Genomic DNA, 922,746 nt, shown 5'->3' with positions numbered 1-922,746 from the left:
GCGGTCATCAGACCGAAGTCGGTATAGAGGCGCGCGGTGCGCGGGTGATAGTTGCCGGTACCCAGGTGCGCGTAGCGCTTCAGGGTCGACTTGCCGCCCGCCAATACGCGTCGCACGATCAGCATCATCTTCGCGTGGCACTTGTGGCCGACCACGCCGTAGACTACATGCGCGCCTACCGCTTCGAGCTGCGAGGCCCAATTGATGTTGGTTTCCTCATCGAAGCGCGCGAGCAGTTCGACGACCACCGTGACTTCCTTGCCGTTGCGCGCGGCCTGCATCAGCGCGTCCATCAGCGGCGAGTCGGTGCCGGTGCGATAGATGGTCTGCTTGATCGCGACCACGTTCGGGTCCTTGGCGGCCTGCAGCAGCAGTTCGAGCACCGGCTGGAAGCTCTCGTACGGATGATGCAGCAGCACGTCGCCTTGGTCGATCACGTCGAACATGCTCGCGGCATTGGCGATTTGGGGCGGCGTCGACGGAATATGCGGCACGAACTTCAGATCTGGCCGGTCGACCATCTCGGGCAATTGCATCAGCCGCACCAGGTTGACGGGGCCGTTCACGTAGTAGCAGTCCTTGTTCGACAGACCGCTTTCGTCGAGCAGGCGCCGCACTACGTGCGCGGGCGTTTCCGCCGACACTTCGAGCCGCACCGCATTGCCAAGATGCCGCGCCGGCAGTTCGCCCTGCAACGCGACGCGCAGATTGGTGATTTCGTCTTCGTCGACGAACAGTTCGCTATTGCGGGTGATGCGAAACTGATTGCAGCTGCGCACGACGAGATTCGGAAACAGCTCGCCGACGAAGCGCTGCAGCAGCGAGCTCAGCAGCACGAAGCCATGCGGATAGCCCGACAGCTCCTGCGGCATGCGCACGAGGCGCGGCAGCGCGCGCGGCGCCTGCACGATGCCCATCATCGCTTGGCGGCCGAATGCATCCTTGCCCTCGAGCTCGACGACGAAGTTCAGGCTCTTGTTCAGCACGCGCGGAAACGGATGCGCGGGGTCGAGACCGATCGGCGTTAACACCGGCAGCAGTTCGTCGAAGAAGTAGTTACGCGCCCATTCGGTCTGCGCGTCGCTCCATGCTTCGGTGCCGTGGAAATAGATGCCTTCCTCCTCGAGCGCGGTGAGCACCGTGTCGTGCAGCATCGTGTACTGGCGATGCACGAGCTTCTGCGCACGTTCGACCACGAGGTCGTACACGTGCTGCAGCGACATGCCGTCGGGCGACAATGCGCCGGGGTTGTCGCGCATCTGTTCCTGAAGCCCGGCCATGCGGACTTCGAAGAATTCGTCGAGATTGCTACTGGTGATGCAGATAAAACGGAGACGTTCGAGCAGGGGGACGGCGGGATCGGCGGCTTGCGCCAGCACGCGCTCGTTGAAACCCAGAATGCCCAGCTCGCGATTCAATAGGGGATAGCGGACGGACATCGGTGGCGAGATTGGAATGTCTGAAATGGCGACGGAAAGACGCTCGGAAATTCTCACGATTTGATGACGTCCTGATGACATCGGCGGTGTTTTAAACATTTTATGCCGCAATCGTCGGCTGTCGTCAATATGACGCGCTACCTATGCGACGATACCGAACTCCCTGCGCCGCGAGGTGACACCGTGAAGGCTGCTACGCTTAGAATGGCGTCTTTGAACAGTGCGGCCGGCCGCGACGCGCATCATGCGTCGAAGGCGCCGGGCAGGCGCGTGGCGCTGCCAGCGTCCGCCGCCACGCCCGCAGCCGCAGCCGCCGCGCTCGCGCGCATGGAGTACGCTTACCCGATGGTCAATATCCCTCATCTCCTCGCCGCCGTGGATCTCGGTTCGAACAGCTTCCGGCTCATCGTGGGCCGGGTCGAGGAAACCGACGCGGGCAGCCAGATCTATCAGGTCGACGCCTTGCGCGAGCCGGTGCGGCTCGCGGCCGGGCTATCGAGCGACAAAATGCTCGATCGCGCCTCGCAGGTGCGTGGCTGGGATGCGCTGAAGCGCTTCGGCGAGCGTCTGCGCGATTTTCACCCCGACCACGTGCGCGCGGTCGCGACCAATACGCTGCGCATCGCGAAGAATGCGGGCGAGTTTCTCGGCGAAGCGCAGGCGGCGCTCGGTTTTCCGATCGAAGTGATCGCGGGGCGTGAGGAAGCGCGCCTGATTTATGCAGGCGCCGCTCACTCGGTGCCGGCGAGCGCGGGCAAGCGGCTCGTCGTCGATATTGGCGGCGGTTCGACGGAATTCATCATCGGCTCGCACTACACGCCGATCAAGATGGAGAGCCTGTATATCGGCTGCGTGAGCCATAGCCGCACGTTTTTCCCGGCCGGCAACGTCGACGAATACACGATGCGTCAGGCCGAACTCGCCGCGCGCCGCGAAATCCAGATCATTTCCGCCGAATACAAGAAGACCGGCTGGGAGCAGGCGATCGGCTCATCGGGCACCGCCCGCGCGCTCGCCGAACTGGTCGAGGCGAACAATTTCAACGATGCCGGCGTCACGCACGGCATTTCGCGCGGCGGCCTCGAGCGGCTCAAGCGCGCACTGATCAAGGCAGAGAACGTCAACCGGCTGAAGCTGATCGCGCTGAAGAGCGACCGCGTGCCGGTGCTCGCGGGCGGCCTGTCGATCATGATCGCGGTGTTCGACGAACTGGGCGTCGACTATGTCGACACCACCGACGGCGCGCTGCGTCTCGGCGTGATGTACGACCTGCTCGGCCGTTCGCAGCACGAGGACATGCGGACGGTGACGGTCGGCGGCTTCATGCGGCGCTACGGCGTCGATCGTGCGCAGGCGGGGCGTATCAGCGATCTGTCGACGAGCTTCTACGATCAGTTCATCGAACCGGACGAAGAACGCCGCGCGGAGAACCGCATGTTCATCGGCTGGGCGGCGTCGCTGCACGAAATCGGGCTGTCGATCTCGCATAGCGCTTATCACAAGCATTCGGCGTATATCGCAAGCAACGCCGACATGCCCGGCTTTTCGCGCACCGATCAGGCACGCCTCGCCGCGCTCGTGCTCGGCCACGCGGGCAAGCTCGGCAAGCTGTCGCAGACGCGCGACGTCGAATGGCCGCTGCTGTTCTGCCTGCGGCTCGCGGCGTTGCTGTGCCGTCGACGCGCGGACGTCGGCCTGCCGGGTATCACGGTTGCTCAGGCGAACGGCGGTTACGAAGTGCGTTTGCCGAATGAGTGGGTCGCCAACAATCCATTGACGGACTACAGCCTGATCCAGGAAGCCGCGGAGTGGGAGAAAGTCGGGATTCCGTATCGCGTGGTTTATACCGACGATTGATGTCGCGCCGATCGACGCACGCTTCGATTCGCAGCGTGCGCGTGCACAAAAAAAGCCCTGCAAATGCAGGGCTTTTTCGTTTCCCGGTGATGCAGCTTATCGCGGCAACGCATCGCCGAGGAAGTGCCGCGCGTAGCGGGCGTTGATATCGGACAGGCGGAACAGCGTCAGGAAGTCCGCGGTATTGAAGTCGGGGTCCCACGCCGGTGCGCCGCAAATCTTCGCGCCGAGTCGCAAGTAGCCCTTCACGAGCGGCGGCGGCGCGACGGCGGCGCCGGTCTGCAGGTCGTCTACCGGCAGCGGTGTATGTGGGAACGCGCGATATTCGGGCGCGGTCAGCGCGTTGTCACGCAGCGAGCAATACAGGTTTGCCGCATAGTGGCCGCCGTCGGCCATCGCGACGCTCGCGCAGCCGAGCATCGTCTCGTAGCCGTTGTGCTTCATGTACGCGCCGAGCCCTGCCCACAGCGACATGATCACAGAACCGCTGCGATAGTCGGGATGCACGCACGAGCGGCCGACCTCGACCATCTTCGCGCGCAGATGCGTGAGACGCGACACGTCGAACTCGCTTTCCGCATACAGACGGCCGATGCGCGCGGCCTGATGCGGCGGCAACGCGCGATAGGTACCGACTACTTTCAACGTGTCGAGATCGCGTACCAGCAAATGGTCGCAGTACGAATCGAACGCATCGACGTCGAGGCCGGCGGGGCCGCTCAGGCGCGCGCCCATTTCGTCGGCGAAGACGCGATAGCGTAGACGCTGCGCTTCACGCAGCTCTTCGTCGGTACGCGCCCACGAGACTTGCAGGCGATGCTGCGCGGTGACCGTTTCCTCGGCGCGGGGCAGACGGCGCGGTTCGAAAAGCGAGGCGAAGGGCAGGGTGGGCGTGGGCAGTTCTCGCATTGGCTGTCCTGGTCGAAAAGAGGGAGGATTTCTTTTTTCGCCAATGTAGTAACGCGCGGTGACGCTCGCATGGCAAAGCTGTGACGATTGGATGACTGCCCGTAAGCCCTCGCGTGCGTGCCCGTAAAGTCGGATGCGTCGCGCGACGCGCGCGCTCAGATCAGATCGGGACTGATGGCGGCGCGCAACACCGCCTCCTCTTCGCCGTGGCGCTCACGGCTCTCGATCCACCAGATGCCCGCTTTTTTCAGCGGCCAGCTCGCGCGGCTGTCGCCGAGCAGTTGCGCGGCGACGTGGCCGAGCGTCGGTTGATGGCCGACGATCACCACGGTCTGCGCGATGCCGCCGGGCCAGCCGGCCGCTTCGAGGACATCGTTCGCGCTCGCGTTCGGCGCGAGTTCGCGCACGACGCGATACTGGTCGCTCAACGTCTCGGCGGTCTGGATCGTGCGCACGGCGGGGCTCGCGAGGACGACCGCGTCCTCGGGTAGGCGCGCGCGAAGCCATTTCGCGGCGTTCTGCGCCTGCTTGCGGCCGCGCGTCGTGAGCGCGCGGGCGAGATCGCTCGAGGCGACATCTTCTGCTTCGGCGTGACGCCAGAGGATCAGGTCCATGAGAGTCTCCTTTTGAGCGGCCTAGGAAGGCATTGCGGCGGGTTTGCGCGTCTTCGCAGCGAGGTACGTGCGCAAGCACTGTCGCATGCACGGATGATGATTTGCAAGGCGAGTGCCTGATGGATTGGCTGTCAGCGTCCGGGTGAGCGCGGGCCAAAAAAGCAAAAACCCGCGAAGCCGGAGGCTTCGCGGGTTTCGACTTGCTTTTCGTGGTCGGAGCGAAAGGATTCGAACCTTCGACCAACCTTGACCCTCTGATCCCAAATCAGTGCGTTTTAATATTTCGGCTTGTTGATTGGTGTTCATGTAGGCAAAGAATTGCCGGCTGTATAAGGGATTTAAGCAAAACCATCTGATTTTTGTGTTGATCGAGATTGCTTGATTGCCATAGAATTTGCCTACATGACGCCTACACGGCCACCCCGAACTCTCAGGCAACCCCAATGGCAAAAACCAATCTCACGGCGGCGCGCGTCGCCGCCTTCCAGTGCGAACCCGGCAAACAGCAGGCCATTCTGTACGACGCCAAGACGCGCGGCTTCGGCCTGCGGGTCACCTCGGCAGGCGCGCGAGCCTACATTGTCGAAGGTCGCCTGCACGGCCGCACGATCCGCTGCACCATCGGCGATCCTGCCAACTGGAAGCTGGAGGACGCCCGCCAGCATGCCGCCGACCTGCGCGTGCTGATCGACAAGGGCACCGACCCGCGCGAACAGGAAGCCCTGCAGCGCGCCGCCGCCGACGCGAAGCGCGAGGCGGCGCAACGGCGTGAGGCGACGGTAGACGACGCGTGGAAGGCCTATCTTGCCTATCAGAAGGACCGCCAGCAGCGTGGCGTCGAAAAGGCGTGGGGCGAACGACATATGCTTGAACATGTGCGGCTGGCAGCAACTGGTGGTATCAAGAAGAAGCGCGGCAACGGTGTCACGCAAGCTGGGCCACTCGCCGAACTGATGATGCTGCGCCTGCCGGAACTGACCGGCGAGCGGATCGCCAAATGGCTCGAACATCTTTCTGATCGACCGGCTTTGGCTGCCCTTGCGTATCGCTTACTGCGAGCGTTCATCCGGTGGTGTGAGGACACCTCGGCGTATCAGTCTCTTGTGCCCGCCGATGCTTACCGAGCAAGAGCCGTCAAGGAGGCCGTACCTTCCCCGAAGGCGCGCGAAGGCGATTGCCTGCAACGCGAACAGTTGCGCGCGTGGTTCGATGGCATGCGCAAGATCGGGAATCCGGTTATCGCTGCTTACCTGCAAACGTTGCTGCTGGTTGGACCGCGCCGCGAGGAACTGGCCGCGCTGCGGTGGACCGACGTCGATTTCCGCTGGGGGAGCCTTAGCCTGTCGGACAAGGTGGAGAGCGAGGGGCGCGTGGTGCCGTTGCCGCCCTATGTGGCGTCGCTGCTGCTTGACCTGAAGCGGCGTAACGACACGCCGCCCAATGTCCGGGCATTAACGCGCATGGAAGCGCGCGGCGAGAAGTGGGAGCCGTCGCCGTGGGTATTCAGTAGCCGGACCGCCAAGGACGGCAAGCTGGCCGAGCCGCGCATTGCCCACGCCAAGGCGCTGCGTGCGGCAGGCCTGCCGCATATCTCGTTGCACGGCCTGCGCCGCTCGTTCGGCACGCTGTCTGAATGGGTGGAATGCCCGGTTGGCGTGGTTGCGCAAATTCAGGGCCACAAGCCAAGCGCCATTGCCGAGAAACACTACCGTCGCCGTCCGCTCGATCTGCTGCGTCTGTGGCATTGCCGCATCGAGGCGTGGATGCTGGAAGAGGCTGGCATCGAGTTCAAGGCCGAAGAGGGGAAGAGCGGCCTGCAAGCCGTCAGCTAGAGCCGGTAGTCTGCAGCTCGCTGGACGCAGGCATAATTCGCGATGTCCCTGTCTAGCTCGACGGAGCGAAAAGCCGGTTCCCTTCCCGGCCTGGCAGGGCCCTTCCGAAGGGCGTGCTGGAGGGGCACATGACACGTCTTGAAGACTGGGTGTGTGAGTTGAAGCAACGCGATGTTCTCACGCTTGCGCAAGCCGAAAGTCTGCTGCTTGTGCGTAAGTGGGGAGCCGATGAGGCGCGGCGGCTTCTGGTTCGCGCGGTGACGAGCGGGAAGCTGAAGGCCGATATCAGGCCGGAACTCAATCGCATCACAGGCAATCCGGTCGCGCCGGTTGACCCGCATCTGACAACGGTTGCGACCGCAGCCCTGCTTGAATGGCTCGATTCACAAAAGAACCCCGGCAATGCAGCCCAGGAGACCGGGATTGTGCTGGTGCAGGCGGGGCTGATCGAGGACGCCGGGCTGGCTGAACGGGCCAAGCTGCTACCGCCAGTCCCCCTTACCGCCGCTGAAATTCTGAGCGCAGGCGAGTCCAATTTCATCCACGTGAACGAGGTACTGCGTCGCATGTGCGTGGTTATTCCCGCCTGTGATCCGTCGCAGGCCGCAAGGCTGCTACACAGGGCATTCAGGGAGTCGGGCAGCGCCCCGGACTGGATCACGCGCGATGCATTGAACGGGGTACAGCCTGCCACGGGGTTCGACGCGAATCGTGCCCAGCTTTATCTGCAACGGATTGCCGGCGTTGATGTGCTCAGTGCTGGCCTGCTGGGGGTCGCGGGCTACGTCATGGCGTTGCAGACAGGCAGTAGCCTGTCGCCTGAGTTTGGTTTCTATCCCCGCCTGATTTTCGGGGTTCTGCGGGAAAGCCGGTTGCGCATTGATATCGAGCATGTGCCGCCCGCGCCGGAAGTTAGGCCACAGCCGCGCGCCGAGGTGGCGACAGACGTTGTTGTCGGGAGCGGTATCGGTGATGCGCGTTTGTCCAGGCGCGAACGCCAGATCAGGGCTATCGAGCGCGCTGCCGACGCGCTCGATTATCAGCGCAATGCAATTCCGACCGGCGGGAAGAAGGCAATCCGGGAGCGCTGCAAATCTGAGGACGTAGCGCTGTTCGGAACGGGCGACTCCTCGTTTAACGAAGCCTGGAAGGAGGCGAGCAAGGCCGGACGCGTGTCAATCAGGGACCGCGAGAAGTTCGCCCGGAGGTAGTGGGGTAAAAATACCCCACCTCACCACTTCAAATACCCCACTTCCCACTCTTGCGTCACCACTAGCGCCCCACTCGAAACTATCAACGCCGAAGCATCAGGCCGACCACGGCGGAAACCTTCGGACGTTGAGACGAATTCGGCACGTTATCAACGTCCAGGGACCGCCGCGAAAGGCCCGACTGGACGTTGACATGAACACCCTGCAAACCATCCCTGTTGCACACGGCATTGAGGCCATCCTGACGACCGAGGCCGCTGCTGTCGCCCTGAACCGCCGCCCGCAGACCCTGCGTAAGTGGGCCTGTCTGGAAAACGGCCCTATCCGCCCCATTCGCATCAATGGACGTCTTGCGTGGAAGGTCGCGGATATCCAGAAGCTGCTCACAGGGGGCGCGTAATGGATACGGCAGCCATTGAACCGCAGACGTCACCGCCTGACGACGCCGAAGCGCTCGCCGCCGCCCGCGCTGCATTCTGGACACGGTGGCGCGGCGCACAGCCCAATGTCCAAGCGCGCCGCCCGGCGACATTGGCGGCGCGCAGCGAAGCGGCCTCAGCGCCGAAGGTCCGCGAACAGGAACACCGCGCCGCCGTACGGGGATCGCGCCGCCGTGACGCCGAGGCGTTTCTTGTGCGCTTCGAATACCTGATCGACAGGGAGTTGCAGCGCTGCGAGTCATGCATGATGCCGCACGAATGGCGCGAACACCACGAATGGATTGAGGAGAACGCGCGCGCGTCGCTGTGGGCGGCGATCACGCGGCGTTCGCGCAAGGGGGCGTTATGAATAATCGCCGCTGGAGCGAAGCTGATGTGATGCGCGCCGCCGAAGTGATCGAGTTCAACGAAAACCGCCGCGAACAGATCGAGCTTGGCAAGCAACGACTCGCGACGGCGAACGCAGAGGCGGCGAAGGCGACTGCCCATGCTGCGCCATTAAACGGCAGGGCCGGTGCCGAGCCGCCCGCCGACTCGGTACTGCTGCAATGCGCGGCAGACGTGACGCCGCAGCCGGTGACGTGGCTGTGGCCGGACTGGTTGCCAGCAGGCAAGCTCACCATACTGGCGGGCGCGTCGGGGACCGGCAAGACCACACTCGCACTCGATCTGGCCGCCGTCGTCTCGCGTGGGGGCGCGTGGCCGGACGGGACCGCGTGTGCGCACCCCGGCCAGGTGCTGATCTGGAGCAGTGAGGACGACGCGAGCGATACGTTGGTGCCGCGCCTGATGGCCGCTGATGCGGACCTGTCGAGGATTCATCTTGTCCGCAACGTGGCGAAGACCGGCGGCGAACTCGTGCCCTTCGATCCGGCGCGCGACATGCCGCTGTTGAGCGAACGCATGGCGAGCATGGGCGGCGCGCGGCTGCTGATCGTCGATCCGGTCGTGAGTGCCATTGGTGGCGACGCGCACCGCGCTAACGATGTTCGCCGCGACCTGCAACCGCTGGTTGATCTGGCGGCGCGTCACGGCTGCGCGGTGATCGGCATCTCGCACTTTGCCAAGGGATCGTCCGGCAAGGCTCCTGTAGAGCGCGTGATCGGCTCACAGGCGTTTGGCGCACTCGCGCGCATGGTGCTGGTGACGGCGAAGGACGACGGCGCGGAACGCCGGATTCTGGCCCGCGCGAAGTCCAACATTGCAGCGGACGATGGCGGGTTCGCCTACACGCTGGAGCGCGTCGAGGTTCAGGCTGGGATCATTGGACAGCACATTGCCTGGGGCGAGCGCATCGACGGCAGCGCCCGCGATATCCTGGGCGAAGTCGAGCAGCAGGACGACGAAGCGAAAACCGAACAGGCCGAGGCGGAAGCACTCTTGCGCGGTCTGCTTGCAGACGGCCCGGTGAGGGCGCGTGAACTGAAAGCGGATGCTGACGGCGCGGGGTTCAACTGGAAGACCATGCAGCGCGCGGCGTCGCGGCTCGGCGTCGAGACGCGCAAGCTGAGCATGAAAGAGGGGTGGCAATGGGCGCTACCGAAGAGGACAGATTCCGAAGGGGACACGAAGGAGACTGAACAAAATACGATGTCCCCTTCGGGGCCGGCTGTCCCCTTCGGCCCCGGCGTGGCTTTACGGTCTGTCCCTTTGGACGGTTCTGCCGAAGGGGACATGCCGCAGGAGTCGGGTTCTTCGGAGAAAAACGACCCACCCGACGACGATGACCGTGTTCAGGATTCGGTATGAGTGCCGCCGATATCGTGGAGCGCGCCGCCGCCCTAGGCGTCTCGTTGTCAATCGAGGGGGAGCGCATCGGCATCGAGGGACCGGCGCGCGCAGTGGCAACGATCAAGCCGGAACTTGCCGCCCACAAGCCCGAGGTCATGGCGTATCTGCTGGAACGCAGCGAAGGCGCGAGGGAGCCCGCCGCTGGCACGCTGTTAGCCGGGGAAGCCGCCAGCGATCCGCAAGCCGTACCGGACGATTGCGCCGGGGCTTTGATCGACCCGCACGGCGGCGCGTATCTGCCTTGGGGGCCGTATCTTGCGGCGGACAATGTGCGGCGGCTGCGCGCCGAACTGTTCGCGATGATTGACGAGCTGGCGCGCGCGGAAGGCTGGACCCGCGAGCGCCATGCCGACACGCTGGGCCGCGCCGCCAATGGTCCGTTGGCGGACCTGTTGCCGAACGTCGAATACTTCAATGCGAAGGTGATCGAGTGCCGCGCCGAGGCCGAGGCGCGCGCACTGCTGGCGGCGCGCTCGTGGAAGCTCGAAGGCCTGGACGACCGGCACGGGTGCCCAGGCTGCGGCGGCTCATGCGTGGGGACGTCGCGAAGCTGCAAACGGAGGCCGTGACATGGTGGCGAAAAGGAAGGCGACAAAGGAAGCAGCAAGCGCGCCGCCACCAAAACGCAACCCGGCAGCGCTGGGGCTGTCGGGGAGTCAGTACGACGACCCGGTAAAGCGCGATGCGATGATTGCGGCCAGCCCGGTCGTTCGCGGGGCCGTGACGGGCCGCAAGTACGCCGAGGGTATCTTTGGTGAGGGCGTGGACCTGACCGCCTACGTGGGCGAACTGCGCGCCCGGATCAACGCCGTGAAGGGCGGCGATATGTCCGGCGTCGAGGCGATGCTGATCGCCCAGGCCAACACGCTCGACATGATTTTCAACCAGTGCGCGCGCAAGGCCGCTTTCTCCGAATACCTGAACCAGTTTCAGGCGCATCTGTCACTGGCGCTGAAAGCGCAGGCACAGAGCCGCGCGACGCTCGAAGCGCTGACGGAGATCAAGAACCCGCGTCCGGTGGCCTTCGTGAAACAGGCGAACATCGCGAACGGCCCGCAGCAGGTGAACAACGGCAGCAATGGCGGCGCGCCGCCCGACCCTCACGCGCGCGCGGAAAATTCCGCGAATCCTTCGAACGAACTATTAGCGAGCGGCAATGGCGAAACGACACTGGACACCGGAGCAACGGGCAAAGCAGGCCGAAGCGATAAGGCGGTGGAAGCCGTGGGAAAGCTCGACGGGGCCGCGCACCGAGGCGGGTAAAGCGGTATCCGCCGGCAATGCGACCGCGCACGGCATGATGAGCGCGCGCTGGCGGAGCCAACTGCGCGAACTGAATGCCTTGTTGCGCGAGTGCAAAAAGCGCGTGAAGCGCTTGTGACTTGCTCAGCGATCCTATTTGACAGTTCACCAACACGAAAGCGCACTAAGCTTTTCTGCATACGTTTATAATCAAAGCGCCGTCGAAACAGCGACGGCTCAGGCTTGGCAGCCTGAAATCCTGCAACCCGCACACCTGTTCAGGCAGGTCGTGCGCTACCTCTGCACGTCCATTGCCAATGGGCGGGCCGTGGTGGGGAGACCTTCGGGTCTGCCGGTTGTGGTTGCAGGACCGGTCTGCCAACCTTGCTATCGTGCCCGCTCACCTGCCTCCCTATGTGTCCGGGCGATCCTTCACGATAATCAGGACAGCGTATGACCAAACCAACCACAAAGCAGTCTCCCGCCCGTCCCCCTGTGGACGCTCTCCGGTATGAACAGCTCGCGCTTGCCGCCTTCCACGCCTGCGACCGGCAGGGTCAGCAACTCCGACACCTGATTACGCTTGCGACCTCGATGTTCAGGAGTCCTGCTGTGACTGTCGAGGAAAGACACGAACACAGGAACCTGCTGGAGATCATGATCCAGACCGGCCAGAGCTACTACCAGGCTAACTGCTGCGATCAGGAATTGTTCACCGTGCTTGCGCTCGACGCAAAGGGGCTTCCCCAGCGCCAACTGTCATCGGAAGACGCGGCAGCGATTCTCGCTGACGCTGCGCAAGGCGTGAACGCGAAACTGGCGGCGATGGACGCTTCATGGACGCAACACTAACCCGTTTCGATCCCTGACGATAACGGCGGCACAATGCCGCCGTTTTTTCGTCCTGCGCGAGCAGGAATATGCAATAGAAATCGAGATGTCCGACACAGTCGCAAATAATTGTCAAAACGGGCTTATCCCGATTTAAAGCGTTTGACCCTCGTCCGTTTCGATGGTTAATTCGCGGGGTATCGCCTGAAAACTCTTGAGGAGTGCAATGGAAGAACAAAGTCAGAAAGGCACTGGAGCGCAGACGACGGACGAGGAGGTCTGTGACCTTTGCAAGATCACCTATTCGATCTATTCCAAGTTCCCGCCGATGCCGTCTGCACAAGCCCTGAACGTCGAGACCGGCGAGTTCTTTCCGTTTGACAGGGTTCGCAAGATGAAATCCGGTTACGACATGGTCAAAGCCCTGGGTTACGCACAGGCATGCACTTGTCGCGGACGCTCACGAACCCCGCCGCAGAACCTCGGTAACGCGCAGGGGTTCACGTATCAGCCGGATACAGTGAGCGGTGATACCGAAGAACTTGCCGCGAGCACGAACAATCCGGACTACGCAGCGAAAATGCTAGGGTATGACCGCAAGACGTTTGGCAAGATGATTCACATGATGAAAGAGGACAATCGATTGCGCGGGGACGACAACGTTATTTGGCACGACGATGGGGGTGTCGAGTTCAGAGGCGCGATCATCGATAACATGCATAGCTGGACACCTTGAGAGAAATAATATGGCACCCAAACACCAACTCGCCTACGCATCGTTCACGATCTACCAAGACACCGAGCCGCCCGAATTCTGGACGGACTATTTCGGCGTATCACCGTCTCGCGCTGGAGCCAAAGGGCAACCAAAGTTAATGCCATCCGGCAAGATGAGCAGCACCCCTTGGCGGCAAGGCACATGGAGCGTGTCGAGTGAGCAGGCAGTCACGAGCGACCAACTAACGCCTCATCTTCGCTATCTTGTTGAATACTTGACACTACCGCGATCAGATTTACCGGAATTGCTTAAGCGCACTGGCGCGCATATGCGTTTCTTCTGTTACTGGGACAACGAGAGCGGCGACCGCGTACCTGATGTGCCCGACGATATTCGCACCATGATGGAAGCAATGGGTGGGACGGTCGAGATTGACGAATACCGGTAGCTGCGCATGGATCTGCGACGATCCCCGAGTTACGCCTCGTACAAAGTTACAGTATCAACCCGTAAGCACGCGAACCATGCCCCGCTTCGGCGGGGTTTTTCATTGATGCGACTGCAACGATTACAGCGACAAGATGTGCCGCGCCCACGCTTCCATCATCGGGCGGCGCTGTTCCAGAAGGGCCGTGCTGATGCGTAGACGTGACCGTTTGATTGAGGATGACGATGAAGGAAAACGACAAAAACAAAGACCGGGATTTCGCGCTGATAGACCGAGCGCGAGCGTTTGCGCTTGGTGCGCACGCCGCCATTGACCAGCGGCGCAAATACGTGGGCGAGCCTTATGCGACGCATCTGGCTGAGGTAGCCGAACTGGTGACACGGGTGCCGGGTGTAACGGCGGAAATGGTCGCCGCCGCCTGGCTGCACGATACGGTCGAGGACACCGCCGTTCCGCTGGCATTGATCGAAGCGGAGTTCGGTGTATGCGTCGGGAGACTTGTGAGCGAGCTGACCGCAATATCAACACCTGATGACGGCGACCGGGCCACGCGAAAGGCACTGGACCGGAGGCATACGGCACATGCATCAGCTGCGGCGCAGACCATCAAGGCGGCTGATCTCATATCGAACCTGCGTACCGTCGAGGCCCGCGACCCGCAGTTCGCAGCAGTCTACATGCGCGAGAAACGGCTATTGCTGGAGGTACTGACGAAAGCTGATGGCCGTCTGCGAATTGAGGTGCGTGCCATCATCGACGACTACTTCACACGGCAGGGGAGCGACGAACGGGCCTGATGGATCACTGCCATCGGGTTTGACCTTGCCGGTCGTTCCCTCGCTCCGACAAAAGGACACTATGGAGAAATCTCATAACGAGCTGGGTGTGCAACTCATCTGTTTTCGCTGCAACCGCTGTAACGCGCCAGTTACACGTGTTTTGACGGTTGGGAACGCGTCGCAATACACCACACACGGCGGCGAGTCGTGGAAATGGGGCGAGCCCTGCTTTCCCTCGGGGTTTGCCATCAAGGAACGCGGCGATGTATGGCAAGCCTACGCGGGCTGCTGGCTTGTACAGGAAGATGACGTGATCGGGTTGAGCGTCACGCCCTTAATTGAGCGGACATATGGCTGCTGCGGCATGACAGGCCGGTGTGGCCCCAATCTCGTATGCAGCTGCGGCGAACATGTGGCAAGCGCCGAAACGGATTGCACCCTGCCGAACTTTGTCGCGTTGAGCAAGGGCCAAGTGTACGCGGCAAGGCCGCGCCTTGACGCCGCGCGGACCGAAAACAAAGCGGCTTGCGAAAGTGATAGCTTTTGATAACAGATTTTTGCGACTGCTATCAAGGCGCAGCGGACCAATTCCCGGGGGTTTTCCCGGAGTGCTAGAATCGCGCGCTTGTGCGCCAGCCCGAAGCCGTTCAGGACGTGATGACAAAGGTCGCCGGTGATCCTGGCTTCATGCGTCGTCGGGCGACGCGCAAATCTGCTACCCCTGCTGTCTGGTAATGAGCGGCAACTTCATCCTCGGGTGAAGATGGGCGATCCGTGCGGGTTCGTTCCTAAGGCTGCGACTATCCTGTGCTGCCAGACAGTCTTGAAAAGAGCCGATGGGGTTCGGGTTGTCTCTGGCGTGACAAAGGCCCGACCCCAACCATCGGGTGTTGCCGCTGGGAATATCCCGACCTCGGAACCACGTTTGAGGACGGGTCAACCAGCCACGGCGCTCGGCATGACGCGACGGTATTGCACGCCGCAAGAGGACGATGGTCAGGTCTAGACCATTCCCACGCGTCCCGTAAGCCGTGGAGAAGGCGTTGCCAAATGCCGATTGAATTTGCCTACACAGCGCCTACACGGACTCAGAAAGCAAAAAGCCCAGCCGGTTAGGGCTGGGCTAAATGCTTGATTCTATTGGTCGGAGCGAAAGGATTCGAACCTTCGACCCTCTGATCCCAAATCAGATGCGCTACCAGGCTGCGCTACGCTCCGACGAATCCGAGAGTATAGGGGGTACGGACAGGAGCGTCAATGCCTTGGCTTGCGCTGGCTCGGCGGTCAGCTATATTCGCCCCATCAACAGCAGAATGATCACGACGATCAGCACGACGCCGACAAGCCCAGTCGGTCGATAGCCCCAGCCGCTGCTATACGGCCAGCTTGGCAATGCGCCGATCAACAGCAGGATGAGCACGATTAGCAGGATGGTTCCGACGGTCATGGCGTTCTCCTTTTCGAGGGGCCGCGAAATCGCTGGCCGCATCGTCACGCTGGTTTGGCGCACGCGCGCCGCGACAATCGACGCGCGTATCGCGCGCCTGTTGCTGGATCGGAACCCGCAAGGCGTGTGCCCATCACCGATGAAGATCGATGCGGCGAGGCCTTGGACGACGGTGAAAAAAGAGGGGGCGACGCGCGTAGCGTCACCGTTCGATGTATGTATGCCGAAGGAACTGAAAAGGTATTGCGCACGTGCAGCGGACGACGACGCGCGCGGCGCAAACATGCGCCGCAACGCCGGTCATCGCGTCATCGAGCGGACGCGCAACTGAGGCACTGCGATATGCCGGTGCCGCGACTAGAGCCGACTCGGTCCGAGTCGAAGATCACCCGCATCAGTGCCTTGGACGCCTCCAATGCGGCATATGCAGGTGCTGATGCGTCCAGTGATGCAGCATGCCCTCGCCGTCGTGTTCTCGCCGGTAGGCCCGCGATTCGAAAATCGACAACGCCACCAGCACGAGCAAGCCTATTGCGAGCCCGATCAGGCCCGCGATCGATTCACCGTCCATGGCAGTCTCCCGGTAGGTTCAGCCATGAACCCATAGTAGCGCAGGTCTGGCGAAATCTCACGAAATGGAACGAGCGGGGCACGAGCGGGCGTGATGGCGTCGCGGAACGCGCTTTGCGGGTAGACTCTCGGCGCGCCGGCGGACTTCCGCCATCCCCTTTGTCCCGGAGAAGATTGCAAAATGACCCGCGTTCTGACTGTTGCCTTGCTGTTGTGCGCCGGCGTCGCCGGCTGTGCGGACCATCCGTCCGCGCATCGCGGCAGCCCGCCACATGATCCCGCCGACTACCACGGCGTGCCAACCGACGATCGGCCGCCCGCCATGGTGCCCGCGCCCGTCGCACAGTGAGCGCTCGTCGAATTGAAAACGATCGGGAAAGGGAGGGGCGGGGAAAGCGAAGCACCGGCGCGGGCACGCCGGCACTTCTGACCCGTGCCGACTGTTCGCGCGGAGAGCACGGGCTGGAAACATTCTAGGACGCGCTCGTTATGCGATATGTATGCGCTTGTTTCAAGCCGTAACGTTCTGTCGTCCGCCGAACAGCCAACGGGGCGCGGCGCGCCGCACCGCGCGACTACGCCGCCGCAATCCCTCGCGACACGCCCGGCAGGTAGCGCGCGAGCGTCGCGCCGCGCGTGGCCATGAAGATCAGCAGCGCGATCCACAGCCCGTGATTGCCGTGCCACGAGAGCAATGCCGACGACGCCGCGACGAACACCACGAGCGACACCACCATCGCCATCATCAGTTCGCGCGTGCGCGTCGCGCCGATGAACACGCCGTCGAGCAGGAAGCCCCACACCGAAATGACCGGCGACAGCGCCGCCCACGGCAGATAGGTTTCGGCCGCCGCGCGCACGACGGCCTGATCGGTCAGCCGCTCGATGATCCATGCGCCCGCGCCCCAGTACACGAACGAGAAGCCGATCGCGCCGAGCGCCGACCACATCGCGGTGACCTTGACCGCCTGCGCGAACGCGTGACGATCGCGCGCGCCGATCGCCGCGCCGACCAGCGCCTCGGCCGCATGCGCGAAACCGTCGAGCCCGTACGCCATGAAGGTCTGAAAATTGAGCAGCAATGCGTTCGCGGCGAGCGTCGCGTCGCCTTGCCGCGCGCCGAGATGCGCAAACCAGCCGAACGACGAAAGCAGACACAGCGTGCGCACGAAGATGTCGCGATTGAGCACGACGAGACGCTTCAGCGCGGCGGTGTCGAACAACGCGGCGCGATTCAGCGCGGGCAGGCCGCGCGGCCTGCCGTGCCATAGCAGCGCGAGGCCGAGCAAGAAGCCGAGCGCGTCGGCAGTCGCGGTAGCCGCGCCGATGCTGGCCACGCCCCAATGAAACGCGTACACGTACAGCAGCACCGCGACGATGTTCACGCTGTTGATGAACACCTGCGACAGCAACGCGAGCCGCACCCGCTGCGTGCCGAGCAGCCAGCCCAGCACCACGTAATTGCCGAGCGCGAGCGGCGCGGCCCAGATGCGCGCGTGGCAATACACCTGCGCATGCCGCTGCACCGCGTCGCTGCCGCCGATCGCCCGCAGCGCGTAGTCGATCAGCGGTTGCTGCACGAGCAGCACCAGCGCGCCGATCGCAGCCGCCATCAGCAGTGCGCGCACCACGCTGTTGCGCAGCTCGTCGCCGTGGGCCGCGCCGTGCGCCTGCGCGACGAGGCCGGTGGTGCCCATGCGCAGGAAGCCGAAGCCCCAGAACACGAAGTTGAAGAAGAGCCCGCCGAGCGCAACGCCGCCGAGGTAGGAGGCGCTATCCAGATGACCGGCGACGGCGGTATCGACCGCGCCGAGGATCGGCTGCGTCAGATTCGCGAGGACGATCGGGAACGCGAGCGCGAGCACCCGGCGATGCCAGCGTACCGGCAGCGCCCGCCCGCTGGCTGAATGCGCGGCGGTTTGGGAAGGCGCGCCGTCGGGCGTCCCGGCATCGGGCGTCCTCGCGTCGCTCAAGAGCGCTCCTGAACGCACACCCACGGCGAGACGACGACTGCCCACAGCTCGGGATCGCGCGCGGCGAAATCGGCGGCCGTCTCCGACTGCACGCGCTCAACGAGGCCCGAAGACAACCATTGGGCGACCTGGGTGGTGTCGTCGTTGGCGATCGCTTCGGCGACGCTCACGAGATCAAGGTCGCGCGCGACGTGCAGCAGGATGCCGCGCGCAAAGAAACGTTCGAGTTCGCTCCAGCCGATCTTGGCGGTTTCGCCGAGCAGCTTCGCGTACAGGGGGCTTTGGGGGGCGTCGTTGGAAGTCATAGTAGGCGGGTCGGACGGGGTCGTCACTATAAACCATTGGCGCAGACCGGCGAGCCGCATGGCGGGCCTGCGCAACGCGCGGAGCGGTCTTTTATGCATCGCCGGACTGAGTCGGATTCTGAACCTGGATGCCGACGGATTCAACGACGACGGCGCACGCGCCATGCCGCCAATCAGCGCCGCGATTAATCGTCCGAATATTCCGAATTGAAACGCGAGTTTGAATGGTTTCAAGATTGTCGGGGAATTGTCGATGTTAAATCTTTCACTATTCGCGAATTTGTTGTGATGAAATATCGAAGCTTATTCCGAAGCCGTTGCCGCGACTAATCGATACGTTACGTGCGTTTCCGCACCAAGTTAATCTTCACGAGCAAAAGCGGGCTTATTGCCGAACGAGTTAGTGTTATTCGGACAGATGTCTTTCCTCTGCTGTTTTCCCGGCATTTTCCTCGATGGCCCAAGAACATTGGCTGGTGCGGGGCTCGGACAATCCAGTTTGAATGACCTCGCGGGCCGAGTAGCCCGGCCGCGGCGCATTTAGCCGGTCTCATTCCGACATTTCCGATTCACGGATTGCGTAATCCGTACGCCGTGTAACATTGACCGCAAAATTAATCGATTGCGCTTGTAAATGCAGATTGTTAGATTTCGTTCTGGCGCATGGTGAACCGGTCCTTTGCCGATATGCGCCGAACCCCCGTTAGCCCGGCTTCGTGCCGGGCTTTTTTTTGAACCGATTTACGCGGGTGTTTAACCCGTCGCGGCGATCTTCACCGCGAATTCACATACACGGCCGATGATGGCGGATTATTTTTTCGGCGCGAGGCTCATGACCGGGGTGATCATCTTTGTCGGCGTATGGGTGATCGCGCTCGCGTTGCTGCTGCGCTTCGCCGCTCGCATCGATCCGCGCTCGGGACGCCGGCGACGCCGCTGATCGGTGACGCTATTCCCGCTGGGCGGCCGTGCCTGGCGCACAAAGTGCCGCCATTACTGCTTGCAGCGAATGACCATCGAACGGTTTTTCACATTCGCGCCGAAAATCCCGCCGATCGTGCCGCCCGACGTTGCGCCGCTGTCGACGTCTTTCGACACCACGTCGTACCCGTAGTTGCCGCAGGTTTCGCCCGCGCGCTTGTAGCACTCGGCCCAGCTCGTGCTCGCGTCGCTGCCGCTGCAGTTGATCGCGAAGCCGGTGTCGCCGCTCGGCAGATAGGTCATCGTAGTCGTGGTCGAGCAGCCGCCGAGGCCGCCGAGCGTCAGGAGGCCGAGACTGATCGTTGCGGCCGCCGCGACGCGCGCCAATGGGCTTTTCATTTCAGATTCCTTGCAAATCTACGAAGGGCGTGGCGCGCAGCCACGCCGCTTCGAATTGAGCGTTTATAGCACGGTGGGTTCTCGCGCCCGCCGCCGCCTAGCGCGGCGGCAGTTCCTTCGACGGATCGATCGAGCGGCCCTGGTAGCGCAGCTCGAAATGCAGCATCACGCGATCGGTATCGGTGTCACCCATTTCGGCGATTTTCTGGCCGCGCTTGACCGATTCGCCTTCCTTCACGAACAGCGCGCGGTTGTGCGCGTAAGCGGTCAGGTAGTCGGCGTTGTGTTTGAGGATCAAAAGATTGCCGTAGCCGCGCAGACCGTTGCCCGCATAGACGACGGTGCCGGGCGCCGCCGCGACGATCGGTGTGCCGGCCGCCGCGGAAATATCGATCCCCTTCGAGTTGCCGCCGTCGAAACGGCGGAACACGGTGCCGTCGGCCGGCCAGACCAGCGAAATGGGCGCGGGCGCGGTGGCCGGCGCAGTGTCCGGCGGCGCAGCACGCGGCGCGGCCGACGCACTCGCGCTGCCGCTACCGCCACCACCGCCGCCGCTACGGATCGCACCGCTCGTCGACGCCGTTCCGCTCGGTGGCGCGACACGCAGCACCTGGCCGACCTCGATGTTGTCCGGATTGGTCAGGTTGTTCCAGCGCGCGATGTTCTGCACCGATTGGCGGTTGCCGCGCGCGATTTTCGATAGCGTGTCGCCCCGTTCGACCCGGTAGTAGCCCGGCGCCACCGGCGCCGACCCGCACGCGGCGAGCAGCACGAACAACGCCGCGCAACCGAGTCGTTTGATTCTTGTTGTTTCCAGCATTGGACCTCGCAAAGCGCTGCCGCGCGCCGATCCCGATCACGCGGCACAGACAGACAAAGCGTTCGATTCTAACGGTTTTGTGTTGCGCCCCCCGGCGAGGAGGGCGAGGCGACGGGCGGCCGCTTCGAGCCGCTCGCCGCCGGCGTCGGCATATCAGCTGGTCTTCTCGACGGTAATGCGCAGCGCCGCCGTCTCGGTTTGTCCCGGCTCGAGCCAGCGCAAGCCGCGGCCGTTATGGATCGCATCGGGCAGCCCGAGCCACGGCTCAACGCAGTAAAAGTCCGATTGCGGCGTTTCGGTCCACGTCGTGACCGAGTACCAGGGCACCGAGCCGGGCCGCTGCAGATCGATCGTAATTACGCGGTTGATGCCCGGCGCCTCGACCCGCACCGGTCGATCGGGCGTGCCGCTCAGGCAATGGAAGCGGTCGTAGATGCGGTCTTCGTCGAGCGTGTAGCTCGCTTCGCCAGGCTCGGCGGGGCTGATCGAGCCATCCCCGAGCTGACGGCAGCGCTCGGTGGGCGGCAGCTCGATCGTCGTCTGCGCGCGCTGCGTGTGCGGCAGCGTGAAGTAGAAGTGATGGCCGGCGTAGTAGGGCAGGGGCGTGTGGCCGGTATTGGTGGTGGTCAGCGTCACGTCGAGCGTGCGCGGATCGATGAGCTCGTAAGCGGCTTCGAAGCGAAAGCCGAACGGATAGACGGCGCGCGTCGCTTTGCTGTCGGTCAGAATCATGCGCAGGCCGGCGCCATGCACGTCGGCGTGGGGCTCGAACGGCAGGTCGCGCGCGAAACCGTGCATCGGCATCTCGCGCACGGTGCCATGCGCGTCACGCCAATGGCCGATCTTGCCGTCGACGAAGTGACGGCCGAGAAACGGAAACAGCAGCGGATTGCCACCGCGAATCCGCGCGGGCGCGCTCCAGTCGGCGTGTTCGGGCCAGTGGATCACCTCTTCGCCATCGATCGTCCACGATAGCAGACGGCCGCCGGCTTGCGGCGAAAAGCGGAGCACGGAGGCGTCCTGGGCGATCTCGAGAATGTCCTGTTCCGGGGAGAGGGGCATGGTCAGTAGGTAGCCAGATAGAGGTTGAGGGTCCTGCAAAGCGGTTGGCTGCGTCGGCCGTTGCATCCGGATGAAGCGGCGTTTTGCGCCACTCGCCGCGACTGCGTCAGGCGCGCTGAAACCGCGATTTTGCGCTGCTTTGCGCTACGGGGAAACCCTTCCCGGGAAATTGCGGGTGTCGGAAAAGGGCGAATCCTATTGATAATCCGCCTGAGCGTCCGGTCTATCCGACTCCCGGGCGAATCGGCTCAGGAGGCATCATGGATCTCGCAATGGCAATGGCCGTTTCTTTGTTCGGCATATTCACGGCTAGCACGTACTACTTCTTCCACTCGCTCAAGCGCTGATCCCGCTGGGTTCATTCCTCTGCGTTCGCAGTACGCGCGCGACGAATCCGCTGCCCGCTTCCTTGCCCTCGCGTAACAACCGTGTCGAGTTGTGACGCGGCGCGTCAATTTCTCTCCGAATGTGGTCTAACCGCTTGGCGCTGACTGTGCAGCCAGGCATAATCGGTGCGCCTTTTGACGCGCCGGCTTCCCTTTTGTGCGGCGCGCAGTTTCCCGACACTTTGCTTACAAGGACCGCCGCGTGAACCTGTCGTTTCTGATTTTTCTCAGCGTGCTGCAAGGCGTGACCGAACTGTTTCCGGTGAGCAGCCTTGGCCACACGCTGCTCGTGCCAGCCCTGTTCGACATGCACATCGACAAGCATGCGCCGCAGTTGCTGCCGTTCCTCGTCGCTCTGCATCTGGGCACCGCGTTCGCGCTGCTGTGGTACTTCCGCGAGCGCTGGTGCGCGCTGGTGCGCGGTTTCTTCGCGTCGCTCGGCGGTCGCCGCAACGACGACGGTCACATGATGTGGGCGCTGATCATCGGTACGATTCCGGCGGGTCTCGTCGGTCTCGTGCTGGAAAAGCGCCTCGAGGCGATTTTTCACGATCTGCGGATCGTCGCGTTTGCGTTGATCGTGAACGGCGTGCTGCTGTGGTTCGGCGATCGCCTGCAACGCGCACGCGCGCATCGGGCACCGGAAAAGCTGACGTTCCGCCAGGCGTTCTTCGTCGGCCTCGCGCAGATCGGCGCGCTGATTCCGGGCTTCTCGCGCAGCGGCCTGACGATGATCGCCGGCAATGCGGCCGGCCTCACCACCGAGAAAGCCGCCGAGTTTTCGTTTTTGCTCGGCACCCCGATCATTTTCGCGGCTGGCGTACTCGAACTGCCGAAGCTGCTCCACGCGCCGAGCCAGCTTGCCGACGCGGCGCTCGGCGGCGTGCTGACCGCGATCGCCGCGTACTTGAGCGTGCGTTTCCTGATGCGCTATTTCGAAGGCCGCGGGCGTCTCGCGTCGTTCGGTTTGTACTGCGCGATCGCGGGGATCGTGTTCCTCGGCTGGTTCATGCTGCATCCGCAGCCGGTCTGAGCGCGGCGGGCGATCGGTTATAATCCGGGCCCGGTTGTTTGCAGGTCAGTTAGAATTTTAGTTTGTGCGAAATCGGGCGGCTCGCTGCGAGTGCCGGTTTCATGCAGATAGCGATCCATACGGCAGTAGCTCAGCTGGATAGAGCATCGGCCTTCTAAGCCGAGGGTCGGGGGTTCGAGCCCCTCCTGCCGTACCAGAAACATCGAAAGGGTTACAAGCCTCGCGCCTGTAACCCTTTTTGTCTTTTTTGCTGTCTTTTCGCACCTCGCCCGGATCGTCGAGCAACTGATATCGGCGCGCGGGCCCGGCTGACGATCAGCAACTCCCCGACGTCACACGCACGTTGTCGTTTCCGTCATCGAATGGCTCGCTTCGGGTGTTTCCCGACTCAGGAAATCGCGCGCGACGCCGTTAGTTCAACAGAACCGTTTGACGCGCCGCGATTGGAGGAATCAGCGTGAACCGACTCAGCCTCAACACCAAACTCTGGCTCGCGCTGCTGATCACGTGGCTCGGTCTGCTCGGCCTCGGCGGCTGGGCCGCGTGGCAGTCGCGCGCGACGATGCTCGCCGAGCGCAAATCGGCGGTGCAGAACGTCGTCGAGAGCGCGTACGGCATCGTCGCCGACTACGCGCAGCGCGCCGACCGGCGCGAGCTGACACCGGAACAGGCACGGCAGCAGGCGCTGGCGCGCCTGTCCGCGATGCGCTACCCCGGCAGCGGCTACATGATCGTGACGACCGCGACGCCGGTCGTGATCATGCACCCGGTGCTCGCCGATCTGCGCAACAAAGACGTGTCGCACTACGCGGACACCGACGGCAAGCTGCTGTTCGTCGAGATGGTCAAGGTGGCGCAGGCGCAGGGACAGGGCTTCGTCGATTACATGGGACGCCTTGCTGGCCACAACGAGCACGTGCCGAAGATCAGCTTCGTCAAGCGCTTTGCCGCGTGGGACTGGTATCTGATTTCGGGCGTCTACGTGAACGACATCGACGCGGCGTTCCGCGCCGACCTGCTGCGCTATCTGCTGACGATCCTCGTGATCGGCAGCGTCAGCACCATCGCGCTCGTGCTGATCATCCGCAACGTCAAGCGCAGTCTCGGCGGCGAGCCCGCCTACGCGGCGAGCGTCGCGGAGACGATCGCCGACGGCGATCTATCGTGCCCCGTCGCACTGGCCGGCAACGATCAGGAAAGCATGCTGTTCGCGATGCAGCGCATGCAAAGCCGCCTCGCCGACGCGATCAGGCGCATTCGCGGCGGCACCGAAACCATCACGGTCGCGGCGGAAGAGATCGCCGCGGGCAATCTCGATCTGTCGGCGCGCACGGAACAGCAGGCGTCGTCGCTCGGCGAAACGGCCGCGAGCATGGAGCAGCTGACGGCGACCGTCAAACAGAACGCCGACAACGCGCTGCAGGCCAACCGCATGGCGCACTCCGCGTCGCAACTCGCGGGCGAGGGCGGCGAGGCCGTGCAGCACGTCGTCGCGAATATGCAGAGCATCGCGGAGAGCTCGGCACGCGTCGTCGACATCATCGGCGTGATCGAGAGCATCGCGTTTCAGACCAACATCCTCGCGCTGAACGCGGCCGTCGAAGCCGCGCGCGCCGGTGAAGAGGGTCGCGGCTTCGCGGTCGTCGCGGGCGAGGTGCGCAATCTCGCGCGCCGCAGCGCCGATGCGGCCAAGGAGATCAAGACGCTGATCGAGGATTCGGTCGCGCGCGTCGGCAGCGGCAAGGCGCTCGTCGAGAAAGCGGGCGGCACGATGGACTCGCTCGTCGATGCAGTGAAGCGCGTGACCGACATCATCAGCGAGATTTCCGCCGCGTCCGACGAGCAGCGCCGTGGCATCGAGCAGGTCAATCTCGCGATCGCGCAGATGGACGAGACCACCCAGCAGAACGCGGCGATGGTCGAGCAGGCGGCGGCCGCCGCGCAGTCGATGCAGGAGCAGGCGCAGATGCTGCGCGACGTCGTCAATACGTTCCGCCTGCAGGGGACGGCCGCCGCGCGTTGATGGCCGCATCGATGGGGCGCTGCCCGCAGAAGTGTGCATGCTATGCTTTTGAGGTCAGGATCAAAAGCCGCCGTGCGCCCGTGCGCGCCGTGCGCACCTCAAGGAGAGTCCCACATGTCGACGCGAACCCGTGTGCTGTTCCGCCTCAGTGCCGCGAGCCTGCTGCTCGGCGCGGCGATCGGCGCGCAAGCGGCGAACCTCGCCTTTCTGAACGACACGCCGATCACCTACATGAAGCAGCGCGACAACGACTCGATCAAGCACGCGGTCATGAGCGCGCTCAATGACAGAAAGGACGGCGACAGCTTCACGTGGGTCAACGACGGCACCGGCAATAGTGTGAAGATCGACGCGACCATCACGATGGACAGCACCTCGACCGAAGGCGGGCGCACTTGCCGCGTCCTCGGCGTCGTACTCAATGCGAAAGGGCAATCGATGAACCTGCGTCCGAACTTCTGCAAGGTAGGCGGCGCCTGGCAACTGCAGAAGCGATGAGCCCGCGAATCGTCTCGTGCGGGATCGTGCTGCTCGATCCCGACGGACGCGTGCTGCTCGCGCACGCCACCGAAACGTCGCACTGGGATATTCCAAAAGGGCAGGGCGAGGACGGCGAGGCGCCGCACGAGACCGCGCTGCGCGAGATGGTCGAGGAAACCGGCATCGCGCTCCAGGCGGGCCGCCTGAAGGATCTCGGCCTGTTCGTCTACCGGCGCGACAAGGACCTGCATCTATTCGCGGCGCGCGCGAGTGCCGGCGAACTCGATCTGAGCGTGTGCACCTGCACGTCGCTGTTTCCGCGCCGCTCGGACGGCACGCTGATCCCCGAAATGGACGACTACCGCTGGGCGTCGATCGAAGAGGTCCCGCTGTATGCGAGCCGTAGTCTGACGCGGCTCTTCGAGACGACGCTGTCGCTCGCGGAGCTGCACCGGTCGCTATAGACGGCGCGCGCCGCGTTCAGTCGAGCGCGCGGTCGTTAGGATGCGCGAACAACGCGCGGTTCTGCTCCGACAGCGGGAAATTGACATTGATGCCGCGCGGCGGAATCGGCTGCGTGAACCACTGCCGGTACAGACGCTCGGCGTCGCCGGACGTCTGCGAGCGCACGATCACGCGATTCACGAGCGCGCGAAACGGCTCGTCGCCCTTGCGGAACATGCACGCGTACACCTCATAGCCGAGCGGCGCACCCGTCACGATGAAATCGTCGGGATGCGGGTCGGTCGCCTTGAAACCGTAGACGATCGGCTCGTCCATCACGAACGCCACCGCGCGGCCGTCTTTCATTGCGTTGAAGGCTTCCTGATGGTCGCGCGCGCTCATGATGCGCATGTTCAACTGCTTCTCGGTGTTGAGGCTGCGCAGCAGGCGCTCGTCGGACGTGCCCGCGGTCGTCACGACCGGCTTGCCGGCCAGATCGGGGAAGTCGGTGATGCCGCTGTTCCTGCGCGTGATCATGCGCACCGCGTACTGGAACAGGCTGTCCGAAAACGCGGCGACGTTTTCGCGCTCGACCGTGTGCGTGGTCGAGCCGCATTCGAGATCGATCTGGTTGTTCAGCAGCATCGGCGTGCGGTTCGACGAAGTCACCGTGATTTCGTGAACCCGCAACTGCGCCATGCCGAGCGTCTTCCGGATTTCATCGACGATCTGCATCGCGATCGCCTGCGAGTAGCCGACCGTGCGCTTGCCGTCGAAGTACGAGAACGGGATCGATGCCTCGCGCACGCCGAGGACGACGACGCCGTCGTCGTGGATCTTTCTCAGCGTACCGGTCAGTTCATCCGCGCGTGCCGGGCCAGCGAACGCGACCGCACCGCAGGCGACCAGCGCAAGCAGCGCGCGGTGCAGATCGCGCACGAAGCGCGGCAAGCGTGAGCCGCGCGGACTCCTTGCGACGCAAATCCTACTTTCAGTCCCATCCCCGCGGCGGACTGCAACCTTCATCGGACCTCCCGGACCGGCGCGCCCAGGCGAGCGCGCATGAGTGTCGATCGAATCTCAGGCAACCGGTCTGGGCCCGGCAACGCCGGGCCGTCGCTGACGTGAGCTTAGGCCGGCTTGCCCCAACTGTCGCGCAGACTGACGATGCGGTTGAATACGGGCTTACCCGGCTTCGAATCGACGCGATCGGCAACGAAGTAGCCGTGGCGCTCGAACTGGTAGCGCTGCTCCGGCAGCGCATGGCGCGCGCCGGTTTCGAGGTAGGCGTGGACCACGCGCTTCGAGTCCGGATTCAGTGCTTCGAGGAAATCGCGGCCGCCGGCGTCCGGTTGCGGTTCCTTGAACAGCCGGTCGTAGATGCGCACTTCGGCCGGGCACGCAGCCGCGGCGCTGACCCAGTGGATGTTGCCCTTGACCTTGTAATTGTTCGCGCCTTCGGTGCCCGATTTGCTGTCCGGGAAGTAGTTGCAATGCACCGCGACGATGTTGCCGTTCTCGTCCTTGTCCGCGTGCGTGCATTCGATCACGTAGCCGTAGCGCAGGCGCACCTTGTTGCCCGGGAACAGACGGAAGTAGCCCTTCGGCGGCGTTTCCGTGAAATCCTCGCGCTCGATCCACAGCTCGCGGGAAATCGGAAACTCGCGCACGCCCTGTTCCGGATGATGCGGATGCACCGGTGCGTGGCACGGCTCGGTGAGGCGTTCGGGGAAGTTGTCGATGATCAGCTTGACCGGATCGAGCACGGCGGCGATGCGCGGCGCCTTCTCGTCGAGATCGTCGCGCAGCGCGCCTTCGAAGACGCTCATATCGATCCACGAGTCGACCTTGGTCACGCCGATGCGCTCGCAGAACAGCTGGATCGATTCGGGCGTGAAGCCGCGCCGGCGCACCCCGACGATGGTCGGCATGCGCGGGTCGTCCCAGCCTTCCACATGGCCTTCGTTGACGAGTTGCAGCAGCTTGCGCTTGCTGGTGATCGCATAGGTCAGGTTCAGGCGCGAAAACTCGATTTGCTGCGGCAACGGACGCTTGAAGATGCCGGCTTCGGCGAGCTCGTTCAGGATCCAGTCGTACAGCGGGCGGTGATCTTCGAATTCGAGCGTGCACAGCGAATGCGTGATGTTTTCGAGCGCGTCCGAGATGCAGTGCGTGTAGTCGTACATCGGGTACACGCACCAGGTGTCACCGGTACGGTAGTGATGCGCGAAGCGGATGCGATAGATGACCGGGTCGCGCATGTTGAAGTTCGGCGACGACATGTCGATCTTCGCGCGCAGCACGTGCTCGCCTTCCTTGAACTCGCCCGCCTTCATGCGGCGGAACAGGTCGAGGTTTTCTTCGACCGAACGATCGCGGAAACGCGACGGCGTGCCGACTTCGGTGGCCGAGCCACGGTTCGCGCGCATTTCCTCGGCCGACTGGCTATCCACGTACGCCTTGCCGCGCTGGATCAGCAGCTCGGCAAACTCGTACAGCTTGTCGTAGTAGTCGCTCGCGTAGTACAGATGTTCGGTGCGGTCCTTTTCCCATTCGAAGCCGAGCCAGCGCACCGAGTCGATGATCGACTCGACGTACTCGACGCTTTCCTTCTCTGGATTGGTGTCGTCGAAGCGCAGATGGCACACGCCGCCGTAGCTGCGCGCGACGCCGAAGTTCAGGCAGATGCTCTTCGCGTGACCGATGTGCAGATAGCCGTTCGGCTCCGGCGGGAAGCGCGTTTCGACGCGCTGGCTCCATTTGCCGGTGCGGTTGTCGTCGTCGATGATGTTGCGGATGAAATTGGATGCCGTGGGCGCGTCGTTGCGATCAGCGTCTTTGCGTTCGGTATTCATGCGAGAAGGTGAGAGTCCGTGGGGCGCGCAATGCGCCCGCTTAGCCGACAATTCTACCTGACGAGCCCGCTCGCGGCAGGCGCTTGCGGCGCGCAGCCAACGGCGGGGCGGGTCTGGCGCGGATGCCGCAGTCGCCGAAGGAGGCGCGCGGGGCTGTAACAGGAGGTAAAACGGGTTGGCGGCGCGCGACGCGCCGACTTAGGATGCGCTGCTGCGCGCGGCCCGCGCACCCGGGCTGGGCCTTCGCGCGGGGCGGGCCGCCTGAGCTGTCCACGCTGTCCTTCATCGCTTGCACGAGGCTCCTTTGCTCGTGCGCCATGCTCGCTTCGTTGCCGGAGTTCTCCCGGATGTCTATCCCGATGCACGGCGCGTTTCGCGCGCCTTTTGCCGGCGCTTTGGCTAGCGCCCGATTTTCTTGCGGTACTCGTCGCGTGCTCGCTTCGGCCTGGTTTGCCGCGCTTGCCGTGAACGTGGCCGCGCCGCTGTCCGCCGCCGCGAAAACAGCGGCGCCGAAGCCGCCGCTCGATGCGTCGGCCGTCGCCGCGCCCGATGCCTATAGCGCCGACACCGCGCAGCAGATCTTTGCCGAAGGCGGCAACGCGGTCGATGCCGCAGTCGCGATGGCCTTCACACTCGCCGTCACGCGGCCCGATGCGGGCAACCTCGGCGGCGGCGGTTTCATGACGCTGCTGGTCGACGGCAAGCCGTATTTTCTCGACTATCGCGAGCGCGCGCCGCAGCAGGCGAACCGCGACATGTACCTCGACGACAAGGGCAACGTGGTGCCGGGCATGAGCACGGTCGGTCATCGCGCGGCGGCTGTGCCGGGCACCGTCGATGGTATGTGGCAAGCGCAGCGCCGCTTCGGCAAGCTTAAATGGAAGCAGGTGCTCGCGCCCGCGATCCATTACGCGACCGACGGCTTCCAGGTCGGCCCGCGCCTGCAGCAGCGGCGCGACGCGGCCGCGAAGGGTTTCGCCGGCAAGACCAATTTCGACGCCTATTTCGGCAACCTGAGAACGGGCGCGACGCTGCGCCAGCCGGAACTCGCGCAGACGCTCGGGCGAATCGCGAGCGACGGCGGCCGCGAGTTCTACGAGGGCCGCACCGCTCAAATGATCGCCGCGCAGATGTACGGCCACGGCCTGATCACGAGCCAGGATCTGAGCCAGTACAAGGCACTGTGGCGCGAGCCGCTCGCAGCCGACTGGCACGGCTACCGCGTGATCACCGCACCGCCGCCGAGCTCGGGCGGCATCGGGCTGATCCAGATGCTAAAGATGCGGGCCGCTCTGCAGCCGGCGTTCGACGGCCTCGCGTTGAATTCGGCGCCGTACATCCATCTGATCGCGCAGATCGAGGATCGGGTGTTCTCGGACCGGCAGCGCTATATCGGCGACCCGGACGCATCGCCGGTGCCGGTCGCGAAGCTGATCGACGACGCCTACGTCGCGCAGCGCGCGGCCGAAGTCAAAACCGACGAAGCGCCGGGCGCGGCGCCGGTGAAGCCCGGCGCTGACGGCGCCGAGGCGACGGAGAAGGCGCAAACCACGCATTTCTCGGTAGTCGACAAGTGGGGCAACGCGGTGTCGAACACCTACACGCTGAACGGCGATTTCGGCTCGGGCGTGGTGGTGGACGGCGGCGGGTTCCTGCTGAACGATGCGATGGACGATTTCTTGATCAAGCCGGCCGGCGCCGGGGCGACGGGCGCGTCGGGCGCGGCCTCGGCATCCGGCGCCGACGATGCCGAGCCGGACACGATCGCGCCGGGCCGCCGCCCGATTTCGTCGATGACGCCCACGCTGCTGCTGAAGGACGGCAAGATCGCGCTGGCGATCGGCACGCCCGGCGGCTCGCGCATCCTGACGACGATCTTCCAGGTGATGACGAATCTCTCCGACTTCGACATGTCGCCGACGGACGCGCTCGCCGCGATGCGGTTCCATCATCAGCTGCTGCCGCAAAAGACGATCTACTTCGAGCCGTACCATCCGGCGCCGGATGAGCTCGCCACGCAACTGAAGGCGCTCGGCTATACGGTCGAGCAGCAGCCGTACAACGGCGACGTGCAGATGATCCGCGTGAACGGCACGACGCCCGAGCCCGCGAGCGATCCCCGTGGTGCCGGCGTGGCACGCGTGATACGGTAGACGCCCCGCCGCGCTATCCCGCGAGCGGGCCATAAGCCGAACACGGGGAAGCATGATGACCGAACAACAACCAACCACACTCGTACTGCCGGGCTATCTGGACTCCGGCCCAGGCCACTGGCAAACGCGCTGGGAAGCGCTCGATCCCGCGTTCGTCCGCGTGCGGATGCCGGATTGGGACCACCCTTCGCGAGACGCCTGGTGCCGCACGCTGGCCGCCACGCTCGACTCCCTCGACGCGCCGGTCGTGTTCGCCGCTCACAGCCTCGGCTGTCTGACCACGGCGTTCTGGGCCTCGCGGTACGCGAGCGCGGCGCAACTCGCGAAGGTGGCCGGCGCGCTGCTGGTCGCCGTGCCCGATCCGGCCGAAGCGCATTTCCCGCGGGACGCGACCGGCTTTGCGCCGGTGCCGCTCGAACGCCTGCCGTTTGCGACGATCGTCGTGGCGAGCAGCGACGATCCGTATGGCGGCGTGCCGTTTTCACAAACCTGCGCGAACGCGTGGGGCAGCCGCTGGATCGAGATTGGCGCGCGCGGCCACATCAACGCCGATAGCGGCCTCGGCGATTGGGACGAGGGGCGCAGCTGGCTGGCTTCGCTAAGGGCGCCGCGCTGAGTCTCGTCGCATCGTCGATCAGATCACCGCCTTTCGCTTCAACTCCGCCATCGTCTGCGCGTCGTATCCGAGCAGGTCGCGCAGCACACGCTCGGTGTGCTCGCCGAGCAGTGGCGGATGGCTCAGCGCCTGCGGCGGCGTGCCGGTCATGTTGATCGGATTGCGCACGAGCTTGACCGTGCCGCCCGACGGATGCGGCAGATCCACCTGCAGACCGCGCGCGACCACCTGCTCGTTGTCGAACACTTCGTCGAGGTTGTTGATCGGCCCGCACGGCACGCCGGCCGCTTCGAGCGCCGCGATCCATTGCTGCTTGCCTTGCAGACGGACCATGTCCGCGAGCATCGGCACGAGCAGTTCGCGGTTGCGCACGCGCGCGGGGTTGGTCGCGAAACGGTCGTCGTCGGCGAGCTCCGGGCGGCCGCCCACCTCGACGAACTTGCGGAACTGGCCGTCATTGCCGACCGCGACGATGATCCAGCCATCGCTCGTCTGGAAGGTCTGGTAGGGCACGATGTTCGGATGCGCGTTGCCCCAGCGCACTGGCGGCTGGCCGCTCGCGAGGTAGTTCGAGTTCATGTTGGCGAGCATCGCGACCTGCACGTCGAGCAGCGCCATGTCGATGTACTGGCCTTCGCCCGTGCGATCGCGGTGCGTGAGCGCGGTCAGCACGGCGATCGTCGAGTACATGCCGGTCATCAGGTCGGCGATCGCGACGCCGGCCTTCTGCGGGCCACCGCCCGGCTGACCGTCGCGCTCGCCGGTAATGCTCATGAAGCCGCCGATGCCCTGCACGATGAAGTCATAGCCGGCGCGCTGCGCATACGGCCCGGTCTGCCCGAAGCCCGTGACCGAGCAGTAGATCAGGTCGGGCTTCACCGCTTTGAGCGATTCGTAGTCGAGGCCGTACTTCTTCAGCTGGCCGACCTTGTAGTTTTCGAGCACGACGTCGCTTTGCGCGGCCAGCTCGCGCACGATCCGCTGGCCCTCGGGCGACGCGATGTCGAGCGTGACCGAGCGCTTGTTGCGGTTCGCCGCGAGATAGTAGGCGGCTTCGCGCGTGTCCGCGCCGTCCGGCGTCTTCAGATACGGCGGCCCCCAGTGGCGCGTGTCGTCGCCGACCTCGGGGCGTTCGATCTTGATGACGTCGGCGCCGAAATCGGCGAGCGTCTGCGCGCACCACGGACCGGCGAGCACGCGGGTGAGATCCAGCACGCGGATATGACTGAGAGCGCCCATGTTCCTGAATGTCTCCTGATGGTTGCAGGCCGCGCGGCGAGCCGCCATGCGCAATTTCGCGCGACGTTTCGTGGAAGTCATCTTAAGCGATTCCCGCTCGCGGGCGCAGTCAGCCGAACGTCATAGCGCCGATCGGACGATCGGACGCGCGCGTGTCGCAGCGGGCGCATGCCGTGCTGGCCGGATCGCCAGCCAGGCGGCGCGCGGTGCCGCGCACGCGTGCCGATCCCGTATAATCAGTCGTTTAAAGAAACAGACAGTTGGCGCATCCCATCGACCGCCAGTCTTCGTCAGGAACCGTCAGGACCGTCCCCCGCACGCTATGAAAGCCGCTGATATCCGCGAGAAATTCCTCAAGTTCTTCGAATCGAAGGGCCATACGATCGTCCGTTCGTCGAGCCTCGTGCCCGGCAACGACCCGACGCTGCTCTTCACCAATTCGGGGATGGTGCAGTTCAAAGATGTGTTCCTCGGCGCGGAGTCGCGTCCGTATTCGCGCGCCACGACCGCGCAGCGCAGCGTGCGCGCCGGCGGCAAGCACAACGACCTCGAGAACGTCGGCTACACCGCGCGTCACCACACGTTCTTCGAGATGCTCGGTAACTTCTCGTTCGGCGACTACTTCAAGCGCGATGCGATCCACTACGCGTGGGAACTGCTGACCGAAGTCTACAAGCTGCCGAAAGACAAGCTGTGGGTCACCGTCTACCAGGAGGACGACGAAGCGCACGACATCTGGGCGAAGGAAGTGGGCGTGCCGGTCGAGCGCATCATCCGCATCGGCGACAACAAGGGCGCGCGCTACGCGTCGGACAACTTCTGGCAGATGGCCGACACCGGGCCGTGCGGCCCGTGTTCGGAAATCTTCTACGACCACGGCCCGGACGTGTGGGGTGGCCCGCCGGGGTCTCCCGACGAAGACGGCGACCGCTACATCGAAATCTGGAACCTCGTGTTCATGCAGTTCAACCGCGACGCGCAGGGCAACATGACGCCGCTGCCGAAGCAATGCGTGGACACCGGCATGGGCCTCGAGCGTATCGCCGCGGTGCTGCAGCACGTGCACAGCAACTACGAGATCGACCTCTTCCAGGCGCTCATCCAGGCCGCTGGTCGCGAAACCGGCGTGACCGATCTGACCAACAACTCGCTGAAGGTGATCGCCGATCACATCCGCGCGTGCTCGTTCCTGATCGTCGACGGCGTGATTCCGGGCAACGAAGGCCGCGGCTACGTGCTGCGCCGCATCGTGCGCCGCGCGATCCGCCACGGCTACAAGCTCGGCAAGAAGGGTTCGTTCTTCCATCGCCTCGTCGCCGACCTCGTCGCGCAGATGGGCGAAGCCTATCCGGAACTGGCACAGGCCGAGAAGCGCGTGACCGACGTGCTGCGTCAGGAAGAAGAGCGCTTCTTCGAGACGATCGAGCACGGCATGTCGATTCTCGAAGCCGCTTTGGCCGATCTCGACGCGAAGGGCGGCAAGACGCTCGACGGCGAACTCGCGTTCAAGCTGCACGACACCTACGGCTTCCCGCTCGACCTGACCGCGGACGTCTGCCGCGAGCGCGAAGTGACGGTCGACGAACCCGCGTTCGACGACGCGATGGCGCGTCAGCGCGAGCAGGCGCGCGCGGCGGGCAAGTTCAAGATGGCCCAGGGCCTCGAATACTCGGGCGCGAAGACCACCTTCCACGGCTACGAAGAAATCGTCTTCGACGACGCGAAGGTCGTCGCGCTGTATGTGGACGGCGCGTCGGTGCAACAGGTGCAGGCCGGCCAGCCGGCGGTCGTCGTGCTCGATCACACGCCGTTCTACGCGGAGTCGGGCGGCCAGGTCGGCGACCAGGGCGTGCTCGCGAACGCGAGCACGCGCTTTGCCGTTGCCGATACGCTGAAGGTGCAGGCCGACGTGGTCGGCCATCACGGCACGCTCGAGCAGGGCACGCTGAAGGTTGGCGACGTCGTCAAGGCGGAAATCGACGCGGTGCGCCGCGCTCGCACGGCGCGCAACCACTCGGCCACGCACCTGATGCACAAGGCGCTGCGCGAGGTGCTCGGTTCGCACGTGCAGCAGAAGGGCTCGCTCGTCGACGCAGACAAGACCCGCTTCGACTTCGCGCACAACGCGCCGATGACGGACGAACAGATCCGCCGCGTCGAGGAAATCGTCAACGCGGAAGTGCTGGCGAACGCGCCCGGCATCGTGCGTTTGATGTCGTACGACGATGCGGTGAAGGGCGGCGCGATGGCGCTGTTCGGCGAAAAGTACGGCGACGAAGTGCGCGTGCTCGACCTCGGCTTCTCGCGTGAGCTGTGCGGCGGTACGCACGTGAATCGCTCGGGCGACATCGGCTTCTTCAAGATCGTGATGGAAGGCGGCGTCGCGGCCGGTATCCGCCGCGTCGAAGCGATCACCGGCGACAACGCGGTGCGCTACGTGCAGGAGCTCGAAGCGCGCGTCAACGCGGCCGCGGCCGTGCTGAAGGCGCAACCGGCGGAACTCACGCAGCGCATCGGCCAGGTGCAGGACCAGGTGAAGGCGCTCGAGAAGGAACTGAGCGCGCTGAAGTCGAAGATGGCGTCGAGCCAGGGCGACGAGCTCGCGGGCCAGGCGATCGACGTCGGCGGCGTGCACGTGCTCGCGGCAACGCTCGAAGGCGCGGATGTGAAGACGCTGCGCGAAACGGTCGACAAGCTCAAGGACAAGCTGAAGAGCGCGGCGATCGTGCTCGCGTCGGTCGAAGGCGGCAAGGTCAGCCTGATCGCCGGTGTGACCGCCGACGCCAGCAAGAAGGTCAAGGCGGGCGAACTGGTCAACTTCGTGGCCCAGCAGGTGGGCGGCAAGGGCGGTGGCCGTCCGGACATGGCGCAGGCTGGCGGTACCGAGCCGGCCAACCTGCCGGCGGCGCTCGCGGGCGTCAAGGGCTGGGTCGAAGCACAGCTTTGAATCTGATGGTCGGTTGAGTCCGGCTCGACGCGAAGTCGAGCCGGGTTCGACAAAGGGGCCACGCGGCGCGCCAGCAGAATCGGCGCGTTGCGTGGCCCCTTCGCTTTTGCCGAAGCCGATCGGCTTGCGTCGAACCTCTTTGCCGGCGCGGTGGATTCAACGATCAGACCGCATTGGTATCCACGGGCGCCGCCGCATCCGCGTCGGCCGTCCCTTCCTGCGACGCGACCAGCGCGCGCCGCAACGCGTTGAGCGCCGACGAAAAATGCCCGCGTCGCCAGAGCAGCAGCGTGTCGATGATGCCGATATCGGGCAACTCGTGCACCGCGATATTGCTCGTGTCGGGCTGCAGATCGAGCACCGAGCGCGGTGCGACCGCGACGCCCGCGCCGGCCGCCACGCACGCGACGATCGCGTGATACGAGCCGAGCTCCAGCACGCGCTCCGGTCGCACCCCGTGCTCCAGATACCACTTCTCGATATACGCGCGGTAGGCGCAGCCGCGCTCGAACGCGATCAGCGTCGATAGCGCGATGTCGCGCACCTCGCGGATCGGCCGATGGCCGCGCGGCGTCAGCATCACGAGTTCTTCGCGGAAGATCGGCACGGTTTCGAACACATCGCCGAGCGTCGCAGGATCGAGCGGCGTCGCGACCAACGCCGCATCGACCTCGAACTCGCGCACGCGCTCGATCAGCCTGCCGGTCGTGCCGGTCTCCAGCTCCAGTTCGACGGCCGGCCATTGCTGGTGATATTGCGCGAGCAGGGCCGGCAGACGCGTCGCCGCGACGCTTTCCATCGTACCGAGACGCAGCCGCCCGCTCGGACGATCCTCGCGCACCGCGTGACGCGCCTCGTCGGCGAGCGCGAGCAGCCGTTCCGCGTAGGGCAGCAGGGTCTCGCCGGCCGGCGTCAGCACGAGCCGGCGGCCGTCGCGGATGAACAACTCGGTGCCGAGTTGCTCCTCGAGCTGCTTGATGCGCGTGGTCACGTTCGATTGCACGCGATTGAGCTTCGCCGCAGCGCGCGTCACGCCGTTTTCGCGTACTACCGCGCGAAAAATCGTCAGAGCAGCCAGATCCATGATTCTCTCCCGGCGATGAATTACATTCTAATTATTCATTTTTCGTGATCGAAAGGTCAAGCTAATATGGATTCACCCCATCGCTGCTTGACCGTCCGACATGAACGACCTGGCTTCCCACGCGTACCGGCGCTTTCACGAACCGCACGCCGCCCGGCGCGCGGCGCTCGCCTGCATGGCCGCGCTGGCCGTCGCGCTCGGGATCGGGCGCTTCGCATTCACGCCGCTGCTGCCGCTGATGCTGCACGGCGCGGCGCTCGGCCAGCCGCACCTCGATATCCAGCATGGCGGCTGGCTCGCGTCGTTCAATTACGCCGGCTATTTCGTCGGTGCGATGACCTGCGCGGCGCTGCGGGCAGAGCCCGCGCGGATGGTGCGCGTCGGACTCGCCGCGACCGTGCTGCTCACGCTCGCGATGGGCGTCACCGGCCAGTTCTGGGTGTGGGCGCTGGTGCGCTTCGTCGCCGGCGCGGTCAGCGCATGGACCTTCGTGTTCGCGTCGCAGTGGGGCTTGCGGCGGCTCGCCGAACTCGGCGCGCATGCGTGGAGCGGGGTCATCTACACCGGGCCGGGCGTGGGCATCGTCGGGACCGGCTTGCTGGTCAGCGTCGCGGGTGGCTATGGCGCGGTGGTCGGATGGATCGGCTTTGCGGTGATCGGCGCGGTGCTGACCGTGCTGGTGTGGCCCGTGTTCGCCGAGACAGGGCGCGCGGGGGCAGCGCGGCCTGCCGTTGCGAGCTCCTCGGCAGCAAAATCCGCCACTGGATCACGCACTGGCGCAAACCCGCCGCCCCGTACGGCCGGCGTTCAGACGAGCCATGCCGTCCACCGCAGCGACGCGTTCTGGCTGGTGCTGCTCTACGGTATCCCGGGCTTCGGCTACATCATCACCGCGACCTTTCTGCCGGTCATCGCGCGCCACGCGTTGCCGGGCTCGGCATGGCCGGACCTGTTCTGGCCGATGTTCGGTGCCGCGCTGATCGTCGGCGCGTTGCTCGCCGCGCGTTTGCCGTTGCATTGGGACAACCGCACGCTGCTCGCAGGCTCATATGTGCTGCAGGCAATCGGCATCGCGTTGGGCATCGTGTGGCCGACGGCGGGCGGGTTTTCGCTCGGCAGCATCCTGATCGGCCTGCCGTTTACCGCGATCACGCTATTCGCGATGCGCGAGGCGCGGCGGCTGCGCGGCGACGATGCGGCCGGGCTGATGGGTTACGCGACGGCGGCCTATGGCATCGGACAGATCGCGGGTCCGTTGGTGGCAGCGCCGATTGCCGCCCACACGGGATCGTTTTCGCTGGCGCTGTGGCTCGCCGCGGGCGCGCTGCTGGCGGGGGCGGTAGGGCTGATCGCGGTGATGCGCGTGCCGCGCGGCCCGCGCCGTGGCCGCATGCCGGATTGCGGTCGCAACTAGCGCCTGAAAACAAATCTCGCACGAGCGCACTAAAATGACCGCTTTCCGTCATTCCCTCGCGCCTGTCGCCGGGCGCGTCGCTCGACCATGCAACATTTCGCGTCCGACAACTATGCCGGCATCTGTCCCGAAGCGCTCGACGCGCTGATCGCCGCCAACAACAGCGGCCACGAGCCGGCCTACGGCGACGACTCCTGGACCAACCAGGTCTGCGACCGTCTGCGCGACCTGTTTCAAACCGATTGCGAAGTGTTCTTCGTGTTCAACGGCACGGCGGCCAATTCGCTCGCGCTCGCGTCGCTGTGCCAGTCGTACCACTCGGTGATCTGCCACGAACTCGCGCACATCGAGACCGACGAATGCGGCGGTCCGGAGTTCTTTTCAAACGGCTCGAAGCTGCTGACCGCGCCGGGCATCGGCGGCAAGCTCACGCCCGATGCGATCGAGTGCATCGTCACGCGGCGCGCCGATATCCACTATCCGAAGCCGAAGGTCGTCACGCTGACGCAGTCGACCGAGGTCGGCACCGTCTACAGCGTCGAGGAAGTGCGCGCGATCGCCGCGATCGCGAAGCGCCGTCATCTGAAGGTGCACATGGACGGCGCGCGTTTCGCGAACGCGGTCGCCGCGCTCGACGTGCATCCGTCGGAAATCACATGGCGCGCGGGTGTCGACGTGCTGTGCTTCGGCGGCACCAAGAACGGCCTGCCAGTCGGCGAGGCGGTGGTGTTCTTCGACCGCGCGCTCGCCGACGATTTCGCTTATCGGCTCAAGCAGGCGGGACAGCTGGCATCGAAGATGCGTTTCATTTCCGCGCCGTGGCTCGGCCTGCTCGACAACGACGTATGGTTGCGCAATGCACGTCACGCGAACGCGATGGCGCGTCTGCTGGAGGCGCGGTTGCAGGAAATCCCGGGCGTGAGCATCATGTTTCCGAGCGAATCGAACGCGGTGTTCGCGCAGTTGCCGCCGCATGCCGCGAAGACGATGCGCGCACGTGGCTGGAAGTTTTACGAGTTCATCGGCGCGGGCGGTTGCCGGCTGATGTGCGCGTGGGACACGCAGCCCGAAACGGTCGAGCGTTTCGCGGCCGACGTACGCGAACTGTGCATCGCGTGACCGAAGACGCATGAAGCTGCCGGAGCCTGAGTGACTGCCGGCGCCTCGGCGCACCACTCGGTACACGCGCAATGCCACACCACTACGACCCGCCAAAAAACAGGAAACAACGAGACGTCCCCCGCCATGACCGAGTACCGATTCTGTCCCCGCTGCGCGAAGCCTCTGACCGAACGCACCGACCCCGAACACGACGGTGGCCGCGTCCGTCAGATCTGTCCCGACACCGAGTGCGGTTATGTTCATTGGAATAATCCGCTGCCGGTCGTCGCCGCGATCGTCGAGTACGAGGGCAAGGTTCTGCTTGCGCGCAACGCCGCATGGCCCGAGGGCAGGTTCGCGCTGATCACCGGCTTCCTCGAAAACGGCGAGACGCCGGAGCAGGGCATCGCTCGCGAAGTGATGGAGGAGACGTCGCTGCACACGGAATCGGTCGAACTGATCGGCGTGTACGAATTCATCCGCAAGAACGAGCTGATCATCGCGTATCACGTGAAGGCGCATGGGACGATCGCGCTGTCGCCGGAACTCCTGGAATACCAGCTCGTCGAGCCCGCGAAGCTGCGGCCGTGGCGCGCGGGCACGGGGCAAGCGCTCGGCGAATGGATGCGGCGGCGCAATTTGCCGTTCGAATTCGTCGAGCGGCCGGGGCTGTGAAGCGCTCGGCCCATCGAGCCGCAACATTGGCCAGCACACAGACAATGCGGACAACGCAGACAACATAGAGACAGCACACAGCAGCCATCGACGCATCATCGAATCGTTCATCCACGTCAATCAGCGGTCAATGAGCGCACGCTCAGGGAGAAGCAACGGCATGGCCTACATCTACTACCTGACCCATATTCATCTGGGCTACGACGCACTGTCGCAACTGTCGTCCGAGTGCGCGCGCATCGGCATCAGGCGGCCTCTGGTGATCAGCGACAAGGGCGTCGTCGCGGCCGGCATCGCGCGGCAGGCACTCGATGCGCTGAAGCTCGGCGACGTGCCGCTGTTCGACGACACGCCGTCGAATCCGACCGAGGACAAGGTGCTCGCGGCGGCCCAGGTGTATCGCGACGAGCGCTGCGACGGGCTGATCGCGGTGGGCGGCGGTTCGTCGATCGATCTCGCGAAGGGCGTCGCGATCGCGGCCACGCATCCGGGGCCGCTCACGCAGTACGCGACGATCGAAGGCGGCAGCGCGAAGATCACCGACGCCGTCGCGCCGTTGATCGCGATTCCGACCACGGCCGGCACCGGCAGCGAAGTCGCGCGCGGCGCGATCGTGATCCTGAACGATGGCCGCAAGCTCGGCTTTCATTCGTGGAGTCTGCTGCCGAAATCGGCGCTGTGCGACCCGGGTCTCACGCTCGGCCTGCCGCCGGGGCTGACCGCCGCGACCGGCATGGATGCGATCGCGCATTGCATCGAGACCTTCCTCGCGCCGGCCTTCAATCCGCCCGCCGACGGCATCGCGCTCGACGGCCTCGAACGCGCGTGGCACAGCATCGAGCGCGCGTGCGCGGACGGCAGCGATCGCGAGGCGCGCCTGAACATGATGAGCGCGTCGATGCAGGGCGCGATGGCGTTCCAGAAGGGCCTCGGCTGTGTGCATTCGCTGTCGCATCCGCTGGGCGGCCTGAAGGTGAACGGCCGCACGTCGCTGCATCACGGTACGTTGAACGCGGTCGTGCTGCCCGCGGTGCTGCGCTTCAACGAGCGCGCGCCGAGCGTGGTGGCCGAGCGCCGCTATGCGCGCATGCGTCGCGTGATGGGGGTGCCCGAGCATGCGGATCTCGCGCAGGCGCTGTTCGACATGACCGCGCGGCTCGGTCTGCCGACCGGCCTCAGGCAGATGGGCGTCGACGAAAGCATGTTCGACAAGGTCGTGCAGGGCGCGCTGCTCGATCACTGCCATCGCACGAATCCGCGTGAGGCGAGCGCCGACGACTATCGCCGCATGCTGACGGAATCTTTGTGACGCAGCCCCGCATCCTCGCATCCACCAACCGCCACGTCCGATGAACAAACCCGCCCCTGCCGGCCGCGCCGCGTATCCGCACTTCCTGTCGATCACCACGCGCTGGATGGACAACGACGTCTACGGCCACGTGAACAACGTCGTCTACTACAGCTACTTCGACACCGTCGTGAACGAGTATCTGATACGCGCGGGCGTGCTCGATTTCGAGCACGGCGCGACGATCGGGCTCGTCGTCGAGACGCAGTGCAACTACTTCGCGCCGCTCGTATTTCCCGATCGCATCGACGCGGGCTTGCGCGTCGCGCGGCTCGGCACGTCGAGCGTGCGCTACGAGGTGGGGCTGTTCCGCGACGGCGATGATGCGCCCGCCGCGCAGGGGCATTTCGTGCACGTCTACGTGGATCGCGCGACGCGGCGGCCAGTGAACCTGCCCGCCGAACTGCGCGCGGCGCTCGAACCGTTGTGCGTTGGCGGGACGGCGGACTAGACGCGTGCAGTCGTTCATCATCACTTTGCTCAACGGCCTGAGCTACGGGCTGTTGCTGTTCATGCTGTCGGCCGGGCTCACGCTAATCTTCAGCATGCTCGGCGTGCTCAACTTCGCGCATGCGAGCTTCTACATGCTCGGCGCGTACGTCGGCTTTTCGGTGGCGGCGCGCGCCGGTTTCTGGAGCGCGCTGGTGGTCGCGCCGCTCGTCGTCGGTCTGCTCGGCGCGGCGCTCGAGCGCTGGCTGCTGCGGCGCGTGCGCGGCCACGGTCATCTGCCCGAGCTTCTGTTGACGTTCGGCGCCGCGTATCTGCTCGGCGAACTCGTCAAGCTCGGCTGGGGGCTCAGTCCGCTGTCGGCGAGAATCCCGGCCGTGCTCGACGGTCCGCTGTTCTCGCTGTACGGCGCGGTTTTCACCCGCTATCGCGCGTTCATGATGGCGGTGTCGCTCGCGATGCTCGCGGCGCTCATCGCAATGCTGCGCGTATCGAAGACCGGCCTGATCGTGCGCGCCGCGCTCACGCATGCGCAGGCCGTCGAAGCGCTCGGCTACAACGTGCCGCGCGTGTTCACCGGCGTATTCGCGGCCGGCACCGCGCTCGCCGCGCTGGCCGGCGTGATCGGCGCGCCGCTGTTCGTGATCGAGCCGGCGATGGCGGAGTCGCTCGGCTCGATCGTGTTCGTCGTCGTCGTGATCGGCGGGCTCGGGTCGCTTAGCGGGGCGCTCCTCGCGTCGCTGCTGGTGGGGAGCGTGCAGACGCTGGCGGTCGCGAGCGATCTGTCGTTGGGCGACGCGGTGGCGCTCGTCGGCGCGGTGCTGCCGCCCGAATGGGACGCGCTGACGCTCGCGCAAGTCGCGCCGCTGCTGCCGTACCTACTGCTCGTCGCGGTGCTGGCGATGAGGCCGCGCGGGCTGTTCGGACGGCGTGACGATCATGCGTAAGCGGGGCGGGCCGTCAGATGCGCTGGAAAGCAGGGCGCCGCCGCGCAGGCGCGGTGGCGCGCTCGCGCCCTGGCTCGCGCTCGTCGCCTTTCTGGCCGTGCCGCCTTTCATCTGGCCGCACAGCTGGCTGCTCGCCTATCTCGCGCAAAGCGCCACGATGATCGTGTTCGCGCTGTCGTACAACCTGTTGCTCGGCGAGACCGGGCTGCTGTCGTTCGGACATGCCGCGTATGCGGGGCTCGGCGCGCTGATCGCCGCGCGCCTGTTCAACGCGGGCGGCGTGCCGCTCGTGCTGCTGCCGTTGGTCGGCGGCATCGGCGGCGCGCTGTGCGGCGTGCTGTTCGGCTTCATCGCGACGCGCCGTGCCGGCACCGCGTTCGCGATGATCACGCTAGGTCTCGGCGAGCTCGTCGTCGCGGCCGCGTGGACGCTGCCGGGCTGGTTCGGCGGCGAGGCGGGCGTCGCGATCGATCGCGCGAGCGGGCCGCTCTTCGGCGGCTGCAGTTTCGGTCCGGCGCGCGAGGCCTATGCGCTGATCGCGCTGTGGTGCGTCGTCGCGAGTGTCGCGATGTTCGCGCTGTCGCGCACGCCGTTCATGCGGCTCGCGAACGCGGTGCGCGACAACCCGGCGCGCGCGGCGGCGATCGGCTGCTATCCGCGCCGGGTTCGCTATGGCGTGGTCGTGCTGTCGGCGTTTTTCGCGGGCATCGCGGGGACGCTCGGGCTGATCAATATCGAACTCGTATCGACCGAAAGCGTCGGCATGATGCGCTCGGGCGCGGTGCTGATCGCGACCGTGATCGGCGGCACTGCCGCGTTTTTCGGGCCGGTCGCGGGGGCGATCGTGCTGACGTTTTTCAGCGTGGTGGTCGCGAGTGTCACGCGGGCGTGGCTGTTTTATCTCGGGCTGTTCTTTGTCGTCGTCGTGATGGCCGCGCCGGATGGGCTTGCGGGCTTTGCCTCGCGACACGTGGCGCGGATTGCGGCCTATGGCTGGCGAGGTTGCCGCGCCGCTTATCTGTGGAGCGCGGCGGCAGGGTTGCTGTGGCTCGCGGCCGTCGTGATCGCGGTGCAGTGGGCCTATGCGGCGCAGTTCGGTGCGGACGAAGGGGCGGCATTTAGCGCATTGTTCGGCGGCGGTGCGGGCGCGGGTGCCGATGTCACCGTCGCACCGATGCTGTTGCCGCTTCCTCTGGCGCTGGCATTCGTTGCGCTCGCCGCCCTGGCTGCATTGTCCACACGCCATGCGCTGCGCGCGCATGCACGCGTGAGCGCCCACGCACGCGCGGCACGTTCCTCCGGAGCCGCACGGTGATCCCCGCACTGGCGCTCTACGGCATCGAAAAGCGTTTCGGCGCGACGCAAATACTGCGCGGCGTCGATCTCGCGATCGAGCCCGGGGAGCGGCACGCGCTGATCGGCCCGAACGGCGCGGGCAAGTCGACGCTGTTCAACCTGATCGGGGGCGGCGCGCGGCCGAGCGCGGGGCGTATCCATCTGTTCGGCGCGGACATCACGCGGCTGGCGCCCGCCGCGATCGCGCGCCGCGGCCTCGCGCGCAGCTTCCAGAGCACCAGCGTGTTCGCGCGGCTGTCCGTGTTCGACAACCTGCGCTGCGCGGCGCAGCTTGCCGAGCGCGATCGCACGCGCTGGTGGCAGCGTCTGACCGGCACCGCCGCGATCGATGCGCGCGCCGCCGAGGTGCTCGATGCGGTCGGCCTCGGCCCGCGCCGCGACGTCGCGGCCGGCACGCTCAGCTACGCGGAGCAACGCGCGCTCGACCTCGGCATCGCGCTCGCCGGCGGCGCGCACACGCTGCTGCTCGACGAACCGACCGCGGGCATGAACCGCGCGGAGGCGGCGCGCGCGATCGAGCTGATCCGCGACACCACCGCGGGCCGCACGCTGCTGATGGTCGAGCACGACATGGACGCGGTGTTCGCGATCGCGGATCGGATTTCGGTGCTGGTGCAGGGGCGCATCATCGCGAGCGGGTCGCCGGGCGCGATTCGAGCGGACGCGGCGGTGCGGGCCGCGTATCTGGGTGAGCGCGTCGACCCGGGCTCACGCACTCGGGCCGGTGACGAACCCGGCAACGGGGCAGGCCGATGAGCGCGCTGCTCGACATTCGCGACCTCAACGCGTGGTACGGCGCGAGCCAGGCGCTGCACGGCGTCACGCTGAGCATCGAGCCCGGCGAAGTGATTGCGCTGGTCGGCCGCAATGGCTCGGGCCGCTCGACGCTTGCACGCGCGATCATGGGCCTCGTGCGCTGCGAGGGCGAACTGCGTTTCGCGGGGCGCTCGCTCGCGGGTCTGCGCACGTTCGAGATCGCGCGGCTCGGGCTCGGCTATGTGGCCGAGCATCGCGACGTGTTCGCCGCGCTGAGTGTGCATGAGAACCTGCTGCTCGGCATTGCGCCGGCTGCCGCATCGCGTGAGCGTGGCCGCGCGCCGCGCTTCACGCTCGACGACGCATATGCGCTATTCCCGGTGCTCGCCGAGCGCAAGCGCACGCGTGCCGGCGCGCTGTCGGGCGGCGAGCAACAGATGCTCGCGCTCGCGCGGGCGCTGCTCGGCGACCCCGATCTGCTGCTGATCGACGAGCCCGGCGAAGGGCTCGCGAGTCTCGTGATGCAGCAGGTCGCCGATTGTCTGCATGCGCTGCGCGAGCGTGGCGTCGCGATGTTGCTGATCGAACAGAGGCTCGTGATCGCGCAGGACATCGCGAGCCGCGTCGCGGTGATGGGGCACGGCGAGATCGTGTTCGACGGCGCGCTCGCGTCATTTCTGTCGCGTGACGATGTGATGCGCGAGTGGCTCGGCGTGGGTTGACGCGCAGGCTTGCGCGCGCCCGGCGCGGGGCGGGGGCTACGCTTGGGCACGCCAACGCGTCAAGGGTTTTGGATGGTCAAGCATCCTTATTGATGATCCACTCGTGCACCGGATCGTTATGGAAATGCCAGACCCGCTGGCTACCGGCCATCACGTTCAGATAATACGAGTCGTAGCCGTACGGCACGATGACCGGGTGATAGCCGCGCGGCACCATCACGACGTCGTGATCCTCGACGGCCATCGATTCGTCGATATCGCGCGAGTCGGTGTACACGCGCTGAAACGCGAAGCCTTGCGGCGGATCGAGCCGGTGGTAATAGGTTTCTTCGAGCGAGCTTTCGTGCGGAATGTTGTCGGTGTCGTGCTTGTGGGGCGGATAGCTCGACGCGTGACCGCCCGGCGTTCTCACTTCGACCACCAGCAACGACTCCGCCGGCTCGGTCTGCGGAAGAATGTCGCACACGTAGCGCGTATTCAGCGACTTGCCGCGCGTCGAGCGCTTCATCGACGCGGGCTCGATCAGCCGCGCCGGATACTCGCCCTTGGCCGGCGCACTCGCGACACCGATCTCCGCGTCGCGGTTCGCGCGCACCGTCGCGCGCACGTTCGGCGGCAGATACACCGCATACGGTGCCGCGTCTTCGAACACGCTGTCGCGCGAACCGAGCGAACTCCAAGTCGTATCCGGCGTTTCGACATCGACCGCGCCGCTCAGCACCACGATGCACGATTCGCGCGCCGGTTCGAATACATACACGAGTTCGTTCGCGCCGACCCGGTACGCGGCGAATCCTACATAGCGCCAGCAGGCCGACTGCGGCGTGACGCGCGCGATCGTCTGGCCTTCGCGCTCTGCCTTTACCAATAAGCTCATGCTGCCTCCTTGCCGAGCGGCGCATCGACGAGCGCCCGCAAAGTACCGTACCCCTTCTGCGCATAATCGAACGACGGTGCGACCACGGGGTCCTGCTCCGCCTCGACCACGAGCCAGCCGCAATAACCATGCCGCTTCAGCCGGTCGATCAGCGCCGGAAAATTGACCGCGCCGTCGCCGGGCACCGTGAACGCGCCGGCGATCACCGCATCGAGAAAACTCCAGTTGCGATTGCGCGCGAGCTTCATCACGGCGGGGCGCACGTCCTTGCAGTGCACGTGACAAACGCGCGCAATGTGCTTGTCGAGCACGGCCACCGGATCACCGCCCGCGAACGTGATGTGCCCGGCGTCGAACAGCAGGCCTACCGCATCGCTGGTGCGCGCCATCAACTGATCGACGTCGGCTGGCGTTTCGACATACGCGCCCATGTGATGATGATAGGCGAGCCGAACGCCACGGCTCAGCGTATAGCGCGCGAATTCATCGACGCGTGCCGCGTAGCCGGCCCATTGCGCGTCGCTGAAAAAGCGCGGCCGTTGATACAGCGGGCGCGGCGCGCCCTGGATCGAATCGGCGACCTCGCCATACACCATCACTGTCGCGCCGTTCTGCGCGAGCAATTCCAGATGCGAGCCGACCGCGTCGATTTCTTCCGCGACGCTGCGTTTGGCCAGTTGTCCCGAGTACCAGCCGGACACGAGCGCGAGGTCGTATTGCGCGAGCAGCGTTTTCAGCGCTTGCGGCTCGCGGGGAAACTTGTTGCCGAGCTCGAAGCCCTGGTAGCCGATCTGGCGGCCCTCGGTCAGCGCGACTTCGAGCGGCGTCTCGCCGCCGAGCGACGGCAGGTCGTCGTTCATCCACGACAGCGGATTGATGCCGATGCGTACGTCGAAAGCAGTCATGCAGAAGTCCTCATGGTTCTCAGTCGTGATCGGCGCCCTGTGGCGGCGAGGGCGGTGCGGAGGGCGCCGCGCGCGCGGCGAGCTGCGCGTCGTACTTCGCGCGGGCGTCGCGTACCTCGGTGCGCGTCGATACTTCGGGCACCGCGACTTCCCACCACCAGCCCCCGTCTTCGGTGGTGCGAGCCGGGTCGGTGTCGATGCTGATCACGTACGTGCCGTTGGCCGCGCGTGCGCGTTGCAGTGCCACTTCGAGTTCGGCGAGATTACGCGCATGTTCGGCTTGCGCGCCGAGCGCGCGCGCATGCGCGGCGAAGTCGATGCGCGGCACGCCTTCCGGTCCTTGCGCGCAATCGTCGAGCAGATTGTTGAACGGTGCGCCGCCGCAAGCCTGTTGCAGCCGGTTGATGCAGCCGAAGCCGCGATTGTCGAGCACGACGACGATCAGCTTCGCACCGAGCATCACCGAGCTCACGATCTCGCTGTTCATCATCAGATAGCTGCCGTCGCCGAGAATCACGATCACCTCGCGCTCGGGCCGCGCGAGCTTCACGCCGAGGCCGCCCGCGATCTCGTAGCCCATGCACGAGTAGCCATATTCGACGTGATACGCGCCGGGCCGGCCCGCGCGCCACAGCTTGTGCAGATCGGCGGGCAGCGTGCCGGCCGCGCAGACGACGATGTCGTCGGTCGGCGAGCGCGGGCTCGAACGCTGCACCGCGCCGATCACATCGCCCTCGTAGGGCAGCACCGCGTCGCGTTGCGGCGCATGCGTGAGCGTTTGCACGGTGTCGCGCCAACTGGCCGCGAGCTTGTGCGCGCGCGCGGTCCACGCGCGCTCGGCGTGCCAGCCTTGCAGCGGCCCGGCGAGCGCATCGAGCGCGAGCTTCACATCGGCTTCGACGACGAAGCCGCGATGCTTGAGCGCGTCGAAGCCATTCGCGTTGATCGCGATCACGTCGGCTTGCGTGAACAGCGTGTTCGAGCCGGTCGTGAAGTCCTGCAGCCGCGTGCCGAGCGCGAGCACGCAGTCGGCGTCATGCGCGAGTGCATTGGCGGCCGGCGAGCCGGTCACGCCGAGCGCGCCCGCATTCAGCGGATCGTTCCACGCGAGCGAGCTTTTGCCCGCCTGGGTTTCCGCGACCGGCACGCCATGCGCGCTCGCGAAGCGGTGCAGCGCATCGGCCGCGCGGCTGTACAGCACGCCGCCGCCCGCGACGATCAGCGGCCGCTTCGCGTGCCGCAAGCGCGCGCACGCGGCGTCGAGATCGTCGCTACGCGGGGCGGGCGCATGAATGCGCACGACGCGCGGCGTGAAAAAGTCCTCCGGAAAGTCCCATGCCTGCGCCTGCACGTCCTGCGGCAACGCGAGCGTGACGGGGCCACACAACGCCGCATCGGTCAGCACGCGGATCGCGCGCGGCAGCGCGCTCAGCAATTGCGCCGGATGCACGATGCGGTCGAAGTAACGCGACAGCGGCTTGAACGCGTCGTTCGCGGATACGCCGCCGTCGTTGAAATCCTCGAGCTGCTGCAACACCGGATCGGGCGCGCGCGACACGAAGATGTCGCCGGGCAGCAGCAGCACCGGCAGACGGTTCACGTGCGCGAGCGCGGCCGCGGTCAGCAGATTCGTCGCACCGGGGCCGATCGACGTCGTCACCGCCATCATGCGGCGGCGAAAGTGAGCCTTCGCGTAGGCGATCGCACTGTGTGCCATCGCCTGCTCGTTATGCGCCCGGAAAGTGGGCAGCGCGTCGCGATGCTGATACAGCGCCTCGCCGATGCCCGCGACGTTGCCGTGGCCGAAGATCGCGAACACGCCGCCGAACAGTGGTTCGACGCTGGCGCCGTCTTCGCTGGCGACGCGTTGCGCGGCGAGGTAGCGCACCAGCGCCTGTGCCATCGTCAGGCGAATCGTGCCGCCGGTGCGGGCGGGCGCTTGCGGCGCGCCGCTGGTGGATGGAGTGTCGTCATGCATGATGCCCTCGTTCATGCGGCTTGCTCCTGATGAGCGTGATGAGGTGTGCCATGCGCCGTCGGTTCGCCGCGCGCATTGCGCCACGCGGCGATCAGCGTTTCGAACGTGTGGCGCACGCGCGCGATCAGTTCGTCATCGCCGATTTCACCGGCGAGCCACGCATGGCTCGGTTCGTGAAAGATCGTGCGGCCGACCGTGAAGCCGCGGCACGTCGCCGCTTGCGCGGCCGCACGAAAGCCTTCGCTCAACTGCTCGACCGCCGCCGACAAGCCGAGCAGCACGACGCCGCGGCAATACGGATCGCGCTCGGCGATCAGCGCGTCGATGGCCTGCCATTGCGCGGCGTCCATCGGTTCGAGCTTCCACCACTCGGGGTAGATGCCGAGGTTGTACAGGCGCTTCAACGCGCGATACACGATGTCCGGCCCCTGCGGCAGCGACGCATGCTTCGGCGGAATCACTTCGAGCAGCAGTTCGTGGCCACTGGCCTGGGTCGCGTCATACAGCGCGCGCAGTTGCGCCTCCTGTTCGAGCCGCTGCTCGATCGGCTCATCGGGGTGAAACTGCACGAGGCATTTGGCGACGTGCTCCTGCGGCCACGCGATCAGCGTGGTGCCGATCGAGCGGCCATGATCGAACACGAGCGGCACGGAGTGGGGCAGCTCGACCGGACGGCCGATCCACCAGCCGCGGCCGGTCGCGGCATTCAGCGCGTCCTGACCATAGCGGTCGTCGATCAATACGCCGATGCGTCCCTGCAGGTTCAATGCGCGCTCGGTCTGGGCTACCGCTTCGACGAACAAGCCCTTCAACGAGGCAATGCGCGCTTCGTCCGCGCCGGTCTGCTGCGCGAGTTCGAAGAACGGGTTGCGATGATCGAACGCGAAGCCGAGTACTTCGTGCCACGCTTTACGCGCCGGCGACACGCGATGCAGTCTTGCGAGCTTCGCATCGCGATCGGGCCGGCGCATGCGCTGCGGATCGGCCTGCGCTTCGCGCAGGAAGTAGTCGAGTTCGGCCGGGGTCGGCATCGCCGGTGCGCAGCCGTGGCGTGATACGACCAGCGCGCCGCTCGCATTCGCGGCGCGCGCGCAGGCCTCGAGCGGCTGATCGCGCAGCCAGCCTGAGAGGAAGCCGGAAGCGAATGCGTCGCCCGCGCCGAGCACGTTCAGCACTTCGACTTCGACGCCGCCATGAATCGGCGCAGCGTCGAGCGATGCAGGCACCTCGCCGTCAATGATCTGACAGCCGAGCGGCCCGCGCTTCAGCACCAGCGTGGCCGGCGTCACGGCGCGCACCATCGCGAGCGCATCGCGCAGGTCGGTCTTGCCGCCGGCGATGCGAAACTCTTCCTCGGTGCCGATCACCAGATCGAACAGCGGCAGTATCCGCTGCAAATGCGTGCTGACACCCTCGCTCGCGACGAAACGCGTCTCGCCGTCGGCCTTGCCCGTCAGTCCCCACAGCACCGGGCGGTAGTCGATGTCGAGCACGGTGCGCACGTCGTTGCGGCGCGCGTATTCGAGCGCGCGGCGGCTCGTGCGATTGACCTGCTCGGTGGAAAAATGCGTGCCGGTGATCAGCAGCGCTTTCGACGACGCGATGAACGCCTCGTCGAAATCGGCCTCGTCGACCGCCATGTCCGCGCAGTTCTCGCGGTAGAAGATCAGCGGGAACGTGTCGCGGTCCTTCAGGCCGAGCAGCACGAGCGCGGTCAGCCGTTCGTGATCGATGCGCACGTGGCTCACGTCGCAGCCTTCCTTCGCGAGCGTCTCGGTCAGGAAGCGTCCCATGTGATCGTTGCCGACGCGCGCGAGCATGGCTGCGTCAAGCCCGAGCCGCGCGCAGCCGAACGCGATGTTCGCCGACGAGCCGCCGAGATACTTCGCGAAGCTCGACACGTCTTCGAGCCGCGCGCCGACCTGTTGCGCGTACAGATCGACGGCCAGCCGGCCGAGGCACACGATGTCGCGGGCGCGCCCCGGCGCGAACCGGCTGCTTGCTGCGTTACCGCTGGAGGTGCTGGAGTGAGCCATGAATAGTCCTGAATAACAGTGCGCGGTGAGTGCGCGATGGCTGGCCGGGCGAAACGCGTCGGCGCCGGACGGACCGCACGAATCAGTCAGATCGTCGCGCCTTCGAGTTCGCCGATCATCTTCTGCATCTCGGCGCCGCCGGCCATCATGTCGAGCACTTCATCCTTGCTGATCGTCTGTTTGGTGAAGGTGCCGAGCGAGCGTCCACGATTGAGCAGCGTGAACGAATCGCCGATCGGATACGCGTGGTGCACGTTGTGCGTGATGAAGATCACCGAGATGCCTTTGGCGCGCGCCTTATGGATCAGCTTCAGCACGTTGAAGCTCTGCTTGACGCCGAGTGCGGCGGTCGGTTCGTCGAGAATCAGCACGCGCGCGCCGAAGTGAATCGCACGCGCGATGGCCAGGCATTGGCGCTCGCCGCCCGACATCGTGCCGATCGGCTGATGCGGGTCGCGCACATTGATGCCCATTTCGGCGAGCTTGTCGCGCGCGGTGATTGCGCAGGTTTCGAGGTCCATCACGTTGAGAAACCCGAACAGCTTTCTCTGCGGTTCGCGGCCCATGAAGAAATTGCGCGCGACCGAGAGCAGCGGCACCAGCGCGAGATCCTGATAGACGGTTGCGATGCCGAGATCGAGCGCGTCTTTCGGTGACGTGAAATGCACCGGCTTGCCGTCCACCCGGTAGGTGCCCTTGCTCGGCTGATACACGCCCGCGAGCGTCTTGATCAGCGTCGATTTGCCCGCGCCGTTGTCGCCGAGCAGACAATGCACTTCACCGCGTTTGAGCCGCAGCGTGATGTCGTTCAGCGCGATGATGTTGCCGAAATAGCGGCTGACGTTTTCGAGCGACAGGATGATGTCGTCCGGGTTCGGTTCGGGGGTGCTCATCGTGAACCTCCGTCTAGCGCGATGCCGCGACGCGGCCGCGTACGTAGTGGTTGAACAGCACGGCGAACAGCAGCATCACGCCGAGAAACACGCGGAACCAGTCGGAATCGACGTTGGTGTACGTGATGCCGATCTGCACGACGCCGAAGATCAGCGCGCCGAAGCAGGCGCCGACCACCGAGCCGTAGCCGCCCGTCAGCAGCGTGCCGCCGATCACCGCGGCGATGATCGCCTCGAACTCCGCCTGCAAACCACGGTCGGCCGCGGCCGAGCCGATATCGCACACCTGTAGCACCGCATACAGGGCCGAGCAGAACGCGGTCAGCACGAACAGCGAGATCTTCACGCGACGCACTGGCACGCCGACATTCTTGGCCGCGTTGGCATCGCCGCCGACCGCGAAAATCCAGTTGCCGAAGCGCGTCTTCGCGAGCGTGAACGCGCAGACCACCGCGAGCACGAACCACCACAGCAGCACCTTGGGAATGCCCGGCACCAGCGGCGCGCCGTTGTCGAGCATCTTCACGAGACCGAGGTGGCCAAGCCATACGAACAGACCTCGGAACGCGACGCCCTGGAAGAACGTGTGCGCGAACCAGTCCTGACGTGCGACGTCGCCGACGCCGGAGATGATCGTGCGATCGGCGAACATCACCGATAGCGCGAGCGTCAGACCGCGCAGAATGAACAGGAACGCAAGCGTGACGATGAACGACGGCAGACGCGTGCGTATCACCAGATAGCCGTTGAGCGCGCCGAGCAGCATCGAGCCGACGAACGCGAACACGATCGCAAGCCAGATCGGCCAGTGGAAGTACATGGTCGGCAACGCGACCATCATGCCGGCAAAGCCGATCATCGAGCCGATCGACAGATCGAACTCGCCGGCGATCATCAGCAGGCATGCGCCGACCGAGATCAGACCAAGATAGGCGGCGACCTGCGACCAGTTCATCACGCCGTCGAGGTTGAACATCCCCGAGTTGCCGGCGGCCAGGCCGAACACGATGAACACCATCACGGTGCCGGCGAGCGCCGCGAATTCCGGTCGGCCGAGCAGATGGCGGAACCAGGATTCCTCGCGCACGCGTTCGTCGACGGCAGCGGATTGCGAGGCGGTCGTCGCGCCAGACTGCGCAGGGTCCTGCGGATCGGACGGCGGTTGCTTGCGGTGATGGGGATGAAACAGGTCGGCGACACCCATTGAAGCTCTCCTTGATACGCCCGCGACCGGCGAGTCGGCGCAATGCGTTGGGCGTTTGTGAATCCGCCGGGCGGCATGTCCGCTGGGCGGTATATCCGCTTGGCGGCATGTCCGCTGAGCGGGCGAGTGCCGGCAAGACGCAATGCGTCCCACCGGTCACTGCCTTTTGAACCTTGCCGCTGGCGCGGCGGCCTGATCGCGCGACGCGATGCGATGCCGTGCGCTTAGCGGTACTGACCCGCGTACTTCAGCACCTTGTCGACATTTTCCTTGGTGATGAAGCCTGGACCCGAGCCGATATTGCGCGGCCCATACGACGGTGCGAGCCCATAGGTCGCGAGGCGCTCCTTGAACTTCGGATTCGCCTGCAGGACCTCGCGGATCTTCACGGGATCGGTGGTGTTGTTCTTCTTCGCGATCGCCAGCACGGCGACCGGGATATAGCCCTGCAAGTACGGTTGCTGGTCGATCGCGAACTGGATCGTGCCGTCCTGGATGCCCTTCGCGATGTCGCTATCGAAGTCGAAGGTCGCGAACCAGATCTTGCCGGCGAGGCCCATCTGCTGCAGCGCCTTCAAGGTCGGGTCGGCCGATAGCGGACCGAGCGTCAGCACCGCCTGGGTATCCGGATGATTGCGCAGGAACGCGCTGACTTTCGACTGCACGCCGGTCGGGTCCTGGCCCACGTCGAGCGTCGAGGTTTTGAAGTTGGCGCCGATCGCTTCGGCGAAACCGCGGCAGCGTTCGAACGAAGCCGGGTTCGTCGCGTAGTGGTTCACGCACAGGAACGACTTGATGCCGGCGGCCTTGGCCTTTTCGCCGGCGGCTTTGCCGGCCGCGAACTCGGGCTGGCCGACGTGCATGATCGCGCCGAGCTTCGCGCTTTGCTCTTCGGTGCCGGAGTTGATCGTGACGAGCGGAATATGTTTCTCGGTGACCTTCCCGATCGAGCTCTTCAGCACGTCGAAGTCGGCGATCGATACGATCACGCCGTCATAGTTGCGTGCGGCCGCCTGTTCGACGAGACGCGCCATGTCGGCGATGTCGCCGTTCGGCGGGTTGCGGTAGTCGGTCTGAACGTTGAAGTCCTCGTCCGCCTGCTTGATCGCGTTCTTGATCGTGTTCCACCACGAGTCCGAATCCGGCGCGTGGCTGATCAGCACGAAGTGGGCGTCCGCCGCGCGGGCGGCCGAGGCCGCGCCGAATCCCGTCGCCAACGTCAACGCCGTCACCAGAATCCTGAGCGTTGCCTTGCCTCTGCAAAGTCTCATTGTCTCCACCTTTCTCGGTCTGTCGTTCGTTATTGAGGGAGCGCCTGGCGGGTGGCTTGCCATTCCGATGACCCACACAACGAGGCCGAAGCGCCATCGCTCACGACCAAGAGTAGGTCATCTTCCGAGGCCTTGCAAAGAAAATTTCATGACAAATAAAAATGGAAAATACGTTCCATTTGATGGGGCGCCCGCCTATACTCGGCAACGTCGGATGCGCGTTGCGGCGGGCCGCGGGCGCGTCTGTCGCATTGCAGGAAACCCCGAGAGGCAGTCATGGCGGAACAGATCACCGAAGAGGCGTTGCCGAGCGTCGACGAATTGATGCAGCGCATCGCGGATACCTACGAGTCGCTGCCTCGGCAGTTGAAGAGCGTGGCTTCATATATCGAGCAGCATCGCTCGAGCGTGATGATGGATCGCACCAGCGATATCGCCGCGAGCTGCGGTGTGCACCCGTCGGCGGTCGTGCGCTTTGCGCAGCGGTTCGGCTTTTCCGGGTTTTCCGATTTGCAGGCGGTGTTTCGTCAGGCGTATACGGGGCAGGGCGTGTCGTCGTCGAGCTATCAGCAGCGCATCCGCAAGCTGATCGACGAGAAGCCCGGCACGCTGTCGGGTGGCGCGGTCGCGCGCGAGTTTATCGCCGCGTCGCGCGGCGGCCTCGAAGAACTCGAAGCGGGACTCGACGACAAGCAGTTCGACGCCGCCGTGAAGATGCTGCAGCAGGCCGACAACATCTACGTGATCGGCGTTCGGCGCTCGTTTCCGGTCGCGAGCTACATCGTCTATGCGTTGCAGCACACGCACAAGCGCGTGCATCTGGTGTCCGGCTTCGGCGGCATGTATCGCGAGCAGATCCGCAGCGTCAGGAAGGGCGACGTGGTGATTGCGATCAGCTTCGCGCCGTACGGCAAGGAGACGCAGTACTGTCTGCGCGTCGCGCATCATCATCAGGCGAAGACGCTCGTCATCACGGATAGCCAGCTATCGCCGCTCGCGCGCTACGCGAGCACGCAACTCTACGTGAAAGAGGGCAGCGCGTTCGCGTTCCGCTCGCTGACCAGCACGATCTGCCTGTGCCAGGCGCTGTTCATCGCGCTCGCGTACAAGCTCGAACTGAACGTTGAAGAATCCAACGACACTGGAGGCTACGATGACTGACGCGGTAAGCACGATCGACGTCGCGGTATTCGGCGCGGGACGCATCGGCAAGATCCATGCGGCGAATCTCGCGCGGCAGCCCGGCGTGCGGCTCAAATACGTGGTCGACGTGAATCGCGACGCGGCCGCCGCGCTCGCCGCGCAGCATGGCGCGCAGGTCGCGGATATCGACGGCGCGATCGGCGACGCGTCGATCGGCGCGACCGTGATCTGTTCGAGCACCGACACGCATGCGGACCTGATCGTCCAATCGGCCGCGCAGAACAAGCACGTGTTCTGCGAGAAGCCGGTCGATCTGACGCTGGAGCGCGCGCGGATGTGCGCGCACGCCGTGGAGCGCGCGGGTGTCGTGTGCATGATCGGGTTTCAGCGGCGCTTCGATCCGACGTTTGCCGCATTGAAAGCGCGTCTGGACGCTGGCGAGATCGGCACGCCCGAGATGCTGGTCATCACGAGCCGCGACCCTGGCGCGCCGCCGGTCGACTACATCCGGCGCTCCGGCGGCATCTTCAAGGACATGCTGATTCACGACTTCGACATCTGCCGGTGGATTCTCGACGACGAAGCCGACACGCTGCACGCCACCGGCAGTTGCCTCACCGACCCCGCGATCGCCGACGCGGGCGACGTCGATTCGACCGCGGTGACGATCCGCACGAGGCGCGGCCGCCTGTGCCAGATCAACACCACGCGGCGCGCCGCGTACGGTTACGACCAGCGCTTCGAAGTGCTCGGCAGCACCGGCATGCTGCAAGCGGGCAACATCCGGCCGACCGAAGTCACTGCGTACGCGAAGACGAAAGTATCGACCGACGTGCCCGAGGCGTTCTTTCTCGAACGCTACCGCGCGGCCTACGCGCTAGAAATCGCGCATTTCTTCGACGCGGTCACGCACGGCAAACCGGTGCGCACGACCGTCGCCGATGGCCTGAAAGCGCTCGAACTCGCGGAAGCCGCGACGCGTTCATGGCGCGAGGGGCGTGCGGTCAAACTCGGCGAGGCCGCGTGATGAAGCCCGCCACGGAGCGCTTGCGGATCGGCGTGGTCGGCCTTGGGCGGCTTGGCAAGCGGCATGCGGAGAATCTCGCGTATCGCGTGCCGGGCGCGACGCTCGCGGCCGCGTGCAGTCCGCTCGAAGAGGAACTCGCGTGGGCGCGCGATGCGCTACCCGAGCCGCGTCTTTACGCCGATTACGCGGACTTGCTCGCCGATCCGCAGCTCGATGCGGTATGGCTCGTCACGCCGTCGTCGCTGCATGCGCAGCAGATCGTCGACGCGTTACGCGCCGGCAAGCACGTGTTCTGCGAAAAACCGCTGTCGCTCGATGTCGCCGAATGCGAGCGCGTGCTGGCCGAAGCGGCGCGCTATCCGCATCTGCAAGCGACGATCGGCTTCATGCGCCGCTTCGATCCGAGCTACCGTGACGCGTTCGACAAAATCGCCGCCGGCCAGATCGGCCGGCCGTTCCTCGTGCGCTCGCAGACCACCGATAAAAACGACAACGACGGCTTCTTCGTGCGCTTCGCGGCGAGCTCGGGCGGCATCTTTCTCGACTGCACGGTGCACGACATCGACGTCGCCCGCTGGCTGCTCGGCAAGCCGCGCGCGACACGCGTGTTCGCGGCGGGCACGATCGCGCTGCACGAGGGTCTGCGCGAATTCGGCGACGTCGACAACGGCGTGGCGATCTGCGAATTCGAGGGCGGCAAGCTCGCGATGTTCTACGCGTCGCGCACGCAGGCGCACGGCAACGATACGCATAGCGAAGTCATCGGTACGGCAGGCGCGCTGACGATCGGCCGCAATCCGCGCGCGAACCGCGTCGAGATCTACGACTCGACCGGTATTCGCAACGAGTGCACGCCGAATTTTTTCGACCGCTTCGAGGACGCGTTTCTGCACGAGGCACGCGCATTCGTCGCATCGGTGCAAAAAGGGCCGGGGAAGGGCGATGCGGAACAGAGCGGCGCGACGCTCGCCGATGCGCTCGAAGCGACGCGTATCGGCGTCGCGCTGCGCGAGTCGCTGCAAAGCGGCAGGGCGGTGACGCTGTAGCGGTGCGCTGTCCGGCGCCGCCGCGCCGCCTGCTGTAAAATTTGACCCTCTGTCCGGCGTCGTTAGCGACGCCTCGTCCCGAAGGTCATCGTCGATGCAAATTCAGATTCACAAGGAAGTCGATGCGCGCGGGCTCATGTGCCCGCTGCCCATCCTGCGCGCCAAAAAAGCGCTCGCCGACATGGAAAGCGGCCAGATTCTCAAGGTGCTCGCCACCGATCCCGGCTCGCAGCGCGATTTCGCCGCGTTCGCGAAGCAGACCGGCAACGAGATCGTCGAAAGCTCGGCGCATGACAAGGTGTTTACGTTTCTGATGCGGCGCCGTTGAGCAGCATTCGGTAAATCTGTCCGTCCGATGTAAAAAAGAAGGCGCTGTCCCCATTATTCGGGGTACAGCGCCTTCTTCGTTTCGTCCTGACCTTGGCGTCAGCCTTCGAGGACCGGCGAGCGGGTACGCAGATATTCTTCGAAATCGGACGCCACTTCCGGGTGACGCAGCGCGAACTCGACGGTCGCCTTCAGGTAGCCGAGCTTGCTGCCGCAGTCGAAACGCGTGCCGTGATACTTGTACGCGAGCACCTGTTCATCGGCGAGCAGCGACTGGATCGCGTCCGTCAGTTGCAATTCGCCGCCCGCGCCCGGTTTGATCGAGCGCAGGTGATCGAAGATGCGCGGCTTCAGCACATATCGGCCGACCACGCCGAGGTTCGACGGCGCCACGCTCGGCTCCGGCTTTTCGATGATGCCCGACATCTTGATGATCGAATCTTCCCATTCCTTGCCATCGACGATGCCGTACGACTTCGTGTCTTCCGGGGGGATCTCTTCGACGCCGATCACCGAGCTGTGATAGTGATCGAACACCTCGATCATCTGCGTCATCACGGGCGGCGTGCCGTACAACAGGTCGTCCGCGAGAATCACGGCAAACGGGTTGTCGCCGACCAGCTTCTCGGCGCACAGCACCGCGTGGCCGAGGCCTAGTGCTTCGGCCTGGCGCACGTAGAAGCAGTCGACGTGGCTCGGCTTGATGCTACGCACGAGTTCGAGCAGCTTGTCCTTGCCGCGTGCTTCGAGTTCGGCCTCGATCTCATAGGACTTGTCGAAATGGTCTTCGATCGCGCGCTTGCTGCGGCCCGTGACGAAGATCATTTCGGTGATGCCGGCCGCCATGGCCTCCTCGACCGCGTACTGAATCAGCGGCTTGTCGACGATCGGCAACATCTCCTTCGGGCTAGCCTTCGTGGCGGGGAGGAAGCGGGTGCCAAGACCTGCTACCGGAAAAACCGCCTTCGTAACTTTTAGCATGTGAATACCCTGAGTCCTCTGGTTAAATCCATGCCCGCCGTTGAGGACGGCGGGCGCGTCGATCAGGCCGGCAAGCGAGCCAGTTGGGCCTTCAGCTTGCCGACGGTGGCTTCGAAATCGGCCAGCCGCTTCTGCTCCTGTTCCACGACCGCGGCCGGCGCCTTCGCGACGAAGGCCTGATTCTGCAGCTTACCGTTGCATTTCACGATTTCGGCGCTCAACCGGGTGATCTCTTTCGACAGGCGTTCGCGTTCGACCGCCGCATCGATTTCGACCTTCAAAACGAGCTTGTCCGTTCCTACGATAGCAATCGGCGCGCCATCCGCCTGGGCATCGAGCGCCGCCTCGTCGGCAATGATCTGCACCTCGGACAGACGCGCAAGCGCCTGAGCATAAGGCGCGAACGTACGAAGACGCTCCGCGTTGCCGGTGGCGAGCAACGGCACCTTCACCGCCGGCGACAAGTTCATTTCGCCGCGCAGATTGCGGCATGCATCGATCACCGCTTTGAGGTCGTTCGCCCACTGCTCGGCGTCTTCGTCGAGCTTCGACGGCTCCGCGATGGGGTACTGCTGCACCATGATGGACGCCTCGCCCTCGGCCTTGCCTTCCGGGTAGCGTCCCGCGAGCGGCGCCACTTTCTGCCACAGCGCTTCGGTGATGAACGGGATCACCGGATGCGCGAGGCGCAGCACCGTTTCGAGCACACGCAAAAGCGTGCGACGCGTGGCTCGCTGCTGGTTCGGCTGCCCGGTCTGGATCTGCACCTTGGCGAGCTCGACGTACCAGTCACAATATTCGTCCCAGACGAACCTGTATATGGCGTTGGCCACATTATCAAAACGATAGTCCGAAAAGCCCTTGGCGACTTCCGCTTCCACGCGCTGCAGCTGCGACACGATCCAGCGGTCGGCCTGCGAGAAATGCAGATGGCCTTCTGGCCCGCATTCGCCACATTGCGCCGGTTGGCCGAAACCGCAGTCATGGCCTTCGCAGTTCATCAGCACGAAGCGCGTGGCGTTCCACAGCTTGTTGCAGAAGTTGCGATAGCCTTCACAGCGGGCGAGGTCGAAATTGACGTTGCGGCCGAGCGTGGCCATCGACGCCATCGTGAAGCGCAGCGCGTCGGTGCCGAACGCCGGAATACCGTCCGGAAACTCCTTGCGGGTCTTCTTCTCGATCGACGCGGCCTGCTTCGGGTTCATCAGGCCGGTGGTGCGTTTCGCGACGAGCGCGTCGAGGTCGATGCCATCGACGATATCGATCGGGTCGAGCGTGTTGCCCTTGCTCTTGGACATCTTCTGGCCTTCGGCGTCGCGCACGAGGCCGTGCACGTAGACCGTGTCGAACGGCACTTTGCCGGTGAAGTGCGTGGTCATCATGACCATGCGCGCGACCCAGAAGAAGATGATGTCGAAGCCGGTGACGAGCACCGACGACGGCATGAAGTGCTTCAGTTCTTCCGTTTCGTTCGGCCAGCCGAGCGACGAGAACGGCACCAGAGCCGACGAGAACCACGTGTCGAGCACGTCTTCGTCGCGCTTCAGCGCGCCCGTGTAGCCGGCCGCGACGGCCTTCGCGCGCGCGTCCTCTTCAGTCTTGGCGACGAACACTTCGCCGTTCTCGCCGTACCACGCCGGAATCTGATGACCCCACCACAACTGACGCGAAATGCACCAGTCCTGGATGTTTTCGAGCCACTGGTAGTACGTGGTGGTCCAGTTCTCCGGCACGAATTTGATCTGGCCGTTGCGCACGACGTCGAGCGCGGTCTCGGCGATCGACTTGCCCGGATTGAACGTGCCTTCGGGCGCCGGCTTGCTCATCGCGACGAACCACTGGTCGGTCAGCATCGGCTCGATCACGACGCCGGTGCGGTCGCCGCGCGGCACCATCAGCTTGTGCGGCTTGACCGATTCGAGCGCGCCGAGCGCTTCGAGATCGGTGACCACCAGCTTGCGGGCTTCGAAACGGTCGAGGCCGCGGTATTTTTCGGGCGCGTTGTCGTTGATTCTCGCGTCGAGCGTGAGGATTTCGATCTGCGGCAGCTTGTGGCGTAGGCCGACCTGATAGTCGTTGAAATCGTGCGCGGGCGTGACCTTGACGACGCCGGTGCCGAATTCGCGGTCGACGTAATCGTCGGCGATGATCGGCACTTCGCGGTTCGACAGCGGCAGCGTGACGGTCTTGCCGATCAGGTGCGCGTAGCGCTCGTCTTCCGGGTGCACCATCACGGCGGTGTCGCCGAGCATGGTTTCCGGGCGGGTGGTGGCGACGGTCAGATGGCCCGAGCCGTCGGTCAACGGATAGTGGATGTGCCACAGGTGGCCGTTCTCTTCTTCGCTGACCACTTCGAGGTCGGACACGGCGGTGAGCAGCACCGGGTCCCAGTTCACGAGGCGCTTGCCGCGATAGATCAGACCCTGTTCATACAGACGCACGAACACGTCGCGCACGGCGGCCGACATCTTGTCGTCCATCGTGAAGTATTCGCGCGACCAGTCGATCGACGCGCCGAGCCGGCGCACCTGATTCGTGATGGTCGAGCCGGACTGCTGCTTCCACTCCCACACGCGTTCGACGAATTTTTCGCGGCCGAGGTCGTGGCGCGACACGCCCTGCGCGTCGAGCTGACGTTCGACGACGATCTGCGTGGCGATGCCCGCGTGGTCGGTACCCGGCACCCACAGCGTGTTTTCGCCGAGCATGCGGTGATAGCGGGTGAGACCGTCCATGATGGTCTGGTTGAACGCGTGGCCCATGTGCAGCGTGCCCGTGACGTTCGGCGGCGGCAGCTGGATCGAGAAATCCTTGCGGTTCGGGTCGAAGGAGGGCGCGGCGTAGGCGCGCTTTTCCCATTCAGGGCCCCAGTGGGCTTCGATGGTGTGGGGTTCGAAGCTTTTTGCAAGCGTCGAGGTCGGGTCGCTCGGGGTGTCGCTCATGTTTCTGGTTAAAAGCAGGATTTTGGAGGCGGAGAATGGTTGATTATAGCTAACGAGGGGTTTTGCCTTGCCGGCGGCTTGGTTTGTCGTTGTTCTGGGTTCTTTGGCCTTTCCTTGCTTTGTTATTGGTCTATTAGACCGACAAGCCAGCAAGGAAAGGCCAAAGAGCCAGAACAACGACAAAAAAGCGCCGCCCCCACCGGGGCATATAATGTCCCCCGAACTGCGCTCCGCGAAAAAAATGCCCGACCTCCTCTCCAATCTGAACCCCGAACAACACGCCGCCGTAACGCTCCCGAACGAGCCCGCCCTGATCCTGGCGGGCGCCGGCAGCGGCAAAACCCGCGTCCTGATCACCCGCATCGCGTGGCTGATCCAGCAAGGCCTCGCGTCCCCCGCGACCGTCCTCGCGGTGACCTTCACCAACAAAGCCGCCCGCGAAATGATGGCGCGCCTCTCGGCGCTCTTGCCGATCGACACGCGCGGCATGTGGATCGGCACGTTCCACGGCCTGTGCAACCGGATGCTGCGCGCGCATCACCGCGACGCCGGGCTGCCCGCCACGTTCCAGATTCTCGATACCGCGGACCAGCTGTCGGCGATCAAGCGCCTGATGAAGGGCCTCAACATCGACGACGAAAAGTACCCGGCGAAAAACCTCCAGTACTTCATCAACAACGCGAAAGAGCAGGGCCTGCGCCCCAAAGACGTCGACGCCACCGACAACTTCAACCGCAAGTTCGTCGAGCTCTACGAAGCCTACGATCAGCAATGCCAGCGCGAAGGCGTCGTCGATTTCCCCGAGCTGCTGCTGCGCTGCTACGAGCTGCTCGCGCATAATCCGCCGCTGCGCGCGCATTACCAGGCGCGCTTCAGGCACATCCTCGTCGACGAGTTTCAGGACACCAACAAGCTGCAATACGCGTGGCTCAAGCTGCTCGCGGGCCAGCACAACGCGATCTTCGCGGTCGGTGACGACGACCAGTCGATCTATGCGTTCCGCGGCGCGAACGTCGGCAACATGCGCGACTTCGAGCACGAGTTCAACGTGCGCAATCTGATCAAGCTCGAGCAGAACTATCGCTCGCACGGCCATATTCTCGATGCGGCGAACCAGCTGATCGCGAACAACTCGCGCCGGCTCGGCAAGAATCTGCGCACCGACGCAGGCCACGGCGAACCGGTGCGCGTCTACGAATCGGCGACCGATTCGCAGGAGGCCGGCTGGATCGTCGAAGAGATCCGCGCGCTCATCAACAACGGCCTGTCGCGCAGCGAGATCGCGGTGCTCTACCGCAGCAACGCGCAGTCGCGCACGATCGAGCACACGCTCGTCAATGCGGGCATCGCGTACCGCGTGTACGGCGGCCTGCGCTTTTTCGAGCGTCAGGAAGTCAAGCACGCGCTCGCGTACCTTCGCCTGATCGACAACCCGAACGACGACACCGCGTTCGGCCGCGTCGTCAATTTCCCGACCCGCGGCATCGGCGCGCGTTCGATCGAACAGCTCGCCGACGCGGCGCGTCTGTACAACTGCTCGATGGCCGCGGCGATTCCGTACGTCGCTGGCAAGGCGGGCTCGAGTCTCGCCGCGTTCGCGAACCTGGTCGGCAAGATGCGCGCCGACACGCAGCAGATGAGCCTGCCGGAGACCGTCGAGTACGTGGTCCGCGCGAGCGGTCTCGCCGACTTCTATCAGAACGAGCGCGAAGGCCAGGAACGGCTCGAGAACTTGCAGGAACTCGTCAACGCGGCCGCCGCGTTCGTCAGCGAGGAAGGCTACGGGCTCGATACGCCTGCGCGTTCGATCCCGCTGCGCCCGGGCGCCAGCGCCGCGCCCGAACTCGCGGTCGCGACCGACGATCCGAACACGGTGGTTCTCGACGCCCCGGGCATCGCCGATCCCGCGCAAAACCCCGACACGATGACGCCGCTCGCGGGCTTCCTGTCGCACGCGTCGCTCGAAGCGGGCGACAACCAGGCGCAGGCCGGCCAGGAAGCGGTGCAACTGATGACGGTGCACGCGGCAAAAGGGCTCGAATTCACCGCGGTGTTCATCACCGGTCTCGAAGAAGGGCTGTTCCCGCACGAGAACAGCGCGATGGAGGCGGACGGCCTCGAAGAAGAGCGGCGCCTGATGTATGTCGCGATCACGCGCGCGAAGGAGCGGCTGTATCTGTCGTTCGCGCAGAGCCGGATGCTGCACGGTCAGACCCGCTACAACATCCGCTCGCGTTTCTTCGACGAATTGCCGCAGGAAACGCTGAAGTGGCTCACGCCGAAGGTCGAGGCGGGCTCGCGCTGGGGCGGTCGCTCGGACAACGCCGGCTACGGGCGCGACTGGTTTGCGCGGCCGGGCTACGGCGGCGGTTCGGCGGCCGCGGTGACTTCTGCGCCGGCGCCGGCCTTCGCGAACGAGCAACGCGCGGCCGAAACGGGCTTCCGCGTCGGCCAGCAGGTGTTCCACACGAAGTTCGGCGAAGGCACGATCACCGCGCTCGAAGGCAACGGCGCCGACGCGAAAGCGCAGGTCCGCTTCAAGCGGCACGGCGAAAAGTGGCTGGCGCTGGCGGTGGCAAAATTGCAGGCGGTCGAATGAGCACGCCCTTGAACCTCAGCCATGGTGCGCGCCGACCGCTCGGCATTCTGGCCGCGTTGCCGCAGGAACTCGGCGACCTGATCGAAGCGATGCGCGCCGAGTCCGGCGTGCGCACGGTCAAGTACGGCCAGCGTGACTACCACGTCGGCACCGTGCACGGCAAGCCGTGTGTCGTCACGCTCGCGCGCGTCGGCAAGGTCGCGGCGGCCGCGACGGTCAGCGCGCTGATTCACGCGTTCGATGTCGAAGCCGTGGTGTTCACCGGTGTCGCGGGTGGGGTCGGGGTCGATGTGCATGTCGGCGATATCGTCGTCGCGAGCACGCTGATGCAGCACGATCTCGACGCGTCGCCGCTGTTTCCGCGCTTCGAGGTGCCGCTGCTCGGCATGTCGCGCTTTGCCGCCGATGCGGCGCTCGCCGATCGTCTCACGCTCGCATGCGAGCAGTTCGTCGCCGAAGAAGGCGCGGCCTGCGCCGCCCGGTTCGGCACGCGCGAGCCGCGCGTGCATCGCGGCTTGATCGTCAGCGGCGATCAGTTCGTCGCGAGCGCGGCGGCCGTCGCGGCTTTGCGCAACGCGCTGCCCGACGCGCTCGCGGTCGAGATGGAGGGCGCGGCGATCGCGCAGGTCTGCTACGAGTACGGCGTGCTGTGCGCGGTCGTGCGCACGATTTCCGATACGGCCGACGATCACGCCCCCGGATCGTTCATGTCGTTTCTGACCGGCATCGCGGGCACGTATTCGAACGCGATCCTCGCGCGCTTTTTGGGCACGCGGCACGCCGCGGGCTGAGCGCCCGCCGATTCATTTCTTCGTGCCGTCGCCGAGCGCGTCGCGCACCTGCTGTAGCGCGGCCGGATCTTCGATCGTCGGCAGATCTCCGGGCTCGCGTCCCTCGGCGAGCGCCGCGATAGCGCGGCGCAATAGCTTGCCGGAGCGCGTCTTCGGCAGCATCGATACCATCACCACGCGCGCGGGCCGCGCAATCGAGCCGAGATGGCGGTCGACCGTCATCGTCAGCTCGGCGGCGAGCCGCGCGCGCTCGCTCGGGTCGCCTTCGCTTTGCGCGCCGCGCAGCACGACGAAGGCCATCGCCGCCTGACCCTTTACCGGATCGGTCACGCCGACCACCGCGACTTCCGCGACGGCCGCATGGCTCGACAGCGCCTCCTCGATCTCGCGCGTGCCGAGCCGATGGCCCGCGACGTTGATCACGTCGTCGGTGCGGCCGAGGATCGTCACGTAGCCGTCCTCGTCCTGCACGCCCCAGTCGAACGTCGAATAGACCTGCTGGTTCGGCACGCTCGACCAGTAGGTGCCGACGAAGCGCTTATCGTCGCCCCACACCGTCGACATGCAGCCCGGCGGCAGCGGATAGTCGAGCGTCAGCACGCCTTTCTCGCCGGGCGCGCACGGCTCGCCGGTCAGCTCGTCGCGCACGGTCAGGCTATAGCCGACCGACGGTACGCCCGGCGAGCCGAGCTTGGTCGGCAGTACCTCGATGCCGCGCGGAATCGCGAGCATCGGCCAGCCGGTTTCGGTCTGCCAGTAGTTGTCGATCACCGGCTTGTTCAGCGCGGTCGAGATCCATTCGGCGGTCGGTTCGTCGAGCGGTTCGCCGGCGAGAAACAGCGTGCGCAGGCTCGACAGATCGGCTGCCTTCATCAGCGCCGGGTCCTGCTTCTTCAGCACGCGAATCGCCGTCGGCGCGGTGAACATCAGGTTGATCTTGTGCTGTTCGACGAGGCGCCACCAGATGCCGCCGTCCGGGCGAATCGGCGTGCCTTCGTACATCACCGTGGTCAGCCCCGCGATCAGCGGCGCGTACACGATGTAGCTGTGGCCGACCACCCAGCCGACGTCGGACGCGGTGAACATCGTGTCGCCGGCCTTGCCCTCGAAGATGTATTCCATCGATGCCGCGAGCGCGACCGCATAGCCGCCCACATCGCGCTGCACGCCCTTCGGCTTGCCGGTCGTGCCCGACGTGTAAAGCACGTACGACGGCTCGTTCGATTCGAGCCATTCGCACGGCACGTGGGCGTCGAAGAACTGTTCGCGCAGCGGCTCGTAGGCGACGAGGTAGGGCGCGTTCAGGCGCTCGGGCGCGAGCTGCCGGTCGATCAGCAGCACGTGCGGTGTCTTGTGCTTCGCGCGCGACAGCGCTTCGTCGACGAGCGGCGTGTAGTCGACCACTTTGCCGCCGCGCGCGCCGGCGTCGGCGGTCACGATCAGCACCGGCTTCGCGTCGTCGATCCGCGCGGCGAGGTTCGGCGCCGCGAAGCCGCCGAACACGACCGAGTGGATCGCGCCCAGCCGCGCGCAGGCGAGCATCGCGAACAGTGCCTCGGGGATCATCGGCAGATAGATCAGCACGACGTCGCCGCGCTTCACGCCGAGCGAACGCATGACCGCGGCCATGCGGTTGATTTCGGCGTACAGCTCGGCGTAAGTGTACTGCCGCTCGATGCCGGTTTCGGTCGATACGTAGACCAGCGCGTTTTGCTGTGCGCGCTCGGCCAGATGTCGGTCGACCGCGTTATGACAGAGGTTTGTGCGGCCGCCGACGAACCAGCGCGCGAATGGCGGCTTCGAGCGGTCGAGCACGGTGCCGAATGGCGTGTGCCAGTGAATGCGCTGGGCTTCTTCGCGCCAGAAGGCTTCGGGGTGTTCGATCGAGCGGCGGTGGAAATCGCGGTAGCGGGTCATCGGCGGCGATCCTCGTGCGGCGGGAGTGGACGGGGGTGGACGCAAATTGTGCGCCTGGTGCGGCGCGGCGGGATGCACCATTGGCATTGTGCGCCGGAAATTGCTTGGATGCGGGACGGTTTTCTTTCGTTGGTCTGGCTTCTTTGGCCTTTTCTTGTTGTGTTGTCGGTCAATTAGCGTTGCCCGTGTGCGGGGCATTTGCATGCATCGCATAGCTGACATTTCTGGAACATCGTAGCCAGGAATCGCCTACAGGGCAGAACTTGCACGTGTATTCCCATGAGTGCGCGGTCTGAGCGGCCATCTGCCCGATCCTGTCCCGGTATCCGGGAGATAGCCCGGCATGCCCGCCCGCCTGTCGATGCGGTGCAGTATGAACGCCTCGCACTGGCCGCTTCCCATCTTTGCGAACGGCAAGGGCAGCAACTTGACCTTGAGCGCTCTCGCGACGAGGCACTAACGGGTTGATCCGTGACGGCAAAGGCGGGCCGATGCCGCCTCTCCGTCTGCGTTGCAGTAAAACCGATAGTCAGTTGACGGATATTCGAATCCACATACTTCCGAAAAAACGTCCATCAGACCGATCCGATTTTCGAAAATCTGTTGTCATCGCGCATTCATTAACATTGCCTGACAGATCTGAAAAGCAGGTTGGCCTATCTTCGGAAGATAGCCAAAAAAAGCGTCACGCAAAATGAATAAGAACATTTTCCGGCTGGTATTCAGCCGCTGTCGGGGCATGCTCGTTGCCGTCGCAGAAACAGCCGTCTCCCATGGCCGGACCGGTGACGGCGAAACCCGCGCGCCTTGCACTCCGGTTTCCATCATGCAGTTCGCGATGCGCCACGTGGCCTTTGCCGTGCTGGTACTCGCCGGATTCGCTCCCGCTCTGTCGGACGCGCAGATCGTCCCCAATGGCGCGAACGGGCCGAACGTGATCAGTACGGCGAACGGATTACCACAGGTGAACGTGAACCGGCCCTCTGGGAGTGGTGGCGTATCACTGAATACCTATTCGCAATTTGACGTCTCACGTTCAGGCGCGATTCTGAACAATTCACCCGTGATGACGGGCACCCAGCAGGCCGGGCAGATCAACGGCAACCCGAACTTCGGGGCGAACCAGGCTGCGCGCATCATCGTGAACCAGGTCAACAGCAGCGCGGCGAGTCAGATCAACGGCATGCTCGAAGTGGCAGGACAACGCGCAGAGGTGGTGATCGCCAACGGTTCCGGCATTTCGGTGAACGGCGGCGGGTTTCTGAATACCTCGCGCGCCATCCTGACGACAGGCACGCCGAACTTTGCCCCGGATGGTTCGCTCACCGGTTTCAATGTGACGCGCGGCAACATCACCGTGCAGGGAGCGGGACTCGACGGCTCGACCGTGGATCAGGTTGACCTGCTGGCCCGAGCGGTGCAGGTCAATGCGGAGGCGTACGCCGGGAAAAACCTGAATGTTATCGCCGGTGCAAACCAGATCGGTCACGACTCACTGGCGTTCACGCCGATTGCAGGCGACGGACCCGCACCGGCCGTCTCGATCGATGTGAGCCAGCTGGGCGGCATGTACAGCGGGCGTATTTTTCTGGCGAGCAACGAGTACGGTGTAGGTGTTTCGAACCAGGGCGTAATCGCCGCGCAGACGGGCGACCTGACGCTGCAATCGAACGGCCTGCTGTCCCTCACCGGCAAGACCAGCGCGAACGGCAATCTTGCCGCCACCGCTGGCGATATCCAGAACAGCGGCACAACCTACGCGCAGCAAAGCGCGACGCTTTCGGCCAGCGGTACGGTCACGAACAGCGGCATGGTGGCCGCGCAGCAGAATACTTCGCTGAACGCTGACTCGGTGAGTTCGACCGGCACGCTTGCGGCGGGCGTGAACGGCGAAGGCTCGCTCGCGCAGACGGGCGACCTGAATATCAGCGCATCCGGCGCGGTGACGGCAACCGGCCGCAATGTGGCAGGCGGCAATGCGAGCGTGAGCGGCGCGGCGGTCAATCTCGCGGGCGCGACCAATTCGGCGAATGGCGCGCTTTCACTCGCTGCGAACAACGGTGACCTGAACCTGTCGGGTGCGACCACGACGGCGGGCGGCACGCTCGACGCTCGCGCGGCGGGCACACTCACGAACGACAGCGGCGCAATGTCGTCGGGCGGCGCACAGACCATCACGGCTGGTGCACTCTCGAACCGCAACGGCCAGATCGTTTCGGGTGGTCCGCTGACGGCTAGCGTGATAGGAGCTGTGTCGAACGCGGGCGGCACGATGCAGGCGGCGGGGGCGCTAACGGCGAACGCAGGCAGCCTCGACAATACGGCAGGCCACATCGCCTCACTCAATGGCGATGGCCTGAGCGTCTTTACGGCGGGCCTGCTGAACAACGGCGCGGGCGGCACCATCGGCGGCAACGGGAGCGTGACCGCGCAGGCCGGGCAACTTGCCAACGCGGGTTCGATCATGGCAGTGCAGTCGCTGATCGCCAGCGCTGTGCAGACGCTATTCAACGGCGGCATCCTGGCCGCCAACGGCAACACGACCGTCTCGGCGGGCACGGTGCTGACCAGTTCCGGCACGATCGCGGCCGGTCAGGTGGTGAGCGCGAGCGCCACGACAATCGACAACAGCGCGGGCGCGATCAGCGCGAACCAGATCGCGCTGCACGGAACGAATCTCGTCAACCACGGCGGCACGATCACGCAAACCGGAACCGGCGCGACGACGCTCGACGTGACCGGAACGCTCGACAACTCGGCAGGCGGCACACTCCAGACCAACAGCACGGACCTCACCCTTGCACCGGCCGCGCTCGACAACGATGGCGGCACGATTACGCATGCGGGTACCGGCACGCTGACGATTGCGCCGGGTAACGGAGCCGGGTCAATCTCGAACGTTGACGGAACGATCACCACTGCCGGTCAGATCGCGGCGCAGGCCGGGAGCCTGAACAACGCGACGGGCGTGTTCGCCGCGCGGGGAAATATCGCGGCGAGCATCGCTGGCAATATCAACAATACGCAGGGCGCGATGCGCTCGCTCGCGTCCCTCTCGCTCGCCAGTGGCGGCGCGCTGACGAATACGAACGGACAGATCCAGTCGGGCACGGGCGCGGCGGGCGATGCGAGCACGCTCGGCGTTCAGGCTGCGTCGATCGACAATACGAACGGTCTCATCAGCAACCTCGGCACGGGCGATGCGACCGTGCAGGGTGGCAGCCAGATCGTCAACAGTGGCGGTGTCATGACGGGTAACGGTCATGTGGCCGTCGACACGTCATCGCTCTCCAATACCCAGGGTGGTCAACTGAGCGGCGCGAGCCTCGCGGTTCAGGCGGCTACCGTCGACAACAGCGGCGGCAGGATCGGCAGTTTTGCGGGCTCGACCGGCGACGTTGCCATCACGACGACCGGCGCAGTGACGAACGCGAACGGCCAGATTGGCGCGACGCATGATCTGTCCGTGAATGCCGCGACGCTGACGGGCGGTGGTACGTACAGCGCGGCTTATGACGTGGCAGTGAGCGTTCAGGGCGATTTCGCGCCGACGCCCGATGTGCATTTCAACGCCGGTCATGACCTGTCCTTTACCCTGCCGGGCACGTTCAGCAATCGCGCGCTGGTTGAGGCGACGAACAACCTGAACGTCCATGCCGCCGATGTGCAGAACAGCGGCGTCATGATGGCGGGCGGCACGCTCGCGACGCATTCGAACACGCTGGAGAATACGGGCGCGATGGTCGGCGGCAGCGTCTCGCTGAACGCGACGCAATCGATCACGAACGTCGGGCCGACCGCGCTGATCGGTGCGACGGACAGTAACGGAACGCTCGAACTGCTCGCACCCGATATCGAGAACCGCGACGACACCACGACGACCGACACGCAGGCGACCACCGCGATATACGGTCTTGGCAAGGTGGTGCTGGCGGGTGGAAAAAACGCGGACGGCAGTTATACCAGCGCGAACCTGATCCGCAACCAGTCGGCGCTGATCGAGTCGGCCGGCAACATGGAACTGCACACCGCTCAGGTGACGAACACGCGCACGACGATGACCACGACGGGTCTTAACCAGTCGGTCGATCCGGCCCTGCTCGCGCAGCTCGGCATCAGCCTGTCGGGCTGCACGGCGGTCGACATGGCCGCCTGCTCCGGTCAGGACATAGGCTGGGCCATCTCCCAGCCGGATAACCCGGCATTCCTGACCATGATTGGCGGTGTGTACACGATCCCGCCGCACGGCGGCCAGTGGAATAGCGGCTACCAGTACACGACTTACACGGGCGTGGCGGTGGCGAACCTGATCGCCTCCATCAGCCCGCAGGCGCAGATCATGGCGGGCGGCAACCTGGATGCGTCGAAAGTGGGGCTATTCCAGAACTACTGGAGCGCGGTCGCGGCCGTCGGCAACATCGCCGCGCCCGTGACGCTCGACCAGAATAGCTGGCGCGGGCAACTTGCGCCCGGCGTGCAGGTAACCTATTCAGGCCAGTATCACTACAACAATTACGACAACACCGAACACAACTGGCAGTTGCCGTTCGGCAACGCGACGTTCGTGACCTCCAATCCAGGCGGCTACCAGGTCGCGCCGGCTGACATCCGCACCTACGCGCTGCCGAGCTACGAATCGACGTTTGTCGCGGGCAGCACGCTTTCCGGCACGGGCGTGAACATCGATAACACGGCGGGCAATGCAGGCATCCCATCGCCCGGTCTTGCCCCCGGCCAGTCGCGGGGCGGCGTGACTGTCGGCGCAGTCAGCGGCGGCGGCCTCGTCAATCCGGTCATCGCCAGTGCGACGGCGCAGAACGTGCTGCAAAACCTCTCGATTCCCCAGGGCGGGCTGTTCAGCCCCGCCACCTCACCGGGTGCAACCTACCTGATCGAGACCAACCCGGCGTTCACGAACCAGAAGTCATTCATACCGAGCGACTACTACCTGCAACAGCTTGGCCTGAATCCGCAGACGACGGGAAAGCGCCTGGGCGACGGATTCTACGAACAGCAACTGGTCCGGAACCAGATTACGTCGCTCACTGGCAACGCGGTACTCGGCCCGTACACCGACCTTCAGTCGATGTATCAGGCGCTGCTCGACGCGGGCGCGTCACTGTCGAAGTCGCTCGATCTGCCGCTCGGCATGAGCCTGTCGGCTGAACAGGTGGCCGCGCTCACGAGCAACGTCATCATCATGCAGACCGAGACCGTCAGCGGGCAACCGGTACTCGTGCCCGTCGTCTATCTCGCGAAGGCCAGCCAGCAGGACATGAACGGGCCGTTGATTGCGGCGACCGACATCGACCTTCAGAACACGCAGACGTTCACGAATAGCGGCACGATGCAGGCAGGCAATACGCTGTCGATCCAGGGCCAGCAGATCGACAACGCGTTCGGCAAGCTGCAAAGCGGCGGCCTGATGTCGCTGGCGACCACGGGCAATGTGGACCTGACCTCGGCCACGGTGAATGCGAGCAGCCTCGCGCTGAACGCGGGCGGCGACCTGTCGCTGAACACGGCGGTGAAGACCGTCGATCAGGTCAGCGCGACGGGAGCGACACGCAGCACGACCGCGCTTGGCCCGATTGCGAACCTCAACGTCAAGGGCGACGCGGCGATTGTGACGGGGGGCAACCTTGAGCAGAACGGCGGCAACCTGAACGTGGGCGGCAACCTCGGCATGGCCGTGGGCGGCAACTACGATCTCGGCTCGGTGCAGACCGGCGAGCATAAGGTGGTCGCGGGCGCGAACGGCGTGTCGAATACCGACTTCAACCAGACGACAGGCAGTTCGATTAACGTAGGCGGCGTCTCGCAGATCGGCGTGGGCGGCAACCTGACCGCGACGGGCGCTGATATCAACCTGGGCGGTGGCGGGACGGTTGCGGCGAACGGCGACGTCACGCTCCAGGCGGCGAAGGCGACCTCGACCGTCGACAGCAGCAGTTCCGGTAGCGATAGCCACGTCAGCTATTCAGCGTCGCAGCATACCTCAGCCGATGCCCTGACAGGGACGACGCTCCATGCCGGAGATTCACTGACCGTCGCATCGGGCCACGATCTCAACCTCATCGGCAGCACGATCAGTCTCGACCAGGGGGCGGCGACGCTGGCGGCAGCGAACAACGTGAATATCGGCGCGGCCACCGCAACCCATGTCGACAATTCGCAGGAGCAGCACAGCCACAGCACTATCGTGAGCGGCAAGGAAGTCGCGAGTTCGAGCAACACCACCGCCACGCTCTCGCAGGGCAGCCTGGTTTCCGCAGACGCCGTGACCATCGCCAGCGGTAACGACATCAATGTGAAAGGCAGCACGATTGTCGGCACGAACGATGTCGCGTTCAGTGCTGCGCATGACGTGAATATCACGACGACGCAGGACATCATGCAGTCGTCCAGCAGTTACCAGGAGAAGCGCACGGGCCTGGGAACAAGCGGCCTGAGCGTGACGGTCGGCACCAACAAGCTCGCGACGACCAGTGAGGCATCGGGTGTCACGAACAACGCGAGCACGGTCGGCTCGCTGAACGGCGATCTGTCGATCCAGGCGGGCAACACCCTGCACGTCACGGGCAGCGACCTTGTCGCAGGTGGGAACCTCGCTGGCACGGCGGCGAACGTCATCATCGACGCGGCCACCGATACCTCGCACCAGGCGCAGACGCAGAAGACCAGCAGCAGCGGCCTCACGATTGGTCTGGCGGGTTCGGTCGGCGATGCGATCAACAACGCGTATTCGGAAAGTCAGGCCGCGAAGAATTCGGCCAGCACGGGTAACGACCGTGCGGCTGCGCTGCACAGCATCGCGGCGGCTGGTGACGTGGCCCTGACCGGTCTGACGTCTGCGGGAGTGACAGCGGACGGCAAGCCAGATATCGGTATCAAGGTCAGCATCGGATCGAGCAAAAGCGAAAGCCAGTCGTCGGAAGATCAGACGATGCAGCGTGGCTCCAGCGTGCAGGCAGGCGGCACGGCGGGATTCGTGGCAACGAACGGCGACCTGACTATCGCCGGATCGAACGTCAGCGCTAACGATGTCATTCTGGCCGCGAAAAACCACGTGAACGTCATCAACACGACCGACACCGATTCGACGCGCAGCTCGAACAGTTCCAGCAGCGCAAGCGTTGGCGTGCAGTACACGCTGGGCGGCGGCTTTGGTGTCTCGGCTGCGATGTCGAACGCGCATGGCGATGCGAACAGTGACGCGTCGATCCAGAATGCTTCGCATGTGAACGGCGCGAACAGCGTCACGGTGATATCGGGCGGCGACACGAACGTGATCGGCTCGCAGATCAACGGCAAGCAGATCGCGGCTGACGTCGGCGGCAACCTGAATATCGTGAGTGTGCAGGACGTGACGAACAGCGCCGCGCACCAGAGCAGCACGGGCGGCGGGTTCACGATCAGCCAGGGCGGCGGCAGCGCCAGCTTCAGCGCGCAGAACGGCCATGCCGATTCGAACTACGCGGGCGTCAACGAACAGGCTGGCATCAATGCGGGAGATGGCGGGTTCAACATCAACGTCAAGGGCAACACGGACCTGACGGGCGGCGTGATATCGAGCACGGCCGACGCGTCGCAGAACAGCCTGACGACCGGCACGCTCACGTTCAGCGATATCCGGAACCAGTCGCACTACAGCGCCAACAGCAACGGGATCAGCGCGGGCGTGGGCATAGGCAACACAGGCAAGGCGACGGGTCCGGGTTCGGTGAGTGGCACACCGGGCGTTACGCCGATGATCTCGCAGAACGAAAGCGGCGACGAGAGCGCAACGACGCGCAGCGCGATCAGCGCGGGCACGATCAACGTGACGAACAGCGCCGGCCAGACTCAGGACGTGGCGAACCTGTCGCGCGACACGACGAATACGAACGGCACAGTTGCGAATACGCCGGACGTGAACGCTATCCTGTCGCAGCAGGCCGACACGATGCAGGCCGCGCAGGCGGCGGGTCAGGCGGTGTCGCAAGGTATCGGCGCGTACGCGGACATGAAGCGCGACGAAGCGGCGGCAGCCTACAAGGCCGCGTCCGATCGCGGCGACAGCGAAGGCATGGCCGCAGCAGCGGCTGACTACAACAACTGGAAGGAAGGCGGCGATTCGCGCGCCGGACTGCACGTTGCGGGCGGTGCGCTGATTGGTGGGTTCGGTGGCGGTAGCGCGTTCAGTACGATTGGCGGTGCTGCTGGCGCGGGCGTGGCGTCGAAGATGGCCGGTTCGCTGAACGATATCTCGAAGGGTGTAGCGTCAGCGACGGGATCGGACCTGATCGGCAATCTCGCGGCCAACATCGCCGCGGGCGTAGCTGGCGCTGCGGTCGGCGGTACAGCGGGCGCGGCGATGGCGTCGAACGTGCAACTGTACAACCAGTCGATGGATGATGAACGTGCATTGACGGGCGACCCTGGTAAGAAATCGCCGTCCCTGTTCTCCCTCGCACTGCAAGGCATTGCGAACGGCCTGAGTGCGATCATTGGCATGGGTGGTGGCGTGCCGCCCGCTGCTAGTCCGGGGATGGTGCTGGCGAATGGCGCGGGACAGGTGCTGAACGCTGTCCCCGGTCTGCCGGGGTATGTGTCCGATAATGCAACGCTGAACGATGGCGGCGACGCTGCCAAAAGTCCGAGTACACCCACAGGAATGAACGGTAGTCCGATGAATGTGCCGCGCGGCACAAACGCGCCAACAACTATCAACGGGTTGGACTACTCAGGTCATTCGATAGATCAAATGCAAGGTCGAGGTGTTCCGCCCTCGGCGGTGAAGAACACGATCGAGAACGGTGTCACCTATCCTACCCGAGAGGGAACGACAGGATACTATGATGCAGCGAACAACCTTAGAGTTGTTACGAACTCTAAAACAGGATTGGTTGTAACAGTAATCCCCGGAGCACCTGGAAAATGAAAAAGACCTTCGTTGGCCTTGATTTGGACGTGAAGAGAATCCTACTTAACGAATGGGATCCAATTGGGATTGCTGACTTTCAGGAAGCAGACGACGAATACGACTCATATGTTCCGTACGTTAGTCGGATGCTACGAGAACACAAGACAGTTGAGGAACTGTACACCTATCTCCGGTGGATTGAAGTTGAGCGCATTTGTCTTGACGGTGATGAGGCACACACGCGAAACATCGCAAACCAGCTGATGGATTTATCTAAGGGCTAAGTTCAACGTACAAGGGACTGCTGGCAATGGGCCTTTCACGTTACACGGGTGATCAAAGCACCACTCGCAGAATCGAGGACCAATTTAGTAATGAAAGTCTCAAAGAGGCTGGCGGCATTGCCGCTTACAGCCCTGATAACGCTCGCGCACGCGCAGCAGACGCCGACGCCCACACCGGCGGATAAAGCAGCAGCGGCACGCGCCAACGCCGAGCAGAACCAGCAGGTCGAGCAGCAACGCAATGCACAGGAACGCGAAGCGACGGTTAATGCGCCTTCGGTGCGCTCGACGGTTGAGCGCGCCTCTGGCTGGCCAGATCTGCCGGCTGAAACGCCGTGCTTCCGCATTGACTCGTTCGTGCTTGACGTGCCAGCGACGCTAGCTGATGCCGTGCGCTCGCAAGGCGCATCCGCGTTGCCGCTCGACCGCTTCGCGTTCGCCCGCGAATGGCTCGACCACTACAGGGCGCAATGCGTGGGCAAGGCAGGACTCGACATGCTCACGAAGGGACTGCAACAAGTCATCCTGAGCCGGGGCTACATCACCACGCGCGTGCTGCTGCCCGAGCAGGACCTCTCTAGCGGCACGCTGAAGTTCGCGCTGGTGCCGGGTGTTGTGCGTGCGATCCGCTTCGCCGAACCTGCCACGCGCGGCACGTGGAAAACCGCCTTCCCGGCCCGTGAGGGTGACCTGCTGAACCTGCGCGACCTCGAACAGGGACTCGAACAGATGAAGCGCGTCAGCAGTCAGGACGTGGACATGAAAATCGAGCCGACTGATGTACCCGGCGAAAGCGACATTGTCGTCACGGTAAAGCGCGCGAAGCCGTGGACAGTCGTCGCCTCGGTGGACAACTCGGGCACGCGGGCCACCGGCAAGCTGCAAGGCAACCTGAGCCTTGGCATCGACAATCCGCTCGGGCTGAACGACGTTTTCAACGTCGGCGTGAGTCAGGACCTCGAATTTGGTGACAAAGGTCTCGGTTCGCACGGCTGGAACGGCTTCTATTCCGTTCCGTGGGGCTATTGGACCGGCACGCTGTCAGCCTATACGAACACGTACTACCAGCAGATCGCGGGCGTCAACACGACTTTCGTGTCGAGCGGCAATTCGCAGACGGTCGATTTCAAACTGGCGCGTGTCCTCATGCGCAGCCAGAACAACGTACTCGGCGTGCAGTTCCGGCTGACGAAGCGCTTTGGCGAGAGCTTCATCGAAGATACCGATATTCCGCAGCAGCATCGCAACAACACCTTCATCGAGGCGGGGCTAACTGACCGTCATTACTTCGGCGCGTCGCAGTTCGACGGCAGTCTCGCGTACCGTCAGGGTGTGGGCGGACTTGGGGCGACAGCAGACTTTTACGAGAATGGCCCGACCTACCGCTTTCGCATGGCCGTCCTCGACGCGAACCTGTCGGTGCCGTTCCAGATTGCGAACCAGCCGCTACGCTACGTCACAAGCGTTCACGGACAGTTCACCAACAACACGCTCAACTATATCGATGACCTGACCATCGGCAGCCGCTACACGGTGCGCGGCTTCGACGGCGAAACGATGCTGGCCGCCGAGCGCGGTTTCTTCTGGCGCAATGACCTTCAGTTACCCATCGGCTCGACGGGCCAGTCTGTGTATGCGGGTATCGACTACGGCCGCGTGTTCGGGCCGAACACCGCATTTCTCGCCGGTACCCAACTCGCGGGCGCGGTGATCGGTGCGCGCGGCAGCGTATCGGCAAAGCTCGGTGCGCTCGCCTATGACCTGTTTGCAGGTACGCCGATCTATAAACCGTCGGGCTTTCCAACTGCGCGCGTGACGCTCGGATTCCAGGTGACGGGGCAGTTCTGACAGACCGCCTGCGCCGTTTCCGCGCAGTCGCCGCAACGCGGGGCAACGCTAATAGACCGACAAGTCAGCAAGGAAAAGCCAAAGAAACCAGAACAACGAAAAAAGCCCCATCCCGCAGCGATATCACCCCTTCACCCGCTTCTCTTCAACATCCGGCAACAAAACAGTGAGCACCCCAATCAACGGCAAGAACGAACAAACCTTATAAACGAACCCAATACTAGTCGCGTCAGCCAATTGCCCCAGCACCGCGGCGCCAACGCCGCCCAACCCAAAGGCAAAACCAAAGAACAACCCCGCCACCATCCCCACCTTCCCAGGAATCAACTCCTGCGCATAAACAAGAATCGCCGAGAACGCAGAAGCGAGCACCACCCCGATCACAACAGTCAGCACCCCTGTCCAGAACAGATTCGCATACGGCAGCAGCAGCGTGAAAGGCGCGACGCCAAGAATCGACACCCAGATCACATACTTGCGCCCGATCCTGTCGCCAATCGGCCCGCCGATCACCGTCCCCGCCGCGACTGCCGCGAGGAACACGAACAGATGAATCTGCGCGGCCTGCACCGACAGATGGAACTTGTCGATCAGATAGAACGTGAAATAGCTGTTGAGGCTCGCGAGGTAGAAGTACTTGGAGAACACCAGCAACACCAGCACGCTCATCGCGAGGATGATCTTGTTACGCGGCAGCGCCGCATGCGCCGCCTGGCCGCGCGCTTTCCTGACCGACGGATGCCGCTTGTACCAGCGGCCGATCTGCGTGAGCACGACGATCGCGACGAGCGCCGCCGCCGAGAACCACGCGATGCTGCGCTGGCCATGCGGAATCACGATCAGCGCGGCCAGCAGCGGCCCGAGCGACGAACCCGCATTGCCGCCAACCTGGAACAGCGACTGCGCGAGACCGTGACGGCCGCCCGACGCCATCCGCGCGACCCGCGACGACTCCGGATGAAACACCGACGACCCGCAGCCGACCAGCGCCGCGGCGACCAGCAGCACGCTGAAGTTCGGCGCAACCGACATCAGCAGCAGGCCGGCAAGCGTGAAGCCCATGCCGACCGGCAGCGAGTACGGCTTCGGATGCTTGTCGGTATAGCTGCCGACGAGCGGCTGCAGCAGCGACGCGGTGATCTGGTAGGTCAGCGTGATCAGACCGATCTGCCCGAACGACAACGAGAAGTTGTCCTTGAACATCGGGTAGATGGCGAGGATCAGCGACTGGATCATGTCGTTGAGCAGGTGCGAAAAGCTGATTGCACCGAGCACGGAATACACCGTGCGCTGCACTTTGGCGGCCGCCGGCGCGGCGGCGACCGGGGACGCGCTCGCCCCCGTGGCGGATGCGCCGGCGAGGGCGCTTTTGTCGAGGCTCGTTTCCATACGCGAGTAGAAGAAGATCAGGCAAATGGGAGAAAAAATCGGCGCTGGAACCGGTGCGGCAGCGCGCTTCTAGGCGCGTTCCGCCAACTGCTGCGTCGTTTGGTCGCGGCAACCGGCGCTTTGACTATTCAGCCGAAGTTTAATGTGGCCGGAGCGAATTGTAAGGACAAGTTTTGTCGCGAATCGGACACGGGGCAGGATGACTTCGCTTTCGGCTGGGAAAGGCGAATCGTCTGCTCCGCGTTGTCAACGCATTTTTGGCGGGTTTTTGTCTGCGGTATAAAGCGCTCGCGAATGCGCGGCTCACGAAGCGGCGCGTCGGACATGGGACCGGGAGCGGCCGGCGGCGCACGACCCGCCGCCGTCTGATCGCGCGACATTCAAGATCGCGCGGCAGGCTGCCGTAGACCCGGAGAGACAAGCGGGGACGCCGGAACCGATCTTTCCGGCGCGTCGACACATGGGGTGGGGGACTATGGAAGCAGTGGCACAGAGCGCGGCGGCAACGAAGTTCAACGGCCTGTCGGTCAAGGCGACGCTGCGGATCGCGTTCGCGATCCTGCTCGCCGGCACGCTGCTGATCGGCGTGTTTTCGCTGCTGCAGATCGGCCGGCTGAACGCGTCCACGCAATCGATCTACGACCAGGGCCACGTCGCGAGCCGCGCCGCCGAGGAAGCGCGCGGTCACATGCTGCGCGCGAGCCGCGCGCAAAAGATGCTGCTGACCGCGACCACCGCGAAGGAGCGCGACGAACTCGGCGCCGACATCGAGCGCGGCCTCGCCGGTCTGAACGAGCAACTGCGCACGCTGCAGCAGTACGTCGATCCGTCCGACGCGAAGGCGGTCGCCGCGCAGAAGGCGTTCGCTGCGGCGATCGGGACCTGGAGCACCCATCTGCGCGACTTCGTCACGCTCGTGAAAGCGCAGCCGCTCGATCTGTCGCAGATGAACTGGCAGGTCGGCACGCAGGACGTGTCGCTGCTCGTCGAAACCGGCAAGCTCGAAAAGCTCGTCGACGAACTCGTCGCCCAGCGCGGCACCGCCGCGAAGGCGACGATCGACGCGTCCGGCTTCATCTACCAGTCGTCGTTCGTGATGATCGCGGTGATGACGCTCGCACTGATCGTGCTCGCGTTCGGCATCGCGGCGTGGGTCGTGCGGCGGCTCACCGCGCAGCTCGGCGGCGAGCCCGCGTACGCGAAGGAAATCGCGCGCCGCATCGCCGCGGGCGATCTGTCGAATCGCATCGCGCTCGGCGGCAAGGACCGTTCGAGCATGCTGTTCGCGCTGTCCGACATGCAAAGCGGACTCGCGACGACGGTCGCCGACATCGCATCGAGCGCCGATGCGATCGCGACCGCGTCCGGACAGATTTCGATGGGCAACCTGGACCTGTCGCAACGCACCGAGCAGCAGGCGCTCGCGCTCGAGCGCACCGCGAGCAGCATGGAACAGCTGACGTCGACGGTCCGTCAGAACGCCGACAACGCGAAGCAGGCGAGCACGCTCGCGAACAACGCGTCGGAGATCGCCGAGCAGGGCGGCGCGGTTGTGAGCCGCGTGGTCGCGACGATGAACGACATCAACGACAGCGCGCGCAGCATCGGCGACATCATCGGCGTGATCGAGGGGATCGCGTTCCAGACCAACATCCTCGCGCTGAACGCGGCCGTCGAAGCGGCGCGCGCGGGCGAGGAGGGGCGCGGCTTTTCGGTGGTGGCGGCGGAAGTGCGCAATCTGGCGCAACGGAGCGCTGCGGCCGCGAAAGAGATCAAAGGCTTGATCCAGACGTCGGTCGAGCGCGTCGGCAATGGCTCGACGCTCGCCGCGGACGCCGGTCAGACGATGGACGAAGTCGTCAAGGCCGTGAAGCGCGTGACCGACATCATCGGCGAGATTTCGGCGGCGTCGTCCGAGCAGAGCGCCGGTATCGAGGCGATCAATCTCGCGGTCACGCAGATGGACGCGGGCACGCAGCAGAACGCCGCGCTGGTGGAGGAGGCCACCGCCGCGGCCCGCTCGCTCGACGATCAGGCGCGCGGGCTGAAGGCGATGGTGGGGCAGTTCCGGATTTAAAAAGCGGTGCGGTGGGAGCTGGAACCCGTTCCCGGGCGCACGGCCACCATGCAGGTCGTGCCCGCCGCCAGCATCAGATCGGCCGGCATCGAGTCGATCTTCACGCGCACAGGCACGCGTTGCGCGAGGCACTTCGGCCTGATCGCTGACGCGCACGTGCGGCAGCCTGGCTTCCTCGAAATAGCCATACACCCAGAACGAGTGACTATCGACGATCGCGAGCTTCGCGGCGTCGGCGGTTGCATAGTCGCAGCCGAACATCGCGAGGTTCATCGAAAGCCGATTTTGGGCGGTCGCCCATGTACGGACTACCTGTCGCACGGTAATTATCTGACTGCTGTCAACTCCGGCAGCGACTTCAGATAGACCAACGACACACCTATGTCCCTGTCCGTATTTGAGATGCACTCCGTGGAGCTGTTCTGTCAGCGGCCACCGGGTGCCTGTTACGTCATCTGTGACGAGTGGCACTATAAAGCGTGCCTTGGCAAGGCCGCAGTCCGTCAGAGGGCCAGGGCGGAGACCCGGGAATTTCTCGAGATTGCCGCACTGAATCACAGGAAGTGGGAGGAGGACCGGAAGCTGGTCAGGCGTATCCAGAAGACTGGCTGGCTGTTTTTCCATAGCGCGCGGTACCGTAACCCCGACACCGATGGATGGTGGGTCATCGTTGCTCTTCTCGAAGAGGTTCGCCGGGGCAAACTGCTTGCCATTAGAGGTCCGCGTAATGGCCTGTTTCCGTCACGTTACCGCAGCGCGCCGCTGAGGAATCCCGTTGCGAGGACCGGCAGTCATCCGGACGGCGAACCCATTCAGTCCGTCGAGTATGATCCGGCCACCTGGCAAGCCCAGTTAGCCGCTGCGCGCGCAGCCAGGGTGACACCGCCACACATCGAGATACCGCAGGCACTGACCAAGGCGCAGCGGTGGCAGACGCGCAAGGCGCTGATTGCGGCGGGCAATGCGGCCATGTCAGGGCGCGTGCGGGCGGCGGCTGAACGGCTCGCGCGCAACAATGTCGCGGTGGAGAAGGCCAGACTCTCCGATCATGTCTACGAGCCGTCCGGGCCGGTGCCGGAAGGGTGGGCGAACCGCAGCGGGGATACGGAATTTCTGGATCGGTATGGCTTGAAGCCAAAAGACCTGAAAATCAAGGGCTCGAACTTCAGGGCGCAGCTATACGAACCGGATTCGGCGATCTTCGGTATCGATATGAAGCCCGCCCTCGCGTTCAAGGGAACCGAAACGACGAGTCTGGCCGATTGGTCGAACAACTTCAGCCAAAGCGTGGATATGGAATCGCCTTACTATGAGCGAGCCGTAGATATTGGATGGAAGATGCGCCGCACACAGGCGCCAATTGATATTGCAGGGCACTCGCTGGGTGGCGGTCTGTGTTCGGCCGCATCTTTGGCCAGCGGCAAGAACTGTTGGAGCTTCAATGCAGCGGGCCTGCACCCGAAGACGGTCCGGCATTATGGCGGGCAGGTCACACCATCGAACATCAATGCGTACCATGTGAACGGCGACATTCTGACCGTCGCACAGACATGGACGCCCCTGCCCGATGCAGCCGGTACTCCGTATCTCCTTCCCGGCAGCGGCTCGCCCGTGTCGCGGCACTTCATCAAGCAGGCAATTGACGGCATCGAGCAGCAGAAGGCGGAGGACATCACCGTACTTGAAACACTGTCATAGCGAGGCTGAAAGCGATGAAAACACTCAGCCGAATCCTTATCGTGCCGGTGCTGTTACTGGCGCTATCTCCTGTGGTTCATGCAATGAAAAAATTTCCCGCCACTGATTTTTTTAGCGGCCCGCAACTCGAACTGGCGCAGGCCATCGAACGCGGTGACATGGAGCAGGTCAGGCGACTGGCGCCGAAGACGGACCTGAATACGCCGGGGCGCAAGAACATGACGATGCTGTTTTTTGCGTTTCAGGAGGCGTTGCAGCGCGACCCGCATCGGCTTGCGGTTGCGTCGGAGGTGGTGAGGGCCGGGGCCGATCCTTTGCAGGAAGTGCCGGATTTTGGCGATCCGCTCGGCGTCATGCTCAACAGCTCGCACCCGGAATTCCTGCGTGCGATGCTGGACGGCGGTGTTGATCCAAATTTGATTGCAGAAGGCACCCCGATAATTTTTGATGTTGCAAAGGAGTCGACGTCTGGCTCGCTCAAGCTGCTGGTGGAGCGTGGCGCAGATGTGAACCGGCGTGATTCGTTGCGTAATTCAGTGCTGTATGAAGCGCTGGCAAATCGCGCGCTAGATCAGATTGACTACCTGCTGGACCATGGGGCAAACCCCAGCACGTACAACATTAACGGCGAGTCATTCCCACTATGGATATGGGATGACATTAATGCCTCCGCGCCTGATTCACCGGCATACAGGAAGCTGGTCGAAATCCGAGATCGCATCATCAGGATGGGCGTGAAATGGCCTCCCGAGACTCCGGAACAGATAAAAGCACGTTGGGGAGCCAATCCTCCGCGCCGGCTCGATGACAGCAAGCTTCCGCTGCCTTGACGCCGCTTCACGCTGGCGAGAGGTTAGAAGTTCGTAACCGCCTCGCACTCGACAAGGCGGATAGGGCTGAAGGCGACGATGCGGCAGTTCCGCCTATAAAAAGCGGCGCGGTCATCAGCTCGCATTGGCCGACGCGGAGTGAGACCCGGACCCCGTCCCCGGCCGCACGACCACCGTGCAGGTCGTGCCCGCCGCCAGCATCACATCGGCCGGCACCGAGTCGATCTTCACACGCACCGGCACGCGCTGCGCGAGGCGCACCCAGTTGAAGGTCGGATTCACGTCCGCGAGCAGCTCGTGGCTTTGCGGATTGTCGCGGTCGTAGATGCCGCGCGAGATGCTCTCCACATGGCCTTGCAGCGTGCCGCCGCTCATCAGCCGCACTTCGGCCTGATCGCCGATGCGCACGTGCGGCAGCTTGGTTTCCTCGAAATAGCCATACACCCAGAACGAGTGACTATCGACGATCGCGAGCTTCGCCGCGCCGGCGGTCGCATAGTCGCCGCGGAACACCGAGAGGTTCGTCACATAGCCATCGACCGGCGACACGACGCGCGTGCGCTCGAGGTTCAGCTTCGCGGCGTCGAGCGCGGCGAGCGCCTGCTGATAGGCGGCACCGGCGGCGGACGCGGTATGCGTCGCGTTTTCGCGGCTTTCCTTCGACACCACCTGCGAGTCCATGTCCGCACGCCGTTGCGCGTCGTCGCGCTTCATCTGCAATTCGGCCTTGCGCGCGGCAACCGCGGCCTGCGCCTGCTCGACCGCGATCTGGTAGTGCGACGGATCGATCTGCATCAGCAGGTCGCCCTTCTTCACGAACTGGTTGTCCTTGACCGGCAGATCGACGATCGCGCCCGACACGTCCGGCGCGACGTTGACGATCTCGGCGCGTACGCGGCCGTCGCGCGTCCACGGTTCGTCCATGTAATGGACCCACAGCACGCGGCCAATCAGGATCGCGACGATGAAAATGACGGCTGTCGCGATGAAGCCCACAAGATTTCGGATGGTCATGTTTCGACTCTGATCAACGATAAACGGCGAGGCCGAGAAGGCCGCACACGGACACGAGCAAACTCGCCCGGAACAGGGAGGGATGCCACACCACGCGATACAGGCCCGTATAGGCGATCACGCGATCGAGTAGCCAGGTCAGCGCGGCGCCCGCGATGAACAGCAGCAGAATGGCCGGCACATAGGCATCGAGCACGGCGATATCACGCGGCATGAGGAGCTCCTTCTTCTTCTGAGATGTGCGCGCGCGCGCCGATCGCCGAGGCGAGCGGCGACTGCGGATCGAGCAGCGCGGTACGGATGAAATGCAGTTGACTGAGAATGCGCAGCAGTTGATGGCGTTCTTCGCGCGATGGCGTAAAGCCGGCCATCAGCTGCTGCACTTGAGCGATCGCATCGGCGGTCGCCGCGAGCGCGCGTTCGAAGTGCCGCTCCCGCGGCAGCTCGAACAGCGCCGCGAGCGCATCGCGCAGCGAGCGCAGTGCGACGCGCCACGGCGCCGCCTTGTGGTAGCGCGGCTCGTTGGGCAGCGTCGCGATTTCGCGGCGCAGGTCGATCACCGCGTTGCCGACCTCCAGCACCGAAAACAGCCAGCGCAGCGTGTCGCGCTTCGTTTCGGGCTCGTTCTGCGAGAGCGAATTGATCTGGAACATCAGATCGCGCGCACCGCTCTCGAAGCGCGAGCGCACGCGCGCAAGACTCGCGCGGCCAGCCAGCACCACCTGGCGGCGCAGGTCGACGAGCAGGCGGTTGCGCAGCCACGGCGTGGACGGCGGCAGCAGCACCGCAAAAGCGATCGACGCCACCAGCATCGACAGCACCAGCGCGAGCGCGTCGTTCATGAACGAGCTCGGGTCGTAGTGAATCACGTTGTCGGGGCCGGCGAGGAAGCAGAAGAAGATGCAGTAGCCGACGCCGTAGCCCGCGAGCTTCGCACGCGTGGTCATGAACACGCCGAGCAGCAGGAACGGCGTGAGCGCGACACACAGCATCACGAAGCCGTCGATGTGCGGATACACGCCGAACACCGCGGTCATGCCCATCAGCGCCGCGAGCACCGTGCCGCCGGCCATCTGGAACGCGGTGCGCTTCGGGTCCGGCGACGACGACGCGAGCGCGCACACGGCCGCCGCGTCGAGCGTCAGCGTCGAGCCGCTCGGCCACGCGGTCGCGATCCAGAACGCACCGAGCACCAGCATCACGATGGCCGCGCGCAGGCCCGCGACGCCGGCTGCGATCGCGTTGGTTTTCGGTTCGTAGCGCTCGATCCAGCGTTCGCGCGCGTGCGTGTCGACCGCGAGCGACGCGTAGGTCGCCGCATACGCGTGCAGGTCGTCGATGAAGCGGTACAGCAGCTCGGCACCGGTGTCGAAATCGAGCAACGGCGCGTCGGGGTGGGTTTCGAGCTCGTCGCGCGTCGCGCGCACGCGTTTCGGCAACTCGCTCCTGTAGGTGTCGAGCTGCGCCGCGGCGTGCGCGGCGTCGGCCGCGCTCAGCACCGGCTCGCCCGACTTCGCGAGCAACGGCGCGATCTCCTTGAAGTACGGCTCGAGCGCATCGATCGCGATCGCCGCGCCGTGCGTGCCGTTCTCGCGCAGACGGTTCATCAACTGATGCAGCGCGTGAAAGCGCGTCGACGCGGTCATGAACTCGCTGTTCAGACGCGCGAGGCGCCCGCCGCGCATCCGCGAATCGGGACCTTCGAACATGGCCATGCTGCGCGCGGCCTCGAAACCGACGATGTCGGCGACGAAGCGCGCATTGGTCGCTTCGATCTGCGCGCGGTCGTTGCGCCCGGCCAGCGACGCCGACACGTATTCGACGAAGGCCGAGAAGCGCGCGCGCACGGTGCTGCGCATCTGCTGGCCGGCGAACTGCGGAAACACGAGGCCGCTGACCGCGCCCGCGCAGATGATGCCGATCACGACTTCGGCGACCCGCGTGAGCGCACTGAGGAACGCGCCATCCGGATGCTGCCAGGTCGGGATGCCGATCAGCGCGGCCGTGTAGCCGGCCAGCACGAAACCGTACGAACGGAAGTTGCGATTGCGTGCGGCGCCGGCGGTGCAGATGCCGACCCAGATCGCGGTCGTGATCAGGAACAGCTCCGGCTGCTGCGCGAACAGGCCGATCAGCGCGAGCATCACGACCAGACCGACCAGCGTGCCGCAGATCCGGTAGAAGCTTTTCGCGAACACCGCGCCGCTTTGCGGCTGCATCACGATGAACACGGTGGTCATCGCGGTGCGCGGCTGCGGCAGATCGAGTTTCATCGCGATGCCGAGCGCGAGGAAACACGCGGCGAGCGCTTTGAACAGATACATCCACACGAGGCCGTCGGTGCGCGCCCAGTGGGCGGCGGCTTCGTAGAGCGCGGCGAACGACGCGGGGCGCGCGGTCGACGGGGAGGACGAGGAGGACATGGCTTTTGTTACTCGGACGCGGGCGCGTTCGGGGCGCGCGAGGCGGTGGTGGCGGTGGTGACTGCGTTTGTCGTGGCGTTGCCATTCGCATCCGCCTTTGCCTTCGCCGTGCCGCTATCCGCCGAGCCGCTCTTGCCTTCGTTGCTGCCCTTGCCATGCGCCGGCAAAGTTTCGCTATCCCGCGGACCGTTGGCCGGATCGTCGAGACCGCCGCCGAGCGCCGTCATTAGCGACGTATGCGCGCCGAGACGCTCGGCTTGCACCTTGGCGACGCCTTCCTGCGCGCGCAGCAACTGGTTCTGCGCGACCAGCACGTTCAGATAGTCGGTCAAGCCGCGCCGGAAGCCCTCGCGCGACAGATCGTAGTTCCTGCGCGCGGCGGCGACCGAGCGGTCGGCGTCGTCGGCCTGGGTGGTCAGCGAACGGATGCGGATCACCTGATCGGAGATGTCCTTCAGCGCGGTGACGATCGACTGGTTGTAGCGCTCGACCGCCTCGTCGTAGCCCGCCGACGCGGCGCCGAGCTGAGAGCGCAGCCGGCCGCCGTCGAAGATCGGCAGCGTCAGCGCGGGGCCCACGCTCCAGCTATGCGACGGACTCTTCAGGAACTGGAACAGCGGCCCCATCGCCGCATAGCCGCCGATCGACGCGAGCAGGTTGATGTCCGGATAGAACCCGGCCTTCGCGACGTCGATGCCGCGCGCCTGTGCGGCGACCGTCCAGCGCGCCGCGACCACGTCGGGGCGGTGGCCGATCAGATCCGCCGGCAGCGCGGCCGGCAGACCGGCGGGCGCGGCGAGCGACAAGGTCGGGCGCTGGATCGCGTCGCCGGCGCCCGGACCCTTGCCCGCGAGCGCGGCCAACTGATTGCGGCCGAGCGCGATCTTCTCCTCGATCGCGTCGATCTGGCGCTCGTACTCGGGCATCGGCGTTTCGGCCTGGCTCACTTCGAGCTGCGTGCCGATGCCGCCCTTCAGGCGCCGGTTCGCGAGGTCGACGATTTGCTGCTGTTGTTGCAGCGTGGCCTTCGCGATGTCGAGCAGCGCATAGTTCAACGACATCTCGATATAAGTGCGCACGACGTTCGCCTGCAGTTCGAGCTGCGCGGCGCGCGCGTCGGCGGCGCTCGCGTGCGCGAGGTCGAGCGCGCGCTCGGCGGCGTTCTTGTCCTTGCCCCAGAAGTCGAGGTGATAGGAGAGGCCGAGCGTGCCGGTGTTGTTCCACGACTGCTCGCCGGCGAGCGGCCCCGGCCCGTAGAAAACGTTGTCGGGCCACTGCTCGCGCTGGATCGACAGGCTGCCGTTGACTTGCGGCGCGAGCGCCGCGCGCGCGACACCGGCCATCGACGCCGCCTCGCGCACGCGCGCCTGGGCGACCGCGAGACTCGGATTGCCGGCCTGTGCGTCCGCGACCCACTGGTTCAGCTGCGGATCGTTATAGGCGCGCCACCAGTCGGCGGCGGGCCACTGGGCATCGGCGTTGGCGGCACGAATCGCGTTGCCGGCGTCGAGCGATGAAGGATTGATCGTGCGCGTTTGCGGCGCCACGCCCCCGGTACTTGCGCATCCGGCGATTGTTAATAGGATCGTAAGAACCGAGGCTGCGGCGATCCCTTTGTGTACCGGAGACTGCACGATTTCCTCCAAATTTGACTATAGAACCTTGTGCGCAATTATATTTTTCGATCAATTGCGGAATAACCGGTAATGATGCAAGGCATTTTTACAAGACATGAGATAATGGCCATTGCTGATCGTGTAACAATCGCTGCCGATTTTTCGCAACTGTGTTGCATGGGATCGGAGCAAGGGCGAAAGCGCCCACTCCGGTCGACAGAGGATAGGTATGGACACGCTTCAAAACATGCGCGTATTCGTCCGCGTCGTCGAAGCGGGCAGCTTCACTGGCGCCGCGCAGCATCTGAACACGACGACGGCCTACGCGTCGCGCGCGGTTTCCGATCTGGAAGCGCATCTGCGCACGCGGCTGTTGAACCGGACCACGCGCCGCATCGCGCTGACCGAGGCGGGCGAGCGCTATCTGCAGCGCTGTGAGCAGATCCTCGCGTACGTGGATCAGGCGGAGGCCGAGGCGAGCGACGCCCATGCGCGCCCATCCGGCAAGCTGAAGGTTCACGCGATGACGAGCTTCGGCCAGCACTACGTGGTGCCGGCCGTTAGCCGTTATCAGCAGCGCTACCCGGACGTGCATGTCGAGCTGACGCTCGCGCAGCGCATGCCGGATCTGCTCGACGAAGGCTTCGACGTGTCGCTGACGCTCGCCACCGGCCTGCCGGACTCGGGGCTCGTATCGCAGCGCATTGGCAGCGCGTTCAGCATTGCGTGCGCGTCGCCTGCGTATTTGGAGCGGCACGGCGTGCCGCAAACACCCGCGGATCTCGCGCAGCACAACTGCCTGCAGATGGTGACGCCGGTGTACCCGCCCGACAAATGGACCTTCGACGGCCCGAACGGCGAGGAACTCGTGTCGCTCGGCTCGGCGACGTTCCAGGTGAACGTGGCCGAGGCGATGGTCGTGGCTGTCGCCCAAGGCATGGGTATCGCGCTGATTCCGATCTACTCGGCGATCAGCGGTTTGCGCAGCGGCGAGCTGGTGTGGCTGCTGCCCGAGTACACGTCGCAGCAGATGAACCTGTATGCGCTGTATCCGTCGCGGCAGTATCTCGATGCGAAGATCCGCACGTGGGTCGAGTTCCTGCGCGACGAGTTGCCCTCGACGCTCGCGGCGGATCAGGAAGAATTGCGGCAGTTCGCGCGAACCTGACCGACCGGTTCGTCATGGGTTGACGTTCGAGGGGCGCGCGGCGTGACAGCGTGTTACACACGCGCCGCGCCGCAACATTTCTTTACTTCTGCCGCGCAGTCGATTTGTTAACGTGTCGTTCACGCGTCGCCGCTCTGGCCGCACGCGCTGGATTCGCCGCCGTTCGGCACCTCGCAACCACTGAAGGACGACACATCCATGGATACGCACCTGATGATCGGCTTGGCCGTCATGTTTGGATTGATCGGCGTCGCCGCGTCGCGTGATCTGTTGCGACGCATACGTGTACAGCAGCCGCGCCTCGTGCCGGTCGAGGTCGAGTCACAAGATGCGCCGCGGCGAGAGCGGTGAGCGGTGAGCGGGCCCGCTAGAACCAGCTAGATCTCGACGACCTTGTCCCACGCAAACAGCGGATTTTCCCACTCGCGCTTGCGCCGGTCGAAATAGCCGCGCGGATTGCACACGACACGCGTGCCGTCCACCACATAGTCGAACGACGTATGCGTGTGGCCGTGAATCCATAACGCGACGGGCGCGCGCACGAGCTCCGGCAGGTGATTGACGAAGCCCGCCGACGCGCGGTCCTCGGCAAAGCGCTCGGCGAGACTCAGCCGATGCGGCGCATGGTGCGTGACCACGATCGTTTGGCCGGCGAACGGTTTGGTCAGCTCGCTTTCGAGCCACGCGCGCGCATGCTGGTGCAGCGCGAGCGAGTCGGCGGGCGTGAAGTCGCGCGCGGTGTCGCGCGGGTCGTGCGGCCAGTTCATCTGGATCAGCCCGCGATAGTCGAGCATGACGCGGCGCGCGGCGACGATCGATTCCTCGATAGCTTCGGGCGTCGCGCCGTACAGCGCGAAGTCGGTCCACAACGTCGTGCCGAGCACGCGCCAGCGCCCCTGGCTATCGACGAGCGTGGCGTTGTTCAGCACGTGCACGTTATCGACCTGCGCGGCCGCGTCGAGCGTCGCGCTCTCCAGCGCGCCGAACTCACCGTCGTAGTACTCGTGATTGCCGGGCACGTAGACGACCGGCACCGTGTCGTCGAACGCCTGTGCGGCCCAGCGCGGGCCGGCCCCATGGTTGTGAATGTCGCCCGCCAGCACGACCAGATCCGCCTGCGCATGCGGGATCAGTTCAGGCTCGTCGTTTTCCAGATGCAGATCGGACAGCACGCGAATCTTCACGGACGCGACTCCTGCGAAACGCCGCCGCGCCGGATCGCGGAGGCTTCAAACATTAGCGTAGCACCTTGCCCGGATTCATCAGGTTCAGCGGATCGAGCGCGTGCTTGATCGCGCGCATTATCCGCACCTCGACGTCCTGCTTGTAGTGCGCGGCCTCGTCGATCTTCAGTTGGCCGAGTCCGTGTTCCGCACTGATGCTGCCGCGGTGCGCATTCACGCTGTCGTAGACGATCCGGTTGATCGGGCTCTGGTACTGCCGCAGAAACGCTTTCGCGTCGACGCCCTCGGGCGCCTGCACGTTGTAGTGCAGATTGCCGTCGCCCAGATGGCCGAACGTGACCATGCGCGCGCCCGGCGCGGCTTGCGCGATCGCGGCATCGGTCGCTTCGACGAAGTGGCCGATGCGTGAGATGGGCACCGCGATGTCGTGCTTGATGTTCAGCCCTTCCTCGGCCTGCGCGAGCGGAATGTGCTCGCGCAGATTCCAGAACGCGCGCGACTGCGCGAGGTTTTCCGCGACCACGGCGTCTTCGACGAGACCCTGTTCGAGCGCGGTTTCCATCAGCCCCTCGAACAGCGTGCGCGCGTGCTCTTCGCTTTCGCTGTCCGACAGTTCGAGCAGCACGACTTGCGCATGCGGCTCGGCGAACGGATAACGCATCTGTTCGAAATGCCGGCCGACGAGGCGCAGGCAGAAATCCGACATCAGCTCGAAGCCGGTCAGCAGCGGCCCGGCGACGCGTTGCGTGAGCGCGAGAAAATCGAGCGCCGCATGCGGCGACGCGAGCGCGGCGAGCGCCGTGACGCGCGCCGCCGGCTGCGGATGCAGCTTCATCACTGCCGCGGTAATCAGGCCGAGCGTGCCTTCCGCGCCGATGAACAGGTCGCGCAGATCGTAGCCGGTGTTGTCCTTGCGCAGCCCGCGCAGGCCGTCCCACAGTTCGCCTTGCGGCGTCACCACTTCGAGGCCGAGGCATAGCTCGCGCGTGGTGCCATAGCGGAGCACGCCGGTGCCGCCCGCGTTGGTCGACAGATTGCCGCCGATCGTGCAGCTGCCTTCGGCGGCGAGGCTCAGCGCAAACAGACGCCCGGCCGCTTCGGCGTGCTTCTGCACGTCGGCGAGGATCACGCCGGCTTCGACGGTGATCGTGTTGTTGTGCGGATCGATGTCGCGCACGCGATTCAATCGGCGCAGGCTGATGACCGCTTGCGTGCCGCTAGCGTCAGGAGTCGCGCCGCCCGCGAGGCCTGTGTTCCCGCCCTGGGGCACCAGCGCGACGCGATGTTCGACCGCGAGTGTGACGAGCGCGGCGGCTTCCGCGGACGTGGCCGGGCACAGCACAGCGCAGGCCGCGCCGGTGTAGCGGCGGCGCCAGTCGGTCAGAAAGGGAGCGGTGTCGTGCGGATCGGTCAGGACGTGAGCCGCGCCGATGGCGTCGCGGCAGGCGGCGAGAAAAGCGGTGTGGTTCATGTGGATCGGTTGACGGTTTTGAAGCTTGGACGTCAGGCGGGCGGGGTTGGTTCGCGGGTGGTTTGCTTTACGGCCTGCTTTGCGGCTTGTTTCGCGGCGCGTTTCGCCGCGCGCTTGAACGGCCCCACATACGCGAGCGCGCAGGTGAAGAAGATCACGGCGAGCGCTGCTTGCAGCCAGCCGAGCCGCGCGCCCAGGCCTTGATCGCTCCAGCCGCGCACGACGCCTTCGGCGAAATACAGCAGGACCAGCATCGACGCCCATTGCATCGTATAGAGCCGACGCCGCCACACGCCCGGCAACGCGGAGAGCAGCGGCAACGCCTTCAGCACGAGCAGGGAGCCGCCAGGCCGCAACGGCGCGAGCCACCATTCCCATGCGACCGCCAGCACGATCATCGCGACCAGTGTGAAAGCGGCGACGAGCGCGGCGGCGGCTTTGGGCTGCACGGGTACGACGGTTGCGGCTGCCGACGTGCTTGCGAATTCCGCGCCGCTGGTGTCCCGACGGGCGTCGTCGCGGTCGGTTGGTTGCGGGTGCGGGTCGTTCACGGCTTTGCGCTCACGGCCTTTCTGACATCGACGCCGCCGTGCGCGCAACCCGCGCACCCAGCGCGATGGCGAGCGTCCGTTCGTCGGCGGAGATGCCATGGCCGGTCGTGCCCACGCGCGAGAAATGCGACGCGCCGTACGGCGTACCGCCGGTTTGCGTGGTGGACAGCACGCTCTCCGTGTACGGAATGCCGACGATCAGCATGCCGTGATGAAGCAGCGGCAGCATCATCGACAGCAGCGTGGATTCCTGGCCGCCGTGCAGGCTGCCGGTCGACGTGAACACGCAGGCCGGCTTGCCCGCCAGCGCGCCCGATAGCCACTGCGGCGTGGTGCCGTCGAGAAAGTATTTGAGCGCGGCCGCCATGTTGCCGAAGCGGGTCGGCGAGCCGAGCGCGAGGCCCGCGCATTCTTCGAGGTCACGCAGCTCGACGTACGGTGGTCCTTCGGCGGGAATGTCCGGCTCGCTCGCCTCGCAGACCGTGGAAACCGCCGGTACGGTGCGCACGCGCGCCTGCATGCCGGGGACGCTGTCGACGCCGTGCGCGATCGCCAGCGCGAGCTCGCGCGTGGCGCCGTGACGGCTGTAATAAAGCACGAGAATGTCTTTCATAGGCCTCATCATTGAACGGGTATTATAGGGGTTCGGTCCGTTGCACAGGCCATTCATAGCCGTTCGGCCAGCAGGTCCGGCCGAACGCCGCACGGGGTTCCCGCAGTCCCGTTCCGACGGTTTAGCAAGCAAGGAGGCAGGTTTGTTGGTTAGGGTGCGTTTCGATCTCGACACGCTCAAACGGCTCGCGGCATTCGCCGCGCAACGCATCGGCGAGGACCGGATTCCGCAGGTCGCGGGCAGCCTGACGTTCACCACGATGCTCGCACTCGTGCCGCTCGCCACCGTCGCGTTTGCGCTGTTCACCGCGTTTCCGATCTTCAGCTCGTTCCAGGCGTCGTTGCAGTTTTTTCTTGCCGATCACCTGATGCCCGCGCAACTGAACGATCAGATCTTCAAGTATCTGAACCAGTTCGCGTCGAAGGCCAAAGGGCTGACCACGATCGGCATGATCATCCTGTTCGTCACCGCGGTGATGACGATGATGACCGTCGAGTCCGCGTTCAACGTGATCTGGCGCGTGCGCAAGGCGCGGCCCGTCGCGCAGCGCATTCTCGTGTACTGGGCGATCATCACGCTCGGTCCGATCCTGATCGGCGTGAGCCTGTCCATCTCGTCGTATCTGTTCACGCAATCGATGTCGTTCAGCGCCGCGCAGCGCATCACACCGCTGATCGAATGGGCGCTCGCGAGCGCCACGCTGCCGTTCACGATGCTCGCGTTCACGATCCTTTACGTTTATTTGCCGAACTGCCGTGTCGAATGGCGCGACGCGGTGGTCGGCGGCGTGATCGCCGCGGTCGCGTTCGAGCTCGCCAAGCGCGGCTTCGGGTACTACGTGCGCCGTATTCCGACCTATACGGCCGTGTACGGCGCGTTCGCCGCGGTGCCGCTGTTCCTCGTGTGGATGTATCTGTGCTGGTTCATCACGCTGACCGGCGCGATGATCGCATCGGCGTTGCCGGCGATCCGCATCGGTCAGTTTCACCGCCCGGTGTTCTATGGCAGCAATCTGTTCGATTCGCTCGAATTGCTCGCGCGGCTGTGCGAAGCGCGTGAGGGCGGCAGACGCGGCTACACGATGCCCGAGCTTGCACGCATGCTTCGCCGCGACAAGGATACGACGCTGATTCTGTTGCAGCGTCTCGAGGAGATCGAATGGATCGCGCGGCTGGAGGAGGACCATACCGGCCCGCACTACGTGCTGCTCGCTAACCCGGCGCAGGTGACCGTGCAGCGGCTGTACGACCTGTTCGTGATCGACCGCGCGGAGCTCACGTATCAGCTCGAACTCGACTCCACGCGGGTTGACGGCGGCATGCTGCTCGCCGCGCTCGACAACGACCAGCTGAAGGTGACGCTCGCCGCGCTGCTCGCTTCGCGCGCGGCGGCAAGGGCGGCGCGACCCGGAGACGAACGTGCGGCGGCTTCGATGCCGCACCAGGCGGCATGACAGGTCGGCTCGACTTCGAGCCGACCTGGTAAAACTACAACGATATCTTCCCCACGCAGATGTCCTTGAACATCACCCAGTCGCCCATCAGGCTGTAAAGCGGATGACGGAAGGTGGCCGGCTTGTTCTTTTCGAAGAAGAAATGGCCGACCCACGCGAAACCATAGCCGCACACCACGGTCGCCGGCAGCCATACCCAGTTGCCGGTGGCGAGCGCCATCGCGAGAAAGCCAATTACACCGAGCGAGCCGACGAAATGCAGCCGCCGCGACGCGATGTTGCGATGCTCGCTCAGGTAGTACGGGTAAAACTCCGCGAAGCTCGCGAAGTGATCGGTATGTGCTGTATGAGCCATAACGGCCTCCGGAGGCTGAAAAAGACAGCTTCAAATCATTCTCCGGCGATCGCCTGCCTAACGCAACCTGGCCATTTGGCCAACGGCGCGGCAGGTTCGGCGTGGATATCGTCGTGATTCAGCGCGCTTCGTGCGGCGCACGCGTAGCGAAGCTGTACAGCGCATCGAGCGTCGCGTCGGGTTGCTCGGTCATCAAAGCGTGGCCCGCATCGAGCATGACGGTGTCGACCGGCGTGCCCGCCTGCGCGAGCGCATCGGCGAGCGCTGTCGCCGCGCGCGGTGGCGTCATCGCATCGCGCCGGCCGACGATCAGGCGCGTCGCGCAACGCACCTGCGCCGCGCGGGCGAGGCCGTCCGCATAGGTATGGCATGCGGTGAAATCGGTGTGGAACAGATGCGGTTCGCCGCTAGCGGACACGTGCTCCATCAGCCGCTGGTTCATACCGTGCAGCCAGAAGCCGGGGCCGGGGCACGAGGGCTTCGCCGCGAGCGTCGAATGCGACCACTGATTGACCATGTCGATCGCCTCGGGCTCCCGATTGAGCGCGGCGTCGAGCAGCGCGTCGGAAACCGTCATCGGCAGCGCGCTCGCGAGCAGCGCAAGATGCGTGGCGCGCTGCGGATAGCGGCCGGCGAAGTCGAGCGCGATCAGCGAGCCCATGCTGTGACCGGCGACGAATGCACGCGCGACGCCCACGGCATCGAGCAGCGCGGCGAGCCAGTCGGCCAGCGCGGCGATGCTGGCGAGCGCGGGGCCGGCGCTGCGCCGGTGGCCCGGCAGGTCGAGCGCGAGCACGCCGAAGCCGTGATGCGCGAAATAGCGGCTTTGCAGCGCCCACACGCTGTGATCGTGCTCGGCGCCGTGGATGAACACGGCGCTCGGCAGGCTCGCGTCGAAGGGTTTGCCGCCGGTGTAGGCGTAGGCCGGTTTGCCTTGGACGGTGACGATCATGCGGACTCCGGTCGGGCGGGGGCGTTCGTGGCGGCGGGCGCCGCAGCGGCGGTTTTTTGCGCGGCCTTCAGCGCGCGCTTGAGATCGTCGATCAGGTCATCCGGATCTTCGAGCCCGATCGACAGACGGATCGTGCCTTCGGTGATGCCGGCCGCGGCGAGCGCCGTGGCATCCATGCGGAAGTGCGTCGTCGATGCCGGGTGGATCACCAGCGAGCGCGCGTCGCCGACGTTCGCGAGGTGCGAGAACAGCGTCAGCGCTTCGATGAAGGCGCGCCCGGCCGCGCGGTCGCCGCGCAGGTTGAAGCTGAACACCGCGCCGGCGCCGCGCGGTAGCAGCCGCTTCGCGAGCGCGTGGTCGGGATGCGTCGGCAGCTCGGGATAGGCAACCGATTCCACCGCCGCATGACCGGCGAGAAACTCGACCACGCGGCGTGTGTTCGCGACGTGCCGCTCCATGCGCAACGGCAGCGTCTCGATGCCTTGCAGCAATTGCCACGCGGCCTGCGGATGCAGGCACGCGCCGAAGTCGCGCAAGCCTTCGCGCCGCGCGCGCAGCAGGAACGGCGCGACCGTGCTTTCCTCGGCGAACACCATGCCGTGGAAACCGTCGTACGGCTCGGTGAATTCGGGAAAGAGGCCGGAAGCCTCGAAGTCGAACGTGCCGCCGTCGACCAGCACGCCGCCGATCGTCGTGCCGTGGCCGCCGAGAAACTTGGTCGCCGAGTGGTAGACGAAGTCGGCGCCGTGTTCGAACGGGCGCAGCAGGTAGGGCGTCGTGAAGGTCGAGTCGACCAGCAACGGCACGCGGTGCGCGTGCGCGATCTGCGCGAGCGCGGCGATGTCGAGCACCTCGAGGCCCGGATTGCCGAGCGTTTCGCCGAACAGCAGGCGCGTGTTGGGGCGCAGCGCGGCACGCCACGCGTCGAGGTCGCCGGGCTTCACGAAGGTCGTCTCGATACCGAAGCGCCGCAGCGTGTAATGCAGCAGATTGTGCGAGCCGCCGTACAGCGCGCTCGACGCGACGATGTGCGAGCCGGCGCCCATCAGCGTCGCGATCGCCAGATGCAGCGCGGCCTGGCCGCTCGCGGTGCCGATCGCGCCGGCGCCGTTTTCGAGCGCGGCGACGCGCTCTTCGAACACGGCGACGGTCGGATTCGAGATGCGCGAGTAGACGTGGCCGGCGCGCTCCATGTTGAACAGCGCGGCGGCGTGGTCCGAGTCGCGGAACGAAAACGACGTGGTCTGGTAGATCGGCGTCGCGCGCGCGCCGGTGGCGGGGTCGGGGGCAGCGCCGGCGTGCAGCGCAAGCGTATCGAAACGGTTGGCGGACATCGTGTGCGGCGGGCCGGGAGGGGCCACGCGAATGATCAGGGTGGGCCGGCCATCCTATCATTGGCGCGCGCCGCTTCAAGCGCGGTTTTCCCGCGGGTGGAGCACGGGTTTGTGCGGCTCGTGCCGGGAGCGGGGCATGCTCGCTATCTGAAAGTCAGCTGAATTGGAGCCCCCGAAAGCCCGCCGAGCCTTGGCTGGCGGGCCGCTTTCCTTTTATGGGCCTTTCCGATAGGATCGAAACAACCATTTAATGCACTGCAAGATTGGCGGTACCAGGAGATAGATGATGCGAGTCAGCGACATTCTTAAAGTCAAGGGCAACACCCTTTTTACGGTCACGCCGGATACCACGCTGCATGACGCCGTCATCACCATGGCCGAGCACGACATCGGCTCGCTCGTCGTGATGGAGTACGGCGACCTCGTCGGCATGCTGACGTTTCGCGAAATCATTCTGACCTTGAGGGAGAACGGCGGCAGCGTCGGTACGTCGACGATCCGCAAGGTGATGGACGACCATCCGCTCACCTGCACGCCCGAAACCGACGTCAACGAAGTGCGCCGCATGATGCTCGAGCATCACGTGCGTTATCTGCCGGTCATGGAAAGCCGCACGCTGATGGGCGTCATCTCGTTTTACGACGTCGCCAAGGCGGTGGTCGAGGAGCAGGGGTTCGAGAACCGCATGCTGAAGGCCTATATCCGCGACTGGCCGGAAGAGCAGGAAGGACAGGACCAGCAGCCGGCGCGTTGATGCGCGTGGCTCGAACGTCGCGCTCCGGCCGTCGCCGCGAGCGCGAATCTGCCGACAGGGCGCGCGCGCAAGCGGGCGCTTTTTTTGTGTCCGGGCCGTTTGTCCGCCGCTCCGCGCGCTTCATTGCCATTTTCCGCGCCGTTGTTCTGAATTCATGAACGATCGTCCGTTGCCTGCCGCCCGGCGCGCCGCTCGCGCGCACGAAGCGCACGAATCCCAGTTCCGCCTGCTTCGCCAGCGCCGTTTCGCGCCGTTCTTCTGGACGCAGTTTCTCGGCGCGATGAACGACAACGTGTTCAAGATCGGCTTCACGTCGCTCGTCACGTATCAGGCGGCGCGGTTTTCGGGTGTCGACCCAACAACCGCGGCGTTCCTGATCTCGGCGATTTTCATTTTGCCGTTCGTGCTGTTTTCGGCCACTTCCGGCCAGATCGCGGACAAGTACGACAAGGCGTTGCTCACGCGTCTCGTCAAGACTTTCGAGATCGCGGTGATGCTGGTCGGCGGCGCGGGCTTCTGGCTGCATAGCGCACCGTTGCTGTATCTCTGCACGTTCCTGATGGGCGTGCATTCGACCGTATTCGGGCCGGTCAAGTATTCGTATCTGCCGCAGCATCTGTCGAAGGCGGAGCTGGTCGGCGGCAACGGCATGATCGAGATGGGCACCTTCGTCGCGATCCTGGTCGGCACGATCGTCGGCGGCGCGGGCGCGGGGTTCGCCGAGCATGGCGCGGTGGTGCTCGCTGGCGCGTGTATCGCGATCGCGCTGATCGGGCGCGCGGTCTCCGGCTTCGTGCCGGCTACGCCGGCGCCGCAACCCGGGTTGCGCATCAACTGGAACCCAGTCAGCGAAACGTGGCGCAATCTGAAACTGGCGCACGAGAACCGCACGGTGTTTCTGAGCCTGCTCGGCATTTCGTGGCTGTGGTTCGTCGGCGCGACGTTCCTCGCGTCGTTTTTCAATTTTGCGAAGGACGTGCTGTCCGCCGATCCGGACGTCGTGACCGTGCTGCTCGCCACGTTCTCAATCGGCATCGGCATCGGCTCGCTGCTGTGCGAACGGCTGTCGAAGCGGCGGATCGAAGTCGGCCTCGTGCCGCTCGGCTCGATCGGCATGAGCGTGTTCGCGATCGATCTTTTTTTCGCGAGCCACGCGCTGCCGCCGCCGGGGCATCTGCTCAGCGTCGGCGAATTTGTCGCGCGGCTCGCGCATTGGCGCGTGCTCGCCGATCTGTTCCTGCTCGCGATGTTCGGCGGCTTCTACAGCGTGCCGCTCTATGCGCTGATTCAGAGCCGTAGTCAGCCGAGTCATAGCGCGCGCATCATCGCCGCGAACAATATCCTCAACTCGCTGTTCATGATCGTGTCGGCGCTGATGGCGATGGCCCTGACCGCCGCGGGCTTCAGCATTCCGGCAATTTTTCTCGTCACCGCGCTGCTGAACGTGGTCGTCGCGGGCTACATCTATTCGCTCGTGCCCGAGTTCCTGCTGCGCTTCGTTGCGTGGCTGCTCGTGCATACGTTTTACCGGATCCGGCTCGTGCACGCGGAGCGCATTCCGGAGCACGGCGCGGCGGTGCTCGTGTGCAACCACGTCAGTTTCGTCGATGCGATCGTCATCATGGCCGAAAGCCCGCGGCCGATCCGCTTCGTGATGGACCATCAGATCTTCCGCTCGCCGTTCATCGGCTGGCTGTTCCGGCATGCGAAGGCGATCCCGATCGCGCCCGCGCATCAGGACGCGGCGCTGCTCACGCGTGCCTACGATCTGTGCGCGCAGGCGCTCGCGGACGGCGAGCTCGTGTGCATCTTTCCCGAAGGCAAGCTGACGCGCACCGGCGAACTGAATCCGTTTCGCCACGGCGTCGCCGAGATCGTCAGGCGCACGCCGGCGCCGGTTATTCCGATGGCGCTGCGCGGTCTGTGGGGCAGCGTGTTTTCGCGCGCGGTCGACGCCCACTGGCCGCGTCCGCTCAGAAAGGGCGTGATGACCCGGCTGAGCCTCGCGGTCGGCGAGCCGATCGACCCGGCGCTCGCGACGCCGGAAACACTGCAGCAGATCGTGACCGAGCTGCGCGGCGCGCGCAAATAGCCTTGGGCCGGTGCGCGGATGCTGAGGTCGCTAGTTTGCCCAGTATCACCCGCATTCGGCAGCGCTGTCGCCCAGCCCCGCCTTAGAGGCGAGCGGGCTGGCATAATAGCGTTCTCCCCGAATTTCTTTGGACGACGCTCATGTCCGGCAACACGCTCGGTACGCTTTTCACTGTCACGACCTTCGGCGAATCGCACGGCCCCGCTATCGGCTGCGTGATCGACGGCTGCCCGCCGGGCATGGCGCTCAACGAAGCCGATATCCAGTTCGAACTCGATCGCCGCAAGCCGGGCACGTCGCGCCACGTGACGCAGCGCCAGGAAGAGGACAAGGTCGAGATCCTGTCGGGCGTGTTCGAAGGTCAAACCACCGGCGCGCCGATCGCGCTGCTGATTCGCAATACCGACCAGCGCAGCAAGGACTACGGCAACATCGCCGAGACGTTCCGCCCCGGCCACGCCGATTACACCTACTGGCAGAAGTACGGCATTCGCGATTACCGCGGCGGCGGCCGCTCGTCGGCACGGCTGACGGCGCCGACGGTCGCGGCGGGTGCGGTCGCGAAGAAATGGCTGCGCGAGAAGTTCGGCACCGAGATTCGCGGCTATATGGCCGCGCTCGGCGAGATCGACGTGCCGTTCGTCGATTGGGCCCAGGTGCGCGAAAACCCGTTCTTCGTGCCGAATGCCGAGATCGTTCCGCAGCTCGAGGCGTATATGGACGCGCTGCGCAAGGACGGTGACTCGATCGGCGCGCGCATCAACGTGGTTGCCTCCGGTGTACCGGTCGGCCTCGGCGAGCCGCTGTTCGACCGCCTCGACGCCGACATCGCGCACGCGATGATGGGCATCAACGCGGTGAAAGGCGTCGAGATCGGCGCGGGCTTCGCGAGCGTCGCGCAACGCGGCTCGGTGCATGGCGACGAGTTGACGCCGGAGGGCTTCGTCGGCAATCACGCGGGCGGGGTGCTCGGCGGTATATCGACGGGGCAGGACATCACGGTGTCGATCGCGATCAAGCCGACCTCGAGCATTCGCACGCCGCGCCGTTCGATCGACAAGGCGGGGCAGCCGGTGGTCGTCGAAACCTTCGGGCGGCACGACCCGTGCGTCGGCATTCGCGCGACGCCGATCGCCGAATCGATGCTTGCGCTCGTGCTGATCGACCACGCGCTGCGCCATCGCGCGCAATGCGGCGATGTGGCCGTGAGCACGCCAAAGATCGCGGCGAGCGCGCCATAACGCCGACGCGGCCCGAGATTGGCGGCGAACGAGCCGCCATGAAAAAGAATAGGGAAGGGGACCAACGAAACGCGCAACAATGCGCGCAGACGAAAGCGCGAGCGCGCTATCGGAATTTGCCTTCGCGACGCTGCCGCTTATCGCACAGCGCCGCAAAGGCAAACAGCACAACAGTTACATGTTCGGATAGTTCGGCCCGCCACCGCCTTCCGGCGTAACCCACACGATATTCTGCGTCGGATCCTTGATATCGCAGGTCTTGCAGTGCACGCAGTTCTGCGCATTGATCACGAGTCGCTCGTTGCCTTCGTCGTTCTTCACGAACTCGTACACGCCAGCCGGGCAATAGCGCGACTCCGGTCCGGCGTAGGTCTGCCAGTTCACGTTGACCGGTACGGTCGGATCTTTCAGCGTCAGATGCGCCGGCTGATTTTCCTCGTGATTCGTGTTCGAGATGAACACCGATGAGAGCCGGTCGAACGTCAGCTTGCCGTCCGGCTTCGGATACGTGATCGGCTTGCACTGCGAAGCCGGCTTCAGCATCTCGTGGTCGGAATGCTGATGATGCAGCGTCCAGGGCACGTTACCGCCGAGCAGCTTCTGCTCGACGCCGACCATCAGCGTGCCGAGGTAGAGACCCTTGCTCATCCACTGCTTGAAGTTACGCGCGCGATACAGCTCGGTGTAGAGCCACGACGTCTTGAAGGTTTCCGGATAAGCGGTCAGTTCGTCCGACTGACGGCCGGCCTGGACGGCGGCGAACGCGGCGTCGGCGGCGAGCATGCCGGTCTTGATCGCGGCGTGCGAACCCTTGATGCGCGACGCGTTCAGGAAGCCCGCGTCGTCGCCGACCAGCGCACCGCCCGGGAAGACCAGCTTCGGCAGCGACATCAGACCGCCCGCGGTGATCGCGCGCGCACCATACGACACGCGCTTGCCGCCTTCGAGAATCGCGCGGATCGCGGGATGCGTCTTATAGCGCTGGAATTCCTCGAACGGCGACAGATACGGATTCGAATAGCCGAGGCCGACCACGAAGCCGACCACGACCTGGTTGTTGTCCATGTGATAGAGGAACGAGCCGCCGTACGTGTCGTTTTCAAGCGGCCAGCCGGCCGTGTGCATCACCAGACCCGGCTTGTGCTTCGCGGGATCGATCTCCCACAGCTCCTTGATACCGATGCCGTACACCTGCGGATCGACGCCGTCGCGCAGCTTGAACTTCTCGTTCAGCTGGCGGCCGAGGTGGCCGCGCGCGCCTTCGCAGAACAGCGTGTACTTCGCGTGCAGTTCCATGCCGAGCTGGAAGTTCTCGGTCGGCTCGCCGTCCTTGCCGATGCCGAGGTTGCCGGTCGCGACGCCCTTGACCGAGCCGTCGTCGTTGTACAGCACTTCAGCGGCCGGAAAGCCCGGGAAAATTTCGACGCCGAGCGCCTCGGCCTGTTGACCCAGCCAGCGCGTCACGTTCGCGAGGCTGATCACGTAGTTGCCGTGGTTCTTGAAATTGTCCGGCAGCGCCCAGTTCGGCACGCTCTTCGCGCCCGTCGCCGACAGAAACAGGAAGCGGTCTTCGGTCACCTCGACCGTCAGCGGCGCGCCTTTGTCCTTCCATTCCGGGATCAGCTCGGTCAGCGCGCGCGGGTCCATCACCGCGCCCGACAGAATATGCGCCCCGATCTCAGAGCCTTTTTCGAGTACGCATACGCCAAGCTCGACGCCTTGTTCGGCGGCGCGCTGCTTCAGACGAATGGCAGCCGACAGGCCCGCAGGGCCGCCGCCGACGATGACGACGTCATACTCCATCGACTCGCGCGGGCCGTACTGCTCAATGAGACTTGCGGGGGTCATTGATGCTCCTCTTACCGTTAGAATGCTTTTTTCGGGTTCGTATTGTGGGCGATCGATCCCTGCGCCGCAACCCAAAAGCCACAGATTAGCACGAGCGTACTATTTCATGATACGGTATAGACCCTTAGTCGCGGTCGTACCAAACCCCGTCAACCGCAGTTGTCCTTACAACCGAACAAGGAAAGACAATGGGCCGTTCGATCAATCTGGAAGGCAAGGTCGCGCTGATCACTGGCGCCTCGAGCGGGTTGGGCAAGCGCTTCGCGCAGGTGCTGTCGCAGGCGGGCGCGAAGGTCGTGCTGGCGAGCCGACGTACCGAGCGGCTCAAGGAGCTGCGTGCGGAAATCGAGGCGTCCGGCGGCGCCGCGCACGTGGTGTCGCTCGACGTGACCGACTACCAAAGCATCAAGTCGGCGGTCGCGCACGCGGAGACCGAAGCCGGCACCATCGATATCCTCGTCAATAACTCGGGCGTGTCGACTACGCAGAAGCTGTCCGAGGTCACGCCGGCGGACTTCGAATACGTGTTCGACACCAATACGCGCGGCGCTTTTTTCGTCGCGCAGGAAGTCGCCAAGCGCATGATCATGCGCGGCAACAACGCACAGAAGCCGTCGTACCGGATCATCAACATCGCGTCGATGGCGGGCTTGCGCGTGCTGCCGCAAATCGGCCTGTATTCGATGAGCAAGGCCGCGGTCGTCCACATGACGAAGGCGATGGCGCTCGAGTGGGGCAAGCACGGCATCAATGTGAACGCGATCTGCCCCGGGTATATCGACACCGAGATCAACCATCACCACTGGTCGACCGATCAGGGGCAGAAACTGATTGCGATGCTGCCGCGTCATCGGGTTGGCAAGCCGGAGGACCTCGACGGGCTGCTCCTGCTGCTCGCGGCGGACGAATCGCAATTTATCAACGGCTCGGTGATCGCCGCCGACGACGGTTTCGGGCTCGCGTGAGCGGGCCGTCCTAAGTTTCAACAGTCAGGCAGCAAAAGGAAGAACGGAAGTACAGCATGAACGATTTTCACGCAGTTTTCGAAATGACGATGCCGATTCGATGGGGCGACATGGACGCCTTCGGTCACGTCAACAACACGGTTTATTTCCGCTACATGGAGCAGGTGCGGATTTCCTGGTTCGAACAGATGGACTTTCTCGGCGAGCGCCCGGACGGCCAGGGGCCGGTGATCGTCAATGCGTCGATGGAGTTTCTGAAGCAGCTGCACTATCCAGGTGACGTGATCGGCCGGATGTCGGTGGCGACGCCGGGGCGCAGCAGCTTCGATACGGCTTTCGAGCTTCTGCGTGCCGATGAGCCGGATACGCTCTATGCGCGGGGCGCCGCGCGATGCGTGTGGATCGACTACGCGGCAGGCAAGTCGATGCCGGTGCCCGACGTGCTGCGCGCGGCCATCGAGAGCGCGGCGCTCGTCAAGGCGGCCTGACGGCGCTACCTGAGGACGCGGTCGCGCGCCTCATACTCTCTTTCTCTGTCAATCTCCGAGCAGCCGCTGCAACAGCTCGGTCGCATTGCCCGTATCGTATTTGCGCATGAGCCGCGCACGGTAGACGTCGACCGTGCGCGGGCTGATGTCGAGCACGCGGCCGATCTGCTTGCTGGTCTTGCCCGTCACCAGTTGCGCGGCGATTTCGCGCTCGCGTGGCGTCAGTTCCACCGCCACCCGGCGGGTCGCGCTCAGATCCTCGAAGGTCCAGACGCCCGCCGCGTGCGGGTCGGTGCGCTGCTGCGCGCGGCCCGTCACGTGACACCAGAACAGCTCGCCGTTCGCGCGTTTCATGATGCGGTCGTCAGCGTAGCTGCCTTGCGCGGTCATGATCGGCGGAATGCGCGCGCCGATCCGCTCGAACTCATCCGTCGATGGGTACAACACCTGGAATGACTGACCGATCAGCGCGTCTCGCGCGTAGCCGAAAATCGACGCGAGTTCGTCGTTGCAGTCTTCGATGGTCCGCTCGCGCGACAGCACGAGTCCGATCGGCGCGAGGTGAAACGCAGTGCGGTAATCCAGGGCGGGCATGGGCGGGGCGGCAAGTACTTATGTATTTTTGCGTATTGTGCCGTATGGCAGGGCCAGCGTACTCTTGCGGGCAGATGACAACGCGGCGCATGCCGCGGATGACTACTAGAATGACGTAGCGGTATCGTGAGGCGACGTGAAGTTCGCCAGTTGCGATATCAGTCGCAATGATCCGGCGGCCTGCGCATAGGTTTCGGGTTTCCATAGAGGAAGGGACATACAGATGAACAAAGTCTATCCAGGCGCCGCCGAGGCGCTGAAGGACATCGTCAAGGACGGGCAGACGTTCGCCGTCGGCGGCTTCGGATTGTGCGGCATTCCCGAGGCGCTGATCGCGGCGCTGCGCGATTCGAAGGTGCGGGGCATCACCTGCATCAGCAATAACGCGGGCGTCGACGGTTTCGGCCTCGGCCTGCTGCTCGAGACGCGTCAGATCAAGAAGATGATCTCGTCGTACGTCGGTGAGAACAAGGAGTTCGAGCGCCAGTACCTGGCCGGCGAACTCGAGCTCGAATTCACGCCGCAAGGCACGCTCGCCGAGAAGCTGCGCGCGGGCGGCGCGGGCATCCCGGCGTTTTTCACGAACACCGGCTTCGGTACGCAGATCGCCGAGGGCAAGGAAACCCGCCAGTTCGGCGAGAACCACTACGTACTCGAACATTCGCTGACCGCCGATATCGCGCTCGTCAAGGCGTGGAAGGCCGACAAGGCCGGCAACCTGATCTATCGCCGCACCGCGCGCAACTTCAATCCGATGTGCGCGATGGCGGGCCGCATCACCGTCGCGGAGGTCGAAGAGATCGTCGAAGTGGGCGAACTCGATCCGGACGCGATCCATACGCCTGGCATCTTCGTGCAGCGCATCGTGCTGAATGCGCATCCGGAAAAACGCATCGAACAACGCGTCGTCCGCGCGAAAGGAGACTGATCATGGCATGGACTCGTGACGAAATGGCCGCGCGCGCGGCGAAGGAACTGCAGGACGGTTTTTATGTGAACCTCGGCATCGGCTTGCCGACGCTGGTCGCGAACCACGTGCCGGCGGGCGTCGAAGTGTGGCTGCAGTCGGAGAACGGTCTGCTCGGCATCGGCCCGTCGCCGACCGAAGATGAAGTCGACGCGGACCTGATCAACGCCGGCAAGCAGACGGTGACCACGCTGCCCGGTTCGTCGATTTTCTCGTCGGCGGATTCGTTCGCGATGATTCGCGGCGGCCACATCAATCTGGCGATCCTCGGCGCGATGCAGATCAGCAAGAAGGGCGATCTCGCGAACTGGATGATCCCGGGCAAGATGATCAAGGGCATGGGCGGCGCGATGGACCTGGTCGCGGGCGTCAAGCGCGTGGTCGTGCTGATGGAGCACGTTGCCAAGGGCGATCAGCACAAGATCCTCGAAGAATGCACGCTGCCGCTGACGGGCGTGGGGGTGGTCGACGAGATCATCACCGATCTCGGCGTGATCGAAGTGACCGAAAACGGCTTGAAAGTGACCGAACTTGCACCTGGAGTGAGCGTCGACGAAATCAAGGCGAAGACCGGCGCGCCGCTCGATGTGAGCGCGGTGAGCTGACGAGGGTTCAAACGCCGCTGCGCGCGTCGATGCGACCGCGCGGCGGCAACGATGTTTTCGGACGGGCGAGACGCGAGTCTTGCCCGTTCTATTTTTTTGGCGCGCGGCGCCGGATGCGCCGGACGGTTTGCACAACCTTCCTACGCCTTCTGGCCGATGCTTGCCGCGCGACGAAGCGGTTTACAATCGTTCGCAGCCCAATCCGCAGCGTCTTTGCAAGGACACCAGATGAGCGCAACGACTTCCGCTTCCCCCACCGGGCGGCCCGAGCCGCGTCAACGTTACGTGCAGTGCGCGAGCGCTGCCGGCCTGCATCGCGTCGCCTACACCGAGTGGGGCGATCCGGACAATCCGCGCGTGCTGCTGTGCGTGCACGGACTGACACGATCGGGGCGCGATTTCGACCGGCTCGCTGCCAACTTCGCGGAAACCTATCGCGTGGTGTGCCCGGACGTGGTTGGCCGGGGCTTGTCGTCGTGGCTCGCGAACCCCAACTTATATGCGGTGCCGCAGTACGTCGCCGACATGGTCACGCTGATCGCGCGGCTCGACGTCGACACCGTCGACTGGTTCGGCACCTCGATGGGCGGCCTGATCGGTATGGGGCTCGCCGGTCTGCCGGACACCCCGATCCGCAAGCTGCTGCTGAACGACGTCGGGCCGCATCTGGAGCCGGTCGCGGTCAAGCGCATCGGCGATTACCTCGGCAAGCCCGCGCGCTTCGATACGCTGCAGCAGGGTGTCGACTACGCGGCGCAACTCGCGCAGGGCTTCGGCCCGCTGACGCCTGACGAATGGCGCGAAATCAATACGCCGTTGTTGCGCGAAGACGACGGCGCGTGGGTGCTGCGCTACGACCCGCGCATCGCCCAGCCGTTCGCGGCGGTCACCGAGGAAGCGGCGAAGCTCGGCGAGGCGGCGCTGTGGCATTCGCTCGCGTCGTTTCAGGGGCCGGTGCTCGTGGTGCGCGGCGAGCATTCGGATTTGCTGTCGCGTGAAACGGTCGCAAAGATGGTGGCGGCCGGGCGTGCCGTAGCGAGCGTGGAGATCGCGGGCGTCGGTCATGCGCCGGCGTTTCTCGCGGCGGACCAGATCGCGCTCGCGAGGGAGTTCTTCATCGGTTCGGCCGCGAACGGGTCATAATATTGAGTTCCGCATGAAGCTTTTATCAGCAGTGTCGTGCGGCATGTAGTTCGATCAACCCTCAGCTCAGGACATTTCATGGCAGTCATTCGTTATCACGTCGGCAAGCGTCTCTCGGAAATGGCCGTGCACAACGGCACTGTGTACCTCGCGGGTCAGATCGCCGAGGACGACGATCAGGACATCACCGGCCAGACGCGTGAAGTGCTCGGCCACATCGACCGTCTGCTCGCTGAAGCGAACAGCGACAAGTCGCTGCTGCTGTCGGTGCAGATCTATATCTCGGACATGGCGCATTTCGCCGGCATGAACGCCGTGTGGGACGAGTGGGTCGCGCAGGGCGACACGCCGCCGCGCGCGACCGTCGAGGCAAAGCTCGCGAATCCGAAGTGCCTCGTCGAAATCGTCGTGATCGCGGCGCAGCGCAGCTGACTTGCGGTTGCGAGGCCGCACCGTTGCTGATTTTCCGTTGAATCGTCTGGCCCGGCGGGCCGTCGCACCATGAATACCGAAACCGTTCCGAACGCGCCTCACCCCCATCGTTCCTTCGACGAAGCGATGGCGTTCGTGCGCGAACATGCGGGCGAGGTGCGGCTGTCGTCGGGCGAATTGCTCGCGGATCACGCGGCGGGCACCGCGTCGATCATGCGCAAGCTCAACGTCGATCCGCCGGCGGTGCTGGCCGCGGCGCTGTTCGCGCTAACACCGCATCTGCACGATCCGGAGCGGGTGATCGCCGACAACTTCGGCGAAGAAGTCGCGCAACTGGTCGGCGACGTGCGCAAGCTGCTGCGGCTCGGCACGGTCAGTTTGCGTGCGGCACAAAACGCGATGCCCGAGGCCGGGCGTGACGCGCAGGCTGCGCGCCGCGCGCAAGTCGAGGCGCTGCGCAAAATGCTGCTCGCGTTCGCGCAGGACATTCGCGTCGTGCTGATCCGCCTCGCGTCGCGGCTGCAATCGCTGCGTTACTACGCAGCCGCGAAGATCACGCCGTCGCCGGACGTCGCGCGCGAAACGCTCGATATCTACGCGCCGCTCGCAAACCGCCTCGGCATCTGGCAATTGAAGTGGGAGCTCGAGGATCTCGCGTTCCGTTTCGAGGAGCCGGACACCTACAAGCGCATCGCGAAGCTGCTCGACGAGAAGCGCGTCGAGCGTGAGAGCTATGTCGCGCAGGCAATCGAACGCCTGCAGCAGGAGCTGGCCGCCGCGCATATCCGCGCCGAAGTGAGCGGCCGGCCGAAGCATATCTACAGCATCTGGCGCAAGATGCGCGGCAAGCAGCTCGACTTCGCGGAGCTGTACGACGTGCGCGCGTTTCGCGTGATCGTGCCGGACATCAAGGACTGCTACACCGTGCTCGGCATCGTGCACAACCTGTGGCAGCCGGTACCGAAGGAGTTCGACGATTACATCTCCCGGCCGAAGCCGAATGGCTACAAGTCGCTGCACACGGTCGTGATCGGCGACGACGGCCGCGCGTTCGAAGTGCAGATCCGCACGCAGGAAATGCATCGCTTCGCCGAATACGGCGTTGCCGCGCACTGGCGCTACAAGGAAGCGGGTGCGCGCGGCTATGGCGGCACGTTCACCGCGAGCGAGAAATACGACGAGAAGATCGCCTGGCTGCGACAGCTGCTCGCATGGAAGGACGAGGTGTCCGAGGGTGAGCATGGCGAAGCGGGCGCGGTGCAGCCATGGGAGCAGTTGCGCCAGGCGACGCTCGACGACGATCACATCTACGTGCTGACGCCGCAGGCGCGCGTGATTCCGTTGCCGCACGGCGCGACGCCGATCGACTTCGCGTATCACCTGCACAGCGAGCTTGGGCATCGTTGCCGCGGCGCGCGCGTCGACGGCGTGATGGTGCCGCTCAACACCGCATTGCAGAACGGCCAGACGGTCGAGATCGTGGCGGTGAAGGAGGGCGGTCCGTCGCGCGACTGGCTCAATCCGCAACTTGGCTATCTGCAAAGTGGGCGAGCGCGGCAGAAGGTGCGCGCGTGGTTCAACGCGGTCGAGTTGCAGGAGCACATCGCGAACGGTCGCGCGATGGTTGAAAAAACCCTGCAGCGCGAAGGCAAGACCTCGGTCAATCTTGATCAGTTGGCCGCGCGGCTTGGTTTCAAGACCACCGACGACCTGTTCTCCGTGGTCGGCAAGGAGGAATTCAGCCTGCGGCTCGTCGAGCAGGCGCTGCACGACGCGCCGCCGCCCGAGCCCGAGGTCGAGGCACCGGAAAAATTCGAGAAACGCAGCAGTGGCGCGAGCGTCGCGCGCGGCGCGTCTACCGGCGTGCTGGTGGTCGGCGTCGATGCACTGCTCACCCAGCTCGCGCGCTGCTGCCGCCCCGCGCCGCCCGACGATATCTGCGGCTTCGTCACGCGCGGCAAGGGCATGTCGGTGCATCGCAGTGACTGCGCAACGTTCCGCCGCATGGCAGAGCGCGCGCCGGAGCGTGTGCTGCAGACCGCGTGGTCGGCTGACGTGATGAGCGGCCGCGGCCAGTCCGTCTACCCGGTCGATCTCAGCATTGAGGCGACGGACCGACAGGGCTTGCTACGTGATATCTCCGAAGTGTTCGCGCGGGAAAAGATGAACGTGATCGGCGTGAAGACGCAATCGCGCCGCAATGCCGCGTTCATGCAATTTACCGTCGAGGTATCGAGCTCTGCGCAGATCCAGCGCGCGTGCACGTTGCTGGGCGAAATCACGGGAGTGGTGCGGGCGACGCGCAAGAACTGAGGCCGGGACGATTGAAAAAAGGCCTGCTGACGGCGAGACGAATTAAAGTCGCTGCATAAAAGTACTTGCCAAGCTGCGATATACCCCATATACTCTCGTTTCTTCAGGCTCGTAGCTCAGCTGGTTAGAGCACCACCTTGACATGGTGGGGGTCGTTGGTTCGAGTCCAATCGAGCCTACCAACGAAATGAAATTCCGGCTTCGCCGGGGTTTCGCAAACTGCAGTAAGCGCTTGGAGCGCAAGAGGCGAATACGGTTATGACACCGCGAACGTTGACCGAAACCACTTCGGAACGACGCTAGTCGAGGACCACTTTCGCCAGTGATGTTTGCATAAAATGTGAATGCGGCCCCTCGAAAGCGGGGCCGCATTTTTTTTGTCTTTTTGACCCTGGTTGTATGTGCCGCCGCCGGTCGGCACCACGGAGAACGCAATGGTTTCGATACGTTTGCCTGACGGTTCTGTTCGACAGTACGAGCATCCGGTGACCGTCGCCGAAGTGGCCGCTTCGATCGGCCCCGGCCTCGCGAAAGCCGCACTCGGCGGAAAGATCGACGGGGAGTTGGTCGATACCTCCGCGCTGATCGATCGCGACGTGGCGCTCGCCATCGTCACGGAGAAGGACGCGGACGGACTCGATATCATCCGCCACTCGACGGCGCACCTGCTCGCGTATGCGGTGAAGGATCTGTACCCCGAAGCGCAAGTTACGATCGGCCCGGTCATTGACAACGGCTTCTATTACGACTTCTCGTACAACCGTCCTTTCACGCCGGAAGACCTCGAAAAGATCGAAAAACGCATGCAGGAGCTCGCGAAGAAGGACGAGCCGGTGTCGCGTCGCGTGGTGTCGCGCGACGAAGCGGTCGAGTACTTTAAGAGCATCGGCGAAAAGTACAAGGCCGAAATCATCGAATCGATCCCGGCCAGCGACGAAATCAAGCTGTACTCGCATGGCGGCTTCACGGACCTCTGCCGTGGCCCGCACGTGCCGTCCACGGGCAAGCTCAAGGTCTTCAAGCTGATGAAAGTCGCGGGTGCCTACTGGCGTGGGGACTCGAAGAACGAGCAGTTGCAGCGCATTTACGGCACGGCCTGGACGAAGAAGGAAGACCAGGAAGCGTACCTACACATGCTCGAAGAGGCCGAAAAGCGCGACCATCGGAAGCTGGGCAAGCAGCTCGACCTGTTCCACATGCAGGACGAGTCGCCGGGCATGGTTTTCTGGCATCCGCGCGGCTGGACGCTGTGGCAGCAGGTCGAGCAGTACATGCGCCGTCGCGTGAACGACGCCGGCTACCTTGAAATCAAGACGCCGTTGATCATGGACCGCTCGCTGTGGGAAGCCTCAGGACATTGGCAAAACTATCGTGAAAATATGTTCACGACCGAGTCGGAAAAGCGCGACTACGCGATCAAGCCGATGAACTGCCCCGGTCACGTACAGGTGTTCAACCACGGTCTGCGCTCGTATCGCGATCTGCCACTGCGTTACGCGGAGTTCGGTTCGTGCCATCGCAACGAATCGTCGGGCGCGCTGCATGGTCTGATGCGCGTGCGCGGCTTCGTGCAGGACGACGCCCATATTTTTTGTACTGAAGACCAGTTCATCAGCGAATCGATCGCGTTCAATACACTGGCGATGAGCGTCTACCGCGACTTCGGCTTCGACAACGTCGAGATCAAGCTGTCGCTGCGTCCGGATGCGCGCGCCGGTACCGCCGAAACGTGGGATCGCGCGGAGCAGGGGCTCCGCGAGGCGCTGACGGCCTGCGGCGTCACGTGGGAAGAACTGCCCGGCGAGGGTGCGTTCTATGGCCCGAAGGTCGAGTATCACATCAAGGACGCGCTCGGCCGATCGTGGCAGTGCGGTACGCTGCAGCTCGACATGGTGCTGCCGGAGCGTCTGGGCGCCGAATACGTCGCCGAAGACAACAGTCGCCGTCGCCCGATTATGTTGCACCGGGCAATTGTCGGATCGATGGAACGCTTCCTCGGAATTCTGATCGAGCACCATGCTGGTGCAATGCCCGCCTGGCTCGCGCCGATGCAGGTCGTCGTGATGAATATCGCGGAAAGCCAGGCCGAATATGCGCAGTCGCTAGCCCAATCGTTGCAAAAACAAGGGGTTAGAGTCGAGGCTGATTTGCGCAACGAGAAGATTAGCTATAAAATACGCGAGCACACGCTGGAAAAGGTGCCGTACCTACTGGTGGTCGGCGACAAGGAGCGTGAAGCGCAAACGGTAGCCGTGCGTGCCCGTGGCGGTGTCGATATGGGTGTGATGCCTGTTGACGCCTTCATTGAGCGTCTGCGCCAGGACGTGCAGTCGTTCAACTAATCCACTTGGTACCCGGCTCGTTTTTTTTAATTTTTAGAGGAAACGTAACATCGCTACTGATAAGTCTGCGCACCGCATCAACGGTGAAATTACAGCACCCGAGGTGCGACTGGTCGGCGTCGAGAACGAACCGCTCGGCATCGTGAAACTCGCTGATGCGTTCCGCATGTCGGAACAGCAGGACGTGGATCTGGTCGAAATCGCCCCGCAGGCGGTTCCGCCGGTTTGCCGCTTGATGGACTACGGCAAGTTCAAGTACCAGGAAGCGAAGAAGCAACACGAGGCCAAGCTCAAGCAGAAGGTCATCCAGGTCAAGGAAGTCAAATTCCGCCCGGGTACTGACGACGGTGATTACAACGTCAAGCTGCGCAACCTCGTCCGCTTCCTCGAAGACGGCGACAAGACGAAAATCACGTTGCGTTTCCGTGGCCGCGAAATGGCTCACCAGGAAATCGGCATGCGCATGCTCGAACGCCTGCGCACCGATCTCGACGAAGTCGGTCAGGTCGAGCAGATGCCGAAAATGGAAGGGCGCCAGATGATCATGGTGCTCGCTCCGAAGAAAAAGAAGTAAGCACGAAGCAGTTGGCCGGAGCGGCGGCGTGCCATGTGGCCCGCGCTCCGGTAGCGCAAGGTTGTTTGATGCTGTGCTAGGTGTCCAGCGCGGTGTTGGAAAGTTTCGGAACGTCGCGCATGCAAGCGCGCAGTCGTTCCCGAAAAGCGGCCGCTGGCGGTATCGGCGGTCTGCATACCAAGTGGAATGGGTTTCGAAGGGCGGGAAATGGTCATCTGGCCGACCGCACACCCATGTCCATCTAATAATGGAGTTGTCATGCCGAAGATGAAGACCAAGAAGAGCGCTGCAAAGCGCTTCGTGGTGCGTCCGGGCGGTACCGTCAAGCGCGGTCAGGCCTTCAAGCGTCACATTCTTACCAAGAAGACCACCAAGAACAAACGCCATCTGCGCGGCTCCACGGCAGTTCATGATTCCGATCTGAACTCCGTTCGCGCAATGCTGCCGTTCGCTTAACCCTTAACCGACACTCATAGGAGCGAAACATGCCTCGAGTAAAACGTGGGGTTACCGCACGGGCCCGTCACAAGAAGATCATCAAGCTGGCCAAGGGTTACCGCGGCCGTCGCAATAACGTCTATCGCATCGCCAAGCAGGCGGTCATGCGCGCAGGCCAGTACGCCTACCGCGATCGCCGCAACAAGAAGCGTGTGTTCCGCGCACTGTGGATCACGCGTATCAACGCGGCGGTGCGTCAGCACGACATGACGTACAGCGTGTTCATCAACGGCCTGAAGAAAGCGTCGATCGAACTGGACCGCAAGGTGCTGGCCGACATGGCTGTGTTCGACAAGGCTGCTTTTGCTGCGATCGTTCAGCAGGTGAAAGCCGCCGTTGCAGCCTGATTGCGCTTCTGGCAATTAAAACTGCGTGGTTCGTTGCAGCGAACATCCGGTCGTCTCGGTGACGCTGCAACAAAAACGGGGCTCCTCACCGAGCCCCGTTTTTGTTGGTAGAACCAGTTTTGTTTCGATAGAACACTGACGTTGAAATGATGGGATCAATGGATCTGGACCAGATTGTCGCCGACGCGCAAAAAGCCTTCGCAGAAGCCCCCGACGTCACCACCCTCGAGAACGAGAAAGCGCGCTTTCTCGGTAAGGCGGGTGCGCTGACCGAGCTGTTGAAGGGTCTTGGCAAACTCGATCCTGAAACGCGCAAGACAGAAGGCGCTCGGATCAACCTCGTCAAGCAACAGGTCGAAGCGGCGCTGACGGCACGTCGTCAGTCGCTCGCCGACGCGCTTCTGAACCAGCGCCTCGCCGCTGAAGCGATCGACGTCACGCTACCGGGCCGCGGCGCCAATGCAGGCAGCCTGCACCCAGTGATGCGCACCTGGGAGCGCGTCGAGCAGATTTTCCGTACGATCGGATTCGACGTGGCCGACGGCCCCGAGATCGAAACCGACTGGTACAACTTCACCTCGCTGAACAGCCCGGAAAACCATCCGGCGCGTTCCATGCAGGATACCTTCTACGTCGACGGCAAGGACGCCGACGGCCGCCCGCTGCTGCTGCGTACGCATACGAGCCCGATGCAGGTACGCTACGCGCGTACCAACACGCCGCCGATCAAGGTGATCGTGCCCGGCCGCACGTATCGCGTGGATAGCGACGCCACGCATTCGCCGATGTTCAACCAGGTCGAAGGCCTGTGGATCGACGAAAACATCAGCTTCGCGGACCTGAAGGGTGTCTATACCGACTTCCTGAAAAAATTCTTCGAGCGCGACGACATTCTCGTGCGCTTCCGACCGTCGTATTTCCCGTTCACCGAACCGTCGGCCGAGATCGACATGCAGTTCGAAACGGGCAAGAACGCGGGCAAGTGGCTCGAAATTTCGGGCTCCGGCCAGGTGCATCCGACAGTGATCCGCAACATGGGTCTGGACCCGGAGCGCTACATCGGCTTCGCTTTCGGCAGCGGCCTCGAGCGTCTCACGATGCTGCGTTACGGCGTGCAGGACCTGCGCCTGTTCTTCGAAAACGACCTGCGTTTCCTGCGTCAATTCGCATGAACCGGCGCGCACGAGCGTGACAAAGCATAGAACGCGGTAGCGCACCCGGTGCGCACCGCGAGCGTCCCCGGCAGAGCTCGCTGAACCGGCGCAAGATCACCGGCTTTACGAAGAGATTACCGGCTTTACGAAGCACCTGCCGGACGTGGACCTAACCTGATCAGAACGTACACAGAACCATGCAATTTCCGGAATCCTGGCTCAGAACTTTTGTCGATCCGCGACTGACCACCGACGAGCTGTCGCACGCGTTGACGATGGCGGGTCTCGAAGTCGAAGACCTGCGGCCGGCCGCGCCGCCGACCTCGAAGATCGTCGTCGGCCAGGTGCTGGAAGTCGTCAAGCACCCGGATGCGGACAAGCTCAACGTGTGTCAGGTCAACGCCGGCACCGGCGCGACGCTGAACATCGTATGCGGCGCTCCGAACGTGGCGCCCGGCATCAAGGTGCCGGTCGCGCTGGTCGGCGCGCAACTGCCGCCGGCCGAAGAGGGCGGCGCACCGTTCGCGATCAAGCTGTCGAAGCTGCGCGGCGTGGAAAGCCAGGGCATGCTGTGCTCGGCGCGCGAGCTGAAGCTCTCCGAAGATCACAGCGGTCTGATGATCCTGCCGGAAGATACGCCGATCGGCCAGGACATCCGCGAGACCCTCAACCTCGACGACACCGTTTTTGAAATCAAGCTGACGCCGAACAAGGCCGACTGTTTGTCGGTTTTCGGCGTCGCGCGCGAAACGTCGGCGATTACCGGCGCGCCGTTGCGCCCGCTCGACATCAAGCCGGCTCCAGTCAAGCTCAATGAAACCCTGCCCGTGAAAATCTCGGCGCCCGATCTGTGCGGCCGTTTCTCGGGCCGAGTGATCCGCGGCGTCAATGCGCGCGCGAAGTCGCCGCAATGGATGGTCGAGCGCCTCGAGCGCTCAGGCCAGCGCAGCATCTCCGCGCTCGTCGACATCTCGAACTATGTGATGCTCGAGCTGGGGCGTCCGTCGCACGTGTTCGATCTCGACAAGATCCACGGCGGCATGGAGGTGCGCTGGGGCCGCAAGGGTGAAACGCTGAAGCTGCTGAACGGCAACACGGTCGAGCTCGATGAAACGGTCGGCGTGATCGCCGACGAGCAGCATATCGAAAGCCTCGCGGGCATCATGGGCGGCGACAGCACCGCGGTCACGCTCGACACCACCAATATCTATCTCGAAGCCGCGTTCTGGTGGCCCGATAGCATTCGTGGCCGCTCGCGCAAGTACAACTTCTCGACCGATGCAGGTCATCGCTTCGAGCGCGGCGTCGACTACGCGACGACCGTCGATCATATCGAGCGCATCACGCAGTTGATCCTCGACATATGCGGCGGCGAAGCGGGTCCGGTCGACGATCAGATCGTCAACGTGCCAAAGCGCGCGCCCGTGAAGATGCGCGTTTCGCGCGCGAACCGCATCATCGGCGTCGCGATCGGCGCCGATGAAATCGCACAGATCTTCACGCGCCTCGGCCTGTCGTTCGAGCGCGACGGTGATACGTTCTCGGTGATGCCGCCGTCGTACCGCTTCGATATCGAAATCGAAGAGGACCTGATCGAAGAAGTCGCACGTATCTACGGCTTCGAAAAGATTCCGGCGCGCCCGCCGGTCGCGACCAGCGAAATGCGCCCGACCAACGAGACGCAACGCTCGATCCACGCGATCCGGCATGCACTCGCCGCGCGCGACTACGCGGAAACGGTGAACTTCAGCTTCGTCGATGCCGAGTGGGAGCAGGACTTCGCAGGCAACAGCAACCCGGTGCGTCTGATCAACCCGATCGCGAGCCAGCTGTCGGTGATGCGTACGACGCTGTTCGGCAGCCTGATCCATGTGCTGCGCACGAACCTGAACCGTCGCGCGGCGGACCGTGTACGCGTGTTCGAAGCGGGCCGCGTGTTCCTGCACGATCCGTCGATCAAGGCCGGCGAGCTGACCGTCGAAGGTTTCGCGCAGCCGAAGATGATCGGCGCGCTCGCTTATGGTCCCGCGCTCGACGAGCAGTGGGGCGCACCGGCGCGTGCTGTCGACTTCTTCGACGTGAAGGGCGACATCGAAGCGCTGGTCGCACCGGCGGTCGCGCGGTTCGTGAAGGCCGAGCATCCGGCGCTGCATCCGGGACGCAGCGCGCGTATCGAATTGAATGGTCGCGCAGTGGGCTGGATTGGCGAATTGCATCCGCGCTGGATGCAAAAATATGATTTGCCGCATGCGCCGATTCTGTTTGAAATCGAAGCGGAAGCATTAATGCAGCGGGTATTGCCGATTCCGTCGGAAGTTTCAAAATTCCCGCCGGTACGACGTGATATTGCGGTGGTCGTCGATCAGAAAATCGAGGTTCAGGCGCTGCTCGACGAGCTGCAGAAGGCCCAGTCCGAGCCGGCCTGCAAGGCTGTCCAGAAGATTGCACTTTTCGACGAATTTCGTCCAAAATCAAACACTTCCGGTGGTCTGGCCGCGCACGAGAAAAGCCTTGCGTTCCGGGTGACCTTGCAAGATACTGGCGGAACCCTTCAGGATGAAACGGTCGATCTGGCTATTCAAACTCTGGTGGAACGTCTGGCTCGAGTATATGGCGCACGGTTGCGCGGATAACCCGCATTTATCATTTGCACGGCTGTTTCCGCATCCATTGTTTTACGCTTGGCGCGCCATTTGATAGATATGAATGAAATGAACTCGAGTGATTTCGAAGCCCTTCTTACGGCGCAACGCAGCGCCATGATTCGAGAAATTCCGACATCACCCGCCGTCGTTTCCAATGAAACGCCGACGCTCACCAAGGCGGAACTTGCCGAGTTGCTGTTCGACAATGTCGGGCTCAACAAGCGGGAAGCGAAGGACATGGTCGAGGCGTTCTTCGAGGTGATCCGCGATGCGCTCGAGAGCGGAGACAGCGTCAAGCTGTCGGGCTTCGGCAACTTCCAGTTGCGCGACAAGCCGCAGCGTCCCGGCAGAAATCCGAAGACGGGCGAGGCGATTCCGATCGCGGCGCGTCGCGTGGTGACGTTTCATGCAAGTCAAAAGCTGAAGGCGCTCGTCGAAAACGGCGCCGAAGCGAGCTTCGCGCGCTGATCGACTGGCGCGCTTCCGGGCAACCCATCACGGCTAACTGACGATGACAGCGACGATCGAAAAAGTCGTCTTGCCTCCGATTCCGGCGAAGCGCTACTTCACGATTGGTGAGGTCAGCGAACTTTGCGGCGTGAAGCCCCACGTGCTGCGTTACTGGGAGCAGGAGTTCACCCAGTTGAGGCCGGTCAAGCGGCGCGGCAATCGTCGGTATTATCAGCATCACGAGGTGCTGCTGATCAGGCGGATTCGAGAGTTGCTGTACGAGCAGGGTTTTACGATCAACGGGGCGCGCAACCGGCTCGATTCGCATAGCGGCGGTGGGCCGGAAGCGGCGGTCGAAGAGGGTGAGGCCGCCGGCGCAGCCGCGGGGCAGGTGCAGGCATCGGCGGCAACGGTTGCTGTCGATGTCGAGAAGTTGCGCGAGGAACTGCAGAGCGTAATCGATCTGCTGGGCCACTAGTTCCATCGGCTCGTTCGTTTTGTTCGTGTCGGGCAGTTCTAATCGAATGAAGTGTCTGTTATAATTTTTCTTCTGTTCGGGGCGTAGCGCAGCCTGGTAGCGTACCTGCATGGGGTGCAGGTGGTCGGAGGTTCAAATCCTCTCGCCCCGACCAAGATCAAAAAGGACTTACGGTGAAAGCCGTAAGTCCTTTTTTCTTGCCCGTCGCGGATAACTGCGACGCCGCTCGTCTCCGTCAAGCAGGTCGCCTCATGATCAGACCTGCGCGAGCGAAACCGCAGCCCCCAGCGCCACGAACCGCTCCAAATGATGATCCTCATCCCCAAGCTGATGATCGATCATCACGAGCCGCTTCGCGTAATGCGCAAGCGGCAACTCCCAGGTCATGCCGATCCCGCCATGCAGCTGGATGCATTCCTCCGCGACTCGCGTGCCGATGCGGCCGATGCTGTACTTCGCCGCCGACACCGCGCGCTCGCGCGCATTGCGTTCACCATCGAGCACTGCCGCCGCATTGATCACTGCCGAGCGCGCCTGCTCGATTTCGAGCAGCAAATCGGCCATGCGATGCTGCAATGCCTGGAAGCTGCCGATCGGCACGCCGAACTGCCTGCGCGTGCGCAGATAGTCGAGCGTGTAGTCTTTCGCGACGTCCATGGCGCCGACGGCTTCCGCGCACAGCGCGAGCACGCCGCAGCTCACCGCATATTCGAGCGTCGCAAAGCCCTGGTCCACTGAGCCGAGCACGGAGTCGTCGCCGAGCGTGACATTGTCGAGCGTCACTTCGGCCGCGCGTCCTCCGTCGATCTTCCGATAGCCGCGCACGCTCACTCCCGCCGCGTCCCCCGGCACCAGAAACAGCGTGATGCCAGCTTCGGCATCCTCCTCGCCGCTCGTGCGTGCCGAGACGAGGAACACCTGAGCATGCTCGCCATGCTGAACGACGGCCTTCGCGCCATGCAAAGTCCACACGCCGCTGTTGCCCTCAACGCTGCGCCGCGCGCGCGTCGTTGCGACCCGAGCCAGTTCGTAGTGACTGTCCGGTTCGCCATGCGCGAGCGCAACGATTCGCGAACCGTCGATCAACGAGCCGAGCGCCGCTTTTTGCGCGTCACTGCCGCTGCGAGCGATCGCCCGTCCGACGATCAGCGTATCGAGAAACGGCTCGACGACGAGCCCCCGGCCGATACTCTCGAACACGACGGAAATATCGAAGCCGCCGCCGCCAAAACCGCCGCTCGCTTCATCGAACAGTGCGCCGATCACGCCAAGCTCCGCGAAGCGCGCCCACAGATCGGTGCTGAAGCCTTGCGTCGAGCGCGCGATCTGGTCGCGCGTCGCGAAGCCGTACTGCTCGCTGATAAACCGGTTCAGCGTATCCGCCAGCATGCGGCGATCTTCGGTGTGCTGGAAATTCATGACGTGCGCCTCTTACAGTCCGAGGATCATTTTGGAAATGATGTTCTTCTGGATTTCGTTCGAGCCGCCGAAGATCGACAGCTTGCGATTATTGAAGTACTGCGACGCGGCACTCGCGGCTTCGTCCGGGCCGACCGGCACGCCATCGAAGCCTTCGTACAGCGCTTCCTCGACGAATGGCTGCGCATAAGCGCCCATCGCGCGCCGCGTCAGCGACGAGATTTCCTGACGGATTTCGGTGCCGCGAATCTTCAGCATCGAACTCTCGGCACCGGGCACGCCGCCGCCCGCCACGGCCGCGATCACGCGCAGGTTGGTCGTCTTCATGTTCTCGAGGTCGATCTCGACGCGCGCCATGCGTGCCGCGAACGCGGGATCCTCGGCGAGCGGCCGGCCATTGCGGAGCTGTTTCGCGGCGATCTTGCGCAGACGATTGAACGCGGCGACCGAAAAGCCGACGCCCGCGATATTGGTGCGCTCGTACGTAAGCAGATATTTTGCGTAAGTCCAGCCCTTGTTCTCCTCGCCGACGAGATTGTCGGCAGGCACGCGCACGTCGGTGAAAAACACTTCGTTGACTTCATGCTCGCCGTCGAGCGTGATGATCGGCCGCACTTCGACGCCCGGCGTGTTCATGTCGATCAGCAGAAAGCTGATGCCTTCCTGTTTGCGCACGTCGGTCGCGGTGCGCACGAGGCAGAAGATCATGTTCGCGTAATGCGCGAGCGTGGTCCACGTCTTCTGGCCATTGACGATGTAGTGTTCGCCCTGCGCATCCTTGCCGCGCACCGCCGTCGTCTTGACCGACGCAAGGTCGGAGCCCGCGCCCGGCTCCGAATAGCCCTGGCACCACCAGTCGGAACCATCGAGAATGCGCGGCAGCCAGTGACGCTTCTGCGCGTCGCTGCCGTACCTGATCAGCACCGGCCCGAGCATGTTGACGCCGAACGGTACGACGCGCGGCGCGCCGGCCAGCGCGCATTCGTTCTCGAAGATGAACTTCTGCACCGCGTTCCAGCCCGGGCCGCCGAACTCCTTCGGCCAGTGATTCGCGAGCCAGCCTTGCGCGTTCAGAATCGCGTGCCACCCGGCCATGTCGTCGCGCGTCAGACGCCGGCCGCCGTGCACCTTGTCGGCGAGGCCTCGCGGCAGCTTGTCGCGCAAAAACGCCAGCACGCTGGCGCGAAACGCTTCTTCTTCGGGGGTGAAGTTCAGATCCATCGCAGTCGTTCCGTCCGGTTCGTGGCGGCTCAGGCCGTCGTGTTCAGGCTCGCGAAATCCGCTCCGCGCTCGACCAGTTCGACGAGCAGCGGCGACGGCCGCCAGAACAGCGGGTCTTCCTTCGCGAACTCGCGGATGTCGGCGAGGATCGTCGCCAGCCCGACGCTATCCGCGTATTTCATTGGACCGCCGCGGTAGCGCGGAAAGCCGTAGCCGTACAGCAGCGTCACGTCGACGTCGAGCGGGCGCAGCGCGATGCCTTCGTGCACGACGTTCGCGCCTTCGTTGATCATCGCGGCCATATAGCGGCGCATGATCTGCTCGTCGGTGAAGCTGCGCGGCGTGACGCCCGCGCGCTTGCGTTCGGCGTCGATGATCGCCTCGACTTCGGGATCGGGCATGCCGCCGCGCGATCCTTCGGGGTACAGATAGAATCCGCGGCCGGTCTTCTGGCCGAACCAGCCACGCTCGCACAGGCGGTCGGCGATCTGCACGTAGCGTGCGTTCGGGTCGCGCGTGGCCGCGCGGCGTTTGCGCGCCGCCCAGCCGATGTCGCCGCCCGCGAGATCGACCACCTGGAACGGGCCCATCGGCAAGCCGAACGCGCGCACGGCCGCGTCGATCTGATACGGCGACGCACCGTCTTCCATCAGCGCGTCCGCGGCGGCGCGATAGACGGCGAGCAGCCGATTGCCGATGAATCCGTCGCACACGCCCGCGCGCACCGGCGTCTTGCGCAGCTTCTTCGCGAGCTCGAACGCGGTCGCGACGGCGTCGGCGCTGACCTGCTTCGGCACCACGACTTCGAGCAGCTTCATGATGTTGGCGGGGGAGAAGAAGTGCAGACCGATCACGTCGGCGGGGCGCGAGGTGCTGGCCGCGATCGCTTCGATATCCAGATACGACGTGTTGGTCGCGAGCACCGCGCCGGGCTTGCAGACACGATCGAGCTCGGCGAATACGGCCTTTTTGACGCCGAGATCTTCGAACACGGCTTCGATCACGAGGTCGACGTGAGCAAGCGCATCGTACGACGTGCTGCCGCTCCAGCGCGCCATCGTCGCGGCTTTCTTCTCGGCGGTGAGGCGGCCCTTGGCGATCAGCCCGTCGTAGACCTTGTCGATGTGCGCGCGGCCGCGCGCGAGCGACGCTTCGTCGCGTTCGATCATCGTGACGGGCAGACCCGCGTCGAGCACCGCGACCGCAATGCCCGCGCCCATCGTGCCGCCGCCGATCACGCCGATCGCCCCGAGCGCGCGCGGTTTCGCGTCGCGCGTTTCGGGCGCTTTCAGCACTTCGCGCTCGGCGAAGAACGCGTGCACGAGACCTGCGCGCTGCGGGCTGTCGAGGCATTGCAGGAACAGCTTGCGTTCGAACTTCAGGCCTTCGTCGAAGGGCTGTTCGATCGCGGCTTCGACCGCGTCGACGATTTTCAGCGGCGAGAACAGGCCGCGCGCTTTCTTCGCGGTTTCGTCACGCGCTTTCGCGACGGCGGCGAGGCTCGCGGCGCGATCGCTCAATGCGGCGGCGTCGCGCGTACGACGCACCGGCGCGTGCGCGGCGAGCAGTTCGTGCGTGTAGGCGAGTCCTTCGGCGAGGATGTCGCCGCTGTCGCCGAGACGGTCGATCAGACCGAGCGCGAGCGCTTCCTTCGCGCTCGCATGACGGCCGCTCAGGATCAGATCGAGCGCGGCCGGCGCGCCGATCAGGCGCGGCGTGCGTTGCGTGCCGCCCGCGCCGGGCAGCAGACCGAGCTGCACTTCGGGCAGGCCAAGTTTCGCGCCGTCCACGGCAATCCGGTAATGCGCGGCGAGCGCCACTTCGAGCCCGCCGCCGAGCGCGGCGCCATGCAACGCGGCAATCACGGGTTTCCCGCAGGCCTCGATGCGATTGCACACCTCCGGCAGCGAAGGCGGCACCGGAGGCTTACCAAACTCGCGAATATCGGCACCGGCGATGAAGTTGCGCCCCGCGCCGACGATCAGCACGGCTTCGACGGCGCGCTCGGCGTCGGCGGCTTCGATCGCGTCCAGCAGGCCGCGCCGCACCTCGGCCGAGAGCGCGTTGACCGGCGCGTGGTCGATCGTGACGAGCAGTACCTTGCCGCGCAATTCGCGCGTGACGACGTCGGCTGAAGGGGATTGGTTCATCGTGGGTGTCTCCGTATCCAGGGTGGCGAATTGCGCCGGATCGTCCCATTCTGGAGTGGTCAACGTTCATTGACAATCACATGGTTGATTGACAGACTGTCAAAATTATTTTGACAACGACGCGGCCATGGACGTCAACTCGCTGACCCTGCTCGTCGACATCCTCGACGCCGGCAATCTGAGCGAAGCGGCGCGCCGGCTCAAGATGAGCCGCGCGAACGTTAGCTATCACCTGAACCAGCTCGAGCGTTCCGTGGGCCTGCAATTGGTGCGGCGCACCACGCGCCGCGTCGAGCCGACCGAGATCGGTCTACGGCTCTACGAGCACGGCCGCACTATTCGCAACGCGTTGCTGGCCGCGCGCGAGTCGGTGGCGACGCTGGGCCAGAGCCTGCAGGGGCGGGTGCGGCTGAGCGTGCCGAGCGGCTATGGCCAGCTCGTGATGTCCGACTGGCTGATCGCGTTCAAGCGGTTGTATCCGGGCATCGTGCTAGACGTGATGTTCGAGAACCGCGTCGAGGATCTGATGCGCGACGAAATCGACATCGCGGTGCGCGTGATGTCGGAGCCGCCGCAAAACCTCGTCGCGCGGGACATGGGGCCGGTCCGGTACGTGGCCTGCGCATCCCCCGAATTCGCGCGGACGCACGGCATGCCCGCGACGCTCGACGACCTGCGCGCCGCGCCGCTGATTACCGCGGCCGTGATCGGCAAGCAGTTGCGGCTCGCCGCATATTTGCGCGACGAGCGTCATGAAGTGCTGCTCGAACCGACGATTATTTCCGAGAACTTTCTATTTTTACGGCAGGCGGTGCTGGCCGGTCTGGGCGTCGGACTCGTACCCGACTATGTGGTGCAGGACGATCTGAAGCGCGGCGCGGTGCTGACCGCGCTCGATGCCTGGCGGCTCAGCATCTTCGGCACCCACATGTACATGCTGTACATGCCGAACCGGCACCACACGCGCGCGGCCGCGACGTTCATCGACTTCGTGCTGGAGCAGGCGCAGGGCTCAGGCAGGGGCGCTGCGAACTGAAGCGGCGAACTCAGGCGCCGAGTCTGCGCGCGATGGCCGTCGTGACCATCGGCACGCCGACGCGCAGCAGCTTGCGCACGCCTTCGTCGCTGCCGACTTTCTCCACCGCGTTGTCGATCATCGCCTGCATTACGCTCGCCGGATAAAACTCGCGAAACAGCTCGTTGGCGCCGGTTTGCTCGAACAAGTGATGCAGGAACGACCCGACGGGCGGCCCGATGCGCTTGAAGAGCCCCATCTTGACGACCCGGTTGTTCCACAGATGCAGCGTGTACGTGTCGGAACAGAGCGCCGCGCACTCTTCGAAATAGCGCGGCAGGAACACCTTGTAGTAATCGTTGAAATGCACCGGATAGAACAGGCTCTCGGGAAGCCCGGCCCTCACGCCGTAGACGGCGGTCAACAGACGAGGGCCGGTGTCGCCCCACTTCAGTGCGGTGCCTTTCATCGCTTCGATCCGTTCGATTGCCTCGTGCAAGCGCGGCTGATCAGGATCGAGCCTCAGAATCGCATTGCAGATGCTCGTCTGGTTTTCCCGGCCGATCAGATCGCCCTTGGCGTTGAGATCGAAATCACGAAGCAGCAGCATGTCGGTGTCGACCCAGATCTCGTCGGTCTTCGTGAACATCACGAAGCGGAAATAGTCGGTGAAATGCTGCATCGACGGCACCCCGCAAATCGGGAAGTCGTTCAGCGAATCGCGCGGCAATATCGTGGTCGCGTCCTTCGCGGCTACGCCGGGCGGCAATCCGGCGATCGGCTCGTAGCTATAAAGCGCGACCTCGCTGCCGTACTGCGTGAACGAACTTAGGCAGGCGACTTCATAGGGAGAAAGTTCCGGGCCGTGCCAGAACGATGCAAATCTTGCCTTGCGCATATGTCATCCGGGGGAGCGATCATGCGGCGCAACATAGGCGCCGAAGCTGTGTAACGATCCTAGACGGGGACGGCACAGGTCAGACGTAAAGGGCTTGAATCACACAGGAGTTGTCGCAAAACGTTGAGTTCGGTGCGACCGGTCGGCGATTATGGGCGGGACTATGTCGTATTTGGCGAATCCAGTTGCGCAAGGCGACGCGTCGAACGGGACAGGCAAGATCGTGGGCTAAACTGCGGAACACCGGCCACGCGCGGAAGTAGCAAGCGATGGGCCATGCGGCAGCCCATGCAGCGATAACGACGATATTCAGGAGACACGATGAACCTCGACGGCGAGACTTACGATTCGCTCACGACCAATTTCACGTGGCGCATTCCACCGCGCTACAACATCGGCGTCGATGCATGCGACAAGTGGGCCGATGGCTCGGGGCGTCTCGCGCTGATCTATGAAGATGCCGAAGGCCGCGCGACCCGCTATACGTTCGATGAACTGAAAGCGCTGTCCGACCGCTTCGCCAATGCGCTGCTCGCGGCGGGCGCACGGCGCGGCGAGCGCATCGGCATCTTCCTGTCGCAATCGATCGAAACGGCCATCGCACATCTCGCTGCCTACAAGGCCGGCATGGTCACGGTGCCGCTGTTCGCGCTGTTCGGCGTGGACGCGATCGAGCATCGGCTCGGCGACAGCGGTGCGGTCGCGCTGATCACCGATCACGCCGGCGTCCAAAAGATCGACGAAATCCGCGGCGCGCTGCCGGAGTTGCGACATGTGTTCAGCGTCGATATCGAGGAGGATGACGAAGCATCGGACGCGCCCGTGCGGTCGTTCTGGCAGGCGTTGCATGGCGCTCCTGCTGAATTCACGCCGGTCGATACCGCTGCGGACGAGCCGGCGATCATCATCTATACGTCGGGCACGACCGGAAAACCGAAGGGCGCGTTGCACGGGCATCGCGTGTTGCTCGGCCATTTGCCCGGCGTCGAGATGTCGCAGCAGGGCTTTCCCGCGCACGCGACGCTGATGTGGACGCCCGCGGACTGGGCGTGGATCGGCGGTCTGTTCGATGTGCTGCTGCCGTCGTGGCATCACGGCGTCGCGGTGCTCGCGCGCCGTTTTGCGAAATTCGACGGCCACGCCGCGTTCGATCTGCTCGCGCGTCACGCGGTCTCCCATGCGTTTTTACCGCCGACCGCGCTGAAGATGATGCGCGGTGTCGAGCGGCCCGCTCATCTGCGGCTCGCGTTGCGCTCGGTCGCGAGCGGCGGCGAATCGCTGGGCGAGGAACTGATCGGCTGGGGGCGCGACGCGCTCGGCGTGACGATCAATGAGTTCTACGGGCAGACCGAGTGCAACGTCGTGGTGTCGTCGTGCGCGGCGCTGTTCGAGCCGCGCTTCGGCGCGATCGGGCGCGCGGTGCCGGGGCACCATGTCGCGATCGTCGATGCCGCCGGCAACGAACTGCCGCCCGGCGCGATCGGCGATATCGCGGTGGCCGCGCCTGACCCGGTGATGTTTGTCGGCTACTGGCGCAACGAAGCGGCGACGCGCGAGAAATTCCGCGGCAAGTTTCTGCTGACCGGCGATCTCGGCATACGCGATGCGGACGGCTTCATTCGCTTCGTCGGCCGCGGCGACGACGTGATCACGAGCGCCGGCTACCGGATCGGGCCGGCATCGATCGAAGATTCGCTGCTGCGTCATCCGGCCGTCGCGATGGCCGCCGTGGTCGGCGCGCCCGATCGCGAGCGCACCGAAATCGTGATGGCGTTCGTCGTGCTGAAAGCGGGCTTCGTCGGCGACGATGCGCTGGTGCGCGAGATCCAGCAGCACGTCAAGACGCGTCTGGCCGCGCACGAATATCCGCGCGAGATTCGCTTCGTCGAAAGCCTGCCGATGACGGCCACCGGCAAGGTGATCCGCAAGGCGCTGCGCGAGGCGTTGGGGGAGACCGGCGCGCACGACCCGGACGCGGTCCCACCGGCAAAAAACTGAGTCTGCTACGATGACCCACCCACGATGAGAATCACAGCGGAGACATGGAATGCGCCCCGAGAGTGCCATTCGTTTCGATCAGGAGTTCGCGCCGCGCATTGCCGAGGCGATCGCCGCGTGCGTCGCGACGACCGTTCACACCGACGTGCTGCCGCATGGCGAGCCGGGGCAGCCCACCCGCGTGCGGATTCACGCAACGCCGCTCGATGAACTCGGTCATTACCCGCATCCGTTGAATCTGTATCTGACCTGGGACAGCGATGAAATAGAAAGACTGATGGGCGAGCAGGGCGCGACGCGCTTCGCCAGATATCTGGCCGCGCTGCCGCGCAAGCTCAATGCGTGGACCCAGGCGCGCGAACTCGATTTCTCCACGCACACGCAGGGTGAGCCGGTTACGTTGATCGGCGGGCTCGATTTCGAAGCGTAGACGCCCGCGCGCGATTGCGGGTTGGCGGGTGTGCGCTCGAGATAGCTGGATAAAAAACGGCCGCTGTGCTCGAAGAGCCAGCGGCCGTTACTTTTGCAGCGTTGGCTGACAGCGACGCTCAGCCGCCCAGCGCCGGATCGCTGATGCTGTCATTGCCCGTCTCGACGTGACCGGCGATGCGGCGTGCGAACGTCGGGTCGGTATCGACGGTGATCGCGAGATCGTACCAGCCGTATGCTGTGCGCAGATCGAGGTACAGATTGTCGGTGTCGCCGCCGTGCACCCAATGCTTGATCACATGGTTCCTGTCGTACGCGTTGACGATCGTGAACTGGCAACGCGCGCTGCCGACGTTCTCGAGCCGCAGTTGGAGATTGCCGTTCGCGACATCGTAGCCTTCGGCGACGGCGGGCCGTGCGGTATCCGAACCATTCCACCAGTTCCGCGCAACCACTTTGCCCGCGAAGCGGCGCAGGAAGCCGTTCGGTCCGTGCACGCTGAAGTCGTAGCTGCCATCGGCATTGAGCATCAGCGTGTCCTGCAGATGCTTGCCCGCTTCGACGGTATAGCTGCGCGGCGCGTCTGCGCTATTGGCCGCGTACACGAGGAACACGGCGCCCGCGCGGCCCGTGTTGACGAAGCGCATCGTCAGCTTGCCGTTCGCGCCTTCGTCGACGCGCACGAACAGTTCGTACGGCAGCGCGCGTGCCGGGCGCACGCCCGCTTCCTGCTTCGGCACCGTCTGCACCGTCGGCGCTTGCGGCACGTAGTCCGGGTGACGGTTCTGGTCGGGCGGCACGTAACCGCTCGTGCTCGGCAGCGACGGCACCGACGCGTTCGGATTCGCGAAGTTGAACGCGGAGGTCAGATCGCCGCACACCGCGCGACGCCACGGCGTGATGTTCGATTCGCCGAGATTGTGCCGGTGACCGAAGCGCTTTTCGATGAAGCGGATCACCGACGAGTGGTCGAACACTTCGGAGCACACATAGCCGCCTTTGGACCACGGCGACACCACCAGCATCGGCACGCGCGGTCCGAGCCCGTACGGCCCGGCGACGTTCTTCGGATCGCCCGCATAGATCTCGTTCGTGACGTCGACGGTCGACAGACCGTTCGCGCTCGACGCGGCCGCGAACGGCGCGGCGATGTGATCGAAGAAGCCGTCGTTTTCGTCGTAGTTGATCAGCAGCACGGTCTTGCTCCACACGTCCGGGTTCGACGTGAGGATCTGCAGCACCTGGTCGATGTACCACGCGCCATAGTTGGTCGGCCAGTTCGGGTGTTCGCTGTACGCTTCGGGCGCGACGATCCACGACACCTGCGGCAGCGTGCCGTTTTGCACGTCGCGCTTCAGGATGTCGAAGTAGCCGTCGCCGTTCGCCGCGTTGGTGCCGGTACGCGCATTGTCGTACAGCGGGTTGCCCGGCTGCGCGTTGCGGTACTGGTTGAAATAGAGCAGCGAGTTGTCGCCGTAGTTGCCGATGTACGCGTTCTGCGTCCAACCCCACGAGCCGTTCGCGTCGAGCCCGGTGCCGATGTCCTGATAGATCTTCCACGAGATGCCCGCGTTCTGCAGCACTTCGGGGAAGGTCGACCAGCCGTAGCCGAGCTCCGAATTGTCGATCACCGGGCCGCCGCCGCTGCCGTCGTTGCCGACCCAGCCGCTCCACATGTAGTAGCGGTTCGGATCGGTCGGACCCATCAGCGAGCAGTGGTACGCGTCGCAGATCGTGAATGCGTCGGCGAGCTGATAGTGGAACGGGATGTCATCGCGCGTCAGGTAGGCCATCGTGGTCGCGCCTTTCGACGGCACCCACTGATCGTTGCGGCCGCCGTTCCATGCGGCGTGCGTGGTGCCCCAGTCGTGCGCGAGATCCTGCAGGAATTGCAGGCCGAGGTTCGGCGCGCTCGGACGGAACGGCAGCACGTAGCTGGCGCCGGTGGTATCGGTGGTGAGCGGCTGATACCACACCGGCTGGCCATTCGCGAGCTTGATCGCGCGCGTGTCGCCGAAGCCGCGAACGCCCTTGAGCGTGCCGAAGTAGTGGTCGAACGAGCGGTTCTCCTGCATCAGCACGACGATATGCTCGACGTCGCGGATCGTCCCGGTGCGGTTGTTGGCCGGAATCGCGAGCGCATTGCGGATGCCGGGCGGCAGCATGCTCAACGCGGTAAAGGAACCGGCGGCTTGCGCGGCCGAGCGCAGAAAATCACGGCGATTTGTTGAGGTCATGGTTGTGGCTTAGATCTTCGGTGGAGGAAAAAGGCACGGGGAAGACGACTTGCGGTACTGAAACGGCAATGCTGCGTCGGACGCGCGAAGGCAGGCTAGTCTCCGCGCGCGGCGCGATTCTCAATCGACGGTATGGATGACGGGGCGGGCAAGCGGCGGCGCAGCGGCGGACAAGGCCGTGCCGGCTTCGGATGCCGGTGCCGCTGGTGTCTGGATCGTCAGCGTCGGCGGCGCGGGGTCGGCCGGCGGCGGGGCGATCGATGGGTCGCCCGGGCTGGCGGCGGAATGTTCCGTTGAACTGATCGTATCCGTGCTCGGGGGCGGGTCGTCGTTGCTGCACGCTCCCGCTAGCGCGCACAGCGCGATGACCGCCACGGCGCCGGTCAAACGTTTGCGGCGCGGCGCACGAATCGGCTTCGACACGAAAGGCATGGCACTGTCTCCGGGCGAGGAAGGGATGCCTCGCCATCGATGTGCCGAGGTCAGCGATGCGCAAGCATAATCGCCGAACCGTGTAATTTTTATGAAGTATCGGTAACAGCCACGGCGCCGCTTATCGCTGCGCGCGGACGAACGCAGCGATCGCGTCGTTGAGCGCGGCGGGCGCATCGCGATGCGGCGAGTGTCCGCACGCGTCGAGCTTCACGAGTTTTGCATGCGGCACGCGCGCGCCGATCCTATCGATCTGCGCCATCGTGCCGTAGTTATCGTCGTGGCCCTGGATCGCGAGCAGCGGTCGGCGGATCGGCGCGAGCGCCTCGACGATCGACCACTGCCTGAACTCGGGATCGAGCCAGATATCGTTCCAGCCGTAGAACGCGGAATCGACGTCCGCGTGATAGCGGGCGAGCTTCGCGCGTAGATCGGTGGTTTCGTAAAGCTGCTTCATCTGGGCGATGCTTTGCACCGAGATGTCTTCGACGAATACGTGCGGTGCGATCACGACCGCGCCCGCGAGCGCATCGGGATATAGCGCCGCGTACAGCAGCGCGATCGAACCGCCGTCGCTATGGCCGATCACCCACATGCGCTGGCGTTGCCGCAAGCCGATATCGAGCGCGTCGAGCAAGGCGGGGAGAATGTCGCGCGCCTGCGCGGTCATGAAATCGACCGGCCATTTCTCGTCAGGCGCACGCGGTGTCGAGAGTCCGTAACCGGGCCGCGAATAGACGAGCCCGCGCATGCCGAGCCGCTCGCACAACGTCTGCGGCCAGTCGCGCCACATCGCGATCGAGCCGAGACCTTCATGCAGGAAGACCGCGATCGGTGGATCGTCGTGTTGAGCATTCGCCTGCTCGTTGACCCACCGGTACTCGATGCGCAGCGGCCCATGCGACGTGGTCGCCGGCAGTTCGGCGAAGCCGCTGGCGGCATTCGTGGAGGGAGCAGCAGGGGCGGTACCTCGGTTCTGCATCAATGAAACACCTATGACAGTTCACGTAGTTTGAAGCGTTGAATCTTGCCGGTGGCGGTTTTCGGCAGATCGTCGGTGAACACGATATCGCGCGGATACTTGTGCGGCGCGAGCCGTTCCTTGACGAAGGCCTTCAGTTCATCGGCGAGCAGGTCTGAAGGCATGAAGTCGCGCTTGAGCACGACGAACGCGCGCGTCTTCACGAGTCCGCCATGATCGACGCCGACCACCGCCGCTTCGAGCACCGCCGGATGCGCGACGAGCACCATCTCGACCTCGACCGGCGACACATACTGGCCGCTTACTTTCAGCATGTCGTCGCTGCGGCCCGCGTAAACATAACAGCCGTTCGCGAGACGCCGATACTTGTCGCCGCTTCTGATCCATTCGCCGAGAAACGTCGCGCGCGTCTTCTCGCGATTGCTCCAGTACATCAGCGCCGCGCTCGGCCCCTTGATGAACAGATCGCCGACTTCGCCGTCGGGCACCGGCCGCCCGGCCTCGTCGCGCAACTCGACTTCGTAGCCCGGCACGGGGCGCCCGGTCGTGCCGTATTCGACTTCGCCCGCGCGATTCGACAGGAAGATGTGCAGCATTTCCGTCGAGCCGATGCCATCGAGAATCTCAGCGCCGAAGTGCTCGGTGAAGCGTTCGCCGACATCGCGCGGCAACGCCTCGCCGGCCGACGCGCACACGCGGATCGCGACGTCGGCGCGCGCGGGCAGATTCGGCGACACCAGCATGTTCGCGTACAAGGTCGGCACGCCGTAGAACACGGTCGGGCGATGCTTGACGAGGCGCGCAAAAATCGCGTCGGCGGTCGGGCGCTCGGCCATCAGAATCGCGGTCGCGCCGACCGACAGCGGAAACGTCAGCGCATTGCCGAGCCCATACGCGAAGAACAGCTTCGCCGCCGAAAACACCACGTCGCTCTCGACGATCCCCAGCACCGGCTTCGCATACAGCTCGGCGGTCCAGTACAGATTCGCATGCGTGTGGACGGTGCCTTTCGGTTTGCCGGTCGAGCCCGACGAATAGAGCCAGAAGGCGATGTCGTCCGCGTTGCTCGCGCAGCCTTTGACGGCGGGTGTGGCGGTATCGACCAGCGTTTCGAAGCGGGGCGCCGCGAGCGGCTCTCCAGGGGAAGCGTCAGGCTGCGAGACGATCAGCTGGCAGCCGTCGTCGTCGATGCTGCTCAGCGCCTCCGTCAAGTTGGGCAGCAACGGTTCCGACACGATCACCGCGCGCGCATGGCTGTGCGTCAGCATGTACGTATAGTCGGCGGCGGTCAGCAAGGTGTTCGCGACGACCGGCACGATGCCCGCGTACAGCGCGCCAAGAAACGCGACCGGCAACGATACGGAGTCGAGCATCACGAGCAGCACGCGCTCCTCGGGATGCACGCCGAGCGCGCGCAGTGCGCTGGCGCAACGCCGCGCGCGCTGTTCGAGCTCGCCGTAGGTCATCGCGCCGTGGTCGTCGATATAAGCGACCTTGCGCGCGCGTGCTTCGTTCAGCCGGAACAGATGCGTCGCGAAGTTGAACAGCGGGGGCGGCGGCGCAACCGGCTCGCGCGTGCTCGTTTCCAGCAGGGCTTCCATATGTCTCCTCCGTCCGTGGACGCGTCCGGCTTTTGTATGCGCGTGATCCGCTCGATGCTTGCCGCTCCCGGCTCACGCGTGCGTGAATTCGATCGCCCCTTGCGGCAGCAGATACAGCACCAGCGCCTGGCCATTCGCGACGGTCGGACGATGCGCGGAGCCGGGGCCGTACACGCACCAGCCGGCCGGATGGCCGTCGAACGTCGCGCCTTCGGTGAGCGGCATGATCAGATCGATCTCGCCGTGCGGATGGATGTGGTGCGGACCAGCAATGTCCTGCATGTCGACGACGTCGACGGAAAAGCCGTGCGTGTCGGGCAGCGCCTTGAAGATGCGGCCGTAGCGGATGCCGCCGGCCGCGCGGTTGCACAGCCAGCCTTCGGCGACGCCTGTGCGGCATGCACTCGCGAGTTCGTGAAAGGTGGGGCTATCGGCGGGCCAGATGTCGTTCAGCCAGTCGGCGAGCGAAGCGTCGAGCGGCCGCCCGGCGAGTTGCCCAGTGACGCCTGCGATCAGGCGCTGGAATTCCTGTGCGGACATGCGAGCCTCCAGAAGCGCGCTCACGCAGGCCGGAGGGCCGGCCCCCGGAACTTTGTTGCGTGCGTGGTGCGGCGCCGTCTCCGTGACGCGGCCGGAATGCAGGGCGGCGCGCGCCTGTGTTTGTGATTGGATCAGCTTTTGGCGAAAATTAAACCGTTCACCTGGTGCGTGTCAAGCACTATAGTACATGTCTCGTAGTCAAGAGGTCGCAAAACATGAACCAAAAGTATCCACCCGCACCGTTGGACGCAACCGACGACGACGCGGCCCGCGCCGAACGCACGGAGCGCACCGAGCGCGCGGGCGACCGCGCGGCCGAACGCGGCGGCGAGCGCGAAGAGCGCGACCCGTTCCTGACCGCGATGGGCGAGCGCGTGCGTTTGCTGCGCGCTCGCCGCGGCATGACACGCAAGACGCTGGCGGCCGAAACCGGTTTGTCGGAGCGGCATCTCGCGAATCTCGAATCGGGCGTCGGTAATGCGTCGGTGCTGGTGCTGCGGCAGCTCGCGGCCACGCTGAACTGCCCGCTCGCCGAGGTGATCGGCGACGAAACCACTGCGTCCGCCGAATGGCTGCTGATCCGCGAACTGCTGCAGGGGCGCGACCAGGCGGCGCTGCAGCGCGCGCGCATCGCGCTTGCGGAGATGTTCGCGCAGGCGCCGCGCGACCCGCATCGCAAGGACCGCATCGCGCTGATCGGTCTGCGCGGTGCGGGCAAGTCGACGCTCGGACGCATGCTCGCGCAGGAGCGCAAGGTGCCGTTCATCGAGCTCACACGCGTGATCGAGCAACTGGCGGGTTGTCCGCCGTCGGAGATTCATTCGCTGTACGGCGCGAGCGCGTATCGACGCTACGAGCAGCGCGCGCTCGAGGCGGTGATCCACGAGCATTCGCGCGCGGTGATCGCATCGCCGGGCGGCCTGGTGTCGGAATCGGGCACGTTCAACGTGCTGCTGTCGCACTGCTTCACCGTGTGGTTGCAGGCGACGCCCGAGGAACATATGCGCCGCGTCGTCGCGCAAGGCGATCTGCGGCCGATGTCCGGCAACCGCGAGGCGATGGACGACCTGAAGCGCATCCTCGCGGGGCGCGCCGAGCTGTACGGGCGCGCCGACATGACGTTCGACACCAGCGAAAAGACGCTCGCCGATGCCTACCTGCAGTTGCGCGACCGTCTCGCCGCGCGGCTCGCGGCGGAAGCGCCTGACGAAGCGCGCGTGAACTGACCGATCGGGCAGTAGGGTTTCCACTTAAAAATGCATTAAAATGCTTTACGGTGGTATGGCGATGCACTATTGTTCAAAAAAAACAGATTGCATCGTCCAGTCAGGAGACGCCCCATGTCCACAGTACCTGCCGTCGTTGCCGAGGCGGCGCCGGTCGACTACCGCACCGAGCCGTCGCAGTACAAGCACTGGAAGCTCAGCTTCAATGGTCCGGTCGCGACACTCGGCATCGACATCGCCGAGGACGGCGGCATTCGCGACGGCTACAAGCTGAAGCTCAATTCGTATGACCTCGGCGTCGACATCGAGCTGCACGACGCGATCCAGCGGATTCGCTTCGAGCATCCGGAAGTTCGCACGGTGGTGGTGACGAGCCTGAAGGACCGGGTGTTCTGCTCGGGCGCGAATATCTTCATGCTGGGCCTGTCGTCGCACGCATGGAAGGTCAACTTCTGCAAGTTCACGAACGAAACGCGCAATGGCCTCGAAGATTCGTCGCGCCATTCGGGGCTGAAGTTTCTCGCCGCGGTGAACGGCGCATGCGCGGGCGGCGGTTATGAACTCGCGCTCGCCTGCGACGAAATCTATCTGATCGACGATCGTTCCTCTTCGGTGTCGCTGCCAGAAGTGCCGCTGCTCGGCGTGCTGCCCGGCACTGGCGGTCTCACGCGCGTGACCGATAAACGCAAAGTGCGCCACGACCGCGCGGATATTTTCTGCACGCTCGTCGAGGGAGTGCGTGGCGAGCGCGCGAAGGCATGGCGTCTCGTCGACGAAGTCGTGAAGCCGAACCAGTTCGAGCAGGCCATTCAGGCGCGCGCGCTCGAACTCGGCGCGCACAGCGATCGTCCGGCCGATGCACAGGGTGTCGCGCTCACGCGCATCGAACGCACGGATCGCGAAGACGGCCTCGGCTACCAGACCGTGGACGTGACCATCGATCGTGCGAAACGGGTGGCGACCTTCACCGCGCGCGCGCCGCGCACCGAGCAACCGACCGAGCTCGCCGCGATCGTCGCGGCCGGCGCTAACTGGTGGCCGCTGCAATTCGCCCGCGAACTCGACGACGCGATCCTGTCGATGCGCACCAACGCGCTCGACATCGGCACCTGGGTGTTCAAGACCGAAGGCGACGCGCGCCATCTGCTCGCCGTCGATGCGACGCTGCTGCAGCACAAGGATCACTGGTTCGTGCGCGAAACGATCGGCATGCTGCGTCGCACGCTCGCGCGCCTCGACGTGTCGTCGCGTTCCATCTTCACGCTGATCGAGCCGGGTTCGTGCTTCGCCGGCACGTTCGCCGAACTCGCGTTCGCCGCCGATCGCACCTACATGGCGGCGCTTCCCGACAACGAGGACGAGGAGCCGTCGATCACGCTGTCGGAAGTCAACTTCGGTCTGTATCCGATGGTCACGCATCAGTCGCGGCTCGCGCGGCGCTTCTACGAGGAAGCCGAGCCGCTCGACGCGGTGCGCGCGCTGATCGGCCAGCCGGTCAAGGCGCTCGATGCCGAGCGCCTCGGTCTCGTTACCGCGTCGCCGGACGATATCGATTGGGCCGACGAAATCCGCATTGCGCTCGAAGAGCGCGCGGCGATGTCGCCCGATGCATTGACCGGCCTCGAAGCGAATCTGCGCTTCAACGGGCCGGAGACGATGGAGACGCGCATCTTCGGCCGTCTCACCGCCTGGCAGAACTGGATCTTCAACCGGCCGAACGCAGTGGGCGACAAGGGTGCGCTCAAGGTGTACGGCAAGGGCAGCAAGGCGCAATTCGATGTGTCGCGCGTGTAATCGGCATCGCGCTCACACCGACCAAACGACGCCGCCTGCCGATACGCACCTCTCGCCACTGCAGCTTCCGAATAGGGAATCGACCCAGGGAACCGACCATGTCCTCGATCAACTACAGCGAAAAGATTCCGAACAACGTCAACCTCGCCGACGACCGCGCACTGCAGCGCGCGCTCGAACAATGGCAGCCGAACTTTCTGTCGTGGTGGGGCGACATGGGCCCGGAAGGCTCGCACAGCTACGACGTATATCTGCGCACCGCGGTCAGCGTCGACGCGGGCGGCTGGGCGCACTTCGACTACGTGAAAATGCCGGAGTACCGCTGGGGTATTTTCCTCACGCCGGGCGAGCAGGATCGCAAGATCCACTTCGGCGAGCACAAGGGCGAGGCCGCGTGGCAGGACGTGCCCGGCGAGCATCGCGCGAACCTGCGCCGCATCATCGTCACGCAGGGCGATACGGAGCCGGCTTCGGTCGAGCAGCAGCGTCACCTCGGCTTGACCGCGCCGTCGCTGTACGATCTGCGCAACCTGTTTCAGGTCAACGTCGAGGAAGGCCGGCATCTGTGGGCGATGGTGTATCTGCTGCATCGCTACTTCGGCCGCGACGGTCGCGAGGAAGCCGAAGCCTTGCTCGGCCGCCGCTCGGGCGACGAAGACAATCCGCGCATTCTCGGCGCGTTCAACGAGAAAACGCCGGACTGGCTCGCGTTCTACATGTTCACGTACTTCACCGACCGCGACGGCAAGTTCCAGTTGTCGGCGCTCGCGGAGTCGGGTTTCGATCCGCTCGCGCGTACCACGAAGTTCATGCTGACCGAGGAAGCGCATCATATGTTCGTCGGCGAGTCGGGCGTGTCGCGCGTGATCCAGCGCACCGCGCAGGTGATGAACGAGCTCGGCAGCGACGACGTCGCGAAGATTCGCGCGGCCGGCGTGATCGACCTGCCGACCATCCAGCGCTATCTGAACTTCCATTACTCGGTCACCATCGACCTGTTCGGCGCCGATCATTCGTCGAACGCAGCGACGTTCTATAGTTCGGGCCTGAAGGGCCGTTACGAGGAAGGCAAGCGCGACGACGATCATCGGCTGAACGAGCATAGCTACAAGCTGCTCGACGTGCAGGACGGCAAGCTCGTCGAGCGCGAGGTGCCGATGCTAAACGCGATGAACGAAGTGCTGCGCGACGATTACATCAAGGACTCGGTCGCGGGCGTCGGGCGCTGGAACAAGGTGCTCGAGAAGGCCGGCATCGACTTTCGCATGACGGTGCCGCACAAGGCTTTCAACCGGCAGATCGGCACGTTCGCGGGCACGCGGGTGTCGCCCGATGGCCGCGTGATCAGCGAAGCCGAATGGGCCGCCAATGAAGCGACGTGGCTCGCCACGCCGGAAGACCGCGCGTTCGTCGCTTCGCTGATGGGTCGCGTGGCCGAACCGGGCAAGTTCGCGAACTGGATCGCGCCGCCCGCGATGGGCGTGAACCGTCAGCCGGTCGATTTCGAATACGTGCGCTTCAACTAGGGCCTGTGCGCAGGCCCTGGCACCCGAAGCACGAAAGGCGCGCCACGCGCGCGCCGTATTGCGAGGTGGAGGAAGTCATGAACGGCCCAGTATCGGTCGAAGTTCTGCGGCAGCATCTGATCGATCCGGAGATCTGCATTCGCTGCAATACCTGCGAAGAGACCTGTCCGATCGATGCGATCACGCACGACGACAACAACTACGTCGTGAAGGCCGATGTCTGCAACGGCTGCATGGCCTGCGTGCCGCCGTGTCCGACCGGCGCGATCGACAACTGGCGCACGGTGCTGAAGGCCGACGCGTATTCGATCGACGAGCAGTTCAGGTGGGACGTGCTGCCGGAGCAGAACACGATGGCCGTGCCGGCTGAAGAAACAGTGGCCGCTTCCGCCGCGGGCGACAGTTCCGCCGAAGCCGACGGCATCGAAGTCGACACCGTGCGCGGCGCGGTCGTGCCGCCGTGGTCGGCTGCGAAGCCGTACGTGAATCTGTACACGCACAAGGCGCCGACCACCGCGACGGTGGTCGGCAACTACCGGCTCACCGACAGCGCCACATCGAGCGACATCCATCACATCGTGCTCGACTTCGGCTCGATGCCGTTTCCGGTGCTCGAAGGCCAGTCGATCGGTATTCTGCCGCCGGGGGCTGCCGCCGACGGCCGCGTGCACCACGCGCGCCAGTACTCGATCGCGAGTCCGCGCGACGGCGAGCGGCCCGGCTATAACAACGTGTCGCTGACGGTGAAGCGCGTGTCGCAGCAGCGCGGCGACGCAATCGACGGCGTCTGCTCGAACTATCTGTGCGATCTGAAGAAGGGCGACGTCGTCAACGTGATCGGTCCGTTCGGCAGCACCTTCCTGATGCCGAATCATCCGAACTCGCATCTGCTGATGATCTGTACTGGCACCGGCTCCGCGCCGATGCGCGCGATGACCGAGTACCGCCGGCGCAAGCGCCTGAAAGGCGCGACCGGCAAGCTGATGCTGTTCTTCGGCGCGCGTACCAAGGAGGAGTTGCCGTACTTCGGTCCGCTGACGAATCTGCCGAAGGATTTCATCGACACCACGCTCGCGTTTTCGCGCACGCCGGGACAGCCGAAGCGCTATGTGCAGGACGCGATGCGCGAACGTTCGGCCGACGTTGCGAACCTGCTGAAAGACGACAACACCTATATCTACGTGTGCGGCCTCAAAGGCATGGAGGATGGTGTGCTGCAGGCGCTCGAGGATATCGGCGAGCAGCATCAGCTCGATTGGCAAGCGCTGTGGGCGAAGCTGAAGCGGGAAGGGCGGCTGCATCTCGAGACGTACTGACGTACTGACGGACTGATCGCGCGCGAATCATTTTGAAAATCGCGGACGATTTGCTACAGTCGGCCCACGCAGCCGGCCGCGCGCCGGCATCCCTTTGCCAAACGCGGCAGTCCGCCACCTGCGCAGCCACTCAGACCGGAGCCGTCCGATGAAGCCGATTCGTTCACTCGCGATGGCCGCGCTATTGCATGCCGTCCTGGCGCATCCGGCGAGCGCCGACGAGCTCGCGCAGATCAGGGCGTCGGGCGTGTTCCGGATCGGCACCGAAGGCACGTACGCACCTTTCACGTATCACGACGAGGCGGGCAAGCTGACCGGCTTCGACGTCGAACTCGCCAGCGCGATCGCGCAGCGTCTCGGCGTCAAGCCGCAATTCATCGAAGGCAAATGGGATGGGTTGATCGCCGGTCTCGACGTCAATCGCTACGACGCGGTGATCAACGAGGTCGCGATCACCGACGAGCGCAAGCTCAAATACGATTACTCGGACCCGTACATCACGTCGCACGCGGTGTTGATCGTCGCCTCCGACAACACGACGATCAGATCTTTCGATGACCTGAAGGGCCGCAAGTCGGCCAACACCCTGACCAGCAACGTCGGGCGGATCGCGGCCGCGCACGGCGCGCAGGTGATTCCGGCGCAGGGCTTCGACGAATCGATCGATCTGCTCGTCACGGGCCGCGTCGATGCGACCGTCAACGATTCATTGTCGTTTCTCGACTATACGAAGCGCGTGCCCGACGCGAGGATCAAGGTCGTCGCGGTCGATACGTCGCCCGATAGCAGCGACAAGTCGGCGGTACTGATCCGCAAGGGCAATCCGAAGCTGCGCGTCGCGATCGACGATGCGCTCGCCCGCATGAGAAAAGACGGCACCTATCAGCGGATTTCGCTCAAGTACTTCGGCCGGGACGTGTTTCAGTGAACCTCGGCCGACTTTGACGCGAATATATTCAGGTCAAAAAAGAAGGGGCGTGGTCGAGACGCCCCTTCTTCATTGCCATCAGCCCGTTGAACATGCGGCGTGCCGCGCGTTCAACGCGGCAGATCCAGGCGTCACACCGTCGCGTCGCTCAGCGCGGCGTCAAAGAAACGCTCCTGTGCATCCGCGTTCACGCGGGCATACGCGCGATTCACGCCGCTGATCACCGCACGAATCGACGCGGTGATCAGGTTCGCATCGACACCGACGCCGAACGCGCTGCCGGCCACATCGGCGCCGGCCATTTCGGCGATCGCGATCGCGCGCGCATCGGCGCCCTGCGTGAGCGCGCGTTCCTCGTAGTGCTGGATGCGCACGGGCACGTCGAACGCGTTCATCAGCGCGTCGAGCGGGCCGTTGCCGGCGCCCGTCAGCACGCGCGGCGTGCCGTTGATTTCGACGTTGAGCCTGATGTGCTCGCGGCCGTCGTGCTCGGACAGGCTGTGGCCGACATAGCGGACCGGCTCCGCCGTGCGCACGTATTCCTGCTGGAACAGTTCCCAGATCTGCGCCGGCGTGACTTCCTGGCCGCTGTCGTCGGTGAAGCGCTGCACGGCCGAGCTGAAGTCGACCTGCAGGCGGCGCGGCAACACGACGCCGTAGCTCTGTTCGAGCAGATACGCGATGCCGCCCTTGCCCGACTGGCTGTTCACGCGAATCACGGAGTCGTAGGTGCGGCCGAGGTCGCTCGGATCGATCGGCATGTACGGCACTTCCCAGATCGCGTCCGGCTTCTGCGCGGCGAAGCCCTTCTTGATCGCGTCCTGGTGCGAGCCCGAGAACGCGGTGAAGACGAGGTCGCCGACATAAGGATGACGCGGATGGATCGGCAACTGCGTGCATTCCTCGGCCGTGCGCGCGACTTCGTTGATGTTCGAGAAATCGAGCTCGGGATCGACGCCTTGCGTGTACAGATTCAACGCGAGCGTGACGAGATCGACGTTGCCGGTGCGCTCGCCATTTCCGAACAGGCAACCTTCGACGCGATCCGCGCCCGCCATCACGGCGAGTTCCGCGGCGGCGACGGCCGTACCACGGTCGTTATGCGGGTGGACGGAGACGATCAGCGAATCGCGACGCGCGAGATTGCGGTGCATCCATTCGATCTGGTCCGCGTAGACGTTCGGCGTGGCCATTTCGACGGTGGCCGGCAGATTGACGATCGCCTTGTGCTCAGGGGTCGGTTGCCAGATGTCGAACACCGCGTCGCAGACTTCCTTCGCGAATTCGAGTTCGGTGCCGCTGAACACTTCCGGGCTGTATTGCAGCGTGAAGTGCGTTTCCGGCTGCGCGTCGGCGAGGCGCTTCACCGTGCGCGCGGCCTTCTGCGCGAGCTCGATCACGCCGCTCTTTTCGAGGCCGAACACGATCTTGCGGAAGTCCGGCGCGGTCGCGTTGTACACGTGGACGATCGCGCGCGGAGCGCCGCGCAACGATTCGAACGTACGCTCGATCAGATCGTCGCGCGCCTGCGTGAGCACTTCGATCGTCACGCCGTCGGGAATATGGCCGCCCTGGATCAGCTCGCGCACGAAGTCGAAATCGGTCTGCGACGCCGACGGAAACCCGACTTCGATTTCCTTGAAGCCGATCTGCACCAGCGTCTTGAACATGCGCATCTTGCGCTCGGCGTTCATCGGCTCGAACAGCGCCTGGTTGCCGTCGCGCAGGTCGGTGCTCATCCAGATCGGCGCGCGCGTGATGGTGCGCGACGGCCACTGGCGATCCGTCAAATTGATCGGCTTGAACGAACGGTACTTGGTAGCGGGGTTTTTCAACATTTTCATCATCCGAGGGAGAGACCGTGGAACGGGTGTCGACCGGACGACGAAAACGCGATACTGGGCCGCCGGTCGGAAACCGGGGCTGGGTCAGTTACTGGGGATTCAAGCGATGCTTCGGTGTATCAGAGAGAAGCGGACGCGCGCAGCAGCAGACCTAGCCCGGTAGAGCGGGCTAGTAGTAGCGATAGGGTGGTCTGGGCGCGGTACATAGTGCGCAATGGGAACATATTATTGAGATTGCGTCAAGGGCACGCAGTGTGCTCGTGCCGCGTTCGATTCACGGGTGAGCTTACGAGGCGTCGTCAATTCATTGAGCAGGAGGCGAACATGAACAGGGTAGCGTGGATATCCGCCGTCGCAAGGATCTGCGCGTGCGCGGCGTTGGCGTGCGGGTTCGTCGGGCAGGTCGGCGCGCAGGGGCTCAGCGCGCAGAACGACATGAACGCGCCGCAGAACAGCACGCGCCTGATGCCACATGCGGCGCTCGGCAGCGAGTATCCGACGCACGGCAACCAGCAGGCGGGCGAGCTGAATCTGAATCCGACCGATCCGCGCGCGCAACTGCTCAACGGCTTGCCGAACAACCCGAGCGCGGGCGGCTATGGCGCGCCGCTGGCGGGCGTGCGCACTTATGTGCAGCCGCCGCGGCCGGCGGATTGAATTCGTCGACGCCGGGACAGTGTTTCGACCCGGCCCCGCGTTGCTCATCCGCCGGACAAAAGCCGCAGCGTATCGCTGTTCACGAACACCGATAAGCCTATCGCGAGCAGGATCAGCGGCAGCAGCGCCGAGCCGTACCGCCGGATTGGCGCGCCGAGCAACGGATGATCGACGAGCCATGCCGCGCCCGCGCACCACAATCCGATCATCACGATGAACACGAGCGAAACCAGCGCGTTCTCGGCGGGGGTATGGCTTGCGTACAGCGGCACGTAGACGGCGAGGTTGTCCGAGCCGTTGGCGATGGCGACGCTCGCGACGGTCCAACTCGATGAGCCGCGAATGGATGGCGAAGCGCTTGTGCGGCCGTCCTCGCCATCCTCGTTGGCGTCATGCCGAGCGTGGCCAGGACCGAAGCGCTGCCACGCCTTGTACAGGCCCACGACGATCGGCATCAAGCCGAGCAGGCCCACATAACCGGCCGGCAGGCGCGTGAGCAAGGCCGCGAGTACGAGCGCCGCGGCGACCAGGATCAACGATCCCGCGTACTGTCCCGCGATCACGCGGCGTCGCTCCGCGCCCGCTTCGGTCAGAAAGCCGAGCAGCACGAACAGGTTGTCGATATTGGTCGCGGCGTAGGCGACGATTGCGAGCATGACGAGGCTGAGCATGAAGAAGCCGGAGTCGTTACCGGGGGAGAGTCGCCTGGAATTCGCCGCGCCATATGGGCAACGGGCGGCCGGTCAACACGATGCCGATGCGCGGCGTCAAGGTCAAGGTCAAGCGGCTACAATGACCGGGGCTTCGAACAACGGAACATCGATGAAGATTCGCCTTCTCTCTATTGCCTGTCTCGCGAGCGCCGCGGCGCTGCTGGGGGCCTGCACGATCGTCACCCGCAACTCGAGCGCCTGCGAGCAATTGATGCGCAGCAAGCTGGCCGAGCCGTCGTCGGGAATGTCGTCGGATAGGCTGCGGGTCACCCATCGCGGGGCGGCGATTCGCGGCTCGCGGGTCGTGGTGGAGGGGACGATCGAGCATGCGGTGAGCGCGTCCGCGACGGCGGCTTCCGCGCCGCTCACCGCGTCGGCGTCGCAAGCAGCCTCCGAGGTCAAGGTGGCCGCCAAGCCGGCCCAGCCGTCGAAGGTCCGCACGCCGGCCGCCGCCGAATGCACATTCCATGGCGAACAGCTCGACGTATTCCGCTGGCTCGCGCCGCCGCAGCTGGCCACGCCGGCTGCACAACCGGCCAGCTCGGCGGGCTGAGTTCGCGCCCGCGCGGCGCACCGTTGCTGCGCATCTAACCCAGGCAAACCTTAGAACGCGTAATACGGCCCCTGGCCTGCCGACGTATTGCGCGTCGCAATCGCCGTGTAAATGCGTTTGCCGTAAAAGAACGGCAAGCCCCAGCCGAAACCGAGGCTCGAATTGCCGGCGAGATTGTCGAACGCGTTGTTCGACGACGCGAACAGCGTGTTCGAATTGGCGATGTCGAACGACACCGTGCTCGACACGCCATCGATGCCGGTGATCGACGCGCTCGCCGACTGCGTCGAAGTCGGGCAGTACCAGAAGCCGCACAACGGGAACTGCGCCGAGTGGAAGAAGAGGCCGTTCGAGCCGCTATCGAGATAGCTTACCGCATAGGTGAGACCGCCCGAGTTCGTAGTCACGTAGCCCGTCACCGCGTTCGCCCTCAGAACGTTCGTGCCCGTCAGCGTATTGTTCGACTGGGTGCCGATGCCGAAAATCAGTGAGCCCGACACGCTCGCCGCGCCCGCATCGGCGACAGCCGGCAGGTCGATCACCACACCGTTGTTGTCGAGCGCGAAGCTGCTGACCGGGTTGGTGACCTGCTGCGCGAGCGGCTGCGCGGTCGCGCTGCAGTTGCCCGTCGTGCAGCTGTAGTACCAGCGCGGCAACGCGGAGTTCGCGCAGCCGTTGCCGCAGTCGACCGGGAACAGGCCCACGCCGAGGATGCCGTTCGCGTGCAGGCTCGATACGGTCAACAGCGACGCGCCGCCGGAGTTCGCGCAGTCGGCGGGCGCCCCGGGCAGTGCGCTGTCGGCAATCAACTGGATCGGAATCGATGACGCCTGTTGGCCAGCCATGCGCACGTCCGCGGTGCGGATCGAGCCCCATGCGTAGCCGCTGCCGAACACCGCACATTCGGCGCTTACGCCGCTGCCCGCGGCGATCGTCGGCAGCGACAGCGTCGTCGGCAGCGCCGAAGCGAGGATGCGCAGGCCGTTCGAGCCGGTGTCGACCTGGATGTCGTCGATCGTCGCGCAGGTGCCGGTGCCTGCCTGGCAGATGGTGACGCTCGTCATCAGCATGTTGCGCGTATTGCCGGGCGATACGCCGACCGTGACCGGCTGCACGTTGGGCGTGGTCGATTGCGGCACGTTCGCGCTGGCGGAACTGGTCGGCGCGCTCGCGGACGGCGTCGAGCCCGAGCCGGACGAGCCGGACGAGCTGGATGAGGAACTGCCGCCTCCGCCGCCGCAGCCGGCCAGGGCCGCGCAGACGATCAGAAGCAGGGCATGGAAACGCAAGGCGGATGTCATGGCGTGGCGGTCCGTCTGGTGGAACTCAGGCGTGAAAGGGGTGCGAGCGACGCGTGCGGGGCGCGCGCGTCACTGGATGTCGTCGGATGTGACGCCGGCGGGCAAAGCCGCCGGCAGCCACGCGCGGCCGACGTAGCCACGCATCGGTCCGCCGGACTCGACGATCACGTCGGAGCGCGAGACCCGCGAAGAATGCAGATTGCCGCTGCCGGCCGCCGCCGCGGCGCCGGTCTTGTACGAGTCGCCGTATTTACCGAGCAGCGCGTGCAGATCCGGCATCGTCGGGCCTTGCCACGCGTACGCGACGATCAGGCCGGTGCTGGTCGCGTATTCGTTGATCGTGGTATTGCCGGCGTCGGTCCACGTGCGCTCGCGCAGTGCGCCATTGAGCAGCGTGCGCGGCGCGCTCGCGCCCGCCACCGCCTGGCTCGGCATCGTGCCGCCCAATTCGGCATGCGCGCCGAAGCTCGCGCAGCACGCGACGACGGCGATCACCGAGGCGATCGCGGATAGATGGAGACTGGACTGGGACATGAGGCCTTCCTCGTTTGGCGCCGGATTTTTATTGAGATAACTCGATCAACGTAGCACCGGTTTTCTTCTGGTCTTTGCACATCGCGGCGGACAGGACCGCACGCAATGTGGAAAACAAGCCGCATGCAGACCGGGAACCCTTTTTCGGCGGGCCTCCGGCGAAGACTTGGGAGTACTCCCAAGGTCAACTCGAAAGTGTCATTGAGTGTTAAATTTACCTCATAGGAGGGCAAATAGCGTGACGGGCGCGGACTTTTTTCCCGTGGCCGTTTCGTCGCGGTGGCATGCGGCGATTCCCGGGCAAACCCCAGTTTTTGCACACGCCTCGCCGGGACCGGTAAAATGTTGGGTTGATCCACGGAAACTTGCCGTGGCGTAGCGGAAGGATTCCCCGAACATGACTGATTTTCGTCTCACCAAGCGGTTTGCAGTAATGCTCATGGCAGGCGGGCTGGTCGCCGGCTGCGGTACCTCGTCGCCGACCAAAATCGACTATAGGAGCGACTCCCGTTCGAAGCAGGTATCGCTTGCCGTACCGCCGAACATGATCGACGAGACGGCCGATCAGCGCTCGCTGCCGCCACAGGGTGGCGAAACTTCGCTGTCCACGCTGAAACAGGTGCAGGCGCAGGCGCCGGCCGGCGACGCGGTTGCGGTCGTGCCGCCCGTCCAGGGCATCCATATCCAGCGCGACGGCACCGAAAGCTGGCTCGTGATCGACAACAAAACGCCCGACCAGGCGTGGCCGCAAATCCGCCGCTTCTGGCAGGAGCAAGGCTTCCTGCTCGTCGTCGACCAGCGCGACAAGGGCGTGATGGAAACCGACTGGAACGAAACCCACGCGCAGATCAACGACGGCTTTATCCGCAACACGCTGTCGAAGGCGATGGGCAACAGCTACGTGAGCTCGGAGCGCAACAAGTTCCGCACGCGTCTCGAAGCGGCGCCGAAGGGCGGCACCTACGTGTTCGTCAGCCAGAAAGGCATGCGCGAGGCGATCACCGGTACGAACAATGAGTCCACCCAGTGGCAACCCAAGCCGAACGACCCGGCGCTCGAGCAGGAATATCTGAAGCGCCTGATGGCCTCCCTTGCGCGTGCTGAATCGGGTGCGGGTGGCACGCAGAACGCCGAGCTGTCGCCTGCGGGCACGCAGATCGCGCCGAACGCGGCGACGGCGGGTGCGAAGTCTGCGACGGCCGCCGTCGTCGCGCAGAACGTCGCGCTGGCGGCTCAGCCGTCGACGCCGGACGTGGATTCGGCCAACAACACGTCGGCCCAGCTCTCGTCAACCGAACTCACGCTCGGGGAGCCGTATGACCGTGCGTGGCTGCGCGTGGGCCTCGCGCTCGATCGCAGCAATTTCACGGTCGACGACCGCGACGTGAGCCGCGGTCTGTATTTCGTGCGCTACGTCGATCCGAAGGATATGTCGTCGGCCGAGCAGGGCTTCTGGAGCCAGGTCTTCCACGGCCGGAAGGAGAAGGTCGCCAAGGAGTATCGCGTGAACGTGCGCGCGGTGACGCCGGATCAGACCCGCGTGGCCGTGGTCGACGACAAGGGGCAAGTCGACGAAAGCTCGCAGGCCAAGCAGATCATGAGCCTGATGGCCTATCAGCTGCACTGATACGGGAACCTCGCGGCCAACGCCGCCGGTTCGACGAAAAAAACGCCCGGAGCAATCCGGGCGTTTTTTTTCGACCGCCTACTCAGGTATCCGCGCGCCGCCGCGTGCCGACCCACGGCAAGCGCTTGATCACGCCGGTCGCCAACGCGGTGCCGACCAGAATCACCGCGCACCCTTCGAGCATGCCGGGCGACACCGTCTCGCCGAGAAACAGCGCGCCCCACAGAATGCCGAAGATCGGAATCACGAAGGTCACGGTGATCGCGCGTGTCGGACCGGCGACCGCGATCAGATGGAAGAACAGCATGTACGCGATGCCGGTGCAGGCGACGCCGAGCGCGATCACCGCGCCCCACGCACGCAGCGAAATCGGCGCGGCGGGCCAGTAGATCACCGCGAGCGGCAGCAATACGATCGTTGCGCCAATCATCGTGCCGGTCGCGACGCTGAGCGCGTCGACGCCAGTCAGGTGACGCTTCGTGTAGTTGGCGGCGATGCCATAGAGCAGCGTCGCGCCGAGCGCGGCGCCGGCGGCGAGCGCGACGGTGAGCGGCGCGGCGGCCGAGCCGTCCGGCGCCGCGATCTGGTCCCACACGAGCATCAGCACGCCGAGAAAGCCGACCACGAGGCCGAGTGTGCGCAGCGCGCTGAGCCGGTCGCGCAGCCACAGAAAGCCGACCAGCGCGCCCCACAGCGGCGCGCACGCATTGATCACCGACGTGACGCCCGCCGACAGAGTCAGCTCGGCATACGCGAACAGGCAGAATGGCGCCGCCGAATTGAGAATGCCGACCACGAGCAGCGGCAGCGCGTGCGTGCGCAACAGCGTGCCGGACTGTTGCAGCGGCCGTCGCGCGATCAGCACGATCGCGAGAAAGAGGGCGCCGATGCCGACGCGCAGCGCCATCAGCGGCGCGACGCCGAAGTCGGTCACGCCGACGCGGATGAACAGGAACGATGCGCCCCACAGGGCGGCGAGGATCAGCAGTTGCAGAAGGTTTCTGGCTTTCATTGGAATGGCGCCGCGCGCAGTTGAGTCGGGACGCCAGCTCATCCTAACAGTGCGATCGCGCGATTCGTTTCAATGCGGGATGAAACGGCAAGATCCGGGAGACGGCCGCGTCCGGGTAGGTCGATCGTAAGCGCTGCGAGAGTGCGCGCCAAACGAGCAATTCTCACCGATATGTGAGAAAAATTGCGATGCGGCGGCGCGGATAGCGGGGATGGAATTGCAAACGGAGCCCGCGATGCGCGGGCGCCGTCCGAAACGATGTGAATTGCGTTGCGCCGTTAGCGGCGCGAGCTCAGTGCGGAATCATCCATTGCAGGAAGTTCTGCTGCGCCCACACGAGCACGCCGAGCAGCACCGTGAGCAGAATCGAATGCTTGAAGGTCTTGGCGAACACGACGCCTTCCTTGCCCTTCAAGTCGGTGGTCGCGACGCCGGTCGAAATGTTCTGCGGCGAGATCATCTTGCCCATCACGCCGCCCGACGAGTTGGTCGCCGCCATCAGCACCGGATTCAGATTGAGCTGCTTGGCCGCCACCACCTGCAGATTGCCGAACAGCGCATTGCCCGACGTATCGCTGCCCGACAGGAACACCGCGACCCAGCCGAGAAACGCCGAGACGAGCGGAAACACCGGCCCGACCGACGCGACCCCGAGGCCGAGCGTGTAGTTGAGGCCCGAGTAGTTCATCAGATACGCGAGGCCGACGATCGTCGCCACGGTCAGAATCGCGATGCGCGTTTGCACCCACGTGTCGGAGATCGCCTTGCCGAACTCGGCGGGGGGGAGCCGCACGACGAACGCGGTGATGAGCGCCGCGACGAGGATCGCAGTGCCGGTCGCAAGCGGCTGGAAGTCCCAGATCGCGCCGTACGGCGTGTTGTACAGCGTGATGAACACGGCCTTGTCGAGACCCGGCCACGACACCTTCACGTCGCCGATCGTGAAGATCCTCGCTACCGTCCAGACGATCACGACAACCGACACGATGATCCACGGATACCAGCCTTGCACGCCGCCGATCTTGCCGCGCACCTCGTTGATGCGATCGACGTTGATCGCGAATTTCGGATCGGCGACGGGCTTCCACACCCGCAGGAACGCCACTGTCAGGATCAGCGAAACCAGCGAAGACAGCACGTCGGTCAGGCTGTAGTTCACGAAGTTCGAGACGACGAACTGAGTCAGCGCGAAGCTCAGGCCCGACACCAGCAGCACCGGCCAGATCCGCAGCATGTTGCGAAAGCCCGCGTACACGCCGATCACATAGAAGGGCAGCAGGACCGCAAAGAACGGCAATTGCCGCCCGACCATCTTGCCGAGCACATCGGACGGCAGATGCGTGACCGCGCCGAGCACCGTGATCGGCACGCCGAGCGCGCCGAACGCAACCGGCGCGGTGTTGAAGATCAGCGTGAAGATCAGCGCTTCGAGCGTCGGAAAACCGAGCATGATCAACAGTGAACTCGTGATCGCGACCGGGGTGCCGAAGCCCGAGATGCCTTCGAGCAGCGCGCCGAACGAAAAGCCCACCACGACGAGCACGATGCGCCGGTCGTTCGGCAGGTTGTCGATCATCCACAGGCGGAAGGCTTCGAAGCGTCCCGAGCGCTGCGCGATGTTGTACAGCAGGATCGCGGTGAAGACGATCCACATCACCGGCCAGAGCGCAAAGACGACGCCGGCTGCGACCGAGTTGAGGGCGAGCCCGACCGGAAACTGCCAGACGAAAATCGCGACAATCAAACCGACGATCAATCCCGCGAGCGATGCCTGCCACGCTGGCCTGCGCGCCCAGCCGAGCAGCGCGAGCACGACGATGATCGGCAGCGCGGCGACGATAAACGACGCAAAAAGCGAATTACCGACTGGAGTGAGCAGTTGATGAAACATCACGTCTCCTTCGTTGTTGTGTAATTCGACGCGGGAGATTGCGCATGACGGCGCGTCGCTCTGGCATGGCGGACGCTCGCGAGTGGCCTCGACCAAGCGGCTGCGCCTGATTTAAGCGGGTGCTGCGTGCAACCTTTCAAGAATAGAGCGCCATATCGGCGAGTCAAGCCGGGAAAGTACGGGCGGGGTGTGCGCGGTGGCGGGTGAACAGAGACAGGTCAATGCCAGTGGCCGCCCCAATGGCCGCCCCAATGTCCCCCCCAGTAGCCACCAATGCCGATCGCGATCGACGGTCCATAGTAGGGGGGATAGCCGTAATAGGCGGGATAAGGATAAGCCGGTGGCGGATAGTAGGCGGGATAAACCGGAGGTGCCACATACACGGACGCGGGGGGTGCATAACCGGGCGGCATGTCCTGCGGCGCGACCTGCATTTGCGCCTGGGCTTGAGGCGTCTGCTGTGGATCGGTGGCCGGTGTGGTTTGGTCCGCTGCGGTCGCGGGGGCGGTCGAATAGTACGACGTGTAATAGCCCGCCGGATAGTAGCCGGCGGGGTAGTAGCAGCCGGATAAAAACAGACTGGAGGCGAGCGCGGAAATCGGGGCGGCGGGCCGCGCGAATCTCGCGGAACAACGAAACGATATGCGTGGCGACGAGAGACGCACCGCGCGAAGATGGGTGACGACGCGGGACTTCATGGCGCGCTCCTCGATGAACCGATGCCGCCTCGCGCGACGTCGTTGTGAGGAGCTTACGCTCTTGCCGCGGCAGCGCTGTGGCAAAACCGCAACCGCATATTTAAGTCTATTTCCACGCGCATAGTCGAGACGAGGGCGCACTGCATTCGCCGCCCTCGTCAGTCCGGTTCGTGGTCGGAATAAGTTGTTTGCTGTCCTGTATGAATCGTCAGACGCATCCTCGGACGCAACGCTCGTTTGCCGCTCACTTGCCGATCTGGTTACCGATGACACCGCCTACCGCCGCGCCGCCCAACGTCGACAAGCCGCTGCCGCCGATCGCCGCGCCGGCTGCGCCGCCGACACCGGCGCCGATCGCGGTATCGCGTGTGCGTGGGGACATGTCGCCGCATGCCGCGACACCCGCGACGAGCGAAAGTGCAACTGCGACGGTGCCAAGACGAGTACGGAGTTGAAGGATCGATTTCATGATGATGACTCCCTTCTTTGTTGGACGTAGTTGTTTCCTTCTCGCCGCACACAACGTGCCTGCTCGACGCGGCGGCACAAAAAAAAGCCCGCCATGCCGGCGGGCTCCGATACTGCTGGGCTAACTCGCGCGTATCGCGCAAGCCGCTTATTGCCGCTGATAAATCTCCGCGCCTTGCTTCATGAACTCGATCGACTTGACTTCCATGCCTTTCTGCAGCGCTTCGTTATCGCTGACGCCCTGTTGCGCGGCGAACTCGCGCACGTCCTGGGTGATCTTCATCGAGCAGAAGTGCGGGCCGCACATCGAGCAGAAATGCGCGACCTTGGCCGAATCCTTCGGCAGCGTTTCGTCGTGGAATTCGCGCGCCTTGTCCGGGTCGAGACCGAGATTGAACTGGTCTTCCCAGCGGAATTCGAAGCGCGCCTTCGACAGCGCGTTGTCGCGTACCTGCGCGCCGGGATGACCTTTCGCGAGGTCCGCTGCGTGCGCGGCGAGCTTGTACGTGATGATGCCGGTCTTCACGTCGTCCTTGTTCGGCAGACCGAGGTGTTCCTTCGGCGTCACGTAGCACAGCATCGCGGTGCCGAACCAGCCGATCATCGCGGCGCCAATGCCCGACGTGATGTGGTCGTAGCCCGGCGCGATGTCGGTGGTCAGCGGCCCGAGCGTGTAGAACGGCGCTTCGTCGCACCAGTCGAGCTGCAGGTCCATGTTCTCCTTGATCAGTTGCATCGGCACATGGCCCGGACCTTCGATCATCACCTGCACGTCGTGCTTCCATGCGATCTGCGTGAGCTCGCCGAGCGTCTTAAGCTCGCCCAGTTGCGCTTCGTCGTTCGCGTCGTAGATCGAGCCGGGACGCAGGCCGTCGCCGAGCGAGAAAGCCACGTCGTAGGCCTTCATGATTTCGCAGATGTCTTCGAAATGCTCGTACAGGAAGCTTTCCTTGTGATGCGCGAGGCACCACTTCGCCATGATCGAGCCGCCGCGCGACACGATGCCGGTCATCCGGTTCGCGGTGAGCGGCACGTATTGCAGACGCACGCCCGCGTGGATCGTGAAGTAGTCGACGCCCTGCTCGGCCTGTTCAATGAGCGTGTCGCGGAAGATTTCCCACGTCAGATCTTCAGCCTTGCCGTTGACCTTTTCGAGCGCCTGGTAAATCGGCACCGTGCCGATCGGCACCGGGCTATTGCGGATGATCCATTCGCGCGTTTCATGAATGTGCTTGCCGGTCGACAGATCCATCACCGTGTCGCCGCCCCAGCGGATCGCCCAGGTCATCTTGTCGACTTCCTCGCCGATGGAGGAGGTCACCGCCGAGTTGCCGATGTTCGCATTCACCTTCACGAGGAAGTTGCGGCCGATGATCATCGGCTCGCTTTCCGGGTGATTGATGTTGTTCGGGATGATCGCGCGGCCGCGCGCGATTTCCTCGCGCACGAACTCCGCGGTGATTTCGGTGAGGCCGTTCGGGCCGAACGCGCTCGCGCCGAACGCCTGGCCCGGATGCTGGCGGCCCATCATCGCGGCGAGCTTCGCGCCGTTCGGGCCGCTCGCCTTGAGGGTCTCCAGATACTCGGCACGGCGCTGGTTCTCGCGAATCGCGATGTATTCCATTTCCGGCGTGATGATGCCTTGCTTCGCGTAGTGCATCTGCGTCACGTTCTTGCCGGCGATCGCGCGCCGCGGCGTGCGATGCAGACCCGGGAAACGCAGCTGCGCGGTGGCCGGATCGGCAGCGCGCTCGCGGCTGAAGCTGCTCGACAGACCGCTCAGCGGCTCAGTGTCGCCGCGCTCTTCGATCCACGCCTGACGCAGCGCGGGCAGACCCGCGCGGATGTCGATCTTCGCGTCCGGATCGGAGTAGGGGCCCGACGTGTCGTACACGTAGATCGGCGGATTCTTTTCGCCGCCGAAGCTGTCGGGCGTGTCTGCCTGCGAGATTTCGCGCATCGGCACTCGGATGTCGGGGCGTGAGCCGGTCACGTAGACCTTGCGCGAATTCGGCAGCGGCGCGACGGCGGCCTCGTCCACATGGGCTTCGGCGGAAATAAACTTCGGATTGGCGCTCATGTAAGTCTCCGTACAAAGTGGGGCGGCTAAGCAGGAGACTGAGATGGAAGTGGTCGGAAATCGCTGGGAGGTGAGGCTGCTGAGGCTGGTGCGAGATCCGTACGCTTCCCTGCGCTGGCATTATCCAGATCAGGTTCAAAGGGTATTTCTCACCCACGCAACACGGACCTCCAGCTCCGCGCTACGCAGGACCCCCGCGTTAGCAGCGCACACGATACACCGCCCGCCCGCGGTTTGGCAACCTGTCTGCGTGATTCAAAAAACTGGTCCAGATGAATCCGGACATCTCCTATGCTTATTTCGAGACCGCGTCAGACAGGGCAACTTACAACAATGGAACAGCCGGCTTAAAGGGAAAAATCGTCGGCGGCTTCGGGCTGATACAGGATTTTGGCGATCTTGAGGACTTGCTGATCGCCGCTGGGTGGCGTGAAGCGGATGCTCTCGCCGCGGCGCGCGCCGAGCAGCGCGAGGCCAGCCGGCGAGAACACGTTCAGCCGCCCTTGCGCGAAATCGGCGTTGGGCGGATAGACGACGGTCCACGTCATTTGTTCGCCGCTCGCCGTATCGATCAGCGTCGCTTGCGAGTTCATCGTGACGACGTCGGCGGGGATATCGTGCGAATCAACGATTACCGCGCGTTCGAGCACGTCGTCGAGCACGTGCTGCAGCTTGGCGTTGGCGGCCGCATATTTCTCGAGGCGGGTCACGTCGAGTTCGGTCAGATAGCAGGTTTTGATCTTCTTCATCATCAGGACTCCGATAAGGCGGTGGAGGATGGCCGCGTGCGACGACCCCATGCGGGTGGTCGGCGGATGAGTTCACGAATGGGAAAGCCCGGAGCCCGGCGACGCGGCCCTGGGTATCGGCAGGCTACGTCAGCAAGGGCGCCGGGCGGCGCGAAGCGGGAGCGTTCGGGACGTCTCGCCGGCGCCGTGCGGCGCGACACCCGCGCGCGCGCAGCCGCCTGCGCGGCATGGGCGCAAGCGGGCGAGAACACGGAAAGTCGGACGACGCACAGAAGTCACGGGCAAAACGACCAGGTGATGGGAATAGCGAACAGGAGGTTGCCGCGCAGCAAAACGTGAAGCCCGCGACACCAGCGACGAAAGCTTGATGTTAGCACGCTGTCTCGGGCGTTTCCGTTCGCGACATCGCACTCGGTCGAGCGGCCGTCTTTTGTGCGGTGCCAGAAGAAAGCGACGTGCCCCGCATAGCGTTCAAGCCAGTCACACGATTGCCGTTAATCAAAGTGCAGCGAAGGCCGCACTCCTGCGAAGCGATTCCGGGATGGCGCGTGAATGGCGCGACGCGACTCGCGCCGATTGACCGATTGACAGAGAGGTGCACATGAAAGCGGAAAGAATGCGGTGGCGAACGCTCGGTCGCACAGCCGCGGTGGTGGCATTGCTTGCCGCGCCGCTGGCGGCGCCGGCGGCATCGATGGTGACGGGCGGCGTGATCCGGTTCGTGGGGATGATCGTCGCACCGCCGCTGCAGATCAGCGCGGATACGGCGATCACTGGCGTCGCCGTCGAAAGTGCGAGCGTGGCCGGTCAGCGCTTCTCGCGCACGGTGACGTTCAGCGCGCCGCCGGGCGTCGTCAGCGGCGCCGATGTCGCGCTCGAAGTGAACGGCGGCACGCAGTCGCGGGATCTGGTGGCAGCGCGTTTCGTCGATGGCGCCGGGCACGTCGTGCTGGCCCGCGACGGCCACTACGCGGTCGATCGCGCGGGCGGGGTGCTGTCGCTGAACGCGCGGCGCACCGATACGGACACGCGCGTGACGGTAGTGGTCAGTTACGACTGAGTCGCGGCGAGCCTTGGCTCGCTACCCATGCCGGAAAAAAATTAAAAGAGGCTTGTCATAACCGGCCGCGCGGGCCGACAAACGTGCAGATTTCGATCGGAGCACGTCATGTCGACCGCGCACTATCGCTCGCTATTTCAGCGCCTAGCGACTTTTTCGAGGCCCGCCGCCGGCCTCGCGCTCGTTGTGCTGAGCGCTTCGGGCATAGGTGCGGCAGATGCGGCCAGGCCCCAATGTGCGACACACAGCCCCGCGCACCGGTTAGCGCTCGTCGAGCTGTACAGCAGCGAGGGCTGCGATAGCTGCCCGCCCGCCGACCGCTGGCTCGGTCAATGGAAAAGCAATGGCGCCGCCCACGGCATCGTGCCGCTCGCACTGCACGTCGACTACTGGAACAGCCTCGGCTGGACCGACCGGTTTTCCCAGCGTCGCTTCACCGAACGTCAGCAGACGCTGACGCACCTCGCGGGCGCGCACACGATCTATACGCCGGAAGTGTTCGTCGCGGGCCGCGAGCTGCGCGACTGGTCGCAACGCGACAGTTTCGAGCGCCGCATCGACGAGTTCGTCGCCGAACCCGCGCAGGCCAATGTCGCGCTCGAACTAAGTCCGCGTGCACCCGGTGCGTTCGATGTCGATGCGCAGTTCAGCACGACGGACGCCGCCACGGGTCCGTTGAGCGGCTATCTCGCGGTCTACGAAAACGCGCTGACGACGCAGGTGGGCGCGGGCGAAAACCGCGGCGCGACGCTGCATCACGAACGCGTCGTGCGCGCGTGGTTCGGGCCGGTGCCAATCGTCGCCGGTCACGCGCGGATTCGTCAGGACGTCGATCTACGCGATGCGAGCGTCGACGCGAAAACCGATCCGATCGCCAACGTCGCCGACCGCTTTGGCGTGGTCGCGTTCGTCGAAAGCGACGCGAGCGGCGATGTGCTGCAAGCCGCCGATCTTCCAGCGTGCCGTTGACCGACATCGCACGCGCCGCATTCTCTACCGCTGCCCGAGGAGAGCCGCCATGTCCACACCCACACCGCACGCGTTGCGCCCCCGCGCCCCCGCCGCGCCCGCCGCACCGAAGCGCGCCGTCATTCACCCGCTGTGGCTGCGCATCACGCATTGGCTGAACGCGCTCGCCGCGATCGTGATGATGCTGTCGGGCTGGCGCATCTACGACGCGTCGCCGATCTTCCCGGCGTTCAGCTTTCCGACCGGGATCACGCTGGGTGGCTGGCTCGGCGGCGCGCTGCAATGGCACTTCGCGGCGATGTGGCTGCTGGTGTTCAACGGCCTCGTGTATATCGCGCTGAATCTCGCGAGCGGGCGTTTCGTGCGCAAGTTCCTGCCGTTGACGCCGCGCGCGGTGCTGCGCGATTTCATCGCCGCGTTGCGCGGGAAGCTGTCTCACGACGATCTGCGCGTCTACAACGCGGTGCAGAAATTTGCCTACCTGTTCGCGATCGCCGATCTGATCGTGCTGGTGCTATCGGGGCTCGCGATCTGGAAGTCGGTGCAGTTTCCGCTGCTGCGTGAACTGATGGGCGGCTACGACAACGCGCGCGTCGTGCACTTCACCGCGATGTCGCTGCTGGCCGCGTTTCTTGCGGTGCATCTGGCGATGGTCGCGCTCGTGCCGCGTTCGTTGCTCGCGATGCTGCGCGGACGTTGAGCCGCGGTTGCCTACGGCCATGCTGATGTTCACGCTCATCGATGCGCAACGCGAACTCTGTAGGGATACCGAATCATGAACAAGCCGATCGACAAAGCAGCAGACCAACCCACTCAGCGTGTTAGCCACACGCTCGACCGCGCGTCGATCCTGCTCGATGCGAAGCGCGAACTGGCGATGCCGTCGCGACGCCTGTTCGGCAAGCAGCTATTGACGCTCGGCGGTCTATCGATGCTCACCGGCTGCTCGCTGACCGACGACGCTTCCGTCAACCGCTTCCTGAGCGCGGTATCGCGGCTGAACGATCGCGCGCAGGCCGCGCTGTTCGATCCGAAGCAGCTCGCGCCGACCTACACCGAAGCGCAGATCACGCGACCGTTCCCCTTCAACGCGTACTACGGCATCGACGACGTGCCGCACGTGGACGGCTCCGCTTACCAGCTGAAGCTGAGCGGGCTCGTGACCGGCAAGCGCGTGTGGACGCTGCCCGAACTGTACGCGCTGCCGCATGCCGAGCAGATCACGCGGCATATCTGCGTCGAAGGCTGGAGTGCGATCGGCCGTTGGGGCGGCACGCCCTTCGGCGATTTTCTGCGGCGTGTCGGCGCGGATACGACGGCGAAGTACGTCGGCTTCAAATGCGCGGACGACTACTACGAAAGCATCGACATGCCGACCGCATTGCATCCGCAAACGCTGCTGACGTTTTCCTACGACGGCGAGCGACTACCCGCGAAATACGGCTACCCGATGAAGCTGCGCATGCCGACCAAGCTCGGCTACAAGAATCCGAAGCACATCGTCGAGATATTCGTCACCAACACGTATCCCGGCGGCTATTGGGTCGACCAGGGCTACAACTGGTTCGGAGGCTCCTGACGCATGCGGGCGCACGCGCGCTTGCGGCAGCGGCTTCGGAAGCACGCCGGCGCGAGCCGGTTTCGATTCATCCACCACCAACGGAGTCATCCCATGAAGAAGATTGCAATCACCTCGATCGCGTTGCTGATGCTGGCAAGCGGCGGCGCCGCATTCGCGCAGGCGAGCGGCGCGATGTCGAACGACGCGATGTCGAAAGACGCGATGTCGAAGGATTCGATGTCCAAAGACAGCATGTCGAAGGACGGCATGAAAAAGGATGCGATGAAACACGACTCGATGAAAAAGGGCGGCGGCGCGATGGGCATGAAGCACGAGGCGTCGGGCGCGATGGGCAACTGAGTCCGCGCGCGGGGTGCTTAGCGATCCTGCCGATGCGCCGAGCATCGGACGGATTCGACGCTGAATGCAAGCCGGGGATGCGTCCCCGGCTTTTCTGTTGCAGGAAACCAAAAAGTTACGATTCTGTCGGGCGGCGCACTCGGCGCTTACTGCATAATGCGTTGCGCGCCGCGGCTTTCGCCCGCGGCGTCGCCGCGCATCGCGGCCGCGTTGCGTCGTGTCGTTTTGACCGATTCCGCCGCCACAGCCGTTTCTGGCGCTTCCTGCGCCGCCCATTGTCTTACTGTTCCACCGACATGTCCGCCAGCCTCACCCGTCAGACCGCATCGCCGATGCGGTGCCCGCCATCCCGCCCGAAAGGCATCGACGCAGGCGCGGCGCCTCGCGGGCATCGAGCGCAGCGCGCGGGTCGAGTGGCGACGGCGGGCTGAACGCATGTCGCTGCAACCCTCAGTTTTTTCTCCCCGTGGCTGGCCGCTGTGGCTGCCGCAGACGCGCAAAGGCAAGGTCGCGCTCGCGCTTGCCGTCGTTTATCTGGTGTGGGGCTCGACCTATCTCGCCGTGCACGTCGCGCTCGGCTCGTTCCCGCCGCTGCTGATGTCGGGCTTGCGCAACCTGTTCGCCGGCATTGGTCTGTTCGTGTTCGCCGCGCGCCGCAAGCCGGTGTGGCCGAGCCTCGCCGAAATTCGCAACGCGGGCCTCGTCGGCACGATGCTGGTGGGTCTGTCGAGCGGCATGCTCGCGTACGGCATGCGCACGGTCGGCACCGGCACCGCGGCCGTGATGGTCGCGACCGTGCCGCTGTTCGCGACCGTGATCGCGGCCGTCGCCGGACGCAAGATCGGCCGCGGCGAATGGTTCGCGGTCGGGCTCGGGTTCGCCGGCATCGTGATTCTGAGTCACGGCGACAGCACGCCGGGCTCGGTGGGCGGCAGCCTCGCGATTCTGTGCGGCGCGTTGTTCTGGGCCGGCGGCGCGCATCTGGCCGGCGTGTTGAAGCTGCCGTCGGACCTGTTTTTGTCGACTTCGCTGCAGATCGGCCTGGGCGGCGCGATCTCGACACTGGTCGCGTGGGCGGCGGGCGAGCAGATGCTCGAGCTGCATTTTCTGCCGCTCGTCGCGTTCCTGTATCTGATGCTGATCGGCACCATGGCCGCGTTCGTCGCGTACGGTTATCTGATTCGCCACACGAGCCCGATCATCGCGAGCAGTTGCATGTACGTGAATCCGATCGTCGCGGTTGCATTGGGTGCGCTGCTGCTCGGCGAGCCGGTCACGCGCTCGACGGTGATCGCGACGATCGTGATCCTGAGCAGCGTCGGCTTGTCGTTCTGGTTCGATTCCCAGAAGAAGGGCAGCGCCTGAGCGCGGCGCGGTTCTCGTCGAACCGCGCGACCGTTGTCAAAGCGCCGCCGCCAGCTCAGCGCCCTCGCGGATCGCTCGCTTCGCATCGAGCTCGGTCGCGAGCTTCGCGCCGCCGATCACATGAAAGCGCGGGCCGCCGCTGCCGTGCTTGCCATCGACAGTCGGCGGCAACAGCTCGCGCAACGACTCCTGTCCTGCGCACACGACGATCGTATCGACGTCGAGCCATTCGTCGGCACCGTCTCGCGCGATCCTCAGACCGCGCGCGCTGATCTCCCGATACTCGACGCCGCCTAGCATCTGCACGCCGTTCCTCGCGAGCGCCGCCCGATGCACCCAGCCCGACGTCTTGCCGAGCCCCGCGCCGAGCTTGCCGGCCTTGCGCTGCAATAGCCAGATCTGCCGCGCCGGTTGCGCGGGAGCGGGCGGCTTCAGGCCGCCGCGCTCGCGCACCGCGAGGTCGACGCCCCATTCATCGAGCCACGTATCGCGCGGCACCGGCAGCGGCTCGCCCGCGCGATGCAGCAGAAACTCGCTGACGTCGAAGCCGATGCCGCCCGCGCCGATCACCGCGACGCCCGCGCCGACCGGCGCGCCGCGCAGCACGTCGACATACGACAGCACGTTAGCCCCGTCGATGCCGGCAATCGCCGGCCGCCGCGGCACGATGCCGGTCGCGACGACCACGTCGTCGTAGGCGCCCGCGGCGAGCAGCGCGGCATCGACGCGCGTACCCAGCCGCACGTCGACGCGATGGCGTTGCAACTGGCTACTGAAGTAGCGGATGGTTTCGCTGAACTCTTCCTTGCCCGGCACGCGCATCGCGAGATTGAACTGGCCGCCGAGCATGTCGCTGGCCTCGAACAAAGTCACGCGATGCCCGCGCGAGGCCGCCACGGTCGCGGCCGATAGCCCGGCCGGCCCGGCGCCGACCACTGCGACCGAGCGCGCCTGCTGTGCGCTTGCGAGCGGCCGGTAGACGAGCTCGGTTTCGCGTCCCGCGCGCGGATTGACGAGGCAGCTCGCGCGCTGATTCCTGAACGTGTGATCGAGGCAGGCCTGATTGCACGCGATGCAGGTGTTGATTTCGTGCGTGCGGTCCTCGGCTGTCTTCAGCACGAACTCGGGATCGGCGAGCAGCGGCCGCGCCATCGACACGAGATCCGCCGTGCCATCGGCGATCAGCGCTTCGGCGACCTCAGGCGTGTTGATACGGTTCGACGCGATCACCGGCACGTTGACCGCGGCCTTCAGACGCGCGGTCAGCGAGGTGAACGCCGCGCGCGGCACCGAGGTCACGATGGTCGGCACGCGCGCCTCGTGCCAGCCGATGCCGGTGTTGAAGATCGTCACGCCGGCCGCTTCGAGCGCCTGCGCGACCTGCACGGTTTCCTCCCACGTATTGCCGCCCTCGACCAGATCGATCAGCGACAGCCGGTACACGACGATGAAGCGCTCGCCGCATTCGGCACGCACCCGCTCGATGATCTCGCAGGCGAGCCGCATGCGATTCTCGATGCTGCCGCCGTATCGATCGGTGCGCCGGTTCGTGCGCGGGCACAGGAACTGGTTCAACAGATAGCCTTCGCTGCCCATGATCTCGACGCCGTCGTAGCCCGCGCGTTGCGCGAGCCGCGCGCAGCGCGCGTAGTCGCGCACGGTGCGCTCGATGCCGGCGAGCGTCAGCGCGCGCGGCTTGAACTTCGAGATCGGCGACTTCAACGCCGACGCCGACACCACGAACGGCTGATAGCCATAACGGCCCGCATGCAGGATCTGCAGCGCGATCTTGCCGCCCTCCGCATGCACGGCCTCGGTCACGAGCCGGTGATTGCGCAGATCGAATACCGAGTTGAGCGTGCCGCCGAACGGCAGCAGCCAGCCCTCGCGATTCGGCGAAATCCCGCCCGTGATGATCAGGCCGACGCCGCCTTTCGCGCGCTCGCGGAAGTACGCGGCCAGTTGCGGGTAATGCCAGAAGCGGTCTTCCATGCCCGTGTGCATCGAGCCCATCACGACGCGGTTGGTCAGACGTGTGAAGCCCAGGTCGAGCTCGGCGAGCAAGTGTTGGTAAGACATGCAGGGACCGTGTAAGTGGAGGGCCGCACGAACGATACACCGCGCGCCAGACCAGACCGCCGAGGAAAAATTCTAATCGTCGCAATCCATTGATCCGCAAGACGTTAGTCGGTTGTCTCGCGCCAGCTATTAAGCGCACGGCACACCCATTGCTGATTTTGAGCGTCCATCGCCACGGACGCGTCACCGACAAAACCGGCGCGCCGTGCGGCACGGACGGGAGGAGGGCGACCGCGAGGCTTCCCGCGGTCGCCCACGTATCAATGGGCGATGAGCGTCAAGCCCGACATCGAGAACAGGTGAACACAATGAAAATTATCCGAACCATGGTAGCGGTCGTTGCGACCGCGGCGGTACTGAGCGCGTGCGGCGGCGGTGGTGGCAGCGATGCAGGCAAGACGCTGGGCTTGACCAACCCCGAGATTCACTTCGTTCACGCGCTTCCGGGTGGCCCCGCGGTCGACTTCCTCGTCAATGGCAGCGCGCCTTCCGGACAGACCAACATCTCGTATAAAGGCGTGACCAACCTCACCAATATCGACACGGGCCCGACGACCGTCGCTTATGCGGCGACCGGCACGAAGAACGCGCTCGCGAGCGGCAGCTTCCCCGATGTCGCGAAGGGCCACGTGTACACGGTGCTAGCGTTGCCGGGTCTGTCGGCGCCCGATATCGGCCTGATCGACGATCCGTTCGACAAGGGCCTGCTGACCAATGACGCGCGCGTGCGCGGCTTCAATGCGTCGGCGAACGCGCCCGACCTCGACCTCTATCTCGTGCAGGCCACCGCCACCAGCATCGCCAACGTGTCGCCGACGATCGCCGGCGTGTCGTTCAAGAACGCGGTGCCGGCGAGCGGCCAGGATTCGATCTACGTGTCGGGTGGCCAGTACGTGCTGATCGCGACGGTGGCCGGCAGCAAGACGCCGATCTTCCAGTCGAACTCGTTCTCGCTGGCGAACAACGCCGACTGGCTGATCACCTCGGTGCCGATCGCGGGCGTGTTGAGCCAACTGGCGCTGGGGCAGATTCATCTGCTGGTCGTACAGAACGGCAATACGAGCACGCCGAGTGTGGAACTGTCGAATACGTTGACCGGGCAATGACGCGGGCCGCCGACCACCGGATGAGCCTCGCGCGGCGCGAGCATCGATGAACCGCTTGCGCCAGCCGGACAATCAAGGACTCCGGATGGTCGGAAAATGGGGGGACGGCACGGCGATCCACGACAGTGGGTCGCCGTTCTGTTTGATGGCGCTCTGAAAACGCGTCGCGTCGCGTCGCAAGCCAACATGCACAAAAAAAGCCCGCCGCGGCATCCCGCGACGGGCTCTCTAAAACCTGCTGCCATGTGCCGGTCTATTTTGCCTTTTCCGCCTCGTTCGTGATGGCGTGGCCGCCTTTCGAAATATCCTGGCCGGCGCCCGCCATCGTATTGCAACCCGTGACGAGCATGGCGGTTCCTGCGAGCACAAGCAAAGCGATCAGTCGAGTCATGAAACTTCTCCTTGTCGAGAATGCATCGGTTGATGTCGTCCGACCGGGGCCATGCCAGTCGATCAGGTTTCGATCCGGTTTCGAACCGGCCTGATTGCATGGTAAAAAAAGGGTGGGGGCCGCGCTGTCGGCCGTGCCGCGATTTTGTTGTAGGCGTGCTCCGGTGTTTGCGTCGGCGCACTCCTACAACGGCTTTGCGGTGCCGCGGCGAGCGCCCGTCAGACGGGACTTTGCGACGAAGTGGACGGCGTGGCCGGCGGCGCCAGCGGCTGATCCACCGACGGCGTCGCGGTGCTTGCGCTCGGCATCACGACGTCGATTTCGGTGCCGTTTTGCGCGCCACGGCGGATGTCGAAGCGTCCGCCATGCGCGGCCACGCGCTGGCGCATGCCGAGCAGGCCATGCGTATGCGTGCGTTTCAGATCGGCCGGCATGATGCCGACGCCGTTGTCCGCGATATGCAGCGCGACCTCGCCATCGCCGACCCGCAACGCGATGCCGACCTTCGAGGCTCGCGCGTATTTGGCGGCGTTCGTCAGCGACTCCTGCGCGACCCGAAAGAGCGCGATCTCGGTCTGCTCGTCGAGTTGGATATCGTCGGCGGGCAGGTGCAGCTCGAGCGTCCAGTTGTTGCGCTGCGCGGCTTCGTCGGCGAGCGTGCGCAGCGCGGTGACGAGCCCGAAATTGGCGAGCACGGTCGGCCGCATGTCCTCGATGATGCGCCGCTTCAGCGCGATACCCTGGTCGAGATTGGCGAGCGCGCGCTGCAGCTTGTCGGCGATGTCCGGCTCGCTGTCCTTCAGCTTGCGGCGCGCCCATGCGACGTCCATCCGGCATGCGGTCAGGATCGCGCCGAGCTCGTCGTGCAACTCACGCGCGAGCTGGGTCTTTTCGTTTTCGCTGACCGCCTGCAGATGCCAGCCGAGCGCTTCGAGCTGCCGCGTGCGCTCGCCCACCAGCTGGTCGAGTTCCTCCTGCTGCGTAATCAGCTGACGCTGTGCGCGCGCCTGCCGGTCGATCTGGATACCGAGATTGCGAAACAGCAGAATGAACAGCACGATGTTCAGCGCCGACAGACCCGCGGCGCACAGCGTCGACAGCCGCTGATCGGCGCGGCTCGCGGCCAGCGCGTGCTGCGCGCGGCGCTCCTCGTTGTCGCGCAGCAGCGTGAGCGTGCTGTCGATCAACGACGCGTCCGCCGGATTGACGTCGCTCGCGGGCCCGCATGCGCCGAGTTCGAGCGGATGCGGCGCTGCGTGCTGCATCGCGGCGGCGCCGGCGCCGATGCGCGCGTCGATCAGCGCGAGAATCTGCGTAAAGCTTGCGAGCTCCGCGCTGTCCGCGCGGCCGCCGCGATAGAAGCGGTCCAACTGCCGGGTGGTGTCGCGAATGCGCGCGGCGCTCGCGCAGAACGCGTGGGCGGATGCGTCGTCCTTCGTCAGAAGAAACTGATTCTGTTGCGCGCTGAGGCGCGACAGGTCGCTCGCGAGCGTGCTCAGTTGCACGGTGACGTCGCGCGCTTCGAGCGCGGTTTCGTACTCGGCGGTGATGCGCTGACGCGCGCTCTCCAGAATCACGAGGCCGCCCACCGTGATCACGATCGCGACCGTCATCGCGATCGCCCAGCTGCGCCTGCGCATCCAGTCGGCGAGCCGCGCGGTGGCGCGCGCGCCAGACTGTTCCGGCGGGTTCTGCAGATTCGACACTTGCTGCTCCAGAAAGAGGGCGTCGACTCAGGCGTCGACTCCCGCATCGCGCGAAGCCGCGCGTAACGTCGTCGTAATCCAATGTAAGCGGATTCTCACACGAAAAACGGCGAGCGTCGGAATGCGCGCGGCGCCGCGCATCGATAGCATGGACCCGATCGTTCATTCAATGTTTCCGGAGAAAACCATCATGTTGAAGTGGGCGCTGTTCTTCGCGATCGTCGCGGTGATCGCGGGTCTTCTCGGCTTTACCGGCATTGCAGCCGGCGCGGCGGCGATCGCGAAGTTCCTGTTCTTCGTGTTTGTCGTGCTGTGCGTGGTGTTCCTCGTGCTCGGCTTCGTCGTGACCAAGAAAATAATCGATTAGCGCGGCCATCGCAGTCGGGCAAGCCGCGCCTTCATAGCAGGCGAGGGGTTTGCTGGTAGTCGATTGCAGGGGCCAACAAAAGGGAGAAATGCCATGCTTCACTATGCCATCGTCTTCTTCGTGATCGCGATCATCGCGGCGGTGTTCGGCTTTACCGGCATCGCGGCCGGCGCGGCCGAAATCGCGAAGATCCTGTTCTACATCTTCCTCGTCGTGTTCGTGGTCACGTTGCTGCTCGGCGTGTTTCGAACCTAGCCACGCGAGCCCTGGATGAACGTAACACGAGATCGGCAGCGAAGTACGCAATACGTATACGTTGGTACAGGTAGTCAACAAGGCGCGGGAACGCGCGGCGTTTGAATCCTCGATCGAGGCGCCCGCGTTCGAAGCGCGCCGTCATTCCACCGTCGGCGCATCAGGTGCGATTCGTGCTGATGCGCGATTCCCCCAATACCGGATAAAGGAGAAGTTCGATGACGAAGCAATCTGGCGACACGTTCGTGATGGACATCAAAAAGATCCGCGAGGACGCGCGCAAGCATATGTCCGATGGTCCGGTCACGCCGACCTACGGCGCGGATCGCGAAACGGTGCTCAAGCTGCTGAACGACGCGCTCGCCACCGAGCTCGTCTGCACGCTGCGTTACAAGCGCCACTACTTCATGGCGAAGGGCATCAACTCCGAAGCGGTCGCGACGGAATTCGCCGAGCACGCGAGCGAGGAGCAGGAACACGCCGATCGCATCGCCGAGCGCATCGTGCAGCTTGGCGGCGAACCCGATTTCGCGCCGGACGGCATCAAGGCACGCGCTCATTCGGAATACAAGGAAGGCACCGATCTGACCGACATGATTCGCGAGAACCTGATCGCGGAGCGCATCGCGATCGACACGTACCGCGAGATCGTCCGCTATCTCGGCGAGAAGGACGTGACCACGCGCCGGCTGTTCGAGGAGATTCTCGCGGTCGAGGAAGAGCATGCCGACGATATGGCGGATCTGCTCGCGGGGCGTGAGTAGCGCGCCAGAATGACGGGGAAGCGACGAACACGAACTCGGGAATGCGGGCGGCTGCGATGCGAAGCCGCCCTCGCAGTCCACGTTCTGCCGTGGCCCCGGATCATTACAATGTCGGCTTAGGAGCGACTCCCTTTGCACGGACACCCAACCGATGATTCGAGTGCTGATAGCTGACGATCATGCGATCGTTCGAGGTGGTTTCAGACAGTTCGTCGCCGACGAGCCGGACATGTGCGTCGCCGCCGAGGCCGCCACCGGCGAGGAAGCGATCGGCCTCGTGCGCGAGCAGGCATTCGACGTGGTGCTGCTCGACATCGCGATGCCGGACAAGAACGGCATCGATACGTTGCGGGTGATCAAGCAGGTGCGTCCTGAGCAGGGGGTGCTGATCCTGTCGGGCTACCCCGAGAGCCAATACGCGATCAATCTGCTTCGCGCGGGCGCGAACGGCTATCTGAACAAGGACTGCGAGCCGGAGGAAATCGTGCGCGCAATCCGCTCGGTGGCGCGCGGGCATCGCTATCTGTCGGAGGCGGTCGCCGATACGCTTGCCGACAATCTCGACAAGCCCGCCGCCGGACGTCCGCATGAAGCGCTGTCGGAGCGCGAATTCCAGATCTTCTGCAAGCTCGCGGCAGGGCAATTGCCGACGCAGATCGCGGAAGAACTGCATCTGTCGGTCAAAACGGTGAGCACGTATCGCGCGCGGGTGCTCGAGAAGATGCGACTCGCGAACAACGCGGACCTCACGTATTACGCGATCAAGAACGGTCTGATCGAATGACGGACGATCGAGACATCCCGATGAACAGCGAATCGAACCCTGCTACCGATCCAGCCAGCCGCGCGCCGTTGCGCGTGCTGCTGATCGAGGATTCGCCGCTGATCCGCCGCAGCCTCGTCGAGGCGATCGATGCTTCGGGCTTGCTGCGCGTGGCCGCTTATGCCGATTCCGCCGATCAGGCGATCGCGTTGCTCGGCGACGAAGCGTTCGATGCGGTGATCGTCGATTTGCAGCTGAAGCAGGGCTCGGGCGTGCCGGTGCTCGCGTATCTGCAGCGCGAGGGGTTGATCGATTCGATGTTCGCGGCGGTGCTGACCAATCATGCGTTGCCCGCGTATCGAGCGCGCTGCGAGCAGTACGGCGTGCGGCACTTTTACGACAAATCGTTCGAGTTCGATCGCGTGCTCGATGCGCTGCATGAGTATGCGTTGGGGCGGGGTGGCGACGTTTGAACGCTCGCAGCAAGGGCTGAAAACGCGCGGCGTCCGCGTGATGCCTGCACAAATCAAAGGTGGAATCGGGCGTTCAATGCCCCGTCCGCGCCGGCAAGCGCAAATGATTCCACGCGCCGAGCCCGGCAAACCCGATCCCCGCGATAGTGACGCCGATCCACCCGAACGCCGGCCACACGATCGCGCCGACACCCGAGCCCAGCGCCCCGCCGATGAAATACGCGACCATATACACGGTATTCACGCGGCTGCGCGCATCGGGCTTTAACGCGTAGATGCGCGACTGATTGGAAATCTGCGCGGCCTGCACGCCGATGTCGAGAATGATCACCCCGACCACGAGTCCCGCGATGCTCTTCGCCGATGCGCCGAAGATCACGAACGCGATCACGACCAGCACGAGCGAGACGGTGATGATCGCGCGTGGGCCGCGCCGGTCGGCGAACTTGCCCGCGAGCGGCGCGGCCAGCGCGCCAGCCGCGCCGACGATACCGAACAGCCCCGCCGCCTGCGGCCCGAGATGAAACGGCGCACCCGCCAGCAACAGCGCGAGCACCGACCAGAAAAGGCTGAATGCGCCGAACAGGGCCGCACCGGTCAGCGACGCCTCGCGCAGCGCACGATGCTCGGTCACCAGATGCCACATCGACACGAGCAGTTTGCCGTACGGCAGCGTCGAGGTCGGCTGGCTCTTCGGCAGACGCAAAATGATGACGACTGCGAGCGCGAGCAGCGCGACGACCGATGCGCCAAACACCGCGCGCCAGCCGAAGTATTCACCGACGATGCCCGCCGCGGTCCGCGCGAGCAGGATGCCGAGCAAGAGGCCGCTCATCACGGTACCGACCGCGTGGCCGCGCTCGGACGGCGGCGCGAGTTCGGCCGCGAACGGCACCGCCTGTTGCGCGATCGTCGCGAGCACGCCGATCGCGAGACTCGTGACGATCAGCACCGCGAGCGTCGGCGCCGACGCCGCGACGATGAGCGCGACGCACATGCCGGCGATCTGCAGCAGGATCAGCAGACGCCGGTCGAAGCGGTCGCCGAGCGGCGCGAGCAGCAGCATGCCGGCGGCGTAGCCGAGCTGCGTGACGGCCGGCACCGCGCCGACCCAGGACGCGCTGTCCGGAAACGACTGGCGCAAGTTGTCGAGCAGCGGCTGATTGAAGTAGATGTTCGCGACCGAGACACCGGCGATCGTCGCGAGCAGCAGCAACACGCCGCGCAACGACCGGGCGGAGGAAGCGGAAGTGGAAGCGTCGGAAGTGGACATGACAGAGGCGGATCGACGGACCGGCCCATGCGCGGTCCTCAAGCGAGCCGATCATACCGGAGCGGCGGGGTTCGTGCTGACGGCCGCGCGAGGCTCGCCCGCGCGGCCGCTATCGGTCTGTAGCGAGATAGACCGCTGGTTTCAGTCGATCAACGCGCCAGCGTCGTAGAACGGATACGGGCCGTCGGCCGCATCGACATACGCGTGATGCGTGACGATGCCCGTCGCCGCAGCGTAGTAATGCAGCGCGTACGCGGGCGGCTCCATCACGAACGCCGACGGTCCGTCCTCGCGAAAATCGAGCGCCACCTGGTGTGCGGGCGCTGGAATCGCGCTCGCGATCGTGCCGCCGAAGCGCACGAACATCGAGCGATGCACGTGCCCGCAGAGCACGCGCTCGACGTTGGGATAGCGGGCGATCAACGCGGCGAGCTTGTCCGATGCCGCCGGGTCGAGCCGGATCTCGTCCATATGTCCGATGCCGCACGCGAACGGCGGATGATGCAGCGCGACCACGACCGGCTTGCCGCGCGCCGCATCGAGCTGCTGCGCGAGCCACGCGAGCCGCGTATCGCACAGCATGCCGGCGCTCGAGCCGGGCACCAGCGAATCCAGTGCGATCACGCGCAGCGGGCCGACGTCGACCGCGTACTGCACGAACTCGCCGCCGCTTAGCAACTCCTCGCGCTCGGGAAACGCGGCGCGCAACGCGTCGCGTTCGTCGTGATTGCCGACCATCAGGAAGTAGGGGATCTCGAGCGGTGCGAGCAATGTCTTCAGGTGCGCATACTGCTGCGGGTCGCCCTGATCGACGAGGTCGCCGGTCATCAGCACCGCGTCGGGGCGCGGTGTGAGCGCGTTCAGCGCGTCGATGCAGCGTGCGAGGTAGGGAGCGGTATCGACGCGGCGATATGCGAGGGCGCCGGGTTGCTTGATATGCAGATCGCTAATTTGGGCCAGCAGCATGACAGAGGTCCTTCGGGTTGCTTCGTGTTGAGCGCCGGGCAGCGGCGCTGTTTGTGCCTACGATAGCGCAATCAAAGCGTGCTGCTCGATCGAAATGCCGACCGGCGTGCCGCGCGCAAGCTCGATACGGCCCGGGACGTCGACGACGAGCGGCTCGGGCGCGGCGCCGCCAATCGTCAGGCGCGTGCGTTCGCCGAGGAACGCGGTGCTTTCGATCTGGCCGCGCAGTTGCGCGAGCGCGGGGTCGGTGAGCCGCGCGTCCTCGGGGCGGAAGAAAAATTCGTGCGCGCCGTTCGTATTCGATGCATGCGCGGGTAACGGCACGGCGCCGCCGCTCGTCGTCAGCATGCCGTCGCGCGGCTCGCCCGCGATACGGTTGATCGTGCCGACGAACTGCGCGACCGTGCGATTGACCGGCCGATAGTAGATGTCGCGCGGCGAACCGATTTGCTCGATGCGTCCCGCGCTCATCACGACGATGCGATCGCCGAGCTCCATCGCTTCGGCCTGATCGTGCGTCACGTAGACGGTGGTGATGCCGAGTTCGCGCAACAGCGCGTTCATTTCCGTGCGCAATGCATCGCGCAGACGCGCGTCGAGCGCGGTCAGCGGTTCGTCGAGCAGCAGCACCCGCGGCTGCACCGCGAGCGCGCGTGCGAGCGCCACACGTTGACGCTGGCCGCCCGACAGTTGATCGATCGGCTTGTCCGCGTGCGCGCTAAGCCGCATCATGCCGAGCAGTTCGTCGACGCGTTGCCGGGCGATGGCCGCCGGCACACGCCTGATCTTCAGACCGTAGCCGATGTTGCCGCGCACGGTCAGGTTCGGAAACAGCGCGTAGCTCTGGAACACCATGCCGACCGCGCGTTTTTCGATCGGCAGCGCGGTCACGTCGTCGTCGCCGAATGCGATGCTGCCGCCGGCGTCCGGGGTTTCGAGGCCCGCGATCAGGCGCAGCGTCGTCGTCTTGCCGCAGCCCGACGGTCCGAGCAGCACGAGGGTTTCGCCCGCGCCGATCGCCAGGTCGAGCGGCTCGAGCACGCGTGTGCCGCGAAACGTCTTGGCGCACTGCGTGAGCGTGATGGGAACCGAGGTCAGTTTCATGGCGTGTCGATGGGTTTCGGGCAAGAGATAGCGCCGCGTTTGTTCGACGCGCTGCGCTGGCCGGTCGCGTCGACGCCGAGCCATTGCATCGCGACGAGCAGCGGCATCGTCATGATGAAGAACAGGATCGTGTACGCGCTGCCGATCTCGATGCGCATCGACGCGTAGGTATCGGCGAGGCCGACCGGCAGCGTCTTCGTGTCGGGCGTGTGCAGCATCCACGTGAGATTGAATTCGCCGATCGACAGCGTCAGCACCGCAAGCGCGCCCGCAACGATGCCGGGCCGCGCGTTCGGCAGCACGATCGTGACGAAGCGCGTGAAGAAGCCCGCGCCGAGGCTCGCCGCGCCTTCTTCGAGCGTGCGCAGATCGCCGCTCGCGCAGACCGCGGCGACCGCGCGCACCATGAACGGAAGCGTGAACACCACATGCCCGACGACGATGAACGCCGCGCTCATCCGGAACGCCGTGAAGCCGCCGTAGATCACCAGCAGCGCGAGTGCCGATGCGAGGCCGGGCAGCGCGATCGGCAGCACCAGAAACTCCTCGACGATGCGCGCGAAGCGCGTCTTGCTGCGCGCGAGCACGTAGCCCGCGGGTACGCCGGTCAACAGCGTGACGGCGAGCGTCGCCGCGGCCACTTCGAGCGACAGCCACACCGAGCCGTGATACTGGCTCCACACTTCGACGAGCCAGCGCAGCGTGAGTCCGCTCGACACGCCCTTGAAGTAGTTGACCGTCAGCCCCGCGACGATCGACATAACGACCGGCACGATCAGGAACGCGCACAGCAGCAGGGTGACGAACCATTGACCCGCGGCGAGCCAGGTTCGCGAGGAAGGCCACGCGCGTCGCGCGCGCGGTCCCGCTGTCGGTTGCGACTGTGAGGAGGGTGAGGAGGGTGAGGAGGTCGAGGAGGCCGTGACTGAGTTCATGGATGCGTTGTCGTTCATGCGCTCGCCGCGACGCCCGAACCGCTCGCGCTGCGCGCGATCGCCAGCACCGCCCACGTGACGATGCCCAGCACGATCGACAGGCCCGCGGCGGTCACCATGTTCGCGTTCAGCGTGAACTCGGTATAGATGGTCATCGGCAGCACGTCGATGTCGGTGGCTAGCGTGAACGCGGTGCCGAACGCGCCCATCGCGGTCGCGAAGCACACGGCGCCCGCCGCGATCAGTCCGGGCGACAGCGCCGGCAGCACGATGTCGCGCATGATGCGCCACGGCGATGCGCCGAGCGAGCGCGCGGCCTCTTCGAGCGACGCATCGAGCTTGGTCGCGGAGGCCATCACCGTCACGATCACGCGCGGAATCGAGAAATACAGATAGCCGAGAAACAGGCCGCTCATCGAATACGCGAACACCCAGCGATCGCCCGCGAGTTTGAGCGACAGCGCGCCGATCAGCCCCTGACGTCCGGCCAGCATGATGACCATGAAGCCGACGACGACGCCCGGAAACGCGAGCGGAAACGTCAGCAGCGCGAGCAGCGTGCGCTTGCCGGCGAACTCGCGGCGCGCGAGCAGCAGCCCCGCGATCACCGACAGCACCAGCGTGGCCGCCGTGACCGCCGCCGACAGCACGACGGTCGCGCCGAGGCTCGACATATAGCGCGGATTGGTCAGCATCGCGCGATAGGTCGCGAAAGCGTGGCCGCCGCCGGAGAGCTGCGCGAGCGCGCCCATCGGCAGCAGCCAGAACGCGATGAATACCGCGAGCGCGGGCGCGAGCAATGCGATGCGCCAGCGCAGCGGGAAGGTGACGTCGTTCAATGCATCACCTGCAGATAGCGCTCGCCGAAGCCCGACTGCTTCTCGGCCATCTTCGCGAAGTCGACCGGCTTCGCGCGCGCGTATTCGCTCGCGGGCAGGAACTGCGCGGCGGTTTCGGCATTCATCGCGCTCGCGCGCACCGGCCGCAGATACGCCTGCGCCCACAGTTTCTGGCCTTCGTCGGACAGCACGAAATCGAGCACCTTCTTGCCGTTCGTTTCGTGCGGCGCGCCCTTCACGAGGCTCATCACGTACGGCACCGAGATCGTGCCTTCCTGCGGAATCACGAACTCGACGTTCGCATGATCCTTGTATTTCGCGCGATACGCGTCGAAGTCGTAGTCGAGCAGGATCGGAATTTCGCCGGACAGCACACGCGCGTACGCGGTTTGCTTCGGCACGATCGGCGCATTCGCCTTGAGCTTGCGGAACCAGTCGAGGCCCGGCTCAAAGTTATCGAGCGTGCCGCCGAGCGCCTGGTTCACCGCGACCGCGCCCGCATAGCCGACGAACGCGCTCGACGGATCGAGGTAGCCGATCATCCCCTTGTATTCAGGCTTCAGCAGATCGGCCCACGAGCGCGGCACCGGTTTGCCTTCGAGCGCGTCCTTGTTGACGAAGAAGCCGAGCGTGCCCGAGTGGATCGTGAACCAGTAGCCTTGCGGGTCTTTTAGGCTTGCCGGAATGTCGTCCCAGTGCGCGGGCTTGTAGGTCTGGATCACGCCCTTGTCCTTCGCCTGGAACGCCGAGGACACGCCGAGATACACGACGTCGGCGACCGGGCTTTTCTGCTCGGCCATCAGCTGTGCGATCGATTGGCCCGAGTTCTTGTTGTCGAACGGCACGCGAATGCCGGTCTTTTGCTGGATCGCCTTGATCTGGCTCGCCCAGTCGGCCCATTCGGGCGGGCAGTTGTAGCAGATCGCGGTTTCGTCGGCGCGCGCTTTTTGCGGCGCGAGCGTGACGAACGCCGCGCCGGCCACGAGCAGGCTCGCCGGCACTACGGTCGCGGCGGCGTGCGACAGTTTCTGCCAGAGCGGTTTGGAGGATGCGAAGCGTGAGGTCGAGCGGGTCACTGCAGGTCTCCTGTGTTCGATCGGTGCAAGTGCTTCCGCACTCACTCCGGGCCCGTAAAAGGTGGTGGTTGCAAGCGGTTGTAGTGCGCGAAGGCTGCCTAGGCGGTCAGCCCTTGCGTTGGTGATGCCCTGTCGAAATCTGCGTGGGACCCGAGTGCCGCGATCGTCGCGCCTTCACGCACGCTGTGCGGTAGGGTCAATGCGAGCGAAGTGGCGGGGAATGCGCGCTCGTCGCGCTCGCCACCGATCCGTGCAAGCAGACGCTGCCACGCCGCCCGGCCGATCTCGCGATTCGGCGCGCAGATGCTGGCGAGCGCGGGCGACAGCAGTTCGCCCATCGCGAGGCCGTCGAAGCCGAGAATCGACATGTCTTGCGGAATCTTCAGACGCGCGCGGCGCAGGCCGCGCATCACGACCATCGCGAGCAGATCGTTGCTGCAAAAGAGGGCGGTCGGACGGTTTGCGCCTTGCGTCAGGTGCGCGAGCACGGACGGCGCGAGTTCGTCGGCGTTGAAATCGACTTCGAGCGCGGGCGCGGCGATGAGGCCGGCTTGCTGCATCGCCTGCGTGTAGCCGAGATGCCGCTGACGCGCGCGATCCGACGCGGCGAACGAGCCGGCCAGCATCAGGATGCGGCGATGGCCGTTGGCGATGAGCCGGCGCACGCCGTCGTAGGCGGCAAGGCGATTGTCGACCGACACCGACGGGCGGCGCACCGTGTCGTTGTGCATCAGCACGTACAGCAGGCCATCGCGGTCGAGTTCGTCGAGCAGCGGATGGGTGTCGGCATCGGCGACGGTCAGGATCAGGCCTTCGACGCGATGCTCGCGCAGCGTTTCGATTGCGTGACGCTCGCGGTCCACGTCGTACTGCGTGGTCATCAGCATGAGCCGGTAGCCTTGCGCCGACGCGAGATCGTCGATGCCTTGCAGGCATTCGGCGAACACCGGGTTCGCGAGCGTCGGCAGAACGACGCCGATCAGGCGCGTACGCTCGCCGCGCAATTGCCGGCCGAGCGGGCTCGGGCGGAAGTTCAGCGCGTCGATCGACTGACGTACCTTGTCGAGCGTGATGGGGTTCACGGTGTGCGGCGCGTTGATCGCGCGCGATACCGTGGCAATGGAAAAGCCCGCGTGGGCGGCGACATCCTTGATCGTCGGCGTCATCGGTTTGCGGCCCGCTGTAATCGTTTTCGTGAGCGGATTATCGGCAAGGTTTGTGACTTGGGGATGAACGTGGTGTCGGGCGTTCTTGGGACTGCGGCGACGCGATGGTAGAATTCGCGACCACGCGCGATTGCGACCCCTGCCGGGGTGATGAAATTGGTAAACATAGCGGACTTAAAATCCGCCGCCTTCGGGCTTGCCGGTTCAAGTCCGGTCCCCGGCACCAGTGTTGCAATGACAGGCACGATGCGCGCACGCCGATGATCGCCGTGCCGATCTCGCTCTCCAGTTTTCCCGATCAGAAATCCAGTTGCTTCGCGCTGATACCGAGCGCCGCCGCGATCTTTTCGCGCGTTGATTTGCGCAAGCGATCGCTATTTTCCTGTTGTGCAAAAGCAGGCTGGCTGATGCCAAGACGCGCCGCGATGTTCGCCTGAGTGAAACCGAGCTGTTCGCTCCATGCGCGTACGGGTGAAGCGCCGTCAACCGTGCCGCTCACGACGTCGTTGGGAATCAGGTTCCGGTCGGTGCCGGTCAGTAGTTCTTGTGTATCCCTGGTGATCAGAGCGTTGCTCGAATCTGCGGCGCATCGCACGGAAGCGGTGAAACTCGTTGGCCTATGCGGACAAAATCGAGTGAGAAACTGTCACACCGCATAACGCGAGGAACCTCCAGAACTCGGCGTAACTCCGGACAAGCGCCTAACCTTGTCGATCGGCGCGACCGTGCGTAATATCACCTCGCCAACCTCAATCCGCCTTCATGTCTTCGCTCAAATACCTGACCGGCTACCCCGCACCTCTGCAAGACAAGGTGAGAACGCTGATCGCCGACGATCAGCTCGGCTCCTATCTCGCGCAGAAGTACCCGAACACGCACGAGGTGCAAACCGACCGCGCGCTCTACGAGTACTGCGCGGAGCTCAAACGCGAACACCTGCGCAACGCGGAGCAGATCGACAAGGTCACCTACGACAGCAAGCTCGACGTGATGCGTCACGCGCTCGGCCTGCATACGAGCATTTCGCGCGTGCAGGGCAGCAAGCTGAAGGCGAAGAAGGAAATCCGCATCGCGTCGCTATTCAAGGGCGCGGCGCCGGAGTTTCTGAAGATGATCGTCGTGCACGAACTCGCTCATCTGAAAGAGAGCGATCACAACAAGGCGTTCTATCGTCTGTGCGAGTTCATGCAGCCGGGGTACCACCAGATCGAATTCGATCTACGTCTGTATCTGACGCATCGCGATCTGGCGAAGAAGCCCGTGTGAGGGACGCCGCGCGCAAGGCGCGGAAAATAGAGCTGACTTCAGGCCGCCAGAACAGCGACATCCTGCACCACCGACGCCGTCAACAACACCGGAATCGACTTCGACGTCGGCGTACCCGCGCCATCCGCGACCGAGGAGAGCGGTACCAGCGGATTCGTCTCCGGATAGTAAGCGCCGAGGCAGCCGCGCGGAATGTCATACTCGACGAGCAGAAAACCGTCCACCCGTCGCTCGATGCCATCGGCCCACACGCTCGTGATATCGACACGCTGACCGGCCGCGAACCCGAGCATCGCCAGATCGTCCTTGTTGGCGAACAGCACGCGCCGCTGTCCGTACACGCCGCGATAGCGATCGTCGAGACCGTAAATCGTCGTGTTGTACTGGTCGTGTGAGCGGGTAGTCATCAGCGTCATCAGGCGTTCGCCGTGACGCTTCTTCGCCTGATGAATCGGCGTGTCGAGCGCGATCGCGTGGACGATGAACTGCGCCTTGCGGCTCGGGGTTTTCCAGATGCGGTCGCGCGACGCGACGCCGAGATGGAAGCCGCCCGGCTTCTTCAGGCGCTCGTTGTAGTCGTCGAAACCGTCGATCACCTTCGCGATGCCATCGCGAATCAGCGCGTAGTCGGCCGCATGCGCGAGCCAGTCCACCTTGCCACTGCCCAAAGTCGCATGCGCCATCCGCGCGACGATCGCCACTTCGGATAGCAGATTGTCCGACGCCGGCTTGTTCATCCCGTACGAGATGTGCACCATGCTCATCGAATCCTCGACGCTGACGCCTTGCGCCACGCCGTTCTGAATATCGATCTCGGTGCGCCCGAGCGTCGGCAGGATCAGCGCGTCGCGGCCGTGCACGAGGTGGCTGCGATTGAGCTTCGTCGTCACGTGCACGGTCAGTTCGCATGCGCGCATTGCGTCCCACGTGCGCGGCGTGTCCGGCGTCGCGATCGAGAAATTACCGCCGAGGCCGATGAACACTTTCACCTTGCCATCGAGCATCGCCTGAATCGTGTTGACGACGTCGAGTCCGTGCTCGCGCGGCGGCGCGAAATCGTAGGCTGCGCCAAGCTTGTCGAGAAACGCGTCGGTAGGCTTTTCCTCGATGCCGACCGTGCGGTCGCCCTGCACGTTCGAGTGGCCGCGCACCGGGCATAGCCCCGCGCCGCGCCGGCCGATATTGCCGCGCATCATCATCAGATTCGACAGCAGCTGCACCGTCGCGACCGAGTTCTTGTGCTGCGTGAGGCCCATGCCCCAGGTCGAAATCACCGCGCGGCCCTTCACATAGATATCGGCGAGCTTCAGCACCTCGTCGAGCGGCACGCCGGCCTCGGCGACGATCGTGTCCCAGCGCTCGGCGCGCAGATCGTCGGCGAATGCGGCGAAGCCGACCGTGTGTTGGGCGATGAAGTCGACGTCGAGCACGCGCTCGAGGCCCGACACCAGCGCTTCGTCGTCGAGTTCGAGCACGCGTTTGGCGACGCCCTTGATCAGCGCGAAATCGCCGCCGACCTTCGGACGGATGAACACGGAGCTGATTTTCGTGCTGCCCATCGTCAGCATTTCGACCGGGTGCTGCGGGCTCGCGAAACGTTCGAGGCCGCGCTCCTTCAGCGGATTGATCGACACGATCGTCGCACCGCGCTTCGCGCACTCGCGCAGCTCGCCGAGCATGCGCGGATGGTTGGTGGCCGGGTTCTGGCCGAAGATCAGCAGCGTATCCGCGTGTTCGAAGTCGTCGAGCGTGACCGTGCCCTTGCCGATGCCGACCGTGTGCGGCAGGCCACGGCTCGTCGCCTCGTGGCACATGTTCGAGCAGTCGGGAAAATTGTTGGTGCCATACATGCGCACGAACAGCTGGTACAGGAACGCGGCTTCGTTGCTCGCGCGGCCCGACGTATAGAACGCGGCGCGGTTCGGATCGTCGAGACGCTTCAGATGGCTTGCGATCAGCTCGAGCGCGTCGTCCCAGCCGATCGGCACGTAGCGGTCGCGCGCGGCGTCGTAGACGAGCGGATCGGTCAGGCGGCCGTGCTGCTCGAGCTCGAAGTCGGATTGCTTCATCAACTCGGCGACACTGTGCTGCTCGAAGAACGCGGGCGTCACGCGCTTGCCGGTGGCCTCGGCGGCCACCGCCTTCACGCCGTTTTCGCAGAACTCGAACGTCGACGCGTGCTCGCGATCCGGCCACGCGCAGCCAGGGCAGTCGAAGCCGTCAGGCTGGTTCTGCTTGAGCAGCGTGCGGTAGTTGCCGCCCGCGACCTTTTCCTTGAGCAGGTTGATGGCGACATACTTCAGCGCGCCCCAGCCGGCGGCGGGGTGCTTGTACGGCTCGATGCGGGGTTCGGCTTGTGCTTCGTTCTTCTTCATGACGTGGCGATGGACAGATTCGACAGGCTTTGCAGCCCAATGCCCGCAAGCGTACTGTGTTCCACAATCCACGTCGGATACAGAAAATCGGAAAGAATAGGAGTACAGTTGCGCGACAATCTCTGAAACCGCCCGAACCCGCCCGAATCGCATGAAGCTCTACGAAAAACTCGCCGACGAAATCACCGAAGCCGTGCGCCGCGGCGTATTCGCGGCCGGCGAGCGGATTGCGTCGGTGCGCCAGGCGAGTCAGCAGCACGGCGTCAGCATCAAGACGGTGCTGCATGCGTATGCGCTGCTGGAGAGCCGCGGCGTCATCGAAAGCCGGCCGCAGTCGGGCTATTTCGTGCGCGACGCGGCCGCGCGGGCGCTCACGCCGGCGCCCGCCGCGGCGCGCGCCGGCCGCACGTCCGCGCCGCCGCCGGTGCCCGCGACGGTCGACGTGAGCCGGCTCGTGCTGTCGACGCTGCGCAGCATCCGCGCGCACGACGCCGTGCCGTTCGGCTCGCCGTATCCCGATCCGTCGTTGTTCCCGTGGCGGCGCATCAACCAGTACGCGAACGCGATCGCGCGCCGGCACGCGAGCTGGAATCTGATCGACGATCTGCCGCCGGGCAACCCCGAGCTGATCCGCCAGATCGCGCGGCGCTACGCGGAAAACGGTCTGCCGGTCGATCCGGGCGAAATCGTGATCACGCTCGGCGCGACCGAGGCGATCAACCTGAGCCTTCAGGCGGTCGCGAAGCCGGGCGACACCGTCGCGGTCGAATCGCCGACCTTCTATGCGATGCTGCACGCGATCGAGCGCCTCGGCATGCGCGCGATCGAAGTGGCGACGCATCCGGTCGACGGCATCGACATCGACGCGCTCGCGAAGGTGATCGCGCGTCAGAAGATCGCCGCGTGCATGGTGATGCCGAACTTCCAGAATCCGCTCGGTTTCTGCATGTCCGACGAGCGTAAGCGGCAACTGGTCGAACTGCTGGCCGCGCACGAGATTCCGGCGATCGAAAACGACGTCTACCAGGAGCTGTACTTCGGCGACGCGCGGCCATCGACGCTGAAGACTTTCGACACCAAAGGGCTCGTGCTGCACTGTGCGTCGTTTTCGAAAAGCCTGACGGCGTCGTACCGGATCGGCTGGGCGCTGCCGGGGCGTTATCGCGCGCAGGTCGAGAAGCTCAAGTTTCTGAACACGCTGACGACGCCGTCGGTGCCGCAGGTCGCGGTCGCCGATTATCTGCGTCAGGACGGCTACGACCGGCATCTGCGGCATCTGCGCCGCGTGTACCGGCAGCAGGCGAGCATCATGAGCGCGCTGGTGCTGCGCTTCTTCCCGGTCGGCACGCGCGTGTCGACGCCGCGCGGCGGCTACGTGCTGTGGGTCGAACTGCCGGTTGCGATCGACTCGATGCGGCTTTATCAGGCCGCGCTCGAACGCAGTATCACGGTCGGGCCGGGGATGATGTTTTCGACGCGCAACGATTACCAGCACTTCATCCGGCTGAATTACAGCTATCCGTGGACCGCGCAGGCCGAGGCGGCGTTGAAGACGCTCGGCGAGCTGGCCACGGCGATGGCGTGAATCGCGCAACCGCGATACAACCGACGCATCACAACAGCGAGACCGACATGAACGACGACGACATCGACCCGCAACTCGCCGCGATACTCGCGCAGCTATGGCGCGCGCATCGCGAGACACCCCGGCGCGGGTGGTCGCTCGCGAAGCTGTCGAAGCAGGCCGGTGTGCCGATGAGCAGCTTGCGGCGGCAATTGACGGCGCTATCGGGCGCCGGTCTCGTCGAGACGATGTTCCATGACGATGGCACCGGAGCCGCGTCGCTGAGCGAAACCGGCGCGCAGCTTTGCGCGGAGCTGTTCGGCACGGGCGAGGGCGGTGAGCCGTCGGCCGCTGACTGAGCTTTCCGCGCGCAGTTCACCCGGCGCGCAGGCCCATCGCCGTCGTAGCCAGTGTGTTTCGCCGCTCATTGCCCAACGCTCGCCTGCATCTGCGGTTGCATCGGCCTCTGCATCGGCGCTTGCTCTTGCGATGGCGCCATGTCCGCCGCCTCGAGCGTGGCCACGCCGCAAAACCAGTCGCCATCGCGCGGCTGAAACCTCCAACGCTGGCCCGACTGTCCGATCACGCTCGCACACTGCTCGTTGACGACGAGGCCGGGCTTCGCGGCCGTGCAGTGCAGCGTCGACGGGTCCGGGTGCGCTTTCACATCCCCACCCGCGGACGCCGGGTGCCGCGCGGCCTTCGGCAAGCTCGCCAGCAGCCGCTGCAATTCGTCGATGCGCGTCGCGTACCACGTCCGCAGACACGCGACGTCACGGCAGTTCGCTTCGCGCCAGGCCCACTTGCTGTCGCTGTCGTCGGTGAACGCACGGCGCTGGGCGACTCGCCGGCGCGCTTTCCAGTAGAGTTGGCCCAACGTGTCGTCGAGCGCCGACAGCGCGGAGTTGCCGCAAATCATGCGCTCGGCCGGCGAACGGCCGCGCTGGCAGTCGAAGCTGGCGGCGTTGGTATACGGATGCGCGAGCAGCAGTCCGGCGAGCAGGAGGGGGCGGAAGAGGGTCATCAGAGTCCCGGCGGTGCATCGATTGATCATGCCGCCGATGATCGACCGGTCGCGCGCTTCGCGGACGCTCGAACAACGTCGGAGTTCGGGCGGGTCTACAAGATCTTGCCGCTCGGGCTTGCCGGCTGGCATATGCCGTGCGTGATTGCTGCGGGCGCACGTTCGCGTGTCATGAAGCAGGCGCAACGTCTATTTATTGGAAGTGGGGGCACATAGGCCGGCGTGGTCAAAAGGTGACCATCGAAATAGGAAGAACGAATGCAACGACAACTCTTGATCGGTCTTTACATGGCAGCGGGCCTGCTGACCTTGCCCGGCGTGGCCAGCGCGCAGGCGCAGGCCTATACGAACAGCGGTACCAACGTGCGCGCGGGCCCTGCGTCCGATTATCCGATCGTCGCGCAGCTACCGGGCGGCGCTCCTGTAACGGTGATGGGGTGCCTGAGCAACTACCAGTGGTGCGACGTCGCCACACCGAATCTGCGCGGCTGGGTGTATGCGTCACGGCTCAGTTCGCCGTACCAGGGCTACAACATGCCGCTGAACTACGGCGCCGCGCTCGGCCTGCCGATCCTCGCGTTCTCGATCAACGATTACTGGGGCAACTACTACCGCGGCCAGCCGTGGTACGGCCAGCGCTCGCGCTGGGCGCGTCATGCGCCGCCCCCGCCGCCGCGACCGGGCGCCGGGCATCCGCCGCCGAACTGGCGGCCGCTGCCGGGGCATGTCGGCGGGCGTCCGCCGGGTGGCTCGCCGCCGGGTCACGCGGGCGAGCGTCCGCCGGGTGGGCCGCCGCCGGGCCATGCGGGTGGCCGTCCGCCGGGTGGGCCGCCGCCGGGCCATGCAGGCGGACGGCCTCCAGGTAACGAGGGTGGCCGACCACCGGGCAACGCGGGTGGACGCCCACCGGGTGGCCCGCCTCCGGGCAGCGCCGGCGGCCGTCCTCCCGGCGCGCAGCAGGGCGGTGGGGCTGGCCGGCCGCCGGGCGGCGGACCGCAAGGCGGCGGAGGCGGTCACTCGCCGGGCGGCGCTCAGCAAGGCGGCAATCGGCCCCCAGGTGGTCATCAAGGCGGACCCCAAGGAGGTCCTCAAGGCGGTGGTGGCGGAACACGGCCTCCAGTAGGCGGCGGCAACAATTGACAATCATTGACGCCGCCACTGCACTGAAGACAATGGTGCCAAACGGGCCGCCGCAACCTGCTGCAGCGGCCCGGCGTCGAGCCGCCGCGGCGCCCGCGGGCTACGAACCCACGGTGCGAGAACCGCCGTCGCCCGTCGTACCCGCGTCAACCGATGCTTGCACGCCACACCCGTAGCCGTCCGCACCGATGCGTGGCGGATTTTCACGCCGTGCTTAGCGTAAACCCCGGTGTGCCGCGTACACTAACTTGCCGATGTTGGGTTGGGGGGCGCAACTATGATTTGCGAAGCGACATCACGTGGCACGACGACAGCCGCGCCGGAGGGCGCCCGCTATCGCCCGGAACGGGCCGAGGAAGTGCTCGCATCCGAGCGCAGCGTGTTGCGGCTGATCACGCGCAACACGCCGCTGCCCGAGCTGCTCGACGAAGTCTGCCGTCGCGCCGAGGCGCTGCTCGGCGACGGCGCGTGCTGCTCGATCCTGCTGCTCGACCCAGACGGCTTGCATGTGCGCGTAGGCGGCGCGCCGTCGCTGCCGCCCCCGTTCAGCGCCGCGATCGAGGGCGCCACGATCGGTCCGCGCGCCGGTTCGTGCGGCACGGCGATGTTCGAGCGCCGTCTGGTGATCGTCGACGACATCGAATCCGATCCGCTGTGGGAAAACTTCCGCGCTTTCGCATTGCCGCACGGCTTGCGCGCCTGCTGGTCCGTGCCCTTCGAAAACGACGCCGGCATCGTGCTCGGCGCGTTCGCCGTCTACTACCGCACCACGCGCCGTCCGACCCCAGAGGAAGAGGCGATGCTGCGCGACATCGGCAGCAGCGTCGGGCTCGCGGTCCATCAGGACGCGATGGCGCAGCGCCTCGCGCACAGCGAGGAGCGTCACCGGCTGGTCGTCGATCATCTGAGCGAAGGCATCGTCGTGCAGTCGCGCACCGGCATCGTGCTCGCCTGCAATCCGAGCGCGCAGCGCATGCTGCACGTGACGCCGCAGGTCGTCGGCCGCAGCATGCAGACCGTGATGACACGCGCGTTCGGCGAGGACGGCTCGGTGATCGGCGACGGCAACCGTCCGGTCACCCAGGTCTTCGCGACCGGCAAGCCGATGCTCGGCGTGACGATCGGCCTCGAGCTGATGAGCGGCGAAGTCGTGTGGATCACGGAAAACGTCGTGCCGATCCTGCGCCCGGGCGAGAGCGAGCCGGATTCCGTGCTGATTTCGTTTTCCGACATCGGGCCGGTGCGCGAGGCGCAGCGCCAGCTGAAGTACCTCGCCACGCGCGATTCGCTGACGGGCCTCTACAACCGCGCCTACCTGACCGAGCGGATGCGCGACCTGTTCGCGCCGCGCGCCAGCGGCGAGCATGGCGGCGAACCCGCCAGCGTCGCCGTGCTGTTCGTCGATCTCGACGGTTTCAAGAAGGTCAACGACACGGCCGGTCACGAAGCCGGCGACGCCTTGCTGTGCAGCGTCGCCGAGCGGCTGTCGGCCTGCGTCGGGCGCAGCGACACGCTGGCCCGGGTGGGCGGCGACGAGTTCGTGATCGTCTCCAGTGCGTGCGGCAATACCGGCGAGCTGATCGGCCTCGCGCATCGTGTTCTCGACATGATCGCGGTGCCGTTCGCGGTGGCGGGCAACGAGTACTACCTGGGCGCGTCGATCGGCATCAGCCTGTTTCCCGAAGACGGCCAGGACGTCGCGACGCTGATGCGCAACGCCGACTCGGCGATGTATCACGCGAAGCAGCGCGGCCGCAACAACTTCCAGTTCTTCACCGCCGAGCTGAACCGGCATCTGCAGCGGCGCTTCACGATCGAGCAGTCGCTGCGGCGCGCGCTCGCGGCCAACGAGCTGAGCCTCGTGTATCAGCCGATCGTCGATAGCCAGAGCGGTCGCACGATCGGCGCGGAAGCGCTGCTGCGCTGGTACAACAGCGAACTGGGCAACGTGTCGCCGGGCGAATTCATTCCGGTCGCCGAGGACGCCGGGCTGATCGTCGAGATCGGCGACTGGGTGCTCGAACACGCCTGCCAGCAGGTCGCGCAGTGGCGGCGCACGTTGGCGCCGCATCTGATCGTCGCGGTGAATCTGTCGCCGCGGCAGTTCAACGACGGGCTGCTCGAGCGCATCGAGCGCTGTCTCGCGCAGTCCGCGCTCGAACCGGCCGCGCTCGAACTGGAAATCACCGAGCGGCTGCTGATGAGCGATAGCGACACCGTGCTGCCGATGCTGAGCGCGCTGAGCGCAATGGGCGTGCGCGTGTCGGTCGACGATTTCGGCACCGGTTATTCGTCGCTGTCGTACCTGAAGCGTTTTCCGCTGCATAACCTGAAGATCGACCGGTCGTTCGTCGCGGGGCTGCCGGATCATCGCGATTCGATCGCGATCACGCAGGCGGTCGTCGCGATGGCGCACTCGCTCGGCATGAACGTGACCGCCGAGGGCGTCGAGACCGCCGAGCAGGCGGCGTTTCTGCGCGCGATCGATTGCGACAAGCAGCAGGGCTACCTGTACAGCCGGCCGGTCGGGGCCAGCGCCTATGCGCGCACGCTGTACGACGCGCAATTGATCGGCATGGCGAAGGCGTCCTGACGCGATTGTTCAGATTGCCGAACAAGTGACTTCGCGTTGCCGCTATTTATCGGCGGCGACGCGCTCCCTAGAATTCCCCCATCGAAACGTTATTGGTGCGCGGTGCCGAAGCGGCGCTCCGCAATGGGGGTCGTGATGTCAGAGTTGATTAGAAACCAGCTTTACCGGCCATCGGTCGTGTTGCCGATGGTCGCTTTGATGCAGGTGATGGTGTCGCAAGACTTCAATCTCGGCCAGGTCGGCTGGGTGTTTGCGGCGCGCGGCGCGCAGGCCGCCTTGCAGCGTTCGCGCGAGTTGATTTGCGCGGTTCATTGCCACGCCTGAGAAGTCCCGCAGCGTATTCACAGTAATCCCAACGGATTGGCGCCGCCTCGCGCGGCGCATGGCAAAACGGGTCGTCGCCAAAGCGCCCGCACGATCCGACATCGCATGGCAGCCGGTGGCACTAAGCGTAAGATGCTACGACCTGCACCCAGCCCCGGGAGAGTTGCCATGCCACAGCACTTCGACGCAGTCGTGATCGGTACGGGACAAGGCGGCTCACCGCTCGCCGTGCGCCTCGCTCAAAGCGGACGCCGTACGGCGGTGATCGAACGCGCGGACTTCGGCGGCACCTGCGTGAACGTCGGCTGTACGCCGACCAAGTCTTATGTGGCGAGCGCCCGCGCGGCGCACGTGGCGCGCCATGCGGCGGACCTGGGCGTGCAGGTGGGCTCGGTCAGCGTCGATATGGCGGCCGTCAAGGCGCGCAAGGACCGGATCATCGGACAGTCGCGCAGCGGCGTCGAAAAATGGCTGCGCGGCACGGAAAACATCACGGTGTTCAATGGCCACGCGCGCTTCACCGGCGCGCGCACGCTGTCGATCATCGGGCGCGACGGCCAACCGCAGGACGAACTCAGCGCGTTCGAAATCTTCATCAACACCGGCACGCGCGCGGTCGTGCCGCCGCTCGAAGGCATCCAGCGGATTCCGTACTACACCAACTCGACGCTGCTCGAACTGACCACTTTGCCGAATCATCTGGTGATCGTCGGCGGCAGTTATATCGCGCTCGAATTCGCGCAGGTGTTTCGCCGCTTCGGCAGCCGCGTCAGCGTGCTGGTGCGCGGCGAGCGCGTGCTCAACCGCGAGGATGCGGACTTCGCGGAATCGGTGCAGAAGGTGCTCGCGCGCGAGGGCGTCGAGTTTCATTTCGGCGTGCAGCCGACGCGCGTCGAGCCGCATCCGCATCGCGCGAATGACGTGTGCATCGGCTTCGAGCAGAACATCCCGGCGATGGAGGCATCGCACCTGCTGCTCGCGACCGGCCGCACGCCGAATACCGACGACCTCGGTCTCGACGCCGCGGGCATCGAGACCGACCGGCACGGCACGATCATCGTCGACGGCCAGCTGCGCACCAGCGCGCCGGGTGTGTGGGCGATCGGCGACGTCAACGGCCGCGGCGCGTTCACGCATACCTCCTACGACGACTACCAGATCGTCGCGGCGAACCTGCTCGACGGCGGCGCGCGCAGCGTCGACACGCGGATCATGACGTACGCGGTGTTCGTCGATCCGCCGCTCGCGCGTGTCGGCATGTCGGAGGAGGAGGTGCGCAAGAGCGGCCGCCAGGCGTTGATCGCGACGATGCCGATGTCGCGCGTGGGCCGTGCGCGCGAGCGTGGCGAAACCGACGGCTTCATGAAGGCGCTCGTCGATGCGAACAGCAAACAGATACTCGGCGCGGCGATTCACGGCGTCGAGGGCGACGAGGCGATCCATACGTTCGTCGACATCATGACGGCGGGCGCGCCATATCCGACCTTGCAATACGCGATGCACGTGCATCCGACCATCAGCGAACTCGTGCCGACGCTGCTCGATGGACTCAAACCGATGCAATGAACCGCGTTGACGCCGGCGCAACACGCCCATGACGAACTCGCTCAAACCCGCACGTAGCAGCGGCAACCTGTTCGACGCCGTCGCGCGGTCGGGGACGATGGCCGCTGAGCAGGTCGACCCGCTCGTCGAGCAGGGCGGCGTGACGATCGAGCGGATCGTCTCGACCGGGCAGGCGAGTCCGCCCGGCTTCTGGTACGACAGCCCGCGCGCCGAATGGGTCGTCCTGCTCAGCGGCGCGGCGGCGCTCGAATTCGACGGCGACCCCAAGCCGCATCCGATGAAGCCCGGCGATCACGTGCTGATCGAAGCGCATTGCCGGCACCGCGTCGCATATACGAGCGACATCGAGCCAAGCGTGTGGCTCGCCGTCTACTACCCTTGAGCCGCGGCGGACGGAGCCATCCGCGCGGCCGGCTCCGCGCATCGACAAATCCTCACACCATCACGGATAATCGGCAGCGGCGCGGCCCGCGCGCAATGCGCGGGCGGGCTGTGCGCCCCACCGCATTCATCTTCGGGACATCGCAGCATGGGCAAGGGACGCGTCGAAGCCTTCAGCGATGGCGTAATCGCCATCATCATCACGATCATGGTGCTCGAGCTGAAGGTGCCCGAGGGCTACGATCTCGCGGCGCTGCGCCCGGTCGTACCGGTGTTCTGCGCTTACGTGCTGAGCTTCATTTACGTCGGCATCTACTGGAACAATCACCATCACGTGTTCCATGCGGTGCAGACGGTCAACGGCAAGGTGCTGTGGGCGAACCTGCATCTGCTGTTCTGGCTCTCGCTGCTGCCGGTCGTCACGCACTGGGTCGGCCGAAACCATCTGGCCGCGTGGCCGACCGCGATGTACGGCATCGTGCTGTTCATGTCGGCGATTGCGTATTTCATCCTGACGCGCGCGCTGATTTCTCAGCATGGACGCGATTCGGCACTGGCCAAAGCGCTCGGCAGCGACTTCAAGGGTAAGGTCTCCGTCGTCATTTACCTGACCGGTATCGGACTCGCGTTCGTCGTACCGTGGGCGTCGGCTGCGCTGTACGCGCTCGCGGCGGTGTGGTGGTTCGTGCCGGACCGGCGCATCGAAGCCGTGCTGGAGGCCTGAGCATGCTGCTCGCGCTGAAGCTCGTGCTGGTGCCGGCCTTTCTCGCCGCGCTGACGGTGGCCGCGCACGTCTGGGGACCGTCGGTCGCGGGATGGCTCGCGGGGCTGCCGGTCGTCGCGGGACCGATCATGCTGCTACTCGCGCTCGAGCGCGGCCCGGCGTTCGCGGCGCAGGCGTCGGCGGCGTCGATTGCGGCGATCGCCGCGTTGGAGGCGTTCAATCTTGCTTATGGGTGGACCTGCCGGCGTTTCGACTGGCCGCTTGCACTGGTTGTGGGGGTGGCCGGCTGGCTCGGGGCGGCGCTGCTGATCGTGCGGCTGCCCGGCTCGACCGGGTGGGCGCTGGCGGCGGCGTGCGTGGCCGGCGCGGTGTCGCAGGGCAGCTTGCCGCGCGCGACCGGTGATGTGCCGCCGGCGCGCGTCGGGCGCGCGGATCCGGCAGTGCGGATGCTCGCGGGCGCACTGCTGACGCTCGCGGTGACGACGGCCTCGGCATCGATGGGCGCGGCGTGGAGTGGCGTGCTGTCGGTGTTTCCGCTGCTCGGGATCGTGCTCGCGGTATCGGCGCAGCGTGCGCATGGCGCGGACTTCGTCGCGCTGCTGATGCGCGGCATGGTGGTCGGGCGCGGCTCGTTCGCGGCGTTCTTCGCGGTGACGGCGTTGCTGCTGCCGCAGTACGGTGTGGCGACCAGCTTTGCGTGCGCGGCGGTGGTGTCGGTCGTCGTGCAGGGCTTGACGCGGCGCATGCTGGCTGGGCAGCCGCGCGCTCAGGCGACGGCGCGCGGGTTGGTGCAGCCGCAGACCGAGCGAGACTGCGCATGACTTCACGTCGCCCACCATCGACTGCTACCCGCATCGGGCTCATCTCCGATACGCACAACCTCGTGCGTCCCGAAGCGTTGCACTATCTCGACGGTTGCGACGCGATCATTCACGCGGGCGATATCTGCAACCCGGACGTGCTCGACGCGCTCGCGCGGATCGCGCCGCTGACCGCGGTGCGCGGCAACAACGATACCGGTGAATGGGCCGCGTCTTTACCGACGCATGCGCGGCTGACCGTCCAACAGGTGACGATTCTGGTCGTGCACGATATCGCCGAGCTGGGCTGCGTGCCGTACGACGAAGGTATTCGCGTCGTGGTGAGTGGCCACTCGCACAAGCCGTCGATCGCCGAGCGCGACGGCGTGCTGTACGTCAATCCGGGCAGCGCGGGGCCGCGACGCTTCAAGCTGCCGGTGTGCGCGGGCAAACTGATCGTCGAAGGCGCGCAGGTCAGCGCCACGTTCGATGCGCTGCTGACGTAAAAAAACGGGCCGGCGAATATCGCCGGCCCGCTTCGAAACTACTCTAGCGAGGGATGGCTGCGCGGATCAGGCACGTGCGGTCGCAGCCGCTGCGAACCGCTCATCCATCTCCTCGGCCTCGCGTTCGCCGCGCAGCACCGCGTGCGCTTCGGCGCGCGTCGCGACGCACGGGCCCGAGCCGAGCAGCGGCTTGCGCGCGGTTTCGCGCAGCGCGAGCACCGACACAATGCCGATCAGCGATGCGCCCATCAGGTAGTACGCCGGCATCATCAGATTGCCGGTGCGGTCGACCAGCCATGCGGTCACGAGCGGCGTCGTACCGCCGAACAGCGACACCGAGATATTGAAGCCGATCGCGAGCGCACCGTAGCGGATCCGGGTCGGGAACAGCGCCGGCAGCGCCGACGGCATCACGCCGGTGAAGCACGACAGCAGCACGCCGAGGATCATCAGGCCGGCGAACACCGGCAGCACCGTGCCCATGCGAATCAGCAGCAGCGCCGGGATCGACAGCGCGAACAGACCGACGCAGCCGAGCAGCATCACCGGCTTGCGGCCGATCGCGTCGGACAGACGGCCGGCGGCGAGCGTCAGCGGCATCATCAGGATCATCACCAGCAGCACGAGGAACAGGCCGTGCGTTTCGTTGAAGTGCAGCGTCGCCGACAGATAGCTCGGCAGATACGACAGCGCCATGTAGTCGGTCACGTTGAAGATCAGCACGAGGCCGACGCACAGCAGCAGCGGCTTCCATTGCTGCACGAGCAACTGGCGGAACGACTGCTTCGGCACCGCGCGGTCCTCGGCTTCACGCTGTTCGGCCTGCTTCTTGAACGCGGGCGTTTCCTCGAGCTTCATACGGATGTAGAGACCCACGAGGCCGAGCGGACCGGCGATCAGGAACGGCACGCGCCAGCCCCAGGACAGCAGCGCGTCGGTCGACAGCGTCGCCGTCAATAGCGCGACCGTGCCTGCGCCGAGCACATAGCCGATCAGCGTGCCGAACTCGAGGAAGCTGCCCATGAAGCCGCGGCGCTTGTCGGTCGAGAATTCGGCGATGAAGGTCGCGGCGCCGCCGTACTCGCCGCCCGTCGAGAAGCCCTGCACGAGGCGCGCGAGCAGCAACAGCGCCGGCGCGAGAATGCCGATCGTCGCGTAGTTGGGGATCAGGCCGATCGCGAAGGTGCCCGCGGCCATCATGATCATCGTCATCGCCAGCACGCGCTGACGGCCGATGCGGTCACCGAGCGGCCCGAACACCATGCCGCCGATCGGCCGCACGAGAAACGCCGCGGCAAACGTGCCGAAGGTCGCGATGAGCTGCGCCGACGGGCTCGACGAGGGGAAGAAGACCTTGCCGAGCGTCACCGCGATGTAGCTGTACACGCCGAAATCGAACCATTCCATCGCGTTGCCGAGCGCCATTGCGCCGACGGCCCGTTTCAGGAGGGAGTGATCGACGACGGTGATGTCGTCGAGGGAAAGGCGTTGTTCTTGTTTGTGATGTCGCCAGAAGCCGTTGCTGGAAGCGGTCAAGGTTAAAAACTCCAATGACTGCGACGAAACTCGTGATGCGTTCCGCCTCGGTTGCTGGAAGTGCAATTTCGTGAGCGTGGCGAGGATATCCGCGGCGCTGGTTATCCGGCGGCGGAACAGTTGGCGAAAAGAAACAAACGCCCGTGCCTCGCGATAAGTTCGCGAAAAAACACTCGTCTAGATTGTGCTGACAGTTGCACCTGCGTGGCCGTGGAAGGGGGGCAGATGCATGAGGGACGCGGGGCTGGCGGAAGCCGACCCATGCGCCACTGAAGGCTTGAAACGAAAAAGGCCGGTGTTGAATTTATCCGCTTCAGGCGGGGAAACGACCGACGAGCCTTCTTGTTTAAAAACAGCTCGATTCAGGATGATGCACGCGCGAAAAGCACACGGCGAGTCAACTTGAAAAGAACACGAATGAAGGTGAATTGCAGCTGAAACGGGGCACATGTTAGCACGATGACAGAGGATCGTGCAAACCGGGGGTGCGGGCGAAGGCCGCCGATGTGCATCAATCCATTGCGGGGCGGGAGCTCTGGTGGGGTCGGAAGAGGTTCGAAAACGGACCGCTTAGAACAATCGCGGGGTGACTTTCGACGTGCAGACATGGTGCGCATGCGGACACGAGGCGCGGCCAACATCGGGGCGAAAAAAATCCGCGCTCGCGGCGCGGATTTTTGGCGTGTGTTCGCCCGGCTCGGGCGGCGCGTGTCTGGTGTCGTTCTCGACGTGGCAAGCTCAGGCCGACGGCGGCACGTAGCCCGATGCGGTATCCGCGCCTTCGCCAAAGAAGAACTTTTCGGTCTGCTTCATCAGATACTGACGCGCGCGCGGATCGGCCATGTTCAGGCGGTTTTCGTTGATTAGCATGGTCTGCTGCTTCAACCAGGCCTGCCAGGCTTCCTTCGAGATACTTTCGTAGATCCGCTTGCCGAGTTCGCCCGGCAGCGGCGGGAAATCGAGGCCTTCGGCTTCCTTGCCGAGCTTCGCGCATTGAACCATACGAGTCATGCTGTGCTTCTCCTGTGTCGACCGGAGTCGGTGCTTTTGCACTTAGTCCGGTCCCATGAAAAATAATTACTGTATCAATGTGGCGCGGGCCAACGCCAGTTCGGATCAGGTGGGGACGATCACCGGGTTACTCAAAGCTGTTTCATCAGCACGAGCGACTTGCGCTGCCAGTTATAGAGTCGGCGACGGTCTTCGGGCAGGTCGTCGACCGTAACCTTGACGAAGCCGCGTTTCAGGAACCAATGTTCGGTGCGCGTGGTGAGCACGAAAATGCGCGTGAGGCCGCGTGCCCGCGCGCGCTGCTCGATCCGCTTCAGCAGACGCTCGCCGTCGCCGGTACCCTGCGCTTCGGGCGCGACCGTCAGGCACGCCATTTCGCCGATGCGCTCCTGCGAATACGGATACAGCGCCGCGCAGCCGAACAGCACGCCGTCGTGCTCGATCACCGAGAAATGGTCGATGTCGCGCTCGATCTGGTGACGGCCGCGGCGTACCAGCGTGCCGTCGGCTTCGAGCGGTTCGATCAGCGCGAGAATGCCGCCGACGTCGTCGGGCGTCGCTTCGCGCAGGCTCTCCAGATTCTCGTACGAGATCATCGTGCCGACGCCATCGTGCAGGAACAGTTCGAGCAGCAGGCTGCCGTCGAGCGCATAGGGGATGATGTGCGCGCGCGGCACGCCGCCGCGGCAGGCGCGGATCGAATGCTTCAGGTAGAACCCGGCGTCGCCGGTGACTTCGCCGCTTTCGTGCAGCTTGTAGGCGTCGTCGAGCGACAGTTCGCGGATCAGCTCTGTACCGCTTTCGCAGGTTTCCATCAAACCCGCGGTTTCGGTCAGGAAGACGATCTTGTCGGCGCGCAACGCGATGGCCGCGGCCGAGGCCACGTCTTCCATCGACAGATTGAACGCTTCGCCGGTGGGCGAGAAGCCGAGCGGCGACAGCAGCACGAGCTTGCGGCTCGCGAGCGAGTGTCGGATCGAATCCGCGTCGATCTTGCGCACGAGACCCGTGTGCTGGAAGTCGACGCCGTCCAGAATGCCGACCGGGCGCGCCGTTACGAAGTTGCCCGACACGACGCTGATGTGCGCGTGCGCCATGGGTGTGTTCGGCAGACCCTGGCTGATTGCGGCTTCGATGTCGAGACGCACTTCGCCGGCCGCTTCCTTCGCGGACTCGAGCGCGCGCGCGTCGGTAATGCGCATGCCGTGCGAAAACTCCGATTCGACGCCGTGCAGGCTCATCTGCTCCTCGACCTGCGGGCGCGAGCCATGCACCAAAACGATCTGGATGCCCATTGCCTGCAGCAGCGCGATGTCGGACACGAGCGCATTCAGCAGCCCCTGATGCACCACTTCGCCGCCGAAACCGACGACGAATGTCTTGTTTCGGAACGCGTGGATATACGGGGCGACTGAACGCATCCAGTCGACGAATTGCGCGTGCTGGGCGAGGGTTTCCGGCGAGTCGGCGGGGGCCGGAACGCTCGCGGGCGCGGGGACGAGGTCGGTTTGGGAATTCATGCCGGGGATTATAATGCGCCCCCATGTCGAATGTACCCAAAAGTCCCGCTGGGGCGAACGAGAAACCGGCGTCGGCCGGTGAGCCGGCCAAGCCCGGTGACACGATGCGCCACCCCGCGCAGGATGCGAGACCAGAGCAGGCGCGTGACGCGCGTCGGGAGGCGGGCGCGTCTGCGCAAAAAGTGTCGCCGCAAGGTGGCGGTGCAGGTCGTGAAGATCGCGAAGAGCACGCTCGCGAGCGAGGCGCGGCGCGTGATGAACGGCGCGGTGAATCTCGCGCTGAAGCGGGCGAAGCGTCCGGTGCGAAGCGGGGCGGTGGGGCTCGTGGAGAGCAGCGTGGCGCTTCGTTGAGCGAGCAGCTTGGCCAGTTCCGTTCCGCGCTTCATAACGCGACCCGTGAACAGCAGAGCGGTGGGCCGCAAAGCGAGCAACAGGGCGAGCCGCAAAGCGAGCGCCGCAGTACACCTTCGAGCGCGCCTCGCGGTGCGCATGGCCGGCAGGCTCGCGATGAGCGAGCTGGTGCGCAGCAAAGCGGGCAGCGTGGCGATGCCCGCGACGCGCGCTCGGACACACCACGCGTTGAACAGCATCGTGCGCCTCGCAACGAACAGCAAGAGCGCGGACCACGTAATGAGCAACTCGGGTCGACCCGCGGCGAGCAACGTCACGGTTCGCGCGATACGCACTCGCCGGACAAACCATCGGGCGAGCCGCGCAAGGAGCCTCGCGCGCCGCGCGAACCGCGACCGCCGCGGATTGTCGAGCCGAATCCGATTCCACCGATCACGTTTCCCGAGGCACTTCCTGTCTCCGGTCGTCGCGACGAGATTGCGCGGGCGATCGCGCAGAATCAGGTCGTGATCGTGTCGGGCGAAACCGGTTCGGGCAAGACCACGCAGTTGCCGAAAATCTGCCTCACGCTCGGCCGTGGGCTGGGCGCAGGCGGCAATGGTCTGATCGGCCATACGCAGCCGCGCCGGATCGCCGCGTCGGCGACCGGGCGCCGTATCGCCGAGGAACTCGGCACGCCGTTCGGTGAAGTGGTCGGCTACAAGGTGCGCTTCAACGACAACCTCGCGCCAGGCGCTTCGGTCAAGCTGATGACCGACGGCATTCTGCTTGCCGAAACGCAGACCGATCCGCTGCTGAAAGCCTACGACACGCTGATCATCGACGAAGCGCACGAGCGCAGCCTGAACATCGATTTTCTGCTCGGCTACCTGAAGGAGATTCTTCCGAAGCGTCCCGACCTGAAGCTGATCGTGACCTCGGCGACGATCGACGCCGACCGTTTCGCGCGCCACTTCGGCAGCGACGATAAGCCCGCACCGGTGATCGAAGTGAGCGGACGGCTTTATCCGGTCGAGGTGCGTTACCGACCGGTGGTCGAGGACAGCCCGGCGGTCAAGGCGGCGCAAGGGACTACGGGTGTGGCGTCGTCTGGCCGCGAGCGCCCGAAGACGCAGCGTGAGACCGATCGCGATCTGATGGAGGCGATCGTCGAGGCCGTCGACGAACTGTGCCGCGAGGGCCATGGCGATGTGCTGGTGTTCCTGCCCGGCGAGCGCGAGATTCGGGACGCCGCCGAAGCGCTGCGCAAACATCATCCGCCGCATACGGAGATTCTGCCGCTGTTCGCGCGGCTCTCGGCCGCCGAGCAGGAGCGCGTGTTCCGCGCGTCGAACGCGCGTCGCATCGTGCTCGCGACCAACGTCGCCGAAACTTCGCTGACGGTACCCGGCATCCGCTACGTGGTCGACACGGGTCTCGCGCGCGTGAAGCGCTACTCGTATCGCAACAAGGTCGAGCAGTTGCAGGTCGAGTCGATTTCTCAAGCCGCCGCAAATCAGCGAGCGGGGCGTTGCGGCCGGGTTGCCGATGGCATCTGCATTCGTCTGTACGAGGAAAGCGACTTCCAGGGCCGCGCGCGCTTCACCGATCCGGAAATTCTGCGCTCTTCGCTCGCTTCGGTGATTCTGCGCATGAAGTCGCTGCACCTGACGGCGATCGAAACGTTTCCGTTTATCGAGCCGCCTCCGGGCCGAGCGATTTCCGACGGCTACCAGTTGCTCAACGAGCTCGGCGCCGTCGACGACGACAATCACCTGACGCCGCTCGGCCGCGAACTCGCGCGACTGCCGCTCGATCCGCGCGTCGGCCGCATGATCCTCGCCGCGCGCGACCAGCAGGCGCTGAAGGAAGTGCTGATCATCGCGAGCGCGCTGTCGGTGCAGGACCCGCGCGATCGGCCGATCGAGGCGCAGGAGCAGGCCGACCAGGCGCATCGCCGGTTCGCCGACGAGCGCTCCGAATTCCTGCAGTGGCTGAAGATCTGGAACTGGTTCGACGAAGCGATCGCGCACAAGAAATCGAACCGGCAGTTGCAGGACGAGTGCCGCAAGAACTTTCTGTCGCAGTTGCGGCTGCGCGAGTGGCGCGATGTCCATTCGCAACTGCTGACTGTCGTGCGCGAGCACGGCTGGCGCCTGAACGAAGCGGAGGCTACGTTCGAGCAGATCCATCTTGCGCTGCTGACTGGCCTGCTCGGCAACATCGGCCTGAAAGCCGACGATGAGCCGTACTATCTCGGCGCGCGCGGCATCAAGTTCTATTTGTGGCCGGGCTCTGCGCTCGTGAAGAAAGCGGGCAAGTGGGTGATGGCTGCCGAGCTCGTCGAAACCAGCCGGCTTTACGCGCGCTGTATCGCGAAAATCGAACCGGAGTGGGTCGAGAAGGTCGGCGCGCATCTGCTGAAAAAGTCGCTGTCGGAGCCACATTGGGAAAAGCGCGCGGCGCAAGTGTCCGCGTTCGAGCGCGCGATGCTGTACGGCCTGCCGATTTATCACCGGCGGCGCGTCGCATTCGGCAAGCAGGACCCGGCGCGGGCGCGCGAGCTGTTTATTCGCGGTGCGCTTGTCGAAGGGGAGTTCGACACGAAGCTTGCGTTCTTCGCGCACAACCGCAAGCTGCTTGCGGATATCGAACAGCTCGAGCACAAGTCGCGCCGCCAGGACGTGCTGGTCGACGACGAATTGATCTACGCGTTCTACGATCAGGCGCTGCCCGATGGCGTCTATACCGGCGCGTCGTTCGAGCGCTGGTATCGCGACGAAGTCAAAAAGAGCGGCCAGGCGGAGGACAAGCTGCGGCTGTTGTATTTGTCCCGCGACGATCTGATGCGGCACGAAGCGGCAGGTGTCACGACGGATCTGTTCCCGAAGCGGTTGACGATGGCGGGCATCGAGATGGCGCTGACCTATCACTTCGAGCCGGGTACGCCTCGCGACGGCGTAACGCTCGCGGTACCGCTGTATGCGCTGAACCAGGTCGACGCGCGCCGTTGTGAGTGGCTCGTGCCCGGCATGCTGAAAGAAAAGGCGCAGTTGCTGCTGAAGTCGCTGCCGCAGAAGCTGCGTCGGCATTGCGTGCCGCTCCCTGAATACGCGGCGGGCTTCGCCGAACGGCACAGCGCCCAGCGCTTCGGAGCAGGGGGCCTGCTCGAGGCGCTGATCGCCGACGTGCGCGAGCAGACCCAGGTCGCGATGAAGCAGTCCGACTTCAAGCTCGAGACGCTGCCCGCGCATCTGTTCATGAACTTCAAGGTCATCGACGAACATGGCCGGCAGCTCGCAATGGGGCGCAATCTGTCGCAACTGCGCGCCGAGCTCGGCGGTCAGGCGCAGCAGCATTTCCAGAAACTCGTTTCGGGCGCGGCAGGCGCCGCCCTGGCCGATGCGGGCGGCGGCGGTGTCGCGACACCTGGGCGGCCTCCCGATCTGGGTGCGAGTGGCCCGGCGCGCGGCAAAGGCGCGGCCACGCCACAACCCGCGACGCCGGATGGCGCACCAGCCACCGCGCTCTACGAAAACCTGACCACGTGGAATTTCGGCAAGCTGCCCGAGTTGCTCGAAATTCGCCGTGGTGGCCAGACGTTGTTTGGCTACCCGGCGCTAGTGGACCGTGGCACTCATTGCGACGTCGAGGTGTTCGATTCGCCGGAAGAGGCCGCGCGGATTCATCGGGCGGGCCTGCGTCGGCTTTTCGCGCTGCAGTTGAAGGAGCCGATCAAGTATCTGGAGAAGAATCTGCCGGGCCTGCGCGAAATGGCCATGCAGTTCATGCCGCGCGGCACGCAGGAAGAACTGCGCGATCAACTGATCGACACCGCACTCGACCGCGCGTGTCTTCAGGACCCTCTGCCCGACGACGATGCGAGCTTCCATACCCGACGTGACGAAGGGCGTAGCCGCCTCACGTTGCTCGCGCAGGAAATTTCGCGGCTGGTCGGCCAGATCCTCGGCGAGTACGCGAGCCTGACGAAGAAGCTTCTGCAGGCGAAGCCATTCGCGGCCGCGTACACCGATCTGCAGAATCAACTCGATGCGCTGATCGGCAAGCGTTTCGTCGTCGATACGCCGTATGCCCAACTCGCACATTTCCCGCGTTATCTGAAAGGGATGGCGCTGCGTATCGACAAGCTGCGCGCGGACGCCACCCGCGACGCACGGCAGTTCGCCGAATTCCAGCCGCTGCTGCAGCACTATCAGCGGGCGGTGTCGCAGCGCGGCGGCGTCATGGATCCGCGGCTTGCGGAATTCCGCTGGCTGCTCGAGGAGTTGCGCATCTCGCTGTTTGCGCAGGAGCTGCGCACCCCAATGCCGGTTTCGGTGAAGCGCCTGTACAAGGTGTGGGAGTCGATGCAGCGGTAAAGCCAAGCCGCTCGCACGCGGACGCTGGACACCAGCTCTGCATGGCGGCCGGGCTTTGCCCAACTCGATCGCCCGAGCTGATTTCACCAATGCATCCCCGCGCCGATCGATGCGCCGAACTGGCCGCGCGAGCCGGTGCTGCGTTGGGCCTTGTAGATCCATTTGCCGGTGTCCGACAACCGCGGCACGTTAATCGCGAGCGCGGATTGACCGCCGTGCGTGCCGCCCGCCGTCGCGACCATGCCGTGTCCGGGCAGGACCGCTTGCGGCAAACCTGCCATCGCGAGCGCCGATGCCGTGCCCCCATAGCTGTCCCGGCGGGCGGAACGGATCTGGTCGTCGGTATGGCGATTCGCCGCGCTGATCGCGCCGCTCATGCTTTGCTGCAACTGATTGACGTTGACCGCGTCGGAGTCAGCGGTGCCAGCCGCGACGTTGGTGATCTGGCGCTCGTTGCCCGACCGATACGGTCCCCGCGCGATCGGCAATCGAGCCCTGACCGAGCGCGACGGAGTTTGCGGCTAGCGCGCTCGAGTGATAGCCGAGCGAAGGTGCGTTGTCGGCGGCTGCGCTGGCGGAGCCGAGCGCGAGGGTGCCGTCGCCGTTTGCCGTCGCGCTGGCCCCGAGCGCCGTGGCCCCGGAGCCGTAGGCCGACGCTGACGCGCCCAGCGAGGTCGCGCCGGCAGTGCCGGCGACCGCGCCCGCGCCGATCGCGGTCGGGTCGGTTGCGCTCGCGCTGGCGCTCGTGCCGAATGCGCTTGCGTTGGCGCCCATGGGGCTAGCGTTGCTGCCCGCGGCGAGCGTGTGCGTGCCTTCTGCGAGCGCGTCGTTGGAGCCGTCGGCCGGGTCGGCAGCGCTGAGGTAATGCAGCGCGCTGCTTTCAGCGAGTGCATCGACCTTGTTGCCGACCGCGCTCAACTGGCTCACGTTGACCGCGTCAGTGCGCGCAGCGCCCGCGGCGACGTTGGTCAGGCACTGCGACCGAGTCGAGGCCGAGCGCCGACGTGTTCAGACCGACCGCGGTCGCGCGTTCCGCCTGCGCATTCGCATAGGGCCCAAAGGCGCTGGCGCCTTCCCCTTGTGCCGAAGAGGAGAGACCCATGGCGACTGCGCTGTCGCCCTGTGCCGTGGCGCCTGCCCCTACCGCGAGCGCGCAGTCGTTTTGCGCGTTCGCCTGCGAGCCGATCGCCAGCGATGAGTTGCCGCTCGCGATGGCCTGTGCGCCTATTGCGGCAGCGGCGTCGCCGGGCGCGCTGGCCGTGCCTAGCTCGACCGAATCGACGCCGGCGCCGTTCGCTTCCGTGACGTAAACGGCCGCCGCTATGGCAACACCCGCAGTACGTCGAACTGCCCGGGCGATGGTTGGCTGGCGCGCGGAAGCACGATGTGTTTGCAGGCAGGCAGTTTGCGGCGCTGCGACTTTTCTTTGAGATGTGGTACGGCCAATTATCGAAATGTCCTTGTTTATCAATTTAAAACCCTCCGCATAATTGTAGTTTGTGGCGTGTAGTGCGTAATTCGGGATTGGCGTGACGTTATTGCTCACGTAAGTTGAAAATCTCGAAAATAAAAAGGGCTTGCGTCCTTTGGCGGGCGCGCGTCGTCCCCGCGTTCCACGCACGGCTTTCATGGGTGAGGCACTGGGGGCCACGCGTAAGAAGAATTCTCTGATGTCCCCGCGGAACTCAGATATCAGCGAACTCCGAAATTCAATTGGGCTAAAAAATATATTAATACAGGTAGATTTTTATTCGCGAGAAAAAATGGAATATTCCTATTGTTTTGGTTATTGCTTTAGGCGATATTAGCGTGTGGCCGATGCATGATTGATTCTGACAAGGAGAGCACATTGATTCATTACTCGAAAACCCGCGGCGCGAGCATCGAACGGGACGTGTCAGACGAACTCTCCGGCGCGCGGCCGCACTTCATCGCTTCCGTCATTTTTCGCGCGCCGCCCGGTGACTTACGTCAACCGCTGGGACCGGCAAACGTTCTACAATGACCGTTGTTCTCCGAAGCGAGTTTTCATGCGTAAATTTCTTCTTCCCGGCTTGACTGCCACGTTCGCCGCAACCGCGGTGCTGGTCGCCGCCGCAGGCCTTTTTTCTCCGGCGGCGCACGCCAACAACGTGATCGTGCTCAATTCCGGTGAGGCCACGCTGAGCCTGATCGACGAGAGCAGCCGCCAGGTCATCGGCACCGTGCCCACGGGCAAGGAACCGCATCACCTGATGGTCACACCGGACAATTCCTCGCTGATCGTCGCCAATTCGGTGTCGAACAACCTGATGTTCGTCGATCCGAAAACCGGGCAGTTGCAGCGCTGGGTCGAGAACATCGAAGATCCCTATCAGATCGGTTTCTCGCCGGATCGCAAGTGGCTCGTCACTACGGGCCTGCGGCTCGACCGCCTCGACATCTACCACTACGACAACCAGAAAAACCAGATGACGCTGGCTTCACGGCTGCCGCTCGCGGTGATGCCGAGCCATATGGCGTTCACGAATGACAGCAAGACGGTGTTCGTTTCGCTGCAGATCTCGGGCGAACTCGCCGCCATCGACCTGTCCACGCAAACCGTCAAATGGAAGATGAAGGTCGGCAAGGTGCCCGCGGGCCTGTGGATGACGCCGGGCGAAAAGTACCTGCTCGTCGGCATGACCGGCGAGGACTACGTCGCCGTCGTGGATTGGCGCAACCAGAAGATCGTCAAGACGATTCACACGGGCAAGGGCGCCCACAACTTCCGCTCGCTCGCCGACGGCAAGCATGTCGCGGTGTCGAACCGCGTGGCTAGCACGATCAGCATCATCGACGAAGACACGCTCACCAACGTCGGCGACATCACCGGCCTGATGCCGGGACCGGACGACATGGAACTTTCCGCCGACAAGCGCTATCTGTGGGTGACCTTCCGCTTCGCGAAGCACATTGGCATCATCGATCTCAACACGCGCAAGCTGATCCAGACGATTGCGGTGGGCCGCTCGCCGCATGGCATCTATTTCTTCAACCGCGCGCCGGTCACGGCGCCGAACGGTGCTTGAGGGATTTCACGGTGTGCGTGACGGCAACGCAGCAGAGCCCGGGCGCCACGAGCCATCAAGGATGAAGTAACAGGCCAGGATCATGTTCCATCTGATTTTCTCCACACTCGACAGCTTCGTTTCAGCCACCCAGACGTGGCTGTACGTCGACGTGGTACAGCCGCTGCTGTTCCGGTTCAATCTGATGGACTACGACGAGGACACCTACGATAGCCTGTACTGGGTCATCGTCGGTGTGCTCGAGGTGCTCGCGATGTACGCGATCCTGCGTCCGCTCGAGGCGCTGCGCCCGGTCGAGCAATGGGAGAACCGCAAGGCAGTGCGCGTCGACGTGCTGTACACGTGGATCGCCAAGCTCGGCATTCTGAACCTGTTCTTTTTCTTCGCACTGCAGCCATTTTTTGACAACGTGCAAGGCTGGCTCAGGCTTCACGGCATCGCGAACCTGAACTTCGACAACCTGTGGCCTGGCGTGACCACGCAGCCGCTCGTCACATTCGTCATGTATCTGCTCGTGCTCGATTTCGCCGGCTACTGGTATCACCGCGGGCAGCACCGCTTCGGCGTGTGGTGGGAACTGCATGCGGTACACCATAGTCAGCGGCAGATGTCGCTGTGGTCCGACGATCGTAATCATCTGCTCGACGATTTGCTGCAGGCGTCGTTCTTCGCGGTGATCTCGCTCGCGATCGGTGTTCCGCCGTCGCAGTTCGTCGTGCTGGTCGCGATCACGAACCTTGCGCAAAGCGTGCAGCACGCGAACATCCGCCTGTATTACGGCTGGCTCGGCGAGCGGCTGCTCGTTAGTCCGGCATTCCATCGCCGTCATCATGCGATCGGCTTAGGTCATGAAGGGCTCAAGTACGGCTGCAATTTCGGCGTGCTGTTCCCTTGGTGGGACATGCTGTTCCGCAGCGCGTCGTGGAGCCGCGACATGGAGCCGACCGGTATCAGCGATCAGCTCGAAGGCCGGCGCTATGGCGACGGCTTCTGGGCGCAGCACTGGTTCGCCTTCGTGCGCATCGCGCATCGCCTCGCATCGAAGCGCCGTGCAACCGGCAACGACACCGCTGCCGTTTGAGTCCATTCAGAGTTCATTCCGAGCTCATTGCGGATCCTCTCGAGCACGCACTGCGCCGCAACGCCCACTTCCGCCGGCGGCGGGTCCGTTGGTTTATGCTGTGCACGTTCGTGCGCACCTCCGGTGCCCCAGCATGCCAGGCCGGCGCGCGGCGCGTTTTTCCTGTCCATCGTTTCGTTCGCAGGCATTGGCTCGCATGAATGATCTGTTGCGCTCGTTTGGGCGTGCACTCGCAAGCGCGTTGCATCCGCGCATGCTCTGGCTGACCTTCAAACCGTTTATCGTTGCGACGGTCGGTTGGGGCTTACTCCTGTGGTTCTTCTGGCAGACGCTGACCGGCGCGACCCGCATCTGGCTCGACGACTGGTCTTTCACCGCCACGCTTTATCATCTGTTCGACGTGCTCGGTTTTTCGACGCTGCACGCGGTCATCGCGCCGTTCATCGTGATTGCAATGGCGATCCCGTTGATCGTCGTCACCGTGCTGCTGCTGATCGCCATGCTGTCGATGCCGGCCGTGATCCGCTTTCTCGCGGCGCGCCAGTTCGCCGGGCTTGAGATACGCCGCGGCGGAACATGGTACGGTAGCCTCGGTCAGGCGCTCTGGACCACGCTGCTGTGTCTCGTGCTGTTGATCGTCACGTTGCCGCTGTGGCTCGTACCGCCGTTCTTCGCGCTGATTCCGCCGCTGCTGTGGGGCTGGCTCACATATCGGGTGATGACATACGACGCGCTCGCGTTGCATGCGACACGCGATGAGCGGCGCGAACTCGTGCGGCGCCACCGGTTGCCGCTGCTGCTGATCGGGGTCGTGAGCGGCCTGCTAGGTTCGCTGCCGACACTGCTGTGGGCGTCGTCGGTATGGCTGATCGTGCTGTTCCCGGTCATCACCACGGTGACGATCTGGATTTACGCGTTCATCCTCGTGTTCTCGGCGCTATGGTTCGGCAACTACTGCCTGCGCGCGCTGCAGCGTATGCGGGCGGAAGCGTCTGGCGGCGCGCGCGAGGTCGCGCCGGTTCCCTATTGATCAAACGAAAGAGGCGGCAATGGCATTTGGCGTCATCATCATCGGCGATGAAATCCTGTCGGGCAGGCGCGTCGACAAGCATCTACCGAAGGTCATCGAATTGCTCCGCGCGCGCGGGCTGTCGCTCGGCTGGGCGGAGTACATCGGCGACGATCCGGAGCGCATCACGGCGACGCTGCGTCGGACATTCGCGTCGGGCGACATCGTTTTCTCGACGGGCGGCATCGGCGCGACACCTGACGACCACACGCGCCAGTGCGCGGCGGCCGCGCTCGGCGTGCCGCTCGAACTGCATCCGGAGGCCGCGAAGCTGATCCAGGAGCGCATTCGCGACATGTATCCGGCGACTTCAACGACGCCGCTCGATCTGAACTCGCCCGAGAACCGGCATCGCCTGAACATGGGCACGTACCCGCAAGGCGCCGACATCATTCCGAACGGCTACAACAAGATTCCGGGCTTCTCGATCCGCCAGCACCATTTCGTGCCGGGTTTCCCGGTGATGGCCTGGCCGATGATCGAGTGGGTGCTCGACACGCAGTACGCGCATCTGCATCACACCACGCCGCACGCTGAAAAGTCGCTGCTGGTGTTCGAGCTGCCGGAGTCGCGCGTGACGCCGCTGATGGAGAAAATCGAGCGCGATTTTCCGGGCGTGCGGGTGTTCAGCCTGCCGAGCGTCGGGGATGCGGAGCGCGGCGGTGTGTATGCGCGGCATCACATCGATCTCGGTGTGAAGGGTGAGCCGGAGGCCGTCGCCGCCGCGTTCGTGAAGCTGCGCGAAGGGGTGCATCTGCTCGGTGGCGATATCGTCGAGCCGGAAGTCGCGGCAGCGGCGGCAGCCGCCACGGGCAAGCCGCGAAACTGAGCGGATGGCAGCGGTTCGCGCAGGAGGATTGGCGCGAGCCGCGACATCGCAGTGTCACAACCCGCGCCGACGATGCAATCAATACGTGGTCGGCGCGTCCCCTTTGCGATTAGCCTGCCTCAGCCTCGCGCGACGGGGCTTGCGCATGTGAGGGCAGTGCGTCGCCTCGCCATCAGGCGCCGATCCACGGCAAGCCGCGAAAACACCATCCCGACACCGTCTTCCGATGCCCCTGGCCGTCCTTGTCGCCTTCGAAGCCTTCCAGCAGGTCGTACGCCTTCGTGAAGCCGGCCTTGGTCGCGGCGATCGCGGCGAGCTTCGAGCGCGCGGCGCTGCGGCACAGGAACAGCACCGGCGTGTCGGGCGAGGCGACCTGCGCGAGTTGTTGCATGAACTCCTGATTGGGCACTGCACCCGGATAGCGCGTCCATTCGACGTGCGCGTATTGACCATCGCCGATCACCGGCCGGCCGACCCAGTCGAGTTCGGCGCGGGTACGCACGTCGACGAGACGCGTGCGCGGATCGAGTTCCAGCAGTTCGAACGCCTCGGCCGGCGATACCGCGCCCGCGTAGGGCAGTTGGTTCTCGGCGCGACGGGCGTCCGCCTTCGCGTAAAGCTGTTCGAGCGTGCTCATGAGCGTCAATCTCCTTCGGACCAAATGATCATTCTAGCGCGCGGCAGGCACCGCGCAGACGTGTGTAGACTGGGCGTCGTCGGGCCATCGGCGGGCGCCGCCCCAAACTTGATGCGCAAATATGGTGCACTTTCGTTCGAATGCACCAAAATGGAAGATAACGCGATTTCCAAACCTGTGAATGCACGAAATTGGTGCGTGAGGATGCTCAGGCATTGCTTCGTGACGCCGCTCGCGCTCCGCGCGTAGCCCGCAAACGCAAGCGCAGTAACGATGTGCGCCGCATTGGCTCATACTGGGCTGAAAGATGGCACGCTATCTGCTTTATTGGTGCCGATCGATTTGTCCCGCAGAATTTTCCGCCTGCGACGCCGTATAGGTGGACGTTCCGGGACGGGTCAGCTAGATTGGGCGGCGGCAGAAATCCGCCGAAATTGTTAATCAGGAGATAGGTTATGAGTAAATCCGTGGCCGACGTCGTTCAACTCGTCAAAGACGAAGACGTCAAGTTTGTCGACTTCCGCTTCACCGACACGCGCGGCAAAGAGCAACACGTTTCGGTGCCGGTGTCGGCATTCGATGAAGACAAGTTCGAAAGCGGCCATGCGTTTGACGGTTCGTCGATTGCCGGCTGGAAGGGCATCGAAGCATCGGACATGTTGCTGGTCCCGGACGCGAACACGGCGTTCATCGACCCGTTCTTCGAAGAATCGACCCTCGTGCTGACCTGCGACGTCGTCGAACCGGCTGACGGCAAGGGCTATGAGCGCGACCCGCGCTCGCTCGCGAAGCGCGCCGAAGCGTACCTGAAGAGCTCGGGCCTCGGGGACACCGCGTACTTCGGTCCGGAGCCGGAATTCTTCATTTTCGACTCGGTCCAGTGGAACACGGACCAGTCGGGCTGCTTCATCAAGATCGGTTCGGAAGAAGCGCCGTGGTCGTCGGCGAAGGAATTCGAAGGCGGCAACACCGGCCACCGTCCGGGCACCAAGGGCGGCTACTTCCCGGTCGCGCCGGTCGACACGTTCCAGGACATCCGCTCGGAAATGTGTCTGCTGCTCGAACAGATCGGCATTCCGGTCGAAGTGCACCACCACGAAGTGGCGGGTCAGGGCCAGAACGAAATCGGCACCAAGTTCTCGACGCTCGTGCAGCGCGCGGACTGGCTGCAGCAGATGAAGTACATCATCCACAACGTCGCGCACACGTATGGCAAAACGGCGACGTTCATGCCGAAGCCGGTCGTCGGCGATAACGGCTCGGGCATGCACGTTCACCAGTCGATCTGGAAGGACGGCCAGAACCTGTTCGCAGGCAATGGTTACGCAGGTCTGTCGGAATTCGCGCTGTTCTACATCGGCGGCATCATCAAGCACGCTCGCGCGCTGAACGCGATCACGAACCCGGGTACGAACTCGTACAAGCGTCTCGTGCCGCACTTCGAAGCGCCGGTCAAGCTGGCTTACTCGGCTCGCAACCGCTCGGCATCGATCCGTATTCCGCACGTGTCGAACCCGAAGGGCCGCCGTATCGAAACGCGCTTCCCGGATCCGCTGGCGAATCCGTACCTGTGCTTCTCCGCGCTGATGATGGCGGGTCTGGACGGCGTGCAGAACAAGATTCACCCGGGTGAAGCCGCTGACAAGAACCTGTACGACCTGCCGCCGGAAGAGGATGCAAAGATCCCGACCGTGTGCGCCGGCCTCGACCAGGCTCTCGACGCACTCGACGCGGACCGCGAGTTCCTGACGCGCGGCGGCGTGTTCACGGATTCGATGCTCGACGCGTACATCGAACTGAAGACGGGCGAGCTGCAACGCTATCGTCAGTCGGTGCACCCAATCGAATTCGAAATGTACTACTCGCTGTAAGCGGCGATGGCGCTTCGCCCTTCACGCGGCGAAGCGCTTTGCCCGACGCTCGCGATCGGTCACGAAGGGACGGCGGCGCCGTCCCTTTTTCGTTAGACCGTACGCACGGCCGGCCGCGCGCGGGCGACATGCAATTCGACGAATCACCAACAGCCCGCACTCCTGAATTACCACCATCTCCTACCGGCCACACTGCAAGATGGTTCTCAAGAATCTGATCAAGGCAAGGAAAGGACACGAACAGACGCTGTCGGATGACGTGCAGCTCGTGAGTTCTGGCTTGCTGCCAGGCTTCGAGGCGTTGCCGACCGTCGTGCTGGTGCTCGAGAAGCGCACGCTGCGCGTCGCGTTCGCGAATCCGTCGGCGGAATCGATGCTGGAGATGTCGCGCAAGCAACTCACGCAGATGGCGTGGCCGGACATCTTCTCGAATGCGGACGAACTGGTCGCGACGATCACCGCGATCGCCGCACACCGTTTTCACGCGACGCATCTGGACGCCGTGCTCGAGCGTCCCGGCCACGAGCCGCTGCACGTGCATGCGATCGTCGGCTTTCTGGAAAGCGCGCAGGACTACGTGTTGCTCGAACTGTTCGAGAACGAGCGGCATCTGCGCACCGACCGCGAAGAGCGCATCAACGACCTGACGGCCGTCAACAAGCATCTGATCCGCAATCTCGCGCACGAAATCAAGAATCCGCTCGGCGGTATTCGCGGCGCCGCGCAGTTGCTCGAATTCGAACTCGGCGAGCGTCAGCGCGACGAGTTGCGCGAGTACACCCAGGTCATCATCAAGGAATCGGACCGCCTGCAGACGCTGGTCGACCGCCTGCTCGAACCGCACCGTCATCCGCATATCGTCGGCGACGTGAATATTCACGAGGTGTGCGAGCGCGTGCGTCAGGTGATTCTCGCGGAATTTCCGCGCGGCCTGACGATCGAGCGCGACTACGACGTCAGCGTGCCGGATCTGCGCGGCGACAAGGAGCAGCTGATCCAGGCGCTGCTGAACATCGTGCGCAACGCGGCCGAGGCATTGCGCGAACGGATCTCGCAGGGCGATGCGCGCATCGAGTTGCGCACGCGCATCGCGCGCAAGGTCACGATTTCAAAACGCCTGTGCAAGCTGGCATTGGACTTGCATATCGTCGACAACGGCCCAGGCATTCCCGAAGAGATTCGCGACCGCATTTTCTATCCGCTCGTATCGGGGCGCGAGGATGGCAGCGGTCTCGGTCTAACGCTTGCGCAGACCTTCGTGCAGCAGCACGAAGGTCTGATCGAGGTGGACAGCCGGCCGGGCCATACCGAGTTTCAGATTCTGCTGCCGCTCGACCTCTAGCTACCACAAGCACCTCAAGACTTCTGACCGAACTATATGAAGCCGATCTGGATAGTAGACGACGATCAATCAATTCGCTGGGTGCTCGAGAAAGCGCTGGCGCGCGAGAACTTCGCGACGCGCAGCTTCGCGAACGTGCGCGAAGCGTCGGCCGCGCTCGATCACGACAGCCCGCAGGTGCTGGTCTCCGATATCCGCATGCCCGGCGGCTCCGGGCTCGAGTTGCTGCAAACCGTCCGCGACAAGGTGCCGGGCTTGCCGGTCATCATCATGACCGCGTTCTCGGATCTCGATAGCGCGGTCGCCGCATTCCAGGGCGGTGCGTTCGAGTATCTGGCGAAGCCGTTCGACATCGACAAGGCCGTCGAGCTGATTCGCCGCGCGGTCGACGAAAGCATGCGCGGCGAGCAGACATGGGACGAACGCGTCGCCGAAGCGCCCGAGATGCTCGGCCAGGCACCCGCGATGCAGGACATGTTTCGCGCGATCGGTCGCCTGTCGCATTCGGCGGCCACCGTGCTCATTACCGGCGAATCAGGCACCGGGAAGGAACTGGTCGCGCGTGCGCTGCACCGACATAGCCCACGCGCGAACGGCCCATTCATCGCGTTGAACACGGCCGCGATTCCGAAGGATCTGCTGGAGTCCGAGCTGTTCGGTCATGAGCGCGGGGCGTTCACCGGCGCGCAGGCGATGCGCCAGGGGCGCTTCGAGCAGGCCGAGAACGGCACGCTGTTTCTGGACGAAATCGGCGACATGCCGTTCGATCTGCAGACGCGCCTGTTGCGCGTGCTGTCGGACGGACAGTTCTATCGCGTCGGCGGCCACAATCCGCTGCGCGCCAATGTGCGCGTGATCGCGGCGACGCACCAGAACCTCGAAGCGCGCGTGCGGCAGGGTTTGTTTCGCGAGGACTTGTACCACCGTTTGAACGTGATCCGCTTGCGCTTGCCCGCATTGCGCGAGCGCAGCGAGGACATTCCTCTGTTGACGCGGCATTTCCTGCAGAAGAGCGCGCGCGATCTCGGCGTCGAACCGAAGCGCGTGTCCGACGAGGCGCTCGCGTATCTGGCGTCGCTGCCGTTTCCGGGCAACGTGCGACAACTCGAGAATCTCGCGAACTGGCTCACGGTGATGGCGCCCGCGCAGACGATCGAGATCAAGGATCTGCCGCCCGATCTCGGTCCCGCGCACGGCGGCGGGAGCGAGCCCGGTGCGGGCGCCGCCGCGGGTGCGACGACGGATGGCGCCGTCGCGACCAATGGGGGATTCACGGTCGGTGCGCCGCTCGCTGGCGCGAACGCCAGCACGCTCGTCCATCCGGTCGGTGCGTCGGTCGCCACCGCGCTGAGCGCATGGGAAGGCGGCTTGCGCACCGAGGTCGCGCGCATGCTGCGAGAGAACGCGGCCGACGTGATGGACGAACTCGCGCGCCGCTTCGAAGCGGCCGTGATCCGAGAGGCGCTCGACTTCACGCGCGGCCGCAAGGTCGAGGCTGCCGAGCGGCTCGGTATCGGGCGCAATACGATTACGCGCAAGATTCAGGAGCTCAATCTCGAGCCTTGATGCGGTCGTATTCAGCGATCCTGCATCGCAGGCGAGGGCGGCTCCGGCCGCCTTCGTCGTTTTTGCAGCGCGCGTCGCGGCAAACCGGCAACTACCGTGCACGAGGCATAATCAACGCTGTTCCGATCCGACAGCTAACGATGCCAGCTTCTCCCGCTTCTCCCGCCCCGTTCGAGTGGCCGCTTTCCCCCGATCCTTTCCTGTCGCTCGAAGAGCTGTACGACACCGACGCACTCGCATGGGTCGACGCGCAAAATGCGCGCACCCGCGCGGCGTGGTGCAGCGGCGCGTCGTTCGACGCGCTCAGACGCCGGCTCGCTGATGCGTATCTGCCGCGCGAGCGTCCGGTGATTCCGGATCGCTGGAAGGACTGGGCCTACGATCTGTGGCAGGACGCGAGCAATCCGCGCGGCATCTGGCGACGCACCGCGTGGACCGCATGGCGCGCCGGCGCGCCGGTCTGGCAGAACCTGCTCGACTTCGACGCGCTCGGCGCGGCCGAAGGCACGCCGTGGGTGTGCGTCGATCTCGACATCCTTTATCCGGACGGCGACCGCGCGCTGATCACGATGTCGCCGGGCGGCTCGGACGCGCTCGTCGTGCGCGAGTTCGATCTCGACGCGGGGCGTTTCGTCGATGATGGTTTCGCGATTGCGAAGGCGGGCAAGCACACGGTGTCGTGGATCGATCGCGATACGCTGTACGTCGGCTGGGACAACGGGCGCAAGACGCTGACGCGTTCCGGTTATCCACGCGACGTGCGGCGCTGGACCCGCGGCACCGCGCTCGCCGACGCGCCGATCGTGTTTCGCGGCGAGTTTGACGACATCGGCGTGGAGGCGAATTACGATCCGGTCGATCGCCGGCATACGGTGACGAGCAGCGTCGACTTTTTCGATTCGCACACCTATTACCTCGACCATGCCAGCGATGCCTGGCATCGTTATGAAGTGCCGTCGCATGTCGCGGTGGGGGCGTGGCAGGGCTGGCTGCTGCTCGAGCTACGGCTCGACTGGGACTGCGAGTGGGACGGCAATCGCGCGCGCTATCCTGGCGGCGCGCTGCTCGCGATTCGCGAGGACGCGTTTTTGCGCGGCGAGCGCGACGTGACGCCGCTTTTCACGCCGACGCCGCTGACCTCGGCCTGCGAGTGGTCGCATACGCGCCATCATCTGATCGTGTCGTACCTCGACGACGTACGCGGCAAGACGCTGATCTGGACGCCGTCGCAACGCGAGGACGGCACGTGGCACTGGCGCGAGCGCGTGTTCGCGTCGCGCGGCGATGCGCAAGTGGACGTGTCGCCGGTCGAGTCGACGCTTAACGACGAAGTGTTCGTCGACACCGACGATTATCTGCAACCGCCCGCCTACTGGCTCTCCGATCTCGCGCGCGACGAGCCCGGCGAATGGGAGTTGCTCGACCGTTGGCCGACGCAGTTCGACGCGACGAGCGTTGCCGTGACGCGTGGACATGCGGTATCGGCCGATGGCACGCGCATACCGTACACGGTGGTTGGGCCGAAGGAAGCATCGTCATCGCTGGGCGATCGACAACCGACGCGTCCGTGTCTGCTGAGCGGCTACGGTGGTTTCGCGATTCCGCTGCTGCCGAGCTATTTGACGGGGCAGGGTATCGGCTGGCTCGAACGCGGCGGCGTGTACGTGGTCGCGCATATCCGCGGCGGTGGCGAGTTCGGCACGCGCTGGCACACGGCGGCGCAGGGAGAACATCGCCAGCGCGCGTTCGATGATTTCATCGCGGTCGCCGAAGCGCTGATCGCGAGCGGCGTGACGAGCGCCGCGAAGCTCGGCATTCAGGGCGGCAGCAACGGCGGTCTGCTGGTGGCCGCCTGCATGGTGCAGCGGCCGGAGCTATTCGGCGCGGTCGTGTGCGAGGTGCCGTTGCTCGATATGAGCCGCTATCACCTCCTGCACGCGGGAGCGTCGTGGATCGACGAGTACGGCGACCCGGACGAACCCGATGAAGCGCGCGCGCTCGCCGCGTATTCGCCGTATCACAACGTCGCGGCGGGCGTCGCGTATCCGCCGGTGCTATTCATGACGTCGACCGCCGACGATCGCGTGCATCCCGGCCACGCGCGCAAGATGGCGGCGCGCATGCAGGCGCTGGGCGCGCAGAACGTGTGGTACCGGGAGAATACGGAAGGCGGACACGGCGGCTCCGATGAGCTGGAGCAGGCCGAGCATGATGCGATGGTGTTCGAGTTCTTGTGGGGTGTGCTGGGCGGCGCTTGAAGCGCCAGGAAAGCGAGGCCGCACTGCCTCGCTTCGTGGCTGTGTTCCGGATCAACCGAGCTGCGCGAACACCGGCGCGTGATCCGACGGCTGATCCCATTTGCGCGGCACCTTGTCGATGTCGCACGCCTTGCAGATGTCGGACAGCGCCTTCGACAGCAGGATGTGATCGATGCGCAGCCCCGCGTTGCGACGGAACGCCATCATCCGGTAGTCCCACCACGAATAGATCTTTTCCTGCTGCTCGAACTGGCGGAACGCGTCGAGCAGACCGAGGCCGATCAGCCGCACGAACGCCGCGCGCTCTTCGGGTGACACCAGATTCTGACCTTCCCATGCCTTGGGGTCGTGCACATCGCGATCTTCGGGTGCGATGTTGTAGTCGCCGAGCAGCGCGAGCTTCGGATGCAGTGTCATCTCGGCTGCCAGCCAGTCGTGCAGCGCGTCGAGCCAGCGCAGCTTGTATGCGAACTTGTCGGTGCCGGGTGCCTGACCGTTGGGGAAGTACGCGGAGATGATGCGCACGCCGTCGATGGTCGCCGCGATCACGCGCTGCTGCGGATCCTCGAAACCGGGGATGTTGCGCACGATGCTGGTTTCGTCGACGTTCAATCCTTCGCGCACCAGAATGCCGACACCGTTATAGGTTTTCTGACCCGCGTACCAGCTTCGATAGCCGACCGCCTCGAGTTCGGCGCGCGGAAACTTTTCGTCGGGGAGCTTCAGTTCCTGCAGGCACAGCACGTCGGTGCCGCTGCTCGCGAGCCAGTCGATGACGTGCTGCTGGCGGACTTTGAGGGAGTTGACGTTCCAGGTGGCGATTTTCACGAAAATATCCGATGCGTGCGTGATGAGAGCAAGGCGATTATAGCGGGGGCCTCGCCGGTCAAAGTCGGCGACATTCTACTTGCTGGGTGCGTCGCGTCTCGCGTGGAATGCGAGGCTGGCTCGCGTGTCTTGCGCTTACGGCGCAAGCTCATGTGTGTTCATCGAGGCTCGGGTTTCATGGCGACGACGTCGTTCGAGAAATGTTCCGCGCTTAAGTTTGACGTTTTGCTAGCAAGCTTATATAATCTTTTTTCTCTGACGCGGGGTGGAGCAGTCTGGCAGCTCGTCGGGCTCATAACCCGAAGGTCGTAGGTTCAAATCCTACCCCCGCAACCAAGCTTTGTTGAAAGCCCGCATCGCGCAAGCCATGCGGGCTTTTTGACTTTCAGCGCTTCATTTTGCTTTGTGCCGCTCGCTGCATATGCTGCGCGCGCGTGAACTGGCGCAACATGATTCGCGCTCGATCGAAGCCTCTAACCCATCATCACGCCCCGATCGCCCACTCCACCGCGGCCTGCGCATGTAACGCGGTGGTATCGAACACAGGCAGCACCGAATCTTCCGGCTTGATCAGCAGCGTGATTTCAGTGCACCCGAGTATCACCGCCTGCGCGCCACGCGCGGCCAGATGTTCGATCACGCGTTGATAGACCTCGCGCGACGCGTCGTCCACATTACCGTGGCATAGCTCGTCGTAAATGATGCGGTGCACGTCCGCGCGTTCGTCGTCATCAGGCACGAGCGTGTCGAGTCCATAGCGCTCGCGCAGCCGGCCCGTGTAGAACGTCTGCTCCATCGTGTAGCGCGTGCCGAGCAGACCAACGCGCTCGACGCCCGCCGCGCGCAACGCCGCGCCGGTCGGATCGGCGATGTGCAGGAACGGCACCGTGATGGCCTGCTCGATCGATTCGTACACGCGATGCATCGTGTTCGTCGCAAGAATCACGAGATCGGCGCCGCCGCGTTCGAGCTGGCGCGCGGCGCCGGCCATCTGTTCGCCGAGCGCGTGCCAGTCGCCGGCGCGCTGGTTCGCCTCGATCGACGCGAAATCGACGGTCAGCAGCAGACTGCGTGCGTTGTGATGGCCGCCGAGCCGCGCCTTCGCATGGCGATTCAGCAGCCGGTAATACTCGCTTGACGACTCCCAGCTCATTCCGCCGATCACGCCGATCGTTTTCATCTGTACGCTCCGTCAATGCATGGCCGAAACGGCGAGTATAGGCGCGTCGCATCGCATCGAGCCGGTACGGATTGCGGCCTGTACGCCGGTACGCATCGGCGCGCGCATTATTCTGGCGTCGATAGAATCGTAGCGAGTCCAAACGCGATCAACCGGAGCGAACATGGATCTGATCATCCGCCGCGCGACGCTGCCGCGCAGTGCCGCCCAGCAGTTCACGCAGCAGCCGTCCCCAGTCGACATCGGCATTGCCGCGGGTCGGATCGTCGCGCTCGAGCCGAACCTGGCCGCGAGCGCGCGCGACGAAATCGACGCGGCCGGTTCGCTCGTCACGCCGCCGTTCGTCGATCCGCATTTCCATATGGACGCGACGCTGTCGTACGGTTTGCCGCGCGTGAATGCGTCGGGCACGCTGCTCGAAGGCATCGCGCTATGGGGCGAGTTGAAGCCCGAGCTCACGCAGCAAGCGTTGATCGAACGCGCGATGCAGTATTGCGATTGGGCCGTCGCGCGCGGCCTGCTCGCGATCCGCAGCCACGTCGACGTGTGCGATCCGCGTCTGCTCGCGGTCGAAGCGTTGCTCGAAGTGAAGCGCCGCGTCGCGCCGTATCTCGATCTGCAGCTGGTCGCGTTTCCGCAGGACGGTCTGCTGCGCAGCGCCGGCGCGTTCGACAACCTTAAGCGCGCGATCGGCATGGGCGTCGACGTGGTCGGCGGCATTCCGCATTTCGAGCGCACGATGGCCGACGGCGCGCAGTCGGTGCGCATGCTGTGCGAGTACGCGGCTGGGCAGGGTCTGCGCGTCGACATGCATTGCGACGAATCGGACGATCCGCTGTCGCGTCACATCGAAACGCTCGCGGCCGAAACGCATCGGCTCGGCCTGCACGGACGCGTCACCGGTTCGCACCTGACGTCGATGCATTCGATGGACAACTACTACGTGAGCAAGCTGTTGCCGCTGATGCGCGAGTCGGGCGTCGCGGCGATCGCCAATCCGCTGATCAACATCACGCTGCAAGGCCGCAGCGACACCTACCCGAAACGGCGCGGCATGACGCGGGTGCCGGAGATGCTGGCCGCGGGCATCACGGTCGCATTCGGTCACGACTGCGTGATGGACCCGTGGTACAGCCTGGGCTCGGCCGACATGCTGGAAGTCGCGCAGATGGGCCTGCATGTCGCGCAGATGACCAGCGTCGACGGCATGCGCGCCTGTTTCGACGCGGTGACCGTGAACGCGGCGCGCATTCTCGGTCTGGAAGACTACGGCATCGCGCCCGGTTGCGCGGCCAATCTCGTCGTGCTCGATGCGCGCGACGAGATCGAGGCGATCCGTCTGCGCGCCGCGCGGCTCGCGGTGGTGAGCCGGGGCAGGGTGGTGAGCCGCGCGCCGGCCGCGCGCGCGTCGCTATCGATCGAAGGGCGGCCCGAGCAGGTCGATTTCAAGCTCTATCGCGCGTAGCGCGCTGTCTCGCGCATGAATGAAAAAACCGGCGGCCTGCTCGCGCAGACCGCCGGCTTTTCTATTGGCATCGCGACGCTCGAATCGCTCAGTGTGCGGCACCCGGCGCCATGCCGTTATGCCGCAGCAGCGCATCGATATTCGGCTCGCGGCCGCGGAACGCCTTGAACGATTCCATCGCCGGACGGCTGCCGCCCACTTCCAGAATCTCGCGACGATAGCGCATGCCGGTCGACTGATTGAGCACGCTGCCCGCGGCTTGCGCGGCTTCCTCGAACGCCGCGTACGCATCGGCCGACAGCACTTCCGCCCACTTGTAGCTGTAGTAGCCGGCCGCGTAACCGCCCGCGAAAATATGGCTGAACGTATTCGGCCAGCGCGAGAACGGCGCTTGCGGCACGACGTGGAAGCGTTCGTTGATTTCGCGCGCGAGTTCATTGGCGCTCTTCGCACCGTTCGCGTCGAAGCCCGTATGCAGTTGCATGTCGAACATCGAGAACACGATCTGCCGCAACGTGCCGAGACCGCTCTGGAAGTTCTTCGCGGCGAGCATCTTGTCGAACAGCTCGCGCGGCAGCGGCTTTCCGGTATCGACGTGCGAGGTCATGTCGGACAGCACGTCCCATTCCCAGCAGAAGTTCTCCATGAACTGCGACGGCAGTTCGACCGCATCCCATTCGACGCCGTTGATGCCCGACACGCCGAGCTCATCGACGCGCGTAAGCATGTGATGCAAGCCGTGGCCGAACTCGTGGAACAGCGTGATCACTTCGTCGTGCGTGAAGCAGGCGGGCTTGCTGCCGACCGGCGCCGAGAAATTACACGTCAGATACGCGACCGGCGTTTGCACCGCGCCGTGCGCGAGCTTGTGACGGCCGCGCGCGTCGTCCATCCAGGCGCCGCCGCGCTTGCCTTCGCGTGCATACAGGTCGAGATAGAACTGCGCGACGAGGCCGCCGTCCTGATTCTCGACGCGGAAAAAGCGCACGTCCGGATGCCAGACGGCTGCATCGTCGCGGCGGATGCGCACGCCGAACAGCGTCTCGGTGACCTTGAACAGACCTTTGAACACCGCGTCTTCGGGGAAGTACTGCTTCACTTCGTTTTCCGAGAACGAATAGCGCTTCTGGCGCAGACGCTCGGCGGCGAACGTCATGTCCCACGGCTGCAGATCGGTCATGCCGAGTTCGCTCGCGGCGAATTCGCGCAGCTCCTTCCAGTCCTGCTCCGCATGCGGACGCGCGCGCGTCGCAAGGTCTTCGAGGAAGGCCATCACCTGAGCCGGCGATTCGGCCATCTTCGGCGCGAGCGACACTTCGGCGAAGTTGCCGTAGCCGAGCATCTGCGCTTCTTCGGCGCGCAGCTTCAGTTCGTCCGCGAGCACCTGGGTGTTGTCCCACTCGCTCTTGCCGTTGCCGTACTGTGCGCCGAGCTCGGACGCGCGCGTCACGTACGCGCGATACATCGCTTCGCGCATCGGACGGTTTTCCGAGTACTGCATGACCGGGAAATACGAAGGGAAGTGCAGCGTGAACTTGTAGCCGGTCTTGCCGTCGCGCCCGGCGGCTTCCTTCGCGGCTTCGATCACGTCTTCGGGAAGGCCCGCCAGTTGCGCCTCGTTGCCCGCATCGACGATGTACGCATACGCGTTGGTCGCATCGAGCACGTGATCCGAAAACGCCTTCGACAGCGCCGCCTGGCGCTCCTGCAATTCGGCGAAACGCGGCTTCTGGTCTTCCGGCAACTCGGCGCCGGACAGGCGGAAGTCACGCAGCGCGTTGCTGAGGATCTTCTTGCGTTCGCCGTTCAGCGACGCAAACTCGTCGCTCGCGTTCAGTGCCTTGTACTTCTCGTAGAGCGCGAGATTCTGGCCGACGCTCGACCAGAATTCGGTCACGCGCGGCAGGTTCTCCCCGTACACGGCACGCAGCTCGGGCGTATCGGCAACGGCATTCAGATGGCCGATCACGCTCCACGCGCGCGACAGCGGCTCGGTGGCGCGCTCGACCGGTTCGACGACGTCGGCCCACGACGCGGGCGTGACCGGCAGCGCGGCACGCTCGACGGCGGCCGCCGCGTCGGCGAGCAGCACGTCGAGGGCGGGCGTCACGTGCTCGGGTCGGATGGAGCCAAAGCGCGGCAGATCGGAAAAATCGAGGAGCGGGTTGTCTTGAGGCGTGGCGGTAGTGGACATAGGGCTTCCTGTCTGACGCGGGTGAAGTGGGCGGTGCGGCGGCGTTCGTGCGAGTCGTCTGGTGGCGTGTCGCTCGACGATCGGCGCGCGGCGGCACCGGCTAACGACAGTATTGGGGCGGGAAGCGCCGATTCCAATCCATCGGCTGACAAATTAACAGATGTTGCGGTGCGCTGGCGCGCGTTGGGGCGGGGCGTGGGCCGCGGGGTCCGGCGGCGCGGTGATGATGGGGTGGTTCTGCGAGAGAGGAGGGCGGGAGACGACCCGGTGCACGAGACGGATGAGTCGCCTCACTCCGCCTCGCACTGACCGCGCGGCGATTACGCCTTGGCCGCGTTCGCCTCGCGCTCGGCTGCTTCGATCGTGTTGACGAGCAGCATCGTGATCGTCATTGGGCCGACGCCGCCCGGCACCGGCGTGATATGGCCGGCCACTTCCTTGACGCCCGCGAAGTCGACGTCGCCGCACAGCTTGCCGGCGTCGTCGCGATTCATGCCGACGTCGATCACGGTCGCGCCCGGCTTCACCATGTCCGCGGTCAGGATGTTACGCAGACCGGTCGCGGCGACCACGACATCGGCGTTGCGGGTGTGCGCGGCCAGATCGCGCGTCTTGCTGTGGCAGATCGTGACGGTCGCGCCCGCTTCGAGCAGCAGCAGCGCCATCGGCTTGCCGACAATGTTCGAGCGGCCGATCACCACCGCGTTGGCGCCCTTCAGCTCGATGCCGTAGGCCTCGAACATTTTCATCACGCCGTACGGCGTGCACGGACGGAATAGCGGCTGGCCGGTCAGCAACGCGCCCGCATTGGCGACGTGGAAACCGTCGACATCTTTCTCGGGCGCGATCGCCTCGATCACCTTGTGGCTGTCGATGTGCTTCGGCAGCGGCAGCTGCACGAGGATGCCGTGGATGGCCGGATCGCGGTTCAGCTCGTCGATGCGCGCGAGCAGCTCGGCTTCGGGCAGGTCGGCCGGATAGCGGTCGAACGACGAGCCGAGGCCGTTGTCGTGGCAGGCTTTCACCTTGTTGCGCACATACACTTCGCTGGCCGGATTGTCGCCGACCAGAATCACGGCGAGGCCCGGCTGATGGCCGCGGGCGGTCAGGGCTGCGGCGCGCGCCGCGACGTCGGCGCGCAGGGTCTTGGAGAGGGCGAGGCCGTCGATCAGTTTGGCAGTCATGGTCGGTCGAACGTTGAGTCGAGGTTGGAGATCGGGAATCGATTCGGGGCAGGCGGTTTGGGCTGGCGGGGCGAAGCGCTCGCGCGGAGGGCGCGCGCGACGGCGTGCTTCGGCTGCTCGACGAAGCCGGGTAGCCCGCGACAGGCGCGTTGCCGGTTCGGGCAAGGCGCCGCTGCAAAGTCCGACATTATACCGGCGCGACGGGCGTGCTTCCGCAGGGGATTCGCGGCGCGTGGAAGCGCACGGGAGGAGTGGGGCGGGACGTGTGACGGCAAGAAAGCGCAACGCGGGCGGCGGGGCAGGCCGCTCGAACGCCACGCGCACGCCGGACTCAGCGACGCTCACGCCGTCGCGAACCGGCGACGCAACCGCCGCATGGCGGTCACTTAGAGACGGCCCTCCGAGCGAAGGGCCGCCCATACCGACGTTACTGCGCGACGTTACTGCGCCGTTTGCGGCTTGTTCGACAGCGCGAGTCGCAGCAGATCGGCGACCGTGTTGACGTTCAGCTTTTCCATGATGTTCGCGCGATGCGCTTCGACCGTCTTGATGCTGATGCCGAGGTCGTCGGCGATCTGCTTGTTCAGGCGGCCCGCGATGATCCGCTCGAGCACCTGATGCTCACGCGCGGTCAGCTTGCCGAGGCGCTCGGCCGCGGCACGCTGCTGCTGGACGCTGGTGCTTTCACTGCGCGCCTTGTCGAGCATGCGCTCGACGAGCTTGCGCAGTTCGGCTTCGTCGAACGGCTTTTCGATGAAGTCCATCGCGCCTTTCTTCATCGTCGACACGGCCATCGGCACGTCGCCGTGGCCCGTCACGAAGATGATCGGCAGCGAAGCGTTGTCGGCGATCAGGCGTTCCTGCAACTCGAGCCCGCTCATGCCGGACATCCGCACGTCGAGGATCAGGCACGCGATCTGGCCCGGATGCTGATGCGGCTGCCATGCGTCGAGGAACTGTTCTGCGCTCAGGAAGCATTGAACGCGGTAGCCGTTCGCCTCCAGCAGCCAGCGCAGCGAATCTCGCACGGCCTCGTCGTCGTCGACGACAAAGACGGTTTCCTGGGTGGTGACTGGGCTGTTCATAGCTCTCCCGTAACGGTTTGTGGTGTCGGCGCCTCGGACCCGCCGTTGCTCGGGCCGTCAGGCTCCCCAATAGGCAGACTGCAATGGAACGTGGCACCCGTGATGTGGCCGTCGGACTCGACATTGTTGACCACCCACAGACGCCCGCGATGCGATTCGATAATCGAACGGCAAATGTTCAGCCCCATGCCCATGCCATCGGACTTGGTGCTGTAAAACGGTTCGAACAGACGCTCGGCGGTCGTTTCGTCGACGCCCGGCCCCTGATCGACGACGCTGATGCAAACGAAGCCGCTCTCCAGCCGCACGACTACCCGGATCACTGGGTCGACCGCGTTCGGGCGCGCTTCGGCCATCGCCTCGACGCCGTTCTTCAGCAGGTTCACCAGGACCTGCTCGATCAGCACCGGATCGACGTAGATCACCGGCAGCCGCGAGCGCAGATCGGTGACGATGCGAATCCGCCGCTTTCTTGCCTCGATTTCGGCGAGACCCACCGCGTCGGCGACGATATCCGCGACCCGCGTGGCCTGACGCTTCGGCTCGCTGCGCTTCACGAACTCGCGGATACGCTTGATGATCATGCCGGCGCGCACCGCCTGCTGTGCGGTCTTTTCGAGCACCGGCAGCAGATTGTCGGGCGTCGTCCGACCGGATTTAACCAGTGCGACGGTCCCGGAGCAATAGTTGTTGATCGCGGCGAGCGGCTGGTTCAATTCGTGCGCGAGCGACGAGGCCATTTCGCCCATCGTCATCAGGCGGCTCGTGAACTGCAGCTTCTCGTCCTGCTGGCGCGCCAGCTCCTGGGCGCGCTTGCGGGTCGTGATGTCGGTTGCGATCTGCATCTGCGCGAGATGGCCGTCGACCCACTGGATGTACTGGCGCCGCACCTCGAACCACTTCTGGATGCCGGGGATGTAGATTTCCTGCGCGTCGGCGGTGCTTTCGGTCAGCGCCGCGGCGGGCAGGCCGACGAAGGTGTCGACCATGTCGATCGAATCGGACGACGCCTGCGAGCTGTCGAAGCCGCCGCCCGCGAGTTCGAGGTGACCGTCCGGGCGGATGCCGAACAGATGCCGGTAGTAGCGGTTCGCGAACAGCAGTTCGGCTTCGTCGGCGGCGAGCACCGACACCGCCGCATCGAGGCTTTCGAGCACGGTCGTGAAGCGCTCATGGGCGGCGGCGAGTTCTTCGCGCGCGCGCTTCGGCTCGGTGATGTCGGTCATCGACGACATCCAGCCAGTCTGGCGGCCCGAGCTGTCGATCAGCGGCGACACGTAGAGCCGTGCGTGGAACGTCGAACCGTCCTTGCGCCGCACGCGCAGCTCGAAGCCGGACGAGGGCGCCTTGCCGCGCAGCGTCATGTCGAGCTGGCGCTGCATCTCCGGGTACGCGTCGCGCGGCCAGTACGCGAACGGCGCGCTCTTGCCGACGAGGTCGCTTTCGTCCCAGCCGGTCATGCGGCAGAACGCCGGGTTCACGTGCGTGATGCGGCCGTGCATGTCGAGCACGCGCATGCCGATCAGCACCGAGTTTTCCATTGCGCGGCGGAAAAACGCTTCCGCGTACAGCGCCTGCTGCGCCTCGAAGCGCTGCCGGGTGTGCTTCCACAGACTCCACAGGCTCCACAGCACGAAGCAGGAGAGGCCGGCGACCAGCCACACCAGCGTGTTGTTCGTGAAGTTGGTGATCTGCGGGAACGCGTATACGCGCACCGAGATGCCCTGGCCCGGCGGGTCGAGCGGCAGGTCGTAGAACATGTCGCGCGGCAGGCGCGGGCGGGTCGACGTGGTGGTCAACTCGCGGTTGTTCACGTCGATGATCGAGATCTTGTATTTGGCCGACAGCTCGGGCGGGATGTCGCGCTTCAGAATGCCTTCCACCGAGAACACCGCGGCGATCGTGCCGAGGAAATCGCGGTCGCGGAAGATCGGCGTTTGCAACGTGATGAAGCCGTTGCCGAGGTCGTCGTAGATAAGCGGCGAGTACACCTGGCGGCGCGTGTTGCGCGCCTCGGCGAAACCGGCTTTGACCGCTTCGTCCATTTGTGCGTCGTTGGGCCGCGCGAGCCGCTGGCCTAGCACCGGCGGCGCGGCATTGGGCCAGCGCGGCTGCTGCTGAGCGGTGTACCAGTTCATGTAGAGGATCTCGGGATGCCCCTGCATGATGTCCGTGGTGTTCACCTGGAACGAATGCTCGTCAGCATGGCCGGCGGCGAGGTCGCGCGCGAGCGCCTGAATCTGTTCCTGCGCGCCTGTCATCGACAGCCGGATCTGCTGCTGCGCCCACGCGACGTTGCGGTACAGCGTGTCTTCCTGCTGCTGCTGTTCGCGCCGGTTCAGACTCCAGAGAATCAGGCTCATGACGACCAGGAATACCAGGATCGACAGCAGCGGCGTCAGCAAATAGGAATTGGACCACCAGGGTCCGTGGTGCCAGCGCGGGGACGGCGACGAATCCGCCGGCGAACCCGCGGTGCGCGCCGAGCGAGAGAAAAGCCGTTCGGTCAACATGCGTGGCATTGTAGCTCAGCACGTCCCCGACAAATGACGCAAAAAAGCGCGGAAAGTGCAGTTAATCGGCGCAAACTAGCCGACGGATCGGTCTAACGGCAGTCAAACCAGGTTGCGTTGCAGCAATTTTCCGCATTGTGAGAATTGATCTCGTAATTTGAAAATTTGATTGCGTTGACGTCGGGACCCTTATTACAATCAGCCGGTGCTGCCGCGGCCTATCCTGCGTCCGCGTGATCTGTTCAAAGTGCGTTCCCCATACCCAGGAGACGAGCATGTCCGCTGTACCCGACGAAGTCATGAAATATGTCGCCGCCGAGAAAGACGACGATCCCCAGGAAACCGGCGAATGGCTGGAAGCGCTGGATGGCGTGATTTCTGCTGTTGGCCCTGACCGTGCCCACTACCTGATCGAAAAGCAGATCGAATTTGCACGGGTGCACGGCGAACATCTGCCGTTCTCCGCCAACACGCCTTACATCAACACGATTCCGGTCGCGCGCCAGGCCAAGAACCCCGGCGACCAGGACATCGAACACCGCATCCGCTCGTACACCCGCTGGAACGCGATGGCCATGGTGCTGCGCGCGGGCAAGGAAACCAACGTCGGCGGCCACATCGCGTCGTTCGCGTCGGCCGCCACGCTGTACGACGTCGGCTACAACCACTTCTGGCACGCACCGTCGGCCGAGCACGGTGGTGACCTCGTGTTCGTGCAAGGCCACTCGTCGCCGGGCGTCTACTCGCGCGCGTTCCTGCTCGGTCGCCTGACCGACAATCAGCTCGACAACTTCCGCCAGGAAGTCGGCGGCGAGGGCATCTCGTCGTATCCGCACCCGTGGCTGATGCCGGACTTCTGGCAATTCCCGACCGTGTCGATGGGCCTCGGCCCGATCATGGCGATCTACCAGGCGCGCTTCATGAAGTACCTGCAGGCGCGCGGCATCGCGAAGACCGACGGCCGCAAGGTCTGGGCCTTCCTCGGCGACGGCGAAACGGACGAGCCGGAATCGCTCGGCGCGATCGGCATGGCCGGCCGCGAGCGGCTGGACAACCTCGTGTTCGTGATCAACTGCAACCTGCAGCGTCTCGACGGTCCTGTGCGCGGCAACGGCAAGATCATCCAGGAACTCGAAAGCGAATTCCGCGGCGCCGGCTGGAACGTGATCAAGGTCATCTGGGGCAGCCGCTGGGATGCCCTCTTCGCGCGCGACAAGTCGGGCGCGCTGATGCGCCGCATGATGGAAGTCGTCGACGGCGAATACCAGACGTACAAGTCGGAGTCGGGCGCGTTCGTGCGCGAGCACTTCTTCAACACGCCGGAACTGAAGGCGCTGGTCGCCGACTGGTCCGACGACGACATCTGGAATCTGAACCGCGGCGGCCATGATCCGCACAAGATCTACGCGGCGTTCACGGAAGCGACCAATTCGAAGGGCCAGCCGACCGTCATCCTCGCGAAGACGATCAAGGGCTACGGCATGGGCGAAGCCGGCCAGGCGATGAACATCACCCACCAGCAGAAGAAGATGCAGGTGGAGCAGCTGAAGAAATTCCGCGACCAGTTCCGTCTGCCGATCACGGACGAGCAGATCGTCGACGTGCCGTACCTGACCTTCGAGGAAGGCTCGAAGGAACTCGAATACATGCGCCAGAAGCGCATGGACCTCGGCGGTTATCTGCCGGCGCGTCGTCAGAAGGCCCAGTCGCTGCCGGTGCCGGAACTGTCGGCTTTCGAGCCGCTCCTGAAAGGCACGGGCGAAGGCCGCGAGATCTCCACGACGATGGCGTTCGTGCGGATCCTGAACATCCTGCTGAAGGACAAGGCGCTCGGCAAGCGCGTCGTGCCGATCGTGCCGGACGAGTCGCGTACGTTCGGTATGGAAGGTCTGTTCCGTCAGATCGGCATCTGGAATCAGGACGGCCAGAAGTACGTGCCGGAAGATTCCGACCAGCTGATGTTCTACCGTGAGTCGGAAACCGGTCAGATCCTGCAGGAAGGCATCAACGAAGCCGGCGGCATGGCCGACTGGATCGCAGCCGCGACGTCGTACTCGACGCACGGCGAGATCATGATCCCGTTCTACATCTTCTACTCGATGTTCGGCTTCCAGCGCATCGGCGACCTCGCATGGGCCGCGGGCGACATGCGCTCGCGCGGCTTCCTGCTGGGCGGCACGGCCGGTCGCACGACGCTGAACGGCGAAGGTCTGCAACACGAAGACGGCCACTCGCTGCTGTGGGCGGCTTCGGTGCCGAACTGCATCAGCTACGACCCGACGTTCGGCTACGAACTCGCGGTCATCGTGCAGGACGGTCTGCGCCGCATGGTCGCCGAGCAGGAAGATGTGTATTACTACATCACGGTGATGAACGAGAACTACGAACACCCGGCAATCCCGCAGGGCGCGGGGCTGGAAAGCGTGGCCGAGGACATCATCAAGGGCATGTACTCGTTCAGCAAGACCGCTGCCGACAAGAAGGCGCCGCATGTACAACTGATGGGCGCGGGCACGATCTTCAACGAAGTGATCGCCGCGGCCGACCTGCTGAAGAACGACTGGGGCGTCAACGCCGACCTGTGGAGCGTGCCGAGCTTCACCGAGCTCGCGCGCGAAGGTCACGAAGTGCAGCGCTGGAACCTGCTGCACCCGACCGAAGAGAAGAAGCTGTCGCACGTCGAGAAGCTGCTGAAGGACGCGCCGGGTCCGGTCATCGCATCGACCGACTACGTGCGTGCGCTGACCGAGCAGATCCGCGCGTTCGTGCCGCAGAAGTTCGTCGTGCTGGGCACCGACGGCTACGGCCGTTCGGACACGCGCGAGAAGCTGCGTCACTTCTTCGAAGTCGATCGCTACTGGGTCACGGTCGCCGCGCTCAACGCGCTGGCAGACGAAGGCACGATCGAACGCAAGGTGGTCGCCGAGGCGCTCAAGAAGTACAACCTTGATCCCGCCAAACCCAACCCGATGACCGTCTAAGGCATCACCCGTGTGCCACGATGCACGCGCCTGCTCCTCGTCGCGAGGGGCAGGCGGCGTGCGCGGCCCAGGAGACACTAACAATGAGTCAAGCGATCGAAGTCAAGGTGCCGGACATCGGCGATTACAAGGACGTCCCTGTGATCGAGGTGCTGGTAAAGGCGGGTGACACCGTCGAAAAAGAGCAATCGCTCGTTACGCTGGAATCCGACAAGGCGACGATGGACGTGCCGAGCTCGGCTGACGGCGTCGTCAAGGAAGTGAAGGTCAAGGTCGGCGATGCGGTGTCCGAAGGCACGCTGATCGTCGTGCTGGAAGGCGCCAACGCGGCAGCCGCGGCGCCCGCGCCGGCGGCGGCTCCTGCAGCGGCACCGGCACCGGCGGCAGCTCCGGCCGCGGCGCCCGCGCCCGCGGCGGCAGGCGGCGGCGTGCAGGAAATCAAGGTGCCGGATATCGGCGACTACAAAGACGTTCCCGTGATCGAGATCGCGGTGAAGGTCGGCGATCGCGTCGAGAAGGAACAGTCGCTCGTCACGCTCGAATCCGATAAGGCGACGATGGACGTGCCGAGCTCGGCCGCCGGCGTCGTCAAGGAAGTGAAGGTCAAGGTTGGCGATACCGTGTCGGAAGGCTCGGTCATCGTCGTGATCGAAGCGGAAGCCGGCGCTGCTCCGGCACCCGCGCCGGCACCGGCGGCGAAGGCGCCGACCGAGAAGCCGTCCGACGCACCGGCCACGCCGACCCCGGCACCGGCCGCGCCGTCCGCGCTTGCACAGGCGCCCCTGATCCCGGCCGGCGAAGGCGGCACGCGTCATCCGAGCCACGCTTCGCCGTCGGTGCGCAAGTTCGCACGCGAACTCGGCGTCGACGTGAGCCAGGTGAAGGGCACGGGTCCGAAGGGCCGCATTACGCAGGCCGACGTGACCGCGTTCGTGAAGGGCGTGATGACCGGCCAGCGCGCAGCGCCGGCAGGAGCCGCCGCGCCGGCCGCCGGCGGTGGCGAGCTGAATCTGCTGCCGTGGCCGAAGGTCGACTTCACGAAGTTCGGTCCGATCGATCCGAAGCCGCTGTCGCGCATCAAGAAGATCTCGGGCGCGAACCTGCATCGCAACTGGGTCATGATCCCACACGTCACGAACAACGACGAAGCGGACATCACCGAGCTCGAAGCGCTGCGCGTGAAGCTGAACAAGGAACACGAAAAGGCGGGCGTCAAGTTCACGATGCTCGCGTTCGTGATCAAGGCCTGCGTGGCGGCCCTGAAGAAATTCCCGACCTTCAACGCGAGCCTCGACGGCGACAACCTGGTGTTCAAGCAGTACTACCACATCGGTTTTGCCGCGGACACGCCGAACGGCCTCGTCGTTCCGGTGATTCGCGACGCGGACAAGAAGGGTCTCGTCGACATCGCGAAGGAAATGGCCGACCTGTCGAAGGCCGCGCGCGAAGGCAAGCTGAAGCCGGACCAGATGCAAGGTGGCTGCTTCTCGATCTCGTCGCTGGGCGGTATCGGCGGCACGCACTTCACGCCGATCATCAACGCGCCTGAAGTCGCGATTCTCGGCCTGTCGCGCAGCGCGATGAAGCCGGTGTGGGATGGCAAGCAGTTCGAGCCGCGCCTGACCATGCCGCTGTCGCTGTCGTATGACCATCGCGTGATCGACGGAGCGGAAGCCGCGCGCTTCAACGCATACCTCGGTTCGATTCTTGCCGATTTCCGGCGTGTGATTCTTTGACCGGCTGGTGAGGTCCGCCGGCGCGGGCGCGGATAGTTCCAACTGATCCGCGTCGCGCCGTCCGCGCGTTCGCGTGCGCCGTGCGCGCCGAACGCGCCGCTCATCATCGATCAATAAGAGAAGGGGACACCATGAGTCTCGTCGAAGTAAAAGTGCCGGACATCGGTGACTTCAAGGACGTCGACGTCATCGAAGTCAACATCAAGCCGGGTGACGTCATCGAGCAGGAGCAGTCGCTGCTGACGCTCGAATCCGACAAGGCGTCGATGGAAGTGCCGAGCGATACCGCCGGCACCGTCAAGGAAGTGCGCATCAAGCCGGGCGACAAGGTTTCGCAGGGCACGGTGATCGCTCTCGTAGAGGCAGCGGCGGGCGGCGCGGCTGCGGCCGCGCCCGCGGCGAAGGAACCGGAAAAGGCGGCGCCCGCACCGGCGCCTGCCGCGCCGAAGGCCGCCGCACCGGCGCCGCAGGCCGGCAGCTATGCGGGCAGCGCGGACATCGAGTGCGACATGCTCGTGCTCGGTTCGGGCCCCGGCGGCTATTCCGCCGCGTTCCGCTCCGCCGATCTCGGTATGAAGACCGTGCTGGTCGAGCGTTATCCGACGCTCGGCGGCGTGTGTCTGAACGTCGGCTGTATCCCGTCGAAGGCGCTGCTGCACACCGCGCTCGTCATCGACGAAGCGGCAGATCTCGCGTCGCACGGCATCACGTTCGGCAAGCCGCAGATCGACCTCGACAAGCTGCGCGATTTCAAATCCGGCGTGGTCAAGAAGCTGACCGGCGGTCTCGCGGGCATGGCCAAGATGCGCAAAGTCGAAGTGGTGACGGGCACCGGCGCGTTCGTCGATCCGAACCACATGGAAGTGCAGACCGAGGGCGGCAAGAAGGTCGTCAAGTTCAAGCAGGCGATCATCGCGGCGGGCTCGGAAGCGGTGAAGCTGCCGTTCATTCCGGAAGACCCGCGGGTCGTCGATTCGACCGGCGCGCTCGAACTGCGCCAGATTCCGCAGCGCATGCTCGTGATCGGCGGCGGCATCATCGGTCTCGAAATGGCGACCGTGTACTCGACGCTCGGCGCGCAGATCGACGTCGTCGAAATGCTCGAAGGCCTGATGACCGGCGCGGACCGCGATCTGGTCAAGGTCTGGGAGAAGTACAACAGCAAGCGTTTCGCGAACGTGATGCTGAAGACCAAGACCGTCGCGGCCGAAGCGAAGGACGACGGTATTTACGTGTCGTTCGAGGGCGAGAAGGCGCCGGCCGAGCCGCAACGCTATGACCTCGTGCTGGTGGCCGTGGGCCGCTCGCCGAACGGCAAGCGGATCGGCGCGGAAAAGGCCGGGGTCGCGGTGACCGATCGCGGCTTCATCGAAGTCGACAAGCAGCAGCGCACGAACGTGCCGCACATCTTCGCGATCGGCGATATCGTCGGTCAGCCGATGCTCGCGCACAAGGCCGTGCACGAAGGCCACGTGGCGGCGGAAGCCGCGCATGGCGAGAAGGCGTATTTCGACGCGATGCAGATTCCGTCGGTGGCTTACACCGATCCGGAAGTGGCATGGGCCGGCAAGACGGAAGACCAGCTGAAAGCCGAAGGCATCAAGTTCGGCAAGGCGGTGTTTCCGTGGGCCGCGTCGGGCCGCGCGATCGCCAACGGCCGCGACGAAGGCTTCACGAAGCTGCTGTTCGATGAGGAGACGCATCGCGTGATCGGCGGCGGTATCGTCGGTCTGAACGCGGGCGACCTGATCAGCGAGGTCTGTCTCGCGATCGAGATGGGCGCGGACGCCACGGATATCGGCAAGACGATCCATCCGCATCCGACGCTCGGCGAATCGATCGGCATGGCGGCCGAGTTGTATGAAGGCGTCTGTACCGATCTGCCGCCCGTCAAGAAGAAGTAAGGCGGTGCGCCGGGCCTGCATCGCGACATGCGGGCCCGGCGAAGCGGGTCAGGCTGTGGCGCAAAGAAAAACGGCGCGCTCCATGTCGGAGCGCGCCGTTTCTGTTTTCCTGGCGCCCGGTAGGCGGGCAAAAAAATCCCGGCTTGGCGGCCGGGCAAACGATACGTCATTGCAACGTATCGGAGCGTTCGGCCCATCAAACCGTATAAGCGGCAACGGCACGACGCTGTTGCTTGCGATAACGCCGGCGCAGCGCGAAGGCTGGGCCGGCGTGAAAGACGACGACGCCAGGTATTTAAAGCCTGGCGTGTTGATGCGTGAAGCTTAGACTGCCTTCTTGGCGGCAGCGCGCGATGCTTGTGCAGCGGCTTGCGAAGCTGCCTTCGAAGCAGCCGTTGCAGCTGCATTGAAGTTGCTTTCGGCGATTTCGACAGCCTGGCGGGTTGCCTTGTGGACCGTTTCGTACGTGGTGTTGGCCGCGGTGATAGCCGACTTCATCACGGCGACAGCGGTTTCCGAACCAGCCGGTGCGTTCTTGGCGACGTTTTCGACGAGCGCCTGAACCTTGCGGTTTTGCTCTTCGAATTGTGCTTCCGCGACGCGGGTGAATTCACCTTGCGTTGCGGAAACGATTTCGTACACGTGGCGGCCATACGACAGCGCCTTTTCAGCGACCGGCTGTGCAAGGCTTGCTTGCAGTGCCAGCAGTTCCTGCGCGTCCTTCACGGACAGCGCGCGTTGGGCATTTTCCTGGCTTTCGGCGAGCGTGGACTTCACAACTTGCAGGTTCAGCTCAACCAGCTTTTCGACGCCTTCAAATGCTTTGGTCGTCAGGCCGAACAGGGTTTCGAAGTTGGCTTTCTGGGCTGCGGCGAATTGCTCAGGGGTCAGCAGAGTCATGGTTTACGCTCCTGGATCGCGGCCGGTCTGTGCGGACCGCATTGGGTGGGTGGCAAGACGCCGATTGATCGTCCGCCAGGACTGCGATGTATTGTGCATCGCAGCAATGGTTCCCATTTTAGGATGGTCACAAAGAATGTCAAGCGTTTTTTGTGCGTCGCACAATGTTAAGAAAGCGCCGATAAAACAACAGGTTATACAGTAGGCATGTCATTAATATGACGCGGAACGATTGGGTCCTTGCACCTTGCTGGTGCGAGATAAACGACCCGCTCAACAGGCAGTCAGGAGGTTATTTTCCCTGTCAAAACCTTTTTGCGGGCCCGGCACGCGTAGCATCGCAGCGCTTCGTCCCTGAAAAACCAATCATCATCGATTCGATGTAAACCACCCGATGACAAGGAACGTTAAAGAACGAAGGCAGTCGAACGCGCGTTAGCGACTTTCGTTAGACACTTAAAAGTCTGTCGCACGCTCGCAACGCCCGCATGGCGCGGCGCAGTAGTGTGCGCCGGCGCTCTGACAGTATTTCCCCGGATCAAGGTTGTCTCAAAATTGCCGTTATCCTGCAAGGATCTGCTCGGTTGGGCTGGGCGGCAGCAATGGCGAGGCTTGCTGGCGACGATCGTTTTTTTCGATCGAGGCGCGGCACTTATTTGTGTTTTCGCGATCGGAGCTGACAAGCCGGTTTAAGGACCGCGTATAAGTGCTTCAAATTGCTAATTTTTCGTTGCTTTACTACACTTGCGGAAACCTCTCGCCGCTCCCTATCGAACACCCATGAAAACCGACATGTTTTCGTCGCTAAAGGCGCTCCACGGCGCGGCGCGCAGCACCGCTCTGTCGGTGGCCGTCTCGCTGGCCGTCACAGCGGCGTTCGCTGCGCCTGTCAGCACTTTTGCGGCTACGTCTGCTGCATCCGCAAAAACTTCCAAACACGCAAAAGCCGCCAAAAAGCCGGCGCAAGCGGCCGCCACTGAAAAAGTGTCGAGCCGTGCGGCGAAAGCCGGCAAGGCTGAGGCAGCGAAAGCCGGCAAGGGCGAGGCCGTGAAAGCCGCTGCCGCCGACGAAGATGCGCCGCGCGCCAACGTCAAACGCAAGCGTGTGACGTTCGCGGCAAACGGCCGACACCATTCGGTGATGCGACGCGTCGCTTTCGAGCCGCGCCAACCGAGCGTCGGCCAGGCGTTTGGTTTGCACGAGACACCGGACGCGCTGATGCTGCGCTCGAGCGTCGCCTACGTAGTCGACCAGAACAGCGGCGAGACGCTGTTCGACAAGAACTCGCGTGCCGTGGTGCCGATCGCGTCGATCAGCAAGCTGATGACCGCGATGGTGGTGCTCGATTCGAAAGAGCCGATGACCGACCAGATCGAAGTCACCGACGAAGACCGCGACTACGAGAAGAACACCGGTTCGCGTTTGGCGGTGGGCTCGGTGCTATCGCGAGAAGACATGCTGCACATCGCGCTGATGGCGTCGGAAAACCGCGCGGCGGCGGCGTTGTCGCGCTACTACCCGGGCGGCCGCCCGGCGTTCCTGGCGGCGATGAACGCGAAGGCCAGGCAACTCGGCATGAACGACACGCACTTCGAGAACCCGACCGGTCTGACGAGCATGAACGTGTCGAGCGCGCGCGATCTGGTGAAGATGGTCAACGCGGCGTATCAGTACCCGTTGATCCGCAAGTTCTCGACCGATCACAGCTACGAGGTGTACACCGGCAAGCGCACGCTCGCGTATAACAGCACGAACGCGCTGGTGCGCAACCCGACGTGGGACATCGGTCTGCAGAAGACCGGCTTCATCAACGAAGCGGGCGAGTGTCTCGTGATGCAGGCGACCATCCACGGCCGGCCGATGATCCTGGTGCTGCTCGATTCGTCGGGCAAGTACTCGCGTTTCGCGGACGCGACGCGTCTGCGTACATGGCTCGACAACGGCGGCGACCAGGCGCGTATCACGAGCGCGGATGCCGGCGGTCCCGGTACCTGAAGCCGGAACGATTTGCCGGCTGCGGTTATCGCAAAGAAAAAGCCTCGCGGATGCGAGGCTTTTTTCATTGGCGTCGAAGAGAGCGAGCGCAAGGGTGCAACTGCGGCCAAACGGCCGCTGCGCGTGCGGCCTACGAATGCTGGCCGTGTGAACTGTGCGAGCCGTGCGAATGATCCTGCTGCGCCTGCGGCCGGTACCCTAGCGACTCCGAAATCATCAACGCGGTCTGGCTCAACTGCCCGAGCCACGAATCCTGCAAGCGATCGGCCGGCGCCGACAGCGACAGCCCCGCGACCAGCTTGCCCGTATCGTCGTAAATGCCGGCGGCGATGCAGCGCACGCCCAACTCCAGTTCCTCGTTGTCGCGCGCGCAGGCCTGCTGGCGCACGTGCGACAACTCGCGCTCGAGTTTCGCGAGATCGGTGATGCTGTTCTGCGTGTGGCCCGACAGACCGGTGCGGGTTGCATAGGCCCGCACGCGGGTGGCTTCGTCGGCGGCGAGAAACAGCTTGCCGACCGAAGTCAGATGGAGCGGCGCGCGCCCGCCGATCGCCCGCACCACCTGCATGCCAGAGCGCTCCGAATACGCGCGTTCGATATACACGATTTCGTCGCCCTGACGCACCGACAGGTTCACGGTCTGCCCGGTCTGACGGTGCAGCTCGCGCATCGGCGTAAGCGCCGCGTCGCGCACGGACAGGCGCGCCTTGACGAGATTGCCGAGTTCGAGCAGGCGCATGCCGAGACGGTAGGTGCCGGGGTCCGAACGGTCGACCAGCCGGCACATCACCATATCGTTCAGGATGCGGTGCGCGGTGGAGGGGTGCAACTCCGTGCGGAGGGCCAGTTCTTTCAGGCTGACCGGGTCGCTATGTGCCGCCAGTGCGTCGAGCAGGCGCATCATGCGTTCGATCACCTGGATCGAGGTTTTGGGATCCGGGTTCGTATCGCTCATATGAGAATCGGTGGATGCATCAAACAGCGAAAACTGATTGTATCTCGTATTGTGAAAAAAGCGAACGCGCTTCGAGGCGCGCTTCCAATCCGACGGTGCGTGCTTCCTATGCCTTCCGGCCGTTGGTATTGCACCGGCAAACAGCGGATAATCAGGGACGTTTCCCCGAAAGGAGGGCTCATGCGAGTCGGATTGTTCGTCACGTGCCTGATCGACCTGATGCGTCCCGAGATCGGTTTTTCGGTCATCAAGCTGATCGAAGGCGCCGGTTTCGAGGTCGTGGTGCCGCCTGCGCAAACCTGTTGCGGGCAACCCGCCTACAACTCGGGAGACCGCCGGCTCGCGCGCGAACTCGCCGAGAAAACGCTGCGCGAGTTCGAACAGTTCGACTACCTGGTGGTGCCGTCGGGCTCGTGCGGCGGCATGATCCGCGCGCACTACGGTGACCTGTTCCGCGACGATCCCGAACTGATGAACCGTTTCGGCCGCCTGCGCGGCAAGGTGTTCGAACTGACGGACTTCCTCGTCAATGTCGCAAAGGTGCAGCTGCAACCGGGCGAGTTCCCAGGACAGGTGACTTATCACGACTCATGTTCGGGCTTGCGGGAACTGGGCGTCAAGGCGCAGCCGCGCGAACTTCTCGCGCAGGTCGGCGTGTCGGTCACCGAGATGAAGGACTGCGAACATTGCTGCGGCTTCGGCGGCACGTTCGCGGTCAAGTACGGCGATATCTCGACCGCGATCGTCGACGAAAAGTGCGCCAACATCGCGGCGAGCGGCGCCGGTACGGTCGTGCTCGGCGACCTCGGCTGCATGTTGAATATCGAAGGGCGGCTGCGCCGTCAGGGCGACTCCACGACGCGCGTGCTGCACATCGCGCAGGTGCTGGCCGGCGACGTGTAAGCCCCGCGCGGCGAACCCGGCCATTGGTCGCGTCGCGTGTCTCTCGTCTTTCACGCATTGCGTCGCGCGCGGATACGCCGCGCGTTTCAATCCGATTTCATCAGGGCCGCCATGCAAGTCCAATCGATGCAGTTCAAGGCTCGCGCCGGTCAGAAACTCGCCGACCAGCGCCTGCAGCAGAACCTGACCAAGCTGTCCACGAAGTTCGTGTCGGCGCGCGCGAGCGCGATCACCGCGATCGACTTTCCGGCGACCCGCGCGGCGCTCAAGGAGCGTCGCAATCGCGCGCTCGAGAATCTCGACGTGTGGCTCGAAACCTTCGAGCGCGAGGCGACTAGGCGCGGCGTGACGGTGCTGTTCGCCGAGACCACGCAGGAGGCCGCACGGCTCGTCGGCGACATCGCCCGCAGGCACGACGTGAAGAAGGTGATCAAGACGAAGTCGATGGTCACCGAGGAAATGCGCCTGAACGAAGTGCTCGGGCAGATGGGCGTGCAGTCGATCGAAACAGATCTGGGCGAATACATCCTGCAGATCAACGACAACGAGCCGCCGAGCCACATCATCGCGCCGGTGGTTCACAAGGATAAGGACGAGATCGCCGATCTGTTCGCGAAGACCCACGGTCGGCCGCGGCTCACCGAGATTCCCGACATGACGCGCGAGGCGCGCGAGATGCTGCGGCCGCACTTTCTGAGCGCGGACATGGGCGTGACGGGCGGCAATTTCGTCATCGCGGAAACGGGCTCGGTGGTGGTCGTGACCAACGAGGGCAACGAGGGCATGTGCACGGTGATGCCGCGCGTGCACGTCGCTGTCACCGGCATCGAAAAGGTTCTGCCGACGCTCGAGGATCTCGCGACCGCGATGCGCCTGCTGCCGCGCTCGGCAACCGGGCAGGCCACCTCGAACTATTTTTCGGTGCTGACCGGGCCGCGAGGCGCGGGAGATCAGGACGGGCCCGAGCATATGTACGTGGTGCTCGTCGACGGTGGCCGAACTGGGCTGATCGGCGGAGACTTTCAGGAGATGCTCCGCTGCATCCGCTGCGGCGCGTGCATGAATCATTGCCCGGTGTATCAGAAGGTCGGCGGCCATGCGTATGGGTGGGTGTATCCGGGGCCGATGGGCTCGGTGCTGACGCCGAGCTATGTCGGCATCGACAAGGCGCTCGATTTGCCGCAAGCAGCAACGTTGTGCGGCGAATGCAATAGCGTGTGCCCGGTCGGTATCCCGTTGTCCGATCTGTTGCGCAAGCTGCGCGAAAAGCAGATGGAGCGCCACCTGCGGCCTTGGAAGGAGCGCGCCGGGTTGGCGCTGTGGGGTTGGCTCGCGCTGCATCCCGATGCCTATGCGCTCTTCACGAAACTCGCCGTGCGGGTGCTGGAGCGCCTGGGTGGGCGCAATCGGTCGATTGCAAAGCTGCCGCTGGGGGGCGCGGGCTGGACCGATACGCGCGACATGCCAGCGCCGGTGGGTCGTACGTTCCGGGAGTTGTATGCCGCGCAGCGCAGCCATCTTGGCTGAGCCGGCGGCAGCGGGAGTGGTTTGACGGCTGCGAGCTCACGCTGCCATCACCGTGGGCGCGGGCGAGACTAGCTCAGCGCCGGACGGTCCTCAATGTTCCGTCGGTTGCCCCGGGTGACGGGCAGGCGGATTTCGCGCCCAGTCGTTGCCCCGACCGCCGTTGCCTGCTTGCGGCTGTGGCTGCGGCTGGGACGGCGGCGGGCCACCTGCGCCGGGGCGCGGGCCGCCATTGGCGCCGCTGGGGCCGTGCGGACCGCCCGCTGCGCCCTGCGGCGGTGGCCCGCCGTGCGGCTGTCCAGGACCGCCACCATTGTTGCCCCGATCGTCGCCGTGATTGCCGTGGTGCCAGTCGTTGTCGCCTGGATGACCGCGAAAGCCCGGGCCCGGCGGCGGGCCGTAGTAGCGTCCTGGTCCGTAATCGCTGTAGCCGAGGTACACATTGGTTTGCGGCACGACCGCGGCGCCCGGCGCGTAACCGTCATAGCCGCTATAGGCGCCGTAGCCGTTGCCATACATCGGCGTGCCGTCCGGATAGACCGCGCAGCCGCCGACCAGCGCGGCGGCCACGAGACCAGCGAGAGGTGCAATGCGTTTCATTTTGTAGGACCAGTTGTAAGTGCAAAGAAATGTCGATGTAAGAATAAGACCATCATTATCGCTTTCCGTCGCGCCGGTTTTGTATGAGTTTGTAAGCTCTTCTTTTTCGTGCCAGCGGTGCCCAGTCGTTCCTCGCAGCGCTCTCAATTGACTGTTCCATTTCGAGCAACGATCTATCCCGCGCGCGCGGGTTTTTCCTGATTGTGAATTCCTATAGGATTTCGGCTGGGCATAGTGCGCCAAAAGCTCATGCGCCCCTAATTGGAAAACACATCATGAAAAAGACAATAGCGGTGTACTGGCCTCTTGCCATCGTTGTATCGCTCGCGGTGCTCGCGTATCAGCACGTCAACGGCCATACCTCTTCGCGCGCTTCGCAGATGCCGCTCGACGCCAACCATCTGACCGCCGAACTCGCACGCGCCGTGTCGTACGGCATGATCGACACCGCGTCGGCACTGCCGGCCAAACCGTTGCCTGCCGCCGCGGCGACCCCGTTGGCCGAGGCATCGTAAGCAGGACGGCGAACTGTGGCGGTACGAAGCCCGCTGCGCGTGCGCGGCTGTACCACACCCGGCGCGAATCCGTCGAGGTTTGTATAATCGCGGCGCAGTCCGCTGACTGGCTGACGACCTCACGCGCGGCGCCTGGAGCGTCGAAGAATCCCTGATGAAAACTGTGTCCATCTGTTTCGTTTGCCTCGGGAATATCTGCCGTTCACCGACGGCGGAGGGCGTGATGCGTCATCTGGTCGACGAGGCGAAGCTCGCGGACCGCATTCTGATCGATTCGGCCGGCACTGGCGATTGGCACATCGGCGCGCCGCCCGACGAACGCGCGCAACACGCGGCGCGCCAGCGCGGCTATACGCTCGACGCGCTGCGCGGCCGCCAGATCACGGTCGCGGACTTCGAGCGCTTCGATCTGCTGATTGCCATGGACGACCGCAACGTCGCCGCGTTGCGTCAGATCTGCCCGCCCGCTCAGCGCGACAAGATCCGTCTGCTGATGGAGTTCGTGCCGGAGTCGGATGGGCGCTGGAGCGGCGCGCGAGAGGTCGTCGACCCGTATTTCGGTGGCGCGGAAGGCTTCGAGTTGGTGCTCGATCAGTGCGAAGCAGCTTGCCGCGGGCTGATCGCCGCGCTGCGCCCGCAATTGCTCGCGTAGGTATCGGGGCGAACAACCCGGGTGATGCACGCGTGCGGACAAACGCGGACATGCCGCGAACGTCACGCGTGCGGCCTGGCGCCGAAGTAGGGCAATCAATTAAGCAGCTGACACAAAATTTACCGCCCATACTTGACTAAATCGGTCATGTATTTATACTTGACCAAACTTGTCGAGAATTGCGGTTCCCACATCATATGAGACTCACCACGAAAGGCCGTTTCGCCGTCACGGCGATGATCGACCTGGCGTTGCGCCAGGAGCAGGGCCCGGTGACGCTTGCGGGCATCAGCCAGCGCCAACACATCTCCCTGTCGTATCTCGAGCAGCTGTTTGGCAAGCTGCGCCGTCATGAAATCGTCGAGTCCGTGCGCGGACCCGGCGGTGGCTACAATCTCGCGCGCCGTGCCGAAGAGGTGACGGTGGCCGACATCATCATCGCGGTCGACGAGCCGCTCGACGCCACCCAGTGCGGCGGCAAGGGCACGTGCGAAGGGACCAAGCAGCACGATGGCCACTGCATGACGCACGAGCTGTGGTCGACGCTGAACCAGAAAATGGTCGAATACCTCGATTCGGTCTCGCTGAAGGATCTGGTCGACCAGCAGCGTTCGCGCGAAGGCGCGCCGGCGGTGCTGCGCGACAGGCGCAGCGACGCGCCGGCGGTCGAACCCGTCCGCGTGGCGCCCAAGGGTCCCAATTCCGTTTTCAACATGGCCGGATCGTGAAGCGCGGCGCGCAATAGGAAATCTTCCGCCGCAGCCCCATATCGAATCCAGAAGCCAGAGCACATGACGTCCCCGGAGCAATTGATGAACAACGACTCTCTCCATCTGCCCATCTACATGGACTACAGCGCCACGACGCCGATCGATCCGCGTGTGGTGGACAAGATGATTCCGTATCTGCGCGAGCAGTTCGGCAACCCCGCGTCGCGAAGCCACTCTTATGGCTGGACGGCCGAGCGCGCGGTCGAGGAAGCGCGCGAGCAAGTCGCCGCACTCGTGAATGCCGATCCGCGCGAAATCATCTGGACCTCGGGTGCGACGGAGTCGGACAACCTCGCTCTGAAAGGTGCCGCGCACTTCTACAAGAGCAAGGGCAAGCACATCGTCACGGTGAAGACCGAGCACAAGGCCGTGCTCGACACGACCCGGGAGCTCGAGCGCGAAGGCTTCGAAGTTACGTATCTCGATGTCAAGGACGACGGTCTGATCGACCTCGACGCATTCAAGGCGGCGCTGCGCCCGGACACGATTCTGGTGTCGGTAATGTCGGTCAACAACGAGATCGGCGTGATCCAGGACATCGAGGCGATCGGCGAGATCACGCGAGAAAAGGGCATCATTTTCCACGTCGACGCGGCGCAGGCCACCGGCAAGATCCAGATCGATCTGCAGAAGCTGAAGGTCGACCTGATGTCGTTCTCGGCGCACAAGACCTACGGCCCGAAGGGCATCGGCGCGCTGTACGTGCGTCGCAAGCCGCGTATCCGTATCGAGGCGCAGATGCACGGCGGCGGCCACGAGCGCGGTATGCGTTCGGGCACGCTCGCCACGCACCAGATCGTCGGCATGGGCGAAGCGTTCCGTATCGCGCGTGAAGAGATGGCGACCGAAAACGAGCGCATCCGCATGCTGCGTGACCGTTTGCTCAAAGGCTTGTCGGAAATCGAGGAAGTGTATGTGAACGGCGACATGGAAAAGCGTGTGCCGCACAATCTGAACATCAGCTTCAATTTCGTCGAAGGCGAATCGCTGATCATGGCGGTGAAGGACGTCGCGGTGTCGTCGGGCTCGGCGTGCACGTCGGCGTCGCTGGAGCCGTCGTACGTGCTGCGCGCACTTGGCCGCAACGACGAACTGGCGCACAGCTCGATCCGCTTCACGGTGGGACGCTTCACGACCGAGCAGGAAATCGACTACGTGATCAACCTGCTGAAGACGAAGATTTCCAAGCTGCGCGATTTGTCGCCGCTGTGGGAAATGCACAAGGACGGCATCGATCTGTCGACCATCCAGTGGGCCGCGCACTAACGCGCCCGCGGAACGAAATCGACGTCGAACGTTCATCGGATTGCAGGTTGAAACGAATCAAGGAGTGTAATCATGGCTTATAGCGACAAGGTCCTCGACCACTACGAAAACCCGCGCAACGTCGGTTCCTTCGCCAAGGACGACGATACGGTCGGTACCGGCATGGTCGGCGCGCCGGCCTGCGGCGACGTGATGAAGCTGCAGATCCGCGTTGGTGCGGACGGCATTATCGAAGACGCGAAGTTCAAGACCTACGGCTGCGGCTCGGCCATCGCGTCGAGCTCGCTCGTCACCGAATGGGTGAAGGGCAAGACGCTCGACCAGGCCATGTCGATCAAGAACACGCAGATCGCCGAAGAACTGGCACTGCCGCCGGTGAAGATCCATTGCTCGATTCTCGCGGAAGACGCGATCAAGGCAGCGGTCGCCGACTACAAGCAGCGCCACGGCGAAGCGGCGGTTGCCGAAGACGGCAAGGCCGCCTGAGCGGCAACAAGGTAAGAACGAAGCAACCGGTGAGCGGGGCGCGAATACGCGCCGCGCACTCCGGCAACTGAGAAACGTTATGGCAATTACGTTGACCGAAAAGGCAGCACAGCACGTCCAGAAGTATCTGACCCGTCGTGGTAAAGGCATCGGGTTGCGCGTCGGCGTGCGCACCACCGGTTGCTCGGGCCTCGCCTACAAGCTCGAGTACGTGGACGAACTCGCGCCGGAAGATCAGGTGTTCGAGACAGGCGGCGTGAAGGTCGTCGTCGACCCGAAGAGTCTCGCGTATATCGACGGCACGGAGCTCGACTTCGCGCGCGAAGGGCTGAACGAAGGCTTCAAGTTCAACAACCCGAACGTGAAAGACGAATGCGGCTGCGGCGAGTCGTTCCGCGTCTAGATTCGTTACTTTCCGCGTGCGGCGGATCAAAGGCGGCGCGGGCCGCCTTTTTAGTTTGATCCGCGCCCACGTGAAGCGCACACGCCTGACACGGCCCAACGTTTCCCCACCAGGTTTTCATCAACGGACTTTAATCCGATGGCATCGCTGAACGACAGCCACTTCGATCTGTTTGGTCTGCCGGCGCAATTCGCGCTCGACGCGAGCACGCTCGATCATGCGTACCGCACCGTGCAGGCGCAGGTGCATCCGGATCGCTTCGCGGCGGCCGGCGATGCGCAAAAGCGCATCGCGATGCAATGGGCGACGCGCGCGAACGAGGCGTATCAGACGCTGCGCGATCCGCTCAAGCGCGCGACCTATCTGCTGTCGCTGCGCGGCATCAACGTCGGCGCGGAGAACAACACGGCGATGGAGCCCGCGTTCCTGATGCAGCAAATGGAGTGGCGCGAGAACATCGAGGATGCGGCAGCGGCGAAGAACGTCGACGCGCTCGACGCGCTGCTCACGGAGTTGCGCGACGAGGAACGCCAGCGCTTGGACAAGCTCGGCGCATCGCTCGACAGCGGTGCGAACCAGGCGGCGGCCGAGGCGGTGCGGCAGATGATGTTCATCGAGCGCGTCGCGTCGGAAATCGACGCGCAGATCGAGCGGCTCGAAGGCTAGCGCGGTTTCGTGCGACGCGGGCAAAGAGCGCGGCGCAGGCAAGCAGCACCACGCCGAAGCAGCACCAGCAGGCAGCGATGTAGCAAGCGACAAACAAAAACCCGGCCGCGAGCCGTGGCATCACCCCCAGCAACGCGAACATTCAGGACGGGGCACAACGTCCCCGAGAAGATCCAGATGGCCTTATTGCAAATCTCCGAACCCGGCATGGCGCCGGCGCCTCACCAGCGGCGTCTGGCGGTCGGTATCGATCTCGGCACCACCAACTCCCTCGTCGCCGCCGTGCGCAGCGGCGTGCCCGATGTGCTGCCCGACGAAGACGGGCACGTGCTGCTGCCGTCGGTGGTGCGCTACCTGGAACAGGGCGGCCGTCGCATCGGCCGCCGGGCGAAGGCCGAGGCCGCCAGCGACCCGCGCAATACGATCGTGTCGGTCAAGCGCTTCATGGGCCGCGGCAAGGCCGAGGTGGAAGGCGCCGAAAACGCGCCGTACGACTTCATCGACGCACCCGGCATGGTGCAGATCCGCACCGTCGACGGCGTGAAGAGCCCGGTGGAAGTATCGGCTGAAATTCTCGCGACGCTGCGCCAGCGCGCCGAAGACACGCTCGGCGACGAACTGGTCGGCGCGGTGATCACGGTGCCCGCTTACTTCGACGAAGCGCAGCGCCAGGCGACGAAAGACGCTGCGCGCCTCGCGGGGCTGAACGTGCTGCGGCTGCTGAACGAACCGACCGCGGCCGCGATCGCCTACGGTCTCGACAACGGCGCCGAAGGTCTGTACGCGGTCTACGACCTCGGCGGCGGTACCTTCGACCTGTCGATCCTGAAGCTCACCAAGGGCGTGTTCGAAGTGCTGGCGGCGGGCGGCGATTCCGCGCTCGGCGGCGACGACTTCGATCATGCGCTGTACCGCCATGTGCTCGAACAGGCCGGCATCGCTCCGCAGACGCTCGCACCGCACGACGTGCGCCTGCTGCTCGATAGCGTGCGCGAGGCCAAGGAGGCGTTGTCGAGCGCGCCGAAGGCTGACCTCAAGCTCACGCTTGCCAACGGCACCGCGCTCGATCTGACGATCGACGAAGCCACCTTCGAGACCATCACGGCCGAGCTGGTGCAACGCACGCTGGGTCCGACGAAGAAGGCGCTGCGCGACGCGAAGGTCACCACGAAGGACATCAAGGGCGTCGTGCTGGTCGGCGGCGCGACGCGCATGCCGGTGATCCGCCGCGCGGTCGAGGCGTTCTTCGGCCAGCCGCCGCTCGTCAATCTCGATCCGGATCAGGTCGTCGCGCTCGGCGCGGCAATCCAGGCCGATCTGCTCGCTGGCAACCGCGGCGCGGAAGGCGACGAGTGGCTGCTGCTCGACGTGATTCCGCTGTCACTTGGCGTCGAGACGATGGGCGGTCTCACCGAGAAGATCATTCCGCGCAACTCGACGATTCCGGTCGCGCGCGCGCAGGATTTCACGACCTTCAAGGACGGCCAGACCGCGATGGCGATTCACGTCGTGCAAGGCGAGCGCGAGCTCGTCAGCGATTGCCGGTCGCTCGCGCGCTTCGAGCTGCGCGGCATTCCGCCGATGGCCGCGGGCGCCGCGCGCATTCGCGTGACCTATCAGGTCGACGCCGACGGCCTGCTGTCCGTGTTCGCGCGCGAACTCGCGTCGGGCGTGGAGGCGTCGGTCGTCGTGAAGCCTTCGTATGGCCTTGCCGACGACGACATCGCGCGCATGCTGGAAGACAGCTTTTCGACCGCTGAAGTCGATATGCGCGCGCGCGCTCTGCGCGAGGCGCAGGTCGAAGCGCAGCGTCTCGTCGAAGCGACCGACGCGGCGCTCGCCGCCGACGCCGAACTGCTCGACGACAGCGAACGCGCCGAACTCGACACGCTGCTCGCCGCGCTGCGCAATGTCGCGTCGGGCGAAGACGTCGGCGCGATCGAAGCCGCGACGAAGGCGCTCGCCGAAGGCACCGACGAGTTCGCCGCGCGCCGCATGAACAAGGGGATTCGCCGCGCGCTGTCGGGGCGCAAGCTCGACGAGATCTGAACGGGCGAACGAACTGCGAACGTCGCACCAATCACCGGAGCGCGCCGCGTGGACTTAAAAAGTCCGCGCGGCGCCAGTAAAATGGTACGGAGCCTGCACGCGGCATTGCTGGCAGCCGCTGTGCCTCAGACCCAAACGGAAACTGTATGCCTCAAATCGTTGTGCTGCCTCACGTCGAACTGTGCCCGGAAGGCGCGGTGATCGACGCCGTTCCTGGCAAGAGCATCTGCGACAACCTGCTCGATAACGGTATCGAAATCGAGCATGCGTGCGAGAAGTCGTGCGCATGCACGACCTGTCACGTAATCGTGCGTGAGGGTTTCGCCGCCTTGACGCCGTCCGAGGAAGACGAGGACGATCTGTTGGACAAGGCATGGGGGCTCGAACCGGCTTCGCGCCTGTCGTGCCAGGCGATCATGCCGGACGAGCAGGATCTGGTCGTCGAAATTCCGCGTTACTCGATCAATCACGCGAAGGAAAACCACTAACAGGAGGGCGCCGCCATGAAGTGGACCGATACGCAAGAAATCGCGATGGCTCTGACCGATAAGCATCAGGATGTCGATCCGCAGCAGGTGCGTTTCACCGACCTGCATCGCTGGGTGATGGAGCTCGAAGGCTTCGACGACGATCCGAACCGCTCCAGCGAAAAGATTCTCGAAGCGATTCAGGCGGCGTGGATCGAAGACGCGGATTATTGAACGCGCGTTCGAACCGATTCATCGAACTACAAAGAAAAGGCGATTCCGATGGAATCGCCTTTTTTCTTGGCTGCGTTGACGAGAGTGGAGCGCGTGAGTGAGGCAGCCGATATCAGTCGGCGACGAGGCCGCCGTTCTGCACGCGCACGCGCTCGCCGTCGTGAAACGGCGGCGCCTCGTGATAGGTGAAGTAGCGCGTCCTGCCGTCTTCCATGTGCACGCGCACCGAATACGACGTCGTGCTGCGCAGATGCTTTTCGACCGAGTTGCCGGCGAGCCCGCCACCGAGCGCGCCGAGCAGCGTCATCGCGGTACGCCCGCCGCCGGCCCCGAACTGGTTGCCGACGACGCCACCGGCCACCGCGCCGCCGACCGCGCCAATACCGGTGCCATGTCCTTCATGCCGAACCGCCGAGATCGCGACGACGGTACCGCAAGTCGAGCAATGAGCGGCTTGCGGCGCCGGCTGCTGCGCGTACTGGGGCGCTGCTTGCGGCCCGGGTTGTTGCGCGTACTGCGACTGCGGTGCGGCCTGCGCCTGTTGCTGCTGCGCGTATTGCTGTTGCTGCGCCGGAGCGGGGAGCGCGGCTGGAGCGGGCTGCGCCGCTTGCTGAGCCTGCCCCTGCTGCTGTTGCGCGGTTGGATTGACCGGTGCGGCCGAATCGACGACGCCCGGCACTTGCGTGCTGACCTGCGCTGCCTGTGTCTGATCGTTTTGTGCGCCGTTGCCCGACGCCTTTGGGAACACGCCGGTGATTGCCGCGGTGGCGACGAGACTCGCGACGAGCACCGCGCCGGCGGCGACGGCGATCAACGGATGAAGACGACGTGGCTGCGTGGGTTGATGAGTAGGGGTGTCCATGTGGGGCCTCCGTTTCTGACAGAGCCGACTCCTTGTGAGATTCAGTGTCGGGCAATTCGATCCGGGCAGCGTTTCTATTTGTAACCGCCTCGATGGCGGGCTTGGCCGAAGGCCGGTGGCCTCTACGCGGCGCGCCTTTGTGTCAGCAAGCTTTTCAGGCCCTTGCGACCACGGCGACTTGCGCGCACTGGAGCAGCTTTTACCGCCGGTTACAAAACGTCCATTAGCAGAAATCGGTCCCGCCAAGCGAAAACGCGCGCACAAAGAAAACGCCCGGTATCGACCGGGCGTTCGTCAAAACCATCACATTGCACGCGAAACGCAGCGACTACTCGCGCTCAGCGTCGCTCAATCTTCGCGACGCAGATGCGGGAACAGAATCACGTCGCGGATGCTCGGGCTATCGGTCAGCATCATCACCAGACGGTCGATGCCGATACCGCAGCCGCCCGCCGGCGGCATGCCGTATTCGAGCGCACGGATGTAGTCCGCGTCGTAGAACATCGCTTCCTCGTCGCCGGCGTCCTTCTGGTCGACCTGCTTCTTGAAGCGCGCGGCCTGATCTTCCGGATCGTTCAACTCGGAGAAGCCGTTGGCGATTTCGCGGCCGGTGATGAATAGCTCGAAGCGCTCGGTGATGCCTTCCACCTTGTCCGACGCACGCGCGAGCGGCGACACCTCGATCGGATAGTCGATGATGTAGGTCGGCTCCCACAGTTGCGACTCGGCGGTCTCCTCGAACAGCGCCAGTTGCAGCGAGCCAATGCCCGCGTTCAGGAACTGCGGCTGCGAGGCATCGACGCCGAACTTCTTCAGTTCGGCGCGCAGGAACGTGCTGTCGGTGAGCTGCTCGTTCGTGTATTGCGGCGCGTATTTCTGGATCGCCTGCGTGATCGTGAGGCGATGGAACGGCTTCGACAGATCGAGCTCACGGCCCTGATAGGTGATGGTGGCCGTGCCGAGCGCATCGATCGCGGCCTGGCGAATCAGCTGCTCGGTGAAGTCCATCAGCCACTTGTAATCGGTGTAGGCCGCGTAGAACTCGATCATCGTGAATTCCGGGTTGTGGCGCACGGACACGCCCTCGTTGCGGAAATTACGATTGATCTCGAACACGCGCTCGAAGCCGCCCACCACCAGACGCTTCAGATACAGCTCCGGCGCGATGCGCAGGAACATCTGCATGTCGAGCGCGTTGTGGTGCGTCGAGAACGGCTTGGCCGCCGCGCCGCCCGGAATCGGGTGCAGCATCGGCGTTTCGACTTCCATGAAGTTCGCGTCGGCCATGTACTTGCGGATCGACGAAATTGCCTTCGTACGCGCGACGAACGTGCGGCGCGTTTCCGGCGTGACGATCAGATCGACGTAGCGCTGGCGGTACTTCATTTCCTGGTCGGCGAGACCGTGGAATTTATCCGGCAGCGGACGCAGCGACTTCGACAGCAGACGCAACTCCGTGCAGCGCACCGACAGCTCGCCCTTGTTGGTGCGGAACAGCACGCCGCGCGCGGCGACGATGTCGCCCATGTCCCACTTCTTGAACGCGTCGTAGGTTTCCTGACCGACGTCGGCCGGCGTGATGAAGAACTGGATCTGACCCGAGCCGTCGCGCACGGTCGCGAAGCTTGCTTTGCCCATCACGCGTTTGAGCATCATGCGGCCGGCGATCGCGACTTCGAGCGGATTCGCTTCGAGTGCTTCCTTGTCGGCGTGCTCGTACTGCGACTGCAGATCTTCGGCGTGGTGCGTGGGACGGAAATCGTTCGGATAGGCGACGCCTTGCTCGCGCAGCTCGCGCAGCTTTTCGCGGCGCTCGGCGATGATCTTGTTGTCGTCCACTTCGGGCACGACAGTCGGCTGGGTCGGTTCAGTCATGATGATTTGGTATTCGGTGGCCCGCCGCGGCGTGCGCCGCGAAGCGGGAAGCCAGTCAGTGTAAAAGCCTCAGGCGGTACTGGAAAACGAGGCAAGCGCGGTCCCGATCGTTGGACGTGGCCGCGCCGCCGTGCGCGCTTAGACGCCTTGTTTCAGGCTCGCGCTGATGAACGGATCGAGATCGCCGTCGAGCACGCTCTTCGTGTTGCTGATTTCGACGTTGGTGCGCAGATCCTTGATGCGGCTGTTGTCGAGCACGTACGAGCGGATCTGATGGCCCCAACCCACATCGGTCTTGCCCGCTTCGAGCTTGTCCTGCTCGGCCTGACGCTTGCGGATTTCCGCTTCGTACAGGCGCGATTTCAGCATCGCCATCGCTTCGGCGCGGTTGCGGTGCTGCGAGCGGTCGTTCTGGCACTGCACGACGATGCCCGACGGCATGTGCGTGATACGCACCGCCGAGTCGGTCTTGTTGATGTGCTGACCGCCCGCGCCCGAAGCACGGTAGGTGTCGATGCGCAGATCGGCCGGGTTGATTTCGACTTCGATCGAGTCGTCGATTTCCGGGTACACGAATACCGACGAGAACGACGTATGCCGGCCGCCCGACGAGTCGAACGGCGACTTGCGCACGAGGCGGTGCACGCCGGTTTCGGTACGCAGGAAGCCGTATGCGTATTCGCCTTCGATTTTGATCGTCGCGTTCTTGATGCCGGCGACGTCGCCTTCGGTCTGCTCGAGCACTTCGGTCTTGAAGCCCTTGCGTTCGCAGTAGCGCAGATACTGGCGCAGCAGCATCGACGCCCAGTCGCACGCTTCGGTGCCGCCGGCGCCGGCCTGGATGTCGAGAAAGGCGTTGTTGGGGTCGGCCGGGTTCGCGAACATCCGGCGGAATTCCATGTCGGCGACGCGCGCTTCGATGGCCTGTGCATCGGCTTCGCAGGCGAGCAGCGTTTCGTCGTCGGCTTCTTCGCGCGCCATGTCGAACAGGTCTTGCGCGTCGTTCACGTCGTTGGTGATCGACGTGAGCTTGCCGACCGTGTCGTCGAGCAGCTTTTTTTCTTTACCGAGTGCCTGGGCGTGCTTCGCATCGTTCCAGACGTCCGGGTCTTCGAGTTCCCGGTTGACTTCGATTAGACGCAGTGCTTTGTCGTCGTAGTCAAAGATACCCCCGTAGGTCGTCCGCGCGCTTGCGCAGGTCGGCCAGAGAGGCTTCGATCGCGTTGAGACGTTCCGCTTCCATGTCGATCTTTTATAGCTTCGTAAAAAGGAGAAATTATAGCCGATCGGCACGCCGCGCCGGAGCCCCGCGGGCGATCCGGCGCGTGTTCGCGATTGATTTTGCGGAAGATTTCAGCTCACCGCGTGCTCGACGATCAGTTGCACGCGCGACACGCCGTTCCACGTGTCGCTCGATAGCCGGTAGGCGACGGTGGTGCGCGCGGGCAGCGTATCGGTGTGATTGAACCAGATCGCGTTGAAGCGCTGGCGGCCGCGCAGCAGTTGCAGCTTCAGGTGCTTGTCTTTCACGAGCGCCTGCGAGGCGACCTCGAATTCGCCGGAGAACACCGGCGCCGGAAAGCCCTGGCCCCACACGGCCGCGTCGAGCATCTCGACGAATTGCGGCGTGAAGTACGCATCTTCGAGCTCGCCGTCGGTTTCGACGGTGCGCGCGAGCGCCTCCGCGGACAGCCATTCGCGGCCGACCGCCTCGAACGCGGCCGTGAAGCGCGGCACGTCGGCGGCGGCGATCGTCAGGCCCGCGGCCATCGCATGGCCGCCGAATTTAACGATCAGGTCCGGTTCGCGCTTCGAGATCAGATCGAGCGCGTCGCGCAGATGGAAGCCCGGGATCGAGCGGCCCGAGCCCTTGACGAGCACGCCGGTATCGTCGGCGGGCGCGAACGTGAACGACGGGCGGTGGAATTTTTCCTTCAGCCGTCCCGCGACGATGCCGATCACGCCTTGATGCCAGCCCGGATTGAACAGCGTGATGGTGGTCGCGCCGTCTGGGTCGACCGTCGACAGGTCGTCGAGCGCCTGCTGCTGCATGCCGGCCTCGATTTCGCGGCGCTCGCGGTTCATCGTGTCGAGCTGCTGCGCGAGCTCCCACGCGCGGCCGACGTCGTCGGTGGTCAGGCATTCGATACCGAGCGACATGTCCGACAGCCGTCCCGCAGCGTTCAGGCGCGGTCCGAGCGCGAAGCCGAGATCGAAGCCGGACGCGTTGCGCGCATCGCGCGCGGCGGCGCGAAAGAGGGCGGCGATGCCCGGCTGCATGCGACCCTTGCGGATGCGCTGCAGACCTTGCGCGACCAGCACGCGGTTGTTGCCGTCGAGCTTGACGACGTCGGCGACGGTGCCGAGCGCGACCAGATCGAGCAGACCGTCGAGGCGCGGCTCGGGCAGCGCGTCGCCGAACGCGCCGCGGCGGCGCAGTTCGGCACGCAGCGCGAGCAGCACGTAGAACATCACGCCGACGCCGGCCAGGCACTTGCTCGGGAACGTGCAGCCCGGCTGGTTCGGATTGACGATCGCGCGCGCGGCGGGCAATTCGTCGCCGGGCAAATGGTGGTCGGTGACCAGCACGTCGATGCCGAGCGCGTTCGCGGCGGCAACGCCGTCGACGCTCGCGATGCCGTTGTCGACGGTGATCAGCAGATCGGGCTTGCCGGCCGCGCTGCGCGCCGCCAGCTCGACGATGTCCGGCGTGAGTCCGTAGCCGTGCTCCATGCGGTTCGGCACCAGATAGTCGATGCGCGCGCCGAACATGCGCAGTCCGCGCACCGCGACCGCGCAGGCGGTTGCGCCGTCGCAGTCGTAGTCGGCGACGACCAGCATGCGGCGCTGCTGCTGGAGCGCGTCGGCGAGCAGCGCGGCGGCCGCGTCGCAGCCCTTCAGGTCGGCGGGCGGCACGAGCCGCGCGAGGCCGGTCTTGACCTCTTCGGGCAGGCACACGCCGCGCGATGCGTACAGGCGCGCGAGCACCGGATGCATGCCGCAGCGGGTCAGCACGTCGGCGTCGACAGGGGAGCAGGGGCGCGTAACGATTCGGGTCATGCGGAAGGGCCGTGGATCATTCGATGAAAAGCGAGGCCAGCACGCGCCGCCGCCAGAATTTGCGCAGGTCGCCGCGCGTGACGCTCAACGTCACCGAGCCGGTGTCGCCGCACAGCGTGAGGCCGAGCTCGGCGAGTTCGCCCGCCTGTAGCGCCGCGAGAGCCGGCTCGAACCAGTCGCTCTCCAGCGCGGCGAATGCCTGGTTCCAGCGCGCCCAGTCCTGTTCGATGTAGGGCGCGGAGAAGGGATCGAGTTCGACGAGTGTCGCGCCGCTGCCGCTGCCGTCGGTTGCACCGCGCAGCGCCGCCGGCAGTTCGCGGTACGACGCCGGCGGCGCGCCTGGCGCGATCCCCGCGCTGAGCGCGAGGCCGCGCGTCGCGGCGGCGTCGGACAGCACCCGCGCGAACGGACTGCGCACCGGCCGCGCGGCGCCTTGCGCGTGAAACCAGATCGAGTTGACGGCCGGCAGCCCGCGTGCCTCGCGCGCTTCGTTGACCGGATGCTCGAACCATGCCATCTGCACTTCGTTCTGCAGCTTCATCCATGCGCGCGAGCGCTCGCCGGAATGCGCTTCGTGCGGCAGCCAGATCTCGATGTTGCGGCCGCTCGCGCGCAACGGCGACGCGCCCGCGAGCGTGCCGAACGCGTCGCTCGACAGATACCAGCGGGTCGGCTTCGGCGCTTCGACGCGCACGCCGAGTTCCTCGATCAGCGGACGCGCGAGCGCGAGCAGCGTGGCCGCTTCTTCATCCGATAGATCGAGCGAGGCGGGATCGATCAGCACCAGGTGGTCGTGCGCGATGTGCACGTGCACCGGCTGCACGCACGCCCACGTCGCGCTGCCGGGTTCGCCGCCGTCGGCGCGCAGCATGTAGGGCGCGAGCGGGGCTTCGTCGGCGGCGGCCGAGGCGCCCGCTGCGCCATCAGGCAGCGCGCCGAATTGTCGCGCGACCCAGCGCTCGTGCGGCAGCGTGCGCTGAAAATCCTCGCCGATCACGCGTTCGATCAGCGTCGCGCGCGCGATCAGCGTGTCGAGGGCGGGACTATGGATGTCGTGAAGCGCGGTGGAGGCGTCGGCCGCGGCGGGCAGCGCGAAAGGCAGCAGAAGATGGAGGCGGTCGGCAGGCATGATGCTGCGCATTGTAGGGCAAACGGTGCGAGTATTTCGACCAAGCACGGCTGGTTTATCGATCGCGTACCGAGGCATGAGCTTTGCGCGAGCGGGCGGCATTGTGTGGCAAACTTCGCGCTTGATCGCTGGACGCGGCAGCGGTGGCGCACCGTGCCGCCACGCCTCCATGCGCCGGCGCAGCCGCACAGCGGCCGGCCGGGCGAGGAACGATCGGCGCCGCCGCGAGCCCAACGATCACGACGCTCGGGCCGCCCGGCACACGCTCGATGTTTGCCGCTCCCGACACACAGTCGAAGAACGCACAAAAGGATTCGCTTGAAATTTCCCTACGAATGGCAGATTGGCTGGCGCTACACACGCGCCGGTAAACGCACGACCGGTAACGGCTTCATATCGTTCATCGCGCTGGTGTCGATGTCGGGCATCGCGCTTGGCGTCGCGGCGCTGATCGTGGTGCTGTCGGTGATGAACGGCTTTCAGAAAGAGGTGCGCGACCGCATGCTGTCGGTGCTCGCGCACGTCGAGATCTTTTCGCCGACCGGTTCGATGCCCGACTGGCAACTGACTGCGAAGGAAGCGCGGCAGAACCAGCAGGTGATCGGCGCGGCGCCCTACGTCGAGGCGCAGGCGCTGCTCACGCGCCAGGATGCGGTGAGCGGCGTCGCATTGCGCGGCATCGAGCCGACGCTCGAGCCGGAAGTGTCCGATATCGGCAAGGAAATGAAGGGCGGCAAGCTGACCGACCTCCTGCCCGGCGACTTCGGCATCGTGCTCGGCGCCGATCTGGCGGCCAATCTCGGCGTGCAGCTGAACGACAAGATCACGCTCGTCGCGCCCGAAGGCACGATCACACCGGCCGGCATGCTGCCGCGCCTGAAGCAGTTCACGGTGGTCGGCATCTTCGAGTCGGGCCACTACGAATACGACAGCACGCTCGCGCTGATCAACATCAAGGACGCGCAGGCGCTGTTCCGGCTGCCTGCGCCGACCGGCGTGCGGCTGAGGCTCACCGATATGCAGCGCGCGCCGGAAGTCGCGCGTCAGCTCGCGCGCACGCTGTCGGGCGATCTGTACATTCGCGACTGGACCCAGCAGAACAAGACCTGGTTCTCGGCGGTGCAGATCGAGAAGCGCATGATGTTCATCATCCTGACGCTGATCATTGCGGTGGCCGCGTTCAATCTGGTGTCGTCGCTGGTGATGACGGTGACCAACAAACAGGCCGATATCGCGATCCTGCGCACGCTCGGCGCGCAGCCCGGCTCGATCATGAAGATCTTCGTCGTGCAGGGCGTGACGATCGGTTTCATCGGCACTGCGACCGGCGTCGCGCTCGGCTGTCTGATCGCGTGGAGCATCCCGTGGCTGGTGCCGATGATCGAGCATCTGCTCGGCGTGCAGTTCCTGCCGCCGTCGGTGTACTTCATCAGCGAGTTGCCGTCCGAGCTGGTTCCGGCCGACGTCGCTCGCATCGGCATCATCGCGTTCGTGCTGTCCGCGCTCGCGACTCTGTATCCGAGCTGGCGCGGCGCGAAGGTCCGTCCGGCGGAGGCGCTGCGCTATGAATGACCGCCTCGTCCATCCCTCAACCGATTCATCCATGACCGCTCAGGACCCCGCGTCGTATCCGTACGTGCTCGAAGCCACCGGCATTTCCAAATCGTTCGTGCAGGGTGGCCTGAACGTGCAGGTGCTTAACAATGCCGAACTCGCCGTGCGGCGCGGCGAGAAGCTCGCGATCGTCGGCGCGTCGGGCTCCGGCAAGAGCACGCTGCTGCACGTGCTCGGCGGTCTCGACGATCCGAGCGCAGGCGAGGTGTCGGTGCTCGGCAAGCCGTTCACGAAGCTCTCCGAGCGCGAGCGCAACGACCTGCGCAATCGCGCGCTCGGTTTCGTTTATCAGTTTCACCATCTGCTGCCGGAGTTTTCCGCGCTCGATAACGTCGCGATGCCGCTACGAATTCGTCGCGAGACGACCGAAGTCGCGCGCCGTGAGGCGATGGCGGTGCTCGAGCGCGTCGGCATGGGGCATCGCGCGAAGCATCGGCCGGGCGAGCTGTCGGGCGGCGAGCGTCAGCGTGTCGCGATCGCGCGCGCGCTCGTCACGAAGCCCGCCTGCGTGCTCGCCGACGAGCCGACCGGTAACCTCGACGGCGGCACCGCCGACACCGTGTTCAACCTGATGCTCGAACTATCGCGCACGCTCGAGACGAGCTTCGTGATCGTCACGCACGACCCGGAGCTGGCGGGGCGCTGCGATCGCATCATGCGGCTGCGTGACGGCGTGCTGCACGAAGAGCCGCCGGTGCCGGTCTGAGCCCGGCTTGAGCCGGGGTTGAGTCAAACCCCGGCACGGTCGTTGCGGGCGATCCGCGGATGACCGACCGCCGCCGCGAACCGCCGGCCCACCTTCGGTCGGGTCCCATTGCCAGCGAGACAACCCATGTGGATCGATACGCACTGCCATCTCGACGCTTCGGAGTTCGACGCCGACCGTGACGCGGTTGCGGCGTCCGCGCGCGATGCGGGCGTGTCGCGCATCGTGATTCCGGCGATCGGGCGACAGAACTTCGCGGCGGTGCGCGAGCTCGCGCACCGCGTCGACGGCGGCGCGTACGCGCTCGGCATTCATCCGATGTACACGCCAGGCGCCGTCGACGCCGACCTCGACCTGCTGCGCATGGAGATCGAGGCGAGCCTCGACGATCCGCGCTTCGTCGGCATTGGCGAGATCGGGCTCGACTTTTTCGTCGACGGTCTCGACGATGCGCGCCAGCAATTTTTCTACAACGGCCAGTTGGAGCTCGCGCGCGAATTCGATCTGCCGGTCATCTGCCATGTACGCAAATCGCAGGATCAGGTGATCGCGGGACTGCGCCGGCACCAGATCCATCACGGCATCGCGCACGCGTTCAATGGCAGTTTCCAGCAGGCTCAGGCATATATCGATCAGGGCCTGCATCTCGGGTTCGGCGGCAACCTGACGTTCGAGCGCGCGCGGCAGATCCGCCGACTCGCCGAACAGCTGCCGCTCGACGCGCTGGTCGTCGAGACCGACGCGCCCGATATCGCGCCATCGTGGATGTACAAGCAGCGCAATTCGCCAGAGCAGATTCCGGCGATCGGGGCGAGCCTCGCGCAACTGCGCGGTGTCACTTCCGACGCAGCCGCCCTTGGCACAACGGCTAACGCGCTCGCCGCGCTGCCGCGACTCGCGCTTTCCTCTGCATAATCGATTCGGTTGATCGAATGGGTTCGCGCCGGGCGACGCCCACGCCCGGCGGGCTCGCCGCTGCCTGCTCGCCGGCGCGTGACGACGCCCGACGCCAGAGGCGCGGAGGGCGGATGCGGGCAGTCTGGTGTGGATTTGCGTTGGGTGTGATCTGGCTGCAGCGGCAGGCGACGTTGCCGGATGCGGGCGGATGGTGGGCGTTGATACTGGCCGGCTGTGCCGCCGCCGGCGTTGCCGGGTGGGGTTTGCGTGGCGCTGGAGCGGGCGCGGCGTACCGGCTCGAAAACGAGCGGCGCTTGTCGCACCAGTTCGCTAGCCGTGTATGGCGCGATGCCCGCATGCGGCGGGTGGCCGGTTGGGGCGCTGTATGGTGCGCGGCGATCTGCGTCGGCTTCGGCTATGCGGCTCTGCGCGCTCAAACGCGGCTCGCGGTGAGCCTGCCGCATGAGTGGCAAGGGCGCGATATCGAGGTCGTCGGCACTATCAAGGGATTGCCGACGCGCGACGACAAGGGCGCGCGCTTCCTGTTCGACGTTGAGTCGAACGATGCACGGCTCGCCGCCTTCCCGCGCGTGATCCAACTCGCCTGGATCGCGCGCGACGCCCCGGCGCCGCAGCTTGAACCGGGCGAGCGCTGGCGTCTGACCGTGCGCCTGAAGCGCCCGCACGGCAACGCGAATTTTGGCGTGCGCGATGCCGAGGCGAGTCTGCTCGCGCGCAACGTCCGCGCGACTGGTTACGTGAGCGTGCCGGATCATGCGCGGCGCCTCGCCGGTCGCGCGCGCGGGCTCGCCGTGCTGGTCGACCGCTGGCGCGCCGCGTTGCGCGCGCGTATCGACACGGTGCTCGCCGATGCGCCGCATCGCGGCATCGTCGTCGCGCTCGCGATCGGCGCGCAGGACCAGCTGAGCCGCGCCGACTGGCAATTGATGCGCGAAACCGGCACGAGTCATCTGGTGGCGATTTCGGGCTTGCATATCGGCTTGGTCGCGGGGCTGACCGGCTGGCTCGCGGCAGCAATCTGGCGACGCTCGGGCTGGCTCGGCCGCAACTGGCCGCTGCGCTTGCCCGCGCAGCTCGTCGGCGTGACGGCCGGGGCGCTCTTCGCTGCGCTGCATGCCGCGCTCGCGGGCTTCAACGTGCCGGCGCAACGCGCGCTGTGGATGGCCGCGCTCGTCGCGCTGGCGTTCGTCGGCGGCCGGCAGCTGGCGCGTTCAACGGTGCTCGCGTGGGCGCTCGGGCTCGTGTTGCTGATCGATCCGTGGGCGGTCGTGTCGGCGGGATTCTGGCTGTCGTTCGGCGCGGTCGGCGCGATCCTGTTCGCGTTGTCGGGGCGGCCGCGCGTGCGGGGTCCGCAGGCGTCACGTCAGCATGAAGACGGGGAGGGCGGCGCGGCGCAAGCCAGGTGGCTGGCGCTGCGTCCGGTGTTGATCCTGCATCTGCGCGCTCTCGCCGAACGCTTGCGCAGCGCCGCGCACGTGCAATTCGCGGTGACGGTCGCGCTTGCGCCGCTGACCGCCTACTGGTTCGCGCAGATTCCGCTCGTCGGTCCGCTCGCGAACGCGTTCGCGATTCCGTGGGTGAGCGCGCTCGTCACGCCGGCGGTGCTCGCGGGCGTCGCATTGCCCGCGCCGCTCGACGCGTTCGCGTGGCACGCCGCGCACGCGCTGCTCGATGGCCTCGCGGCAGGCCTGCAACTGGTGTCGGGACCGCGCTGGACGCTGTGGTGGTTGCCGCAGCCGCATGCGTGGCCGCTCGCCGCGGCGGCGCTCGGTGTGCTGTGGTGTCTCGCGCCGCGTGGCTGGCCGCTGCGCTGGGCGGCGCCGCTGACGTGGCTGCCGCTGCTGATGCCTGGCGCAAACGGCGCGCTCGCCGAGCCATCGGGTGCGTTCCGTCTGACTGCGCTCGATGTCGGGCAGGGCACGTCGGTGCTCGTGCAGACCGCGCATCACGCGTTGCTGTTCGATGCCGGCCCCGGCCCGGAATCGACGCATGCTGGCGAGCGAGTGGTGGTGCCGTTCCTGCAGGCGCAAGGTGTGACGATGCTCGATACGCTGATGATCAGCCACGACGATTCGGATCATTCGGGTGGCGCGCCGGCAGTGCTCGACGCGATCGAGGTGGGTCAGCTGGTGGCCGGACTGAGGCCGGACAATCCGCTGTGGCCGAAGGCAAAACAGCATGGCGCGCAGACGCTGCCGTGTGTGGCGGGGCAGCGCTGGCAGTGGGACGGTGTCGAATTCGCGGTATTGTGGCCGGACGCCGGGGCGCTCACCGGCAAGGCGAACGAGCATTGCTGCGCGTTGAGGGTCAGCACGTTGCCCGCCACCAACGCAGGTCAGGCGGCGTCGGTCAGTGCGAACGCGCCGCGTTTCGCGGCCCTGCTGACCGCCGACATCGAAGCGCCGACCGAGCGCGCGCTGCTCGCACGCGATCGCGAGATGTTACGCGCGCAAGTATTGGTAGTGCCGCATCATGGCAGCAAAACCTCGTCGACCGAACCGTTCCTCGACTCTATCGATCCGTCCATCGCGTTATTTCAGGTAGGCTACGAGAATCGTTTTCATCATCCGAACGCGGGCGTGTTCGCGCGCTATGTAGCGCGTCATATCGAGCTCGCGCGCAGCGATCGCGATGGCGCCGTCAGGGTCGACGTCGATCCGCGCGCGCGCGCTGAGGAGGGCGCCGCGCTCACGCTCGAGCGCTATCGCGACACGCAGCGCCGCTACTGGATGGAGCCCTGAGCGCGTCGCCGCTCAATGAGCGCAACGGCGCAGACAACCGGCGCAAGCAGCGGTATAAGCAGCGGCACAGGCGAAGCACCCGCCCGCGCGTAAAAAACACCACGGAGATTGCCGCAGTTGAAAAACATCATCCATTTCTCGCACGCGAACGGCTTTCCGGCCTCGACTTACCGGACCATCTTCGCCGAACTCTCCGACGACTACGAGGTGCGCTCAATCGAGCGGATCGGTCATGATCCGCGCTTTCCGGTCACGCAGGACTGGCCCCATCTGGTCGAGCAACTGCTCGACGATATCGCGCGCAGGTACGAGCAGCCGGTGTGGCTCGTCGGGCATTCGCTCGGCGGTTATCTGTCGGTGATGGCGGCGCTGAAAAAGCCGCAGTGGGTGAGGGGCGTCGTGATGCTCGACTCGCCGGTGATCGCCGGCTGGCGCAGCAGCATGCTGCGCGTGTCGCAATGGACCGGGCTCGACGAGCGGCTGTCGCCCGCCGCCGCGACGCGCAAGCGCCGCACGCAATGGGCGAGCCGCGACGAAGCCTGGCGGCACTTCCATTCGAAACCCGCGTTCGCGCGCTGGGACGAGCGCATGCTGTCCGACTACATCGACTTCGGCATTCCGCAGAGTTCGCCCGACGGCACCCGCTTGCTCGCGTTCGATCGTCGCACCGAATACCAGATCTACCGAACTTTGCCGCATACGCTCGGCGCGCGGCTCGCGCGCGGCGCGGCGGTGCCGGTCGGGTTCATCGCCGGCACGCACTCGAAGGAAATTCGCCAGGTCGGTCTCGACGCGACGCGGCGTGCGACCGGCGGTCACGTCGAGTGGATCGAGGGCAGCCATCTGTATCCGATGGAAAAGCCGATCGAAACCGCGCGCGCGGTGCAACGCATGTTGCGCGAGCTGGAGCGAACCGCCTGACGCACTGCGCGCACGAAGCGGGCCCCAAACTGCTGCGCCGGCTGCCGCCCGACGCGGCATCGGCACGCGGCGGGGCGGTCGTTTTTTGCTGGGTCGGGACCATCCTTTACGGTATAATCCGTTTTTCCCGCGAGCATCCAGCGATGACCAAATATGTTTTCGTCACCGGCGGCGTAGTATCTTCCCTCGGCAAGGGTATTGCCGCCGCTTCCCTCGCCGCGATCCTCGAATCGCGCGGTCTTAAAGTCACCCTCCTCAAACTCGATCCCTACATCAACGTCGACCCCGGCACGATGAGCCCGTTTCAGCACGGCGAAGTGTTCGTGACGGAAGACGGAGCGGAAACCGACCTCGACCTCGGCCACTACGAGCGCTTCATCAGCACGAAGATGCGCAAGGCCAACAACTTCACCACGGGCCAGATTTACGAATCGGTTATCCGCAAGGAACGCCGCGGCGATTATCTCGGCAAGACCGTGCAGGTCATTCCGCACATCACCAACGAAATCCAGGCATTCGTCGAACGCGGCGCAGCTTCTGCGACGTGCGGCGAGCCGGATGTCGCGATCGTCGAAGTGGGTGGCACGGTGGGTGACATCGAATCGCTGCCGTTCCTCGAAGCGGCGCGTCAGATGAGCCTGCGCCTCGGCCGCAACAGCGCGTGCTTCGTGCACCTCACGCTGGTGCCCTGGGTGGCCACGGCCGGCGAGCTCAAAACCAAGCCTACCCAGCACAGCGTGCAGAAGCTGCGCGAAATCGGCATCTCGCCGCACGTGCTGCTGTGCCGCGCCGACCGCCGCATTCCGGACGACGAGCGCGCGAAAATCTCGCTGTTCTCGAACGTGCCCGAAGACGCGGTGATTTCCGTGTGGGACGCGGACAGCATCTACAAGATTCCGCAGATGCTGCACGACCAGGGTCTCGACGCGATCATCTGCGAAGAGCTGAAGCTCACGCCGAAGGCGGCCGATCTCTCCATGTGGTCGGACCTCGTCGACAAGCTGCAGAACCCGAAGCACGAAGTGACGATCGGCATGGTCGGCAAGTACGTCGATCTGACCGAGTCGTACAAGTCGCTGATCGAAGCGCTGCGCCATGCGTCGATGCATACGTCGACGCGTGTGAATATCGAGTACATCGACTCCGAAGAGATAGAAACGCAAGGCGTCGAAAGCCTCAAGCATCTCGACGCGGTGCTCGTGCCGGGCGGCTTCGGCCGTCGCGGCACCGAAGGCAAGATCGCTGCGATCCGCTACGCACGCGAAGCGAAGGTGCCGTATCTCGGCATCTGCCTCGGCATGCAGCTCGCGGTGATCGAATTCGCGCGTGACGTGGTCGGCCTGAAGGACGCGAACAGCACCGAGTTCGATCAGGAAACGAAGAACCGCGTGGTCGCGCTGATCACCGAGTGGTACGACCGCGAAGGCCGCGTCGAGAAGCGCACCGAAGAGTCGGACCTCGGCGGCACGATGCGTCTGGGTTCGCAGCGTTGCCCGATCAAGCCCGGCACGCTCGCCGAAGAGATCTACGGCACGGATGTGAACGAGCGTCATCGTCACCGTTATGAGGTGAATAACCGTTTCGTGCCCCAGCTCGAAGGCGGTGGCCTCATCATTAGCGCCCGTACCCCGAGCGAGGATCTGCCGGAAATGATGGAGCTGCCGCGCAGCATGCACCCGTGGTTCGTCGGCGTGCAATTCCACCCGGAATTCACGTCCACGCCGCGTGACGGTCATCCGCTGTTCAAGTCGTTCGTCGAAGCGGCGCTCGCGCATCAGCAGTCGAGGGTCGAGGAGAAAGCATGAAACTGGGCGATTTCGAAATCGGGCTCGACAAGCCGTTTTTCCTGATCGCCGGTACCTGTGTCGTCGAATCCGAACAGATGACGATCGACACGGCCGGCCGCCTGAAGGAAATCTGCGCGAAGCTGAACATTCCGTTCATCTACAAGTCGTCGTACGACAAGGCCAATCGCAGCAGCGGCAAGTCGTTTCGCGGTCTGGGCATGGACGAAGGTCTGCGCATCCTGTCGGAAGTGAAGCGCCAGCTCGGCCTGCCGGTGCTGACCGACGTGCACGCCGAGCACGAGATCGAGCAGGTCGCGTCGGTCGTCGACGTGCTGCAAACGCCCGCGTTCCTGTGCCGTCAGACCGACTTCATCCACGCGTGCGCGCGCTCGGGCAAGCCGGTCAACATCAAGAAGGGGCAGTTTCTCGCGCCGCACGACATGAAGAACGTGATCGACAAGGCGCGCGACGCCGCGCGTGAAGCGGGTCTGTCGGAAGACCGCTTCATGGCGTGCGAGCGCGGCGTATCGTTCGGCTATAACAACCTCGTGTCGGACATGCGTTCGCTCGCGATCATGCGCGAGACCAACGCGCCGGTCGTGTTCGACGCGACGCACTCGGTGCAGTTGCCGGGCGGTCAGGGCACGAGCTCGGGCGGTCAGCGCGAATTCGTGCCGGTGCTCGCGCGTGCCGCGGTGGCGGTCGGCGTCGCGGGCCTGTTCATGGAAACGCACCCGAATCCGGCGCAAGCGAAGTCGGACGGGCCCAATGCGGTGCCGCTCAATCGCATGGCCGACCTGCTCGAGACGCTCGTCACACTCGACCAGGCCGTCAAGCGCGGCCCGTTCCTCGAAAGCGACTTCAACTGATTCAGGTGTGCGCCGCGTGTCACGATTGCTCTCGATAATGACCCGCGGCGTTTTCGCATAATGGTCGTCGAACGTATCGGCGCGCGAGTTGTCTGTCGGGGAGGCCGGCAGTTGCCTTGCATGGGACCGGAGTAGGCGCTAAGGCACCAACTCCGGATCGGCAGCGCGATACAGTGTCAGAGTAAAGAATTCAACGTCATCCTTTGAGGAAACCATGAGTGCTATCGTAGACATCATCGGTCGAGAGATTCTCGATTCGCGAGGCAACCCCACCGTCGAATGCGACGTGCTGCTCGAGTCGGGCACGATGGGCCGCGCAGCCGTGCCGTCGGGCGCGTCGACCGGCTCGCGCGAAGCGATCGAACTGCGCGACGGCGAAGCCGGCCGGTACGGCGGCAAGGGCGTGCTGAAGGCCGTCGAGCACATCAACACTGAAATCTCCGAAGCGATCATGGGTCTCGACGCTTCCGAGCAGGCGTTCCTCGACAAGACTCTGCTCGAGCTCGACGGCACCGACAACAAGTCGCGCCTCGGCGCGAACGCGATGCTGGCCGTGTCGATGGCCGTCGCGAAAGCCGCCGCTGAAGAAGCCGGCCTGCCGCTGTATCGCTACTTCGGCGGTTCGGGCGCGATGCAACTGCCGGTGCCGATGATGAACATCGTCAACGGCGGCGCGCACGCGAACAACAGCCTGGACATCCAGGAATTCATGATCGTTCCGGTCAGCCAACCGAGCTTCCGCGAGGCGCTGCGCTGCGGCGCCGAAGTGTTCCACGCGCTGAAGAAGATCCTGTCGGATCGCGGCATGAGCACGGCAGTCGGCGACGAAGGCGGCTTCGCGCCGAACTTCGGCAGCAACGAGGAATGCCTGTCCACCATTTTGCAAGCCATCGAGAAAGCAGGCTATCGCGCCGGTGAAGACGTGCTGCTCGCACTCGACTGCGCGGCCAGCGAGTTCTACCATGACGGCAAGTACCAGCTCGCGGGCGAAGGCCTGCAGCTGTCGTCGACGGAATTCGCGGATTACCTCGCGAACCTCGCCGACAAGTTCCCGATCGTGTCGATCGAAGACGGCATGCACGAAGGCGACTGGGAAGGCTGGAAGATCCTGACCGACAAGCTCGGCGACAAGGTCCAGCTGGTCGGCGACGACCTGTTCGTCACGAACACGCGCATCCTGAAGGAAGGCATCGAGAAGGGCATCGCTAACTCGATCCTGATCAAGATCAACCAGATCGGCACGCTGACGGAAACCTTCGCAGCGATCGAAATGGCCAAGCGCGCGGGCTACACGGCCGTGATTTCGCACCGCTCGGGCGAAACCGAAGACTCGACGATCGCGGACATCGCCGTCGGTCTAAACGCCGGCCAGATCAAGACCGGCTCGCTGTCGCGTTCGGATCGCATCTCGAAGTACAACCAGCTGCTGCGTATCGAGGAAGATCTCGGCGATATCGCGAGCTACCCGGGCAAGTCGGCGTTCTACAATCTGCGCTAAGCGTATTCGCCAGATTGTTCCCGCCGATCGATGAGCCGGTTATCCTTCGTTTCTGATTGACCTCGCCGCCCTGCGTATAGCGCAGGGCGGCGCGTATTTATTGTGCTTACTTCATGCGGCTTGTCACTGCTGTCCTGATCGTTCTGCTGGCGTTAATCCAGTACCCGCTCTGGTGGGGGCACGGCGGCTGGCTGCGCGTGCATGAGTTGCAGGGCCAACTCGCGCAGCAATTGCAGAAGAATGCCGACGCGAAGCTGCGCAACGAGCGCATCCAGGGCGAAGTGCAGGATCTGCAGAACGGCACCGCCGCGGTCGAAGAGCGCGCGCGCTACGAAATGGGCATGGTCAAGGACGGCGAAGTGTTCGTGCAATTCGTGTCGCCGAACCAGCCGCTGCCGTTGGCGAACACGCCGTCGGTGGATACGTCGACCCGCGGCGAGGTGTCGGCCGCGCCGCTACACGTGGTGCCGAATCCGGAGTCGCGTGCGAAGCCGGATCGCAAGCATGGCGGGAAGGCGGCGGCTGCAAAGGAGAAGAAGCCGGCGCACTGAGGTTCGATATCTCGAATCCACCTTGCACGAAGGGCGCAAAAAAAGCGCGGTTCATCATGAACCGCGCTTTTTGTTTATTGGGCTGCAGGATTCGCTGCTACCACCCCCAATACGGCCCGAACCCGACCCCGACCCCAGTCCCCCAGCCACGTCCCCAGCCGCCGCTCGAGAAGCCCAAGGAAAACCTTACGGGCGGCGAGCGCGAGTAATAGCGGGACCAGGCTTGCGCGGCGGCGTCCGTGGCGATCGCCTGATTCTGTTCGAACATGACCTGTTGCTCGATCGCGTCGTAGCGCGCGCGTTCCTCCGGTGTCAGCGTCTGTGTATGGCTGATGGCCTCCGCCTGGTCGGGCGGCAGTCGGCTCAGAATCGGCGCAGGGCCCGGCGGATCGATCGAGCAGGCGGTCAGCGCCGCGCAGCCCGTGAGGACGGCCAGGATCAACGAAAGCGTGTGCTTCATGGTCGAATCTCCATCGGTCCGAGGTCCGAGGCTCGAGCAGGCGTCTTCCAACACGCGGTGACGCATCCTTCCAATGTATCAACGCGGCGCTCAAATGCAACGCGCCGCCCGAGCCGTGACGAGGCATGGGGCGGCGCGGTCAGGACTTCCGTCGTAATGCGCGATCACTTCGTGGGCACGCACTCCGCTTCAGCGAAAGCGCGGGTTTAGTGCCGCTGCGCGGCCGCCGGCGTCACGCCTTGTGAGAGTCCGCCGGCGACGAAAAGTTGCGCGACGTCGACTGGGTCGAACTCGTAGCGCTGATTGCAAAACTCGCAGTGAATCTCGACGTGGCCGCGTTCTTCGATCACGCCGTCGACTTCATCGCGGCCGAGCATCTTCAGCATCGCGGCGACTTTTTCGCGCGAGCACGTGCATTCGAAGCGCGCGGTGACCGGCTCGAAATGCTGGACGTTTTCCTGCCAGAACAGGCGCCGGAACACCGTCTCCGGTTCTTCCTTCAGCAATTCGTCCTGTGACAGTGTGCCGCCGAGCGTGCACACGCGCTCCCACGTATCCGCGTCGAGCTCGCCCGGATGCGGGACGATGCCGCCATCGCCCGGCAGCTTTTGAAGCAGCATGCCGACCGCGCGCTCGGTGTTTGCCGCGAGCCACATGCGCGTGTCGAGCTGTTCGGAGTGGTGCATGTAGTGCTCGAGCACTTCGGCGATCGACTTCAGCGGTCCATTCGCGCCCGAAAGCGGCACGATACTCTGGTACGGCTGCTGGCCGGGCTGCTTGTCGGTCGGGTCGAGCGTGATCACGCAGCGGCCGTGGCCGCTCGCGTTCACCAGGTCGATCAGCGAGGTCGAGTCGTCGATCGTATGGGCGGCTTCGCCGGACAGCTTCGCGGTGGCGCGCATCGTCAGGTTCGAGCTGCACTGCACGACCAGCATCTTGATCGGGCCGTCGCCGAAAATCTGCATGACGAGGGTGCCGTCGAACTTCAGGTTCGCCGACAGCAGCGCGCACGCGGCCATCATTTCGCCGAGAATCGTTCGCACGGGCGCCGGATAATCGCGGCGCGTCAGCACGTCCTGCCAGGTATTGCGCAGGGAAACGATCTCGCCGCGCACCGGCGCCGCGCTGAACATGAATTTTTGCAACTGGTCGCTCACAACTTTTCCTCGCTGGAATGACGCGGCGTGATGCCGCGCCTTTGCGCGCCGCGCGCCGGCCGTCTAGCCGATGCGTACGAGCTGCGCCTTGAAATACTCGCGCCGGCCGGCATAGCTTGCCGCGGCGCGCTGCAGGTTGGCGATATCCGCTTCCGTCAGTTCGCGCACCGCCTTCGCGGGCGCGCCGAGGATCAGCGTATTGTCGGGAAACACCTTGCCCTCGGTGACGATGGCACCCGCTCCGACCAGACAGTTGCGGCCGATCACCGCGCCATTCAAGACCACCGCCTGAATTCCGATCAACGCGCCTTCCTTGATCGTGCAGCCGTGCAGCATCGCCTGATGGCCGATCGTCACGTTCGACTCGACCGTCAGCGGATAGCCGGGGTCGGTGTGCAGCACCGCGTTTTCCTGCACGTTGCTGCCGGCGCCGATCGTGATCGGCTCATTGTCGCCGCGCAGCGTCGCACCGAACCACACGCTCGCGTTCTCCTCGAGCGTCACGTTGCCGATGATGTTCGCCGAATCCGCGACGAACACGCTTTCATGAATGATCGGGGCGGCTTCGCCCAGCTTGTAAATCGTCACAATGTCTCCTTGTCGGTCGGAGCCGGGCCTTGGGGCGGCTCCGATGCCGTGCACGATGGGTGTCTGATCGATTGCCTCGCATGGGCGGGGCGGCGTGCGCCCGGCGCGGTGCGAGGAGTTTGGCGGTTCTGCGTCGCCAACTGACGGGCGTGCCCTAAAGCGCGCCGGGTGGTCGAATCGGGTATTGTAAACGGTTGTGTGCTTGAGCCGCTCGCGTGCGGGCCGGGCGCCCTCTCTCCGTGGGCTTCAACGCTTTCATCGCCTATCCATTTGTCATGACGTCCGTCCCTTCGCCCGTTTCCGTCGCTTCTCCCGCATCGATTTCTCACGACGAGCCGCTGTGCGCGCGCCGCGCCGCGCTCGCTGCGTTGTGCGAGCGGGAACCGGCCGCAAAGGCCGCGGCGGCCCGCGAACTGCACGCTGCGGTACTCGATGGCCGCGTGCTCTGTGACGCCGGCCTCGATCTCGCCGAGCCCGCCGGCCTGCCGGGCCGCCCCGAACGGCCGGAACTGGTCGAGCCGCGCCAGCTCGGGCGACGCAGCATGCAGTCGCCGCAGGGGCGCGCGGTGCTGCTCCACGCGCTCGCGCACATCGAGTTCAACGCGATCAATCTCGCGCTCGACGCCGTCTGGCGCTTCTCCGGCATGCCCGGTGAGTTCTATATCGACTGGCTCAAGGTCGCCGCCGAAGAGGCATACCACTACTCGCTGCTCGCCGCGCGTCTCGCCGAATACGGCCACGCATACGGCGATTTCCCGGCGCACGCCGGCCTGTGGGACATGTGCGAGCGCACTCGGGGCGACGTGCTCGCGCGCATGGCGCTCGTGCCGCGGACGCTCGAAGCGCGTGGCCTCGACGCGTCGCCGCCGATCCGCGCGCGTCTGCAGCAGGCCGGCGATCACGCGTCGGCGGCGATTCTCGACGTGATCCTGCGCGATGAAATCGGCCACGTGCTGATCGGCAACCGCTGGTTCCGGCACCTGTGCTGCGCGGACGGCCTCGATCCGCACCAAACGTATCTGCGTCTGGCCGACCGGTATCACGCGCCGAAACTGCGTGGCCCGTTCAATTTCGAAGCACGCCGCGACGCTGGTTTCGACGACGCCGAGCTCGCCGCGCTCGCACGCCAGGATGCGCGGCAAGGCCCACAGGCTACGGACGACCGGGCGTCACCCTAATAATCCGTTACCACCTGTTGCGGCGCCCGCCCTATAATCGAACGACCATTCTTTTTTCGAGTGCGCCGCCGATGAATACATCCCGCTCTGAGTTCGTTACCGCGCATGGCGTCCGGCTGCACGTGCGGCGCTGGGGCCGTCCCGACGCGCCGATACTGTTCATGCTGCACGGCTGGATGGACGTCGGCGCGTCGTTCCAGTTCGTCGTCGATGCGCTCGGCGGCGACTGGCAGGTGATCGCGCCGGACCAGCGCGGCTTCGGTCTGTCCGACTGGCCGGTGGCCGAGCGTGGCGGCGGCAGCTACTGGGTGCAGGACTATCTCGGCGATCTCGACGCGTTGATCGACCACTACGCGCCCGACGGCGAGGTGAACCTCGTCGGTCACAGCCTGGGTGCGAACATCGTGTGCCTGTACGCGGGCGTGCGGCCGCAGCGGGTGCGGCGCGTGGTCGATCTGGAAGGCTTCGGGCTCGCGCATTCGCATCCGGCGCAGGCGCCGAAGCGCCTGCTGAACTGGCTCGACGAATTGCGCGATCCACCGCAGCTGAAGCGCTACGCGTCGCTCGACGAGGTCGCCGCGCGCCTGATCAAAACCAATCCGCGCCTCGATCCGCGGCGCGCGCAGTTTCTCGCGCAACACTGGTCGAAGCCGGATGGCGAGGGGCGCTTCATGCTGCTCGCCGACCCGGCGCACAAGGTCCGCGGCCCGACCTTGTATCGTCTCGACGAGGTGATGGCGGTATGGCGCAAGGTCAGCGCGAAGGTGCTGCACGTCGAGGCCGCCGGCTCGCCGACGCTCGCGCGAATCGCCGGCGACGTGCCGCTCGACGAATTCAAGACGCGTTTCCACGCGTTTGCCGATTGGCGCGAGAAGATCATCGATGGTGCGGGGCACATGGTGCATCACGACCAGCCGGAGCAGGTCGCCGCGTTGATCGAGGGTTTCTGTGCCTGACGTCGTGCCTGAGGCTACGGTTGAAAGGGCGCTCGCGGGTCGCCCGGACGTTGGTCTCGGCACCGCCCGGTCCTGACCTTGCGGCACACGGACAAGCGCAGCCGGCGTCGCTAGATACCCCTGCGGACCCTTACTGCATTGCAGTAAAATGACCGCAGAACCCTTCCAGGACCACGATGAACGCCGATCTTCACTGCCATTCCACCGTTTCCGACGGCCAGTTCGCGCCGACCGACGTCGCGCGCCGCGCGCACGCGAACGGCGTGACGCTGTGGGCGCTCACCGATCACGACGAAGTGGGCGGCCAGCAAGAGGCGCGCACCGCGGCCGAGGCGCTCGGCATGAACTACCTGAGCGGCGTCGAGATTTCGGTTACGTGGGCGGGGCGCACCGTGCACATCGTCGGACTCGGCATCGATCCGACCAACCAGGTCCTGATCGACGGTCTGGCCCGCACCCGCGACGGCCGCGCCGCGCGCGCCGAGGCAATCGGCGAGCAACTGGCCACGCTCGGCATTCCAGACGCGTACGAAGGCGCGCTCCATTACGTGTCGAATCCCGACATGATGTCGCGCACGCATTTCGCGCGCTTCATGGTCGAGCACGGCCACTGCACAAACACCCAGGAAGTGTTCGACCGCTATCTCGGCGACGGCAAGCCGGGCTACGTTGCGCATCGCTGGGCCAAGCTCGCCGACGCGCTCAGCTGGATCGAGGCCGCCGGCGGCGTCGCGATCGTCGCGCATCCGGGTCGCTATGCCTATTCGCAACTCGAATTCGACGCATTCTTTGGCGAATTCATCGACCTCGGCGGCAAGGCGATCGAGGTCGTGACCGGCAGCCACACGCCCGACCAATACCGCGAATATGCGGACGTCGCGCGTCGCTATGGTTTCGAGGCCTCGCGCGGTTCCGACTTCCATGCGCCAGGCGAAGGCCGCATCGAACTCGGCACACTGCCGCCGCTACCCGCCGATCTGAAGCCCGTCTGGGAACGCTGGCTGTGACCGCGCGCTGTGCCGGAACGGCACGTCTCGCGCGCGGGCCGGCTGGATGCGGCACCCGCTCTGCTCGCCGCAGCCCATCCGCCGCGGTTCGTCTGCCGCGATCGTGAGTCTCCATGTCGCAATACTTTCGGCTTCATCCCGACAATCCGCAGCCGCGCCTCGTCAAGCAGGCCGCGCAGATCATCAACGACGGCGGCCTGGTCGCCTTGCCGACCGATTCGACCTACGCGCTCGCCTGCCGTCTCGACGACAAGGATGCGGTCGAACGCCTGCGGCGTATTCGTGGACTGGACGAAAAGCAGCTGCTGTCGCTGCTCGTGCGCGATCTGTCGGAGCTCGCCAATTTTGCGATGGTGGACAACTGGCAGTATCGGCTGCTGAAATCGGTGACGCCGGGTCCGTACGTGTTCGTGCTGCAGGCCACCAAGGAAGTGCCGCGACGCGTGTCGCACCCGTCGCGCAAGACGATCGGTCTGCGCGTGCCGGATCACGCGATTACGCTCGCGATTCTCGAGGAGCTCGGCCAGCCACTGCTCGGCACGACGCTGATCATGCCCGGCGAAACGGAGCCGCTGAACGACCCAGAGGAAATTCGCGCGCGGCTCGAAAAGCAGCTCGATCTGGTGATCGACGGCGGCGCGTGCGTGTGCGAGCCGTCCACCGTGATCGATCTGACCGGCTCCGAGCCGGTCCTGGTGCGGGCAGGGCGCGGCCCGCTCGAGCCGTTCGGCCTCGAGGAAACGGCGTGAGCGGCCCGAGCGGCCCGAGTGAAAGCGGACAGACACGCGCGAGCGCATTGTTACAATAGCGAGTTATGGATTCTTCCCTGATACAGACAATTGCGGTGTACGCGCTGCCGGTGATCTTCGCGATCACGCTGCACGAGGCCGCGCACGGCTACGTCGCGCGCTGGCTCGGCGACAACACCGCGTACGTGCTCGGCCGCGTGTCGCTCAACCCGATGCGGCATATCGATCCGCTCGGCACGATCGCGATTCCGTTGCTGCTGTACTTCGCGACGAGCGGCGCGTTCATGTTCGGCTATGCGAAGCCGGTGCCGGTCGCGTTCGGCAATCTGCGCAATCCGCGCTGGGGCAGCCTGTGGGTGGCGGCGGCCGGGCCGGTATGCAACTTTGTCCAGGCTCTGCTCTGGGGCGTATTCGGCATCGTGCTGGCGGTGCTCAATGTCAACGAACCGTTTTTTACACGTATGGCGGGCGCGGGCGTCGGCGTCAATCTCGTGCTCGGCGTGCTGAACCTGTTTCCGCTGCCGCCGCTCGATGGCGGTCGTGTGGTGATGGCCCTGTTGCCGCCGAAGCAATCGATCGCGTTGTCGCGGCTCGAGCCGTACGGCTTTTTCATCGTGATGGCGCTCGTGATGACGGGCACGCTCACGCGTTTCTGGTTGAGGCCACTCGTTACGCTCGGCTATAGCGCGATCACCGCAATTCTGACTCCTCTTGTCTCGCTTTTCTAAATAACCATGTTCCCAGACCGTATCTTCTCCGGCATGCGGCCCACCGGGTCGCTGCACCTCGGCCACTATCACGGCGTGCTGAAAAACTGGGTGCGGCTGCAGTCCGAGTACCCGTGCTTTTTCTGCGTGGTCGACTGGCACGCGCTGACGACGCACTACGAAACGCCCGAAGTGATCGAAAAGAACGTGTGGGACGTGCTGGTCGACTGGCTCGCTTCCGGCATCGATCCGGCGCAGGCGACGCTGTTCATCCAGAGTCGGGTGCCCGAGCATGCCGAGCTCGCGCTGCTGCTCGGCATGAGCACGCCGCTCGGCTGGCTCGAGCGCGTGCCGACCTACAAAGAGCAGATGGAAAAGCTGAAGGACAAGGATTTGTCCACTTACGGCTTCCTCGGCTATCCGGTGCTGATGGCGGCGGACATTCTGCTGTATCGCGGCTCGCTCGTACCGGTCGGTGAAGACCAGGTGCCGCACGTCGAGATGACGCGCGAAATCGCTCGTCGTTTCAACTACCTGTACGGCCGCGAGCCGGGCTTCGAGGAAAAAGCGAACGAAGCCGCGAAGAAGCTCGGGGGCAAGCGCTCGAAGCTTTACCACGAGTTGCGCAACGCGTATCAGCAGGAAGGCGACGACGAAGCGCTCGAACGCGCGCGGGCGATGCTGCAGGAATCGCAAAGCCTGTCGATGAGCGACCGCGAGCGCCTGTTCGGCTATCTCGAAGGTTCGCGCAAAATCATCCTCGTCGAGCCGCAGGCGATGCTGACCGAGGCGTCGCGCATGCCGGGCCTCGACGGCCAGAAGATGTCGAAGTCGTACGGCAACACCATCGGTCTGCGCGAAGACGCGGAAACGATCACTAAGAAGGTTCGCACGATGCCGACCGACCCCGCGCGCGTGCGCCGCACCGATCCGGGCGATCCGGACAAGTGCCCGGTGTGGCAGCTGCATCAGGTCTATACCGACGAAGCGACCCACGAGTGGGTGCAGAAAGGCTGCCGCTCGGCGGGCATCGGTTGCCTCGATTGCAAGCAGCCGGTCGTCGAAGGGATTCTACGCGAGCAGCAGCCGATGCTCGAGCGCGCGCAGAAGTACATGGACGACCCGTCGCTGTTGCGCGCGATCGTCGCTGACGGCTGCGACAAGGCGCGCCGCTTCGCGACCGAAACGATGCGCGACGTTCGCGAGGCGATGGGGCTGTCGTACAACTGATGCGCACTCGAGGCGCCGCGCCGCAGCGATGAGCACGCCCGTTTCCGCTGGCTTGCATGGCCTCGGTGAACCGTCGCGCTGGGTGCGTCACTGGGCGCACCTGATCGCGGCGGGCGGGGCGGTGCTCGACGTGGCATCGGGGGCTGGGCGGCACGCGCGCTTTTTCGCGTCGCTCGGCCATCCGGTCACCGCAATCGATCGCGATGCCGTCGCCCTGGACCTGCTGCGTGACGCGCCGCTCGTCACGCCTGTCGTGGCCGATCTCGAAGGCGCGCCGTGGCCATTGCCGGGCGATGCGGCGTTCGCCGCCGTCGTGGTCACCAATTACCTGCACCGGCCGCTTTTTCCGCAGTTGCTGCGCGCGCTCTCGCCCGGCGGCGTACTGGTTTACGAGACCTTTGCGCAAGGAAACGAAAGCGTCGGCAAACCCTCCAATCCGGCGTTTTTACTCGCGCCCGGCGAGCTGCTCGAGATCGTGCGGGGCCAACTGCGGGTGATCGCGTTTCAGGACGGATTTCTCGCCGAGCCGCGTCCGGCCTACGTTCAGCGCATCTGCGCGGTTCGGGAAGCGGCACGTGCGAATGATCCCGCACGAGCAACAGTTCCACCTTGTTACGAGTTGGCTGGCTAATCCGCTACAATCGCGGTTTACCTGATCATATTCATGGCGTTTCATGACTAACGGCAACCACAGCGGTCACCAGGACGGCGTTCAGATCCGCGGCAGCATTCCTGCCATCATCACTCCGATGCTCGAAGACGGCAGCCTCGATCTGCCGGCGTTTCGCAAACTGATCGACTGGCACATCGAGGAAGGCACGAATGCGCTAGTCGTGGTCGGCACGAGCGGCGAGTCGGCCACGCTGTCGGTCGAAGAACACGTGCTGATGGTCAAGACCGCGGTCGACCACACCGCTGGACGCATTCCTGTCATCGCGGGCGCGGGCGCCAACTCCACCGCTGAGGCGATCGAACTCACGCAGCACGCGAAAGACGTCGGCGCGGATGCCACGCTGCAGGTCGTGCCGTACTACAACAAGCCGACCCAGGAAGGCATCTACCGCCATTTCGCGAAGATCGCCGAAAGCGTCGATCTGCCGGTGATCCTGTACAACGTGCCGGGCCGCACCGTCGCCGACATGAGCAACGAGACCATCCTGCGCTGCGCGCAGGTGCCGGGGATCATCGGCGTGAAGGAAGCCACGGGCAACATCGACCGCGCCGCGCATCTGATCAAGTCGGCGCCGGCAAACTTCAGCATCTATAGCGGCGACGATCCCACTGCGATCGCGCTGATGCTGCTCGGCGGTCACGGCAATATTTCGGTGACCGCGAACGTCGCGCCGCGCGCCATGAGCGAGCTGTGCAAGGCCGCGCTCGCAGCGGACGCGAAGACCGCGCGCGAGATTCATCTGAAACTCCTGTCGCTGCACAAGTACCTGTTTGCCGAAGCGAATCCGATTCCGGCGAAGTGGGCGCTGCAGCAACTGGGGCGTGTGCAGGGCGGCATCCGCCTGCCGCTCACGCCGCTCGACGCGCAATACCACGAAGTGGTGCGCGGCGCGCTGCGCGAAGCGGGCCTGCTCGGCTGAACGGCCCGCCCGTCCAGCCGCCCACGCCAGACCGCCACCGGCATTTCATTAACCGACGTCGCTTCAGCCCACGTTCCCGGCAGATCGAACGAGGCATCGCGTTCCAGCATCACGAAGGACCTCATGAAACGTTCCGCACTTTCCCTCCACGCAACCCGCATGGCGGCGCTGGCGCTTGCCCTGTCGACGCTCGCCGGCTGTGACACGCTGAACGACTGGTTCGCTTCCGACCGCGTCAACTACAAGGCGACCTCGAGCGCGCCGCCGCTCGCCGTGCCGAGCGACCTGAGCACGTCGCCGAACGACCAGCGTTATGTGGCGCCGCCCGCGAATCTGGCGCTCGGTGGCTCGCCGACGCGCGCTGTCACGGCCGCTGGCAACGCGACCGAAGGTCAGCCGAACGCGCAGGATCCGCTCGGCATGCATATCGAGCGCGACGGCGACCGTCGCTGGCTGGTGGTAGACGGCCGTTCACCGGAACAGCTGTGGCCGCAGCTGCAGGAGTTCTGGCAGGAGAACGGCTTCGTGCTGAAGACCGACGCGCCGGCCACCGGCATCATGACAACCGACTGGGCCGAAAATCGCGCGAACATTCCGGACGACTGGTTCCGCCGCACGATCGGCAAGGTGATCGACTTCGCCTATTCGTCGGGCACCCGCGACAGTTTCCGCACGCTGGTATCGCGCGGTTCGGACAGCGCGACGGATATCTCGATCACGCATAGCGCGATGGAAGAGGTGATGACCGGGCAGGACAAGACGTCTTCGCGCTGGGAAGAGCGTCCGCGTGACCCGGCGCTCGAGGCGCTGTTCCTCGCCAAGCTGATGCAGAAGTTCGGCCTGACCGAAGCGCAGTCGAAGCAGCTGCTGACCGACGCGCGCCCGGCCAGCGCGCCGACCACCATCGAGCAGAACGCGGGCGCGTCGACGCTCGATCTGCAGGAGTCGTTCGACCGCGCCTGGCTGCGTGTGGGCCTCGCGCTCGATCGCACCAACTTCACGGTCGACAACCGCGATCGCGAGAAGGGCATCTACTACGTCCGCTATGCGGATTCGATGCAGGAACTGAAGAAGGAAGGCCTGTTCGGCAAACTCTTCTACAGCGGCAATTCGACGCGCAAGCCGGGCCAGGAATTCCTCGTCAACGTGCGCGCGAAAGGCGACGCCGTGACGCAGGTTGCGGTCGTCGACGCGAACGGACAGATCGATACGTCGTCGGACGCGCAGCGCATCGTGTCGCTGCTGCACGCGCAACTGAACTAGGTGGGTCGTGCGCTTCGCAAGTCTCGGCAGCGGCAGTGAAGGCAACGCGCTGCTGGTGGAAGCGCACAGCGGCGCGAGCACGACGCGCGTGCTGCTCGACTGCGGGTTTTCCGCCCGCGAAGTCGAGCGGCGTCTCGCGCGGCTCGGCGCGAGCGCCGAGCATCTCGACGCGATTCTGATTACGCATGAACATAGCGATCACATCGGCAGCGCAGTGACGCTGGCGCGCAAGTGGTCGATTCCGCTGTACATGAGCTGGGGCACCGCGCGCGCGGCGGGCGCCGACGAAGCCGATGTCGACCTGCAGGTGCTGTGGGGCGACGAGGCGGTAGCAATCGGCGAGCTCAGCGTTCTCCCTTATACCGTTCCGCACGACGCCCGCGAACCGCTGCAATACGTGTTCTCGAACGGCGCAAGCCGACTCGGCGTGCTCACCGACGTGGGCACGTCCACCCCGCATATCAGCGCGGTGCTGAGTGGTTGTGACGCACTCGTGCTCGAATGCAATCACGACGTGCAGATGCTCGCGGGCAGTCGTTATCCGCCGTCGCTTAAGGCGCGTATCGGCGGCAATCACGGGCATCTGAACAATGATGCGGCGGCTGAAATCCTCGCGTCGCTCGACCGCTCGCGATTGCGGCATCTGGTCGCCGCGCATCTGAGCCAACAGAACAATCTGCCGGAACTCGCGCAGGCGGCGCTCGCGGGTGTGCTTGGCGCGGCTCCCACCGAGGTGGTGGTTGCGTCGCAGAGTGAAGGTTTCGCGTGGTTGACTCTGTGACTGCGGTGCGGAGTTGGCTTCCGGTCGTGCCGCGCAGTATGCGTCACGTAGTCAGGTAATGAAAAAAGCCCATAACGAGCAATCGTTATGGGCTTTTGCCTTGAGCGTCGAGGCGGCGTAGGGCACGCCGCGCGACCGGCCAAGCTTAATTGCGGTTGCCGCCGAAAATGCCGAGCAGCGCAAGCAGGTTGACGAACACGTTATACAGATCCAGGTAGATCGCTAGCGTCGCGGTGATGTAGTTCGTCTCACCGCCGTTCACGACGCGCTGCACGTCGAACATGATGTAGGCGGAAAAGATCACGATTGCCATGACCGAGACCGTCAGCATCAGTGCCGGCAGTTGCAGGAACACGTTCGCGACCGAAGCCAGCAGGATCACGATCACGCCCATGAAGAGCCACTTGCCGAGGCCCGAGAAGTCGCGTTTGCTGACCGTGGCAATGGTCGCCATGGCCGCGAAGATCACACCAGTGCCACCAAACGCGAGCATGATCAGCGACGGGCCGTTCGAGAAGCCGAGCACGAAAGCGAGGATGCGCGACAGCATCAGCCCCATGAAGAACGTGAAGCCAAGCAGTACGAATACGCCGACGGCACTATCTTTGGTGCGCTGGATCGCGAACATGAAGCCGAACGCGATCGCGAAGAACGCCAGCATGCTCATGGCGGGGCTGGTGGCGGCGAACAGCGAGAATCCGGTGGCAAGGCCGACCCACGCGCCGAGTACGGTCGGAATCATGGACAGCGCGAGCAGCCAGTAGGTATTCCGTAGAACGCGGTTGCGTGTTTCGACCGTGCTGACCGCGCCGTTGCGGCCAAACATATACGGATGTTCGTTCATGGTCTCTCCTTACCTCGGAAGCGTGTTTCGTGATGGTGATACGGAATTTGCGAAGCGCCGGCGGGCGCAACGTTCATCCGTAAGATTAGCGCGGCGGCACGGAGTTTCAATACCCTCCAGTCGCCTCCATGGCCTACGCTACCAGTATTTTGCACCCCTTGCCTTGATCCTTTCAATGCTGTAAGGGTTCAATCGCAATGATACACGAGAACATGCTACAATAGCGGATTCATTTAAATCTGTAACCTCTTAATTTTTTGGAGTTTTTATGGCGATCGAGCGCACCCTGTCGATTATCAAGCCGGACGCAGTGGCCAAGAACGTGATCGGCCAGATCTACACCCGTTTCGAAAACGCTGGTCTGAAGATCGTGGCATCGCGCATGGTTCATCTGTCGCGTGCTGACGCCGAGAAGTTCTACGCTGTGCACGCAGCACGTCCGTTCTTCAAGGACCTCGTCGAATTCATGATCTCAGGTCCGGTGATTGTGCAGGCGCTGGAAGGCGAAAACGCGATCTTGAAGCACCGTGACCTGATGGGTGCGACGGACCCGAAGAAGGCGGAAAAGGGCACGATCCGTGCTGACTTCGCCGACAGCATCGACGCCAACGCCGTGCACGGTTCGGACGGTCCGGAAACGGCTGCGGTTGAAATCGCATTCTTCTTCCCCCAAGTCAACGTCTACTCGCGTTGAGCGCCTCGCGCTGAGGTCGGGCAGTGACCTCAGCCGCGTATCGCGAGCCGTCTCTCGCGTGGCGCGTTTCGTGCGGTCGAATCGTTTTATCGCATGAATCGCGCGCGGTGCACGGCAAAAGTAGTAAGGTAAAAGCAGCAGGAATGGGCGCGAGCGGCATGGCGTTCATGCAGCTTGTTGCATGAACGTAGTCTCGCACTGAAATGGCAGGATTCGATATGACGAGCAGTCCCTCCGTCAACCTTCTCGACCTCGACGCCCAAGGGCTCGTCGCCTATTGCGATAGCCTGGGCGAGAAACCGTTTCGCGCCAAGCAATTGCAGCGCTGGATTCACCAATACAACGCTGCCGACTTCGACGGCATGACCGATCTCGCGAAGTCTTTGCGCGAAAAGCTCAAAGGGCGCGCCACGATCACAATGCCGGGCGTTGTCAGCGATCATATTTCGTCGGACGGCACGCGCAAGTGGCTGATCGACGTCGGTAATGGCAACGCCGTTGAAACCGTGTACATCCCTGAAGAAACGCGCGGCACGCTATGTGTGTCGTCGCAGGCGGGGTGCGCGGTCAACTGCCGATTCTGCTCGACCGGCAAGCAGGGGTTCTCCCGCAATCTCACCACCGGCGAAATCATCGGCCAGTTGCGCATGGCCGAGTTTGCGCTGCGCGCGTCGCGTGGCGATGCCGGCGGCCGCGCGATGGGCGGCGACGGCAAGGGCGAGCGCGTCGTTACGAACGTCGTGATGATGGGGATGGGCGAGCCGCTGCTCAATTACGACGCGGTCGTGCCGGCCATGCGTCTGATGCTCGACGACAATGCGTACGGTCTGTCGCGCCGGCGAGTCACGTTGTCCACTTCGGGCGTCGTGCCGATGATGGACCGGCTCGGCGCGGACTTGCCCGTGGCGCTCGCGGTGTCGCTGCATGCGTCGAACGACGCGCTGCGCGACGTGCTGGTGCCGCTCAACAAAAAGTATCCGCTGCGCGAGCTGATGGCGGCGTGCGAGCGCTACCTGAAAGTGGCGCCGCGCGATTTCATTACGTTCGAATATTGCATGCTCGATGGCGTGAACGACAGCGAGGCGCACGCACGCGAGCTGCTCGCCGTTACGCGCAACGTGCCGTGCAAGTTCAATCTGATTCCGTTCAATCCGTTCCCCGAATCGGGCCTCGTCCGCTCGAAGACGGAACAGATCAAGCGGTTTGCACAGGTGTTGATGGACGCTGGCGTCGTCACCACCGTGCGCAAAACCCGCGGCGACGATATCGATGCTGCCTGCGGTCAGCTGGCCGGCGCGGTGAAAGACCGCACGCGACTTGCTGAGCGCACCGGGAAGGCGGCGAAGGTGATCGAGGTTCGCGCCGTGTAATCGCCAGGTGCAGCAGGGCGTCGGCGTTCGGCGGAAAGCAGTGCGAGCGCAAAAATGCTCCGATACCACCTGGCGGTTGAAAAGAAAGTTTGCAGAATCGATCGGGAGCGGCACACAAAGCCGCGCATTTTGTTATAAACGGTCTGCGATTTGGACGTGAGGCTCGAGCCCGTCCGGTCGCACGATTAAAAGAATCGACGCGAAAGGATTTGGGATGAGTGAGCCGCAGCACCCGCAGCCGCACGAGACAGACACGAACGATGGCCATCCGGCACCCGTTGCAAGGGCGGTGGTACAGCCGGTCGTGCAGCCGGCCCTCGATTCGTTGGCAGCGGTTGGCGCGCGCTTGAGCCAGTTGCGCGAGTCGAAGGGCTGGGCGATCGAGGACGTGTCGGCGCGGCTGAAGGTATCGGTCGTCAAGCTGAGCGCGCTCGAGGCGGGCGACATCAGCCATCTGCCGGACACGACGTTCGCACTCGGCGTCGTGCGCAGCTACGCGAAAATGCTCGGCGCCGATCCGGCGCCTTTTACGGCGGCGCTGCGTCGCGAGAGAGGAGTGCCGGCGCCGAATCTGTCGATGCCCGCGTCATCCGGTAAGGACCTGCCGCGCGGCAAGGTTTCGCTGTCGCTCGGTGACAGCGGACACAAGAGTCGTTCGTGGCTATGGGGTATTGCGGCGATCGTCGTCGCGGTCATCGCGCTCGGCATGTGGCGCACCAACGGCGGCGATTCATCCGCGTGGCTCGCGCGCCTGAAGGCCAGCGCGAATAGTTCGACGAGCAGCGACACGGCGGCGTCGGGAGCGGTCGCGCAGGGTCCGGCGACGGCGGAGGGCGCATCGGCGCCGGATGCGGCGGTCACGGCGGACAACGCCGGGAGCGCGGATAATGCGGCGTCTGCGTCGGCAACGCCGATGCCCGCACCGCTTGCCACCGGCACCGCGCCGGGCTCGGCCCCGACCGCGAATACCGCGGCGACGGCAGCGAAAGCCGGCTCACAGGCTCAGGCACAGGCCGCCATGGAGAGCGCAAGTGCACCGGTGGTCGTGGCGAACGCGTCGGCACCGGCGGTTACGCCAGCGCCCGGCGAGTCGGTCGTCGCGCTGCGCGTGACGCAGGACAGCTGGTTCAGCGTGCGTGACAAGAACGGCAAGGAACTGTTCTCCGGCCTCGTGCATGCTGGCGACCCGAAGGAAGTGACGGGCGCCGGTCCGTTCAAGGTGACGGTTGGCAACAAGGCGGGTCTCGAGTCGGTGACGCTCGACGGCCAGCCGGTCGATCCGTCGAAATATGCGGCAGCCAAGGGCAATGTGGCGCGCTTTGCGCTGCCTTGACAGATACGGTACGCGCCGCGGCCAACCGGCCCGCGGCGCTTTTTCAATTGAGGCGCTGCGTTTTTGCATAGCGCGTGCGGCGTAAATGGGTTTTTCGATGCAAACCGAAGCTCAATCCCAATCCTGTAGCAAGATCGTTTCAGAAGAGCCGGTGTTCGGCGGCCCCGCGATGCGGCGCAAATCGCATGCGGTCAACGTCCGTTGGGGCGGCCAGCTCGTGACCATCGGCGGCGATGCGCCGGTGCGCGTGCAGTCGATGACCAACACCGACACTGCCGACGCGATCGGCACTGCTATCCAGATCAAGGAACTGGCGCAAGCCGGTTCCGAACTGGTGCGTATCACCGTGAATACGCCGGAAGCGGCGGCTGCCGTGCCGGCGATCCGCGAGCAACTCGACCGCATGGGCGTGATGGTGCCGCTCGTCGGCGACTTCCATTACAACGGCCATCTGCTGCTGCGCGACTATCCGGGCTGTGCGGAATCGTTGTCGAAGTACCGGATCAATCCTGGCAACGTCGGGCACGGCGCGAAGCGCGACACACAGTTCGCGCAGATGATCGAGGCAGCGGTCAAATACGACAAGCCGGTGCGCATCGGCGTGAACTGGGGCAGTCTCGACCAGGACCTGCTCGCCAAAATGATGGATGAAAACGGGTCGCGCGCTACTCCGTGGGAAGCGCAAAGCGTGATGTACGAAGCGCTGATCCAGTCGGCGATCGGCTCGGCGGAACGCGCGGTCGAACTTGGCCTCGGGCGCGACCAGATCATTCTGTCGTGCAAGGTCAGCGGCGTGCAGGATCTGATCGCGGTGTACCGCGAACTCGCGCGCCGTTGCGATTTCGCGCTGCATCTGGGCCTGACCGAAGCAGGCATGGGCTCGAAGGGCATCGTCGCGTCGACCGCGGCGCTGTCGGTTCTGCTGCAGCAGGGCATCGGCGACACGATCCGTATCTCCCTGACGCCGGAACCGGGCGCGTCGCGCACCGGCGAAGTGATCGTCGGCCAGGAAATCCTGCAAACCATGGGCCTGCGCTCGTTCACGCCGATGGTGATCGCGTGCCCGGGCTGCGGCCGTACCACGAGCACGCTGTTCCAGGAGCTCGCGTCGCAGATCCAGACCTATCTGCGTCAGCAGATGCCGGTGTGGCGTGACCAGTACCCCGGTGTCGAGCAGATGCACGTCGCGGTGATGGGCTGCATCGTCAATGGTCCGGGCGAGTCGAAGCAAGCGAATATCGGCATCAGCCTGCCGGGCTCGGGCGAGAACCCGGCCGCGCCGGTGTTCATCGACGGCGAGAAGGTGAAGACGCTGCGCGGCGAGAACATCGCGCAAGAATTCCAGCAAATCGTGAGCGACTACGTCGAGCGCCGTTATGGCCGCGCCGAAGCGCTCAACTAAATACCGGCAATCGAAACACAGATGACTGAACAGAAGAAAAAGCTCGAGAAGCTTTCCGGCGTGAAGGGCATGAACGACATCCTTCCGCAGGAAGCCGGGCTCTGGGAATTTTTCGAAACCACCGTCAAGTCGATGCTGCGTTCATACGGATACCAGAATATCCGCACGCCGATCGTCGAGCATACGCAGCTGTTCACGCGCGGTATCGGCGAAGTGACCGACATCGTCGAAAAAGAGATGTACAGCTTCACCGATGCATTGAACGGCGAAAACCTGACGATGCGCCCGGAAAACACGGCGGCGGTGGTGCGCGCGTCGATCGAGCACAACATGCTGTACGACGGCCCGAAGCGCCTGTGGTACATCGGACCGATGTTCCGTCACGAGCGTCCGCAGCGCGGCCGTTATCGCCAGTTCCACCAGGTCGGTGTCGAGGCGCTCGGTTTCGCGGGGCCGGATGCGGATGCGGAAATCATCATGATGTGCCAGCGTCTGTGGGACGACCTCGGCCTGACCGGCATCAAGCTCGAAATCAATTCGTTGGGCCTCGCTGAAGAGCGAGCCGCGCATCGCGTCGAGTTGATCGCGTACCTCGAAAAGCACATGGACGTGCTCGACGAAGACGCGAGGCGCCGTCTCTATACGAACCCGCTGCGCGTGCTCGATACGAAGAATCCCGCGCTGCAGGAAGTCGCGCAAAACGCGCCCAAGCTGATCGACTTTCTCGGCGAAGAATCGCGCGCGCACTTCGAAGGTCTGCAACGTCTTCTGAAGGCAAACAACCTTCCGTTTACGATCAATCCGCGTCTCGTGCGCGGTCTCGATTACTACAATCTGACCGTGTTCGAGTGGGTGACCGACAAGCTCGGCGCGCAAGGCACGGTCGCGGCGGGCGGCCGCTACGATCCCCTGATCGAGCAGCTCGGTGGCAAGCCCACCGCTGCGTGCGGCTGGGCGATGGGCATCGAGCGGATTCTCGAGTTGCTGAAGGAAGAGCAGCTCGTGCCGGAAGACGAAGGTTGCGACGTGTACGTGGTCCATCAGGGCGACGCCGCGCGGGAGCAGGCGTTCATCATCGCCGAGCGTCTGCGCGATACCGGTCTCGACGTGATCCTGCATTGCAGCGCGGACGGTCAGTCGGCAAGCTTCAAGTCGCAGATGAAGCGTGCCGATGCGAGCGGCGCCGCGTTTGCGGTCGTGCTCGGCGAGGACGAAATCGCCAATGGCACGGTCGGCGTGAAACCGCTGCGCGATACCCAAGCTCATGGCGGTAAGAACGAGCAACAGAACGTGCCCGCCGAAGACTTGACCGAATATCTAATCAATGCGATGGTTGCATCCGCCGAAGACGGCGACGACTGATCGCGATGTCGTCGAGCCGGCTGGCTCGACACGCACACATAGCAAGAATGAGGAAATCGCCGGGCAATGAGTTACCACGACGAACAAGAATCGATCGAAAGTCTGAAGGCATGGTGGAAGCAGTGGGGCAATGCGACCACGTGGATCGTGCTGATGGTGTTGCTGGCAGGCGCGAGCTGGAATGGCTGGAATTTCTGGCAGCGTCGCCAGGCCGCGGAAGCGGCGGTGCTGTATGACCAGGTTCAACAAGCCACGGCATCGGGCGACAAGGCGCAGATCGCGCGCGTCGCCGCCGACATGGAAGACAAATTCGGCCACACCGCTTACGCTCAGATGACCGCGCTCGGCGCCGCCAAGGCGCTTTACACCGCTGGCGACGAAGCCGGCGCTAAGGCGCAGCTGCAATGGGCGATCGATCACGCTAAGGACGACGAGTTCAAGCAGATCGCGAAGCTGCGCATGGCATCGCTGCTGCTCGACGACAAGGCTTACGACCAGGGCCTCGCGCTGCTGGCCGAGCCGCAATCCGATGCTTTCAAGGGCGTCGTGGCTGACCGCCGCGGCGACCTCCTCGCCGCCCAAGGCAAGCGCGACGACGCGCGCGCGGCCTACAAGCTCGCGCTCGACTCGCTGTCGAAGAGCGACAGTTCGGCGCGCCAGCTGATCCAGTTCAAGCTGGATGCGCTTGGCGGCTGAGCGTCCCGCGCGGCGCGCCGCGAGCCACGACCGCAAGACGGTCTCCTTTAATCCATTTCCTGAATGCTTCGTCCACCGATGAATCTGCTGAAACGTTACGCCGTGCCCGTTATCTGTGCGATGACCGTTCTCACGCTGGCGGCTTGCTCATCCACGAAAGACGAGCGCCGTGTGCCGACGCCGCTCACCGAGTTCAAACCCGTGCTCGACGTGCAGCAGTCCTGGTCGGCGAGCGTCGGCAAGGCGGGCCGCTACATGTTCTCGCCGGTTGCAGTGGGCAATGCCGTGTACGCTGCCGGCACGAACGGCACGGTTGCCAAGATTGACGCGCAAACCGGCAAGGACGTGTGGCGCGTCAAGCTGCACGACGATCTGTCGGCGGGCGTCGGCAGCGATGGCACGCTCACCGCGGTCGGCGGCCTGAAGGGCGACGTATACGTGCTCGGCGCGGACGGCAAGGAACTGTGGACTGCTAAGGCGCCGGGCGAGATCATTTCCCCGCCGCTCGTCGGCAATGGTCTCGTGGTCGTGCGCACGATCGACGGCCAGATCGTCGCGTTCAACGCGCAAACCGGCGAGCAGAAGTGGAACTTCCGCAACCGCGCGGTGCCGTTGAACCTGCGCGTGTCGTCGGGCATGACGTTCGCGGGCGACGCGGCCGTGCTGGCCGGCTTCCCGGGCGGTTCGTTCGCCGCTATCAATCTGCAGACTGGCGACGCCTACTGGCAGACGCCGGTGTCGTATCCGAAAGGCGTGACCGAGGTCGAGCGTATCAACGACGTGACCGGGCCGCCCACGCTGGTGGGCTCGGAGACCTGCGCGGTGACGTTTCAAGGCCAGATTGGCTGTTTCGACGCGAACTCGGGCCGCGCGCTGTGGGGCAAGCCGTTCTCGAGCACGAGCGGCCTCGCGCAGGATGAGCGCAGCGTGGTCGCCGCCGACGACTGGTCGGTCGTGTCCGCGTTCGACGTGAACAACGGTTCGGTGCTGTGGAAGAACGAGGCGCTGAAGAACCGCGAACTGAGCGTGCCGATGCTGCTCGGCCGCGCGGCCGTGTTCGGCGACTACCAGGGCTTCGTGCATTTCCTGTCGACTGCCGACGGCACGCTCGTCGCGCGGGTCAAGACCGACGGCAGCGCGATTACCGCAGCGCCGGTGCTGGCCGGCGACACACTGGTGATCCAGACGCGCGATGGCGGCCTGTTCGGCTATCGTCCGCGCTGATCGCTATAGGTGATGTCAGGCGCGCAGGCCGGCTTTGCCGGCCGCGCGCTTTTTAATTGAAGTCTGCGTGGGCCTTGGCGCACAGCTCCTGCCTCGGGTTGCCACTCCGTCCGTGGCGTGATCGGGCAGGCTCAATAGAAAAATCGCCGGACGGGCTGGTCCGGCAAGTCGGATCGAAGCTGCGCCCGCCGGTATCAGAGGCGGTGCGTGCGCTTGGTCGGCGGCCTTGCGAACCGCAGGAACGCTTGCGCACGCGAGCGTCAGCCGCCGACCAGCACGGTCTGAAGCAGGCGACCCCCGGTGGCGTCTGTGCAGCTACTCCCGTCCGCCTGGATGCGCGTGTCGATCGCGCATCCGGAGCAGGCTGAATTCGTGATAATTTCGTCAAAACGCCGCCGCGTGGCGGCTGCCTGGCGTCGCTAAGCGCGCGATCGATCGCGATCCCGCGTTTCACCGTGAACAACATCAGATGAAACCCGTTATTGCCCTCGTTGGGCGCCCCAATGTGGGGAAATCCACGCTCTTCAACCGCCTTACGCGTTCGCGTGACGCGCTAGTTGCAGACCTGCCCGGTCTCACGCGCGATCGCCACTACGGCGAAGGACGCACCGGCGAGCGGCCGTATCTGGTCGTCGATACCGGCGGCTTCGAGCCGGTCGCGAAAGACGGCATCCTGCACGAGATGGCGCGCCAGACCCGCCAGGCGGTCGAGGAGTCGGACGTCGTCGTGTTCATCGTCGATGGCCGCAACGGGCTCGCCCCGCAGGACAAGTCGATCGCCGACTATCTGCGCAAGGTCGGCCGGCCGATCTTCCTCGTCGTCAACAAGGCCGAGGGGATGAAGTACACCAACGTCGCGGCCGACTTTTACGAACTCGGCCTCGGCGACCCGCGCGCGATTTCCGCCGCGCACGGCGACGGTGTCACCGACATGATCAACGAGGCGCTCGAAGTCGCTTATGCCGGTCAGCCGGAAGAGCGCGAGGAAGACAAGGAAGCGCGCGGCGTGAAAATCGCGATCGTCGGGCGGCCGAACGTCGGCAAGTCGACGCTGATCAATGCGCTGGTCGGCGAAGAGCGCGTGATCGCGTTCGACATGCCCGGCACTACGCGCGACTCGATCTACGTCGATTTCGAGCGTAACGGCAAGCCGTATACGCTGATCGACACTGCCGGCCTGCGCCGCCGCGGCAAGGTGTTCGAGGCGATCGAAAAGTTCTCGGTCGTGAAGACGCTGCAGTCGATTTCCGATGCGAATGTCGTGATTCTGCTGCTCGACGCGCGTCAGGACATCTCGGATCAGGATGCGCACATCGCCGGCTTCGTCGTCGAGCAGGGGCGCGCGCTGGTGGTTGGCGTGAACAAATGGGACGGTCTCGATCCGCATGTGCGCGAGCGCACCAAAGCCGACCTCGAACGCAAACTAAAATTTCTGGACTTCGCCAAATTCCATTTCATTTCCGCCGCGGAAAAAACCGGAATTGGGCCGCTGATGCGTTCGGTCGACGACGCGTACACGGCCGCGATGTCGAAGCTGCCGACGCCGAAGCTGACGCGCGCGCTGATCGAGGCGGTCGAATTCCAGCAGCCGCGGCGCCGCGGTCCCGTGCGTCCGAAGCTGCGTTACGCACACCAGGGCGGGCAGAATCCGCCGATTATCGTGATTCACGGCAATGCGCTCGACGCGATCACCGACACGTATAAGCGGTACCTCGAAAATCGCTTCCGGGAAACTTTCAAGCTGACGGGGACTCCATTGCGAATAGAGTTCAGATCGTCGACGAACCCTTACGCGGACAAAGGCTGAAGCAGGCTGAAGCTGGTCTTAAACCTGGGCTGAAACCCGCATGTATGCTGGGTTTGGCCGGGGGTCCCGGGCCCGCGCGTCGAAATGAAAATCAGCTATAGTGTAGCGGTTGGCGGCGGATCTCTTTTTCTTCGCCGTCAATTCAGTCAACCTGCAAAAAAATACGGAGTTTGCTATGAGCAACAAAGGGCAATTGTTACAAGACCCGTTTTTGAACGCACTGCGTAAAGAGCATGTGCCGGTGTCGATCTACCTGGTCAACGGCATCAAGCTTCAAGGGAACATCGAATCGTTCGACCAGTACGTCGTGTTGCTCCGGAATACGGTCACCCAGATGGTCTACAAGCACGCGATTTCCACGGTCGTGCCGGCCCGTCCGGTGAATTTCCACCCGGATTCCGAACAGTCCTAACCCTCGCCGCGGCCGGCACAGCGTCGCCCGTCGGCGATCACTCCCGGCCGCGTCATTTTGATACCCTCCAATTTGATCAATGCAGCGCTCGTTGGCATCGACTTCGGCAAGATCGATTTCGAAGCCAGTCTCGAAGAACTCAGCCTGCTCGCGCAAAGCGCGGGCGCGAATCCCGTAGTCACCCTCACCGGACGCCGTTCCAGTCCCGACGCGAAGATGTTCGTCGGCAGCGGCAAGGCCGAAGAATTGCGCCTTGCCTGTGAAGCGAACGACATCGAACTCGTGATCTTCAACCATGCTCTGGCGCCTGCGCAGCAGCGCAATCTGGAGCGGGCGCTTAATCGGCGCGTGGTCGATCGCACCAGTTTGATCCTCGACATTTTTGCGCAGCGCGCACGCAGCCACGAAGGCAAGCTGCAGGTCGAGCTCGCCCAGCTGCAATATCTGTCGACTCGGCTGATTCGCGCGTGGACCCACCTCGAACGTCAGAAGGGCGGTATCGGTTTGCGCGGTCCGGGCGAAACGCAGCTCGAAACCGACCGCCGGCTGATCGGCGAGCGCATCAAGGCGCTGAAGATCCGCCTCGACAAGCTGCGCCGCCAGCACGGCACCCAGCGTCGCGCGCGTAATCGCAACCAGACGATGTCGGTGTCGCTCGTCGGCTATACGAACGCGGGGAAATCGACACTCTTCAACGCGCTGACCAAGGCGCAGGCGTACGCCGCCGACCAGTTGTTCGCGACGCTCGATACCACCTCGCGGCGCGTGTACCTGGGCGACGAAGCGGGGCAGGTAGTGGTGTCCGATACCGTCGGTTTCATCCGCGAACTGCCGCATCAGCTCGTCGCGGCGTTTCGCGCAACGCTCGAGGAAACGATTCACGCGGATCTGCTGCTGCATGTCGTCGACGCATCGAGCGCGGTGCGGCTCGATCAGATCGATCAGGTGAACGAGGTGTTGCACGCAATCGGCGCGGACACGATCCGTCAGGTGCTCGTGTTCAACAAAATAGATGCGGTGCCAGAACTGGCAGCCCGTGGGGACGCGGTCGAGCGGGACGAGTATGGTAATATTTCGCGCGTCTTTTTGAGCGCGCGCACCGGGCAGGGGCTGGATGCGTTGCGCGCTGCCATCGCTGAAATCGCTACAGCCGAACCGCTTGCCGACATGCCGCTCGATGCGTCGCAAGACGACCGCTCGGCGCAACTGCGCGAAGACCACAAGATTCCAGAACTCGGGCACTGACCCGTTCCAATTGCACTGACCCGCTGTCTACTCTGGTGAACGAACACAGGTGAACGATTACAACGAGCGGAGTATCTGGCTGCGTATGCGCGCCTTGCTTTCACTGAACGATCCGCGTTGGGGCCGGGGCGACGGCAACGGCGACCGGCAACGGCCGAACGATCCGAAGCGGCCGGGGCGCGACGGTGAAGGTCCGCCCGATCTCGACGAAATGTGGCGCGATTTCAATCGCCGTCTGTCCCGGATTTTCGGGCGCAAGGGCGGCGGCGGTGTCGGCGGGGGCGGCCGTCCGGACAATGGCCGCGGCGCGCGCATCGGCGTCGGCATCGTAATCGGCGTGCTGATCGCAATCTATCTCGGCAGCGGTGTGTTCGTCGTACAGGATGGCCAGGCGGCCGTCGTGCTGCAGTTCGGCAAGTATCGCTATACCGCGGCGCAGGGTGTGCATTGGCGTCTGCCGTATCCGTTCGAGTCCCACGAGTTCGTCAACGTCGGCCAGATCCGCCAGGTCGAGATCGGCCGTAGCAATGTGGTGCGTCTCGCGAACGTGAAGGACGCATCGATGCTCACGCACGACGGCGACATCGTCGACGTGCGCTTCGCCGTGCAGTACCAGGTGCGCAAAGCCAACGACTTTCTGTTTCGCAGCGTCGATCCCGATCAGAGCGTGATGCATGCCGCACAGGCGGCGGTGCGCGGCATCGTCGGAGCGCACAGCACCAGCGATATTCTCGATCAGGATCACGAAACACTGCGCCAGCAGCTGATCGCGTCGATCCAGCAATCGCTCGATCAGTATCAGTCCGGTCTCGGGGTCACGGGTGTGACGATTCAGAGCGTGCAAGTGCCCGAGCAGGTGCAACCCGCGTTCGCCGACGCTGCGAAGGTGCACGACGAAAACGAACGCGCAAAACGCGATGCGCAGGCTTATGCCGCCGAACTCGTGCCGCGCGCGCAGGCCGACGTCGATCGTCAGGTGCAGGAAGCCAAAACCTACAGCCAGAACACGGTCGCGCAGGCGCAGGCCGAGGCCGAGCGCTTCAAGCAGGTCTACGCGCAATACGCGAAGGCCCCGGCCCTCGTGCGCTTCCGCCTGTACATGGAAACCATGCAGCAGATTTACGCGAACGCGACCAAGGTGTTCGTCGACGCGAAGAACGGCAACAACGTGCTGTATCTGCCGCTCGACAGGCTCGTCGAACAGAACCGCGAACGTCAGGCCGCGGCGGCGGGCGCCGCTGCTTCGGGTCCGGCTGTCGCGGGCGCGCCGCAAGCGGCGAGCGCGGCTGCGCCGTCGGCTGCGTCGGCCGCTGAGACCGGTGCCGCGGCGGGTTCCGCCCCCGAGGGTGCATCTGGCCCCGCCGCTTCCGCGCCTGCGGCGGCGAGCCGGCCGAGCGCCGCGTCGCTGCGTTCGCGCGAAGCGTTCCGCAATCGCATGCGCGAAGAAGACGTTCAATAAGGAGCGCACGAGAATATGAACCGAATCATTGCGCTCGTCGTCGCCGTCGTCATCGTGCTGTTCGCGGCATCGTCGATGGTGTTCGTCGTCGATCAACGGCATATGGCCGTGCTGTCCGCGCGCGGCGACGCGGCGCCCACGCTGCTCGGCCCGGGGCTGCACGTGAAGCTGCCGCCGCCGTTGCAAACGGTGACGTTCGTCGACAATCGCATTCAGTCGCTCGACGCACCCGACGAAGATCATTACGTCACGTCCGACAAAACCGATCTGCTGGTCAACCCGGTCGTCAAGTTCCGTGTGACCGATCCGCTGAAGCTGATCGCCGAAACGAAGGGTGATCCGCAGAGCCTGCCAGACCGGCTCGCCTTGCTGTCGCGCGGCGCGCTCGGCGACGCGTTCGGCAAGTTCACACTGTCCGACGCGCTCGCGAAACAGCAGGCGGTTGCCGAAGAGGCGCGTGGTGCGATGGACAAGAGCGCGGCATCGCTCGGCGTGTCGGTCGTGGATGTGCAGCTCACGCGCGTCGATTTCCCGGCGGCAGTGGCCGACTCGGTGTTCAAGCGCATGATCGCCGCGCGCCAGCAGGTCGCAGCGGACGAGCGCGCGAAGGGCGCCGCCGAAGCGAATCAGATCCGCGCGGACGCGCTCGCGAAGCAGCAGGCGGTGCTCGCCGACGGCCTCGCGCAGGCCCAGGGCATTCGTGGCGAAGGCGATGCGAAGGCCGCGGAGATCGCCGCCGAAGCGTTCGGCAAGGACCCGCAGTTCTATCAGTTTTATCTAAGCATGCAGGCGTACCGGAAGACCTTCAAACCGGGCGATCTGATCGTGGTCGACTCCAGTAGCGAGTTCTTCCGCTTCATGCGTAGCCCGACCGGCGGCGTCGCCCCGGACGCTTCCGCGCCTGCTGCGCACAAACGCTGATTACCGAAGGCCGCGGCATCCGCATCGCGGCCGCTTCACTCGCATGGACATAGCTGGCTCGTTATTGCTCGCGATCGCGCTGATGCTGATTATCGAGGGGATGTTTCCGTTCGTTTTTCCGAGCGCCTGGCGCGACACGTTCCGTAAAATAGCGGAACGACCGCCGCATCAGATTCGCGTCGGTGGGCTCATCGTGATGTTGCTCGGGCTGGTTTTACTGTTCATCGCGACCTGAAGCCGGCTTGCTTGTCTGACGAACGCCGGGTGCTGTGGCGTGTTTCAACCGGCCGAGCGAAACACCGACTATCCGGTCAGGCCGCCGCGCGGCGCGCGCGAGCGCCGCTTAACGCCGCTTAACGCCGCCCGCGCGTCGGTGTCAGCCGCCAGAATCAAGCCGCTATACGCCATTCACATTCATCATCGGCGCTTCAAGACGCCGTGTTCAACGCCGTAGGACTGTATCGATGTCGACCTGGTTGCTTCCTGAGAATATCGCCGACGTGCTGCCGTCGGAGGCCCGCAAGATCGAAGAATTGCGGCGTCACTTGCTGGACCGTTTCCGCTCGTACGGCTACGAGATGGTGATGCCGCCGCTGCTCGAATACCTCGAGTCGTTGCTGACGGGCGGCGGGCACGATCTGAATCTGCGCACCTTCAAGCTCGTCGATCAGTTGTCGGGCCGCACGCTCGGTCTGCGCGCCGACATCACGCCGCAGGTCGCGCGCATCGACGCGCATCTGCTGAACCGCCAGGGTGTCACGCGTCTTTGCTACGCGGGCAACGTCGCGCATACGCGGCCGCGTGGCCTGCATGCGACGCGTGAGCAGATCCAGATCGGTGCGGAAATCTACGGCCACGCGGGCCTCGAAGCGGACCTCGAAATCCAGCAGCTGATGCTCGACGCACTGCGTCTGGCCGGCCTCGCGAAGGTGCGTCTGGACCTGTGTCACGCGGGCGTGCTGGCGGCGCTGATCGAAGCCGAGCCGGCCGCCGAGGAACTCGGCCAGGCGCTCTACGACGCACTGGCCGGCAAGGACGTGCCGCGCCTCGTCGAGATGACCGCGCAATTCTCGCCGGTGATTCGCGACGCGCTGCGCGCTCTGCCCACTTTGTACGGCGACGCATCGGTGCTCGAAGAGGCCCGCGCGCGTCTGCCGAATTCGCCGGCGATCGCCCGCGCGCTCGACGACCTCGCGTTCCTCGCGAGCCAGGTCGACGGCGCCGAAGTGATGATCGACCTCGCCGATCTGCGCGGCTACGCGTACCACAGTGGCGTGATGTTCTCCGCATACGTGGACGGTGTGCCGAACGCGGTGGCGCGCGGCGGCCGTTACGACCACGTCGGCCAGGCCTATGGCCGAGCCCGCGCGGCAACCGGCTTTTCGCTGGATCTGCGTGAAGTCGCGCGGATCTCGCCGATCGAAGCGCGCAGCAGCGCGATCCTCGCGCCCTGGCGGCACGACGAAGCGTTGCGCGTGGCGGTCGCGGCATTGCGCGATGGCGGTGAAGTGGTGATCCAAGCGCTGCCTGGCCACAAGCACGATCTCGATGAATTCGCGTTCGACCGCGTGCTGGTCGAGCGCAATGGCGCATGGGTGGTCGAACCGCGCGCTTGAGCCGCGCGTTCCGGTCAACTCCGCCGGGAACACGTTTGCGGCGCTCGCTACAGGGCGGTGCGAGCATCGCCCGAACCGGGCGCGGTCGAGCGACTTTTCGCGGCCGCGCATCCCTCGCAATACTCAACATAACGTGCATACCGTTGAGCGGAAACGGAAAAATTCCGGAAGCTTCCGCGAACCTAGGTAAAATACGTTTTTAACCAGCTTACGAAACAACATGTCTGCCAGCGCAGTGAATGTGAACCCCGGGCGTAACGTCGTCGTCGTGGGTACCCAATGGGGTGATGAGGGCAAGGGCAAGATCGTCGACTGGCTGACGGACCACGCTCAGGGCGTCGTTCGCTTCCAGGGCGGTCACAATGCCGGTCACACGCTTATCATCGGCGGCAAGAAAACCATCTTGCGTCTGATTCCGTCGGGCATCATGCATCCCGGCGTCGCGTGCTATATCGGCAATGGCGTCGTGTTGTCACCGGAAGCGCTGTTCAAGGAAATCGGCGAACTCGAAGCCGCCGGCATCGACGTCCAGAAGCGCCTGTTCATTTCCGAAGCCACCACGCTGATCCTGCCGTATCACATCGCGATCGACCAGGGCCGCGAAGCGCGCCGCGGCGCGAGCAAGATCGGCACGACCGGCCGCGGCATCGGCCCGGCTTATGAAGACAAGGTCGCGCGCCGCGGCCTGCGCGTGCAGGACCTGTTCGACGCGCCGGCCTTCGCCGAGCGGCTGCGCGAAAATCTCGACTATCACAACTTCGTGCTCACGCAGTACCTCGGTGCCGCCGCGGTCGACTTCCAGCAAACGCTCGACACGATGCTGAGCTACGCCGACCGTCTGAAGCCGATGGTCACCGACGTGTCGCGCCGCCTGTACGACGTCAACGCGAACGGCGGCAATCTACTGTTCGAAGGCGCGCAGGGCACGCTGCTCGACATCGACCACGGCACCTATCCGTTCGTCACGTCGAGCAACTGCGTCGCGGGTGCCGCGACGGCGGGCGCGGGCGTCGGTCCGCAGAAGCTCAACTACATCCTCGGTATCACCAAGGCGTACTGCACGCGTGTCGGTTCGGGCCCGTTCCCGAGCGAACTGTACGATGCGGACAATACCTCGCGCCAGGACCCGATCGGTCTCGAACTCGCCACCGTCGGCAAGGAATTCGGCTCGGTCACCGGCCGTCCGCGCCGCACCGGCTGGCTCGACGTCTCCGCGCTGCGCCGCTCGATCCAGATCAACGGCGTGACGGGTCTGTGCATGACCAAGCTCGACGTGCTCGACGGTCTCGACGAAGTGAAGCTGTGCGTCGGCTACACGGTCGACGGCCAGAACGTCGATCTGCTGCCGCGCGGCGCGACCGAAGTCGCACGCTGCGTACCGGTCTACGAAACTTTCGCGGGCTGGAAGGAAAGCACGGTCGGCATCAAGGAGTGGGACAAGCTGCCCGCCAATGCGCGTGCGTACCTGACGCGCGTGCAGGAAGTCGCGGGCATCCCGATCGACATGGTGTCCACCGGTCCGGATCGCGACGAAACGATTCTGCTGCGTCATCCGTTCAAGGTTTAAGTGATGCAAGGTGTACCGATGATCGCGATGAAAGATCCGCGTAACGACGACAAGAACCTGTGGGTCGGCTGGGACGAATATCACCGGCTGATCGAGGTGCTCGCACTTGCCGTGCACGAATCGGGCTGGAAGTTCGACAAGATCCTGTGCCTCGCGCGCGGCGGTCTGCGCGTCGGCGACCAGCTGTCGCGCATCTACGATCTGCCGCTGGCCATTCTCGCAACGAGCTCGTATCGCGAGGCGGCCGGCACGCAGCAGGGCGAACTCGACATCGCGCAATACATCACGATGACGCGCGGCGAACTGCACGGCAACGTGCTGCTCGTCGACGACCTCGTCGATTCGGGCGTCACGCTCGCGCGCGTGCAGCAGCATCTGAAGGAACGCTATCCGGCTATCACCGCGGTACGCTCCGCGGTGCTGTGGTACAAGGGCTGCTCGAAGGTGAAGCCCGATTATCACGTGCAGTACCTGCCGACCAACCCGTGGATTCATCAGCCGTTCGAGGAGTGGGACACCGTGCGTCCGCATAACCTCGGCGCCTGGATCAAGCGCGGCATTGCCCAGGCCGAGGAGGCGTCGGGCAATTAACGCGAGGCCGCGCGCGTCATCGCGGTGTCACAAACGGAGCCCAGTCAGGCTCCGTTTTTTTATGCGTCATGCGCCGCGGCGGAACGCTCGCCCTGCGGCAGACGGGTCCATATCGCAGTGCTACACTGCGCGGACATCCACGTGGCGTATCCACAACAAGCCGGGCGGTACCGGATGAGCAGTTTAAAATAGCGGTCGTTTTTTCCGCCCGGGAACGGATTTCCTCGCGTCCATGACAGATAACAACCACGAACACAAACAGCCGCTTCCTTCCCTTGCGATTGCCGCGATCGGAGTGGTGTTCGGCGACATCGGTACGAGTCCGTTGTACTCGCTGAAGGAAGCCTTCAGCCCGTCGCACGGTATCCCGTTGACCGATCAGTCGATCCTGGGCGTGATCTCGCTGCTGTTCTGGGCAATCATGATCGTGGTCGGCGTGAAGTACGTGCTGTTCGTGATGCGCGCCGACAACAACGGCGAGGGCGGCGTCCTCGCGCTGATGGCGCTGGCGTTGCGCTCGGTCGATCAGAAATCGAAAATGGCCGGCCTTCTGATGATGCTCGGCATCTTCGGCGCCTGCATGTTTTACGGCGACGCGGTGATCACGCCTGCGATCTCGGTGATTTCGGCGGTCGAAGGTCTGGAAATCGCCGCGCCGCATCTGTCGCATCTGGTGATTCCGCTGACCATCGTGATCCTGATCGTGCTGTTCTGGATCCAGCGGCACGGCACGGCCACGGTCGGCCGTCTGTTCGGCCCGATCATGATGCTGTGGTTCCTCGTGCTTGCCTTGCTCGGCCTGTGGCACATCATGCAGTCGCCGAACGTGATCCGCGCACTCAATCCGTACTACGCGTACACCTTCATGGCCGCGCACGTGCTGCAGGCCTACGTGGTGCTCGGCTCGGTCGTGCTGGTGCTGACCGGGGCCGAAGCGCTGTATGCGGACATGGGCCACTTCGGCGCGAAGCCGATCCGCATGGCGTGGTACGTGCTCGTGATGCCGTCGCTGGTGCTGAACTACTTCGGCCAGGGCGCGCTGCTGATGCACGACTCGAAGGCGATCGAAAATCCGTTCTTCCTGCTCGCGCCGGACTGGGCGCTGTTGCCGCTCGTCGTGCTGTCGACGGTTGCGACGGTGATCGCTTCGCAGGCGGTGATTTCGGGCGCGTACTCGCTGACGAGCCAGGCGATCCAGCTCGGCTACGTGCCGCGCATGAAGGTCCTGCACACGTCCGAACTCGCGATCGGGCAGATCTATGTGCCGGTCGTGAACTGGATGCTGCTGTTCATCATCCTTTGCATCGTGATCGCGTTCAAGAGCTCCGACAATCTGGCCGCCGCGTACGGTATCGCGGTGACGGCAACGATGGTGATCACGACGATCCTCGCATGCGTCGTGATGGTGAAGGTGTGGAACTGGAACAAACTGCTCGTCGGACTCATCATCGGCGTATTCCTGGTGGTCGACCTCGGCTTTTTCGGTGCGAACCTGTTGAAGGTCGAAGAGGGCGGCTGGTTGCCGCTGTGCATCGGCGGCCTGCTGTTCTTCCTGTTGATGACGTGGTTCAAGGGCAGGATGATCGTGAAGGAGCGCACGGCCGCCGACGGTATTCCGCTGATGCCGTTCCTGCAAGGACTGCTCGCGCATCCGCCGCATCGCGTGTCGGGCACTGCGATCTATCTGACCGGCAGCGATTCGCTGGTGCCAGTGAGCCTGCTGCACAACTTGAAGCACAACAAGGTGCTGCACGAGCGCACGATCTTCCTGACCTTCGTCACGCGCGACATTCCGTACGTGAAAGACTCCGATCGCGTGACCGTGAAGGACATGAACGGTGGCCTGTGGCTGGTGAAGGCAGCCTACGGCTTCAACGAAACGCCCGACGTGAAGGCGGTGCTGCTCGACGTCGGTCGCACGCACGACATGACCTTCGAATTGATGGACACGTCGTTCTTCCTCGCGCGCGAAACGGTGGTGCCGACGCAACTGCCGGGGATGTCGGTGTGGCGTGAGCGTGTGTTCGCGTGGATGCATCAGAACGCCGCGAAGCCGACCGACTTCTTCAGCATCCCGGCTAACCGGGTCGTGGAGTTGGGGACCAAGATCGAGATTTGACGGCCCGCGTGTGACGTGCGGGAGCGCAAACAAAAAGCCCACGCAATGCGTGGGCTTTTTGTTTTATGCGCGCGTGCGTGTAAGCGGTTGTGCGCGCGACGCAGTCATGCAATGGACCGGAGCACGTCCAACGACGTACACCGGTCCAATACGCTCACTTCTGCTTGAGCTTGGCAAACGCGGCCGCCATCGCGCCGCCCGGCTCCGGTTCGCGCGAGCGCTGCGGCGCGCCCCGTCCCGCTCCGCCGCGGTTGAAGCCGCCCGAGCCGGCGCGATCCTGCTGCGCACCCCCGCCGCTGCGCGCGGTCGCCGCGCCGGGTTCGTCATCGAGACGCATCGTCAGCGCGATACGCTGGCGTTTCACGTCGACCTCCAGCACCTTGACCTTGACGATCTGTCCGGCTTTCACGACTTCATGCGGGTCCTTCACGAACTTCGTCGACATCGCCGACACGTGCACGAGACCGTCCTGATGCACGCCGACGTCGATGAATGCGCCGAACGCCGCGACGTTCGTCACGACGCCTTCGAGCACCATGCCCGGGATCAGATCGCTGACCTTCTCGACACCTTCGCGGAACGTCGCCGTCTTGAATTCGGGACGCGGATCGCGGCCCGGCTTTTCGAGTTCGACCAGGATGTCGCGCACGGTTGGCAGACCGAAGCGTTCATCGACGAATTCAGTGGGTGACAGTCCGCGCAACGCGTCGCGATTGCCGAGCACTTCGCCGACCTGCTTGCTGATCTTCGCGAGAATGCGCTGGACGACCGGATACGCCTCCGGGTGCACCGACGAGCGGTCGAGCGGATTCTCGCCGTTGTTGATGCGCAGGAAGCCGGCAGCCTGCTCGAAGGTCTTGTCGCCGAGACGCGGCACCTTACGCAGATGCTCGCGCGACGGGAACGGCCCGTTCGCATCGCGATAGTCGACGATGTTGCGCGCGAGCGTCGCGTTCAAGCCCGAGACCCGCGCGAGCAGCGCGACCGACGCGGTATTCGCATCGACGCCGACCGCGTTCACGCAGTCTTCGACGACCGCGTCGAGCGAGCGCGCGAGTTCGCGCTGGTTCACGTCGTGCTGATACTGTCCGACGCCGATCGCCTTCGGTTCGATCTTCACGAGCTCGGCGAGCGGGTCCTGCAGACGCCGCGCGATCGACACAGCGCCGCGCAGCGACACGTCCATGTCGGGGAATTCCTTCGCGGCGAGTTCGGACGCCGAGTACACCGATGCGCCCGCTTCCGACACGACGATCTTCTGCAGCTTCAGCTCCGGGTGACGCGCGATCAGCTCGCTCGCGAGCTTGTCGGTCTCACGCGACGCGGTGCCGTTGCCGATGCTGATCAGCTCCGCCTGCGTTTGCGCGGCAAGGCGCGCGAGCTTCGCGAGCGAGCCGTCCCAGTCGCGGCGCGGCTCGTGCGGGTAGATCGTGTCGGTCGCGAGCACCTTGCCGGTGCGGTCGACCACCGCCACTTTCACGCCGGTGCGCAGGCCCGGATCGAGACCGATCACGGCCTTCGGGCCAGCGGGCGCCGCGAGCAGCAGATCTTTCAGGTTGCGTGCGAACACGCGGATCGCTTCGTGTTCGGCTTCGTCGCGCAGATTGGTCAGCAGCTCGTTTTCGAGGTGCGGCTGCACCTTCACGCGCCAGCACCAGCGGCAGACGTCGGAGAGCCACTTGTCGGCGGGGCGGTTCTGGTTGGCGATGCCGAAGTGCCGCGCGATCAGCGCTTCGCCCGGATGCGGCACCTGCGCGTCGAGCTCTTCGCCGAGACCGAGCTTGATCATCAGCACGCCGGCATTGCGGCCGCGGAAGAGGGCAAGCGCGCGATGCGACGGCACAGTGCGGATCGTTTCCGCGTAGTCGTAATAGTCGCGGAATTTCTCTTCTTCGGCAGTTTCCTTGCCTTCGACGACCTTCGACGACACCACGCCCTGGTTGAACAGATAGTCGCGCAGCTTGCCGAGCAGCTCGGCCGTTTCGCCGAACTGTTCGGAGAGGATGTCGCGCGCGCCGTCGAGCGCGGCCTTCACGTCGGCGACGCCTTTGTCCGCGTCCACGTAGGCGGCGGCTTCGGTTTGCGGATCGAGCAGCGGATTGCCGAGCAGCGCGTCGGCGAGTGGCTGCAAACCGGCTTCGCGTGCTATCTGCGCGCGCGTGCGGCGCTTCGGCTTGTACGGTAGATAGAGGTCTTCCAGCACCTGTTTGCTATCGGCGCCTTCGATCGCGCTGCGCAACTCGTCGGTGAGCTTGCCCTGTTCGTCGATGCTCGCGATGATCGCCGCGCGCCGGTCTTCCAGCTCGCGCAGATAGAGCAGGCGTTCCTCGAGATTGCGCAGTTGCGTATCGTCGAGATTGCCGGTCACTTCCTTGCGGTAACGGGCGATGAACGGAACGGTCGCGCCTTCGTCGAGTAGTTCCACCGCGGCCGCGACCTGGCGCGGCTGGACGGACAGTTCGGTGGCGATGCGCTGGACGATCTTGAGTGCTACGGTTTCCGTCATAAGGTCTTGGTGTTCCTGCGGACTCAGTGATGGGCCGCGCGCGGGCGGCAATTCGGGACAGGCCGGGCGGGCGCCGCGACCAGGTTGCTAGAGCGGGGCATTTTGCCATAAATGCCAAAGGGCTCAACCGCGGGGTGTTAGAATTTCGGGCATGTTCCGTTGACCCTCTACGACGTTGCCAATCTCCTTGTCCCTCAACCGCCTGGTCTCTTCGCTGGCGTCAGGTTCGCTGCCGGGTTCGTCTCGGGGTTCGTCTCAATTGCCGCTGGTTTCGTTGCGCTGGTTCGGTCCGTCGGTCGTGACGGCGGCGTCGTCGTGCGTGATCGCCGCAGCGCTTGCCGTGCCGGTGCCCGCCGCGGCACAGAGCGCGACGCCCGCGCAAGATACGGCGCCGGTCGCGGCCTCGGGCCTGCAAGCCGCCGCAACGGGCGGCAGCCCTCAAAGCGCGAGTGATGCAGCCGCGCTGGACAAGTCGTTCGACGAGCGGCAACAGGTGCTCAATCAGCGCACCGACGACAACAACTATCAATTCGCTGTCGCGCAACACAACTGCTACAGCCGCTTCTTCGTCAATCACTGTTTGAATCGTGCGCGCGACGCGATGCGCAGCGTGCAGGCGGACATCCGCAAGGAGCAGCTCGCGCTGGACGCCGAGCAGCGTGCGCAGCGCGCCCGCGAGCGCGACGAGCGCACCGCGCTACGGCGCGCGCAAAACGAGGCGGAAGCGCCGCAACGCGCCGCCGAAGACGCGCGCAACGAGCAGGCGTATCAGGAAAAGCAGCGTCAGCACGCGCTCGATCAGGCGCAGCGCAACGCCGAGGCGCCGCAGCGCGAAGCCAATGCACAGGCCTACGAGGAGAAGCAGCGTCAGCACGCGCTCGAGCAGGCGCAGCGCAACGCCGCGGCACCGCAGCACCAGGCCAATGCGCAGGCATACGAGGAGAAGCAGCGCCAGCATGCGCTCGACCAGGCGCAGCGTGGTGTCACGCCGGCGCAGTCGGCGGCCAATCAGAAGGCCTACGACCAGAAGCAGAGCGACTACCAGCGCAAGCTCGAGGAGGCGCGTAGGCAGGGCGCGCAACAGGCCGCGGAGCGCCAGCAAAAACAGGAGAATTTCGAGCGGAAGCAGGCCGAGGCCGCGCAGCACAAGCTCGATGTCGAAGCGCGTCAAAAGCAGGCCGCCGAAAAGGCCGAGCAGAAGCGTCAGGACCAGTTGAAGCAGCAACAGCTCGAAGACCAGCAAAAGCAGCAGCAACAGCAACAGTAAGCGTGCTGTAGTGGCAGTGTCGTAGAGTGAGCCGTGGCGGTCGTGGCCACGGCCGCCGTAGTCGCCGTAATGCGTTTTGAGCCGGACAGCAACCTCAGGCATCGGACCGCGCGCACGCGGTCGGTGCCGCCGACCCGAGGAGGCGAGCATGCGCGATCGTCATCACGTCATCGACGCAAACACACTTCGCGACCGCATTCTGCAACTGGAATCGGAGCATAGTGGACTCGACCGGTTGATCGACCGGATGTCGGATGAACCCGGCATCGACGACTTCGAGTTGCAGCGCCTGAAAAAGCGCAAACTCAAAGTCAAGGACACCATCATCTTGCTGCAATTGCAGCTCGAACCGGACGCGCGCGCCTGAGTTCGCGGCCTGGCAGGCGCCGGGCGCGCAGCGCGCGAGCCCGACTTAGCAGGAACGCTTGCCTTGAATTCATCGCATGACACTTCATCCCGGGCCGCGCCGGACAACGCATCCGCTTCGGGCACGCCCGCGCCGCGCGCGGCAGCGCCGGTGCCGGGCGTGTCGCTGAGTCGGCGCCGCGCGAGCGAGCTCGACGACATCTTCGCCGACAACGGTCTGCTCGCACGTCAGATCGACGGTTATCGGCCGCGTGCGTCGCAGATCGAGATGGCGCGCGCGGTTGCCGCGGCGATGGAGGCGTCGGGCCGTGCAATGCCCGAGCCCGTGATGTTCGAGGCGCAGAAGCGCCCGGCGCGACGCCTGCAGCAGACTGGCGCTGACGCCGCCACTGAGGCGACCGACAGCAACGCCGAAGCCGAAGGCGTCGAAGCAGGTGAGAACACGCTGATCGTCGAAGCGGGGACCGGCACCGGCAAGACCTATGCGTACCTCGTGCCGGCCATGCTGTGGGGCGGCAAGGTGATCGTCTCGACCGGCACCAAGCATCTGCAGGACCAGCTGTTCCAGCGCGACATTCCGACCGTGCGCGACGCGCTCGCGGTGCCGGTGTCGGTCGCGATGCTGAAGGGCCGCGCGAACTATCTGTGCCATTACTACCTGCAACGCACCGCGGACAACGGCCGTTTGCCGTCGCGCCAGGAGACCTCGTATCTGCAGGACATCGTGCGCTTCGCGAAGATCACGCGCACCGGCGACAAGGCTGAACTCGCGAGTGTGCCGGAGACCGCGCAGGTGTGGTCGATGGTCACCTCGACGCGCGACAACTGTCTCGGCCAGGAGTGTCCACACTACAAGGACTGCTTCGTGATGCAGGCGCGCCGCGAAGCGCAGCAGGCCGATATCGTGGTAGTCAACCACCATCTGTTTTTCGCCGACATCATGCTGCGCGATACCGGCATGGCGGAGTTGCTGCCGACTGCGAACACCGTCATCTTCGACGAAGCGCATCAGCTGCCCGAAACCGCCACGCTGTTTTTCGGCGAGACGCTATCGACCGCGCAGTTTCTCGAGCTCGCGCGCGATTCGGTGGCCGAGGGTCTCGGTCACGCACGCGATGCGGTCGATTGGGTCAAGCTCGGCGCGACGCTCGAGCGCGCCGCGCGCGACGTGCGGCTTGCGTTCAAGGAAGATACGGTGCGTCTGTCGATCGGCCAGTTGCCCGACGATCATCCGCTATTCCCCGCGCTCGACACGCTCGAAGCCGAGCTCGACGCTTTAGCTTCGGCGTTGGCGGGGCAGGCCGAGCGAGCCGAATCGCTGGGCGCGTGTCTGCGTCGCGCGCGCGAGCTCCAGGACGTGCTGAGCGGCTGGACCACGCCGCCAACGAGCGCGGAACGCGACGCGGGTGCGACACGCGAAGGCGACGCAGGTGCCGAGCGCACCGATCCGAACGAAAAGGTCCGCTGGATCGAGGTGTTCTCGCACACGGTGCAGTTGCACGAAACGCCGTTGTCGGTCGCGCCGATTTTCGCGAAGCAGCGCGCCGGCGTGCCGCGCGCGTGGATCTTCACATCGGCGACGCTGTCGGTGCGGGGCGACTTTACGCACTACGCGGCGCAGATGGGCTTGAACTCGAAGCGCTCGATGACCTTGCCGAGCCCGTTCGACTATCCGTCGCAAGGGCTTCTATACGTGCCGCGCAATCTGCCGCAGCCGTCATCGCCGATGTTCACCGACGCTGTGTTCGATGCGGCATTGCCCGCGATCGAAGCATCGGGTGGCGGCGTCTTCATGCTGTGCACGACGCTACGCGCGGTGGACCGTATCTCGGCGAAGCTGCGCGACGCGATCGAGTCGCGCGGCTGGGACTATCCGCTGCTGGTGCAGGGCGATGCGAGCCGCACCGAACTGCTCGATCGCTTTCGCACGTACGGCAATGCGATTCTGGTCGGCAGTCAGAGCTTCTGGGAAGGTGTGGACGTGCGCGGCGACGCGCTGTCGCTGGTGGTGATCGACAAGCTGCCGTTTGCGCCGCCAGACGATCCCGTGCTGGCCGCGCGGCTCGACGCACTGACGAAGAAGGGCTTGAGCCCGTTCGCCGTGCATCAGTTGCCGCAAGCCGTGATCACATTGAAGCAGGGCGCGGGCCGGCTGATTCGCGCGGAGACCGATCGTGGCGTGCTGATGATCTGCGATACGCGGCTCGTCGATAAGCCTTATGGCCGCCGTATCTGGCAGAGTCTGCCGCCGTTCAAACGCACCCGCGAGATAGAGGTGGTCCGCGAGTTCTTCGAGGAACCGGTCGAACGCGGTTGAATGTCTTGATCGGTTGCTGCGTTCAGGTGACGCAGCAACCCAACGACGTGTGCTGCATGCGCGGTGCATCGCAAACAAAAAAGCCACGAATTTGCATTCGTGGCTTTTTAATGCTGCTTGCCAGGGGCTGCTGGTTTGAGCAGCCTCCCTCATCGACGTTGGCTGCGACGAGAGCCGTCGCAACGTCGAGCGAGCGCAGCTTACTGGCTTGCGCCTGCAGCCGGCGATGCTGCTTCAGCCGGCGATGCTGCTTCAGCCGGGGATGCTGCTTCTGCGGGCGATGCTGCTTCTGCCGGGGATGCAGCGACTGCCGGCGATGCTGCTTCAGCCGGGGACGCGGCAGCAGGTGCGGACGCAGCATCTGACGGAGCAGCGGCTTGTTCGCTCTTATTGCATGCAGCGAGTGCCACAGCTGCCAACAGGGATGCTACGAGGAGGGATTTCTTCATGATCACGTCCTTTTATGGTTTAAAGGTAAGCAACAGCGCAAAATAAAACCGGTAATGTGCTCCAACACCGACCTGGGCCGCTGGTGGAGATGCTCTTTCGAGAGCTGGAATCTTCCCTACGGCTTGGGCGGAAATTATATGCACTTTCGTACTGACAGTCGATAAATCCGGGGTCAATACGTTGTCTTTCTCATACAAAATTTCACTGTACGGTATAGCACGTGGGCAGAGTTACGCAAGCTCGCCCACCTGTATCCAGCCCGCACGATACCACTCGTGTAGCAGTGATGTCACAGATGAATCGTGCGATAGTGTTACAAAGCGTTTCGCACTCATGGACCTCCGATTCGCGAGATCAAACAGCCATTTTTTCGCGCCGTCCCACGTCATTTCTTCTCCATTTACGAAGAAAAAACGACGTTCATACAACAGGTTAGTCTTGCGATCGAGCCGTAGACCGGATTTCGATGCGACGCCGATGAAACGGGCTTCGTTGAGCGGCCGTTGGGGCGGATCGAAGACGACACTCGGCTTCGGTTCGCTGAGGTATGTGCCGAGGAACGACGCAATGTCCTGCTCGTTCCATCGCACTTTAGCAAGCATCGCGCCCACCCGGTCGACGAGCGCCGCGGGCAGTTCGGCCGGTCGCTCGACGGCGGCCTGCCGCGGATCGCGGTAAAGGGCGCCGGCCTTGCCTGTCGCGTCTCCGCGCTCGGCCAGGTGGTACAGAAACTGCGCGGTCAGTTCGCTCTCGGACGGTGCGCGAAAACCGATCGAACAGGTCATGCATTCGCCCTCGGCGATGCCGTCGTGCGCGATGTGCGGCGGCAGATACAACATGTCGCCGGGCTCGAGCACCCACTCCTGATCGTGCTCGAAGTGCTGTAAAACTTTCAACGGCAAGCCGGGCTGCAGCGTCAGGTCTTTTTGCGCGCTGATCCGCCAGCGGCGCTTGCCTTTCACTTGCAAAAGAAACACATCGTAGGAATCGAAGTGCGGGCCGACGCCGCCGCCATCGGTCGCATACGAAATCATCAGGTCGTCGAGACGCGCGTCCGGCACGAAGCGGAAACGGTCGAGCAACGCACGGGCGCGATCGTCATGCAGGTCCACGCCCTGCACGAGCAGGGTCCACGCGCGCTGTTTGACGGACGGCAGTTCGTCGGGCCCAAACGGGCCGTGCTCGAGTTGCCATTTGTTGCGGAAGTGCGTGATCAGGCGTGCTTCGACGTCGTCCTGATCGGCCAGCTCGAACAACTCGTCGCGCGACAGCGGCGCTTCGATGTCCGGAATCGCCTGGCGGATCAGCAGCGGCTTTTTCTGCCAGTAGCGGCGCATGAATTGCGACGGGCTAAGCTGGCCGAGCAGTGCGGTCGGAATGTCGGGCGAGGGCGGAAGAATGGGCTGCGTGGCCGGCTTTGCAGCAGACGGCGAATTGCTTGCCGAACGTGCATCGGCCGGGAGGTGAGTGGGCCGCCTGGGCATCGTATAATGTGAGTTGTATTCTGGAGAATCGAATGAAAATCGCAAAGAACACCGTCGTGTCGGTCGCGTACAAGCTGTCGGATGCGCAAGGCAATCTGATCGAGGAAAGCGAAGAGCCGATGGTCTATCTTCACGGCGGCTATGATGGCACGTTCCCCAAGATCGAGGAAGAGCTCGACGGCCACGAGGCTGGCTTCGAAACCCAGATCCAGCTCGAGCCGCAAGACGCGTTCGGCGAATACGATCCCGAGCTTGTGAAGATCGAGCCGCGCGATCGCTTCCCGGAACCGCTCGAAGTCGGCATGCAGTTCGAAGGCACCCCGGAAGATGGCGACGAGGAAATCGACGCGCTGGTCTACGTGGTGACCGACGTCGCCGAAGACAAGGTCGTGCTCGACGGCAACCATCCGCTCGCCGGCATGGCGCTGCGTTTCGCGTTGACCGTCAAAGACGTGCGTCCGGCAACTGAAGACGAAATCCAGCACGAGCACGCGCATGGCGCGGACGGCCTCGAAGTCCTCGACGACGACGAAGACGAGGACGAAGACGACAACTCAAAACCGACCCTGCACTGAGCTTGCGGGTGTGCGCGGTGTCGTCGCGGGGGCAGGCGGCACCGGTGCGGGCAATGCTGGCGAAGCTGGCAGTATCGACCCCGGCGGCATTGAGATCGCGGGTCCATAGTCGCCGCCGCCCTGGTCGGACGGGATGCGCGGCTGCTGGTCCTGCGACTCTCCAGGCGTCTGCAATACGGGCGGCAATTCCGACCCCGGCCCGAACCCTTCCACATTCGGCATCTCCGGCGCAGCCGGCATCGACGCGCCGGATTCGTCACGCGGCGATACGGGTGGCGAGACAGGCGGCGTGGTGGGCAGCGGCATCTGCTTCGGCACGTCGCGCACGCTGACTCTGAACGGCGGCTTCCTGCCGAAATCCGCTTCTACTTGAATCCATTGGTTAAGACGATCACGCGGCGCGAGCGCAATGCGCGTGAAGTTCGTCACGACCATCCCCTTGTCGTTGCGTAGCGGCTGATCGATGACGAAACCTCCGGCCTGCCGTTCATCGTCTGCATGAACGACGACCACGGGTCCGGAGAAAATCTGCGCGAGCTTGACCAGACTGCGCTTGAATTCGAGAAAGCCGTCGCGGCGCGGACTGTGCGCAAAGTGCAGCCAGGCGAACCGTTCGGGTCGCTCATAGCGCTCCGGGGCGAAGTCACCCTGAATGAACACGACGATCGCGCGCGCGTCCCGGCGCTTCGCGAATTCGGCGGCGTGCTCGAGCCAGAATGCATTGGCGATCACGCGATCTTCGAACTCACCGTTTCTGCCGGCCGCGCTCAGGTAGTGATTGTTCGGACCCGGCGCGTTCAAACCGATGAAGACGATGTCGCCGCCTTTTGTATTCGCTTTTTCGTTGACCACCCAGCGCACGTTTTCGCGAAATGGACGGAAGCGCGACACCTCGCTCTCGCGCGTCAAGGCGATCGGGTTCTGTCCCATCGAGGTCGGCTCGGCGAACAGCGTCTGGCGCAACTGGTCGAGCCGTTCGACCGGATCGAAGCCGCCGGCTTCCGCCGTGCCGCAATCGACCCAGTCATGCTGGCCGGGGATAAAAAAGAGGGCAGTGCGCGAGCTATCGAGCAACGTCTGACGGCGCTCGAGCAACGCGTCGCGACAAACTTCCTTCGGCCCTTTCAGATTGCCGTCGTAGACGATGAAGCGCACATCGCGCTCGCGGCCAATCGCATCGAGCAACCGTTGCGTGGCGGCTTCGTCCGCGGGGCTGTGCATCGTGTCGGAGACCACTGCGAACCCGAAGCGCGAGGCTTCTGCGTGCGCCGGCGCGCTCCATGCGCACACGGCCGCGAGCACGACGATGCCGCCTGCCGGTGCGAGCACGTGGCGCAGCGCTGCGCGAAGCCCGCACGGATGCGGCGGGCGTCTCCGCGTGTCAGTGGTTCGCATCCGGAGCGACGGCCAGTTCATGCAGTTCGTACAGCAGATCGAGCGCTTCGCGCGGCCGCAGATCGTTCGGATCGATGCCGCGCAGGCGCTCGACGAGTGTCTGCATTGCGGGCGACGCAGGCGTTGCGTCGCTCGCCGCCTCGAGGTCGTCGTCCGCATCTTCGGCGAGCATGGCAGGCTGCGTCGCAAACAGATCGAGTTGCGGCGCGGGCTGCGCGGCCGATTGCTGTTCCAGATGCGCGAGATGTTTGCGCGCCGCGCGGATCACCGCGTTGGGGACGCCGGCGAGTTGCGCGACCTGCAGACCGTAGCTCTGATTGGCCGGTCCTTCGTTGACAGCATGCAGGAACACGATGCCATGCCCATGCTCGACCGCCGACAGATGCACGTTTGCTGCGTGCGGAAATTCCGCGGGCAGTTGCGTCAGCTCGAAATAGTGCGTCGCAAACAGCGTGTAGCAGCCATTGTGGGATAGCAGGTGACGCGCGATCGCCCACGCGAGCGCGAGACCGTCAAAGGTCGATGTGCCGCGGCCGATCTCGTCCATCAGCACGAGGCTTTGCGGCGTCGCGTCGTTGAGGATCGCGGCGGCTTCGGTCATCTCGACCATGAAGGTCGAGCGGCCGCCGGCGAGGTCGTCGGCGGCGCCGATGCGCGTGAAGATACGGTCGATCGGTCCGAAGGCCGCGCGCCGCGCCGGCACGTAGCTGCCAACGTATGCGAGCAGCGCGATCAACGCGGTCTGGCGCATGAAAGTCGACTTACCGCCCATGTTCGGACCGGTGATCAACAGCAGCTTGCGCTCGGTCGCGAGTGAGCAATCGTTGGCGATGAACTGCTCGACCTGCGCCTCCACCACCGGATGACGACCCTGCTCGATGTCGATGCCGGCGTTCGCCGAGAACGTCGGCGCAACCCAGTCGAGCGCGCGAGCGCGTTCGCCGAACGCGGCCAGCAGATCGAGTTCGGCAAGCGCGAGTGCGACGCGCTGACAGTCGGGAATGAACGGCAGCAACGCTTGCAGCAATGCGTCGTACAGTGCGCGTTCGCGCGCGAGCGCGCGTTCCTGAGCGGACAGCGCTTTGTCCTCGAAGGTCTTCAGCTCGGGCGTGATGTAGCGCTCGGCGTTCTTCAGCGTCTGCCGGCGGCGATAGTCGTCGGGCACCTTGTCGGTCTGGCCGCGCGTGACTTCGATATAGAAGCCGTGCACCTTGTTGTACTCGACGCGCAGATTGTTGATGCCGGTGCGCGCGCGTTCGCGTGTTTCGAGATCGATCAGGAACTGTCCGCAGTTCTCCGAAATATCGCGCAGTTCGTCGAGTTCCGCGTCATAGCCGCGTGCGATGACGCCGCCGTCGCGTACCATCGCGGCCGGCTCCTGCGCGACCGCGAGCTTGAGCAAATCGACGCACGCATGCGGCGGCTCGAGCGCCGCGTCGATGCGCGCAAGCGAATCCGCGTTCGCTGCCACTACCGCGAGCTGCGCGCGCAAAGCAGGCAGCGCGATGAAGGTATCGCGCAGGCTCGACAGATCGCGCGGCCGCGCCGACAGCAGCGCGAGACGCCCGGTGATCCGTTCGATGTCTGAAATCTGCCGCAATGCGCTGCGCAATGTATCGAGATCGGTGCCCGGCGGCGCGTCGAGCAACGCGCCGATCGCCTGCTGCCGCGCCTGTGCCACCGCCGAATCGCGCGGCGGATGATGCAGCCAGTGACGCAGCAGGCGGCTGCCCATCGTCGTGCAGCAGGTATCGAGCAGCGAGCACAGCGTTGGCGATTCGGTGCCGCGCAGTGTCTCCGTAAGTTCGAGGTTGCGGCGCGTGGCGGGGTCGAGACCGATGTATTCGGATTCGGATTCGACCTTCAGGCTGCGCACGTGACGTAGTTGCTGGCCTTGCGTAGACGCCGCATACAGCAGCAACGCGCCGGCCGCGCCGCACGCGCAGCCGAGCGAATGCGCGCCGAAGCCGTCGAGGCTCGCGACTTCGAGCTGATCGCACAGGCGCTTCGTGCCCGACGTGATATCGAAGTGCCAGGCCGGCACGCGCTTGAGCGCGCTGGCGTTGACAGGCGGTGTCCAGCTGGTGGAGTCGGCGGCGGCATCGGCGACCAGAATTTCCGCGGGACGAATACGCTCCAGCGCGGCGGCGACCTGATCGGGCGCGACTTCGGCGAGGCGCAGCGCGCCGCTCGCGAGATTGAGCCACGCAAGACCGACGCTCGTCGCGACGCCGCGGCGATTGTGCGCGACGCACAGCGCGAGCAGATAGACATCGCTCTTGTCGGACAGCAGCGCGGCGTCGGTCAGCGTGCCAGGGGTGACCACCCGCATCACCTTGCGCTCGACCGGGCCTTTCGAGGTGGCCGGGTCGCCGATCTGTTCGCAGATCGCGACCGATTCGCCGAGCTTCACGAGCTTGGCCAGATACTGCTCGACCGAGTGATGCGGTACGCCGGCCATCTTGATCGGATTGCCCGCCGATGCGCCGCGCTGCGTGAGCGTCAGGTCGAGCAGGCGTGCGGCTTTTTCCGCGTCGTCGAAAAAGAGTTCGTAGAAGTCGCCCATCCGGTAGAACACCAGCGTGCCCGGATGCTCCGCCTTGATGCGCAGGTACTGCTGCATCATCGGCGTGTGTTGTGCGACGTCGTTGGCCGCTGCGGTTTGAATGCCCATCCTTCGTGTCTTCTTGCGGTAGATGCTCAGGGCGTGAGTTTAACCCGCCGGCGCGGCGAGCGGACCCTGGCCGAACGGACGATACCCAACCCGGGAGCATGATGGCAGCATGAGCGATCCGATCTGAGCGTGCGATTTACGCGATCGCGGCGGGCTGCGCCGTCGAGCCGCGCCGCGCGCGGTCATTGCCGGAGCACCCCGATGCATTCATTCCTCGATCATCGCCCGCATGTCCACTCTGCGTTCGTTCTCGGCGCTGCGGCGTTTCGCGAGCCACATCAGCACTGTGATGAAGCTGCCGAACACGACGATGATCCACTGCGCGGGCATCTTTGCCGTGAGCAGCAGCGCGTACACGCCGAGCATCAGCAGCACCGCGAGGTTCTGGTTGAAATTCTGCACGGCGATCGAGTGACCGGCCGACAGCAGCGTCGCGCCGCGATGCTGCAGGACCGCGTTCATCGGCACGATGAAAAAGCCCGACAGTCCGCCGAGCACGATCATCAGCGGGTAGGCCAGCAGAATGTAGTAGGGCGCGACGTGCGTGCCGAAGCGCAGCCCCGCGCCCGGCGGGAACAGGTCCTTGTTGTAGAAGGCCATCAAGATCGCCGCCGCACCTGTGAGCACGCCGACCGGCAAAACCTTCAGCGAGTGTCGCAACGGAATCAGCGCGGCCGCACTCGCCGCGCCGATCGCGATGCCGACGCCGGTCACGCCCTGCATCACCGCGGCTTTCGACAACGACAGCCCGAGGTTCACGTTCGCCCATTTGAGCACCAGCAGCTGCATCGTCACCGCGGCGCCCCACATCAGCGTGGTCACCCACAGCGCGATCTGCGCGAGCTTGTCGGCCCACAGCACGCGGAAGCAGTGATGGAAATCGCCGAGCAGCTTGCTCGGCTCGGTCAGCCGGTTCGGATAGCGCGCGCCGGTATCCGGAATGAAGATGTTGATCGCGGCGGCGATCGCGTAGGTGAGCATCACCGCGGCCATCGCGAGATCGGCGGCGGAGTGCATCAGCGGCAAATGCACGCGCGTGACGAAATGCTCGACGACGGTGCTGATCAGCGCACCACCGAGCATCGTGCCGACGATCGTCGACAGCACCGTCGCCGATTCGAGCCACGCGTTCGCGCGCACCAGCTTTTCGGCGGGCAGCAGCTCGGTGAGGATGCCGTACTTGGCGGGCGAATACGCGGCCGCGCCGAAGCCGACCACGCCGTAGGCGATCATCGGATGAACGCCGATGATCATCATCAGGCAGCCGCTCGCCTTCAGCGCGTTGGAGATGAACATCACGTGGCGCTTTTGCATCGAATCGGCGAACGCGCCGACAAAGGGCGCGAGCAGCACGTACGAGATCGTGAAGAAGACCTGCAGCAGCGGCGTAACCCACGCGGCCGAGCGCATTACGGAAAGCAGCGCGATGGCTGCGATCAACAGCGCATTGTCGGCGAGCGACGAAATGAACTGTGCCGCGATGATCGTATGGAAGCCTTTTTTCATGGGGCCGGTTAGAGTCTGCGCCCGGGGTGAACGTCGGACAGGGTCAAAGCGGGATGGAGCACAGAACGGTCCCGGCCGAGTCCCGTCCCGAGTCACCGCGGCTTTTCGGCACGCCGCCCCGTACGCCGCAGCGCCGCCAACAAAAAAGCGGCCGAAGCCGCTTTTCTGCACAACTCTTATACGTGGCCGCGGTTCCGCCGCGGCGGTGCACCTTACGCCGACTGCTGACGTGTGCGGCTATAGCGCGACAGGATCGGAATCATCTGCGCGTAGACCTTCGGGTTGCCCGCGACGACTTCGCCGACGTGCAGGAAATCCGAATCACCAGTGTAGTTGCCGACCAGACCGCCGGCTTCGGTGATCAGCAGGCTGCCCGCCGCGACGTCCCATGCGTTCAGGCCCTGCTCGAAGAAGCCGTCCATGCGGCCGGCCGCGACGTTGGCCAGATCGAGCGCGGCGGCGCCCGGACGGCGCAAGCCCGCGCAGGCTTCGGTCATCTCGGCGAACTGACGGCCGTACGATTCGATGCTGTCCTGCGCGCGGAACGGAAAGCCGGTGCCGATCAGGCAGTCGGCGAGGCGGTCACGCTTGGCGACGCGGATGCGGCGATCGTTGAGGAACGCGCCACGGCCGCGCGATGCGGTAAACAGATCGTTGCGGTTCGGGTCGTAGACGACGGCCTGCGTGACGATGCCCTTGTGCGCGAGCGCGATCGACACGCAGTAGTAGGGGAAGCCGTGGATAAAGTTGGTGGTGCCGTCGAGCGGATCGATGATCCACTGGTATTCGGAATTGTCGTTCGACTTGCCCGATTCTTCGGCGAGGATGGCGTGATCGGGATAAGCGGTCTTCAGCGTTTCGATGATCGCTGCTTCGGACGCTTTGTCGACCTCCGTGACGAAATCGTTGTGCTGCTTTTTGCTGACCTGAATCAGGTCGAGATCGAGCGATGCGCGGTTGATGATCTGAGCTGCGCGGCGCGCGGCCTTCACAGCGATATTGAGCATGGGATGCATAAACTGATCCTTGTGCCGGGGCAGCACGGCTGCCGGCCGGTAAATAAGCGCGAAACCTGCGCTAACGGGCGCCGCAACGACGCAAAAAACAGTACGGAACGGCAGCCCGGCTATCCAACCGGAGCGCATTCCGTCGACGGAGACGAATTGAATAAGAACGGTGCGGCCGGTTCGACGAAGGCTTTAGCAAACGTCGGCGCCGGACGCGAAAAGCGGTATTTTACCTGAGTCCGGCCGCCCTCGCGCAGGTGCTCGCTAACGTAGAGCCGATGTGCCGCACGGACGCCCGTTGGCGCTACCATACGCGTCTTGAGTTCTAGCCAGCCGAGTTTCATCGTGGATCACACCCACCATTCCTCCGATCCCGCCGTGGCCGATTTGCGCGGCGGCTTCACGTCGACGCGTTTCGTGCTGGTCGAGCCCAGCCATCCGGGCAATGTCGGCGCCGCGGCGCGCGCGCTGAAAACCATGGGCTTTTCGCGGCTCGTGCTCGTATCGCCGCGCGTGCCGAACGTGCAGAACGATCCCGAAGCGATCGCGATGGCGAGCGGCGCCGACGACGTGCTCGCCTCCGTGCACGTGGTGCCGTCGCTGGCCGATGCGCTGACCGGCGTGCACTGGTCGATCGCGCTGACCGCGCGGCTGCGCGAATACGGTCCGCCGCAATGGACACCGCGTGCGGCTGCCGCCGCCGCGCACGCCGAGGCGATGCACGGCGAGATCGCGCTGGTGTTCGGCAATGAGCGCACGGGCTTGTCGAACGAGGACGTCGAGCGATGCAGCGCGCTCGCGCATATTCCGGCCAATCCGGCCTACAGCTCGCTCAATCTCGCGCAGGCGGTGCAGGTGCTCGCCTACGAGCTGCGCACCGCGTATCTCGGCGCCGATGAAGCGACCGACGATGCGCCCGCCGCAGGGGCACGCATGGCGCCGGCCGAATCCGCCGGTACGCGCGCGCAGATGGCAGCCAGCGACGAGATCGAGAGCATGTTCGCGCATCTGGAAAGCGCACTGGTCGCGCTCGAGTTTCTCGATCCGGCCAATCCGAAGAAGCTGATGTCACGGCTGCGGCGGCTCTTCGCGCGCTCGGGCCTCGAGCGCGAAGAGGTCAACATCGTGCGCGGCATCGCCAAGCACATCCTGCTCAAGACCGGGCGGACCGGCTGACGGCCCGTTGACGATCCCGTCGCCGCGCACCAGTTGCGCCGCGTTCATCTGACGACAACCTTGCCGGTAACGGGGACTTCCGGCAGGTTTCGCGCAATCGCCCTACAATCCACGAAACGTTAGAAACAAAGCTGCCGCCATGCTAAGCGGCAGCCATGCCGTCACGTGTGGCGCGAAATGCAGAGGCCTGCGCAAGCGCAAAGCGCGCGGACCCGCTCACACAGACGGTTTTTCCCCCAAAACAACACAGTCCCTGCCATGTTCACGAGACTTCGCGAAGATATCGCCACGATCCGCGAGCGCGATCCCGCCGCCCGCAGCGCATGGGAAGTGCTCACGTGTTATCCGGGACTGCACGCGCTCATGCTGCATCGGATCGCGCACGCGTGTTGGCGCGCAAAGCGCCGTTGGCTCGCGCGTTTCGTGTCGCAGATGGCGCGCTTCATGACCGGTATCGAGATCCATCCGGGCGCGACCGTCGGGCGGCGCGTGTTCATCGATCACGGCATGGGCGTCGTGATCGGCGAGACCGCGCAGATCGGCGACGACTGCACGATCTACCAAGGTGTGACACTCGGTGGTACGTCGCTCACTCGCGGCGCGAAGCGGCATCCGACGCTCGAGCGTGGCGTAATCGTCGGTGCGGGCGCGAAAGTGCTCGGCAGTTTCACGATCGGCGCGGACGCGAAGATCGGATCGAACGCCGTGGTGACAAAGCCGGTGCCCGCGCGTGGCACGGCGGTCGGCAATCCGGCGCGCATCATCGTGCCGGCGTCGGTCGCCGCGGACGCGAACGGCGCCAACGGTGCGAACGCGAATGCAAACAACGCCGCGCGCGACGCGAAGCGTGGCGGCGAAATCAGCGCGTTCTGCGCATACGGCATTACGCCCAACGCGGACGATCCTGTTTCGCTCGCGATTCACGGTCTGATCGATCATGCGGCTACCCAGGCGCGGCGTATCGATGAAATCGTCGATGCGCTCGAGCGGCTCGGCACCAGCCTCGAAGGGCTGCAAGGCGCGGACGCGGCGTTGCTCGACTTGCGGCGTCTATCGGCGGCGATCGCGGGGAAGGTGGAAGGGGTGGCGGCGGAGCGCTAGATATCGGCGCTTCGACAGCGCGAAGCGCACGCCGTACTTACCGGTTCAATCCAGCGGCAACGCCCGAATCCCGTCGGCATCGATCTTCAGATAGCCGCCACGGCGCTCGCCGTGATCGAGATCCCAGTCTGGCAGAACCCAACGCGTGCCGCCCGGCTCGCGATGCCGCGCGGGCAGATGGGTATGCCCGTGAATGATCGTCGCGGTCTTCGATTTCCTGAACAGCGTGGCGACGCCGCGCGGGGTCACGTCATACTTGATCGACATTGGCCGCGTGCGGCCGTGCTCGCTCTTCGAGCGCATGTTCTCGGCGAGCTTGCGACGCCAGCGAAACGGCCACGCGAGAAACAGTGTCTGCGCGAGTCGATTGCGCGCGAAGCACCTGAACAACTGATAGCCGCGATCCGCGGTGCACAGCCCATCGCCATGGGCGAGCGCAATGCGCGTGCCGAACGCGGTGATCACGAATGGATCGGGCAGCCAGATCGCACCGGCAGCTTTCATGAAGCGCTTGCCCAGCAGAAAGTCGCGATTACCGTGCATGATGTAGAGCGCGATACCGCGCTCGGACAGCGTGTGCAGCAGCGCCGCAATACGGGCGACGAACGGCTCGCCCAGCATGTCGTCTCCGACCCAGTATTCGAACAGGTCGCCGAGGATGAAGACCGAGTCGGCCGCTTCAGCGTTCACGCGGATGAAGTGCTCGAACGCGGCGACCGTGCGCGGAATCGCCTCGCTCAGATGCAGATCGGAGAGGAAGAAAAAAGGGCGCGCGGCGTGCGGGTGTGGGCCCTCGCCTGGCACGCCCGCGGCGACGCTTCGCAGCGGCGTCTCTTGCAGCATTGAAGGTGCCTGATGTCAGTTCAAACGAGTCGACGCCCGCATGGGGCGCGACTCACTCACGGCTTAGCCGACGACGACAGCCTTTTCGATCACGACGTCATCGACCGGCACGTCCTGATGGAAGCCCTTCGAGCCTGTCTTGACCTTCTTGATCTTCTCGACCACGTCCATGCCTTCGACGACCTTGCCGAACACCGCGTAGCCCCAGCCTTGCGGCGTCGGCGACGAGTGGTTCAGGAAGTCGTTGTCGTTCACGTTGATGAAGAATTGCGCGGTCGCCGAATGCGGGTCGTTGGTACGTGCCATCGCGATCGAGCCGTTCTCGTTCTTCAGACCGTTGTTCGCCTCGTTGTTGATCGGCTCGGCCGTCGGCTTCTGCTTCATGCCGGGTTCGAAGCCGCCGCCCTGGATCATGAAGCCGTCGATCACGCGGTGAAACACCGTGTTGTCGTAGTGGCCGGCCTTCACGTAGTTCAGGAAGTTCTCGACCGACTTCGGCGCCTTTTCGGCGTTCAGTTCGAGTTTGATGACGCCGTGGTTCGTATGCAGTTCAACCATGATGGAATCCTTTGATGAACAGGTGGATAAAAGGCGCGTCGCGTCGTCATGCGTTGACGACAGGCCGCGCCGGGGCGTTGGTTGGGGCCGGGCTTCGGCCGCGCGGATTCGCTTGCTCGTGCGCCCGCCCGTTCGTTGTTATTTGCTCACCACCGTCGCCGACTGGATCACGACCGGTTTCTGCGGTACATCGCTCATCGGGCCGCGCGTGGTGGTGGGCGTGGCTTCGATGCGCTTCACGACGTCCATGCCGCTCGTGACCTTGCCGAACACCGCGTAGCCGTTGCCGTCCGGATTCGGGTAGTCGAGATTGGCATTGTCCACCGTGTTGATGAAGAACTGCGCGGTGGCGGAGTTCGGGTCGCTGGTGCGTGCCATCGCGATCGTGCCGGCGGTATTCTTCAGACCGTTGCGGCTTTCGAGCGGGATCGGCGCGCGCGTCGGCTTCTCGGCGAAGCTCTGCGTATAGCCGCCGCCCTGGATCATGAAGCCCGGAATCACGCGATGAAAGATCGTGCCGCTATATTGGCCGGCTTTCACGTAGTCGAGAAAGTTCGCGACCGTCTTTGGCGCCTTTTCGGGATACAGCTCGACGCGGATGTCACCCTCCGACGTCTTCAACAGCACGGAAGGATGAGCGGCCTGCGAACCGGACTGCGCATAGGCGGGTGCGTTTGCGATCAGGGCGGCGCTGCCGAGCGCCAACATCAACCATTTCATGAAAATCCTCGGGGTTGGAGAAAACGTGCGGCAGGCAAAGAGCCCGGCGCTCAGCGCGACGGCGCCATGTACGGCGGCATGGCGAGCGAGCCGTTCGGGCCGCCGAACTGGAAGCTCGGGCTGTCGGTAATGTTCGACGTGGGGTGCGCGGCGGGCCCGGTCGTCTGCTCGGCAGCGGGCTGCGACGCCGCGGCAACGGGCACAGCGGGCGACACGACCTTCTGGATGTCCGCGAGACGCTGCGCGGTCCTCGGGCTAGCCTTGCCGAGGCTTTCCGCGCGACGGTACGCGGCATCGGCGAGGCGCAGATAGAGGTCGCCGAGGTTCTCGAACGCGAGACCGTAGTTCGGATTGACCTGGGTGGCCATCTCGAGCGCGGCGCGCGCTTCGGTCAAGCGGCCTTGTCTCGCGAACAGCGTGGCGAGGTTGTTGTACGGTTCGGGCAACTCGGGATACAACTGCGTGAGTTCGGTGAACGCGGTGATCGCTTCGTCGTCGCGATTCAGATGCACGAGCACGTTTGCGCGTTTGAATTTCGCTTGTGCGTCGCGCGGGTTCGCGGCGACGCGCGCATCGAGTTGGGTCAGCGCGGCTTGCCAGTTTTTCTGCGCGATCGACGCGTCGATTTCGGGCGTGTTGTCACGCACGGCGGGGCCTTGCGGCATCACCGCCGCCTTCTGCGCATAAGCGCTCGCAACCGGCACCGCGGCAAGCGCGGCAACGACAGTGATTCGCCACGCGAGGGCGCGCGCCGCTTCGAAAGTAACGCCGCCAACAACGCCGCCGACAACGTCGCCAAACGCAATCGCGGCGAGGGTCGCAGCGCTGCGCGCGCGGCCGCTGGAGTGTTTCATAGGCTCAGGTCTGGATGTTATACTCCGAGCCATTCTAACAAAAGGTCTGCGCGTTCCGTCGAACCGCCGACTGTCTTTTCGCCACTCGTGGCCGTCTCCGCCCGGTTCGCAGTATCGTCTGCAGCCTGATCGCCGCACGAGGTGCGCCGGTTTAAGCTGTATGCGACGCACCCGTTGTCCTGTTGGTTTCGCGGGTCGCGACGCGCATGAAGCACAATGCGGACTTCTTTCGGCCCACGCACCGCTCTCTATGGAATCTCTGCGCATCTACAACACGCTCGCGCGTGACAAACAGACTTTCGTGCCGCTGCGCGAAGGTGTCGTGCGGATGTACGTCTGCGGGATGACCGTGTACGACTATTGTCACGTCGGTCATGCGCGGGTGATGGTCGTGTTCGACATCGTGCAGCGCTGGTTGCGCGCGCTCGGGTACAACGTGACCTACGTGCGCAACATTACCGATATCGACGACAAGATCATCAAGCGTGCAGTCGAGAACGGTGAAACTATCAAATCGCTGACTGATCGCTTCATCGCCGCGCTGCATGAAGACGCGGACGCGCTCGGCATCGAGCGTCCGGACATCGAGCCGCGCGCGACCGACTTCATTCCGCAGATGCTCGGCATGATCGAGGCACTCGAGAAAAACGGCTACGCGTACCAGGCGAGCGACGGCGACGTCAACTACGCGGTACGCAAATTCGCAGGCTACGGCAAGCTGTCGGGCAAGTCGCTCGAAGACCTGCGCGCGGGCGAACGTGTCGCGGCCAACGACGCGAAACAGGACCCGCTCGACTTCGTGCTGTGGAAGCAGGCGAAGCCCGATGAACCGGCCGACACCGGCTGGGATTCGAAGTACGGGCGCGGTCGTCCCGGCTGGCACATCGAGTGCTCGGCGATGGGCTGCACGCTGCTCGGCGAACAGTTCGACATTCACGGTGGTGGTCAGGATCTGCAGTTTCCGCACCACGAAAACGAGATCGCGCAAAGCGAGGCCGCGACCGGACAAACATTCGTCAATTATTGGATGCACAACGGCTACGTACAGATCGACAATGAGAAGATGTCGAAGTCGTTGAACAATTTTTTTACGATTCGCGAAGTGCTCGCGCAGTACGATGCAGAGGTGGTGCGTTTCTTCATCGCTCGCGCACATTACCGCTCGCCGCTGAACTACAGCGACGTGCATATCGACGACGCGCGCAATGCGCTCGCGCGTTTATACACGGCGTTGAAAGACGTGACACCCGATAATGCCGCGCTCGACTGGAACGAAGCGTACGCGCAGCGTTTCCAGGCAGCGATGAACGACGACTTCAACACGCCGGTGGCGGTATCGGTGCTGTTCGAACTGGCCACTGAAGTGAATCGCACGCGCGACCCAGCGCTGGCCCGTCAATTGCGCGCGCTTGGCGCGGTGCTCGGGCTGCTTGGACGCGAACCGCGTGCGTACCTGCAGCAGGCAGCGGGTGCTGCAGCCGAAGGCGCGCTCGAGCCCGCCGCGATCGAAGCGAAGATCGCCGCGCGCATCGCCGCCAAGCAGGCAAAGGACTATGCGGCAGCAGACCGGATCCGGGCTGAATTGCTCGAGGCCGGCGTTGCCCTTGAAGACAAACCCGGCGGGTTGACCGAGTGGCGGCGCGTGTGAGCGCACCTCGTACTTCCCTCTGAACGACTCGCCAGGCAGGAGGCAGGATGGCAACGGCCACGAAGACGCCGGCTAAACGCGCGGCGTCTCAAACCAGTGCGGCTGCCGCAGCATCGGCAGCCGCAGCCAAGTCGACGCGTGCGTCGACTCGCGCGGGAGATGGCGCGATAGACAAAGCGTCATCGAAAGCGGGCGGGGCGGCGAAAGCCGGCTCGGCCGCGGCAAAGAAGAGCGCGGTCAAACGCTCGCTTAATGGTGCGGGCGGCGCGGGCACTGAAGCCGCGCACGCGCCGGCCGCGAAGCGCGCGAAAACGGCCTCGCCGACGAAGGGCAATGGCGCAGTGCCGGCCGAACTGGCCGGAGACGTGCAGGAACTCGCACGCGATACCAACGCAGGCGAAGTCGTGCGCAAGACGCGTGTGTCGGCCACCTCGGCGAGCACGGTCAGCGCCGGCGGCGAAGCGGCCGGTGTCGCATCGCTCGCGAACGAAGTCGCGGTGCCGGTGCAGATCGGCGGCCTCGCGCCTGAAGTCACGCGTCCCGCGTATTGGGATAAGGCGTGTGCAGACCTCGTCAAGCGCGATCGCATTCTGAAAAAGCTGATTCCGAAGTTCGGCCCCGTGCATCTTCTGAGTCGTGGCGATCCGTTCGTCACGCTTGCGCGCTCGGTGGTCGGCCAGCAGATTTCGGTCGCGTCGGCGCAGGCGGTGTGGGCGAAGGTCGAAGCCGCGTGTCCGAAGCTCGTGCCGCAGCAGTTCATCAGGCTTGGTCTCGAGAAGCTGACCGCGTGCGGTCTGTCGAAACGCAAGGCCGAGTACGTGCTCGATCTCGCGCGGCATTTCGTGTCGGGCGCATTGCATGTTGGCAAATGGACGTCGATGGACGACGAGGCGGTGATCGCCGAACTCACGCAGATTCGCGGCATCGGCCGCTGGACCGCGGAGATGTTCCTGATCTTCAACCTGTCGCGTCCCGACGTGCTGCCGCTCGACGACCTCGGCCTGATCCGCGCGATCAGCGTCAACTATTTCAGCGGCGAACCCGTCACGCGCAGCGAAGCGCGCGAGGTTGCCGCGAACTGGGAGCCGTGGCGCACCGTGGCGACCTGGTACATGTGGCGTAGTCTCGATCCGTTGCCGGTCGACTACTGAAGAAGAACAGGAAGCGAAGCCGTTTCAAAGGCTATCGTGTATATCATGTCGATAGTTGAGAAATGGTTTTGACATCGGCTCGCGCGGTTAGAATACGCGCTGCCCGGTAAGTCCAAGGATTACAACCAATGAAGACCACGTTTCTGGATTTCGAACAGCCGATCGCTGAACTCGAAGCGAAGATCGAAGAATTGCGCTTCGTGCAGGACGACTCGGCCGTCGATATTTCGGAAGAGATCGAGCGGCTGTCCAAGAAGAGCCAGCAGCTCACCAAAGATCTGTATGCGAACCTCACACCTTGGCAGGTTTCGCAAATCGCCCGTCATCCGCAGCGTCCGTACACGTTCGACTACGTGAGCGAGCTGTTCACCGACTTCCATGAACTGCATGGCGACCGCAGCTTCGCGGACGATCTGTCGATCGTCGGCGGTCTCGCGCGGTTCAACGGTCAGGCGTGCATGGTGATCGGTCATCAGAAGGGCCGCGACACCAAGGAGCGCGCGCTGCGCAACTTCGGCATGCCGCGTCCGGAAGGCTATCGTAAGGCCGAGCGTCTGATGCGTCTCGCCGAGAAGTTTGGCCTGCCGATCTTCACGTTCATCGACACGCCGGGCGCGTACCCCGGCATCGGCGCGGAAGAGCGCGGCCAGTCCGAAGCGATCGGCCGCAATCTGTACGTGATGGCCGAGCTGAAGACGCCGGTGATTGCGACAATCATCGGCGAGGGCGGCTCGGGCGGCGCGCTCGCGATCGCAGTGGCCGACAGCGTGCTGATGCTGCAGTTCTCGACCTACTCGGTGATTTCGCCGGAGGGTTGCGCGTCGATTCTGTGGAAAAGTGCCGCAAAGGCGCCGGAAGCAGCGGAAGCGCTCGGCTTGACCGCGCATCGCCTGAAGGCGCTCGGTCTGATCGACAAGATCGTCAACGAGCCGCTCGGCGGCGCGCATCGCGATCCGAAGGGCATGGCCGCGATGCTGCGCCGTGCGCTCGCCGATTCGCTGCGCCAGTTCCAGGGTATGAGCACCAACGACCTGCGCGAACGCCGTTTCGAACGGCTGATGGCGTACGGCAAATTCAAGGAAACGACGCCGGGCGCATAAGCCCGCGCGTTGACCTGTCTCTATCGTCCACCGGCGCTTTCCGCGCTAACGACGTGACCACCACCGCCGACTCATCCGCCGAGCGCCTCGTGATCGAGGCGCTCGGCGCGGCGCTGTCCGGGCTCGATCCGAACGCGCGGATTGCGCTCGCATTCAGCGGCGGGGTTGATTCCAGCGTGCTGCTCGATGCGGCGGTGCGCGTCGCGGGTGCGTCGCGTTGTGTCGCGCTGCATGTGCACCATGGTTTGAGTCCAAATGCCGATGCGTGGCTCGCGCATTGCGAGGTATTCGCGCGCGAACGTGGCGTGGAATTCGACGCGCGACGCGTGGACGTTTCCCGCGCGCCGGGCGTGAGCATCGAGGCCGCGGCACGCGACGCGCGTTATCGCGCGCTCGACGCGATGTGCGCAGCGCACGACATCAGCACGCTATGGCTCGCGCAGCATGCGGACGATCAGGCCGAGACCGTGCTGCTGCAACTGCTGCGCGGCGCCGGTCTCGCAGGGCTCGCGGCGATGGCGCCCGGCTCGCAGCCGACGGGTGCGTCGACGACACGTATGCGGCCGCTTCTGCATCTGCTGCGCGCGCAACTCGAACGCTATGCGAGCGCGCGAAAGCTGCGCTGGATCGACGACGAATCGAATGCGGACATGCGGTACGCGCGCAACGCATTGCGTCATCAGGTGATGCCGGTCCTCGCGGTGCACTTTCCGGGCTTTCGCGATGCGCTCGCGCGCACGGCCGCGCATGCGGCATCCGCGCAGCGCTTGCTCGATACGCTCGCGCGCGCGGACATGGAGAGCGCGGCGCGCGATGAAGGACGCGCGCTCGCGCACGACGCGCTGCTTGCCCTCGACGACGATCGCGCGCTGAATCTGCTGCGCTACTGGATGCGTACGCTCGGCTTCATCGCCGCATCGAGCGCACGTGTCGCGGATGCGCTGCGGCAGTTGCGCGAAGTCGGTGCGGGGCAGGACGGACATCGTCTGCGTATCGATCATGCGGGGCATGCGTTGCGCAGCTATCGCGGCCTCGTCTACTGGGAGGCCGGCGACAGCAGCGAGCCCGCCGACGAAACCGCGCTCGTGGAGCGCGAGATCAGCGAACTCGCGTGGCAGGGGCAAGAGGTCTGGCATCTGCCGCAATGGCGGGGCACGTTCGTGTTCGCGCTGGTGGATGCAGCCGCTGCCTCCGACGTCGCAGACGCATCGCCCGAAGCGCCACATGACGAAGCATCGGATACCGTTCCCGTCGGCGTCCTGCAACGCGCTTCGCTAAGCGTGCGGGCGCGCCGCGGCGGCGAACGCATGCGCGTCGGTGCGTCGAATGCGCCGAGCCGCACGCTGAAGAACCTGTTTCAGGAGCGCGGCATTCCCGCATGGAAGCGCGACGTGCCATTGCTTTACGTCGGCGATGAACTGCTGTTCGTGCCGCTGATCGGCGTGAATCGTGGGACGGTGCGCGACGCATCCGAGCACGAACCGCGCGTGAAAATCGCATGGCGCGAAGATCTGCTGATCGCCTGAGTGCCGGTCGGGCAGTCGCGCATGCCGCGCGTGCGCATGTCGAAATAGTGAAATAGGGCGCAAATCAACGATAAAACAGGCCATTGCGGGGCTGATTTGACGCATTTGAACGCTCTCTGCGTCTTGTCTTTTTGCGCCTAATCATGTACTTTAGCTTGTTTGCCCGACCCGATTTCGCCGTCGCTTTTGTCGCTATCGGTCGTTAGTGCCGGCAGGCGTGCGTGATCCGTCGTCGCCGTTCAAATCCGATCAGCCATTTGCGATTTCATCCCGGGCAAATCCGCGCGTGCTGCACGCGTGCTGCATCTACGCCGCCACACACTTTGCCGCCGTTCACGAGACGTTGCGCCCCTGTGCTTTCTGTGCGGTCGTCTCCAGCGCGCCAGCGCGGTTTATCTTCCAGTTCAGAACGACAATGGCACTCATCGTACACAAATACGGCGGCACCTCGATGGGCTCGGTCGAGCGCATCAAGAACGTCGCCAAGCGCGTCGCGAAATGGCACAAGGCCGGCCACCAGATGGTCGTCGTGCCCTCGGCAATGTCCGGCGAAACCAATCGCCTGCTTGGCCTCGCGAAAGAAATCACGACTCAACCGAGCCCGCGTGAACTCGACATGATCGCCGCCACCGGCGAGCAGGTGAGCTCGGGTCTGCTCGCGATCGCGCTGCAGGAAGCCGGCGTCGAAGCGGTCAGCTACGCAGGCTGGCAGGTGCCGGTCAAAACCGATAGCGCGTTCACGAAAGCGCGCATCAGCGACATCGACGGCGAGCGCGTCAAGCAAGACCTCGCGGCCGGTAGGGTGGTCGTGATCACCGGCTTCCAGGGCATCGACCCCGACGGCCACATCACGACGCTCGGCCGCGGTGGCTCGGACACTTCGGCGGTCGCGGTCGCGGCTGCGCTGAAGGCCGACGAGTGCCTGATCTACACGGACGTCGACGGTGTGTACACGACGGACCCGCGCGTCGTTGAAGAAGCGCGCCGGCTCGACCGCGTGACGTTCGAAGAAATGCTGGAAATGGCCAGCCTGGGTTCGAAGGTGCTGCAGATCCGCTCGGTGGAATTCGCCGGCAAATATCAGGTGAAGACGCGCGTGCTGTCGAGCCTGACCGATCCGCTGATGCCGCTCGACGACGAAATGAAGTCGGGCACCCTGATTACTTTTGAAGAAGACGAGACCATGGAAAAAGCAGTCATCTCGGGCATCGCGTTCCAGCGCGACGAAGCTCGTATCGCCGTGATGGGCGTGCCCGACAAGCCGGGCATCGCGTATCAGATTCTCGGCCCGGTGGCGGACGCGAATATCGACGTCGACATGATCATTCAGAACCAGAGCGTCGAGGGCAAGACGGCGTTCACGTTCACGGTTGGCCGCGGCGACTATGCGCGCGCAATGGAAATCCTCACCGGCACGGTGAAGGCCCACGTGCAGGCCGAGCAGGTGCTGGGCGACCCGAAGGTGTCGAAGGTGTCGGTGGTCGGCGTTGGGATGCGCTCGCACGTCGGCATCGCGAGCAAGATGTTCCGCACGCTGTCGGAAGAGGGCATCAACATTCAGATGATCTCGACCTCTGAAATCAAGATTTCGGTGTTGATCGACGAAAAGTACATGGAGCTCGCAGTGCGCGCGCTGCATAAGGCCTTCGAACTCGATCAGGCATAAATGGCGGAAAAAACGGGGCGCTCTAGAGCGCCCCGTTTGTTTTGTGGCGTTCATGTGAACGATTTGCGTCGCGGGACGCGTCGTTGGCACAAAAAATGTTCGCGAGACATTGACCTTATCGGCCCGGCCCGCTATTATCTTGGCTTCGTCGCACTGACTCCCTGTGCGACAGAAAGTTTGGGAGACGTGGCCGAGAGGTCGAAGGCACTCCCCTGCTAAGGGAGCATCTGGGCCAAAACCTGGATCGAGGGTTCGAATCCCTCCGTCTCCGCCAGCAATGGTGGCGAAACCCCGCAGAGTCTAGGCTCTGCGGGGTTTTTGTTTTTCGGCGACCGTCGTTTCGTTTTCTCTCACTGCCCAAGCTTTGCGCGGCGACGAGGTGAGTTGTTGCTTGCATTGAATCGGCGGCGCCACGCAGTGATGTCGACGGGATTGTCCTGTTATGCAGGCATCCTGATCACTGCTGTCTCTCTGAACGCGCGCCGCTTAGAACGCCTGCCGCAACCCCACCATACCGACGAACAGAGACTGGCACGACGACGGCGTCGTGTTCCACCGCGAGCGCGTCGGCGGCGGTCACACCGCTGCCCGACGCGATCAGCGATTTGCCGCTTGCATGTTGATAGGCCTCGAGCGCGTACAGCTTGGTGCGCGCCGACAGGTTATAGGTCTGTTCGAGTGAGATTTGATGATAGTGCGCCGGGTCGGTGATGTGATTTGTCTCGCTTGCCTGCGTGAAGCTATAGCCGCCGTCGACAGTCACGCTCGGCGTGAGCCGGTACGTCGCGAACGCGCCGTAAAGTGTTGAATACCGCCTTGTCGAAGAACAGCGAGCCGTGGCCCGGTGCGTCCTGCACATTAGAGTAGTTGAGGCCCAACATCAGATCGTGCCACGTGTAGCGGCAGTGCACCGCTGAACAGGCTGCCGTTCGCAACGCTGCCGTGAACGCCGCTGAGACCGTACTGCGCACTTGCCCGCAGACCCGCGATCGTCGGTGATAGATAGGTAACCGAATTATTGAGCGCAGTGTCGTGTCGAGGGCGTCGAGATCGCCAGGGGTGCGCGCCGGTCGCGCCGGTCAGCACGCCGGTCGGTCCGAGTGCGCCGACTACCTGGAAGTAGGGCGTGTACTGGCGTCACGGTGCCTTAGCGGTCGTTCGCGAGGCCGACATCGGCCTGGCGGTTGGACAGGTAGCCCGCGGTGCTTTGCGCGCCGCTCAGCGAATTGAAGCCGCTCTGGAGCCGGAAGATCGCCTTCGTGCCGCTGCATGAATGTTCTTTCGAAAATGAAATGTTCGTTTGCGGCAGACCCGCCAGACCCGCAGCCCCCGGGCCCGCCGACGGCGCTTTTTCACCGCCGCATAGCGCATGTAACCAGACATTACGCCGCGCCTTTGAGGCGATTTTCAGCATCAGTTATTACAAAGTTGAAATACGCGCGTTGCTGCCTTGCGTTATATTTCCGCCAACAAAACATGTTCGTACAAAGGTGATCAATGAAGTCCGCTCGTCTTGTTCCACTTATGCTCGGGGTGTTGACGTTGGCTGCATCGGGTGCCGCGATGGCCGCGGGGCTCAACGTCGGGGTCAATATCGGCATTCCCGCGCCGGTCTACGTCGCACCGGCGCCGGTCTACGCACCGCCGCCTCCGCCGCCGCCTCCCGTGGTCTACCAGCCGGCTCCGGTGTACTACGGCGGTCCGCAGATCGTGATCGGCTGGCATGGCGACCGTTACTGGGACGGCCATCGCTACTGGGCGCGCGACGACTGGTATCGCCACCATCCGCCGGGCCACGGCGACTATCGTCACGGTCACTACGACCAGCATCGCGGCTGGCACTGAGCCGGCACCGCGGCGCGCTAACTGGCCGCAGCGACACCGAAACCGCCCTTCGAGGGCGGTTTTCGTTTTTTGGGCTGAAGCATCGACAGTCGATGCATTTCGTCGCAGTCGCCCGCCAGATCGCGCAAGCTAATTGGGTAGAATCCCCCACATCGCCACTGCCCACTTACCAGCACGACTCCATGACAACAGGCTCGCAACGGGTTCAAACGCCTGAGGGACTTCGATACAGCGTGATCCACGGACCGTTGCGCGCCGCGTTCGCCGTCGCGCTGCTGTGCGCGAGTCTGCTCGCCGCGCCGCATGCGCATGCCGCTCATGCGATCGCGCAATACGGCGAGCCGAAATATCCGGCCGGCTTCCAACACTTCGACTACGTCAATCCCAATGCGCCAAAAGGCGGCACGCTCGTGCTCGCCAATCCGAGCCGTCTGACGAGCTTCGACAAGTTCAATCCGTTCACGCTGCGCGGCAATGCGGCGCCCGGCCTCGAATTGATGTTCGAGAGCCTGACGATCGGTAGCAGCGACGAAGTCGCGTCGGCCTACGGGCTGCTCGCCGACAACATCGTGGTCGCGCCCGACGGACTGTCGGTCACCTTCCACATCAATCCGCGCGCGCGCTTTTCGAACGGCGACCCCGTGACCGCCGACGACGTTAAGTTCTCGCTCGACACGCTGAAGAGCCCGCAGGCCGCGCCGCAGTTCGCATCGCTTTTCAGCGAGATCAAGGGCGCGGTCGTGGTCGATCCGGCCACGGTGCGCTTCGAGTTTCGCGAGCGTAATCGCGAGTTGCCGCTGCTCGCCGGCAGCATGCCGGTGTTCTCCCGCAAGTGGGGGCTGAAGCCCGACGGCAGCCGCATTCCGTTCGATCAGCTCGCGTTCGAAAAGCCGATCGGCAGCGGGCCGTATCTGATCGACAGTTTCGACAACGGCCGCACGATCACGTTTAAGCGCGACCCGAACTACTGGGGCGCCGCTCTGCCGGTGCGCGTCGGCATGAACAATTTCGATCGCATCGTCTACAAGCTGTACGCGGATAGCACCGCGCGGCTGGAGGCGTTCAAGGCCGGCGAGTACGATGCCCTGGTCGAATACATCGCGCGCAACTGGGTGCGGCGCGACGTCGGCAAAAGGTTCGACAGTGGCGAGTTGATCAAGCGCGAGTTTCCGCAGCACAACGGCACCGGGATGCAAGGCTTTTTCCTGAACACGCGCCGGCCGCTGTTCCAGGACGTGCGGGTGCGCAAGGCGCTCGATCTCGCGCTCGATTTTCAATGGCTGAACCGCCAGTTGTTTTTCAGCCAGTACACGCGCATCGATAGCTATTTCGCCAACACCGAATGGCAGGCGAAGGGGCCGCCGTCGCCCGGCGAGCTGGCGCTGCTCGAGCCGTTTCGCTCGCAGCTCGACCCGGCGGTGTTCGGGCCGCTGTCGAAGCAGCCCGATACCGATCCGCCCGGCTCGCTGCGCGCGAATCTGCTGGCGGCGCGCGATCTGCTTCAGCAGGCCGGCTGGACCTATCGCGACGGCGCGCTGCGCAACGCCAACGGCGAGCCGTTCCAGTTCGAGATACTCGACGACGCGGGTTCGGCCTCGTCGATGGAGCCGATCATCGCGACATTCACGCGCAATCTGCAGAAGCTCGGCATTACCGTGAACTTCCGCACCACCGACTTCGCGGTGTATCAGAAGCGGCTCGACGCATTCGATTTCGACGTGACGACGATTCGGATGCCGGACGTGCAGGTGCCAGGCTCCGAGCAGATCACCCGCTTCGGCAGCAAGGCCGCCGATACCCCCGGCTCGGACAACGCGATCGGCCTGAAGTCACCGGCCGTCGACGCGGTGTTGAACGCGCTCGTGCACGCGCAAACGCGCGAGCAACTGACCGACGCCGCGCACGCGCTCGACCGTCTGCTGATGCATGGCTACTATGTGGTGCCGCACTGGTACAGCGGCACGCATCGCGTCGCGTACAAGCGCGGGCTCGCGTGGCCGAAGACTTTGCCGCTGTACTATGGCGCGGAGGGCTGGATCACGACGATGTGGTGGTACGAAGATCCGCAGGCGCACGCGCACACGGCCAGCGCCGACTGATCCGCAGAGCCATCGCCCCCACCAACGCGTTCGCACTGGAACACCGCCTATGTGGAGCTACATCCTCAAACGCCTGCTGCTGATGATCCCGACGCTGCTCGGCGTGCTGACGCTGACCTTCGTCGTGATCCAGTTCGTGCCGGGCGGTCCCGTCGAGCAGATGCAGCACGAGCTGCGCAAGGGCGCGGAGGGCGCCTCGCCGTTCGGGCTGCGCTCGCATAGCGGCGTCGACGCGCAGCAGATCGCGCAACTGAAGCAGCTTTACGGTTTCGACAAGCCGCCGCTCGAACGCTACGGGCTGATGCTCAAGCGCTTCGCGACCTTCGATCTCGGGCAGAGCTATTTCCGGCATCAGAGCGTGTGGTCGCTGATCGTGTCGAAGCTGCCGGTGTCGATCAGCATCGGCCTATGGACCTTCTTTCTCACTTATCTGATATCGGTGCCGCTCGGCATCGCGAAGGCGGTGCGCAACGGCTCGCACTTCGATATCGCGACGAGCCTCGTCGTGCTGGTCGGCTACGCGATTCCGGGCTTCGTGCTGGGCGTGCTGCTGCTCGTGCTGTTCGGCGGCGGCACGTTCCTGCAGCTGTTTCCGCTGCGCAACCTCACGTCCGACAACTGGGACCAGCTGAGCCTCGTCGGCAAGGTGCTCGACTATCTGTGGCATATCACGTTGCCGATCACAGCGTCGGTAGTGGGCAGCTTCGCGGTCGTCACGATGCTGACGAAAAACGCGTTCCTCGACGAGATCCGCAAGCAGTACGTGCTGACCGCGCGCGCCAAAGGTTTGTCCGAGCGGCGCGTGTTGTGGAAGCACGTGTTTCGCAATGCGCTGCTGCCGCTGATCGTCAATTTCCCGGGTGCGTTCATCGGCGCATTTTTCACCGGCAGCCTGCTGATCGAAACGCTGTTTTCGCTCGACGGGCTCGGCTTGCTGTCGTACGAATCGGTGATGCGGCGCGACTATCCGGTCGTGCTCGGCACGCTGTATCTATTCACGCTGATCGGCCTCGTCACGCGGCTGATCTCCGACCTTTGTTACGTGTGGGTCGATCCCCGCATCCAATTCGAACAACTGGAGCGCTGATGAATCGAGCCCGCCTTTCCGCCGATGCTGCGGCGCGCACCGAACCCGCGCAGGCACTGATGTCGCCGTCACCGGCGCGTCGCGTGTGGCACCGGTTTCGCCAGCAGCGTCTCGGCTACTGGAGCCTGATCATCTTCGTGGTCGCGTTCGCGGCGAGCCTAGTGGGGCCGCTGTGGTCGAACGACAAGCCGGTCGTCGTGCGCTACGACGGCCATCTGTATTTCCCGCTCGTGAAGACCTACGCCGAGACCACCTTCGGTGGCGACTTCCCGACGCCGACCGATTTTCTCGATCCGTACATCCGTCACCGCTTCGATGCGCCGGGCAACTTCGCGTTGTATCCGCCGAATCATTACTACTACGACACGCTCAACTACTTCTCGAAGGCGCCCAACCCGGCGCCGCCGTCGCGCGAAAACTGGCTCGGCACCGACGACCGCGGCCGCGATCTGTTCGCGCGTCTACTGTATGGCTTCGGCGTGTCGGTCGTGTTCGGCCTCGTGCTGACCGTGATCAGCACGATAGTCGGCATCGTCGCGGGGGCGGTGCAAGGTTACTTCGGGGGGCGAACGGATATCGTCGGGCAGCGGTTGATCGAAGTCTGGAACGCGATGCCGCAGCTCTATTTGCTGATCATCTTTTCATCGATCTTCGAGCGCAGCTTCGCGCTGCTGATCGTGCTGCTGTCGCTGTTCAACTGGATCGGCCTGTCCGATTACGTGCGCGCCGAATTCCTGCGCAATCGCCAGCAGGACTATGTGCGCGCCGCTCGCGCGATGGGCCTGTCGCATTGGCAGATCATGTGGCGTCACGTGTTGCCGAACAGTCTGACGCCGGTCATCACGTTCCTGCCGTTCAGCATGAGCAGCGCGATTCTCGCGCTGACGAGTCTCGACTTCCTCGGCCTCGGCGTGCCGCCGCCGACGCCGAGCCTCGGCGAGCTCCTTGCTCAGGGCAAGGCGAATCTCGACGCGTGGTGGATCTCGGTGTCGACCTTCGGCGTGCTGGTGACGATGCTGCTGCTGCTGACCTTCATGGGCGACGCGCTGCGCAACGCGCTCGACACCCGTATCTCCGATGCGATACACGCCGGAGGTGGCCAATGAGCGCGCTGCCGCGAATCGATCGGGAAGCGCCGGATACGCCGCTGCTCGAACTCGACCATCTGCGCGTTGCGTTCGGCGACACGGTGGCCGTCGACGACGTCACGCTCGCGATCGCGCGCGGCGAGCGCGTCGCGCTCGTCGGCGAGTCGGGCTCGGGCAAGAGCGTGACCGCGCTGTCGGTGCTGCGCCTGCTGAACGACGCGCAGGTGAGCGGCGCAATCCGCTTCGATGGCGAAGACTTGCTCGCAAAGAGCGAGCGCTCGATGCGCGGGCTGCGCGGCTCGGACATCGCGATGATCTTCCAGGAGCCGATGACCGCGCTCAACCCGCTGTATACGATCGGCGACCAGATTGCCGAGACGATCGTCGTGCATGACGGCGTCAGCGTGGCCGAGGCGTGCCGGCGGGCGGTCGCGTTGCTTGCGCGCACCGGCATCACCGAACCGGAGAAGCGCGTCAACAGCTATCCGCATCAGCTGTCGGGCGGCCAGCGGCAGCGCGCGATGATCGCGATGGCGCTCGCCTGCCGGCCGCGCCTGTTGCTCGCCGACGAGCCGACCACCGCGCTCGATGTGACGATTCGCGCGCAGATCGTCGAACTGCTGCTGGAGTTGCAGCGCGACGAAGCGCAAAAGCGCGGCATGGCCGTGCTGCTGATCACGCACGACCTGAACCTGGTGCGTCACTTTGCGCAGCGCGTCGCGGTGATGGAGCGGGGCGTGCTGGTCGAAACCGGCACGGTCGAGCAGGTGTTCGAGGCACCGCGCCATCCGTATACCCAGCGGCTGCTCGCGAGTCGGCCGCAGCGCGAGGTCGCGCCGGTGCTGCCGATCTCGCCGGTGCTGCTCGAAGCGCGCGACGTGTCGGTCGACTTCAAAACGAAGCTGCCGGGCCTGCGCGGCTGGTTCGGCGCGGGGCGGTTTCGCGCGGTCGACGCGGCGAACGTGTCTGTACGCCAGGGCGAGACGCTTGGAATCGTCGGCGAATCGGGGTCGGGCAAGTCGACGCTCGCGATGGCGCTGCTCGGTCTGCAGCGCACCGCGCACGGCGAGATCCAGTTTCAGGGCAGGGCGCTCGCGAGCTATCGCGGCGCCGAAAAGACCGCGCTGCGCTCGAATATGCAGGTTGTTTTTCAAGATCCTTTTAGTTCGCTTTCACCGCGGCAGACGATCGAGCGGATCGTCGGCGAGGGGCTCGCGCTGCATCGGCCGCAGATGACCCCGCAGGCGCGGCGCGACAAGGTGGTCGGGGTGCTGCGTGAAGTCGGCATCGACCGTACCGCGCTGTATCGCTATCCGCATGAGTTTTCGGGCGGGCAGCGGCAGCGCATCGCGATCGCGCGCGCGCTGGTACTCGAGCCGCGCGTGCTGATCCTCGACGAACCGACCAGCGCGCTCGACGTGTCTATTCAACAGCAGGTGCTCAAGCTGCTCACCGGTTTGCAGCACAAGTACAACCTCGGCTTCGTGTTCATCAGCCACGACCTGGAGGTAATCGGGGCGATGGCGCACCGCGTCGTCGTGATGCAAAACGGATCAATCGTCGAGACCGGCGATGTCGAGAAAATTTTTGCGGCACCCGCGCATCCTTACACTCGAAAGCTGCTGAAAGCGGCACTTGATCGTTGATTTTTCACCCTTTCACCAATTGAGTGCGTATCTCGATTGATTTTTTCTATTCCTTTTGACACGCAAATACTTACTGGCTAGTATCGACCAAACTTTTTCGTAGACGACTGATTTTTTTGCAAAAACTACCGACCAATGCAGCACAGAAACTTCACCCAGGCTTGCACGCGCGTCGTCGCCGGGATGTTCATTGGCGTCTTGATGGCAGCAGCTCCCGGCGCATTCGCCGATGAAGTAAGCGGTTTTAATCAGAATGCCTCCTATCCGACCACCAACGGCTCGGATCCTCTCTCCCTCCTCGCTCCTCAACCCAAGGCTGCTAGCACCGAAAGCAGCGGCGCCAAATCATTCCTTTCCGGCATGGCCGGAAAAGCGGGCGACGTGGTGGTCGGCGCGCTGAACATGATCGGCGTTCGCTACCGTTGGGGCGGCAATACGCCGGATTCTGGGCTGGATTGCAGCGGTTTCGTGCGCTACGTGTTCCAGGACACGCTCGGCCTCGCGTTGCCGCGCCGCGCCGAGGAAATGAGCCGGATGGGCGAGAAGGTGCGCGTCAGCGACCTGAAGCCGGGCGATCTGGTGTTCTTCAATACGATGCGCCGCACGTTCTCGCACGTCGGCATCTATATCGGCGACAACAAGTTCGTGCACTCGCCGTCCACCGGCAGCACGATCCGCGTCGACGACATGGATGACGGCTACTGGGAAAAGCGCTTCACGGGTGCGCGTCGGATCGAGACCTCGTATCAGGCCGACGATCTGCGCAAGCGCGTGACCGCGACGATCGGCGGGAATAACTGATTCCGCGCTGAGCCCAGCGATAAAAAAGCCTGCTTCGTTCGAAGCAGGCTTTTTGCGTTTGATACGTGCTGTTGCCCCTGGTGGGGCACAGCGACTGTGCGCCACCAGGCGTTCAGGCTCCCATGCGCCGCGCGGCGAGCTTGCGCTGCAATTCCGGCATCATCTTCGCGACCGCTTCCTCGCCGGCGAGGATCGCCGCATTGCGCTGCGAGAAATCGCTGCCGCTCATCGCCGCGAGATTCGGCCGGATCACCACATCGGCGTACTTGTCGAGCTCATAGGCCTTGATCGTCTGGCCCATGATCGTGAAGGTCTGCATCAGCACGTCGAACGAACTCGTGGTGAGGCCAGTCTCCGGTCGCTGCGAAATATCGACGGCGATGACGAAATCCGCGCCCATCTTGCGCGCGAACGACGCCGGTACCGGGCTCACGAGACCCCCATCCACATACTCGTGGCCGCCGATCTTCACCGGCTCGAAAATCGACGGCACGCTGCACGACGCGCGCACGGCGGTGCCGGTGTTGCCGCGCTGGAACAGGATCGGCTGGCCGGTTTGCAGATCTGTCGCGACTACGCCGAGGGGCCTCGCCATCTTCTCGATCGGGCGGTTGTTCAGCGTCGTGTTCAGGTAGTTCTGAAGCGCGACGCCCTGCAGGAAGCCGCGGGTACGAAACGGCATCGCCCAGTCGCTTATCGACGCTTCGTCCATCGACAGCGCGAGCTTGTTGAGCGCGAAGCCGTTCATGCCCGACGCGTACAGCGCGCCGACCACCGAGCCAGCGCTCGTGCCGGCGATCAGGTCGATCTGGATATTGCGGGCCTCGAGCGCCTTGATCACGCCGATGTGCGCAAAGCCGCGCGCAGCGCCGCCGCCGAGAGCGAGCGCGACGCGAACTGGTTTCTGTTGCGCTTTTTCAGGCGGCGCAACGGGGGGCGTCGCGGTGATCGGCGCTCCATTGAGTTTGCCGTTGGTCGTGGTGCAGGCGGCAAGCACCGCGGAGGCTGCCGCTAGCGAAAAGCTGCGGCGGCTCAAACTGGGGGATAAGGGTTTCAACGAGTTCTCCAGCAACGGCGCGGGCGACGCAGGCGGCGTCGCGCGTACCGCGATCAGGCTGAGGTCAGGCCAGGCGGGTCGCCGGCGGCGATTCCGCGCGCTGGAGAGCGTCCCGTTCCTATCGGATCGATGTGCGGGGGCAAGCCCTTATATCAGCGCGCGCACATCTTAATGCAAACGATCGGCGCGCGCGGTCCGCCGTAATGAAACGTTGCAGAGGAAGTATTCGGAACTGGGGCCGCGTCTTTGCAAGATCGGTGGGGCGAGCGCTGGGAAGGTGCCTGCGTAGGTGTCCGGACGCCGTTCGCTCATGCGCCTTAGGCCTTTCGGACGAGGGCGGCAACCCGCGTGCGGAAGGTATAATTCGCCTCTTGCACCTATTTCACTCGTGGCCGTGCGTGACATCGCGCGCAGCATGGGCACGCTTCGCTGCCGCGTTTCGCAGTCATGTTCGCTCGAGCGCCGGCGCCTGTTTTCCGAGTAACCGCTAATGACCACCTCCGTTCGTACCCGTTTCGCACCGAGTCCCACTGGCTTCATCCACCTGGGCAACATCCGCTCCGCGCTGTATCCGTGGGCGTTCGCGCGCAAGATGAAAGGGACCTTCGTGCTGCGGGTCGAGGACACCGACGTCGAGCGCTCCACGACCGAATCCGTCGACGCGATTCTCGAGGGCATGGCATGGCTCGGTCTCGATTTCGACGAAGGCCCGTTTTACCAGATGCAGCGCATGGACCGTTACCGCGAAGTGCTGAAGCAGATGCAGGACGCGGGGCTCGTCTACCCGTGCTACATGTCGACCGAAGAACTCGACGCGCTGCGCGAGCGTCAGCGCGAAGCGGGCGAAAAGCCGCGCTACGACGGAACGTGGCGCCCGGAGCCGGGCAAGGTCCTGCCGCAGCCGCCCGCGGGCGTGACGCCGGTGCTGCGCTTTCGTAATCCGCTGACCGGCGTGGTCGCGTGGGACGACGCGGTGAAAGGGCGCATCGAAATCTCGAACGAAGAACTCGACGATCTCGTGATCGCCCGTCCGGACGGCACGCCGACGTATAACTTCTGCGTCGTCGTCGACGATCTCGACATGCGCATCACTCACGTGATCCGCGGCGACGATCACGTCAACAACACGCCGCGGCAGATCAACATTCTGCGCGCGCTCGGCGGCGAGCCGCCGGTGTATGCACACCTGCCGACCGTGCTGAACGAGCAGGGCGAGAAGATGAGCAAGCGCCACGGCGCGATGAGCGTAATGGGTTACCGCGATGCAGGGTATCTGCCGGAAGCGGTCGTCAACTATCTGGCGCGCCTCGGCTGGTCGCATGGCGACGCGGAGATTTTCACGCGCGAGCAGTTCGTCGAGTGGTTCGATCTCGAGCACCTCGGCAAGTCGCCGGCGCAGTACGACCATGACAAGCTGAACTGGCTCAACGCGCACTACATCAAGGAAGCCGACAACGCACGACTCGCCGAACTGGCGAAACCGTTCTTCGCCGAGCTCGGCATCGAGGAAGCCTCGCTCGCGCAAGGTCCGGATTTGACGGGCGTGGTGGGCCTGATGAAGGATCGTGCGTCGACCGTCAAGGAGATCGCGCAGAATGCCGCGATGTTCTATCGCACGCCGGCACCCGATGCCGAGTCGCTCACCCAGCACGTGACCGACGCGGTTCGCCCGGCGCTCGCTGATCTGGCCGCTGCACTGAAGACGGTCGAATGGACCAAGGAGGCGATCGCCGCCGCATTGAAGGCTACGCTCGGCGCGCACAAGCTGAAGATGCCGCAGCTCGCGATGCCGGTGCGTTTGGTGGTGGCGGGTACGACGCATACGCCGTCGATCGATAGCGTGCTGATGCTGTTCGGTCGCGACGTCGTCGTTGGCCGTATCGAAAAAGCGCTTGGCTGATCAACTGCGGGCGTGCGTGACAGGTGTCTCGCACGCCTTCGGAAAAAATCGCATGTAATTGCTCAAAGGGTATTTACAAACCGCAGGTCGCCCTCTAGAATCTCGTTTCTCTGATGTGCGCGGGGGTATAGCTCAGCTGGGAGAGCGCTTGCATGGCATGCAAGAGGTCAGCGGTTCGATCCCGCTTACCTCCACCAACACAGCAGAGAGAAGTTAAAGTGGTGAAGAAGTCTGAAACTTGTAGAAAAAAAGACTTCACAAATCGCTGAAACGTAGTTAAAATGGCGGTCTTCGCAGTTGACGATAAACAGCTTTACGGATTAACTGAAAAGTTAGAGCGGGTTGAATAAGTCGAAAGCGAGTTAAGACGGATCTGAAAAGATTTTGTCCCCTTCGTCTAGAGGCCTAGGACATCACCCTTTCACGGTGAGTACAGGGGTTCGAATCCCCTAGGGGACGCCAAACATCAGCGTCGCTTTAGTATTCGAGTAGTAGTAAAGCAGCGCAGCTTGCAGAGAATTAACCGACGCTCGCAAGCAGGGTGTAAAGACTGGAGTGGTAGTTCAGTCGGTTAGAATACCGGCCTGTCACGCCGGGGGTCGCGGGTTCGAGTCCCGTCCACTCCGCCAGACAAAGCCCGTTCATACATACCTGAACGGGCTTTTTCATTAAAGGTGTAAGCAGTACGTTGTCCCCTTCGTCTAGAGGCCTAGGACATCACCCTTTCACGGTGAGTACAGGGGTTCGAATCCCCTAGGGGACGCCAGAACATCGGCGTCGTTCGGTTGGAAGTTTGAACGGTGCAGCAGGCTGAAGGCATGGCTCGCAGGCTGCGATGCAAAATCTGGAGCGGTAGTTCAGTTGGTTAGAATACCGGCCTGTCACGCCGGGGGTCGCGGGTTCGAGTCCCGTCCGCTCCGCCAGATATTGAGAAAGCCCACTTCGCAAGAAGTGGGCTTTTTTATTTCTACTGTCCGCTGCCGGACGCCTCCCGGAAGGCTCGGGACAAACAGCCATTGCCAGCGCGCGCGGCCTGTTTTACCGTTGATCCGACTCATCCTCGCGGTCCCGCCATGTTCGATCCCACCGAAGCCCCGTCACCGTTTCATCTGCGCACGGCAAGCATGGAAGATTTCGAGTTTGCCGAGGCGCTGACCCGCAACAACATGGGCGGCTACTATCGCCGGCATCATCTGGTGTGGCGCAGCGATCTGTTTCTCGGCAGTTGGCGGGAATCGGAGAATTTCATTCTCGAAGTGGATGGCGTGCCGATGGGCGTGCTGCGTATCACCGAGGAAGGTGATTCGCTGCATATCCGCGACGTGCAGATTGCCGAAGGATATCGGAGGCTCGGCGCCGGTACGTTTCTTCTCGACATCTCGCATCAATGGGCGCGCGAGCGCGGGTTGCGCGAGTTGCAGTTGCGCGTCTTCGTCGATAATCCGGCGGCGCGGCTCTATCAGCGCAAGGGCTATAAGCTCGCCGGGCCGCGGCTCGCGCAGCTAGGTGCAATCCGTCATCTGGCGCGGCGGGTTTGAGGCCTGGTCTGCGTGGATCGCCGACACCCATCGCCAGGCATCGTCATTCACCGCTCGGCAACATCAGCCGAACCGGCTTGATCCTGTGCCGTTTCATCATCCGCTTGCGCGTCATCATGCTCGCCGTTGCTCGCGCGATGCTCGGCGCCTCGCTCGATAAACGCGCGTGGACTCGCGCCGAACGCGCGCCGGAACATCGCGGAGAAGGCGCTCTGGCTCTGATAGCCCAATTCCTGCGCGACATGCGACAGCGGCCGCCCCTGGCTCAACAATGGAATGGCGCGCGCGAGAATCGCCTGCTGACGCCACTGCGAAAAACTCACCCCCAGTTCCTGACGAAACAGCCGCGCGATCGTGCGCGTGCTCGCGCCGACCGTCGATGCCCACTGTTCGAGCGACTCGCCATGCATCGGGTCGGCGATAACAGCCTCGCACAGCGCGCGCAGGCGCTTTTCGCTGGGCATCGGCACGGACAGCGGCAATGGTTCGGAGCGCGTCAGTTCGTCGAGAGCGAGCGCGCCGAGCAGTTGCTCGCGCGCGGCGGACAGGCCGGGCGTATCGAGCGCGGCAATCACCTCGCGCAACAGGTTCGATACTTCGACGACGCGCGGCGTATCGAGCCCGGCCGGCACCGTACTCTCAGTGATGTACAGCGTGCGCAGGAACGCATCCTCGACGGCGACCACTTCGTGGGTGACATGCGGCGGCAACCAGATCGCGCGCGATGGCGGCACCATCCACGTGGTACCCGTTGTCGCGACGCGCAGCACGCCGCGCGACGCATACGCGACCTGCGCCCATGCATGCGTATGACGCGCGATATGCCAGCCCGCCGGCATGGGCCGCGAACGCACGCGGATCGGATGCGTGTCGTTCGGCGCGAACTCGGGCGGTATGTCGGCGAAACGCACGCGGCTCAACGGGTTGGACTCGGCGGACGAGGGCATGGCAAGGTCGGTTCGGATAATGGAGCCGGCAAGGGCGAAGCTCAGTCGAGGCCATTCACCGGCGCGGGCTGTAAGCATTGTAGATCGTGCCTGGTTGCTGATGCCGTCGAGCGACCGTTGCATAATGTCCCGATGGCCGCCGAGCCACCAACATCACCCCTGACCACGGAGACTCAACGACGATGCAGACCGTCTTTGTCTACGGCACACTGCGTGCCGGTGAAACCAACGACATCAGCGAAGCCGCCGCGCGCAACGACCTCCCCGCGCCGAGCCTGCTCGGCAGCACCACGGTGCGCGGCCATCTGTTCGATTTTGGCGACTATCCGGGTCTCGTCGTCGACGAAGGGGGCGTCGACGTGGTCGGCGACGTCTATGAAATCGACGATGCGCTCGTCGCGGTGCTCGACGAAATCGAAGCCGTATATCCGGGCGTCGACGACCGTTTTCTGGCCCGCGAGGTGATGGTCAAGGTAGACGGCAACGTCGTGAACTGCCGCTTCTATCCGGTCGCGCCGAACGCGGTAAAAGGGCTGCCCGAAATCCGTTCGGGAGATTGGGTCAAACATCGGCGCACGCGCTGAGCCGGTGCACGCCAGCGGCCAACAAAACGGCGCGCCATGTATGTCCGCGGCGCGCCGTCATTCAAGCAGAAGGGATCAACGGGCGCGAGCCGGTCCAACGCGCCCGAGCCCGCATCATCGACACCATCAAATCTCTTCGTAAAGCGGCAGCGTCAGAAAATCGGTGAACTGCTCCGCGGTCGACATCTGTTCGAAGATCTGCGCGGCGCGCTCATACGGCTTCGTATCTCCACCCACCGTCTGTTTGACCTTGTCGAGTTCCTGTCCCGCGAGCTCGCGCACCAGTTCGACCGTCACCTTGCGGCCGTCATCGAGTTTGCCCTTCGGCGAGCGGATCCACTGCCACACCTGCGAGCGCGAAATCTCCGCGGTGGCGGCATCTTCCATCAGATTGTGAATCGGCACACAGCCATTGCCCGCGAGCCACGAACCGAGATAGTGGATGCCGACATTGATGTTGTTGCGCAAGCCCGCTTCGGTGATCGGCGTCTCCGGGCGGAAGTCGAGCAGATCGGTCGCGGTCACGAGCACGTCGACGCGCTGCTTGTCGATCTGATTCGGCCGGTCGCCGAGCACCTTGACGAACTCTTCCATCGCGACCGGCACGAGACCCGGATGCGCGACCCAGCCGCCGTCGTAGCCATCGCCCGCGTCGCGCGCCTTGTCCGAGCGCACGCCGGCCATGGCCTTTTCGTTGGCGGCCGCATCGTTCTTGATCGGAATCAGCGCGCTCATGCCGCCGATCGCCGGCGCGTTGCGGCGGTGGCAGGTCTTCAGCAACAGCAGCGCATACGCGCGCATGAACGGCGAGGTCATCGTGATCTGCGAGCGATCGGCGAGGCAGAAGTCGCGGTCGCTCTTGAACTTCTTGATCGCGGAGAAGATGTAGTCCCAGCGGCCCGCGTTCAGGCCCGAGCTATGTTCGCGCAGCTCGTACAGGATTTCGTCCATTTCGAACGCGGCGACGATCGTCTCGATCAGCACCGTCGCGCGAATCGTGCCACGCGGCACGCCGAGCGCTTCCTGCGCGGCGACGAAGATGTCGTTCCACAGCCGCGCCTCGAGATGGCTCTCCATCTTCGGCAGATAGAAGTACGGACCCGAGCCGCGCGCGATCAGCTCCTTCGCGTTGTGCACCATGTACAGCGCAAAATCGAAGATGCCACCCGACACGCGCTTGCCATCGACCTTCACGTGCTTCTCGTCGAGATGCCAGCCGCGCGGACGCACGATCAACGTCGCGGTCTTGTCGTTGAGCCGGTACGACTTGCCGTTCTGTTCGAGCGAAATCGTGCGGCGCACCGCGTCCTTCAGATTGATGTGACCGGTGATCTGATTGTCCCAGCTCGGCGCATTCGAATCCTCGAAGTCGGTCATGTAGGAGTCCGCGCCCGAATTGAGCGCGTTGATGATCATCTTGCGCTCGACGGGCCCGGTGATCTCGACGCGCCGGCACTGCAGATCCTGCGGCAGCGGCGCGATCTTCCAGTCGCCTTCGCGCACGCTCTTCGTGGCGGCGAGGAAGTCGGGGCGCTCGCCCGCGTCGAGCCGCTTCGCACGTTCGACGCGCGCCTGCAGCAACTGCTGACGGCGCGGCTCGAACGTGCGGTGCAAGGCCGCGACGAGTTCCAGCGCTTCGCGGGTGAGGATCGCTTCAAAGCCGGGCTTGATGTCGCCGGTGATTTCCATGCCTTGCGGCATCGACAGCGGATTAGCCATGTTTTCTCCTTGGTCGGTCAGATTGCAGAAAGTGCGAAGGTTGAAAAGGGGAGTGGGTTCCCGAAAGCGAGGGGCGCCGTCATACGCGCGGGCTGGCGCGCTTGCGGCCGCCACTGCCATGAGTTCCGGGACGGCCGCCAGTCGAGCGCGACGCCGTCGGGAGCGTTTGCAGAAAGCCCAGCAGATCGTTCATCCCGCCGCCGGTGCCATGCGGCGTCACGCCGAGCTCTTCGACGGGCAGGTTCTGCCGGTTCAGCCAGAACGTCGTGAAGCCGAACCACGTCGCGCCTGCGACGTCCCAGCCGTTCGACGACACGAACACGATCTCGCGCGCCGCCACGCCAAACGCATCGGGGCCGAGCGCATACGCGGCGGGAGAGGGTTTGTACGCGCGCACCGCATCGACCGACAGCACGTGATCGAAGAGAGCGCTCATGCCGGCGCTCTTGACCGCGATGTCGAGCATTTGCGGATTGCCGTTGGACAGGATCGCGAGCCCGGGGCCGAGCCCGACATGCGGCACGGCGGCGGGCTCGCGCAACGCGCGCAGCACCGGCACGGCGTCGGGAAACGCGGACAGACACGCGTATTCGTCCATCAGACGCTTTTCGGCCGAGCGGCCGAGCGTGAGCTGCAGTCTTTTCGCGGCGAAGCGCAGTGCGTCGAGCGTGATGTCCCAGAACGGGCGGTAGTGTTCGCCGGGGGCGTCGCTGCGCGCGGCGAGCGTGCGCAGTTGCGTGTATTCGATCTGCTTCTGGCGCCACAGCTGCGACAGCGCGTCGCCGTGTCCGGGGAAGAGTTGCTCCGCGGCGGCGATCACCGAATGCACGTCGAACAACGTGCCGTAGGCGTCGAAAATCACTGCTCGCGGTGAAGCTGTCGTTGTGGCCGACATTGCCATGCGCTCCTGTCAGAGGTCGGGATCGATTGTATTGGTGACGTTAGGTACTAAAAAATAGGCTAAAGATCACTTGATCTTTTACTTTCATATACCTAATCTCACACACAACCCTCACTTTTGCGCTGACTTAATTGCTTTCGCGGCGCGCATCGTTCATGGACCGTTTCAAGCAGATCGAGACCTTCGCCACCGTCGCGGCCAAAGGCAGCCTGTCCGCGGCGGCGCTCGCCGAGGGCGTCGCGCCCGCGATCATCGGCCGGCGCATCGACGCGCTCGAGGAGCGCCTCGGCGTCAAGCTCCTGGTGCGCACGACGCGCAAGATCACGCTCACCTTCGAAGGCTCGGCCTTTCTTGAAGACTGCCAGCGCATCCTTCACGACATGCAGAACGCCGAGGCGAGCGTGTCGGCGGGCGGTGTGAAGGCGAGCGGCCATTTGCGGCTGTCGGCGCCGGCCGGCTTCGGACGCCGGCACGTGGCGCCGCTGGTGCCCGCATTCACGGTCGCGCATCCGGACGTGTCGATCACGCTCGATCTGTCCGATCGTCTCGTCGATCTCGTCAACGAAGGCTTCGATTGCGCGGTGCGGCTCGGCGAGTTGCCCGATTCGTCGCTGGTGTCGCTGAAGCTGGCCGAAAACCGCCGCGTGTGCGTCGCGTCGCCCGCGTATCTGAACCGGCGCGGCGCGCCGCACAGCCTCGCCGAGCTCGCGCGCCACAACTGCCTCGCGCTCGGCGCGAGCGCGAACCAGCAGCGCGGCTGGATGTTCCAGCACGACGGCAAGGTCGTGTCGATCAAGGTGTCCGGCACGATGGAATGCTCGGACGGCGCGGTGCTGCACGAATGGTGTCTCGCCGGACACGGGCTCGCGTGGCGCTCGTGGTGGGAGGTCGGCGCGGACCTCGCGGCGGGGCGCCTCGTCACGGTGCTCGACGAATTCGCCGCGCCGCCGATCGGCATCCACGCGGTGTTCCCGCAGCGCCGTCATCTGCCGCTGCGAGTGCGGCTGTTTCTGGACTTTCTCAAGCATACGTACGGCGAACCCGGTTACTGGGACTGACCCGCCAATCCCCAGACGGTCGCAATTACTCGCATTCATACGCATTACAATCGTTTCGGGCAGCCTGCACCCTGGGCTTTGTTGGACGCTGACCCCGTGCTGCGCGCAGCCGGCGACGGAGGGCATCATGTTCAGGCACATCCTGGTTCCGACCGATGGTTCAGATCTTTCACGCAAAGCGATAGCGGGCGCGATCGATCTCGCGCAGGCCGTGGGCGCCCGCGTGACCGCGTACGCATGTCTGCCGCAGTATCCGTATTCGCCGTTCTCCGATGTCGCGATCGAACCACCAGGCGAGTTCCTGCAACGCAGCGAGCGCGAAGCGCGCGTGCATCTGCGCGAAGTCGAGCATGCGGCGCACCGCGTCGGCGTCCACGTCGAGAGCCGCACGAGCGTGCATCCGGCGCCGTATCTCGGCATCATCGAAGCGGCCGAGCAGGGCGGCTGTGATGTGATCTTCATGGCGTCGCATGGGCGGCGTGGGCTCGGAAGCCTGTTGATCGGCAGTGAAACGCAGCGGGTGCTCACGCATACGAAAATTCCTGTGATCGTCTATCGCTGAATCGCTTTGCACCGCCGGCAGCGTGCCGGCATGCGCGGCCTTCGAAAAAAAACGCGCCGGCGGCGAAGCCGGCGCGTTCAGGTTCGCCGCACGCCTGCCGCGTGCTGGCTTCTCTCAGACCCCGGCCGCTGGCATGCGCACTAATGTTCCTGCCAATCTGGTACGGCGCGGTCCTCCCAGTGTCGGCGGCACTCTGACGTTGCCCCTCGACATTTGCCAATCGTTGCTGCGTTCAGGCCACGGGATTGCGTGACCCGACCGGCTCATCTCAGGCGACCTTCTTGTCGAAGAACTGCTCGTTTTCCGTCGAACCATGCAACGCGGTCGTCGATGCTTCGCGCTCGACCGTCTGCGTGACGGCGTCGAAGTAGCCGGTGCCGACTTCGCGCTGGTGCTTGACCGCAGTGAAGCCCTTTTCGGCCGCCGCGAACTCCGCCTGCTGCATTTCGACGAACGCGGTCATCTGGTTGCGCGCATAGCCGTACGCGAGGTTGAACATCGAGTAGTTCAGCGCGTGGAAGCCGGCCAGCGTGATGAACTGGAACTTGTAGCCCATTGCGCCGAGCTCGCGCTGAAACTTCGCGATCGTTGCGTCGTCGAGGTTCTTCTTCCAGTTGAACGACGGCGAGCAGTTGTACGACAGCAGCTGGTCCGGGTACTCCTTGTGGATCGCGTCGGCGAATTTCTTCGCGAACTCGAGGTCCGGCTTGCCGGTTTCGCACCAGATCATGTCGGCGTACGGCGCATACGCGAGGCCGCGCGAGATTGCCTGCTCGAGGCCCGGCTTCGTACGATAGAAGCCTTCGACGGTGCGCTCGCCAGTCAGGAACGGGCGGTCGTTGTCGTCGACGTCCGAGGTCACGAGGTCGGCGGCTTCCGCGTCGGTGCGGGCGAGCAGCACGGTCGGCACGCCCGAGACGTCGGCGGCCAGACGTGCGGCGGTCAGCTTCGCGACGGCTTCGCGGGTCGGCACGAGCACCTTGCCGCCCATGTGGCCGCACTTCTTGACCGAGGCGAGCTGGTCTTCGAAGTGCACGCCCGATGCGCCCGCTTCGATCATCGCTTTCATCAATTCGAACGCGTTCAGCACGCCGCCGAAACCGGCTTCCGCGTCGGCCACGATCGGCGCGAAGTAATCGACGTAGCCTTCATCGCCCGGGTTCTTGCCTTCCGACCACTGGATCTGGTCGGCACGCGTCAGCGTGTTGTTGATGCGCTTGACGACGAGCGGCACCGAGTTGGCCGGATACAGCGATTGGTCCGGGTACATTTCACCAGCGACGTTGGCATCGCCCGCGACCTGCCAGCCCGACAGATAGATTGCCTTCAGACCGGCCTTCACCTGCTGCATCGCCTGGTTGCCCGTCAACGCGCCGAGCGAGTTCACGAACGGCTCGCTGTTCACTGCGGCCCACAGCTTTTCGGCGCCGCGCTTCGCGAGCGTGTGCTCGGGTTGCACCGAGCCGCGCAGACGCACCACGTCTTCGGCCGAGTAGGTGCGCTTGACACCCTTCCAACGCGGGTCCGTTTCCCATTGCTGCTTGAGTTGCTGCACTTGCTGTTCGCGGGTCATTGTCATGATGTGCTCCTTCGATGCCAGTTATGGAGGATGGGTGACTCTGTCTTCTCGAAGCGCCGGGCCCTGAGAGGGCGTTGTGGTTCGTGAAGTCTTATATAAGAGTCTAGGCAAATCGATGGACGCGCAATAGACACCGCAAAGCGTTTTTCCAATATTTATTTTTACGTTAAATCAATGGCTTGAACGTCGCATTTCGTGATGCGAAACGATATTTTCCCTGTTGCAACAGTCGTTCTTGTGCCTTGCAGCATGATTTTTACGACGCAAAAAATTTTTCCACATCGCGAAATTTGGGGCGGGCAGTGGATAGGTGAAAAAAAACCGGCGCCTGAGCGCCGGTTTTCTGCTGTTCTCACGGACGGCGCGAAGCCGTCCGGTCAGTCTTGTGCGTAGCTATCAGCTGCCGCGACGTGCCGAACGGGGACCGTCGTTGCGGCGCGCGCCGTAGCCGTCACGCGAACCGTAACTGTCACGCGAACCACCGCCGAAGCCTTCGCGCGAGCCATAGCCGTCACGCGAACCGCCGTGGCTTTCGCGCGAGCCGTAGCCGTCACGCGAACCGCCGGCCGACTTGTTGCCCCAGCCGCCGCCGTTGCCATTGCCATTGCCGTTCCCGTTGCGCGAGCCGCCGTAGCCGCCCGGCTTGCCCGAGCCGCTGCCGAAGCGACGGCCGTTACCGCCCGGACGGCCGCGGCCACCGAAGCCAGGACGGCCGTTGCCCGAAGGCGGCGCCTTGCGCGGCTCGAAGCCTTCGACGACGTTGACCGGCAGCGGCGTGCGCACGAAGCGCTCGATGCGCTTCAACGCGCCCTGTTCGGCGTGATGCACGAGGCTCACCGCGATACCCGAGCGACCCGCGCGGCCGGTACGGCCGATACGGTGCACGTAGTCTTCGGCGAACTTCGGCAGGTCGTAGTTGAACACGTGCGTGATGCCCGGGATGTCGATACCGCGAGCGGCGACGTCGGTCGCAACCAGCACGCGCACGCGGCGCTCGCGCAGCGCGCGGATCGTGCGGTTACGCGCCCCTTGCGGCAGGTCGCCGTGCAGCGCAGCCGATTCGAAACCGGCGTCGGCCAGACGGCCCGCCAGTTGGTCTGCGTCCATCTTGGTTGCCGTGAAGACGATCGCCTGGTCGAGGCCGGAGTCGCGCAGCAGATGGTCGAGCAGACGGTCCTTGTGATCGCGGTCGTCGACGTAATGGACGGTTTGCGCGATGTTGGTGCGCTGCTCCATGCGCTGGACGATTTCGATACGCTCCGGGTCCTTCAACAGACGGCCGGTCAGCGAGCCGATCTTGCCGTCGAGCGTGGCCGAGAACAGCATGGTCTGACGGGTAGCCGGCGTTTCGGCGACGATCGTGTCGATGTCGTCGATGAAGCCCATGTCGAGCATGCGGTCGGCTTCGTCGAGCACGAGGATCTGCAGTTGCGACAGATCGATGCGGCCGCGCTCGAGGTGGTCGATCAGACGGCCCGGCGTCGCAACGAGGATTTCAGGGTTCTTCGCGAGCAGCATCAGTTGTTGGCCATAAGCGACGCCGCCCAGAATGCTGACGGTGCGCAGGCGCTTCAGGTGCTTGCCGTACGTGGCGGCGGCGGTCGTGACCTGCATCGCGAGTTCGCGGGTCGGGGTCAGCACCAGCATGGTCGGACGCGCGACCGGCTGCGGACGGCGGCCGCGGCCACCGTCGGCCGGACGCGGTTCGCGCGGCTGGCTCGCCTGGGCCTTTTGCAGCTGCGCGAAACGCTCGATGGCGGGCAGCATGAAGGCGGCGGTCTTGCCCGAACCGGTCGGGCTCGAAACCAGCAGATCGCGGCCGGCGATACCAGCCGGCACCGCGCGTTGCTGCACCGGCGTCGGGTGCTCGTAGCCAGCGGCGGTCAGCGCGGAGACGACTTCCGCGGACAGGCCGAGCGACGCGAAGCTCGGCTTGGCGTCAGCTTGCGCGGCGGCTGCGGGAGCGGCGGGCGCGAGACCAAGTGCTTCGTCGGCGATGGCGTTCAACGGGCTGCTGGGGGTGTTGCTCAAAGTCATGTGAATCCTTGAAAACGATCCTGGGTGGTTCATCGGATGAAAACGTCAACGCCAATCGGCATACCCAAGTCGTCGGATTCAGCGAGCAAAAAAGCAGCGAGCAAATCGAAAAACGGGGGCAACTCGCGACAATGAAGGCGAGTTTTTCGTTAGAAGCTGTATCGGATGCGACGTGCCAACATGGCGAGCCGCCAGCCTGGGACTTGAGCCCGTAGGGGGCTAGGCAGAAGGGGACAGGTTCTAAACTGGATTGGAGCAAACGCTATGGGACGCTGCGCCGCGAGGACCGCTGGAAAAACGGCCAAAGCAGTGAAGCGCAGGCGGCATTATAGCGAACTTTGCTGCACCGCGCCACCATTCAGGCAAATCCGACAGAAAAAAGTGCCGGAATGCAGTAGGGACGTGAGGGCGATGGCCCGGAGCCTCGCGTCCGGAACCCCGCGAGGCCGTGGCGGGGTTCCCATACGGCCATTTCCACAGATGATTGGCGCGCCGGAAACTCAGGCCGCCGCGCCGCTCTTCAGCGATTCGACGAGCTCGACATATTGCTGCTTCGCAGCGTCCTGCGCGGTGCCCTTGAGCGCCGCCCAAGCTTCGTACTTGTATTTGCCGACGATGTCGGTGAAGCCCGACTTGTCGCCGTGCACGTCGCCCTCGCTTGCCTGCTTGAAGAGTGCATAGAGACGCAGCAGCGTGAGATTGCCCGGGCGCTCGGGCAGCTGCTTGACGTCCTGCTGGGCTTGTTCGAACTGGGAGTTGATATCGGTCATGGTGGGTTGGCCTGCGTCGCGGGATAGATGAGATCGGCCGAAAATCATAACAATTGCCTGACGCAACGGGGCCGAGGGCTTATTCCAAACTGGGCGGCCGCGAAGCGGGGCAGCAAGGCCGCGCAAACCACCATTCACGCGCACCGTGCCGATTACAATACGGTCCATGACTCAAACAGTGCTCCTTGCCCTCGATACCTCGACTGAATTCTGTTCGGCGGCGCTCGTGTCCGCGTCCGTCGATGCCGCCGGTCAGCCCAGCGCCGAACCGCGCGTCTGGGTTCGTCACGAACAAACCGGCGCGGTGTCCAGTACCCGCCTGCTGCCGGCGATCCGCGAACTGTTCGACGAAGCCGGCCTCACGTTGGCGGACTGCGACGCGATCGCGTTCGGCTCGGGCCCGGGCTCGTTCACCGGACTGCGTACGGCGACCGGCGTCGCCCAAGGCCTCGCGTTCGGCCTGGACCTGCCGGTCGTGCCGATTGGCACGCTGCTCGCGTGCGCGGAGAGCGCCCGCCTGCGTGATCCGTCGACGACGCGCGTGCTCGCCGCGCTCGACGCGCGCATGGACGAAATCTACTGGGCCGACTACGCGTGGGACGACGCGCAACACGAATGGCGCACCGTGCAGACGGCGTCGCTCGATGCGCCTGAGCGGATCGTGCTGCCCGACGGGCCGTTCACGCTTGCCGGCAATGCGGCCGCCGCGTTCGGCGAGCGATTGCCGGCGGTCGCGGCCGCGCGAAGCGTCGATGGCGAAGCGTTGCCGCATGCGTTGCCGCTGGCGTACGCGGCGCTGCGCGCGTTCCATGCGGGTCGCACGGTGCCCGCCGACCAGGCGGCGCCCGAGTACGTGCGCGACAAGGTCGCGCAGACGACCGCCGAGCGCATGGCCGACAAGGCGGCGAAATCAGCCAAAGCGGCTCACAACGCCGGGCAGTCCGCGCAGAGCGCGCCCGACGGCGCGTCCGGCCAGCCGTCCCACGACGAGGCGCGCCCATGAGCGGTGTGCTGCTCACGGACCGCTACATGTCGCCGATGACCGAAAGCGACCTGGACGAAGTCGCCGCGATCGAGAAGCTCGCTTATGAGTTTCCGTGGAGTCGCGGCAACTTCGGCGACTCGCTGCGCAACGGCTATTTCGGCGTCTGTCTGCGCCACGTGACGGGCACTTTGATCGGCTATTGCGTGCTGATGCCGGTCGTCGATGAAATGCATCTGCTGAATCTGTGCGTGGCACCCCAAGCGCAAGGCGCGGGCGCGGGCCTCGCGCTGCTGCGCGAGGCGGTGCGCATCACGCACGCGGAGAAGCTCGAGGGACTGCTGCTCGAAGTGCGGCCGTCGAATCATCGGGCGATCCGTTTGTACGAGCGCTTTGGCTTCGCATCGATCGGCCGGCGCAAAAATTATTATCCGGCGCGGCATCGCGCCCGGGAGGACGCGATCGTGATGCGTCTGTCGTTTGCCACGGAGGGCCAAGATGGCGCTGCATGAATCGGTGCTCGAAGAATTTGGACTCGCGCCGTTGTGGGTGCGTCGCGGACTCGCCGCGCGCGAGGCGGAGGCCGGGCAGGGTGATGCATCGCAGTCGATACCGGCAGACGCGGACGACGAGCGACGCGCGGAGCCGGCGCCGCAGACCTCGCGCGAACCGCTGCGCGCATCCGCCGACGCGCAGCCGCAGCAAGCGCCGAGTGAACCCGCACCGCGCTTCGACGAAACCGCCGCACGCCGCGAGACATCACAACCGCAACCGGACTTTTCAGCGCCGCCGACTTTCGACGCCCCACCCGACGACGACTTCGCGTGGTTCGACGATCCCACCGCATCGGCCCCCGCACCCGCCGAAGCACGCCGCGACGCGCCCGCGCTGCCGGCGATCCACACGCTCGACTGGGACGCGCTCGCCGAGCGCGTCGCCGGATGCGAGGCCTGCCGGCTGTGCGAGAAACGCACGAACACGGTGTTCGGCGTCGGAGATCGCGAGGCCGACTGGATGCTGATCGGCGAAGCGCCCGGCGAGAACGAGGACCGTCAAGGCGAACCGTTCGTCGGCCAGGCCGGCAAGCTGCTCGACAACATGCTGCATTCGCTCGCGCTCGCGCGCGGCACCAACGTGTATATCGCGAACGTGATCAAGTGCCGGCCGCCCGGCAACCGGAATCCGCAGCCGGACGAGGTCGCCCGTTGCGAACCTTATCTGCAGCGTCAGGTGTCGCTCGTGAAGCCGAAGCTGATCGTCGCGCTCGGCCGTTTCGCCGCGCAGAGTCTGCTGAAGACCGACGCGAGCATTTCGTCGCTGCGCGGCCGCGTGCATACGTACGAGGGCGTGCCGGTGATCGTCACCTATCATCCGGCCTATCTGCTGCGTAGCCTGCCCGACAAGGCCAAGGCATGGACGGACCTGTGCCTTGCGCGCGCCACGTGGCTGGCGAACGGCGGCGCGCCGTCGAACGAATCAAAGTGACGATCCCCGAGGGACGGGCGGCGCGCATGCCCGCCGCGTCTATCAGCCACGCGGCGCTTCTCGATAGGTTGCTTGGATTGCGCGACGGTGCTTCAGTCGATGCACTGCGCGAACCCGCCGTCCGCGATCTCGCGTGGCTGCTGCTGAGTCCCGATCTGTTGCGCCCTCAGCCTCCCGCGGGCGCGCTCGCGGCTCCCTTCGATACACCGCAGGAATTGCAGGCCACGCTCGACTGGCTGCGCGCGCTCGACACCACGCCAGAATCTCTGCATCAGGATCTCGCGGCAACGCGCATCACGCGTCTTGGCCGCTACGCCGAACGCCTGCTGGGTTTTTTCCTTCGTCATGGGCCGGCGACGCAATTGATCGCAGCGGGTGTGCCGCTACGGCACGCCGGCCGCACGCTTGGTGAATGCGATTTCCTCGTGCGCACGCGCGAGGGCGCGCGACTGCATTGGGAACTCGCGGTGAAGTGCTATCTGCATGCGGGCGATCCGAATAGGGCAGAGGCGGCGCATCTCGCCGATTACGTCGGCCCCAATCTGAAGGACCGCTTCGATCTGAAGCTCGCGCATCTGCTCGATCATCAGTTGCCGCTCAGCGCACGCGAGGAATTTGCATCGACGGGCTATGCAGGCACGTGGACGCCGCAGATGTTCGTCAAAGGCTGGCTGTTCTACCGGCATGGCGCCACGCCCACCGATCCTGCCGAACTCGATCCCGCGCATGGCCGCGGCTGGTGGATTACGCATCGCGACTGGCCGGCTTTCGAGTGCGCGCACACGCATAGGTGGCGGGTGTTGCCGCGGCTCGAATGGCTTGCGCCGCAGTATCGAATGCAAGCCGGCGCGAACGATTCGTGCTATGTCGACGCAAACACGCTCGCCGCTCAAATTTCACCGCAACACGGCCCGACGATGGTCGCCGGATTCATCGAAGACGATACGGGACATCTGCTCGAACGCTCGCGCGGCTTTATCGTGCCCGACGACTGGCCCGAGCACGCGCGGCGTTACGCGAAGCAATAGCGTCGCTTACCACCACCGATGAAAGTGATGCACCGGCCCCACGCCGTGGCCGACGTCGAGCCGCTCGCTCGCCTGCAACGCGCCGGTCAGATAAACCTTCGCATCGGCCACGGCGCTAGCGAGATCGTCGCGCTGCGGAATCAACGCCGCGATCGCCGACGACAACGTGCAGCCCGTTCCATGCGTGTTCTTCACCGGCACGCGCGGACCGCCGAGACGCAGCGTGCCGCTTTCCTGCACGAGCCAGTCGGGGCTATCGGTCGCGCTCAGATGGCCGCCCTTCATCAGCACCGCGCGCGCGCCGAGCGCGCGCAACGCTTCGCCTTGCTCGACCATGCCGGCTTCGTCGGTGGCGGGCTGCGTGCCGAGCAGCGCGGCCGCTTCCGGCAGATTCGGCGTCAGCAGATCGGCGAGCGGCAGCAGTTCGTCGCGTACCACCGCGACCGCATCGGGCAGCAATAGTGCGTGATTGCTCTTCGAGATCATCACCGTGTCGAGCACGATGTGTTTGGGCCGGTGACGGCGCAGCGCGTCGGCAACCGCGCGCGCGATCGGCGCATTCGCGAGCATGCCGATCTTCACCGCGTCGATGCGGATGTCGTCGAACACCGCGTCGAGCTGCGCGGTGATGAAGCCAGGGTCCGGCGCGTGAATCGCGGTCACGCCGCGCGTGTTCTGCGCGGTCAGCGCGGTGATCACGCTCGCGCCATAGGCGCCGAGCGCGGAGAAGGCCTTCAGATCGGCCTGGATGCCAGCGCCGCCGCCGGAATCGGAGCCGGCGATCGTCAGCACATTGGGAATCGATTGAGTCATGGTCGAGCGAGGAAGAAGAAGGGCCCGCTCGTGCGTGTCGCGGCCGGCCCGGCGCGGTTGATCAGTGCTTGGCTTCGCCGATCAGCGCGACCGAATCGAACGCGCGCTGGTTCGCCTGATGGCGCCGCATCACGAGCCACATCATCACGCACACGAAGGTGCCGAACAGCACGATCACGACGGTAACCGGCACGTCGAGCCAAACGAGCACCGCGTACAGGCACAGCATCACGAGCACGGACAGATTCTCGTTGAAGTTCTGCACGGCGATCGAATGGCCCGCCGACAGCAGCACGTGCCCGCGATGCTGCAGCAGCGCATTCATCGGCACGACGAAAAAGCCCGACAGGCCGCCCACGAACATCAGGAAGATATACGCGAAGATCAGATAGCCCGACACGTGCATGCGGCCAAAATAAATGCCCCAGTGCGGGGGAAACAGATCGCGCGTGTAGAACGCCATCAGCATCACGGAGATACCCATCATGATGCCGACCGGCAAGACCGACAGCGACTTCTTCAACGGCACGCGCGAAGCCGCAAAAATCGCGCCGCCCGCGACGCCGACCGCGACCACCGCCTGCAGGATTGCCGCCTCGGACAGCGACATGCCCAGCGACACCTCGGCCCATTTAAGCACGATGAATTGCAGCGTCGCACCCGCGCCCCAGAACAGCGTCGTCACAGCGAGAGAAATCTGTCCGAGCTTGTCACGCCACAGCACGAGAAAGCAGTCGGCGAAATCGGTGATCAGGCGGATCGGCCCGTGTTCCTGGCGCGGATAGCGCGCGCCGGTGTCGGGAATGCGCAGATTAAAGAGCGCGGCGACCACGTAAATGCCCATGATCACGAGCATCGCGGCTTCCGCGGGCGTGTTCACGGTGGGGACGTGCCATTTGAGAATCGGCGCGGCGATGTGCGGGCTGATCAGCGCGCCGCCGAGCACCGTGCCGAGAATGATCGAGCCGACCGTGGTGCCTTCGATCCAGCCGTTCGCGGCGACGAGCCGGTCAGGCGGCAACAGTTCGGTGAGAATGCCGTATTTGGCGGGCGAGTAGGCCGCCGCGCCGAAGCCGACGATGCCGTACGCAATCAGCGGATGCGCGCCGACCAGCATCGTGATGCAGCCGACCACCTTGATCGTATTGGTGATGAACATCACGCGTCCTTTCGGACGGGAGTCGGCGAATGCGCCGACGAAGGCGGCAAGAACGACGTACGACAGCACAAAAAACAGCTTGAGCAGCGGCGTCATCCAGTTCGGAGCGTGAAGATCTTTCAGCAGTGCGATAGCAGCGATCAGAAGCGCATTGTCGGCCAGCGACGAAAAAAACTGCGCGGCCATGATGGTGTAAAAGCCTTTTTTCATCTGATGCGATGCTGTCCTCGCTGCGGTCTGTCCGCCCCGGCCGTTTGTTATGCGTCCGGGCTTATGCCGATCGAAATGGGTTGTGCGCACGGCTTTATATCATGAAAATAGATGGATTCAGACTAGCAGAATCCTTGATCGCACCGCCCAGCGGGCCGCAGAGCGCTGAAAACGCCTTGTAAGCCGCTGATTCGCAAGTGTCTTTTCGAAAAAATCCCATGCCGCGCCCCCTTTCCGCCACGATTCATACCGCTGCTCTCGCCAATAACCTCGCTGTCGCGCGGCGCTATGCGCCGAAATCAAAAGTCTGGGCCGTCGTCAAGGCTAATGCCTACGGGCATGGCCTCGCGCGCGTGTTTCCCGGATTGCGCGCGACGGACGGCTTTGGGTTGCTGGACCTCGAAGAAGCGGTGAAGTTGCGTGAATTGGGCTGGGCAGGCCCAATTCTTCTGCTGGAAGGCTTTTTTCGGCCGACCGACATCGACGTAATCGATCGCTACAGCCTGACCACGGCGCTGCATTCGGACGAGCAGCTGCGCATGCTCGAAATGGCGCGCCTGTCGAAACCGGTCAATATCCAGTTGAAGATGAACACCGGTATGAACCGGCTCGGCTACACGGTGGAAAAATTTCGTGCCGCATGGGAGCGCGCGCGCGCCTGCCAAGGCGTCGGCCAGATCACGTTGATGACGCATTTTTCCGATGCCGATGCCGAGCGCGGCATCGCGCATCAGGTGGAGGCGTTCGAGCGCGGCGCGCAGGGCATCGCCGGTGCGCGCAGCCTCTCGAATTCGGCCGCGACACTGTGGCATCCCGAAGCGCATTTCGACTGGGTGCGTCCGGGCATCATCCTGTACGGCGCGTCGCCGTCCGGCGTGACGGCCGCGATCGACGGCACCGGACTGCAGCCCGCGATGACGCTCGCGTCGGAACTGATCGCCGTGCAGACGCTCGGCGAAGGCAGTTCGGTCGGCTATGGGTCCACGTTCACCGCGCGCGCGCCGATGCGCATCGGCGTGGTCGCGTGCGGTTACGCGGACGGCTATCCGCGCGTCGCGCCCGAAGGCACGCCGGTGATCGTCGATGGGGTGCGCACGCGAATCGTTGGACGCGTGTCGATGGACATGCTGACCGTCGACCTGACCCCGGTGCCGACCGCCAACGTCGGCTCGCGCGTGGAACTGTGGGGTACCGCGCTGCCCATCGACGACGTCGCGCAAGCCTGCGGCACGATCGGCTACGAGCTGATGTGCGCGGTCGCGCCGCGTGTGCCGGTTCGGGCGGAGTAACGCGTGGCGAAAGCGAAGACGTTGTATATCTGCGGGGAATGCGGCGGACAGTCGCCCAAGTGGTCCGGTCAATGCCCGTCTTGCCAGGCGTGGAACACGCTCGTCGAATCGGTCGCAGAGGCGCCGTCCGCTCACCGTTTCCAGTCGCTCGCGAAGAGCACGCCAGTGCGGCGCCTCGCCGACATCGACGCGTCGGACGTGCCGCGCTTTTCCACCGGCGTCAGCGAATTCGACCGCGTGCTCGGCGGCGGTCTCGTGCCGGGCGGCGTGGTCCTGATCGGCGGCGATCCGGGCATCGGTAAATCTACATTGCTGCTGCAATCGCTCGCCGAGATCGCCGCGGACAAGCGCGCGCTCTATATCAGCGGCGAAGAATCGGGCGCGCAGATCGCGTTGCGCGCGCAACGGCTCGCACTGCTCGAACCCGGCTCGAAGGCGAGCGAACTGCAATTGCTCGCGGAAATCCAGCTCGAAAAAATTCAGGCGACGATCACCGAGCAACGGCCCGAAGTCGCCGTGATCGATTCGATCCAGACCGTCTATTCGGATGCTTTGACATCGGCGCCGGGCTCGGTCGCGCAAGTGCGCGAGTGCGCCGCGCAACTGACGCGTATCGCCAAGCAGTCGGGCACCACGATCATCATGGTCGGGCACGTGACGAAAGAGGGCGCGCTCGCGGGGCCGCGCGTGCTCGAGCATATCGTCGATACGGTGCTGTATTTCGAGGGCGATACGCACTCGTCGTACCGTCTCGTGCGCGCGATCAAGAACCGTTTCGGCGCGGTCAACGAGCTCGGCGTGTTCGCGATGACCGAGCGTGGTTTGCGCGGCGTCGCGAATCCGTCGGCATTGTTTTTGTCGCAGCACGAGCAGTCGGTGCCGGGTTCGTGCGTGCTCGTCACGCAGGAGGGCACGCGGCCGTTGCTCGTCGAAGTGCAGGCGCTCGTCGATTCGGCCAACGCGCCGAATCCGCGCCGCCTCGCGGTCGGCCTCGAACAGAACCGGCTCGCGATGCTGCTCGCGGTGCTGCATCGGCATGCGGGCATCGCCTGTTTCGATCAGGACGTGTTCCTGAACGCGGTGGGTGGCGTGAAGATCTCCGAGCCCGCCGCCGACCTCTCGGTACTGCTCGCGATTCATTCGTCGATGCGCAACAAGCCGCTGCCGAAGGGGCTCGTCGTATTCGGCGAAGTGGGCCTCGCCGGAGAAATCCGGCCGTCGCCGCGCGGTCAGGAACGCCTGAAGGAAGCGGCCAAGCTCGGCTTCTCGGTGGCGGTGATTCCGAAGGCCAATGCGCCGAAACAGCCGATCGAAGGCTTACAGGTCGTTGCGGTCGAACGGATCGAACAGGCCATCGACCGCGTCCGCACGCTCGAATAGACGGGGCCGGGACGGCTCGCCGGTACATTGCGCGCTCGCGGTCCCGTAATGCCCTGTAAATATCGCCATATTGGCTGTAACCTGGCCGCCATACCTTTTTCCTAAGCTGTAACGATATGCATCCCTTCTGATGCTCGAAAAAGGATCGCGCTTTGAAACAGTCACATGAAACCGCTGCCGACCCGCACATCCAGGTGCGCGGCTGCCGGGTCTCCGCACCGATTCATCGGCCATGGGGCGGCGCTTGCCGGATCGTCGAGTGGATCGACACCGCGGGGCAGATCTCGCGGCGCGTGGTGGCCGAAGACGTGACCGCCGCCGAAGTGCGCGCCACGATCAGCCGCCATGTGGAAGGTCGCAAGCACTTGCTGTACGACGACGAGAAGTCGCCGCGTCAAACGCTGCCGAGGCAGACGGCGACGCGGCGTTGACGGCGGCGGGTTAGGCCCCGTCGTCGTCTGAGTCGGCGGCGCTCGCGGCCGCCGCCGCATACGCGTGCGGATTGAACAGCGGATGCTGCGCCGCTTCAGCGGGCGTCAGCACCGGCGACACGCAGCAATCGAGCGATTCCAACGATTCCACCCAGTCGCCGAGCGTGCGCGTCGCGATCACATCAGCGAGTTCCCGGATGAGTGCCAACGCATCGGGACCGCCGATCGCCTGCCCCAGGCTCCAGTGACGCGTCGCCCATTCGGGCCGATCGAGCGCCATGCACAGCGTTTCCCAGAACTTCAGTTCGAGCGCGCCGACCGCGAGCCAGCGCTGATCGCTCGTGCGGTACAGGTTGTAGCAGGGCACGCCGCCATTTAGCAGACCACTGCCCGCTGCGGGCGCCGCCCCTTCGTTGACCAGCGACACCTGCGCGACGAAGTTGTGCGCATAGCTCGTGTGCGTCATCGATACATCGACGAAGCGGCCCGCGCCACCACGCGCGACATGCCAGAGCGCGGCGAGAATCTGCGTGACCGCGCTCAAGGCGCCACCGAGCAGATCGGCGATCTGGAAGTTCGGCAGGATCGGCGCACCGTCGCGGCTTGCCAGTTGATCGAGCACGCCCGCATAGCCGATGTAGTTCAGATCGTGGCCCGCATGGTCCGCGAACGGACCGCTTGCGCCATATCCGCTGATCGCGCAATAGACGAGCCGCGGATTGGCCGCGCCGAGCGTCGCGTAGCCGAGGCCGAGCCGCTCCATCACGCCGGGCCGGAAGCTCTCGATCAACACGTCGGCTTCGGCCGCGAGCGCGCGCAGCACGTTGCGTCCCGCTTCGGATTTGAGGTCGAGGCGCGTCTCGCGCTTGCCGCGATTGACCATCCGGTAGAACGCACCGGGCCTACCCGCGACACGATCGCTCGACGACTGCATCATCGTGCGCGTCGGGTCGCCCGCGCCGGGCGCTTCGATCTTCAGCACATCGGCGCCGAGCTCAGCGAGGCGCAGCGCGGCCGCCGGCCCCGGCAAGAGGCGCGTGAGGTCGAGCACGCGGAGTCCTTGCAACGGTGGCGGCACCTCGGTTGCCGTTGCAGCCGCGGGTCCAGACACCGATGACGGGGACGACGAGTTCGCAAATGACAAAGCCAAGCTCCCGTGGATGCCGGCGCGGCCCGGCCGTTGCGTGCCGCTAGCCGATCTGTTCGAGTTCCTCGTGCGTCTCGAGCCATTCGGCTTCGAGCGTATCGAGGCGCGCGTTCACGTCTGCCTGACGGCGGATCGCCTCCGTCAGTTTGCTCTTCTGCTCCGGCTCGTAGCTCGCGGGATCGGCGACGAATGTATCGAGCGTCGTCTTCTCCGCGTTGAGCGCGTCCATTTCCTTTTCGATCTTCGCGATGCGGCTTTGCAGCGGCTTCTTCAGATGCGCGAGCTTCTGCCGCGTTTCCGCTTCGAGGCGGCGCTGCTCCTTGCGATTGACGTTGCTGTCGCCATTTGCCGCGGCGCTGGACGCTGCGTCCGACGCACCGGAAGCATTCGCCTTCAACGCCGCGCGCTGCTCGGCCGCATGCTGCAGCAGCCAGTCGCGATAGTCGTCGAGATCGCCGTCGAATTCCTGCAGACGATGCTTCGCGACCAGCATGAACTGATCGGTCGTCGCGCGCAGCAGATGGCGGTCGTGCGACACCAGAATCAGCGTGCCTTCGAATTGCGCGAGCGCCATCGTCAGCGCGTGGCGCGTTTCGAGGTCGAGGTGATTGGTCGGCTCGTCGAGCAGCAGCAGGTTCGGCTTCTGCCAGATGATCAGCGCGAGCGCGAGGCGTGCTTTCTCGCCGCCCGAGAACGGCGCGATCTTCGCGGTCGCCATGTCGCCGGAAAAGTTGAAGCTGCCGAGGAAGTCGCGCAGTTCCTGCTCGCGCGTATCGGGCGCGAGACGCGCGAGGTGCTGCAACGGCGTGTCGTCCGGACGCAGCGTTTCGAGCTGATGCTGCGCGAAGTAGCCGATGCGCAAACCCTTGCCTTCGCGTACGTGGCCCGAGAGCGGTTCGAGCGTGCCCGCGAGCGTCTTGATCAGCGTGGACTTGCCCTGGCCGTTCGCGCCGAGCAGGCCGATGCGCTGACCATTCTGGATCGACAGCATCACGCGCTCGACGATCGGAATCTCGCTGCCGTCTTCGGCGTGGTAGCCGCAGCGCACATCTTCCATCACCATCATCGGATTCGGCGCGGAGTCGGGCGTACGGAACTCGAACGTGAACGGCGACGCGATGTGCGCGGGCGCGATCAGCTCCATCTTCTCGAGCGCCTTCACCCGGCTTTGCGCCTGACGCGCCTTGGTGGCCTGCGCCTTGAAGCGGTTGATGTAGCTTTGCAGATGCGCGACCGTGCGCTGCTGCTTTTCGTACGCGCTCTGCTGCAGGGCGATCTGCTGCGCGCGCAGCACTTCGAATTGCGAGTAATTGCCGCCGTAGCGCTTGATCTGCTGGTTCTCGAGATGCAGCGTGACGTTGCAGACGGAATCGAGAAACTCGCGGTCGTGCGAGATCACGATCAGCGTGCCCGCATAGCGATTGAGCCAGTCTTCGAGCCAGACGATCGCGTCGAGGTCGAGGTGGTTGGTCGGTTCGTCGAGCAGCAGCAGGTCGGAGCGGCACATCAGCGCCTGCGCGAGATTCAGCCGCATGCGCCAGCCGCCCGAAAAACTGCTGACCGGCTCGCGGGTCTGGTCGAGCGTGAAACCGAGGCCGAGCAGCAGCGCTTCGGCGCGTGCCGGCGCGGTGTAGCCGTCGGCGTCGGCGAAGGCGGCGTGCGCTTCGGCTTCGGCCGCGCCGTCGTGCGCCGCGGAGGCGGCCGCGATGCGCGCTTCGATGTCGCGCAGCGCGGCGTCGCCGTCGAGCGTGTAGGCGAGGGCGGTTTTGTCGACGGCAGGCGTTTCCTGTGCGACGTGGGCGATGCGCCAGGTCGGCGGGATCGAGAAATCGCCGCCGTCCGCATGCAGCTCGCCGCGCAGCACGGCGAACAGCGTCGACTTGCCCGCGCCGTTCGCCCCGACGAGGCCGGCTTTTTCACCGGGGTTCAACGTGAACGTGGTGTTGTCGAAAAGCGGCTTGGTGCCGCGCGCGAGGCTGAACTGATTGAAGCGGATCACGACGTGGCCGGCTGAAGAAAACCGCTATTTTAGACTGCCCGGCGGGTTGCCGGGCGCGCGGCGCCGATTGCCCGGCTGTCGCATTGAGCGCAGCCGCCATCGGCCATTCGGCCGACTGTACCGGCAGCGCTTTTGGCATAGACTGACGGCTTTCACGGGAGGGCACATGACATCGATCTATTCGTTTTCGGCACGCACGCTCGGCGGCGAGGAAGCGAGTCTCGCGAAGTACCAAGGCAAGGTGATGCTGATCGTCAATACCGCGAGCGAATGCGGGTTCACGCCGCAGTACGCGGGCTTGCAGAAGCTGTACGACACGTACGCGGCGCGCGGGCTCGCGGTGCTCGGTTTTCCGTGCAACCAGTTCGGCAAGCAGGAGCCGGGCGACGCCGCGCAGATCGGCAGCTTCTGCGAGAAGAATTACGGCGTGACGTTCCCGATGTTCGACAAGATCGACGTGAACGGCCCGAACGCGCACCCGCTATTCCGTTACCTGACGATCGAAGCGCCGGGGCTGCTCGGTCTCGAGGCGATCAAGTGGAATTTCACGAAGTTTCTGATCGGCCGCGACGGCAACGTGGTCAAGCGCTATGCGCCGCTGACCAAGCCCGAGGCGATCACCGAGGATATCGAAGCGCTGCTGTAAGCACGAGCGCCTCTACAGGATCGGCGAAAAGAGCCGTGCGACGTGCATCAGCATGCGTCGCAGCGCGTTCGCCTTGCGGTACTCGTCGCGGTCGATTTCGCGCGACTCGGCGAAGTCGTCGAGCAGCATCGTTTCGACTTCGAGCGCGAAACCGCGGTCGACGGTCAGCACCATGATCTCGAAGTTCAGACGGAACGAGCGGTTGTCGAGATTGGCGCTGCCGATCGCGGCCGCGCTGCTGTCGATCAGCACGACCTTCTGGTGCAGGAAACCCGGCTGATAGCGGAAGATGCGAATGCCCGCGCGCAGCGAGTCGTATGCATACAGCTTCGAAGCCTCGAACACCACCCGGTGATCGCGCCGGCTCGGAATCAGGATGCGTACGTCGACGCCGCGCAGCGCCGCGAGCCGCAGCGCGGCGAACACGGCTTCGTCGGGTACCAGGTAGGGCGTCGTGATCCAGATGCGTTCGCGCGCCGCGTTGATCGCTTCGACGAAAAACAGCGAGCAGGTCTCCTGTTTGTCGGCCGGGCCGCTCGGCAGCACGATGCAGTGCATGTTGTTCCCGGCGTGTTCGACGGCGCCGTGGGCGTCGCGCTGCTCGACGGATGGACCGGCAGTTTCGGTGGACGGCACGTCTAACTCGGGCAACTGCTGCGTGGCCCAGTACCAGTCCTCGATGAAGACGAACTGGATGCTGGCGACCGCCGGGCCGCGCACCTCGATATGCGTATCGCGCCACGGCGACAGCGGCGGCTTCGCGCCCAGATATTCGACGCCGACGTTATGACCGCCAATAAACGCGCGCTCGCCGTCGACCGCCACGATCTTGCGGTGATTGCGGAAATTCAGTTGCAGACGGTTGACGAAGCGGCGGTTCGTCGCGAACGGCTGCATCTCGATGCCGGCCGCGCGCAGTGCCGCGACGTAGCGGTGCGGCAGATCGAAGCTGCCGATGCTGTCGTACAGGAAGTACACGCGCACGCCCTGTTGCGCTTTCGCGATCAGCGCGTCTTTCAGCATGTCGCCGAGCGCGTCGTCGCGCACGATGAAGAACTGCACGATCACATAGTGGCGCGCGTTCTGGATCGCGTCGAAGATCGCCTCGAAAGTCGCGGTGCCGTTGATCAGCGTGCGCACGGTGTTGCCGGGCAGGAACGGCATGCCGCCGAGGCGCGTCAGCGACTGCACGAGCCGCGAGCCGAGCTGCTGCGTCGGCACCCCGGCCGACGACGCGTGCGTGTCCCACACCTGCGGATGCGCGCGTGTGCGCAGCAGCTCGTTTTCGACGCGGCGCGCGTCCGCGTAGCCGGCGAACTTGCTGCGGCCAAGGAACAGGTACGGCACGAGCGTCAGATAAGGCATCGCGACCAGCGATACGGCCCACGCGATCGCCCCTTGCGAGGTGCGGGTATGGAGAATCGCGTGACCGGCCGCGATGATGCCGAGAATGTGGGCAAGGAGAACCAGCGGGCCGACGTGAAGCAGGTCGAATGTCATAAGCTCGCGAACAGTTGGCGAAGCGCCGGGGTTCAGGAAACGGAGGCGGGCACAGGCTCGCTTCGTGGTCTGCGGCGAACGCGTCGGGCAACGAATTCAGACTGCGGCTGCGGCGCCTGGGAAAGCGCCAAAAACGGCCTAAAAACACGCGCTAAAAAATAGCGCAAAAACTCGTACGAATAAACCGTGTGTGCTGCGGCGCGCGTCACTTGCGAAATCCGACGCAAGCCGGCGCCGCGCACGCCGCGCGATCAAACGGACAGCATGCCGAACTCAGACCGGCAGGTCGCTGGCCTGGATCAGGAACACGTTGTCGTCGCCGGCGCTGGTCGACAGCCACACGAGGTCGAGACCGCCGAACGCCGCCTCGACGTGCTCGCGTTCGTTGCCGATCTCGATGACGAGCACGCCGTCTTCGGTCAGCCAGTTGCGCGCGCCGGCAATGATCCGGCGCACGATGTCCATGCCGTCCGCGCCACCCGCGAGCGCCATCTCCGGCTCGTGCTTGTATTCGGCCGGCAACTCCTGCATCGACTTCGCGTTCACGTACGGCGGGTTGCTGATGATCACGTCGTAGCGGCGCTCGGCGAGCGGCGCGTACAGATCGCCTTCGAACAGCGCGATGCGGTCGTCGAGGTGGTAGTCCAGCACGTTGCGCGTCGCGACTTCGAGCGCGGGCGCGGACAGATCGACCGCGTCGACGTCGGCGTTCGGGAACGCGTGGGCGGCGAGGATCGCGAGGCAGCCGGAGCCGGTGCACAGCTCGAGCACCGCGCCGACCTGCTCGGGGTCCTCGACGTACGGCTGCAGGCCGTCCTGCAGCAGCTCGCCGATGAACGAGCGCGGCACGATCACGCGCTCGTCGACGTAAAAGCGATAGCCATGCATCCACGCTTCCTGCGTGATGTACGCGGCCGGCACGCGTTCGGCGGCGCGTCGCTCGATCACTTTCAGCACCGCCTCGATTTCGGCCGTGGTCAGGCGCGCGTCTAGAAACGGCTCGAGCAGGTCGAGCGGCAGGTGCAGCGTGTGCAGGATCAGATAGGCGGCTTCGTCGTAGGCATTGGCCGAGCCGTGGCCGAACGACAGCTTGGCCTCGCTAAAACGCGACACTGCATAACGCAGCAAGTCGCGGACGGTGCAAAAAGGAAGCGTCATCGCAAGGTTCCTGGTTATGCGATCAGTTGTTCGAGCACGCGGCGATACACGTTCTTCAGCGGCTCGATATGGGCGACTTCGATATGTTCGTCGATCTTGTGGATGCTTGCGTTCAGCGGACCGAACTCGATCACCTGCTTGCAGATGCGCGCGATGAAGCGGCCGTCCGACGTGCCGCCGGTGGTCGACAACTCGGTGTCGACGCCGGTCTCGTCCTTGATCGCTTGCGCGAGCGCGCTCGACAGCTCGCCGCGCGGGGTGAGAAACGGCAGGCCGCTCACGGTCCAATGCAGTTCGTATTCGAGGCCGTGTTTGTCGAGAATCGCGTGCACGCGCTTTTGCAGTCCTTCGACGGTGCTCGCGGTCGAGAAGCGGAAGTTGAACATCACGTCCGCATGGCCGGGGATCACGTTGGTCGCGCCGGCGCCGCTGTGGATGTTCGACACCTGCCAGGTGGTCGGCGGGAAATATTCGTTGCCATCGTCCCAGCGCTCGGCGACGAGCTCGGCGAGCGCGGGCGCGAGCAGGTGCACCGGATTCTTCGCCAGATGCGGATAAGCGATATGGCCTTGCACGCCCTTGACGATCAGCTTGCCCGACATCGAGCCGCGCCGGCCATTCTTGACCATGTCGCCGAACCGCTCGCTCGACGTCGGCTCGCCGACGATGCAGTAGTCCATGCGCTCACCGCGCTCTTGCAATGCTTCGACGACCTTGACGGTGCCGTCTGTGGCGGGGCCTTCCTCGTCGCTCGTGATCAGGAATGCGATCGAGCCGCGGTGCTGAGGGTTGGCCGCGACGAACTCCTCGCTCGCGACGACGAAGCCGGCGATCGACGCCTTCATGTCCGCCGCGCCGCGGCCGTACAGCTTGCCGTCGCGCTGGGTCGGCTCGAACGGCGCCGAGCGCCATTGTTCGAGCGGGCCGGTCGGCACCACGTCGGTGTGACCGGCGAACGCGAGCAGCTTGCCCGCGGTGCCGTCGACGCCGCGTTTTACGGCCCACAGGTTGGTCACGCCGTTGGATTCGATCGTCTCGTGCTCGAAGCCGAGCGCGGCCAGGCGCTCGATCAGCAGACGCTGGCAATGCTGGTCGTCGGGCGTCACGGACGCGCGCGCGATCAGTTGTTCGGTAAGGGCGAGGGTGCCGGACATGGATTCAGTACAAGCCACTTTGAAATGAAAAAATGCCGGCTCGCGGTGAGCCACCGCAGCCGGCAACAGCCTTTGAACGACGCGGCGCGAGGCCGCGCGTCATGCTACGTGCCTGGCAGTCGCTCAGGCAAACAGCGCCGCGTACTCGTCAGCGGAAAAACCGAGCGACTTCACGCGCCCGTTCACGACCAGCACCGGCCGCTTGATCACCGACGGCTTGTGGATCATCAGCGCGATCGCGCCCGGCTGCGTTTCCGCGGCCGCCTTCATGTCGTCGGACAGCGCGCGCCACGTCGTGCCGCGGCGGTTCAGCAGCGCGTCGAGTTTGACGTCCTTCAACCAGTCCTGCACCAGCGGCTCGGTTACGCCGGCCTTCTTGAAGTCGTGAAACTCGAACTCGACGCCATGCTCTTCGAGCCACACACGGGCCTTCTTCACGGTGTCGCAGTTCGGAATGCCGTAGACGACGGTTTTGGTGCCGCGCGCCATCAGTCGCCTCGCAGCAACTCGTTCAGGCCGACCTTCGCGCGCGTCTTGGCGTCGACCTTCTTGACGATGACCGCGCAGTACAGGCTGTGCGTGCCGTCCTTCGACGGCAGGTTGCCCGCCACCACGACCGAGCCCGCCGGAATGCGGCCGTACGTGACTTCGCCGGTTTCGCGGTCGTAAATCTTGGTGCTCTGGCCGAGGTACACGCCCATCGAGATCACCGAGTTTTCCTCGACGATCACGCCTTCGACGACTTCCGAGCGCGCGCCGATGAAGCAGTTGTCTTCGATGATGACCGGGTTCGCCTGCAGCGGCTCGAGCACGCCGCCGATGCCGACGCCGCCCGACAGGTGCACGTTCTTGCCGATCTGCGCGCACGAGCCGACGGTGGCCCACGTGTCGACCATCGTGCCTTCGTCGACGTATGCGCCGATGTTGGTGTACGACGGCATCAGCACGACGTTCTTCGCGATGAACGAGCCGCGGCGCGCGATCGCGGGCGGCACCACGCGGAAGCCGCCGGCGGCGAAGTCTTCAGCGGTGTAGTTCGCGAACTTCGACGGCACCTTGTCGTAGAACTGGCTGTAGCCGCCGGCCGGCATCGGCGCGTTGTCTTCCAGACGGAACGACAGCAGCACGGCCTTCTTCAGCCACTGGTTGACGACCCAGTCGCCGTCCTTCTTTTCGGCGACGCGCAGCGCGCCCTTATCGAGTTGCTCGATCGCGTGGGCGACGGCTTCGCGCACTTCGGCCGGCGCGGCTTTCGGCGACAGCTCGGCGCGGTTGTCCCAGGCGGTATCGATGATGCTCTGAAGTTGTTGCGACATATGCGTGATTTTATGAAGGGTTGATGTCTGGAGATGGGGTGCGGTGCGGCTCGGGTGCGGCTCAAGCCGCAGCGAGAGATCGGCAGAATTCGACGATCCGCTGCGCGCCTGCCGTGCATTCGTCGACATCGGCGACGAGCGCGAGGCGCACGAAATTGCGGCCGGGGTTCACGCCGTGCGCGGTGCGCGCGAGGAACGAGCCCGGCAGAACCGTCACATTATAGTCGGCGTAGAGGCGCTGGGCGAACTCGGTGTCGGTGAGGCCGGTGCGCTCGACATTGGCCCACAGGTAGAACGCGGCGTCGGGCAGGCGCACGTCGAGCACGTCGGCGAGCATCGGCGTGACGGTCGTGAACTTCTGCAGGTACTTCGCGCGGTTCTCGCGCACGTGTGTCTCGTCGCTCCACGCGACCACGCTCGCGCTCTGGTACACGGTGGAGAGCGCCGCGCCGTGGTACGTGCGGTACAGCAGGAACGACTTCAGAATCGACGCGTCGCCGGCGACGAAGCCCGAGCGCATGCCCGGTACGTTCGAGCGCTTCGACAGGCTGGACAGCATCACGAGGCGCTCGAAGCCGCGGCCGAGCCGGTGGGCCGCTTCGAGACCGCCGAGCGGCGGCTTCGACTCGTCGAAATAGATTTCCGAGTAGCACTCGTCCGACGCGATCACGAAGCCGTAGCGGTCCGATAGGGCGAACAGTTCGCGCCAGTCGTCGAGCGTGAGCACGGCGCCGGTGGGGTTGCCCGGCGAGCAGACGTACAGCAGTTGCGTGCGGGCCCAGACCTCCGCGGGCACCGCCGAGTAGTCGCACGCGAAGTTGCGCGCCGGGTCGCCGTTGACGAAGTACGGCTGGGCGCCGCCGAGCAGCGCCGCGCCTTCGTAGATTTGGTAGAACGGGTTCGGACAGAGTACGATCGCAGGCTCTCCGTCGGCATCGCGGCGCGGGTTCAGCACCGTCTGCGCAAGCGCGAACAGCGCTTCGCGCGAACCGGACACCGGCAGCACCTCGGTCAGCGGATCGAGCGGCGGCAGGTTGTAGCGTTGCGTGACCCACTTCGCGATCGACTCACGCAGCGGCGCCGAGCCGAGCGTGGCCGGATAGGCAGCGAGGCCGCCGAGCGAAGCGATGACGGCGTCGCGGATCAGCGGCGGCGTCGGATGTTTCGGCTCGCCGATGCCGAAGCTGATATGCGCGAGGCCGGCCGGCGGCGTGACGTCCTTGAAAAGCAGGCGCAGCTTTTCGAACGGATAGGGCTGAAGGGAGTCGAGTAGCGGATTCACGGACGAGTGGGCCTGATCGGAATGGACGCGGATGAAAGTCGGGACAACCGGGCAAGCGCGCCGGCGGGCGTCGGCGCATCAAACATGAATCGGCATCCCTGCGCGCGATGCACTGGCCAGCGACGAGCCGGCCACCAGCGGCGGCGAACGGACGATTATAGCGTGGCGCGCCCGTGGGCCAAGCGGGAGCTTGCCGCGCGGCGCGGCAGCAATCCGTGAGGCGGCGCACCGGCGCGCCGCGGCGGGAACGGCGCGAATCCGCTACGGTTCGCGTAAAAGAATACGCAGGAGCAGCAAATGTACGCAGCAGAGCAGCAGACGGCCGGCCGGGCCCTCATCCGACCCACCCGCGACGCTCGTCGGAGTCCGGCCCCATGACCAACTGGCTTCGCAACGGCTGGCCGACGCTCGCGATCATGCTGGGCGCGTCGGTCTGGGGGATGGTCTGGTACCCGCTGCGCATGCTCGCCGCGCTCGGCGTGACCGGCACCGCAGCGAGCGCGCTGACGAGCGGCACCGGCTGCCTGTTCGTGCTGCTCGTGCGGCATCGCGCGCTGAAGACCGTGCGATGGCACTGGCTGCTGCCGGCGCTCGCGCTCGCCGCTGGCGTCACGAATCTGGGCTTCGTGTGGGGCGCGATTCACGGTCAGGTGATGCGCGTGCTGCTGTTGTTCTATCTGACGCCCGCGTGGACCGCGCTGTTCGCGCATTTCATCCTGCATGAGAGGCTCACGTGGTCGGGCGCGGCGCTGGCCGCGCTGTCGCTCGCGGGCGCGATGACGATGCTGTGGTCGCCGCGGCTCGGCGTTCCGGTGCCCGGCAATCCCGCCGAATGGGCTGGGCTCGCCGGCGGCATGGGCTTCGCGATGAGCAATGTGCTGATCCTGAAGACGAGCCGCGTGCTGCCGGACATGAAGCCCGAAATGCGCACCGCGGTGATCTTCGGCGGCGCGGCGTTTTTCGGCGCGCTCGCGTCGCTCATCGAGCCGATGCCCGCGCCGCCCACCGGCGCGCATCTGGGTACCGCGGCGCTGCTCGTGCTCGGCCTCGGTCTGCTGCTCGCGTCGAACAATATGCTGGTGCAGTACGGGCTCTCGCGTGTGCCGGCCAATCGCGCTTCGATCATCATGCTGTTCGAACTCGTCGTGACGGCGCTGTCGGCGTGGCTGTTCGCCGGCGAAGTACCGGGGCCGCGCGAATGGGCCGGCGGCGCGTGCATCGTGCTCGCATCGGCGTTGTCGAGCTGGGTGCATCGGACGAAGACGGTGCCGCCCGATCCGGCCATCGGCGACACGGACGGGCCGGGCGGCGACGATGGGCGCGGTGACCCGCGCGGTGACCAACGCGCTGACCAACACGGCCGTGACGGCGACAGCGACGACCACCGAAAGGGCGGTAAGAATCGTCCACGCGCGATGGTATGATTCCCCCTCATTAGCCGGCGCATGCGCACCTGTGCCTCCGATGTGCATGAGCGCATGCAGCCGGCAACCAAATTGCGAAGGCTCGCGAGGTTGCGTGGGGCCGTCCCGCCACGGCGGTGAACGACTGGCGCAACCTCGCGAGCCACCTATCACACTCTCTTTTCAAACAGCGAAATCGCCGTGCGGCTCACCTCGATCAAACTCGCTGGCTTCAAATCCTTCGTCGATCCCACGCATTTCCAGGTCCCAGGCCAACTGGTTGGCGTGGTCGGTCCGAACGGGTGCGGCAAATCCAACATCATCGACGCCGTGCGCTGGGTGCTCGGCGAATCGCGCGCCTCCGAATTGCGCGGCGAGTCGATGCAGGACGTGATCTTCAACGGCTCGACCGCCCGCAAACCCGGCAGCCGCGCGAGCGTCGAACTCGTGTTCGACAACGCGGACGGCCGCGCCGCCGGCCAGTGGGGCCAGTATGCGGAGATCGCCGTGAAGCGCGTGCTGACGCGCGACGGCACCTCGAGCTACTACATCAACAATTTGCCGGCGCGTCGCCGCGACATCCAGGACATCTTCCTCGGCACCGGCCTCGGGCCGCGCGCGTACGCGATCATCGGTCAGGGCATGATCGCGCGGCTGATCGAGGCGAAGCCCGAAGAGCTGCGCGTGTTCCTCGAAGAAGCCGCCGGCGTGTCGAAGTACAAGGAGCGCCGCCGCGAGACCGAGAACCGTCTGCACGACACGCGCGAGAACCTGACGCGCGTCGAGGACATCATCCGCGAGCTCGGTACGAATCTCGAGAAGCTGGAGGGGCAGGCGGTCGTCGCGACGCGATATCGCGAGCTGCAAAGCGACGGCGAGGAAAAGCAGCGTCTGCTGTGGCTGTTGCGCAAGAACGAAGCGGCTGGCGAGCAGCAGCGCCAGCAGCGCGCGATCGAACAGGCGCAGATCGACCTCGAGGCGCAAACCGCGAAGCTGCGCGAAGTCGAGGCGGAACTCGAAACGCTGCGCGTCGCGCACTATTCGGCGAGCGACGCGATGCAGGGCGCGCAGGGCGCGCTGTACGAGGCGAACGCGGAAGTGAGCCGGCTGGAAGCCGAGATCCGCTTCATCGTCGAATCGCGCAACCGCGTGCAGGCGCAGATCGCTGCGCTCACGGCGCAGCGCGAGCAATGGCAATCGCAAGCCGACAAGGCGCAGGACGATATCGCCGACGCCGAAGAGCAATTGGCCGTCGCCGAAGAAAAAGCCCTGCTGGCCGAAGAGGACGCCGCCGCTAAGCACGACGCGCTGCCCGCGCTCGAAGCGCGCTGGCGCGACGCGCAGGCGGAGCTGAACACCGAGCGCGCCGGCATCGCACAGACCGAGCAGGCGCTGAAGCTCGAAGCCGCGCATCAGCGCAATGCCGATCAGCAATTGCAGCAACTGCAGCAGCGCCAGGAGCGGCTGAAATCGGAAGAAGGCGGGCTCGACGCGCCCGACGAGGCGCAGCTCGAAGAGTTGCGCATGCAGCTCGCCGAGCACGAGGAAATCCTGCACGACGCGCAGGGACGCCTCGCCGATGCGCAGGAAACACTGCCGCGGCTCGACGGCGAACGGCGCGCCGCGCAGGAGCGTGTGCAGGCCGAAAGCGCGCAGATCCATCAGCTCGACGCGCGCCTCGCCGCGCTCAAGCAGCTGCAGGAAAACGTGCAGACCGAAGGCAAGATCCAGCCATGGCTCGACAAGCACGAATTGGGCAGCCTGCCGCGTCTGTGGAAGAAGCTGCATGTCGAGGCCGGTTGGGAAACCGCGCTCGAAGCGGTGTTGCGCGAGCGCCTCGCGGCGCTCGAAGTGTCGAATCTCGACTGGGTCAAGGCGTTCGCAACCGACGCGCCACCCGCCAAGCTCGCGTTCTACGCACCGCCCGCGGCCGGCCAGCCGGCCTTGGCGGCCGGCGCGCTGCGCTCGCTGCTGTCGCTCGTGCGCATCGAGGACGCGGGTATCCGCGCGGTGCTGACCGACTGGCTCGGCCGCGCGTACGTCGCCGACGATTTGCAGCAGGCGCTTTCGATGCGGGCACAGTTGCCCGACGGCGGCGCATTCGTCGTCAAGGCAGGGCACGTGGTCACGCGCGTCGGCGTGCAGTTGTACGCGGCCGATTCCGAACAGGCCGGCATGCTCGCGCGTCAGCAGGAAATCGAGAACCTCGGCCGCCAGGTGCGTGCGCAGGCCTTGCTCGCCGACGAGGCGAAGGCCGCCGCGATCCGCGCCGAAGCCGCGCACACGCAAGCCGCGCAAGCGCTCGCCGAAATGCGTCAGCAGGCCGAGCGCGCGACGCAGCGGGTCCACGCGCTGCAGATGGACGTGCTGAAGCTCACTCAGGCGCACGAGCGCTACACACAGCGCAGCACGCAGATTCGCGAGGAACTCGAAGAGATCGCCGCGCAGGTCGACGAGCAGCGTGCGCTGCGCGCGGAATCGGAAGCGAACTTCGAGCGTCACGACGGCGAGCTCGCCGAACTGCAGGCGCGCTTCGAAGACCATCAACTCGCGTTCGAAGCGCTCGACGAAGAACTGACGACCGCCCGCGGCGAGGCACGCGATCTCGACCGCGCCGCCACCGACGCGCGCTTCGCCGCGCGCAACATGGCGAACCGCATCGACGAACTGAAGCGCAGCATCCAGGTCGCGCATGAGCAGAGCGAGCGCGTCGCGGGTTCGCTCGAAGATGCTCGCGCCGAGCTCGAAACGATCAACGAGCAGACCGCGCACACCGGTCTGCAGGACGCGCTCGATATCCGCGCCGTCAAGGAAGAGGCGCTGCGCGCCGCGCGCGTCGAGCTCGACGACCTGACCGCGAAGCTGCGCTCGGCCGATGAAACGCGCCTCACCGCCGAGCGCGCGCTGCAGCCGCTGCGCGACCGCATCAACGAATTGCAGTTGAAGGAGCAGGCCGCGCGCATCAACGGCGAGCAGTTCGTCGAGCAGCTGAGCGCGGCCGGGGTCGATGAAGCCGAATTGCAGGCCAAGCTGACGCCGGACCTGAAGCCGTCGTACCTGCAGGGCGAAGTCACCCGCATCAACAACGCGATCATCGCGCTCGGGCCGGTCAACATGGCCGCGCTCGACGAGCTGAAGGCCGCGACCGAGCGCAAGAGCTTCCTCGATTCGCAGTCGGCCGACCTGACGAGCGCGATCGAAACGCTCGAAGACGCGATCCGCAAGATCGACGCCGAAACGCGCACGCTGCTGCAAAGCACGTTCGATGAAGTGAACCGTCATTTCGGCGAACTGTTCCCGCGTCTCTTCGGTGGCGGCCAGGCGAAGCTGATCATGACCGGCGACGAAATCCTCGACGCCGGCGTGCAGGTGATGGCGCAGCCGCCGGGCAAGAAGAATTCGACGATTCATCTGCTGTCGGGCGGCGAGAAAGCGCTGACCGCGACCGCGCTCGTGTTCGCGATGTTCCAGCTGAATCCGGCGCCATTCTGTCTGCTCGACGAAGTGGACGCGCCGCTCGACGACGCCAACACCGAGCGCTTTGCGAATCTGGTCCGGGCGATGTCGGACAAAACCCAGTTCCTGTTCATCTCGCACAACAAGATCGCGATGGAGATGGCGCAACAGCTGATCGGCGTGACGATGCAGGAGCAGGGCGTCTCGCGGATCGTTGCGGTCGACATGGAAACGGCGGCGGGTTTCGCCCAGAATATCGTTTGAGTTAACGCCTTCGCGGGCATCCGCATCCAGCGCAGCGGCCTCGATGAGAGCCGCGCGGTACGTGGAGCGGACGACAGGCCCGCGTGGATAGAAGAATTGCTGATGGAGCATGCATGGACGAGTTGACACTCGGGTTGATCGGCGCAGGTGCCGTGGTGGTGGGGGGCGTGGTCGTGTACAACGCGTGGCAGGGCGCGAAGGTGCGTCGCAAGATGCCGCGGCCGATGCCGGCCGACACCGCCGAGAGCTTTGCCCGCGACGAGCATGAGGAGCAGAGTCCGTTCATCGAGCCGGCCCGGCCGACCACGCGGCGTGAGCCCAGCGTGAGCGCCGAAGCGACCGCGCACCCGAGCGCCGCGCGCGTGGAGCCGACGTTCGGCGCGGGCGCGGCGCCGCTCGATACACCGGCCGATATCCAGGCCGAGATGACGTCGCCGAACGGTTATCCGTCGGCGGATGCCGATACCGCCGGCGAAGGCGAGCATGCGGCGGCGCCGGACGCGGACGTGGAGCGACCCGCGGCCGAAGCGCCCGCGGCCCTGCCGGCGTCCACCGAGCACGAGCGGGTCGAGCCGATCCTGCCGGCTGCCACGACGATTTCGTCGGCGCCACCGGCCATCGTCGACCGGCGCATCGACTGTATCGTGCCGATCCGGCTGAATGGCCCCGTGGCCGGCGACAAGGTGTTGCCGCTCGCGCAGCGCTTGCGTCGCGCGGGCAGCAAGCCGGTGCATATCGAAGGCAAGCCTGAAGGCGGCGGCGCGTGGGAGCTGCTGCAGAACGGCACGCGCTACGAAGAACTGCGCGCGGCCGCGCAGCTCGCGAACCGCAGCGGCGCGCTCAACGAGCTCGAATTTTCCGAGTTCGTGACCGGCGTGCAGCAGTTCGCCGACGCGCTCGACGCCGCGCCGGAATTCCCCGACATGCTCGAAACCGTCGCGATGGCGCGCGAGCTCGACGGCTTTGCCGCCCAGTGCGACGCACAGCTGTCGATCAACGTGCTGTCGGACGGCGCGCCGTGGTCGGCCAACTACGTGCAGGCGGTCGCGTCGCAGGACGGTTTGCTGCTGTCGCGTGACGGCACGCGCTTCGTCAAGCTCGACTCGCGGCAAAACCCGGTATTCATGCTGCAATTCGGCGACACCAATTTCCTGCGCGACGACCTCACGTACAAAGGCGGCGAGATGATCACGCTGGTGCTCGACGTGCCGGTCGCCGACGAAGACATCCTGCCGTTCCGTCTGATGTGCGATTACGCGAAGTCGCTGTCTGAGCGCATCGGCGGCCGCGTGGTCGACGACGGTCGTCGGCCGTTGCCCGAAAGCGCGCTGCTCGCGATCGAAAAGCAATTGATGACGCTGTACGCGAAGCTGGAGCAAGCGGGCATTCCGGCCGGTTCGCCGGCCACGCGGCGCCTGTTCAGCCAGTAAGCCGTTTCAGCGTTCCACCCGTTTTGACGACGGCCGCACGATGTGCGGCCGTCGTCGTTTCCGGCTTGCGTTGCAGCATGGCTCGCCCGGTATTCACCGATGTAAAGGGGCACGCTTCCTGCGATAATCCGATGTCCGACTTTCATCTCGAGAAGCCTCCGACAGCATGGCCCGATCCTCCGTCCCTTCTTCCGCAACCAGCGCTCCGGCCGAACGGGCCGCGTGGTTGCGCGCGGAACTCGAACGCGCGAACTACGCGTACTACGTGCTCGATCAGCCGGATCTGCCGGATGCCGAGTACGACAAGCTGTTCAAGGAACTGGAGCGCATCGAGGCCGAGCATCCGGATCTGATCGTGCCCGATTCGCCGACGCAGCGCGTCGGCGGCGAGGCCGCGAGCGGTTTCGAACCGGTCGTGCACGATCAGCCAATGCTGTCGCTGAACAACGGTTTCGCCGACGAAGACATCGTCGCGTTCGACAAGCGCATCGGCGACGCGCTCGGCAACAACGCTAGCGAGCCGCCGGTCCCCGTCGACTACGCGGCCGAGCTGAAATTCGACGGTCTTGCGATCTCGCTGCGCTACGTCGACGGCGTGTTCGTGCAGGCGTCCACACGCGGGGACGGCACGACTGGCGAGAACGTCACCGAAAACGTCCGTACGATCCGCTCGATTCCGCTGAAGCTGAAGGGCAAGCGCGTGCCGCACGTGCTCGACGTGCGCGGCGAAGTGCTGATGTTCAAGCGCGATTTCGAGCGCCTGAACGAACGCCAGCGCGCCGCCGGGCAACGCGAATTCGCGAACCCGCGCAACGCGGCGGCGGGCAGCTTGCGCCAGCTCGATTCGAAGATCACCGCGCAGCGGCCGCTGTCGTTTTTCGCATATGGGATCGGCGTACTCGACGGCATCGAGATGCCAGCCACGCATAGCGAACTGCTCGACTGGTACAAGGAAATGGGCTTGCCGGTCAATGGCGAGCGGGCGGTCGTGCGTGGCGCCGAAGGCCTGCTCGGCTTCTTCCACGCGGTCGGCGAAAAGCGCGACAGGCTGCCGTACGACATCGACGGCGTGGTCTACAAGGTGAACCGGCGCGACGAGCAGGACAGGCTCGGCTTCGTGTCGCGCGCGCCGCGCTTCGCGCTCGCGCACAAATTCCCGGCGCAGGAAGCGCTGACGAAGCTCGTCGCGATCGACGTGCAAGTCGGCCGCACCGGCGCGATTACGCCGGTCGCGCGGTTGGAGCCGGTGTTCGTCGGCGGCGCGACGGTCACGAACGCGACCCTGCATAACGAAGACGAAGTGCGCCGCAAGGACATCCGTATCGGCGACACCGTAATCGTGCGGCGTGCCGGCGACGTGATTCCGGAGGTGGTCAGCGCGCTGCTCGACCGTCGTCCGGCCGATGCGCGCGAGTTCGTGATGCCGACGCAGTGCCCGGTGTGCGGCTCGGCGATCGAGCGGCTGCCCGACGAGGCGATTGCGCGCTGCACGGGCGGGCTCTTCTGTCCGGCGCAGCGCAAGCAGGCGCTGTGGCACTTCGCGCAGCGCCGCGCGCTCGATATCGACGGCCTCGGCGAGAAGATCATCGATCAGCTTGTCGAGCAGAACCTGGTCCGCACGCCGGCCGATCTGTTCAATCTCGGCTTTGCGACGCTCGCGGAGCTCGACCGCTTCGCCGATAAATCGGCGCAGAACCTGCTCGACTCGCTCGAAAAGGCCAAGCACACGACGCTCGCGCGCTTTATCTACGCGCTGGGGATTCGCCATGTCGGCGAATCGACCGCGAAGGATCTTGCGAAGCACTTCGGCTCGCTCGATCCGATCATGGATGCGTCGCTCGAAGCGCTGCTCGAAGTCAACGACGTGGGGCCGGTCGTCGCCGAATCGATCCATCAGTTCTTCGCCGAGGATCACAACCGCACGGTGATCGAGCAACTGCGCGCGCCGGGCAGAGTCACGTGGCCCGAGGGTCCGCCCGCGCCGAAGGCGCCCCAAGGCGTGCTGGCCGGCCAGACGGTGGTGCTGACCGGGACGCTGCCGAACCTGTCGCGCGAGGACGCGAAGGAAATGCTTGAGGCGGCCGGCGCGAAGGTCGCGGGGTCGGTATCGAAGAAAACCAGTTACGTGGTGGCGGGCGCCGACGCGGGCAGCAAACTCGCGAAGGCCGAGGAACTCGGCATCCCCGTACTCGACGAAGATGGTATGCGCAAGCTCCTGGAGGGGCACTGATGATTCACGACATTCTGAAGATGGGCGATCCGCGCTTGCTGCGAATCGCCGAGCCGGTCGATCACTTCGATACGCCCGAGCTGCACCGGCTCGTGGAAGACATGTTCGAGACCATGCACGCGGCAAATGGCGCGGGTCTTGCCGCACCGCAGATCGGCGTCAATCTGCAGGTGGTGATCTTCGGCTTCGGCTCGAACGAGCGCTATCCGGACGCGCCGCCGGTGCCGGAGACGGTGCTGATCAATCCGACCATTACGCCGGTGTCGCAGGACATGGAAGAGAGCTGGGAGGGCTGCCTGTCGGTGCCGGGACTGCGTGGCGTGGTGAGCCGGTTTTCGATGATCCGTTATCACGGCTTCGATCAGTTCGGCAATCCGATCGATCGGGTCGCCGAGGGCTTTCACGCACGGGTCGTGCAGCACGAATGCGATCATCTGATCGGCAAGCTGTATCCGATGCGGATTACCGATTTCTCGAGGTTCGGCTTTACCGAAATCCTGTTTCCCGATCTCGATCCCAATAGCGACGACTGACACGGCTGCCGCCAACAAAAAACCCACGCCTGAGTGCGTGGGTTTTTTGTTGTGCCGATGCGCCCGCTCCGAGCAACGACGCGCATTGGACGAACCTCAGAACGATTCGTCTTCCGACAGGTAGCGCCACTGTCCCGGCGGCAGCGCGCCGAGCATCACGTTGCCCATGCGCACGCGCTTCAGGCCCACCACTTCGAGACCGACCAGTTCGCACATGCGGCGAATTTGACGCTTCTTGCCTTCGCGCAGCACGAAACGCAACTGCTCGCCGTTTTGCCAGCTGACCTGCGCGGGCTTCAGCGCGACGTCGTCGAGCGACAGGCCGTGGCGCAGCAGAGCGAGTTTTTCGGCCGGGAAATGGCTTTCGACGTCGACCGTGTGATCGCCGTAGGCGACGCGCACCAGATACTCCTTGTCCACGTCCGAATGACCGCCGATCAGTTGCTTCGCGATGCGGCCGTCCTGCGTCAGCACCAGCAGGCCGGTCGAATCGATGTCGAGACGTCCGGCCGGCGCGAGCTGGCGCAGATGCGACACCGAGAAGCGGATGCCCGAATGGTCGCCTTCCCAGCGATTCTCCGGCGTGACGAGCGTGATGGCCGGCTGATAGCCGTCCTCCGCCTGTCCCGACACGAGGCCGACCGGCTTGTGGACGATCACGGTCACCTGGCTCGACTGAAAGGCTTCGGCGGCCGGGTCAATGTCGATGCGCTGATCCGGGAACACCTTGGTGCCGAGCGTATCGACGCGCTCGCCGTCGACCATGACCCAGCCTTTCTCGATCCACTCGTCGGCCTCGCGGCGCGAGCACAGGCCGAGCTTGGACATCAGCTTCGACAGACGCAGCATGCCCGGCGCGTCTTCTCGATCGCGGCGGGGCGGGTGCGGGGTGTCGATGGTGGTGTCGACGGGTTGGGCTGTTGCCGATGCCGAGGTTCGCGGCTTGGCGGCGCGGGCGGGCCGGTCGTCGCCGAAGCGGCGGTTTGCGGCTGGCAGCGTGTCGTCGAAGCTGCGCGCAGGACGCTCGCGACGCTCGGTACGTTCACCGCCGCGTGCGGCACGGTCGCCAGACTCGCGTCGCGTGGGCGTCCAGTCGCCGCCGCGTGCACCGCGCTCGCCGCGGTCCTCACGCGGGGCGCGCGCCGGACGCTCGGTGCGCTCGCCGTAGCCGCCCTTTACGGGTTTCGCGAAGTTGCGCTCGCCACGCTCGCCTTCGAAGCGGCGCGGGGCGCTGTCGCTGCGCTCGCCTCGATCGCCACCGCGACGCTGTTGCGGTTCACCGCGATCGCTGCCGAAGCGCGGACGGTCGGCGGCATCGCGGTCCCGGCGCACCGGGCGGTCGCCACGCGGGCCGCCTTCCGACGGCCTGCCCGCACCTGCGCGCGGACCGCTGAACGAACGGCGTTCGCCGTCGTCGCGGCGCGGTGCGCGCTCGCCGCGCTCCGCATTGCCCTCGAAACGACGCGGCGCGCGTTCTGGACGCTCGCCGAATTCGCGACGGGGCGCGCGTTCGCCGCGCTCAGCGCCGCCTTCGAAGCGACGCGGTGCTCGTTCGCCACGCTCGCCGAATTCGCGCCGGGGGGCACGTTCGCCACCCTGAGCGCTGCCTTCGAAGCGACGCGGCGCGCGTTCAGTCCGCTCGCCGAATTCGCGCCGGGGGGCACGTTCGCCACGCTGAGCGCTGCCTTCGAAGCGACGCGGCGCGCGTTCAGTCCGCTCGCCGAATTCGCGCCGTGGGGTGCGTTCGCCACGCTCAGCGCTGCCTTCGAAGCGACGCGGCGCGCGTTCAGTCCGCTCGCCGAATTCGCGCCGTGGGGTGCGTTCGCCACGCTCAGCGCTGCCTTCGAACCGACGCGGCGCGCGTTCAGTCCGCTCGCCGAATTCGCGCCGTGGGGCACGTTCGCCACGTTCAGCGCTACCTTCGAAACGACGCGGCGCGCGTTCGCTCCGCTCGCCGAAATCGCGCCGGGGCGCGCGCTCGCCACGCTCAGCCGCGCCTTCGAACCGGCGCGGTGCGCCCGCGGCAGCCGTGCCCCGTTCGCGCGCGCCCGACCCTTCGGCACGCGGCGCGCGCGGCGCACCGGCGCCCGCCGGCTTCGCGCCGACCGGCCGCTTCGCGCCACCCTCGGCCTCGAAGGGCTTCGGCCCCGCTGGACGGGTCGGCTTACGCGCCGACGCGCTGCCGGGACGGACAGGGGCGCGTTCGGACGACGCCGGCCGCGGATGCTTCGCTGTTAATTTGATTCGCATGAAATCTCACACTGCGATCGCGCGCAGTAGTTCTGTCTCGACCTGAATTTGCAGGCGATTGTCCGACAGGCTGTGCCCTTCGAGCAGGAACACGTCCTCGACGCGTTCGCCGAGCGTATTGATCCGCGCCGAGGCGACGCCGACCCGGTGCTCGGCCAGCACGCGCGCGATCGAATAAAGAAGGCCCGGCCGGTCGTTCGCCGACACGGACAGGATGTAGTATTGGCCCCGCTCATCGGCCCGCAGGTCGACGCGCGGCGTAATCGGGAAGGTGCGCGACAGCCGCGACAGCCGGCCCTTCGACGGTCCCGGCAGCAAGGTGCCGTGGCCCGCGAGACGCGCGGTCAGCTCCTGCTCGACCAGATTGGCGATGTCGCGATAGTGCACGTCCTCTTCGGTGTGCGTGACGAGGAAGTTGTCGAGCGCGTAGCCGTGGCGCGTCGTGCTGACGCGCGCATCGAGCACCGACAGGCCGTTGCGGTCGAAATACGCGCAGATGCCCGCGAACAGATCGGGCTGGTCCTTCACGTAGACGAGCACCTGCAGCGCGTCGCCGATCGGCGACGGCCGCGCGCGCACGAGCGGCGTCGGCGTTTCGACGTGGCGGTACAGCACGCGCGTTTGCCACGCGATGTCCGCCGCGTCGTGGCGCAGGAAGTAGCCGACGTCGAGCTTGTCCCACAGCGCCCGTTGCGCGCCTTCCGGCACGGTTTCGAGACGCAGCAGCGCGAGCGCTTCTTCCTTGCGCGACTTCAGCTCCGAATGTTCGTCCGGTTGAGCGCCGCCCAGCACGGCGAGGGTGGTGCGGTAGAGGTCTTCGAGCAGCTTGCCTTTCCACGTGTTCCAGACCTTCGGGCTGGTACCGCGGATGTCGGCGACGGTCAGCAGATAGAGCGCGGTCAGACGCCGCTCGGTGCCGACCAGCTCGGCGAAGCGCTTGATCACTTCGGGGTCGCTGGTGTCCTGCTTCTGCGCGACCTGGCTCATCGTCAGATGCTGCTGCACTAGCCACACGACCAGTTCGCCATCCTCGCCTTCGATGCCGTGCTGCCGGCAGAAGCGCCGCGCGTCGGCCATGCCCAGCGTGGAGTGATCGCCCCCGCGGCCTTTCGCGATGTCATGAAACAGCGCGGCCACGTACAGGACCCACGGCCGGTCGAAGTTGGCGATCAACTGGCTGCAGAACGGGTATTCGTGCGCATGCTCGGCGATCGCGAAGCGGCGCAGATTGCGCAGCACCATCAGGATGTGCTGATCGACGGTGTACACGTGATACAGGTCGTGCTGCATCTGCCCGACGATGCGCCGGAAATTCAGCAGATAACGCCCGAGCACGCTGGTCTGGTTCATCAGGCGGAACGCATGCGTGATGCCGGCCGGCTGCTTCAGGATTTCCATGAAGAGCCGGCGGTTTTCCGGATCGCGCCGCCAATGCTGGTCCATCACATCACGGGCGTTGTAGATTGCGCGCAGCGTGCGCGCCGACAGACCCTTCACGCCGGGGGTGCGCTCGTAAAGCAGAAACGCTTCGAGGATCGCGTTCGGCTCGCGCTGGAACACGTCGTCGGACGTGATTTCGAGCATGCCCTGCTTTTCGACGAAGCGATCCGACAGCACGCGCGTGATGCCGCTCGTGGTCGGAAACAGCTGCGCCTCGATGTTCTGGATCAGGATCGTCGCGAGCTGCGTGACCGCTTTCGCGGCCCAGTAGTAGCGGCGCATGAGTTGCTCGCTCGCGCGCTTGGTCGCGGTCGGCTTGAAGCCGAAGCTCTCGGCGACCGGCGTCTGCAGATCGAACACCAGGATGTCCTGACGGCGCCCGGCGATCACATGCAGCCGCGCGCGCAGCGCCTTCAGGAAGCCCTCGTTGCGGCGCAGTTCGCGCGCCTCGCGCTCGGTGATGAGCCCGCGCGCTTCGAGCTCGCGCCAACTGCTGCCGAACCCGGCCGCCTGCGTGATCCACAGGATCAGCTGCAGATCGCGCAGCCCGCCCGGGCTTTCCTTGATGTTCGGCTCGAGCGCGTACGGCGTGTCCTGAAACTTCGCGTGACGCTGACGCATTTCGAGGACCTTCGCCTGGAAGAACGCCTTCGGGTCGAGCACCGCACGGTAGCGTTGGGCGAAATCGTCGAACAGCGCGGTGCTGCCGGTGATGCGTCGCGCTTCCAGCAGCGAGGTACGCACCGTGACGTCGTTGGCCGCTTCCTCGAGGCATTGCGACACGCTGCGCACGCTGCTGCCGAGTTCCAGCCCGAGATCCCACGCGAGGCTGATGAAGCGCTCGATGCGCGCCTCCAGATGCTCGAGCCGCGTGTCGGGCAGCAGCACCAGGATGTCGATGTCGGAGTGCGGCGCGAGTTCGCCGCGCCCATAGCCGCCGACCGCGACCAGTGCGAGATCGTCGGGCAGCTCGCAGGTGTCCCAGGCGGCGCGCAGCGAATGGTCCGTGGCGCGCGCGAGCGCGGCCATCAACGCGTCGACGTTGGTGGCCGTTCGAAAGCGTTCCAGCAACTGGGCTTTGGCCACTTTGTAGTCCGCCTTGAGCGACGAGGCATGGGAGGGGGCGACGGCTGGAACGCTACTCATTGGCAGACGGAAGGTGAGGTCGGAATCGGTCAGGCGGTAGCCGCGACCACAGGCGGACGCGCGGGCGTACCGGCCGACACGGTCAGCACGTCGTAGCCGGTCTCCGTGACGAGCACGGTGTGCTCCCACTGGGCGGACAGGCTGCGGTCCTTGGTCTTGACGGTCCACTGGTCGGGCATCGTGCGGATGTCGCGGCGGCCGGCGTTGATCATCGGCTCGATCGTGAAGATCATGCCGGCCTGCAGTTCGAGCCCGGTGCCGGGGCGGCCATAGTGCAGGATTTGCGGGTCTTCGTGGAACACGGTGCCGATGCCGTGGCCGCAATATTCGCGCACCACGCTGTAGCCGAGGCCTTCGGCGTGCTTCTGGATCGCATAGCCGATGTCGCCGAGATGGGCGCCGGGGCGCACCTGGTCGATGCCGAGCCACATGCACTCGAAGGTAGCCTGCACGAGGCGCTTCGCCATGATCGACCCTTCGCCGACGATGAACATGCGGCTGGTGTCGCCGAAGTAGCCGTCCTTGATGACGGTGATGTCGATGTTCAGCGCGTCGCCGTTTTTCAGGGCCTTGTCGCCCGGAATGCCGTGGCAGATCACGTCGTTGACGGAAATGCAGGTGGCCTTCGGGTACGGCGGGTAGCCGGGCGGCTGGTAATTCAGCGGCGCGGGGACCGTGCCCTGGTCCTTCAGCATGTATTCGTGGCACAGGCGGTCGAGCTCGCCCGTCGTGACGCCGGCCTTGACGAACGGCGTGATGTAGTCGAGCACTTCGCTCGCGAGCCGACAGGCGACGCGCATCTTCGCGATGTCGTCTTCGTTTTTGATGGTGATAGCCATGGTTTCCTCGGAAGCCTTGCTGGATAAGGCTCGCTGGGTGTGACGGTGGCCTGGCGGAGGGCGTCTTCCGGACACGGCATGCCGGTCGATCGTCGACGATCCCCCGCGCGTGGCGGAATCGAGCCATTTTACAGCAGTGGGGGCGGGCTCGTTGCGCTGGATCGGGCGGTAATGGGCTAAAAGCGATCCAAATCGGCCAATTGGTGGGCCATTGGACGGGAAGCGGGGATTCGTGGCCTGGCTGTGCGCTGCGGTGCGGATGGCTATCGGCCGGTGGTTGGGTCGGTTGAGTCAGTCGATAGTCGCGTGCTATACTCTTTGGCTAAGTCGGTCCTAGTCCGTTTTTATTCGAACCAGGCAGAACCGGCTTCTCGCGGCAATTCGGTTGCTGGCGTCGTGAGTCAAGGAAAGCAGTATCAGGCAACCAATTCGCAAGCCGGCGCACCCAGGGTGCCGCCGCGTTCCAGCCAAAATAGAGGCGGGCGCGGCCGTACGGCAGCCGGCTTAAGACCCAACCCTCGTGGAGAATTTCATGGCAGTTACGATGCGTCAAATGCTGGAAGCAGGTGTCCACTTCGGTCACCAGACCCGTTTCTGGAACCCGAAGATGGCTCCCTTCATTTTCGGTCATCGCAACAAGATTCACATCATCAACCTTGAAAAGACGCTGCCGATGTACAACGACGCGCTGAAGTACGCGCGTCAGCTGGCATCGAACCGCGGCACGATCTTGTTCGTCGGTACGAAGCGTCAATCGCGCGACACGATCGCCCAGGAAGCGCAGCGCGCTGGCATGCCGTTCGTGAACGCACGCTGGCTCGGCGGTATGCTGACCAACTTCAAGACGCTGAAGGTATCGATCAAGCGCCTGAAGGACATGGAAGCAGCGCTGGAAGCCGGTGAAACCGAGCGCATGAGCAAGAAGGAAGCGCTGCTGTTCGAGCGCGAAATGGCCAAGCTGCAGAAGTCGATCGGCGGCGTGAAGGACATGGGCGGCATTCCGGACGCGATCTTCGTGGTTGACGTCGGCTACCACAAGATTGCCGTGACCGAAGCGAACAAGCTCGGCATTCCGGTCATCGCCGTGGTCGATACGAACCACTCGCCGGAAGGTGTGGACTACGTGATCCCGGGTAACGACGACGCCAGCAAGGCCGTCGCCCTGTACGCGGCAGGTGTGGCCGACGCGATCCTCGAAGGCCGTGCCAATGCGGTCAACGAAGTGGTCCAGGCAGCACGTGGCGGCGACGGCGACGAGTTCGTCGAGGTCAACCCGGAAGCGTAAGGCTGCCCAGTGTCCGACATAAAAGGGGGCTTTCTACAGGCCCCCTTTTTTTAAGCCGCGACGCTTGTAACAGATGTTGTAACGGACATCTGGCAGAGTGTCCGAAGTGGCGTGGCACGCGTCGCTCGCAAAAATACGCGAAAACGCTGAAACGAATTCCTGCCGCCGGCATCGAAGTGCGGGCGGCGTGTGACAGACAGAACTCAAGGAGCAAATGATGGCGGCAATTACCGCAAGCATGGTTGCAGAACTGCGCGCGAAGACCGACGCGCCAATGATGGAATGCAAGAAGGCGCTGACGGAAGCCGACGGCGATCTGGCGCGCGCTGAAGAGTTGCTGCGTGTGAAGCTCGGCAACAAGGCGAGCAAGGCGGCATCGCGTGTGACGGCTGAAGGCGTGGTCGCATCGTTCATCGGCGGCAACGCTGGTTCGCTCGTCGAGCTGAACTGCGAAACCGACTTCGTCTCGAAGAACGACGACTTCCTCGCGTTCTCGAAGAAGGTCGCCGAGCTCGTCGCAACGCAAAACCCGGCTGATGTCGCCGCGCTGTCGGCGCTGCCGCTCGACGGCTCGACCGTCGACGCAGTCCGTCTCGCGCTGGTCGGCAAGATCGGCGAAAACATGTCGATCCGCCGTTTCGTGCGCTTTGACACCGCGAACAAGCTGGCGGCGTATCTGCACGGCACGCGCATCGGCGTGCTGGTCGAGTACACCGGCGCGGACGAGCAGGTCGGCAAGGACGTGGCGATGCACATCGCCGCGATGAAGCCGGTTTCGCTGTCGTCGGACGACGTCCCGGCGGACCTGATCGCGAAGGAACGCAGCATCGCTGAACAGAAGGCGGCCGAATCGGGCAAGCCGGCTGAAATCGTCGCCAAGATGGTCGACGGCAGCGTGCAGAAGTACCTGAAGGAAGTGTCGCTGCTGAACCAGACGTTCGTGAAGAACGACAAGCAGACGATCGAGCAGATGCTGAAGGCGGCCAACTCGAGCGTGCAGAAGTTCGCACTGTTCGTGGTCGGTGAAGGCATCGAGAAGAAGCAGGACGACTTCGCTGCGGAAGTGGCCGCTCAGGTCGCTGCTGCAAAGCAACAATAAGCGTTACCTAAGCTTCACAGCTGTACCGTTTGGCCCGCGGCGAGGCAAGACCTCGCCGCGGTCGGCAGCACCGCAAGGCCGCGCACGGGTTGACCCTCGCCGCGTGGCCGCCGCTGGGCGGACCCTTGGGTTCGCCAATTTGGCGGCGCTTGCCCGAATCAGCATTTCACCCCTACATTAGTCCCTTGTTGTTGCCCTGTTCTGCGCGATCTGGATACCTCTATGCCCACTGCCTATAAACGCGTCCTGCTCAAACTCTCCGGTGAAGCTTTGATGGGCGACGATGCCTTCGGCATCAATCGCGCGACCATCGAACGAATGGTGGCGGACGTGGCCGAAGTGGTCCGTCTCGGAACGCAGCTGGCCGTGGTGATCGGCGGCGGCAATATTTTTCGTGGCGTCGCGGGCGGCGCGGCGGGTATGGACCGCGCGACGGCCGACTACATGGGTATGCTCGCCACGATGATGAACGCGCTGGCGCTGCAGGACGCGATGCGCCATGCTGGCATCGAGGCGCGCGTGCAATCCGCGCTGCGCATGGACCAGGTCGTCGAGCCGTATATCCGCCCCCGCGCGATCCGCCAGCTCGAGGAAGGCAAGGTCGTGATTTTCGCGGCCGGCACCGGCAACCCGTTCTTCACGACCGACACGGCCGCTGCATTGCGCGGCTCGGAAATCGGCGCGGAAGTGGTGCTGAAGGCAACCAAGGTGGACGGCGTCTATTCGGCCGACCCGAAGAAGGATTCGAGCGCGACCCGTTACACCACGATCAGCTTCGACGAGGCAATCGGCCGCAATCTGCAGGTGATGGACGCGACGGCTTTTGCGCTGTGCCGCGACCAGAAGCTGCCGATCCGCGTGTTTTCGATCGTCAAACCCGGTGCGCTCAAGCGCATCGTGCTAGGTGAGGACGAGGGCACCCTCGTCCACGTGTAAACTTCGTTTACATTACATGGGCTTTGACGCGAGCCCGGGCCGCCGCATCACGCGTGCCGGGCGGCTCGCACCGTTTTGAAGGTTCGGAGGTTTAAAAATGTCTGTGGCTGATATCAGGAAGGGCGCTGAACAGAAGATGCAGCGCTCCATCGACGCGTTCAAGAATGACCTGTCGAAGATCCGCACTGGCCGTGCGCACACGGGCCTGCTCGATCATATCCAGTGCGACTACTACGGCTCGCCGGTGCCGATTTCGCAGGTCGCGAACCTGACGCTGATCGACGCTCGCACGATCGGTGTGCAGCCGTGGGAAAAGAAGATGGTCCAGGTCGTCGAAAAGGCGATCCGCGAGTCGGACCTCGGTCTGAACCCGGCCACGCACGGCGACGTGATCCGCGTTCCGATGCCCGCGCTGACCGAAGAGCGTCGCCGCGAACTGACCAAGGTGGTGCGCAGCGAAGCTGAAACGGCCAAGGTGGCCGTGCGCAACCTGCGTCGCGACGCCAACGAGCAACTGAAGAAGCTCGTCAAGGACAAGGAAATTTCTGAAGACGACGAGCGTCGTGCCGGCGACGACGTCCAGAAGCTGACGGACAAGTTCGTCGCTGAAATCGACAAGCTCGTCACGACGAAAGAAGCTGAGATCATGACGGTCTGACGCCGTTCGGCTCAGCCTTTCTGATTTCCACTTCTTTACTGGCATTACTGTCCCGACGGCCATGACCTATACCAGCTCAACCGTGCGCGTGCCTGAAGTCGCCGCGGTGCCGCGACACATCGCGATCATCATGGATGGCAACGGCCGTTGGGCCACCCAGCGGCGTCTGCCGCGCGTGGCGGGCCATACGCGCGGCGTCGACGCGGTGCGGGCGGCCGTCGAGGCGTGCGCGCGGCGGGGCGTCGAATATCTGACGCTGTTCGCGTTCAGCTCGGAAAACTGGCGCCGTCCGAACGAGGAGGTGTCGTTCCTGATGCGCCTGTTCGTCACCGCGCTCGAGCGCGAGATTGGCAAGTTGCACGCGAACGGCATCCGTTTGCACGTGGTCGGCGACCTCGCGCGTTTCGACGACAAGATCCGTGATCTGATCAAGCGTGCGGAAACCAAGACCGCGCGCAATACCCGCCTTACGCTGACCATCGCCGCGAACTACGGCGGCCGCTGGGACATCATGCAAGCCACCCGCAAGCTCGTCGAGCAAGCGGCGGCGACCGGCAAACCGGTCGAGGTCAACGAGGACGCGTTCGCCGAGCATCTGTCGATGGCTTATGCGCCCGAGCCCGACCTGTTCATCCGCACCGGCGGCGAGCGCCGCGTCAGCAACTTCCTGCTGTGGCAGCTCGCCTACACCGAGTTCTATTTCACCGACACGTTCTGGCCGGATTTCGACGCCGACGCGCTCGGTCACGCCATCGCTTCGTACGCCGAGCGCGAACGCCGCTTCGGCCGCACCAGTGCTCAGCTCGAGCCGCAATCGCAGAACGTCGATTCGCTTCCATGCTAAAAACCCGTGTCATCACGGCGATCGTGCTGCTGGCAGTGTTCCTGCCTGTCACGCTGTTCGCGCCGGTCGGCGCGTTCGGCGCGCTGATCGCGTTCGTCGTCGTGTTCGCCGCGTGGGAGTGGGCACGCCTGCTGAAGCTCGGCGGCGCGGGTCCGGTGCTGTACGCGCTCGTCGCGGCACTCGGGCTTGTCACCAGCACGCGGCTGGGCATCGGCACCGAGCATGCACGGCCATTCTTTCAGGCGGCGGCGATTTTCTGGGTGATTGGCGGCCCATTCGTGCTGCTGCGCAAGCCCGTGCTCGCGCAGGGCGCCTGGCGCGCCTTTCTGTTTCTTGCCGGTATCGTCGGTTTCATCGCGTGCTGGCATGCTCTCGTCGCAGCACGCATGCTGGGTGTGCCGTTCGTGCTGTCGCTGCTGCTGTTGGTATGGCTCGCCGATATCGGCGCATACTTCTCGGGGAAGGCGTTTGGCAAGCACAAGCTGGCACCCGCCATCAGTCCGGGTAAAACCTGGGAGGGCGCGATCGGCGGCTGGTTGCTGGTCATGATCGTCGCGGCGGCGGCGATCTTTTTGCACGCGTTCGAGCCGACCCTGTATTCTGCGCTGCTGGCGCAACTGGGCGCGCTACGCACGGTGCTCGCGCTGACCCTGCTGGTGGTTTTCAGCGTGGTCGGCGATCTGTTCGAATCGATAATGAAACGCCAGGCCGGCGTCAAAGACTCGAGCGGCCTGTTGCCGGGGCACGGCGGCGTGCTCGATCGCATCGACGCGTTGTTGCCGGTGCTGCCGCTCGCGATGCTGCTGCTCGGCTAGAGAAAGAGATATGCAAAAACGTCTGACATTGCTCGGTTCCACGGGCTCGATTGGAGACAGTACGCTCGACGTGGTCGCGCGCCATCCCGAGCGTTTTTCCATTTACGCGCTGAGCGCGCATCGCAACGGCGACAAGCTCGTCGAGCAATGCCTGCGCTTCGCGCCCGAAGTGGCGGTGGTCGGCGACGCCGACACGGCCGCGAAGGTCGCCGCGAAGCTGCGCGATGCGGGCAGCAAGACAGAGGTCACATACGGACCGCAGGCGCTCGTCGACGTCGCGAAGAGCGAGGGCTGCGACACCGTGGTCGCAGCGATCGTCGGCGCAGCGGGTCTCGCGCCGAGCCTTGCCGCGGCCCGCTCCGGCAAACGCATCCTGCTCGCGAACAAGGAAGCGCTGGTGATGTCCGGCGCGATCTTCATGGACGCGGTGCACGACAACGGCGCGGTCCTGCTGCCGGTCGACAGCGAACACAACGCGATTTTCCAATGCCTGCCGCGCGAGGCATCGCTGCACGGCGGCGTTTCCAAGATCATCCTGACCGCGTCCGGCGGCCCGTTCCGCACGCGCGAACCGGCCACGCTCGTCGACGTGACGCCTGACGAAGCCTGCAAGCATCCGAATTGGGTGATGGGCCGCAAGATCTCGGTCGACTCGGCGACGATGATGAACAAGGGCCTCGAAGTGATCGAGGCACATTGGCTGTTCGATCTGCCCGGCGAGCGCATCGACGTGCTGATCCATCCGCAGAGCGTGATCCATTCGCTGGTGTCGTACGCGGACGGCTCGGTGCTCGCGCAGCTCGGCAACCCCGACATGCGCACGCCGATCGCGCACGCGCTCGCGTTCCCGGATCGTGTCGATTCGGGCGTCGCGCAGCTCGATCTCGCGGAGATCGCGTCGTTGTCGTTCGAGAAACCCGACTACGCGCGCTTCCCGTGCCTCGCGCTCGCGATGAAGGCGCTGGCTGAAGGCGGTGTCGCGAGCGCGGCGTTGAACGCCGCCAACGAGATCGCGGTGGAGGCGTTCCTCGCGCGCCGCATCGGCTTCATGGCGATTGCGCAGGTGGTCGACTCGGTGCTGAACGCATTGCCGAACCGCAGCGCGCACGCGCTCGACGACGTCATCGAAGCGGACGCCGCCGCGCGCCGTGCTGCTACCGAATTCATCGCGCGTCTGCCCGACGGCGTTCGTCGCACGGAACGCGCCGTCCAGTGAGGCGTTTATGAATCTGCTGATCGAACTGCTCGCTTTCGCGGTTGCGATTGGCGTACTCGTGGTGGTCCACGAGTACGGGCACTACAGCGTCGCGCGTCTGTGCGGCGTGAAGGTGCTGCGTTTTTCGATTGGCTTCGGCAAGCCGCTGGTTCAGTGGGTCAGTCAGAAGACGGGCACCGAGTGGACGATTGCCGCGCTGCCGCTAGGCGGCTACGTGAAGATGCTCGACGAGCGCGAGGCCGGCCCCGGCTCGGTTCCCGACGCGGATCTGCCGCATGCGTTCAACCGCCAGTCGGTGTGGCGGCGCTTCGCGATCGTCGCGGCCGGTCCGGTCGCGAATTTCCTGCTTGCGATCTTGCTGTTCGCGCTCGTGTTCGCGACAGGCGTGACCGAACCGGCGGCCGTGATCGCGACGCCCGCGCCGAACACACCCGCCGCGCTGGCGGGCTTCGAGGGCGGCGAGACGATCGTCGGTGTGCGCACCGGCCATAGCGACGAGACCGAGCCGGTGCGCTCGTGGTCGGATCTGCGCTGGAAGTTGCTCGGTGCCGCGTTCGATCAGCAGCGCATCGTGCTCAGTGCAAAAGACGCGCACGGCACCTCCGATTTTCCGATGGACCTGCGCGGCATCGGCGAGAAAGACGTCGACGACGATCTGATGTCGCGCCTCGGCTTCGAGCCAGGTGGCGGCAAGCTGACGGTGGCCGGCGTGCAGGCGGGCAGCGCCGCGCAGAAGGCGGGGCTCGTCGCGGGCGACCGACTACGCGCGATCAACGGTACGCCGACCGATAGTGCCGCGGCCTTCATCGCCTTTGTAAAATCGCACGCCGGCGTGCCGGTCACGCTGCGGGTGGAGCGCGGCGGCCGCGGCGGACATGCGGCCGGCACGCTCGAAGAGATCACGATCGTGCCGCAACTGCAGCGCGATGCGGCGAGCGGGCAGCAGATCGGCCGCATCGGCGCGGAGCTGGCGACCCAGGTGCCGTCGATCGACGTGCGCTACGGCCCGCTCGAGAGCCTACGCCTCGGCGCGCGCCGCACGTGGGACCTCGCGGTGTACTCGGTGCGGATGTTTGGCCGGATGATCGTCGGCGAGGCATCGCTGAAGAACCTGTCCGGTCCGGTGACGATTGCCGACTACGCGGGAAAGAGCGCACGTCTGGGTCCTTCCGCGTTTTTGTCGTTCCTGGCCCTTGTCAGCATTAGCCTCGGCGTGCTGAACCTGCTACCAATTCCGGTATTGGACGGGGGTCATCTGTTATATTATTTGGTTGAAGCTGTGACCGGTAAAGTTGTCTCTGATCGCTGGCAACTCGTTTTTCAGAGGGCGGGTCTTGCCTGCATCGTCGCGTTGTCGGCGATTGCGCTGTTCAACGATCTGGCTCGTTTAATCCATTTTTAAAGTGTCCGGCGGCGTTCTCGAGGGCGGCCGCCAGGCCTGATGCAGCTATACACACTGGGGAAGCACGTTGTTCAAACCTCATCGCTTTGGTCCAAAGACGGTTATAGCCGCGGCGTTCGCCGCGCATGGGCTGGTTGCTCATGCAACGACGCCCTTCGTGGTGCAAGACATTCGCATTGAGGGATTGCAACGCGTCGAACCGGGTACGGTGTTCGCGTACCTGCCCATCAAACAAGGCGATACCTTTTCCGACGACAAGGCCTCTGAAGCGATTCGCGCGCTTTACGCGACGGGCTTCTTCAACGACGTCAAGATTGCAACCGAAGGCAACGTGGTGGTGGTGCAGGTGCAGGAGCGCCCGGCCATCGGCACGATCGACTTTGCCGGCATCCACGAATTCGAAAAGGACAACCTGATCAAGGCGCTGCGCGCGGTCGGGCTGTCGCAAGGCCGGTACTTCGACAAGGCGCTGGTTGACAAGGCCGAGCAGGAACTGAAGCGCCAGTACCTGACGCGCGGTTTTTACGCGGCCGAAGTCACCACGACGATCACGCCGATCGACCGCAACCGCGTCGGCATCCTGTTCTCGGTGGCCGAAGGTCCGAGCGCGAAGATCCGCCAGATCAACTTCATCGGCAATAAGACATTCAGCACCGGCACGCTGCGCGACGAAATGCAGTTGTCCACGCCGAACTGGTTCTCGTGGTACACCAAGAACGACCTGTACGCGAAAGACAAGCTCACCGGCGACCTCGAGAACCTTCGCTCGTTCTACCTGAATCGCGGCTTCCTCGAGTTCAGCATCGAATCGACCCAGGTGTCGATCTCGCCGGACAAGAAGGACATGTACCTGACCATCACGCTGCATGAAGGCCAGCCGTACACGATTTCGAACATCCGCCTCGCCGGCAATCTGCTCGACCGCGAAGCGGAGCTGAAGAAGCTCATCAAGATCAGGCCGGGCGACCGCTTCTCGGCCGAAAAGCTGCAGGCCACCACGAAGGCGATCGTCGACAAGCTCGGCGAATACGGTTACGCGTTCGCGACCGTCAATGCCCAGCCGCAGATCGACCAGAACAACCACACCGTCGACCTGACGCTGCAGGTCGACCCGAGCCGTCGCGTGTACGTGCGCCGCATCAACGTAGTCGGCAACACGCGCACGCGCGACGAAGTGGTGCGCCGCGAAATGCGCCAGCTCGAAAGCTCGTGGTTCGATTCGAACCGCCTCTCGCTGTCGAAGGACCGTATCAACCGTCTCGGCTACTTCACCGACGTCGACGTGACCACGGTGCCGGTCGAAGGCACGCCCGACCAGGTCGACATCGACGTGAAGGTCGCCGAAAAGCCGACCGGCGCAATTACGCTCGGTGCAGGTTTCTCGTCGACGGACAAGGTGGTGCTGTCCGCTGGTATCTCGCAGGACAACGTGTTCGGCTCCGGCACGAGCCTCGCGGTGAACATCAATACCGCGAAGACGTACCGTACGCTGACGGTCACGCAGGTCGACCCGTACTTCACGGTGGACGGCATCAAGCGGATCACCGACGTCTACTACCGTACCTACCAGCCGCTGTACTACTCGACCGATTCGAGCTTCAAGATCGTCACGATGGGCGGCGACCTCAAGTTCGGCATTCCGTTCTCCGAAGTCGATACCGTCTACTTCGGCGCGGGCTTCGAACAGAACCAGCTGGACGTCGATGCAAATACCCCGGCTTCATATAAGCAATACGTGAATGACTTCGGCCGGGTGTCGAACAACGTGCCGCTTACGGTTGGCTGGTCGCGCGATGCGCGCGACAGCGCGCTCGTGCCAAGCCGCGGCTACTTCGCGCAGGCGAACGCGGAATACGGCACGCCGATCGGCGGCACCCAGTACTACAAGGCCGACATCAACGCGCAGTACTATTACTCGTTTGCGCGCGGCTTTGTGCTGGGCTTCAACTTCCAGGGCGGCTATGGTAACGGCCTTGCTGGCAAGCCTTATCCTATCTTCAAGAACTATTACGCGGGCGGTATCGGTTCGGTGCGTGGTTACGAGCCGAGCTCACTGGGTCCGCGTGACAAAACGACCGGCGATCCGATCGGCGGGTCGAAGCTGCTGGTGGGCAATATCGAGTTGACGTTCCCGCTGCCAGGCACCGGCTACGACCGCACGCTGCGTGTGTTCACCTTCCTGGACGCTGGTAACGTCTGGGCGGACGCGAGCACGGCAGCGACGTCGACTGGCGCGAACGGCCTGCGTTACGGCTACGGTGTGGGTCTCGCATGGATCTCGCCGATCGGCCCGCTCAAGTTGAGCCTTGGCTTCCCGCTCACGAAGCACACGGGCGACCAGTATCAGAAGTTCCAGTTCCAGATCGGGACCGCGTTCTGATTGGGGCGACGGGCGCTCCCGGCGGCCGGCTGCGGCGGCGGGTGCTCCCGGCGGCGAGCCCGGCCAAACTACAGTATCGAGAGGATGACTTTGCTAACCGGTATGTTTTCGAAACGTGTAGCGTGCGCATTGGCGCTGGCAATGACCCTCGGGGTCGGCATGGCGCACGCGCAGGAGGCGAGAATCGCCGCGGTGAATTCCGACCGCATCCTGCGCGAATCGGCTGCGGCGAAAGCCGCGCAGCTGAAGCTCGAGGCCGAATTCGCGAAGCGGGACAAGGATCTGGCCGACATGGCGCAAAAGCTCAAGTCGATGTCCGATGCACTCGACAAGAATGGCGCGACAATGTCAGCGACTGATCGCGCGCAGAAGCAGCGCGACCTGTCGCAGCTCGACTCGGACTTCCAGCGCAAGCAGCGTGAGTTCCGCGAAGACCTGAACCAGCGCCGCAACGAGGAACTCGCGGCGGTGCTCGATCGCGCGAACAAGGTCATCAAGCAGATCGCCGAAACGCAGCACTATGATCTGATCGTGCAGGAAGCCGTGTATGTGAGCCCGCGCATCGATATCACCGACCAGGTGCTAAAGGCACTGGCGGCATCGGGCAACTAAGGGCAACCGGGGGCGGCGTACGGTCGCCCCGCGCGCGTTGGCGCGCGCCCTCGCAATGATTGAACAGGTTGGAGACAGGATAGGCATGGCATTTAAGCTCGAGGACATCGTCCAGCGGTTCGGCGGTGAGGTTGTCGGTAACGGGTCGCAGCGCGTGAGCAGTCTCGCGCCGCTCGACCAGGCAGGCCCGGACCAGTTGGCGTTCCTCGCCAATCCGAAATATCTGTCGCAAGTCGAAACGACCCGCGCCGGCGCGGTGCTGATCAATGCCGGCGACCTCGAGAAGCTCGCTTCACGCGAAGGTCGAAACTTCATCGTCACGCCGAATCCCTACGCTTACTTTGCGCGCGTCGCGCAAACCTTCATCGAGCTCGCCGCGCCGAAGCCCGTCCCCGGCGTGCATCCGAGCGCAACCATCGATCCTTCCGCGCAGGTCGCCGCGAGCGCGATGATCGGTCCGCGTGTCACCGTGGAAGCGGGCGCGGTGATCGGCGAGCATGCGCGGCTCGACGCCAACGTCGTGATCGGCCGCGGCACGCGTGTCGGCGCGAACGCGCATCTGTATCCGAACGTGACCGTGTACCACGGCTGCAAGCTCGGCGAGCGCGTGATCGTGCACGCGGGCGCGGTGATCGGCTCGGACGGCTTCGGCTTCGCGCCCGACTTCGTCGGCGAGGGCGATGCGCGCACCGGCAGCTGGGTGAAGATTCCGCAGGTCGGCGGCGTATTGATCGCGAACGACGTCGAAATCGGTGCGAATACCACGATCGACCGCGGCGCGATGGCCGACACGATCATCGAGGAGTGCGTAAAGATCGACAACCTCGTGCAGATCGGCCACAACTGCAAGGTCGGCGCCTACACGGTGATCGCGGGCTGCGCAGGTATCGCTGGCAGCACGACCATCGGGCGTCACTGCATGATCGGCGGCGCGGTCGGCATTGCCGGACACGTGACGCTTGCCGATCATGTGATCGTCACCGCGAAGTCGGGCGTGTCGAAATCGCTGCTGAAGCCCGGCATGTACACGAGTGCGTTCCCCGCCGTGAACCACGCGGACTGGAACAGGAGCGCGGCGCTGTTGCGCAATATCGACAAGCTTCGCGATCGCATCAAGGCGCTGGAGAGCGCCGCCGCCGACAAGGCCGGCAGCGCCACTGACGGCGCCGCAGGTCAACCCGCAGGCAACAAGATCTGACAGATATCCCGGCGACCCACCGGCACCGCGTAAAATAGTGGTCGAGCATCATGAAGCAAAGCCGGTGGCCGTGACCGGGTGGCACGGCCACCGGTCATCCAAGGCGCCGGTCGCGCGCGTTTTCAACCCACCTGCACCAGCATCCGCAGTCATCATCGCGCAGTCAATGCGTGAGCAGAAACACCATGAGCACCGAAAAAATCAATCTCGACATTCATAAGATTCTCACGCTGCTGCCGCATCGTTATCCGATCCTGCTGGTCGACCGGGTGCTCGAACTCGAACCGCACAAGAGCATCAAAGCGTTGAAGAACGTGTCGATCAATGAGCCGTACTTCCAGGGACATTTCCCGACGCGGCCGGTGATGCCAGGCGTGCTGATCCTCGAAGCGCTCGCGCAGACCGCGGCGCTGCTGACGTTCTCGGAAGAACCGAGCGATCCGTCGAACACGCTGTACCTGTTCGTCGGCATCGACAACGCGCGCTTCAAGCGCGTGGTGGAACCGGGCGATCAGCTGATCCTGAACTGCACGTTCGAGCGTCACATGCGCGGCATCTGGAAGTTCAAGGCGCGCGCCGAAGTGGATGGCGTCGTCGCGGCTGAAGCCGATCTGATGTGCGCGGTGCGTCACACGGACAAAGACGCGTGACGCCGGCGTCCGGGCAGATCGCGGCGCGGCACGTGCGCGGCGGCCCCGGCGTCAAGGCCATCCACACAACGCAACAGAATCAGAAGCGAGGACGCATGAGCAGGATCCATCCCACCGCGATCATCGAAGCGGGCGCGCAGCTCGACGAATCCGTCGAAGTCGGGCCCTATGCGGTGATCGGCGCACACGTGACGATCGGTGCGCGCAGCACGGTCGGCTCGCACAGCGTGATCGAGGGCTATACCACGATCGGCGAAGACAACCGCATCGGCCATTACGCATCGGTCGGCGGCCGTCCGCAGGACATGAAATACCGTGACGAGCCGACCAGGCTCGTGATCGGCAACCGCAACACGATCCGCGAATTCACCACGATCCACACCGGCACGGTGCAGGACGCGGGCGTCACCACGCTCGGCGACGAAAACTGGATCATGGCCTACGTGCACATCGGTCACGACTGCCACGTCGGCAGCAACGTGATCCTGTCGAGCAACGCGCAGATGGCCGGCCACGTGACGATCGGCGACCACGCGATCATCGGCGGCATGTCGGGCGTGCATCAGTTCGTGCGCATCGGCGCGCACGCGATGCTCGGCGGCGCGTCGGCGCTCGTGCAGGACGTGCCGCCCTATGTGATCGCTGCGGGCAACAAGGCCGAGCCGCACGGCATCAACGTCGAAGGGCTGCGCCGCCGCGGTTTCTCGGCTGACGCTATCTCGGTGCTGCGCTCCGCATATCGCGTGCTGTACAAGAACGGCCTGTCGCTCGAAGAAGCGAAGGTGCAATTGAAGGAACTCGGTTCGGCCGGCGGTGACGGCGACGCCCCGGTGCAGACGCTGCTCGCGTTCGTCGAAGCGTCGCAGCGCGGCATCATCCGCTAACCGATGACGTTGCAACCCAGTCCGCTGCGCGTCGCGATGGTGGCCGGCGAGCCGTCCGGCGACCTGCTGGCCGCATCGCTGCTCGACGGTCTCGCCAGCCGGTTGCCGGCCGCCACGCAGTACTACGGCATCGGCGGTCCGCGCATGATCGCCACGGGCTTCGACGCCCACTGGCCGATGGAAAAGCTGACGGTGCGCGGCTATGTCGAAGCACTGCGGCACATCCCCGAAATCCTCGGTATCCGCAACGAGCTCAAGCGTCAATTGCTTGCCGAGCCGCCGTCCGTGTTCGTCGGTGTCGACGCGCCCGACTTCAATTTCGGGCTCGAGCATGCGCTGCGCGACGCCGGCATTCCGACCGTGCACTTCGTCTGCCCGTCCATCTGGGCATGGCGTGGGGGGCGCATCAAGAAGATCGCCAAGGCGGTCGACCACATGCTGTGCGTGTTCCCGTTCGAAACCGCGCTGCTCGAAAAGGCGGGCGTCGCGGCGTCGTACGTCGGGCATCCGCTGGCCGATCAGATCCCGCTCGAACCCGACACGCTCGGCGCGCGCCGCGCGCTCGGTCTCGCGGAAAGCGGGCCGGTGATCGCGGTGCTGCCGGGCAGCCGGCGCTCCGAGATCGACCTGATCGGCCCGACGTTCTTCGCGGCGATGGAGATGATGCAGCACCAGGAGCCCAGCGTGCGCTTCGTGATGCCGGCGGCCACGCCCACGTTGCGCGCGCTGCTGCAGCCGCTCGTCGATGCGCACCCGGGCCTCGCGCTGACCATCATCGACGGCCAGTCGCAACTCGCGATGACCGCCGCCGACGCGATTCTCGTGAAGAGCGGCACCGTCACGCTGGAAGCCGCGCTGTTGAAAAAGCCGATGGTGATTTCGTACAAGGTGCCCTGGCTAACCGGCCAGATCATGCGCCGCCAGGGCTATCTGCCGTACGTGGGCCTGCCGAACATTCTGGCCGGGCGTTTCGTGGTGCCGGAGGTCCTGCAGCACTTCGCGACGCCGCAGGCGCTCGCCGAGGCGACGCTGAAACAGTTGCGCGACGAAGCGAACCGGCGCACGCTGAAGGAAATCTTCACGGAGATGCACCACGTGCTGAAGCAGAACACCGCGCAGCGCGCGGCCGAAGTCGTGGCGAGCGTCGTCGAGCAACGGGCGGGGCGGCCATGACCCCGCCGCGCGCGCCTCGCCGCAAGACTGCGGCCGCCGTTCGGGTCGTCGCGCAAGCCGGCCTGAACTTCGAAAGCGCCGACGACATCGTCTGCGGCGTCGACGAAGCAGGGCGCGGACCGCTGGCCGGACCGGTCGTCGCGGCGGCGGTGATTTTCGATCCTGCGAAACCGATGATCCGCGGCCTCGACGATTCGAAGGCGCTCACCGCACTCAAGCGTGAAGCGCTGTACGAGAAGATCGTCGATCGCGCGCTCGCGTATTGCATCGCATCGGCGACGGTCGAGGAAATCGATTCGCTGAACATCCTGCACGCGACAATGCTCGCGATGAAGCGCGCGGTCGAGGGCTTGTCGGTCGTGCCGACGCTCGTGAAGGTCGACGGCAACCGTTGCCCGACGCTCAGCATCCGTAGCGAAGCGGTGATCGGCGGCGACGCGCTCGTGAAGAGTATCTCGGCGGCGTCGATTCTCGCGAAGGTCGCGCGCGACCGCATGCTGCTCGAGCTGCACGAGGCGTATCCCGTGTATGGCTTCGACGCGCACGCCGGTTATGGTACGCCGCAGCATCTCGCGGCGCTGCGCGATCATGGGCCGTGCGAGCATCATCGGCGCTCGTTCGCGCCGGTGCGCGAAGCGCATCTGCGGCTCGGCACAGGCGTGCCGCTGCCATCGGCGGACGCCGTCATCGTGGCCGACGCGCTGCTGCTCGACGACGATGCATTCGGCGACGCCGGCCTCGCGTGACCAGCGCCATCAGCACGGCTCGAACGCGGTTCGCGCTCGAGCGCCGCTGATTCCCTACTGATTTGCCACTGATCCCATTTCCATTTCTCACCGCCTTCGCTGCCTGTGAAAGCCATCACCTCGCGGGACAATCCGCTCTACAAGCGCCTGAAGGCACTGGCCGGCTCGACGCATCAACAGCGCCGCAGCGGCCATGCGCTGCTCGAGGGCTTCCATCTTGCGAGCGCGTATCTCGACGTCGCCGGTCAGCCGGAGCTCTGCGTCGTCACCGACGGCGCGCTGCGTCACGACGAAGCGCAGGCGATCGTCTCGCGCATCGACGAGCATCGGCTCGTGACGCTGCCGGATGCGTTATTCGGACAGTTGTCGAATGTGGTGCATGGCGTCGGAATTCTGCTGCTCGTCGAGAAGCTGGACGCGCCGCTGCCCGAGCGCGTCGAGCAAAACTGTCTGGTGCTCGACGGCGTGCAGGACGCGGGCAATGTCGGCTCGATTCTGCGCAGTGCGGCGGCCGCGGGCATCGAACACGTGTTCTGCGCGCCGGGCACGGCCTACGCGTGGTCGTCGAAGGTGCTGCGCTCCGGCATGGGCGCGCACTTCCTGTTGCAGATTCATGAGGATGTCGACGCGAGCGCGTTGATCGAACGTCTTGCGGTCCCGGTCGTCATCACCGATTCGCACGGCGCCGCAGCGATTTATGACTGCGACCTGAGCGGGCCGCTTGCGTGGGTGTTCGGCAACGAAGGGGCGGGCGTGTCGCAGGTGTGGCGCGATGCAGTGTCGTTGCGGGTGACGATTCCGCAGCCTGGCGGCATGGAATCGCTGAATGTGGCGGCCGCGGCGGCCGTCTGCGTGTTCGAGCAGTGCCGGCAGCAGCGCGGCCGTAAAAAGTAGATGTGAGGGGCGTTGCGCGGGGGCTGGCCCGGCAACGCAACGCCTGCTCCGCGGTCGCTCAATACGACGGCCGATCCAGCTTGATCTCCTGCAGGATCGTCGTCGCGATCTCCTCGATCGACTTGTGCGTCGACGACAGCCACTTGATCCCCTCGCGCCGCATCATCGCTTCTGCTTCGTTGATCTCATAGCGGCAGTTTTCCAGCGCCGCGTACTTGCTGCCCGGCCGCCGCTCGTTGCGGATCTCCGACAGCCGCTGCGGATCGATCGACAACCCGAACATCTTCTGCCGATGCTCGAGCAGCGGCGTGGGCAGCTTGCCGCGCTCGAAATCTTCGGGAATCAGCGGATAGTTCGCCGCTTTCACGCCGTACTGCATCGCCAGATAAAGGCTCGTCGGCGTCTTGCCGCTGCGCGACACGCCGACGAGGATCACGTCGGCGTCCGCGAGATTGCGGTTCGATTGACCGTCGTCGTGCGCGAGCGAGAAATTGATCGCCTCGATGCGGTTCTTGTACTCCTCGGTGTCCGCGTTCTGGTGACCGCGGCCCATCGCGTGGCTCGACTTCAGCTCCAGCTCCTGCTCAAGCGGCTCGACGAAGGTTTGGAACATGTCGAGCACGAGTGCGTTCGAATCCTTCACGATCTGATTCGACGAGCTATCGACGAGCGTGGTGAACACGATCGGACGACGGCCGTCCTGCACGACCGCTTCGTTGATTTTTTCGAGCGTTGCGTAGGCCTTCTCGGTCGAGTCGACGAATGGCACGCGGACCAGGCGGAATTTCTGGTCGAACTGGGAGAGGATCGAATGCGCGAAGGTTTCGGCAGTGATCCCGGTACCGTCTGAGACGATGAATACGGTGGGCGGCATCAGTGGGGCTGTGAACGTGAAAGGCAAATGAGCGGGCAAAGCGCGGCACTAGAACGCGCTTGGATCGAACCGCAGCGGCGCGCGGCCGGCCTCGCAAAAGCCCGATGGCTGGGCCGGGGCGCGATTCGAGACGCAATTCTCGACCGACCGCCACATTTGGGGAGTCGGCACGGTAGAATAGCGGCAACCTGTTGGATAAGCAATTGCAGGCGATTGGCCGGTAAATTACTGCGAACGGTCGTTCAACCTCACGTCATCTGACCTGAACATGCGTTGAACGCAAGAGATCGAGCGGTAAGTGCGTTGATTGGCGTTCTTCGCCGCCGTCTCCGTCATGCACGCGCCGGTGTCCCCATGCAACGCATTCGAGCCTTAACAGCGATTGCTTATCTAACAGGTTGTGCAAGACACGGGGTCGAGCTTCCAATGGGCTGCCCGTGTTCAAGCCCACTTGCACAGTCGTGAATTTCTTTCACACTTAGGGGCTTGTATGACTAACGCAGTTACCGTCGCAAAGGACAAGGCGTATGTAGTTCCGTTCGAGCAGTTGCGGATGACCGACGTGGAAATCGTCGGCGGCAAGAACGCGTCGCTGGGCGAGATGATCAGCCAGCTCGCGGAAGCCGGTGTGCGCGTGCCGACCGGCTTCGCGACCACCGCGCTCGCGTTCCGTGACTTCCTGCAGCACAACAACCTGACCGAACGTATCGCCAAACGTCTCGAGACGCTCGACGTCGACGACGTGAAGGCGCTCGCCGAAGCGGGCAAGGAAATCCGTCAATGGATCGTCGACGCACCGCTGCAGCCGCAGCTCGAAGCTGACATTCGCGCGGGGTTCGACACGCTGCAAAAGAGCTCGCCCGAAGAGCTCTCGTTTGCCGTGCGTTCGTCCGCGACCGCGGAAGACCTGCCCGACGCATCATTCGCCGGTCAGCAGGAAAGCTATCTGAACGTGGTCGGCATCGACGACGTGCTCGATCGCATGAAGCACGTGTTCGCGTCGCTGTACAACGACCGCGCCATCTCCTATCGCGTCCACAAGGGCTTCACGCATGCTGAAGTCGCGTTGTCGGCGGGCGTACAGCGCATGGTGCGCTCGGACGTCGGCGCAGCGGGCGTGATGTTCACACTGGATACCGAATCGGGCTTCAAGGACGCTGTCTTCATCACGTCGAGCTATGGCCTCGGCGAAACCGTCGTGCAGGGCGCGGTCAATCCGGACGAGTTCTACGTCTTCAAAACCACGCTCGCGCAGGGCAAGTACCCGATCATCCGCCGCTCGATCGGCTCGAAGCTGATCAAGATGGAGTTCACCAAGCCGGGCGAGCCGGGCCGCGTGAAGACCGTCGACGTCGCGCACGAGCAGCGCAACCGTTTCTCGATCACCGACGAAGACGTGATCGAACTCGCGAAGTACGCGGTCATCATCGAAAAGCACTATCAGCGTCCGATGGACATCGAGTGGGGCAAGGACGGCCGCGACGGCAAGATCTTCATCCTGCAGGCGCGTCCGGAAACGGTGAAGAGCCAGGGCGGCGGCAAGGCTGAGCAGCGCTTCAAGCTGAAGGGCCAGTCGAACGTCCTGGCCACTGGTCGCGCGATCGGTCAGAAGATCGGCGCGGGTCCGGTGCGCGTGATCCACGATCCGTCGGAGATGGACCGTGTGCAGCCGGGCGACGTGCTCGTCGCCGACATGACCGACCCGAACTGGGAGCCGGTCATGAAGCGTGCGTCGGCGATCGTCACGAACCGTGGCGGGCGCACCTGCCACGCGGCGATCATCGCGCGTGAGCTGGGCGTGCCGGCCGTGGTCGGCTGCGGCGACGCGACCGACGTGCTGAAGGACGGCGCGCTCGTCACGGTGTCGTGCGCGGAAGGCGACGAGGGCAAGATCTACGACGGTCTGCTCGAAACCGAAGTCACCGAAGTGCAGCGCGGCGAACTGCCGCCGATTCCGGTGAAGATCATGATGAACGTCGGCAATCCGCAGCTCGCGTTCGACTTCTCGCAACTGCCGAACGCAGGTGTGGGTCTCGCGCGACTCGAATTCATCATCAACAACAACATCGGCGTGCACCCGAAGGCGATCCTCGAGTACCCGAACGTCGATCAGGACCTGAAGAAGGCGGTCGAAAGCGTCGCGCGCGGTCACGCGTCGCCGCGCGCGTTCTACGTCGACAAGCTGACCGAAGGCATCGCGACGATCGCGGCGGCGTTCTATCCGAAGCCCGTCATCGTGCGTATGTCGGACTTCAAGTCGAACGAGTACAAGAAGCTGATCGGCGGTTCGCGCTACGAGCCCGACGAGGAAAACCCGATGCTGGGCTTCCGCGGCGCATCGCGCTATATCGCGGAAGACTTCGCCGAGGCGTTCCAGATGGAATGCGTCGCGCTGAAGAAGGTGCGTGAAGAGATGGGCCTCGACAACGTCGAGATCATGGTGCCGTTCGTGCGTACGCTGAAACAGGCGGAGCGCGTGGTCGGATTGCTCGCGAAGTTCGGCCTGAAGCGCGGCGAGAACGGCCTGCGCCTGATCATGATGTGCGAAGTGCCGTCGAACGCGATCCTCGCCGAAGAGTTCCTGCAGTACTTCGACGGTTTCTCGATCGGCTCGAACGACCTGACGCAGCTCACGCTCGGCCTCGACCGCGACTCGGGCATGGAACTGCTCGCCGTCGATTTCGACGAACGCGATCCGGCGGTCAAGTTCATGCTCAAACGCGCAATCGAAACCTGTCTGCGTCTGGATAAGTACGTCGGTATCTGCGGCCAGGGGCCGTCGGATCACCCGGACTTCGCGCAATGGCTGACGGACGAAGGCATCAAGTCAATCTCGCTGAACCCCGACACGATCATCGATACGTGGCAGCAGCTGGCAAAGGCAAAGGCGTAACTCGCGAGGTATCGAATGCCGCTTCGCTAGCGGCATTCCGCACGCGTTAGAGCACGTCCGCTTCGTGCTATAAACACCCCGGTAGATCCGGGGTGTTTTGCTTTGTGGAGGTCGACGTGGCGCCTGGTGGACTGTTCTGGTGGATCGGGGCGGGTGTGCTTGTCGTGATGGAACTGATGAGCGGCACCTTCTATCTGTTGATGATCGCGTTCGGCTTCGTTGCGGCCGCGCTTGCGCGCATCGCCGGCGCCGGGCCCGATCTGCAGTTCGTGGTGGCTGCGCTGGTCGCACTTGCGGCGGTCGTAGTGCTCAGACGCTCGCGCTTTGCCCGTCGCAGACGCGAGCAGGCTTCGCGCAATCCCGATGTCAATCTGGACATCGGCCAGACGCTGAACGTGCCGGCGTGGCAGGGGCGCAAAGCACGTGCGACCTATCGTGGCGCCGCATGGGACGTCGAGCTGGCCGCGGGCGAGCCCGAAGACGCGCAGGTCTACGAGATCAGGGAATTGCGTGGCAGTTGTCTGGTCGTCGTCGCGAGCCGGCAACCGAAGGCGCGCGCGAGCACGACCTGACGATCTGAACGGGAGTATTGGGTGCGGTGTTCGCCACACGCGCTCATCGATATCCCTTCACAAAGCGAAGCACCAAAGCCTAATCTGAACACGCAGGCCCGACCAACCTGCGCACAACAATTCGAAGCAGAATCGGAGGGTAGCGATATGGATTCAACCATCGTCGGGGCAGTGCTGCTGATCGTCGTGATCGTGCTCGCGTCGCAGACCATCAAGATCGTGCCGCAGCAGCATGCGTGGGTGCTCGAGCGCCTCGGCCGCTATCACGCGACGCTGACGCCGGGTCTGAGCTTCGCGTTTCCGTTCGTCGATCGGGTCGCGTACAAGCACGTGCTGAAGGAAATTCCTCTGGAAGTGCCGAGTCAGGTCTGTATCACGCGCGACAACACGCAACTGCAGGTCGACGGCGTGCTGTATTTCCAGGTCACCGATCCGATGAAGGCCTCGTACGGATCGAGCAACTTCGTGTTCGCGATCACGCAGTTGTCGCAGACCACGCTGCGCTCGGTCATCGGCAAGCTGGAGCTCGATCGCACCTTCGAGGAGCGCGATTTCATCAATCACAGCATCGTGTCCGCGCTCGACGAGGCGGCCTCGAACTGGGGCGTAAAAGTGCTGCGCTACGAGATCAAGGACCTGACGCCGCCGAAGGAAATCCTTCACGCGATGCAGGCGCAGATCACCGCCGAGCGCGAAAAGCGCGCGCTGATCGCGGCCTCGGAAGGGCGCAAGCAGGAGCAGATCAATATCGCGTCGGGCGGCCGCGAGGCGGCGATCCAGACGTCCGAAGGCGAGCGGCAGGCGGCGATCAACCAGGCGCAGGGCCAGGCCGCGGCGATTCTGGCGGTGGCCGAGGCAAACGCGCAGGCGATCCAGAAGATCGCCGCCGCGATCCAACTGAACGGCGGGATGGACGCGGTCAATCTGAAGGTGGCCGAACAGTACGTGAACGCGTTCTCGAACCTCGCGAAGCAGGGCACGACACTGATCGTGCCGGGCGACATGTCGAACATGAGTTCGATGATCGCGTCGGCGCTGACGATCGTGAACAAGGGCAGGGCGGCAGCGGAGCCGCCGCGAAGCGACCTGCGCTGACGAACCAGGCAATAAGCGCGCAATGAGCGCGTGACAAAAAGCAAAATGGCCCGCATATCGATGTGCGGGCCATTTTTGCATGAGCCGGAAATGAACCGCGCTTACGTCGGCGAGCGCATCAAACGCGCCTTCTCGCGCTCCCAGTCGCGCTTTTTCTCGGTCTCGCGCTTGTCGTGCATCTTCTTGCCCTTCGCGAGACCGATCTCGCATTTGACGCGACCGTTCTTGTAGTGAAAATTCAGCGGCACGAGCGTGTAGCCGCGCTGCTCGACCTTGCCGATCAGCTTGCTGATTTCCTCGCTATGCAGCAGCAGCTTGCGCGTGCGCACCGGATCGGGATGGATGTGCGTCGACGCTTCGGGCAGCGGGCTGATGTGCGTGCCGATCAGGAACAGCTCGCCATTGCGGATCACCACATAGCCTTCCTTGATCTGGCCGCGCCCCGCGCGCAACGCCTTGACCTCCCATCCTTCGAGCACGAGGCCTGCCTCATAGCGTTCTTCGACCGAATAGTCGTAGAAGGCTTTTCTGTTGTCGATGATGCTCATGAATGGAAAGTGCCCAACTCGTTTAAAATTACGATTTTAGCAAAGCGGGACCAGGAAAGCCCGCCGCGCTCGTCCACCCTTGCCGCGCGCTGTTCAATTTATGGCAGATGTCCAGAAAACCGTGTTGATTCGCCATTCGGCGGAACAGATGTTCGACCTCGTCACCGACGTCGACGATTACCCCAACTTCCTGCCATGGTGCGGCGGCATCGAAATTCGTCACCGGGACGACACCAGCATGGAGGCGCGGATCGATATCAACTTCAAGGGCATCAAGCAGCATTTCGCCACGCGCAACTCGATGGAGCGCCCCACGCGCATCGACATGGAATTCGCCGACGGTCCGTTTCGCAAGTTCACCGGTTTCTGGCGCTTCACGCCGCTGCGCGCGGATGCGTGCAAGATCGAATTCGCGCTGCACTACGAGTTCACCAGCATCCTGCTCGAGAAGATCATCGGGCCGGTGTTCAATCACATCGCCAATACCTTCGTCGAATCTTTCGTGAAGCGCGCCAATCAGCGCTACGGTCAGGCATGAACGCGCGACTAACGGTCGAGGTCTGCTATGCGCTCGCCGGCGAGCAGGCGCTGATTGCGGTCGAGTTGCCGGCGGGCGCGACGCTGAGGCAGGCGATCGACGCAAGCGGGATTCTGCAGCGTTTTCCGTCGATCGATCTGAACACGCAGAAGGTGGGCGTGTTCGGCAAGCTCAAGCCGCTCGATACGGTGCTGGGCGACCATGATCGCGTCGAGATTTACCGGCCGTTGCTGGTCGATCCGAAGGTGTCGCGCCAGCGCCGCGTCGAAAAGACGCGCAAGGCGGGATCGATCGAGGGGCGGCGCTGGTTGAACAAGGATTCGCGCTAGGCGGCGCGGGTCGGCGGGGCGGTGGACTTTTTCCGCCCGCCGCCCGTGACACCTCATCGCGTCACATCGCCTCAGGGCGCCGCCGTTTGCGCCTTCTCGTCCATGCCTTCGATGCGCGCCGCACCCGACGAATCGTCGTCCGAATGCCGGCGCACCGACCACCAGACCCCCGCCACCAGCAGCAGGATCGCCGCGAGTTCGAGTGGGCGCGGCAGGCGCTCGTCGTAAATGAACGCGTAAAGCAGCGCGAACAGCGTCTCGAATACGATCATCTGGCCGGACAGCGTCAGCGGCAGCCGTTTTGCCGCGGCATTCCACAGGCCGTTGCCGAGCCACGACGCGCCGATCGCGAGTACCAGGTTGAGCAGCCAGAACGTGTGCCACCGGGCATCGGCCAGTTCGTCCTGCGGGCCGCCGGACGGCAGCACCGCGACCACCAGCCATAATGCGCCGCCGAGCGCGCCCGTCACGACGCCCCACAGCACCGACCACTCGTTGCCGCTGAAATGCGTCTGACGCTGCAGGTAGCGGGCGTTTTCGACCGCGAACCAGGTCCAGCAAAGGAGCGCGCCGACCGCGCAGGCCACGCCGAGCAGGCGCGTCGCGATGTTCACCGGCGCCGCGCCGGCCACCGTAAACACGTCGATATTGATGCACACGATGCCCGCCATCACGGTCGCGAGCGGCCATGCGAGGCGCGCGAGCGGCACGGCGCCGTGATCGCGCCGGCCCATCAGCGTGACCGTGACCGGCAGCACGCCGACGATCAGCGAGGCCGGCGCGATCCCGATCAGGTGCACGGCGGCCGTCAGCAGCAGGTAATAGACGATGTTGCCGGCTAGCGCGAGCTTGACGAGCGCGATCAGGTCCTCGCGGCTCAGCCGTTTGGCGAGCGAGCGCGCGATCGGCAGGGCCGCGGCGAGCGACACGACGCCGTACATCGAATAGCGGCCAGCGACGAGCAGCAGCGGGGAGAAGTCGGGCAGCACGCGCGGCACCAGAAACACCATGCCCCACAAGGCTCCGGCCATGACCCCATATATGACACCGCGCTGCATCGACTGCCCCTGCTGGATAAACTGGAATGGGCGGCAGAATAGCGGTTTTGCGGACGGGGCGTCTTGTTCGATCCTGCATTCGCGTCGCTCGATCGCCGATGGCCGCCGGCCAGGCGCCGCGTTTGCCTGCGAACGCGCAAACGAAACCCGATCGAACCCGACGCGAAAAGCGAAGCGAAATCCGCGCGTGCCGGAGCGGTAAAAAATCGTCTGAAATTCGCTAAGCTGCTGTTCGCGCAGTGAAAACCGGGGTGGTATCGCGTATAATTCGCTTTTGCGCCTATAGGATTTGCCATGCGTCTGATCCAAACAGCACTCACGTTCGATGACGTGCTCCTCGTCCCGGCCTTCTCCGATGTTCTGCCGCGCGACACCAGCCTCAAGACCCGGCTGACCCGCAACATCTCCCTGAACATGCCGCTCGTGTCCGCCGCGATGGACACGGTCACCGAAGCACGTCTGGCAATCGCCATGGCGCAAATGGGCGGCGTCGGCATCATCCACAAGAACCTCACGCCGGCCGAGCAGGCGCGTGAAGTCGCGAAGGTCAAGCGTTTCGAGTCGGGCGTCGTGCGCGACCCGATCACCGTGCCGCCGCAAATGAAAGTGCGCGACGTGATCGCGCTGTCGCGCCAGCATGGCATTTCGGGCTTCCCGGTCGTCGAAGGTGCGCAACTCGTCGGTATCGTGACGAACCGCGACCTGCGCTTCGAAGAGCGTCTGGACGAGCCGGTGCGCAACATCATGACGCCGCGCGAGCGCCTCGTCACCGTCAAGGAAGGCACGCCGCTCGCCGAAGCGAAGGCGCTGATGCACAGCCACCGCCTCGAGCGCGTGCTGGTCGTCAACGACTCGTTCGAGCTGCGCGGCCTGATGACCGTCAAAGACATCACCAAACAAACCGAGCACCCGGACGCATGCAAGGACGAGCACGGCAAGCTGCGCGCGGGCGCGGCGGTCGGCGTCGGCGCGGACAACGAAGAGCGCGTCGAGCTGCTCGTGCAGGCCGGCGTCGACGTGATCGTCGTCGATACCGCGCATGGCCACAGCAAGGGCGTGCTCGAGCGCGTCAAGTGGGTCAAGCAGAACTTCCCGCACGTCGAGGTGATCGGCGGCAACATCGCGACCGCCGCGGCTGCCAGGGCGCTTGTCGAATACGGCGCGGACGGCGTCAAGGTCGGTATCGGCCCGGGCTCGATCTGCACAACGCGAATCGTCGCAGGCGTCGGCGTGCCGCAGGTCACCGCGATCTCCAACGTGTCCGAAGCGTTGAACGGCACGGGCGTGCCGGTCATCGCCGACGGCGGCGTGCGCTTCTCGGGCGACGTCAGCAAGGCGCTCGCGGCCGGCGCGAGCGCGGTCATGATGGGCAGCATGTTCGCCGGTACCGAAGAGTCGCCGGGCGAAGTGTTCCTGTACCAGGGCCGCCAGTACAAGTCGTACCGCGGCATGGGCTCGGTCGGCGCGATGAAGGACGGCGCGGCGGACCGCTACTTCCAGGACAACTCGGCGAACATCGACAAGCTGGTGCCGGAAGGCATCGAAGGTCGCGTCGCGTACAAGGGTTCGGTCAACGCGATCCTGTTCCAGCTGATTGGCGGCGTGCGTGCGAGCATGGGCTACTGCGGTTGCCGCACCATCGCTGAAATGAACGAGAAGGCCGAGTTCGTGCAGATCACCGGCGCGGGCCTGCGCGAGTCGCATGTGCATGACGTGCAAATCACCAAGGAAGCGCCCAACTACCACGTGGACTAAACGCCCATGAAGCCACTGCTGCGCGTTGTACTGATCCTCGATGCGTTGGTGCTGCTGGCGTTAGGCCTGCTGTTCGTGCTGACGCCGTGGACCTCGCTGTACGACGCGCTGCAACTGGTGCCAACGGAGCCGATGCTGGTCGGCCAGGCGTTCGGCGTCGCGCTGATCGGGCTCGCATGGCTCGCGCTGCATGCGTCGTTCGACGGGGCGCTGACCTCGACGGTCGCGAAGGTGGTCGGTCATGTGCATTGGCTGATCGGCGTGCTGCTGCTGGTCTGGCTGCTGGGGCTGCATACGCCGTCGTTGACCGGCTTCGGGCAGATGGTGGCGGCGCTGGCCGGTGTCGCGCTGGTGGTGATCGGGCTCGGCGGCGTGCGGCTGTCGGGTGTGGTGCGGCGGCGCGAGAAGGGGGGCGTGGTCAAGTCCTCGTCGAGCAAGGTCGACGGCCGGGCTGAAAAGCATGCCGCGAAAGAAGCCGAAAAGGATGCCGTACAGAAGCGCGAGCCACGTGCCTCAGCGGGCTTTCCGATCTATCAGGCCGAGCCGGTGCCAGAGCCCGTCGTGCCGGTCACGCGACCGGTGAATCCGGCTGACGCGGCTCCCGTTGCCACTACCGCGCCGCTTCGTCCGGCTGCCAGCGAGTCCGGCCTGAGCGAGTCCGAACGTGCCGCGCGCGACACCAGCAACGACGTACCCAGCGCACCGCGCCCGCCGTTTCATGGCTGAAGCGCCGCGCGCCAGGCCGTTTGCCGAAGCTACCGGGTTTCGTTCGCGCGCATCGCAGGCGGCAAGTTCCGCCGTTGGTCCCGCTTTTGTGCTTCATCGTAATGTTTGCTGTCCGCGCCGCGCTGAGACCGTCGCCGCGTGGACCGCTTTGAATTCATCGCCGCGCCTCGTGCGCGGCATTCCGTATCCGCTCACTTCTGATTCCGTCCGCTGCCATGCATGACAAGATCCTGATTCTCGACTTCGGTTCGCAAGTCACCCAACTGATTGCACGTCGCGTTCGCGAAGCCAACGTGTATTCGGAAATCCATCCGTACGACGTCGACGCGTCGTTCATCCGCGACTTCGCACCGAAGGGCGTGATTCTGTCGGGCGGCCCGAGCTCGGTCACCGAGGAAGACACGCCGCGCGTACCGCAAGCCGTGTTCGAACTCGGCGTGCCGGTGCTCGGCATCTGCTACGGCATGCAGGCGATGGCGCAGCAGCTCGGCGGCAAGGTCGACATTGGCCATCTGCGCGAATTCGGCTACGCCGAAGTGCGCGCGCGCAACCATACGAGCCTGCTCGAAGGCATCAGCGACTTCACCACGTCCGAAGGTCACGGCATGCTGAAGGTGTGGATGAGCCACGGCGACAAGGTGCTGGAAATGCCGCCGGGCTTCGCGCTGATGGCATCGACGGAATCGTGCCCGATCGCCGCGATGGCCGACGAACAGCGCCGCTTCTACGGGCTGCAATGGCATCCGGAAGTCACCCACACGGTGCAGGGCCGCGCGATGCTCGAGCGCTTCGTACTGCAGATCTGCGGTGCGAAGGCCGATTGGGAAATGGGCCATTACATCGACGAAGCCGTCGCGAAGATTCGCGAGCAGGTCGGTAACGAGCACGTCATTCTGGGCTTGTCGGGCGGCGTGGATTCGTCGGTGGCGGCGGCGCTGCTGCATCGCGCGATCGGCGATCAACTGACCTGTGTGTTCGTCGATCACGGCCTGCTGCGCCTGAACGAAGCCGAGCAGGTGATGGCATTGTTCGCCGATCACCTCGGCGTGAAGGTGATTCACGTCGATGCGAGCGAAGCATTCCTCGGCAAGCTCGCCGGCGTGACCGATCCGGAAGCGAAGCGCAAGATCATCGGCGCCGAGTTCGTCGAAGTGTTCCAGGCCGAGGCCGGCAAGCTGACCGACGCGAAGTGGCTGGCACAAGGCACGATCTATCCGGACGTGATCGAATCGGCGGGCAAGGGCAAGAAGGCTGCGCAAACCATCAAGAGCCACCACAACGTCGGCGGTCTGCCGGAGACGTTGAATCTGAAGTTGCTCGAACCGCTGCGCGAACTGTTCAAGGACGAAGTGCGCGAGTTGGGCGTGAAGCTCGGTCTGCCGCACTCGATGGTGTATCGCCACCCGTTCCCGGGCCCGGGTCTGGGCGTGCGGATCCTCGGCGAAGTGAAGCGCGATTTCGCGGACCTGCTGCGTCGCGCGGACGCGATTTTCATCGAAACGCTGCGCAACACGATCGACAAGGAAACCGGCAAGTCGTGGTACGACCTGACGAGCCAGGCGTTCGCGGTGTTCCTGCCGGTGAAGAGCGTCGGCGTGATGGGCGACGGCCGTACCTACGAGTACGTCGTCGCGCTGCGCGCGGTGCAGACGCTCGACTTCATGACCGCGCATTGGGCGCATCTGCCGCACGAACTGCTCGGGCATGTGTCGAACCGAATCATCAATGAAGTGCGCGGGATCAACCGGGTCGTCTATGACATCTCGGGCAAGCCGCCTGCGACAATCGAGTGGGAGTGATCGGGCGTCTCGACCGTACCGGCACGACCTGATAACACAACACATCAAAGCCCGCGTTTTTCGCGGGCTTTTTTGTTTTGGGCCGCCGGATTCGCAGGCTTTGAACGGCGCTGCGATTGATGCCGGCATGTCAGACCAGATCGAGCCGCGCCCCCATCTCGACGACGCGATTCGGCGGCAACCCCAGGTGAGCGGTCGCATTCAATTCGTTTTTGCGCAGCAGCGAGAACAGGCTCAGCAGCAAATAGCGTCCCGGACGCCGCTTCGTCTGCACCGTCAGCGATTCCCGCCCGAGGTAGAACGTGGTCGACATCGGGTCATAAGCCGTGCATCCCGCGTGGCGCAGCGCCTGTTCGAGAAGCTGCGGTACGTCCAGCATTTCCAGGTAACCGTAACGACCGACGATCCGCACGAAGCCCTGATCGAGGCGCTGCACCTTGAAGCGGTCGCTTTCGTCGACGCGCGGAATCTCCTCGGTCAGCAAGGTCAGCAGCACGACCTGCTGATGCAGCACCTGATTGTGCTTCAGGTGATGGAGCAAGGTGGTCGGCACCGAGTCGCCGGCGGCCATCAGAAATACGCCCGTGCCATGCACGCGGTACGGCGCAGCCGAGGCGATGCTTGCGACGAATGCGTCCAGCGGCAACTGCGTATCCGCGCGGGCGCGTTTCAGCGCTCGCAGCCCGATCAGCCACGACGTCGAGATCAGGAAGGTTAACGTACCGATGGTGAGCGGCAGCCAGCCGCCTTCGGCAAACTTCATCGCGTTCGCCGCGACGAAGGCCACGTCCACCACCATGAAAAGCCCGGCCACGAGCGCGACACGCCAGATCGGCCAGTTCCAGCGCACGCGCGCGAATGCGGCGAACAGCATGGTCGTGATCAACATCGTCGTCGATACTGCGATACCGAAAGCGGCCGCGAGACTATCCGAGCTGCGAAAGCCAAGCACCACCGCGATGGTCGCGATCATCAGCACCCAGTTCAGACCCGGCAGATAGATCTGCCCCTCGGCGCTCGACGACGTGTGCTTGACCGTCACGCGCGGCGACAAGCCTAGCTGCGCCGCCTGGCGCGTCAATGAGAACACCGCGGAAATCAGCGCCTGCGACGCGACGATGGTCGCCAGCGTGGCCAGCACCACCATCGGATACAGGCCCCAGGACGGCACTGTCGTATAGAACGGCCGCGACGCGGCACTCGCATCGCGCAGCAGCAATGCGCCCTGACCCAGATAGCTGACGGTCAGCGCGGGCAACGCGAGTCCATACCACGCGAGACGGATCGGCCGCGCGCCGAAGTGGCCCATGTCGGCGTACAGCGCTTCGCCGCCGGTCAGGCACAACACGACGGCGCCCAGTGCTACGAAGCCCTTGAAGCCGTTATGCGCGAAGAACTCGATGCCGGTCAGCGGGTTGAACGCAGCGAGGATGGCAGGTGTTTGCACGAGCGACGCCAGCCCCAAGCCGAAGATGACGACGAACCAGACCGTCAGAATCGGACCGAATGCGACGCCCACGCGTCCGGAGCCCAGCGGCTGCACCGCGAATAGCGCCACCAGGATCACCACGGTGATCGGCACCGTGTAATGCGCGAAGGCGGGCGTCGCCACTTCGATCCCTTCGATCGCGCTCAGCACCGAGATCGCAGGCGTGATGACGCCGTCGCCATACAACATCGCGGTGCCGAACATCGCCATGAACACCCAGCGCAACGCGCCCGCGCGAGTCACGCGGCCGGTGCGCTCGCCGACCAGCAACGCGAGCAGCGCAAGCAGTCCGCCTTCGCCGCGGTTGTCGGCCTGCATCAGCACCAGCACGTACTTGCCGCTGACCATCAGCAGCAGCGACCACAGGAACAGCGAGACGATGCCGATCACGTTCGCGTTCGTCGGCGCGACGCCGAGCGAGCCGCCGAAAGCGGCTTGCAATGCATACAGCGGGCTCGTCCCGAGGTCGCCAAATACGATGCCGAGCGCGGAGAGTGCGAGTGCGGCCGTACCAGTCGCGCGATGCGAGGACGGCGAAGCCCGCAGAGTTTGGACGTTGTTCATGGGTTATTCAGATCCGGAGATGACGTCGGCAGGCGAGGGCGATGGCATCGACAGTCTGCTCGACAGAATGTTGCTGTGCCGATTGCAATGCTTTGAATCCCATGAGTCGGATTGACGATCGAATTCGGTGTCGTGCTGCGCGTACCATGCAACGAATCGCGCCTGTCCGCAATGACGGTTAACCCAAGGCACACGTAGCTAAGAGTGATGAGTCGACTGGATGCGTAAGGTGAGTGTTTAGATAATGAAAGAAGGGTTTGCGTACGCGCGCAGGTTGGGAACTGACTTCATACGGCGCAGCGCCTTGATTCGACGAACTTCGCCTCGGGTCGAAGTCGCCAAACCCGGCGGGATGCTCAGTAATCCTGCTGACACTCGTCGACGGCCAGCCAGCACAATCCGCTCGAAAGGCGGTTCGGCCCTCTGTTCACATTTGATGACATTGGCGCAAACATCATCGAGGAAAATGGGCGCCGACCACGCGACCATGCTGCACTTCGCGAACTCGCTGAATCTCGTACGCGAGCACAAGGCGGTGTTTCATGGGCGTCACCATATCGTCGTTGCACATCGGTGGCGCAACGAGCAGAACTACAGCTACCTCGACGCGTTGTACGGCGACTATCCGCTGATCCACAATTCCGCGTGGCTGAAGGACGCGGGCTACTATTACCCAGCTTTCGAGATTCGCCAGGGCGCGGCGCAACTGCAGCGTGCGGTCGATCACCACGCGGCGCAACTCGATGGACTTCTGATTGCCGCCGCTCCCTATCACGAGATCTGGACGCTGCCCGAATATGAAGCGAGCTGTGCGCCGTATTTCGCGAGCCTGTTCCGCTGCCCGGTGCGCCTGATGCCCCATCTATGGAGCCCGATGGTATTGGAGCGCGAGGCGACGAAGCTGCCGCAACATCGGAACGTCGGTTACCGGCCCGGACGCAGGCGCTGGCGCGCGGGCATCTTCGAACCGTACATCTGCATGGTGAAGGCGAGCTACGTGCCGCTGCTGGTCTGCGAGGCCGCGCACCGCGATAACCCCGACATGCTCGAGCACGTGTTCGCGTACAACAGGTTTCATCTGAAGAAGCACGTGAGCTTCAACGGCTTCGCGCGCAGCCTCGATATCGTGCATCACGGGCTCGCGTCGTTCGAAGGGCGTTTTCCGTTTCGCCAGGTGGTGGCCGGCGACTTCGATGTGATCGTCAGCCATCAGTGGGAAAACGCGCAGAACTATGTGTACTACGAGGCGCTGTATGGCGGCTATCCGCTGATCCACAACTCGCATCTGATCGGCGCTTGCGGGTATCGCTACGACGACTTCGATTGCGAGGAGGGTGCACGCGCGTTGCAACTCGCGTATGCGGAGCACGACGCCGATCTCGATGCCTACCGGCGCGCCGAGCATTCGTTGTCGCCGGCCGCTGAGTCCTTCATCGAGCTTTGGTACAAGCGTATCGGCAAGCCGGCCGGCCTGTAGCGCGTTGTCATTGCGCATGGCCTGTCATACTGTATGAATATACAGTAACATGGCTGCAATGAGCCGCTTGTGCGGCGGTGTGCGAATCGGTGGAAAAATTCAGCGAGGGGAACGAGGCGCGATGCCTGAACAACTGTGGTTGCCCGGGCTAGAGGCGCCGCCGCCGCCCACCGACGGGCTCTTTTTCGCCGTTTATCCGGATGCCAATACCGCAGTCGGCATGGCGAAGTTCGCGCAGCAGCTTTGCGCGGACGTACGCGGGCGCACCGGCGTGCGCGGCAAAGCGCTCACGGCGAACCGTTTGCACGTGACGCTGAGGCATCTCGGCAATTTCGCGGGCGGCTTGCCGGAGGATGTGGCGGAGGCGGCGAAACGGGCGGCCGCCGCGGTCAGCATGGCACCGTTTACGGTCGAATTCGACGCGATCGCCAGCTTCGCGAAAAGGCCGCGGCTCGGGCCGGCGGTGCTGGTCGGCGAGCACGGTGTGCGCGGACTGCAGGCGCTTCACGATGCGCTCGAAGCGAGCTTGCGGGACGACGGCATCGAGCCCGATACACGCTTTACGCCGCACGTGACGCTGGCGTACGGGATGCCGTGGATCGAGCGCCGTCCCGCCGAGCCGGCATGCTGGAACGTGCGCGAGTTTGCGCTGATGCACAGCCTGCTGGGGCGAACCAAACATATCGTTCTCGCGCGCTGGCCGTTGGTGGGGCAAAGCTGAGGAAGGGGCGAGGGCGCGTTGGCCACCGCGGTGTCGAATGCGCGGGTGTATCGCCTGGCAACCGTTAGAACCGCACGCTTGTCCCGCAGCCCCCGGCATAGGCGCCACCGCTTGCCGCGGCGCCGGCGCAAAAGACGCCGCAGCCGGAAAGCAGCAAGGCCGCGGCAATCGCCGCCAGCGCGGTACCCACGCCGATGCGCCGGGACGCGTGCGGGCTCCCCTCGCACCGCCTGCATCGCGCCGATAGGGCGCGGATGCACGACGGGGAAAGTACTGGGACCGCTGATCGGTTTGAATGACATCGCGGCATCGACTTCGACGGGAGGCCAATCCTGGCGTGCCGCGCCAGTCAAGCGCTGCGCGCATCGTACGGCTCGATGACTTACTCTAAGTCGACGCTGAAGCACCGTCAAAGGCCGAATAGCCGGGAAATCGGCGCTTTTATGCCGTCGACGGAGCACTGAACGCCCGTGCGCTCCCTGATAGAATGCTCGGGCCGCAACGTAGTGGATTGCAGATGAAATTGCTTGATGCGCTTGTCGAACAGCGTATTGCCGCCGCCGCCGCGCGCGGAGAGTTCGACGACTTGCCGGGTGCGGGCGCGCCGCTGGCCCTCGATGACGATGCGTTGGTGCCGGAAGAGGTGCGCGTCGCCAACCGGATTCTGAAAAACGCGGGCTTCGTGCCGCCCGCCGTCGAGCAGCTTCGCGCGCTGCGCGACCTGCAAACGGAGCTGAATGCCGTGAGCGATCAGGCGACCCGTTGCCGGCTCCAGGCTCGCATGCTCGCGCTCGATATGGCGCTCGAATCGCTGCGCGGCGGCCCGATGGTCCTGCCGCGCGAATATTGCCGCCGAATCGCCGAACGTCTGTCGGAACGCGTGGGCAATGTCGATGTGGCCGAAGCAGGTTCACAGTGAACGAGCCGCTCGCGTGTGCTGCCTCGATCGGCTCTTCGGCGCAAACCGAGGACGGCGAGAAATCCGTCGACGCTAGCATCGGCGCAGTGTCCGCGCTGGCGCCTGTGCAACCTGTGGCCGGTCCCGCCATCCCTCCCGGCAATTCCGAAGCGCCCATTGTCTCCGAACGCGACTTGCGCTTCATGGCGCTCGCTCAGGCCGCCGCCGAAGAAGCGCGCGCAGCCGGCGAAGTACCGGTCGGCGCGGTGCTGGTGCGCGGCGACGAAGTCATCGCCACAGGCTTCAATCATCCGATCGGCGCGCACGATCCGTCCGCGCACGCCGAAATGGTTGCGCTGCGCGCGGCCGCGCAGTCGCTCGAAAACTATCGTCTGCCGGGTTGCGAACTCTATGTGACGCTCGAGCCTTGCCTGATGTGCGCCGGCGCGATCATGCACGCGCGCATCGCGCGTGTCGTGTTCGGTGCGCGCGATCCGAAAACGGGCGCGTGCGGCAGCGTAGTCGATGCGTTCGCGAATCCTCAGCTGAACCATCACACGACGGTCAGCGGAGGTGTCCTCGAAGCCGAATGCGGTGTCGCGCTCAAGTCGTTTTTTGCCGAGCGTCGTCGCGCGAGCCGCGCAGCGCGCGCGGCGGCACGTGGTGAAGCGACTGGAGTGGCTGAAGGCTCCGTTGGCACCGCCACGGACTCCGCCGCACCCCCCAGCAGCGAACCGCCTCCAACCACGCCGCTCTAAAACAATAACGTCCAACGGGTCTCGCCATGACCGCTCATCGCACCATCGAACTGATTGCGCCATCCGGCTATCCGCATGATCCGGAGGTGCTGCATCGCGCGTTGCATCGGCTGCGGGCGCAGGGGCATCGGGTCGACGGCGAGGAGGCCGCGAAGCGTCGCTACCAGCGCTTCGCCGGCACCGACGGCGAGCGCGCGGCCGATCTGAACCGGCTCGCCGATCCATCGCGCGAATTACCCGATGTCGTGCTGGCCGTGCGCGGCGGCTACGGCGCGGTGCGCATCCTGCACGGTCTCGACTACGAAGGGCTGCAGCGGCGGCTCACCGATCAGCCGATCGCGCTCGTCGGTCACAGCGACTTCACCGCGATCCAACTGGCGCTGCTCGCGCGTGCCGGCGTGAAGACCTTCGGCGGCCCGATGCTGATGAGCGATTTCGGCGCCGAGGAGCTCAGCGAATTCACGATGCGGCATTTCTGGTCGGCATTGACGCAGCCGACGCTCACGATCGCGAGCAACACGCCGCAAGCGCAGAACGTCGACGTGACGGGCACGCTGTGGGGCGGCAATCTGGCGGTGGTGGCGTCGCTGGTCGGCACGCCGTACATGCCGCCGGTGCAGGGCGGCATCCTGTTCGTCGAAGACGTCAACGAGCAGCCGTTCCGGATCGAGCGGATGATCTATCAGCTGCATCTGGCCGGCATCCTCGCGCAGCAGCAAGCGCTCGTGCTCGGTGACTTCACGGGCGGCAAGCCCTACGACTACGACAACGGCTACGACCTGCAGGCGATGGTCGAGCAAGTGCGTTCGCTGATCGGCATTCCGGTCGTGACGGGGCTGCAGTTCGGGCATGTCCACAACATGGTGACGCTGCCGGTCGGCGCTAATGCGCATCTGGTCGCCGATGCGCATGGCTTCAGGCTGACGGCGTCGGGCTATCCGAGCCTTGGCTGAAGCCCGCGTGGGTGAGGAGAGGCGGGCGGATAGCCCGCTTTTTTTGCGTCATTAATGCAACTAACCGTCAGCATTATTCAGCTCGCCACCTCCCACACCCTTCGCCAATGTTTTCAGTTTTTGTTGACAAAAACCGAGCCGACAACAATCGGCTTGGCCGCGCCATAACGCGGTAAGATTCCCGCCAGACAGCCGCGCCGCTTGACTTACAGACTGTCTCTGACGCAACGCAGCACGATAACTGTCGAAAATCGACGCAAAAATTGTTGACAATATTTGTGTCCGTCCTATGATGACCAACATACCGAGACGCCAATCATGTCCGACACCGAATCAGTCGCGGGCAGTTCGAAGCCCGAAGCAATCGCCGAGCGCATCCGCGCCGCGATCCTCGAGCATCGGCTGGCACCCGGCGCGAAGCTCACCGAAGCTCAGCTATGCGAAGTATTCGGTGTGAAGCGCGGCCCGATCCGCCAGGCGCTTTCGCAACTGGCGGGTGAGCGGCTCGTCGATCTCGAGCCTAACCGTGGCGCGTTCGTCGCGAGTCCGTCGTTGCAGGAGGTGCACGAGGTGTTCGAAATGCGCCGCATCATCGAGCTGGCCGTCGTCGAAAAGATCTGTAGCGGACACGGCATGCGGCGTCTGAAGAACATCGGCGGCATGATCGGCCGGGAGCGCAAGGCATTCGAAACGCGCGATTTTCCGGCATGGATCCGTTTGTCGGGCGAGTTTCATACGGAGCTTGCGAACCTGACCGGCAACTCGGTGCTGTGCGATTGCCTGAACGGGCTGGTCGCGCGTTCCACGCTGATTTCCGCGCTGTACGAATCGCTCGGACGCAGCCCGTGCTCGTTCGAGGACCACGAAGCGATTCTCGCCGCGCTCGACGCCGGCGATGCGAAGCAGGCGGCCGCGCTGATGTCGCGCCATCTGCAAAGCGTCGAGTTGAAGATGCTGGAGCGCCCCGCGCGCGGTGCAGCGGATCTGCACGAAGTATTCGGCGCGCTCGCGCCGAAAGAAACATCCACGTAAAGAGCCGAAGCCGACTCCACCCCAGGCTGAGGCAAGTAGCAGGCGAGCGCCCGTTGCCGGTGCGCGCCGCACTGAATTGAACTGAACCGATAGATGCACGGCAGGGCGGCCTCGCGTGAGCGCCGCCGGCCTGAGCACGCACGTCCGTCGCAAGACGACGGACCTCAGGGTAGCGACGCATCGCCGGAAATCCGCGGCGGCTGGCGATGCGACAACCACAAGTACGTCAGTACGGAGACACGCGCGGCACGGTCCGGGACCACGACGCCGACTTCTGCGACCCACGCAGGGCAAGAAGCGAGCAACTGGCATGGCCGATGCAATGTCCGTCGATGCGCTTTCGACGGTCCCTATCCAAAGGAGGAATCATGGCTCAGTTCAGTGCAGCGCCAGGCAGTCACCCCATCTCCAACTATCCGGAAGGCACGGCCCAAACCGATCCGTCGATGCCGGCTGGCTACAGCGAGCGACTCTACAACGCGGACCTCGCGCCGCTGCGCGCGCAGAACTGGACCGCGTACAACATCTTCGCGTTCTGGATGTCGGACGTGCATAGCGTGGGTGGCTACGTATTCGCGGGGAGTCTCTTCGCGCTCGGCCTGACGAGCTGGCAGGTGCTGGTCGCGTTGCTCGTCGGCATCACGCTCGTGAACGTGCTGTGCAACCTGATCGCGAAGCCGAGCCAGCTGAACGGCGTGCCGTACCCGGTCGCGTGCCGGGCGACCTTCGGCGTGCTCGGCGCGAACGTTCCCGCGGTGATCCGCGGCCTGATCGCGGTCGCGTGGTATGGCATCCAGACCTATCTCGCGTCGAGCGCGCTCGTGATCGTCGTGCTGAAGTTCGTGCCGCAACTGCTGCCCTATGCCGACGTGCATCGGCATGGCCTGCTCGGTCTGTCGACGCTCGGCTGGGCCGGCTTCATGCTGCTGTGGATACTGCAGGCGCTGGTGTTCTGGCACGGCATGGAGACCATCAAGAAGTTCATCGACTTCGCCGGGCCGGCCGTCTACGTCGTGATGTTCATTCTCGCCGGCTACATGGTGTATCGCGCGGGCTGGCGCAACATCGGCATCAACCTCGGCGGCGTCAAATATCACGGCATGGAAGTGGTGCCGGTGATGATCACGGCGATCTCGCTGGTGGTGTCGTACTTCTCCGGACCGATGCTGAATTTCGGCGACTTCTCTCGCTACGGCAAGAGCTTTCGCAGCGTCAAGCGCGGCAACTTCTGGGGCCTGCCGGTCAACTTCCTCGCGTTCTCGCTGGTGACGGTGATCACGACCGCGGCCACGCTGCCGGTGTTCGGCGAGCTGATCACGGACCCGGTCGAGACGGTGGGCCGCATCGACTATCCGATGGCCGTGATTCTCGGCGCGCTGACCTTCACGATCGCGACGATCGGCATCAACATCGTCGCGAACTTCGTGTCGCCGGCCTTCGACTTCTCGAACGTCGCACCGCGTCTGATCAGCTGGCGTGCGGGCGGCATGCTCGCGGCGGTCGCGTCGGTGTTCATCACGCCGTGGAACCTGTTCAACAATCCCGCCGTGATCCACTACACGCTCGACGTGCTCGGCAGCTTCATCGGACCTTTGTACGGCGTCCTGATCGTCGATTTCTACCTGGTCAAGCGTCAGAAGATCGTGCTCGACGATCTGTACACGGTCGCGCCGAACGGCTCGTACTGGTATCGCAACGGCGTCAACTATCGCGCGGTGGCCGCGTTGCTGCCGGCCGCGGTGATCGCGGTGATCTGCGTGATGGTGCCGGGACTCGACGGCCTCGCGAATTTCTCGTGGTTCATCGGCGCGGGACTCGGCGCGTTGTTTTACCGGATGCTCGCACGCTGAGCTTCACGGAGCGCCAGGTTTTCGCCGCTGCAATAACGAGTCGAACAGGAGTCGCCATGCGTATCAAACTGATCAATCCGAACACGACGCACCGCATGACCGAGGCGATGGGGCGCTGCGCCCGCGAGGTCGCCGCGCCCGGCACCGAAGTGATCGCCATCAATCCGACGATGGGCCCGCCGTCGATCGAAGGCTATTACGACGAGGCGCTCGCCACGCCGGGTCTCCTCGCCGAAGTCGCGGCCGGGGAGCGCGAAGGCTGCGACGGCTACGTGATCGCGTGCTTCGGCGACCCGGGTCTCTATGCGGCGCGCGAGTTGGCGCGCGGTCCGGTGATCGGCATTGCCGAGGCGGCGATGCATGCGGCGAGCGTGCTCGCGCCGGGCTTTTCAGTCGTGACGACGCTCGCGCGCACCTGCGGCATGGCCTGGCATCTGGCCGAGCGCTACGGGATGAAGCGCTTCTGCCGCAACGTGCGTGCCACCGACGTCGCCGTGCTCGATCTCGACAAGCCGGGCTCCGCGGCGCGCCGCATCATCCTCGACGAATGCCGGCGTGCGCTCGACGAGGACGGCTCGGACGCGATCGTGCTCGGTTGCGCGGGCATGGCCGAGCTATGCGCGGAGATCGAGGACGCGCTCGGCGCGCCGGTGATCGAAGGCGTGACGGCGGCCGTCAAATGGACCGAGGCGCTGGTGGCGCTGCGACTCGCGACGGCCAAGCGCGGCGACTACGCACGGCCGCTCACGAAGCGCTACGACGGCGCGCTGGCGTCGTTCAGCCCCGGCCCGCTGCGGGTAAACGCCGACTCGGCGCAGACCCAGGCGGACACCCAGACGGACACCCACATACACTCGCTGTAACACGCACTATCTGCCCGGCCGTATGGGCTCACCGGGGTGTTTTCGCTACACTGGGTCAACTCGGTGCGGCGGCTTCGGCCGACGCTGAAGCCTCCAGACGAGCGCTTGCAAAAGCCAATCCCGCCGTCGTTGCCGAGCGGTTTCGAGCCCGAGCTTCATGCGTGAGCTTCACGCGAATTCCTGGTCCCGTCACTACGCATCCGTCAAACCATGCCACTCGACCCGAACTACCCACGCGATCTGATCGGCTACGGCCGCCACCCGGTGCATGCGAACTGGCCGGGGCGAGCGCGCGTCGCGGTGCAATTCGTCCTCAACTACGAAGAGGGCGGCGAGAACTGCGTGCTGCACGGCGATCCCGCATCCGAGCAGTTCCTGTCGGAGATCGTCGGCGCGGCGGCCTATCCGGCGCGGCATATGAGCATGGAGTCGATCTACGAATACGGCTCGCGCGCGGGGGTGTGGCGCATTCTGCGCGAATTCGAAAGACGTGACCTCGCGCTGACGGTGTTCGGCGTCGGCATGGCGATCGAGCGGAATCCGGAAGTCGCGCGGGCCTTCGTCGAACTCGGGCATGAGATCGCATGCCACGGCTATCGCTGGATTCACTATCAGGACATGTCGCCGGACAAGGAAGCGGAGCACATGCGCCTTGGCATGGAGGCGATCGAGCGCGTGACCGGCGTGCGGCCGCTCGGCTGGTACACCGGCCGCGACAGTCCGAACACCCATCGGCTGGTCGCCGAATACGGCGGCTTCCTGTACGACTCCGACTACTACGGCGACGACCTGCCGTTCTGGATGGACGTCGAGGTGGCGGGCGGCAAGAGCGTGCCGCAACTGATCGTGCCGTACACGCTCGACACCAACGACATGCGCTTCGCGACGCCGCAAGGCTTCAATACCGCGGACCACTTCTTCACCTACCTGCGCGACGCGTTCGACGTGCTGTACGAAGAGGGCGACGAAGTGCCGAAGATGCTGTCGATCGGCATGCACTGCCGGCTGCTCGGCCGGCCGGGGCGTTTCCGCGCGCTGCAGCGCTTTCTCGACCACATCGAACAGCACGATCGCGTATGGGTGTCGCGGCGCGTCGATATCGCGCGGCACTGGCACGAAACTCATCCTTACCAACAGGACGACCGCGAGGCTGCGGCATGAAGGCGATGCAATACACCCTGGATCAACTCAACAGCCTCTCGACCGACGCGTTCGTCGCGACGCTGTCGGGCATCTTCGAGCACTCGCCGTGGGTCGCGGAGATGGCGGCGCGGCAGCGGCCGTTCGCGAGCATCGACGAGTTGCATCAGAGCATGTCGCAGATCGTCGAAACCTCGGGCGAGGACAAGCAGCTCGCGCTGATCAACGCGCACCCGGAACTCGCCGGCAAGGCCGCGGTGCGTGGCGAGCTGACCGCCGAATCGACCCGCGAGCAAAGCGGCGCCGGGCTCGCACAATGCACGCAGGAAGAGTTCGACAAACTGCATGCGCTCAATCACGCGTATCGCGAGAAATTCGGCTTTCCGTTCATTCTCGCGGTGCGCGGCTACGACCGCCACGGCATCATCGCGAACTTCGAATCGCGCGTGAACAACAGCCGCGCCGACGAAATGCGCGCGAGCCTCGATCAGATCTATCGCATTGCACGTTTGCGGCTCGACGACCTGATCGGCGCGTGACGCGCACCGCGTCACGCAGCGAGCCGAGACGTTTTTTCCGCACCAATCGATATCAAGGACGACAAAGATGGCACTTCCGATTCTCGACCCCAACGCACCGGAATTCACGCGCCGTTACGTGAACCTGGCGGACCCGCGTCTGGGCGCGCAGGCGCTCGAGGCTAGCGACGAATTCTTCGCGCCGAAGGACCGCATGCTGAATCCGGAACCGGCCGTCTTCATTCCGGGCAAGTACGACGACAACGGCAAGTGGATGGACGGCTGGGAAACACGCCGCAAACGCACGACCGGCTACGACTGGTGCGTCGTCAAGCTCGCGCGGCCAGGCGTGATCAAGGGACTCGACGTCGACACCAGCCACTTCACCGGCAATTTCCCGCCGGCGGCGTCGGTGGAAGCGGCGCGCGTCGTCGATGGCGAGCCGAACCAGTCGACGCCATGGACCGAGATCGTGCCGTCCACCACATTGCAGGGCAATAGCCACCATTACCTCGAAGTCGGCGACGCGAACGCGTACACGCATCTGCGCGTGAATATCTATCCGGACGGCGGCATTGCGCGTCTGCGCGTGTACGGTCAGCCGCAGGTGGACTGGGCCGGCGCGAGCCGCACCCAGCAGTTCGATCTCGCGGCGATGGAAAACGGCGCGTATCTGGTCGGCGCGAACAACCAGCACTTCGGCGCGGCCTCGACGCTGCTGATGCCGGGTCGCGGCGTGAATATGGGCGACGGCTGGGAAACGCGCCGTCGTCGCGAGCCGGGCAACGACTGGGCGATCATCGCGCTCGCACAGCCGGGCGTGATCCGCAAGATCGAAGTCGACACCGCGCACTTCAAGGGCAACTATCCGGATCGCTGCTCGATCCAGGCCGCGTACGTGAAGGGCGGCACCGACAGCTCGCTCGTCACACAGGCGATGTTCTGGCCGGTGCTGCTCGGCGAACAGAAACTGCAGATGGACAAGCAGCATTTCTTCGAAAGCGAGATCGCGGCGCTCGGGCCCGTCACGCATGTGCGCTTCAACATCTATCCGGACGGCGGCGTGTCGCGTCTGCGTCTGTGGGGGACGCTCGAATGAAAACGCTCGCCATCGAACCGCTGACGAAAGAGGCGTTCGCCGCATTCGGCGACGTGATCGAACTCGAAGGCGCGAAGCAGATTCCGATCAACCTCGGCACGACGATCCGCTATCACGACCTCGCGAAAGTCGACGTGACCGACGAGCACGGCCGCACGCTCGTCAATCTGTTTCGTGGCCAGCCGCGCGCGCTGCCGTTCGAAGTGAAGATGCTCGAGCGTCATCCGCTCGGCAGCCAGGCATTCGTGCCGCTGAACGACAAGCCGTATCTGGTCGTCGTCGCGCCAGCGGGCGAACTCGATGCGGCGAAGATCCGCGCGTTCGTCACGAGTGGCTGGCAGGGCGTCAACTACGCGAAGGGCGTATGGCACCATCCGCTGATCGCGTTGGGCGAGGTGAGCGACTTTATCGTCGTCGATCGTGGCGGCGAGGGGCTCAATCTGAACGAACAGGATCTGGCGGAGTCGCTGTGGCTCACGGAAGATGCGTTGAGCGCGGTGGCGGTTTGATGGCAATGCAGCTGCCGGGTCGCCGGCAGCGTTGTGGTTGAAAAGAAAAGCCCGCGACGTGCGTTACGTCGCGGGATTTTTCTTGCATGGATCACGATTACTTGCGCCTGCCGAGCAACGGCGAATGCCCGATGACTTCCCTTGACCGCTCGGGCGGCTCCGGCGCCGAAAATCCCGCTGCTTCGATGGCTGGCTTGAGGCCCCTGAATTGCAGGCTTTTCTTTGGCGAGCGCAGCGATGTCATGCCGTCGTCCCACGCATGCAGCATCTGCTTGGCGACCGTGCGCCACTGCGGTTCGTTGCGCGCTGCTTCGATCAGCTCATGGCCGACGTCGACAGCCGAGTCGCACAGCGCCTCGACCATTTGCGCATATTGCCGTGGAGCGATGCCCATGCGCGTGTTGAAAAAGCGTTCGAGGGTTTTGCCGGCTGCCCAGGTCTTGCGGCCGTCGATGGCGAGGCCCGGCGGATTGGCGGCGAAGCGCGGATAAGCCTGGGTCGTCACGACATCGTAGACGGGCGTGAACGCGACATCGTCGACCGACGTATAGAACAGCGCGACGTTCTTGGTGTGGCAGTCCGCATTGCGCACGACGTAGTTGGTCAGCAGATGCCAGCCGAGCTGCTGGAGCTGCACCCGCATGGTGTCGCGATCGAGCAGATACGCTCTTGCCGCATTGAGCATTTTCTCGCTGGTCGAATTGTATTTTTCGTGCGGCGGCAAACCGAGCAGCCCGCACAGGTCTTCGACGCCGTACGCCGGTAGTCCATCTTCGTCGACATCGAAGCGCTCGACGACGAGCGCCCGGCCATCGTCCGACATTTGCGTGCGCGCAACGGGCGCCACCCCCAACCGCTCCAGCACCCGCATCGAATGGAATTCGTTGAAACCGAGAAAGGGCGTGTTGTCGTCCGAACCTTTGACGATGTGACGGCTCGTTCGAATCGTCGGCTTACCGAGCTGCAACGGTGTCGATGTGGCAGCCTGCACTTCGGGCGCGATGAACTTCGGCACGACCCCTGAAATAGCCGCTCGCGCGTATTCACGCACCAGTCGCGCGAAATGTTCGGCGGTGTTGTCGCCGTGCAGGATGTGCTGGACGTCGAGCGCCTCCAGTTCGGTGCCCGGCGCGACGCCTTCGGGCGTGACGGTGACCCGGCCGATCCCCATCGATCCCACCACGGCGAGCAGCGACAGATCGGTTCCGTCGAGCAAGGGCCCGAATTGCTCGCGGATCAGATTCAGCAGATAGCCCTCGGGCAGGTTCTGCCGGAAAAACGGATGCAGGTCGCGCGGCCAGCGCCAGGCCTCTTCGCGCACCGGCATCGTCAGACTGACGAAGTCGGCCGCGCTCGCATCGCGGTTGTATTTGAGGACATAGTCGTCGCGCTCGCGAAACAGCGTGGCGACGTTCCTGCCTCGTACCTGAACGTCGAGCTTCATGGCTGCGCGTCCGGACTGCGCTGTTCAGCGAGGATGTCTTCCAGCGTGCGGCCATGTCCATGCGCGACGAACTTGAGGTCGTAACCGGCGGCTTCGAGCAGGCGCACGAGCACGGACACGCTCATATCGTTCTTGGCGAGCGTCTCCATCCGCGCGACGGTCGTGCGGGCCACGCCCGCGCGGCGCGCAAGCTCTTCCTGCGATAGCTTGCTGTCGCGGCGTACGGCTTTCAGCATGTCCGAGACATCGGCGAGGTTGGTCATTTGTAGCCTCAGGGCGTCAAATTCAGCGCATCTGCCATTTATTGTAGCCCAAGAGACACAGCAACGTTGCATGTCTTTGTGCCTCTAGGGCTACATTTTACGTATCTTTGGCGTTTTTGTAGCCCAACGGCAACAAATTTTTCGATGTATCGATGCCACTGACTGCACCCGGCACCCCGTCCAAACGACAACGGGCTTGCCGCTGTCGCGACAAGCCCGCTTCACCCTCCAGCCTCCACCTCGGCACCGGATGATCCGTGATCCTGACAGACCTTCTTACTTCGCCGCGCCGCCTTCGAACCACGCGGCGATCTTCATCCGCTCGTCGTCGGTCATGTGCGTGACGTTGCCGAGCGGCATCGCCTTCAACGTGACCGCCTGCTGGTAAATGCGCTGCGCGTTCTGCGAGATCTCGTCGGGGGTATCCATCAGCACGCCGGCGGGCGCGCTGCCCATCATCGTCGGATGCGCGGAGTGGCAGGCCACGCAGCGCTGCTGCAGCACCGGCGCGATGTCGGCGACCTTCAGCATCGGCGCGTTGGCGGCCTGCGCCTGCGGCACCACCGGACGCGGCATGGTCCACACGAGCGCCGTGCACATCAGCGCGACGCCGACGAGCGGCAGGTACCACAACACCTGGCCGCGATGGCGCATCACGAAGAACTGACGGATCAGCGCGCCGGCCAGCATGATGACGACGAGCACCGCCCAGTTGTACGGATGCGTGTAGGTCATCGCGTAGTGGTTCGACAGCATCGCGAACACGACCGGCAGCGTGAAGTAGGTGTTGTGCACCGAGCGCTGCTTGCCGCGCTTGCCGTAGATCGGGTTCGGCGTGTCGCCCTTGAGCATCGCGTCGACCATCTTGCGCTGGCCCGGAATGATCACGAAGAACACGTTGGCCGACATGATCGTCGCGAGCATTGCGCCCATGATCAGATACGCCGCGCGGCCCGCGAAGATATGACACGCGAGATACGCCGCGATCAGCACATAAACGCCGACGCAGATGCCGAGCAGTTTGTCGCGCGTGCCGAGAATGCGGCACAGCGAGTCGTAGACGATCCAGCCGGCCGCGAGGAAACCGATCGCCGAGGCGACCGCGACCACCGGTCCCATGTCGAGCACGTTCTTGTCGATCAGGTAGGTGCTCGGCGAGAACAGATACAGCACGGTAAAGAGACCGAAGCCCGACAGCCACGTCGTGTACGACGGCCATTTGGACCAGTGCAGGTCTTCGGGCATTTCCGGCGGCGCGACCGTGTACTTCTGCATGTTGTAGAAGCCGCCGCCGTGCACGTGCCACAACGCGCCGAACACGCCGCGACGGCGCTGGTTCGGATCGGTCGGCGGTTTCAGACTGTTGTCGAGCGCGACGAAATAGAACGATTCGCCGATCCATGCGATGGCGGCGATGACGTGGAACCAGCGAATCGCGAGGTTCAACCAGTCGGTGATAAAGCCTTCCATGAAACTCCTCCACTTCTGATTCGTTGTGCGCGCGATGACGTTCGACGTCGCCGGTCATCGCGCCGACTGCGGATAGAAGACGCAGCGCGGCTTGTTATGGGTATCGCGGGGCGCTTATGCGTATTTGTGTCTGTTCGTGCCGAAGCGGATGCGGCTCGCATCCGGCAGGGCTAGCTGCCCCGATACGTGCTGTAGGAAAACGGCGACACCAGCAGCGGCACGTGATAGTGCGAGTTGGCATCGGCGACGCCGAAGCGCAGCACGACGCGATCGACGAAGCGCGGCTCCGGCAAGCTGGTGCCGAGCGACGCGAAGTAGTCGCCCGCGCCGAACACGAGTTCGTACTCGCCCGCGACGAGCGCGTCGCCTTCGAGCAGCGGCTCGTCGCAGCGGCCGTCGTGATTGGTCACCGTGGTTTTGAGTGCGCGGCGCGTGTCTCCGGCGAGCGCGAAGAGTTCGACCTTGATGCCTGCGCCGGGACGGCCGTTCGCGGTGTCGAGCACGTGGGTAGTGAGCTTGCCCATTCGCAATTGTCCTTGTGTGAATGCGAGGTGTCGGCGGCGGCCCGATCCAGTACGTTTGCGGCGGATCGAGGCTCCACGTCAGTGGCTACATACCCGTCGGCGAGTTGAAGCGAGCGCCGTGGCAGCCATTGTAAAAAGGATGCCCCGTTCAGCGCGCGAGCGATAGGAAAGATAATAGTTCGCGCATGATGGGCAGCCAGTCGAAAGCCGCGCCGGCTCATCGGCCGATCGTACCGGCGCCAAAAATGCACCACTATATTGGCGGTGTGAAGTTGGGTATCGCAGCCGCACGAGTTGCCAGCGGGATTTTGGCTACCGAAGGTAAGCGCTGTGCGACACACCCGTGCAAAGGCAGGAATTTGGCACGGCAAACCCCGAAGACAGCGATTCACGCCGGGTAACCGGGCCAACGGCGTTCAAGCGAACGCGGCGGCGCGGTGGCGTGCCGCCGCATCGCGTTCGAACGGCTTTGCATGCAGGCAATCAGGCGGACAGACGAATGACGATGAATGAAGCAGTGAAACAACCCGGCAAAACGATGCTCGTGAAGCACGCGGACGTGCTGGTCACGATGGATGGCGAGCGGCGGGAATTGCGCGACGCCGGGCTGTACATCCAGGAAAACCGGATCGTCGCGGTCGGACCAACCGCGCAACTGCCGCAAACGGCCGATCAGGTACTCGACCTGCGCGGCCATCTGGTGATCCCGGGCCTCGTCAATACGCATCACCACATGTACCAGAGCCTCACGCGCGCGATTCCCGCCGCGCAGAACGCCGAGCTGTTCGGCTGGCTGACGAATCTGTACAAGGTGTGGGCGAACCTCACGCCCGACATGATCGAAGTATCGACGCTGACCGCGATGGCCGAGCTGCTGCTGTCGGGCTGCACGACCTCGAGCGACCATCTGTATATCTATCCGAACGGCAGCCGCCTCGACGACAGCATCGCCGCGGCGCGCCGCATCGGCATGCGCTTTCATGCGGCGCGCGGCAGCATGAGCGTGGGGCGCAAAGACGGCGGCTTGCCGCCGGATTCGGTGGTCGAGCGCGAAGCGGACATCCTGAAGGACACGCAGCGCCTGATCGAGACGTATCACGACGACGGCCGCTACGCGATGCTGCGCGTCGTCGTGGCGCCGTGCTCGCCGTTTTCGGTGAGCCAGGACCTGATGCGCGAATCGGCGGTGCTTGCGCGCCAGTACGGCGTGTCGCTGCACACGCATCTGGCGGAGAACGTCAACGACGTCGAGTACAGCCGCGAGAAGTTCGGCATGACGCCGGCCGAGTACGCACACGATCTCGGCTGGATCGGCCGCGACGTATGGCATGCGCACTGCGTGCAACTCGACGACGCCGGGATCGCGCTGTTCGCGCGCACCGGCACCGGCGTCGCGCACTGTCCGTGCTCGAACATGCGGCTCGCGTCGGGCATCGCGCCGGTCAAGCGCATGCGGCTCGCGGGCGTGCCGGTTGGGCTCGGTGTCGACGGCTCGGCGTCGAACGACGGTGCGCAGATGGTCGCCGAAGTGCGCCAGGCGCTACTGCTGCAGCGCGTCGGTTTCGGGCCCGATGCGATGACCGCGCGCGAGGCGCTCGAAATCGCGACGGTGGGCGGCGCGCGCGTGCTCAATCGCGACGACATCGGCGCGCTCGCGCCCGGCATGGCCGCGGATTTCGTCGCGTTCGATCTGCGCTCGCCGCACTTTGCCGGCGCATTGCACGATCCGGTGGCGGCTCTGGTATTCTGCGCGCCGTCGCAGGTCAGCTATAGCGTGATCGACGGCAAGGTGGTGGTGAAGGAGGGGCGGTTGGCGACGCTCGAACTCGAGCCGGTGATCGAGCGGCATAACGCGCTCGCGCGGCAGCTCTATGAGGCGGCGGCTTGAGCTTGAGCTTGAGCGGAAGGGGCGGCGCTCACGCCCTGATGCGCGGGTGCCGCGAATCGTTGATATCCGAGCGGCGCCGCATGCGGGCTCAGGGCTTGTCGATCAAAGTCCGGGTCGCCTCGCCAACCAGACCGCGCAGCCAGCGCACTTCGTCGGAGTAGTGCACGCGCTCGTGCCACAGCTGGTAGTACTGCATCGGCGGAAAGTCGAGCGGCGCGGACACCACGGTCAGCGGCAGGAACTTCGCGTAGTAGTCGGCAAAGAGGCGCGTCGTCGTGAAGATCAGATCGGATTTGATCAGCACGTACGGCGCGAGATTGAAGTAGGGCAGCGTGACGACCACATGGCGCTTGAGCCGCTCGCGCGCGAGATGCACGTCGATCGCGCCGCGCTGGCCGACCGAGTACGGCGTCGGCGCGAGATGCGGCGCGTTCAGGTACTGGTCGAGTGTGAGCCCGCCACGTTTGGCGAACGGATGCGTGTTGCTCATCAGGCAGACGATCTGATCGACGAACAGGTTCGACAGATGCAGCTGCTCGGGCGGCTCCGGCCAGTTGCCGACCACGATGTCGAGCTTGCCGTCTTCGAGCGCGAGTTCGTAGTCGAACGCCGGGCCGAGCGAATGGAATTCGAGCGTCGCGTTCGGCGCAGCCTGGCGAAAACGTTCGACGACGGTCGGCACGAATAGCACATTGAGGTAGTCGGGACAGCCGATCCGGTAGCAGCGGATCGACGTGGCCGGATCGAAGTTGTGCTGCTGGAACTTGATGCGCTCGATTTCGCGCAGCGCGTTCTGCACCGGTTCGAGCAGGCGCAGGCCGTACTCGGTCGGCACCATGCCGGATTTGCCGCGCACCAGCAGCGGGTCGCCGGTGATGTCGCGCAGACGGCGCAGCGCCGCGCTGATCGCGGGTTGGGACTGGTTCAGTTTGACGGCGGCGCGCGTGACGCTGCGCTCCATCAGAAGCGTGTGCAACACGCGCAGCAGGTACGTGTCGATCGCCTCGCGTTGCTGGCTCATGGATTCTCCGAAATATATGTGCTGGCTGATCGAACGGACGTGGGGGTATATGCGTTTTAATATGGACGAAAAACGTCGTCAAGGGTGACATACCCGCAGAGCTTGTAGCGGCGCGGGTTTGCGGGAATTTTGGCAACTCGACTGAGTGGGGCGAATTAGGTATCGTCATTCGGTTGTGGTGACGGATCGCCCGTCGGCACGGTGGACGTTTTCGACGTCAAGCCGGCGGTATTCAGGCAGCATGCGGCGTCTCGAACGCACTACGGAATCTCATGAGCGACACTCCACTTAGCGACGGCGCACAACTCACCAGCCAGGCGGTGCCCCGGCTCGCGCTGACAGGGATCACGAAGCAGTACCCGGCCGTGCGCGCCAACGACGATGTCACGCTCGTCGTTGCGCCCGGCGAGATCCACGCGGTGCTCGGCGAGAACGGCGCGGGCAAGAGCACGCTGATGAAGATCATCTACGGCGCGGTCCGGCCCGATGCCGGCGAGATCCGCTGGGAAGGCGAGACGGTCGACATCGCGAGCCCGGCGGCCGCGCGCAAGCTCGGCGTCGGCATGGTGTTCCAGCACTTCTCGCTGTTCGAGACGTTGACGGTTGGCGAAAACATCGCGCTCGCGCTCGACGAACCGTTCGATCTGAAGTCCCTTGCGAAACGCATTCGCGAGGTGTCGGCCGACTACGGGCTCGACATCGATCCGCAACGGCACGTGCACAGCCTCACCGTCGGCGAACGTCAGCGCGTCGAAATCGTGCGCTGCCTGCTGCAGAATCCGCGTCTGCTGATCATGGACGAACCGACCTCGGTGTTGACGCCGCAGGCGGTCCGCAAGCTGTTCACGACGCTGCGCCGGCTCGCGGCCGAAGGCTGCAGCATTCTCTACATCAGCCATAAGCTCGACGAAATCCAGGAGTTGTGCGACACCGCTACCGTAATGCGCGGCGGTCGCGTCACCGGCAATGTGACGCCGAAGAACGAGACGCATGCGTCGCTCGCGCAGTTGATGGTCGGCCACTCGCTGCCCGACTACACGCGGCGCGAGCACAAGCCGGGCGCGGTGCTGCTCGACGTCAGGCAGTTGTCGGTCGCGAGCGACGATCCGTTCGGTACCTCGTTGCGCGACGTGTCGTTCAGCGTGCATGCGGGCGAGATCTTCGGCATTGCCGGTGTGTCAGGCAACGGCCAGGCGGAACTGCTCGCGGCGTTGTCCGGAGAAAAGCGCGCTGAAAAACGCAGCCTGCCGGCCGACGCGATCACGATCTGCGGCAAGCCGGCCGCGCGCCTCGGCGCGGGCCGGCGGCGCGCGCTCGGCTTTGGCTTCGTGCCCGAGGAGCGGCTCGGCCGCGGCGCGGTGCCGGCGATGAGCCTGGCCGACAACGCGCTCCTTACCGCGCATCGGCAGAGCATGGTCAAGTCGGGCTGGATCCGGGCGGGCGCGATGCGCGCGTTCGCGAAGCGCTGCATCGACGCATTCGACGTGCGCTGCGGCGGCCCCGACGCGCTCGCGCAAAGCCTGTCGGGCGGCAATCTGCAGAAATACATCATGGGCCGCGAGATTTTGCAGGCGCCGAAGGTGCTGGTGGTCGCGCAGCCGACGTGGGGCGTCGATGTCGGCGCGTCTGCATTCATCCGTCAGCAGTTGCTCGATCTGTCGGCGCGCGGCGTCGCGATTCTGGTGATCTCGGAGGAACTGGAAGAGCTGTTCGATATCTGCGACCGCATCGCGGTGCTCGCGGGCGGGCGGCTTTCGCCGGTGCGCGCGACCGGCGCGACCAACGCCGAGGAAATCGGCCGCTGGATGGCCGGGCTGTTCGGCGACCGCGAGGGCGCGGCGCCCGCGGCGGACCAGCCGGCGCATGCATGACGCGAGGCGCGGTCTGCCGGCCACACCAAAAAGCTAAGCACGCACGCGAACGCGGACCCTGAAGAACAGAACCCGAACAATTTCACGCTACCCATGACGCTTCCTTATCGACTCGAAGCCCGCACCACGCCCTCGCGCACGATGCAACTCGCCGTGCCGCTGATCGCCGCAGTGCTGACGCTCGCGATCGGCTTCCTGATTTTCGGCCTCGTCGGCCGCGACCCGTTGCAGGCGATGCACGCGTTCTTCATCGAGCCGCTGTCGAGCATCAACGGCTGGTCGGAGCTATTGCTGAAGGCGTCGCCGTTGTGCCTGATCGGCCTTGGGCTCGCGATCGGTTATCGCGCGAACGTGTGGAACATCGGCGCCGAAGGGCAGATGCTGCTCGGCGGCATCGCGGCGAGCGGCGTCGCGATCTATTTCGATCAGGCGAGCGGCTGGTGGATCCTGCCGACGATGATGCTCGCGGGCATCCTTGGCGGCATGGCTTGGGCTGCGATTCCGGCGTTCCTGAAGAGCCGCTTCAACACCAACGAGATTCTCGTGAGCCTGATGCTCACGTACGTCGCGACCCAACTGCTGATCTACCTGGTGAGCGGCCCGTGGCGCGATCCGCAGGGCATGAACTTTCCGCTGTCGGAGATGTTCAGCGGCGACGCGCTGTTTCCGACGCTGTATGGCGACTGGCACTGGAAATTTCTGCGCGGCACGCGCCTGAACGCGTCCGTGTTCCTCACGCTGATCGCGATTCCGCTCGTCTGGCTGTTCATGCGCAAGAGCTTCGCGGGCTACCGGATGAACGTCGGCGGACTCGCGCCGCTCGCCGCGCGCTACGCGGGCTTCTCCGACAAGAAGACGATCTGGACCTCGCTGCTGATTAGCGGCGGCCTCGCGGGCCTCGCCGGCATGGGCGAGATCGCCGGTCCGATCGGCCAGTTGCAGGCGACGTGGTCGCCGGGCTACGGCTTCACCGCGATCATCGTCGTGTTCGTCGGCCGCTTGCATCCGCTCGGCATCGTGCTCGCCAGTCTGCTGATGGCGCTGCTGTATCTCGGCGGCGAAGCGGTGCAGACCTCGATGCAATTGCCGCAAGCGCTGTCGGGCGTGTTCCAGGGGTTGCTGCTGTTCTGCCTGCTGGGCGCCGACCTGTTCGTGAACTACCGCGTGCGGCGCCGCTCGGCCGTGGCAGTGAGTCATTGAGTTTGCCAATAAGCCTTTAGAACTCGATATGGATATCCAGCAAGCCAGCGCGCTCACGTCGAGCGCGATCACCGCGTCGATCCCGCTGATGTTCGCGGGCGCCGGCGAACTCGTCGCCGAAAAATCGGGCGTGCTCAACCTCGGCGTGGAAGGGATGATGCTGATGGGCGCCGTCAGCGGCTACGCGGTCACGTCGATCACCGGCAGCCCGTGGCTCGGCGTGCTCGCCGCGATCGGCGCCGGTCTCGCGATGTCGCTGCTGTTCGCGTTCCTCACGCTGACGATGCTCGCCAACCAGGTTGCGACCGGCCTGTCGCTGACGATCTTCGGCATCGGACTGTCCGCGTATGTCGGCAAGCCGTACACGTCGGCCGCGGTGCGCGCGACGATCGATACGTGGACGATTCCCGGCCTGTCGAAAATCCCGGTGCTCGGTCCCGCGCTGTTTACCCTCACGCCGCTCGATTACCTCGCGTTCCTGATGTTCGCGGCGATCGGCTGGTTCCTGTATCGCACGCGCGCGGGGCTCGTGCTGCGCTCGGTCGGCGAATCGCCGCAGGTCGCACACTCGGTCGGCTTTCCGGTGGTCGGTGTGCGCTATGGCGCGGTCGCGTTCGGCGGCGGCATGGCGGGGCTCGCGGGCGGCTACTATTCGATCGTCAATCTGCACCTGTGGCAGGAAAATTTGACGTCGGGCCGCGGCTGGATCGCGCTCGCGCTCGTGGTGTTCGCGACGTGGCGCCCGGGCCGTCTGCTGATCGGCTCGCTGCTGTTCGGCGCGGTGACGGGGCTGCAGTTCTACGCGCAGGCGATCGGCGTGCCGGTGCCGACGCAGTTCCTCGCGATGCTGCCCTACGTCGCGACGATCGTCGTACTGGCGCTGATCTCGCGCAATCCGAACACGATTCGCCTGAATGCGCCCGCGTCGCTCGGCAAGCCGTTTTTTTCGGCAGGCTGACGGCGCCACAGGTTTTTTGTCGATTCGCTCACTACTATTCGCTCATCACGACAGGGGAAAAACATGAAGAGAAGAAATCTGCTGACCGCTTTTGCGTGGGGCGCGGCGTCGCTCGCACTTGCAGCGCCGCTCGCGCAAACCGCGCAGGCCGCCGACGTGCCGGGCGTTGCGTTTGTCTATCTCGGCAATCCGGGCGATGCCGGCTGGACCTTCGCGCACGACCAGGGCTCGCGCGAAGCCGAAGCGAAGTTCGGTAACCGGATCAAGGTCACGCGCGTCGAGAACGTGCCGGAATCGGCCGACTCGGAGCGCGTGTTCCGCGATCTCGCCAACAAGGGCAACAAGATCATCTTCGGCACGAGCTTCGGCTTCCAGGACTTTCAGCTGAAGGTCGCGAAGGACTTCCCGGACACCATCTTCCTGCACGCGACCGGCTACAAGAAGGCGCCGAACTTCGGCACCTACGACGTGCGCATGTATCAGGGCGCGTATCTGGCCGGCGTCGCCGCGGGCTACGTGACGAAGAGCAACACGCTCGGCTTCGTCGCGTCGGTGCCGATTCCGGAAGTGGTGCGCAACATCAACGCGTTTACGCTGGGTGCGCGCTCGGTGAATCCGAAGGTGCATACGAAGGTGATCTGGATCAACAGCTGGTTCGATCCGGGCAAGGAAAAGCAGGCCGCCGAAACGTTGATCGGCCAGGGCGCGGACGTGCTGCTGCAGAACACCGATTCGAGCGCGACGCTCGCCACAGCTTCGGAGAAGCACGTGCACGCGTTCGGCTGGGATTCGGACATGAAGAAGTTCGGTCCTGATGCCCATCTCGGCTCCGTGGTCGCGCACTGGGGCGTGTACTACAGCGCGGTGATCCAGCAGGTGCTCGACGGCAAGTGGAAGAACGATCCGGTGTGGTGGGGTATTCCGCAAAAGGCCGTCAACCTCGAGAACCTGAACACGTCGGCGATTCCGGCCGATGGGCAGAAGCAGGTCGCCGCCAGGCGCGAAGAACTCGCGAGCGGCAAGCGCGACGTGTTCACGGGCCCGATCATGGATCAGTCGGGCACGGTGAAGGTGCCGGAAGGCAAGACCTTGACCGATCCGGAGTTGCAGCGCCTGAACTGGTACGTCGAGGGTGTCGACGGGTCGCTGCCGAAGTAAATCGGGCGGTCCGCTGTTGAAAAAAGCTGCGTCCAGCGTGGGCTGGACGCAGCTTTTCTGTTTGCGGCCTGCGCGTGGCAGCGCGCAAGCGTGCGTGTCGTGCGGTCGCCGCTCAGTCCTCGATGCGCAGGCCGACCTTCAGCGTCACCTGCCAATACGCGACCTTGCCGTTCTCGATCTGGCCACGCGTTTCCGTGACCTCGAACCAGTGCAGATTGCGCAGCGTTTCCGACGCTTTGGCAATCGCGGTGGTGATCGCGTCGTCGATCGATTTCTTCGACGAACCGGTCAGTTCGATCTTCTTGTAAACGTGTTCTGACATGAATTCCTCCTTGGTGTGCGCCGCTGGTCGATAAAACGCTGCTCGGAAACGCGCTTGGAAAAAGTATAGGCAACGGTTCGCGCAGTCCGTCGGACATATGCGTGCTCGCGAGCGTCATCGCCTGCGCGGCGGATCGAACGTCGCGCCCGCACCATCGATGCCGCAGGTCGCGTGCCCGCTGCTGCGCGACTTCGGCGCATGGCATGGTCGTTATCATGTGAACGCAACATAATCCATTCAATCTGATAGCCGACGAGGTTCGAACGTGGAAATTGGTTTTTGCGGCCCCGGTCTGATGGGTGCGCCGATGATCCGGCACCTGCTGCGCGCGGGTCATACCGTGCATGTGTGGAATCGCACGCGAGCGAAGGCCGAGGCATTGCAGGCCGAGGGCGCGCACGTCGTCGATATGCCGCGTGAGCTGGCCGCGCGCTGCGACGCGGTGCTGCTGTGCGTCGCGGACGCGGCGGCGGTCGAACAGACCGTGTTCGGCGCGGCGGGGCTGCTCGATGGCGATCCTTCGACCCCGCGCCGTGTGCGCTGGATCGTCGATCATTCGAGCATTCCGCCTGCCGCGACGCGCGCAATGGCGCGACGGGTGGCGGATTTCGCCGGGCAGGGCGGCGCGGCGGGCACCGGAGCTTCCCGGGATGGCGCGTCGATCGGCTGGATCGACGCGCCGGTGTCGGGCGGAGTGGCCGGCGCCACGGCGGGCACGCTCGCGATCATGGCAGGCGGTGAGGCGAGCGATCTCGCCGCGGTGCGCCCCTTGCTCGACACCTATGCCGCCCGCGTCACGCACATGGGCGCGGTCGGCGCCGGGCAAACCGCGAAGCTGTGCAATCAGGCGATCGTCACCGCGACCGTTGCCGCGATCGCCGAGGCGGTGAGCCTCGCGCAGCGCAGCGGCATCGACGCCGCGAAGCTGCCCGAGGCGCTCGCCGGCGGCTGGGCCGATTCGGTGCTGCTGCGGACCTTCGTGCCGCGGATGACGCAAAGCGATCTCGCGCCGATCGGCGCGTTGCGCACGTTCCAGAAGGACGTCGATACGGTCGCGGCGACCGCCTACGAGACCGGCACGCCGATGCCGGTCGCGTCGACGGTCCAGCAATTGCTGCGACTCGGTGCCGCGATGGGGCTCGCCGATGCGGATTTTTCGGCCTTCATCGACATTCTGCAGACGCCGCGCGACGGCTCGAACGGGTAACGCGAGCCGGGGCGGGCGAACTGTCGGGTTGAAATCTCTAAACCTGCTAAAATATTGGGTTTTTCGCCGATATCACATTCAAAGGGACGCGCCGTGCTGTCTACTGCCAATATCACCATGCAATTCGGGCCGAAGCCCCTCTTCGAGAACATTTCGGTCAAATTCGGGGAAGGGAACCGCTATGGCCTGATCGGTGCGAACGGCTGCGGTAAATCCACCTTCATGAAGATTCTCGGTTCGGATCTCGAGCCGAGCTCGGGCAACGTGATGCTCGAGCCGAACGTGCGCCTCGGTAAGCTGCGTCAGGACCAGTTCGCATACGAAGACGTGCGCGTGCTCGACGTCGTAATGATGGGCCACACAGAAATGTGGGCCGCGATGACCGAGCGCGACGCGATCTACGCGAACCCCGACGCGACCGACGACGACTACATGCACGCGGCCGAACTCGAAGCGAAGTTCGCCGAGTACGACGGCTACACGGCCGAAGCGCGCGCGGGCGAACTGCTGCTCGGCATCGGCATCGCGATCGAAGACCACAACGGCCCGATGAGCAACGTCGCACCGGGCTGGAAGCTGCGCGTGCTGCTCGCGCAGGCGCTGTTCTCGAAGCCGGACGTGCTGCTGCTCGATGAGCCGACCAACAACCTCGACATCAACTCGATCCGTTGGCTGGAAGATGTTCTCAACCAGTACAACTCGACGATGATCATCATCTCGCACGACCGGCACTTCCTGAACCAGGTCTGCACGCACATGGCCGACATGGACTACGGCACGCTGAAGGTCTATCCGGGCAACTACGACGACTACATGCTTGCCAGCACGCAGGCGCGCGAGCGTCAGCAAGCCGCCAACGCCAAGGCGAAGGAGCGCGTGGCCGATCTGCAGGACTTCGTGCGCCGCTTCTCGGCGAACAAGTCGAAGGCGCGCCAGGCGACCAGCCGTCTGAAGATGATCGACAAGATCAAGATCGAGGAATTCAAGCCGTCGTCGCGGCAGAACCCGTTCATCCGCTTCGAGTTCGAGAAGAAGCTGCACAACATCGCGGTGGTCGCCGAGAACATTTCGAAGAAGTACGAGCGCTCGATCTTCAATAACTTCAGCATCAGCGTGCAGCCGGGCGAGCGTATCGCGATCATCGGCGAGAACGGCGCGGGTAAGACCACGCTGCTGCGCTCGCTGCTCGGCAATCTGCAGCTCGATCACGGCACCGTGAAGTGGGCGGAAAACGCGAACGTCGGCTACATGCCGCAGGATACCTACGAAGAGTTTCCGAACGACGTCACGCTGATGGACTGGATCGACCAGTACCGCAAGGAAGGCGACGACGAGCAGATGGTGCGCGGCACGCTCGGCCGCCTGCTGTTCAATGCGGACGACATCCGCAAGTCGGTCAAGGTGCTGTCCGGTGGCGAGAAGGGCCGCATGATCTGGGGCAAGCTGATGCTCGGCCGCCATAACGTGCTGCTGATGGACGAGCCGACCAACCACATGGACATGGAGTCGATCGAGTCGCTGCAGATCGCGCTGGACAAGTTTGAAGGCACGCTGATTTTCGTGTCGCACGACCGGGAATTCGTCAGCGGGTTGGCGAACCGGATCATCGAAGTGCGCACGGACGGCACCCTGAACGACTTCGGCGGCAACTACGAGGACTTCCTGACGAGTCAGGGCGTTCAATAAGCGCTGGGTCGCTGGTTTTCAGCGATCCCCCAAAGGCCCATGCCGGCAGTTTGCCGGCATGGGCCTTTTTGTTTTGCTGGCTAACCGGTGCCTCAGGCGCTGGACTCATGCCCGCTCTGCGCGAGCCGTCGAATGACTTCATCCAGCTTACCCATGATGCGATTCTTCGCTTGAGACGCGCTATTTGCAGGCTTTGCCGCTCTAGCTGTAGGGTGCCTGACGAGCTCGTGCAGGGGCTGCATCGGATGGCTGAGCAGCGCACTTTCCGCTTCCCGCCCAAGCGCGACGAACCGCACGTTTCGAGGGAACAGGCTGATGAAGTCGGTCAGAATCTGGGCTGTCGCATGTAGCTCTGGATTCGTTGGGCGGCGGTTGCTCTCGGTGTCTTCGTCAACGAACGGATGAAACGGGAATGCATTCCATAGCGCAAACTCGGTTGGGCCGAAGCCATTGGAAAGCATCGTCTGCCAGACGATCGAGGCGGTTCTCTCATAGACACCGTATTCGCGGTCCGTCATTCGAGGCAACGCATCGCGGCAACTGGTGCGGGTTGCCGAACCCGGCAAATAGTCCGGCCGCGGGCCGCGGTCTGTTCTCGTGGCGACGCCGTTGAGCTTCGTATCGTTGCCAAGCAGAATCCGCTCGGAGGTCATCGCGATGCCGGTAAAGCGCCCGCCGCGGCAGCTCAGCGCTTCAGCGATCAGGATCACCTTGACGCTCGTCCGGCGGGCCTGCAGGTAGGCGGCGAGCTGTTGCTGGCGAACCAGTGGCGCGTTGATGCCCGGCTGGTCGCGTTCATCGGTCTCGGACCATGGATTGAACACGTGGGCCATTCGGCGCCATTGCGCGAGGCACTGAACGAAGTCCCGGGTGGTGGTCACGGAGCCGAAGTTTTCCGAAGCGTTCTCGGGTTTGAATGCATTCGTATCCGCAGCGATTAGAGGAAAACGCAAACCAATAAAAAATGCCGGGACATCCCGGCATTCTTCATGGTTGCAAGCAACCTCGAACTGCGATGCGTGCAGACGACCGGCTCACACCTTGTCGTTCTGAAAGCGCATCGCCGTGCCTTCCCGTTCGATCCGGGTCCAGATCGCGCGTTTTTCCTCGTCGCTGAGGAACACCCAGTTCGACACTTCGGCCGCAGTGCGGCCGCAGCCTTTGCAGACCTCGTCGAAGAGCGTGGAGCAGACGCCGATGCATGGGCTGTCGGGAAGATCGTGGAGATTCGAAGTCATCGGAAACCTTGGGGCGGGGGGCAAAGTCCCGCTATGTTAACCGATGCGCGGCGCGTGCCTTGCACGCGGCGCTCAGCGCGATGCGAAGTTCACGATACCCGCGCACCGACGTGCACGGCTGCCGTCATGCCCCGGTCGCCAGTTGCCACATCAGCGCGCCATTGAGCGCAATGATGAACCACGCCGATAGCCACGACAGCACCAGCGGCACGCCGTGCACGCGCCAGCCGCGCATCAGCGCCGGATCGGACGCACAGCGGATCAGCGGCACCACCGCGAGAGGCAATTGCAGGCTCAGCACGACCTGGCTCGCGACCAGCAACTGGTTCGAGCCATGCTGGCCGAACATGCCCACCGCGAGCAGGGCCGGCCCGATCGCGAGCGCACGCGTGAGCAGTGCGCGTTTCCAGCGCGGCAAGCGCAGCCGCAGGAAGCCTTCCATCACCGCCTGACCGGCCAGCGTGCCGGTGACCGTCGCGCTGAGTCCGCACGCGAGCAGTGCCGCGGCGAACAGGATGCCGGCCCAGCGGTTGCCGACGAGCGGCGCGATCAGCCGATGCGCATCGGCCAGATCGGTCACGTCGCGATGGCCGCTGGCATAGAACACGGCGGCCGCGACGATCAGCAGCGCCGCGTTGATCACGAACGCGAACGCAAGCGAGCCGAAGGTATCGAGATTGACGACGTGCAGCGCGGCCTTGATCTGCGCGTCGCTGCTGTCGGGCGCGTGATGCTTGACGAGCGCCGAATGCAGATACAGGTTGTGCGGCATGACCGTCGCGCCGACGATGCCCGCCGCGAGCCACAGCATGCCCGCGTTTCTGATCAGCTCGATGCTCGGCGCGGTGCCGGCCAGCGCCGCGTGCCAGTCGGGCCGCGCGAGCGCGAGCTGCACGACGAAGCACAGGCCGACGAAGCCGATCAGCGCGGCGATCACCGCTTCCAGCCGGCGGCCGCCCTTGTGCTGGAGCGCGAGCAGCGCGAACGTGCAGACCGCCGACATCAGCACGCCGACCGTCAGCGACACGCCGAGCAGCAGTTGCAGCGCGACCGCGCTGCCGACCACCTCGGCGACATCGCAGGCGATGATCGCGACTTCGCTCGTCAGCCACAGGAACAGCGTCGCGCGCCGGCCATTGCGTTCGCGGCACAGCTGCGCAAGATCGCGCCCGGTCACGACGCCGAGGCGCGACGACAGCCATTGCATCAGCATCCCCATCATGCTCGACAGCAGCACGATGCCGAGCAGGCCGTAGCCGTAGCCCGCGCCGGCGCCGAGCGCGGTCGCCCAGTTGCCGGGGTCGATATAGCCGACCGCGATCAGCGCGCCGGCGCCGAGGAACGAGAACCAGTGCGCCGGACGCGTCGGCTCACCCGGCAGACGCCGGCGCCGGTTGGGACGCATCGCGAAAGGATTGGTGTTCATCGTGCCAGAGCTTCTGGGAAATGCATCCTGTTGCAAGTCATATGCCCATCGCAGTCGCGCAGCGGCTGGCCGGCCGTCGCGCGACGACGTCGCGCAATCCCGCATCAAAGGATCATGATAGGAGCAATCGAGCCGTCGTGGCGAAGCCGGTTGCGCATGAAAGGTGCGCTGCCGCGCCGACGCGGGGCTCTGCACCGGCTTGCACCGTCCGGCACCCGCGCGGGCGTGAGCGGCGCCCCGGCGAAGCGCGAGCCAACGCCGACCTGACAGGCAGATAACAGCGACGCGACGAAACCCCCGCAACCTGCGCCAGCGCGGGGAAAGCGCGACCGCGGCACGCGTATTTTCCGGTAGACACGCGCCGATAACCCGTTAAAATTGCGGCCATTTTGCAAGGGTGCGGCCACAGCCCTGTACCGTTTGCGCGACAGCTCCGGGTTTTTTTTGGAGTGGGCAATAATTGGTGGTAGTTTTCGGGGTTTTCAGGGGGCCGTGCGCGCGAGGGCGCGGCTTGAGTGACGACGGGAGCGGAGAACGGGATGAACAAACGGATAGTGGGGCATGTGGCGGCGCTGATCTTGTGCGCGGCGCCGTGGTTGACGGCCGCTGCGAAAGATACGCAGCTGAACGTGTATAACTGGTCCGACTATATCGCGAAGGATACGATCCCGAACTTCACGAAACAGACCGGCGTTCAGGTCAAGTACGACAACTACGACAGCGACGACACGCTGCAGGCGAAGCTGCTCACCGGCAACTCGGGCTACGACATCGTCGTGCCGACCAGCAACTACGCGGGCAAGCAGATTGCCGCGGGCATCTTCCAGCCGCTCGACAAATCGAAGCTGCCGAACCTGAAGTACCTCGACCCGTCGCTGATGGCGCTCGTCGCCGGCGCCGATCCGGGCAACAAGTACGTGGTGCCCTGGGCGTACGGCACGACCGGCCTCGGCTACAACGTGACGAAGGTCCAGCAGATCCTCGGCAAGGACGTGCCGCTCGATAACTGGGACATCCTGTTCAAGCCGGAAAACATCTCGAAGCTGAAGGCCTGCGGCGTATCGGTGCTGGACGCGCCGGACCAGATGTTCGCGGCCGCGCTGCACTACATGGGCAAGGACCCAATGAGCACGAACCCGGCCGACTACCGCGCCGCGCTCGAGATGCTGAAGAAAATCCGTCCGTACATCACGCAGTTCAACTCGTCGGGCTACATCAACGACCTCGTCGGCGGTGATGTCTGCTTCGCGTACGGCTGGTCGGGCGACGTCGTGATCGCCAAGCATCGCGCGATCGAGGCGAAGAAGCCGTACAAGATCGAGTACTTCGTGCCGAAGGGCGGCGCGCCGGTGTGGTTCGACGTGATGGCGATTCCGAAGGATGCGAAGCACAAGGAAGCCGCGCTCGAGTGGATCAACTACATCGAGACGCCGCAGGTGCACGCCGCGATCACCAACGCCGTGTACTACCCGAGCGTCAATATGGAAGCGCGCAAGTACGTGGACAAGGACGTCGCGAACGATCCGGCCGTGTACCCGTCGCCGGAAACCATCAAGACGCTGTTCCTGTTGAAACCGCTGCCGCAGGAAATCCAGCGGCTGCAAACGCGACTGTGGACCGAGTTCAAGTCCGGCCGCTAAGCGTGGCAACAACAAACAGATAAGAAGCCTATGAAGCCCTCGGTGTTCACCGGGGGCTTTGTTCGTCAAACGCCGGAGTGAAGCAGCATTATGATGAGTAGTGACCAGCCGGGCGCGCTGGCCGGGACGGCCGTGCCGTCGACGGGCCCGAGCGCCGTTACGGGAGACGCAGCGGAGCAGTTTATCCAGATCGTCGACGTCGTGAAGAAGTTCGGCGAGACCGTCGCGGTCAAAGGGGTCAACCTGACGGTAAAGAAGGGCGAGCTGTTCGCGCTGCTCGGCAGTTCGGGCTGCGGCAAGTCGACCTTGCTGCGCATGATGGCCGGGCTCGAAACCGTGACGTCGGGCAAGATCCTGATCGATGGCGAAGACCTCGCGCAACTGCCGCCGTATCGCCGGCCGGTCAACATGATGTTCCAGTCGTACGCGCTGTTTCCGCACATGACGGTCGAGGCGAACGTCGCGTTCGGCCTGAAGCAGGAAGGCGTGCCGAAGGCCGAGCTGAAAGACCGCGTGCACAACGCGCTCGAACTCGTGCAAATGGGCCGCTTCGCGAAACGCAAGCCGCATCAGCTGTCGGGCGGGCAGCAGCAGCGCGTCGCGCTCGCGCGCTCGCTCGTCAAGCGGCCGAAGCTGCTGCTGCTCGACGAGCCGATGTCGGCGCTCGACAAGCAGATCCGCCAGCGCACGCAGATCGAGCTCGTCAACATTCTCGACCAGGTCGGCGTCACCTGCATGATGGTCACGCACGATCAGGAAGAAGCGATGACGATGGCCAACCGCCTCGCCGTAATGAGCGAAGGCCAGATCGTGCAGCTCGGCACGCCGCATGAAGTCTACGAGTATCCGAACAGCCGTTTCTCGGCGGAATTCATCGGCTCGACCAATCTGTTCGAAGGCCGCACGGTCGAGGACGAACCCGATCACGTGTTCATCGAAACGCCGGATCTGACTTGCCGTTTGCACGTCAATCACGGCATCACCGGTCCGCTCGGCATGCCGGTGACGATCTCGGTGCGGCCCGAACGCATCGCGCTCACGCGCAAGCCGCCCGAGGGCGCGTACAACTGGGGCAAGGGCGCCGTCACGAATATCGCGTACATGGGCGGCTATTCGCTGTATCACGTGAAGCTCGAGGGCGGCAAGACCGTGATCGCGAACGTGACGAGCCTCGCGCTCACCGAAATCGATCCGCCGTCCTGGGGCGACGAAGTCTACGTGCGCTGGAGCGCATCGGCCGGCGTGGTGCTGACGTCATGAAAGAAGCGCTTCGCTCGTTTTTCGCGTGGCCGGTGCGGCGTCTGAAGCTCACGGGACGCAGCGCGGTGGTGGCGGGGCCGTTCATCTGGCTCCTGCTGTTTTTTCTCGTGCCGTTCCTGCTGGTCGTGAAGATCAGCTTCGCCGATTCGCAGCTCGGCATTCCGCCGTACACGCAGCTCGTCACCTTCGCGGAAGGCGCGCTGCACATCACGCTCGATCTATCGCACTACGCGTTTCTGCTGACCGACAGCCTGTACTTCGCAACCTATGTGAATTCGGTCGTGGTCGCGGCGATTTCGACCTTGCTGTGTCTGCTGATCGGCTATCCGATGGCGTACTACATCGCGCGCTCCAATGCAGCCACCCGCAATCTGCTGATGATGGCCGTGATGCTGCCGTTCTGGACTTCGTTCCTGATCCGCGTGTACGCATGGATCGGCATTCTGAAGAACAACGGGCTGCTGAATAACTTCCTGATGTCGGTCGGGCTGATCCATTCGCCGATCGAGCTGTATCACACGAACACGGCGGTCTATATCGGCATGGTCTATTCGTACCTGCCGTTTCTCGTGATGCCGCTTTACGCTCACCTCGTGAAAATGGACCTCACCCTGCTCGAAGCCGCGTACGACCTCGGCGCGAAGCCGTGGAAGGCGTTCTGGCAGATCACGCTGCCGCTGTCGAAGAACGGCATCGTCGCCGGCTGTCTGCTGGTGTTCATTCCGGCGGTCGGCGAGTACGTGATTCCTGAGCTGCTCGGCGGCGCGAACACGCTGATGATCGGCCGCGTGATGTGGAACGAGTTCTTCGACAACGCCGACTGGCCGATGGCGTCCGCCGTCACCTGTGCGATGGTGTTGCTGCTGCTGGTGCCGATGGCGCTGTTCCAGCATGCGCAGGCGAAGGCATTGGAGGAGGGCCGCCAATGAAACCGAATCGCATGCTGCAGCTGATTGCTCTCGGCATCGGCTTTCTGTTTCTGTATATCCCGATCGTCAGCCTCGTCGTGTATTCGTTCAACGAATCGCAACTGGTCACGGTGTGGACGCGCTTTTCGACGCGCTGGTACGCGGCGCTGCTGCGGGACGACGAGCTCATTGCGTCGGCGTGGCTGTCGCTGCGGATCGGCTTGCTGACGGCGTTCGCGTCGGTGATCATCGGTACGTGGGCCGGTTTCGTGCTCGCGCGCATGGGGCGCTTTCGCGGCTTCACGCTGTACACGGGCATGATCAACGCGCCGCTGGTGATCCCCGAGGTGATTCAGGGCATCTCGCTGCTGCTGCTGTTCATCGAAATGGCGCGCTGGATCGGCTGGCCGGCTGAACGCGGCATCTTCACGATCTGGATCGGTCACGTGATGCTGTGTATTTCGTACGTCGCGATCATCGTGCAGTCGCGCGTGCGGGAGCTGCATCCGTCGCTCGAGGAAGCCGCGCTCGACCTCGGCGCGACCCCGTTGCGCGTGTTCTTCTCCGTCACGCTGCCGCTGATTTCACAGGCGCTGGTGTCGGGCTGGCTGCTGTCGTTTACGCTGTCGATCGACGACCTCGTGCTGTCCGCGTTCCTGTCGGGTCCCGGCTCGACGACCTTGCCGCTCGTCGTGTTCTCGCGCGTGCGCCTCGGCTTGAACCCGGAGATGAATGCGCTCGCGACGCTGTTCATCGCAGTCGTCACGGTCGGCGTCGTCGCGGCGAACTTCTTCATGCAGCGCGCGGAGCGCAAGCGGGCCGTGATGGCGGTTTGAGGTTGCGCGACGCGTTGAGCGCCTTCACTTCTTCTGACGATGGCGATAATCGAGTCCCTTCTGCGCGTGCTGGACTGGCAGCCGCTTTATCGGCTGTGGGAACTGATCGTGATCATCGTGAAGTTTCTATGGGAGCTGTTGCGGTTGCTGAGCGGCGGCGGAGGGCAGTGACTGCGCCTGCCTCCGCGCGGCGCCGATTCAACGCGCGAAGCGGTAATCCTGCGGCCGCACGCGCCGCGTACGCTTGCGAAAGCTGAACGTGAAGCCGGGCCAGATCGCGGTGACCTTCCCGCTCTGCGTCTGATACCAGCTATGGCAGCCGCTCGTCCATACCGCGTGCCGCATCTCCTGCTGCAAGCGCGCATTGAAATCGCGCTGCACGTCGGCGCGCAAGGTCATCGTGCGCGCATTCCGTTTGCGCAGCACACGCAGGCAATCGCCGATGTAGCGCAGTTGCGACTCGATCATGTAGATCATCGAGTTATGGCCGAGCCCCGTGTTCGGGCCGACGATCATGAAGAAGTTCGGGAAGTTCGCGATGCTCGTGCCGAGATAGGCCTCGGGGCCATCGCGTAGCCATAGCGTGCTGAGGTCGGTGCCGTCGAGACCGGTCACTTCGAACGGTGCGGGCACGTCGTTGACCTGGAAGCCGGTGCCGCAGATGATCGCGTCCGCGTGGTGGTGCACGCCGTCCTCGGTCACGATGCCATCCGCGACGATCTCGCGAATGCCACTCGTCACGACATCGACGTTCGGCTGGCACACGGCCGGGTAATAGTCGCTCGACAGCAGCACGCGCTTGCAGCCGAGCCGGTAGTTCGGCGTGAGCTTCGCGCGCAGCGCCGGGTCCTTGACGCGTCGCTCCAGATAGCTGAGGCCGAACTTCATCGGCATCTCCATCAGCTTCGGATTGACGACGAACGCGATCCCACGCGATTCGAGCTGCCAATAGATCGCGCTGCGAACGAAGCGCTGCGTGAACGGCAGCGTACGGAACAGCCATTGCGCGCGCGGGCCGATCGGCTTGTCGCGCTTCGGCATCACCCACGGCGCGGTGCGCTGGAACAGGTCCAGATGCGCGACGCGCGGCTGGATTTTCGGCACGAACTGGATCGCGCTCGCGCCGGTGCCGATTACCGCGACGCGTTTGCCGTCGAGCGCATACGCGTGATCCCAGCGCGCCGAATGAAACAGCTTGCCTTCGAAACGTTCGATGCCGGCGATGCGCGGCAGCGCGGGACGCGACAACGGACCGTTCGCGGCGATCAGCACGTCGGCCTCGATGATTTCGCGCGCGCCGTTCGTGTCGAGTTCGACGAGCCAGATCTGCCGCGCTTCGTCGAAGCGCGCGGCGCTCACTCTCGCATTGCAACGCACATAGCGATCGACGCCGTACTTGCGCGCGCAGTGCTGCAGATACGCGAGAATTTCGGCCTGGCTGCTGAACGAGCGCGACCACGCCGGGTTCGCCTCGAATGAAAACGAATACAGATGGGAGGGGACGTCGCAGGCCGCGCCGGGGTAGGTATTGTCGCGCCACGTGCCGCCGATGCTGCTCGCCGCCTCGTAGACGGTAAACGACGTGATGCCCATCTGCTGCAGACGGATCGCCATGCCGACGCCGGCAAAGCCACTGCCGACGATCGCAATGCGCGGCGCGGTGGATGAAGGGGAGGGGGCAGGCGTCACGACGGTCTCCGGCACGGGCGAAAGCGGGGGTGAAACGACAGCGGCTACGGCGCGGCGGGCTCGCGCGGCGCGGACGGCCAAGGCCGAAACGCGCGTCTACACCTGTCTATACATGGCTTATCGCGCAGGGTAGACAAGCGTACACATCGCGTCAAGATCGTTTAGAGTGCAGCTATTAAACGCGTATATCGCGCGATGATTGAACGCACGATGAGCACTGTCCCCGAAGCATCGTCCGTCGCCGGTCCGGAGTTGCCGCCCGGCAAGCGCAAGCTGATCGAAGCCGCGCTACGGTTGACCGCTGGCGGCCGCAGTCTCGCGAGCCTCGGCTTGCGCGAGCTCGCGCGCGAGGCGGGGCTCAATCCGAACACGTTCTACCGTCATTTCAGCGCGCTCGACGAACTCGCGCGCGAAGCCGTCGCCGCCGTGAGCCGTCGGCTTCGGCCGATGCTGCGGCGCGAGCGCTGGCTCGCCGCGCACGACGAACCGCACAGCGTGCCACGGCGCGCATGCGTCGCGTTTTTCGCATTCGCGCTGGCGAACCGCGAGGCGTTCCTGAGCGCGCTGGCCGAATATCACGGCATGTCGCCGGCTTTGCGCGAAGCGGTGCGCGCGAACCTGCACGAGGTGTCGGCGGAAATGGCGGACGACGTCGTGCAGCTCCAACTGATGCCGCAACTCGCGCGGGAGACCGTCGACGAGGTCTGCACGCAGATCGTGCTGCAACTGTTTCATCTATCCGCTGAATACATCGACGCGAACGACGCGCGCCGCGACGCATTGATCGATTACGCCGAGCGTTTCATCGTGCGGCTGTTCGTGGGGGCGGTCGTGCTCGCGCAGCACGAGGGTAGCCAGGCCGAATCGGCGCGGGCCTGAAATAAACGAAAGCGGTACGCAAAACCGGCAGGCAAAAAAAACAGGCTCCGCGAAGGAGCCTGTGTTTCATTCGACGCGGATCGATTGGATTCGATCAGGTATCGGTCCAACCGCCGGAATCGTCGTTGCTGCCCATGTCGACGCCGCCGCCGCTGCCGTCATCGTTCCAGTCGTTCGAACCCTGGCCGAAGTCGAGGCCGCCGCCGTTTGCGCCGTCGTTGCCGCGCCGGCGCAGTTCGTCGGGGTCGACGATCACGTCGCGCTCGATCACGCGGTCACGCCCATGACTGAGCGCCTCGCCAAGCAGCACGCCGGTCAGCAGACCGCCCATGCCGCCACCCATGCCACCGCCTTGCTGCACGATGACCTGCGGCTGCTGCTGAACCGGACCCTGTTGCGGATAAGGCGGCTGCGGATTGCCGAAGCGTTCGGCCTCCTGCGCATACGCCGATTGCTGGCCGGTGCCCACCGACGCGGCGGTCGGATCGGGCCGGCCGTCGGCGCGCGCACGCAGGCTCGCGATGCGCTGCTCGAACTCGTCGAGTGCATAAGGCGGCAGCGGATTCTTGCCGTTCGACAGCGTTTCGACGGTGCCGCGCAACTGCTCTTCGGTCGCTTCGACGTCTTTCTCGAGCAGCTCGTGACCCGGCGCGGTGGACAGCTTCACGTCGAGCTTGATCGAGCGCACGGTGTTCAGCATGTCGGTTGCGCGCTTCAATTGCGCGCGGCGGTCATCGTCGGCGCGGGTGTCTTCCTGGCTGCGCGCGCGGCGCAAGGTCCAGCGCAGCACGAACGCGATCGCGACGATCAGAACAACGATACCGATCCACATACCCACCCCCGGACCATGCCGTAGTTGCGCTTGCGACATCATCGCCGACTGTTGCTGCACGGCAGGCGCATTCTGCTGCGCGAACGGATTGGCGGCGTGACGGGTGACGTTGTTGCCCGCGCGTTCTGCGTCGCGGCGCAGGCGCGCTTCGGTTTGCGCGAAGCGGCTCGGGTCGGTGAAGCGGATCTGCGGATCGAGCGTCTTCGCCTGTTGGAGTTGCGCGAGCGCCTCGGCCGAACGGCCTTCGCGATCGAGCACCTGGGCGTACAGATAGTGCGCGTGTGCGTTGTTCGGATGCGCTTGCAACACTTCGGTGAGGCCGGCGTCGGCCTGCTGCCAGTTGCCCTGCGCCATCGCCGATTCGATTTGCTGAGCGGTCGGCACCGCGAACGCCGCGGCCGACACGAGCAGCAGCGCAGCGAAAGCGGTTGCGAAAAGTTTTTTCATTTGCGGACCGGGCGGCGCGCGCCCGTCTCCATCAGTCGATTGCGGTGGCTGCCTGCGGCGGCCGATATGCCGGTGCGTTCAGGAGCGAGCGCACCGGCATCTACTGCTACTTCTGCGGTCATTGCCGCGCGTACCTGCTGTGCGTAGTTGCCGTGGAGCCGGTACACGCATCCAGCATTTACTGCGCCGGCGTATTGAGCTGCTTCTTCAGCGCTTCGAGCCGGTCGTCGATGGACGGGCCGCGGTTCAGATCCGCGAGCTTGTCGTCGAGCGCCTTGCCGCTTTTCTCGTCGGCGGAGTTCAGACGTGCGTCGGAACGCGCGTTCGACAGCGCGACTTTATCTTCGAGCTTCTGGAAATCTTCGGACAGGTTCTTGCCGCCGATGCCGCCGAGTGCCGTGGCCGCGGTATCTTTCGCCTGCGCGATCTGCTGCTTGGCTTGCAGGATGTTCGAGCGCGCATTCAGGTCGTTGCGGCGCGTGCGCATGTCGTCGATCTGGCTCTTCAGTTGCGCGACCGATGGTTCCAGCGAGGTCAGTTCTTTCGTCAGTGCATCGCGTTCGGCTTCAGCGGTGGCCTGCGCGCCGAGCGCTTCACGCGCGAGCGCTTCGTCGCCGGATTGCAGTGCACGGCGAGCACCGTCCTCATACTTCTTCGCCTTGTCCGCGGCAACATCGCGCTTGCTTTGCTGGGTGGCGACCTGCGCCTGAATCTCGATCAGCGAGTTCTCGGCCTTGCCGATGCTGTCGTCGAGTTCGCGCACGATCTGGCGCGAGTCACGCGACGGATCCTGCACCGAGTCGGCCGCATCGTTCAGAAGACCCTTGAGCGTGCGCGAAATGCTGTCAAAAAGCGACATGAAAACCTCCAGAGAATGTGAGCGGCGCCGACGATGCGTGCGCCCCTGACTGCTTTGAACTACTGCTACTTTACGCCGCCGCGCGCGATGCTGCGCAACGTTCGGACCGGAGTTCGGGGCGCACTTGCCAATTGCAATAGCGCGCTCCGTTTTTGTTGGGGCGCAATGCCGGGTCGAGGCTTGCCTGGACGATGGAAAGCCGCGACGGGCATGGACTTGACGGCGGATATTACACCATCGGCTGTCTTAAAGATGGCTTGAACGATGCGGCCTTTGGGACGCTGGAACGATGCTGGAAAGCCACTGTTTGCCCGTGTGTGCGGGCATTATCGAGCAGCGGTTCATACGGGTGTCACTGATGTAACGATATGCAACGTGGACTCGTTACGTGCCCCGCCTGTCCGCCCGGATGCAGTGCTCGCGGCTCGATGCGCGGTAATTTTCCGTCACGCTTTCGGTCACGCGAAGCGGCCGCCTTCGGCGCTCGGGTCGCTGTGCGGTTCGTCGTCGTCGGGGGCGGGCTCGTTGGGGCGGCGCTTCAGAGAGTTGCGCAGACGCGCCGAGGTGCTGGACAGCCGTTGCGACGCGGCTTGTTCGATCGCGTCCGTCTCGGTGTTTTCGGCGTTGTCGGCGGCTCGTGCCGCGGTCAGGCGCGCGACCGCTTCGGCGGTGGCCGCGGCCTGTTCGTCCTGCTCGGCGGCGAGCGCGGCGGCAACACCTGCGGGAAGCAGCGGGGCGGGGGAATCGGCAGCATCGGCTGCGACGGCGGGGCGACCGGCTTGCGGCACCGCGGCCGGGTTCACGGTATTGGCGGCACCGGTAGCCGCGCCTGCCGCATCTTTGTCAGGCGCTTGTAGCGATGCCGGCAGCGCGGCGCGCGCATAGCGGGTACCGCGCGCGACGCGTTGCAGCGCCGCGTTCAGCGCATCGGGCGCGCGCGGCGCACGCAGCCGGTCGACGATGCTCGCGGCCTTGACCTGCTCGCTGGTCGCGCCGAAGCTCAGCACCGCGCGCCGCATCAGTTCGCTTACGCTGATGCCCAGTTCCTCCGCAGTAGCGGTGATCGCACGTTTTTGCGCAGTCGTGACGAATACGACGATGCGCTCGCTGGGCTTGGACATGATCGACTCGCAGTCTTGTTGGCATGGGCGGGTCGGCGCGTGCCCCCGGATACGGTGTAGGAACCCGTCAACGGAGCTGCCGTTGGAACCCGCCGCTGGGTCCCCGTCGCGCGCATCGAAAGACGTGCGCGGGGTTCATCATATGACGAGTTGCGCCGCCACGGAATAAGCATGATGCGAAAATCCCGTGACATCAATGAGTTGTAGTGATTGCGGCCGGTTTGTCCACAGCCCTTTCAACAGAAAATGTTGATAACCCCGCATAAACCGGGCTTCGCACGCACGCTGCAATCCGCACTGCGCGAAATTACAGAGCCCTACTAGGAAAAGGCGGCCGTCGAAGGGAATTCTTACAAAAAAACTGCGTTGGACCGCTGCCGATTTCTTTAAAATGCGCTGTTACGTTGCGCCGGACATGGTCCGAGGCGTGCCGTGCGGCCGGCCGGGGGCAAGGTCCGCAGGGCGGCGTACGTCCCGGCCCGGATGTCGATCACGACCCATGCGCGCCATGCGCGCGTGCAGACAGGCGCGCAGTTGCGGGCCCATTACTCCAGTCATGCCAATCATCAAACGACCGCATTCCTCGAATTCTCCGGCCGGTGAAGACCGGGACTCCCATCAACGCACCCCTGGACGCAACGCCGCTTCGCGCGACGCCGAGTACGGCCGTCGTTCGATCGGGGCGTCGCTCGTGTTGTGGTTCTTCGGCCTGATCGCGACCGTCGCGGTGATCGGCGCGCTGATCGTCGGCTATGCGCTCGTCGTGATGGGGCCGCAGTTGCCGTCGCTCGACGCGCTCACCGACTATCGCCCGAAAGTGCCGCTGCGCGTCTACACCGCTGATCACGTGCTGATCGGCGAATTCGGCGAGGAGCGCCGCAGCCTCGTGCGCTTCCAGGATATCCCCGATCAGATGAAAAAAGCGGTGCTCGCGATCGAGGACTACCGCTTCTACGAACACGGCGGCGTCGATTTCCTCGGTATTCTGCGCGCCGGTTTTGCGGACCTCGCGCATGGCGGCGCATCGCAGGGCGCGAGCACGATCACGATGCAGGTCGCGCGCAACTTCTTCCTCTCCAGCGAGAAGACCTACACCCGCAAGGTCTACGAAATGCTGCTCGCGTACAAGATCGAGCGCGCGCTGACGAAAGACCAGATCCTCGAGCTGTACATGAACCAGATCTATCTGGGCGAGCGCGCGTACGGCTTCGCCGCGGCCGCGCGCGTGTACTTCGGCAAGGACCTGAAGGACATTTCGCTGGCCCAGGCCGCGATGCTCGCGGGCTTGCCGAAGGCGCCGTCCGCTTATAACCCGGTCGTCAATCCGAAGCGCGCGACGATCCGTCAGGAGTACATCCTGCAACGCATGCTCGAACTGCGCTACATCACGCGAGAGCAGTACGACCAGGCCGTGAAGGAAGAGATTCACACGAAGAATCCGGGCAACGAGTACAGCGTGCATGCCGAGTACGTCGCCGAAATGGTGCGGCAGATGATGTACGCGCAGTACAAGGACGAAACCTACACGCGCGGCCTGAACGTCACGACGACGATCGATTCCGCCGACCAGGACGCCGCGTATCGCGCGGTGCGCAAGGGCGTGATGGACTACGAGCGGCGCCACGGCTATCGCGGACCGGAAGGGTACGTGCAGTTGCCGGAGGCCGGCGACGACCGCGACCAGACGATCGACGACGCGCTGACCGATCACCCGGACAACGGCGAGATCATCGCCGGCGTGGTGACGGCCGCGAACGCGAAGCAGGTGGTCGCGCAACTGGTCGACGGCACGCAGGTGACGGTGTCGGGCGACGGCCTGCGCTTCGTCGCTGCCGCGCTGAGCCCGCGCGCGAACCAGCCGCTGCGCATCAGGCCGGGTTCGATCGTGCGCCTCGTCGCCGACGACAAGGGCAACTGGCAGATCACGCAGCTTCCGCAGGTCGAGGGCGCGCTGGTGTCGCTGACGCCGCAGGACGGCGCGATCCGTGCGCTGATCGGCGGCTTCGACTTCAACAAGAACAAGTTCAACCACGTGACGCAAGCGTGGCGCCAGCCGGGTTCGAGCTTCAAGCCGTTCATCTATTCGGCCGCGCTCAACAAGGGGCTCGCTCCGGCGACGATCATCAACGACGCGCCGCTGTACTTCCCGCCGAGCACGCCGGGCGGCGACGCGTGGGAGCCGAAGGACGACGACCAGCCTGATGGTCCGATGTCGATGCGCCTCGCGCTGCAGAAGTCGAAGAACCTCGTGTCGATCCGCATCCTGTCGTTCATCGGCACCAAGTATGCGCAGGACTTCGTCACGCAGCGCTTCGGCTTCGACGCCGACAAGACCCCACCATATCTGCCGATGGCACTCGGCGCGGGCCTCGTCACGCCGCTGCAATCGGCGGGCGCGTACTCGGTGTTCGCGAACGGCGGCTACCGGATCAATCCGTATCTGATCAACGAAGTGACCGACGCGCGTGGCGTGGCGATCTCGCGCGCGCAGCCGCTCGTCGCGGGGCACGACGCGCCGCGCACGCTCGAGCCGCGCAACGCGTACATCATGAACAGCCTGTTGCACTCGGTCGCGACCGCGGGTACGGGGGCGGGCACCAACGTGCTGAAGCGCTCGGACCTGCAGGGCAAAACCGGCACGACCAACGACGCGAAGGACGGCTGGTTCGCCGGCTATCAGCAGTCGCTGGTGGCGGTCGCGTGGATGGGCTACGACCAGCCGAAGAGTCTGGGCAGTCGCGAATTCGGCGCGCAGCTCGCGCTGCCGATCTGGGTCGAGTACATGCAGCGCGCGCTGCGCGGTGTGCCGCAGGCCGAGCCGCCGCAACCCGACGGCGTGACGGTGGTGGACGGTGAGCTGTTCTTCAGTGACAAGTTGCCGGGGCAAGGCTTCGTCGCGAGCATCGGTCTCGATACGAGCAATCCGATGGCCGGCGCGACCGATGCGGTGGGCGGTGTCGGGCCGGCGGGCATGACGCCGCCGGTGGTGCCGCCGCCGAGCGTGTCGACGACCGAGAAGAAGCAAATTATGGATCTGTTCGAGTCGAACAAGCCTTGATGTTTTTGACAGCGCGTACGCGGTTGGCTTCGGCGGGCCGCGCACGCGTTCACCCCTTCGGGTCGGATTCCTGACCTATCCTTCGTTCTTGCGCGATGCGTGCGCGAATGCATCGTCGCCTGAATCCATCGCGCGCTCAAGCACTTGGGCGCGATCTCCAGGCCTTATCAACAGGTCTTTCAACACATTCTGTGGATAACGGCGTGGGCCGATATTTTCCGGTCGTGAGTCCGCTTGAGCGCGTCGTTGCTTCGAAATTGCTGCGCCCAGTAACGCGCGGGACAAAGCGATTCGCCTCAAGCACTTAGACGCTCCGCCCCAGGCTTATCAACAAGTCTGTCAACACAAACTGGGGATAACGTTGAGGGATCCCAGGCGCTGGCGCGGCGAAAAACTCCGTCACGCGCACATGCTGTGCGATTTCGCACCTCATCCGCAAATCTCCGCGCGCTCAATGCGTTAGCCCGTTTTTCAGACGGTTTTCAACAGGCTCATCAACACGAACTGGGGATAAGTGCGCGGCGTTCCATAGGGAATCCCAGGTTTAGTCGGATGCGGTCGGGTTCGGTGTACCGACGGACGCCGACGCGGACGCGGCAGTGGAAGCCGCCGCCGCCGGCGCGGACGACGTCCCGCCCTGATCGAGCGGCGGATTGCCCATCGCCTGCAACAGCGCAGCCGTATCAGTCAGCCGCGCGCTCGTATAGCGGATCTCGTCGAGCTGCGCGTTGCGCCATTGCTGCTCGCTCGAACGCGTCGCCGCGACGGGCAGCGAGCCGAGCCGATAGCGCGCCGACGTCTCGTTGAACACGCCCTGTGCCGAACGCGCGGCGATGTTCGCGGCATCGAGCGACTGCGCGTCGTGCTCGAGCGAGGCGAGCGTATCGGCGACGTTCTGGAACGCGGCCAGCACCGTCTGTTTGTACTGCGACACGCTCGCTTCGTACGTGTGCTGTGCCGCGCGACGCTGCGCGAGCAGCGCGCCGCCATGAAACAGCGGTTGCGACAGCGACGCGCCGATGCTCCAGATCGCCCCCGCACCGGACATCGCGACCGGCCAGCTAAACCCGCCTTGTCCCATCGATGCCGACAGCGACAGACTCGGGAACATCTGCGCGGTGGCGACGCCGACATCGGTCGCAGCGGCCTTCAGCGCGGCGTCGGCGGCCTCGATGTCCGGCCGCGTGCGCAGCAGTTCCGACGGCACCACGACCGGCACCTGCTCGGGCAAATGCAACTGCGCGAGATCGATGTCGTCCGGCGCGGCGTCAGGCGTGCGGCCGAGCAGCACCGCGAGCGCGTGACGCGTGGTGAGCCACTGTTGCTTCAGCGCCGGCAGACTCGCCGACACGCTCGCCGCGCTCTGCTGCGCGTTCAGCAGATCGGCATGCGAGACCGCGCCGAGCGCGAAGCGCCGTTCGGTATCGCGCGCCTGATCGTTGGCGAGGACCACGAGCCGCTCGGTCGTATCGATCTGCGCGTGCAGCGCGGCGCTCGTGATCGTCGCGGTCACGATGTTCGCCGCGAGCGCGCGCCGCGCCGCCTCGAGCTGGTAGACCTGCACGTTCACGCGCGCGGCGAGCGCCGCGTTCGCGAGGCGCGCGGAGCCGAACAGATCGAACGTATAGTGCGCCTGCAACTGGCCGACGAACACGTTGTACAGAAACGTGTTCGGTCCGATCTCCGGGATCGCGAGCGCGCGATTGCGGGTGGCCTGGCCGCCGGCGTCGATGGTCGGCAGCAGCGAACTGCCGACCTGCGCGCGCAACTGCTCGCGCGCGGCGGCGAGACTGCGGTCGGTCGCGTCGAGCGTCGGACTATTGCGCAAGCCTTCGTCGACGAGCGCGTTCAGCGCCTCCGAGCGGTACAGCTTCCACCATTCGGGCACCGGCTGCGCACCGGTCACGAACTGCTGCGTGATGCCCTGCGCGGGCACGGTTTGAGTCGGCAGCGGCTCGGCACCGTAATGCGCGGGCTGCGGCATCGCGGGCGCGTCGCCGTTCGGTCCGAACGAGCAGGCGCCGAGCAGGCAGGTGATGCTCGCGATGCCGGTGGCGAGCGTGGTGCGGGCCAGCGCGTCGAAGCGCGCGCGGCGACGGGATAGGGCGGGGATAGTCATGCTCGTGCTCATGCTCAGTTACCCGTGTGCGTGGCGTCGGAACCGGACGGCGTCTGCGGCTCGCGCTCGTCGGCACGCACGCGGAACGACGCGGCGTACAACGCGGGCAGATAGAACAGCGTCAGGATCGTCGCGCTCGTGATGCCGCCCATCAGCGCGGTCGCCATCGGCCCGAAGAAGTTCGAGCGCAGCAGCGGGATCAGCGCGAGCACGGCCGCGGCGGCGGTCAGCGTGATCGGCCGGAACCGCCGCACGGTCGCGCCGACGATCGCATCGAAACGCTTGTGCCCCGACGCGATGTCCTGCTCGATCTGATCGACGAGAATCACCGAGTTGCGCATGATGATGCCGAACATCGCGATCACGCCGAGCATCGCGACGAAGCCGAACGGCTGGCCGAACAGCAGCAACGTCAGCACCACGCCGATCAGGCCGAGCGGCGCGGTCAGCACGACCATCAGCACGCGCGCGAAGCTTTGCAGCTGGATCATCAGCAGCGTGAGCACCGCGATCACCATGATCGGAATCTGCGCATTGATCGAGGTTTGACCCTTGGCGCTTTCCTCGACCGAGCCACCGATCTCGATCCGGTAGCCGACCGGCAGCGTCGCACGGATCGGCGCGAGCGCGCGGTCCACCGCGTGCGTCACGTCGATGCCTTGCGCGTCGGCCGACACGTCGGACTGCACGGTAATGGTCGGCTGGCGGTCGCGTTCCCAGATCACGCCGTATTCGAGGTCGTTGCGCAGATGTCCGAGGGTGCCGAGCGGCACCGGCCCGTTCGGCGTCGGCATCGCGAGCGCGATCAGCTGCGACGGGTCGACGCGTTCGGCGCGCGGCGCGCGCAGATCGACGCTGATCAGCTTGTCGCGCTCGCGATACTGCGTGACCGTATAGCCGGACATCGTCAGCGCGAGGAAGCTGGAGATGTCTGCCGATGTCACGCCGAGCTCGCGCGCGCGTTTCTGGTCGATCTCGAAGCGCACCGAGCGCTCGGCGGGTTCGTCCCAGTCGAACTGCACGTTGCGCGTGCCGCGATTGGCGCGCATCGTCGCGGCGACGCGTTCGGCGATCGAGCGCACGGTCGCGATGTCGTCACCGCTCACCCGGAACTGCACCGGATAGCCGACCGGCGGCCCGTTCTCGAGGCGCGACAGGCGCGTGCGGATCGCCGGGAAGTTGTTGCGCAACTCTGGTTCGAGCCACTGCGCGAGCTTCTCGCGATCCTTGACCGACTTCGCGGTGATCACGAACTGCGCGAAGTTCGGCTGCTGCAATTGCTGATCGAGCGGCAGATAGAAGCGCGGCGCGCCGGTGCCGACGAAGCTGACCGAGTGATCGATTTCCGGCCGCCCCTTGAGAACCTGTTCGAGGCGCTGCGCCTGACGCAGCGTTGCATCGAACGACGCGCCTTCGGGCAGCCTCACATCGACCAGCAACTCCGGCCGGTCGGAACTCGGGAAGAACTGCTGCGGCACCAGCGAGAAGCCGGCCATCGCGAGCACGAACAGCAGCACAGTGATCGCGAGCACCACGAAGCGACGCTCGATGCACCAGCCGATCCAGCCGCGCAAGCGCGTGTAGAAGCGCGTGTCGTAGATGTCGTGTTCGTGATCGTCGGGCTCGTGCGCATGGCGCTTGCGCTCGGGCAGCATGTGATAGCCGAGCAGCGGAATCAGCACGACCGCCGCGAGCCACGACGCGATCAGCGCGATCGCCGACACCTCGAAGATCGAGCGCGTGTACTCGCCGGTGCTCGACTTCGCGAGCGCGATCGGCAGGAATCCGGACACGGTCACGAGCGTGCCGGTCAGCATCGGAAACGCGGTGCTGGTGTATGCGAAGGCTGCGGCGCGGGTGCGGTTCCAGCCTTGCTCGAGCTTCACCGACATCATTTCGACCGCGATGATCGCATCGTCGACGAGCAGGCCGAGCGCGAGCACGAGGGTGCCGAGCGATACCTTGTGCAGGCCGATATCGAACAGGTACATGCAAAGCGCAGTGACCGCGAGCACCACCGGAATCGAGATCACGACGACCATGCCGGTGCGCACGCCGAGCGATACGAGACTCACGATCAGCACGATCGCGACCGCTTCGGCGACCGCTTCGAGGAAGTCGTCGACCGAGCGCGCGACCGCATGCGGCATGCTCGATACTTCGACCAGATTCAATCCGACGGGCAGCGCGGCGCGCAGTTGGGTCATCTGCTGATCGAGTGCGCGGCCAAGGCGGATCACGTCGCCGCCCGGCTGCATCGTCACGCCGATGCCCAGCACGGGTTTGCCGCCGAAGCGCATCTGCGTGACGATCGGGTCGTCGTAGCCGCGCCTGATGGTCGCGATGTCGCCGAGACGGAAGGTGCGGTTGTTGATGCGGATCAGCGTGTCGGCCAGCGCGTTGACGTCGTTGAACTGGCCGCTCGGGCGCACGAACACGCGGTCGTCGGTGGTGGTCAGCGTGCCCGCGGGCGCGATCGTGTTCTGCGCGTTGATCGCCTGGCCGAGCTGTTGCGGCGAGATGCCGAGACGCGTCAACTGCGTGTTCGCGATCTCGATGTAGATGTGCTGATCGGGGTCGCCGAAATAGTCGACCTTGCCGACGCCCGGCACGCGCAGCAGCACCGTGCGCAGCTGGTCCGCGTAATCGTGCAGTTGCGCGGCGGAAAAGCCGTCGCCTTCGAGCGTGTAAATGTTGGTGTAGACGTCGCCGAATTCATCGTTGAAGAACGGGCCCTGGATGCCCGGCGGCAAGGTCGCCGCGATGTCGCCGACTTTCTTGCGCACCTGGTACCACGTCTCGGGTACCTGGCTCACTGGCGCCGAGTCCTTCATCGTGAAGAAGATCAGCGATTCGCCGGGGCGCGAGTAGCTGCGCACGAAATCGATGTACGGCGTCTCCTGCAGCTTGCGGCCGATGCGATCGGTCACCTGCTCCTGCACCTGGCGCGCGTTGGCGCCGGGCCAGAACGTGCGGATCACCATCACGCGGAACGTGAAGGGCGGGTCCTCCGACTGCGCGAGCCGCGTGTAGGCGAGGATGCCGAATGCGGTGGCGAGCGCGATCAGGAACACCACCAGCGCCTGATGACGCAACGCCCACGCGGAAAGATTGAAGCGGCCTTCTTCGTGCGCCGTGCTCATGAAGCGAAGTCCTCGGGATGCAGCGGCGCTATCGCGCGGACTTTCTCGCCGGCGCTCACGGTGTGTACCCCTTGCAGTACGACGCTTTCGCCATCTTTCAGGCCCTCGCTGACGACGAACGTGCGCTCGTAGTAGCGCGTGACAGTTACGCGACGCAGTTCGAGGGTGTTGTCCGCGGCGCGCACGACCCACACGGCCGGTTCGCGCCCCTCGTGAAACAGCGCGGTGACCGGCAGCGTGAACACGCCGTGCTGCGCGGCCTTCGCGGTGAGCGGCACGGCCGGCGTGACGTCGGCGGTCATGCCTAGGCGCACGTCGGCGCCGGCGTCGAGCAGCGTCAGACGCGCGCGCCACGTGCGGCTTTGCGGATCGGCGGCCGGCGACAGCTCGCGCACGCGCGCGCTGAGCTTGCGGCCCGGCAGCGCGGCGAGCGTGACGCTCGCGTTCTGGCCGACCGCGAATGCGGCGAGCGCGCTTTCGGGCACGTCGCACAGGACGTCGACGTCGCCGCTCCACGCGAGGTTGTAGACGGCCTGACCCGCCGACACGTTTTGTCCCGTGTCCGCCTGTTCAGCCGTGATGACGCCCGCATGACCGGCGGTGAGCGTCGTGTATTGCAGCTGATTCTTCGCGAGCGCCGCCTGCTGCTGCGCCTGATCGCGCTGCGCGAGCGCGGACGCGTACGCGTTGGTGGTCTGTTCGAGCTGGGCCGGCGCGATCAGGTTTTCTTTGGCCTGCGCCTTGTCGCGCTCGAGCTGTTGCTGCGCATAGACGAGGTTGTGCTGCGCGGCGTCGAGCTGCGCCTGCGTGCTAGCGGCGTTTTTCTGCGCATCGGCCGGGTCGAGCAATGCGACGACTTCGCCGCTCTTCACCGTGTCGCCGAGCCGCACCCGCCGCTCGATGATCTTGCCGGCGACGCGAAACGACAGCGGCGTCGAATAGCGCGCCTGCACTTCGCCGGGCAGCGACGCCGCCTGCAGCGCGTGACCGTCCGAATGCACGGCGAGCGCGACCACCGGGCGCGGCGCGGGTGCCGCGGCTTCCTTCTTCGAGCAGGCCGCGAGCGCGAGCACGCCTGCCAGCGCGAGCGCGCAGGTTTGCCTGGAGAAACCGCGGTGATGGAATGGGGGAGACTGCTGGCGCATCGCTGACGATGCGGGAGAACCGGGACGCTTCACAATTACCCCAACTGGAGACAGCGAACGAACACGGCAAGCCGCGCGGCCCGCCAGCGAAGACCTGCACGCCGTTCATGCTAATGGCATACAAGTATGGCTTTGGATGACGGAATGAATTCTAATACACTCATGTATCTGAATGTATAGATGGATTTGAATTCTTTTGGGTGCTAGGCTTGCGGCCATGAAACGTCAAAGACTGACACGAGAGCAGAGCAAGGACCAGACGCGGGGGCGGCTGCTCGATGCTGCGCAGGCAACTTTCATGAAGAAGGGCTTCGTCGCGGCGAGTGTCGAGGACATCGCGGCGGCGGCCGGCTATACGCGCGGTGCGTTCTATTCGAACTTCCGCAGCAAGACCGAGCTGTTTCTGGAGCTGTTGCGGCGGGATCACGAAGCGATGCAGGCGGGCCTGCATGCGATTTTCGAAAACGCGGCTTCGCGCGAGGAGATGGAGGAGCGCGTGCTGCGCTACTACAGCTCGCTGCATCGCGAGAACAAGTGTTTTCTGCTGTGGGTCGAGGCGAAGCTGCTGGCGGTGCGCGACGGCCGTTTCCGGCTGCGCTTCAACGCGTTCATGCACGAGAAGATCGAACAGTTGAGCGCCTATGTGCGCGAGTTCTCGGCACGCGTGGGCACGCCGATGTCGATGCCGCCCGAGCAACTCGCGATCGGACTGATGGGGCTGTGCGACGGCGTGCAGTTCTTCTACACGGTCGATCCGCAGAATGTGCCGACTGAGATGGCCGAAATGGTGCTGGCGGGGTTTTTCTCGCGCGTGGTGTTCGGGCGCGATGCGTGACAGTGGGCGTTCAGCCCGATGCGCGGATGCAAGAACGCGCGACCCGGACGGATCGCGCGTCAGATACGGCTAAAACCTTAAAAATCAGTCGGCCGGCAGTTGCGCGCAGGCTTCGGCGGCGGGCGCCGTGCACGCGAATGCGTACTGGCCGCTGGCGTCGAGGATCTTTGCCCCTGCGTGCAGGGCCACCTTGATATCCGGGCAACGCTCGTAAGCGATATATGCCGAGCTGGCGGCGGCCGACCAGCAAACCAGCGAAAACGCGATTTTTTCGAGCAGATGAAAACGATGTGGCATGGCGATGTGGCGGTAATTTCTTTCGGCCGCCATTTTACCAAGAGACTAGGGTTTATACCTAGCCAAAATCCACAATAGACGGCGCAATAGTGGCGAGATCGATACGCCACCTCGAATCTGACCGGAATGTCATGTCCGGGTCAGGGTTGGGACATGTCCGATAGCTAGAATCGGTTGGATTGGGCAGGCCCACACGCATGCGGCGCGGGGCCACACAGGCGGCAACAGTTGCGCCGGCCCGGCTTTACCGAGGCAGGAGTCGTCCCATGAATCAACTGCAGTCGATGCGCGTGTTCGTCAAGGTGGCGGACCTCGGCAGTTTCGTTGGCGCGGCGGGCGCGCTGGATCTATCCACCGCGGTCGTCACGCGGCACGTCGCGGATCTCGAAGCGCGGCTCGGCACCCGATTGCTGAACCGCACGACCCGCCGTCTGTCGCTGACCGAATCCGGCGCGACCTATCTGGAGCGTGTACGTCACATCCTCGCCGATCTCGAAGGCGTCGAGCAGATGGTGGTGGCGCGCAATCACGAGCCGGTCGGCACGCTGCGCATCGTCGCGCCGGTCGTGTTCGGGCTGCATAGTCTCGCGCCGGTCGTGCAGTCGTACGCGGCGCGCTATCCGGACGTGGTGCCCGACGTCACGCTCGCCGACCGCCACGTCGATCTCGTCGAAGAGGGCTTCGACGTCGGTATCCTGGTTGCGCGGCAGATGCGCAGCGCGAGCATCGTCACGCGGCGGCTCACGACCGGCTACATGACGGTGTGCGCGACGCCCGAGTACCTGGCGCAGCACGGCACGCCGAAACGCCCCGAGGATCTGCTCAGGCATTCGTGCCTGAGCCGGCCGGCCGAGCAGGGCGGCGGCGAGGAGCGCGTGTTCAGCGGGCCGGACGGCGAAGTGCGGGTCCGGCCGACCAACGCGATCGCGGCGAACAACGCCGAGATGCTGCGCCAGTTCGCGCTGCTGGGCATGGGCGTGGCGATTCTGCCGAGCTACCTGATCGGGCGGGACCTGGCGGCTGGGCGGCTCGTGCGTCTGCTCGACGAGTACAGCCTGCCGCCCATCGAAATCACGATTGCGTATCCGAGCCGGCTGCATCTGCCGGCGAAGGTCCGGACGTTCATCGATCATCTGGTCGAGCATTTCCAGCCGGAAAGCGCACAGGCGCGAGGTTCGCGCAGTGCGGCGCTGGTGCGGGCGGTAGCGGCGGTGAGCGGGTCCGACGATCAGGCCGCGCGCGAGATGTCCGAAGACGGGCTCGAAAGCACCCGCACGACACGCCGTGTGATACGGGTGCCGCGCACGCGGATCGCGGCGTCGTCGCAGTTCGGAAGGTGAGGTGACGCGTGTCTGAATCCGGCTTCAGATGCCTAGGCCCGGACCGTAATTGCCGCCGATCAGGCGCGTGACCGACTCGATATCGACGTAATCCTGCTCCGGCATGCTATCGAGCATCGCCAGCACCTCGTTGCTCGCGCCGGCTTCGCGCGCCGCGTCGACGAGCGCATCCTTGTTGGTCGGAAATTGGACTTCGCTGAGAAGGTCGGCGATCTGCAGATCGATCGATTCGCCGGGGATGTCCGAGGCCGTCATGCGCATGCTCCTGTCGAGCTCGAGTTGGTCACGTCGTTATTGCCGCCGCGAAAAGCCAGTGCCTCGCCGCGATGAGTTTCTCGCAGTGTGTCGCAATCCCGCGCGCATCGCCACCCCATCTTCATGACAGCCGGCGCAAGCCGGGCCGGCGCGCCGTCGCGGCCGCGCGATCGCCCGCCGTTGCGGCCGCCCTCACGTGGTCAAATGCTCGTGCTGCCCGGTCAGGCTGCGTTCCAGATGTCGGGACTTTGGCAGCGCAATATGCTCCCAGTGCTGCGGACGGTTCGCGTCCGCGCTCGCCACGTCCGGGGCAGGAGGCGCGACCGGGGCGGCGTCCACGCGTTGCGCAAGCGTAATGGAATCCTTGCTGTCCGGCGCGGTATGAACCGGCGCGGCGAAACACGAGGCTGACAGCGTCACCATGATTAACAGTGTCGAGGTTTTCATCGCCCGACCTCCTAAAGCTCATGCGGCGCTGACAATCGAGCAAACCCTGTGCCGTCCCGCGTCGAAAGGACGGTGCAAGCCAAGGACGGTGTGGCGCTGCGCGGCCCGAGCTCCTTACCATCTTAGATGGCAATTACTGCAAAGCGCGCACATTTGCGACAAAACCGTTTTGTAGATTCCATCATCGCACGAACCGGCGCGCGCGTCCGCCATGCGTTAGCGCAGCACGTCGAAGCGCGTCCACGGCCACGACGGCCGGTCGCGCATATAGCCGTTCAGCCAGTTCCACTGCGGATGCCGCTTCATGAACGCCTGCGCGTCGAACGGCCGGCCGCACGGATGGCCCCAGCGCGCGGAGAACGCCATCTCGCGCGCCATTTCGCTATCGACCACCTTGCCGTCGTTCGCGCCCCACGGATTGAACGGGCCGTGATCGGTGCCGCCGAAGCGCGCGTCGTCGAGCTCCAGATGCCCGCAGATCGTGCGCGAGCACGGGTTGTCGTTGCGATCGAGATAGACGTCGTGATGATCGGCGATCATCTGCTTCGCGAGTTCGACGTCGATGCTGCCGCGATGCATTTCCTCGAGCTGCATGAAACGCAGACGCCGCGCGCCGTTCTTGCGCACGTCGGTATAGTCCTCGCCTTCGCCGATGCATTCCTGGTTGCGGATCTTCAGATCCGTCGCGGTGTTGTAGCCGCTGTAGAAACCGTCTTTGGTGGTCTCGAAGCCCGAATAGTGCAGGCCGAGTTCGTAACGGGCGATCTCGCCGGTCTTCGTGTCGCCGAGCAGCCAGCTGTTCGCGTAGCCGCCGTTGTTCGCGAGCGAGAACATGTCGCACCATTCCTTGATGCTGTTCGCATATTGGGACGCGCGCCGCGAGCGATAGAACTCGGGCGCGCCGGCCGGGTTGTAGCCCGCGAAGTTCGAGATCGTCGTTTCGGTGATCATCAGCCCGGCCGCCGTGACCCAGAAATCGGTCAGGCTCGAGATGCAGCCCGGCAGGCCCTGCATCAGGATGCGGTTGCCGCGGTCGGGCACGATGTCGAACACGACGTTGAACGCGTCGCCGGCCGCGTAGCGGTCCCATGAGTTGTGCGCCATCACGATGCGGCCGTCGCGCGTCGCGTTGCCGGTCGCGATGAACGCGCTGCAGTGGTGACCACGCCGGCCGCGCCACAGTTTCGCGCCCAGATGCGGCTGAGCCTGCGCCGCATGCGTCGGCCACCAGCTTTGCAGCAGATCCATGTAGCCGTTCCACGCGAGCACTTCGGCGAACGGCAGCTTCGCGCCGTCGGCGATGCCATGAATTTCGTCGGCGAATTCGGTGTCGAGCTTGCTCGCGAACTGGCTCGTCGCGGCGTTGACGAAGGTGTCGAACTCTTCGCCGGTGTCCCACCTGGCGAGGTAGCGTGCGGTGCGGATCGCGTTTCTGATTTCGTCGGCGAGCAATTGGCCGTGCTGCTCGCCGCGATCGTACGGCTCGCCTTCGATATGCACGAAAATCCAGCCGGCCTGATCGCGGCGTACGGCCTCGGGGGACGGTTCGCTCATCTGCGGCTCCGACTACACGGCGTATAAGGCGGGCGCTGCCTCTGCGCCCATGCTGGGCTCACGCGTGCCGGCCGCATAAAGGGCCGACGGTCTGTTCATTGTAGAGAATCCGCGGCGCTTTGCATCGCACGCCGCGAAGCTTGCGCGAAGGCCCTAGCGCGACGGATTCATGCGGAAGTACGCGTCGAGCAGCGAGGTCTTGTAGACGACCCCGGCGAGCTTGGGATGCGCGGTGCTTTCGATCACCGGCAGCCGCTCGCCCTGAAACGCCATGAAGTGCTGTAACGCGACAGCGAGCGACATGTCCGGCGTCAGCACGTCGAAATGCGGTTGCAGATAATCGGCGGCGGTTTTCATCGACGTGTCGGTCCGGTCGAGCAGATCGGACGTGATGTCCTTCAGCGCGACCACGCCGAGAAACGCGCCCGAGTCGTTCGCGACGTACAGATACTTGACCGGATATTCGAGGAACACGCGCGTCATGTCGTGCACGGTCGCGTTCGGCGGCACGACGGTTTGCGCGGGGCGGATCAGCTCGCCCATCTGCGTCGCGCGCAGCCGCGTGCGTTCCTGCTCCTCGCGATTGCGGCGCAGCGTGATCTCGTACATCGAGGTCTTGCCGATCGCACGCGCGATGAAGTACGCGACCACGCACGACACCATCAGCGGCAGCACGACCTGATAGCTCAAGGTCATCTCGAAGATCATCAGGATCGCCATCAGCGGCGCCTGGGTCGCGCCCGCGAGGAACGCGCCCATGCCGACCATCGCATACGCATAAGCGGCCGACGTCGCATGCGGCCACAACGCGTGCATGCCCTGACCGAACAGCGAGCCGACCGCCGCGCCGACGAACAGCGTCGGCGTGAACACGCCGCCGACCGCGCCCGAGCCGGCCGTCGCCGCGGTCGCCGCAAGCTTGCAGACGAGCACGAGCACGAGCGCGGTCCACGTCCACGGCGAATGCAGGATCGAGTTCACGACGCTATAGCCGTTGCCCCACACCTCGGGCTCCGCGACCGAAATGATGCCGACCACGAGACCGCCGATTGCTAGCCGCACCGGCAGCGCCACCGGCAGCTTGCGAAAGGTCCGCTTCGAGGCATCGAGCAATCGCAGGAACTGTGGCGCGGCCGCGCCGCACAGCGCGCCGAGCGCGACGAACAGCAGCACCTCGGGACCGGTCACGGTCGGAAACTCCGGCATCTCGTAAGGCGGCTTGTAGCCGGCGAATTCGCGCATCGTGATGTTAGCGACGACCGCCGCGACCACCACCGGCCCGAAGCTCTCCATCGCGATCGAGCCGAGCACGATCTCGGTGACGAAAAACGCGCCCGCGATCGGCGCGCTGTACGCGGACGTGATGCCGGCCGCCGCGCCGCATGCGACCAGCAGGCGCAGCCGCGGCGGATCGAAGTGGACCCAGCGGCCGATCAGCGACGAGGCGAGCGCCGCGAGCTGCACCATCGGACCTTCACGGCCGATCGAGCCGCCGCTCGCGATCGTAAACAGCGACGACACGCTGCGCCACAGGCTCAGGCGCACCGGCACGGCGCCGTCGCCGATCGCGACCGCTTCCATGTAGTCGGAGTGCGGGTGCCTGTCGGCGTGACGCTGCGCGATCAGCAAAAACACGCCGGCGACCAGACCGCCTGCGGCCGGCACCCAGATGCGCACGGTCCACGGCAGGCTGCGCGCCGTTTCGACGAAGCTGCCGGAGTGGCCGGTGATCGCCAGTTGCAGCAGTTCGATGCCTTTACGAAACGCAACGGTGGCGAACGCGCCGACAATGCCGACCACGACCGACCAGACCAGCATCGTGTGGGCATCGGAGAGGCGGAAAAGGCGTTGGGCGCGGGTGCGCAGCTTCAGCAGGAATGAAAGCACGTCGACGGTACGGGGCGTGATGGGGGGTTGAAAAACGCGCGCCATAACAGCAGCGCGCCCGCCTCGAATGGCGGGCGCGCGGCGGCGAGCAGGCGGGGGAGGGCGGCGCGGTTCAAGTCGCCGCCTTGTCGAGTTCCGGATAGTGCCGGAAGACGCAGCTTTCGTTATGGGCGATGCGCCGGTCCGAGTTCAGGTACGCGGCGATGTTCGGTCTGGCGATCACCCTGTCGTGCAGCGCGGCGAGCCGCGGATAGTGCTCGCCGAAGCGCTTCAGCGCGCGCGGAAACGCATACAGCAGGCCATCGATCAGCTGGAACATCGACAGGTCCACATAGGTCAGCGCGTCGCCGACCATGAAGCTGTCGCCGGCTGGATTCTGCGCGAGCACGCGCTCGAAGTACGACATGAACTTCGGAATCCGATGGTCGATGAAATCGTGCGCGCGAACCTTCGCCGCGTCTTTCTGCTCCTCGTAGTAGAGGCCGCTCGCGAGCGGATGGTGGGTGTCGTGCGCTTCGGTGACGACGTCGGCGATCGTCAGTTGCAGGCCGTTCGCGACGTAGCGCAGGCTCTCCACCCTGGGCGCGAGATTGAGCCGCGGGCCGAGATAGAACAGGATGTTGGCGGTCTGCGGGATCACCAGATCGCCGTCTTTCAGAAACGGTGGCGCGAACGGCGGATACGGCTCGTCGGGGCTGTCCATCACGGCCATCATCGCCTCGGTGCCGAGGCCCTTCGAAGGCTTGCCGCGAGCGACTTCGACGTAGTCGACGCCGGCTTCCTCCAGCGCGAGCCGCACGAATTCGCCGCGGCCTTGCAGGCCATCCCAGTAGTACAGTTCCAGGCTCATCGATCGATCCTCATTCCGGTCGCCGGGACGCGTCGCGGGAAGGCGGTTTCACCGCTGCCATCGGACCATGCGTACAGGCGGGTTGTGGAAGCAAAGTTCGCAGCAACGAGTATGCCGTGTGAGCGGGCCGGATGGGGCGCCAGAAAGCCCAAAACCCCGCGCGCGGCGGAGTGTCGGGGAAGGCGGCGAAGCCGGCGGCGGCTTAGCGCAATAGGTGCTGGACGGCCCATGTGATGCCCAGTCCGCCGGCGATCAGCCACACATACAGGATCAGGCCGGTGGTCAGCGCGCGAGGACCCGCTTCGCGAATCTGCGAGATCCGCGTTTCCATGCCGAGTGCGGTCATCGCCATCGTCAGCGCGAAGGTGTCGAGCAGGTTCAGCGACGAGGTGGCGCTTTGCGGCAGCACATGCAGCGAGTTGATCGCGACGCAGGCCAGAAAGCCGAGTGCGAACCAGGGGATCGCAAGCTTGCGCGGGGCGGCGCCGTCCGTGCTGCCATCGTTCGCGCCGCGCGCCGCGCGGTTCACCCACAGGCCGACCACCAGCAATACCGGCACGAGCAGCATCACGCGGGTCATCTTGACGATCGTCGCGATATGCGTCGCTTCCGGGCTCACGTTGCTCGCCGCGCCGACCACCTGCGCGACCTCGTGGATCGTGCCGCCGAAGAACAGCCCGGCGCCGACCGTATCGAGATGCAGCCAGCCTGCGTTGAACAGCACCGGGTACAGGAACATCGACAGCGTGCCGAACAGCACGACGGTGCCGACCGCCATCGCGCTCTTGTGCGGCTTCGATTGCAGCGTCGATTCGAACGCGAGCACCGCGGCCGCGCCGCAGATCGCGCTGCCGGCCGCCGTCAGCAGAGCGGTGTCGCGATCGAGCTTCATGATCTTGATACCGGCCCAGGTGCCGATCAGGAGCGTGCTGACGACGATCAGCACCGATTCCGCGAGGCCCGGCAGACCGACCTGGGCGATTTCCTGCAGGCTCACGCGCAAGCCGAAAAACGCGACCGCGATGCGCAGCAGCTTGCGCGCCGAGAAGTTGACGCCCGCCGCCCAGCTGGCCGGCATGCTGTCGCGCAGCGCGTTGCCATAGATCGCACCGGCGACGATGCCGACGATCAGCGGACTCAGGCCAAGACCGGCAACCGCCGGAATCGCGGCGATGCGCGTGACGGCGGCGGCGAACAACGCGACGAACAGCACGCCATTGAGCTGGCCGCGGGTGGACAGCGCGGGCGAGGCGGCAGTGAGCGGGACGGTGGATGTGGACATGATTGGGTGCCTGACTTCGTAGCGAACTTGCACGGAACTGCATGAGCAGCAATGGGGCTAATCCTAAATTAGATATATCAATATGAAAAATCGTGATTTAGAATGTGAAGTATCGGCCTCACGGATATTTCATCGAGATGACCCCGGATCAACTTATAACGTTCGCTGCCGTCGCTGAGCATCGCAATATCAGCCGGGCGGCGGTGGCGCTGCATCTGTCGCAACCGGCGGTGTCCGGACAGCTACGGCAATTGCAGGACGAGTTCGGCGAGCCGCTGTATCAGCGCGACGGCCGCGGCGTGCGGCTGACGCCGGCCGGCGAGCAGCTCGCCAGCTATGCGGCGCGGCTGCGCGATACCTGGCGGCAGGCGCATGCGTATCGCGACGCGCTGCGCGGTCTGGAGCAGGGCACGTTGCGGATCGGCGCGAGCACGACGCCGGCGAGCTACCTGCTGCCGTACCTGATCGCCGAATTCCATCGCCGCTATCCGGACGTGACCGTGCACACCGCCAACGGCAACACGACCGAGATCGTCGGCGCGCTCGGCTCGGTCGACATCGCGATGATCGAGGGTCCCGCCGGCGCCGATCTGCCGCCGGACACGGTCGTCCATGCGTGGCGCGAGGACGAGATCGTTGCGATCATGCCGCGCTCGCATCCGCTCGCGCAGGCGGACAACGGCGGGCGCATCGAGCTGGCCGCGTTCGGCGCGTATCCGCTGGTGCTGCGCGAGGAAGGCTCCGGTGTGCGGCAGACGGTCGAGCGAGAGTTCGCGCGCGCGGGCGTGCCGATGCGCGTAGCGCTCGAGATCGCGGGGGTCGAAGGCGTGAAGGAGGCGGTGCGGGCCGGCATGGGCGTCGGCTTTGTGTCGGCGATGTCGATGCGGCACGAGAACGGTGCGCTGCGCCTGATGTCCCTGAGCCCGCAGCCGCTGACGCGGCGGCTGTCGATTCTGGTGCCGCATGCGAGCGCGCCGTCGCGGGTGGTCGAACAGTTTCTGGCGATGTGTATCGCGGACGAGGGCTGACCGCAGCGCTGGCCGCATGCGGCCGCCGCGCCTGGGGATTTCCTCTATGGTGCGGGAGGGCTGTCCCGCGCACTATTCGCACATCGCGGCGCCTCGGCGCTTTTTTTCGAAGTTCGGTTGGAACCGGTTCCAAAGCCGGTTTCGCGTCAGAATTGAGTGAGTTGGACATGGCTGATGCAATTGACATCGTGATCGTCGCCAGCGCGTTCGGTGTGAACGCCGTGCGCGCCGACGGCCATCTGAAATGGGCGCAGGCGGCAAAGCGGACCGGCGCGGCGGGTTTCGAAGTGCGCCGCGAGCTGTTTGCGAGCGACGCGGACGCGGACCCGCAACGGCTGCGCGTGCTCGGCGCTGCAATCGCCGATCTCGGGCTGTGGCCGGTGTTCTCGACCCCGGCATCGTTGTACGCGGCTAACGGCCAGCTCGATACCGGCGCGCTGCGTCTGGCGCTCGACGAAGCGGCCGCGCTCGGCGCGCGCTTCGTCAAGCTGCAACTCGGCGGCTTCGCGGGCGAGGCTCACGGCGCGGCGATCGTCGCGCACGTGGCGAGCGCCACCGGCACCACGGGCGGCGCGCAGCCACGGCTCGTCGTCGAAAATGGGCAACTGGCGCAGGGTGGCTCGCCCGCGCAGTTCGTCGGGCTGTTCGACGCGCTCGCGCGTGAAGGCCACGCGGGCGCGCTCGGTATGACTTTCGATACCGGCAACTGGGCGTGGCTCGACGTCGCGCCGCTCCACATCGCGCCGCAGCTTGCGCGATACGTCGAATACATCCATTGCAAGACCACCACGGGCGAAGGCGCGCGGCGCTTCGCGATCGCGCCGGCCGACGATGACGCGACATTCCGCGCGGTCCTCGACCAGCTGCCGCGCGATGTGCCGCGCGGCATCGAGTTTCCGTTCGACCCGAGCCGGATCGACGCAGAGGCCGCGCACTATGTGAGCTGGCTCGCGCGGGTTTAGACCCACGGGCGCGGCAAGCAAGGCAGCAACCGAAGCAGCAAACAACGCAACGCAACGCAACATGAATCATCGGCATCAGAAGCACCACCAGGAGCCCAGCATGACCCAGCCGTACCCAGCCCTCGACGTGATCACCTACGGCGAAGCGATGGCGATGTTCGTCGCCGCCGAAACCGGTCCGCTCGCGGGCGTTGGGCACTTCACGAAGCGCATCGCCGGCGCGGATCTGAACGTCGCGATCGGCTTGTCCCGACTCGGCTTCAGGGTGGGCTGGATGAGCCGCGTCGGCGACGATTCGTTCGGCCAGTATGTGCGCGACACGCTGACGAAAGAGGGCATCGACCAGCAATGCGTGAGCACCGACGCGCGCTATCCGACCGGCTTCCAGCTGAAGTCGAAGAACGACGACGGCAGCGATCCGGCGGTCGAATACTTCCGCAAAGGCTCGGCGGCGAGCCATCTGTCGCTCGACGACTACGTCGCGGACTACGTGCTGCCCGCGCGTCATTTGCATCTGACCGGTGTCGCGCCGGCGATCTCGGCGAGTTCGCGCGAACTCGCGTTCCATCTGGCCCGCGAAATGCGTGCGGCAGGTAGGACGATTTCGTTCGACCCGAACCTGCGCCCGACGCTGTGGCCGTCGCGCGCGGCGATGGTCGAAGGCCTGAACGCGCACGCGGCACTCGCCGACTGGGTGCTGCCCGGCATCGGCGAGGGTGAGATTCTGACCGGCTACACGCAGCCGGAGGACATCGCGCAGTTCTACCTCGAGCGCGGCGCGCGCGGCGTGATCGTCAAGCTCGGCGCGCAGGGCGCGTATTACCGCACCGCGACCGATGCCGCGACGATCGCCGGCCGGCCGGTCGCGAACGTCGTCGATACGGTCGGCGCCGGCGATGGTTTCGCGGTCGGCGTGATCAGCGCGCTGCTCGAAGGCCGCACCCTCGCGCAGGCGGTCGCGCGCGGCAACCGGATCGGCGCGCTCGCGATCCAGGTGATCGGCGATTCCGAAGGCTTGCCGAGCCGCGCCGAACTCGACGCGCTGGAACTGGCGGAGGTGCCGGACATCGCAAGCGCGGCCTGACGCGCAGCGGACTGCGAGGCATCGACGACCCGCATCGACGACAACAAGAGCGCTCTCAGCGCCCAGATTTTTTCATCATTGATTCGAGGACGACGCCGTCCAGGGAGACTTTCATGACCTCATCACTTGCGATTCGCCGCTGGTGGACGATCATGCCGATCGTGTTCATCACCTACAGCCTCGCGTATCTGGATCGCGCGAATTTCGGCTTCGCGGCGGCGGCCGGCATCAACCAGGATCTCGGCATCAGCAAGGGGCTCGCGTCGCTGATCGGCGCGCTGTTTTTCCTCGGCTATTTCTTCTTCCAGATCCCGGGTGCGATCTACGCCGAGCGCCGCAGCGTGAAGAAGCTCGTGTTCTGGAGCCTCATTCTGTGGGGCGGCTGCGCGGCGTTGACCGGCATGGTCAGCAACATCCCGTCGCTGATGGCGATTCGTTTCGTGCTGGGCGTCGTCGAAGCCGCGGTGATGCCGGCGATGCTGATCTTCATCAGCAACTGGTTCACGAAGAGCGAACGCTCGCGCGCCAACACGTTCCTGATTCTCGGCAATCCGGTCACGGTGCTGTGGATGTCGGTCGTATCGGGCTATCTGGTGCATTCGTTCGGCTGGCGGCAGATGTTCATCGCCGAGGGCGTGCCCGCGATCCTCTGGGCGGTGTGCTGGTGGTTCCTCGTGAAGGACAAGCCCGAGCAGGTGTCCTGGCTCACGCAGCCGGAAAAGGACGCGCTCGCGCAGACGCTGCGCGCCGAGCAGGCCGCGATCAAGCCGGTGCGCAACTACAGCGAGGCGTTTCGCACGCCCGCGGTCATCAAGCTGTGCGCGCAGTATTTCTGCTGGAGCATCGGCGTGTACGGTTTCGTGCTGTGGCTGCCGTCGATCCTGAAGAACGGCTCGTCGATCGGCATGGTCGAGACGGGCTGGCTGTCTGCGCTGCCGTATGCGGTCGCGACGATCGCGATGCTTGCAGCTTCGTGGGCATCGGATAAACTCAACCGCCGCAAGGTGTTCGTGTGGCCGTTCCTGCTGATCGGCGCGATCGCGTTCGCGGCGTCGTACGGACTCGGCTCCGCGCACTTCTGGATCTCGTATGCGCTGCTCGTGATCGCGGGCGCCGCGATGTATGCGCCGTACGGCCCGTTCTTCGCGATCGTGCCGGAGCTGCTGCCCAGTAACGTCGCGGGCGGCGCGATGGCGCTGATCAACAGCATGGGCGCGCTCGGTTCGTTCGTCGGCTCGTACGTGGTCGGCTATCTGAACGGCGCGACCGGCTCGCCCGCGGCATCGTATGCGTTCATGAGCGTGGCGCTCGTCGCCGCGGTGATCCTGACGCTCGCCGTCAAGCCGGCCGCCGCCGAACAACGCGACCCCGCTCGTCCCCCCGTCGCAAGGAAAATTAGCTGATGAACAAGATCGTCGCCTGGAAGTCGCTGCCCGAGGATGTGCTCGGCTATCTGCAACAGCATGCGCAGGTCGTGCAAGTCGATCCGTCACAGCATGATGCTTTCGTCGCCGCGTTGCGCGATGCCGACGGCGGCATCGGCGCGAGCGTGAAGATCGCGCCGGCGATGCTCGAAGGCGCGAGCCGGCTTAAGGCGCTGTCGACGATCTCGGTCGGCTACGACCAGTTCGACGTCGACGACCTCACGCGCCGCGGGATCGTGCTCGCGCACACGCCGGACGTGCTGACCGAATCGACCGCCGATACCGTGTTCTCGCTGATCCTCGCGTCCGCGCGGCGGGTCGTCGAGCTGGCCGACTGGGTCAAGGCGGGCCAGTGGCGCACCAGCATCGGGCCCGCGCAGTTCGGGCTCGACGTGCAGGGCAAGACGATCGGCATCGTCGGCCTGGGGCGGATCGGCGGCGCGGTCGCACGACGCGCGGCGCTCGGCTTCAACATGAAGGTGCTGTACACCAACCGCAGCGCGAACCGCCAGGCGGAAGAGGCGTATGGCGCGCGGCGCGTCGAGCTGGCGGAATTGCTCGCGCAGTCCGATTTCGTCTGTCTGCAGGTGCCGCTCACGCCGCAAACGCGGCATCTGATCGGCGCGGCCGAACTGCGGGCGATGAAGAAGAGCGCGATCCTGATCAACGCGTCGCGCGGCGCGACCGTCGACGAACCGGCGCTGATCGACGCATTGAAGAACGGCACGATTCACGGCGCGGGCCTCGACGTGTTCGACACCGAACCGTTGCCGGCCGACTCGCCGTTGCTTTCGATGCCGAACGTGGTCGCGCTGCCGCATATCGGCTCGGCGACGCATGAGACCCGTCATGCAATGGCGCTCAACGCGGCGCAGAACCTGGTCGCCGCGCTCGACGGCACGTTGACGACCAACATCGTCAATCGTGAAGTCCTGGCGAAGTGAATCGCAGGGCGGCGCGCAAGCTGCCGCCCTCGGACCGACACGAACGATCAGCGAATGAGCACGACCCCGCCGGGCACGCCACCCAATCCGTCGTCCGCGCCGACGCGCCGCGCGACCATCACCGATGTCGCGCGGGAAGCCGGCACCGGCAAGACCAGCATCTCGCGCTATCTGAACGGCGAGTTCAGCGCGCTGTCGCCCGAGCTGCGCGCGCGCATCGAAGCCGCGATCGCGCGGCTCGACTACCAGCCGAACCAGATGGCGCGCGGCCTGAAGCGCGGCCGCAACCGGCTGATCGGCATGCTGGTCGCCGACCTGACCAATCCGTACTCCGTCGAAGTGCTGCAAGGCGTCGAGGCCGCGTGCCACGCGCTCGGTTTGATGCCGCTGATCTGCCACGCGGCGAACGAAGTCGAGATGGAGCGCCGTTACCTGCAACTGCTGACCACGTATCGCGTGGAAGGCGTGATCGTCAATGCGTTAGGCGTGCGCGAGGAGACGTTGCGGCCGGTCGGCGAGGGCGGGATTCCGGCGGTGCTGGTCGATCGGCGCGTCGAGGGGCTGGTCGCCGACATGGTCGGTCTCGACAATGGCGCGGCCGCCGAGCTCGGCACGCGGCATCTGCTCGAACGGGGCTTCGAGCATATCTGGTTCGTCGTGCAGCCGTTCGAGCAGGTCAGCTCGCGGCGGCTGCGCGTCGACGCGTTCGATCGCGCGATGCGCGACGAGGGCCGCGCGCGCGGTCATACGCTGGTGCTCGATCTCGCCGATGAAACTGCGGTCGAGCGCGGCCTTGCGCAGCTGGATCGTGCGATCGACTCGCCGGGCGAGGCCGGCACCGCTCCACGCGTCGCGCTGTTCGCGGCCAACGCGCCGGTCGCGTTGCGCCTCGCGCTGCACCTGAACGCGCGTTACGGCGCGCACTGGCAGAGCCGCGTCGCGCTGCTTTCGATCGACGATCCGGACTGGGCCGAGCTCGCCGGCATCACGACGATCCGTCAGCCGACCTATGACATCGGTTATCGCGCGGTCGAATTCCTGCACGAGCGCATCGAAGGCGCGCAGACGGGCGCGCGCGACTGCCTGCTGCCCGGCGAGCTGATCGTGCGTGCATCGACCGCGCGCTGATTTCCGGTCAATCTGCGATCATTCGGGGCTGCGGCGCGCAGCGGTTGCGCGCCGGGGATTGCAAGGAACCCCGCAAGGATACTCATGGTCGTGTCACCGCTTACCCTCGCGAGCCTCGCGCTCGCCACGCTCGTCATTGCCGCTTTACCTTTTCTGCTTTACCGGCAGTTGCGCCGTCCGCTCGCGCTCAGGCCGCGCGACGCGATCGCCGGCGTCGCGGTGTTCGCGCTGTTCGCGATGGTGATCGAGCGTGCGCTGAACGACTATCTGCTGCGCGGCAACGCGGCGACGGCGGCGTTCCTTTCGCAGCCGCTCGCGTTCGTCGTCTATGGTGCGCTGGTGGCGGGCGTTTGCGAGGAAGTGGGGCGGTTCTTCGGTATGCGGCTGCTGATGACGCGCGCGGCGGCGCGGCCGCCAGTGCGAAAAAAGTCGATCGTGGAAGCGCCCACCGGCGTCGCTGCAAGCGCGGGGGCCAACCCCGCCGCCAGCCCGACCGCCGACACCCGCACCGCCGCGTTGCGCGCCGACGATGGCGCCGCGCTGAGCTATGGCCTCGGCCATGGCGGTGCGGAAGCATGGATGGTCGGCGTGCTCGTGCAGTTCCAGTGGCTCGTGTTCGCGGTGCTCGAAAACCGCGGACGGCTCGGCGATTACCTCGGCAATCTGCCGGCCGAAGCCGTGATGCGCGTGCATCTGATTCTCGCGAGCCTGACGCCGCAACTGGCCGGCATTTTCGCGCTCGAACGGATCGCGGCGCTGGTGTTCCAGATCGGCCTGTCGGTGCTGATGTGGCGCGGCGTGCGGGCCGGCTCGCGCGGCATCCTGCCGCTCGCGATCGTGGTGCACGCGCTGATCGACGCGCCTGCTGCGATGACGCAGGCGCGACTGCTGCCGCTCGCGGCGGTCGATACGATCTATGCGGTGGCGGCGGTGTGCGTCGCGGGACTGTTGATCCGGAGTTACCGGCGGCCGGCGGCGGCGTAAGCGGATGAACCTGGACCGCAGGCGCCTCGCTATCCCTTCAGCGTTTCTCTAAAATGCGCCTACGTTTCAGGACCTTCTTTTCCCGGCAGCCTTCATGGAAGCTTACCAATACGACTGCGCGCATCCGGAGTTCGACGAGCTCGCGCGCGTCATCAGCGATCTGTTTCCCGAGCAGACGCAGTTCATCGAGCGTGCCGCCGACAATGGCACGCCCACACTGACGATTCACTGGGTAGCGATGCGCTTCGGTTCGACCGCGCGCCGGATCGAGATGACGGTCGCGATCGCGCCCGCGGCGCTCGCGCGTTATCGCGCGATGCCGGCGCGGCTGCGTGGCCGCAGCTTCGCGGTATTGCGCGCGTACGTCGAAGCGAGCCTGGGCTCGCTCGAAGAGATGTACGCGAACGGCGAGGCGGTTCCGCGCGAAGTCACGGTCGAGCTCGGCGACGAGTTCGCATGAAGCGCGGGTGAATCTGCTTCAATCCGCGAGCCGATAGACCTTCGCGAAACGCGCGGCCTGCACGACGCCATAGTCGCCGGGAGCGTACTGCATGACCCAGTCGCCGGCGGCGCCGTGCAGCACGTCGCCGCCTCTCGCCGAGCGCGCGAGCGAGAAGGACTCGTCCATCCGGCGGGCAAGCACGACTGCCGGGCGGTTGCGATAGGCGCCGGCTTCGCCGTGCGCGAGCGCCGGGTCGGCGGGCAGGTACTTCGCGTCGAAGCGCTCGCGCGACACGACCCAGCGGTCGCCGGTCGAGCCGGTGATCAGCGCATCGCCGCGCACATAGCGGTTCGGGCCTTCGAGGCTCATCAACTGGCCAACGGCCGCGGCGAATTCGACGCTTACCGTTTCGTCCTTGACGACGCGTTGGGCGTGCGGATCGTCACGCAGATCGAGATTCCTGAGTTCGGTCATGAAGCGGGTGGGAGATTAGGGGAGGGGCGTTGCGGCGAGACTCGCCGCTTTGCGCACCCGAATGATGCCAGATGCCCGCAGCGGGGCAACCCCCGCCGCGGGCGATCTTGCATTACGGCTTGACGGTCGCGTCGCTCGCGGCTTCGGCCGCGGGCTTGCCGCTCTTGCTCTTGCCATGGCCGCGCTGATGACCCTCGGGGCCGCCATGGTGGAACGTCGCATCGGCGAGCTTCTTCTGCTCCGGCGACAGGCTGCTATACAGCGGCTCGAACGCATCGACGAGCTTCTTCATGCCGTCCGCATGCGCCTGCGCAATCGTTGCGTACTGTTTCATGTCGTCGAGCGCGCTCACGTTGGTGGCGGCTTTGCGCTGCTCGAACAGCTGGCCCATCGTTTCGCCGTTGCTGCGCATCACGTCGGCGAACGCCTTCCATTGCGTTTCCTGCGCGGGCGTGATCTTCAGTTGCGAATGCAGATAAGCGATACGGTCTTCGACGTTGCGTTCGTGACCGGCCTTGGCTGCCGAAGCCGTTGCCGTTGTGTCCGGTGCCGAGGCAGGCGCGGCGGCGGTTTGAGCGAACGCGCCGCCCATCGAAACGGCCGTAGCCAGCATAACCAGTGCTTTTTTCATCGAAACTCCTGATGTCTGTTCGTATTGAGACTCGGCGCGCGGCGTGCGTATCGCCTCGCGCCAGCGACGAATAGCGGCGCACTGCAACCGGCCGCCGCATTCGCCCGTCGCCGCTATTAGTAACACGATATCCCTACAATACGGCTCCTGTGCGACAAACGCTTACAACCGAAACGAAAGCGAAACGGCTCGCGCCTGAGCGGCAATCACCGATGCCGGGCACACTGTGCGGCGACCGCACTCTCCGTGACACAGCGCCGCTGCCCGTGCAGACGCGCGATAATCCGCGACATTCCATACCAACTTCCCGCCCCTTCGATGAGACCTCCGCGCCTCGACCAGCTCGACGACCTCGACCGTAATCTCGTTGCACTGCTGCAAGCCAACGCGCGCGAGAGCGTCGCGAATCTCGCGCGACAGCTCGGCGTCGCGCGCACGACCGTGATCGCGCGCATTGCGCGGCTCGAGCGCAGCAACGTGATCGCCGGCTACAGCGTGCGGCTGGGCCAGGACGTGCTCGATTCGAGCATCGTCGCTTATGTCGGCATCATCATCGCGCCGAAGCACGGGCCGGCCGTGCAGAAGCGGCTCGGCAAGATGCCTGAGGTGCAGCTGCTGTGCGCGGTCAGCGGCGAGTTCGACTACGTGGCATGGCTGCGTGCCGATTCGCCCGAGCGGCTCAACGATCTGCTCGATCAGATCGGCGGGCTCGAAGGTGTTGAGCGGACCACGACGTCGATCATTCTGGCGCGCAAGATCGACCGCGGCACGGTGTGAGTCGGGGCGCGGCGTAAGCTCTTCGCGAATGCTTCGACAGTCCTTCATTTACGCGCTTTTTGCGCGTTTTCGACGAATCGTTTGATCACTTCGTCGAAGCGTCGAACTTGATGGTCATACCGCAGCATTTTGCGCGTATGAACTGTTTTTGCTTCTTCCTACACTGTCATTCAAGGGTTCGGCCCGCAGGCGCCGCGCGCAATACGCGGCGCACTTCCCAAGCTCAGAGACAGCACATGGATAACAAGGAGAAGCAGATGAAAGTAGCTATCGTTGGCGCAGGTCTGATCGGTCACACCATTGCTCATATGCTGCGCGAGACGGGCGACTACGAGGTCGTCGCGTTCGACCGTGACCAGCACGCACTCGACAAGCTCGCCGCCCAGGGCATTCCGACCCGCCGCATCGATTCCGCCGACGCCGCCGTGCTGCGCGCCGCGATTCAGGGCTTCGACGTGCTGATCAACGCGCTGCCGTACTACCTCGCGGTGAACGTCGCATCGGCCGCGAAGGGCGCGGGTGTCCATTACTTCGACCTGACCGAGGACGTGCGCGCGACGCACGCGATCCGCGCGATCGCCGACGATGCCGATCACGCTTTCATGCCGCAGTGCGGCCTCGCGCCGGGCTTCATCGGCATCGCCGCGCACGAGCTCGCGAATCGCTTCACGGAAATCCGCGACGTGAAGATGCGCGTCGGCGCGCTGCCCGAGTTTCCGACCAATGCGCTGAAGTACAACCTGACGTGGAGCGTCGATGGCCTGATCAACGAGTACTGCCAGCCGTGCGAGGCGATCCGCGACGGCCGCACGCAGTGGGTGCAGCCGCTCGAAGGCCTCGAGCATTTCTCGCTCGACGGCACCGAGTACGAAGCGTTCAACACGTCGGGCGGGCTGGGCACGCTGTGCGAGACGCTGGCGGGCCGCGTCGAATCGCTCGACTACAAGTCGGTGCGCTATCCGGGGCATCGCAACCTGATGCAGTTCCTGCTGGAAGACCTGCGTCTGTCGAGCGACCGCGATACGCTGAAGACCATCATGCGCCGCTCGGTGCCGTCGACCGCGCAGGACGTCGTGCTGGTGTTCATCACCGTGAGCGGCATGCGCGACGGTCAGCTCGTGCAGGAGGTGTTTACGCGCAAGATCTTCGCGAAGACGGTCTGCGGCGTGCCGATGAGCGCGATCCAGATCACCACCGCCGGTGCGATGTGCGCGGTGCTCGATCTGTTCCGCGAGCGCAAGCTGCCGCAAAAGGGCTTCGTGCGGCAGGAGCAGGTGTCGCTTGGCGATTTCCTCGCGAACCGCTTCGGCAAGCTGTACGAAGGGCAGTCGCTGGAGGCGATGGCGACGGTTTGAGGTTCGAATGGCTCGGGTCAAATGAAAATCCCCGTACGTCACCGACGTACGGGGATTTTTTGTTTTTCAGCCGATCAGCGGGCTGTGCTGCGCCGCACTCGCGAGGCGCTCATCCAGCGACGATTTGCGCAACGAGCGCTTGATAGTCCGCCGGACTGGGCGCGGTATTGTCGAACATCAGCAGACCCTCGCGGCTCGCGCCGCTCGGCTCGAAGCGCCGCCGCCGGTAGTCGTCCCAGTGCGCGAGCTTGTACGCATCGTTGGGGTTCGCGCGCGCGACGATCCGCTGCCGTGCCACGTCCTCCGAGGTTAGCACCCACACGACCCGCAACCTCACGTCCGGCGCGACGCCGAGCCACGCATGATCGAACAGCCGCCGCTCGCGCACCTCGCGCGACAGTGGCCCGACGACCAATGCGCTGATCCCGAGTTCGAGATTGTCGCGCGCGGTATCGATGAGGCCGCGATATTCGGGGTCGCGCAGATGCTGCAGGAAAAGAGGGCTGTCGCGATCGTTCGGATCGCCGGTCACCATCGCCATCGCGGCCGCGCTATAGCCGCCGTACAGCGTGTCCTTGTCGAGCAGGCAGAAGGGGGTGCCGCTCGCTTTCATCAGCGGGCCGAACAGCTTTTTCGCCAGCGTCGTCTTGCCCGTGCCCGCATGACCGCAAAAGAAAACCAGAGAAGTCACGCAGGCTTGTCCTCACGCGGCGCGGCGGCCGCATCGGGGCGCGGATCGCGCGCGAACTTGCCGTTGGTCTCGAGCCACATCACGTTGATGATGCCGAAGCCGAGCGCCACACCCACGCCGAGAATCCAGGTGAAATACCACATCGCAGTCTCCTTGATCGTGCGTCCGGCGACGCGGATCGACAGGCTTGCCAGTTGCCGACGGCGGCCAGCCGCGAGCGCGGCCGCCTTCAACGATCATGAAGAAGAACGCCGCGCCATGCAAGAGGGTGCGGCGCCCGAGTTCCGCGCGCGTTGCTATGATGCGGAACAGTCATGCGTAAGACCTGCACCGCGTAGTCACAAACCCGGCCCACCATCGAGAGCACACGGGAGAACCGGCATGCCGATGTGCCTGTCTTGCCGCGCCGCGTTCGCCGCATGCGTCGCGCTCAGCGTGCTTACGCTGGCCGGCTGCGCATCGACGCCGGCCGAGCCGGTGCCGTTCAAACCGGTGCCGGCCGAGCGCATCGTCAGACAGGGCTATACGCAGCCGGGCCCCGGCCTCGTCGCGGTGGACGTGCGGCGCGAGCGTTCGCGCGACGTGATCGTGCGGTTCCGCGATGCGCTCGTCTATATCGACGGCGAGCGCGTCACCGACCTGATGAACGGCGAGCACGTGGTGTTCTATCTGCCGCCCGGCACGCATCGGATCGGCGTATCGACGCAGTTCGATCCGGTCATCGAGCTGAACTTCATCGTGACGGCCGATCCGCACTACACGAACCGCGCGTCGGTCACGTTCAACGACGATCACCGCATCGGCCTGCAGCGGGTCGCGCAGTAGCCGCAGTAGCCGCAGTAGTATCTCGCCGGGCATTAACAATTCGAAACGCGCGCCTGACGCAGCGGGCCTTAACATGGCGGCAGATCCAAGCCTGCTGAAAGCGTGCTTGTCCGTTCACGCGAGACAGGTCGCCCGTCTTACGCAATGCTTACGCGAGAGGGCGGCCCGGTCTGTTTTCGTATCCAGGGTAATCCGAACATGCTGATCAATTGCGCCGCCTATCAGGACGGCCGTAAGCTCGCCGACATCGATATCGACGCCATCAGCGACTACGTCGCGCGGCCCGAGTGCTTCGTCTGGGTCGCATTGAAAGACCCGAGTCCCGAAGAACTCGCGGTCATGAAGGAGGAGTTCGATCTGCACGAACTCGCGATCGAAGATGCTCAACACGGCCATCAGCGCCCGAAGATCGAGGAGTACGGCGATTCGCTGTTCACCGTGATGCACACGGTTGAGATGGACGAGAACGGCGAGTTCGTGATCGGCGAAGTCGCCGTATTCGTCGGCAGCAACTATGTGCTGTCGGTGCGGCGCGGCACGCGCGCCGGTTTTCAGAGCGTGCGCACGCGCTGCGAGCACGAGCCGCATCTGTTGAAGGAAGGCTCGGCGTTCGTGCTGTATGCGCTGATCGACGACGTGGTCGACCGTTATTTCCCAATCGTCGAGGCGATGAGCACCGAGCTCGAAGCGCTCGAGGACCGCATCTTCGAGAAGAACGATTCGGCCGCCTCGCGCGCGATCGTGCAGGACCTGTACACGATGAAGCGCCGGCTCGTGACCCTGCAACACCACATCCAGCCGCTGCGCGAAGCGGTGGGCAAACTGACCGGCGGGCGCATTCCGAGCATCTGCGCGGGCATGCAGGCGTACTTCCGCGATGTCTACGACCACCTCGACCGGATCGTCAGAACCATCGAGGGACGCCGCGAAATCGTCGTCACGGCGGTGCAGGTGAACCTCGGCATGATCTCGCTCGCCGAGAGCGAGATCACCAAGCGGCTCGGCTCGTTCGCGGCGCTGTTCGCGGTGCCGACGATGATCGCCGGTATCTACGGGATGAACTTCGAGCGCATTCCCGAGCTGCATTTCAAGTTCGGCTATCCGGTCGTGCTGATCGTGATGCTGGCGATCGACTTCGTGCTGTACAGGCGTTTTCGCAAGGCCGGCTGGCTGTAGCCGGCGCGCCTTTCGATATCCTCGCGGTTTCGCTTGCAGCGCGCGCGATACCAGGCCAGCATAAGCGGCCGGTGTGTCGCGCCGCATGCGACGCATCGGCGTTCTCGACTGCACGGACTGAGCGAGGGGACCTTGCCACACGCTGCCCGGATCGATCGAGCGCATCGCGGCGCCGTACATGCTGCGCGCCGGTGCGTTGCAACACCGCGAATCGTTGACATTCCGAAAAGCTTGCGCTGAGAATAGGCCTCGCAAACGTTTGCGCATCACAAAAAATACGGCTCGCCCGCGAGCCTGACAACCTTGGAGATACGCATGAGCCATCGAACCCGTCGTCGCATTCTTGCCGCCGCAGTTCTCGCCACCGCCTCCGCCGTCCTGCCTTTTTCCGTCGCCCACGCACAGAACGCCCCGGCCCATAAACCCAAGGTCGCGCTCGTGATGAAGTCGCTCGCCAACGAGTTCTTCCTGACCATGGAGACCGGCGCGAAGGACTATCAGAAGCAGAACCCGGCCAAGTTCGACCTGATCACCAACGGCATCAAGGACGAAACCGACACCGCCAACCAGATCCGCATCGTCGAGCAGATGATCGTGTCGAAGGTCGATGCGATCGTGCTCGCGCCGGCCGATTCGAAAGCGCTCGTGCCGGTCGTCAAGAAGGCGGTCGACGCGGGCATCATCGTCGTCAACATCGACAACCGGCTCGATCAGGACGTGCTGAAGTCCAAAGACCTGAACGTGCCGTTCGTCGGCCCCGACAACCGCAAGGGCGCGCGGCTCGTCGGCGACTACCTCGCGAAGCGGCTGAAGGCCGGCGACGAAGTCGGCATCCTCGAAGGCGTGTCGACGACCACCAACGCGCAGCAGCGTACCGCCGGCTTCAAGGACGCGATGCAGGCGGTCGGCGCGAAGATCGTGTCGGTGCAGTCGGGCGAGTGGGAAATCGACAAGGGCAACGCGGTCGCGTCGGCGATGCTCAACGAATATCCGAACCTGAAGGCGCTGCTCGCCGGCAACGACAACATGGCTATCGGCGCGGTGTCGGCGGTGCGCGCGGCCGGCAAGCAGGGCAAGGTGCTGGTGGTCGGCTACGACAACATCAACGCGATCCATCCGATGCTGAAGGACGGCCGCGTGCTCGCCACCGCCGACCAGTTCGCGGCGAAGCAGGCCGTGTTCGGCATCGATACCGCGCTGAAGGCGTTGAGCGAACACAGGAAGCAGTCGGAGCTGTCGGGCGTCGTCGAAACGCCGGTGGTTCTGGTGACCAAAGACACGCTGAAGTAAGCGCGGCGCGCCCGGCGTCGAGCGCGAGCCGGGCGCGGCCGGACGGGCCCGCGGGAAACCGCCCGTGCCGCCGCGAAGCGCGCACCGCACGCTTGAGCGGCACTGCGGCAACCCGCCGATCCGCTTTTATTCAACGAACGCTCAAGAATTCCGCCGGGCCGCCGTTAATTCCAGAGATAAGCGTCATGACGGCGGCTCGCGCGATGAGAGAAGCGCGGCCGTGAGCGCCTGCGCATTCCGCGCAGTGGGCCGGCATGACTCGTGGCAGCCAGGAGCGATGTGCCGTGCGGCAAGCGCGGCGGACCGCCAGGGTGTCACGAAGGCGCCAGAAGCGCCATGCAATCAGGAGCGCGATGGATTCGACCGACCACGACGCCTTGCCTGTCGTGCTGACCGTCAGCGGTATCGGCAAGACCTATGCCGAACCGGTGCTCGCCGACGTATCGCTGTCGCTGCGAGCAGGCGAGGTATTGGCGTTGACCGGCGAGAACGGCGCGGGCAAGAGCACGCTGTCGAAGATCGTCGGCGGGCTGGTCGAGCCGAGCGCAGGCACGATGCAGCTCGCCGGCGCGCCGTACGCGCCCGCGAGCCGCACCGAGGCCGAGGCGCTCGGCGTGCGCATGGTGATGCAGGAGTTGAATCTGCTGCCGACCTTGTCGGTCGCCGAGAACCTGTTCCTTAACCGGCTGCCGCGCGCGGGCGCGTTCAGCTTCGGCTGGATCGATCGCGGCAAGCTGCGCGAGAACGCGCGCGAGGCAATGGCGCAGGTCGGGCTCGACGCGATCGAACCCGACACGCTGGTCGGCGAACTCGGTATCGGTCATCAGCAGATGGTCGAGATCGCCCGCAACCTGATCGGCGACTGCCGCGTGCTGATCCTCGACGAGCCGACCGCGATGCTGACCGCGCGCGAGGTCGATCTGCTGTTCGAGCAGATCGGCCGGCTGAAGGCGCGCGGCGTCGCGCTCGTCTATATCTCGCACCGGCTCGAAGAGCTGGCGCGGGTCGCCGAACGGGTCGCGGTGCTGCGCGACGGCCGCCTCGTGCATGTCGACGCGATGGCGGACATCACGAGCGAGCAGATCGTCACGTGGATGGTCGGCCGCGAGCTCGGCGAGCATATCGATCTCGGCGAGCGCAACATCGGCGCGCCGTTGTTGAAGGTGGAGCGGCTCGCGCGCGGCAAGGTGGTGCGCGACGTGTCGTTCGAAGTGCGCGCGGGCGAGATTTTCGGTATCAGCGGGCTGATCGGCGCGGGCCGCACCGAGCTGATGCGGCTCATCTACGGCGCTGACCGCAAGGACGGCGGCAAGGTGTCGCTCGCCGCGACGCCGGGCGCGCCGCCCACCCCGGTGCAGATCGACTCGCCGGCGGACGCGGTGCGCGCGGGCATCGCGCTGATCACCGAGGACCGCAAAGGCGAAGGCCTGCTGCTGCCGCAACCGATCGCGGCCAACCTGTCGCTCGGCAATCTCGGCAGCGTCGCGCGGCATGGCGTGGTCGACGCGAAGCGCGAGAACGCGCTGGCGAACAGGCAGATCGCCGCGATGCGGATTCGCAGCTCGGGGCCCGCGCAGATCGTCGGCGAGCTGTCGGGCGGCAACCAGCAGAAGGTCGTGATCGGCCGCTGGCTCGCGCGCGAGTGCCGCGTGCTGTTGTTCGACGAACCGACGCGCGGCATCGACGTCGGCGCGAAGTTCGATATTTACGCCCTGATGGGCGCGCTCGCGCGTGAAGGCCGCGCGCTCGTGGTGGTGTCGAGCGATCTGCGTGAGCTGATGCTGATCTGCGACCGGATCGGCGTGATGTCGGCGGGCAGCATGACGGGCGTGTTCGAGCGCGCGAGCTGGAGCCAGGATGCGCTGCTCGCGGCCGCGTTCGCCGGTTACCGCGGCCGCGAGGCGCTGCTGCACACGCATGCCGTCAACGAAGCAGGGAGTCTGTCATGACCGATCAATCGTGGCGCGAGGCGACGGGTGTCAAACCGGGCGACCCGCAGGGCGGCAAGCAGGACGAAAAGCAGGCCGGCGCGCCGGACGCGCCCGTCGTGACGCCGCCGGCCGATCCGTCGGCGCCGCTCGCGAGCGGCAAGCCGGCCGGCACGCGGCTCGGCTTTTCGAACTACCTGGGCCTCGCCGGCGCGCTGCTCGCGATGATCGTGCTGTTCTCGCTGCTGAGTTCGCACTTTCTGACCTACGACACGTTCAGCACGATCGCGAACCAGATTCCGGATCTCGTCGTGATGTCGGTCGGCATGACCTTCGTGCTGATCATCGCGGGGATCGATCTGTCGGTCGGCTCGGTGCTCGCGCTCGGGGCGTCGGTGGTCAGCGTGGTGACGCTGAAGTGGGGCTGGGGGCCGGCCGCGGGGGCGCTGCTCGGTGTCGCGGTCGCGGCGCTGACCGGCACCGTGACCGGTGCGGTGACGGTGGGCTGGCGGATTCCGTCGTTCATCGTGTCGCTCGGGGTTCTCGAGGCCGCGCGCGGCATGGCGTATCAGATGACCAATTCGCGCACCGCGTACATCGGCGACGCGTTCGACTTTCTGTCGAACCCGATCGCGCTCGGCATCTCGCCGGCCTTTCTGGTCGCGGTCGCGGTGATGGTGATCGCGCAGCTGGTGCTCACGCGCACGGTGTTCGGGCGCTATCTGGTCGGGATCGGCACCAACGAGGAAGCGGTGCGGCTCGCGGGCGTCAATCCGCGGCCGTACAAGGTGATCGTGTTCGCGCTGATGGGCGCGCTGTCGGGACTCGCGGCGCTGTTCCAGATCTCGCGGCTCGAGGCGGCCGATCCGAATGCGGGCGTCGGCCTCGAACTGCAGGTGATCGCGGCGGTCGTGATCGGCGGCACGAGTCTGATGGGCGGGCGTGGTTCGGTGATCAGCACGTTCTTTGGCGTGCTGATCATTTCGGTGCTGGCGGCGGGCCTCGCGCAGATCGGCGCGAACGAGCCGACCAAGCGCATGATCACCGGCGCGGTGATCGTGGTGGCGGTGGTGCTCGATACCTACCGCAGCCACCGCAAGCGCGGCTGAGGGGTGCGCCGCGGCGCAACGATCAACGAGTGTGGTGTGTCTTCGATGAAGACGTCCGCGGGTCGCCAGGCGGCGCATCCGGCGGGAACAACAGGCAGTAGGAGAGCAACAGGTTATGGCGACGATCAAGGATGTAGCGGCCGTGGCGGGCGTGTCGTTCACGACGGTATCGCACGTCGTGAACAACTCGCGTCCGGTGTCGGCCGATGTGCGCGCGAAAGTCGAGCACGCGATCCGTCAACTGCACTATGTGCCGTCGGCGGTGGCACGCTCGCTGAAGGCGCGCGCGACCGCGACGATCGGACTGGTGGTGCCGAACAGCACCAACCCGTATTTCGCGGAGCTCGCGCGCGGCATCGAGGACGGCTGCGCGCGCAACGGCTACTGCGTGTTCTTCTGCAATTCCGACGATGACCCCGCGAAGCAGCGCAACTATCTGCGCGTGTTGCAGGAAAAGCGCATCGATGGGCTGATCGTCGCGTCGGCCGGCGACGACGCCGTGCTCGCGCAGACGCTCGCCGACTCGCGTGAGCCGCTCGTCGTGGTGGACCGCAACATCGAGGGGCTCACCGCGGACCTCGTGCAGATCGATCACGAGAAGGGCGCGTATCTGGCCACCCGTCATCTGCTCGAGCTCGGACATGTGCGGATCGGCTGCATCACCGGGCCGGTGGAAACCGCGGTCAGCGCGATGCGCGTGCACGGCTTCATTCGCGCGATGGCCGAGCGCGGCATCGAGATTCCGGCCGATGCAATCGTCGAAAGCGATTTTTCGGGGACGGGCGGTCACCGCGCGGCCGCGCAGCTGTTCGACACGGTCAGGCCGTCGGCGATTTTCGCGGTCAACGACATGATGGGCATCGGCGCGTTGCGTGCGGCGGCGGAGCGCAATATCAGCGTGCCGCGCGATTGCTCGATCATCGGTTTCGACGATATCGAACTGGGCCGCTTCACGTTCCCGTCGCTGTCGACGGTCGGGCAGTCGGTGCGCGCGCTTGGCGACACGGCCGCGCAGACGCTGATCGACCGGATCGCCGAGGCGGCGTCGAACAGCGCGGCGCGCACCCCGGCGCGCCGGCGCGTGGTGTCGCCGCGTCTGATCGTGCGCGAGTCCACCGCGACATGGGCGGGCGACGCACGGCGGAATCTGGCGGCCTGACGCGCTCGCGATAGCAACGCGACGCGTCGCGTAATGGAGGGCACACGAGTGGCAAGCAACCCAACGCGTTCACGCGTCACGGTGGTCGGTAGTTTGAACATGGACCTCGTGGTGCGCTCGCCGCGCCTGCCGCAGCCGGGCGAGACGCTGGCCGGCCGCGGCTTCGCGCAGGTCGCGGGCGGCAAGGGCGGCAATCAGGCGGTCGCCGCCGCGCGGCTCGGCGCGCAGGTGTCGATGCTCGGCTGCGTCGGCGCCGATGCGAACGGCGCGCAGCTGCGCGCGGGGCTCGAAGCGGAGCGCATCGACTGCGCGGCGCTCGAAACCGGCAGCGAACCGAGCGGCGTGGCGCTGATCGTCGTCGACGATGCGAGCCAGAACACGATCGTGATCGTCGCGGGCAGCAACGGCGAGGTGACGCCGGCCACCATCGCGCGACACGAAGCGACGCTCGCCGCCGCCGATGTCGTGATCTGCCAGCTCGAAACCCCGCCCGAATCGGTGTATGCGGCGCTGGCCGCGGCGCGCCGCCTCGGCAAGATCGTGATCCTGAATCCGGCGCCCGCGACCGGCCCGTTGCCGGCCGCCTGGCTGCCGCTGATCGACTATCTGATTCCAAACGAACTCGAAGCCGCCGCGCTGAGCGGTGTCGTCGTCGACTCGCCGGTGGACGCCGCGCGAGCCGCCGCCGCATTGCGCGCGGCCGGCGCGCGCAACGTGCTGGTCACGCTCGGTGCGCGCGGCGTGCACGCGGCGCTCGAGGGCGCTGCCGCGACGCTGTACGACGCGCCGCGCGTCGAGGCGGTCGATACGACCGCCGCCGGCGACACCTTCATCGGGGGCTTCGCGGCGCAGCTCGCTCAGGGTGCGAGCGTCGAAGCGGCGATCCGCTTCGGGCAACGCGCCGCTGCGTTGTCGGTGACGCGCGCGGGCGCACAGCCGTCGATCCCGACGCGCGCCGAAGTCGACGCATTGGGCTGATGCCATCGCGGCGTTAGCGACCTCGCGAGCCGCCTGACGGCGCTGTGCTGCGATCGCTTCGGGCGACTCCGAACGGCTCGTATTCCACCCATTTCCCCGCCGCTCAAACGTCAAAAGCCGTGCTTTGACGAAAACCGTCGCGTTTCTTCCACGCGACGCGAACGCACACGTTCCCAGTCAATTCGCTTTCAACGTCTTACATCGTCTTTGTTCATACCTTTTAAATGCTTCAAGTCTATGAACGCGCTGCCGTAAACGGGAATTAGAGCGCTGATTCGAAAAAAGCGCCGGACCCAAAACTCACGCCGCCCCCACGCTGCGCAAGCAGCAGCCTCTCATCGAGTACAGCACACAGGAACAAGCATGTTGAATAAAGGCATCACGATCAAGGCGCGAATTGGACTCACGATGGCATTCCTTGCCGCGTTGCTGGTTGCGATCGGCGTTTTCGGTCTGTTCGGCATGGGCCGTTCGAACGACGCCTATGAGGACACCTTCACCAACGCGATGCCGGGCGCCGTGGACATCGGCAACGCGGAAATCTTCGCGGCCCGCGAACGACTCGCGCTCGACCGCGCCGCGTTCCTCGTCGGCACGCCGGAAGCGGCATCGACGATCGAGCGCGCGCGCATGCTCGGCACTACGTCCGACATGTGGTGGAAAAAATATCTCGATCTGCCGCGCGACGCGGACGAAGACCGGCTCGCGCAGGACGTCGCCGCGAAGCGCAACGCGCTGCATCAGCAACTCGAAAGCTTCGCGACGGCAATCGAGGCGAACGATCAGAGCAAGCTGGTCGAGCACGCGAAGAATCTGCAGGCCGTCTTCAACGACCTCGTCGGCGCCGACGACGCACTGCGCAAATACCAGTTCGATTCGGCGAAGCAGGGCTTCGACTCCGCGCAGAACAGTTTCCATCTGTTCCGGATGGTCAGCATCGGCGCGCTGGTGCTCGGCGTGCTGGCGGCGGCGCTGTCGTATCTGACGCTGAGCCGTGCGATCGCGCGTCCGCTCGACGAAGCGCTCGGCCACTTCGAGGCGATCGCAGCCGGCGATCTGCGTCGTCCGGTGGTCGTGACTTCGCGCGACGAAATGGGGCAACTGCTCGAAGGAATCGCCAGAATGCAGCGCAGCCTCACCGAAACGGTGCGCAGCGTGCGCGGCGGCAGCGAGTCGATCGCGACCGCGACGCGGCAGATCGCGGCGGGCAACGTCGACCTGTCGTCGCGGACCGAGGAGCAGGCGTCCGCGCTGCAGGAAACCGCGTCGAGCATGGAGCAGCTGACCGGCACCGTGCGCCAGAACGCCGATAACGCCCGACAGGCGAGCGCGCTTGCCGCCAACGCGTCGGAGATCGCCAATAAGGGCAGCGCGGTGGTCGGCCAGGTGGTCGGCACGATGGGCGACATCAACCAGAGTTCGGCGAAGATCGCCGACATTATCTCGATCATCGAGGGCATTGCCTTCCAGACCAACATCCTCGCGCTGAACGCAGCCGTCGAGGCGGCGCGCGCCGGCGAGGAAGGGCGCGGCTTCGCGGTCGTCGCGGGCGAGGTGCGCAGTCTCGCGCAGCGTTCGTCGGCGGCCGCCAAGGAGATCAAGGAGCTGATCGATACGTCGGTCGAGCGCGTGCAGTCGGGCTCGGCGCTGGTCGACGAGGCGGGCCGCACGATGAGCGAAATCATCGGCGCGGTGCAGCGCGTGACCGACATCATGGGCGAGATCGCGTCGGCGTCGGAAGAGCAGAGCGGCGGCATCGACCAGGTCGCGCGCGCGGTCACGCAGATGGACGAGGTCACGCAGCAGAACGCGGCCCTCGTCGAGGAAGCGGCCGCCGCGGCGTCGTCGCTCGAAGAGCAGGCAGCCCGGTTGCTGAACGTGGTCGCGGTGTTCCAGGTCGACGACAGCGGCCGTGGCGGTCACGACGGGGCGTCCGCGCTTGCGGCGCCGAAGCGCCCGGTGAGCCCGGTCGCCGCGCGCGCACGCAAGCACACGCCGGCCGCGGCGCAGGCGGCGATGCCGGCAAAGGCGCCCACGGTGGCCGCTGTCGCGCCGCAGGTTGCCGCCGCACCCGCGCCCACCCGCGCGCCGGCCAGGTCCGCGGCGACGGCTGGCGGTGATCAGGATTGGGAAACCTTCTGAGCGGGCTCGGGTTCACGTGTACATGGACGGCGGCGCTGTCGCGCGTTAGGTGACTGGACACGCGCCGTTCGTTGCAACATCCGTTCCCGTCCGCTCGCTGGCTGTCCGGCATCCGCGCCGCACGAACGACGATAGCTTCGCGAAAAGCCGCGCCTGGCTCCCCAGGCGCGGCTTTTTTTCGGCTCGCGCAAGAAATAACGTTTGCGCGCCGCGCGGCTTTCCCCGGCGCGTGTCGCGATCCGGTACATTGACGGGCACGGCCCCGATCCGCTGCGCGGCGCGCGGCTGCCCGCACCTTCCACAGGTGGTTCCCACTTATTGCTACGTCCTGCGAACCCTGCCATGCGCCAGCCACAAAGAACCGACATGACGCGTTACGATCTTGCGCAACACCTCGTCGAGGCACGCCGGCAGCACCTGCCGATCGACGCCCCCGCACCCGACAGCCTGCCGCCCGACGCGGCGACCGCTTACGCGATCCAGCAGGCGGTGATCGCGGGGCTAGGCGAGTCGACCGGTGCGTGGAAGATCGGCGCGAAGTCCCCGGGCGGCGCCACGTCGGGCGCGCCGATTCCGGCCTCGCTGGTGGTGCCGTCGCCCGCGCGACTCGCGCATGACGGATTCTTTCGCGTGCTGGTCGAACTGGAGATCGCGTTTCGCTTCGACGTGACGATCGAGCCGCGCGCCCAGGCGTATGCGCGCGACGAGGTGCTGGCGAGGCTCGGCGCTGTGCTGCCGGCCATCGAGATCGTCGACAGCCGCTTCGCCGAGTGGCCGAACGTCGCGCCGCTCGCGCAGCTAGCCGACGCGCAGAACAACGGCGCGCTGATCACCGGCCATCCGGCCGTCTATGCGAGCCTCGCGCGCGGCTTCGACTTCGTGTCACCGGAACTGGAGCTGAGCTTCAACGGCCGCTCGCTGATTCCGGAAGTGACCGGCAATCCGGCCGGCGATCCGCGCGAACTGCTCGTCTGGTTCGTCAACCATTGCGCGGCGATGGGGATCACGATCGAGCGCGACTGGACCCTGACCACCGGCTCATACGTCGGCGCGCACAAGATCGACGAGCCCGGCATCGTGCGTGGACATATCGATGGATTGGGTGAAGTGGAAATTGAACTGACCTGATCGATGCTGCGGCGCTTGTAACCGCAAATTACAACGCTTCATTCATTCCAAACGGCTGCCTTCGTGCAGCCGTTTTTATTTTGGCGATTTTGAAACGGTGGCAGGCTTTGAATCGTTAGCCTGTTCGAATCCATTTGTTGCAACTTTGCCGCTTCTTTCCGTATACACCTATGAGAGCGACGCGAGCGGCTGCCGTCACCCAGTCATACGGATCAGGAGTCCAACAGCGAGGGGCCATGAGGTGAATGGGGCGGAACCACGCTCGCCACGCGCGGACGAATCGCCTGACGCGTTGGGCGCCACGCGTCGAAAACGTCACCACGTGCGTGCTTTTTGTGACGAAGTGTGCGTGCGCAGACAGCCGCATTTTTGTGAAGGGCCGACGGTGCAGGTACGGGATGTGCAATAGCAACGCGATGTCATGGCGCGATGCAGCGGTAACGCGAAGTCGTGCAGGAGCACTGAATAGCGATGCGGTACTGAAGAAAGTAGCGGTACAGCGGAGCAGCGGATGATTTGATTCGTTGCGGCGTGAGTGAAAAATTGTAGGTGGTCGATTCTTTGTTTCCAAGTGAGGATTGTAGCTTCGCGGTTACGGAGCGATTTTCGCAACGTAGTCCGTGAAAAAAAATTTAAAAGGGTTTAGGATGAATTCGAGCGATGTCGTTTCCGAATAGCGCGCCGCGCACGACATCGCCCCAGACTTCGGCGAGGAGGTAGCATGGATATCTACAGCAGTTTCGCGACCCGCTTCGAGAAAACCCGGGAGGATGAACTCTCGCTCGAGGAGTATCTCGCGCTCTGCAAAGACAATCCCGCCGCGTACGCCACTGCAGGCGAACGCATGTTGACGGCAATCGGAGAACCGGAACAGATCGACACTCGTAACGATCCGCGTTTATCGCGTATCTTCGCGAACAAGGTCATCAAGGTATACCCCGCATTCCGTGAGTTCTACGGAATGGAAGAGGTGATCGAGCAGGTGGTCGCCTACTTCCGGCATTCGGCCCAGGGGCTCGAAGAAAAGAAGCAGATACTGTATCTGTTAGGACCGGTCGGCGGCGGCAAGTCGTCGATCGCGGAACGGCTCAAGCAACTGATGGAACGTGTACCCTTCTATGCGATCAAGGGCTCGCCCGTCAATGAATCGCCGCTCGGCCTGTTCGACTACGAGGAAGACGGTCCGATCCTCGAAGAGCAATACGGCATTCCTCGCCGCTACCTGCGAGGCATCCTGAGTCCGTGGGCGGTCAAGCGCCTGCACGAGTACAACGGCGACATCCGCAAGTTCCGCGTGGTGCGCCGCTATCCGTCGATCCTTCGTCAGATCGCTATCTCCAAGACCGAACCGGGCGACGAGAACAATCAGGACATTTCGTCGCTGGTCGGCAAGGTCGACATCCGCAAGCTCGAACAATACGCGCAGGACGACGCCGACGCGTACAGCTACTCGGGCGGCCTGTGCCTCGCCAATCAGGGCCTGCTCGAGTTCGTCGAAATGTTCAAGGCGCCGATCAAGGTGTTGCACCCGCTGCTCACCGCGACCCAGGAGGGCAACTTCAAGGGTACGGAAGGCTTCGGCGCGATCCCGTTCGACGGCATCATCCTCGCTCACTCGAACGAGTCGGAGTGGAAGGCGTTCCGCAACAACCGGAACAACGAAGCGCTGCTCGACCGGATCTTCGTCGTCAAGGTGCCGTACTGCCTGCGCTATAGCGAAGAGGTCAAGATCTATGAGAAGCTGCTGCGCAACTCGTCGCTGGCCAACGCGGTCTGCGCGCCGGGCACGCTGAAGATGATGGCGCAGATGTCCGTGCTCACGCGTTTGCAGGAGCCGGAAAATTCGAGCCTGTTCTCGAAGATGCAGGTCTACGACGGCGAGAATCTGAAGGATACGGACCCGAAGGCGAAGTCGTACCAGGAGTACCGCGACTTCGCGGGCGTCGACGAGGGCATGACCGGGGTGTCGACCCGCTTCGCGTTCAAGATTCTGTCGCGCGTGTTCAACTTCGACTCGACGGAGGTCGCGGCCAATCCGGTGCATCTGATGTACGTGCTCGAACAGCAGATCGAACGCGAGCAGTTCCCGCCGGAAACCGAGCAGAAGTATCTGTCCTTCATCAAGGACGTGCTGGCGTCGCGCTATGCGGAGTTCATCGGCAAGGAGATTCAGACCGCGTATCTGGAGTCGTACTCCGAGTATGGTCAAAACATCTTCGACCGCTACGTCACGTATGCGGACTTCTGGATTCAGGATCAGGAGTTCCGCGATCACGACACCGGCGAGAGCTTCGACCGTGCCGCGTTGAACGCGGAGCTGGAGAAAATCGAGAAGCCGGCGGGCATCAGCAACCCGAAGGACTTCCGCAACGAGATCGTGAACTTCGTGCTGCGCGCGCGGGCTGCGAATGCAGGCAAGAACCCCGCATGGATCAGCTACGAGAAGCTGCGCGTCGTGATCGAAAAGAAGATGTTCTCGAATACGGAGGAACTGTTGCCGGTGATCTCCTTCAACGCGAAGGGCTCGGCCGAAGAGCAGCGCAAGCACGAAGACTTCGTCAATCGCATGGTGGCGAAGGGCTATACGCCGAAACAGGTGCGCTTGCTGTGCGACTGGTATCTGCGCGTGCGCAAGTCATCGTGATGCGCGCATGATACTCATGATGTGCCGCCCGTACGGTTCGACCGTACGGGCAACCGGCGAGGCGCAAGCCGCATAGCATGCACTGCGCGGCGGGCGTCTCGCGCACCGGAAATATTAGTGCGGCCGCAGCGGAAACGCGGTTGCACGGACGGGAGACCGGGCGTGCTTCATCAAATCATCGACCGCAGGTTGGCAGGCAAGAACAAGAGTATTGCGAATCGCGAGCGTTTTTTGCGCCGCGTCAAAAATTATATCCGTCGCGCCGTTTCGGAAGCGGTGCGCGACCGCAGCATCAAAGACATCCAGAACACCCAGAGCATCACCATTCCGCGCAAGGACATCGCGGAGCCGTCGTTCCGTCACGGACCGGGCGGCCGGCGCGAGATGGTGCATCCCGGCAACTCGGACTACATCCGCGGCGACAAGATCCAGCGCCCGCAAGGCGGCGGTGGCGGTGGCGGAGGCAGTCAGGCCAGCAACGAGGGCGAGGGTCAGGACGACTTCGTGTTCGAGCTGAGCCGCGAAGAGTTCATGCAGTATTTCTTCGACGACCTCGAACTGCCGCGTCTCGTCAAAACCCATCTGATGGCCGTGCCGACGTGGAAAAGCATCCGCGCGGGCTGGGCCGCGGAGGGCACGCCGAACAACATCGACGTGGTGCGCTCGCTGCGCAGCGCGCTCGGCCGGCGCATCGCGCTCGGCGCGCCGCTCGTCAACCAGTTGCACGAAATGGAGCGGCAACTCGAAGAGCTGAAGGCCGACCCCGCCGATCGCCGCGAAGAGATCAAGCTGCTCGAAGACGACATCCACCATCTGAAAGGACGCATCTGGCGGATTCCGTTCATCGATCCGTTCGATCTGCGCTACGTGAATCGCGTGAAGCAGCCCACGCCGTCGAGCCAGGCGGTGATGTTCTGCCTGATGGACGTGTCCGGCTCGATGGACGAGCAGCGCAAGGATCTCGCGAAGCGCTTTTTCATCCTGCTGTATCTGTTCCTGAAGCGTAACTACGAGCGCATCGAAGTGGTGTTCATTCGCCACCACACGCGCGCGGAGGAGGTCGACGAAGACACGTTCTTCCATTCGACCGAAAGCGGCGGCACGGTGGTGTCGAGCGCGCTCGAACTGATGCGCAAGGTGATGGAGGAACGCTACTCGCCAACTGAATGGAACATTTACGGGGCGCAGGCTTCGGACGGCGACAATTGGACCGACGATTCGCCGAAGTGCCGCAAGATTCTGTCGGATGACATCCTGGAGAAGGTGCGGTATTTTGCGTATATTCAGGTGACGCCCGAAGAGCAGAATCTGTGGCTCGAATACGCGCAACTGGCGCTATCGCAACCGCATATGGCGATGAAGAAAGTCGAAACCGCGGCCGATATCTATCCGGTATTTCGCGAGCTGTTCGAGAAGCAGGCGGCGACTTCGTGATGGAACGCTGATTGCGCACCAGGCATCTGGATCACGACGCGTGCGGCGATGAATCGTACGACTTGAGGCAAGCCGTCGTATGACTGCGCCGCAGCGCAACAAAGGCGTGCCGCAGCAACTGTCGGGGCATGCCGAGGCACGAGCGGCTAGCACGGCAGCCGCTCGCGCCGGAGCAGTCCGCAATGCTGCAGCACGGGACACACCGGAACGCCCACCGAGGGGCAAAGGGAAGTCCGTATGAACGTAGCCGATAGACGGCCTCTGCCGTGCCCGTCCGACTGGACCTTCGAATTGATCGAAGAGTACGACTCGCATATTGCCCGTGTTGCGGAGCAATACGAGCTCGACGTGTATCCGATCCAGCTCGAACTCATCAGCGCTGAACAAATGATGGACGCCTACGCGTCCGTCGGCATGCCGGTGAACTACCGTCACTGGTCGTTCGGCAAACATTTTCTCTCTACCGAAAAAAGCTATCGTCGCGGCCAGATGGGGCTCGCATACGAAATCGTCATCAATTCGAATCCCTGCATCGCGTATCTGATGGAAGAGAACACGATGACGATGCAGGCGCTCGTGATCGCCCATGCGGCGTATGGCCACAACTCGTTCTTCAAGGGCAACTATCTGTTCCGCTTGTGGACGGATGCGCACGCGATCATCGACTACCTCGTCTACGCGAAGAACTACATCGCGGAATGCGAGGAGCGCTATGGGCTCGATCGCGTCGAGGAATTGCTCGATTCGTGCCACGCGCTGATGAATTACGGCGTGGACCGCTACAAGCGGCCGCAGAAGCTGTCGCTCGAGAAAGAGTTCGCCGCGCGGCGCGAGCGCGAGGCGTATCTGCAGTCGCAGGTCAACGAGTTGTGGCGCACGCTGCCCACGCGCCATACGCCGCTGCCCGAAGAGGTCGAAGAGCGCTATCCGCCCGAGCCGCAGGAAAACCTGCTGTATTTCGCGGAGAAAAACGCGCCGCTGCTCGAACCGTGGGAGCGCGAGGTGATTCGCATCGTGCGCAAGATCGGTCAGTATTTCTATCCGCAGCGGCAGACCCAGGTGATGAACGAAGGCTGGGCGACGTTCTGGCACTACACGCTGCTCAACACGATGTACAACCAGGGCAAGCTGGAAGACGGCTTCATGATGGAGTTTCTCCATTCGCACAGCAACGTCGTCTATCAGCCGCCGGTCACGAAGCCGTATTACAGCGGCATCAATCCGTATGCGCTCGGTTTTTCGATGATGAGCGACATCCGCCGCATCTGCGAAGCGCCGACCGACGAAGACCGCAAGTGGTTTCCGGATCTGGCCGGCAGTCCGTGGCTGCCCGCGATGCACTACGCGATGCGCAACTTCAAGGACGAAAGCTTCGTCGCGCAGTACCTGTCGCCGCATCTGATCCGCGAGATGCGCCTGTTCTCGGTGCTCGACGATGACATGCGCGACGCGCTCGAAGTGTCGGCGATTCACGACGACAGCGGCTACCAGTACGTGCGCCAGGCGCTGTCGCGGCAGTACGACATGCATCACCGCGAGCCGAACATTCAGGTATGGGCCGTCAATACGCGCGGCGATCGCAGCCTGACGTTGCGGCATTTCATGAGCGACAACCGGCACCTGTCGTCGGATAGCGACGAGGTGCTCAAGCACATGGCGCGCTTGTGGCAATTCGACGTGTACCTCGAAAGCGTCGACGAAAACGGTACCGTCAGAAAGCGCTACGAGTGCCGGTACGTGCCGCCGTCCGTGAGAATCTGACGTCTCCATCCGGGCGCGGCAGCGCATCGCAACGTTGCCCGGGCGGTCCGCGCCGATTCCCCGAAGCCCCCGCAGCCTCGCGCCTGGCGGGGGCTTCGTTTTGGTTGCAGTTCTAACTTCGCCGCGGGCCCGTACCCAGGGCTTTCCTGCAGTTCCGCAGACAAAACCCCATCTGAACTTTTCACTTATGTAAAATTCGCCGCGCGCGCGTGTGCGGTTGTCCGCGACGCGCATGAAGGCGACGTCACGAGCGTCATCCTCGTTTAGAGAAAAAAGGACCGACATCAGCATGAACGATTTAACCGACCAACCCGTCGTCGCACAAGCCGACGACACCCGGCGCCGCATCTTTGCGATCGTCGGCGCTTCATCGGGCAATCTTGTCGAATGGTTCGACTTCTACGTGTATTCGTTCACGGCGCTGTATTTCGCGCCGTCGTTCTTTCCTAGCGGCAACACCACCACGCAGTTGCTCAACACGGCCGGTGTGTTCGCCGCCGGCTTCCTGATGCGCCCGATCGGCGGCTGGTTCTTCGGCCGGCTCGCCGACAAGCGCGGCCGCCGCACCGCGATGATGGTGTCGGTATTCATGATGTGCGGCGGCTCGCTCGTGATCGCGATGTTGCCCACCTACGCGCAGATCGGCGCGCTCGCGCCGGCGCTGCTGCTGATCGCGCGGCTGTTCCAGGGCCTGTCGGTGGGCGGCGAATATGGCACCAGCGCGACCTATATGAGCGAAGTGGCGTTGAAAGGCCGGCGCGGCTTTTTCGCGTCGTTCCAGTATGTAACGCTGATCGGCGGTCAACTGTTCGCGCTGCTCGTACTGGTGGTCCTGCAGCAGTTGCTGAGGACCGACGAACTGAAGGCATGGGGCTGGCGCGTGCCGTTTGCAATCGGTGCGATCTCTGCGCTGGTCTCGCTCTATCTGCGTAAATCGCTCGACGAAACCACCACCGCCGCGACGCGTCAGCGCAAGGAAGCGGGCACGCTGCGCGGCTTGTGGGAGCACAAGGCCGCGTTCATGACGGTGCTCGGCTTCACGGCCGGCGGCTCGCTGATCTTCTATACGTTCACGACGTATATGCAGAAATATCTGGTCAACACGGCCGGCATGCACGCCAAAACCGCGAGCTCGGTGATGACCGCCGCGCTGTTCGTCTACATGCTGATGCAGCCGGCGTTCGGCGCGCTGTCCGACAGGATCGGCCGACGCAATTCGATGCTGTGCTTCGGTTTGTTCGCGACGCTCGGCACGGTGCCGCTGCTGCATGCGCTGAAGGACGTGACGAGTCCGGTCGCGGCGTTCGCGCTCGTCGTCGTCGCGCTCGCGATCGTCAGCTTCTACACGTCGATCAGCGGCCTGATCAAGGCGGAAATGTTCCCGCCGCAAGTGCGTGCGCTCGGCGTGGGGCTGTCGTATGCGGTGGCGAATGCGATCTTCGGCGGGTCGGCGGAATATGTCGCGCTGTGGCTGAAGTCGGCCGGCGTCGAGACGATGTTCTTCTGGTACGTGACGGCGCTGTGCGCACTCGCGGGTATCGTTTCGCTGCGCATGCGCGATCCGTCGACGGAAGGGTATCTGCGGCACGAGCCGTGAGCCGCTAACCCGGCACGGCGAAACGTCGTGCCGCGATGAAGCATTCAGGCGGCGGTCCGGGGCAACCGGACCGCCGTTTTTCATGGCATCGGCGCTTCGCTCAACTGACGACGATCCGTGTCCCCCACGCATGCAGCAGGTCGCGCAAGCTCTCGGCCTGTTCCATCCTCGCGCCGCTGCGCAGATGAATCTGCACCGCGCGCCCCGCGATGCCGTCGATCGGTTGAGCAAACCACAACTCGACCGCGAGGCCGAGTCCTTCGGGTTGATCCTCGACGACCGGCTCGATCACGCGCGGTCTGAAACACGCATTGTCTGACATGGCGAAGCACCTCTGCGATGACGGGTCGTGCCCATCGTAATCAGCGGCGCGCTCGCGACCAAGTAACGAATACGCGTTTGCTAAGCAGGGAATGCTTAGCAGAAAATCGGCTTGCGCACGGACTTGTCGCAGTTCATACCGGCTTCGACCGGTCGCCGACGAACTCGTCGACCAGCTTGTCGACGAACTCCTCGACCCGCGCGGCCTCATTCGCCGCGACCGTCGCGATCGACGGCGCGCGCGCGGCAGCATCGGCCGAGGCGCTCGCCGTCGGCAGACGTCCACGCCATGCCGCGCACGCCAGCATCAGCAGATGGTAGTAAAGCCGCGCGCTAAAGCCGTAGTTGTAGGCGAACAGATGCGCGCGCGCGATCCGCCAGCCCGCGCGCGCGTCGCCGTTTCTCGCGTGAATCGACACCACGATCGGTACCAGTCGCCGCAGCGCCTGCCGCCGCGACGCTTCGAGCCGCGCCGGCAGACGCAGCGACTTCACGAACCCATACGCGCTCAACGGGGCGGCCGTGCTCGTGCCCCGCGTGCTGTGCGAGATCGACGTCGCGGTCTTCCGATACACCGACACATAGTCGTGCAGATAAAACACCTCACGAGCGGCAAGGCATAGCTCGGTGCCGAACACGTAGTCGCAGCAGACGCCATACCGAGCGTCGTAGCCGATCCGCTTGACGAGCCGCGCGTCGGCCATCCAGCCATTGTTGGGAAACATCTGGATCAGGCCGGTGCGGCCCGCGAGCGGCTGCAGACCCTCGTTGGCCCGGGTGCGCCGGAACGCCGCGTTCAGGCGCTCGCTCGCGGCGAGATCGATCGCCCCGTCGTGATCCGCTTCGTACTGCGCGCCGAATGCCGCATCGAGCACCGGATAGCGTTGCCAGAGCGACACGAGTTTTTCGACGGCGTCGCTCGTCAGCAAATCGTCGTCGTGGATCAACAGGATCTTGTCGCCGCGAGCCCGCTCGAACAGGGTCGACACATTGCGCGCCTGGCCAAGCGGCGATTCGTGCTTCTGGTAGCGCACGCGCGGCTCGTCACGGTAACGCTGCAAGATCAGTTGCCCTGAGCGCGCGTCCGTCGAATCGTCGCCAATCACGATTTCCACATGCGGATAGCTTTGCGCGAGGCACGAGTCGACGCACTCGACGAGCAGTTCCGGACGATTGCAGGTCGGCACGCAGATGGACACCTGCGCGATGGCCGCGCGGGCGTGGGGAGAACTTGACGCGTTGGACATGGATGACGCCTTTTAACGATCGGAAGCGGCATAAACCGGCGCAAAGCGGAGCGGCCGGTTCGGAGGGCGCACACTTCGCTGCTAGCAGCAAAATAGTCCAAGGCGCCGAAAAAATATTCGGTAAAAACAAGGAAGAAATGTTTGCTTACAGAAAGGCGCTCGAAGGGAAAAGCGATGCGGCCTGAATGCATGAAGCAGTTCAGGCCGCTCCGGTACGGGTTTTTTCAACCGACCGACGGTTCGCCGTCACCGCGTTGTTTGCCGGGACGGTCCGCCGGGGACTGCTTGTGGCCCTCGCTCTGGCGCTCGGGCATCTTGCTCTTTGCGTTGTCGCTATGCACGGCGTGGTGCGGATGCGCTAAATCCTCGGTCTGGGTGCCGGCCTCGGGTTTTGATTCGTCTTTGTCCGCGCTTTTTGCTTCGCCTTGGGATTTTTCCGTCGTCTTGCTCATCGCTGCTCTCCTGGAGGGAAGACAAGGGTCCGACAGCAAGACGCGGACCGCGGCGGGCGGCAAACAGAAGTTCTGCGCTAGGCGGCCGGGTGGCGCGGCCTGGCGCCGGTCAGCGACAGGATGAAGTCGAGAAACGCGCGCACCTTGGCCGGCGGATGGTGCCGCGACGGATACAGCGCATACAGCGGATAGACCTCGTCGCCCCAATCCGGAAAGACCTCGATCAGCTTGCCGCTCGCGAGCAGCGACTCCGCGCCGAGCGCGAGAATCTGCGCGATCCCCTGGCCTGCGACGCATACGCTATGCAGCGTGCCGACGTCGTTGACGGTCAGCCGGCCCTGCGGCGTCAGCGAGAACTTCTTGCGGCCTCGATGGAATTCCCAGGTGAACGGGTAACCGGTGAGCGGATCGCGAAACTTGATGCAAATATGCCGGCCGTCTTCGAGCTCGGCCGGATTCTCCGGCTTGCCATGCTTCTTCAGATACGACGGCGCCGCCACGGTCAGGATGCGCGTATCGAGCAGCTTGCGAGCGACGAGTGTCGACACCGGCGGGTCGCCGAAGCGGATCGCGACATCGAAGCCGTCCGCGATCATGTCGCCCAACTGGTCGCGCGTGATCAGTTCGAGCTGCAGGTCCGGATGTTTGTCGATGAAGCTGCCAAGGCGCGGCCCGAGCACGAGCCGTGAAAAAAACGGGTCCATGTTGACGCGCAGACGCCCGCGCACCGCGGTCTTGCCCTGCGCGGCGGAGGCCGCCGCCTCCTCGAGTCCGCCGAGCAGCGGCACGATCTGCTCGTAGAAACGCCGGCCTTCGTCGGTCAGCGTAACCGAGCGCGTGGTGCGGTCGAACAGGCGAATGCCGAGGCGCGCTTCGAGCCGGGCAACCGAACGGCTTACGCCCGATTGCGACATGTCGAGCGCTTCGCCCGCGGCCGCGAAACTGCCGCAATCGACGATCGCCGTCAGCACGCCCATGCCGTTCAGCACGCGCTCATCGAATGGCATCGGGGGTACCTGCCGGGTAGCCATGGATGCCAGACATGCTAACGCGGAGAGCTTTCGAATTCATGCGCTGACACGCGTTGAAACGCGTCGCGTGTCAACGCCCCGCGCTCTGCGCAGCCTGGCCGCGAATCACGCGGGTGCCCGACGGATCGTCGAGGTGGCGGAAGATCCACGCGGACACGAGCGTGATCACGCCGACGCACACGAACGCGAGCCGGAAGCCGAGTGCCGCCGAGCCCCATTGATCGGCGAACAGATTGACGAGCCCGCCGCCGATCGACACGCCGAGCCCGATCGCGAGCATCTGCACCATCGAGAAAAGGCTGTTGCCCATGCCCGCGTCTTCGTGCGACAGGTCCTTCAGCGTGACGCTGTTCATCGCCGCGTACTGCATCGAGTTGGCCGCGCCGAAAACGGCGAGGATCGCGACTTCGATCACGAGCGGTGTGCCGCGCGAAATCAGCGAGAACGCGACGATCGCCGAGCCGACGATGATCGTGTTGACCAGCAGGAACGTGTCGTAGCCGTAGCGGCGCACGAGCGGCGCGATCCAGCGTTTCGCGAGCGTGCCGGCGAGCGCCGCGGGCAGCATCATCAGACCGGAGTGCAGCGGCGAGTAGCCGAGCTGCAATTGCAGCAGGAGCGGCACGAGGAACGGCACCGCGCTCGAACCGATCCGGCATACCAGGTTGCCGATCAGGCCGACGCTGAAGTTCGGCTCGCCGAACAGCGACAGCTTGAACAGCGGATTGCGGCGGTTTCTCGCGTACGGAACGTAGGCGAGCGCGCTGGCGACCGCCAGGGTGAACAGACCCGCCGACCACGCCGCGCGATGCGACGGGACCGGCGCGTCGATCGCGAGCGAAAACGCGATCATGCACAGCGATAGCAGGGCGCAGCCGATCACATCGAACGGCGGCGCCTGCGTCGCGTCATGCGAAGGCAGAAAGCGGTGCACCGCGTACAGGCCGAGCGCGCCGATTGGCACGTTGATCAGAAAGATCCAGTGCCACGTGATCGCCTGCACGAACCAGCCGCCGAGCGTCGGCCCGGCGATCGGCCCGAGCTGCCCCGCGATCGAAATGAACGCGAGCGCCGCCACGTAGTGCTCGCCCGACACGCTGCGCAGCACCGCGAGACGTCCGATCGGCAGCAGCATCGAGCCGCCGATGCCTTGCAGCACCCTCGCCATCACGAGCTCGCCGAGCGTGTGCGCGCTCGCGCAGCAGATCGAGCCGAGCACGAACACGAGAATCGCGGCGAAATAGACGCGGCGGGTGCCGAAGCGGTCGGCAAGCCAGCCGGAGGCGGGCGTGAGCATCGCCATCGTCAGCGTGTAGGCGACGACGACCGGTTGCATCGCGAGCGGCGCGACTTGCAGGCTGTTCGCGATCGACGGCAGCGCGGTGTTGACGATCGTCGTGTCGAGCGACTGCATGAAGAAGCCGGCGGCGACGATCCACAGTAGGGCGGTTTGAGACGAATCCTTGGTCATGTTTTCGACAGCGGGCGTGGCGGAAAAGCGCCACCGGAGCGGGGCCATGCGGAATTCCGTCATCTTATTGACATCCCCGTCAATCGGGAACCCCACTAAGCTCGCTGACTGTTATCGACAATGCCGATAAGCAGCGCGACAATTCGCGCATGCTCAATCCGATCTGGCTGAAGACCTTCTCGACCGTCGCGGCCTGCCATAGCTTCACCGAGGCGGGGCGGCGGCTCGACCTGACGCAGTCGAGCGTCAGCGAACATATCCGCCGCCTCGAACAGAGCGTGGGCCGGCGCCTGTTCGTGCGCGACACCCATTCGCTCGCGATGACGCCCGACGGCGAAGCGATGCTCGCGCATGCGAGCGTGATCCTGCAGGCCTTATCGCGCGCGGAGTCGCAGTTTCGCGCGCCGCGTCTGAAGGGGCGCGTGCGGCTCGGCTCGTCAGACGACATCGCGCTCGGCCCGCTGCCCACCGTGCTCGCGGCGTTTCGCAACGCGCACCCCGACGTCGAGCTGGAAATCACGATCGGCATGACCGGCAGGCTCTACGAACTGCTCGACGCCGGCGCGATCGATCTGCTGGTCGGCAAGCGCCGGCTCGGTGACCGGCGCGGCGTGCCGCTTTTCACCGGGCGGCTGGAATGGCTCGCGCAGACCGGCACGCTCGTCGATCTGAGCCAGCCGCTGCCGCTGATTCTGGTCGCCGAGCCGAGCGTGACGCGCGCGGTCGTGCTCGATGCGCTCGCCGAAGCCGGCGCGAGCTGGCAGATCGTCTGCACGAGCAGCAGTCATTCCGGCTGTATCGCGGCTGCGCGCGGCGGACTTGGCATCACCGTGCGGCCGCAGTATCTGGCCGCGCGCGGGCTGGCGCCGCCGTTGAATGCGGCCGGCTTGCCGACGTTGCCGTCGGTGGAATTCATCGCGCTGGCGGCGAAGCGCTTGAGCCGCCCGGCGGGCACGCTGCTGCAGTTGCTGCATGACAGCGATCTGCGCGGGTCGTGGATTGGCGAGTGAGGCGGGCAGTACCGTGCCTCATGCCGCTGCTTATGCCGCCATTCATTCACCGTTCAGGCCGGCATCTTCCGGAACGAAATCGCGAAGCGGTTCCACGCATTGATCGCCGAGACGAGCAGCGTCAGGTCGACCAGCTCTTCGTCGCTGAAGTGCGGGCGCACCGCCTGCCATACTGCGTCCGGCACGTGATCGTGCGACACCAGCGTGAGCGCTTCGGTCCACTCGAGCGCCGCGCGTTCGCGGTCGGTAAAGAACGGCGTTTCGCGCCACACGACGACGGTCGCGAGACGCCGCTCGGTTTCGCCGCCCTTGCGCGCGTCGCTCGTATGCATGTCGACGCAATAGGCGCAGCCGTTGATCTGCGAAGCGCGCAGCCGCACCAGTTCGGTCAGCGATTTTTCGAGCGCCGACTTGCCGATGCGCTCTTCGACGCCGAGCAGCGACTTGATCGCGGCGGGGTTGGCTTTGTAGAAGTCGAGACGTTGTTCCATGATGGGCTCCTGGGCGGGTGGGACGCTGCGATGGATCGGGCAGGTGTTAGCTTAGTCCGCCATCTGGATCATCAAAATGGCCGATTCCAGATATTTTCAGGTAGCCGCTTTCGGGCGTTGAGCGGCCCCGCATAGCATCCTTACCGCCGACGATGGCATCGTTGCCGCGTGCGGGCCGATTCGGTAAGGTGAGTCATCGACGCTTGCTTTGCGCCTTTCACCGTGATCCGGAGACCTGCCTGATGACCGTTGCCGCCGACCCGTCCTCTGCGCCCACCTCGCCGATCCGCACCGATGTCCTGATCGTCGGCGCCGGTCCCGTGGGTCTGTTCGCGGCATTCGAGGCCGGTGTGATCGGCCTGACCTGCCAGATCGTCGACATACTCGGAAGGGTCGGCGGGCAGTGCATCGAGCTGTATCCCGACAAGCCGATCTACGATATCCCGGCGATCCCGTCATGCACCTCGCGCGAACTGGTCGAGCGACTGGTCGCGCAATGCAAGCCGTTCGATGTGCCGATTCACCTCGAACAGCGCGTCGACACGGTCGAGCAACGCGACGACGGCCGCTGGACCGTGCGCACGCAGCGCGGCCTCGTGTTCGACGTCGCGGCGATCCTGCTCGCCGCCGGCAATGGCGCGTTCGTCCCGCAAAAGCTCGGGCTCCCCGAGGCCGTGCCGCTGGAAAAGCGCAACGTGCACTACAGCGTGGCGCGCCTCGCCGATTTCGCCGACAAGAACGTGGTCGTCGCTGGCGGCGGCGATTCGGCGCTCGACTGGGCGCTGGCATTGCGCAAGGTCGCGCGGCGCGTGACCCTCGTGCATCGGCGCGCCGGCTTCAGCGCGGCCGATTCGAGCGTCGAGCTGATGCGGCGCGCGGTCGAGGCGGGTGAGATGGACTTCGTCATCGGCGCGATCGCGGCGCTCGAAGTGGAAGACGGCGCGCTGCGTTCCCTGACGCTGAAGCAGATCCATGGCGAGACCCAGCTCGAAGCCGAACACCTCATCGCCTTGTATGGACTCGTCGCGGATCTCGGCCCGATCGCGCAGTGGGGACTGAAGATTCACGGCGGGCGTATCGATGTCGATACCTCGAACTACGAAAGCTCGCGGCCGGGCATCTTCGCCGTCGGCGACATCGCGAACTATCCGAACAAGCAGAAGCTGATCCTGTCAGGCTTTCACGAGGCGTCGCTCGCGCTGCGCAAGGCGTACGCTTACGCGTATCCCGACAAGAAACGCGTGCATGTCCATTCGAGCTACGACACGAAGCTCGCGGAAAAGATCGGCGCGGCCGGCTGACGGCGTGCGCGCAAGCGCAGCGACGTCGAGCCGGACCGGCCATTGGCATCATTTTCCAGCGGGTTGACTCGCGGCGGCGGCGCTCGCGGCCTTGTCTTTCTTCTTCGCCTCATGGTGGCCGATCGCGCAGCCCGCGGCCGCACCCGCCGTCCCATGATGTCCGGCAACGTGGCCGGTCACCCCGCCCACGACCGCGCCTTTGGCGCAGCCTTCCGCCTGCGCGACGGTGGATGCGAAGCTCAATGCCGCAGCGAGGGCGCACGGGGCCGCGAAGTTCGTGGCGATAGTCGTGAATAGCTTTTTCAATTGACACTCCTGTTTTTGCTGTCGAAGGGTAAAACCGAAAGCCGAAACCGCCGCGCGGCGACGCTTTCAGTGATGACCGGCTAGCAAGCGCGGGGCCCGCCGTTATAAGCTGTGCGCCTTATGAGCCGGCGCGCGGGCGCCCTTCGCGAGGTATCCCGGCCCATGCGTGGGCCGCGCAAGCGTTTGCGCGAAGGCTTCGGCGCCGGCCAGGCGCGAGATTTGCTAAACACAACAATTCCAACTACGTGTCCGCCATGACCCAGCTTGATGCTTCTACTCTCCGCGTCCACGGCGAGCCCGCTCGAGTGCAGGCCGAGGCCGCGCCGTCGGCGCCCGTTAGCGTCGATTACTGGTCGCTCGTGCAGGCGATCTCGGACTACGCGATCTTTCTGCTCGACGCGAAAGGCCACGTCGTGAGTTGGAACGCCGGCGCGCAGAAGCTGAAGGGCTACACGGAAAACGAGATCGTCGGCCAGCATTTCTCGCGCTTCTATACCGAGGAAGCCGTCGCCCGCGGCTGCCCAGGCTACGAGCTGGAACAGGCGGCGCACACCGGCCGCTTCGAGAACGAGGACTGGCGCGTGCGCAAGGACGGCACGACGTTCTGGTCGAACGTCGTGATCACCGCGATACGCAACGAGCAGGGCGAGGTCACCGGCTTCGCGAAGATCACGCGCGACCTGACCGCGCAGCGCGAATATCTCGAAGCGCTGCGCCAGAGCGAGGAGCGCTTCCGTCTGCTCGTCGATAGCGTGAAGGACTACGCGATTTTCATGCTCGATCCGCAAGGCTTCATCGTCAGCTGGAATTCGGGCGCCGCGCGCATCAAGGGCTATACGCATGACGAAATCGTCGGCCGGCACTTCTCGCAGTTCTATGTGCCCGAGGAGGCCGCGGCCGGCAAGCCCGCGCGCGAACTCGCGATCGCACGGCAGATCGGCACCGTCGAAGACGAAGGCTGGCGCGTGCGCAAGGACGGCTCGACGTTCTGGGCCAACGTGATCATCACGGCCGTCTATGACGAATCGCGACGCTTGCGCGGCTTCGCCAAGGTCACGCGCGATCTCACCGAGCGGCGCCGGCGCGAGGAACTCGAGCGCTCCGGTGAGCGCATGCGCGAATTTCTCGCGACGCTCGCGCACGAACTGCGCAATCCGCTCGCGCCGGTGCGCAACGCGGTCGGCACGATGCAGATGGAAGCCAATCTGAGCCCGGTGGTCGCGCGCGCGCGCGATCTGATCGATCGCCAGGTCACGCACCTGACGCGACTCGTCGACGATCTGCTCGATATCGGCCGCATCATGTCCGACAAGGTCGAACTGCGGATTGCGCGGGTCGATCTCACCGAGCTCGTCACGCGCGCGATCGAAGCGGCGCGGCCGTTTACCGACTCGCGCGAGCAGCGCGTGGTCGCCCAGGTCACCGACGCACCCGTGAGCATTCGCGGCGACATGACGCGGCTCGTGCAGGTGCTGCAAAACCTGCTGCACAACGCGTCGAAATTTTCGCCGCACGGCAGCGTGATCGAGATGCGTGGACGGGTCGACTTTCGCATGGCGGTGCTCGAAGTGCGCGACGTCGGCTGCGGTATTCCGGTGCGCTCGCTCGACAAGATCTTCGAGCTGTTCGCGCAGGAGAAGGAAGGGCAAAGCTTCGGCGAAGGCGGTCTTGGGATCGGCCTGACGCTGTGCAAGTCGCTCGTCGAGATGCATGGTGGCAGCATCGTCGCGAGCAGCGAAGGACCGGGCCTTGGCAGCACGTTCACGCTGAGTCTGCCGCTCTCGGCGCAGTCCGACACCGCGGAGAGCGGCGCGATCAGCGCCGCGCCCCACGTGCAGCCGCTGCGGGTTCTGCTGATCGACGACAATCGCGATTCGGCCGACAGCCTCGCGATGCTGCTCGAACTGAAGGGCCATGAGGTGCGTATCGCCTACGAGGGCGAGCAGGCGCTGCAGATCGCGCCGCGCTTCTCGCCGCATCTCGCGTTGATCGATCTCGCGATGCCGAAGATGGATGGCTATGCGACGCTCGCGGCGTTGCGCGCGCTGCCCGAGATGGCTCGCACGATGTACGCGGCGATGACGGGCTTCGGTCATGCAAGCGATCTCGATCGCACGCGCAAAGCGGGTTTCCATGCGCACCTGGTGAAGCCGGTCGAAATGGCGGTCCTCGACGCATTGCTCACGAAGGCGGATGGACGACTGAGCGGAAGCGGGGGGACGTAGGCGCTTTTTTGCTGCGCGGCTGCGTCGTCAGCTGGGGCACGATGTTTGCTGCGACTCTGCATACGTTCCGGTCCGCCGCCGCGCGGCGGGCCGCGGATCGAAACGGTGCAGGGAGGCACGATGCTCGATACGCGCGACCACGCGGCCAGCTTCAAGGCCCAGTCACGGCAGATTTCTAATCAACACGGCGGCCGCGCACCGTCGCTCGACGATTTCCTGCGCGACGCGCGTTTCGATGCGAACGATCCCGCTGCTCTCGGAGCACTGCTCGCTGATCTGATCGAGCGCGGCTACGATCGCGCGCCGAGCTTGCCGTTGCCGGGGCATGGCGAGACGCTGGTGCGCTGGCGCGCGCTCGCCGCCGTTGCCGCGCGCGACCTCGGTCTCGTCAAACTGTTCGAAGGCCATACCGATGCGCTCGCGATTCTCGCCGAACTGAACGGTCCGCTGCCGCCGCCGGCAAGCCGCTGGGGCGTGTGGGCCGCCGAAGCGCCGGACGCGCGAGTGCGCGCGGTCAATCAAGGAATCCAGAACGTTTTCGGCGAGGGCGCTCAGGTGCGCCTGTCCGGCACCAAAGCCTGGTGCTCCGGCGCGCAGGCGCTCACCCATGCGCTCGTGACCGCTTGGCGCAATGATGAGCCGGTGCTCGCGGCCGTCGCGCTGGACCAGAGCTCGATCTCGATCGACACATCGAAGTGGCAGGCCGTCGGCATGTGGGCGACCGCGAGCGCCGATGTGACGTTCAACGACACCGTTGCGACGCTCGTCGGCGCGCCGCATGAATATCTGCGGCGCGCGGGCTTCTGGCATGGCGGCGCCGGTATCGCCGCGTGCTGGTACGGTGCGGCCGCGCAGATCGGCCGCACGCTGCGCGACGCGTGCGCCCGGCGCGCGGATGCGCATCGGCTGGCTCATCTCGGTGCGACCGATGTCGCATTGCAGTCGGCCGCCGCGGTACTGCGCGAAACCGCCGCGTGGATCGACGCGCGCCCTTCGGATGATGCGCAGACGCGCGTGCTGCGCGCGCGTCTTGCCGTCGAGCAGGCCGCGAGCGCCGTCATCGATCAGGCGACACGCGCGCTCGGCGCGGGCCCGTTGTGCCGCGACGCGCGCTTCGCGCGAGCGGTCGCCGACCTGCCGGTGTTTCTGCGCCAAAGCCACGCGCAACGCGATCTCGCCGCGCTTGGCGAACGGCTCGTCGCGTCCGCCGACACGAGCGCCGCGCCGGCATCGGATCACGCGTCGTCGCAAACACTCACGTCGTGGACGCTATGACCTTTGTTCCCCAGCCTTCGGAGGATCGCTGAGATGAGCTCGCCGATGCGGTACTTCGATGAACTTTACCGACGCAGCGATGATCCGTGGCGTTTGCGCGAAGGCTGGTACGAACGCCGCAAGCGTTCGCTGACACTCGCGCTGCTGCCGCGGCCGCGCTATCGCAACGGCTTCGAACCGGGCTGCGCGAACGGCGAGTTGACGGCCGGGCTCGCGACGCGCTGCGACGCGCTGCTCGCCGCCGATTTGCACCCGCGCGCGGTCGCGCTCGCGCGCGAACGCGTGGCGGGCGCATCGAACGTGCGGATCGAACAGCGCAGCGTGCCGTGCGAATGGCCGACCGAGCACGGGCCGTTCGATCTGATCGTGATCAGCGAGTTTGCGTACTATCTCGACGCGGCCGAGCTCGAAACGCTGGCCGCGCGCATCGCCGGCTCGCTGACGACCGATGGCACGCTGCTCGCCTGCCACTGGCGCCGGCCGTTCGCCGAAGCGCGCGAATCGGCCGACCGCGCGCACGCGCTATTCGATGCGCGCTGCGGCCTCGCGCGTCTCGCGCATCACGACGAAGCCGACTTGCTGATCGACGTGTGGTCGCGCGACGCACGTTCGGTCGCGCAGCGAGAGGGGCTTCTATGATCGGCGTGATCGTCCCGGCGCATAACGAAGAGGCGTTGATCGCGGGGTGCCTCGCGGCCTTGCTCGAAGCGTCGCGACACCAGGCGCTCGCCGGCGAAGAGGTGCGGATCGTCGTCGCGCTCGACGCGTGCAGCGATTTCAGCGGGGCGATCGCGCGCGCCTACGGCGTGCAGACGCTGACGCTGAAGGCGCGCAACGTCGGGATCGCGCGGGCGCTGGGCGCGTCGCTGCTGCTCGCGCTCGGCGCGCGCTGGCTCGCGTTTACCGATGCCGACAGCCGCGTGTCGCCGGATTGGCTCGCCGCGCAATTGGCGCTCGGCGCCGATGCGGTGTGCGGCTCGATCGCCGTCGACGACTGGAGCGCGCATCCGCACAGCGTGCGCGAATATTTTCGCAAGACCTATGTCGACGCCGACGGACATCGTCACGTGCACGGCGCGAACCTCGGCGTTTCCGCGCAAGCCTATCGGCGCGCGGGCGGCTTTCCGCCGCTCAGGTGCAGCGAGGATGTCGCGCTCGTCGATCGCCTGATCGCGACGGGCGCGCGCATCGCGTGGAGCGCCGCGCCGCGCGTGACCACGAGCGCGCGCACCGCGGCCCGCGCGCGCGGCGGTTTCGGCGATACGCTCATCGGATGGGCGACGGATCGCGCGCTGGCCTGAGCGACGGCGCTGCGTCGCGAGCGGGTCTCGCTCGCAACGATCCGGATACCGGAACATTGGCACGGCAATAAGCCGCGGGGAGGACGAACATGATGGACGCGTTTTTCGTTCTATTCGGCCAGGGTAGGGATCTCGACCCGTTGCAGATGGGGCTGCGCTCGATCGTCGTGTTCGTGATCGCGATCGTGCTGATTCGCGTATCGGGGCGGCGCTCGTTCGGTCAGCGCACGCCGTTCGATCTGGTCGTCGTGATTCTGCTCGGCGCGATGCTGAGCCGCGCGATTGTCGGGGCGTCGCCGTTCATCGCGACCGTGGTCGCGTCGCTGGTGATCGTCGTATGTCACCGGGTGCTCGCGTGGGCGTTTATACGTTCGCGCCGCTTCGAGCTGTTGGTGTGTGGCGTCGAGCGCGAGGTGTTCAGCGACGGCAAGTTCCACGCGAACGAAATGCACGCGGCGCTCATCACGCGCACCGACATCGAGGAAAGCGTGCGGCAGAAAATCGGCTCGCGCTCGATGGACAACGTGGCCGCCGCGATCCTCGAACGCAATGGCGAGGTGAGCGTGATACGCAAGCGCGAGTGAGCGCCCGAACGCGTGCAGCGCGGGGCGCTTGTTCGGGCGGGCTGTAAGGACTCAACGCGCAGCTCAGCCGCGCCCGCCTCGCGAAATCTCCGAGCCCGCGCCGCGCGGCAAGCGCAGCGTGACCGGAATCGACGCGAACGAGCACAGCCCGACCACCAGAAACGCGGGCCAGAAATCCGACCACGTGATGCTCGGATGCCCATTCAGTGCGCGCGAAATCTGCAGCACGATCCCGCCGACCGTCACGCCGAGACCGAGCGACATCTGCTGCACGACGCTGCCGAGGCTCGTCGCGCGGCCGACGTCGCGGCTCGCAATCTCCGCGTAGGTCAGCGAATTGAGGCTGGTGAACTGCAACGCTGGGAAGAAACCGCCGAGCAGCACGACGACCCAGATGATCCATGTCGGCGTGTGCGGGAAAAAGAGTCCGCACGCGGCGATCGAAATGCCCGATAGCGCCGCGTTGAACACGAGCACCTGGCGAAAGCCGAAGCGGCGCAGCACGGTGGAGGCGATCGTGCGCATGAACATGCCGCCGAACGCCGACGCGCAGGTGATCAGCCCCGATTGGAACGCGCTCATACCGTGGCCTTCCTGCAGCAGCAGCGGCAGCAGGAATGGCAGCGCGCCGAGGCCGATGCGAAACAGCGAGCCGCCGAGCACGCTCGCCTGGAAAGTTGGCACCTTGAAAAAGCGCAAGTCGAGCAGCGGCAGCGCGACGCGCTGCGCGTACGCGACGTAGATCGCGAGCAGTACCGCGCCGAGCGCGCACATGCCGAACGCGTCGGTATTCGAAATCAGTTCGCCGCCGACCAGCGACAAACCGAGCAGCAGCAGCACCGCGCCCGCCGCCGACAACAGGAAGCCGATCCAGTCGAGCGGGCCGGGGTCCGGTTCGCGCGTATTGGCGATATAGCGATTGGTCAGATAGATGCCGAGAATGCCGATCGGCACGTTGATGAAGAAGATCAGACGCCAGTGCAGATACGTGGTGATGAAGCCGCCGAGCAGCGGACCGGCGGCAGGGCCGAGCATCGCGGGCACGCTCAGATAGTTCATCGCGCGGATGAAGTCGGCTTTTTCCACCACGCGAAAGATGATGATCCGCCCGACCGGCACCATCATCGCGCCGCCGACGCCCTGAATGAAACGCGCAACCGTGAAAGTGGCAAGCGAGTTCGACGCGGCGCACAACAGCGAGCCCGTGACGAAGATGCCGATCGCCGTGCGGAACACCGTGCGGGCGCCGAACTTGTCGGCGAGCCAGCCGCATACCGGGATGAACACACCGAGCCCGAGCACGTAGCTCGTGACCGCGATTTTCAGCGTGACCGGATCGCGGGCGAAATCGCGCGCCATGGCCGGCAACGCGGTGACGATCACATTGGCGTCGACGCTTTCCATGAACATCGCGCACGCGACGATAAGGGGCGCAATCAGAGCTTTCTGAGTCTGGGCGACGGTCATGACGGCGAGGCTGCGGCGAAGCGTCGCAGGCAAAGGGGGCATTATTGCACCTGTACGGTGCGGATTGTTAATACCTGCGCGGCCGATGCTGCCCCTTTACCCTTTCTGTATCCAACACGCGACGGCGGCGTTGCGATGCCGCCAATAAATATTGATTTTTGTTGCGCTGCGGCACGAGATGGTTATAATCGGGTTATTGCGTAGGTAGAAACCCTAATAAGGAGCCGCCATGAACACCGCATCGACTGCTGTCCGTTCCACCCCCGCCGCCACTACGTTCTTCGGCAAGCTGCGTGCGCTGGCGCTGCATGCGCTCAACCTGCATCTGCAAAACTGCGCGGTGATCGCCGAAGCGTATCGTCGCCCGCAATAAGCGCGTATTGCGCACGGGCCGCGCAGGCCCTGCCAACCGTGTCGATGCCCGCTCAAGTAGCGGGCATTGTGCTTTCTGGCCCCACCAGGCGGGTGGCGTTCGGCTCGTCATTCCGCCATCAGTCCCTCCAGAAACCTCCGCTTGGGGCCAGTTCCGGGCCGCCATCGCCGTTTCCCTTCCAGATATCGCTCGCGCGCTTTTGCCGCGCGCCGCGCAGGTCAACCGACAGCAAAATTGCTATTGCTGTCAACCTTTTGCACGTTTTGCCGTTATCACTTTGTAATCGTCGCCACAGGCGATACCGCGCGTGACGCACCCGTCGCCGCGACTGCTCTCGCAAGGCCCGCATTGACCATGTTCCACCGACTTCAACACAGCTTCGAGCGCCTGCGCGCGCTGCTCGGCCGTGCAGCGAAAGTGCTTGGCAGCCGGGGACTTCTGTCGCCCGTGCTCGCGCTCGTTATTTGCGGGCTGCTGCTGGTCGTGCTGCAGCATCTGTCGGAGGCGGTGAATTACCGTTCGGTGATACGCGAATTGCGCGAGCTGTCGCCGCGCGAGTGGATCGGCGCGCTCGGCGCGACCGCGCTTAGCTACGTCGCGCTGGTCGGGCGCGACGCGGTCGGCCTGCGCTATCTCGGCGCGAGCGTGCCGCGCGCGGCGCTGTGGGTCGGCGCGACGGCCGGCTCGGCGCTCGGCAATGCGACCGGTTTCGGCGCGCTGACGGGCGGAGCGGTGCGCGCGCGCGTGTACGGCGTCGCGAACATCACGCCCGCGCAGATTGGCCGCATGACGGTGTTCACGAGCGTGTCGCTCGCACTCGCCCTGGTATTGATGACCGCACTGGGCATGGTCGGTATGGCCGGACAGCTCGCGCCGATGCTGCATCTGTCGCCAGTCGCGCTGCGCTGGAGCGGCGCTGCGCTACTGATCGCGCTGGCGCTCGCGGCCGCCGCGTGCCGCCGCGAAACCCGGCCGATCCGCACGCGCTGGCAGTGGCTCTCGTTCGATATTCCCGCGCGCCGTGATCTGCTCGCGCAAGTCGCGCTGGCGGTGCTCGACGTGGTCGCCGCGGGTCTCGCGCTGTGGGCCTTGCTGCCGCATGCGAACGTGAGCTTCATCGGCTTCATCACCGTCTACGCGGCCGCGATGCTGCTCGGCCTGATCGGCCATACGCCTGGCGGGGTCGGCGTGTTCGAGGCCGCAATGGTGTTCACGCTGAGCGGCAGCGTGCCGATGCATCAGATGGTCGCCGCGCTGCTCGCGTATCGCGCGATCTATTTCGGCGTGCCGCTGGTCGTCTCCGCGGCGCTGCTCGCGGGCTTCGAGGGGCGCGCGCTGAAGAACCGTCTGTCGATGCTGCAGGCGGAGCGCGTGTCGGAACTCGCGCCGCTGTTTCTGAGCCTCGTCACGTTCGTGGTCGGCGGCATGCTGGTCATCTCGAGTGCGACGCCGGCGTTCTGGCAGCGCATTCATATGCTGCGCAACGTGGTGCCGCTGTGGGTGCTCGAAAGCTCGGCGATGTTGTGCAGCGTGGTCGGCGTGCTGCTGCTGTTCGTCGCGCGTGGGCTGCTGCGGCGGCTCGATGCGGCATGGTGGATGACGCTCGCGCTCGCGTTGCTGAGCCTTGCGCTGTCGCTGACCAAGGGTCTCGCATTCGTCGAAGCCGGTGTGCTCGGCATGCTGATCGTGCTGCTGCTCGCGACGCGCAAGCGCTTCAACCGTCATTCGTCGCTGTTCGCCGAGCGTTTCACGGCCGGCTGGCTTGTGTCGATCGCGATGGTGCTGATGTTCGCGACGTGGGTCATGCTGTTCGCTTTCCGTGACGTGCCGTACACGCGCGACCTGTGGTGGCAATTCGCGTTCGACGAGCGCGCGCCGCGCGCGCTGCGCGCGACGCTCGCCGCGAGCGTGTTCGCCGCGACCTTCTCGTTCTGGCAATTGCTGCGTCCGGCGCCGGGCCGCTTCGTGAAGCCGGCGCCCGAAGATCTGCTCGACGCCGCGCGCATCGTGCGCGCGCAGGAACGCAGCGATGCCGGTCTCGCGTTGATGGGCGACAAGAGCTTCCTGTTTTCGGAATCGCGAGAGGCGTTCCTGATGTACGCGAAATACGGCCGCACGTGGGCCGCGTTGCATGATCCGGTGGGGCCGCGCGAAGAGTGGGCGGGCCTCATCAAGAAGTTCGTCGCGCTCGCGCATGCGCACGGCGGTCGCGCCGCGTTCTACCAGGTGCGTGCGAATGCACTGCCGCTGTATCTCGACGCCGGCCTCACGTTGATGAAGCTCGGCGAGGAAGCGCACGTAGTGCTCGACGACTTCGATCTGAAGGGCTCGCACCGCGCGCATCTGCGCTATGCGCTCAAGCGCGGCGAGCGCGACGGCTTTAGCGTCGAAGTGATCGATCAGGCGCGTGTGCCGGCGTCGCTCGAAACGCTGCGCGGCATTTCCGACGGCTGGCTCGGCAGCCACGATGCGCGCGAGAAGAGTTTCTCGGTCGCGGCTTTCCACGACGAATACCTCGCCGCGCAGTCGGTGATGCTGGTGCGCCAGAACGGGGAACCGGTCGCGTTCGTGACCTTCATGACGACCGATATGAATACCGAGGCGACAGTCGGCGTGATGCGTCACGTCGAAAGCGCGTCGCCGTACGCGATGGAATATCTGTTCACGCAGCTTGCGCTGCATCTGAAGCAGGCGGGCTTCCGCTCGCTCAGTCTCGGCATTGCGCCGCTCTCCGGCGTGCAGCCGACTCCGCTCGCGTCGCGCTGGCATCGGCTGGCCGGCATCGTGTGGCGCTTCGGCGGCCGCTTCTATAACTTCCGCGGACTGCGTGCTTTCAAGAGCAAGTTCCAGCCGCACTGGGAGCCGCGCTATCTCGCGGCATCCGGTTCGGGCGTGTTCTTCACGCTCGCGGACCTGTCGCTGCTGGCAGGAGGCCGGCGTTCATGACATTGCATCCGTTGTTCCGGCTCGCCGTCGCGGCGAGCGTTCTGAGCTGCGGCGCGCTCGCGCACGCGGCCACCACCACCGTACCGGGCGGCCGCTATGGCGACGTGCGCGTCACGCAGCCCGAGGGGCCGCTGCGCGGCTTCGTCGTGCTGTATTCGCAGGCGAGCGGCTGGAGCGCGGCCGATCAGCAGAGCGCCGATGCGCTCGCGAAAGCGGGCGCGATGACGGTTGGCGTCGATATCGCGCGCTACGAGGCCAACCTTGCCGCGAAAAAGGAAACCTGCCATCAACTGGTGGGCGATGCCGAGGCGCTCAGCCATCAACTCGAACGGCAATCGCAGTCGAGCCGCTACTTCGCGCCGATCGTCGCGGGTACGGGGCAGGGCGCAACGCTGGCGATGCACGTGCTCGAGCAGGCGCCGTCCAATACGATCGCGGGCGCGGTGTCGGTCGACGCCGACCGCACACTCGACGCGCGCTTTCAACCGTGTCCGCCCGACCCGACCGTGATCCGCGATAAGGTGCCGGGCTTCGTCGAAAAGGCGAGCACGGGCAACGCCGATCGCGCGCGTCTCGTCGATTTGCTGACCCCGCATCTACAGCCGGTCTCGACGAGTGCCGACGATGTGTCCGACCTGCCGCTGATCGAGTTGCCGGCCGCGCATCCGAACGGCCTGATGGCGATCGTAATTTCCGGCGATGGCGGCTGGCGCGATCTCGACAAGACGATCGCGCAGGCGCTGCAGAAAGATGGCGTGTCGGTGGTCGGCTGGGACAGCCTGCGTTATTTCTGGAGCGAGAAGCCGCCCGCGCAAACGAGCCGCGATCTCGCGCGCGTGATGCAAACCTATGGCGAGCGCTGGCACGCGCAGCACATTGCGCTGATCGGCTATTCGTTCGGCGCCGACGTGATGCCGTTCGCGTATAACCGTCTGCCGCAGGCGCAGCGCGATAAGGTGTCGCTGATGTCGCTGCTCGGCTTCGCGCCCGACGCCGACTTCCAGATCCGCGTCGGCGGCTGGCTCGGCATGCCCGCGAGCGACAAGGCGCTGAACGTGCGACCCGAGTTGACGCATGTGCCGCCGTCGATCGTTCAATGCTTCTATGGCGAGAGCGAGACCGACACGCTGTGTCCGGCGCTCGACAAGAGCGGTGTCGAAGTCATCCGCACCTCCGGCGATCATCACTTCGGCGGCGATTACAACGTGCTGGAGCGACGCATTCTCGTGGCATTCAAGAAGCAGAGCGGCGTGCGCGATTGATTGCTGCGGTGGGCGTATCAGCGGGGCGCGCTTGACGGCGCGCCCCTTTTTTTGGGTCCGTTCTGGACGGAACCGTGGTCCGCGGAGATTGACAACGCCTGCCAAGTCGACGAAGATCGCCCGCATGAACTGCCTCGACATCCGTATTGCGCTGATTATTAGCATCATTCATCGAATGGTGGGTTAGCGCGCGTCGACTTGCAGTGACACATAACCCGCCAAACGAGGCGGGTTTTTTTATGTCCGCTTTCAGGTTCATTTTCTACCTGCCTCCTGGTGAACATGCTGCGGTCGCCATCGTTTGATGTCGATCTCGGTCGATTCGTTGTTGCATCGATATTGCCACCCAGGAGCTTGCCGTGCTGTTAACCGAACTCGAACAGGCCGTCGCCGCAGCCGCGCGCGTCGCGCCGTCTCACGACTACCTGAAAAAGACCCTGACCGCGCGCGTCTACGACGTGGCGCGCGAGACCGAACTCGAACGCGCGCCGAACCTGTCGGCGCGGCTGCGCAATCCGGTCTATCTGAAGCGCGAGGACAACCAGCCGGTGTTCTCGTTCAAGCTGCGCGGCGCGTACAACAAGATGGCGCATATTCCGGCCGAAGCGCTCAGTCGCGGCGTGATCACCGCATCGGCGGGCAATCATGCGCAGGGCGTCGCGTTGTCGGCCGCACGCATGGGCGTGAAAGCGATCATCGTCGTGCCGGTGACGACGCCGCAGGTCAAGGTCGACGCGATCCGCACGCATGGCGGGCCGACCGTCGAGGTCGTGCAGTTCGGCGAATCGTATAGCGATGCCTACGGTCACGCGGTCAAGCTGCAGGAAGAACGCGGCCTGACCTTCGTGCATCCGTTCGATGATCCGTACGTGATCGCCGGCCAGGGCACCGTCGCGATGGAAATTTTGAGCCAGCACCAGGGGCCGATTCACGCGATCTTCGTGCCGATCGGCGGCGGCGGGCTCGCGGCCGGTGTCGCGGCATACGTGAAATCGGTGCGCCCGGAGATCAAGGTGATCGGCGTGCAGACCGATGATTCGTGCGCGATGGCCGCTTCGCTGAAGGCGGGCGAGCGCGTGACGCTGAACGAAGTGGGCCTGTTCTCCGACGGCACCGCGGTGAAGCTCGTCGGCGAGGAAACCTTCCGTCTGTGCAGCGAATATCTCGACGAAGTGCTGCTCGTGAACACCGATGCGCTGTGCGCGGCGATCAAGGACGTGTTCCAGGACACGCGCAGCGTGCTCGAACCGGCGGGTTCATTGGCGGTGGCGGGCGCGAAGCAGTACGCCGAACGGGAAGGCATCGAGAACCAGACGCTGATCGCGATCACGTCGGGCGCGAATATGAACTTCGACCGCATGCGCTTCGTCGCCGAACGCGCGGAAGTGGGCGAAGCACGTGAAGCCGTTTTCGCGGTGACGATCCCCGAAGAGCGCGGCAGCTTCAAGCGCTTCTGCGAGCTGGTCGGCACGCGCAGCGTCACCGAATTCAACTACCGGATCGCCGACGCGAACTCGGCGCATATCTTCGTCGGCGTGCAGATCCGCAATCGCAGCGAACCGGCGCAGATCGCCGGCGCATTCGAAGCGCACGGCTTCGCGACGGTCGATCTGACCTTCGACGAACTGTCTAAGCAGCACATCCGCTATATGGTTGGCGGCCGTTCGCCGCTCGCGCGCGACGAACGTCTGTTCCGCTTCGAGTTTCCCGAGCGTCCGGGTGCGCTGATGAAATTCCTGTCGTCGATGGCGCCGAACTGGAACATCAGCCTGTTCCACTATCGCAACCAGGGTGCGGACTACAGCTCGATCTTGGTCGGCATTCAGGTGCCCGAGAGCGACCATGCAGCGTTCGAGCGCTTCATCGAAACGCTCGGCTATCCGTGCTGGGAAGAAACGAAAAATCCTGTCTACCGACTGTTTCTCGGCTAGTCGAAGCTCATTTAGCGGATCGGGGTTTACCTGAGTGGACGCCACGCCGGCAAAACGAGCCGGGTGTCGTCCGAATCGCCGGAAAGGCCCGCCAGTCTTGCGTTTGCGGCCGATACAGCGACGCTGCACCGGCTCCTCTCTCACACCTTCTATCGCCTGACGCGATACGGCCTATCCGCCATATCGCATTGCGGGATAGGCGTCACGATCGTCACACTGGGCGCAAATTTCATCCCCGCATTTCAGGAGACATCTATGCGCACCCAAGTTGGCATCATCGGTGCTGGCCCTGCTGGTCTGTTTCTTTCCCATCTGCTTCATCTGCGCGGTATCGACTCGGTCGTGCTCGAAACGCGCACCCGCGATCAGATCGAATCGACGATTCGCGCCGGCGTGCTCGAGCAGGGCACGATGGACCTGCTGACGCAGACCGGTGTCGGCGAACGCATGAAAGCCGAAGGCGCGCTGCATCACGGTTTCGAACTCGCGTTCGACGGCAAGCGCCGCCGCATCGATCTGACCGACCTCACCGGTCAGGCGATCACGGTTTATGCCCAGCACGAAGTGATCAAGGATCTCGTCGCGGCGCGCGTCGCCGCGGGCGCCGAACTGCGTTTCGGCGTGTCGGATACGTCGGTGCACGGCATCGATACCGATAAGCCGTCGATCCGCTATCGCCACGAAGGCGCGGAGCACGAACTGCAATGCGACTTCGTGATCGGCTGCGACGGCTCGCAAGGCGTGTCGCGTCAGGCGATTCCGCAGGCGCTGCGCAAGGATTTCGAGCGTGTCTATCCGTTTGGCTGGTTCGGTATTCTGTGCGAAGGCCCGCCGTCGTCGGACGAACTGATCTACGCGCGCCACGAGCGCGGCTTTGCGCTGATCAGCACGCGCTCGCCGAACGTGCAGCGCATGTATTTCCAGTGCGATCCGAAGGACTCGGTCGACAATTGGTCCGACGATCGCATCTGGGCGGAACTGCATGCGCGCGCCGATTCGGATGAAGGCCACAAGATCATCGACGGCAAGATCTTCCAGAAGAATATCGTCGGTATGCGCAGCTTCGTATCGACGACGATGCAGTACGGCCGCCTGTTCCTCGCTGGCGACGCCGCGCATATCGTGCCGCCGACCGGCGCGAAGGGCCTGAACCTCGCGGTCGCCGACGTGAACGTGCTCAGCAAGGCGCTCGACGCGTTCTACAAGGAAAACCGCACGGATTTGCTCGACCGTTATAGCGAAACCGCGCTTAAGCGCATCTGGCGCGCCGAGCACTTCTCGTACTGGATGACCAGCATGCTGCATCGTATCGAAGGCGCTTCGGCGTTCGAGCAGCAGTTGCAGATTGCCGAGTTGGAGTACGTGACGACGTCGCGCACGGCCGCGACGGTACTGGCGGAGAACTACGTCGGCGCCGCCGGCGCGCAGATGCAGGCGTATCTGTAAATGCCACTGCAAGCACCGCGCGGTCATCGGGATCGCTAATTGATCGACAGATCCCGATGCGCGGCCGCCTGAAACTCCTTGGGCGTGACACCGGTCTGCTTGCGGAAATAGCGGCTGAAATAGGCCGCATCTTCGAAACCGAGCGCATGCGCGATCTGTTTGATACTCGAACCCGAGTACACCAGATCGCGTTGCGCCTCGCGTATCAACTGGTCGTTGACGAGCGACAGCGGCGAATGGCCAAGTTCCTCACGACAGATACGGCCCAGCTGCGCCGCGGTCACCCCCAATTTTCCCGCGTAAAAATCGATTGGCAGATGCTCGCGCACATGGGCGGCGATCAGTTCGCGTAGCCGTTTGATCTGCGCGGCGCGCCGGTCATTGACGCTCGCACCCGCGCTTAACGCGGCATCGGTCAAACGTGCGACCTGCACAAAAAGTGCAATCATCAGCGACATGCCCGCGGCGATATGGCCGCGCGCGCTGCCGCGAAATTCCTGCTCCAGCAAACCGAACAACGGCATCAACGTGCGCTCGCCGATGGCGGGCCGCACGGGAATCAGCGCGGGCCGTTGCAGCACCGGCATGAGGCCCGGCGACACCGCTTTCGAAATCGACTCCAACGCGCGCTGCGCGGCGGTGATCACGAGCCCGTCGATCTCCGGCGAAAACACGAAACCATGCACCGTTTGTGCTGGAAGCAGGATCAGGCATGGCGCTTCGATCGTGAGCTTTTCGCTTTCGATCAGCACGTAGCCCGAACCGCTGCGGATATAGAGAATCTGTAGCAACGCATCGTGCCGGTGCGCGGAGATATGCCAGTCGTTGGGACGGCTGCGCTCGACGATCCATTCGAAATTGAACGCGTCGTACCACGGCGGCCGCGCGGACTCTCCATACAGATCGTAGTTAGGGATATGTCTCATGCAGTGTCGTCTCCTATGTTCGAATTGTCCTGCGATGCGCTGCCTTTGTCCAATTTCGTCCCGAAGGGCGTGGCTATACTTTTTTCCATCGAAGACGCGGCCGAATGCCGTCCGCGCGGCATGGCCGAGTTCATCGACGTCTTGGACCGGCTCGCGATGCCGATCCCGAGAAGCGCACGCCGATGACGCGCCTTGCGCATTCCGAAGTAATCGCCAACGCGATCGGCTTTCTCGCGTCGGACGCAGCCAGCCATGTCACGGGCACGGTGCTGAGCGTCGATGGCGATCAGGCAATTCGAACAACAAGAAAACACCTCTTCATCTCAAGGAGACATAGCAATGACCAGGCAGAAAGGAGCCCGCACATGAGCCGCTCCGAACGCAGTGTAGATGTGCAGTCCTTTATCGACGGAGAGCGTTTTTCGCCGTTCCAGTGGACGATTCTGGTGCTGTGCTTTCTGGTCGTCGCAGCCGATGGTTTCGACACCGCGGCGATCGGCTTTATCGCGCCGTCGCTCGTGCAGCAGTGGGGCATCGCGCGCAGTGCGCTCGGGCCGGTGATGAGCGCGGCGCTGGTGGGACTCGGCATCGGCGCGCTCGCGGCCGGCCCGTTCGCGGACCGGATCGGACGCAAGACGGTGCTGGTGCTGTCGGTGTTCTTCTTCGGGCTGTGGAGTCTCGCGGCGGCCCGCGCCACGTCGATCGAATCGTTGACCGTGCTGCGCTTTTTCACCGGCCTCGGACTCGGCGCGGCGATGCCCAACGCAGTCACGCTGATGTCCGAGTACGCACCCGCGAGGATCCGAGCGGTCGCGGTCAATGCGATGTTCTGCGGTTTTTCGGGCGGGCTCGCGCTCGGTGGCTTCGCATCCGCCTGGCTGATTCCGCATTTCGGCTGGCCGAGCGTGCTGGTCGCGGGCGGCATCGGCCCGATCGTGCTGAGCGTGCTGCTGATCCTGCTCTTGCCGGAATCGGCGCAATTCCTCGCGGTGCGCAAGCGGGCCGATCAACGGATCGCGCGAATCCTGCAACGCATCGCGCCGCACGACCGCTTCGACGGATGCCGCTTCTTCGCGGTCGACGTGCGCCGCAATAGCGGCGAGTCGCGCTCGCAGTGGGCGCTCGCGATCATCCTGTCGGCGCGCTACCGTTTCGGCACGCTGATGCTGTGGCTCGCCTATTTCATGGGGCTGCTGATTTACTACCTGCTGACCAACTGGCTGCCGACGCTGTTCAAGGACACGGGCTTCTCCGGTGAAAAGGCGGCGTTGATGACGTCGCTGTTTCCGCTTGGCGGCATCCTCGGCAATCTGTGCGTCGGCTGGGTGATGGATCGCTTCGCCGGGCATCGGGTGATCGCGTTCACGTATGTGCTCGTTGGCGCGCTCGTGCTGCTGGTCGGGCGGGGCGTCGGCCATCAGGTCTGGCTCGGCACGCTGATCTTCCTGACCGGCACGGTCGCGACCAGCGCGGTCACGTCGATGTCGGCGCTCGCGGCGAGCTTCTACCCGACCCGGGCGCGTGCGACGGGCGTGGCGTGGATGCTGGGAATCGGCCGGGTCGGCGGCGTGGCGGGCGCGCTCGTCGGCGCTGCGTTGATGGGGCTCGGCTGGCAGTTCGGCGCGGTGTTCAGCCTGCTCGCGGTGCCGGCCGTGATCGCGGCGGGCGGGGTGGTGCTGATGATGCGGCGCGAGCCGCTCGATCGCGCATCGGTCGATGACAACGTCGGCGCCATAGCGATCGAGTGAAGTGCGGCGGCGGGCGTGCCGCTATGCTCGGACAACCCGCAGACCTTAGGTCGCGCGCAGCAACGCCATTTCGTTGTGCAGTAGCGCGAGCAATTCGTCGTCGGTCGGCCGCGTGCCCCAGTGGCGCGCGCCGGCCACCGACGCGATCGCTATCCACGAATGCGGTGGAAACCATTCGCGCACCAGCGTGCCGTCCTGGCGCAGGCACAGCTGGCCGGTCAGCTCGCTGTATTCGGCGCAGATGTGCGCACCGTCGACCTGTGCGCTTACTCGTCTCGGATCATTGCGTAGCACGTCGTCGCTCCTGTCAAAGGGGTGGCGCGAATGCAAGCGCGGCGTGGTGGCGCGATTAACGCCACCTGGCTTCCATCAATGGTCATGCCCGTGACCGTGCCAGCCGTTGTCGTGCCAGTCGTTGTCGTGCCAGTCGCGATGCGGGCCGCGTGCATCGCGCCATTCGTCGTGGTGACGTTCCCACTCGCGACGCTCCCAATAGCGACGACCATCGTAGTAACGATCACCGTACCAGCCCGGCGCGATCACGACCGCAGGCGGCGCAGGCGCATACACGGGCGCGGGCTGCACATAGACCGGCGGGGGCGGCGGAGCCTCAACGACGGCGGGCGCGACTGCGATGCCCGGCACCCCGATATTCACGCCGACGTCGACGTGCGCGAAAGCGGCCGTCGATGCGCCGATCGCAAGACCCGCGACGACGCTCAACGATACCCAGCGGTTGCGTGAAAGACTCATGATTGTTCTCTGTTGTGTGGATGTCTGTAGTGGAGTGGCGAGCCGGACGCGCACCTACTGCGCGTGATGGCCCGATCAATAGCGTTCGTAGTAGTGGTCGTGATGCGGATGATCGCCGCCAGGGACGACGATGCAGCCGCTCAACGCGCCGCCGAGCGTGGCGGCAAGAATGACCAGTGCGAGGATTTTTTTCATGATGTTGCTCCCTGAAATCTGTGCTGCGAGTGCCTGTCGTGCGAAGCGTTCTATCTGAATCGCTTTCGTTTGAACCGAACTCTACTGAGCGGCGCGATTACCGATGTGTTTGTGTGTAACAGGACGTGTCGATTGGAGGTCGCATTGACATGGGCATGCGAGTGCGATGAACGGGGAGGGGAAGCGCCTGCGGTTAGATGTCGAAACGCCACGCGATGGTCAGGCGTGCGGGCAAACCCTTGAAGAGGCTATGAAAAAAACCGCATTCAATGGCAGGCGATGCATGGATGTGAAGCGAAGGTTCGGCGCATCGATTGCTGAAAAAAGAAGCGAATGCAATTTCGCCTTATCTATGCCGCGCAGATACATTCGGTTGCAGACGGGTCATCGGGCTCGCCATGCATTCGTGCGAGCACGATGAAATGACGCTACACCGGTAGCGTCATCAGCCTGTCTTATGCTGCTGTGGAGTGGATAAAAAGCATCGCGCACGCAGCGCGCGCGTGCGCAACTTATTGCGCGGCCGCGGGCTCCTGGGCGGTCGCTTCGCGATAGCCGAGCCGCGTCGAAATCGCGAGGCCGGCTTCCTTGAGCAGCGCGACGTAATGCTGCTTCGTATCGGCGCCGCAACGCATCGTCGGAAAGGAAATCGACAGACCGGCGATCACGCGGCCGAAGCGGTCGAAGACCGGCACCGCGATGCATTGCAGGCCTTCTTCCTGCTCCTCGTTGTCCTCGCCGTAGCCCTGCTCGCGTACGTGCGGCAGGATGCTCAGCACCGCTTCGGCACAGGTCAAGGTTTTTTGCGTCGACTTGCGAAATTCGATGTGCGAGAGCACCTCACGCGCATCGGCCGGGTCCATCCATGCGAGCAGCACCTTGCCGATCGCCGTGCTATGCAACGGATTGCGCCGGCCGATTCGCGACTGCATGCGCAGCCCGTAGTCGGCATCGATCTTGTGGATGTAGATGATCGCGTCGTCGTCGAATGCGCCGAGGTGTACCGCTTCGCGCGTCATCTGGCCGATACGGCGCATTTCGACGTCGGCCTCGCGTACCAGATCGACGCTTTCGAGCGCTTTCGCGCCGAGCTCGAACAGGCGGATCGTCAGCCGATAGCGCTCGGTTTCGACTTCCTGGGTCACGTAGCCGAGCGCCTTCAGCGTTTGAATCACGCGATGCACGGTCGTCTTCGACATGCCGAGCCGTTGCGAAAGCTCGCTGATGCCGATCTGCCCGGTGTCGCCGATCGCGCCGAGAATCGCGAACACGCGCCCGATCGACGATGCCGATTCGCCTCGCTCACCGCTGTCCGCGTCGAGCGCCTTGTCGAGCGCTTTGTCGCGCGCAGTGCTTTTGTGTATTCCCGTTGCCGCCATGTCCGTCATTCCCTGTCTGTGCCAAGCCGCGCCGCTGCCGCATCGAGCCGATGCTCACCCGGCGCGAGAGCATAGCGCGTCGCATGCGCTGGTGGCGAGCTTGTGCTGTCGCTAGCGCGCGAGCCAGCCGCCATCCACCGCCAGTGTATGCCCATGCACGTAGTCCGACGCCGACGAGGCGAGAAAAACCACCGGCCCCGCGAGATCCTCGGGCACGCCCCAGCGGCCGGCCGGAATGCGCCCGAGAATTTCTTCGTTGCGCTGCGCGTCGTCGCGCAACGCGGCGGTGTTTGCGGTCGCCATATAGCCGGGCGCGATCGCGTTCACGTTGATGCCATGCGCGGCCCATTCGTTGGCGAGCAGCCGGGTGAGACCGAGCACACCGCTTTTCGACGCGGTGTACGACGCGACGCGGATGCCGCCCTGGAACGACAGCATCGACGCGACGTTGATGATCTTGCCGCCGCGTTGCTGCCGCACGAACTGACGCGCCGCGGCCTGCGACAGAAAGAACAGGCTCTTCAGGTTCACGTCCATCACCGCGTCCGAGTCGTCTTCGCCGAACTCGAGCGCATCTTCGCGGCGGATGATGCCCGCGTTGTTGACGAGCACGTCGAGGCGGCCGAACGCTTCAACCGCGGCGCGCACGATGTCGTCGACCGATGAGCTCGACGCGAGATCGGCGCGCACGTCGGCGAAGCGGCGTCCGAGCGCCTCGACGCGCGCGGCGGTCGTGCCCGCGTCCGTACGACTGACGCCGACGATGTCGCAGCCGGCCGCGGCGAGCGCGACGGCCATGCCGGCGCCGAGGCCGGTGTTGCTGCCGGTCACGATGGCGACCTTGCCGCTCAGATCGAAAGTATTCATTGTGGTCGGGCTCATGTTCGCTCAGCGCAGTTCGCGAACCGCGAGATGGTCCATGTCGCCGAACATCTGGTTCTCGCCGACCATGCCCCAGATGAACGTGTACGCGCGCGTGCCGACACCCGAATGAATCGACCAGCTCGGCGAGATCACCGCCTGCTCGTTGCGCACGACGATATGCCGTGTTTCGTGCGGCTCGCCCATCATGTGGAAGACGGCGGCGTCGTCGGCGACGTTGAAGTAGAAATACACCTCCATGCGGCGCTCGTGCGTGTGGCAGGGCATCGTGTTCCACAGGCTGCCCGGTTCGAGCTTCGTCATGCCCATCGACAGCTGACAGGTCGGCAGCACGTCGGGCACGATGAACTTGTAGATGGTGCGGCGGTTGCTCGTGGCCGCGTCGCCCAGGGCTTCGGGCGAGGCCTGATCGAGCGAGATCGTGCGGGTCGGATAGCTGGTGTGCGCGGGCGCGCAGTTCAGGTAGAACTTAGCCGGCTGGCTGGCGTCGGCGCTGCCGAACGCGACCGCCTGCGCGCCTTTGCCGATATAGATCGCCTCTTCGCGGCGCACCGTGTAACGCGTGCCGTCGACGTCGACCCAGCCGTCGCCGCCGATGTTGATCGCGCCGAGTTCACGCCGCTCGAGCAGATAGTTGACGCCGATCGCCTTGCCGAGCGAGCCCGATACTTCGACCGCGCGCTCGACCGGCCACACGCCGCCGACGATGATCCGGTCGATGTGGCTATACGTGAGCTTCAACGCATCGCGCTCGAAGATCTGCTCGACCAGAAACTCGCGCCGCAGCCCGGTAGTGTCGAGCGTTTTCGCGTATTCGCTGTTGATGGCCTGTCTCACGTCCATTGAATTGTTCTCCTGTCGGTATGCGGGGTGCGGTGCCGCCTCGTGCCGAGACTGTAACGCAGAATCGCGATTTCGGAACGCTGGTCCGAAAATGTTTCGGCGAGCGATCGCAGCTGACAACACGTGGCGCGAACGGCCGGGTAAACGATAGTCGGCCTTATTAAATAAAGCGGAACGGCGTTCCTTTCATGGTGCTATATTGCGCCGGACAGGGAGAGCCCGGCATAGACCGGGACACCAACACGGGTCATCGATCCGATAACGGGACGTCACCGTCCATGGAGGAGGCATGAAAATCAAGAAGGCCATCGACCGCATTCCAGGCGGTCTGATGCTGGTGCCGCTGCTGCTCGGCGCCTGTGTGCACACGTTCGCGCCCGGCGCGGGCAAATATTTCGGCTCTTTCACCAACGGCCTGATTACCGGTACCGTGCCGATTCTGGCGGTATGGTTCTTCTGCATGGGCGCAACGATCGACCTGCGCGCAACCGGCACCGTGCTGCGCAAGTCGGGCACGCTGCTCGCAACCAAGATGCTGGTCGCGTGGATCGTCACGTTGATCGCGGCGCGCTTCATTCCGATCGACGGCATCAAGACCGGGCTCTTCGCGGGGCTGTCGTTGCTCGCGATCACGACCTCGATGGACATGACCAACGGCGGTCTCTACGCTGCCGTGATGCAACAGTACGGCACGAAGGAAGAGGCGGGCGCGTTCGTGCTGATGTCGGTCGAATCGGGGCCGCTGATCAGCATGATCATTCTGGGCGCCACGGGTGTGGCGTTCTTCGAGCCGCGGCTGTTCGTCGGCGCGGTGCTGCCGTTTCTGATCGGCTTTGCGCTCGGCAACTTCGATAGCGAGCTGCGCGAGCTGTTCGGCCGCTGTGTGCATCCGCTGATTCCGTTTTTCGGCTTTGCGCTCGGCAACGGCATCGATCTGAACGTGATCGTCACGAGCGGTTTGCCGGGTATCGTGCTGGGGCTCGGCGTGATCGTCGTGACCGGCGTGCCGCTGATTCTCGCCGATCGCTGGATCGCCGGCGGCAATGGGGCGGCGGGGCTCGCCGCGTCGTCGACGGCGGGGGCCGCGGTCGCGAATCCGGCGATCATCGCCGACATGATTCCGAGCTTCAAACCGCTGGTGCCGGCCGCAACCGCCATGGTCGCCACCGCTTGCCTCGTCACCGCGATTCTGGTGCCGATCCTCACGGCGCTGTGGGTGCGCCGGCATCAACCGCGCGGCACACTGCGCGAGGAGTTCGCCACGGTGACGCAGGCGGCGCCGCTCAACGAGTAGCGCGATGCAGCTGTCTGAATGAGTCAGTAGCAGGAAGCTGGCGCGCCCCTCAGCGCGCCAGCTTCGTTTCGAGCATCGCTTTCACCTCGGGCCATTCGTCGTCGATGATGCTAAAGCGCACCGAGTTGCGCTTGCGTCCATCGGGCATGATCCGCTCGTGCCGCACGATGCCTTCCTGTTTCGCGCCGATGCGCAGGATCGCCGCGCGCGATCTGTCGTTGAGCTCGTCGGTCGTGAATTGCACGCGCACGCAGCGCATCACGTCGAATGCGTGGCACAGCAGCAGATACTTCGCCTCGGTGTTCACGACCGAGCGCTGCGCCGAGGCGGCGAGCCACGTATGGCCGATTTCCAGCTTGCGGTTCGCGCGATCGATCTTCCAGAACCGCGTGCTGCCGACGATGCGGCCGGCGCCGTCATTCCCGTCTTCCTCGTCACGCCGCACGATCACGAACGGCATCACCTTGGCCGCAGCGCGGCCGGCGAGCGCCCTGGCAATATAGGCATCGATCGTCGCCGGGCCCGGCACGACGGTCAGCTTCATGTCCCACAGTTGCCCGTCGGCGGCGGCGTCGACGAGCGCCTGCGCGTGGTCCTCGCGCAGCGGCCGCAGCTCGACGAACGAGCCGCTCAGCGTGGGTTGCATCGATTCGGCGGAGATATCGTTCATGGCAATAAAAAAGGTCCGCGAGCGGAACACTCGTGGACCTGGCAGATCGGTTGATCCAGGCTACGGAACGACGCGACCGGCGAACCCGCGGCGCCGTTCCTCTAGCGCGTGATTAGCTTGATTAAACCGACATCACCGTGACAGCCTTGGTGACGAGGTAGGCTTCCATCGCCTCCGGGCCGCCTTCCGAGCCGTAGCCGGAATCCTTGACGCCGCCGAACGGCATTTCCGGCGTCGGCGTGGCGGGCTGGTTGATCCACAGCATGCCGACTTCCATGCGCTGCGACAGCAGATGCACGTTGGCGAACGACTTCGTATACGCGTAACCGGCGAGGCCGTACGGCAGACGGTTCGCTTCGGCGATCGCTTCTTCGAGCTTGTCGAAGCCGCGGATCGCGGCGACCGGGCCGAACGGCTCGTTGTTGAACACGTCGGCTTCGAGCGGCACGTCGGTCAGCACGGTGGCCGCGAAGAAGTTGCCTTCGGTACCGACGCGCTCGCCGCCCGTCGCGACCTTCGCGCCGGTCTTGCGAGCGTCGTCGACGACCTTGGCCATCGCGCTCAGACGGCGCGCGTTGGCGAGCGGCCCGAGCGTCGTGCCTTCGGCGAGACCGTCGCCGAGCTTCAGGCTTTCAGCGTGCTTGACGAGCGCGTTGGCGAACTCTTCGCGGATGCTGTTGTGCACGAGGAAGCGCGTCGGCGAGATGCACACCTGACCCGCGTTGCGGAACTTCGCGGCGCCGGCTGCCTTGACCGCGAGCGCGACGTCGGCGTCTTCCGCGACGATCACCGGCGCGTGGCCGCCGAGTTCCATCGTCGCGCGCTTCATGTGCGAACCGGCCAGCGCCGCGAGCTGCTTGCCGACCGGCGTCGAGCCGGTGAACGTGACCTTGCGGATCACCGGATGCGGGATCAGGTAGCTCGAGATTTCGGCCGGATCGCCGAACACGAGGCCGACCGTGCCGGGCGGCACGCCGGCTTCGACGAACGCCTGCAGCAGGGCCGCCGGCGACGCCGGGGTTTCTTCCGGCGCCTTCACGAGGAACGAGCAGCCGCAGGCGAGCGACGCCGACAGCTTGCGCACGACCTGGTTGACCGGGAAATTCCACGGCGTGAACGCGGCGACCGGGCCGATCGGCTCCTTCAGCACTTGCGACTGCGCGGCGAGGTTGCGCGACGGCACGATGCGGCCATACACGCGGCGGCCTTCATCCGCGAACCATTCGATGATGTCAGCGGCGGCCAGCACTTCGACGCGCGCCTCGGCGAAAGGCTTGCCCTGTTCCTGCGTCATCAGGCGGCCGATGTCGGCGGCGCGCTCGCGCACGAGAGCCGCAGCCTTGCGCATGATGGTGGCGCGTTCGTTGGCCGGCACCTTGCGCCAGGCTTCGAAGCCGCGCTGCGCGGCTTCGAGCGCGCGGTCCAGATCGGGGATGCCGGCATGCGCGACCTTGCCGATGGCCTGGCCGGTCGCGGGGTTGATCACGTCGAGGGTCTTGCCGCTGGCGGCGTCGCACCATTCGCCGTTGATCAGAAGACGGGTATCGGTATAGCTCGAGATGGCCATGCTGGGTTCCTGTGAGAGGGAAAACAACTGGCCGCGCGGTTGTGCGGCACGAGGCGACACACCTACGCGGCCATGAATGAATTGCCGATACCATTTATCTTATCTGATTGCGGGCAATCGCACCGGACGCGGCTCTCGGGCGCCTGCTCGTGGCATGCGGCTTGCTGAGGCTTGGCACCGGAGCGACTTTGCGGGTCTCGCCGGGGCGCGGCGTCAGCGCTGCGTGAATCCCATTCAACCGCTACTACAGCGCATCACGAGGACATCGCCATGCCAACCGGAACAGTGAAATGGTTCAACGACGCGAAGGGCTTCGGCTTCATTACCCCCGATGACGGCGGCGAAGATCTGTTCGCGCATTTTTCGGAGATTCGATCCGAAGGTTTCAAGTCGTTGCAAGAAAATCAGAAAGTCAGCTTCGAAATCAAGCAGGGGCCGAAAGGCAAGCAGGCGGCAGATATAAAGCCCGTGTGACGCCGGCCTCGCGGCTCATCCGCATGCGAGGTAACGATGGATAAGGACGCCGCCTACGCGGAGATCGAGCGCAATGGCGGCGCCGCCTATGCGAAAACCTTCGCCGCGCGCTATCCCGACGAACCGCTTACACCGTTCTGTCATCGCTATCTGTTCGAACGGGCGCAGCGCGATGAAGCCGAGCACGACGCGGCCGCGGCCACGCACGACGACGAGCGCGGTTTTGCGCTGAGGTCGCTCGCGCGCATGGAAGCGTCGTCGCATATCGCGCAGGCGGCGGCGAGCGCGTCGCGTGACGCGGCAGCCGCCGCGCACACTTCGGCGCGCGCGGCGCGGCGCTCGGCCTTCTGGACCATGATCGCTGCTCTCGCGTCGGCGACGGGCGTAGTGGTAAACGCGGCCCTCAATCTCGGCTGGCTCGAATGGGCAAGGCATCTTGCGCACTAGGCGACGCGTCGGGCCGAACGTCCGCGCGCGTGAATGTGATGTGAATGGGAGGCGCCGGTGGGCTAGCGCGCAAACCACGCGACAACCTATGCATTTACCACACCGAAACGACATCCATGCGACACGGTTACACGAGCGCGTCGATTGCACAAATCGACCTATCGGAGCATGCCGCGGGCGGTCCGAACGCAGTATTATTCTTCAGGTTTCCTTCAGCTTTGCTCCGTACTATTTGCGCCACTGCCCGTGGCCTTTCCGGACCGCGGCCGCCGCTACGTGCGGGTCGAGCACAGGCTTTCACGACCTGCATTCGGGCAATGGAACAGATAGATTCCTGACTGAAAACTGAAAGCGCCTATAAAGGCTTGCTGGAGCATCCATGAAAACTCTGTTCTTGCAGGCGCCGTCGTACGACGGCTTCGATGGTGGTGCGGGTTCGCGCTATCAGGCCAAGCGTGAAGTTCGCTCGTTCTGGTATCCGACGTGGCTCGCACAACCCGCCGCACTCGTTCCCGACAGCCGCGTGCTCGACGCAACGGCAGACGGCCTGTCCGTCGAAGCCGTGCTCGACATCGCTTCGCAATACGAGCTGGTGGTGATCCACACCAGCACGCCATCCTTCCCGACCGACGCACTGTTCGCCGAGGACCTCAAGAAGCGCAAGCCGTCGCTGCTGATCGGCATGGTCGGCGCGAAGGTCGCGGTCGATCCGCATAATTCGCTGATCGCGACCGAGGCCATCGACTTCGTTTGCCGCGAGGAATTCGACTACACCTGCAAGGAAATCTCCGAGGGCAAGCCGTTCTCGCAGATCCTGGGCCTGAGCTACCGCGCCCCCGACGGCTCGATCGAACACAACGAAGCGCGCCCGATCCTCGAGAACATGGACGAGCTGCCCTTCGTCGCGCCGATCTACAAGCGCGATCTGACCATCAAGAACTACTTCAACGGCTATCTGAAGCATCCGTACGTGTCGCTGTACACCGGCCGCGGCTGCCGCTCGAAGTGCACGTTCTGCCTGTGGCCGCAAACGGTCGGCGGCCATCGCTATCGGGTGCGTTCGGTCGAGAACGTGCTCGAGGAAGTGAAGTGGATTCGCGACAACATGCCCGAAGTCAAGGAGATCATGTTCGACGACGACACGTTCACCGACTTCAAGCCGCGCGCCGAAGAAATTGCGCGAGGCATGGGCAAGCTGGGCGTCACGTGGTCGTGCAACGCGAAGGCCAACGTGCCTTACTCGACGCTGAAGATCATGAAGGAAAACGGCCTGCGCCTGCTGCTGGTCGGCTACGAGTCCGGCGACGACCAGATCCTGCTGAACGTCAAGAAGGGCCTGCGCACGGACATCGCGCGACGCTTCGCGCAGGACTGCCGCACGCTCGGCATCAAGGTGCACGGCACTTTCATTATCGGCTTGCCGGGCGAGACGCAGGAAACGATCCAGAAGACCATCGAGTACGCGAAAGAGATCAATCCGCTGACCATTCAGGTGTCGCTCGCCGCGCCTTATCCGGGCACTCGGCTCTATAACCAGGCGGTCGAGAGCGGCTGGCTCGCGGAGAACAAGGTGATCAATCTCGTCAGCAAGCAGGGCGTGCAGCTGGCGGCGATCGGCTACCCGCATCTGTCGCGCGACGAGATGTACCATCAGCTCGAGAACTTCTACAAGCGCTTTTATTTCCGGCCGTCGAAGATCTGGGAGATCCTGCGCGAAATGCTGACGAGCTGGGACATGATGAAACGGCGCCTGCGCGAAGGCGTCGAATTTTTCCGCTTCCTGCGCGCGCACGAGGCGTGAGCGCCGTACACATCGCCGCCGTCACGCTCGCGTACGCGTGCGCGGCGGCGACTGTTGTCGGCATCGGCTACACCGTGCTCGCGAGCGCGCTGATCGGGCGCTTCTTCGCTAGAGCGGTGGCCGTTCCCTCCAGCTTTCCACCCATTACGGTTATCAAACCGTTGCACGGCAACGAGTGGGCGCTGCTCGATAATCTGTCGAGCTTCTGCGCCCAGGATTATCCGGGGCCCGTGCAATTCCTGTTCGGCGTGCACGACTCCGCCGACCCCGCGCTGCAAACCGTCGACGAACTGCGGCGCCTGCATCCGCAGGCGGACATCACCGTTGTCACCGATGCGCGTCTGTACGGACCGAACCGCAAGATCAGCAACATCCTCAACATGCTGCCGCAGGCGCGCCACGACGTGCTCGTGTTCGCCGATAGCGACGTGTGCGTCGGCCCCGACTATCTGCGCAATGTGATCGGCGAATTGCAGAAGCCGGGCGTCGGGCTGGTCACCTGCGCGTATCGCGGCCAGCCCGATCCGGGTTTCTGGCCGCGGCTGTCGGCGATCGCCACCAACTACCAGTTCCTGCCGGGCGTCGTCACCGGACTCGCGCTCGGGCTCGCGCGGCCGTGCTTCGGCCAGACCATCGCGATGCGGCGCGACACCTACGAGCGGATCGGCGGCTTCAAGCCGTTCGTGCGGCATCTGGCCGAAGACTACGAAATCGGCGCGGCGGTGCGCGCGGCGGGCGAGCAGGTCACGATTCCGCCGTTCGCGATCGCGCATGCCTGTGTCGAAGCGAGCGCCGCGCAACTCGTGACGCACGAACTGCGCTGGAGCCGCACGATCCGCCGCATCGATCCGCTCGGACACCTCGGCACCGCGCTCGTGCATCCGTTGCCGTTCGCGCTGCTCGCGCTCGCGTGCTCGGGCGGCGCGCCGTGGGCGTGGCTGCTCGCAGCAATGACGGTGCTCGCGCGTGTCGCGTTGAAGTGGCGCGCGGATCGGGCGTTGCGTCAGCGCTGCCGCGATCTGTGGCTACTGCCGTTATGGGATATCGTATCGTTTGCGATTTTCGTCGCGAGCTTCCGCTCGTCGCGGGTGACCTGGCGGGGCTTCAGCTTCAAGGTCGACGGCGACGGGCTGCTGTCGGCGGCACAGGACGAATGACGAACGAACGGCAGATTGGGCGGTCAATGAGCGAAGAAGTATCGAGCAGGCGAAACGGCACCGCCCTGGAGACGCACGGCAGCGGCCCGGCGGCACAGGCGGCACAGGCGCCTCAGGCGGCGGCGCACTCGGCAACCCATACGGCCACCCATGCCGCGGCACGCGGCGTGCGGCGCATCAGGTCAATCGAGGTCGCGTGCGAGGTGCGCGCATGATGAAGCATCTGGGCCGCGGGGCCGCGCTCGCGGGTTTGCTGATCTCTTTGTGGCTGGTCTGGCGCGAAGATCCGCGCGCGGTGCTCAGCGCGTTGCGCGCGGCCGGCGCGGGCCTCGTGCTGGCCGCGTTGGCGCACGTGCTGCCAATGGTCGCCAATGCGTGCGACTGGCGCTCGCTGATTCGCGGCGCGAACCGCCCCAGCTTCGGCAGGATGATGCATCTGGTATGGGTGCGCGAATCGGTCAACTCCATGCTGCCGGTCGCGCGGATCGGCGGCGAACTCGTGGCGTTCCGCATGTTCAAGCGCTGGGGCGTCCGGCCATCGACAGCGGTCGCCAGCACCATCGTCGACATGCAATTGACGCTGATCAGTCAGCTGATGTTCACGATGGTCGGCATCGGCTTTCTGTTCGCCAATGCGCAATCGGGCGCGCTGCGGCTCGCCGGGCAGCTCGCTTGGGGCGTGGTCGCGTTGACGCCGCTGCTGTTGCTGTTCGGGCTCGTGCAGCATGCGAATCCGTTCGAGCGCATCACACGCGTGGCGAACCGGATGACGAGCGGCAAGCTGACCGCGCTGGTCGGCCAGTCCGCGCAGATCGATCAGTCGATCAAGGTGATCTGGCGACGCCGCGCGGTCGTGCTGCGCTATCTGTTCTTCTGGCAGCCGCTGCAATGCGTGCTGACTTCGCTCGAAATCTGGCTCGCGCTGTATTTCCTCGGCGCGCGCGTGACGCTCGTCGAGGCGATCGTGATCGAATCGCTGATCCAGGCGGTCAGCAGCGCCGCGTTCTTCGTGCCGGGCGGTCTTGGCGTGCAGGAGGGCGCTTTCGTACTGATTGGCGGCGCACTCGGACTCGATCCCGCGACCTGTCTCGCGCTCGCCGCCGCGCGGCGCATTCGCGACCTGCTGATGTTCGTGCCGGGCCTGATCGCGTGGCAGTTGTTCGAGGCGTCCGGCAACGCGCGGCCGCATGCCAAGCCACCCGGCGTGGGCGCCGGGCTGGCCAAACAGCGTTCGGGCGTCGCTGATGCGAACCGCGGCGGCGAGCGGCGCTGAGCGATCGGCTCGCGGTTCCCCGCTTCCCGCTCGCGTCTTTGACGCGAACGCCGCGCGCCGTCAGCGCGGCGCGCGATAGGCCGGAAACGACAACTGCACCGCCAGCCCCTGGCCCCCGATTCCCGCTCCCAGCTGCAGATGCGCGCCGAAATGCTCGGCGATCCGCGCAACGATCGACAAACCGAGCCCGCTGCCGGTCGCCTGATTGCCGGTCGCGCGGAAAAAGCGGTTCGTCAGGCGCGCGAGATCGTCCGGCGCGACGCCGGGGCCGTCATCGCGCACGCTCAGTTGCACGTGCCCGTCGGCATGGCGCACCGCGACTTCGACGTTGCCCCCCGCACGCCCATACTTGATCGCGTTATCGAGCAGATTGTCGAGCAGGATCCCGATCAGCACCGGCTCCGCATCGATCTCGGCGAGCATGTCGCCGACCAGCATCACGTTGATGTGTTTCTGCTGCGCATTACGCCGGTTCGCGAGCAGCGCATCTTTCGCGATCGCGGCCGGCTTCAGCGGCTCGGTGGGCAGCTTCTCCTGCACGTCGAGCCGCGCGAGCAGCAGCAACTGCTCGGCGAGCCGTGCGCTGCGATCGACGCCTTGCACGACGCGCTCCATCGCGAGCCGCTGCAGCCCGATGTCGGGCTCCGCGAGCGCGACCTGCGCCTGCACCTTGATCGCGGCGAGCGGCGACTTCAGTTCGTGCGCGGCATCGGCGGTGAAGGCGCGCTCGAGTTCGAGAGCATGCTGCAGACGCGCCAGCATCTGGTTGATCGCATCGACGAGCGGGCGCACCTCGATCGGCGTGCGGCCGATCCCGACCGGTTCCATGCGGTTGATGTCGCGAGAACTGAGCGCGGCCGAAAGCACTTTTAGCGGTGCGAGGCTCCAGCCAATGCTGAACCATACGAGCAGCGCGAGCACCGGCAGCGCGATCAGCGTGGGCCGCGCGATGCGGCTCGCGATTTCGCTCACCAGGTCGCTGCGGGTATTGGCCGGCTCGAACACACGCACGCTGTGACCGAGTGCGGTCTCGCGCAACGTGAACGAGTGATACAGCTCGCCGACGAGCATCACGTCTTGCGCGCCGCTCGCGGGCGGCAACGGCAAATCCCACGCGGCGAGCGCGTGCAGTTGCGGGCTGCCTGCCAGCACGACGCCGTCGGCCGTGCGCACCTGGAAAAGCGCATCGCGCGGCAGCGTGTCGTCGTCATCGGAGTTGTTCGCGCCGGCTTCGGCGCTTTTCTCTTCTTCGCGCACGTCGATGCGCGCATTCGCGAGCGTCATCAGATTGGCCGGATCGAGCAGCGCGAGCACTTGCGCGAGTTCGGCGAGGCGCGCTTCCTCCCATAGGCCGACTTCGCGCGTCGCCTGCCGGTAGCTCGACACGAGCGCGCCGCCCCAGACGAGCGCGATGCTCGCGAGCACCAGCAGCACGAGGCGCCGCCGGATCGACGGACCGATCATTCTTTCTCCATCACGTAGCCGATATTGCGCACGGTCTTGATCAGATTTGCGCCGAGCTTCTTGCGCAGGTTCGACACATGCACCTCGATCGCATTGCTTTCGATTTCCTCCTGCCAGCCGTACAGGCTTTCTTCGAGCCGCGAGCGCGACTGCGGAATGCCGAGATTGGTCAGCAGTTGCAGCAGAATCGCCCATTCGCGCGATGTCAGCGGCACGCGCGCCTCGTCGATCTGCACCGTTTGCGCGGCCGGATTCACTGTCAGATTCTGGTAACGAATCAGATTGATACTGCGGCCTTGTGCGCGGCGCAACAGCGCACGGCACCGCGCGATCAGCTCGGTGAGATCGAACGGCTTGCCGAGATAGTCGTCGGCGCCCGCTTCGAGACCGCCGACGCGGTCGACGACCGTGCCTTTCGCGGTCAACACCAGCACCGGCACGTCATTGCCGGCGTCGCGCATGCGTTTGAGCAACTCGGTGCCGCTCACGCGCGGCAGGCCGAGGTCGAGTACCACCAATGCATATTGAGTCGTGTCGAGCGCGAGGCCGGCCTTGTGGCCGTCGCGGGCCCAGTCGACCGTGAAGCCGGCCTGGCGAAGGCCCGCTTCGACACCGCAGCCGATGAGCTCGTCGTCTTCTACGAGGAGTAAGCGCATGAGGCAAATATTCCAAGGTGTGGATTTATTGCATAAGGTCCTGCATTTTTATGCAAGCGACATTGATCCGTCTATACGAACAATCCGCGGTGTTCCGAAGTGTAACCACGCCGTTCGTTAGCCGCTTTATGCCATGCGGATGCTTAAGGTTTCCTTCAGCTTGAATCGATACCATCGACGCGCTATAAAATGGTCGTCGCAGATCGTGATGCATGTGCGAGACCAAGTTGTCGTCAGACCATCGCAATCTGATCGTAAGGACTTCGATGGAGTGACGCGCGAGGCATTCTTTATGCTGGTCGATAGCGTCAATGGACGTATCGACGAGTCCCGCCCAATGCCAGCATCTGGTCAGGCTGCAAGGCCCCGCACGAGGCACGTTATGAAGCGAGTCACCATCGACATGCTACGAGCCCATTTGCTAGTCGCGTCTCTGACCGCCGCAGGCACCGAAGCGCTGCTGTGCATCGCGCTGCCTGTACTGCCGGTCTCCGACGCTTTTTTCGCCTCGGCATCGTTCAGGCTGTTCGCGCTCGCGCTGATCATCGGCGGCGTCGTGATCGCGCGCGAATTCTCCGAGGTCGCGTTCGAGTTCGCGGTGCGGCGCGACTACGCGATTCGCGCTGCTCGCGGCGCGTGGCCGGCCGTGATCTCAGCCAACTGTCCACGCCGGTGGCTCGTCGTGCTTCATCTGCGGCTAACGGGGCAACCGTTCGTGCTGGCCGAGCACTGACGGATACGGACGACACACAATGGCGGCCCACGCGTTGATTGCATGTCAATGGCTTCTGTTAGCCGGCTGCGTTAGCGCTTCGATCTACACGGTAGCCGCCGCGCTCGCCATGCCGTTTTTCACCGCGCGGCATAAATCGAACCATCATGGCGGCAGGGCAGTCAATCGCGCGCTCAGCCGTTCGCTAATGGGTTCACCCGATGACCCATGCGGGCCGTTCGCGCAGGTCGGTGTCAGCGTGCTGAAGCCGCTGTGCGGCGCCGAGCCGCGTCTGTACGAGAATCTGCGAACCTTCTGCGAGCAGCGGCATCAGCATTTTCAGCTGGTGCTCGGCGTCTCGTCGCCGCACGATCCCGCCATCGCAGTGGTGCGCCGTTTGCAGGCCGCCTATCCGAAGTGCGACATCGAACTCGCTATCGACACGCGCGTACACGGCAGCAATCTGAAAGTCAGCAACCTGATCAACATGGCCGCACGTGCTCGCCACGACGTGATCGTGATCGCCGACAGCGACATCGCGGTCGACTCCGACTATCTCGACAGCGTCGCCGCGCCTCTCGCGGACCCGAGCGTCGGCGTGGTTACGTGCCTGTACGTCGCGCGCGGCGTCGGCGGCTTCTGGCCGCGCGTCGGTGCGCTGTTCATCAACGAGTGGTTCGCGCCGTCGGTGCGAGTCGCGCACGCGATGGGCTCGCGGCGCTTCGGTTTCGGCGCGACCCTCGCGTTGCGGCGCGCGACGCTGGAGCGCATCGGCGGCTTCGAGGCGCTGAAAAACTGCCTCGCCGACGACTACTGGCTCGCCGAGCACGTGCGCGCACTCGGTCTGCAAACGGTGCTGTCGCGCGTGATGGTCGCCACCGACGTGATCGAGCCGACCTTCGCGGCGCTGTGGCAGCGCGAAACGCGCTGGCTGCGCACGATCCGCTCGGTCAATCCGCCGGGTTTCGTGTCGCTGCTGATCACCTTCCCCACGCCGTGGATGTTGACGGGCGCCGGGCTGACCGTGTCGTTCGCATCGTGTGCTCACGCGCCGTTCGCGGCGGTGGTCGCGAGCGCGTCGGCCACCGCGCTTTGCGTTGGCGCGCGCCTGCTGCTGCATTGGCGTGCGGCGCGCCGTGCGCGCACGTTCTGGCGCGATCTGCCGCTGGTGCCGTTGCGCGATACGCTGCTCGCGCTCCAGTGGCTCGTCAGCGCGTTCGGTTCGCACGTCGTGTGGCGCGGCGAGCGCATGCAGCTCGGCACGCCGTCCGCCGAGCGCAGCGGTCGGCTGGACAGCCTCACGTGATAGCGCGCGGCAAGCCGGCCCAGCCGCGCGGACTGATCATCACCGCCGACGATTTTGGCCTGCATCAGCGCGTCAATCTCGCGGTCGAGCGCGCGCACCGCAACGGCGTGCTGCGCGCGACGAGTCTGATGGTCGGCGCGCCGGCCGCCAAAGACGCGGTTGCGCGCGCGCATACGCTCCCGGAACTACGGGTGGGCCTGCATCTGGTGCTGGCCGACGGCGCCGCGCTGGCGCCGCGCGAGCAGGTCGCCGCGCTGCTCGACGAGAACGGCCGCTTCAGCAGCAACATGGTGCGCGACGGTGTGCGCTTCTTCTTTCTGCCGCACGTGCGCCGGCAACTCGCGTACGAAATCCGCGCGCAATTCGAAGCCTTCGCCGCGACCGGCCTCACGCTCGACCACGTGAACACGCACAAGCATTTTCATCTGCATCCGACCGTGCTCGGCCTGATCCTCGACATCGGCCGCGACTACGGCATGACGGCGATGCGTCTGCCGTTCGAAGCGAACGCGCCGCTGTGGCTGCGGCCGTGGATCGCGCACGTGAAGACGCGGCTCGAGCGCGCGGGGATCGCGCACAACGACTACGTGGTCGGCATCGCGGCGAGCGGACGGATGGACGAGGCGACCTGGCTCGCCGCACTCGCGAATCTGCCGCATGGCGTCGGCGAAATCTACTGTCATCCGGCGCTGGCCGGCGACGCGCTGAGCGAGGGCATGCACGACTACCGGCATGCCGACGAGTTGCAGGCGCTGTTGTCGCCAAAGGTGGCCGCCGCGATCCGCGCGCTCGGCGCGCGAGTCGGCGGGTTCGCGGATGTGCTTGCGTAGCGTCATGCTTCGCGAAACGCAAAAAGCCCGGATAACCGCTCGACGCGTCCTCAGAACCCGTAAGCGTTCGTTAAGCTGCCGCGGCCGATAATACCGAGGCCAAAACCGCACGAACGAGGGGAGAGGCCATGCGCCTGCTACTGGTCGAAGACGACGACATGATCGCGGAATCGGTGCTGGGCGCGATGCGCCGCGCCGGCTACGCGATCGACTGGGCCGAGGACGGCCGTGCGGCGGAACTGTCGCTCGATAACGGCGTGTACGACCTCGTGCTGCTCGACCTCGGCCTGCCGAAAAAAGACGGCATCGACGTGCTGAACGCATATCGCCGCAACGGCGGCGCGGCGCCGGTCATCATCCTGACCGCGCGCGACGCGATCGACGAACGCATCCGCGGTCTCGACGCCGGCGCCGACGACTACCTGATCAAGCCGTTCGATCTCGACGAACTGGCCGCGCGCATTCGCGCGCTGCTGCGTCGGCGCACCGGCCAGAAGCAGCCGGTCTACAGCCACGGCGAACTGACGCTCGACCCCGCCGCGCATGAAGTCACCAAGGAAGGCGTGCCGCTGGCGCTGGTGCCGCGCGAATTCGCGCTGCTGCAGGCGCTGATCGAAGAGCCGACCCGCGTGTTCACGAAGGCCGAGCTCGAAGAAAAGCTGTACGGCTGGGGCGAGGAAGTCGGCAGCAACACGATCGAAGTGCATGTGCACAGTCTGCGGCGCAAGATCGGCGCGGACCAGATCGTGACCGTGCGCGGGGTCGGCTACCGCCTGAAGAGGTGCGGATGAGGTCGATTCGCCGCTGGCTGCTCGGCTGGCTGATCTTCGGCATGGCGGCGGCGTCGATGGTCGCGGCTTTCGCGATCTTCCATACCGCGCGGCGCGAGGCGAGCGAGCTGTTCGACTACGAACTGCGCACCGTCGCGCTGTCGCTGCCGTCGTCGCTGAGCGGCGCGGGCCTGCGCGAGCGTCGCCCCCCCGACCTCGGCGATCTCGCCGACGACCGCATCGTCATCGAGATCTGGGACAAGAGCGGCACGCTCATCTATCACTCCGCGCAGGCGCCGATGTTCGAGCGTCTGGCGCCGGGCTTCCACACGGTGCCGCGCGGTGAGTACCACTGGCGCATCTTCGGCGTCGCGCAGCCAGACCGCTACGTGCAGGTCGCGCAGCCCGTCTCGGTGCGCGAGGACCTCGCGTTGCATCTTGCGCTGCACACGCTGTGGCCGCTCGGCGTGCTGCTGCCGGTGACGATCGCGCTCGTGCTGCTGGTAGTCGCGCGCGGGCTCGCGCCGATCGGCGCGCTGTCGCGCGCGCTCGCGACGCGTTCGATCGATTCGCTCGAACCGCTGCGCCTCGACGGCAACGTGCCGGTCGAAATCCGGCCGCTCGTCGAAGCGCTGAACGATCTGCTGCAACGGCTGCATACGGCGTCGCAGGCGCAGCGCACGTTCATCGCCGATGCCGCGCACGAGCTGCGCTCGCCGCTCGCGGCGCTGAAGCTGCAACTGCAGGCGGCGTCGCGCGATGGCTCGCTGAAGGGCGAGGGGCAGACGCTCGAGCGTGTCGAAAATCGGGTGAACCGGATCATCCACCTCGTGCAGCAACTACTGACGCTCGCGCGCGAAGATGCACAGCCGGTCACCTCGACGGTGCCGGTGAGCTTGCGCCGCATCGGCGAGCAGGCAGTCAGCGATTGTTCGGTGCTCGCGGAGCTGCGCGAGATCGATCTCGGCCTCGAATGCGAACAGGCGCGCACGCCGAACGACGCCTACACCGTGCTCGCCGAGCCGCACAGTATCAGCGTGTTGTTGGGGAATCTGATCAACAACGCGATTCGTCATACGCCGCGGGGCGGCCGTGTCGACGTGGTGCTGCGGCGCACGGGCGAGCAGGTTGGCTTCGAGGTCGTCGACAGCGGCTCAGGAATTCCGGAGGCGGAGCTCGAACGCGTGTTTGACCGTTTCTATCGCGGCGAGGAGTCGAAGGGCGAGGGCAGCGGGCTCGGTCTCGCGATCGTCGCGCGGATCGCCGAGCGGCATCAGCTAGGGTTGTCGCTGCGCAACAACGTCGGCGCGCCGGGCTTGCGGGTGTCGGTCACCGGGCTGCACGCGCCCGCCGCCGATGCGCCCGTCACGGCCGCGAATTAACGATCGTCATTGCGGCTAGCGGTTGTCACAAGCATATAGGCGCACGCTGCTACAATCTCATTTTTACAGATCGACAGATTGGTTGTGCACTATGGGTTTCGAACAACTCGCTGAACTGAAGAAGCAACTGGCCGCGGCGCGAGCCGCCGCCGAGGGCGCCGGCAAGCCCGATCGCAAATCGGCTGCGCGCCCCGCTTCGAAGTCCGCCGGCAAGCCCGCTTCAAATCCTGGGGCACATCCTGGATCTAACGCCGAGCGTGGCGCCAATCCGGGCACGAAACCCGGTGGCCGGCCCGGTGGGAAGCCGGCCGCGAAGGCCGGTGGTCGGCCGGACGGCAAGCCGGGCACGCGACCCGGCCGCCCGCAGCCCGCCCATCACGCCGCACCCGAGGGCGCCGGGCCCGCCAGGACTGCGGCGGCGGACGCCAAGCCGGTGGACCCGGTGGTGCGCTCGATCGGTCGTCTGCAAAAGCGCTTCCCGATCGCTTTCCCGAAGAATCCGGCACCGAAGCTGCCGCTGAAGATCGGCGTTTTCGAAGACCTCGTCGAGCACGCGAAGGAGCTGTCGCTGACCGAAGCCGAACTGCGCGACGCGATCAAGACGTGGTGCCGTGGCGGGCGCTACTGGAAGAGCCTCGTCGAAGGCGCCGCGCGCGTCGATCTGGCGGGTGTCGAAGCCGGCAAGGTGACGGCGCAAGAAGCGGCCGGTGCGCAGCGCCTGCTCGCGCATCGCGCGGCGAAGGGCGCGCAGAAGGCCGCCGCGGCGACGGCAAGCGCGAATGCACAGACGGGTGCCGGTACATCGTCACCGTCCGAGACGGCGACCGCCGACGAGCCGCAGGCCGAAGCAGCGGTAGCGCCAGTCGCGCAACAGGCGGTTCCGCAAGCGGATGCCGCTGCCGCAGCACCGGAAGCCGTAGCGGCGAATGCCGCCGGCAGCGCGGACACCCCGACGCAAACCAGCGCACAATCCGAATCCCAAGCTTCCACTCCCTCCCAGGCCTAACTCTGGCATCGCCCGTCGCGGCCTCGCTCACGAGGCCATGACGGGTGGCGCAGCCGTCAGCCGGCTGCGCACGAATCCCACATGCTCCCGCAGCACATAAAACGCATCCGCATACGCTAGCGGCATGCGCAGGTGGTTCAGCGCCGCCTCGATCTCGTCCAGTTGCCCCAGTAGCTGTGTGCGCTCCTCGTCGGTTGCGCCGGCGAGCGCGTGCCGCTCGATCGCGATCAGCGAACCGTAATAGCGATAGATGCGTGAGCGCACCCGCCACCGGTACAGCGCCGGAATCACCCGCATCGCGGGCAGCAGCAGCACGGCGACCGGCAACAAAAGGACCAGTGTGCGATCGCCGATGCTCGCGAGCCAGAATGGCAGCGTCCGATACAAAAAGCCCTTGCCGGTCCGGTAATAGCGCTGCGCATCTTCGCTGATCCGGTATTCGTGCTCGACCGGCGTCGGGAACTGGCCGGCGTGCTGCAACAGGCCCGCGGCGCCATGCACTTCCTGCGCCGCTTCGATCAGCAGATCCGAAATCGCCGGATGCAGCGTGCTGCGCGCGACGAGTTCGACCGTCGGGCTGATCAGGTGGACGGTCTCGGGCGGAATGCGCCGCTTCAGATCGAGCACGCCGGGCGGCAGGTCGATCTGGTCGAGAAACGGAAACACGCGCGTATAGGCGCTGGCTTCGTCGAAATTCATCACCGAAATGCCGGGTACGCGCAACAGTCGCAGCATCAGGCCGCGCGTTGCCGAATCGCCGCTCAGCAGCGCCGCGTCGACCTCGCCGGAGACCAGCTGAGTGGCGGCCTGCAGGCCGTCGCTCGGCACCAGCGTCGTCGCGCCGCCGGACTCGATGCCGTTCGCCGCGAGCAGTTGCAGCGCGAGCAGCCGCGTGCCGCTGCCTTCGCGGCCAATCGCGATCCGCTTGCCTTCGAGCTGCGCCAGTTGCGTGAGCGCCGCGCCACGATAGAACACGACGATCGGCACATAGAACACGCTGCCGAGCGACACCAGCGACGACGTATCCAGCCCTTGGGCCACTCCGCCTTGCACGAACGCGATATCGACGTGCTGCTTCGGGTCCAGCAGCCGCTGCAGGTTCTGCACGGAACCATCGGATTCGAGCACGTTCAGGCGGATGCCGTTGCGCGCGAGGATCTTGCGGTACTGGTTCGCGGTGACGACGAACGAGCTGTCGCGCGGACCGGCGCTGATCGCGATCGTGCGCGGCGGCGCCGGATTGGCGATCCAGACGATCAGCACGATCGCGAATGCGACCAGCAGCGCCGTGATGAAGTAGGGCAGCAGGTGCTCGCGCCATTCCGCGCGCGTCAGTTCGGCGGGAAAGTGCGGAGGACGCGGACGGTGCGCTTTCATGAAGACTCCGTGCCTGAAGCCGGGAGCAGGCATTGTCGCCTGTGCGGGGCGGCTTTGCCGTGACGGTTCGTTCTATTGACCGGGCGCACGGCGCTCGACGGAGCCCGCCGGCCGCGGCCGAAGAATAATGACGTACATGGCATAATTTGCCGCAAATCGCGGTCTGGCAGTAGTGGACAACACAACTCGCGGCGTGGCGCAGGGCGCATGTTGAATCGTCGGCATCGGAAGATCGGCAGCTGGCTGGGATTGCTCGCGATCCTGCTGACGACGCTCGCGCCGACGATCTCGCAGACGCTAGCCGCCCACCGCCACGCCGACGCGATGACGGGCGAGCATTGCCGGATGGCGTCGATGGACGACATGGTGTCGATGCCGGGCATGCGAATGCAGGACGGCACGCCCGAGGCCACCCAGACCACCGCCAACCCGCCCGACAATGCCGACGACAGCGCCGACGCCGGTAATCCCACGGACAAGCACGCGCAGATGTCCGGCGATGCCTGCGGCTATTGCAGCCTGCTCGCGCATCTTCCGGTGATGCCGAGCGTCGGCATGCTGTTCGTCGCCGCAGTGCGCGCGCGCCAGCATACGGCCGCGACGCGCTTTGACAGCGTGCGCCGTGTCGAACCGCTGACCTTCGCGCAGCCCCGCGCACCACCTTCCGCTTCCTGATCCGAATCCCTTACGACGCGATGCGCCGACGTGCATCGCGCTTGCTCGCGCGCGTCCGTCCGACGGCGCGCGCCGGCCTCGTCATCACCGATCAGACAGGATGCACTCATGCACACATCAGCAACGCGCGACGGCCGTCCGCCGCGCGCGGCGCCGCTCATCGCGGCTGCCACGTATGTCGCCTACACCGCTTACGCCGCGTGCGGCGTCGTAGGCCTGATCACCGCGCCGTCCATCGCGCAGGCGCACGCGATCGCCGGCAACCGCGTCTTCCCGTCGACGCTCGCAGTCGACGACCCCGGCGTCGGCGACGAAGCCAATTTCGAGTACGGCCATCAGCGCGTGCCCGGCGACAACGGCGACCAGAGCATCAACACGTTCAGCTTCGAATACGACAAGCTGATCACGCCGCGCCTGGCGGTGTCGATTGACGGCGGGTACGTGATGCAGAACAACCCGCGCGCGGCCGGCTTCAACAACTTCGGCGTCGGCCTCAAGTACCTGCTGTACGTGAACGAGCCGCACGAACTGATGACGTCGATCGGCGTCACAGCGGAGCTCGGCGGCACCGGCAGTCGAGCGATCGCCGACAACTTCTCGACGATCTCGCCGACCGTCTACATCGGCAAGGGCATGGGCGATCTGCCCGATTCGCTCGCGTATCTGCGCCCGGTCGCGATCACGGCCGAGGCGGCCCCCGCGCTCAACACCGGCGCGGGTCAGCCGAACGCGTTCAACTACGGCTTCACCGTCCAGTACAGCCTGCCGTATCTGCAGCAGCACGTGCACGACGCGGGTCTGCCGCAGCCGTTCGCGAACCTGATCCCGCTCGTCGAGATTCCACTGTCGCGCAGCCAGGGGCAGACGACCGGCACGGTCAATCCGGGCTTTATCTGGATCAATCGCTATGGACAGTTCGGCGTCGAGGCGCAGCTTCCGATCAACCGCGCGAGCGGCTCGCACGTCGGCATTCTGGTGCAGGCGCATCTGTTCTTCGACGACATTGCGCCGACTACGCTCGGCAAGCCACTGTTTCCATGAGCAACGCAGGAGAAAAACGATGATGAACAGCTTCGAATATCACGCGATGCGCGTGGCGGCACTGATCGCCGGCTTGACGCTCGCGAGCGCGGCGCTCGCGCATGTGTTTCCGCAAAAGCAGGAGCCGGGCGCGGGCGCATCGGTGGCCGCGCCCGCGCAGGTCAAGTTGACCTTCGACGGGCCGCTCGAACCGGCGTTCAGCTCGCTGAGCGTGACCGATGCGAGCGGCAAGCAGGTCGGCACACGGAAGTCATCGGTGGATGCGCAGCAGCCCGCGGTGATGACGCTGCCGCTGCCGACGCTCGCGGCCGGACACTACACCGTGCATTGGATCGCGGTGGCGCCGGACGGGCATCGAACGCATGGGGACTATGGCTTCGATGTGAAGTAGGGCGGCACGATGGGCCGTGCCCGCGCAAGCGGCGCTCAAACCCGCTTGAACAACTGCCGCGCGAGCGAGCACATCAGCATCGTCGCGGGCGATTCGTCCTGCAGGCGCCGGCTCATGATGATCGGCGACGCGGCGCTTGCCGACGGAATCGGCCGGTACGCGACGCCATGCGCGCGCAAGCCCTCGACGCTTTCCGGTACCAGACATACGCCGACCTGCGCGGCGACCAGACCGAGCGCGGTTTGCAACTCGCGTACTTCGTGAATCGCCTTCGGCTCCAGCGCCTGGTCGTGCATCGCCGAGATCTGCTGGTCCGCATAGCTCGGCCGCGGCGTGCTCGGATAGACGATCAGCGTTTCCTCGGCGAGCGCGGCGAGCGTCAGCGGCTTCTTCTGCCGCGCGAGCGGATGGTCCTGCGGCAACGCGGCGATCATCCGTTCCTCGACCAGCACTTCGCGCGCGAGTTGCGCGTCGTCGAAGCGCAGCCGCCCGAAGCCGACGTCGATGCGGCCGCCTTTGAGCGCGGCCAACTGCTCGATCGTGAACATCTCGATCAGCGATAGCTCGATATGCGGCGCGGCCTCGCGAAACGAGCGGATGACCGCGGGCAGCGCGCCATATAGCGTAGACGGCACGAAGCCGATCACGATGCGCTCCGCGAGTTGCGCGAGCCGGCGCGTGAGCGGCGCGAGCTCGTCGGCCTCATCGATCAGACGTTTCGCCTGGGTGTAGAAAATGCGGCCGGCTTCGGTGAGCCGCAACGGCCGCGAGCCTCGCTCGAACAGCGGCAGGCCGACGTCTTCCTCGATTTGCTGGATCTGCCGCGACAGCGGCGGCTGCGTCATATGCAGACGATTGGCCGCCCGCGTGATGTTCATCTCCTCGGCGACCGCGATGAAGTAGCGAAGTTGGCGAAATTCCATGCATGCCTCAGAGGTGTGATGCGTCGGCGATCGGATTGGTGTTGGAATGCCGCGGGCTGAGTGTCCGTTTACTGCTCTGTGCTCCCGCACGAGCGCTCCGCGAAGGCAACGAATGATAGCAACAGCACCGTCAGATTCCGGCCAGATGGCGCACGAGCGCCTTTTCCGCGCGCGGCAACACATTCAGCTCGCGCATGCAGATCAGCGACGCAGCAAAATTGCCGGCATCGTTTCAATGGATGCCGTGCCGATGATCTCTTCGTTCGTCCTACCGTTATGCGCGCCGTTGCGCCTGCCGGTGCCCGCGCGGCACAGGCGTGTTCGTCGTGCCGGCAGTACTCTATCTGTAGGGGCTCGAGGACTTTTCGTCGCGGGTTCTTTATCTGTCCGCCTGGCGTCGCCGTTCAATCAACGGCGCGCGCGTTCGTTTAAATGACGTCAGGGCAGCGGATAGCAGAGGAGGGAGATCATGTGGCCCATTATTCTCGATACGCTCGGTGCGCTCGCGGTGCTTGCGAGCGTGGCGGCGCAGATCGCGCTGCTGCGCAAGCATTGAAATAAAGGCGCAGCGAATAAATCGCGTATCGCCCGAAATCTTCGTAAGCCCCCCGTAAACAGATTCAACCAAATCCGCTTCGAATCGATTGTTCGTCGGAAGCGGCGTGTCAATTCGCCTCGAGCCGCTTTATCCGATCTCGCGCGATGCCTAAATTTACGACTTGTGACAGCGCCACTGCATTCCAGCTTTTAGCGGCGTGGACCTCGCGACTTCTCGCGAGGCATGCCGGCGCGAACCATTGAAAGGACACGATGATGAGCAAGCTCACAGGCAAGGTAGCGGTTGTAACGGGTGCATCGAAAGGCATCGGTGCGGCGATTGCGAAGGCATTGGCGGCGCAAGGCGCGTCGGTCGTGGTGAACTATGCGTCGAGCCGCGCGGGCGCCGACAAGGTCGTCGCCGATATCACCGCGGCGGGCGGCAAGGCGGTCGCGGTTGGCGGCGACGTGTCGAAGGCCGCGGACGCGAAGGGCATCATCGATACGGCGATCGAAACCTATGGCCGGCTCGACGTTCTCGTCAACAACTCGGGGGTCTATGAATTCGCGACGCTCGAAGAAATCACCGAAGCGCATTTTCATAAGCACTTCGATGTGAACGTGCTGGGTCTGTTGCTGGTGACGCAGGCGGCGGCCAAACATCTGGGCGAAGGCGGCAGCATCGTCAACGTGAGCTCGGTCGTGACCCGCATCACACCGGCGACCACCGCGGTCTATTCGGGGACCAAGGGCGCGGTCGATGCGATCACCGGCGTGCTCGCGAAGGAACTCGGTCCGCGCAAGATCCGCGTGAATTCGGTGAATCCGGGCATGGTCGAGACCGAAGGTACGCACACCGCCGGGGTGATCGGCTCGGACTTCGAAACGTGGGCGATCAGCACGACGCCGCTCGGCCGTATCGGCCAGCCCGACGATATCGCCGATGTCGTCACGTTCCTGGCTTCGGACGACTCGCGCTGGTTGACGGGCGAGAGCCTGATCGCGAGCGGCGGCTCGCGCTAAGTCCGACGGGTTGCCAACGCTTCTGGCAACCCGCTTTTCAAATTGAGCGCGATAACGGATGGCGCGGCCGGTAGCACGACGGCCGCGCCGCTCGTTGCAGCGACGGCGCGCGAGCTACGCGCGTTGAACCTCGCCGACCGAGAACTCGGTTTCCGCTCCCGGCAATTCCACCGCGAAAAACGCGTCGAGCAGATTCGAACCCGGCCGCTCGGCGAGCCGCGTCAGCGATTCGATCATCTGCACTCGGCAGTCGACCAGCGGCACCATCCGGATGCGCCGCGACTCGTTGAACTCGGCGCGCGCGATCACGCCAACCCCGATTCCCTGCGCGACCGCTTCCTCGAGCGCCTCGCGGCCATCCACGTACATGACCGGTTCGACCTGCAACGACTCGCGCACGAGCTCGATTTCGAGCAGTTGTTGGGTGACCGATTGCGGCTCGCGGAAGATCATTGGCTGTTCGACGAGCTCCGCGTAACTGAGGCGGCGCTTCTTCGCGGCCGGATAGCTGGCCGGCACCATCGCGACCAGCGGATCGCGCCGCAACACGCGCGATTGCAAACGGCTATGCACCTGCGGCGCGGCCGTAATCGCCGCGTCGACCGCGCTCGACAGCACACGCTGCATGCACTCGGCCGCATTGGCGATCGACAGCGTGACGACGATGCCCGGATGCCGCTGGCGAAACGCGCCGATCAGCGCGACGGCGAGATCGGGCGCATCGGCCGCGAGCGATAGCGAACCCGACTCCAGTCCGCCCGCCGATTCGAGCAGCTGGCGCGCGTCGCGCTCGCAGCTGAGCATATGCCGCGTCACGCTGAACAGGCGCAGCCCGAGTTCGGTCGTCTCCACGCCGCGCGGCCCGCGCTCGAACAGCTTGACGCCGTAATCCTGTTCGAGCCGCCGGACATGATCCGACACGGCTGGCTGCGTCAACGACAACGCCTGTGCCGCTTTCGAAAAGCCGCCATGCTCAGCGACCGCATGAAACGCCCGCAATTGCGCGTACTGCACGTGTGCCTCGCCGATAAGTTTTTGCGATACCTACATCGATTATATCGATTTTGCCGATGATCGGCGTTTCGATATCGTGTGAGGTATCGACATAGCGATATCGGAGTACCCGACATGGAAAGCGCGATCGGCGGTTCGGCCGCTGCATTGAGCGTTGCGGCCGCGGCAACATCGGTCATCCGTGGCACGACATCCTGTGCGGCCCCGGCTGGCGGCGAGCCTTACCTGCTGACACCGGGTCCGCTGACCACGGCACTCTCGACGAAACAGGCGATGCTGCGCGACTGGGGCTCATGGGACGGCGACTTCCGCGCGATGACCGCTCAGTTGCGCGCGAGCCTGCTCGAAATCGCCGGCGACACCGCCGGCGACTACGACTGCGTGCCGCTGCAGGGCAGCGGCAGCTACTGCGTCGAAGCGATGCTCGGCAGCCTGATTCCGCGCGACGGCCATGCGCTCGTGCTCGCGAACGGCGCTTACGGCAAGCGCGCGGCGACCACGCTCGGCTACCTCGGCCGCGCCTGCACGCTGCTCGACAAGGGCGACTACCTGCCGCCGCGCGGTGTCGAAGTGGAGCGCATGCTGGCCGCCGATCCGTCGATCACGCACGTGGTCGCGATCCATTGCGAAACGAGCTCCGGCATCCTCAATCCGCTCGAAGAGATTGCCGCCGCGGTCGCGAAGCACGGCCGCAAGCTGCTGATCGATTCGATGAGCGCCTTCGGCGCGGTGCCGCTCGACGTGCGGCAGATCGCGTGCGAGGCGTTCGTGTCCTCGGCGAACAAGTGCATCGAGGGCGTGCCGGGTTTCGGCTTCGTGATCGCGCGCAAGAGCGCGCTCTGCGAAGCGAAGGGCCGCAGCCATTCGCTCGCGCTCGATCTCTACGATCAATGGGACGTGATGAATCGCACCGGCCAGTGGCGCTTCACGCCACCCACGCATACGGTGGCCGCGTTCCTCGAGGCGCTGCGGCTTTTCAGGCTCGAGGGCGGCCAGCCGGCGCGGCTCGCGCGCTATGCGAACAATCGCGACGTGCTGGTCGCCGGTATGTACGAGCTCGGCTTCGAGCCATTGCTCAGCGCGCACTGGCGCTCGCCGATCATCGTGACGTTTTTCTCGCCCGCGCATCCGTCGTTCGAATTCGCGCGCTTCTATGAACTGATGAAGGAGCAGGGCTTCATCATCTATCCAGGCAAGCTGACGGTGGTCGACAGTTTCCGCATCGGCTGCATCGGTCTGGTCGACGAGCACGTGATGCGTCGCGTGGTCGAAGCCTGCGCGCAAGCGCTGCGCATGATGGGCGTCACGCATGCGGCGCCGCCGCCCGCCGCGCTCGACGAACGCAAGGCGCTCGCGCAGGCGGCCTGAGCCGCGGCGGCAAACCCAATATTTTAGGATTCCCGGGGATTCAAGCAGATGAAATACGTGAAGGCAGTGATTTTCGATTGGGCCGGCACGGTGGTCGACTACGGTTCACGCGCGCCGATGGGCGCCTTCGTCGAGACCTTCGAGCAGTTCGGCGTGCCGATCACGATCGACGAAGCACGCGGCCCGATGGGTATGGCGAAGCGGCCGCATATCGCGGCGCTGATGGCGCTGCCGCGCGTCGCGCAGGCTTGGGCCGAGCGTCACGGCCATACACCGACCGACGCCGATATCGACGCCGTGTACGAAGTGTTCGTGCCGAAGAACATCGCGGTCGCAGCGAGCTATAGCGCGGTGATCCCTGGCGTCGCCGAGGTCGCGAGCGCACTGCGTCACGACGATATCCGCATCGGCACGACCACCGGCTATACCCGCGAGATCATCGACGAAATCGTGCCGGGCGCGGCCGCGCAGGGCTTCTCGCCGGACAGCATCGTGTGCACCGGCGATACGCCGGAAGGGCGGCCGTCCCCGTATATGATCTACCGGACGCTGCCGCAACTCGGCGTATGGCGCGCGAAAGAGGCGATCAAGGTCGACGACACCGAGGTCGGCATCGAAGAGGGCATCAACGGCGGCACGTGGGCGGTCGGCGTCGCGGTGAGCGGCAACGCGTTCGGCATGAGCGAGGCCGAGGTGAAGGCGCTGCCGGCCGACGAATTCGCCGCGCGCCGCACCGCCGCGATCGATAGGTTGAAGGCGGCGGGCGCGCATTACGTGATCGACAGCGTCGCGGATCTGATGCCGGTCGTCTACGACATCGACGCGCGGCTCGCGCGCGGCGAGCGGCCTTGAAGCGTCAACCCGATAACGTCACTTGAAGAAGCCGACCGCGAGATCGATGAACTCGCGCACCTTGCGCGGCACGAACTCGCGGCTCGGGTACACAAGCGACACGGCCACGTCGCCATTGAGCACCGCATAGCCGTCGAGCACGCGTACCAGCGTGCCGGCGCGCAATTCGTCCTCGACCATTTCGAGCGGCAGCAGCGCGATGCCCATCGCGCCGAGCGCGGCCTGCTTCTGCATGATCATGCTGTTGACCGTGAACGACGCATCGATCGCGATGCTCTCGCCACTGTCGTCGCCGCCCCCGCTCGCGCTTTCGGCGTCGCCGTCACCCTTGCGGAAAATCCACATCGTGCCGGTCGTGTCGAACGGCGCGGCGATCAGCCGATGCCTCCCCAGCTCGGCCGGCGTTTGCGGACGACCGGCCTGCGCCAGATACGCGGCCGCGGCCACCGGCACCGCGTGCGAGTTGATCAGACGCCGTACCACCAGCGACTCCGAGCGGATCATATGCTCGGTCACGATGCCGACATCGAAGCCGCCTTCGAGCAGATCGACGCGCTTTTCCGTCAGCGTGACGCGCAGGTTCACCTGCGGAAAGCGCGCCTGATATTCGGCGAACAGCGGCGTCAGCCGGAACAGCGAAAAACTGCCGAGCGCGACAATGCGCAGGTCGCCGGCCACTTCGCGCGACGCCGTGGTCGCGCGCGATTCCACTTCCTCCAGTTCCGCCAGCAGCACGCGGCAACCGTCCGCGTATTGCGCCCCGGCCTCGGTGAGCACAACCTTGCGCGTGGTGCGTTGAAACAGCCGAATGCCGAGATGCTGTTCGAGGCTCGACACATGGCGCGTGACGACCGACGTAGACACGTTCAGTTGCGCGGCGGCCTGCGCGAAGCTGCCGACATCGGCGACTTTGACGAAGGCCTGCATGGCCTGAAAAAGATTGATCATCTGAGTGCAAGAAACGTCTTTGTTGTTGCGCACGGCGGGGCCGCGTTCGCGCCCATCCTGAACTACCGCGCGACCAGCGCGCCATCGCGCGCGACGATGCGGCCGTTGGCGACCACCAGCTTGCGCACCGGCCGCGCGACGAGCGCATGCGCGAGCGTGTCGGCGTCGACCAGCACGAGATCGGCGCGCGCGCCCGGCTGCAAACCGTAAGCCTCGAATCCGCAGGCGCGCGCGGCGACGCCGCTGACGCAATCGAACGCGAGCGCGAGATCGTCGTCGCGGCGCAGGCCGTAGCGCATCGCGATCAGCATCGCCCGTTCCAGCATGTCGGGCGAGCCGTACGGCGTCCACGTGTCGCGAATCCCGTCGTTGCCGCCGAACAGCGTGACGCCGTGCGCGCGGCAAGCGGTGAGCGGCGGCACCGGCACCGACGGCGGCGCGGTGGTCAGCAGCGCGACGCGCAGCTCGGCGATACGCGCGAGCAGCGCATCGCGTTCGCGCTCGGGCAGCGCGCCGAGACAGAACGCGTGGCTGACCACTACTTGCCCCTGCATGCCGTGCGCGGCGACGCGATCGAGCAGCAAACCGAACGTGAACGCGCCGATTTCGCCGGGCTCGTGCAGATGAATGTCGATCGGCTTGCGGTGACGCTCGGCGAGCGCGAAGGTCAGATCGAGCGACTTCACCGGATCGCCGTCGATCAGCGCGGGATCGAGCGCGCCGAGCACGTCGGCGCCCGCGGCCAGCGCGCGATCGAGCAGCGCGTCGGTGCCGGGCCGGCCGAGCAGACCCGATTGCGGAAACGCGACGATCTGCAGGTCGAGCACGTCGCGCAGCGTGTCGCGCGTGGCCAGCACGCCGTCGAGATGGCGCAGGCCCGCGTCGGTGTCGATATCGACGTGCGTGCGCACCCGCGTCGTGCCGGCCGCCAGGAACGCGCGAGCGAGCGCGAGCGATTGCGCGCCCGCGTCGTGGCCGCTTTCGGCGCGCCAGCGGCGCTCGTTTTCGATCCGGTCGGTCAGCTTCGGTCCGACTTCGTTGCGATACCAGCGCAAGCCCCAGTTGGTCTTGTCCAGATGCGTATGCCCTTCGACGAAACCTGGCAGCAGCAGCGCGTCGCCGCCGTCCTCGACGGGCACACCGGGCTCGCGCGGCAGAGCGGCGCCGAGCGCGGCGATCCGGCCATCGACCATCGACACCTCGACGCGCTTGCCGTCGGCGAGACGCACGTTGGTGATCAGCGAGGCGTTCGTCGTGGGGCGTGGAGTGGTCGTGGTCATGAGCGGTAGGCAAGGGGAGTGAACGGGGTGCACGGGGTGCAAGGGAGACGCGGCCGGTGCGTTGACGCAACCCGCGATGCTACCCCGAGACGATCATAAATCGCTCCCCGTTACGGCTGATAACGCGTGAATTGATCCGGGAATTCGACGCGCCGAGATCGCGGCGGAGGGCCGCGCCGACCGGCAAAATCCAAGGCCGGACGGCGGTTCGCGGTATACTCCCGCGTAACTTGCCTGATCGCCAGGCTTGCCCGATACCTAGCTGTTACCCCCAAATCTCCCCGTACGTCGAGTTTAACGCTACTGCTTATGAGTACAATCCTTGAAAGTCTTCCGATCGGCCAGAAGGTCGGTATCGCGTTTTCCGGCGGCCTCGACACCAGCGCCGCGCTGCACTGGATGCGCAAGAAGGGCGCCGTGCCGTATGCCTACACGGCCAACCTCGGTCAGCCCGACGAAGACGATTACGATTCGATCCCGCGTCGCGCCACGCAATATGGCGCCGAAGGCGCGCGCCTGATCGACTGCCGCGCGCAACTGGTCGCGGAAGGCATCGCGGCGCTGCAGTGCGGCGCGTTCCATATCTCGACGGCGGGCGTCACCTACTTCAACACCACGCCGATCGGCCGCGCCGTGACCGGCACGATGCTGGTTGCCGCGATGAAGGAAGACGGCGTCAACATCTGGGGTGACGGCAGCACGTACAAGGGCAACGACATCGAGCGTTTCTACCGCTACGGTCTGCTCGTCAATCCGAACCTGCAGATCTACAAGCCGTGGCTCGACCAGCTGTTCATCGACGAACTCGGCGGCCGCGCGGAAATGTCCGAGTTCATGCGCCAGTCGGGCTTCGACTACAAGATGTCCGCTGAAAAGGCCTATTCGACCGACTCGAACCTGCTCGGCGCGACGCACGAAGCAAAAGATCTCGAAAGCCTCGAGTCCGGCATCAAGATCGTCAACCCGATCATGGGCGTCGCGTTCTGGCGCGACGACGTGCAGATCGCCAGGGAAGAAGTGACGATCCGCTTCGAGGAAGGCCAGCCGGTCGCGCTGAACGGCCAGACGTTCCCGAACGCAGTCGAACTGCTGCTCGAAGCGAACCGTATCGGCGGCCGTCATGGTCTCGGCATGAGCGACCAGATCGAGAACCGCATCATCGAGGCGAAGAGCCGCGGCATCTACGAAGCTCCGGGCCTCGCGCTGCTCAATATCGCTTACGAGCGTCTCGTCACCGGTATCCACAACGAAGACACGATGGAGCAATTCCGCGAGAACGGCCGCCGCCTCGGCCGTCTGCTGTACCAGGGCCGCTGGTTCGATCCGCAGGCGATCATGCTGCGTGAAACCGCGCAGCGCTGGGTCGCGCGCGCGATCACCGGCGAAGTGACCGTCGAGCTGCGCCGCGGCAACGACTACTCGATCCTCAGCACGAAGTCGCCGAACCTCACGTATCAGCCCGAGCGTCTGTCGATGGAGAAGGTCGCTTCGACGTTCTCGCCGCGCGACCGCATCGGCCAGCTGACGATGCGCAACCTCGACATCAAGGACACGCGCGACAAGCTGCGCATTTACTCGCAGGCGGGTCTGCTGTCGTCGAACGAAACGTCGGCGCTGCCGCAGGTGAAGGGCGACAAGGAATAAAGCGGCGCGTCCGACTACCTGAACGTCGCATCGATCGATGGGCCGGCTCGCGAGAGCCGGCCCATTTTCTTTGGGGCCGCCGGATGCGCCCCGGCGCGTGCGCGCGGTCCCACATTCTGTGCTCAAGTTTGGCCTGCCTATGCCGTTGACATAAGCTAAGCCCATTCTGGAACCCTTCCGTGCAACTCGCTCACAGTATCGACCGCCTCGCCAGCCGGATGCCAGTCGACTCGACCGCCGGCGGCGAACCCGAGGTGGAGTCTTCGGTCATCGAGTGGCTGTTGCACGACGACCAGGTGATGCGCGAGTGTTTCACGCACGCGGCGGAGATTCTGAAGAGCGTGACCGGCGCGGCGATTACCGCGATCGTGCTGCTCGACGAGGAGTATCAGCACTATCGCGCCGAGGTCGGCATGGCGATGCCGCTCGTCACGCGCGCGCGTTCGCTCGCCGACTACGCGGTGCGCGACGCCGATCTGTTCGTGATCGAGGATGCGCACAACGACAGCCGCTTTGGCGAATGCATGCTGGTCAAGCGTCATCCGTTCGTGCGCTTTTACGCAGCGATCGCGCTACGCGCGCCGAACGGCGAGATCGTCGGCGCGCTGTGCGCGATGGACCCGGCACCGGGCCAGCTCGATGCGGGCCAGCGCGGCGTGTTCCACCACCTGCGCGCGATGATCGAAAACGATCTGAAAATGCGCACAGCCACCGCGATCGATCCGCTCACGCAGTTGTACAACCGGCGCTTTCTGCTCGAAACCATCGCGCGACGCTGGAAGGAGGCGCGCGACGGCGACGTGATGGGCTCGGTGGTCGTCGACGTCGACTGGTTCAAGCAGTACAACGACACCTACGGCCATCAGGCCGGCGATCATTGTCTGCGGCTGGTCGCCTCGGTGATGCAGGCCGCCGCCGACAGCGTGCAGTTCGTGGTCGGGCGCATGGGCGGCGAGGAGTTCGGACTGCTGGTGCTCGAAGCGCAGAGCTCGAAGCTCGAAGACACGCTCGAAACGCTGCGCCAGGGCGTGGCGGATCTCGCGATCGAACATCGCGCGTCGCCGCTCGGGGTGGTGACGGTCAGCATTGGCGCGTCGCTTACGCGCATCAGCGAGCTGTCGCGGCCCGCGCACCGGGACGGTTTCGCGAGCGCGGACCGGGCGTTGTATCGCTCGAAGCATAATGGGCGAAATCGTGTGACGATGGCGTAGCTCTATCTTCAGTCGTGGCGGCGGCACGGCTTATAGGACCAACGTCCCATTTCCAACCGTTGCCATCGTGGCAATATCGAAGCGCGTAGTGAACGTCGACGCAGTCGCCGGGTGCGGCAGCAGGGCTTTTTACGATGCGCATCATTCAAACGTTGCTGTTCATCGCGGCGTTCTGCTCAGGCATGACCGTCGGCGCTGCGACGTGCGTCGCCGCCCAAACTGCAGCCGCGCAGCCGGCCGCCTCGTCGGCCGTTCCCGTTCCGGCAGCCCCAGTTGCCCCGGCCTCGACTCCCGCCGCGCGTCGTATCGATCTCGGCAATCAACCGTTCACCGGGGATTTCGACGCCATGCTCGACCGGCGTCTGATCCGCGTACTGGTTCCCTACAGTCGAACGCTCTATGTGAATGAGCAAGGCCACGAGCGTGGGCTGACCGCCGGCCTGATGCGGGACTTCGAGCGTTATCTGAACAGGAAGTACCAGGCGACGCTCGGCAAACGTCCACTCACGCTGGTGATCATTCCGACGACGCGCGACCAGTTGCTCCCAGGGCTGATAGCGGGCCGGGGCGACATCGCCGCAGGCAATCTGACGGTCACGGAGGCCCGCCTGAAGCAGGTCGACTTCGTGTCGCCGCGTGACCGGACAGCAGTACGCGAAGTGGTCGTGACCGGGCCGAAGTCGCCAGCCCTCGCGAAGCTCGACGACCTGAGCGGCAAGACGGTCCACGTGCGACCGAGCAGCAGCTATTACGAGAGCCTGAACGCGTTGAACGCACGGTTCGCCAGGGAACGCAAAGCCCCCGTGAAGCTCGTACCGCTGCCCGACGCGCTCGAAGACGAGGACGCGATGGAGATGCTCAATGCCGGGCTGGTCCAGATCCTCGTCGTGGACGACTGGAAGGCGAAGGTATGGGCGCCGATACTGCCGGGAATCGTCGTGCACAACGACATGGCGGTGCGCGACGCAGGCTACATCGGCTGGGCGGTCCGCTTCAAAAGCCCCAAACTGCAGGACGCGATCAACGACTTCTACCTGAATTACGTGAAAAAGCAGAGTGTCGCGGAAGTCCGTCTGCAGCAGGAAATGAAGCGCATCAAGCAGATCTCCAACAATACGGAGTCAGCGGAGCTGAAGCGATTCAAACAGACGGTTAGCCTCTTCGAAAAATACGGCGCGCAATACGGCTTCGATCCGCTCTTGCTTGCGGCTCAGGGCTATCAGGAATCGCAGTTGAACCAGAGTGCGCGCAGTCACGTGGGAGCCATCGGCATCATGCAGCTGATGCCAGCCACGGGGAAGGAACTTGCGGTTGGCGACATCAGGGTGGCGGAGTCCAACGTTCATGCGGGAGCAAAATATCTCGACGTGCTGATGGCCCGTTACTTTCCCGATGCCCACTTCTCGGAAAGAGACCGCTCGCTGTTCGCATTCGCGAGCTACAACGCAGGACCCGCAAACATCGCCAAAATGCGCAAGGAGGCGGCGGCGCGCGGTCTCGATCCGAACAAGTGGTTCAACAATGTCGAAATCGTGGTCGCCGAGAAAATCGGCATCGAGCCCACCACGTACGTGCGCAATGTCTTCAAATATTACGTTGCGTACCGGCTCGTCCGGGAGGCCGAGGCGGCACGTGCTCGCGCTATCGGGCAGATGCGCAAGCAGGGTGGAACGTAAGGGAAGTACTCGTCTGAAAGCGCTGTCAACGCAGCGACGCTGCTGCGTGATCATCGAGGCGCGCGCCCGAATAAGGCCGTTGGGCATTCACGCGGAGTCTGAACATGTCGACCATTGAAGATCGCTTGCACGCGCTTGGCTACGTCCTACCGGAGCCATTGCAGCTTCCTCCGGGATTGGCGCTTCCTTTTCCATGGGTGCGGGTAGTCGGCAACAGGGCTTGCATCTCGGGCCATGGACCGACCAACGCGGACGGCTCGCTGGCCGAGCCACTTGGCAAGGTGGGTAGTCAGGTCTCGCAGGAGCAAGCGTTCGTGGCGGCTCGCCTCACCGCCCTCGCTATTCTCGGCAGCCTGAAGCGCGAGCTCGGAAGTCTGGAGCGCATCGCGTGTTGGACGCGAGTGTTCGGGATGGTCAATTCGGCACCCGGGTTCAACCGGCAGCCTGCCGTGATCAACGGCTTCTCGGAACTGATACTGGCTGTCTTTGGCGAGGAGCGCGGCGCTCACGCTCGCAGCGCGGTGGGGATGGCCGAGCTTCCCTTCAACATTCCCGTGGAGATCGAGGGTGAAATCGAACTGCTTCCACGAGACGCCTGAGCGCTTGCATCGAGCGAGGCGGTGAAGGAGCGCCACGGTGAAGCGGCGTGATCTGATCCGGTGGCTTGCGGCTGTCCCGCTGTTTCCCTCTGTCTGGCCGTTGCTTCGGCTCGATGCCGCTCACGCTGCGCAGAACCCGCGACGCGTGCGTCCGGGTGAACCGGGATGGCCCACGCCTTCGGACTGGGCGCGACTGAAACAGCAGGTGGATGGCTACCTGATCCGACCGGAGTCACCACTCGAGCCCTGTCGTGAATCGCCCGACAACGCCGAGTGCCTTGCGCTCTTCCGTGAACTCAAGAATCCGTACTTCATCGGCGACAGTCCCGTCTTGACGCAGACCTGCGAGTGGGTTGGCGCGTGGAAAGCCGAACCGAGTGCCTACGTAGTCGCGGCGACAAAGGTCGAACATGTGGCGGCGGCCGTCAACTTCGCGCGTGAACGCAAGCTTCGCGTCGTTGTGCGCGGCGCAGGACATTCCTATCTTGGCACTTCGAACGCACCGGATTCCTTGATGATATGGACACGCGCGATGAACGAGATCAGGAATCACGATGCTTTCGTTCCGAGCGGTTGTGACGGGATCATTCCACCCGGATCCGCGGTAAGCGTCGGGGCAGGGGCGATCTGGATGCATACCTACGAAGCCGTTACCGGCGGTGTGGGTCGATATGTACAGGGCGGCGGTTGTGGAACAGTGGGCGTCGCAGGACTGATTCAAGGCGGAGGTTTTGGAACGCACTCCAAACAATTCGGCATTGCATCGTCTTCACTGCTCGAAGCGGAGGTCGTCACTGCGGACGGTGTGGTCAGGGTCGTCAACGCGCGAAGAGAACCGGATCTTTTCTGGGCCTTGAAAGGCGGGGGCGGCGGCACCTTCGGCGTGGTCAGCCGTTTGACGTTGCGCACGCACGAACTGCCGGAGGTGTTCGGCCTCGTATCGTGCGCAGTCGTGGCCCGCTCCGATATCGCGTACCAACGCTTGCTAGGCCGGTTCGTCGCGCTTTACGCCGATCGCCTATGCAATCGCCACTGGGGTGAACTCGTCACGCTGCTGCCGGGCAAGCGTCTGCGCATCGCCATGAGCTTTCAGGGACTCGGCAAAGAAGAGGTCGCCGCGCTGTGGCAGCCGTTCTGGGACTGGATTGCATTGCAGGACGACCTGACCATGACGGCGGCGCCATCGATCGTCGCCGGTCCGGGGAGGATACGCTGGGACGGGAAGGCGCTCGCGCGGTACGTGCCCGGCCTGGTCCGTTTCGATGACCGGCCCGGCGCGCCAGACGCCAATTTCTTCTGGACCCAGAATCTCGCCGAGGCCGGTCATGTGATCCACAGCTTCGACTCGCTGTGGTTGCCCGCCGCAATGCTGACGCGCGAGCGCCAACCCGAACTCGTCGATGCGCTGATGGGCGCTACGCGCTATTGGCCTGTCGAACTTCATTTTCAGAAAGGGCTCGCCGGCGCGCCTGTCGACGTGATTGCCGCCGGCCTGCAAACGCCCGTCAATCCAGTCGTGGCGGAATCGTTCGCCTTGGCCATCCTCGCGAGCGAGGGGCCACCGGCATTCGACGGACTGACCGGTCACGAGCCCGACGTTGCGAAGGCACAGCGAGATACGAAGCTGATCGCTCTGGCCATCGACGAACTCAGGAAGCTTGCACCTGCAGACGGCGCATATGTCGCTGAGAGCAGCTATTTTCAGCAAAACTGGCAAGCCGCGTATTGGGGGGCCAACTATGCGCGTCTGCTTTCGATCAAGAAACGTTACGATCCGCACGGAGTTTTCTTCGTTCGTCACGGTGTGGGCTCCGAAGACTGGAGCGACGACGGGTTCACCCGCATGGCCGATTCCGACTAGCCGGCCGGCTGTTTCGCGCGAATCCTGATGCTCGTTATGTGTCGGTAGGAGCGTGTATTGACTCCGGCGAAAGCTCAATGCACGCTAGCGATGCATCGGCATCCGAAGCATCTCTTTCTAGCGAACCTGATGAAGCGGGGTCGGTAATAAGTTCGGTGCCGTTGCCAATACAACGTCGTATAAATGACGGAGACAGAAAAGATGACAACACCGAAAAAGATCCCGGCGGCCATGCACAACCCTTGGAGGCTCACTACCGCGGCGACCCTGATGGCCTCCGCGATCGTACTGGCCGGCTGCGGCAGCAGCAACGACGACGGGCTGCAACCACCGCCGCCAAGCAACGTTCTGCCAGGCTTCATCAAAAGCGCGGTAACGACGAAATCTTATGACGGCAACAGCGATGATCTGCTGACCGCGGGCCTCGGCAAGACCGGCCTCGCGTCGGCGAGCGCGCCGGTCATCGCGAATGCCGCGCAACCTACGGCCGCCGAATTGCGGCGTCTCGCGATCTGGTCGAACTACCGGGCGCTCGTCGACATGACGGCGAACGGCGGCTATGGACGCTTCTGGGGTCCCAACGTCGACCTGAACGGCAACGACACGCTGGGCGAAGGCAAGATCGCGGGCAAGGAATACCTCGCCTATGCCGATGACGGCAGCGGTGCGCAGAACGTGAGCCTGCTCGTGCAGATTCCCACCAGCTTCAATCCAGACCAGCCGTGCATCGTCACCGCGACGTCGTCCGGTTCGCGCGGCGTGTACGGCGCGATTTCGGCGGCCGGCGAGTGGGGCTTGAAGCGCGGCTGCGCCGTGGCCTACACCGACAAGGGCAGCGGCAACGGCGCGCATGAACTGTCGACGAATCGCGTGACGCTGATCGACGGCACGTTGCAGGATGCGAGCTCAGCGGGCAAGGCGAGCCTCTTCACCGCGAAATTCGGCGGCACCACGCTGGCAACGTTCAACGGGCAGTTCCCGAACCGCTATGCGTTCAAGCATGCGCACTCGCAACAGAACCCCGAGCAGGACTGGGGCAAGAACACGTTGCAGGCGATCCAGTTCGCATATTGGGCGCTCAACGATTCGTTCGGCGCGTTGAATGGCACGACGCGCACGGTGCGCTATGCGAGCGGCAGCATCACGACGATCGCCGCGTCGGTCAGCAACGGCGGCGGCGCGTCGCTCGCGGCAGCCGAGCAGGACACGTCGGGGCTGATCACGGCAGTGGTCGTCGGCGAGCCGCAGATCAACATGCGGCTTACGCCGCAGGTGTCGGTCGCGCAGGGCGGCGTGCCGGTCGGCGCGTTCGGCGAACCGCTCGCCGATTACATGACGCTCGCGAACCTGCTGCAGCCGTGCGCCGCGCTCGCGCCGGCCGCGGCCGGCGCGCCGTATCTGACCGCGCTGCCGACCGCAACCACCACCGCGCTGCGCACCGCGCGTTGCGCGTCGCTCGCGGCGGCTGGCGTGATCGCGGGAGCGGATACGGTGACGCAGGCCACCAATGCGCTCGCGCTGCTGCATCAGCACGGCTATCAGACCGACTCGGACCTGCTGCAAGCGCCGATGTGGGACTCGCAGGCAGTGCCGGCCGTCGCGGTGACCTATGTGAATGCGTACGGCCGCGCCAGTGTGTCCGACAACCTGTGCGACTTCAGCTTCGGCACCACCAGCCCGACGGGCGCAGCCGGCGTGACGCCGGCGGTCTCGCCGATGCTGACGGTGTTCGGCAACGGCAATGGCGTGCCGCCGACCAACGGCATCAACCTCATCTACAACGCGGGCACCTCGGGCGCGGCCGATCATCGGCTTGCGACCGCCGATGCGAGCTACGCGGGCGCCGCATGCCTGCGCGCGCGGTGGATCGATGGTTTCCTGAATGCCAGCGTCGATGCGATCCGCGTAAATGCGAACCTGCATGGCAAGCCGACCATCATCGTGCAAGGACGCGCGGATGCGCTGGTGCCGATCAACCACGCGTCGCGGCCGTATCTGGGCTTGAACCAGGTGGCCGAGGGCGGCGCGAGCAAGCTGGCGCTTTACGAAGTCACGAACGGTCAGCACTTTGACGCGTTCCTCGGCGTCGCCGGTTTCGACACGCGTTTCGTGCCGTTGCACTACTACAATCTTCAGGCGCTCAACCTGATGTGGGCTCATCTGAAGAACGGCACGCCGCTGCCGCCGTCGCAGGTGATTCACACGATACCGCGCGGCGGTACGCCGGGAGCCGCACCGGCGCTGACCACGGCCAACCTGCCGGCGATCGCGGCGAGCCCGGGCGCCAATGCGATTTCCGCAACGAACGGTGCGGTGAACGTGCCGGATTGAGCGGCGCGTGCTGAAGCAATGCGTGCACACAGGCGAGCGCCTGTGTGCGCGTTGCCGTGAGACGACCTGCGTCTACGCTCAAGAACTCATCCCCTCGCGCTCGAGCCACGAACGGAACTGCACGACCAGTTCATCGCCAGATTTCTCATCCGCAATGTAAGTGCAGTAGCTGCGCGACCGCAGACGCGGACCGTCGAACGGTGCGACGAGCCGGCCAGCGGCGAGATCGTCGGAGACCAGCGCGGTCGGTCCCATCGCGACGCCGATGCCGTCGATGGCGGCCTGCAAGGTCAGATAGAAGTGATCGAAGGTCAACGTGGCGGCCGGCCTCAGCGCGGCAAGCTGCGTGCTCGCCAGCCAGTCGGGCCAAAGCCGCGGAAGACTCGAGGTGTGCAGCAACGTGTGTTGCCGCAAGTCGCCCGGCGATCGAAGCGGCACTCGCTGCAACAGCGCCGGACTGCAGACTGGCAGCCTCTCCTCCGACAGGAATGGCCGCATCGAATAGCCATAGAACGTGTCCGGGCCGCCCCGGATGACGATGTCGTAACTCTCTTTCAGACTCTCCAGCGGTCCGTTCGACGTTTCCACCTTCACCTCCACGTCGGGATGCCCGGCGCGGAATGTCGCCAGTCTCGGCACCAGCCAGCGCAACGTGAATGTGGCGGGTGCGTTGACGGACAGCGTCCGCGACAGCGTTTCGGGCACACCGTATCGCGCGGTTGCCTGCGACAGCTGTTCGAACAGCGGGCCGATTTCCTCCAGATAGGCTTTCGCCGCCGCCGTCAGCGTCACCCGCCGATGATGCCGTTTGAACAACGAGGCGCCGAGCCATTCCTCGAGCAGACGCACCTGCTGGCTCACCGCGCCGTGAGTCACGTGCAGTTCCACGGCGGCTTCCTTGAAGCTGCCGAGCCGGCCCGCGGCCTCGAAGGCCCGTAACGCATTGAGCGGAGGCAATACCCGTTTCATTTGCAAGAGTATTTCTAACGCAGGCGGCCAATTTATCTGGTTTGAGGGGCGACAACAAGATAGATATCCTTCCTGCTGTACCACTGATGCCATTCCCGCTCACTCTCGGCCCAAAACCCCATGCTTAGTTACACCGGTGGCATCGTGCTTTTTGCCGCGATGCTTCACGCGAGCTGGAACGCGATGCTGCACGGCAACCGCGACCGGTTCCTGTCCATGACGTGGATGAGCATCGCCATCGCGGCGGTCTCCACGCTCGTCGTGCTGGTCAACCCATTGCCAGCCAGCGCCTGCTGGCCCTACCTCGTCGCATCGGGGCTCGTGCATATCTTCTACAACGTGAGCCTCGTGCGGTCGTATCGACGCAACGACCTGGCGCTCGCGTATCCGATCGCGCGTGGCTCGTCGCCGCTGCTCGTCACGCTCGGCGCGGCGCTGTTCGCGCGTGAAGCGATCGGCCCGTTGCACGCGCTCGGGATCGCGATGATCTCGGGCGGCATCATCGCGATCGCGTTGCAGGGGCGGCACGTGTCGCGCGCGGGTGTGCTGAGCGCGCTGACGACCGGTGCGACGATTGCGCTCTATACCGTGATCGACGGCATCGGCGTCAGAATGTCCGACGGTCAGCCGCTGATCTACACCGCGTGGATGTTCATGTCCTATTGGCTGATGCCGTTGCTGTTCGTCGCAATTCGCGGCCTCACGCCGTTATGGACACCGGTACGTGCCGAGCCGCTGTCGGTGGGCTCGTCGCTCGTCGGCGGCCTGGTGTCGATCGCGGCGTATGGCATCGTGATCTGGGCGCTGCAGTCGGGCGCGATGGGTGCGGTGTCGGCGTTGCGCGAGACCAGCGTGGTGTTCGCGGTGCTGATCGGGCGGGTGTTTCTTGGAGAAGCGGTCAATGGCGGGCGCTGGCTCGCGTGCCTGGTCGTTGCGGCTGGAGCGGCATGTCTGGGGCTTTGACCGGACAGAGGATGCGGGTCGTTCATCACCGGCACCTGGCTCGATGTGACGGGTGGCAAGTAAGCCATGCGCCATTCGTCCGTAAGATTTCCTTAAGCTTCGGCTGATAGATAGCGGGTTCGACAATGGCAGACAAAAATTACGATGCCCCGTGGACCCAGATCCGGCCGACAGGCCGAAAAGAACCGTTACCGCTCGACCTACCTGCTCGAATTGGCGCGCGGCAGCTCGCACATTTCGAGCACGCTGGGCGCCGACAGCCAGCAAGCGGCGATCGCCGAAGTGCTGTGCGATTTTGGCCTCAAATACGGCAAGGACGAACTGCCGGTCTTTCGCGCGCTGCTCGCGGAAAGCCTCGAGGATCGTGGCAATCCGGACGCGGCGCGAGCGGTGCTGAGCTTCGCGTCATGCCAAACGGTCTAGCCGCTCTCTAGCCGCCGATCAGCTTCAACCCCACCGGCAGCGATTCGCCGAACACGCGACCTTCGTCGGCGTTATCGAGCGCGACGACTTCGCTGACCATCGTGATCCAGGCGCGCGGCGCGCTCGCCGCTTCGAGGCGTCGCACGACGCTCGCGCGCAATTCGTCGGCCAGGTCGCGCGAGCGATCGCCGGTCATGCGAGCGATCTGCACGGCCGCGAACGCGGCCGGGTCGACCTTCTTCCAGTCGAGCGCGAGGATTGCGTCGAGCCATTGCGCGGCGACGTCGGGCGGCACGACGCTGTGCGCGCTGCCGTAGAACGGCTGGCGCGCGCCGATCCGTCCGACCGCCCACCAGCTTTGATGGTTTTCCGCGGGCTTTTTCAGGCGCGTGAGCACCGCCTCGCCGAGTTCGATCTTGCGTTCCGCCGGAATCCGTTCGAGCGATGCGGACAGGCGCACCATATCGGCAAAGCCGGTCTTCGCGACATCGAACGGCAGCTTGTGACGCGATTGCGCGGCCTTCTGCAGATAGTCCATCGCGTCGAGCACACGCAGTTGCGCGTCTTCGCCGAGACCGCCGGCCGCGCGGCGCCACAACGTCCACCATTCGGACCACACCTGGCTGTCGGTCACGTATTGAATGCCGTCGTCGAACAGCGTCCACAGTTGCTCGACGCGCCATTCGTCGAGCGGATAGCCGAAGCCGGGCCGCACGCAATAGCCGGCCAGATTCAGCCACAGCCGCTCGTGATCGGCCGAGCGGCGCCGGCGCCGCGCGCGTTCCCACAGCGCGCCGAACAGTTCGCGCAGCAATGCGCTATTCCAGCCATCGCGCGGGCCGAGCAGATGTTCGAGCTGCGCGCGCAGGCGTTTGATTTCCTTCGGGTCGACGTTATGCGCGCGGGCGCCGAAGCAACGATCGATCAGTTCGATCGCGCGATCGAGCGCGGGGTGGCGTTGCGGCGCGCCATCGGCGGATAGGTCAACTTGCGCGTCGCCATGGCGCAGCTGGAACTCGAGCAGCCAGCGTTGCGACGGATCGTCCAGCTCGATGCAATGGACGTCGAGCGTGCCGACCTCGGTCAGCGACGTCGCGATGCGCACCGCGGTTTCGCGGGCGCGCTGGCCGTCGCGTGGCTGGACGATCGTCGCGATCGGCGGCAGGCGCACGAAGTCGCCGCCCGCGAGGTCGACCAGCTCGCCAGGCTGATACGCGGTGTCCGCGCTCGACGACACCAGGTGAAAGCGCACCGGATGCCCGAGCCGCAGCGCGAACGTGCGATCCTCGATCAGAATCTCGTGACCTTCCTCGGTGCCGCGCGGCAGCAGACAGATGCCGCGTTGCGCGGGCGCTGCGTCCGGCTCGGTGACGTCTTTGCCGGCAGGCGTTTCGTCGAGCAACAGAAAATAGCTGCGCGGCGAACCGCCGCCGATTTTCGGCGCGAATCCCGCGCGCGCGAGCGTATAGGCGACCGCGCCGCGCGCGACCGCGACGTCGGGGTTGTCGTTGTGCAGCACATGGAGCGGCGCGCCGCGCCAGCCGCCGAGCGTGTCGGCGAGACGTCGCGACAGCGCGTCGGCGCGGAACACGCCGCCGTTGAGCAGCAGCGTGTCGGGAACGGGCAGGGCGGCTGTGCCGGATGCGTCCGGCGCGCCGGAATCCGCGCCCAGGGCCTTGCGCGACTGCGCGGCGAAACGCTCGAGAAAGGCCGCGACATGCCGTGTGACCGCCGCATCGGTCGAGTACGGCAGGCCGAATTCGACGATCGCGCCGCGCGGGCGGCCCGGTCGCTGATCGGCGGCCACGCGCGGAAAGAATCCATCGACGATGATCTGCTCGACCTCGACGCGCGTGACCTGTGTGGTGCGCGCGCCGCCGATCAGCTTCGAGCCCGCGCCGAGCAATGTGACCGGCGCCGACTCGGGCGCCTGCGCGCCGAGCAACTGCTCCTTCGCGACGCGGCATCGCTCGACCAGCTGCGACAGGCTCGCCGCCGACAGCCGCTGCGGTGGCTGTGCGCCGCCACCGGCACCACCCAACAGCCGCGCCTCGACCAGATGCGCGAGCGCGAGGTCCATGTTGTCGCCGCCGAGCATCAGGTGATTGCCGACACCGACGCGTGTCAGGCGCGGCTCGCCGTCGTCGGTCAGGCCGACTTCGATCAGCGTCAGGTCCGTGGTGCCACCGCCGACGTCGCAAATCAGCACGAGCCGGGTCTGGGACAACTCATCGGCAAGCGTGTCGCGATGCCGGAACAGCCAGTCGTAGAACGCGGCCTGCGGCTCTTCCAGCAGCCGCAGCGACGGCAGTCCCGCGAGCCGTGCCGCTTCGACGGTCAGCGCGCGCGCGCCTTCGTCGAACGATGCGGGCACCGTCAGCACGACGTCCTGCTGTTCGAGCGGCGCCTTCGGAAAGTGCTGGTTCCACGCGGCGCGCACGTGCGCGAGGTAGCTCGCGCTCGCATCGAGCGGGGAGATTTTGCGCACGTCGTCGGGCGCGCCCCACGGCAGGATCGGCGCGACGCGATCGACCGACGCGTGCGACAGCCAACTTTTCGCGCTCGCGACGAGCCGCCCCGGCACCTGCGCGCCGAGCAGCCGCGCGAGCCGGCCGACCACGGCCGGTTGCCCGGTGTCCTTGCCGTGGTCCGACGCTGCCCGAGCACCGGCGGACCACGGCAACTGCAGATCGGCCGCGCTCAGCTCGCCGTCGGCCGCCTGATAGCGCACCGACGGCAACAGCGGCCGCGCGGCGACCTCGCCGGGGCTCACCAGCTGCTCGATCTCGAACACGCGGATCTGCTGCGATCCGGCTTCCGCGTACGCGAGCACCGTGTTGCTGGTGCCGAGATCGATGCCGACGCTGTACCGCTTCATGTCAATCACGCGTTCGGGTTGCCGCGCACGTCGAATTCGACTTTCCAGCGCTCGTCGGAGCCGCGCGGGATCGCCTCGAGTTCGAGCGTGCCCGCTTCGGTCACGCGCGCGTGCAGCTTCACCGGCACGACTTCACCGGCGGTACGGCCGGCCGCCGGCAGCGTCGCCTGGATTTCCTCGAGCTCCTGCAACTCCTCGGGGCCCCAGAATTCGAGCAGCGTGCCGACCTGATCCTGACGACGCACCGACGAGCCGAAGAAGCGGAAATGCACGGGCTCGCCGACGACCAGCCCGAACTCCTGCGCGGGCAGCTCCGCGTCGGTGCCTTCTTCCATGCCGAACGGCGCGACGCACAGCGCCTGCACCGGCGGCTCGAGGCCGGGTACGGCCGGCATCGCCGATTCGATCGCGATGTAGTACGCGCGCGCGGTGCCGCCGCGAATTCGCACACCGCGCCCGCGACGCACGTAGCCGTAGTAAGCCGCGCCACGCGCGACCGCCAGATCGAGGTCAGCGCCTTCGAGCAGACGCGCGCTCGCCGCGCCTTCGGCCGCGAGCCAGCCGTTCAGCGTGTTCATGATGCGCTCGACCAGCAGCGTCGACTTGAACACGCCGCCGTTGAACAGCACCGCGGTCGGATGCAGGAAGCTCGCGTTCTGCGCGGCCGCGTTCGCGGCGGCTTCACCGAGCCCTTCGAGTTCGGCGAGTGCGCCGACCTGACGGCCGAGGAACGCTGCCAGATGCCGCGTGATACCCGCGTCCTGCGCGTACGGCAGGCCGAGCTGCGTCAAACCCACCCGCGCGCGGCTCACCGGACGCGCGGCGCTGTCGACCTGCGGGAAGAAGCCGTCGAGGATCGTCTGCGTGAGTTCAGCGCGCGTCAGCTCGGTGCGGATCGAGCCGCCGATCAGCTTCGAGCCGCGGCTCGGCACGACGAGCGGCACGGTGTCGGTGGCGGGGTCGCTGAGCAGGGTTTCCTTCGCCGCGCGGCACGCGTAGGTCAGCGCGCGCAGCTGCCACGCGTCGGCCTGGGTGCCCTGGGCGGCGAGCTTGCGCGCGACCACGTGCGCAAGTGCGAGGTCCATGTTGTCGCCGCCGAGCAGGATGTGATCGCCGACCGCGACGCGATGCAGTTCGAGATTGCCGTCGCGCTCGATCACCGCGATCAGCGACAGGTCGGTGGTGCCGCCGCCGACGTCGACGACGAGAATGATGTCGCCGACCTTGACCTGCTTGCGCCACTGGCCGCTGCTCTTCTGGATCCAGCTATAGAGCGCGGCCTGCGGCTCTTCGAGCAGCGTCATGCGTTTGAAGCCGGCGGCCTCGGCCGCCTCCGCGGTCAGTTCGCGCGCGGCCGGGTCGAACGACGCGGGGATCGTCACCGTGACGTCCTGCTCGCCGAACGGCGCGTCCGGATGCGCGTGATCCCACGCTTCGCGCAGGTGCGTCAGATAGCGCACCGAGCTTTCGAGCGGCGACACGCGTGTGACTTCGGGCGGCGCGTCATTCGGCAGAATGCCCGCGCGACGGTCGACGCCCGGATGGCACAGCCAGCTTTTCGCGCTCGACACGAGCCGGATCGGCGTGCCGGCGCCGCGATTGCGCGCGAATTCACCGACTGCGAATTCGCGCTGGCCGGTCCACGGCAGGTACAGGTCGCCGGAGGCCAGCTCGTCGGGATGCGGCAGGTACAGGAACGACGGCAGCAGCGGCAGGCTGTCGATTGCGCCGGGGCCCGTCAGCTGGGCGATCGACAGCACCTCCTGGGTGGTTTTCTCGCCGTCGCTCGCATGCGTGTCCACGTAGGACAGCGCGCAGTGCGTGGTGCCGAGGTCGATGCCGATGGAATAGCGTGCGTCGCTCATAGCTCCACCTCCGCCGGTGCGATGACCTTCGCGTTATGGCCGTCCGCGAGCTTCGGCAGACGCACCTCGTCGACGCGCCAGCCGCGATGGCTGATGCTGCCGCTAAACGGCGCGCTGCCGACCACGTTGCCGGTCAGACGCACCGAGCTCGCGTCGAAGCCCGCGGGCAGCGTCACGCGGCTGCCTTCGGCTTCGTCGCGCACCGGGCGGATCGTGAAGTGCTCACGCAGCGTCGCGCGGCAGCCTTCGTGCACGAGGCGCGCGGCTGCGCCGATGTCGGCGTCGCTATAGGCCTTGATGTCTTCCTCGACGAAATCGATGAAGCGCGCGTCGCGTTGCAGCAGGCCGAGCAGTTGCAGCGCGGCGTCGGGGGTGGCCTCCTTCAGCACCGGCGCGGGTTGCGGCTTCGGTTGCGGGGTGGGGGCGGGTGCCGGGGTTGCCGCGGCGGCGGGGGCGGGCGCTGCGGCCGCGCCGAACTTTTCGCCGTTGCGCAGGCGCAGCACGTCGGCGGCGAACTCGCCATTGCCGAGAATGCGGAAAAACGTGCCCACGGCCAGCGAAATCCGGCCGAGGAAGGATGGGTTCGAATCGCTCATAAAGGCTCCTGATCTGCTCTGTTGAGGACGAGCGGTCCTCGCCGCGCCGCGTGCGCCGGGCAGCGAAGCTGACGGGCCGGGCGGGGCTGTGATGTTGCGGGTCGTCGCGCGGCCGGGGGCGCGAGCCCTGGGCGATGATCATGCAACCGCCGGGCCGCCAGACGGTCCGGGACGCTTCGCGACCGGGCCGGCCGCGCGTGCGGCGCGCGCAAAACCCGTATTTTGCCTTGCGGCGCGCCCGACGCGGGCAAAGCCGGCAATTCTAGCGGGCAATGGGGTGGGAATGGCGGGGAGTTGGGGGCACCGGGCGGTGTGCGGAGGTGCTTTGGGAGCGGCTTTTGGCTTGGCGGCGCTGACGCGGGGCGGAGGCAGGCCAGCCTGCCGGTCTCTCCCCGCGCAGTGTTGCCGCTTACGCGATCATGCGCATGGCGGCGACGTTACGACTTTCTCGGCTCTTTCGGCACCCGCTTGCCCGATGGTGCCGGCGCGGGCCTGACCGGCCCAGCGACTTTCATGTCGGCTCGGCGCGGCGGTTGGTGCGCGGCCATCGAGCGCGCAGGCCTGACCGGCCCGGCGGTGTGTATGTCGGCGTGGTGCGGCGGTCGGTGCGCGGCTGTTGCGTGCGGGGGCCTGACCGGCCCGGGAGCGTGCCTGTGGGCGCGCGGCGGCTGTCCGTGCGCGGCCATCGCCGGCGCGGGACCGGCTGGGCGCACGAGCGGCGCACGCGCGTCACCCGGATACCCCGGCAGATGACCGTCATGGCTCGCCATCACACGACGCAGTTCCTCACGGCGATGGAAAACCTCCGCGCGACGATCGCCATGCGCATAGAACTGGCGCTGCCGGACGCCGTCCCGTCCGGCGACCCATATATACGTATCGCCGCCGACAAATACCACGTCGCGGTCGACCACATTGGCGACGTACACATCGGTGGGCAACGGCTGATACGCAGTCGCGGTCACTTCGGTAGGGCGGTTCGGGGCGCTGACGAGCTGGCCTTGCCCACCGGTCACGCAGCCCGCGAGAAAGCTCGCGCACGCAGCCGACGCCAACAGCGCCTTGGTGATCTTTTTCAACTTCATTCCCCGGTTTGTCTTGTTTAATTGTCGAGCGACGCCCTTTTAACGGCCGGGCATTTTGCATCTTGAGATGCGAATCGCCGATCGGGGAAATTCGTTGGTCATTGCGCAGGCGAGAACCGCGCAGGCGAAAACGCATGCGCCATTGCGCGTGCGCAGCCGGGGTCCCGATCCGCGCTTAATGGCCGTCCGGATTGCCTTCTTCAGACTTCGCGTCGTGCCAGTTCATCCGGTGCCGATTGACGGTCTCGGTATGCCGCGCGTCGTCCTCGGTGTGCAGATAAAGGCTGGTCGTATTCAGCGACACGTGGCCGAGATTGTCGCGGATCGTGCGCAGATCGACGCCGCCGTCCGCCTGATGCGAACCCGCCGTATGCCGCAGCCAGTGCGCCGACGCGCGCTCGAGTTCGTCGGCGCGATCGGCGAATTCGGGACCGCGCGCGCGTAACCACATCGCCGCGCCCGCGAAGATGCCTTTGATCGCGTCGTGAATCGCCGAGCGCGACAGGCAGCGATTGCGACCCTTGAACGGCAGCACGAGCGGGGTTTCCTCGGCGCGGGTCGGCAGCGCGGCGAGGCCATTTCGCGTCCGGTAGCTGCGCAGTTCCTGAACCAGTTCGGCCGACACGGGTACGATCCGCTCCTTGTCGCCCTTGCCGAGCGTTTCGAGCCACCACTGGTCCTGACCGTCGGCGCCGAGCCTTCTGAAGAACTGGCCCATCTGCCCGCCGGCGACCTCCGAAATGCGCATGCCTTGCAGATAGAACAGCGTGGTCAGCCAGCGGCAGCGCGCGTAGTACGCGCGCTGCGCATCGGTATCTTGCGGCAGCTGCTCGACGAACAGCTTCACTTCGTCCCACAGCGACGTCGACAGATAGCGCGTGACGCGCGGCGCCGAGCGCTTCGCGCGCTGTCGCAACAGCGCCATCGGATTGCCGCGCAGATAGCCGGCGTTGACGAGCCACGTGAACATCGCGTTCAGGATGATCAGCGCCTGGCGCTGGCTGGCCGGCGACAGCGGCCCGTTGAACGGTCGCCAGCGCGCGTCGCCGCGCGCGTACTTGCCGCCGTTCGCCGACACCCAGCGCGCGGCCGGCTGCGGATCGGCGATGAACGCCTTGAACAGCAGCAGATCCTCGTGCGTGAGCGACGACAGCGGCTTGCCGAGCTGCACGACGGCCCATAGCAGCAGCCGCTCGGCTTCCTTGCGGTAGTTGTCGAAGGTAGTCTTGGTATCGGCGTAATTGGAGAGCCACGCGCGCACGGCGTCGAGGTCGTTGCGCGCCGATAGCTGGGAGTTTTCCGCCGCGCCGCGGTTGGTGCCGTCGCGGCCATCGAGCAGTTCCGGCACGACGAGCGATTCGACGGGCTGGACGGTGGCGAGCTCAGCGTTCGGGGCAGCTTTCGGCACGGCTTTGGACACGGTTCGGGAGACTCCTCGGGCGCACGCCGGTTGGCGTCATTCTGCTCCGCTCAGGCGCTGTCCGAAGCGTTTGCCTGAAAAGAAAACAGCGCCCATCTTGTTGCGGACGAAACGCGAAACCCTATCACACAGTAGGCCGCGCCTGGCGCAAAACAGCGGGGCGCGCTCAAGCTTCGACGCAGCGACGATCGATCGGCATACAGTAATGGAGCGCGCCGCGCGATTGTTGCCCGCTATAGTCGTCATCTATTACCGGCATTGCCGGATTCGAATTCTATTGAAGTTTGCCCTCGCCTATATTCGAATAGGAGTGGCGCGTCGGCCGGAGTCATCCGCGGAGTTATCCGTCAGGGACTCCGGCTGCGTTTCCTTCAACCCTGGATTTCATGAGTGCACTGCCGAATCGTTCGGCTGACTGTCGGGTTCCTCGATCGTCAAGTTGCCACGGAAGCCTGACAGGATGACAAACGCATAACAAGTACCTTGCATGGGATTGGAGAGAGTGCTTTGCACCGACTCCGATCGACAACGGAGACATCCTCCAAAGGAGAGAACGCATGTCAAACGAAGCAAAGTGCCCGTTCATCCACACCGCCGGCGGCGGGACAACCATTCGAGACTGGTGGCCGAAGCAATTGCGCGTCGACCTGCTGAACCAGCATTCGAACCGCTCCAATCCGCTAGACAAGGACTTCAACTATGCCGAGGCATTCAAGAGCCTCGACTACGACGCGATCAAGAAAGACCTCGCCGCGCTGATGACCGATTCGCAGCCGTGGTGGCCCGCTGACTTTGGCCACTACGGGCCGCTGTTTATCCGTATGGCATGGCACAGCGCCGGCACCTACCGCATCGGCGACGGCCGCGGCGGCGCAGGGCGCGGCCAGCAGCGTTTCGCGCCGATCAACAGCTGGCCGGACAACGTGAGCCTCGACAAGGCGCGCCGGCTGCTATGGCCGATCAAGCAGAAATACGGCCAGAAAATTTCGTGGGCCGATCTGCTGATCCTGACCGGCAACGTCGCGCTCGAAACGATGGGTTTCAAGACATTCGGTTTCGGCGGCGGGCGCGAGGACACGTGGGAACCGGATCAGGACGTTTATTGGGGCAATGAAAAGACCTGGCTCGGCGGCGATGTGCGCTATGGCAAGGGCGCGGCCGGCAGGGAAGACGACGAAGGCGTGCTGGTCGCCGACGAAGAACTGCACGGCACCGAAAAGAGCCGCACCGATCCGCCCGGACGCAACCTCGAAAACCCGCTCGGCGCGGTGCAGATGGGCCTGATCTACGTGAACCCGGAAGGCCCGGACGGCAATCCCGATCCGCTCGCGGCGGCGGTCGACATCCGCGAAACGTTCGCCCGCATGGCGATGAACGACGAGGAAACGGTCGCGCTGATCGCCGGTGGCCACACATTCGGCAAGACGCACGGCGCGGGACCCGCCGAGAACGTCGGTCCGGAACCGGAAGGTGCCGGTCTCGAAGAGATGGGGCTCGGCTGGCGCAACAGCTTCGGCACCGGCAAGGGTGGCGACACGATCACGAGCGGTATCGAAGTCACGTGGACCTCGACGCCGACGCAGTGGGGCATGGGCTATTTCCAAAACCTGTTCGGCCACGAATGGGAGCTGACCAAGAGCCCGGCCGGCGCGAATCAGTGGGTTGCGAAGGGCGCAGAGCCCACGATCCCGCACGCGCACGACCCGTCGAAAAAACTGCTGCCGACGATGCTGACGACCGACCTGTCGCTCCGCCTCGACCCGATCTACGAAAAGATCTCGCGGCGCTTCATGAACAACCCGGACGAGTTCGCTGACGCGTTCGCGCGCGCATGGTTCAAGCTCACGCACCGCGACATGGGTCCGCGCGCCCGCTATCTGGGCCCGGAAGTGCCGGCCGAGGAACTGCTGTGGCAGGACCCGATCCCGGCCGTCGATCACCCGCTCGTCGATGACAAGGACGTCGCGGCGCTGAAGCAGAAGATCCTCGCGTCCGGACTATCGGTGTCGCAACTGGTCACGACCGCGTGGGCCTCGGCCTCGACGTTCCGCGGCTCGGACAAGCGCGGCGGCGCCAACGGCGCGCGCATCCGGCTCGCGCCGCAGAAGGACTGGGCAGTCAACCAGCCTGCCGAGCTCGCGAAGGTGCTGAAGGTGCTCGAAGGCATCCAGAGCGAGTTCAACGGTGCGCAGTCCGGCGGCAAGAAGATTTCGCTCGCCGACCTGATCGTGCTGGCGGGGAGTGCCGGCATCGAGCAGGCTGCGAAGAACGCCGGGCAGCAGGTGACGGTGCCGTTCTCGCCGGGTCGCATGGATGCGTCGCAGGATCAGACCGACGTCCAATCGGTCGGCGCGCTCGAGCCGGTCCACGACGGCTTCCGCAACTATCTGGGCGGCAAGTTCCCGGTGGAGGCGGAGAAGCTGCTGATCGACAAGGCGCAACTGCTGACGTTGACGGCACCCGAGATGACGGCGCTGATCGGCGGCCTGCGAGTGCTGAAGGTGGGCGGTGGCAAGGAAGGCGTGCTGACGGACAAACCGGAAACGCTGACCAACGACTTCTTCCGTAACCTGCTCGATATGGGTACGGAATGGACGCCGGTGTCGGAGGCCGCGGAAACGTTCGAAGGCGCCGACGCGAAGACCGGCGAGGTCAAGTGGACGGGTACCCGTGTCGATCTGGTGTTCGGCTCGAACTCGGTGCTGCGCGCCTTGAGCGAGGTCTACGCGAGCGAGGACGGTAAGGAGAAGTTCGTGCGCGACTTCATTGCCGCGTGGGTCAAGGTGATGAATCTGGATCGTTTCGATCTCGCTTGATCCAGCCACTGCGGCGCGTGGTTAATTGCCACGCCGACGCAGTGTTTGAAGGTAGCTTTGAGTAGTCATCGAGCGCGATTGCCGGGATGCCGGCAATCGCGTTTTTTCTTCGTCTGCGTCCCAGGTATCCACTCAGACCATCTTCAACACCACCCTGAAACGCGCGTGACCGCTCAGCATCCGGTCGTAGGCCTGCGCCGCCTCGGCGAGCGGATACTCCTCGATCATCGGCTTGACGCCGGTGAGCGCGCTGAACGCGAGCGTGTCCTGCGAATCGGCCGAGGTGCCCGAGGGCCAGCCTTGCACCGAGTTGCGTCCCATGATGAACTGCACGATCGGCACTTCGATCGGCTCCTCGGAAACGCCGACCATCACGAGCTTGCCGTTCAGGCCGAGACCGCCGAGCGTGGCGGTCATCGCTTTGCCGCTCGTCACCGTGGCGAGGATCAGCTTCGCGCCGCCCAGTGCCTGGAGCTTCTCGGCGACGTTTTCCGTTTTGCTGTCGATGTAGTGATGCGCGCCCAGTTGCTGCGCGAGCGGGGCCTTGTCCTGACCGCGCGCGATCGCCACCGTGCGAAAGCCCATCTTGCGCGCGAACTGCACGCCGAGATGACCGAGACCGCCGATACCGAGAATCGCTACCACGTCGCCGGCGCGCGCGCCGCTATTGCGTATCGCGTTGAAGGTCGTGATGCCCGCGCACAGCAGCGGCGCGGCATCGACATCGGACAGATCGTCGGGAATGCGCGCGAGCGCTTCGACCGGGGCTACCATGTATTCGGCGTAGCCGCCGTCGTAGCTGATGCCGGGGATCAGCGCAAACTTGCACAGCACGAAGTCGCCGCGGCGGCAGTGTTCGCATTTGCCGCAATGGCCGCCGTGCCAGCCGACCCCGACACGCTGCCCGAGCTGCCAGCCCTCGACACCCGCACCGAGCGAATCGATCACGCCCGCGATCTCGTGACCGGGCACGCGCGGATAATTGAGGCCCGGCCACAGCCCGTCCTTGGTCATCACATCGCTATGACAGATGCCGCAAGCCTGAATCCTGATACGCACATGACCGGCGCCCGCCTCGGGCACTTCACGTTCGACCAGTTCGAGCGGGCCGCCGGCCTGCTTTACTTCGACTGCTTTCATCGTGGGCATGATGTTCTTCCTTTCCAGTGGTGAACGGGACAAGAGGGGAACAAACTCAAACATCATAGTCCGCGCCCAGGCGGGTCGCCAGAAAGAAGCCGCCGTCAATTGGCCGATGACGATGACATCCGATGTAATTGGCGCGCCGCGCGGCCGTCACTAGTCTTTCACTACGGCGCGCCGCTCGAACCGCAGTTGGCGGGATTCGCGTGGCACGCGTCCACGCGCTGAAGCAGTTCTTTTCACCCCATTAACAGGAGGGCAATACGATGAACGTCACGAGTCACGATCCGAAAGTGCAGCCGGGCGATCTCGGTAGCCTGTTGCGCTATTGGCGTGACGTGCGCGGCGTGAGTCAGCTCGATCTGTCGCTCGAAGCCGGCTTCTCGCAGCGGCAGATCAGCTTCATCGAAAGCGGGCGCAGCGTGCCGGGCCGCGACACGCTGTTGACGCTTGCGCAAACTCTCGACGTGCCACTGCGCGAACGCAATGCGCTGCTGCTTGCCGCCGGTTACGCACCGGTCTATTCGGAAGCACCGTGGAATGCGCAGGAGATGAACGGCGTGGTTCGCGCGCTAGAACGGGTCGTGCGTCAGCATGAACCGTTTCCGGCGCTCGTGATGGACCGCGACTGGAACGTGCTGATGAGCAACGACGCGGCGCCGCGCTTTTTCGACTGCTTCATCGACATGGCCGCTCGCGAAGGCCCGCGCAACATGCTGCATCTGATCTTCGATCCGCTCGGCATGCGTCCGTTCGTGGCCGATTGGGAGCAGGTCGCGCGAAGCCTGCTGCAACGCGTGTATCGTGAATCGGTGGGTCATGTCGTCGGTGCCCACACGAAACGTCTACTCGATGAACTGCTTGCGTATCCCGATGTGCCGCGCGACTGGAAGACGCATCATGGCTCTTCCACGACGCCCGCGACGCTGCCGATGATTCCACTCGGCTTCATCAGCGACGGCGAGGTGCTGCGCTATTTCTCGATGGTCACGACCGTGGGCACACCGCAAAACGTGGCCGCGCAGGAGCTGCGCATCGAATGCATGTTCCCCGCCGACGAGGCCACCGAAGCGCGCCATCAGCAGTTGCTTGCGAAGCATGCGTTGCCGCAACCTCCATTATCGGCAAACCGTGCGCCGTGATATAGCAGTGCCTTCGGTTTTTGCGCGATCATCCGAGCCGGTCAGCTTGAGCAATCCGACGCCACTTACTCTCCATGGACAACGGGCTTCTACTGAGTCCCAGGCACGCTCGATGCTCCGGCGAGATATGCGCTGATCGCCTTGCGCAATGTCCGGACGGACGACTGATCGATGGAAGTCCATCGTTCGCGCCCGTCAAAAACTGGAAGAACACAACACGAAACCGACCACCCCCTTACTGGCAGTCAGCTTCTTCGCGGCCGATGTGCAGGCAGGCGCGGGACCCTTTCTCGGCATCTATCTGCAAGCGCATGGATGGAGCCCCGACATGATCGGCACCGTGCTGACGTTGGGGGCCATCGTCAGCGTGCTCGTGACGGCTCCGGCTGGCGCGCTGGTCGATGCCATTTACCATCGGCGCGCGGTGGTGGTTGCCGCAAGCGCGCTGACGGTCGCCGCCGCGTGCGTGATCTGGCTCTCGCGCGGCTACTGGCCGATCGCGCTCTCGCAGATCGCAACGGCAGTAGCGGGCTCGGTCATGGGCACCGCGCTGATGGGACTGACGCTCGGCATGAGCGGCCGCAGAAACTTCGACCGGCAGTACGGCCGCAACCAGGTGGCGAACCACGCCGGCAACATCGTGGCGGCGGCTTTATCCGGCGCGATCGGCTGGTGGCTCGGCATCGTCTGGGTGTTCGCGCTCGGGGCGGCGTTCGGCATCGCGTGCATTGTCTCCGTGTTGCTGATTCCCGCGCGCGCGGTGCATCGGCACTATGCGCGCGGCCTCGCGCACGAGGACGACAAGGATCGCTCGGAGGTGCGCGCGGACAGCGTACGCGCGCTGATCCGCTGCCGCCCGTTGCTGTTGCTCGCGCTCGCGCTGGCCGCCTTCAGCCTCGGCAATTCCACGCTGCTGCCGCTTTACAGCCTTGCGCAGGCGGCGGCCCACCACAGCGACGCCAGCGCGATCACGGCGGCCAATATCATCATTTCCCAGCTCGTGATGCTGTGCGCCGCTGTCTACGCGAGCCGCGCGATCCGTCGCTGGGGTTTCTGGTGGGTCATCCTCGCGACACTGGTCACGCTGCCGCTGCGAGGCCTGACCGCGGCGTGGATCACGGCCGAGTGGGGGATCGTGCCGGTGCAAATCTTCGACGGTCTGGGCTCCGGGCTGCAAAGCGTCGCGATACCGGCTCTCGTCGTGCACCTGTTGCATGGCAGCGGGCGGGTGAACCTCGGTCAGGGCGCGGTGAAAAGCGTGGAAGCGGCGGGCGGCTGCCTGAGTCCATTGCTCGGCGGATGGCTCGCCAGCCGCTTCGGTTACCGGACGGCCTTCATTGCGCTCGGTAGTCTCGCGTTCATCTCGCTGGCCGTGTGGATCATCCCAGGCGCGACGATCAGGCGAGCGTGCGATACCCGCCGCGACGAACTCGAAAAAATGGCCGACATCGACGTGTCGGCGTTGTTTTCGTAGCTCGGACGCAGCAGCCCGCAATCAGTCGAACCCCGGGTGCTTGACGCAGATCAAGCCGCCCGCGACGCCGGGGCGCATGATGTAAGCGCGTGACGCATGGCGTACCCGCCGCCGCTAGCCGACGCATGACTCGACCGGTTTGACGCGAGAACCCCTTTGCCGCCACGCATCGTGTTTCATTCCGGCCACAGGAGAAGTCCGTCATGAAAGCACTCGTCTATCACGGTCCGGGCAAAAAGTCGCTCGACGAACGGCCGATCCCCGAACTCGCGGCGCCCACCGATGCAATCGTCAAAGTCACCCGCACGACGATCTGCGGCACCGATCTGCACATTCTCAAAGGCGACGTGCCGAGCTGCGAGCCGGGCCGCATTCTCGGCCACGAAGGCGTCGGTGTCCTGCATCAGGTCGGCGACGCGGTGAGCGGGCTCGCAGCCGGCGATCACGTGCTGATCTCGTGCATCACCTCGTGCGGCCGCTGCGACTACTGCCGGCGCGGCATGTATTCGCATTGCACGACGGGCGGCTGGATTCTCGGTAACCGGATCGACGGCACGCAGGCCGAATACGTGCGCATTCCGCATGCGCAAAGCAGTTTGTACCGCATTCCGGCCGGCCTCGACGAAGAGGCGCTCGTGATGCTGTCCGACATTCTGCCGACCGGCTTCGAATGCGGCGTGCTCAACGGCAAAGTTCAGCCGGGCTGCACGGTGGCGATCGTCGGCGCCGGGCCGATCGGGCTCGCGGCGTTGTTGACCGCGCAGTTCTACTCGCCGGCGCAGATCATCATGATCGATCCCGATGACAATCGGCTCGAGGTCGCGCACCGCTTCGGCGCGACCGCGTGCGTCGACAACGCGCATACCGATGCGGTCGCGCAAGTGCTGAAGCTGACCGAAGCGGTCGGCGCCGACTGCGTGATCGAAGCGGTCGGCATTCCGCCGACGTTCGAGCTTTGCCAGCAACTGGTCGCGCCGGGCGGAACGATCGCGAACGTCGGCGTGCACGGCGTGAAGTGCGATCTGCATCTGGAACAGCTGTGGGATCGCAACATCGCGATCACGACGCGTCTCGTCGATACCGTCAGTACCCCGATGCTGATGAAGACGGTCAAGGCGGGGCGGATCGATCCGACGCGTCTGATCACGCATCGGTTCAGGCTCGACGATATTCTTGCGGCTTACGACACGTTCTCCAGCGCGTCGAGCACGCGCGCGCTGAAGGTGTTGATCGAAGCGTCGTAGGCGGGGCGCGGCGAGCCGGGGCGATGGTGCGTGGCACGCGTGCGCCGCGCCGCAGACCTCTATACTGTGCGTCGTCAAAACACGAGGCCCTGTCGCCGACCCGAGGTTCCGTCACCTCGCTAAATCGGCATCGCTCGACCCGCCCATCCATGGATACTGATTTGTCGTCGCCGCGCCGCTCGCGGCTCACCCGCGTTATCGAGGTTTTCAGCGCATTTCTGAAGCTCGGGCTGACCAGTTTCGGCGGCCCGATCGCTCATATCGGCTACTTCCGGCGCGAGTTCGTCGAGCGGCGCCGCTGGCTCGACGACGAAGCCTTCACCGACCTGATCGGCCTGTGCCAGTTTCTGCCGGGCCCCGCGAGCAGCCAGGCGGGATTTTCGATCGGGTTGCTGCGCGCCGGGTGGGCCGGGGGCCTAGCCGCCTGGTGCGGCTTCACGCTGCCGTCGGTGCTCGTGATGCTGGCCTTTGCCGCGATCGCGCCGGACCTCGGCGGCGCGTTCGGCACGGGTGTGATCCACGGGCTGAAACTCGTCGCGGTGGCCGTCGTCGCGCAGGCCGTTTGGGACATGGCGCGGCGTCTGTGTCCCGACCGCCGCCGCGCGGCGATCGCGCTCGCATCGCTCGCATTGCTGAGTGTGCTTGGCACCGTCTACGCCCAACTGATCGTGATCGGCGCCGGAGCCGTGCTCGGTGTCGCGCTGTGCCGGACCACGGGGACGCAAGCGCCGCACGCCATTGCGCTGCGGACCGCCGATTTCCAGGTGTCGCGCACGGCAGGCATCGCCGCGCTGGTGGTGTTCTTCGCATTGCTGTTCGCGTTGCCGCTGTGGGCGGCAAGCGGAACCTCGCAAGGCTTGCGCGTATTTGACGCGTTCTATCGCTCGGGCGCGCTCGTGTTCGGCGGCGGGCACGTGGTGCTGCCGCTGTTGCAGCGCGAAACCGTCGCGACCGGATGGGTCGCGCCCAACGACTTCCTGGCTGGCTATGGCGCGGCCCAGGCGGTACCCGGACCGCTGTTCACGTTCGCGGCGTTTCTCGGCTGGATGATGGCGCTGCCACCCAGACACTGGAGCGGCGCACTGCTCGCGACAGTGGGCATCTTTCTGCCGGGTCTGCTGCTCGTGCTCGCCGCATTGCCGTGGTGGCAGGCGCTGCGCGCGCGTGCGGCGATGGCGGCGGCGCTTGCCGGCGTCAATGCCGCGGTGGTCGGCCTGCTGGCCGCCGCGCTCTATTCGCCGGTATGGACTAGCGCGGTGTTGTCGGCGACGGATTTCGCCGTCGCGTGCATCGGCTTTTTGCTGTTGCTGCGCTGGAAGGTGCCGCCGCTTGCGGTCGTCGTGCTGTGTGTCGCGGCCGGCGTTGCTCAAACCGTATGGCACCCGCTTTGACAGCGCTAAACGCGCACGGCTTTTTCACAAGCACTGATCTGCATCAAGGCTGACAGCCACGCGTCGGTTAGCCTGCAACGATGATCGCGCGGCCTCTGTGCGTTTGCCGCACCACGACGGTATCGCGCGAAACCCGACAGGCCGCAAGCCATTCGCGCGATGACGGACCACATGATCGACCACGGCCCCGGCGGCTACGGATTGGGCGGTGCAAGCGCGCACGACGGCCCGCGCGCCGTGCGGGCATGGCGCCGCCTGCGCTGGGGGCTGTGCGCGCTGAGCTTCTGCGCGATCCCCGCGTTCTACATCGAACTGACGGTGCCCACTCCGTTTGCACTGATCCTGTCGCGTACCCTGTACCTGGGCATGTTCGCTGGCTTTGCGTTGTCGTTCACCTGGCTGGCCCATCTGAGCAGACGGCCAAAGACGCTGCTCGCAAACAACTGGCTCGACCTGCTCATCGCGTTGGGCGCGGCGCTCAGCACCGGTTTCGGCACGCCGCCGTGGCAGCCGGTCGAATGGCTGCTGCGGCTGTCGTTCATGGGCGTCGTCGCGTTGCGTATCGTGCTGTCATTGCGCGAGTTCGTCACGCCGAACCGTCTGATGTGGCTGCTACTCGCCGGCGCGCTCGTGCTCGCGATGGCCGGTGCCGGCTTTTACTGGCTCGAACCGCACGTGCATTCCTACTCCGAAGGGCTGTGGCTTGCGTTCGAAAGCAGCGCTACGGTCGGCTATGGCGACATCGCGCCGACGACGCCCGCATCGCGCGTGTTCGCTGCATTTGTCGTGCTGCTTGGCTACGGCATGTTGTCTCTGGTCTTCGCGAGCATCGCCGCCGCATTCATCGGCAAGGAAGAGAGGGCGTTGCGGCGTGAGATGCATCGGGATATCAAGCATCTGAACGATGAAATCGTACGCCTGCACGCCGAACTGAAGGCGTTGCGGCAGACGCTCGACGCCGCCGCGCGACGCAGCGACACCGATGCGGACTCCGTGACGCGCACGGGCGAATGACTCCTCGTGCCGACACCGCCGCGGCCGCCTTGACGTACGTCAAATCCGCCGTGAATTGCGTGTTTAAGCTGGAGACGTCGCGGCACTTCATGCCCGTGGGGGCCTCACCATGCATATTTCCTTTCCATCCTGCATGCCCGAATACTGCGCCCGGGATCTGGTGCTGGCGTTTCCGGCGCTCGTCGACGATCGGCCCGTGCAATGCGCGATCACGGCCGAGGCGCTCGAAGATCATTTCGGCGCACGCTCGCTGCGGGAAGACGATCTGGTCCAGGCGTTCCTCGCGCACCGCTATCAGATCGAACAGGCCGCCAGACAACTGCTCGAAGAGGTTGGCGCCAAGCCCGTGCTGCTGCATAGCGGGTTCTTCAGGTTCTCCGCGTGACCCGTCGAGCGGACGCGCTTGACGTGGATCAACGACGCGCCCGCGCGCCCCGCTACGCTGAAGGCATGGTGAGCCCAGCTCGGCTCGGTCGACTGGGCCCGGTCGTGGCCTGCTTATCCCAAGGAGAGTGCAATGAGCAATCTGACGCGTTTTGATCCGCTTTCGCTGGACCCTGTGTCGGAACTGTTCCAGGGTTTCTTCCGGCCGATGCGGTCGATGCTGTCGACCCAGGAGACCGAACTCGCGTCGATGAAGATCGACGTGACGGAAAGCGACGCGGCTTACTCGGTGAAAGCTGAACTGCCCGGCGTGGACAAGAAAGACATTGACGTGCAGATCGACGGGAGCGTCGTGTCGATCAACGCGAAGGTCGAGCGCAACACGGAGGAAAAGGAAGGAGAGCGCGTGATCCGCCGCGAGCGCTACGCCGGGACCTTCAGCCGCTCGTTCTCGCTCGGCGGCGAGGTCGACGAGGCGAACGCGAAAGCCGAGTATAAGGACGGTGTGCTGTCGCTCAGCTTGCCGAAAAAGACGTCCGGTGATCGCAAGCGGCTGACCATCGACTGACACGGCAGGCTGGCGCGCCGTCGCACGGGCTAGTCGCGAGGAGACACCTGGTGAAAACCGACAGACAACTGCAGCGGGAAGTCGAGGAAGAACTCGAATGGGACCCCGCGGTCACCGCGACGGATATCGGCGTGGAGGTGACGAACGGCGTCGTCACGCTGTCGGGCCATCCGCCGAGCTTCGCCGAAAAACTGGCCGCAGAAAAAGCCGCGCAGCGCGTGGCGGGTGTGAAGGCGGTTGCGGTGGACATGCAGGTCCGGCTGCCGAAGCCGGACCAACACAGCGACGAGGACGTGGCGGGCGCGGTCCACGCGATTCTGTACTGGAGCGTCGCCGTGCCCCACGATGCGATCAAGATCCAGGTGGAAAAAGGCTGGGTCACGCTGACGGGTATGGTCGACTGGGCCTACCAGCGCCACATCGTCGCGCGCGCGGTCGGCCAGATGCGCGGCATTCGCGGCCTGACGAACGCGATCGAGGTGCGCCGCAAGGTGGCGACCGACGAGATCAGCAAGAACATCGAAGAAGCGATGCGGCGGCACGCCGAGCGCGAAGTCAGGCACATCGGCGTCGAGGTGAAGGACGGCACGGTCACGCTGACGGGCAAGGTGGGCTCATACGCGGAACGCAAGGTCGTGCGCGGCGTCGCGTGGAGCGCGCCCGGCGTCTGCGCGGTGGTCGACGATCTCGTCGTCGATGCGAGCCCGCCACGCGAACCCATCGGTGACGCAGCCGAACGATAACAGCCACGTTCCCACTCGCGACCGACGATTCCGTTCGACCGTTGCACGGGCCTAAAACTGCCCGAGCTCGACGCTTTGCCCATACACCGGCACCTCGCATGACCAGCCGAGCGTCTCGACGATATGCCGCCGCATCGCATCGGCCGCGGCGGGCTCGCCATGCGTGACGAAGGTGCGAGCGGGCGCGTCGGTCAGACTCCACAGCCAGTTCAGCAACTCGCGGTAATCGGCATGCGCGGATAGCGACGGGATCGATTCGACGTTCGCGCGCACCCGCACGTATTCACCGAACAGTTTGATCGACGGTTCGTGGGCCGCCAGCGCCGCGCCGCGCGTGCCGGCCGCCTGGAAGCCGACCAGCGCGATCGTATTGCGCGGATCGGACGCGTATAAACGCAGGTGATGCAGCACGCGCCCGCCGGTCGCCATGCCGCTGCCCGCGATGATCACCATGGGTCCGTTATGCGACGCGATCGCCTTCGATTGCTCGACGCTTCGGACCATGATCGCGGCCTTGTCGATCGCATTTGCATCGGAGATCGTCAAACGATGTTCGGCGAGATGCCTGCGATACACGTCGGTGACGCTGGTCGCCATCGGACTGTCCAGATAGACGGGCACGTGCGCCATGCGCCCTGTCTCTTTCAGCTTCGCGATGTAGTAAAGGACTTCCTGCGCGCGGCCGACCGCGAAGCACGGCATCACCACCACGCCGCCTTTGGCGAAGGTCCGGCTGAAGATCCGTTCGAGGTCGTCGCGCGGGTTCGAGTCCGGATGCAGGCGATCGCCGTAGGTCGACTCGACGACGAGGTAATCGGCATGCGCGAGCGGCGCGGGCGCACGCATGATCGGGTCGTGGGGGCGGCCCACGTCGCCGGAAAACGCCAGCACCTTGTGATTGCGGCACATGACGACGCTCGCCGCCCCGAGGATGTGCCCCGACGGCAGAAAGCGAAAGCACAGCCCATGCGGCAGGTCGACCGGCGTATCGAAGCGGTGGGGCGCAAGCAGATGCAGCGCGCGCTGCGCGTCGTCCTGCGTGTAGAGCGGCAGCGCCGGCCGATGCTTCGAGAAGCCGTGGCGGTTCGCGAATTCCGCTTCCTCTTCCTGTAGCTTCGCGCTGTCGCGCAGCATGATCTCGCACAGCGCGGCGGTGCCGGGCGTGCAATACACGGGACCGCGAAAGCCGTTTCGCACGAGCAATGGCAGATAGCCGCTGTGGTCGAGATGCGCGTGAGTCAGGAGCACCGCGTCGATCGAGTCGGCGGGCACCGGCAGTGCGGCCCAGTTGCGCAGCCGCAGGTTCTTGAGGCCCTGAAACAGCCCGCAATCGACGAGGATGCGCAAGCCGGGTTCTTCGAGCAGATACTTCGAACCGGTGACGGTCTCGCTCGCACCGAGAAAGGTCAGCTTCATGATTCCTCCGTTGCTCGCGGATGGATGGGACCATTTCAACGGATGTGGGCGCCGTACTCTTGATCTGGATCATCGGTTGCGCAGCGCTCGCCCGAAAACGGTCGAGGACGAAGTGGCGAAACAAACTGCCGCTCTGACGCTTCCCGTATTCCGCTAAGATCGTGCCGGAATTCATCGACCCAAAAGACCGCGGCGCTCCCAAAGCCCAATCTCAAAACCAACACGCAATGGACCGTATCGACGCCATGAAGGTATTCGTCGCCACGCTCGACGAGGGAAGTCTGGCGGGCGCAGGCCGCCGGCTGGGCCGCTCGCCCGCGGCAGTGAGCCGGGCCATCGCGTTTCTGGAAGCGCACACGGGCACGCCGCTGCTACATCGCACCACGCGCACGATCCGGCTCAGCGAAGCGGGCGAGCGCTATGCGCAAGCGTGCCGGCGCATCCTCGCGGATCTCGAGGAGGCGGACCTGCTCGCCGCCGACGAGCGCTCCGCGCCGCGCGGCCTGCTTGGCGTGACGGCGGCGGTGGCGGTGGGCGAAGAGGTGCTGCGCCCGATCGTCGATGCGTTTCTCGATCGCCACCCGCAGGCGTCGATCCGTCTGCACCTGCACGACCGGCCCGTGAGCATCGTCGACGAGGGCATCGACGTCGCGCTGCGCATCGCGCATCTGCAGGACTCGACGCTCGTCGCCATTCCGGTGGGCGAAGTGAGGCGGGTGGTGGTCGCTTCGCCCGACTATCTCGCCACGCATCCGGCCATCGCGATGCCCGCCGATCTCGCCAGCCATCCGATCATCTCGATGACGCATTTCGGGCTCGACTCGTGGAGCTTTCCGGCCGCGCGTCAAACGGCGCTGCCGCAGGTCGTGCGCTTCACGCCGCGCTTGATCGTCAACACGATCCGCGCGGCGCGGGCTTCGGCTGTGGACGGGCACGGCGTCACGCGGCTTTTCTCGTATCACGTGGCCGAACAGGTCAAGGCCGGTGCGCTGAAAATCGTGCTGCGCGACAACGAGCATGCTCCGCTGCCCGTCAATCTGATGACGCCGCAGGGGCGCCTTGCGGTGCCGAAGGTGCGCAGTTTCGTCGATTTCGCCGCGCCACTGCTGCGCGAGTATTTCGAGCGGGCCCAGCAAATCATCGACGCCGATCGACGCTGATTCGATCGCTACGCGGAAGAATGACTTCCACGGCGCGGTGATTCTCTCGGGACGCGACTCGATCTAGACTGCCTTCCATATTCATCAGGTGCTTAACAACACCGATCCATGGGAGTCGTCATGCAGCAAGCCGTCTCGAATCCGGCCGCTTCGGCCGGCTACAACGTCTGGCGAGGCACCCTCGCCGGAGCCAGCGCGAGCCTGATCGGCATTGGTCTCGCGCGTTTTGCCTACACGCCGCTTTTGCCGGCCATCATCGGCGCGCACTGGTTTCCCGCCTCGAGCGCCGCTTATCTGGGCGCGGCGAACCTCGGCGGCTACCTGGCCGGCGCGCTGCTGGCGGGCTCGATGGTGCGAGTGGCGAAACCCGCCACCGTATTGCGCGCGATGATGTTGCTCGTGACCATCGCCTTCGTCGCCTGCGCGGCGCCCGTGTCGTTCCTGTGGTTTTTCGTCTGGCGTCTGGCCTCGGGGCTCGCGGGCGGCGCATTGATGGTGCTCGCCGCGCCGACGATCCTTGCGCACGTGCCGGCGGCGCGCCGGGGCTTCGCGAGCGGCGGCATCTTCACGGGCATCGGACTCGGCATCGCCGCTTCGGGCACGATCGTGCCGATTCTGTTGCACCAGGGGCTCACGTGGACGTGGCTCGGGCTCGCGGCCGTTTCGCTCGTGCTGACCGCCGTGGCGTGGAACGGCTGGCCCGAGCAGGCGGCGCCAGCGCACGCCGCCGCGCATTCGCGCTTCGAAAAAGCGCCTGCGTATCCCCGCGCCGGCCTGCGCGCGCTCTATGCCGAATATGGCCTGAACGCCGTGGGACTCGTGCCGCACATGCTGTTCCTCGTCGATTTCGTCGCGCGCGGGCTCGGCCGGGGCGTCGATGCGGGCGCCGAGTTCTGGGTGCTGTACGGCCTGGGCGCGATCGTCGGGCCGCTCGCGGCGGGGCATCTCGCCGATCGCGCGGGGTTCGGCCGCGCGTTGCGTGTCGCGTTTCTGGTGCAGGCCGTTGCGGTCGCGATTCCGGCCGCGGGCTTATTCGGGCCGGCGGGGCTGATGGTGTCCGCCTTTATCGTGGGTGCGTTCACGCCGGGCATCGTGCCGCTGGCGCTCGGTCGCGTGAACGAGTTGCTCGTGCACCATCCGTCCGCCGTCAAGGACGCCTGGAGCCGCGCGACGACGAGCTTCGCCGTGATGCAGGCGCTGGCGGCCTACGGTCTTTCGTTCGTGTTCTCTTCGAGCGGCGGCAATTATCCGGTGCTCTACGCGATTGGCGCGGTGGCGCTTCTGTTCGCACTCGCCGTCGATCTGTTCGCCGCGCGCAGCGCCAAATGAATGCGACGGTTTCATCTGCACCGGCGATCGGTATGGTCCTGGCGATGCCGTCGATCGGCGTGGCGCACAATGTTGACGAGCGGGTCGCGCTGCGTCCGATCGCCCGCGGTGGCCTCGCGCGCCGGCGCACGGCCACGCTGGAACCTGGCAAGCTGGCAAGCCGGCAGGTACATTGAACCTTTTAACGCATCCGGTGGGAAAGGGAACATGAGCACTCAAACGAACAATCGGGCGTTATTGCGCACGCTTGGCATCCACAAGCCGATCATTCAGGCGCCGATGGCCGGCGTCACCACGCCGGCGCTCGCCGCCGCGGTGTCGAACGCGGGCGGTCTGGGCTCGCTCGGCGTTGCCGCGATGAACGTCGAGAACGCGCGCCGGGCGATCCACCAGACCCGCGAGCTAACGACGAAACCGTTCAACATCAACGTGTTCTGCCATCGCCCGGCCACCCCCGATGCGGCCGTCGAGCGTGCATGGCTCGCCTGGCTCGAACCGGTGTTCCGGCAATACGGCGCGACGCCGCCGCAAGCGCTCTCCGAGATCTACACGAGCTTCGTCGTCGACACCGCGATGCAGGCGATGCTGCTCGCGGAGAAGCCGGCCGTCGTCAGCTTCCATTTCGGCTTGCCGCCCGATGCGGTGATCGCGCAACTGAAGCACGCGGGCATCCGTTTGCTCGCGAGCGCGACCAATCTCGACGAAGCGGCGGCGGCCGTCGAAGCAGGCGTCGATGCGATCGTCGCGCAGGGCATCGAGGCGGGCGGTCATCGCGGCATATTCGACACGACCTCGCGTGACGAGCGCCTCGGCACGTTCGCATTGACGCGTCTGCTGGCGAGCGAGTTCGACCTGCCCGTGATCGCGGCGGGCGGCATCATGGACGGCGCCGGCATCGCGGCCGCGCTCGCGCTGGGCGCGCAGGCGGCGCAAATGGGCACGGCCTTCGTCGCGTGCCCGGAAACCTCGATCGACGACGCTTATCGCAGCGCGTTGCTCAGCGATGCGGCGCGCTCGACTACATTGACGTCTGCCATTTCGGGGCGCCTCGCGCGCAGCATCGTCAATCGCTTCACGGCGCTCGGCGAGGACCCGAAAGCTCCGCAAACGCCTTCCTATCCGATCACCTACGACGCGGGCAAAGCGCTCAATGCAGCCGCCAAGGCCAAGGGTGAGTCCGGCTACGGCGCGCAATGGGCGGGCCAGGCCGCGCCGCTTGCGCGTTCGATGCCCGCCGGCGAACTGATCGCGCAACTCGAACGTGAAACGCGTGAAAGTATCGAGCGGCTGCAATCGGTGTGGAGCTGAGCAGTCTGGTTTTCATGCCTCGCATCGATCGAAGACATCGGCACGCATCCCTCGCAACAAAAATACAAACGGAGACAGGCATGCAACGCAAATTCGACGATCTGCTGCTGGGCAGCATCGAGCTTTTCTGTCTCGCGGCGGAGCTCGGAAGCTTTACGCTCGCGGCCAACGCCGCGAGTGTGACGCCGGCGGCCGTGAGCCGCTCTGTGGCGCGGCTCGAGGAACGGCTCGGTGTGCGCCTGTTCGTGCGCACGACGCGCCAGATCCGTCTGACCGACGCGGGGCGGCGCTACTTCGAGCAGTGCCGTCAGACGTTGTCGCAACTGACGGACGCCGAGCGCGAAGTGACGGGCGAACAGACCACGCCGGCCGGCGTGCTGCGCATCAGCATGCCGACGCCGTATGGGCACTATCGCGTGTTGCCGTTGCTGCCGGCGTTTCGCGAGCGCTATCCGCAAGTTCAGGTGGAGACGCACCTGAGCAACCGCAACATCGACTTCGCGGACGAAGGTTTCGATCTCGCGATACGCGGACGCGCACCGGCCGATTCGAACCTGGTCGCGCGCAAGCTCGAAGATGCGGAGATGGTCGTGGTGGCGACGCCGGCCTATCTGAAGCGCGCGGGGGTGCCGAAAACCGTCGAGGACCTGCAGACCCACGAGTGCATCCAGTTCGAAATGCCGAGCAGCGGGCGTCATCTCGCGTGGACCTTCGAGGGCTCCGCTGAAAATGGCGACGTGCTGACGAGGGGAAGCTATGGAACCTCGGGCGATGCGCTCGCCGGCGTGACGCTCGCGCGTGCCGGCGCGGGTCTCTTTCAGACGTATCGCTTCGTCGTGGCAGACGACCTGCGCGAAGGTCGGCTGGTGGAAGTGTTGCGCGAAGCGGGCGGGCGCACGCGGCCATTCATCCTGCTGTATCCGCACGCTCGCTATCTGACTTCGCGCGTGCGGGCGTTCGTCGAATTTCTGATCGAGCAGTTGGCCAAACCCACGATACCCCCAGTGACCGCGCCGCGCACGCGCGCACACTGAGTGGCGCGTGCGCCTTCATCGCATGGCCGGCTTAGGCGACACCGCGTTGGCGCGAATGCCGCGCTTCGCATACTCGAGTGCGAGCGAGCCGATCGCGGCGGCGAGGCCGCCCTTGGTCAGCGAGGCCAGCACGGAAGGCACGCCGCCGATCGCGTGACAGTTGCGAGCCGCAGGAACAAGCGGTGAGTGATCGCGCTTCGGTCTAGCGCGCGCCCGCGTTCACGATGCCTGGGTTCGCGGGTCGTGATCGAACTCGAGTCTGATGCCACCCGGCTCGTACAACATCGTGTGGCGTTTGGGGCCGCCACCGAGTTCTTCGGGCGTGAATTCGACTTTGACGCCCGGCCATGCGGACACGCGCGCGAACACATCCTTCAGTGCTTCCTCGCTGCCCACGCGCAACGCAAGATGATGCAGTCCGACGTTGACCTTGCGATCGAATTCGACGAGACGGCTTGGGTCAGTGACCTGCCAGAGCGTCAACACTACATGTCCGTCCGATACAAATGCCGCCGGATAGGCCGGCCTTTCGCCCACCTGCTTCCAGCCCAGACACTTCACGAAGAAGTCGCGTGTGAGGTTCAGATCGCGGACGGTGAGTCCGACGTGATCGATACCCAGGGTAAGCGGCTTGTCAGCCATCGTTCTGTCCTCCTCAGAGCGCGCGGGCAGCGCGCGAATCCGTGCCGGAGAAAACAAAGCCCCGAGGAAATCGGAGCGATTGTCGCCGGCAGCTCAATTCAGTTTTACACCATGCAGTACAGACGGCGAGGAAATCCGCTTGCCTGAATCTGCAAAGTCAAATATATTGAAGTCAGATATCGCGGAGGCGATCGATGGACGATTCGATCAACGACGAGTTCGAGCGGACGCAGAAGCTGGTGTCCGTGCTGGGGCAGGCGCGTCAGCTGATTGCCAGCGAACTCAGGGCAGGGCTCGCGAATGGAGCGAGCGGCTTTCGCGTTTCTCGAAGTCGGACTTCGACGCGTTGAGCCTGCTTCTTTCAAGATTGCTCGACCGCCAAGGCGGCATTTTTTTAATCATTTATCTGACATTGCAGATAATCGCCCGGCACTGAGGGGCGCTTCGAACCGAGACGAGGCCGCAACATGAATCCATCGACCAACCCGGGCGCGCCAGCGCAACTGACCGGCGCGAAGTTTGCGTTAGGCACGTTTGCCGTAGCGCTCGCCACTTTTATGAACGTGCTCGATTCGTCGATCGCCAACGTCGCGATTCCAACGCTGTCCGGCAACCTCGGCGTGTCGATCGACGAAGGCACATGGGTCATCACGCTGTTTGCCGCGGCCAACGCGGTGTCGATTCCGTTGACGGGTTGGCTCACGCAGCGCATCGGCCAGGTCAAGCTGTTCGTCTGGGCGATCCTGCTGTTCGTGCTGTCATCGGCGGCGTGCGGACTCGCTCCGAACCTGCTGGTGCTGCTGGTTGCCCGCGTCGTGCAGGGCGCGGTGGCAGGGCCGCTAGTGCCGTTGTCGCAGGCCATGCTGCTCGCGTCGTTTGCGAAGGAAAAAAGCTCGAACGCGCTGGCGCTATGGGCGATGACGGCGACCGTCGGACCGATCGCGGGTCCGGCGCTCGGCGGCTGGATCACCGACAGCTACAGCTGGTCGTGGATTTTCTACATCAACGTGCCGGTGGGCCTGTTTGCCGCGGGCGCGATCTGGGCGATCTACCGCGATCGCGAGACGCCGGCCCGCAAACTCCCGATCGACAAGGTCGGCCTGATCTCGCTGATCGCATGGGTCGCACCGCTGCAGATCATGCTCGACAAGGGCCGCGACCTCGACTGGTTCAGCTCGCCGGTGATCTGGGCGCTGATGATCGTCGCCGTGGTCAGCTTCCTGTTCTTCCTGATCTGGGAATTGACCGAAGAAAAGCCGATCGTCAACCTGCGGCTTTTCGCCAGACGCAACTTCCTCGGCGGCACGATTGCGATTTCGGTCGCCTACGCGATCTTCTTCGCCAATCTCGTGATCCTGCCGCAGTGGATTCAGGGCTTCCTCGGTTACCGGGCGGTGGACGCGGGGCTCGTGACCGCGCCGCTCGGCATTTTCGCCGTGATCCTCGCGCCGGTGATGGGCAAGATCATGCCGCGCTCGGACATGCGGGTGCTCGCCACGCTCGCGTTCGTCGGATTCGCCGGGGTGTTCTTCATGCGCTCGAACTACACGACCGGCATCGACGCGTGGACGCTCGTGCTGCCCACGTTGCTGCAGGGCATTCCGACCGCGCTGTTCTTCACGCCGCTCACCGCGATCATCCTGTCGGGGCTGAAGCCGGAGGAGATTCCGGCGGCGGCGGGTCTGTCCAACTTCGTGCGCATTTTTGCGGGAGCGGTGGGCACTTCGCTGATGAGCAACGCATGGAGCGACCGGACGATCCTGCACCATGCGCGACTTGCCGAGCACAGCAGCGTGGAGGACCCTGGTTTTTCCGGCGCGATCGCGCACCTGCAGGCGGCGTTGGACGCGGGCATTCCCAAGGCCACGGCGTTTTACGAAGCCTCGCTGAACGCGCAGGCGACGATGCTGGGCCTGAACGACATCTTCTGGATCTCGGCGCTGATCTTTATCGTCATCATCCCGCTGATCTGGGTGACGAAGCCGACCAAAGGCGGTGCCGCGGGCGCGGCAGCCGCCGGCGGACATTGAACCCGATTGGGCAACCCGGTTGGAGCGGAAAATCAAACACACCATCCTCTTCTTGATCTTATCTGATACTGCAGATATTGTGCAAATCAACGAGGAGGAGGCCGCCATGGACCACTACACGACGAAGAACTTCATGCTTACAGAGAGTATTGGCTTCAGGCTCGTCAAGGCGCGCAACGTCGTCGTCGCGGAAATGGACGCGGCGCTCAAGGACCTCGACATCAACGGCCAGCAGATGGGTATCCTGCTTTCGCTGAAGCAGGGTGTGGCAACCACGCCTTTCGAGCTGTCGAAGCTGCTCGGAATCGACACCGGCCTGATGACGCGGATGCTGGACAAGCTGGAATCGAAGGGGCTGCTGGAACGTTCGCGCGACCCGCAAGATCGCCGCGTAGTCAATCTGACCTTGACCGCGGAAGGGCAGAAAACCGCCGCGCGGATTCCGGAAGTCGCACCGCATGTGTTGAACGCCCGCTTGCGCAAATTCACGAAGGCCGAGTTTGCGGAGCTGGACCGCCTGCTTCGCAAGTTCACAGGCGATTGAGCGGCGCGGCCGTGGGCCGCGTTTTTTTCACTCATTAATCTGATTTATCAGAAAATGAAAACGCAGACTTCAAAGGCAAACACCGTCATCCGTTCGCTGAAGGTCGGTGTTTCGGTGATCTCTTTCGCGGTGCTGGCAGCATGTGCAAACTATGCGGGCATCCACAGCGACAAGCAGATCGATCAACCCCAACAGCTGGAAACGTCGCGGAGCCTGCCGCAAGAGCAGGGGCATTGGCCATCCGCCGACTGGGTCGACCAGTTCGGCGATGGGCAACTGAAGGCTTTGATCGCCGAGGCGCTGCAAGGCAGCCCGACGCTCGAGCAGGCGCGCGCCCGAGTCGCGCAGGCGCAAGCCTATAGCGAAACGGCGAAGGCGAACACGCTGCCGCGCGTCGATGCGTCGTACACGCTGACGCGCCAGCAATTCAGCAGCACCGCGTTGATTCCGCCGCCATACGCCGGCTCCTGGCAGACCGAGAACAAGGGGCTGCTCACCGCTTCCGACGATCTCGACCTGTGGGGCAAGAACCGCGAGGCGCTGCGCGCAGCTGTCTCGGAGGCGTCCGCGAGCGAGGCCGACGCGGAAGTCGTCCGGCTCACGCTCGACACCTCGATCGCCCGCACCTACAACGAGCTGGCGCGGCTCTACGCTTTGCGCGACATCGCGCAGCAGGAAGTCGCGCGGCGCGAGCAGATCGAGCGCATCACCGCGGGCCGTATCGCAAACGGACTCGATACCGAAGTGGAGCGCAAGACGGCCGAGGCGAATCTGTCGACGAGCCGCGCTCGCGTCAGCGCGCTCGACGGCAGCATCCTGAGCAGCCGCTATCAACTGGCGGCGCTGCTTGGCAAGGGTCCCGACCGCGGACTCGCGATCACGCAGCCGACCCTCGGCGTCGGCGACGACGTACGTCTGCCGGACAACCTGCCGGCCGATCTGCTGAGCCGGCGGCCCGACATCGTCGCGGCGCGCTGGCGCGTCGACGCGATCACGCACGAAGTGAAGGAAGCGAAGGCCGAGTTCTATCCCGACATCAACCTGAGCGCCGCGATCGGCCTCGACGCGTTCGGCTTCGGCCGTTTCCTGAGCGCCGCGAGCCGCACCGCGTCGGTGGGCCCGGCGATCCATCTGCCGATCTTCGATGCGGGCGAGCTGCGCGCGCAGTTGAAGGGCCGCTACGCCGAGTTCGACTATGCGGTGGCGACCTACAACCAGACGCTGATCGGCGCGCTGAGCGGCGTGGCCACGCAGATCGCGCAGATCCGCTCGAGCGACGCGCAGCTCGGCGATGCGCTGGCCGCGCAGCAGGCCGCGAGCGATGCGGATCGTCTGGCGACCACGCAATACAAGGCCGGCCTGACCAATCAGCTGACCGTGCTCAATGCCGACGTCACCGCGCTGAACGCCGACGAGGCGATCGCCAATCTGAAGATGAACCGTCGCGACCAGCAGATCCAGCTCGCGTCGGCGTTGGGCGGCGGCTATGTCGATACGTCGGCGCAAACCGACCCTCACGCGGATGTCGCCGCCGCATCCACCAGTCAAGTCAAATCCGCGGTTGCCGCGCGTTGAACGGCACGTCGGGAAACCTGTCAGGAGAACTGCAATGAGCGATTCGATCACGACCGACCGCGAACTGGCGGATCAGGAAGACGAACGCAAGAGCGGCGCGCAAGCGCCCGCCACGCCCGAAGGCGACAACAAGGCCACGCCGCCGGCACGCCGCAAGCGCCTGATCGCGCTGCTCGGAGCCGCGGTGTTGCTCGGGAGCGCGGCCTACGGCGCTTACTACTTCACCGAGGGCCGCTATCACGAAGAGACCGACGACGCGTACGTCAGCGGCAATCTCGTGCAACTGACGCCGCAGGTCACTGGCACGGTGATCGCCGTCAACACCGACGACACGCAAATCGTGAAGCAAGGCGACCCCGTCGTCACGCTCGATCCGGCCGATGCCAAACTCGCGCTCGCCGATGCCGAAGCGCAGCTCGGCCAGACCGTGCGTCGCGTGAGCGGCCTGTATGTCAACAACGACTTCTACGCGGCGAACGTCGCGCAGCGCGAAGCCGATCTGAACCGCGCGCGCGACGACCTGCATCGACGCGAGGCCGTCGCCGATACCGGCGCCGTGTCCGCCGAAGACATCGCGCACGCCCGCGACGCGGTCAGCGTCGCGCAGGCCGCGCTCGACGCCGCGCGCCAGCAGGGCGAAGCCAATCACGCGCTGACCGACCGCACCACGGTCGAGCAGCACCCGGACGTGCAGGCCGCCGCCGCGAAAGTGCGGACCGCGTGGCTCGCCTATGCGCGCGATACCTTGCCGGCGCCGGTGACCGGCTATGTCGCGCAACGCCGGGTTCAGGTCGGCCAGCGCGTCGCGCCCGGCACGCCGCTGATGGCGATCGTGCCGCTCGACGGCGTGTGGGTCGACGCGAACTTCAAGGAAGTGCAGCTCAAGCACATGCGGATTGGCCAGCGGGTCACGCTGAGCTCGGACGTCTACGGCAGAGGCGCCAGGTATCACGGGCGGATCGAGGGCTTCTCAGCAGGCACGGGCAGCGCGTTCGCGACGCTGCCGGCGCAGAACGCCACCGGCAACTGGATCAAGATCGTGCAGCGTCTGCCGGTGCGCATCGCGCTCGATCCGGCCGAGCTGGCCGCGCATCCGCTGCGTATCGGCCTGTCGATGACGGTCGATGCCGATACGCGCGACCAATCCGGTTCGCAGCTGGGCGCAGCGCGGAACACGCGCTACAGCACCGATGTTTTCGGACAATACGATGCTCAGGCCGACGCCGAGATCGACAAGATCATCAAGCAAAACCAAATGGTCTCGCGCGCGATGGCGGCGCAACCGCAACCGCAACGCGTGGCGACGCATCAGCGCAAGGCGAACGCAGGTTGATCCGATTCAGGGAGAGCTTGCGGCGACAGAGCACGAAACGGCAGGCGGCGCTAGTATCTGCATCGTCATTCGGCGGTGCGATCGGTGCGACGGTCAGCGGCTGGTAGATGACACGCCATGGCTGGACGGGCATCGTCCCGTTCGATATCCAACGTTGCTGACTGGAGAGGGGAAACGTGAAGTTCTCGATGAAAACCGAAATCCGCGCAGACGATGTTTCGACGATCGAGCATGCAATGAAGTCGGTGGATCCCGACGCGAAAGTCGCGGTCGACGTTGGCACGCAAAGCGTGAGCGTCGACTCGTGGTTGATGCCCGAGGAGTTTCTGGTCGCGTTCTACGACGAGGACTACGACGTGGCCATCAAGGATTGGTGACACGAACGACGCTCGCGCGGATGTGCCCGGCGGGCAGGGCATGCGTCGTGCGTCGCTCGGGTCGGTCAGGCGGGCACGATCTCGGCAATGACGACAATCACGACAGCGGCGTTGGCGGGACCCTGGCTATGCGAGAACGCCGAGCGCGCATGTCCCGCCTTGTCACCGAGCACGGCGGCGAACAGATCCGAAGCGCCATCGACCACGGCGGGCTGATCGTGGAAACCATCGGCGGAACTGACGTGCCCCTCGACGCGAACGATGTGATGCAGGCGCTCGAAGCCGCCGAGATGACGGGAGATCTGCGCGAGCGCGTTGAGCGCGGCGAGTTGGGCCGCCTTGCGGCCCTGTTCGAGCGTCAGGGACTCGCCGACACGCCCCGTATAGACCATTTTGCCGGCGGACAGCGGCACCTGCCCGGAGATAAAGAGCAGGTTGCCGGCTTCACTGACAGCGGTATAGCTGCCTAGCGGTTGCGGCGGAGCGGGCAGTTCGAGACCGAGTTCGGCGAGTTTCTGTTGGACGGACATGGTGGGCTCCTCGAGTGTAGTGTCGAGCGCGGGCGGCGGCGCTAGACCATTTACTGGCCTGCGCTCTGCCCGCCGTCCACATGCAGGATTTCGCCAGTCACAAACGGTGCCGAGTCGAGATAGAGGATCGCATTCACGATGTCGCTCATCTCGCCCATGCGCCCGACCGGATGCATTGCGGCGAGCGTCGCGTGCGACTCGGCGGGATGCATCGGCGACTTGATGATGCCGGGCGACACCGCGTTGGCACGGATACCGGCGTGCGCATATTCGATGGCGAGCGAACGCGTCGCGGCATTCAGACCGCCTTTCGTCAGCGACGCGAGCACCGACGGCACCTTGCTGTTCGCTTTCTCCGCGAGCGTCGTGGTCACGCTGACCACGTGGCCGCTGCCATGCTTCTGCATCGCTTCGATCGCGTACTGGGTAATGTAAAAGAAGCCGTTCAGATTGACGTTGAGAATCGCCGAATAGTCTTCGGCGCTGTACTGCGTGAAAGGCTTCGCGATGAAGATGCCCGCGTTGTTGACGAGCGTATCGACGCGTCCAAAGTGCTCGATGGCAGCGTCGACGACGCGGCGGGCGGTAGCTGCGTCGCCGAGGTCGCCGGCCACGGCGACATAGTCGGCCTCGACGGCCGGTACGATGGAACGAGCCGTGGCGACGACGCGATGACCTTGCGCGCGGAAGGCTTTGACGGTTTCAGCGCCGATGCCTTGCGATGCGCCGGTGACGATGACGACCCTGGAAGTGCTCATGGTTTCTCTCACAGTGTGATTGATTCGGCCTGCTGGCCGTTCGAATCGATGGACTCGATGCAGCGCACTGTAGGCGCATCAGCCGCGAATTCGAACACACACCGTGGACAAAGAGTCTTGCGCCACGAGAACAAATCTCGTGGAATCGGCCGGCTAGAGCCAGCGCCAGATCCCCGCGGGCCAACCGGAGAGCGGGATATGCGCCCATGTCGCCACGAGCCAGAAAACCACGCCGCCAACCAGCGCGTGCATGCCGAAGCCGCCCAGCCGCGCGCGTCCGGCGGCGATCGCCGCGAACGGCAGATAGCTCGTCTGCGACTCCCATGCGGGCCACAGATCGGGTTGCAGACGCCGCTTCTTGCGGTCCTGTAATGCGGCGCCGACCAGCGCGAGGATGATGATCGCCCCGGCAAGCACGATGTTTCGGGTGACCGGCAACACGGCGATATGGCACAGCCCCCACAGCGCGAACGACCACATCATCGGGTGACGTGTCACCGCGTACACGCCGTGCGCCGCGTCGGGAAGAGCAGCGGGGCGGCCCGCGGTGGGCAACGCCGGGTTGCGGATCAGCGAGCCCATCAGAAGGATCGATGCGATCAGCATGACCACGGTCACAACCGCCCACAGCACGTTGCCTGCCGGCCAGAGCGGCTCGGAGACGGGCGTCCGGTCGTAAGCCATGACCATCCAGCCGAACGTCAGTATCGCGATCAGCGAATAGACGCCCATGGCGGCCCGTTCGCCGATTGCCCGGACCATAGCGGCCCGCAGCGGATGGGACAGGAGAAAGTGGCTACCGACAAAAGCGAATGCCGCCACGACGAGTGTGCTTTCCATGGGCCCGGCTCCTCGAGTCAGATGATCGGTGGAACGTGTGCACTGGAGAATACTACTTCGTGTGCCGCAATGAGCGCGGCGAGCGTTTCGCGAGTTCGATTGCCGCGCGCGGGCATCCGGCTAGGGTTACAAGCCTTCACACGGCCCGTCGACGGGACGAGAACTGCCCCTCGTTAGTTAAAGAGAGTAGGTGATCGAACGATCGCCGAAGCCAACTTTGCAAGGGGGAGTTCATTCAGCAAGCGCTGCCTGGCCGCTGCGGCAGGTCGCTGGTTGAGGCGCCGCGAAGCGCTGTGTGACATGGCCGGGCAGAGTGTCGCCGCCCGGGCGCCGATCTGTTTTATCGCGTGTCGTGCGACCTTGCAATGCGAAGCTTCCTGCTCTGCGGCGATCTGCGACGGTGTTTGGCTTAAAAGAAGCCAGGGATCGCAAAACGTGAAGGTAAACCCGCAGAGCAAACGTCCCGCCGCTGGCTATCATACAAAGGTCCTATCTCGACGATATTGACAATATGGATGCGTTCGCAATTCGGGTCATCCTTGCCGATGACCACCCCGTCATGCTCAGCGGTATCTCGCATGAGTTTGCAGAGGTGAAGACAATCCAGCTCGTAGGTACAGCGAGGAATTCGACTGAGCTGATCGCGCTTCTCACGAGCACACAATGCGACGTTCTCGTATCCGATTACGCGATGCCTGCGGGCGAATACGGTGATGGAATCGCGCTGTTCTCTCTGATCAGACGTCGCTATCCCGAGATCAAGATCGTCGTTCTGACCATGCTGGACAACCCGGCGGTGATACGTGCGCTCGTTACGCAAGGCGTAACGTGCATCGTCAGCAAATCCGATGCTGGCGCCCACCTTATCCCCGCCGTTCATGCCGTCCATAGCGGCGGCAAATACTATTCGCCAACGATCAATCAGATCGTCCAGTCGATCGACTGGAACCGTCGGGGCAGGGGCTCATCGGACGTGCTGAGCCAGCGCGAATCCGAAGTTGTGCGTCTTTTTGCATCCGGGCTGACTGTGAACGAGATTGCCGAGAAATTGAGTCGCAGCAAGAAAACCATCAGCACGCAGAAATCGAAGGCGATGGAAAAACTCGGCATTGAACGAGAAGTCGATCTGTTTCGGTATGCGATGGAAAATGGGCTGGTGACCTCGTCGCAGAAGACGTCTGACAGTTCTTCCTCCACAGAATAAATGCAGGGAGCGATTCAGCCTTGCAAATAACAATGTAAAGCTCTTACGGAATGCTTGCATTCTTGCGGATCTGGATTCCGTCGCCCCGCTTCAACCACGAAACATCTGGATTGAGTCGCCGTCACTGCGGCGGAACACGGTCGCCCGCACGCAGACTGTTCAAGACCGCGAACGTACGCCCGTCCTATTTTCTGAAATTGCTCATTTATAAGACTGAGCCTATTACTGATCCGATGCGGCGTGGATAAAGTCTAGCCCGTTCATTGTCAATAGGACACGACACGAGAAGTGCGACGTGGAAATTCCGCCACGGCTTGATGTGCGCTGCGATCGGCCGCGTTTTGCATACGTGCTCATTGATGCCATTTGTCATAAGGCAGTACCGCAGAGAAGCTGATGGCAGGAAACCATCGCTCAGATGGCTGAGCGAACCGGGCAGGGTAGTCGACGCGGCCGGCGTCACCTGCGTGCGACCGATGACTCGGTGCTTCGCGGCTCAGTGGTGTTCAGACCTGGTCGCTGGCGCTAGCGAGAGCAGCAAGGTCGATGCCGGAGCAACACAGGGTGATTGGGCTCACGTTTTACCTTTATGCCCGTCGCGCTTCTCGAAACCTGTTTTTTTGATCCCTTCACGTTTTATGGCGCCTCCAACGCCTCTAATTACATTGCGACGGAAGTCGATTATGACCACATCAAGGATTCGCGTAATACTCGCAGACGATCATCCAGTGATTCTCGAAGGCGTGCGATACGAACTCGAAAGAAGCAGCACGATCTCGGTGGTTGGCACGGCGATAAATTCGACCGAACTGATGGCCGCGCTGACCAACTCGCCTTGCGACGTGGTCGTCTCGGACTACGTGATGCCCGGTGGACGGTATGGCGACGGACTGGCGCTTTTCGCTGCCATTCGCCAGCACTCTCCGAGCGTGCGGGTGGTTGTGCTGAGCATGATGGAAAATCCGGCGGTTGTGCGCCTGCTGATGCAGGGAGGCCACTGCTGTATTTTCAGCAAGGCTGATCCGATCAGTAACCTGACGATCGCGGTACATGCCGCCTACGCGAATGGCCGCTATCTGTCGCCGCGCATGGCGGCCATCTCGGACACGATCAAACCGGGTGGGCGCGGCAACACGGCGGGATCCCCATTGACGCGATGTGAACTGGAGGTCGTACGCCTGTTTGTTTCCGGGATGACTGTTACGGAAATTGGCGAGCTATTGCGTCGCAGTAAAAAAACGATCAGTACGCAAAAAAGCTCGGCAATGCTCAAACTGAGTATCGAGCGAGACGCGGACCTGGTGCGTTACGGAATGGAAAGCGGATTGGTGCCGTCCGCGGAGCCCGGCAATTCGTAACACGAACCGACGCGTAAGTTTTTGGCTTAGGCAGGAATCAGCGTGAGCGTGCCGCGCGTGCCGGCTTCCCTGGCGACGCTCCCGACGTTGGACTGCGCGACCGCTGCCGTTTCGGGCGCGCGCGGCCACTACACATTGACACCAAGTCTTCAGCCCACAGGACTTTCCAAGTCGCGGGCCGGTGAAGTGGCGTTGTGAACCTCAGCGCTGCGGTGTCCCGGGCGGCAGATTCTACACACGACATTATAGTACTAATGTCGTGTGTAGGATGCGTCTATGTAGCATTCCATGCATTTTACGTTGTATTATCAACGCATCAACATTTCTTGGCCGCTTCCACCATGACCCTCGAAGCCGACATCGAAGTCGTCCGTCAAAACGCGTCCGACACGCAGACGCTTTATCGTGAGGTCTGCGCGCTGCTGTTTTTCCGCTACGGCGAAACGCCGACCGCCAATCGCCTGTATCAATTAGTCCGCAAAGGCAGCATGAGCGCGCCGGCCAAAGCGTTGCGCGATTTCTGGACCGACGTGCGTGACAAAACGCGTGTCGACGTCGGCCGTCCCGATTTGCCGCCCGAAGTCGCAGCGGCAGCCGGCGACTTCGCGGCGCAGATGTGGCGTCTGTCCAGCGACGCCGCGAACGCCGCGCTGGACGTGTTCAGGCAGGACGCCGACGCCCAGATCGCCGCGGCGCAAGAACAGGCCGACCAACGGGACAGGCAGCGTCAGGAAGCCGTCGACCGGGCCGAGCAGTCGGCCAACGACGCCGCGACCCTGCGCGCGCGCCTAGCCGGCCTCGAGGCGCGCATCGTCGAACTGCAGACGGCCAACGACATGCTGACGTCGCAACTGACGGCATCGAAGGAAGAAATCGCGGCAGGCGCCGCCGCGCTCGCCGATGCCCGCCGCGATTTCGCCGACGAGCTCGCGAAGCTGCGCCGCTCGCACGAGCAGAACGAGCAGCGGCTCGCCGCGGCGGAAAAGCGCGCATTACTCGAAATCGAAGGAGAACGTGCCGCGGCGCAACGTCTGCGCAAGGAGCTTCAGGCGAGTCACGAACGGGCGGCGACGCTCGAAGCCGAATCGCGAACCGAGCGCGACGCGCTGCGGGACGAGTTGGCCGCATCGAAGGCGGAACTGGCTGCCTCGGTTGCGCGGCACGCGGAGACCCGCGGGCAGCTTGCGGAAAAGGACGCGTTGCTGGCCGAACGCGTGGCTGCGGCCGACCTGTTGCGCCAGCGCATCGACACGCTGTCGCGGCAGATCGAGACGGCGCGAACAGAAAAAACGTCCGCGCGCCCTGCCCGCCGCGCCCGCGAAAAATCGCCCGCGCAAGGCCGCGCAGTGGCGGGTTTCTCGGGCGGACCGTTCGTCAAACGCTCGGCCAGCGCTAAATCACACGAGTCGTAACAACGCGCAAAAGCGGCACAGGTGGCTACCTTGAATTCGACAAAACCGGTTATTCCACCAAGCCAGTCGACCGTTTAACCTGAGCTCACGTTAAACCCACCGCGAGGACGGCCCTCATGAAAATCTTGCACGTCGACGCCAGCGCGAAGCGCGAGCGATCCAATTCCCGCGCGCTCGCCCGCTATTTTCTCGAGCGTCTGCGCGAAGAGCGCGTCAAGTTCGACGTCGACTATCTGGACGTGACAGTCGACACACCACCGCACGTCTCCGAAGCGTTCGCGATCGCCACCTACACCGCCGCGCAAGAGCGCACGGCGGCGATGAAAGCGACGCTGGCGTCATCGGATGCGCTGTGCGCACGCCTGCTCGCCGCCGACGCGCTGGTGTTCGCCATGCCGATGTACAACTGGTCGATGCCCTCGGCGTTCAAGGCGTTCATCGACAGCGTCACGCGGACCGGCGTGACCTACCTGCACGCGGAAGACGGCCGCATCGTCGGGCAGCTCGGCCGGCACAAGGCATTGTTCATCACGAGCCGCGGCGCGGATCTGCGCGCGGGCTCGCCGTATGAATCGATGGATGCGCTGACGCCGGCGCTGAAGGCGGCATTCGGTTTTCTTGGCGTCGCCGCGCCGACTTTCGTCGATGCGCAGCCGCTGCAGTTCGCCAATCCCGAGGCGCGGGCCGTGGCGCTCGAACGTGCGCGTGGAGAATTGGCCGCGGTTGCGGCGCAGTGGGCGCAAGGCGAACGGGTGGCAAACCAGCAAGCCGAGGCGTTGTGCCAGGCCGACGTGGAGTGAAGCTATGAACACGATCCGCACTCTATTCGCGTCGGCGCTGCTGGCCGGCGCCGCGATCACGGGCGCATGGCAGTCCGCCTATGCCGCCGACACCGCCGGGGCGAGCGCAGCCCCTCACGAAACCATCGCCCCCGCCTTCGCCGTCCCGATCGCGAACGTGCCGGGCAAGACGATGACCGCGCTCGTCGTCGACTATGCGCCGGGCGGCAAGTCGGCGCCGCATCGGCATGGCCAGGCGTTCGTGGTGGGCTATGTGCTGTCGGGCGCGATCCGCAGCCGCGTCGATAGCGGCGGGGAGCGCGTCTACCATGCGGGCGAATCGTGGACCGAGAAGCCCGGCGCGCATCACATGGTCAGCGAGAACGCGAGCACGACCGAGCCGGCAAAACTGCTCGCGATTTTCGTCGCGGATACGAACGACCAACACCTGGTGACGTTCGATAAAAAGTAATCGTCATCGTGCGGTGGCCCTCGCCGCCCGCGCGCATCGATGCAGGTGCAACGATGCGCGCGCAACGCAGCATCAGAAGCGCGGATGACACTCGAAGCTGACCGACGACGCGTGCTCGGTCATCGCGCTGACGCCGCTGACCGTCTCCCTGTTCACACTGCTTTGCATGCCGCGACGATCGCAGTAGTCGCGCGCCTCGTTCATCGCGAGTTCGTGCGCGCGCGCCCAGGCCATGCGCCCGCCGGTCGCGCTAGCGGCGACCGTATAGCTGCCGGGCTTGCCGCTCGCGACCACATCCGTGCTGGACGCGCAGCCGACGAGACTCGCGCACGCGAGCGCCACTGCGACCGCTGCGCTCACACGCGTGAGCAGCGGCGCCCTCTTCCTTTCTGCGCTCGCAACTCGCGCGGCGCACTCGGCTTCGCATACCCGCACCGTTGCGCACGCTCCGGCAAGACTGTCCGAACCCTGATTCGACATCGTGGATCACCTGCATTTTTAACTGATTAGTCAGGCAGTAATTATCCGGAATCGTTCGCGCAAGATCAGCCGATACAACCGAAAACACTGTTGCGCGGCTCTTAACAATGGTCACGAGCACGATGCCGCGACGAAGTCCGCAATGAGCGGACCATGTGGTTCACGAAAGAGCTTCCAGAATCCCTTTGGAGCGTTTAGTCTGTAGCGATGCCTGTTCGACAGACAGGCATATCGAACCGCGGACGGACCCCCACCACATAGCGGCATACACCGGTCGCCGAACCGGAGGAGACACATATGGATCTCGAGGCACGTACCCTTCATCGCGTCACGATGCGGCTCATCCCGTTTCTGATGCTCTGCTACTTCATCGCTTATCTGGATCGCGTCAACGTCGGCTTCGCGGCGTTGCAGATGAACAAGGCGCTCGATCTTTCCGCGAGCGCGTTCGGCTTCGGCGCGGGCGTATTCTTTCTCGCGTACTTCTTTTTCGAAGTGCCGTCGAACCTGCTGCTCGAACGATTCGGCGCACGCCGCTGGATCGCGCGGATCATGTTCTCGTGGGGCATCCTCGCGGGCGCGATGGCCTTCATCCCGGACATCGCGCGCTTCACCGGGCTCTCGCCCGCGCACGTGTTTTACGGCCTGCGCATCCTGCTCGGCATCGCCGAGGCCGGTTTTTTCCCGGGCATCATTTTTCTGCTGACCTTGTGGTTTCCGGCCGCGTATCGCGGGCGCGTGGTCGGCTATTTCATGGCGGCGATTCCGCTGTCGACGGTGATCGGCGGCCCGATCTCCGGCGCACTGCTGTCGCTCGACGGCATCGGTGGACTCGGCGGCTGGCAGTGGCTGTATCTGATCGAGGCGGCGCCCGCGATATTGCTGTCGGTCGCGGTGCTGCTCTATCTGACGGACAAGCCCGCCGATGCCACCTGGCTTAGCACCGAGGAGCGCGAATGGCTGATCGCGCGCCAGAAGCAGGAGCGTGAGCATCGCGAGGCGGTGCGCCACTTCAGCGTAAAGGAGGCGCTGATCAATCCGCGCGTGCTCGCCATCGCGCTGATCTATTTCGGCGCGAACGCGACCAACTACGGCCTGAGCTTCTTCCTGCCGCAGATCGTGAAGGCGTTCGGTCTGACCAATCTGCAGACGGGTTTCGTCACGTCGCTGCCGTACGTCGTCGGGCTGATCGGCATGATCGTGTGGGGGCGGCATTCGGATCGACACCTCGAGCGCCGCTGGCACGTCGCGATCGCGCTGTTCATTGCGGCGGGCGGCATCGCGGTCGCGGCCGGGCTCGACAATCCGGTCTTGAAGATGGTTGCGCTATCGATTGCCGGCTTCGGCATCTTCGGTTGCCTGCCGGTGATCTGGACCTTGCCGGCCGCGTTCCTGTCGGGCGCGGCGGCCGCGGGCGGCATCGCCGCGATCAATTCGCTCGGCAATCTGGCGGGTTTTTTCGGCCCGTTCGCGATGGGCTGGATCAAGGACAGCACCGGCGGCTTCGGCGCGGGGCTGCTATGCCTCTCGGGCGCGGGGCTGATCGGGATGGCGGCAGTGTTGCTGCTGCATCACGACACGTCGCTCGAGACGGTGCATGGGAATCCGCATGCGCGGCCGTCGGGTGAAACGGGCGTCGCGAGGTCCTAGCCTTCTGCCTCACCCAGTTCGATACGCACCCGGGCAGCGCGCCCGGGTCGGATTCAGTTCACCGCGCTGCCGTTGTTCGACCCTGCGCCGCCCTGAGCGCCCGCATCGGGCGGCACGACGTCGTCTGGCGTCGGGGTCGGCGCGAGCGCGGCCGCACCACCGCCACGGGTTTCACCGTCGACGGTATTGCCGGGCGGCGTCGTGGGAGCCCCTTCCGGCCCCGACCCAGGCGCCGGCAGCAACGGCGGCAATTCGCGCACTTCGCCCGGCACCGCGGACGCACCCGCTGCCTCTGACCCCGCCGGGGAGGCCACGGCAGACGCCGGCGGCTGCACCGGCGCCACCGGCGCACGCCGCGCCGGAGCACGCGCCACGACCGGTTTGTCCGGCTGCGTCGGCGTGCGCGTGAACAGGTTCTCGATCCAGTTGCGCAAGCGTTCGGCGCGCTCGGCCAACCAGCTGGGCTGCTGCGCGGTATCGAACTTCATGTGGCTGTCGACGAGCCGCGAGCGCTGCGCGCGCTGGAAGAAATCGCCTACGATCGGCAGCGCGCTATGCGCGCCCTGCCCCCAGTAGTCACTGCGCAACGTCACGCGGCTGTCGTTGAAGCCGACCCACGCCCCCGCTACCAGTTGCGGCTGCATCAGGATGAACCAGCCATCCGCGTTGCCCTGGGTCGTGCCGGTCTTGCCCGCGACGTCGCCGCGCACGCCAAAGCGCGTGCGGATGCTCGCGCCGGTGCCGCGGCTGACCACGTCGCGCATCACGTCGACGAGCGTGCGCGCCGCGTCGGCGGGCAACTCGCGCTTCGGTGTGGCCGGGCTGAATTCGGCCAGCAGGTTGCCGTTGCGGTCCTCGATGCGCGTGACCATCAGCGGCTCGACGTAGCTGCCGAGGTTCGCGATCGTGCCGTACGCCGACACCATTTCCTTCAGCGTGACCGGGCTCGTGCCGAGCGCGAGCGACGGCACCGGGTCGAGCTGGCTGTCGCGCACGCCCATCGCGCGCGCGAGCTTCGCGACCCGGTTCGGACCGACCGACTCCATCACCTGTGCGGTGATGCGGTTGCGCGAATACGCGAGCGCATCGCGCAGGCTGATCATGCGGCCGCTCGGCTCGTCCTCGTCGTTCGGCTTCCAGAGTTCGCCGCCGGCGAGTTCGATCTGGACCGGATTGTCGGGCAGTTTGTCGTCGGGCTTCGCGCCGGCCTCGAAGGCCGCCGCGTACACGAACGGCTTGAACGTCGAGCCCGGCTGACGGCGCGCCTGCTGCACGTGATCGAACGGATCGACGCCAAAGTCGCGGCTGCCGACCCACGCCTTGATCTCGCCGGTACGCGGGTCCATCGCGAGGAAGTCGGCCTGCACGCGCGTCTTCGTGTCGCACACGCTTTGCACCAGCTTGCGATCGGCGAACAGCTGTTTGAGCGCGTCGTCGTCGGACAGGCCCGTGTCTTTGGCCGCGCGGAAGTCGGGCGTTTCGCGCAGGAACGTGCGCAGCAGGTCCTTGTCCGCCGAGCAGCCCGCGCGCGTGCCCCACGCCGAGTTCGCGATGTTCTGCAACTGGTTGCCCTGCAGCGTGACCGCCTGGGTCGCCATCGTCTGGAGGCGCGAGTCGATCGTCGTGCGCACGACGAGTCCATCGGAATAGATGTTGTAGTCGTTGCGATCGGCCCACGCGACCAGCCATTTGCGCAGCTGCTGCGTGAAGTGCGGCGCGGGTCCGGGTGGCTCGATCTGGCGCTCGAAGTCCAGACGCAGCGGCTTGCGGGCGAGCCCGTCGTACTGCGCGGGCGTCAGCTTGCCGTACTTGACCAGTTGCGCGAGCACCGTATTGCGCCGCTGCAACGCGCGCTCGGGGTTCAGCACCGGGTTGTAGTACGCGTTGCCCTTCAGCATGCCGGTCAGCGTCGCCGCTTCGAGCACGTTCAGCTCCGACGCGGACTTGTCGAAATAGGTACGCGCGGCCATTTCGATGCCGTACGCGTTGTACAGGAACGGCACCGTGTTCAGGTAGGTTTCGAGGATCTCGTCCTTCGTGTAGAACGCCTCGATCTTCAGCGCGGTGATCGCTTCCTTCAGCTTGCGCGTCAGCGTCGGCGCGCGGCCGATTTCATCCGGATACAGATTGCGCGCGAGCTGCTGCGTGATCGTAGAGCCGCCCTGGCGGTCGCCGGAAAACGTGTGCAGCGCGGCCGAAGCGGTACGCCGCCAGTCGAGCCCGAAATGCTGATAGAAGCGGTGATCCTCGGTCGCGATCAGCGCGTTGACGACGTTCGGCGAGATGTCCTTCAGCTTGACCCACTCGCGGTTCGACGGCTTGAACTCGGCGAGCAGCTTGCCGTCCGCCGACAGGATCTGCGCGGGCTGCTCGATCTTCGCCTTGCGGATGTCGCCGATGCTCGGCGTGAACGGAATCAGCAGCAGCACGTACAGCACGAACAGCACCGGCAGCGCGGCGAGTCCCCATGCGAACGTGCGGCGGGTCGGGTGGCGCAGATGCCACGCGGCCCTCGCGAACAGCGGGTTCGCGAGGGTCAGCCCTTTGTCGAGGGCCGCCAGAAAGGAGGAAAAGAGGCGCTTCACGTACTGTCGTCGGCTGGGAAAGGCGCAATCGTACCAAGATGTGGGGGGTGCGCCGATTTTTGCTCCCTTCGCGGGATGGCGTGCGGCCTCGGCGGGGCCACTATAATGTCGCCAATTCCGACAAGAGGTGCTTCATGATCATCAAACCGCGTGTGCGTGGCTTCATCTGTGTATCGACCCATCCGACCGGCTGCGAAGCCAACGTCAAGGAACAGATCGAGTATGTGAAGGCACGCGGCCCCATCGCCAACGGCCCGAAGAAGGTGCTCGTGATCGGCGCGTCGACCGGCTACGGCCTCGCCGCGCGCATCAGCGCCGCGTTCGGCTCGGGCGCGTCGACCCTCGGCGTGTTCTTCGAGCGCGCGGGCAGCGAAACCAAGGCGGGCACGGCCGGCTGGTACAACACGGCGGCGTTCGAGAAGTTCGCCACCGCCGAAGGCCTGTACGCGACCAGCATCAACGGCGACGCGTTCTCCGACGAAGTGAAGGCGCGCACCATCGAAGTGATCAAACGCGATCTCGGCCAGGTCGATCTGGTCGTCTACAGCCTCGCGGCGCCGAAGCGCCAGCACCCGAAAACGGGCGAAGTGTTCAGCTCGGTGCTAAAGCCGATCGGCAAGGCAGTCAATCTGCGCGGCATCGATACCGACAAGGAAGTGATCAGGGAAACCGTGCTCGAACCGGCGACGCCGGAAGAAATCGCGCACACGGTCGCGGTGATGGGCGGCGAGGACTGGCAGATGTGGATGGACGCGCTGGGCGAAGCCGGTGTGCTCGCCGACGGCGCGAAGACCACCGCATTCACCTACCTCGGCGAGAAGATCACGCACGACATCTACTGGAACGGCTCGATCGGCGCGGCCAAGAAGGATCTCGACCAGAAGGTGCTCGGCATCCGCGCAAAGCTCGCGGCCAAAGGCGGCGATGCGCATGTCGCGGTGCTGAAGGCGGTCGTCACGCAGGCAAGCTCGGCGATTCCGATGATGCCGCTGTATCTGTCGCTGCTCTTCAAGGTGATGAAGGAAAAAGGCACGCACGAAGGCTGCATCGAACAGGTGTACGGCCTGTACAAGGACAGTCTCTATGGCAGCCAGCCGCATCTGGACGACGAGGGCCGTCTGCGCGCCGACTACAAGGAACTCGATCCGCAGGTGCAAGGCCGCGTGCAGGAGCTTTGGAACCAGGTGACCAACGACAACATCTACGAACTCACTGACTTCGCCGGCTACAAGACCGATTTCCTGCGTCTGTTCGGCTTTGAAATGAAGGGCGTCGACTACGAGGCGGACGTCAATCCGGACGTGCAGATTCCGAATCTCGTGCAGGTTTGATTCCCCGAGGGGCGGGCCCGCATCGCGAGTTCGCCCCTGCTGTTGCCCCCGCTCGACTGCCTCCCCTTACTCCCTCCCCTCACCCCTTCCGCACACACGTCAGCACGGATACGCGCCCTGCAATGAGCGCAGAATCGCGAGCCCGATCGGAAAATCGTCGGAAATGCCCGGGTGGTTCGCGAAGAACGCATCGAGCAGCGGATAAACCGTCTGGTTGCCGATCGCGAGCGTTTCTGGCGGACAGAACAGCTGCCGCTGTTTGCGCGAGACCAGATCGCCGTTCGCCCAGCCGAACGCGTTGATCGTGCCGGTAATGTACGCCGCATAGATCGAGTTGTTGTCGGCGTGCGCCCATTTCCTGTATTGGGCGGCGGTCATTTCGGCGCTCGCGTTCAGAGTGAAGCACGCCGTCAGCACAGCCAGCGCGAATTTTGTTACCCGCATCGTTGGACCTTCAATGTCGCTAAATGGGCGCCATTGTAGGCGACGCGGGCTGCACGCGCAGCAGCCGTCAGGTGCTTCAATTCGAAAGCGATGCGTAAGCATTGAGGGTGGGATCTGCCAGCATCCGCGGGTCTGCCGACGCTCGCACGAATCGATGATTACGGCGTGCCGTTACGGCAATAGCTGCGATACCCGTCGCGCTCGGCGAGGCGCGCCATATAAGCGGCTACCGCCGGCAAATCGTCGTGCTGCTGCGGCGTTTCGAGCCAGCGGTTCGCGGACAGCGCGGTCGGAATATCGGCGAGCGAGAACGCGTCGCCCGCGATATAAGCGCCGGTGCGCGCGAGTTGCTGCTCGACGATCGCCATATGCCTGGACCAGTTCGCGCACGACGCGGCGATCTGCCGCGGGTCCTGATGCTCGGGCGAGTGCCGCACGAGTGCGAGAAACGCGTAACTCCACGAGCGGTTCAATTCGCTCGCCTGCCAGTCGATCCATTGATCGCAGCGCGCGCGCTCGACCGGATCGGCCGGATACAGCGCGTCACCGCGATATCGGTTCGCGAGGTAACGGATGATCGAGTTCGACTCCCACAGCACGAAGTCGCCGTCGCGAATCACGGGAACCATCGCATTCGGATTCAGCGCGCGGAATTCGGCGACATCGGTCGAGCGAAAGCCCGAGCCCCAGTCTTCCTGTTCGAACGCGAGCCCCAGTTCCGCGCAGGTCCACAGCACCTTGCGCACGTTGATCGAGGTGGTCTTGCCGAGTATCTGCAGCATCAGTTGTTGTATCTCGCGTCGGTAGAACGGTTGAAGGAATCAAACTCAGCCGCCAGAGAGTTTGCCTTGCGCGCGGCGCAGCGTCATCCGCTTTTCAGCGTCGCCTGTTCGCGGATCATGTCGTACAGCGCCTGTGCGGCCGGCGACAACTGCGCGGTCTTGCGCGCGACCAGCACCAGCGTGCGCGACACGGTCGGCTGCGTGAGCTCGACCGTTCGCACGCTCGGATACGCGCCCTTCTGCAGCGCGAGCGCGGGCACCACGGCCGCGCCGACACGCTGCGCGACGAGCCCGACCGCGGTCGAACTGCGCTGCACTTCGTAGAACGACCGCAGCGCGAGCTCGCTCGATGCCAACGCGACGTCGAGCAGCGCTCGGTTGCCGCTGACCTCGCCGGCGAAAATCAGCGGGAACGCCTGCAACTGCCGCCACGCGATGCGCCGCCGCTTCGCGAGCGGATGGTCTTCGTGGCAGATCAGCACATAGCGGTCTTCGGTGAGCGGCACGGCAGCGAGATCCGGATGATGCTCGCGCGCGATATTGATGCCGAACTCGACCTCCCTGCGCAACACTGCCTCTTCCACCGCCGACGACGCGTGATCGAGAATCTTGATGCGATTGTGCGGATAGCGCGCCGAATACGCCTGCAGGATGCGCGGCAGATATTGCACGCCGACGGTCGGCACACACGCGATCGACACGTCGCCGCGTCGCGCGATCCCCGTTTCGCGGATTTCGACGAGCGCGTCGGCCAGCTCGCCGAGCAGCCGGCGCGCCTGCGGCAGAAAATTGAGGCCGATTTCGGTGAGCGCCATCGAACGCGTGGTGCGCTCGATCAGCGTCACGCCGAGATAGGTTTCGAGCTTGCGCAGCCGCTGCGTGATCGCGGTTTGCGTCACGTGCAGCGAATCCGCCGCGCTCTGGAAGCTGCCGCGATCGGCAATCGCGACGAATGCCTGTACGCCGAGCGTGTCGATTTTCATTAGAAAAATGAAGTAATTGGAATCATAAATTCATTTTACTCGGGGCTGATCGCGGCCGAGAATGGCCGCAACGAACCCCACGAAGGAGCCAAAGATGACCGGCAAAACGACCAACGAGCACAGCGATTGGCACGCGAAGCAGTACACGCTGTTCGAGAACGAGCGCACGCGGCCGGTGCGCGATCTGCTCGCGGCGGTGCCGTTGGAAGGTGCGCGGCTCGCGGTCGATATCGGCTGCGGCCCGGGCAACTCGACCGAGATGCTGGCCGAGCGGGTGCCGGGCGCGTCGGTCAGCGGCATCGACAGCTCGGCCGACATGATCGCGGCGGCCCGTCGGCGGCTGCCGCAATTGCGCTTCGACATCGGCGACGTGTCGGCGTGGGACGCCCGTGGCCCCTTCGACGTGATCCTCGCGAACGCGGTGCTGCAATGGGTGCCCGACCACGAGCGGCTGTTCCCCGCGCTGGTGGCAAAACTGGCCACGGGCGGCAGCCTCGCCGTGCAGATGCCCGCCAATCTCGACGAACCGGCGCACCGGCTGTTGCGCGAAATCGCCGCCGACGGACCTTGGGCGTCCAGGCTGATGGGCGTCGAGCGCACCGTGCGCCACGACGCGAGCTGGTACTACGCGCTGCTCAGGCCGCTGTGCGCGCGCGTCGACGTGTGGAGCACGATCTATCACCACCCGCTCGCGGGCGCCGACGCAGTGGTCGAATGGTTCAAGGGCAGCGCGCTGCGGCCGTTTCTCGCCGCGCTCGACGACGCCGAACGCAGCGCGTTTCTTCAACGTTATCGCGACGAAATCGCCAAAGCCTACCCGGCGCTCGCCGATGGCACGGTGCTGCTGCCGTTTCCGCGGCTTTTCATCGTCGCGACGCGCGGCCAACGCTGAGTCCGCGCCCGGAAACCGCGCAAGCCGCTGAGCGCCGTGCGGCGGGGGGGCCGGCGAATGCTGCGGGCTCGACCGGGCGTCCCGCGCACGTCGCGGATGCCTCGCCCGAAAGCTCGCCTGTTGCGGTGCCGCACGCTAGGGTTGGTCAGGAATTGCCGCCCGGGAATTCCGCATGCTAATGTGTATAAAAAGCGGAGGACGGCGCCCGCCGGCCTCACCGGGAAGCCATTTACTGCAGCGAGCGTCGCCATGAGTGATGTACGCCAACATCTGAGTCCCCGTGACCGCCTTGAGCTGTTGTGCTGGCTCACATGCGGAAGCCTCGGCGCTTATTATCTGAACGAAGACTGGCCCGACGCGGCGTTTCACGTGCAGTCCGCGCACAAGTGGCTCGACCGCCGCGCGCGCGAAGCCGACTGGCTGTGCATCGCGAAGCTGTCGGCCACCGCGGTCGAAATCGCGCGGCGCCACGCGCGCTTCGTGGATACCGATTGGGCGCGCGACGCGGTCGAGGAAATTCTCGATACCGACGAACTCGATCCGCAAGCCCGGCTCGTCCGGCAGGTGATCGCCGACTGTCAGAGCGCGCTAGCCGACAAGCGGATCGCCGATTAGCCGCGGGCTGGCTTTTCTTCCTTTTTTGCGGTGTTTTGGGGGCCAATTTTTGGCCCCTTTTGCGTTGTTCCGCTCTAGCCCGCACGCTGCGCTGCTTGGAATCGGTAAAAAATGCGTTACGCGCCGTCGCGCGTCATCTTTGTTCGTTCGCGCAAGCGCCGCGACCGCCCCGCCCTTTATTCCTCCACCACCGTCTTCAACTTCAGCAGCGCCCGATCCCACTGCAGCGAAATCGCGTCGAGCGCACGGCGCGCCGCGTCGAGATGCGCGGGCTCGAATGCCCACAGGCGCTCGCGTCCGACCTTCACATCGTGTACGAGCCCCGCGTCGGCCAGCACCTGCAGATGCTGCGTGACCGACTGCCGCGTGATGTCGGTGCCGGCCGTCAGTTGCGCGATCGACATCGCGCTGCCCGCGCACAACGCCGCGACGAGACGCAGGCGCGTCTCGTCACCGAGCGCCGCGAACACCGCCGCCGAATTGCGCAGCGTCGTCGCCTTGAGGCCCGCCTTCGCGGAGCCCGCCTTAACCCGCGCCGACATATCGTTCGATATTGAGCATCTGCTGTCCCCAGCCGCCGTCGTTCAGCCGGAACGCTTCCGCGCTGCGCCCGACCGGCAACTGGTCGAAGCCCGATTCGACGACGCGCAGCAGCGTGCCGGACTCGACTTCGCTCAAATCGAATTCAACGAGCGTGGTCGGCTCCGGCGTGTAGTCGATCGTGATGTCGATCGCGGCCGGATGCCAGCGCCACGACAGATGATGCTCGGGCTCGACACGCTCGACCAGCACGTCCATCACCAGGTGCTCGTAGCCCGGATAGGTGATGTGCCCCTGCGTGGATTGCCCGGCGACGAACTGCTTGCCGGCAAGGTTCACACCGAACCACTTGCCGAACTCCTCGGCGTTGGCCAGCGCGCGCCAGACGCGCGAGCGCGGCGCCTTCAACAGAATCTGCTTTTCGATGCGATCGGTCGATGAATTCATATGCAGCCTCCAGGCTGCATATTAGAAACACCGCCGCCGATATGCAAGCATTCGACTGCGCTTTTTTCAGCGCATGATGCGCGCGGCGCCGGCTCGACCGAGCGCCGCGCTCCGTGCCTCACTCAGTCGCATGCGCATGCATGACGCCGGCCTGCATCGACCACGCCATCCACGGCCGGCGCAGCGCGACGATCGCAAGGAACGCGCACGCCGACAGCGTGCCGAACGTCGCGAAGCCCATCTGATAGCTACCGGTGCTCTCCTTCGCGATGCCCATCACGACCGGCAGATAGAAGCCGCCGATGCCGCCCGCCGCGCCGACGATGCCCGACATCAGGCCAGTGCGGCCGGCCCAGCGATGCGGCACGAGCTGGAACGTCGCGCCATTGCCGAGTCCGAACGCGACGTACATGCACAGCAGCAACGCGATGCCGCCCGCGAACGACGGCATCGCCGTCGCGAACAGGAAGTCACAAATCGCGATGATCGCGAGCAGCACGGTCAGCGCGCGCACGCCCGACACGCGGTCCGCAATCAGACCGCCGAGCGGACGCACCATCGCGCCGGTCGCGGCGAGCAGCGCCATGAACAGACCCGCGTCGATCTTCGACAGTTGATACAGGTTGGTCAGCAGCAGCGACACATACGAGGACATGCCGACGAAACCGCCGAACGTGATGCTATAGACGAGCATGATGACCCACGTATCGCGCTCGGCGAGCACCGAGCGGTAGCGTTGCGGCAGCACCGCGATCGCGAGCAGCGCGCCGACCACCGGCAACAGCAGCACGCCGGTCTTGCCCGCGCCGAACAGCCCCGCTTCGACGAGCAGCACGAGCACGATCAGGCCGGCGAGCGTCGTCGCGAAGCTGCCGAAAGCGCGCAGCACGCTGCCGGTTTTAACGCCTGCGTCGTTGGCCCAGAAGTACAGCGTGATCGCGGCGATCGCGAGCAGCGGCAAGGCGCCGCCCGCGGCGAGCTGCCAACCGTAACGCGTTGCGAGTTGAGGGAACAGGAAGCCGTCGAGCACCGCGCCGATGTTGCCGGCCGCGGCGAGCCCCAATACGAGGCCCTGCACCTTCGGCGGATAGTTGCTGCCGGCCATCGGCAGTGCGACCGCGAAGCTGGCGCCGCCGACGCCGAGGAACACGCCGAGCACCAGCAGCGTTTCATACGACGGCACCGATTGCAGCAACGGCAGCACGATCGTCGGAACCGCCGAGAGCAACACTCCCATCAACGCAATGCGTTTGCCATGCGCGGACTGATACAGATTGCCGAGCGTCACGCGCAGAATCGCCGCGGATAATACCGGCACCGCAACCAGCAGACCCTGTTGCGCGGGCGTCATCGCAATGCTCTTGCTGATGAACGGCGCGAGCGGCCCATACAGCACCCAGACGGTGAAGCCCGTGTCGAAATACAGAAAGCAGGCGACCAGTGCGCGCCAATCGCCGCTTCGCAGGGAGTGCATCACGTTTTTCATCAGAGATCCTCGGTAAATAAAATGCCTGGTAGTCCGGTTGATACGTTACTTGTGTTTTGCACCGGCATCTCGCCCGGAGTTTTAACCGGGACTCGGTATGCAAGCGTCATGCCATCATGCTGCGTGTTTTGAGGCCTTTTTTAAGGCCTTTTTCGAAATGCGTCGGTGGCTCAATACACGTCGCGTGCATAGCGTTTTTCGCGCGTCAGACGACTCACGTATTCGAGTGCTTTCTCTTCGCTCATGCCGCCGTGCGTCGTGATGATGTCCTTCAGCGCCGCATCGACATCGCGTGCCATCCGGTTCGCGTCGCCGCATACATAGAAATGCGCACCGTCTTCGAGCCATGCCCACAGTTGCGCACCGTGTTCGCGCATGCGGTCCTGCACATAGATCTTGTCGGCCTGGTCGCGCGAGAACGCGACGTCGAGTCGGGTCAGCAGACCGCTCGCGCGCATCGCTTCGAGCTCGTCGCGATAGTAGAAGTCGGTCGCGGCATGTTGTTCGCCGAAGAACAGCCAGTTGCGCCCGCGCTCGCCGCGTGCCTGCCGTTCATGCAGAAAGCCGCGAAACGGTGCGATGCCGGTGCCGGGACCGACCATGATCATCGGCGTGTCCGGGTGATGAGGAGGACGAAAGTGCGCGGACTTTTGCACGAACACGGGGACGTCGGTGTCGCTTGCGCGATCCGCGAGAAAGGTCGACGACACACCCTTGCGGTGCCGCCGCCCGTTGCTGTAACGCACCGCCGAAACCGTCAGATGCACCTCGCCCGGATGCGCCTTCGGGCTCGATGCGATCGAATACAGGCGCGGCTGCAGGCGCTTCAGCATGCCGGTGAGTTCGGCGGCCGAGAGGTTCACCGGAAACTCGTGCAATACGTCGGCGAGCTGCTGTCCCCACAGCCATTGCTTCAGATCCGCCTTGCGTTCGGGCGCGAGCAGATCGCCCAGCGCGCCGTTGCGGCTGCGCGCGGCGACGAACGCAAGTGCCTCGGCGCTCGGCCGCGCGATTTCGTAGTGCTTGGTGAGCGCATCGGCGAGCCGCATGTCGCCGATACCCGTGACGTGCACCGATGCCTCCGCGTGCAGACCGCTCAGCGTGATCAGTTCGTCGACGAGTTCGGGGCAGTTGCTCGGCCACACGCCGAGCGCATCACCTGCTTCGTATTCGAGGTTCGTCTCGCCCGTTTGCAGCGACACGTAGCGCGTATCCTTCACGGCGCCCTGCCGGTTCAGTCGCAAATTGCCGACGATGCGCGACGCGGCTGGCCGCGCCTTGGTCGGCACCGCGCCGACCACCGCGTTGATCATGCCGCCCGGCGGCACCGCGTGCAGTGCGGCATCCGCCTGCTTGATACAGACGATCACGCGTTCGAGCCAGGCATCTGCGCTCGACTGATAGTCGATGTCGCAATCAACGCGCTCGGTGAGACGCAGCGCGCCCTGCGCGGCGAGCCGCTCGTCGAGCCGACGGCCGTGACCGCAAAACTGATCGTAGTTGCGATCGCCGAGTGCGAGCACCGCGAAACGCACGCCATCGAGGCGCGGCGCTGTGGCGGCGTTCAGATGCGTCCAGAAGTCCTGCGCGTTGTCGGGCGCATCGCCGTCGCCGAACGTGCTGGTCATCAGCAACACGTACTGCGCCTTCGCGAGCGCCGCGAACGGATAGTCGGCCATGCACGCAGTGCGGATTTCGAAGCCCGATTCCATCAGACGCGTCGCGTAACGCTCGGTCAGCGATTCGGTGTTACCGGTTTGCGAGGCCCACAACAGCGTGACCTTAGGCCGGGTGCGCACGATCCGCACGCCCGATTCGCGCGCCTCTTCCTGCGCGGCATGCGGCGGCAATGCGGTGGCTGAAGCCCGGGCCGGCGTCGCGCTGCGGCTATACAGTCCCGCAAGCAGACCATCGACATAGAGCCGCTTCACCGCATCGAACGGTGCGCTGTGCGGCAGCACCGGCACGTTGTCGAGGCCTTGCGCTTCGGACGAACGCAGGCCGCTCACGAAACCCGCCAGATACGCGCGCTCCGGATCGCTGAGCGCGGGCATCGATACGGGCTCGGGCGGCAAGTGCAGCAAAGTCGTGAGGGCTTCGATACGAGGCATGGGTTGATCCTTGGCGCTGGGCGCTAAAACCGCTGCGTCGGTGGGGGTAGAGAGCGCGTCGTCGTTGCGTGTGTCCGCGACGCGATCGGCCGTCACCGGACTCAGCGCGACCGCGCAGACTTTCAGTTCGGGCTGCAATGAAACCGGATCGACCGCGTCGTTGGTCACCGCGTTGATGCAAAGTTCGTCGCCGAACACGTCGTTCCAGTGCATCGGCGCGAAGCACTGACCCGCGCTCACCCGATCGGTGACGACGGCGGGCAGCACTGCGCGGCCGCGCCGTGAACGGATCTCGACCGCGTCTTTCGCGCGAATGCCGAGTTCGGCCGCATCGTGCGGATGAATCTCGACGAAGGGTCCCGGGTTCAGCTTGTTCAGCATCGCGACCTTGCCGGTCTTGGTCATCGTGTGCCATTGATGCTGCACGCGGCCCGTGTTCAACACGATCGGAAACTCGCGATCGGGCAACTCGGCCGCGGGCGCATACGCGCGTGCGAAAAACTTCGCCCTGCCGCTCGCGGTCGGAAAAGCAATGCGCGGGCGGCTGCCATCTTCGGACTCTCTGAGCGTCTGGCTCACGCCGTCATTCAGATAGCGAAGCGGATTGCGCTCGCACGAATCCGCCGACGCGATCGGCCACTGCAGCGGCGCGCCCTTCAAGCGGCGATGACTCGCGCCGCGCAGGTCGTAGCCGGTCGCCGGGTTCGCCGCGCGCGTGAGTTCGGCGAACACTTCGCCCGCGCTCGCATAGCTGAATGCATCGGCAAAGCCCATTTCACACGCGATGCGCGCGATGATCTGCCAGTCGGGCAATGCCGCGCCGGGCGGTTCGATGGCCTGCTGCATCAGCGTCAGATTGCGCTCCGAGTTGACCATCACGCCTTCGGCTTCGGCCCACAAAGCGCCTGGCAGCAGCACGTCGGCGTAGCGATTCGTTTCGGTGTCGAGGAACGCGTCCTGCGCGATCACGAGATCGGCCGCGCGCAAACCGGCGATCGCGGTCTGCCGGTTCGCGACGGTCGCGGCCGGATTCGTGCAGATGATCCAGCACGCCTTGATGTCGCCCGCGGCCATGCGCGCGAACAGGTCGATCGTGCCGTTGCCCGCGTCCGCTTTCAGCGTGCCCGGTGCGATGCCCCACAGCGCTTCGATGAACGCGCGATCTTCGGCGACCAGCGCCGAACGCTGACCCGGCAAACCGGGGCCCATGTAGCCCATTTCGCGGCCGCCCATCGCGTTCGGCTGGCCCGTCAGCGAGAACGGGCCACTGCCGCGCCGGCAGATACGGCCCGTCGCCAGATGCAGATTGCACAGCGCATTGGTGTGCCACGTGCCGTGCGTGCTCTGGTTCAGGCCCATCGTCCAGCAGCTCATCCAGTCTTTGGCCGACGCGATCATCTGTGCGGCGCGACGGATGTCGTCGACGGCGAGGCCCGTGATGCGTGCAACGTTCTCCGGCGTGTACCCGGCGAGAAACGCGGGCATCGCGTCCCAGCCCTCGGTGTGCTCGGCGATAAAAGCCGCATCGGTTGCGCCGTTTTCGTGCAGCAGATGCAGCAGACCGTTCAGCAACGCGAGGTCGGTGCCGGGTTTGATCTGCAGGAACAGATCGGCTTTCTCGGCGGTCGTGTTGCGGCGCGGATCGACGACGATCAGCTTCGCGCCCGCCTTCACGCGATCCATCATGCGCAGGAACAGGATCGGATGACAGTCGGCCATATTCGCGCCGCTGACGAAAAACAGATCCGCGTGATCGAAGTCTTCGTACGAGCCGGGCGGCCCGTCCGCGCCGAGCGACAGCTTGTAGCCGCTCGCCGCGCTCGCCATGCACAGGCGCGAATTCGCTTCGATATTGTTCGTGCCGATAAAGCCCTTCGCGAGCTTGTTGACCAGATACTGCGCTTCGAGCGACATCTGCCCCGACACGTAAAACGACACCGCATCGGGACCATGCTCGTCGATCACACGCCGCAGACGCGCCGCGGTGTCGCTCAACGCCTGCGCCATCGGCAGCGGCGCCGGGTCTTCGTCGCGCGCATGACGCACGAACGCGCCTTCGAGGCGCCCCGACTTGCGCAGCGCGACGTGAGCCGACTGCCCTTTGGTGCAGAGCCGGCCAAAGTTGGCCGGATGCTCCTTGTCGCCAGCGATCTTCACGACCTGGCCGTCCTCGACGTGCAGCACCATGCCGCAACCGACGCCGCAATAAGGACACACGCTCTTTACGCTGGTATCAGACATGCGCGAATGATCCGGTTAGAACTCTGAACGATGAAGCGAGGCCGTTACGTCAAACCGCGACCCACACCTGGCCGTTTTCGACGCGCGTGGCAAACGCGCTGACCGAATACGACGGCGTTTCGAGGCATTCGCCAGTGCGCAGATCGAAGTGATGCTTGTAGATCGGCGAGGCGACCACGATGCGCTCGCCGAGACTGCCGACGAGTCCGCGCGACAGCACCGCCGCGTGCGAACCCGGATCGAAGTTTTCGATCGCGTAGACCGTGGGCGCGGCGGGCGACTCCACTTGACCGCCTTCGACGTGAAACACGGCCACCTGCTCGCCGTTGACGAGCGCGCAAACGCCGGTGTTCGGCACGATGTCCTCGAGTGCGCAGATCGCGGTCCAGGCGCGGGGCAAGCATTCGTTCTTCATGACTGGGCTCCTTTGAGTTAAGCGAGAATCGGATGAGGTCAAACCGTCTCGACGACAATCGGAATCTCGATGCGCGGCGCCTGCCGCTCGGCGGGCGTGGCCGGCCGGATCTGTCCGCGCTCCTCGACGAACGCGACGTTGCTATCGGACTCGCCGCTGTTGACGAAATGACGGAAGCGCTTGCGTGTTTCGGGATCGGTGACGGCCTTCTTCCATTCGCACTCGTACGTGTCGACCACGTGCTGCATCTCCGCTTCGAGTTCGGTTGCCACGCCAAGGCGATCGTTGACAATCACATCGATCAGATAGTCGAGGCCGCCTTCGAGGTTGTCGCGCCACACGCTGGTGCGTTGCAGCCGGTCGGCGGTGCGCACGTAGAACATCAGGAAGCGGTCGATATAGCGCACCAGCGTCGCCTTATCGAGGTCCGCGGCGAGCAGTTCCGCGTGACGCGGCTTCATGCCGCCGTTGCCGCACACGTACAGATTCCAGCCCTTCTCGGTTGCGATCACGCCGACATCCTTGCCCTGCGCTTCCGCGCATTCGCGGGTGCAGCCCGATACGCCGAACTTGATCTTGTGCGGCGTACGCAGCCCCTTGTAGCGATTCTCGAGTTCGACCGCGAGGCCGACCGAATCGCCGACGCCATAGCGGCACCACGTCGAACCGACGCACGATTTCACGGTGCGCAGCGATTTGCCATACGCGTGCCCCGACTCGAAACCGGCCGCGATCAGCTCTTCCCAGATCGACGGCAATTGCTCGACGCGCGCGCCGAACAGATCGACACGCTGACCGCCGGTGATCTTCGTGTAGAGGCCGTATTTCTTGGCGACCTGCGCGACCGCGATCAGGCCGTCGGGCGTCACTTCGCCGCCCGGCATGCGCGGCACGACCGAATAGGTGCCGTCGCGCTGGATGTTCGCGAGGTAGTAGTCGTTGGTGTCCTGCAGCGATGCGTGCTCCTTCTTCAGCACGAATTCGTTCCAGCACGACGCGAGAATGCTGGCGACCGCCGGCTTGCAGATATCGCAACCAAGCCCGCGGCCATGCTTGGCGAGCAGCGCGCCGAAACTGCGCAGCCCCTCGACGCGCACGAGGTGGTACAGCTCCTGGCGCGAATACGGGAAGTGCTCGCAGACGTGGTTGTTCACCGCGAGGCCCTGCTTCTTCATCTCGGCCTTCATCACTTGCGTGACGAGCGGCACGCAACCGCCGCACGAGGTGCCCGCGCCGGTCGCGCTCTTCAACGCGCCGATGTCGGTCGCGCCCGCGCACACGGCTGCGCAAAGCTCGCCCTTCGACACGTTGTTGCACGAGCAGATCTGCGCGGCCGCGGGCAGCGCCTCGACGCCGAGCGCCGGCTTCGCGCTGCCGTCCGCTTGCGGCAGGATCAGGAATTCGGGCGACGCGGGCAACTCGATACGGTTCAGCATCATCTGCAGCAACGTGCCGTATTCGCTCGCGTCGCCGACCATCACGCCGCCAAGCAGATACTTGCCGCAATCGGACACGACGAGCTTCTTGTAGATCTGCTTGCGCTCGTCGCTGAACTGGTAGGTGCGGCTGCCCGGCGTATTGCCGTGCGCGTCGCCGATGCTGGCCACATCGACGCCCATCAGCTTCAGCTTGGTGCTCATGTCGGCACCGGCGAATTCGGCCGAGTCGCCCAGCAACTGCTTCGCGACCACGCGCGCCATCTCGTAGCCGGGCGCGACGAGCCCGAACAGCTGACCGCCCCACAGCGCGCATTCGCCGATCGCGTAGATGTGCGGATCGCTGGTGCGGCACGCGTCGTCGATGACGATGCCGCCGCGCGCGCCGAGTTCGAGGCCGCATGCCCGGGCCAGATCGTCGCGTGGACGGATGCCCGCGGAGAACACGATCATGTCGGTGTCGAGATGGCTGCCGTCGGCGAACTGCATGCGGTGCGTGCCCGCTTCGCCGTCGACGATCGCCGTCGTGTTCTTGTGCGTGTGCACCGTGACGCCGAGTTCTTCGATCCGGCCGCGCAGCACGCGGCCGCCGCCGTCGTCGACCTGCACCGCCATCAGGCGCGGCGCGAATTCGACCACGTGGGTTTGCAGGCCCATATCGCGCAGCGCCTTCGCGCATTCGAGACCGAGCAGGCCACCGCCGACCACCGTGCCCGTTTTCGAGCGCGCGCCGCATTCGCGCATCGCTTCGAGATCGTCGATCGTTCGATACACGAAGCAATCGCCGCGCTCACGGCCCGGCACCGGCGGCACGAACGGATAGGAGCCGGTCGCGAACACGAGGCGGTCGTACGGCAGCGTTTCGCCGCTCGCGACCGTCACCGTGCGTGCGTCGCGATCGACCGCAACGGCCCGCGCGTTCAGCTTCAGTTGCACACCGTGGCGCTCGAAAAAGCCGGGCTCGACGAGCGACAGGTCATCGGCGGTCTTGCCCGAGAAGAACTCGGACAGATGAACGCGATCGTAGGCGGGTCGCGATTCTTCGCCCAGCACCGTGATGTCGAGATCGTGCGCGTCCTGTTGCGCCAGGCATTCGACCAGTTTGTGGCCGACCATCCCGTGACCGATAACGATGATTTTCATGAGCGCGCTGTCCTTTGGTGTCTGGCGAAAGCGATTGCGGAAATAAAAACGGCGTCCCGCGAATCCAGCCGAGGGCTGAATCCGGGGGACGCCGTTGTCCTGTTGGGTGCTGCGGGGCGCTGCATTGTGCTGCAAGCGCGACGAACCCACGTTGGTCCGATGGCAACGCTTCTCGCAAAGGCTGTGCCAATTTAGATAAATGCGCCGGAAAGCACGGTGTGGCGGGGATTCGCCGCCAATCGCGCGGCTTCGGAGCGCATCCCGAGCGCGACGCGTTTTGATGCGGCAAAGCACAGGGATGGTGCGACGCAGCACTGTGGACGTGCGAAACGAAGGTGCGCGCAGGTGCGATCGTGACGCTGTTTTCCGCGTGAATCGCAGCGTGTGGCAACGGCTTGCGCGCCTCGATTCGATCGATGGCGTGGTCCTTGCGTTAGTCCTGCGCAACCTCATCGCGGCAACGTCGTCGCGAAGCGCAGATTCAACCGTCAACCGGCAATGCAATGGACAACGGCGTCCCCTCGTGATCTTCACGGGCGGACGCCGTATTCGTTTCTAGCTACAAGGAACAACATGAACACCAACACCGGCAAGGTCACGCTACTGAGCGCGGGCCCAGGCGATCTCGACTTGCTGACGCTGAAGGCCGTCAAGGCGCTCGCGGCCGCCGACGTCGTGCTGCTCGACGACCTCGCGAATCCCGACATCGTGACGCTCGCACCGCAGGCGCGCGTAATTCGCGTCGGCAAACGCGGCGGCTGCCGCTCGACGCCGCAGGCGTTCATCGAGCGCCTGATGCGGCGTTATGCGCTGAAGGGTCTGCACGTGGTGCGCGTCAAAGGCGGCGAAGCGCTGCTGTTCGGCCGCGCGGGCGAGGAACTCGCCGTGCTGCGCGACGCGGGCCTTGCGGTCGACATCGTCAACGGCATCTCGTCGGGCTTCGCGGCCGCGGCGGGACTCGGCATGTCGCTCACGCATCGGCGGCACTGCCACGGCGTGAGCTTCGTCACCGCGCACACCGAAGACCACGGCGAGCCGGACTGGGCCGCGCTCGCCGCGACGCGCACGACGCTGGCGATCTATATGGGCATGCGGCGCGTCGACGGCATCGCCGCTGCCTTGCTCGCGCACCTGCCGGCGGGCACGCCGGCCGCGGTCGTGCAGTGGGCCGGCGGCCGCGACGAGCGGCGCCTGTTGACGCGGCTCGATCGGCTCGCCGCCGATGCGCTCGGCGCGGGCTTCGGCAGTCCGGCGGTGATTCTGGTGGGCGATGCGGTTGGCGAGAGCGCCGAAGCGCCTTGCTGGGAACGCGAAGGTCGTGGCGAAGAAGGTGGAGAAACGCTGCGCGCGGCGGCGATTGCGCGGGCGGCCTGAGATCCGATCGGAGCGGGCCTCGCCCGCCTTTCATCCAGTCAATCGCCGAACCCGAGCTCCGCGTCGACCTGCTGCCCGACCCGCAGCCGGGCCCCCGCCCCGCTCGCGACCAGCGCGTTGTTGCCGAACGTGACCGCACCGTCGAAACGTTCGCTGACGCGATAACCGAGCATCGTGTCGGTCGGCTCGTTCGGCCAGTCCGGATCGGGCGCGCCGCGCGCCTGATCGATGGTCGGCATCGGACAGCGCGAGCACAGCTTGACGAGACGCAACTCGACGCGCGCGCTCGAATCCGCATCCGTGTCGACGGCGAGCGTCTCGACATAGTCCTCTTCGTAGGCATCGAGGCCCGTGAGCACGATGTTGGGCCGGAAGCGATCGATTCTGATCGACGGCGCGCCTTTGCGGTTCAGGCGCGCGTTCAGATCGTCGAGCGAGGCCTGGCCGACCACCAGCAGCGGAAAGCCATCGGCAAAAAAGGTCGTCGCACCGCCGGTGCTGTCCGTGTAGTCCGGATCGACGATGCGCTCGCGCTCCGGATCGAAGCGCAGCAAGCGCGCGGGCAGACCGAGGAACTCCGTGAACCACGCCGCCGTGGCTTCGCCGGTGTCGAGCCCGTAGGCCGCGTCGCGCCACACCGCGGTATCGATCCTGGCCGCGCCGGCGAGGCGCGCGGCATCGAGCGGCGTGCGCAGCTCACGCATGCCCGGCGCGTTGACGATCAGATCGTCGGCGCCGAGTTCGACCTTGATCAGGGACATGCGCGGGTACGCGCGCTGCGTGAACATCGCGCCTTCGGGATCGACGATCATCCAGTTGCGGTCGTATTCGAGGCCGGTCGCCAGCAGGCGCGCCTGATCGAGCGGGATGCCCGCGCAGGATTTGATCGGATAGACGAACAGCTCGCTGATGGTTGGCATGATCGGAGATCTCGTGGGAAGCGCGGTTTTCAGGTGGAGACGCGATTGTAAAGCGCTGCGCGTGTTTCAGTGATGGCGACCAGGGAAGCTGCCGTTCCGCGCTGAGGCGCCGGGAAGTAGAATCTTCGGATCAGACAGGCGCCGGCGCGGGGCATGCGGCATGCGGCGGAGCTGCGAAAGCGCGCGCAGGCGCCGTATCGACCCGTTACCGAAAGAAGCTACAAAAGCCACCTTCCCTCACCGAGACAGGACATTCATTATGCTGACCAAACCCGTGTTGACCGTCGCCGAGACGACTCGCATTGTCGATGCCGCGCGCGCGGAAGCCGAGAAGAACAGGTGGCCGGTCGCAATCGTCGTCGCCGACGACGGCGGCCATCCGCTCGCGGTGCTGCGTCTGGACGGCGCGGCGCCGGCCACCTCGTATATCGCGACCGAGAAAGCGCGCACCGCGGCGCTTGGCCGCCGCGAAACCAAGGTCTATGAAGACATGATCAACAACGGCCGCACCGCATTCCTCAGCGCACCGTTGCAGGGCACGCTCGAGGGCGGCGTGCCGGTGATCGTCGACGGCCATGTGGTCGGCGCGGTTGGCGTGTCGGGCGTCAAGTCGGAGCAGGATGCGCAGATCGCGAAGGCCGGCATTCAGGCGCTCGGCGTTTAAAGCGCCGGGCGTCACAGCAATCCCGTGGCACAACGCGGACCGATGCCCCCTCATCGGTCCCATAACAGATGGAGCAGTCGATGACTCAGATGAACCCGCGCGGCGGACTGCAGGTCGCCGCCAACCTCGACCAGTTCGTTGAAACCGAAGCCCTGCCCGGCACCGGAATCGACAGCGCCGCCTTCTGGTCGGGTTTCGATGCCCTCGTGCACGAGCTGGCGCCAAAGAATCGGGCGTTGCTCGCCGAACGCGACCGCCTGCAAACCGAACTCGACAACTGGCATCGGACCCATCCCGGCCCGGTGCGGGATCTGCGCGCGTATCGTGCGTTTCTCGAAGGCATCGGCTACATCGTGCCCGTGCCCGCCGGCGTCCAGGCCACGACCGACCACGTGGACAGCGAAATCTCGGAGCAGGCCGGCCCGCAGCTGGTCGTGCCGCTGTCGAACCAGCGGTATGCGCTGAACGCCGCGAACGCGCGCTGGGGCAGCCTGTACGACGCGCTGTACGGCACCGACGCGATCCCTGAAACGGATGGCGCGGAAAAGCAGAAGGGCTACAACCCGGTGCGCGGCGCCGCGGTGATCGCGTATGCGCGCAGGTTCCTCGATCAGGCCGCGCCGCTCGCGAACGGTTCGCACGCGGATGCGACGCGCTATAGCGTCGAGAACGGCCAGCTGGTCGTCGCGCTGAAGAGCGGCACTACCGCACTGAAGACACCCGCGCAACTGGTCGGCTATCAGGGCGATGCGAGCGCGCCGTCGGCGGTGCTGCTCAAGCACAACGGCCTGCACCTCGAAATCCAGATCGATGCGAACGATCCGGTCGGCAAGACCGACGCGGCGCATGTGAAGGACGTCGTCGTCGAAGCGGCGGTCACGACGATCATCGATTGCGAAGACTCGGTCGCGGCCGTCGACGCCGACGACAAGGTGCAGCTCTATCGCAACTGGCTCGGCCTGATGAACGGCGACCTGACCGAACAGGTCACGAAGAATGGCAAGACCTTCACGCGCCGGCTCAACGCGGATCGCGAGTACACCAGCGCGGACGGCAAGTCGCAGGTCAAGCTGCATGGCCGCTCGCTGCTGTTCATCCGCAACGTCGGCCATCTGATGACGAACCCGGCCGTGTTGACCAAAGACGGCCACGAGATTCCGGAAGGCATTCTCGACGCGGTGATCACGACGCTGTGCGCACTGCGCGACCGCCAGAACAAGCTGAACTCGCGCACCGGCTCGATCTATATCGTGAAGCCGAAGATGCACGGCCCGGCCGAAGTCGCGTTCGCGAGCGAGCTGTTCGCGCGCGTCGAAGACCTGCTGAAGCTGCCGCGCAACACGATCAAGATGGGCATCATGGACGAGGAGCGCCGCACCAGCGTGAACCTGCTCGCCTGTATCGCCGAAGCGTCGGCGCGCGTCGCGTTCATCAACACGGGCTTCCTCGATCGCACCGGCGACGAGATGCACTCGGCGATGGAAGCGGGCCCGATGATGCGCAAGGGCGACATGAAGTCGAGCAAGTGGATCGCGTCGTACGAGCGCAGCAACGTGCTGGTCGGTTTGAGCGGGGGCCTGCGCGGCCGCTCGCAGATCGGCAAGGGCATGTGGGCGATGCCCGACCTGATGCACGCGATGCTCGAGCAGAAGATCGGCCATCCGAAGGCTGGCGCGAACACCGCGTGGGTGCCCTCGCCGACCGCCGCGACGCTGCACGCGCTGCACTATCACCAGGTCGACGTGCAGGCGGTCCAGCAGGAACTCGAACGCACCGACTACGCGAAGGTTTACGACGAACTGCTCGATGGCCTGCTGACGATTCCGGTCGTCGAAAAGGCGCAATGGAGCGACGACGAAATCCGCGCCGAAGTCGACAACAACACGCAGGGCATTCTCGGCTACGTGGTGCGCTGGATCGATCAGGGCGTCGGCTGCTCGAAGGTGCCGGATATTCACAACGTCGGCCTGATGGAAGACCGCGCGACGCTGCGTATTTCGAGCCAGCACATCGCCAACTGGCTGTATCACGGCGTGATCAAACGCGAGCTCGTCGAGGAGACGTTCAAGCGCATGGCCAAGGTCGTGGATGCGCAAAACGCCGGTGATCCGCTCTATCAGCCGATGGCGCCGGGTTTCGACACGATTGCGTTCAAGGCCGCGCAAGCGCTCGTATTCGAAGGGCGCCAGCAGCCGAGCGGTTATACCGAGCCGTTGCTGCACAAGTTCCGGCTCGAGGTGAAGCAACAGGGGTGAGACCGTCCTGCTGAAGCGACAACGGGCGCCGCGCAATGCGGCGCCCGTTTTTTATTTCAGGGCCTCGTCAGTTCACGCGGCTTCGGCCGTCAATTGCCCCGCCTCGCCGGTTGGCGCTTCGTTCTGCATATACGCCTGCAGATACGCCTCGAATTCAGCCTTCACCTCCGGATGGCGCAGCGCGAATTCGACGGTCGCCTTCAGATAGCCGAGCTTGCTGCCGCAATCGAAGCGCGTGCCGAAGTAGCGGTACGCGAGCACCTGCTCTTCGGTCAGCAGCGACTGCACCGCGTCGGTCAGTTGCAGCTCCCCGCCCGCGCCCGGCTGCAGCGCGCGGATATGCTTGAAGATCGTCGGCATCAGCACGTAGCGCCCGACCACGCCGAGATTCGACGGCGCCTGGTCCGGCGCCGGCTTCTCGACGATGCCCGACAGCTTGATCACGTTGTCTTCCCACTCGCGGCCGTCGACGACGCCATACGAACGGCTGTCCTCGCGCGCGATCGTTTCGACGCCGATCACCGAGCTGTGGTAGTGGTTGAAGGTATCGACGAGCTGGCTCATCACGGGCTTCGTGCTATGCAGCAGGTCGTCGGCGAGTATCACCGCGAACGGGCTGTCGCCCACCAGCTTCTCGGCGCACAGCACCGCATGGCCGAGACCGAGCGCTTCGGCCTGGCGCACGTAAAAGCAGTCGACGTTGGCCGGTTTGATGCTGCGCACCAGATCGAGCAGCTTCTGCTTGTTGCGCGCTTCGAGCTCGGACTCGATCTCATAGGATTTGTCGAAGTGATCTTCGATCGCGCGCTTGCTGCGGCCCGTCACGAAGATCATCTCGGTGATGCCGGCGGCGATCGCTTCTTCGACCGCGTACTGGATCAGCGGCTTGTCGACGATCGGCAGCATTTCCTTCGGACTTGCTTTGGTAGCCGGCAGGAATCGTGTCCCGAGGCCCGCTACGGGAAACACGGCTTTGGTGACTTTCAGCATGGTAGGCATTCCCACATCGGTTAGAAGTTGGTGTGTTCGCGGACCTGGCGGCCAATCGATGCCGGCGCAAGACTAGCAGAAAAATCTGCGAGGTTCACGTAAGCTGGCTTTCTCCGATTTAATTCGGATAATTCACGCATTGTTCGCAATGCGATATTGCGAAAAATTGAGTAAATTGTTACGCATATATTGTCAGGCGGCGAGTGACAAAATCCGAAAGTCTTACCTTTCGGACGGCCCCTGGCGTGACCCGTCTGGCGATCTGGTGACCGGCTTCGGCAGCACCTCAGTCCTGTTCGTCGACCGGCGGCAGCTTGCCGGGGTCCATCCGGTAACGACGGATCGGCTCGTTGCGCAACGCATCGCGGTAGGCGGAGGCGGCCACCAGGATCAGCAGGACGGCCACGCCGGCCAGTAAATGCAGGTTCATGAGTTCACCTCGGCTCAGAAAATCCTTGATCTAAATTAGCACGACAAAAGCGATAAATAATTCGATGATCCAGACGGCGATGCGTAATTACAATTCGTCACAAAATCGATGCCGAATTCAATCCGAAACGCAATTTTTTAATCATTTTGTGGGATTGTGATGCTCTAGCATGGGTGCGTCGCGAGGTGCGCAAGGACGCCCGCTCGAAGGTGTATGTCGCGTCGATTTTTCTCTTTTCCGCTTCAGATAAGGACCGCGTATGAGCGACCCAGCACTGGATGCCGCCGGCTCCTCCCTGCCCCTCTCCCCGCTGCCGCGCCCGGAAAAAAACCCGGCCGCGGCGCACGCGCGCAGCGACGCGCGTATCGATAGCGCCAGCAAGGAGCATGTGATCGACGCGATGCGGGGCTTCGCCGCGCTGCTGGTCGCCTATTTTCATTGCCGCCAGATCGTGTGGGTCGGCATGCAGGCGTTTCATCAGAGCGTCGGTCATTCGGTTAGTCCGAGCAGTCTCGCTGCGTATCTGACGTTTCCGATCGCATGGGGCTCGGCCGGCGTGCCGATGTTCTTCGTGATCAGCGGCTACTGCATCCATCGCGGCGGCGCGCTGCGGCTCGCGGGCAATCCCGCTTATCGGCTCGAGGCGGGCAACTTCTGGCTGCGGCGCTTCGCGCGCATCTATCCGGTGCTGCTTGCGGCGCTGGTACTGACTTTCGCGCTCGATTCGCTGAGCCTGCAATTGCCGCCCGTCAGTCACAAGATTCGCGAGATCGGCTGGCAGGCGTTTCTGGTCAATCTGCTTTCGCTGCAGGGTGTGGCGGGCAAGACGTATGGTTCTAACGGCGCGCTGTGGACGCTGTCGCTCGAAGTGCAGTTCTATGCGATCTATCCGCTGCTATTCGCGCTGCGGCGGCGCATCGGCATGAACGCCGTGCTCGCGCTCGTCGCGGTGATCAACGTTGCATCCGCGTATGGGCTGGAGCGACATGATCTGCAGTTCTTCACGTCGTACTGGTTCTCGTGGATGCTCGGTGCATGGATCGCCGATGTCAGGGCGCGCAACGCGCGGGAGGCGCGCGCGCCTGCATTGCTGTACGTGCTCGTGGCGGTATTGATCGCGGCAGGCTGCGTCGCGTTTCATTTCGGCCAGTATGGTGCGTTCCAGATCTGGGCGCTGGGCTTCGCGTGCTATCTGTACAAGGCGCTCGATGTGCCCAATGACCCGCAACACGAAGGAAGTGGCGTGCTTGCACTGCTTCGCGCTGGGTCGCGCGCGCTGTCGCGCTTGCTGTCCCGCGTGGGTGACTTCAGCTTCTCGCTGTATCTGATTCATCTGCCGATCTTCGTGCTGCTGTCGTCGTGGTTGTTCCGCTCGTCGCTGCAGATGTCGATCTGGCCGTCGTTTGGTTACATGCTGGTCGTCGTGCCGGCCGCCTATGTCTTCTATCGGCTGGTCGAAATGCCCGCGATGAAGTGGTCGGCGAGTCTCAAGGCGTAAGTGCACCCTGCGCTGTGTCAGCCCCGTAACGGCCAAGTGCCGCGACGGGGGCTTAGGCGTGCATCCCGAAGTTTCGATTGCGACCGCCGCGAACAGGCGCCCGCCCTGCGCGGGGTGGGTGATTGACGCGCACAAAGACGCCACAAAAATCATCCATCGCCCATTCCAAATCCCCGTATCCGCCTGCTAGCGTGGCAGCCCCAATCGCTACAGAGGAATTCAGGATGTCGTATCAACAGGATTCGGGCGCCGTGCGCGTGGTACTCAGTGCTCCTCAACTGGCCGCGGTGCTCTCCCGCCAGTCGATCAACCGCACCGAGATGCTTTCCAACCGCCTATGGGGCGGTTTGCAGGTCGTGGGCGGGGTGCTGGAAATGGTCGGAGCGGCGGCTCTGTGCGTACTTCCAGAACCGACGATGGCAAGCAAGGCCGGATGTGTTGTGTTCGGCGTGCATGGTTCAGATACGGTGTCGGCAGGTGTACGCCAAGTCTGGACAGGCCGGGATACGGCCACGCTGATCCAGCAAGGTACGACGAAACTGGCCGAGGCGATGAAGGCCAGTCCGGACATGGCGAATAATATCGGCCTGTCAGTCGATATGATCGTGCCGTTCGGTTTCGCTGGCTCGATCAAGGCTGCACGCGTGGCCAGCGTCACGATGGGCCGGATCAATCTGCAAATGCATGAGGCCAGGGCCGTTAATCCAGGGCTTGGCGGGCATACAATTCTGAAGCACGTCGAGAAGGATGAGGCATGGCTACGGGAGCGCCTGAAACGCGACTTGCACATCGCCGCGGCATCATCATTTACAGATATCAGGCAAGCAGAATGGGCAATTACGGCAGCGATGCGCGCCAATGCCACCAAAATAAAGACGTGGACAACAGCACCGCGTAACGATTTAACACTATTCGAAGACGTTGGAAGAAACGTTGGAAATCTAGTGATCAGAAAATCAGGAGAATATAGACCCGCGAGCCGGGTCAAAGTGATCCTCCGCTATCAGACATACAATGGTATGCCTTATTATGTCCTGACAGCGATGCTTGTCGCGTAACATTTCACAACACAGTCATGAACTACGGGACGTATCACAATCTCGAACAGTTGATCATGGGGCGATTCCATGAGGACTATTCGATCTATGGAAATTCGATACCGGAACTCGTTCTCTCCTATAAAGCGGGGATGACCGAGGACGAAAGAGTCGCGATGCTGGAAGAGATAGTCCGATTCGAGGAGGTCAACTCAAACTGTCTGGATTTGGCGTTTGATGATCTCTTTGGAAGTCATTGCGACCCGCGTCTTTGGGGGCACACTACGGCCTCGTTCCTTGACGAGTTGAAACGTCTTCTGAGCGAGTAATCCACTGATCGCCACGCGAGGGTTGTTAGATGCCATGTGCGCGGCGCGCAAAAAAACGGAGCGAGGGTCCTTCGACTTTCGCCCCGTTACGCCAAGCAAGGTCTGGCCAAGCCCATGTCTAACCTCGCGTAAAAGATAGCGCTCTACTGCCCCGCCACACTCGTCAGAATCCCCCAACCCCATCAACATAACTGCGCGTGCCGAAACGCTCGTGCGCGGTCCGACAGTCGTTCTCGACCAACTTGTCACGCAAGTCGCCGTTCGAGCGCAATTCGGCGAGCGCATGCGCATCGCCCGGCGTCCCGTTCTCGAAGTCGTCGATGATTTCGGGAACGCCGCCCGCGAAAAGGCGCCCGCCCCGGCGCGGTTGGATTCGCGCGCACAAATAGCCATCAAAATCATCCGTCGCCCATTCCAAATCCCCGTATCCGCCTGCTAGCGTGGCAACCCCAATCGCTACAGAGGAATTCAGGATGTCGTATCAACAGGATTCGGGCGCCGTGCGCGTGGTACTCAGTGCTCCTCAACTGGCCGCGGTGCTCTCCCGCCAGTCGATAAACCGCACCGAGATGCTTTCCAACCGCCTATGGGGCGGCTTGCAGGTCGTGGGCGGGGTGCTGGAAATGGTTGGAGCGGCGGCTCTGTGTGTACTTCCGGAACCGACGATGGCAAGCAAGGCCGGATGTGTTGTGTTCGGAGCACACGGCTCAGATACGGTGTCGGCAGGTGTACGCCAAGTCTGGACAGGCCGGGATACGGCCACGCTGATCCAGCAAGGTACGACGAAACTGGCCGAGGCGATGAAGGCCAGTCCAGACATCGCGAATAATATCGGCCTGTCAGTCGATATGATCGTGCCGTTTGGTTTCGCTGGCTCGATCAAGGCTGCGCGCGTGGCCAGCGTCACGATGGGCCGGATCAATCTGCAAATGCATGAGGCCAGGGCCGTTAATCCAGGGCTTGGCGGGCATACAATTCTGAAGCACGTCGAGAAGGATGAGGCATGGCTACGGGAGCGCCTTAGACGGGAACCCCAAAAGACGGTTGTTTCATCGTTTCACAGTCTACGGGTGGCGGAATTGGCGATATCTGATGTAATGAATTCAAATATCTTGAGAATTCAGAGTTGGGCTAAATCTCCGAAAAACCGCATCCCTCTTACATTGGTCAAGAAGATTCCGGGCGATATCGGATATGGGATAACGAGAAAAACCAACGAACTGACCAGGATGAACGAAGTTACGGTAATTCTGAGGTTTCAAGAGTATAACAATATGCCGTATTACATATTAACCGCGCACGTCGGCTAAAGGATGGACAATGTTATCTGACCGCTACCCCAGAATGTACGAGCTTTTCGGTGCGTATTTCAATGAGGATTTTGATTTGTGGGGAAACACAATCCCTGAAATTGTCTCATGCTATAAAGATGATAGTCCTCCGGAGTATCGAAAAGAAATAATAGGTGAAATAAATTCGTTCTTGAATGACCATCCGTCCGATCTGGATTCTGCGTTCGAAAGAGATTACGGCTCAGGATTTGATCCCAATCTGTGGGGCCACACTACAGCCTCATTCCTTGACGAATTGAAGCGCCTTCTAAACGAGTAATCTACTGGCCGCCGCGACAGGGCGGTTCGACGCTACCCTGCGCATGCACGCGCGGTGATGTTCGCGAAAAAGCTGGAACACGACCCGTCTGCGGGATATACCGTGTGTCGTTGGATGCGGCGCGAAAAAAAACGGAGCAAAGGTCCTTCGACCTTCGCCCCGTCACGCCAAGCAAGGACTGGCCAAGCCCCTGTCTACCCACACGTAAAAAAACCTGCTCTACTGCCCCGCCACACTGTTCAGAATCCCCGCAACCCCATCCACATAGCTGCGCGTGCCGAAACGCTCCTGCGCGGTCTTATAGCCGTTCTCGACCAGCCTGTGACGCAAGTCCCCGTTCGAGCGCAATTCGGCGAGCGTATCGGCGAGCGCATGCGCATCGCCCGGCGTACACAGCACGCCGTTCTCATAGTCGTCGATGATTTCGAGCACGCCGCCCGCGCGCGACGCCACGACCGGCCGCTGCGCGAGCATCCCCTCGACGATCACGCGGCCGAACGGCTCCGGCGTGATCGACGTATGCACGACCGCGTCGACCGCGCACATGCAAGCAGGAATATCGTGCTGGAAGCCTAGAAAGTGGACCCGGTCGCCCAGCTCGTGCGCGGCGACGAACGCACGCAGTTCCATCTCGTACTGGTCCTCGCCGAACAGCGCCGCGCCGACCAATACCGCGTGCATGTGCGGATTGAGCACCATCGCTTCGAGCAGCACATGCTGCCCCTTCCAACGCGCAAGCCGGCTGAACGAGCCGACGAGGAACGCGTCGCAAGGCAAATTCAGGCGCTCACGCAACACCGCTTGCGGCACCGTGCGCAACGCGTCGAACGGCTCTGCGTCAATCCCGTTGAACACGACGTCGATGCGCTTGCTGTCGAAGCGCGTGAGCTTCGCGAATGCCTGTGCCGACGCGGCCGAATTGGCGATCACATGCGTCAGGCCGAGCCGCGCGCACCACTTGATGATCGCGAGCTGCTTGCCGCCGAAATGCTCGGCGCTGACGATGTCGCGTAAATGCCAGACCACCGGCCGTCTCGCGAGCTTGCCGGCCACTGCGCCGATCACCATCGCACGTTGCGTGTTCGCATAGATCACATCCGCTTTGCGCGCCCGTTTCGCGGTGGCACGCACGAGCGAGATGAGCCCCTTCAATGCCTGGCCCTTGGGCAACGAACCGCCCTGCTTGCGCACGTTTTTCAGCACCCCGGCATCGAGCACGGCGACCTCGACGCCGGTCTTCGTGAGCGCGGTCTTGAACGGCCCGTCGTCGAACAGCACGACCTCGATGCGCGAGCGCAGCGCCTTGACGATTTCGAGCAGCGACAGCTCGGCGCCGCCGAGCACGCCGCTCTGATCGACCGCGAGAATCCGCGGCACGTTCGCGGCGCTCTGCGCGCCCGGCCGATACGGCGTATAGGGCGGCAGCGTCGCGTCGCGCAATGCCGGTACCGCCGCGCGCACCTGCGCGAAAAAACGCTCGCGGAAATGCGCGGCCGAAAACTGCTCCGCGTTGTCGCGGCAATGCTCCGGCTGGAACCGGTGCCCAAGCTCGTCGAAACGATTCACCGCAGCGATGATCGAATCGGCATCCTGCTCATCGAAGAACATGCCGGTCGGCTTCGGCTCCGACAGATCGCGCACGGTTTCGAGCGCCCCGCCCTTGCCGTAGGCGATCACCGGCGTGCCGCAAGCCTGCGCCTCGACCACCGAAATGCCGAAGTCCTCTTCGGCCGCGAACACGAATGCCTTCGCGCGGCTCATGCGGTCCTTCAGCACCTTGAACGGCTGATAGCCCATGATCTCGACGTTCGGCCCCACCTTCGCGCGGATCTTGGCCATCTCGGGCCCATCGCCGATCACGACGAGCTTGCGCTCGGGCATCCGCGCGAACGCCTCGACGATCAGATCGATCTTCTTGTACGGCACCATCCGCGACGCGGTCAGATAAAAGTCTTCCTTCTGCGTGCACAGCGTGAACGCGTCGACATCGACCGGCGGGAAAATCACCTGCGCGTCGCGCTGATACACCTTCTTGATGCGTCGCGCGATGAACGCCGAGTTCGCGATGAAGCCGTCAACCGAGTTCGACGTGCGGATATCCCAGTTGCGCATGTAATGCAGAATCAGCCGCGCGAGCGCCGACTTCGGGCCGTTGGTCAGCTTCGACTGCTGCAGATACTGATGCTGCAAATCCCATGCATAGCGGATCGGCGAATGCACGTAGCTGATGTGCACCTGGTCGGGTCCGGTCAGAACGCCCTTGGCGACCGCGTGACTGCTCGAGATCACCAAGTCGTACGCCGACACGTCGAGCTGCTCGATTGCGAGCGGCATCAGCGGCAGATACGAGCGGTACTTGCTGCGCGCGAGCGGCAGTTTCTGGATGAACGATGTCGTCACCGGCTTGCCGCGCAGGAAGCTGCGATCGTCGAGAAAGTCCACGAGGCTGAACAGGTCCGCATCGGGAAAGCACGCGATGATCTGCTCGAGCACTTTCTCCGCGCCCGCGTAGGTGACGAGCCAGTCGTGCACGATCGCGATGCGCACGCTCTTGTTCGCGCGGGGCGCGGTACGGCGCGGTGCCGGCTGCATGCCGGGCACGCTCGTCAGTTCGTCGAGCGCGCTGCGCGTCGCAGGCCTCAACAGGTCTTTATCAAGGACGTCTTGATTCATGCGCTTTTCCTCGGATTCAGTCGCAATAGCAGTGAACGCGCAAGATTGCGCAAGGCGGGCGTCATCGTGATCGACCACGCGACGTTCGCACCGACCATCAGCACACCGGCGGCGATCGCGAGCGCGAGGCTCGGCAGGAAGCTCGCGAGCCACAGGCTGGCGAGCAGGAAGGCGAGATGGGCGAGCATGTCGAGCACGATCTGACGCGCGCGGATCGCCGCGAAATGCAGCAGCACTGCGTAGTCGAACAGTGCGCGAGCGGAAACCGCGACCGCCGCGCCAGTCAGCCCGAAATGCGTGATACCGAGCCACAACGCGCCGGCGAATAGCGGCAACTCGACGAGGCCGATGCGCGCGGCGGTGGCGGGATTGACCTGTGACTGAATCAGAATGCGCGTCACGTTCGCCTGGCCGACGAGCCACACGGCGACGATCATGATCCGGCCCACGGGCGCCGCGACCGTCGCGATCTCGTTGCCGACCCACAGATGCAGGAACGGTTCGAGCACCAGCATCGCGACGAGCGCGACCGGCGTGAACACGCCGTTGAGAAATTCGAGCGACTGCTGCGTGATCGTGTCGGCATCCGCGCGGCCGACCGCCGACAGCCGCGGAAACAGCGTACGCACCAGCGCGGTCGGTACGATATTCAGACGCGTGACGAGATTCTGCGGCACCGTGTAATACGTGACGAAGCGCGCGCCGAGGCGCGAACCGAGCATCACGCGATCGAGCGAATCGGCGAGCATCGTCGTCACGCTCGCGATCAGCATCCAGCCGCCGAAGTTGAACAGCCCCTTTGCAACGCCGAGCCGCGGCGGTTCAATGCTGCCTATTTCAAGCACTTTCAGCGCATAGCGGCCGAGCAGCAGCGCGGCGAGAATCCGCGCGACCACGGCCGCGGCGAGTACGTTCTGCAAGGTCGCGCCGAGCCACAGCGCGGCACCGAGCGGCAGAAGCTGGAACAGGAACGTGCCGATGGTCTGATTCGTGTTGTAGACGCCGAAACGTTCGGCGCCATTGATCGCGCCCGCGAACACCCACGACACGTTCGCGATCGGAATCGCGACCGCAAGCCACGGCAGCGCCATATAGACTTCGTGCTGCAGCTCGGGCGATACCTTGGTGAAATACGCGGTGTACAGGAACGCACCGAAGTAGATGATCAAACCGCCGACCACGCCGGTCGTGAGGTTGAGCCACGTCGCGCTCCAGAACACGCGCGCGCTTTCCCGCTGATCGCCCGACGCGCGCGCCTTCGAAATATGGTTCTGCGCGGCCATGCTCATGCCGAGATCGAGGATTCCGAAGTAGCCGATCAGCGTCCACACGAGACTGATCACGCCGTAGCGCTCGACGCCGAGCAGCCGGATATACGCCGGCACGGTTACGAGCGATACGAAGGTCGGCAGCACGAGCCCGAAAAAATTGATCGCTACGTTCCTGAGAATGCCTTTGTCCATCGAATCCCTTGGGTTTTTGCGGTTAGATTGCGTGCGGAGTGCGTCAGCGAGGCCAACGCATCTCAAGGCTTCCAGCGATACATCAGCACCTTGCCGCGCGCGTCTTCCTCGACGAACACCAGGTACTCGCCATCGGCGCGTTTCGTCGCGCTGATGCCGTTGGGCACGTCGACCCAGCCCGACGCGCGGCCCACTTCGGGGCCCGGCCGGATCACGCCGAGTTCCTTGCCGCTGTCCTTGTCCCAAACGTGCACCGCGCCGACCGGCTCGACGCCGAACAGGTATTGCCCCTCGACGGTGACGCCGATGATCGTCGCAATCGGTTTGCTTTGCGTCTGCCACGGCAAGCTGATCGCGTAACGCTGCACCGGCTGGCCGCTCGACCACTTGTCGTAGCGCACCAGCACGCGCCCCACTTCCTTCCAGAAGCCCTGCGCGGTCGGCATATCGGCCGTATAGCCGGTCACGTACATCGTGTCGGTGTCCGGTTCATAGATCGCGCGATGCAGTTCGCTGAACGGTGCCGGCACCGGGTACTGCGTCAGGTTCGAGTACGAGTAGACCGGGTTGCCCTTCGCATCGAGTCCGCCGAAACGGAAGCGATAGATGCCCTTCGTATCCCGGGTGCGCCAGATGTCGCCGGCCGTATCGACCCACCAGCCCCAGCCGCCCGCGAGCTTGGTGCCGCTCGTATTCAGCATGTATTCGTCGCGCTCGAAATGGCCATCGCCATTCATGTCGCGCCAGATCCAGTCACCGCCCGGCGGCGCATTCGGCACCTTCAAGACCGGGCGCTCGCGGCCTGCGATAAAACCGGACGGAATCGCGCTCTCGCCGTCGTGCTGCGGATCGAAGCGATAGATCTTCAGATGGTCCGCATACATGTCGGTCAGATAGAGGAACGTGCGCCCCTTCAACCGTCGCGCGATCGGCAGGCCCGGATACTGGTCGCTATGGAACACCGGATCGTCCGGGTACTTGAATCGATTCGACAGGAATCCCGCGTATTTCCAGTCGTGCCCCGACGGCTTCGACAGATCGAGTTCGAAGCGCTTGTTGCCGGTATAAACGCTGTTGGGCCGGGCCGGATCGATCCACGCGCCGTCGACGAACAGCAGCCCCTCGACCTGCCAGTTGCGCTTGCCATTCGGCGCGTAGCTTTCGAGCGTCGCGCCGAGACCCGCACCGATCGGCTCGTAACGCGGACCGATGCCGTTGGTCGACACGTACACGTTGCCGCGCGCATCGACACCGACGCCCGTCAAGCCGTTGAATCGCAACGGACCCGGCTTGCCCGTGACGCCGCTGAAAATGCCGCCGCGCTCGCCGAGCGTGCCCGACGCCGTATAGCGGCCGTCGCGCTTCGTGAAAAACAGCACCTGCTGGCGCGCACCGTTATCGGCGATCAGCAGGCGGCCTTGTGTATCGACGGCGAGGTCGACCGCGACCGTATCGGCCGGCAGCGTGATGGTTTCGTCGATACGCTCGCCGGTCGCCGTGTAATGCTCGATGGCCGGCGCGCGATCGTTGCGCGTGCCGCTCAGCACCCATAGCGTGCCGTCGGGCGCGAGTGCGAGACGTCCAGGCTCGTGCACGCTCCACGTCGCCTTCTGCTGCATCGACTCGGCATCGTAGACTTCGACCCGATTGCGCGCGGTGTTGGCCGCGAACAGCGTCGTGTCGTTCGCGGCGAGTCCGCCAATCTCCGCGTTCGTGCCGGTCGGCACTTCGTTCATCATCAGAAAGCCGGCCGCTAGCTGCGCATGCGGGTCCGCGTTTTTGGCGGCGGGCTGAAACGGCGCCACGCGCTTCGGCTCGCCGATCAGGCGCCGCGAAATGCCGAACCACTGCTTGCCCTTGTCCGGCCAGACGCCCGGCTCGACCAGGTGCCCCTTCTCATTGCCGACCGCGATCGCGACGAACGCATATTTGCGGTTGACCGCGATCGCATTGCCGCCGGCGTTGCCCCAGCCATGTGTGCCGCCCGCGAAGCCGAGCATCTTGCCGTCCTGATAGACGCTCGCTTCGGCGCCGCTTTCATCCCACGGCGAGTTCGTATAGACCTTGCCGTCCGGCGTGACCGCAATCGCGGTGATATTGATCTGCGTCCATGTGCCATCGCCGAACCCGAAGCTGTTGCCGATCCATGAGGTCTTCGCGTTCAACGTGGTTTCCGCGCAAGCCGGCACACCGGCCGTTGCGGCGACGAAGCCGGCAGCGCAGGCTGTCAGGGCGAACCAGCTTTTGAACGTGATATGGCGCAAGGCGGAATCTCCAGTCGATGTCCGGTCAACGCGATCCACGCGGACCCGCGCCCGCTCGGGGCGAAATTCAGTGATGTGGTAAAGCGAAACGAAGCGCAACCGATTGAAGCGCGGCGCCTGAAGGCAGCCGTCCGCACGGCTAAGTTACGCGGAAAAAACGCAGCGACGAAAATAGAAAATAATTCAAAAATATTCGTTCGCTTATACGTCGCAAAAGAAATCAATTAAAAATAGATAAAAGTGGAAGCCGCGCCGTCGCGCGTGCGTCTGTCGCGGCGATCCTCCGGTCATACTGATGTGGGATCACGCAGTACGCATTTATTACGGATTGCCCACTGCTCACCAGATAACCATATAAATCCTTCTGGAATGGTCAAAGAAATACCCTGTTTCAATCTGATTCAATTAGCCGACTCCAATGGATTTTTTCTCGATTTTCTTTTCCCTAGAATCGATTGCACTTCAGTTGCGACGCGAAGCGCGCGCCTGTTCGCCGGCTATCCGTTGCGAACCGCGCGGCCCTTCGCCCGGCCCATCCGCTTTACACCATGGACGGTTCATGACAGCCAGCGCATTGCCCCTCGCGCCCTCCCATTCCCGCATCGTGCAACTCGACGGTCTGCGCGCGATCGCCGTGCTCGCGGTGTTCGCGCAGCACGCGTTGAAAGCGCCGCTATGGATGGGCGTCGATCTGTTCTTCGTTTTGAGCGGCTTTCTGATCAGCGGCATCCTGCTCGATCGCAAGTCGCGTCAGCAGTCGTATTTCAGCTATTTCTATGCACGGCGCGCGCGCCGCATCCTGCCGCCGTACCTGCTGCTGATGGCCGTGTCGTCGCTGCTGTTCGGCCTCGCGTGGGCACAGCACTGGTACTGGTACACGTTTTTCGCGACCAATATCGGCGATGCGCTCAATCAAAGCGGTCACGAAAGCCTCAACGTGCTGTGGTCGCTCGCGGTCGAAGAGCAGTTCTATATCTTCTGGCCGTTCGTGATCCTGCTCGTACCCGAGCGCCTGCTCGGCGGTGTGGCGGCGGCGCTGATCGTACTGGTGCCGCTGCTGCGCGCGCTCGCGACGCCGTGGTTCGATTCGTTCTGGCCGATCTACTACCTGACGCCGTTCCGCATGGATCTGCTCGCGGCCGGCGCGCTGCTCGCGGTGGCCGTGCGGCGTGATCGCAATGCGCTCGAACCGTACAAGGGACTCGCGGTGCTCGGCGCGCTGGCCGCGCTCGCGGTGCTGGCATGGCTGCATCTGCACTTCCCGCGTTTTCGCGCGGCGAATACGCCGTTGTCGAATGCGGGGCTCTATAGCGTGTCGCTGGTGCTGTGTACGTCGATCGTGGTGATCGCGCTGCAGAGCAAGGGCATCGTCAAGCGGCTGTTGTGCAATCCCGCGCTCGTTTATATCGGCACCATCAGCTACACGATCTATCTGATCCACCTGAGCGTGCTGTACATGGTGTGGCCGCTGCATTTGAATCGCTATCTGAGCGCCGCGATCGCGCTTGCGATCACGCTCGTCTACGCGAGCATCACGTGGTTCGCATTCGAGAAGCGCCTGATTTTCGCCACGCGCGGCACGAAAGCGACGGTCAGCGGCGGCGCCAGCGTCGCGCGGCAAGCACCGCAAAGCCGCGCATGAACCGCGTGGCCGTTGCCGCTGCCCGCGTGCTGGGCGTCGTGTCGGCGCTGACGTTGTTCGCGCCGGCAACGAGCGCGACCGCCGACGAGCCGCCAACGTCATCGCCGACGCAACTGCTGATCGACGCCTACGGCGATTCGACCACGCTCGGCATCACCTGTAGCGACGGCCACTGCGGCCCGCAAGCGCGCAACGCCGTCACCTATCTGCAGCAGGCGTTGCAGGCGCATGACGGCGAGCGCGTGCGCGTCACGAACTACGGTGTCGGCGGCACAATGGCCTCGCAGTTGCGCGACGGCACCGGCAATCGTCGTACGGGACCGGCGGCGGGCCTGTCGTGGCGCGAACGTCTCGCCGTCTCGCCCGCGCGGCTCGTGCTGATCAACTATGGCATCAACGAAGTGATGCAGAACCAGACGCCCGAGCAGTTCTATTCGGCCGAAACATCGCTCGTGCAAACCGCGCGAGCGCTCGGCAAGCAGCCTGTTTTGCAAACCTCGAACCCGATGCCCGATAACCGGCTCAACGCGAAGCTGGCAACGATGGTCGCGATCACGCGACGCGTGGCCGCCGAACAGCAGGTGCCGCTCGTCGATCAATACGCGTATGTGAGCAGCCTGCCCGACTGGAAGTCCCTGATGTCGGACGGCGCGCATCCGAAACCGGAGTTGTACCGACTGAAGGCTGAACAGGATTATCGGGTCGTCGAGCCGTTGGTGCGGCGACTGCTGGACGAAACACATTGACCCCCGCTTTTACGCGCGAACCGTTCTTTTTCATTCACACACTAGAAGGCAAGCTATGAGCCAACCACGCAAAGCGATCATCACCGGCGTATCCGGACAGGACGGCGCCTATCTGACCAAGCTGCTGCTCGACAAGGGCTATCACGTGACCGGCACCTACCGGCGCACGAGTTCTGTCAACTTCTGGCGCATGCGTGAGCTTGGCGTGCTCGATCATCCGAATCTGCGTCTGGTCGAACACGACCTCACCGACCTCGGCTCGACGCTGCGTCTGCTCGACGGCACCCAGGCCGACGAGCTGTACAACCTCGCCGCGCAGAGCTTCGTCGGCGTGTCGTTCGACCAGCCGGTGACCACCGCCGAAGTGACCGGCGTCGGCGCGCTGAATCTGCTCGAAGGGCTGCGTATCCTGAGCCCGAAGACGCGCTTCTACCAGGCGTCGACCTCCGAGATGTTCGGCCTCGTGCAGGCGGTGCCGCAACGCGAAAGCACGCCGTTCTATCCGCGCAGCCCGTATGGCGTCGCGAAGCTGTTTGCACACTGGTCGACGATCAACTTTCGCGAGTCGTACAACCTGTTCGCGAGCAGCGGCATCCTGTTCAATCATGAATCGCCGCTACGTGGCCGCGAATTCGTCACGCGCAAGATCACCGACACGGTCGCGAAGATCAAGCTCGGCAAGCAGGACGTGCTCGAACTCGGCAACCTGAGCGCGCAGCGCGACTGGGGCTTCGCGCTCGAATACGTCGAGGGCATGTGGCGCATGTTGCAGGCCGACGCGCCCGATACCTTCGTGCTCGCGACCGGCCGCACCGAAACGGTTCGCGATTTCGTACGCATGGCGTTCGCGGCGGCCGGCTTCCAGCTGGAATGGTCGGGCAAGGACGAGCGCGAGACCGGCATCGATGTCGCGACCGGCAAGACGCTGGTGCGAGTGAACCCGAAGTTCTATCGCCCCGCCGAAGTGGACCTGCTGATCGGCTGCGCGGACAAGGCGCGCGACACGCTCGGCTGGCAACCGCAAACCTCGCTCGAACAGCTGTGCCAGATGATGGTGCAGGCGGACATCGCGCGCAACGAGCACCACGAGACGTTCTAACACGGTATCCGTGTGCGGCGGTGTTCGCCGCACACTATCCCGTCAACCCGCCAATTTGCGGAACGTCTCCAACACAGCATCGCCCTTGAACGGCTTGACGATCCAGCCCTTCACGCCGGCGGCCTTGCCGCGTTCCTTCATCGCGGGGCTGCTTTCGGTCGTCAGCATGATCACGTTGACGGTCTTGTTCGCGAGTTCGCCGCGGATTTTCTCGACCATCGTCAGGCCGTCCATGTTCGGCATGTTCACGTCGCTGACGATCAGGCGGATGTTCGAATCCGTCTTCAGCTTCGTAAGACCATCCTTGCCGTCGATGGCGGTCGCGACGTCCAGACCGTTTTTCGCCAGAAAGCCCGCGACTTCATCGCGTACCGTACTCGAATCGTCCACCACCAGAATCTTTGCCATAGCCATTCCCTTGCGTCACCGACGCGTTGTATCAAAACAGATCCAGTTCGCCGGACTCGACGAGATCGTCGACATCCACCGTGTTTTCAGAGAAATCTTCGGGGGACCAGCTGAGGTTGAAAACGAAACGCTGGTCGATCGACACCGACTGTCCGCTCGCCACGTCGCTCAATCGGTATTGAAACCGCAACTGCGGATTGTCCGAGCCGAACGAGATGTAGCGGTGCTTGTGATTGACGAGCAGAGGCACCTGCACCTGGCTCGCTTCGCGAGCGCTCCGCGCAGCGAGGAACCGGTCCTTGAACGCCCCCCAGATCAGATTCGTCAATTCGCCGAGCACGTTGTTCAGATCGCGAAAGCCCGCTTGCGTCCTGCTCATGCCGGCCTCGCGTGCGGCGCGATCGCGCTCGATCATGCCGAGCAGCGGCTCCTCTTCGGCCTGCATCAACATATAGCCGCGACACCAGGTGCCTTCGAGCGGGATCAGGCTGAACACCTCGCCGAAGATGATGCGATCGCGCACGACACTGGGCGTGTCGCGTTGCACGGTGACGCCGTCGAACAGCGTGGCGAGCCGTGCTTCCGTGATCTCCGCGATACCGCGCACGAGCGCATTCGGGAAGTCGAGGCTGAAGATGTATTGATCGACGGCTTCACGCAGCGCCGTCAGATCGGCCGCATTGAAGTGCGCGCATGCCGCGTTCTTCAACGGCTTCGGAAGCCGTTCGAGCGGCGCGTCGCCGCTCGAACGCAGGATCACCGGCAGTTCGGGGCGCAAGGTACTGATTCGGGCCGCGGTGGTTGCCGCCTGTTCGACCGATCCACCGTAGTTATCCGCCAGCAGAACGCCGCCTAGATCGATATTCGTGGCCAGTACCGAGCCGAGGCGGCTGCTGTCGCGCACCTTCAGTGCTATCAGATTGTGCTCGTCGAAAAAGAGCTTCAGCGCTTGCGCGTGTGCCGGACAGTCGTCGAGCACGAGCACCTTGCTGACGGGCTTGCTGATATTCATCGTGTTTCAGTCTGCGAATGCAGTGTTGCTAGAAAAGTTCGAGTTCGCCTTCGGCCTCGTCGGCCGTCGCGAGTTCAGCCTTGAAATCGAGTGGCGCATGCGCGCATACGCATAACGTCACGCCCAGCCGGGCCGCAGCGCCGATCGTCAGTTCGTACGCCCACACGTGATCGGGCCGCAATTCGTCCAGATACTCGATACAGCTGCTGTTCAATTCATACGGCGTCGACATGCCGAGATCGGGGAAATGCTCGACCAGCTGCTGGTTCATGTAGCCGCAGCACAGATTGCCGAGTTCCATCAGCGTTTCCGACAGCGAACGCGTCGTGTCGCCGCTGGCGTAGTACGCGCGCGTCGCTTCGTCCTTGCTGAAATGCAGCACGAACAGCAAACGAAAACCGATCGACGAGATCGTCAGCGCCATCGCGCAAGGTCCGGGCGGATGATCGCGATCCCACCTCGGCACCGCGCTGATCTCGCACGCATCACCCGGCGTCGCGGGCAATCTCGCGCGAGCCGCGTGACAGAAGATGTCCTCGATGCTTTGCAACGCCTGATCGGTAATCACGCTGTGGCCTGCTCTAGCCTGGATTGAAACTGGGTCGCCAGCGCTTCGACGCCGCCGAGCGACGCCGTGATCATCTTGCCGCCGGCCTGGATGTCCTGGAACGTCGCCGCGGTCGTCAGGTCGTTGCGATGCAGGCTCTCCTGATAGCTCTTCGACAGTTCCTGCGAGCGTGACGCGAGCGAGCGCACTTCGCCCGCGACGATCGAAAAGCCGCGACCCGCGGTGCCGGCGCGTGCCGCTTCGATCGACGCATTCAGCGAAACGATCAGCACGTGCTGCACGATCGACGACAACTCCTGGTTCTTCTTGTGCATGTCACGGTTCTGCGACATCAGCGAAATCATCTGCTCGTGCCAACGCTCGAACGTGATCGTCAGCGTCTTCAGACGGGCGGCCTCGTGCGCGATCCGAGTCGCATGCTGCAGCCATTCGTTGCTGCGCGCGCTCGCGGCGTCGAGGCTCGCCTGCAATGATTCGCGATCCTGCTCGCGCTGTTCGGCCTGTGCGCGCAGATCGGCGAGCATCGCCTCCAGGGCGGCACGCTCGCCGTTCGCCTGCTCACCGACCTTGAAAGCCACGTCGAGTTGCTGCTCGAGGGCCTGCCGCGCGAGCGTGTCGACACGCTGCGCTTGCGCACCGGCGCGAAGCTTCCGACGATAAAAGATTCCCGTCGCGAGCGCGCAGACGATACCGCCAACGCCTGCGGCCAAAAGATAACTTTCAAGCACAACCTGCTCCCATCGCTTCGTTCAATCGGTCAGGCCGTTAGCCTGCCACCGCATCCGTGTCACGCTCGCGCGCTGCATCGACGGACGCATCGAGACTGTCCACCGCCCAGTCCTCGGGGAACGACACGATGGTCTGAAAGCGGCGATAGTCCGCGCCGCGACGGTCGTCGGTGAAACGCAATTCGATGCGGCCATGCTCGCGCCGCACGAAATCGCGCACCGCATCCATGCCGACGCCGCGGCCCGAAATCTCGCTGACGCTCTGCGCGGTCGAAAAGCCTGAACGGAAGATCAGCTCGGCGATCGCTTCATCGCTGAGTGCGGCATCGGCGTCGATCCAGCCGCGTTCGATCGCCGCCGCCCGGATCTTCGCGAGCGCAAGACCGCGGCCGTCGTCGCTGATGGTGATCTGCAGCGCGTGATGGTCGACACCCACTTCAAGCTCGATGACGCCGGCCGCGTTCTTGCCATTCGCGATACGCTCGGCGGCAGGCTCGATGCCGTGGTCGACCGAATTGCGCAGCAGGTGCGTGAACACATTGCGCAACGTATCGCTGACCTCGCTGCGCACGCGGTAGCCGTTGTTGTCGATGCTGACGACCGGCGCTTCCTTGCCGAGCTCGGCCGCCAGCGACGGCAGCGATTCGAGCACGCCCGCGAGCGCTTCGTGGATCGATTCGGTGCCCAACAGACGCAGCTCGCGCTGCAACGATTCGCGCATCGACACGAGTGCGTCACGGTCGGCCGGATCGGCGCTTTCGAGCAGGTCCAGCTGCTTCTGGATCAACTCGCGATCGACCATCAGGTAGCGATCGACCGTGCCGTTCTGGCCCGGTCCCTTGCGGCCGAGGCTCACTTCGTTGAGCGTCGCATAGGTTTCGAGCGCGGCCTTCACGCGCTGCAGATCGTCGATCAGAAGCTGCTGGTCCCACGCTTCGCCGCCGTCCGCGCGGCGCAACGCGTCGTACCGCTGTTCGGTTTCGTGGACGACACCGGTCAGATGCTGAAGGCTGAAGGTGCGCGCATTGCCCTTGACGGTGTGCATGTTGCGGAACAGCTCGGCGACGGCCTCGTGGCTCGGCTCATGATGCTGACGAATGATCCGCTCGTTCTCGCTGATGAAGCCCGCCGCGCTTTCGACGAAGTGATGGAACTTCTCCTGGCTCACCGCGAGAATCTCGCCGATCATCTCCAGCCGGCGCTTCTGTTCGCCGGCCTCGGCGGCGAGCGCGCGCAGTTCGGTCACGTCGCGCACGCACAGCATCAAGCGCTGCACGACGTCGTGTTCGTCGGTGATCGCCGACCAGCTCAGATCGAGCGTCTTCACGCGGCCATCGGTCATCGGCCTGGCGATCTCGTTGACGAGCAGGTGTTGATTGAACTCGAAGTTCATGCTGTCTTCACCGATACATGCGTGCAGCGCCGCTTCGATCTGCGCGAGCTCATCGCTGTTGATACCGGTGCCGCCGAACACGAGATCGAGCAACGGACGGCCCGCAATCTCGCGCGTCTCGAAGATCGCCTCGAGATACGCGGAGTACTCGGGATGCACGACCACGCCTTCGACCACCGTCAGAATCCCCTGCTGCATGTTTTGCAGCATCGCCTGGATGTCGGCGGTCTTCTGCTTCAACTGCAGCGAGCTTTGCTGGATCTTCTCGATCATGCCGTTGAACGCGACGATCGAATGACCGATCTCGTCCATGCGGCCGACCGGCACGCGGCGCGTGAAGTCCTGGCTTGCCGCGATCTCGCTCATCTCCACCTGCATGCGGCTCAGTGGCCGGGTGATCTGGCGATACAGCAGCGCGCTAATCAGCAGCAGCACGACGATCGCCGCGCCGGTCGCGGCGCCGATCGCCGTCGTGGTGGTGGCGAGCGCGCTGTTCAGGTCGTCGATCGCGGCGTCTTTCTGACGGTTCTTTTCGATTCGCAGCGTCTCGACGATGCCTTCGAGTTCATCGCGGTATTGCGCGACGTTCGCGAACAGATATGCCTGCGCCAGTTCGTTCTTGCCGTCGGCCTTCATCTTCGCGGTGTCGTTGACCGCGTTGAAATAGTTCGCGAGGCTGTCGCGCGCCTGGCTCACGAGCCCGCTTTGGGCCTGACCTTGCGCGGCCTTCGCCTGCACGTCGAGCGCCGCGTGCAGCGACGCTTCCTTGCTCTTCAGCAGGTCTCGGGCCTGCGAGACCATGTTCTCGTCAGGCGCATAGACGAGTGTCATCATCGCGAGCTGCACGTCCTTGAGCTGCGACACGAGGTCGGCCGACGCGAGCGCGCTCGGCACGACGCCCTGGGTGACCTGCCTGACGTTGGCGGCGCTGTTGCGAGTCTGAAGCACAGCGTATCCACCAATGGCGGATAACGCGACGAGCATCAGAATGACGAGTAGCGTGATGCGGTGACGGATGGTCATCTGAGAATCCCCGAGGTCTGAAAATACAAGGTCCACGCTTTGGGCGGGACGCCCGTGTGTTTTTGTACTTTCGGGCGCGGGGATTATCGTCGCGGATGTGTGACGTCAACGTGACGAAGTCGACGCCGGGCTACACGTTTTAGCGTTTCGAAAAATAAGGTCGAAAGATTCGTGAATAAGGGCTGATCCGGGCTCAAGTTCGCAAAAAAAATGCCGTTATTGATGGCCATTTTTTTTGTTAGCCCACTGCGCTTCAATGCAGTGCGTCTCCCGCGATCGCTTCGGCATACACCGCCGCGACCCGTTTCGCGATCACCGCGTTATCGAAGTGCTCGCGCGCATAGCGGCGGCATGCATCCTCATCGGGCAGCTTTAGCGTGCCGTCAAACGCGCCGGCGAGACCCGCGGCGATCGCCGCTGCACCGGTCTCCGGCAACACCAGATCCGGCGACAAGCCCGCCACCGCCTCAGGCAATCCGCCGACCGGCGTCACCAGCACCGGCGTGCCCGACGCAAGCGATTCAACCGTGATGAGCCCGAAGCCTTCCAGCGCGACCGTCGGCACGACGCTGAGATTGGCCGCGCGATACAGCGCCGCGAGATGCTGGTCGGGCACGAAGCCGAGCAGCTTCACGTTGTGTTCGAGCCCCGCGTCGTCGATGCGCGCCTGAAGCTCGCTTTCGAGCCGCCCCTTGCCCGCGATCAGCAGCAGCACGTCGGGCGCGCTGCGTTTCACCAGCTTCACCGCATCGATCAGATCTTCGAGACCCATGCGCCGCACCAGCCGTCGCACTGCCAGCACGATCGGCCGATCCTGCGGCAATTGCAGACGCAGACGCGCTTCGGCCTGCGTGATCGGCAGATTGAACTGCTCGACATCGACGCAGCCCGGCACCACGCGGACGCGCTCCGGCGAGATGCCGTAGCGCGTCGTCAGGATCTTGCCGAATGCGTCGGACAGTACGATCAGCCGTGACGAACGCGCGTACACCGACTGCTCCAGATAACGCTTCGCGCGCTGGCCGAGCGAATCGGCGCCTTCGACGTGGCTCTCGTCGGCCCACGGCCCCTGAAAATGCGACACCTGCGGAATGCCGCGCGTCACGTCGAGGCCCGGAAACGTATAGAGCGCGAAGTGCGAGGAAATCACGTCGGGCCGCGACCTGCGGATCTCGTGGCGCAACGCGCGGCGTGCCGCCATCAGCCGCAACGGCAGCGATTGCGCGGCGGAGCCGAAGCCGTTGATCGCGCCACCGGTATCGGCCGCGACTTTCGGCGAGCCGGCGACGACGCCGCGCACCGCGACGCCCGCGCCCGGCAGCGCGCCGACCAGCGAGTAGTACATGCGGTCGAGGCCGCCCGCGCGTTCGGGAAACCAGTGCATCCCGATCTGCAGTGATTTGATTGAGCCAGTCGTCATGATGGTGTGCCCCTGTGTGTTGCTTGCGGTGAGTTGCTATGTCGTTGCGTGGATTGTGCGGCTCGCGCGTTCATTCCACGCTCTTGCGTCCGGCGAGATGGTTCAGCGTCAGCGCATCGTTCTGCGCAACAACCGTCGCTTCGGTCTGGCTGCGCCGGCGGTTTTCCTGCTGTCCGGCGAGCTGCCGGTACAGCGCGATGTATTGCGCGGCCATGCGCGCCCAGCCGAAGCCGGTTGCGAGCTCGCTCGCGGCCTGGCCCATCGCGCGGCGCGCGGTGTCGTCGCCGGCGAGTTGCGCGACCGCGCGAGCGAGGGCCTGCGGGTCGTCCGGATCGTCGAGCACGATGCCGCACTCGGGCGTGATGATCTCGGCGCCGCCCGCGGTGCGCGCGGTGACGACCGGCAGGCCCGCCGCCATCGCTTCGAGCAGCGACAGGCTCATCGCCTCGTAGCGCGACGGAAACACGAACGCATCGACCGAATGCATCAGTACCGGCATCTCCTTCACGAGGCCGAGAAAGTGCACGCGATGCGCGATGCCGAGCGCCTTCGCCTGTTCCGGATACGGGCTGCCCGGCAGAAAGCCCGCTACCGCGATCTGCACGTGCTCGGGCAGATGCTTCAACGCGGCGAGCACGGTGCCGAGATTCTTGCGCGGGGTGCGCAGATCGCCGACGAACAGCAGCAGGAACGCATCGTCCGGTAACCGAAACTTCGCGCGATCGCCGCTCGCCGCCGCGAAGCCCTGCGTGTCGACGCCGTTGTGGATCACGTCCACGCGATTGCGCGGCGTGAGGCCGATCGCGCGGATTTCGTCGGCGACCTTCTGCGACACCGCGGTGATCACCTTCGAGCGCCGGTACGCCCAGCGTTCGAGCAGCGCATTGCAGCGCGTATAGACCGACTGGTACGCGGACCACACGCCCTTCGTCAAACCGAACGGGTAGTACTTGCTCGCGAACCAGCCGCTATGCACGAAATGCGAGGTGTTGACGTCGGCGCGCATCCACGTGATGAAGCCGTTTACGTGCAGCACGTCGTAGTCGCGGCGATGCGCGCGCAGCCATAGCGCGCTCTTCAGCGCGAACACCTGTTGGCGCAGTAGATTAGTCGGCCACCAGCGGCCTATCTTCACCGGCGCCCAGCGCACGTTCGGATGCGCGAGCAGCTCGGGCGCCACGTGCGACGCGACCAGCGTCACACGGATGTTCTCGTCGAGCGCCGCGCGCGCGATCTCGTGATTGACGCGCCCCTGGCCGTCGTTATGACGCACTACGTGCGTGACTATGGCGACTCTCAATCCGTGCCTCCGTGGAGAAATAGCGTGCGTGCGCGGTTCATTTTTTCGTAGTGAACCGCGGAAAGAATCGAAAAAGCGCTCATGAAAAGCAGCAGGCCGCCGGTGCCGACCAGCGAGTTCGTGAACACGAGCATCGCGAAGGTCGCCAGACAGAGGCTCAGGCACGCGGAGACGAACTTGTCGTCGCGCAGCCTGAACGACGCGAGCACCGCGCGCGTCAGCAGCCACACGATGCCGGACATGTACAGCAAGGTGCCCGGCCAGCCGAGCACGAACGGAATGTTCATCACGCCACTGTCGAAGTTGCCGTACTGGCCGAGCTGGCCGCCGTCGTTGGAGAGCTTCGTCGAGGTGCCGGTCGCGCCCATGCCCTCGCCCGACACGTCGGTAAACGCGGTCTTCGCGAAGCTCGCGTAGAACTCGTTGCGGGCCGCGTAGCTCTGGTCGTCGTGCAGATTGACGATCGTGTTCAGGCGCGCCTGCATCCGTTCGGCCACCGGGCCGACCGCCAGCAGCGGCACGCAGAAGCCGGCGAGCAGCACCGCGCTCGCGACGATGCGCACGCGCACCTTGTTGTTCGACTTCACCAGCTGGATCAGGAGCGCGATGACCCAGCCGCCCCACGTCGAGCGCACGAGGCTCAACGCGAACGAGAAGAAGCCGAGCCCGGCGGCGATCCAGCGCACGCGATGCTGCGCGGCCATCACGAAGACCATCGCGCCCATCATCGCGAACGCGAACGGTCCCGACGAATTCATCGTGCTGAACACGCGCACGCCCATCGGCACCGGGTCGCCCTGCGAGTTCATCTGCGAGCCGAGCATCCACAGCACGTCCCATGGCGGCATGATGAAGAACTGGATCAGGCCGTAGCCGCCCATCACCAGCATGCCCCAGATGAACGTGTTGATGATCGTGTCGCGGTACTGCGGATACTGGCGCGTGTGCGCCATGATGTGAAAGCCGATCAGGATCGGATAGAGCCAGTTCGCGAGGTCGTAGGTGGCCGCGAGCGGGCCGCTCGACATCACGCCGATCAGGAACGCGTAGACGAGGCCGAGCAGGATCAGCAGCACTGGCAAACCACGGCGCTGCGCGAGCAGCCGGTAGTAGCGCAGCAGCGACAGGCCGCTGATCATCGTCACGGCGAGCGGCGCGACCTGGATGAGGCTGGTCGGCGTGAACGCGCCCTTCGACCAGTCGGCGAGACGCCGCACTTCGGGGCTCAGAAACCACAGCCACCACATGAAGCCGATATAGCGCGCCGGGCTCTTGAAGTAGAGCCACAGGCCCGTCACGATCGCGAGCACCGGAAACGCGAGCGTGAGCACCGTGCCCTGATGCGCGACGATCAGCACCGCGGTGATCAGCCACAGCAGCAGCGGCGGCAGCCATTCTCGCCTTGCGCCGGACAGCAACCCGCTCGCATTGGTTTGCCCGGCACCGGCGTTGACCGCGCCGGTCGGCGGCAATGGATTCGCGCGCGGAATCGTCGACATCGCTCAGAGGCCTCCGCGCGATTCGCGCGCGGGTGCGGCGCGTTGCTCGTGTCTGGCCGCGGCCGCATGCGCGCTCGCCTGCCCGCGCGCGCTCAGCATCTCGCGCGTGATCCGTACGTGCTGCATCGCATAGTGCTCGGTGGTCAGATCGCGCGCGAGCAGACCGGCTGCCGCTGCCTGCGCCTGGCGCAGCGCCTCGGCGGGCTCGGCGGCGAGCCGCTCGAGCGCGGCGCGCAGCGCCTCAGGATTGAATGGCGGCACGTAGGCGGCTTCGTCGGCGGGAAAATAATCGCGCAGCGCGCCGACGTCGGTCGCGACCATCGGCTTGCCGACCGCCGCCGCTTCGAGCATCACGGTGATGCCCGACGCGTGCGAGTTCGGCCGCAACGGCACGACGATCACGTCGGCCCAGTCGTACAGCTCGTGCTGCTTCTTGATGCCCGAGAACAACGCGATTTCGACGTTCGACGCGCGCAGCGACGCGGGAATCCGCCGCCGCGTCGCGAGCTTCACCGTGTAGCGCGGATCGTCGCCGAACGCCTTGATCAGCGTCTCCCAGTCACGATCGCGATCGTTGCCGATCGCCGCGATGCGCAGCGGCGTGCGCGGCGCCCACTGCGTCGGCGCATTGACCGGGAAGTCGCGCGTGTTCAGGCCATACAGCAGCGGCGTCGCGTCGCGGTGGAAGTAGTCCTGGCACAACTCGGCGTTTGCGCTCGCGAGCGTGGTCAACCGGTCCGCCCGCGTCATCAGCTTGCGATACAGCCAGCTGCGCACGATGCCGTACGACGGCCACTTATCGAGCAGCCACACGCTTTGCGCGAGCAGCAGCGGCGATGCGGCAGGCCCCGCCTTGCGGCCGCACAGCAGCAGCATCAGCGCGGCGGACAGCCATTCCTGCTCGGTATGCGTCCAGATCACGTCCGAGCGCAGCATCTCCGTGCGATTGCGCCACGTATGGATGAAATCGAAACCGAGCGCGGCCTTCAGCGCGCGCCGCACGAGCCGCACAGGCCGGCTTTCGCGCACATCTTGCGAATAGGTCAGCTCGAATGCTTCGGACTCCGCGTGGTGATAACCGTACAGGCAGCCGATGTCGTCGCCCTTGCGATAAAAACGCGGATCGGCGCCGTAGAACAGATGGACGTGCACCTTGGTACTCATGCGGACACTCCGCTCTTCGACAGCGCGCGCCGCGCCTCGTGGGCGCCCGCGCGGACCTCGCGCCAGCGCGACAGCTGCAACCGCGCCTGTTTCGACAGCAGCGCGAGCGCCGCGTGCGTGAGGCCCGGATAAAGCCGTGTGCCGACCAGCGTCCACCACCACCACGCGGCTTCGCGGCGCAGCGGCGGCAACTGGTCGCGCAGGATCAGATGGAAGTTGAACGCGGCGTTGCGCAGCGCGGCCATCGTCTGCGCGTCGCGTTTGTCGTCGTCGAAACGCTCGGCGGGGAAATGATCGACGGCGACCTGCGGGTCGTAGACGAGCTTCCAGCCCGCGTTTTTCACCGCGAGACTGAACGCCATGTCGTTGTGCACCTGCGCGCCCGCGCCGCGCAAACGCGCGTCGAAGCGGATCGTGCGCACCGCGTCGCGCCGGTAGCTCATGTTGGCGCCCTTCAGGATGTCGACTTCGCGCGCGGCACCGACCCCCAGGTGATGATTGCCGATGATCTTGCCGTGCGCGGTCACCTTGCCGACCAGCGGCCGCTCGCCGTCGAGCACGCGGCCTTTTTCGTGCACCCAGTCGCGCCCGCCCAAGGCGCCCAGGCGCGCATCGGCTTCGAACGCGGCGGCGATGCGCTCGACCCAGTCGCGGCGCGGCGCGGCGTCGTCGTCGGTGATCGCGATTACGTCGCCGCTGGCGGCATCGAGCCCGCGATTGAGCGCCGCGACCTGGCCGGGTATATCCACCGGTGCGATCACCAGCGGCAGGCGGCCGGCTGTGGACGGATTGCGCAGGCACGCATGGGTCGCGTCGTCGTCGACGCGTGCGACCACGATCACTTCGTCGGGCGCGCGCGATTGCCGCTCGAGCGCCGCGAGGCAGCGCGAGAGATCGGCCGGGCGGCGATAAGTCGGTACCAGTACCGTCAGTTTCATCGTGATGTCCTCGGTTCCTGTTGTGCAGAAGTCGGCGCTTGGTTCCGGTGCGCGCCTCACGTGCTCAGGTATTCCTGGGTCGCCGCGTAGCCGCGGTCGTAGCCGACCCGCGAGCGCGCCGGCATGCCGTTGAAGATGCCGCCCTGCACGTGCACGCCCGCCGCGCGCAGGCGCTTCAGCGCATCGGCCAGCTCGATCTCGCTGTGCATGCCCGAGCGCATCACGAAGAACGTCGAGCCCGCATACGCGCCGATGATCGATGCATCGGTCACCGCGAGCACCGGCGGCGTGTCGATCAGGATCACGTCGTAGCGCTTCGCGAGGCCGTCGAGGTATTGCGGCAGACGCGGCGACATCAGCAGCTCGGACGGATTCGGCGGACGGCGGCCGCACGAGATGAAGCTCAGGCCCTCGACGTTCGACGGGCGAATCGCCTCTTCGAGCGAGATCTGCCCGCTCAGCAATTCGGACAGGCCGTTCTCCTGCACGCCGCCGACCTGACGTTCGAGCGCGCCGCGCCGCATGTCGCCGTCGATCAGCAGCACGCGCTTGCCCGAATGCGCGAGCAGCATCGCGAGGTTCACGCTGAGGAAGCTCTTGCCGACGCCGGCCATCGGACCCGTCAGCATCACGATGCGGTTGCGCGCGTCCATCAGCGTGAACTGCATCGCGGTGCGCAGGCTGCGCAGACTTTCGATCGTCACGTCCTTCGGCCGCGCATTCGCGAGCACCGGACGCAGCCGTTCGCCGCCGCGCGCGTAGCTGTTTTCGAGCTGCACCTGCTCGGCGCTTTGCGGCACGAGGCCGAACACCGGCAGATGGAACGCGCGCTCGACGTGATCGGGGTCGTCGATGCCCTTGAACAGATTGCGGCGCAGGAACACGAAACCGGTGCCCGCGATCAGCCCGAGAATCACCGCCGCCGACATGATCAGCATCTTCTTCGGCTTGACCGGCGCACCGGGGCGCAGCGCCGCGTCGACGATATGCACGTTGCCGCCCGTGCCCGCCTTCTGCACGGACAGTTCCTGCACGCGATTGAGCAGCAGCACGTAGATGTCTTCGGCGACCTTGGCGTCGCGCTGCAACTGCACGGCCTTTACTTCGGTGGCCGGCAGATCGCGGAAACGGTCCGCGTATTTGGTGCGCTGCGCCTGCAGCTCGGCCATCTGCTGACGCGCGGCGACGAGCGTCGGATGGTCGTCGCCGTAGCGCTCGGCGAGCTGCGTCATCTGCAGCCGCAACGCGGCGATCTGCTGCTCGTACTGCACGCTGCCTTCGAGGTAGACCTTCGCCTCTTCGCTCGCGTTGATCGAGCCGGACTGACGTTGATAGGCGGTCAGCGCGGCTTCCGCACGTTCTAGGTCGGCCTTCAGGCGCGGCTCCTCGCTCTTCAGGAAGTCGAGCATCTTGCTCGCGTCGGCCTGCTTGTTCGACACGTGCTGCCGCAGATACGACTGCGCGAGCGCATTGGCGACCAGCGCCGCATGCTGGGGACTCTTGTCCTCCAGAGAGATCTGGATCACGCCGGTCTGCTTGCCCTGCTCCTGCACCGTGATCGCCGACTGGAACGCGGTGATCGCGTCGAGGTCGTTCGAGCGCACGATCGTGAACTCCTGCCCGGGGCGCGCGACCAGCTTGTTGACGACCATCGTCACGCCGCCGCCCTGCGCCTGCTGGCCGACCTCGCCGCGCAGCAGCAGCGAGCCGTTCGGCGCGAACAGCTCGTAGTGCTGCGCGTCGATCACGCGCAGCAGCAGCTTCTCGCCTTCGAGCGACGGCGTCACGTCGATCGAATCGACGTCGACGTTTTCACCGCCCCATGCGTATGACGTGAGCCCCAGCCACGCGCGCGCGGGCTGGCCCGGCGTCGCGAGGCGCGCGGCGATGTTGCCGAGCAGCGGGATCGTCTTCGGCGTCACGCTGAAGTTCAGCTTCAGCTGCTGCACGACCGGGGCGACCACGCCACGGCTCTTGATGATTTCGATCTCGGCGTCGGTCGGCAGCGAGGTCGAGCCGCTGGTGATCGCGGCGCCGGTCTGCGTTTGCGTGAGCGCCTGCGACAGGCTGTCGGACGGCTCGACGCGTACGTGCGCATCGGCCGAATAGGTCGGCTTGGCGAGGTAGCAGTACGCCACCGCCATCGTGACGATGACCGCGGTGATCGCGAGCAGCCACCAGATATCGTCGAGGATCACCTGCACCAGTTGTCCGAGGACGACGTCTTCTTCTTCGGTCTTGATCGGACCAGCCATGTGTGGAGAGAGTTGATTGCTCACTGTTCCATCCCGTGTCGTTGGCTTCGGCTTTCGCGTCAGCGGTACTTCTGCTTTCGTTGCGCGTCCCGCGCCGGCCTCTACAACAGCGGCGCGGAACGTTACAGCCGGAACGTTCAGCGCGTCAGCTGCTTCAGATAGAACAGCGTCTGCACGCTCGGCAGCACCTGCTGCAACACGCGGTTGAACGTGGTCGATGCGGCGGTGCCCACGTACACGACGTCGAGCGGCTGCAACTGGAACTGCGAAGACAGCATGATCGAGTCCGGCTGCGTCATGTCGAGGCGGAACACCTCGGGCGTGGTCGGATGCTCGCGCATGCCGCGCATCACGAAGATCTGGCGCGGATTGGCGTCCGTATTGAGGATGCCGCCGCCTTGCGTGAGCGCATCGGCGATCGTCATGCGGCCGCGGATGATCGGCACCTGGATCGGCGTCTTCACTTCGCCCATCACGAAGATGCGGCTGTCGGTGCGGTCCGGCACGTTGACCACGTCGCCGTTCTGCAGCATCACGTCCTGCGTGGTATCGCCCTGATCGAGCATGCGATCGGCGTTGAGCACGTAGAGCTTGTGGTTGCGCGTGAGGCGCACGCGCTGGATGTCGGCGTCCGGGTTGGTGCCGCCCGAGCGCGTGATCGCGTCGACCAGCGTCAGCGGCACGTCGCTGACCGCGAGCGGTCCCGGCTGCTTCACTTCGCCGGTGACCTGCACCTTCTGGCTGCGATACGACAGCACGCGCACGTCGACCTGCGGATTGCGGATATAAGGCACGAGGCGCGCGGCGAGCTGATCGCGCAGCTGGGTCGTGGTCTTGCCCGCGGCCTGAATGCGGCCGACGAACGGGAAAAAGATCGTGCCGTCGGCAGCGATGGTCTGGCCGTACGGATCGGCCTGGCCCGGCAACGCGGCCGTATACGGCTGCTGCAACGCGCCCGCGATCGTCTGCGTGGTGTTGCCGCCCGAGGACAAGGTGCTGCCCTGCGGCGTGGTCAGCTCGGGGTGATCCCACACGGTGATGCCGAGAATGTCCTGCGGCGCGAGGTGGTACACGTACAGCGACGGATCGGACAGCGCCGACGGCGGCAACGGCTCGGTTTTCGCGGCGGCGGCTTGCGCCTGCGCCATGATCAGCTTCGCGTCGATCAGATGGACCGGATAGGTTTCGCTCGGCGCCTGATCGTTGTCCTTGAGCCGGGACGTGTCGAGATAATTGCCCGGTGCGGTCGCGCAGGCCGACAGAAAAGACGTCAGCAGAAGTGATACGGCGAGCTTCGTGCGCAAGCTCGCGAATGAGTTTTCGTTGCGGGGTTTCGTCAGCATATTTTTTTCAGCCATCCCATGACCAGATGTTCGATGAGCACGAGACTCTCCCTGTATTCGTCTTCCGCGCCGCCGTGTGGATCGGCGACGTCCGAATCGGCTTCCCACTTGCCGAGCGGATAGACCTTGCCGCGCGCGGACGGATCGAGCGCTTCGACCTTGCTCACCTGCGCGCGCTCGCTCACCAGCACGAGATCGGCCGCGCGCACGAGCGAGCGGTCCAGACGCCGCGCGTGATGGAGGCCGGCCGCGACGCCGCGCTCTTCGAGCAGGCGCCGCATCACCGGGTCCATGCCGTGACCGTTCACCGCGCGAATGCCCGCCGAATGAAACGCGATCGGCGCGGCGCCCGGGCGCGGCGCGCGCGCCTGACGCGCCTTGAACAGCATCTCCGCGGCGGGCGAGCGGCACACGTTGGCGTGGCACACGATCAGAACGTTGGCGAACATGGCGGATTTCCTCGCGCGGCGGCGGTCGCAATGGCCTCAGCGGCCGGAGGTTTCCGCGGCGGCGAGGTCCGCCGCATGTATCGCGCTGTTCGCGCCGACCCGTGCCGGCGCATTGCGCAACGCATGCCGCCGGCCGATCGCGTGATACTCGATGCCGAGTTCGAGCAGCACGTCCGGCTCGTACAGATTGCGGCCGTCGAAAATCAGCGGCGTCTTCAGCATGCGCTTTAGCGCATCGAAATCAGGGCTCTTGAAGACTTTCCATTCGGTCAGGATCACGAGCGCATCGACGCCGCTCGCCGCTTCCATCTCCTCGTTCACGAACGACAGGCGCGCATGCTGCTGCGGCACGTCCTTCAGATCGAGCGCGAGCACCCGCTTCGCTTCGTCGATCGACACCGGGTCGTAAGCCTTCACGCGCGCGCCGCGGCGCAGCAGTTCGGCGATCAGCTCGCGGCTCGGCGCCGCGCGCATGTCGTCGGTGTTCGGCTTGAACGCGAGACCCCACACGCCGAACGTGCGGTCCGACAGATCCTCGCCGAGACGCGCGACGATTTTCTGCGCGAGGACCTGTTTCTGCGCGTCGTTGACCGCTTCCACCGCTTCGAGAATGCGCAGGTTCGCGTCGTGATCGGCGGCGGTACGGATCAGCGCCTGCACGTCCTTCGGAAAGCACGAGCCGCCATAGCCGCAACCCGCGTACAGAAAGTCGTAGCCGATGCGCGGATCGGAGCCGATGCCGCGGCGCACCGCCTCGATATCGGCGCCGACGCGATCGGCCAGATTCGCGAGCTCGTTCATGTACGAGATGCGCGTCGCGAGCATCGCGTTGGCCGCGTACTTGGTGAACTCGGCGGAACGCACGTCCATATACAGCGTGCGTTCGCGATTGCGGTTGAACGGCGCATACAGGCGCTTCATCAGCTCGCGCGCCTTTTCGCCGGGCACGTCGTCGTCGCAGCCGAGCACGATGCGATCGGGCCGCGTGAAGTCTTCGACGGCCGCGCCCTCCTTCAGGAACTCCGGATTCGACACGACCGAGAACATCTGCTCGACGCCGCGCGCGGCCAGCTCGGCGGCGACCACTTCGCGTACGCGCGATGCGGTGCCGACCGGCACCGTCGATTTGTCGACGATCACCTTGAAGCCGTTCATATGGCGGCCGATGTTGCGCGCAGCGGCGAGCACGTACTGCAAGTCCGCCGAACCGTCTTCGTCGGCCGGCGTGCCGACCGCGATGAACTGGATGTCGCCGTGCGCGACCGCGGCCTCGACGTCGGTGGAAAACGTCAGGCGCTTCGCGCGGCGATTGCGCGCGATGATCTCCTGCAGACCCGGTTCGTGGATCGGCACGCCGCCGTTGTTGAGCACGTCGATCTTGCGAGCGTCGACGTCGAGACAGAACACGTCGTGGCCGATGTCGGCCAGACACGCGCCGGTCACGAGGCCGACATAGCCGCTACCGATGATCGTCAGGTTCATGGATTGCACCTCGATAAATAGAGTTGATTCAGGAATGCGCTCGCGCGATGCGTGGCATCGGCGCGGCCCGGCGCGCCACGTTCAATAGGCGTTGCTGCCTGCGAAGCCCTTCCACAGCGTCAGCACGACGATCTTGATGTCGAGCCAGAAGGTCCAGTGCTGCATGTAGTACAGATCCAGCTTCACGCGGCCCATCATCTTTTCGATGCGGTCGGTTTCGCCGCGATAACCGTTGATCTGCGCCCAGCCGGTGATGCCCGGCTTGATCCGGTAGCGGTGCATATAGCCCTTCACCAGATCCTTGTAGATGTCGTCGTGCTCGAGCGCATGCGGACGGGGACCGACCACCGACATCTCGCCGCGCAGCACGTTGATGAACTGCGGCAGCTCGTCGAGGCTGGTGCGGCGCAGGAACGCGCCGACCGCGGTGATGCGCGGATCGCGCCGCGTCGCCTGGGTGATCTGGCCGGCCGCTTCCTTGTGGACCTTCATCGAGCGGAACTTGAAGATCTCGAACTCGCGGCCGTCGATGCCCTTGCGCCGCTGGCGGAAAAACACCGGCCCCGGCGAGCTGAGCTTCACCATCAGCGCGATCACGAGCATCAGCGGCGACAGCGCGAGCAATGCGGCGAGCGCGAACAGGCCGTCGAATACGCGCTTGGGCAGCACGCGCAGATCGGTGATCGGCGAGGCGGCCAGGTTGATCGCGGGTACGCCGAGCAGCTCGACCATCGGCTGATTGAACAGCGTCAAGCTGCCGACGTCGGGGATGAAGCGGATGTTCACGAAGTCGTTGCGCAGATCCATCACGAAGCGATGGATCGCCTTCTCCTTCGAGATCGGCAGCGCGAGCCACAGCTCGCGGATCGAGCGCTCGCGCACCAGTTCGATCATGCGCTGATAGTCGCGCTCGACCGGCACGCCCTCGACCGCATGCGCCGCGTCCGGGTCTTCATACGGATTGATCGTGCCATCCTCGTCGAACACGACGACGGGCGTGAAGCCCGCTTCCGGCCGGCCGCGCATCTGTTCGATCAGGAAGCGCCCGTAAGGCGAGCCGCCGACGATTGCGACCGCGCGCTGATTGAAGCCCTCCCGGCGCAGCCCGCGCAGGATCGAATAGACGATCACCTTCGTGACGACCAGCAGCACGATCGAGGCTAGCGCCCAGTACACGAGCCACAGTCGCGACAGGCTGTCGGCGCGGTGCACGCTGAAGCTGATCAGCACGCCGGTCACTTCGACCATCAGCCAGCCGCCCGTGACGCGCGACAGCAGATCGTAGAGCGGCTTGCCGCGCCACGACTGATAGATGCCGAGCGCCGGGAAGAACACCACCACAAGCAGGCAGCCGAACGCGAGCGACACGCTTTGCATATCGTCGAGCCATACCGCTCTGCCGCTGTGCACGGCCGCCGCCACCATCGCGGCGAGCGCGACCATGGCTATGTCGATGATTCTCGCTAGAACGCTCAGCATGCGCCGCCCCTCTGTTCGTCAGTCAAAGTGCGATCCGTCGGTTGGTTGAAATGGGTGTTGCATGCGGGTTTCATCACTGCGCCTTTATTTCGCATTTGCCTCGCGGCTGAATGGGACTAATACGAAGGAATAGGCCGACGCGGAAAAGCCGCGGCTGAATGAGTGAATACCCTTGTACATACCTCAATAAAGCGGTATTAAAATTCGCACGACAAGACCGCAAAAAATCTCAAATTGTATCGGGCATAATTTCGGCATTTTTTTATGCATTTTGAGCGGCAATTTTTGCCGGAATGCGGCTCGACAGCGGTTTCCGAGCAGCACATTCGAGCCCTTCGCCAGCGAAACTTGCGCTGTTCCCAACAGGTCTGCCGGTGACATCCGGTTCCATGGGTACGGTCATTCTTGCGCATCATTAAGCGAAAAAAATGCTTATCGATTTTTTTCCGGTAATTTTTATTTTTGAATCAATCGGCGACACATTTTTTTCCGCATTTTTAATAAATTCGACGCGCACTTAATCCGATTTTATTTAACGCGCTTTTATTGATTCTGGACTTCGTGATAAAACTCGACACATTCATCCAGCCTCGAGGAGAGTTCACCATGACAGCTCCGGCCCCGGTCACGCCCGCCGGCACCCGGCCCACCCCCGCCCCTTCGTCCACGACCACGTCTCCTACCGCAACCAGCGTCAAGCTCAAGGTTCATCCCGTGATTCTCGCGGGCGGCTCGGGCACCCGGCTGTGGCCGATGTCGCGCGAGCAGCATCCGAAGCAGCTGATCGGCCTGCTCGGCGGCGAGTCGCTGCTCCAATCGACGACCCGCCGTCTCGATGGGCTCGAAGCCGGCTATCCGCTCGCCGGCCAGCTCGTGGTCGTCGCCAACGAAGAGCAGCGCTTCACGACGGCCGAACAGTTGCGCACGAGCGGCAAGCCGAGCCGGCTGATACTCGAACCCGTTGGCCGTGACACCGCGCCCGCGTTGACGGTGGCCGCGTTGTCCGTCGCCGCGCAGGACGAAGACGGCATCATGGTCGTGATGCCCGCCGATCACGCGGTCACCGACAGCGAAGGCTTTCACGCGGCGGTCGCCGCCGGCGTTCAGCATGCGGCGGCAGGCCAGATCGTCACGATGGGGATCGTGCCGACGCGCGCGGAAACCGGCTATGGCTATATCCGCATCGGCGCGCCGCTCGGTTCTGACGATGTGCCGGATGCCGCGCAGACCGAAGGGTCGGCGCGCCTCGTCGCGCACCGCCTCGACCGCTTCGTCGAAAAGCCGCATCTGGAACTCGCGCGGCGCTACGTCGAATCACGCGAATACTGGTGGAACAGCGGCCTTTTCATCGTGCGCGCATCGACGTGGCTCAAAGCGATTCGGCATTTTCAGCCGGCCATTTACGAAGCCTGCGAAGCGGCCTTCGCGGGCAGCACGGCGGACGGCGACTTCTTCCGGCTGCAACGCGATGCGTTCGGCGCGTCGCCGTCGAATTCGATCGACTACGCGGTGATGGAAAAGCTCGGCGCCGATCAGCGCATCGCGTCGGGCGTGGTCGTGCCGCTGATGGCCGGCTGGTCCGACGTCGGTTCGTGGGACGCGATCTGGGACATCTCCGAGAAGGACGCCGATCGCAATGTGAGCCGCGGCCGCGTGATGTTCGAAGGCGCGAACTCGACCTTCGCGCATTCCGAAGGGCGACTGATTGCCTGTGTCGGCACGCAGGATCTCGTCGTCGTCGAGACCGCCGATGCGATTCTCGTCGCCGATAAATCACGCGTGCAGGACGTCAAGAAGATCGTCAACCGGATTCGCGAGGATGGCGGGCTCGAAGCGGCCAATCATCGCAAGGTGCATCGCCCCTGGGGCAACTACGATTCCGTCGACACCGGCGAGCGCTTCCAGGTCAAGCGGATCGTCGTGAAGCCGGGCGCGCGGCTGTCGCTGCAGATGCATCATCATCGCGCCGAGCACTGGATCGTCGTGCGCGGCACCGCGCTCGTCACGCGCGGCGACGAGCGCTTTATCGTGTCCGAAAACGAGTCGGCCTATATTCCGCTCGGCGTCACGCATCGCCTCGAAAACCCGGGCAAGATGCCGCTCGAAATGATCGAGGTGCAGTCCGGTTCGTACCTGGGTGAAGACGATATCGTGCGCTTCGACGATACGTATGGACGGCAATGACGATGCGCGACCCTGCGACGGCATCAAGCGGGCGCAGGGTGCGCAGGGTTCATCTCACGTACGAGATCAGTTCCTTGTAGGTCGCCGAAAAGTGCTCCACGGTGCCGCTGTCGGTCGTCACCGTGGGCGTGCTCGTTACGCCCGCGCTCGCGGTGTCCGACGGATAGCGGCGCAGCGGCCCGCGCAATGCATTCAGTGATGGCTTCAGCGGCCCGTCAAGCGGCGCGCCGTGATTTGCGGCGTGATTCGCCGGGTGATTCGCGACGCCATCGATCGACGCCGGTTCCGGCACATGACGCAGGCCCGACAACGAACGGCTCGCCGAGCGCTGCACAGGGTTGCTCGATGCGGCTGCCGACGAAGGCTCGGCGGCGGTTGCATCGGTCATCGCGGCGGCCGCTGCGTCGGTTGCGCATTCACGATCGATCCACTGACGCGCCCAGTCGAGCGCGAATTTCTGCGCGTGCTGCGCATCCTCGAAGCGCGGGCCGACGAGGCCGGAGCGCTCGACACGCTTGCCGTCCCTGGTGATCTCCGCCCACCCGCGATACATCGCATTCGGCACTTCCTCGACCACCACGTAGATCAGATAACCGCGCGAGTCGGCGACCTGCATGCCGCTCGGCGCGAGAGCCATCGTCAGCGACGGGCGCGGCTCGCCGGCCCGGTCGATCTCGGCCGTGTCGAATGCGGCCGGTTCGACGTCCCCCTCCGGCGCCGCGGCCAACGCGGATCTCGCCACGCGCGCAGCCGGCGCTGCCGCTGGCGCAAGCCCCGACAATTGCCGCGTGATGTCGCCGATCGGATCGGCCGTGCGCCATTGGCTCAACGCGCTCGCGACGCCGGGCGCCTGCCACGACTCGGGACTCTTCCACGACACGCCGCGCAGACTGTTGTCTTCACGCGGGCTCGGGGTTTGCGCAACCGGCGCTACGGGTCTGGCCGTAACGGGCGGCGCCGGCTGGGGAATGTACGCGAAGGTGCGGCCGCGCTGCGACAGCAGGCGGACCATCTCCAGCAGTGTGCCGTTCAGTTGCCACTCTTCGAAGCGGCGACGGCACGTGGGACCGGACGGATAGCGGCCCGGCAGCTTCGACCACGGCTCACCCGTAGTCATGATCCACAGCACCGCATTCGCCACGATGCGCGGTTCGGCGCGCGGCCGGCCGCGCCGGTTCAGACGGACGGCCGGCTCGTCGGAGACGAGCGGCGCGAGCAGCGCCCATTCGTCGTTGTTTAGCTCATCGAAAAACATTGGATTTTCTCCACGCGGCCTGGCCTGGCCGCGGCGTTGGGCCTGCCACGGGTTCTCAGCGTTCACGACCCGTGTGCGGCCCTCGGTTGCACAAATTTGTTTTGTCCGTTCGGCTCGCTGAAGTAGTCCGCCCACGCGTGGTGCGGCTCTTCCCTATTGCGAAGCACAAAACGCGGTCTCACTCGTGCACGGGAAAATTTGTGCACGAAGCATACCATCCCGTTCTTTGCGTGAGTACAGTTGAGACAAGTGTTACGGATAGAAACAATCTTGTCCGTTTCGCTGCGACGATTCTCGTATTGCCGTAACAGAAGCCGCTGCTTTAACGGCACGGAATCGCTCTATTGCAATGCACAATACCGCATTACCGAACAGAATGCTCTTTAGAAATGTAATTGCCGATCCAGCACGCATTTCTATGCCATTTTAATGATCGATGTGATCGGCTTTGTCGAGCGTCGGCGAAAGAACGGCGACGCACCCGCGCGGTGACATGGAGGCAATCGGAGGCGCGCATGCGGCTGCTGCCCATGCGCGGAGCTCGAGGCGAGAGAAAAGACGCCGAAGTCGCTTCGAGCGTGCTACGGGCGCACCGGTTTCGATGCGTGCTCGCCGACGACCGTGGTCCATTCGCGCACGCGCCAGCGCGTAACGAGCCCGGATAGCACGTACGGATCGGCCTCGGCAAAGGCTTGCGCGACTGCCGGCGAGGTGCCGGTGAAGAGCAGCACCGCCCCGTCCGTCGGCTCGGTGAGCGCGCCGGCCAGCAGCAGTTCGCCCCGTTCGGCGGCGGCCCAGGCGAGTTTCAGATGCGCGTCGCGGTACTCGCCGCGTCGCTCCAGATAGTCGGGTACCAGCTCGTACATCAACAGGTAATGCATGGTAAGTCTCCTTGCAAGGATGAAGGTTGTCGACGTGGACCCGGCACGCATCGGAGCGCGATTTTGGCACAACGGCGGATACCGAATTTCATGCCAATTTTCTATTAAGTTGCATTCGCAGCAATGTAGAAATCCTGATTGCCTGTTAGCAATATATCCAAATACCGCGAGCCGTAATTTCTATTCAATAAGCAAGGAATAATCGGCGCAACCAATCTGCATTGCATAACAAAATTCGCGCGGTCCTTCATTCGACCGTTTCAAACGCCGCATCACCGGTTGCTCTGCGCCACTCAGGGAAAACGAGCGCGGACCGCTGTCAACCGGAATGCATTTCGAGCCGTTCTGGCAGACGGCATTTGCCATAATGGATGCGCCGATGGGCCCATGGATGCCGGCGTCGCCCGCGCGCATAAACGACCAGAAACGTTTTCACCACCGATGGAGTGTCCCATGAAAATCCAATCCGCTATCGCTACGCTGGTGTTGGGCGCGGTACTCGTATCGCCGGCGTTCGCGGCGAACAGCCAGCAGACCAAGATGGCCGACTGCAACAAGCAGGCCGGCGACAAGAAAGGCGACGAGCGCAAGGCGTTCATGCAAACCTGTCTTTCCGCGAAGCCGGCCGCCGCCGCGCCGATGAGCCAGCAGGACAAGATGAAGGCGTGCAACAAGCAGGCAGGCGACAAGAAAGGCGACGACCGCAAGGCGTTCATGAAGACCTGCCTGTCCTCGTCGGCGCCTGCCAACTGAACAAGACGCGTAGCCGTTCCTCCAGCCGGCGCCCTGCCTGTCGACACGGCGCCGGTGCATCGTTCCACCCGCGCGGCGCTTCGCTCGCCCCCTGCTTCGTAGTCCACCCGCCGCAACGCGCCGTTTTCTTCTATGATGGCTGCGGAGACGGCCCACCCTCACATATAGAATCAATCAAAACTGGGCCGCCATCTTGTCGTTGGTGCTACTGAGCATCGATCGGAGGCAAGGATGGTATCGAAGCACAAAAACCGCTGGTTAAGGCGGTGGTTGCTGGTCATCATATTCTGGGCCGTGCCTGTGGCGATCGTCGCGGTCAACGAGATCCGCGAGGAAATGTCGTACAACGCGGTCGATCTCGAGCGCGCGCTGACCACCTGGAATTTCACTCAGGCGCAGCGCGCCGCCGGCGCGCCCGCGCATTGTCATGGCAAACCCGACGAGGCAAAAGCCGCCGGCTGCCCGGCCGACGTGCTGGCCGCCAACGCGCCGCGTCAGCAGGACGCGATCAACGAATACAACGTGCGTCGCTCGACGCTGTTCGCGTATCTGTGGCACGCGTTCGTCGGCTATTGGATCGTGCCGGCGGCGGTCCTGTTCGCGATCGGCGCGATCATCAGCATGGTGCGCCGCGCGCTGCGGCGCCCGCCCGCGGTCAAGAGTCCGGTGAATCACGGCTGAGCGGCGGCCACGCCGTTCGTACTGCAATCTGCTGCGTCGAAACAACACTTTCATTTCCATGTCGATGGACCGCGGCACGACGCGAAAATCGGTAAAAACCGGCGCATCGCGGGGCCGCGCCGAAGCGTCCCCAAAATCGCCACGCCTCGGGCGCTCGTCCGCTTCGGCTCCTCCGATCTTCGCCCGAGGCGTACTTCGACGCGGCCCGGCGGGCCGGTCAAAATTACTTAAAAGCACCTTACGATTAGCCTCAAACCCTTGTCCCATAAGGCTTTTCGCGTTGCCACGCGACGCGCCTTTTACACCAGGCTGTGATATAACTCAGAGGCAACCAGGCGACATCAACACGGTTGCGCCCCGGATCCACCACGGAGAAAAACGATGCAAAGACGACACTTCATGTTGAAGACGACCGCTGCGCTAGCTTTCGGAGGCCTTGCACTCGCCGGGTGCACGACGACGGGCAACACTCCGGACAATGCTCATGTCAACGCCTCGAAACGACAGTCGATCGACGCCAGCGTCGACGGCACGCTGTCCAGACTGTTCACGACCGTGCCGGGCTCGCGTGAGCTGGTGTCGAAGGCGCGCGGCGTGCTGGTGTTCCCGTCGGTGATACAGGCGGGCTTCATCGTCGGCGGTCAGTATGGCGAAGGCGCATTGCGAGTGGGCGGCGCGACGGTCGGCTACTACAGCACCGTGTCAGGCTCGTTCGGCCTGACGGCGGGCGCGCAGTCGAAGGCACTGATCTTCCTGTTCATGACGCAGGATTCGCTCGACAAATTCCGCAACGCGGACGGCTGGTCGGCCGGCGTCGATGCATCGGTCGCGCTCGTGAAGGTCGGCGCGAACGGCGCCGTCGACACGACCACGGCCACCGCGCCGGTCCAGGTTTTCGTCTTGACCAACGCGGGCCTGATGGGCGACGTGTCGCTGCAAGGCACGAAGGTCACGCGGCTGAAGATCTGAGCGCGTTGCCCGGCACGCTACCCTGAACACCTGCGCGCGCATCCCGACACGCGCGCAGGCTTTGCATCCGGATCGCATCGCGGCGAAGGCCGCGCGAGGGACCCTGTGTGGGCCATCGCGCGGCCTTTTTGTTGTGCGATGCCGATGCCGGCGCTCACACGCGAGAAAACCCGAGCGCGAAAAAAAACGGCGGCGCGCCTCGCGCACCGCCGTTCTTCGCTTCGACACGCGCGAATGGTCCCGCGTCAAGCGCCCGACGAATCGATCACCTTGAACCGCGAGCGCTTCTGCGTGCGAATCACCGACTGATACGCCTCCACATACTGACGCGCCATCCGGTGCGACGTGAAGCGCTCCTCGAAGCGCCGCCGCACGCCCGCGCGCGGCACCTTGTGCAGCCGGTTGACGGCCGCCACCGCGCCGATCTCGTCCTCGACGATGAACCCGGTCACGCCCTCTTCGAGCACTTCCGGCACCGAGCCGCGGTTGAACGCGATCACCGGCGTGCCGCACGCCATCGCCTCGATCATCACGAGACCGAACGGCTCCGGCCAGTCGATCGGAAACAGCAGCGCATGCGCGCCCGACAGAAACTCGGCCTTCTGATGATCGGCGATCTCGCCGATGTACTCGACGTACGGCAGATCGAGCAACGGCCGGATGTCACGCTCGAAGTATTCGCGGTCGGCCGCATCGACCTTGGCGGCGATGCGGATCGGCATGCCGCAGCGGCCCGCGATGCGGATCGCCGTATCGACGCGTTTTTCCGGGGAAATCCGGCCGAGAAACGCGAGGTACTTCTGCTCGACCGGTTGCGGTGTATAGAGCTGCTCCGGCAGGCCGTGATAGACCGTGGTGAGCCAGCGCGCCTGCGGCAGCGGATGACGCTGCGCATTCGAGATCGAGATCACCGGCACCGAGTTGAAGGTGTCGAACACTGGCTGCTGCTCGGGCAGATCGAGCCGCCCATGCATCGTCGTGACGAATGGCGTTTCCTGCCGCTTGAATACCGAGAACGAGTAATAGTCGAGATGGAAATGCAGCACGTCGAAGTCTTCGGCCTGGCGGCGCACCAGTTCCATCAGCAGCATGTGCGGCGCGACGCGGTCGCGAATGCCCGGATCGAGCCGCAGCGCACGCGGCCACACCGGTTCGAGCTTCGCGCTCGTGACGGAGTCGCCACTCGCGAACAGCGTCACGTCGTGGCCCTGCTCGACCAGCGCCTCGGTGATGTACGACACGACCCGCTCCGTGCCGCCGTAAAGCTTCGGCGGCACCGATTCGGTCAGCGGGGCGATCTGCGCAATCTTCATATTGTGTCTCCGTGAGCCGATAGCTGACGCGCAATCGCGATGCCGTCGGCGACGCCGAGTATGACAGCGCCATGACGTCGGATCAATTCACGCGGTCCCTAAGCGCCGCATGCATCGTCGCTACGGAGGATTATTCCTTGGCGCCGGTGGAAAAGCCGCAGGTCTTGCAATTGCTCGGTGCTGTTACAAACGGCTTACATCCGCCATCACCGCGTCGTCATTTGTGGCCCCCGCCCTCGCCCGGCCGACGCACGGGCACGCTGCGCAAATCCCTGAGAAAGCTGTCGCGCCATACGCCGAGATCGTTCTCGCGCAGCGCGGCCATGTTGATCTCGTGACGCCGCTGGCGCGCGTCGAGCGGCATCTGCAGTGCGCGCTGCAAGGCTTCGCACATGCCGATCGCATCGTGCGGATTGACGAGCACCGCGCCGGAGAGCTCGGCCGCGGCGCCCGCGAAAATCGACAGCACCAGCACGCCGGGATCTTCGGGATTCTGTGCTGCCACGTACTCCTTCGCGACGAGGTTCATGCCGTCGTGCAGCGGCGTGACGAAGCCGATCTGCGACTCGCGAAACAGCGACATCAGCTTCCAGCGGTCGTACTGCTGGTTCAGATAGCGGATCGGCGTGTAATCGAGCCCCGAGTAGCGGCCGTTGATGCGCCCCGCCTCGTATTCGAGATCCTGGCGGATCTTCTGATAGGTCGCGACGTCCGAGCGCGTTGGCGGCGCGATCTGCACGAGCGTGACGTTGCCGCGCCATTCGGGCGAGCGTTCGAGCAGCAGTTCGAACGCGCGAAACCGCTCGACCAGCCCCTTCGAATAATCGAGCCGGTCGACGCTCATGATCAGCTTGCGCCCTTCGAGACTCTGCTTCAGTTCGAGCACGTGCTGGCGGCTTTCGTAGCGCTTGGCCTGCTCGGCGATTTCATCGGGGAACACGCCGATCCGGTACACGCCGGTGCGCAGCTTGCGCCCGAACGCCTCGACCATGCCGTCCGCGCTGACCGTGCCGCGCGCGTGACGCGTCACGTAGTCGTGGAACGCCTGCTGGTCGGTGGCGGTCTGGAAGCCGAGCAGGTCGTAGCACGACAGCGACTTCACGAGTTCCTCGTGCGGCGGAATGTTGAGCAGGATCTGCGGCGCGGGAAACGGGATGTGCAGAAAGAAACCGATGCGGTTGGTCACGCCCTCGCTGCGCAGCGCCTCGGCGAACGGGATCAGATGGTAGTCGTGAATCCAGATGATGTCGTCCGGTTCGAGCAGCTTGACCAGCTTGTGCGCGAGCCACGCGTTGACGCGCCGGTAGCCCGCGTACTCGTCGCGCTCGTAGCGCGCGAGGTCGTTACGGTAGTGGAATACCGGCCACAGCGTCGCGTTCGAGAAGCCCCGGTAGTACTGGTCGTAGTCCTTGCGCGTGAGGCCGACGGTCGCGAAGGTCACCGCGCCGTCCTGCTCGAGCATCGGCCCCGCATTGGCGACCGTCTCGCTGACCACATCGCCGCTCCAGCCGAACCAGACGCCGCCTGCATCCTTGAGCGCGCCGAATACGCCGACAGCCAGTCCGCCCGCCGATCCCTTGGTCTCCGTCGGCGTCGCGACGCGATTCGACACGACGATCAATCGGCCCATATTGCATGTCCTCCGTAGTTCTTGCGGTGCGCCGCGCCGACTGCGCGGGCGTGGTGCGCCCGTTAACAGCAATCGGCGTGCCCGCGCATCGTTGGGCGTGAGCGCGGCCGCGAGTCGCGATTAGTGATTAGCGATTCGTGATTGGCGCTCGGCAACGCATGGCTAAGCCTGTTCCTTCGCCTTATGCGGGACTTCGGCCGCGCCAGTGCGGCCGAGGCGGCTCGCCACCGGATCGGCTTCGGTATGCGCGGCGGTGCTGCCGGCGGGCGCCTGCCGGCTGCGCGGCAGCCAGTCGATCGGACCCGCGCCGCTGGTCTCCAGCTCCGCCGACACCTCCGCACGCGCCCGCGGCAGGTATTCCGGGTAATGCCGGTGCACGAAATCGAGCAGCCCTTCGCGCACGCGGCAGCGCAAATCCCACGCGAGGCCGGAATCGGGCGCGCTGACGAGCGCGCGCAACTGCATCGCGCGTTCGGTGCAGTCCGTTACCTGCAGTACCTGCACGCGGCGGTCCCACTCGGGCGCATTCTCGACGATGCGCGCGAGCTCCTCGCGCAGCGGGGCGAGCGGCATCCGGTAATCGACGAACAGAAACACGGTGCCGATGATTTGCGAGCTGTTGCGCGTCCAGTTCGTGAACGGGTTTTCGATAAACCATTGCAGCGGCACGATCAGGCGGCGCTGGTCCCAGAGCCGCACCGATACGTAGGTGCCGGTGATTTCCTCGATGCGTCCCCACTCGTTCTGGATCACGACGACGTCGTCGAGGCGGATCGGTTGCGACAGCGCGATCTGCAAACCGGCGATCAGGTTGCCGAGCACCGGCCGCGCCGCGATACCGGCGACCAGGCCGGCGACACCGGCGGAAGCCAGCAGGCTCGCACCGATTTGCCGCACATTGGGCAAGGTCATCAGCGCACCGCCGACACCGATGATCACGATCACGATCATCACCGAGCGCGCGAGCACACGCGCCTGCGTATGGATGCGGCGCGCCTGCAGGTTATCGGCGCTATCGAGCGGATGGGCGCGGATGATCGCTTCGCCGATCGCCGCGGCCGAGCGCACCGACAGCCACGTGAGCGCGGCGATCAGCGCGATGCCGGTGATGTCGCGCACCGGTTCGATGAAGTTGAGGGTATCGGGCGCCTCGGACCAGACCCACGCGAGCACGAGGATCACGAGGACGAACAGCGACGGCTTGTCGATGTAGCGCAGCACGACGCTCGTCAGCGCATGCGGCTGCGCGAGACGCATCACGACGCGCGCGCCGAAGCGGTGAACGCCGATCGCCACGATCGTCACGAAGGCCGTCACAATCAGCGCGCCGAGCCACGTATGCAGCGGCGCGGCGGCCACGCGGTAGAAGTCGTCGATAGTAGGCATAACGGGCATCTTCCTCCGGGCTCGATGAGCGGCGGCGCGCCTGCGGGACTACTGACATCCGGGGGTGCCCCAGCGGGAGCGATGACCCCGACACCGAGGCGCACGACGGCGCCTGGGCGTTACAACGGGTTCTTCGATGCGCGGCGGTTATCGGTCAGCTGCCGCTCTTGCAGGGAAACGCCTTGCCGAGACCCAGCGAAATCGCCGTGCTCGCGTTGTAGCCCGCGGCGTTCGGATTCTCCGCGATGTATTTGCGCACCGCGTCGGTCAACTGCGCCGAGCGCGCATCCGGCGGCAGGCAGAAGTACTGGCCGACGCGCGGACCGGTGGTGCCGCCGATCGCGTCGATCGTGTTGAAGATGCCGTCGGCCGCGCCTTCGATGTAGGCCGCGCAGGCGCTACGCGAAGCGATGTCCGTCTTGGTGCACAGCTTGTTGAGGTCGCCTCCCGTAAACGCGGCTGCCGAAAGCGGCAAGGCAAGCGCGCCGGCGAAAATCAATGCCCGCAGCATGGTGTTCCTTTCCAGGGTTGTTTATCACGCGGTCTTTCTGCCGCGTCCGGACGGCGCGCTACGCGGCGCGCCGAAGTCGTCATTCTGCACTGTTTTACACGGCGGCAGCAGGCCCGCTGCCGCGCGGCTCGGACAAAACCGCAGCAAAACGGCACGGCCTCGCGGGCGCGCCGCGCCGCCTGCCGACAGCGTCATTGCTTCTGCTGCTGGGTCTGCTGCATGCGCGCCGTGAGTCCTTCGACGACGTCCGGCTCCTTGTAGGTCTTGGCGAAATCGAGCGCGGTCATGCCGATCTGGTTTTTCACCGACAGGTCCGCGCCGTTGTCGAGCAGCAGCTTGACGGTCGACACATGGCCGCCGCGCGCGGCCATCATCAGCGGCGTGGTGCCGTTCGGCGAGCCGGTGTCGACGTAGGCCGAGTGGTCGAGCAGCACCTTGACGATGTCGTCGTGGCCGTTCGCAGCCGCGTAGTGCAGCGGCGCCCAGCCCTTCTTGTTGACCTCGGCGTCCTTCGCGATCAGCAGATTCACGAGGTTCAGGTCGCCGACCAGCGACGCCATCATCAGCGCGTTCTCACCGGCCTTGTCCTGAATCTCGATGTCGGTCTTCGGGTTCGCGAGCAGCGCGGCCGCGACCTTGTCGGATTTCTCGCGCGCGGCGATCACGAGCAGCGGCATGCCCTGGTTGTCGACGCTGTTCGGGTCCATGCCCTTGGCGAGCAGCTTGTTGACGCCGCTGACGTCGTCGAACTTGACCGCCTTGATCAGCGTGTCGATCGGCGCTGCATGCGCGGGCACCGCGACTAGCGCCGCGCAGGCGAGCGCGGCGGCGCACGCAAGACGGCGTGCCGGCGCGAGAGCCCGGGCGGCCGGCCCGGCGTACAGCGGTTGAAAATCAGCGGACAACGTCGAAATGTTTTTCATATAGTACTTTATGAAAGTTTCCTATCTCTTTGATAATTCATCTTTTTCAGACGCCGTCCGGTGCGGCGATTCCGAACAGCCTGAAGAAGTTTTGCGTGGTTGCGGCGGCTAGCGCCTCGTCCGACATCTCGCGTTGCTGCGCGATGAAGCGTCCGACATAACTGACGTACGCAGGTTCATTCGGCTTGCCGCGATACGGCACCGGCGCCAGATACGGCGAATCGGTTTCGATCAGCAGACGCTCGAGCGGCACGCGGCGCGCGACCTCCTGCACATCGGTCGCGTTCTTGAACGTGACGATGCCCGACAGCGAAATGTAGAAATTCTGCGCAAGCGCCTGCTCGGCGATGGCCCACGGTTCCGTGAAGCAATGCATCACGCCGCCCGGCACGCCCGCGCGCTCCTCGGCCATGATGCGCAACGTGTCTTCCGACGACGAGCGGGTGTGGATGATCAGCGGCTTACCCGTCGCGTGCGCGGCGCGGATGTGGGTGCGAAAGCGCTCGCGCTGCCACTCCATGTCGGCGATCGAGCGGCCTTCGAGGCGGTAGTAGTCGAGCCCGGTTTCGCCGATCGCGACGACCTTCGGATGCTCGGCCAGTTCGACCAGCTCGGCCACGCTCGGCTCGCGCATGTGCTCGTGATCGGGATGCACGCCGACCGACGCGTACACGTTGTCATGGCGGCTGGCGATATCGAGCACCGACGGCAGCGTTTCGAGGTCCACCGACACGCACAGCGCGTGCGACACCGAATGGCTGCGCATGTTTTCGAGCACTTGCGGCAGACGGTCCGCGAGTCCTTCGAAGTTGATATGGCAATGTGAGTCGACAAACATGGTCAGGTCCTGCGAAAAAGGGCTTTGCGGCCGGGCGACGGCGTGGCCGGGGCCGCTTGGGACAGCTTGGGTATGTTCAGGCAGCGTGCTCAACTCGCGTGCTCAACTCGCGTGCGCAAGGCGCTTGCCAAGAATCACCAGATCGCGCTCGACGCCGTCGAGCACCGCAACGCGCGGCAGCGTGCCCCATGCGTCGAAGCCGAAGCCGCGGAACAGCCGCACGCTCGCTTCATTGTGACCGAACACGAAGCCGAGCACCGTGTCGATGCCAAGCCCCGGTGCCGCGTCGAGCGAAGCCGCCAGCAGCTGCTTGCCGAGACCCTGGCCGCGCGCGCTTTCGTCGAGATAGATGCTGACTTCGGCGGTGCGCTGGTAGGCCGGACGGCCATAAAAATCCGAAAAGCTCAGCCACGCGATCACGCGCCCCGCCTGCTGCGGATCTTCGACCACCCACAACGGCCGCATTTGCGGACCGTGCGCATGAAACCACGCATGCCGGCTCTCGATGCTGACCGGTTCGAGGTCCGCGGTGACCTGACGCGACGGGATTGTCGAATTGTAGATGGCGACGATCGCGGGCAGATCGTCGAGCGTGGCGTCGCGGTAGGAAAGGCTCATGGTGGCTTGGCTTGAATGGAATGAGACGGAAGGCTGTCTGGCTGCGGGCTCACGCAAACAGCGCGCGATAGCCGATGAACAGTTCCTCGAACACGAGCCGCGCGTTCAGCGGATGGTTTTCGACCGCGCGCTGGCGCGTGACGGTGCGCAGAAAGCGCGCGAATGCATTGGCGTCGGCCTGCGCGGCGCATCGCGCAAGCGCGGCCGACGCCTGCGGGAAATAGCGCGGCGCGCCGGCCGTGCGCTGCGCGAGCAGATCGTACATCCAGCGCTGCAGCCAGCCGAGCACGAGCGGCACCGGCAGCTTCTGCAGCGCCTCGCCACAGGCGAATGCGTCGCAGTTGGCGCCGGCTGCCAGCTGCTTGAGTGTCCAGTCGCGCAGCGGCCGGTTCTCGTCGCTGGCGAGCGCGAGCGCGGCGAGCGGCGCACCGCCCGCTTCGGCGAGCAGCGCGGCGGCGTCGTCGACGCCTTGCGCGGCGAGCCATGGCGCTGCGGCGTCCGGCGCGGGCACGCTCATCGGCCACTGACGGCAGCGGCTGATGATGGTCGGCAGCAAACGGTCGATGCGCGCTGACACCATCAGGAACACGACGCCCGCGGGCGGTTCTTCGAGCGTCTTCAGCAACGCGTTGGCGGCCGCGACGTTGAGCGCCTCGGCCGGAGACAGCACGACCACGCGCGCGCCGCCGCGGTGCGAACCGACGCCGACGAAGTCGAGCAGACCGCGGATCTGTTCGATCTTGATTTCCTTGCTCGGCGTGCGGGTCTTCTTGCCGTCGTCACCTTCGGCTTTTTCTGCCTTGTCGTCGGCGCCATTCGCGGCGTTCGCGAGACCGGCTTCGGCGGCGAGCGCTTCCGGCACGACGATGCGGTAGTCGGGGTGATTGCCTTGCGCGAACCAGTTGCAGGCCACGCACGCACCGCACGGCTCGCCGTTCGGCTGCGGCGCCTCGCACAGCAGACCCTGCGCGAGATGCTGCGCGAAGCGCAGCTTGCCGATGCCCGCCTGACCGTGCAGCAACAACGCGTGCGGCCAGTGTCCGCGCAGTTGTTGCAGGCGGCTCCAGTCATCGGCTTGCCACGGATAGATCATCGTTTGTCTTTATGAATCAATTGGTTGCACGCGTTACTTCAGATAGCGAATCAACCTGGCGCGCGGTTATAAGGATCGGTTATATCGACCTGAAATCAAAGAGTTGCGATCAACTCTTCAAGCTGCTTCTGAATTCTCACGATGCTCTGCGAAGAGTCGATGATAGCGAATCGATGCGGCGCTTCTTCGGCGCGGCGCATGTATTCGGCGCGCGTGCGCTCGAAAAACGCCGCCGACTCGCTCTCAAAACGATCCGGGTTGCGCGCCGCGCTGCGCCGCTCGTTGGCGACGGCGGGCGGCAGGTCGAACAGCACGGTCAAATCCGGCTGGAAGCCGCCCTGCACCCAGCGCTCGAGCGTCTCGAGCTTGTCGCGCGGCAGGCCGCGGCCGCCGCCCTGATACGCGAACGTGGCGTCGGTGAAACGGTCGGACAGCACCCAGTCGCCCCGCGTGAGCGCCGGCTCGATCACCTCGGCCAGATGCTGGCGGCGCAGCGCGAACATCAACAGCGCCTCGGTTTCGAGGTCCATCTTCTGATGCAGCACAATCTCGCGGATCTGTTCGCCGAGCGGCGTGCCGCCGGGCTCGCGCGTCATCACGACCGAGCGGCCGCTCGGCGCGAGCTTCGCCTCGAGGCGTTCGCGGAACCAGCCCAGATGGGTGGTCTTGCCCGCGCCGTCGATGCCTTCAAAAGTGATGAATTTGCCGCGCGCCATCATTGCCCTCGAATGTATTTGTCCACGGCCTTGTTGTGTTCGCCGAGGGTGTCAGAAAAGATGCTGCTGCCGTCGCCGCGCGACACGAAGTACAGCGCGCTGCTTGGCGCCGGGTTCATCGCCGCCTGCAGCGACGCGACGCTCGGCAGCGAGATCGGCGTCGGCGGTAGGCCCATCCGGGTGTAGGTATTGTAGGGAGTGTCGGTCTGCAGGTCTTTCTTCCTGATGCGGCCGGCGTAGCTGTCGCCCATCCCGTAGATCACCGTCGGGTCGGTCTGCAGCGGCATGCCCGCGCGCAGACGGTTGGCGAACACGGCGGCGACGAGCGCCCGGTCGGACGCCTTGCCGGTTTCCTTTTCGATGATCGACGCCATCGTCAGCGCGTCGTACGGCGTCTTGTACGGCAGATTCGGCGCGCGCGCGAGCCACGCTTCGTCGAGCCGCACGCGCATCAGCCGGTAAGCGCGGCGGTAGATGTCGAGGTCGCTCGTGTCCTTGTCGAACAGGTAGGTATCCGGGAAGAACAGCCCTTCGCCGTTGCCGATCGACGCCTCGGGCGCGCCGATTGCGCTCATCAGATCGGCGTCGCTCATGCCGAGCGTGTCGTGCTTGAGCGCGGGATTCGCGTCGAGCTCGGCGCGCATGCGCTTGAAGGTCCAGCCTTCGATGATCGTCGCCACGTATTCGTTGACGTCGCCGCGGGCGATTTTCTGCAGCACCTCGTAAGGCGTGATGCCGCTCTTGAACTCGTAGTTGCCGGACTTCAGGTCGCTTTGCAGCCCGAGCAGCCGCGTCATCGCGATGAACAGCTCGGGTTCGACCGGCACGCCGCCGCGATTGAGCTGCAGCGCGACGCTGCGCAGGCTGCTGTGCGGTTTGACGGTGACGTCGAGTTGCGCCGGGGTCAATTCGAGCGGGCGGGTGGCCCAGTAGTATCCAGCGGCGATGGCCGCCGCGGCCAGCACAACGACGAGCGCGCCGGCTGCGAAACATTTCTTGAAAAGGGTCATGCGAAACGTGACTGGGTTGGACTGAATATAATAACTGTTTGCCTTAGCCAAAGTCAGAATTGACTGTTCCCGGAATCCATGAACACACCGCTCGTGAACGCCCCAGGTAACGCTTCCGGTCTTACTCCCACCGCGGCGACGCCCGCCGCCCTGCCCATCCTGCCGCGCCCGTCGGCCGAAGAATTCGCCGCCGTGCTCGAACATGGCGCGTACATGCCGCTGTCGCAGTTCGGCGTGATCGACACGACCGGCGACGACGCGGCCAGCTTCCTGCACGCCCAGTTGACCAACGACGTCCAGCATCTCGATGCCGCGAACGCGCGCCTCGCCGGCTACTGCTCGGCCAAGGGCCGGCTGCTCGCGTCGTTCCTCTGCTGGCGCAGCGGCGACACGATCCGGCTGCTGGTATCGAAAGACGTGCAGGCCGCCGTGCAAAAGCGCCTGTCGATGTTCGTGCTGCGCGCCAAAGCCAGGCTCGTGGACGCGAGCGGCGAGCTCGCGGTGGTCGGCCTCGCGGGCGACGTGCGCGGCGCGCTGTCCGGCGTGTTCGACGCGCTGCCCGACGGTGTGCACGTGCAGGTCGACGGCACCGCGGGCACGCTGATCCGCGTGCCGGACGCGTTGGAGCGGCTGCGCTATCTGTGGATCGGTCCGAAGGCGCAGGTCGAAGCGCTGCTGCCGTCGCTGGATGGCAAGTTAAAGCGCGTGTCGCCGGCCGTGTGGGACTGGCTCGATATCCGCGCGGGCGAGCCGCGCATCACGCAGCCGGTGGTCGAGCAGTTCGTGCCGCAAATGGTCAACTTCGACGTGCTCGGCGCGGTCAATTTCCGCAAGGGCTGCTATCCGGGTCAGGAAGTGGTCGCGCGCAGCCAGTATCGCGGCACGATCAAGCGGCGCACGTCGCTCGCCAACGTCGCCGGCGAGCTGGACACGGTGCGCCCCGGCGCTGAGCTGTTCCACTCGGACGATCCCGGCCAGCCGTGCGGGATGATCGTCAACGCGGCATCGGCACAAGGCGGCGGCGTCGATCTGCTGGTCGAGATCAAGCTCACGGCGCTCGACAGCGGCAGCGTGCACGTCGGCGCGGCCGACGGCCCCGCGTTGCGCTTCCTGACGCTGCCCTACGGGCTGCCGGCCGAGGTCTGATGGTTGGGCAGGTAAGAAGCGGCGCAATCGGGCGCCGTTTTTTATTGGCTGCTTTATTCTCGTCTGATTTTTGTCGCTTTCTTTGCCGTCTGCCTTTGCGGCAGCAGGCGGCCGCCCGATGCTCTGAACGGGAGATGCTCCCCGATGTGCCTGATCGTTTTCGACTGGCGACCTGATGCGGTCGATGGTCCGCTGTTCACGCTCGCCGCGAATCGCGACGAGTTTTTTCGTCGCACGGCCGAGCCGATCGGCTGGTGGCGCGACGCGCCGGGCGTGCTGGCGGGCCGCGATCTGGTGGGCGGCGGCACGTGGCTCGGGCTGTCGCGCGACGGCCGCTTCGCCGCGCTGACCAATTACCGCGCGCCGGGTGAAATGCGCGCCGATGCGCCGACCCGCGGCACGCTCGTCAGCAACTGGCTCACGAACGCCGCGCGCGACCCCGACGGCCACCCGCACGAGACGCCGCTCGCGTATCTGGAGCACGTCGCGCAAAGCGGCGACATCTACAACGGCTTCAACCTGCTGGTCGGCGACTGGACGCGCCGTGAGCTCGCGTGGTACTGCAATCGCGGCGCCGTCGACGCAAACAGTGGCCCCACACTGCTCGCGCCCGGCACGCACGGCATCTCGAACGCGGTGCTCGACACCGCGTGGCCGAAACTGGTCAGAAAGCGCGGCGAGCTCGGCACGCTGCTCGCGCGCAATGCGATGCCGCCGCTCGAACGCCTGATCGATCTGATGCGCGATCCGCGGCTCGCGCGCGACGACGAATTGCCGTCGACCGGTATTCCGCTCGAACGCGAACGGGTGCTGTCGGCGGCATTCATCGAATCGCCGGAATATGGCACGCGCAGCACCACCGCGCTGCGCGTCGCCGCTTATGGCGACGTGATCGGCGTCGCGGTCGCCGAGCGCAGCGACGACAACGGCTCGCACCGCATCGTGCGGCCCGGCGATTTCGAGCGCAGCTTCGCGTTCAATGTCGAGCGCGACCGGATGAGCGTGGCGTGATCGTTCGAACACCGCCTCGCCGGCGCATTCGCCGCCGGCCGCTCACCGCTTCGCGACAACGTCCCTCACCCGATACCGAATGCCGCGCGCAACGCCGCCGCGGCATCCGCATGCGCCTCTGCGACTTCGGGCACGAAGCCGCCCATCTTGAAGAACTCGTGAATCATGCCGGCGTAGCGCCTGAGCGTGACCGGATTGCCGAGCGCGCGTAGTTTTTCCGCATACGCATCGCCCTCGTCGCTGAGCGGATCGTATTCGGCGGTCGCGATCCACGCGGGCGCGACGCCACGAAACTCCGGTGCGCCGCGCTCGCCGTCGAGCGGCGCGAAACGCCAGTCGTCGCGATCGCCGCTATCGCGCAGGTAGTGCTCGAAGAACCACTGGATCGTGTCGCCCGACAGCAGGAAGCCGTCGGCGAGGCGCGAGTGCGAGTCGGTCTGCTGATGGCCGGTGGTGCCCGGATAGATCAGCAATTGCAGCGCGAGCGCGATGCCGGCATCACGCGCGAGCACCGCGCAGACCGTCGCAAGCGTGCCGCCCGCGCTATCGCCGCCGAGCGCGAGCCGGGTGTCGTCGATGCCGAATTCCGCGGCGTGCGCGTGCAGCCAGCTAAGGGCGTCGAAGGCATCGTCGACAGCGGTCGGAAACTTGTGCTCGGGCGCGAGCCGGTAATCGACCGACAGCACCGCGCACTGGCCGTCGCGCGCGAACATCCGGCACAGCGCATCGTGCGTGTCGACGCTGCCGACCGTGAAGCCGCCGCCGTGGTAGTACACGAACGCCGGCAGAGGCTCCGCCCAGTTCGGCTCGACCGGGAAGTACAGGCGCGCACGGATCGTCGCGCCATCGCGCGTCGGCACCCGCAGGTCTTCGACGGAGTACATCGGCGCGCTCGGGATCTCGAGGATCGGCGCGCTCTTCTCGTACGACGCGCGCGCCGCTTGCGCGCTCATCTGGTGATACTGCGGGCGTTTGGCCCGCGCGATCATGTCGAGCACCTGCTCGATCGTCGGATTCAGCGGCATGGTTTCAGCAACGTGATGCGCACAGCACAGCACTGCGCGGCGCGCAGTGCGCCAATTGTTGTCAGGACCCGGCGCAGCGGCCACGCAGCCGGCCGCTACTCCGCGTTCTTCACTTCGGGTTTCAGCGACATCGGATCGGACGGCTCGCGCAACTGCTCGATGTCCTCGTGACGCAGCTTGACCGTCGCCATGATGCCCGGGTGCGTGATGATATAGAAACGGCGCGCGGCGATTGCCTCGAACGCAATGTCGGCGACATCGTCGACGCTGAGCTTGCCCGACTGCACCGCGCGCTGCAACTGCCTGGCCGCAGCGATTTGCGAGCGCGTCGGCCGGCTCGCGTTGCGCAGCTCGTCCGGACGCGCGCGCTCGGCCTGGGCGATGCCGGTCGGCACGAAGGCGGGACACAGCAGCGAACAGCCGACCTCGCCGTCCGTGCCGGCCTGCGCGAGCTTCAGGTCGTGATACAGCGTCTCGGTCAGCGCCACCACCGCATGCTTGGACGCGTTGTAGATGCCCATCCCCGGCGGCGCGAGCAGCCCCGCGACCGACGCCGTATTGACGATATGCGCGGGCTCGTTCTGCGCCAGCATGAGCGGCGCGAACACGCGCACGCCGTGCGCGACGCCCATCACGTTGACGCCGAACACCCACGACCAGTCGTTGGCCGAGCTTTCCCACAGGAAGCCGCCGGTGCCGACGCCCGCGTTGTTGAACAGCAGGTGGACCTTGCCGAACGCGGCGAGCGCGGCTTGCGCGAGCGCCTCGACCTGCGCGGCGCTCGATACGTCGGTCGGTACGGCGATCGCTTCGGCGCCGGCTTCGCGCAATGCGTCGACGGTCTGCGCGAGCTGCCCGGCGTTGACGTCGGCGAGCACGAGCTTCATGCCGAGCGCCGCGCCCTTGTGCGCGAACGCGCGGCCGAAGCCGCTGCCCGCGCCGGTGATCACCGCCACCTTGCCTGCGAATTCGAACATCCTGTGACTCCCTGTTTGAGTGGCGGCTGGCCGATGCGTGACGACGTCGTGCTCAGATCAGCTTGACCAGTTGCTTGCCGAAGTTGCGGCCCTTGAGCAAGCCGATGAATGCCTCGGGCGCGGTTTCGAGCCCTTGCGCGATCGTCTCGCGATAGTGCAGCTTCTTCTGCGCGACGAGCGTGCCGAGCTGCTTGAGCGCCTCCGGCCACACGTCCATGTGCTCGCTGACGATGAAGCCCTGCACGAGCAGCCGCTGCGTCAGCATCAGCGACGGATGCTTGAGAGGCAACGGCTGGCCGTCATAGCCCGCGATGAAGCCGCACAGCGCGATGCGCCCGAACGGGTTCATGCGCGCGAGCGTCGCGTCGAGCCCCTCGCCGCCGACGTTCTCGAAGCAGCCGTCGACCCCGTCGGGCGTCGCGGCCTTCAGGTCCTGGTACAGGTTGCCGGCCTTGTAGTCGACGCAGGCGTCGAAGCCGAGCGTGTCGACCACGTAGCGGCACTTGTCCGCGCCGCCCGCGATGCCGACCGCGCGCGCGCCGGCCACCTTCGCGAGCTGGCCGACCACGCTGCCCACCGCGCCGCTCGCCGCGCTGACGACTATGGTCTCGCCCGCTTTCGGCGCGATGATGCGGTTCAGCCCGTACCACGCGGTGACGCCCGGCATGCCGACCGGGCCGAGATACGCGGAGAGCGGCACGTGCGTGTCGTCGACCTTCTGCATGCCCGCGCCGTTCGAGGTGCCGTACTCCTGCCAGCCGAACATCGCAACGACCTTGTCGCCGACCGCGAACTTCGGATTCCTCGTCTCGACGACCTCGCCGACCGTGCCGCCGATCATCACCTCGTTCAGCGGCTGCGGCGGCGCGTACGACTTGCTGTCGTTCATGCGTCCGCGCATGTACGGATCGAGCGACAGATAGTGGTTGCGCACTCGTACTTCGCCGTCGGCGAGCGGCGCCAGCGGCGTTTCGACGAGCTTGAAATTAGCGGGCGTGGCTTCGCCTTGCGGACGCGAAACCAGCAGCACCTGGCGGTTGATCTGGGCCATGAAGTCGTCTCCTTGGGTTGTTGGCGGGGTGACCCGCATGTGTCGAATCCAGGTCTGAACTCTGCGATCAGGGGGCTCAGTCGCTCGGACCGGGGTTGGCCGCCGGATCGCTGCGCAGACGCTGACGCCTGACGTCGCGGCCCACCGCGAGGCGGCGCATGTACTTGAAGGTGCCGAGCGCCTTGGCGACGAAGTGACCTTCGCTGTCGCGGATCTCGCCTTCGCAATAGGCCATCGTGGTCGAGCGATGCAGCACGCGGCCGGTCGCGCGCAACTCGCCGCGCCCCGGCTGCATGAAGTTGACCTTCATCTCGACGGTGACGACGCCGACGCCGTCGCCCGCGAGACTGCGCGCGGCCATCGCGAGCGCGACGTCGGCGAGCGTCATCGTGACGCCGCCGTGCGCGACGTCCCATGTGTTCATGTGATCGGGTTGCAACGGCAGCACGACTTCGCTGACGCCATCGGCGGCGCGCAGCAGCTGCGCGCCGAGACGGTCGATGAAGGGGCTTTCCGGCAACGATGGGTTGCCTGTTGTGGCGGAAGTGGTTGGGTCGGTCATGGCGGTGTGTGGAGTTCGTGGCCGGCAAGCCCGGAAATCGGTTCGCCGCGTGCCGGTACTCCGCGAGGTGTACGCATTAACGCTAAATGGGAAATTCTACCGGCTATCGCGTGGCTCCATCCGCCTCATTCCGCTCCATCATGCGCGTCGCCAAGCGCCCCAATCGGCGCACCGCTTCATCGAGCAGATCGAGGTCCGCGCTCGGGCAACTCAGGCGAATGAAACGATCGAAGCGCCCGGTGTTCGAAAAAACGGTCCCAGGCATGATGCGGATGCCATCGTCCAACGCCGCCTCGAAAAATGCGGCCGACGACAACCCGTGCGGCAACTCCACCCAAAAGAACATACCGCCGCGCGGCGATGTGAAGCGTATGCCATCGGGAAACGCCGCGGCGATCCCCGCCGCCATGCGCTCGCGCTGCAGCCGCAGACTCTCGCGCAAGCGCCGCAAATGCCGCGCGTAAGCGCCCGTCCCCAGAAACCCGGCGAGCACGGCCATGTCGATCCGCGCGTCGCACGCGTCGCGCGCGGGCGCGGCTGTGCTGATCGCGCAAGCTTCGCCCGGCGATGCGGCGGACCTTCGCGAACTCGTCCGTCGAGCCGTCCGGCGACTCGCTGGTGCCGTCGCGAGATCGTGGCGGCGTACTACCTGAAACTCCGACCCGATCACGAGAATCGACGCCTCGCCGCCAGTTAGAATGCGTGACCAACCGCTTCCTGCTTCGAGGTGCCGGTCATGTCCTTCCCACGCCCGCGGCTTTTCGGCCGTCTCGCTACCTTCGTACGCTATTTCCACCTCGTCTGCGCGATCACGCTGACGCTTGGCGCATGCGCCGGCCTGCTCGGCGGCGATGCGTTGCGCGTCAACGTCGCCGGCATCGAGCCGCTGGCCGGCGAAGGCCTCGAGATGCGCTTCAATCTGAAGCTGCGCGTGCAGAACCCGAACGACTCCGCGGTGAGCTTCAACGGCATCGCGGTCGATCTCGAACTGAACGGCAAGCCGTTCGCCAGCGGTGTCAGCGATCAGAGCGGCACCGTGCCGCGCTTCGGCGAAACCGTCGTCAGCGTGCCGCTGACCGTGCCCGCGTTTGCCGCGGTTCGCCAGGCGCTCGGGCTTGCGGGCATCGCGCAGTCCGGGCAGGTTCCATACCGGCTGCAAGGCAAGCTCGCGGGCGGCCTGACCGGCACGACACGCTTCACCGATCAGGGCATGTTGACGCTGCCGGGTATGGCGTCGCAGTAGGCACGATGGCGGCGGGATAAAAGCGTCGAACCCACGCCGCCCGTCTTCTTGAGCCGCGCTCGCGCCCGAGTTACGCGATCTCGAACAGACCCGCCGCGCCCTGCCCGCCGCCTATGCACATCGTCACGACGACGAACTTCACGCCGCGCCGCTTGCCCTCGATCAGCGCATGGCCGACGAGCCGCGCACCCGACACGCCATACGGATGGCCTACCGCGATCGCGCCGCCGTTCACGTTCAGGCGGTCGTGCGGAATACCGAGCTTGTCCGCGCAATAGAGCACCTGCACCGCGAAGGCTTCGTTCAGCTCCCACAGGCCGATGTCGTCGACCTTGAGGCCGGCCTTCTGCAACAGCTTCGGCACCGCGAACACCGGGCCGATGCCCATTTCATCCGGCTCGCAGCCAGCCACCGCAAAGCCGCGGAAAATGCCGAGCGGCTGCAGACCTTCGCGTTCGGCCAGCGTCGCGTTCATCACGACGCAAGCCGATGCGCCGTCCGAGAACTGGCTCGCATTGCCCGCGGTGATCACGCCGCCCGGCAGCGCGGTGCGAATCTTCGACACGCCTTCGAGCGTCGTGTCGGCGCGAATCCCTTCGTCGCCGCTGACGGTCACTTCCTTCGTGTAGAGACGGCCGCTCGCCTTGTCGGCGACACCGGCGAGCACCGTCAGCGGCACGATCTCGTCGTTGAACCTGCCGGTTTCGAGCGCGGCCGCCGCGCGCTGCTGCGAGCGCACGCCGTATTCGTCCTGGCGCTCCTTCGAGATCGAGTAGCGCTTCGCGACGGTCTCGGCGGTCTGCAGCATCGACCAGTAGATTTCCGGCTTATGCTCGGTGAGCCAGCCGTCGGTCATCATGTGGTGGTTCATTTCGTTCTGCACGCACGAGATCGACTCGACGCCGCCCGCGACGTATACGTCGCCCTCACCGGCAATCACGCGTTGCGACGCGAGCGCGATCGTCTGCAATCCCGACGAGCAGAAACGGTTCACGGTCATGCCCGGCACGCTGACCGGCAGGCCCGCACGCAACGCGATCTGACGCGCGATATTGCCGCCCGTCGCGCCTTCCGGATTCGCGCACCCCATGATCACGTCCTCGACGCGCGCCGGATCGAGCTTCGCGCGCTCGACCGCGGCCTGCGTCACGTGACCGCCGAGCGTCGCGCCGTGCGTCATGTTGAAACCGCCGCGCCACGATTTGGCGAGGCCCGTGCGGGCGGTGGATACGATTACGGCGTCAGTCATGGGTGTCTCCAATTGCAATGTCGAAGTGGCGCGCCGGCTCACCGCCGTGCGTTCAAAAGCGCATCACCGCGCCGCCTCTGTCGTTTGATGCGAGCGCTGCGGGCGTCACCCGCAGCGCTCAATTCGTGTGCTGAAGTCAGCCGCGCTCAGTCGTTGAAGCCGCGACCTTCGGCCGCCAGCTTCGCGATGCTCGGCGCGAGCTTCCACGCGTCGCCGTTCGGCCGCGCCGCGTAGCGGCGAATCGCGCGCTCGACGTTGTAGAGTCCGACAGTGTCCGCGTACAGCATCGGGCCGCCGCGATAGAGCGGGAAGCCGTAGCCGGTCAGATAGACCATGTCGATATCCGACGCCTTCGACGCGATGCCTTCCTCGAGAATCTTCGCGCCTTCGTTGACGAGCGCGAACACCAGACGCTCGACGATTTCCTCGTCGCTGATCTTGCGGCGCTCGCAGTGGGTTTCCTTCGAGTACTCGACGATCATTTCGTTGACCACGCCGGACGGATACGCGGTGCGATCGCCCGTCTTGTAGTCGTACCAGCCGCCGCCGGTCTTCTGGCCGAAGCGTCCCATCTCGCACAGACGATCGGCGATCTTCGAGTAGTGCATGTCGGGATGCTCGACGTAGCGGCGCTTGCGGATCGCCCAGCCGATGTCGTTGCCGGCGAGGTCGCTCATGCGGAACGGGCCCATCGCGAAGCCGAATTTCTCGATGGCCTTGTCGACTTGCGCGGGCAATGCGCCCTCTTCGAGCATGAAGAGCGCCTGGCGCAGGTACTGCTCGATCATCCGGTTGCCGATGAAGCCGTCGCACACGCCCGACACCACCGCGGTCTTCCTGATCTTTTTCGCGAGCTTCATCACGGTGGCGAGCACGTCTTTCGCGGTCTCTTTGCCACGCACGACTTCGAGCAGCTTCATCACGTTGGCCGGGCTGAAGAAGTGCATGCCGACCACATCCTGCGGACGCTTCGTGAACGCGGCGATTTTGTCGACGTCGAGCGTCGACGTGTTCGACGCGAGGATCGCGCCCGGCTTCGCGACTTCATCGAGCCGGCCGAACACCTGCTCCTTCACACTGAGCTCTTCGAACACGGCTTCGACGATCATGTCGGCGTGCTTCAGGTCGTCGTAGGACAGCGTCGGGCTCAGCAGCGCGAGACGCTGCTCCATCACTTCGGGCTTCAGCTTGCCCTTCTTGACGGTGGCCTCGTAGTTCTTGCGGATCGTCGCGAGACCGCGGTCGAGCGCCTCCTGCTTCGTTTCCAGCAGCGTGACCGGAATGCCGGCGTTGAGGAAGTTCATCGCGATGCCGCCGCCCATCGTGCCGGCGCCGATCACTGCCACCTGATTGATGTCGCGCACGGGCGTATCGGACGGCACGTCGGGAATCTTGCTCGCCGCGCGCTCGCCGAAGAACGCGTGACGCAGCGCGTGGCTCTCCGGCGTCTGCACGAGCGCGATGAAGCATTCGCGCTCGAATGCGAGGCCCTTGTCGAAGCCATCCTTCACACCGGCCTCGACCGCGTCGATGCATTTATGCGGCGCCGGGAAGTTCTTCGCGATGGCCGCGACGCTATTGCGCGCGAACTGGATGAAACCGGGCGCGTTCGGATGTTCGATCTTGCGGTCTCGCACCTTCGGATGCGGGCCCGTTTGGGCGCCGACCTTGCGCGCGAACGCGAGCGCGGCTTCGGCCAGTTCGGCGGGATTCGCGACGAGTTCGTCGAACAGCCCCGAATCGGCGAGCTTTTCCGACAGCACCGGCGCGCCCGACACGATCATGTTCAGCGACGCTTCGAGGCCGATCGCGCGCGGCAGACGTTGCGTGCCGCCAGCGCCCGGCAGGATGCCGAGCTTCACTTCGGGCAGCGCGATCTGCGCGCCGGCCGCGGCGACGCGGTAATGCGCGCCGAGCGCAAGCTCGAGGCCGCCGCCCATCGCGACACTGTGAATCGCCGCGACGACCGGCTTCGCGCTGCCTTCGACGGCCTTGATGACGGTCGCGAGCGTCGGCTCCTGGGTCGCCTTCGGCGTATTGAATTCGGTGATGTCGGCGCCGCCCGAGAAGGCCTTGCCCGCGCCGGTCAGCACGATGGCCTTGATGGCCGAGTCGTTCTGCGCGCGCTCGAGCCCTTCGACGATCCCCGCCCGCGTCGACAGACCGAGCCCATTGACGGGCGGATTGTTCAGCGTGAGAACGGCCACGCCGTCATGAGTTGTGTAGTCCACTGCCATCTGCGTGCCTCCGTGCGATCCATGCATTCATTGAGGCGGCGCATGATGCGCCGCCTGTCCGGTTCATCGAGCCTGACTATTGTCAGACTTTCTCAAGCGACGGTCCGGGTGTCAGCGCGCAGAATACACTGAAAAAGCACGAACGTTCAATTTATTATCGAACGGGGTTTCCCCTGGGCCTCGGTGGTCAGTGGACAGTCGCGGCTGTCTTCGAGCGCGGACGGCAGCACGTGGTCGCGGAACAGGTCGCGCAACTTGAGCTTCTGCAGCTTGCCGGTCGCCGTGTGCGGCAGTTCGTCGACGAACACGACGTCGTCGGGAATCCACCACTTCGCCACTTTGCCGTCGTAGAACGCCAGCAGTTCGTCGCGCGTGACGTCGTGCCCCGCGCGTTTGACGACGACGAGCAGCGGCCGCTCGGTCCACTTCGGATGCGCGCATGCGATGCACGCGGCTTCCGCGACCGCCGGGTGCGCGATTGCGACGTTTTCGAGTTCGATCGAACTGATCCATTCGCCGCCCGACTTGATCACGTCCTTCGAGCGGTCGGTGATGTGCAGGAAGCTGTCGGGGTCGATCGTGGCGACGTCGCCGGTCGGAAACCAGCCGTCGATGAGCGGCGAATCTTCCTTGCGGAAATACCGGTCGATGACCCACGGCCCGCGCACGTGCAGATCGCCGAACGCAACGCCGTCCCACGGCAGCTCGCGGCCATCCTCGCCGACGATCTTCATGTCCACGCCATAGATCACATGGCCCTGCTTTTCGAGCAGCTTGCGCTGCTCGGCGAGCGGCCGCTGGCTCTGCTCCCAGTTCAGCTTCGACAAGGTACCGAGCGGCGACATCTCCGTCATGCCCCATGCATGGATCACCTGCACGCCGTAGTCGTCCTCGAGCACCCGCAGCATCGCGGGCGGACAGGCGGAGCCGCCGATCACGGTGCGCTCGAGCGACGAAAACTTCGCTCCGGTTTCGCGCAGGTAGTTCAGCAGACCGAGCCACACGGTCGGCACGCCGGCCGAGCACGTGACGCGTTCGCTCTCCATCAGTTCGTACAGCGACTTGCCGTCGAGATCCTTGCCGGGGAACACGAGCTTCGCGCCGGTCAGCGGCCCCGCATGCGCGAGGCCCCACGCGTTGACGTGGAACATCGGCACGATCGGCAGCACCGAGTCGCGCGCCGACAGGCTCATCGAGTCGGGCAACGCCGCGCCGAACGCATGCAGCACCGTCGAGCGATGCGTGTACAGCGCGCCTTTCGGATTGCCAGTCGTGCCCGACGTATAGCAGAGGTACGACGCCTGCTGCTCGTCGAGCGCGGGCCAGTCGAACACTCCGTCCTGCCCGTCCATCAGCGTTTCGTAGCACAGCACCGACGTTTGCATCGGCGGCCGATGCGCTTCATCGCACAGTGCGATCCAGCCGCGCACGCGCGGGCACTGCGGCGCGAGCGTGTCGACCAGCGCCGCGAACGTCGTGTCGAACAGCACGTACGCATCGTCGGCGTGATTGATGATGTAGGCGATCTGATCGGGGAAAAGGCGCGGATTGATGGTGTGACACACGGCGCCGAAGCCGGTGGTGCCGTAATACGCTTCGAGATGCCGGTAGCCGTTCCACGCGAGCGTCGCGACCCGGTCGCCCGGTTCGACGCCGAGCGCGATGAGCGCCTGCGCGAGTTGCTTCGCGCGCTTCTCGCAATCGCGGTAGGTGTAGCGATGCAGGTCGCCTTCGATGCGCCGCGACACGATCTCGGTGCTGCCGAAATGGCGCGCGGCATGCGCGAGCAACGATGATACGGTGAGCGGCACGTCCATCATCTGGCCCAGCAGCGGCGTCGTCATAAGGCGGGGTCTCCTCGGCTCGTTAGTGTGTCGATGGGGTTGCGGTCGGGTTCGTTGAATATATGGTCGTGAAACGGATAGCGCGCCGAACAGCGCGAGGTGCACGATCGTGGCGGCGTCGTACGCAGCATGGTCCGAACGATGTAGCCGGCCGCCCAGCACCGCCGCGGGCGCGGACTTACAATATCGGCTAATCCAGAGGCGCTCAACATGTCGTTTTCCCCAAGCATTGCAGGGTTATCCGCAGCATTGACGGATCTTTCCAACACACTCGCCACTCCCCCAGCCAACGCGTTCGCGCGGCTCGGCGGCACCTTCTTCACGCGGCTGCCAGCCGCGCCGCTCGACGCACCCTACCTCGTCGGCTTCTCGGCCGACACCGCCGCGCGGCTCGGGATGCCCGAGGGCATCGAACGCGAGCCGGGCTTTCTCGAGCTGTTCTGCGGCAATGCGACGCGCGACTGGCCGGCCGACGCACTGCCTTATGCGTCGGTGTACTCGGGCCATCAATTCGGCGTGTGGGCCGGCCAGCTCGGCGACGGCCGCGCGCTCACGCTGGGCGAGCTGGAACACGACGGCGAGCGCAACGAGCTGCAGCTCAAAGGCGCGGGCCGCACGCCTTATTCGCGCATGGGCGACGGCCGCGCGGTGCTGCGCTCGTCGATCCGCGAATATCTGTGCTCCGAGGCGATGCATCATCTCGGCATTCCGACCACGCGCGCGTTGTGCGTGATCGGCTCCGACCAGCCGGTGCGGCGCGAGACGATCGAAACCGCCGCGGTGGTCACGCGCGTCGCGCCGAGCTTCGTGCGCTTCGGACACTTCGAGCACTTCTATGCGAACGATCGCGTCGACGCGTTGCGCGCGCTGGCCGATCATGTGATCGAACGCTTCTATCCGCATTGCAGGGAGGCCGACGATCCGTATCTGGCGCTGCTCGCCGAAGCGGTACGCTCTACCGCCGATCTGATGGTCGACTGGCAGGCGGTCGGTTTCTGTCACGGCGTGATGAATACCGACAACATGTCGATCCTGGGCCTGACGATCGACTACGGACCGTTCGGCTTCATGGATGGCTTCGATGCCGGCCACATCTGCAATCACTCCGATACGCAGGGGCGTTATGCCTACCGGCTGCAGCCGCAAATCGCGTACTGGAACCTCTTTTGCCTCGCGCAGGGATTGCTGCCGTTGTTCGGCGAAAAGCATGACGAAAGCGTGCGCGCCGACAAGGCGGTCGAAGAAGCGCAGCATGTGCTCGCCGGCTTCAAGGAGCGCTTCGCGCCGGCGCTCGAAAACCGCATGCGCGCGAAGCTCGGCCTCGAACAGGCGCGCGACGGCGACGACGCGCTCGTGAACCGGCTGTTCGAAGCGATGCACACGAACCGCGCCGATTTCACGCTGACGTTCCGCAATCTCGCGCGCCTGTCGAAACACGATGCGAGCGGCGATGCGCCGGTACGCGATCTGTTCCTCGATCGCGCCGCCTTCGACGCATGGGCGAACGACTACCGCGCGCGGCTCGCCGTTGAGTCACGCGACGACGCTGCGCGCGCCATTGCAATGAACCGTGTGAACCCCAAATTCGTACTTCGCAACCATCTGGCGGAAACGGCGATCCAGCGTGCGAGGGAGAAGGATTTCTCCGAGGTGGAACGGCTCGCGGCCGTGCTGCGTCGCCCGTTCGACGAGCAGCCCGAATACGCGACGTATGCGGGTCTGCCGCCCGACTGGGCGAGCTCGCTCGAAGTGAGCTGTTCGTCATGACGCACCGGCGCAGTTCAATCGCCGCGGCCATCCCGCCAGAAAACACCGGTACAAACCCGAGACAGGAACCCGACCATGAGCAACCCCGACGATCTCAAGCATGACGCCCCAGCCGTCCAGAAAAGCGACGCCGAGTGGCGCAAGGAGCTGTCCGACATCGAATACCAGGTGACCCGCCACGCGGCCACCGAGCGCCCGTTCACGGGCCGCTACAACGATCACTGGGAACGCGGCGTCTACGACTGCGTGTGCTGCGGCACGCCGCTGTTCGAATCGGACACCAAGTTCGACGCCGGCTGCGGCTGGCCGAGCTATTTCCGGCCGATCAACGGCGAGGTGATCGCCGAGAAGACCGACCGCTCGCACGGCATGCTGCGCATCGAGGTGCAGTGCAAGAACTGCGGCGCGCATCTGGGCCACGTGTTCGAGGACGGACCGGCGCCGACCGGTCTGCGCTACTGCATCAATTCGGCTGCGTTACAATTCGAGCCCAAGTAACGCGGCGCGGCAGCAGCCTTGCCCGCTTCGGGCGCCGCGGCGCAAAACCGCGCGCGGCGCCCTTTCAATGCGGTACTCCCGCTCGTCGGCGGGCGCCGCGCACCTTGCGCGCCAAGCGGGCGCGCATCAATGTTCGACTCACCGTTCGACTCACTCTCCCACTTCCCGACCAGATAATGAAATTCCTGTTCGATCTGTTCCCGATCATCCTGTTCTTCGTCGCCTTCAAGATCTGGGGCATTTTCACGGCGACGGCAGTGGCGATCGTCGCCACGCTGGTGCAGATCGCGTGGGTGGCGTTCCGCCACCGCAAGGTCGACCCGATGCTGTGGGTGAGCCTCGGCGTCGTCGTGGTATTCGGTGGTGCGACGCTCGTGCTGCACAACGACACCTTCATCAAATGGAAGCCGACCGTGCTGTACTGGGCGTTTTCCGTCGCTTTGATCGTGTCGCAGCTCGGCTTCAACAAGAATCTGATCGAAGCGATGATGGGCAAGCAGATCACGCTGCCGCACGCGATCTGGGGCAAGCTGAACCTGATCTGGGCGGTCTTTTTCGTGCTGCTCGGTCTTCTGAACCTGTTCGTCGCGTATCACTACACGACAGATCAGTGGGTCAATTTCAAGCTGTTCGGCGCGACCGGCTGCCTGCTCGTGTTCATCGTCGGACAGAGCCTGTGGCTGTCGAAGTACATGAAGGAGGAATGACATGAGCGACCTGTTCATGCACGCGACCACCGCCGAGCGCGCCGCGCTGATCGAGGCGCGCCTCGCGGCCGCGCTCGCACCCGTCGAGTCGATCAGCATCACCGACGACAGCGCGCAGCACGCGGGCCATGCAGGTGCCGCGGCTGGCGGTCATTTCAGCGTCACGATCGTGGCCGTCGCATTTGCCGGCAAGCCCCGCGTGGCAAGGCATCGCATGGTGTATGATGCGCTGGCCGATGCCATGCAGCGCGGCATTCATGCCCTTGCCATCACGGCGTACACGCCCGAAGAATTTGCTTTGTTGCCCCGCTAGGAACCTTTCGATGACCTTGAAGAAAACCCGCCTCTGGGTATTGCTGGCTGCGTTCGCGGCCGCACCTGCATTCGCACAGAACATCGCCGTCGTGAACGGTACGCCGATTCCGAAGTCGCGCGCCGATGCGTTGATCCAGCAACTGGTTCACCAGGGCCAGCAGGACACGCCGCAGCTGCAGCAGGCCGTGCGCGAAGAGCTCGTGAATCGCGAAATTCTGATGCAGGAAGCCCTGCGTCGCGGGCTGCCGAACCGTCCGGACATCAAGGCGCAAATCGCGGTCGCACAGCAAACCGTCGTGCTGCGCGCGCTGATCGAAGATTTCGTGAAGAACAACCAGCCGACCGACGCCGAAGTCACCGCGCGCTACAACGCGCTCGTCAAGGAAGCGGGCGGCAAGGAATATCACCTGCACCATATCCTCGTCGACAACGAGCAGCAGGCGAAGGACCTGATCGCCAAGATCAAGGCCGGCGCAAGCTTCGAAGATCTCGCCAAGCAATACTCGAAGGACCCGGGATCGGGCAAGAACGGCGGCGACCTCGACTGGTCGGACCCGAAGGCCTACGTGCCTGAATTCGCGGACGCGGCCACCCATCTGCAGAAAGGCCAGATGACCGACACGCCGGTGCATACGCAATTCGGCTGGCACATCATCCGTGTGGATGACATCCGCGCCGTCACGCCGCCGCCGCTCGAGCAGGTGCGTGCGCAGATCGTGCAGCAGATCCAGCAGGAAAAGCTGCAGGCATTCGAAGAGAATCTGCGCAAGAGCGCGAAGATTCAGTGAGTGTCAGCGGGCGGATCGTCTTTGGACAGTCCGCCGTCTCCTGGCTCTGAAGAAGCTGGAACGCAAAAAAGCCGCCCGTGGGCGGCTTTTTTGTTGCTGTGAGACTTGCGGGGCGTCAACGTGCTGCCGCCGCAAACAGAGGCCGCCGCACGCAGGCGGCAGCCCCCTCGACTCATCAACCGAGCCAGCGACGTGCGTTCTGGAACACACGCAGCCACGGGCTCGCGTCCGTGCCGATCTCGCCCCAGCCCTGCGGATGCCAGCTCATCTGCACAGCGCGATGCACGCGCTCCGTGTGCGGCATCAGCACCGTGAAGCGGCCGTCTGCAGTCGTGACCGACGTGATGCCCTCGGGCGAACCGTTCGGGTTGAACGGATACTGCTCGGTGGCCTGACCACGGTGATCGACGTAGCGCATCGAAACCGCGACCTTCGACTTGTCGCCCTGCTGCGAGAAGTCCGCAAAACCTTCGCCGTGCGCGACGGCGACCGGAATGCGCGAGCCTTCCATGCCCGCAAAAAACAGCGATGGCGATGCCTGCACTTCGACGAGCGAGAAGCGCGCCTCGAATTTCTCCGACTTGTTGCGCGTGAACTTCGGCCATGCTTCGGCGCCGGGGATCATCGACGCGAGGCTGCTCATCATCTGGCAGCCGTTGCAGATGCCGAGCGCGAACGTGTCTTCACGGCCGAAGAACGCGGCGAACATGTCGGCCAGTTGCGCGTTGAAGCGGATCGTCTTCGCCCAGCCTTCGCCGGCACCCAGCGTGTCGCCGTACGAGAACCCGCCGCAGGCGACCGCGCCCGCGAAATCGGCGAGGTTCGCGCGGCCCGCGAGCAGGTCGCTCATGTGCACGTCGTGAGCATCGAAGCCGGCGCGATCGAAGGCATAGGCCGTCTCCAGATGCGAGTTCACGCCCTGCTCGCGCAGGATCGCGACGCGCGGACGCGCGCCCTTGCCGACGAACGGCGCGGCCACGTCTTCCGCCGGATCGAAGCTCAGCACCGGCGTGATGCCCGGGTCGGCCGCATCGAGCAGCGAATCGTATTCAGCGTCGGCGCAAGCGGGGTTGTCGCGCAGACGGGCGATGCGCCAGCTCACTTCGCTCCACGTGCGATGCAGTTCGGTGCGCGGCGCTTCGTAGACCTTCTTCGCGTCGCGATAGATCTCGATCACGTCGCGCTCGTTGGTCTTGCCGATCACGTGCGAGCACGCCGACAGACCATGTTCGCGCAATGCGGCGAGCACCGCGTCGCGATCGGCCGTGCGCACCTGCACGACGGCGCCGAGCTCTTCGTTGAAGAGCGCGCGCAGCGTGCGGTCTTCGCGGCGGCCGCTGGTCTGCTTTGCCCAGTCCTTCGCGTCGCCGTAATCGGATTCGTGATTCGCGTCGAGCACCAGCATGTCGACGTTCAGCGACACACCCGCGTGACCCGCGAACGCCATTTCGCAGACCGTCGCCCACAGGCCGCCGTCCGAGCGGTCGTGGTACGCGAGCAGCTTGCCGTCGCTATTGAGCGCCTGGATCGCGTTGAAGAAGCGCTTCAGATCTTCCGGATCGTCGACGTCCGGCACCGTATCGCCGACCTGCTGCGTGACCTGCGCGAGGATGCTGCCGCCCAGGCGCTGCTTGCCGCGGCCGAGGTCGATCGCGATCAGCACCGTCTCGCCGACTTCGCTCACGCGCTGCAATTGCGGCGTCAGATGCTTGCGGACGTCTTCGACCGGAGCGAAAGCCGAGATGATCAGCGACACGGGCGCGACCACTTCCTTCGCTACGCCGCTGTCTTCCCAGCGCGTGCGCATCGACAGCGAATCCTTGCCGACCGGAATGCCGATACCGAGCGCCGGGCACAGTTCCATACCGATCGCCCTGACCGTGTCGTAGAGCGCCGCGTCTTCGCCCGGTGCGCCGCACGCGGCCATCCAGTTGGCCGACAGCTTCAGCTTGTCGAGCGACGCGATCGGCGCCGCCGCGATGTTGGTGATCGCCTCACCGACCGCCATGCGGCCCGAGGCCGGCGCGTTGATGACGGCGAGCGGCGTGCGCTCGGCCATCGTCATCGCTTCGCCGCTGAAGCCCGCGTAGTCCATCGTCGTGATCGCGACGTCGGCCACCGGCACCTGCCACGGGCCGACCATCTGGTCGCGTGCGGTCGTGCCGCCGACCGAACGGTCGCCGATCGTGATCAGGAACGACTTGCTCGCAACCGTCGGGTGACGCAGCACGCTCTGCGCGACCTCTTGCAGCGCGAGGCCGGTCACGTCGACCGGTTCGAGCTTGCGCTCGACGCGCTTCACGTCGCGGTGCATACGCGGCGGCTTGCCGAGCAGCACTTCCATCGGCATGTCGACCGGCTGGTGCGCGGCTTCGTTCTGCTCGGCATCGATCAGTTTCAGCTGACGCTCGGCGGTGGCCGTGCCGATCACCGCGAAGGGGCAGCGCTCGCGCTTGCACATCGCCTCGAACACCGGCAGATCGGCAGGCGAAATGGCCAGCACATAGCGCTCCTGCGCTTCGTTCGACCAGATTTCGCGCGGCGACAGGCCGCTTTCTTCGAGCTGGATCTTGCGCAGTTCGAACCGTGCGCCCTTGCCCGCACCGTCGACCACTTCGGGGAATGCGTTCGACAGACCGCCCGCGCCGACATCGTGAATGCTGAGGATCGGGTTCTTCTCGCCGAGCTGCCAGCACGCGTTGATCACTTCCTGCGCGCGCCGCTCGATTTCCGGGTTGCCGCGCTGCACCGAGTCGAAGTCGAGTTCAGCGGTGTTGGTGCCAGTCGCCATCGAGCTCGCGGCGCCGCCGCCCATGCCGATGCGCATGCCCGGACCGCCGATCTGGATCAGCAGCGAGCCTTCCGGCAGATCGTGCTTGTGCGTGTGCTGGTCGGAGATATTGCCGATGCCGCCCGCGATCATGATCGGCTTGTGATAGCCGCGCACCAGACCCGCGACGTTCTGCTCGTAGGTGCGGAAGTAGCCGCCGAGGTTCGGCCGGCCGAATTCGTTGTTGAACGCGGCGCCGCCGAGCGGGCCGTCGATCATGATCTGCAGCGGCGACGCGATACGGTCCGGGCGGCCGTACGCTTCGTGCTGGTCGGCGGGATTGCGCTGCGCGAGCGGCTGCGCCGAGTCGCGCGCGTTTTCCCACGCCTCGACGCCGTCCGGCAATTCGAGGTTCGATACCGTGAAGCCCGTGAGGCCCGCCTTCGGACGCGCGCCGCGGCCGGTCGCGCCTTCGTCGCGGATTTCGCCGCCCGCGCCGGTCGCGGCGCCCGGGAACGGCGAGATCGCGGTTGGGTGGTTGTGCGTTTCGACCTTCATCAGCGTGTGCGTGAGCTCGACGCTGCGGCCATAGTGCTCGGGCAATTCGCTCGCGCCGAGCGTGGCCGGCGTGCGCGGGAACCAGCGCTCGGCCATGCCGCCGACCATGATCGCCGAGTTATCCGAATACGCGACGATGGTGCCCTGCGGGTTGAGTTTCTCGGTGTTGCGGATCATGTTGAACAGCGACATGTCCTGCTTCTCGCCGTCGATCGTCCAGTCCGCGTTGAAGATCTTGTGGCGGCAGTGCTCGCTGTTGGCCTGCGCGAACATCATCAGTTCGACGTCGGTCGGATTGCGCTCGAGTTTCGTGAATGCGTCGACCAGGTAGTCGATTTCGTCGTCGGCGAGTGCGAGGCCCAGTTCCACATTGGCGGTTTCTAGCGCGGCGCGGCCGCTCGCGAGCACGTCGACCGTTTGCAGCGGCCTGGCCGGCAGCTCGTCGAACAGATGCAGCGCATGGTCGCGCGACGGCGCGACGCTCTCCGTCATGCGGTCGTGCAGCGCGGCGGCGACGGCCGCGCGCGCTTCGTCGGACAGCGTCTTCTTGCCGCCGAGCAGGCCGCTTTTCAGCGTCACCGAATATTCGACGCCGCGCTCGATGCGGCGCACGTGCGTGAGACCGCAATGATGCGCGATGTCGGTTGCCTTGCTGGCCCACGGCGACACGGTGCCGAAGCGCGGCACCACGAGGAAGGTTTCGACCGCGCCACGCTCCTTGCCTGCTTCGAACGGATCGCCGTAGTGCATCAGCGCCTCGATCTTTGCGCTGTCTTCAGCGGACAGTTCGGTCTGGGCATTGACGAAGTGCAGATACTGCCCGCGCACGCCGGTGATATTCGGGTCGATGCGCGTGAGCGTTTCGAGCAGGCGGGTTTGACGGAAATCGGAAAGGGCCGAAGCGCCGGGGAAACACGAGAAGTGGGCCATGGGACTTGACGTTGCGTCGCTCATTGATGCCGGGGAGCCGCGCATGCAGGCGACGTGAGGCGGAAAGGAAGTCCGAGATTATACCCCGGGAACGGGCTTCCAGCGGGCTCCGGGGTGTCGCGCCGGCGGCCTGCGTCTGCGCGCGCGAGGCGTCGCTGGAGTGCCCGTCGCGTCGCCGCGCGGGTGCTTTGACTGCTATCATTCGCGTTTCACCAGATCGGCGCACGCGGCACGGGCTTCACCCTGCGGCGCGCCGCATGTCACAGCCAGCGGGAACGCGCGAGCCGCCCGTCGGCACATCGAATCAGAACATGGATGTCATCGTCATTGGCGGCGGGGTAGCGGGCGTCGCCACCGCTTATCAGCTGCGCGCGGCCGGCCATCGGGTATGCGTCGTCGAGCGTCACGCGACTGTCGCGCAAGGCGCCACCTACGGACAAGGCGGCAGCGTGCTGCCGACGCCGCTCGACGTCTGGTTCGGCCCGACCTTCATGGCGAGCCGCTACAACGCGAAAAATGGCGTGATCAGCAAGACCGGCTTCAACGGCGCCGCGCGGCAGTTCATCAAGCAGCTCGGAGCATGGCAGGAACCCGCGGCGTTCGCGCGCCAGTACGCGCTGTTGCGGCCGCTGATCGAATCGTCGCGCGAGGCGATGGCCGACGTGGAAGCCCGCTTCGGCCTCGAATTCGAACAGGCGAGCGGTCTCTTGTACCTCGTGCGCAGCGCGCACGAATGGGAATTGAGCGCCGCTGCGCTCGATCTGTTGGGCCAGTTCGAAGTGCCGCATCACGTGATGAGCCCGGCCGAATGCGCGGCGTTCGAGCATGCGGTGCCCACAGATCCTGAATTCGCCGGCGGCGTGCTGTTCGAGCATGAGCGCACCGCGAACTGTCCGCTTTTCACCAAGCTCGTCAAACAGGTGCTCGACGCCCAGGGCGGCGTGCAGTTCATGCCGAACTGCGAGGTGACCGGCATCCGGCTCGAAAATCAGCGTGCGGCGGTCGAACTCGCGCCGCGCGACGGCGCGCCCCGCTCGCGCGAAATCGACGTGGTCCAGGCCGACGCGATCGTGGTCGCGGCCGGTTATGGCAGCCTGGCGCTGCTCGAACGCGCGGGACTCAAGCTGCCGCTGCACCCGCTGCGGCTGCATTCGCTGGTCGCGCCGATCGCGCACGAGGAATGCGCGCCGCATGTCGCGATCGTCGATGCGGTCAAGCGCATCGGCATCAGCCGCATGAACCATCGGCTGCGGATCGCGGGCGGTGCGGTGCTGCAAAGCGCGAGCCAGATCGACAAGCCGCTCGGCGAAGCGCCGACCAAGGAGGCGCTCGCGATGCTCGGTCAGGCGACGCACGACTGGATTCCGGGCGCCGCGCGCATTTCGGCGGCGCTGCCGTGGGAAGGCGTGAAACTGCTGTCGCCGGACGGCTTGCCGGTGATCGGCAACGCGCTGCATCCGCGCCTGTTCGTCAACGTCGGGCATGGCCCGGCCGGCTGGGGCCTCGCCTGCGGCGCGGGCAAGCTCGTTGCAGAGCTGATGTCGGGGCAGACACTGACGTTGCCGCCAGACACGCTCGCGGCGTTGCGGCCGGAGCGGTTCCAGTAAGGTTTCGCGCTCTTCCGCGCGGGGATGGCGGGCTGACAGCCCGCTGTCGACACGGCGCGCTCATCGCGCCACTCCCACCGCCAACACCGAAACAGCCGCACGCCGCGCGCCTATCGGCACTACCATAGCGATTCCCAAGTCTGCCCGCCGTGCCGCGGGCGCACCGCCAGGTTTCGCCATGACAGACGCCGAAAACTCGCTGCTCACCCTTTTCGATCCGCTCACCGCCCCACTCAGCGACCCGCAGCCGCTTGCGCTGCCGCTGCTGACGCTGACCGACCTGCGCATCGCCGAATCCCAGGCCGCCGCGTCCCTGCCCGGGCACACGCTGATGGCGCGCGCCGGTCACGCGGCCGCGCGCTGGCTGCTCGAACGGATCGCCGCGGATACCTCGGTGACGAAAGCGCAGCAGCGCGCGTGGCTGGTCGCCGGCCCCGGCAACAATGGCGGCGACGCGCTGGTCGTCGCAACGGAGCTGCACAAGGCCGGCATCGCCGTCGAAGTCTGCATGCCGGTCGAAGTGAAGCCGGCCGACGCGCGCTGGGCGCTCGACGCCGCACGCGCCGCCGGCGTGCCGATCGACACTGCGCCGCCCGCCTCGCTCGACGGCTATGGCTGGCTCGTCGACGGCATGTTCGGCATCGGTCTCGCGCGGCCGCTCGACGGCGTATTCGCGACGCTCGCGCGGCAATTGTCGCAACGCACGAAGACGCGCCCGACCCAAGGCGCCGTACTCGCGCTCGATGTGCCCAGCGGGCTCGACAGCGACACCGGCGCGGTGATCGGCGGCAATGGCGCGGCGGTGGTCCATGCGACCCACACGATCACGTTCATCGGCGCGAAACCGGGGCTTTTCACCGCGCAGGGCCGCGACCTGACCGGGCGGGTGACCGTCGCACCGATCGGGCTCACCGCAGGAATCAACGGCGGCGGCGGTGGCCAGGACGCTGCCCCAGGCGCCCCGCGCGCCGCGATCCAGCTCAGCGCCCCCGACCTCTTCGGCCCGTTCATGCCCCCGCGCACCTTCGCGACCAACAAGGGCACCTTCGGCAGCCTCGCGGTGGTCGGCGGCGACACGGGCATGTGCGGCGCGCCGATCCTCGCGGCGCGCGCGGCGCTCTACAGCGGCGCGGGCAAGGTTCATGTCGCGCTGCTCGGCGAAGGCGCCCCGCCCTACGATCCGCCGCACCCGGAACTGATGCTGCATCCGATCGACACGCTGCCGCTCGATTCGATGGATGCGCTCGCGATCGGCTGCGGCATGGGGCATGGCGAACGCGCGACGCGCGTACTGCACGACGTGCTGCCGCTCGACGTGCCCAAGCTGTTCGATGCCGACGCGCTGAACCTGATCGCCAATGATCCCGCGCTCGCCGCCGAAGTCACCGCGCGCGGCGTGCAGGGCGATCCGTGCATCCTGACGCCGCATCCGCTCGAAGCCGCGCGCCTGCTCGGCAGCGATGCGGCGAGCGTGCAGCGCGACCGTCTGGCGGCCGCCCGTGCGCTCGCGGCGCGTTTTGCGAGCGTCGTCGTGCTGAAAGGCGTCGGCACGATCATTGCCGCGCCCGACGGCCGCCTCGCGCTGAATCCAACCGGCAACGCCGCGCTCGCGACGGGCGGCACCGGCGACGTGCTCGGCGGCATCATCGGCGCGCTGCTCGCGCAGCACCTGCCACGCTTCGAGGCGGCGCTCGCGGGCGTCTATCTGCACGGCCTCGCCGCCGATACGCTGACCGCGCAGGGCCAAGGTCCCGCGGGTTTGACGGCCGGCGAGCTGGCGCCGATGGTGCGCACCCTACTGAACCGGCTGTTCTATTCGGCGACGCCTGCCTGACGGACGGGTCGTGCGCGGCTCGGTCGCCTCGCTCTTTCACACCGGTGAAACATCGCGATCCCAATCATTGCGACCGCGCGCAACGCACTGCTGCCCGCCACGCATCCCCGCTATACTGATTGCCTGCGCCGCGCGTCGGATCGATGTCGCGGGTCGCGGCGATACTCCAGCGGGCGCGTGCGCCGCCTCGCGTTTTCGCGAAGTTCACCGGCTTCGCGAAGTATCGTCGGCACCCGCTCGCGAACCGGTCCGCGTGGCATCGCTCTGACTGAATCGCCGCATCATTCTCGGCCGTGCTTCATGCGCGCGCCTTCCTTCGTGCCCCTTGGTTAGACGGACGCTATGACCCAGAACTCGCTCCCCTCCTGGTCCTCGCTGCAGACGCATTACGACAAGATTCGCGATGCGCATCTGCGCGACTGGTTCGCCCCCGAGAACGATCCCGCTCCCACGCGCGCCGAACGCTTCACGTTCGCGGGCGGCGGTCTCGCAGCCGATTTCTCGAAGCACCGCATCACCGACGAAACCCTGCAATTGCTCGTGCAACTCGCGCGCGAAGCCGGCGTCGAAAAGCGCCGCGACGCGATGTTCGCGGGCGAAGTCGTCAACCCGACCGAAGGCCGCGCCGCGCTTCACACGGCATTGCGCGCAACCGACCCGAAGGCGCCTTTCTTCGCCGACGTGCAGGCCGAGCGCAAGAAAATGGCCGCGTTCGCCGAGCAGGTTCGCAGCGGCGCGTGGACCGGCTACACCGGCAAGCGGATTCGTCATGTCGTGAACATCGGCATCGGCGGCTCGGATCTCGGGCCGAAGATGGTCGTGCACGCGCTGCATCATCTGGCGACGCCCGAGATCTCGACGCACTTCGTGTCGAACGTCGACGGCGCCGATCTGTACAACGTGATGCAGCAGATCGATCCCGAGGAGACGCTCGCGATCATCGTGTCGAAGACCTTCACGACGCTGGAGACGATGACCAATGCGCGTTCGCTGCGCGACTTCTTCATCCAGAAAGGCTGCCCGGAAAGCGCGCTTGCGAAGCACTTCGTCGGCGTGTCGGCGAATACGGCCGAAGTCGTCAAGTTCGGCATCGCGAAAGAAAACGTGTTCTCGATGTGGGACTGGGTCGGCGGACGCTACTCGCTGTGGTCGGCCGTCGGTCTGTCGATCATGATCGCGATCGGCCCGCAGCAGTTCGACGAGCTGCTCGCCGGCGCCAACGAGATGGACCAGCACTTCCGTACCGCGCCGCTCGAAAAGAACCTGCCGGTGCTGCTCGGCATGATCGGCATCTGGTATCGCAACTTCTTCGGCTCGCAGAGCTATCTGGTCGCGCCGTATTCACAGGCGCTGCATTTTCTGCCGTCGTATCTGCAGCAGCTCGAAATGGAGAGCAACGGCAAGTCCGCGCGTCTCGACGGCGCATTCGTCGACTATGCGACCTCCGCGGTGACGTGGGGCGAGCCGGGCACGAACGGTCAGCACGCGTTTTTCCAGATGCTGCACCAGGGCCCGACGATCGTGCCGATCGATTTCATCGCAGTGCTGACGCCCGAGCATCCGCTCGCGAGCCATCATCCGAAGCTGCTCGCGAACTGCTTCGCGCAAAGCGAAGCGCTGATGCTGGGTCGTACGCTCGAGGAAGCAAAGAAGGTGGCCGGCCCCGACAAGCCGGAACTCGCGCCGCACCTGACCTTCCCCGGCAACCGCCCGACCGCGACGCTGCTGCTCGACGCGTTGACCGCGCGCACGCTCGGCGCGCTGATCGCGCTTTATGAACACAAGGTGCTGGTGCAGGCGTCGGTGTGGAACATCAATCCGTTCGACCAGTGGGGCGTCGAGCTCGGCAAGATCCTCGGCAAGGTGGTCGAGGCCGATCTGGGTGCGGCGAGTGCCGACGTGAAGAAGCATGATTCGTCGACCTCGGCGTTGATCGCGCGGGCGCGGGCTGCGTTGAAGCGCTGAGTGGAAGTTTGATGTGCGCGTTAGCGGCGTTAGCGCGCGATAGACAAAACAAAAGCGGGCTGCGGCCCGCTTTTGTTTTTGCTTCGACGACTACATGGTTGCGGCGATGCGCGAGCGCGAGCCCGCGATCCGGCGCAGATCATTACGCGAGCCGCCCCGCTTCTATCGTCACCGTCGTATCGCAACGCCGCGCGAGTTCGATGTCATGCGTGACGAGCACGAGCGTCGCGCCGTGCGCGCGATTCATCTCGAACATCAGATCGATGACCGCGTGGCCGGTGGCCGCGTCGAGACTGCCGGTGGGTTCGTCGGCGAACAGGATCTTCGGGCGGGTGACGAACGCGCGAGCGAGCGCAACGCGCTGCTGCTCGCCGCCCGACAGCAACTTCGGATAGTGACCGGTGCGTTGCCCGAGCCCTACCTGTTCGAGCAGTTCGCGCGCACGCGCGGCGGCCTCGCGTGTGCCGATGCCGCCTTGCAGTTCGAGCGGTAGCGTGACGTTTTCGAGCGCGGTCAGATGCGGCATCAATTGAAACGACTGGAACACGAAGCCAACCGCGCCGCTGCGCAACGCGGCGCGCCCGTCTTCGTCGAGATCGCCGAGTTCGCGGCCGAGCAGCCGAACCGAGCCTGCGCTCGCGCTGTCCAATCCCGCGAGCAAGCCGAGCAGCGTAGACTTGCCCGACCCGGATGCACCGACGATCGCCACGCTGCTGCCGGCATCGATGGCAAGATCGATGTCATCGAGAATCGTCAGTTCACCCGTTGCATCCTTAACCCTCTTGCACAAACCCCGCACTTCAATGACTGGATCAGTTCTGTTTGGCATGGTGAAGCGTAGGTTGAAAGTGCGCGCCATCGCCCCTCGTGCCGCGGCGCTGACCGCGGCATTCGGCGCGACCATGATGGCCGCCGCGCTGGTTTGGTTACCGTTGCAGGCTCATGCGGCGAATGCGCCCGAACCCGCGAAGCCTGTGATCGTCGTGCTCGGCGACAGCATCTCCGCCGAGTACGGGCTGCCCCGCGATACGGGCTGGGTCGCGTTGATGCGTCAGCGTCTGGCCGAAGAGCGCATCGATTATAGCGTCGCCAATGCGAGCATCAGCGGCGACACGACGAGCGGCGGGCGCGCGCGTCTGCCCGCGCTGATGGAACGGCTCAAGCCGAGCATCGTGATCGTCGAACTCGGCGCCAACGACGCGTTGCGCGGCGTGCCGCTTTCGACGACCGAGGCCAACCTGCGCACGATCATCGAACAGGCGCAGCACGGCCATGCGAAGGTCGTGCTCGTCGGCATGTACGTGCCGCCCAATTACGGCCCCGACTATACGCAAAAGTTCCACGGCCTCTACGGCCAGTTGTCGAAGGAATTCCATCTGCCGCTCGTGCCTTTTTTGCTCGCCGGCATCGCGGATAAACCGGATATGTTCCAGGCCGATCAGATCCACCCGACGCAGCAGGCACAGCCGCTGCTACTCAACAACGTGTGGCCCGCTGTCAAGCCACTCCTTCGCACAAGTTCGCCGCACTGAAACACCTGCTAACGACTTGTTTCCGGAACCTGGGGGGAGCACGGATCGCCGAGCCGTTCGATACATGGGCCGTTCCGTGCCACCCGGCTCAATCTTGAGCGACTCCTGAGGAGATAACGTTGAAATACTTACCGTTAATCGCTTTGACTGTTGCCATCTCGGCCTGCGCGGCTCAACCGCCCGCGGGGGTTCAGTCGGTGGGTCAAAGCCAGCAGCCGCCTCGCGCCGTCGCAACCTGCATCGCGCAGAAATGGGCGGATAGCTCACAACAGCAGGTCGTTTCGCAAAGTATCCTGGCCAACGATCAGGCCATGGACGTCTACGTCCCGGGCCAGCAACCGCCCAACGGCGCCGCAGCGGTGGTCCGTCCGTCGTATAGCGGCAAGGGCACGTGGGTCGGCTTCCGCCCAGGCGGCGCCGGCGCGGGCGCAAGCAATGCTACCGGCGCGATCAGCGGCTGTCTGTGAAACGATCGCTCTGGCCGTAGATAGAAAAAGCCCCGCATTTGCGGGGCTTTTCTTTTGACCTGCAGGGAATGCTTGCTACGGCTTACTGGTCGGCCGTCTGGGCGGCGTTGTCGAGCGTGCCGTAGAACTGCACCTTCGAGCGCTCGCGCAGCGCCTTCAGATAGGCCTCGGCCTGCGACTGCGAGTCCACCTGCGCAATCTGCTGCTGCGCGACGGCGAGATGCTGCGCGTCGGTGGCAGCGGGCGGCACGATCTGATTCACGCGATAGATCGCATAGCCGTCATCGCCGAGATCGACACCGACGTAGGCCGGCAACTTTTGCGCATCGACCTTGTAGATCGCGCTCAGTGCGGCAGGCGGCACGCCCTGCGCGTCATTGCGCGAAACCTTGAGCGGCGACGAGAAACCGGCGGTCGCCTTCGATTTTTCGAACTCGGCCAGCTTCGCAGCGCCGTCCTTGTGCGCCGCTTCGTTCGCCTGCTCGGCGATCACCTTCTGACGCACCGCGTCCTTCACCGCGTCGAATGCGGGCACGGCGGCGGGCTTGTAGTCGGTCACGCGCGCTGCGATCAGCGTGTTGTTCCCGACGTCGATGGCCTGCGTATTGTTGTGCGCCGATACCGAGTCGTTCGCGAATACGGCTGCGAGGAACTTCGGATTGTTCAGCGGGCTGTCGGGCGGCAGCTTCGCGTCCGGCTGCGGCGTGACCGTCGCGGTCTGGATTTGCAGCTTGAACTTGTCGGCGGCCGGCTGCAGACTCTTGGCCTTCTCATAGACCAGCGACGTGAAGCCTTCCGAGCCGTCGGTGAACGCCTTGCTCGCCAGTTGCGTCTTCAGCTCCCTGGTGATCTGCTCTTTCACTTCGTCGAACGACTTCGTCACCGCCGGCTTTACATCAGTGACCTTGATGATATGGAAGCCGAAGTCCGTCTGCACGATGCCACTGATCTCGTCCTTCTTCAGCGCGAACACCGCGTCGTCGAACGCCTGGCCGCCCGCGATCATGCCGCGGCCGAAGTAACCGAGATCGCCGCCCTTCGATGCCGAACCCGGGTCCTGCGAGTTCTGCTGGGCGATCTGCGCGAACTGATCCGGATGCGCCTTGAGCTGTGCGAGCAACTCCTCGGCCTTCTGTTTCGCCTTGGCCTTGTCGGCCGCGCTCGTGTCCTTCGGTGCCGCGATCAGGATGTGGCTCGCGCGCACTTGGCCTTCGGTGCGGAAGTGGGCGATGTTGTCGTCGTAGTATTTCTTCAGGTCCGCGTCGCTCGGCTGCACCGATGCGCCCAGCGTGGCCGGCGACATCACCAGATACTGGATCGTCGCGGTAGCGGGCGTCGCGAAGTCGTTGCGATGCGCGTCGTAATACGCTTGCAGTTGCGCATCGGTCGGCTGGATCTTCGCCTCGTAATCGTGCGGATGGAACGCGATGCCCTGCACTTCACGCTGCTGCTGCGCGAGCTCGGTCAGGTGCTGCGCAAGCGTCTTCGACGTGAACGCGCTCGCCGCGATGCTCGCGGGCAGCTGTTGCATCGCGAGGTTGTAGCGCATGCGCTCGTCGTACTGATCGGGCGTCATGCCCTGCATCGCGAGCAACTGCTTGTAGCGCTCGAGGTCGATCGAACCGTCGGGATTTTTCAGCGACGAAATCACCGGATCGGACAGCAGTGCACGGCGCACCGCGTCGTCCGATGCGGTCAGATGCAGACGCTGCGTTTCGTCGGCGAGCACACGCTGCTCGATCATGCCGTCGAGCATCTGGCGGCGGCGCTCCGGCGTGTCGAACGACTTCATGTCGAACTGCGCGCCGAGCATCTGACGCCCCCGGTCGAGCTGCTGGCGCATCGCGTCGTCATATTCGACGCGGGTGATCTTGTGACCGTTGACACTCGCGACGTTTGCGCTTTCGTCAAAGAAGCCGCGGAAGCCCTGAATACCCACAAAACCCAACCCCGGCAAAATGACGAGGATGAGCATGAACATCATCAGGCGTTGGTGATTGCGGAAAAAATCGAGCATGCGTGAGGGATGCCAAAAACAGAACGCCCGATCTTACCTCAGCGGGCAACAAAAAAGGCGAACCGGAGTTCGCCTTTCGTGGATACTGGCGGAGTGGACGGGACTCGAACCCGCGACCCCCGGCGTGACAGGCCGGTATTCTAACCGACTGAACTACCACTCCTTTTACTGCGCTCTTGCTACTGAAAACACTGCCGCCGAATCTGAAACTGGTGGGTGCTGAGAGGCTCGAACTCCCGACCTACGCCTTGTAAGGGCGCCGCTCTACCAACTGAGCTAAGCACCCGTTTCGTGATTCAGTGCTTGATGTGTTTTCTGCCTTGCTACCGCTCGCCCGATGAATGGATCACGCAACCGGGTCAAGCAATTCCTCAAGCAGCAAGCCCGTTAGTTTAGCGCATCCTTCAGCGCTTTGCCAGGCCTAAATTTAGGAACTTTTGCTGCCTTGATTTTGATCGCAGCGCCCGTGCGCGGATTGCGCCCGGTGCGCGCGGTGCGCTTGCCGACCGCGAACGTGCCAAAGCCGACCAGCGTGACCGATCCGCCCTTCTTCAACGTGCTTTTGACGCCCGCGATGACTGCATCGAGCGCGCGGCCGGCCGCAGCCTTCGAAATGTCGGCTTGCTGTGCGATGTGATCGATCAATTCCGTTTTGTTCATTCAAAACCCCCGTGAATGTTTATTGGCAATCGTGACAGTGCTTTCCAGCACCTCCCGCCACGCGGCCGGCGCTAACGCCAGGCCGCCCCATTAGAAGCGGCCGAAACCCTTGTGTCAACCGGGGTTGAGCCTGATCGAGGTGATTTTAGAGCGGCACTTTCATCACAGTATGTTGCAGCGGAAAGTCTGGTGATCCGACACCGCGACAAGGTCGCGCAGGCAATAAAAAAACCCGCGGCCTTGACCGCGGGTTTTCTACTTCAGCGAGCAACAGCGCTGCTGTTTGACGTCAGCGCATTCTGATGCGGCTCGGACCTTAGTGCTTGACGACGTCCGTCGCGGCATCCTTGCCCGGCTCGGCACCAACCGGCGCCGAAGGCTTCGGCTCTTCTTCCGGCAACGCCTGCGGCACACGTTCGAGCGCAAGTTCGAGTACCTTATCGATCCAGCGGACGGGCACGATTTCGATCGCGTTCTTCACGTTGTCCGGAATCTCCGTCAAATCCTTGACGTTTTCTTCCGGAATCAGCACCAGCTTGATGCCACCGCGATGCGCCGCCAGCAGTTTCTCCTTCAGACCGCCGATGGGCAGGACTTCGCCACGCAACGTGATTTCGCCCGTCATCGCGACATCGGCGCGCACCGGAATGCCGGTCAACACCGACACCAGCGCGGTCGTCATCGCGATACCAGCCGAAGGACCATCTTTCGGCGTCGCGCCTTCCGGCACGTGGATGTGAATGTCCTGTTTGTCGAACGCTTCGTCCTTGATGCCAAGACGACGCGAACGGGAACGCACGACCGAGCGTGCCGCTTCGACGGATTCCTTCATCACGTCGCCGAGCGAACCCGTGCGGATCACATTGCCCTTGCCCGGCATCACTGCCGCTTCGATAGTCAGCAGATCGCCGCCCACTTCCGTCCACGCGAGACCCGTGACCTGGCCCACCTGATTTTCCTTGGCGGCTAGACCGAAGTCGTACTTGCGCACGCCGAGGAACGTGTCGAGATTGCTACCGTCGACCTTCACCGCGCCTTCCGCCTTCTTCAGCAGAAGCATCTTCACGACCTTGCGGCAAATCTTCGACACTTCACGCTCGAGCGAACGCACGCCCGCTTCACGCGTGTAGTAGCGAATGATGTCGCGGATCGCGGATTCGGTCACATCGACCTCGCCATCCTTGAGGCCGTTGTTCTTCTTCTGCTTCGGCAACAGATAACGCTGCGCGATGCTGACCTTCTCGTCTTCCGTATAGCCAGACAGACGAATCACTTCCATCCGGTCGAGCAGCGGCGGCGGAATGTTCAGCGAGTTCGACGTCGCGACGAACATCACGTCCGACAGGTCGAAATCGACCTCGACGTAGTGGTCGGCAAACGTATGGTTCTGTTCCGGATCGAGCACTTCGAGCAGCGCCGACGACGGATCGCCGCGGAAATCCTGGCCCATCTTGTCGACTTCGTCGAGCAGGAAGAGCGGATTGCGCACGCCGACCTTGGTCAGGCTCTGCAGGATCTTGCCCGGCATCGAACCGATGTACGTACGGCGGTGGCCGCGAATCTCGGCTTCGTCACGCACGCCGCCCAATGCCATGCGCACGAACTTGCGGTTCGTCGCGCGCGCGATCGACTGGCCGAGTGAAGTCTTACCCACACCCGGAGGCCCAACGAGGCACAGAATCGGCGCCTTGACCTTGTCGACACGTTGCTGGACTGCGAGATACTCGAGAATGCGTTCCTTCACCTTCTCGAGACCGAAGTGGTCTTCGTCGAGGACGCGCTCAGCATTCGACAGATCGTTGTTGACCTTGCTCTTCTTGCGCCACGGCAAGCCGATCAGCGTGTCGATGTAGTTGCGCACGACCGTCGCTTCCGCCGACATCGGCGACATCAGCTTGAGCTTCTTCAGCTCGGCGTCGGCCTTCTTCTTCGCTTCCTTCGGCATGCGGGCGGCCGTGATGCGCTTCTCGAGCTCCTCGAGATCTGCACCTTCTTCGCCTTCGCCGAGTTCCTTCTGGATCGCCTTGACCTGTTCGTTCAGGTAGTACTCGCGCTGGCTCTTCTCCATCTGACGCTTCACGCGTCCACGGATACGCTTTTCGACCTGCAGGATGTCGATCTCGGCTTCGAGTTGCGCGAGCAGATGCTCGAGCCGCTCGATCACCGGGAACATCTCGAGGATGTGTTGCTTCTGGTCGAGCTTGAGCGGCAGATGCGCGGCAATTGTGTCCGCGAGACGCCCAGCTTCGTCGATACCCGACAAGGAGGTCAGGATCTCCGGCGGGATCTTCTTGTTCAGCTTCACATACTGGTCGAACTGCGACACGATCGCGCGACGCAGCGCTTCGGTTTCAGCGCTGTCGGCGTGGTCGGGTTCGAGCGGCATGACTTCGCACGAGAACTGCGTTTCCTGTTCTTCGATGGAAAGCGTCTTCGCGCGCTGCAAGCCTTCGACGAGCACCTTCACGGTACCGTCGGGCAGTTTGAGCATCTGCAGGATGTTGGCGATACACCCTACTTCGTACATGTCCTTTTCGGTCGGCTCATCTTTCGCAGCCGTTTTCTGGGCGACGAGCATGATGTGCTTGCCGCCTTCCATCGCTGCTTCGAGAGCCTTGATCGACTTCGGGCGGCCTACGAAGAGCGGAATCACCATGTGCGGGAAAACGACTACGTCGCGCAGCGGGAGCAGCGGCAGCGTAATGCGTTCCGGCGGGAGGAGTTGGGTTCCTGACATTTCATTTCCCCATGAGTGGAATCAGTTCGTTCGATAGGTGAGGCCAGCAGAAAATATTGCAAGCCTCCGCGTGTGGGAAAAGTTCAGTGACTCCGAAGATTCAGTGACTCCATAGTTGAGAACAACCAGCCTGACCACACGATAAACGAAAAAGCCGTTCACGTCGCCATGAACGGCTTTTTTGCAGAACTCGAAAGCCGATCAGTTCGAACCCGCGACCTTCGGCGCGTCTTCGTAGATCAGCAGCGGTTTGCCGTCGCCGTCGATAACGTTGTCGTCGATGATGACCTTGCTGACACCTTTCATTTGCGGAAGGTCGTACATCACATCGAGCAACGCCTGTTCCAGTATCGAACGCAGGCCCCGCGCCCCGGTCTTGCGGCGGATCGCCTTGCGCGCCACGGCCTGCAGCGCGGCCGGACGAATTTCCAGTTCGACGCGCTCCATGCTGAAGAGCTTGTGATACTGCTTGACCAGCGCATTCTTCGGTTCGACGAGAATCTTCATCAGCGCTGCTTCGTCGAGCTTGCCGAGCGTGGCGACCACCGGCAGACGGCCGATCAGTTCTGGAATCAGGCCGAACTTGATCAGATCTTCCGGTTCCACTTCACGCAGCACTTCGCCGGCATCGCGGTCCTGCTTGCTCTTCACGCTGGCGCCAAAACCGATGCCGGTCTTCTCGGTACGGTCGACGATGACCTTTTCAAGGCCGTCGAACGCGCCGCCGCAGATGAACAGGATGTTGGTCGTATCGACCTGGATGAAGTCCTGGTTCGGATGCTTACGGCCACCTTGCGGCGGCACCGACGCCATTGTGCCTTCGACCAGCTTCAGCAGAGCCTGCTGCACGCCCTCGCCCGACACGTCGCGCGTGATGGACGGGTTGTCGGACTTGCGGCTGATCTTGTCGATCTCGTCAATGTAGACAATGCCGCGCTGGGCCTTGTCCACCTCGTAGTTACAATTTTGCAGCAGCTTCTGGATGATGTTCTCGACGTCTTCACCGACATAGCCGGCTTCCGTCAGCGTGGTCGCGTCTGCGATCACGAACGGTACGTTCAGAAGGCGCGCGAGCGTCTGCGCGAGCAGCGTCTTGCCGGAGCCGGTCGGGCCGATCAGCAGGATGTTGCTTTTCGACAGCTCGATTTCGTCCTTCTTGTCGAGATGCTTGAGACGCTTGTAATGGTTGTAGACCGCGACCGCGAGGATTTTCTTCGCGCGCTCCTGACCGATCACGTACTGGTCGAGAATTTCGCGGATTTCCTGCGGAGTCGGCAGGTCGGACTTCGACAAGCCCGCCTCGATGCCCGCGCCTGCAGCCTCGTCACGAATGATTTCGTTGCAAAGATCGATACATTCATCGCAGATGAACACCGACGGGCCAGCAATCAGTTTCTTGACCTCATGCTGGCTCTTGCCGCAAAACGAGCAATACAACAGCTTTTCGCTGTTAGAACCTTTCTTGTCCGCCATAGATGTGTGAGCCTCCGGACACCGGATTACATAATACGCCGTTTGCCCCCGCCACGCAGTTTGGGCGCGGCCGGGCTAGTTAGCACGATAACGGCGCTTGCCGCAGACGCCCGGACGGAAGTTGAACATTCACCACCGGCCCGATGACGGTTTTGCCGCGACCGTGGGCAAAACAGCGTGGCAAAACCGTACCAGATCAAGGACGCTTGTGCGCCACCTGGTCGACAAGGCCGTACGCCTGCGCGTCATCGCCGGACATGAAATTGTCGCGGTCGGTGTCACGCGCGATACGCTCGACGGGCTGACCGGTGTGGTGCGCGAGCAGGTGATTCAGCCGATCCTTCAGGTACAGGATTTCGCGCGCCTGGATTTCGATATCCGATGCCTGACCGCGCGCGCCGCCGAGCGGCTGGTGAATCATCACGCGCGAATTCGGCAGCGCAAAGCGCTTGCCCTTCGCGCCGGCCGCGAGCAGGAACGCGCCCATGCTTGCCGCGAGGCCCATGCAAAGGGTCGAAACGTCCGGCTTAATGAACTGCATCGTATCGTAGATCGCCATACCGGCAGACACGGAGCCGCCCGGGCTGTTAATGTAGAAGTAGATGTCCTTGTCCGGATTCTCGCTTTCGAGAAACAGCATCTGCGCAACCACCAGATTGGCCGTCTGGTCGTTCACTTCGCCTACGAGGAACACAATGCGTTCCTTCAGCAGACGCGAGTAGATATCATACGAACGCTCGCCCCGGCCGCTCGTTTCCACGACGATCGGCACCAGACCGAGTGCCTGCGCTTCGAGATCCCGGGACGACTGGGAGGTCAACGTGTCCAGCATTTGGGCGCGAAAGGTCATGCAATGGATCCTTGTCTGGAAATATTCTGAATATTAGCTGCTGGACACAGGTTGGTGCGACGAGCCCGTATTCAAGTGCCGTCCTTGTGTGCGCGTACAAACAGATCCGGTACGTCACCCACACTCTCGCGGCGCAAAAAAACGGCGTGCGGGCCGTCGGTCGCTCCGACAGCCGGCACGCCGTTGCAGCGACGCTTACGCTTGCGCCGTTGCGCTTGCCAGTTCCTCGAAGCTCACTTCCTTGTCCGTCACCTTGGCCTTGCTGAGGACGAAGTCGACGACGTTGGCTTCAACGACGTACGCTTCCATTTCAGCAAGACGTTGCTGGTTCGAATAATACCAGCGGACGACTTCCTTCGGGTCTTCGTAGCTTTTCGCGAATTCGTCGACTTCGGCACGAATCTGCTCCGGCTTCGCCTGCAGTTCATTCGCCTTCACGAGCTCGGCCAGCACGAGGCCCAGCTTGACGCGGCGCTCGGCCTGCTCCTTGAACATTGCAGCCGGGATCGGCGCGTCCTTGGCGTTCGGCACGCCACGCTGCTCCAGATCCTGGCGAGCCATAGCGACGAGGCGTTCCTGATCCTGTTCGATCAGCGCGTTCGGTACGTCGAGTTCCGCGATCTTCAGCAGCGCGTCCATCACCTGGTTCTTGACGATGGCTTGCGTGCGGCGCTTCGCTTCGCGCTCGAGGTTGTCCTTGATTTCGGCGCGCATCTTGGTCAGATCGCCGTCCTGGATGCCGAGCGATTTCGCGAATTCGCCGTCGACTTCCGGCAGATGCGGCCATTCGATCTTTTTCATCGTGATCGTGAATTGCGCCGTCTTGCCCGCCACTTCCTTGCCGTGGTAGTCGTCCGGGAACTTCAGGTCGAATTCCTTCGCCTCGCCGACCTTCAGGCCCAACGCGGCTTTTTCGAATTCCGGCAGCATGCGGCCTTCGCCGAGGACGAAGCCGAAGTCTTCGGCGCTACCGCCTTGGAATGCTTCACCGTCGATCTTGCCGACGAAGTCGACCGTCACGCGGTCGCCGTCTTTGGCGGCCGTGTCCGCCCCGCCGTCGCCGTGCTCGCCGGCTTCGCCGCGAGCGTGGAAGTGCACGCGCTGCTTGCGCAGGATGTCCAGCGTGCGGTCGATTTCCGCTTCGCTGATGCTGGTGGTGGTGCGCTCGATTTCAGCCGTGGCGACGTCGCCCAGCTTCACTTCCGGGTACACCTCGAAGGTCGCGTCGAACGCGTAGCTGCCTTCAGCGGCGTCGGTCTTCGGCGCGAAGCTCGGCTGACCCGCGACACGCAGGTTCTCGGCGCGGCTGATGTCGAAGAATTCCTTGCCGACCTTGTCGCTCAGCACTTCGGCTTCCACCTGGCCCGAATACTGTTGCGTGACCATCTTGAGCGGCACCTTGCCCGGGCGGAAACCCGGCATGCGCACGTTCTTCGCGAGTTGACGGATACGCGAATCCACTTCCTTCTGCACGGCATCCTTCGGCAGGGAAATCGTCACGCGGCGTTCGAGCTTGCCGAGGTTTTCAACAACGTTAGCCATGGCTTCAATCGTCCTAAAATTATTCGAGCGAATCAGTTATCTTCTCCGTGCTGCCCGTCGATGTCGCTTCGCATCGATTTGCGCCGATTGCATCGATCACGCACCTGCGCCGCGGGCTTGCAGGCCGCCGGCAGCACGGTTGAGTCCAAAGAGCCAAATATTTTAGCAAACTATTTGCGCGCCTAGCCGGGATTCGATGAATGCATCGAGTTTTCCCTGCATTCTGCGCGTTTTGCGGGGCATTTTCGGGTGGTTTTGGCACAGCGAGCGTGATTTGTCGCTGGCCTCGCTATCCGGTTTGCAGCGATCCTGCCTATGCCTTTCGACATATTCAGCCGACGTCCCCATGCTGATAAGCTAACGCACTCGGTCGGGCCGCCACCGCCGGTCACCAGCTGCCGGTCGCTTCATCGGCTCCAGCAACCGCTTACAACGACTCAAACCTCTCAGAGACACCATGCCGAATTCGTCGCCCTCGCCTGTCGTCGTCATCGCTCCCGATTCATTCAAAGGCTCGCTCAGCGCGGAACAGGTCGCGCAGGCGATCGCATCCGGCATCCAGCGTGCACGCCCCGACGCGAGCGTGCGCATTTGTCCTATGGCTGACGGCGGCGAAGGCACGCTCGACGCCATGCTCACGAGCGGTGGCGAGCGCCGCACGCTCAGCGTGCGCGGCGCGGCCGGCCCGACGCGCGCGGCGCTCACAGGCCTGCTCGCGGACGGCAGCGCAATCATCGAGACGGCGGAAATCGTCGGTATTACAGACCCAGTGGGCATGGGCGTGCCGGTCGAGGCGCGCAGCACGCGCGGCATGGGTGAAGCGATTCGCGCGCTGCTCGACGCCGGCGTGCGGCGCTTTTTCGTCGCGCTCGGCGGCAGCAGCACGAACGACGGCGGCGCCGGTCTGCTGACCGGCCTCGGCCTGCAACTGTTCGACGCGCAAGGCAACGCGCTCGAAGGCACGCCCGAGCAGCTTGCACGTGTGGCCCGGGTCGATGCGTCGCTGCTCGACGCGCGGCTTGCCGACACGCAGTTCGTCGGCATGTCGGACGTCGACAATCCGCTGACCGGCGAGCACGGCGCGACCGCGATCTTCGGACCGCAAAAAGGCGTAAAGCCCGAACAGGTCGCACCGATCGACGCGGCGCTCGCGCGCTTCGCCGATCTGCTCGAAGCCGCGCTCGGCCACAGCGCGCGGGACCTGCCGGGTGCGGGCGCGGCAGGCGGCCTCGGCTTCGCGTTGCACATGCTCGGCGCGCAGTTCGAGCCGGGCGCGGAAACGGTCGCGCGGCAAATCGGCCTCGACGCGGCGCTCGCCGGCGCCGACTGGCTGATCACCGGCGAAGGCCGCTCCGACGTACAGACGCTGCACGGCAAGGCGCCCTTCATCGCGTGCGCGCATGCGCGAGCCGCGGGCGTGCCCGCCACGCTGCTGTCCGGCGCGGTCGACCCCGCCGCACTGCCGCGTCTTGCCGAACACTTCAACGGCTGCTTTTCGCCGGCGCCTGGGCCGATCGCGCTCGACGTCGCGATTCGCGACACAGCGCGCCTGCTCGCCAACGAGGCCGAGCAGTTGACGCGCCTGAAATACGGCGCGCGTTGACCCGCGAAACGGTTGCCGCAACAATCACAGCGCCACGACGGTTCCACTCATCACGGGGTGACCATGAAGGACTCCGCCAAAGCCGGGCTCGAGCAGTTCCTCACGTATCGTCTGCATGTTTTGAACAAACTGGCCGAGCGCGGCATCAGCGCGCGCTACGCGGCGAAGCTCGACGTAACGCTGCCTGAAGCGCGTGTGATTGCGTCGGTGGGATCGTTCGGACCATTCTCGATCATGGAACTGGCACGCCATGCCAATCTGGACAAAAGCCAGGCGAGTCGCGCAGCCGAAGCGCTGATCCGGCAGGGACTCGTGCAGCGCGAGACGAGCGCCGCAGACGGCCGCGTCGTGCTGGTCTCGCTCACGCAGGAAGGCCGCGCGCTGTATCGCAAGGTGATGCCGATCGCGCGCAAATGGAACGGCGATATGTTCGACTGTCTAGACGAAGAAGAAAGGGCCGCTTTCGGCGCGGCGCTCGACAAGGTGATCCGCGCGATGAACGCGCGCGAGTGATGGCGCGAGACGAACCGGCCATGTTTGAAGAGCGCCCCCCCACGGCATCGGGCGGCACGTGTCAAAATTGAGCATTGGCGAACGCGCCTTCACCCTCTTTTTCATCCAGGGACGTTTCAGTGGACATCAACAAACAGGTAGCGGCGCTCACCGCGTCGGAACTCCAGACCGCCGGCGCGAGCCAGGCAACCGCAATCGCGGTCAGCGTCGTGCTGCGTCATCTTCGTTCGCCGGAACTGGCGAAACTGCTGTCGTCGGCATTTGAAAATCATCAGGCCGTGATGCTGCAAACGCCGTGGCCGGACCAGATGCTGCAGGCATTCGAGTCGACGCGCCGCTTCCTCGAAGGTGCCGCGCATGCGGAGTTGCCGGGTTCGCAGGAATCGCCGGGAACACCGGGCGCCTGAGTCGCGTGCTCGCAATGACAGGCCGCGGGGCAATGCTGCGGCCCTGCAGAGACCGTGCAGCAAAGAAAAAACCCCGCCGGTCCAAGGACTTGACGGGGTTTTCTTGACTCCAATAAATGGTGCGAGGGAGGGGACTCGAACCCCTACACCCTTGCGGGCGTCAGGACCTAAACCTGGTGCGTCTACCAATTTCGCCACCCTCGCAGCCGGGTACGCCGCAATGCGTCGTGCCCGATGTCCTGTGCACTTCCAGACGCGCCAAACAACGTGCCCGAAAGCGTAAGCGCGAGATTCTAACCGATTGATTCGCGCTTGTCTGCACCCAGCGGTATCTGCGCGCGCGGCGCCGATGCTACAATTTTCGGCTCGCCGGGACGGGCGCCGCAAAGGACGCCAGCGCCCTTCTCGCCAGCCCTTCCCCACACTCTCATCCCGTGAATTTCGACGACTATTGCCAGCAGAAAGCGGCGCCCCCAGGATCGAGCACCTACTATGCGCTTCGCCAGGCGCGCGCAGCCAGTCAGCCGCTGTTGACGGCGCTCTTCGCATTGCGTCGCGAGTTCGAGGAAACGGTCAAGGAGACGAGCGATCCCGCGGTCGGCCGCACCAAGCTCGCGTGGTGGCAGAAAGAAATTGCGGCGCTCGCCGCGGGCTCGCCGTCGCATCCGGTGTCCAAGGCGCTCGCGGCCTACCTGCCCGACGCGCAGGCCGAGTATCCCGCTCTACAGGAACTGCTCGCGGGCTTCGAGATGGATCTCGACCAGGCACGCTATCTCGACTATCCGAACCTGCGCCGCTATGTGCGCGGGGTTGGCGGCAATTTTGCGTCGCTGGTGTCGCGCGCTGCGGCAGCCGGATCGGCCGACGATGCCGCGCAAGCGTCGACGTGGGCGGCTCCGCTCGGCGAGGCGCTGATGCTCGCGCAGTTCGTCGCCGAAACCGGCAACGATGCGCGGCACGGCCGCATCTACGTTCCGATCGACGAGATGCAGCGCTACAACGTCACCGCCGCCGATCTGATCAACCGCAAATACACCGACGCGTTCACCGAGCTGATGCGCTTCGAGACGCACCGCGCGCGCGATGCCGTGCAGAGCGCGCTCGCCGCGGTGCCCGCCAGCGCGCGGCGCGCTCAGCGCACGCTGCTCGCGCTCGCGGCGCTCGCGTTGGCGCTGCTCGATGAAATCGAGCGCGACGGCTATCACGTGCTGCATCAACGCATCGCGTTGACGCCGATCCGCAAACTATGGATCGCGTGGCGCGCGAAGTAGCCTGACAGCGAGGCGCGTCGATTCGCGCCCGTCCGCTCACACCCGCAGCAACGGCAGCGGCTCGAACCGCTGCTGCAGAATCGTCGATGCGTCCACCCCCCACCAGGGCCCGAGCACCGTCGCATAAATGTGGCGAAAATCCACGCCGACCGGCAGGTTGCCATTTCCGTCGAGCCGCGCGAGCATCGGCGATACGCCATACAAACCGCCCCGCACGCGAGCACCCGTCACGAAGTGCGGCGCCACCGTGCCGTGATCGGTGCCGTTGCTCTCATTCTCGCGCGGACGGCGCCCGAACTCCGCATACGTCATCACGAGCGTATCGCTCCAGCGGCCCAACTCGACGAGCGCGGCCTGCATCGCCACCATCCCTTCCGCGAAGTGTTGAAGCAATGCGGCGTGCTGTCCGCGCTGGTTCTGGTGCGTATCGAAACCGTTCAGCGTTAGCCGGATCACGGCCACGCCCTGGCCGCTCCACGGCGGCTCCATTCGCTTGCGTCCGGCCGCAACCATCCTCCGGCTGTCCGAAGCGGCCAGCACCTGCATCGCCGTTTTGATCGAACTGCCGAACGCGCCACCTGGAAACGCGGTCTTCAACTCAGGCACCGGCGTCGCGAGTCGCGATGCCCCGACGAACGGCGTGCGATTGACCAGCGCGATCGCGCGCGCGCCATTTGCGAGCGGCCCCATTTCGGCGCTGCCGATGACGACGCCGTCGGCCGCGAAATCGAAGGGCACCGGCTTCATCGCGAACGCGCGCGTAAGCCAGCCGTCCCGCAGATACTGATCGGCGCGCGACGCGGTATCCCAGATCTCGATCGACCGGAAATGCGACAGGTTCGGCTGCGCGTAGCCGACACCCTGCACGATCGCGAGTTGCCGGCTGCGCCACAACGGCATCAACGGCTGCAACGCGGGATGCAGCGCGGTGCGCTCGTCGAGCTGGATCATCTGTTCGCGTCTGATGCCGATGTTTTTGCGCAGCGTGTAGTACGCGGGATCGGCGAACGGGATCACGGTGTTCAAACCGTCGTTGCCACCTTTGAGTTCGATCAGTATCAGCAGGTTGCTGTAACCACGCCCCCGCACGAACGGCGCTTTCGATTCATCCCCCCACTGCGCAGCGTTCGCGTCCTCTGCGCCGATCCCGCGACACAACCACAGCGATGCACCGGCGGCCGCGCTCATCGACAAAAAGCTGCGTCGTTTCATGCTGCACCTCGTCGTGATCATGATGGCGCGTGTCGGGCCGCCCGTTGCATATGCGCGAGCCAAATCGCGATGTCAAAGCGTACGCCACCCCGGCCATTGCGCGCCATGACGCGCTGCAGCGGCGGGCGCACCTGATTCGCGGCAAGCGCTGGCGCGCCATTCATGCGCGGCGCCCCTGCACTGCTGATTGCGCGAACCAGATGGTCGACGAACTGCCTGTGCGCGAGCAGCGTCGAGCTATTGATCCGCGACCGAACGCGCGAATCGGCGCGACGAACCGCGAGGTATCGTCGTAGCCGACATCGAATGCGCGCAACGCTCCGATCATGAACTTGACTGGCGGCGAAGGCATGTTCGACCCTCTCGCACTCAGCTTGCACGTAATAGTCCGTAACGCTGTTCGAGCCGCATTCGTTGCTCGCGACGCTGACCCGGCCTCCATGTGATGCGCTCGGCACGCATTGGAATCGGCTCGAACACCCAGTCGGAAGGCGGTGATTTCGCTTCGCTGCGGGAGCTTTCGCGCGACGCTCAACACACACGTTGAAATGGTTCGCCAACGCGGATCCATTACGAGTCACAACTCGAGCAGATGCTGGCGACTCAACGGAGCAGCGGATCAGGAAGTGGAAGCGGAAGGTGCAACAGGACTACTCATGCGACGATGCGCGCGCTGAGATCAACGCTTGTACAACTCGCGCACGGCGTCTTCGATGTGCTGCCGCAGCAGCCGACGCTCTTCGGGCGTCATATGCCCGTCTCGGCGACGTTGATCGAGGTCAGGGGGAACCGCGGTACGCAACATCACGTCTGAAGCAGGGTGATCGATGCTCGGGTTGCGGTGGCTGGGTTTGCCATTGCCGGAGCGGGGCGCATGCTCGCTCGCCGCTCTATCCGCGGACGGCTGCGCATGGGCGAGCGTCGGGCCCAGTGTGCCTGCGAGCGTACCGGCAACCGCCAGTGCAATCACGCTCAGGCGCACATTTGGCCAAACCCCTCCCTTCATTTTGTTCCCTTCGTGGCGCGGCAACCGGCTACCTCAGATGCGTATACAAACCCCGGTAACAGCCGGGTACGAGAGTTTTGTCGAGTGAAGTATCCACCGAACAGCCGCATTCAGTAAAGGAGTCTAAACGCGCATACTTTACGTCACGCCATACCGCGGGTAAATTTTGTAACTGACTGTAACCCCAGAAATGGTGTAACCGCGCACCACTTTCTAATCGCGCTAAGATGCCGACCATGGAAACCAAAAACCCTTCGAAAATCCTCGTCGTCGACGACGATCCACGCCTGCGCGATCTTCTGCGCCGCTACCTCGGTGAGCAGGGCTTTAACGTCTACGTCGCCGAAAATGCGCCGTCAATGAACAAGCTCTGGGTGCGCGAGCGCTTCGATCTGCTGGTGCTCGATCTGATGCTGCCCGGTGAGGACGGCCTGTCGATCTGCCGCCGTCTGCGCGGCAGCAACGACCGTACGCCGATCATCATGCTGACGGCCAAGGGTGAGGATGTCGATCGCATCGTCGGACTCGAGATGGGTGCCGACGACTACCTGCCCAAGCCGTTCAATCCGCGCGAACTGGTCGCGCGCATTCACGCGGTGCTGCGCCGTCAGTCGCCGTCCGAGTTGCCGGGCGCGCCGTCCGAGACCACCGAGGTTTTCGAGTTCGGTGAGTTCGCACTGAATCTCGCCACCCGCACGCTGACCAAGGCCGGCCAGGAAATTCCGCTTACCACCGGTGAATTCTCGGTGCTGAAGGTGTTCGCCCGTCATCCGCGTCAGCCGCTGTCGCGCGAAAAGCTGATGGAGCTCGCACGCGGCCGCGAATACGAAGTCTTCGACCGCAGCCTCGACGTGCAGATTTCGCGTCTGCGCAAGCTGATCGAGCCGGATCCGGGCAGTCCGCGCTTCATTCAGACCGTGTGGGGCCTCGGCTACGTGTTCATTCCCGACGGCGCAGCCTGAGTTTGTGCTCCGTTTTCATGTCGACCAGAGTAGGCGTTTTAGCTGTCGATCAGAGTTCGCGCTTCAGTGCGTCACCTGGTCCCATGCAAAGCGCCTGCTTCGGTCCCATATAGTTTCTGTCTTTGACTCCAGATAAGAAGGGCCCATGCGGATCGACCGGCGCCTCCTGACGCTCGCGTTCGGCGGCCTTTTCTGGCGGACCTTTCTGCTGATCGCGCTGTTGATCGCAGTCAGTCTCGCCGCGTGGTTCCAGAGCTTTCGCGTGATCGAGCGGGAGCCGCGTGCGCAGCGCGTGGCTTTGCAACTCGTCGCGATCGTCAAACTCACGCGCACCGCACTCCTCTATTCCGATCCCGACCTGCGGCGCGCGCTGCTGCAGGATCTGGAGAGCAATGAAGGGGTGCGCGTGTACCCGCGCGAAGCCACCGACAAATACAAACTCCAGCCCGACGAATCGCTGAATCGTCTGATCGAGCACGACATCCGCGGCCGTCTCGGCGACGACACCGTGATCGCGCAGAGCGTCAACGACATCAACGGCGTATGGATCAGCTTCAAGATCGACGACGACGACTACTGGGTCGCGCTCGACCGCGATCAGCTCGATAACGCGACCGGCCTTCAGTGGGCCGGCTGGGGCGTGTTCGCGCTTGCGCTGTCGCTGTTCGGCGCGGCGTTCATCACGAGTCTGGTGAACCGGCCTTTTGCGCGTCTCGCGATGGCCGCGCGCCGGGTCGGCTCGGGGCAATCACCCGAGCCGCTCCCCGAGCGCGGCATGGGCGTCGCCGCCGAAACCAATCGAAGCTTCAACCAGATGGTGCGCGACCTCGAACAGCTCGAGGCCGATCGCGCGCTGATGCTCGCGGGCATCTCGCACGATCTGCGCACGCCGCTCGCGCGGCTGCGGCTCGAAACCGAAATGAGCCCGTCCGATCAGGCCACCAAGGACGCGATGGTCGACGACATCGAGCAGATGGACATGATCATCGGCCGCTTCCTCGACTACGCGCGTCCGGTGCAGCGCGTGCCGGAACCGGTCGACCTGTCGGTGATCGCAAGCGAGCTCGCCGCGCGGATGCAAAGCGAGGACAGCATGCGGCTGATCACACGGCTCGCTCCGTCGGCGGTGATCGAGGCCGATGAAACCGACATGCGCCGCGTGGTCGGTAATCTGCTCGAGAACGCCCGCAAATATGGTCTTAGCGACGGCGATGGTGTGCCACACGTGATTCTCGAAACGCGCGTGTCGCATTCGCGCGTCGAACTGTCGGTGGTCGACGAAGGCCCCGGCATTCCCGAAGACCAGCTCGCGCTCGTCACGCGGCCGTTCTATCGCGTGAATTCGGCGCGCACCCAGGCCAACGGCACGGGCCTCGGCATGGCGATCGTGCAGCGGCTCGTCGCGCGTTATCGCGGCGCGCTGCGGTTGCGCAACCGCTCGCCCGGACCTGGGCTTGAAGTGACGATCGAGTTTCCGCTCGCAAAGAGCGCGTGAGCCGACGGCGCGCGACACGGCGCGCCGTCGTGATTCGAAGCACGCCGCTTTGTACGACTTCCGAAGGAGCCTTTGCATGAAAACCGTTGGCGACAAACTCGAAGCGTTCACCGTCATTGCCGCGAAACCGGGCTTCAATCATCACGAAGAACACGGCGTCTCGGCGTTCGAATACATCACCGATCAATCGTTTCCAGGCAAGTGGAAAATCATCTACTTCTATCCGAAGGATTTTTCGCTGATCTGCCCAACGGAAATCGTCGATTTCAGCAAGCTCGTCAAGGAGTTCGAGGACCGCGAGGCAGTGCTGCTCGGCGGCAGCGTCGACAATGAATACGTGAAGCTCGCGTGGCGCCGCGAGGACAAGGCGCTCGACAGGCTCAACCACTACTCGTTCGGCGACGTGAAAGGCGAGCTGATCGACCAGCTCGGCGTGCGCGACAAGGAGGCGGGTGTCGCGCTGCGCGCGACCTATATCGTCGATCCGGACAACACGATCCAGCACGTGTCGGTCAACAATCTATACGTGGGCCGTAATCCCCAGGAAGTGCTGCGCATCCTCGACGGCCTGCAAACGGACGAACTGTGTCCGAGCAATCGGACGATCGGCGGCGCGACGCTGTAAGCGGAACCGCCGGTCACTCAAACAAAAAGCCCTCTCAGTTCCTGACCAGCAACACCGCGGCCTGCGCCTCGATGCCCTCGCCGCGGCCGAGATACCCGAGCTTCTCGTTCGTCTTCGCCTTGACGTTCACGCGCTCGATCGGCAGGCCGAGGTCCGCCGCAATATTCGCGCGCATCCCTTCGATATGCGGCGCAAGCTTCGGCGCCTGCGCGATCACGCTGCTATCGACGTTGCTGATCGCAAAACCCGCCGCCTTCACGCGCGCCACGCATTCGCGCAACAGCACGCGGCTGTCGGCGCCGGCGAACTTCGCGTCGGTATCGGAGAAGTGGCGGCCGATATCGCCCAGCGCGGCCGCGCCGAACAGCGCGTCGGTGATCGCGTGCAGCAGCACGTCCGCGTCCGAGTGACCGAGCAGCCCACGCTCGTACGGAATCGTCACGCCGCCGATGATCAACGCGCGTCCCGGCACCAGCGCATGCACGTCGTAGCCTTGCCCAATTCTGAAATCCATATGCGTCACATCCTCAAGTGCTGAAGCTTTTAAAGCTTCTTTAAAGCCTTCTCAAATCTTTCTATTGAGCAAATACGAGGTATCACGAACCGCCGGCGCGGCTCAGAATCGCCTCGGCCAGATCGAAATCTTCCGGATACGTGACCTTGAAATTGCGCAGACTGCCTTGCACAAGCTTCGGCGCATGCCCCGACCATTCGATCGCGCTCGCTTCGTCGGTCAGATCGTGGCCGTCGGCCTGCGCGCGCAGGATCGCCTCGCGCAACATGCCGATGCGGAACATCTGCGGGGTCTGCGCCTGCCACAAGCCGTCGCGTGCCTCGGTACGGGCGATGCGGCCATCGGGCGACGCGCGGTCGATACGCTTTAATGTATCGGCGACCGGCAGCGCCATGATGCCGCCGACCGCGTCGTCCTTTAGCGTTCCGATCAGCGTGCGGATCAGCGCTGGCGTGATGCCGGGCCGGGCTGCGTCGTGCACGAGCACCCAATCGTCGTCGTGGGCGCCGAACTCGGCGAGCGCGTGCAGACCGTTGAGCACCGACGCCTGGCGCGACGCGCCGCCGACGCGCCGCACCGCGAAACGCAGATTGCCGAAGCGGCGCGCGTCGAAGTGCTGGTCGTCGGGCGCGATGACGACTAGCGTCTGCGTGAATTCGCTGCACGCGTCGAACGCGGCGAGCGAGTAATGCAGCATGTCACGGCCGGCGACAGTGCGGTATTGCTTGGGCATCGCGGCGCCGGAACGGCTGCCGGTGCCCGCGCACGGGATCAGGGCGAAGAGACGGGAAGTCACGAGTGCGGATGCCGCCAGGTCAAAGTAAAGGACGGATTTTATAATACGTCCTTCGCATTCACGCCCGTGGACGCGTAAACTTGGCCGTCGTGTGAGCCCCGAGCCGCTTTCTCTCCTTTATGCCAGACATCGCCGCAACCTCGCAGTCCTCCTCGCCCGTCGCGCTCGTCAAGGCCGGCCAGCGTTTCGCCTTCGACGGCACGCGCGGTTCGTCCGACGCGCTGCTGATCGCCCGCTACCATCTCAGCTATCGAGAGAAGATGCCGCTGCTGGCGGTGGTCTGCGAAAGCGCGGTCGACGCGCAGCGCCTGTCGCTGGAAATCGGCTTCTTCGCGCCCGACGCGCGCGTGCGCCTGCTGCCCGACTGGGAAACGCTGCCTTACGACACGTTTTCGCCGCACCAGGACCTCGTGTCCGAGCGTCTCGCGACGCTGCACGATCTCGGCGAAGGCCGCTGCGACATCCTGCTCGTGCCGGCCACGACGGCCTTGTACCGGATGCCGCCGGCGTCGTTCCTCGCCGCCTACACGTTCTCGTTCTCGCAGGGCGAACGGCTCGACGAAGCGAAGCTGAAGGCGCAGCTGACGCTCGCCGGCTACGAGCACGTGAGCCAGGTCGTGCGTCCAGGCGAATACTGCGTGCGCGGCTCGCTGCTCGATCTGTTCCCGATGGGCTCGCCGCTGCCCTACCGGATCGACCTGTTCGACGACCAGGTCGACTCGATCCGCGCGTTCGACCCCGACACGCAGCGCAGCCTCTATCCGGTCAAGGACGTGCGCCTGCTGCCGGGCCGCGAATTCCCGTTCGACGAAGCCGCGCGCACCGCATTCCGCAGCCGCTGGCGCGAGACCTTCGAGGGCGATCCGAGCCGCGCGTCGATCTATAAAGACATCGGCAACGGCGTGCCGTCGGCGGGTATCGAATACTATCTGCCGCTGTTCTTCGAGGAAACGGCCACCCTCTTCCATTACCTGCCCGACGGTTCGCAGCTCGCGTTCGTCGGCGATCTGGACGCGGCGATCCGGCGCTTCACCAACGACACCAAGCAGCGCTTCAACTTCCTGTCGCACGACCGCGACCGGCCGATTCTCGAACCGCAGAAGCTGTTCCTGTCGGACGAGGATTTCTTCACGTTCGCGAAGCCGTTCGCACGGCTCGTGCTGCCCAGCAACGGCGGCGGCGCCTGGTCGATCACTTTGCCGAACCTCGCGATCGACCGTCACGCCGACGACCCTGTCTCGGCACTGCGCGCGTACCTGAGCACGACGCCGAACCGCGTGCTGTTTGCCGCCGAATCGGCGGGCCGCCGCGAGACGCTGCTGCAACTGCTCGCCGACAACCAGCTGAAGCCCGCCTCGGCCGACAGCTTCGCCGACTGGCTCAAGAGCGATGCGCCGTTCTCGCTCGGCGTCGCGCCGCTCGCGAACGGCTTCGCGGTGCCGGGCGACGGCATCGCAATCATCACCGAAACCGAGCTGTACGGGCCGCTCGCGCGCCGCGCGGGACGCCGCCGCCAGGAACAGGCGAGCAACGTCGATTCGATGGTGCGCGATCTGTCCGAGCTGAAGGTCGGCGATCCGGTGGTCCATTCGCAGCACGGTATCGGCCGCTACATGGGTCTCGTGACGATGGACCTCGGCGAAGGCGAAACCGAGTTCCTGCACCTCGAATACGCGGGCGACAGCAAGCTCTACGTGCCGGTCGCGCAATTGCACGTGATCTCGCGCTACAGCGGCGCCGATCCGGAAAGCGCGCCGCTGCACTCGCTGGGTTCGGGCCAGTGGGAAAAGGCCAAACGCAAGGCCGCGCAGCAGATCCGCGACACCGCCGCCGAACTGCTCAACCTGTACGCGCGCCGCGCCGCCCGCGAAGGCCACGCGTTCGCGCTCGAACCGAAGGACTATGTGAAGTTCGCCGAGAGCTTCGGCTTCGAGGAGACGCCGGACCAGGCCGCCGCGATCGCGGCCGTGATCGGCGACATGACGGGCGGCAAGCCGATGGACCGGCTCGTGTGCGGCGACGTCGGCTTCGGCAAGACCGAGGTCGCGCTGCGCGCGGCGTTCATCGCGGTGATGGGCGGCAAGCAGGTCGCGCTGCTGTCGCCCACCACGCTGCTCGCCGAACAGCACACGCAAACCTTCAGTGACCGCTTCTCCGACTGGCCGGTGCGCATCGCCGAGCTGTCGCGCTTCAAGTCGACCAAGGAAGTGAACGCGGCGATCCAGCAGATCAACGAAGGTTCGGTCGATATCGTGATCGGCACGCACAAGCTGCTGTCGTCCGATGTGCAGTTCAAGCGGCTCGGGCTCGTGATCATCGACGAGGAGCATCGCTTCGGCGTGCGTCAGAAGGAAGCGCTGAAAGCGCTGCGCGCGGAAGTCGACGTGCTGACGCTGACCGCGACGCCGATTCCGCGCACGCTCGGCATGGCGCTCGAAGGCCTGCGCGACTTCTCGGTGATCGCAACGGCGCCGCAAAAACGCCTTGCGATCAAGACCTTCGTGCGGCGCGAGGAAGACAGCGTGATTCGCGAAGCGATGCTGCGCGAGCTGAAGCGCGGCGGCCAGGTCTACTTCCTGCACAACGAAGTCGAGACGATCGAGAACCGCCGGCAGATGCTCGAAGCACTCGTGCCCGAAGCGCGCATCGCGGTCGCGCACGGCCAGATGCACGAGCGCGAACTGGAACGGGTGATGCGCGACTTCGTCGCGCAACGTGCGAACGTGCTGCTGTGCACGACGATCATCGAAACCGGCATCGACGTGCCGAGCGCGAACACGATCCTGATCCATCGCGCCGACAAATTCGGTCTCGCGCAATTGCATCAGCTGCGGGGCCGCGTCGGCCGCTCGCATCACCAGGCGTATTCATATCTGCTCGTGCATGATCCGCAGGGGCTCACCAAGCAGGCGCAACGACGGCTCGAAGCAATCCAGCAGATGGAGGAACTCGGCTCGGGCTTCTATCTCGCGATGCACGACCTCGAGATTCGAGGCACCGGCGAGGTGCTCGGCGACAAGCAGTCGGGCGAGATTCACGAGATCGGCTTCCAGCTTTATACCGACATGCTCAATGACGCGGTGAAGGCGCTCAAGAACGGCAAGGAACCGGACCTCACCGCGCCGCTCGCGGCGACCACCGAGATCAACCTGCATTCGCCAGCGATCCTGCCGTCGGACTATTGCGGCGACGTGCAGGAACGTCTGTCGCTGTACAAGCGCCTCGCGAACTGCGAACACAGCGATTCGATCGACGGCATCCAGGAGGAGCTGATCGACCGCTTCGGCAAGCTGCCGCCGCAGGCGCATGCGCTGGTGGAGACGCATCGTCTGCGGCTCGCCGCGAAACCGCTCGGCATTTCGAAGATCGATGCCGGCGAAGCGGTGATTGGCCTGCAGTTCATCCCTAATCCGCCCGTCGACGCGATGCGGATCATCGAGATGGTGCAGAAGCACAAGCACATCAAGCTCGCAGGTCAGGACAAGCTGCGTATCGAAACGCGCAGCCCGGATCTCGCGGTGCGCGTCGCGACGGTCAAGGAGACCTTGCGCGCGCTCGGTTCGCCGAGCCGCGGCACGGCGGCGGCGCCCGCGCGCTGAGGGCCCTGAAGCAGCAATAAAACGGGGGGACGTCCCCCGTTTTTTGCATCGATGCTGCGCTGCGCCAACGCACGGCGGACTTTTTGGCTACCTTACCAAAATGCAATATGGGATATGATCGATAGATACAAAATGATGGAGTCATGTCATGTCTCACGTCGCTGAAACAGCGCAATCGTCGCAGTCGTCCGCCTCCTCCGCTGCTCCCGCTTCTCCGGTATCTCTGCCCTGGGTCACCCGTCTCGTGTCGATGGACACGGTGAGCCGCAATCCGAATCTCGGCCTGATCGAAACCGTGCGCGACGAACTGCGCGCGGTCGGTATCGACGCGACGCTGACCCACGGCAAGGGCGGCAAATGGGCGAACCTGTTCGCGACGATTCCCGCGCACGATGGCGAAACGAACGGCGGTGTCGTGCTGTCGGGCCATACGGACGTCGTGCCAGTGGACGGCCAGCAATGGGACAGCGATCCGTTCAAGCCTGAGATTCGCGGCGACAAGCTCTACGGCCGCGGCACCTGCGACATGAAGGGTTTCATCGGCGCGGCGCTCGCGCTGGTGCCGGACATGCAGCGTACCAGGCTCGCGAAACCGATCCACTTCGCGCTGTCGTTCGACGAGGAAGTCGGCTGCGTCGGCGCGCCGCTGATGATCGCCGATCTGATGAAGCGCGGCGTGAAGCCGGACGGCTGTATCGTCGGCGAGCCGACCAGCATGCGCCCGATCATCGCGCACAAGGGCATCAACGCGTATCAGTGCTGCGTGCGCGGCCAGGCCGCGCATTCGTCGCTGACACCGAAGGGCTTGAACGCGATCGAGTACGCGGCGCGCCTGATCTGCTACATCCGCGACATGGCCGACCAGTTCCGCGCGCAAGGCCCGTTCGACGAACTGTACGACGTGCCATTCAGCACCGCGCAGACCAGCACGATCACGGGCGGCAACGCGATCAACACGGTGCCGGCCGAATGCCAGTTCCAGTTCGAATTCCGCAATCTGCCGACGCTCGATCCCGAGCAGATCTTCGCGCGCATCGACAGCTACGCGCGCGACACGCTGCTGCCGAAAATGCTGCGCGAGCATCCATCCGCCGCGATCGAGATCACGAAGATCGCCGCGGCACCCGGACTCGATTCGTCTGAGCAGGCCGCGATCACGCAACTCGTGCGCGCGCTGACGGCCGACCAGGACAAGCGCAAGGTTGCGTACGGCACCGAGGCAGGCCTGTTTTCGAACGCGGGGATTCCGAGCATCGTCTGCGGTCCCGGCGACATCCAGCAGGCGCACAAGGCGAACGAATTCGTCGAGCTCGAGCAGCTCGTCGCATGCGAGCGCTTCCTGCGCAAGTTCATTCACAGCATGTCGGTCGACGCCGCTTAGCCCGTCTCGTTGCAGCGGCGCGCAGCCGCGGTGAACCTGCGCGCCGCGCCACGGGTCTGATCGACATCGACGACTCCGGAGCGACCGCCATGTCCAGCGCCATGCAGCAGCACACGGATCACACGATCGACGGCGAGCCGATCCCTACGCTCGACGACATCGCCGCGCAGCATTTCGCATTGACGCCGTGGGTCGCGCGCACGCCGGTGTTCGACCGGCTCGACTTCTCGTCGCTGCGCGGCACCGTCGTCAATTTCAAGTTCGAACTCTTGCAGGCGGGCGGCAGCTTCAAGGCGCGCGGCGCCTTCACCAACCTGCTCGCGCTCGACGACGCGCAGAAGAGCGCTGGCGTGACCTGCGTGTCGGGCGGCAATCACGCGGTGGCGGTCGCTTATGCGGCGATGCGGCTCGGCGTCAGCGCGAAGGTCGTGCTGTTCAGCGCGGCGAACCCGGCGCGCGTCGCGTTGTGCCGTGCATACGGCGCCGACATCGTCTATGCCGAAGATCTCGCCGAAGCGTTCGAACTGGTGCGACGCATCGAGGCCGAGGAAGGCCGTTATTTCGTGCATCCGTTCAACGGTTATCGCACGGTGCTCGGCTCGGCGACGCTCGGCTACGAATGGGCGACGCAAACCCCCGACCTCGAAGCGGTGATCGTGCCGATCGGCGGCGGCGGACTCGCGGCCGGCGTCTCCACCGCGCTGCGGCTCGCGAATCCGAACATACACGTGTACGGCGTCGAACCCGAAGGCTCGGATGTGATGAGCAAGAGTTTTGCCGCCAACCATACGGTCCGAATGGGCCATATGTACAGCATCGCTGATTCGCTGATGTCGCCGCATACCGAGCAATACAGCTACGAGTTGTGCCGCCGCCATATCGATCGGCTCGTCACGGTGTCCGACGATCAGTTGCGCGAAGCGATGCTGATCCTGTTCAATCAGCTCAAGCTCGCGGTCGAGCCGGCTTGCGCGGCCGCCACCGCCGCCTTGCTCGGACCGTTGCGCGAACAGTTGCAGGGCAAACGCGTGGGCGTGCTGCTGTGCGGCGCGAACATCGACCCGGTCAGTTTTGCCGCGCATCTGGAGCGTGCGCGTCATGGCGAGTCACAGTTTTCTCATTAACGACGCGCGGCGAATGCACTTGTTGCGTCAGGACCAAAGCACTAGCCTATCCGCTTCAGGTTGGTATGATTCGGCTATTCATATCAGGGAGGTGTGTGTATGAGCATGATCCAGGAATTTAAAGAATTTGCCCTCAAAGGCAATGTGATGGATCTGGCGGTCGGTGTGATTATTGGCGGCGCATTTTCCACCATTGTTAATTCCGTGGTTAAAGACCTGATCATGCCGGTCGTCGGGCTCGCTACCGGCGGCTTCGATTTCTCCAATCTGTTCGTTCGCCTCGGTCATATTCCGCCGACTTACAAAGGCAACCCCGAATCGTATAAAGACCTGCAGACGGCCGGCGTGGCGGTGTTCGGTTACGGCTCGTTCATTACCGCGACGATCAATTTCATCATTCTCGCGTTCATCATCTTTCTGATGGTCAAGTTCATCAACAAACTGCGCAAGGAGCCGCAAGCTGCTCCGGCGGAACCGCCGCCGACGCCGGAAGATGTGCTGCTGCTGCGCGAGATCCGCGATTCGCTAAAAAACCAGCAGCGTTAATTGTTAAATAAAGCTCGGTTTCAAACACCCGAGTCGGTGAAATAAAAAAGGCCTGTTGCGACTCACTTCGCCACAGGCCTTTGTCTTTTTCACTTTGCTTTCAGCGCACTGCCCTTTATCGCGCTTCACGCATTCTTTTGCGCCTTCAATTGCGCGGCGCTTTCGATCATCGCTTCGAGCTGGCCGAAATTGACAGGCTTCGTCAGATGCGAAGTAAAGCCCGCACTCAAACAACGGCGCACGTCCTCGTCGGTGCCGAAGCCGGTCAATGCGACGGCTGGCACGTCGGAACGTTCGCGAAACGCCTCGATGAAATCGAGGCCGGTGCCATCGGGCAACCCGACATCGCTGACGACCAGATCGAAGCTCTGCAACTGCGTCGCCGCAAGCGCATCGTCGATGCGCCCGACCACCGTCACCTGATGACCCAAGCCGCGCATCAATTGGGCCATCACGTCGGCGGTATCAGCATGATCCTCGATCAGCAGCACGGTCAGCGAACTCGCCGGCTGCACCGTGCTCGGCACGATGACCGGCGGCGCGGCGGCCGGCGCGGCCGCGGTCGGCAGCGTGATCGTGAAGGTCGCGCCGCAATGCGGTCCTGGACTCTGCGCGGTCACGGTTCCGCCGTGCACGTCGGTCAGCGCCTTCGTGATCGCGAGACCGAGACCCAGCCCGCCGAACTGTCGCGTCATGCTCTGGTCGCCCTGCTCGAACGCGTTGAACAGCTTGCCGATCTGCTCCGGCTCGATGCCGATGCCGGTGTCTTCGACCGAGATTTGCACCTGCATGCGTTCGTCGCGCGTGCGGACATAGATGTGGCCGCCGTCCGGCGTGAACTTCGCGGCATTGCGAATCAGGTTCCACAGCATCTGTTGCAGACGCGCGCGATCGGCGAGCACGTAGTGATGCGTCGCGCGCTTGTCGACATGCACGTCCTGCTGCTTGACCTGGATTTCGCTGCGAAAGAGTTCGAGCACGCTGTCGATCACGTCGTGCACGTCGACGGTTTCCAGCGACAGCCGCAGCTTGCCGTTCGCGACGCGCGTCAGATCGAGCAGATCGTCGATCAGCCGCGCCTCCAGCTCGACGTTGCGGCGGATCATCCGCACGCTCGCGCGCGCCTGCTCGGGCAGATCGGAAATCATCTCGAGCACGCTCGCGCCCGCCAGCACCGGCGTGAGCGGCGTGCGCAATTCGTGCGACAGCATCGCGAGAAAGCGGTCCTTCGCGCGGTTCGCTTCTTCGGCGGCCTGGCGCGCGGCCTGCTCGGACTCGAGCAGCCGCTCGCGCTCCTCGATCGCCTCGCGCTGCGAGTGAATGTCGGTACAACTGCCGAACCATTTGCTGACGTTGCCATCGGCATCGCGCAACGCGACCACGCGCATATCGAACCAGCGGTACTCGCCGTCGTGGCGGCGAATCCGCATCTCGTGCCGATAGTCGCCGTCGCGGCTCGCCACGGCTTTGAGCCAGCTTTGCCGGATCTGCTCGCGATCGTCGGGATGCACGGCGTCGAGCCACGCAAGACCATGCGAGCTGTGTTCGGGCAAGCCGGTGTAGTCGTACCATTGCTTCGACAGGAAGTCGCAATCGCCGGCCGCATCGCAGGTCAGCACCAGGTGCGGCAAGGTCTCCGACAGCGTGCGGTAATGCAGCTCGCGATCGCGCAGCAGCAGTGCTTCGTCGGACGCGCGTTGCAGCCGCACCTGCGACAGCACGCGCTCCACGGCCTCCGGCAGATAGTCGAGATAGTCGCCCGACTTCGGCACCACGTCGGACACGCCCGCGCGCAGCGCTTCGATCACGCGCGACTCGTCGGTGAAGCCGGTCACGAGGATCGCCGGAATGCGCACGCCCTCCGCGCGCAGACGCCGGAAGAAATCGAGCCCGGTCTCCGGCCCGTTCAACTGATAGTCGAGCACCAGCAGATCGAGGCCGCCACCCGCGAGCCGCTCGCGGGCCGCCTCGACACCGGCGCAGATCGCCACCCGGCAACCGGCGCGTTCGAGCGACTTGCGCGCGAGCCGCAGGATGCCCTCGTCGTCATCGACGACGAGCACGTAAGCGGCATGCGGCGTGGACACTTCTTCGGTCATGCAGAATGCTCTGTGGCTAAGGTCAGTGCTTATGTTGTCATGAACGGCTTTCGGACGCCTTCAGGCCGGCGCGAGCCGATGCCCCGGCGGCAGCTTGACCACTTGCAGAAAAAAGCCCAGCCGGCGCACGGCTTCGACGAACGTATCGTATTCGACCGGCTTGCAGACGTAGACGTTGCAGCCGAGTTCGTAGCAGCGCGCGATTTCGCGCGGATCGTCGGTGGTGGTCAGCACGATCACGGGCACGGCGGCGGTCTCAGGGTCTTTCTTCAGACGCCGCAACACCTCGAAGCCGTCGACGCACGGCATCTTCAGATCGAGCAGCACGACGAAATTCGCCAGATTCTGGCGCGGCGGATACGGCTGGCCGTCGGTGTCGGTCAATGTCTCAGCGGACGCGGGGCCGAAGAAGTAATCGAGCGCCTGCTGGCCGTCGCGAAAGCGCACGAAGCCGTTCGAAATGCCGGCACGGCGCAGATTCCGCTCGACGAGCGTCGCGTGGCCGTCGTCGTCTTCGATCAGAACGATGCTGACCGCTTGCGCGTGATTCATAGGCTCTCCGTGCCAACGATTCGTCATCCATACCCGCGCCGGCATGCGCGCCGCTCAGAAGCGCACCGGCTGCTCGGGCAGCACCACGAAAAAAGTCGAGCCGGCGCCTTCGGCCGATTCGACCCAGACGCGCCCGCCGTGCCGTTCGACCGTGCGCCGCACCACCGCGAGGCCGATCCCGTCGCCGCTCGCGACGTCTGCATGCAGACGCTGGAACGCGCGAAACACCTTCGATAGATACGCGGCCGGAATGCCGAGCCCATTATCGCGGACGTAATAGGTGCGCATACGGACCGCGCGCGGCTCGGTTTCATCGACGGGTTCGGGCGCCAGCGCGCCGACCTCGATGCGCCCGGTGCGCGCCGGATCGAGAAAAGTCAGCGCATTGCCGATCAGGTTGCTGAAGATCTGCTCGACCGCCGCCGGATCGCCCCATGCGGGCGGCAGCTCGCGCACCGTGACGCTCGCGGCGCGCTGCTCGATCGTGCCTTGCAGCCCATCGACGACCCGCGCCACCGCGCGCCCGACGCTGACCCGCTGCCATTGGTATTCGAGCCGTCCCGCGCGCGAGATGCGCAACAACGCGTCGATGATCGCCGCCGCGCGCGCAACCGCGGTGCGCAAATAGTGCAACGACTCGCGCACGTCGCCATCGAGAATCTGCGTCATGCGCCGCGCTTCGTTCTCAGGCAAGCGAGCCTGCCCGACGAGGCCGTCGAGTTCGTCGCACGACACGTGCAGTTCCTTCGAAAACCCTTGCAGATTGACGAGCGGCGAGCGCAGATCATGCGACACGCTGTAGATGAACATCTCGTTGTCCTGCGTTTCCTGGCGCAATTCCTCATTGACGCCCGCCAGGTCGCGCGCGCGTGCTTCGAGCTCCGTCTTCAGGGCCTGCTGCCCGGTTTCCGCCTCGCGCAGACGCGCATCGGTCTGATGCAGCACCGTGTCGAGCGCGGCGATTTCGTCGCTGCCTGACAATGGCGCCGCGAGCGGCCGGCCGCTGCCGAGCCGCTCGGCATTATCGGTCAGCACTTCGAGGCGCTGGCCGATGCCGCGCGCGAACACGAAGGCGGTGACCGCCCAGATCAGCATCGAGCCGAACGCCGCGGCGATCAGCGCGCGCTGCTGAAGCCCGCGACGCTCGCCGAGCGCGCTCGAGCGCTCGACATCGAGCACCGACGCCGCCGCGTCGAACTGGGCCAGCTCCTCGCGGAACACGGCGATCTGCTCCGGCAACTCGCCGGTTTCGAGCGCGATATAGGGACGTAGACTGCGCCCTTCGTGCAAGGCCTGCGAGATCGCCACACTGTGTGCGCAATACGCGTCGATCGCGCGCCGCATGCTGCGTACGCGCTCGGCCTGGGCCGGCGTTTCGGCTACGAGCGCATCGAGCTTCGCGAGCCGGTCGTTCAGGTCGACCCACACCGCGTGGCGGTCGATCAGCGACGCCTCGCCCGTCACCATCGCGGTGCGCACGCGCGCGGCCTGGCGCAGCAGCGGGTCGACGATGGCCGAGGACTCGTAGAGGATCTGCTTGCTGTTGTCGACCCAACGCGCGGCCTGCGCGGTGCGCTCCTGGGTATCGAAGACGACCCCGAGCAGCGCGAGTTCGACCACGCTCGGTATCGCGATCAGCAGCAGGCCTTTGGTGATTAGTTTCATGGTTCCGTCAGGGCGTTCAGGCTGTGGTTCAGGCTGTCACTCGAACGGCGGGGCTCGCGCACACCCGTGGCGCCCTGTAAGGCGGGCGCCGCGCGGCCGGACGGGCCATTATCGACGTGAACCAGAGATATTTCAACGGCGCGCCTGCAAGCGCTCGACCACACAAAAATGACTTTTTTATTGGGATGGGATGTTTTTTCGGCGCCGCCTGCGTCTATGATGGAGACAAGGTGTGCTGGGATGCGAATGCGCGCGGCGAGGCGGTTCGGCATGATTCGTGCGGGAGCGGTGGAGCGATGCAGCAGCGTCGAATCATCGTGAATCCGGCCTTGTCGTATGCTATAAAAGATCGACGTGCGGCGCGCGAAAGCCGGGAGTGGTCGCATGAGGACGCAGCGTTTCTTGCAATTCTTTTTCAGGCGAATTTTTATGTCCTTCCCGAAAAAGCGTAGACGCGCGAAGGTGGACGGCGACGAGTCGTTCCTCGCGGTTCTGCGGCATTTCAAGCCGTTCGGTCAACTCGACACCAAGATTGCGCGGGCTCGCGCGCAGGACGAACCGGTGCTCTATGCACACGTACTGCCCGGACTCGACGTACTTCTATGCAGTGTGCGCGGCGCGCAGCCGCCCTACCCCGCACCAGCCGAATTGCGGCGGCGCTGCATCGAATCCATAACCAACGCACTGGAGCAACCGCTCGATGGTCTCGAGAACGGCGGCTACTGGTACGAGGCCGACGGCTTCGGCTTCCTCGTGTTCGCGAGTCGTGCGCGCGGCAAGATTCTGACGGAGTTCGGCGCGACGCGGATCGGTACTCGCCGCGGCGTGCGTCGCCAGGATGCGTCGGGCGATGCAACACCGCGCTCGCTCAGATAGCGCCGATCAGATACCCTGAAGTTCAGGGTTACTGACAGGTCGTTTCGTCGTCATCCATCGGCGGTTTCGACAGCCGATGTCGTCACGCATCGCTGGCGTCTTCGGTGGCGCTGCGCTGCTTTCCTGTCCGCTTCATTGCATTGAAACACGGGCTTTCACGGCCGCCGCGCGCAGTTGCGCGCGGCATCGTGCCATTCATTCGGCCATCGCATCATCGACGCGCTCGCGCGCGGGCGGCACGCTGATCAGCCACAGAAAGATCACGCACAGGCCGCCGCCGAGGCCCCAGTTCAACGAGTCCACCGGCAAAACCGACAACATCAGCTGCCCTTGTATTCGGCCGCGCTCGCCGGCGACTGTGTCGCGGGCTTGCGATTGCTATCCGTCGCGGCCGGCGACGACGCGCCGCCCGAGGACTTGTTGACCGGCGCGCCCTCCAGCGACATCGGCGCCTTCGGCTGTTGCTTCACGCCCGGCGGCGGCGCCTTCGGCATCTGCCGCACCTGCGCGAGCAGTTGCGTGCACGGCAGCGGCTTGTTGTTGCTCGGCGCGAGCAGCGGGATCAGCGCCGCGAACGGATTGATCAGCCCGAGCCCGACCGCCGCGCCGCCACGCAGTGCGAGCGCGGCCGCATTGACGCCGACGTGCGGGTCCTTGAAGGTGCCTTTCACGTACAGCGGCGAGCGCAGCGAAAAGACCCGGAAGCCCTTCGTATGCGGATGCACGCCGAGGTCCATCGTTTCGTCGCGCAGATTGATGTGACCGTCGATGTTGATCACCGCATCGCCGGTATCGAGCGCGAACACGCGCGCTTCGAGCACGCCATCGGTCGCGACGAAATCGGCGGCCGCGCAGTTGATCTTCACGTCGCGATTGCCGAACAGCTTTTCATAGACCACGTTCGCGACGTTCAGGCCGGCCGCCTCCATCAGCAGACGGCTCACGGTGCCCTCGGTCACGAGCGCCTTCAGCTCGCCGTTCGAAGTCGCGGCGAGCGCCGCCGGAGAGTTGCCGGTCGCGGACAGCGACGCGTCGCCGTTGATCTCGCCGAGCGCGCTCTGCATCGTCTTGAAGTTCGGGAACAGTTGCTTGAGCTTCAGATGCCGCGCCGACATCGCGAAGCGCCCCTTCAACGGCGCCCCGCTGCCATCGAGATAAATGTCCGACGCGAGCGAGCCGCCCGCGACGCCGAATTTCAGCGGCACCAACGACAGCACGCCGTCGGTCATCACGACGTGCGTGTACAGATCCGTGATCGGCAAATTCGAGTTCTTGATGATGCGCCGGCCGGTGAACTTGACGTCGGCGTCGATCGCCTTCCAGCGGTCGGTGCGAAACTCCTCGACCGGCAGCGCGCGGTTGCCCGGCTGCGCGGCCGCGCCGCCGCGCTTCGCCTTGCTCGCCTTCGAATCGGCGCCGATCACCGGCGCAAGATCCGAAAACTGCAGCAGATGCGACTCGAGTTCGCCCTTCAGCAGCGGACGCGGCTGGCGGCCGGTATAGGTCAGCGAACCGTTCAGATCGCTGCCACCGACCCGGCCTGTAAAGTTTTCATACGTGAACACGTTGCCGCTCGATTTGAACCGGCCGATCAGATGGCCCTCGGTCGCGTACGGCGGGGTCTCGGGCAAGGTCACACCGGTCAGCGAATACAGCCGCGCCATGCTGTTGCCTTGCAGCCAGAGACGCAGATCGAGCGCCGCGAGATGCGCCGGATCGGTGACCGTGCCGACGAAGGCGATATGCAGGTCGCCGGCTTTCACGTCGGCCTGCACCGGGAACGGCCGGTTCGCGTCCTGCAGCGCGAGCACGCCGCCGAGCTTGCCGCTGCCGGACACCGGCGTGCGGTTGTAGGTGCCCTTGACGGTCCAGGCGATCGCATAGAGCGGTGTCGCGCGTGGCGCGCCGGGTGCGGTGCCGCTCGCGGCCGAGACGGCCGCAGACGTGCTGGCGCTCTCGCTGGCCGCGCCGCTCGTCGCAAGCGCGCCTGATGTTGCGCCCGGGCCCGAGGCTGCCGACGCCTGCGCCGGGGTCTGAACTTCGGACGCCGCCGCTGCGGAAGCCGCCTTCGCTTCCGAAGCCGCCTGCGCTTCGGCCTGTGCGGCAAGCTTGCTCGCACCCGCGCGGCCGACCGCCTGCGCCGACGCGCTGCGCGAGGCCGCCTCCTGCTGCTTCAACGCGTCGCCGATCGGGATCGGCTGCCCGAGCGTATCGACGACCATCTGCACCTCGACCTTCTTCTGCTGATCCGACAGCGCGATATTGCCCTTCGCGAACGCGATATCGTGCAGATCGAGCTTCCACTCGGATGGCCCGGTCGACGACGGCAGTTTGAAGGTCCAGTTATTGCGCCCGTCGACAAGACGTTCGAGATCGACGAATGGATTCACGAGGTTGATCGCCGGAATCACGATGTCGTGCGTGAGCAGCGGCAACACCTCGACCTCGAAGTCGATTTCGTCGAGTGTCGCGAAGTGCGGCTGTTTGGCCCAGTCGGGATTGCCGATCGTGATATTGGCCGCCGAAAAGCGCGGCCAGGGCACCCAGCCGCGCCAGCCGGTTTCGCCGACCGCATGACGCCAGCCCACCTTCAGATCGCCGTTGATCGCGAACGGCCGGCCGATCGCCTGGCTCACCTTGTCGTCGATGTAAGGCCGCGCGCGGTTCCAGTCGAAGGTCAGGATGAAGATGACGAGCGCGACGATCAGGATGACGAGCACGGCCAGCAGCCATGCAAGGATTTTTCCGACCCGTCGTCCGATGCTGCTCGACACTGCCATTGAAAGGCTCCGCGTGTTGTTCTACGTTGTGCACCGTGCAGCAGTTATCGTGCCTGGCGCGTGGCAATGAATCGTCGAGCCGGTTGTGGGTTGTGTGCGCTATTGCGCCTCGTCGTTTTATCATGGCGCACGCTTTGCCGACAGACCGACCGGCGCATTGACGCCGTCGCGCCGGCACGAAGCGACACCCTCCCCACGACGTTCCAACCATGACCGATGTTCCCCTCCTCCTCGCCGACGGCATCGTGCGGCGTGATGCGCAGCGCGGCCAGACGCTGTTGCAGCAGACCACCTTCGCGCTGCGCGCCGGCGAGCGCGTCGCGATCACCGGACCGTCCGGCTCCGGCAAGAGCGTATTCCTGCGCGCGCTTGCGCTGCTCGATCCGATCGATGCGGGGCGCATCTTGTGGCATGGTGCGCCGCTCGTGCGAGCGGCGATTCCGCGCTATCGGCGCGGCGTCGCGTATATCCGGCAGCGGCCCGCGCTGATCGACGGCAGCGTCGAAGACAATCTGCGCTATCCATTCGAGCTGCGCGCGTATCGCGACGCGCGCTTCGATCGCGTGCGAGCGGCCAGGCTTGCGATGCAGGCCGGCCGCGGCGAGGACTTTCTCGGCAAGCGCGCAAGCGAATTATCGGGCGGCGAAGCGCAGATCGCCGCGCTGATCCGGGTGCTGCAACTCGCGCCCGAAGTGTTGTTGCTCGACGAGCCGACCGCGTCGCTCGACCCGGCTTCATCGCGCGCAATCGAAGCGCTCGTGCAGGCATGGTTCGATGCCGCGCCGGGCGCGCACGCATCGATATGGGTATCGCACGATCCCGAGCAGGCGGCACGCATGAGCGAACGGCATCTGACGATGCGCGCCGGCGTGCTGGCCGAACACACTACGGTGCGGCGCGACGCGGACCAACGCGATGCCGCGGAGCTGCGCCGGGAGTCCCGCTCATGAGCCTGCAGAATCTGAGCTTGTGGGACGTCGCGATTGCGACGCTGCTGATCGTCGTGAACGGCGCGGTGTCGGTCGCGCTGAAGCTCGATCTCGAACGCAAGCTCGCATGGGCGGCGGTGCGCACCGTGCTCCAGTTGCTCGCGATCGGCTATGTGCTCGGCTGGGTGTTCAGTTTCGCTCGCTGGTACGTGGTGCTGCCGCTGATGATCGTGATGACGCTGATCGCGGGTTTCGCCGGCGCGCAGCGCGGCAGTCACACCTATGCCGGACAACGCGCGGACAGCTTGCTGTCGATCTGGGTCAGCTCGTGGCTCGTGGCCGCGGTGGGGTTGTTCGTCGTGATCCGCATCCATCCGTGGTACGAGCCGCAATATGCGATTCCGATTCTCGGCATGATCCTCGGCAACACGCTGACCGGTGTATCGCTCGGCATCGAGCGGATGACCGAGGAGCTGACCGCGCGGCGCGACCGCGTCGACATGGCGCTCGCGCTCGGCGCGACGCGCTGGGAGGCCGCGCAGGCGCCGGCGCGTCAGGCGGTGCGCGCGGGCATGATGCCGACGTTGAATCAGATGGCGGTGGTCGGCGTGGTCAGTTTGCCGGGCATGATGACCGGCCAGGTGCTGGCCGGGCAATCTCCATTGCAGGCGGTGCGCTATCAGATCGTCATCATGTTTCTGATCGCGGCGGCGTCGGCGCTGGGGACGGTGGGCGCGGTGCTGCTCACGTACAGGCGACTGTTTTCGGCTGAGCATCAGTTCTTGCCGGCGCGGCTCGTCGAGCGTGACGCACGCAAAGGATGACTCACCGGGATGACGCGCTCAAGCGTGCTACGGCTCGCGCACGCGGCCATCACGCCGCGTGCGCTCGACCGTTCAACGCTTAGCGGTGATGGCCACCTCAGTGCCATCGCTCAGCGTCAGCGTTTTCGTCGTGCCGTTGACCGGCATCGTGAAACGCACGATCTGGCTCATACGCACATCGTTCGGACACTTGAGCGTCTTGCCGCCGCTCGTCACGGTTTTGACACCGTGCGGCGTCTGCGCCTGGAAGCTCAGCTGTACGGTCGCGGTGCCGTCGCTCGCCACCACCGGTGCGAGTCGGATCTGCGTCTGGCGAATCATCGCGCCATTCTCGTCGACCGGCAGCGACGCATAGTCCGGGCATGCATCGGTAGCGGGCACCGGACCGCCGGGCGGCACGGTCTTCCACGTGAAGTCGTCCGTTTCTCCCGAGCGGATCGTGCGGGTCTCCTGGGAATTGCCGAACTGTTTCGACGTGACGCGAACGGTGTAGCGGATCGGACCGTCGAGCGCGGCCTTGTTGGTCACCGTGATCGGCGTGGCTGCGTGAGCAGCCGGCACGAGCGCGCAAGCGAGAGAAGCGACAACCGAAACGGCGGAGAGTTTGAAGCTGAAGCTCATACTGTCACCTCGTTGTTGTGCCGCTGCGCGCTCGCGTCGACGCGACTGCCCGTGCACTGCCGAGGCCCGGCCGGTTCACACTGGCTGGCCTCGCCGCAAGACACGCAACCGTTTTGGCATGCTGCGTCGTCAGTCTAACGCCAAGCGCGCTGGCGCGCGTGTCGTGTCGGCTCGGGTGTTAACCCGCTTGCGGCGACGCGCTTTCTGCGCGTCGATTTCATCTCAGAAGCCGGTCAGCACCAGCTTGCCGATCGCGCGTCCTGCTTCGAGCAACTGATGCGCGCGGCGCAGATTCTCCGCGTTGATGCGGCCCAGGTCCTGGCCGAGCGTCGTGCGCAACGTGCCCGCGTCGACGAGGCGCGCGACCTCGGTCAGCAGCTTGTGCTGCTCGATCATGTCGGGCGTGCCGAACATCGAGCGCGTGAACATGAATTCCCAGTGAAACGCGGCGCTCTTCGCCTTCAGCAATTCGACCGGCACCGCGGCGCTGTTCTCGACGATCGTGCAGATACCGCCTTGCGGTTTGATCAGTTGGGCGGCAGCGGGGAAATTGCGGTCGGTGTCGTTGAAGATCAGCACGTAGTCGACCTCTTCGATGCCAAGCTCTTTCATCTGCGCAGGCAGATCGCCGAAGTGATCGACGACGTGATCCGCGCCGAGCTCACGTGCCCATTTCGCCGATTCGGGCCGCGACGCGGTTGCGATCACCTTCAGCTTGCCGAGCTGTTTCGCGAGCTGAATGCCGATCGAGCCGACCCCGCCCGCGCCGCCGAAAATCAGCACCGTGCGGCCTGCGTCGGCGCCCTGCGGCGATACGCCGAGGCGGTCGAACAAGGCTTCCCATGCGGTGATCGCGGTCAGCGGCAACGCGGCCGCGTGCGTGAAATCGAGCGACGCCGGCTTGTGTCCGACGATCCGTTCGTCCACCAGATGAAACTCGCTGTTGGCGCCAGGCCGGGTAATGCTGCCCGCATAAAACACCGGGTCGCCAACCTTGAACAGCGTGACCTCGGGCCCGGCCGCGACGACGGTGCCGGCCGCATCCCAGCCGAGCACGCGCGGCGTCTTCTCGACGCTGTCTTTCGGCGCGCGCACCTTGGTGTCGACCGGGTTCACGGAAATCGCTTCGACCTTGACCAGCAGATCGCGGCCGCTCGCTTCGGGTTTCGGGATCTCGACGTCGACGAGCGCTTCGGCGTGATCGATTGGCAGATAACGGTAGAGTCCGACGGCTTTCATGGCTGCTCCTTGTGGGTTCGGTTGATGTGCAAGCATGACCAGAATCGTAAGACGGTTCTTATTCTGTTAAAACAGTCATAATCACTGAAACATTTTTTTGTTTTCCAGAATAATGAACGATTCAAGTCCGGCTGGCCGGTCCCTGCCCAGCGAGCGCGAACGGCTCGACCTGCTCGATGTCGCGCTGTTCGTGCGCGCCGCGCTGCTTGCCAACGTGTCGGCGGCCGGGCGCGAGTTCGGTTTGTCGGCGGCGGTCGCGAGCGCGCGGATCGCGCAACTCGAAAAGCTGCTCGGCGCGCGCTTGCTGCATCGGACCACGCGCCGCATCAGCCTCACCCAGGACGGTGAAGTGTTCATGACGCGCGCCGAGGCGCTGCTCGACGCGGCCGGCGCCGCGCGCGCATCGGTCGGCCGCGCGCAGGCGGAGCCGCAGGGACGGCTGCGCGTGACGATGCCGTCGTCGTTCGGGCGCCAGCATGTGTCGCCGGTGATCAGCGAGTTTTTGCGCCACTATCCGGGTGTCAGCGTCGATCTGCGCCTGACGGATCAGGTGGTCGATCTGGTCGACGCGGGCATCGATGTCGCGATCCGCGTCGGCGTGCTGAAGGATTCGTCGCTGGTCGCGCGGCGGCTCGCGGTGAATCGCCGCGTGCTGTGCGCGGCCCCCGCCTATCTGGCCGCGCACGGCACGCCGCATCATCCGTCGGATCTGGCGCGGCACGAGTGCATCATTTTGTCGGAGCAGCGCGACTGGCGTTTCGTGACGCCCACTGGCCCGCTCGACGTGCGCGTGAGCGGGCGCCTCGTCACCGACAACGGCGAGGTGATTCGCGACGCGCTGCTCGCGGGCTTCGGCATCGCGCTGAAATCGACATGGGACGTGGCGCCTTATCTGCGCAGCGGCGAACTCGTCAGCGTGCTCGACAGCTATCCGCTCGCGGACGACGTCGCGATCTGGGCCGTGTACCCGAGCCGCGCGTTCATGCCGCCGAAGACGCTCGCATTCATCGACTTCGTCGCCGCGCATTTCGGCGATCCGCCGTATTGGGATCGTGAGCCGGTTGGAGCGGCGGGCGCGTAAGCGTCACGCCCGTTAAGCGGCGTCAGCGCCTGCCGCCCTTCGCGCCGCCCTGCTTGCGATCCGAGTTCACATCGGTATGCGAGTCGTTCTGCGTGCGCTGCTGATACTCGCCGCCGCCGCGGCGGTCGGTATCCTGCAAGCCATGCTCGATATCCTCATGCGCCTGCTTGCCGACATGGCGCGGATTGTCTTCGTGCTGTGACTCCGGATGCTGGTCGGTTTCATGCGGCAGCGGCGCCGCGGCTTCCTGCAACGACTCCGGGTCCTTGTTCGCGTGCGGGTCGGCTTGCGAGTCGCCATCTGTCGATTGCGGCTGGGTCTTCATTGCATTGCTCCTTCGCGAAGCGCGTTCGCGCACTGAGTGCGCACGGCGAATTCGCGGGTTGATTCAGCCACCTGGACGAGCGCGCATCACGCGACGCCCAGACGTTTTTTCATCGCCGCGGTGATGCGCTGACGGGTCTTCGCATAGTCGGCCCACGGGTCGTTCGAGAGGCCGTCCACGCGCTCGTGGACGTTGCGGATGCCCCATTGATCGCCGCTCGTCGTGCTGTCGAGTTCGTCCCACGCGAGCGGCACCGACACGCCGAGTCCCGGCCGCGCCCGCGCCGAGAACGCGGCCACCGTGCTGGAGCCGCGGTTGTTGCGCAGATAGTCGATGAAGATTTTCTTCTTGCGATTCTGCGCGCCCATCTTCGCGCTGAAATACTGCGGCAGCGTCGTCGCCATATGCTGCGCGACCGCCTGCGAGAAATCCTTCACTTCATCCCAGCCGGCCTGCTTCGCGAGCGGCACGACCACGTGCAAGCCCTTGCCGCCGCTCGTCTTGACGAACGACTTCAGGCCCAGTTCGTCGAGCAGCGAGCGGGTCAGTTGCGCGGCCTCGACCATCCGTTCCCAGCCGAGCGACGGGTCCGGGTCGAGATCGAACACCATCCGATCGGGCTTTTCAATATTCGACGCGAGCGCATTCCACGTGTGAAATTCGACGGTGCCCATCTGCGCGGCGCCGACCAGTGCGGCGAGCGTGTCGACCGTGATCAGCGCCGGATGGCCCGGGTCGAGTCCTTCGTGCTGCGTGACGTTTGGAATCGACAGCTTCTGGCTGTGCTTCTGGAAGAACAGCTCGCCGCCGATATCCTCGGGCGCGCGCACCAGCGCGACAGGCCGCTCGCGCAGATGCGGCAGCATCCATTCGGCGATTGATTCGTAGTACTGCACCAGTTCGAGCTTGCTTGCGCCGCTGCTCTTGTCGATCACGCGATCGGGATGCGAGATGCGCACGCCGGCGATTTCGCTTTGCGTGCGCGAGCGTGTTGCCGTGGTTCGGGCGGACGCGCGTTCCGTCACGGCAGGCGTGGCGGTCTTGGCGGTCTTGCTGGTTTTCGTGGCTGCGCGCTTTTTCGGCGCGCCTGGTTGCCGCGTATCGTCGGCGGCGGTTTCGGTTTGCTGTTGCACGTCGGCTCCTTGTCGGGCGGTTTCCCTGACGATCTGGCGCGCCGGTTTGTCGTCGCGCAAACTGACGAAAGACGCCTGGCGCACGATGCCATCGCTCGTCCATTCGGCGAAGTTGCATTCGGCGACGAGCACCGGCTCGACCCAATGCACGGGCGTGCGGCTGCGCTCACGCGGCGCGCTCGCGAACGGCATGCGCTTGCTCGCGTGCGCGTCGAGCGCCTGTTTGACCGAGCGCAGCAACCCGGCGTCGAAGCCGGTACCGACGCGCCCCGCGTACTGCAGTTGGCCGTCGGCGTCGTAGACACCGAGCAGCAGCGCGCCGAACGCCTCGCGGCTGCCGGCCGGCTCCGAATAGCCGCCGATCACGAACTCCTGGCGCCGCCGGCACTTCAGCTTGATCCACGACGGCGCGCGGCCCGACACATAGCGGCTGTCGCGCCGCTTGCCGATGATGCCTTCGAGCCCCATGTCGCACGCGCTCTTGAGCAGCTCGCCGGCGCTGAACGCGAAGTCGTTCGAAAAGCGCAGCACGCGATCGTCGACGCCTTCGAGCAGCGCGCGCAGAATCGCGCGGCGCTGTTCGAGCGGCACGCCGCGCAGGTCGTAGCCGTTCAGGAACGGCAGATCGAACAGATAGATCACGATGTCCTGCGGGCGATGCGCATCGAACGCGTTTTGCAGCAACTGGAAGCTCGGCACGTCGCGTTCATCGAGCACGACCGCTTCGCCGTCGAGCCACGCGCTTTGCATGTCGAGCCCGGCGATGGCCTCGATCTGCTTGCTGAACCTGGTGGTCCAGTCGTTGCCGTTGCGCGTGAAAACGCTGACGGCACCAGCCTTCTTTTTCGACGCGTGGTCGATGCGCGCGAGCACGCGGTAGCCGTCGAACTTGATTTCGTACAGCCAGTCGTCGCCAGGCGGCGCAGTGTCGACGAGCGTCGCCAGCTCCGGCGTCAGGCTCGCGGGCAACGCGGCTTTGACCGCGCCTTCGATCGATGGCGATGCGGCGAGTTCGCGTAACGACTGCGCGGTACGCGTCGCGACGATGTCGGGGCGTTTGTGATCGGCTGCGCGGCGCGAGGATGCGGATTGCGACGGCCGGCCCGCGCTCGTGACCTTGGCGTCGCCCGAGGTTTTCGTCTGCGCTTTCGCTTGCTTCGTTTTCCTGCCTTTCGAAGCGCCGTCGGCCAGCACGCTGCCGGGCAGCTCTTTCAGCACGTCGTAGTCGCTTTCGTCGCGCGCTTCCTCGTCGCGCTCCTTGATCAGCAGCCATTGCTCCTTGTCGCCGCTGCCGCGCATATGGCTGCGTACCAGCGTCCAGCCGCCGTGCAGCTTCTCGCCGTGCAAATGAAACTTGAGCTTGCCGGCCGCGTACGACCGCGCGGCTTCGGCCGCGCCGCCCGCCGGCTCCCACGTGCCGCGATCCCACACGATCACGGTCCCCGCACCGTAGTTGCCCGGCGGAATCTCGCCCTCGAAGGTACCGTATTCGACCGGATGATCTTCGACGTGCACCGCGAGCCGCTTGACCGACGGGTCGAGGCTTGGCCCCTTCGGAACCGCCCACGACAGCAGCGCGCCGTTCAGTTCGAGCCGGAAGTCGTAGTGCAGACGCCGCGCGTCGTGCTCCTGGATCACGTAGGACAGTGTGTCGGGCGCGGCACGCGTCGCGCTCTTGCCCGTCTTGCTAGCCGCGCGCTTGCGGGTCGTCGCGCCGGATGGCTCCGGCGTGTCTTCGAAGCGGCGCTTGCGGTGATAGAGCTCGAGTCGGTCGTTCATGGCGATGACTCCGGTGCGTGAGTGCGATAGGCGGGTCGGCCGCGCGTTCAGGCCGCCGCGCGCCGTTTGCGCGACGTTGCGGTGGTTTTCGAAGTGGTGCGGGCGCTGCTGCCGCTACCGCTGCGACTGCGCGCGGTGCTCGTCGCGCGAGCCTTTTTGCGCGCGGGCGCGGCCGCCTCTTCATCGGACTCGGCTTCGCTATCGGCCTGATCCTCGTCCTCGCCGGCGGCGCGCTTGCGGCCAGTGGCCGCCTGCTTGCCCTTGCCGCGGCCGAGGCTGCGTTTGAGCAGATCGGACAGGTCGAGAATGTCGGCGGACTTGCGCGACTCGTGCGGCGTTTCGACCTCGGTGACCTCCTCGGTCTTGCCTGCCTGGATCTTGCGCTCGACGAGCGCCATGATGTCGTCGCGAAACGTGTCGTGATACTGCGTCGGGTCCCACGTCTCGCTCATGTCGTCGATCAGCTTTTTCGCCATGTCGAGTTCTTTGGCCGACACGCCGGCGGCCTTCATGCCTTCGGGCGGCACCTTGAATTCGTCGAGGCTGCGCACCTCGTCGGCCCAGCGCAGCGTGTTCAGCGCGAGCATCGGACCGAGCGGAATCAGCGCGGCCAGATGCTGCTTGTTGTGCAGCACGACGCTCGCGACGCCGATCTTGCCCGAGGCCGTCATCGCCTCGCGCAACAACGCATAGACTTTTTCGCCCTTGCGGTCGGGCGTCAGGAAATACGGTGTGTCGAGATAGAGAAACGAGATATCGGCTGCGTCGACGAACGCGAGGATGTCGACCGTCTGCGTCGACTCGGGATTCGCCGAGCGGATTTCGTCGTCCGACAGTACGACGTAGCGATCCTTCTCGTATTCGAAGCCGCGCACGATGTTCTCACGGGTCACGTCCTTGCCGGTGCGCTTATTGATCTGCTTGTAGCCGATCGGGTCGATCGTGCGCTTGTCGAGCAGATTGAAGCCGACCTTCTCCGACTGCGTCGCCGGATAAAGCTGCACCGGTACGTGAACCAGCCCGAAACTGATTGCGCCCTTCCAGATCATATGTGCCATCGCGCGCTCCCCTGTCCCATGGCCCTGAGATATCAGGCGAAGCAGCAAGCGTGCCCGCATTTTGGCGGGTTTTGCGCTGCTGCCACGCTTAAAGCATGCGCCGGTCCGCTCGGCGGCGTGCTGTCATGAGGCTGTAAGTCTTGCGACGAAGCGGCAAAAGCTACGGCTGTCCTTGTTCGCGCGCGCTACCCGGAGGTCGTATCAAGGCTCGAGCAGGACCGGCACGGACGCAAACCCGCGAAACCGCACGCGCCCGCCCCGCGTCGGCTCGCCATCGACGCGATACGCGGGGAAGCGCCGCACGAAGCGCCCGATCGCAATCCGCGCCTCCAGCCGCGCCAGCGACAGGCCCGCGCACTGATGAATCCCGAAGCCGAAAGCGAGATGCCGGTTCGGATCGCGGCGAATGTCGAAGCGGTCCGGCTCGGCAAACTGCTCGGGATCGCGATTGGCCGCGCCGATGCACAGCGTGACCGGCGTGCCGCGCGCGACCGCGACGCCGCCGATCTCGGTATCGACCGTGGTCATGCGGTTGCCGAGCTGGTTCGAACTTTCGAAGCGCAAACACTCCTCGACCGCGGTGCCGATCAACTCGGGCTCGCGCAGCAGCGCGGCACGCTCGTCAGGCCATTGGCTCAGCGTCACGAGCCCGTTGCCGATCAGGTTGGTGGTCGTTTCGTGCCCCGCGTTCAGGATGAAAATGCAGTTCTGCAGCAGCTCGGCCTCCGATAGCTGATCGTGCGGGCCCTCGCCCTGAATCAGCCGCGTCAGCACGTCGTGCTGCGGATCGCCGGGCTCGCGGCGGCGGCGTGCGACGAGGCCGCGCAGATAGTCGACGAATTCGCTGACCGCGCGATTGCCGCGCTCGAACTGCGCGTCGCTCAGCGACGGCTCGAGCGCGCCGAGTATCGCGAGCGACCAGTCTCGCAGCGGCGCGCGTTCGTCGTGCGGCACGTCGAGCAGATTGCCGATGACCTCGACCGGAATCGCCGACGCGAACTCGCCGATCAGATCGAACCGCCTGCGCTGCGCGGCCGCATCGAGCAGGTCGTCGACGAGCCGGATCAACGCGGGCTCCATCGCCGCGATCGCGCGCGCGGTCAGTGCGCCGGCGATCAGCTTGCGCACGCGAGTATGGCGCGGTGGATCGTTGAACACGAGGCTCGTGGTGTGATGCGCGTAAAGCGGCGAGTCGCCGTATTTCGGGCGGAACTCGACGGTCTTGTCGGAACTGAAGGTCTTCGGGTCGCGGTAGACCGCCTGGACGTCGCGAAAGCGCGTCAGGAACAGCGAGCCGTCGGGCATGCGGCGGATCGGCTCATAGGTGCGCAGTGCGCGATAGACCGGATAGGGATCGGCGTAGAACGCGGAACTTAGATGACGCAGATCGAAGTCGCGGGCAAGGGAGGAAGCGTCGCTGGCGGTTGCCGGGGTCATGCGTTGTCTCCGTGGGGCGTCTTGTTGCGCCTGTGATGTGGCGGGTTCGTGTGACCGTATTTGTTCGGTCTGTTCCGTTACGGCGATACGCAGACCGCCGACTTCAATCAACCTGACGACGACTGCGCCACACGATTCGATGCGTCAGTATGAACTGTGCACTGCCGGAGCGCACGGCCAACCCGCCCGCTACGGCCGCCCGCGACGGCGCGGCGAACGGAACCGATACAATAGCGGGATTTTCCGCGCGCCACGCGCCTCTTTCTTCCCGCGTCACTGGTCGTCCATGAACCTCGTCATTCAAAGCGTCGCCCCCCTTTCCGCCGACCACCACAAAACACTCGTCGCGCTCGCGCGCGGCTCGCAACCCGCCGTCATCGACGAGAACGCGATTCGCATCGCCGGCGCGACCCTCGCGCAACGCGCCGACGTCGAAGCGTATTGCTACACGCATCAACTCGACTACGCGTTTGTCGAAGCCGGCCGCCAGTTGCGCGACTTCGGACTCGTCGCGATGGACATGGATTCGACGCTGATCACGATCGAGTGCATCGATGAAATCGCCGATTTCTGCGGGCTCAAAGCCGAAGTCGCGGCGATCACGGAGGCTGCGATGCGCGGCGAGATCAAGGACTTCAACGAAAGCCTGACGCGCCGCGTCGCGCTGCTCAAGGGGCTCGACGCCAGCGCGCTCGAACGCGTGTACGAAGAGCGGCTGCAGTTGTCGCCGGGCGCCGAACGCATGCTCGCCGGCGCGAAACAGGCGGGCCTGAAAACGCTGCTCGTGTCGGGCGGCTTCACGTTCTTCACCGCGAAGCTGAAGGCGCGCCTCGGCCTCGATTTCACGCGTGCGAATACGCTTGAAATTGTGGACGGCAAGCTGACCGGCAACGTGATTGGCGAGATCGTCAATGCCGACGTGAAAGCGCGCACGCTGCGCGAAACCTGCGCGACGCTCGGGATCGAGCCTTCGCGCGCCATTGCGATGGGTGACGGCTCGAACGACCTGAAAATGATGGCCGAAGCGGGACTTTCCGTTGCATTCCGCGCGAAGCCGGTGGTGCGCGAAGCAGCCAGCGTGTCGTTCAATTTCGTTGGACTGGACGGGTTGCTGCGGTTGTTTTGAGGCTGGTGCTCGAGGGGCTCGTTATCGCGTCGGCACCACGGCCGACGCGTTGGCGAAATGCGCGAACCGTGTTGTTATCGGTTGAAAATGGCCGGCAGAAACAGGGCGAACATGCCGATGGAAATCAGGATGTTGAAGATCAACACGCCCTTCATGATGCGGTCGTGATTTTTGCCTATTTCCAACGACAGGATAAATTGTTTCATAAGAGGTAAATGTGTAGGGCCGCGAACAGAAACGCCGCCAGGCAGATCGTGAAAATCGACGCGCTTATCGCCCCACGTGAAAGCGCGCCAACCATGGACTCGGTCTGCCTGTCATCGAGAGCGGTGACGAAGCCATCCTGCCGCACCTTGAGCAAGCATGCCATCACGGCCGTGGGGCAATGCGCCAGCCATACGCGGGCGCAACGAGCGCAAGCGTAAAAATCGGCCCAACAATCGGCACCGCGAGATTCAGCAACACCCAGAAGAAAAGATTCATCGAAGCCCCTCCCCGAGCGCGGCAACGTTATTCGGCAAGCACACGATCGTAGCGTCGCGCACCCGCATCGAACATTCGGCCAAACGGTCAGATCCGCTCGATACTCCGGGCAACAAAAAAGCCCGCCGGGAACGCATCCCGACGGGCTTCTCGGACAACGTGTCGAACAGGCTGACGCGTATTAAGCGAGCTTAGCGAGGCTCTGCTCGATATCCGCCCGCAGATCAGCCTCGTCTTCCAGACCGATATAGAAACGCACCAGCGTGCCGCGGTGCGGCCACTCAGCCGCCGTGCGCATCGACGCGATGTCGTACGGCATCGCGAGGCTATGCGCGCCGCCCCAGCTCCAGCCGAGCGAAAACAGTTCGAGCGATTCGCAGAACATGTCGATCTGCGCCGCGCCGTATCGCTCGTCGAACACGACCGAGAACAGGCCGCCCGCGCCGGTGAAATCACGCTTGTACACTTCGTGCCCCGGACAGTCGGCGAGCGCCGGATGCAGCACCGCGACGATTTCCGGCCGGTTCTTCAACCACGCCGCGAGCGACAGCGCCGCGCGATCGTGCTGAGCAAAACGCAGTTGCATGCTCGGCAGGCTGCGCAGGATCAGCGAGCAGTCGTCCGAGGACACCCCGATGCCCATGCGCATACGCGCCGCCTTCAGCTTCACATGCACGTCGCGGTCGACCGTGATCGTCGCGCCCATCAGCACGTCGCCGCCGCCCGACTGGTACTTGGTCAGCGCCTGCACCGAGATATCGACGCCGTGGTCGAACGGCCGGAACGCGAGGCCGGCAGACCATGTGTTGTCGATCGCGGTGAAGACGTTGCGCGCGCGCGCCGCCGCCGTGATGGCCGGCACGTCGGGCACTTCCATCGTCACCGAGCCGGGCGCTTCGATCCAGATCAGGCGCGTGTTCGGCTGGATCAGCCTGGCAATGTCCGCACCGATCAGCGGATCGTAGTAACGCGCCGTGATGCCGAAATCGCGCGCGAGCCAGTCGCCGTGGTCGCGGTTCGGCGAATAGACGTTATCGGGGATCAGCACGTCGTCGCCGGCCTTCACGAGGCCGAAGTAGACGTTGGATATAGACGACAGCCCCGACGGCTGCAGCAGCGCATGTTTGCCGCCCTCGATCGCGGCAAGGCGTTGCGCGAGCGCGATCTGCGTCGGTGTCGCATGCAGGCCGTAGCGCCATTGCGCGTCGTTTTTCCAGTCGAGCGCGCGCATCGCCGCGAGATCGGGGAACACCACCGTCGACGCCCGCGTGACCGGCGTCGAAAACGATTCGAAGCCCGGCGTGATGTCGTCCTCGGCACGCACGATGCGGGTCTGCAGGCGGTGTTTGGGTTTGGATTCAGTCATGTAGAGCTCGATGAAAAACACGGAGAAGCGGGCCTGAAGCAACGGCCGCGCCGCGCGACTCAAGATGCCCGGCGTGCGTACGCATCAGTCGCCGGTTTGCAGGTTGCTGACGCCGCCCACCGGGTGCCCGCCGGCAGCGGATGCCGGCTCCGGAGCCGCCACTGCGCCGTTCGCAGCAGCCGGCTGCGGAGTTGGGATGGCCGCCTTGGCCGCCGCGCCGGCCGAACCGGCCGCCGGTACCGCCTGCCCCGCCGCCAGGGGCTTCAGATTGAATTCCTGCGGGTTCGAATCGTCGACGTTCATGCGGTCGCCTTCGAGCGAGCCGTCCGCCGCGAACTTGCCGACCCAGTTGCCGGTGATATGCGTGCCGTCGTTCGATTCCTCGACTTCGAGCGTATCGCCGACGCGGTCGCCCGCGATCAGGATCACCTCGCCGTTATCGGTGTACTGATACTCGCCGTGCACACCGGAAGGATCGTCGGTCTTGGGCCCGAGCCGCAGCACGATCGGCCGCGCGCCGAGCGTGCCCACGTAGTGCGGAAACTTCGCGAACTCGGGGCTCGGTTTCAGCGGCAGCTGGATCGGCGGCGGCGCGGCCAGCTCCTTGACCGCATCGCTTTCCGCCCACGCCTGCGACGGCATCCACAGCACCGTGCCGGCACACAGCAGCGCGACGGCGCTTGCCGCCACGCCGGCGCGCTGACGCAACGCGCGCGTTACCGAACCCTTCGTCACTTTCGCTTCCCGCATCCTGTCGATCCTTTGCTGGTTCCTGCTTGCTACCTATGCCGGGCCGGCCTGCCGTGCGCGGTCACAGACGCTCGAAAACCGCCGCGATGCCCTGGCCGCCGCCGATGCACATCGTGACGAGCGCATAGCGCCCGCCGATGCGCTGCAGCTCGTACAGCGCCTTCACGGTGATCAGCGCGCCGGTCGCGCCAATCGGATGGCCGAGCGAAATGCCCGAGCCATTCGGATTGACCTTGGCCGGATCGAGACCGAGCTCCTTGCTGACCGCGCAGGCCTGCGCGGCGAATGCCTCGTTGGCCTCGATCACGTCGAGATCGGCGACCGTCAGACCTGCCCGCTCGAGCGCCTTGCGGCTCGCCGGCACCGGCCCGATGCCCATATACGCCGGATCGACGCCCGCATGCGCGTACGACACGAGCCGCGCCAACGGCTTCACGCCGCGCCGCTCGGCGACACTGCGCTCCATCAGCACGACGGCCGCGGCCGCGTCGTTGATGCCCGACGCGTTGCCCGCCGTCACCGTGCCGTTCTCCTTCACGAACACCGGCTTGAGCTTCGCGAAGTCGTCCGCGGTTGCGTTCAGCCGCGCGTGCTCGTCAGTGTCGAATACGATGTCGCCCTTCTTCGATGCAAGCGTGATCGGCAGAATCTGTTCCTTGAAGTAGCCGCTCGTGATCGCGTGGGCCGCGCGACGGTGCGATTCGAGCGCGAGCGCGTCCTGCGCGTCGCGCGAGATGTCGTACTTGCGCGCGACGTTCTCGGCGGTCACGCCCATATGGATCGACTGGAACGGATCGTTGAGCGCGCCGACCATCATGTCGACCAGACGCGCATCGCCCATGCGCTGACCGAAGCGCGCGGCCGGCATCGAGTACGGCGCGCGGCTCATGTTTTCGGCGCCGCCGCCGATCGCGATATCGGCATCGCCGAGCAGCACGCTTTGCGCGGCCGACACGATGGCCTGCAAGCCCGAGCCGCACAGCCGGTTCACTGTCAGCGCGGGCGTATGCTGCGCGACCCCGCCGTTGATCGCCGCGACGCGCGCGAGATACATGTCTTTCGGCTCGGTGTGCACGACGTTGCCGAACACGACGTGCCCGACTTCATCGCCCGACACGCTCGCGCGCTCCAGCACTGCGCGCACGACGCGCGCGCCGAGATCGGTCGGGGCAAAATCCTTCAGGCTGCCGCCGAACGTGCCGATTGCCGTGCGCACACCGCTTACCACCACTACGTCCCGTTGCATCGCTTGCCCCTCCTGTTGTCTCCAGTTCGCCTGGATGATTGCGCCAACGCGGGCCATGCTGCGCCGCGCGCGGCTTACGTAATATCTAGCCTGCCAGCAGCCGCTCGACGGTCTCGCGCGACGGGATCGGCGCGACCGCGCCATAACCTTGCGTCGACAGCGCGGCGGCGACGTTCGCGTAGCGCGCGGCCGCAAATGGATCGTCGCCCGCAACGATGCGCGCGATGAATGCGCCGCCGAAGCAGTCGCCGGCGCCGGTCGCATCGACCGCATCGACGACGTAACCCGGCACGACGCGTCGTTCGTTAGATGTCGCAATATACGAGCCGTCCTTGCCGAGCTTCAGCGCAACCACGCTCGGCCCGTGCGACAGCAGAAAATCGACGATTTCGTCGCAGCCGGTCAGCCCGGTCAGTTCGGTGACGTCGTCCCAGCTCGGCAGGCAGATGTCGGTCTGGCGGATCGCCTCGAGCATCACCGCGCGCGCCCGCGCGAGCGGCCACAGCTTCAGACGCAGATTGGTGTCGAAGCTCACGCGCACGCCATTCGCGCGCGCATGCGCGATCGCCTCGAGCGCGGCGTCGCAAGCGCTGACGCTGATCGCGAGACTGATGCCGGACAGATGGATGACCTTCGCCGCCGCGAGCGCGTCGCGCGGCAGATCGGCGGGCGCATAGCGGCTCGCCGCCGAGCCCGCGCGCAGATAGTCGAACGCGTGGCCGTTGGGACCGTGGGATACGAAATAGACGCCTGTCGACGCTTGCGCATCGATACGCACGAACGACGTGTCGACCTGCTCGCGCTCCCACAGGTCGACCAGCAGGCGTCCGAAATGATCGGCGCCGACCGCCGATACAAAGCCGGTCCTCGCACCCTGGCGCGCGGCCGCGATGCAGAAGTTCGACGTGTCGCCGCCGAAGCCTTGCAAGTAGTTCGGCTGATCCTTCGCCGACTGGTTGAATTCGATCATCGCCTCGCCGAGCGCGAGGATGTCCGGTGTTTGAGCTTCAGGCCGTGCGGCCGCGCCGGGCGTCATCGCTTAGACCTCGCCCCACAAATCGTGGCCGTCCGCGCCAGTGATCTTCACCGACACGAAATCGCCGACCTTGTAGCGCTTCGACGCCTTGGTGGACGGCGCGATATAGACGACGCCGTCGATCTCCGGCGCATCCGCCGCGGTGCGGCCGATGCCGCCGTCCGCGTTGATCTCGTCGACCAGCACCTTCAGCGTCTTGCCGACCTTCCTCGCGATGCGCTTCGCCGACACCTGCTCGGCCACTTCCATGAAACGGGCGCGACGTTCCTCACGCACTTCGTCGGGCAATGCGCCGTCGAGTTCGTTCGCGCTCGCGCCTTCGACCGGCGAATACGCGAAGCAGCCGACGCGATCGAGCTCCGCCTCGCGGATGAAATCGAGCAGCGTCTCGAACTGCTCTTCGGTCTCGCCCGGAAAGCCGGCGATGAACGTGCTGCGGATCGTCAGATCCGGGCAGATCTCGCGCCACGCCTTCACGCGCTCCATCACCTTCTCCGCGTTGGCCGGGCGCTTCATGCGCTTGAGCACTTCCGGATGCGCGTGCTGGAACGGCACGTCGAGATACGGCAGCACGTGACCCTTGTACGGACCCGCGGCCATCATCGGAATCACTTCGTCGACGCTCGGGTACGGATACACGTAATGCAGACGCACCCACGCGCCGTATTGCGCGGCGAGTTCGCCGAGCGCGGCGACCAGATCCGTCATGCGCGTCTTGATCGGCTTGCCGTTCCAGAACCCGGTGCGGTATTTGACGTCGACGCCGTATGCGCTCGTGTCCTGCGAAATCACGAGCAGTTCTTTCACACCGGACTTGAACAGGTTCTCCGCTTCGAGCATCACTTCGGCGACCGGACGCGACACCAGATCGCCGCGCATCGACGGGATGATGCAGAACGTGCAGCGATGATTGCAGCCTTCGGAAATCTTCAGATACGCGTAGTGGCGCGGCGTGAGCTTGACGCCGGCGGCAGGCACAAGATCGACGAACGGATCGTGCGGCTTCGGCAGATGGCTGTGCACCGCCTGCATCACCTCGCCGACCGCGTGCGGGCCGGTCACCGCGAGCACCTTCGGATGCACTTCCTCGATCAGCCCGGAACCGCTCGCGCTTTTCTTCGCGCCGAGGCAGCCGGTGACGATCACCTTGCCGTTTTCGTTGAGCGCTTCGCCGATCGCGTCGAGGCTTTCCTGCACAGCTTCGTCGATGAAACCGCAGGTGTTGACGACCACGAGGTCCGCGCCGTCATAGGTACCGGAGATTTCGTAGCCTTCGGCGCGCAGCTGCGTGATGATCTGCTCGGAATCGACGAGGGCCTTGGGGCAGCCGAGGGAAACGAAGCCGACTTTCGGCGTGGCGCCCGGCGCGGCCGGAGCGTTCGAGGGGGTGGAAGACATGGGGAACCGCTTGAAGACGTTAAACCGTGAATTGTAGCGGTTCGCCACCGCCACCGCTCGTAAGTCTTTGAATTCTAGTCTTCAAACGGGGATCAGTTCGGCAGGATCGGGTTGATTCAGCTCGCTGTTTTCGGCGCTCAAAACGTGCTCACGCGTCGGCGCCGACGCGCCTGCGGCCGCCAGCGCCTGGCCGATCACCGTAAGAATTTCGTCAGAGTCCTGCACTCGCCGGATCGCCGCATGCAGCTCGGCCGCTTGCGGCCAGGTCCGCTGCAGGTAGCTGAGCCACTGCTTGACGCGGCCGTGCTCATGGGTCAGTGAACCGTGCGCCCGCAGCTTGTTCAGATAGCCGGCGATCGAACCCAGCACCTGCGGCCATTCGCCGGCCGACGGGCACGGGTCCATGCGCCCGCGAATTCGCTGCGCGAGGAACGGGTCCGACACCGCGCCGCGGCCGATCATCACGTCCGCGCAGCCGCTGACAGAGCGGCAACGCTGCCAGTCGGCGACCGTCCAGACCTCGCCGTTCGCGATGACGGGCACATCGACGGCGTCGTCGATGCGCGCGACCCACTCCCAGTGGGCGGGCGGCCGGTAGCGGTCGTCGCGCGTGCGCGCATGCACGACGAGCGAGGCCGCGCCGCCGTCCACCAGCGCCTGCGCGCATTCGATCGCCCGCGACGTGTCGGACACGCCGAGGCGCATTTTTGCCGTCACCGCGATATCGGCCGGCACCGCGGCGCGCACGGCAGAGACGATCTGGTTCAGCAGCTTCGGGGTCGCGAGCAGCATCGCGCCGCCGCCATGCTGATTGACGACTTTGGCGGGACAGCCGAAGTTCAGGTCGATACCGTACGGCGACAGCGTGGCGGCGTACGCGGCATTGCGTGCCATCCACTCGGGATCGCTGCCGAGCAGCTGGATCACCATCGGCGTGCCGCTGGCGGTCACGCTCGCGTGCAGGATCTCGGGCGCCTCGCGCTCATAGACGCGCGTGGGCAGCATCGAGCCCGTGATGCGGATGAACTCGGACACGCAGCCGTCGAAAGCGCCCGCGCTGGTCAGCACGTCGCGCAGTACGTAGTCCGCAAGCCCTTCCATTGGGGCGAGAAACAGCCGGCTCATGAGAATATGGGTGAACGGCGGATCAGCGAAGAACGATCCGTGCGGCCTTCGCAACGGAAGACTCGGACGCGATCGGGGAGACGGTCTGAAACATAAGGCGGGTCAGCGGAAGGAAAACGATAACGGCGCTAGCAGCGATGTGCCGGCAGAGGGGCGCGACGGACCTTAGACCGCGGCCTGAATCCGGTTCCGACGGAAAAGCGTCCCCACGCGCGGGCCGATATTGTAGCGCGCCGGTGGCTGCGCACTCCTGCGAGCCATCTGGGAGATTGGCAACGCAGCAGCCGGATGCCAACGGTACGCCGACGGCCAGTAGCTCGCTCAGCCAGGTCGCGCGATGCCGCTGCAGCTATGAAGGCCGGCTGCGCGTCCGCGGGCTACCCGGAAGCCCCGGTCGAACCGAGCGGATCTCGCCGCCATTCACTCGCTCACTTCTTTTCCGGCTCCGGATTGCCCTGTGGCGTAGCGGGCGCATTGCTCGCGTTGTTCGCATTGACCGCGCCGCCCGGCGTGAACGGGAACGTGGCGAACATGGTCTTCGCCTGGTTCTGCATCTGCTCCTGCATTTGCACGAACATGTTCTTCGATTGCTCGATATAGCTGGTCATCATGCCCTGCATCATCGGCGCCTGCATGTTCATGAACTGCGACCAGACTTCAGGGTTCATCGCCTTGCCTTCATACAGATTCTTCGACTGGTCGGCGAGCTTCGCCTGAATGTCGATGAAGGCCTGGATGTTCTTTTCCAGATACGTGCCCATCATGCCCTGCATCGCATGACCGTAGAACCGGATGATCTGCGACAGCATCGAAGAAGAGAACATCGGCAGGCCGCCGCTCTCCTCTTCGAGAATGATCTGCAGCAGGATCGAACGCGTGAGGTCCTCGTTGCTCTTGGCATCGATCACCTTGAAATCTTCCTGATCGAGCACGAGCTGCTTCACATCAGTCAGCGTGATGTAGGTGCTCGTCTCCGTGTCGTAGAGCCGACGATTCGGATATTTCTTGATCAGTCGTTCGGCCGTTTTCTTTGTAGTAGTAGTCATGTAACGCCTTTAAGCTCGAGTTAAGCAAACGCGGAAACGGCGTCCGGGCTGTGCGATCGAATCGATTGCGCAGCCGGGACGCCGGCGAAACCATCTGAGCCGAAGCGCGCCGCCTTCCGGTCCGGCGCGCCGATAGCTCAGCCCATATGCAAGCCGCCATTCAGCGAAAAATCCGCGCCGGTGGCGAAGCCCGATTCGTCCGACGCGAGCCATGCGACGATCGAGCCGATTTCGTCCGGCTGACCGAGGCGGCGCACCGGAATCGTCGCGACGATTTTTTCCAGCACGTCCGGGCGGATGGCCTTGACCATGTCGGTGCCGATGTAGCCCGGCGACACGGTGTTGACGGTCACGCCCTTGGTCGCGACTTCCTGCGCGAGCGACATCGTAAAGCCGTGGATGCCTGCCTTCGCCGTCGAATAATTGGTTTGGCCGAACTGGCCCTTCTGGCCGTTCACCGACGAAATGTTGATCACGCGGCCAAAGCCACGCTCGACCATGCCGTCGATCACCTGCTTGGTGACGTTGAACAGGCTCGTCAGGTTGGTGTCGATCACCGCGGTCCAATCTTCGTGCGTCATCTTGCGGAACACAACGTCGCGCGTGATGCCGGCATTATTGACCAGCACGTCGATCTCGCCGACTTCGGCCTTGACCTTGTCGAACGCGGCCTTGGTCGACTCCCAGTCGCCCACGTTACCCTCGGAGGCGACAAAGTCGAAGCCAAGCGCCTTCTGCTCGTCGAGCCACTTCGCACGGCGCGGCGAATTCGGGCCGCAGCCCGCGATCACCTTGAAGCCTTCCTTGTGCAGACGCTGGCAGATGCTGGTGCCGATGCCGCCCATGCCGCCCGTTACGTACGCAATTCGCTGTGTCATAAACCACACTCCGTTATCGTTGTCGAGGCGCCTGCCGGCGGCCTCGTGCCTGGCCTGATGCCGGTTCACGTTGCCGCCGGGCGACCGTCTGGCAACGCGCGCTGCCGACACGAGTCATCTGTTGCAGCGCGCCGCACCGCCAGTTGGCGTGCGGCGCGGCCAGATGCCTGTGCCGGCGAAGGCCGCGCGCGAACGGTCGCGATCGCGCGCGGCGTACCCAGCGTACTTTAAACTCGCTCGACCGCGAGCGCGACACCCATGCCGCCGCCGATACACAACGACGCCAGCCCCTTCTTCGCATCGCGCTTCTGCATTTCGTGCAGCAGCGTAACGAGAATCCGGCAGCCGGACGCGCCGATCGGGTGGCCGATCGCAATCGCGCCGCCGTTCACGTTGATCTTCGACGTGTCCCAGCCCATCTGCTTGTGCACGGCGAGCGCCTGTGCGGCAAACGCTTCGTTGATTTCCATCAGATCGAGGTCGGCCGGCGTCCAGCCCGCGCGCTCGAGGCAGCGGCGCGAAGCCGGCACCGGGCCCATGCCCATCACCTTCGGATCGACACCCGCATTCGCGTACGCCTTGATGCGCGCGAGCGGCGTGAGGCCGAGCGCTTCCGCTTTTTTCAGCGACATCACGAGCACCGCGGCCGCGCCGTCGTTCAGGCCCGACGCATTCGCCGCCGTGACCGTGCCTTCCTTCGAGAACGCCGGCTTCAGGCCCGCGAGCGATTCCGCCGTCACGCCGTGACGCACGAATTCGTCGGTGGCAAAGCGCAGCGGTTCGCCCTTGCGCTGCGGAATCTCGACCGGCACGATTTCGTCGTTGAAGCGCCCCGACTTCTGCGCGGCTTCCGCCTTGTTCTGCGACAGCGCCGCGAACGCGTCCTGCTGTTCGCGCGTGATGCCGTGTTCCTTCGCGACGTTCTCAGCCGTCACGCCCATGTGGTACTGGTTGTACACATCCCACAGGCCGTCGACGATCATCGAGTCGATCAGCTTCGCGTCGCCCATGCGGAAACCATCGCGCGAACCCGGCAACACGTGCGGCGCGGCGCTCATGTTTTCCTGGCCGCCTGCGACGACGATGTCCGCATCACCGGCGATGATCGCGTTGGCCGCGAGCATCACGGCCTTCAGACCGGAGCCGCAAACCTTGTTGATCGTCATGCCCGGCACGGCCGACGGCAAACCCGCCTTGATCAGCGCCTGACGCGCGGGGTTCTGACCGGAGCCCGCCGTCAGCACCTGGCCCAGGATAACCTCGCTCACCTGTTCCGGCTTCACGCCTGCCCGTTCGAGTACGGCGCGCACCGCGATCGCTCCGAGTTCAGGTGCGGCAACCTTCGCCAGCGACCCACCAAACTTGCCCACTGCAGTACGAGCGGCCGATACGATCACAACATCAGTCATTTCCATATCCTCAGGGCATCCCGGCAAACTGCGCCGCAGCCCGTTACGTTAAAAATTGCGTTGCAACTTGCGTTGCTCTCACGCCTTCATCAACCAGACGCTCATTCACCTGCCAAACACCTATGCACCGGCCGACTGCGCAGCAACTTCGGACGCGCGCGTCGAGCCCGTGCGTGAAACCTACTCCCGTTGCCGCACATAGCGGCCCGGCGCCGGCTCGATGACCGGGAATTCGTCGGAGCCCAGCGTGGCGCGCGGCTTCACCTTCTTGCCGCCGTACTGATCGAGCCACTCGGTCCATTCGGGCCACCAGCTGCCGGGCACTTCTGTCGCCGCGTCGAACCATTCGTCCGCGCTTGCGGGCAGCGTCTTCGCGTCGCTCTCGAGCTTCCAGAAACTGCGCTTTTTCTTCGCGGGCGGATTGATCACGCCGGCGATATGACCCGACGCGCCGAGCACGAACTTCAGCGGCCCGGAGAGCAGCGGCGCGGACGCATACGCGGTTTGCCACGGCACGATATGGTCTTCGCGCGAACCGTAAATAAAGGTCGGCACGTCGATTTTCGACAGATCGATCGGCTCGCCGCAGGTGGTCAGCGCACCCGGCTCGCGCAGCTTGTTCTCGAGATACGTGTTGCGCAGATACCAGACGTACATCGGCCCCGGCACATTGGTCGAGTCGCTGTTCCAGTACAGCAGGTCGAACGGCACCGGCGTGCGGCCCTTCAGATAGTTATCGACGACGTAGTTCCACACGAGGTCGTTCGGGCGCAGGAACGAGAACGTGTTCGCGAATTCGATGCCGCGCATCAGCCCGGGCGGCGCACCGTTCTTGCCGCCGATGGTCTGCTCGCGCATCTGCACGTGCGCCTCGTCGACGAAGACGTCGAGCACGCCCGTGTCGGAGAAGTCGAGCATCGCGGTGAGCAGCGTCATCGACGCGGCCGGATGTTCGCCGCGCGCCGCGGCCACCGCGAGCGCGGTGGCGAGCAATGTGCCGCCGATGCAGAAGCCAAGGGTATTGATCTGCTCGCGGCCGCTGATCTGGCGCACTGTGTCGATCGAAGTGAGCACGCCCTCGCCGATGTAGTCGTCCCACGTCTTGTGCGCGATCGACTGATCCGCGTTGCGCCACGAAATCAGGAACACCTGGTGGCCCGAATCGAGCGCGTGCGCGACCAGCGAGTTTTCAGGCTGCAGGTCGAGGATGTAGTACTTGTTGATGCACGGCGGCACGATGAGGAGCGGCCGCTCGCGCACGGCCGCCGTGCGTGGCTTGTACTGGATCAGCTGCAGCAGATCGTTCTCGAACACGACCGAGCCTTCGGTGTTCGCGAGGTTCTCGCCGACCGTGAAACGCGATTCGTCGGTTTGGGAAATCTTGCCGCGCTGCATGTCGCCGAGCAGGTTCATCACGCCCTGGCGCAGGCTCTCGCCCTTGCTGTCGAGCAGCGTTTTCTGCGCTTCGGGATTCAGCGCGAAGAAGTTGCTCGGCGAGGCCGCCGCGGTCCACTGCTGGACCGCGAAGCGAATGCGCTCGCGGGTTTTCGGCTGGGTATCGAGCGCGTCGACCATCTGCTGCAAATAGCGCGCGTTCAGCAGATACCACGCGGCGGTGAACGCGTAAGCCGGCGCCTGGCTCCAGGCGTCCGCGCTAAAGCGCCGGTCCTTGAGCTCGGGCGCCTTGATCGCCGAGGTGGTGGCCTGCTGGATCAGTTCCATCGCCTCGCGCGAATAGTCGGTTTGCAGCTTCTGCAAACGCTCGGGCGGAATCGCGGCGGTGGGAATGCTCAACCCCGGCAGCGCGCCGGCGGCCAACTTGCTGAAGTCGGGCATGCCGGGAAATGCCGGGATTTGCGGAAAGCCCGCCGTGATCTGCGCGAGGTCCGGCATCTGCGGCATTGAAGGCATCTGGAATGCCGCGCCATTGGGCTGAGCGCCGAACGAACGCCAGGCGTTCATCCAGGCGTCGAGAAATTGCTGCATGCCTGCGGCTGACGATGCACCGCTCGTACCGGCCTGCTGCGTCTGCTCCTTCGAGGAGTCCGTGCTGGGGGAAGCTGAGGAATGAGATGCTGCCATGCCTGCTTTTGACCGGTAAGTCCTTGCGGACGGGTTGAGAGGCAGGTTCGTGCGCACGGAGCGATTGCTCGCGACTTCGTCACACCCTGTCCCATGAACGAGGAGGAGCTTAGAAGGAACATTCTTGCTCCCCATCACAAGGCATGTCAATGCTTGCTCCCGATTTTGCCGCAGTGCGATATTTTTTTAATTATCGTTTTCCCTGTATGGCAAATCGCGCTTTTGCGAATAAATGTTCCATGCCGCACGCCAATCGAAAAAAGTCCTGCGGCGCATGGTACTTAAGCATATTTATTCGTTCGGTCGCCCACAGAGCAGGCGGGGAATTCGCGCTATCGGCAATCCTTCCGGCAGTGCAACAAAAAATGTGTCTGAAGGCCGGGCAAGGCCTTCAGTGACGGGTCTGCAGTGCCATTCGTGAAGCTCGAACCGGTGCGCATTCACGCAAAATAAGCAACCGTTCGATTTTAAAAATATGACGAGATGCGCGCGCGCCACCCCGAATTAATCGGCAATCGATTGCGCCTGTTCGTCGATCCAGATCAACGCGGCCATACGGCCGGTTTCGCGGTCACGGCGATACGAATAAAAGCGCTCGCGCAGCGTGACCGTGCACAGATCGCCGCCGCCGATACGCGTAAGGCCGAGCCGCTGCAGGCGCAGGCGCGCCAGCGCCGGCAGATCGGCGAGATATTTGCCGGCATTCGCGGGATGCGCGACGAACGCCTTCGCGATCGCATCGCGTTGTGCGCCGTCGACATCAGTCATGAAGGCGTCACGCACGTCTGGACCGACTTCGAATGCGTCGGGCCCGATCGACGGTCCGAGGTACGCATGCAACTCGGCGGCCGGCACGCCCGCCAGTGCCGCGACCCGCGCGGCAGTCTGCTCGACGATGCCTGCCGCGAGTCCGCGCCAGCCGGCATGCGCGGCGCCGACCGCGCGCCCCGCTTCGTCGCACAACAGCACCGGCATGCAATCGGCCACCATGACGACGCACGCGACGCCCGCGCGATCGGTGACGCTCGCGTCGGCGCGCGGCGGCGCCGCGCCGTGCTCGCGCGCGTGCGCGACCGCGTCCTCGGCGCGCACGATGCCGGCGCCGTGAATCTGTTCGAGCCACGCGGTTTCGCGAACACCGGTCAGCGCGACGAGCCGTGCGCGATTGCTCGCGACCGCGGCCGGATCATCGCCGGTCTTCAGGCCCAGGTTCAGCCCGCCGGGCTGGTCGGCGCCGTCGCGCCAGCGGCCGAACGGCGAGTCGCTGACGCCGCCGTCGCGCGTGGTCACGAGCGCGCGCACGCGCGGCGAGACGTTCCATGCGGGTTGCACGACATCGGCAAAACCCAGCTCCGGCAGATTGGCGCTCATGCGTGGTCGTCCTCGTCGTGGTCGCTGTCTTCATCGTACGCGCCGTCGTCGAACGATGCACCGTAGTCCTCGTCCTCGGCATACGCGTCGTCGAACTCGCCCGCGTCGTCGCGACCCAGGCCGAGCGCTGCCGACAACGCCTCGATGTCGGCCGGCACGTCGGCGCGCCATTGCATCGAGCGGCCGGTCTTCGGATGGATCAGGCCGAGCCGCCACGCGTGCAGCGCCTGGCGCGCGAAGCCGTCCGGCAGCGGCGTGACCGAGCGCTTGCCGCGCGCGCGTCCGTACACCGGGTCTCCGAGCAGCGGATGACCGATATGCGCGCAATGCACGCGAATCTGATGCGTGCGGCCGGTCTCCAGATCGCAGTGGATCGCCGTGACCGGCTGACGCTGCCAGATCGCCGCGGCCACGCGCCGGAAATGCGTGCGCGCCGGCTTGCCTGCCGCGCCCGTCACCACGGCCATGCGCGTGCGCTCGCGCGGGTCGCGGCCGATCGGCGCGTCGATCGTGCCTTCGTCGGGCATGTTGCCCCACACGAGCGCGAGGTAGCGGCGCTTGACCGTGCGCGCCTGCAACTGACGCACGAGGTCGGTCTGCCCCTCGAGTGTGCGCGCGACCACCATCAGCCCCGAGGTCTCCTTGTCGAGCCGGTGCACGATGCCCGCGCGCGGCAGACCCGCCGCGGCCTCGCCATAGCGGTGCAGCAGTCCGTTCAGCACGGTGCCGCTCCAGTTGCCGGCCGCCGGATGCACGACCATGCCGGCCGGCTTGTTGATGACGACCAGCGTGTCGTCCTCGTAGACGATCTCGAGCGGCACCGGCTCGGGCGTGAACGCGAGCTGCTCGGGCAGCAGATCGGGCACGAACTCGATCGTGGCGCCGAGCGGCACCGGCTGGCGGATCTTCGCCGGCTTGCCGTCGACTCGCACCCGCTGCGCCTCGATCCAGCTTTGCAGACGGCTGCGCGAGAACTCCGGGAACACTTTGGCGAGCACCTTGTCGAGGCGCTCGCCGGCCAGTTCGTCGGGCACCACGACGCTGCGCGGCGCTTCGTCGGCCGCGCGCACGGGCACGGGCGCAGCCGTGGCCTCGGAGCATTGCGGACCGCTTTCGGCGAGCGCGTCGCCGGCGAAATCGTCATCGAGGGAATCGACGCCCAACGCGTCGGCCGGGTCGGCGCTTACGCTATAATCTTTGTTGCTATTCCCGGCGCCTGCGGTGCCTGGAGTATTTGAGCGGGTCATTGAATCTGGGTCACCTGGACGTAAAGCTAGACTGGAAAATGCGAGCCTTGAACACCATCACTGAAGCGGCGATCAATTTGGCGGCCATCAAGAAGGCGGCCCGGAAAGTGGCCGGATACATTGCGTGCGCCGCGGCCGTCGTCGCTGTTGCGGCTTGCCACGGCCTGCCGGAGAAGACCGACGAAACGGCAACGTGGAATAACAACAAATTATATACGGAGGCGAACGACGCCTTGACCGGTGGTGACTGGGGCAAATGCGCGAAGTATTTCGAGCTGCTCGAAGGCCGCGACCCGTTCGGCCACTTCGCGCAGCAGGCGCAGATCAACGTCGCGTACTGCAACTGGAAAGACAACGAAAACGCCGCCGCCGACCAGGCCATCGACCGCTTCATCCAGCTGCACCCGGATCACCCGGACATCGCCTACGCGTATTACCTGAAGGGCATGATCCACTTCAACGACGACCTCGGTCTGTTCGGCCGCTTCTCGGGCCAGGACATGAGCGAACGCGATCCGAAATCGCTGCGCGAGTCGTACGACGCGTTCAAGGTCGTGGTGGACCGCTTCCCGAACAGCAAGTACGCGCCGGACGCCGCGCAGCGCATGCGCTACATCGTGAATGCGCTGGCATCGCACGAAGTCCACGCGGCGGACTATTACTATCGCCGCGGCGCCTATGTCGCCGCCATCAACCGCGCACAGCTCGCCTTGCGCGAGTACAAGAACGCGCCGGCCATCGAAGACGCGCTGCATATCATGATTCTGTCGTACGAGAAGCTGAACAACCAGCAACTCGCTGACGACACGCGCCGCGTGCTGGCCGGCACTTTCCCCGACAGCCCGTACGTGACCGGCCACGCACGGCCCGGCACCGCGAAGTCGTGGTGGCAGTTCTGACGCCTCACGCGCCGACGGCATAGACCGTCGTCTGAAAACGAAAACGCCACGACCTCGGTCGTGGCGTTTTCGTTTGTGCGCGCGGCGAGACTCAATCGCGCTCGAACAGCGCAATCGATTCCACGTGCGACGTATGCGGGAACATGTTGACGACGCCCGCGCCTACCAGCCGATAGCCGGCCTCATGCACGAGCAGCCCGGCATCGCGCGCGAGCGTGCCCGGCGCGCACGACACGTAGACGATGCGCTTCGGCAGCGGCCCGTTGCCGCTCTGGGCGATCTCCGCGAGCGCCTTCGCGATCGCGAGCGCGCCTTCGCGCGGCGGATCGACCAGGAATTTGTCGAAATGGCCGAGCGCGCGCAGGTCGTCGGCGGTGACTTCGAACAGGTTGCGGCACGCGAACGACGTATGGCCGGCGACGCCGTTCAGCTCCGCGTTCGCGAGCGCGCGCTGGGTCAGAACTTCGCTGCCCTCGATACCGACCACTTCCCGCGAGATTCGCGCGAGCGGCAGCGTGAAGTTGCCGATCCCACAGAACAGGTCGAGCACGCGGTCCGTGCGCGCCGGCGCGAGCAGGCGCAACGCGCGGCTCACCAGCACACGGTTGATCGCGTGATTGACCTGGGTGAAATCAGTCGGCTTGAACGGCATGCGGATGCCGTATTCCGGCAGCGTGTAGTCGAGCTGCACGTCGAGCGGATAAAGCGGCGTGACCGTGTCGGGACCGCCCGGCTGGACCCAGAACTGCACCTTGTGTTCGTCCGCGAACTCGCGCAGCACCTGCTCGTCCGCGGCCGTCAGCGGTTCCAGGTTGCGCACGACGAGCGCCGTGACCGACGAGCCGACCGCGAGCTCGAGCTGCGGCATACGGTCGTAGATCGACAGCTTGCGGACCATGAAGCGCAGCGGCATCAGCATCGCCGACACATGCGGCGGCAGCACCTCGCAAGTCTTCATGTCGGCGATATAGCTGCTCTTCTTCTCGTGAAAGCCGATGCGCATGCCGCCGCGCTCCGGCAGATAGCGCACCGCGAGCCGCGCGCGATAGCGGTAACCCCAGGACGGTCCGTGAATCGGCCGGAACACCGTTTCGGGGCGCAGCTTCGCCAGATGCTGCAGGTTGTCCTCGAGCACACGCTGCTTGACCGCGACCTGCGCGCGCATGTCGAGATGCTGCATCGAGCAGCCGCCGCAGATGTTGAAGTACGTGCATTTCGGCGTCGTGCGGGTCACACTCTCGCGGAACACCTGAACGACTTCGGCCTGCTCGAATTTCGGCTTGCTGCGATGCGTCGAATAACTGACGAGTTCACCCGGCAGTGCGCCTTCGACGAACACGACCTTGCCTGGCGTGCCGTCTTCGCCCGCGGTGCGGCCCACGCCGCGCGCTTCCATATCGAGCGAAACGATTTCGATGACCGGTTCGTTGCCGGTAATGGCGGGCGCCGGCGCCGGGGCGTGCGCCCTGGCATGCTTCGATGAGCGCCGCGGCGAGCGACGTTGGGGGGCAGTTCGGGACACCTGCGGACTTCCTGGCAAACTATGGGGAAAGGCGAGATTGTAGACGAAGCGCCGGGCTTGCCAGTGGCGTGGCGTGGACCGCGCCCGGAGCGTGTCCATATCGCGGCCCGGATTGCAGCGCGGCGCCCCGGCGGACGCCCTACTCGCGCGCCGCCCTCAAGGCTCGAACGCCGCCAGATACTCCGCCCACTGTGGCGCGGTTTCCAGCGCGAGCGCGTTCTTCACGAGGTTGATCTCATCAGCATACTCCGACGGCGAAAAGCCGCCGCGCATCAGCTGGAAGCGGCAATACAGCAGGTACGTATTGACGACGTCGGTCTCGCAATAATTGCGGATTTCCTCGATGCGGCCTTGCTGGAACGCCTGCCACACCTGACTGCCGTCCATCCCCATCTTGCCCGGAAAGCCGCACATCTTCGCGAGCGCGTCGAGCGGCGCGTTGGCGCGCGCCTGGTACATCGCGAGCACGTCCATCAGGTCGGTATGGCGCGCGTGGTAGCGGCTGATGTAGTTGTTCCACTTGAAGTCGCGGTCGTCCTCGCCGACATCCCAGAACCGATAGGCGGGGATGCCGTTGACGAGCGCGCGATAGTTGAGCACCGGCAGATCGAAACCGCCGCCGTTCCACGACACGAGTTGCGGCGTGTACTTTTCGATCACGCGATAGAAAGACTGCACGAGCGTCGCCTCGCCGTCCTCGGGCGTGCCGAGGGAGCGCACGCGAAAACCGTTGTTGTCGCGAAACACGCAGGAAATCGCCGCGACCCGTTGCAGGTGATGCGGCAGAAAATCGCTGCCGGTTTTTTCGCGGCGCGCGGCGAACGCGTGCTCGGCGACCTCGGCGTCGCTCATCGACGCGGGCAAATCTTCAAGACGGCGGATGCCGGCGACATCGGGAATCGTCTCGATGTCGAAAACAAGAATCGGTGTCATCAGGTCAGAGAACGGCGTCTTTGCGGACACCGTTTGAGGCGAAGAAGCGCTTCAGTCGCACCAGCGCTTCCTGTTGGATCTGGCGCACACGCTCGCGCGTGAGGCCCATTTCGTCGGCCAGCTCTTCGAGCGTGGCGGGCTCGATATGATTCAGACCGAAGCGCCGCTCGATCACATGGCGGTGCTTGTCCGACAAACGGGCGAGCCATGCGCGTGTCAGCGTTTCGAGCTCGCGATGCTGCACCTCGGCGTCTGGCGACTGGCTCTGGTCGTCCGACAGCAGATCGAGCAGGCTGCTCGCCGGATCGAGGTCGAGCGGCGCGTCGAGCGACGCGGTGTGCTCGTTCAGCGCGAGGATGTCGGTGACTTCGTCGGTGGTCTTGCCGGTCAGATAGGCGATGTCGTCGATGCTCGCGTCGCGGCGCTCGGCGGCTTCCCCCGAATTCATCGAGTTCTTTTCCAGATGGCGCTTCGCCCGCAACACCTGGTTGAGCTCACGAATCACATGCACCGGCAAGCGCACGGTGCGCGCCTGGTTCATGATCGCGCGCTCGATGCTCTGGCGAATCCACCACGTCGCGTAAGTCGAAAAACGGAAGCCGCGCGTCGGATCGAATTTCTCGATTGCGTGCATCAGGCCGAGATTGCCCTCCTCGATCAGATCGAGCAGCGGCACGCCGCGATTCAGATAACCCTTGGCAATGCTGACGACCAGCCGCAGATTGCGCTCGATCATCACCTGCCGCGCTTCGAACTCGCCGGCCTTGGCAAGGCGCGAATATTTCTGCTCTTCCTCGACGGTGAGCAGCGGCTTCACGCTGATGCGGTTTAGATAATGCTGGATCGTGTCGGCCGTGAGTTCGGCCTGCAGCAGTGCGCGGAAGTCGTCGGCGTCGGGCAGCGCGTCGCTGGTGCTTTCGCGCGCGTCGGCGCCCTCGCTGTCGTCGAGGCCGCTCTGGCGTTCGTCGAGATCGCGCTCCTCGACGATCTCCTCTTCCACTTCCGAAGCGCCGCTTTCGTCCACTGCGGCGGACGTGACTTCGCTGATCGTCTCAGACTCGGCTTGCGGCGGGCGGCGCTTCGATTTCGGCATGGTCGTATCGCTTATTGCGGCGGCAAATACTTCAGTGGGTCGACTGGTTTACCCTGTCGGCGAACTTCGAAATGCAACATCACGCGGTCGGAATCGCTATTGCCCATCTCAGCGATCTTCTGCCCTTTCGTTACCGCGTCCCCCTCTTTTACCATCAAAGCGCGGTTGTGTGCATACGCGGTGAGATAAGTTGCATCATGCTTGATGATAATGAGATTGCCGTAACCACGCAGCCCATTTCCGGCATAAACGACGCGACCATCGGCCGACGCTTTAACCGGCTCGCCCGCGGAGCCGCCGATATTGACGCCTTTATTGGTCGAGTCGTTGAAGGTGTTGAGCAGCGGACCGCGCACCGGCCATGCAAATGCTACGTTGCCCGCCGCCGCGCTGCCGAGCTCGGCGTTCGCCGCAGAGGAATTGGCCGCAGGCGCAGCTGCCGCACCATTCGCGGGCGTTCCGTTCGTCGCGCCGCCGTAGAGCGGCGGCATCGCGGCGCCGACCGCGGCCGGTGCGTTGTTATTCAGTGGCGCGCTTTGCACCGCGCCCGAGCTGCCGATCGGCGCGGTCGACACGCCCGGCGTCATGGCCGCGGTATTCGCACCCGGCGGCACGACGCGCAGCAACTGGTCGACTTCGATCTGATTCGGATTGGTCAGGTTGTTCCACGTCGAGATGTCGCGGTAATTCTGGCCGTTCTCGAGCGCAATGCGGTACAGCGTATCGCCCGGCTTCACGCGATAGTAACCGGGCGGCGGCGGGCCGAGCGGCACCGCCGGTTGCGCCGCGCCCTGCGCGGTGGAGAGCACGCCGCCGCCGGAGCGGTCGACGACGGGCGCCTGGTCGAGCCGGGATGCACAGGCCGTCATCAACAGGGACAAGGCGAGCACGCACACGCTGCGCTGGGTTACGGTCAGGGGGGTATTCGGGGTGGTTCTCTGCATCGCGCGCAACATACTCATCGGTGTCAAATCACTCCGGATTTTAAGGGTACAAAGAAAACGCGATCAAGCCGCGACTCGCGCCATTGCGCGGGCCCGAGGCGCTCGACCAGCGTCAGCACCTGGCTCTGTCCTTCCTGCGAGCCGACCGGCGCAACCAGACGTCCGCCGATCGCAAGCTGCTCGAGCAATGCCTGCGGCACGTCGAGCCCGGCAGCCGCGATCACGATCGCGTCGAACGGCGCCGCCGACGGCAAGCCGAGCCGACCGTCGCCGTAGTGCAGCCGGATATTCGGAATGCGCAGCGGACGCAGATTGGTCTTCGCGCGCTCGGACAGCGGCTTGATGCGTTCAATCGAATAAACCTCGCGCGCGACCTGGCTCAGCACCGCTGCCTGATAGCCGCAACCGGTGCCGATTTCGAGCACCGTGTTCAGCGCGCGCCCGGCCGCCGCGAGTTCGATCATCCGCGCGACCACCGACGGCTTCGAGATGGTCTGGTGATGACCGATCGGCAGCGCGGCATCTTCGTACGCCTGGGCCGCAAGCCCCGGATCGACGAACATGTGGCGCGGCACCGCCGCCATCGCGTTCAGCACACGCTGGTCGCTGACGCCATTGGCTCGCAGGCGTTCGACCATCCGTTCGCGAACCCGTTCCGAGGTCAGCGCGAGGGCGTTGTTCATCGCGCCGCTGCTCGCGCCGCCGAATGCGCCGCTCATTGCACCGGCTAGCGCGGCGTTCGACGCGGGTTTCGCGCTTTGCTGCAGTTGCGGCTGAAGTGGTGATGGTGTCGGACGTGCGCTGTGTGCAGACGCATGCGTCGAGGTTTTGCCTGGCTTGACCGACGACTTCGGTGCTTGCTTGACAGGCTGCCCCGCCAATCCACCGGACAACGAATTCGCCGTTGTCTTTGCGACTGGCGCGGCCTGCGGCTTCGGCGGCATCGCACCGGTGGTTCCCGTTGGCGTGCCCAACGTAGTGCTTTGCGTCTTCGCCTGGGGAATCACCTGGGGTCGTGTCGTCGGCGTGGATTGGGCAGCAGCGGAAGTCCTCGCTTGCGCTCGTGCGGCCGCGCCGCCCTGCGTCGGTTTCGCCGACTGCTGCCGCGCATTCAACGCCGCGCTCGCCGCGAGCGCCGCCGCGCGCATCTCCCCCGGACGTCCCTCGGGCCGGCGCGGTTCGCGCACCAGGTCCTCGAGACCTAGCGGAAAGCGCTTCGCGCGCTCGCCGGTCATGAACTGCCGCTCCCGGCGCGTAGCCAGTCGCGCGCCGCGGGCAGCATTTGCGTGTAAGTCAGATCGAGCTGCAGCGGCGTGATCGACACGGCGCCGTTCGCGACCGCGTGGAAGTCCGTGCCTTCGCTCGCGTCGCGCGCCTGGCCCGAGGCGCCGATCCAGTAGATCGGTTCGCCGCGCGGATTGGTTTGGCGGATCACCGGCTGCGACGGATGACGTTTGCCGAGTCGGGTGATCTCCCAGCCGCGCAGTTGGTCATACGGCAGGTTAGGAATATTGACGTTCAGCAGCGGATGCCCCGGCAACGGCCGTTCGAGATAATGCGCGACGATTTCGGCGGCAACGCGCGCCGCGTCTTCGAGATGCACCCAGTCTTTGTCGACCAGTGAAAACGCTATGGCGGGCACGCCGAACATGATGCCTTCGGTGGCGGCCGCAACGGTGCCGGAATACAACGTGTCGTCGCCCATGTTCTGGCCGTTGTTGATACCCGACACGACGAGGTCCGGTGTATGGTCGAGCATGCCGGTCAGTGCGATGTGCACCGAGTCGGTCGGCGTGCCGTTCACGTAGTAGAAGCCATTCGCCGAACGCAGGACCGAGAGCGGCCGCCACAGCGTCAAGGAATTCGACGCGGCGCTGCAGTTCTGTTCGGGAGCCATCACGGTGACGTCGGCGATCGGCTTCAGCGCTTCGTAAAGCGCGGCGAGGCCCGGCGCCAGATAACCGTCGTCGTTGCTGAGTAGGATTCGCATGCGCCGATTGTAACCGAGGAAAGATGGCACGCGAACGGCATGCTCGGGGTGTCGGCGTGGCGTGCACGAGCGTCGTGCGAGCTGGTGTTTTTCAGGTGCGCGGATGCTTGCGTCGAGCGCAACGATGCTGCCTTGCGTCGCAACCCGCAGCGCAATATCGTACGGTCGTGCGCTTTGCTTTACACTCGAAACCGTTGCGAACCCTGAACGATATGGAGACACGATGCGTGCGATTCGCTGCAAGCAGTACGGGCCGCCCGAGAGCCTGGTCGTCGATAACCTGCCGGATCTCGAACCGCCGCCAGGCCACGTCGTGATCGACGTGAAGTCCGCAGCCGTCAATTTTCCCGACGTGCTGATCATCGAGAACAAATACCAGTTCAAGCCGCCGCTGCCGTTCACGCCGGGCTCGGAAGCCGCGGGCATCGTGCGCGCGGTGGGCGAAGGCGTCACGCAGTTCAAGCCGGGTTCTCGCGTGGCGGCGTTCACCGGCTCCGGCGGTTTCGCCGAGCAGGCGCTCGCACCCGCCGCGGCCTGCGTGCCGCTCGACGACGATGTGTCGTTCGAACTCGCGGCCGCGTTCACGCTCGCGTATGGCACCTCGCATCACGCGGTGGTCGATCGCGGCGCGCTGCAGGCTGGCGAGACGATGCTCGTGCTCGGCGCGGCTGGCGGCGTCGGGCTGGCTGCGGTCGAAATCGGTAAGGCGCTCGGCGCGCGCGTGATTGCGGCGGCATCGAACGACGAGAAGCTCGCGACCTGCGTCAAGCACGGCGCGGACGCTACGATCAACTACAGCAGCGAGGATCTGCGCGAGCGCATCAAGACGCTCACCGACGGCAAAGGCCCTGATGTGATCTACGACCCGGTCGGCGGCGTGTATGCGGAACCGGCGTTTCGCAGCATCGGCTGGCGGGGGCGTTATCTGGTGGTCGGCTTTGCCAACGGCGAGATCCCGAAGCTGCCGCTGAACCTGATGTTGCTCAAGGGCGCGAGCGTGGTCGGCGTGTTCTGGGGCGATTTCGCCAGGCGCGAGCCGCAGCGCAACCGCGCGGCATTCGAGCAGATGACCGGCTGGATTCGCGAAGGCAAGCTCAAGCCTTACGTATCGGCCCGCTATTCGCTCGAGGACACCGGCCGCGCGTTGCGCGATATGGCCGAGCGTCGCGTGATCGGCAAGGTGGTGATCACGCCGTAGTGCAACCAATCAGGCAGCATGAAAAACGGCGCGGCGCCCGAAGGCGATTTCGGGCGCCGCGCCGCTTGCGATCCACGCTCACAGCTTCTCGGTATCGCCGGTGCGCGGCTGCCACTTCATCAAACGCCGCTCCGCGATCCCGACGATCGCGTCGAGAATCAGCGCAAACGCGGTGAGCACCAGAATGCCCGCGAACACGGTGTTGATATCGAAGGTGCCTTCGGCCTGCAGGATCAGATAGCCGACGCCGCGCGCCGAGCCCAGATACTCGCCCACCACCGAGCCGACGAACGCCAGCCCCACCGACGTATGCAGGCTCGAAAACACCCAGCTCATCGCGCTCGGCAGATACACGAAGCGCAGCAGCTGCTTGCGGTTCGCGCCGAGCATGCGCGCGTTCGCGAGCACGACCGGGCTCACTTCCTTCACGCCCTGGTAGACGTTGAAGAACACGATGAAGAACACCAGCGTGACGCCGAGCGCGACCTTCGACCAGATGCCGAGGCCGAACCATACGCCGAAGATCGGCGCGAGAATCACGCGCGGCATCGAGTTCGCGGCCTTCACGTACGGATCGAACAGCGCGCTCGCGATCGGCGCGAGCGCAAGCCACAGGCCGACGCCGAGCCCGATCGCGGTGCCGAACACGAACGCGAGCACGGTCTCGACGAGCGTGATCCACAGGTGCAGATAGATCTCGCCGCCGGTGAACCACTCCCAGATCCGCTGCAGCACTTTCTGCGGCTCGCCGAAGAAGAAGGCCGCCTTGTTTGGATCGTCGAAATAGAACGGCGGCATCAGCGTCGGACTCGTCAACACGTACCACAGCACGAAGCACAGCACGAGCAGCAGCCACTGCCAGATCACCAGATTCGCCCGGTTTGGGCGCAACGTCTTCCACATGACTTGGATTGCCTTGGACGATTGTTGAACGCGTCTTCTCTTTAAATTCGCATGCAGGGACGCGCGGCACACTCAAACAGCGGTGAGCTGCTGTTGATACCCCTTGAGCACTTCATCGCGCAGCACACCCCAGATCTGCGCGTGCAATTCGACGAAGCGCGGATGCGAGCGGATTTCGGCGACATCGCGCGGCCGCGGCAGATCGATCCGGAACTCGCCGATCGGATGCGTGGCGGGCCCGGCCGACAGCACGACCACGCGATCGGACATCGAGATCGCTTCGTCGAGATCGTGCGTGATGAACAGCACCGCCTTGCGCTTCGCGGCCCAGAGATCCAGCAGTTCGTTTTCCATCAGCTGCCGCGTTTGAATATCCAGCGCGGAAAACGGCTCGTCCATCAGGATGATGTCGGGATCGAGGATCAGTGTTTGCGCCATCGCGACGCGCTTGCGCATGCCGCCCGACAGCTGATGCGGATAGCGGTCGCCGAAGCCGCCGAGTCCAACGCGCTTCAACCACTCTTCGGCCTTCGCGCGCGCGTCTGCGGCCGACATACCGCGAAACGACAGGCCGGCCATCACGTTGTCGAGCGCCGAGCGCCACGGCATCAGCGCATCGGCCTGGAACATGTACCCCGCGCGGCGATTCAGGCCATCGAGCTTCTCGCCGAACACGCTGACCGCGCCCACCGACGGCTGCAGCAGCCCCGCGCCGATGTTCAGCAGCGTGGACTTGCCGCAGCCAGTCGGCCCGACCACCGACACGAACTCGCCCGGCTCGATACGCAGCGTCGTGTCTTTGACCGCTGTGTAGCGCTGCGCGCGGTTGTCGCGCGCAGCGAACGTGCAGGTGATGTTTTCGAGCGCCAGGGCAGCAACGGTCATCGTACGGCTCGCTTCAGGGATCGGGTTTGCGGGGAGTTGTGGCGCCGACGCTGAAGGCGGTGGGCGTGGACAAGGCGAATCGCCCGGCCCACGTCCTCTTCGATACACCTACGCGCGCGCCGCATCGTTTACGCCTTGACGGTCGTCAGCGCCTTCTTCACGAAGTCGTTGGTCCAAGTCTTCGACAGATCGATCTGCGCGTTCTGGATCATCGGATCGAACGCTTTCAGCGTCTTCAGCGACGTCGCGGGACCGTCGGCGGGCATCAGGCCGTCGGGCGACATCGCTTCGCGCACGTGCTGCCACGCGTCGAGATAGAGTGCGCGGTCGCCGAGCAGATAGCTTTCCGGCACGGTGTTGATCAGTTCGCTGCCGCTCGCGTTCTGCAGCCACTTGAGCGCGCGCACCATCGCATTGGTCAGCGCCTGCGTGGTGTTCGGGTTCTTCGTGATGAACGACTGCGACGCGTACAGGCAGCCCGCCGGCATATCGCCGCCGAACACGGTGTGCGTATCGGCGAGCGTGCGCGTATCCGACACGACGCGCACTTCGCCGGCGCGCTCGAGGCGCGTGACGACCGGATCGAGATTGGCGATCGCGTCGATCTGCCCGGACTGCAGCGCGGCGATCGCACCGGCACCCGCGCCCACGCCGATGAACGCGACGTCTTTCGGACTGAGCCCGGCTTTCGCGAGCACGAAGCTCGCCATGATCGACGTCGACGAACCCGGCGCCGTCACGCCGATCTTCTTGCCCTTCAGATCGGCGATCGATTTGAAGTTCGGCATCGTCTTCTTCGATACCGCGAGCACGATCTGCGGCGCGCGGCCTTGCAGCACGAATTCGCGAAACATCTGCTTTTGCGCCTGCAACAGCAGCGTGTGTTCGAACGCGCCGGAGACCACGTCGGCGCTACCGCCGACCGCTGCCTTCAGCGCCTGCGAGCCGCCCGCGAAGTCGGAAATCTCGACTTCGAGCCCTTCGTCCTTGAAGTAGTTGCGGCGCTCGGCGATCGTCAGCGGCAGGTAGTAGAACAGGTTCTTGCCGCCGACCGCGATGGCGACCTTGGTGGTCTCGGGTTTGGCCTGCGCGAAAGCGAACGGTGTGGCCGCGAGCGAGGCGCCCGCGAGCGCCGCACCGCCGGCGAGGAAGGTTCTGCGTTGCATGGTCCGTTGTCTCCAGATTTTTTTAGTCCGGCCTTTCACCGCCCGTGTGCGCATTGCGCACGCGCTTGAGCTTGGTGTGTGGCTTGCCGGTCGCGCGGCGCGGATCGTCCGTCAGCGCGGCGCTTTAAGCGCTCTTCTCAATGCGTTGCACTGTGCGCATCAGACGATCTGTTGCGCCCGCAACCGCGCGATGCCGTCAGCATCATAACCTAGTGATTGAAGGACTTCATCGGTATGTTCACCCAGTTCCGGCCCTAGCCAGCGCGTCTCGCCGGGCGTCGCCGACAGCTTCGGCGTGACCGTGGGCAGCGTGATTTCCTTGCCGTCCTGCCACTTGAACCGCTGGATCATCTGTCGTGCGATGAACTGCGGATCGGTGAACATATCGGCGACGCTGTAGATGCGGCCTACCGGCACATCGGCCGCGTTCAGCACCGCGAGCGCTTCGTCGATCGTGCGCGTGGACAGCCACGCGGCGATCGCGGCGTCGATTTCCTGCGTGCGCGGCACGCGGCCATCGTTATGCGCGAGCGCCGGATCGTTCGCGAGATCGTCGCGTTCGATCGCGATCATCAGCCGCTTGAAGATCGGATCGCTATTGCCGCCGATCACGATGCTGCCGTCGCGGCACGGATACGTATTGGACGGCACGATGCCCGGCAGCGACGCGCCGGTACGCTCGCGCACCATCCCGTAGACGCCGTATTCGGGCACCACGCTTTCCATCATGTTGAAGACGGCCTCGTACAGCGCGACGTCGACGACCTGCCCCTTGCCGCCGTTCACCTGCTTGTGATGCAGCGCCATCAGCGCGCCGATCACGCCGTGCAGCGCAGCGATCGAATCGCCGATCGAAATGCCGATGCGCGGCGGCGGCAGGTCCGGATAGCCGGTGATATGGCGCAGACCGCCCATCGATTCGGCGATCGCACCGAAGCCGGGCCGATCGCGATACGGCCCGGTCTGGCCGTAGCCCGACAGACGCACCATCACGAGGCCGGGGTTCTCGGCGGACAGCACGTCGTAGCCGAGCCCGAGCTTTTCGAGCAGCCCGGGCCGGAAATTCTCGACGACGATATCGGCCTCTTTCGCGAGCCGCCGCACGATCTGCCTGCCCTCTTCGGCTTTCAGGTTGACCGTGACGGACTTCTTGTTGCGCGCCTGCACGGCCCACCACAGCGACGTACCGCCCACTTCCGGATACAGCTTGCGCCATTTGCGCAGCGGGTCGCCGCCTTTGGGGTCTTCGATCTTGATGACGTCGGCGCCGAATTCGCCGAGAAAACGCGCGGCGAACGGCCCGGCGATCAGCGTACCGAGTTCCAGCACCTTGACGCCGGCGAGCGGACCGCGTGCGTCATGCGGTGCGGTGCTCGCGCCTGAATCGGGGTTGGCGCTCATGAGTCTCCTTTGTCGGCCAGAGTTGGTGCACAGCGCTTACTCTGGTCCCCTGCAAGTGGGTTGCATTGTTTTGTATCGCCGTGCGCGCGGTCTGCATCACGGCTGGCGATGACGCGTGGCTTCACGGGTGCCGCGGCGGCCAACAAGCCGCGTGGCTACATCGAACGACGGTCGAGCATCGCGCGCGCGATCGTGCCCGCGTCGACATATTCGAGCTCGCCGCCCACCGGCACGCCCCGCGCGAGACGCGTGACGGCAAGGCCGCGCGCCTTCAGCGTCTGTCCGAGGTAATGCGCGGTAGCCTCGCCTTCGTTGGTGAAATTGGTGGCCAGCACGACTTCCTTGACGACGCCATCCGACGCACGCTTCACGAGCCGGTCGAAATGGATCTCCTTCGGACCGATGCCGTCGAGCGGACTCAACCGCCCCATCAGCACGAAATAGAGGCCGCGATAGGTCATCGTCTGTTCGAGCATGATCTGGTCGGCCGGCGTTTCGACGACGCACAGCAGCGACGGATCGCGCTCCTCATCGAGGCAGACCTCGCAGATCTGCGCTTCGGTAAAGGTGTTGCACTTTTCGCAGTGGCGCAGATGCTCGGTCGCGAACAGCAGCGAGCGGCCGAGCTTTTCGGCGCCTTCGCGATCGTGCTGCATCAGGTGATACGCCATGCGTTGCGCGGACTTCGGCCCGACACCGGGCAGCGCACGCAGCGCTTCGACGAGCGCCGACAGGGCGGAAGGTTGTTTCATGCGGATCGGCGTCGACGTGGATGGTGCTCGGGTGGGCGAATCGGGAAGCGAGGTGGTGGTCGGACCGGGGCGCGCTTTCGCACCGCGGCAATGAACCGCCGCGGCGCTCAACCGCTCAGCCGGGTCTCAATCAGAGCAGATTCAGAACGGCAGCTTGAAGCCCGGCGGCAGCGGCAGGCCGGCGGTCATGCCGCCCATCTTTTCCTGCGCGGTCGCCTCGGCCTTGCGTACGGCGTCGTTGAACGCGGCGGCGACGAGATCTTCCAGCATGTCCTTGTCGTCCGCGAGCAGGCTCGGGTCGATCGACACGCGGCGCACGTCGTTCTTGCAGGTCATCGTCACCTTGACGAGACCGGCACCCGACTGCCCCTCGACTTCGATCTGCGCGAGTTGCTCCTGCATCTTCTTCATGTTTTCCTGCATCTGCTGGGCTTGCTTCATCAGCCCGGCGAGTTGGCCTTTCATCATGGACGTGCTCCTTCTAGATAGCGTGAAATCTGGCATTCCGGCGCCGCTCTGCGACGACGCCGCGAACGATGGATCAGTGGGCCGGCGCCGCGCCGTTCGGGGCGGCATCCGGGGTAATCGGGCGGATCGAGCCCGGCACGATGCTCGCGCCGAACTCGCGAATCAGCGACTGAACAAACGGATCGGCGCTGATTTCGCGCTCGGCCTCCTGCTGGCGCTGCGCGCGCAACTTCGCGTCGTGCGCGGCAGCGGTACGGCGCGCCGGGCCGACTTCGACCTGCACGTCGACGTTCTGGCCGAGCCGCTCGACGAGCGCTGCTTTCAGTTTAGCGACCTGCGACGTTTCCGCGTATTGCGGCACCGGCACGTTGAGCTTCAGCGTATTGCCTTCGAGCGCCATCAGTTCGCTGTTGAACGCAAGCTGATACGAGATGCCCTTCAGCGGCAGATCGACCGCGAGCGCGGGCCAGTCGCCGGTGAAACCGAGCGGATCGAGCGGCACGGCGGGCGGCAGCGGGCGCGTATCGACGACCGGCGCCGGTGCGGCGGCCTGCGCGGCCGGGCCGTCCATGCGGACGTCGTCGGGGCCGCGGTCGAACACTGGCACGAAGTTGTCGTCTGGCGGAATGAAGTACGCGTCGTCTGCGGCCGACAGTGGCATATAGTCGTCGGGCGGCATGTCGTCCCAAGGTGCACTCGACGGGCTGTTCTGTTGCGCGTTGTTGCTGGCGTCGCTGCGGGCGTCGCGAGTGGGCGCAGCCTGAGCGGCGCTGTCTTGCGACGCGCGGCGGGGCGCACCGGGCGTCGGCACCGGCACGACCACGCGCGGCGCGGCGGGTTTTGGGGCGACCGGCGCGGCCGGCTTCGCGGCCGCGGGCGTATTGGCGCGGCCGCGGTCGGACGATACTTTCATGCCGGCGTTGCGCAGCACGTCGAGCGCGGCGCTCGCGCCGCCCGCGCGACGCGGCGCGGATTCGGCCGAGGCCGCCGAGGCCGCCGGTGCCGCCGTTGAAGCAGGGGCAGTCAATTCCTGGCGCGCTTCCGGTTCCGGTGGCGCGGTCTCTTCCGCGCGGGTCAGCGCGCTCGGCTCGGACCCAGGCGCAATTTCAGAAGATTCGTTCGAGACCGGCGCAGTCGAACTGGCGATCGCGGCACCGTCATTCGCGGGCGCATCTTCCCACGGTGCCAGCGGACGTGCGGGCATAGCCGGTGCGTCTGTCACGCGCGCTGCTTCAGCTTGCGCGGTGTCGGCCGTGGGCTTAGCGATCGGCTTTGCAACCGGCACAGCCAATTTCATCGCATCGTCCTGCTCCTCGCCGGCAACGCCCACCGGAACTGCACGAGTCGGCGCAGCGGCTGCCATGGCCGTCGCCGACGAAGGCGACAGCGCGCGCAGCGCGGCAACCGTCGGTGCACCAGAACGCTTCGCACCGGCGCCGGCCGCACCGGTCTGCGTGCCAGCGGCTCCCGCCGCCCCGCCACCGCCACCCGTCGGCGCCGGTTCGAACGCGAGCATACGCAGCAGCGTCATCGTGAAGCCCGCGTATTCGTCGGGCGCGAGGCCCAGCTCGCTTCGGCCGATCGTCGCGATCTGATAGAACAGTTGCACCTGCTCGGCGCTCAATGTGTCGGCGAAGCGGCGCAAGTCCGCCGCCTCCGGCCATTCGTCGAGCACCGACGAAGGCGCGAACTGCGCCCACGCGATCCGATGCAGCAGGCTCGCCAGATCCTGCAGCGCCGTCGAAAACGACAGGCTGCGCAAGGCCATTTCATCGGCGACCGCGAGCACTGCCGCGCCGTCGCCTTGCGCGAGCGCGTCGAGCAGACGGATCAGATAGCTTTGGTCGAGCGCGCCGAGCATGCCGCGCACCGCGTCTTCGCTGACCTGGTTCGCCGAATAGGCGATCGCCTGATCGGTCAGCGACAGCGCGTCGCGCATCGAACCGTCGGCCGCGCGCGCGAGCAGCCGCAACGCCTGCGCCTCGTGTGGCACGTTCTCTTCACCGAGAATGCGTTCGAGATGCGACACGATATGGCCGGCCGGCATCTGCTTCAGATTGAACTGCAGACAGCGCGACAGCACGGTGACCGGAATCTTCTGCGGGTCGGTGGTCGCGAGGATGAACTTGACGTGTGGCGGCGGCTCTTCGAGCGTCTTCAGCATCGCGTTGAACGCGTGGTTCGTCAGCATGTGCACTTCGTCGATCATGTAGACCTTGAAGCGCGCATCGACGGGCGCATACACCGCGCGCTCGAGCAGCGCGGCCATTTCATCGACGCCGCGATTGCTCGCCGCGTCCATCTCGACGTAATCGACGAAGCGCCCTTCGTCGATCTCGCGACACGCACGGCACACGCCGCACGGCGTCGACGTCACGCCGGTCTCGCAATTGAGTGCCTTCGCGAAGATACGCGACAGCGTGGTCTTGCCGACGCCGCGCGTACCTGTAAACAAATAGGCATGGTGCAGACGGCCGCCGTCGAGCGCATGGGTGAGCGCGCGCACCACGTGCTCCTGTCCGACGAGCGAAGCAAAATCCTTCGGCCGCCATTTGCGTGCGAGAACTTGATAGGTCATGCGGAAATTGTATCAGTAACAATGGCGCGCAAAACCGATTCGGCAAGACGCGCGAACGCGCGACACGGCCACGACGATGCGCCATCCGAATACGGCGAACGATCAATACGGAAGCTGAGAATGACTGCGGGGAAACTGCAGAGAAGCCGAGAAAACGGCCGTGGAGAAAAAAGCAAACGGAAGGTGACGAGCCCGACCCTCGGCACTGGTGGAAAACGGCTGTGGCTGCTTCGTTCCCGACCTGACCAGGTTGACCATCCCTCCATGCGAGGAGGCCCGTCACGAAAGATTCTATCATTGCCGCGCGCATTGTGCGACTGTTGATACGCGCAAAACGCGAACGACGCTCCGCCTCGAACGGCTTCGTACTGTTTACACCCGCGTCCTGCGCGCCGCCCGACGAGCTCGCAGCGCCGCGACGCCGCCCGCCACGCGAGGCACTTGAGTTCGTCGGGCCCGCCACCATTTAGATTGCAACGCGGCATCCGTGAGCCGCAGACACCGGCCGACGCCGCGGCGGCGACCTATTGGCCACACTGACCTGATGAGTACTATCGCCATCGGCAACGCATAGCGAATTAAGCTACACTGCCAGTTGAAAGACCCGCATACGCGACTCTTTCCGCGCATTCCGTGAAAATCCGGCGTTTTTTCAGACGGTTTTTCTGATTTTCACAGCCATGCGCGGCAAGTCTCCGGATGCGGCATAGCGAACGGAAATTTTCCCGGTTTTTGACGTATCGTGGCGAGCAATTCAGGCGGGCCTCGAACCGACAGAGGTATTCATAAATGAGCGAACAAATTAAGCATATTAGCGACGCATCGTTCGAACAGGACGTCGTGAAATCCGATAAACCCGTGCTGCTCGATTTCTGGGCCGAATGGTGCGGTCCCTGCAAGATGATCGCGCCGATCCTCGACGAAGTCGCGAAGGACTACGCCGATCGCCTGCAAGTCGCGAAGATCAATGTCGACGAGCATCAGTCCACGCCGGTCAAGTTCGGCGTGCGCGGCATCCCCACGCTGATCCTGTTCAAGAATGGCGCCGTCGCCGCTCAGAAGGTCGGCGCTCTGTCGAAGTCGCAACTCACAGCGTTCCTCGACGGCAACCTGTAATACATACAGAAGTACCTCGCGGCGCTCGCGGGTTCATCGCCCGCCGCGAGCCGTCAGGAATCGGGCGCATCGGTGGATGCATATCACCGCGCCCGCCGGTCGAGCGTGTTGTCAGCCGGCAACACGCTTTACGACAAAGATGCCACTCCGCCGCACTGGCGGAAATTGGCGTGTGCTATGCTAGAATCCACAAAACGTCGAAAAGACGTGTAAGTCTTTGAGCGGTTCCGCTCACCCTCCTCCCAGATTTCATTTCGTCGCACCTTCTCCTGCGGGTTCTCCGTATGCATTTATCCGAGCTTAAGACTCTGCACGTGTCCCAATTGATCGAGATGGCCAATGGCCTCGAGATCGAAAGCGCGAACCGCCTGCGCAAGCAGGAATTGATGTTCGCCATTCTAAAAAAACGAGCCAAAGCGGGCGACACGATCTTCGGCGACGGCACCCTCGAAGTGCTGCCGGACGGTTTCGGCTTCTTGCGTTCGCCTGAAACGTCCTACCTCGCCAGCACGGATGATATCTACATCAGCCCGTCGCAAATCCGCCGCTTCAATCTGCATACGGGCGACACGATCGAAGGCGAAGTGCGCACGCCGAAAGACGGCGAGCGCTATTTCGCGCTGGTGAAGGTGGACAAGGTCAACGGCCAGCCGCCGGAGGCCTCGAAGCACAAGATCATGTTCGAAAACCTGACGCCGCTGCACCCGAACAAGGTGCTGCTGCTCGAACGTGAAATGCGTGGCGAAGAGAATGTCACGGGCCGCATCATCGACATGATCGCGCCGATCGGCAAGGGTCAGCGCGGCCTGCTCGTCGCCTCGCCGAAGTCGGGCAAGACCGTGATGCTTCAGCACATTGCGCACGCAATCAAGCAGAACCATCCCGACGTCGTGCTGTTCGTGCTGCTGATCGACGAGCGCCCGGAAGAAGTGACAGAAATGCAGCGTTCGGTGGCAGGCGAAGTGATCGCCTCCACGTTCGACGAACCCGCTGCGCGTCACGTGCAGGTCGCCGAAATGGTGATCGAGAAGGCCAAGCGCCTCGTCGAAATGAAGAACGACGTCGTGATTCTGCTCGACTCGATCACACGTCTCGCGCGCGCATACAACACGGTGGTGCCGGCCTCCGGCAAGGTGCTCACGGGTGGTGTCGACGCGAACGCGCTGCAGCGTCCGAAGCGCTTCTTCGGCGCGGCGCGCAACATCGAGGAAGGCGGATCGCTGACCATCATCGGCACGGCGCTGATCGAAACCGGCAGCCGCATGGACGACGTGATCTACGAAGAGTTCAAGGGCACCGGCAACATGGAAGTGCACCTCGAGCGCCGTCTCGCCGAGAAGCGCGTCTACCCGTCGATCAACCTGAACAAGTCGGGCACGCGCCGCGAAGAGTTGCTGATCAAGCCCGAAGTGCTGCAAAAGATCTGGGTGCTGCGCAAGTTCATTCACGACATGGACGAAGTCGAGTCGATGGAATTCCTGCTCGACAAGATCCGCCAGACGAAGAGCAACTCCGAGTTCTTCGACATGATGCGTCGTGGTGGCGGCAGCTAACGCGCGACGTTCGTGCTGGCCGTAGTCGCCGGCAACTGCATCGCATGAAAAACCGCTCGCAGATTGCGAGCGGTTTTTTTTCGCCGCCCGCCCACCTGGACAATGCGGCGTCACCAGTCTCGACAATTTCGCACAACGCGACGTTCTCGTTTTTCGCCAGCTATCTTCGCGATCGAAGAGTCCATGCACGGCTACCGGTTGAAGAACATCGTGCGGCAGTTGACCATCTCCTTCGCGACTGCCTTGGTGATCATCATCGACCAGCACCGGCTCGCGCTGCATCAAAGTCGCCTCGCGGCGTCCGTGAATCCGTACAATCCGGTCTACCAGAACACGCTCGCGAATCGCGTCGATCAGCCGGTTGGTCGCACAGCAGGCCAATTTCCTCGCGTCGCTCGACGGCTTCGATTTCCTGATCGGCGTCGCGATATGCGGCGGCCTGTTCGCCGCGTGGCAAAAACAGATCGACTGAAGGTGGGCTCAAGCATGCTGTCGAAACTCACGAACTGGCTGGGCACACGGCGTCGCGAGCGCGCGCTGCGCGATTACGCGATCGACGATTCCTTGTGGCAGGCAACACTCGCTGGTCTGCCCTTTCTCACGCATCTGGAAGCCCCCGATCTCGCGCGGCTACGCGAACTGACGAGTCTCTTCCTCGCGCAGAAGGAATTCTCGACCGCACACGAACTCGAACTGACCGACGCGATGACGGTCGCCATCGCCGCGCAGGCGTGCCTGCCGGTGCTGAACCTCAGCCTCGATCTGTATCGCGGCTGGGTTGGCGTAATCGTCTATCCGGGCGAGTTCGTGATCCGCAAGACCGTCGAGGACGAAGACGGCGTCGTGCACGAGATCGAACACGACGCCAGTGGCGAGGCGTGGGAAGGCGGCCCGGTGGTGCTGTCGTGGGAAGACGCGCAGATGACCGACGGCAGCGACGCATACAACGTCGTGATCCACGAGTTCGCGCACAAGATCGACATGTTGAACGGCGAAGCGGATGGCCACCCACCGCTGATGCGCCGCTGGCACGCGCCGCTCGATACGCAGGCATGGGCCGACGTGTTTGACCACGCATACGATCATTTCTGCGCGAAAGTCGACGCTGTGCCCGAGCGACGTTGGACGCGTTTCGAACGCGAGTCGCTGATCGATCCGTATGCGGCGGACCATCCGTCGGAATTCTTCGCCGTATGCAGCGAGGCGTTGTTCGTGAAGCCGCAAGCGTTCGAGGCGGAGTATCCGGAACTCTACCGGCTGCTCGCGCGCTACTACCGGCAAGACCCAGCGCGCGTCGGATTGACGTTCACGCCGGTTTGAGACGCTGCGAACCGGCGCCGCTTGCGCCACAATAGAATCTGGTGGCAGAAAAATCGCCAAGGGACTGATTTTCTGGCATAATCGCGGTTTTTCGACCGTAGGCAAGTGGCTCGCGCCTGAAGGCAGTCTAATTTAAGGCTGCACGCGGGTTGGCTACCGCCAGATTAAAGGAAAGACCATGAAAGAAGGCATTCACCCGGATTACCGCGAAGTCCTGTTCATCGATATGTCGAACGACTTCAAGTTCGTGACGCGCTCGACCATCCAAACGCGCGAAACCGCGGAATTCAACGGCAAGACCTACCCGCTCGCGAAGATCGAAGTGTCGTCGGAATCGCACCCGTTCTACACCGGCCAGCAAAAGATCATGGACACGGCCGGCCGTGTCGAGAAGTTCAACAAGAAGTTCGGCTCCCGCGCTTCGGGCAAGGCAGCAAAGTAATACGGCAACGGTGCCGGCTTCCGGCCGGCAACGGAGCAAACAGAAAGGGCAGCGCGAGCTGCCCTTTTTTGTCGCCCACGCGCGGGCGGCCGCTGCGTCGCACACCTGCGATGGCATAACCCGGAACCAGCAGACCGCGCTTTCACGACACCTGTTACAGGTTGTCCATCGACGTTGCCGGGCGTTACCGGCCGTGACGTGCATCGCACCGCACGACTACAATGCCGGATGCTCGAAACGGGCCCTCCCGCCCTGACTTGCCAAGTCGCTCCGGCCGCATCGTTTATCCAGACTCCACACACCGCATGAGACCTGTCGTCCGCCTCACCGCCTCTGCGACCAGTGCGTTGCCGCGCTGGCTGCTGCTGGCCATCTGTATCGTCTACGCCTCGTTCGGCCTGTTCGGCCGCGATCCGTGGAAGAACGAGGACGCGGCCGGCTTCGGTGTCATGTGGACGATGGCGAATGGCGGCGCGCACGACTGGCTCCTGCCGAATCTCGTCGGCAAATATCTGACCGAGGACGGCCCGCTCGGCTACTGGCTCGGCGCGAGCGCGATCCGGGTCCTTGCGCCATGGGTCGACGCGAGCAACGCGTCGCGCGTGTTCACGGGCCTGCTGTTCTGCGCGGGCTGTGCGTTCGTCTGGTACGCGGCGTATCTGCTCGGCCGGCGTGCCGAAGTGCAGCCGTTCAAATACGCGTTTGGCGGCGAGCCCGAACCACGCGACTATGGCCGCACGCTTGCCGATGGCGCACTGCTGATCCTGCTCGCGTGCTTCGGCCTCGCCGAGCGCGGCCACGAAACCACGCCGCAGCTCGTACAGTTCGTCTGCATCGCGATGCTCGTGTACGGCCTCGTGCGCATGATCGACAAGCCGATCCAGGGCGCGCTGATCTGGGGCCTCGCGATCGGCCTCGTCACACTCGCGAGCAGCCCGGTGCTGGTCGGCGCGCTGCTGCTCGGCACGCTCGCGATGACGCTGATCGTGCGCGAAACGCGTTCGCGCTCGCTGCTGCTCGCGGGTCTACCCGTCGCGCTGGTGCTCGCGGTATCGTGGCCGATCATCGCGCTTGCCGCTTTCCCCGACGACGCCGTCTGGTACCTGAACCAATGGCTGCACGTGAGCCTGAGCTCGTTCGCGGGCCCACCCGGCTCCGTCGCCGCGTATGCACTGAAAAACCTGCCGCTCTTCACGTGGCCCGCCTGGCCGCTCGCGCTGTGGTCGTGGTTCAGCTGGAAGGGTCTGCGGCGCGCGCCGCACGTGGCGATTCCGCTGTCGGTGATCGGACCGCTGTTCGTACTCGTGGTGCTGCAAAGCCATCAATCGAATCGACTCTACATGCTGCTGCTGCCGCCGCTGGCGGTGCTCGCCACGTTCGCGCTGCCGACGCTCAAGCGCGGCGCGATCAACGCGATCGACTGGTTCGCGCTGCTGAGCTTCACGATCCTCGGCAGCTTCGTGTGGGCCGTGTATGCGGCGAGTCTGACCGGTTTTCCGCACCCGCTCGCGCGCAATCTCGCGCGGCTCGCGCCCGGCTTCGTGCCGCAATTCAAGATTCTGTCGTTCATCTGCGCGATCGCGGTAACCGTCTGCTGGTTCCTGCTGGTGCGCTGGCGCCTCGCGCGTCATCCGAAGGTGTTGTGGCGTAGCGTGGTGCTGTCGAGCGCCGGCACGACGCTGATGTGGGTGCTGCTGATGACGCTATGGCTGCCGGTGGTCAACTACAGCCGTACCTATCGCGACGTCGCGCAGCAGATCGCCAACCACTTGCCCGATGACTACACCTGCATCTCGCCGGTGCGCCTCGGCAATGCGCAGATCGCGACGTTCGCGTATTTCGGCGACATGCACTTCTCGTTCGACCAGGACTGCGATGTGATCCTGCGCCAGGACTCGCAGGACTACGGCGACCCCAGCGCGCTGCCCGACTACATCTGGAAGCTCGTGTGGGAAGGCCGCCGCGCGGCCGACCGCGACGAGCGCTTCCGCCTGTACGTGCGCATCGACCGTCCGAAGCCGCCGCCCGGCAAGCACCGCAACTGGCACAAGAAGCCCAACTGACCATGTTCGCCGACGTACGGAAAATCGCCGCGCTCGCGTGGCCCGTATTGATCGGCCAACTGGCCATCATCGCGTTCGGCGTGATCGACACGGCGATGGTCGGACGCTATTCGGCCGTCGATCTGGCCGCTCTCGGGCTCGGCTCGTCGATCTACGTCTCGGTCTATATCGGCCTGACCGGCATCCTGACCGCGCTGCAGCCGATTACCGCGCAACTGTACGGCGCGCGCCGCTACGGCGAGATCGGCGAAGAGGTGCGCCAGTCATGGTGGCTCGCCGCCGCGCTGACGGTGATCGGCTTTCTGATCCTGTTCTTCCCCGGGCCGCTGTTGTCGTTGTCGCACGTGCCCGACGCGCTGCACGAGCGCACGCTCGCGTATCTGCGGATTCTCGCGTTCGGGCTGCCCGCCGGCCTCGCGTTCCGGGTCTACAGTTCCGTTGCCAATGCGCTCGGCAAACCGCGGCTCGTGATGTTCCTGCAGATCGCCGCGCTGCTGCTGAAAATTCCGCTCAATACCTGGTTCATTTTCGGCGGCCTCGGCGTGCCGGCGCTGGGCGGTCCGGGCTGCGCGCTCGCGAGCACGCTTCTCAATTGGGCGCTCGCGGCGCTCGGCATGCTGCTGCTCGCGCGCATCGACGATTTCAAGGCGCTCGGTATCTTCACGCAGTTCTGCTGGCCGGTCTGGAAGCGCCAGGCCGCGCAACTGCGGCTCGGTATTCCGATGGGGTTGTCGTATCTGATCGAGGTCACGTCGTACACGTTCATGGCGCTCTTCATCGCGCGCTTCGGCACGACGACGCTCGCCGGGCATCAGATCGCCGGCAATATCGGCGCGGTGCTTTATATGACGCCACTGTCGATCGGCATCGCGTCGTCGACGCTGGTCGCGCAGGCGCTAGGCGCGCATCGGCCGCAAGCGGCGCGCACGCTGTCGCGTCACGGCATCGCGATGGCGGTTGCGATCGCGTGCTGCTATGGCGCGCTCGTGCTGGTGCTGCGGCCGTATATCGTCGATGGTTATACGACGAACGCGCAGGTCGCGGCGAAGGCGTTGCCACTGGTGCTGATCGTCGCCTGCTACCACCTGTTCGATGCTTTGCAGATCACGACCGCGTTCGTGCTGCGTGCCTACAAGGTCGCGGTCGTGCCGACCGTCATCTATGCGGTCGCGCTGTGGGGTGTGGGGCTCGGCGGCGGCTATGCGCTCGGCTTCGATACGACCGGCCTCACACCGCCCTGGCTGACCGGCGCGCGCGGATTCTGGGTCGCGAATACCGCGAGTCTCGCGATTGCCGGGGTCGGCTTGCTGGTGTATTGGCGGATCGTGAGCCAGCGCTATTTGCGCGAGACCGCTGCAGTGCGGGTCGATTCGGCTGTATGAGGCGATGGGGTCTCAGAAGGCCCCGAACGGAATCAATCGGACGGTTAGTTGCGTCCCATCCTGGGTGAGACAAACCCGCTCCGCATCCCCTTTTCCCCTCCCCGCGCAGCCGGGCCCTCTCACGCTGCGGCCGCGGCCTCCTCTTTCTTCCCGCGCCGCGAACACGTTTCGGCAACCTGACCGATGGTGAGCGCGGTCGAGTGTTTCGACATGACGGACTCAGCTTAGGACTTCGAGTGCACTCCAAGTCAAGCGTCGGACGGTGTGATCCGTCAGCGTTACCGATTCTTTATCGCAAACGCATTATCGCGACCGGTACCGACCGATAAATCATCGGAAATAACCTGCCGCTAAAAGTTTTAAAGATTGTGTGGCCGGATTTACTTGTCATCGATCGATCGGTATAAATCGACCGCTATCTCAAATCGGGCCCGCGATTTGTCCTATGCTTAAACGCAGCGCCCGCTGACAGGATAGGTCGACCGTTCCCGGCTAACTTTTTGCCCTCAATGGAGTGCTTGCCATGCTGAAGAAGCTTTTCATGCTTTGCGTCGCTGTGGCTTTGTCGCTGTCGGCCGGATTTGCCGCGGCAGTGGAAGTGAATACCGCCGATCAGGCCGCGCTCGAATCGGTCAAGGGCATCGGCCCCGTGCATGCGAAAGCGATCCTCGACGAACGCGCCAAAAACGGCCCGTTCAAGAACGCCGACGATCTCGCCGCGCGCGTGAAGGGCATCGGCCAGAAGTCGGTCGAGAACCTCGAAGCGGCCGGACTGACGATCAACGGCTCGTCGGCGCCGCCGACCGGCGCGAAGACGTCGACCAGGTCGACCACGAAAACGACGCCAGCGGCTCCCGCGGCAACCACCGGGGCCGCGCCCGCCGCCACGACAGCAGCGCCGGCCGCGGCCGCTCCCGCGTCGGCCGCGAAGCCGTCGAAATCGAAGAAGAAGGCCGCTGCATCAGAAGCGGCGACTGCTGCGGCGCCGGCCGCCGCGGCAGCTAGCGCACCGGCCGAAGCATCCGGCACCAAGGCTTCGAAGAAGAAAACGAAGAAGAGCAACGCGGCATCCGCCGCGGCCGCGTCCGGCGCTTGAGGCCGGCGGGCTGCCGCCCTTGCGTTTCACCGCGACGCGCAACCGCGCGTCGTCGTCACCCGCCCGGCCGTCATGCACGCGCCGGCATTCAAGAGAGACCGTCATGAGCCTACTCGACACCATCGGTTCCCTGCTTGGCAAATCGCCAGAAGGCGGCGGCCAGCAAGCGCTGATCGCAGCCGCGCTCGAATTCGTCAATAACCAGCCTGGTGGCCTGAACGGCCTGATCCAGCGCTTCCAGGAAAAGGGCCTCGGCGACGTCGTGTCGTCGTGGGTCGGCAACGGCGAAAACCAGCCGATCGCGCCCGACGCGCTGCATAACGTGCTCGGCTCCGAGGCCGTCAGCGGCCTCGCCGCCAAGGCCGGCGTGCAGCCGGATCAGGTGACGGGGCTGCTGTCGCAGATCCTGCCGCACGTCGTCAACGCGGCGACGCCGGAAGGCGAGGTGCCGGCCGATGGCAAGCTGAACGCGACCACGGTGCTTGGCGCGCTCGGCGGCCTATCGGCGCTGCTCGGCAACAAGGGCAACGCTTGAACACGCTGTGCGCGATGCGCTGACGGCGGCTCAGGCTGCCGGTCCGGGTCGACGCCCGGTTTGAGAACGGCGGGCAAAAGAAAACCGGCAACGAAGTCGCCTTCGTTGCCGGTTTCTTAACATTGGCGGGAACGGCTCGACCGCCGCCGCCCCGTCACGTCATCAGGCCATCGCGCTCAGTGCACGACGCGTTCGAACCGCAGCTGGCCGTCGTCCACTTCGACCGGAATCACATCCTTCGGACCGAACTTGCCGGCCAGAATCAGCTTCGCGATCGGGTTCTCGATCTCCTGCTGGATCGCGCGCTTCAGCGGCCGCGCACCGAACAGCGGGTCGTAGCCGACCTTGCCGATGTGCTCGAGCGCCGCGTCCGATACCACCAGCTGCATGTCGAGCTTCGCGAGCCGCTCGTGCAGACGCTGCAACTGGATCCGCGCGATCGACTGGATGTTCGAGCGGTCGAGCGCATGGAACACGACGACGTCGTCGATCCGGTTCAGGAACTCGGGCCGGAAGTGCAGCTTCACCTCTTCCCACACCGCGTCCTTGATCGCTTCCTGCGACTCGCCGACCATCGCCTGGATCACCTGCGAACCGAGGTTCGAGGTCATCACGATCACCGTGTTCTTGAAGTCGACGGTGCGGCCCTGGCCATCTGTCATGCGGCCGTCGTCGAGCACCTGCAGCAGCACGTTGAACACGTCCGGATGGGCCTTCTCGATTTCGTCGAGCAGGATCACGCTATACGGCTTGCGGCGCACGGCCTCGGTTAGATAACCGCCCTCCTCGTAGCCGACGTATCCCGGCGGCGCGCCGATCAGTCGCGCGACGCTGTGCTTCTCCATGAACTCGCTCATGTCGATACGGATCAGGTGCTCTTCCGAGTCGAACAGGAACGACGCCAACGCCTTGCACAGCTCGGTCTTGCCGACGCCGGTCGGCCCCAGGAACAGGAACGATCCGTACGGACGGTTCGGGTCCGACAGACCCGCGCGTGAGCGGCGGATCGCATCGGCAACCGCGCTGATCGCCTCGTCCTGGCCGACCACGCGCTCATGCAGCTTCGACTCGATCTGCAGCAGCTTTTCGCGCTCGCCTTGCATCATGCGCGACACCGGAATACCGGTGGCCCGCGACACGACTTCGGCGATCTCTTCCGCGCCGACCTGCGTGCGCAACAGACGCGGACGCTTCGGACTGTTCTGCTCCTCGGCTTCGGCGCGCGTGACTTCCTTCAACTGCGCTTCGAGCCCCGGCAGCTTGCCGTACTGCAGTTCGGCGACCTTCTCGAGCTTGCCCTCGCGCTGCAGACGCACGATTTCCGCGCGTGTCTTCTCGATCTCTTCCTTCAACTGCGCGCTGCCCTGCACCGCTGCTTTTTCGGCGGTCCAGATTTCTTCGAGGTCCGAATATTCGCGATTCAGGCGCTCAATCTCCTCTTCGATCAGCTGCAGACGCTTCTGCGACGCTTCGTCCTTCTCCTTCTTCACCGCTTCGCGTTCGATCTTCAGCTGGATCAGACGACGGTCGAGCCGGTCCATCTCCTCCGGCTTTGAGTCGATTTCCATCTTGATCTTCGAGGCGGCTTCGTCGATCAGATCGATCGCCTTGTCCGGCAGGAAGCGGTCCGTGATGTAGCGATGCGACAGCTCCGCCGCCGCGACGATCGCCGGGTCGGTGATGTCGACGCCGTGGTGCAGCTCATAGCGCTCCTGCAGACCGCGCAGGATCGCGATGGTCGCCTCGACCGACGGTTCGTCCACCAGCACCTTCTGGAAGCGGCGCTCGAGCGCGGCATCCTTCTCGATGTACTTGCGGTATTCGTCGAGCGTGGTCGCGCCGACGCAATGCAGCTCGCCGCGCGAGAGCGCCGGCTTCAGCATGTTGCCCGCGTCCATCGCGCCTTCGGCCTTGCCGGCGCCGACCATCGTATGAATCTCGTCGATGAAGACGATGGTTTGCCCTTCGTCCTTCGCGATGTCGTTGAGCACGGCCTTCAGGCGCTCTTCGAACTCGCCGCGATATTTGGCGCCCGCGAGCAGCGCGGCCATATCGAGCGACAGCACGCGCTTATTCTTCAGCGTTTCCGGCACTTCACCATTGACGATGCGTTGCGCGAGCCCTTCGACGATCGCGGTCTTGCCCACACCCGGCTCGCCGATCAGCACCGGGTTGTTCTTGGTGCGGCGTTGCAGGATCTGGATGGAACGGCGGATTTCGTCGTCGCGGCCGATCACCGGGTCGAGCTTGCCGGCGCGGGCGCGCTCGGTCAGGTCGATCGTGTATTTCTTCAGCGCTTCGCGCTGGCTTTCGGCGTCCTGGCTATGCACCTGCGAGCCGCCGCGCACCGCGGCGATCGCGGTTTCGAGCGCCTTGCGCGACAAGCCGTGCTCGCGCGCGAGACGGCCCACGTCGCCCTTATCGTCGGCGACCGCGAGCAGGAACATTTCGCTCGCGATGAACGTGTCGTTGAGCTTCTGCGCTTCCTTGTCGGCCTGATTCAACAGACCGGTCAGTTCACGGCCGATCTGCACGTTGCCGTCGGTGCCGTGCACTTGGGGCAGTCGCGTGATCGCGTCGTTCAGTGCGGTCTGTAGAGGTTGTACATGCACGCCGGCGCGCGATAGCAGCGAGCGGGCGGAGCCGTCCTGCTGCGCGACGAGTGCCGCGAGCACGTGGACGGGTTCGATGTACTGATTGTCGTGGCCAACCGCCAGACTCTGGGCGTCCGCGAGCGCTTCCTGGAATTTAGTGGTGAGTTTGTCGATTCTCATCAAGAGACCTCCAATTTCGATTACCACCAAAATGAGGCGATTTATTAGGGTTTCAAGCGCTTTTTTGGCCTCGGTCGCAACTATTTAACATTTGAGCGCAAGAACTGGCGCGATCCTTCCCCCGGGGGCGACCGGACGGGTTTGCGCACCCTGGAGCCGGCCCGAGGTTCTAGCTCTTGTGGCCCAACGTCGCCGAACTGCCGCCACGCGTGCCATCCGATGCCACCGGAATCGGCAGCGGCACCCTCTGAATATTGGGTCCCAACCCGAGCAATGCCGCGAGCGGACTTTTCGGTTGTGCGACTTCGCCGATGGTAAAGCGATCGAGTTCGGCGAGAAAAGCGAGGTTCGCCGCCTGCAACGCGCCGCGCAGCCGGCAGTGCGTCGTGATGACGCAAGGCCGCTGTTGGCCCTGCCGGTCCGGCAGACAGCCGACCAGCGCGAAGTCGCTTTCCGTGACCCGCACCACGTCGCCGACGGTCAGCGACAGCGTCTGTGCGGCGAGCCGCAACCCGCCGTTGCGGCCGCGCACGGTCTCGACCCAGCCGAGTTCGCCCAGTTGCTGCACGACCTTCATCAGATGGTTCTTCGAGATCCCGTAAGCTTCCGAAATGTCGTGGATCGTCGATAATCCGTCGCCCCGCACCGCGAGGTACAGCAGCACGCGCAGCGCGTAATCCGTATAGTCGGTAAGTCTCATAGGTCCTGGTATAGCTTGAAAAGCTGCGAGCAAGTGCGTTGAACGTGCCCGATAACCGCGTCGACGCAAGGGTTGCGGTGAACCTGCGCCGCGCCCTAACATCACTGGCTGGCGGCGTCGTTCCTCGAATCGCGTTGCAAAACTGTATCGGATAGCAATAGTAGCTTTTTCCGCATCAACCGTTTGTTAGAAAAACGGGGGGTTCGAAGTTCAGTCAACCGCCACCGGCAAACGTATTTTTCTGGAATCCGCATGAATCCGTCTTTCCCCGCCGCGCCACCGGTCGAGCGCGCGGCCGAACCCACCGAGGCCAATATCCGCGAGCTCGTCTACGGCTTTTACGATCGGGTGCGCGCCGATCCGCTGCTGGGTCCGGTTTTCGACGCGAAGCTCGAGGGCCGCTGGGACGACCATCTGCCGAAGATGTGCACGTTCTGGAACAGCCTCGTGCTGGGTGCGAAGCAATATCGCGGCAACGTGCAGCAGGTGCATCAGCCGCTCGAAGGCATCGAGCCGCAGCACTTCAGCCGCTGGCTGTATCTGTTCCTGGATACGGTCGAATCGCGCTATCAACCGGCCGCGGCGATCCGTTTCATGGAGCCGGCACTACGGATTGCGCAGAGTCTGCAGCTGAGCCGCTACGGCTGGGATTACAAGATTCCGGCGGAGCAGCAGGCGCTGCTCGAGCGGGTGGCGCCGAAGCGTCGGCCCCGCGATGCTGACGACGATGGCGAGCATCCGTCGCGGCCGGCTGGGGAGCCGTTTCCGGTGCCGATCATCGGACGCTCAAGGGATCAGTGAACGTCGGTCGGCGCCGACGCGCCTGACACAGACACGCCGCGTGCGCCACCGCAGCGCCGCGGCCCGCGGTTCGGCTACTCCGCAGTCTGGTTCCCCGATTCGACGCCCCAGCGCGCGAGCGCGGCATCGTCGGTCACGCGCGCGTCGACCCAGCGCTCGCCCGCGTCGGTTTTCTCTTTCTTCCAGAACGGCGCTTCGGTCTTCAGATAGTCCATCACGAATTCGCACGACGCAAACGCATCGCCGCGATGCGCGGCCGTCGTCGCAACAAGCACGATCTGATCGAGCGGATAAAGCTTGCCGACACGATGCACGATCAGCACCTCGATGCCCGGCCAGCGTTCGCGCGCACGCTCGACGATAGCCTCGAGCGACTTCTCCGTCATGCCCGGATAGTGTTCGAGCTCCATCGTCTCGACCGCGCTGCCCTCGTTCAGGTCGCGCACGGTGCCGACGAAGCACGCGATCGCGCCGATCCTCGGATTGCGCGCGCGCAGCGCGGCCACCTCGGCGCTGAGGTCGAAGTCTTCGGTCTGGACGCGAACGGGCATGGACGACTCCTGAGGCTTGTGACGCTGGCGTGGACGTGATGATGGGCTTGAGCCCGGCTCAGCCGCCGGTGACGGGCGGAAAGAACGCGACCTCGCAGCCCTCGGTGATACGCGTGCTCGCGTCGGTCATCACGTGGTTGCAGGCCATGCGCAGCGCGCGGCCTTCGGCGAGCGTCTCGGCCCAGATGCCGCCACGCACGCGCAGCCACGCGCGCACGTCGCCGACGGTCGCGATGCCGTCGGGCACCTCGACGGTTTCGTCGGAGGTATTGAGCGCTTCACGTACGCTCGCAAAGTATCGAAGTTCAATCTTCATCGGGATACCGCCGGTTTGTGCCGCGCATGCGGTGCATGCCGCGGATAGCCGGCCTCAGTTCAGCAGTTCGGAAAACGGAATGAAGCGCACGGTTTCGCCGGCGCTGATCGCGTGGTTCGGCGGATTGTCGATCAGGCCGTCGCCCCACACGGTCGACGTCAACACGGCCGAGCTCTGATTGGCAAACAGATCCAGCCCGCCCGCTGCGTTGACGCGCGCGCGCAGGAATTCGTTGCGGCGATCGGCCTTGCCCTGCGTGAAGTCGGCGCGCAGCGACAACGCGCGCGGCGCGACCGTCTGCACCCCGGCCAGCCGCAGAACGAACGGACGCACGAACAGCAGGAACGTGACGAAGCTCGACACCGGATTGCCGGGCAGGCCGATGAAAAACGTTTCCGCCGTGCCCCCCGCGCCACGGCGCACCGCGCCGAACGCGAGCGGCTTGCCCGGCTTCATGGCGATCTGCCACATCGACAGACGCCCTTCGGCCTCTACCGCCGGCTTCACATGATCCTCCTCGCCGACCGACACGCCGCCGCAGGTGAGAATCAGATCGTGCGCCTCAGCGGCCTCGCGCAGCGTCGCGCGGGTCGCGTCGAGCTGATCGGCGACGATGCCGTAGTCGGTCACGTCGCAGCCGAGCTTCTCGAGCAGGCCACGCAGCGTAAAGCGATTCGAGTTGTAGATCGCGCCGGGCTTCAGCGGCTCGCCGGGCATCGTCAGTTCGTCGCCGGTGAAAAACACGGCGACCTTCACGCGCCGGCGCACCTCGAGCCGCGCACATCCGACCGACGCGGCAAGCCCCAACGCCTGCGGCGTGAGCCGCGTGCCGGCCGGCAGGATCACCGAGCCTGCGCGAATATCGGCGCCCTGCGCGGTGATCCACTCGCCCGCCTGCGGACGATGCACGATCGTCACTTCGTCGCCGGCCGCCTCGGTCTGTTCCTGCATCACGACCGCGTCCGCGCCAGCGGGCACCGTCGCACCGGTGAAGATGCGTGCCGCGCTATTGGGCGCGAGCGGCGCCGGTGCATGGCCGGCCGGAATCCGTTGCGAGACCGGCAGGCGGCTGCCGTGCGCGAGATCGGCGATACGAACCGCGTAGCCGTCCATCGCGCTCGTGTGCATCGGCGGCACGTCGAGCGGCGACGTGACGTCGGTGGCGAGCACGTGATTCAGCGCGTCGAGCGTCGGCAGCGTTTCGATACCGTCGATCGCGCGGGCGGCGTCGAGCAGGATGGCCAACGCATCGGCAGTGGCGAGCATCGGGGCGCGGGGCGTGGGTGTGGACATCGGGATGTGTCGAAGCCGCAGGTTAAAAGAACATTGTAGCGGCCGATGCCGTTAGCCTGGGCGGCCGGGCGTCATGGAGAGCTTTTTGTGATTTTCGCTGCGTGGCCGCCGAGGGTGCGGCCAGCGTTTTTTCGTAGTGCGGGCGTGGGAGTCGATTAACGCGAATCGACACGGCCGCGGGATGCCGCGTGAGCCGAAAACGGCCCGCGCGGCCCGTTTGACGTCGCCGGTCGCCCTTATGCGCCGGTATTCGCGACGATGAAGTCCTTCACCTTCTGCGCATCCGCGGGCACGACCTCGAAGCGCTGCGGCAGCGCTTCGAGTCCCGAGAACGCCGCCGGCCGCTCCGGTTCGCGCAGCAGCGCTTCGCGGATCGTCTCGCCGAACTTGATCGGCTGCGCGGTCTCGAGCACGATCATCGGAATGCCCGGTTGCAAATGCTCGCGCGCGACCTTCACGCCGTCGGCCGTGTGCGTGTCGATCATCGTGTCGTAGCGCTGGAACACGTCGCGGATCGTTTCGACGCGGGTGTCGTGGCTGCTGCTGCCGGACACGAAACCGAACTCCCTCACGCGCGCGAAGTCGCCGCTCGCCGCGAGGTCGAAACCGCCCTTCTCCTCGACGTCGCGGAACAGTTGCAGCACGCGCGCCGGATCGCGGCCGAGCAGGTCGTACACGAAACGCTCGAAGTTCGACGCCTTCGAGATGTCCATGCTCGGGCTGCTCGTGTGATACGTCTCCGCTGCCTTGCGCACCCGGTAGATGCCGGTGCGGAAGAACTCGTCGAGCACGTCGTTCTCGTTGGTCGCGACGACGAGCTTCTCGATCGGCAGACCCATCATGCGCGCGATATGACCCGCGCACACGTTACCGAAGTTGCCCGACGGCACCGTGAACGACACACGCTCGTCGTTCGACTTCGTCGCGGCAAAGTAGCCCTTGAAGTAGTAGACGACCTGCGCGACGACGCGCGCCCAGTTGATCGAATTCACCGTGCCGATCTTGTACTTCGCCTTGAACGCGTGGTCGTTCGACACCGCCTTCACGATGTCCTGCGCGTCGTCGAACACGCCTTCCACCGCGAGATTGAAGATGTTCGGGTCTTGCAGGCTGTACATCTGCGCGGTCTGGAACGCGCTCATCTTTTTGTGCGGCGACAGCATGAACACGCGGATGCCCTTCTTGCCGCGCATCGCGTATTCAGCGGCGCTGCCGGTATCGCCCGAGGTCGCGCCGAGAATGTTCAGCGTTTCGCCGTGCTTCGCGAGCGCGTACTCGAACAGGTTGCCGATCAGCTGCATCGCCATGTCCTTGAACGCGAGCGTCGGCCCGTTCGACAGTTCGAGCAGCGACAGCGGCGCGCCGTCTTCGACGCCGAGCGTCTTCAGCGGCGTGATCTGCGCGGCGCTTTCGTCGTCGCGCACGTTGCAGTAGGTCGCGGCCGTGTAGGTCTTGCGGGTCAGCGCGCGCAGATCGTCGGCGGGGATGTCGTCGCAGAACTTCGACAGGATTTCGAACGCGAGATCCGCGTACGGCAGCGTGCGCCAGCGCGTGAGTTCGTCCGCGGTGATGCGCGGATATTCGGCCGGCAGATACAGTCCGCCGTCTTTCGCGAGACCGCCGAGCAGGATGTCGGAGAAGGTATGGCGCTCGCCGGCTCCGGCGCCGCGCGTGGAGAGGTAGTTCATAGTTCGGCCTAGTTCAGCGCTTCCATGCGCAGCTTCGTGACTTGCGAGACGACGGTCTTGAGCCCTTCGATCGACCTGATCGCGGCGTTGACCTGCTTTTCGACCGTCTCGTGCGTGATCAGCAGGATGTCGGTTTCGCCCTTGCCGTTCGCGTCGACGAGTTCCGATTCCTTTTGCAGCAGCGCGTCGATCGAAATGCCGGTGTCCGCCAGAATGCGCGTGATGTCGGCGAGCACGCCGGTCACGTCGGCGACGCGCAGGCGCAGGTAGTAGCCGCTCGTGACTTCTTCGATCGGCAGGATCGGCGTGTTCGACAGGCTGTCCGGCTGGAACGCCAGATGCGGCACGCGATGCTCAGGGTCGGCCGTGTGCAGACGAGTCACGTCGACCAGATCGGCGACCACCGCGGAAGCCGTCGGCTCCGCGCCCGCGCCCTTGCCGTAGTACAGCGTCGTGCCGACCGCGTCGCCGTGCACGACGACCGCGTTCATCGCGCCTTCCACATTCGCGAGCAGGCGCTTTTCCGGAATCAGCGTGGGATGCACGCGCAGTTCGATGCCTTTATCGGTGCGCCGCGTGATGCCAAGCAGCTTGATGCGATAGCCGAGTTCCTCGGCGTATTTGATGTCGATCGCGGCGAGCTTGCTGATGCCTTCGACGTACGCGCGGTCGAACTGCACCGGCACGCCGAACGCGATCGCGCTCATGATCGTCGCCTTGTGCGCGGCGTCGACGCCTTCGATGTCGAAGGTCGGGTCCGCTTCCGCGTAGCCGAGCTCCTGTGCGGCCTTCAGCGCGGTGGCGAAATCGAGCCCGCGGTCGCGCATCTCCGACAGGATGTAGTTCGTCGTACCGTTGATGATGCCGGCGATGTACTGGATACGGTTCGCCGTCAGCCCTTCACGCAACGCCTTGATGATCGGAATGCCGCCCGCCACCGCCGCTTCGAACGCGACCATCACGCCGTTCGCGCGCGCCGCCTGGAAGATCTCCGTGCCATGTACGGCGAGCAGCGCCTTGTTGGCGGTGACCACGTGCTTGCCGTTGTTGATCGCGCGCAGTACGAGGTCGCGCGCAATGCCGGTGCCGCCGATCATTTCCGCCACGATCGCGATCGACGGATCGTCGACGACCGCGTTGAAGTCATCGGTCAGCGCCACGCTGCCGGCTTCGCCGCCGAGCGCCGCGGTCGCCTTGGCCGGGTTGCGCACGGCGATGCGCGCAATCTCGATGCCGCGACCCGCGCGACGTTTGATTTCTTCCTGATTGCGGCGCAGTACCGTGAAGGTGCCGCTGCCTACCGTGCCGAAGCCCAGCAGTCCAACTTTGATCGGTTCCATGCAGCGTGTGTTTCTAATAGAGGTTTGAAAAGGGTGTCAAGGGTGGCACGAGCGGCGCGCCTGATGCGCCACGTCACGCGCCACATCGTACGCGAGGGCGGCTCAGGCTGTGTGACGCTTGCGGTAGCCATCGAGGAAGCGCGCAATCCGGTTGATCGAATCCGCGAGGTCGTCGACGTTCGGCAGGAACACGACGCGGAAGTGATCCGGCGTCTTCCAGTTGAAGCCGGTGCCCTGCACGAGCAGCACGCGCTCTTCGAGCAGCAGGTCGAGGATGAACTGCTGGTCGTTCTGGATCGGATACACCTTCGGGTCGAGGCGCGGGAACATGTACAGCGCCGCTTCCGGTTTCACGCAGCTTACACCGGGGATCGCGGTCAGCATGTCATAGGCGAGTTCGCGCTGCTTGTACAGGCGCCCGCTCGGCACGATCAGGTCGTTGATGCTCTGATAGCCGCCGAGCGCGGTCTGGATCGCATACTGGCCGGGCACGTTCGGACACAGCCGCATCGACGCGAGGATGCCGAGGCCTTCCAGATAGTCTTTCGCGAGCCGGCGGTTCTCGCCGGTCAGGCCCGAAATGGCCATCCAGCCGGCACGGTAGCCGCACGAGCGGTAGCTCTTCGAGAGGCTGTTGAACGTGACAGTCAGCACGTCTTCGGACAGCGACGCCATCGACGTGTGCTTCTTGCCGTCGTAGATGATCTTGTCGTACACCTCGTCGGCGAAGATCACGAGGCCGTGCTGGCGCGCGATCTCGATCAGGCCGAGCAGCAGTTCGTCCGAATACAGCGCGCCGGTCGGGTTGTTCGGGTTGATCACGACGAGCGCGCGCGTGTTCGGCGTGATTTTCGCGCGGATGTCGTCGAGGTCCGGCATCCAGCTATTCGACTCGTCGCAGATGTAGTGCACCGGCGTGCCGCCCGCGAGGCTCACGCCGGCGGTCCACAGCGGGTAGTCGGGCGCGGGCAGCAGCACTTCGTCGCCGTCGTTGACGAGGCCCTGCAGCGCCATCACGATCAGCTCGGACGCGCCGTTGCCGATGTAGATGTCGTCGAGCTCGACGCCGTGCACGCCCTTTTGCTGCGTGTAGTGCATGATCGCCTTGCGCGCGGCGAACACGCCCTTCGAATCGGAGTAGCCCGACGAGCTGGGCAGATTCAGGATCATGTCCTGAATGATTTCATCGGGTGCCTCGAATCCGAACGGCGCCAGATTGCCGATGTTCAGCTTGATGATGCGGTGGCCCTCTTCTTCGAGCCGCTTCGCGTGTTCGAGGACGGGCCCGCGAATGTCGTAGCAGACATTCAACAATTTATTGGACTTGAGAATCGGTTTCACGGCGGGCACTTCATCCTGGTTGATGGCTGGGGGCAAACCTTGGGCAAACGGGGCCCGGCTGACGGCGCCGGGCCGCTCGGATTCACCGATACGGGAATTCGGACGCGGCGGCGCCAGCGAAGGCGGCCAACTGCGAAATGGGGTCGAACTGTCGAGCGGCCGCGGCTTTCCGGGTTCCGGCGCGGGGAAAAAACGCAGCGAAAGCGGGCGATGCCAGCACAGGTAGCCGGTGGGCCACGCCGATGTGCCCAGCGCGGCTTGTGGCGGCACTTGAGCGAGGGGCGCCGCAAGGCGGCTAAAAAGTTATAATTTAGCGGATTTTGGCCGACTTCCGCAATGCACCACCCGCAACGGCAAGCCTTTTCGGCCTTCTCGTGTGTCACACGCGTCGAACCGCGCGGCCTGTGCGACGTGCATTCAGGCCGGCCATACGCATGACGTCTCACGACGACTTCGGAAAACCAATTTGAAATTACATCAGGATTCCAGCGGCGCGCTGAATACCGTTACCGGCTACGGCGCCGACTACGTCGAAATCAATCTGGTGCGTCACGCGGGCAGTCTGCTCGTGCTGCCGGACGCGCCGGTCATTCCCTGGCCCGTCTCGTCGTTCGAGCAGCTGAGCGCCGAGCATTTCGCGATGCTGGTCGACGCCGCGCCCGAAGTGGTCGTGTTCGGCAGCGGCGAGCGGCTGCGCTTTCCGCACCCGAGGCTGACCGCCGCACTCACCGCGAAACGCATCGGCGTCGAAACGATGGACTTCAAGGCCGCCTGCCGCACCTACAACATTCTGATGGCCGAGGGCCGCAAGGTCGCGGCCGCGTTGCTGATCGAAGCCTGAGCGGGCCCGGCGCCGGCGCATCCCGCGCGAGCCGGCGCCCGGCCGGCCCCGTTCTGGCCCCCGCGCCGCGCCTGCGCGCGCGTCGTCGATAACAAGAAGGGTTGATATTTCATGAACGATACGCCGTCGAGGCTACCGCTCAACCGCACCGCCATCCTGTTGCTGGTGCTGGTTCTCGCCGTGATCTGGTTCGTGCCGCTCGGCTGGCGCCATCTGCTGCCGAGCGACGAAGGCCGCTACGCCGAAATGGCGCGCGAAATGTTCCTGACCGGCGACTGGATCACGCCGCGCTACAACGCCTACAAGTACTTCGAGAAGCCGCCGCTGCAAACCTGGGCGAACGCGCTGACGTTCGCGTGGTTCGGCATCGGCGAATGGCAGGCGCGCCTCTATACCGCGCTGACGGGCTTCGCCGGCGTGCTGCTGATCGGCTTCACCGGTGCGCGCGTGTTCAACGCGGCGACTGGCGTGTTCGCGGCGCTCGTGCTCGCCTGCGCGCCGTACTGGAACCTGATGGGCCACTTCAACACGCTCGACATGGGCCTGTCGTTCTGGATGACGCTCACGCTTTGCGCGCTGCTGCTCGCGCAGCGGCCGAACCTGCGCCCCCCGTGCGTGCGCGGCTGGATGTGGGTGTGCTGGGCGTCGATGGCGCTGGCGGTGCTCTCCAAGGGTCTCGTCGGGCTGATCCTGCCGGGCGCGGTGCTGGTGCTCTACACGCTGATTGCCCGCGACTGGGCGCTGTGGAAGCGACTGCACCTGGTGAGCGGCCTGATCGTCTTCTTCGCGATCGTCACGCCGTGGTTCGTCCTCGTGCAGCAGCGCAATCCTGAATTCCTGAACTTCTTTTTCATCGTCCAGCAGTTCAAGCGCTATCTGACGCCCGAGCAGAATCGCCCGGGCGCGTTCTACTACTTCGTGCCGGTGCTGCTGGTGGGCTTCCTGCCGTGGCTGTCGGTAACCGTGCAAAGCGTGCGCCATGCGTGGCGTCAGCCGCGTCAGCCGAACGGCTTCGCGCCGGTCACGCTGATGCTCACGTGGATCGTCTTCATCTTCCTGTTCTTCAGCGCGTCGCACTCGAAGCTGCTGTCCTACACGCTGCCGATCGCGCCGCCGATCGCAATGCTGATCGGCATGTACCTGCCGCTCGTCACGCGCGAGCAGCAGCGCCGGCATCTGGCGGGCTACGCGCTGTTTTTCGTAGTCGCCGCGTTTGCGGCGCTGTTCCTGTCGCGCCTCGGCTCTGAGCGCAATCCGGCCGCGCTGTACGCCGAGTTCCGCGTGTGGGTGCTCGCCGGGCTGGCCGTGGCCTTCGTGCTCACGCTGGTCGCGTTGTGGCTGAACCGTCGCGGTGAGAATGGCGCAGGCGCCAACGCACGGGCCGGCCTCGGCAGCCTCGCCGCGTTCGGCGCGGGCTGGCTGCTGCTCGCCACGATCGCGGGCACCGGCCACGACGTGTTCGGACGCCTGAGCTCCGGCGCGCCGCTCGCGCCCGCGATCAAGGCAAAACTCGCGCAGCTGCCGCCCGACACGCCGTTCTACTCGGTCGGCGTGCTCGACCATACGCTGCCGTTCTACATCGGCCACACGATGATCATGGTCGCGCACCCGGACGAGCTCGCCTTCGGCGTGTCCGTCGAGCCGCAAAAATGGGTGCCGACGATCGACGAGTGGATCGAGCGCTGGAAGGCCGATCGCTACGCGCTCGCGCTGATCCCGCCGCCGACCTACGAGCGCCTCGTCAAGCAAGGCGTGCCGATGCAGGTGATCGCGCGCGATTCGCGTCGCGTGGTGGTGATGAAGCCGCTCGCCGACGGGACTCCCGCCGCCGCTGCCCCCGCCTCCACGCCCGCGGCAAAGCCCTAACCCTATAGAGAACCAGACCGTTCGATGAACCCGATTTCCCTCTTCTGCATCCTCGCCGGCGTCACGCTGAACGCCGGCGCGCAGCTGCTGCTCAAGGCCGGCACGAATGCCGTTGGACACTTCGAATTCACCCGTGCGAACATCCTGCCCATCGGCTTCAAGCTGGCAACCCAGCCGCCGATCATCGGCGGGCTCGCCTGCTACGTGATCAGCGTGGCGGTGTGGATCATCGGGCTCTCGCGGGTGGACGTGTCGATCGCCTATCCGATGCTGTCGCTTGGCTACGTCGTCAACGCGATCGCCGCGTGGTACCTGTTCGGCGAAGTGATGTCGGTGCAGAAGCTGGTCGGCATCGGCATCATTCTGGTCGGCGTGGTCGTGCTCGCGCGCAGCTAGGCGCCGCGCCTCGCGCAGGAACCCGCGCGGCGCACGAGCCGCCTAAGCCTGACGTAAGGTAGGGCGCGGTAAGCTGCACGGTTGCGTTTTTTCCGCCGCGGCCTTGGGTTTGCGCGTAGTTTGTGGTTTACTTCGCGCCCGTCGGGCCGCGCCCCTTTCAATCGAGCGATGCATTCATGAGCCAGTCACAAGTCCCGTTTTTGCCGTTTGTCAAACCCGAGATCGACGAGGAAACGATCCAGGGCGTCGCCGACGTGCTGCGTTCCGGCTGGATCACCACCGGCCCGCAGAACCAGAAGTTCGAGGCCGCGCTGTCCGAATTCTGCGGCGGCCGCCCGGTGCGCACGTTCAATTCCGGCACGGCGACGCTCGAAATCGGCCTGCGCATCGCCGGCGTCGGTCCCGGCGACGAAGTCATCACGACGCCGGCCACCTGGGTGTCGACCTGCAACGTGATCCTCGAAACCGGCGCGACGCCGGTGTTCGCCGACATCGACCCGGTCACGCGCAACGTCGATCTCGATCTGCTCGAAAAAGCCATCACGCCGCGCACCAAGGCGCTGCTGCCGGTGTTCCTGTCCGGCTTGCCGGTCGACATGGACCGTCTGTATGCAATCGCCCGCGAGCACAAGCTGCGCGTGATCGAAGACGCCGCGCAGGCATTCGGCTCGACCTGGCGCGGCGAGCGCATCGGCAAGCTCGGCGACATCGTGTCGTTCAGCTTCCACGCGAACAAGAACCTGACCTCGGTCGAAGGCGGCGCGCTCGTGCTGAACAACGAGGAAGAAGCGGTGCTCGCGCAGAAGTACCGGCTGCAGGGCATCACGCGCACCGGCTTCGACGGCATGGACTGCGACGTGCTCGGCGGCAAGTACAACCTGACCGACGTCGCCGCGCGCGTCGGCCTCGGCCAGCTGCCGCATCTGGAGCGCTTCATCGCGCAGCGCAAGAAGCTCGCGCGCGCGTACTTCGCGCAGCTCGAAGGCGGCGCGGCCGTGAAGCTCGGCGTCGGCCTGCCCGTCGCAGACTTCGAAAACAGCAACTGGCACATGTTCCAGATCACGCTGCCGCTCGAAAAGCTGTCGATCGACCGCGCCGGCTTCATGGGCGAGCTGAAGGAGCGCGGCATCGGCTCGGGCGTGCACTACCCGGCGCTGCACCTGTTTTCCCTGTACCGTGCGCGCGGCTTCAAGGAAGGCATGTTCCCGCATGCCGAACGCTTCGGCGCCACCACCGTCACGCTGCCGCTCTTCACGCTGATGAACGAAGGCGACGTCGAGCGCGTGTGCCGCGCGGTCAACGAAATTTGCGAACACTACGGAAAGTAAGCGGACATGACTTATTCGGAACATCGCGCCGTCGCACCGGAAGTGTCGATCATCATTCCGGTGTACAACGAGGAAGCCGGACTGGCCGCGCTGTTCGCGCGCCTCTATCCGGCGCTCGACGCGCTCGGCACCGGTTATGAAGTGATCTTCATCAACGACGGCAGCCGCGACAAATCCGCGGCGCTGCTTGCCGGGCAGTTCCGCGCGCGGCCCGACACGACGCGCGTGATCCTGCTGAACGGCAACTACGGCCAGCACATGGCGATTCTCGCGGGCTTCGAGCAGTCGCGGGGTGACATCGTGATCACGCTCGACGCCGACCTGCAGAATCCGCCCGAGGAAATCGGCAAGCTCGTCGCGAAAATGCGCGAGGGCTTCGACTACGTCGGCACGATCCGTCGGCAGCGCCAGGACAGCCTGTGGCGCCGCAAGGCGTCGCGCGCGATGAATCATCTGCGCGAGCGCATCACGCGCATCAAGATGACCGACCAGGGCTGCATGCTTCGCGCGTACAGCCGTCACATCATCGATACGATCAACCGCTGCGGCGAGATCAACACGTTCATCCCCGCGCTCGCGTACACGTTCGCGCAGAATCCGGTGGAAATCGAGGTCGCGCACGAAGAACGCTTCGCCGGTGAGTCGAAGTACTCGCTGTACTCGCTGATCCGCCTGAATTTCGACCTCGTCACCGGTTTCTCGGTGGTGCCGTTGCAATGGCTGTCGTTCATCGGCGTGATCCTGTCGCTAGGCTCCGCGGCGCTGTTCGTCCTGCTGCTGATTCGGCGCTTCATCATCGGCGCGGAAGTGCAAGGTGTGTTTACGCTGTTCGCTATCACCTTCTTCCTGCTCGGCGTGATCATCTTCGCGCTCGGCCTGCTCGGTGAGTACATCGGCCGGATCTATCAGCAGGTGCGTGCGCGGCCGCGTTATCTGGTGCAGACCATTCTCGAAGAACGCGACGGCGGCGCCGTCGCCGAAGCGCCGCGCCAGACCGTCGCGCAAGGCGTGCAGCCGGTGCCGGTCGCCGATCAGGGACGTCAGCCATGAAGCCGCGCGCCGTCGTATTCGCGTATCACAATGTCGGCGTGCGCTGCCTGCAGGTGCTGCTCGCGCGCGGCGTCGACGTCGCGCTCGTCGTCACGCATGAAGACAACCCGAGCGAGAACATCTGGTTCGGCAGCGTGGCATCGGTCGCGGCCGAGCACGGCATCGCCGTCGTCACGCCGGCCGATCCGAAGAGTCCGGAACTGCGCGCCGCGGTGAGCGCCGCGCGGCCGGACTTCATCTTCTCGTTCTACTACCGCCACATGCTGCCGCTCGATCTGCTCGCGATCGCCGCACGGGGCGCTTACAACATGCACGGCTCGCTGCTGCCGAAGTATCGCGGCCGCGTGCCGACCAACTGGGCGGTGCTCAACGGCGAGAGCGAAACCGGCGCGACGCTGCACGAAATGGCCGCGAAACCCGACGCCGGCGCGATCATTGCGCAAACCCCGGTGCCGATCCTGCCCGACGACACCGCCGCGCAGGTCTTCGACAAGGTCACGGTCGCGGCGGAGCAAACGCTATGGCGGGTGTTGCCTGCGCTGCTCGCGGGCGAGGCGCCGCATCTGCCGAACGATCTCGCACACGGCAGCTACTACGGCGGGCGCAAACCGGAAGACGGCCGCATCGACTGGAGCCAGTCCGCGCAGCAGGTCTACAACCTGATCCGCGCGGTCGCGCCGCCGTATCCGGGCGCTTTCACCGATCTGAACGGCCATCGGTTCATCGTCGCACGCGCGCGTCTGGCCGTGCCCGGCGCGCTCCGCTCGGATTTGCCCCCGGGCCTGCACGTAAGCGATAATGCCGTTTTCGCAATTTGCGGCGACGGCCGCGCGATCAACATCCACGAATTGCGGCACCAGCACGATGGCGGCGAGACTGCCGTCAGTCCGGCGAAATTCGCCCAGCTCATCCAATCTCATTCATGAAAAAAGTCCTGATTCTGGGTGTGAATGGCTTTATCGGCCATCACCTGTCCAAACGCATTCTCGAAACGACCGACTGGGAAGTGTTCGGGATGGACATGCAGACCGAACGTCTCGGCGACCTCCTCAATCATGAGCGGATGCACTTCTTCGAAGGCGACATCACGATCAACAAGGAGTGGGTCGAATATCACATCAAGAAGTGCGATGTGATCCTGCCGCTCGTCGCGATCGCCACGCCCGCAACCTATGTGAAGCAGCCGCTGCGCGTGTTCGAACTCGACTTCGAAGCGAACCTGCCGATCGTGCGTTCGGCCGTCAAGTACGGCAAGCACCTCGTGTTTCCGTCGACCTCCGAGGTCTACGGCATGTGCACGGACGAGCAGTTCGATCCGGAAGAATCGCAGCTGTCGTACGGCCCGATCAACAAGCCGCGCTGGATCTACGCGTGCTCGAAGCAGCTGATGGACCGCGTGATCTGGGGTTACGGCATGGAAGGCCTGAACTTCACGCTGTTCCGTCCGTTCAACTGGATCGGCCCGGGCCTCGACTCGATCTACACGCCGAAGGAAGGTAGCTCGCGCGTGGTCACGCAGTTCCTCGGCCACATCGTGCGCGGCGAGAACATCAGCCTCGTCGACGGCGGTGCGCAAAAGCGCGCATTCACGGATATCGACGACGGCATCAGCGCGCTGATGAAGATCATCGAGAACAAGAACGGCGTCGCCACCGGCAAGATCTACAACATCGGCAATCCGACCAACAACTTCTCCGTGCGCGAGCTCGCGCACAAGATGCTGGCACTCGCGGCCGAATTCCCCGAATACGCGGACTCGGCCAAGAAGGTACAACTGGTCGAAACGTCGTCGGGCGCGTACTACGGCAACGGCTATCAGGACGTGCAGAACCGCGTGCCGAAGATCGACAACACGAAGCAGGAACTCGGCTGGGCACCCACGTCGACTTTCGACGAAGCGCTGCGCAAGATTTTCGAAGCGTATCGCGGCCATGTCGCGGACGCCCGCGCACTCGTCGAACAGCAATAAAAGGGCGCGTCCTTGGCTCGCATCGTCCTGAAGATCGACGTCGACACGCTGCGCGGCACCCGCGAAGGCGTGCCGAATCTCGCGCGCATCTTCGACCGTTTCAAGGCGCGCGCCACCTTCCTGTTCAGCCTCGGACCCGACCACACTGGTTGGGCGATGCGCCGTGTGCTGCGGCCGGGTTTTCTGAAGAAGGTGTCGCGCACGTCGGTGGTCGAGCATTACGGCGTCAAACAGCTGATGTACGGCGTGCTGCTGCCCGGTCCGGACATCGGCGCGAAAGCCGCGGCCGAAATGCGCGCGATCCACGAAGCCGGCTTCGAGTGCGGCATCCATACGTGGGACCACGTTTACTGGCAGGACAACGTGCGCGCCAAAGATCGCGCGTGGACCGTCGCGCAGATGCAGCAGAGCCACGCGCGCTTTATCGAGGTATTCGGCGCGCCGCCTGTCACGCACGGTGCGGCGGGCTGGCAGATGAACGGCCACGCGTTCGAGCAGATCGACGCGTGGGGCATGCACTACGCGTCTGATGGTCGCGGCCACTCGCCGTATCTGCCGGTGGTCGATGGCAGGACGCTCAAGCACGTGCAGATGCCGACCACGCTGCCGACGCTCGACGAAGTGCTCGGTGTCGATGGTGTCGACACGCACAACGTCGCCGCGTGGATGCTGAAACAAACCGAAAAAAATCCGCACGACCAGGTGTTCACGCTGCACGCGGAGCTCGAAGGACAGAAGCTCGCGCCGGTATTCGAACAGTTGCTCGAAGGCTGGCGCGCGCAGGGCCACACGTTCGCCACGATGGGCGATTACTACGCCACGCTAGACCGCGCCACGCTGCCATCGTACCCTGTTACGTGGGGCGAGATTCCGGGGCGCTCCGGCGAACTGATCGTCCAGCCCTGAAGGGCTGCGGCGCGGCGCGAAAGTCGTCGGTAAGCACGCCGCTTGCTGCCTGCCCGTTCGCCGCGTGGCCTGCCGATCTGGCAGCCGCAAGGCAACCTCAAGGCAACCGCAAGGCAACCGCAAGCCGCACGCTGACCGAATCCCCGAACAACAACAACCTCGACGACAGACCGGCCGACGCCGCGGCACCTAGCGACGCCGGCCCTAACCACCGGAGAACCTCGTGTCCATCGCAGTCGACCAACCCATCCCCGACTTCACCGCCGCCGCGACGGGCGGCGAAATCACGCTGTCGAAGCTGCGGGGCAAGAAGGTGGTGCTGTATTTCTATCCGAAGGACAACACGCCGGGCTGCACGACCGAAGGTCTGCAGTTCCGCGATCTGTATCCGAAGTTCAAGAAGGCCGGCGCGGAAGTGATCGGCGTGTCGCGCGACAGCTTGCGTTCGCATGACAACTTCAAGGCCAAGCTCGAACTACCCTTCCCGCTGATTTCCGATCCGGAAGAAACGCTGTGCGCGCTGTTTTCCGTCATCAAAATGAAGAAAATGTATGGCAAAGAGGTACGGGGAATCGAGCGCTCCACGTTCCTCATCGACGCCGCTGGCGTGCTGCGCCAGGAGTGGCGCGGCGTCAAGGTGCCGGGCCACGTCGACGAAATTCTGGAGGCTGTACAAGCGCTTTGATGCGCGTTATATTGGGCCGCAATGAGTGCCTGTCCACCCCATATTTTTCTCCGCTGCGCCAGCTCTGACGGCCGCTTGACCGGATCCACCGGTGCCGTTCGGAGCGTGAGGCGCAATGCGAGCATCATCGTCGAGCCGCTAGCCCCGAATGCCGGGGCGGCGGCTTTTTTAATTGCGCGCAGCCGCTCGTTCACTGGTTCGCGCGCTTCCGTCAAGGAGCCTATCGAAGACCAGGCGAACCGGCATCTCTAGACCGAATGCGCGCCTCCTCGCGCAGACTGGGTGTCCCATGAGGACATCGTCAGAATGCGACGGGCGGCGCACGATATGTGACCCGATCATTTCGAGGGAAACCATGCCTTTGCCTACTCCCCCCAGCAAGCTCGGCAATCTTTTGTCGCCTGACGAATACAAGGCCAAAGCCGTCACGCCCGCGCGCTCCACTGCGAAAAAACAGGCGCGTGAAGGGGAATCCGCAGAGTCGGCCGATTACGGCCGCGCCAATGTTGCCACCCCGATGGCGCACGCCGCCAACGCCGCCACCACGTTGTGGCCCGTGCCCGCCGTCGAATCGCCGCCCGCCGCGCAACCCGCGCCGGCGCGCGGCCGCAAGACCAGGCAGACCGCCGCGCTGTTGCAGCCGGTTCCGTCCGCGCATGCGCAGCTCGACGCCGACGCGGTCGAAGCTCAACCGGTCGTGGCACGCGCGAAGCACCCCACGGCCGAAACAGCCGCCGCACCCGCCGCGGCGACCCCGGCCGCCACGCGCAAGAAACGCGGCACCGGCGCCGCGCCAGTCGAGGTGCAGAAGCTTTTCGTGCTCGACACCAACGTGCTGATGCACGATCCGAGCTGCCTGTTCCGCTTCGAGGAACACGACGTCTATCTGCCGATGATGACGTTGGAAGAGCTCGACAACCACAAGAAGGGGATGTCGGAAGTCGCGCGTAACGCGCGTCAGGTGAGCCGCACGCTCGACGCGCTGGTCGCAAACGCGGGCGACATCACCGACGGCATTTCGCTCGCGCGGCTGGGCAGCCGCGAGGCATCCGGACGGCTGTTCTTCCAGACCCGGCTGACCGCGATCGAGCCCGTCGAAGGGCTGCCCGAAGGCAAGGCCGACAACCAGATCCTCGGCGTCGTGCGCGCGCTGCAGCGCGATCGCGCGGATCGCCAGGTCGTGTTGGTGTCGAAAGACATCAACATGCGCATCAAGGCGCATGCGCTCGGCCTGCCCGCCGAAGACTACTTCAACGACCAGGTGCTCGAGGACAGCGACCTGCTGTACACGGGCATCCGCGCGCTGCCGCAAGACTTCTGGACCAGGCACGCGAAGGGCATGGAAAGCTGGCAGGACACCAAAACCGGCACCACGTACTACCGTGTGACGGGTCCGCTGTGCGCATCGATGCTGGTCAACGAGTTCGTTTATCTGGAGCCGCAGAACGGCGAGCCCGCGTTTCATGCACTGGTGCGCGAGCTGAACGGCAAGACCGCGCTGCTGCAAACGCTGCGTGACTATGGCCACCACAAGAACAACGTGTGGGGAATCACGGCGCGCAATCGTGAGCAGAACTTCGCGCTGAACCTGCTGATGAATCCGGAAATCGACTTCGTCACGCTGCTCGGCCAGGCCGGCACCGGCAAGACGCTGGTCGCGCTCGCGGCGGGCCTCGCGCAGGTGCTCGACGACAAGCGCTACAACGAGATCATCGTGACCCGCGCGACCGTGCCGGTCGGCGAAGACATCGGCTTCCTGCCGGGCACCGAAGAGGAAAAGATGCAGCCGTGGATGGGTGCGTTCGACGACAACCTGGAAGTGCTGCAGAAAACCGACGATGCCGCCGGCGAATGGGGCCGCGCCGCGACCCAGGAGCTGATCCGCTCGCGCCTGAAGATCAAGAGCATGAACTTCATGCGCGGCCGCACGTTCGTCGACAAGTATCTGATCATCGACGAGGCGCAGAACCTGACGCCGAAGCAGATGAAGACGCTCGTCACGCGCGCGGGTCCGGGCACGAAGATCATCTGCCTCGGCAACATCGCGCAGATCGACACGCCTTACCTGACCGAGGGCAGTTCGGGCCTGACCTATGTGGTCGACCGCTTCAAGGGCTGGGCGCACAGCGGACACGTGACGCTCGCGCGCGGCGAGCGCTCGCGCCTCGCTGACTACGCGTCGGAGATTCTCTAGGCGTTCGCAGTTTTTTCCGGCTTTCATCGCAAGCCGCGTCCGGTTCGATCCGGACGCGGCTTTTTTATTGCGCCGACGTTCTCCGCAGGCAACACTTAGCGCACAAACTTCAAGTAATTTATCAACAATTCTTGCGGCAGCCTTGTTGGGCGGCTACCATCCCGACATCGTCAGTGAGTAAATGGGCGCTTACCGCCCGTGCTGTCTTCATGCGCCGACTCGCCCTATCGCTACTGCCTGTCCTGCTGCTCGCCGCTTGCGCCGGCGCGCCGCAAAAGACGTCGCGCGGGTCCGGCGGCACCGTCGTCGCGAACGGCGCCTACCACGAGCCGCCGCCCGGCTTCCCCCATTTCGTCGATCACAGCATCGGCCGGGAGGAAATCTCGATTCAGGCGATGAGCCTCGTCGGCGTGCCCTACCGCTGGGGCGGCAACACGCCCGACAGCGGCTTCGACTGCAGTGGTCTGGTGCGCTATGTGGTGCTGCGCGCGGCGTCGGTGAACCTGCCGCGCACGACGGCAGAGATGAGCGGGCGCGGCGAATCCGTCGAGCCGGACGAAATCGCGCCCGGCGATCTGATCTTTTTCAATACTACCGGGCGCGCGCATTCGCACGTCGGCATCTACGTGGGCAAGCTGCGCTTCGTCAACGCGCCATCGACCGGCGGCACAGTGCGGCTCGACTATCTGACCAATCCCTATTGGGCGAAGCGTTTCGACGGCATCCGCCGGATGGCGGGACCGGCGGCGACGCCCGCGCCGTTCGATACGCCGAGCTATCAGGCGGCCGCGCCGCAAACGGAGCGCGCTGCCGCGGGCGCGGCGGCGACGGTGGCGGTTCGACCAGCGTCGACCTATGCCGGCACGATCCCGCCGACCGGTGCAGGCAGCGGCACGCCCGTCGCGCAATCCGATCAATTCGAGCCGCCGCCGTCGGGCCTCAGCGCCGCGCAACTGCAGGCGCGCTCGGCGGGCGCGGTGGCACCGCCGCTGGTCCCGGTGGCTCAGACACGCACGTATGAAAGCGGCGCTCCTTCATCCGCTCAACCGATCCAGCCAGCCACGACTGCCCGCGTCCTCCCGCCAACCGCACCCGACGCAATCGACGCCGCCGCCGATGCATTCGAGCCGCCGCCGCCCGCATCCATCGCGGAACGCCAGGCCCGCCAGGCACAGCAGACCGACGGCGCTGGCGCCGTGCAGCTGATGCGCGCGTCGACGGTTTCCCACGGCGTGCCCGCCCCCACGCAAAGCAGTGACGACCCGATCGCCCGTTTCGCGAACGGCAACTTCTGACGTCGTGATCTGCTATCGTCATCGATATTCTTTCGACGGCGGGTAACGACCATGGAACTCGGGCTCAAAAATAAGGTGGTGCTCATCACCGGCGGCAGCAAAGGCATCGGTTTCGCCTGCGCGCGGGCCTTCGCACAGGAAGGCGCGAAGGTCGCGATCGTGTCGCGCGACCCCGCCAACCTCGCGCGCGCTTACGAACAGCTGAAACAGGAAGGATTCCACGTGCATCGCACGCGTGCCGACCTGCACGAGCCGCACAGTGCCGCCGATATCGTCGAGGAAGTCAGCGCCGCGGTAGGCCCGATCGACGTGCTGATCAATAGCGCCGGCGCCGCGCGCCGGTACGACCCCGAGACGCTCGATGCCGACGCATTTCGGGCGACGATGGAGGCGAAGTATTTCCCGTATATCTATCCGCAGCAGGAGGTGCTGCGCCGTATGGCCGAGCGCGCGAAGGCCAACGGCGGTGCCGAGCCGGGCACGATCGTCAATATCATCGGCATGGGCGGCAAGATCGCGAGCGACATCCATATCGCAGGCGGCGCGGCCAACGCGGCGCTGATGCTCGCGACCGTCGGCCTCGCGCACTACTACGCGCGCTATGGCATCCGCATCAACGCGATCAATCCGGGTGCGACGCTGACCGAGCGCGTCGAGGAAGCGGTTCGGCTGGAGGCGGCGCAACAAGGCATCGGCAACGACGAAGCGCTCGCGCGCGGCCAGGCCAGGACGCCGCTCGGCCGCTACGCAAAGCCGGAGGAAATCGCCGACGTGGCGCTGTTCCTCGCGAGTCGCCGTGCAAGCTATGTGACGGGCGCGATCATCCCGATGGACGGCGCAAACGCACCGCTGATCTGAACGGAAAGAGCGACGCGACGGCCTTCAGGACGGCGCAGTCGCGCGTTCAATCGAACTATGCAGGGAAACCGGTGCGATGCAACGGGCGGCATGAAGCCGAAGCCCGCGCGTGCGGTTCAGCCAGAGTCGGCCGATCGAGCAGCGCAGGCCTGCATCGCACGGTGATTACAGGAAGTGGTGGCCCAGCCACCAGGCTCCGCCGGACAGCAGCGCGGATGCCGGAATCGTCAGAATCCACGCCCACACGATGTTACCGGCCACGCCCCAGCGCACCGCGCTCAACTTTTGCGTCGCGCCGACCCCGACGATCGCGCCGGTGATCGTATGGGTGGTGGAGACGGGAATGCCGAGCGCCGACGCGGTGAACAGGGTAAGCGCTCCGCCCGCCTCCGCACAGAAGCCGCCGACCGGCTTCAGCTTCGTGATTTTCTGTCCCATCGTGCGGACGATGCGCCAGCCGCCGAACAGCGTGCCGAGACCCATCGACAGATAGCAGCCGCCGATCACCCACAGCGGCGGCGCATCCGCCTTCATCGACGCAAACCCGGTTGCGATCAGCAGCATCCAGATGACGCCGATTGTCTTCTGCGCGTCGTTGCCGCCATGACCGAGGCTGTACAAGCCGGCGGAGAGCAGTTGCAGGCGGCGGAAGCGCCTGTCGACCTTGCTCGGCGGCGTGCGGAAGTACAGCCACGACACCAGCAGCATGAAAAACGAACCGAGCACGAAGCCGAGCAGCGGCGAAATGAAGATGAACGCGACGGTCTTCATCAGGCCGTCCCAGTTCAGCGATCCCCAGCCCGACTTGGCGAGCGCCGCGCCGACGAGGCCGCCGATCAGCGCGTGCGATGAGCTGGACGGAATGCCGTAGACCCAGGTAATCACGTTCCACGCGATCGCGCCGACCAGCGCGCCGAAGATCACGTAATGATCGACGATGTCCGGATCGATCGTGCCCCTGCCAACGGTTGCGGCCACCTTCAGGTGAAACACGAAATACGCGATGACGTTGAACGCCGCCGCGAACGCCACCGCCTGCTGCGGCTTCAGCACGCCGGTCGATACGACCGTGGCGATCGAATTCGCCGCGTCGTGAAAGCCGTTCATGAAGTCGAACACCAGCGCAATGGCAACCAGGCCGGTTACGACCCAGATAGCGAGTTGTATCGATTGCATTATGCGTTTTCCAGCACGATGCCTTCGATGATGTTCGCCACATCCTCACACTTGTCCGTGATCGTTTCGAGCAGCTCGTAGATCGCCTTCAGCTTGATCAGGACCTTGACGTCGTCTTCCTCGCGGAACAGCTTCGACATCGCCGCGCGCAGCACGCGGTCGGCTTCCGATTCGAGCCGGTCGATTTCCTCGCAGGCCTTCAGGATCTGGCGCGCCTGCTTCATGTCCGACAGCAGGCTGACCGCGAACTGCACGCGCTCGCAGGTCGCCGTGCAGATATGCGCGAGCTGGCTCGCCTCCGACGTGACCGCTTGCACGTCGTACAGCGAGATCGCGGTGGCGACGTCCTCCATCAGGTCGAGGATGTCGTCCATCGTCGTGATCAGCTTGTGGATCTCGTCACGGTCGAGCGGCGTGATGAAAGTCTTGTGCAGCAGGTCGATGGCTTCGTGCGTGAGCTTGTCGGCCGCTTTCTCGGCCTTTTGCACGTTTTGCTTGTGGATTTCGGCGTCCTGCAGATTGTCGATCAGGAGCTCGAGTTCGCGGCTCGCCGAGATGATGCACGTTGCGTGCGAATTGAAGATTTCAAAGAACTTGCCCTCGGTGGGCATGAATCGACCGAACATTGGGATCCTGGAAATGGGTCACGTAATGGCTGACATAAAACCGCCATATTGTACCGTTCCGCCATCATTGCCGCACTCGCAACAGCGCCGTTACAACAGCCCACGGCGCTTCGCGTCACTCGCCGCCGTAGAAGTTCTGCGCACCTGCAAAATTGTCGAACTTCGTGTATTGACCATGGAACGTGAGCCGAACGGGGCCGATCGGACCATTCCGCTGCTTGCCGATGATGATCTCCGCCGTGCCCTTGTCGGGGCTGTCCGGGTTGTACACTTCGTCGCGGTAGATGAACAGGATCACGTCGGCGTCCTGTTCGATAGCGCCCGATTCGCGCAGGTCCGACATGATCGGCCGCTTGTTTGGCCGCTGCTCGAGGCCGCGGTTCAGCTGCGACAATGCGATCACCGGCACGTCGAGCTCCTTCGCGAGGCTCTTCAGCGAACGCGAGATTTCCGAGATTTCGGTCGCGCGGTTTTCGCCCGCCGACGAGCCGCTCATCAGCTGCAGATAGTCGATGATGATCAGCCCGAGCTTGCCGCACTGGCGCGACAGCCGGCGCGCGCGCGAGCGCAGTTCCATTGGGTTCAGACCGCCGGTTTCGTCGATGAAAATTTGCGCCTCGCTCATTTTCTGCACCGCGTGCGTGAGCTTCGGCCAATCCTCGTCGGTCAGACGTCCGGTACGCATGCGATGCTGATCGAGCCTGCCGACCGAGCCGAGCATACGCATCGTGAGCTGCGTGCCCGGCATTTCCATCGAGAACACCGCGACCGGCAGTCCGTACTCGACCGCGACGTACTCGCCGATGTTCATCGAAAACGCCGTCTTACCCATCGACGGACGGCCCGCGACGATGATCAACTCGCCGCCGTGCATGCCTGAGGTCATGCGGTCCAGATCGACGAAGCCGGTTGGCGTACCGGTCACGTCGCTCGGATTGGCGGTGTGATAGAGCGTGTCGATCCGTTCGACCACTTCGGTCAGCAGCGGCCCGATCTCGAGGAAGCCCTGGGTGCCGCGCGCGCCGTCTTCGGCGATCGAGAACACCTTCGATTCCGCTTCGTCCAGCAATTGCCGGACTTCCTTGCCTTGCGGGTTGAACGCGTCGGCGGAGATTTCATCGGCGACCGACACGAGCCGGCGCAGCACCGCGCGGTCGCGCACGATTTCCGCGTAGCGGCGGATATTGGCGGCGCTCGGCGTGTTCTGCGCGAGCGCGTTCAGGTAAGCGAGGCCGCCGACCTCTTCCGCCTTGCCCGAGGTGCCGAGCGCTTCGTAGACGGTGACCACGTCGGCCGGACGCGTGGCCGCGATCAGCTTGCCGATGTGCTCGAAGATGATGCGGTGGTCGTAACGGTAGAAGTCGCTCTGCGCGAGGAAGTCCGCGATGCGGTCCCACGCCGCGTTGTCGAGCAGCAGGCCGCCCAGCACCGATTGCTCGGCTTCGATCGAATGCGGGGGGACTTTCAGCGACTCGAGTTGGGGATCTTTGGACGGTGCGTTCATGGGGAGGAATTATCGGGCAATCCGACGACGGCTGCGAGCGGAAAAAACGCCAACTCGGGGGATACACGACGATAGTCGGGCACAAAAAAAGCAGGGGCCGGTTACCCGGCCCCTGCCCTTCATCAGCGAAGTGCTGGCTGATCCTGCGTGATGCTCAGCGCTCGACTTAGACGTGCTCGCCGATCACAGCCACCGTCACATCGACGAGAACGTCGGTGTGCAGCGAAACCTGAACCGGGTGCTCGCCAACCATCTTCAGCGGGCCTTCCGGCAGACGCACTTGCGCCTTTTCAACTGCGAAGCCTTGCTTGCCCAGTGCTTCGGCGATGTCGGCGTTCGTCACCGAACCGAACAGACGGCCGTCGACGCCAGCCTTTTGATTGATCTGAACGGTTTGGCCTGCCAGCTTTTCGCCTTGAGCCTGAGCGGCTGCCAGCTTTTCAGCGGCGACCTTTTCGAGTTCTGCGCGGCGCACTTCGAATTCAGCCAGGGCTTCCTTCGTTGCACGGCGAGCTTGCTTGTTCGGGATCAGGAAATTACGTGCGTAACCGTCCTTGACCTTCACGATGTCGCCCAGGTTACCCAGATTGACGACTTTTTCCAGAAGAATGATTTGCATTCGGATGCTCCTTATCGCGTCGTCGGGTTAGGCCTTGTGCTGGTCGGTGTACGGCATCAGCGCGAGGAAACGCGCGCGCTTGATAGCCGTGTCCAGCTGGCGTTGATAGTGCGCCTTGGTACCCGTGAGACGTGCCGGCGTGATCTTGCCGTTCTCGCCAATGAAGTCCTTCAGCGTTTCGATGTCTTTGTAGTCGATGTACTCGACGCCAGCGGCCGTGAAACGGCAGAACTTCTTGCGCTTGAAGAGCGGGTTCTGTTGCTGACGACGCTTGTCAAATTTCTTACCAGTCGGGCGGGGCATGATTAGTCCTTTCCAATGTCCTGCAATGCTGTGATGTGAAATACCAGAGTTCGCGCGTTACGGTGCTTTTTAGCCAGAAAACCTGTGAAGAGCGTTTCGACGCCCATCTGACAGTTTTCGAGCTTACCGCTCGCTTCGCCCGCGGCGACCGCCTGCATGGTTAGTTCGACCTGACGGGCAATGCCCGCCTCGACGACTTCCGTGCGGTGGTGCAACGTGCAGCTCGCAATCGGAACGCCGGCGGGGGTGTACCGCACCGCTTCGCGTTCGACGACGCTCGCCGTAAGTTGCAGCCGGTTCATGTACTTGAGATGCCTTCGTGTACGTGAGCGGAGCGACGCTGCGTGTCTGGTAGCTTAAATAGTGTGTCTTAAGCCTGCGCTTCGGTCGGCTGAGCGGCTGCCGACTTCTTGGCTTCTTCGCGCTGCACTTCCTTCATCATCGGCGACGGGCCGGTTTCGGCCTTTTTCATCTTGACGATCAGGTGACGCAGAACGGCGTCGTTGAACTTGAACGCGTGTTCCAGCTCGTCGAGCGTGGTCTGGTCGCATTCGATGTTCATGCAGACGTAGTGAGCCTTCGCGAGTTTCTCGATCATGTAGGCCAGTTGGCGACGGCCCCAGTCTTCGACGCGGTGAATCTGACCACCGTGCGACGTGATCGTGCTCTTGTAACGCTCGATCATGGCGGGCACTTGCTCGCTTTGATCGGGATGCACGATAAAGACGATTTCGTAATGACGCATTACACACTCCTTGTGCTGACTTTTGGATAGAAGCCGCCCGGGCGTCGGAACCGGTGCGGCAAGTGAGAAGCCCAAAAGTGTAACCCGAATGGTGAGGGGTTGCAAGGCATTCCGCCGATTCGGTCATGGAATCGAATGTGTTTTCAAGAGCTTAGGGGTTACAGAACCGGGGAATCGGGTCGCGGCAGCGGCTCAACCCGCTTCCGTGCGTTGGCTGCCGCTCTGCAACCGCGCTCTGAGCGCCGCTTCGAAGCCCGTGAGCGCATCGGGCGCGGCGTCCGTGATCGCCCACCAGGTCATGCCCGCCGCGTCCCAGTGTGCGATCGAATAGCCGTCGTGACCAAGCGACGCCGGCGCCGCGCCCCCCGCCGTGGACTGCGGAAACACGTACACGTCGATCACGTGCTTGCCGTAGCGGTACACGAGCACCGCGACCCGCTGATGCGCGAGGTAGTCGAGCCGGCCACCCTGAAGCGCGAAGCCGGCCGCCGCGAGGTCCTCGACCGGCGGCGAATAGTCGAGTCGGCCGTTGAACCATGGCTTCACCGTGTGACGGTCTGTCGAAATCACGTCGATGTCGCGGCCGGAGACCTGCGCGCGCACGTGGCTTTCGACGAGTTCGTCGGTGAACGGCGAGAATTCGGCCGGACGGTGCAGTGTCAGCGTCAGGACCGCGGCGGCTGCGCACAACGCGATCACCAGTGCCACAAGACCGCCGCGCGCGGCCGCGCGGTTTGCCCCGCCCGCGCCGAGCGGGCCGCCGAAGCCCCCGAGCCAGCCGTCGAGCCACACGGACCACCTCGCCGCGCGACGCTGACGCCGAGGTTGCTGCGTCGCCGGCTGCGTCATCCCGGCGGCGGACTGCTTCGGCACATCGTCAGGCGCACCCGTCGCGGCCAAAACCACGCCCCCTTCGTCGACGACGCCGGGCAAACCCGCCACGATCCGCGCCCGCAACGACTGCGGCGCCCGATGATACGGCGCCGCGCGCAGCGCGCCACTCAACGCACGCACGTTGTCGCTCGCGCGCCGGCAATCGTCGCAGCTCTCGATATGCTGCTGGACGCGGCGCGCATCGGGCGCCGGCAATTCGTGATCGGCATTCGCATCGAGGAGCGGCCGAGCTTCGTTACAGTCCATCCGGCGTCTCCTGAGCGGGGTCGGCGGCAGCGCCGGGAATGTTGAGGGGCCGGCCGTCGGCAAACGCCCGGAGCTGTGTCACTGTTGCGGTGGCGGGCATACCCGCCGACGAGCCCGGGCGACCGTCGCCTGAACTTCTGGCCGGCTGGGCGCAAGGTGCAGGGGCCGCGGTGGCCGCAGACCGTGCGAGTCGCCCGGACTGCGCGTCCCGATCCGGCGGCCCCTCCTGCCGGCTGCCCTGCCCGCCTTTACGCGCCTTGCCGACTGGCTCCCCTCCGCCTCGCTGCTGCGCCATCAACACCTCCGCCAGCTTGCGCCGCCCACGCGCGAGCCGCGACATCACCGTACCGATCGGCACGCCGGCCACCACCGCGATCTCCCGATATCCCATCTCTTCGAGCTCACGCAAGATCAGCACCTCACGATACTCGACCGGCAAAAGCGCCAGCGCATCGTGCACCAGTCGCACATCCTCGTCGCGGATCAGCAGCGTCTGCGGATCGTCACCGCCTGCGCTCCAGCCGTCGAGGGTCGCGTCGTCCATCGTTTCGTCGAATTCGAGCATGTCGTGCGACGGCGCGCGCCGCCGCCATTCCGTGTACCAGGTGCGGCGCACGATCGCGAGCAGCCACGGCCGCGCGGAGTCGCCGCGAAACGTATCGAAGAAGCGGAACGCGCGCATGAACGCTTCCTGCACGACGTCCTCGGCATCGTTCGGATTGCCGCACAGCCAGCGCGCAAGGTTGTACGCGGCGTCGAGATGCGGCAACGCCAGCTGCTGGAAGCGGCGGCTTTTCGCTGCATCGGCGTCGGCATCGGCGTCGGCGCCGGTGCCGGCATCTGGCTCGCCGCGCGCGTGGGCGGCGTCTGAGTCGGTCTGGACCACGTGGGTCCCTCCAAGGGCATGGCGGCTGCGTCGTGCGGGTCGCTGCTGTCGAGCGCCCCGCGTGGTGTCGTTGCTGTCTTTCACAGCAGAACTGGCCATAGACCCAGTTTATTCCCGAGTTCCGCCAGCAATCCCAAAAAGTTCGGGCTCGCCCGCGCGCCTCTCGCCAACTCTCTCGCCAACCAATACGCCCGCTAGTACGACGGCCGGTTCCAGTAGTCGTCGCTGGCGTACACGTCTTTCAGATAGTCGATGAAATAGCGCACCCGCGCCGGCACGTAGCGCTGCTGCGGATAGACCGCGAGGATGTCGTAATCGGGCAGCGCATACTCGTCGAGCACGGTTTCGAGCTCGCCGCGCGCGAGCTGCTGCTGGATTTCCCATGTCGAGCGCCAGCCGAGTCCGAGCCCTTCCGAAACCCAGCGATGCAGCAGTTCGCCATCGTTGCAGTCGAGCGAGCCGCCCACCCGCACCGTCGCGAGCTTGCCGTTGCGGCGGAAGTACCAGCCGCGGTTCTGCCCGCCTTGCAGATTGAATGCGAGGCAGTTGTGGGCCGGCAGATCCTCGAGCGTCCTCGGCTTGCCGTGAAGGCGGAAATACTCGGGCGTACCGCACACCACGCGCCGGTTCGACGCGAGCTTCACCGCGACGAAGTTCGGATCGACCGTGCCGCCGATGCGAATCGACAGGTCGTAGCCCTCGCGCACCAGATCGACGACCCGGTCGGTCAGATTGAACGACATCTGCAACCCGGGCTTGTCGCGCAGAAATGCGGGCGCGAGCGGCGCGACGTGCTTGCGGCCGAACGCGGCCGGCGCCGACACGATCAGATGGCCATTCACCGCGCGGCGCCCCGCGCTCAGTTCGTTTTCCGCCTGATCCCACTCGCTGAGGAGCCCGCGGCAGCGTTCGAGAAAGGCCGCGCCGTCCTCGCTGACCACCAGCCGCCGCGTCGTGCGATACATCAGCTTCACGCCGAGGCGCTTCTCCAGCGCGTCGATGCGCCGCCCGAGAATCACCGGCGAAACGCCCTCCTCCAGCGCCGCCGCCGCGAGACTGCCCGCATCGGCAACCCGCACGAAGGTTTCGATCTGTTTGAAGCGGTCCATGCTCGTCTCCCACCTGTCTCTTGCCGGGCTGATGATGCCGGCCGTGCGCCGGGCGCCACGCCATTCCATACTTTTTGTTTCGGAATAAGCGACCCGGACTGATCTTATCAAACCTTTGGCGCAGGCCTACAGTGTCCCTCAACCGACGTAATTACCGACATTGAGGAGACATCCATGGCCAAGATGAGAGCCGTCGACGCCGCCGTTCTGGTGCTCGAAAAAGAAGGCATCGATACCGCGTTCGGCGTGCCGGGCGCCGCGATCAACCCGTTCTACTCGGCGATGCGCAAAGCCGGCGGCATCAGCCACGTGCTCGCGCGTCACGTCGAGGGCGCATCGCACATGGCCGAGGGCTATACGCGTGCGCAGCCGGGCAACATCGGCGTATGCATTGGCACGTCGGGCCCTGCCGGTACCGACATGATCACCGGTTTGTACTCCGCCCAGGCTGACTCGATCCCTATTCTGGCTATCACGGGTCAAGCGCCGCGCGCGCGTTTGTACAAGGAAGACTTCCAGGCCGTCGATATCGAAGCGATCGCGAAGCCCGTCACCAAGTGGGCCGTGACCGTGCGCGAGCCGGCGCTGGTGCCGCGCGTGTTCCAGCAGGCGTTCCATCTGATGCGCTCGGGCCGTCCGGGTCCGGTGCTGGTCGACTTGCCGATCGACGTGCAGCTGGCCGAAATCGAATTCGATATCGACACGTACGAACCGCTGCCGGTCTACAAGCCGAAGGCAACCCGCAAGCAGATCGAAGCGGCGCTCACGCTGCTCAACGATGCCGACAAGCCGCTGATCGTCTCGGGCGGCGGCGTATTGAACGCGGTCGCCGAAAACCTGCTCGTGAAGTTCGCCGAAACGGTCGGCGTGCCGGTGATCCCGACACTGATGTCGTGGGGCGCGATTCCCGACGACCATCCGCTGATGGCCGGCATGGTCGGTCTGCAGACCTCGCACCGCTACGGCAACGCGACGATGCTCGCATCCGACTTCGTGCTCGGCATCGGCAACCGCTGGGCCAACCGTCACACCGGCAGCGTCGATGTGTACACGAAGGGCCGCAAGTTCGTGCACGTCGATATCGAACCGACGCAGATCGGCCGCGTGTTCGGTCCGGATCTCGGCATCGTGTCGGACGCGAAGGCCGCGCTCGAACTGTTCGTCGAAGTCGCCGGCGAATGGAAGGCCGCGGGCAAGTTGAAGGATCGCAGCGCATGGGTCGCCGATTGCCAGCAACGCAAGCGCACGATGCTGCGCAAGACGCACTTCGACAACGTGCCGATGAAGCCGCAGCGCGTGTATGAAGAGATGAACCAGGTGTTCGGCCGCGACACCTGCTACGTGAGCACGATCGGCTTGTCGCAGATCGCCGCCGCGCAATTCCTGCACGTGTACAAGGCGCGCAACTGGATCAACTGCGGCCAGGCCGGCCCGCTCGGCTGGACGATTCCAGCGGCGCTCGGCGTGCGCGCGGCCGACCCGCAACGGCCGATCGTCGCGTTGTCGGGCGACTACGACTTCCAGTTCATGATCGAGGAGCTCGCGGCCGGCGCGCAATTCAAGCTGCCGTACGTGCATGTCGTCGTGAACAACTCGTACCTCGGGCTGATCCGCCAGGCGCAGCGCGCGTTCGAAATGGACTACTGCGTGCAGCTCGGCTTCGAGAACATCAACTCGCCGGAGACCAACGGCTATGGCGTCGATCACGTCGCGGTCGCCGAAGGTCTCGGTTGCAAGGCGATTCGCGTGTTCAAGCCCGAAGAGCTGAAGCCGGCGCTGCAAAAAGCGCAGTCGATGCTCGCCGAGTTCAACGTGCCGGTGATCGTCGAAGTGATTCTCGAACGTGTGACCAACATCTCGATGGGCACCGAGATCGACGCGATCAACGAGTTCGAGGAACTCGCCGAGAAGCGCGAGGACGCGCCGACGGCGATCAGCCTGCTCGACTGAGCGTCGCGGGTTCGCAGTACCCGCAGCATTCAGCGCGCACGATGCGCGAGGGCCGAGCTCATGCTCCGCGCCCTCGCCTCATCATGCCCAGCGCGCCATTCCCTGACCGACCTGAGAGACAAAAGCACCATGCCGAAATTCGCAGCGAACCTGACGATGCTGTTCAACGAAGTGCCGTTCCTCGACCGTTTCGCGGCAGCAGCCAATGCCGGCTTCCATGCCGTCGAATTCCTGTTCCCGTATCCGTATTCGATCGCCGAATTGAGCGAACGTCTGCAGCAGAACCGCCTGAAGCTGGTGCTGCACAACCTGCCGGCGGGCAACTGGGAAGCCGGTGAACGCGGCCTCGCGTGTCTGCCGGATCGGGTCGCGGAGTTCCAGGAAGGCGTCGGCCGCGCGATCGAATACGCAAGCGCGTTGAAGGTGCCGCAACTGAACTGCCTCGTCGGCATTCCGGGTGTGAACGTGTCTGCCGACACCACCCGCGCGACGATCGTCGAGAACCTGCGCTTTGCCGCGCGCGAGTTGAAGAAGGCCGGCATCCGGCTGCTCGTCGAGCCGTGCAACTCGTACGACATTCCGGGCTTCGCGCTGAACCGCTCGCGCGACGGACTCGACGTGATTCGCGAAGTCGGCTCGGACAATCTGTTCCTGCAATACGACATCTATCACATGCAACGGATGGAAGGCGAACTCGCGGCGACGATCGAAAAGAACCTCGCGCAGATCGCGCATATCCAGCTTGCGGACAACCCCGGACGGCATGAACCGGGCACCGGCGAGATCAACTATCCGTATCTGTTCGCGCTGCTCGACTCGCTCGGCTACGACGGCTACGTCGGTTGCGAATACAAGCCGCGCACGACGACCGAAGCCGGCCTCGGCTGGGTGCAAAGCGTCGCTGGTCAGGCACGCGGCGCGGCACATGCGGCGGCTTGAGACGCGTCAGGCTCAACGCACGCCCCCTATAACCCTGGAGATTCACACACATGGCAAAGATCGGCTTCATCGGGCTCGGCATCATGGGCGCGCACATGGCGCGCAACCTCATCAAAGGCGGTCACACGCTGTTCGTGAACGGCGCCTATCCGGTCCCGGACGACATCGCGAAAAGCGCGAGTGTGGTCGCCAGTTCGACCGCCGTCGCACAGGCCGCCGACATCGTCATCATCATGGTTCCGGACACACCGGACGTCGCCAACGTGTTGTTCGCTGATGACGGCGTCGCCGCTGGCCTCACCAAAGGCAAACTCGTGATCGACATGAGCTCGATCTCGCCGCTCGACACCCAGGCGTTCGCGAAGAAGATCAACGCGCTCGGCGTCGACTATCTCGATGCGCCGGTGTCCGGCGGCGAAATTGGCGCGCGCGACGCGACGCTGACGATCATGGTCGGCGGTCCCGAGAAAGCCTTTGCTTTAGCCAAGCCGCTGTTCGAACTGATGGGCAAGAACATCTCGCTGATCGGCGAGAACGGCGCGGGTCAGACCTGCAAGGTCGCCAACCAGATCATCGTCGCGCTGAACATCGAAGCGGTCGCGGAAGCGCTGCTGTTCGCGTCGCGCTCGGGCGCCGACCCGGAGCGCGTGCGCCGCGCGTTGATGGGCGGCTTCGCGTCGTCGCGAATTCTCGAAGTGCATGGCGAGCGCATGACAAAGCGCACGTTCAATCCGGGCTTTCGCATCGAGCTGCATCAGAAGGACCTGAATCTCGCGCTCGATGGCGCGCGCAAGCTTGGCATCGCGCTGCCGCATACCGCGAGCGCGCAGCAGTTGTTCAGCGTGTGCGCGGCAAACGGCGGCAAGGCGTGGGATCACTCGGCGATGGTGCGCGCGCTCGAAATCATGGCGAATCATGAGGTCGCGCAAACGCCGGATAGCAAGGAAGCGAAGGCGGCCTGAGGTCTCCCTTCGTGGTCCCTGTGTGGTTGAGCTCGTCGTTGATTGCGCTGATAGCCGCTTCGGCATCCGCGCGGTGATGATGAGCACAGGTGGGGCGCCCGTTCGTCGCCCGGCGGCTTCGGCCGCAGGCGCAGCGAAACGGGCAAATCGCGCCGCTCTGGGCTGAGAGCGGCAAGTGGGGTCCGCAGCGGCACCCGGCGACGCCGAGGAAGCCTTGGTCGGTCAGACGTCGTCGTCGGGTGTCCGGCTGTCGGATTCGTCAATCAGTATGTATCGAACACCTTTTGCAACGCAGCCGGCGCCGTATGGCCCGCTGCGAGCGCCAGCATCAACAGCACGCGCGCCTTGTACGGATTCAGCGTACCTGCGCTGACGAAGCCGAGCGCTTCGTCGGCTGCCGCGCCATTGCGCATCACATGTCCCGAGCCCACACGCGACGAGCGCACCACCGCGATACCGCGCGACACCGCGTCGGCGAGCGCCTGCTGCAACGCCTGATGGATCGAGCCATTGCCCGTGCCCGCGATGACGAGGCCGCGCACGCCCGCGGCGATGAGCGCATCGACGGCAATGCGCGACACGCCCGCATAGCTCGCGACGATCTCTACGTGCGGCCACGCCGTATCGATCGCGAACTCGCTCGCAAGCGTATGCGCGCGCACCACACTGCGTTGAAACTCGACGCGCCCATCCTGCACCCAGCCAAGCGCACCGATTTCCGGCGACTGGAATGCGTCGAGCGCATAGGTGCTCGTCTTCACGACGTCGCGCGCGCAATGGATGCGATTGTTGAACGCGACCAGCACGCCCTGCCCGCACGAAGCCGCATGCGCCGCGACTGTCACCGCGTTCAGCAGATTCAACGGACCATCGGCCGATAGCGCCGACGCCGGCCGCATCGCCGCGGTCAGCACGACGGGCTTGTCCGACTTGACGGTCAGGTGCAACAGGTAGGCGGTTTCTTCGAGCGTGTCGGTGCCGTGCGTGACGACCACGCCGTCGACGTCGTCGCTCGCGAGCAGCGCGTTGATACGTTGCGCGAGCGTGGTCCACAGCGGCAGCGCCATGTCCTTGCTATCGACGCTGGCGATCTGCTCCGGCGCGACGCGCGCGACCGTCGACAGCGCCGGCACCGCCGCGAGCAACTGATCGACGCCGACGACGCCCGCCTGATAGCCGGACGTGTTGGCGGCATCCGGTGCCGCGCCGGCGATCGTGCCGCCGGTCGCGAGCACGGCGATGCGCGGCAACAAGGAAGCGGAGCCCGGCGTGCTCGGAGGAGTCGGGAGAGAGGATGTCGAGGTAGTCATGGCGGCGATTGTAAGCGATGCGCCGCGCGCCGCCATGCGTGAAATCGCGAGGCTTAAGCGGCCTCGCGCAACTGCGCCGCGATATCGGTCTCGCTCAGCTGCGGCGCGAACATTTCGATCAGCCGATACGCGTACGCGCGCAGGAACGCGCCCTTGCGCAAACCGACGCGCGTCGTGCTCGCCTCGAACAGATGCTGCGTATCGAGCGCGACGAGTTCGGTGTCGCGCTTCGGATCGTAGGCCATCGCCGCGACCACGCCAATGCCCATGCCGAGCTCGACGTAGGTCTTGATCACGTCGGCGTCGATCGCGGTCAGCACGACGTCGGGCAACGCGCCTGCTTTCGCGAACGCCTGGTCGATATGCGAGCGGCCCGTGAAGTCCTGGTCGTACGTGACGATCGGGAATTCGGCGATCTCGTCGAGCGTCAGGTTTTCGCGGCCGACCAGCGGATGATCCTTCGGCACCACCACCACGTGATGCCACGAATAGCACGGGAACGTGACGATGTCGGGGAAGCGGTCGAGCGCCTCGGTCGAGATGCCGATATCGGCCTCGCCGTTGATGATCATCTGCGCGATCTGTTGCGGGCTGCCCTGGCGCAGCGCCAGATGCACCTTCGGGAACACCGACGTGAACTGCCGGACCACCTTCGGCAGCGCATAGCGCGCCTGCGTGTGGGTGGTCGCGACGACGAGATGGCCGCTGTCCTGATCCGCGTACTGACGCGCGACGCGGCGCAGATTCTCCGCATCGAGCAGCATCCGCTCGATCAACTGATGCACGGCCTTGCCCGGTTCAGTGAGGCCCGTGAGCCGCTTGCCGCGGCGAATGAAAATGTCGACGCCGAGCTCGTCCTCGAGGTCCTTGATCTGTTTCGACACGCCCGACTGCGACGTGTACAGCACGTTCGCCACTTCCGTCAGGTTCATGTTCTGCCGCACGGCCTCGCGCACGAAGCGCAATTGCTGGAAATTCATCGTTGTGTCTCCGGTTCTGCCAGAGTTGAGTTATTAGAGCTGTCAAATGCCAAAGGGAACCACTCGGTACGGCCGATACGTTTCACGCCTGCTTCGTGCGCCGCACGGCGGCGCTGCCGTCTCACTGCGCCGGAAACACCCGCAGCGCGCGCGGCACTGCGGTCACACCGTCGCCGACCGCGAGTTGCAGATCACGCCACGTTTCGCGATCGAGTTCGGCTTCGAGCAGATTGCCCTCGCGACCGGCGAGTTCGACGCGCACCGAGCCGCCGAGCGTCACCACGCGCCGCACGTCGACGACGATGCCGTTTCGATGCCCGGCTGCCTGCGGATACAGCTGCAGATCATGCGGCCGCACATAGGCGAACGCGGGACCGCTGAAACCCGCCGTGATCGCGACCGGCAGCGCGGCGCCATCGACGACGAAGCCTTGCGCATCGACGTTGCCGTGCAGACGGTTTGCCGCGCCGAGAAACTCATAGACGAACGGCGTCTGCGGATGGTCGTACACGTCCTGCGGGCTTCCCACCTGCTCGACATGCCCTCGATTGAGCACGACGATGCGATCGGCCACTTCGAGCGCTTCTTCCTGATCGTGCGTGACGAAGATCGTCGAGATATGCAGATCGTCATGCAAACGGCGCAGCCAGCTGCGCAGTTCCTTGCGCACCTTCGCGTCGAGCGCGCCGAACGGCTCGTCGAGCAGCAGTACCTTCGGCTCCACGGCCAACGCGCGCGCAAGCGCAATGCGTTGCCGCTGACCACCGGACAGCTCGGACGGATACCGTTGCGCAAGCCAATCGAGTTGCACGAGCTTCAGCAGTTCATGCACCTTCTCGCGAATCACCTTCTCCGACGGACGTTCCTTGCGCGGCTTTACGCGCAGGCCGAACGCGACGTTCTCGAACACCGTCATATGACGGAACAGCGCGTAATGCTGAAACACGAAGCCGACCTCACGCTCGCGCGCGCCGACCGCCGCGACGTCCTGGCCTTGCAGCTCGACCTGGCCGCCGTCCGCGTATTCGAGGCCCGCGATCACACGCAGCAAGGTCGTCTTGCCGCAACCCGACGGCCCGAGCAGCGCGACGAGTTCGCCTGGCGGGAAGTCGAGCGACACGTTGTCGAGCGCGACGAAATCGCCGAAGCGCTTTTGCAGGTTACGAACGGTGATACCCATTTACAGCTCTCCTTGCTTGAGCGGATGTCGCTGCGACGCAGGCGTGGCGTCGACGAAAAACGAATGAGAAGCGGACTGCGCGCTATTGGCCTGTGATGCACCGCCCGGCGCCGGTCCCGCATACGCGGGCACCTCACGCGCCGCCGACAGTTCCGCCGACATATGACGCTCGGCCAGCAGCTTGAGCCCCAGCGTGACCAGCGCCAGCAGCGCGAGCAGCGAGGCCACGGCGAACGCGGCCGAGAAGTTGTACTCGTTGTAGAGGATTTCGACGTGCAGCGGCATCGTGTCGGTCTGCCCGCGAATATGGCCGGACACCACCGACACCGCGCCGAACTCGCCCATCGCGCGCGCATTGCACAGAATCACGCCGTACAGCAGGCCCCACTTCACGTTCGGCAGCGTCACACGACGGAACGTCTGCCAGCCCGATGCGCCGAGCACGTGCGCGGCCTCTTCCTCGTCGTTGCCCTGCGCCTGCATCAGCGGGATCAGCTCGCGCGCGACGAACGGGAACGTGACGAAGATCGTCGCGAGCACGATGCCCGGCACCGCGAAGATGATCTGCACGTTGTGATCTGCGAGCCACGGGCCGAACCAGCCCTGCGCGCCGAACATCAGCACGTAGATCAGACCGGAGATCACCGGCGACACCGAAAACGGCAGGTCGATCAGCGTGGTCAGCAGCGCCTTGCCGCGGAATTCGAACTTCGCGATACACCACGACGCCGCGAGGCCGAACACGAGGTTCAGCGGCACCGCGATCGACGCGGTGAGCAGCGTCAGCTTGATCGCCGACAGCGCATCCGGGTCGGCGAGCGCTTCGAAGTAAAAACGCAGCCCCTTGTTCAGCGCCTGGTAGAACACCGCGGCGAGCGGCACGACCAGGAACAGCGCGAGAAACAACAGTGCGACGCCGATCAGCAGCCAGCGCACAACGGGCGGTTCGCTGACCGGATCGGGGCGGCGCGCACCGCTTGCCGGGTTGGTCGGACGGCGGCTCATTGCGCACCTCCACCGATTGCGGCGACGCTCGTGGCAGCTGGCGCGGGCCCCGCATTGCCGCGGCTCGTGCGGCGCTGCAGCCACCACTGCAGCGTGTTGATCAGCAGCAGCATCAGAAACGACACGACCAGCATCACGACCGCGAGCGCCGTCGCACCCGCATAGTCGTATTGCTCGAGCTTCGTGATGATCAGGAGCGACGTGATCTCCGACTTCATCGGCACATTACCGGCGATGAAGATCACCGAGCCGTATTCGCCGAGCGCGCGCGCGAAGGCGAGCGCGAAGCCGGTCAGCAGCGCCGGGAACACGGCCGGCAGCACGACGCGGCGAAACGTGAGCCAGCGCGACGCGCCGAGGCACGCGGCCGCCTCCTCCTGCTCGCGCTCGAACTCCTCGAGCACCGGCTGCACCGTGCGCACGACAAACGGCAGGCCGATGAACGTCAGCGCGACCAGCACGCCGACCGGCGTGAACGCGATCTTGATGCCGAGCGGCGCGAGGAACTGGCCGATCCAGCCGTTACCCGCATACACGGCCGCGAGCGAAATGCCCGCGACCGAGGTGGGCAGAGCGAACGGCAGATCGACGACCGCATCGACGATGCGCTTGAACGGAAACCTATAGCGCACCAGCACCCACGCGACGAGAAAGCCGAACACCGCGTTGATCAGCGCGCCGCCGAGCGCCGAGAAGAACGTCAGCCGATACGACGCGAGCACGCGCGGCGACGTGACCGCGCGCACGAACTGGTCCCAGTCGAGCGTCGCGGTTTTCAGAAAGGTCGCCGCCAATGGAATCAGCACCACGAGGCTCAAATAAGCCACCGTGATGCCGAGTGTCAGGCCAAAGCCGGGCAATGCGCTCGGCTTGCGGAAAGTCAACGTGGTCATGCTGGATACTCGTTCATGGTTGATGCTCGCGGTTGTTCGTTTTGCTGTGTTGCCGTACTGCGGTGTTGCCGCCCTGCTGGCCACCGGACCCCGGTTAGCCGAAAGCGCGCCCACTGGGCGCGCTCTTTTGCCTGTGCCTGTGCTTCAGGCCGTGGTTGTTACTGCGGCTGATAAATCGAATCGAACACGCCGCCGTCCGCGAAATGGGTCTTTTGCGCGTTGGTCCAGCCGCCGAACGAATCGTCGATCGTGTACAGCTTCAGCTTCGGAAACTTCGCGGTCAGATCGGCCGGCACCTTGTTCGATCGCGGACGATAGAAATTGCGTGCGGCGATCTCCTGGCCTTCCTCGCTATACAGGAAGTTCAGATACGCGTCCGCCAGCTTGCGCGTGCCGTGTTTGTCGACGACCTTGTCGACCACCGCGACCGGCGGCTCGGCCAGAATGCTCGCCGACGGCACCACGATTTCGAACTTGTCCGGGCCGAACTCCTTCACCGACAGGAACGCCTCGTTTTCCCACGCGATCAGCACGTCGCCGATATCGCGCTGCACGAAGCTGGTGGTCGCGCCGCGCGCGCCCGAATCGAGCACGCCGGCGTTCTTGTACAGCTTGCCGACGAACTCCTTGGCCTTCTGGGCGTTGCCGCCCGGCTGATGCTCGGCGTACGCCCAAGCGGCCAGGTAGTTCCAGCGCGCGCCGCCCGAGGTCTTCGGATTCGGCGTCACGATCGACACGCCCGGCTTCACCAGATCGTCCCAATCCTTGATGTGCTTCGGGTTGCCCTTGCGCACCAGAAACACGATCGTCGACGTGTACGGCGATGCGTTGTCCGGCAGACGCTTCTGCCAGTTCTTGTCGACGAGCCCCTTGTTCGCGATCGCGTCGATGTCGTAAGCGAGCGCAAGCGTCACGACGTCGGCCTGCAGACCGTCGACCACCGAGCGGGCCTGCGCGCCCGAGCCGCCGTGCGACTGCTTGAAGGTGACGGCTTCGCCGGTCTTGGCCTTCCATTCCTTGCTGAATGCCTGATTGATGTCCTGATACAGCTCGCGGGTCGGATCGTAGGACACGTTCAGCAGCGTGGTGTCGGCGTGCGCGACACCGCTTGCGCCCAACATGCCGAGCGTACCCGCCGCGCCGACGGCAAGCGCCGTGATCAGTTTTCTGGTTCGAGCCGCAAGCCCCGTATGCCGATGGTTCATTTCAGTTTTTCTCCGCGTGATGGTCCGCTGATAAGCGTCTGGTGTCGTTTTGCGTCGCGGTCACGTGCACATGAGCGCCAACCCGGAAGCCAGTCTATCGAAGGGCTTTCATCATTAAAAATAATGTTTCCTCATTTTTTAATGCCCAAAAGTGGTAACGGCAGACGCGCCGGCTGTTCCGACGCCGAAAACGCCGCCATGTCGCCGATAAACGACGCCCCAGCGCGCCCCTTGCGCCGAACTTAAAGTAAAGCTTGAAATGCGCCGAATACTGTATAAAAATACAGTCACCTGTTCATACATACAGTGGCCATGACAAAACTCACCGCACGACAGCAGCAGGTTTTCGATCTGATCCGCCGCGCGATCGAACGCACCGGCTTTCCGCCCACTCGCGCGGAAATTGCCGCCGAACTCGGTTTCAGTTCGGCCAATTCCGCGGAAGAGCATCTGCGCGCGCTGGCGCGCAAGGGCGTGATCGAACTGGCGGCCGGCGCGTCGCGCGGCATCCGCCTGCTGTCCGGGCAGGAGGATGCGCCGCACCAGTTCACGCTGCCACATGCGGGCCTGATGCAGTTGTCACTGCCGCTGATCGGCCGGGTCGCGGCGGGTAGCCCGATCCTCGCGCAGGAACATATCTCGCAGCACTACGCGTGCGACCCGGCGCTGTTCTCGAGCAAGCCCGACTACCTGCTGAAGGTGCGCGGCCTGTCGATGCGCGACGCGGGCATTCTCGACGGCGACCTGCTCGCGGTGCAAAAGCGCAGCGAAGCGAAAGACGGCCAGATCATCATTGCGCGCCTTGGCGACGACGTGACGGTCAAGCGTCTGAAGCGCCGGCCGAACGGCATCGAGCTGATCGCCGAAAACCCCGACTACGACAACATCTTCGTGGAAACCGGCAGCGCGGATTTCGCGCTCGAAGGGATCGCGGTCGGGCTGATTCGCCCCAGCGAGTTCTGATCCTTCGCTGTTGCCGGAACGCTCGCGCCGGTTTGTCCGACCCAAGCCGCATTAACGCCCGCATTACGCCGCGCATTTAAGCTGCATCGTCTGGAGAGACTCATGGAACGCCTTGCCCGTCTGCTGCCTTTTCGCCAGTTCGGCCGTCTGCGCCATCTGCGCAAGCTCACGCCTTGCGCGCCGATCGAGGCGCCCGCGGCGCGCACGCCGTCGCTGTTCGACGTGACTGCCGAAGCTTGCGGTCTGCCGTCGTCGTTGCCGGCGTTTGCGCGCGTATCGCTGAATTCGGCGCTGAATATCGCGGAGCCCGCGCGCCGCGCACCGGTGCGGGTCTATCATGGACCGTCGCGACTGATCATGGTCGGCACGGTCGACGCCGTATGCCGTATGATCGATCGTTGCATAGCCGACGAAGCCAACGTGCACGGCGCGGTGTTCGAAGCCTGAGCGAATTCTGAACACGCATGCAATAAGCACTTCGGATGTTCAGAGATTCGCGTGGGATGGGATCGTTTCGACCTCGCCGTGGTCGACGTTAGATCATCACTGACGTGGAGTCCCATTCGATGACCATTCCGAAACGCACACAGGGCAGCGCCACCCGGCCGCTGCTGATCACGCTGATCGTGGTGATCGTGATTGCCGCGCTGGGGTTTATTTACGCGTCGCCGTATCTCGCGGTGAACAATCTGAAACGCGCGGCAGACGCGCGTGACGTGCAAACCGTCAATCAGTACGTCGACTTCCCCGCGCTACGCGATAGCCTGAAGCAGCAGGTGGGCGCGATGCTGACGCGCCGGCTCGAAGCGGATGCCGGCAACAAGATGGCCACGATCGGCGCGGTGATCGGCGTGACACTGATCGGCCCGCTCGTCGATGCCTATGCGACACCCGACGGCGTCGCGGCACTGCTGAACGGCATGCCGCCGCGCGGCACACCGGGCGAGCAACCGTCCGCCCCACCAGCCGCGGGCGGTGAAGCGCCGGCCGCACCATCCGCGGGCGACACCCCCACGCAGGCAAGCGCGCCGCCGCCCGGGCGTCAAAGCACGGCCGGCTACCGGAGTCTCAACGAGTTTGTGGTCACGTACCGGCGCGGCGAAGGCAACGCGAACTATTCGGCCATCTTCCGTCGCGAAGGTCTGGTCACGTGGAAGCTCGCGGCGATCAATCTGAACGAGTGAGGTTCAAGCCGTGAACTGAAGGGATGCGCGGGCTGGTCATTGCGGCCAGCCGCGTGTCAGGTTTGTTCGAATTACGCCGCGGCCGCCTGCTGCTGCTCCTGCGCGGAAGAGCACGCCACCAGAATGCTGCACGACACGCGGTCGAGCAGCGGCGTGTTGCCCGCCCCCATCCACCACCGCGACAAACCGGTCCGGCAGCGATGACCCACCACCACGAGGTCAACGTGCAACTCGTTGGCAAGATTGGCGATCTCGTCGATCGGATGACCAAATGCGAAATGCCCCTGCGCGTTCACGCCTCGCTCGGTCAGCCAGTTCACGCCCTCCTGCAGAATTTCGCGGGCCGTTTTTTCGAAGCTTCCGCAGGCCACATCGGTCAATAAGCCCGCGCTTTGCGCGATGCTCGAACGCATGTCGACGACCGACAGCAGATGCGTTTCCGCCTTCAGGTCCAACGCCAGATCGGCGCCGCAACGCAGGGCTTTGCGGCCTTCGCGCGAGCCGTCGTAGCACAACAGGATTTTCTGGTAGCTCGCCATCTGTCTTCTCCCATTCGCGCGGAAAGCGCGGTCTGAATCAATCATGGTGCGCCGCAATTCGGCTTGCAAGGGATGGAAAACGCTAAGTGCATAGTCGGTGCGTGCTGACGCCGTCTGCACAAGCGTTGGGCCAGCTGAGGCAGTGTTCGCGCACGTTTGCGGCACCGCAAAACTTGGTATGCGAACGCATCGCATCCCACGCATTACGCGTTCCCGGACACCCGCTCGCATCAGTGGCCGATACCCTAGAATAAGCGGCCTGTGCGCAATGCGTGCGTCGCAGGTATGTTGTTTGTTCTTGTGCGTACGTTATGTCTTGTTCCCGGAGCCTCACTCGAGTCATGCCCGCCGCCCCCATCGAGTTCCATCAGGTCAGGAAAAGCTACGGCGAAAAAACGGTCGTCGACGGCTTGTCGTTTCATGTTAATACCGGCGAATGCTTCGGGCTGCTCGGCCCCAACGGCGCCGGCAAGACCACGACGCTGCGCATGCTGCTCGGCATCGCGGCGCCCGACGCCGGCGCGATCCGCCTGTGCGGCGAACCGATCCCGGGCCGTGCGCGCCTCGCGCGCTCGCGCGTGGGCGTGGTGCCGCAGTTCGACAACCTCGATCCCGATTTCACCGTGCGTGAAAATCTGCTCGTGTTCGGCCGCTATTTCGGGATGAGCGCCGCGCAGTGTCGCGCGGCGGTGCCGGGTCTGCTCGAATTCGCCCGCCTCGAGAACAAGGCGGACGCGCGCGTGAGCGAGCTGTCCGGGGGCATGAAGCGGCGCCTCACGCTCGCACGCGCGCTGATCAACGATCCCGACGTGCTGATCATGGACGAGCCGACCACCGGTCTCGACCCGCAAGCGCGCCATCTGATCTGGGAGCGATTGAGATCGCTGCTAGCGCGCGGCAAGACCATCCTGCTGACCACGCACTTCATGGAAGAAGCCGAACGGCTTTGTCATCGACTGTGCGTGATCGAGGAAGGACGCAAGATCGCCGAAGGCGCGCCGCGCGAGCTGATCGAGTCGGAGATCGGCTGCGACGTGATCGAGATCTACGGTCCCGATCCGTTTGCATTGCGCGACGAACTCGCACCGCTCGCCGAGCGCACCGAGATCAGCGGCGAGACCCTGTTCTGTTACGTGAACGACGCACAGCCCGTGCATATGCGCCTGAAGCAGCGCGCGGATTTGCGCTATCTGCATCGGCCGGCGAATCTCGAAGATGTGTTTCTGCGGCTCACCGGCCGCGAAATGCAGGACTGAACCCGCAGCGAGGCACTTGATGGACGCACGCACCTACGAAACCCACGACGCCACGCCATCGGCACAAGAGCCGTTCGGCGCCTTCCCCGCCAACGCCACGAACTGGATCGCGGTGTGGCGCCGCAACTATCTGGTGTGGAAGAAGCTCGCGATCGCGTCAATGTTCGGCAACCTCGCCGATCCGATGATCTATCTGTTCGGTCTCGGCTTGGGGCTCGGGCTGATGGTCGGGCACGTCGACGGCGTGTCTTATATCTCGTTCCTCGCGGCGGGCACGGTGGCGTCGAGCGTGATGATGTCAGCGAGCTTCGAGTCGATGTATTCGGGCTTTTCGCGCATGCACGTGCAGCGGACGTGGGAAGCGATCATGCATACGCCGCTTACCCTCGGCGATATCGTGCTCGGCGAGGTGGTGTGGGCCGCCAGCAAATCGGTGTTGTCGGGTGTCGCGATCATGCTGGTAGCGGGCGCGCTCGGCTATGCGAGTTTTCCGTCGATGCTGCTCGCGCTGCCGGTCATCGTGCTGGCCGGTCTCGCGTTCGCGAGCCTCGCGATGATCGTGACGGCGCTCGCGCCGTCGTACGACTTTTTCATGTTCTATCAGACCCTCGTGCTCACGCCGATGCTGCTCCTCTCCGGCGTGTTCTTTCCGATCTCGCAGTTGCCCGGCGCCGCGCAAGCGGTGACCGCCGCGCTGCCGCTCGCCAATGCGGTCGATCTGATGCGCCCAGCGATGCTCGGCCGGCCGATGGAGCACGCGGCGCTGCATGTGAGCGTGCTCGCCGCGTATGCAGTCGGCGGCTTTATCGTGTCGGCGATCCTGTTTCGGCGCCGCATGATGAAGTAAGCCGAACGCGCCGGTCGTCGCTCTGCGCGTTTGCTATCGTCGCGCGCTCAGTCCTCGTCATCGGTCCACGGAATGTCGACGTCGGAGATGAACGCGACCGTCGCGAACGGGCCGCCCTCGTGACGACCGATCTTGCCATCGGCGCGCTGCCATTCGACCCGGAACACGGTGGCCGGATCATCCGCGATCAGCCGCACCGTGCGCAATTCGTCGGGATCGGCGTCTTCGACCGGACCGTCGAGCGAGATCAGCAACGCCTGCGGCCATAAACCATCGGCGGGATCGTAGATCTTGTCGCCGTCGTGAATCAATGTGAAGGCTTCCACGCCGATGGTCGCCGACGCATCGACGATCATCTTGGCGAGCGCACGCAACAGCGCGGTCGCTCTCGCCGAGTTGGCCTGGCGGATCGCGAGATCGCCGCGTGTGAGCGCCTGCTCGAGTTTCGGATTGGTTTTCTGTTGCGCCATGGATGTGTTGGTCCTATCGCTCTGTTGTGGGCAACGCGCCATCGGGTCGACGCGCCGCGTTTCTTTTTGGGTCCATCTATTGCCGCTTATGTGCATTGCAGCATCGCGGGCTGCGCGGCCGGTCCGCGCTTCGACTGTCGTTGTTCTGCCGTTTCCCCCGATCGTGGCGCGCACCATCAGGGCCGTTTTTTCAGGGCCGTCTTTGCCGTCCACCACAGTTTAGGTCGTGATTCGGATTCAGGGAGAACATTTGCCGCTTATTGCGTGGCATGTGTCGCATTTCATGCATCGGCTCGCGGACGCCGCGGCGTGCGCTTGCCGCGCCCTCGGTCCGCCTTCGACGCCTGCGCCCCGGCCGGCTTCGGATCCGCGATCCGCGCGATCAGATGGTCGCGAAACGCCCGCACCGACGGCGGCAACTCGCGCCCCGCCATCGTCTGCACCTGGATGCTGCGCTGGCGCATCTGCGGGTCGGTCAGCGGAATCACGACGAAGCCGTCGTCGGCATAGCGGTCGCGCACCGATAGCAGCCCCGTGAACATGATCGCGCCGGACTTCTGCGCATAGCGATAGCTCGCGCCGCTGTTGTTGCAGATCAGGTCCGGCTCGAGCAGGATGCCTTCGAGCGCGCAGGTGATGTCGATCAACTGGCGAAGCGTTGTGCCAGTCTCCGACAACACCAGCGGATAACCGCTCACCTCGGCGAGCGACAGCTTCGCGCGCGCCGCGAGCGGATGATCGGCGCGCACCAGCAAGAACACCGGCGCGCGTTCGGTGTGCTCCACCTTGACGCCCTTCTCCGGCGCGAGGCTGAACGACAACGCGATGTCGACGTCACCGTCGCGCACATGGCGGGTCGCGTCGGCCGGCGACATCACGGTCAGCGTGAAATCGATGCCGGGATGCTCGGCGCGGAAATCCGCGATCGCAGCGGGCAGAAAGTCGACCGCGAAGCCCTCGGCGGTCGCGATCTTGATCCGGCTGCCGTGCAAGCTAGCGAGACCGCTGAGCTCCTTCATCACGTGCTCGGCTTCGAGCAGGCTGCGTTGTGCGTAGGCGAGCAGCCGCTCGCCGGCCTCGGACAGCGCCATGCCGCGCGGACGCCGCTCGAACAGCGTGACACCGAGTTCGCCCTCGAGCCGCGCGATCTGCCGGCTAAGCGCCGATACCGCGACATGCAGCCGTTCGGATGCGTCGCTCAGCGAACCGCTGCGCGCGACTTCGACGAAATAACGCAACGCGATGCCATGCAGTGAACGTGCCATCCGGGACGCCTCGATCGAATCGGTTGCAATGGTGTAGCGACGCTTTGCCTTTGCGGCAATGCAAGCTTCGAAACATGATCATTGTGACAAAAATGACGCGCTTCTAGAATCGGTCGCAATGGCATCGCGGGCAATTCGCCCGAAGACCATGCCATCGGGCCGCGGCTCTCTGCCGGCCTCACCCATCCCCCGCATTGGAGACACCGACATGAGCCGCAACCAGGCGATCGAGCTTGCCACCCGGCACTTTGAATCCGGCGCTTTTCTCGCCGACCTGAACCGCCGCGTCGGCATTCGCACCGAAAGCCAGGAAAGCGATCGCGGCGCGCTGCTGCTGTCTTATCTGACCGACGAAATCCAACCCGCAGCGGAGCGCCTCGGCTTCGGCACGCGCATCGTCGATAACCCGGTCGATGGCTTCGGTCCGTTCCTGATCGCGAACCGTCACGAAGGCGATCATCTGCCGACCGTGCTGATCTATGGCCACGGCGACGTCGTGCGCGGTTACGACACCCAGTGGCGCGCGCCGCTGACGCCGTGGGCGGTGACCGTCGAAGGCGAGCGCTGGTTCGGTCGCGGCACCGCCGACAACAAAGGCCAGCACTCGATCAACCTCGCCGCGCTCGCGTGCACGCTCGCCGCGCGCGACGGCAAGCTCGGCTTCAACACGAAGCTGCTGATCGAAATGGGCGAGGAAACGGGCTCGCCGGGGCTCGATGCGATCTGCCGCGCGCACCGCGACGAGCTCGCCGCCGACGTGCTGATCGCCTCCGACGGCCCGCGTCTCGCCGCGCGTCGTCCGACCGTGTTTCTCGGCTCGCGGGGCGCGGTCAATTTCAAGCTGTCGCTCAATCTCCGCGACGGCGCGCATCACTCGGGCAACTGGGGTGGCCTGCTGCGCAATCCGGCGACGGTGCTCGCCAACGCGCTCGCGAGTCTGGTCGATGCGCGCGGCGTGATCGCAGTCGACGGCCTGCGTCCGCCGCCGATCCCCGAGGCCGTGCGCCGCGCGCTTGCCGACATCACGGTGGGCGACGGTCCCGGCGACCCGACCGTCGACGACAACTGGGGCGAACCGGGTCTTTCCGCGCCCGAGCGCGTGTTCGGCTGGAACAGCTTCGAAGTGCTTGCGTTCAAGGCGGGCAATCCGGAGAACCCGGTCAACGCGATTCCGCCGTCGGCGTTCGCGGTCTGCCAGTTGCGTTTCGTGGTCGGCACCGATTGGGAAAACCTCGGCAAGCATCTGCGCGCGCATCTTGATGCGCACGGCTTTCAGCTGGTCGAAATCGACGTCGAACGCGGCGCACCGGCCACGCGGCTCGATCCGGACGATCCGTGGGTCAGATGGGCGCTCGCGTCGCTAGAAGCGACCACCGGCAAGAAGACCGCGCTGCTGCCGAATCTCGGCGGCACGCTGCCGAACGAGGTATTCGCCGACACGCTCGGTCTGCCGACGATCTGGGTGCCGCATTCCTATCCGGCCTGCTCGCAGCATGCGCCGAACGAGCATCTTCTCGGCCCGGTGGTGCGCGAGGGCCTGCAGATGATGGCGGGACTGTTCTGGGATCTCGGCGAGAATGCGCCGCTTGCGGCGAAGCGCGAGGTCGTGGATGCGGCAAAGGCCGCGAGTTGAGTTCGGCTAGCGTCGATTGATTCGCTGTACCTGCCGCGGCCGGCCCCGACATTCGACCGGGGCCACCGCGGCAAGCGGGTCGCGCTTACATCGACATCAAGGCGCCGGATTCGGCTGCAGCTCGTGCAGCTTGTCGATTTCCGCAAGCACTTCGGGCGACAGCTTCACGTCCGCGCTGGCGACGTTTTCCTTCAACTGCTCGAGCGACGTCGCGCCGATCAGATTGCTGGTCACGAACGGCCGACTATTGACGAACGCGAGCGCGAATTGCGCGGGCGACATGCCGTGGCGCTTCGCGAGCTCGACATAACGCGTGGTCGCCTGCACGGCTTGCGGCTTGCTGTAGCGCGCGAAGCGCTCGAACAGCGTGATGCGTGCGCCGGCCGGACGCGCGCCGCCTTCGTACTTGCCCGACAGCCAGCCGAACGCGAGCGGCGAATACGCGAGCAAACCGATATTGTCGCGATGCGCGTACTCGGACAGACCCGCTTCGTAGGTGCGGTTCAACAGGCTGTACGGATTCTGGATGCTGACGATGCGCGGCAAGCCGAGTTTTTCGGCCGCGCGCAGAAACTGTGCGACACCCCACGGCGTTTCGTTCGACACGCCGACATGGCGCACCTTGCCAGCCTTCACGAATTCGGCGAGCACCGTCAGCGTTTCCTCGATCGGCACCGTGTACGCGTCGTCGACCCACGGATACGACGCACGGCCGAAGGTCATCGTGCTGCGATCGGGCCAGTGCAGCTGATACAGATCGACGTAATCCGTCTGCAGACGTTTGAGGCTGTCGTTGAGCGCCTCGGTCAGATTCTTGCGGTCGAACTGGTTCCCTTCGCCGCGAATATGACGCGGATTGTGCGGCTGACGCGCGGGACCCGCGATCTTGGTGGCGAGCACGATCTTCTCGCGCGCGCTCTTGTGCTGCGCGAGCCACGTGCCGATGTAGCGCTCCGTCGAACCTTGCGTTTCCGCGCGCGGCGGCACCGGATACATTTCGGCGGTGTCGATCAGGTTCACGCCGTGATCGAGCGCGTAGTCGATCTGCGCGTGCGCTTCCTGCTCGGTGTTCTGCTCGCCCCACGTCATCGTGCCGAGACCAATCAGGCTGACCTGCACGTCGGAGTCGCCGAGTCTGCGGTATTCCATCTAACTTGTCCTGTTGAAGAGGTGAACGGAAAGCGCAGACGTTACCACGCCGGCGCATTACCTGCAGCAAGGCTAGAATGCTGGGCCATGCGTTGCTGCACGCCGCCTGGCGAGTTGCGTAGCACATGCTTTGCGCTCACGGCCCTCGCTTCATCATGACTTCGTTGCCATGAATCACGAACACCTCGAATTGCTGGTCACGCGCGTGATGCCCTACGGGAAATATAAAGGCCGCGTGATCGCCGACCTGCCCGGCCACTATTTGAACTGGTTCGCGAGCCAGGGCTTTCCGCCCGGCGAGATCGGCCGGCTGCTCGCGTTGATGCACGAGATCGATCACAACGGTTTGAAACCGCTGCTCGATCCGTTGCGCAAACCGAAGCCCAACGAGGGCTGAATCCGTCTGCGTGAAAGCGTTGCCAAGCCCGCTGAAAGTCGCGGCGCAGGCAAGCTGCAAGCAATGTCGGGCAGTCCGAATTCATACAGGTTTTTTCCTTGCGGATCGCGTTTGCATGGCCTTTAATCGGCATAGGTCGTCGCGCTGTGGAACGTCGATAGTGAAGCGGTTCAGTCATCGTCCGCTCCACTGTTTCCTTGTGTTCCGGCGCCGTGCGATCCCCCGCCTTCGTGACTGCCTGTATCCATGTCGCAATTCAACCTGTCCGCATTGCTCGACTTCATCGGTCACGATCTGTCGCCGGTGCGCGCGGTCATCCTGTTCTTCGTGATCGGCTACGTCGTGGTCGGACTGCCCGTGCATTTCCGCCAGGGCGCGGCGTCGCGCGACGTTTGGGGCACGGCCGCCGGCGTGACGATGGCGGCGATCTACGCGGCGTTCATTGCCGGGGTGTACCCGTGGCTGCATCACGTGTCGGTGATCGCGCACTGAGCGTCGGCCGCCGTCAGCTCGGCGCCGAAAACTTCCCATAGCGGTTCGAGCAATTCGCGTCGCGGCTGCCAGCGCCGCATCGACGTGCGGTACAACGGTCGGCGCACCTGCGCCGAACTCGCGGTGCTCACAGGCCGCGTCGTCTCAGGAAATGCGAGTGCGTTCGCTTCGAAATCGTCGACCAGTTCCTCGTACGCGATCTCGAGCATCGCGCCCGGGGAAGAGCGTGCCGTCAGTGCGCCGTCGACTGACCGTAGGTGCGATGACAGTTAGTCCGCGCCGAGCGCGCCCTACTGCGCCGCGTCCGCTTTGTTCAACGCCTCGACGTCGCATCGCTTGCGACTCAAGAGACGAATCGTCCCGCGGAAGTTAGCAGCGCTGCCCTTGAGTAGCGTTTCGAATGATTAACGAAGTGTTACCGCAGCGCCGTTCGATTAGACGCGGGAAGATTGGCGGAAAGGTCGAGCGTCGCGGCAACGGCTCGCATGGTCGCGGCCCTGAGCGCGGAGCGCCGCGCCAACGCCGGTAACGCTCGGACACAAACGCGGCTGAACTCCGTTGCGCGCGGTCTTTCTCAGGTTTACTTGGAGGAGAAAATCGTGACCAGGCTCATTGCATCGATGACGCTGCTAGCGGCGGCCGTAGCAGCGAGCGTCACTGGATGCGCCGTCGCGCCGCCAGCGGACTACGGCTATGCGCAACCCTATTATCCTTACGCGTATGGACCGCCTTACTATGGCCCGGTGTACGGCTCGGTTGGTTTCTACGGCGGTTTTGGCGGGCCATGCTGCTATTACGGACATGGCTATTGGCACGGCGGGCATGGCGGATGGCATGGCGGTGGTTGGCACGGCGGCCACGGCGGATGGCATGGCGGGACCGGCGGCTGGCACGGTGGCGGCTTCGGCGGCATGCACGGCGGCGGCAGCGCGTGGACCGGTGGTGGCGGAATGGGGGGACATGGACACTGAGGCATTCAGGCATTGAGGTCTTGATGCATCGACGAACCGGTGTCCGCCCCCGTCGCGACAGTGACACGGCTTCAGCGCGCCCGGCGGTTTCTGGCCTTGCGGTAAAATTATCGTTTTGATTCAAGCCCGCTCGGCCGTTCCATGTCTTTACCCCGCACTCCCAGCCCTCGCCGCGTGTCCGTTGCCCCGATGATGGACTGGACGGATCGTCATTGCCGCTCGCTGCATCGAATGATTTCGCGCCATACGTGGCTTTACACGGAAATGGTGACGACCGGTGCGCTGCTGCACGGCGATGTGGCGCGTCATCTCGCTTTCACGCCCGAAGAAGCGCCGGTCGCGCTGCAACTCGGCGGCAGCGAGCCTGACGATCTCGCGCGTTCGGCAAAGCTCGGCGAGCAATGGGGCTATGACGAAATCAACCTGAATTGCGGCTGCCCGTCCGAGCGCGTGCAACGCGGCGCGTTCGGCGCATGCCTGATGAACGAGCCGCAACTCGTCGCCGATTGCGTGAAGGCGATGCGCGACGTCGTATCGGTGCCGGTCACGGTCAAGCACCGCATCGGTGTGGATACGGTCGAGGAATACGGCTTCGTCCGCGATTTCGTCGGCATGATCGCGCAAGCGGGCTGCGAGGTGTTTATCGTTCATGCGCGCAACGCGATCCTGAAGGGCTTGAGCCCGAAGGAAAACCGCGAGATCCCGCCGCTCAAGTACGACTACGCGTATCAGCTGAAGCGCGATTTTCCGCAGTTGGAGATCATCATCAATGGCGGCATCAAGACGCTCGACGAAGTCGACATGCATCTTCAGCACGTCGACGGCGTGATGCTCGGTCGCGAGGCGTATCACAACCCGTACGTGCTCGCCGATGTCGACGCGCGCTTCTATGGGTCGACGCAACCGCCGCTGACGCGCGACCAGGTCGAAGCGAAACTGATCGAGTATTGCGCGACCGAAATGGCGCGCGGCACCTATCTCGGCGCGATCACGCGCCATGCGCTCGGGCTGTATCGCGGCGAAGCGGGCGCACGCGGTTGGCGTCGCGTTTTGTCCGACAGCAAGCGGCTTGCGGCCCGCGATCTGACCATCTTCGACGAAGCGAGACAGCATCTGCGCGAGCCTCTCGAAGTTTTTGAATAAAGGACTAGGCAAACCAAAATCTAGTCCCTATAATCTCGTTTCTTCGTCGGCGAGACAGGTTTTTAAAGCAAGTCAAGCGGATGTTAGTGGTGGCTGTAGCTCAGTTGGTAGAGTCCAGGATTGTGATTCCTGTCGTCGTGGGTTCGAGTCCCATCAGCCACCCCAAAGAATTCAAGCAAACGGCGTTGTGAGCAATCACAACGCCGTTTTTGTTTTGCTGGCCGCTTTTCCCGTTTCCCATGATGAACGTGCGGTCTTCCGGGCCCGCACCGCTCCTTCTCGCCCTCTTCCGAGCCGCAAAAACCATTTGGCCAACGGGGCCGGATCCCCGCTCTGCCTTGCCGCGCTTACGTCTGAACGATTGTTTCTTCGCCGGGAATAGTAATTTCAGATTATCGGCACAAATTCTCGATAGTAGGGGTATACACTGCCTTCCATCGACGTTGCAGACACCTGGTTCACTGGCTCCTGCAACATCTTCCTGAAATGCAGTCGAAACGTTATCGGAGTCCTACCATGAAGACCAAGTTTATCGCCGCCCTGCTGGTTGCCGCTTCCGCCTCGATCGCCGCTCCCGCTTTCGCAAGCGGCTATGGTCCGGCGCCGTACTATCGTCCGTCGGTTGGCGCGCCGGCTTCGCAACAAGGCCAGAACGCTCAGACCGTCGCTGCGGAACGCGCCGACGCGCAATCGAATGCGTACGGTGGCGTGAATAGCGTGTCGACCCAATCGGGCTCGCGCAGCGAACCCAAGTCGGGCCCGCAATCGGTGTACTTCGGCCACTAAGCCACCAGCAGTAGCAGTACCGTCAGATCCGCTGCCGCTGAAGGCAGCGATCAAACTGGGCGCCGCGCATGCAGTATCGATGCCGGCGCCCAGTTGCGTTTACGCCGGCCGGCTCTAGTGCGCCCGGCATCCTTCCGTCGCGATCCGGCTATCCGCCTTAGCTTGCCAGCCCCGCATCGATCAACTCGCGCGCCGCGCTAAAAGCCGCCTGGGCGGCCGCATTCTCGGTGGACCACAGGCTATCGATATGCACGAGTTGCCAGTCGACCACCGTCGAATCCTCGCGCAGCACGCGGAAATGCGCCTTGACGCCGGTCAGTACCTGTTCGACGGCCACCTCGATGTCATAGTCGCCGTAGCGCGCCTCGTAGTCGCCCATGTCGACGCCCTTCGGCTCCATGTTCGTCTCCGTGGTTTCGCTGATCGCGGGCAAATGAACGAAACGAACGCGCGCGACTCACCCGCGACGCGCCGCCTCGCTCTTCACCCCCGCCATGCGGCCGGCCGCCTAGCAGCAGATCAGTTGCAGTCGCCGGAAAGATACTGCCGGCCGTTGCAGTTGATTTCGACCCCACCGCTGCCCGCTTCGGCAACGAGGTCGCATGCCAGCAACTCCGCCGCGACGGACTGCGCGACTTCGGGCGCCGTCTGTCCGACGCCGACGTCGTTCAGACGCCGCAACGCTTCGACCGCTTCGGGACTCAAGGACTTCGACATGGCCGTCTCCGTCGGAATGCTCAATTCATCGTAGCAAGTTTCATCGGCGGATGCAGGCGTGCCGCGTCCGCAGCGGCCCCGGAACACGGTCTGCTACTAGTGAATTGTGCACACAGCCGCGTGTCTACAAACGACGCGCGACATCGAAGGAGAACGACATGAAGCGAGGCAATTGGGCCACTGTAACGGCCACTGCTGCAGCGCTGGCGGCGCTGCTCGCGAGCGGCGTGAACGCCGTCGCGCAGACGGCGTCCAGCGCGCCGCCGGAAAGCCATGCGCCGATGGTCAAACCGCCCGAGGCGGCATCGGGCGCCGGGGGTTCGAGCAACCCGGACAACATGCCGATCAAGCGACCGGCGAAGCCGACCAACGACCACATGTCGCACGAGCCGCCGGCAAGCGGCGCAAACGCGAAGTAGCCGCCGCGCACGCCGCTCGCACTAGCGCAACGTGATCAAAGCCGCGCGATCGACACCTCGGTCGACTTCACAAGCGCGACTACCTCCGAGCCGACTTTCAGTTCGAGTTCGTCGACCGAGCGCGTCGTGATCACCGACGTAACGATGCCGAACGGCGTCTCCACGTCGACTTCGGACACCACCGAGCCGCGGATGATTTCCTTGACCTTGCCTTTGAACTGATTGCGCACGTTGATGGCGGAAATGCTCATTTCAGATGACTCCACAGAAGCGGTTGATAACGGAATGGATCAAATGGGATCGATTTGCTGGAAAGCTCAGACGGCCCAGCGCACCTCGGTCGGCCGCGTCAGACGGCCCGGTTCCGGCAGGCCGTACGGGTCATAGGCCTCGTACGCGCGATGCGCGAGCGTGTCGTCGTTCGGCGCGTTTTTCAGTACGCGTTGCAGCACGTGGTCTTCGAGCGCCGCGAAGCCCGCCGACGCCCGCGCACGCGGCCGCGCAAGCGCGACCGGCTGATCGAGCGCGATGCGGCCGTCCTCGATCAGCAGAATCCGGTCGCCGAGCGCGACGGCTTCGTGCACGTCGTGTGTGACGAGCAGCGCGGTGAAGCGATGCTCACGCCACAGCCGTTCGATCAGCGTGTGCATTTCGATGCGCGTCAACGCATCGAGCGCACCGAGCGGCTCGTCGAGCAGCAGCAATTGCGGACGATGCACGAGCGCCCGCGCGAGCGCGACGCGCTGCCGCTGACCGCCCGAGAGTTGCGCGGGCCAGTCGTTCGCGCGTTCGAGCAGGCCGACTTCGGCGAGCACCGCGCGCGCATCGTCGCGCGCGCCTCGGCCGCGGCCGAGGCCGAGCATCACGTTCTGCAGCACGCTTTTCCACGGCAGCAGACGCGCATCCTGAAACATGATGCGGGTGTCGAGCGGACCGCCATTACCGGCGCGTTTTTCGAGCACGCCTGAGCTGGCTTCTTCGAGACCGGCGACGAGTCGCAGCAACGTCGACTTGCCGCAGCCGCTGCGGCCGACGATCGCGACGAAGCTGCCCCGCTCGATCGACAGATCGAAGCCCGACAGTACCTCGCGCTCGCCATAGCGTTTGCCGACACCGCGCAACTGCACCGCGTAGTCGCTTGCTGGGCGCGCGTCGCTACGGGTCAGTGCGATGACGGGTCGCGAGCCGGCCGCCCCGTCCCGCTCACTCTCCGCGGCCTCGTTGGCGTCGTGATCCGCGAGCCGCGGCTGCGCGAGTTCGGTCTCGAGGTCGCTGCCGGCGATGCCGCCGAACGTCGTCGCTAGCGTCGTTGCGCTCATGCTTTTGCTCCTCGCTGATAGGCCGGATGCCAGCGCAGCGACACGCGCTCGAGGCTCTTCGCAAGCATGTCCGCGAGCTTGCCGAGCGCCGCGTACAGCAGAATGCCGACCACCACCACATCGGTTTGCAGGAATTCGCGCGCGTTCATCGTCATGTAGCCGATGCCCGATTGAGCGGAAATCGTCTCGGCGACGATCAGCGTGACCCACATCAGGCCGAACGCGAAGCGCACGCCGACCAGAATCGACGGCAGCGCGCCCGGCAGGATCACGTGGCGGTACAGCGCGAAACCTTTGACGCCATAACTGCGCGCCATCTCGATCAGGTTCGCATCGACCGAACGGATGCCGTGGAACGTGTTCACATAGACCGGGAAGAACACGCCGAGCGCGACGAGGAACACCTTCGCCTGTTCCTCGATACCGAACCACAGGATCACGAGCGGAATCATCGCCAGCGCGGGAATGTTGCGAATCATCTGCACCGTCGAATCGAGCACGATTTCCACGGGCTTGAACAAACCCGTCGCGAGTCCGAGCACGAGGCCGATGCCGCCGCCGATCGCGAAACCGGACACCGCGCGCCACGTGCTGACCTTCACATCCGCCCACATTTCGCCGGACTGGATCAGCGACCATGCGGCCTTCACGACCGCGAGCGGCTCGGGCAGCACACGTGTCGAGAGCGCGCCGCTGCGCGCGGCGATTTCCCACGCGAGCAGGATCGCGATCGGCGCGAGCCACGGCACCAGATGCGCGCCGAAACGGCGCAACGCGGCAGCGCGGGCGTTGGACGCGGGCTGCGGGGTTGCCCCCGTGGCCGCGCTCAAAGCAGTGTCACTCATGTTGGCTTTTCTCCTTGCCGGTCGATCAGCTCGCGCTCGCCGCCTTCGGCAGATCGCTGGTCCCGACGATTTCGCCGAACGGTCCCGACAGCGGCCCGTTGGCGACCTTGCTCAAGCGTTGCGGCAGCAGCGGAAACACGAGTTCGGCGAACCGGTAGGATTCCTCGAGATGCGGATAGCCGGACAGGATGAACGTCTCGATGCCGAGCGCCGCGTACTCCTTCATACACGCGGCCACCTGCTCCGGACTACCGACCAGCGCGGTGCCCGCGCCGCCGCGCACGAGCCCGACGCCCGCCCACAGATTCGGATAGACCTCGAGCTGCTCGCGCCCGCCGCGCTTGCCGCCGTGCAGCGCGGCCATGCGGCGCTGCCCTTCGGAATCCATCTTTGCGAACGACGCCTGCGCACGCGCAACCGTGTCGTCGTCGAGCTTGCTGATCAGCTTGTCAGCGGCGGCCCACGCTTCTTCCTCGGTCTCGCGCACGATCACGTGCAGACGGATGCCGAAGCGGATCTGCCGGCCGCGTGCCGCGGCGCGTGCGCGAATGTCCGCGATCTTCTTCGCGACCGCTTCGGGCGGCTCGCCCCACGTCAGATAGGTATCGATGTGCTCGGCCGCGATATCGTGCGCGGCCGCCGACGAGCCGCCGAACCACAGCGGCGGATGCGGGTTCTGCACCGGCGGATACAGCGCCTTGCCGCCCTTCGACTGCAGATGCTCGCCGTCGAAATCGATCGCTTCGTTGCTGTGCGAGGCCGTAAGCAGCTTGCGCCAGATATGCAGGAATTCGTCGGTGATTTCGTAGCGCGTGTCGTGATCGACGAACACGCCGTCGCCGGCCAGTTCGGCCGCGTCGCCGCCCGTCACCACGTTGATCAGCAGCCGCCCGTTCGACAGCCTGTCGAACGTCGCCGCCATGCGTGCGGCGAGTCCCGGCGACGACAGTCCCGGGCGAATCGCGACGAGGAACTTGAGCCGCTGCGTCGCGGGAATCAGGCTCGACGCGACGACCCAGGCGTCCTCGCACGAGCGGCCGGTCGGCAGCAGCACGCCCTCGTAGCCGAGCGTATCGGCGGCGACGGCGATCTGCCGGAAGTAGTCGTAATCGGCTGCGCGTGCGCCTTGGGACGTACCGAGATAGCGGCTGTCGCCGTGAGTCGGAATGAACCAGAACACATTCATGTTGTTGCTCCTGCCTGCTCTTGAAAGAAAACGGTGGGCGCGAGCGCCGGCCGCACGCATCGAGCCGGCAATCGGCAAGGCGCTGCGACGTGTTGAAGGATTGCGAAACGGACGGTGGACTCAGGCCACCGGCAAAAGCGCTGAAAGCCTATGCGCCGGGCGGACGACACCGCGGACACGACCACGCGCGGGCCCTGCTGCAACGAAGATTCGGCATGAGGCTCGACATGGCGACGGTTTTCCTCGACCAACGTGCGCGTGGTGCGCTCGATTCAACGGATGACGGCGACACCGGCGCCGTCTGCATGAGGAAACAGTCTATGGAGCGGTCCGCGGCTTTTGAACGATTTTTTTTAGCTTAGGAATTCCGCTTTCGTGATTAGCCCGGCGCTACCGCATACGGTTGTTGCGCTTTACACACGCGGCCATGGCCGCCGCACCCCGATCGATATAATGGCGCTCGTTTCCAATCACCCGGTACAGGCCTCGCGATTCGCGTCGCCAGTACGTTGCCGGTGCAATGCATGCACAAAATAATTCTGCCGTTCGTCGCCGGTTTTCTGGCTTCTTTGTTCTTCCGCGAATCGACGCTGGCGCTGATGCACGCCGCCGGCATGATCGACCCCACAGGTTTTTCGACCGCGCCGTTTTTGCCGCTCGGCCTGCCTGAATTCATCGCGAACGCAATCTGGAGCTCGTTCTGGGCCGTGCTGATGGCGTGGCTGCTGCGCGTCGCGCCGCATCGGCACGCGCCGTGGGTACCGGCGTTCGTGTTCGGTGGCATCGTGCTGACGGCCGCGAGCGTGTTCGTCGTCGATCCGCTGCGCGGCATCTGGCCGAGCGGCAACATGCTGCCGCGCCTCGCAGTGGGCTTCGCGGCCAATGCGATGTGGGGCTGGGGCGCGCTCGTGTTCATGCGCGCGTTCATGGCGAGCGAGGCTGAGGAATAAGCGCGTAGCGCGTCAGTTCGCGCAACGCGTAGATTCGCGCGGGCGGGTTCGGGAGACGGCGCGCTCAGTGCACGTTCACCCGCGCAGCGCGGCTAGCGGGTGTCCGTCCGCCGGCCACGGACTGTCGAACATCTTCTCCACATCGGCCTGGTCGACGTCCTCGATGCGCGCGAAACGCCAGCGCGGCGCGTTGTCCTTGTCGATGATGCGCGCGCGAATGCCTTCCACCGTATCGCCGAGCAGGAAGCTCGAGCGAGTCAGATCGAGATCGACACGCAGCACATCGGCCATCGACCCTTCCGCGCGCGTGACCACTTCGAGCGAGACCGCCATCGACAGCGGCGAGCGCTCGCGCAGCACCGCGATCGTCCGCTCGGCCCACTCGGCCGAGTCGCCGCCGCGCTCGCGTTCCTGTTCGAGCGACGCGAGTATCCGCGCGACGTCGGGCAGCGCGAAATGCCGGTCGATCAACGGACGCGCCTTCGCGAGCGCACTCTCCTCGGGCTGCGGCGAGACTTGATACGCGAGCGTCTCGCGCTCGACGCATGCAACCACATCCGCGCCGCGCTCGAACTCTTCGCGGCTCAACGTAGCGACGAGCGCGGGCAACGCCGCGTCGTCAATATAGACATCGGCGAGGCCCGCGTACAACGCGTCGGCCGCGCCGAACGTCTCGCCCGTCACCGCAAGATAGCGACCGATCGCGCCGGGCGTGCGCGCGAGAAACCAGCTCGCACCGACGTCCGGAAAAAGGCCGATACGCGTTTCGGGCATCGCCATCTTCGTCGATTGCGTGACGACGCGCAGGCCGCCGGTGCGATGCGCGCCCTGCGAAATGCCCATGCCGCCGCCCATCACGATGCCGTTCATCAACGCGATATACGGTTTCGGGTACACGAAGATCGCGTGATTGAGGCGGTATTCCTCGCTGAAGAACGTGTCGCGTGCCTGCTGGTCGCCGCGTTGCGCCGCCTCGTACATGAAGCGGATGTCGCCGCCCGCGCAGAACGCGCGCTCATGCCGGCTGCGCACGACGACGGCCAGCACCTCGGGGTCGTCGCGCCACTGGTCGAGCGCCGCATGGATCGCGCGGATCATGCCGGTCGACAGCGCGTTCAGCGCTTTCGGCCGCTCCAGTTCGATGAAACCGATGCGGTTGGTTACGTGGGTCGCGATTTCGTCGCTAGTGGCGGGCGAGGCGGACGTGGACATGGAGAACTGGGCGCGGCGGCGCGGGTTGACGTGGAACTGAACGTTATCACGTGCCTGCCGCTTTGCGTTTGGTGACGGGCTTGGGGGCCGTGTCCGGCGATTCGGCAGGTTCGGAGTGGCGCCGCGCGACGGTTTTCTTGCCGCGCACTGCGGCGCTCTTCGATGCGCCCGCTGCCACGGGCTGCGGCGCGCCGAGCCATGCGTCGAGCGTGACGCCGACGAGCGTCTCGAGCGGCGCACTCGGAAACACCGGACACGTGAGATTCAACGCGACGATGCCATGCAAACTCGCCCACAACGCTTCGGCCCACACGGCCGACTCCATCGATGCAACCGACGCCGACAGACGCCCCGCTGCTCGCAACTCGTCGAGCGCGTCGATCATGATGCGCAGCGCAGCGTCGCCGGGGTCGTCGTCGGCGTTGCCTCGGGACGCGGTTGAACCACCGGTCCCGCCGTTCGCGCTTGCATCTTCCGCGTTGCCGCCGTCTTTGCCAGCAGCCGCCGCGCCACCGAGCGCCGCGCCCGTATAGCTCGGATCCTCCATGAAAATCAGCCGGTACGTTTCCGGATGCTCGACGCCGAACGCGACGTACGCGCGCCCGAGCGCCTTCAGCCGTTCGGCGGGATCTGCGATGTGCACGAGCGGCACGAAGCTCGCGAGCAACTGCGCGTAGCCCTCCTCGCACAAGGCCCGCGCGATGTCGTCGCGACTCGCGAAATGCAGATACAACGTGGCGGGCGAATATTCGATTGCGTCGGCGATCTTGCGCATCGACAGCGCGGCAAAGCCTTCGCGCACGACGATGCGCCGCGCGGCATCGAGGATGCGTTCGCGCAGCGCCTGTTTCTGGCGGTGTTTTCGTTCAGCGATTCCCATGATCCGCAATTTACAGGTTGACAAACTGAAAAGTCAATTTAAACTGAACACCGTTTACTGAACGACGTTCAGTAAATTTTCGTCAGTCAACGAAGTAGCCACGAGCGCACGCGACGAGGTCGCGCCGCCATCTGAAGGAGTCGTCATGCAAGCCACGGGAAAGGTCGGTTTATTCGGTGCCGCGGGCGCGGCGGGTCAAAGCATTGCCGCGGCGCTTGGTGCGGCGGGCCGCGATTATCGGGTGGTCGGCCGTTCACGCGAGGTATTGCAACGGACCTTCGGTGACGACCCGCACGCGGAGATCGTCACCTGGAACCCCGACGACCCCGCCTCGATCCGCGCCGCTGCCGCCGGTCTGCAGACCGTGATCTACCTCGTCGGCGTGCCCTACGACCAGTTCGCGCAGCACCCGCCGTTGATGGAGAAGACGCTGGCTGGCGTGACGGCCGCCGGCGTCGAGCGCTTCATTCTGATCGGCACCGTCTATCCGTATGGCCGCGCGCGCGGCAATCCGATTCGCGAAGATCATCCGCGCGAGCCGCATACGTTCAAGGGCCGCATGCGGCTCGAACAGGAAAAGCTCGTGCTGGCCGCGCATGGCCAGAAAGGTCTCGAAACGCTGGTATTGCGGCTGCCCGATTTCTACGGACCGGGGGTTGAGCGTAGCCTGTTGCACGGTGTCTTCGTTGGCGCCGCTACCGGTAAGCGCGCGCAGGTGCTCGGTCCCATCGACGTATCGCACGAATTCATCTTTCTGCCGGATGTCGGTCCCGTGGTCGAACGACTCACGCGCACGCCCGAGGCTTACGGCCGCTGGTGGCATCTCGGGGGCGCCGGCACGATCACGCAGCGGGAAGTGGCACGCGAGGCGTACGCGCTCGCGGGCCGCGAGCCGAAGCTGATGGTGGCCGGTAAGGGCATGCTGCGCGTGCTCGGGTTATTCAATCCGCTGATGCGCGAACTGGTCGAGATGAACTATCTGTTGACCGAGCCTGTCGTGCTCGATGATTCGGCGCTGGCCACGTTGATAGGGCCGCTCAACAAAACTTCGTATCAGGAAGGGATCAGGCGGTGCTTCGAAGCGGCGCGCGAGGCAGTGCCGGTGCACGGAGTGAATTAGCGGCAACGCGTTGGCGATGCGTTGGCGGAAGGACAGTTCCGCTCAGCCTGCCATCTGCCCGGGCGGAAAATGACCACTCTTGAGTAGTACGGGTGTGCCGTTGCTGATCTGCAAATGCTCGCGCGCAACGGCCTCGATGCGCGGCCGGCCCGCATCGAACGCACGCAGCCAGCCGTCGAGGTCCTCGCTGTAAGCGCCGAAATGATCCTCGAGCGCTTCCACCGAGATCGCGCACGGCACCGGCTCACCGTCTACCAGCGCGGAAAACACGACGGTCAGGTTGGAGTCGCGGTAAGCAGGCGCGTCTTCGGGAAAACGGATTTCCATGGTCGCCTCGTCAAAAGGTGGCGGCGGGAACGTAGCACGCGAGGAAGGCCGCTATGCGCCGCCGATCCTCGCGGGTCCCGCTATGGTACTCGCGCCGCCGGATCACGGTCCAGCGTGCGCGGGCGCCTGATTCAGGGCATCGCGCGCTACGGTGGCGAGTGCTTCGGCCGGCCCTTCGCGCGGCAATCGCCGACACGCTCACTGCCCATCCAGCAAGCGGTCGACGTACTCGCGGGCCGCCCGTTCGACGAACGCGAGCGCCTCTTCTTCGCTGCTGAAGCGTTGCCGGTCGCCGAGTTCGAGCAACGTTTCCATCCGATGCGGATCGTCCGGGCCGGCTTCGGCGAGGCTCACCGAGCCGACGTAAGTACCATCCGCTTTGGCGTGCGCTTCGCCCGACGCGCCCGACGTGCTGCCCCCTGGCACGAGGCGCGCGGCGGCGCTGATGTAATAGCCGCGATAAGGGCCACTGACCCGTTCAGCCATCTTCGTCCTCCTGTTGCGGTTGCGGAGCTGGCGCCAGTCGCGACGGCGCCGCCTTGATGCTTCAGCATGCGGCGCGCCGCTGCACTGGAGGTGTGCGGGCGGCCCGCCCCATTACGATAAGGCGCGTTGCAGCGCGATAAGTTCTGCCCGCGAGCCGCACTCGCCCCGTACCGGAGTCGCGCTGCACGTCAGCCACGCGCGCCGGTCGAACGGTGCAGATCGGCATGCTCCATGCTGTCGAAAAGTACCTATGACGACGCCATTTCGAGGCCAGCGAGCGCAATATGGGAAAATATTTTCTGCAGAATCACGAACTGCCCGAGCCGGATGCGGCGAACCGCTGGTTTGAGTACGCCGAAAGTCATGGCATCGACATCCCCAGAGCGATCAGCATCTGGGAAGACGCGGCCACCGAAGAAGGCGCGGAAGCCCGGCGGCTTGTCAGCGCGGCGGGCATCACCGTCGAAACGACCTGAGCCTCGGCGCGCGCCCCCGCGTTGCACACCGACCGCCTCCAGCCCCGCAGCAACCTCAATCTGAATGAAAGGACACAACACGATGCAATTCACGACGCAACCGCGGCGCGCCGGCCGATTCCACCGCCTCCGATCCAGCGCCGCGCTTCCCCTCGTGCGTCGCGCGTCGCTGTCGGCCGCATTGCCCGCCGCGCTGCTGCTCGCCGCGGGACTGGGCGGCTGCGCGTCGTCGAACACGACCACGCTGATCAATCTGCCGAACGGCCAGACCGGCTTCGCGGTCAACTGCAGCGGCGCCAACGCCGGCTCGAGCTGGGCCTCGTGCTACGTGCAAGCGGGTAAGGCCTGCGGCGCGACCGGCTACGACATCGTGTCGAAAGACAACGACGAAGGCGGCACCGCTGGAGGCAGCGTCACGAACGTGGCGTCGGCGAATGTGAAAGGCCGCTCGATGATCGTGCGCTGCAAATAGGCCGATTAAGTTCCGTGCGGCGAGCGTGCCGACTTGCGCGGGCGCTCAATGCGCCTGCATCTTCGAGAAGAGATTCAACACCGCGACGCCAGCGACGATCAATCCCAGCCCGATGATCGCCGGCACGTCGGGGACCTGCCGGTACAGCACCAGCGCGACCAGCGTGATCAGCACGATCCCGGCACCGGACCAGATCGCATAGACGATGCCGACCGGAATGCTCCTGAGCGTCAGCGACAGGCAATAAAACGCGATGCCGTAGCCGAGCACGACGACTATCGACGGCAGCAGGCGCGAGAAACCGTCAGAGGCCCGCATCGCGGAGGTCGCGATGACTTCGGCGACGATCGCGATCGCGAGCAGCGCATACGGGGGTACGCGCATCGCGTCAGCTTTTCGCGAGCGCGAGCTTGCCGTAATCGTGACCCAGATGCGCGCACAGCGCTTCGACCACCAGTTCATGATCGGCGCGCTGCGGCAGACCGGACACCGTGATCGAACCGATCACGCCCGCGCCTTCCACCGTCAGCGGGAACGCGCCGCCGTGCGACGCGTACTCGGTGGCCGGCAGACCGTGCTTGTCGACGAGCGTCGCGCCCGCGAGCTGCATTTTCAGACCGATCGCATACGAGCTACGGCGAAATTGCGCGACGGTGTTGCCCTTGCGGCGCACCCAGTCGACGTTGTCGGGTGTCGCGCCGTCGAGCAGGCTGAAGAACAGCGGCTGGCCGAACGTGCGCACGTCGATCGCGGCGCCAATGCCGCGCGCTTTCGCGACCTCATGCAGATACGCGCCGACTTGCCACGCACGATCGGCATCGAAACGGGGAAATACGAGGGTCTTTTCCTGAAGGGCGATGACCTGCAGATCGTGAGCGATATCCATGGAGTTCAGAACCGGTCGGAGAATCGGAGTCGATGAGGTCGCCGTCGTGAAGATCCGGCGAGCCTCGTGAAGAATCTGAATTCTAGCGCAGCGTCTGCGCGCGGCTTTCCAGAGCCTTTCCGATAGGTGCCGTAGCGGTGGCGGCGCGAAGCTCAATGAAGCCAATCCTTACATGGCTATTGCGCTGGCTGTCTGGCTGGTCTATAATCTTTTCTTCGACGGACGCGGGGTGGAGCAGTCTGGCAGCTCGTCGGGCTCATAACCCGAAGGTCGTAGGTTCAAATCCTACCCCCGCAACCAGAACGAAATCATTGAAGGGTTACAACGCATTGGCGTGTAACCCTTTTTTGTTTTTGTAGCCATGAGCTGTCGATTCTCTTGACCGTCAAGCCTCAGTCCAACCTCAGGCGAAAAAAAAAGCGCGTCAACTGAATGGCGCGCCAAACTACGAGGCAATGTACAAGAGAGAAAAGATGAGATGACTGTGACGGACGCGGGAGCCTCCATCGCAACCATCACGACCGATGCTATCAGCGCATCCGAAAATCGACTGTCAAGCAACGTCAGACGCGGCGGCGCTCGCCGCATCGAACCTCCCATCGCGCAGTCCCTGCCGGCGCCTCAGTAATCGCCCGGCCGGGTGATAAACTCCTATCACCCTTTCTCGTTCCCTTTCCAATGAAATTCTGTTCTGTCTGCGGCCACGGCGTCAGCCTGAGCATTCCGCCGGGCGACAATCGCGAGCGCTTCGTATGCGGCAGTTGCGGCACCGTGCATTATCAGAATCCGCGTAACGTGGTCGGCACCGTTCCCGTGTGGGACGACAAGGTGCTGCTGTGCCGCCGCGCGATCGAGCCGCGCTACGGTTACTGGACGCTGCCCGCCGGCTTCATGGAAATGGGAGAAACGACGGCCGAAGCCGCCTCGCGCGAAACGCTCGAGGAAGCCGGCGCGCGCGTCGAGGTGCAGAACCTGTTTTCGCTGCTGAACGTGCCGCACGTGCATCAGGTGCATCTGTTCTACATGGCGCGTCTGCTCGATCTCGACATCGCCGCCGGCGAGGAAAGCCTCGAAGTGAAGCTGTTCGAGGAGCACGAGATTCCGTGGGACGAGATCGCGTTTCCAACCGTCGGCCAGACGCTGCGCTTTTTTTTCGCCGACCGCGCGGCCGGCAGTTTCGGCCTGCATACCGGCGACATCTTCCGCTCCCTGCGCGAAGGTTGAGCGGCGCGCATGGTTCCCTGGCTCGGAGCTGACGATCCGTTTCCGCCCGTCGAGCGCGCACTCGGCGCCGCGAGCGGCGCGCCCGGTCTGCTCGCGGCAAGCGGCGATCTGCTGCCGTCGCGCCTGATCGACGCTTATCGGCGCGGCATTTTCCCGTGGTATTCGGACGGCCAGCCGGTGTTGTGGTGGAGCCCCGATCCGCGCATGATCCTGCGCCCCGTCGAATTCAAGCTGTCGCCGTCGCTGCGTAAGACGCTCAAGCGGATGTTGCGCGACGACGCGTGGGAAATCCGCGTCGATCAGGATTTCGCCGCCGTGATGCGCGCCTGCGCGCAGGCGCCGCGCCGCGGCCAGCGTGGCACGTGGATCACCGCCGACGTCGTCGAAGCCTATTCGTCGCTGCATCGCCTCGGCGACGCGCACAGCATCGAAACCTGGTTCGAGGGTAAGCGTGTAGCGGGCTTGTACGGCGTGTCGCTCGGCCGGATGTTCTTCGGCGAATCGATGTATACCGACGTCACCGACGGCTCGAAAATGGCGCTGGCCGCGCTGGTCGGCCACTTGCGACGTCACGAAATAGAAATGATAGACTGCCAGCAGAACACGTCGCATCTGGCGTCGCTCGGCGGCCGCGAGATAGCGCGCAAGGCGTTCGTCGCGCATGTTCGCGCGTCTGTCGGCGCACCGGCCATCCCTTGGCGCTTCGACAAGACCGCCCTGCTCGAAATCCTCGCGCGCGCGGCGTAGGAAAAATCAGGCCGAATCCGGGTCCGCCGCCCATCGAATCGCGGCATCAACCGCCAGGCGCGCCGGGTTTGCATTACCAGAGACGCTTCGAGAGCTGCCAACGTGACTCATCCCAACGAGCTGCCTCTTTCGCCGCTTTCCGCGCTGCAATTTTATGCAACGGCGCCCTATCCCTGCAGTTACCTGGACGGCCGCATCGCGCGCTCGCAGGTCGCCACACCCAGTCACCTGATCAATTCGGACGTCTACACGGATCTCGTCAAGGCCGGCTTCCGGCGCTCGGGCGTGTTCACCTACCGTCCGTATTGCGACGGCTGCCGCGCGTGCGTGCCGGTGCGCGTGCCGGTCGAGCGTTTTCAGCCGAACCGCACGCAGCGGCGTGTATGGAGAAAGCACGGCGACCTGATCGCGACCGTCGCACCGCTGCATTACGACGAGGAGCATTACGCGCTGTATATGCGCTACCAGTCGGCGCGCCACGCGGGCGGCGGCATGGATCGCGACAGCCGCGACCAGTACGAGCAGTTCCTGCTGCAAAGCCGGATCAACTCGCGGCTCGTCGAGTTTCGCGAGCCGGCGCCGCTGCGGCCCGATGGACGGCCTGATCCGCGCCCCGATGCCCAAGGCGCGCTGCGCATGATCAGCATGATCGATATCCTCGGCGACGGCTTGTCGTCGGTATACACGTTCTTCGAGCCGAGCCAGCCGCATGCGAGCTTCGGCACCTACAACATCTTCTGGCAGATCGAGCAGGCGCGCAGCCTGAACCTGCCGTATGTGTATCTCGGCTACTGGATTCGCGAGAGCCCGAAGATGGCGTACAAGGCGAATTTCCGCCCGCTCGAAGGCTTGATCGACGGCGAGTGGCGCGTGCTCGATCCGGACAGCATCGACCTTCCGCCGGTCGATCTGCCGATGCATGGGCGACGCGGACCGCTCAGGCCGTAGCCAAAGCGCCGTCCGTCGAGTCGTCGCCAGGTCCTGCTCGCCGCCAGCAACGCCCTACCAGTCTCATCGAAGCCCAAAGCCGGTAAAATAGCGGGTTCCCATTTTCCGGCCGTCCGGCTTCATCTCGTGTTCAGTTCCCTTTATCCGCTCGTTCGCGCCCAACTCTTTCGCATGGACGCGGAAGACGCTCACCATCTGACTTTGCGCATGCTCGGCGCCGCCGGCCGGACCGGCCTCGCGGGCGCGCTCGCCTCGCGCGTACCGGATTCGCCGCGCACCGTGATGGGCCTCACGTTCCGCAACCCGGTCGGACTCGCGGCGGGCCTCGACAAGGACGGCGCGTGCATCGACGGTCTGGCGGCGCTCGGCTTCGGCTTCATCGAAGTGGGCACCGTGACGCCGCGCGCGCAGCCGGGCAATCCGCGCCCGCGCATGTTCCGGCTGCCGCAGGCGAACGCGGTGATCAACCGGATGGGCTTCAACAACGCCGGCGTCGACCAGTTCGTGAAGAACGTCCAGGCCGCGCGCTATCGCGGCATCCTCGGTCTGAACATCGGCAAGAACGCCGACACGCCCATCGAGCGCGCCGCTGAAGACTACCTGTACTGCCTCGAGCGCGTGTACCCGTTCGCGAGCTACGTGACGGTCAACATCTCGTCGCCGAATACGAAGAACCTGCGCCAGCTGCAAGGCGCCGACGAGCTCGACGCGCTGCTCGCCGCGCTGAAGGACAAGCAGCAACGGCTCGCCGACATGCACGGCAAGCTCGTGCCGCTCGCGCTCAAGATCGCCCCGGACCTTGACGACGAGCAGATCAAGTCGATCGCCGACACCCTGCTGCGCCACCAATTCGAAGGCGTAATCGCGACCAACACGACGCTGTCGCGCGCTGCCGTCACCGGCATGCCCCATGCTGACGAAGCCGGCGGCCTGTCGGGCAAGCCGGTGTTCGATGCGTCGAACGAGGTGATCCGCAAGCTGCGCGCCGAAGTCGGCGAGGCGGTGCCGATCATCGGCGTCGGCGGGATCTTCTCGGGGGAAGACGCACGCGCGAAGCTCGCGGCCGGCGCGTCACTGGTGCAGCTTTATACTGGTTTCATCTACCGCGGTCCGGCGCTCGTCGCCGAATGCGCGCAGGCGCTGCGCTAAGTATCCGCACCGGCGGCATATAGACATAAACAAACGGTATTTAGATGGCGATAGTCTCGTTTGCTATGCTCTCGACCGTCAAAACGTCAGACGTACAAAGGAACACGATGAAATTTGGCCTGCTCAAGAAACTCCTCGCCACCGCGCTGATCGGCGCGTCGTTGACCGCCGTCGCCGCGCACGCGGAAGACCTGCTCGACCAGGTCAAGCAGCGCGGCACGCTGCGCGTCGGTCTCGAAGGCACCTTCCCGCCGTTCAATTCGAAAGCGCCGTCGGGCGAGCTGGTCGGCTATGACGTCGACATCGCCAAAGCCGTCGCGGCCAAGCTCGGCGTGAAGCCGGTGTTCGTCACGACCGAATGGAGCGGCATCATCGCCGGTCTGCAGGCGGGCAAGTTCGATGTGATCGTCAACCAGGTCGGCATCACCGACGCGCGCAAGCAGACCCTCGACTTCTCGCCGGCCTACACGTACTCGGCCGCGCAGCTGATCCAGCGCAAGGACGACGCGCGCCAGTTCACGTCGCTCGAAGACCTGAAGGGCAAGAAGCTCGGCGTCGGTCTCGGCACCAACTACATGGACATGGCGAAGTCGGTACCCGGCATCGACGTGAAGACCTATCCGGGCGCACCCGAATACCTGCGCGATCTGGCCGCCGGCCGGCTCGACGCGGCGTTGAACGACCGGCTGATGCTCGCGTACCTGCTGAAGAACTCGAACCTGCCGCTGCGCACCGGCGCTAATGTCGGCACCGGCAACCCGTCGGGCATTCCGTTCAAAAAGGGTAACCCGAAGTTCGCGCAGGCGATCGACGAAGCGATGACCCAGCTCGAAGCGGACGGCACCTTCACGAAGATCTCGGACAAGTGGTTCGGCATCGACGTCAGCAAGCCGATCAAGTAACAACCGCGTAGTCAAACGAAGGGCGGCATCGATCACGATGCCGCCCTTCGCGTTTTTGCGGCCCGTGTGGGGCCTTGGACCCGAACCACGCGTCGCGTATACCCCAAGCCGCATTGCGCGACCCGCGCCTGAACGCGCGCCAAAGTTTATGATGTGCGCTTTGTGCGTCAATAAGAACACTACCCATGTCCATCACATCCCTGCTGCTCCAATCGCTGCCGGTACTCGCACAAGGCGCCTTGCTGACGATCAAGTTCGCGCTCCTGTCGATGATCTTCGGCCTGATCGGCGGCGCCGTGCTCGCACTGATGGGGATCAGCCACAGCCGGCCGCTGAACTGGATCGCACGCGTCTATGTGAGCGTGATGCGCGGCACGCCGCTACTGGTGCAGATCTTCGTGATTTACTACGGCCTGCCGAGCTTCGGCATTTCGCTCGAACCGACGCCGGCCGGCGTGATCGCGCTGTCGGCGAACGTCGCAGCCTATCTGTCCGAGAGCATGCGCGGCGCGATTCTGGGCATCCACCAGGGCCAGTGGCTCGCGTCGTATAGCCTTGGGCTGTCGCGGCGCCAGACGCTGCGCTACGTGATCGCGCCGCAGGCGCTGCGCATCGCGGTGCCGAGTCTGTCGAACAGCCTGATCAGCCTGGTCAAGGACACCTCGCTCGTGTCCGTGATCACGGTGACCGAGTTGCTGCGCAGCGCGCAGGAAATGATCGCGTCGACCTATCAGCCGCTGCCGCTTTATCTGGCCGCTGCGGCCGTGTACTGGGTGCTGTGCCAGGTGCTCGAGTGGGCGCAGCGCTGGTACGAGCGGCGGCTGTCGCTGCCGACGCGGCACTGAGCGCCGCGCACACCCTTTCTTCGCCGTGGCGGCTCATTCGCCAGCGAACTTGAGCCCCAACGCCGCGCGCGCCGCGTCGGCCATCGCGATCATCTGTCGCGACTTGTCGTGCGGCATCAGCGGACTCTCCAGCACACCCGCGCGGATCAGCTCGCAAAAGTGCGCGGTCTCGTAGTTCAAACCACCGCCTTCGAACGGCTCGTCGAGTTCGACGACGCGGCCGTCCGCGTAACGGATGGTCGCGCGCGACGGGTTCCACCACGGCTCGTGCAGCGTCACGTGACCGCCTTTGGCCATCAGCAGCGCATCGCCCTTGCCATGCAGATCGAGCCCGCAGAAGAGCTGCGCGATGCCGCCGCGCTCGTGCTGGCTGTTCAGACTCGCGAACGTATCGACGCCGGTCGTGCCGAGCCGGCCGAAGGTCTGCACGTCGCGCGGCGCGCCGAGCCAGTCCACTGCGAGAAACATCTCGTAGATGCCGATATCGAGCAGCGCGCCGCCCGCGTGCTCGAACGACAGCGACGGATGATCGGCCGGCACGCCAGGCACCGAGCAGCCCGCGCGCACAAGGCCGACCTCGCCGATCGGATCGGCCGCGAGGTGCTCGCGCAACCTTCTGTAGAGCGGATAGAACGGCGGCTTCATCGCTTCCATGAAGAGCCGTTGCGAAGCGCGCGCGGTCTCGAGCACGCGCTCGAGCTGGGCACGATTGATACACGCGGGTTTCTCGCACAGCACGTGCAGCCCGGCTTGCAACGCGGCGATCGCATAGTCGGCGTGGCTGTCCTGCAGCGTCGCGATATAGAGCGCGTCGATGCCGCTCGCGAGCAGCGTATCGAAACTGTCGTAGACGGTACCGCCGAATTCATCGGCGAACGCCTGGGCCGGTTCCGCGCGACGCGACCACAGCGCGGCGAGCCGCGCCCGCGGCACGAAGGCGAGACCTTGCGCGAAGCGGCGCGCAATCCGGCCGGTGCCGACGATCCCCCAACGGATCTCACGTGATGAAGTGGTGTCTTGCGCTGCCCGATCGGTCGGTTGGGCGGTGGCTGCCTGCGGTGCCGCTGTCGTGTCTGTCATCGTGTGTGCAAGGGTCCATGCGGTTCAGAACAGCCGCTATTGTCGCCGATGCCGTTTGAGAATGCGGCGTCCGCGACCAATACGAACCATGCGGCATCACCGCCGCGCACCGACCTTCCACACCCGCGCCGCCGCTGTCACGGCCAGGCACTCACGCATCCAGGCTCACACCGAGGCTCAAACCCGCGCCGGCGGCTCCGCGGAAAACCGGCCGCCGACTTCCTCGGCCGAGTAATCGATCATCGCGAGCGAGGCGAGCTCGGCCTCCTTCGGATCGCGCCGCTCGATCGCTTCGACGACACGCTGATGCGACGCGATCGCGCCCTCCCACTCCCCGCTCCGGTCGTGCACGATCGGGGTAACGGTCGACAGCGCGCCGCGAATGATCGCCGCCATCTGCTTGAAGAACTGGTTGCCGCTCGCGATCACGATACGCGTATGGAACAGTTCGTCGGCTTCCTGATAGCCGGGCTCGCCCGGACGGATCACGCGAAACGCCTCGAAGGCCTCCCGAATCGCCGCGACGTCCGCGGCACTGCCGCGCGCGGCCGCCTGCGCCGAAGCGCGCGGTTCGATCAGGATGCGAAACTCGATCACGTCACGCAGAAACATCGGATCGGGCTTCGCGCGAAAACGCCAGTTGACGACGTCCTCGTCGATCATGCGCCAGTCGCTCATCGGCCGGATGCGCGTGCCGATCTTCGGGCGCACGTCGAGCATGTCGCGCGCGAGCAGCATCGATAGCGCCTCGCGCATCACGGTGCGGCTCACGTCGAATTCCTTCGACAGCACATCCTGCGGCGGCAAAATCGCGCCGTACTTTTCCTCGACGATGCCGCTGACGAGCCCGTCCATTACTTTGCTCACCAGCGAGCGATCCTTGTTTGCGTGTTCCATGACATATCCCCGAAGCGGTGTTGACCCCGCGTGGCCTGTTAATGAAGGGCCCGTACGTATCTGTTATGCAAATAGGATCGTTTTCCGATACGTTGCTAGCTTCGAAACGGTTGCGCCAGTTGGGACACTTCCTGACAGGGTTATCCCTCTGAAGATTTGTTTCGTTCGTGTAACGCAATCTGTTCCGCCAGGCTCAAAGCTCGCTCGTCAAAGCGTGCCTGCGTTACTGGGTTTAATTAGTGCGCATTCGCACGTTGGCGCGATGAAATTGTCTGATTTGCACGGACGTGGTCCGGCGATTGCGTGTTACGGCGAACAAACATGCGGGGGCAAGCCGATCAGGCCGAGTCTTCGTTCGACGCGCTCGCCGCCACCGACGCATAGCGGCCGCCAAAGAACAGCAGCGGCGCGTGCTCGTCGAGCGAGAACACCAGCACCTCGCCGACGAACAGCGTATGGTCGCCGCACGGATGGCGGTCCACCACGCGCGCCGCGAAGCGCGCGGCCGCGTGCTCGAGCAGCACGACGCCGGCAAGGCCATCGACCGCCGCGAAGCGCGGAGCGCAAGTGGGCGCGAAGCGGCTTTGAGCCTCGCCCGCGAAATGGCGGCTGTGCGACTCCTGCGCCTCCGACAGCACGCTGACGCCGAACAGCTCGGCATCCATCAGCCGTGCATGCATGCGCGCACGATGCCCGACCGACACGACGATCAGCGGCGGCTTCAGCGACCCCGACATGAACGCGTTGGCGGTCATCGCGTGAAGGCTGTCGCCGCTGCCGGTCGAGATCACCACCACGCCGGTTGCGAAGCGCCCGAGCGCGTGACGAAAGCGCCGCTCGTCGAATGACGGCGACCGCGCTTCATCGGCTGGCTTATCGGTTTGAGCTGCATTGACGCGCATGGGCGCTCCCCTGCTCGCGGCCGTGCCGCTCGTGGAAGCGCACGATGTCGTCTTCGCCAAGATAGCCGCCCGAATGCACTTCGATGATTTCCAGCGGCGTCTTGCCGGGATTTTCGAGCCCATGCGTGACACCGAGCGGAATGAACGTCGACTGATTCTCCGACAGCGCGAAGCGCTCGATGCCGCGCGTGACGAGCGCGGTACCGCGCACCACGACCCAGTGCTCGGCGTGATCATGATGCCTCTGCAGCGGCAGCCGCCCGCCCGGCTTCACGACGAAGCGCTTCACCTGAAAGCGCTCTCCGTGTTCGAGCGAATCGTAAAAACCCCACGGCCGCGCGACCTTGCGATACCCGTCGGCCTCGCCGGCTTGCTGCGTCTTCAGCTGTGCGACGATCGCCTTCACGTCCTCTACATGATCCTTCGCGGCGAGCAGCACGGCGTCGGCGGTCTCGACCACCACCACGCCGCTCACGCCGACACACGCGATTAGCCGGCCGTCCGAATGCGCGAAGCGGTCGCGCGAACCGTCGAACATCACGCGGCCGTGCGCAACGTTGCCATCGCTGTCCTTGTTCGACGCATCCCACACCGGGTCCGCCGCGCCGACGTCCGGCCAGCCCGCGCCGAGCGGTACCGTCACGCCGACAAGACGCGCGTCGGTACCGATGCGCTCCATCACCGCATGGTCGACCGAGTCGGACGGACACGCGGCGAACGCGTCGTGCGCGAGATGGAGCGCACCGGCATCGTCGATGCTCGCGCCCGCGAATGCGTCCTTGCAGGCCGCCGCGATCAGCGGACGGCACAAGCCGATCGCGTCGAGCCACACCGACGCGCGCACCACGAACATGCCGCTGTTCCACCAGTACTCGCCCGCTGCGAAGTAGCGCTCGGCCAGCTCGGCATCGGGCTTCTCGACGAAGCGCTCGATCGTCCGCGCGCCCCGGTTGCCGAGGGGCGCGTCGGTGCGGATGTAGCTATAGCCGATCGCCGCGCGCTGCGGCGGCACCCCGAACGCGACGATCGCGCCGCGCGAAGCATGCGCGAGCGCCTCGTTGAGCGCCGCGCCGAATGCAGCGTGATCGGCGCTCGGATGATCGGCGGGCAGCGCGACCAGGATCGGATCGTCGCCAGCCACGGCCGACGCGCGCGCGGCGAGCGCCGCGACCGTCAGCGCCGGCGCAGTGTTGCGCGCCATCGGTTCGAGCAGCAAGCGCGCAGGCTTGCGGTACGGCTCGACTCGCTCTAGCGTCGGCAGCCGCAGATCCTCGCGGCAGACCACCAGCGGCGCGGCGCACGGCGTGGTACGGGCCGCGTCGTGCGCGGCCGAGTCGAATGCATCGCCGAGCCAACGCAGCGTCGCTTCGAGCCGCGAGCGGTCGTCCATCGGACCGGCCAGCTGCCTCGAATTGCGTTCGCGCGACGGCGGCCACGGCCTCCTACCGGAGCCGCCCACGAGAATCACCGGCTGCGCGGTCAGCTCGTGAAGCGCGGCGGCGGATCGGGCCCGCGGCGCGAGCGGATTACCTGGCTCTACTATTCGGTTCATTTGCGATCCTCTCGAATCCAACTCCTGTTCACCGGCCGTTATCACGCCAGCAAGTGCCTCGTGGTCGCAATCGTTTCTGGTCGTACGCGCGTGCCCCCTCTGTGCGCGCGTGCTCCCTATGCTTCTCCGAACGGACGCAACGCCCCCGCGCCGCGATGCTCATCGTGTTCCGGCTGCTGCCTGTGCAGCTCGCCGTCGAGCGCGGCGCTGTCGGGCTGACGCAGCTTCGTGAAACCGCCGCGATAGACGTTCTCGACGTAGGACATGATGTTTTCCTGCGCCACCGACGACAGGATCGCGTGATCGGTGTGCTTGCAGAAGGCCACGTGAATGCGCGTGAAACGCGCGAGCCGCGTGCCGCGAGCACCGAAGTAGCGCTCGAGTTCCTCGACGCCTTCGTCGAGCACACCGAACACCAGGTGCGTGTCGACGCCCCGCGCATCGAGGTTGGCGAACATATGCCGCTCGTCCCGAGCGCCGAGTTCGAGGCCGCATAGCCGCTCGATCCGGTCGGCCAGCGTTTCGCCGGTCTTCGCGAGCTGCCGTACCACCAGCTCGCGCACGAGGCCCCAGCCCCCCGTCTCGCCCTTGAGCACGCGCAGCCATTTGCCCGGCTGCTTCATCGAGCGCATGTAGTTGCGCGTCGATCCGAACGCGGAGACGGGAATCATCGGCTTGCCGTGTTCATCGCAGACGTTATGCCATCTGAACTTCTGCACGTTGACGATCACCGCGCCCACCACCGCGGGTTCGCGCGTCGCTGCATGCAGGCCGGTGTAGGCGCCCGAGCAGATACCGACCGGCACCGCGCCCGCATGACCGCGCGCGACGAGCCAGCGCGATGCGCACGCAGCGTCGGCGGCGCCCGCTTGCGAGTACAGCGCGTCGAGGCTCAGCGTGTCGCACGACGGCATGCTGTCGCCGACACCGCCGACGTCGATGCGCAGCGAAGCGATCCCCTGGCGGGCAAGCCGCCGCGCGAAATGTACGCCGAAACGCCCGTTGCCGATTCGCGACACCGCGCCGGTATTGAGCAGCAGCACCGCCGGCGCGTGCGCCGCCGCGGCGCCGTCGGGCCGGCAGTAGATGCCGAACACCTTGCCGTCGTTCAGCCATACCGGCGTCTCGTGCAGCGTCGGCGCGACATAATGGCCGCCCGCCGGCTCTTCGCCTCGCTCGGGCACGCGCGCCACCGCCTGGCTTGTTCGCGTGCTGCCCGCGAGCAGCCAGTTCTCGATGGTCTCGAACGCGGCGTGCGGTATTTCGCTTTCGAGCGGCTCCATCATGAAGCGGCTGTATTCGTCGAACGGGTGACGTTCGAGCTCCACGCCATGTTCGCTGTAATGCGCGGCGAGCGCACCGGTGCGCACGGGGTTCAGTGAATCGAGCAGCAGCACGCGCGCGGCCGGCCGGCTCGTCGCGCGATACAGATCCGCCGTGTGCAGGCTTTCCAGCGTATCGCGGTACATGCGAAAGCCATACGCTTCAATGAACTCGTCGGTATCGGGTTCGACCACGCAATCCATCGCCGCCGGATCGTTCAGCCACTGCCGGTAATGCGCGCGCAATTCACGCTGGTAATTCTTGCCCGACAGCACCGGCGACATCAGCACGAGACCGTGCACGTCGCCGAGTTCCTGCGCGGCAAGCGCGGCCAGCATGCCGCCAAGACGCAGACCGCACAAGCTGACCCGCTCGACGCCGGTCGCCGCGCGCAGCTGCGCGACCGCCTGTTTGACGCTGTCGATCCACGCGCGCCACAGGCCGGCGTCGGTCGGATCGCCGGCCGAATCGCCGGTCGCCGGGTAATCGAAGCGCAGCACCGGCATGCCGCGGGCGGCGAGGCGCTCGGCGAGCCGGCGCATGCCGCGATAAGTGCACAGCGTGTCATAGCCAAACGGGGAACACATCACAACGCCATCCGGGCCGTGGGCTGAATGCAACCAGCCGAAGTTGCCGTCGAAGACGATGGGTCTCACAGTCCGCTCCTTACGTTTTCTTTCTTTTGATGTGATTACAACAAAGGTGCTGTCGCCCATATGTGCGTCCTGCCACATTGGTTTGGGCTCCGAATCGAGCAGGGCTCGCGTGTGTCGATGAGCAGGCTGTGCAGTGCAGCATGCCCCGCGCATGGACCGAAGCGCGGCTGATCGCGTCGTTCATGCGCTGTATTGAATGCCGGCGGCCAGGTTGCGCGTGCCGCGAGCATCAGGTGATGGAGAAGGTGCGCCGCGCTCGGACACGCGACACCAAGGCTCGTGGCCAATCACCACGCTACCCTATGACCATTGCCATTTAACTCCCCCCGATCGCGGCCATCTGTACGGCCACCCACACAGTTACGCGGCGCGTGGGGGCAAGATGCAAGACCTGCGACGGCGCCGACCGGGAAAGTCATACGATTGGCTCGCCCGTCACCCGCCGGACAAGGGACCATGGAACGAAGCATCGTCAGGAACATCTTCATCAACTTTGCCGGAGCCGTCGCGCCGACCTTCGTGTCCCTCGTGACCGTGCCGGCCTACATTCATCTGCTGGGCGCCGAGCGCTATGGGGTGATCAATCTGGTGTGGGCGCTGATCGGCTACTTCAGCGTCCTCGATCTGGGCACCAGCCTCGCGACGGAAAACCAGATCGCCAAGGCGCGCGCAACCAACGACGATTCGATCGAACCGATTTTCTGGAGTGCGTGGTTCATGAATCTCGGCACCGGCATCATCGGCGGGGCGCTGATTTATGGCGGCACCATCGTCTACATCACCTACGGCGTAAAAATCGAGCCGGCGTTCCAGCATGAAGTGATGGCGAGCCTGCCGTGGATCGCGGTCGCGGTGCCGATCACGAACGTCACGTGGGTCTTCGCGGGTGCGATTACCGGCGTCGAATGCTTCGCGAGCTACAACATCAACCAGATGCTCGGCACCGCGCTGTTCCAGCTGCTGCCGATCGCGGCGATCTTCTGCTTTTCGCCGTCGCTGGCGTTCGTGATTCCGGCCGCGGTGATCGCGCGCTTCATCGCCGGCCTGATGCTCGGCGTGGCCGCGATTCGCGCGCTCGGCATTCGCCGGATGCGGCTGCCGCAATGGCGCCTGATGATCGGGCTGTTCCGCTACGGCCGCTGGCTGCTGATGTTTTCCGGCGCCAACATGATTGCCTCGACGCTCGACCGCGTGTTCGTCGGCGGACTGCTCGGCGCGCGCTTCGTCACCTACTACGCGACCCCGCAAAATCTGATCAATCGTTTGAACATGCTGCCGCTCGCGATGGTGCGCACGCTGTTTCCGCGCCTGTCGGCGGCGTCGCGCGAGGATGCCGATGCGCTCGCGCACCACGCGCTCGCGTTTCTCAATGGCGCTTTTACGCCGTGCGTGATCGTCGCGCTGTTCGCCTTGAAGCCGTTCCTGCTGCTGTGGCTCGGTCCGCAGCTCGCCGCCTCGGCGCCGGTCGCGAGCGTGCTGATCGTCGGCGTGTGGCTGAGCGGCCAGTCGAGCATCCTCGGCAGCCTGTTGCAGGCGCAGACCCATCCCGCGGCGGTAGCGAGCGTCAGCTGGCTTCAGTTGCCGTTTTTCACCGGCGCGTTGTGGTGCGGCATCCACTGGTTCGGCATCATGGGCGCGGCGCTCGTCGTCGTGCTGAAGGCGCTCTTCGATTACGCGGTGCTGCTCGCGTTTTCACGGCTGCATGCGTGGACGATCGTGCGCAACATGCTCGCGCATCTGGCGTTTCTGCTCGTCGCGCTGGCGCTCGCGGATTGGATCAACGCTCTGCTGCTGGCGATCATCGCTGCGCTCGCGTTGAGCGCAGCGAACTTCGGCATGTCGCTGCGCGGGTCCAGCGAGTTGCGCGCCGCGCTTTACCGGCTCTGGCTGCGTTTGGTGCCGTCCTCCGGTCGGGCACAAGGCTGAACCCCCCCATCACAACAGTTCGAACGTGTTGACGAACGATGCGCCGTCGCGCTCGCGCCGCCGCTGCCCGAAGCGTGCCTGAGCGCCGCGCACCTGACGCGTGAGACCGATGTACGGCACACCGTGTTCGAGGTACGGGCCCTCGGTTTTGCGAAAGCCGAACTGCTCGTAGAACCCGCGCAAGCCAAGCGGCGCACTCACGCGCGTGGCGCGGCCCGGCCAGCGTTCGGCGACCGCTTCGAGCACACGCTCGATCAGCATCTCGGCGGTGCCGTCGCCGCGCCGCAGCGGACTCGTCAGCACCTTGTCGATCGTGACTTCCGGATCTTCCGAATCGCCGGGCTGCACCCGCGCATAGGCGAGCACTGGCATAGGACGTGCCATGTCGTCGACCGCGAACACATGCAAAGCGTGCTCGTCGCGACCGTCCGCGTCGAGGCACACATGCGACTGCTCGACGACGAATACCGCACTGCGCGCACGCAGCAGGACATACAACTCACGTGCAGATAGCTGATCGAACTCCAGCGTCTTCCAGTTCATCACGCCCCCGGCGGTCAAAATATTTGGCGAAACCGGCGATGGCTGCCGTGCGCGACGGCAGGCCGATCCATGACGGTCCCTCATCATCGACCACACGGTAGCCTGCGCGAAAGACGTGCTTCCGTGCGCCATCGCACTGACGCTCGGGGTTGCCGATTCTTAAATACGAGCCAACGAAGCGCAGTCTCACCACGTGCCCCGGTATCGCAGATGGCTTCACACAGCCCGCCTGCATCACCGCACTGCACCATCGCGCACACACACTGCGGTCTTCGCACCGCACGAACCTACCTACGAAAATCAGGCGCCCACGATCATTCGATCGCGGCACCCATCGGCAGACCTTTGACCATAAGGGGGAGCACTGCATGAAAACTGCATTGAGACGCATCCTTTCAGAATCCGCACGCCTGGATGTTCCGGTGGAAAACCTCGCCGACGACGCCGATCTCTATGCTGCCGGACTCTCATCGCTCGCGACCGTGCATCTGATGCTCGCCATGGAAGACGAATTCAACGTCGAAATTCCTGACCGAATGCTGACGCGCCGCCTGTTCTCGAGCATCGACTCGATGGCCGCCGCGATGACGGAGTTGCAGCAGGCCAAGGCGGCAGCATGAGTGCGCCGCTGCTGGATCAGGCCGCCGCAGCGGCCTGCGGGGCGGCCGCGAACTCGACTACCGATGCACAGACCGGCGCTGGCGAGAGCCCTGCCGCCGGGGCGCTGACCGCGCTCGACAGCGGTCCCGAATGGCGTGCTGCAGCGCATCGGTGCGCGGCGATCGCCGCGCAGTACGCGGACGCCGTCGACCGTGACGCGCGCTTTCCGGTCGAGGCGTTCGACGCGCTGAAGGCCGAGCGTTTGTTATCAGCGATGGTGCCGACCGCTTACGGTGGCGCGGGTCTGTCGCTTGCCGATATCGGCGCGATCTGCGAAACGCTTGCCCAGGGTTGCGCATCGACGGCGATGATCTATGCGATGCATCAGATCCAGGTCGCGTGCATCGACTCTCATCGCGGCAACTCGGCCTGGCAAGCGAGCCTGCTCTCGCAACTGGCCGAGCAGCAATGGCTGCTCGCGTCGGCGACGTCGGAAGAAACGATCGGCGGCAACATGCGCACGAGCGCGTGCTCGGTCGAGCTCGATGGCGCGCGTTTCCGGATCGAAAAGCTCGCACCGACGATCTCGTATGGCGCGCACGCCGACGGCATTCTCGTGACCGCGCGGCGCACCGCCGAAGCGGCCGCGTCCGACCAAGTGCTGATCGTCGCGCTGCGCGCCGAAACGCAGCTCGAGCGACGCGGCGGCTGGGACGCGATGGGCATGCGCGGCACCTGCAGCGAGGGCTTCCGGCTCATCGCGACGGGACTCGCAGAACAGATCCTCGCGACGCCGTTCGCCGACATCGCAGATCAGACCATGCTGCCCGTGTCGCACACGCTGTGGGCGTCGGTGTGGACCGGCATCGCGATCGACGCGGTCAATCGCGCGAAAGCGTTCTTCCGCGCACAGGCGCGCGCGAAGCCCGGCACCATGCCGCCGGCCGGTCTGCGGCTTGCCGAAGCGGTCGGGCTGCTGCAGATGATGCAGGCGCGTCTGTCGGTCGCGCTGGAAGCCGCGCGCGCCGCGCATCAGGCGCGCGAGGGCGCAATCCCGGCGGACGCCCCGCTCGCGGCGATGCTCGGGTTCGCGTCGGACATGAACACGCTGAAGACCAGCATCTCGACCACCGCGCTGCAGGTCGTACAGGAAGTGCTGATGATCTGCGGCATGGCGGGTTACAAAAACGGCACCCCGTATAGCGTCGGCCGCCATCTGCGCGACCTGCACTCGGCGCCCCTGATGATCAATAACGACCGTATCGCGCAGAACACCGCGAGTCTGCTGCTCGCACAACGTCCTGCCGCGCCGGGGAGACCCTGAATGAAGCTGATGACCGATACCGCCGCTGCTGCCACTGCAGCGGCGGCCTGCGCCGCCGAAGTGGGGCCTTCGCTCACGCTGCGCGACGAGATGCTGGCCGCCGGCCTGCTGATCGACACCGGCGAGAACGGACTGTATGGCCGCAGCCAGATTTTCGAGGACGTGATCGATCGATTGAACGTGGCGATCACGCATCTCGGCAAAGATCAGCAACCCGAAGTGCTGCGCTTTCCGCCCGCGATGCGCCGCACCGACTTCGAGGACAGCGAGTACCTGAAGAGCTTTCCGAATCTCGCGGGCACCATCCATTCGTTCTGCGGCGACGACATGGGCCACCACCGTCTGCTGCGCGCGCTCGACGATGCGATGGCCGACAGCGACGACGACCGCGGCGACGCGTGGCTCGCGCAACAGAAACCGACGCGCGTCGTGCTGACGCCGGCCGCCTGCTATCCGATCTATCCGGTGATGGCGCGGCGCGGCCCCCTGCCCGCCGGCGGCCGCACTATCGACGTGCTGTCGTACTGCTTCCGCCATGAGCCGTCGCTCGATCCGGGCCGGATGCAAATGTTCCGTCAACGCGAATACGTGCGTCTCGGCAGCCCCGAGCAGGTGATGGCGTTCCGGCAGATGTGGATCGAGCGCGGATCGTTGCTCGTGAAGCTGTTGGGCCTGCCCGTCGAAGTCGATCTCGCGAACGATCCGTTCTTCGGCCGCGGCGGAAAGATCGTCGCCGATAGCCAGCGCGCGCAGGCGCTCAAGTTCGAATTGCTGATCTCGGTCGCCGATCCGCGCGGCAAGACGGCCTGCCTGTCGTTCAACTATCACATGGACCACTTCGGCGCGATCTGGAAGATTGCGTGCGACGACGGCACGACCGCGCATACGGGTTGCGTCGGCTTCGGCATGGAACGCATCACGCTCGCGCTGTTCCGTCATCATGGGCTCGACGTCGACGCGTGGCCCGACGACGTGCGCGCGCTCCTGTGGGGCGATACCGGCACCCGCGTCGCGGATGCGCTGCAGGCGGCGCAGTCTACGCAAACCGCAGCCGTCGCCGGGGAGCACGCATGAATCCATCGCCGACTTCCGCGCTTGCCGGCTCGCTCGCCGACTCGTCGCTGCCACAACGCGCAGGTGATCCGCCGACGCATCGGGAGACCCACGCGGCGCCCCGTGCCGGCAGGCAGCCGCGCGAGCACGTAGCGCACGCGCTGCATCAGGGCGAACGCGTGTGGCAGGAGACCAACTGCTACGTCGATCTGTGGATCGAGCTGCTGCACGGCTTCGGGCTCGATCCGCGCGCGGCGCTCGCGTTCACGGTCACGCAGGATTTCGAAGGCGACCAGTTCACGTTCTTCAAGTTTCCGCTCGACGATCTCGAACGGCTGTATGGCACCCAGGTGCAGGAGCTCGCGATCTACGATTCACTCGAAGAACGCGTGCTCGCGCAAACATTGCGCGGCCACACCGTGCTCGTCGAAGTCGACGGCTACTACCTGCCCGATACGCGCGCGACCTCGTATCGCAGCGAGCATCCGAAGACCACGATCGGCATCGACTTCGTCGACACCGCCGCGCGCCGCCTCGGCTATTTCCACAATACCGGCTACCACCAGCTCGAAGGCGACGATTACGACGGCGTGTTTCGCAAGCTTCCGCATTTCACCGGCCAGCCCGATCTGCTGTTTCCGTACGTCGAGTTCGCCAAGCAGGCGCGGCCCGCGCTCGAAGGCACCGCGCTCGCAAAGGCGTCGGCGGAACTGCTGTGCGCGCATCTGGAGCGGCGTCCGTTGAGCAATCCGATTTCGCAATGGCGTGCGGCGTTTCCCGCCCATCTCGATACGCTGTTCGAGCGCGACGAGGCGTACTTCCATCTGTACTCGTTCAATCTGATGCGGCAACTCGGTGCGAACTTCGAGTTTCTGTCGAAGTATCTGCAATGGCTGTCCGCGCAAGGCTTCGAGACGCCGCCGACGATCCCGGCCGCCGCGCAACGCATCGCGTCGGAGTCGATGGTGATGCAGTTCCGGCTGATTCGCGCGCTCGCGCGCGGTCGTCGCGATAGCTGTGAAGACTGCTTCGATGTGCTTGAAAGCGCCTATGAACAAACGCTGCCGCCGCTAGCCGCTCTGGTGCGCTAATGCGTTGATCCGTTGATGCGCGTGCTTCGTGCCGCGCGGCTTTTCCGGGAATTGACCGTGGATGTATCGACACTCGATCCGGCGGCTGACGAGAGCGGCGCCGGCCGTCCGCGCGCGGCCGGCGCGCTCTCTCTATGGCCGCAACGGCTCGACACCGGCTGGGCTTGTCTGAGCACCCCACCCAACGCCTATGCGTCGCCAGTCGATCTGCCCGCGCAAGGTTGGCTCGCCGCGCCCGTACCCGGCACCATCGCGAGCGCGCGGCGCGCCGCCGGACTGCTCGATGTCGATCACCCGCCGCCGCTCGCGTTCGACGATCACTGGTATCGCGTTACGCTGATCGGCACCGGTCGGCGCCGCTTGCGCTTTCATGGACTCGCGACGCTCGCGCAAGTGTGGCTCGACGATGTGAAGCGGCTCGATTGCGCATCGATGTTCATCGCCCATGATCTGGATATCGAACTGAATGGCCGTGCGACGCTCGTGCTGTGCTTTCGCTCGCTGACGCCGGCGCTGGCGGCCAAACGCTCGCGTGCGCGTTGGCGGCCACGGCTCGTCTCGCCGCCGACGCTTCGCAACGTGCGCACCACGCTGCTCGGCCATATGCCCGGCTGGTGTCCGTCCATCCAGGCGGTCGGGCCGTGGCGTCCGATCGAGCTGCTCGGCGACGCGCCGCACGCATTCGACACCATTGATCTGACCAGCCGGCTCGAGCACGAGGATGGGGTTGTTTCGTTGACGTTACGTTTCGTACACCCCCACGACGTCGTCGCCTGCCGCGCGTCACTTGCGTGCGGCAACCATGTTTCGTCTTTGCAATGGCACGATGCATATACACTCACCGGCGACGTGCGCGTGCCTGACGCGAAACGCTGGTGGCCGCATACGCACGGAGAGCCCGCTTTATATCCTCTGACGTTGCAACTCGCCGATGGCGACGTGATCAGTGAGTCGCTGGGCTCGATCGGCTTTCGTCGTATCGAAGTGGATCACGGCGCCGATGCTGCGGGCTTTACCTTGCGCGTGAATGACGTGCCAGTGTTCTGTCGCGGTGCGTGCTGGACCAGCGCCGATCTCGTCACGCTGGCAGGCACCGAAACGCAGTTGCGCCATACGTTCGAGCTCGCGCGCGCCGCCGGCATGAACATGCTGCGCGTCGGCGGCACGATGCTGTATGAATCAGATCTGTTTTATGTCCTCGCCGATGAGTACGGCATGCTGATATGGCAGGACTTCGCGCTGGCGAATTTCGATTACCCGAACGATGCCGCATTCAGCGCACTGATCGAGCGCGAAGCGAGCCAGTTCCTGACCCGCACGCGTCGCTTCGCGTCGCTCGCGGTGCTGTGCGGCGGCAGCGAGGTCGACCAGCAGGCGGCGATGTTCGGACTGCCCGCGGCGCGGCGCGCGCAACCGTTGTTTACCGAGCTGCTGCCCGCGCTCGTCGCGCGCGAACGCGCGGACGTGCCCTATGTCAGCAATTCGCCATCGGGCGGCGCATGGCCGTTTTCGACTAACGAGGGCGTCACGCACTACTACGGCGTCGGCGCGTATCAACGGCCGCTCGCCGACGTGCGACGCGCGCAGGTGCGCTTCGCGGCAGAATGCCTGGCATTCGCCAACGTCCCCGACGACGCGACGCTGCACGACGCGCTCGGCACGATCCACACGCACGATCCGCGCTGGAAAGCCGCCGTGCCGCGCGATGCCGGCGCAGGCTGGGATTTCGACGACGTGCGCGATCATTATCTGCAGGCGCTTTACGGCGTCGAGCCGGCGCGCTTGCGCTATGAAGACCCGGCGCGCTATCTGGATCTGTCGCGCGCGGTGGTTGCCGATCTGATCAGCGACGTGTTCGCCGAGTGGCGGCGCGCGGGCTCACCGTGCGGCGGCGGCCTCGTGTGGCAGTTGCAGGATCTGCGCGCGGGCGCGGGCTGGGGCTTGATCGACGCGACGGGACGGCCGAAAAGCGCGCTGCACGGCTTCGCGCAGACGCTTCAGCCATTGCAGGTCACGCTGACCGACGAAGGCCTCAACGGCCTCGATATCCATCTGATCAACGAGCGGGCGCAAACGTTTAGCGGCGAACTCGAACTGGTCTGTCTGCGCGACGGCAGCGTGAAGGTCACGTCCGCACGCAGCGCGCTGACGCTTGCCCCGCGCAGCCTGCAACGCCTCAGCGCGGCCGCGCTGCTCGGCCAGTTCTTCGATCTGACGCACGCGTACCGCTTCGGCCCGCGCGCGCACGATGTCACGATTGCAACGCTATACGATGGCGCGAGCGGCGAGATCGTCTCCGAGGCGTTTCACCTGCCCGAGCGTAACGTGCACGCGCATCATGACCTCGGTATGACCGTTGAGGTCGAGCGTCGTGGCGACGGCAGCGGCTGGCAGCTCGCGATCGAAACGAAGCGCTTTGCGCGCTTCGTTCATATCATTGACCGGCACTATCGCGCGGCGCGCGACTGGTTCCATCTCGCGCCGAACCGGCGCTGTATCGTGCCGCTTCATCCGCTCGAACCGCTGCTGCCGAGCGCGTTCGCCGCATCGCCGCAAGAAGTCGTTGCACCTGCATCGAACGCGGCCTTTAAAGTGGATGCAACAAGCGCGGCGCCCCAAGGGGAAGTCCGCGCGATCAATGCGCTTTCCGCCATCTTTTACGGCTAGTGGTGATTCCGAACTAGTCGCAGGCCCGCGAGGCGCGCCAGAGCCCGCTTCGCATCTCTCGAACTGTCTGCTCCGCGCACTCACTGTTGGCTCGAACGCGACTGTTAGCGGCTCTGAGAGGCTTTGCGTGCGACAGCGTACGCACTCCATTTAACACTTCTGAATCATTTCCGACACTTCAGGTCGAGCGCTTCAAAACGTACATGCGGCGCCAGGTTCAAATCTGAGACAGCTTCGACAGCCCCCCTGTTTTTGGCCGTGAAGCCTTTGATATCAAGGGGTTCCCCGAAACCCGAAGCTTTCATCGGATGCATTGCCCATCCGGAGGGGGTGTGCAGAACTGAAACAAAAAGCCGCTTTTCCCCTCCCGACGCACTGCGGGTTTGTTCGCTGCGCCGCATCAGCACGCGTTTTCCCTAACGTTGGCACGGTCCTCGCTATTACCTTCACGCAACAGAGTGCCACCGCACACGAGCGCAACAACAGAGGCGGCGGCAGACAGGCCTAAAACGGGGCCGGTGCTGTTCATCCTAGCTGCTCGCCGGGCAGCCCTGTCCCGAGGATGCGGGCATCGGATCAAATAAACGGAGAGAGTCGCGCGAGGCGCGGCTGTCATGCGAGGACCGATCATGTTGACACTTCAATCCGATTTGCACGGTAACCATCTGCTGGGCGCATTGCCGTCGCACGAATGGCAAGCGCTGGCCCCCCACCTCGAACTGGTTCATCTGCGCACCGAGCAACTGCTATGCGACTCGGGTCAACGGATCCATCATGTTTACTTCCCCACCACCGCGATCATCTCGATGCTCTCGACGATGGAAGACGGCAGCTCCGTCGAGATCGCCGCGGTCGGCCGCGAAGGCATGACCGGCGTGCCGGTCCTGACGGGCGGCGAAACCATGCCCAACCGCGTGCAGGTGCAATGCGCGGGCTTCGCCTACCGGATGAGCGCACAGGCGCTCAAGCAGCAGTTCGCGCGGTCCGACTTTCTGCGCCGCCTGATGCTGTTGTACATGCACGCTCTTCTGACCCAGGTCGCGCAGACTGCCGCATGCAATCGCCATCACGCGCTCAACAAGCAACTGTGCCGCTGGCTGCTGATCGAGGTGGATCGCGTCGCGTCGAACGACCTGACCGTCACGCAGCAGCTGATCGCCGACATGCTTGGCGTGCGCCGCGAAGGCATCACCGAAGCGGCCGGCAAGCTGCACGACGAAGGCCTGATCCATCATAGCCGCGGTCACATCAAGGTGCTCGACCGCAAGGGCCTCGAAGCCCGCGCGTGCGAATGCTACGGCCTCGTGAAACGCGAATTCGATCGTCTGCTGCCGCGCCTGCGCCAGGCGGAGACCGTCGAATAAGCGGGACGCCGCTCGATGACCGCGGTCGATTTGCCTATGTTTAGGGCTACTTCTCGATGTCTCGACGTTCTCTTCGTGATTGCAGGCGGTCTGCTAGCGCACTGGATGCGCTTTCCCACAGCAATCGCGCTAGCCGATACCCAGCGCCTTCTGATTGCGTTCAACTGTGTGCTGGTTCTGCTGCTGTTTCCGGGCTTCGGTGCCTATGAGACGTGGCGCGGCAAGGCGCTCGCGCCAGTGCTCGCGAGAATCGCCGCCGCGTGGGTCGTGGTGGTCGCAACCTCGCTCGTGCTCGCGTTTACGCTGCATCGGACGGATGCGGTGTCGCGCCTATGGTTCGGATATTCGACGCTGATCTCCGGCGCGCTGATCATCGCGACCCGCTGCATCATGCACGTGGTGCTGCGCTTCGTGCGCCGCCGCGGCATGAACGCGCGCACCGTCGCGATCGTCGGCGCACCGGGCTTTGCGCGCATGCTGCTCGCGCATCTCGAACACGCGCCGCAAGCGGGCTTCAAACCGGTGTGCGTGTTCGACACCAGCGTGGAAGGCCCCGACGCGTACGGCGCGCGTCTGGCCCGCCTACCCGTGATGACCGATCTGGAAGCGTTCGCGACGAAGGTGCGCGAGGAACGCGTCAACGAAGTGTGGCTCGCGTTACCACTTTCAGAGGAACACACGATCTACCGCTTCACGCGCATCTTCAGACACGACTTCGTCAATCTGCGCTTCATTCCCGACGTGCGCGGTCTGTCGCTGTTCAATCATGCGATCGCCGATGTTGTCGGTTTGCCGACGCTGAATCTGAGCGCGACGCCGATCTCGCCGCCGCAGATGTGGCCCAAGCTGATATTCGACCGCCTGTTGGCCGCGCTCGCGCTGCTCGCGCTCGCGCCGGTGTTCGTCGTGCTCGCGATCGGCATCAAGCTCACGTCGCCGGGACCCGTGTTTTTCCGGCAGATCCGCAAGGGCGTCGATGGTCAGCCGTTCTGGATCTACAAGTTCCGCTCGATGAGCGTGCACCGGGAAGAGCACGGTCAGATCACGCAGGCGACCCGCAACGACTCGCGCGTGACGAAGCTCGGCAGCTTCATGCGTCGCACGAGTCTTGACGAACTGCCTCAGTTTCTGAACGTGCTGCTCGGTCAGATGTCGGTGGTGGGTCCGCGTCCGCATGCGATCGAACACGATGATCTGTACAAAGACCAGGTGTATGGCTACATGCACCGCTACCGCATCAAGCCCGGCATCACCGGCTGGGCCCAGGTCAACGGCTATCGCGGCGCGACCACCAAGGTCGAGAAGATGGAAGCGCGCGTCAAATTCGATCTCTTCTATATCCAGAACTGGTCGTTCTGGTTCGACATGAAGATCGTCTTCATCACGATTTTCAAGGGCTTCGTCGGCCGCAACGCGTTCTGATCAAGCCGTCGAGCGGATCGCATCCAGGAGTGCCGGTCATCGTGACGGCGCCGCGGCGCGCTGCAAATCGAAACGCCAACTCCGGCGGCTCGATCGACAGCCGCCATCGTTGACGCAAGACAAAGAGCCGCGGCGGCCCCCGTCATCGACGGGCCCGCCGCGCGACACCGCCGCTACAGGAACTGGCTGACGTCGGTCTGGAACCGTACCGCGAGCGCCTTGGCGACTTTCTTGCTGATCGCGCGGCGCCCCGCGAGAATATCGCTGACCACGGTCGGCGACGCGATGCCGGCCAGATCCTTCTGCTTGAGACCATGCGTGATCAGCAAATGGCGCAGCACCTCGCGCGGCTCCGCTTTTGGAATCGTCAGGTTGCGTGCTTGCCAGTGACCGACCAGCTCCTTCACGATCGCGTGCAGATCCGCGAGCGGATCGTTGTCCTCGCCACTTAGATGATCGGACAGCGAGTTTGCGATGCGCACCATCTGGTGATAATCCTCTTCGGTGCGAATCGGCGTGATCGGCAACTGGCTCTTCAGCGCAGCCCAGGTTGCGGCAATGTCGGGAAAGGGTCCCGGAAGGCGATCGGCATTCATGAGTTTAAATTCGTCCTCGTCCAAAGCCGTCGGCGCGTTAATCGGTGACGCGCGAATGACGACTGCCTGTTGTAGTGAATCGCCGTGGCACGCCGAATTGCCAGCACTGCGAACTTCGCAGTGAGGTCATTCAGCGGTCACGATAGCGAACGTCTGCTTCAGGTCGTTATGGCCACGCGAGGCATGCTGCGCCAGCGAAAAATCTCGCCCGTAGCGCGTGGCGCGCACCCCGATGTCGTTTTTTTGAAGTCCAGTCCTGCCTGCTTGAGAATGGCCCGCCGCGGCTCGCCTTGCACGCGCGGTGCGTTTCGCGCGATACGCGATACGCACTGCCGACACAAAGCGCGAAGCGAACGCGCCCACACCAATAGCCGCCCGGACGCGTTGGTCAGAACGGCTCGTTACTGCCTGTTGCGAAATCACTGCATGACGACGAAAACCCTTTCCTCTCCTATCGAAAACTCCACGAGGCGAGTACAGCGAAAGACCCTCACCTCATTGCCTCCACCTGCTTTTCGGCGCCGTGTCGCTGGCGATGCCGAGTTCGCGCGTCGCGAGATCGGACTCCGCCCACGTCACCTGATCTCCCAGTTCCGCCGCCGGCAGACCCTGAGCGACTGCCGCAATCGTGCGCGTAACCTCGGCCATGAACGCGCGCCGGAACACCTGAGCCGAAAACCGTTCGGCATTCGCGCGACAGGCCGCTGGCGTGATGTACGCGCTCAGCCGCTCGAAGCGGTTGATCGCGTCGAGCAGCGATACCGCCGTCTGACGCGCGAAGAAAACGCCGGTCGGATGCGGATCGCCGACCGGTACGACCGTTTCGAGCGCTCCGCCCTTGGCGAACGCAATGACCGGCGTGCCGCAGGCCTGCGCTTCGAGCGGCACGATGCCGAAATCTTCCTCGGCGGCGAACACGAAGGCTCGCGCACGCGCCAGATAACCCTTCAGTACGCCCAGTGGCTGATCACCGAGGACCGTCACGTTCGGTCCGGCTTTCGCGCGAATCGACGCCATCTGCGGCCCATCGCCGATCACGATCAGCTTGCGCTGCGGCGTGGCATTGAATGTCTCGACGATCAGATCGATGCGTTGATGCGGCACCATCCGCGACACGCTCAGATAGAAATCGTCTTTCTCGGCGCGCAGTTCGAATTCGTTCACGTCGACGGGCGGCGGAATCACCGCGGCATCGCGCCGATAGGTTTTCAGCATGCGCCGCGCGACCGATTGCGAATTCGCGATCAGACGATCGACGCCATTCGTCGATTGCGCGTCCCAGCCGCGCAGATAATGCAGCAACACCCGCGCGGCCCACGACTTCGGTCCGCGCAGCAGATTCGCGTCGCGCAGATACTGATGCTGCAGATCCCACGCATAGCGCATCAGCGAATGCACGTAGCTGATGTGCGTCTGATGTGGGCCGACCAGTACGCCCTTCGCGACCGCGCAAGAACTGCTAATGATCAGGTCGTAGCTCGACAGATCGAACCGTTCGACGGCAAGCGGCATCAACGGCAAATACGCGCGATACCGGGTGCGCGCAAACGGCAGGCGTTGTATGAACGACGTGGTGACCGGCTTACCGGCTAGCGGCGCGCGATCTTCGAGAAAATCGACGACGCTGAAAACATCGGCGTCGGGAAAGCACTCGATGATCTGCTCGAGCACTTTCTCGGCGCCGCCGGGAGCGACCAGCCAATCGTGCACGATCGCCACTTTCATATTCCGCCCTATCTGTCACGAAACGCCACCTGGCCTCAGAGAAGAGTGTATGTGCCACGTTCCTGACTGTGCGTGCGCGTGCACACATTCGACGTGCGACAGTGCGCGAGTAATTCGCAGAGTCCGTTTGCGTCAGCAAAACCACGGCTTTATTGCTGAGCTTTCGTCTGTGCACACGGCTGATGTTTACGTCGTCACGTCTTCTCACTAGTCCAACTCACGCGTTGCGATCGGAGCGCTGCGCGAGCGAGCGGCACGTGACGTGGCGGGCATCGCGCGCGGCTAGCATCGACGGCGAATGGTCTGCGCGCGGAGCCAGGCATTTTCCGCCATGGGTGCGCGATTGCCGCCGCGACGGGCGAGCGCAATAAAAAACGCGTGCGAACCGCTGGAGCGGTTCGCACGCGTCAGAGCGAACAGAAATGCAGCCGCTTAATTCTGGCCGTACGTGATCGTTTGCACGCCGGTGTCGGTGCCGAGCAGGCACACATTCGCGCCGCGGCCCGCGAACAGGCCGACCGTGACGACGCCGGGCCATGCGTTGATATGCGCCTCGAGCGTGCGCGGGTCGCTGATGCTCAAGCCCTTCACGTCGATGATCTCGTTGCCGTTGTCGGTGATGAACGGCGCGCCCTCTTTCGTCACACGCACGACGGGCACGCCGCCGAGAGCCGTCACGCGGCGGCCGATCGCGGTGCGCGCCATCGGCAGGACTTCGATCGGCAGCGGGAACTTGCCGAGCGTCTCGACAACCTTGCTCGCATCCGCGATGCAGACGAATACTTCCGACACCGACGCGACGACCTTCTCGCGCGTCAGCGCGCCGCCGCCGCCCTTGATCATCGCACCGCTGCGATCGATTTCGTCGGCGCCGTCGACGTACACCGGCAGCGAGTCGATCTCGTTCAGGTCGAGCACCTTGAAGCCGTGCGATTGCAGACGCGCGGTGGTGGCGAGCGAACTCGACACGGCGCCGCGATAGCGGGATTTGGTGGCGGCCAGCGCGTCGATGAAACAGTTCGCGGTGGAGCCCGTGCCGACGCCGACCACCGAGCCTTGCGGTACGTTGGCGTTCACGTAATCGGCGGCGGCCTGGCCGACCAGTTGCTTGAGTTCGTCTTGAGTCATGGGAGAGGCGGGAAAAGCGTGAAAAACCGATAGTTTACCGGAGTGGCGGGGGGAGGGTTCGGTTTGGGCGCGCGGTGGGGGCGCTTTGTGTCGTGCAGTCCGCTGATTTGCCGGACAGCTTTTCACGGGAATACGTCTTTTCTTGATGAGCCAAGGAGTCTCCTGCGGAGACAGCCTCATCCTCCACATCCAAAACAAAGCGCCCGAAACCACCACCGCGTTCCGGGCGCCAACAATCGTCCAACAACGAGTCCGACGACAGAAAACTACTTCTTCACCGCCCGCTGCCGCACCGCCTCGAACAGACACACCCCGCTAGCCACGGACACATTCAAGCTCTCCACCGTCCCCGCCATCGGAATGTTCATGACGACATCGCAGGTTTCACGCGTCAGACGCCGCATGCCCTCGCCTTCCGCGCCCATCACGAGCGCCACCGGCCCGTCGAGTTCCGTTTCGTAGACGCTCTTCTGCGCGTCGCCGGCCGTGCCGACCACCCAGACGCCCGCGTCCTTCAGTTCGCGCAGCGCGCGCGCCAGATTGGTGACCGTGATGTACGGCACCGTGTCGGCCGCGCCGCTCGCGACCTTCGCGGCAGTCGCGTTCAGTCCCACCGCGCGATCGCGCGGCGCGATCACCGCATGCGCGCCAGCCGCGTCGGCGACGCGCAGGCAGGCGCCGAGATTGTGCGGATCGGTCACGCCGTCGAGCACGAGGATGAGCGGAGAGCCGCTGATGCCGTCGAGCAGTTCGGCGAGGTTCTGCGCGAGCGGCAGATCGCCCGCGCGCGCGACCACGCCCTGATGACGTTCTGTGCGCGCAAGGCCCCACAGACGCGTTTCGTCGGCGGCGATCAGACGCACGCCCGCGTCCTTCGCGGCCTGCAGGAATTCGGTCATACGACGGTCCTTGCGCGTCGCGTCGTAATAGACATCCTCGACCGTCGACGCATCGTGCCGGATACGCGCGGTCACTGCGTGGAAACCGTATAAAACCTTATGACGTGCCATGACTGAACAACCTTTGATTGGACGCGCATTCAACGCGCGCCACTGTGATGAAGATGAAACCAAAAGGCAGACCGCGCGCAACCGGCACGCGTTCACGTGCCCGCTGCGCGCGGTCGCGGCGCTGTGAAAGCCTCAGCGCTTCTTGCGTGCCTGCTTCGACGCCGCCTTGCTCGCGACGCCATGCTTCCTCGCCGCGCCACGCGCGGCGCGCGCTTCCTTGACCGCCACGCTCTGCGCGGGCGCGGCCTTTTTGCGCCGCTGACCCGGCACCGACGCGCCGCTTTCCGCCGACGGCAACACGCGCACGCGCGGGCCAGCGCCTTCGCCCTTGTCCGCCGCCATACCGCGTGGCGCGGGCGGCTTGATCGGCGTATCGCGCACGAGACGGAAGTCGATCTTGCGTGCGTCGAGATCGACGCGGCTCACCTGCACGCGCACACGATCCGACAGCCGGTAGCGAATGCCGGTGCGCTCGCCGCGCAGCTCGTTCCTGATCTCGTCGTACTGGAAGTAGTCCGAGCCGAGTTCGGTCACATGCACGAGACCTTCGATGAACAGCGAATCGAGCTGCACGAAGATGCCAAACGACGTGACGCCGTTGACCATGCCGCCATACTCTTCGCCGAGCTTGTCGCGCATGAAATAGCACTTGAGCCATGCTTCGACGTCGCGCGATGCTTCGTCCGCGCGGCGCTCGTTGGCCGAGCAGTGCAGCCCGAGCTCTTCCCAGATCGCTACGTTGTTCGTGCGAGCGCGGGCACCGCGCTTTTCCTCGTCGGCCTGCTGCATTGCGCGGGCGCGCGGCGACAGCGCGGTATTGAGCTCGACGCCGTGCGGCGGCTGCGGCTGATACTTGCGGCCCTGCAGGATCGCGTAGATCGCGCGATGCGTGAGCAGGTCCGGATAGCGACGAATCGGGCTCGTGAAGTGCGCGTAGGCCTCGTAGGCGAGACCGAAGTGGCCGATGTTGTCGGGGCTGTAGACCGCCTGCTGCATCGAGCGCAGCAGCATGGTCTGCAGCATCGACGCGTCGGGCCGGTCGCGGATCTGCGCCATCAGTGCGGCGTAGTCGCTCGCGTGCGGCGTGTCGCCGCCGCCGAGCGTCAGGCCCATGCCGCGCAGGAACGTGCGCAGGTTCTCGAGCTTTTCCGCGCTCGGGCCCGCATGCACGCGGAACAGGCCCGGATGCTTGTTGCGCTTCAGGAAATCCGCCGCGCACACGTTCGCGGCCAGCATGCATTCCTCGATCAGCTTGTGCGCGTCGTTGCGCGTGCGCGGCACGATCTGCTCGATCTTGCCCTGCGCGTTGCAGACGATGTACGTCTCCGTCGTATCGAAGTCGATCGCGCCGCGTTTCTGGCGCGCCGCGAACAGCGCCTTGTAGACGCCATACAGATTCTGCAGTTGCGGCAGCAACGCGGCACGGCGGGTTGCCTCGGGACCCTTGGTGTTCGTCAGCACCGCGGCAACTTCGGTGTAGGTGAGCCGCGCGGCCGAATGCATCACGCCCGGATAGAACTGATACGCCTTCACGTCGCCACGCGCGGTGACGATCATGTCGCACACGAGCACGCAGCGGTCGACCTGCGGATTCAGCGAGCACAGTCCGTTCGACAGCTTCTCCGGCAGCATCGGGATCACGCGGCGCGGGAAGTACACCGACGTGCTGCGCTCGATCGCGTCGGTGTCGAGCCCGCTTTGCGGCAGCACGTAATGCGACACGTCCGCGATCGCGACGATCAGGCGGAAGCCGTCGCCGCGGCCCACCTTGACCGGCTCGCAATAGACGGCGTCGTCGAAGTCGCGCGCGTCCTCGCCGTCGATCGTGACGAGCGGCACGTCGCGCAGATCGACGCGATGGCGGATGTCGGCCGGGCGCACTTCATCGGGGAGCTTGGCCGCTTCGCCTAGCGCGGCCTCGCTGAATTCGTGCGGCACGCCGTACTTGCGCACCGCGATTTCGATTTCCATGCCGGGGTCGTCGATGTCGCCGAGCACTTCGACCACGCGGCCGAGCGGCTGCGAATGACGGCTCGGAAAATCGGTCAGCTCGACCACCACGACCTGGCCGACCTTCGCCTTGCGGGTGTTCTGCGTGATCAGAATGTCGTGGCCGATGCGCTTGTCTTCGGGCGCGACGATCAGCGCGCCGTTCTCGTTGAGCAGGCGTCCGATCACGCGCTTGTTCGCGCGGTCCGTGACCTCGACGATGTGCCCTTCGGGCCGCCCACGCCGGTCATAGCCGACGATGCGCGCGAGCACGCGGTCGTTGTGCATGACCTTCTGCATCTCGCCGTTGGGCAGGAACAGGTCGTCCTGGCCGTCGTCGCGAATCAGGAAACCGTAGCCGTCGCGATGGCCCTGCACGCGGCCCGCGACGAAGTTCGACGGATGAGTCAGTTGATAGAGATTGCGCTGATCGAGCCGGATCTGGCCGTCGCGCTCCATCGCGCCGAGACGCTTGAAAAATCCTTCGCGCTCCTGGCGCTTGATCGACAGGGCTTCGGCGATGTCGTTCGCGGCAAGCGGCGTTTCACTCGTGCGCAGCACGCCGAGGATTTCTTCGCGGCTTGGAATCGGATACGGAAATTTGCTCAAGGGCTTGTCGATGATTTTTTCTCGTTGCATGGACGTCGGTCGGCGATGTGGTCCGGCCTGGAAGGCGTTTGCTTAATGCGCGCAGTTGCGCTCGGCTGGATCTGTCGGGCGGCTGCGCTGCCTCGGTCATTGCACCTGCTGCTTGCTGCTCTTCTGCTCTACTGCGATTGCACAGGAAACTGCCCGGGTTCGGCTCGTTCAACGCAAGGCCGGCGCGCGACTGGCTGATCGCATGTCGACACTCGCGTCGCGGCACCGGATGTGCATCGTGCCAACGAACTACTGCGAGGCATTCTAACACCCGTGTCGGGCGCCACGCGGGCCTGCGCCGGTGGTTCGGACGCGTCGTGCGCCGGCTCGCAGCGAGGTTGAAACGCGCTCGGCAAATCGCTTGACAGGTCGAAATCGGTCGCTATAATGGCGGTCTTTGCAGTTCATCACCTGCCCAGGTGGCGAAATTGGTAGACGCACTAGGTTCAGGTCCTAGCGGTGGCAACACTGTGGAGGTTCGAGTCCTCTCTTGGGCACCAGATTCGAAAGTAGAGCCGCCTTCTGGCGGCTCTCTTTTTTGTGTAAGGCCTGGTAGTCGAAATCGCTGTTCGTGTTTCGATTGCCGGATGAGCAGGACGGTGGTTCGGTAGCGGTTGCATCACTTCGCTGCACGTTCAACCAGGCGGATGAGAAAAGCAAGTTTGTTTGAAGCAGAGATTGACAAACTTAATCATCTTGCTAAAATAGCGGTCTAGCTTGAAGACGTGCCCAGGTGGCGGAATTGGTAGACGCACTAGGTTCAGGTCCTAGCGGTGGCAACACCGTGGAGGTTCGAGTCCTCTCCTGGGCACCAACAGTTGTTCCGGCAAAAGCCGGTGAAGTCCGAGAAACCCCGTAAGATCAAAGTCTTACGGGGTTTTTTGTTTCCGCGGGCAGCCGTCATATACCGGTGGAATCAGCGATTTTTGCGTATACTCTTGCGTATACACGGAATCCAGGTGCCGAGCGATGCCCAAACGCGCCGAACCGAAGTCCGAAGTCGTATTTCGCGTCGCCAAACCGCGCGAGCGCCCTTATCTGCTCTCAGATGGGAACGGGCTTGCCTTACGCATCTGGCCGGACGGAAGCAAAACGTGGCTGCTCCGTTATCGCCGCCCAAGTACCGGGAAGGAGAACTTTCTCAGTCTTGGTCCCTATCCCGAAGTTGCACTCGTCGACGCGCGCAAGTCCGCTGCGGTCACGCGGAGTCTCGTGCATGATGGTACTGATCCGGTTGAGCACCGCAGAGCCGAAGCCGCTGCGCGCAAACGCGCCGCTGAAGGAGCGTTCCATCTCGTCGCAGAGAACTGGCTCGCGTTCAAGCGTAAGGAGTGGGCCGACGAGACTTCCCGCAAAGCGGAGTTCGTAGTTCGGCAATACCTGATTCCGCCACTACGCAACAAGCCCATTTCGACGCTCGCGACATCGGAAGTCAAACCGGTGTTGGAAGCAATAGCGGAGCATGCCCCCAACCTCGCAACCAAGGCACGCCAATACGTGGGCGGCATCGTGACGTACGCGATCCACCATAGTCTGCGGGAGGACGGTGTTCCGTTGTCGCTGCGCGGCGTCATCCCGCGACACGAGAAAGGCCACATCCCGGCGATTACGAAACCCACGGATATCGTCCCGCTGGTGCAAGCGATCAATACCTATAAGTCACCGATCACCAGGGCCGCACTGAAACTGACCATGCTCACGGGCTTACGCCCCGGAGTGATCGCTGCCGCACCGTGGGACGAAATTGACCTAAAAGCGGGCGAGTGGCATGTTCTGGCCGTGCGGATGAAGATGCGCCACGACCATATTGTGCCCTTACCTAAGCAAGCGGTTACGTTGCTCGGCGAGTTGCAGTCGCTCACAGGCCGCGGACACTATGTGTTTCCATCTCCGGCTCGCCAGAAAACACCGCATTTGCATCGAGACGCGTTAAGCAAGGCTCTGCGCGAGATGGGATTCAAAGGAAAGCACGCTACGCACGGATTCCGGGGCATGCTACGGACCGTTGGCCGGGAGCGACTCGGCATTGACATCGACGTCCTCGAAGCGCAACTCGCACATGCAAAACGAGGCGACGTACAGAAAGCCTATGACCGAACAACTTTCGACGACGATCGTCGCCGCGTGATGCAAGAGTGGGCGGACTATATCGACGGACTGTGCAGAACAACGCCGGCAGGTGGCGCAGTCGATTGACACCGCGATTCGCACGCTATGTCGCTCACGAATCCGCACACCGATGGCCGCGAATCCCCACTCAATTAGCAACTACCCACCGCAAACCCAACGCTGGGCCTGACTCGGGTCCCATGGCGCCCGCCGATACCGTCAGCGATACCGACATTCCCGCCCGGCACTCAACGGCCTGAGGTGGGCCGCATCGGAAAATCACCGCCGCCTGCTTAAGAAAGTTCGTCTAAACCATGCATCTCCAGATGACTTCGGAGGTTGATACCGTCTGCGATACCGTCAGGTCACAGTTGCCCAACTGAGCCGGCCGGCGGCTGGTCGGCCTGAGCTGACCTTGGGCAACCTAGGGCGGCGCGGCCGCTGAACGTCGGTTTGTTGACATTCGCAACCCGCCGTCGGCGGGTGGCGGCTCTCGTCATCGGTGAGTGAATCTAACCGACCCCGAACTGCCGTTCAGGGCGTCGGTTCCCCAAGATCCGATTCCCACAGTTCACCGTCCGTCCAAATATCTGTCTGCATACGCCTCCGTGCCTTCTAGGATGGCCAGATCTGCGCCACGTCCTCCAAAGTTAGGTTGACCGCGTCTACACCGACTAGCTCGACAATCGGGCGGTGTGCTTGCGACAGCATATCAAGCGCATCCTTGCGTGGGAAACCCACGACGTACTGCAGGAGCGAAACGAGGAACGCTGCGGCCCCGTGCTCGGCCTCGACCTTCGCGAGCTGTGCCATATGTCCAGCCCGCTGTTATCGTCGTACCGCAGTTTCCGTGTCTCCTCAACAAAGATTGCAAGGAAGTATCCAGCGGCCCGCTCACCTCGCCGGTCCATGCCGCCGCGGCTAACCCGCTCGAGACCATCTACCCCACGCGCGCGGCCGCTCTAGGCTGAGGCTGTAGCCGGGGGCCCAGCCATATCGCGACCGTTCCCGCTACGGACCAGGAATTGCAACGTTCGCCGTCAAGATTTACGGCGTGAGGCCGTTAAACGCAAGGACTGTTCTTGCGTGCCGTTCCCGAAAATCCATGAAAGATCTTGCATCACTGAATCGAAACGCAGTCCGCGGAGCATTCGCAGACGATACCGGTAGTGTGCCGGCGGCCTTCGACGCAGCGTCGAAGGATGTCATCGGGCGCAACGAAGACTGCCTTCGCCTGCTGATCGCAACGGGCATTTGCTTTTCGCGCGTGAGCGACACGGAAATCGCGGCGGACGGTGACCACTCGCAGAAACTGGTCGTTGAAAAGATCGTCAACGGCGACGAGCTTGCAGCCGCCCGCCTAGCCGCCGCCAGGCTCGCGGCGAGCTGGGTTGACGCGTGACCGAGGGGCTGCCGAATGGGAACCAGGAAACCGGTCTATGTCGACAGGACGCGAAAACTAGCGCTGGCCGAGGCGCGTCGTGCTCTTGAGGAAGCAATTCACGAAGGCCCCGAGATTCCAGGTGATGCGGCCTCCGAGGCCGCGCATCGAGAGCGTGTCAAAGACCGGGAACACGAACAGCTCTTGGCAAAACTGGCGGTCAGGCCCGACAGCTCGGTGCCCTACGACGACTGAATTCGGATCGGTCAATTGCAGGGGCGGGACACGCTGAGTCTCTCAAACGATGGCTACTCTAAAAACGATGAAACAAAAGCTACTGACAATTCTCTGGCGCGTTGCGTCTCCTGATGGCGTACTGGATTCGCCGCCCTGGTGTCGCGGAGCGCTTCGGGAAGCCAATGCCGCGTCCGTTTGACCACGCCGGCGCATGGCGGGATTTTTCGTTGTTTAGGCATGTGTGGTAAGCGCTGCGCGGTACTCGGCGTGCAGAGTGAGCGGATGCTGTTCACGCAGATCTTCGTGTGGACCTTGATGCCCTCGTTCGCCATTTTCGTGCTGATGTATTTCGTCTTTGGCGCGCTGCATTCATGGGGGTCATCGCAAGCACAATCTGGTCTTGACTTCGAGTTCAAAAACGAGCGGAGGTGGGTAAGCGACATCAACGATTCTTGGGCAGGCATGAGGGAGACAGCCGATACGGGTCTTGGCAGGAACGATGAGGTCACGTGCCGCGGCACATTCCGTGGCGCGCGGTGGTTGGACTCAGGGGGCGTGCGCCCCTCGAGCGGCAATTTGAGTAACGTATGCGAAAGGATTTTCAGTGAAAGTAAAACAGCTTAGTCACGTCAGGGAAAGAGATTTCGAAATCGGGATTGAGGGCACACCAACCCAAGTGATGAAGACCGGATGGCTCAATTCCTGCATCGCTTTTTACGGGGTGGACGCCAAAAAAGGCCGATCGTTTCTGTGTCACATGGATCTTCTCGGTCGTGGATTCGATTGCATCATCGATACAGTGGCTGCGCACAGCAAGCAGGATCTCAGTGGATACGATCTCTACGTGACGAGCGGGTTGAACCGGTTTGAACGGGCGGGCTATGTGTTTCTCTGGACCGCGGTGTTTTGGAAATGGTTCGGCCCCGTAGGGAGAACCGTGACCGTCGTTGGCTTGGCGGCATGGCTTTTTGGCCCGATGGCATATGGCTACTGGCGGCTGCGCCACCGGTTCGGCCACTGCCCTACGGCAAAATTCCGTTGGGGATTTGGCTTGCGTCGGGTCGAGGTCACCGTTGACGCGTCCACATCAGTCCAGCAAGAGCCCCGCTTCGAATCTGAATGGCCGTGCAAAACCAAGCCGAAGTTCAAACCTCGAAAGGGCGTATGGTGGTGCTCCAAAATGGAGCGCGCCTCGGAACCCGTTGCCGTGACCGATGCGAGCGTGCAGTCTCGTGAGACCGAGGATCAGTCGGTGCGTTGAATAGGCGTGGACCGTCGCGGCCTGATCGTGTCCCGGATAGATTGAAGTTGACGGAACGGTCATTCCGTACCGTCAATCGAAGACAAGTCGTCGGCCAATGAAGCCTCCGTTGGCTCGACCATCGGCCAACGGTGGCTGTGGGCTGCTTTGGTGACGTCGAGCCTGCGACGAGTTCGCCGCTCGATATTTCCGGACCGCGCGGTGCATGGCCCTAGCTCATGGTGTGCGATTTCTTTCGCGATCCAGCTCGTTTCGGCATAATTGCCATTTGCCTCGGATATGCTCGCGGATTAGCCCTGCTGTGGAATCTTTCCGACGCATGGAGCTCGCAGGCTGTTGAGGATGCCCGTCGCACCGCTCATCCATGCGAAATGCATAAGCGTCAAGACAAAGAAGCGATCCGCGGAGCGGACGGCGATGCCGAGTCGATGTTCACCGTCCCGGCTGGACGACTTCGTTCCTGCTAGCCACCCGTTGCGACCTGTCCTGCTCTGGTTGAACGATGCGCTTGTTCGGATGGGCGCGTTCTTTTCGCGTATGTTGCGTTTGTTTTAATATCTAACCCTGATCCCATATGCAAAGCACTTCCGGAAACTTGAGCCTGTCAGTCGACGTTCTCATTCTTTGTGCGCTCCGCGAAGAATACGTTGAACTCTTGAACGTAACCGACGGCATTTGTGACGGCGGCTGGCGCGGGGGCAAGGCGCAAGATGGCTGGTTGGTCTCTGAAGCTGAGTTTGCCGCGCAGGATGGCAAACCGTTGCGCGTCGTGGCATCGTACTGCGCACACATGGGCCGGGAGCAGGCTGCGGCGACCTTGAGTCACCTCTGGTACGCAAGACCTGCTCGGTGTATTGCGATGAGCGGAGTCTGCGCCGGTCGTCGCGGCAAGGTGGCGCTTGGCGACGTGGTCTTTGCCGATCGCCTGTATTCGTACGACGCCGGCAAGATCACGGTCAAGGACGGGAAAAGGATTTTTCAAGGCGACCCGAATCAAACCGGGCCGAGTGTGACGTGGGTGCAACGCATGCATGAGGCGCGCGCCGCACTTCCCGGAGGCTGGATCGAACTGCGCCCGAAACTGACGTTGGAGGAACAGGAAGACTGGGTTGTGTTGCGGCTAGACGAGGGATCGCTACCGACCGCGCATGTCGATTTTGCGGATAAATGCCTCGACTGGGCGGACGTATTCACGCGTCTTGTCGAGAAAACTTGGATCAACGCGACTGGTGAAATTCAGGACTCCGGCCGCGAGCGCGCCCGCCACTTGCGTCTGCTCCACGGCGGACAGCCCGAACCGCAGCCGGACTTCGATGTACATGTTGCGCCGATGGCGACTGGTGCAGCAGTTGTCGAGGACCCGAATATCTTCTGGGAATTGTCAGGCAATATGCGGAAGGTCCTCGCGATCGACATGGAAGGCAGCGCTCTCGGAATTGCTGCGGAGTTCATGAAAGTTCCGGTCGTTATCGCCAAAGCAGTCTCGGATTTCGGCGACACATTAAAGGACGATCGTGTTCGCACTTTCGCTGCGCGCGCCGCCGCCGAATACTTGCTCACGTTGCTGCGTAGTTCGGTCGATCTGTTGCGCACCGCGGGCGGCCCCATTTCGACGGCGCCTACGCCTGTCACGTCGCCGGCGGTTGACGACGCCAACGGCTTTCCACGTGAGTTGATCGAATTCCTCGCGGACACCTACCCCGAGACGCAAGATGCGCGAGCGCTGTGGATGCGCGCGGGCGGTAAAGGCGGACAGGTGCCGACGCTCAATCACCCACGTGACTTGTGGCAGCGCTTGTGGGCGCAAAGCGTACAGGGGGCGGCCGCGCGCCCCGCATCCATCTTGCGTGCAGTCCTGACCGACTATCCTGAAAACCCGACTGTGTTGCGCTACCTCGCGAATTTCGATCACTAATCATCGCACAACAATAAAAGGGAAATCCGATGGCCAACGTGTTACAACAATTTCTGGCGGCCGGCCTGATCGACAAGATCGGCGGCGATGATGACCGCCTCACGAAGATGGAAAAGGCGGCGGCGACTATCGCTGAAGCGTTCAAGAAGGACGCGACGCTTCTGATTCCGGCGATCCTCGCCGTCCTCGACGGAAAGGCCGTTGCCGACGATCCCGCCATCCGACTAGCGGAGTCCGCGCTTCTGGCGGAATGGAAGACGCTGGCATCGGTCCACCCTGACGCTCCGATCAATATTTATCGGGCAATCCTTGCTATGGCATGCGAGGCGGTGGCGCACGATAAAATTGCGGCAATTCTCTGGCTTGCAGCAGCGGATATGCTGCCTTTTTGCCAACTCGGTAAGGAAGCACCGATCGTATCCCAACTGGTATCTGGATTCGCGGAAAAAGCCGAACGCTACGCTGTTTCTCAATTGTCGTCGCCCCAACGAAAAAAGCGGGGTGGGGATGTCCTGGCATTCAAGCTCCCCGAAATCGAGGTGTTTGAGGTGGACGAAGATGCCTTGCGTCTCGCGATCGGCAATGCGACCATGCCTGCTCCGGCGGGCAATCAGTACGGGCCAAATCAGAATCGGTATTGGATCCATCAAAATCCCCAGCAATGGGCGCAGGATTTTATTGATCGTATGGCGCCGGCACTGCTCGATCGGTTTAATGCAGTCGGCAAACATCTGGCGGAGAGCGAACAAGGGATGGCGGAAGCCATTACGTCTGCGTTCGACGCCCTCGCGAAGAGCGTGCAGGAGACCATCACTACATCCGAATCATTCGTCGGTGGCGACCAAATTCGATTGGACACCGTCTGGTGGTACGAGAGCCTATATTCACCGTCGCTCCGCAAAAGCTATCGGGAAGTCGCGCCCGCTGCAGCCGCCGCTCTCATGCCTCTCGACCTGATCGCGATTACGCCTGCCGTAAGTCCTGCGAGCGTCTGCTATGTCCTCTCCGAAGCGGTGGCCCGCCTACCTGACGCCGGCTACGATCGTCGAGCATCGCTCGTCGATGTCCTAGGCAATGTAATGGCAGCGCGGACGGAATTGCCCGTTCAAGTCATCGAAAGCATGCCCCCAACGCCGTCAGCAGGAAGGCTCTCGTTGCGGGATATCATCCGTCTGGCATTGACTGGCACCTCCACCGAACCAGCAGATTTGCTCCGCCGTGCTAGGTTGCCGGCAGACGCCGAAATTTCTCTTCCGCATTTCGCCCGGGCGATGATGCGACAAGAACAGGCTACACGCATTGCTGGAGCGAAAAAGTGAACCCGCGCCGATGCGCCAATTCGCACTGCCATGTGGACGAGGGCGAAACCTGCGTTCTTGGCGAGCTGTCGTATGAACAGTGTGCTGTGTGGCAAGCAAACGCGGGTGCCGAATCGGAACCGTCGACGGTGCTATCGACGTTGGAAGCCCGGGTTCCGTGGTCCGGGAGCGCACTTGGCCCCGACGATTTAACATTATTGCTTCCCCGGGCTCCGCACATCCTTGTCGGGGTTCTCGGCGCACATGACGTCGGCAAAACAACGTTGCTGACTGCGAATTACCTGTTGCTCCTGACGGGAAGGAAAATGGCGGGTGCTTTATTCGCCGGATCCCGCACTTTCGGCGCTTGGGAGGCTTTGGCATCTTGGATGCGCTTTCACGATTCGGCCAAAGCGCCAATGTTTCCGCCCCATACGTCGCGTGCTGGGGGCCGCACGCCTGGACTGCTGCATGCCGCACTGCGCGGTGTCGACGGGGCATTTCGAGATGTTCTGCTCACCGACGCGCCAGGTGAATGGTTTACTGAATGGGCGGTCAACGAAGAGGGACCGCAAGCCGAAGGCGCCCGCTGGGTCGCGGAACACTCCGACTGCTTCCTACTCGTAGCAGATTGCCAACGCCTTTCAGGGGAACAACGAGGCGCGGCCCGTAAAGGTCTGCTGCAGTTGATTGAACGCTTGGGCAATCATGCCAAGGATCGGCCGGTGACGTTGGTATGGACCAAGCGTGAATTTCCTGTCCCGGACGGCATCAGATCGGCAATCCAGAATGCGCTGTCCGAGAACATTCCGGGCGCGATCGAAGGGTCTGCCACGATCAAGGATCCGGAAACGCTTGCCGTGGTGGTCGATGATCTTGTGGCACGCGCTTGGCAATCCCCACGGATGGGCTCCGTTGTACCGGCGCCCCAAATCGATAGTCCGTTCTTCGCTTACCGGGGGCAGCATGACGACGCCTGAGTTCGTACTTATCGGCGGTTCAAACAGCGGCAAAACGCATTTCGCCGGCCAAATCTATGGCCGATTGCGCCGTGCAAAAGGCAACCTGTCGCTCCGAAAAGACGGCGGGACGCCACCCAATCTGTCGCCGTTGGAGGATGTACTCGAGAGTTTGTCGTCGGGTCGGGCTGCGCGACATACGCCCGCTTCGACATGGGCCGAAATCGCCCTTCCAGTGGTGGCACAGGAAGGCGGGACTTTCGACTTGAAATGGCCTGATTACGGCGGGGAGCAGATCGCCTCGGCGTTCAATCAACGTGCCATCTCGGACGACTGGCGCACTCGCCTTCGTAGTGCCGCGGGTTGGATAGTGCTGATCCGACTCACGTCGGAGACGACCTATTCGGACGCGCTGGAACGGATGCATAAGCCTGCGGAACAAGGAAAGTGGAACGACCGAGTTATCCGTTGGGACGCCAACGCGTACTGGGTAGAGATGCTGCAACTGCTGTTGCATGTTGCTGGTCATGGCACCGTCAACCAGCTTCATCTGCCGAAGCTGGCAGTACTTCTCTCGTGCTATGACGAGCTTGATACCGACACACGAGTCCCGCAACAGATGCTCGCCGAGCGGCTACCGCTTGTGTCCGAGTTCATCAAAGCGGTTTGGTTACCGAGCGCTGCATCCGTTTGGGGCCTGTCCGCACTCGGTCGCCCACTGAGCACGGATAGCCACAATGAGGAATTTATCGATAACGGCCCAGAAACTCAAGGATGGATAGTCGATCCATGCGGAAATCACTCCACCGACCTGACGGCGCCGCTGGCGTGGCTTCTGAATGCGATGCATGATTCATGAGCGAATCAAATATCACGTTCCCGATTCGCGCGACCTATGGCGAAATCGACCACACCCACGGGCTGTTGCATTGCTCGGCGCCTGGAGTAACGCTTCCGAGCGGCTTGCTTGCCTTAACGGATAAGCCGCCTGGCCACACCGGGCCGTACGAACCGTGGGGACCATCGGTCGGCTGCGGTCCGGTCGATGACTGGTGGGCACTGTGGTGGACCGAACCGGACGATACTGCGTCGCGCTCGGGAATGGGCCGAAGCGAAGTCGCGCTATGGTCTAGGGATCGCGTCGCGGATGTTCATGATCTAAGCACGCACTTGCTGGAGCTCAATGGAGGCCGCGACATTGTCACGCCGAAACCGTTGGTTGTTGCCGCGATCGCCGAAATCTTGATCGAGGCGAAACAAGTAGCACCGGTATTTGGCGACCTCTCGCTGTGGCCAGGTCTGCTCGCGGCGCTGTGGTCACGATTGTGGCCCGATGCACGATGTGTATTTTCGGCTCGCGTGGCCATCAGCCCGCCGCAAATCGGAGGCTCTGTCTCTCAGCCGTGGCTGTATGCCGTCGACGAGCGCCGGCTCGTGGAATGGGTGAATCATCCGATCGTTCGGCCTTGCGGACCTGAGCCAGAGCACCTCTCGCGTGCTGCGTGTTGGCTTATGGGGCGGCCGGAACCGGTGTTCGATGAAGTAATGCAAGCAAACCTGAATCTCGGATCATCGCCTTCCGTCTTGCGTCGCCTTGGGCGAATTGCCGATCGCCTCGACACAATGCGCGGCGGATCAGATCCTGGGAGTGGCGTCGATGTGCTGCGCACACTGGCAACATTCCAATCCGACGTACCGACCTTCGAGAAGTTCAAGCAAGAAGCCGTCGACACTCTGAGCGTTACGCTGCCGCAAGCGGGTGGAGGCGTCGTCACGTCTCTCGCGAACATCAATATCGGCAGTATCCCGGATGGGGCAAAGCTCGAGGTCGCTGTGCAAAGGTGGGCGCAAGAGCAATTGCCGCGCGAGCCATTCACGGACACTGCGACGATGCTGGCGCGACTCGAAGCGGGAAGCGCTGAGCAGTGGTGGCTAACGGCCATCACGACGGGCATCGTTGACGGTATTGTGGGTGCCGGCGCGATATGGGCGCGGTATCTAACGACGTGGCTGTCGGAGAAGCCCCACGGGCCGCTTCTACGGACACTTGGTGTCGCGACGACAACGACCGAAAGCATGGTCGTCGACGCCATGTTGACCAATGTCCCTCCTCCTGCTACCGCGAACCTTCTCAACAACGCGCGCACGCTCGGTTGGTCCCGCCTACACGCGGTTGCGACACTAGCATGTTCTTACCCAGTCGAGGCGCTGCGGTCGCAACTTGACTTCAAGCCCAATCCCGAACCGGGACTCGCCATCATGGTCGGCCGGATCGCAGGCTGTGATCTGGTGGACGCGGCGATTCGACTCAATGATTCACGTCTCGCGGCGGCAGTCGGAACGCGAACGACGCGTGATCCGATGCTGCTTACTGGGATGAGTCTCTCCATCCAAATCTGGAGGTCTGTTTGGGAGTCGCATGTGCAAAACGGGGGGGCTCCCTGGCCAAAGCCCGTTGATCGACGCATTGAAGCAGCCAAATACTTGGAGTCGATTGTCTCCAGCACGTATGCCGCTGGCATCGTTTCGAGACTAAAGGGTGATTTTGCCGTAGCGGCCCTTGATCTTCCGGACCGTTCGCGATTGTGGAGCATGCTGAGCCCATCCGATGCGTCCGATCTCGCTCGAGAGACGGCATCCCTGCTTCTTGCTGAGTGTGATCGCCGTGCCGACTTGGGCGTACCTGAACCGTTTTTGCTCGAGTTCGTGAAGACCGTTGCCTCGAAGCGTGGGCTGAGCGCAGCGCAAGCGGCATACTTGCTCGAATGGGATCTTCAACCACATGAATATCGCGCAACCGAACTGCTGCGCAAGATTACATCTTGGGCCGTAGGAAGCGATCGGCTCGGCAAGGTCTTCCAGCGTCATTATTGGAGAGTAGCTGCTAGAGATCTCGTTCGCCTGTATCAAAGCGGCAATCTCGGCGTTCTTCCTGCCTTGCACGCGTGCTATGACTTGCTCGACTTTTTTGCTAAATGGAAGGTACCACCACCGTCGTGCAGTGACGTCAAGCCGATTGATCGCGATCAACTGATCTCGCTAGTAGGAACTCTCGGCGCGCAAGTCGCATATGACCGCCTCGATCACATCTGGGCAATAGCCGGTGGTAAAGGTTCGCTGCTGCCATCCGGCAAGACTCCGGAACTGCGTTGGCGCCTGGCCGCACAGGCGGCCGATACAGGCTCGCTTCGGGGAGGACTGCTTTCGCTCGTGCATGCGCTGCTTGTCGAACTTCCAGAAAATGACGACTTGAAGGAGCTGAGAGCGATGCTGCAGGAACTCGAACGGATGGGACGCTAAACGGGTTCAGCGCATGCAGGCCGTGAGCAGAACGTCTGAAACAACTGATGGAACGCGTGCATATCTACTCGATCAAGGGTTGGGCCGTCAACGAATCGCAGCTTGGTCTGTTCGACTACGAGGAAGACGCTCCGATCCTCGAAGAGCAATATTGCATTCCACGCCGCTACCTGGAAAGGCATCCTCAGTCCGTGGGCGGTGAAGCGCCTGCATGAGTACAACGGCGACATCCGCAAGTTCCGCGTGGTGCGCCGCTATCCGTCGATCCTTCGTTAGATCAGTATGTCGAAGACTGAACCGGGCGACGGGAGCAATCAGGACATTTCGTCGCTGGTCGGCAAGATCGATATCCGCAAGCTCGAACAATACGCGCAGGACGACGCCGACGCGCACAACTACTCGGGCGGCCTGTGCCTCGCCAATCAGGGCCTGCTCGAATTCGTCGAAACGTTCAAGGCGCCGATCTAGGTGCTGCACCGGCTGCTCACCGCGACCCAGGAAGGCAACTTCAAGGGCACGGAGGGCTTCGGCACGATCAGCAGCTCCTCGTAGATCTTGACTTCTTCGCTTTAGCGCTGACAGTACGGCACCTTGACGACGAAGATCCGGTCGAGCAACGCCTCGTTATTGCGGTTGTTGCGGAGCGCCTTCCACTCCGATTCGTTCGAGTGCGCGAGGATGATGCAGTCGAACGGGCGCAACTCGTCGCTGGCCAGCGCGGTCTGCGCGCCGTGCACGCCGAAGATGATGGCGCAGATGTCCGTGCCGACGCGTTTGCAGGAGCCGGAAAACTCGAGCCTGTTCCCGAAGATGCAGGTCTACGACGGCGAGAATCTAAAGGACACCGCCCCGAAGGCGAAGTGGCAGCAGGAGTACCGCGACTTCGTGGGCAAAGAAAGGCATGACCGGCGTGTCGACCCGCTTCGCGTTCAAGATTCTGTCGCGCGTGTTCAACTTCGACTCGACCGAGGTCCCGGCCAATCCGGTGTATCTGATGTATGTGCTCGATCAGCAGATCGAACGCTAGCAGTTCCCGCCGGAAACCGAGCAGAAGTATCTGTCGTTCATCAAGGACGTGCTTGCGTCGCGCTACGCGGAGTTCATCGGCAAGGAGATTCAGACAGCGTGTCTGGGGTCATACTCCGAGTACGTTGCATGCACCGCGGGATCTCGTGTTCTAGTTGATGGTTGGCGGTGGAGCAGGTCGTCAGTCCCAGTCCTGGCTGCCTGCCGGAAAGACAGAGTCGTTGATCCAAAGCTCGCCGTTGTCATAGGCGTACACATCCAGCTCGCGATGTCTGTAATGGACGGCTGTATTCGACATCAGCCTGACGCTTCCGTCCAGATACCTGACCCGGAACGCATTTTCTAACCTGTCCGTAAGAAGACTGCGGTCGGCGAAGAGCACGATGTTAGTTCCACCAGCTCGTTGTGCCGAAGAGAAGAGAATTCCGTCAAATGGCGGCTGGTGCACGTGGGCAAGGTATTCCGCCATTGTCTGAGTAATAAGGTAGTCCGTTTCCCGCCCAGGAACGATAGGCTGCGAGATCAAGCCATGCAGTTTGCGCAGGAATGCGCCACGCTCCACCTCCCCGGAGAAATCATCTTGAAAATAGCTCAGGGTCTTCATGCTTCGCGCATCGTCCAGCCGAGAGAAGTCGAGAACACGTAACGGCTGCGTGGTCTCCATGCGAATCATTGCGATCTCACTTCCTAACGCGGGTCGCATTTCCGCGAGACACGTTCGGGCGTCCCTCGCCCCATAGAGAACGACAACACCTTCCGCGTTCATGCGGCCAGTCCTGGCGTTCGCGGCAGGGGGTGGTCCCACATGTTTCATCGGGTTGCGCCAAATTTCCCTGAGTAGCGATCGGGAATTGCAAACGCGGGCACGAAAAACTTCGGTACCTTCTCGCAGTGTGCGGACAACAGGATAGAGTCGGGAGCCTCTCGTGGCACGAAGGTCGTCAACTCCCTGAAATACTTTCTCAAAGAGGGCGCGGGCGGACGGACTGAAAAACCGGCGCCCGTGCTTCAGTTCATCGAGTGTGTAGTGCCATTCAGCAAGGTAGTGAATTGTCTCAATTCGTGTCGGCACATAGCGGCACGTAGGGTCCCAGTAAGGGTCTTCTGCACTGCCGGGCGAGTAACGCTCCGCGCCGACAACCGCAGAAGCGATTTCGTCAACGAAATCGAAATCCTGTCCCAGAACCTCCGAGACAATGAATGAAAGGACGTCCCCTTCCTGTTCCGACCACTCCGAGTCGTTGGCACCGAACTTTTTGACCCGGGGGCCGGCTTCGAAATGCTGGCGCATGATCGGTTCCATGATCTCGCCGAGACGGTCAATCGTGATTGCCTCGTGCTCTGTTTCACCGCAAACCGAGCATTCAATCAGTTCGCCTTCTGCTTTGATAATCTCGCTCAGGCTTGCATCCTCGATGCACCGACAGCAGACCGCGCTTGCCATGGCCTTGGCTCCTCGCGACCACGATGCCGGTAATATTAGCTGTTGCGGACTATTTACGGCGATTCCGTCAGAGGAAGCGTTCTGTTCCGAGCCATCAATTGGCTGCCACAATTCCCGAACCATCGTCTTGTTTTCCCGGTCGCTACTCAACTGGGCCAGTAACGACTGCTCAAGCAAAAAGGCGACCAGATCGCGTGACAGGGACAGGAATTCGACGAGGGTCAGGCCGAAGTGAGCCAGCACCTGACGCTTTTCAAAATGGCGGATCCGCTCGTACAGAAGACCGCCGGCGGAAGTGTCCTCGGCTTCATGCATGGCGACCACTGATAGCGTTGCTTTCGTGCAGCTCGGTTTTGGCGTAACTCTCTTCGAGCGAAATCGGCCGGTTCTTGATGTTCGCAAATCCTGCTAAGCTGTAACCCAACTGGCTGGTTGATGTCGAGATGGGTCCAATGCGCGATTGCCTAGAAGTTTGGCCCCCGCTAACGCCTGTCATACGAGGCGAAAAGGCCCTTTCCCGTTTCAACCGAAGTTGTAACGACCGGGGCAGCGTCGTCAACTTGTGTCGTACTGGACATCCGGGTCGCAGGCCATGCCAACACCCCGCTTCGAGGAGCTACTTCCTGGGCTGCCGCGTCACCTGCGTAAGCTAATCGGCACAATCGAAGACCGGGCAGATCTGCCCATCGACGCGGCACGGCGAACCGGTCCGGACCCGCTGCCAATGTCGTGCGACTTTGGCCACGACCGCGCGATGATCCTGGTGCCCGACGGCGGCCCGCCGCGAGGGAATGCGTCCGTGCTGCACGAACTGCTGCACCTGAAGCGATATTATGTCGACGGTGTGCCGAAACTGGTCTGCTGCGACGATGAGCGCGAATTCCAGAATGAGCAAGAGATGCGGATGCCCGCGCTGTTCGTCGACATCGATAACCAGATCGAGCACCTGTACCTGGTGCCTCACGAGCTGGCCCGCTATCGGGGCGCGCGACAGTACTGGGAACAGAAATTCGGCGAAGTTCTCCGTGCCCCGGGGCTCCTTGACGACCGCGCACTGATAGCGTGCGAATTCGTCCATCGGGTCCTGGGTGGCGGCGTCCTATCAGACGTAGCAGAGGCACAAATCGCGGAACGCCGCCTAGGCGGAGTCCTCGACTGCTTTCAGCTGGCCGTCGATGAGTCCAAAGAGGCGGCGACGCGATGCCTGTTCGAGGCATTCGCCCCGGCGCTATTGACCTGGACCTGTCTGGACTATTTCGACCTACCGCACGAAATTCCGTTGGCCGGTGCGGGTGGACCTTGTCAGTAGCAACAACTTTAGTCGTGAATCCCGGCTGCGTCGGGCGTCGCTCCCGCCCACGGACGACGAGAGCGGCAATAAATCCGTAGCACGAGGGGATCACGCGGGATGCTGAGTTTCGGTTTACTAGCCCCTAAGTATCCGTCACAATTGACATTATGGATAGACTTTCGCGTGTAAAATTAATGATCCATAAAATAGAAATAGTTCGGGTAATTTCATGCCGGTAATCGTCGCTAATTTTGGAGAGGGGAATTATTTCTGGCCGGAATGTCGTGACAAAAATATTGTTGCGACTTTCGAAGAAAAGCGGCAATACGAATTGTGGTTGGCGGAAGATAAAGATGGCTTCATCAGAGAGGCTATGCGAAACAGCACTACCGCCGCTGGCAAACGTCCGACCAAAGCCACCGCAACTCGGTGGTACAACGTAACCACTATTGTGAGCCAAAGTGCCGGAGACCTTTGGCTGCATCTGGACCGAGGAGGATTGTGGTGGACATATAGCAAATCCGGCGAGGCCATTATTACCTCGGAAGTTTCGCATAGCTGGAATGCTGATCGTCCTGAACTAGTTGCAATTTGAAAACCGGCACACCAATGGAGCAATTTTAATAAAAAGGGTTATCGTCTAGATATCGGTGCTCTACATAAAAAAGCACGAGACATCCTGTCGATCCAGAGTGCACTTCAGGAACCTTCCCCTGACAACGCCGAATATCTCACTGCTTTGATCGATGGTGACGATTTGTCTGGATGGGAGAATACCGAGAAATTTCGGGCGCGAGCGTCCAAAGGGCCATCGAAGGCCAAGGTAATGTCTGCCTTACAATGCACAATTGAGCGAATGGCGCAGACCGCATTCGAAACTGTCGCAAACGCAAATGGACAACAGGTGATCACCACAGCAAAGATCAAAAACATTGGCTTTGGGGATGAGTTCGAACTCGTTGACTATTTGCGGTTTCTTTGGAATGAACAGGCAGGGCTATGTGCGATTAGTGGTCTGCCCCTAGGGAAAGATTACGAAGAACCCGACAAGAACATGTGGGCCTCATTGGATCGCATTGACAGTAATGGGCATTACGAACGCGAAAATCTTCAAGTGGTATGTCGGTTCATTAATCAATGGAAAAGCGCATCTGACGATGCTGAGTTTCGAAGATTACTTGATTGCGTTCGCTGTGCGTAGCCGGTTCGTGCATCAGCGTGATGGTCTGACGGCTGGTCTTGATGTCGCGGCAATTTGCGCTACGGGGGACTCTGGCCTTCAACCTAGGCGTTAAATCGTTCGAGCTCCCTTGCGTAGGTCGAATGAGAACACAAATGGACAATTGAGGTAGTACTTCCCGAAAGGTACCGATGTGTTCGTGTATTCACGGACCAAAGCTCAACGCCGTGGCAAGACGCCTTAATGAGGCGTACCAGGAAGTCCCGGAACTACGAAACGCCGAAAAGCTGTGATTCGAAGTAACCGGTGGTCCAACGACTGCGGAGCAACCCATAGCGGCCCTTGGTTCGGCGATCGGCTTAATGACCGCAATGGCCGAGTCGAACGCATCGGCTGGCGTCGGCGAACCCAAGGGCGGGCTTGTTCACGGGGCAACCCTTGTATAGCGAAGATAGGCGGCGTGGCCGGAGGAAATACTGATCGAGGGGCCTGCGCGTTTTTGCAGCATCTGAATCTGAGATAAGGCCGGCGAGATTTCTACACGCCACTTGAGCCTCGGAAGACACTTCGCAGACCAGTCGCCCGCCGCCGTGACTAAAGCGTTCGCGCAGTTTTTCATCAGGACGATCTCGGGGATACGCACGGACGGATGGCTCGACTGGGCAGTCTGACCCAACTATCAGGTGGGCGTAGGAGCGAGAAACTGGCCGCCATGCACTAGACGTAAGGCTTGCTCATCCGTCTACTGCCAGCATACGCTTCGCTCACAAGTACATGTACTGCCCATCTTGCCGTGGGCGTGCCGGGTGTCCGGGGGCGTGTAGTGAACAAAAAGAAAGCGGCTACTATGGACACTTACTTTCAGCACACATTCCCAATACCAGTCAGTAGAGCGCTCCTCGCGCGCCGTGCTGCCACGCGCCTATCACTCCACAGGCGTCATTGGAAGCCGATGGGATCTCGACTTTGTGGCCGATCCTTGCGCCGGCCCCTACAGTGACGGAGGTGTGTCATGCGAACCGGTATTCTACTCTTTGTGACTGCCATCCTTGCCGCATGCGGCGGTCATGACGATGCTTCGACGCCTTCAGCCACGGCCCCCGCATCAAACCCGACGACGGCCACCGCAGTAATCACCGCAAGTGGGGGTACCGTTTCGATGGATGGGGTAGCCTCGGTAACCTTTCCTCCCGGGGCATTCAGCTCAGCGACGACCGTAACGGTTGAGAAGGTAACTGACCTGTCGTTTGCCTCCGACTTTACTAATGGCGCAGCCATCTTTGGCGAGTTAAATAACGAGGATTTCGCGGTAAAGGTCGATGTTGCGACCGTCCAAATGTCTGATGTACAAACAACCGCGTCGCTTATCGTTTCCGACGAGCTCAGTGGACTAGCCCAACAGGGAGCCACTCTCGCGGCGTTTTCGAGAGGTTTGGATGAATCAGATGTCGACGACGATGCAGAATCGCACGACGTCTACGACCTTGTGAATGGACAATTCAATTCCAGTAGCAAGACTCTGACAATTGACGTCTCGACTATTGCTTTCCGGCCAGAGCTCGCGGCCGATGGCCACATGGCTGCACTCATTCGCGTGGCCGCGCTACCAATCGACAGTGCTTCCCCAACACCAAATGCGGCGCAGATGAATGCTGTTGTAAAGGCCAGCGCCAAACCACTGCTATGCCCCGGTGACGCTTCGTTTGGCGCGCCAATGGTCTATGGCTGGAGACAGGCAGCAAATGGAGATCCTACCGCGTACTACGATTCGATTCCCGGCATAGTTGGCCCTTTCGCTGAGGGACGAAAGGGTCGCCAAGGCCACCAGGGGATGGACTTTTTCGCAGAAGAAGGGACCCCCGTTCTCGCAGTGGCGGACGGGTACTTCGAGACAGTAAAGGATCAGAATTACGACTGCCCTGGTACGAAAGAAAACCCAACGTCGGCACCCCGAGAAAAGGCCAAAGCCAACCAGAAGAGATTCCCTGAGTTCACGCTAGTGCTCGCACTGACAGACGCATCAGGGCATGTGACCGATCACGTTTGGTACAGGCACCTCAGCGCAAATAGTGTGCACAGCGGCACGCAACAGGAAGATACGTTTAAGACATGTTGGCGAGACAGTGGCTCCAGGAAATACAAGGTAGCAAAAGGCGACCCTATTGCATTGAGTGGAAGCACGGGAACAGATTCCAAGGGGAATCAGGTGCCCCCCCATCTCCACTTCGAATGGGTCCCCGTCGGGGGATCGGTCTCAAATCCTCTGTGCCGACTGGCAACCTTCTTTGCCGGAGCAATTGATCGCACTGACCCGAAAACAGCCGAAATGGCCGATAAACTGTACGTACAACCTGCTCCAGGCACGGCATTTAACGACAATAGACTGGCGGAGACGATATGGGTCCGCCGAAATAAAGGGCAAAGCAGTTCAAATCAGGTTTGTCTTGTCAATGGTGGTCCCTCGCAATGTGATTACGCGGGGCGGGGCTTTTTCATGTACGCGCTGGATAATCCTTCTCTTGACCCGATTTCCAATCCAAATGCCGCGTCGACCAGCGTCACGGGTAGCACAACGACGTGGCCGTCAGATTCAAGTGGAACAATGGCGGTTCAACGATTCAGTTCGTCCGATACGACTCTCGTCAATATGGTCGGAACCCTCGTTGCCCCAAGCCAGCGACAGAACATCACACCACCTCCGCTAACCAACTACGTCAGCAATGCAGTCACCTTCGCCAATCCATTGACCTGTGGCGCCACAGCGACCTTTTCATACACTGTCGCCTTGTGGGCCGACCGGAATAGAACCCAAGTTGTTACGTTTAACCCTTATCGTGCAACCGTAACGTTTGTCCCGTTTTTTCCATATCCCGGCGCGCCGCCGACATGCGCACCTCAAGTTACACCTATTTCATAGACCCAAGGTAAGGGGCCGGCGAATCCGCCTTGACGCACGGTGACCTAGGCGGCAGACAAAAGAGGCGGCCACTGTTGTGGCAGCAACGCCGCGATGTCGGCGCCTCCCAGCGTTTGCCGCTATAGCCAGCGCCTTTGTAATCGCCGAACGTGCCGATACACCTTGCGTCAGGTTCGGTCTTCCCGCAGGCGAAACGCTGTCACTCGAAGTAACCGGTGGTTCAACGACTGCAGAGCAACTCATAGTGGCCCTTGGCAGGCGATCGGCCCAGTGACCGCAATGGCCGAAAACCGGCCCCGCGTTGCGGTGTTGGCAACTTCCCGATCCCTTCGCTACGAGGGGCCGGCGGCCGCGCGGCCGTGGAACCGCGGGCCGCACGACCGCCATCAATCCGGCTACTCAAGGCGCATCCTAGCCTGCCGCCGCGCACGGTTGTAGATCACCTGATGACGCCGGTTGTCGCTCATCAACTCAGGCACAGCAGTCAACCCCGTTGCTTTTTAGCGAGGGGTGGCCTACGCGGCCACGCCCTTAGAACCGCACCTGCATGCCCGGTCAACTCACAGCATGGCATGCACTTGGCTCCCAGCTTCCCGCCCTCTACCCGCGACAGTAGCCGATAGCGGGCGCGCATCAAGGGGCGAGGGACCGTGTTGCCCGCACCCCTCCCCCGCCTTTTTCCTTGACGCCCGCCCGCTATCGGCTCCTCAAGTCGCACGGGCGGGAACCCGGAAGCCTGGCGGCAGCAACGCCAACCCCGAGTTCCACCAGGAAGTTTCCAGCCGCAATGGCAAGGCACCTCCCCTCGCCCGGTTCAGATCCTCAACCTTGACTGTGGAGATTGCCATGCAACTCGCTTCCTCTTTCCATTACGGCTCCCCGATGCTGCGCGCTGACTCGCCTCTCTCAGACGACCAGATTCGCCGGGTTGCTCCCTCCATCTTCGCAGACGGCAAACACGAAAGCCGTTCCGAACGCTACACCTACATTCCCACCATCGACGTCCTGCGCGGTCTGCGCAACGAAGGGTTTCAGCCGTTCATGATCTGCCAGACCCGTGTTCGCGATCAGGGCAAGCGCGAGTTCACAAAACACATGCTGCGGCTTCGCCACGTCGACCAGATCACCGGCGAGGAAGCCGACGAAATCGTGCTGCTGAACTCGCACGACGGCACCAGCAGTTACCAGATGCTGGCAGGCACATTCCGGTTTGTCTGCCAGAACGGCATGGTCGCGGGCGAGAACATCGCCGATATCCGCGTGCCACACAAAGGCAACGTCATCCAGAACGTAATCAATGGCGCTTTCGACGTGCTCGACGGCTTCGACCTGATCCGCGGGCAGAAGGACAGCATGCGCGCCGTCGATCTGAGCCGCGACGAGCAGCATGCATTCGCCCGTTCCGCCCTTGCGCTGCGCTACGACCCGACCGACGCCGAGGCACTGGCCCCCGTCACCGAAAGCCAGCTACTGGTACCGCGCCGTTTCGAGGATCGCCGCGACGACCTGTGGACCGTATTCAACCGCGTGCAGGAAAACCTCACGAAGGGCGGGCTGCATGGACGCTCGCGCAGCGGACGCGCCATGTCGACTCGCCCCATCACCGGCATCGACCAGAACGTGAAGCTCAACCGCGCGCTGTGGATGCTCGCTGACGCCATGCGCCAGATGAAAGCATAAGCGCCTCAGGGACGGCAACGTCCCGCCGCCTCGTTCCATCAGGACTCCTAGCCAGGTTACGTCCTGATGGAATCCGGCAGGACCCGTCCCGGAACCTTCTTTTTAATTTTCTGGAGTCAGTCATGCAATCTCAAGTCGAAACCCCTGCGGCAACCACTGACGAAACCGTTTCGCCGCTCGAAACCAACTTCGGCAACGAACAGCTGGTCGCCACCGTGGCGTATTCCAGCCTGCGGCCCTCGCCGCTCAACGCCCGCACGAAACCGCTCTCGAACATTCCGGCGCTTGCCGCGAGCATCCGGGCAAAGGGTCTGCTGCAGATAAACCGTAACCTTTCGGGCTGTTACATTGTGGTCGCCGTCTCACGCGATGCGCTGACAGTCACTTTTCTTGTCGCGCACGCCATATTGATAAGATTCGTTAGCGGAATAGCGTCATCGAAGGTGCGGG

General features: G+C 64.6%; 808 protein-coding genes, 19 tRNA genes, 1 other RNA gene, 12 pseudogenes and 1 riboswitch (1 of these 841 only partly in view). Of the genes and pseudogenes, 483 read left to right on the top strand and 357 right to left on the bottom strand.

Annotated features, from left to right (window positions below; genetic code table 11):
- Positions 1–1,439: the 5' portion of a polyphosphate kinase 1 gene (gene ppk1 / locus VSR82_RS04200; protein WP_368585251.1), read on the bottom strand. 625 nt of this gene lie to the left of the window's left edge; only the first 1,439 of its 2,064 coding nucleotides appear in the window; it begins with the start codon at positions 1,437–1,439; its stop codon lies beyond the left edge, outside the window.
- Positions 1,440–1,643: 204 nt separating this feature from the next.
- Between ppk1 and ppx the strand changes: the two genes are divergently transcribed.
- Entirely contained in the window at positions 1,644–3,296 is a 1,653-nt protein-coding gene (ppx, locus tag VSR82_RS04195; protein WP_018433461.1) for an exopolyphosphatase, read from the top strand.
- Positions 3,297–3,392: 96 nt separating this feature from the next.
- On the opposite strand, the gene VSR82_RS04190 is transcribed toward ppx, so the two are convergent.
- Both VSR82_RS04190 and VSR82_RS04185 read right to left on the bottom strand, forming a co-directional pair.
- Positions 3,393–4,205 carry a GNAT family N-acetyltransferase gene (locus VSR82_RS04190; RefSeq protein WP_013089997.1) on the bottom strand — a complete coding sequence of 271 codons (813 nt, stop codon included), beginning with the start codon at positions 4,203–4,205 and terminating at the stop codon, positions 3,393–3,395.
- 155 nt (positions 4,206–4,360) lie between these two features.
- Positions 4,361–4,819: a SixA phosphatase family protein gene (locus VSR82_RS04185; RefSeq protein WP_368585253.1), complete on the bottom strand. Its 459-nt coding sequence runs from the start codon at positions 4,817–4,819 to the stop codon at positions 4,361–4,363.
- A gap of 443 nt (positions 4,820–5,262) precedes the next feature.
- Between VSR82_RS04185 and VSR82_RS04180 the strand changes: the two genes are divergently transcribed.
- From VSR82_RS04180 to VSR82_RS04125, 12 genes are all read left to right on the top strand, one after another.
- Positions 5,263–6,651 (top strand): integrase arm-type DNA-binding domain-containing protein, encoded by a 1,389-nt coding sequence (locus VSR82_RS04180; protein WP_429458523.1) that lies wholly within the window; start codon positions 5,263–5,265, stop codon positions 6,649–6,651.
- A gap of 128 nt (positions 6,652–6,779) precedes the next feature.
- On the top strand, positions 6,780–7,862 hold the full coding sequence (locus tag VSR82_RS04175) for a hypothetical protein (protein ID WP_429458525.1): 1,083 nt from the start codon (positions 6,780–6,782) through the stop codon (positions 7,860–7,862).
- A gap of 193 nt (positions 7,863–8,055) precedes the next feature.
- Entirely contained in the window at positions 8,056–8,262 is a 207-nt protein-coding gene (locus tag VSR82_RS04170) for a helix-turn-helix domain-containing protein (protein WP_429458527.1), read from the top strand.
- A complete protein-coding gene (locus VSR82_RS04165; RefSeq protein ID WP_429458529.1) occupies positions 8,262–8,651 on the top strand; it encodes a hypothetical protein in 390 nt (129 codons plus the stop codon). The genes VSR82_RS04170 and VSR82_RS04165 overlap by 1 nt, the downstream gene beginning before the upstream one ends.
- Complete coding sequence (locus VSR82_RS04160; RefSeq protein WP_429458531.1) at positions 8,648–10,051, top strand: AAA family ATPase; 1,404 nt, start codon at positions 8,648–8,650, stop codon at positions 10,049–10,051. Before VSR82_RS04165 ends, VSR82_RS04160 begins: the two co-directional genes overlap by 4 nt.
- Complete coding sequence (locus tag VSR82_RS04155; protein WP_429458533.1) at positions 10,048–10,662, top strand: hypothetical protein; 615 nt, start codon at positions 10,048–10,050, stop codon at positions 10,660–10,662. Before VSR82_RS04160 ends, VSR82_RS04155 begins: the two co-directional genes overlap by 4 nt.
- Before the next feature lies 1 nt (position 10,663).
- Complete coding sequence (locus VSR82_RS04150) at positions 10,664–11,356, top strand: hypothetical protein (RefSeq protein ID WP_498857500.1); 693 nt, start codon at positions 10,664–10,666, stop codon at positions 11,354–11,356.
- Positions 11,357–11,788: 432 nt separating this feature from the next.
- The gene (locus VSR82_RS04145) at positions 11,789–12,187 is read left to right on the top strand and encodes a hypothetical protein (RefSeq protein WP_429458537.1); all 399 of its coding nucleotides are present in this window, start codon (positions 11,789–11,791) and stop codon (positions 12,185–12,187) included.
- A 205-nt stretch (positions 12,188–12,392) separates the two neighbouring features.
- A complete protein-coding gene (locus VSR82_RS04140; RefSeq protein WP_429458539.1) occupies positions 12,393–12,902 on the top strand; it encodes a hypothetical protein in 510 nt (169 codons plus the stop codon).
- A 10-nt stretch (positions 12,903–12,912) separates the two neighbouring features.
- A complete protein-coding gene (locus tag VSR82_RS04135; RefSeq protein WP_429458541.1) occupies positions 12,913–13,332 on the top strand; it encodes a DUF4279 domain-containing protein in 420 nt (139 codons plus the stop codon).
- A gap of 224 nt (positions 13,333–13,556) precedes the next feature.
- Positions 13,557–14,129, top strand: a complete 573-nt coding sequence (locus VSR82_RS04130) for an HD domain-containing protein (RefSeq protein WP_429458542.1) — start codon at positions 13,557–13,559, stop codon at positions 14,127–14,129.
- Between the two features lie 61 nt (positions 14,130–14,190).
- Positions 14,191–14,658, top strand: a complete 468-nt coding sequence (locus tag VSR82_RS04125; protein WP_429458543.1) for a hypothetical protein — start codon at positions 14,191–14,193, stop codon at positions 14,656–14,658.
- 594 nt (positions 14,659–15,252) lie between these two features.
- Here the strand turns inward: VSR82_RS04125 and VSR82_RS04120 are convergent.
- Both VSR82_RS04120 and VSR82_RS04115 read right to left on the bottom strand, forming a co-directional pair.
- A tRNA-Pro gene (locus tag VSR82_RS04120) sits at positions 15,253–15,329 on the bottom strand.
- A gap of 70 nt (positions 15,330–15,399) precedes the next feature.
- A complete protein-coding gene (locus VSR82_RS04115; protein ID WP_176105549.1) occupies positions 15,400–15,558 on the bottom strand; it encodes a DUF3309 family protein in 159 nt (52 codons plus the stop codon).
- Positions 15,559–15,697: 139 nt separating this feature from the next.
- On the opposite strand from VSR82_RS04115, the gene VSR82_RS04110 reads away from it, so the two are divergent.
- Complete coding sequence (locus VSR82_RS04110; RefSeq protein WP_429458544.1) at positions 15,698–15,889, top strand: hypothetical protein; 192 nt, start codon at positions 15,698–15,700, stop codon at positions 15,887–15,889.
- A gap of 63 nt (positions 15,890–15,952) precedes the next feature.
- On the opposite strand, the gene VSR82_RS04105 is transcribed toward VSR82_RS04110, so the two are convergent.
- A complete protein-coding gene (locus VSR82_RS04105; RefSeq protein WP_368585256.1) occupies positions 15,953–16,129 on the bottom strand; it encodes a hypothetical protein in 177 nt (58 codons plus the stop codon).
- A gap of 180 nt (positions 16,130–16,309) precedes the next feature.
- On the opposite strand from VSR82_RS04105, the gene VSR82_RS04100 reads away from it, so the two are divergent.
- Positions 16,310–16,477, top strand: a complete 168-nt coding sequence (locus tag VSR82_RS04100; protein WP_429458546.1) for a hypothetical protein — start codon at positions 16,310–16,312, stop codon at positions 16,475–16,477.
- A gap of 226 nt (positions 16,478–16,703) precedes the next feature.
- Here the strand turns inward: VSR82_RS04100 and VSR82_RS04095 are convergent, their stop codons facing one another.
- Positions 16,704–18,101, bottom strand: coding sequence for an MATE family efflux transporter (locus VSR82_RS04095; protein WP_429458548.1), 1,398 nt, complete (start codon positions 18,099–18,101; stop codon positions 16,704–16,706).
- The gene (locus tag VSR82_RS04090) at positions 18,098–18,406 is read right to left on the bottom strand and encodes a DUF2288 domain-containing protein (RefSeq protein WP_013089991.1); all 309 of its coding nucleotides are present in this window, start codon (positions 18,404–18,406) and stop codon (positions 18,098–18,100) included. The genes VSR82_RS04095 and VSR82_RS04090 overlap by 4 nt, the downstream gene beginning before the upstream one ends.
- A gap of 58 nt (positions 18,407–18,464) precedes the next feature.
- On the opposite strand from VSR82_RS04090, the gene VSR82_RS04085 reads away from it, so the two are divergent.
- Positions 18,465–18,617 (top strand): hypothetical protein, encoded by a 153-nt coding sequence (locus tag VSR82_RS04085; protein ID WP_368585259.1) that lies wholly within the window; start codon positions 18,465–18,467, stop codon positions 18,615–18,617.
- Positions 18,618–19,399: 782 nt separating this feature from the next.
- Here VSR82_RS04085 and VSR82_RS04080 read toward each other — a convergent pair.
- The 3 genes from VSR82_RS04080 to VSR82_RS04070 all read right to left on the bottom strand — a co-directional run bounded on the left by VSR82_RS04080 (position 19,400) and on the right by VSR82_RS04070 (position 21,608).
- Entirely contained in the window at positions 19,400–19,726 is a 327-nt protein-coding gene (locus VSR82_RS04080) for a hypothetical protein (protein WP_368585260.1), read from the bottom strand.
- A gap of 97 nt (positions 19,727–19,823) precedes the next feature.
- Entirely contained in the window at positions 19,824–20,546 is a 723-nt protein-coding gene (locus VSR82_RS04075) for a peptidoglycan DD-metalloendopeptidase family protein (protein WP_429458553.1), read from the bottom strand.
- Positions 20,547–20,699: 153 nt separating this feature from the next.
- Positions 20,700–21,608 carry an aldose epimerase family protein gene (locus tag VSR82_RS04070; RefSeq protein WP_368585262.1) on the bottom strand — a complete coding sequence of 303 codons (909 nt, stop codon included), beginning with the start codon at positions 21,606–21,608 and terminating at the stop codon, positions 20,700–20,702.
- Between the two features lie 588 nt (positions 21,609–22,196).
- Here VSR82_RS04070 and VSR82_RS04065 point away from each other — a divergent pair.
- The 5 genes from VSR82_RS04065 (at position 22,197) to VSR82_RS04045 (ending at position 25,994) form a co-directional block, all read left to right on the top strand.
- Complete coding sequence (locus tag VSR82_RS04065) at positions 22,197–23,027, top strand: undecaprenyl-diphosphate phosphatase (protein ID WP_368585263.1); 831 nt, start codon at positions 22,197–22,199, stop codon at positions 23,025–23,027.
- 119 nt (positions 23,028–23,146) lie between these two features.
- A tRNA-Arg gene (locus VSR82_RS04060) sits at positions 23,147–23,223 on the top strand.
- A 261-nt stretch (positions 23,224–23,484) separates the two neighbouring features.
- Positions 23,485–25,050, top strand: a complete 1,566-nt coding sequence (locus VSR82_RS04055) for a methyl-accepting chemotaxis protein (RefSeq protein WP_429458555.1) — start codon at positions 23,485–23,487, stop codon at positions 25,048–25,050.
- 114 nt (positions 25,051–25,164) lie between these two features.
- Complete coding sequence (locus tag VSR82_RS04050) at positions 25,165–25,548, top strand: hypothetical protein (RefSeq protein ID WP_429458557.1); 384 nt, start codon at positions 25,165–25,167, stop codon at positions 25,546–25,548.
- Positions 25,545–25,994 carry an NUDIX hydrolase gene (locus VSR82_RS04045; RefSeq protein WP_429458559.1) on the top strand — a complete coding sequence of 150 codons (450 nt, stop codon included), beginning with the start codon at positions 25,545–25,547 and terminating at the stop codon, positions 25,992–25,994. The genes VSR82_RS04050 and VSR82_RS04045 overlap by 4 nt, the downstream gene beginning before the upstream one ends.
- A gap of 16 nt (positions 25,995–26,010) precedes the next feature.
- Here the strand turns inward: VSR82_RS04045 and VSR82_RS04040 are convergent, their stop codons facing one another.
- Positions 26,011–27,000 carry a transporter substrate-binding domain-containing protein gene (locus VSR82_RS04040; RefSeq protein WP_429458561.1) on the bottom strand — a complete coding sequence of 330 codons (990 nt, stop codon included), beginning with the start codon at positions 26,998–27,000 and terminating at the stop codon, positions 26,011–26,013.
- A 104-nt stretch (positions 27,001–27,104) separates the two neighbouring features.
- A complete protein-coding gene (locus VSR82_RS04035; RefSeq protein WP_429458563.1) occupies positions 27,105–28,829 on the bottom strand; it encodes a glutamine--tRNA ligase/YqeY domain fusion protein in 1,725 nt (574 codons plus the stop codon).
- A 347-nt stretch (positions 28,830–29,176) separates the two neighbouring features.
- On the opposite strand from VSR82_RS04035, the gene ggt reads away from it, so the two are divergent.
- On the top strand, positions 29,177–30,982 hold the full coding sequence (gene ggt / locus VSR82_RS04030; protein WP_429458565.1) for a gamma-glutamyltransferase: 1,806 nt from the start codon (positions 29,177–29,179) through the stop codon (positions 30,980–30,982).
- A gap of 55 nt (positions 30,983–31,037) precedes the next feature.
- Positions 31,038–31,598 carry an RBBP9/YdeN family alpha/beta hydrolase gene (locus VSR82_RS04025; protein WP_498857499.1) on the top strand — a complete coding sequence of 187 codons (561 nt, stop codon included), beginning with the start codon at positions 31,038–31,040 and terminating at the stop codon, positions 31,596–31,598.
- Between the two features lie 18 nt (positions 31,599–31,616).
- Here VSR82_RS04025 and VSR82_RS04020 read toward each other — a convergent pair whose 3' ends face one another.
- The gene (locus tag VSR82_RS04020; RefSeq protein ID WP_429461847.1) at positions 31,617–32,837 is read right to left on the bottom strand and encodes a CaiB/BaiF CoA transferase family protein; all 1,221 of its coding nucleotides are present in this window, start codon (positions 32,835–32,837) and stop codon (positions 31,617–31,619) included.
- A 322-nt stretch (positions 32,838–33,159) separates the two neighbouring features.
- Here VSR82_RS04020 and alaS point away from each other — a divergent pair, with 322 nt between their 5' ends.
- Positions 33,160–35,784 (top strand): alanine--tRNA ligase, encoded by a 2,625-nt coding sequence (gene alaS / locus VSR82_RS04015; protein ID WP_429458569.1) that lies wholly within the window; start codon positions 33,160–33,162, stop codon positions 35,782–35,784.
- Positions 35,785–35,947: 163 nt separating this feature from the next.
- Here the strand turns inward: alaS and VSR82_RS04010 are convergent, their stop codons facing one another.
- Entirely contained in the window at positions 35,948–36,868 is a 921-nt protein-coding gene (locus tag VSR82_RS04010; RefSeq protein WP_368585271.1) for a LysR family transcriptional regulator, read from the bottom strand.
- A 100-nt stretch (positions 36,869–36,968) separates the two neighbouring features.
- Here VSR82_RS04010 and VSR82_RS04005 point away from each other — a divergent pair, with 100 nt between their 5' ends.
- The 9 genes from VSR82_RS04005 (at position 36,969) to VSR82_RS03965 (ending at position 45,634) form a co-directional block, all read left to right on the top strand.
- Positions 36,969–38,282 (top strand): YbfB/YjiJ family MFS transporter, encoded by a 1,314-nt coding sequence (locus VSR82_RS04005; RefSeq protein WP_429458571.1) that lies wholly within the window; start codon positions 36,969–36,971, stop codon positions 38,280–38,282.
- 87 nt (positions 38,283–38,369) lie between these two features.
- Positions 38,370–39,401, top strand: coding sequence for a threonine aldolase family protein (locus VSR82_RS04000; protein ID WP_429458573.1), 1,032 nt, complete (start codon positions 38,370–38,372; stop codon positions 39,399–39,401).
- A 126-nt stretch (positions 39,402–39,527) separates the two neighbouring features.
- A complete protein-coding gene (locus tag VSR82_RS03995; RefSeq protein WP_368585274.1) occupies positions 39,528–40,058 on the top strand; it encodes an NUDIX domain-containing protein in 531 nt (176 codons plus the stop codon).
- 160 nt (positions 40,059–40,218) lie between these two features.
- Positions 40,219–41,367, top strand: a complete 1,149-nt coding sequence (gene gbd, locus VSR82_RS03990; protein ID WP_368585275.1) for a 4-hydroxybutyrate dehydrogenase — start codon at positions 40,219–40,221, stop codon at positions 41,365–41,367.
- Between the two features lie 40 nt (positions 41,368–41,407).
- A complete protein-coding gene (locus tag VSR82_RS03985; RefSeq protein ID WP_410849511.1) occupies positions 41,408–41,857 on the top strand; it encodes an acyl-CoA thioesterase in 450 nt (149 codons plus the stop codon).
- Between the two features lie 4 nt (positions 41,858–41,861).
- Entirely contained in the window at positions 41,862–42,800 is a 939-nt protein-coding gene (locus tag VSR82_RS03980; protein ID WP_429458576.1) for a branched-chain amino acid ABC transporter permease, read from the top strand.
- Positions 42,793–44,115, top strand: a complete 1,323-nt coding sequence (locus VSR82_RS03975) for a branched-chain amino acid ABC transporter permease (protein WP_429458578.1) — start codon at positions 42,793–42,795, stop codon at positions 44,113–44,115. The genes VSR82_RS03980 and VSR82_RS03975 overlap by 8 nt, the downstream gene beginning before the upstream one ends.
- Positions 44,112–44,912 carry an ABC transporter ATP-binding protein gene (locus VSR82_RS03970; RefSeq protein ID WP_429458580.1) on the top strand — a complete coding sequence of 267 codons (801 nt, stop codon included), beginning with the start codon at positions 44,112–44,114 and terminating at the stop codon, positions 44,910–44,912. Before VSR82_RS03975 ends, VSR82_RS03970 begins: the two co-directional genes overlap by 4 nt.
- The gene (locus tag VSR82_RS03965) at positions 44,909–45,634 is read left to right on the top strand and encodes an ABC transporter ATP-binding protein (RefSeq protein ID WP_429458582.1); all 726 of its coding nucleotides are present in this window, start codon (positions 44,909–44,911) and stop codon (positions 45,632–45,634) included. The genes VSR82_RS03970 and VSR82_RS03965 overlap by 4 nt, the downstream gene beginning before the upstream one ends.
- 76 nt (positions 45,635–45,710) lie before the next feature.
- On the opposite strand, the gene iolB is transcribed toward VSR82_RS03965, so the two are convergent.
- The 7 genes from iolB to VSR82_RS03930 all read right to left on the bottom strand — a co-directional run bounded on the left by iolB (position 45,711) and on the right by VSR82_RS03930 (position 54,798).
- The gene (gene iolB / locus VSR82_RS03960) at positions 45,711–46,511 is read right to left on the bottom strand and encodes a 5-deoxy-glucuronate isomerase (protein ID WP_368587200.1); all 801 of its coding nucleotides are present in this window, start codon (positions 46,509–46,511) and stop codon (positions 45,711–45,713) included.
- A complete protein-coding gene (gene iolE, locus VSR82_RS03955; RefSeq protein WP_410849506.1) occupies positions 46,508–47,416 on the bottom strand; it encodes a myo-inosose-2 dehydratase in 909 nt (302 codons plus the stop codon). The genes iolB and iolE overlap by 4 nt, the downstream gene beginning before the upstream one ends.
- Before the next feature lie 19 nt (positions 47,417–47,435).
- The gene (gene iolD, locus VSR82_RS03950; protein WP_429458585.1) at positions 47,436–49,409 is read right to left on the bottom strand and encodes a 3D-(3,5/4)-trihydroxycyclohexane-1,2-dione acylhydrolase (decyclizing); all 1,974 of its coding nucleotides are present in this window, start codon (positions 49,407–49,409) and stop codon (positions 47,436–47,438) included.
- Positions 49,406–51,430 (bottom strand): bifunctional 5-dehydro-2-deoxygluconokinase/5-dehydro-2-deoxyphosphogluconate aldolase, encoded by a 2,025-nt coding sequence (locus VSR82_RS03945; RefSeq protein WP_410849504.1) that lies wholly within the window; start codon positions 51,428–51,430, stop codon positions 49,406–49,408. Before VSR82_RS03945 ends, iolD begins: the two co-directional genes overlap by 4 nt.
- A gap of 86 nt (positions 51,431–51,516) precedes the next feature.
- Complete coding sequence (locus VSR82_RS03940; RefSeq protein WP_410849503.1) at positions 51,517–52,323, bottom strand: ATP-binding cassette domain-containing protein; 807 nt, start codon at positions 52,321–52,323, stop codon at positions 51,517–51,519.
- A gap of 13 nt (positions 52,324–52,336) precedes the next feature.
- Positions 52,337–53,527 carry an ABC transporter permease gene (locus VSR82_RS03935; protein ID WP_368587195.1) on the bottom strand — a complete coding sequence of 397 codons (1,191 nt, stop codon included), beginning with the start codon at positions 53,525–53,527 and terminating at the stop codon, positions 52,337–52,339.
- 224 nt (positions 53,528–53,751) lie between these two features.
- A complete protein-coding gene (locus tag VSR82_RS03930; protein ID WP_368587194.1) occupies positions 53,752–54,798 on the bottom strand; it encodes a sugar ABC transporter substrate-binding protein in 1,047 nt (348 codons plus the stop codon).
- Positions 54,799–55,074: 276 nt separating this feature from the next.
- On the opposite strand from VSR82_RS03930, the gene VSR82_RS03925 reads away from it, so the two are divergent.
- The 4 genes from VSR82_RS03925 (at position 55,075) to VSR82_RS03910 (ending at position 58,342) form a co-directional block, all read left to right on the top strand.
- Positions 55,075–55,959 (top strand): MurR/RpiR family transcriptional regulator, encoded by an 885-nt coding sequence (locus VSR82_RS03925; RefSeq protein WP_368587193.1) that lies wholly within the window; start codon positions 55,075–55,077, stop codon positions 55,957–55,959.
- Positions 55,952–56,968, top strand: a complete 1,017-nt coding sequence (gene iolG, locus VSR82_RS03920; RefSeq protein WP_429458589.1) for an inositol 2-dehydrogenase — start codon at positions 55,952–55,954, stop codon at positions 56,966–56,968. Before VSR82_RS03925 ends, iolG begins: the two co-directional genes overlap by 8 nt.
- On the top strand, positions 56,968–58,014 hold the full coding sequence (locus VSR82_RS03915) for a Gfo/Idh/MocA family oxidoreductase (protein ID WP_429458590.1): 1,047 nt from the start codon (positions 56,968–56,970) through the stop codon (positions 58,012–58,014). The genes iolG and VSR82_RS03915 overlap by 1 nt, the downstream gene beginning before the upstream one ends.
- A gap of 100 nt (positions 58,015–58,114) precedes the next feature.
- Positions 58,115–58,342: a sulfurtransferase TusA family protein gene (locus VSR82_RS03910; protein WP_026225937.1), complete on the top strand. Its 228-nt coding sequence runs from the start codon at positions 58,115–58,117 to the stop codon at positions 58,340–58,342.
- A gap of 98 nt (positions 58,343–58,440) precedes the next feature.
- On the opposite strand, the gene galU (VSR82_RS03905) is transcribed toward VSR82_RS03910, so the two are convergent.
- Positions 58,441–59,322 (bottom strand): UTP--glucose-1-phosphate uridylyltransferase GalU, encoded by an 882-nt coding sequence (gene galU / locus VSR82_RS03905; protein ID WP_368587190.1) that lies wholly within the window; start codon positions 59,320–59,322, stop codon positions 58,441–58,443.
- A gap of 62 nt (positions 59,323–59,384) precedes the next feature.
- Positions 59,385–62,264 carry a valine--tRNA ligase gene (locus tag VSR82_RS03900; RefSeq protein WP_429458592.1) on the bottom strand — a complete coding sequence of 960 codons (2,880 nt, stop codon included), beginning with the start codon at positions 62,262–62,264 and terminating at the stop codon, positions 59,385–59,387.
- A gap of 241 nt (positions 62,265–62,505) precedes the next feature.
- Here VSR82_RS03900 and VSR82_RS03895 point away from each other — a divergent pair, with 241 nt between their 5' ends.
- A complete protein-coding gene (locus VSR82_RS03895; protein WP_410847779.1) occupies positions 62,506–64,863 on the top strand; it encodes a UvrD-helicase domain-containing protein in 2,358 nt (785 codons plus the stop codon).
- Entirely contained in the window at positions 64,860–65,654 is a 795-nt protein-coding gene (locus VSR82_RS03890) for a 5'-methylthioadenosine/adenosylhomocysteine nucleosidase (RefSeq protein ID WP_429458593.1), read from the top strand. The genes VSR82_RS03895 and VSR82_RS03890 overlap by 4 nt, the downstream gene beginning before the upstream one ends.
- Positions 65,655–65,666: 12 nt before the next feature.
- Here VSR82_RS03890 and VSR82_RS03885 read toward each other — a convergent pair whose 3' ends face one another.
- The gene (locus VSR82_RS03885) at positions 65,667–67,652 is read right to left on the bottom strand and encodes a propionate--CoA ligase (RefSeq protein ID WP_498857498.1); all 1,986 of its coding nucleotides are present in this window, start codon (positions 67,650–67,652) and stop codon (positions 65,667–65,669) included.
- A gap of 613 nt (positions 67,653–68,265) precedes the next feature.
- Between VSR82_RS03885 and VSR82_RS03880 the strand changes: the two are divergent.
- The 4 genes and pseudogenes from VSR82_RS03880 to VSR82_RS03865 all read left to right on the top strand — a co-directional run.
- Positions 68,266–68,325: pseudogene (locus tag VSR82_RS03880) on the top strand (ESPR-type extended signal peptide-containing protein); the annotation flags it as partial.
- A gap of 72 nt (positions 68,326–68,397) precedes the next feature.
- Positions 68,398–76,494 carry a hemagglutinin repeat-containing protein gene (locus VSR82_RS03875; RefSeq protein ID WP_498857513.1) on the top strand — a complete coding sequence of 2,699 codons (8,097 nt, stop codon included), beginning with the start codon at positions 68,398–68,400 and terminating at the stop codon, positions 76,492–76,494.
- The gene (locus VSR82_RS03870) at positions 76,491–76,760 is read left to right on the top strand and encodes a hypothetical protein (RefSeq protein WP_410847781.1); all 270 of its coding nucleotides are present in this window, start codon (positions 76,491–76,493) and stop codon (positions 76,758–76,760) included. Before VSR82_RS03875 ends, VSR82_RS03870 begins: the two co-directional genes overlap by 4 nt.
- A 90-nt stretch (positions 76,761–76,850) precedes the next feature.
- Entirely contained in the window at positions 76,851–78,608 is a 1,758-nt protein-coding gene (locus VSR82_RS03865) for a ShlB/FhaC/HecB family hemolysin secretion/activation protein (RefSeq protein ID WP_498857497.1), read from the top strand.
- A 123-nt stretch (positions 78,609–78,731) separates the two neighbouring features.
- Here the strand turns inward: VSR82_RS03865 and VSR82_RS03860 are convergent, their stop codons facing one another.
- Positions 78,732–79,997: an MFS transporter gene (locus VSR82_RS03860; RefSeq protein ID WP_368587183.1), complete on the bottom strand. Its 1,266-nt coding sequence runs from the start codon at positions 79,995–79,997 to the stop codon at positions 78,732–78,734.
- 475 nt (positions 79,998–80,472) lie between these two features.
- Here VSR82_RS03860 and VSR82_RS03855 point away from each other — a divergent pair, with 475 nt between their 5' ends.
- A complete protein-coding gene (locus VSR82_RS03855; RefSeq protein WP_429458598.1) occupies positions 80,473–82,074 on the top strand; it encodes a methyl-accepting chemotaxis protein in 1,602 nt (533 codons plus the stop codon).
- Here VSR82_RS03855 and VSR82_RS03850 read toward each other — a convergent pair.
- Positions 82,071–82,344, bottom strand: a pseudogene (locus VSR82_RS03850) (efflux transporter periplasmic adaptor subunit); the annotation flags it as partial. The gene VSR82_RS03855 and the pseudogene VSR82_RS03850 sit on opposite strands and share 4 nt — an antisense overlap.
- 111 nt (positions 82,345–82,455) lie before the next feature.
- Between VSR82_RS03850 and VSR82_RS03845 the strand changes: the two are divergent.
- Entirely contained in the window at positions 82,456–83,772 is a 1,317-nt protein-coding gene (locus VSR82_RS03845; RefSeq protein ID WP_498857496.1) for a Tle-like phospholipase domain-containing protein, read from the top strand.
- A gap of 14 nt (positions 83,773–83,786) precedes the next feature.
- A complete protein-coding gene (locus tag VSR82_RS03840; protein ID WP_498857495.1) occupies positions 83,787–84,602 on the top strand; it encodes an ankyrin repeat domain-containing protein in 816 nt (271 codons plus the stop codon).
- A 114-nt stretch (positions 84,603–84,716) separates the two neighbouring features.
- Here VSR82_RS03840 and VSR82_RS03835 read toward each other — a convergent pair whose 3' ends face one another.
- From VSR82_RS03835 to VSR82_RS03820, 4 genes are read right to left on the bottom strand one after another with little or no spacing between them, the layout of a single operon-like run.
- Positions 84,717–85,616: an efflux RND transporter periplasmic adaptor subunit gene (locus VSR82_RS03835; protein WP_429458604.1), complete on the bottom strand. Its 900-nt coding sequence runs from the start codon at positions 85,614–85,616 to the stop codon at positions 84,717–84,719.
- A 13-nt stretch (positions 85,617–85,629) separates the two neighbouring features.
- Positions 85,630–85,830, bottom strand: coding sequence for a DUF1656 domain-containing protein (locus VSR82_RS03830; protein WP_013089944.1), 201 nt, complete (start codon positions 85,828–85,830; stop codon positions 85,630–85,632).
- Positions 85,820–88,039 (bottom strand): FUSC family protein, encoded by a 2,220-nt coding sequence (locus VSR82_RS03825; protein ID WP_498857494.1) that lies wholly within the window; start codon positions 88,037–88,039, stop codon positions 85,820–85,822. The genes VSR82_RS03830 and VSR82_RS03825 overlap by 11 nt, the downstream gene beginning before the upstream one ends.
- Positions 88,040–88,047: 8 nt before the next feature.
- Positions 88,048–89,673, bottom strand: coding sequence for an efflux transporter outer membrane subunit (locus VSR82_RS03820; RefSeq protein WP_429458609.1), 1,626 nt, complete (start codon positions 89,671–89,673; stop codon positions 88,048–88,050).
- A 211-nt stretch (positions 89,674–89,884) separates the two neighbouring features.
- Here VSR82_RS03820 and VSR82_RS03815 point away from each other — a divergent pair, with 211 nt between their 5' ends.
- A complete protein-coding gene (locus tag VSR82_RS03815) occupies positions 89,885–90,823 on the top strand; it encodes a LysR family transcriptional regulator (RefSeq protein ID WP_368586538.1) in 939 nt (312 codons plus the stop codon).
- A 198-nt stretch (positions 90,824–91,021) separates the two neighbouring features.
- On the top strand, positions 91,022–91,174 hold the full coding sequence (locus tag VSR82_RS03810; protein ID WP_368586537.1) for a hypothetical protein: 153 nt from the start codon (positions 91,022–91,024) through the stop codon (positions 91,172–91,174).
- 26 nt (positions 91,175–91,200) lie between these two features.
- On the opposite strand, the gene VSR82_RS03805 is transcribed toward VSR82_RS03810, so the two are convergent.
- The 4 genes from VSR82_RS03805 to wrbA are packed head-to-tail and all read right to left on the bottom strand — an operon-like array spanning position 91,201 to position 94,642.
- Positions 91,201–92,007 (bottom strand): metallophosphoesterase, encoded by an 807-nt coding sequence (locus tag VSR82_RS03805; RefSeq protein ID WP_429458612.1) that lies wholly within the window; start codon positions 92,005–92,007, stop codon positions 91,201–91,203.
- Between the two features lie 52 nt (positions 92,008–92,059).
- Positions 92,060–93,478, bottom strand: coding sequence for an FAD-binding oxidoreductase (locus VSR82_RS03800; protein WP_429458614.1), 1,419 nt, complete (start codon positions 93,476–93,478; stop codon positions 92,060–92,062).
- A gap of 32 nt (positions 93,479–93,510) precedes the next feature.
- Positions 93,511–94,029: a DUF2069 domain-containing protein gene (locus VSR82_RS03795; RefSeq protein ID WP_498857493.1), complete on the bottom strand. Its 519-nt coding sequence runs from the start codon at positions 94,027–94,029 to the stop codon at positions 93,511–93,513.
- Between the two features lie 10 nt (positions 94,030–94,039).
- A complete protein-coding gene (gene wrbA, locus VSR82_RS03790) occupies positions 94,040–94,642 on the bottom strand; it encodes an NAD(P)H:quinone oxidoreductase (RefSeq protein WP_429458618.1) in 603 nt (200 codons plus the stop codon).
- Between the two features lie 142 nt (positions 94,643–94,784).
- Between wrbA and VSR82_RS03785 the strand changes: the two genes are divergently transcribed.
- Positions 94,785–96,095, top strand: a complete 1,311-nt coding sequence (locus VSR82_RS03785; RefSeq protein ID WP_410847790.1) for a YihY family inner membrane protein — start codon at positions 94,785–94,787, stop codon at positions 96,093–96,095.
- Positions 96,096–96,129: 34 nt separating this feature from the next.
- Here VSR82_RS03785 and VSR82_RS03780 read toward each other — a convergent pair whose 3' ends face one another.
- From VSR82_RS03780 to VSR82_RS03770, 3 genes are all read right to left on the bottom strand, one after another.
- A complete protein-coding gene (locus VSR82_RS03780) occupies positions 96,130–96,450 on the bottom strand; it encodes an Mpo1-like protein (RefSeq protein WP_429458619.1) in 321 nt (106 codons plus the stop codon).
- A gap of 118 nt (positions 96,451–96,568) precedes the next feature.
- A complete protein-coding gene (locus tag VSR82_RS03775; RefSeq protein WP_429458620.1) occupies positions 96,569–97,402 on the bottom strand; it encodes an alpha/beta fold hydrolase in 834 nt (277 codons plus the stop codon).
- Positions 97,399–98,736: an O-acetylhomoserine aminocarboxypropyltransferase gene (locus VSR82_RS03770; RefSeq protein WP_498857492.1), complete on the bottom strand. Its 1,338-nt coding sequence runs from the start codon at positions 98,734–98,736 to the stop codon at positions 97,399–97,401. The genes VSR82_RS03775 and VSR82_RS03770 overlap by 4 nt, the downstream gene beginning before the upstream one ends.
- A gap of 286 nt (positions 98,737–99,022) precedes the next feature.
- On the opposite strand from VSR82_RS03770, the gene VSR82_RS03765 reads away from it, so the two are divergent.
- The 3 genes from VSR82_RS03765 to aroC all read left to right on the top strand — a co-directional run bounded on the left by VSR82_RS03765 (position 99,023) and on the right by aroC (position 102,823).
- Positions 99,023–99,490, top strand: a complete 468-nt coding sequence (locus VSR82_RS03765) for a CBS domain-containing protein (protein ID WP_176108073.1) — start codon at positions 99,023–99,025, stop codon at positions 99,488–99,490.
- Between the two features lie 154 nt (positions 99,491–99,644).
- Positions 99,645–101,582 carry an MFS transporter gene (locus tag VSR82_RS03760; protein ID WP_498857491.1) on the top strand — a complete coding sequence of 646 codons (1,938 nt, stop codon included), beginning with the start codon at positions 99,645–99,647 and terminating at the stop codon, positions 101,580–101,582.
- A gap of 140 nt (positions 101,583–101,722) precedes the next feature.
- Positions 101,723–102,823: a chorismate synthase gene (gene aroC, locus VSR82_RS03755; RefSeq protein WP_008924141.1), complete on the top strand. Its 1,101-nt coding sequence runs from the start codon at positions 101,723–101,725 to the stop codon at positions 102,821–102,823.
- Positions 102,824–102,997: 174 nt separating this feature from the next.
- Here the strand turns inward: aroC and VSR82_RS03750 are convergent, their stop codons facing one another.
- Positions 102,998–104,671, bottom strand: coding sequence for an electron transfer flavoprotein-ubiquinone oxidoreductase (locus VSR82_RS03750; RefSeq protein WP_429458623.1), 1,674 nt, complete (start codon positions 104,669–104,671; stop codon positions 102,998–103,000).
- A gap of 188 nt (positions 104,672–104,859) precedes the next feature.
- Between VSR82_RS03750 and VSR82_RS03745 the strand changes: the two genes are divergently transcribed.
- Positions 104,860–105,636, top strand: a complete 777-nt coding sequence (locus VSR82_RS03745; protein WP_013089927.1) for an SDR family oxidoreductase — start codon at positions 104,860–104,862, stop codon at positions 105,634–105,636.
- A 56-nt stretch (positions 105,637–105,692) separates the two neighbouring features.
- Positions 105,693–106,124 (top strand): acyl-CoA thioesterase, encoded by a 432-nt coding sequence (locus tag VSR82_RS03740; protein ID WP_498857490.1) that lies wholly within the window; start codon positions 105,693–105,695, stop codon positions 106,122–106,124.
- A 48-nt stretch (positions 106,125–106,172) separates the two neighbouring features.
- Here VSR82_RS03740 and VSR82_RS03735 read toward each other — a convergent pair whose 3' ends face one another.
- A complete protein-coding gene (locus VSR82_RS03735; protein WP_429458626.1) occupies positions 106,173–106,718 on the bottom strand; it encodes a helix-turn-helix transcriptional regulator in 546 nt (181 codons plus the stop codon).
- Positions 106,719–106,941: 223 nt separating this feature from the next.
- Between VSR82_RS03735 and VSR82_RS03730 the strand changes: the two genes are divergently transcribed.
- The 15 genes from VSR82_RS03730 to VSR82_RS03660 all read left to right on the top strand — a co-directional run bounded on the left by VSR82_RS03730 (position 106,942) and on the right by VSR82_RS03660 (position 120,820).
- The gene (locus VSR82_RS03730; protein ID WP_429458628.1) at positions 106,942–107,646 is read left to right on the top strand and encodes a CoA transferase subunit A; all 705 of its coding nucleotides are present in this window, start codon (positions 106,942–106,944) and stop codon (positions 107,644–107,646) included.
- Positions 107,647–107,648: 2 nt separating this feature from the next.
- Positions 107,649–108,290, top strand: a complete 642-nt coding sequence (locus tag VSR82_RS03725) for a CoA transferase subunit B (RefSeq protein WP_013089923.1) — start codon at positions 107,649–107,651, stop codon at positions 108,288–108,290.
- Positions 108,291–108,518: 228 nt separating this feature from the next.
- On the top strand, positions 108,519–109,433 hold the full coding sequence (locus tag VSR82_RS03720; protein ID WP_429458630.1) for an alpha/beta fold hydrolase: 915 nt from the start codon (positions 108,519–108,521) through the stop codon (positions 109,431–109,433).
- A 78-nt stretch (positions 109,434–109,511) separates the two neighbouring features.
- Positions 109,512–109,865, top strand: a complete 354-nt coding sequence (locus VSR82_RS03715) for a RidA family protein (protein WP_018435253.1) — start codon at positions 109,512–109,514, stop codon at positions 109,863–109,865.
- 69 nt (positions 109,866–109,934) lie between these two features.
- The gene (locus VSR82_RS03710) at positions 109,935–112,178 is read left to right on the top strand and encodes a RelA/SpoT family protein (RefSeq protein ID WP_429458632.1); all 2,244 of its coding nucleotides are present in this window, start codon (positions 109,935–109,937) and stop codon (positions 112,176–112,178) included.
- A 105-nt stretch (positions 112,179–112,283) separates the two neighbouring features.
- Positions 112,284–112,360, top strand: a tRNA-Val gene (locus VSR82_RS03705).
- 252 nt (positions 112,361–112,612) lie between these two features.
- Positions 112,613–114,520 carry a threonine--tRNA ligase gene (thrS, locus tag VSR82_RS03700; RefSeq protein WP_410847798.1) on the top strand — a complete coding sequence of 636 codons (1,908 nt, stop codon included), beginning with the start codon at positions 112,613–112,615 and terminating at the stop codon, positions 114,518–114,520.
- 49 nt (positions 114,521–114,569) lie between these two features.
- The gene (infC, locus tag VSR82_RS03695; protein ID WP_075643713.1) at positions 114,570–115,094 is read left to right on the top strand and encodes a translation initiation factor IF-3; all 525 of its coding nucleotides are present in this window, start codon (positions 114,570–114,572) and stop codon (positions 115,092–115,094) included.
- A gap of 258 nt (positions 115,095–115,352) precedes the next feature.
- Positions 115,353–115,550: a 50S ribosomal protein L35 gene (gene rpmI / locus VSR82_RS03690; RefSeq protein WP_006052501.1), complete on the top strand. Its 198-nt coding sequence runs from the start codon at positions 115,353–115,355 to the stop codon at positions 115,548–115,550.
- Between the two features lie 29 nt (positions 115,551–115,579).
- Positions 115,580–115,939 carry a 50S ribosomal protein L20 gene (gene rplT, locus VSR82_RS03685; RefSeq protein WP_006052502.1) on the top strand — a complete coding sequence of 120 codons (360 nt, stop codon included), beginning with the start codon at positions 115,580–115,582 and terminating at the stop codon, positions 115,937–115,939.
- A gap of 158 nt (positions 115,940–116,097) precedes the next feature.
- Complete coding sequence (pheS, locus tag VSR82_RS03680; protein WP_018435256.1) at positions 116,098–117,111, top strand: phenylalanine--tRNA ligase subunit alpha; 1,014 nt, start codon at positions 116,098–116,100, stop codon at positions 117,109–117,111.
- A gap of 179 nt (positions 117,112–117,290) precedes the next feature.
- Positions 117,291–119,726 (top strand): phenylalanine--tRNA ligase subunit beta, encoded by a 2,436-nt coding sequence (gene pheT / locus VSR82_RS03675; protein WP_429458635.1) that lies wholly within the window; start codon positions 117,291–117,293, stop codon positions 119,724–119,726.
- 69 nt (positions 119,727–119,795) lie between these two features.
- Entirely contained in the window at positions 119,796–120,206 is a 411-nt protein-coding gene (locus VSR82_RS03670; RefSeq protein WP_176108086.1) for an integration host factor subunit alpha, read from the top strand.
- A 43-nt stretch (positions 120,207–120,249) separates the two neighbouring features.
- A complete protein-coding gene (locus VSR82_RS03665) occupies positions 120,250–120,666 on the top strand; it encodes a MerR family transcriptional regulator (protein WP_368586520.1) in 417 nt (138 codons plus the stop codon).
- Positions 120,667–120,743: 77 nt separating this feature from the next.
- Positions 120,744–120,820 (top strand) — tRNA-Pro (locus VSR82_RS03660).
- Between the two features lie 101 nt (positions 120,821–120,921).
- Here VSR82_RS03660 and VSR82_RS03655 read toward each other — a convergent pair.
- Genes VSR82_RS03655 through VSR82_RS03645 form a run of 3 tightly spaced genes read right to left on the bottom strand, consistent with a single transcriptional unit; the run spans position 120,922 to position 125,456 of the window.
- Positions 120,922–122,085: an acyl-CoA dehydrogenase family protein gene (locus tag VSR82_RS03655; RefSeq protein ID WP_429458637.1), complete on the bottom strand. Its 1,164-nt coding sequence runs from the start codon at positions 122,083–122,085 to the stop codon at positions 120,922–120,924.
- Between the two features lie 12 nt (positions 122,086–122,097).
- Positions 122,098–123,306, bottom strand: a complete 1,209-nt coding sequence (locus VSR82_RS03650; RefSeq protein ID WP_429458639.1) for an acyl-CoA dehydrogenase family protein — start codon at positions 123,304–123,306, stop codon at positions 122,098–122,100.
- Positions 123,307–123,335: 29 nt separating this feature from the next.
- The gene (locus VSR82_RS03645) at positions 123,336–125,456 is read right to left on the bottom strand and encodes a 3-hydroxyacyl-CoA dehydrogenase NAD-binding domain-containing protein (RefSeq protein WP_429458641.1); all 2,121 of its coding nucleotides are present in this window, start codon (positions 125,454–125,456) and stop codon (positions 123,336–123,338) included.
- 127 nt (positions 125,457–125,583) lie between these two features.
- On the opposite strand from VSR82_RS03645, the gene VSR82_RS03640 reads away from it, so the two are divergent.
- The gene (locus VSR82_RS03640; protein WP_368586516.1) at positions 125,584–126,492 is read left to right on the top strand and encodes a LysR family transcriptional regulator; all 909 of its coding nucleotides are present in this window, start codon (positions 125,584–125,586) and stop codon (positions 126,490–126,492) included.
- Between the two features lie 10 nt (positions 126,493–126,502).
- Here the strand turns inward: VSR82_RS03640 and VSR82_RS03635 are convergent, their stop codons facing one another.
- On the bottom strand, positions 126,503–127,369 hold the full coding sequence (locus tag VSR82_RS03635; RefSeq protein ID WP_429458643.1) for a hypothetical protein: 867 nt from the start codon (positions 127,367–127,369) through the stop codon (positions 126,503–126,505).
- A gap of 321 nt (positions 127,370–127,690) precedes the next feature.
- Here VSR82_RS03635 and VSR82_RS03630 point away from each other — a divergent pair, with 321 nt between their 5' ends.
- Entirely contained in the window at positions 127,691–129,367 is a 1,677-nt protein-coding gene (locus VSR82_RS03630; RefSeq protein ID WP_429458645.1) for an acyl-CoA synthetase, read from the top strand.
- A gap of 49 nt (positions 129,368–129,416) precedes the next feature.
- Positions 129,417–129,797, top strand: coding sequence for a DUF5594 family protein (locus tag VSR82_RS03625; protein WP_429458647.1), 381 nt, complete (start codon positions 129,417–129,419; stop codon positions 129,795–129,797).
- Positions 129,798–129,915: 118 nt separating this feature from the next.
- On the opposite strand, the gene VSR82_RS03620 is transcribed toward VSR82_RS03625, so the two are convergent.
- The 5 genes from VSR82_RS03620 to VSR82_RS03600 form a co-directional block, all read right to left on the bottom strand.
- Positions 129,916–132,033 carry a phosphocholine-specific phospholipase C gene (locus VSR82_RS03620; RefSeq protein ID WP_429458649.1) on the bottom strand — a complete coding sequence of 706 codons (2,118 nt, stop codon included), beginning with the start codon at positions 132,031–132,033 and terminating at the stop codon, positions 129,916–129,918.
- A gap of 120 nt (positions 132,034–132,153) precedes the next feature.
- Positions 132,154–132,465: a hypothetical protein gene (locus VSR82_RS03615; RefSeq protein ID WP_368586511.1), complete on the bottom strand. Its 312-nt coding sequence runs from the start codon at positions 132,463–132,465 to the stop codon at positions 132,154–132,156.
- A gap of 121 nt (positions 132,466–132,586) precedes the next feature.
- Positions 132,587–133,447, bottom strand: a complete 861-nt coding sequence (locus tag VSR82_RS03610; protein WP_429458652.1) for an alpha/beta fold hydrolase — start codon at positions 133,445–133,447, stop codon at positions 132,587–132,589.
- Positions 133,448–133,458: 11 nt separating this feature from the next.
- Entirely contained in the window at positions 133,459–135,048 is a 1,590-nt protein-coding gene (locus VSR82_RS03605; RefSeq protein ID WP_498857489.1) for a benzoate-CoA ligase family protein, read from the bottom strand.
- 72 nt (positions 135,049–135,120) lie between these two features.
- On the bottom strand, positions 135,121–135,588 hold the full coding sequence (locus tag VSR82_RS03600; protein WP_429458656.1) for a DUF4863 family protein: 468 nt from the start codon (positions 135,586–135,588) through the stop codon (positions 135,121–135,123).
- Positions 135,589–135,803: 215 nt separating this feature from the next.
- On the opposite strand from VSR82_RS03600, the gene VSR82_RS03595 reads away from it, so the two are divergent.
- From VSR82_RS03595 to VSR82_RS03575, 5 genes are all read left to right on the top strand, one after another.
- Complete coding sequence (locus VSR82_RS03595; protein ID WP_429458658.1) at positions 135,804–136,814, top strand: helix-turn-helix transcriptional regulator; 1,011 nt, start codon at positions 135,804–135,806, stop codon at positions 136,812–136,814.
- A 114-nt stretch (positions 136,815–136,928) separates the two neighbouring features.
- On the top strand, positions 136,929–138,608 hold the full coding sequence (gene boxC / locus VSR82_RS03590) for a 2,3-epoxybenzoyl-CoA dihydrolase (RefSeq protein WP_429458660.1): 1,680 nt from the start codon (positions 136,929–136,931) through the stop codon (positions 138,606–138,608).
- A 98-nt stretch (positions 138,609–138,706) separates the two neighbouring features.
- A complete protein-coding gene (gene boxB / locus VSR82_RS03585; RefSeq protein ID WP_410847812.1) occupies positions 138,707–140,134 on the top strand; it encodes a benzoyl-CoA 2,3-epoxidase subunit BoxB in 1,428 nt (475 codons plus the stop codon).
- Between the two features lie 77 nt (positions 140,135–140,211).
- Complete coding sequence (gene boxA / locus VSR82_RS03580; RefSeq protein WP_429458662.1) at positions 140,212–141,450, top strand: benzoyl-CoA 2,3-epoxidase subunit BoxA; 1,239 nt, start codon at positions 140,212–140,214, stop codon at positions 141,448–141,450.
- 148 nt (positions 141,451–141,598) lie between these two features.
- A complete protein-coding gene (locus VSR82_RS03575) occupies positions 141,599–142,378 on the top strand; it encodes an amino acid ABC transporter substrate-binding protein (RefSeq protein ID WP_429458664.1) in 780 nt (259 codons plus the stop codon).
- Between the two features lie 131 nt (positions 142,379–142,509).
- Here VSR82_RS03575 and leuA read toward each other — a convergent pair whose 3' ends face one another.
- The gene (gene leuA / locus VSR82_RS03570; protein WP_429458666.1) at positions 142,510–144,216 is read right to left on the bottom strand and encodes a 2-isopropylmalate synthase; all 1,707 of its coding nucleotides are present in this window, start codon (positions 144,214–144,216) and stop codon (positions 142,510–142,512) included.
- Between the two features lie 330 nt (positions 144,217–144,546).
- Between leuA and VSR82_RS03565 the strand changes: the two genes are divergently transcribed.
- The gene (locus VSR82_RS03565) at positions 144,547–144,879 is read left to right on the top strand and encodes a hypothetical protein (RefSeq protein ID WP_429458668.1); all 333 of its coding nucleotides are present in this window, start codon (positions 144,547–144,549) and stop codon (positions 144,877–144,879) included.
- A gap of 44 nt (positions 144,880–144,923) precedes the next feature.
- Here VSR82_RS03565 and VSR82_RS03560 read toward each other — a convergent pair whose 3' ends face one another.
- On the bottom strand, positions 144,924–145,550 hold the full coding sequence (locus VSR82_RS03560; RefSeq protein WP_429458670.1) for a cadmium resistance transporter: 627 nt from the start codon (positions 145,548–145,550) through the stop codon (positions 144,924–144,926).
- A gap of 151 nt (positions 145,551–145,701) precedes the next feature.
- Between VSR82_RS03560 and VSR82_RS03555 the strand changes: the two genes are divergently transcribed.
- A complete protein-coding gene (locus VSR82_RS03555; protein WP_429458672.1) occupies positions 145,702–146,145 on the top strand; it encodes a hypothetical protein in 444 nt (147 codons plus the stop codon).
- Positions 146,146–146,195: 50 nt separating this feature from the next.
- On the opposite strand, the gene VSR82_RS03550 is transcribed toward VSR82_RS03555, so the two are convergent.
- On the bottom strand, positions 146,196–147,446 hold the full coding sequence (locus VSR82_RS03550; protein WP_429458674.1) for a DUF3443 domain-containing protein: 1,251 nt from the start codon (positions 147,444–147,446) through the stop codon (positions 146,196–146,198).
- A 69-nt stretch (positions 147,447–147,515) separates the two neighbouring features.
- Positions 147,516–147,980, bottom strand: coding sequence for a DUF2844 domain-containing protein (locus tag VSR82_RS03545; protein WP_429458676.1), 465 nt, complete (start codon positions 147,978–147,980; stop codon positions 147,516–147,518).
- A 397-nt stretch (positions 147,981–148,377) separates the two neighbouring features.
- Here VSR82_RS03545 and bamC (VSR82_RS03540) point away from each other — a divergent pair, with 397 nt between their 5' ends.
- Positions 148,378–149,607, top strand: coding sequence for an NlpB/DapX family lipoprotein (gene bamC, locus VSR82_RS03540; protein WP_368587547.1), 1,230 nt, complete (start codon positions 148,378–148,380; stop codon positions 149,605–149,607).
- Between the two features lie 82 nt (positions 149,608–149,689).
- Here bamC (VSR82_RS03540) and VSR82_RS03535 read toward each other — a convergent pair whose 3' ends face one another.
- From VSR82_RS03535 to VSR82_RS03510, 6 genes are all read right to left on the bottom strand, one after another.
- Positions 149,690–150,619 carry a DMT family transporter gene (locus VSR82_RS03535; RefSeq protein WP_368587546.1) on the bottom strand — a complete coding sequence of 310 codons (930 nt, stop codon included), beginning with the start codon at positions 150,617–150,619 and terminating at the stop codon, positions 149,690–149,692.
- 292 nt (positions 150,620–150,911) lie between these two features.
- On the bottom strand, positions 150,912–152,510 hold the full coding sequence (locus VSR82_RS03530; protein ID WP_368587545.1) for an L-lactate permease: 1,599 nt from the start codon (positions 152,508–152,510) through the stop codon (positions 150,912–150,914).
- 218 nt (positions 152,511–152,728) lie between these two features.
- The gene (locus VSR82_RS03525) at positions 152,729–153,208 is read right to left on the bottom strand and encodes a hypothetical protein (protein ID WP_429458679.1); all 480 of its coding nucleotides are present in this window, start codon (positions 153,206–153,208) and stop codon (positions 152,729–152,731) included.
- A gap of 244 nt (positions 153,209–153,452) precedes the next feature.
- Positions 153,453–153,677 (bottom strand): YMGG-like glycine zipper-containing protein, encoded by a 225-nt coding sequence (locus VSR82_RS03520; RefSeq protein ID WP_410847821.1) that lies wholly within the window; start codon positions 153,675–153,677, stop codon positions 153,453–153,455.
- 147 nt (positions 153,678–153,824) lie between these two features.
- Positions 153,825–155,756 (bottom strand): phosphomethylpyrimidine synthase ThiC, encoded by a 1,932-nt coding sequence (gene thiC / locus VSR82_RS03515; RefSeq protein WP_368587542.1) that lies wholly within the window; start codon positions 155,754–155,756, stop codon positions 153,825–153,827.
- An 88-nt stretch (positions 155,757–155,844) separates the two neighbouring features.
- Positions 155,845–155,962: riboswitch (TPP riboswitch) on the bottom strand.
- 141 nt (positions 155,963–156,103) lie between these two features.
- On the bottom strand, positions 156,104–156,508 hold the full coding sequence (locus tag VSR82_RS03510) for a GreA/GreB family elongation factor (RefSeq protein WP_368587541.1): 405 nt from the start codon (positions 156,506–156,508) through the stop codon (positions 156,104–156,106).
- A 598-nt stretch (positions 156,509–157,106) separates the two neighbouring features.
- Here VSR82_RS03510 and VSR82_RS03505 point away from each other — a divergent pair.
- From VSR82_RS03505 to VSR82_RS03480, 6 genes are all read left to right on the top strand, one after another.
- A complete protein-coding gene (locus VSR82_RS03505; protein ID WP_429458682.1) occupies positions 157,107–157,565 on the top strand; it encodes a hypothetical protein in 459 nt (152 codons plus the stop codon).
- Between the two features lie 108 nt (positions 157,566–157,673).
- Positions 157,674–158,534, top strand: coding sequence for a DUF1223 domain-containing protein (locus tag VSR82_RS03500; RefSeq protein WP_429458684.1), 861 nt, complete (start codon positions 157,674–157,676; stop codon positions 158,532–158,534).
- 49 nt (positions 158,535–158,583) lie between these two features.
- The gene (locus VSR82_RS03495) at positions 158,584–159,234 is read left to right on the top strand and encodes a cytochrome b/b6 domain-containing protein (protein WP_368587538.1); all 651 of its coding nucleotides are present in this window, start codon (positions 158,584–158,586) and stop codon (positions 159,232–159,234) included.
- A gap of 75 nt (positions 159,235–159,309) precedes the next feature.
- The gene (locus tag VSR82_RS03490; protein ID WP_368587537.1) at positions 159,310–160,113 is read left to right on the top strand and encodes a molybdopterin-dependent oxidoreductase; all 804 of its coding nucleotides are present in this window, start codon (positions 159,310–159,312) and stop codon (positions 160,111–160,113) included.
- A 93-nt stretch (positions 160,114–160,206) separates the two neighbouring features.
- Positions 160,207–160,455, top strand: coding sequence for a pentapeptide MXKDX repeat protein (locus tag VSR82_RS03485; RefSeq protein WP_429458688.1), 249 nt, complete (start codon positions 160,207–160,209; stop codon positions 160,453–160,455).
- Positions 160,456–160,890: 435 nt separating this feature from the next.
- Positions 160,891–161,820 carry an EamA family transporter gene (locus tag VSR82_RS03480; protein ID WP_429458690.1) on the top strand — a complete coding sequence of 310 codons (930 nt, stop codon included), beginning with the start codon at positions 160,891–160,893 and terminating at the stop codon, positions 161,818–161,820.
- 36 nt (positions 161,821–161,856) lie between these two features.
- Here the strand turns inward: VSR82_RS03480 and VSR82_RS03475 are convergent, their stop codons facing one another.
- A complete protein-coding gene (locus VSR82_RS03475; protein WP_429458692.1) occupies positions 161,857–163,899 on the bottom strand; it encodes an oxidoreductase in 2,043 nt (680 codons plus the stop codon).
- A gap of 308 nt (positions 163,900–164,207) precedes the next feature.
- Between VSR82_RS03475 and VSR82_RS03470 the strand changes: the two genes are divergently transcribed.
- Positions 164,208–165,005, top strand: a complete 798-nt coding sequence (locus VSR82_RS03470) for a DUF4397 domain-containing protein (protein ID WP_368587534.1) — start codon at positions 164,208–164,210, stop codon at positions 165,003–165,005.
- Positions 165,006–165,258: 253 nt separating this feature from the next.
- Here VSR82_RS03470 and VSR82_RS03465 read toward each other — a convergent pair whose 3' ends face one another.
- Both VSR82_RS03465 and VSR82_RS03460 read right to left on the bottom strand, forming a co-directional pair.
- Positions 165,259–165,396 (bottom strand): entericidin A/B family lipoprotein, encoded by a 138-nt coding sequence (locus tag VSR82_RS03465; protein ID WP_013089876.1) that lies wholly within the window; start codon positions 165,394–165,396, stop codon positions 165,259–165,261.
- Between the two features lie 218 nt (positions 165,397–165,614).
- Positions 165,615–167,102, bottom strand: a complete 1,488-nt coding sequence (locus VSR82_RS03460) for a sensor histidine kinase (protein ID WP_429458695.1) — start codon at positions 167,100–167,102, stop codon at positions 165,615–165,617.
- A 190-nt stretch (positions 167,103–167,292) separates the two neighbouring features.
- Between VSR82_RS03460 and VSR82_RS03455 the strand changes: the two genes are divergently transcribed.
- From VSR82_RS03455 to VSR82_RS03435, 5 genes are all read left to right on the top strand, one after another.
- Entirely contained in the window at positions 167,293–167,469 is a 177-nt protein-coding gene (locus VSR82_RS03455) for a DUF1328 family protein (RefSeq protein ID WP_429458697.1), read from the top strand.
- 93 nt (positions 167,470–167,562) lie between these two features.
- Positions 167,563–167,724, top strand: coding sequence for a DUF1328 domain-containing protein (locus VSR82_RS03450; RefSeq protein WP_006052455.1), 162 nt, complete (start codon positions 167,563–167,565; stop codon positions 167,722–167,724).
- A gap of 218 nt (positions 167,725–167,942) precedes the next feature.
- Positions 167,943–168,488 carry a ferritin-like domain-containing protein gene (locus VSR82_RS03445; RefSeq protein ID WP_410847828.1) on the top strand — a complete coding sequence of 182 codons (546 nt, stop codon included), beginning with the start codon at positions 167,943–167,945 and terminating at the stop codon, positions 168,486–168,488.
- A gap of 151 nt (positions 168,489–168,639) precedes the next feature.
- Positions 168,640–169,272 carry a response regulator gene (locus VSR82_RS03440; RefSeq protein ID WP_368587531.1) on the top strand — a complete coding sequence of 211 codons (633 nt, stop codon included), beginning with the start codon at positions 168,640–168,642 and terminating at the stop codon, positions 169,270–169,272.
- Positions 169,273–169,292: 20 nt separating this feature from the next.
- A complete protein-coding gene (locus VSR82_RS03435) occupies positions 169,293–169,724 on the top strand; it encodes a response regulator (protein ID WP_410848068.1) in 432 nt (143 codons plus the stop codon).
- Positions 169,725–169,797: 73 nt separating this feature from the next.
- Here the strand turns inward: VSR82_RS03435 and VSR82_RS03430 are convergent, their stop codons facing one another.
- The 7 genes from VSR82_RS03430 to VSR82_RS03400 all read right to left on the bottom strand — a co-directional run bounded on the left by VSR82_RS03430 (position 169,798) and on the right by VSR82_RS03400 (position 177,083).
- Positions 169,798–170,997 carry an MFS transporter gene (locus VSR82_RS03430; protein WP_410847829.1) on the bottom strand — a complete coding sequence of 400 codons (1,200 nt, stop codon included), beginning with the start codon at positions 170,995–170,997 and terminating at the stop codon, positions 169,798–169,800.
- Positions 170,998–171,138: 141 nt separating this feature from the next.
- Positions 171,139–171,963 carry a phosphodiesterase gene (locus VSR82_RS03425; protein ID WP_429458700.1) on the bottom strand — a complete coding sequence of 275 codons (825 nt, stop codon included), beginning with the start codon at positions 171,961–171,963 and terminating at the stop codon, positions 171,139–171,141.
- Between the two features lie 57 nt (positions 171,964–172,020).
- Entirely contained in the window at positions 172,021–173,067 is a 1,047-nt protein-coding gene (locus VSR82_RS03420; protein ID WP_429458702.1) for an ABC transporter ATP-binding protein, read from the bottom strand.
- A complete protein-coding gene (locus VSR82_RS03415) occupies positions 173,064–174,002 on the bottom strand; it encodes an ABC transporter permease (protein ID WP_429458704.1) in 939 nt (312 codons plus the stop codon). Before VSR82_RS03415 ends, VSR82_RS03420 begins: the two co-directional genes overlap by 4 nt.
- A gap of 14 nt (positions 174,003–174,016) precedes the next feature.
- Entirely contained in the window at positions 174,017–174,841 is an 825-nt protein-coding gene (locus VSR82_RS03410; RefSeq protein WP_013089865.1) for an ABC transporter permease, read from the bottom strand.
- On the bottom strand, positions 174,838–175,917 hold the full coding sequence (locus VSR82_RS03405) for an ABC transporter substrate-binding protein (RefSeq protein ID WP_498857488.1): 1,080 nt from the start codon (positions 175,915–175,917) through the stop codon (positions 174,838–174,840). The genes VSR82_RS03410 and VSR82_RS03405 overlap by 4 nt, the downstream gene beginning before the upstream one ends.
- Before the next feature lie 98 nt (positions 175,918–176,015).
- On the bottom strand, positions 176,016–177,083 hold the full coding sequence (locus VSR82_RS03400; protein WP_429458707.1) for a LacI family DNA-binding transcriptional regulator: 1,068 nt from the start codon (positions 177,081–177,083) through the stop codon (positions 176,016–176,018).
- 141 nt (positions 177,084–177,224) lie between these two features.
- On the opposite strand from VSR82_RS03400, the gene VSR82_RS03395 reads away from it, so the two are divergent.
- Positions 177,225–177,309, top strand: a tRNA-Leu gene (locus VSR82_RS03395).
- 72 nt (positions 177,310–177,381) lie between these two features.
- Here the strand turns inward: VSR82_RS03395 and VSR82_RS03390 are convergent.
- On the bottom strand, positions 177,382–177,648 hold the full coding sequence (locus VSR82_RS03390) for a helix-turn-helix domain-containing protein (RefSeq protein WP_429461851.1): 267 nt from the start codon (positions 177,646–177,648) through the stop codon (positions 177,382–177,384).
- 197 nt (positions 177,649–177,845) lie between these two features.
- Between VSR82_RS03390 and VSR82_RS03385 the strand changes: the two genes are divergently transcribed.
- On the top strand, positions 177,846–178,349 hold the full coding sequence (locus VSR82_RS03385) for a M48 metallopeptidase family protein (protein ID WP_013089862.1): 504 nt from the start codon (positions 177,846–177,848) through the stop codon (positions 178,347–178,349).
- A gap of 38 nt (positions 178,350–178,387) precedes the next feature.
- Here VSR82_RS03385 and VSR82_RS03380 read toward each other — a convergent pair whose 3' ends face one another.
- Positions 178,388–180,724, bottom strand: a complete 2,337-nt coding sequence (locus VSR82_RS03380; protein ID WP_429458709.1) for an FdhF/YdeP family oxidoreductase — start codon at positions 180,722–180,724, stop codon at positions 178,388–178,390.
- 151 nt (positions 180,725–180,875) lie between these two features.
- Here VSR82_RS03380 and VSR82_RS03375 point away from each other — a divergent pair, with 151 nt between their 5' ends.
- On the top strand, positions 180,876–182,309 hold the full coding sequence (locus VSR82_RS03375) for an aminotransferase-like domain-containing protein (RefSeq protein WP_429458711.1): 1,434 nt from the start codon (positions 180,876–180,878) through the stop codon (positions 182,307–182,309).
- A gap of 47 nt (positions 182,310–182,356) precedes the next feature.
- Positions 182,357–182,647, top strand: coding sequence for a helix-turn-helix domain-containing protein (locus tag VSR82_RS03370; protein WP_410847865.1), 291 nt, complete (start codon positions 182,357–182,359; stop codon positions 182,645–182,647).
- A gap of 65 nt (positions 182,648–182,712) precedes the next feature.
- Here the strand turns inward: VSR82_RS03370 and VSR82_RS03365 are convergent, their stop codons facing one another.
- Positions 182,713–183,312 carry a lysozyme inhibitor LprI family protein gene (locus VSR82_RS03365; protein WP_429458714.1) on the bottom strand — a complete coding sequence of 200 codons (600 nt, stop codon included), beginning with the start codon at positions 183,310–183,312 and terminating at the stop codon, positions 182,713–182,715.
- A gap of 258 nt (positions 183,313–183,570) precedes the next feature.
- Between VSR82_RS03365 and VSR82_RS03360 the strand changes: the two genes are divergently transcribed.
- The 8 genes from VSR82_RS03360 to VSR82_RS03325 all read left to right on the top strand — a co-directional run bounded on the left by VSR82_RS03360 (position 183,571) and on the right by VSR82_RS03325 (position 191,346).
- Positions 183,571–184,452, top strand: coding sequence for an SH3 domain-containing protein (locus VSR82_RS03360; RefSeq protein ID WP_498857487.1), 882 nt, complete (start codon positions 183,571–183,573; stop codon positions 184,450–184,452).
- 277 nt (positions 184,453–184,729) lie between these two features.
- A complete protein-coding gene (locus VSR82_RS03355; RefSeq protein ID WP_498857486.1) occupies positions 184,730–187,045 on the top strand; it encodes a putative bifunctional diguanylate cyclase/phosphodiesterase in 2,316 nt (771 codons plus the stop codon).
- A gap of 135 nt (positions 187,046–187,180) precedes the next feature.
- Positions 187,181–187,369 carry a hypothetical protein gene (locus VSR82_RS03350; protein ID WP_008922008.1) on the top strand — a complete coding sequence of 63 codons (189 nt, stop codon included), beginning with the start codon at positions 187,181–187,183 and terminating at the stop codon, positions 187,367–187,369.
- A gap of 168 nt (positions 187,370–187,537) precedes the next feature.
- Positions 187,538–188,935 carry an FAD-containing oxidoreductase gene (locus tag VSR82_RS03345; RefSeq protein WP_368587636.1) on the top strand — a complete coding sequence of 466 codons (1,398 nt, stop codon included), beginning with the start codon at positions 187,538–187,540 and terminating at the stop codon, positions 188,933–188,935.
- 28 nt (positions 188,936–188,963) lie between these two features.
- Positions 188,964–189,317: a cupin domain-containing protein gene (locus VSR82_RS03340; protein ID WP_429458721.1), complete on the top strand. Its 354-nt coding sequence runs from the start codon at positions 188,964–188,966 to the stop codon at positions 189,315–189,317.
- Between the two features lie 147 nt (positions 189,318–189,464).
- The gene (locus VSR82_RS03335; RefSeq protein WP_368624134.1) at positions 189,465–190,040 is read left to right on the top strand and encodes a TMEM175 family protein; all 576 of its coding nucleotides are present in this window, start codon (positions 189,465–189,467) and stop codon (positions 190,038–190,040) included.
- Between the two features lie 2 nt (positions 190,041–190,042).
- Positions 190,043–190,861, top strand: coding sequence for a hypothetical protein (locus VSR82_RS03330; RefSeq protein WP_429458722.1), 819 nt, complete (start codon positions 190,043–190,045; stop codon positions 190,859–190,861).
- A complete protein-coding gene (locus VSR82_RS03325; protein ID WP_429458723.1) occupies positions 190,858–191,346 on the top strand; it encodes a metallophosphoesterase family protein in 489 nt (162 codons plus the stop codon). The genes VSR82_RS03330 and VSR82_RS03325 overlap by 4 nt, the downstream gene beginning before the upstream one ends.
- Before the next feature lie 66 nt (positions 191,347–191,412).
- Here VSR82_RS03325 and proP read toward each other — a convergent pair whose 3' ends face one another.
- From proP to argA, 3 genes are all read right to left on the bottom strand, one after another.
- Entirely contained in the window at positions 191,413–192,882 is a 1,470-nt protein-coding gene (gene proP / locus VSR82_RS03320; protein ID WP_498857485.1) for a glycine betaine/L-proline transporter ProP, read from the bottom strand.
- A gap of 738 nt (positions 192,883–193,620) precedes the next feature.
- Positions 193,621–193,893 carry an oxidative damage protection protein gene (locus VSR82_RS03315; RefSeq protein WP_026228676.1) on the bottom strand — a complete coding sequence of 91 codons (273 nt, stop codon included), beginning with the start codon at positions 193,891–193,893 and terminating at the stop codon, positions 193,621–193,623.
- 131 nt (positions 193,894–194,024) lie between these two features.
- A complete protein-coding gene (gene argA, locus VSR82_RS03310) occupies positions 194,025–195,413 on the bottom strand; it encodes an amino-acid N-acetyltransferase (RefSeq protein ID WP_410847873.1) in 1,389 nt (462 codons plus the stop codon).
- 23 nt (positions 195,414–195,436) lie between these two features.
- Between argA and hrpA the strand changes: the two genes are divergently transcribed.
- Positions 195,437–200,122, top strand: coding sequence for an ATP-dependent RNA helicase HrpA (gene hrpA, locus VSR82_RS03305; protein WP_498857484.1), 4,686 nt, complete (start codon positions 195,437–195,439; stop codon positions 200,120–200,122).
- A gap of 83 nt (positions 200,123–200,205) precedes the next feature.
- Here the strand turns inward: hrpA and VSR82_RS03300 are convergent, their stop codons facing one another.
- Genes VSR82_RS03300 through VSR82_RS03290 form a run of 3 tightly spaced genes read right to left on the bottom strand, consistent with a single transcriptional unit; the run spans position 200,206 to position 201,668 of the window.
- A complete protein-coding gene (locus VSR82_RS03300) occupies positions 200,206–200,499 on the bottom strand; it encodes a YadA-like family protein (RefSeq protein WP_429461853.1) in 294 nt (97 codons plus the stop codon).
- 37 nt (positions 200,500–200,536) lie between these two features.
- On the bottom strand, positions 200,537–201,049 hold the full coding sequence (locus VSR82_RS03295) for a hypothetical protein (protein WP_429458729.1): 513 nt from the start codon (positions 201,047–201,049) through the stop codon (positions 200,537–200,539).
- A 10-nt stretch (positions 201,050–201,059) separates the two neighbouring features.
- On the bottom strand, positions 201,060–201,668 hold the full coding sequence (locus tag VSR82_RS03290) for a hypothetical protein (RefSeq protein WP_498857483.1): 609 nt from the start codon (positions 201,666–201,668) through the stop codon (positions 201,060–201,062).
- A gap of 276 nt (positions 201,669–201,944) precedes the next feature.
- On the opposite strand from VSR82_RS03290, the gene VSR82_RS03285 reads away from it, so the two are divergent.
- The 5 genes from VSR82_RS03285 to VSR82_RS03265 all read left to right on the top strand — a co-directional run bounded on the left by VSR82_RS03285 (position 201,945) and on the right by VSR82_RS03265 (position 206,151).
- Entirely contained in the window at positions 201,945–202,127 is a 183-nt protein-coding gene (locus VSR82_RS03285; RefSeq protein ID WP_368586737.1) for a hypothetical protein, read from the top strand.
- Positions 202,128–202,152: 25 nt separating this feature from the next.
- Positions 202,153–203,172 (top strand): YVTN family beta-propeller repeat protein, encoded by a 1,020-nt coding sequence (locus tag VSR82_RS03280; protein WP_429458735.1) that lies wholly within the window; start codon positions 202,153–202,155, stop codon positions 203,170–203,172.
- A gap of 82 nt (positions 203,173–203,254) precedes the next feature.
- On the top strand, positions 203,255–204,253 hold the full coding sequence (locus VSR82_RS03275; RefSeq protein ID WP_368586739.1) for a sterol desaturase family protein: 999 nt from the start codon (positions 203,255–203,257) through the stop codon (positions 204,251–204,253).
- 196 nt (positions 204,254–204,449) lie between these two features.
- Positions 204,450–205,283, top strand: coding sequence for an EI24 domain-containing protein (locus tag VSR82_RS03270; protein WP_368586740.1), 834 nt, complete (start codon positions 204,450–204,452; stop codon positions 205,281–205,283).
- A gap of 19 nt (positions 205,284–205,302) precedes the next feature.
- The gene (locus tag VSR82_RS03265) at positions 205,303–206,151 is read left to right on the top strand and encodes a competence/damage-inducible protein A (protein WP_429458738.1); all 849 of its coding nucleotides are present in this window, start codon (positions 205,303–205,305) and stop codon (positions 206,149–206,151) included.
- A 172-nt stretch (positions 206,152–206,323) separates the two neighbouring features.
- Here VSR82_RS03265 and VSR82_RS03260 read toward each other — a convergent pair whose 3' ends face one another.
- Entirely contained in the window at positions 206,324–206,788 is a 465-nt protein-coding gene (locus VSR82_RS03260; RefSeq protein ID WP_368586742.1) for a rhodanese-like domain-containing protein, read from the bottom strand.
- 455 nt (positions 206,789–207,243) lie between these two features.
- Here VSR82_RS03260 and glnA point away from each other — a divergent pair, with 455 nt between their 5' ends.
- From glnA to VSR82_RS03240, 4 genes are all read left to right on the top strand, one after another.
- On the top strand, positions 207,244–208,659 hold the full coding sequence (gene glnA, locus VSR82_RS03255) for a type I glutamate--ammonia ligase (RefSeq protein ID WP_368586743.1): 1,416 nt from the start codon (positions 207,244–207,246) through the stop codon (positions 208,657–208,659).
- 199 nt (positions 208,660–208,858) lie between these two features.
- Complete coding sequence (gene glnL, locus VSR82_RS03250; protein WP_018435399.1) at positions 208,859–210,001, top strand: nitrogen regulation protein NR(II); 1,143 nt, start codon at positions 208,859–208,861, stop codon at positions 209,999–210,001.
- 36 nt (positions 210,002–210,037) lie between these two features.
- The gene (gene ntrC / locus VSR82_RS03245; RefSeq protein WP_410847879.1) at positions 210,038–211,567 is read left to right on the top strand and encodes a nitrogen regulation protein NR(I); all 1,530 of its coding nucleotides are present in this window, start codon (positions 210,038–210,040) and stop codon (positions 211,565–211,567) included.
- 140 nt (positions 211,568–211,707) lie between these two features.
- Positions 211,708–213,825 (top strand): prolyl oligopeptidase family serine peptidase, encoded by a 2,118-nt coding sequence (locus VSR82_RS03240; protein ID WP_498857482.1) that lies wholly within the window; start codon positions 211,708–211,710, stop codon positions 213,823–213,825.
- 51 nt (positions 213,826–213,876) lie between these two features.
- Here the strand turns inward: VSR82_RS03240 and xth are convergent, their stop codons facing one another.
- The gene (xth, locus tag VSR82_RS03235) at positions 213,877–214,653 is read right to left on the bottom strand and encodes an exodeoxyribonuclease III (RefSeq protein ID WP_429458745.1); all 777 of its coding nucleotides are present in this window, start codon (positions 214,651–214,653) and stop codon (positions 213,877–213,879) included.
- 259 nt (positions 214,654–214,912) lie between these two features.
- On the opposite strand from xth, the gene VSR82_RS03230 reads away from it, so the two are divergent.
- A tRNA-Met gene (locus VSR82_RS03230) sits at positions 214,913–214,989 on the top strand.
- 148 nt (positions 214,990–215,137) lie between these two features.
- Here VSR82_RS03230 and VSR82_RS03225 read toward each other — a convergent pair.
- Positions 215,138–215,833 (bottom strand): aspartate/glutamate racemase family protein, encoded by a 696-nt coding sequence (locus tag VSR82_RS03225; protein ID WP_429458747.1) that lies wholly within the window; start codon positions 215,831–215,833, stop codon positions 215,138–215,140.
- A gap of 163 nt (positions 215,834–215,996) precedes the next feature.
- On the opposite strand from VSR82_RS03225, the gene VSR82_RS03220 reads away from it, so the two are divergent.
- Positions 215,997–217,298, top strand: coding sequence for an amidohydrolase family protein (locus VSR82_RS03220; protein ID WP_429458749.1), 1,302 nt, complete (start codon positions 215,997–215,999; stop codon positions 217,296–217,298).
- An 88-nt stretch (positions 217,299–217,386) separates the two neighbouring features.
- On the opposite strand, the gene VSR82_RS03215 is transcribed toward VSR82_RS03220, so the two are convergent.
- From VSR82_RS03215 to fixL, 4 genes are all read right to left on the bottom strand, one after another.
- Positions 217,387–219,492: a M3 family metallopeptidase gene (locus VSR82_RS03215; protein WP_498857481.1), complete on the bottom strand. Its 2,106-nt coding sequence runs from the start codon at positions 219,490–219,492 to the stop codon at positions 217,387–217,389.
- 320 nt (positions 219,493–219,812) lie between these two features.
- Positions 219,813–220,676 (bottom strand): bifunctional methylenetetrahydrofolate dehydrogenase/methenyltetrahydrofolate cyclohydrolase FolD, encoded by an 864-nt coding sequence (gene folD, locus VSR82_RS03210; RefSeq protein WP_368586750.1) that lies wholly within the window; start codon positions 220,674–220,676, stop codon positions 219,813–219,815.
- A 440-nt stretch (positions 220,677–221,116) separates the two neighbouring features.
- Entirely contained in the window at positions 221,117–221,761 is a 645-nt protein-coding gene (gene fixJ, locus VSR82_RS03205) for an oxygen response regulator transcription factor FixJ (RefSeq protein ID WP_008922736.1), read from the bottom strand.
- Positions 221,758–224,274 carry a PAS domain-containing sensor histidine kinase gene (gene fixL, locus VSR82_RS03200; protein ID WP_217710116.1) on the bottom strand — a complete coding sequence of 839 codons (2,517 nt, stop codon included), beginning with the start codon at positions 224,272–224,274 and terminating at the stop codon, positions 221,758–221,760. The genes fixJ and fixL overlap by 4 nt, the downstream gene beginning before the upstream one ends.
- A gap of 275 nt (positions 224,275–224,549) precedes the next feature.
- Here fixL and aceE point away from each other — a divergent pair, with 275 nt between their 5' ends.
- The 4 genes from aceE to VSR82_RS03180 all read left to right on the top strand — a co-directional run bounded on the left by aceE (position 224,550) and on the right by VSR82_RS03180 (position 231,223).
- Positions 224,550–227,255, top strand: coding sequence for a pyruvate dehydrogenase (acetyl-transferring), homodimeric type (gene aceE / locus VSR82_RS03195; RefSeq protein ID WP_429458753.1), 2,706 nt, complete (start codon positions 224,550–224,552; stop codon positions 227,253–227,255).
- Between the two features lie 83 nt (positions 227,256–227,338).
- On the top strand, positions 227,339–228,991 hold the full coding sequence (gene aceF / locus VSR82_RS03190) for a dihydrolipoyllysine-residue acetyltransferase (protein WP_429458755.1): 1,653 nt from the start codon (positions 227,339–227,341) through the stop codon (positions 228,989–228,991).
- A 131-nt stretch (positions 228,992–229,122) separates the two neighbouring features.
- The gene (lpdA, locus tag VSR82_RS03185; protein WP_368586753.1) at positions 229,123–230,895 is read left to right on the top strand and encodes a dihydrolipoyl dehydrogenase; all 1,773 of its coding nucleotides are present in this window, start codon (positions 229,123–229,125) and stop codon (positions 230,893–230,895) included.
- Positions 230,896–230,977: 82 nt separating this feature from the next.
- Complete coding sequence (locus tag VSR82_RS03180) at positions 230,978–231,223, top strand: hypothetical protein (protein ID WP_368586754.1); 246 nt, start codon at positions 230,978–230,980, stop codon at positions 231,221–231,223.
- Here VSR82_RS03180 and VSR82_RS03175 read toward each other — a convergent pair.
- Positions 231,220–231,795, bottom strand: a complete 576-nt coding sequence (locus VSR82_RS03175; protein ID WP_013089827.1) for a phasin family protein — start codon at positions 231,793–231,795, stop codon at positions 231,220–231,222. The two genes, VSR82_RS03180 and VSR82_RS03175, sit on opposite strands and share 4 nt — an antisense overlap.
- A 780-nt stretch (positions 231,796–232,575) precedes the next feature.
- Here VSR82_RS03175 and pbpG point away from each other — a divergent pair.
- On the top strand, positions 232,576–233,790 hold the full coding sequence (gene pbpG / locus VSR82_RS03170; RefSeq protein ID WP_429458758.1) for a D-alanyl-D-alanine endopeptidase: 1,215 nt from the start codon (positions 232,576–232,578) through the stop codon (positions 233,788–233,790).
- Between the two features lie 130 nt (positions 233,791–233,920).
- Here pbpG and VSR82_RS03165 read toward each other — a convergent pair whose 3' ends face one another.
- On the bottom strand, positions 233,921–234,745 hold the full coding sequence (locus tag VSR82_RS03165; RefSeq protein WP_176126472.1) for an IclR family transcriptional regulator: 825 nt from the start codon (positions 234,743–234,745) through the stop codon (positions 233,921–233,923).
- Positions 234,746–234,925: 180 nt separating this feature from the next.
- On the opposite strand from VSR82_RS03165, the gene VSR82_RS03160 reads away from it, so the two are divergent.
- Both VSR82_RS03160 and VSR82_RS03155 read left to right on the top strand, forming a co-directional pair.
- Positions 234,926–235,648, top strand: coding sequence for a (Fe-S)-binding protein (locus tag VSR82_RS03160; protein ID WP_429458760.1), 723 nt, complete (start codon positions 234,926–234,928; stop codon positions 235,646–235,648).
- Between the two features lie 111 nt (positions 235,649–235,759).
- On the top strand, positions 235,760–237,175 hold the full coding sequence (locus tag VSR82_RS03155; protein ID WP_429458762.1) for a lactate utilization protein B: 1,416 nt from the start codon (positions 235,760–235,762) through the stop codon (positions 237,173–237,175).
- A gap of 90 nt (positions 237,176–237,265) precedes the next feature.
- On the opposite strand, the gene VSR82_RS03150 is transcribed toward VSR82_RS03155, so the two are convergent.
- Positions 237,266–237,772 (bottom strand): hypothetical protein, encoded by a 507-nt coding sequence (locus VSR82_RS03150; protein WP_368586758.1) that lies wholly within the window; start codon positions 237,770–237,772, stop codon positions 237,266–237,268.
- A gap of 275 nt (positions 237,773–238,047) precedes the next feature.
- On the opposite strand from VSR82_RS03150, the gene VSR82_RS03145 reads away from it, so the two are divergent.
- From VSR82_RS03145 to iscX, 10 genes are all read left to right on the top strand, one after another.
- Positions 238,048–238,287, top strand: coding sequence for a hypothetical protein (locus tag VSR82_RS03145; RefSeq protein WP_368586759.1), 240 nt, complete (start codon positions 238,048–238,050; stop codon positions 238,285–238,287).
- 154 nt (positions 238,288–238,441) lie between these two features.
- Positions 238,442–238,939, top strand: coding sequence for a low molecular weight protein-tyrosine-phosphatase (locus tag VSR82_RS03140; protein WP_368586760.1), 498 nt, complete (start codon positions 238,442–238,444; stop codon positions 238,937–238,939).
- 197 nt (positions 238,940–239,136) lie between these two features.
- Entirely contained in the window at positions 239,137–239,667 is a 531-nt protein-coding gene (gene iscR, locus VSR82_RS03135; protein ID WP_013089819.1) for a Fe-S cluster assembly transcriptional regulator IscR, read from the top strand.
- 84 nt (positions 239,668–239,751) lie between these two features.
- Entirely contained in the window at positions 239,752–240,975 is a 1,224-nt protein-coding gene (locus VSR82_RS03130; RefSeq protein WP_368586761.1) for an IscS subfamily cysteine desulfurase, read from the top strand.
- A gap of 72 nt (positions 240,976–241,047) precedes the next feature.
- Positions 241,048–241,461 (top strand): Fe-S cluster assembly scaffold IscU, encoded by a 414-nt coding sequence (gene iscU, locus VSR82_RS03125; protein WP_013089817.1) that lies wholly within the window; start codon positions 241,048–241,050, stop codon positions 241,459–241,461.
- A gap of 79 nt (positions 241,462–241,540) precedes the next feature.
- Positions 241,541–241,864 carry an iron-sulfur cluster assembly protein IscA gene (gene iscA, locus VSR82_RS03120; protein ID WP_129959361.1) on the top strand — a complete coding sequence of 108 codons (324 nt, stop codon included), beginning with the start codon at positions 241,541–241,543 and terminating at the stop codon, positions 241,862–241,864.
- Between the two features lie 138 nt (positions 241,865–242,002).
- Positions 242,003–242,530, top strand: a complete 528-nt coding sequence (gene hscB / locus VSR82_RS03115; RefSeq protein ID WP_368586762.1) for a Fe-S protein assembly co-chaperone HscB — start codon at positions 242,003–242,005, stop codon at positions 242,528–242,530.
- A gap of 177 nt (positions 242,531–242,707) precedes the next feature.
- On the top strand, positions 242,708–244,579 hold the full coding sequence (gene hscA / locus VSR82_RS03110; RefSeq protein WP_429458768.1) for a Fe-S protein assembly chaperone HscA: 1,872 nt from the start codon (positions 242,708–242,710) through the stop codon (positions 244,577–244,579).
- A 146-nt stretch (positions 244,580–244,725) separates the two neighbouring features.
- On the top strand, positions 244,726–245,067 hold the full coding sequence (gene fdx / locus VSR82_RS03105; protein WP_013089813.1) for an ISC system 2Fe-2S type ferredoxin: 342 nt from the start codon (positions 244,726–244,728) through the stop codon (positions 245,065–245,067).
- Positions 245,068–245,082: 15 nt separating this feature from the next.
- Positions 245,083–245,280, top strand: coding sequence for a Fe-S cluster assembly protein IscX (iscX, locus tag VSR82_RS03100; RefSeq protein WP_008922031.1), 198 nt, complete (start codon positions 245,083–245,085; stop codon positions 245,278–245,280).
- Between the two features lie 112 nt (positions 245,281–245,392).
- On the opposite strand, the gene VSR82_RS03095 is transcribed toward iscX, so the two are convergent.
- From VSR82_RS03095 to VSR82_RS03075, 5 genes are all read right to left on the bottom strand, one after another.
- The gene (locus VSR82_RS03095) at positions 245,393–246,142 is read right to left on the bottom strand and encodes a glycine zipper 2TM domain-containing protein (protein ID WP_429458770.1); all 750 of its coding nucleotides are present in this window, start codon (positions 246,140–246,142) and stop codon (positions 245,393–245,395) included.
- Between the two features lie 348 nt (positions 246,143–246,490).
- Positions 246,491–248,017: a lysine--tRNA ligase gene (gene lysS / locus VSR82_RS03090; RefSeq protein ID WP_368586046.1), complete on the bottom strand. Its 1,527-nt coding sequence runs from the start codon at positions 248,015–248,017 to the stop codon at positions 246,491–246,493.
- A 138-nt stretch (positions 248,018–248,155) separates the two neighbouring features.
- Positions 248,156–249,260, bottom strand: a protein-coding gene (gene prfB, locus VSR82_RS03085; protein WP_013089810.1) for a peptide chain release factor 2 whose coding sequence is annotated in 2 segments (ribosomal slippage) — positions 248,156–249,178 and positions 249,180–249,260 — 1,104 coding nt in all. Because the reading frame shifts where the segments join, the coding sequence is not laid out codon by codon here.
- A 110-nt stretch (positions 249,261–249,370) separates the two neighbouring features.
- Complete coding sequence (recJ, locus tag VSR82_RS03080; protein WP_498857480.1) at positions 249,371–251,077, bottom strand: single-stranded-DNA-specific exonuclease RecJ; 1,707 nt, start codon at positions 251,075–251,077, stop codon at positions 249,371–249,373.
- A gap of 16 nt (positions 251,078–251,093) precedes the next feature.
- Positions 251,094–252,218 carry a regulator gene (locus tag VSR82_RS03075; protein ID WP_368586048.1) on the bottom strand — a complete coding sequence of 375 codons (1,125 nt, stop codon included), beginning with the start codon at positions 252,216–252,218 and terminating at the stop codon, positions 251,094–251,096.
- A gap of 306 nt (positions 252,219–252,524) precedes the next feature.
- Here VSR82_RS03075 and VSR82_RS03070 point away from each other — a divergent pair, with 306 nt between their 5' ends.
- The 9 genes from VSR82_RS03070 to ftsB all read left to right on the top strand — a co-directional run bounded on the left by VSR82_RS03070 (position 252,525) and on the right by ftsB (position 263,811).
- Positions 252,525–253,778, top strand: coding sequence for a lipoprotein-releasing ABC transporter permease subunit (locus VSR82_RS03070; RefSeq protein ID WP_368586049.1), 1,254 nt, complete (start codon positions 252,525–252,527; stop codon positions 253,776–253,778).
- Between the two features lie 31 nt (positions 253,779–253,809).
- Complete coding sequence (lolD, locus tag VSR82_RS03065) at positions 253,810–254,526, top strand: lipoprotein-releasing ABC transporter ATP-binding protein LolD (RefSeq protein WP_018435427.1); 717 nt, start codon at positions 253,810–253,812, stop codon at positions 254,524–254,526.
- 126 nt (positions 254,527–254,652) lie between these two features.
- Positions 254,653–255,441 (top strand): TatD family hydrolase, encoded by a 789-nt coding sequence (locus VSR82_RS03060; protein ID WP_368586050.1) that lies wholly within the window; start codon positions 254,653–254,655, stop codon positions 255,439–255,441.
- A 113-nt stretch (positions 255,442–255,554) separates the two neighbouring features.
- Positions 255,555–258,185: a DNA internalization-related competence protein ComEC/Rec2 gene (locus VSR82_RS03055; RefSeq protein WP_498857479.1), complete on the top strand. Its 2,631-nt coding sequence runs from the start codon at positions 255,555–255,557 to the stop codon at positions 258,183–258,185.
- Positions 258,186–258,302: 117 nt separating this feature from the next.
- Positions 258,303–259,106 (top strand): alpha/beta fold hydrolase, encoded by an 804-nt coding sequence (locus tag VSR82_RS03050; RefSeq protein ID WP_410847895.1) that lies wholly within the window; start codon positions 258,303–258,305, stop codon positions 259,104–259,106.
- Between the two features lie 143 nt (positions 259,107–259,249).
- Positions 259,250–260,911 carry a CTP synthase gene (gene pyrG, locus VSR82_RS03045; RefSeq protein WP_368586053.1) on the top strand — a complete coding sequence of 554 codons (1,662 nt, stop codon included), beginning with the start codon at positions 259,250–259,252 and terminating at the stop codon, positions 260,909–260,911.
- A complete protein-coding gene (gene kdsA, locus VSR82_RS03040) occupies positions 260,908–261,762 on the top strand; it encodes a 3-deoxy-8-phosphooctulonate synthase (RefSeq protein WP_013089801.1) in 855 nt (284 codons plus the stop codon). The genes pyrG and kdsA overlap by 4 nt, the downstream gene beginning before the upstream one ends.
- Positions 261,763–261,976: 214 nt before the next feature.
- Positions 261,977–263,260 (top strand): phosphopyruvate hydratase, encoded by a 1,284-nt coding sequence (eno, locus tag VSR82_RS03035; protein WP_013089800.1) that lies wholly within the window; start codon positions 261,977–261,979, stop codon positions 263,258–263,260.
- A gap of 113 nt (positions 263,261–263,373) precedes the next feature.
- Positions 263,374–263,811 carry a cell division protein FtsB gene (ftsB, locus tag VSR82_RS03030; RefSeq protein ID WP_368586054.1) on the top strand — a complete coding sequence of 146 codons (438 nt, stop codon included), beginning with the start codon at positions 263,374–263,376 and terminating at the stop codon, positions 263,809–263,811.
- 97 nt (positions 263,812–263,908) lie between these two features.
- Here the strand turns inward: ftsB and VSR82_RS03025 are convergent, their stop codons facing one another.
- The 3 genes from VSR82_RS03025 to VSR82_RS03015 form a co-directional block, all read right to left on the bottom strand.
- On the bottom strand, positions 263,909–264,271 hold the full coding sequence (locus VSR82_RS03025; RefSeq protein ID WP_368586055.1) for a hypothetical protein: 363 nt from the start codon (positions 264,269–264,271) through the stop codon (positions 263,909–263,911).
- A gap of 206 nt (positions 264,272–264,477) precedes the next feature.
- The gene (gene hslO, locus VSR82_RS03020) at positions 264,478–265,428 is read right to left on the bottom strand and encodes an Hsp33 family molecular chaperone HslO (protein WP_368586056.1); all 951 of its coding nucleotides are present in this window, start codon (positions 265,426–265,428) and stop codon (positions 264,478–264,480) included.
- Between the two features lie 63 nt (positions 265,429–265,491).
- A complete protein-coding gene (locus VSR82_RS03015; RefSeq protein ID WP_368586057.1) occupies positions 265,492–266,016 on the bottom strand; it encodes a gamma carbonic anhydrase family protein in 525 nt (174 codons plus the stop codon).
- A gap of 275 nt (positions 266,017–266,291) precedes the next feature.
- On the opposite strand from VSR82_RS03015, the gene VSR82_RS03010 reads away from it, so the two are divergent.
- The 10 genes from VSR82_RS03010 to VSR82_RS02965 all read left to right on the top strand — a co-directional run bounded on the left by VSR82_RS03010 (position 266,292) and on the right by VSR82_RS02965 (position 275,479).
- Complete coding sequence (locus VSR82_RS03010; RefSeq protein WP_429458797.1) at positions 266,292–267,194, top strand: ferritin-like domain-containing protein; 903 nt, start codon at positions 266,292–266,294, stop codon at positions 267,192–267,194.
- A gap of 71 nt (positions 267,195–267,265) precedes the next feature.
- Positions 267,266–268,150: an alpha/beta fold hydrolase gene (locus tag VSR82_RS03005; RefSeq protein WP_429458799.1), complete on the top strand. Its 885-nt coding sequence runs from the start codon at positions 267,266–267,268 to the stop codon at positions 268,148–268,150.
- 176 nt (positions 268,151–268,326) lie between these two features.
- Positions 268,327–269,157, top strand: coding sequence for a 3',5'-nucleoside bisphosphate phosphatase (locus VSR82_RS03000; RefSeq protein ID WP_368586060.1), 831 nt, complete (start codon positions 268,327–268,329; stop codon positions 269,155–269,157).
- A 113-nt stretch (positions 269,158–269,270) separates the two neighbouring features.
- Positions 269,271–269,906 carry an L-threonylcarbamoyladenylate synthase gene (locus VSR82_RS02995; protein WP_368586061.1) on the top strand — a complete coding sequence of 212 codons (636 nt, stop codon included), beginning with the start codon at positions 269,271–269,273 and terminating at the stop codon, positions 269,904–269,906.
- 65 nt (positions 269,907–269,971) lie between these two features.
- Positions 269,972–270,634: a site-2 protease family protein gene (locus tag VSR82_RS02990; protein ID WP_410847902.1), complete on the top strand. Its 663-nt coding sequence runs from the start codon at positions 269,972–269,974 to the stop codon at positions 270,632–270,634.
- A 6-nt stretch (positions 270,635–270,640) separates the two neighbouring features.
- Positions 270,641–271,843 (top strand): tryptophan--tRNA ligase, encoded by a 1,203-nt coding sequence (locus VSR82_RS02985; RefSeq protein WP_429458802.1) that lies wholly within the window; start codon positions 270,641–270,643, stop codon positions 271,841–271,843.
- A 28-nt stretch (positions 271,844–271,871) separates the two neighbouring features.
- Positions 271,872–272,474, top strand: a complete 603-nt coding sequence (locus VSR82_RS02980; protein WP_368586064.1) for a class I SAM-dependent methyltransferase — start codon at positions 271,872–271,874, stop codon at positions 272,472–272,474.
- A gap of 43 nt (positions 272,475–272,517) precedes the next feature.
- Positions 272,518–273,435 carry a 4-hydroxy-tetrahydrodipicolinate synthase gene (gene dapA / locus VSR82_RS02975; RefSeq protein ID WP_368586065.1) on the top strand — a complete coding sequence of 306 codons (918 nt, stop codon included), beginning with the start codon at positions 272,518–272,520 and terminating at the stop codon, positions 273,433–273,435.
- A 123-nt stretch (positions 273,436–273,558) separates the two neighbouring features.
- Positions 273,559–274,698, top strand: a complete 1,140-nt coding sequence (bamC, locus tag VSR82_RS02970) for an NlpB/DapX family lipoprotein (protein WP_368586066.1) — start codon at positions 273,559–273,561, stop codon at positions 274,696–274,698.
- A gap of 7 nt (positions 274,699–274,705) precedes the next feature.
- Positions 274,706–275,479 carry an MBL fold metallo-hydrolase gene (locus VSR82_RS02965; RefSeq protein ID WP_429458805.1) on the top strand — a complete coding sequence of 258 codons (774 nt, stop codon included), beginning with the start codon at positions 274,706–274,708 and terminating at the stop codon, positions 275,477–275,479.
- Between the two features lie 145 nt (positions 275,480–275,624).
- Here the strand turns inward: VSR82_RS02965 and VSR82_RS02960 are convergent, their stop codons facing one another.
- Entirely contained in the window at positions 275,625–276,323 is a 699-nt protein-coding gene (locus tag VSR82_RS02960; protein WP_018417558.1) for a Bax inhibitor-1/YccA family protein, read from the bottom strand.
- 268 nt (positions 276,324–276,591) lie between these two features.
- Here VSR82_RS02960 and ndk point away from each other — a divergent pair, with 268 nt between their 5' ends.
- From ndk to VSR82_RS02875, 17 genes are all read left to right on the top strand, one after another.
- Positions 276,592–277,017 carry a nucleoside-diphosphate kinase gene (gene ndk, locus VSR82_RS02955; RefSeq protein WP_429458807.1) on the top strand — a complete coding sequence of 142 codons (426 nt, stop codon included), beginning with the start codon at positions 276,592–276,594 and terminating at the stop codon, positions 277,015–277,017.
- Between the two features lie 218 nt (positions 277,018–277,235).
- The gene (rlmN, locus tag VSR82_RS02950) at positions 277,236–278,387 is read left to right on the top strand and encodes a dual-specificity RNA methyltransferase RlmN (protein ID WP_368586068.1); all 1,152 of its coding nucleotides are present in this window, start codon (positions 277,236–277,238) and stop codon (positions 278,385–278,387) included.
- Positions 278,388–278,601: 214 nt separating this feature from the next.
- The gene (locus VSR82_RS02945) at positions 278,602–279,720 is read left to right on the top strand and encodes a helix-turn-helix domain-containing protein (RefSeq protein ID WP_429458809.1); all 1,119 of its coding nucleotides are present in this window, start codon (positions 278,602–278,604) and stop codon (positions 279,718–279,720) included.
- Between the two features lie 85 nt (positions 279,721–279,805).
- Positions 279,806–281,122, top strand: a complete 1,317-nt coding sequence (ispG, locus tag VSR82_RS02940) for a flavodoxin-dependent (E)-4-hydroxy-3-methylbut-2-enyl-diphosphate synthase (protein ID WP_368586070.1) — start codon at positions 279,806–279,808, stop codon at positions 281,120–281,122.
- A gap of 21 nt (positions 281,123–281,143) precedes the next feature.
- Complete coding sequence (hisS, locus tag VSR82_RS02935) at positions 281,144–282,484, top strand: histidine--tRNA ligase (RefSeq protein WP_429458811.1); 1,341 nt, start codon at positions 281,144–281,146, stop codon at positions 282,482–282,484.
- A 66-nt stretch (positions 282,485–282,550) separates the two neighbouring features.
- The gene (locus tag VSR82_RS02930; protein ID WP_429458813.1) at positions 282,551–283,180 is read left to right on the top strand and encodes a YfgM family protein; all 630 of its coding nucleotides are present in this window, start codon (positions 282,551–282,553) and stop codon (positions 283,178–283,180) included.
- Between the two features lie 78 nt (positions 283,181–283,258).
- On the top strand, positions 283,259–284,404 hold the full coding sequence (gene bamB, locus VSR82_RS02925; RefSeq protein ID WP_368586073.1) for an outer membrane protein assembly factor BamB: 1,146 nt from the start codon (positions 283,259–283,261) through the stop codon (positions 284,402–284,404).
- Positions 284,405–284,873: 469 nt separating this feature from the next.
- Positions 284,874–286,211, top strand: coding sequence for a ribosome biogenesis GTPase Der (der, locus tag VSR82_RS02920; RefSeq protein WP_429458816.1), 1,338 nt, complete (start codon positions 284,874–284,876; stop codon positions 286,209–286,211).
- 175 nt (positions 286,212–286,386) lie between these two features.
- The gene (gene hfq / locus VSR82_RS02915; RefSeq protein WP_006051315.1) at positions 286,387–286,623 is read left to right on the top strand and encodes an RNA chaperone Hfq; all 237 of its coding nucleotides are present in this window, start codon (positions 286,387–286,389) and stop codon (positions 286,621–286,623) included.
- A gap of 57 nt (positions 286,624–286,680) precedes the next feature.
- Positions 286,681–287,868 carry a GTPase HflX gene (hflX, locus tag VSR82_RS02910; protein WP_026228684.1) on the top strand — a complete coding sequence of 396 codons (1,188 nt, stop codon included), beginning with the start codon at positions 286,681–286,683 and terminating at the stop codon, positions 287,866–287,868.
- Between the two features lie 49 nt (positions 287,869–287,917).
- Positions 287,918–289,327, top strand: a complete 1,410-nt coding sequence (hflK, locus tag VSR82_RS02905; RefSeq protein WP_410847908.1) for an FtsH protease activity modulator HflK — start codon at positions 287,918–287,920, stop codon at positions 289,325–289,327.
- Positions 289,328–289,342: 15 nt separating this feature from the next.
- Positions 289,343–290,248, top strand: a complete 906-nt coding sequence (gene hflC / locus VSR82_RS02900; RefSeq protein ID WP_368586076.1) for a protease modulator HflC — start codon at positions 289,343–289,345, stop codon at positions 290,246–290,248.
- Between the two features lie 43 nt (positions 290,249–290,291).
- Positions 290,292–290,483, top strand: a complete 192-nt coding sequence (locus VSR82_RS02895) for a DUF2065 domain-containing protein (protein ID WP_013089773.1) — start codon at positions 290,292–290,294, stop codon at positions 290,481–290,483.
- Positions 290,484–290,712: 229 nt separating this feature from the next.
- Positions 290,713–291,864, top strand: a complete 1,152-nt coding sequence (locus VSR82_RS02890; protein WP_176136218.1) for an ATP phosphoribosyltransferase regulatory subunit — start codon at positions 290,713–290,715, stop codon at positions 291,862–291,864.
- A gap of 220 nt (positions 291,865–292,084) precedes the next feature.
- Entirely contained in the window at positions 292,085–293,431 is a 1,347-nt protein-coding gene (locus VSR82_RS02885) for an adenylosuccinate synthase (RefSeq protein ID WP_368586077.1), read from the top strand.
- 18 nt (positions 293,432–293,449) lie between these two features.
- Positions 293,450–294,022: a phosphoribosyltransferase gene (locus tag VSR82_RS02880; RefSeq protein ID WP_013089770.1), complete on the top strand. Its 573-nt coding sequence runs from the start codon at positions 293,450–293,452 to the stop codon at positions 294,020–294,022.
- 232 nt (positions 294,023–294,254) lie between these two features.
- Positions 294,255–296,141 carry a potassium transporter Kup gene (locus VSR82_RS02875; RefSeq protein WP_410842426.1) on the top strand — a complete coding sequence of 629 codons (1,887 nt, stop codon included), beginning with the start codon at positions 294,255–294,257 and terminating at the stop codon, positions 296,139–296,141.
- Positions 296,142–296,295: 154 nt separating this feature from the next.
- Here VSR82_RS02875 and VSR82_RS02870 read toward each other — a convergent pair whose 3' ends face one another.
- Positions 296,296–298,647 carry a Tex family protein gene (locus VSR82_RS02870; protein WP_498857478.1) on the bottom strand — a complete coding sequence of 784 codons (2,352 nt, stop codon included), beginning with the start codon at positions 298,645–298,647 and terminating at the stop codon, positions 296,296–296,298.
- A 259-nt stretch (positions 298,648–298,906) separates the two neighbouring features.
- On the opposite strand from VSR82_RS02870, the gene VSR82_RS02865 reads away from it, so the two are divergent.
- The 3 genes from VSR82_RS02865 (at position 298,907) to yoaA (ending at position 302,597) form a co-directional block, all read left to right on the top strand.
- Positions 298,907–299,914, top strand: a complete 1,008-nt coding sequence (locus tag VSR82_RS02865; RefSeq protein WP_429461855.1) for a coiled-coil domain-containing protein — start codon at positions 298,907–298,909, stop codon at positions 299,912–299,914.
- Positions 299,915–300,062: 148 nt separating this feature from the next.
- Positions 300,063–300,281: a DUF465 domain-containing protein gene (locus VSR82_RS02860; protein WP_013089766.1), complete on the top strand. Its 219-nt coding sequence runs from the start codon at positions 300,063–300,065 to the stop codon at positions 300,279–300,281.
- Positions 300,282–300,344: 63 nt separating this feature from the next.
- Positions 300,345–302,597, top strand: coding sequence for a DNA repair helicase YoaA (gene yoaA, locus VSR82_RS02855; RefSeq protein ID WP_429458822.1), 2,253 nt, complete (start codon positions 300,345–300,347; stop codon positions 302,595–302,597).
- Between the two features lie 200 nt (positions 302,598–302,797).
- Here yoaA and VSR82_RS02850 read toward each other — a convergent pair whose 3' ends face one another.
- Both VSR82_RS02850 and VSR82_RS02845 read right to left on the bottom strand, forming a co-directional pair.
- Entirely contained in the window at positions 302,798–303,046 is a 249-nt protein-coding gene (locus VSR82_RS02850; RefSeq protein ID WP_368586081.1) for a hypothetical protein, read from the bottom strand.
- Between the two features lie 231 nt (positions 303,047–303,277).
- Complete coding sequence (locus VSR82_RS02845) at positions 303,278–304,531, bottom strand: JmjC domain-containing protein (protein ID WP_368586082.1); 1,254 nt, start codon at positions 304,529–304,531, stop codon at positions 303,278–303,280.
- 32 nt (positions 304,532–304,563) lie between these two features.
- Between VSR82_RS02845 and VSR82_RS02840 the strand changes: the two genes are divergently transcribed.
- On the top strand, positions 304,564–305,106 hold the full coding sequence (locus tag VSR82_RS02840) for an FKBP-type peptidyl-prolyl cis-trans isomerase (protein WP_013089763.1): 543 nt from the start codon (positions 304,564–304,566) through the stop codon (positions 305,104–305,106).
- Here the strand turns inward: VSR82_RS02840 and VSR82_RS02835 are convergent.
- The 4 genes from VSR82_RS02835 to VSR82_RS02820 all read right to left on the bottom strand — a co-directional run bounded on the left by VSR82_RS02835 (position 305,086) and on the right by VSR82_RS02820 (position 311,697).
- The gene (locus VSR82_RS02835) at positions 305,086–306,501 is read right to left on the bottom strand and encodes a hypothetical protein (RefSeq protein ID WP_429458826.1); all 1,416 of its coding nucleotides are present in this window, start codon (positions 306,499–306,501) and stop codon (positions 305,086–305,088) included. The two genes, VSR82_RS02840 and VSR82_RS02835, sit on opposite strands and share 21 nt — an antisense overlap.
- The gene (mutS, locus tag VSR82_RS02830) at positions 306,488–309,175 is read right to left on the bottom strand and encodes a DNA mismatch repair protein MutS (RefSeq protein ID WP_429458828.1); all 2,688 of its coding nucleotides are present in this window, start codon (positions 309,173–309,175) and stop codon (positions 306,488–306,490) included. Before mutS ends, VSR82_RS02835 begins: the two co-directional genes overlap by 14 nt.
- Positions 309,176–309,382: 207 nt before the next feature.
- Positions 309,383–310,681, bottom strand: a complete 1,299-nt coding sequence (lplT, locus tag VSR82_RS02825; protein ID WP_429458830.1) for a lysophospholipid transporter LplT — start codon at positions 310,679–310,681, stop codon at positions 309,383–309,385.
- Positions 310,682–310,893: 212 nt separating this feature from the next.
- Complete coding sequence (locus VSR82_RS02820) at positions 310,894–311,697, bottom strand: inositol monophosphatase family protein (RefSeq protein ID WP_429458832.1); 804 nt, start codon at positions 311,695–311,697, stop codon at positions 310,894–310,896.
- On the opposite strand from VSR82_RS02820, the gene VSR82_RS02815 reads away from it, so the two are divergent.
- The 3 genes from VSR82_RS02815 (at position 311,692) to cysE (ending at position 313,965) form a co-directional block, all read left to right on the top strand.
- Positions 311,692–311,925, top strand: coding sequence for a hypothetical protein (locus VSR82_RS02815; RefSeq protein WP_429458834.1), 234 nt, complete (start codon positions 311,692–311,694; stop codon positions 311,923–311,925). The genes VSR82_RS02820 and VSR82_RS02815 overlap by 6 nt on opposite strands.
- Before the next feature lie 108 nt (positions 311,926–312,033).
- Positions 312,034–312,864 carry an RNA methyltransferase gene (locus tag VSR82_RS02810; protein ID WP_368586088.1) on the top strand — a complete coding sequence of 277 codons (831 nt, stop codon included), beginning with the start codon at positions 312,034–312,036 and terminating at the stop codon, positions 312,862–312,864.
- 258 nt (positions 312,865–313,122) lie between these two features.
- The gene (gene cysE, locus VSR82_RS02805) at positions 313,123–313,965 is read left to right on the top strand and encodes a serine O-acetyltransferase (protein WP_429458836.1); all 843 of its coding nucleotides are present in this window, start codon (positions 313,123–313,125) and stop codon (positions 313,963–313,965) included.
- A 45-nt stretch (positions 313,966–314,010) separates the two neighbouring features.
- Here cysE and VSR82_RS02800 read toward each other — a convergent pair whose 3' ends face one another.
- The 4 genes from VSR82_RS02800 to VSR82_RS02785 form a co-directional block, all read right to left on the bottom strand.
- Positions 314,011–314,808 carry a UDP-2,3-diacylglucosamine diphosphatase gene (locus VSR82_RS02800; RefSeq protein WP_368586090.1) on the bottom strand — a complete coding sequence of 266 codons (798 nt, stop codon included), beginning with the start codon at positions 314,806–314,808 and terminating at the stop codon, positions 314,011–314,013.
- A 63-nt stretch (positions 314,809–314,871) separates the two neighbouring features.
- Positions 314,872–315,366 (bottom strand): peptidylprolyl isomerase, encoded by a 495-nt coding sequence (locus VSR82_RS02795; protein WP_368586091.1) that lies wholly within the window; start codon positions 315,364–315,366, stop codon positions 314,872–314,874.
- Positions 315,367–315,504: 138 nt separating this feature from the next.
- Positions 315,505–316,086: a peptidylprolyl isomerase gene (locus VSR82_RS02790; protein ID WP_429458839.1), complete on the bottom strand. Its 582-nt coding sequence runs from the start codon at positions 316,084–316,086 to the stop codon at positions 315,505–315,507.
- Positions 316,087–316,136: 50 nt separating this feature from the next.
- On the bottom strand, positions 316,137–316,940 hold the full coding sequence (locus VSR82_RS02785) for a tetratricopeptide repeat protein (RefSeq protein WP_429458841.1): 804 nt from the start codon (positions 316,938–316,940) through the stop codon (positions 316,137–316,139).
- Between the two features lie 250 nt (positions 316,941–317,190).
- Here VSR82_RS02785 and cysS point away from each other — a divergent pair, with 250 nt between their 5' ends.
- The 6 genes from cysS (at position 317,191) to VSR82_RS02755 (ending at position 324,305) form a co-directional block, all read left to right on the top strand.
- The gene (cysS, locus tag VSR82_RS02780; protein ID WP_368586093.1) at positions 317,191–318,588 is read left to right on the top strand and encodes a cysteine--tRNA ligase; all 1,398 of its coding nucleotides are present in this window, start codon (positions 317,191–317,193) and stop codon (positions 318,586–318,588) included.
- A 47-nt stretch (positions 318,589–318,635) separates the two neighbouring features.
- Entirely contained in the window at positions 318,636–319,739 is a 1,104-nt protein-coding gene (locus VSR82_RS02775) for a DNA-3-methyladenine glycosylase family protein (RefSeq protein ID WP_429458843.1), read from the top strand.
- 128 nt (positions 319,740–319,867) lie between these two features.
- Positions 319,868–320,839, top strand: a complete 972-nt coding sequence (locus tag VSR82_RS02770) for an acetyl-CoA carboxylase carboxyltransferase subunit alpha (RefSeq protein ID WP_368586095.1) — start codon at positions 319,868–319,870, stop codon at positions 320,837–320,839.
- Between the two features lie 53 nt (positions 320,840–320,892).
- Positions 320,893–322,365: a tRNA lysidine(34) synthetase TilS gene (gene tilS / locus VSR82_RS02765; RefSeq protein ID WP_429458845.1), complete on the top strand. Its 1,473-nt coding sequence runs from the start codon at positions 320,893–320,895 to the stop codon at positions 322,363–322,365.
- 415 nt (positions 322,366–322,780) lie between these two features.
- A complete protein-coding gene (locus tag VSR82_RS02760; RefSeq protein ID WP_018435472.1) occupies positions 322,781–324,031 on the top strand; it encodes an aspartate kinase in 1,251 nt (416 codons plus the stop codon).
- A 180-nt stretch (positions 324,032–324,211) separates the two neighbouring features.
- Positions 324,212–324,305: transfer RNA gene (locus tag VSR82_RS02755), tRNA-Ser, on the top strand.
- A 212-nt stretch (positions 324,306–324,517) separates the two neighbouring features.
- Here VSR82_RS02755 and VSR82_RS02750 read toward each other — a convergent pair.
- Positions 324,518–325,445: pseudogene (locus VSR82_RS02750) on the bottom strand (porin).
- 83 nt (positions 325,446–325,528) lie between these two features.
- On the opposite strand from VSR82_RS02750, the gene VSR82_RS02745 reads away from it, so the two are divergent.
- The 6 genes from VSR82_RS02745 to VSR82_RS02720 all read left to right on the top strand — a co-directional run bounded on the left by VSR82_RS02745 (position 325,529) and on the right by VSR82_RS02720 (position 332,597).
- Positions 325,529–325,876 (top strand): hypothetical protein, encoded by a 348-nt coding sequence (locus VSR82_RS02745; RefSeq protein WP_026228693.1) that lies wholly within the window; start codon positions 325,529–325,531, stop codon positions 325,874–325,876.
- Between the two features lie 182 nt (positions 325,877–326,058).
- Positions 326,059–327,975 carry an extracellular solute-binding protein gene (locus tag VSR82_RS02740; RefSeq protein WP_429458848.1) on the top strand — a complete coding sequence of 639 codons (1,917 nt, stop codon included), beginning with the start codon at positions 326,059–326,061 and terminating at the stop codon, positions 327,973–327,975.
- Between the two features lie 49 nt (positions 327,976–328,024).
- Complete coding sequence (locus VSR82_RS02735) at positions 328,025–329,062, top strand: microcin C ABC transporter permease YejB (protein ID WP_368586880.1); 1,038 nt, start codon at positions 328,025–328,027, stop codon at positions 329,060–329,062.
- Complete coding sequence (locus VSR82_RS02730) at positions 329,062–330,168, top strand: ABC transporter permease (protein ID WP_368586881.1); 1,107 nt, start codon at positions 329,062–329,064, stop codon at positions 330,166–330,168. Before VSR82_RS02735 ends, VSR82_RS02730 begins: the two co-directional genes overlap by 1 nt.
- A complete protein-coding gene (locus VSR82_RS02725; protein ID WP_429458850.1) occupies positions 330,165–331,796 on the top strand; it encodes an ABC transporter ATP-binding protein in 1,632 nt (543 codons plus the stop codon). Before VSR82_RS02730 ends, VSR82_RS02725 begins: the two co-directional genes overlap by 4 nt.
- Before the next feature lie 135 nt (positions 331,797–331,931).
- Entirely contained in the window at positions 331,932–332,597 is a 666-nt protein-coding gene (locus VSR82_RS02720) for a C40 family peptidase (protein ID WP_410847928.1), read from the top strand.
- 112 nt (positions 332,598–332,709) lie between these two features.
- On the opposite strand, the gene VSR82_RS02715 is transcribed toward VSR82_RS02720, so the two are convergent.
- Positions 332,710–333,654 (bottom strand): patatin-like phospholipase family protein, encoded by a 945-nt coding sequence (locus VSR82_RS02715; protein WP_368586884.1) that lies wholly within the window; start codon positions 333,652–333,654, stop codon positions 332,710–332,712.
- A 490-nt stretch (positions 333,655–334,144) separates the two neighbouring features.
- On the opposite strand from VSR82_RS02715, the gene gltX reads away from it, so the two are divergent.
- The 7 genes from gltX to VSR82_RS02680 all read left to right on the top strand — a co-directional run bounded on the left by gltX (position 334,145) and on the right by VSR82_RS02680 (position 337,092).
- The gene (gene gltX / locus VSR82_RS02710; RefSeq protein WP_410847930.1) at positions 334,145–335,554 is read left to right on the top strand and encodes a glutamate--tRNA ligase; all 1,410 of its coding nucleotides are present in this window, start codon (positions 334,145–334,147) and stop codon (positions 335,552–335,554) included.
- Between the two features lie 121 nt (positions 335,555–335,675).
- Positions 335,676–335,751: transfer RNA gene (locus VSR82_RS02705), tRNA-Ala, on the top strand.
- Between the two features lie 189 nt (positions 335,752–335,940).
- Positions 335,941–336,016: transfer RNA gene (locus VSR82_RS02700), tRNA-Glu, on the top strand.
- Between the two features lie 90 nt (positions 336,017–336,106).
- Positions 336,107–336,183: transfer RNA gene (locus VSR82_RS02695), tRNA-Asp, on the top strand.
- Positions 336,184–336,244: 61 nt separating this feature from the next.
- Positions 336,245–336,320, top strand: a tRNA-Glu gene (locus VSR82_RS02690).
- An 80-nt stretch (positions 336,321–336,400) separates the two neighbouring features.
- A tRNA-Asp gene (locus tag VSR82_RS02685) sits at positions 336,401–336,477 on the top strand.
- A 150-nt stretch (positions 336,478–336,627) separates the two neighbouring features.
- Positions 336,628–337,092 carry a GNAT family N-acetyltransferase gene (locus tag VSR82_RS02680; RefSeq protein WP_368586886.1) on the top strand — a complete coding sequence of 155 codons (465 nt, stop codon included), beginning with the start codon at positions 336,628–336,630 and terminating at the stop codon, positions 337,090–337,092.
- 47 nt (positions 337,093–337,139) lie between these two features.
- Here the strand turns inward: VSR82_RS02680 and VSR82_RS02675 are convergent, their stop codons facing one another.
- Positions 337,140–338,039, bottom strand: a complete 900-nt coding sequence (locus VSR82_RS02675; protein ID WP_368586887.1) for an AraC family transcriptional regulator — start codon at positions 338,037–338,039, stop codon at positions 337,140–337,142.
- 182 nt (positions 338,040–338,221) lie between these two features.
- Between VSR82_RS02675 and VSR82_RS02670 the strand changes: the two genes are divergently transcribed.
- A complete protein-coding gene (locus VSR82_RS02670) occupies positions 338,222–338,623 on the top strand; it encodes a gamma-glutamylcyclotransferase family protein (protein ID WP_368586888.1) in 402 nt (133 codons plus the stop codon).
- Between the two features lie 126 nt (positions 338,624–338,749).
- Here the strand turns inward: VSR82_RS02670 and aceB are convergent, their stop codons facing one another.
- Both aceB and VSR82_RS02660 read right to left on the bottom strand, forming a co-directional pair.
- Positions 338,750–340,342, bottom strand: coding sequence for a malate synthase A (gene aceB, locus VSR82_RS02665; protein WP_498857477.1), 1,593 nt, complete (start codon positions 340,340–340,342; stop codon positions 338,750–338,752).
- A 79-nt stretch (positions 340,343–340,421) separates the two neighbouring features.
- A complete protein-coding gene (locus tag VSR82_RS02660) occupies positions 340,422–341,237 on the bottom strand; it encodes a haloacid dehalogenase type II (RefSeq protein ID WP_429458857.1) in 816 nt (271 codons plus the stop codon).
- A gap of 161 nt (positions 341,238–341,398) precedes the next feature.
- Between VSR82_RS02660 and VSR82_RS02655 the strand changes: the two genes are divergently transcribed.
- Together VSR82_RS02655 and VSR82_RS02650 are read left to right on the top strand one after the other, a co-directional pair.
- Positions 341,399–342,301, top strand: a complete 903-nt coding sequence (locus tag VSR82_RS02655; protein ID WP_176108262.1) for a LysR family transcriptional regulator — start codon at positions 341,399–341,401, stop codon at positions 342,299–342,301.
- Positions 342,302–342,428: 127 nt separating this feature from the next.
- Positions 342,429–342,863, top strand: a complete 435-nt coding sequence (locus tag VSR82_RS02650; protein ID WP_368586890.1) for a universal stress protein — start codon at positions 342,429–342,431, stop codon at positions 342,861–342,863.
- A gap of 268 nt (positions 342,864–343,131) precedes the next feature.
- Here the strand turns inward: VSR82_RS02650 and aceA are convergent, their stop codons facing one another.
- Complete coding sequence (aceA, locus tag VSR82_RS02645; protein WP_368586915.1) at positions 343,132–344,436, bottom strand: isocitrate lyase; 1,305 nt, start codon at positions 344,434–344,436, stop codon at positions 343,132–343,134.
- A 402-nt stretch (positions 344,437–344,838) separates the two neighbouring features.
- Positions 344,839–346,479 (bottom strand): DEAD/DEAH box helicase, encoded by a 1,641-nt coding sequence (locus VSR82_RS02640; protein ID WP_498857476.1) that lies wholly within the window; start codon positions 346,477–346,479, stop codon positions 344,839–344,841.
- Positions 346,480–346,487: 8 nt separating this feature from the next.
- On the opposite strand from VSR82_RS02640, the gene VSR82_RS02635 reads away from it, so the two are divergent.
- Positions 346,488–346,694, top strand: a complete 207-nt coding sequence (locus VSR82_RS02635; protein ID WP_152850989.1) for a hypothetical protein — start codon at positions 346,488–346,490, stop codon at positions 346,692–346,694.
- 285 nt (positions 346,695–346,979) lie between these two features.
- Here the strand turns inward: VSR82_RS02635 and VSR82_RS02630 are convergent, their stop codons facing one another.
- Positions 346,980–347,249, bottom strand: coding sequence for an acyl-CoA-binding protein (locus tag VSR82_RS02630; protein ID WP_429458864.1), 270 nt, complete (start codon positions 347,247–347,249; stop codon positions 346,980–346,982).
- A 166-nt stretch (positions 347,250–347,415) separates the two neighbouring features.
- On the opposite strand from VSR82_RS02630, the gene tsaB reads away from it, so the two are divergent.
- Genes tsaB through VSR82_RS02610 form a run of 4 tightly spaced genes read left to right on the top strand, consistent with a single transcriptional unit; the run spans position 347,416 to position 350,744 of the window.
- Complete coding sequence (gene tsaB / locus VSR82_RS02625) at positions 347,416–348,252, top strand: tRNA (adenosine(37)-N6)-threonylcarbamoyltransferase complex dimerization subunit type 1 TsaB (protein ID WP_429458866.1); 837 nt, start codon at positions 347,416–347,418, stop codon at positions 348,250–348,252.
- Positions 348,249–348,743 (top strand): ribosomal protein S18-alanine N-acetyltransferase, encoded by a 495-nt coding sequence (rimI, locus tag VSR82_RS02620; protein WP_429458868.1) that lies wholly within the window; start codon positions 348,249–348,251, stop codon positions 348,741–348,743. The genes tsaB and rimI overlap by 4 nt, the downstream gene beginning before the upstream one ends.
- The gene (locus tag VSR82_RS02615; RefSeq protein ID WP_429458870.1) at positions 348,730–349,716 is read left to right on the top strand and encodes a uracil-DNA glycosylase; all 987 of its coding nucleotides are present in this window, start codon (positions 348,730–348,732) and stop codon (positions 349,714–349,716) included. The genes rimI and VSR82_RS02615 overlap by 14 nt, the downstream gene beginning before the upstream one ends.
- On the top strand, positions 349,713–350,744 hold the full coding sequence (locus VSR82_RS02610; RefSeq protein WP_429458872.1) for a DUF1853 family protein: 1,032 nt from the start codon (positions 349,713–349,715) through the stop codon (positions 350,742–350,744). Before VSR82_RS02615 ends, VSR82_RS02610 begins: the two co-directional genes overlap by 4 nt.
- A gap of 6 nt (positions 350,745–350,750) precedes the next feature.
- Here the strand turns inward: VSR82_RS02610 and thiD are convergent, their stop codons facing one another.
- Both thiD and lplT (VSR82_RS02600) read right to left on the bottom strand, forming a co-directional pair.
- Positions 350,751–351,557, bottom strand: coding sequence for a bifunctional hydroxymethylpyrimidine kinase/phosphomethylpyrimidine kinase (thiD, locus tag VSR82_RS02605; protein WP_498857475.1), 807 nt, complete (start codon positions 351,555–351,557; stop codon positions 350,751–350,753).
- Positions 351,558–351,618: 61 nt separating this feature from the next.
- Positions 351,619–352,926, bottom strand: a complete 1,308-nt coding sequence (lplT, locus tag VSR82_RS02600) for a lysophospholipid transporter LplT (RefSeq protein ID WP_176108269.1) — start codon at positions 352,924–352,926, stop codon at positions 351,619–351,621.
- 218 nt (positions 352,927–353,144) lie between these two features.
- On the opposite strand from lplT (VSR82_RS02600), the gene alr reads away from it, so the two are divergent.
- The 3 genes from alr (at position 353,145) to VSR82_RS02585 (ending at position 356,026) form a co-directional block, all read left to right on the top strand.
- The gene (gene alr / locus VSR82_RS02595) at positions 353,145–354,215 is read left to right on the top strand and encodes an alanine racemase (protein WP_429458876.1); all 1,071 of its coding nucleotides are present in this window, start codon (positions 353,145–353,147) and stop codon (positions 354,213–354,215) included.
- A gap of 3 nt (positions 354,216–354,218) precedes the next feature.
- Entirely contained in the window at positions 354,219–355,595 is a 1,377-nt protein-coding gene (gene radA / locus VSR82_RS02590) for a DNA repair protein RadA (protein ID WP_410847941.1), read from the top strand.
- Positions 355,596–355,747: 152 nt separating this feature from the next.
- Positions 355,748–356,026 carry a DUF2866 domain-containing protein gene (locus VSR82_RS02585; RefSeq protein ID WP_368586900.1) on the top strand — a complete coding sequence of 93 codons (279 nt, stop codon included), beginning with the start codon at positions 355,748–355,750 and terminating at the stop codon, positions 356,024–356,026.
- A 10-nt stretch (positions 356,027–356,036) separates the two neighbouring features.
- On the opposite strand, the gene VSR82_RS02580 is transcribed toward VSR82_RS02585, so the two are convergent.
- Positions 356,037–357,092, bottom strand: a complete 1,056-nt coding sequence (locus VSR82_RS02580) for a CaiB/BaiF CoA transferase family protein (RefSeq protein ID WP_429458879.1) — start codon at positions 357,090–357,092, stop codon at positions 356,037–356,039.
- Between the two features lie 124 nt (positions 357,093–357,216).
- On the bottom strand, positions 357,217–359,172 hold the full coding sequence (locus VSR82_RS02575; protein ID WP_429458881.1) for an ATP-binding cassette domain-containing protein: 1,956 nt from the start codon (positions 359,170–359,172) through the stop codon (positions 357,217–357,219).
- Between the two features lie 166 nt (positions 359,173–359,338).
- Between VSR82_RS02575 and VSR82_RS02570 the strand changes: the two genes are divergently transcribed.
- The gene (locus VSR82_RS02570) at positions 359,339–359,818 is read left to right on the top strand and encodes a glutathione peroxidase (RefSeq protein WP_368586903.1); all 480 of its coding nucleotides are present in this window, start codon (positions 359,339–359,341) and stop codon (positions 359,816–359,818) included.
- Positions 359,819–359,830: 12 nt separating this feature from the next.
- Here VSR82_RS02570 and cls read toward each other — a convergent pair whose 3' ends face one another.
- From cls to dapC, 6 genes are all read right to left on the bottom strand, one after another.
- A complete protein-coding gene (cls, locus tag VSR82_RS02565; protein WP_429458883.1) occupies positions 359,831–361,318 on the bottom strand; it encodes a cardiolipin synthase in 1,488 nt (495 codons plus the stop codon).
- A 273-nt stretch (positions 361,319–361,591) separates the two neighbouring features.
- The gene (gene prmB, locus VSR82_RS02560) at positions 361,592–362,476 is read right to left on the bottom strand and encodes a 50S ribosomal protein L3 N(5)-glutamine methyltransferase (protein WP_368586905.1); all 885 of its coding nucleotides are present in this window, start codon (positions 362,474–362,476) and stop codon (positions 361,592–361,594) included.
- A gap of 14 nt (positions 362,477–362,490) precedes the next feature.
- Entirely contained in the window at positions 362,491–363,630 is a 1,140-nt protein-coding gene (gene dapE, locus VSR82_RS02555) for a succinyl-diaminopimelate desuccinylase (RefSeq protein WP_429458885.1), read from the bottom strand.
- Between the two features lie 123 nt (positions 363,631–363,753).
- Positions 363,754–364,119, bottom strand: coding sequence for an ArsC family reductase (locus tag VSR82_RS02550; RefSeq protein ID WP_018435509.1), 366 nt, complete (start codon positions 364,117–364,119; stop codon positions 363,754–363,756).
- On the bottom strand, positions 364,119–364,946 hold the full coding sequence (dapD, locus tag VSR82_RS02545) for a 2,3,4,5-tetrahydropyridine-2,6-dicarboxylate N-succinyltransferase (protein ID WP_008923562.1): 828 nt from the start codon (positions 364,944–364,946) through the stop codon (positions 364,119–364,121). The genes VSR82_RS02550 and dapD overlap by 1 nt, the downstream gene beginning before the upstream one ends.
- Before the next feature lie 61 nt (positions 364,947–365,007).
- Positions 365,008–366,228 carry a succinyldiaminopimelate transaminase gene (gene dapC / locus VSR82_RS02540; protein ID WP_429458888.1) on the bottom strand — a complete coding sequence of 407 codons (1,221 nt, stop codon included), beginning with the start codon at positions 366,226–366,228 and terminating at the stop codon, positions 365,008–365,010.
- 374 nt (positions 366,229–366,602) lie between these two features.
- Between dapC and VSR82_RS02535 the strand changes: the two genes are divergently transcribed.
- The 5 genes from VSR82_RS02535 to def all read left to right on the top strand — a co-directional run bounded on the left by VSR82_RS02535 (position 366,603) and on the right by def (position 375,544).
- On the top strand, positions 366,603–367,652 hold the full coding sequence (locus VSR82_RS02535; protein WP_429458890.1) for a DMT family transporter: 1,050 nt from the start codon (positions 366,603–366,605) through the stop codon (positions 367,650–367,652).
- 180 nt (positions 367,653–367,832) lie between these two features.
- Positions 367,833–371,351 carry a chromosome segregation protein SMC gene (gene smc, locus VSR82_RS02530; protein WP_429458892.1) on the top strand — a complete coding sequence of 1,173 codons (3,519 nt, stop codon included), beginning with the start codon at positions 367,833–367,835 and terminating at the stop codon, positions 371,349–371,351.
- A gap of 113 nt (positions 371,352–371,464) precedes the next feature.
- On the top strand, positions 371,465–372,781 hold the full coding sequence (locus tag VSR82_RS02525) for a cell division protein ZipA C-terminal FtsZ-binding domain-containing protein (protein WP_429458894.1): 1,317 nt from the start codon (positions 371,465–371,467) through the stop codon (positions 372,779–372,781).
- 166 nt (positions 372,782–372,947) lie between these two features.
- Positions 372,948–375,011 carry an NAD-dependent DNA ligase LigA gene (gene ligA / locus VSR82_RS02520; protein ID WP_429458896.1) on the top strand — a complete coding sequence of 688 codons (2,064 nt, stop codon included), beginning with the start codon at positions 372,948–372,950 and terminating at the stop codon, positions 375,009–375,011.
- Positions 375,011–375,544 carry a peptide deformylase gene (gene def / locus VSR82_RS02515; protein WP_368586913.1) on the top strand — a complete coding sequence of 178 codons (534 nt, stop codon included), beginning with the start codon at positions 375,011–375,013 and terminating at the stop codon, positions 375,542–375,544. Before ligA ends, def begins: the two co-directional genes overlap by 1 nt.
- A 96-nt stretch (positions 375,545–375,640) precedes the next feature.
- Here the strand turns inward: def and VSR82_RS02510 are convergent, their stop codons facing one another.
- The 3 genes from VSR82_RS02510 to map are packed head-to-tail and all read right to left on the bottom strand — an operon-like array spanning position 375,641 to position 381,219.
- On the bottom strand, positions 375,641–377,794 hold the full coding sequence (locus tag VSR82_RS02510; protein ID WP_498857474.1) for a pseudouridine synthase: 2,154 nt from the start codon (positions 377,792–377,794) through the stop codon (positions 375,641–375,643).
- A gap of 6 nt (positions 377,795–377,800) precedes the next feature.
- Entirely contained in the window at positions 377,801–380,380 is a 2,580-nt protein-coding gene (locus VSR82_RS02505; protein ID WP_368587336.1) for a [protein-PII] uridylyltransferase, read from the bottom strand.
- A 29-nt stretch (positions 380,381–380,409) separates the two neighbouring features.
- Positions 380,410–381,219: a type I methionyl aminopeptidase gene (gene map, locus VSR82_RS02500; protein WP_152850980.1), complete on the bottom strand. Its 810-nt coding sequence runs from the start codon at positions 381,217–381,219 to the stop codon at positions 380,410–380,412.
- Positions 381,220–381,751: 532 nt separating this feature from the next.
- On the opposite strand from map, the gene rpsB reads away from it, so the two are divergent.
- From rpsB to VSR82_RS02420, 16 genes are all read left to right on the top strand, one after another.
- Positions 381,752–382,504 carry a 30S ribosomal protein S2 gene (gene rpsB / locus VSR82_RS02495; protein ID WP_013089705.1) on the top strand — a complete coding sequence of 251 codons (753 nt, stop codon included), beginning with the start codon at positions 381,752–381,754 and terminating at the stop codon, positions 382,502–382,504.
- Positions 382,505–382,721: 217 nt separating this feature from the next.
- The gene (gene tsf, locus VSR82_RS02490) at positions 382,722–383,603 is read left to right on the top strand and encodes a translation elongation factor Ts (protein WP_368587335.1); all 882 of its coding nucleotides are present in this window, start codon (positions 382,722–382,724) and stop codon (positions 383,601–383,603) included.
- 222 nt (positions 383,604–383,825) lie between these two features.
- The gene (gene pyrH / locus VSR82_RS02485; protein WP_013089703.1) at positions 383,826–384,539 is read left to right on the top strand and encodes a UMP kinase; all 714 of its coding nucleotides are present in this window, start codon (positions 383,826–383,828) and stop codon (positions 384,537–384,539) included.
- Positions 384,540–384,636: 97 nt separating this feature from the next.
- Positions 384,637–385,197 (top strand): ribosome recycling factor, encoded by a 561-nt coding sequence (frr, locus tag VSR82_RS02480; RefSeq protein WP_013089702.1) that lies wholly within the window; start codon positions 384,637–384,639, stop codon positions 385,195–385,197.
- Between the two features lie 61 nt (positions 385,198–385,258).
- On the top strand, positions 385,259–386,041 hold the full coding sequence (uppS, locus tag VSR82_RS02475; RefSeq protein WP_429458901.1) for a polyprenyl diphosphate synthase: 783 nt from the start codon (positions 385,259–385,261) through the stop codon (positions 386,039–386,041).
- Entirely contained in the window at positions 386,035–386,856 is an 822-nt protein-coding gene (locus tag VSR82_RS02470; protein WP_368587333.1) for a phosphatidate cytidylyltransferase, read from the top strand. The genes uppS and VSR82_RS02470 overlap by 7 nt, the downstream gene beginning before the upstream one ends.
- A 10-nt stretch (positions 386,857–386,866) precedes the next feature.
- A complete protein-coding gene (locus VSR82_RS02465; protein ID WP_429458903.1) occupies positions 386,867–388,072 on the top strand; it encodes a 1-deoxy-D-xylulose-5-phosphate reductoisomerase in 1,206 nt (401 codons plus the stop codon).
- 7 nt (positions 388,073–388,079) lie between these two features.
- Entirely contained in the window at positions 388,080–389,474 is a 1,395-nt protein-coding gene (gene rseP, locus VSR82_RS02460) for an RIP metalloprotease RseP (protein ID WP_410847953.1), read from the top strand.
- Between the two features lie 67 nt (positions 389,475–389,541).
- Positions 389,542–391,854 carry an outer membrane protein assembly factor BamA gene (gene bamA / locus VSR82_RS02455; protein WP_368587330.1) on the top strand — a complete coding sequence of 771 codons (2,313 nt, stop codon included), beginning with the start codon at positions 389,542–389,544 and terminating at the stop codon, positions 391,852–391,854.
- Between the two features lie 90 nt (positions 391,855–391,944).
- Positions 391,945–392,466, top strand: a complete 522-nt coding sequence (locus VSR82_RS02450) for an OmpH/Skp family outer membrane protein (RefSeq protein WP_026225318.1) — start codon at positions 391,945–391,947, stop codon at positions 392,464–392,466.
- A gap of 85 nt (positions 392,467–392,551) precedes the next feature.
- Positions 392,552–393,664: a UDP-3-O-(3-hydroxymyristoyl)glucosamine N-acyltransferase gene (gene lpxD, locus VSR82_RS02445; RefSeq protein ID WP_410847954.1), complete on the top strand. Its 1,113-nt coding sequence runs from the start codon at positions 392,552–392,554 to the stop codon at positions 393,662–393,664.
- 185 nt (positions 393,665–393,849) lie between these two features.
- Positions 393,850–394,314 carry a 3-hydroxyacyl-ACP dehydratase FabZ gene (fabZ, locus tag VSR82_RS02440; RefSeq protein WP_006048683.1) on the top strand — a complete coding sequence of 155 codons (465 nt, stop codon included), beginning with the start codon at positions 393,850–393,852 and terminating at the stop codon, positions 394,312–394,314.
- A gap of 95 nt (positions 394,315–394,409) precedes the next feature.
- Entirely contained in the window at positions 394,410–395,198 is a 789-nt protein-coding gene (gene lpxA, locus VSR82_RS02435) for an acyl-ACP--UDP-N-acetylglucosamine O-acyltransferase (RefSeq protein WP_429458906.1), read from the top strand.
- Between the two features lie 3 nt (positions 395,199–395,201).
- Positions 395,202–396,371, top strand: a complete 1,170-nt coding sequence (gene lpxB / locus VSR82_RS02430; protein ID WP_498857473.1) for a lipid-A-disaccharide synthase — start codon at positions 395,202–395,204, stop codon at positions 396,369–396,371.
- Complete coding sequence (rnhB, locus tag VSR82_RS02425) at positions 396,368–397,117, top strand: ribonuclease HII (RefSeq protein ID WP_368587327.1); 750 nt, start codon at positions 396,368–396,370, stop codon at positions 397,115–397,117. Before lpxB ends, rnhB begins: the two co-directional genes overlap by 4 nt.
- Before the next feature lie 105 nt (positions 397,118–397,222).
- Complete coding sequence (locus VSR82_RS02420) at positions 397,223–398,011, top strand: TrmH family RNA methyltransferase (RefSeq protein ID WP_410847956.1); 789 nt, start codon at positions 397,223–397,225, stop codon at positions 398,009–398,011.
- Between the two features lie 58 nt (positions 398,012–398,069).
- Here VSR82_RS02420 and ppsR read toward each other — a convergent pair whose 3' ends face one another.
- Positions 398,070–398,885, bottom strand: a complete 816-nt coding sequence (gene ppsR, locus VSR82_RS02415; protein ID WP_013089690.1) for a posphoenolpyruvate synthetase regulatory kinase/phosphorylase PpsR — start codon at positions 398,883–398,885, stop codon at positions 398,070–398,072.
- Between the two features lie 490 nt (positions 398,886–399,375).
- On the opposite strand from ppsR, the gene ppsA reads away from it, so the two are divergent.
- From ppsA to VSR82_RS02400, 3 genes are all read left to right on the top strand, one after another.
- Positions 399,376–401,778 carry a phosphoenolpyruvate synthase gene (ppsA, locus tag VSR82_RS02410; RefSeq protein WP_429458910.1) on the top strand — a complete coding sequence of 801 codons (2,403 nt, stop codon included), beginning with the start codon at positions 399,376–399,378 and terminating at the stop codon, positions 401,776–401,778.
- 116 nt (positions 401,779–401,894) lie between these two features.
- Positions 401,895–402,350: an NfeD family protein gene (locus VSR82_RS02405; RefSeq protein ID WP_368587324.1), complete on the top strand. Its 456-nt coding sequence runs from the start codon at positions 401,895–401,897 to the stop codon at positions 402,348–402,350.
- Between the two features lie 147 nt (positions 402,351–402,497).
- Positions 402,498–403,445, top strand: coding sequence for an SPFH domain-containing protein (locus VSR82_RS02400; RefSeq protein WP_176108302.1), 948 nt, complete (start codon positions 402,498–402,500; stop codon positions 403,443–403,445).
- A gap of 101 nt (positions 403,446–403,546) precedes the next feature.
- Here VSR82_RS02400 and smpB read toward each other — a convergent pair whose 3' ends face one another.
- The gene (gene smpB / locus VSR82_RS02395; RefSeq protein WP_013089686.1) at positions 403,547–403,993 is read right to left on the bottom strand and encodes an SsrA-binding protein SmpB; all 447 of its coding nucleotides are present in this window, start codon (positions 403,991–403,993) and stop codon (positions 403,547–403,549) included.
- A 100-nt stretch (positions 403,994–404,093) separates the two neighbouring features.
- Here smpB and VSR82_RS02390 point away from each other — a divergent pair, with 100 nt between their 5' ends.
- Both VSR82_RS02390 and VSR82_RS02385 read left to right on the top strand, forming a co-directional pair.
- Positions 404,094–404,531 (top strand): type II toxin-antitoxin system RatA family toxin, encoded by a 438-nt coding sequence (locus VSR82_RS02390; protein ID WP_013089685.1) that lies wholly within the window; start codon positions 404,094–404,096, stop codon positions 404,529–404,531.
- Entirely contained in the window at positions 404,528–404,860 is a 333-nt protein-coding gene (locus VSR82_RS02385) for an RnfH family protein (RefSeq protein ID WP_429458913.1), read from the top strand. The genes VSR82_RS02390 and VSR82_RS02385 overlap by 4 nt, the downstream gene beginning before the upstream one ends.
- Positions 404,861–404,931: 71 nt before the next feature.
- Here VSR82_RS02385 and VSR82_RS02380 read toward each other — a convergent pair whose 3' ends face one another.
- Complete coding sequence (locus VSR82_RS02380; RefSeq protein ID WP_429458915.1) at positions 404,932–405,918, bottom strand: DMT family transporter; 987 nt, start codon at positions 405,916–405,918, stop codon at positions 404,932–404,934.
- 294 nt (positions 405,919–406,212) lie between these two features.
- Between VSR82_RS02380 and guaB the strand changes: the two genes are divergently transcribed.
- The 3 genes from guaB (at position 406,213) to guaA (ending at position 410,198) form a co-directional block, all read left to right on the top strand.
- The gene (guaB, locus tag VSR82_RS02375) at positions 406,213–407,673 is read left to right on the top strand and encodes an IMP dehydrogenase (RefSeq protein WP_368587319.1); all 1,461 of its coding nucleotides are present in this window, start codon (positions 406,213–406,215) and stop codon (positions 407,671–407,673) included.
- 6 nt (positions 407,674–407,679) lie between these two features.
- Complete coding sequence (locus VSR82_RS02370) at positions 407,680–408,399, top strand: hypothetical protein (protein WP_429458917.1); 720 nt, start codon at positions 407,680–407,682, stop codon at positions 408,397–408,399.
- Between the two features lie 215 nt (positions 408,400–408,614).
- Positions 408,615–410,198: a glutamine-hydrolyzing GMP synthase gene (guaA, locus tag VSR82_RS02365; protein WP_013089680.1), complete on the top strand. Its 1,584-nt coding sequence runs from the start codon at positions 408,615–408,617 to the stop codon at positions 410,196–410,198.
- 130 nt (positions 410,199–410,328) lie between these two features.
- Here the strand turns inward: guaA and VSR82_RS02360 are convergent, their stop codons facing one another.
- The gene (locus VSR82_RS02360; protein ID WP_429459014.1) at positions 410,329–412,251 is read right to left on the bottom strand and encodes a potassium transporter Kup; all 1,923 of its coding nucleotides are present in this window, start codon (positions 412,249–412,251) and stop codon (positions 410,329–410,331) included.
- Between the two features lie 244 nt (positions 412,252–412,495).
- Between VSR82_RS02360 and VSR82_RS02355 the strand changes: the two genes are divergently transcribed.
- The 12 genes from VSR82_RS02355 to VSR82_RS02300 all read left to right on the top strand — a co-directional run bounded on the left by VSR82_RS02355 (position 412,496) and on the right by VSR82_RS02300 (position 424,069).
- Complete coding sequence (locus tag VSR82_RS02355) at positions 412,496–413,728, top strand: DUF2827 family protein (protein ID WP_498857472.1); 1,233 nt, start codon at positions 412,496–412,498, stop codon at positions 413,726–413,728.
- A 121-nt stretch (positions 413,729–413,849) separates the two neighbouring features.
- Complete coding sequence (locus VSR82_RS02350) at positions 413,850–414,449, top strand: 2'-5' RNA ligase family protein (RefSeq protein ID WP_429459018.1); 600 nt, start codon at positions 413,850–413,852, stop codon at positions 414,447–414,449.
- Positions 414,450–414,966: 517 nt separating this feature from the next.
- The gene (locus VSR82_RS02345) at positions 414,967–415,368 is read left to right on the top strand and encodes a DnaJ family domain-containing protein (RefSeq protein WP_368587594.1); all 402 of its coding nucleotides are present in this window, start codon (positions 414,967–414,969) and stop codon (positions 415,366–415,368) included.
- Complete coding sequence (gene tadA, locus VSR82_RS02340; RefSeq protein ID WP_429459021.1) at positions 415,365–416,105, top strand: tRNA adenosine(34) deaminase TadA; 741 nt, start codon at positions 415,365–415,367, stop codon at positions 416,103–416,105. Before VSR82_RS02345 ends, tadA begins: the two co-directional genes overlap by 4 nt.
- Positions 416,106–416,131: 26 nt before the next feature.
- Positions 416,132–417,058, top strand: coding sequence for a muramoyltetrapeptide carboxypeptidase (gene ldcA, locus VSR82_RS02335; protein WP_368587592.1), 927 nt, complete (start codon positions 416,132–416,134; stop codon positions 417,056–417,058).
- 318 nt (positions 417,059–417,376) lie between these two features.
- Positions 417,377–418,090: a GntR family transcriptional regulator gene (locus VSR82_RS02330; RefSeq protein WP_368587591.1), complete on the top strand. Its 714-nt coding sequence runs from the start codon at positions 417,377–417,379 to the stop codon at positions 418,088–418,090.
- Between the two features lie 368 nt (positions 418,091–418,458).
- Entirely contained in the window at positions 418,459–419,940 is a 1,482-nt protein-coding gene (locus VSR82_RS02325) for an NCS1 family nucleobase:cation symporter-1 (protein ID WP_410847967.1), read from the top strand.
- Between the two features lie 56 nt (positions 419,941–419,996).
- Positions 419,997–420,803, top strand: a complete 807-nt coding sequence (locus VSR82_RS02320) for an aspartate/glutamate racemase family protein (protein ID WP_429459024.1) — start codon at positions 419,997–419,999, stop codon at positions 420,801–420,803.
- 210 nt (positions 420,804–421,013) lie between these two features.
- Positions 421,014–421,964: an allantoinase PuuE gene (gene puuE, locus VSR82_RS02315; protein ID WP_429459025.1), complete on the top strand. Its 951-nt coding sequence runs from the start codon at positions 421,014–421,016 to the stop codon at positions 421,962–421,964.
- Positions 421,961–422,482, top strand: a complete 522-nt coding sequence (gene uraD, locus VSR82_RS02310) for a 2-oxo-4-hydroxy-4-carboxy-5-ureidoimidazoline decarboxylase (protein ID WP_429459027.1) — start codon at positions 421,961–421,963, stop codon at positions 422,480–422,482. Before puuE ends, uraD begins: the two co-directional genes overlap by 4 nt.
- A gap of 67 nt (positions 422,483–422,549) precedes the next feature.
- Positions 422,550–423,560 carry an allantoicase gene (gene alc, locus VSR82_RS02305; protein ID WP_498857471.1) on the top strand — a complete coding sequence of 337 codons (1,011 nt, stop codon included), beginning with the start codon at positions 422,550–422,552 and terminating at the stop codon, positions 423,558–423,560.
- Positions 423,557–424,069, top strand: a complete 513-nt coding sequence (locus VSR82_RS02300; RefSeq protein ID WP_410847972.1) for an ureidoglycolate lyase — start codon at positions 423,557–423,559, stop codon at positions 424,067–424,069. The genes alc and VSR82_RS02300 overlap by 4 nt, the downstream gene beginning before the upstream one ends.
- A gap of 97 nt (positions 424,070–424,166) precedes the next feature.
- On the opposite strand, the gene VSR82_RS02295 is transcribed toward VSR82_RS02300, so the two are convergent.
- The 4 genes from VSR82_RS02295 to uraH all read right to left on the bottom strand — a co-directional run bounded on the left by VSR82_RS02295 (position 424,167) and on the right by uraH (position 427,770).
- Positions 424,167–425,513, bottom strand: coding sequence for a type II toxin-antitoxin system HipA family toxin (locus tag VSR82_RS02295; RefSeq protein ID WP_498857470.1), 1,347 nt, complete (start codon positions 425,511–425,513; stop codon positions 424,167–424,169).
- Complete coding sequence (locus VSR82_RS02290; protein ID WP_008920757.1) at positions 425,510–425,776, bottom strand: helix-turn-helix domain-containing protein; 267 nt, start codon at positions 425,774–425,776, stop codon at positions 425,510–425,512. The genes VSR82_RS02295 and VSR82_RS02290 overlap by 4 nt, the downstream gene beginning before the upstream one ends.
- 276 nt (positions 425,777–426,052) lie before the next feature.
- Entirely contained in the window at positions 426,053–427,246 is a 1,194-nt protein-coding gene (locus VSR82_RS02285) for a urate hydroxylase PuuD (protein ID WP_498857469.1), read from the bottom strand.
- 170 nt (positions 427,247–427,416) lie between these two features.
- Positions 427,417–427,770: a hydroxyisourate hydrolase gene (uraH, locus tag VSR82_RS02280; protein WP_368587101.1), complete on the bottom strand. Its 354-nt coding sequence runs from the start codon at positions 427,768–427,770 to the stop codon at positions 427,417–427,419.
- A 499-nt stretch (positions 427,771–428,269) separates the two neighbouring features.
- Between uraH and VSR82_RS02275 the strand changes: the two genes are divergently transcribed.
- Positions 428,270–429,658 (top strand): 8-oxoguanine deaminase, encoded by a 1,389-nt coding sequence (locus VSR82_RS02275; RefSeq protein WP_498857468.1) that lies wholly within the window; start codon positions 428,270–428,272, stop codon positions 429,656–429,658.
- An 88-nt stretch (positions 429,659–429,746) separates the two neighbouring features.
- Here VSR82_RS02275 and VSR82_RS02270 read toward each other — a convergent pair whose 3' ends face one another.
- Entirely contained in the window at positions 429,747–430,679 is a 933-nt protein-coding gene (locus VSR82_RS02270; RefSeq protein WP_368587099.1) for a LysR substrate-binding domain-containing protein, read from the bottom strand.
- Positions 430,680–430,951: 272 nt separating this feature from the next.
- Here VSR82_RS02270 and VSR82_RS02265 point away from each other — a divergent pair, with 272 nt between their 5' ends.
- The 4 genes from VSR82_RS02265 to VSR82_RS02250 all read left to right on the top strand — a co-directional run bounded on the left by VSR82_RS02265 (position 430,952) and on the right by VSR82_RS02250 (position 435,866).
- Complete coding sequence (locus tag VSR82_RS02265) at positions 430,952–432,550, top strand: ABC transporter ATP-binding protein (protein ID WP_368587098.1); 1,599 nt, start codon at positions 430,952–430,954, stop codon at positions 432,548–432,550.
- A 93-nt stretch (positions 432,551–432,643) separates the two neighbouring features.
- Positions 432,644–433,750, top strand: coding sequence for an ABC transporter permease (locus VSR82_RS02260; RefSeq protein ID WP_410847975.1), 1,107 nt, complete (start codon positions 432,644–432,646; stop codon positions 433,748–433,750).
- A gap of 28 nt (positions 433,751–433,778) precedes the next feature.
- Positions 433,779–434,708 carry an ABC transporter permease gene (locus tag VSR82_RS02255; protein ID WP_176108325.1) on the top strand — a complete coding sequence of 310 codons (930 nt, stop codon included), beginning with the start codon at positions 433,779–433,781 and terminating at the stop codon, positions 434,706–434,708.
- A 63-nt stretch (positions 434,709–434,771) separates the two neighbouring features.
- A complete protein-coding gene (locus tag VSR82_RS02250) occupies positions 434,772–435,866 on the top strand; it encodes a BMP family ABC transporter substrate-binding protein (RefSeq protein WP_429459038.1) in 1,095 nt (364 codons plus the stop codon).
- A gap of 112 nt (positions 435,867–435,978) precedes the next feature.
- Here the strand turns inward: VSR82_RS02250 and VSR82_RS02245 are convergent, their stop codons facing one another.
- Positions 435,979–436,188 carry a dodecin gene (locus VSR82_RS02245; protein WP_018435559.1) on the bottom strand — a complete coding sequence of 70 codons (210 nt, stop codon included), beginning with the start codon at positions 436,186–436,188 and terminating at the stop codon, positions 435,979–435,981.
- A gap of 265 nt (positions 436,189–436,453) precedes the next feature.
- Here VSR82_RS02245 and VSR82_RS02240 point away from each other — a divergent pair, with 265 nt between their 5' ends.
- Together VSR82_RS02240 and VSR82_RS02235 are read left to right on the top strand one after the other, a co-directional pair.
- Complete coding sequence (locus VSR82_RS02240) at positions 436,454–437,395, top strand: NAD(P)-dependent oxidoreductase (protein ID WP_429459040.1); 942 nt, start codon at positions 436,454–436,456, stop codon at positions 437,393–437,395.
- Positions 437,396–437,488: 93 nt separating this feature from the next.
- The gene (locus VSR82_RS02235; RefSeq protein ID WP_368587093.1) at positions 437,489–439,081 is read left to right on the top strand and encodes an ABC-F family ATPase; all 1,593 of its coding nucleotides are present in this window, start codon (positions 437,489–437,491) and stop codon (positions 439,079–439,081) included.
- Positions 439,082–439,173: 92 nt separating this feature from the next.
- Here VSR82_RS02235 and VSR82_RS02230 read toward each other — a convergent pair whose 3' ends face one another.
- The 3 genes from VSR82_RS02230 to VSR82_RS02220 all read right to left on the bottom strand — a co-directional run bounded on the left by VSR82_RS02230 (position 439,174) and on the right by VSR82_RS02220 (position 441,745).
- Positions 439,174–439,962, bottom strand: a complete 789-nt coding sequence (locus VSR82_RS02230; RefSeq protein WP_429459042.1) for a uracil-DNA glycosylase — start codon at positions 439,960–439,962, stop codon at positions 439,174–439,176.
- A 153-nt stretch (positions 439,963–440,115) separates the two neighbouring features.
- The gene (locus VSR82_RS02225) at positions 440,116–440,319 is read right to left on the bottom strand and encodes a DUF1289 domain-containing protein (protein WP_013089654.1); all 204 of its coding nucleotides are present in this window, start codon (positions 440,317–440,319) and stop codon (positions 440,116–440,118) included.
- Between the two features lie 124 nt (positions 440,320–440,443).
- Positions 440,444–441,745, bottom strand: coding sequence for an Nramp family divalent metal transporter (locus VSR82_RS02220; RefSeq protein WP_368587090.1), 1,302 nt, complete (start codon positions 441,743–441,745; stop codon positions 440,444–440,446).
- Positions 441,746–442,284: 539 nt separating this feature from the next.
- Here VSR82_RS02220 and VSR82_RS02215 point away from each other — a divergent pair.
- The 5 genes from VSR82_RS02215 (at position 442,285) to VSR82_RS02195 (ending at position 446,560) form a co-directional block, all read left to right on the top strand.
- On the top strand, positions 442,285–443,385 hold the full coding sequence (locus VSR82_RS02215; protein WP_429459045.1) for a polyamine ABC transporter substrate-binding protein: 1,101 nt from the start codon (positions 442,285–442,287) through the stop codon (positions 443,383–443,385).
- A gap of 93 nt (positions 443,386–443,478) precedes the next feature.
- Entirely contained in the window at positions 443,479–444,645 is a 1,167-nt protein-coding gene (locus VSR82_RS02210) for an ABC transporter ATP-binding protein (protein WP_429459047.1), read from the top strand.
- Positions 444,642–445,574, top strand: a complete 933-nt coding sequence (locus VSR82_RS02205) for an ABC transporter permease subunit (protein ID WP_410847979.1) — start codon at positions 444,642–444,644, stop codon at positions 445,572–445,574. The genes VSR82_RS02210 and VSR82_RS02205 overlap by 4 nt, the downstream gene beginning before the upstream one ends.
- Positions 445,571–446,389 carry an ABC transporter permease subunit gene (locus VSR82_RS02200; RefSeq protein ID WP_368587086.1) on the top strand — a complete coding sequence of 273 codons (819 nt, stop codon included), beginning with the start codon at positions 445,571–445,573 and terminating at the stop codon, positions 446,387–446,389. Before VSR82_RS02205 ends, VSR82_RS02200 begins: the two co-directional genes overlap by 4 nt.
- 39 nt (positions 446,390–446,428) lie before the next feature.
- The gene (locus VSR82_RS02195; RefSeq protein ID WP_429459049.1) at positions 446,429–446,560 is read left to right on the top strand and encodes a hypothetical protein; all 132 of its coding nucleotides are present in this window, start codon (positions 446,429–446,431) and stop codon (positions 446,558–446,560) included.
- Between the two features lie 27 nt (positions 446,561–446,587).
- Here VSR82_RS02195 and VSR82_RS02190 read toward each other — a convergent pair whose 3' ends face one another.
- Positions 446,588–448,078, bottom strand: coding sequence for a flavin-containing monooxygenase (locus VSR82_RS02190; RefSeq protein WP_429459051.1), 1,491 nt, complete (start codon positions 448,076–448,078; stop codon positions 446,588–446,590).
- A 210-nt stretch (positions 448,079–448,288) separates the two neighbouring features.
- Here VSR82_RS02190 and VSR82_RS02185 point away from each other — a divergent pair, with 210 nt between their 5' ends.
- On the top strand, positions 448,289–448,957 hold the full coding sequence (locus VSR82_RS02185) for a TetR family transcriptional regulator (RefSeq protein WP_429459053.1): 669 nt from the start codon (positions 448,289–448,291) through the stop codon (positions 448,955–448,957).
- Between the two features lie 94 nt (positions 448,958–449,051).
- On the opposite strand, the gene VSR82_RS02180 is transcribed toward VSR82_RS02185, so the two are convergent.
- From VSR82_RS02180 to VSR82_RS02170, 3 genes are all read right to left on the bottom strand, one after another.
- Positions 449,052–450,236: a tetratricopeptide repeat protein gene (locus tag VSR82_RS02180; RefSeq protein WP_429459055.1), complete on the bottom strand. Its 1,185-nt coding sequence runs from the start codon at positions 450,234–450,236 to the stop codon at positions 449,052–449,054.
- A 178-nt stretch (positions 450,237–450,414) separates the two neighbouring features.
- Entirely contained in the window at positions 450,415–451,095 is a 681-nt protein-coding gene (locus VSR82_RS02175) for a PspA/IM30 family protein (protein ID WP_368587082.1), read from the bottom strand.
- A gap of 458 nt (positions 451,096–451,553) precedes the next feature.
- A complete protein-coding gene (locus VSR82_RS02170; RefSeq protein WP_429459057.1) occupies positions 451,554–452,216 on the bottom strand; it encodes a hypothetical protein in 663 nt (220 codons plus the stop codon).
- Between the two features lie 556 nt (positions 452,217–452,772).
- Between VSR82_RS02170 and VSR82_RS02165 the strand changes: the two genes are divergently transcribed.
- Positions 452,773–455,274 carry a penicillin-binding protein 1A gene (locus VSR82_RS02165; protein WP_429459059.1) on the top strand — a complete coding sequence of 834 codons (2,502 nt, stop codon included), beginning with the start codon at positions 452,773–452,775 and terminating at the stop codon, positions 455,272–455,274.
- Between the two features lie 544 nt (positions 455,275–455,818).
- On the opposite strand, the gene VSR82_RS02160 is transcribed toward VSR82_RS02165, so the two are convergent.
- The 3 genes from VSR82_RS02160 to VSR82_RS02150 are packed head-to-tail and all read right to left on the bottom strand — an operon-like array spanning position 455,819 to position 461,681.
- A complete protein-coding gene (locus tag VSR82_RS02160; RefSeq protein WP_429459061.1) occupies positions 455,819–457,393 on the bottom strand; it encodes an efflux transporter outer membrane subunit in 1,575 nt (524 codons plus the stop codon).
- Between the two features lie 14 nt (positions 457,394–457,407).
- The gene (locus VSR82_RS02155) at positions 457,408–460,536 is read right to left on the bottom strand and encodes an efflux RND transporter permease subunit (protein ID WP_429459063.1); all 3,129 of its coding nucleotides are present in this window, start codon (positions 460,534–460,536) and stop codon (positions 457,408–457,410) included.
- The gene (locus VSR82_RS02150; protein ID WP_429459065.1) at positions 460,533–461,681 is read right to left on the bottom strand and encodes an efflux RND transporter periplasmic adaptor subunit; all 1,149 of its coding nucleotides are present in this window, start codon (positions 461,679–461,681) and stop codon (positions 460,533–460,535) included. The genes VSR82_RS02155 and VSR82_RS02150 overlap by 4 nt, the downstream gene beginning before the upstream one ends.
- Before the next feature lie 217 nt (positions 461,682–461,898).
- Here VSR82_RS02150 and VSR82_RS02145 point away from each other — a divergent pair, with 217 nt between their 5' ends.
- Positions 461,899–462,516, top strand: a complete 618-nt coding sequence (locus VSR82_RS02145; protein ID WP_429459067.1) for a TetR/AcrR family transcriptional regulator — start codon at positions 461,899–461,901, stop codon at positions 462,514–462,516.
- Positions 462,517–462,600: 84 nt separating this feature from the next.
- Here the strand turns inward: VSR82_RS02145 and VSR82_RS02140 are convergent, their stop codons facing one another.
- The gene (locus VSR82_RS02140; RefSeq protein WP_368587075.1) at positions 462,601–462,813 is read right to left on the bottom strand and encodes a hypothetical protein; all 213 of its coding nucleotides are present in this window, start codon (positions 462,811–462,813) and stop codon (positions 462,601–462,603) included.
- A gap of 266 nt (positions 462,814–463,079) precedes the next feature.
- Here VSR82_RS02140 and VSR82_RS02135 point away from each other — a divergent pair, with 266 nt between their 5' ends.
- Positions 463,080–464,153, top strand: a complete 1,074-nt coding sequence (locus VSR82_RS02135; protein WP_410842516.1) for a LysR family transcriptional regulator — start codon at positions 463,080–463,082, stop codon at positions 464,151–464,153.
- A gap of 24 nt (positions 464,154–464,177) precedes the next feature.
- Here VSR82_RS02135 and VSR82_RS02130 read toward each other — a convergent pair whose 3' ends face one another.
- The 6 genes from VSR82_RS02130 to VSR82_RS02105 all read right to left on the bottom strand — a co-directional run bounded on the left by VSR82_RS02130 (position 464,178) and on the right by VSR82_RS02105 (position 470,428).
- Positions 464,178–464,408 (bottom strand): DUF2795 domain-containing protein, encoded by a 231-nt coding sequence (locus VSR82_RS02130; RefSeq protein WP_368587074.1) that lies wholly within the window; start codon positions 464,406–464,408, stop codon positions 464,178–464,180.
- A gap of 192 nt (positions 464,409–464,600) precedes the next feature.
- A complete protein-coding gene (locus VSR82_RS02125) occupies positions 464,601–464,855 on the bottom strand; it encodes a hypothetical protein (RefSeq protein ID WP_368587073.1) in 255 nt (84 codons plus the stop codon).
- A 216-nt stretch (positions 464,856–465,071) separates the two neighbouring features.
- Positions 465,072–466,409, bottom strand: a complete 1,338-nt coding sequence (locus VSR82_RS02120; protein WP_410847987.1) for a C45 family autoproteolytic acyltransferase/hydrolase — start codon at positions 466,407–466,409, stop codon at positions 465,072–465,074.
- Between the two features lie 153 nt (positions 466,410–466,562).
- Positions 466,563–468,296 carry a ClcB-like voltage-gated chloride channel protein gene (locus VSR82_RS02115; protein ID WP_429459071.1) on the bottom strand — a complete coding sequence of 578 codons (1,734 nt, stop codon included), beginning with the start codon at positions 468,294–468,296 and terminating at the stop codon, positions 466,563–466,565.
- Positions 468,297–468,408: 112 nt separating this feature from the next.
- Entirely contained in the window at positions 468,409–469,146 is a 738-nt protein-coding gene (locus VSR82_RS02110) for a glutathione S-transferase (RefSeq protein WP_368587070.1), read from the bottom strand.
- A gap of 202 nt (positions 469,147–469,348) precedes the next feature.
- Positions 469,349–470,428, bottom strand: coding sequence for a YeiH family protein (locus VSR82_RS02105; protein ID WP_410847990.1), 1,080 nt, complete (start codon positions 470,426–470,428; stop codon positions 469,349–469,351).
- A gap of 137 nt (positions 470,429–470,565) precedes the next feature.
- Here VSR82_RS02105 and VSR82_RS02100 point away from each other — a divergent pair, with 137 nt between their 5' ends.
- From VSR82_RS02100 to VSR82_RS02065, 8 genes are all read left to right on the top strand, one after another.
- On the top strand, positions 470,566–471,456 hold the full coding sequence (locus tag VSR82_RS02100) for a LysR family transcriptional regulator (RefSeq protein ID WP_368587068.1): 891 nt from the start codon (positions 470,566–470,568) through the stop codon (positions 471,454–471,456).
- 167 nt (positions 471,457–471,623) lie between these two features.
- Positions 471,624–472,418 carry a sugar phosphate isomerase/epimerase family protein gene (locus VSR82_RS02095; RefSeq protein WP_429459072.1) on the top strand — a complete coding sequence of 265 codons (795 nt, stop codon included), beginning with the start codon at positions 471,624–471,626 and terminating at the stop codon, positions 472,416–472,418.
- Between the two features lie 100 nt (positions 472,419–472,518).
- The gene (locus VSR82_RS02090) at positions 472,519–473,502 is read left to right on the top strand and encodes a sugar kinase (protein WP_429459074.1); all 984 of its coding nucleotides are present in this window, start codon (positions 472,519–472,521) and stop codon (positions 473,500–473,502) included.
- 113 nt (positions 473,503–473,615) lie between these two features.
- Positions 473,616–474,905, top strand: a complete 1,290-nt coding sequence (locus tag VSR82_RS02085) for an MFS transporter (protein WP_429459076.1) — start codon at positions 473,616–473,618, stop codon at positions 474,903–474,905.
- On the top strand, positions 474,905–475,870 hold the full coding sequence (locus tag VSR82_RS02080; protein WP_429459078.1) for a 2-hydroxyacid dehydrogenase: 966 nt from the start codon (positions 474,905–474,907) through the stop codon (positions 475,868–475,870). The genes VSR82_RS02085 and VSR82_RS02080 overlap by 1 nt, the downstream gene beginning before the upstream one ends.
- A gap of 54 nt (positions 475,871–475,924) precedes the next feature.
- Complete coding sequence (locus VSR82_RS02075; protein WP_368587255.1) at positions 475,925–476,998, top strand: LacI family DNA-binding transcriptional regulator; 1,074 nt, start codon at positions 475,925–475,927, stop codon at positions 476,996–476,998.
- An 84-nt stretch (positions 476,999–477,082) separates the two neighbouring features.
- A complete protein-coding gene (locus VSR82_RS02070) occupies positions 477,083–477,982 on the top strand; it encodes a YhfC family intramembrane metalloprotease (protein ID WP_429459080.1) in 900 nt (299 codons plus the stop codon).
- Between the two features lie 94 nt (positions 477,983–478,076).
- Positions 478,077–478,442 (top strand): DUF3022 domain-containing protein, encoded by a 366-nt coding sequence (locus tag VSR82_RS02065; RefSeq protein ID WP_018435589.1) that lies wholly within the window; start codon positions 478,077–478,079, stop codon positions 478,440–478,442.
- Between the two features lie 18 nt (positions 478,443–478,460).
- On the opposite strand, the gene VSR82_RS02060 is transcribed toward VSR82_RS02065, so the two are convergent.
- Positions 478,461–478,898 carry a PGDYG domain-containing protein gene (locus VSR82_RS02060; protein WP_498857467.1) on the bottom strand — a complete coding sequence of 146 codons (438 nt, stop codon included), beginning with the start codon at positions 478,896–478,898 and terminating at the stop codon, positions 478,461–478,463.
- A gap of 112 nt (positions 478,899–479,010) precedes the next feature.
- Positions 479,011–479,529, bottom strand: coding sequence for a Spy/CpxP family protein refolding chaperone (locus VSR82_RS02055; protein WP_429459084.1), 519 nt, complete (start codon positions 479,527–479,529; stop codon positions 479,011–479,013).
- Positions 479,530–479,847: 318 nt separating this feature from the next.
- On the opposite strand from VSR82_RS02055, the gene VSR82_RS02050 reads away from it, so the two are divergent.
- Both VSR82_RS02050 and VSR82_RS02045 read left to right on the top strand, forming a co-directional pair.
- A complete protein-coding gene (locus VSR82_RS02050; protein ID WP_008922942.1) occupies positions 479,848–480,306 on the top strand; it encodes an Lrp/AsnC family transcriptional regulator in 459 nt (152 codons plus the stop codon).
- Between the two features lie 257 nt (positions 480,307–480,563).
- Positions 480,564–481,661 (top strand): saccharopine dehydrogenase family protein, encoded by a 1,098-nt coding sequence (locus VSR82_RS02045; RefSeq protein ID WP_176108363.1) that lies wholly within the window; start codon positions 480,564–480,566, stop codon positions 481,659–481,661.
- Between the two features lie 109 nt (positions 481,662–481,770).
- Here the strand turns inward: VSR82_RS02045 and VSR82_RS02040 are convergent, their stop codons facing one another.
- Positions 481,771–482,352 carry a P-loop nucleotide/nucleoside kinase family protein gene (locus VSR82_RS02040; RefSeq protein WP_410847998.1) on the bottom strand — a complete coding sequence of 194 codons (582 nt, stop codon included), beginning with the start codon at positions 482,350–482,352 and terminating at the stop codon, positions 481,771–481,773.
- A complete protein-coding gene (cydX, locus tag VSR82_RS02035; RefSeq protein ID WP_026228716.1) occupies positions 482,349–482,495 on the bottom strand; it encodes a cytochrome bd-I oxidase subunit CydX in 147 nt (48 codons plus the stop codon). The genes VSR82_RS02040 and cydX overlap by 4 nt, the downstream gene beginning before the upstream one ends.
- A gap of 238 nt (positions 482,496–482,733) precedes the next feature.
- On the opposite strand from cydX, the gene VSR82_RS02030 reads away from it, so the two are divergent.
- The 13 genes from VSR82_RS02030 to VSR82_RS01970 all read left to right on the top strand — a co-directional run bounded on the left by VSR82_RS02030 (position 482,734) and on the right by VSR82_RS01970 (position 501,523).
- Complete coding sequence (locus tag VSR82_RS02030) at positions 482,734–483,177, top strand: hypothetical protein (protein WP_498857466.1); 444 nt, start codon at positions 482,734–482,736, stop codon at positions 483,175–483,177.
- A gap of 198 nt (positions 483,178–483,375) precedes the next feature.
- The gene (gene corA / locus VSR82_RS02025) at positions 483,376–484,353 is read left to right on the top strand and encodes a magnesium/cobalt transporter CorA (RefSeq protein WP_368587249.1); all 978 of its coding nucleotides are present in this window, start codon (positions 483,376–483,378) and stop codon (positions 484,351–484,353) included.
- Positions 484,354–484,668: 315 nt separating this feature from the next.
- Positions 484,669–485,643: a sugar ABC transporter substrate-binding protein gene (locus VSR82_RS02020; protein ID WP_368587248.1), complete on the top strand. Its 975-nt coding sequence runs from the start codon at positions 484,669–484,671 to the stop codon at positions 485,641–485,643.
- A 353-nt stretch (positions 485,644–485,996) separates the two neighbouring features.
- Positions 485,997–487,592 carry a sugar ABC transporter ATP-binding protein gene (locus VSR82_RS02015; protein WP_429459092.1) on the top strand — a complete coding sequence of 532 codons (1,596 nt, stop codon included), beginning with the start codon at positions 485,997–485,999 and terminating at the stop codon, positions 487,590–487,592.
- Positions 487,589–488,680 (top strand): ABC transporter permease, encoded by a 1,092-nt coding sequence (locus VSR82_RS02010; RefSeq protein WP_368587246.1) that lies wholly within the window; start codon positions 487,589–487,591, stop codon positions 488,678–488,680. The genes VSR82_RS02015 and VSR82_RS02010 overlap by 4 nt, the downstream gene beginning before the upstream one ends.
- A gap of 115 nt (positions 488,681–488,795) precedes the next feature.
- Complete coding sequence (locus VSR82_RS02005; protein WP_368587245.1) at positions 488,796–489,839, top strand: LacI family DNA-binding transcriptional regulator; 1,044 nt, start codon at positions 488,796–488,798, stop codon at positions 489,837–489,839.
- Positions 489,840–489,887: 48 nt separating this feature from the next.
- Positions 489,888–490,817 (top strand): ribokinase, encoded by a 930-nt coding sequence (gene rbsK / locus VSR82_RS02000; protein WP_368587244.1) that lies wholly within the window; start codon positions 489,888–489,890, stop codon positions 490,815–490,817.
- Positions 490,818–491,180: 363 nt separating this feature from the next.
- Positions 491,181–492,959: a methyl-accepting chemotaxis protein gene (locus VSR82_RS01995; protein WP_429459095.1), complete on the top strand. Its 1,779-nt coding sequence runs from the start codon at positions 491,181–491,183 to the stop codon at positions 492,957–492,959.
- Positions 492,960–493,325: 366 nt separating this feature from the next.
- The gene (locus VSR82_RS01990; protein WP_429459097.1) at positions 493,326–494,087 is read left to right on the top strand and encodes a 2-keto-4-pentenoate hydratase; all 762 of its coding nucleotides are present in this window, start codon (positions 493,326–493,328) and stop codon (positions 494,085–494,087) included.
- Between the two features lie 721 nt (positions 494,088–494,808).
- Positions 494,809–496,731 carry a PrkA family serine protein kinase gene (locus tag VSR82_RS01985; protein ID WP_176126234.1) on the top strand — a complete coding sequence of 641 codons (1,923 nt, stop codon included), beginning with the start codon at positions 494,809–494,811 and terminating at the stop codon, positions 496,729–496,731.
- Positions 496,732–496,893: 162 nt separating this feature from the next.
- A complete protein-coding gene (locus VSR82_RS01980) occupies positions 496,894–498,165 on the top strand; it encodes a YeaH/YhbH family protein (RefSeq protein ID WP_176108374.1) in 1,272 nt (423 codons plus the stop codon).
- 237 nt (positions 498,166–498,402) lie between these two features.
- Positions 498,403–499,926, top strand: coding sequence for a SpoVR family protein (locus VSR82_RS01975; protein WP_018435604.1), 1,524 nt, complete (start codon positions 498,403–498,405; stop codon positions 499,924–499,926).
- 289 nt (positions 499,927–500,215) lie between these two features.
- The gene (locus VSR82_RS01970) at positions 500,216–501,523 is read left to right on the top strand and encodes an MFS family transporter (protein ID WP_429459102.1); all 1,308 of its coding nucleotides are present in this window, start codon (positions 500,216–500,218) and stop codon (positions 501,521–501,523) included.
- Positions 501,524–501,623: 100 nt separating this feature from the next.
- On the opposite strand, the gene VSR82_RS01965 is transcribed toward VSR82_RS01970, so the two are convergent.
- Both VSR82_RS01965 and VSR82_RS01960 read right to left on the bottom strand, forming a co-directional pair.
- Positions 501,624–501,845 (bottom strand): hypothetical protein, encoded by a 222-nt coding sequence (locus VSR82_RS01965; RefSeq protein WP_176108377.1) that lies wholly within the window; start codon positions 501,843–501,845, stop codon positions 501,624–501,626.
- Between the two features lie 133 nt (positions 501,846–501,978).
- Positions 501,979–503,091, bottom strand: coding sequence for a glycosyltransferase family 2 protein (locus VSR82_RS01960; protein ID WP_429459104.1), 1,113 nt, complete (start codon positions 503,089–503,091; stop codon positions 501,979–501,981).
- A 2-nt stretch (positions 503,092–503,093) separates the two neighbouring features.
- Between VSR82_RS01960 and VSR82_RS01955 the strand changes: the two genes are divergently transcribed.
- Entirely contained in the window at positions 503,094–503,276 is a 183-nt protein-coding gene (locus VSR82_RS01955) for a hypothetical protein (protein WP_368587239.1), read from the top strand.
- Between the two features lie 39 nt (positions 503,277–503,315).
- On the opposite strand, the gene VSR82_RS01950 is transcribed toward VSR82_RS01955, so the two are convergent.
- The 3 genes from VSR82_RS01950 to VSR82_RS01940 all read right to left on the bottom strand — a co-directional run bounded on the left by VSR82_RS01950 (position 503,316) and on the right by VSR82_RS01940 (position 506,045).
- Positions 503,316–503,543, bottom strand: coding sequence for a hypothetical protein (locus VSR82_RS01950; RefSeq protein WP_368587238.1), 228 nt, complete (start codon positions 503,541–503,543; stop codon positions 503,316–503,318).
- A 77-nt stretch (positions 503,544–503,620) separates the two neighbouring features.
- Positions 503,621–504,550 (bottom strand): LysR family transcriptional regulator, encoded by a 930-nt coding sequence (locus VSR82_RS01945; protein ID WP_429459106.1) that lies wholly within the window; start codon positions 504,548–504,550, stop codon positions 503,621–503,623.
- A 94-nt stretch (positions 504,551–504,644) separates the two neighbouring features.
- Positions 504,645–506,045 carry a DHA2 family efflux MFS transporter permease subunit gene (locus VSR82_RS01940; protein ID WP_429461866.1) on the bottom strand — a complete coding sequence of 467 codons (1,401 nt, stop codon included), beginning with the start codon at positions 506,043–506,045 and terminating at the stop codon, positions 504,645–504,647.
- Between the two features lie 149 nt (positions 506,046–506,194).
- Here VSR82_RS01940 and VSR82_RS01935 point away from each other — a divergent pair, with 149 nt between their 5' ends.
- Positions 506,195–507,055, top strand: a complete 861-nt coding sequence (locus VSR82_RS01935; protein ID WP_368624183.1) for a LysR family transcriptional regulator — start codon at positions 506,195–506,197, stop codon at positions 507,053–507,055.
- Positions 507,056–507,108: 53 nt separating this feature from the next.
- On the opposite strand, the gene VSR82_RS01930 is transcribed toward VSR82_RS01935, so the two are convergent.
- On the bottom strand, positions 507,109–507,546 hold the full coding sequence (locus tag VSR82_RS01930; protein WP_410848006.1) for a carboxymuconolactone decarboxylase family protein: 438 nt from the start codon (positions 507,544–507,546) through the stop codon (positions 507,109–507,111).
- 242 nt (positions 507,547–507,788) lie between these two features.
- On the opposite strand from VSR82_RS01930, the gene VSR82_RS01925 reads away from it, so the two are divergent.
- Positions 507,789–508,847 (top strand): NAD(P)/FAD-dependent oxidoreductase, encoded by a 1,059-nt coding sequence (locus tag VSR82_RS01925; protein ID WP_429459109.1) that lies wholly within the window; start codon positions 507,789–507,791, stop codon positions 508,845–508,847.
- A gap of 48 nt (positions 508,848–508,895) precedes the next feature.
- Here VSR82_RS01925 and VSR82_RS01920 read toward each other — a convergent pair whose 3' ends face one another.
- Entirely contained in the window at positions 508,896–509,090 is a 195-nt protein-coding gene (locus VSR82_RS01920; protein ID WP_429461868.1) for a hypothetical protein, read from the bottom strand.
- A 317-nt stretch (positions 509,091–509,407) separates the two neighbouring features.
- On the opposite strand from VSR82_RS01920, the gene VSR82_RS01915 reads away from it, so the two are divergent.
- The 5 genes from VSR82_RS01915 (at position 509,408) to VSR82_RS01895 (ending at position 514,538) form a co-directional block, all read left to right on the top strand.
- Entirely contained in the window at positions 509,408–511,378 is a 1,971-nt protein-coding gene (locus VSR82_RS01915) for a PAS domain-containing hybrid sensor histidine kinase/response regulator (protein ID WP_498857465.1), read from the top strand.
- Positions 511,379–511,498: 120 nt separating this feature from the next.
- Positions 511,499–512,653, top strand: coding sequence for an acyl-CoA dehydrogenase family protein (locus VSR82_RS01910; protein ID WP_429459113.1), 1,155 nt, complete (start codon positions 511,499–511,501; stop codon positions 512,651–512,653).
- 33 nt (positions 512,654–512,686) lie between these two features.
- Positions 512,687–513,292 carry an SAM-dependent methyltransferase gene (locus VSR82_RS01905; RefSeq protein WP_368586995.1) on the top strand — a complete coding sequence of 202 codons (606 nt, stop codon included), beginning with the start codon at positions 512,687–512,689 and terminating at the stop codon, positions 513,290–513,292.
- The gene (locus VSR82_RS01900) at positions 513,289–513,954 is read left to right on the top strand and encodes a glycosyltransferase family 2 protein (protein ID WP_429459115.1); all 666 of its coding nucleotides are present in this window, start codon (positions 513,289–513,291) and stop codon (positions 513,952–513,954) included. Before VSR82_RS01905 ends, VSR82_RS01900 begins: the two co-directional genes overlap by 4 nt.
- Positions 513,955–514,043: 89 nt before the next feature.
- Complete coding sequence (locus tag VSR82_RS01895; RefSeq protein WP_429459117.1) at positions 514,044–514,538, top strand: DUF421 domain-containing protein; 495 nt, start codon at positions 514,044–514,046, stop codon at positions 514,536–514,538.
- Between the two features lie 63 nt (positions 514,539–514,601).
- Here the strand turns inward: VSR82_RS01895 and VSR82_RS01890 are convergent, their stop codons facing one another.
- Positions 514,602–516,005, bottom strand: coding sequence for an MFS transporter (locus VSR82_RS01890; protein WP_368586992.1), 1,404 nt, complete (start codon positions 516,003–516,005; stop codon positions 514,602–514,604).
- A 229-nt stretch (positions 516,006–516,234) separates the two neighbouring features.
- Between VSR82_RS01890 and VSR82_RS01885 the strand changes: the two genes are divergently transcribed.
- From VSR82_RS01885 to VSR82_RS01865, 5 genes are all read left to right on the top strand, one after another.
- Positions 516,235–516,378, top strand: a complete 144-nt coding sequence (locus VSR82_RS01885) for a hypothetical protein (protein ID WP_368586991.1) — start codon at positions 516,235–516,237, stop codon at positions 516,376–516,378.
- Positions 516,379–516,732: 354 nt separating this feature from the next.
- Entirely contained in the window at positions 516,733–519,324 is a 2,592-nt protein-coding gene (gene mprF, locus VSR82_RS01880) for a bifunctional lysylphosphatidylglycerol flippase/synthetase MprF (protein ID WP_429459120.1), read from the top strand.
- Complete coding sequence (locus VSR82_RS01875; protein WP_429459122.1) at positions 519,321–520,586, top strand: virulence factor family protein; 1,266 nt, start codon at positions 519,321–519,323, stop codon at positions 520,584–520,586. Before mprF ends, VSR82_RS01875 begins: the two co-directional genes overlap by 4 nt.
- Before the next feature lie 359 nt (positions 520,587–520,945).
- Positions 520,946–522,517 (top strand): threonine ammonia-lyase, biosynthetic, encoded by a 1,572-nt coding sequence (ilvA, locus tag VSR82_RS01870; RefSeq protein ID WP_498857464.1) that lies wholly within the window; start codon positions 520,946–520,948, stop codon positions 522,515–522,517.
- 255 nt (positions 522,518–522,772) lie between these two features.
- Complete coding sequence (locus VSR82_RS01865) at positions 522,773–523,963, top strand: 4-hydroxybenzoate 3-monooxygenase (protein ID WP_498857463.1); 1,191 nt, start codon at positions 522,773–522,775, stop codon at positions 523,961–523,963.
- A 35-nt stretch (positions 523,964–523,998) separates the two neighbouring features.
- Here the strand turns inward: VSR82_RS01865 and VSR82_RS01860 are convergent, their stop codons facing one another.
- A complete protein-coding gene (locus VSR82_RS01860; protein ID WP_368586986.1) occupies positions 523,999–524,889 on the bottom strand; it encodes a helix-turn-helix domain-containing protein in 891 nt (296 codons plus the stop codon).
- A 104-nt stretch (positions 524,890–524,993) separates the two neighbouring features.
- Here VSR82_RS01860 and VSR82_RS01855 point away from each other — a divergent pair.
- Together VSR82_RS01855 and VSR82_RS01850 are read left to right on the top strand one after the other, a co-directional pair.
- Positions 524,994–525,161 (top strand): annotated as a pseudogene (locus VSR82_RS01855) (SDR family oxidoreductase); the annotation flags it as partial.
- A 93-nt stretch (positions 525,162–525,254) separates the two neighbouring features.
- On the top strand, positions 525,255–526,637 hold the full coding sequence (locus VSR82_RS01850) for an MFS transporter (RefSeq protein WP_429461870.1): 1,383 nt from the start codon (positions 525,255–525,257) through the stop codon (positions 526,635–526,637).
- Between the two features lie 45 nt (positions 526,638–526,682).
- On the opposite strand, the gene VSR82_RS01845 is transcribed toward VSR82_RS01850, so the two are convergent.
- The 5 genes from VSR82_RS01845 to kduI all read right to left on the bottom strand — a co-directional run bounded on the left by VSR82_RS01845 (position 526,683) and on the right by kduI (position 530,689).
- Entirely contained in the window at positions 526,683–526,931 is a 249-nt protein-coding gene (locus VSR82_RS01845) for a hypothetical protein (protein WP_026228520.1), read from the bottom strand.
- A 75-nt stretch (positions 526,932–527,006) separates the two neighbouring features.
- On the bottom strand, positions 527,007–527,390 hold the full coding sequence (locus VSR82_RS01840) for a hypothetical protein (protein ID WP_429459128.1): 384 nt from the start codon (positions 527,388–527,390) through the stop codon (positions 527,007–527,009).
- Between the two features lie 707 nt (positions 527,391–528,097).
- Positions 528,098–528,964: a DNA-binding transcriptional regulator KdgR gene (gene kdgR / locus VSR82_RS01835; RefSeq protein ID WP_498857462.1), complete on the bottom strand. Its 867-nt coding sequence runs from the start codon at positions 528,962–528,964 to the stop codon at positions 528,098–528,100.
- A 111-nt stretch (positions 528,965–529,075) separates the two neighbouring features.
- On the bottom strand, positions 529,076–529,831 hold the full coding sequence (kduD, locus tag VSR82_RS01830) for a 2-dehydro-3-deoxy-D-gluconate 5-dehydrogenase KduD (protein ID WP_498857461.1): 756 nt from the start codon (positions 529,829–529,831) through the stop codon (positions 529,076–529,078).
- Positions 529,832–529,852: 21 nt separating this feature from the next.
- Positions 529,853–530,689: a 5-dehydro-4-deoxy-D-glucuronate isomerase gene (kduI, locus tag VSR82_RS01825; RefSeq protein ID WP_429459134.1), complete on the bottom strand. Its 837-nt coding sequence runs from the start codon at positions 530,687–530,689 to the stop codon at positions 529,853–529,855.
- Positions 530,690–530,978: 289 nt separating this feature from the next.
- Here kduI and kdgT point away from each other — a divergent pair, with 289 nt between their 5' ends.
- Entirely contained in the window at positions 530,979–531,983 is a 1,005-nt protein-coding gene (gene kdgT / locus VSR82_RS01820) for a 2-keto-3-deoxygluconate transporter (protein WP_368586980.1), read from the top strand.
- Positions 531,984–532,032: 49 nt separating this feature from the next.
- Here the strand turns inward: kdgT and VSR82_RS01815 are convergent, their stop codons facing one another.
- A complete protein-coding gene (locus VSR82_RS01815; protein WP_410848018.1) occupies positions 532,033–532,653 on the bottom strand; it encodes a GNAT family N-acetyltransferase in 621 nt (206 codons plus the stop codon).
- 121 nt (positions 532,654–532,774) lie between these two features.
- Positions 532,775–534,220, bottom strand: coding sequence for an NAD-dependent succinate-semialdehyde dehydrogenase (locus VSR82_RS01810; RefSeq protein WP_410848019.1), 1,446 nt, complete (start codon positions 534,218–534,220; stop codon positions 532,775–532,777).
- 270 nt (positions 534,221–534,490) lie between these two features.
- Here VSR82_RS01810 and VSR82_RS01805 point away from each other — a divergent pair, with 270 nt between their 5' ends.
- The 5 genes from VSR82_RS01805 (at position 534,491) to VSR82_RS01785 (ending at position 539,372) form a co-directional block, all read left to right on the top strand.
- Positions 534,491–534,694: a cold-shock protein gene (locus tag VSR82_RS01805; RefSeq protein ID WP_007181784.1), complete on the top strand. Its 204-nt coding sequence runs from the start codon at positions 534,491–534,493 to the stop codon at positions 534,692–534,694.
- Positions 534,695–534,730: 36 nt separating this feature from the next.
- On the top strand, positions 534,731–535,141 hold the full coding sequence (locus VSR82_RS01800) for a hypothetical protein (RefSeq protein WP_429459139.1): 411 nt from the start codon (positions 534,731–534,733) through the stop codon (positions 535,139–535,141).
- A 379-nt stretch (positions 535,142–535,520) separates the two neighbouring features.
- The gene (gene hpnJ, locus VSR82_RS01795) at positions 535,521–536,942 is read left to right on the top strand and encodes a hopanoid biosynthesis associated radical SAM protein HpnJ (RefSeq protein ID WP_429459141.1); all 1,422 of its coding nucleotides are present in this window, start codon (positions 535,521–535,523) and stop codon (positions 536,940–536,942) included.
- A complete protein-coding gene (hpnI, locus tag VSR82_RS01790) occupies positions 536,939–538,099 on the top strand; it encodes a bacteriohopanetetrol glucosamine biosynthesis glycosyltransferase HpnI (protein WP_498857460.1) in 1,161 nt (386 codons plus the stop codon). The genes hpnJ and hpnI (VSR82_RS01790) overlap by 4 nt, the downstream gene beginning before the upstream one ends.
- 211 nt (positions 538,100–538,310) lie before the next feature.
- Positions 538,311–539,372 (top strand): lysylphosphatidylglycerol synthase domain-containing protein, encoded by a 1,062-nt coding sequence (locus VSR82_RS01785; protein ID WP_368586974.1) that lies wholly within the window; start codon positions 538,311–538,313, stop codon positions 539,370–539,372.
- Between the two features lie 60 nt (positions 539,373–539,432).
- On the opposite strand, the gene VSR82_RS01780 is transcribed toward VSR82_RS01785, so the two are convergent.
- Positions 539,433–540,836: an ATP-binding protein gene (locus VSR82_RS01780; RefSeq protein ID WP_429459147.1), complete on the bottom strand. Its 1,404-nt coding sequence runs from the start codon at positions 540,834–540,836 to the stop codon at positions 539,433–539,435.
- Positions 540,833–541,492: a response regulator gene (locus VSR82_RS01775; RefSeq protein WP_429459149.1), complete on the bottom strand. Its 660-nt coding sequence runs from the start codon at positions 541,490–541,492 to the stop codon at positions 540,833–540,835. Before VSR82_RS01775 ends, VSR82_RS01780 begins: the two co-directional genes overlap by 4 nt.
- A gap of 382 nt (positions 541,493–541,874) precedes the next feature.
- Here VSR82_RS01775 and VSR82_RS01770 point away from each other — a divergent pair, with 382 nt between their 5' ends.
- From VSR82_RS01770 to VSR82_RS01745, 6 genes are all read left to right on the top strand, one after another.
- Positions 541,875–542,225 carry a hypothetical protein gene (locus VSR82_RS01770; RefSeq protein WP_368586972.1) on the top strand — a complete coding sequence of 117 codons (351 nt, stop codon included), beginning with the start codon at positions 541,875–541,877 and terminating at the stop codon, positions 542,223–542,225.
- 19 nt (positions 542,226–542,244) lie between these two features.
- Positions 542,245–543,510 (top strand): bacteriohopanetetrol glucosamine biosynthesis glycosyltransferase HpnI, encoded by a 1,266-nt coding sequence (hpnI, locus tag VSR82_RS01765; RefSeq protein WP_368586971.1) that lies wholly within the window; start codon positions 542,245–542,247, stop codon positions 543,508–543,510.
- Positions 543,507–544,340, top strand: coding sequence for a hopanoid biosynthesis-associated protein HpnK (gene hpnK, locus VSR82_RS01760; protein WP_429459152.1), 834 nt, complete (start codon positions 543,507–543,509; stop codon positions 544,338–544,340). The genes hpnI (VSR82_RS01765) and hpnK overlap by 4 nt, the downstream gene beginning before the upstream one ends.
- Positions 544,341–544,468: 128 nt before the next feature.
- A complete protein-coding gene (locus tag VSR82_RS01755) occupies positions 544,469–545,131 on the top strand; it encodes a response regulator (RefSeq protein WP_368586969.1) in 663 nt (220 codons plus the stop codon).
- Complete coding sequence (locus tag VSR82_RS01750; protein ID WP_368586968.1) at positions 545,128–546,492, top strand: ATP-binding protein; 1,365 nt, start codon at positions 545,128–545,130, stop codon at positions 546,490–546,492. The genes VSR82_RS01755 and VSR82_RS01750 overlap by 4 nt, the downstream gene beginning before the upstream one ends.
- A 91-nt stretch (positions 546,493–546,583) precedes the next feature.
- A complete protein-coding gene (locus VSR82_RS01745; RefSeq protein ID WP_368624180.1) occupies positions 546,584–547,498 on the top strand; it encodes a ProQ/FinO family protein in 915 nt (304 codons plus the stop codon).
- 27 nt (positions 547,499–547,525) lie between these two features.
- On the opposite strand, the gene VSR82_RS01740 is transcribed toward VSR82_RS01745, so the two are convergent.
- Positions 547,526–548,875, bottom strand: coding sequence for a TAXI family TRAP transporter solute-binding subunit (locus VSR82_RS01740; RefSeq protein WP_429459155.1), 1,350 nt, complete (start codon positions 548,873–548,875; stop codon positions 547,526–547,528).
- Between the two features lie 207 nt (positions 548,876–549,082).
- Here VSR82_RS01740 and VSR82_RS01735 point away from each other — a divergent pair, with 207 nt between their 5' ends.
- The 3 genes from VSR82_RS01735 to VSR82_RS01725 all read left to right on the top strand — a co-directional run bounded on the left by VSR82_RS01735 (position 549,083) and on the right by VSR82_RS01725 (position 550,982).
- The gene (locus VSR82_RS01735; protein WP_429459157.1) at positions 549,083–549,550 is read left to right on the top strand and encodes a DUF2946 domain-containing protein; all 468 of its coding nucleotides are present in this window, start codon (positions 549,083–549,085) and stop codon (positions 549,548–549,550) included.
- Positions 549,551–549,658: 108 nt separating this feature from the next.
- Positions 549,659–550,591 (top strand): hypothetical protein, encoded by a 933-nt coding sequence (locus VSR82_RS01730; RefSeq protein WP_429459159.1) that lies wholly within the window; start codon positions 549,659–549,661, stop codon positions 550,589–550,591.
- Between the two features lie 19 nt (positions 550,592–550,610).
- The gene (locus tag VSR82_RS01725) at positions 550,611–550,982 is read left to right on the top strand and encodes a copper resistance CopC family protein (protein ID WP_368586963.1); all 372 of its coding nucleotides are present in this window, start codon (positions 550,611–550,613) and stop codon (positions 550,980–550,982) included.
- Between the two features lie 35 nt (positions 550,983–551,017).
- Here VSR82_RS01725 and VSR82_RS01720 read toward each other — a convergent pair whose 3' ends face one another.
- The gene (locus VSR82_RS01720) at positions 551,018–551,905 is read right to left on the bottom strand and encodes a LysR family transcriptional regulator (RefSeq protein ID WP_013089555.1); all 888 of its coding nucleotides are present in this window, start codon (positions 551,903–551,905) and stop codon (positions 551,018–551,020) included.
- Positions 551,906–552,718: 813 nt separating this feature from the next.
- On the opposite strand from VSR82_RS01720, the gene VSR82_RS01715 reads away from it, so the two are divergent.
- On the top strand, positions 552,719–553,465 hold the full coding sequence (locus VSR82_RS01715) for a glucose 1-dehydrogenase (RefSeq protein ID WP_368586961.1): 747 nt from the start codon (positions 552,719–552,721) through the stop codon (positions 553,463–553,465).
- Positions 553,466–553,579: 114 nt separating this feature from the next.
- Here the strand turns inward: VSR82_RS01715 and VSR82_RS01710 are convergent, their stop codons facing one another.
- On the bottom strand, positions 553,580–554,479 hold the full coding sequence (locus VSR82_RS01710; RefSeq protein WP_429459162.1) for a LysR substrate-binding domain-containing protein: 900 nt from the start codon (positions 554,477–554,479) through the stop codon (positions 553,580–553,582).
- Positions 554,480–554,593: 114 nt separating this feature from the next.
- Between VSR82_RS01710 and VSR82_RS01705 the strand changes: the two genes are divergently transcribed.
- Positions 554,594–555,847, top strand: a complete 1,254-nt coding sequence (locus VSR82_RS01705) for a 2-aminoethylphosphonate--pyruvate transaminase (protein WP_498857459.1) — start codon at positions 554,594–554,596, stop codon at positions 555,845–555,847.
- 48 nt (positions 555,848–555,895) lie between these two features.
- Entirely contained in the window at positions 555,896–556,699 is an 804-nt protein-coding gene (gene phnX / locus VSR82_RS01700) for a phosphonoacetaldehyde hydrolase (protein ID WP_498857458.1), read from the top strand.
- 18 nt (positions 556,700–556,717) lie between these two features.
- On the opposite strand, the gene VSR82_RS01695 is transcribed toward phnX, so the two are convergent.
- Together VSR82_RS01695 and VSR82_RS01690 are read right to left on the bottom strand one after the other, a co-directional pair.
- Positions 556,718–557,647, bottom strand: a complete 930-nt coding sequence (locus VSR82_RS01695) for a LysR family transcriptional regulator (protein ID WP_429459166.1) — start codon at positions 557,645–557,647, stop codon at positions 556,718–556,720.
- A gap of 62 nt (positions 557,648–557,709) precedes the next feature.
- Positions 557,710–558,927 carry an amidohydrolase family protein gene (locus tag VSR82_RS01690; protein WP_429459168.1) on the bottom strand — a complete coding sequence of 406 codons (1,218 nt, stop codon included), beginning with the start codon at positions 558,925–558,927 and terminating at the stop codon, positions 557,710–557,712.
- Between the two features lie 309 nt (positions 558,928–559,236).
- On the opposite strand from VSR82_RS01690, the gene argG reads away from it, so the two are divergent.
- The 6 genes from argG (at position 559,237) to VSR82_RS01660 (ending at position 568,249) form a co-directional block, all read left to right on the top strand.
- Positions 559,237–560,571 (top strand): argininosuccinate synthase, encoded by a 1,335-nt coding sequence (gene argG, locus VSR82_RS01685; protein ID WP_498857457.1) that lies wholly within the window; start codon positions 559,237–559,239, stop codon positions 560,569–560,571.
- A gap of 179 nt (positions 560,572–560,750) precedes the next feature.
- Positions 560,751–561,782, top strand: coding sequence for a sensor domain-containing diguanylate cyclase (locus tag VSR82_RS01680; protein ID WP_498857456.1), 1,032 nt, complete (start codon positions 560,751–560,753; stop codon positions 561,780–561,782).
- Positions 561,783–561,916: 134 nt separating this feature from the next.
- Positions 561,917–563,458 (top strand): MltF family protein, encoded by a 1,542-nt coding sequence (locus VSR82_RS01675; protein WP_429459174.1) that lies wholly within the window; start codon positions 561,917–561,919, stop codon positions 563,456–563,458.
- 104 nt (positions 563,459–563,562) lie between these two features.
- Positions 563,563–564,057 (top strand): RidA family protein, encoded by a 495-nt coding sequence (locus tag VSR82_RS01670; RefSeq protein ID WP_429459176.1) that lies wholly within the window; start codon positions 563,563–563,565, stop codon positions 564,055–564,057.
- 205 nt (positions 564,058–564,262) lie between these two features.
- The gene (locus tag VSR82_RS01665; protein ID WP_498857455.1) at positions 564,263–565,918 is read left to right on the top strand and encodes an FAD-binding oxidoreductase; all 1,656 of its coding nucleotides are present in this window, start codon (positions 564,263–564,265) and stop codon (positions 565,916–565,918) included.
- A gap of 270 nt (positions 565,919–566,188) precedes the next feature.
- Positions 566,189–568,249 (top strand): D-(-)-3-hydroxybutyrate oligomer hydrolase, encoded by a 2,061-nt coding sequence (locus VSR82_RS01660; protein WP_429461872.1) that lies wholly within the window; start codon positions 566,189–566,191, stop codon positions 568,247–568,249.
- 78 nt (positions 568,250–568,327) lie between these two features.
- On the opposite strand, the gene gcvA is transcribed toward VSR82_RS01660, so the two are convergent.
- A complete protein-coding gene (gene gcvA, locus VSR82_RS01655) occupies positions 568,328–569,218 on the bottom strand; it encodes a transcriptional regulator GcvA (RefSeq protein ID WP_429459180.1) in 891 nt (296 codons plus the stop codon).
- Positions 569,219–569,338: 120 nt separating this feature from the next.
- Here gcvA and VSR82_RS01650 point away from each other — a divergent pair, with 120 nt between their 5' ends.
- Positions 569,339–570,181: an EamA family transporter gene (locus VSR82_RS01650; protein WP_429459182.1), complete on the top strand. Its 843-nt coding sequence runs from the start codon at positions 569,339–569,341 to the stop codon at positions 570,179–570,181.
- Between the two features lie 144 nt (positions 570,182–570,325).
- Positions 570,326–570,604 (top strand): hypothetical protein, encoded by a 279-nt coding sequence (locus VSR82_RS01645; RefSeq protein WP_429459184.1) that lies wholly within the window; start codon positions 570,326–570,328, stop codon positions 570,602–570,604.
- A gap of 7 nt (positions 570,605–570,611) precedes the next feature.
- Here VSR82_RS01645 and VSR82_RS01640 read toward each other — a convergent pair whose 3' ends face one another.
- The 5 genes from VSR82_RS01640 to VSR82_RS01620 form a co-directional block, all read right to left on the bottom strand.
- Complete coding sequence (locus tag VSR82_RS01640; RefSeq protein WP_429459186.1) at positions 570,612–573,482, bottom strand: Hsp70 family protein; 2,871 nt, start codon at positions 573,480–573,482, stop codon at positions 570,612–570,614.
- Positions 573,483–573,487: 5 nt separating this feature from the next.
- Positions 573,488–575,347 carry an Hsp70 family protein gene (locus VSR82_RS01635; protein WP_429459188.1) on the bottom strand — a complete coding sequence of 620 codons (1,860 nt, stop codon included), beginning with the start codon at positions 575,345–575,347 and terminating at the stop codon, positions 573,488–573,490.
- Entirely contained in the window at positions 575,344–575,943 is a 600-nt protein-coding gene (locus VSR82_RS01630) for a DUF2760 domain-containing protein (protein WP_429459190.1), read from the bottom strand. The genes VSR82_RS01635 and VSR82_RS01630 overlap by 4 nt, the downstream gene beginning before the upstream one ends.
- A 437-nt stretch (positions 575,944–576,380) precedes the next feature.
- Positions 576,381–577,028 (bottom strand): hypothetical protein, encoded by a 648-nt coding sequence (locus tag VSR82_RS01625; protein WP_429459192.1) that lies wholly within the window; start codon positions 577,026–577,028, stop codon positions 576,381–576,383.
- Between the two features lie 175 nt (positions 577,029–577,203).
- Entirely contained in the window at positions 577,204–578,448 is a 1,245-nt protein-coding gene (locus tag VSR82_RS01620; RefSeq protein WP_368586929.1) for a tyrosine-type recombinase/integrase, read from the bottom strand.
- A gap of 557 nt (positions 578,449–579,005) precedes the next feature.
- Here VSR82_RS01620 and katG point away from each other — a divergent pair.
- Positions 579,006–581,264, top strand: coding sequence for a catalase/peroxidase HPI (gene katG, locus VSR82_RS01615; protein WP_368586930.1), 2,259 nt, complete (start codon positions 579,006–579,008; stop codon positions 581,262–581,264).
- 132 nt (positions 581,265–581,396) lie between these two features.
- Here the strand turns inward: katG and VSR82_RS01610 are convergent, their stop codons facing one another.
- Positions 581,397–582,413 (bottom strand): alcohol dehydrogenase, encoded by a 1,017-nt coding sequence (locus VSR82_RS01610; RefSeq protein ID WP_368586931.1) that lies wholly within the window; start codon positions 582,411–582,413, stop codon positions 581,397–581,399.
- 260 nt (positions 582,414–582,673) lie between these two features.
- Here VSR82_RS01610 and VSR82_RS01605 point away from each other — a divergent pair, with 260 nt between their 5' ends.
- The 8 genes from VSR82_RS01605 (at position 582,674) to VSR82_RS01570 (ending at position 590,367) form a co-directional block, all read left to right on the top strand.
- The gene (locus tag VSR82_RS01605) at positions 582,674–583,549 is read left to right on the top strand and encodes a helix-turn-helix domain-containing protein (protein ID WP_429459196.1); all 876 of its coding nucleotides are present in this window, start codon (positions 582,674–582,676) and stop codon (positions 583,547–583,549) included.
- Between the two features lie 148 nt (positions 583,550–583,697).
- Positions 583,698–585,023: an MFS transporter gene (locus tag VSR82_RS01600; RefSeq protein ID WP_498857454.1), complete on the top strand. Its 1,326-nt coding sequence runs from the start codon at positions 583,698–583,700 to the stop codon at positions 585,021–585,023.
- A 203-nt stretch (positions 585,024–585,226) separates the two neighbouring features.
- Entirely contained in the window at positions 585,227–586,267 is a 1,041-nt protein-coding gene (locus tag VSR82_RS01595; protein ID WP_429459198.1) for a zinc-dependent alcohol dehydrogenase family protein, read from the top strand.
- Positions 586,268–586,416: 149 nt separating this feature from the next.
- Positions 586,417–587,658, top strand: a complete 1,242-nt coding sequence (chrA, locus tag VSR82_RS01590) for a chromate efflux transporter (RefSeq protein WP_368586935.1) — start codon at positions 586,417–586,419, stop codon at positions 587,656–587,658.
- Positions 587,659–587,817: 159 nt separating this feature from the next.
- A complete protein-coding gene (locus VSR82_RS01585) occupies positions 587,818–588,672 on the top strand; it encodes a potassium channel family protein (RefSeq protein WP_368586936.1) in 855 nt (284 codons plus the stop codon).
- Positions 588,673–588,781: 109 nt separating this feature from the next.
- Positions 588,782–589,057 (top strand): DUF1488 family protein, encoded by a 276-nt coding sequence (locus VSR82_RS01580; RefSeq protein ID WP_368586937.1) that lies wholly within the window; start codon positions 588,782–588,784, stop codon positions 589,055–589,057.
- Positions 589,058–589,189: 132 nt separating this feature from the next.
- A complete protein-coding gene (locus VSR82_RS01575) occupies positions 589,190–589,624 on the top strand; it encodes an Hsp20/alpha crystallin family protein (protein WP_368586938.1) in 435 nt (144 codons plus the stop codon).
- A 50-nt stretch (positions 589,625–589,674) separates the two neighbouring features.
- Positions 589,675–590,367 (top strand): BON domain-containing protein, encoded by a 693-nt coding sequence (locus tag VSR82_RS01570; protein ID WP_429459201.1) that lies wholly within the window; start codon positions 589,675–589,677, stop codon positions 590,365–590,367.
- Between the two features lie 51 nt (positions 590,368–590,418).
- Here the strand turns inward: VSR82_RS01570 and VSR82_RS01565 are convergent, their stop codons facing one another.
- Positions 590,419–591,783 carry an MBL fold metallo-hydrolase RNA specificity domain-containing protein gene (locus tag VSR82_RS01565; RefSeq protein WP_429459203.1) on the bottom strand — a complete coding sequence of 455 codons (1,365 nt, stop codon included), beginning with the start codon at positions 591,781–591,783 and terminating at the stop codon, positions 590,419–590,421.
- A gap of 227 nt (positions 591,784–592,010) precedes the next feature.
- Between VSR82_RS01565 and VSR82_RS01560 the strand changes: the two genes are divergently transcribed.
- The 5 genes from VSR82_RS01560 (at position 592,011) to VSR82_RS01540 (ending at position 596,614) form a co-directional block, all read left to right on the top strand.
- Positions 592,011–592,943: a LysR family transcriptional regulator gene (locus VSR82_RS01560; RefSeq protein ID WP_429459205.1), complete on the top strand. Its 933-nt coding sequence runs from the start codon at positions 592,011–592,013 to the stop codon at positions 592,941–592,943.
- A gap of 120 nt (positions 592,944–593,063) precedes the next feature.
- A complete protein-coding gene (locus VSR82_RS01555) occupies positions 593,064–594,272 on the top strand; it encodes a YbfB/YjiJ family MFS transporter (protein WP_429459207.1) in 1,209 nt (402 codons plus the stop codon).
- Positions 594,269–594,448 carry a hypothetical protein gene (locus VSR82_RS01550; RefSeq protein ID WP_368586943.1) on the top strand — a complete coding sequence of 60 codons (180 nt, stop codon included), beginning with the start codon at positions 594,269–594,271 and terminating at the stop codon, positions 594,446–594,448. Before VSR82_RS01555 ends, VSR82_RS01550 begins: the two co-directional genes overlap by 4 nt.
- Positions 594,449–594,479: 31 nt before the next feature.
- The gene (locus VSR82_RS01545; protein ID WP_429459209.1) at positions 594,480–595,580 is read left to right on the top strand and encodes an NAD(P)H-dependent flavin oxidoreductase; all 1,101 of its coding nucleotides are present in this window, start codon (positions 594,480–594,482) and stop codon (positions 595,578–595,580) included.
- Between the two features lie 80 nt (positions 595,581–595,660).
- A complete protein-coding gene (locus VSR82_RS01540) occupies positions 595,661–596,614 on the top strand; it encodes a LysR family transcriptional regulator (protein ID WP_429459211.1) in 954 nt (317 codons plus the stop codon).
- Between the two features lie 33 nt (positions 596,615–596,647).
- On the opposite strand, the pseudogene VSR82_RS01535 reads toward VSR82_RS01540, so the two are convergent.
- Both VSR82_RS01535 and VSR82_RS01530 read right to left on the bottom strand, forming a co-directional pair.
- Positions 596,648–596,770: pseudogene (locus tag VSR82_RS01535) on the bottom strand (3-oxoacyl-ACP reductase); the annotation flags it as partial.
- Between the two features lie 63 nt (positions 596,771–596,833).
- Positions 596,834–597,256, bottom strand: coding sequence for a VOC family protein (locus VSR82_RS01530; protein ID WP_410848052.1), 423 nt, complete (start codon positions 597,254–597,256; stop codon positions 596,834–596,836).
- A gap of 194 nt (positions 597,257–597,450) precedes the next feature.
- Between VSR82_RS01530 and VSR82_RS01525 the strand changes: the two genes are divergently transcribed.
- The 6 genes from VSR82_RS01525 to VSR82_RS01500 all read left to right on the top strand — a co-directional run bounded on the left by VSR82_RS01525 (position 597,451) and on the right by VSR82_RS01500 (position 603,115).
- The gene (locus VSR82_RS01525; RefSeq protein ID WP_410848053.1) at positions 597,451–597,606 is read left to right on the top strand and encodes a hypothetical protein; all 156 of its coding nucleotides are present in this window, start codon (positions 597,451–597,453) and stop codon (positions 597,604–597,606) included.
- A gap of 117 nt (positions 597,607–597,723) precedes the next feature.
- Positions 597,724–599,286: a DHA2 family efflux MFS transporter permease subunit gene (locus tag VSR82_RS01520; protein ID WP_429459213.1), complete on the top strand. Its 1,563-nt coding sequence runs from the start codon at positions 597,724–597,726 to the stop codon at positions 599,284–599,286.
- A 106-nt stretch (positions 599,287–599,392) separates the two neighbouring features.
- Entirely contained in the window at positions 599,393–599,830 is a 438-nt protein-coding gene (locus tag VSR82_RS01515; protein ID WP_176369334.1) for a MarR family winged helix-turn-helix transcriptional regulator, read from the top strand.
- 54 nt (positions 599,831–599,884) lie between these two features.
- Positions 599,885–601,405, top strand: a complete 1,521-nt coding sequence (locus tag VSR82_RS01510) for an efflux transporter outer membrane subunit (protein ID WP_429459215.1) — start codon at positions 599,885–599,887, stop codon at positions 601,403–601,405.
- A gap of 34 nt (positions 601,406–601,439) precedes the next feature.
- Complete coding sequence (locus tag VSR82_RS01505; protein WP_429459217.1) at positions 601,440–602,738, top strand: HlyD family secretion protein; 1,299 nt, start codon at positions 601,440–601,442, stop codon at positions 602,736–602,738.
- A gap of 188 nt (positions 602,739–602,926) precedes the next feature.
- On the top strand, positions 602,927–603,115 hold the full coding sequence (locus VSR82_RS01500) for a copper chaperone (protein WP_368586951.1): 189 nt from the start codon (positions 602,927–602,929) through the stop codon (positions 603,113–603,115).
- A 65-nt stretch (positions 603,116–603,180) separates the two neighbouring features.
- On the opposite strand, the gene VSR82_RS01495 is transcribed toward VSR82_RS01500, so the two are convergent.
- The 3 genes from VSR82_RS01495 to VSR82_RS01485 all read right to left on the bottom strand — a co-directional run bounded on the left by VSR82_RS01495 (position 603,181) and on the right by VSR82_RS01485 (position 605,243).
- Positions 603,181–603,645, bottom strand: a complete 465-nt coding sequence (locus VSR82_RS01495) for a RidA family protein (RefSeq protein WP_429459221.1) — start codon at positions 603,643–603,645, stop codon at positions 603,181–603,183.
- Positions 603,646–603,695: 50 nt separating this feature from the next.
- Entirely contained in the window at positions 603,696–604,403 is a 708-nt protein-coding gene (locus VSR82_RS01490; protein ID WP_410848058.1) for an SDR family NAD(P)-dependent oxidoreductase, read from the bottom strand.
- A gap of 153 nt (positions 604,404–604,556) precedes the next feature.
- The gene (locus VSR82_RS01485) at positions 604,557–605,243 is read right to left on the bottom strand and encodes an NnrU family protein (protein ID WP_429459223.1); all 687 of its coding nucleotides are present in this window, start codon (positions 605,241–605,243) and stop codon (positions 604,557–604,559) included.
- 511 nt (positions 605,244–605,754) lie between these two features.
- On the opposite strand from VSR82_RS01485, the gene VSR82_RS01480 reads away from it, so the two are divergent.
- From VSR82_RS01480 to VSR82_RS01460, 5 genes are all read left to right on the top strand, one after another.
- On the top strand, positions 605,755–606,447 hold the full coding sequence (locus VSR82_RS01480; RefSeq protein ID WP_429459225.1) for a response regulator: 693 nt from the start codon (positions 605,755–605,757) through the stop codon (positions 606,445–606,447).
- A gap of 683 nt (positions 606,448–607,130) precedes the next feature.
- Positions 607,131–607,805, top strand: a complete 675-nt coding sequence (locus VSR82_RS01475) for a response regulator (RefSeq protein ID WP_368586955.1) — start codon at positions 607,131–607,133, stop codon at positions 607,803–607,805.
- A gap of 341 nt (positions 607,806–608,146) precedes the next feature.
- On the top strand, positions 608,147–609,217 hold the full coding sequence (locus VSR82_RS01470; RefSeq protein ID WP_429459229.1) for a DNA-binding protein: 1,071 nt from the start codon (positions 608,147–608,149) through the stop codon (positions 609,215–609,217).
- Positions 609,218–609,333: 116 nt separating this feature from the next.
- Entirely contained in the window at positions 609,334–610,017 is a 684-nt protein-coding gene (locus VSR82_RS01465) for an FMN-dependent NADH-azoreductase (RefSeq protein WP_429459231.1), read from the top strand.
- Positions 610,018–610,021: 4 nt separating this feature from the next.
- Positions 610,022–610,468 (top strand): cupin domain-containing protein, encoded by a 447-nt coding sequence (locus VSR82_RS01460; RefSeq protein ID WP_498857453.1) that lies wholly within the window; start codon positions 610,022–610,024, stop codon positions 610,466–610,468.
- Between the two features lie 72 nt (positions 610,469–610,540).
- On the opposite strand, the gene VSR82_RS01455 is transcribed toward VSR82_RS01460, so the two are convergent.
- Positions 610,541–610,948: a hypothetical protein gene (locus tag VSR82_RS01455; protein WP_368586237.1), complete on the bottom strand. Its 408-nt coding sequence runs from the start codon at positions 610,946–610,948 to the stop codon at positions 610,541–610,543.
- Positions 610,949–611,245: 297 nt separating this feature from the next.
- Here VSR82_RS01455 and VSR82_RS01450 point away from each other — a divergent pair, with 297 nt between their 5' ends.
- Entirely contained in the window at positions 611,246–612,598 is a 1,353-nt protein-coding gene (locus VSR82_RS01450) for an MFS transporter (protein WP_429459235.1), read from the top strand.
- Positions 612,599–612,651: 53 nt separating this feature from the next.
- Here VSR82_RS01450 and VSR82_RS01445 read toward each other — a convergent pair whose 3' ends face one another.
- A complete protein-coding gene (locus VSR82_RS01445; protein WP_498857452.1) occupies positions 612,652–615,183 on the bottom strand; it encodes a penicillin-binding protein 1A in 2,532 nt (843 codons plus the stop codon).
- Between the two features lie 134 nt (positions 615,184–615,317).
- On the opposite strand from VSR82_RS01445, the gene fabV reads away from it, so the two are divergent.
- Entirely contained in the window at positions 615,318–616,514 is a 1,197-nt protein-coding gene (gene fabV, locus VSR82_RS01440) for an enoyl-ACP reductase FabV (protein ID WP_429459239.1), read from the top strand.
- Between the two features lie 99 nt (positions 616,515–616,613).
- Here the strand turns inward: fabV and VSR82_RS01435 are convergent, their stop codons facing one another.
- From VSR82_RS01435 to VSR82_RS01425, 3 genes are all read right to left on the bottom strand, one after another.
- Positions 616,614–616,958 (bottom strand): hypothetical protein, encoded by a 345-nt coding sequence (locus tag VSR82_RS01435; protein WP_429459241.1) that lies wholly within the window; start codon positions 616,956–616,958, stop codon positions 616,614–616,616.
- 158 nt (positions 616,959–617,116) lie between these two features.
- Positions 617,117–617,740, bottom strand: a complete 624-nt coding sequence (locus VSR82_RS01430) for a glutathione S-transferase family protein (protein ID WP_429459243.1) — start codon at positions 617,738–617,740, stop codon at positions 617,117–617,119.
- An 83-nt stretch (positions 617,741–617,823) separates the two neighbouring features.
- Positions 617,824–618,723, bottom strand: coding sequence for a LysR family transcriptional regulator (locus VSR82_RS01425; RefSeq protein ID WP_429459245.1), 900 nt, complete (start codon positions 618,721–618,723; stop codon positions 617,824–617,826).
- A 94-nt stretch (positions 618,724–618,817) separates the two neighbouring features.
- On the opposite strand from VSR82_RS01425, the gene tam reads away from it, so the two are divergent.
- Both tam and VSR82_RS01415 read left to right on the top strand, forming a co-directional pair.
- Complete coding sequence (tam, locus tag VSR82_RS01420) at positions 618,818–619,615, top strand: trans-aconitate 2-methyltransferase (RefSeq protein WP_429459247.1); 798 nt, start codon at positions 618,818–618,820, stop codon at positions 619,613–619,615.
- A gap of 249 nt (positions 619,616–619,864) precedes the next feature.
- Positions 619,865–620,230, top strand: coding sequence for a hypothetical protein (locus VSR82_RS01415; RefSeq protein ID WP_013089482.1), 366 nt, complete (start codon positions 619,865–619,867; stop codon positions 620,228–620,230).
- A gap of 176 nt (positions 620,231–620,406) precedes the next feature.
- Here the strand turns inward: VSR82_RS01415 and VSR82_RS01410 are convergent, their stop codons facing one another.
- From VSR82_RS01410 to nirB, 6 genes are all read right to left on the bottom strand, one after another.
- On the bottom strand, positions 620,407–620,772 hold the full coding sequence (locus tag VSR82_RS01410) for an ArsR/SmtB family transcription factor (protein ID WP_429459249.1): 366 nt from the start codon (positions 620,770–620,772) through the stop codon (positions 620,407–620,409).
- Positions 620,756–621,217: an SRPBCC family protein gene (locus tag VSR82_RS01405; protein ID WP_429459251.1), complete on the bottom strand. Its 462-nt coding sequence runs from the start codon at positions 621,215–621,217 to the stop codon at positions 620,756–620,758. Before VSR82_RS01405 ends, VSR82_RS01410 begins: the two co-directional genes overlap by 17 nt.
- A 118-nt stretch (positions 621,218–621,335) precedes the next feature.
- On the bottom strand, positions 621,336–622,703 hold the full coding sequence (locus tag VSR82_RS01400; RefSeq protein WP_368586247.1) for an MFS transporter: 1,368 nt from the start codon (positions 622,701–622,703) through the stop codon (positions 621,336–621,338).
- 170 nt (positions 622,704–622,873) lie between these two features.
- On the bottom strand, positions 622,874–627,055 hold the full coding sequence (locus VSR82_RS01395; protein WP_429459252.1) for a bifunctional nitrate reductase/sulfite reductase flavoprotein subunit alpha: 4,182 nt from the start codon (positions 627,053–627,055) through the stop codon (positions 622,874–622,876).
- A gap of 49 nt (positions 627,056–627,104) precedes the next feature.
- Positions 627,105–627,470, bottom strand: a complete 366-nt coding sequence (gene nirD, locus VSR82_RS01390) for a nitrite reductase small subunit NirD (protein WP_429459254.1) — start codon at positions 627,468–627,470, stop codon at positions 627,105–627,107.
- A gap of 38 nt (positions 627,471–627,508) precedes the next feature.
- Positions 627,509–630,049, bottom strand: a complete 2,541-nt coding sequence (gene nirB / locus VSR82_RS01385; RefSeq protein WP_410849097.1) for a nitrite reductase large subunit NirB — start codon at positions 630,047–630,049, stop codon at positions 627,509–627,511.
- 573 nt (positions 630,050–630,622) lie between these two features.
- Between nirB and cobA the strand changes: the two genes are divergently transcribed.
- Positions 630,623–631,423: a uroporphyrinogen-III C-methyltransferase gene (cobA, locus tag VSR82_RS01380; protein WP_429459257.1), complete on the top strand. Its 801-nt coding sequence runs from the start codon at positions 630,623–630,625 to the stop codon at positions 631,421–631,423.
- A gap of 38 nt (positions 631,424–631,461) precedes the next feature.
- On the opposite strand, the gene VSR82_RS01375 is transcribed toward cobA, so the two are convergent.
- Positions 631,462–632,343, bottom strand: coding sequence for an MOSC domain-containing protein (locus VSR82_RS01375; RefSeq protein ID WP_368586252.1), 882 nt, complete (start codon positions 632,341–632,343; stop codon positions 631,462–631,464).
- A 259-nt stretch (positions 632,344–632,602) separates the two neighbouring features.
- Between VSR82_RS01375 and VSR82_RS01370 the strand changes: the two genes are divergently transcribed.
- Positions 632,603–633,007: a heme-binding protein gene (locus tag VSR82_RS01370; protein ID WP_368586253.1), complete on the top strand. Its 405-nt coding sequence runs from the start codon at positions 632,603–632,605 to the stop codon at positions 633,005–633,007.
- An 80-nt stretch (positions 633,008–633,087) separates the two neighbouring features.
- A complete protein-coding gene (locus tag VSR82_RS01365; protein ID WP_410849100.1) occupies positions 633,088–635,262 on the top strand; it encodes a malate synthase G in 2,175 nt (724 codons plus the stop codon).
- 72 nt (positions 635,263–635,334) lie between these two features.
- Here VSR82_RS01365 and galU (VSR82_RS01360) read toward each other — a convergent pair whose 3' ends face one another.
- Positions 635,335–636,252 carry a UTP--glucose-1-phosphate uridylyltransferase GalU gene (galU, locus tag VSR82_RS01360; protein WP_368586255.1) on the bottom strand — a complete coding sequence of 306 codons (918 nt, stop codon included), beginning with the start codon at positions 636,250–636,252 and terminating at the stop codon, positions 635,335–635,337.
- Positions 636,253–636,538: 286 nt separating this feature from the next.
- The gene (locus VSR82_RS01355) at positions 636,539–636,682 is read right to left on the bottom strand and encodes a hypothetical protein (protein WP_368586256.1); all 144 of its coding nucleotides are present in this window, start codon (positions 636,680–636,682) and stop codon (positions 636,539–636,541) included.
- A gap of 259 nt (positions 636,683–636,941) precedes the next feature.
- Between VSR82_RS01355 and VSR82_RS01350 the strand changes: the two genes are divergently transcribed.
- The 3 genes from VSR82_RS01350 to VSR82_RS01340 all read left to right on the top strand — a co-directional run bounded on the left by VSR82_RS01350 (position 636,942) and on the right by VSR82_RS01340 (position 639,546).
- Positions 636,942–638,180 carry an acyltransferase family protein gene (locus VSR82_RS01350; RefSeq protein WP_429459264.1) on the top strand — a complete coding sequence of 413 codons (1,239 nt, stop codon included), beginning with the start codon at positions 636,942–636,944 and terminating at the stop codon, positions 638,178–638,180.
- Between the two features lie 224 nt (positions 638,181–638,404).
- A complete protein-coding gene (locus VSR82_RS01345) occupies positions 638,405–639,238 on the top strand; it encodes an RNase A-like domain-containing protein (RefSeq protein ID WP_429459266.1) in 834 nt (277 codons plus the stop codon).
- A 17-nt stretch (positions 639,239–639,255) separates the two neighbouring features.
- The gene (locus tag VSR82_RS01340) at positions 639,256–639,546 is read left to right on the top strand and encodes a contact-dependent growth inhibition system immunity protein (RefSeq protein ID WP_498857451.1); all 291 of its coding nucleotides are present in this window, start codon (positions 639,256–639,258) and stop codon (positions 639,544–639,546) included.
- 143 nt (positions 639,547–639,689) lie between these two features.
- On the opposite strand, the pseudogene VSR82_RS01335 reads toward VSR82_RS01340, so the two are convergent.
- A pseudogene (locus VSR82_RS01335) lies at positions 639,690–639,889 on the bottom strand (hypothetical protein); the annotation flags it as partial.
- 130 nt (positions 639,890–640,019) lie between these two features.
- On the opposite strand from VSR82_RS01335, the gene VSR82_RS01330 reads away from it, so the two are divergent.
- Together VSR82_RS01330 and VSR82_RS01325 are read left to right on the top strand one after the other, a co-directional pair.
- A complete protein-coding gene (locus tag VSR82_RS01330) occupies positions 640,020–640,856 on the top strand; it encodes an RNase A-like domain-containing protein (protein WP_429459270.1) in 837 nt (278 codons plus the stop codon).
- A gap of 10 nt (positions 640,857–640,866) precedes the next feature.
- The gene (locus tag VSR82_RS01325; RefSeq protein WP_498857450.1) at positions 640,867–641,157 is read left to right on the top strand and encodes a contact-dependent growth inhibition system immunity protein; all 291 of its coding nucleotides are present in this window, start codon (positions 640,867–640,869) and stop codon (positions 641,155–641,157) included.
- Between the two features lie 219 nt (positions 641,158–641,376).
- On the opposite strand, the gene VSR82_RS01320 is transcribed toward VSR82_RS01325, so the two are convergent.
- The 3 genes from VSR82_RS01320 to VSR82_RS01310 form a co-directional block, all read right to left on the bottom strand.
- The gene (locus VSR82_RS01320; RefSeq protein WP_498857449.1) at positions 641,377–643,830 is read right to left on the bottom strand and encodes a glycosyltransferase family 4 protein; all 2,454 of its coding nucleotides are present in this window, start codon (positions 643,828–643,830) and stop codon (positions 641,377–641,379) included.
- Positions 643,827–645,293 carry a flippase gene (locus VSR82_RS01315; RefSeq protein ID WP_429459275.1) on the bottom strand — a complete coding sequence of 489 codons (1,467 nt, stop codon included), beginning with the start codon at positions 645,291–645,293 and terminating at the stop codon, positions 643,827–643,829. The genes VSR82_RS01320 and VSR82_RS01315 overlap by 4 nt, the downstream gene beginning before the upstream one ends.
- Positions 645,294–645,355: 62 nt before the next feature.
- Positions 645,356–647,557 carry an NHL repeat-containing protein gene (locus VSR82_RS01310; protein WP_498857448.1) on the bottom strand — a complete coding sequence of 734 codons (2,202 nt, stop codon included), beginning with the start codon at positions 647,555–647,557 and terminating at the stop codon, positions 645,356–645,358.
- A gap of 559 nt (positions 647,558–648,116) precedes the next feature.
- On the opposite strand from VSR82_RS01310, the gene VSR82_RS01305 reads away from it, so the two are divergent.
- The 3 genes from VSR82_RS01305 to gmd are packed head-to-tail and all read left to right on the top strand — an operon-like array spanning position 648,117 to position 651,044.
- Positions 648,117–649,199 carry an acyltransferase family protein gene (locus VSR82_RS01305; protein WP_429459279.1) on the top strand — a complete coding sequence of 361 codons (1,083 nt, stop codon included), beginning with the start codon at positions 648,117–648,119 and terminating at the stop codon, positions 649,197–649,199.
- Positions 649,196–649,945 (top strand): SGNH/GDSL hydrolase family protein, encoded by a 750-nt coding sequence (locus VSR82_RS01300; RefSeq protein WP_429459281.1) that lies wholly within the window; start codon positions 649,196–649,198, stop codon positions 649,943–649,945. The genes VSR82_RS01305 and VSR82_RS01300 overlap by 4 nt, the downstream gene beginning before the upstream one ends.
- A gap of 55 nt (positions 649,946–650,000) precedes the next feature.
- On the top strand, positions 650,001–651,044 hold the full coding sequence (gene gmd / locus VSR82_RS01295) for a GDP-mannose 4,6-dehydratase (RefSeq protein WP_368586267.1): 1,044 nt from the start codon (positions 650,001–650,003) through the stop codon (positions 651,042–651,044).
- A 42-nt stretch (positions 651,045–651,086) separates the two neighbouring features.
- Here the strand turns inward: gmd and VSR82_RS01290 are convergent, their stop codons facing one another.
- The 15 genes from VSR82_RS01290 to VSR82_RS01220 form a co-directional block, all read right to left on the bottom strand.
- Positions 651,087–651,452 (bottom strand): response regulator, encoded by a 366-nt coding sequence (locus VSR82_RS01290; RefSeq protein ID WP_018431965.1) that lies wholly within the window; start codon positions 651,450–651,452, stop codon positions 651,087–651,089.
- A gap of 31 nt (positions 651,453–651,483) precedes the next feature.
- Complete coding sequence (locus VSR82_RS01285) at positions 651,484–652,464, bottom strand: chemotaxis protein CheX (RefSeq protein WP_429459283.1); 981 nt, start codon at positions 652,462–652,464, stop codon at positions 651,484–651,486.
- Positions 652,465–652,492: 28 nt separating this feature from the next.
- On the bottom strand, positions 652,493–653,032 hold the full coding sequence (locus VSR82_RS01280) for a hypothetical protein (protein ID WP_429459285.1): 540 nt from the start codon (positions 653,030–653,032) through the stop codon (positions 652,493–652,495).
- Positions 653,029–653,760, bottom strand: coding sequence for a methyl-accepting chemotaxis protein (locus VSR82_RS01275; protein WP_429459287.1), 732 nt, complete (start codon positions 653,758–653,760; stop codon positions 653,029–653,031). The genes VSR82_RS01280 and VSR82_RS01275 overlap by 4 nt, the downstream gene beginning before the upstream one ends.
- Positions 653,761–653,797: 37 nt before the next feature.
- Entirely contained in the window at positions 653,798–656,176 is a 2,379-nt protein-coding gene (locus tag VSR82_RS01270; RefSeq protein WP_429459289.1) for an ATP-binding protein, read from the bottom strand.
- Positions 656,177–656,429: 253 nt separating this feature from the next.
- Positions 656,430–657,596 carry a glycosyltransferase family 4 protein gene (locus tag VSR82_RS01265; protein WP_410849112.1) on the bottom strand — a complete coding sequence of 389 codons (1,167 nt, stop codon included), beginning with the start codon at positions 657,594–657,596 and terminating at the stop codon, positions 656,430–656,432.
- Between the two features lie 70 nt (positions 657,597–657,666).
- Positions 657,667–658,896, bottom strand: a complete 1,230-nt coding sequence (locus VSR82_RS01260; protein WP_498857447.1) for a glycosyltransferase family 4 protein — start codon at positions 658,894–658,896, stop codon at positions 657,667–657,669.
- Positions 658,893–660,395: a glucose-6-phosphate isomerase gene (locus VSR82_RS01255; protein WP_368586274.1), complete on the bottom strand. Its 1,503-nt coding sequence runs from the start codon at positions 660,393–660,395 to the stop codon at positions 658,893–658,895. Before VSR82_RS01255 ends, VSR82_RS01260 begins: the two co-directional genes overlap by 4 nt.
- A 3-nt stretch (positions 660,396–660,398) precedes the next feature.
- Positions 660,399–661,559, bottom strand: coding sequence for a glycosyltransferase family 4 protein (locus VSR82_RS01250; RefSeq protein WP_429459292.1), 1,161 nt, complete (start codon positions 661,557–661,559; stop codon positions 660,399–660,401).
- Positions 661,556–662,497: a glycosyltransferase family 2 protein gene (locus tag VSR82_RS01245; RefSeq protein ID WP_429459294.1), complete on the bottom strand. Its 942-nt coding sequence runs from the start codon at positions 662,495–662,497 to the stop codon at positions 661,556–661,558. The genes VSR82_RS01250 and VSR82_RS01245 overlap by 4 nt, the downstream gene beginning before the upstream one ends.
- Positions 662,498–662,553: 56 nt before the next feature.
- Positions 662,554–664,752 carry a polysaccharide biosynthesis tyrosine autokinase gene (locus VSR82_RS01240; protein ID WP_368586291.1) on the bottom strand — a complete coding sequence of 733 codons (2,199 nt, stop codon included), beginning with the start codon at positions 664,750–664,752 and terminating at the stop codon, positions 662,554–662,556.
- Positions 664,753–664,889: 137 nt separating this feature from the next.
- Positions 664,890–666,095: a polysaccharide biosynthesis/export family protein gene (locus VSR82_RS01235; RefSeq protein ID WP_368586277.1), complete on the bottom strand. Its 1,206-nt coding sequence runs from the start codon at positions 666,093–666,095 to the stop codon at positions 664,890–664,892.
- Positions 666,089–666,544, bottom strand: a complete 456-nt coding sequence (locus tag VSR82_RS01230; protein WP_018431976.1) for an arsenate reductase/protein-tyrosine-phosphatase family protein — start codon at positions 666,542–666,544, stop codon at positions 666,089–666,091. The genes VSR82_RS01235 and VSR82_RS01230 overlap by 7 nt, the downstream gene beginning before the upstream one ends.
- A gap of 36 nt (positions 666,545–666,580) precedes the next feature.
- Positions 666,581–668,026: a UDP-glucose dehydrogenase family protein gene (locus VSR82_RS01225; RefSeq protein ID WP_410849118.1), complete on the bottom strand. Its 1,446-nt coding sequence runs from the start codon at positions 668,024–668,026 to the stop codon at positions 666,581–666,583.
- Positions 668,027–668,107: 81 nt separating this feature from the next.
- Positions 668,108–669,505 carry an undecaprenyl-phosphate glucose phosphotransferase gene (locus tag VSR82_RS01220; RefSeq protein ID WP_368586280.1) on the bottom strand — a complete coding sequence of 466 codons (1,398 nt, stop codon included), beginning with the start codon at positions 669,503–669,505 and terminating at the stop codon, positions 668,108–668,110.
- 606 nt (positions 669,506–670,111) lie between these two features.
- Between VSR82_RS01220 and VSR82_RS01215 the strand changes: the two genes are divergently transcribed.
- Positions 670,112–671,689: a mannose-1-phosphate guanylyltransferase/mannose-6-phosphate isomerase gene (locus VSR82_RS01215; RefSeq protein ID WP_429459297.1), complete on the top strand. Its 1,578-nt coding sequence runs from the start codon at positions 670,112–670,114 to the stop codon at positions 671,687–671,689.
- A gap of 49 nt (positions 671,690–671,738) precedes the next feature.
- Here the strand turns inward: VSR82_RS01215 and VSR82_RS01210 are convergent, their stop codons facing one another.
- Both VSR82_RS01210 and VSR82_RS01205 read right to left on the bottom strand, forming a co-directional pair.
- Entirely contained in the window at positions 671,739–672,944 is a 1,206-nt protein-coding gene (locus VSR82_RS01210) for a DUF6566 family protein (protein WP_429459299.1), read from the bottom strand.
- Positions 672,945–673,525: 581 nt separating this feature from the next.
- Positions 673,526–673,825, bottom strand: a complete 300-nt coding sequence (locus tag VSR82_RS01205; protein ID WP_368586283.1) for a YciI-like protein — start codon at positions 673,823–673,825, stop codon at positions 673,526–673,528.
- Positions 673,826–674,278: 453 nt separating this feature from the next.
- On the opposite strand from VSR82_RS01205, the gene VSR82_RS01200 reads away from it, so the two are divergent.
- The 3 genes from VSR82_RS01200 (at position 674,279) to VSR82_RS01190 (ending at position 676,228) form a co-directional block, all read left to right on the top strand.
- Positions 674,279–674,578, top strand: coding sequence for a PsiF family protein (locus tag VSR82_RS01200; RefSeq protein WP_018431983.1), 300 nt, complete (start codon positions 674,279–674,281; stop codon positions 674,576–674,578).
- 231 nt (positions 674,579–674,809) lie between these two features.
- Positions 674,810–675,259: a hypothetical protein gene (locus tag VSR82_RS01195; RefSeq protein WP_498857446.1), complete on the top strand. Its 450-nt coding sequence runs from the start codon at positions 674,810–674,812 to the stop codon at positions 675,257–675,259.
- Positions 675,260–675,640: 381 nt separating this feature from the next.
- Positions 675,641–676,228: a BPSL1445 family SYLF domain-containing lipoprotein gene (locus VSR82_RS01190; protein ID WP_026228012.1), complete on the top strand. Its 588-nt coding sequence runs from the start codon at positions 675,641–675,643 to the stop codon at positions 676,226–676,228.
- 245 nt (positions 676,229–676,473) lie between these two features.
- On the opposite strand, the gene VSR82_RS01185 is transcribed toward VSR82_RS01190, so the two are convergent.
- The 10 genes from VSR82_RS01185 to mltG all read right to left on the bottom strand — a co-directional run bounded on the left by VSR82_RS01185 (position 676,474) and on the right by mltG (position 686,266).
- A complete protein-coding gene (locus tag VSR82_RS01185) occupies positions 676,474–677,541 on the bottom strand; it encodes a glycosyltransferase family 4 protein (RefSeq protein WP_429459302.1) in 1,068 nt (355 codons plus the stop codon).
- 217 nt (positions 677,542–677,758) lie between these two features.
- A complete protein-coding gene (gene otsA, locus VSR82_RS01180; protein WP_368586286.1) occupies positions 677,759–679,171 on the bottom strand; it encodes an alpha,alpha-trehalose-phosphate synthase (UDP-forming) in 1,413 nt (470 codons plus the stop codon).
- A gap of 162 nt (positions 679,172–679,333) precedes the next feature.
- Entirely contained in the window at positions 679,334–680,557 is a 1,224-nt protein-coding gene (locus VSR82_RS01175) for a mechanosensitive ion channel family protein (protein ID WP_368586287.1), read from the bottom strand.
- Between the two features lie 154 nt (positions 680,558–680,711).
- Entirely contained in the window at positions 680,712–681,068 is a 357-nt protein-coding gene (locus VSR82_RS01170) for a Rap1a/Tai family immunity protein (RefSeq protein WP_018431989.1), read from the bottom strand.
- Between the two features lie 191 nt (positions 681,069–681,259).
- On the bottom strand, positions 681,260–681,991 hold the full coding sequence (locus VSR82_RS01165; protein ID WP_429459308.1) for an ankyrin repeat domain-containing protein: 732 nt from the start codon (positions 681,989–681,991) through the stop codon (positions 681,260–681,262).
- A gap of 46 nt (positions 681,992–682,037) precedes the next feature.
- Complete coding sequence (locus VSR82_RS01160; protein ID WP_429459310.1) at positions 682,038–682,829, bottom strand: TatD family hydrolase; 792 nt, start codon at positions 682,827–682,829, stop codon at positions 682,038–682,040.
- Positions 682,830–682,931: 102 nt separating this feature from the next.
- Positions 682,932–683,447: a GNAT family N-acetyltransferase gene (locus VSR82_RS01155; RefSeq protein ID WP_429459312.1), complete on the bottom strand. Its 516-nt coding sequence runs from the start codon at positions 683,445–683,447 to the stop codon at positions 682,932–682,934.
- A gap of 49 nt (positions 683,448–683,496) precedes the next feature.
- The gene (locus VSR82_RS01150; protein ID WP_429459314.1) at positions 683,497–684,540 is read right to left on the bottom strand and encodes a DNA polymerase III subunit delta'; all 1,044 of its coding nucleotides are present in this window, start codon (positions 684,538–684,540) and stop codon (positions 683,497–683,499) included.
- Positions 684,541–684,635: 95 nt separating this feature from the next.
- Positions 684,636–685,256, bottom strand: coding sequence for a dTMP kinase (gene tmk / locus VSR82_RS01145; RefSeq protein ID WP_176108577.1), 621 nt, complete (start codon positions 685,254–685,256; stop codon positions 684,636–684,638).
- Positions 685,256–686,266, bottom strand: coding sequence for an endolytic transglycosylase MltG (mltG, locus tag VSR82_RS01140; RefSeq protein ID WP_013089429.1), 1,011 nt, complete (start codon positions 686,264–686,266; stop codon positions 685,256–685,258). Before mltG ends, tmk begins: the two co-directional genes overlap by 1 nt.
- A 78-nt stretch (positions 686,267–686,344) precedes the next feature.
- Between mltG and ygfZ the strand changes: the two genes are divergently transcribed.
- Positions 686,345–687,412 carry a CAF17-like 4Fe-4S cluster assembly/insertion protein YgfZ gene (ygfZ, locus tag VSR82_RS01135; protein ID WP_368587884.1) on the top strand — a complete coding sequence of 356 codons (1,068 nt, stop codon included), beginning with the start codon at positions 686,345–686,347 and terminating at the stop codon, positions 687,410–687,412.
- Between the two features lie 144 nt (positions 687,413–687,556).
- Entirely contained in the window at positions 687,557–688,423 is an 867-nt protein-coding gene (locus VSR82_RS01130) for an NRDE family protein (RefSeq protein WP_498857445.1), read from the top strand.
- Between the two features lie 65 nt (positions 688,424–688,488).
- Here VSR82_RS01130 and VSR82_RS01125 read toward each other — a convergent pair whose 3' ends face one another.
- From VSR82_RS01125 to VSR82_RS01105, 5 genes and pseudogenes are all read right to left on the bottom strand, one after another.
- Positions 688,489–689,448 (bottom strand): alpha/beta hydrolase, encoded by a 960-nt coding sequence (locus VSR82_RS01125; protein WP_429459319.1) that lies wholly within the window; start codon positions 689,446–689,448, stop codon positions 688,489–688,491.
- A gap of 95 nt (positions 689,449–689,543) precedes the next feature.
- The gene (locus tag VSR82_RS01120; protein WP_429459321.1) at positions 689,544–690,425 is read right to left on the bottom strand and encodes an SDR family oxidoreductase; all 882 of its coding nucleotides are present in this window, start codon (positions 690,423–690,425) and stop codon (positions 689,544–689,546) included.
- 52 nt (positions 690,426–690,477) lie between these two features.
- Positions 690,478–691,476: an NADP-dependent oxidoreductase gene (locus VSR82_RS01115; protein WP_410849130.1), complete on the bottom strand. Its 999-nt coding sequence runs from the start codon at positions 691,474–691,476 to the stop codon at positions 690,478–690,480.
- A gap of 76 nt (positions 691,477–691,552) precedes the next feature.
- Positions 691,553–692,038, bottom strand: coding sequence for a PaaI family thioesterase (locus tag VSR82_RS01110; RefSeq protein WP_429459323.1), 486 nt, complete (start codon positions 692,036–692,038; stop codon positions 691,553–691,555).
- 103 nt (positions 692,039–692,141) lie between these two features.
- A pseudogene (locus tag VSR82_RS01105) lies at positions 692,142–692,534 on the bottom strand (aminotransferase class I/II-fold pyridoxal phosphate-dependent enzyme); the annotation flags it as partial.
- A gap of 240 nt (positions 692,535–692,774) precedes the next feature.
- Between VSR82_RS01105 and VSR82_RS01100 the strand changes: the two are divergent.
- Positions 692,775–693,281 carry an LEA/WHy family protein gene (locus VSR82_RS01100; RefSeq protein WP_429459325.1) on the top strand — a complete coding sequence of 169 codons (507 nt, stop codon included), beginning with the start codon at positions 692,775–692,777 and terminating at the stop codon, positions 693,279–693,281.
- A gap of 70 nt (positions 693,282–693,351) precedes the next feature.
- Here the strand turns inward: VSR82_RS01100 and VSR82_RS01095 are convergent, their stop codons facing one another.
- The 3 genes from VSR82_RS01095 to VSR82_RS01085 form a co-directional block, all read right to left on the bottom strand.
- On the bottom strand, positions 693,352–694,530 hold the full coding sequence (locus VSR82_RS01095; protein WP_368585923.1) for an acetyl-CoA C-acyltransferase: 1,179 nt from the start codon (positions 694,528–694,530) through the stop codon (positions 693,352–693,354).
- A 146-nt stretch (positions 694,531–694,676) separates the two neighbouring features.
- Positions 694,677–696,767, bottom strand: coding sequence for a 3-hydroxyacyl-CoA dehydrogenase NAD-binding domain-containing protein (locus VSR82_RS01090; RefSeq protein WP_429459328.1), 2,091 nt, complete (start codon positions 696,765–696,767; stop codon positions 694,677–694,679).
- 146 nt (positions 696,768–696,913) lie between these two features.
- Positions 696,914–698,611, bottom strand: coding sequence for a 3-(methylthio)propionyl-CoA ligase (locus tag VSR82_RS01085; protein ID WP_429459330.1), 1,698 nt, complete (start codon positions 698,609–698,611; stop codon positions 696,914–696,916).
- Positions 698,612–698,821: 210 nt separating this feature from the next.
- Here VSR82_RS01085 and VSR82_RS01080 point away from each other — a divergent pair, with 210 nt between their 5' ends.
- The 5 genes from VSR82_RS01080 to VSR82_RS01060 all read left to right on the top strand — a co-directional run bounded on the left by VSR82_RS01080 (position 698,822) and on the right by VSR82_RS01060 (position 702,686).
- Positions 698,822–700,378 (top strand): protein adenylyltransferase SelO, encoded by a 1,557-nt coding sequence (locus tag VSR82_RS01080; protein WP_410849134.1) that lies wholly within the window; start codon positions 698,822–698,824, stop codon positions 700,376–700,378.
- Between the two features lie 75 nt (positions 700,379–700,453).
- Positions 700,454–700,876 (top strand): peptide-methionine (R)-S-oxide reductase MsrB, encoded by a 423-nt coding sequence (msrB, locus tag VSR82_RS01075; RefSeq protein WP_013089415.1) that lies wholly within the window; start codon positions 700,454–700,456, stop codon positions 700,874–700,876.
- A 176-nt stretch (positions 700,877–701,052) separates the two neighbouring features.
- Complete coding sequence (locus tag VSR82_RS01070; RefSeq protein WP_085481354.1) at positions 701,053–701,583, top strand: septation protein A; 531 nt, start codon at positions 701,053–701,055, stop codon at positions 701,581–701,583.
- A 1-nt stretch (position 701,584) separates the two neighbouring features.
- The gene (locus tag VSR82_RS01065; protein WP_368585927.1) at positions 701,585–701,896 is read left to right on the top strand and encodes a BolA family protein; all 312 of its coding nucleotides are present in this window, start codon (positions 701,585–701,587) and stop codon (positions 701,894–701,896) included.
- A gap of 10 nt (positions 701,897–701,906) precedes the next feature.
- Positions 701,907–702,686 (top strand): peptidylprolyl isomerase, encoded by a 780-nt coding sequence (locus VSR82_RS01060; RefSeq protein WP_368585928.1) that lies wholly within the window; start codon positions 701,907–701,909, stop codon positions 702,684–702,686.
- A 175-nt stretch (positions 702,687–702,861) separates the two neighbouring features.
- Here the strand turns inward: VSR82_RS01060 and purL are convergent, their stop codons facing one another.
- Positions 702,862–706,944, bottom strand: a complete 4,083-nt coding sequence (purL, locus tag VSR82_RS01055) for a phosphoribosylformylglycinamidine synthase (protein ID WP_429459335.1) — start codon at positions 706,942–706,944, stop codon at positions 702,862–702,864.
- A 311-nt stretch (positions 706,945–707,255) separates the two neighbouring features.
- On the opposite strand from purL, the gene VSR82_RS01050 reads away from it, so the two are divergent.
- The 3 genes from VSR82_RS01050 (at position 707,256) to pgi (ending at position 712,350) form a co-directional block, all read left to right on the top strand.
- Positions 707,256–708,551 carry an FAD-dependent oxidoreductase gene (locus tag VSR82_RS01050; protein WP_429461875.1) on the top strand — a complete coding sequence of 432 codons (1,296 nt, stop codon included), beginning with the start codon at positions 707,256–707,258 and terminating at the stop codon, positions 708,549–708,551.
- Between the two features lie 178 nt (positions 708,552–708,729).
- Positions 708,730–710,385, top strand: coding sequence for an NAD(P)H-hydrate dehydratase (locus VSR82_RS01045; RefSeq protein ID WP_429459337.1), 1,656 nt, complete (start codon positions 708,730–708,732; stop codon positions 710,383–710,385).
- Positions 710,386–710,727: 342 nt separating this feature from the next.
- The gene (pgi, locus tag VSR82_RS01040) at positions 710,728–712,350 is read left to right on the top strand and encodes a glucose-6-phosphate isomerase (protein ID WP_429459339.1); all 1,623 of its coding nucleotides are present in this window, start codon (positions 710,728–710,730) and stop codon (positions 712,348–712,350) included.
- A gap of 142 nt (positions 712,351–712,492) precedes the next feature.
- On the opposite strand, the gene VSR82_RS01035 is transcribed toward pgi, so the two are convergent.
- On the bottom strand, positions 712,493–713,179 hold the full coding sequence (locus VSR82_RS01035; RefSeq protein WP_410849140.1) for an ABC transporter ATP-binding protein: 687 nt from the start codon (positions 713,177–713,179) through the stop codon (positions 712,493–712,495).
- Between VSR82_RS01035 and VSR82_RS01030 the strand changes: the two genes are divergently transcribed.
- Complete coding sequence (locus tag VSR82_RS01030) at positions 713,178–713,882, top strand: arylesterase (RefSeq protein WP_410849141.1); 705 nt, start codon at positions 713,178–713,180, stop codon at positions 713,880–713,882. The genes VSR82_RS01035 and VSR82_RS01030 overlap by 2 nt on opposite strands.
- 119 nt (positions 713,883–714,001) lie before the next feature.
- Positions 714,002–714,349, top strand: coding sequence for a hypothetical protein (locus tag VSR82_RS01025; RefSeq protein WP_368585935.1), 348 nt, complete (start codon positions 714,002–714,004; stop codon positions 714,347–714,349).
- A gap of 82 nt (positions 714,350–714,431) precedes the next feature.
- Here VSR82_RS01025 and VSR82_RS01020 read toward each other — a convergent pair whose 3' ends face one another.
- The 8 genes from VSR82_RS01020 to tig all read right to left on the bottom strand — a co-directional run bounded on the left by VSR82_RS01020 (position 714,432) and on the right by tig (position 723,628).
- Entirely contained in the window at positions 714,432–716,366 is a 1,935-nt protein-coding gene (locus VSR82_RS01020; RefSeq protein WP_429459342.1) for a SurA N-terminal domain-containing protein, read from the bottom strand.
- Between the two features lie 86 nt (positions 716,367–716,452).
- Positions 716,453–716,529: transfer RNA gene (locus tag VSR82_RS01015), tRNA-Asp, on the bottom strand.
- A 47-nt stretch (positions 716,530–716,576) separates the two neighbouring features.
- Positions 716,577–716,652 (bottom strand) — tRNA-Val (locus tag VSR82_RS01010).
- Positions 716,653–716,753: 101 nt separating this feature from the next.
- Positions 716,754–717,026: an HU family DNA-binding protein gene (locus VSR82_RS01005; RefSeq protein ID WP_008923411.1), complete on the bottom strand. Its 273-nt coding sequence runs from the start codon at positions 717,024–717,026 to the stop codon at positions 716,754–716,756.
- Positions 717,027–717,342: 316 nt separating this feature from the next.
- Positions 717,343–719,763 carry an endopeptidase La gene (lon, locus tag VSR82_RS01000; protein ID WP_018432018.1) on the bottom strand — a complete coding sequence of 807 codons (2,421 nt, stop codon included), beginning with the start codon at positions 719,761–719,763 and terminating at the stop codon, positions 717,343–717,345.
- Between the two features lie 201 nt (positions 719,764–719,964).
- Positions 719,965–721,236: an ATP-dependent Clp protease ATP-binding subunit ClpX gene (gene clpX / locus VSR82_RS00995; protein WP_013089402.1), complete on the bottom strand. Its 1,272-nt coding sequence runs from the start codon at positions 721,234–721,236 to the stop codon at positions 719,965–719,967.
- Positions 721,237–721,432: 196 nt separating this feature from the next.
- Positions 721,433–722,086: an ATP-dependent Clp endopeptidase proteolytic subunit ClpP gene (clpP, locus tag VSR82_RS00990; protein WP_013089401.1), complete on the bottom strand. Its 654-nt coding sequence runs from the start codon at positions 722,084–722,086 to the stop codon at positions 721,433–721,435.
- A 195-nt stretch (positions 722,087–722,281) separates the two neighbouring features.
- Positions 722,282–723,628 (bottom strand): trigger factor, encoded by a 1,347-nt coding sequence (gene tig / locus VSR82_RS00985; RefSeq protein WP_368585938.1) that lies wholly within the window; start codon positions 723,626–723,628, stop codon positions 722,282–722,284.
- Between the two features lie 457 nt (positions 723,629–724,085).
- On the opposite strand from tig, the gene VSR82_RS00980 reads away from it, so the two are divergent.
- From VSR82_RS00980 to VSR82_RS00970, 3 genes are all read left to right on the top strand, one after another.
- Complete coding sequence (locus VSR82_RS00980; protein WP_429459346.1) at positions 724,086–725,231, top strand: glycerate kinase; 1,146 nt, start codon at positions 724,086–724,088, stop codon at positions 725,229–725,231.
- A gap of 63 nt (positions 725,232–725,294) precedes the next feature.
- Positions 725,295–725,744 carry a MarR family winged helix-turn-helix transcriptional regulator gene (locus tag VSR82_RS00975; protein ID WP_368585940.1) on the top strand — a complete coding sequence of 150 codons (450 nt, stop codon included), beginning with the start codon at positions 725,295–725,297 and terminating at the stop codon, positions 725,742–725,744.
- A gap of 119 nt (positions 725,745–725,863) precedes the next feature.
- Positions 725,864–726,151 carry a hypothetical protein gene (locus VSR82_RS00970; protein WP_429459349.1) on the top strand — a complete coding sequence of 96 codons (288 nt, stop codon included), beginning with the start codon at positions 725,864–725,866 and terminating at the stop codon, positions 726,149–726,151.
- Between the two features lie 117 nt (positions 726,152–726,268).
- Here VSR82_RS00970 and VSR82_RS00965 read toward each other — a convergent pair.
- Positions 726,269–726,355, bottom strand: a tRNA-Leu gene (locus tag VSR82_RS00965).
- A gap of 230 nt (positions 726,356–726,585) precedes the next feature.
- Here VSR82_RS00965 and VSR82_RS00960 point away from each other — a divergent pair.
- A complete protein-coding gene (locus tag VSR82_RS00960) occupies positions 726,586–727,422 on the top strand; it encodes a squalene/phytoene synthase family protein (RefSeq protein WP_368585942.1) in 837 nt (278 codons plus the stop codon).
- A 36-nt stretch (positions 727,423–727,458) separates the two neighbouring features.
- Here the strand turns inward: VSR82_RS00960 and VSR82_RS00955 are convergent, their stop codons facing one another.
- Complete coding sequence (locus VSR82_RS00955; RefSeq protein WP_429459351.1) at positions 727,459–728,634, bottom strand: DUF1501 domain-containing protein; 1,176 nt, start codon at positions 728,632–728,634, stop codon at positions 727,459–727,461.
- 29 nt (positions 728,635–728,663) lie between these two features.
- On the opposite strand from VSR82_RS00955, the gene VSR82_RS00950 reads away from it, so the two are divergent.
- Positions 728,664–728,930 (top strand): hypothetical protein, encoded by a 267-nt coding sequence (locus tag VSR82_RS00950; protein ID WP_498857444.1) that lies wholly within the window; start codon positions 728,664–728,666, stop codon positions 728,928–728,930.
- Between the two features lie 383 nt (positions 728,931–729,313).
- Here VSR82_RS00950 and VSR82_RS00945 read toward each other — a convergent pair whose 3' ends face one another.
- Positions 729,314–729,640: a hypothetical protein gene (locus VSR82_RS00945; protein WP_176108610.1), complete on the bottom strand. Its 327-nt coding sequence runs from the start codon at positions 729,638–729,640 to the stop codon at positions 729,314–729,316.
- Between the two features lie 227 nt (positions 729,641–729,867).
- Between VSR82_RS00945 and ompR the strand changes: the two genes are divergently transcribed.
- The 3 genes from ompR (at position 729,868) to VSR82_RS00930 (ending at position 732,722) form a co-directional block, all read left to right on the top strand.
- Positions 729,868–730,602 (top strand): osmolarity response regulator transcription factor OmpR, encoded by a 735-nt coding sequence (gene ompR / locus VSR82_RS00940; protein ID WP_006048917.1) that lies wholly within the window; start codon positions 729,868–729,870, stop codon positions 730,600–730,602.
- 145 nt (positions 730,603–730,747) lie between these two features.
- Positions 730,748–732,097, top strand: a complete 1,350-nt coding sequence (locus VSR82_RS00935) for an ATP-binding protein (protein ID WP_013089393.1) — start codon at positions 730,748–730,750, stop codon at positions 732,095–732,097.
- Between the two features lie 76 nt (positions 732,098–732,173).
- Positions 732,174–732,722, top strand: a complete 549-nt coding sequence (locus tag VSR82_RS00930) for a peroxiredoxin (protein ID WP_368585945.1) — start codon at positions 732,174–732,176, stop codon at positions 732,720–732,722.
- 34 nt (positions 732,723–732,756) lie between these two features.
- Here the strand turns inward: VSR82_RS00930 and ispF are convergent, their stop codons facing one another.
- Positions 732,757–733,236: a 2-C-methyl-D-erythritol 2,4-cyclodiphosphate synthase gene (ispF, locus tag VSR82_RS00925; protein ID WP_429459355.1), complete on the bottom strand. Its 480-nt coding sequence runs from the start codon at positions 733,234–733,236 to the stop codon at positions 732,757–732,759.
- Positions 733,237–733,318: 82 nt separating this feature from the next.
- Positions 733,319–734,032 (bottom strand): 2-C-methyl-D-erythritol 4-phosphate cytidylyltransferase, encoded by a 714-nt coding sequence (gene ispD, locus VSR82_RS00920; RefSeq protein ID WP_429459357.1) that lies wholly within the window; start codon positions 734,030–734,032, stop codon positions 733,319–733,321.
- A gap of 119 nt (positions 734,033–734,151) precedes the next feature.
- On the opposite strand from ispD, the gene mfd reads away from it, so the two are divergent.
- From mfd to mscL, 4 genes are all read left to right on the top strand, one after another.
- On the top strand, positions 734,152–737,631 hold the full coding sequence (mfd, locus tag VSR82_RS00915; protein WP_429459359.1) for a transcription-repair coupling factor: 3,480 nt from the start codon (positions 734,152–734,154) through the stop codon (positions 737,629–737,631).
- Positions 737,632–737,779: 148 nt separating this feature from the next.
- The gene (argE, locus tag VSR82_RS00910) at positions 737,780–739,012 is read left to right on the top strand and encodes an acetylornithine deacetylase (protein ID WP_410849147.1); all 1,233 of its coding nucleotides are present in this window, start codon (positions 737,780–737,782) and stop codon (positions 739,010–739,012) included.
- An 89-nt stretch (positions 739,013–739,101) separates the two neighbouring features.
- Positions 739,102–740,136 carry a threonine/serine dehydratase family protein gene (locus VSR82_RS00905; RefSeq protein WP_429459362.1) on the top strand — a complete coding sequence of 345 codons (1,035 nt, stop codon included), beginning with the start codon at positions 739,102–739,104 and terminating at the stop codon, positions 740,134–740,136.
- 99 nt (positions 740,137–740,235) lie between these two features.
- Entirely contained in the window at positions 740,236–740,682 is a 447-nt protein-coding gene (gene mscL / locus VSR82_RS00900) for a large conductance mechanosensitive channel protein MscL (protein ID WP_368585950.1), read from the top strand.
- Positions 740,683–740,807: 125 nt separating this feature from the next.
- Here the strand turns inward: mscL and VSR82_RS00895 are convergent, their stop codons facing one another.
- From VSR82_RS00895 to VSR82_RS00885, 3 genes are read right to left on the bottom strand one after another with little or no spacing between them, the layout of a single operon-like run.
- A complete protein-coding gene (locus tag VSR82_RS00895; RefSeq protein WP_429459364.1) occupies positions 740,808–742,781 on the bottom strand; it encodes a hybrid sensor histidine kinase/response regulator in 1,974 nt (657 codons plus the stop codon).
- A gap of 60 nt (positions 742,782–742,841) precedes the next feature.
- Positions 742,842–743,333 carry a response regulator gene (locus tag VSR82_RS00890; protein ID WP_429459366.1) on the bottom strand — a complete coding sequence of 164 codons (492 nt, stop codon included), beginning with the start codon at positions 743,331–743,333 and terminating at the stop codon, positions 742,842–742,844.
- Between the two features lie 54 nt (positions 743,334–743,387).
- The gene (locus VSR82_RS00885; protein ID WP_429459368.1) at positions 743,388–744,998 is read right to left on the bottom strand and encodes a sensor histidine kinase; all 1,611 of its coding nucleotides are present in this window, start codon (positions 744,996–744,998) and stop codon (positions 743,388–743,390) included.
- Positions 744,999–745,114: 116 nt separating this feature from the next.
- On the opposite strand from VSR82_RS00885, the gene VSR82_RS00880 reads away from it, so the two are divergent.
- Positions 745,115–745,450, top strand: coding sequence for a hypothetical protein (locus tag VSR82_RS00880; protein WP_368585954.1), 336 nt, complete (start codon positions 745,115–745,117; stop codon positions 745,448–745,450).
- A complete protein-coding gene (locus tag VSR82_RS00875) occupies positions 745,383–745,874 on the top strand; it encodes a hypothetical protein (RefSeq protein WP_013089382.1) in 492 nt (163 codons plus the stop codon). The genes VSR82_RS00880 and VSR82_RS00875 overlap by 68 nt, the downstream gene beginning before the upstream one ends.
- Before the next feature lie 195 nt (positions 745,875–746,069).
- On the opposite strand, the gene VSR82_RS00870 is transcribed toward VSR82_RS00875, so the two are convergent.
- Entirely contained in the window at positions 746,070–746,195 is a 126-nt protein-coding gene (locus tag VSR82_RS00870; RefSeq protein WP_429459371.1) for a hypothetical protein, read from the bottom strand.
- Positions 746,195–748,654, bottom strand: coding sequence for an AsmA family protein (locus VSR82_RS00865; RefSeq protein WP_429459373.1), 2,460 nt, complete (start codon positions 748,652–748,654; stop codon positions 746,195–746,197). The genes VSR82_RS00870 and VSR82_RS00865 overlap by 1 nt, the downstream gene beginning before the upstream one ends.
- Before the next feature lie 209 nt (positions 748,655–748,863).
- Between VSR82_RS00865 and VSR82_RS00860 the strand changes: the two genes are divergently transcribed.
- Together VSR82_RS00860 and VSR82_RS00855 are read left to right on the top strand one after the other, a co-directional pair.
- Positions 748,864–749,604, top strand: a complete 741-nt coding sequence (locus VSR82_RS00860) for an ABC transporter ATP-binding protein (protein WP_429459375.1) — start codon at positions 748,864–748,866, stop codon at positions 749,602–749,604.
- Positions 749,601–750,407 carry an ABC transporter permease gene (locus VSR82_RS00855; RefSeq protein ID WP_410849153.1) on the top strand — a complete coding sequence of 269 codons (807 nt, stop codon included), beginning with the start codon at positions 749,601–749,603 and terminating at the stop codon, positions 750,405–750,407. The genes VSR82_RS00860 and VSR82_RS00855 overlap by 4 nt, the downstream gene beginning before the upstream one ends.
- Positions 750,408–750,479: 72 nt before the next feature.
- Here the strand turns inward: VSR82_RS00855 and VSR82_RS00850 are convergent, their stop codons facing one another.
- Both VSR82_RS00850 and VSR82_RS00845 read right to left on the bottom strand, forming a co-directional pair.
- The gene (locus VSR82_RS00850) at positions 750,480–751,028 is read right to left on the bottom strand and encodes a DUF6013 family protein (protein ID WP_368585959.1); all 549 of its coding nucleotides are present in this window, start codon (positions 751,026–751,028) and stop codon (positions 750,480–750,482) included.
- A gap of 222 nt (positions 751,029–751,250) precedes the next feature.
- Entirely contained in the window at positions 751,251–752,267 is a 1,017-nt protein-coding gene (locus VSR82_RS00845; RefSeq protein ID WP_368585960.1) for a zinc-binding alcohol dehydrogenase family protein, read from the bottom strand.
- Between the two features lie 112 nt (positions 752,268–752,379).
- Here VSR82_RS00845 and VSR82_RS00840 point away from each other — a divergent pair, with 112 nt between their 5' ends.
- Positions 752,380–753,348, top strand: coding sequence for a LysR family transcriptional regulator (locus tag VSR82_RS00840; RefSeq protein ID WP_429459378.1), 969 nt, complete (start codon positions 752,380–752,382; stop codon positions 753,346–753,348).
- Between the two features lie 22 nt (positions 753,349–753,370).
- Here the strand turns inward: VSR82_RS00840 and VSR82_RS00835 are convergent, their stop codons facing one another.
- From VSR82_RS00835 to VSR82_RS00820, 4 genes are all read right to left on the bottom strand, one after another.
- Positions 753,371–753,673, bottom strand: coding sequence for a hypothetical protein (locus tag VSR82_RS00835; protein ID WP_429459381.1), 303 nt, complete (start codon positions 753,671–753,673; stop codon positions 753,371–753,373).
- A gap of 86 nt (positions 753,674–753,759) precedes the next feature.
- Positions 753,760–756,585, bottom strand: a complete 2,826-nt coding sequence (ligD, locus tag VSR82_RS00830) for a DNA ligase D (protein WP_498857443.1) — start codon at positions 756,583–756,585, stop codon at positions 753,760–753,762.
- A 47-nt stretch (positions 756,586–756,632) separates the two neighbouring features.
- Positions 756,633–757,643, bottom strand: a complete 1,011-nt coding sequence (gene ku, locus VSR82_RS00825; protein ID WP_429459385.1) for a non-homologous end joining protein Ku — start codon at positions 757,641–757,643, stop codon at positions 756,633–756,635.
- A gap of 201 nt (positions 757,644–757,844) precedes the next feature.
- The gene (locus VSR82_RS00820) at positions 757,845–759,080 is read right to left on the bottom strand and encodes a cytochrome P450 (RefSeq protein WP_498857442.1); all 1,236 of its coding nucleotides are present in this window, start codon (positions 759,078–759,080) and stop codon (positions 757,845–757,847) included.
- A 286-nt stretch (positions 759,081–759,366) separates the two neighbouring features.
- Here VSR82_RS00820 and serB point away from each other — a divergent pair, with 286 nt between their 5' ends.
- The gene (gene serB, locus VSR82_RS00815; RefSeq protein ID WP_429459387.1) at positions 759,367–760,206 is read left to right on the top strand and encodes a phosphoserine phosphatase SerB; all 840 of its coding nucleotides are present in this window, start codon (positions 759,367–759,369) and stop codon (positions 760,204–760,206) included.
- A gap of 664 nt (positions 760,207–760,870) precedes the next feature.
- Here the strand turns inward: serB and VSR82_RS00810 are convergent.
- From VSR82_RS00810 to VSR82_RS00755, 12 genes are all read right to left on the bottom strand, one after another.
- Positions 760,871–762,055 carry a cystathionine beta-lyase gene (locus VSR82_RS00810; RefSeq protein ID WP_429459391.1) on the bottom strand — a complete coding sequence of 395 codons (1,185 nt, stop codon included), beginning with the start codon at positions 762,053–762,055 and terminating at the stop codon, positions 760,871–760,873.
- A gap of 84 nt (positions 762,056–762,139) precedes the next feature.
- Positions 762,140–762,805 carry a hypothetical protein gene (locus VSR82_RS00805; RefSeq protein WP_429459393.1) on the bottom strand — a complete coding sequence of 222 codons (666 nt, stop codon included), beginning with the start codon at positions 762,803–762,805 and terminating at the stop codon, positions 762,140–762,142.
- Between the two features lie 61 nt (positions 762,806–762,866).
- The gene (gene bktB / locus VSR82_RS00800; protein ID WP_410849162.1) at positions 762,867–764,051 is read right to left on the bottom strand and encodes a beta-ketothiolase BktB; all 1,185 of its coding nucleotides are present in this window, start codon (positions 764,049–764,051) and stop codon (positions 762,867–762,869) included.
- Between the two features lie 85 nt (positions 764,052–764,136).
- Positions 764,137–765,087, bottom strand: coding sequence for a sugar kinase (locus VSR82_RS00795; RefSeq protein ID WP_429459395.1), 951 nt, complete (start codon positions 765,085–765,087; stop codon positions 764,137–764,139).
- A gap of 3 nt (positions 765,088–765,090) precedes the next feature.
- Positions 765,091–766,485 carry a 30S ribosomal protein S12 methylthiotransferase RimO gene (gene rimO, locus VSR82_RS00790; RefSeq protein WP_368585971.1) on the bottom strand — a complete coding sequence of 465 codons (1,395 nt, stop codon included), beginning with the start codon at positions 766,483–766,485 and terminating at the stop codon, positions 765,091–765,093.
- Between the two features lie 81 nt (positions 766,486–766,566).
- Positions 766,567–767,610, bottom strand: coding sequence for a tRNA dihydrouridine synthase (locus VSR82_RS00785; RefSeq protein WP_429459397.1), 1,044 nt, complete (start codon positions 767,608–767,610; stop codon positions 766,567–766,569).
- Positions 767,611–768,038: 428 nt separating this feature from the next.
- The gene (gene phaR, locus VSR82_RS00780; protein ID WP_176108638.1) at positions 768,039–768,656 is read right to left on the bottom strand and encodes a polyhydroxyalkanoate synthesis repressor PhaR; all 618 of its coding nucleotides are present in this window, start codon (positions 768,654–768,656) and stop codon (positions 768,039–768,041) included.
- Between the two features lie 137 nt (positions 768,657–768,793).
- The gene (locus VSR82_RS00775; protein ID WP_176108639.1) at positions 768,794–769,534 is read right to left on the bottom strand and encodes a 3-ketoacyl-ACP reductase; all 741 of its coding nucleotides are present in this window, start codon (positions 769,532–769,534) and stop codon (positions 768,794–768,796) included.
- A 227-nt stretch (positions 769,535–769,761) separates the two neighbouring features.
- On the bottom strand, positions 769,762–770,943 hold the full coding sequence (locus VSR82_RS00770) for an acetyl-CoA C-acetyltransferase (protein WP_018432060.1): 1,182 nt from the start codon (positions 770,941–770,943) through the stop codon (positions 769,762–769,764).
- A gap of 180 nt (positions 770,944–771,123) precedes the next feature.
- Positions 771,124–772,929: a class I poly(R)-hydroxyalkanoic acid synthase gene (gene phaC / locus VSR82_RS00765; protein WP_429461877.1), complete on the bottom strand. Its 1,806-nt coding sequence runs from the start codon at positions 772,927–772,929 to the stop codon at positions 771,124–771,126.
- A 600-nt stretch (positions 772,930–773,529) separates the two neighbouring features.
- Positions 773,530–774,396, bottom strand: a complete 867-nt coding sequence (gene pgeF, locus VSR82_RS00760; protein ID WP_429459399.1) for a peptidoglycan editing factor PgeF — start codon at positions 774,394–774,396, stop codon at positions 773,530–773,532.
- Positions 774,393–775,643 (bottom strand): RluA family pseudouridine synthase, encoded by a 1,251-nt coding sequence (locus VSR82_RS00755; RefSeq protein WP_498857441.1) that lies wholly within the window; start codon positions 775,641–775,643, stop codon positions 774,393–774,395. Before VSR82_RS00755 ends, pgeF begins: the two co-directional genes overlap by 4 nt.
- Before the next feature lie 38 nt (positions 775,644–775,681).
- On the opposite strand from VSR82_RS00755, the gene VSR82_RS00750 reads away from it, so the two are divergent.
- Positions 775,682–776,542 carry an outer membrane protein assembly factor BamD gene (locus VSR82_RS00750; protein ID WP_013089357.1) on the top strand — a complete coding sequence of 287 codons (861 nt, stop codon included), beginning with the start codon at positions 775,682–775,684 and terminating at the stop codon, positions 776,540–776,542.
- A 91-nt stretch (positions 776,543–776,633) separates the two neighbouring features.
- On the opposite strand, the gene rlmD is transcribed toward VSR82_RS00750, so the two are convergent.
- The 6 genes from rlmD to surE form a co-directional block, all read right to left on the bottom strand.
- Positions 776,634–778,064, bottom strand: coding sequence for a 23S rRNA (uracil(1939)-C(5))-methyltransferase RlmD (gene rlmD / locus VSR82_RS00745; RefSeq protein ID WP_368582902.1), 1,431 nt, complete (start codon positions 778,062–778,064; stop codon positions 776,634–776,636).
- Positions 778,065–778,220: 156 nt separating this feature from the next.
- Complete coding sequence (locus VSR82_RS00740) at positions 778,221–778,997, bottom strand: 3'-5' exonuclease (protein ID WP_368582901.1); 777 nt, start codon at positions 778,995–778,997, stop codon at positions 778,221–778,223.
- A gap of 4 nt (positions 778,998–779,001) precedes the next feature.
- A complete protein-coding gene (rpoS, locus tag VSR82_RS00735) occupies positions 779,002–780,090 on the bottom strand; it encodes an RNA polymerase sigma factor RpoS (protein ID WP_368582899.1) in 1,089 nt (362 codons plus the stop codon).
- Positions 780,091–780,101: 11 nt separating this feature from the next.
- Positions 780,102–781,052 (bottom strand): peptidoglycan DD-metalloendopeptidase family protein, encoded by a 951-nt coding sequence (locus VSR82_RS00730; protein ID WP_429459405.1) that lies wholly within the window; start codon positions 781,050–781,052, stop codon positions 780,102–780,104.
- Between the two features lie 5 nt (positions 781,053–781,057).
- A complete protein-coding gene (locus VSR82_RS00725; RefSeq protein ID WP_410849166.1) occupies positions 781,058–782,269 on the bottom strand; it encodes a protein-L-isoaspartate(D-aspartate) O-methyltransferase in 1,212 nt (403 codons plus the stop codon).
- A complete protein-coding gene (gene surE / locus VSR82_RS00720) occupies positions 782,266–783,024 on the bottom strand; it encodes a 5'/3'-nucleotidase SurE (protein ID WP_013089351.1) in 759 nt (252 codons plus the stop codon). Before surE ends, VSR82_RS00725 begins: the two co-directional genes overlap by 4 nt.
- Before the next feature lie 223 nt (positions 783,025–783,247).
- Between surE and VSR82_RS00715 the strand changes: the two genes are divergently transcribed.
- The gene (locus VSR82_RS00715) at positions 783,248–784,222 is read left to right on the top strand and encodes an NADPH:quinone oxidoreductase family protein (protein ID WP_429459408.1); all 975 of its coding nucleotides are present in this window, start codon (positions 783,248–783,250) and stop codon (positions 784,220–784,222) included.
- A gap of 78 nt (positions 784,223–784,300) precedes the next feature.
- Here the strand turns inward: VSR82_RS00715 and VSR82_RS00710 are convergent, their stop codons facing one another.
- The 8 genes from VSR82_RS00710 to ffs form a co-directional block, all read right to left on the bottom strand.
- Positions 784,301–785,125 carry an ABC transporter permease gene (locus tag VSR82_RS00710; protein WP_429459410.1) on the bottom strand — a complete coding sequence of 275 codons (825 nt, stop codon included), beginning with the start codon at positions 785,123–785,125 and terminating at the stop codon, positions 784,301–784,303.
- A gap of 72 nt (positions 785,126–785,197) precedes the next feature.
- On the bottom strand, positions 785,198–786,010 hold the full coding sequence (locus VSR82_RS00705; RefSeq protein ID WP_429459412.1) for an ABC transporter ATP-binding protein: 813 nt from the start codon (positions 786,008–786,010) through the stop codon (positions 785,198–785,200).
- Positions 786,011–786,138: 128 nt separating this feature from the next.
- Positions 786,139–787,176: an ABC transporter substrate-binding protein gene (locus tag VSR82_RS00700; RefSeq protein ID WP_013089347.1), complete on the bottom strand. Its 1,038-nt coding sequence runs from the start codon at positions 787,174–787,176 to the stop codon at positions 786,139–786,141.
- Positions 787,177–787,335: 159 nt separating this feature from the next.
- Positions 787,336–788,577, bottom strand: a complete 1,242-nt coding sequence (locus tag VSR82_RS00695) for a CaiB/BaiF CoA transferase family protein (protein ID WP_368582890.1) — start codon at positions 788,575–788,577, stop codon at positions 787,336–787,338.
- 155 nt (positions 788,578–788,732) lie between these two features.
- Positions 788,733–789,329 carry a recombination mediator RecR gene (gene recR / locus VSR82_RS00690; RefSeq protein ID WP_018418135.1) on the bottom strand — a complete coding sequence of 199 codons (597 nt, stop codon included), beginning with the start codon at positions 789,327–789,329 and terminating at the stop codon, positions 788,733–788,735.
- 141 nt (positions 789,330–789,470) lie between these two features.
- Positions 789,471–789,797 carry a YbaB/EbfC family nucleoid-associated protein gene (locus VSR82_RS00685; RefSeq protein WP_008923976.1) on the bottom strand — a complete coding sequence of 109 codons (327 nt, stop codon included), beginning with the start codon at positions 789,795–789,797 and terminating at the stop codon, positions 789,471–789,473.
- A 73-nt stretch (positions 789,798–789,870) separates the two neighbouring features.
- On the bottom strand, positions 789,871–792,375 hold the full coding sequence (locus VSR82_RS00680) for a DNA polymerase III subunit gamma/tau (protein ID WP_429459415.1): 2,505 nt from the start codon (positions 792,373–792,375) through the stop codon (positions 789,871–789,873).
- A 182-nt stretch (positions 792,376–792,557) separates the two neighbouring features.
- Positions 792,558–792,656, bottom strand: an RNA gene (gene ffs / locus VSR82_RS00675) — signal recognition particle sRNA small type.
- Positions 792,657–793,164: 508 nt separating this feature from the next.
- Between ffs and trxA the strand changes: the two genes are divergently transcribed.
- From trxA to VSR82_RS00630, 9 genes and pseudogenes are all read left to right on the top strand, one after another.
- A complete protein-coding gene (trxA, locus tag VSR82_RS00670; RefSeq protein WP_013089343.1) occupies positions 793,165–793,491 on the top strand; it encodes a thioredoxin TrxA in 327 nt (108 codons plus the stop codon).
- Between the two features lie 284 nt (positions 793,492–793,775).
- Positions 793,776–795,044 carry a transcription termination factor Rho gene (gene rho, locus VSR82_RS00665; protein ID WP_008921615.1) on the top strand — a complete coding sequence of 423 codons (1,269 nt, stop codon included), beginning with the start codon at positions 793,776–793,778 and terminating at the stop codon, positions 795,042–795,044.
- 162 nt (positions 795,045–795,206) lie between these two features.
- A pseudogene (locus VSR82_RS00660) lies at positions 795,207–795,516 on the top strand (MFS transporter); the annotation flags it as partial.
- Between the two features lie 14 nt (positions 795,517–795,530).
- On the top strand, positions 795,531–796,364 hold the full coding sequence (locus VSR82_RS00655; RefSeq protein WP_429459417.1) for a M90 family metallopeptidase: 834 nt from the start codon (positions 795,531–795,533) through the stop codon (positions 796,362–796,364).
- A gap of 178 nt (positions 796,365–796,542) precedes the next feature.
- A complete protein-coding gene (locus tag VSR82_RS00650) occupies positions 796,543–796,806 on the top strand; it encodes a type B 50S ribosomal protein L31 (protein WP_368582886.1) in 264 nt (87 codons plus the stop codon).
- A 305-nt stretch (positions 796,807–797,111) separates the two neighbouring features.
- Positions 797,112–798,869 (top strand): ArnT family glycosyltransferase, encoded by a 1,758-nt coding sequence (locus VSR82_RS00645; RefSeq protein ID WP_368582884.1) that lies wholly within the window; start codon positions 797,112–797,114, stop codon positions 798,867–798,869.
- Between the two features lie 2 nt (positions 798,870–798,871).
- On the top strand, positions 798,872–800,251 hold the full coding sequence (locus VSR82_RS00640) for an MATE family efflux transporter (RefSeq protein WP_429459421.1): 1,380 nt from the start codon (positions 798,872–798,874) through the stop codon (positions 800,249–800,251).
- 523 nt (positions 800,252–800,774) lie between these two features.
- The gene (locus tag VSR82_RS00635; RefSeq protein WP_429459423.1) at positions 800,775–801,347 is read left to right on the top strand and encodes a ComEA family DNA-binding protein; all 573 of its coding nucleotides are present in this window, start codon (positions 800,775–800,777) and stop codon (positions 801,345–801,347) included.
- A 19-nt stretch (positions 801,348–801,366) separates the two neighbouring features.
- Complete coding sequence (locus VSR82_RS00630) at positions 801,367–801,882, top strand: YidB family protein (protein WP_373685672.1); 516 nt, start codon at positions 801,367–801,369, stop codon at positions 801,880–801,882.
- Between the two features lie 176 nt (positions 801,883–802,058).
- Here the strand turns inward: VSR82_RS00630 and clpB are convergent, their stop codons facing one another.
- Positions 802,059–804,656: an ATP-dependent chaperone ClpB gene (gene clpB / locus VSR82_RS00625; RefSeq protein ID WP_368582880.1), complete on the bottom strand. Its 2,598-nt coding sequence runs from the start codon at positions 804,654–804,656 to the stop codon at positions 802,059–802,061.
- 169 nt (positions 804,657–804,825) lie between these two features.
- Positions 804,826–805,356 (bottom strand): Rrf2 family transcriptional regulator, encoded by a 531-nt coding sequence (locus VSR82_RS00620; protein WP_410849172.1) that lies wholly within the window; start codon positions 805,354–805,356, stop codon positions 804,826–804,828.
- Between the two features lie 252 nt (positions 805,357–805,608).
- Here VSR82_RS00620 and VSR82_RS00615 point away from each other — a divergent pair, with 252 nt between their 5' ends.
- Complete coding sequence (locus tag VSR82_RS00615) at positions 805,609–806,157, top strand: group III truncated hemoglobin (protein ID WP_368582878.1); 549 nt, start codon at positions 805,609–805,611, stop codon at positions 806,155–806,157.
- A gap of 74 nt (positions 806,158–806,231) precedes the next feature.
- Here the strand turns inward: VSR82_RS00615 and VSR82_RS00610 are convergent, their stop codons facing one another.
- The 6 genes from VSR82_RS00610 to VSR82_RS00585 all read right to left on the bottom strand — a co-directional run bounded on the left by VSR82_RS00610 (position 806,232) and on the right by VSR82_RS00585 (position 812,695).
- Positions 806,232–806,708 carry a molybdenum cofactor biosynthesis protein MoaE gene (locus VSR82_RS00610; protein ID WP_368582877.1) on the bottom strand — a complete coding sequence of 159 codons (477 nt, stop codon included), beginning with the start codon at positions 806,706–806,708 and terminating at the stop codon, positions 806,232–806,234.
- A gap of 58 nt (positions 806,709–806,766) precedes the next feature.
- On the bottom strand, positions 806,767–807,024 hold the full coding sequence (gene moaD, locus VSR82_RS00605) for a molybdopterin converting factor subunit 1 (protein WP_176108666.1): 258 nt from the start codon (positions 807,022–807,024) through the stop codon (positions 806,767–806,769).
- A gap of 54 nt (positions 807,025–807,078) precedes the next feature.
- Positions 807,079–808,290 carry a molybdopterin molybdotransferase MoeA gene (locus VSR82_RS00600; RefSeq protein ID WP_429461879.1) on the bottom strand — a complete coding sequence of 404 codons (1,212 nt, stop codon included), beginning with the start codon at positions 808,288–808,290 and terminating at the stop codon, positions 807,079–807,081.
- 263 nt (positions 808,291–808,553) lie between these two features.
- Positions 808,554–810,005 carry a threonine synthase gene (thrC, locus tag VSR82_RS00595; RefSeq protein ID WP_368582876.1) on the bottom strand — a complete coding sequence of 484 codons (1,452 nt, stop codon included), beginning with the start codon at positions 810,003–810,005 and terminating at the stop codon, positions 808,554–808,556.
- A gap of 8 nt (positions 810,006–810,013) precedes the next feature.
- On the bottom strand, positions 810,014–811,345 hold the full coding sequence (locus tag VSR82_RS00590) for a homoserine dehydrogenase (protein WP_429459427.1): 1,332 nt from the start codon (positions 811,343–811,345) through the stop codon (positions 810,014–810,016).
- A gap of 102 nt (positions 811,346–811,447) precedes the next feature.
- Positions 811,448–812,695, bottom strand: coding sequence for a pyridoxal phosphate-dependent aminotransferase (locus tag VSR82_RS00585; RefSeq protein WP_368582873.1), 1,248 nt, complete (start codon positions 812,693–812,695; stop codon positions 811,448–811,450).
- A 457-nt stretch (positions 812,696–813,152) separates the two neighbouring features.
- Between VSR82_RS00585 and VSR82_RS00580 the strand changes: the two genes are divergently transcribed.
- The 12 genes from VSR82_RS00580 (at position 813,153) to VSR82_RS00525 (ending at position 826,074) form a co-directional block, all read left to right on the top strand.
- Complete coding sequence (locus VSR82_RS00580; RefSeq protein ID WP_230560588.1) at positions 813,153–813,527, top strand: Mth938-like domain-containing protein; 375 nt, start codon at positions 813,153–813,155, stop codon at positions 813,525–813,527.
- A gap of 111 nt (positions 813,528–813,638) precedes the next feature.
- Complete coding sequence (locus VSR82_RS00575; RefSeq protein ID WP_429459432.1) at positions 813,639–815,393, top strand: glycosyltransferase family 39 protein; 1,755 nt, start codon at positions 813,639–813,641, stop codon at positions 815,391–815,393.
- Positions 815,394–815,417: 24 nt separating this feature from the next.
- Positions 815,418–815,789 carry an SMR family transporter gene (locus VSR82_RS00570; protein ID WP_013089326.1) on the top strand — a complete coding sequence of 124 codons (372 nt, stop codon included), beginning with the start codon at positions 815,418–815,420 and terminating at the stop codon, positions 815,787–815,789.
- Between the two features lie 176 nt (positions 815,790–815,965).
- On the top strand, positions 815,966–817,117 hold the full coding sequence (locus VSR82_RS00565; protein ID WP_368582871.1) for a DegT/DnrJ/EryC1/StrS family aminotransferase: 1,152 nt from the start codon (positions 815,966–815,968) through the stop codon (positions 817,115–817,117).
- A gap of 6 nt (positions 817,118–817,123) precedes the next feature.
- Positions 817,124–818,167, top strand: a complete 1,044-nt coding sequence (locus VSR82_RS00560) for a glycosyltransferase (protein WP_368582870.1) — start codon at positions 817,124–817,126, stop codon at positions 818,165–818,167.
- The gene (locus VSR82_RS00555) at positions 818,164–819,093 is read left to right on the top strand and encodes a formyltransferase (protein ID WP_498857440.1); all 930 of its coding nucleotides are present in this window, start codon (positions 818,164–818,166) and stop codon (positions 819,091–819,093) included. The genes VSR82_RS00560 and VSR82_RS00555 overlap by 4 nt, the downstream gene beginning before the upstream one ends.
- The gene (locus VSR82_RS00550; RefSeq protein WP_429459435.1) at positions 819,090–820,136 is read left to right on the top strand and encodes a bifunctional UDP-4-keto-pentose/UDP-xylose synthase; all 1,047 of its coding nucleotides are present in this window, start codon (positions 819,090–819,092) and stop codon (positions 820,134–820,136) included. The genes VSR82_RS00555 and VSR82_RS00550 overlap by 4 nt, the downstream gene beginning before the upstream one ends.
- A 12-nt stretch (positions 820,137–820,148) precedes the next feature.
- Positions 820,149–821,042, top strand: a complete 894-nt coding sequence (locus VSR82_RS00545) for a polysaccharide deacetylase family protein (protein ID WP_368582867.1) — start codon at positions 820,149–820,151, stop codon at positions 821,040–821,042.
- Positions 821,043–821,265: 223 nt separating this feature from the next.
- Positions 821,266–821,727, top strand: a complete 462-nt coding sequence (locus tag VSR82_RS00540; RefSeq protein ID WP_368582865.1) for a peroxiredoxin — start codon at positions 821,266–821,268, stop codon at positions 821,725–821,727.
- Positions 821,728–822,082: 355 nt separating this feature from the next.
- Positions 822,083–823,921 (top strand): PhoH family protein, encoded by a 1,839-nt coding sequence (locus VSR82_RS00535; RefSeq protein ID WP_498857439.1) that lies wholly within the window; start codon positions 822,083–822,085, stop codon positions 823,919–823,921.
- A 209-nt stretch (positions 823,922–824,130) separates the two neighbouring features.
- Entirely contained in the window at positions 824,131–825,216 is a 1,086-nt protein-coding gene (locus tag VSR82_RS00530) for a C40 family peptidase (RefSeq protein WP_429459440.1), read from the top strand.
- Between the two features lie 51 nt (positions 825,217–825,267).
- Positions 825,268–826,074 (top strand): SDR family NAD(P)-dependent oxidoreductase, encoded by an 807-nt coding sequence (locus tag VSR82_RS00525; protein ID WP_368582860.1) that lies wholly within the window; start codon positions 825,268–825,270, stop codon positions 826,072–826,074.
- A 165-nt stretch (positions 826,075–826,239) separates the two neighbouring features.
- Here VSR82_RS00525 and VSR82_RS00520 read toward each other — a convergent pair whose 3' ends face one another.
- The 10 genes from VSR82_RS00520 to VSR82_RS00475 all read right to left on the bottom strand — a co-directional run bounded on the left by VSR82_RS00520 (position 826,240) and on the right by VSR82_RS00475 (position 834,182).
- The gene (locus VSR82_RS00520; protein ID WP_368582859.1) at positions 826,240–827,250 is read right to left on the bottom strand and encodes an inorganic phosphate transporter; all 1,011 of its coding nucleotides are present in this window, start codon (positions 827,248–827,250) and stop codon (positions 826,240–826,242) included.
- Positions 827,250–827,876, bottom strand: a complete 627-nt coding sequence (locus VSR82_RS00515; RefSeq protein ID WP_013089315.1) for a DUF47 domain-containing protein — start codon at positions 827,874–827,876, stop codon at positions 827,250–827,252. Before VSR82_RS00515 ends, VSR82_RS00520 begins: the two co-directional genes overlap by 1 nt.
- A gap of 115 nt (positions 827,877–827,991) precedes the next feature.
- The gene (locus VSR82_RS00510) at positions 827,992–829,380 is read right to left on the bottom strand and encodes a replicative DNA helicase (RefSeq protein WP_368582857.1); all 1,389 of its coding nucleotides are present in this window, start codon (positions 829,378–829,380) and stop codon (positions 827,992–827,994) included.
- Positions 829,381–829,546: 166 nt separating this feature from the next.
- Complete coding sequence (rplI, locus tag VSR82_RS00505) at positions 829,547–829,999, bottom strand: 50S ribosomal protein L9 (protein ID WP_013089313.1); 453 nt, start codon at positions 829,997–829,999, stop codon at positions 829,547–829,549.
- Positions 830,000–830,026: 27 nt separating this feature from the next.
- The gene (gene rpsR / locus VSR82_RS00500) at positions 830,027–830,302 is read right to left on the bottom strand and encodes a 30S ribosomal protein S18 (RefSeq protein ID WP_008922421.1); all 276 of its coding nucleotides are present in this window, start codon (positions 830,300–830,302) and stop codon (positions 830,027–830,029) included.
- 2 nt (positions 830,303–830,304) lie between these two features.
- Positions 830,305–830,604 carry a primosomal replication protein N gene (gene priB / locus VSR82_RS00495; protein WP_176108684.1) on the bottom strand — a complete coding sequence of 100 codons (300 nt, stop codon included), beginning with the start codon at positions 830,602–830,604 and terminating at the stop codon, positions 830,305–830,307.
- Positions 830,605–830,672: 68 nt separating this feature from the next.
- Positions 830,673–831,047 carry a 30S ribosomal protein S6 gene (gene rpsF / locus VSR82_RS00490; protein ID WP_013089311.1) on the bottom strand — a complete coding sequence of 125 codons (375 nt, stop codon included), beginning with the start codon at positions 831,045–831,047 and terminating at the stop codon, positions 830,673–830,675.
- 192 nt (positions 831,048–831,239) lie between these two features.
- Complete coding sequence (locus VSR82_RS00485; RefSeq protein WP_429459444.1) at positions 831,240–832,187, bottom strand: anti-sigma factor family protein; 948 nt, start codon at positions 832,185–832,187, stop codon at positions 831,240–831,242.
- Positions 832,177–833,073 carry an RNA polymerase sigma factor gene (locus VSR82_RS00480; protein ID WP_429459446.1) on the bottom strand — a complete coding sequence of 299 codons (897 nt, stop codon included), beginning with the start codon at positions 833,071–833,073 and terminating at the stop codon, positions 832,177–832,179. The genes VSR82_RS00485 and VSR82_RS00480 overlap by 11 nt, the downstream gene beginning before the upstream one ends.
- Positions 833,074–833,267: 194 nt before the next feature.
- Positions 833,268–834,182: a substrate binding domain-containing protein gene (locus VSR82_RS00475; RefSeq protein ID WP_368582854.1), complete on the bottom strand. Its 915-nt coding sequence runs from the start codon at positions 834,180–834,182 to the stop codon at positions 833,268–833,270.
- Positions 834,183–834,356: 174 nt separating this feature from the next.
- On the opposite strand from VSR82_RS00475, the gene gcl reads away from it, so the two are divergent.
- From gcl to VSR82_RS00460, 3 genes are all read left to right on the top strand, one after another.
- The gene (gene gcl, locus VSR82_RS00470; protein WP_429459448.1) at positions 834,357–836,132 is read left to right on the top strand and encodes a glyoxylate carboligase; all 1,776 of its coding nucleotides are present in this window, start codon (positions 834,357–834,359) and stop codon (positions 836,130–836,132) included.
- Between the two features lie 129 nt (positions 836,133–836,261).
- Positions 836,262–837,071: a 2-oxo-tetronate isomerase gene (gene otnI, locus VSR82_RS00465; protein WP_429459450.1), complete on the top strand. Its 810-nt coding sequence runs from the start codon at positions 836,262–836,264 to the stop codon at positions 837,069–837,071.
- 50 nt (positions 837,072–837,121) lie between these two features.
- Complete coding sequence (locus VSR82_RS00460; protein WP_429459452.1) at positions 837,122–838,033, top strand: 2-hydroxy-3-oxopropionate reductase; 912 nt, start codon at positions 837,122–837,124, stop codon at positions 838,031–838,033.
- 263 nt (positions 838,034–838,296) lie between these two features.
- Here VSR82_RS00460 and VSR82_RS00455 read toward each other — a convergent pair whose 3' ends face one another.
- The 6 genes from VSR82_RS00455 to VSR82_RS00430 all read right to left on the bottom strand — a co-directional run bounded on the left by VSR82_RS00455 (position 838,297) and on the right by VSR82_RS00430 (position 844,606).
- A complete protein-coding gene (locus VSR82_RS00455) occupies positions 838,297–839,343 on the bottom strand; it encodes an asparaginase (RefSeq protein ID WP_429459454.1) in 1,047 nt (348 codons plus the stop codon).
- A 53-nt stretch (positions 839,344–839,396) separates the two neighbouring features.
- Complete coding sequence (locus VSR82_RS00450) at positions 839,397–840,323, bottom strand: CysB family HTH-type transcriptional regulator (RefSeq protein WP_013089301.1); 927 nt, start codon at positions 840,321–840,323, stop codon at positions 839,397–839,399.
- 121 nt (positions 840,324–840,444) lie between these two features.
- Positions 840,445–841,503 (bottom strand): sulfate/molybdate ABC transporter ATP-binding protein, encoded by a 1,059-nt coding sequence (locus VSR82_RS00445; RefSeq protein WP_429459456.1) that lies wholly within the window; start codon positions 841,501–841,503, stop codon positions 840,445–840,447.
- Positions 841,504–842,508, bottom strand: a complete 1,005-nt coding sequence (gene cysW, locus VSR82_RS00440; protein WP_368582848.1) for a sulfate ABC transporter permease subunit CysW — start codon at positions 842,506–842,508, stop codon at positions 841,504–841,506. It lies immediately after the preceding gene.
- Positions 842,505–843,401, bottom strand: coding sequence for a sulfate ABC transporter permease subunit CysT (gene cysT, locus VSR82_RS00435; RefSeq protein WP_410849192.1), 897 nt, complete (start codon positions 843,399–843,401; stop codon positions 842,505–842,507). The genes cysW and cysT overlap by 4 nt, the downstream gene beginning before the upstream one ends.
- Positions 843,402–843,559: 158 nt before the next feature.
- The gene (locus VSR82_RS00430) at positions 843,560–844,606 is read right to left on the bottom strand and encodes a sulfate ABC transporter substrate-binding protein (protein ID WP_368582846.1); all 1,047 of its coding nucleotides are present in this window, start codon (positions 844,604–844,606) and stop codon (positions 843,560–843,562) included.
- Positions 844,607–844,918: 312 nt separating this feature from the next.
- Between VSR82_RS00430 and lexA the strand changes: the two genes are divergently transcribed.
- The 3 genes from lexA (at position 844,919) to VSR82_RS00415 (ending at position 846,753) form a co-directional block, all read left to right on the top strand.
- Entirely contained in the window at positions 844,919–845,569 is a 651-nt protein-coding gene (gene lexA / locus VSR82_RS00425; protein WP_008922406.1) for a transcriptional repressor LexA, read from the top strand.
- A 102-nt stretch (positions 845,570–845,671) separates the two neighbouring features.
- The gene (locus VSR82_RS00420) at positions 845,672–846,016 is read left to right on the top strand and encodes a hypothetical protein (protein ID WP_410849193.1); all 345 of its coding nucleotides are present in this window, start codon (positions 845,672–845,674) and stop codon (positions 846,014–846,016) included.
- A gap of 119 nt (positions 846,017–846,135) precedes the next feature.
- Positions 846,136–846,753 carry a DUF2939 domain-containing protein gene (locus VSR82_RS00415; RefSeq protein ID WP_368582843.1) on the top strand — a complete coding sequence of 206 codons (618 nt, stop codon included), beginning with the start codon at positions 846,136–846,138 and terminating at the stop codon, positions 846,751–846,753.
- Between the two features lie 71 nt (positions 846,754–846,824).
- On the opposite strand, the gene VSR82_RS00410 is transcribed toward VSR82_RS00415, so the two are convergent.
- Positions 846,825–847,292 carry a universal stress protein gene (locus VSR82_RS00410; RefSeq protein WP_013089294.1) on the bottom strand — a complete coding sequence of 156 codons (468 nt, stop codon included), beginning with the start codon at positions 847,290–847,292 and terminating at the stop codon, positions 846,825–846,827.
- Positions 847,293–847,633: 341 nt separating this feature from the next.
- Between VSR82_RS00410 and nodI the strand changes: the two genes are divergently transcribed.
- Positions 847,634–848,548, top strand: a complete 915-nt coding sequence (gene nodI, locus VSR82_RS00405; protein ID WP_429459465.1) for a nodulation factor ABC transporter ATP-binding protein NodI — start codon at positions 847,634–847,636, stop codon at positions 848,546–848,548.
- A 19-nt stretch (positions 848,549–848,567) separates the two neighbouring features.
- The gene (locus tag VSR82_RS00400; protein WP_368582841.1) at positions 848,568–849,395 is read left to right on the top strand and encodes an ABC transporter permease; all 828 of its coding nucleotides are present in this window, start codon (positions 848,568–848,570) and stop codon (positions 849,393–849,395) included.
- Between the two features lie 47 nt (positions 849,396–849,442).
- Here the strand turns inward: VSR82_RS00400 and VSR82_RS00395 are convergent, their stop codons facing one another.
- Together VSR82_RS00395 and VSR82_RS00390 are read right to left on the bottom strand one after the other, a co-directional pair.
- Complete coding sequence (locus VSR82_RS00395) at positions 849,443–849,865, bottom strand: hypothetical protein (protein ID WP_013089291.1); 423 nt, start codon at positions 849,863–849,865, stop codon at positions 849,443–849,445.
- 281 nt (positions 849,866–850,146) lie between these two features.
- On the bottom strand, positions 850,147–851,130 hold the full coding sequence (locus VSR82_RS00390) for a LysR family transcriptional regulator (protein ID WP_429459468.1): 984 nt from the start codon (positions 851,128–851,130) through the stop codon (positions 850,147–850,149).
- 208 nt (positions 851,131–851,338) lie between these two features.
- Between VSR82_RS00390 and VSR82_RS00385 the strand changes: the two genes are divergently transcribed.
- Positions 851,339–852,763 carry a M20 family metallopeptidase gene (locus VSR82_RS00385; protein WP_429459470.1) on the top strand — a complete coding sequence of 475 codons (1,425 nt, stop codon included), beginning with the start codon at positions 851,339–851,341 and terminating at the stop codon, positions 852,761–852,763.
- A gap of 96 nt (positions 852,764–852,859) precedes the next feature.
- Here the strand turns inward: VSR82_RS00385 and VSR82_RS00380 are convergent, their stop codons facing one another.
- Positions 852,860–853,912 (bottom strand): NADP(H)-dependent aldo-keto reductase, encoded by a 1,053-nt coding sequence (locus tag VSR82_RS00380; protein WP_410849198.1) that lies wholly within the window; start codon positions 853,910–853,912, stop codon positions 852,860–852,862.
- Positions 853,913–854,081: 169 nt separating this feature from the next.
- Between VSR82_RS00380 and VSR82_RS00375 the strand changes: the two genes are divergently transcribed.
- A complete protein-coding gene (locus VSR82_RS00375) occupies positions 854,082–854,309 on the top strand; it encodes a DUF3820 family protein (RefSeq protein ID WP_368582837.1) in 228 nt (75 codons plus the stop codon).
- Positions 854,310–854,555: 246 nt separating this feature from the next.
- The gene (locus VSR82_RS00370) at positions 854,556–854,801 is read left to right on the top strand and encodes a hypothetical protein (RefSeq protein ID WP_176367880.1); all 246 of its coding nucleotides are present in this window, start codon (positions 854,556–854,558) and stop codon (positions 854,799–854,801) included.
- Here VSR82_RS00370 and VSR82_RS00365 read toward each other — a convergent pair.
- Entirely contained in the window at positions 854,777–855,010 is a 234-nt protein-coding gene (locus tag VSR82_RS00365) for a hypothetical protein (protein WP_368582836.1), read from the bottom strand. The genes VSR82_RS00370 and VSR82_RS00365 overlap by 25 nt on opposite strands.
- A 390-nt stretch (positions 855,011–855,400) precedes the next feature.
- Here VSR82_RS00365 and VSR82_RS00360 point away from each other — a divergent pair, with 390 nt between their 5' ends.
- From VSR82_RS00360 to VSR82_RS00345, 4 genes are all read left to right on the top strand, one after another.
- Positions 855,401–855,772, top strand: a complete 372-nt coding sequence (locus tag VSR82_RS00360; protein WP_368582835.1) for a hypothetical protein — start codon at positions 855,401–855,403, stop codon at positions 855,770–855,772.
- A 141-nt stretch (positions 855,773–855,913) separates the two neighbouring features.
- Complete coding sequence (dusA, locus tag VSR82_RS00355; RefSeq protein ID WP_410849200.1) at positions 855,914–856,915, top strand: tRNA dihydrouridine(20/20a) synthase DusA; 1,002 nt, start codon at positions 855,914–855,916, stop codon at positions 856,913–856,915.
- 89 nt (positions 856,916–857,004) lie between these two features.
- Positions 857,005–857,080: transfer RNA gene (locus tag VSR82_RS00350), tRNA-His, on the top strand.
- Positions 857,081–857,431: 351 nt separating this feature from the next.
- Positions 857,432–857,701 carry a hypothetical protein gene (locus tag VSR82_RS00345; protein ID WP_368582832.1) on the top strand — a complete coding sequence of 90 codons (270 nt, stop codon included), beginning with the start codon at positions 857,432–857,434 and terminating at the stop codon, positions 857,699–857,701.
- A gap of 157 nt (positions 857,702–857,858) precedes the next feature.
- Here VSR82_RS00345 and VSR82_RS00340 read toward each other — a convergent pair whose 3' ends face one another.
- Together VSR82_RS00340 and VSR82_RS00335 are read right to left on the bottom strand one after the other, a co-directional pair.
- On the bottom strand, positions 857,859–858,101 hold the full coding sequence (locus VSR82_RS00340; RefSeq protein WP_410851964.1) for a DUF6566 family protein: 243 nt from the start codon (positions 858,099–858,101) through the stop codon (positions 857,859–857,861).
- Positions 858,102–858,220: 119 nt separating this feature from the next.
- On the bottom strand, positions 858,221–858,418 hold the full coding sequence (locus VSR82_RS00335) for a hypothetical protein (protein ID WP_013089281.1): 198 nt from the start codon (positions 858,416–858,418) through the stop codon (positions 858,221–858,223).
- A 158-nt stretch (positions 858,419–858,576) separates the two neighbouring features.
- Here VSR82_RS00335 and VSR82_RS00330 point away from each other — a divergent pair, with 158 nt between their 5' ends.
- Positions 858,577–858,837, top strand: coding sequence for a hypothetical protein (locus VSR82_RS00330; RefSeq protein ID WP_368582829.1), 261 nt, complete (start codon positions 858,577–858,579; stop codon positions 858,835–858,837).
- A gap of 35 nt (positions 858,838–858,872) precedes the next feature.
- On the opposite strand, the gene VSR82_RS00325 is transcribed toward VSR82_RS00330, so the two are convergent.
- The 4 genes from VSR82_RS00325 to ssuD form a co-directional block, all read right to left on the bottom strand.
- Positions 858,873–859,088 (bottom strand): TOBE domain-containing protein, encoded by a 216-nt coding sequence (locus tag VSR82_RS00325; protein WP_008922916.1) that lies wholly within the window; start codon positions 859,086–859,088, stop codon positions 858,873–858,875.
- 66 nt (positions 859,089–859,154) lie between these two features.
- Positions 859,155–860,156, bottom strand: coding sequence for an ATP-binding cassette domain-containing protein (locus tag VSR82_RS00320; protein WP_498857438.1), 1,002 nt, complete (start codon positions 860,154–860,156; stop codon positions 859,155–859,157).
- Complete coding sequence (ssuC, locus tag VSR82_RS00315) at positions 860,153–861,001, bottom strand: aliphatic sulfonate ABC transporter permease SsuC (protein WP_429459478.1); 849 nt, start codon at positions 860,999–861,001, stop codon at positions 860,153–860,155. Before ssuC ends, VSR82_RS00320 begins: the two co-directional genes overlap by 4 nt.
- Positions 861,002–861,026: 25 nt before the next feature.
- Positions 861,027–862,187, bottom strand: coding sequence for an FMNH2-dependent alkanesulfonate monooxygenase (gene ssuD, locus VSR82_RS00310; protein WP_498857437.1), 1,161 nt, complete (start codon positions 862,185–862,187; stop codon positions 861,027–861,029).
- Between the two features lie 89 nt (positions 862,188–862,276).
- Here ssuD and VSR82_RS00305 point away from each other — a divergent pair, with 89 nt between their 5' ends.
- Both VSR82_RS00305 and VSR82_RS00300 read left to right on the top strand, forming a co-directional pair.
- Entirely contained in the window at positions 862,277–862,549 is a 273-nt protein-coding gene (locus VSR82_RS00305; protein WP_368582825.1) for a hypothetical protein, read from the top strand.
- 162 nt (positions 862,550–862,711) lie between these two features.
- On the top strand, positions 862,712–863,137 hold the full coding sequence (locus VSR82_RS00300; protein ID WP_368582824.1) for a hypothetical protein: 426 nt from the start codon (positions 862,712–862,714) through the stop codon (positions 863,135–863,137).
- 75 nt (positions 863,138–863,212) lie between these two features.
- On the opposite strand, the gene VSR82_RS00295 is transcribed toward VSR82_RS00300, so the two are convergent.
- Both VSR82_RS00295 and VSR82_RS00290 read right to left on the bottom strand, forming a co-directional pair.
- Positions 863,213–864,349 (bottom strand): enoyl-CoA hydratase/isomerase family protein, encoded by a 1,137-nt coding sequence (locus tag VSR82_RS00295; protein ID WP_429459485.1) that lies wholly within the window; start codon positions 864,347–864,349, stop codon positions 863,213–863,215.
- A 46-nt stretch (positions 864,350–864,395) separates the two neighbouring features.
- Positions 864,396–865,229 carry a TetR/AcrR family transcriptional regulator gene (locus VSR82_RS00290; RefSeq protein ID WP_429459487.1) on the bottom strand — a complete coding sequence of 278 codons (834 nt, stop codon included), beginning with the start codon at positions 865,227–865,229 and terminating at the stop codon, positions 864,396–864,398.
- A gap of 145 nt (positions 865,230–865,374) precedes the next feature.
- Here VSR82_RS00290 and VSR82_RS00285 point away from each other — a divergent pair, with 145 nt between their 5' ends.
- Entirely contained in the window at positions 865,375–866,349 is a 975-nt protein-coding gene (locus VSR82_RS00285) for an NAD-dependent epimerase/dehydratase family protein (RefSeq protein ID WP_429459489.1), read from the top strand.
- A gap of 42 nt (positions 866,350–866,391) precedes the next feature.
- Here VSR82_RS00285 and VSR82_RS00280 read toward each other — a convergent pair whose 3' ends face one another.
- Together VSR82_RS00280 and VSR82_RS00275 are read right to left on the bottom strand one after the other, a co-directional pair.
- Complete coding sequence (locus VSR82_RS00280; protein WP_013089272.1) at positions 866,392–866,676, bottom strand: DUF1488 family protein; 285 nt, start codon at positions 866,674–866,676, stop codon at positions 866,392–866,394.
- Between the two features lie 198 nt (positions 866,677–866,874).
- Positions 866,875–867,162 (bottom strand): hypothetical protein, encoded by a 288-nt coding sequence (locus VSR82_RS00275; RefSeq protein ID WP_410851971.1) that lies wholly within the window; start codon positions 867,160–867,162, stop codon positions 866,875–866,877.
- 284 nt (positions 867,163–867,446) lie between these two features.
- On the opposite strand from VSR82_RS00275, the gene VSR82_RS00270 reads away from it, so the two are divergent.
- Positions 867,447–867,638, top strand: a complete 192-nt coding sequence (locus VSR82_RS00270) for a hypothetical protein (protein ID WP_429459493.1) — start codon at positions 867,447–867,449, stop codon at positions 867,636–867,638.
- An 82-nt stretch (positions 867,639–867,720) separates the two neighbouring features.
- On the top strand, positions 867,721–868,110 hold the full coding sequence (locus VSR82_RS00265; protein WP_498857436.1) for a hypothetical protein: 390 nt from the start codon (positions 867,721–867,723) through the stop codon (positions 868,108–868,110).
- A gap of 45 nt (positions 868,111–868,155) precedes the next feature.
- On the opposite strand, the gene VSR82_RS00260 is transcribed toward VSR82_RS00265, so the two are convergent.
- Both VSR82_RS00260 and VSR82_RS00255 read right to left on the bottom strand, forming a co-directional pair.
- Complete coding sequence (locus VSR82_RS00260) at positions 868,156–868,494, bottom strand: DMT family transporter (protein WP_368582815.1); 339 nt, start codon at positions 868,492–868,494, stop codon at positions 868,156–868,158.
- 4 nt (positions 868,495–868,498) lie between these two features.
- Positions 868,499–868,996: a heme-degrading domain-containing protein gene (locus VSR82_RS00255; RefSeq protein ID WP_429459496.1), complete on the bottom strand. Its 498-nt coding sequence runs from the start codon at positions 868,994–868,996 to the stop codon at positions 868,499–868,501.
- A 223-nt stretch (positions 868,997–869,219) separates the two neighbouring features.
- On the opposite strand from VSR82_RS00255, the gene VSR82_RS00250 reads away from it, so the two are divergent.
- The 7 genes from VSR82_RS00250 (at position 869,220) to VSR82_RS00220 (ending at position 874,811) form a co-directional block, all read left to right on the top strand.
- Positions 869,220–869,296: transfer RNA gene (locus VSR82_RS00250), tRNA-Met, on the top strand.
- Positions 869,297–869,674: 378 nt separating this feature from the next.
- A complete protein-coding gene (locus tag VSR82_RS00245; RefSeq protein WP_074284429.1) occupies positions 869,675–870,220 on the top strand; it encodes an NUDIX hydrolase in 546 nt (181 codons plus the stop codon).
- Positions 870,221–870,229: 9 nt separating this feature from the next.
- A complete protein-coding gene (gene aat / locus VSR82_RS00240; protein ID WP_368582813.1) occupies positions 870,230–870,967 on the top strand; it encodes a leucyl/phenylalanyl-tRNA--protein transferase in 738 nt (245 codons plus the stop codon).
- 102 nt (positions 870,968–871,069) lie between these two features.
- Positions 871,070–871,915: an arginyltransferase gene (locus VSR82_RS00235; RefSeq protein WP_429459499.1), complete on the top strand. Its 846-nt coding sequence runs from the start codon at positions 871,070–871,072 to the stop codon at positions 871,913–871,915.
- Positions 871,916–872,041: 126 nt separating this feature from the next.
- Positions 872,042–873,064, top strand: a complete 1,023-nt coding sequence (locus VSR82_RS00230) for a quinone-dependent dihydroorotate dehydrogenase (protein ID WP_368582811.1) — start codon at positions 872,042–872,044, stop codon at positions 873,062–873,064.
- A gap of 107 nt (positions 873,065–873,171) precedes the next feature.
- The gene (locus tag VSR82_RS00225) at positions 873,172–873,966 is read left to right on the top strand and encodes a cystine ABC transporter substrate-binding protein (RefSeq protein ID WP_429459501.1); all 795 of its coding nucleotides are present in this window, start codon (positions 873,172–873,174) and stop codon (positions 873,964–873,966) included.
- Between the two features lie 185 nt (positions 873,967–874,151).
- Complete coding sequence (locus VSR82_RS00220) at positions 874,152–874,811, top strand: amino acid ABC transporter permease (RefSeq protein ID WP_368582809.1); 660 nt, start codon at positions 874,152–874,154, stop codon at positions 874,809–874,811.
- A 33-nt stretch (positions 874,812–874,844) separates the two neighbouring features.
- Here the strand turns inward: VSR82_RS00220 and VSR82_RS00215 are convergent, their stop codons facing one another.
- The 5 genes from VSR82_RS00215 to VSR82_RS00195 form a co-directional block, all read right to left on the bottom strand.
- Complete coding sequence (locus VSR82_RS00215) at positions 874,845–875,891, bottom strand: Gfo/Idh/MocA family protein (RefSeq protein ID WP_429459503.1); 1,047 nt, start codon at positions 875,889–875,891, stop codon at positions 874,845–874,847.
- Positions 875,892–876,068: 177 nt separating this feature from the next.
- A complete protein-coding gene (locus tag VSR82_RS00210; protein ID WP_368582808.1) occupies positions 876,069–876,788 on the bottom strand; it encodes a FadR/GntR family transcriptional regulator in 720 nt (239 codons plus the stop codon).
- 338 nt (positions 876,789–877,126) lie between these two features.
- Positions 877,127–877,690, bottom strand: a complete 564-nt coding sequence (locus VSR82_RS00205) for a flavin reductase family protein (RefSeq protein WP_368582807.1) — start codon at positions 877,688–877,690, stop codon at positions 877,127–877,129.
- The gene (locus tag VSR82_RS00200) at positions 877,662–879,242 is read right to left on the bottom strand and encodes a mannose-1-phosphate guanylyltransferase/mannose-6-phosphate isomerase (protein ID WP_429459506.1); all 1,581 of its coding nucleotides are present in this window, start codon (positions 879,240–879,242) and stop codon (positions 877,662–877,664) included. Before VSR82_RS00200 ends, VSR82_RS00205 begins: the two co-directional genes overlap by 29 nt.
- Positions 879,243–879,358: 116 nt before the next feature.
- Positions 879,359–881,221, bottom strand: coding sequence for an alpha/beta fold hydrolase (locus VSR82_RS00195; RefSeq protein ID WP_410851978.1), 1,863 nt, complete (start codon positions 881,219–881,221; stop codon positions 879,359–879,361).
- A 456-nt stretch (positions 881,222–881,677) separates the two neighbouring features.
- Here VSR82_RS00195 and VSR82_RS00190 point away from each other — a divergent pair, with 456 nt between their 5' ends.
- Positions 881,678–883,147 (top strand): oligosaccharide flippase family protein, encoded by a 1,470-nt coding sequence (locus tag VSR82_RS00190; RefSeq protein WP_429459508.1) that lies wholly within the window; start codon positions 881,678–881,680, stop codon positions 883,145–883,147.
- A 9-nt stretch (positions 883,148–883,156) separates the two neighbouring features.
- Here VSR82_RS00190 and VSR82_RS00185 read toward each other — a convergent pair whose 3' ends face one another.
- On the bottom strand, positions 883,157–883,690 hold the full coding sequence (locus VSR82_RS00185) for a GNAT family N-acetyltransferase (protein WP_368582802.1): 534 nt from the start codon (positions 883,688–883,690) through the stop codon (positions 883,157–883,159).
- A gap of 368 nt (positions 883,691–884,058) precedes the next feature.
- Here VSR82_RS00185 and VSR82_RS00180 point away from each other — a divergent pair, with 368 nt between their 5' ends.
- From VSR82_RS00180 to VSR82_RS00160, 5 genes are read left to right on the top strand one after another with little or no spacing between them, the layout of a single operon-like run.
- Entirely contained in the window at positions 884,059–884,310 is a 252-nt protein-coding gene (locus tag VSR82_RS00180; protein WP_368582801.1) for an acyl carrier protein, read from the top strand.
- The gene (locus tag VSR82_RS00175) at positions 884,307–885,614 is read left to right on the top strand and encodes an acyl-CoA dehydrogenase family protein (protein WP_410851980.1); all 1,308 of its coding nucleotides are present in this window, start codon (positions 884,307–884,309) and stop codon (positions 885,612–885,614) included. The genes VSR82_RS00180 and VSR82_RS00175 overlap by 4 nt, the downstream gene beginning before the upstream one ends.
- Entirely contained in the window at positions 885,615–886,688 is a 1,074-nt protein-coding gene (locus tag VSR82_RS00170; protein WP_429459511.1) for an amino acid--[acyl-carrier-protein] ligase, read from the top strand. It abuts the gene before it with no gap.
- Positions 886,685–887,758, top strand: a complete 1,074-nt coding sequence (locus tag VSR82_RS00165; RefSeq protein ID WP_429459513.1) for a DUF1839 family protein — start codon at positions 886,685–886,687, stop codon at positions 887,756–887,758. Before VSR82_RS00170 ends, VSR82_RS00165 begins: the two co-directional genes overlap by 4 nt.
- 15 nt (positions 887,759–887,773) lie before the next feature.
- On the top strand, positions 887,774–890,425 hold the full coding sequence (locus VSR82_RS00160; protein WP_429459515.1) for a glycosyl hydrolase 2 galactose-binding domain-containing protein: 2,652 nt from the start codon (positions 887,774–887,776) through the stop codon (positions 890,423–890,425).
- A gap of 164 nt (positions 890,426–890,589) precedes the next feature.
- Here the strand turns inward: VSR82_RS00160 and VSR82_RS00155 are convergent, their stop codons facing one another.
- Complete coding sequence (locus VSR82_RS00155) at positions 890,590–890,832, bottom strand: hypothetical protein (RefSeq protein WP_498857435.1); 243 nt, start codon at positions 890,830–890,832, stop codon at positions 890,590–890,592.
- A gap of 222 nt (positions 890,833–891,054) precedes the next feature.
- Here VSR82_RS00155 and VSR82_RS00150 point away from each other — a divergent pair, with 222 nt between their 5' ends.
- Both VSR82_RS00150 and VSR82_RS00145 read left to right on the top strand, forming a co-directional pair.
- Complete coding sequence (locus tag VSR82_RS00150) at positions 891,055–891,789, top strand: Crp/Fnr family transcriptional regulator (RefSeq protein ID WP_006048767.1); 735 nt, start codon at positions 891,055–891,057, stop codon at positions 891,787–891,789.
- 36 nt (positions 891,790–891,825) lie between these two features.
- Positions 891,826–893,211, top strand: a complete 1,386-nt coding sequence (locus tag VSR82_RS00145) for an undecaprenyl-phosphate glucose phosphotransferase (RefSeq protein WP_429459518.1) — start codon at positions 891,826–891,828, stop codon at positions 893,209–893,211.
- 173 nt (positions 893,212–893,384) lie between these two features.
- Here VSR82_RS00145 and VSR82_RS00140 read toward each other — a convergent pair whose 3' ends face one another.
- From VSR82_RS00140 to rnr, 5 genes are all read right to left on the bottom strand, one after another.
- Positions 893,385–893,807, bottom strand: coding sequence for a helix-turn-helix domain-containing protein (locus VSR82_RS00140; RefSeq protein WP_368582793.1), 423 nt, complete (start codon positions 893,805–893,807; stop codon positions 893,385–893,387).
- A gap of 495 nt (positions 893,808–894,302) precedes the next feature.
- Complete coding sequence (locus VSR82_RS00135) at positions 894,303–895,532, bottom strand: glycosyltransferase (protein WP_429459521.1); 1,230 nt, start codon at positions 895,530–895,532, stop codon at positions 894,303–894,305.
- Positions 895,533–895,964: 432 nt separating this feature from the next.
- Positions 895,965–896,660 (bottom strand): ribose-5-phosphate isomerase RpiA, encoded by a 696-nt coding sequence (gene rpiA, locus VSR82_RS00130; RefSeq protein WP_368582791.1) that lies wholly within the window; start codon positions 896,658–896,660, stop codon positions 895,965–895,967.
- A 266-nt stretch (positions 896,661–896,926) separates the two neighbouring features.
- Positions 896,927–897,670 (bottom strand): 23S rRNA (guanosine(2251)-2'-O)-methyltransferase RlmB, encoded by a 744-nt coding sequence (gene rlmB / locus VSR82_RS00125; RefSeq protein ID WP_013089240.1) that lies wholly within the window; start codon positions 897,668–897,670, stop codon positions 896,927–896,929.
- 132 nt (positions 897,671–897,802) lie between these two features.
- A complete protein-coding gene (rnr, locus tag VSR82_RS00120; RefSeq protein WP_368582790.1) occupies positions 897,803–900,298 on the bottom strand; it encodes a ribonuclease R in 2,496 nt (831 codons plus the stop codon).
- Between the two features lie 413 nt (positions 900,299–900,711).
- Here rnr and VSR82_RS00115 point away from each other — a divergent pair.
- The 3 genes from VSR82_RS00115 (at position 900,712) to VSR82_RS00105 (ending at position 902,494) form a co-directional block, all read left to right on the top strand.
- Positions 900,712–900,798, top strand: a tRNA-Leu gene (locus tag VSR82_RS00115).
- 227 nt (positions 900,799–901,025) lie between these two features.
- A tRNA-Leu gene (locus VSR82_RS00110) sits at positions 901,026–901,112 on the top strand.
- Positions 901,113–901,267: 155 nt separating this feature from the next.
- Positions 901,268–902,494, top strand: a complete 1,227-nt coding sequence (locus VSR82_RS00105; protein WP_498857434.1) for a tyrosine-type recombinase/integrase — start codon at positions 901,268–901,270, stop codon at positions 902,492–902,494.
- 528 nt (positions 902,495–903,022) lie between these two features.
- On the opposite strand, the gene VSR82_RS00100 is transcribed toward VSR82_RS00105, so the two are convergent.
- Positions 903,023–903,220, bottom strand: a complete 198-nt coding sequence (locus VSR82_RS00100; RefSeq protein ID WP_498857433.1) for a hypothetical protein — start codon at positions 903,218–903,220, stop codon at positions 903,023–903,025.
- 358 nt (positions 903,221–903,578) lie between these two features.
- Between VSR82_RS00100 and VSR82_RS00095 the strand changes: the two genes are divergently transcribed.
- From VSR82_RS00095 to VSR82_RS00050, 10 genes and pseudogenes are all read left to right on the top strand, one after another.
- Entirely contained in the window at positions 903,579–903,809 is a 231-nt protein-coding gene (locus VSR82_RS00095) for a hypothetical protein (RefSeq protein WP_498857432.1), read from the top strand.
- A gap of 15 nt (positions 903,810–903,824) precedes the next feature.
- The gene (locus tag VSR82_RS00090; protein ID WP_498857431.1) at positions 903,825–904,043 is read left to right on the top strand and encodes a hypothetical protein; all 219 of its coding nucleotides are present in this window, start codon (positions 903,825–903,827) and stop codon (positions 904,041–904,043) included.
- Between the two features lie 586 nt (positions 904,044–904,629).
- Positions 904,630–905,286 (top strand): hypothetical protein, encoded by a 657-nt coding sequence (locus VSR82_RS00085; RefSeq protein ID WP_498857430.1) that lies wholly within the window; start codon positions 904,630–904,632, stop codon positions 905,284–905,286.
- 398 nt (positions 905,287–905,684) lie between these two features.
- Positions 905,685–905,826, top strand: a pseudogene (locus VSR82_RS00080) (IS5/IS1182 family transposase); the annotation flags it as partial.
- Between the two features lie 34 nt (positions 905,827–905,860).
- A complete protein-coding gene (locus VSR82_RS00075) occupies positions 905,861–907,201 on the top strand; it encodes a phosphorylase family protein (protein WP_498857429.1) in 1,341 nt (446 codons plus the stop codon).
- Positions 907,202–907,230: 29 nt separating this feature from the next.
- Positions 907,231–908,520 carry a GTPase-associated system all-helical protein GASH gene (locus tag VSR82_RS00070; RefSeq protein ID WP_498857428.1) on the top strand — a complete coding sequence of 430 codons (1,290 nt, stop codon included), beginning with the start codon at positions 907,231–907,233 and terminating at the stop codon, positions 908,518–908,520.
- Positions 908,517–909,479 carry a TRAFAC clade GTPase domain-containing protein gene (locus tag VSR82_RS00065; RefSeq protein WP_498857427.1) on the top strand — a complete coding sequence of 321 codons (963 nt, stop codon included), beginning with the start codon at positions 908,517–908,519 and terminating at the stop codon, positions 909,477–909,479. The genes VSR82_RS00070 and VSR82_RS00065 overlap by 4 nt, the downstream gene beginning before the upstream one ends.
- Entirely contained in the window at positions 909,466–910,317 is an 852-nt protein-coding gene (locus VSR82_RS00060) for a TRAFAC clade GTPase domain-containing protein (protein WP_498857426.1), read from the top strand. Before VSR82_RS00065 ends, VSR82_RS00060 begins: the two co-directional genes overlap by 14 nt.
- Complete coding sequence (locus VSR82_RS00055; RefSeq protein ID WP_498857425.1) at positions 910,314–912,758, top strand: GAP1-N1 domain-containing protein; 2,445 nt, start codon at positions 910,314–910,316, stop codon at positions 912,756–912,758. The genes VSR82_RS00060 and VSR82_RS00055 overlap by 4 nt, the downstream gene beginning before the upstream one ends.
- Positions 912,759–912,784: 26 nt before the next feature.
- Positions 912,785–913,296, top strand: a pseudogene (locus VSR82_RS00050) (PrkA family serine protein kinase); the annotation flags it as partial.
- Positions 913,297–913,330: 34 nt separating this feature from the next.
- Here VSR82_RS00050 and VSR82_RS00045 read toward each other — a convergent pair.
- Positions 913,331–913,453 (bottom strand): annotated as a pseudogene (locus VSR82_RS00045) (hypothetical protein); the annotation flags it as partial.
- A 1-nt stretch (position 913,454) separates the two neighbouring features.
- On the opposite strand from VSR82_RS00045, the pseudogene VSR82_RS00040 reads away from it, so the two are divergent.
- Positions 913,455–913,908: pseudogene (locus tag VSR82_RS00040) on the top strand (PrkA family serine protein kinase); the annotation flags it as partial.
- Positions 913,909–913,965: 57 nt separating this feature from the next.
- On the opposite strand, the gene VSR82_RS00035 reads toward VSR82_RS00040, so the two are convergent.
- A complete protein-coding gene (locus VSR82_RS00035) occupies positions 913,966–915,543 on the bottom strand; it encodes an RES family NAD+ phosphorylase (protein ID WP_498857424.1) in 1,578 nt (525 codons plus the stop codon).
- A gap of 277 nt (positions 915,544–915,820) precedes the next feature.
- On the opposite strand from VSR82_RS00035, the gene VSR82_RS00030 reads away from it, so the two are divergent.
- The 6 genes from VSR82_RS00030 to VSR82_RS00005 form a co-directional block, all read left to right on the top strand.
- Positions 915,821–916,537: a hypothetical protein gene (locus tag VSR82_RS00030; protein ID WP_498857423.1), complete on the top strand. Its 717-nt coding sequence runs from the start codon at positions 915,821–915,823 to the stop codon at positions 916,535–916,537.
- 211 nt (positions 916,538–916,748) lie between these two features.
- The gene (locus tag VSR82_RS00025; protein ID WP_498857422.1) at positions 916,749–917,114 is read left to right on the top strand and encodes a hypothetical protein; all 366 of its coding nucleotides are present in this window, start codon (positions 916,749–916,751) and stop codon (positions 917,112–917,114) included.
- Between the two features lie 231 nt (positions 917,115–917,345).
- Positions 917,346–917,720: a hypothetical protein gene (locus tag VSR82_RS00020; protein ID WP_498857421.1), complete on the top strand. Its 375-nt coding sequence runs from the start codon at positions 917,346–917,348 to the stop codon at positions 917,718–917,720.
- A 991-nt stretch (positions 917,721–918,711) separates the two neighbouring features.
- Positions 918,712–920,616 (top strand): M23 family metallopeptidase, encoded by a 1,905-nt coding sequence (locus VSR82_RS00015; RefSeq protein ID WP_498857420.1) that lies wholly within the window; start codon positions 918,712–918,714, stop codon positions 920,614–920,616.
- Positions 920,617–921,462: 846 nt separating this feature from the next.
- Positions 921,463–922,296: a DUF932 domain-containing protein gene (locus VSR82_RS00010; protein WP_498857419.1), complete on the top strand. Its 834-nt coding sequence runs from the start codon at positions 921,463–921,465 to the stop codon at positions 922,294–922,296.
- Positions 922,297–922,418: 122 nt separating this feature from the next.
- The coding region (locus tag VSR82_RS00005) for a hypothetical protein (protein WP_498857418.1) at positions 922,419–922,746 on the top strand (328 nt) is incomplete at its 3' end.

It is taken from the genome of Burkholderia sp. JPY481, assembly GCF_038900515.1.
GTDB classification, from domain to species: Bacteria; Pseudomonadota; Gammaproteobacteria; order Burkholderiales; family Burkholderiaceae; genus Paraburkholderia; species Paraburkholderia youngii.
This window is presented reverse-complemented; position numbering and strand designations above follow the sequence as displayed.

Bases quoted from the DNA above. Each gene is read 5' to 3' on its own strand.
- ppx (WP_018433461.1), top strand. From the start codon at position 1,644: ATGGCGTCTTTGAACAGTGCGGCCGGCCGCGACGCGCATCATGCGTCG.
- VSR82_RS04190 (WP_013089997.1), bottom strand. From the start codon at position 4,205: ATGCGAGAACTGCCCACGCCCACCCTGCCCTTCGCCTCGCTTTTCGAA.
- VSR82_RS04185 (WP_368585253.1), bottom strand. From the start codon at position 4,819: ATGGACCTGATCCTCTGGCGTCACGCCGAAGCAGAAGATGTCGCCTCG.
- VSR82_RS04180 (WP_429458523.1), top strand. From the start codon at position 5,263: ATGGCAAAAACCAATCTCACGGCGGCGCGCGTCGCCGCCTTCCAGTGC.
- VSR82_RS04175 (WP_429458525.1), top strand. From the start codon at position 6,780: ATGACACGTCTTGAAGACTGGGTGTGTGAGTTGAAGCAACGCGATGTT.
- VSR82_RS04170 (WP_429458527.1), top strand. From the start codon at position 8,056: ATGAACACCCTGCAAACCATCCCTGTTGCACACGGCATTGAGGCCATC.
- VSR82_RS04165 (WP_429458529.1), top strand. From the start codon at position 8,262: ATGGATACGGCAGCCATTGAACCGCAGACGTCACCGCCTGACGACGCC.
- VSR82_RS04160 (WP_429458531.1), top strand. From the start codon at position 8,648: ATGAATAATCGCCGCTGGAGCGAAGCTGATGTGATGCGCGCCGCCGAA.
- VSR82_RS04155 (WP_429458533.1), top strand. From the start codon at position 10,048: ATGAGTGCCGCCGATATCGTGGAGCGCGCCGCCGCCCTAGGCGTCTCG.
- VSR82_RS04150 (WP_498857500.1), top strand. From the start codon at position 10,664: ATGGTGGCGAAAAGGAAGGCGACAAAGGAAGCAGCAAGCGCGCCGCCA.
- VSR82_RS04145 (WP_429458537.1), top strand. From the start codon at position 11,789: ATGACCAAACCAACCACAAAGCAGTCTCCCGCCCGTCCCCCTGTGGAC.
- VSR82_RS04140 (WP_429458539.1), top strand. From the start codon at position 12,393: ATGGAAGAACAAAGTCAGAAAGGCACTGGAGCGCAGACGACGGACGAG.
- VSR82_RS04135 (WP_429458541.1), top strand. From the start codon at position 12,913: ATGGCACCCAAACACCAACTCGCCTACGCATCGTTCACGATCTACCAA.
- VSR82_RS04130 (WP_429458542.1), top strand. From the start codon at position 13,557: ATGAAGGAAAACGACAAAAACAAAGACCGGGATTTCGCGCTGATAGAC.
- VSR82_RS04125 (WP_429458543.1), top strand. From the start codon at position 14,191: ATGGAGAAATCTCATAACGAGCTGGGTGTGCAACTCATCTGTTTTCGC.
- VSR82_RS04115 (WP_176105549.1), bottom strand. From the start codon at position 15,558: ATGACCGTCGGAACCATCCTGCTAATCGTGCTCATCCTGCTGTTGATC.
- VSR82_RS04110 (WP_429458544.1), top strand. From the start codon at position 15,698: ATGAAGATCGATGCGGCGAGGCCTTGGACGACGGTGAAAAAAGAGGGG.
- VSR82_RS04105 (WP_368585256.1), bottom strand. From the start codon at position 16,129: ATGGACGGTGAATCGATCGCGGGCCTGATCGGGCTCGCAATAGGCTTG.
- VSR82_RS04100 (WP_429458546.1), top strand. From the start codon at position 16,310: ATGACCCGCGTTCTGACTGTTGCCTTGCTGTTGTGCGCCGGCGTCGCC.
- VSR82_RS04090 (WP_013089991.1), bottom strand. From the start codon at position 18,406: ATGACTTCCAACGACGCCCCCCAAAGCCCCCTGTACGCGAAGCTGCTC.
- VSR82_RS04085 (WP_368585259.1), top strand. From the start codon at position 18,465: ATGGCGGGCCTGCGCAACGCGCGGAGCGGTCTTTTATGCATCGCCGGA.
- VSR82_RS04080 (WP_368585260.1), bottom strand. From the start codon at position 19,726: ATGAAAAGCCCATTGGCGCGCGTCGCGGCGGCCGCAACGATCAGTCTC.
- VSR82_RS04075 (WP_429458553.1), bottom strand. From the start codon at position 20,546: ATGCTGGAAACAACAAGAATCAAACGACTCGGTTGCGCGGCGTTGTTC.
- VSR82_RS04070 (WP_368585262.1), bottom strand. From the start codon at position 21,608: ATGCCCCTCTCCCCGGAACAGGACATTCTCGAGATCGCCCAGGACGCC.
- VSR82_RS04050 (WP_429458557.1), top strand. From the start codon at position 25,165: ATGTCGACGCGAACCCGTGTGCTGTTCCGCCTCAGTGCCGCGAGCCTG.
- VSR82_RS04045 (WP_429458559.1), top strand. From the start codon at position 25,545: ATGAGCCCGCGAATCGTCTCGTGCGGGATCGTGCTGCTCGATCCCGAC.
- VSR82_RS04040 (WP_429458561.1), bottom strand. From the start codon at position 27,000: ATGAAGGTTGCAGTCCGCCGCGGGGATGGGACTGAAAGTAGGATTTGC.
- VSR82_RS04035 (WP_429458563.1), bottom strand. From the start codon at position 28,829: ATGAATACCGAACGCAAAGACGCTGATCGCAACGACGCGCCCACGGCA.
- ggt (WP_429458565.1), top strand. From the start codon at position 29,177: ATGTCTATCCCGATGCACGGCGCGTTTCGCGCGCCTTTTGCCGGCGCT.
- VSR82_RS04025 (WP_498857499.1), top strand. From the start codon at position 31,038: ATGACCGAACAACAACCAACCACACTCGTACTGCCGGGCTATCTGGAC.
- VSR82_RS04020 (WP_429461847.1), bottom strand. From the start codon at position 32,837: ATGGGCGCTCTCAGTCATATCCGCGTGCTGGATCTCACCCGCGTGCTC.
- alaS (WP_429458569.1), top strand. From the start codon at position 33,160: ATGAAAGCCGCTGATATCCGCGAGAAATTCCTCAAGTTCTTCGAATCG.
- VSR82_RS04010 (WP_368585271.1), bottom strand. From the start codon at position 36,868: ATGGATCTGGCTGCTCTGACGATTTTTCGCGCGGTAGTACGCGAAAAC.
- VSR82_RS04005 (WP_429458571.1), top strand. From the start codon at position 36,969: ATGAACGACCTGGCTTCCCACGCGTACCGGCGCTTTCACGAACCGCAC.
- VSR82_RS04000 (WP_429458573.1), top strand. From the start codon at position 38,370: ATGCAACATTTCGCGTCCGACAACTATGCCGGCATCTGTCCCGAAGCG.
- VSR82_RS03995 (WP_368585274.1), top strand. From the start codon at position 39,528: ATGACCGAGTACCGATTCTGTCCCCGCTGCGCGAAGCCTCTGACCGAA.
- gbd (WP_368585275.1), top strand. From the start codon at position 40,219: ATGGCCTACATCTACTACCTGACCCATATTCATCTGGGCTACGACGCA.
- VSR82_RS03985 (WP_410849511.1), top strand. From the start codon at position 41,408: ATGAACAAACCCGCCCCTGCCGGCCGCGCCGCGTATCCGCACTTCCTG.
- VSR82_RS03975 (WP_429458578.1), top strand. From the start codon at position 42,793: ATGCGTAAGCGGGGCGGGCCGTCAGATGCGCTGGAAAGCAGGGCGCCG.
- VSR82_RS03965 (WP_429458582.1), top strand. From the start codon at position 44,909: ATGAGCGCGCTGCTCGACATTCGCGACCTCAACGCGTGGTACGGCGCG.
- iolB (WP_368587200.1), bottom strand. From the start codon at position 46,511: ATGAGCTTATTGGTAAAGGCAGAGCGCGAAGGCCAGACGATCGCGCGC.
- iolE (WP_410849506.1), bottom strand. From the start codon at position 47,416: ATGACTGCTTTCGACGTACGCATCGGCATCAATCCGCTGTCGTGGATG.
- iolD (WP_429458585.1), bottom strand. From the start codon at position 49,409: ATGAACGAGGGCATCATGCATGACGACACTCCATCCACCAGCGGCGCG.
- VSR82_RS03945 (WP_410849504.1), bottom strand. From the start codon at position 51,430: ATGGCTCACTCCAGCACCTCCAGCGGTAACGCAGCAAGCAGCCGGTTC.
- VSR82_RS03940 (WP_410849503.1), bottom strand. From the start codon at position 52,323: ATGAGCACCCCCGAACCGAACCCGGACGACATCATCCTGTCGCTCGAA.
- VSR82_RS03935 (WP_368587195.1), bottom strand. From the start codon at position 53,527: ATGGGTGTCGCCGACCTGTTTCATCCCCATCACCGCAAGCAACCGCCG.
- VSR82_RS03930 (WP_368587194.1), bottom strand. From the start codon at position 54,798: ATGAGACTTTGCAGAGGCAAGGCAACGCTCAGGATTCTGGTGACGGCG.
- VSR82_RS03925 (WP_368587193.1), top strand. From the start codon at position 55,075: ATGGCGGAACAGATCACCGAAGAGGCGTTGCCGAGCGTCGACGAATTG.
- iolG (WP_429458589.1), top strand. From the start codon at position 55,952: ATGACTGACGCGGTAAGCACGATCGACGTCGCGGTATTCGGCGCGGGA.
- VSR82_RS03915 (WP_429458590.1), top strand. From the start codon at position 56,968: ATGAAGCCCGCCACGGAGCGCTTGCGGATCGGCGTGGTCGGCCTTGGG.
- galU (WP_368587190.1), bottom strand. From the start codon at position 59,322: ATGCTAAAAGTTACGAAGGCGGTTTTTCCGGTAGCAGGTCTTGGCACC.
- VSR82_RS03900 (WP_429458592.1), bottom strand. From the start codon at position 62,264: ATGAGCGACACCCCGAGCGACCCGACCTCGACGCTTGCAAAAAGCTTC.
- VSR82_RS03895 (WP_410847779.1), top strand. From the start codon at position 62,506: ATGCCCGACCTCCTCTCCAATCTGAACCCCGAACAACACGCCGCCGTA.
- VSR82_RS03890 (WP_429458593.1), top strand. From the start codon at position 64,860: ATGAGCACGCCCTTGAACCTCAGCCATGGTGCGCGCCGACCGCTCGGC.
- VSR82_RS03885 (WP_498857498.1), bottom strand. From the start codon at position 67,652: ATGGTGCATCCCGCCGCGCCGCACCAGGCGCACAATTTGCGTCCACCC.
- VSR82_RS03875 (WP_498857513.1), top strand. From the start codon at position 68,398: ATGCAGTTCGCGATGCGCCACGTGGCCTTTGCCGTGCTGGTACTCGCC.
- VSR82_RS03870 (WP_410847781.1), top strand. From the start codon at position 76,491: ATGAAAAAGACCTTCGTTGGCCTTGATTTGGACGTGAAGAGAATCCTA.
- VSR82_RS03865 (WP_498857497.1), top strand. From the start codon at position 76,851: ATGAAAGTCTCAAAGAGGCTGGCGGCATTGCCGCTTACAGCCCTGATA.
- VSR82_RS03860 (WP_368587183.1), bottom strand. From the start codon at position 79,997: ATGGAAACGAGCCTCGACAAAAGCGCCCTCGCCGGCGCATCCGCCACG.
- VSR82_RS03855 (WP_429458598.1), top strand. From the start codon at position 80,473: ATGGAAGCAGTGGCACAGAGCGCGGCGGCAACGAAGTTCAACGGCCTG.
- VSR82_RS03845 (WP_498857496.1), top strand. From the start codon at position 82,456: ATGTCCCTGTCCGTATTTGAGATGCACTCCGTGGAGCTGTTCTGTCAG.
- VSR82_RS03840 (WP_498857495.1), top strand. From the start codon at position 83,787: ATGAAAACACTCAGCCGAATCCTTATCGTGCCGGTGCTGTTACTGGCG.
- VSR82_RS03835 (WP_429458604.1), bottom strand. From the start codon at position 85,616: ATGACCATCCGAAATCTTGTGGGCTTCATCGCGACAGCCGTCATTTTC.
- VSR82_RS03830 (WP_013089944.1), bottom strand. From the start codon at position 85,830: ATGCCGCGTGATATCGCCGTGCTCGATGCCTATGTGCCGGCCATTCTG.
- VSR82_RS03825 (WP_498857494.1), bottom strand. From the start codon at position 88,039: ATGTCCTCCTCGTCCTCCCCGTCGACCGCGCGCCCCGCGTCGTTCGCC.
- VSR82_RS03815 (WP_368586538.1), top strand. From the start codon at position 89,885: ATGGACACGCTTCAAAACATGCGCGTATTCGTCCGCGTCGTCGAAGCG.
- VSR82_RS03810 (WP_368586537.1), top strand. From the start codon at position 91,022: ATGGATACGCACCTGATGATCGGCTTGGCCGTCATGTTTGGATTGATC.
- VSR82_RS03800 (WP_429458614.1), bottom strand. From the start codon at position 93,478: ATGAACCACACCGCTTTTCTCGCCGCCTGCCGCGACGCCATCGGCGCG.
- wrbA (WP_429458618.1), bottom strand. From the start codon at position 94,642: ATGAAAGACATTCTCGTGCTTTATTACAGCCGTCACGGCGCCACGCGC.
- VSR82_RS03780 (WP_429458619.1), bottom strand. From the start codon at position 96,450: ATGGCTCATACAGCACATACCGATCACTTCGCGAGCTTCGCGGAGTTT.
- VSR82_RS03775 (WP_429458620.1), bottom strand. From the start codon at position 97,402: ATGATCGTCACCGTCCAAGGCAAACCGGCCTACGCCTACACCGGCGGC.
- VSR82_RS03770 (WP_498857492.1), bottom strand. From the start codon at position 98,736: ATGTCCGCCAACCGTTTCGATACGCTTGCGCTGCACGCCGGCGCTGCC.
- VSR82_RS03765 (WP_176108073.1), top strand. From the start codon at position 99,023: ATGCGAGTCAGCGACATTCTTAAAGTCAAGGGCAACACCCTTTTTACG.
- VSR82_RS03760 (WP_498857491.1), top strand. From the start codon at position 99,645: ATGAACGATCGTCCGTTGCCTGCCGCCCGGCGCGCCGCTCGCGCGCAC.
- aroC (WP_008924141.1), top strand. From the start codon at position 101,723: ATGTCCGGCAACACGCTCGGTACGCTTTTCACTGTCACGACCTTCGGC.
- VSR82_RS03750 (WP_429458623.1), bottom strand. From the start codon at position 104,671: ATGACCCCCGCAAGTCTCATTGAGCAGTACGGCCCGCGCGAGTCGATG.
- VSR82_RS03745 (WP_013089927.1), top strand. From the start codon at position 104,860: ATGGGCCGTTCGATCAATCTGGAAGGCAAGGTCGCGCTGATCACTGGC.
- VSR82_RS03740 (WP_498857490.1), top strand. From the start codon at position 105,693: ATGAACGATTTTCACGCAGTTTTCGAAATGACGATGCCGATTCGATGG.
- VSR82_RS03735 (WP_429458626.1), bottom strand. From the start codon at position 106,718: ATGCCCGCCCTGGATTACCGCACTGCGTTTCACCTCGCGCCGATCGGA.
- VSR82_RS03730 (WP_429458628.1), top strand. From the start codon at position 106,942: ATGAACAAAGTCTATCCAGGCGCCGCCGAGGCGCTGAAGGACATCGTC.
- VSR82_RS03725 (WP_013089923.1), top strand. From the start codon at position 107,649: ATGGCATGGACTCGTGACGAAATGGCCGCGCGCGCGGCGAAGGAACTG.
- VSR82_RS03720 (WP_429458630.1), top strand. From the start codon at position 108,519: ATGAGCGCAACGACTTCCGCTTCCCCCACCGGGCGGCCCGAGCCGCGT.
- VSR82_RS03715 (WP_018435253.1), top strand. From the start codon at position 109,512: ATGGCAGTCATTCGTTATCACGTCGGCAAGCGTCTCTCGGAAATGGCC.
- VSR82_RS03710 (WP_429458632.1), top strand. From the start codon at position 109,935: ATGAATACCGAAACCGTTCCGAACGCGCCTCACCCCCATCGTTCCTTC.
- thrS (WP_410847798.1), top strand. From the start codon at position 112,613: ATGGTTTCGATACGTTTGCCTGACGGTTCTGTTCGACAGTACGAGCAT.
- rpmI (WP_006052501.1), top strand. From the start codon at position 115,353: ATGCCGAAGATGAAGACCAAGAAGAGCGCTGCAAAGCGCTTCGTGGTG.
- rplT (WP_006052502.1), top strand. From the start codon at position 115,580: ATGCCTCGAGTAAAACGTGGGGTTACCGCACGGGCCCGTCACAAGAAG.
- pheS (WP_018435256.1), top strand. From the start codon at position 116,098: ATGGATCTGGACCAGATTGTCGCCGACGCGCAAAAAGCCTTCGCAGAA.
- pheT (WP_429458635.1), top strand. From the start codon at position 117,291: ATGCAATTTCCGGAATCCTGGCTCAGAACTTTTGTCGATCCGCGACTG.
- VSR82_RS03670 (WP_176108086.1), top strand. From the start codon at position 119,796: ATGAATGAAATGAACTCGAGTGATTTCGAAGCCCTTCTTACGGCGCAA.
- VSR82_RS03665 (WP_368586520.1), top strand. From the start codon at position 120,250: ATGACAGCGACGATCGAAAAAGTCGTCTTGCCTCCGATTCCGGCGAAG.
- VSR82_RS03655 (WP_429458637.1), bottom strand. From the start codon at position 122,085: ATGAATTTCCAGCACACCGAAGATCGCCGCATGCTGGCGGATACGCTG.
- VSR82_RS03650 (WP_429458639.1), bottom strand. From the start codon at position 123,306: ATGGATCTGAACTTCACCCCCGAAGAAGAAGCGTTTCGCGCCAGCGTG.
- VSR82_RS03645 (WP_429458641.1), bottom strand. From the start codon at position 125,456: ATGAACCAATCCCCTTCAGCCGACGTCGTCACGCGCGAATTGCGCGGC.
- VSR82_RS03640 (WP_368586516.1), top strand. From the start codon at position 125,584: ATGGACGTCAACTCGCTGACCCTGCTCGTCGACATCCTCGACGCCGGC.
- VSR82_RS03635 (WP_429458643.1), bottom strand. From the start codon at position 127,369: ATGCGCAAGGCAAGATTTGCATCGTTCTGGCACGGCCCGGAACTTTCT.
- VSR82_RS03630 (WP_429458645.1), top strand. From the start codon at position 127,691: ATGAACCTCGACGGCGAGACTTACGATTCGCTCACGACCAATTTCACG.
- VSR82_RS03625 (WP_429458647.1), top strand. From the start codon at position 129,417: ATGCGCCCCGAGAGTGCCATTCGTTTCGATCAGGAGTTCGCGCCGCGC.
- VSR82_RS03620 (WP_429458649.1), bottom strand. From the start codon at position 132,033: ATGACCTCAACAAATCGCCGTGATTTTCTGCGCTCGGCCGCGCAAGCC.
- VSR82_RS03615 (WP_368586511.1), bottom strand. From the start codon at position 132,465: ATGCCTTTCGTGTCGAAGCCGATTCGTGCGCCGCGCCGCAAACGTTTG.
- VSR82_RS03610 (WP_429458652.1), bottom strand. From the start codon at position 133,447: ATGCAGAACCGAGGTACCGCCCCTGCTGCTCCCTCCACGAATGCCGCC.
- VSR82_RS03605 (WP_498857489.1), bottom strand. From the start codon at position 135,048: ATGGAAGCCCTGCTGGAAACGAGCACGCGCGAGCCGGTTGCGCCGCCG.
- VSR82_RS03600 (WP_429458656.1), bottom strand. From the start codon at position 135,588: ATGTCCGCACAGGAATTCCAGCGCCTGATCGCAGGCGTCACTGGGCAA.
- VSR82_RS03595 (WP_429458658.1), top strand. From the start codon at position 135,804: ATGAACCAAAAGTATCCACCCGCACCGTTGGACGCAACCGACGACGAC.
- boxC (WP_429458660.1), top strand. From the start codon at position 136,929: ATGTCCACAGTACCTGCCGTCGTTGCCGAGGCGGCGCCGGTCGACTAC.
- boxB (WP_410847812.1), top strand. From the start codon at position 138,707: ATGTCCTCGATCAACTACAGCGAAAAGATTCCGAACAACGTCAACCTC.
- boxA (WP_429458662.1), top strand. From the start codon at position 140,212: ATGAACGGCCCAGTATCGGTCGAAGTTCTGCGGCAGCATCTGATCGAT.
- VSR82_RS03575 (WP_429458664.1), top strand. From the start codon at position 141,599: ATGAAGCCGATTCGTTCACTCGCGATGGCCGCGCTATTGCATGCCGTC.
- leuA (WP_429458666.1), bottom strand. From the start codon at position 144,216: ATGTTGAAAAACCCCGCTACCAAGTACCGTTCGTTCAAGCCGATCAAT.
- VSR82_RS03565 (WP_429458668.1), top strand. From the start codon at position 144,547: ATGAACAGGGTAGCGTGGATATCCGCCGTCGCAAGGATCTGCGCGTGC.
- VSR82_RS03560 (WP_429458670.1), bottom strand. From the start codon at position 145,550: ATGCTCAGCCTCGTCATGCTCGCAATCGTCGCCTACGCCGCGACCAAT.
- VSR82_RS03555 (WP_429458672.1), top strand. From the start codon at position 145,702: ATGAAGATTCGCCTTCTCTCTATTGCCTGTCTCGCGAGCGCCGCGGCG.
- VSR82_RS03550 (WP_429458674.1), bottom strand. From the start codon at position 147,446: ATGACATCCGCCTTGCGTTTCCATGCCCTGCTTCTGATCGTCTGCGCG.
- VSR82_RS03545 (WP_429458676.1), bottom strand. From the start codon at position 147,980: ATGTCCCAGTCCAGTCTCCATCTATCCGCGATCGCCTCGGTGATCGCC.
- bamC (WP_368587547.1), top strand. From the start codon at position 148,378: ATGACTGATTTTCGTCTCACCAAGCGGTTTGCAGTAATGCTCATGGCA.
- VSR82_RS03535 (WP_368587546.1), bottom strand. From the start codon at position 150,619: ATGAAAGCCAGAAACCTTCTGCAACTGCTGATCCTCGCCGCCCTGTGG.
- VSR82_RS03530 (WP_368587545.1), bottom strand. From the start codon at position 152,510: ATGTTTCATCAACTGCTCACTCCAGTCGGTAATTCGCTTTTTGCGTCG.
- VSR82_RS03525 (WP_429458679.1), bottom strand. From the start codon at position 153,208: ATGAAGTCCCGCGTCGTCACCCATCTTCGCGCGGTGCGTCTCTCGTCG.
- VSR82_RS03520 (WP_410847821.1), bottom strand. From the start codon at position 153,677: ATGAAATCGATCCTTCAACTCCGTACTCGTCTTGGCACCGTCGCAGTT.
- thiC (WP_368587542.1), bottom strand. From the start codon at position 155,756: ATGAGCGCCAATCCGAAGTTTATTTCCGCCGAAGCCCATGTGGACGAG.
- VSR82_RS03510 (WP_368587541.1), bottom strand. From the start codon at position 156,508: ATGATGAAGAAGATCAAAACCTGCTATCTGACCGAACTCGACGTGACC.
- VSR82_RS03505 (WP_429458682.1), top strand. From the start codon at position 157,107: ATGAAAGCGGAAAGAATGCGGTGGCGAACGCTCGGTCGCACAGCCGCG.
- VSR82_RS03500 (WP_429458684.1), top strand. From the start codon at position 157,674: ATGTCGACCGCGCACTATCGCTCGCTATTTCAGCGCCTAGCGACTTTT.
- VSR82_RS03495 (WP_368587538.1), top strand. From the start codon at position 158,584: ATGTCCACACCCACACCGCACGCGTTGCGCCCCCGCGCCCCCGCCGCG.
- VSR82_RS03490 (WP_368587537.1), top strand. From the start codon at position 159,310: ATGAACAAGCCGATCGACAAAGCAGCAGACCAACCCACTCAGCGTGTT.
- VSR82_RS03485 (WP_429458688.1), top strand. From the start codon at position 160,207: ATGAAGAAGATTGCAATCACCTCGATCGCGTTGCTGATGCTGGCAAGC.
- VSR82_RS03480 (WP_429458690.1), top strand. From the start codon at position 160,891: ATGTCGCTGCAACCCTCAGTTTTTTCTCCCCGTGGCTGGCCGCTGTGG.
- VSR82_RS03475 (WP_429458692.1), bottom strand. From the start codon at position 163,899: ATGTCTTACCAACACTTGCTCGCCGAGCTCGACCTGGGCTTCACACGT.
- VSR82_RS03470 (WP_368587534.1), top strand. From the start codon at position 164,208: ATGAAAATTATCCGAACCATGGTAGCGGTCGTTGCGACCGCGGCGGTA.
- VSR82_RS03465 (WP_013089876.1), bottom strand. From the start codon at position 165,396: ATGACTCGACTGATCGCTTTGCTTGTGCTCGCAGGAACCGCCATGCTC.
- VSR82_RS03455 (WP_429458697.1), top strand. From the start codon at position 167,293: ATGTTGAAGTGGGCGCTGTTCTTCGCGATCGTCGCGGTGATCGCGGGT.
- VSR82_RS03450 (WP_006052455.1), top strand. From the start codon at position 167,563: ATGCTTCACTATGCCATCGTCTTCTTCGTGATCGCGATCATCGCGGCG.
- VSR82_RS03445 (WP_410847828.1), top strand. From the start codon at position 167,943: ATGACGAAGCAATCTGGCGACACGTTCGTGATGGACATCAAAAAGATC.
- VSR82_RS03440 (WP_368587531.1), top strand. From the start codon at position 168,640: ATGATTCGAGTGCTGATAGCTGACGATCATGCGATCGTTCGAGGTGGT.
- VSR82_RS03435 (WP_410848068.1), top strand. From the start codon at position 169,293: ATGAACAGCGAATCGAACCCTGCTACCGATCCAGCCAGCCGCGCGCCG.
- VSR82_RS03430 (WP_410847829.1), bottom strand. From the start codon at position 170,997: ATGTCCACTTCCGACGCTTCCACTTCCGCTTCCTCCGCCCGGTCGTTG.
- VSR82_RS03425 (WP_429458700.1), bottom strand. From the start codon at position 171,963: ATGCTGCTGGCCCAAATTAGCGATCTGCATATCAAGCAACCCGGCGCC.
- VSR82_RS03420 (WP_429458702.1), bottom strand. From the start codon at position 173,067: ATGAAACTGACCTCGGTTCCCATCACGCTCACGCAGTGCGCCAAGACG.
- VSR82_RS03415 (WP_429458704.1), bottom strand. From the start codon at position 174,002: ATGAACTCAGTCACGGCCTCCTCGACCTCCTCACCCTCCTCACCCTCC.
- VSR82_RS03400 (WP_429458707.1), bottom strand. From the start codon at position 177,083: ATGACGCCGACGATCAAGGATGTCGCCGCCCACGCGGGCTTTTCCATT.
- VSR82_RS03385 (WP_013089862.1), top strand. From the start codon at position 177,846: ATGTCTTCGCTCAAATACCTGACCGGCTACCCCGCACCTCTGCAAGAC.
- VSR82_RS03380 (WP_429458709.1), bottom strand. From the start codon at position 180,724: ATGAAGAAGAACGAAGCACAAGCCGAACCCCGCATCGAGCCGTACAAG.
- VSR82_RS03375 (WP_429458711.1), top strand. From the start codon at position 180,876: ATGAAGCTCTACGAAAAACTCGCCGACGAAATCACCGAAGCCGTGCGC.
- VSR82_RS03370 (WP_410847865.1), top strand. From the start codon at position 182,357: ATGAACGACGACGACATCGACCCGCAACTCGCCGCGATACTCGCGCAG.
- VSR82_RS03365 (WP_429458714.1), bottom strand. From the start codon at position 183,312: ATGACCCTCTTCCGCCCCCTCCTGCTCGCCGGACTGCTGCTCGCGCAT.
- VSR82_RS03360 (WP_498857487.1), top strand. From the start codon at position 183,571: ATGCAACGACAACTCTTGATCGGTCTTTACATGGCAGCGGGCCTGCTG.
- VSR82_RS03355 (WP_498857486.1), top strand. From the start codon at position 184,730: ATGATTTGCGAAGCGACATCACGTGGCACGACGACAGCCGCGCCGGAG.
- VSR82_RS03350 (WP_008922008.1), top strand. From the start codon at position 187,181: ATGTCAGAGTTGATTAGAAACCAGCTTTACCGGCCATCGGTCGTGTTG.
- VSR82_RS03345 (WP_368587636.1), top strand. From the start codon at position 187,538: ATGCCACAGCACTTCGACGCAGTCGTGATCGGTACGGGACAAGGCGGC.
- VSR82_RS03340 (WP_429458721.1), top strand. From the start codon at position 188,964: ATGACGAACTCGCTCAAACCCGCACGTAGCAGCGGCAACCTGTTCGAC.
- VSR82_RS03335 (WP_368624134.1), top strand. From the start codon at position 189,465: ATGGGCAAGGGACGCGTCGAAGCCTTCAGCGATGGCGTAATCGCCATC.
- VSR82_RS03330 (WP_429458722.1), top strand. From the start codon at position 190,043: ATGCTGCTCGCGCTGAAGCTCGTGCTGGTGCCGGCCTTTCTCGCCGCG.
- VSR82_RS03325 (WP_429458723.1), top strand. From the start codon at position 190,858: ATGACTTCACGTCGCCCACCATCGACTGCTACCCGCATCGGGCTCATC.
- VSR82_RS03315 (WP_026228676.1), bottom strand. From the start codon at position 193,893: ATGACTCGTATGGTTCAATGCGCGAAGCTCGGCAAGGAAGCCGAAGGC.
- argA (WP_410847873.1), bottom strand. From the start codon at position 195,413: ATGAATTCCCAAACCGACCTCGTCCCCGCGCCCGCGAGCGTTCCGGCC.
- hrpA (WP_498857484.1), top strand. From the start codon at position 195,437: ATGTCGAATGTACCCAAAAGTCCCGCTGGGGCGAACGAGAAACCGGCG.
- VSR82_RS03300 (WP_429461853.1), bottom strand. From the start codon at position 200,499: ATGAGCGGCGCGATCAGCGCGGCGAATCGCCATACCGACGACCAGATC.
- VSR82_RS03285 (WP_368586737.1), top strand. From the start codon at position 201,945: ATGATTGATTCTGACAAGGAGAGCACATTGATTCATTACTCGAAAACC.
- VSR82_RS03280 (WP_429458735.1), top strand. From the start codon at position 202,153: ATGCGTAAATTTCTTCTTCCCGGCTTGACTGCCACGTTCGCCGCAACC.
- VSR82_RS03275 (WP_368586739.1), top strand. From the start codon at position 203,255: ATGTTCCATCTGATTTTCTCCACACTCGACAGCTTCGTTTCAGCCACC.
- VSR82_RS03270 (WP_368586740.1), top strand. From the start codon at position 204,450: ATGAATGATCTGTTGCGCTCGTTTGGGCGTGCACTCGCAAGCGCGTTG.
- VSR82_RS03265 (WP_429458738.1), top strand. From the start codon at position 205,303: ATGGCATTTGGCGTCATCATCATCGGCGATGAAATCCTGTCGGGCAGG.
- VSR82_RS03260 (WP_368586742.1), bottom strand. From the start codon at position 206,788: ATGAGCACGCTCGAACAGCTTTACGCGAAGGCGGACGCCCGTCGCGCC.
- glnA (WP_368586743.1), top strand. From the start codon at position 207,244: ATGAGTAAATCCGTGGCCGACGTCGTTCAACTCGTCAAAGACGAAGAC.
- glnL (WP_018435399.1), top strand. From the start codon at position 208,859: ATGGTTCTCAAGAATCTGATCAAGGCAAGGAAAGGACACGAACAGACG.
- ntrC (WP_410847879.1), top strand. From the start codon at position 210,038: ATGAAGCCGATCTGGATAGTAGACGACGATCAATCAATTCGCTGGGTG.
- VSR82_RS03240 (WP_498857482.1), top strand. From the start codon at position 211,708: ATGCCAGCTTCTCCCGCTTCTCCCGCCCCGTTCGAGTGGCCGCTTTCC.
- VSR82_RS03225 (WP_429458747.1), bottom strand. From the start codon at position 215,833: ATGAAAACGATCGGCGTGATCGGCGGAATGAGCTGGGAGTCGTCAAGC.
- VSR82_RS03220 (WP_429458749.1), top strand. From the start codon at position 215,997: ATGGATCTGATCATCCGCCGCGCGACGCTGCCGCGCAGTGCCGCCCAG.
- VSR82_RS03215 (WP_498857481.1), bottom strand. From the start codon at position 219,492: ATGTCCACTACCGCCACGCCTCAAGACAACCCGCTCCTCGATTTTTCC.
- folD (WP_368586750.1), bottom strand. From the start codon at position 220,676: ATGACTGCCAAACTGATCGACGGCCTCGCCCTCTCCAAGACCCTGCGC.
- fixJ (WP_008922736.1), bottom strand. From the start codon at position 221,761: ATGAACAGCCCAGTCACCACCCAGGAAACCGTCTTTGTCGTCGACGAC.
- fixL (WP_217710116.1), bottom strand. From the start codon at position 224,274: ATGTTGACCGAACGGCTTTTCTCTCGCTCGGCGCGCACCGCGGGTTCG.
- aceE (WP_429458753.1), top strand. From the start codon at position 224,550: ATGTCCGCTGTACCCGACGAAGTCATGAAATATGTCGCCGCCGAGAAA.
- aceF (WP_429458755.1), top strand. From the start codon at position 227,339: ATGAGTCAAGCGATCGAAGTCAAGGTGCCGGACATCGGCGATTACAAG.
- lpdA (WP_368586753.1), top strand. From the start codon at position 229,123: ATGAGTCTCGTCGAAGTAAAAGTGCCGGACATCGGTGACTTCAAGGAC.
- VSR82_RS03180 (WP_368586754.1), top strand. From the start codon at position 230,978: ATGTCGGAGCGCGCCGTTTCTGTTTTCCTGGCGCCCGGTAGGCGGGCA.
- VSR82_RS03175 (WP_013089827.1), bottom strand. From the start codon at position 231,795: ATGACTCTGCTGACCCCTGAGCAATTCGCCGCAGCCCAGAAAGCCAAC.
- pbpG (WP_429458758.1), top strand. From the start codon at position 232,576: ATGAAAACCGACATGTTTTCGTCGCTAAAGGCGCTCCACGGCGCGGCG.
- VSR82_RS03165 (WP_176126472.1), bottom strand. From the start codon at position 234,745: ATGAGCGATACGAACCCGGATCCCAAAACCTCGATCCAGGTGATCGAA.
- VSR82_RS03160 (WP_429458760.1), top strand. From the start codon at position 234,926: ATGCGAGTCGGATTGTTCGTCACGTGCCTGATCGACCTGATGCGTCCC.
- VSR82_RS03155 (WP_429458762.1), top strand. From the start codon at position 235,760: ATGCAAGTCCAATCGATGCAGTTCAAGGCTCGCGCCGGTCAGAAACTC.
- VSR82_RS03150 (WP_368586758.1), bottom strand. From the start codon at position 237,772: ATGAAACGCATTGCACCTCTCGCTGGTCTCGTGGCCGCCGCGCTGGTC.
- VSR82_RS03145 (WP_368586759.1), top strand. From the start codon at position 238,048: ATGAAAAAGACAATAGCGGTGTACTGGCCTCTTGCCATCGTTGTATCG.
- VSR82_RS03140 (WP_368586760.1), top strand. From the start codon at position 238,442: ATGAAAACTGTGTCCATCTGTTTCGTTTGCCTCGGGAATATCTGCCGT.
- iscR (WP_013089819.1), top strand. From the start codon at position 239,137: ATGAGACTCACCACGAAAGGCCGTTTCGCCGTCACGGCGATGATCGAC.
- VSR82_RS03130 (WP_368586761.1), top strand. From the start codon at position 239,752: ATGAACAACGACTCTCTCCATCTGCCCATCTACATGGACTACAGCGCC.
- iscU (WP_013089817.1), top strand. From the start codon at position 241,048: ATGGCTTATAGCGACAAGGTCCTCGACCACTACGAAAACCCGCGCAAC.
- iscA (WP_129959361.1), top strand. From the start codon at position 241,541: ATGGCAATTACGTTGACCGAAAAGGCAGCACAGCACGTCCAGAAGTAT.
- hscB (WP_368586762.1), top strand. From the start codon at position 242,003: ATGGCATCGCTGAACGACAGCCACTTCGATCTGTTTGGTCTGCCGGCG.
- hscA (WP_429458768.1), top strand. From the start codon at position 242,708: ATGGCCTTATTGCAAATCTCCGAACCCGGCATGGCGCCGGCGCCTCAC.
- fdx (WP_013089813.1), top strand. From the start codon at position 244,726: ATGCCTCAAATCGTTGTGCTGCCTCACGTCGAACTGTGCCCGGAAGGC.
- iscX (WP_008922031.1), top strand. From the start codon at position 245,083: ATGAAGTGGACCGATACGCAAGAAATCGCGATGGCTCTGACCGATAAG.
- VSR82_RS03095 (WP_429458770.1), bottom strand. From the start codon at position 246,142: ATGGACACCCCTACTCATCAACCCACGCAGCCACGTCGTCTTCATCCG.
- lysS (WP_368586046.1), bottom strand. From the start codon at position 248,017: ATGACTGAACCGACCCAGCCGACTGTCGTGCCCGAAGTGGACGACAAC.
- recJ (WP_498857480.1), bottom strand. From the start codon at position 251,077: ATGACCCGAATCGTTACGCGCCCCTGCTCCCCTGTCGACGCCGACGTG.
- VSR82_RS03075 (WP_368586048.1), bottom strand. From the start codon at position 252,218: ATGCGCAGCATCATGCCTGCCGACCGCCTCCATCTTCTGCTGCCTTTC.
- lolD (WP_018435427.1), top strand. From the start codon at position 253,810: ATGACCGCTCAGGACCCCGCGTCGTATCCGTACGTGCTCGAAGCCACC.
- VSR82_RS03060 (WP_368586050.1), top strand. From the start codon at position 254,653: ATGTGGATCGATACGCACTGCCATCTCGACGCTTCGGAGTTCGACGCC.
- VSR82_RS03055 (WP_498857479.1), top strand. From the start codon at position 255,555: ATGCGGGCAGTCTGGTGTGGATTTGCGTTGGGTGTGATCTGGCTGCAG.
- pyrG (WP_368586053.1), top strand. From the start codon at position 259,250: ATGACCAAATATGTTTTCGTCACCGGCGGCGTAGTATCTTCCCTCGGC.
- kdsA (WP_013089801.1), top strand. From the start codon at position 260,908: ATGAAACTGGGCGATTTCGAAATCGGGCTCGACAAGCCGTTTTTCCTG.
- eno (WP_013089800.1), top strand. From the start codon at position 261,977: ATGAGTGCTATCGTAGACATCATCGGTCGAGAGATTCTCGATTCGCGA.
- ftsB (WP_368586054.1), top strand. From the start codon at position 263,374: ATGCGGCTTGTCACTGCTGTCCTGATCGTTCTGCTGGCGTTAATCCAG.
- VSR82_RS03025 (WP_368586055.1), bottom strand. From the start codon at position 264,271: ATGAAGCACACGCTTTCGTTGATCCTGGCCGTCCTCACGGGCTGCGCG.
- VSR82_RS03010 (WP_429458797.1), top strand. From the start codon at position 266,292: ATGACGTCCGTCCCTTCGCCCGTTTCCGTCGCTTCTCCCGCATCGATT.
- VSR82_RS03005 (WP_429458799.1), top strand. From the start codon at position 267,266: ATGAATACATCCCGCTCTGAGTTCGTTACCGCGCATGGCGTCCGGCTG.
- VSR82_RS03000 (WP_368586060.1), top strand. From the start codon at position 268,327: ATGAACGCCGATCTTCACTGCCATTCCACCGTTTCCGACGGCCAGTTC.
- VSR82_RS02995 (WP_368586061.1), top strand. From the start codon at position 269,271: ATGTCGCAATACTTTCGGCTTCATCCCGACAATCCGCAGCCGCGCCTC.
- VSR82_RS02990 (WP_410847902.1), top strand. From the start codon at position 269,972: ATGGATTCTTCCCTGATACAGACAATTGCGGTGTACGCGCTGCCGGTG.
- VSR82_RS02985 (WP_429458802.1), top strand. From the start codon at position 270,641: ATGTTCCCAGACCGTATCTTCTCCGGCATGCGGCCCACCGGGTCGCTG.
- VSR82_RS02980 (WP_368586064.1), top strand. From the start codon at position 271,872: ATGAGCACGCCCGTTTCCGCTGGCTTGCATGGCCTCGGTGAACCGTCG.
- dapA (WP_368586065.1), top strand. From the start codon at position 272,518: ATGACTAACGGCAACCACAGCGGTCACCAGGACGGCGTTCAGATCCGC.
- bamC (WP_368586066.1), top strand. From the start codon at position 273,559: ATGAAACGTTCCGCACTTTCCCTCCACGCAACCCGCATGGCGGCGCTG.
- VSR82_RS02960 (WP_018417558.1), bottom strand. From the start codon at position 276,323: ATGAACGAACATCCGTATATGTTTGGCCGCAACGGCGCGGTCAGCACG.
- ndk (WP_429458807.1), top strand. From the start codon at position 276,592: ATGGCGATCGAGCGCACCCTGTCGATTATCAAGCCGGACGCAGTGGCC.
- rlmN (WP_368586068.1), top strand. From the start codon at position 277,236: ATGACGAGCAGTCCCTCCGTCAACCTTCTCGACCTCGACGCCCAAGGG.
- VSR82_RS02945 (WP_429458809.1), top strand. From the start codon at position 278,602: ATGAGTGAGCCGCAGCACCCGCAGCCGCACGAGACAGACACGAACGAT.
- ispG (WP_368586070.1), top strand. From the start codon at position 279,806: ATGGGTTTTTCGATGCAAACCGAAGCTCAATCCCAATCCTGTAGCAAG.
- hisS (WP_429458811.1), top strand. From the start codon at position 281,144: ATGACTGAACAGAAGAAAAAGCTCGAGAAGCTTTCCGGCGTGAAGGGC.
- VSR82_RS02930 (WP_429458813.1), top strand. From the start codon at position 282,551: ATGAGTTACCACGACGAACAAGAATCGATCGAAAGTCTGAAGGCATGG.
- bamB (WP_368586073.1), top strand. From the start codon at position 283,259: ATGAATCTGCTGAAACGTTACGCCGTGCCCGTTATCTGTGCGATGACC.
- der (WP_429458816.1), top strand. From the start codon at position 284,874: ATGAAACCCGTTATTGCCCTCGTTGGGCGCCCCAATGTGGGGAAATCC.
- hfq (WP_006051315.1), top strand. From the start codon at position 286,387: ATGAGCAACAAAGGGCAATTGTTACAAGACCCGTTTTTGAACGCACTG.
- hflC (WP_368586076.1), top strand. From the start codon at position 289,343: ATGAACCGAATCATTGCGCTCGTCGTCGCCGTCGTCATCGTGCTGTTC.
- VSR82_RS02895 (WP_013089773.1), top strand. From the start codon at position 290,292: ATGGACATAGCTGGCTCGTTATTGCTCGCGATCGCGCTGATGCTGATT.
- VSR82_RS02890 (WP_176136218.1), top strand. From the start codon at position 290,713: ATGTCGACCTGGTTGCTTCCTGAGAATATCGCCGACGTGCTGCCGTCG.
- VSR82_RS02885 (WP_368586077.1), top strand. From the start codon at position 292,085: ATGTCTGCCAGCGCAGTGAATGTGAACCCCGGGCGTAACGTCGTCGTC.
- VSR82_RS02880 (WP_013089770.1), top strand. From the start codon at position 293,450: ATGATCGCGATGAAAGATCCGCGTAACGACGACAAGAACCTGTGGGTC.
- VSR82_RS02875 (WP_410842426.1), top strand. From the start codon at position 294,255: ATGACAGATAACAACCACGAACACAAACAGCCGCTTCCTTCCCTTGCG.
- VSR82_RS02870 (WP_498857478.1), bottom strand. From the start codon at position 298,647: ATGACGGAAACCGTAGCACTCAAGATCGTCCAGCGCATCGCCACCGAA.
- VSR82_RS02860 (WP_013089766.1), top strand. From the start codon at position 300,063: ATGCGCGATCGTCATCACGTCATCGACGCAAACACACTTCGCGACCGC.
- VSR82_RS02850 (WP_368586081.1), bottom strand. From the start codon at position 303,046: ATGAAGAAATCCCTCCTCGTAGCATCCCTGTTGGCAGCTGTGGCACTC.
- VSR82_RS02845 (WP_368586082.1), bottom strand. From the start codon at position 304,531: ATGCCCAGGCGGCCCACTCACCTCCCGGCCGATGCACGTTCGGCAAGC.
- VSR82_RS02840 (WP_013089763.1), top strand. From the start codon at position 304,564: ATGAAAATCGCAAAGAACACCGTCGTGTCGGTCGCGTACAAGCTGTCG.
- VSR82_RS02835 (WP_429458826.1), bottom strand. From the start codon at position 306,501: ATGCGAACCACTGACACGCGGAGACGCCCGCCGCATCCGTGCGGGCTT.
- mutS (WP_429458828.1), bottom strand. From the start codon at position 309,175: ATGGGCATTCAAACCGCAGCGGCCAACGACGTCGCACAACACACGCCG.
- lplT (WP_429458830.1), bottom strand. From the start codon at position 310,681: ATGAAAAAAGGCTTCCATACGATCATCGCGGCACAGTTCATTTCGTCG.
- VSR82_RS02815 (WP_429458834.1), top strand. From the start codon at position 311,692: ATGCATAAACTGATCCTTGTGCCGGGGCAGCACGGCTGCCGGCCGGTA.
- VSR82_RS02820 (WP_429458832.1), bottom strand. From the start codon at position 311,697: ATGCATCCCATGCTCAATATCGCTGTGAAGGCCGCGCGCCGCGCAGCT.
- cysE (WP_429458836.1), top strand. From the start codon at position 313,123: ATGTTCACGAGACTTCGCGAAGATATCGCCACGATCCGCGAGCGCGAT.
- VSR82_RS02800 (WP_368586090.1), bottom strand. From the start codon at position 314,808: ATGCTGCAAGAGACGCCGCTGCGAAGCGTCGCCGCGGGCGTGCCAGGC.
- VSR82_RS02795 (WP_368586091.1), bottom strand. From the start codon at position 315,366: ATGGTTGAACTGCATACGAACCACGGCGTCATCAAACTCGAACTGAAC.
- VSR82_RS02790 (WP_429458839.1), bottom strand. From the start codon at position 316,086: ATGAAATGGTTGATGTTGGCGCTCGGCAGCGCCGCCCTGATCGCAAAC.
- VSR82_RS02785 (WP_429458841.1), bottom strand. From the start codon at position 316,940: ATGAAACACTCCAGCGGCCGCGCGCGCAGCGCTGCGACCCTCGCCGCG.
- cysS (WP_368586093.1), top strand. From the start codon at position 317,191: ATGGAATCTCTGCGCATCTACAACACGCTCGCGCGTGACAAACAGACT.
- VSR82_RS02775 (WP_429458843.1), top strand. From the start codon at position 318,636: ATGGCAACGGCCACGAAGACGCCGGCTAAACGCGCGGCGTCTCAAACC.
- VSR82_RS02770 (WP_368586095.1), top strand. From the start codon at position 319,868: ATGAAGACCACGTTTCTGGATTTCGAACAGCCGATCGCTGAACTCGAA.
- VSR82_RS02760 (WP_018435472.1), top strand. From the start codon at position 322,781: ATGGCACTCATCGTACACAAATACGGCGGCACCTCGATGGGCTCGGTC.
- VSR82_RS02745 (WP_026228693.1), top strand. From the start codon at position 325,529: ATGAAGTCCGCTCGTCTTGTTCCACTTATGCTCGGGGTGTTGACGTTG.
- VSR82_RS02740 (WP_429458848.1), top strand. From the start codon at position 326,059: ATGACAACAGGCTCGCAACGGGTTCAAACGCCTGAGGGACTTCGATAC.
- VSR82_RS02735 (WP_368586880.1), top strand. From the start codon at position 328,025: ATGTGGAGCTACATCCTCAAACGCCTGCTGCTGATGATCCCGACGCTG.
- VSR82_RS02730 (WP_368586881.1), top strand. From the start codon at position 329,062: ATGAATCGAGCCCGCCTTTCCGCCGATGCTGCGGCGCGCACCGAACCC.
- VSR82_RS02725 (WP_429458850.1), top strand. From the start codon at position 330,165: ATGAGCGCGCTGCCGCGAATCGATCGGGAAGCGCCGGATACGCCGCTG.
- VSR82_RS02720 (WP_410847928.1), top strand. From the start codon at position 331,932: ATGCAGCACAGAAACTTCACCCAGGCTTGCACGCGCGTCGTCGCCGGG.
- gltX (WP_410847930.1), top strand. From the start codon at position 334,145: ATGACCACCTCCGTTCGTACCCGTTTCGCACCGAGTCCCACTGGCTTC.
- VSR82_RS02680 (WP_368586886.1), top strand. From the start codon at position 336,628: ATGTTCGATCCCACCGAAGCCCCGTCACCGTTTCATCTGCGCACGGCA.
- VSR82_RS02675 (WP_368586887.1), bottom strand. From the start codon at position 338,039: ATGCCCTCGTCCGCCGAGTCCAACCCGTTGAGCCGCGTGCGTTTCGCC.
- VSR82_RS02670 (WP_368586888.1), top strand. From the start codon at position 338,222: ATGCAGACCGTCTTTGTCTACGGCACACTGCGTGCCGGTGAAACCAAC.
- aceB (WP_498857477.1), bottom strand. From the start codon at position 340,342: ATGGCTAATCCGCTGTCGATGCCGCAAGGCATGGAAATCACCGGCGAC.
- VSR82_RS02660 (WP_429458857.1), bottom strand. From the start codon at position 341,237: ATGTCGGCCACAACGACAGCTTCACCGCGAGCAGTGATTTTCGACGCC.
- VSR82_RS02655 (WP_176108262.1), top strand. From the start codon at position 341,399: ATGGACCGTTTCAAGCAGATCGAGACCTTCGCCACCGTCGCGGCCAAA.
- VSR82_RS02650 (WP_368586890.1), top strand. From the start codon at position 342,429: ATGTTCAGGCACATCCTGGTTCCGACCGATGGTTCAGATCTTTCACGC.
- aceA (WP_368586915.1), bottom strand. From the start codon at position 344,436: ATGACCCGCGAACAGCAAGTGCAGCAACTCAAGCAGCAATGGGAAACG.
- VSR82_RS02640 (WP_498857476.1), bottom strand. From the start codon at position 346,479: ATGACTTTGAGCAACACCCCCAGCAGCCCGTTGAACGCCATCGCCGAC.
- VSR82_RS02630 (WP_429458864.1), bottom strand. From the start codon at position 347,249: ATGACCGATATCAACTCCCAGTTCGAACAAGCCCAGCAGGACGTCAAG.
- tsaB (WP_429458866.1), top strand. From the start codon at position 347,416: ATGACTCAAACAGTGCTCCTTGCCCTCGATACCTCGACTGAATTCTGT.
- rimI (WP_429458868.1), top strand. From the start codon at position 348,249: ATGAGCGGTGTGCTGCTCACGGACCGCTACATGTCGCCGATGACCGAA.
- VSR82_RS02615 (WP_429458870.1), top strand. From the start codon at position 348,730: ATGGCGCTGCATGAATCGGTGCTCGAAGAATTTGGACTCGCGCCGTTG.
- thiD (WP_498857475.1), bottom strand. From the start codon at position 351,557: ATGACTCAATCGATTCCCAATGTGCTGACGATCGCCGGCTCCGATTCC.
- lplT (WP_176108269.1), bottom strand. From the start codon at position 352,926: ATGAAAAAAGGCTTTTACACCATCATGGCCGCGCAGTTTTTTTCGTCG.
- alr (WP_429458876.1), top strand. From the start codon at position 353,145: ATGCCGCGCCCCCTTTCCGCCACGATTCATACCGCTGCTCTCGCCAAT.
- VSR82_RS02570 (WP_368586903.1), top strand. From the start codon at position 359,339: ATGACATCGATCTATTCGTTTTCGGCACGCACGCTCGGCGGCGAGGAA.
- cls (WP_429458883.1), bottom strand. From the start codon at position 361,318: ATGACATTCGACCTGCTTCACGTCGGCCCGCTGGTTCTCCTTGCCCAC.
- prmB (WP_368586905.1), bottom strand. From the start codon at position 362,476: ATGACGCTTCCTTTTTGCACCGTCCGCGACTTGCTGCGTTATGCAGTG.
- dapE (WP_429458885.1), bottom strand. From the start codon at position 363,630: ATGTCCGGCACCCTCGCCCTTACCGAACAACTGATCGCGCGCGCGTCC.
- VSR82_RS02550 (WP_018435509.1), bottom strand. From the start codon at position 364,119: ATGGCGCGCGGCACCAAAACCGTCGTCTACGGCATTCCGAACTGCGAC.
- dapD (WP_008923562.1), bottom strand. From the start codon at position 364,946: ATGTCGCAACAACTTCAGAGCATCATCGATACCGCCTGGGACAACCGC.
- VSR82_RS02535 (WP_429458890.1), top strand. From the start codon at position 366,603: ATGACCAACTGGCTTCGCAACGGCTGGCCGACGCTCGCGATCATGCTG.
- VSR82_RS02525 (WP_429458894.1), top strand. From the start codon at position 371,465: ATGGACGAGTTGACACTCGGGTTGATCGGCGCAGGTGCCGTGGTGGTG.
- ligA (WP_429458896.1), top strand. From the start codon at position 372,948: ATGGCCCGATCCTCCGTCCCTTCTTCCGCAACCAGCGCTCCGGCCGAA.
- def (WP_368586913.1), top strand. From the start codon at position 375,011: ATGATTCACGACATTCTGAAGATGGGCGATCCGCGCTTGCTGCGAATC.
- VSR82_RS02510 (WP_498857474.1), bottom strand. From the start codon at position 377,794: ATGCGAATCAAATTAACAGCGAAGCATCCGCGGCCGGCGTCGTCCGAA.
- VSR82_RS02505 (WP_368587336.1), bottom strand. From the start codon at position 380,380: ATGAGTAGCGTTCCAGCCGTCGCCCCCTCCCATGCCTCGTCGCTCAAG.
- map (WP_152850980.1), bottom strand. From the start codon at position 381,219: ATGGCTATCACCATCAAAAACGAAGACGACATCGCGAAGATGCGCGTC.
- rpsB (WP_013089705.1), top strand. From the start codon at position 381,752: ATGGCAGTTACGATGCGTCAAATGCTGGAAGCAGGTGTCCACTTCGGT.
- tsf (WP_368587335.1), top strand. From the start codon at position 382,722: ATGGCGGCAATTACCGCAAGCATGGTTGCAGAACTGCGCGCGAAGACC.
- pyrH (WP_013089703.1), top strand. From the start codon at position 383,826: ATGCCCACTGCCTATAAACGCGTCCTGCTCAAACTCTCCGGTGAAGCT.
- frr (WP_013089702.1), top strand. From the start codon at position 384,637: ATGTCTGTGGCTGATATCAGGAAGGGCGCTGAACAGAAGATGCAGCGC.
- uppS (WP_429458901.1), top strand. From the start codon at position 385,259: ATGACCTATACCAGCTCAACCGTGCGCGTGCCTGAAGTCGCCGCGGTG.
- VSR82_RS02470 (WP_368587333.1), top strand. From the start codon at position 386,035: ATGCTAAAAACCCGTGTCATCACGGCGATCGTGCTGCTGGCAGTGTTC.
- VSR82_RS02465 (WP_429458903.1), top strand. From the start codon at position 386,867: ATGCAAAAACGTCTGACATTGCTCGGTTCCACGGGCTCGATTGGAGAC.
- rseP (WP_410847953.1), top strand. From the start codon at position 388,080: ATGAATCTGCTGATCGAACTGCTCGCTTTCGCGGTTGCGATTGGCGTA.
- lpxD (WP_410847954.1), top strand. From the start codon at position 392,552: ATGGCATTTAAGCTCGAGGACATCGTCCAGCGGTTCGGCGGTGAGGTT.
- fabZ (WP_006048683.1), top strand. From the start codon at position 393,850: ATGAGCACCGAAAAAATCAATCTCGACATTCATAAGATTCTCACGCTG.
- lpxA (WP_429458906.1), top strand. From the start codon at position 394,410: ATGAGCAGGATCCATCCCACCGCGATCATCGAAGCGGGCGCGCAGCTC.
- lpxB (WP_498857473.1), top strand. From the start codon at position 395,202: ATGACGTTGCAACCCAGTCCGCTGCGCGTCGCGATGGTGGCCGGCGAG.
- rnhB (WP_368587327.1), top strand. From the start codon at position 396,368: ATGACCCCGCCGCGCGCGCCTCGCCGCAAGACTGCGGCCGCCGTTCGG.
- ppsR (WP_013089690.1), bottom strand. From the start codon at position 398,885: ATGCCGCCCACCGTATTCATCGTCTCAGACGGTACCGGGATCACTGCC.
- ppsA (WP_429458910.1), top strand. From the start codon at position 399,376: ATGACTAACGCAGTTACCGTCGCAAAGGACAAGGCGTATGTAGTTCCG.
- VSR82_RS02400 (WP_176108302.1), top strand. From the start codon at position 402,498: ATGGATTCAACCATCGTCGGGGCAGTGCTGCTGATCGTCGTGATCGTG.
- smpB (WP_013089686.1), bottom strand. From the start codon at position 403,993: ATGAGCATCATCGACAACAGAAAAGCCTTCTACGACTATTCGGTCGAA.
- VSR82_RS02390 (WP_013089685.1), top strand. From the start codon at position 404,094: ATGGCAGATGTCCAGAAAACCGTGTTGATTCGCCATTCGGCGGAACAG.
- VSR82_RS02385 (WP_429458913.1), top strand. From the start codon at position 404,528: ATGAACGCGCGACTAACGGTCGAGGTCTGCTATGCGCTCGCCGGCGAG.
- VSR82_RS02380 (WP_429458915.1), bottom strand. From the start codon at position 405,918: ATGCAGCGCGGTGTCATATATGGGGTCATGGCCGGAGCCTTGTGGGGC.
- guaB (WP_368587319.1), top strand. From the start codon at position 406,213: ATGCGTCTGATCCAAACAGCACTCACGTTCGATGACGTGCTCCTCGTC.
- VSR82_RS02370 (WP_429458917.1), top strand. From the start codon at position 407,680: ATGAAGCCACTGCTGCGCGTTGTACTGATCCTCGATGCGTTGGTGCTG.
- guaA (WP_013089680.1), top strand. From the start codon at position 408,615: ATGCATGACAAGATCCTGATTCTCGACTTCGGTTCGCAAGTCACCCAA.
- VSR82_RS02360 (WP_429459014.1), bottom strand. From the start codon at position 412,251: ATGAACAACGTCCAAACTCTGCGGGCTTCGCCGTCCTCGCATCGCGCG.
- VSR82_RS02355 (WP_498857472.1), top strand. From the start codon at position 412,496: ATGAAAGAAGGGTTTGCGTACGCGCGCAGGTTGGGAACTGACTTCATA.
- VSR82_RS02350 (WP_429459018.1), top strand. From the start codon at position 413,850: ATGCCTGAACAACTGTGGTTGCCCGGGCTAGAGGCGCCGCCGCCGCCC.
- VSR82_RS02345 (WP_368587594.1), top strand. From the start codon at position 414,967: ATGAAATTGCTTGATGCGCTTGTCGAACAGCGTATTGCCGCCGCCGCC.
- ldcA (WP_368587592.1), top strand. From the start codon at position 416,132: ATGACCGCTCATCGCACCATCGAACTGATTGCGCCATCCGGCTATCCG.
- VSR82_RS02330 (WP_368587591.1), top strand. From the start codon at position 417,377: ATGTCCGACACCGAATCAGTCGCGGGCAGTTCGAAGCCCGAAGCAATC.
- VSR82_RS02325 (WP_410847967.1), top strand. From the start codon at position 418,459: ATGGCTCAGTTCAGTGCAGCGCCAGGCAGTCACCCCATCTCCAACTAT.
- VSR82_RS02320 (WP_429459024.1), top strand. From the start codon at position 419,997: ATGCGTATCAAACTGATCAATCCGAACACGACGCACCGCATGACCGAG.
- puuE (WP_429459025.1), top strand. From the start codon at position 421,014: ATGCCACTCGACCCGAACTACCCACGCGATCTGATCGGCTACGGCCGC.
- uraD (WP_429459027.1), top strand. From the start codon at position 421,961: ATGAAGGCGATGCAATACACCCTGGATCAACTCAACAGCCTCTCGACC.
- alc (WP_498857471.1), top strand. From the start codon at position 422,550: ATGGCACTTCCGATTCTCGACCCCAACGCACCGGAATTCACGCGCCGT.
- VSR82_RS02300 (WP_410847972.1), top strand. From the start codon at position 423,557: ATGAAAACGCTCGCCATCGAACCGCTGACGAAAGAGGCGTTCGCCGCA.
- VSR82_RS02295 (WP_498857470.1), bottom strand. From the start codon at position 425,513: ATGAAGCTCGACGTTCAGGTACGAGGCAGGAACGTCGCCACGCTGTTT.
- VSR82_RS02290 (WP_008920757.1), bottom strand. From the start codon at position 425,776: ATGACCAACCTCGCCGATGTCTCGGACATGCTGAAAGCCGTACGCCGC.
- VSR82_RS02285 (WP_498857469.1), bottom strand. From the start codon at position 427,246: ATGGAAGGCTTTATCACCGACTGGTTGAACCTCGCGATTCGCTGGTTC.
- uraH (WP_368587101.1), bottom strand. From the start codon at position 427,770: ATGGGCAAGCTCACTACCCACGTGCTCGACACCGCGAACGGCCGTCCC.
- VSR82_RS02275 (WP_498857468.1), top strand. From the start codon at position 428,270: ATGACGATGAATGAAGCAGTGAAACAACCCGGCAAAACGATGCTCGTG.
- VSR82_RS02270 (WP_368587099.1), bottom strand. From the start codon at position 430,679: ATGAGCCAGCAACGCGAGGCGATCGACACGTACCTGCTGCGCGTGTTG.
- VSR82_RS02265 (WP_368587098.1), top strand. From the start codon at position 430,952: ATGAGCGACACTCCACTTAGCGACGGCGCACAACTCACCAGCCAGGCG.
- VSR82_RS02260 (WP_410847975.1), top strand. From the start codon at position 432,644: ATGACGCTTCCTTATCGACTCGAAGCCCGCACCACGCCCTCGCGCACG.
- VSR82_RS02255 (WP_176108325.1), top strand. From the start codon at position 433,779: ATGGATATCCAGCAAGCCAGCGCGCTCACGTCGAGCGCGATCACCGCG.
- VSR82_RS02250 (WP_429459038.1), top strand. From the start codon at position 434,772: ATGAAGAGAAGAAATCTGCTGACCGCTTTTGCGTGGGGCGCGGCGTCG.
- VSR82_RS02245 (WP_018435559.1), bottom strand. From the start codon at position 436,188: ATGTCAGAACACGTTTACAAGAAGATCGAACTGACCGGTTCGTCGAAG.
- VSR82_RS02225 (WP_013089654.1), bottom strand. From the start codon at position 440,319: ATGACTTCGAATCTCCACGATCTTCCCGACAGCCCATGCATCGGCGTC.
- VSR82_RS02220 (WP_368587090.1), bottom strand. From the start codon at position 441,745: ATGAACACCAATCCTTTCGCGATGCGTCCCAACCGGCGCCGGCGTCTG.
- VSR82_RS02215 (WP_429459045.1), top strand. From the start codon at position 442,285: ATGAACAAACGGATAGTGGGGCATGTGGCGGCGCTGATCTTGTGCGCG.
- VSR82_RS02210 (WP_429459047.1), top strand. From the start codon at position 443,479: ATGAGTAGTGACCAGCCGGGCGCGCTGGCCGGGACGGCCGTGCCGTCG.
- VSR82_RS02205 (WP_410847979.1), top strand. From the start codon at position 444,642: ATGAAAGAAGCGCTTCGCTCGTTTTTCGCGTGGCCGGTGCGGCGTCTG.
- VSR82_RS02200 (WP_368587086.1), top strand. From the start codon at position 445,571: ATGAAACCGAATCGCATGCTGCAGCTGATTGCTCTCGGCATCGGCTTT.
- VSR82_RS02195 (WP_429459049.1), top strand. From the start codon at position 446,429: ATGGCGATAATCGAGTCCCTTCTGCGCGTGCTGGACTGGCAGCCGCTT.
- VSR82_RS02185 (WP_429459053.1), top strand. From the start codon at position 448,289: ATGAGCACTGTCCCCGAAGCATCGTCCGTCGCCGGTCCGGAGTTGCCG.
- VSR82_RS02180 (WP_429459055.1), bottom strand. From the start codon at position 450,236: ATGAAAAAACTTTTCGCAACCGCTTTCGCTGCGCTGCTGCTCGTGTCG.
- VSR82_RS02175 (WP_368587082.1), bottom strand. From the start codon at position 451,095: ATGTCGCTTTTTGACAGCATTTCGCGCACGCTCAAGGGTCTTCTGAAC.
- VSR82_RS02170 (WP_429459057.1), bottom strand. From the start codon at position 452,216: ATGTCCAAGCCCAGCGAGCGCATCGTCGTATTCGTCACGACTGCGCAA.
- VSR82_RS02165 (WP_429459059.1), top strand. From the start codon at position 452,773: ATGCCAATCATCAAACGACCGCATTCCTCGAATTCTCCGGCCGGTGAA.
- VSR82_RS02160 (WP_429459061.1), bottom strand. From the start codon at position 457,393: ATGACTATCCCCGCCCTATCCCGTCGCCGCGCGCGCTTCGACGCGCTG.
- VSR82_RS02155 (WP_429459063.1), bottom strand. From the start codon at position 460,536: ATGAGCACGGCGCACGAAGAAGGCCGCTTCAATCTTTCCGCGTGGGCG.
- VSR82_RS02150 (WP_429459065.1), bottom strand. From the start codon at position 461,681: ATGCGCCAGCAGTCTCCCCCATTCCATCACCGCGGTTTCTCCAGGCAA.
- VSR82_RS02145 (WP_429459067.1), top strand. From the start codon at position 461,899: ATGAAACGTCAAAGACTGACACGAGAGCAGAGCAAGGACCAGACGCGG.
- VSR82_RS02140 (WP_368587075.1), bottom strand. From the start codon at position 462,813: ATGCCACATCGTTTTCATCTGCTCGAAAAAATCGCGTTTTCGCTGGTT.
- VSR82_RS02135 (WP_410842516.1), top strand. From the start codon at position 463,080: ATGAATCAACTGCAGTCGATGCGCGTGTTCGTCAAGGTGGCGGACCTC.
- VSR82_RS02130 (WP_368587074.1), bottom strand. From the start codon at position 464,408: ATGACGGCCTCGGACATCCCCGGCGAATCGATCGATCTGCAGATCGCC.
- VSR82_RS02125 (WP_368587073.1), bottom strand. From the start codon at position 464,855: ATGAAAACCTCGACACTGTTAATCATGGTGACGCTGTCAGCCTCGTGT.
- VSR82_RS02120 (WP_410847987.1), bottom strand. From the start codon at position 466,409: ATGAGCGAACCGTCCCCCGAGGCCGTACGCCGCGATCAGGCCGGCTGG.
- VSR82_RS02110 (WP_368587070.1), bottom strand. From the start codon at position 469,146: ATGAGCCTGGAACTGTACTACTGGGATGGCCTGCAAGGCCGCGGCGAA.
- VSR82_RS02105 (WP_410847990.1), bottom strand. From the start codon at position 470,428: ATGTCCACATCCACCGTCCCGCTCACTGCCGCCTCGCCCGCGCTGTCC.
- VSR82_RS02100 (WP_368587068.1), top strand. From the start codon at position 470,566: ATGACCCCGGATCAACTTATAACGTTCGCTGCCGTCGCTGAGCATCGC.
- VSR82_RS02095 (WP_429459072.1), top strand. From the start codon at position 471,624: ATGGCTGATGCAATTGACATCGTGATCGTCGCCAGCGCGTTCGGTGTG.
- VSR82_RS02090 (WP_429459074.1), top strand. From the start codon at position 472,519: ATGACCCAGCCGTACCCAGCCCTCGACGTGATCACCTACGGCGAAGCG.
- VSR82_RS02085 (WP_429459076.1), top strand. From the start codon at position 473,616: ATGACCTCATCACTTGCGATTCGCCGCTGGTGGACGATCATGCCGATC.
- VSR82_RS02080 (WP_429459078.1), top strand. From the start codon at position 474,905: ATGAACAAGATCGTCGCCTGGAAGTCGCTGCCCGAGGATGTGCTCGGC.
- VSR82_RS02075 (WP_368587255.1), top strand. From the start codon at position 475,925: ATGAGCACGACCCCGCCGGGCACGCCACCCAATCCGTCGTCCGCGCCG.
- VSR82_RS02070 (WP_429459080.1), top strand. From the start codon at position 477,083: ATGGTCGTGTCACCGCTTACCCTCGCGAGCCTCGCGCTCGCCACGCTC.
- VSR82_RS02065 (WP_018435589.1), top strand. From the start codon at position 478,077: ATGGAAGCTTACCAATACGACTGCGCGCATCCGGAGTTCGACGAGCTC.
- VSR82_RS02060 (WP_498857467.1), bottom strand. From the start codon at position 478,898: ATGACCGAACTCAGGAATCTCGATCTGCGTGACGATCCGCACGCCCAA.
- VSR82_RS02055 (WP_429459084.1), bottom strand. From the start codon at position 479,529: ATGAAAAAAGCACTGGTTATGCTGGCTACGGCCGTTTCGATGGGCGGC.
- VSR82_RS02050 (WP_008922942.1), top strand. From the start codon at position 479,848: ATGAGACCTCCGCGCCTCGACCAGCTCGACGACCTCGACCGTAATCTC.
- VSR82_RS02045 (WP_176108363.1), top strand. From the start codon at position 480,564: ATGAAAGTAGCTATCGTTGGCGCAGGTCTGATCGGTCACACCATTGCT.
- cydX (WP_026228716.1), bottom strand. From the start codon at position 482,495: ATGTGGTATTTCACCTGGATTCTCGGCGTGGGTGTGGCGCTCGGCTTC.
- VSR82_RS02030 (WP_498857466.1), top strand. From the start codon at position 482,734: ATGCCGATGTGCCTGTCTTGCCGCGCCGCGTTCGCCGCATGCGTCGCG.
- corA (WP_368587249.1), top strand. From the start codon at position 483,376: ATGCTGATCAATTGCGCCGCCTATCAGGACGGCCGTAAGCTCGCCGAC.
- VSR82_RS02020 (WP_368587248.1), top strand. From the start codon at position 484,669: ATGAGCCATCGAACCCGTCGTCGCATTCTTGCCGCCGCAGTTCTCGCC.
- VSR82_RS02015 (WP_429459092.1), top strand. From the start codon at position 485,997: ATGGATTCGACCGACCACGACGCCTTGCCTGTCGTGCTGACCGTCAGC.
- VSR82_RS02010 (WP_368587246.1), top strand. From the start codon at position 487,589: ATGACCGATCAATCGTGGCGCGAGGCGACGGGTGTCAAACCGGGCGAC.
- VSR82_RS02005 (WP_368587245.1), top strand. From the start codon at position 488,796: ATGGCGACGATCAAGGATGTAGCGGCCGTGGCGGGCGTGTCGTTCACG.
- VSR82_RS01995 (WP_429459095.1), top strand. From the start codon at position 491,181: ATGTTGAATAAAGGCATCACGATCAAGGCGCGAATTGGACTCACGATG.
- VSR82_RS01990 (WP_429459097.1), top strand. From the start codon at position 493,326: ATGACGCGTTACGATCTTGCGCAACACCTCGTCGAGGCACGCCGGCAG.
- VSR82_RS01985 (WP_176126234.1), top strand. From the start codon at position 494,809: ATGGATATCTACAGCAGTTTCGCGACCCGCTTCGAGAAAACCCGGGAG.
- VSR82_RS01975 (WP_018435604.1), top strand. From the start codon at position 498,403: ATGAACGTAGCCGATAGACGGCCTCTGCCGTGCCCGTCCGACTGGACC.
- VSR82_RS01970 (WP_429459102.1), top strand. From the start codon at position 500,216: ATGAACGATTTAACCGACCAACCCGTCGTCGCACAAGCCGACGACACC.
- VSR82_RS01965 (WP_176108377.1), bottom strand. From the start codon at position 501,845: ATGTCAGACAATGCGTGTTTCAGACCGCGCGTGATCGAGCCGGTCGTC.
- VSR82_RS01960 (WP_429459104.1), bottom strand. From the start codon at position 503,091: ATGTCCAACGCGTCAAGTTCTCCCCACGCCCGCGCGGCCATCGCGCAG.
- VSR82_RS01955 (WP_368587239.1), top strand. From the start codon at position 503,094: ATGACGCCTTTTAACGATCGGAAGCGGCATAAACCGGCGCAAAGCGGA.
- VSR82_RS01950 (WP_368587238.1), bottom strand. From the start codon at position 503,543: ATGAGCAAGACGACGGAAAAATCCCAAGGCGAAGCAAAAAGCGCGGAC.
- VSR82_RS01945 (WP_429459106.1), bottom strand. From the start codon at position 504,550: ATGCCATTCGATGAGCGCGTGCTGAACGGCATGGGCGTGCTGACGGCG.
- VSR82_RS01940 (WP_429461866.1), bottom strand. From the start codon at position 506,045: ATGACCAAGGATTCGTCTCAAACCGCCCTACTGTGGATCGTCGCCGCC.
- VSR82_RS01935 (WP_368624183.1), top strand. From the start codon at position 506,195: ATGCTCAATCCGATCTGGCTGAAGACCTTCTCGACCGTCGCGGCCTGC.
- VSR82_RS01930 (WP_410848006.1), bottom strand. From the start codon at position 507,546: ATGGAACAACGTCTCGACTTCTACAAAGCCAACCCCGCCGCGATCAAG.
- VSR82_RS01925 (WP_429459109.1), top strand. From the start codon at position 507,789: ATGACCGTTGCCGCCGACCCGTCCTCTGCGCCCACCTCGCCGATCCGC.
- VSR82_RS01915 (WP_498857465.1), top strand. From the start codon at position 509,408: ATGACCCAGCTTGATGCTTCTACTCTCCGCGTCCACGGCGAGCCCGCT.
- VSR82_RS01910 (WP_429459113.1), top strand. From the start codon at position 511,499: ATGCTCGATACGCGCGACCACGCGGCCAGCTTCAAGGCCCAGTCACGG.
- VSR82_RS01905 (WP_368586995.1), top strand. From the start codon at position 512,687: ATGAGCTCGCCGATGCGGTACTTCGATGAACTTTACCGACGCAGCGAT.
- VSR82_RS01900 (WP_429459115.1), top strand. From the start codon at position 513,289: ATGATCGGCGTGATCGTCCCGGCGCATAACGAAGAGGCGTTGATCGCG.
- VSR82_RS01895 (WP_429459117.1), top strand. From the start codon at position 514,044: ATGATGGACGCGTTTTTCGTTCTATTCGGCCAGGGTAGGGATCTCGAC.
- VSR82_RS01890 (WP_368586992.1), bottom strand. From the start codon at position 516,005: ATGACCGTCGCCCAGACTCAGAAAGCTCTGATTGCGCCCCTTATCGTC.
- VSR82_RS01885 (WP_368586991.1), top strand. From the start codon at position 516,235: ATGAACACCGCATCGACTGCTGTCCGTTCCACCCCCGCCGCCACTACG.
- mprF (WP_429459120.1), top strand. From the start codon at position 516,733: ATGTTCCACCGACTTCAACACAGCTTCGAGCGCCTGCGCGCGCTGCTC.
- VSR82_RS01875 (WP_429459122.1), top strand. From the start codon at position 519,321: ATGACATTGCATCCGTTGTTCCGGCTCGCCGTCGCGGCGAGCGTTCTG.
- VSR82_RS01865 (WP_498857463.1), top strand. From the start codon at position 522,773: ATGCGCACCCAAGTTGGCATCATCGGTGCTGGCCCTGCTGGTCTGTTT.
- VSR82_RS01860 (WP_368586986.1), bottom strand. From the start codon at position 524,889: ATGAGACATATCCCTAACTACGATCTGTATGGAGAGTCCGCGCGGCCG.
- VSR82_RS01850 (WP_429461870.1), top strand. From the start codon at position 525,255: ATGAGCCGCTCCGAACGCAGTGTAGATGTGCAGTCCTTTATCGACGGA.
- VSR82_RS01840 (WP_429459128.1), bottom strand. From the start codon at position 527,390: ATGAGTCTTTCACGCAACCGCTGGGTATCGTTGAGCGTCGTCGCGGGT.
- kdgR (WP_498857462.1), bottom strand. From the start codon at position 528,964: ATGGCGGCAACGGGAATACACAAAAGCACTGCGCGCGACAAAGCGCTC.
- kduD (WP_498857461.1), bottom strand. From the start codon at position 529,831: ATGAATACTTTCGATCTGAGCGGCAAGGTCGCCATCGTGACCGGCAGC.
- kduI (WP_429459134.1), bottom strand. From the start codon at position 530,689: ATGGACGTGAGACAGGCCATCAACAGCGAATACGCGAAAACGCTCGAC.
- kdgT (WP_368586980.1), top strand. From the start codon at position 530,979: ATGAAAATCAAGAAGGCCATCGACCGCATTCCAGGCGGTCTGATGCTG.
- VSR82_RS01815 (WP_410848018.1), bottom strand. From the start codon at position 532,653: ATGAACGATATCTCCGCCGAATCGATGCAACCCACGCTGAGCGGCTCG.
- VSR82_RS01810 (WP_410848019.1), bottom strand. From the start codon at position 534,220: ATGGCCATCTCGAGCTATACCGATACCCGTCTTCTGATCAACGGCGAA.
- VSR82_RS01805 (WP_007181784.1), top strand. From the start codon at position 534,491: ATGCCAACCGGAACAGTGAAATGGTTCAACGACGCGAAGGGCTTCGGC.
- VSR82_RS01800 (WP_429459139.1), top strand. From the start codon at position 534,731: ATGGATAAGGACGCCGCCTACGCGGAGATCGAGCGCAATGGCGGCGCC.
- hpnJ (WP_429459141.1), top strand. From the start codon at position 535,521: ATGAAAACTCTGTTCTTGCAGGCGCCGTCGTACGACGGCTTCGATGGT.
- VSR82_RS01785 (WP_368586974.1), top strand. From the start codon at position 538,311: ATGATGAAGCATCTGGGCCGCGGGGCCGCGCTCGCGGGTTTGCTGATC.
- VSR82_RS01780 (WP_429459147.1), bottom strand. From the start codon at position 540,836: ATGATCGGTCCGTCGATCCGGCGGCGCCTCGTGCTGCTGGTGCTCGCG.
- VSR82_RS01775 (WP_429459149.1), bottom strand. From the start codon at position 541,492: ATGCGCTTACTCCTCGTAGAAGACGACGAGCTCATCGGCTGCGGTGTC.
- VSR82_RS01770 (WP_368586972.1), top strand. From the start codon at position 541,875: ATGAAGCGAGTCACCATCGACATGCTACGAGCCCATTTGCTAGTCGCG.
- hpnI (WP_368586971.1), top strand. From the start codon at position 542,245: ATGGCGGCCCACGCGTTGATTGCATGTCAATGGCTTCTGTTAGCCGGC.
- VSR82_RS01755 (WP_368586969.1), top strand. From the start codon at position 544,469: ATGCGCCTGCTACTGGTCGAAGACGACGACATGATCGCGGAATCGGTG.
- VSR82_RS01750 (WP_368586968.1), top strand. From the start codon at position 545,128: ATGAGGTCGATTCGCCGCTGGCTGCTCGGCTGGCTGATCTTCGGCATG.
- VSR82_RS01745 (WP_368624180.1), top strand. From the start codon at position 546,584: ATGGGTTTCGAACAACTCGCTGAACTGAAGAAGCAACTGGCCGCGGCG.
- VSR82_RS01740 (WP_429459155.1), bottom strand. From the start codon at position 548,875: ATGAAAGCGCACCGTCCGCGTCCTCCGCACTTTCCCGCCGAACTGACG.
- VSR82_RS01735 (WP_429459157.1), top strand. From the start codon at position 549,083: ATGTTGAATCGTCGGCATCGGAAGATCGGCAGCTGGCTGGGATTGCTC.
- VSR82_RS01730 (WP_429459159.1), top strand. From the start codon at position 549,659: ATGCACACATCAGCAACGCGCGACGGCCGTCCGCCGCGCGCGGCGCCG.
- VSR82_RS01725 (WP_368586963.1), top strand. From the start codon at position 550,611: ATGATGAACAGCTTCGAATATCACGCGATGCGCGTGGCGGCACTGATC.
- VSR82_RS01720 (WP_013089555.1), bottom strand. From the start codon at position 551,905: ATGGAATTTCGCCAACTTCGCTACTTCATCGCGGTCGCCGAGGAGATG.
- VSR82_RS01715 (WP_368586961.1), top strand. From the start codon at position 552,719: ATGAGCAAGCTCACAGGCAAGGTAGCGGTTGTAACGGGTGCATCGAAA.
- VSR82_RS01705 (WP_498857459.1), top strand. From the start codon at position 554,594: ATGGAAAGCGCGATCGGCGGTTCGGCCGCTGCATTGAGCGTTGCGGCC.
- phnX (WP_498857458.1), top strand. From the start codon at position 555,896: ATGAAATACGTGAAGGCAGTGATTTTCGATTGGGCCGGCACGGTGGTC.
- VSR82_RS01695 (WP_429459166.1), bottom strand. From the start codon at position 557,647: ATGATCAATCTTTTTCAGGCCATGCAGGCCTTCGTCAAAGTCGCCGAT.
- VSR82_RS01690 (WP_429459168.1), bottom strand. From the start codon at position 558,927: ATGACCACGACCACTCCACGCCCCACGACGAACGCCTCGCTGATCACC.
- argG (WP_498857457.1), top strand. From the start codon at position 559,237: ATGAGTACAATCCTTGAAAGTCTTCCGATCGGCCAGAAGGTCGGTATC.
- VSR82_RS01675 (WP_429459174.1), top strand. From the start codon at position 561,917: ATGCGCATCATTCAAACGTTGCTGTTCATCGCGGCGTTCTGCTCAGGC.
- VSR82_RS01670 (WP_429459176.1), top strand. From the start codon at position 563,563: ATGTCGACCATTGAAGATCGCTTGCACGCGCTTGGCTACGTCCTACCG.
- VSR82_RS01660 (WP_429461872.1), top strand. From the start codon at position 566,189: ATGGCCTCCGCGATCGTACTGGCCGGCTGCGGCAGCAGCAACGACGAC.
- gcvA (WP_429459180.1), bottom strand. From the start codon at position 569,218: ATGAAACGGGTATTGCCTCCGCTCAATGCGTTACGGGCCTTCGAGGCC.
- VSR82_RS01650 (WP_429459182.1), top strand. From the start codon at position 569,339: ATGCTTAGTTACACCGGTGGCATCGTGCTTTTTGCCGCGATGCTTCAC.
- VSR82_RS01645 (WP_429459184.1), top strand. From the start codon at position 570,326: ATGCCCCGTGGACCCAGATCCGGCCGACAGGCCGAAAAGAACCGTTAC.
- VSR82_RS01640 (WP_429459186.1), bottom strand. From the start codon at position 573,482: ATGAAGCGGTACAGCGTCGGCATCGATCTCGGCACCAGCAACACGGTG.
- VSR82_RS01635 (WP_429459188.1), bottom strand. From the start codon at position 575,347: ATGAGCGACGCACGCTATTCCATCGGCATCGACCTCGGCACCACGCAC.
- VSR82_RS01630 (WP_429459190.1), bottom strand. From the start codon at position 575,943: ATGAGCGATTCGAACCCATCCTTCCTCGGCCGGATTTCGCTGGCCGTG.
- VSR82_RS01625 (WP_429459192.1), bottom strand. From the start codon at position 577,028: ATGAAGTTGAAAAAGATCACCAAGGCGCTGTTGGCGTCGGCTGCGTGC.
- katG (WP_368586930.1), top strand. From the start codon at position 579,006: ATGTCAAACGAAGCAAAGTGCCCGTTCATCCACACCGCCGGCGGCGGG.
- VSR82_RS01610 (WP_368586931.1), bottom strand. From the start codon at position 582,413: ATGCCCACGATGAAAGCAGTCGAAGTAAAGCAGGCCGGCGGCCCGCTC.
- VSR82_RS01605 (WP_429459196.1), top strand. From the start codon at position 582,674: ATGAACGTCACGAGTCACGATCCGAAAGTGCAGCCGGGCGATCTCGGT.
- VSR82_RS01600 (WP_498857454.1), top strand. From the start codon at position 583,698: ATGTCCGGACGGACGACTGATCGATGGAAGTCCATCGTTCGCGCCCGT.
- VSR82_RS01595 (WP_429459198.1), top strand. From the start codon at position 585,227: ATGAAAGCACTCGTCTATCACGGTCCGGGCAAAAAGTCGCTCGACGAA.
- chrA (WP_368586935.1), top strand. From the start codon at position 586,417: ATGGATACTGATTTGTCGTCGCCGCGCCGCTCGCGGCTCACCCGCGTT.
- VSR82_RS01585 (WP_368586936.1), top strand. From the start codon at position 587,818: ATGACGGACCACATGATCGACCACGGCCCCGGCGGCTACGGATTGGGC.
- VSR82_RS01580 (WP_368586937.1), top strand. From the start codon at position 588,782: ATGCATATTTCCTTTCCATCCTGCATGCCCGAATACTGCGCCCGGGAT.
- VSR82_RS01575 (WP_368586938.1), top strand. From the start codon at position 589,190: ATGAGCAATCTGACGCGTTTTGATCCGCTTTCGCTGGACCCTGTGTCG.
- VSR82_RS01565 (WP_429459203.1), bottom strand. From the start codon at position 591,783: ATGAAGCTGACCTTTCTCGGTGCGAGCGAGACCGTCACCGGTTCGAAG.
- VSR82_RS01560 (WP_429459205.1), top strand. From the start codon at position 592,011: ATGGACCGTATCGACGCCATGAAGGTATTCGTCGCCACGCTCGACGAG.
- VSR82_RS01555 (WP_429459207.1), top strand. From the start codon at position 593,064: ATGCAGCAAGCCGTCTCGAATCCGGCCGCTTCGGCCGGCTACAACGTC.
- VSR82_RS01550 (WP_368586943.1), top strand. From the start codon at position 594,269: ATGAATGCGACGGTTTCATCTGCACCGGCGATCGGTATGGTCCTGGCG.
- VSR82_RS01545 (WP_429459209.1), top strand. From the start codon at position 594,480: ATGAGCACTCAAACGAACAATCGGGCGTTATTGCGCACGCTTGGCATC.
- VSR82_RS01540 (WP_429459211.1), top strand. From the start codon at position 595,661: ATGCAACGCAAATTCGACGATCTGCTGCTGGGCAGCATCGAGCTTTTC.
- VSR82_RS01530 (WP_410848052.1), bottom strand. From the start codon at position 597,256: ATGGCTGACAAGCCGCTTACCCTGGGTATCGATCACGTCGGACTCACC.
- VSR82_RS01525 (WP_410848053.1), top strand. From the start codon at position 597,451: ATGGACGATTCGATCAACGACGAGTTCGAGCGGACGCAGAAGCTGGTG.
- VSR82_RS01520 (WP_429459213.1), top strand. From the start codon at position 597,724: ATGAATCCATCGACCAACCCGGGCGCGCCAGCGCAACTGACCGGCGCG.
- VSR82_RS01515 (WP_176369334.1), top strand. From the start codon at position 599,393: ATGGACCACTACACGACGAAGAACTTCATGCTTACAGAGAGTATTGGC.
- VSR82_RS01510 (WP_429459215.1), top strand. From the start codon at position 599,885: ATGAAAACGCAGACTTCAAAGGCAAACACCGTCATCCGTTCGCTGAAG.
- VSR82_RS01505 (WP_429459217.1), top strand. From the start codon at position 601,440: ATGAGCGATTCGATCACGACCGACCGCGAACTGGCGGATCAGGAAGAC.
- VSR82_RS01500 (WP_368586951.1), top strand. From the start codon at position 602,927: ATGAAAACCGAAATCCGCGCAGACGATGTTTCGACGATCGAGCATGCA.
- VSR82_RS01495 (WP_429459221.1), bottom strand. From the start codon at position 603,645: ATGTCCGTCCAACAGAAACTCGCCGAACTCGGTCTCGAACTGCCCGCT.
- VSR82_RS01490 (WP_410848058.1), bottom strand. From the start codon at position 604,403: ATGAGCACTTCCAGGGTCGTCATCGTCACCGGCGCATCGCAAGGCATC.
- VSR82_RS01485 (WP_429459223.1), bottom strand. From the start codon at position 605,243: ATGGAAAGCACACTCGTCGTGGCGGCATTCGCTTTTGTCGGTAGCCAC.
- VSR82_RS01480 (WP_429459225.1), top strand. From the start codon at position 605,755: ATGGATGCGTTCGCAATTCGGGTCATCCTTGCCGATGACCACCCCGTC.
- VSR82_RS01475 (WP_368586955.1), top strand. From the start codon at position 607,131: ATGACCACATCAAGGATTCGCGTAATACTCGCAGACGATCATCCAGTG.
- VSR82_RS01470 (WP_429459229.1), top strand. From the start codon at position 608,147: ATGACCCTCGAAGCCGACATCGAAGTCGTCCGTCAAAACGCGTCCGAC.
- VSR82_RS01465 (WP_429459231.1), top strand. From the start codon at position 609,334: ATGAAAATCTTGCACGTCGACGCCAGCGCGAAGCGCGAGCGATCCAAT.
- VSR82_RS01460 (WP_498857453.1), top strand. From the start codon at position 610,022: ATGAACACGATCCGCACTCTATTCGCGTCGGCGCTGCTGGCCGGCGCC.
- VSR82_RS01455 (WP_368586237.1), bottom strand. From the start codon at position 610,948: ATGTCGAATCAGGGTTCGGACAGTCTTGCCGGAGCGTGCGCAACGGTG.
- VSR82_RS01450 (WP_429459235.1), top strand. From the start codon at position 611,246: ATGGATCTCGAGGCACGTACCCTTCATCGCGTCACGATGCGGCTCATC.
- fabV (WP_429459239.1), top strand. From the start codon at position 615,318: ATGATCATCAAACCGCGTGTGCGTGGCTTCATCTGTGTATCGACCCAT.
- VSR82_RS01435 (WP_429459241.1), bottom strand. From the start codon at position 616,958: ATGCGGGTAACAAAATTCGCGCTGGCTGTGCTGACGGCGTGCTTCACT.
- VSR82_RS01430 (WP_429459243.1), bottom strand. From the start codon at position 617,740: ATGCTGCAGATACTCGGCAAGACCACCTCGATCAACGTGCGCAAGGTG.
- VSR82_RS01425 (WP_429459245.1), bottom strand. From the start codon at position 618,723: ATGAAAATCGACACGCTCGGCGTACAGGCATTCGTCGCGATTGCCGAT.
- tam (WP_429459247.1), top strand. From the start codon at position 618,818: ATGACCGGCAAAACGACCAACGAGCACAGCGATTGGCACGCGAAGCAG.
- VSR82_RS01415 (WP_013089482.1), top strand. From the start codon at position 619,865: ATGAGTGATGTACGCCAACATCTGAGTCCCCGTGACCGCCTTGAGCTG.
- VSR82_RS01410 (WP_429459249.1), bottom strand. From the start codon at position 620,772: ATGTCGGCGCGGGTTAAGGCGGGCTCCGCGAAGGCGGGCCTCAAGGCG.
- VSR82_RS01405 (WP_429459251.1), bottom strand. From the start codon at position 621,217: ATGAATTCATCGACCGATCGCATCGAAAAGCAGATTCTGTTGAAGGCG.
- VSR82_RS01400 (WP_368586247.1), bottom strand. From the start codon at position 622,703: ATGAAAAACGTGATGCACTCCCTGCGAAGCGGCGATTGGCGCGCACTG.
- VSR82_RS01395 (WP_429459252.1), bottom strand. From the start codon at position 627,055: ATGTCTGATACCAGCGTAAAGAGCGTGTGTCCTTATTGCGGCGTCGGT.
- nirD (WP_429459254.1), bottom strand. From the start codon at position 627,470: ATGAAGAACGAATGCTTGCCCCGCGCCTGGACCGCGATCTGCGCACTC.
- nirB (WP_410849097.1), bottom strand. From the start codon at position 630,049: ATGAAAATCATCGTTATCGGTCACGGGATGGTCGGCCACAAACTGGTC.
- cobA (WP_429459257.1), top strand. From the start codon at position 630,623: ATGAACACCAACACCGGCAAGGTCACGCTACTGAGCGCGGGCCCAGGC.
- VSR82_RS01375 (WP_368586252.1), bottom strand. From the start codon at position 632,343: ATGCCAACCATCAGCGAGCTGTTCGTCTATCCGATCAAATCCTGCGCG.
- VSR82_RS01370 (WP_368586253.1), top strand. From the start codon at position 632,603: ATGCTGACCAAACCCGTGTTGACCGTCGCCGAGACGACTCGCATTGTC.
- VSR82_RS01365 (WP_410849100.1), top strand. From the start codon at position 633,088: ATGACTCAGATGAACCCGCGCGGCGGACTGCAGGTCGCCGCCAACCTC.
- galU (WP_368586255.1), bottom strand. From the start codon at position 636,252: ATGCTGAAAGTCACCAAAGCCGTGTTTCCCGTAGCGGGCCTCGGGACA.
- VSR82_RS01355 (WP_368586256.1), bottom strand. From the start codon at position 636,682: ATGAACCTGCATTTACTGGCCGGCGTGGCCGTCCTGCTGATCCTGGTG.
- VSR82_RS01350 (WP_429459264.1), top strand. From the start codon at position 636,942: ATGAGCGACCCAGCACTGGATGCCGCCGGCTCCTCCCTGCCCCTCTCC.
- VSR82_RS01345 (WP_429459266.1), top strand. From the start codon at position 638,405: ATGTCGTATCAACAGGATTCGGGCGCCGTGCGCGTGGTACTCAGTGCT.
- VSR82_RS01340 (WP_498857451.1), top strand. From the start codon at position 639,256: ATGAACTACGGGACGTATCACAATCTCGAACAGTTGATCATGGGGCGA.
- VSR82_RS01330 (WP_429459270.1), top strand. From the start codon at position 640,020: ATGTCGTATCAACAGGATTCGGGCGCCGTGCGCGTGGTACTCAGTGCT.
- VSR82_RS01325 (WP_498857450.1), top strand. From the start codon at position 640,867: ATGTTATCTGACCGCTACCCCAGAATGTACGAGCTTTTCGGTGCGTAT.
- VSR82_RS01320 (WP_498857449.1), bottom strand. From the start codon at position 643,830: ATGAATCAAGACGTCCTTGATAAAGACCTGTTGAGGCCTGCGACGCGC.
- VSR82_RS01315 (WP_429459275.1), bottom strand. From the start codon at position 645,293: ATGGACAAAGGCATTCTCAGGAACGTAGCGATCAATTTTTTCGGGCTC.
- VSR82_RS01305 (WP_429459279.1), top strand. From the start codon at position 648,117: ATGACAGCCAGCGCATTGCCCCTCGCGCCCTCCCATTCCCGCATCGTG.
- VSR82_RS01300 (WP_429459281.1), top strand. From the start codon at position 649,196: ATGAACCGCGTGGCCGTTGCCGCTGCCCGCGTGCTGGGCGTCGTGTCG.
- gmd (WP_368586267.1), top strand. From the start codon at position 650,001: ATGAGCCAACCACGCAAAGCGATCATCACCGGCGTATCCGGACAGGAC.
- VSR82_RS01290 (WP_018431965.1), bottom strand. From the start codon at position 651,452: ATGGCAAAGATTCTGGTGGTGGACGATTCGAGTACGGTACGCGATGAA.
- VSR82_RS01285 (WP_429459283.1), bottom strand. From the start codon at position 652,464: ATGAATATCAGCAAGCCCGTCAGCAAGGTGCTCGTGCTCGACGACTGT.
- VSR82_RS01270 (WP_429459289.1), bottom strand. From the start codon at position 656,176: ATGACCATCCGTCACCGCATCACGCTACTCGTCATTCTGATGCTCGTC.
- VSR82_RS01265 (WP_410849112.1), bottom strand. From the start codon at position 657,596: ATGACGACTGGCTCAATCAAATCACTGCAGATCGGGATGCACTGGTTT.
- VSR82_RS01255 (WP_368586274.1), bottom strand. From the start codon at position 660,395: ATGTCGACGATTCCGCGCGCGAATCCATTGCCGCCGACCGGCGCGGTC.
- VSR82_RS01250 (WP_429459292.1), bottom strand. From the start codon at position 661,559: ATGAGTACCAAGGTGCACGTCCATCTGTTCTACGGCGCCGATCCGCGT.
- VSR82_RS01245 (WP_429459294.1), bottom strand. From the start codon at position 662,497: ATGAAACTGACGGTACTGGTACCGACTTATCGCCGCCCGGCCGATCTC.
- VSR82_RS01240 (WP_368586291.1), bottom strand. From the start codon at position 664,752: ATGGCTGGTCCGATCAAGACCGAAGAAGAAGACGTCGTCCTCGGACAA.
- VSR82_RS01235 (WP_368586277.1), bottom strand. From the start codon at position 666,095: ATGCTGACGAAACCCCGCAACGAAAACTCATTCGCGAGCTTGCGCACG.
- VSR82_RS01230 (WP_018431976.1), bottom strand. From the start codon at position 666,544: ATGTTCGCCAACGTTCTGATCGTGTGCCACGCCAACGTGTGCCGCTCG.
- VSR82_RS01225 (WP_410849118.1), bottom strand. From the start codon at position 668,026: ATGAACCTGACGATCATCGGTAGCGGCTATGTCGGCCTCGTGACCGGC.
- VSR82_RS01220 (WP_368586280.1), bottom strand. From the start codon at position 669,505: ATGCTGAGCGTTCTAGCGAGAATCATCGACATAGCCATGGTCGCGCTC.
- VSR82_RS01215 (WP_429459297.1), top strand. From the start codon at position 670,112: ATGACAGCTCCGGCCCCGGTCACGCCCGCCGGCACCCGGCCCACCCCC.
- VSR82_RS01210 (WP_429459299.1), bottom strand. From the start codon at position 672,944: ATGTTTTTCGATGAGCTAAACAACGACGAATGGGCGCTGCTCGCGCCG.
- VSR82_RS01205 (WP_368586283.1), bottom strand. From the start codon at position 673,825: ATGCATTACCTGTTGATGTACGAGCTGGTACCCGACTATCTGGAGCGA.
- VSR82_RS01200 (WP_018431983.1), top strand. From the start codon at position 674,279: ATGAAAATCCAATCCGCTATCGCTACGCTGGTGTTGGGCGCGGTACTC.
- VSR82_RS01195 (WP_498857446.1), top strand. From the start codon at position 674,810: ATGGTATCGAAGCACAAAAACCGCTGGTTAAGGCGGTGGTTGCTGGTC.
- VSR82_RS01190 (WP_026228012.1), top strand. From the start codon at position 675,641: ATGCAAAGACGACACTTCATGTTGAAGACGACCGCTGCGCTAGCTTTC.
- VSR82_RS01185 (WP_429459302.1), bottom strand. From the start codon at position 677,541: ATGAAGATTGCGCAGATCGCCCCGCTGACCGAATCGGTGCCGCCGAAG.
- otsA (WP_368586286.1), bottom strand. From the start codon at position 679,171: ATGGGCCGATTGATCGTCGTGTCGAATCGCGTCGCGACGCCGACGGAG.
- VSR82_RS01175 (WP_368586287.1), bottom strand. From the start codon at position 680,557: ATGCCTACTATCGACGACTTCTACCGCGTGGCCGCCGCGCCGCTGCAT.
- VSR82_RS01170 (WP_018431989.1), bottom strand. From the start codon at position 681,068: ATGCTGCGGGCATTGATTTTCGCCGGCGCGCTTGCCTTGCCGCTTTCG.
- VSR82_RS01165 (WP_429459308.1), bottom strand. From the start codon at position 681,991: ATGAAAAACATTTCGACGTTGTCCGCTGATTTTCAACCGCTGTACGCC.
- VSR82_RS01160 (WP_429459310.1), bottom strand. From the start codon at position 682,829: ATGTTTGTCGACTCACATTGCCATATCAACTTCGAAGGACTCGCGGAC.
- VSR82_RS01155 (WP_429459312.1), bottom strand. From the start codon at position 683,447: ATGAGCCTTTCCTACCGCGACGCCACGCTCGACGATCTGCCCGCGATC.
- VSR82_RS01150 (WP_429459314.1), bottom strand. From the start codon at position 684,540: ATGATCTATCCGTGGCAAGCCGATGACTGGAGCCGCCTGCAACAACTG.
- tmk (WP_176108577.1), bottom strand. From the start codon at position 685,256: ATGGCGCGCGGCAAATTCATCACTTTTGAAGGCATCGACGGCGCGGGC.
- mltG (WP_013089429.1), bottom strand. From the start codon at position 686,266: ATGACCCTTTTCAAGAAATGTTTCGCAGCCGGCGCGCTCGTCGTTGTG.
- ygfZ (WP_368587884.1), top strand. From the start codon at position 686,345: ATGAACACACCGCTCGTGAACGCCCCAGGTAACGCTTCCGGTCTTACT.
- VSR82_RS01130 (WP_498857445.1), top strand. From the start codon at position 687,557: ATGTGCCTGATCGTTTTCGACTGGCGACCTGATGCGGTCGATGGTCCG.
- VSR82_RS01125 (WP_429459319.1), bottom strand. From the start codon at position 689,448: ATGCCGCTGAATCCGACGATCGAGCAGGTGCTCGACATGATCGCGCGG.
- VSR82_RS01120 (WP_429459321.1), bottom strand. From the start codon at position 690,425: ATGTTCGAATTCGCAGGCAAGGTGGCGGTGATCACCGGCGCGGGCAGC.
- VSR82_RS01115 (WP_410849130.1), bottom strand. From the start codon at position 691,476: ATGGCCCAGATCAACCGCCAGGTGCTGCTGGTTTCGCGTCCGCAAGGC.
- VSR82_RS01110 (WP_429459323.1), bottom strand. From the start codon at position 692,038: ATGACCGACCCAACCACTTCCGCCACAACAGGCAACCCATCGTTGCCG.
- VSR82_RS01100 (WP_429459325.1), top strand. From the start codon at position 692,775: ATGTCCTTCCCACGCCCGCGGCTTTTCGGCCGTCTCGCTACCTTCGTA.
- VSR82_RS01095 (WP_368585923.1), bottom strand. From the start codon at position 694,530: ATGACTGACGCCGTAATCGTATCCACCGCCCGCACGGGCCTCGCCAAA.
- VSR82_RS01090 (WP_429459328.1), bottom strand. From the start codon at position 696,767: ATGGCAGTGGACTACACAACTCATGACGGCGTGGCCGTTCTCACGCTG.
- VSR82_RS01085 (WP_429459330.1), bottom strand. From the start codon at position 698,611: ATGACGACGCCGCTGCTGGGCCAGATGATGGACGTGCCGCTCACCGTA.
- VSR82_RS01080 (WP_410849134.1), top strand. From the start codon at position 698,822: ATGTCGTTTTCCCCAAGCATTGCAGGGTTATCCGCAGCATTGACGGAT.
- msrB (WP_013089415.1), top strand. From the start codon at position 700,454: ATGAGCAACCCCGACGATCTCAAGCATGACGCCCCAGCCGTCCAGAAA.
- VSR82_RS01070 (WP_085481354.1), top strand. From the start codon at position 701,053: ATGAAATTCCTGTTCGATCTGTTCCCGATCATCCTGTTCTTCGTCGCC.
- VSR82_RS01065 (WP_368585927.1), top strand. From the start codon at position 701,585: ATGAGCGACCTGTTCATGCACGCGACCACCGCCGAGCGCGCCGCGCTG.
- VSR82_RS01060 (WP_368585928.1), top strand. From the start codon at position 701,907: ATGACCTTGAAGAAAACCCGCCTCTGGGTATTGCTGGCTGCGTTCGCG.
- purL (WP_429459335.1), bottom strand. From the start codon at position 706,944: ATGGCCCACTTCTCGTGTTTCCCCGGCGCTTCGGCCCTTTCCGATTTC.
- VSR82_RS01050 (WP_429461875.1), top strand. From the start codon at position 707,256: ATGGATGTCATCGTCATTGGCGGCGGGGTAGCGGGCGTCGCCACCGCT.
- VSR82_RS01045 (WP_429459337.1), top strand. From the start codon at position 708,730: ATGACAGACGCCGAAAACTCGCTGCTCACCCTTTTCGATCCGCTCACC.
- pgi (WP_429459339.1), top strand. From the start codon at position 710,728: ATGACCCAGAACTCGCTCCCCTCCTGGTCCTCGCTGCAGACGCATTAC.
- VSR82_RS01030 (WP_410849141.1), top strand. From the start codon at position 713,178: ATGGTGAAGCGTAGGTTGAAAGTGCGCGCCATCGCCCCTCGTGCCGCG.
- VSR82_RS01035 (WP_410849140.1), bottom strand. From the start codon at position 713,179: ATGCCAAACAGAACTGATCCAGTCATTGAAGTGCGGGGTTTGTGCAAG.
- VSR82_RS01020 (WP_429459342.1), bottom strand. From the start codon at position 716,366: ATGCTCGATTTTTTCCGCAATCACCAACGCCTGATGATGTTCATGCTC.
- VSR82_RS01005 (WP_008923411.1), bottom strand. From the start codon at position 717,026: ATGAACAAAACGGAATTGATCGATCACATCGCACAGCAAGCCGACATT.
- lon (WP_018432018.1), bottom strand. From the start codon at position 719,763: ATGTCAGGAACCCAACTCCTCCCGCCGGAACGCATTACGCTGCCGCTG.
- clpX (WP_013089402.1), bottom strand. From the start codon at position 721,236: ATGGCGGACAAGAAAGGTTCTAACAGCGAAAAGCTGTTGTATTGCTCG.
- clpP (WP_013089401.1), bottom strand. From the start codon at position 722,086: ATGACCTTTCGCGCCCAAATGCTGGACACGTTGACCTCCCAGTCGTCC.
- tig (WP_368585938.1), bottom strand. From the start codon at position 723,628: ATGGCTAACGTTGTTGAAAACCTCGGCAAGCTCGAACGCCGCGTGACG.
- VSR82_RS00980 (WP_429459346.1), top strand. From the start codon at position 724,086: ATGCCGAATTCGTCGCCCTCGCCTGTCGTCGTCATCGCTCCCGATTCA.
- VSR82_RS00975 (WP_368585940.1), top strand. From the start codon at position 725,295: ATGAAGGACTCCGCCAAAGCCGGGCTCGAGCAGTTCCTCACGTATCGT.
- VSR82_RS00955 (WP_429459351.1), bottom strand. From the start codon at position 728,634: ATGAAACGACGCAGCTTTTTGTCGATGAGCGCGGCCGCCGGTGCATCG.
- VSR82_RS00945 (WP_176108610.1), bottom strand. From the start codon at position 729,640: ATGAAGGGAGGGGTTTGGCCAAATGTGCGCCTGAGCGTGATTGCACTG.
- ompR (WP_006048917.1), top strand. From the start codon at position 729,868: ATGCCGACCATGGAAACCAAAAACCCTTCGAAAATCCTCGTCGTCGAC.
- VSR82_RS00935 (WP_013089393.1), top strand. From the start codon at position 730,748: ATGCGGATCGACCGGCGCCTCCTGACGCTCGCGTTCGGCGGCCTTTTC.
- VSR82_RS00930 (WP_368585945.1), top strand. From the start codon at position 732,174: ATGAAAACCGTTGGCGACAAACTCGAAGCGTTCACCGTCATTGCCGCG.
- ispF (WP_429459355.1), bottom strand. From the start codon at position 733,236: ATGGATTTCAGAATTGGGCAAGGCTACGACGTGCATGCGCTGGTGCCG.
- mfd (WP_429459359.1), top strand. From the start codon at position 734,152: ATGCCAGACATCGCCGCAACCTCGCAGTCCTCCTCGCCCGTCGCGCTC.
- argE (WP_410849147.1), top strand. From the start codon at position 737,780: ATGTCTCACGTCGCTGAAACAGCGCAATCGTCGCAGTCGTCCGCCTCC.
- VSR82_RS00905 (WP_429459362.1), top strand. From the start codon at position 739,102: ATGTCCAGCGCCATGCAGCAGCACACGGATCACACGATCGACGGCGAG.
- mscL (WP_368585950.1), top strand. From the start codon at position 740,236: ATGAGCATGATCCAGGAATTTAAAGAATTTGCCCTCAAAGGCAATGTG.
- VSR82_RS00895 (WP_429459364.1), bottom strand. From the start codon at position 742,781: ATGACCGAAGAAGTGTCCACGCCGCATGCCGCTTACGTGCTCGTCGTC.
- VSR82_RS00890 (WP_429459366.1), bottom strand. From the start codon at position 743,333: ATGAATCACGCGCAAGCGGTCAGCATCGTTCTGATCGAAGACGACGAC.
- VSR82_RS00885 (WP_429459368.1), bottom strand. From the start codon at position 744,998: ATGAAACTAATCACCAAAGGCCTGCTGCTGATCGCGATACCGAGCGTG.
- VSR82_RS00875 (WP_013089382.1), top strand. From the start codon at position 745,383: ATGAGGACGCAGCGTTTCTTGCAATTCTTTTTCAGGCGAATTTTTATG.
- VSR82_RS00870 (WP_429459371.1), bottom strand. From the start codon at position 746,195: ATGTTGTCGGTTTTGCCGGTGGACTCGTTGAACTGGGGCCTCGGCGGC.
- VSR82_RS00865 (WP_429459373.1), bottom strand. From the start codon at position 748,654: ATGGCAGTGTCGAGCAGCATCGGACGACGGGTCGGAAAAATCCTTGCA.
- VSR82_RS00860 (WP_429459375.1), top strand. From the start codon at position 748,864: ATGACCGATGTTCCCCTCCTCCTCGCCGACGGCATCGTGCGGCGTGAT.
- VSR82_RS00855 (WP_410849153.1), top strand. From the start codon at position 749,601: ATGAGCCTGCAGAATCTGAGCTTGTGGGACGTCGCGATTGCGACGCTG.
- VSR82_RS00850 (WP_368585959.1), bottom strand. From the start codon at position 751,028: ATGAGCTTCAGCTTCAAACTCTCCGCCGTTTCGGTTGTCGCTTCTCTC.
- VSR82_RS00845 (WP_368585960.1), bottom strand. From the start codon at position 752,267: ATGAAAGCCGTCGGACTCTACCGTTATCTGCCAATCGATCACGCCGAA.
- VSR82_RS00840 (WP_429459378.1), top strand. From the start codon at position 752,380: ATGAACGATTCAAGTCCGGCTGGCCGGTCCCTGCCCAGCGAGCGCGAA.
- VSR82_RS00835 (WP_429459381.1), bottom strand. From the start codon at position 753,673: ATGAAGACCCAGCCGCAATCGACAGATGGCGACTCGCAAGCCGACCCG.
- ligD (WP_498857443.1), bottom strand. From the start codon at position 756,585: ATGAACGACCGACTCGAGCTCTATCACCGCAAGCGCCGCTTCGAAGAC.
- ku (WP_429459385.1), bottom strand. From the start codon at position 757,643: ATGGCACATATGATCTGGAAGGGCGCAATCAGTTTCGGGCTGGTTCAC.
- VSR82_RS00820 (WP_498857442.1), bottom strand. From the start codon at position 759,080: ATGACCCCGGCAACCGCCAGCGACGCTTCCTCCCTTGCCCGCGACTTC.
- serB (WP_429459387.1), top strand. From the start codon at position 759,367: ATGAACCTCGTCATTCAAAGCGTCGCCCCCCTTTCCGCCGACCACCAC.
- VSR82_RS00810 (WP_429459391.1), bottom strand. From the start codon at position 762,055: ATGACTGAATCCAAACCCAAACACCGCCTGCAGACCCGCATCGTGCGT.
- VSR82_RS00805 (WP_429459393.1), bottom strand. From the start codon at position 762,805: ATGCGGGAAGCGAAAGTGACGAAGGGTTCGGTAACGCGCGCGTTGCGT.
- bktB (WP_410849162.1), bottom strand. From the start codon at position 764,051: ATGCAACGGGACGTAGTGGTGGTAAGCGGTGTGCGCACGGCAATCGGC.
- VSR82_RS00795 (WP_429459395.1), bottom strand. From the start codon at position 765,087: ATGACGCCCGGCGCGGCCGCACGGCCTGAAGCTCAAACACCGGACATC.
- rimO (WP_368585971.1), bottom strand. From the start codon at position 766,485: ATGTCTTCCACCCCCTCGAACGCTCCGGCCGCGCCGGGCGCCACGCCG.
- VSR82_RS00785 (WP_429459397.1), bottom strand. From the start codon at position 767,610: ATGAGCCGGCTGTTTCTCGCCCCAATGGAAGGGCTTGCGGACTACGTA.
- phaR (WP_176108638.1), bottom strand. From the start codon at position 768,656: ATGACTACTACTACAAAGAAAACGGCCGAACGACTGATCAAGAAATAT.
- VSR82_RS00775 (WP_176108639.1), bottom strand. From the start codon at position 769,534: ATGACACAGCGAATTGCGTACGTAACGGGCGGCATGGGCGGCATCGGC.
- VSR82_RS00770 (WP_018432060.1), bottom strand. From the start codon at position 770,943: ATGACTGATGTTGTGATCGTATCGGCCGCTCGTACTGCAGTGGGCAAG.
- phaC (WP_429461877.1), bottom strand. From the start codon at position 772,929: ATGCAGCAATTTCTCGACGCCTGGATGAACGCCTGGCGTTCGTTCGGC.
- pgeF (WP_429459399.1), bottom strand. From the start codon at position 774,396: ATGAGCGCCAATCTGCCGGAGCTGGGTTTTGCCGATGTCGTGCAACCC.
- VSR82_RS00755 (WP_498857441.1), bottom strand. From the start codon at position 775,643: ATGACCCGCTCAAATACTCCAGGCACCGCAGGCGCCGGGAATAGCAAC.
- VSR82_RS00750 (WP_013089357.1), top strand. From the start codon at position 775,682: ATGCGAGCCTTGAACACCATCACTGAAGCGGCGATCAATTTGGCGGCC.
- VSR82_RS00740 (WP_368582901.1), bottom strand. From the start codon at position 778,997: ATGACACCGATTCTTGTTTTCGACATCGAGACGATTCCCGATGTCGCC.
- rpoS (WP_368582899.1), bottom strand. From the start codon at position 780,090: ATGCCGAAATCGAAGCGCCGCCCGCCGCAAGCCGAGTCTGAGACGATC.
- VSR82_RS00730 (WP_429459405.1), bottom strand. From the start codon at position 781,052: ATGAGTATGTTGCGCGCGATGCAGAGAACCACCCCGAATACCCCCCTG.
- VSR82_RS00725 (WP_410849166.1), bottom strand. From the start codon at position 782,269: ATGACCGGCGAGCGCGCGAAGCGCTTTCCGCTAGGTCTCGAGGACCTG.
- surE (WP_013089351.1), bottom strand. From the start codon at position 783,024: ATGCGAATCCTACTCAGCAACGACGACGGTTATCTGGCGCCGGGCCTC.
- VSR82_RS00715 (WP_429459408.1), top strand. From the start codon at position 783,248: ATGCGTGCGATTCGCTGCAAGCAGTACGGGCCGCCCGAGAGCCTGGTC.
- VSR82_RS00710 (WP_429459410.1), bottom strand. From the start codon at position 785,125: ATGTGGAAGACGTTGCGCCCAAACCGGGCGAATCTGGTGATCTGGCAG.
- VSR82_RS00705 (WP_429459412.1), bottom strand. From the start codon at position 786,010: ATGACCGTTGCTGCCCTGGCGCTCGAAAACATCACCTGCACGTTCGCT.
- VSR82_RS00700 (WP_013089347.1), bottom strand. From the start codon at position 787,176: ATGCAACGCAGAACCTTCCTCGCCGGCGGTGCGGCGCTCGCGGGCGCC.
- VSR82_RS00695 (WP_368582890.1), bottom strand. From the start codon at position 788,577: ATGAGCGCCAACCCCGATTCAGGCGCGAGCACCGCACCGCATGACGCA.
- recR (WP_018418135.1), bottom strand. From the start codon at position 789,329: ATGAAACAACCTTCCGCCCTGTCGGCGCTCGTCGAAGCGCTGCGTGCG.
- VSR82_RS00685 (WP_008923976.1), bottom strand. From the start codon at position 789,797: ATGATGAAAGGCCAACTCGCCGGGCTGATGAAGCAAGCCCAGCAGATG.
- VSR82_RS00680 (WP_429459415.1), bottom strand. From the start codon at position 792,375: ATGACCTATCAAGTTCTCGCACGCAAATGGCGGCCGAAGGATTTTGCT.
- trxA (WP_013089343.1), top strand. From the start codon at position 793,165: ATGAGCGAACAAATTAAGCATATTAGCGACGCATCGTTCGAACAGGAC.
- rho (WP_008921615.1), top strand. From the start codon at position 793,776: ATGCATTTATCCGAGCTTAAGACTCTGCACGTGTCCCAATTGATCGAG.
- VSR82_RS00655 (WP_429459417.1), top strand. From the start codon at position 795,531: ATGCTGTCGAAACTCACGAACTGGCTGGGCACACGGCGTCGCGAGCGC.
- VSR82_RS00650 (WP_368582886.1), top strand. From the start codon at position 796,543: ATGAAAGAAGGCATTCACCCGGATTACCGCGAAGTCCTGTTCATCGAT.
- VSR82_RS00645 (WP_368582884.1), top strand. From the start codon at position 797,112: ATGAGACCTGTCGTCCGCCTCACCGCCTCTGCGACCAGTGCGTTGCCG.
- VSR82_RS00640 (WP_429459421.1), top strand. From the start codon at position 798,872: ATGTTCGCCGACGTACGGAAAATCGCCGCGCTCGCGTGGCCCGTATTG.
- VSR82_RS00635 (WP_429459423.1), top strand. From the start codon at position 800,775: ATGCTGAAGAAGCTTTTCATGCTTTGCGTCGCTGTGGCTTTGTCGCTG.
- clpB (WP_368582880.1), bottom strand. From the start codon at position 804,656: ATGAGAATCGACAAACTCACCACTAAATTCCAGGAAGCGCTCGCGGAC.
- VSR82_RS00620 (WP_410849172.1), bottom strand. From the start codon at position 805,356: ATGAGACTTACCGACTATACGGATTACGCGCTGCGCGTGCTGCTGTAC.
- VSR82_RS00615 (WP_368582878.1), top strand. From the start codon at position 805,609: ATGAATCCGTCTTTCCCCGCCGCGCCACCGGTCGAGCGCGCGGCCGAA.
- VSR82_RS00610 (WP_368582877.1), bottom strand. From the start codon at position 806,708: ATGCCCGTTCGCGTCCAGACCGAAGACTTCGACCTCAGCGCCGAGGTG.
- moaD (WP_176108666.1), bottom strand. From the start codon at position 807,024: ATGAAGATTGAACTTCGATACTTTGCGAGCGTACGTGAAGCGCTCAAT.
- VSR82_RS00600 (WP_429461879.1), bottom strand. From the start codon at position 808,290: ATGCTCGCCACTGCCGATGCGTTGGCCATCCTGCTCGACGCCGCCCGC.
- thrC (WP_368582876.1), bottom strand. From the start codon at position 810,005: ATGAACTACCTCTCCACGCGCGGCGCCGGAGCCGGCGAGCGCCATACC.
- VSR82_RS00590 (WP_429459427.1), bottom strand. From the start codon at position 811,345: ATGGAACCGATCAAAGTTGGACTGCTGGGCTTCGGCACGGTAGGCAGC.
- VSR82_RS00575 (WP_429459432.1), top strand. From the start codon at position 813,639: ATGAACGATACGCCGTCGAGGCTACCGCTCAACCGCACCGCCATCCTG.
- VSR82_RS00570 (WP_013089326.1), top strand. From the start codon at position 815,418: ATGAACCCGATTTCCCTCTTCTGCATCCTCGCCGGCGTCACGCTGAAC.
- VSR82_RS00565 (WP_368582871.1), top strand. From the start codon at position 815,966: ATGAGCCAGTCACAAGTCCCGTTTTTGCCGTTTGTCAAACCCGAGATC.
- VSR82_RS00560 (WP_368582870.1), top strand. From the start codon at position 817,124: ATGACTTATTCGGAACATCGCGCCGTCGCACCGGAAGTGTCGATCATC.
- VSR82_RS00555 (WP_498857440.1), top strand. From the start codon at position 818,164: ATGAAGCCGCGCGCCGTCGTATTCGCGTATCACAATGTCGGCGTGCGC.
- VSR82_RS00550 (WP_429459435.1), top strand. From the start codon at position 819,090: ATGAAAAAAGTCCTGATTCTGGGTGTGAATGGCTTTATCGGCCATCAC.
- VSR82_RS00535 (WP_498857439.1), top strand. From the start codon at position 822,083: ATGCCTTTGCCTACTCCCCCCAGCAAGCTCGGCAATCTTTTGTCGCCT.
- VSR82_RS00530 (WP_429459440.1), top strand. From the start codon at position 824,131: ATGCGCCGACTCGCCCTATCGCTACTGCCTGTCCTGCTGCTCGCCGCT.
- VSR82_RS00525 (WP_368582860.1), top strand. From the start codon at position 825,268: ATGGAACTCGGGCTCAAAAATAAGGTGGTGCTCATCACCGGCGGCAGC.
- VSR82_RS00520 (WP_368582859.1), bottom strand. From the start codon at position 827,250: ATGCAATCGATACAACTCGCTATCTGGGTCGTAACCGGCCTGGTTGCC.
- VSR82_RS00515 (WP_013089315.1), bottom strand. From the start codon at position 827,876: ATGTTCGGTCGATTCATGCCCACCGAGGGCAAGTTCTTTGAAATCTTC.
- VSR82_RS00510 (WP_368582857.1), bottom strand. From the start codon at position 829,380: ATGAACGCACCGTCCAAAGATCCCCAACTCGAGTCGCTGAAAGTCCCC.
- rplI (WP_013089313.1), bottom strand. From the start codon at position 829,999: ATGCAAATCATTCTTCTGGAAAAAGTCGTCAATCTGGGTAACCTGGGC.
- rpsR (WP_008922421.1), bottom strand. From the start codon at position 830,302: ATGCCCCGCCCGACTGGTAAGAAATTTGACAAGCGTCGTCAGCAACAG.
- priB (WP_176108684.1), bottom strand. From the start codon at position 830,604: ATGAACCGGCTGCAACTTACGGCGAGCGTCGTCGAACGCGAAGCGGTG.
- rpsF (WP_013089311.1), bottom strand. From the start codon at position 831,047: ATGCGTCATTACGAAATCGTCTTTATCGTGCATCCCGATCAAAGCGAG.
- VSR82_RS00485 (WP_429459444.1), bottom strand. From the start codon at position 832,187: ATGGACTGTAACGAAGCTCGGCCGCTCCTCGATGCGAATGCCGATCAC.
- VSR82_RS00475 (WP_368582854.1), bottom strand. From the start codon at position 834,182: ATGGACCGCTTCAAACAGATCGAAACCTTCGTGCGGGTTGCCGATGCG.
- gcl (WP_429459448.1), top strand. From the start codon at position 834,357: ATGGCCAAGATGAGAGCCGTCGACGCCGCCGTTCTGGTGCTCGAAAAA.
- otnI (WP_429459450.1), top strand. From the start codon at position 836,262: ATGCCGAAATTCGCAGCGAACCTGACGATGCTGTTCAACGAAGTGCCG.
- VSR82_RS00460 (WP_429459452.1), top strand. From the start codon at position 837,122: ATGGCAAAGATCGGCTTCATCGGGCTCGGCATCATGGGCGCGCACATG.
- VSR82_RS00455 (WP_429459454.1), bottom strand. From the start codon at position 839,343: ATGACTACCTCGACATCCTCTCTCCCGACTCCTCCGAGCACGCCGGGC.
- VSR82_RS00450 (WP_013089301.1), bottom strand. From the start codon at position 840,323: ATGAATTTCCAGCAATTGCGCTTCGTGCGCGAGGCCGTGCGGCAGAAC.
- VSR82_RS00445 (WP_429459456.1), bottom strand. From the start codon at position 841,503: ATGGGTATCACCGTTCGTAACCTGCAAAAGCGCTTCGGCGATTTCGTC.
- cysW (WP_368582848.1), bottom strand. From the start codon at position 842,508: ATGAGCCGCCGTCCGACCAACCCGGCAAGCGGTGCGCGCCGCCCCGAT.
- cysT (WP_410849192.1), bottom strand. From the start codon at position 843,401: ATGACCACGTTGACTTTCCGCAAGCCGAGCGCATTGCCCGGCTTTGGC.
- VSR82_RS00430 (WP_368582846.1), bottom strand. From the start codon at position 844,606: ATGAACCATCGGCATACGGGGCTTGCGGCTCGAACCAGAAAACTGATC.
- lexA (WP_008922406.1), top strand. From the start codon at position 844,919: ATGACAAAACTCACCGCACGACAGCAGCAGGTTTTCGATCTGATCCGC.
- VSR82_RS00420 (WP_410849193.1), top strand. From the start codon at position 845,672: ATGGAACGCCTTGCCCGTCTGCTGCCTTTTCGCCAGTTCGGCCGTCTG.
- VSR82_RS00415 (WP_368582843.1), top strand. From the start codon at position 846,136: ATGACCATTCCGAAACGCACACAGGGCAGCGCCACCCGGCCGCTGCTG.
- VSR82_RS00410 (WP_013089294.1), bottom strand. From the start codon at position 847,292: ATGGCGAGCTACCAGAAAATCCTGTTGTGCTACGACGGCTCGCGCGAA.
- nodI (WP_429459465.1), top strand. From the start codon at position 847,634: ATGCCCGCCGCCCCCATCGAGTTCCATCAGGTCAGGAAAAGCTACGGC.
- VSR82_RS00400 (WP_368582841.1), top strand. From the start codon at position 848,568: ATGGACGCACGCACCTACGAAACCCACGACGCCACGCCATCGGCACAA.
- VSR82_RS00395 (WP_013089291.1), bottom strand. From the start codon at position 849,865: ATGGCGCAACAGAAAACCAATCCGAAACTCGAGCAGGCGCTCACACGC.
- VSR82_RS00390 (WP_429459468.1), bottom strand. From the start codon at position 851,130: ATGGCACGTTCACTGCATGGCATCGCGTTGCGTTATTTCGTCGAAGTC.
- VSR82_RS00385 (WP_429459470.1), top strand. From the start codon at position 851,339: ATGAGCCGCAACCAGGCGATCGAGCTTGCCACCCGGCACTTTGAATCC.
- VSR82_RS00380 (WP_410849198.1), bottom strand. From the start codon at position 853,912: ATGGAATACCGCAGACTCGGCGACTCCGACGTGCAGGTCAGCCTGATT.
- VSR82_RS00375 (WP_368582837.1), top strand. From the start codon at position 854,082: ATGAATCACGAACACCTCGAATTGCTGGTCACGCGCGTGATGCCCTAC.
- VSR82_RS00370 (WP_176367880.1), top strand. From the start codon at position 854,556: ATGTCGCAATTCAACCTGTCCGCATTGCTCGACTTCATCGGTCACGAT.
- VSR82_RS00365 (WP_368582836.1), bottom strand. From the start codon at position 855,010: ATGCTCGAGATCGCGTACGAGGAACTGGTCGACGATTTCGAAGCGAAC.
- dusA (WP_410849200.1), top strand. From the start codon at position 855,914: ATGTCTTTACCCCGCACTCCCAGCCCTCGCCGCGTGTCCGTTGCCCCG.
- VSR82_RS00345 (WP_368582832.1), top strand. From the start codon at position 857,432: ATGAAGACCAAGTTTATCGCCGCCCTGCTGGTTGCCGCTTCCGCCTCG.
- VSR82_RS00340 (WP_410851964.1), bottom strand. From the start codon at position 858,101: ATGGAGCCGAAGGGCGTCGACATGGGCGACTACGAGGCGCGCTACGGC.
- VSR82_RS00335 (WP_013089281.1), bottom strand. From the start codon at position 858,418: ATGTCGAAGTCCTTGAGTCCCGAAGCGGTCGAAGCGTTGCGGCGTCTG.
- VSR82_RS00330 (WP_368582829.1), top strand. From the start codon at position 858,577: ATGAAGCGAGGCAATTGGGCCACTGTAACGGCCACTGCTGCAGCGCTG.
- VSR82_RS00325 (WP_008922916.1), bottom strand. From the start codon at position 859,088: ATGAGCATTTCCGCCATCAACGTGCGCAATCAGTTCAAAGGCAAGGTC.
- VSR82_RS00320 (WP_498857438.1), bottom strand. From the start codon at position 860,156: ATGAGCGCAACGACGCTAGCGACGACGTTCGGCGGCATCGCCGGCAGC.
- ssuC (WP_429459478.1), bottom strand. From the start codon at position 861,001: ATGAGTGACACTGCTTTGAGCGCGGCCACGGGGGCAACCCCGCAGCCC.
- ssuD (WP_498857437.1), bottom strand. From the start codon at position 862,187: ATGAATGTGTTCTGGTTCATTCCGACTCACGGCGACAGCCGCTATCTC.
- VSR82_RS00300 (WP_368582824.1), top strand. From the start codon at position 862,712: ATGCACAAAATAATTCTGCCGTTCGTCGCCGGTTTTCTGGCTTCTTTG.
- VSR82_RS00295 (WP_429459485.1), bottom strand. From the start codon at position 864,349: ATGTCCACGTCCGCCTCGCCCGCCACTAGCGACGAAATCGCGACCCAC.
- VSR82_RS00290 (WP_429459487.1), bottom strand. From the start codon at position 865,229: ATGGGAATCGCTGAACGAAAACACCGCCAGAAACAGGCGCTGCGCGAA.
- VSR82_RS00285 (WP_429459489.1), top strand. From the start codon at position 865,375: ATGCAAGCCACGGGAAAGGTCGGTTTATTCGGTGCCGCGGGCGCGGCG.
- VSR82_RS00280 (WP_013089272.1), bottom strand. From the start codon at position 866,676: ATGGAAATCCGTTTTCCCGAAGACGCGCCTGCTTACCGCGACTCCAAC.
- VSR82_RS00275 (WP_410851971.1), bottom strand. From the start codon at position 867,162: ATGGCTGAACGGGTCAGTGGCCCTTATCGCGGCTATTACATCAGCGCC.
- VSR82_RS00270 (WP_429459493.1), top strand. From the start codon at position 867,447: ATGGGAAAATATTTTCTGCAGAATCACGAACTGCCCGAGCCGGATGCG.
- VSR82_RS00265 (WP_498857436.1), top strand. From the start codon at position 867,721: ATGCAATTCACGACGCAACCGCGGCGCGCCGGCCGATTCCACCGCCTC.
- VSR82_RS00260 (WP_368582815.1), bottom strand. From the start codon at position 868,494: ATGCGCGTACCCCCGTATGCGCTGCTCGCGATCGCGATCGTCGCCGAA.
- VSR82_RS00255 (WP_429459496.1), bottom strand. From the start codon at position 868,996: ATGGATATCGCTCACGATCTGCAGGTCATCGCCCTTCAGGAAAAGACC.
- VSR82_RS00245 (WP_074284429.1), top strand. From the start codon at position 869,675: ATGAAATTCTGTTCTGTCTGCGGCCACGGCGTCAGCCTGAGCATTCCG.
- aat (WP_368582813.1), top strand. From the start codon at position 870,230: ATGGTTCCCTGGCTCGGAGCTGACGATCCGTTTCCGCCCGTCGAGCGC.
- VSR82_RS00225 (WP_429459501.1), top strand. From the start codon at position 873,172: ATGAAATTTGGCCTGCTCAAGAAACTCCTCGCCACCGCGCTGATCGGC.
- VSR82_RS00220 (WP_368582809.1), top strand. From the start codon at position 874,152: ATGTCCATCACATCCCTGCTGCTCCAATCGCTGCCGGTACTCGCACAA.
- VSR82_RS00215 (WP_429459503.1), bottom strand. From the start codon at position 875,891: ATGACAGACACGACAGCGGCACCGCAGGCAGCCACCGCCCAACCGACC.
- VSR82_RS00210 (WP_368582808.1), bottom strand. From the start codon at position 876,788: ATGGAACACGCAAACAAGGATCGCTCGCTGGTGAGCAAAGTAATGGAC.
- VSR82_RS00205 (WP_368582807.1), bottom strand. From the start codon at position 877,690: ATGCGCGTCAATGCAGCTCAAACCGATAAGCCAGCCGATGAAGCGCGG.
- VSR82_RS00200 (WP_429459506.1), bottom strand. From the start codon at position 879,242: ATGAACCGAATAGTAGAGCCAGGTAATCCGCTCGCGCCGCGGGCCCGA.
- VSR82_RS00190 (WP_429459508.1), top strand. From the start codon at position 881,678: ATGGAACGAAGCATCGTCAGGAACATCTTCATCAACTTTGCCGGAGCC.
- VSR82_RS00185 (WP_368582802.1), bottom strand. From the start codon at position 883,690: ATGAACTGGAAGACGCTGGAGTTCGATCAGCTATCTGCACGTGAGTTG.
- VSR82_RS00180 (WP_368582801.1), top strand. From the start codon at position 884,059: ATGAAAACTGCATTGAGACGCATCCTTTCAGAATCCGCACGCCTGGAT.
- VSR82_RS00175 (WP_410851980.1), top strand. From the start codon at position 884,307: ATGAGTGCGCCGCTGCTGGATCAGGCCGCCGCAGCGGCCTGCGGGGCG.
- VSR82_RS00170 (WP_429459511.1), top strand. From the start codon at position 885,615: ATGAAGCTGATGACCGATACCGCCGCTGCTGCCACTGCAGCGGCGGCC.
- VSR82_RS00165 (WP_429459513.1), top strand. From the start codon at position 886,685: ATGAATCCATCGCCGACTTCCGCGCTTGCCGGCTCGCTCGCCGACTCG.
- VSR82_RS00160 (WP_429459515.1), top strand. From the start codon at position 887,774: ATGCGCGTGCTTCGTGCCGCGCGGCTTTTCCGGGAATTGACCGTGGAT.
- VSR82_RS00150 (WP_006048767.1), top strand. From the start codon at position 891,055: ATGTTGACACTTCAATCCGATTTGCACGGTAACCATCTGCTGGGCGCA.
- VSR82_RS00145 (WP_429459518.1), top strand. From the start codon at position 891,826: ATGTTTAGGGCTACTTCTCGATGTCTCGACGTTCTCTTCGTGATTGCA.
- VSR82_RS00140 (WP_368582793.1), bottom strand. From the start codon at position 893,807: ATGAATGCCGATCGCCTTCCGGGACCCTTTCCCGACATTGCCGCAACC.
- VSR82_RS00135 (WP_429459521.1), bottom strand. From the start codon at position 895,532: ATGAAAGTGGCGATCGTGCACGATTGGCTGGTCGCTCCCGGCGGCGCC.
- rpiA (WP_368582791.1), bottom strand. From the start codon at position 896,660: ATGACTCAAGACGAACTCAAGCAACTGGTCGGCCAGGCCGCCGCCGAT.
- rlmB (WP_013089240.1), bottom strand. From the start codon at position 897,670: ATGGCACGTCATAAGGTTTTATACGGTTTCCACGCAGTGACCGCGCGT.
- rnr (WP_368582790.1), bottom strand. From the start codon at position 900,298: ATGCAACGAGAAAAAATCATCGACAAGCCCTTGAGCAAATTTCCGTAT.
- VSR82_RS00105 (WP_498857434.1), top strand. From the start codon at position 901,268: ATGCCCAAACGCGCCGAACCGAAGTCCGAAGTCGTATTTCGCGTCGCC.
- VSR82_RS00100 (WP_498857433.1), bottom strand. From the start codon at position 903,220: ATGGCACAGCTCGCGAAGGTCGAGGCCGAGCACGGGGCCGCAGCGTTC.
- VSR82_RS00090 (WP_498857431.1), top strand. From the start codon at position 903,825: ATGGGAACCAGGAAACCGGTCTATGTCGACAGGACGCGAAAACTAGCG.
- VSR82_RS00075 (WP_498857429.1), top strand. From the start codon at position 905,861: ATGCAAAGCACTTCCGGAAACTTGAGCCTGTCAGTCGACGTTCTCATT.
- VSR82_RS00070 (WP_498857428.1), top strand. From the start codon at position 907,231: ATGGCCAACGTGTTACAACAATTTCTGGCGGCCGGCCTGATCGACAAG.
- VSR82_RS00060 (WP_498857426.1), top strand. From the start codon at position 909,466: ATGACGACGCCTGAGTTCGTACTTATCGGCGGTTCAAACAGCGGCAAA.
- VSR82_RS00055 (WP_498857425.1), top strand. From the start codon at position 910,314: ATGAGCGAATCAAATATCACGTTCCCGATTCGCGCGACCTATGGCGAA.
- VSR82_RS00035 (WP_498857424.1), bottom strand. From the start codon at position 915,543: ATGCATGAAGCCGAGGACACTTCCGCCGGCGGTCTTCTGTACGAGCGG.
- VSR82_RS00030 (WP_498857423.1), top strand. From the start codon at position 915,821: ATGCCAACACCCCGCTTCGAGGAGCTACTTCCTGGGCTGCCGCGTCAC.
- VSR82_RS00025 (WP_498857422.1), top strand. From the start codon at position 916,749: ATGCCGGTAATCGTCGCTAATTTTGGAGAGGGGAATTATTTCTGGCCG.
- VSR82_RS00020 (WP_498857421.1), top strand. From the start codon at position 917,346: ATGTCTGCCTTACAATGCACAATTGAGCGAATGGCGCAGACCGCATTC.
- VSR82_RS00015 (WP_498857420.1), top strand. From the start codon at position 918,712: ATGCGAACCGGTATTCTACTCTTTGTGACTGCCATCCTTGCCGCATGC.
- VSR82_RS00010 (WP_498857419.1), top strand. From the start codon at position 921,463: ATGCAACTCGCTTCCTCTTTCCATTACGGCTCCCCGATGCTGCGCGCT.